The organism is Enterococcus sp. AMC1252 (assembly GCF_058216515.1).
In genome coordinates, this window is record NZ_CM177097.1 from 57672 (window position 1) to 980417 (window position 922746).

Consider the following 922746-nt stretch of genomic DNA (forward strand, 5'->3'; position numbering starts at 1 on the left):
CAGTTGATTTTAGTTTATCTAGTGATTCTTTCAGCTGTTTTTTTAGCAAGAAAAGAGTTTTACCGAGAAAAATTTGTTTATTCTTGGGGGGCGCTTGCCGTTGACGGTGTTTTGTTTAGTTTCTTATTTATTATTTATGCAGTTGCGGGGTATTACAGCTCTCATCCAGATAAAACAGGGCCGTTGCCGCATATGTTTCTACTCTTTCCATCAGATGATGTTTGGTTTTCTGGTTTGATTGGATTAGGCATTTCGATGATTGGCTTGATTACGCTATATCAGTACTTAGCAGACACGACAAAAAGTTTAGGTGAGTCTTATCAAGAAGATCGTTTAACAGCACTTATTAATAAATACGGCGGAACGCAGGGTAGTCATCTACTTTACTTAAAAAATTACTCTTATTACTATTATCAAGATAGAAATGAAGATGAAGTTTTATTTGCTTATCAAATCAAAGCGAATAAATGCTTTGTGTTAGCTGATCCAATCGGTAATAAAGAAAAATGGGCCAAAGCCACATTCGCTTTTATGGATGCTGCTGATTTACTTGGATATCAAGTGGCATTTTATCGCGTTAGTGAAGCATATACAATGATTCTGCATGACTTAGGGTTTAACTTCATGAAGGTTGGGGAAGAAGGAATTATTGATTTTACTCGTAGCGATTCAGCACAGCCTTCTTTGTCGACAAACAGTATGGAGTTAAAGCATTTAAGTAACTTAGGATATACTTTTATGATGTATCGTGAACCTGTTTCAGATGAACTCTTTCAAGAGCTAGCTCGTGTATCAGAGGAATGGTTAGGAAGTGCGCGGGAGCGAAATTTTGTTGGAGGACATTTTGATAAAGAGTATTTAATGTTAAGTGATATTGGGATCGTACGAAATGAACGACATGAGGTGGTGGGCTTTATTACCGCTAAGCCAATTGTCCAAAATCGTGAAATGTCTTATGATTTATTACGCTATATTGAAACGGCTCCAAAGCATGTTACGGATTTCTTATTGACTCATTTCATTGCAGAGTATCAACAACGAGGGTATCTTGCTATTGATCTTGGCACGGCACCATTGTCTAATGTTGGTGAAACAAAATACTCATTTCTAAATGAACGTTTGATCAATATTTTTTATAAATATGGTGATCAAGTATATGGCTTCAAAGACACCAGAAAAGAAAAGGAACAGTATGTAACAAACTGGGAGTCTAGGTATTTTGCTTATTCTAAGCAAAGTAATGTGCTATTTGCTTTTATCCAGCTAGCTTTATTGGTTGAGCGAGGGAAAGGCAAGGCGGTTTCTTTGGTGGAAGAGGTAATGGTCGGGGCATAAAATAAAATATTCGAAAAGGATGAGACAGAAGTGTTTAACTCCGAGAAATAAGAGGAAATTCACAAAAATTGCTTTTCAAATTTTTGTGAATTTCAGCCTATTTCCGAAGGATTTGCTTTTGCTCCTACCGTTTATTTGGATTCCATGTGGTTGGGACATGACTCGTAGAGTTATGTTCCAACCACTTCTTTTTTCAGACTCAAGTACCACTAGTAAAAAAATATGAATAGCGTATAATAATAAAAAAAGGAGGTTTTTGGGATGGATTTTGAACAAGTGACTGTAAGAACAAAAGCTGAGTTAGCAACAGAGTTAAACAAGAAGACTGATGAGATCATTGTTGAAGGGGATTTTAGTCAAAATATCGCAGAAATCAAAAAGGGACAATTAAATGATACGGATACGTTGGGTTTTGCGGTTGGTAGTGGTGGAATCGGTATGCTAGTAGAATATGGAATCGGCAAGTTGCTGGATGGTTTTGATCCTGCCACAAAAGAGGATAAAAAAATCCGCCAACAAATCGAGCGTTTATATACAATCAAGAGTCTGACAAAAGACTCATTCTTACTACATTTGAAGCAGTTAGACTATTAAAATAGAAGAGGGCGGGAAGACAGGCACTTTTTCTGTTTCCCGCTCTTTTATATAAAAAAAGGGGTAGCTTTAGTGAGGCTAAGTTAGCATGGGAGAATTGCTTTTTTGACTTAACTGAAGTTTAAAAAGGAAGGATAAAATAAAGTGAAAAAACCAAGAAGAATCATCATTGACACAGATCCTGGGATAGATGACGCTTTTGCAATTGCTGCTGCGTTATTCGATGAGAGGTTAGACATTAAGCTATTTACCACAGTGGCAGGCAATGTCGGTGTGGATAAAGTAACAAAAAATCTGCTAAAACTGCTGGCTTTTTGGAATAAAGAAGTGCCAGTTGCAATCGGTTCAGACCGACCGTTGCTTCGTGAAGCAATCAACGCTAGCGATGTTCATGGGAGCACAGGGATGGATGGTTACGAATTTCCAAAGTCTAAGTATGAGCTATTAACGAAAAATCATGCAGTGGTCGAGATGTATAAGGTATTGATGGAGTCCAAAGGAAAAACAACGATTGTTGGGATTGGCCCATTGACGAATATTGCGCTTTTACTTAGGGTTTATCCAGAATGTGTGGAAAGAATCGAAGAACTTGTGCTTATGGGTGGTTCTTTGGGGAGAGGGAATTACGGAGTATTATCGGAATTTAATATTGCTGCAGATCCAGAAGCGGCGAAGATCGTATTCGAAAGTAAACTCCCAGTGACAATGGTGGGCTTAGATGTTGGGGAAAAAGCGTTAGTTTTACCTAAAGATTGCGAGCAGATCCAGAAAATGAATAAAACTGGAGATATGATTGCTCAGTTGTTTCAACATTATCATGGGGGTAACTCAGATACTGGCTTGAAGATGTATGATGGTTGTGCGATTGCTTATTTGTTAGAGCCTGAAATGTTTGTGCTTAGAGAGACTTATGTTACAGTTGAAACTCAAGGTATGTTGACATCAGGGGCTACATTGGTTGATTTAGATGGACATTTGGGTAAAGAAGCGAACTGTCGAGTTTGTGTAGATCTTGATGAAGATCAATTTAGGCAGTGGTTTTTAGAAGTGATCAAGAAGTGTAATTGATAAGTATAAAAGAGTGAAGAACAAAATTATTTTTGATTCTTCACTCTTTAATTTTAGATGGATTTGACTATTTATTTTGTAGTTCGAAAAAGCCGATTTCCTCGATTGTTTCACTAGAAGAATCATCTATCTCGTTTACTTTAATTTTAGATACAGATAATTTGTCTAATGAGCTCAGACTAATCGATAAATCAAACGTCCCTGTCTCTAAATTATATACTTGTGTAAATCTTTGATTTTCAACTTTTTTACCGTCTTTATATAAATCCACTGCTGGGGTACTAAGTTTTTCAGGAGAACTGAATTCTTCGAGGGGAGCAGTTAATCGAATGGTTGTTTGTAAAGGATCACTAGTTGCTTTTATGTTAGTGATATTATTTACGTTACTGATTTATGTAAAGGACTACCTGTCTTAGCGGCTTCGAGAAATGCTTGATCAAGTTCTTCAGCATCTTGCCAATATAGTTTATAAATGTGGAGGGTCAATTTAGCATCTGCAAGAATTTTTTCCTGATTAAAAGTTGCTATAACAGAACCATAAAAAGTATCTCCTTCTATGTGAAAAGTAGAGCGAGATGAAATACCGCCAAATATATCTTCCTCACTGTCATTAACAAAAAGACCAAGATCAATATTTTGAGCATTTTCCATATTTTTAGTGAATACTCGATCGGGAGAACGTTGTTTTTCCAATAATGCTTTCAGTTTTTCATCGTCTAACTTAAATTGATAATCAAAGGCAAATTTCTTTTTTGTGGATATAAATTTGGTTAAGGTAATCTCGCGTCCGTTTTGTGTGCTAGTTAAATTGAGTTCATTTTGAATGCCGTTGTTTTCTACCATCGCAATACCTGAATCTTGGCTAAGGCCCAAAGCATTTTTGATGGCTGTATTTATCTGTAAATATTTATAATTGGTACTGCAAAAAACCATAAAAAGTGTTTACCTAACACCTTTTATGGAAATATAAGAGCTCCCACTATAAAAATTCAGTCATCATAAAATAGAAAATAGTAGCGAATAAAAATAAAATATATGAACTAACAACCATTCTGTTCAACTGTACATTTTTCCATTTGTTAGAGTATGTTTTTTGGAAAGTAATGATCAACATAGATAGTGTAATTATAGTTACTAAAATATGTCTGAAATTAAAAAACATATTCCAATGAGGAGACAGTGTTGTTATTTGTATTCTTGGTAGAAAATAATAAACTACGATCGCTAAATTAGTCCCGAAAACAGAAATATATCTTTTGTTAGTCATAACATTACCTCCACTTCTAATTTATTAAATTAATGTTATTATGAAAGCGCTATATTGTCAATGCAACTTTTCCATGTATAAAGATGAATCAGAAAATTTGTTGTAATTTAATCAAGGTATATAAGCCTTTTATTGCGAACGGACGTTTCTTTCTACATAGGTAGACATATAAGTTAAATGTACTACCAAAAAATCGTAAATAGAATTCCTGTTATAATGATGTTGATTAGACATACTCATAAGGGGAAATTTATCTATGACTTCATACATGTACCTTACTACTCGTGAACGAGAAATGCTATTTTTATATCACGATTCTGGCTGTTCTCTCCATAGGATAGGGCGCTTAATTAAGAAGAATGCTTCAAAATTTAGAGCGTATTCACCTTCGCTATCACAAAAATAAACAGAATTAATGTTATCAAGACTAAACAATAAGGATGTATCATAATTGTGTGACTACGCTTAGGAATTAATATCTTTACAAGTTTAAATCTTGGTCTATTGAGACAATTTACTCAAGGTGAAATAGCTATTTTTCTGAAATTTGTTCTAAAAAGAAACATTTAAACAATCAATAAAATATTTGATTAATTACTCTTACTACATATTAAAGAAATATATTTTTAAGGAGAACAAGATGAAAATAGAACGTATGTTAACCATTATTGTGATGTTACTTAATAGAAATCGTGTAACAGCCAATGAATTGGCTGAAAAATTTGAAGTGTCGGTTCGGACTATTTACCGAGATATCGAAACAATCAACTTAGCCGGTATTCCCATCATTTCGCATTCTGGAAATAATGGTGGATTCAGCATTTATGAGAGTTATAAATTAAATCATCAAGTGTTGACTCTTAATAATCTGTCTTCCCTTCTGTCTGTTCTCAAGGATATTAATTCTACAGTTGGCGATATTGAGTTAGAATCAACCATAGAAAAACTACAAAATATCGTTCCTGAAAACAAGGTAGATCATCTAAAGCTGCACATGGAACAAATCATCATTGATTTACATCCTTATGGAGACACGCCTGACCAAAAAACTTTAGTTAAGACAATCAGAAAAGCTATTACAGAGACTGAATTACTGACGATTGATTACAGGAATTATGATAATATCGTCAGTAAAAGACAAGTTGAACCTATGTCACTCGTATTTAAAAATTATACTTGGTATTTATTTGCTTATTGTCTTTTAAAAGAAGACTTCAGAATATTTAGAGTTTCTCGTATAAGTGATTTTCACCTTGATAATCAATCATTCAAACGTCGAGAAAAATCCTATCATGAGATTACGGCATTATTAAATGAGCAAACAACCATGACAACAATTGTCTTGAAAGTTTCCCCTAAAATGAAGTCTCGTGTAGAGGATGTTTTTAATAAAGAAGACATTGAGGTGTTAGAAACAGGGGAACTTCTTGTTACAGCGACTTTTCCCGATAAAGAATGGTTGTTCTCACTTATATTTAGTTTTGGAGAACATATAGAGATCTTAGCACCAAAAGAAATGCGCCAAACAATGGCCTCCAAACTCAAATTGATGGCTGAAAAATATCATTAAGTTTGTTTCTCAAACCTGACAGACTGCTGTCAAACCTCCGTGATAATATTGTTTTTGTAAGGCAGTTTTATTTTAATTATCTAGCTTTGTAGGTCAGGTCTTCAGAAAAAAGATAAATTCCGATTGTGACAAAAAACGTCGCCCTTAGATTTTCCTATTTTTCAGTCAGAACTGAACGAGCCTGCTCAGCTTTTAATGTTATCTAGTTACATGGGCTAGCCACTACGCTACGCTTCGATCTCAACAATTCCTAAGAGCTAAAGCTCTAAGGATTGAAGGTCTCGGAAAAAAGATAAAAATGGAGTGAGACAAAAAGCATCTCAATTAATTTTTCCTATTTTTCAGTTGAAGTTAAACGAGCCCGTTCCGCTTTTATATTTAGGAGGATGTTAAATGACAAACAATTATGAATTTCCCACACCAACACTTATCTCAGTTAAGGATGTGGAGCTAGAGGTTTTTGAAGCTGGACAAAAAAATGGGGGGCAGCCTATCGTTCTCTGCCACGGCTGGCCTGAGCATGCCTATTCTTGGAGACATCAAGTGATGCCTCTTGTAGAAGCAGGTTATCACGTGATTATTCCTAATCAACGCGGGTATGGAGAATCTTCTTGTCCAAAAGAAGTCACAAAATATGATATTGAACATTTAACGGGCGATCTTGTAGCGTTATTGGATCACTATGAGTACAAAGATGCCATTTTTATGGGTCATGATTGGGGCGCAAGCGTTGTTTGGAGTATGGCTTTGCTACATCCAGAACGTGTTCGTAAAATGATTAACTTATGCTTACCCTACCAAATTCGTGGAGAGAAACCTTGGATTGATTTCATGGAAGAATTTTTTGGAGATAAGTACTATTTTGTTCATTTTAACAAACAACCAGGTGTTGCAGATGCTATTTTAGACGAAAATACATCCCAATTTCTTCAGAACTTATATCGGAAAAACGTGCCAGTTCAAGGTCCTGCTGAAGGGATGGAAATGATTAATCTGGCTAAAGCAAGCCAGCCGTTAGGTGAACCTGTTATGAGCGATGAAGATCTTTCTGTTTATATCTCAGGCTTCAAGAAGACAGGTTTCACGCCAAGCATCAATTGGTACAGAAATTTAAATCGTAATTGGGATTTATTAGCTGATGTATCTCCTATTCTTCATCAACCAACATTGATGGTTTATGGCGAGAAAGACAGTATTCCGCCGCTTCCAAACATAAAAGACTTTGTACCTAATATAGATGTTGAGAGTTTAAATGCTGGTCATTGGATTCAAGAAGAACGACCTAATGAGCTCAATCAAATAATTTTGGAATGGCTGGAAAAATGAGTGAAATCCTATTCTTCAGTAATCAAACGGAATTTATTGATTGGTTGGCTAGTCATCACCAAACAGCTAGTGAAATATGGGTAGTTTTTTTTAAGAAAAAGACTAATAAAGCAAGCCTCACTTGGTCCGAATCAGTGGATTGCGCACTGTCATTTGGTTGGATTGATGGGATACGAAAAACAGTTGATGAAGATCGCTATAAAATTCGCTTTACTCCACGTAAGCCTAATAGTCTCTGGAGTAAAGTGAATGTGCAAAAGGTGCATAAACTGATAGCACTTAATCAAATGAGACCTGAGGGATTGGCTGTTTTCAATCAAAGGAATGATCTAACTGGTTATTCTTCAGCCCATAGGAACGCTACTCTTTCAAAAGAATATGAAGATGAAATTAGAAAAAACTCAAGTTCTTGGGAATTTTTCAATCAACTTCCGCCTTCTTACAGAAGAGATTATATTTGGTGGGTAATGAGTGCAAAAAAAGAAGACACTAGACTAAGAAGATTGCATCGATTAATTGTTTCATGGGAAGAGGGAAAGATGTTAAGACCCTAGATTTTTTATTTGTTCTTTTTCTCATTTACTCTCAAGCAATATTATGTCTGTTCCAAGCAATAGCAAATATACCAAAAAAAAAGCAGTCTCTATAAAAAAAAGAAGTGAGTGGGACATAACTCTTCGAGTCATATCCCACTCACCTGGAATCCGAATAAACGGCGGGAGCAGAAGCAATTCCTTCTTGCCCCATCCTCTTCACAAAAAATCGATTTAACGTTTTCGACGCTTACGCTTATTCGGTTTTACTAACGCCAGTTTTGGCTTATTCGTGAATCGTACATAGACCACAAACCCACCAATACAAACGATAAACAAAATCACACCAGGCACAAATCCTTCTGGCAGATAAACAAATTCAATTGTGTGTTCACCTTGTGTTACAGGAATACTAACGAAGGCTTTTTTAAATGATTCGACTGGTACTTTTTTCCCATCTACATAGGCTTTCCAGCCTTTGTCATAAGGAATGGTCGTCAAGAGAACTTGATCTTTATCAGCAGTCACGGTACCAACTGCTTTGCGTCCTTTAGCGGTTAAGTCAGCTCCCTTAGCTTGAATCGCTTGAACGGAATTCTCAAAGGCTTTTGTATCTAAGCCGACCACTTTTGGCTCCATAAAGGTGACCGCAGTTGTACCATAGAAGCTTACTGTAAACGTAACGCTAGTCGGTTTATCATAATAGCCGATATTGTAATATTGTCCAGTGATATTGATTTGAGATTTTTGACTAGTCCCATTCACAGACATTGTAGCAGTTGAGCTTTCCAACTGACCAAAGTCAGTTGGGAACAAGCTAAGATACGCTTGCGTATTTGCAGGTACATCGACTGTCCAAGTAAGATCTTTTGCGATATTGTTTTGGAGTTCCGTATAGGTTACAGAACCAGCATTTTGCTCGATTTTGACATTCTTTTTATCAATCAGTGTGGGTTGATAAAACTTGAAGTAATTTTCTTTTTGTCCAGCTAGTGCATTGAATAATTCAGTTTGACTACTTAAATTATCGTTGGCTGGTTGTTTGACTTTATAGATATCTTCATCTGCTAAAAAGCCTAAAGGTAGTGCATTACTATTTTCGTAAAGTGAAAATTTACCCGCTTTATTTGTTGGGAAAAAGCCGAATTTCAATGGATCACTTTCAGAAATATTGTATTTAATGCCAACGAGCGAATCCATCAATAAGGTATTATTTGGATAGCGAATATTCAAACCAGTTCCTCTAGAACGGAAACCTAAGTCATTTAGATAAGAAGAGGAATGACGATTTCTAATGGAAGAAAACAAGCTAACACCACTGTAACCGTAATTGATACTATCATTAGAAGAAACAGGATTTAGGTTTTCTAAACGATAAAATTCGTCATTTTCTTCTTTCGTCTTGTCTACTAGTTTTTTGATTGAGGGATACGGTTCTGAATATAAGCTGCGTGAGGCATAATTCCAATCCTCTAAAATTCCTTTTAGCATCGAATTGGTGTTGATAAACGCCTCAGTTGAAACAAGCAGTACCAGCAATATAATCAGATAATGCATCGGTATTTTTTTCAATTGGTAAAAAACGATTCCCGCAAGATACAGGAATAAAAATAAAACTGTGATAACAAACGCTGAAATCGGAATATAGTCATAACTTGTCTCACTTTTCGTTCCTTCAGCTAGAGCAAAAATCGCAGTCAGCATAATCGTAGATCCAGCTAGTAATCCTAAATCATCGGTTTTGAATTTCTCAAATCCATAACCTGCTAGTAGCACCACTAAGAAAGAAAAGAGGAAGCTGTAACGGAACAAGAACATATTCGGTGCATGCATACCATGCCAAAATAAATTTAATGGTGCGATATAGAAACTAGCAATCAAAATGATAAATAGGCTGCCGAATAGTAGTTTGTTTTTCCTAGGAATTTCTTTTGTGACAAAGTAAAAAACACAGAAAATCAAAGGAAGCAGTCCCACATAGATAAATGGAATCGAGCCATACTTGGTCGTGTCATAAACCCCAATCATATTTTTCATGACAATATCCAAAAAAGCTGTTGCTTCGGTTTTAAATTGAGTCACTTGAGATAAGGTCTCACCATTTGCTCGTAAATCAAGAACTGCTGGCAATACCAAGATCATCGAAGCACCACCCGCTAAAAGAGAGGTGATCCCATAAGGCAGGATCCGTTTTTTGTAAACCTTCCAGTTCGTCAACATTCGGGCAATAAAATATAGGAAGGAGAAAACCCCGATCATAAAGCCCATATAGAAATTAGAAATAAATAATAGCAGATAACTTACAAATAATAGGGTTGGTTTTCGTTCATCCATTAGACGATGAATTCCTAGAATAACTAGTGGCAAGTAAGTAAACGCGTCTAACCACATAATAATTTCTGAATGAGCTGTAGCAAATGACATCAAAGCATATGGAACACTAAGCATGACATGGCCCCATTTTGGTATCTTGTAGGTATTTCTGGCAAACACCCAAAAAGATAAACCAGCAGAACCGATTTTCAGCAAAGTAATTAGATACAGAGCATCAGGAATATTTTGATTTTTAAAGAAGATCACCAGTGGTGTAAATAGTCCACCAAGATAATAGGAAATCAGCGAGAGATAATTTAATCCAAGTGATGCATTCCAAGTATAAAAAATACTTTGTTTACCATGCAGTACATTGTTGAAACTAGCGTGAAAATTAGAAAATTGTGAAAAGGAGTCGCTAGCCATCACACTACGGCTACTGCCAGGATAAATGCCGATGCTTAAATAAATAATGACCATTACAAAAAAAGGAATGAAAAAGCTGGCGGTCATATAAGGCCAGTTTTTTTTAGTAAATGTCTGTATTTTTTTCTTCATAATCAACCTCACAACGTAATAAATAGAATATATATAGTTTAGCATATCCATTGAAAAATTGATTGTCAGAAAGAAAAAATTAAAGAAAATAGAAAAGTTTCGATCTGGATAAATTGGAAAACTATTTTAATTGGTTGTTTTATCAATAACATGTGTATAATAAATAGTATAAAACGATCATTAATAGAAAGTAAGGGATAATCATGTGCACAGGGATTAGTTTAAAATCACTAGAAGGAAGTCATTATTTAGGCAGAACGCAAGAATACAATATTGAGTTTGATTACGCTGGGGTACAAATTCCTAAAAACTTCGATATTACGGAAAGCATTGAAAAATGGCAGACACTTTATTCGGTATTAGGGATGGGAATCAAAGAAAATTCAGAGACTGCTGCTCAAAGTGTGGTCGATGGAGTCAATGAATGGGGACTGGGCGGAATCACGCAGTATTTTGCAGAGTTTAATCAATATTCAACTGTTGAAGAAATTGAGCAATCTGGGAAATTACCACTAATAGCGGAGCAATTCGTCTTTTGGGTGTTAGCTAATTGTAAGGATACACAAGAAGTAGAAGAAAAGATTTCAACAGTGGCAATTGCTGATCTTTCAATGAACGGTAAAGCACCTGGGTTGCCCCAACATTTTATGTTTGCAGATGCTGCTGGTCGCACGATCGTTGTTGAACCCTCAATAAAACTAGGATTTGCTGTATACGAAAATCCAATTGGCGTAATGACTAACAGCCCTAAGTTTGATTGGCATATGACCAACTTGGAAAACTATACAGGATTATCTGATGTAAACGCAAAAGATACACTATTCCACGATCATAAAGTCTTGTCAGCTGGGAAGGGTTCTGGCATGCATGGTATTCCTGGAGACTACACAGCAACTTCGCGTTTTGTTCGAGCAGCGTACTTGTTAAAATATAGTGACCCAGTTGGGGACAAAGATAGTATCAACAAAGCATTTCATATTTTATCCACATCTGATATTGTCAAAGGTGTAGTCAAATTAGATGAACCGAAAGGGCAAGACCGTCAGTATACGCAATATACTTCTATCTATGATTTAAGTAAAAAGCAATTGTATGTTAAGATATATGATAATTTTATGATCCAGACAATCTGCTTTGATGAAGTAGCTGGGAATGGCGATCGGATCAAGACCTATGATTTAGTGAAAACACTGCAGTACAAAGCCTTAAATTAAAATAAAAATACTAAGATCCATGAGGGAATTCCTCAATGGATCTTAGTATTTTTTTAAAGCCACTGTTCTATGTTCTCATATCCTTGTCCAACATCCGCTAATGCATGAGTATCTGATCCATAAACAAAAGGAATTCCCATTTCAATCGCCTTTTTAGTTATCCACACCTGTGGATAACTCTGTTGATAACCCTGTTTATAAAATCCAGCGGTGTTTAAATCTAAGCTGTATTTTTCTTGTTGTACACGTGTCAAAAGGGTGTGGACAAGTGCAGTATTTTCAGAAGAATAATCAGTCGATTCATCAAAGAAACGCTCGAATTTTTGGCATAAAGAAATATGGCCTAAACGTGTAGGTTTAAAAGGACCTAAATCAGCTTCTAAAGACGCTAAAACCTTTTGAAAGTAACGTTTTTGAGCATTTTCAAAACTACCTAAGTAATCAACGACACCTGTCTTATATTCGTCAAAAGAATAGTCGATTCCGCGTAATCCATCTTTCCCATCAAGAAAATGTACGGATAAAATTCCATCGTCAGTTTGTGGCCCATATTCAGCTAAGAAATCACAGGTCCAGCCTTCAAATTCTGAAAAATAATCCAATTCAAAGCCAATGTGAATAATGATGTCAGAAGCATACTTTTTTCGTAGTTCATTCATCCTTTTGAAATAGTTATCCACATCATTTAGAGCCATTGAAGCAGTTGTCCACACTGCAGGTTCTCCTGTAGCTAGTTTTTCTATACCTGTAGGCAAAGGTGCATGCTCTGTAATACTATATTCTTTAAAGCCTAGACTGATTGCACGCTGGATTAATAGCTCTGTATCTTCGACTTTTCCATGAGGACAAAATTCTGTGTGGGTGTGGCCGTCACGTTTCATGAGAAAACCTCCTTTTTTTAATTGTGTATAACGTTCTTTCGTATCTTTTATAGTTATAGATAGTGTATCAAAAGGAATTCTAAATGTATATCTGAAGAAAGTATGATTGTAAGAGAATAAGCAATAGGAATAAAAGATCTCCGTAAAAAGTTCTCTCTCTTTGATATAATAAACATAGGGAAGGTCTTGTTATATCAGCATTCTACAAAATATAGAGCTCTTGATTATCCTCTTTCTACAAATACAAGGTAGTCTAATGCATCTTTTTATTATAAATTAAGTTAGAAAGGAGCTTGGATAGTGGAACTAAAAACGCAATTAAAAAAATATCGGAGTACAAATGAATGGACACAAAAAGATTTAGCAGAAAAATTGAATGTATCGGACAAGACGATTTCTAGTTGGGAAACCGGGCGTACTTATCCAGATGTACACATGTTGATAAGTCTAAGCGAGTTGTTTGGGATTACTTTAGATGAGTTTATGAGAGGAGATTCAAAAATGGTAAAAAGAATCGATACAGATTTAAGGTTAAAAAAAGTGTATAAATATGGATTAATCACAACCGTGATCGTTTTGCTAGTTGCGGTGATTTTTTTGAATCTGTATCAATATAAAAATCAATGGGTAGATCGCTTTAATCCGTTTATGGAAATGAAAATAGGGTATGCTACTTTGCCTACGAAAGTTACCTATAATGGCGGAAAAGAGTATGAAGAAAGTAAAGAGGGGTTACAAATCCCAGATCCTTATGAAGATATTTGGGTAGCGGACGACCCTTTTGGTGAGGGAAGTAAATTGACTTTTTCTGGAGGTCAAGCGCCTAAAGGAAAAAACTACGCATTAGTACAACATAAAGGAATGTACGTACGACGAATATCTTTTGTTTCTTGGGAGTCTATTCCAGGTATGTATCGGGACATAATGAATAAAGAATATGAAAAAATTCCTTAGATAGACAATTGTCTCTAAGGAATTTTTTTCTAGCTTTACTTCCGATACTGTCCATCACCATACACAATGTATTTCGTAGAAGTCAGTTCTGCTAAGCCCATCGGTCCACGTGCATGTAGTTTCTGCGTACTGATCCCGATTTCCGCACCAAAGCCAAAAACAAATCCGTCCGTAAAGCGTGTAGAGGCATTAGCATAAACCGCTGCTGCATCAACCTGTTGTAAAAATTGTTGCGTAGCAAAATAGTTATCACTAATGATACTTTCAGAATGCTTAGTGTTGTAGCGATTGATATGCTGAATCGCTTCTTCTAAAGAGTCTACAACTTTAACCGCTAAAATGTAGTCGTTAAATTCAGTTTCCCAATCTTCTTCAGTTGCAGGGATCGATTGTTCAAAAATAGTGATTGCCCGTTCATCAGCTCGTAATTCTACATTATATTCATTCAAGGCTTTTTCAATGACAGGTAAGAAATCTGCTGCTACATCTTGATGGATCAATAAGGTTTCTGCTGAGTTACAGACAGAAGGACGTTGGCATTTTGCATTGACGATGATATTTGTAGCCATTTCTAGCTGCGCTTCTTTATCAATATAAACATGACAATTGCCAGTCCCTGTTTCGATTACTGGAACAGTCGCTGTTGTTAAGACCGCTTTAATTAGGTTAGCACCGCCGCGAGGAATCAAAACATCCAGATAGTCATTTAATTTCATCAATTTTTGTGCTGTTTCCCGAGACGTATCATCAACAAATTGGATCGCAAAAGGAGAAACTCCGTTTTGTTTTAGAGAGTTTTGTAAAACAGTTACTAAAATTTGATTGGAATGAAAGGCTTCTTTTCCACCACGTAAAATCACAGCATTCCCCGTTTTAAAACAAAGACTGGCTGCATCGGTTGTCACATTCGGGCGAGATTCATAAATGATGCCGATTACACCTAGTGGCACCCGTTGTTTACCGATCATCAAACCATCTTCATTTTTCCACATTTTATCGACTTCTCCGATTGGATCAGGTAAGGTTGCTACTTGGCGAATGCCATCTGCCATTTCTTTGATCCGTTCATCAGTTAAACGTAAACGATCCAGCATTGTTTCAGTAATACCGTTTTCTTTAGCTGTAGCTAAATCTTTTTGATTTTCAATTAGGATTTTAGCAGTATTTTTTTCTAGTTCTGCTGCCATATGTACTAATAAGTCGTTTTTAGTTTTTGTATCCATTAACCCTAGTTGATAAGCTGTTTCTTTCGCTTGTTTGCCTAGTTGTGTTAAATCAGTCATGAAGTGTTCCTCCTTTTTTGAATTAAATAAATAGTGTGCCGATCATTTCGCCAGCTAAAATATCAAAAATGATTTTTGGTTGCTGTCCATTTGCTAAAATCATAGCCCCGTCATGCTCTAATACACGTTCTGCCGCTTTTAATTTGCTGTACATACCACCAGTACCGAAACGACTGCCTTTGCCGCCAGCTAATTGTAAAAGCTCGTCGTTGATTTCATTGATTTCGGAGAAAAGGGTGGCATCTTTATTGGTATTCGGATTATCCGAAAAGAATCCATCAATATCAGATAACATAATCAACGCATCTGCTTGGATCAGTTGCGCTACGATCGCAGATAACTGGTCATTATCACCGAATTTCGTTAGATGATCCAATTCATCGATTGCCACAGTATCATTTTCGTTGATGACCGGAATGATCCCCATCTGCAATAGTTGCTCTATTGTGTTCGTTACGTTTTTACGGCTTTCAGGGTATTCAATCACATCTCTAGTCAATAATAATTGGGCGATTTGCTGGCTGTAAGTCAAAAAGCGCTGGTTGTAAATGTTCATCAACTCCGCCTGCCCAACCGCAGCAACTGCTTGTTGTTCTGGAATGGTCGGGGGTCGTTTGTCCATGTTTAACTTATTTAAGCCAACACCGATTGCACCAGATGAGACTAAGATGATTTCTTTGTCTTGGTTACGTAAATCGGATAAGGTAAACGCTAATTGGTCGATGGCGCTTAAGTTGATATTTCCATTGGGATAGATCAAAGTACTTGTCCCCACTTTGATGACGATTCGTTTTGCTTCTTTTAATTGTTTTCGCATGGTTGACCTCACTTATTAGAGGCTTAGATAGAAGCGCTTAGCTCTGAGAACCAAGTAGGTACTTTGCAACACTGTTTATCTGCGACGAGTCTTTGACGAGAAAGCATCAATTCGTCTCTCGTTGTGTTTTCAGCTTATTTCCGAAAGAGCTGCTTCTAGATAGCCGTTTTTGATTATTTTAGATAAGGCTATTATCTAGCCTTTTCAGTTTATTTGCAAGAAAGCTTGGACAAAAATTTGGCTTTTGTCCAAGCTTAGATTTTATTCTTCTATTTTACAGCTTTATACGTGCTTTGTCTCTAAATCATGAACAAATAATCCGCTCAATAATTTAGGTTCGAACCAAGTTGATTTTGGCGGCATGATTTTTCCTGCATCCGCAACATTTAGTAAATCATCCATCGTTGTTGGGTAAACGGCGAAAGCAACTGTCCATTGTCCGCTATCCACTAATTGTTCTAATTCCTGCATTCCTCTAATGCCACCAACAAAATCGATTCGTTTATCTGTGCGGACATCTTGAATGCCGAAGATTTCTGCAAATATGTGATTTTGAAGTAAAGAAACATCTAAGCCATCTACAGGATCATCAGATAAAATTGCTTCTTTAGCGGTTAAAGCAAACCACTGACCGTCTAAATACATCCCAAAGGTCTTTGCTTGAGTAGGTTTTCCAGTCTTTGTTTTTGTGACTGTGAAATTCTTTTCTAACTGTTCAAAGAAATCTGTTTTGATCGGTACATTCAAGACTCGGTTATAATCTAAAATTTCCAACTCTTCTTTAGGGAAAATGACAGATAAGAAGTAGTTAAATTCAGCTGTATCAGTTGCTTTAGGTTGGTCATCTTTTTTCTTTTGTCCAACTTTTACCGCTGATTCTGTTCGATGGTGACCGTCTGCGATATATAAAGCGGGCACGTCTTGAGCAAATGCTGTAACGAGTTGTTCGATCACCGCTGGTTTATCTACAAGCCAAACACGATGAGTGACGTCGTGAAAACTAGTAAAATCATAGACTGGATCATGTGATTTTTTCCAGTCATCTGTCAGTGTTTGAATCTGTTCATTTTTCCGATAAGTTAGAAAAATCGGGCTAGTATTAGCGTCACACGCTTCAATATGACAGATGCGGTCAACTTCTTTTTCTGGACGGGTAAATTCGTGTTTTTTGATCTTACCTTCCGTATAATCAGTAATCGAAGTACAGGTTACAAGACCTGTTTGAGCGCGGCCATTCATTGTTAACTCGTAAAGATACAAGAGTGGCTGTTCATCTTGGACTAACCATTGTTTTTGTAAAAAAGCTTGCAAATTACTAGCCGCTTTTGCATAAACTTGATCGTCATAAGGCGAAAGTGTTTCAGGTAAATCGATTTCTGCTTTGTCAATGTGCAGATAAGAATAAGGATTATCCTTACCGAGTTCACGCGCTTCTTCAGAACTTAAAACGTCATAAGGCAAGGTAGCGATTTTTTCGCTGAACTCAGCTGCTGGTCGAATGCTTTTAAATGGGTGGATTTTAACCATTAATAACTCACCGCCTCAGTATTTTTGATTGTCCGTACTCGGATGATGTTTTCAGCTGCTTGAATTTTCTTAGCTGCGGCATTGATTTTTGCTTCGTCGGTCTCAGATATATCAACGATTGTATAGGCATAATCATCACGACTGCGGTTGATCATCGTATCGATATTGATCTCTAGATTCGCGATTCCTGTTGAGATTTGACCTAACATATTGGGAACGTTTCTGTGTATGATCGTGAAACGGAATGGTGAATTGAAGGCCATTTCAACTGTTGGGAAATTGACAGAACGTTTGATATTTCCTGTTTCTAGGAATTTTTTTAACGTACGGGCAGCCATTTTAGCACAATTGATTTCTGCCTCCTCTGTTGATGCGCCCAAGTGAGGAAGAACAAGAATTTTTTCGTTGTGTAAAAGACGTTCATCAGCAAAGTCAGTGACAAAATTGCTGATCTCACCTTGATTGAGCGCTTCGATCACTGCATCTGTTTCGACTAGTTCACCACGAGCAAAGTTAAGCAAAACGGCATTCTTCTTCATTTGTACCAGTTGTTCTTGTCCAATCAAATGATGGGTATTTTCAGATAAAGGAACATGTACGGTAATAAAATCGCAGGTTTTCAAGACTTCTTCCATACTTTGTGCTCGTTTGACACGGCGTGAAATACTCCAAGCGGTATCAACAGACACAAATGGATCAAAACCTGTCACTTCCATGCCTAAACGATAGGCATCATTAGCAACCATTGCACCGATCGCGCCAAGACCGATCACACCAAGTTTTTTACCTTCTAATTCAGTACCGGCAAATTGTTTTTTCTGCGCTTCAGCTTGTTCTTCGGTATCTGTACCTGTCAGTGTTTGTACCCAGTTAGACCCTTTTAAAATCGGGCGGACAGATAGTAATAAGCAAGCAATGACTAGCTCTTTTACAGCATTGGCATTGGCACCTGGTGTGTTAAAAACAACAATGCCATCTTCCGTACATTGTTTGACTGGAACATTATTCGTCCCAGCGCCCGCACGAGCGACTGCTAAAACGGAAGCAGGGAAGTCATAATCATGGAGTTTTTCACTACGTAAGATGATACCAGCGGGCGTTTCAGATTTATTGATCGTAAAATTTTCTTCGTTAAAACGTGCTAAACCAACTGGGGCGATCGCATTGAATGTTTTAATATCATACATCTATTTTGTTCCTCCATTTTCTGCTTCGAATTTTTTCATCAAATCAACTAAAGCCGCAACACCAGCTTTTGGAAATGCGTTGTACAAACTTGCACGCATGCCTCCTACTGAACGGTGTCCCTTTAAGTTCTCAAATCCTGCTGCTAAAGCTTCTTGATTGAATTTTTTATCTAGTTCATCATTTCCAGTAATGAAAGGAATATTGTTGATTGAACGGTCTTTTGGATTTACGGGTGAAGAAAATAGGGTAGATGAGTCGATCTCGTCATATAAAATAGCTGCTTTTTCTTTGTTTTGTTTTTCCATTTGACGAACGCTGCCTTGTTCCTTGATCCATTCAAAGACAAGTTTAGCCATGTAAATGCTGTAAGTCGGCGGTGTGTTATACATTGAGCCATTTTTCGCATGGATGTCGTAATCCAACATAGAACTAAGAACATCTACTTGACCGATCAAGTCATCACGGACGATAACGACCGTAAGGCCTGCCGGTCCAATATTTTTTTGAGCCCCAGCATAGATCAAGCCAAAATCCGCTACATTATAATCGATCGATAAAATATTAGAAGACATATCTGCTACGATCGGCACATCACCTGCATCTGGGATGTTATAAATGGTCGTCCCCTCAATCGTATTGTTCGTTGTAATGTGGATATATGCTGCATCTTGCGGAATATCTTCTTTACGAATTTCAGGAATATATGCGAAATTTTTGTCTTCGCTTGAAGCAATAACTTGAACGTCAACATTATCGATTTTTTTAGCTTCACTAATTGCTTTTTTCGCCCATGAACCAGTATTGACGTATAGGGCTTTTTTATTTTGTGCTAAGTTCAAAGGAACCATCGTAAATTGCATGCTGGCGCCCCCTTGTAAAAAGAGCACTTTATAGTTATCAGGAATAGTCATCAATTCTCTGAGTAAGGTTTCAGCATTTTCAATGATCGTTTCAAAAAGGGAGGAACGATGACTCAACTCCATCACGGACATGCCGCTGTTCTCGTAATTCACCAATTCGGATTGTGCTTTTTCCAATACACTTTTAGGTAAAACGGCGGGACCAGCAGAAAAATTGTAAACAGTTTTCATACATCTATCTCTCCTTTGATATGATCATTCATCTACTATTGTACAGTAAATGTGAAAACCATTATAACAGAAAGCTTAAATTAAAAAAAGATTAAAAGTAAATTTCGTAAAATTTTTCACAGAGATTTTCAAAAATAACTTGTGGATAAAATTCCATGAATTACCGTTTAAACAGGCAATTATTCTTGTTAAATGTCACATTATTTCCATCTCTAACAGATTTATTTATAAATAATCTATTGAAAATATTCTCTTGAATAGCATGTTTATTTTGGACAGAATTCTCCTTGGGCAAATCGTTTATCAGCATCGTTTAGGAACAAGTTATCGATTCTTAGCTATAGTTAGTAACTAGCATAAATAAGTATTTTACCCCCAAAAATTGTAAATAAAAAATACAATTTTTGGGGGTGTTCTATGACGATTTGAATTCTACCCAAAATACGTTTCTTTTTTGTTGATAGGATAGAAAAAGTAATGTTTCAGTCAAAATAGATTAATAATGAAACTCAGTGAAAGCTTCAACTGGTAATCTTGAAGTATCAAATGCCGGTTGGCTAGCTTTCCCTATACTGATTAACATGATTGGGAGATAATTAGCTGGCTGGTTAATAATTTGACCAATCTCAGCTTGAGAAAATCCTCTCATAGGAACTGAATCATAACCCCGATCCTTTGCTAAAAGCATCAGTTGCATAGCAAATAAACTACTATCGATAATTGCCGTTTGAGTCAAGTATTCTTGATTTTGACTCGCATAATACTCAATTGAAGAAGTTAATTTATCCGCTAACATTTCTTTCGGTAGAAAACCGCTAGCGACATCCTGGGAATATATTTTCTCCATGTTAGCCTTAGAATTTGTATCAGCATAGATAACTAATAAGGCAGAAGATGATGTTATTTGTGGTTGCCCGTGTCCAACTTTTTTAATAGCTTCCCGTTTTTTCAGATCTCTAATAACTGCAACTCTCCAACTTTGTAAATTATGTCCGGATGGAGCGCTAGCACTTTTTTCTAATAATTCTTCAATGATCTCATCTGAGATAATATAATCTTGTTCAAACTCTCGAACTGATTTTCTTGCGTTCATAATTTCTTCTATCATTTAACTTCCTACTTTCTTTCCAAAATATTTTTTTTGCTCTTTTCTTAATTTTTCTGGAGTTACATCATCACCTATGGGATCATATATGGTCACACCCATTAAAGTGTTGTTAAATTGATCACGGATAGTTTGTAAGTATTCTTTCCGTAATTCTCCTCTTAATCGCTCCTCATTTAAGGTTAATCCTTCTTCTCTTGCTTTTTTAGCTAATTTATTTATTTTATGTAGAACAGGTAACATTCCCCTCTTCCTCCTTATAACATTTCTTTTGCTAATAATCTAAGGGTCGTCATACGATCTTCTATGGTATATCCTGCTGCTATTATCATAGCTTCACTGACCCCTAACTCTTCCTCTTTTCTAAAATAGTCGGCAACAAATTTACTATCACCAATGACAAAACGACTACGATTTTTTTCCAAATCAGCTTTTTCCAATTCTGTATATGGATAACTTAAGGCCTCTTCTGGAGACACAAATTTATTTGGAAGACCTCTTTCTGTGGCAAATACAAAATGTTGATAACTTGCTGATTTATATTCTGCTTCTTCTTTAGAATCAGCCACAACTGTAAAATAAGCTGCATTAGCTTCAGGTCGTTCTTGATATATGGAAGGTATAAAGTTATCATAATAATTTGCTAAAGTAGTTTTATTTACTGGGCCACTTATAAATTGAGCAAAGCTGTAATTAATCCCTAAGAGCCCGGCCTGTTTAGCGCTAGCACCTCCAGAACCTAACAGCCATATTTGGGGAAAAATGACTTCTCTAGGGACAGCTGAAACCCTGGAGTAAAAATGATCTTCTGGGAAATTATCATCCATAAACATTAAAATCTCGGATAATTTATCATCTAAATTTAAATTATTATTCATAGATGGATTTAAAGCTAAAGTAGTTAATTGATTTCCTCCAGGAGCCCTACCTAGTCCTAAATCAATTCGGCCAGGATGCAATGCTGATAACGTCTTGAATGTTTCTGCAATTTTTAAAGGTGAATAATGCATCATCATTATGCCGCCTGCTCCTACACGGATACGCTCGGTAATGCTTGCGATGTGGGCTACTAATATTTCTGGTGTAGCACTTGCCATCGCATCGGAACCGTGATGTTCTGAATACCAAATACGTGTATATCCTAAGTTATCAGCTAGCAATGCTATTTCTTCTGTTTGGTGTAACGTGTCAATTGAACTGCCATTTTTTGGCACATTCAATTGATCTAAAATACTTAATCTCATCCTAAAAATTCCTCTCTTTATTTTTTGAAACACTTGATATTGTTATTATTAACTATTATGATATGAATTAAAAGTAGGCACTTTTTATTCATATAGTGACAAAATAGTAATATTTATTAAATTAAAGGAGCCTTTTTATGCATGCTAGTAAAAAAACAAGTATTATGGTGGCATTATCTACAATAAATGGAAAATGGAAACTTCCAATTATTGAAGAATTATTTAAAGAGACTAAACGAAATGGAGAATTAATGAGGTCTTTAGAAGGAATAACCCAACGTGTTTTAGTCAATAATTTAAAGGAATTAGAAGATGATGGTATAATAACTCGAAAATCTTATGGTGAAATTCCACCTCGTGTGGAATATACATTGAGTAAAAAAGGTATAGAACTTTATAGCTCTCTTATTTCTCTATGTGAGTGGGGAAAAAAATTTGAAGAAGAAAAAAAGAATATAAAATTTTAAAGCGCTAGTTTTAATAAATAGGACGTGAAAAATAATGTATTTCTTTAATTCTGAATTATTTATGATCGAATCGGTGATTATTTGTGATTCTTGATAAAGATATTCGTCTAAAAAAAAGAAACAAGGCTAGATTTGACAATTGTTATCAAATCTAGCCTTGTTTTTTTGTCAGAAGTATCTTTGTCCTCGTCATTTTTTTCTCATTTAGTTTACGGAGGAACAAGCTTACATACACAGAAACGACAGAACATCATGGGTGAGCGGACAACGATGATGTTCTGTCGTTTTTTTATTTCGTACAATTCAGGAAACGTGTTTTTGCCATGTTCTGCTAGAAATAAACGAAGCAATATCATGGGGAGTTGCTGCTTTATTTTTCGATTATTATTCTTTGTACAGAATTAAAATCATTCCAAGAATGAGTATCCTATTTTTGTATATCTTTCAAAAAAATAGGATATAGACCTGCTGATTATCTTAGAAGGTTACCCAACTAAATGAAATCATATTGTAGATGAGAAAATTTTTAAAGTAGCTGTAAACATACTATTATCCTTCGTTATTGTATAATCAACGTTTTTATACTGTTTAAGAATTTTTGAAAAAATGTGCAAACCTAATCCTTTGTGGTCATCTTTAGTAGAAAATTTCTTTTTGAATATCGATTGATAAGTTTTATCATCTAATGGTAAGAAGGAGTTAGATATAATCACAGTAGTAGCGTTAGAATCTTTTGAAAAACTAACTAAAATATATGGAGAATCTGTTTTTTCAGCTGCTTCTAGGGCGTTGTCTAATAAAATCGATAAACTGCGAACGAAATCGACAGTCTCCATATTGATACCAGTAATGTTATTGAATACTTTAAGGTCAACCGAAATATTTTTTTCAAGACAGTTATTAATAAAATTATTTAATAACCCTTGAATTGTAGGCATTTCAATTAATAGAATGGCTTGAAATACGTTGGGATTAAGAACCTCCGTGGAGTAATCCGTAATCTCTTTTAATAAAGCAATGGCTTTTTCAGATTCACCGTGTTCTAAGTAATTTGTCAGACTGATTAATATATTTTTATAATCATGCTGAAATTCATCAGACAATGAAATCCGTGCTTCTTCCTTTTTAAAAGCATTAGATAAAGCTAGAGTGTGCTCTTTTTCTCTGTAGTATTTACTGATAAAGTATGAGCTTCCGATTAGAAAAAAAGTAAAGCTAGAGATCATGACAAAGCTTAGATAATAAAAAACAGGATAGTTTTCTGTGACGAAAATTTGCTCAGCGGTTATCAGAATAACGATAAGTAAAAAAATAATCGATGCCCAAACAAAATGCTTTTTCCTCATTAAAGAAATCATTTGAATGAGACGATATTTTTGATCAAAGTAGCTAGTCACTTTGATTAAGATGAACAGCAAAATTTGTTGTAAGATAACCATACTTATTAAAAATTTAGAATAAATTTGAGCAGAGAATACATGATTTAGAAATAACATGGTCCACAAATCACAAGTAAGCAGCCATGAAATAATAATTAGCGTGGCTTCGAGTGCACTAATCACTGCCGGAGTCAGCCAGTTATACCCTTTACGGATGAGCAAATAAATTTGAAGTAAAAAAAATAGTGGAAAACTTGGGACAAAAGGACGTATAACTGGTAAAAGCCCATCTAAAAATTGTAGCAATAAGGCACTGGTTAATAGAACTTTTTCTTTGAGCGATGTTAGTTTTTTATAAGAAGAGAACCACACAAATAAAAAATAGTTAATTGAAACTAGTGAAATAAATAATTTAGGTGAGATCATCTCGATACTCCTTTACTGCACGGACAACTTTGTTGAAAACCTTTAGACCTACAAGTAATTGTTCAGAGTTCTTAAAGATAATGGCATTAAAACTCCGATTGAAGCCATGTATATTTTCTAAATTTATTATAAAAGACTGTAAACCTGTATACATATACTCCTGATTTATATGTTTTTTTACGTTACCGATTTTCCAATTAATCAGTTGATTTTGGCTAACAGTTTTTACCATGACTTTACCCGTAGTGCCTTTCACCGATTCGATGTATAGAATATCCGAGTAGGGAAAAAACATTGTTTCATTGCGAGTAGATAAAGTTAAAATTTCCTTGTCATCCCGTTTGGGTAGGATCTCCTGCTCTAATTTGCTGAGTAAACTAAATAGACTCGCTTCTAAAATTAGATCATCATGAATTTCTTTTACTAAGTAGCCTTTTGCTTGAATAGATTCGTTAATGACCATGATAGCTTGATTTGTCATACTGGTTAAAAAAATAATGGGTGAAATTTTATTTCTTTTTCTGATCATTTTAGCAACATCAATCCCCGTAAAATTTGTTTTAAGGTCAATGTCTAAGATGAAAATATCAGTATCAGATATTTTTTTGTTTGAAAGCTCACTCATAAAGTCTAAATGATTATGAGGTGTTGGGAACTGAAGCGAAATAAGAGTTGATTTGTAAGTTTGTAGTATCTGCTGAATTCTATTTCTATAAGCATTATCATCTTCTAAAATATATATATTTATTTTTATCATTAGCGTCTCCTTTTTATCATTACTATACAGGCTGAGAAAATGATATTCAATAAAATAAAAACTAAAAATATTTTTTTGTAAAAGTATATTGAAAAGCGCTTACAAGGAGGTTTTTAAACTCGAAATAGCTGTTATTATAATGTTGTTGAAACAATCTATCGGTTTGTTATTTTAAATATTTATTTAAATAATTTGAATTTAAATGAATATGTTTAATCTACTAATATGTTTATTATAGCATTCAATGGAAGATTGGGTTAGCAGTTGCACCTATTGATTCTAAGATTTATGACAGTAATTTGAACTATACTTTTTTTATCACAGCGAGACTATTAATTATATTAAGAAGATTAAGGCAATGGAGGGATTATATGTATCATTTAGGTGTCATTTCAAATGAAGAAATGGACCAACAATTAGTTGAAGCATTTCAAAAATATGATCTTAATTTAGTGAGTTTAGATGAAAAGGATATTACACAGAAAACTTCTGATTTTGATGGAATTTTAATTAAAGAGGATGCGAACCAAGAAATAAGCACCACTTGTGAATGGATTATGAAGATTAAAGAGAATAGCGGGACGTTTACTTGGGTTATTTCTGAAGTCGCTACCTCTACAGTCAGACAAATATATCTGAAGATAGGAGCGGATGCTACGTTTGATAAGAGTTATTTTCCATCAGAAGTTATTCTCTTCATTCGTAATAATCTGCAGCGGCAAGAGGCAAATAGGATGCTGGACGAGCAAAATAGTAATCCGCATGTATCGAATGAACGGATGCCGCTGTTGAAAATAAATCCAATAAACCGGTCATTGATTCTTTATACAAAAGACAACGATAAAAAAGAAGTAGGCTTGACTAGAAATGAATACAAGTTAATGGAGTTACTTTGTAGTCAACCAGGAAAAGTATTTAATTATGAGGAAATCAATAAGAACATTTGGGGTACGTTATCTCAGCCTACATATCAAGTAGCAAATATTATTTTCCATGTTAGAGAAAAAATAAAAAACGCATCAGCTGATTCAAATATTATTAAAACGATACAAGCAAAAGGATACATGGTCAAGCTATGATGGTTATTTTTCACATAGAAGAATGAAGTGAATTAACAGAGATACATAGTAACAAGTAATAGTCTGAAAAATTGTACTTTTTCTTGAAACATGAATAGATCTATTAACATTTATAGAAACTTTCTACAACTGAAAGTATTTTAAAAAATACTAGTGGGGTAATCAAATTACAAGAACACCTCATTACTAAAAGCTAATAATTAATTTAAATAACAATAAAATTACATAGTTGGTTCTGATTTACTGTAAATGAGAATGGATCGTTGCATGATTTTCAAATAGAAAGTATCGTCAGGTAAAAAAATTAAAAAATAAGGAGGTGGGATTTTTAGTGGCGAAAGAAATCAGTACAAAAAAAAGTCCACTGTGGACATTCTATTTTATGGAAAGTGCTCTTGTAATTGCTTGGATTGTGTATTTAATAAAATTCACCTTTTTTTACCAAGAAGCCTATTTCTATGTAGATAAACGCTTATCGTTGCTTCCTAAGCTATTATCTTTTATCAATAGTAATTGGAACACGTTATATATTTATCTAGTATCTAGTTTCCTTTTGATAGTGATGACTTTTTTTCTGATAACAGTTGTCCATTCAGTGAAGCCAGTCAGTACTGGAAAAAGGATGATACATGGGATTCTTTTAAGCGTAAGTGGGCTAGGTTGCTTAGTTTCAGGAATCAATATTCTGTGGCCAATCTACTTGATATTACTAATACTGGCTGGTAGCGTCGTTTTTATCACATACACTATTGTAATGATAGAACTAAAAGAGGAAGAAAACGATTGTGAAGAAGATAGTATAGAAATAGAAGGACCATTTGAAACGATCGAAAAAGCACAGGCAGTGGTAAATAACTATTTATCTAAACAAAGAAAAGATCCGTCAGCCATTCTAGGTGTAGAGCTTTATCTAGAAGAGGATGATCAGTATTATGTAGAAATTTACGTTAAAAAAAATAGCCAGTCGTTCAAACCGGACAAGTAAGGAGTAATCAATAATTATATGAAAAAAAATAGATATCTATACCTACTCTTTTTTCTAAGTATCGTTTTATGTTCATTTCCGAATCAATCACAAGCGGCAGAACAATCTAACTTAGGCTATACAGTATCAGCAATTCGCAGTGCAAAGCAAATTGATCCAGAAAAAACTTATTTTTATATTCAAACGAAACCTGGGGAAGAAGATCAGTTAAAAGTAAAGGTGAAAAGTACCCAAAAAGAAGCAATTAAATTAAAAATTTATGTGACCGACGCTTATACGGGGGATAGTGGAACAATTGAGTATACGGAAGATGAAAAATTATTTGATTCAACGTTGAAAGCTCCGATAAGTTCTATGGTACAAGTAGAAACACCTAGTGTGACAATTGGAAATTTTGAAGAAAAAGAAGTGCTTTTTAAATTAACGCCACCAAAAAACAGCTATCCTGGAATTAAAATGGGAGCATTGGTTTTTGAACTAGACAATTCTGAAGAAAAAGAAAGAGTAAAAACTAAATTTTCTTATCGTGTCGGATTATTTACTTCAGAATCTGGAGATGAGTATAAAGATTCTAAGACACTTAAGCTATTAGACGTTAAATCTACTTTAAAGCGTGGAAAAAAAATGGTGTTGACCTCGCTTCAAAATCCTGAACCAAAAGTTCTTTCGAATCTATCGATTACGGCAGAAGTGATGGAAAAAGGAAAGAAAAATGTGCTAAAGAAAAAAAAGGTTGAGAACTATATGTTAGCCCCTAACAGTCATTTTGATTTTGAGATGGACTGGGGAACGGCAGCGGTTAGAGCAGGAACCTATATAGTAAAGATGAGTGCAAATAATAGTTACAATGATTGGAATTTTGAAAAAGAGTTCATTATTTCTGGGGAACAAGCAAAAAAAATGAACGAAGATAGTGGGTTTAAAATCATTACACCAAATTGGATAAAATTAGTTTCAGTTCTTCTGGTATTAACAACATTCGTAATAACGGGAGCCCTTTTAAATAGAAGAAAAAAAATGGAAATCCAATGGAAGAAATATAAAAAAAGGAAGAAGAGAAAGAAAAAGAAAGAAGGCCAATAAAATGAAAAAATTTGTAATGGGTTTGCTTTTTTTTATGATAACAAGTGGACTGTTCTCTGGAAAAATAGCAGAAGCAAAAACAAATTTTGATGGAACAGATGTTGGTATTAGTTTCACAGTGAGTGATCTAGCTGAACCTAAGCAACCGCTGTTAATTCCAGAAGAAGCATTTCCATCAATACCGTATCAAAAGCCGATAGGTCGGTTGCCTTCAACAGGGGGATTAATTACTTCTCTTATTTTGACTTTAATAGGATTCTCACTTTTGATCATTTTTATAGGGGTGTTTAGCTTAAGAAATATTATGTTGGGGAAAATTTAGAAAGGCAGGAAAGATATGATTGATTACTTATGGATCTTTATTTTAGGAGCAATTTCTATAGGCTCGCTATTAATTTTCTTAGTCACTCTCTCAAGGGAAGCATTTTTATTGAAGAAATTGAGAAAAAGAAAAATAAACTATGTATTGAATTTTAGTTTACTGTTCATCTCATTGAGCTGTTTAGGCTTGATTACCTACTTATTCACATTGTTAAAAGAACAAATTGAACTTTTACAATAAAAAAATGAACAACTTATAACAATACCTGTCAGCGATTCATAGCTATATTTATCATAGGATGGTATAAAAATGAAAAAAACAATTATAGTTACTTTATTATCAGCATCAGCAATGATGCTATTCGCAACATCAGCAGATGCTAAATCTTTTGACGACGCAACAGACGTTGGTGTTAGTTTCAAATCATCTGAGGGAACAGTTCCTGGGGAAAATAAACCATATGCAAACAACTTATCATTAGTTTGGAAACCAGGAAGCTTTGAATTTGGGGAGCAAAAAGCTGTTGGAGCATCAGCAACTTTCAATAATACTGTTACAGATAAACAATATTTGGTAGTAAATGATGATAGACCACTAGATAGCTTGCCTGCTTGGGATTTAAAAGCTAAATTAAGTGACCTTACAGCAACTGATGGTACAAAACTAACGTCTAAATTAATTTATACGCTAGAAGATGCTCAATCATATGATATTGGTGAGATTGATTCAGCTACAAATGATTTCACTCCAAAAAATCCAGCATCAGACAGCACTGTATTAGGCACTTTAGATCCTAACTCTAAAATTGTACTTGCTGGTGGGAAAAAATCAATGACTTTGGAAGCTGGACAAACAACTGCACAAGCAGCTATCCAAAAAACTGAAGCAAACGCAACTAAAGGTGGGGTAGCAACTCTAGTCAAAGATACTAAATTAGTTGTAACAGATCCTAAAGCCGATGATGCAGCAGGTAAAGCATTTACTGGTACAGTTACTTGGACTTTAGACGATTTACAACCTTAATAGCTAGTAATACAAAGAAATTAAAAAAATAAAAAATAAAGTGTAGTTATAGATCGCTGACAGTTATTGTTATGAGTTGTTCATGAAGAAACAAAGTTAATATAAAAAAGGACTAGGTATTGCCTAGAATGAATAAAAAGAAATAGGGGTAGTGTAAGATGAAAAAAAAATGTGTATGTATATACATCGCTACTTTTTTTAATATTAGCATGGTGGTTTTTTTTCAAGGATTACCCACATTTGCAGAGGAAAGTCCGGTGAAAGTGGAAGTGGTAGCAGGAGAGGATCAGTCAGCGACAGAAGAAAATATATCGTCAAAAAAACCAATAACCGGAACCTTTTTCATTAAAGCTGTTTCAGATTTCAACTTTGGCTCAGTACGAATTGGTACAAAGGCCAATGCACAGATTATTGGTTTGACGCCAGACAATAAGGCGATTGACGCCTCTGGAATAGAGGTTGTCGATCTTCGAGGAACCGGAGGAGGTTGGCGAGTGACGACTTATGTTGAGTCTATTTCATTAAGCGAAGAAGATCGTGAATTACAAGGGTTTGAACTTTTTATACCAACGAAGGAAGTTACAACTACTTCTTCTTCCGTTAAAAATAAGCCTCAGGCGAAGGCCATTACGCTAACCGGGTATGGAAGCGAAACAGCTAAAACAATTTTCTATGCTGAAAATGATAAAGGAATGGGAAAATATACAAATATTTTCCAAAGGAAAACATCAAGTGATCAAATGATTTCTTTGAAAGTTCCTAAGACGGCTAAAAAAGGAATCTACTCCGGCAATATGATTTGGACTTTAGTAGACGGACCAGGGGTTTGATTTTTGAAAACAAGGAGAAAATAAAGATGAAGAAAAATATTTTTTTATTCTATTTCCTATTTATAAGTTCTGTTATGCTTTTTATTCCAAACTGTGCTTATGCAGTGGACTCTGATTTGCTGATGGATGTACAAGAAGGGTTGGATGAAGCTATTCCTCCTCAATTTGGAGAAGACCCAGTAGATCCAAATCAAGGAACTCATAATAAAGGAACATTAAAACTAGATAGAGTTCCTAACATTAAATTTGTAGACGCTATTCCATCAAGTATCGTGACAAAAGATATTCAAGCAAAAAATAGCAATCCGTATGTTCAAATTTCTGATATGAGAGGTACCTTGGCTGGTTGGACCTTATATGGTAAAGTCTCTCGATTTAAATCTCAAACGAACGATATTTTATTAGGAGCGAGCTTATCCTTAGAGTCTGAAAAGGTTTTGAGACAGGCTGGTATAGATGAGAAGGTCATAGCACCTGCCGGGCTGAGCAGTTCATTAAATGAAGAGGAATCAAAACTGGCTTATGCAAGAAGTGATGAGGGACAGGGAACTTGGGGAATAACATGGAACAAAATAAATTTAAAGGTGTTACCACGAACTGCCAAAGAGAATACCTCCTATCAGGCAATGTTAACATGGGTGCTGTATGATGGACCTAATTAAGAAAAATAAATTTTTACTAATTGCTTTGTTTACGGGTCTCTTTTTTTTAACCAAAACGATTGATTTTGAAATGGCCGAAGCCGAAGGATTAAACTTTACTGTTGAAGTCGTTCAGCCAGATAATCAAAGAGATAAAAAACAGACGTATTTTGATTTAATGGTTAAGCCGGGAATGGAACAAGACTTACAGATAAACATAACCAATTTAGCCGATAGAGACATCTTAGTGGACATTATTCCAAACATTGCTACAACCAATCAAAATGGGGAAGTGTCCTTTAGTGATACACCGAAAGAAATTGATAAAACGTTAAAGCATCCTATCACGACATTATTGTCTGGGAAGCAACGTGTTGCTTTAGGGCCAAACGAAAAAAGACAAATAAAATTCAAACTTACAGTTCCAGATGAACGATTTTTTGGAAAAATAGCTGGGGGTTTTTTGTTTAAGGAAATAGCTGCTGAGGAAAAAGAAGGCCCTGATAGTGGCGTGGTCTTGACCAATCAGTTCGTTTTAGTTAAGGGAATTCAGCTAAGAGAAGATGAAAAACCAGTAAAAGAACAGTTGGTCATTCACAATGCTGTAGTAGAGGCTATCAATGCACGACGAGCGGTCCTTGTTAATCTCCAAAACGTACAGCCCGATTTTGTTAAAGGCGGATCAATAACGATAAAAATTAAGAAACAAGGAAATACTAATATCCTTTTTAAAGAAACAAAAAATAATTTAAATATGGCACCAAACTCTAACGTTGATTTGCCGTTTTATATTCAGGACTTGTTAACCGAAGCAGGAACTTACGAAATAACGGTAGATGTAAAAACGAATAATTTTAAAAAATCGGAGACAAAAGAAGTCAAAGTTTCCGAAAAAGATATTATTAGAATTTCTGAAGAAACGATCGCCGCGGGAAGTCCAGCTCCTTTTTATCTTAAAATTTTTACTATACTATTGCTAGTAGTTTTGCTTACAATAAGTATAACTTTTCTGATCTTTAAGTCGCGTAAAAACTAAAGAGGTGAGAAGCGATGAAAATATACTTTATAGCATTTCTGGTAGTAATTATTGGTGTTTTAAGTTGATCTGCATCAAGGAAATATTACTTGGGTGTTAGAGGATAGACCAGAGTAGATTTCTTGAAGGAATTATTTTTAGGTGTGTGTGAAGAAGATTATTGCCAGCTTCGTTTGAAGAAATAAGGGGTAGAAATAATGAGAAAAAAATATGTTATACCATTTTTGATAGTAATTATTGGTGTGTTGGGATTTAGTTTAGAAAGCCAGGCCGCTGGCATATCTGTTTCCAATTGGGATAAATTTGGCGTAAACGAGAGAGATTATAAAATGAATCCATCAAGCCCCTACTTAGCGGAACAAATGGTGGGCTCATCCAAGGTAGATCTGAGAAAAGATGTTGTTTCGTTGTCTTATATTGGGGATAACTTATTTAAGGATATCTTCCTTAACTCAAAAAATATCACTACTGCTGGCGATATCAGTATGCTAGCAGGCGATCAAATAGTTATCAAAAAGATGGGAAACTACCAGGGGCGCTATATAGAACTTCGGATAACTATTTATAAATATTCATATATAAGATTAATGACAGAAGCTGCTCTAAAAAAGAAGTTCATTAATTTGAAACTTCTTGAAGCTAATGAGGGGAGAGATACACAATTTGGAATGACGATGCATTATCAAGATACAGGTGAAGTAATCAAACTCCCAGCAGGAAAATATTTTTTTATGAATATTAATAGCGGATCATTAAGAAGCTATTATAGTCATGCTTTTTTAACGGATGCCGCAACTCAAGTGATTGGCGGGAACAGGAATGTCCTGGAAGTGACAAAAACAAGGTATTTACCTTCAGATGGAATATATAGACTAGCAGTAGGCAACCCCATATATGATGGAGACAATTACGGTGCCTTCTTTTTTGGCTTTTTAATACAAGGCGGTAGACCGTTTTATTTTGGGTTACAAATCCCGACAAATTCGGGGGGAGCCTCAATAAATATGTTTGAAAGCGCGGAGAACCTATTGGCAGTTCCGTTACCTTACAATAACGTAAGCGTGTCTAGCTCGCTAAGATTGAATAAAAAAGATATGAATCATCAGGTAACTATTCAGCTTCCTGAGCAAAAAGAGGATAGTTTCTTTCCAGATAATCTACGCTTAAATCTTGGGTATTATGCAACGGATTATAGCCAAGGTACCCCCCAGATAGTAAAGAGTGACACCAATACAACCATAGGAAGCTGGGAATACAGCTATAACTCCGGGGCTCTTTCATTACCTAAAGCCTTTTTAAAAAAATACCAAGGCCAGACGATTCATATTAATTATGTGACGATGATCGACTATAGCAGCCCGCGTATTTTACAAGAGTATTTTAACCAAGGGACTAAAAAATTCTCTCTCCCGTACTCTCTACAAGTGCTCGCAGATTTCACTAGTTTTAATCGCGAAGATTTTCGTTTAACTAAGACAGATACTTTAACGTATCCTCTGGAGCTGACCGGAACTAAAACCAATGCACAAGTAGCCCTTGGAAAAACAACGACAGACTATTCAACAGAGACTTTTCTGAAGGATATCAAAAGTAATTACCCTGATGACACGGTGAAAACATCCATGCCCCTCATTGCGTTTACGCAAGAAGGCTCAGTAGAGATTCCGATTACGTTGGAAAGTACTAAGCTGGGCATCAAAAAAATCATTACGGTGACGACACAAGTCACAGATACAAAATTTGGGTTTAAGCAAGTCCCAACGAATATTTCATTAAATCTAAACTTAGCTAATCGAGAAGCTTACCCAGTTTTAGATCAGGAACTGTCGATTACAGATAATCGTAAAACAGCTAAATGGAAACTAGGAGCCATCATTTCAAAAATAGTCAACGCTGAGAATGTGAAAGAACTAAATGGCAGTTTTTATTATAAGAATGTAGCTGGAGCTGTTGAAATACAGCCAGAGACGAAAACCACAATTGCCACTGGGAATAGTCCTACGGATGGTACGGATACAGTTTCAATCTCAAGTACATGGGATAAAAGTAATGGCCTGTATTATCAGACAGAAAACCTATCGAATTATGTTGGTCTGTATCAAGGAAAAATTACTTGGGTGTTAGAAGATACGCCAGAGTAGATTTCTTGAAGGAATTATTTTTAAGCAGAGGAGACGAAAAAAAGATGAAGAAAAGAGACCTACTAGCATTTCTGCTAGTAATTATTGGTGTTTTTGGATTTAGCGTAAAAAGTCAGGCAGCCCCAGATGTTAACAACTGGGACGCGTTTGGGGTTAACGAGAGAGATTATAATTTAAATATATCCAGACCGTATTTAGCCCAACAAGCCGCAGGTCGGGATGAGATAGATCTGAGGAAATCGGTAGTTCCTATCACTTACATTGGTGAGAATATCACGAATGATTTATTTCTTAATTCGACAAACCTAAAAGATGAGAAGGAACGTTTGCTTATGCCGGGTGATTTAGTGACTATTAAAAAAATGGGTAGCTATAAGGGGAGATATTTAGAGGTTCAGATAAGGGTAGCTATACGGATGCTACTAACTGCAAATTTAACTAATAAACTACCAATGTTGAACTGGAGTACGTATAACGTTGACAATAATGCAGGAGGGAAAGATACGCAACTGACAATGACTATACATTATCAAGATACTGGGGAAGTAGTCAAGCTTGAGACAGGCAAGTATTTTTTATTTAATGCCTCAACTCGTTCAGGATGGAATATTTACACTAATGCTACATTAGTACCAAGCTCAACTAAAGTGATTGTTGGGAATAGAACAGAAGATCAAATTACTCTTAAAAAGATGGTAACATATTATGACTATGAATTAGGATTGTATAAACTAGCAACAGGTAAGGTGGATGCAACCAAAGATTTTTACTTCTCTTTCTTGATACCGAGTGGCAGGCCCTTTTACTATGGAATACAAGGTTTTGCAGGATTGGTTAACTTAAAAATCATAATGTTTGATCCTGTAGGAACCCCCGTTGCGGTTCCTGCATCTTACAACAATGTCAATGTGAAAACTACGCTAAGAGTGAACAAAAAAGATATGAATCATCAGGTAACGGTGCAACTGCCCATTCAAACAGATGATAGTTTTTTCCCAGATAATCTGCGCTTAAATCTTGGGTATCATGCAACGGATTATAGCCAAGGTACCCCCCAGATAGTAAGAAAGGATACCAATACAACCATAGGGAGCTCGGAATACAGCTACAACGCCGAGGTTCTTTCTTTACCTAAAGCCTTTTTGAAAAAATACCAAGGCCAGACGATTCTTATCAATTATGTGACGACGATCGACTACAGTAGTCCACGTATTTTACAAGAGTATTTTAACCAAGGGACTAAAAAATTCTCTCTCCCTTACTCTATACAAGTGCTCGCAGATTTTACTAGTTTTAATCGCGAAGATTTTAGTTTAGCTAAGACAGATACGTTAACGTATCCTCTTGAGCTGACGGGAACTAAAATCAATTCACAAGTAGACGTTGGAAAAACAACGACAGACTATCCAATAGAGACATTTCTGAAGGATATCAAAAGTAATTTCCCTGATGACACGGTGAAAGCATCGATGCCGCTTATTGCGTTTACGCAAAAAGGATCAGTAGAGATTCCCATTACGTTAGAAAGTACCAAGCTGGGCATCAAAAAAATCATTACGGTGACCACACAAGCGATCGATACAAAATTTGAGTTTAAACAAGTACCAACGAGTATTTCACTTGATCTAAACTTGGGCAGTCGAGAAGCCTATCCAGTTTTAGATCAAGAACTGTCGATCACAGACAATCGAAAAACGGCTAAATGGAAAATAGGAGCCACCATTTCAAAAGTCGTAAATGCTGAGAACGCGAAAGAACTGAATGGCAGTTTTTATTATAAGAATGTAGATGGAGCTGTTGAAATACAGCCGGAGACGAAAACTACGATTGTCACTGGGAACAGTCCCACGGATGGTACCGATACAGTTTCAATCTCAAATACATGGGATAAAAGTAACGGCCTGTATTATCAGACAGAAAACGTATCGAACTATGGAGGCCTGTATCAAGGAAATATTACTTGGGTGTTAGAGGATACGCCAGAGTAGATTTCTTGAAGGAATTATTTTTAGGAGTGTGAGATGAATAAAACTGTTGACTAGAGCGTCAAGCCATGTGAAATGCCCAAGAAACGTTTATTACTGGAAACTAATGTAGTACGGTTGAAGGTTCTAAAAATAGAATAAATGTGAAGTGTTGTAAATAATACTTAGTTAAAACAAAAATGAACGTTGAAAGTAGTGAAATTAGATGGATTGTAGTGATAAGGAGAACATAAGATGAAAATAAAATTATCGGCGCTGATTGTGATCTTGACGTTTTTCTCTATTGATATCTTTTGGATGATTAAGAGAGTAGATGCATCTGAAAATAGCAAGGATGTGGATGTTCCCATCATCTACTATCATTCAAAAAAAGTTGTATCAGAGCCAGCGTATATCATTGCTATTCCTTCTAATTTAAGCTTTTCAAAGTTAAACGAACGGATAGATACAACCGTTTCATTATTTGATCTGCAAGGGAACTTCTATCAAGGGGAGAATAAGGTACAGCTTACCGTTACTTCAAAAAATAAGTTTAATTTAGTAAATAAAGATGAATTTCAAGATATTCGCTACCAGCTAGTTAAGTATGCTGATGAGACTTCTGGAACTACGAGTACCATTATCACCAACAATGCACCAAGTCTTGGAGAACTCAGTAAGACGAATCCGAGAATTAAATCTGAAGCAATCTTAGGAAGTAGCTCGGTTAAACCAAGTATAGTAGGAAATTATGAAGATGTATTGACCTACGGCTACAGTGTTGCAGAATCTTAATAAATGAAAGTTAGGAATATATGAAAAAAAAGAGCAATCATTCAAAAAGAAAAAGACTAATTATTCTAATCAGCATGGTCGTTGCTGTAACTACTTTACTTGCCTTTCTTTTTTTTAGAGGGTTGGAGACTGGCGCCATTCATTATGATACACAAGCCGTAAAATACGAAGCGAAACTTAAAAAACCAGAAAATTTACCAGTAAATAGTATTACTTTTCCGGGATTTCGAGACATAGCGATTCAAGAAGGAGATAGGGTGTTATATATAGCTTTAGTAAATCCTAGTTTTAATAAGGCAGATATCCAGTTTAAAGTAACTCTAAATGATCGAACGTCACCTATATTGACGACGGGATTAGTAAAACCAGGTCAGGCTGTTACGGAGGTCCCCTTACCTAAAGAGTTGCCAGTTGGCGAGCATACAGTAAAACTGGAGATGTTCGGGTACACCCAAGATAAAGTACAGCAAAGGCTAACGGGATCACAAACAACGTTCAAGCTTCAAGTGTTAAAGAACAGGTCTTGAAAAAGAAAGGCCTGTGAATCTCGGCTTATTTCCGAAGGGATTGCTTCTGCTCCCACCGTTTATCCGGATTCCATGTGACTGGGATATGACTCACAGAGTTATGTCTCAGTCACGTTTTATTTTAAGAGTTGGTGTAAGTTTATTGAACTTAGTTCGAGGAGCAAAGAGTAAGCAAAATCCAAGGCAATGATTCTAACAATTGTAACAGATTCTATGTAGAGCAATTAAGAAAGGAATTATGAAATGAATAATACTAACTATTCCCCCAAAAAAACCTTACTTCTTTTAGCAGTAAGCACCATTCTAATTCTCATGTTAAGTCTAATTGTAATCGGTGATTTAACTGCTGAAGCTATGGAAGAAAATAAGTCTTTGACCCTTACTGCCATACAAAAAAAAGAAATGATTCAGCTTGAAATAAAACAGAGTCTGAATAAGAACAGTTTAGACACTAAAGAATTTGAGCTATCACTTGAGGTAAAAGAGCTGGTGGCTTATGATGAACAGGAACTTTTAGATCAGACTAAGATCATCGGTGAAAAAGGCCAAGATTATACGGATACTCCAGGAGTAACAAAACGTTTAAAGGAAAACAAACTGATTGTAGGCATTTCACAGGAAACGGCAGAACGTTTCCATTCTGATGGTAATCAGTCAGTAAGTGTCAAAAGTACGCTAAAGATAAACAAAAATGATGAACAATTAATGAAAAGCTATCATGAAAATGAATTTCGCTTTTCTTTTGTTGCAAAAAATAACAAGACACAAGAAAAAGTTGAGACGGTATGTGCGTTTAACGTAACTCCTCCCACGGCTAAGGCGATCCCAACCACCGTTAGTGCAGGTAGCTCTACGGCTGAATTATCCGCAGATAAACTAGTCACTGATTTAAAAAGTGATTTAGAGTTTGACGAAGTTAATGTTTTAGGTGTGGAAGAGTTTAAAAAATTTGATCAAGTAGGCGACACGAAAATAGCTGTTATGATTCAGAGTGAAGAAACGCAGAGAAAGAGTCGAATTAGTATCCCAATCAAAGTAGAAAAAGCAAAAAGTAATTTTTACACGTCTGAATTGACAACAATTATGAATGAAGAAGGTGACTACAAAAGTGGTAAACCTATAGAGGAAGAATTACTTAGGGATACAGTCGTTCTCCAGTATTTAGGGAAAAGCTTTTTGGATGATGTAACATTTACAAAAGAAGGACGATTTGTGAGTTGGAAAAGTCTTGGGGGCGAGGAAGTAAAGCTAGCTTATTATGACTCAATAGAAATTAAAAATGTAGCATATAAAGATGGTGAGTATCTAAATCTTTATGTAAACATACGAACTAAAGACGGTGTCTATATCCCAAAATTTTATAACAAACCTTTTTTTGAGTTTGCTTCGTCAGCAGCACCAATATATTCTGGTGTTCCAGCAGCTCCTGGAAAACCATTCTTGTTGGAGGCGAAGGTTGGAACAGCTTTGAATCAAACGTTGGAAGGAGTTAATATCATTTTTCCAATTGTAAAAGAAAATCCTGACCTTGAGTCAAGCTTGGATTTTTCCTTAGACTCTCTCCAAAATATTGCGGTAGTTGATGATGACATTTTCAAGAAAGATTTAGAAGTCAATACATTTACTAGTGGCACAAAAGAATATTATAAGCTGTTTTGGCCGAAAACAATCCTGTCGTATAATCCATATATATTTACTCTCCTTTATAAAAATATGAGTTCCCAGAGGGGAAAAGCAATGCAGTTTGGCATATTGGATGTCCCAAGAAGAAGAATTTTTGGAATTTTAGATACTAAGGCTAAAATAAATGTTCCAATTAAGTATCAAAAAGCAGAAATAGAAGGAAAAATAAATCAAACGAATGGAAAAATTGAAATGGAACTCCACCAGTTTTTACCGAAGCAAGGGAGCTCAAAATATTATGAACCCTTATCATTGGATATAAATCTAAGTAAATATGCGGGTAAATTGGATGAAACAAATACAAAGATAAAAATAACAGATGATAAAACAAATAATGATTGGTCAAAGAATGCTGAAGTAACTTATTCTACGACAGAAAATGGGGAACAGGTTGCGCATCTTAATGTTAGTAAGGACCTTCTGGAACAGCTAGGAAAAGAGATAGGGACTACGATTATGAACATTGCTGTTGAAGCACCTCTGTCATCGGATGCAGCGCTAATGGATGTCTATGATGCTAGCAATTTTATGTTTAAAATACCTGTGAGCCTTTCAAATGAGCGAGGAATTAGTGAAAGTGTCTCTTCTGTTCAAATGCCAAAGCCGACAGCACAAGGCGTACCACAGACGGTTGAATTAGGCACGATAGTTAGTGATTTAAACGCATCAGATTTTGTTAAAGATCTAAAAAGTATACTTCCTTTTGACACGATAGAGGTCGTTGGATTTAAGGGTGAGAAGGTATTTGATAAGCTGGGGAAAACAACGGTTGAGGTCACTATAAAGAGTAAGGCAACAAATGTACTAGCTGATATTGAGGTAGAGGTCACGGTTGTTGAGAACCCGTTAGCATACATTACGACCAATAAAAGTATAGAACTAAAAAATGAAGGGCAGTCCGTCGAAGGAAGCGGAGCAGTTTCTTTTACAGGGCAGTCGGATTCTAGAATTCAAGTTTATACAGAGCCGGTTGTGCAGCTTAAAAATAGTGATGACAAGAATCTAGTAGATTTAAATATACGAAGAAAAGGTTCGATGAAACCACTAAAATCAGGCGAGCTACTAGCTGAGTTGACACCAGCCAATAGAACATCAGATTTTAAGTTGTCAGCTCCAGAAAGCAAGTTTAAAAATACAGATGTGTATAAAGGCAATCTGACTATTCATTTTGAGGTCAGTGAATATGGTCGTAAGATGAAAGAGATTTTTAGTATACCCGAGCCGACTATGATTATTAAATCAGGGATGAGCAAAGGGAAGTATCATGACCGTCAAGATCTAGGCTTTATTTTAAGAGAAGATACTGAATTGAGAGTGAGACAGGTCAATCCAAATTTTAAAGATAAATTGACCATCAGATTATTAGGCAATGATTCTCTAAATGAAAAAGAAGCAAAAGTTGGAGCAGATTGGACCCAAATTAGTGCTACAGAACCCTTAGTTCCGTTTGTGGATACACCTTATGGCAGTACATCTGCTCAACTAGAGTATGAAATACAAGATAATAGAACTCAAAAACAGCTCCCAATTTATCAATATCAAATGAATCAAAAAGAATTTTTTGATATCTGGGACCAAAGCGATGGAAACTATGCCTTAATAAAAGGAGCAGATTTTCAATTACTAATCCCCAAAAGAGACAAAAACTTAGTGAAAAAGCTAAAAGATTTTGCATCTGTAGATGAACTTATTGAACATTATAACGAAGTGTTTGCGTATTTTAACCAAATGGCTGGGTTTGATCATTCATCACCAGAAAACGAAAATGGTGAAAACCGTTATTTCTTAAAAGCAGATGTTAATGGAGCAGGTGGTGCATACTATAGTGCGAAATGGACAGCGAATAGTACACCAAGCACAGATATGTGGTTAACTAAAAATAGTTGGGGGGCACTACACGAAATTGCCCACGGCTATCAAGCAGGATTTGATGGTGTAGGAATGTATACGGGAGAAGTTTCCAATAATTTATTTGGTGTACAGTATCAGTATGATAAATATGGGAAAAAAGCGGATGAAATTGGTTGGTTATTTAATTACGGAAATAAAGCGCGCGTAGAAAGTGGCCTTTATACGAAATTGGTTAGTAATAATGGCACGTATAATTCTGTTGATTTACGAGAAAAACTTGTTTTACTAACAATGCTAAAACAAAAAGCAGGCAATGATGCGTTTACAACGTTGTATCAAGAATATCGCAAGTTAGCGAATCAACCTAATTTCAATAAAAAAAATTATCCATTACCAGATTTGTTAAATAAATACTACAGTGAAACGAGCCGACAAGATTTTACTCCTGTATTAGAAAGATGGGGACTGGATATTAATCACACACAAGCTGAAAAAAATCGTTCTTTAGGATATCCGGCGATTGCTTCACTGGTTAACGTGGTACCTGCAAGTGAATTGGCACGTGCACATGATCTACTGGATCAGTCGATTTTAATCAATTCAAATTTTGAAATGGTACAAAATAAAGATATTTCAAGTTTGAATTTACATGGGCAACTAACGATTCAATTAAAAGCAGAAGATATTCAAGAGCTCAAAGGAATGAAACTATCCTTAAATGACGGAAATAAAGAAATAGATGCGCAAACGATTGATGGAGAAAAGCTTGTTTTTGACAACATACCAAATGGCATCTACCGGTTAAAATTTTCTGGAAAAAAAATGTCACACTATATTACAGATGATTTTTATGTATATGTAAAAGAAAAGGAAAACAAGGCAACGATTACGTTGAAGCAACTTAAGAGTAGTGATTTAGTAACACAAACTTTCCAGTTACTGGGTCTTGGAGATAGCCAATTTGGCCAATTTAAAACAAGTTTAAGTAGAGACGAGGCTGTTTTTTCTGTAACAGATAAAGATGCTCATAGTTATTTTGCTGGAGAACTATATTTTAAGTTGACTGTGTTAGACAGTAATAATGTTATAAAATATGAAAAATTTATAGAAGGAACTAATGCAACCCTTGCCACGGATAAAATACCTTTAAGCGAAGGGGATTGCATTGAAATCTATCATGCGGAGACTAAAAATAGACTTTATTCAGCAGAAAATATTATCGATAAAACGCAAAAAACAAATCGCTGGATAATGACAAAATGGGGATTGCAAAATGAGTCTTTAAAAAACAAACCTCAACAAGATCTTATAAAAAAAATTGAGGCGGAGGGTTTACGGCTGCTAAAGGACGAAGCAAGTAATAGTATACCCTTAGCAGAATCGGAAAATCGAAAACAACTACTTGCTGCGGTTCAATTACTAGAAGAACCTTATAAAACTGAATTTATGGATAAGTTTTCTTCGTTATTCAAATAATTAAAATTCTAAGGAGACTATTGGAAAGTGATTTTTGTACGGATAACAAATAAAGATAAGTTGCTGCTAGCTTTTAAATAGTTCTTTGGTTCATGGCCAAAATACACTGCCAGATAAAAGCAAAAGAATGAATTTGACCAGCAGAAAGAGGTTAGGACAAGTGTTTCATCCCGAGAAATAAGAAGGGATTGCTTCTGCTCCCACCGTTTATCCGGATTCCATGTGACTGGGATATGACTCACAGAGTTATGTCCTAGTCACTTTTTTGATTAGGTAATGGTTTGATTGACCCCATAGTTGTTATGTGTTTGCTTATTAGATACCAATACTGAATCTTAGCGCTTGATAGGTTTATGGTTAAGTGTTATAGGCTAGACAATGAATTGTAAGATTTTTAAAAAAGAGTCGTCAAAGTTACAATGGGTTATAATAAGAGTGACGATAAAAGGGGCTTAATAATTTTGAATAAGTCTAATACAGAGGTATATTTTGAAATAGACTAGGTCGAAGGAGCATGATGGATGTCCAAACTAAAAGAATTAGCGCGCAATTTCCTACAAGTTGCGCCGTTTATTTTATCAAATACAATTATTTTTATTCCTTATTTTTTATTTTTGAGTTTAAGTGATGGCACAACGATGGAGAGAATTTTACCCTTTGTCCTTTTTTATACGTTTCGGATGACGGGAATCTTTTTGTTGAAAAGTTTCAAACTAGCGTTGACGAGTTTTAATGTGCTGATCATTTCGATTTTGCTCGGGGGTGTCGGTTGTTTGGTTGGCGTGTTAGGCCAATTTTATTTTCCTGCCTATCTTTTCTCAGCCGTTTTACTGGGACTTAGCGCCTCATGGCTGCCTGCGGCCAATACCACCGTCAATTATCATGAGAAGCGTCAAGGATATTCTGCTTTGACGGGTAGAAAATACCTGTTTATCTTACTGATATTAGGTGGCGTGATCGCATCGTTGACGCTGACGAAAGAATGGAGGATTCCTTTCGTTTTAGGGGAGTATACTTTGCTGTATATAGCGGCCTATCATACGGTCACTCATTACCCAGATTATGAAATTGATTTCAATGAAGTTAATCAACAAGTGATCTCGGTCAAAGAGTTCTTTTTATTTTTGTTTTTCTTTATTTTATTGTTGTTTATCCGTTCAGCCCGCTTGCTATTTGATCCGCAACTTCTGGATGTTGGTATTATCGGATTTTCTATATTATTTTTAATAGCTGGCTGGTATTTGAATAGTCAAAGAAAAACATGGAAGCTCCCGTTATGGTTGAATTTAATGACATTCGCTAATGGTATGTGTATGAACTTTCTACTACTTTTTGGGACATTTTATGTTTCGTTACGTTTAGGAATAGATCGCTTGACTGTTAATTTATACGTTCCTTATATTTTGGGTATAATTGGTTCAGCTTTTGTTATTAAATTTTTATATCGCTTATTTTCGCAAGTGGATCCTAAAATCGTCCATCTGGGAGGCTTTATCACATCGCTATTCTTGTTATTGTTTAGACCAATTTTTCCAGTAGGCATCTTTTTGCTCAGCTGCTTCATTAGCGCTACAAGTAATTTATTGAATCAACAGTATTATCAAGAAGAGCGTTTACCGCAAGATCAACGAATCATTACGAAATACAGCACTCAAACAAAAGGCAGTGTGACCCATCAGTTGTTATTGATGAGCGTTTTATGGTTGTTAGCGAAACAAGCACAGTTACCCGTTAAAACCGTTTTACAGATTACTGCACATCGAACGCATAATCCATCTGCTCTTCAGTTAGTAGAGCATGTCCATGTGATTAGTATTGTCGGATTGATGTTATTCTTTTCTTTTATCCTTTACGAAGCGGTAAAACATGAACAAAATGAGACCAAATGATGTGTAAACATTAAAAAAACACAAGAGAATAGTAAAGATACTGTAAAAGTAAGCTTGGAATCAATGGAATATGTTAAAATAGAAATAGTTTACAAGTAGAGGAGATTTTTGATGAAACAACGAGGATTTGAAATTATTACGGATTATAAAGATCAAGGTATCACACTTCCTGAGCGTGCGACAAAAGGGGCTGCAGGTTACGACTTTGAAGCAGCTGAAACGGTAGTTGTTCCAAGTATTTGGCAGTTACAAGCACAAGGCATAGCGCCAAAACCAGTCTTGGTAAAAACAGGAATCAAAGCGTATATGGCTGAAAATGAATATTTAGAATTAGTGAGTCGTTCATCAAACCCATTGAAACGCTTTTTAATGTTAGCGAATGGTGTTGGCGTGATCGATCGTGATTATTATAATAACGAAGGTAATGAAGGACATATCATGTTTCAATTTTTGAATTTCGGTTATGAAGAGATGGTCATCGAAAAAGGCGAACGAATTGGACAAGGGATTTTTAAACCGTTTCTTTTAGCGGATATTGATGATGTAGAAACTGAACGTACAGGCGGATTTGGCTCTTCCGGTAAAAACTAAGATAAATTGACTGAAAAACGGCGTATTTTACAGAGGGAAGTCTTAGTCTAATAGACCTATACTATGGTAAAATAAAGAATACATCAAAACGAGGGGATAGCATATGGCAAAAAAAGCAAAAGTTCAATTTGAGTGTCAAACGTGCGGGTACATTTCCCCAAAATATTTAGGACGCTGCCCAAATTGTGGACAGTGGAACACGATGACCGAAGAAATCATTCAAGATACGACCGATCGCCGTGTTAGAGTTAGCTTGACTGGTAAAAAGACCCAGCCACAACGTTTAGCGGAAGTCGTGCCAAAGAAAGAACCTAGAGTTAAAACAAAGTTGGTAGAACTGAATCGTGTGTTAGGTGGCGGTGTGGTTCCAGGCTCACTTGTTTTGATAGGTGGCGATCCTGGGATTGGGAAATCAACGCTGTTGTTGCAAGTGTCACAACAATTAGCTGAAATTGGCGGCAAAGTGTTATACGTTTCTGGAGAAGAAAGTGCGGAACAAATCAAAATGCGTGCGGAACGTTTAAGTTCGATTGACACGGAATTTTATTTGTACGCTGAAACAGATATGAATGAGATATCTAAAGCAATCGAAAAGTTAGAACCTGATTATGTGATCATCGACTCTATACAAACAATGACACAACCTGATGTGACCAGTGTTGCTGGAAGTGTCAGTCAAGTGCGGGAAACAACTGCTGAATTATTGAAAATAGCTAAAACGAATGGTATTGCGATTTTCATCGTAGGTCATGTGACGAAAGAAGGTTCAATTGCAGGGCCACGTATGCTTGAACATATGGTAGATACTGTGTTGTATTTTGAAGGAGACAAACACCATACCTTCAGAATCTTGAGAGCGGTGAAAAATCGTTTTGGGTCTACTAACGAAATCGGTATTTTTGAAATGCGGGAACATGGACTTGAAGAAGTGGCGAATCCCTCACAAGTATTTTTAGAAGAGCGCTTGGCTGATGCAACAGGTTCAGCCATTGTGGTAGCGATGGAAGGCACACGTCCAATTTTAGTTGAAGTTCAGGCTTTGGTTACTCCAACAATGTTTGGTAATGCGAAGCGGACGACAACAGGACTTGATTTTAACCGAGTTTCCTTGATCATGGCTGTTTTAGAAAAACGTGCAGGTTTACTGTTGCAAAATCAAGATGCGTATTTAAAAGCTGCTGGCGGTGTGAAGATCAACGAACCAGCCATTGATTTAGCGGTGGCAGTGAGTATTGCTTCTAGTTATAAGGAAAATGGTACAAAACCAACTGAGTGTTTCATTGGTGAAATTGGCTTGACCGGTGAAATTCGGCGTGTGAATAGTATCGAACAACGAGTACGTGAAGCACAAAAACTTGGCTTTACTAAAATTTATTTACCAAAGAATAATTTAGGTGGTTGGACCCCTCCAGAGGGCATCGAGATTGTCGGTGTCGCGACAATCGGAGAAACATTAAGAAAAGTATTCAAATAGGGTGAAGGTTAGAGTTCGAGAGATAATTTGCGATCGATCTCTTCTTCAACCTTTCAATAAGTATGACTATAATTGGAGGATGAATCTATGCAAAAACGTGTCATCACATTGCTGATGATCGTCGTTGGCGTAAGTTTAGGTATTTCACTGTTACCGATGGCTTGGGACATGGCGAAACAGGCAGATAATACATGGCTGAACAACAACTTTACTAACAGTTTGATTGGTGCACTTATTTTCTTTATTTTATCGTTAGGGTTAGCAAAGTATATTGTTTCAGGTGTTAAAAAAGTAGAAGCAGCATTAAATGAAATGAGTTTGACTTATCTTTTATTCGGGAGCGTAGGCGCAATTATTGGTCTGATCATTGGTGTTATTATTTCGATTCCAATGTACAACTTGAATATTCCCTTTGTGAATAGTGTCTTGCCGATTTTGGTCATGATTATTTTTGGCTATCTCGGTTTCCGTATGGGGACAACTCGGATCGATGAGTGGCGTAAAATTTTCACGCCGCGACAAAAGAAAGCTCAATCTGAAACTGATGGAGAAGTTCTGGAGAGAAGAGTGGAAGATCATTTCCACAAGTACAAAATTTTAGATACAAGTGTCATCATTGATGGTAGAATCTATGATATTGCTAAAACAGGATTTTTAGAAGGTGTTATTTTGATTCCTAATTTTGTCCTGTATGAATTACAGTATATTGCTGATTCTGGGGATAGCTTAAAACGTGTCCGTGGACGACGTGGATTAGATATTTTAAATGCATTACAAAAAGAAGACGGTATTTCAGTAGAAATGTATGACGGTGATTTTGAAGATATTTCAGAAGTGGACAGCAAATTAATCAAATTGGCGAAGTTGTTGGATGGCGTGGTTGTTACAAACGACTATAATCTAAACAAAGTTTCTGAATTCCAAAATGTTCCTGTTTTGAATATCAATGCTTTGGCGAATGCCGTAAAACCGGTTGTGATTCCAGGGGAGACAATGAATGTGATGGTTGTAAAAGCTGGAACAGAACGTCAGCAAGGTGTGGCGTATTTAGATGATGGTACAATGGTTGTCGTAGAAGACGGACAGCATTATATGAGTGAACACATTCAAGTAGTTGTAACAAGTGCTCTGCAAACTGCAGCAGGACGGATGATTTTTGCCAAGCCAGCTCACTCAGGTCGTGGCATCGACGACAGCAAAGAAGAACACAGAGCCAATGAGAAAAGCTGAAAATAGGAATAAAGCACTGGATTATGAAGTCATATTGTTGGCTGCGGGACAAGGTAAGAGAATGGGCGCTAGCCGGAATAAGATTCTATTGCATTTAATCGGAAAACCAGTGATTTCTTATTCATTAAATACATTTTTGAACGATCCTGCGTGTAAGCACATTGTCTTGGTCACACAAGACAATGAACAAGATTTAATCGTGGCGATGATCAAAAAAGAAGCAAAGAAAAAAAGGTGTCCCATCACAATCGTCTCCGGCGGTTGTGAACGACAATACAGTGTTTATAACGGGTTGAGAGCATTGCTCGATCCAAGAAATATCGTGATGGTTCATGACGGTGCAAGACCTTTTGTCAATTTGGCACAATTGAAGCTATTACACCAAAAGGTTCAAGAAACGAGAGCTGCAATTTTAGGTGTTCCAGTCAAAGATACGATCAAACGTGTAATCAATGGAATTGTTCAAGAAACAGTTCCACGTGAAACATTATGGCAAATTCAAACGCCGCAAGCCTTTTACGGAACCGACCTACTTTCGGTACATGCTTGCGCACAACAAGATGATTATTTAGGAACTGACGATGCATCGTTGATCGAAAAATATAGTGACATACCAGTCTCAATGGTGTTGGGAAGTTATGAAAATATCAAATTGACCACACCAGAAGATATGCTGATCGGTGAGGCAATCGTGAAACGAAGAAGAAGCTAGGTGAAAAAATTATGATACGAATTGGACAAGGGTTTGATGTTCATCAATTGGTAGAAGGCCGTAAATTGATCATTGGCGGTGTAGAATTGCCTTTTGAAAAAGGTTTACTAGGACATTCAGATGCAGATGTATTGCTACATGCAATCACGGACGCTATTTTAGGTGCTGCTGGACTTGGAGATATCGGTCATTTGTTTCCTGATACAGATCCAAAGTTTAAAGATGCGGATTCAATGAAATTATTATACGAAGCAAATCAAAAAATTTTGGCTGACGGCTTTACTATTGGCAATATTGATTGTACAATTTTAGCAGAACAACCAAAAATGAAACCTTATTTAGAATCAATGAAAGAAAATATCGCTAAGGTGTGCCAAATTGAAACGAATCAAATCAATTTGAAAGCAACAACGATGGAGAAAATGGGGTTTATCGGTCAAGAAGAAGGTATGGGAGCGATTGCGGTCGCTTTACTTGATAAATAGAAAGAGGAATGCACAATGACAAAAGTACGTGTACGTTACGCACCAAGTCCAACTGGACACTTGCATATCGGAAATGCAAGAACAGCTTTATTCAATTACTTATTTGCCCGTCATAATGATGGTGAGTTTATTATCCGTATTGAAGATACAGACCAAAAAAGAAATATTGAAGATGGTGAAAAAAGCCAGCTAGAAAACTTAGCATGGTTAGGGATGGATTGGGATGAGTCACCTGAAAAACCAGGTGAGTATGGCCCTTACCGTCAGTCTGAACGTGGCGAAATTTACCAACCATTGATCGATCAATTGTTAGTAAGCAATCGTGCGTATAAATGTTATTGTACGGAAGAAGAATTGGAAGCTGAAAGAGAAGCACAACGTTCTCGTAGTGAAATGCCTCATTATTCAGGAAAATGTGCTAACTTGACACCTTCTGAACAAGCAGAAAAAGAAGCGCAAGGGCTTGAACCTGTCATTCGTTTCCGTGTACCAAGAAACACTTCTTATACATTTGAAGATATGGTCAAAGGCGAAATTGTTTTTGAATCAGATAATATCGGTGGCGATTTTGTTATTCAAAAACGTGACGGCATGCCAACATATAACTTTGCAGTAGCAGTAGATGATCATATGATGAAAATCACCCATGTATTACGCGGTGATGATCATATTGCTAATACACCTAAACAACTAATGATTTATGAGGCATTTGGCTGGAAAGCACCAGAATTTGGCCATATGACATTGATCATCAACTCTGAAACTGGGAAGAAATTAAGTAAACGTGATGAATCGATTTTACAATTTATCGAACAATACCGTGAACTTGGTTATTTACCTGAAGCGATGTTCAACTTCACAGCGTTGTTAGGCTGGTCACCTGTTGGCGAAGAAGAAATCTTCTCCCAAGAAGAATTGATCAAAATCTTTGATCCAGAACGTCTAAGCAAATCCCCAGCAGCTTTTGATGGGAAGAAACTTGAATGGGTCAATAACCAATACATGAAACAATTAGATTTAGATGTTTTAACAGATATGTGTCTTCCTTATTTAGTAGCTGAAGGCAAAGTCGAAGCGCAACCAAGTAGCGAAAAATTAGAATGGTTGAAAAAAGTCGTTAGCTTATACCAACCACAAATGAGCTATGCTGCTGAAATCGTGAATGTATCTGAGTTGTTCTTCAATGAACATCCAGTCTTAGATGACGCAGCAAAAGAAGTATTAGCTGGCGAAACGGTACCTACTGTTCTAGCCGCTTTCAAAGCACAACTAGAAGCGATGGATGTTGTCGATGTTCCGAGTATTAAAGCAGGTATCAAAGCAGTTCAGCAAGAAACAGGCGTGAAAGGTAAAAACTTATTCATGCCGATCCGTGTAGCTGTTTCAGGACAAATGCATGGCCCGGAATTAGGCGACACAATTGAACTTTTAGGAAAAGAAAAAGCTTTAGATCATTTAAATAACGTTTTATAATAGAAATATGTAGAGAAGAAGAAGTAAAAAAGCGTATGTCTTTAGAGAGACTGTGGATGGTGAAAACAGTTGTCAGCACTTTTTGAAATGCATCTTTGAATAGTTTCAGCGATACGTAGCTGAAAACGGCCAACAACCGTTATCTGTTTTGAGGCAGGGAAACCTGTAAAGAAAAGTGGAACCACGCATAAGCGTCTTTTGAACGGAGTTATTTCGTTTAAAAGACGCTTATTTATTTTTATTATCCAGCGAGCCTGCTACACTTTTGTGTTTAAGATTAAATGAAAGGAGTGAGAATATGGGTTGGTTAAACAGAGCTGTTAGGGCAGTCAAAATCAATGATCCAGCAGCACGTTCAACATTGGAAGTATTGCTGACATATCCAGGGGTGCATGCCTTGTTTTGGCATCGTTTTTCTCATTTTTTATACCGCCATCGCTTGTTTTTAATAGCAAAGATCCATGCACAATTTTGGCGATTTTTGACAGGTATTGAGATTCATCCCGGTGCTACTATTGCTCCTGGTGTTTTTATCGATCATGGTATGGGGCTTGTGATTGGTCAAACAGCAGAAATCGAAGAGGATGTCGTGTTATTTCATGGTGTCACTTTAGGCGGAACAGGCAAGCATACAGGAAAACGTCATCCAACTGTCAAAAAAGGTGCGATGATCCATGCACATGCGCAAATATTGGGGCCTGTCACAATTGGTGAACGGGCAAAAATCGGAGCAGCTGCTGTTGTTTTAAAAGATATTCCTAATGACGCGACAGCTGTAGGAATACCAGCAAAAGTTGTTAGAATCAAAGGAGAGAAATTGGAGGAAGCGTATGATTCAAATTTATAATACATTAACGAGAGAAAAAGAAGTATTTCAGCCAATCGAAGAAGGAAAAGTCCGAATGTATGTCTGCGGACCAACTGTTTATAATTATATTCACATCGGTAATGCCCGCAGCTCAATGGCTTTTGATACAATCAGACGTTACTTAGAATACCGTGGGTATGAAGTGAATTATGTATCAAATTTTACTGATGTTGATGATAAAATCATTCGAGCGGCTAAAGAATTAGGCATCACAGCGCCAGAAGTTGCGGATCGTTTTATCCATGCGTTTGAAGAAGATACCAATATTTTGAATGTTAAACCAGCGACATTACATCCTCGGGTAATGGATCATATGCCGGATATTTTAACCTTTATTCAAGTATTGATCGACAAAGGATATGCTTATGAATCACAAGGGGATGTTTATTATCGAACTCGTAAATTTGAAGGGTACGGAAAACTAAGTCACCAATCAATTGATGAATTAGAAGTCGGCGCAAGCCAACGTACGGGTGTAGAAAAAGAACTAAAAGAAGATCCGCTAGATTTTGCCTTATGGAAAGGGGCTAAAGAAGGTGAGATTTCTTGGGATTCTCCATGGGGAGCGGGACGTCCTGGCTGGCATATTGAGTGTTCTGTTATGGCAACTAAACATTTAGGTGATACAATTGATATCCATGGTGGCGGTCAAGATTTAGAATTTCCTCATCATGAAAATGAAATTGCCCAAAGTGAAGCGAAAACAGGCCAAACATTCGCTAATTACTGGATGCATAATGGTTTTGTAACAATTGGCGAAGACGATGAAAAAATGAGTAAATCACTAGGAAACTTTGTCACAGTTCATGAACTAGTGAAACAAGTCGATCCTCAAGTACTGCGTTTTTTCATGGCAACAACACAATATCGCCGCCCAATTCGTTATAGTGAAACAACGATGAAAGAAGCTGGCGTCAATTTACAAAAATTAAAAAATGCATTTGAAAACTTGTCCTTTAGAAAAGCTGATGCAGTGGCAAAACTTGAAGAAGATAACCAAAAGCTAAAAGAATTAGCTGATTTAGAAACACGTTTCACGACTGAAATGGATGATGATTTTAATGCAGCAAATGGCATCACAGTGGTTTACGAAATGGCTAAGTGGCTGAATCAATATAGTGAGCAAGAAGCTGTATCAGCTATAGTAATTGAAAAATCAGTAGAACAATTCACACAATGGTTAAGCGTTTTTGGTATTTTCTTTTTGTCAGAAGAGCTATTGGATGATGATATCGACCAGTTAATAGAAGAACGTAATCAAGCACGTGCAAACCGTGATTTTGCCCGTAGTGATGAGATCCGTGACTTATTAAAAGACAAAGGAATAACCTTGGAAGACACCGCCCAAGGAACTAGATGGAGAAGAAGTGAATGAGAGATTATACTCAATTAAATGGTTTAGCTTTGGCTTATGTAGGAGATGCGATTTACGAGATTTATATCCGTGACTACTTAGTTGAACAAGGACAAACCAAACCAAATATCTTACACCGTATGGCAACGCACTATGTATCAGCTAAGGCTCAAGCCTATTTGATCCAAGAAATGTTAGAAGAACAATTACTTTCAGAAAATGAAGAGTTAATGTATAAACGAGGCCGTAATGCGAAAAGCCACACATCTGCTAAAAATGCTGACATCACAACTTATCGCATTGCGACCGGATTTGAATCATTGATGGGCTATCTACATTTAACGAAACAAACCGACCGCTTAGAAGAATTGATCGATTGGTGCATAAAAAAAGTAGGTGAAAAGAATGAGAAATGATAAAAAACGTCCTTTTAAGGGAAATAAACCGCAAAAAAGTCAGCCATTTAAAAAAGAACCTGTAAGAAAAGAGCGTGAAGTCTCACAAGAAGAGATTGAAGATAATTTTGTTTTTGGGAACCATGCAACTATAGAGGCGATCCAGCAAGGCCGAGGAAATAAATTATTTCTACAAGAAGACAGTAAGAGTGAGAAAGTTGAACACCTAAAATTGCTAGCAAAGGAAAATGCTGTTCCAGTTAAATGGGTACCAAAACAAAAATTAGATACAATGACAAATCATGGTGTACATCAGGGGATCGTATTGGCGATTACAGCCTATGAATACTTAACGTTGGATGAATTACTCGATCGTACGAAAGAAAAGACAGAGACGCCATTTTTCTTGATTTTAGATAGTCTAGAAGATCCTCATAATTTTGGTTCTATTATGAGAACAGCAGATGCAACAGGTGTAGATGGTATCATTATTCCCAAGCACCGTGCTGTAGGAATTACCCCAGTTGTGACTAAAGCATCAACTGGAGCAGTCGAATATATTCCAGTTGCTCGGGTAACGAATCTAGCCCAAAGTATTGCCACGCTTAAAGAAAATAATTTTTGGATTTTCGGTACAGATATGAAAGGCACAGATTATCGTCAATGGAATACTCAAGGTGCGATTGCCTTGATCATCGGCAACGAAGGTCGTGGCATGAGCCAAGGATTGCATAAAGAAGTGGATGAATTACTGACGATTCCAATGAGCGGACATGTTCAAAGTTTAAATGCTGGTGTCGCAGCAGGTTTATTAATGTATGAAGTCTATCGTGGACGAAATCCTCTTTAATAGTTAGATAAATGGCGAGAAAAAAGCAGAAGATACGTGAAGTAAGCTTTTTTCTCGATCTCTTATAAAAAAGAAGGTGACATAGCAAAATGAAAAAACAGTTACTGATCGTTGATGGTTATAATATGATCGGATCTTGGCCTGAATTGGTTCAATTAAAGAATCAAAATAAACTTGAGGATGCCAGAGAAGTTCTACTGCAGCGCTTATCTAATTATGCGAAATATGAGGGGTTAGAAGTAATTGTTGTTTTTGATGCGCAGCTAGTTCCGGGAATCCAGCAAACATACAAAAAGTATCATTTAACAGTAGTCTTCACTAAAGAAGAAGAAACAGCGGATAGTTATATTGAACGGATTGCAGGAGAAAAAAATGATCGATTGACCCAAGTCACTGTAGCAACGAGTGATTTGGCAGAACAATGGTTGGTTTTTTCGAAAGGCGCGTTACGGGCATCAGCGAATGAGTTGTATAAAAATGTTCAGAAAACGGAGCGAACGATTGCAATTCATGCAACGGATATCCATTTTCAAGATTTTCGACGAAATTCTCCGTGGAATATAGAACAATTGTCAAAATTGTCCGATAAATTGGACGAATTGTCCAAAAAGAAAGATTAATTGACTAATTTGTTCTGTTTGTTCACAAAATAATGTTACGATTTTTTCAAGCATTTTGGTAGAATGCTTGAAAGGAGAATGTTGTTGATGAACAAGTATGAAGAGGTTTTAAAGGGAGACACAGCAGTTTTTGACCATCTATATCGGAAATATCACCCTGTTGTGTACAAGTTTCAAAAAAAGTACTACTTAAAGGATTTTGATCGAGAAGATTGGTTACAGGAAGGTCGGATTATTTTTCATCGTTCACTGGAAAAATACGAAGAAGTGCACAATGTTTCTATTGGGAAATTCTTTAAATCAAACTTTGAAAATCACATTCGCAGTTTGGTTAGAAAGCAATGCGCACTTAAGCGGACGATCGATACACAGTCCATTTCGTTAGATCAAAAAATAGAAAAACAGGGAGAGGCATTTTTCGACTACATAGGAGTGGAAGAGACAAATGCGTTAGAACAGATGATCATAAGGGAAAAGCTAGAGCAACTGCCCACCATTTTGTCACCTTTTGAGCGAACGACATTTGAAAAATACATGAATGGCAGAGAGTTGGAAGATATTGCCAAAGATACAGATAATCGCGAAATTACGGTTAGAAGTGCCTATGATCGTGCAAAAAAGAAACTAAGGGCAATTATTTATGATTAAATGAGGATTTTGTCATTTTTCACATTAAATAATTATTCATTTATACATTATAATTAGTTGCATTTCATTTTCTGCTATGGTAAACTTGTTATTTTTGTTGATATGTGATAGAATGAGCTTCGAGGTGAATGCAATGCCAACAACTTTAGCTTCCATTAAAAAAGATCTAGAATGTCGTATCGGCAGCAAAATCACATTAGTTGCTCAGACCGGCAGAAAGCGTCAAACTGAACGTAACGGTATTTTGACAGAAACGTATCCATCTGTCTTCGTTGTAGATTTAGATCCAGATGAAAACTCATTTGAACGAGTTTCTTATAGTTATTCTGATGTGCTAACACGCACAGTAGAGATTGAATTTGTCAGTGAAGCAGTCTAAAAATTATTGAGATTGAAAGTAGAGCCAAAGCAAAATGCTTTAGCTCTACTTTTTTATTCTATAACTGAGGTGTTATCGCTTAAAGAAATGAACGATTGAAACCATTTGACGCCTCTATCGCTTAACGTAACACTCCGATTTTGAGGATGTTTAATCAGCCAACCACGGGCAATGCATTCATAAAAAAATGCCGCTCCCAAGTTTCCCGCTAAATGAAATCTTCGTTCTGTCCAATCAAGACAGGGTTTAACGAATACCCCAGGTTTCCTTTTTAAATCGTGTACATTAATAGCCAATTCAGCAAAAAATACTTCTCCTGAACGAGTAAGAGATAGCTGGTCATTTTCTAAAATAAGAAACTGCATCAGGCACAGCTGATCAAAAAATTGGACGCCCAATTCACCAGCAAGATGATTATAACAACTTCGCCCAGCTTTTAGCTGTTTATATTCTGAGCTCTTATTGTAAGAAGCAATTGGTTTTATCGGACTAAGATTCATTAGCTGTTCCATCAATTCAGCAATCTCGTCATTAGACAAACAATAATAGACATGCCGTCCTTGTTTATAAGAAACAACCCAACCTAGTTCAGACATTTTTTTTAAATGATAAGAGGCTGTATGATCTTTGATATGAACCAATTCGGCTAGCTCATGAACTGTATGATAGCGTTTATCCATTAAAATAGTAACGATTTGAATACGTGATTCATCACTTAACATTTTTGTGATTTGGCTGATATCAGGAAATCCATGCATTATTATCCTCCTCTATTAAAGTTATAAAAACTTTTGCTATTTATTTCGATATAGATCGATCCATTCCTATTATATACTATTTACATCTTACAAGAAGAGGTGACAAGTATGTATAAACAGCTCGACAAAAATTCGTTTTATTATGGTTTTCCTGTAGTTTTAATGACGACCAAAAACAAAGAGACTAGTCATGATGATATAACGCCGATCAGTTCATCTTAACGATTGGCAGTGAGCCGACTTTAAACATTGCAGAATGTTTCATTCAAATAGAAACTTATGTTACTGAGGGTATGTGCGAAAAAATTATGCCATCATTGAAACAAAAGTAAAAGCAATTTATGTGCCAGAAGCCATTTTATCAGACGAAACCCATATAGATGTGGGAAAGTGGCATCCTCTTATTTATAAATTTAGGGAATATACAACAACAGATAAGCATTTGGGCAAAAATTTTAGATTTCAAGAATTTCTTGAATAACCTAACACTTGTGTGATAGAAGCTCTCTTTAGATTGTTTTATTTTGAAGAGCGTTTTTGCGCCATCGATTCATAGAAGACCATAAATAAATTCCGATACCGATCCAGATAAAGGCAAATCCTAAAAGCTGAATAGGTAAAAATTGCTCTCCAAAAATAAAGACTGCTAGAAATAACATGATTGAAGGTCCGATATACTGAATAAATCCTAATGTGATAAAGTGACTATTTTTATTTGCAATCGAGAAAAGAAATAGCGGAATTACAGTCAATAATCCAGACATTATCAATAAAAGTTGTTCGGAAAAAGGGTAAATAAAATAACTTTTTTCTGAGTAAAAATACAAATAATATAAAGCGAATGGACTAAGTAACAGTGTCTCCCAAAATAAACTAGTTAGTGAGGAAATCGTTGTTTTTTTCTTTGTTAGTCCGTAAAAACTAAAAGTTCCAGCAATCAATAATGCATTTAGTGGGACGCTGCCTGCGTAAATTGACAATATGATAACGCCTATCGTACCAAATCCAGCCGCAATCAAAGTAAAGTTTGTGGCTTTTTCTTTTAATAGATAGATGCCTAGAGTCACGCTAAGAATTGGGTTGATATAGTAGCCTAAACTGGCATCTAGAGTATTGCCAGAATTTACAGTTGTAATGAATAGTAACCAGTTAACTGAAATCAAACCAACCCCCAAAAGTAGATAAGCGAGCTTGCTTTTACTTTTAAATAGGGTTTTCGTTTCTTGAATGACTTCTTTGCTCTTCCCCAGTATTAGTATTGATCCAATGAGAAGGATACAGGAGAAGATGATTCGATAAGCGAGAAGCTCTTTAGAATCAACATTTTTTACCATTTTCCAATACAAAGGGAGGATTCCCCAGATAATGTATGCTAAAATACCACTCAAAGTACCGCTGTTTGTTGTTTTCATATTTTCCCTCCATATTAATCGTTTAGTACATCATTAACTATAGTGGAAAAATAAATCCATGCTCATCGATATAAAATTTTATGTATAAGTGACCCAAGAACTGTCGTAAGCGTAAGATGTATCGTGACTTGAAAAAGAGGCTATATAATGGGTGAATAAGAAAAGGTCAAACAAGGACAAAATCAACCAGATTTAGTAACTGAAAAAATGATGGGTACTAGAACGATCATCATTTCAAGTGAAATCAACGAACAAATGGCAAAAGAAGTATGTACACAATGCTGTTACTAGAATCAATTAATAATGAACCAATCAATTTGTTTATAAGTAGTAATGGAGGGCATGTTGATTCTGGCTATTTAATATTTGATATGATCAATTTTATTGAACCTAAAGTGAATATTATTGGTTCTGGTTGGGTCGTCAGCGCAGGAGCACTTATCTACTTATCCAGTGAAAAAGAGCGTCGTTACTGTTTACCGAATACTCGCTTTATGATCCATGAACCATCAGGTGGCGCACAAGGCCAATCGAGTGACATGGAAATCACAGCGAAAGAAATTATCCGGACAAGAGAAAAAATCAATCAATTGATTGCTAAAGAAACGGGTAAAGATATCGAACAAGTAAAAAATGATACAGCAAGAGATTATTGGCTGAGTGCTGAAGAAGCGCTTGAATATGGCATTGTGAATAAGATTATCAAAAATAGAAGTGAAATTGTTTAACTATCTATACCATTAAGATAGTTAAAAGCTGAGCTAAAAGTGTATACACTTTTAGCTCAGCTTTTTTAGTCATAGAATTTTGAATCGCTTTATTAAACTAATTCCCAAACATTGGAAGTTGATGGTTGGGTTCCTTTGGTCCACCATTTTGCTTTGTATGTTTTGCCTTTAAAGGTAACACGCTCACCTGCAGTATAAGCTTTTTTAGAATTCCACTCTACAGCGTTAGTAAATAGTGCTTTCCAAGCATCTGATTCTTCAGGTTTCTCATTTTGAGTCCACCATTTTGCTTGATATTTTAACCCATTGTATAAAACAACATCACCTGAATTGTAAACTTTTGTTTTCTCCCAAGTTGTATTTTCAGATATAACTTCTTCTTTTTTTGTTTTAACAGTGAATGCTTTACTAAGTTCTGAAGCATTTCCGCCTAGACTATACGCTTTAACTGTATAGTTATAAGTTGTATCAGCTTTTAGTCCTGTATCTTTGAAATGTGTATCACCAGTAGTTATGATTTTTTTGCCGTCACGGAACACTTCGTAATTTTTGACACCTAAAAAGTGATCAGATTTGGTCCACATTAAGTCGACAGATGATGTCGTTGTTTCCATCGAGTGAATACCTGTAGGTGCTGTTGGATTCTGAGTATCTTTTTGTTCAGCAGATTTAGTTAGTACAGTTACTGGACTAGATTTTTCAGATAAAAGTCCAGTTGTACCTACTGCTTCAACTTGGTAAGTGTAGGTTGTATTTTCTTTTAGCTGTTCGTCAGTAATCATATTTGCTGAGGTAGTAGCGATTTTATTATTGTTTCTATAAACATTATATTCTTGCGCGTTGTCTACTTTTGTCCATGTTAATTTTGTAGATGTCGTTGTTATGTCAGCTGCTGCCACATTTGTTGGAATAGTAGGTGCTTTTTCAGGTTTCGGAGGTGTTGTTTCAGCTCCGTTTTTGATATTCACATCAACTGCTTGATAGAAAGCAGCCCCCGTGTTGCTGACATCCCAAACACCTAAAATAACATGGTATCCTTTGTGGTCTGCTGGAATATCCACAGTATGTGTTAAATTAGTATTTGCTTGTGCTCCAGTAAATGGGACATTTGAAATCAGCTGAAGATCACTACGTTTAATAGGGCTATTTGGATTCCAGCCATTTTTTGTGATGTAATAAGTCCAACGGCTTGTTGCGTGAGTTGCCGTATAATGCCAGGTAATGTTTAATTTACCAGGATTTATGTCATTCATCTTCCAATAATTATCTTTTTGAACGCTAAGCTGGCTGCCCAGTGCATCATTTGCAGAAACAATTTTTCCATCAGCAGGGCCATTTCCTGAGGCACCTGTTTCCCATGGAAATAAGTTGACACCAAAATCTTTTGAAAAACCTTTTCCAGTTTCTAAGCTTTGCGGTTCATTTATAACTGCACCATATTTTTGTTGTGCTGCTTGATACCCAATCGTGTTTTTTTCAAGTACTCCGTAATAAGCTCTTGAAGGTGGATTTGAGATATAACCATGAGCTGATGCATCTTGAGAAGTGAAAATTCCTAATCCACTCAGAATGATCGATGCAGCTAAGGTAACACCTAAAACATTTTTTTTCATACTTATTCCTCCTATTAATCAAATAGTTTATATTTTATTCTCACCGTCATGAGAATAAAAAGATTATAACGCGAATTTTTAGATTCATTTGTTCAAAAATGTCATTATTTTTCTGTATATTAAGTAAAAATACCGTTCCCTCATAAAAGTACATTTGAATAACGCTTGTTTTTTTATAGTCAGATTAAAAATAGAGCTCATTTTTATCCAAAAACCTTTCCTAAAATGACTAATTTCGGGTCTCCTAAATTATATGAAAAATTGTGCTGTTTTTTATATAATCTATACTTATTCAACAACATATGTTAGAATTTAAAAGATTGTGAAGTTGGTCAGGTATTGGGATTAGATAGGTGAAAAGAATGGAAATCATAGAAAAAGCGCCCGCAAAAATCAATTTGGGGTTGGATGCTCTCTATAAACGACAGGATGGTTATCATGAATTAGAGATGATCATGGCTAGTGTAGATTTAGCAGATCGGCTGACCTTTGAGTTATTGCCGAAAGATGAAGTAGTAATTGAAACAGACAGCTCCTTTTTACCTGTAGATAGAAGAAATCATGTGTATCAAGCAGCGGAATTGCTGAAGAATACATTTGATATTACGCAAGGAGTTAGAATTTATATAGAAAAAAGAATTCCTGTCGCAGCTGGTTTAGCTGGTGGCAGTAGTGATTGTGCAGCAGCGTTACGAGGATTGAATCGTTTATGGAACTTAGGTTTATCTTTGGAAGAGCTTGCGGAACTAGGTAGTAAGATTGGTTCCGATGTTCCTTATTGTATTCATGGTGGAACGGCTTTTGTCACAGGTCGTGGAGAAAAAATCGATTTTTTACCATCAATGCCTCAGTGTTGGGTAGTCTTAGTAAAACCTAAGATGAGTGTTTCTACCAGTTCGATTTTTGGCAGTTTATCTTTCAATAGCATTCAGCATCCCGATATTCACGGTTTAAAGCAAGCTATTGAAACAGATGATTATCAGTTAATGACTGAAAAAATCGGCAATGCGTTAGAAGGTGTGACCATCCAGCGTCATCCAGTGATCCAACAAATCAAAGATCGGATGATGAAATACGGAGCAGATGCAGCGCTTATGAGCGGCAGTGGCCCAACTGTTTTTGCTTTATGTGAGAAGAACACACGAGCACAACGGATTTATAATGGCTTAAAAGGATTTTGTGATGAAGTCTATATTGTGCGGACGTTAAAATAAAAAAATTTAGAGTTTGAGTACGATTAAAAAACCACTCCGCTGAGTGGTTTTTTTAGTTGTTACTAATGATAAAAAAAACATACATTTGTTTTTGAAAATACATCGTTCCAATCATCATTTTTTCTGATTTCAGACCGTTTCTCACATAGTAGTAAATTTTTTCTCTTTTCCCTTGACGTTCTCTTATCCATCTGGTAAATTAGTTCTTGCTAGTAAATCGTAAATATTACGATTTGAATAAGATAAATCGAAATGGGGATAAAAGAGATGAGAAAAAACAGCTGGAAATATATTGTAGGATTTCTTTTAATGGCAATGATGTTTACACTAACTGCGTGTGGGCAAACAAAAGAGCAAGACAAGTCTGGGAAAAGTGATACAATAAAAGTCGTGACGACCTTTTACCCAATGTATGATTTTGCCAAAAATGTTGTCGGTGACGCTGGGGATGTTCAGTTATTGATTCCAGCAGGAACAGAGCCGCATGACTATGAGCCAAGTGCCAAAGATATTGCCAAAATTACAGATGCAGATGTGTTTGTGTACAATAGTCATGAATTAGAGACGTGGGTCAAAGATGTTTTAGAAAACGTGGATGAGAAAAAAGTTGCTGTTGTAGAAGCCGCAGGTTCAATCGATTTAATGGCGGGTTCGGCTCATGAACATGATCATGATGGTGAAGAAGAACATGACCATGACCACGAATTAGATCCACATGTGTGGCTTGACCCCGTTTTAGCACAAAAAGAAGTTGAAGCAATTCGTGATGCATTAGTCAAAAAATACCCAGATAAAAAAGAAACATTTGAGAAGAATGCTGCAGCTTATATTGAAAAATTAAAAGACTTAGATACGGAATATACAGAAGCATTTACGAATGCTAAAAACAAAACATTTGTAACACAACATGCTGCGTTTGGTTACCTAGCGAAACAATATGGTTTAACACAAGAATCGATTGCGGGAATTTCGCCCGATCAAGAACCGTCACCAAGCCGTTTGGCAGAGTTGAAAAAATACATCAAGGAACATAATGTCTCAGTAATCTATTTTGAAACATCTGCTTCATCTAAAGTTGCTGAAACATTAGCTCGAGAAACAAATGTAGAATTAGCGGTTCTTAATCCGTTGGAAAGTATTACCCAAAAAGAGCAAGATCAAGGTGAAGATTACATTTCAGTGATGAAAGCCAATCTTGAAGCGTTGAAGAAAAGTATTAAGTAAATAGAATCGGGATAAAAGACGTCCAGTTTTTTCTCCCGTTTTAAGTAGTTTATAAGGTTTAAAAAGGAGGATGATCATGCATTATCTAGAAGTCAAAGACCTCACATTTTATTATGATGATGAGCCGGTCTTAGAAGATGTTTCTTACCATGTTGATCCTGGCGAATTTGTGATTCTAACAGGGGAAAATGGTGCAGCGAAATCAACATTGATCAAGAGTACTTTAGGGTTATTAAAGCCAACTAAAGGGAGAATCACGATCGCAAAAGAAAATACCACAGGGGAAAAAATAAGTATTGGCTATATTCCTCAGCAAGTGGCGTCATTTAATGCAGGGTTTCCAAGTACGGTGATCGAGTTAGTTCGTTCAGGACGCTTTCCCCGTAATCGCTGGTTTAAACCACTAACTAAAAGAGATCATCAACATGTGGAAAAAGCGTTGAAAGCAGTTGGTATGTGGGAGATGCGCCATAAGCGGATTGGGGAACTTTCCGGCGGACAAAAACAACGTATCAGTTTAGCTCGTATTTTTGCGACAGATCCTGATTTATTTATTTTAGATGAACCAACAACAGGGATGGATGAAACATCTAGAAATGAGTTTTATCGTCTTTTACGGCATAATGCGCATGATCATGGCAAAGCGATTTTAATGATCACTCATGATCATGAAGATATCAAATCATATGCTGATCGGCAAATTCGTTTAGTTCGGAAGGAGGATTCGGAGTGGAGATGCTTTCATATGAGTTCATGAGAAAAGCCTTTTTAGCCGCAACCTTTATTTCGGTGATCGCACCGATGCTAGGTGTGTTTCTTGTGATCAGAAGACAATCTTTAATGGCGGATACTCTTTCTCATGTATCACTCGCCGGAGTTGCTTTAGGATTTTTCTTAAATTGGAATCCAGATATTATGACACTGGTTGTCGTAATCATTGCTGCTATTATTTTAGAATACCTAAGAATGATTTATAGTACGTACTCGGAAATTTCGATTGCGATTTTAATGTCTGGTGGGTTAGCTTTAGCTCTGGTGTTGATGAACCTTAGCGGAGGGAACTCAGCGGCTAGTATTCAGTCGTATCTATTTGGATCGATCGTGACAATCACGTGGCAACAGGTCGTTATTTTAGCAGTTCTGTTTGTAGTATTAGTGATTTTGTTTGTCTTATTCAAACGTCCAATGTATGTGTTGACCTTTGATGAAGATACGGCTCATGTGGATGGATTGCCGATTCATTGGATGTCGATGTTGTTTAATGTGATTACAGGTGTGGCGATTGCAGTGATGATTCCAATTGCTGGGGCGTTATTGATTTCGGCGATTATGGTTTTACCTGCTGCGATCGGTATGCGGATCGGTAAAGGATTTAATACGGTTATTATTATTAGTGTTATCATGGGATTGATTGGCATGTTAACAGGATTGACGGGGTCTTATTATTTAGAAACACCGCCAAGTGCCAGCATCACATTGATTTTTATCGGTTTATTTATCCTTGTAAGTATTGTTCGTAAAGTGGTTGTAACGATGCAGCGAAACAAGAAGATGAGTCAAAGATAAATGTGTATAGACTAATAGGAGATAAGAGAGCTCATTCGCCTTCTTGTCTCTTTTTTTTGCAATCTATTTCAAATGTTTTTTTAATCTTTTTTGATTAATATTTAAATACATTTTATAATATAATATATACATATTTAATAAGCTTGTTAATCAAGAAAAGAAAGGGCGATAAAATGAATCGTAATTATTATTTTGTTTTTGTGTTTTTGTTTTTTATTTCTTTGTTTGCTGTTATTTTAAAAGAGGAAGTCGCGGCTGCTCCGAAATTAGCTAATACGGATCAGATACAGACGGAAAAGGAAATCTCATCTAAATTCCCCAATGTAGATAAAATAAAAAATGAGACGAATTATGCAGATATTACAGGAGTACCCCTTGAGGGACTTTTTAAAGTTCCTCAAGGAGCAAATAGTTTTGTTTCGGATGATAAAGTTATTATCACAAAAAAAGAAACGAAACAGGTGGGAAGCATTTTTTCAACAGAAGAAAATTTGTTAGATCTTAGTAAAGATTTTACAGCTGAAATGTATGTCAAAATTGATGGTAGTGCCGATGGGATCACATTTGTAATGCATAATGATAAGGAGCGTACAAAACAGTTTACAGGATTGGAAGGAAAAGGATTAGGTGTTTACGCATCGAAGAAAGATAACGGTTTACAAGATCAACTTGAAAAAAGTTTTGTTATAGAGATGGACACGTATTATAATGACGGCGTTGACGGTCCATTTGATGGAGATTTGTCTCCAAATGGTGGTAGAGGTCATGTTGCCTATAGCTTTCCAGAAAGAGAAGATAACTATACGTACTTTGAAAATGGTAATGTCAATACCCAAAAGCATTATAACGTTCAATATCCAAATTTTAAATTGGGTGACAATCAATGGCGTAATTTTAAAATAGAGTGGCATTCTGCGAACTATAAATCTGGCAAAGGAGGGGAATTAACCTATCAATTAGAGGGACTAGACGCTGTCACTGTGACGATTCCACGTAATACGTTTGATTCTGATAATGTGTATTGGGGGTTTACTGGTTCGACTGGGAATCAAGTAGAGCTTGCTGAAGTTTTGTTTTCAAGTGTTCCAGGCTTGATTTATTATAACGATTCATTAGAGATAGTAGATAAAACAAATACCCCTCTGACGGAAACTAGCATGGTTAAAAATGACACACTGCTTACCGTAAATTATTTCGGAAAATATGTTGCAGGGAAACAAGCATTACAAAAACCAAAACTAAAATTTAAATTGAGTCCAGGACAAGTTTATCAAAAAGGCTCTTTTAAAGTAAATGATCAAGAAGCAACCCCAGAGCTTACGAATAATATTTTAAGTATAAATATTCGGAACCTTACGTTTGAATATAACACATTGGATGTTTCTTTCAAGATTAAGACTGAAGGGTTAACATCATTGGATGAGCCTTCAATTAATAGTAACCTGACAGGTGCTAATTACAAACAAGTCGATGGTAATACAAGCAAGTATCTAATTGATAGTGAAGCACCTACAGGCGTGGGCAAAATCACAGTAATAGATCAGTATGATGCAGAAAGCTTAGCCCAAGCGCCAGATTACAAACTATTTTTAAAATCATGGAATGATGATATTACGGTAAAAGATAAGATTTTAGTTTATCCTAAAGCAGGACAAGATTTTAAACAAATCGTTAGTTCCAAAGGACCATCAAAGTTTACTTTAGCGTTGGAAGACGAGGTCGGCAATATAGGTTATCTGGATATTCCATTATATATCAAAGCTAAAGGACAGCTAGTGTCAAATAATGATGATCACTTGATTACAGCAAAAAGTATCACAATGTTTAATACTGAGTATCCGAAAACAACAGAAGAATTAGTTGAACGTATTAGAGAAGATTCATCGGCAGTATTATGGCAAGCAGATGAGGATGGAACGTTACAGAAATTGAATAGTAGTTTAATCAATATAGCAGTAGACTCGTTGCCGAATCCTGGAACCATTCCTGATGAAAAGAACTATGAAACTATTTTGACTTATACATCAGATAATACAACGGTAAAACTTGGCATCACTCTTTCAATAATTCAAGGAACATCAACTGTCATTATAGAGTTTAATGATGAAGCTGAAAGGCCTCTGCAAAAATCAATTTCTTTGGAGGGAAAGATTGGGACAAGTATTGATTTAACAAAGGAAAAGGAAGTGCAAGAAACCATTAAAACCATTTTGAAAGAAAACTACGAAATGGTTCAAAAGCCAGAAAATGAAACAGCAATCCCGATAAAAAAAGAGGAATATACAATTCGGTATAAATTTAAAGGTCGATTGTTTGTTCAACATTCTCCAAAGTTTTTAAATTTTGGCCGAAAAAATTTAGGAATACCATTTATAAGAGTAGAGAATGCCACATATGATCAGCCTCTGGTTATATGGGACAATCGAGAAAATCCGAGCAAGTGGACCTTAACGGCAAAACTGAAGCAAGCTTTAACGAGTGTTGAAGATCCAACGCAAAAATTACCATCAGCATTGAAATATAAAGTAAGTCAGACAGAGACAGTAACCTTATCAGAAGATATCGGACAGCCGATAGCGGAAAGAATACATGGGGAAAAAGGCTCATATAATATCAGTGATGAATGGGATGAAAATCAGGCAGGCCTCTTGTTAGAGACGCCTGCATGGAAAGTTCTTCAGGCAGGAAAATATCGTGCAACAATTTTATGGCAAGTAGAACAAACACCATAGAAGATAAGAGGAAAAACGAAAGTTTTTCCTCTTATCTTCTTTTTTGTTTCTTAAATTGCGAACTATTTTCCGATTTTGCCAAAAAATACTCGATTTTTTTTACAAAACACCCTATAATAGGAACGATAGATTATGAGGAAGTATCATTTATTTTACTTGTTGAAAAATAATGAATAACGAACCTATAAAAAATAAGGGATAGTAATTATTCTTGTGAATAATAAACCTTAAAGGAAAGAGGAGAAGAAGTGACAGATTCTAAAATTCGGAGAAGCGAACGATTGATTGATATGACACAGTACTTGTTGGATCATCCCCATACATTGGTTTCTTTGACCCATTTTGCACAGCGCTATAAATCTGCTAAATCATCGATCAGTGAAGATTTAGCAATCATCAAAAAAACATTTAAACAACGAGGGACAGGAATTCTTGAAACAATTCCAGGAGCTGCCGGAGGTGTTCGTTTTATTCCGGAAATTCCATATGAGGAATCAAAAGAATTGGTATTGGCTTTGTGTGAGCGTTTGTCAGAACAAGATCGTCTGTTGCCAGGAGGATATGTTTATCTTTCTGACTTATTAGGACAGCCGGAATTGTTGCGCCAAGTTGGGAGAATCATTGCTTCTAAATATTTAGGGGAACAAATCGATGCTGTTATGACAGTGGCGACAAAAGGGGTACCGATCGCTCAAGCGGTCTCGTATTACTTGAATGTTCCGTTTGTAATCGTGCGTCGTGATTCAAAAATCACGGAAGGTTCCACAGTTAGTGTGAATTACGTTTCAGGCTCATCTGAACGAATCGAAAAGATGGAACTGTCAAAACGCAGTTTAAAACGTGGTTCAAGAGTGTTAGTCGTGGATGATTTCATGAAGGGCGGCGGCACTGTTAATGGAATGAAGAGCTTGATCGAAGAGTTTGAGGCTGAACTTGTTGGGATCACTGTATTTGCGGAATCTAAATTTAAAGGACAACGTGCGATCGAAGATTATACGTCATTGCTTTATGTGGAAGATGTGGATACACGGACGAAAACGATCAATGTAGTTCCTGGGAATTATTTTGATGAATAAAATGGAGACCAGCTATCAGAAATGATGGCTGTTTTTTTTTTTGAGAATAGGAGATATCTTTCCCGAAATAACCACTTTTATTTAACGAATGTTCCATTTAGGTGTATAGTTAACCTGTAAGCAAATTTATCCAGTTTTTTTCACACACGATGAGAAACTGAATGAATCATATGAAAGAAGGCCAACATAATGGAAAAACAAGAAAAAATCCAAATCCTAAAAGACATTGTTGCAATCAAATCAGTCAACGGCAATGAAAAAGAAGTCGCCGAATATTTAAGCAAACTATTCAAAAAACACGGAATCGACTCAAGCTTTTTAGAATATGACAAAGACCGTGACAACCTAATCGTTGAAATCGGTAATAAAAATAGTGAAAAAGTCTTAGCATTTTCAGGACATATGGATGTCGTTTCAGCAGGAAATGTTTCTGACTGGACCTCTGATCCGTTCAAACCTGAAATTCGTGATGGCAAGATGTATGGTCGCGGCACTTGTGATATGAAGAGTGGGTTAGCCGCTATGGCAATTGCAATGATTGAATTAAAAGAAGAAAAAGCAGATTTTAACGGACGTTTACGTTTAATCGCCACAGTGGGTGAAGAAGTCGGCGAATTAGGAGCCGAACAATTAACCAAAGAAGGCTACGTGGATGATGTGACGTCAATGGTGATCGGTGAACCTTCTGGTTATGCAGGTATCGTTTATGCCCACAAAGGCTCGATCAATTTTAAAGTAGCCAGTCAAGGTAAAAATGCCCACAGCTCAATGCCTCAACTTGGTGTAAATGCAATCGATCACCTAAATGATTTCTATTCAAGAGCGAACCAATTATTCCGTAGTGAAGTTCATACAGATGAAGTCTTAGGCGATTTTATCTATAATGTAACGATGATTTCTGGTGGGGAACAAATCAACAGTATTCCAAGTGAAGCCAGTCTTCAAGGAAATATCAGAACGATCCCTGGTTATGATAATGACGTTGTTATTAAAAAAATGAATGAACTGATTGATGAGCTAAACCAAAAAGATACGTATCATTTAACGTTAAGTATCGAAGCAAATAAAATTTCAGTGAAAAGCGAAAAAGATTCTGATATTGCGAAAATCGCTCAAGAAGTAGCGAAAAAACAAGTCAACGTTGATATTCCAATGGTTGGCGTGTCTGGCACGACAGATGCCGCTGAATTTACCAAAGGCAAACAAGTCTTCCCTGTGATTATTTTTGGCCCAGGTAATGAAACACCACACCAAGTGGACGAATATGTGGATGTGGATAACTATTTGGAAATGGTCGATATTTATAAAGAAATAGCTGTGACGTATTTAGCTTAATTGACCTCTAAAGAAAATAAGATAGGAACAATGAAAAAGCGTTTAGAACTGAAATACTTAGCTCTAGACGCTTTTTTACTGTTGCTGATTTGAAAATAGCGGAATGAAAGAACATGTAATTACGTTTGATAGTCAAAAAGGTATTTTTGATACTATTTATATAAGATTGTCTTGATTTCTCACCAATATCAGAAAGTATAGAATCTGAATAATGAAAGCTGATTTTTTATGTCAATGTTCTACCAACTTAATCTACAGAAGCTGTTTTATTTTCAACGATAATCTTTTTAGGTAATGAAAAATTAGCAATAAATAGATTGTTCTCTTGTTTAAATAAATAGGAGGCTTTTTTATGTTGTTTTAAGAGCTTTGTAAAAATGTACAAGCCTTTCCCTTGATGTTCTTCTTTTGTTGTATAGTTATTTTTAAGTATTTGTTCGAAAACAAGAGTGTGATCAAATGAATTTTTAACTTCTACAAAAATAGAATGTTCACGAACTTCTATTATTACCTGGATTTGAGGTTTTTTTACAGTCATCGAGGCTTCCAAAGCATTATCTAAAAGGATAGATAAGCATCGAATAAAATCTAAAAGACCAATGGAAATATTTTCTGATGAAATTTTCTGATTAACAGTAAAATCAACAGGTACTTGTTTTTCATTACACTTTTCAAAAAAATTGATAAGTAATCCTTGAACAGGTGGAATTTCGATCATAAAAACGTAAGTAAAGTAATCTGATTCGATAAAGGTATTAGAGTAATCAATGATAGAAGAAACATAAGCAAGCGCTTCTTCAACTTGATTTTGTTCGAGATACGTGACTAAACTTAGAAGGATATTCCGATAATCATGTCTAAATTCATTCGCTAGCTCAATCCGTTCTTCTTCTCGAAAAAATTTTCTCGACAGAAGTTCAATGCTTTGTTGTTGTTGATAAAAACGACTGATAAGGTAAAGAATATAATAAAACACACTTGTGAAAATAAACACTAAAATGATAAGAAAAAAGAAATGAACAAATTCAAATTTTATTAGGATTAACTGTCTAATGATAATGAGAGAAAATAGGGAAACGATACATATAATCGCTTTTTCTGCAAATTTTTTTGGAAGGTGATAGATAGTTTCCAAAATCTTGAATTTAGAATTAATTTTTTTACTGATCAAAATCAAAGCAAAAAACAATAGTTGCTGAGACATTACGACTAAGGTAATAAAAGTACCTAGCTGTCTAAAAAACCAAAAAAGATTTAATAGTTCCCACGTAAGTAACCAAGAAAGAAGGATCAATATGTTTTGTATAGTGATATAAAAAGCAGCCAAAGCAATTTTTTTTAAAGAATAAACAATAAAAATCGACTCAAGAATACTAAAAGGAATGAACCAATACATTGAAGGCATAAAGAAATAGCCTGAACTAGGAATTTCGAAGAAAAGGTACGAAAACACTTGAAAAAAAAGAAAACATGTTAAAAAAACAACTTGTCGCAAATTTAAATATTTTTTATAACCAATCAACCAGCTGAACTGTAAAAGATTAAAAGCGAATAATGCAGTAACTAAATTAGTAACTGATGCTGAATCCATCTTCTTCCTCTTTTCTTGAAATTTTTCATAACATTTTTTTTAGTTTTTTTATAATCCGCGTACCCACTTCTAATTCACTTCCATCATCAAAGGTAACTAATCCTATCGGATGCTTTAATGAAGCAATATGATTTAAGTTGATAATATATGATTTTAAACCTGTATAGAGTTTGTTTGAATGAATATTTTTCTGTACATCTCTAATTGATCCCTCTGTTATTTGTTCAGAACTAATTGTTTTGATTAATAATTTATTGCGCATAGTTGAAAGAGATTTAATATAAATAATCTCTTCATATTTAAAAAAAATTGCTTCTCCGTAATTGTTGAGAGAGATGTAAACGTCTCTATTTTGGGTTCTCTGAATAATCTTAGATAGAACAGTAGAAAAAGCATTCTCAACAGATTGTTTATCTAGGCGAGCTCGTTTTAATATATAGGAGGATGCTTGAATCTTGTGATTGATTATCTCGATTCCCTTGTCCTCTCTATTCGTTAGAAAAATAAAAAAACTGTGTGCATTAATCTGTCTGACTTTTTTGGCGATATCAATTCCTGAAAAATACGTTTGTAAATCAATGTCAATAAAAAAGAGATCATTATCATCTAACGATAATCTAGGTATTTCTGTATAAAATTGATTTATTTCTTCTACTGAAATAATTTTAAAAGAGTAATGAGTATTAGTAGATGCTAATGACCTAATAAAATCCTGTACTTTTTTTCTGAAAACAAAATCATCCTCTATAATATAAACATTTATGTTAGTAATAGTGAATCCCTCCTTATAATTTTCTCTATTATACAAGAACAAATCAAAGAAAGAAATGAAGAAAAAAAGAACTTAAAAGTATAATGTAAACGATTTCAAAGCGGAATTATATTTTTTTCATTTGATATAATCACTTTTGTCTCATGGAAAATAATAATTTTTAGAAATTAAACTAGGCTGTTAAAAAAATGTAAAAAAAAGAATAGCGAGGATAGTTTATGAAAGACATAATTGGTTTGATAAATATTGGGAATGAGTCAGAATCTGAAAGTTCTTTGATTTCTGAAACGATAAAAAAATATAACTGCTCATTGATGGAACTAACAGACAAGGACCAAGTGAAGAACTTAGATGGATTGATTATTAATCTTCATGAAGATTCAGATTACATGGAAGCTTTTCAGTGGTTGATCGATATTCAAGAGAGATATTCACTTTTTATCTGGATATATTGTCCCAATTATAATGAGGAAATGATCAAGCTCTTTCACCATATATGCAAAACTTCTGTTATCGGAGTAGCAGAAAAGAGAGAAGGAATAAGAAAATTAAGTGTATTAATCAAGAATGCAATGGGGTATAAACATCATTTGAAGAAGTCTTCAACAGTAGACCCATCTACGGAGGAACATTATCTTGATTCAAAAAAACTTAGCTTAGTCGTTCATAAAAAAGAAATAAGATTAACAAGATCTGAGTTTAAGGTGATTAGTATGTTATATAACCAGATCGAGGGTGTCGTAACGTATCAAGAGATGGCGGAGCAACTCTTTTCAGATGAGGAAATCATGACTCAGAAAATATATAGGATTGCCAATATCATTTTTAGAATTCGTGAAAAGCTAAAAGAACAAGAACATTTTAAAGTAGTAATTATTCGAACACAAGGCTATCAATTAACCTATGATCATTAAAGTTATATAGGCTAACCTTTTGGAATTTAAAAAGAAATGGATGGAACATTCTATGATGAATTATTTTAAACAATATAAGTTTTACTACATCGGAGAGGGACTGTTTTTTATTAGCTGGTTGATTTATTTCACCTTCTTTATGAATTTTTATCAAGAAGCCTATTTCTATGTAGATAAAGGGGGAAAGTTCATCATTCAATTACTATTTATGATTACGTATTATTTGAATGAGCTATATATCTATTCATTTAGTGCCTTTCTATTGCTGACATTAAATGCCCTGCTGATTTTATTATTTTACATACAAAATAAGCGGGCTGGAAATAAACAGAAAGTAATGAAGTATTCATTAGCAGGTTTTATCTTGTGTTCAATGATTGTTCCGATTCAGTTATTAACTATACTACTTTGGCCTGTGTTCCTTACACTCTTCATTTTCTCTGCAACAGTTATCTTCATTATATTCGCTATCACAAAATACTTATATGAAGAAAAAAACGTTTTATATGAAGAAAATGAACAGATAAAAAAAGCAGGTCCCTTTCAAACTATAGAAGAAGTAGAAGCTTACTCAACTGAGTTTTTGAGCCATTGGCAGGACTATTTCTATGAACGGGATTTTGAATTGATTCAACGTATTAGTAAGGAAGAAACCGACAACTATTTTATTGATTTTGTCGTTCAATCATTGAAAAAAGAGTAAATATAATAAGTTAGGAGATCATTGTTTCATGAAAAAATCTAGTACCTTGTATATTGTGATTTGTTGTTTTATAGCTTTGTTCATTAATAGTGATCGAGTGAGTGCAGCAGGTAATGATGACAAATTAGGATACACAGTTTCCCTTGTTCAGCCTAAAACTCAAATTGATCCGGAAAAAAGCTATTTTTATGTAAGTACGAAGCCAGGGGAAGAACAAACGCTGGAAGTTAGAGTGAAAAGCACCAAAAAGGAACCAGTTAAAATAAAAATTTCAAGTGCGAATGCCATCACAGGAGACGGTGGGACGATCGAGTATGTAAACGATCCTTCTAAATATGATGTTACCTTGAAAGATCCGCTAACCTCTTTATTGAAAATCGACACACCTGAAATAACAGTCGCTAATTATGAAGAAAAAAAAGTGCAGGTTAAATTAACACCACCCAAAGATAGCTATCAAGGGGTAAAAATGGGGACACTCGTTTTCTCTTTAGATCGTGGTGAAAAAGAAAAAGCGGGTGTTACGACAGAATTTTCATATCGAGTAGGAGTCGTTACATCAGAATCAGGTGATGAATTCAATAATGCGCAAAAGTTAAACCTAAATTCTGTTAAAGCATCTATGAAGCGTGGGAAAAAAATGATTTTGGCAAATTTACAAAATCCAACGGCTAAAGTACTTGAGAATTTAACTATTAATGCAACGATGACGAAAAAAGGAACGGATGACGTCATAAAAAAGAAAACAGTCCAGAATTACATGATGGCTCCGAATAGTCATTTTGATTTTGAAATGGACTGGGGAATCAATTCAGTGCCAACGGGTACATACCTGTTAAGCATAGTAGCTAATAATGATTATCAGGAATGGGAATTAAGTAAAGAATTTACAATTACAAATCAACAAGCACAAAAAATAAATGAAGAAAGTACGTTTAAAATCATTACACCTGATTGGATAAAAGCAACGACAATTGTTCTATTAGCTCTGGTTGTCTTACTTTCTACAGCTATTCTTTTGAGAAGACAAAAATGGGAAAAAGTTTGGAAAAAAATTAGAATTGCAAGACGGAAAAATAAAGAAGGCAAAGAATCTAAAAGAAAAGTTAAAGGACCTAATGGGAAAAAGAGTAAAAGAAAAGTTGGTGAGTAAGAATGAAAATAAAAAGTAAGTGGTTGGTGTTACTAATTGTTTGCCAATTAGGATTGATTTTATCTAGCTCGACAACGTATGCAATGAATGATGAGGGGAAGACAGAAGCAGGAATTTCGTTTGAAAAGAATAATGAAGCAGAAAAACCAAAAACCTCTGAACCTTCAATCAACGACGTTAAGCCTGATATAAATGGATCAAAAACAGGCTATCTACCTAATCTGGGCAATATTGTCACCTCGTTTATTTTACTTTTATCAGGTGTCACTTCTTTGATCGTTGTGTTAGGTGTGATTAGCTTAAAAAAAATATATAGCATCAATGTATAGGAGAATAAAATGATAGATTATCTATGGGTCTTTATACTGGGAGGCGTTTCCTCCACTGCATTAATATTTTTTCTAATAACACTCTCAAGAGATGTATTTTTAGCAAGAAAATTAAAGCAAAAAAAGACGAATTTCCTCATAAACTTTAGCTTATTAGCTGTAACTATGATCAGTCTTGGGTTGATTATTTACTTGTTTATGCTTTTAAAAAATCAAATCGGTTTAATCGGTTAAATTTAGAGAAATATCTGTGAACAATTTACAACAATAATTGTCGCCAATTTTATTTACGCAAATAAGAAGGGTGAGAAAAATTTGAATAAATTAGCATTAACAACATTAATCGCAGGAGCAACATTGATGGTTTCTGCAAAACCAGCTCATGCAGCAGAAATTGAAAAACAAAATACAGATGTAGGTATCCGTTTTGAAACAGATGGCCCCCTAAATCCTGGAACTGGACCATTTAAAGATAACTTAGCAATGGTTTGGACTCCATCTGAATTTGATTTTGGTAAACAAAAAGCTGTTGCTAATATTGCTACATACAGCAATGTAGTCAAAGGGGACCAATATTTGGTTGTCAATGATGACAGAACTGGTACACCAGTACAAGGTGGAGGCGAAACAAAAGCTAACGCAGAAACTTCTGCTTGGAAAGTGACTGCATCAATGTCTAAATTAGTTTCTAAAGATAATACTGCGTCTGAATTACCAGCAAAATTAACGTTTTCATTAGAAGATCCACAGTCATATGATATCGGTGATGTTGATCCGGGAACAAATGACTTTGATCCGAATCCAGTTGAAGGAAACGTAGGAACACTTCCTGATCCAAACAATATCATGGTGGGTAAAGACGTAACATTAGAAGCGGGTAATACAACTGGCGCTACAATCCTTGGTAAAACAAAAGCAGACGCTGTTAAGGGTGGTTTCGCAACAAAATTAAATAATACTAAATTAGTTGTTAACTCAGGCGCAGATGCAGCTGGAAAATCATTTTCAGCTTCTGTAACTTGGAGCCTTGATAACACGTATTAATTAGAAATTAAATAAAGTATAGATAATTTTGTAAATAAATTGGCACACAATTATTGTTGTAAGTTGTTCACAGAAATCATTGCGACTGAGATATAACGTATGAGGTTATGTCCAGTCGCATTGTACTATCAAGCTACTTCCCCAAAATTAACAATAGCAATAAAGTCAGAAAAGAAACGTGAATAAAGCACCACACCAAAACTGAAAACTAAACTGATAGGTAGTGCTACCTTATACCGAGAGGAAGAAAAAATGAATAATCATAAAGCGAGTTTACTGATTGTTTCGATTTTATGTGCAATCACTTTAGGAAGTTTTTTATTTGTAACGAATACACGGATTCAAGCAAAACAATCAGTAAATGAACCGTCTAAAAGTACATTAAAAAAGCAAACGTCTACTGATTTACAAGAGAAATCGACAGAAATTGATCTTCAACCACGTATTTTAGATCCAATTGAAAATGAATCAGGATTAAAAGCCACGCCAAAAGTACTTATTTTAAAGCAAGATGACGCTTTTCCAAATTTGGATGATGCCAATAGTCGTAAGTTGCTTTTTTCAAAAGTCGTTATTCCGGTGCCTGCACCTGGAGCAGAATATGAGTACGTGACTAGTGAAGGACTACCTGTTGAGCCAAGTAGTGCTGAAGCGGGTTTTCAAACCCTTTATGTAGAAATCACTGAAAATAATAGCCATACCAGTATTCGTGTGCCGATCCCAGTGACGGTAAAAGACCTTGATACCACGATGCTATTAAAGAATAAAGTGGCCGTTCAAGCAAATAACGTAGAAGGTAAAATCCTTTTTTATCCAGAAGAAACAAAAGATAAAACACCGGAGCAACTGGAACAATTGATAAAAGAGAGAGCCGGTGTTCGAGCTTGGGACACCGAGAACGGCCGAGAAGTACCGCTTACATTTCTTGATACAAACCTTGTTGGGCCATCGGTTGGAGCATATAAAGCAAACTTTGAAGTAACGTTAGAGCAAGAAAAGGCGACAGCTGCAAAAAAAGTCGTCGTATTTGGTGCGAATCCAAAAGCATTTGTATCAATTGCACAGAATGAAGCATTAGCTTTAAGTGCGAATCCAACCAACTTATTTAGTAAATTTCAAACAGTCACAACCACATCAGCTGCGAATGTGCTCTTCCAATTTGTGGATGACAAAGGAGTAGGGTTACCAAGCTTTGACACGAGCGAAGTCGGTTTCCACTGGGCCAATGTAAAAATGACCGAAAAAACGAATGCAGCTATCTCAACGATCATTAAAGTCCCAATCAATGTGACCAGTGCCGACACTACAGCTGCTTTATCCAATAAAGTTATGGTACATGCAGATGCGAACATCGTTCTTTATCCTGATGAAACGAAAGAAAAAAGTGCGGAGGAATTAATTGAATTAACTCAGTCTAAGGCACACTTACGTGCATGGAATATGAGTACCGGGGAAGTTGTACCGGTAGACTTTATAAAAACAACAGTAAAAAATAATACAGTGGGTGCCTATACTGGAACGATCGAAGTCAAGCTAGAAGAGAAAATACAGAATGTAAATCGTAAGGTTACCGTATTTGGCGCTGACCTTAATGCAAAAATACCATATCATACTGTTACTCGAAGCGAGAAATTAGAAGCGTTATCTTCAAATTTGTCTGTTTTCTTCTCAAAATATCAGACGATGGTAAGTGCATTAGCGCAGGATGCAACGTTCGAATGGGTTGCAGATAAGACTGGAAAACCAACTGAACCAGTAAATAACTTTGATACAAGTGAAGTTGGATTTCACTGGGGCTACATGAAAATGACAGACAAAAGTAATCCGGAAATAGCGACAATTATTCCAATAGCAATTACGGTAACAGCTGAAAATCAAACAATCATAGATTCTAAAGCCAAAGTTGGATTTTCCTATGATTTAACGGTAATAAAAAAAAGTGAAATAGCTGGAAAAACGTCACAAGAATTACTTGGCTGGTTTAAAGAACGACTAGCGTTAAAAGCTTACATTTTAGATACTGGGGAGCAATTAAATCCAATTATCACAAAGCTTTCAACGGAATCCCCTAGAAGTGGTCAGCTTACCCTGACAGTCAACGTCTACGATGGAGAAAAAGAATTAACCACGGATATTGCAATCTTAATTGTTCCTAATACCGTATTTGGAGATGATCAGATTGATGATGATTGGGATTATGTCAGTCCAAATGGTTCAAATGGCGTTATTGTTAATCCGCTCAATGGCTCTAAAATGGGATTTCCCGCAAGAGGAGGAATGTCAAAAGACTCATATGATAATGATTTGGGATTTAGAATTACAGATAAAAATGATGAGGGCTATGTTTTTCCGATTGGGAAGGGGAGAGTAGCCGTCTCACCAGGTGTGAACTACAAATCATTAGATCCTAGAGGTTTTCTGATTGGCATAGGTCTAAGCGATGTTCTAAATAACACTCTCACGATGCGATATTTTCTACGAAAAGAAAATATGTTAAGAGCAATTTTAATGGATACTGAAAATGAAGTGATGTATGTCTATAATCTATTGTTAAATCGAAATCTTAACTTTTCAGTGAGGATAGATATGTATAATCTCTCCATTGAAGACAAAAGCTTTGCAATGTCCGAAATGGTTGATACAGACTACCTAAGTGATAATGTAGCTATGTATGCACTAGGCAATAATAGTGGCTTTTACATGCAGCCTAAAAAAGGAAAACGTTTTACAATCAAACTGAAAGATTCTATAGGAAATTGGCTGTCAGATTATACAAAATATTACGCTGGTGCTTTAAACGAGACTAAGGGTAAGGACCCCCATTTTGGTATAGATTTTAGTGGTTCTGGTACTGAAAGTAAAAATTATGAGGCTGGAAAGAAGCTTCCTACAGATGGAGATTCTGCTTATGAATTAGGTGCACCTTGGAAAAAGATTGCACCAGATAAAGCATTGAAAACAGGCTATGAAATTTTTGCAGGAGATGAACTACCTTATATGCAGTTAAATGCTGAACCAGAAGTATTTAATATTTATCCAGATTATACTGGGGAATTTAAGTCTAGGTATAAATTAAGTGAAATCCCTAAAGAGAATAACCACGGGACGATTTATGTGACGTATCCCAATAAAAAAGAAGATAAAGTCCCTTTTACAGCCAATAGCGAAAAAGAATTCGCGGGTCAGGTAACAATTCCGAGATCAACGTTACCAAGTCACTTAAATGAAGAGATGGGTACTATCAAAACTTACACTACGTCCTTACTTGCTATTGATGATACCGAGGGCCCAACTAAGGGATTGCCATCAGAAGAAAGTGCAGTTGACATTAATGTGTATAAGCTAGGGGCTAAACCAATCGCCCAAGTCGTAAAAAAATCGGCTTCATTCACAAAAAAAGCAGAAGAAATCGTGCAGGATCAAGTTATTTTACCGAATCATACGGCTTCATTCGAGTATGAAGGAGAAATGCCGGATACTTCAACGGTTGGACTGAAATTTGTTTATGTACGGATGACGGACACACAACAGCCCGAACAAACAGCCCTAATCAAAGTCCCTGTACAAGTAGTAGATGGAACGGTTCCAGCAGGTATTACTATCAGCGCAAACGACTTTACAAGTACAGCAGAAGAGTTTATGGATATGTCAGAAATTGACTTAAAGAAACGTATTTTAGAGAAGTCTGAAGCGATGGCGTGGGATAGTCAAACAGGGTCAATCAAGGATATTGTATTAAGCGTCGACACCACAACGTTAGTATCAAATCCAACTAGCGGAGAATACAAAGCAACAATCAAAGCAGCTAAGGGTTCGGTGAGTCAGACGCAAGATATAACAATTACAATTGGAACATCTGAACAACAGCTAAATGTTGTCTTCAAAGACGAAGAAGGCCTATCCTTACACGATCCAGTTACATTAACAGGGACTGTCGGAACAACCATCGATTTGACAAAAGAAGCAGGAGTCAAAAAAGCGCTTGATGAAATCAAAGAGAATAACTATATTTTAGATAAAGCACCTGAAAATGAGACAGCTATACTAATAGAAAAAGAGGAGAAAATAGTTTCCTATCAATTTAAAGGAACGCTGTTTATCGAATCGTTTCCTAAACTCTTGAACTTTGGGCGGAAATCTCTAGGATCACTCTTTATTAAGGTGGATAAAGCCATCTATGATACCCCACTAACTATTTTAGATAATCGTAAAAATAGTAGCGCTTGGCAGTTAACAGCCAAGCTTGAAAAGGTGTTAACAAGTCAAGAAGATTCCAGTAAAGAGTTGCCTCGAGCCTTGCGCTATAAGCTGAATGAAGAAGAAACCGTTGTCTTATCAAAAGATATAATTCAACCAATCACTGAAAAAAAAGGCGATTATAACGTAAGTAACGAATGGGATTCAGATCAATCAGGCTTGCAGTTGGAGGTGCCATCAGGAGAAGTCTTACAACCTGGCGGCTATCGTGCCACTATTTTATGGCAAGTAGCGGCAACTCCGTAAATCTAGAATAATAAACAAGCTATTACACTGAATCTTTCTACAAAGCTTTAATCTGTGATTCAGTATTTGGATAGAATAACCGTTGACCGCTACTGTTTTCTGCATCTTGACTGCATAAAAAAGGTAGCGGTTATTTGTATGAGAAACTACTAAGCACGCATTAATCATAAATAAGATAGAGGGGAAATCACGAATGAATAAGAAAATAATAGTATTTGGACTGATCATATGGCTGCTTTTCATAGGTGCAAAGCCGATGAATACTTTTTCCAAAGAAGTGAGTCATAATGGACTCAAAGGTTTTTCGTATGAAGTCATTTTTCCAGATAATCAAAAAAACAAAGACCTTGCCTACTATGATCTTTTGGTAAAGGCTGGACAGCATCAAACAATCCAACTAAAGCTAAATAACTCATCTTCAAAAGAGCAAACGGTCATGATCAGACGTAATAGTGCGAAAACAAATCGGAATGGCGTCATAGATTATGGACCGAATAATCTAGAAAAAGATCCCTCCCTGCAGTATGATTTTCCAGATATCGTGAAAGGACCAGCAAAAGTACGGATTCCCGCAAATGAAAGTAAAACAGTTGCTTTTACAATTACGATGCCTGAGGCTTCATTTCCTGGTTATATTGCAGGAGGGATCCAATTAGAACCCGTTTTAGAAGAAGAAACCGGAAAAACAAGCAATCAGGAAGTTGTTAAAAATAGATTTGCTTTTTTAATTGGTGTATTGCTTAGCGAATCAGAGACAAAAAAAATCGAACCCATGCTTAAGTTAAACCATGTTCAGACTAAAATGGTTGATGGACAACAGAGTTTAGTAATAAATATGTCGAATATTCGCGATGTATTTGCTGAAAATATGGAAATGAGCATTACAGTCAGAAAACAAGGGAAAGAACAAGCTATTTTTGATGTATACAAAGATAAGATGAGAATGGCCCCAAATTCTAGGATCGAATTTCCTGTGGAGCTAGCAGATAAACAATTAACCAAAGGGACCTATACCGCACAAATAGAGGTATCGGTAGCTTCAGGATTAAAATGGTCTTGGTCAGAAGAGTTTAACGTAACAGCTAAACAAGTGGCGGCGTTAAATGATGAAGTTTCCTCCTCTTCAGGATTTTTATCACAGATAGTATGGTGGATAATAGGTTTTGGGGTAGTTGGGGTGGCGTTGCTTCTTATCGTAAGACGGAAGCGTAAGTGGAATAGATAGGCGCTAAAAACAAAGATGATTTGAATAGTCAGAATAACTATCTCTTGTCTGGGAGTCAGTTTTAGTGAAAGGATTTGAAATAATTTTGAAAAAAATAGTTGGATATTTAATTCTGTTATTTATGTTTTTCTTGATAGTAAAGGGGTTTTTATTTAATCCTGAAACATCAATAAAAGCAAAAACAGATGAAATAAAACAAGAAGTGAAAGATCCACTAAGGAATGAAGGACAAACAAGAGGGCTAGATCCAATTGAGAATGAGTTTGGCTTATCGGCAACACCTAAAGTGCTGATTCTAAATGAAAATGATATCTTTCCCGATATAGAAACAGCTGATGGACGTAAGCTTCTGTTATCAAATGTAGTCATTCCAGATACAGACTTAGGTGCTCAATATGAATATGTGAACGAAAAAGGTGAGCCTAGCAGTCCAGATAGTACTAAGATAGGTTTTCAACAAATCTATGTCAAGATTACTGAAAATAAAAATAATTCCAGCATTCGTGTACCCATCCCGGTGACAGTAAAAGATCTAGACACCACGATGTTACTGACAAATAAGGTAGCCGTTCAAGCAGAAAACATACAAGGTAAAATTGTTTTGTATCCAGAGGAAACACAAGGGAAAACACCAGAACAGTTGGAAAAATTAGTAACTGAACGAGCGAATGTTCGAGCGTGGAGCACAGAGAACGGTAAAGAACTTCCTGCAACATTTTTAACTACTACACTTGTAGGAGCATCCATAGGTACATACAGAGTCGAGTTTGAAGTAAGTTTAGAGCAAGAATCAGCAATTGCGAAAAAAAATGTAGTGGTATTTGGAGCTGATCCTAAAGTTGATATAATGGTCGAACAAAATACAGAGTTATCATCATCTTTAACAGATTATTTTACTAAATTTCAAAATCTACTGACCACTGATTACTTTGGTTCTTTTTTTAATCTTGTAAACGAAAAAGGTGAGGACATCGAAAAATTTGACACAAGTGAAGTCGGATTTCATTGGGCTTACATAAAGATGACAGACGGAATTGATCTAAACGTTGTAACGATTCTTAGAGTACCTGTCAATGTGACAAATCAAAAGACGAGCCCTATTTTATCAAATAAAGTTATGATTAAAGTGGACGATGATATCCCGATTTTTCCTGATGAAACTAGAGGTAAAAGCGCAGAGGAAATTACGAAACTTGTTGAGTCTCGTGCCCATTTAAGTGCATGGAGCATGAGTACAGGCGAAGCTGTTGCTGCATCTTTCACAAAAACAACCGTAAAAAATACGACTGTTGGCCGATATACAGGAACAATCGAAGCAACATTTGAAGGGAAAAAACAGAGTGTAACGCGGACGATTATTTTTTTTGGCGCTGATCTTTCCGCTTCATATTTTACAGTTAAGCAAAATGAAAAAATGGAAATGGGCGATTATGCAACAACTATTTTTGGAAACTATCAAATGATGGATGGAAATGATCCAATGCTAGCAAGCTATGAGTGGGTTGCAGATAAGGATGGAACCCCAACTGAGCCAGAGAATACCTATGATACAAGCCAAACTGGTTTCCATTGGGGCTATATAAAGATGTCGGATTATTATGGTATCTCAACGATCATGCCAGTACCAATTACTGTCACTGCTGAAAACAGTACCATAATAGGAGGAACAAAGGTGGGAATCAGTTATGATTTTCCAATTATTTACGCAAAAGATGTGCAAGATAAGACACCACAAGAATTATCCAAGTGGCTAAAAGAAGAACTATCTTTGAAGTCTTGGCTTTTGACGACAGGTGAGGAAGTAACACCAACTATTACAAAAACGTCAATCAGTCCAAAAAATCCAGGTGATGGTGAAAATACAATGACAGTCAGTGTCCATTCAGGAGCAACAGAAATAGGTAAGGACTATGATATAACGCTTTGGATTATTCCAGATGCTATATTTGGGGACAGTCGTTTTGAAGAGTGGGAACAAATTCCATTGAATTCAACGAAAGGAATCATTGAGAATCCAATCAATAAATCCAAATTAGGGTTCCTTAAACGTGGGATGACCGATGGAACTGATAATGATTTAGGTTTTAGAATTACAGATAAGGATAATGTAGGGTATATTTTCCAAGGCGGCAAAGGTAGAGTCAGCAACATACCTGGAATCAACAAGCATTCTGTAGGAGCAGGATTTCAAGGGATGTATGGTATCGGAATTAATGAAGAATATAATCAAAAACTTACAATCAACTATTTTTTACGCAAAGGGAATGAGTTAAAAGAAATCTTAGTGGATATGACAAATAATGTGATATACGTCTATAACCTATCATTAAGTCGAAACTTAAACTTTTCAGTAAATCTAGATATGTATAATTTTTCTAAAGAAACAAAAACCTTCGCTATGGTAGAGAAAGTGGATACAGATTACCTTAATGATATGGTAACATTGCACGCATTAGGCAATAATAGTGGTTTTTATATGGAGCCGGAAAAAGGAAAACGATTTACGATTAAACTTAAAAATACTTTGGGGAATTGGTTGTCAGATTATACCAAGTATTATGCAGGAAGTATTGCACCGGTTAGTCAGGATGCAATTTATTTTGGTGATGATCTTAGTGGAACAGGAACGGAAAGTGAAAATCATGAGGAAGGAGCAATACTTGAAACTATGGATTCAGCGTACGAGTTAGGTGCTCCGTGGAAAAGTATTTTACCAGGCAAAGCCTTGAAAACAGGCTATGAAATTTTCGCAGGAGCCGAGCTACCTTATATGCAGTTAAAAACTGAACCGGAAGTATTTGATATTTACCCAAATTATACTGGCGAATTTCAGTCAAACTACAAGCTAAGTAAAATCCCAGGAGTGGGTAACTATGGAACAATCTATGTGACGTATCCAGATAAAAGTGAAGAAAAGATACCCTATATAGCGAACAGCTCAAAAGAGTTTGAGGGAAATATAACGATTCCAAGAACAACCTTACCTAACCAGCTAAATAATGAGTCTGGAACAATTAAAAATTATAGCACGGGATTAGTAGCGATTGAGGAAACAGAAGGTCCGAGAAAAGGATTGCCTTCAGAAGAAAGCGCTGTTCAAATCAATGTATATAATTTAGGTGCCAAACCGATTCCGCAAGTCCTAGAAAAAAATAGTGAATTTAAGAAGAAAGCGGAAGAACTTGTCCGAAACCAAGTGATCTTACCAGATCATACAGCGTCGTATATGTATGAAGGAGAGATGCCGGATACCTCTAAGGTGGGCATACAATTTGTCTATGTACGAATGACAGATAGACAAGAACCTGAACAAACTGCGTTGATCAAAGTACCAATTCAGGTAGTTGATGGAACGGTTCCTAAGGAAGGAATCACTTTAATAGCGAATGATTTTACCAGTCATTCGAATGAGTTTGAAAATATGTCTGAGACGGATCTAAAAAAACGTATTTTAGAGAAGTCGGAGGCGATGGCTTGGGATATTGAAACAGGGTCAAGTGATGATATCACTTTAAAAGTTGAGTCAACAACCCTAGAATCAGATCCAAAAGATGGAACGTATACAGCTGATATAACTGCAATCAAGGGTGAGCAGAGCGCGAAAAAAAAGATCTCTATCACTATTGGACAAGATAAGCAACAGCTAAATGTCGTATTTAAAGATGAGGAAGGGATGTCATTACACGATCCAGTTATTTTAACAGGAAGTGTAGGAGAAACCATTGATTTGACGAAAGAAGCATCTGTCCAAAAGGCTCTTAAAACGATTAAAGAATCCAATTATCAACTAGATAAGGTACCTGAAAATGAGACAGCGGTACCGATTGAGAATGAAGAAACGACTATTTCTTACCAATTTAAAGGAACGTTGTTTATCGAATCTGCCCCTAAGCTATTAAATTTTGGTCGAAAGTCTTTAGGACTATCCTTTATCAAAGTAGATAAAGCAAACTATGACACACCGCTGACTATTTGGGATAATCGCAAAGGGGGCAACGTCTGGCAATTGACCGCAACTCTTCAAAAGCCATTGACAAGTCAAGAAGATTCCAGCAAAGAACTTCCGCGGGCACTCAGGTACAAGCTGAACAAAGAAGAAACAGTTGATTTATTAAAAGATACCATTCAGCCAATTACTCAAAAACAAGGAAAGTATAATGTCAGCGAGGAATGGGATTCTGATCAATCGGGTCTACAATTAGAAGTTTCATCAGGAGAAGTACTACAAGCTGGTGGCTATCGTGCAACCATTTTATGGCAAGTAACGGCTACTCCGTAGTGAGTTATAGTGGTAAAAGGTAGATGATTAGAAAAAATAAAAGTGGTTTGCTTTGTGAAATACACAGAGCAAGCCACTTTTTTTCTAGAAAAATCAATTTTCTTTAGGTAAAGAAAAACGTGCAATAAAATAACCATCCTCTTGTTCAAAGGAATAAGCAGAATCATCATATTGTTTTAATAGTTTAGTAAAAATATGCAGGCCTTTTCCTTGATGGTCTTTTTTAGTCGTGAAATTATTTTTTAGAATCTGGCCAAGAGTAATCGATCCCTGGAACGTATTTCGGACTTCTACGATCATTCGTTGTTTTTTTATTTCAAAACTGATTTCCACAACGGCGTTTTCTTGTGTAGAAACGGCTTCAAAAGCATTATCTAAAAGAATGGATAAACATCGAATAAAATCAATCAAATTAATAGTAATATATAAATCTGAAATTTGTTGGTTCGTTGAAAAATAGACAGAGATATTATTTTTTTGGCATTTTTCAAAAAAATTGATCAATAATCCTTGGACGGGCAGGACATTGATTGGTGAAATTTTTGAGTGGAAATTTTCAGCAGTCACAGAACCAGAATAATCGGTAATAGAAGAAAGATAAGCACGTGCCTGTTCTAGATCATTTTGATTAAGATAGGTGTTCAAACTTAACAAAATATTTCTATAATCATGTTGAAATTCATTTGCTAGAGAAACCGTATTCGATTCTTCTAAGGACTTTTTAGTAAGCATATCAATATTTTGCTGCTGCTGATAAAAGCGGCTGATTAGATAAATAGTATAGATAAACACAACCGTTAAAGATAATAACATGAAAGTGAGGTATACATAAGCAGTAAAATCATCTTCCGGAAAAGTGTATTGCCGTGCAGTATTTAACATTAAAAGTAAAATAAGGCTAAGGGTAGATGGAAGCGTGTATTTCTTGTGCAGTTGAGAAATCGATCGGAATATAAAATATTTTTGGTTGATTGAAAGACTAACTTGAATCAAAGCAAATAGTAATAATTGTTGGAAAATGAATGCTAATGGCCTAAGCTGAAGAAACAGATTGAGTCCAATGATTTGTTTGATCCATAAAAAATTTAATGTATACCAACTGAATAACCAAGAAAGGAGGTAATATGAATTTTTTAAAAGATAAAATAGTGCCACGAAACTTACTTTTTTGAACTGTTGATAAATAAAAAAATTCTCAATGACAATGTAAATAAACAGAATCCAAAAGGTGTCATAGTTCGGAAAGCGTAATGTGATCAGTACAGAGACTATCAGGTAACTAGTTAAAAAAACAGCTTGTTTAAAAGGATAAAAATTCTTATATCCTATCAACCAACAAAGTTGCAAATTATTGAAGCAAATTAAAGTGAGGTGCAAATATGACTCCATAGAGCTCTCCATTTCTGACAAGACTGTCACTACTAAACAATTACAAAGCTTTTTTTAGCTTGTATACAATTTTTTCCCCTACTTCTAACTCACTTCCATCATCAAATACCACAAGTCCTAATAAATAATTCAATGAAGCGATATGCGTAATATTAATAATGAATGACTTTAGTCCAGTATAAAAATAATTTGATACAATCTCTTTTTTTATTTTATTCAGAGCGCCATCTATTATCTGCTCAGAATAGATCGTTTTAACCAGCAAGGTATTTCGTACAGAAGGGACAGACTGAATATAGAGGATATCTTCATATTTTATATAGATTGTTTCACCTGTTTTTTTAAACGAGATATATCCTTCTTTATTGTGCATTCGACGTTCGACTTCTAATTTTATAGAGTCGAATAGTTTTTTTATACGCGAATTATCTGTTGTACTTCCTTTTAAAATATAAGAAGTTGCTTTTACATTTAAGTTAATGACTTCAATACCTTTATCTTCTAGATTAGTTAGAAATATGATAAAACAATACTCGTTTTTAAGTCTAATACGTTTCGCAAAGTCTAGCCCAGAATAGGCCATTTGTAAATCAATATCAATTAAAAAAATATCATTATCGCGAATTTTTAAGTGTTCAATTTCTTTATAAAAAGCACCGAAGTTTTCAATTGAGATGATATCCAAGGAAATGCTGCTTTTATTGAGTGGTAGTGAATGGATCATTTCTTTTAATCCAGCTCTGTATGCGACTTGATCCTCTAAAAGATATACTGAAATATTTTCTCCCATAACATTCCCTCCACATTTTGATGATTCTATTCTTTAGTATACGTATTTTACTAGCATAGTCCAAAAAAAAAGCACCAAAGCAGAATGAAAGCGCTTTGATGCTGAGAACTTATCTTTTTTCTATATTAAAATAATTTTGTTGTTAAAAATAAAAAAGAAATTATTGATTAACACTTCCAATAAAAATCCAATATTGTTTCCTAGAAGTATTCCTTCTAAGAAATGTAAAACCATTCTTTTGAGCCTGTTTTTTATCAAAAATAGCCTTCATTAAGAATGATAATACAAAAAAAAGAGAAAGTCTATAGGTTAAATGTATTTTTTTGGTGATTTACATTTGGATATCATGATATTTTGGTTTGAAAAACAATAAAAAAAACTGAAATTCATTTTATAACCGTCAGGTGCACCGTCAAAACTAGAAAGAGGGAAGTTTTATGTCGAAAAAAGGTGAAAATATCTATAAACGTAAAGACGGCCGCTGGGAAGGTCGCTATCGAAAAGCAAGAAATGAACAAGGGAAAATCATTTATGGCTACGTATACGGAAGTAAATACAGTGAAGTAAAACAAAAGCTGGAATATCTAAAAGGACAATACACTTCTACTTCAACGCAAGTCTCCATTTTTCAAGGAACAGTGGAAGAATGGATGAATTATTGGCTAGATATATTGATTAGAGAACAAATCAAAGTCTCTACGCATTCATCTTATCATGCCAAAATGAAACAACATATTTTTCCATTATTAGGAAAAAAGAAACTGAATTTGGTAAGTGATAAGGATATTGAATTATTTCTACAAACACTTTCTGGAAAGGGACTCAGTAATGCCACCATCAATAATATTTATATTATTTTGAAGAGTTCCTTCACGAAAGCGTTTATAGAAAAGGTCATTTTAGAAAACCCATGTAATGCGATTTTATCGCCAAAAGTAAAAAAGAAAGAAGTCTTTGTATTAACGACAGAACAGCAACAACGTTTAGAAAAAATGGCCGTTCAAGAACCGAGCTGTTCAGCGATTATCCTTTCACTATATACTGGTCTTCGAATAGGTGAGATCAGCGGGTTAACGTGGTCAGATATTGATTTTGAGAATAGAACAATCAGCATTAAAAGAACGATCCAGCGAATTACAATCGCTAATTCTAAAGCAAAAACAAAGATCATTTTTGGTTCACCAAAATCAGAGAGCTCAATCAGAAAAATCCCGATCGCGTCCAATTTAGTGCACTACTTAATAAAAAAGAAGCAGGAATCAATCAGTGAATTTGTGATCAGTAATAAAAATAAATTTATCGAACCTCGATTGATTAATCATCATTTCAAAAGAATCGCGATACAAGCAGGATTAGAGAACATCCATTTTCATGTCTTAAGACATACGTTTGCTACACGTTGTATTGAACAAGGCATAGATATTGCAACGTTGAGTAAATTATTGGGACATAAATCAACAAAAATGACGTTAGATACTTATGTTGGCTCTTTATGGGAAACAAGAGAAAAAGCCATATCTTTAATAGATAGTCAGTTTCACTTACAGAAGTGAATTTTCATTATGAGTCGTCAAAAAATCGTCAACTATGCAATGAAACGTATGAATTATGATGTAAAACAAACGCTTTTCTTAGAAGGAATACTTCTAAGAAAAGCGATATAGACAGATATCTATAGATATATAGTAGTATACACGAAAATAATGTGTAAGAAAAAAGAAGCGATTTAAAAAACATTCATTTTTTTTTAAATCAGCTGAAACAAATAATCAATTTAGAAAAGGAGGAGTACGTATGTATTCTGCCGGCATCATTTCTACATCAGAAAACAGTGACAGACCCTATTTAGAGGTATTAAAAAAACTAGATTTTCAGACGCAAATTATGGACCTAAATAACGTTGAATCTCCAAGCAAAGGATTAGATATCTTAATTATCGATGAAGTGGAACATTCCGATTCAACGAGCGGTTACGAGATGATATTGAAGGTAAGAGAAGTATTTGAGGGGTATCTTTTATTACTGACAAAAAATAAAAATAAATCAACAGATCTAGTTTATCTCAAATTAGGGATTGATGGGATAGCCCGTGAAGACACCGATTATGAGGTTACATTTATTCAAGTAAGTAGACTTTTGGAGCGTATGAAAAATACAGATTCCTCTGAGCAAAAAAAACAAATCAACCATGAGAAGAGAGAGTCGTTAATGCTCAATCCGCAAAACGTAAGTGTGATAAAAAATGGTATTGAAGAAATAGAACTAACCAATACAGAATATCAGATGCTAGCGTTTCTGGTAAATCACTCAGGAAGTGCTGTTACGTATGATGAACTTTATCAAAAAGTCTGGAGGGAAAGAAGCAAGGTGAAGGCAAGCTGTCAGTACCTAGTAACGAATATTGTTTTCAAACTTCGAATTAAATTAGGAAAAGATAATTATGAGAGAGAATACATTCGGACAGTTCGTACGAAAGGTTATATGTTTAACGCTGCAGTTAAAACGATATGGGAATAGTTGTAAAAAATAGCCAATGTTAGAATGCTATTTTAATTCTATCAAGAGTTCTAAAAGTGGCGGTGCTACGAAAAAATGAAGCAACTATTTTGTTCTGAAATTCCATAGAATCATAAAATTTCGAGAAAGTGAACATAGATAGCTGATTCAGTAATGCATAGATACGCTTCTCCTAAGGAACAAGGTAAAGCCTGTGACGCAAAGGAGGTGTTGCGAAATAACCTGCTATTTTTGTATCAGTAATTAAAGGCAGAAAGGAGAATTGAATGGATAAACAAAAAAAGAAAAAGTTGATTGGTTGTATCAGTTTGATCATGTTAGGGATGAGTCTGGTAAGTCTGGCGTATTTTAAACCAATATCAGTAATAGAAGCTAAGTCAGAAAACAGTAAGCAACAAACATTTAAAACGTCCCGAAATTTAGTCCCGGGTCCTAAGATAGAAAATGCCCAGAGTATAGGATCAAAAATGAGTGATAAGACACGAGCACTTGGTTCGGTGGGGAGTGGGGATCTAAAATTCACCCCACAAGTGTTAACAATTCAAGCTGGGTATAGATTACCAGATTTAAGAAGTAATACAGAACTCGGTTTACTTTTTTCAGAGCGACCGTATCCAAATTCAAGTCAAAGGATTGGGTATAGCTATGTCAATGAGAAAGGAGAAGAAGAATATCCTCAGCTTAATACACTTGGCTTTTATACAATCTATGTAAAAGTCGTTGAATATATTAGTTCGACTGAACTTATTGTACCTATACCCGTGACGGTAATAGATGAAAAAACTTCTTTTCCATTTAACGGACAGGTTGCTATGCAAATGGATCTAACTTACAACAAAATTGTTTTATATCCAGATGAAACTAAAAATAAAACAGCAGAGCAACTGAAACAATTGGTGAAAACGAGAAGCAATATTCATGCTTGGAATATGGAAACGGGAGAAGATGTTCCAGTAAATATCGTTAGTACGACGATTGTGCCAACTTCAATAGGAACTTACAAGGCGAATTTTGTACTAGTATTTGGTTCAGGAGCCGAGCAGAAAAAAGAGACCATACAAAAAGATGTAGTGGTTTTCGGCGCTACTCCACAAGCTGCTGTTAGGATTGAAAAAAATGAACTCTTCTACGTGAGTGGAAACCCAACAAACTTATTTACAAAATTCCAAACAGTAGGCGGTACAATGACTTGGGATGCTACTTACGATCTTGTTGATGAAAAAGGTGAACCTTTGGAAAAGTTTGATACGAGTGAAGTAGGTTTTCGATGGGCATATATACGAATGACAGAAAAATACGCACCAGAAATAACGACGGTCATCAAAGTCCCTGTCAGCGTAACAGACCGAACGACTAAACCATTATTACAAAACAGAGTGATGGTTCAAGTAGATGAAAAAGTCGTGTTGTACCCTGATGAAATAGCGGAGAAAAATCCCGAAGAATTGGCAGCGTTGGCCCAGTCTAAAGCGAATTTGCGTGCTTGGGATATGGGTACAGGGGAAGAGGTGCCTGTCTCTTTTATAGCAACAACGATAGTTGATCAGATAGGCACGTACACTGGCACGATCCAAGTGGAATTTAAAGGTCTTACAGCGAATACGACTTGTGACATTCTAGTATTTGGCGCAATGCTGAGGAATCCGGGTTATCTTACTGTTGATCGTACAATAGAGCTGAAGGTATCTTCAAATGCGGAAACTGTTTTTGAAAAATACCAGACACTCAATGATATCAGTTCAGAGGGGGCAACCTATGAATGGGTAAGCAATAAACTTGGAGAGCCAACAGTACCTCCGAATGGGTTTGACTCAAGTAGAGTAGGATTTAAGCGAGGATACATCAAAATGACTGATAAAACAGATCCAACTATTTCAACGGTTATTCCCATACCTGTGACTGTCACTGCTGAAGGCCAGACAGCGCTTATAGATAGAAAAATTGCCTTAAAGTATGATGCGGCGTTCATTTATCAAAAAGAAATAAAAGATAAAACGGCTGCTCAAATTATTGACGTATTAACCAATAAATTGAGGATAGAAGCTTGGCAATTAACATCAGGAAAAGAAGCGGATGGACGAATAAGCTCAACCACAATGACCGCTAAAAGTCATGGTAAACAGGAAGCCACAATCACAATTACCTCGGGAGAAAATTCATGGATTCATAAAATTAATCTCTTCGTTTTACCTGATAGTATGACTAGGGATGTGGACTTGAGTGGGTGGCAACAAATTCCATTGAATTCTTCAGAAGGGAAAGTAACGAATAGTATCAATAGCTCGATGATTGGGTTTCCTAAACGAGGATTAAAGGACAATGTGAATAATAGTTTAGGGTTTTCTATTCAAGATAATGTAGGCAAAGGCTATGTTTTTTCGGGAACGTTTAGTGAAAATGGTAGAGTAACCAATATTCCAGGAGTGAATAATAAGGTTCTTTATGGCTCATCTTGGAATAGAGCGTATGGACTTGGATCTGACCAAGTCGCTTCTAAGATTGCCTTTCAATATTTTTACCGAAAGGGGAATCAGTTGAAAGAAATTTTAGTGGATGAAGTGAATGAAATTTTGTATGTGTATGATCTATCTTTGAATCGAAATTTAAATTTCTCTGTTCAATTAAATATGTTTAATATTTCTGAAGTAACAAAGAGTTTTTCTATGCTGGAGAGCGTGGATACTGATTATCATAGTGATAATGTTCCTATATACTCGTTGGAAGATAATCGAGGGTTTTATATGAAACCCTCAGCAGAACAACGATTTACAGTAAACCTGAAAGATGCTAACGGAAATTGGTTGTCAGAGTATAGAAAATATATCGCTGCAGAATATTCATACTCAGGTGTTGCAGCTGGTGAAAATTATTTTGGTAATAATTTTACAAAATCTGGATTGGAAGATAAAAATCTCCAAGAGGGAGACGTTATTCAAAGGAGTGTAGATACATCTTATCAACTGGGTGCCCCGTGGAAAAATATTGTACCTGGTGAAGCATTAAAGACAGGGTATGAAATTTTTGCAGGTGAAAAACTACCTTACATGAAAATAAAAGCGAACCCAGAAGAAGTGGACGTGTATCAAGATTACAATAAAGAATTTAACGTTGAGTATGCGTTAAGTCAAATTCCTACAGTAACGGATTATGGAACAGTCTATGCGACGTATCCTGATGGTAGTGAAGAACAGTTTTCCTTTAGAGCAAATAATGTAAAAGAATTTGCCAGCAATTTGACTATTCCCAGAAGTACCTTACCAGAGCATCTGAATGAAGAGCCTGGAACCATCAAAAACTATAATACCGGTTTAATTGCCATCAACGAGGCAGATGGTGCGATGAAGGGGTTACCTTCTAATGATTATACAATAAAAATCAATATCTATAATATGGGCGGAACGCCGATTGCCCAAACAGTAAAAAAAGATAGCAAGTGGAATAAAGATGTCAACGACTTGATTAAAGATCCAGTTGTTTTACCAGGGCATAGCGCCAAATTTACCTATGTTAATGAGAAAGCTCCGATTGATACATCTAAAGAAGGTCTGAATTATGTAGATATTCAGATGACAGATAATGATGAGCCGACTCAAACAAAAGTGATTAAGGTACCAGTCATGGTAGTAAAAGGAACACTCCCTTCAAATGGAGTAATGATCGGTGCCAATGATTTTTCTCTTAAAAAAACTGAGGTGGCTCATTTATCAAGTGAGGACATCAATAAATTGATTTTAAAAAAATCAGAAGCGTTTGGTTGGGATATTGAAACAGGTCTAAGTGAAGGTGTTGAATTATCCGTTACAAAGACAACTTTAACGAATGATCCAGAAGCAACAGGAACCTATTCTGCTACGATTCAAGCTAAAAAAGGGACAAGCACAAAGACAAAAACAATTCAAATTAGTCTAGGAGCTAATGTAACAGTGAATTTTTTAGATGAAAAGGGGAATTTACTGCACGACCCCTATACTAGCATTGAAGAAGTTGGAAGTACGCTCAACCTGAATAAGATTGAAGAACTCAGTTCTATCTTGGCACAGCTGAAAAAAGAAAATTATGATTTAGTGAAAAAGCCAGATAATGAGAATCTTGTAATTGCTGTAGGTGAAAATACCGTCGCGTATCAATTCAGCGGAACACTAAAACTGATCTCAGCGCCAACTGTGTTGGACTTTGAAATGAAAAAAGCAACAATTGATGTTGCTAAATATGCGCAACCTAAGATCGTTGGTGCCCCATTAGTCGTTTCAGACACACGAGCAGACAAGCTAAAATGGAATCTGAAAGCGAAAATCAACCAGCCATTAACCAGTTTAGAAGATGGTCGAGCGAAGCTTCCTAATTCGATCAAATATAAATATCAAGATGATGAATTAACCTTAACAAATGAAGATAGGATAATTTTCAGTCCTCTTGATCCAGTTTCTGGAAGCTATAACATAACGCAAGAACGCTGGTCTAAAGGAGATGGATTCTTACTAGACTTAGCACCGGGATCAATTAAAGCTCTTGGGAAATATCGGGCGCAAATAACAATTACTTTGGAAAATGCAAAGTAAGGTAATGGAGGAAAAGGATGAAAAAACAAGTACGTATACTGTCAGTCATGCTCTCTTCTATCCTTACATTTACCTTCCTTATGATGAATAGTGGAAATGTATTTGCTGAAGAAGGAGCTCAAGCCCCGACAAAAGGAGAAATCATTTTATTCGATGAATCAGGGTCAGGTAGTAATACAAATACAACTGACAAAGAGGTAAAACCAAAGGGACGCCTTCCATCAACGGGTGAGCTAGTAAAGTATAGTTTTCTAGTTAGTGGAGGCTTGTTAGCAAGTTTTGTCTGCGTGCTTTATGTTAGAAAAAATAGGAAGAAACAGCAGAAAAACATAGTGAAGGAGCAGTGAGTATATGAAAAAAATTCATTTGATTTCGAAGCTGTGCTATCTCTTGGTAGGTCTCATCCTATTTCATCCTATTACTGTACAAGCTCAGACTGACGGAGATATGGGGATTGGGTTTAAAGGACTAATAGATCCAAAATTTGGTGTATTAGATCCAGAAAACCCAACTAAGGAATTAGAATTTGAAGGAGACTATAGTAAAACGACAGGTCCTTTAAGAATTGACTTTGTTCCAAATATTAGTTTTAGCAGTAATAAAATAGCTGCAAAAGAAATGAGCTACTCCGCAGATGCCTTGCTATTTAAAGGCGTTATAGCACCTCGTGGAAATTTTATTCAAGTTTCAGATTACAGAGAGCAACAAACGGGCTGGAGTCTGCAAGTACGTCAAGAACAACAATTTACCAATCAGAATCAAGAGAAGAATCAGCTTAATGGCGCGATCATCTCTTTTGATAAATCTTGGATCAATACGTCAAATGGTACAAGTATAAATCCTACTGTTTCAAAGGAAGTAATTCGTTTGAACAATATAGGAGAAACATATACCTTGGCACAAGCTGCCAAAGGGACAGGTGGCGGGACGTGGAGTGTGATTTTTGGCGCATCACAAGATAATTTGATGAACAATACGCCCACTTTAAAACCACGATTAGATAAAAAGGGGAATCCAATTGTGGACTCTTCCAAAGGAAATCAAACTGTATATATGAATAATGCAGTTCATTTATCCATTCCTGGGGCAGCAAAAAAAGAACCAGGAACTTACTCAACGGTGCTGACTTGGATTATTTCTGAGTTACCATAAATAAAACATATTACAATAGGAGGAAACACAAATGAAATTAACACACAAATTATGCAGCGCTGTACTAATGGCAGCTGTAGGAGTAGCAGTAGCGATACCAGGAGTTACAAAAGCGGATGATACAACATTAAAAGGCGATATGGATATCCAATTTACACGTAATACAAAAGATGACACAGATACATCTAGAACGGATATCACAGATTCAGATGGTAAGCAAGACACTGAACTTGTCTCTGGTACCATTACACGTCCTCTTAAACCTGTTGTTTTTGGTATTCAAGATGTTACACCGCTAAGCTTTGGTGAAAATGCGGTCGTTACAGACGGAAATGACCGTACATTCTGGGCTAAAAATTATACAGAAGACAAAGGCATGATGGCGAATAGTGTCGTAATCAAAGATGTCCGTAGTGTATTAAATCACAACTACACATTAACAGCTCAAATTACAAAACCAATGACAACAACTGTAAAAGAAGGCTCAGAAACAGTGGAGCGTACTTTATCAGGTGCAAAACTATTGTATAGAAACATTGGTCGTAAAACAAACGTGGCAGAAGAAATCGCGTTGCCAACAAGTGCTGTTAAAACAGAAGCAGAAGTAACTGAAAAAGATCCTGTACCAGTGGTTATCAACAATGGAGCGAACAAAGACCAAGGTCAAGGGCAAACATATATCCACTTTGGTAAATTAACTGCAACAGGTGAAGAAGCTTCAGATAAATCAGTGAAGTTGACAGTTGGTAAAGAACAAACGATTTTTGAAGGTGATTACAAAGGCGAAGTTACTTGGGTAATGACTGCAGCTAAATAATACGAATAACAAACAAATACTTACCGACCTATTTAGGTCGGTAACGTATTTTGAAAAAAAGTCAGAAAGGAATCAATTATGAAACAATACTTCAAGCAAGGCATATTCTTTCTAATATACATAAGTTTTCTAGTAAGTATGCTGCCGCAAACTACATATGCAAAAGAAGAGAGCGCTGGGATCGGGTACAGCTATAAAATAATCAAACCTGAAAATCAAATAGGAAATGCAGGGTATTTTGATTTGCGAATGGCGCCTGAACAAAAACAAACAGTAGCGATCGAACTATATAACATGACAGACAAGGAATTAACCATCGATCTGGCTGTAAATAGTGCAAAAACGAATAGTAACGGTGTTATTGAATACGGACCAACAAAAATCGAAACCGATCCTTCGTTGAAATACGATATAAAAGAGATCATCAAGGTTCCAGAAAAAGTCACACTACCACCAAAAGCGACAGAAAACGTACCTGTTGAAATCTCGATGCCAAAAGAAAAATATGATGGCCAGATTTCTGGCGGAATTTATTTACAAAGAGCTGAGACAGATGAAGAGAAAAAAACAGATGAAAACGCGAAAGGTGTCGTAAATAAGTATGCTTTTATTGTTGGAATGCTTCTAAGCGAAACCGATACGAAGCTACAACCAGAATTAGCATTTAACAAAATATCTGCTGGCTTAACCAATTACCGAAATGCCTTTTTAGTTAACTTTTCCAATACGGAAGCGACTTATGTAGAAGGAATGACTGTTGATACTAGAATTTTTAAAAAAGGGTCAGATGAAGTGTTATATGAAACAAAGAAAGAAAATTATCGAATGGCACCAAATTCAGCTATGACATTCCCCATTAATTTAAATGGAGAGACGTTCATTGCGGGAGATTATACTGGACACATCATCGTGACTGCAGGAGACAAACAGTGGGAATGGAAAGAAGACTTTAAAGTGACACAAGAAGATGCAGATAAATACAATGCTGAGGATGTATCGTTGATCCAAAATAGAGGGATCAATTGGAAGATGATCGCATTGATTACGGGAATTATCTTAGGTACTTTATTCGTCATCTACTTAGTGATCCATTCTGTTTCCAGCAAAAACAAACAGAAGAGAAAAAGACCTAAGAAAAAGCCAAGAGAGCATTAGATTATTAATCTTTTACCAGTCAAGCTAGAACGAGCCTGCGATGCTTTTAATTTAGAAAGGAGCTAAATGATGACACTATTGGATTGGCTTTTTGTTGGGTGTTGTTCGGCCGTCCTGATAACCTTCATGACAAGTATCTTTTCATTCATACAATTTTTTATTACAAATAAAACGTTTAACGAATTAAAGAGAAAACGACCAAAAAATAAGCAAAAGAGAAAACGTTGGTTTCGGACATGTCGTTTAGTAGAGAACAAGAAAATAGTACAGCTCAAACGAGGAATCATTTTGATTACGTTGAGTGTGATTTTTGGTAGTAGTGGTTTCTACGCACGCTATTATCAATTGACGAATTTATCATCAACTGACGGAACGATCATTGTTCAAAGCTATTTCATCACGGATGAAGTGAACAAGCAATTGTTAAGTCTGCAAAACGGGTCAGAGGTCGAAAAATCCAAAGAAAAACTAATGGAATTTAGTTCCCTGCTGGCATCTTATGGTAGTTCAACCCCGTCGAATAGTTTATCTAAAGAAGGCCAACAGCTTTTAAATCGTTATTATGTCCAGTTACGAGAATATGGCACGAATATGTATTCACTAACGATCGATCAGCTGAACGACCAAGAGATTGTTTCAACCTATACGGAGGATTTAAAAAGAATCAAGCAATCCCAAAAGAATCTATTCAAGGCATTCAGTGTGGATGAACTGGCGTTAAAACAGAAAAAATAAATAGTAGATAAAGGGGTCTTTTTATGAGTGCTAAAAAAAGTGACAGACCACACTCACGACCTAAAAAGCAAAGAAAAAAAACATCAGCATACTCGTTGAACAAGCAGCGTACAACCAACCAATCATTTTCTCGAAACAGGCATAAAAAGAATAGAGTTACGTTTATTCATCGAATCCTACTTGAGTCAATGATCAGTATCATCTTAGTAGGAATTCTTTTATCCATCGTATCTTACTTCGCTTTTTCTTTTGCCAAAGTTGAAGGCTATTCGATGCTACCCGTCTTGAATAATGGTGAGTGGGTTTTCGTTAATAAATTAGCAAAACCAAAACGGTTCAAGCTAGTGTTACATAAAGAGCCAAAAAGTAAAGAAACCTCGGTCAGACGGGTGATTGGTTTGCCGGGCGAAGCTATTTATTATAAAAATGATCAATTGTATATCAATGATCAAGAAGTTTACGAACGCTTTTTAGAAGTAGAAGTTCAGCGAGCCAAGACTAGTAAAAGTTTTTATACAGAAAATTGGATCACAGAAGGATTCGTTCCCAAAGGAAAGTATATTGTTTTAGGTGATAACCGACCGTATGCTGCAGATAGTCGGGACTATGGTTACATTGATGAAAAAGAGATCGTCGGTGTGGTCGAAATGAGAGTGATGCCGATTCACCAAATCAAGCAGTTTTAAAAAGTGAAAAGAAAGGATGGTTTCAATAAAAAAGAACAGACAAAAAGAGTATGGCAGAGATGTGACAATAGAAGCACCAAACAGCGTTCATCGCCCTATAAAGAATGGTTGTTTTGTTCTAATGCTATTTCTTACTATTTCTTTTCTAATAAAAATAACCCCCCACATGGTGAACGGTGAGTCGATGCGGCCTACGTTGCAAAATAAAGATCGCCTGTTTGTTGTCAAAAAAGCAGAGCCTAAACGATACTCATTAATTACGTTTCAACCAAAAGAACGTGAAAATGAGTCCTATGTAAAACGAGTGATCGGTATGCCTGGAGATCGGGTTTGGCTAGATCAAAATACGGTCTATTTAAATGCTCAAATGGCTGACAATAACCCTACTCCTGCAGATGGAACCAACCTTTCCGGTGCTGATTTACCTGATGGAACGGTAAAAATACGTGTTACATGGGAGGTTGCGGCTAAATTAGCAGGCTTGTCTGTTATCCCAGAAAACCAATTTTTTGTTTTAGGAGACAATCGAAGACATTCATCTGATAGTCGTGAGCTGGGCTTGATAAATAAGGAAAAGATCGAAGGGGTCGTTAAGTTTAGGTATTATCCACTTAACCGAATCGGCTCGATTGAGTAAAGAAAAGCGAGGGTATAAATGAAACAACAAATAAAATTAAGTTTAAACAGAAATAGTGTAGCAGCCGTACTTAGTTTTTGTCTTCCCGTTGCAATCATGGCTTTCAGCTATTTTCGATTAGGTATTTATCCGACCAGTGATCGGACGATATTAGCGAGTGATGGGTTTGGCCAATTGGTCAATTTTTATTCAGGATTTAATAACCTATTACATGGAGAGCAATCTTTATTTTATACGTGGAATGGGTCTTTAGGACTAAATTTTATTTCATTGATGAGTTACTACATAAATAGTTTATTTAGTTTTTTCGTGCTATTTTTTGATAATATCCATATGCCTGATGCGATGTATTTGATTTTATTAACAAAGATCGGTGCAATGGGTGTCACATTTTGGATTTTTGCCCATCAAACCTTTCGATTACCCCAATGGACGAAGGTAGCGCTCAGTGTGTGTTATGCATTGATGAGTTTTACAGTTGCCTATTCGATCATGTTGATGTGGCTGGATGCGTTGATTTATCTACCCTTGATTTTATTGGGGATTCAACGATTAATGGATCAAAAGAAATTGAGTTTGCTTTTCATTTCGTATCTTTTATTGTTTGTGAGCAATTATTATATGGCTTTTATGGTTGGTGTATTTAGTTTTTTATATTTTGCTGTTCGACTATTGACGAATTGGCCTCGGTATAAAGGGTCGATTTTTCCTTATTTTGTCACATCATTGCTTGCAGGCGGTGCTTCAATGATTATCATTCTTCCTTCTGTAATCGATCTTAGAACGAATGGGGAAAAACTGGACGGTATCAGTAGCTTCTTTACAAATGACCTTGGACCGTGGGACTTTGTTGTAAAAAGTATGTCTGGGGTATACGATACATCGAAATTTGGAAGCGGACCGTTTGTTTATATTGGCTTAGTACCACTTATTTTTTGCCTCTTCTATTTTGTCAGCAAAAAAATTCCATTAAAAAATAAACTACTATATGGCGGCTTATTATTTTTGCTGATCGCCAGTGTTTATCTTCAGCCATTGAATTTATTATGGCAGGGAATGCATTCTCCCAATATGTTTTTGTTTCGATATAGTTTTTTGTATTCGGTTTTAATCTTACTGCTAGCTGGATTTGGATTGGAAAAATTTGAGAAAAGAGACTTGAATCTAGTAGGAAATATTAGCTTTGTGGTTATGGGGATTTTTATACTCACAACGATTGTCTCAAATAAAAAAAGATATGGGTATATTACACAGGAATCTTTGATCGTCACAAGTATTTTATTAGTCGTTTATTTGGTGTTGTTTTTACTAAAAGATAGAGAACATAAGTATAGCTGGCTACTGCCAATCATAATTGTTGCCTGTATTTGTGGAGAGCTTTTGTTCAACACACAGCAGATCATGGCAGGGATCAATAGAGAATGGGGGTACACGAGTAGGGAAAAGTATACGGATGCCTATAAAGAAATCACTCCATTAGTAGAAAAAGCTAACTCTGAAGGTGATTCATTTAATCGATTAGAGAATTTAGATGAAATTAGTCGGACAGACAGTTTTAATTACAATTATTCAGGCGTTACGATGTTTTCTTCTATTCGTAATCGTAAATCCTCACGTTATTTAGATCAATTAGGCTATCGTTCACCAGGAACAAATCTAACGATTCAATATAAAAATAACACGATATTGATGGATGATCTGCTCGGAGTGAAATACAATTTGGCTAAAAATGATCCTAAAAAATATGGGTTTAAGAAAATTGCAGACCAAGGACAGTATGGTCTCTATGAAAATAAAAATGCTTTACCACTAGGAATGCTCACGGATAAAGGGATTTACCAAGCAAAAAACAATGAAAATCAAACAGCGCTGATGCAGCATTTATCCGAAAAGAACGAGGACTTGTTTCAATTTACGGATTTAAATGAGGTTTCCCGTAAAAATATGCTGATTCAAGAAGCAGGAGAGTTTACCTACTTTTCAGAAGAGCGTAATACAGATGAAAAAAGTATTACATGGGAAGTCAATATTCCAGAAAAAACACAAGCATACTTGAATCTAGATGCCAGAGCCTCAGGTGATCTGAGTGAAGGAGCTGTAGAAGTCAGTGTTGCTGGATATAAAGCAACAAGCACAATCGCAACAACAGGTTCGTATCACAATCTCGGCTATTATGAAAAAGACGCCAAAGTCAAAGTAACCGCAAAATTCACCGGCAGTTCAGTCGTGAAATTGATTCGACCGTCCATCTTTATCTTAAAGACAGATGTTTTAGATCAAGCAATCAAGTCAATCAAGGACAAAGCAGTTTCTTTTGAAGTAAACGGCAATCAAGCAAAGGCCAACGTCACGCTAGAAAAGGAACAAATAATCTTTACAACCATTCCGTATGATGCTGGCTGGCAAGCACGTGTTGATGGAAAGCCGGTAGAAATCAAGGCGGTTCAAGATGCCCTGATCACTATCAAAGTCCCTAAAGGAAACCATACCGTTCAATTGACATATTATCCTAAAGGAATGAAGCTGGGGGTGCTATTATTTTTGAGTTGCTTGCTGATATTTTGTCTATATAGTTATTGTCTCAAAAGGAAAAATAGAAAGGAAGAACTTAAATGAAAAGAATCAGCACCATCCTTGTAACTGTTGCTCTGAGTGTATTCCTTCTAGCAGGTTGCGGCAAAGCATTAGATAAAAAGGTCCAGCATTTTAAAAATAATGGTGTTTCATATGATATGCAGCTGCCGTCAGGTTGGGAAGCAGATAAAAAAGTAAACGACGCATATGGTCTTCAAACAACATTTAGCGCAGAAGACACGAAAAGCAATTCAGTTCTATTTATTACGACGGTTCCTTTAACGGAAGTAGATCAAAAAGAGTTCGGTAGACAGACCAGAAAAAAACTAAAGGAACGATACAACTATAAAAAAGAAAAAGATATTTATATGAAGGAAATCAAAATTGATGAGCATCCCGCCTATAAATACACGTTAAATACAACGTTTAGAGAAAAAAATGTTTGGGCTCATTTTTATTATATCTGGACGGATCACAGCTTTGTTCAAATGACCTTTTATTCTGCGGATGATAATTCGTATGAAAAACGTTCTGAAAGAATCGATGAGGCTGTAGCGACATTTAAAGAAAGCGATTTTGATACGTCAGAATCAGAACAAGAACAAGTCGAGCAAGAAAAAGCAGCAGGTGATATCATCACGATCGAAAATGACAGACTTAAAATGGAAACCACCGCAGTCAGAAAATTAACAGGTATAGAGCAAAAAAAATTACTGGCCATTCGTTACACGTTTACTAATTTAAGTGAAGAAGCGGTTCAACCAGCTAGTTGGAGTGACTATGTGACCGCTAAACAAAACGGCAATGTTCTTTCTCTTGGGACACTACCAGAAGATTCCTCGCTGTTAGATGTAAAAGAACTAGTCGCAAAACAATCACAAGATATTAGTCAGGATGAAAGCGTTGAAAGTGTCGTTCTTTACGAATTGATTGATGATAGTCCGGTTGAACTGAACGCTTCACAAGAGGTATTTCCAGGAACCGCACCGACTAGAGTGGTGGTGCCAAAATGAAGAAAATTAGAGGGATCATCTTATTAACAATCGTTCTCATCTTGACAGGATGCACGAAAGCTGGAAGATACGACCATTTTACAAAAGAGGAACAATCCTTAAGTTGGCGTGGGGAACGACAAAAGTCTTTTGGAGACTCTGATTACTCAAACCTAAAAACAGAAGAAGAAGCATTTGTTTTAATCAAAGAGAAATACAAGCTAGCTGTTCCAGATTATTATGAACAATCAAAAACAACACTCAAAAAATATCTGTCATCAAAAGCTGTTCAAGCCAGCGATGCGCAATATTCTGTTTTTGCTAAAAATAAAGAACTAGAATTTCGAACGATTTATCCTTTTTATAAAGAAAAAGAATTACAAATCATTGCAGAAGTTCAGCTGAATTACGCTTTTTCGTGTGATCAAAAAGAAGCGTATCTAAAATCTCAACTAGTGAAGATCAAGATAGCACCAACTAAAGGAACCTTACCAAATGATAATCTAAGTGAATGTATCAAGGCTGTAGGGGAGAATATGCAGCTACCTGAAAAAGTGATTCAAAATGGCTTAGCAGGCTATGAAAAAAGAGTGAAAGAAACGAGTGGAGCAATAACAGATGACTATTTACCAGTCGTTTCAACAGCTGCCAGCTTAAACAAGAAGCAGGAATTTTTTAAAGAAATAGCTCTTGTTTACGATCAGGAAGGCACCGTTAGAGAAATTTATTCAGAGATTTCTGATCAGAACGAATGAGGCTGATAGTTTAACGATCATAATGAAAGCAACACAAGTTTGGTTTATTCGTTTTAATAAACGATTAACATAAAAAAATAGTAACAAGAAGGAGATTTTTTATGAAAAAATTTAGTAAGTATGTCATCGCATCAACTGTTTTAATGGGGGTAGGATTCAGCGCAGCACTCGCACCAGAAGCAGTAGCAGCAGAACAAAATGTACAAAGTAAAGCAACTAAAGGACTTGAATTTAAGGGCGTCGATGCTGTAACGGTCGCTATGGGGAACGAATTCGATTCTAGAGCAGGAGTATCATTGGTATCAAGCACAGGGAATGTCAGTCCTAATGCACAAATCTTGGTTTCCAACAATCACGTGAATGTTTATAAAGCAGGAACGTATGAATTAACGTATGTTGGTTTTGATGGTCAAGGAGACTATATTTTCAAAAACAGAAAAGTAACGGTAACGGCTTTGACTGATAACAAACCTGAACTAAAAGCAAAAGGGCAAATTATTTTTAGAGGATCATCATTCAACCCTCTAAGTTTCGCAACGGCTTGGGATGCAGAAGATGGGGATATCAGTAAAAATATCAAAGTAAGTGGTCAGGTGAATACGTCTGTTTCTGGTATGTACTCAGTAAATTATAGTATCACAGATTCAGCTGGGAATTCTGATAGTCAAACAATCAAGTTCTATGTGATGTAAGCTAAAAGAACGGATGATTCGTTCGTATCAAGGATAATGTTAGTAAATGAAAGAAAGTGGCTAGGAGGATCGTGTATCCTTAGTCACTCTTTTTCATTTGATTTACCTGTTTTCTATTGTTTAGGTTTCAGAGTAAAGAATGGTTGATCTGTGTACTTTCAATAAGTGTGGAATTGTGTGTGTTTTCCAAAATATGTATTAAATTGTTGGTATTTTAAATATCAAAAAAATGAATTGTAACTATTCAAAATCACTATTGTTTTTTCTAAAATAAAAGCCCTATAATAAGTGTATAGTATAACAAGTAGGGAGAAGACAATGGTTACAGAAGTAAAAAAGAAGCGAGAACAATTGAATTTAACGCAACAAGAGTTAGCAGATATGTTGTATGTAACGAGACAAAGTATTTCAAATTGGGAAAATGGAAAGAGTCATCCGAATAGTGATATTCTGAAACAATTAAACAGGATTCAGTTAAGCTATAAAAAATAAGAACAATGGTTTTAAACAAGAAAAACAAACAGCTGTTTATCTAGTAATAGTAAAAAAATGGTTGGGTTGTTTCTAAAGTGATAAACAGCTGTTTGAAATTCGCAGGTTCTGCAGGCCTGCGAACTTTTTATTTAACGACCCATCTTCCGCCAGACGGATTGCTAAGAATACGGATAGACTAAAAAACAATCGTTACGTTGCACCATTCAATCATGTAAACTTAAGAAATTTTTTATTTATCTGTTCTAACCCATTTATACGCATTGACTTGGCTGCCTTTTTTGATTGAAGGGGCAACATATGGTAGTGATCGATCCTAGTAAATCCGCTCGCAAGCACCAATTGGTAGAATACCAATACGAAAATATCGTATTGAAAAAGGAGAGAGCGGTGCTTGCTATTTATAAAAAGAGCGAAAAAATACGGCATTAGCTACCAACTAATACCGTGCAAAAGTGCAACAAATAACCACCAACTACTTCAATACACTCAAATCTGTAAAAAGTACTAGTATTTCTTACAAAAATTGAGTAAAATGAAAGAGTCGATATGCAAATATTGACTAGGGCAACTTATATTATTAGTTTTGGCTGATAATATGAGGCTCTGTATTCGGGTGACCGCCCTTTTACAGAGTGCCTTTTTATTTTGTTTTTCGCTCTAATTACCTGATGTTAAACACAAAAAAATGATATTAGTCAGCTACTAATACCATGAAGCGTTCGTTAAATAACCATTCACTATCATTATTGAGTAAGTAAAAAAGAATGGAAATCTGTTCTTACTTTTAGTACAATAAGGGTAGTCAATAAGAAATTATTGGCGAGGCAACTTGTATTATTAGTTTTGGCTGATAATACAGGGCTCTGTTTAGAAGATGACCGTCTTCTGGCAGGGCGCCTTTTTTATTTTATGTTGTAAATTTATTCTAACGTAAAGAGGTTAGGATAGTCAATAGAATATCGTGAAAGAATTCAAATAGTCAAAACTGTCCCAAAGAAAGGACAAGTTTGACAATAGAGAGGTATGTTAACGCATATCTCTCTTTCCATTGTGATAAAAAAGCTTAAAGTGAAAACGGATTACGTACATATTGATTGTTTTTTTGTCTGATTGCAAAAAAATGAAAAGCAATCCAGAGCGGTAATAGTTAAAGTAGTGGTAAACGTCGTAGGATCTTTATTACTCGTGTAGCGAACGTTTTTTGTACTGTTTAAGACTTCTTGAAAGAATAGCAAGACCTATGTCTTTATGATTCTTTTTAAAAATCGATAGATAGATTTTATCATCCAGAGGTAGATAAGAATTAGCCACAGTAATCGTTGTGCTAGTATTATCTTTAGAAAAATGGATTTGAACTTGCGGCGCTTCTGTTTGTTCAACGGCCTCAAGCGCATTGTCTAGTAAGAATGATAAAATGCGTATCAGGTATACAGTGCTGATTTCTATATCCACGATTTGATTCCAGACTTGTAGGTCAAGCGCAATATTTTTTTTCAAGACAATGACTGACAAAATTATTTAATAGCCCTTGAACGGATGGGGTTTCGATTAAGGGCATGGCGTGAAACAGACTTGGGCTAAGAATCTCTGTAGAAAAATCGGTAATAACTTTCACTAAATCAATTGCTTTGTCAGCTTCTAAAATGTAGAAATTGGTTTTGATTATTCACCCCAGCTTTAAGTTCTAATATCCTTTTTGTAAAACTATTTTTCAATAAAATACAAATATTATTATGGTGAAAAGTGATTATATCATAAAAGTATGATGGTAAGCGCTTGCAAGTGTGTTCCTTAAAAAGTACTTAAATGGTAAGTTAATGTTATTAAAAGATTTTACCCCTTTGCCGTTTTCTGATGGATCCAAAGCGCTATAAAAAAATCTGGTTTTCTTACTTCATTCCTTCTTTCTTAGCAGGTGGCGCTTCTATGAGTAAAGAGATCGGAATTTGGAATCTACCTGTCAAAACGATGGTTGATGTCAATGATACGAGTTGATATGGTAGTATCTCATTCTTTTACTTTGGACTGACTGGTTTGTTTTTTTCCTCTTTTATTTTTTAGCACTGACTTCATATACTGTATAGGTTTTTGTTTATGCTGCGAGTGTTTTATTGTCCAATCGGCGTCGTTATGAGTATCTAGATCATTGGTCATCAGGGGTGACTTTGCTATTGTTACTTCTATGATATGGAGTTAGGTCTATCAAAAGGGAAAGTGAAGCGTCAGTTTATTTGGTGCAGTATTGTGCGGAGTCTCTTATGGCAGAATGACGTTGAAGTAGACCAATGGGCAACAGCAGAAAAATTATTTTATTTAGTAATGATGAGGAAATGTAAGGAAAGAAACAAGTCTCACAATCAATGCGCATTTACTTTAATGAAAATCGGGAAATGCGATAAATTTATGGTGTGGTTGTCGACTATACAGAATAATAGTGAATAAAAACTAAATAGAAGGTTGACTCTACTCAAGAGTGATGATTTTTATTTCACTAGAAAAAGGAGAGTATGTTATGAAAAAAATGATTTTGTTTTCGGCAGTATTATCTTTAACAATTTTCGGGGGGCTGTTGTCTTCTAATACAGAAGCTTCAGCAAAAACAGTTGTAACAACAAGTCAAAATAGAGATGTTGAATTCAATCTATTAGTAACAAAAGCGGGAGATGTAAATCTTCAATTATACAACGTTCGAGCAATTAGTATTAATCAATTCAATTCTAATCTTATAAAAATTGGGCTTCATATGAATAAAGCACAATTAATTCAATTTATAAACGTTTCACAACCTATCATTGATAAATATGAGGATGAACGTTTGAATAACATGGACTATCTAAAAAAAGAAGCAGCTACTCTTTTAACTAAGATGCGTCATTATGGCTTTGTTTCTGAAAGTGAGTTTTGGGATCAAGTGATAGTAGTTAGTTCAATGGAGAAAGCTGAGTTGAGAAGCTGGGTTCTTGAGCACCGGACTTCATTTGTTTAATTATTAAGTAGCATTAGACTCTAGAGTAGAGTCAACCTTCTGTTTAGATTTTAGGATGAAGCTTTTTTAAAGGAGAGATCCATTAGACTCCTCCTTTTGACAGAATAAATCATTTTAGTTTAAAGAGAAATAGCTAGTCAATCTAATCATGCCAACTAGTCAAATAATTCTAAAAATTGGGGCTACTTGATAAAAACATCAAGTTGCCCCAATTTTTCCTTGCCAATAGCAAAATTGAGAAAGTCAAAAAAATAAAAACCTAGAGGCGATTTCCTCTAGGTAATGTTTTACTTCATAAACTTCACATTCTGAACAAACGCTTCTAACTCTTCTCTACGCTCGATATTCTGGTTACATTTCTCACTATCGTAGCAAATATAATTCCCACGCTTCGTGTACATACCATCACCAGATTCTTTCACTTTAGACAGAAACATCGCAACTTCTGACGTTTCATGGCAAATCGGGCAGATGCCTTTTTGAGTCGTAGGAGAAATTGTTCCGGAAACACCGACGAGCTGTCCGTCGATTGAAGCGATAATAAATTTCTGCTGTTTCCCACTATCATTCCAACTATAAAAGGTATAATCTCTCAAATCCATTGTTTCCCACTCTGGAATTTTCAATTTCTTCGTCTTTTTGAAGAGCTTTGTCAGTTGTTGTTTTGAAGGCGGATCAAACGGAATAACCGCTTCTTTTAACCCATCCAAATACTGTTCCAGTCTAGGTTTAGAAGTCGCCGCTTCTAAGAATCCTTCTAATAATGGTTGGAACAGATCTTTATTTGCGCCAAACTGTTCATTGATTTTCTCAAGAACGATCGCTTGCAGTGTTTTAACTGTATTTTTATCATTTACAGATAAATGTGCTTGTAGCAAAATATTGGCTTGTTTTCTAATAAAATTAAATTGATATGGTTGTATTTGTTTTGTCATAATGGATTTCCTCTCTATCATTCAAGTGATAAAGTACTTTGCGTAAAGGCAATCCTTCAACAACCAAAGCACTTTATTATTTCAAACCTGAATGGGCTTTTGATCGAGATACGTGTTTTTGAATTGGTATCATATTATCACCCCGCTAACATAATTTTCCTTTATTATAACGCAAACACGCAAAATTATAAATTGGTATAGTAAAAAAGCAATTGGTTCAGTTGAAAAACCGCAAAGAGTAAGCTAAACTAAAACATGGCGCTATTTTAAACTGAAAATAAACGATTGAACATAAAACAAATATTAGGAGTGAAGCAATTGGAAAACAGATATGTCATCATCCTTGCTGCGGGTAAAGGAACACGTATGAAATCAAAACTTTATAAAGTGCTGCATCCTGTCGCTGGAAAACCAATGGTAGAACACATCATGGATCAAGTAGAAAAAACAAATCCAAGTGAAGTTGTGACGATTGTCGGTCACGGTGCAGAGGCAATCAAAAGCCATTTAGGGGAACGTAGCCAATATGCTTTACAAGCAGAACAATTAGGAACTGGACATGCAGTGTTACAAGCAGAATCACATTTAGCAGGGAAACAAGGCACAACTCTTGTGATTACAGGAGATACACCACTTTTAACTGCTGAAACATTGGCGAATCTGTTTGATTATCATCAAGGCAAAAATGCCAGTGCGACAATTTTAACAGCTCACGCTGAAGATCCAACTGGATACGGCCGTATCATTCGTGATCATGTGGGCATTGTAGAAAAAATCGTAGAGCAAAAAGATGCGTCTGAACAAGAAGCTCGTGTTCAAGAGATCAATACGGGAACGTTTTGTTTTGATAATGAAGCCTTGTTTAATGCCTTATCTAAAATCAATACTGACAATGCACAAGGGGAATACTATTTAACAGATATTATTGAAATCCTTAAAAAAGAAGGCAAAACAGTGGCTGCCTACCAAATGGCTGATTTTGAAGAAGCGATGGGAATCAATGATCGTGTAGCTTTAGCTGAGGCGAATAAAATCATGCACCGCCGTTTGAATACAATGCATATGAGGAATGGTGTTTCATTCGTTGATTCTGATTCAACGTATATTGATGAAGGCGTTGTGATTGGCTCAGATACGGTGATTGAAGCCGGTGTTCATTTAAAAGGCAAGACAGTCATCGGTGAAGATTGCTTTATCGGTGCTCATTCTGAAATTGTTGATAGTGTAATCGAAGATAACGTAAAAATCACCCAATCCGTTGTAGAAGAAAGTATTATTCGCAAAAATGCGGATGTTGGTCCATTTGCTCATATCCGTCCCAAAGCTGAAATTGGTGAACGAGTTCATGTAGGGAACTTTGTGGAAATCAAAAATGCGACCGTAGCAGAAGATACTAAAGTCGGTCATTTAACGTATGTTGGTGATGCAGACTTAGGGAAAAATATCAATGTAGGTTGCGGAGTAGTTTTCGTCAATTATGATGGGAAAGATAAACATCGGACTAGCGTTGGAGATCATGCATTTATCGGGTCATCAACAAACTTGATTGCACCTGTGAACGTTGCAGCGAATTCTGTTATTGCAGCAGGTTCAACGATTACAGAGGATGTGGCAGAGTTTGACTTGGCGATTGCTCGGGCTAGACAAGTGAATAAAGAAGGTTATGGGAAGCACATGCCTTATATGATTAACGAGAAATAAGAAAAAAGATGACTGCCAAATCCTAGGTAGTCATCTTTTTTCTTATTTATGATAGTGAGTTGTTAAAATTCATTCAGTGTACGCTGAATTGGAGAACCAAGAACTAGAGTTTTCTTCACTGCTTTCTCGGCGTTCCTTTCGTTGAATCTTCTCTATTTCAGAAACAGAATATGTTTCTCCGTTTTCAAATTTTGCATTCTCTCTATCAAATGCGCCATTAATTGCAATATTCCCTTCAAATTCTTTTTGGTAAGGCATAATATCTGCTGAAAAATCATTTTCTTTATCATCATTAAAATAACCATAAAAGACTAATGTTCCCATTGGATTTTTTTTAGTTTTAGTAAAGGTAAGTGAATCGAGATGATAATTGTAATTAAAAAATAATTTGATTCGTTCTTTTTGTTTGTTCGTATAATTGTTATAGCTGTAGCGATTCAATCCTGCTATACCTACTACCATTATTCCTATCGCAATCAAAAATTTATATCTAGTTTTCATAGTCAATGTGTCCTTTTTATATCAGAATTATTCATAAGCATAACAAAAGGAGAGCCATTACCATGAGCAAAATTGATAAAGGCTATTTCATTATAGCTTCAGAAGATTATCCAGTTTGAACTGAAGTTGAAAATTTTTTCTAGTGTTTGTGATAATCTGTTGTTCTAAAAAAGTATGAGTTGTTAAAATTTATTCACTATACTTTGATAACCCTGTTGAATCGGAGAACCAAGAACTAGAATTTTCTTCTGTATTTTCCCGGCGTTCCTTTCGTTGGATCTTCTCTATTTCAGACACAGTATAGGTTTTTCCATTCTCAAATTTTGCATGATTTCTAGCGAAGGAGCCTGTCATACCATTGTTTACTTCAAATTCTTTTTGATAAGGCATTACGCTTCCTATAAATTGATTTGATTTATCAGAGTTAAAATAACCATAGAAATCGAGTGAACCCATAGGCGTTTTCTTTGTTTCTGTAAAAGTAATAGAATCAATATTATAATTGTAATTAAAAAATAACTCGATTCGTTCTTTTTGTTTGTTCGTATAGTTGTTATAGCTGTATTGATTCAAACCTGCTATCCCTACTACCATTATTCCTACTACAATCAAAAATTTATATCTAGTTTTCATAGTCAGGGTGTCCTTGTTGTATCAGAATTATTCATAAGCATAACAAAAGGAGAGCCATTACCATGAGCAAAATCGATAAAGGCTACTTCATTATAGCTTCAGAAGGTTATCCAGTTTGAACTAAAGTTGAAAAATTTATCTAGTGTTTGTGATAATAAGCTGTTCTAAAAAAAGTATGACTTGTTAAAATTCATTCACTATACTTTGATAAACCTGCTGAATCAGAGAACCAAGAACTTGAGTTTACTTCTTTATTTTCTCGGCGTTCCTTACGTTGAATTTTTTCGATTTCAGAAACAGTATAGGTTTTTCTATCCTTAAATTTATCATTTTTTCTCGAAAATTCACCATTCATGACATTGTTCCGTTCAAATTCTTTTTGATAAGGCATTACACTTCCTATAAAGCTATTTGATTTGTCAGAGTTAAAATAACCATGGAAATCGAGTGAGCCTATAGGAGTCTTTTTTGTTTCTGTAAAAGTAAGTGAATCGATATTATTATAATTGTATTTAAAAAATAGTTCGATTCGCTCTTTCTGTTTATTTATATAATCGTTATAACTGTAGTAATTCAAACCTGCCACCCCTAGTATTATTATTCCTATCCCAATTAAAAATTTATATCTAGTTTTCATAGTTTTTGTGTCCTTTTTATGTCATAATTGAATATAAGTATACCATAAGGAGAACAACAATGCGTAAGACAGATAAAGATTTTTTTGATATAACTACTGGAGCGTATCAAGGGTTACAAATTGGAAAACAAATTGAAGGTTTCGACGGTATTATGTATGAAGTAGTGGAGGTTTTAAATAACCCAGATAAAAATGGGGCAGAAGGAATTGCAGTAGCTCCTATTGTTAATGGAAAACCAGACCTCGCTAATATCACGATTTCGTATAAAGGAACCAATCTTGCTGATATGGATGGTGACCTAAGTGCTGATGTCCAACAAGTTACCATGGGTCAAAAAGATAAATACCAAAATGTACATGTTCCTGGGACAACCATACGTGTTCCAGTTGAAGTCAATAGTCAATTCGATACAGCATTAGCTTTTGCTGAACAAGTAAAAAATGATCCGCGCTTCAAAAATGCAACATTTGATTACACAGGACATAGTCTAGGTGCTGGTTTAGCTTCTTATGTTGCTGCTGAGTTCGGAGAGTATGCTACAGTCTTTTCAGCCCCAAATATTTATCGGTTATTGAGTGAAAAAGCAAAAAAATGGGTTGATGCTGGACATGCCACCGACAAGATTACAAATTACACGCATATGAATGATAGTGTGGGAAATTTTGATCAATTTGGTATGCCTTTAGTTGGAAAGCGGGTCCTCACTAAAAGTAATAAAGAGTTAGAAACGTTTATCATGAGTTTATTAACGTTAGGTGGACATCCTACCGATACTTTCATGGATATGTTTAATGGTGATGGAAGTATTATGCGTCTATTTGCTCCAGCATTACTTCGGGCGACTGCTGCACAATATGATGACATGAAAAGCACTGCATTAGGGATTAAAAAAACAATTGAACAATATGAATGGGATGAAGGCGAAGAAGTGATGGCTTTACAAAAACATATCCGTAGTGAAGCCAGTGGCGGAGCTTATTCTGAATTAGAAGATCATGAAATTCAAGATATTTTGAAATCGGTCGCACCATACTCTAAGGGGGATCAATACTATGCTCATGATCCAGAAGTTGTCAAAGAGTTAAAGAGTAAGATGGTGACAATTGGAGATCATCTAGGCGAATTTGCCCATAGTTTACGGATGGCAGCTGTTAAAGCAGAAGCTGCAGATGAACAAATAGCAACATCGTTTTAATGAAGGGGAGAAAAAATGAATGGATCAGGTATAGATTTGAGTATTGGTGTAGCGTCATATAGTGACGTTATTTCAAGTTTACAGCAAAAAATTACGTTTGAATCAAGCTTAAAGGAACCAAATTCAGCTACAGTTACGTTATATAAAGTCCAACTAGAACAATACCAAAAGTTAGAGAAAAAAAGACTGCAAAAAATAGCATTACAAGCGAAGTGCGTCAGTGTATTTACCCCATTGAAGGAAGAAGCTGCTCAAATGCAAAATAAAATAAAGACAGAGCAATTTGATCTAGGACGTAGTGTGGAAACATTTGTTCAAAATGCTCCAGATATGGTAAAAGGACAAGCTGGCAATGCGTTTTCTCATGAGGTATCAGTGATGAGAAATAGTGTCATTGAAGCAAGTGGTATGTGTGAAGCTGTTACATAGTAAAATAATTAAAAGTTTGACATTGACTTCACGAAATAGAAAAGATGGTCACCCATAGTTGGTGACCATCTTTTTAGTTATCCTATTTCTCGTTTACGATTATATTCATAAAAACCATAACCAGAAAATCCAATAATAAGTAATCCTAAACTGCCGTAAGCAACAATTGTTTCACCCATTTTCGGATAATCTGCTGTTTTTCCGCCAGGTTTAGTTGTTTTGATCTCGTCTGGTTTTGTTTTCGTAGGATCTTTTGGATCTGGATTTGGTACAGGTTCGGGTTTGTTTTTCTTATTAAATTCAGCTTCTGAGATGGAAATGATTCGTTCGCCTGGGAAGGCTTCTTTGTATTGTGCTAGATCGATATTTGTTGCTGTATCGTATAAACGAAGAGTTGTTGCTTGTTTCAAATGTTCAATCAAAACTGTATCTAAAGAAGGTCCTTCTTCACGTTCACCGCCTAACATATCATAGCCGTCACCACCTGCAGCTAAGAAATCATTTGTTGCCATATGATAAGTTGCTTTTTCATCGATGGGTGCAAATTTTCCAGTTGTGCGGTCTTGTACTTCTATTTGCAGAATTCGTTCACCAACGATGGTTTTATCCGTCCCATTTCCTTCATCTGCTGGTAGTAGAGAACCTTTTTTGGTTGAGTCATAGTGGACACGAATCGTGCTTGAAACATGCAAAAATCCACCGTTTGCGCCAAGCTTAGGTTGATTGTAGTCATCTAAAATGATGTTGCCGCTTTCATCTTTTTGAACCATTGAACGAAGCGAAAGCTCAAACATTTCTTTGATCTGGGCACCGTTCACTTTGATTTGGGAGATGCTGTTACCGAAAGGCATTACAGCTACAATATCTCCTAATGTCACTTTTCCAGGTTCGATATTTGCTCGAATACCGCCACCATTTGTTACTGCAAAATCAGCTTGATTTTTAAAGCCGTGCTGCCCGTAAGCTAATATGGCATCGCCAATCAGATTTCCTAAATTTGTTTCTCTAGTCCGTACATTGTCACGCTCACCATTAAATTGGTAAGGATTATTTTCAATGACAACTTCAGAACCCCGTGCTTCAAAATTCGCTCTAGCCTGGTCAACTAAGGCTTTAACGGCAGGATCTTCTTCTAAATCTGCTAATGTTTCTGCAGGTGTTAATGAAGCCGTTTTTTTGCTAAGGTCTGTCAAATCCACATTTACTAAACCGACATTATTCAAGTAATTCCCAGTTTGGGTGTACATAACATTTCCAAACTGTTTTCCGCCATTAACAGCTGTATGAGAATGGCCATCTAAAACAGTAATATTCAAATCAGGAAATTCTTTGCTTAGTGTTTCTGCCAAAGTATCGCCACGCCATTCATGTGGAGTTGTTTCATCGATACCTAGGTGTCCAGTAACAACATATGCAGTGATTGTTTCCCCAGAGTCTTTGATTTTTTGGATGGTTTTTTTTGTTTCAATGATTGGATCAGCAAACGTTACATCTTTTACATTATTTGGATGGGTTTTTGTCGCTGTTTCAGGTGTTGTTACACCGATAATTGCATATTTATTGCTACCTTTTTCAACGATTGTAGAGGGTTCAAAGACCAATTTTCCATCTTTAAAAGTATTATTTGATAAGATTGGGAAGTTTAATTCGTCTTTATATTCTAGTGCTGTGTCCAAGCCAAAATCAAATTCATGATTTCCGACAGCCATGGCATCGTAGCCCACTTCATTCATCACTTTGACCATGTCTTTGCCTTTTGAGAAATTAGAAATCGGCAAGCCTTGAAATGAATCTCCTGCATCAATCAAGAGGTCTGGATTGATTACGTTTTTATACGTTTTCAAACGTGCCGAACCTAAAACATCTTTTCCGTTGCCTTCTAATCGTCCATGAACATCGTTGGTATGCATGATCGTAAATGTTTCTGAGTTTGGCGCGTAACCGGCATTGCGCACATCTTGTTTCGTGATCGGTTTAACGTTTGGGGTACGACCGTCTGCTGCAGGTTGAGTCTGCAATGTACCATCATTGACTAATTTGACCGCTAAATCACGCCAGTTGTTATTGAAATGATAACCAATCACTTCCCAGTTATTCTCGACTTCTTCGGCTGGATCAAGGGTTTGTTTTTCACGAATATAATCGGCAATCAATCCACGTAAAGTTTCAGGATCAGTAGACTTGATTGGTTCTCCTTTAACTAGACCTTGTGTTAGTAGACCTTCGTAGCGGTAATTATTCATAGCAATCGAGTAGCTTGCCTTAAGATCAACTGGTTTTCCGTCGATCGTTGGGTTGATGATGCGTTGACCATGTGGTTTGGAAATATCGATCTTATAAGAAATGCCTGAAAAAATATCATAGTTATACACACGAATTTTTTCGTTAAAGCTGATCGTTAAGTCGTCAGGCCCCGGTGTATTGTAGTAATCTGCCTGATTTTCCATATATTTCAGTAGATTTTCTCCAGTCATATTAACACTGACCAGTGTATTAGGGTATTTATAAATATCAAAAATAGTAGAATAAGAAATATCTCCTGCGTGTAATTTACTGTCTGCTTTAAAGAGCGCAGAGGCAGCAAGTTGCGCGCCGGTTGCTTTTCGTTGCACATTATTGATCAAAGAGATCATCGCAGTTGGACGTAGTTGAGCTTCTGGAATTCCTTTCACTTCTTCAGCTGGTAAAAAGTCGCCAGTAGCTGTTCCAATTTTTTCTGAGATGAATTCTCTTGTCTTGTCATGGTATTCTTTTGTTTCTGCTTTTAATGCTTCATCGGCTGGAACTGTTTTAGTACTTACGATAGCAGTATCACTGTTTTTAACTTGCCATTTTCCATCATTTTTTTCGATATCAAGGTCGATTTTGACCATCTCTGTTCCGGTGTCTTTAGGTCCAGCCACAGGAACAAGTCCATGTGGGCCTTGGATTTTCTCAGCGAAAGAGCGGTGATCGTGTCCTAAAATATAGGCGTCGATACCGGCTACATTATTGATGACTTGATCCGCACTTGCAGAGGAATCAGAATTTTTACGTCCAGCGTGAATCGATGCGACAATAATATCAGTTTCGTTTTTTAATTCTGCAACAGCTTTTTCTGCTTCTTCTTTCAATGGATTGAAATATAAGCTGTCTACTTTTGCGCCATCCCATAATGGAATTTGGGGAGTTGTGAGACCGATGATGCCAACAGTTAAGTCTATTGTGCCATCGCCGTCTAAATCAATGTCTTTTTTCGTTGTTCCGCCAACAAAACGACTTTTTGAGTCTTTAACATAGGTGTTGGCTGACAAGATTGGAAATGCTGCTTCACTTTTGAGCTTTTTGATTAGATCTAAGCCAAAGTTAAATTCATGGTTTCCTAAAACCATTGCATCATATTTCATATAGTTCATTGCTTTGATCATAGGATTTGGTCGATCAATCAACGGTGTTTTATTGTAAAGATCATCTGTTAAAATGGTTCCTTGATTCATATCTCCGTTATCAATTAGAATCGTGCCTTTAGGATTTTCTGATCGGATGTTTTGCACAACAGAACTTACTTGAGAAAGTCCTACTGGTGTTTGTTTATCATCTTCATAAGACCAGTCCCATAGCTGGCCATGGACATCAGAGGTGCCTAAAATGGTCAATTTTTGTGTGTTACTTTGGGCGTTTAAGCTTGTTTGCTGAACCGTTTCTTGTTCTTCTTGGATTGTGTTTGATTCAGTAGAACGTTCTGGAGTAGCTATTGTTGTTGGCGGGATCTCATTACTTGATGTAGCTTCAATAGCTAATGCTGTAGTTGCACTTGTACCTGCGAGTAAAGTGGAAACCATTAATACCTGTAAACCAAGTTGAACTTTTTTCAAAACAGACTTTTTCACAAAATTCCTCCTTAAATTTAAAGCGTAGCGGGCTCGTTCAGTCTCGACTGAAAAATAGGAAATTATGCCTGAGGTGCTTTTTGCCTCATTCATAATTTATCTTTTTTCCGAGAGACTAGCCCGCGAAGCTAGATAGTGACAATGTTCAACAGTTTCTGCGAAACTAGATAATACACAGCGCAATGTTCATAATTAAATACAAAAAATAATGCGCTTTCATTTTTTTGCATCCATTTAAATAGTAATATATATATTGTGTTTTGTCATTAGAAATTGTATTGATTTTTCAAAAGAACATGACAAAATATACATATTTTGACTGCTTTCTTTTTTTTCACATGAAGACATGCTGATTTTTATTAGAAAATCGTATTAATTTAGAGGAATGCTTCAAAATCACTTGATTTATTTCGAAAAAGTGACTACTATTTATAAGGAAACTATTGTTCAGTAAAAGAAAGTGGAGGTCCCCATGTCAAAACATTATTTTGATCCAAGATTGAAAATCTTTTCTCTTAACTCGAATCGTCCGTTAGCGGAAAAAATTGCAGCAGCAGTCGGTGTAGAATTAGGAAAATCTTCTGTAAATCAATTTAGCGATGGTGAAATTCAAGTAAACATCGAAGAAAGTATTCGTGGTTCTCACGTTTATGTCATTCAATCAACAAGTAGTCCTGTCAATGATAACTTGATGGAATTATTGATCATGATCGATGCTTTAAAACGTGCCAGTGCTAAAACAATCAATGTTGTAATGCCTTATTATGGCTATGCGCGTCAAGATCGTAAAGCGCGTGCCCGTGAGCCGATCACAGCGAAACTTGTTGCAAATATGCTTGAAAAAGCAGGAGCAACTAGAATGTTGACATTGGATTTACATGCAGTGCAAATTCAAGGATTTTTTGATATTCCAGTGGATCATTTGATGGGAGCACCATTAATCGCAGATTACTTTATGGAACATGGCATTCAAGGAGATGATGTGGTTGTTGTTTCTCCTGACCATGGTGGTGTGACTCGTGCCCGTAAATTAGCCGAATATCTGAAAGCACCAATTGCTATTATCGACAAACGTCGTCCCAAAGCAAATGTTGCAGAAGTGATGAACATTATTGGACACGTAGAAGGAAAAACATGCGTATTGATCGATGATATGATCGATACAGCTGGAACGATTTCACTTGCTGCAAATGCATTACAAGAAGCTGGGGCAAAAGAAGTTTATGCATCATGTACGCACCCTGTTTTATCAGGACCTGCTTTACAACGTATTGAAGATTCTGCAATCAAACGTTTAGTTGTAACTGATTCTATCTACCTTTCTGACGATAGAAAAATCGATAAAATCGATGAAGTAAGTGTTGGGGAATTAATTGGGGATGCAATCAAGCGTATCCATGAAAACAAACCAGTTAGTCCACTGTTTGAAACGAAACGCCGTTAAAAACTTATTGATATAAGTTGACAAGCCTCATTTTTCTGTATATTTACCTACAGAGAAATGAGGCTTGTCTTTTTTTTTGAAAAAATATCAAAATTAGTTTTATAGCAGGAAAATATTGATTTTAAGTCTTTTTTTTATAAGTAAATCTATTACAAGTCTTCACCCTGACAATTGGAAAACGGTTTATCTATTTTAATTATAAGAAAGCAGAGGGCTATTAGGCATGTAGAATGAATCGCAAGTTCATCTTTCGGCAATTAGCGGAAAAAAATAATTCTGAGCTGTAAAATTTGATGATATGCTGAATTTAATAGGGAATTTATTATAAAAATAGAACGTTAAAAGGAGTAAAAATGAAAAGAGAACGATACGAAGTATGGGGTTTGACGCTACAATTAGTTATTGTGGCGATTGCATTAGTTTACTATTTTTTTATTTATAGATAAGTGGAAAATTTTTAATTAGGAGGAAAGAAAATCAATGTTTTTTAGAATAAAAAGAAAACTTGGTGGTGTTATGGTTCAAAAAAATAAGTGGTTGACCAAGCTAGAAACAATCACAGAACTAAGTGCTCCCAAGCAGATCATTTTACCTATGAATATGCATATCGGTAAACCAGCAAAGATCGTTGTTTCTATAGGACAAACAGTGAAAATAGGAACGTTGATCGGCGCAAAAGATGGCTTGATTTCAGCCAACATACATAGCTCAGTTTCAGGAACCGTTGAGAAAATCGAGCAGAGAATCATTGGCCTAAACGAAGTCTCCGTTGTGGTCATTAAAAATGATTTTAAAGATACATATGAACTACCGCAAACAAGTAGTGAAGACCTAGTGGAAATGATCAAAAATAACGGAATTGTTGGAATGGGCGGCGCGGGCTTTCCAACGGATGTAAAATTTCTATTGAAAGAACATCAGCATATGGAAACGTTGATCGTTAATGCAGTCGAGTGTGAACCATTTGTCACGGCCGACAGAAGAATTATTATTGAGCAGATGAATGATTTTATTGCAGGAATCAGTCAGCTTCAAGAAATGATGTCGATCAAGCAATGTGTGATTGCGATAGAAAGCTCGTCGGAAGAAGCAATCCGAAGTTTAGAAGATAAAATCGATAACGAGCGGATCAGACTACAAATTTTACCGAACCATTATCCTCAAGGCGCTGAAAAAATCGTGATTAAAGCTGTTCTTGGAAAAGAACTACCAGCTGGAAAATTACCGATTGATTTAAATGTCGGGATTATGAATGTTTCAACAGTCTTAGCTACATTTCATGCGTTGAAGGAAAATCGACCATTGATCGATCGTGTTGTGACTGTATCGGGCACACCGATTAAGCATCCTCAAAACTTACGCGTAAGAATTGGTACACCAATCGAACATGTCATTGAAACGTGTGGTGGTTTTATCAAAAGCCCGATGAAATTAATTAATGGCGGGCCGATGATGGGAAAAGTAATCCAAAATTTAGATGAACCAGTAACGAAAACAACTTCATTGATTCTTGCGTTGACTAGAGAGGAAGCAAAAATTCCAGAAGAACAAAATTGTATTCGCTGTTCAGAATGTGTCAATGCTTGTCCAGTCAATTTACAACCGATTTCTATCAGCAATGCGTATCGAGCGGGTGATATCGAAGAAACAAAACGCTTAGGTGTGCTGAATTGTATCGATTGTGGTGCCTGTTCGTATATTTGTCCATCAAAAATCGATATTTTAGGTGATATCCGAGCGGCGAAGCAAAAAGTATTGGAGAGTCGATGATGATAAATAAAGAATATACAAGTACAGGACCGTTTATGGGTCCTCATATTAGAGAAAAATGGACTTCACAGTGGATCATGCAACAAGTGTTGGTTGCTTTAGTATTTCCAACGATTGCGGCTACTTACTTTTTTGGATTATGGTCTTTAGTGATGGTGGTGGTAAGTATTGCTGCCTGTGTCGGATTTGAGTTTTCTTTTCAAAAAATCGTTTGGAAAAAAGTGACGATAACGGACTACAGCGCAGTGATCACAGGGTGGTTGTTAGCTTTGAGCTTACCAGTTACAGCTCCTTTGTGGACGCTTCTTATCGGGGATTTTATTGCAATTATTGTAGTGAAACAATTGACTGGTGGAATTGGTAGAAATTGGCTCAATCCAGCAGTGGCAGCTCGTGTGTTATTGAAATTATTTTTCTCCCCGTGGATCACAAATTGGGTTACGCCACAACCGGATGTTGTAGCAACTGCGACGCCATTGGCTGACTTAGGGGATTTTGCGAGAGAGATTTCTCCGACAACACCAGATTTAGTTGAGTTGTTTATGGGTGTTGGTTTAGGTGGGCCGATTGGAGAAACGTGTAAATTTGCTTTGCTTTTATCAGTGATTTATTTGATTATACGTAAAATCATCAATCCGTTGGTTCCTGTTTTTACACTAGGCTCATTTTATGGTGCAATGTTGTTATATAGTGGGTTTAATTTTTCATTTGCTAATGCTCATTTGCTGAGTGGGGCATTGATTTTTGCCGCAGTCTTTATGGTGACGGATTATACGACTTCGCCGTTGACAGAGAAAGGGAAGTATCTCTTCGCAGTCGGTTGCGGTGTGTTGGCTGCAGTACTTAGAATTGTTTTGGACTTGCCTGGTGGGATTGGTGTAGCCATATTAATAATGAACTTGTTAACACCTTTGATTAATAAGTACACAGTATCGAGGATTTATGGGGAATGATATTTTCTGAAAAAAGATAGAGGATGGGACAGGAGTGTTTAATCCTGAGAAATAAGAAGGAATTCACGAAAATTGCTCTTTAAATTTTTGTGAATTTCAGCTTATTTCCGAAGGGATTGCTTCTGCTCCCACCGTTTATTCGGTTTCCATGTGAGTGGGATATGACTCGAAGAGTTATGTCCCACTCGCCATCTTTTTCTTTTTATACTATTCCAGTCAATCTTTCGCCAAAGCTGCCATCTGTTCCCCATACAATTTTCCATCATACATCTTGAAAAATGGATAATAACAAACGATTGAAACAGCTAAATTAAGCAACGCGATCAACACAGCTCTAAAATCGCCACCAGTTCCAAGAAACGCCCCGATTCCCACCGGCGAAATCCAAGGAATCCCAGTAATCACCTTATTCACTAATCCAAGGGAAGTAGCGAAATAAGCAATCGTCACATTGATCAATGGTGTCACAATAAAGGGGATGATCAAATAAGGATTGTAAACGATCGGCGCCCCGAAAATCACAGGTTCATTAATATTAAACAAACCAGGCAGCACCGCCGCTTTACCAAGTACCTTAAGTTGGTCTGATTTTGCCACAAAAATCATCAACAAAACCAATCCAAGTGTACTACCCGCACCGCCGATAAAGATATACATATTGACAAAATCCCCAGCGAAAATATTCGATCTGCCATCAATATTCTCGGTCAATGCTACCAATAAAATTGGATTGATAAAACTATTCTTGATTACAGCAGTCCCATGAACCCCAACAGCCCAAAGTAGATGGATCAATAGCATGATCACGATAATCCCTAACCAAGAACCCGTCAAATCTTTAACGAACTCAAACGGTTTTGACAATAATCCATGTAAATCAGTATGGAATACGGCTAAAATCGTATTGATAAATAACATCACAAACGCAATAAAAATAGCAGGAATCAATGAAGCAAAAGCTTTACTAACCCCATCAGGAACGCCTTCTGGCATCCGAATGGTAATATTCTTTTTCACACACCAACGGTAAATCTGAGTGGCGATCACAGCTGTGATGATCCCAATAAAAATCCCAACACCACTAAAACGAGTAATCCAACCACCAAGTGCAATACCGTTATACACAATCGATGTTTCACTTTCTGATTGAATCAGCTGGGCACCGCCATCAACGATATCGGTTTGGACAATCGTCATCAAAAAGGCAAACAATCCTAAAATAGCCCCAACAAAACTACTCAGCCCCTCACTTTCTTCTTTCCGATAAATATCCGTTAAATAATAAGCAGTCGCCAAACAGTAAAAAATGGCGATCGAACCGATCGACATGGTGGTAGCCACACTATAAATCGAAGCAAATTTTAAAATCGTATTCTCGAAAAATGGTGCTAGTGGTGGGATGATTTGCGGTAAATTATTGATGATCAGAAAGATCGAACCAACAATTGTAAAAGGGACCGTAATGATCCCCGCTTGCATAATCGCTCGAATAAAGCGCAAGTTCGCAACTTTATTCAAAGGCGGCATCAATTTTGTTTCTAAAAAGGTAAATACTTTATTCATTTTTTTCTCCTTTCTTTAAGAGGGCAGTTGATTCGTTTCGATCAATGTTTGATACCAGTAAAAACTGTCTTTTTTGTAGCGAGTGAGTTCTTTTTCATCCTGTTCCGTTCGATCAACATAAATAAAACCGTAACGTTTGCTGATGCCTTCATGAACGCTGATTAGATCAATTGCCGACCACGGGCTGTATCCAATCAAGTCAACGCCTGCTTCAATGGCCTGTAAGCATTGGTCGATATGTTGTTCTAAATAGTTGATACGGTAAGAGTCGTGAATTTTGCCATCCTCTGTTAACTCATCTTTTGCCCCTAAACCATTTTCGGTAATGATGATCGGCAAGGGATAACGATCATAAAGTGTTTGCAGCGTCGTTTTCAAACCATCTGGATCGATCGTCCAATTGAATTCATTTTTCTTCAAATAAGGATTAGTGAAGCCTTTATAAAAGCCCCATTCCATAATATCTTCACTTTGCTGATCGCTGATTCCGTTTGCCATACCGTCTTTTTCAGTTGGTTTTTCGACAGTGACAGTGGTGTAAAAATTCATGGCAACGAAATCTGGGAAGTTGTTTTCCATCAAATCCTGATCTTCAGCGGCAAATTCAATCGTGATGTCATTGCGGTTTAAATAGTCTTTAAATACAGCATTGTATCGGCCAAAACAAGAAAAATCTAGATAAGCCCAATTACGAACGCTATTAAAATAAAGAGCGGCTTGGTTGTCCATTGGTTTGCTCGTTGCTGGATACACAAGAGAAATATTCGGTACAGGACCGATTTGTCCACCTTCAATCAATTCATGGCACCGTTTGAATGCATATTTTTCAGCAATCATTAGATGATGAAATTGTTGATATTTTTCTTGTAGGGGGATTTCTTTGCCTAGAATTTTTTTATCTACTAGAAGCATGATATTTGGCTCATTGATCGTTAGCCAATGTTTTACGCGGTCTCCATAAGCTTCAAATAAAGTTTCTGCATAAGCATTGAACGCATCTACTGTACTACGAGCACCCCAGCCTCCTTTATCTTCTAATGCTTGGGGCAAGTCAAAGTGATTTAAGGTAATGTAAGGCTGAATGCCATATTTTAGTAATTCATCAATGACATCGCTGTAATGTTGCAACCCGTTCTGATTGATTTCTCCTTGTCCAGCTGGGAAAATTCGTGTCCAAGCAATCGAAAAACGAAAGATTTTGATGCCCATCTCAGCTAGTAAGCGAATATCTTCTTTGTAATGATGATAGTGATCGACGGCCACTTTAAAATCCGCGATTTCATGATTATCTCTTTGGCGAGTGTCTTGGACACTCAATCCTTTACCGTCGCTTTGATAAGCGCCCTCTGTTTGATGGGCGGAAATAGATGCGCCCCATAGAAAATTTTCTGGGAATAGATTATGTGTCATTGGTTTCTCCATTCTATCTTTTTTTGTAAAGCGTTTTCTTTGGCTTTAGAATAAGTGATTGTTTAAGTAAGTTCAATACAATTCAAAGAACTGTTCATGAAAGGATTTTTATGAACAGTTTGAGAAGAAAAGTGTTTACTCAAGGAAAAGCTAACTTTTCTATTATACCTTTTTTAGTCAATTAACACTTTAACGGAGATTCCTTGTGTTTGATAGTTTGTCAAAAGTGCAGGCGGAATAGCAGTATCTGTATATAACACATCAAATAAAAAAGTACGATCGATCATAAATGAGCTGATAGTTTCTAAATTACTGGAAGGGGTGTATACGATTTTTGATCCTTTGGTGTGTTGGATCATCGTGCGGTAAACAAAAGACTCGCTCAACGTTTTGGTTGTTACCTCATGCGTATTGAAACCAGCAGCCTCAATAATACAAAGGTCAGCCTCGATTTTGTTAAAAGTATAAGTGGCAAAATCACCAACAAGTGCAGTTGTATTTTTTTCTAGCTCACCACCGCTAAGCGTGATTAAAGCTCTTTTTCCAGGATGATCAATGAAAAGGGCCGAAACGTCATTTGTTAAAATGTTGAGTTCAAGAAAAGATAATGCCTGAATAATCGCAGTAGAGAAAATTCCAGCACCCACAAAAATTTGTGCTTTATGTGGTAGCAAAATAGCGATTTCTTTAACGAATGCTGAAACGGGAAAGGGCTGTTTCTTTATAACCGTTTGTTGTGGCAAGGTCTGTTTTTTGATTAATTTTACACCACCGTAAAAGCGCGCGATCATCTTTTTCTTTTCTAAAAATAGTAGATCTCGTCTGATCGTAACAGCTGAAACATGAAAAAATTCAGCTAATTCGCTAACTGTTAGACTTTCTTTTTCCCTTAATTGCTCAATCAAATGCTCTCGTCTTCTAAACACATCACCTTGACTCGTTTTCATATTGATCCTCCTAAATTTAAACGCTCATCTGGCAAAGTTGAAACATGAATTTTTTTAAATTATCCATAGTATAGACAATTTTCTACCAAAATGACAACTTGTTTCACGGGAGATTTGATGATATATTTTGTTAAACAAACTAGTAGGAAGTAAGGAAGGCTAAATCTATGGGAGAATCTAAACAATTTCCTTTTCATCTATCGTTGATGAAAGTCAATTATGCACCGCCGCAAATCAGTGACTATTTAACACTTTTTCTCATGCTTAATGGCAATATGACCGTTACCACTGGCGGGAAAGATTATGAATTAAGTAGGGATGATTTACTAGTCATTAATCCGCGTCAGCAATTTCAGGTTCAGAGTCCAGAAAAGAATTTGCTGCTGTCTTTAAGAATTTCTAGGTCGCCGATCACTTCACAATTTAAAGAAAACTGGCTGCCGTATATTGAGTGTTCAACTTCAGACCAATCAGAAGTTATTGAAACCAAAAAAATCCAGCAGTTACGTGAAGCATTAGTTCACCTAATGGCAGCTTATTTTAAGCAAAATGAAGAAAGTGAACTAGAAATCTACCAACACTTTTTTACTGTTCTAACACAATTGGTCAAAGGGTTCAAAAAAGAAGTCGTTCCAGCTCCTCAATTGAAACCCGAAATAGTGGATGATCGTTTAAATCAACTGTTGGATCAGATCCAAAAAAGTTATGATCAACCAATTTCGCTGGAAGCGCTAGCAGAATCAAGTGGTATATCCTATTATCACCTGTCTCGTTCTTTCAAAAAACAAGTAGGGGTGACCTTTACTGAATATTTAAATCAAATCCGTTTGATGCATGCTGCAGAAGCGTTGATTTTGACACCACAATCTGTTATCAGAGTTGCTTTGAACAGCGGTTTTTCTAATACTAAAACGTTTCATCAAGTATTTAAAAAACATTATGGATTAACGCCAGCAAATTATCGTAAAAAATATTCTTTAGCTAATGATCAAGCAAAACAATCGACAGAAAATGCTGATTATCAAGAAATAACTGGGGCAGCAGCTCTGCAGGAATTAGCAAAATATTTGGTAGAAAATGATATCGAAGATGAGAATGCTGCGATTGAACAGTATCTACAGCTAGTCTTACCCAAAGAGTCACAGCCAGACTTCCACAGTAGTAAAAAAATCATAAAAATCGGACCTGCTGGGGAAGGATTGGCCAATGGGGTTCAACGGGAATTACGTATTTTGCAAAACGATTTGGCTTTTGATTTAGTTCAATTTGAAGGCTTTTGTGAAGAAACCAATTTTGAAGATGATGTTTTATTGGTATCAGAGTATATTTTAAATAATCAATGGTTTGATTTTCTAGTAAAGATCCAGTTAAAACCAATGATTCAATTGTATTTACCAGAAAATTTCACTACAAAAGAAGAAGTCCAATTGTGGTGTGATAAGCAGTTGAAAATCATCCGTCATTTTTTGAACCGCTATGGTAGAGATGAAGTGAGTCAGTGGTATATTCAATGGTCATTGCCAAAAATCAGTGGGATTTGGAATGAAGATAATCGGTGGGGCTATCATTATTTTTATCGTAAATTGAAACAGCTGGTGCCAAGCGCTAAGCTAGGGATGATGTCCTTGCGTTCACTGGACGAAAAAGAATATCAACAATACCAAGCCTTTATTTCAGAGCAAGGTGCCCAACATTGTTTACCTGACTTTATTAGTTTTCATGCAGATCCATATGCGTCAACCGTAATCAAAGATGAGCATGCGTTACGTTTCAAAGAGTATCAGCAAGAAATTTTAAGTAGAGTAAAATCTGTTATCGAAACGAGCCAACTAGAAGAAAATCTTACTTTTTCATCGTGGGCACCAGAATTATTTTTAACGGACTGGAATACTTTAGTTGGAGAAGGGAATACCTTTTCTGGAACGTTTTTCCGTTCGGCATTGATTTTAGAATCAATTGTAGAATTGTCAAAAGAAGTCACTGGAATTGCTTATTGGTTGAATATCAAAGTAAAAGAACGACAAACATATACAAGGGAAGACAGCAGCTTATCTGTTTTTCTTTACGAAGAACTACGACGACCGCTCTTTTTTTCATTGCAATTTTTGAGTCGCTTAAAAGGAGAGCTAGTTTCTCGCGGAGACGGCTATATTTTGACACGAAATCAAGGACAGTTTCAGCTTTTGTTATACAATTCCAGCTATTTAGATCCTTTTGACTCAGTCGATACTTTTCAAGTGCAATATCAAACAAAAAAAATGAGGATTCATTTAAGTGCGTTGCCTGTGGGGAACTACCTGATCCGGGAATATGTCTTGGACAAAGATCATGGTGGTATATACAATGATTGGATTAGAGTTGGCGGGCAAGCGGAGTTGGATCATGAACTGCAAAAATACTTAGAGCAAAAAATCGTGCCTAAATTTGAACTAAAAAAAGAACAAATCGATTCATTTGGATATGAGCTTGAAACCACGTTGACGCTGAATGCTTGTCAGTTGTACTTGTTTCAGCCATTGTACTAAAGAGCAAAAGATTAAATAAGCATTGATTTTAGAATTTGATAAAGAATTAAGGAGGGAGCAGTTTGGGAATATTCAATAAAATGTCAGATTTCTTTGATGATCGACGAAGAGCAAAGCATAAGCGGATTAGAGAGAAAAATGATAAGCTAAGAGCAAAAGGGAAAACACCTACTAAAACAGGCTGGGGAACAATGGTAAACACTGGAACGGGCGGTATTAATCATGATCCTAGCACAAGAGTCTATGATGTTGCCCAGCAACAAAAAAATCTCTCTGAGGAACATGAAATCAAGGAACGACGCTCAGGTGAGGTTAAAAGAAAGTAAGCTACTTAAATAAGATAGAAAAGCAAAAAAGACGACTCTTTTTTTGCTTTTCTTTTTTGTTTTTCTCTATATTAAAAATATTAGTACTATATGAAGCAATAAAAGTAATTTTTATTTGTGAATTGTTTTATATAATAAATGCATGGAAAACGTTTTCTTATATTTGAGTTATGGAGGAAAAAAATGGAGACACAAGTTGAAAAAGTAACAAATAAAAGTAGTGCTGGGTTGATTTTTGCTTTAATGGCAGGGTATTCGATGATTTATATGGACAAGAGTATGATTTCCACGGCTGTTTTACCGATGGCTAAAGAGTTTAATCTGGATGCAGGTCAAACTGGAATGATCATGTCCTTCTTTTTCCTAGGTTATTCCTTAATGCAAATTCCAGGAGGTTGGTTGGCGGATAAGATCGGCGCCAAAAAAGTATTGATGTTGTCACTTGCAATTATTTCAATTTTTTCATTTGCTTTTGGTGCAGTGAGTAGTTTGATGTTATTTATGGTTATTCGCTTTTTTGCAGGACTTGGTCACGGAGGGTATCCACCGAGTTGCTCGAAATCGATTGCGGATAATTTTCCACAAGAACGTAGAACTTTTATCCAATCATTGATCCTTTCTACATCAGGTATTGGCGGGATTTTAGCCTTTACTTTAGGAACTAATTTAATCAATGCAAATTGGCGTTATGGCTACCTTGCATTGGGGACGTTATTTGCGGTAGCTTTGGTTCTTGTTGCGGTATTTGTTCCTAACAAAGCAGTTAGTTCAAAAACGAGTTCAGAAAATAAACCGGCGATCAAATTTAGTCAAGTTATTACAAATCGCAATGTATTAGTATTGTTTGTAGCAATGTTATTATTGAACTTTTTATTGTATGGAAATATGTCTTGGTTACCAAGTTTCTTAGCACAAAAATTTGCGATTGATATTAAAACAATTGGTTACTTATTAGCAGTTAATGCAGTGTTCCAAACGGCAGCAACAATGTTTGCAGGGGCATTACTATCTAAACTATTTTTAGGGAAAGAACGTATATTTATTCTTAGTGCGACTGTTTTAGCAGCAATTTTAGTAGCCGCTTTTGTTGCATCTAATAATCTAGTGTTGTCCATGATCTGTCTGATTGCAGTCAGTATGGTTTCAGTTAGTGCCTTTACAGCGATCTTTACATGGCCACACAAAATCATGGACCCATCGATCATCGGTTCTTCTATCGGAATCATCAATACTGGCGGAACATTAGGTGGATTCTTAGCGCCAATGATCTTAGGACAATTGATCAAAGCAGCCGGTGGTTCATTTACTTTAGCATTTGGCTTTATGGCAGCAGCAAGTCTACTTTGCGGACTTTGTGTATTAGGAGTGAAAAAAGAAGCGTAATGTCAAACAAAAAATTTAAATACAAAAGCGCCTTTGATATCATTGGTCCCATCATGGTTGGCCCTTCCAGCTCTCATACAGCTGGAGCGGTCAGGATCGGTAATATGGCAAGAGAATTATATAAACGCACGCCCAAAAAGTTGATTGTGACATTTTTCGGTTCATTTGCGGAAACCTATAAAGGACATGGAACGGCTGTTGCGATCGTGGCAGGGGTTTTAGGGTTTGAGACACACGATGAACGGATTCCAGAGGCGATTGAAATTGCGGAAAAACAAGGTGTTTCTATTGAATTTTTGGTCAGCGCTAAAGAAACAGAACACGCAAATACAGTGAATTTAGAGCTGATTGATGAACAAGAAAAACTGAATTTAACGGCGATTTCGATTGGTGGAGGTAGTATTCAGTTAACAGAGATCAATCACTATTCTACATTGTTGAATCATGACCAAGGCAATGGCTTAGTCTTCACTGCCGATCAGGAATCAGCTCTTTCTAATGTAGAAATGGCACTAGAAAATCCTGCATTTATCGAAGTTCAACAATTAAATCAAGAAACACTGTTCTTTGTTGAAACCGTCAGTGATATCAGCCAAAAATTAGTGGCAAAAATCAAAGAAATACCGGGAATAACAGCAGTAATGCCTACGACCGGCTAAATTAGAGGACGTGAATGTTTTGTTTGAATCAATTGAAGAACTTGTACAACGAGCAAAAGAAAGTCAATGCACTATATCCGAAATCATGATCCGACAAGAAATAGAAACCTCAGGACGTAGCAGAATGGAAATCATGAACCAAATGACCTTGAATTTAGAAACAATGGAAGCAGCAGCTGCTAAAGGGGTTCAAGGTGTACGTTCACATTCTGGTTTAACTGGATATGATGCAAAGAAACTGCAGGCTTACCTAGATAAAAAATCAGTATTGACGGATGATACTTTTGTCAAAGCCCTATGTTACGCTGTGGCAACAAATGAAGTCAATGCGGCGATGGGCATGATCTGTGCGACACCAACAGCTGGCTCAGCAGGAGTAGTACCAGGTGTGTTACTAGCCTTTAGTGAAAAGTTTGCTTCAACCCGTGAGGATATGCTCAATTTTCTATTTACGGCCGCAGCATTTGGTTTTGTTACAGCGAATAATGCGATGATTTCAGGTGCAGAAGGTGGTTGTCAGGCTGAAATCGGTTCAGCATCTGGAATGGCAGCCGCAGCATTAGTGGAAATGGCAGGAGGTACACCAGAACAAGCAAGTCATGCCTTTGCCATCGCCTTGAATAATTTAATCGGTTTAGCTTGTGATCCTGTCGCAGGATTGGTGGAAATTCCTTGTATTAAACGAAATGCGGGAGGCACGTCGAATGCTATCAGCGCAGCAGAAATGGCTTTAGCAGGAATCGAAAGTGAGATTCCAGCAGATGAAGTGGTGGAAACAATGTATCGTGTTGGTCGAAGTATGCCAGCGGATATTCGTGAAACTGGGATCGGCGGATTAGCTGGAACAAAAACGGGTAAGCGAATTGCCAAAGAATTATTTGGAATTGATCGTTAGGTTAAAACGTATACGGTTTGATTAAATAGAAAACCGATTATGGTTAAGAAAGGAAGAATGTAAAAATGGATGCAAAACAACAAATTTCAACATTGATAGATGCAAAAAAAGACCAGTTTATCGCAGCAGCAGATCGAATTTGGGGTACACCAGAAACAAGATTTGCAACAGTTGAATCTGTAAAACCTTTCCTAGAAATTTTAGAAAAAGAAGGGTTTTCAATTGAAAAAGGTGTTGCCAACATGGAACATTCATTCGTGGCTACTTATGGTAGTGGCAATCCTGTTATTGGAATTTTAGCTGAATATGATGCGTTAGGTAATTTGAGCCAAGTCGCTGATTTAGGGGAGCAAAAAGCAGAAAATGAAGGTGGCAATGGGCATGGTTGTGGACATAACTTGCTCGGAACAGGTGCTTTAGCTGGTGCTATTGGTGTTAAAGATTTGATGGAGCAAGAAAAATTAACAGGTACGATCAAATTATTCGGTTGTCCGGCTGAAGAAAGTGGTTATGGAAAAGCCTTCATGGCTAGAGATGGAGTATTTGATTGTCTAGATGTTGCTCTTTCATGGCATCCAATGGATACAAGTATGGCATGGGGACTCAGTAGTTTAGCTGTTTATCAAATCTATTATAACTTTAAAGGGGTATCTGCTCATGCAGCAGCAGCTCCTGAGCAAGGACGTAGCGCACTTGATGCAGCAGAATTAATGAATATTGGCGTACAATTTTTACGTGAACATATCATTGATGAAGGTCGTGTTCATTATGCTTTTATGGATGCCGGTGGTGAGTCTGCTAACGTTGTCCAGCCGACTTCAAGTTTGTATTATTTTATCCGTGCACCAAAATTAGAACAAGCAGAAGAAATTTACAAGCGTGTCAACAAAATCGCAGAAGGTGCAGCCTTGATGACGGAAACAGAATTAGAAATCGTCTTCGATTCAGCTTGTGCCAACTATCTACCAAACCAAGCTGTGACAACAGCAATGTATGAAAACTTAAAAGATTTTGGCAATATGAATTTGACCAAAGAAGATCAAGAATATAGCCAAAGATATTATGATAGCTTAAATGAGGCAACAAAAGAAGGTCTGAAAGCAAGAGCAAGACAAAGTAATCCTACCGCAAGTGAAGAAGAAATCGAACGTCTTGGTACGATGCCCGTTCTAGATCAAATCAGTCCATTATTCTTCTCAAATGCGACTTCTGGCTCAACAGATGTAGGAGATGTGAGCTGGGTTTGTCCGACAGCCCAAGTTTTAGTCGGTTGTGAACCACAGGGAACGCCACCGCATTCATGGCAGTGGGTTGCCAATGGTAAATCTTCTGTTGCTCACAAAGGATTACTAGCCGCAGGAAAAACAATTGCAACCACTGCTTATGATTTATTGACGAATCCTGAATTGGTAGCGAAAGCAAAAGCAGAACATCAAGTAACAGTTGGCGGAAAGAAATATCAATCTGCGATTCCAGCAGATGTAATGCCGAAATAATACTAGTGAATACGAACAGTAAGGCTGAATTTACTGTATAACAAAAAATAGTAAAAATACTTCTAAAAACTGTAGTTTCCGTATACAGATTTTAGAAGTATTTTTTGGTAGTGTATAGTTCTCGAAAAACGCTATTAGAAGTATGCATTTTTCATGTATCTTTACATGTATTAAAAACAGTGGTTGCTCTAATGATTAGAATTTGATAAGATTGAAGCGTATACATTTTTAGTAGCTAGCTTTATAGGTTGTTGTTATGCTCTGATTTAATCTCATCATTTTTTAAGAGATCAAACGATAAGAAATGATGTTCTCAGAAAAAAAGAACAGTTGATTGGGTAAAAATACTAGCCCTCAATTTTTCAGGTGAGATGAGCGAGACTGTTTAGCTTTAAAACTCGGGAGGAAAAAAATGAAAACAATAAAAAGTTTGATGTTGGGGATTTTATTTAGTTCGACACTTTTAGCATGTTCGACGGCTTCATTTGCAACGGAAGATAGCTCAACAGCTGAAATTGAAACAGCTAAGATACTTGATACTGAGACTAAAGTCACTGAAGCGAAAAAGGATATCGATATTACACCGAAATTTAAAATCAAAGAAATCAAAACGGCTATTGGAGGAAAGGGCGCAATCGAAGTTGAACAAGTCGAGGGAATGAAGAACCTCAAGGGAACGTTCAAAACCACAGTAGCAGATAAGGGTATTCTTTCAATAAATGATCAAGGCCAATGGCAAGGGCTGAAGTCTGGAAAAACCAAAGCAACTTTGGATTTTGAATGGGACAAAGACTCATTGAAAAAAATTCAAGAAAAATATCCAGATCACCAATTAGTAAAAAAAGATATCACTCAAGTAGTTCCTGTTGAAGTGACCCAGCCAGAAGAAAAGGTTGTTGATATTACGCCTAGTTTTAATGTTGGGACAATCAATGCAAAAATAGGTGAGACAGGTCAATTTAAAGTAGCTCCTATGGGCGGCGTAGCAGATCTTAAAGGAACATATTTGGCCTATATTTCGGATGGAGCAGCTAAAGAGGTTATTTCGGTTGATGCGGATGGAAGATGGAAAGCACTAAAAACTGGAACAACTGAGTTTGTCTTAGATTTCCAGCTTTCCGATGAGTCATATAAAGAGATTGAAAAGAAAAATCCTGGTAGTGCATTGATAACGAGAGACATTGCTACTTTGATAAAAGTTGAAGTGAAACCAGCAGGAATATTAAACATTACACCACGAGTAGAAATTTCTTCCATCACTGGAAAAGTTGGTGATGTCGGACAAATCAAAGTGAAACCAATAGAAGGAATTGAAGATGCCTCAGGTTCATTTACGGCATCTATTAAAGACCCTTCAATCATTGAAATTGATGCTGATGGTAAGTGGAAAGCATTAAAAGCTGGTACTACGTCATTCACGTATACTTACAACTGGTCGGATGATACAATGAACAAACTGGCTGAAAAATATCCGGGATACGAATTTTATGTAGAAGAAGGTTTGCAAGTAGTTGAAGTAAAAATCAGTGAAGATGCTACTGGTTCAACAAAACCCATTGGCACAACAAAACCTACTGGTAAGCAGTTACCAGCAACAAATGATTCAAGTGCTAACAGGACTTGGATTACAGGTTTGTTCCTTGTGCTTCTATCAATAATGGGATGGTATAAAAAAGAGTTATTGAATAGATAAAAGAGTAACGACTGAACGCCCAAAATGAAAAGGGTGTTCAGTTTTTTTATAGCTTTTCTAAATTGATTTATCTCTAATTTTAGTATAATGTTACTATAATAGAAGTAGGACAGGAGTGATTGCATGGCTATAATGGAACGTCCAGATGAACGAAAAGCATTGGAGATTCTTCAAAGATCAGAACCTGAAAAATATCAAGAGGCTATCTTGTTGGATAAACCAGATATTCAAAACTTAGTTCAGAACATTGGGGTAGAAGTCACGCAATCACTAAAAGAAAGTGTGCTAAAAGCGTTGAACCTTGATGCAATCAATATACATAATGATAAGCAAATTCTTGAAATCATCAAGGAAAGGTACGGAGATGATGTCCTTAGAATCAATTTACCCTTACCGGATAATGCTAAGAAAAAGGTGGCTATTTCGATTGCTAACTGGCATTCATTGTTTAATTTGATTGAAGCATACGACAATAAAGTTGAAAAACTACAAAGTGGCAACTACAAAGTCTATCAAGAAAACAATTTGTTTATCTTTGTGTTTGGTGAAGATGAACACAGTATTGAGCAACTAGCAAAACATATCCATAGGAAAAAAACTGCAAGACAATACGATTTCATTTATGTGTATAGCCAACCCATTTTGTATAGGATCGATCATCAAAAAAATATAGTTATGAAAAGACTTTTTTGACAAAGGTCTTTTTATTTTGACTGAAAACTTAAATAAACTTAAAGTTTTATAGAGAATACTTATTAATGTGCAAAAATATAATTCTTTGCTATACTAACAATAAATCGGGGGGGAGTTTATGAATCAAAAAGAACGAATCGCCAAAATTTTAGAATTACTGCAAGAAAAAGAAAAACTAGATGCAGTGGAATTAGCTAAGTATTTCCAAATATCTAAAGACAGCATTCGCCGAGATATTTTGTTGATCGTCAACGAGGGATTAGCTGAAAGATATCGTGGTGGAATTGCTCTACCAATCATCAAAACCAAAATCGAAGACTATTCTAAACGCTTGGTTGTAAACAGCCAAGAAAAAAATGAAATTGCGAAAAGAGCAGTAAAAGAAATCAGTGATGACCAAGCAATTTGGCTAGATGTCTCCACTACTGTTCAATTTATTGCAAAAGAACTTATTCAAAAAAAAGTCTTAGTCGTCACGAATTCAATCGACAACGCCGTATCTGCGACGGAAAAAAATCATGAACAAAAAGTTTTTCTTCTGGGAGGATATTTTAACCCTAATTCCCACTTACTTCATGGTACGGCAGTGATCAATCAGTTGGGTAATTTTTATTTTGACATAGCATTTGTTGGAGCATCTGGTATTAATGAGACTGGTTTATTTTACTCTGAACTGGAAGATATTGAATTAAAGCAGAAAATCATTCAAAACGCTAAGCGGACATGTATTTTGCTAGACAGTTCTAAGGTTAGAAATACAACCAATTTCAAACTAGATTTTACCAACATCGATCTATTGATCACAGATAAGCCATTGCCAGAACCAATAACCAAACAATTGCAAAAAGACGAAGTAAAAATCATTCTTGTAGAAGGTGGAAAATAATGAAGTCACTTATTCAAAATGTAACGATAAGTACAAAAGACAATCTAGAAATAGTCGATATCATGATAGAGAATGGAATTATTTTAGCAATAGAATCATCAGAAAGTTGCTCTTTTTCTAACGAAACCACTGTCCAACGAATCGACGGCCAAAAACAATTACTGATTCCAGGAATGATCGATGTCCATATTCATGGGGCTAATAACTTTGACATGATGGATGGTACTACTCAAAGTATTCAAGAAGTATCGAAAAAATGTTTAGAAACAGGTTGTACAGGATTTTTAGTGACATCTGTGACCTCTTCGTTAGAAGCGTTATTGACAATGATTGACCGTACTAAAGAAGTGATTGGAAATGAAAACGGAGCAAAAATTTTGGGCATTCATTTAGAAGGTCCTTATTTAAATGTTAAACGAAAAGGCATGCAAGATCCGAATTATCTAAGAAACCCAGACCTAAAAGAAATGGATATGATTTTTGAGCGAGCGGGTAATTTAATTAAAATGGTTACCGTAGCGCCTGAATTACCAGGTTGTTTGGAATTGATTACCTATTTAAAAGAAAAAAATGTTGTCGTTGCGATTGCACACTCTGATGCAACGTATGAAGAAGCTCAAGTCGCTTTTCAACACGGAGCAACCCACATTACTCATTGTTTCAATGCAATGCCGCCAATCCATCATCGTGCGCCGGGATTGGTTACTGCTGCGCTTGAAAATGACGAGGTCAGCGTTCAAGCAATTGTTGATGGGATTCATTTACATCCGGGAATTATTCGCTTATTGTATAAAATAAAGGGATCTGAAGGCATGGTTTTGATTACGGATGCTTTACAAGCTATGGGTGTGGGAGATGGTGTATATGAATTTGGTGGACACCAGGTTACTGTAGAAAAAGGAGTCGCCCGCTTAAAAGATGGTACTTTGGCATCGAGTACAGTAACGATGAATGAAGCACTTAAATTGAGTGTGGAGATGGGGATTCCACTAGGTGATGCAATCAAAATGGGGGCAACCACTCCTGCTACTATTTTAGGAGAACAAAATATAGGGAAGATTGCAGTTGGCTATGCTGCTGATCTGATTCTTTTAGATGAGGCGTTTCATGTTGTGAAGAGTATTTTAAAAGGAAAGTTGAATTAAACACTAGACTGGCAGAATAACAACGTTCTGCCAGTTTATTATTGATTATTTTTACTTTCTATAGGATAACAAACCTCTGTAATATATAATTCTTCCTGTTCTTCTGTGGCAGGACTGGAGTGATAAATGTTAAACACATTTCCTGTTAGGCTGTATTCATTTAATTTGAGCCACTCTAGCATATCTGTATGAACTGCCGGGATTGTTGAGTATGCACCAGTAATAACGATTGAAGCCACCAATCCTGGTGAAAACATTGTTACCTTTGGATAAGTTGGTTTAAGCTTTTCAGGTATACCGATCATAACTTCAGTATCTATCATTTCAGAATCAGCATTATGAAAAATGGCGATAGATTGCCCTAAACTAGCTAGGTCTTGTGGTCTTATTTCAGAAAATAATGTTTGCCAAAGCTGTTCCTCATGATAATAAGATGCTATTTTTTTTCGATAGGCAAGAACTAGCATAGTATCGATGGTCTTTATTTCTATTGGATAGTTTACTGCGTTGATTTTTGAAGTAGTATTTTTTTCTTCTAACCGATCCAAATAGGCAAGCTGTAGCTTTTTCTCAGCTAGTTCGGTTTCAATTTTTTTTCGGTGTTTGGTCAAGTAGTTAGTTTGGTCGATTTCGTTATCCAAAAGCAGTTTGATGTCTTTTAATGGAACCCCAATGTTTTTAAGTGAAAGAATTTGGTTTGCTTGATTGATTTGTTCAGGTTTGTAGTAACGGTAGCCATTTTCTTTTTGATTAATTCCAGGTTTTAGCAAATTTAGTTTATCATAGTGTCTAAGCATACGCGGACTGATAGTTGTCAATTCAGAGAACTCACCGATTCTAAACATTTTTTTCTCCTTTGAATGGATAGTCTGGTTATTGATTTAGTATACTATTTTTTATTTGTATCTGTACACTTGACTTTGACATTGTGACAAGGTTTAAAATATAGGCAGAGGATAATATGAAAGGAGTACGATTATGCGCACCTATGAAAATAAACAGGAATTAATTGACGAAATCAAAAAAAGATACGAGAAGTATGATGAGGAATTTGAACAAGTACCAGAAAACTTAAAAAATAAACGAATCGAAGAGGTAGACAAAACGCCTTCTGAAAATTTGTCTTATCAACTTGGCTGGGTGAATTTGATCCTCCAATGGGAGAAAGATGAACAAGCTGGTAAAATAGTGGAAACACCTGCACCGGGATATAAATGGAATAATTTAGGTGGTTTATATCAATCTTTTTATGAAAAATATGGTAAATATAGCATTGACGAACAAAGAAAAATGTTGAATACAGCCGTTAATGAGGTATGCGTATGGCTGGAAACACTTTCTGATAAAGAGTTATTTGAAGCAGGTCAGAGAAATTATGCCACGACGAAAGCAATGTGGCCTCTATATAAATGGGTACATATCAATACAGTTGCTCCTTTTACAAATTTCCGAACGAAGATCCGTAAATGGAAAAAACTTGTTTTAACAGCATGAAAGTGTAAAAGAAGAAGCAGCGTCTAAGAATGTCGCTACTTCTTCTTTTGATTTTATTGATTGATGAGTTGATCAATATCTAGTTCAGTCATAGACGCTACTTGTAAATCAGCCTCTGTTAAAACGTCTGTTGCCGAAATCCCCACAGCAAACATTCCAGCCGCTTTGATTCCTTCGATACCGGCTTGTGCATCTTCAAAGCCTACTGCGTCTTTTGGTTCAACCTTGATACTTTCTGCTGCTTTTACAAAGATTTCCGGATCGGGTTTTCCTTTTTTTAAGGTTTCCGGATCCACGATATGTCCGAAGAAATCAATAACGCCTAGTTTTTCTAAAATCATGGGTGCGTTTTTAGAAGCAGATGCAATCGAGCAGGGGATATTTTGGGCTTTTGCTTGGACTAAAAAGTCATGAACGCCTGGCAGTAAGTCTTTTTCTGAAAGATTTGTCAAAAGGTTAACATATGCCTCATTTTTAGTTTGCGCTAAAGCTTCTTTTTCTGCTAAAGTAAAATCATTTTCCCGATGTCCATAAGCTAAAATTTTATCCAAAGAATCCATACGGCTGATGCCTTTTAATGTTTCATTGAAGGATTCATCGATTGTGATACCTAGGTTTTTTGCTAAATCTTTCCAAGCAATATAATGGAATTTCGCTGTATCAGTAATAACGCCGTCTAAATCAAAAACAAAGCCTTTTTTCACGTGTATCCTCCTGTCTGATATTTAGTAGTTAATGCTTGCTACTTCATGGGCAATTAGTTGGTAAGGCTGCTCATTGATGATTACCGTTGTATCTTGTGATGGATAAACTTGAACCGAATGGTTTGAAATAGTCAAATGGTAGTGAACGCCTTTGTGATCAATGTTGAAGTTTATTTCTTCCCAGTTTTTTGGTAAATTTGGATGGATCGTTAGTAGATTTTTTTTGATGTCAATTCCAGCATAAGTGGTCAAAGTAACGTAAATTGTTGCTGCCATCACGCCTGTATGGATTCCTTCAGCTGTCGTTCCACCTTGGATATCTTGATAATCAGAGTATAAAGCTTCTTGATATAAGCTCCAAGACAGATCATGAAAGGCTACTTCTTCGGCTAATTGTGCATGGACGATTCTTGATAAAGTTGAACCATGGGATGTTCTGTTTAAATAATATAACAGATTTTTTTCAAGATAATCAGCAGGCAATTCATAGCCAAGTTCCGCTAAAATCTCATCGATATTTTCTTTATTTAAATTATAAAACAACATCAAAGTATCTGCTTGTTTCGATACTTTATAATCATCTGGAGACTGACCTTCTGCTTTTAAAATCCGATCCATTCGGTAGATATTGCCATATTTCGCACGAGCTGCATCCCAATCAATTTCTTTCAAATCAAAATAGCCTTCATATTGGGCGATGATCCCGTCTTCATTGATTTCGATTGATAATCGTTTACGAATGTCTTTCATCTTTTCAATATTTTCTTGAGTGATTCCTGTTTTGTTAAATAATTCTGTTCTTTCTTGCGTATTTAATAGTGAAAGAATATTTTCTAACTCTTCAAATAGCCAAACGACCATTAGGTTAGTGTAAGCATTGTTTTTTAGGCCACTTTCCTTACTGTTAGGATACCCTTCATGGAATTCATCGGGTCCCATAACTTTATTGATAGAGTAGCGTTTAGTTGTATCATCGAAAGATGCCGCACTCCGCCAGAAATCAGCAATTTCTACTAACATTTCTGCACCATATTCTTTGATGAATTGATTGTCCCCAGAGTTGTTCCAATACATCCAGATATTATAAGCAATCGCAAGAGACACGTGGCGTTGAAGGATGCTGTGATCTTCACCCCATTCTCCATTTAATGGATTCAAATGAAGTTTTTGTGTATCTTCACTGCCATCAAGCCCAGATTGCCAAGGATACATCGCACCAGCGTAGTTACTTTTTTTTGCATTTTCTTTTGCTTTACCTAAACGATTATAACGATACATCAACAGTTGTTTGGCCGTTTCAGGAAAATGAAGAATATAAAATGGCAATATAAAAATTTCATCCCAGAAAATATGGCCTCGATATGCTTCACCATGTAATCCTCGAGCAGTTACAGAAACATCCAGTTCATTGTTATTAAACGGGGAAGCGGAGACTAACAGATGATAGGTATGGATCCGTAACAATTTTTGTGACATCAAATCTCCTGTAACTTGAATATCCGATTTCTCCCACAATTTTTCCCAAGCGAGCTTACTCTCGATGTATTCAGAGTCAAAAGAAACAGCTAAAAGAGAAGGCGTGTCCCAATTGTCCTTTGCTATAGAAGCTTTGACTTGGACCTGTTTCTCAAGTGTATACGCTGTATTTTCTTCAGCGTAAAAAGTGATTTCTTGTTCTATTATTTCTGCCCCAATCGAGTTTTTTATTGCGCTAACTTCAAAAAAATCCCCAGTAATATTCGCTATTTGTTGGACTTTTATTTTTGATTGGTTTGTTTGTACTTCGATCATGGAGTTGTTTTTTTCTGCAAGCAATTGTGTTATATGAAAGTGCTTGGCTGTTAAATTACGATATCGCTCAACATTGAAATTATAAATTGAACCATCAGTTGTTGTTTTGATAGTAATATTTTTAGAAAAATTCAATGGTTTGATTGAGTACTTGATACTGTAATTGTTCATTTTGGCCATATTAACTATTTTCTGTGTAGTTATTGTAAATTGATGTTTGTGCTTATCTTCGATGATCATGTTAGAAGTAAATAAACCTGTTTTTAAATTAAGATTTCTATGAAGATAATACAATGTAGACTTTTCAAGAGTTAGCCATTCCTCCGTTCCTTCGACTTGAATGCTTATATATTGATTATTTGGAGTGTTTACAAAATCTTCGTTTTCGACGATTTGACCAGCAACCTCTGATTTTTCTTCATTGTAAAGTCCAGCTATATAAGTAGCAGGATAATGATTTTCTGAAAGTGGCATTTCAGGGATCGTACCACGTAACCCCATAAAGCCATTACCGATTGTTAGTAAGGATTCAACTGAGTATTCCTCTTTTCCTGGTGTATAACCAAAATAATCTAAATTCCAGATGGAATGTTCAGCTTTCTCTTTAAAAGCTGTAGCTAAATCAGTACGTTCTCCCAGTTCAGCGGTTGTCAGGATTGGAAAATTCAATCGTTCTGAAAAATACTTGATTAGGTTTTCTATCCCTGCATTCAATGGAGTTACTTGATGGTTGTTCTTATAAAAATTAGGCGATATCTCATTGAAAATGGCTCCCGAAGCAGTTGGAAATTGTTCTAGGAGTTTTGTGGCTAATGCTTCGGCTGTTTTAGGAAATTCAAAATCAGAAAAAGGAAATGACTGTTCAGAAATAAGGATATTCTGTTCTTTTTCCTGAATATATAAGGTGTCTTGTGTAAGTGAAAGTATTAGAAAGTTCATTTTAAGGCTCCTGACTCAGTTTTATTTTCGAACTTGTATAGACATGTTGTGTTTTCGTTTTCATTATAGTACGAAATGCTTGTAAATACAAGTGTGGTAATTTCAAATAATTGTATTAGTCCTACGGTTTACTTACTGAGAACGCTATTTTTTTAAGGAAGAATGTGCTATCATTTTCTTTGAGTATCCTAGGCTGGAGGGATGGACATGAATAAATTTCACGATATATTTTTAGAGCTTGAAAAAGGAATTTTAGAAGGTGATTATCAACCTGGAACACTGCTCCCAAGTGAGAATCAATTGGTAGAGCAATATTCAGTTTCAAGAGAAACGATCCGTAAAGCATTGAATTTACTAATCAACGCAGGATATATCCAAAAGAAACAAGGAAAAGGATCGATCGTTTTAAATGTTAGAAAATTTGATTTACCAATTTCTGGTGTTATCAGTTATAAAGAATTACAAAGTGCGCAGCAAATCCATAGTGTAACTAAAGTTGTAGAGCTAAAAGAAGAGCGAGTTAGTGATGCTTTAGCACGTTTGACTGGGTGGAAGAAGGACGCTGCAGTGTGGCGTCTGGTTCGTCAAAGGGAAATAGATGGGGAAGTCGTCATTGTAGATATTGATTATTTATTAAAAGAAATCATTCATGACTTGCCAGAGGAGCGTGCTGCAGACTCTATCTACGACTACTTTGAAAGTGATTTAGGTTTGGCAATCAGTTATGCGCAAAAAGAGATTACAGTGGAAGCCGTAACCGAAGAGGATCAGAAGTTGATGGATATTCATGGAGATACACATGTTGTAGTTGTCCGAAGCGTAGTCAGTTTAGAAGATACGCGTTGTTTTGAATATACAGAATCTAGACATCGATTGGATAAATTTAAATTCGTCGACTTTGCTAGACGAAGAAAGGCTTAAAATAAAATTGAGTACTTTTTAGGAGATGAGAAGATTGTGTTTATAGGGATCATATATTTTATTGTCATTATTTTAGCGAATACAGTTGGTGCGATTTCAGGTATGGGCGGTGGTGTAATCATAAAACCTGTACTTGACACATTGCACTTTCACCCGTTAGCAGCTATTTCATTTTATTCTAGTGTAGCGGTTTTTACTATGTCGATCGTCTCTACACTGAAGCAAATGAAGAATGGGTTACAATTGCAAATTCCGATTGCTGTATTTGTCTCTTTAGGTTCAGTAGTAGGAGGTATTTTGGGAAATACAGTCTTTGAATCACTGTTACGGGTGTTTTCTGAGGAAAAATATGTTCAATTGATCCAAATCATTTTGACAATCATAACGTTACTGTTTGCTTATTTTTATACGAAAATTGGGAATGAACGTTCCTTAGATTTGTCTCTGCCAATTTGGTATATGAGTGTTGGGTTGTTTTTAGGATTTATTTCTACGTTATTAGGGATTGGTGGTGGACCGATCAATGTGGCATTATTGATGCTGTGTTTTGGGATTCCAATCAAAGAAGCCACTGTTTATTCAATCATTACGATTTTCTTCTCACAGGCGGCAAAATTATTTACGATTGCGCAATCAACCGGTTTTGATAGATTTGACCTATCGATTTTGTTTTACGTGGTTCCAGCTGCTATTGTAGGTGGATTTGTAGGAGCATTGATCAGTGGTAAAATTTCCTCTGAACGGGTGACGCAAGTGTATCAAATCGTGATTCTTCTGGTATTATTATTAAATTTATGGAATGGTGTACAATTGTTTATTTAGTGCATGTAACATCTAAAATTTGACAGAAATGTTGAGTTTTAGATGTTTTTGTTTATGATATAATAAATGTTGAAAATATAGAAAATAAAAGGAGAATAAACATGAAAAAAGTTGTTCAGGTTGGGTTATTAGTTGTGATGTGTGTTCTATTTGCTGGTTGTGCTTCAAGTACGGCTAAAGAAATCGAGGTCAATGAAGATAAGATTCCTTCGGTTTATTCAGTGCTTGGTGAGAAAAAAATTGTTGGGACGAACAATGAAATGAAAAATAAAGTTCGGACAACCACATTGACGTATAAAGCTGGAAGTATTAGTGAAACGGAACTGGGACAATATATTGATCATCTGCGAGAGAAAGAAGACTATGTTTATACGTTGGGCACCAAAGAATCATCAGACGGTATAATGATCCAGATAGGGAAAGACTCTGTATCCAGTGGCGATATTGTGTTGATTGATTTTTTATACCCTGCAATGGATGATGAGGGTGTTAAAATCATGTACCGATCAGGTCCAGGAACGCTGAAAATGAAATAATAAGACTAGGAAAAGTGTTCATTTGTTATTTCGATCAAGGAGGTCGACAAGATGGATTATCGTGTAAAAGAATTTGCAAAATTAACGACGAAAGAATTTTTAGAGATCGTTAAATTAAGGATCGCTGTGTTTGTCGTGGAGCAAGACTGTCCTTATCAAGAGATCGACGAAGCCGATGAACAGGCTTTGCATACTTGGCTCCAAGAGGGGTCGGAAATAGTAGGATACACGCGAATCATCGATAAAGGAGACACTGTGACGTTCGGTAGAGTATTAGTTAATCCAGCCTATCGTGGAAAAAAATTAGGTAATCAACTTTTAGAGGAAACATTGAAAGTTATAGAAGAGAACTACCCAAATCGACCGATCATTATCGGTGCCCAAGCTCATCTTATAGATTTTTATGGAGCGTTTGGCTTTGAAGCGATTTCTGAAGTGTATTTAGAAGATGATATTCCCCACATTCATATGAGAAGAAATTAACTAAAAAAGTTGGCACCTATCGAAAATGTGTGCCAACTTTTTTTAGTTAGATAAAGCCTAAACAATTCTAAAATTATCAGTATATAAGAGAAAAGTTAGAGGCTTCCAAAATAAAGATTTTGAAGTTATAGAAACTCCAATCCAAAAAACGCTATGCCATTTTAGGCATAGCGTTTTTTTATGCTTGTTACATAGAAGAGTGTTACTTTTTGATATTCTCAGAGATATCTTTCGTAGCATCCGTTGTTTTTACAGCATTTTGTGCCGCTAAAAGATCACGGATTTGTTCTAATAGGTGATCCGTTGTAGGCGCAACAACTTCTTCTTCCACTTCTTGCGGTTTTTTCTTCATCTTATTGACAGCTTTTACAATTAGGAATAAAACAAAGGCAGTAATTAAAAATGTAATAAGAGCACTGATTACATCGCCAATATTAAATGCCACACCTTTTACATGAAAAACGAGTGCGCCTAAAGCATCATCCGCACTTTTTTCCCCAGTAGTCAATACGAATACTAGACTAACTAATGGTGTGATCAACCCATTGACGATTTGTGTAACGATAGCAGTAAAAGCAGAACCAATAACGACCCCAACGGCTAAATCAAGAACATTTCCACGCATAATAAATTCTTTAAATTCTTTAATCATAAGTATAACCTTCCTTTCTGAAATACAGTATACAGAAAAAAATAAAAAATTTGAAATGAAAGACTCTTACATCAAGGAAAGACAGTCCAGCTGTGCTATAATTAAATGGATGTAGAAAAATCTTAAAAAAACATTTAGAAACAGCCAGATGATTGTATTTCAGACTGGGCTTTATTATGATGAAAAACAAAGAGGAGCTGACAAGATGCCGATCACATTAGCACAAGGGGTCAACTTACATGTTGTGCCAACAGAAAAATATAAGACAGTGCGTATTTTGGTACGTTTTAATACACGTTTGAATAGAGAAACGATCACAAAACGGACACTTTTATCCAGTTTAATGGAAACGAATAGCTTAAACTATCCAGACCAAGTGAAATTAAGTGAAAAACTGGCAGAATTATATGGTGCTAGTTTTGGAATCAATGTGAATAAAAAAGGCAATTTACATTGGTTGAATCTTTCTATGAATTTAGTGAATGATAAGTATTTAGAAAATAGTCATGTTTTAGCAGATGCTGCTGATTTTGTGAAGGAAATTTTGTTTTATCCAAATATTATCAATGGAAAATTTGAAGCTGAAACTTTTCAACGTGAAAAAGAAAATTTAAAAGCATACTATGAAAGTATTTCAGAAGATAAACAAGTTTATTCTTCTTTGGCTTTACAAAATCTCTACTTTGGTCAATCCGAAGATCAAAACATACCAAGCTTTGGGACTGTTGTTGATTTAGAAAAAGAGACAGCTGAAAGTATTGCGGCGTACCATCAACAAATGTTACGAGAAGACCAAGTCGATATTTTTGTCCTTGGGGATGTGGATGAGGCTGAAGTCACATCGCTGTTTAGTAAATTACCGTTTGAAGATCGTGTGTCTGGAATTGCAGATATCTTTTATACACAACCGTCTAGAAATGTGATTGAAGAACGTTCTGAACAAGAAACATTGGCACAGTCAAAATTGAATTTAGGTTACCATACAGATGTCTATTATGGTGATGAAAACTATTTTGCATTGCAGATTTTTAATGGTGTATTTGGTGGATTCCCGCATTCTAAACTATTTATGAATGTTCGGGAGAAAGAAAATTTAGCCTATTATGCCTCTAGCAGTATTGATACGTTCCGAGGGTTCCTAAGTGTTCAGACTGGAATAGATGGCAAAAATCGCAATCAAGTTTTGCGCTTGATTTCAGTAGAACTAGAAAATATTCGACAAGGAAACGTAACGGATTTAGAGATCGAACAAACTAAAGCTATGTTAAAAAATCAATATTTACTTTCTTTAGACAATGCAGGCGCTGTTTTAGAAAATGAATATCTGAATGATTTAATTCCTCACCTTCGCTTAAAAGATGACGAGTGGATTCGTCGGATGGAAGCAGTCACACTGGCTGATGTTCAGCGAGTTGCCAAATTGGTGCAGCTACAAGCCATTTTCTTTTTGGAAGGAGAAAAAATCGATGAATAAAAAAGAATATCCGCAAATCAATGAAGTTCTCTATACAGAAGTTTTGGACAATGGCTTAACTGTTTATTTATTGCCTAAAAAAGAGTACAACAAAACCTATGGCTTGTTTACGACGAACTATGGCTCGATCGACAATGAATTTATACCAATCGGCAAAACGGACTTTGTAAAAGTACCAGATGGGATCGCTCACTTTTTAGAACATAAGATGTTTGAGAAAGAAGATGGCGATGTATTCCAACAATTCGGTCGCCAAGGCGCTTCCGCTAATGCATTTACAAGTTTTACCAAAACCAGTTACTTGTTCTCAACCACAGATCAAGTAGAGAAGAACTTGGAAACTTTATTGAATTTTGTTCAAGAACCCTATTTTACAAAAGAAACTGTTGATAAAGAAAAAGGCATTATCGGTCAAGAGATCCAAATGTATTTAGACGATTCTAACTGGCGCTTGTTTTTTGGTACATTGAGCAATCTTTATCCGAAGCACCCTCTGCATATTGATATTGCAGGAACGGTAGAAAGTATTGATGAAATTACTGCGGAAGATCTGTATACGTGTTACAACACCTTTTACCACCCAAGCAATATGACATTATTTGTAGTTGGAAAAATGGATCCAGAAGAAATGATGGCTTTTATCCGTAACAATCAGTCTGCCAAAAACTTCGCAAAAGTACCACCGATCCAACGCCATTTTCCTAAAGAAACCGCAGCAGACATTGTAAAAGAGAGCTCTATTGAAATGGCTATCAGTCGCTCCAAAGTCATTGTTGGATTGAAGGGGTTAGATGAAGTGCCTACGGATGGGAAAGAGTTACTTAAATATAAAACAACGGCAAATCTGCTGTTTCAATTATTATTTGGCAATACATCGCAAAATTACTTGAATTTATACAATGAAGGTTTACTAGATGATAGTTTTGGCTATGAATTTAATTTAGACCGTAGCTTCCACTTTGCAGATTTCGGTGGAGATAGTGATAAGCCAGAACAATTGGCTGATCGTATCGAGGAAATCCTTCTAACCGCAGATGAAAGTTCTGAAATAACTGCTAAAAACTTATCATTATTGAAGAAAAAAATGATTGGGAAGTATTTCCAATCATTAAATTCATTGGAGTATATCGCAAATCAGTTTTCACAATCCCTTTACGGAGAAACGACATTATTTGATACACCAGAAGTGATTGAAAGTGTTCAACTAACGGATATAAAAGAACTTGCACAAACATTTATCAACAAAGCTGGATTAAGCCGTTTTTATATGTATCCTAAAAAATAACAACTAGTTAGAAACGAATAGTACAGCTGTGATTTATTTTTCTGTGCTGATGATTTTTCTTAGAAACGGGAAGAATCATCAGCTATTGCAGAAGAAACGTGCTTATTCAAAGTGATAATTGTATGAATTAAAAAAAGTCCGATATTTAGTCAAAAACTTTCAAAAATGTTATCCTCATCAGTATTTTTTTATGTTATCCTTAGATATAGTTGGATGAAAAGAAGCGTCCAACTATTTAATTAGTTAATTCAAACAAATTGAGCTATTTTGACTCAAGAGCTTTACATAAAATGAACACAAACTTTATGCTAGACAATAGAGCAGTTGGATAAGGATCTATTCAGAGGTATTTTATCTTATTTACAAAAAAGCTGCACGACTGAAAAATCGCCTAATCGATTTAGGCAAGACTGATAAATTAGAGAGACTGGAGAAGATGGACGAGTGGCCAGCGTGAATATAGGAAAAAAATTAAGAGATGCACGACTGCAACAAAACATGACATTAGATGAATTGCAGCAAATAACTAAAACACAAAAACGCTATCTGATAGCAATTGAAGAAAATGATTTTGATTCCATGCCGGGAACTTTTTATGTGCGTGCGTTTATTCGTCAATACGCAAGTGCAGTTGGCTTAGACGGTAATGAACTAGTCGAGATTTATGATGGGATAGACGAGCCAGAAGACATAGAAACAGCAATTCAATATGAAACGTTAGATGAATCACGGACGCAGATGTACGATGAATATAGCCCAACTAAACGCTTTATGCGCAGTTTACCTGCTATTATTTTTTCTTTGATTGGTTTAGCGATCGCAATCGTCGTTTTTTACATTACATGGCAAGATCGTCAGGCAACACCGATGATTAAACCACCTGCTTCTGAGATCATTAGAGAAACTGATGACACATCAAGTTCTGAGTCGAGTCAAGCACCAGTATCAAGTAGTACACCTGCTTCGACTAGCTCTTCGTCAGAACCAAAAGCACCAACAGAGGTAAAATTCGATAGTGAATCAGGCGTGACAGTAAACATGAGTGCTGTTAATGTCGCATCGCCAGCCAAATTAGAATTTAGTGCAGTGACAGGACCTTGTTGGGTCGGTGTGTATATTGCAACAGCAGCTAACAATGACAATGGTTACTTTTACCAAGAGACAATTCAACCGGGGCAGCCAAAATCTGTTGAAGTACCGGCAGGAACAGCTCAAGTGGTTATCAGTTTGGGTGCATCGGAGTACATGGAATTCAAATTAGATGGTCAAAAAGCAGAGTTTAATCCGAATAATGCGGGAATTGGACCAAGAAATATCAATATGAATTTATCCTACGCACAAACGCAACAACCAAAGCAGTCACAACAGTCTCAACAACCGCAATAAGAAAAATGAATTGTTCATATGAAAGATGGGCGAGAAAAATTTGCGATGGATGACAAACCATTGTAAGGATTTTTCTCGCTCATTTATTGAGAGTGTGATCCAAATGGCTCGCTTTAGAATAAAAATGTGTCTTATTCCGTGACACCTTCTATGAGATAACGTAAAATAAGGAAGAAAAGAGAGGGGAAACAAGCATTGAACTTACCAAATAAATTAACAGTTATTAGAATATTTATGATTCCAATTTTTATCGCTATTGTCAGTATTCCTATGGATTGGGGAACGATCACCGTAGCGGGAACATCATTAGCAGTTACTCAATTAGTTGGAGCAATCATCTTTGCGGTAGCGAGTATCACCGATTGGTTAGATGGAAAAATCGCCAGAGCGCGAGGGTTAGTTACCAATTTTGGGAAATTTGCTGATCCATTAGCAGATAAAATGCTAGTAATGACTGCATTTATCGTTTTAGTAGGACAACAAAAAGTACCTACCTGGGTAGTAGCGATCATTGTTTGTAGAGAGCTAGCCGTTACTGGGTTGCGTTTGTTGTTAGTTGAAGGTGGAGAAGTGATGGCTGCTGCTTGGCCGGGGAAAGTAAAAACAGCAACACAGATGGTTGCGATTATATTATTATTTATCAATAATATTCCATTTGCAGCAATCGGTTTTCCATTAGATCAAATCATGTTATACATCTGCTTATTATTTACAATTTATTCAGGAGTCGATTATTTTGTAAAAAATGCAAGTGTTTTTAAAGGTTCAATGTAACGATTATTTAAAGTGATTCATAATGAAAAACTAGTTTTTTTACTTGATTTCAAGTAAAAGAGCTAGTTTTTTTATTTTATAAAAAATATTTTCTTAGAAAAATAAGTGCTGTAAACATTGATATATAAGCTTTTTTCATTTTTTTCGATACTTTCAAAAAATTTTGATACTACTGTTTATAAAATAATAGTTTACTTTTTTTAAAACTGTGGGTATAATCTGTGTATCGGAACTATTATTATATGAACAGTAGTATTCGAACAAAAAATTAATTGGAGGAATTTATAATGAACAAATTTGTAAAAGGTGCAGTAGTTGCTGGTTTAGCTTTATCAATCGGAGGAACAGGGTTTTTAGCAACAGCGACTCAAGCGCATGCAACCTCAGCGCAACTTGTAGATAACACTGCAAAAATCAATGCATTGATCCAAGAAAAACAAGAATTGATTAACAAGAAAAAAGTAAGCCGTGATTCACAAGAACAAAAAGCATTAGGTATCCGTATCGGCGAAATCGAACGTGAAATCCAAGCATTGAAAAAAGGCGGTTCAACAAGTGGTTCAACTGGAAATACAACAACACCAGTAGCACCAGGTGAAGATACAGCATCAAAAATCAATGCGTTGATCCAAGAAAAACAAGAATTAATCAACAAGAAAAAAGTTAGTACAAACTGGCAAGAGCAAAAAGCATTAGGTATCCGTATCGGTGAAATCGAACGTGAAATCCAAGCATTGAAAAATGGCGCAACAAGTGGTTCAACAGGGAGTACAACAACACCAGCAACACCAGGTGAAGATACAGCATCAAAAATCAATGCATTGATCCAAGAAAAACAAGAAGTAATCAACAAGAAAAAAGTAAGCCGTGATCCACAAGAACAAAAAGCATTAGGTATCCGTATCGGCGAAATTGAACGTGAGATCCAAGCGTTGAAAAATGGTACAACAGGTGGTTCGACTGGAAATACAACTGCTCCATCTACACCAGTTGAAGACAATACAGCTAAAATCAATGCATTGATCCAAGAAAAACAAGAATTGATCAACAAGAAAAAAGTATCACGTGATAAAAATGAACAAAAAGCATTAGGTAAACAAATCGATCAAATCGAAAAAGAAATCAAACAACTAAAGAAAAATAAATAATTCCCTGATAACTAATAACTAATAATTAATAACTAATTCTTAACTTTCTTACCCAAATTTGTGTGAAACTTATAAAAGTATATTCTTTGCCAAGTCATGTTGGTAAAGAAAAATAAAACATAGTGAAGGAGAGATCCTTCGCTATTTTTATTTGAATTAGTAAAAAACAGTCATTCAATGAGGAGACTCATTGAGTGACTGTTCTTTTTTTTCTAACCATATTAAATCCAAGGGCCGACGACCACTGTATAGACACTTAAAACGATTCCTGCAAGAATAAACAGGATACCTAAAGCAAATATAGGGCTGAAATTTTTAGAGCTACTAGTTTCAGTAGGTTCTTTTCTAAATAGTTTTGCTAGAGACATAAATAAGAGACCTAGAATAATCAGCAAGCCATTAACAAAAAAGGTAGATAAGCCGTTTTTGTTCTTTACCTTTTGCAAAAGAGTTGAATGTTGCAATGCTTTTAATTTCTTAGCATATTTAAAGTTGGAACTAGGTGCCTTGATTGTTGGGGATACGGAGGTCAGTCCATTATCAACGGTTAAATTATCAGCAGATAATTTAAAAACGGGTTCAGTATTTCGTTGAAGCACGCCATAAAAATCTTGTTCTAAAATAATTTCTTCTTGGTTAACCGTGTTGTTTCCCTTAGAAAGAAGTTTTTTATATTCATAAGTAGTAAACGCTCGATCAAAAATTGCATTACCAAAAGCATGACGCTGTAATTCTCCTTCTTGATCCTCCCAGTCACCAACGCCTAAGACAATTTCAATCAAACGAGTGTTTTCTCGCTTAGCCGTTGCTGCGTAATTAAAACCGCCAGTTGGGCTTGATCCTGTTTTTAAGCCGTCCGCACCTTCATAACCGTAAGCGAGACCTGGTAATGAATAATTATGGTTTTCTAAAACTTCAGCATAAGGCGTATTTTCCATGATCGTGATTTGAATTGGACTTGTAAAAGTCACTGTATCTGGATAATTGTTTAATAAATAATAAGATAAAATAGCTAAATCTCGAGCAGTAGTCACGTTATCTGCATTTTGGTCGATTCCTTCAGGTTTGTAATAACCGTTGAAAGCTCCTGTTTCGGCACCACTGCAATTATAAAATGTTGAATTAGTCATACCAAGTTCTTTTGCTTTATCGTTCATCATATGGATAAATTTTGCTTCATCATTTGCGGTCACTAGATTGGCCAACATCACCGTTGCGACATTTGATGATTGAACAAGTGTTGCATACAGCAAATCTCGAACAGGGTAATCTACACCAGAAACGATCGAATTATTACTTAATTCATAAATCTGTGAAATAGCTTGATCATTATCTGTTGCTTTAACTGTCGTATCTAAAGTGAATTTTCCTTGTTCCATTGCCTCGAAAACAAGATAGACAGACATCAGTTTAGCGATACTTGCAGGATTCCATTTTAAATCAGGATTGTCTTCCCAAAGGACTTGACCAGTTTGGGCTTCGATAACGATCGATGCTTTAGGCTTATAAAACTCATTTGTTTGATAGCCTGCATTTTGTGTGATTGTTAGGATATCTTCTTCGGCATAGGCATTTGAGGCTGTGAATAGGCCAGAAAAATAGCCTAAAAACAATATTAGCGAGCATATTTTCAGTAAAACGTTTCTTTTCTTCATATAAACATCCTTTGTAATTAATCAGGTTCTTCTAATAAAGTAGGAATATTTTTAAAAGCTTCTCTGTTAGAGTAATGAATCATTTCTTCATCGACTTCTTCCCAACGAGGTCCGAAAACGTGATCTAATCTTCCTTGTTCATCGAAAGTGAGAATCAGTTTTTCTTCATTTTCTTGATTTTGGTCGGAGACAATAAATTTTATTTTAGGTTGCTGTACAAGGTAGAGAAATCCCTTTTGTAAGTTTTCAGAAATGGGTTCATTTACGTTGTTCTCTAAAACGATTTTCATATTTTCTGAAAGGTAGTCAGTGTATTCTAACAGATTTTGTTGTTTGTTGTCAGAAAATAGGAATTTTTTTAGAAAAGTGTTTGTAGAACTTTCTGGATTAATCTCTATCTCGTTCAGTAATTGTTGAAATTTGATATCTGAAAGTAGATGCCATTGGTTTCCATAGACGTTTGCAAGGGTAAATTGAAACTCGCCTGATTCCAGAATGCACAACAGCTCTTCTCCATAATAGACTGCCGTTTTTTTACTTTTAGGGTCACTTACTGTATTTGATTTAAACTTGAAACCAGAACTATTACTATATTTATGTGTATTTTGTTCTACGTAATATGTTAATAGTTTTTTTAATTGGATGTCATAGACATTTTTATCGATAAATAATTGTTTACCCTTAGGATCATTAGAAGCATAAAAGTAATGAACAAAACGTTCTTCTAAAGTATCACCATAAAGCTCAAGTTCGGGCTCTTCATTTGATTCGTCTTCTTTTGTTCTTTGCTGGTTTGACTGTTGTGCTTTATAGGCTGCGATAAGCTCTGCTGGCGTTCGACCAGTTCTTCTAGGAGTCTGAGGGATAGAGGGCATTTTGAGCATAAGTAACAGAACGATCAAGCTGCAAAACAAAATTATAAAGCCTTGTTTAAATGATACTGCCATTTCTGTTTTAGGTTCTAAGACTCTTCGAACTTCTTTTTCAATCGACCGATACTCTTTTTTTTGATCTTTAGATAAATAAGGGAAGATTATTTTAAATTGTTTTTGTAAGGCGATTTTTCTAGAAATATTCAGTTGTTTCCAAAGATTGAAGGCAGAGACAAACTGATTCTTTTTAAAGAAAATACAACCGAGAATAAGAAGAAATAATTCTTCTGGTATGGTCAACTGTTCTTTATTCCAATTAAAAATTGTATCATCTGTTTGCGTTTCAATCAGTAACATGAAATATCTATTTAAAAAATGAGTTGTTGAGGTGTTATTCATTGTCTTTGTTTGATTCAGCAAGGATTTATACTGCTTTTTCTCGTCTTCATTTTCTAACAAGCCATTCGTTTTATCCAACAAATCAAGTAGTTGTAGATTCCAAAGCTCACTATCCTCAGAAAAAATTTCAGCACATTCTCTAATTTTCTCTTCAACATTCGTTATATAGCTCTGTTTATTACTAATTATCTGATAGATCTCATAGCGTAAGTGAAAATACTTTCTTCTCAAATTTCTAGGAATGTTTTCTGCTATTTTGAACGAGAAGGGCGGAACGTTATAGATAACTTTTTTCAACTCAAGAAAGTTGGCTGAAACAAAGCGTTCTTGACCGATATGATTTGTTAGTTCCGTTAAGTTGAATGTCTGAAATAAAAAATGAATGATTTCTTTAGCCAAGCATGGATAATTCTCCACTAAAAATAATTGAATCATATAGGTGTTTTGCATGTATTCATCAATAGACCAACTGTTGATCGATGCTACCAATTCTTTCCAGATAGATAATTTTTCAAAGTAATCTTCATCATCAACTATTTGTTGTAGCTGGTTAGAAAAGGCGTCTAGCGACTGGAAAGCTGTGAGAGCCTGATGTTCATGATGTTGGGAATAATCATTAGTATCTTGGGCAAGTCCTTCAACCATTTCAGTCGATACATCGATCGAAGTAAAAATATCATCTTCTATTAAACTACCGTTTTTTGATAAAGTCAACGCTAAATCAAATGCTGTTTTTAAGTGCTGAAACTCTTCTGTCTGTTCGTCAGGAATTATTGTTTTCAACTTTGCAGCATAGGCCCGCTTGATTGTTTTTTTATCAGAAGTCGGAGCAATCTCCAAGATCTCCCAAGGATTCATAACCATAACCCTTTTTCAAGTTCCTCTAGTTGTTGTGTTAATTCAGCAGCTGTCCGCTTTGTTAAAATTTCTTCCTGTTTTTCCAATACGCTTCTAAAATGAAACAGTAGTGCTTGGACTTGTTCACGCTGTAAACCAGTTGTTTCCGCATACAGTCTTTCTAAACGAGCAAGTAGTAAACGATTTTCAGCACGATCTCGCGGATGGACTTTTAATGCTTCTAACTTTGCTAAACTTTCCTGCATTTGTTTTGAGCTCAATTTACCAGGAGAACTTTCAATAATCAGCTGCTTAGATCGACCACTTGTATCAGTGACAATAACTTCTAAAAGCCCGTTAGAGTCATATGTAAAGCGACAATCAATGGGCGTATTTTCAGGTCCTTTTGAAATTTTTATCTCCAATTCACCGATTTTTAAGTTATCTTTGGCCATCGGATTTTCCCCTTGATAGATAGCAAAAGTAACATGTTCTTGGTTATCTCTTAGTGTATAAAAAGTTTTCATTTTACTAACAGGAATCGTGGTATTACGTTCAATGATGGGAGAAAAAACACCGTCGATGTAACCTGTACTTGTTTGGCTAACAGAATCAACTCCTAAAGTATGCGCACATACATCCGTTAGAATCATCTCGTTGACCATAGAACGATCCTGCTTCAAAGCAGCTTGGATGCCAGCGCCATGACCGACTGCCTCATCTGGATTAATTTGTGTATAGGGTATGGTTTTTAGCAAACGAGCAAAATAGTTCCGAACAATTGGATTTTTTGTAGCACCACCAATTAAAATCACCTGATCGATTTCTTTTATGCTGATCTGACCATCATTTAAAACACGTCCGATCGGTTGCCTCATTTTCGCTAATAGAGGCTCACAAAGCTCTTTATAGCGTGTTTGCGATAATTGATAAGAATACAGATTACCTTCCCATTCAAACTCAAATGAACTGGATTCCTTTATTGTCAGTGTGTACTTTAATAACTCAGCTTTTTGATATAAAACGGATTGTGTGGTGGCAGATAAAACAGTGCCGCTCAAATTGAGAACACTTAAGCAGTCTCTAACGATCACATGAGTGAAATCTTCACCTCCTAAATGATTGTCGCCAGAAATAGCTTCTACTTGCATTACCCCATCAAACATCTCTAATAAAGAGACATCAAATGTTCCACCACCTAAATCTACAACTAAAATCGATTGATCAGCTTCTTTATGAAACCCATAAGCCATCGCAGCAGCTGTAGGCTCGCTGATGAGGTTTTGTACCGTTAATCCAGCTAGCTTAGCGGCTTCTACAGTCGCTTCTCTTTGGGTATTGTTAAAATAAGCAGGTACACTGATCACAACTTCGTTACAAGGGCGCTTCAAAAACATTTCGGCATCTTCTTTTAAGCTACGTAGCACTAAAGAGGAAAGTTCGACTGGTGTGAATGAATGTCCGCCTAAGTCATATTTTTTATCGGTTCCCATAAATCGTTTAAAAGTCGCTGCCGTCAACTGAGGGTGACTGATTAGCCGTTCTTTAGCGATTGCACCAATTAAAATATCACCATTATCATCGACACCAACAATTGATGGCGTCAGAATCTGACCAAATTGATTGTTGATCAATTGAAAAGATTCACCATCCCAAAACGAGGCTAAACTATTTGATGTTCCTAAATCAATCCCTATTATTCCCATAATATTCTCCTTTTTTCTACCAACTTCTATGTATTTCTATAAAAAGTCTAACAATTTTATTTTACGGGAAAAGCGAGTGGAAATGTATCTTTTTTAACTATTTTTAATAAAAAGTAATTTTTAGATAATTTTGGTATACTTTAAACGATGGAGGTGTTTGTAATGAGAAGTGAACAAATGGTTGCTTCAGAATGGCCGAACTTTACTGAGCGATTAGCTAAAAGTGTTCAGTTACTACCTTTTTATGATACCCATACTTTGGCAAGGCGAGTATTTAGTAAAAGAGTACGGGATAATAGCGGAACAGCACATGTCATTTATCAAGGGAAGAACCCATTCTTATTTATGATAGTTGAAGCAGGAGAAATAACGAATTTATTGATCCCTGAAACGGTTCAATTTGGCTGGTCATCGATTTTTTTGGCCATTGATCGATTTTATAAACAAACATTTCAAGCGGAAGTTATTGTTCGTTTTCCACGATCGCTTACCCTGCATTTACAAGAAGTATTTGTGAAACATGGATATTTGGTGGAAAATAATAAAACAGTAGTCAAAAAACTAACATACCATACTGGATTAATCTTAGGTGGCGGTGGTGCAAGAGGAGCTTATCAGATTGGGGTGTGGCAAGCCTTGCAAGAATTGACTGTTCCAATTAAAGTTATTACTGGCACATCCGTTGGTGCGTTGAATGGGGCACTGATTTTACAAAATGATTTTGAAGCGGCTAAAAATATGTGGGAAAAAATCGATACGCAGCAAATCCTATCTTTTCCAACAGCTGTAGCACCCAACGATACTTTGGGAGGAATGATGAGCCAGATTGGTTCTTTCACGTTAAGTGCAATCCAGTCAAACGGTGTATCTACAAAGCCGCTTCAAAAATTAATCAATGACACATTTTCACAAGAAAAAATGCAGCAGATTACTACAGATTTTTATTTGGTGACGACTGAATTGCCGAATATGCAGGAAAAAAATATTCATTTCAATGAGTGTCAGAGGAACCAATGGCAGAGTTGGTTACTTGCTTCAGCATCCTTCTTTCCTGCAATGGCAGCAACGAAAATTGCAGATAAATACTATGTTGATGGCGGTTATCGAAACAATATTCCTGTTGACATTGCGCTGCAAAAGGGTGCGACTGAATGCGTCATTGTAGATGTGAAAGGTCCAGGAATCACAAAACCAGTCAAAATCCCTACAACTGTAAGTCGCCTAACTTTACAGACGCCGTGGTCAATGGGAGCTGTTCTTTTATTTGACGGTGCTCGCTCAACAAAAAATATTCAATTAGGGTATTTGGAGACAATGAAGGCTATTAGTGGGAAATATCTTGGATACTGGTACACATTTGATGAAACGATAAATAGCTCAGAAGTGTTTCAACAATCCTTTTTTACCTATATCAATGATACTTATAAAATAAAATTATGGGATTCTATCGCGCAACAAAATAAAATCTGTAAAAAATTGCGTAAAGTTTATAAAGACAGGGTGTATACTGAAAATATTGGATTGGTTTTAGTGGAGTTATTAGCAAAGGGACAGGAAATTTCTGCTTCCAAGTTATATACGATCCAAGAAGTAGTAGAACTTCTACAACAAAGTGAAATGAAGACCGACGTTACGGGGAGTGCTGGAATGATTTCTGTTCAGGAGTGGTTGATGAGATACTATGAAGATTACTTTTTACTTTCTGATAAACAACAGTTATCATTAATGAGCAATTTACTGAATGTAGATAAAAAAGAAAAAACACAGCGTCTGGTTTTTTTATTGGACAAATTACCTGTTCAAGTATTACAAATTTTAATGAAAGAATTTATACAACGAGGAGAGGATTAATAATGGCACAAGAATTTTCATATGAAATCGTAGAAGAAATTGCGATACTATCAGATAACGGAAGAGGCTGGCGTAAAGAGTTCAATTTAGTCAGTTGGAATGGACGTCCGCCAAAGTTTGATTTGAGAGACTGGTCTGCCGACCATGAAAAAATGGGTAAGGGTATTACATTAACAAATGAAGAATTTGAAATCTTATCTAAAGCAATAAAATCAATGTAGAAAGGACACCCTGTCAATGAAAAGTATGACCGGTTTTGGAAAAGAAACATTTTTAAATGACACGTATCAAATCGATGTAGAAATCAAAAGCGTGAATCAGCGCTTTTTAGATATCCAATTACGGATGCCAAAAGAGGTCAATCCTCATGAAATGGCTATTCGCCAGTTAATGAAAGAAACATTACAACGTGGGCGAATCGAAGCGTATATTAATATCAAACAAACTGGTAGTGGTAATAAAGAAGTATTGGTACATTGGGATTTAATTCATCAATTATTGGGAGAAGTTAAGCAAGAATTAATAGCGACGTATCCCCAAGCGGAATTTGATCCTGCACAAAACATTAATCAACTGCTCAATAATTCGGATTATGTTGAAGTCACAGAAAAGCAGGAAGCAGACGAAACTTTCGGCAAGTTAGTTTTAGAATCTGTGGAAAAGGCGGTTGAACGAATCGATGCTAGTCGTCTGCAAGAGGGTCAAAAAATTCAACAAGTATTGACCACCTATAGTCAAGATTTTACTGATTTAGTGAATGCATTAACTGGTTTTGTTGCGATTTACGAAAAAGAATATCGGGAAAAATTTGAAACAAAGCTAAATGATTGGTTGGGTGGTCAAGTCGATGAAAATCGTTTGTTGACTGAGATGGCGATTCTGCTGGAAAAAGGCGACATTCACGAAGAGTTAGATCGATTAGCTATTCATGTGGATAAGCTGCAGGAATTATTAATCCAGATAGAACCAGTTGGTCGAGAGTTAGATTTTTTGATTCAAGAGATGAATCGTGAAGTTAACACGATTGGTTCTAAATCAAGCTCAATTGAAATCAAAAATATCGTTGTTCAGATGAAAACGATCCTTGAAAAAATTCGAGAGCAAATTCAAAATGTCGAATAATAGAAAATAATTTGTGCTTCTAGTATTTAAAGCTATAATTAAAGAGAAGAAAGTAAAGAGGTGGATTTTTATGTCAAACTATTATGATGTAACGTTTCATGAACTAAGCGGGAAGTCCGTAGTAAAAAGAGAAGTTATTTCGGATAAACACCCATTTGATGTCTGGGAAGACGCATGTGTTTCATTTACAAAGGATACTTTAAATATTCGTGTGAACGAAGAGGCGTTTGTGACACTGAACCGTCGTTTTGTTGTTCGTGTAGACGTTGAAGAAGTGGATGGACCTGTGGATAAAAAAATCAAACGTCATGATGAGATTATGGGTGTTGTGAATACTTTATCGAATATGGGATTTTAAGAAACACTACAGTAAAAAGGGACTGAGATATAACTCGACGAGTTATGTCTCAGTCCCTTAAAATATGAACAACCGCTTTTGCCCTATTCTCTTATATTTTTATAAAAAGAGAAGTATGCCAATCGCTGAAAGAAGTAAAAGTGTTCCGCTAATAAATAATAATCGTGTCATAGGAGTGGCCTTTTTTCGGCTGCCTCTTCTAACGCCAGCGATTCGTTTTCTAAATACTCTTGAAAAAATAAATAGTAGCAACCCTAAGGCAGCTAATAGAATGCTGATCAAGTATTTATATCCCGCTATTTTAGTTATTGAAGACTGGGGGACATTCTTTTTTTTATGTGTAGTAGAAGAGTTATTGGTAGCTTGTGACGTTACTTCTTGATAAGAAACACTTTGAGCAGGGATCTTAGGTGAAACTGGGCCATAAGTATTCGTTAAAGACAATTGCCCGTCAGCTAATTTAAAACTAGGCGGGGTATCTTTTTTTACAAAGCCGTAAAAATCTTGTTCTAGGTTGATTTCTTTTTTGTTGATTTTGTTTGGACCTTTAGGTAACAATTTTTTATATTCATAGGTAGAGAAGGCATGATCTAAAATTGCGTTACCAGCTATATGTCGTTCATATTCTCCGTCTTGATCTGACCAATCACCTACGCCTAAAACAACTTCAATCAGACGAATATTTCCTTTTTTGGCTGTGGCAATATAATTGAAACCGCCAGTTGGACTTGATCCAGTTTTTAATCCATCTACCCCCTCATACCCATATTTTGCGCCAGGTAATGAGTAATTATAGGTCTCAAAAGTTTCAGCATAAGGCGTGTTTTCCATCGTGGTAACGACAGGTTTATTAGTGAATTGTAATACATCAGGGTATTTTTTGAGTAAATTGTAGGTTAAAACCGCTAAGTCTCTCGCTGTTGACTTATTATCGCCATTAGGATCGATTCCTTCTGCTTGGTATAATCCGTCAAAAGCACTGATTTGGGCTCCACTACAATTGAAATAAGTTGTATTTGTCATACCTAACTCTGCTGCTTTTTCATTCATTTTGCGGATAAAACCAGCTTCATCATTATCAGAAACTAAATTAGCTAACATTAATGTGGCAACATTTGAAGAAGGAACAGCAACCATTGAAAACAAATCTCGAACAGGATAGTCAACACCTAAGGAAATCTTATTGTTGCTTAATGCATAGAGTTGAGAAATGTCGACATATTTTTGGGTAGCAGTGACTGTTGTATCTAAATCAAATTTACCTTGCTCCATTGCTTCAAAGGCCAAGTACATGGTCATGACTTTAGCAATACTTGCCGGGCTCCAAGATAAATCAGGTTGATCTTCCCATAGAATCTGACCTGAATCAGCATCAATTACGATCGAAGCCTTGGGCCGATAATTTTCTTTGACTGGAAAACCTGACTTTTCAGCAAAATCCATTAAATTTTCTTCTGCATAACTTTTTTGAGTAAAACTTCCGAGTAAGACAAAAGCAATCAGTAAAAAGCAACTAGTCGTTTTAAAAAGTGTTTTTTTTGTGAACATAAATTTAAATCCCTTCATTTTTAATACTTTCACTTAATTAAACAGGTTAGTTATTTTATTGTGAAAATGAGTAATAACCTCATTCTACTTGAAAAATGGGTATGTTGTACACTTTTTTTGAGAATTTCATTGTAAAGAGCCAAAAGTTTATGTTTTTAAATACAAGATTAGTTTGCTAGATGTTAGAATTAAAACAGGATCTGTCTTTTTCGAAAATATTATGTGGTAAAGTCTTGAAAATTACTGAAAAAAAGTGCATTATAGAACTAATACTTTATTAAAATATAGTTGTGTAAGCAAATATGCTTGTTCAGCTTTTAAATTGTCAGCTTTACAGGCTAGCAACTCGGCAAGAAGATAAAAAATAATTGTGACAAAGAACACCACTCTTATTTTTATGTTTTTCTGCTAAGGCTAATAAGCCTGTTCAGCTTTTTATGAAAGGAAGTCATCATGTCAGAGCGTGGATTATTAATTGTACTATCGGGTCCTTCTGGAGTTGGTAAGGGAACAGTGCGAAAAGCAATTTTTGATAGTGAAGAGAATGATTTTCAGTACTCAATTTCTATGACTACCCGTAAAATGCGGGAAGGGGAAGTAGAAGGAGTAGATTACTATTTCCGCACAAAAGAAGAATTTGAAGCAATGATTGAAGCTGGTGAAATGCTAGAGTATGCTCAGTATGTAGGGAATTATTATGGAACGCCACTTTCTTATGTTAATCAAACGCTTGATAAAGGAAAAGATGTCTTTTTAGAAATCGAAGTCCAAGGTGCCGAACAAGTCAAAGAGCAAGTGCCTGATGGAGTATTTATTTTTCTAACACCGCCAGATCTATCGGAGTTAAAATCAAGAATCGTTGGTCGTGGGACCGATGCTCATGATGTTATTGAAGAAAGAATGCGTGTGGCTCGCGAAGAAATCGAAATGATGGCATTATATGATTATGCTGTAGTGAATGACGAAGTACCGTTGGCAGTGAAACGAATCAAAGAAATTATCGCGAGTGAACATTTTCGCGTTGATCGAGTAATTGGTAAATATATTAAAATGTTGAAGGAGATGTAGCCTTATGATGCTAAAACCATCTATTGACTCATTATTGAAAGAAGTACCATCAAAATATTCACTTGTGATCCTAGCAAGCAAACGTGCTCATGAACTAGATGAAGGGGCGCAACCAACATTAGAAAGTTTTGAATCTGTGAAAAGCGTAGGTCAAGCACTAGAAGAAATCGATGCTGCAACAGTAATCAATGATCCTCGTCCAGAAGAAAAACGTGAAAGAATGCGTATGGCTAAAGAAGAGCAAAAAATGAGACATGAACAAGAGCAAAAGGAACTTGAAAATCGTATCCGCGAAGAAAAAAGTCTATAAGATAGCAGAAACTGGGATGAAACCATAAAAAGTTTTCATCTCAGTTTTTATATGTTTCAAAAATAAACCATGATTGCTTACTTAAATTTTCAGTAACAGAAATCAGAGGAACAAGACAAATGCGTGATTCTTTAGTACAATAGGCAAAGAAAAGCTGAACGAATCTGTTTAGCTCTGACAGAAAAATAGGGAAAGCTGATTGTGCCGTAGTGTGGCATTAGCAACTTTCATCTTTTTTCCGAAGAGCTGATTCGATAAGCTAGATCAAAGAAAAGCTGAACGAATCTGTTTAGCTCTGACAGAGAATCAGTATTATAATGATAGATTGGAGGAATGTTTATGAGAAAAGCGGCACAAGTCATTGTTGATGTACCAACGATGCAGACAGATCAACCGTTTACTTATTTGATTCCTTTTAACTTAGAACAACAATTAACGGTTGGAATGCGGGTAGAAGTCCCTTTTGGAAATGGGAATCGGCATCTGCAAGGGTTTGTTTTAGCAATAGAAGAAGTCTCTGACGAAGTGATAGCAGCACAAAAGTTTGAATGGAAGGAAATTCTTTCTGTTTTAGATTTAAAACCAGTGCTCAACAATGAACTACTGGAATTAGCTGACTACATGAAGGAAAAAACATTTGCCTTTAAAATCACTTGCTTACAAACAATGCTTCCTAGCGTGATGCGTGCAGATTATAGTAAATACATATACTTAACGGACGAACTAGAAGGAAATATACAAGATGAGTTATTCTATGGATTGGATGAAATATCCTGGGAAGATGCGTTGTCTCGCAATATTTTACCTCAATTGATGCAGCTTAGAAAGCAACAAAAAGTCGATATTCGTTACGAAGTGAATACCAGAAATAAAGTGAAAATGATTCGCTATATTCAAGCGCTGAAAAACTTTGAACAATTAGAAGAAGCGCGGCTTGAACTTAGAAAAGGGTCACAGAAAAAAGAACAATTGCTCAACTATTTACAGCAATTAGGTTCAGAACAAATGACCACTGTCAAAGAGATGAAAGGGTTAGGTTTTAGTACAGCCGTATTAAATGACGGAGCGAACAGGCAATGGTTGACGTTTATTGAAGCCGAAGCTTATCGCGACCCATTTGCGGATCATACATTTGAAAAAACTACAGCACTTGCTTTAAATGATGAGCAGCAAAACGCAGTAGATAAAATCCTAGGATCAATGAATCAAGATATAAGTCAAACGTATTTATTAGAAGGCATCACTGGTAGCGGAAAAACCGAAGTCTATCTTCAAGTGATTGCTGAAGTATTGAATCAAGGAAAAACCGCCATGATGTTAGTGCCGGAAATTTCATTAACGCCACAGATGGTTCATCGTTTCAAGAGTCGTTTCGGTGAGCAGGTTGCAGTCATGCATAGTGCTTTATCTCAAGGGGAAAAGTATGATGAATGGCGTAAAATCGAACGTGGTGAAGCGCAAGTCGTGGTAGGTGTACGTTCTGCTATCTTTGCTCCTTTAGAAAATCTTGGTGTTGTGATTATTGATGAAGAACACGAAGCCAGTTACAAGCAAGAAGAAACACCGCGTTATCATGCGCGTGATTTAGCGATTTGGCGTGGTGAATACCATCATTGTCCAGTTGTTTTGGGAAGTGCTACGCCCTCATTGGAAACACGGGCACGAGCTCAGAAAAATGTGTATGAACGATTAGTATTATCCCGAAGGGCCAATCAAACTGCCACATTACCGACAATCGATATTGTGGATATGCGTGAAGAAATTCAAAATAAAAATACCTCATCCTTTTCTTTAGCCCTTCAAGAAAAAATCCAAGACCGCTTAGCTAAAAAGGAACAAAGTGTGTTACTACTAAATCGTCGAGGCTATTCTTCGTTTGTGATGTGTCGAGATTGTGGCTATGTCCTACCTTGTCCAAACTGTGATATTTCATTGACGCTACACATGGATACGAAAACGATGAAATGTCATTATTGTGGTCATGAAGAACGAATACCGTACCATTGTCCGAATTGCGGTGGAGATAAAATTCGTTATTACGGAACAGGAACTCAAAAAGTAGAAGAAGAACTCAAAGCTCTTTTTCCTGAAAGTCGTATTCTACGAATGGACGTGGATACAACAAGACGAAAAGGTGCCCACGAGAAAATTTTAACAGCATTCGGCAATCACGAAGCGGATATTTTATTAGGAACTCAAATGATTGCTAAGGGACTAGATTTTCCTGACGTGACGTTGGTAGGAGTACTAAATGCTGATACTGCATTGAATCTTCCAGATTTTCGCTCAAGTGAACGAACATTTCAATTATTGACTCAAGTCAGTGGTCGAGCAGGTCGAGCAGAAAAGCCTGGAGAGGTGATTATTCAATCTTTTAATCCTGAACATTATGCAATTCAGCTAGCTAAAGCGCAAGACTACGAAGATTTTTATCAAAAAGAAATGTACGTCCGCCATCGGGGCGATTATCCGCCGTTTTACTTTACGGTGCAAATCACCGCGAGTCATCCAGAAGAAAATCAAGCGGCTAAGCAGATGTTTGAAATAGTCAAAGAACTAAATGAAGGATTATCTGATCAAGCGATCTTGTTAGGGCCAACCCCTAATGCTATCATGCGCGTCAATAATCGTTACTTTTATCAAGTAATCATTAAATATAAACACGAACCAAATTTACAAAATATCTTGAAAAAAATATTGACTGATACCCAAAGAGCAACTGCACACGGTTTGAAATTGTCGATTGATGCTGAGCCAATGAATTTTATATGAGCTCTTAGATATGTCAAACATCACAGTGAGTCAGCAGATTGATGATATTTGACCAAAAGAAAGGAAACTTTATGCGCTACCCTATAGTGATACACCCCAATGAACGTCTGAAACAAAAAGCAAAACCCGTAACAATGATCACAGATGAAACAATTACCCTTTTAGAAGATATGTATGAAACGATGGTTGCCCATGATGGAATCGGTCTAGCAGCGCCTCAGATTGGCAAAAACCTTCAACTTGCAGTGATCGAAGTAGATGAAGAAACAGGCTTGTTTGAATTGATCAATCCTGAAATCATTGAAAAGAAAGGCACAGATATCGATGTGGAAGGCTGTTTAAGCATACCAGAAACGTATGGAACAGTTGAACGAGCGGATGAAGTGACCGTTCGTTATTTTGATCGTGAAGGAGACGAGATCGAAGTGACTGCTTATGGGTATCTTGCCAGAGCTTTTCAACATGAAATCGACCATTTAAATGGTGAATTGTTCATTGATAAAATCATCGATCCAATCAAACCAGAAGATTTAGATGCATATATGGAGGAACATTTAGATGACTAAACTAATTTTTATGGGAACACCCGCTTTTTCAGTACCTATTTTAGAAGGATTAATCGAAAATGGCTATGAAATCCAAGCTGTAGTCACTCAACCAGATCGCCCAGTAGGACGAAAAAAAGTAATTACGCCAACTCCTGTGAAAGAAGCTGCGGTCAAGCACGGCTTACTTGTTTTGCAGCCAGAAAAAATCTCAGGCTCACCTGAAATGGAAAGAATCATCGAATTTGCGCCAGATCTTATTGTAACAGCTGCTTTTGGCCAGTTTTTACCAGAAAAAATCTTAAATGCACCGAAATTTGGGGCAATCAATGTGCATGCTTCACTATTGCCGAAATATCGCGGCGGAGCGCCGGTTCATTACTCGCTCATCGAAGGAGAAAAAGAAACAGGCGTCACAATCATGGAAATGGTGAAGAAAATGGATGCTGGAGATATTCTTTCTCAAAAAGCGATTCCAATCACTAAATCTGATGATGTAGGGACGATGTTTGATCGCCTGAGTGTAGTTGGAAAAGAGTTATTGTTAGAAACATTACCTAAAATTTTAGCTAATGAAATCACGCCAATTTCTCAAGATGAAGAGCATGTAACATTTTCTCCGAATATTACGAGAGAACAAGAACGAATTAATTGGCATAAAACAGCAGAACAAGTCGACAATCAAGTACGTGGTATGCGTCCATGGCCGACAGCATTCACGACATATAATGATGTTAATTGGAAGTTATGGGAAGTTACACCTTTAGAAGAAACAACAAAGGCTGCTCCAGGGACAATCATAAAACGCAGTAAAAAAGAATTATGGATCGCTTGTGGAGAAGGAACTGTTCTTTCTATAAATACGATTCAGCCATCGGGCAAAGGAAAATTATTCATCCAAGATTTCTTAAATGGAGTCGGTAAAGCAGTTGCAGAATCAGATAAGGTGGGCTAATCAAAATGGGAAAGAAAATACCAGCGAGAGTAAAGAGTTCGGTTCGTTATGTTGCATTAAGAACCATTGAGCGTGTAGACAATGGCGGAGCATATTCGAATTTATTATTAAATGAAATGATCAACAAATCTGCTTTAGGAGAAAAAGACAGCCGTTTGTTCACAGAGCTTGTATATGGAACAATCAGTCGTAAGTTGTTATTGGAATATTATTTGACGCCATTTATTACAAACCCTAAAAAAGTAGATAGCTGGGTGAAAAATTTACTTAGTTTATCGATCTATCAATTAGTCTTTTTAGATAAAATACCTGATCATGCGATTATCAATGAAGCAGTAGAAATTGGGAAACATAGAGGGAATGTCGGAATCGGTAAGTTTGTCAACGGAGTACTTCGTGCATTTCAACGTGAAGGCGCACCTAGTTTGGAAAATATCAAAGACTCTGTTGAACGCCTATCCGTGGAGATTAGTATGCCAAAATGGTTGACAGAAAAACTGATCCAACAAATGGGTATGGACGAAACGAGAAAATTAGGGCTATCTCTTTTTGAAAAAAGTCATGTTAGCGGACGTGTTGATACGCGGGAAATCAGTATTTCAGATGCACTGGAAGAATTGAAAAAAGATCATATTGAAGTATCTGCTAGCCAAGTTTCACCGTATGGTGTAGTTGCGGATAAAGGTTTTTTAGCAGGCAGTTATTTATTTGCGACCGGGAAACTGACGATTCAAGATGAAAGCTCTATGTTGGTTGCACCAGCAATGCAAATCGAAAAGAATCATGTAGTTTTAGATGCCTGTGCGGCTCCTGGGGGGAAAACAACTCACATTGCAACATTTCTTGACGCTGCACAAGGTGGTCGTGTAAAATCTTTGGATATTCATGATCATAAAATCAAATTAATCAAACAAAACGCTGAACGTCTGCATGTAAAAGAGGTTGTTGATACTGAAAAATTAGATGCGCGCAAAGTAGGAGAAGAATTCCCAGCAGAGTATTTTGATCGAATTTTAGTGGATGCACCATGTTCAGGATTAGGGTTGATGCGCCGTAAACCGGATGTTAAATACAACAAATCAGCGCAAGATTTTGAAGAATTACCTAAAATTCAACTAGAAATTCTAGAAAGTGTTGCCCAAACATTGAAACAATGCGGTATAATGGTCTATAGCACATGTACAATTGCGGAAGAAGAAAATCAGGAAGTTGTTGCAGCATTTTTACAAAAGCATCCAGAATTTAAAAAAATCGATGTGAGTGTTAGTGAGGCTGTCAAGCCTTCTGTGCATGATCAAATGCTCACACTATACCCCCATCAATTAGGGACGGATGGATTTTTTATTTGCTGTATGCAGAAAGTTTGTTAAACGAGGTGAAGCATGGTGGAAATCAATTTTCAAACAGATGTTGGACGGAAACGCAATACAAATCAAGATTACGCTGGACTATTTGAGAATAAATCAGGCGTTTCTTTAGCTATTCTAGCGGATGGAATGGGCGGTCATCAGGCTGGTGATGTTGCGAGTCAAATGGCAGTCAATAATCTAGGCGAGCGCTGGCAAGAAAGTCTTATCGATACATCAGAAAAGGCAGCACAGTGGCTGATCAAAGAAATCCAAGACGAAAATGAAATGATTTATGAAAAAGGCCAGTCTCGACCTGAATATTTGGGTATGGGAACTACGATCGTTAGTGCAGTATTGCTGGAGCAATCATTCGTATTGGCTAATATTGGTGATAGCCGAGCTTATTTAGTTCGTAATAATCAATTGCGTCAACTGACCGAAGATCATTCTTTAGTGAATGAGCTGGTAAAATCTGGTGAAATCACTCGCGAAATGGCTGCGAATCATCCAAGAAAGAATGTTTTGACGCGTTCTTTAGGTATGCCTAGAACAGTGGAGGTTGATGTAGCAAATCATCTTTTGGTACCGGATGATTATATATTACTATGCTCAGATGGGCTGACGAATATGGTGTCGGAAGAAGATATTTTAGCTATTCTACTTTCGGAAAACACCTTAGAGCAAAAAGTTGAAACATTGATCACGACAGCCAATGAAGCAGGTGGAGCGGATAATATCACCGTTTTAGTGATCCATTTTGACGAACAAAAGGAGGAAAACCAATGATCGAAATCGGCAGAAAATTGAATGGTCGATATCATATTATTGGCAATATCGGCAGTGGCGGTATGGCGAATGTTTTTTTAGCGCATGACTTGATTTTGGATCGAGATGTTGCTGTCAAAGTACTGCGCTTTGATTTCCAAAATGATCAAGCGGCAATCCGTCGCTTTCAACGAGAAGCCTTAGCCGCAACTGAATTAGTTCATCCAAATATCGTCAGCGTCTACGATGTAGGCGAAGAAGATGGTTTGCAGTACTTAGTAATGGAGTATGTGAAAGGAATGGATCTAAAACGATTTATTCAGACACAATACCCGATTCCATATGCAAAGATTGTTGATATCATGGAACAAATTTTATCAGCAGTATCACTAGCACATGAACATAGAATCATTCACAGAGATTTAAAACCACAAAATATTTTGATGGATGAAAGCGGCGTTGTAAAAATCACGGATTTCGGGATTGCTATTGCACTGACCGAAACATCAATTACACAAACTAATACGATGCTGGGCTCAGTTCACTATCTATCTCCAGAACAAGCGCGCGGCAGTATGGCAACCAATCAGTCAGATGTTTACGCGGTTGGGATCATTTTATATGAAATGTTGACAGGGAATGTGCCGTTTGATGGTGAATCAGCAGTAACGATTGCGTTGAAACATTTCCAAGAAGAGATGCCATCGGTCAAAAACTTTGATCCTAATATTCCTCAATCGTTGGAAAATGTAGTATTACATGCAACGGCTAAAGATCCAGCTGATCGTTATAAAACCGCTGAAGAAATGTCACGTGATTTATATACGGTATTAGCGGCGAATCGCTTGAACGAGCCGAAATGGCAACCAACAGGTTTGATGGGTGAAACGAAAATTTTGACCCCGATAACAGACGAAATGGCGATGCCATCTTCTTTTAATTCGATGGAAACACCACCTGAAGAGCGGAATGAACATGAAGAAATTGAAGAGCAGGAAAAAGCTGCAAAGAAGAAAAAGAAAAAAAAGCCATTGATTATTTTTCTAATCTTGTTAGCATTGGCTTTGATTGTTGGTGGATTTTTCTATTTTGCGGGGCGAGGCAGCAGTGAAGTCAAGATTCCCAATGTAGAAAACAAAACTGAAGAACAAGCACGAAAAATGTTGGAAGATGCCGGGCTGAAAGTCAAAGATGAGACCAAAGAAATTCCAGACGAATCCATCGATGAAGGAAAAGTAGTTAAAACTGATCCAGCTATTGATTCTACGGTGAAAAAGAATCGTGAGGTCGAACTTTATATAAGCTCAGGAAATAAGAAAATCAAGCTTGATGATTATGCTGGAGAAGAGTATAAAGATGCTATTGAAGCGTTAGGTAAACTTGGCTTTAAAGAGAGTCAAATCAAAATTACGAAAGAAACAGACTCTAAAGTTGACGAAGACAAAGTCATTAGTCAAACACCAAAAGAAGGTGTTGAAGTTGATCCGAAAACCGATGAGATTACTTTAGTTGTTAGTAAAGGACCAGATGATATCTATTTAGCTGATTATGCGAGTTTAGGCTATAGCTACAATAACGCTGTAACTGAGTTGTTGAGTTATGGAATTAAAGAAAGTCAGATCACTCGAGTGGATAAACCAAGCGATACGGTAGCCAAGGATTTAGTTATGGAACAAAATCCTGCAGCAGGTAATCCGTTTAATCCTAAAAAAGGTAAGATCAGGTTAACAGTAAGTTCTGGACCTGATAAAACAACAACGACGAGCTCTGAAGCCAGTACGGTCGTTCTAGGCAGTTATGCCGAGAGTTACACATATGAAAATGCGGTAAATGCTCTGACTAGCTTAGGGATCAAAGAAAATCAAATTTCGCGAGTAGACGAAGCTAGTGACTTGCCGAAAGGAACGGTCATTTCACAAGATCCAGGTGCAGGTGCAACATTTGATCTTAAAAATGGCAGAATTACTTTAAAAGTCAGCAATGGGCCAAGTAATGTCAGTGTTCCAAACGTTGTGGGGCTTTCTCAGTCCGAAGCTAAGTCTCAAATAGAAAGTACGGGTTTGAAGTATGTGCAGGGGACAGGTGATGCAGCCAAAGGAACGGTAACGAGTATATCACCAAGCGTTGGTGATAGTGTTGCAAAGGGAACATCTGTCACCGTTAATTTCTCAAGTTCAACGGATTCAACAGGTAATGAAAACAATTGATAAGTAGAGGTTAGGATGTGGCTCATAGAGTTATGTCCTAGCTTTTTTTAGTCGGAAAATAGTGGTGGGATTTAAAGGCTAAACAACTAAGAGTTGGAGCTTCGGAAATAAACACGCTAAGCCCAATTTCTTAGAGTGGAAAATTAATTTAACAGGGCCCACGTTTAGCTTTTCTTTAACCTATGGTAGAATGGAAGCAATAGAAACGAGGAGGTGGCATTTCTGGAAGGTCAAATCAGAAAAGCATTAAGTGGTTTTTACTACATTTATGCAGATGGCGCAACATTTCAAACAAGAGCTCGTGGTAATTTTCGTAATCGAAAGATCACCCCGCTAGTTGGCGATGAAGTCATGTTTGAAAGCGACAATCCAACCGATGGCTATTTGCTTGAAGTTTTTCCTAGACATAATGAGCTGGTGCGTCCCCCAGTAGCAAATGTGGATCAAGGCGTAATTGTGATGAGTATGGTGGAACCCAATTTTTCATACAATTTAATGGATCGATTTTTAGTCACATTAGAAGACAAAGGAATTGCCCCAATCATTTATTTGACGAAAGTTGATTTGCTGACGGGAACTGAATCAGTCAGTGTGGCGGATGTCAAAAAGGTTTATGAAGAGATTGGATATCCTGTAATTGCAGCAACAAAAGCGGATGATGAAGAAGCAGTTCACAGGTTAGAACAGTATTTTCCTGAACGACTGACTGTTTTTATGGGCCAGTCCGGTGCGGGAAAATCAACGTTGCTAAACAAAATTTCGCCTGATTTACAGTTAGCGACCGATGAAATTTCTGAATCGTTAGGACGAGGAAAACATACCACTCGTCATGTGGAGCTGTTGCCGTTGTATGACGGGTTAGTCGCAGACACACCTGGCTTTAGCTCAATCGACTTTTTAGAAATGGAAACAACCGAATTACCGAAGCAGTTTCCAGAATTTGTAGAAGCATCAGTCTCATGCAAGTTTCGTGAATGCATGCACCGTAAAGAACCGGGTTGTGAAGTGAAAAAACGTGTAGAAGTAGGAACGATTGCTCAAACACGTTATGACAATTATCTGCAGTTTTTACTAGAAATAGAAAATCGTAGACCAATTTATAAGAAAAAATAATGAATGCTAAGAACGAACTTACAAAATTCAAGGAGTGGTTTTAATGAAACTAGCACCATCGATTTTAAGCGCCGATTTTGCCAATTTAGAAAGAGATATTCAGTTAGTCGAAAAATTAGGGGCAGACTACATTCATGTAGATGTGATGGATGGCCAATTTGTGCCTAATATTACCTTAGGGCCTAATGTTGTTTCAGCGATTCGACCAGTAACAAAATTGCCTTTAGATGTTCATCTGATGATCGTTCAGCCAGAAAATTATATTGAAGATTTTGCTAAAGCAGGTGCGGACATTATTACTGTTCATGAAGAATCTACGCCGCATATCCATCGTGCGATTCAAATGATTAAAGCATCTGGTGTAAAAGCCGGAGTAGTAATTAATCCTGGAACACCATTATCTGCGATCGAGTATGTATTGGATTTGGTTGATCAAGTTTTGATCATGACCGTAAATCCTGGTTTTGGCGGGCAATCATTTATAGAAAGTTCATTAGATAAGATTGCTCAATTAAAAGAATGGAAAGAATCGAAAGGCTATACGTATGATATCGAGGTAGACGGGGGAATCGTTCCAGAGACAGCTAAACGTTGTAAAGAAGCAGGCGCTAATGTTTTTGTAGCGGGTTCTTATATCTATGATTCGGAAAGCCCTAAAGAGCGTATCGCCGCATTGAGAGCAGTGTTAGATTAATGAATATTCTTCTTGTGGCAGGTGGTTCGCCTGATAAGTGGCCACAGTTTGACCTTGAGGAATTTGATTATATTGTAGGTATCGATAGAGGAAGCTTATATATCGTAGAGAATGGTTGGCCGTTAAATTTAGCGGTGGGGGATTTTGATTCTTTAACGGCTGATGAACAACAACGTGTCCAATGGCAGGCGGGAGAACTTGTGCAGGCACAAGCGGAAAAAGATGACACCGATACCCAACTGGCTTTGGCGCACACGCTTGAAAAATTTCCAGAAGCTAAGATTACGATCATAGGTGCAACGGGTGGTCGCTTGGATCACTTTTTAGCAAATTTATGGCTCCCACTGGAACCACGGTTTCAAGACTTTGCACACCAAATAAAATTGAAAGATTGCAAAAATAGCGTCTCCTATTATCTTCCTGGGGACTATATTGTGAAAAAAGAAGTAGGAATGACTTATTTGGCATATTGCTGTTTAATACCAGTTACAAATCTGACGTTAACAGAAAGTAAATATACGTTAGATCATGTGGATGTTGCGATTCCTACTTCTTATGCAAGTAATGAATTTGTAGGAGAAACAGCTGGATTTTCATTTGATACAGGGATGATTGCTGTGATCCAAAGTTGCGATGATAAATAAAAAAAGCTGAACGGCATGCCGTTCAGCTTTTTGATTACGTTCTATTAAACACGCTCGATTTTACCAGATTTCAAAGCACGAGTTGACACCCAAACTTTTTTAGGTTTACCGTCTATTAATACACGAACTTTTTGCAAGTTAGGTTTAACAGTACGTTTAGTAGCGTTCATTGCATGTGAGCGGTTATTGCCGCTGCTTGTCTTACGACCAGTAAAGTAACATACTTTTGCCATTTTTAGTTTCCTCCTTTGCTTTGATCTCGGAGCGATATTTTTCAGCTCATACTAACTTAATTTATCACAGAAAGCAGTTTTTTGCAAGGGGATTTTCAAATCAGTTTGACATTTCCCTTCAAACGATGTAAATTATACAATTATTGGTAAATTCGATGAGACGCTCTATAATTATCTAGATAAGTTCCTTTTCATTAAGGTATGCCTATGTTAAAATATTATAGAAGAAAATAGGGCAATTGTGCTCTTTAAGGAGGCTTTCATCAATGGCTGTAAAAATCAAAACACCAGCAGGCACCATTGAGATTACCAATGAGGTTATTGCCACGGTCGTTGGCGGTGCTGCGACAGATATCTACGGAATCGTCGGTATGGCTAGTAAAAACCAAATCAAAGATAATTTAAATGGCATTTTGCGTAAAGAAAATTATTCTAAAGGCGTTGTCGTACGTCAAGAAGAAAATGGCGTTGCGGTCGACGTATATACAATTGTAAGCTATGGAACAAAAATTTCAGAAGTTTCTCGTAATGTACAAGAAAAAGTAAAATATAACCTTGAAACACTACTTGGCGTAACCGCTAATTCTGTCAATGTATTTGTGCAAGGTGTTCGTGTGTTGCCTGACTAGGTAGCCAGCTGCTAGATAGATAAACTATCATCTATCTGCAGGAATCTCAAAGGAGGATTTTTTAGGTGAATGTAACAGAAATCAGTGCAAGTCAGTTCCAAGAGATGGTTCAGGCTGGTGCGAGTCGTTTGCATGTAAATGCAGAGTATGTCAACTCATTGAACGTTTTCCCTGTACCAGATGGCGATACAGGAACAAATATGAATTTATCTATGACAAGTGGAGCAAAAGCAGTAGCAGATTCTCGTTCTGAAAAAGTCGGAGAATTAACAACGATTCTTTCAAAAGGATTATTAATGGGTGCTAGAGGAAACTCTGGTGTTATCTTATCGCAATTATTCCGTGGTTTTTCAAAACAGATTCCAGACGTTGAGACGTTGAATGCGAAAGATTTAGCAGCAGCGTTTACTCATGGTGTGGAAACTGCATATAAAGCAGTTATGAAACCTGTAGAAGGCACGATTTTGACTGTTTCTCGTGAAGCTGCTCGTTCTGGTGAACGTAAGGCAAAAGAGACAGATGACTGTATTGAAGTGATGGAAGCAGTTGTGAAAGGTGCAAAGCGCGCTTTAGCTAAAACACCTGATCTTTTGCCAGTATTAAAAGAAGTTGGCGTTGTCGATAGTGGTGGTCAAGGTTTACTATTTATCTACGAAGGATTTTTAGAAGCTTTGTCAGGTGAATTTTTAGCAACTGAAGTTTATGAGCCGAGTCCTGGTGAAATGGACGAGATGGTCAATGCTGAACATCACCGCGGCGTTAGTGGACACGTAGCAACTGAAGATATCAAATTCGGTTATTGTACAGAAATTATGGTTCAAATCGGTGAAGGTCCAACGGTGGACAGTGATTTCGATTATGAAACATTTAGAAACTACTTAAATGAATTAGGTGATTCTTTACTTGTCGTAAATGACGATGAAATCATCAAAGTTCACGTGCATACAGAACATCCAGGCGAAGTGATGAACTACGGACAAAAATTTGGTTCATTAGTGAAAATCAAAGTTGACAATATGCGCCTACAACATGAAACGCTAGTAGAGCATGATGCAAAAGCAGCCGTTGTTCAAAAAGCGCGTGTACCTTATGCCGTTATTGCAATTGCAGCAGGAGAAGGTGTTCAAGAATTGTTCCGCAGTCTTGGTGCAAGTTACATCATCAGCGGTGGTCAAACAATGAACCCAAGTACCGAAGATATTTTGAAAGCTGTTAAAGAAGTGAACGCTGATCAAGTGATTATCTTACCTAATAATAAAAATATCTTCATGGCAGCTGATCAAGCAGCGGAAGTAGCGGATATTCCAGTGGTGGTTGTTCCAACGAAAACAATCTCGCAAGGAATGACAGCAATGCTTGCATTCAATGATCAACAAACCCTTGAAGAAAATAAATCAACCATGACAGAAATGATCGAAAGTGTTGTCAGCGGGCAAGTAACAACAGCTGTACGTGATACAACGATCGATAATGTTGAAATCAAAAAAGATGACTATCTAGGGATGATCGATGGCAAAATCGTTGTATCAGAACCAGATATGTTTAAGGCATCATTGGATACACTAAAACGTATGATCGATGAAGATACAGAAATCGTAACGATCATTATCGGTGAAGGTGGTACAATGACAGAAGCTGAAAAATTTGTAGAAGCGTTGACTGCTGAATATGAAGATCTTGAAACAGAGCTTCATGAAGGTGGACAACCTGTTTATCCATATCTATTTTCAGCTGAATAATAAATAACTTACGGAGGCCAGACACTTGTTGTTTGGCTTTTTCTATAGAAAATAAACAAAAACAGAGCGAATCACGTAACTATATAACGAGAGGAGGAAAATTGGTGAACGTATCAGATGACATCGGTGTATTGCCGGGCGTTGGACCAAAGCGAGCAGAAAACTTAAAAGAACTAGGGATTCAGACGATCGAAGATTTGTTGACTTATTATCCTTTTCGTTATGATGATATCCAAGAAAAAGAATTAAATGAAATTCAAGATCAAGAAAAAGTCACACTAAAAGGACTAGTAGTGTCTGAACCTGTTGTCAGCCGATATGGTTATAAAAAGAGCCGAATGATGTTTCGGATGATGCAAGATCATGCTGTGATCAATGTTTCCTTCTTTAATCAGCCCTATTTGAAAGATAAAATCGTAATGTCAGAAGAAATTGCGGTTTATGGCAAATGGGACGCTAAACGAAAATCATTGAATGGCATGAAAATTTTAGCGGCAAAAAATGATGGAGAAGATTTTGCGCCGATTTATCATGTTAATAAAAAAATTCGCCAAAGCAGCTTGATCCAGCTTATTCGTACGGGTTTTGAAAAATATGGGGAAATGGTTTCTGAGGTTTTACCAGAAGAACTACTAGAAAAATATCGCTTGATGCCAAGAAAAACAGCGATGTTTGCTATGCATTTTCCAAGTAATCCAGAAGAAAGTCATCAAGCAAAGCGACGAGTTGTATTTGAAGAGTTTTTCTTATTTCAATTGAAAATGCAAGGGTTGAAGAGGCAAGAAAAAGCGGAAAAAAATGGATTGATTATTCAATATGATGTGGATCGCTTAAAATCCTTTACACAAAAACTTCCTTTTGAGCTGACTGCAGCTCAAAAAAAGGTAACCAATGAGATTTGTTGGGACTTAATGAGTCCAAACCACATGCAGCGCTTGCTTCAAGGAGATGTTGGAAGCGGAAAAACAGTTGTAGCGGCAATCGCCCTTTATGCAACGATGACAGCTGGCTTTCAAGGGGCTTTAATGGTGCCGACAGAGATCTTAGCCCAACAACATATGCAAAGTCTACAACAGTTATACGATCCCTTAGAAGTTCGCGTAGCGCTATTAACTGGGTCGACTAAGACGAGGGAACGTCGAGAGATTCTTGAGCAATTAGCAACAGGTGAGATAGACATTATCATCGGAACACACGCTTTGATTCAAGATGATGTTATTTTTCGGCGGTTAGGGTTAGTGATCACGGATGAGCAACATCGATTTGGTGTGAATCAACGTAAGGTATTAAGAGAGAAAGGCTTGAAGCCGGATGTGTTGTTCATGACGGCTACTCCAATTCCTCGAACATTAGCAATCACAGCTTTTGGCGAGATGGATGTTTCTATTATTGATGAAATGCCAGCAGGTCGCATCCCAATCGAAACACGTTGGATTCGACCGCCTCAATTGGATACTGTTTTAGAATGGATGGGGAAAGAACTGGCTCGCGGTCATCAGGCCTATGTGATTTGTCCTTTGATCGAGGAATCAGAAGCGCTAGATGTTAAAAATGCTACAGAAATTTTTGAACACATGTCTGCTTTTTTTAATCCTACGTATCAAGTAGGACTACTTCATGGCAAGATGAAAAATCAGGAAAAAGAAGAAATCATGCAGGAGTTTAAAGAAAACAACTTACAGATTTTGGTTTCTACTACGGTGATCGAAGTTGGTGTCAACGTTCCGAATGCAACGGTTATGTTGATTATGGATGCCGATCGCTTTGGTTTGGCGCAATTACATCAACTTCGGGGACGTGTTGGACGGGGGTCGGATGCATCTTATTGTATTCTTGTCGCCAACCCTAAAAACGAAATGGGCGTAGAACGAATGAAAATCATGACTGAAACCAACAATGGTTTTGTACTGAGTGAAAAAGATTTAGAACTACGAGGCCCAGGGGAAGTATTTGGTGCTAGACAATCTGGTGTGCCTCAATTTGCGGTTGGAGATATCGTGACGGATTTTAATATTCTTGAAGTTGCTCGGCAAGAGGCTAGTGCCATCTGGAAAAAAGACCAGTGGTGGATCTTGCCGGAGTATCGTGGGATTGCTGATAAAATCAAGCCCAATGATGACGAGCAACAGTTCTTTGATTAATATTATTAAGAAGTTAGAAAAGAATGAAGGAAGAGCTGTTCTGCTTTTCGCTGATCCAGCTACACGAACCAGCTCTTCGGAAAAAAGATGAATCCTATTAGTGACAACAGAGCGTCACGAATAGGTTTCCCTATTTTTCTGTCAGAGCAAAACGGTTCGTTCTGCTTTTCGCTGATCCAGCTACACGAACCAGCTCTTCGGAAAAAAGATGAATCTTATTAGTGACAACAGAGCGCCACGAATAGGCTTCCCTATTTTTCTGTCAGAGCAAAACGGTTCGTTCTGTTTTTTGCTGATCTAGCTACACGAACCAGCTCTTCGGAAAAAAGATGAATCTTATTAGTGACAACAGAGCGTCGCAAATAGGCTTCCCTATTTTTCTGTCAGAGCAAAACGGTTCGTTCTGCTTTTCGATATGTTATACTACTTATTGTAATTTACCTAGGAGGGACTATGTTATGAAGATTGCAGTAGATGCAATGGGTGGCGATCATGCGCCGCAGGCTATTGTTGAAGGCGTGATGTTGGCCAAACAAGATTTTCCGGAGATTGAGTTTTTACTTTATGGAAAAGAGCCTGAAATTAAAAAATATGTAACAGATGAAACGAATATTACGATTATCCATACGGATGAAAAAATCAATAGTGATGATGAACCTGTAAAAGCGATTCGTCGGAAGAAAACAGCTTCGATGGTTTTAGCAGCACAAGCAGTAAAAAATGGAGAAGCAGATGCGATTTTTTCTGCTGGAAACACAGGCGCGTTGTTAGCAGCTGGATTATTCATCGTTGGACGAATCAAAAATGTAGAGCGCCCAGGATTGATGTCGACTTTGCCGGTCATTGGTCAACCAGATGGCGGATTCGATATGCTAGATTTAGGCGCAAACGCGGATAACAAACCAGAGCATCTTGTTCAATATGCGGTATTAGGTTCTTTTTATGCTGAAAAAGTTAGAAATATCATGAAACCTCGTGTAGCACTTTTAAATAATGGTGCAGAAGAAACAAAAGGCAGTGAGCTGACTAAGAAAGCTTTTGAATTACTTTCAGAAGAAGAAAGTATTAATTTCATCGGCAATGTAGAAGCGCGTGATTTACTAAGCGGAGCAGCCGATGTTGTCGTAACGGATGGTTTTACAGGGAATGCTGTGTTGAAATCCATTGAAGGAACAGCATTAAATATGATGGGACTTTTAAAATCATCAATTCTTGCGGAAGGCTTCAAGGGCAAGATGGGGGCATTACTTTTGAAAAATGCATTGCGTGGTATGAAAAATGAAATGGATTACTCGAAACATGGCGGAGCGGTTCTGTTTGGATTGAAAGCACCGGTCATCAAGACTCACGGATCAACAGGACCAGAGGCTGTTCGTTATACGATTCGTCAAATTCATACAATGCTGCAAACAGAGGTTGTACCGCAACTTGTTCGCTATTACGAAACAAAAGAATAACTATTTCCGCAACCTGTTTGCAACCATATTGTAATAGTTTTGCAAAAAAAGATGGACAAATCGATTAATTGTGAGTACAATGTATCATAGCGTTTAACTCATTTTAGAGAAACGCTTTTCAAAAGCAGTGGAGGTGAATACAGTTGACTCGTGAAGAAGTACTTGAAAAAGTAGCGAAGATTATCTCAAACCACTTTGATATTGAAGCTGAGAAAGTGACAGATCAATTAAACATTAAAGATGACTTGAATGCAGATTCAATTAGTGTAATGGAATTTGTTTTAGAGCTGGAAGATGAGTTTGGTACAGAAATTTCTGATGAAGATGCAGAGCAAATTGAAACAGTTGGTGCCGCTGTAGATTATATTATGAATAACTTATAATTTGAAATGAAAAAAAGTAGAACAAAACAAATCCTGTTTTGCTCTACTTTTTTTTACCATATAGACGATTTTGCATTACCAAAATGTTGCAATTTTTACAAATATTATATACAATTGCTTAAAAATGATTACAATGAGAATATAAGGAAAAAGTTTAAAAAAGTATGGTTTTTTAATAAGATTTTTTATTGTGATAAAAGATTTAATTAGCGTGGAGGAGTGTATAAAGTGAGTGATGGAAATCAATTATTAGACGTTCAACATCTGCACACAGGGTTTCGTATTAAAGATGAGTACTATGATGCAGTTGATGATGTGTCCTTTGAATTAGGAAAAAATGAAATCTTAGCGATCGTTGGTGAGTCTGGTTGTGGAAAAAGTACTTTAGCAACAACGATTATTGGGTTACACGATGCAAACAATACCCGTGTAACAGGGGAAATTATTTATAAAGACTTAAACTTGACTACTTTTAATGAAGAATTATATAACAAAATACGTGGTAATGATATTGGGATGATTTTCCAAGATCCTTTGTCAGCACTGAATCCTTTGATGAGAATTGAAGATCAGATCAAAGAAAGCTTGACTTATCATACAGATATGAATACAGAGCAAAAACAAGCGCGAGTGATTGAATTATTGACTCAAGTAGGGATACCTAATCCTGAACGAGTAGGAAAACAATATCCTCATGAATTATCTGGAGGAATGCGTCAGCGTGTGATTATTGCAATTGCTATTGCATGTAAACCAGCAATTATTATCGCTGATGAACCAACTACAGCGTTAGATGTAACGATTCAAGCACAAATTTTAGATTTACTGAAAGATCTACAGGAAGAAACGGGTTCCGGTATTATTTTGATTACTCATGATTTAGGTGTAGTAGCTGAAATGGCCGATAAGGTGGCTGTGATGTACGCAGGACAATTCGTTGAAGTGGCAACTGCTGAAGAATTGTTCAACAATCCAAAGCATCCATATACACGTTCTTTACTGCAATCAATTCCACAAGAAAATTCAGATGACAGTCAATTACATGTGATCGAAGGCGTGGTTCCTTCGTTAAGTAAGTTACCAAGAGAGGGATGCCGTTTTGCACCTAGAATTCCTTGGATTTCAGAAGATGCACATGAGGCAGAACCAACATTGCATGAAGTGTCAGAAGGGCATTTTGTCCGTTGCACGTGTTATCAGCATTTCCATTTTAGAGACGATCGGGAGGAAGTATAATGGCAGAAATCATTCAAATCAAAGACTTGAAAGTTCATTATCCTATCCGCAGTGGTTTCTTCAATAGAGTGACCGATCATGTGTTGGCAGTTGATGGTGTTGATTTTATTATTGAAAAAGGCAAAACATACGGTTTAGTTGGTGAATCTGGTTCTGGAAAATCTACCACAGGAAAAGCAATCATCGGCTTAGAAAAAGTCACGAGCGGCAGCATTTCGTATCAAGATAAAGACGTGACAAAAGCGTATAACCGAAAAGCCATGAAATACAACAAAGATGTTCAAATGATTTTTCAAGATTCAATGTCTAGCTTAAACCCTAAAAAACGTGTGCTGGACATTATTGCAGAGCCGATTCGCAATTTTGAACGGTTGAGTGATCAAGAGGAAAAGAAAAAGGTCAAAGGGCTTTTGGACATCGTTGGGATGCCAGAAGATGCATTGTATAAATATCCGCATGAATTCTCAGGTGGACAGCGTCAGCGTTTAGGCGTGGCGAGAGCTGTTGCAACGAATCCTAAACTGATTATTGCGGATGAACCAGTTTCAGCTTTAGATTTATCAGTTCAAGCACAAGTATTGAATTTTATGAAAAATATCCAAGAAGAGTATGGCTTGAGCTATTTATTCATTTCACATGATCTGGGTGTTGTAAAGCATATGTGTGATAACATCGCAATTATGTATAAAGGCCGTTTTGTAGAGATTGGCACACGCCAGGATATTTACACAAACCCACAACATATCTATACAAAACGTTTATTATCTGCAATTCCTAAAATCGATGTTGCCAATCGTGAAGAGCATAAAGCGCAACGTCGCCAAGTAGAAAAAGATTATATCGAGCATCAAAAAGATTATTACGATCAAAATGGTCGCGTGTATGATTTGCGTAAAATTAGTGAAACACATCAAGTAGCGCTAAAAGATGGAGGTGAGGTCTAATGTGGAAAACGATTTTACGACGTGTACTCTTTATGATCCCTCAAATTTTGATTTTAAGCGTATTGATTTTTATGTTAGCCAAAATGATGCCGGGTGATCCATTTACTGGATTGATTAACCCAAATACTGATCCAGCAGTTATTGAGAAGATGCGTGAATCGGCTGGGTTGAATGATCCCTGGACAACACAGTATGTTCGCTGGATCGCCAATGTTTTCCACGGTGATTTTGGTGAGAGCTTTATTTTCAAATTACCAGTTTCGACTTTGATTGGCAGCCGTGCGATTAATACTATTCTTCTGTCCTTAGTAACAGTTGTGATCATGTATGCGATCGCTTTGCCATTAGGTGTTTTATCAGGTCGCTACCAAAATTCTATTTTAGATAAATTTGTCGTAATTTATAACTTTTTCAGTTTCGCTGTACCACCATTTATTTTTGCATTGGTTATGCTATTTATTTTCGGGTATCGTTTAGATTGGTTTCCAACGACAGGTTCAATCTCCAGTGGTGTTGAGCCGGGAACTGGTGCATATATCTGGGATCGCTTCTATCATTTAATTTTACCAGCACTATCTCAAGCTTTGCTTGGAACGGCGATCACGATCCAGTATTTACGTAATGAAGTCATTGATTCACAGTCGCTAGATTATGTTCGGACGGCTCGTTCAAAAGGGGTACCGACAAATAAAGTCTATACAAGACATATTTTCAGAAATGCTTCATTACCAATCGTTTCTCAACTTAGTTATGAAATCACCGCTTTGATTAGTGGTTCGGTAGTTATTGAAAAAATCTTTGGCTATCCGGGGATTGGGAAATTATTTATCGACTCGATCGGACAACGTGATTATGCAGTAATCACGGCCTTAGTATTGATTTTAGGAGTTGCAACGCTCGTCGGGAATCTGATTTCAGATATCGTCATGAGTCTTGTAGATCCGCGGATTCGGGTTCAATAGAAAATCAATTTTAAGGAGAGGAAGAGACGAGATGGATAAAAATAAAGAAACTGCAGCAGTTGCTGTACCAGAAACGATCCCACCGATGGGATTTCGAATGATCGCAAGAGAATTCAAAAAAGATAAATTAGCGATTTTCTCACTTGTACTGTTAGTAGCCATTTTATTGGTTGTTTTCATCGGTGCTTTATTGACCGATCAAGACAAAGTAATGACAGTCAGTATTTTAGATAAATATGCAGAGCCAGGTGGAAACTTCATATTAGGAGCAGACGAAGGCGGACGTGATATTTTTGGGCAATTGATCATTGGTGCCCGTAATTCTGTTGTGATCGGCTTTGCGATTACGATCTTAACATCGATCATCGGTGTAGGGATCGGTATTGTTTCAGGTTATTATGGTGGAATGTTTGATAATGCAGTGATGCGTGTGGTTGACTTTATCATGATTTTACCGATTATGATGATCATCATTGTGTTTGTTACAATCATTCCTAATTATAATGTTTGGTCTTTTGTAGGAATAATGAGTGCCTTTTATTGGGTCGCGAAAGCCCGGCTGTTCAGAAGTAAAACGTTATCTGAGGTTCGCAGAGATTATGTGAGTGCCTCAAAAACCTTAGGGACAAGTGATTTTAAAATCATGTTTCGAGAAATCATGCCGAATCTAAGTTCATTGATCATCACCAACTTAACAATCAACTTTGCGGCAAATATCGGGATCGAAACAACTTTGACTTTCTTAGGTTTTGGTTTGCCGACAAATGTGCCGAGTCTTGGAACATTGATCGGTTATGCTAGCAATGGCGATGTTTTAGCAAATAAAACATGGATCTGGGTACCTGCATCAGTACTGATTTTGGTAATGATGTTATGTATAAATTATATTGGCCAAGCGTTTAAACGTTCAGCAGATGCGAGACAACGTTTAGGTTAAGAAGAGGAGGAAGTAGTGTGAAAAGCAAAAAACTTTTGGGTTTAATTACATTAACAGCAGTGGTAGCTGTAACATTAGCTGCATGCGGTGGAGGTAAGAAATCGGATTCAGGCAACAAGAATGTAGAAACTGAGGATATCAGTAAATTTACAATGAAGGTCAAAAATGATAAAGAGGCAATCAAAGGCGGGACTTTGGATGTAGCAGTTGCGTCAGATACTCAGTTTAAAGGGTTGTTTTCAGAAGTCTATTACCAAGATGCGTATGACTATCATTATATGCGTCCTTCCCATGAAGGGTTGTTCTCATACGATGATGATTTCGTCATCACAGATGAGGGCGCTGCTAAATTAGATTTAGATGTTGATAACAAGAAAGCCACAATTACATTGAAAGATAATATTAAATGGTCAGATGGTGAAGCTGTAACCGCTGATGACTTGATTTATCCTTATGAAGTAATTGGAAATAAAGAATATACTGGTATTCGTTATGATGATGACTTTATGAATGTTGTAGGTATGGATGAATACCATGATGGAAAAGCAGATACTATTTCTGGAATTAAAAAAGTTGATGATCAAACGATCGAAATTACCTATAAAGAAATGAATCCAGGCATGTTACAATTAAGTGGCGGTGTTTATACAAACGCAATGCCAAAACATGTCTTTAAAGATATTCCAATCAAAGATCAAGAGAAAAGTGACGCAGTCCGCAAAAACCCTGTAACATTCGGTCCTTACTACATGAGTAAAATCGTAACAGGTGAATCAGTGGAATACTTACCAAATGAATACTATTATCAAGGTAAACCTAAACTAGATAAAATCGTATTTACAAACGTACCAACTGCGTCAATCGTTGAAGCGGTTAAAGCGAAAAAATATGACATGGTTTACTCAATGCCAACAGATAATTATCCAACGTACAAAGACTCAGAAGGCTATCAAATGTTAGGGCGTGAAGAATTAGCATACACATATGTTGGTTTTAAATTAGGAACATATGATAAAGAAAAAGGCGAAGTTGTAATGAATCCAGATGCAAAAATGGCTGATGTGAAATTACGTCAAGCAATGGGCTATGCGATGGATAATGATGCAATCGGTCAAAAATTCTACAATGGTTTACGTACTGGGGCAACAACATTGATTCCACCAATTTTTAAAACATTACACAATACAGATGTAAAAGGTTATCAATATGATCTAGATAAAGCGAAGAAAATTCTAGACGATGCAGGTTATAAAGATACAGATGGCGATGGACTTAGAGAAAATCCTAAAGGTGAGAAGCTAACAATCAATTTTGCCTCAATGGCAGGTGGCGAAACAGCCCAACCTTTAGCTGATTACTATCTACAACAATGGAAAGAAATTGGTTTAGACGTGAAGCTAGCAACTGGTCGTTTGATCGACTTCCAAGCATTCTATGATAAAATCAAAAATGATGATCCTGAAATCGACGTTTTCCAAGCGGCTTGGGGAGTAAACAGTGCACCATCTCCTGGTGGACTGTACAGTCGTAATGCAGCATTCAACTACTCTCGTTTTGCTTCAGAAGAAAATGATAAATTATTGAAAGAAATCGATTCAAAATCTTCATTTGACGATACAAAACGTAAAGAAGCATATGATGCATGGCAAAAGTATATGTTTGAACAAGCACCAGTTATTCCAACATTGTACCGCAATGAAATCATGCCAATTAATGACCGTGTAAAATCATTTACATGGAATTATGAAGAAACTAGAGATTACTATGGTATTGAATTAACAGCTGAAAAACGTTAAGCTAATGATTTGAAAAATAAGTAGTTATGAAGTTAATTCATAGCTACTTATTTTTATTTATTAGGAGAGTGGACCTAGCGCTTATATCTAACAATGACAAAGAACGAACTTTTTTTGTCACTTGTATCCTAGACATAAATTTTGAAGCATGATAATCTTCTTGTTAAGCGCTTACAACACAAGCGTTTTAAAAATGAAAACAGGGAGAGGAATCAAATGGAACAAACACTCGTTATCATTAAGCCAGATGGCGTTTCACGTAAATTAGTTGGAGAAATTCTTCAACGATTTGAGAAAAAACAATTAAAGTTAAACCAATTAAAAGTAGCGAAAATGTCTAGAGAATTAGCTGAAGAACATTATGCACATGTGAAGAAATTTGATTTCTTTGAAGACATGATGACATATATGACCTCATCAGAAGTTGTTTATTTAGTCTTAGAAGGAAACAGCGTCATTAAAACTGTTCGAAAAATGATCGGAGCTACCAATTGTTTGGAAGCAGAACCAGGAACGATTCGAGGCGATTATGGCGCAAATAGTTACGAAAATATTATTCATGCGTCAGATTCACCAGAGGCGGCTGTGGTTGAAATTAAACGATTTTTTAATGAATTAAATTAAATAAAAAGCGTATCAAGATTTTATGACGATCTTGAACGCTTTTTGTTTCTTTTATTGAATAAATGGCAGGATATTCATGCTTTATGATAAAAGTACACTAAAATCATTAGGAAATCCTTCAAATACCATGAATTTAGCAGTGATTTTAGTGCAAATCCTCCCTAACCATTTAAAAATTCCGTAAAAAAAAGTATAATAGAGAAGGTTGTAAATAAACTTAAAGGAATGTAGCAAATGGACAATCAGCTAACTACAGAATTAAAAGAACGTTACGGCATTGTTTTCCATGATGTCAACCTATTAGAACAAGCTTTTACCCATTCATCCTATGTGAATGAGCATCGCTATTTAAAACTATCTGACAATGAACGATTAGAATTTTTAGGAGATGCCGTTTTAGAATTATTGGTTTCTCAATATTTGTATAAACAATTCCCGGAAATGCCAGAAGGCAAGCTGACGAAAATGCGGGCAGCAATTGTGCGTGAAGACAGTTTATCCAAATTTGCGAAAGAATGTCATTTTGACCAATATATTCTTCTTGGAAAAGGAGAAGAAAATTCTGGTGGACGGACACGTCCAGCGTTACTTTGTGACTTATTTGAAGCATTTTTAGGTGCTTTGTTCTTAGATCAAAAAGTCGATGCAGTCAAGAAATTTATTGCAGAAGTCATTTTTCCAAAAATTGATGCCGGTGCTTTTTCACATGAGATGGATCATAAAACACATCTACAAGAAGTCTTACAACGTCAAGGGGATGTCAATATTGACTACCGTTTGGTTAATGAGGAAGGCCCTGCTCATGATCGAATCTTTTTTGTTGAGGTTTACGTCAACGAAAAACTGATTGGAACAGGTCAAGGGAAATCGAAGAAATTAGCAGAACAGGATGCCGCTGAAAAAGCGCTGAAACAAAATCCTGAGTAAGCTTGGAAGGAGCCGTTTTATTCGTGTATTTAAAACGAATTGAGATCGCAGGATTTAAATCCTTTGCGGATCGGACTGTTATAGAGTTTGAAAATGGTGTGACGGCTGTCGTTGGACCAAATGGCAGCGGAAAAAGTAATATCACCGAAGCGATTCGCTGGGTCTTAGGCGAGCAATCGGCAAAAAGTCTTCGCGGAGGCAAAATGCCGGATATTATTTTCGCTGGTTCTGAAGGTCGTAAAGCGTTGAATATTGCCGAAGTAACGGTTGTCTTAGATAATAGCGATCATTTTTTACCGTTAGATTTTACTGAAATCAGTGTAACACGTCGCTATCGTCGAACAGGTGAAAGTGATTTTTATATCAATAAACAAGCTTGCCGTTTGAAAGATATCCATGATTTATTTATGGATTCTGGTTTAGGAAAAGAATCATTCTCGATTATTTCCCAAGGGAAAGTTGAAGCAATTTTTAATAGTAAACCAGAAGATCGTCGTGGTATTTTTGAAGAAGCCGCAGGCGTTTTGAAGTATAAACAACGGAAGAAAAAAGCAGAACAAAAGCTGTTTGAAACAGAAGATAACCTAAGTCGTGTACAAGATATCATCTACGAATTAGAAGATCAACTGACTCCTCTAGCTGCGCAAAGTGAAGCGGCCAAGGAGTTTTTGAAACTTAAAGAGAGCCTAACTGAAATTGATGTTAGCTTAACGGTAACGGAAATCGAGGCGGCCAAAGAAATTTGGAAAATAAAAACAACTGAACTTGCTGAAATCGAAGAGAAACTAAACGCTGCAAGTAAAAAAATCCGTGATTCAGAGGATGAATTGTTTCAGTTGCGTGGGAAACGCAATAAATTAGATGGGCAAATTGAGACAGAACAGCAACAGTTGCTCCAAATCACGGAAGCATTGAAACAAACAGAAGGACAAAAAGATGTTTTGGTTGAACGTTCAAAACATACGATGCAGACAACCAGTGAGTATCAACAAACGTTAGCAGAAAATGCTGAAAAAATCACGCGCTACCGTGAAGAAGTCCAAGAGTTACAAACGAAAGTTACCGAGAAAAAAGTACAGCGTGAATCATTAGTTGAAGCAATCCAAGCATCAGAATTAGAAGTTGAAAAATACAGTAAGTCTTCAAAAGAATTATTGGAAGAATTACGCAGTCAGTATGTAGAAGTCATGCAAGAACAAGCTAATACAACGAATGATTTAAAATATTTAGAACGTCAATACCAACAAGAAACGGCTAAAAATCAACAATCTATCCAAAAACACGAAGCATTAGAAAAACAAATGACAGATGCGCTAGCAGAAAAAGAGCAACTGGAAGAAAGTTTAGCCGCATCTGATCAATCATTAACCGATCAAAGAGAACAATACACGCAATTAAAGAATCAACTAGATCAAAAGCAAGGGCAATTGGCTGTAAAACAAAAAAATATGTACCAAGCCATGAACCAAGTCCAACAAGCCAAAGCGCGTCAAAAGAGCTTACAAGAAATTCAAGAAAACTATTCAGGATTTTATCAAGGTGTTCGAGCCGTACTCAAACACAAAGATCAGTTGACTGGAATTGTTGGTGCTGTGGCAGAATTGATCGAGGTGCCAAAAGAGTATACATTAGCAATTGAAACAGCTTTAGGTGGTGCAGCACAACATGTCGTTGTGGAAAGTGAAAAAGACGGTCGAGCTGGAATCACATTCTTGAAGCAACAACATAGTGGTCGGGCAACATTCCTACCGTTGACAACCATTAAGCCAAGAAATGTTTCCAGTGCGGTGCGTGATCGTGTCAGTAATATTCCTGGATTTTTAGGAGTCGCCAGCGAATTAGTTCATTTTTCAGATGAAGTTGGTAATGTTATTCAAAATCTTTTAGGTGTGACGTTGCTTGCAGAAACGTTAGAAAGTGCCAATCAATTAGCAAAAGCTGTGAATTACCAATATCGTGTTGTCTCATTAGATGGAGATGTCATGAACTCAGGTGGTTCGATGACCGGTGGTGCCAATAAACGTGGTAATCAAGGAAGTCTGTTTTCACAAACACAAGAACTTCAAACTTTAACGGAACAAATGGAGCGTTTTGAAAAACAATTAACTGTAAATGAAAAAGAAGTCCAAGAATTAACAGATGAAGTCAAGCAGCTAAATGAACAATTGGAGCAACTTCGCTCAACTGGTGAAACAAGTCGCTTGAAGCAACAAGAGTTACAAAATAAACTGGCAAATCAAGAAGAGACGATTACTCGTTTAACAAAAGAACAACGTTTGTTTGAATTTGAAGCGCGCGAACTACATCAATTTTTAACAGAATATCAAGCGAGAAAAGAAGAACTGACGGAACAACAACAAGAACTGAATCAGACAAAAGATCGTTTGGATCGAGAAATGAAACAAGTTGATCAAGAAGCTAGCCAAATGGAAACCTTACGAGCAGAAGCGTTTGAACGCTTTAATCAAGTACAGGCAGATCAAGCAGTTGTGGCTGAACAATTGGCTCATTTAACGGAACAAGTAACAGAAAAACAAACTCAGTTAGACGAATTTTTAGCAAGAGAAACAGCATTACGTCAGCAATTACAACAATTGAGTGATAACTCCACAGATCATCAAGTCACAGAAGAAAGCTTAGCGGTTCAATTAGAACAACTAGCAGAGAAAAAAGAGCAACTTCAAATAAGCATTCAAGAAGCGAAAACAGCTCGTCATCAATTACAAGAGCAGGTTGATCGAATCGATACAGGGTTGGCTGAAGAAAATAAACAACAACAACATTTATTGACAGAACAAACCAAAATAGAAGTCGAGAAAAACCGCTCAGAAATCAAACTAGACAATTCGTTGCAATATCTACAAGAAGAATATAGTTTGACCTTTGAACGTGCGAGTGAAGATTATGAACTGTCGATCGACAAAGAGCAGGCACAAATCGAAGTGAAACGCTTGAAACGTGAGATCGAACGTTTAGGTCCAGTCAATCTCAACGCCATCGAACAATATGAACAAGTCAATGAACGTCATGAGTTTTTAGTATCGCAACGTGATGATTTATTAGATGCCAAAGATCAATTGTTTGAAACAATGGGTGAGATGGATGAAGAAGTCAAAGCACGCTTTAGCGAAGTCTTTGAAGCAATTCGTGCGCAATTTAAAGTTGTGTTTCCAAACATGTTTGGCGGCGGTCGGGCAGAGCTGATTTTAACAAATCCCGAAGATTTACTGAATACAGGGGTAGAAATCGAAGCACAACCACCAGGCAAAAAATTACAAAACCTAAGCTTACTTTCCGGTGGCGAACGAGCTTTAACAGCGATTGCGTTATTGTTCTCTATTATTCGTGTTAGACCAGTTCCATTCTGTGTCTTAGATGAAGTTGAGGCGGCATTAGATGATGCCAACGTTTCTCGTTTTGGCCATTATTTGAGTGAGTTTGAAGATGATACACAATTTATCGTGGTCACTCACCGTAAAGGGACGATGGAAGCCGCTGATGTCTTGTATGGTGTAACGATGCAAGAATCAGGTGTTTCAAAAATTGTTTCTGTTCGTTTGGAAGAAGTGAAAGAAGGCGGCGCAATCGTCGCTGAAACTTAGGTGTGTAAGATAGGAGGAAAAGTTGGGTTGATTAAGCTGGTCGCTATCGATTTAGATGGCACATTATTAGATAGTAAGAAGGAAATTTCTTCAAGAAACAAAGAAGCTTTAGCCAAAGCCAAAGCTGCAGGAGTTAAAATCGTTATTTGTACAGGCCGACCATTGGCTGCAATTGGTATCTATTTAGATGCTTTAAATTTGCGAGATAACGGCGATTATAGTATCACATTTAATGGCGGGTTAGTTCAAAAAAACGATACAGGTGAAATCATTGAAAAATCATCTATGCCGTTAGAAAATGTCCATGATTTATTTGAGCTAGCTACATCGTTGAATGTACCTCTAGATATTTTGTCTGATGGGCTGGTCTTGCAGTTGCCAACAACACAGAATTATGAATCTTTGTATAGCCAACTAAATAAATTACTGACGTATGAGTCTCACGAACTAGCCGCATTGACAACTGATAGAATTTACAATAAAGCCGTTATTGCGGTAGAGCAAACGTATCTAGATGAGCAAATTAAAAAGATACCGAGTCCATTTTATGATCGCTATGAAATCATCAAAACGAGAAGTAATTTACTAGAATTTATGCCTAAAGGAATCACGAAAGCCTATGGAATTTCTTTATTAGCTAGAGATTTAGGCATTAAACAAGAAGAGATTATGACGATTGGTGATGAAGAAAATGATTTACCGATGATCGAATATGCAGGACTTGGTGTAGCGATGGAAAATGCTGTCGCTAAGGTGAAAGACTTGGCAGATGTTATCACAGATACAAATGACAATGACGGTGTTGCACAAGCCGTTGAAAAATTTGTTTTAGAACCATTGAGAGGAGGGAATTAAATGGGATTTTTCGATAAAATAAAAAAAGCGTTTATGAATGAAAAAGAAACACCACCTGCTGAAATCAAGACAGATGAAGAGGTCATAGAATCCGTTCAAGAAGATGTGATTCCAGAAGAAAAACAAGTAGAGACAGAATCGTTGGAACATACGCAAGTAGATTCTCTTGATACAACAGAAGAGCCTGTAAAAGAACCAGAACCTGAAATCGATCCTTCGATTACGGTAAATCCTGTGACTCAAGCAGAAGAACTTGTTGAGCCTGAAATTATTGAAGAACAAGAAGAAGAAATCATCGTTCAAGAAAAGTATGAAAAAGGGCTAGAAAAAACCCGTAAAACATTTGGGGAACGTTTGAATGAATTATTTGCTAATTTCCGTTCTGTGGATGAAGACTTTTTTGAAGAGCTAGAAGAAACATTGATTGGCGCTGACGTTGGCTTTGATACAGCAATTAAAATCACAGAATCATTACGTCAAGAAGTGAAACTGCGCAATGTGAAAAAACCTGCGGCTGTTCAAAATACGATTATTGAAAAAATGGTTGATTTATACGAAGCAGAAGGAATCGAAGAAAATAATGCGCTGAATATTCAAGCAAATGGTTTAACTGTTATGCTATTTGTCGGCGTAAATGGTGTTGGTAAAACAACCAGTATCGGTAAACTAGCACATGAATTTAAACAAGACGGAAAAAAAGTCCTGATGGCAGCAGCAGATACGTTTAGAGCAGGAGCCATTGATCAATTAGTGGTCTGGGGCGAACGTGCTGGGGTAGAAGTTGTTCGCGGTAATGCAGGTGGCGATCCAGCGGCAGTAGTTTTTGATGCAGTAGATCGTGCTAAAGCTGAAAATGCGGATATCTTACTTGTTGATACAGCAGGGCGCTTGCAAAATAAAGTCAATTTGATGAACGAATTAGAAAAAATCAAACGGGTGATACAACGTGAATTGCCAGATGCACCGCATGAAGTCTTGCTTGTGGTAGATGCCACAACCGGGCAAAACGCCATGTCACAAGCAAAACAATTCAAAGAAACGACCGATGTTACAGGCTTAGTCTTAACAAAATTAGATGGGACAGCCAAAGGTGGGATCGTCTTAGCCATTCGTAATGAGTTACACTTACCAGTGAAGTTAGTGGGACTTGGGGAAGGTATTGATGATTTAGAGCCATTCGATGCAAATGATTTTGCGATTGGATTGTTTAAAGGATTGTTGAAGGAAGAAGACTAGAAGCTAGATACGTTCTTTAGTTCATAATAAAAAAACAGTTTTTGGATACGTCAGGTAGACGACTATTCAGAGGCTGTTTTTTTATGAGCGCATGTGACTTTACTTAGGTACATTAATAAAAAATAATGTGATTAGTACAAACTAGCGTGTTTTAATAGGTCACCTATCCGCCAGTCTTGCGACTGAAATGAAGTGTACTCTATGCTTTTGTATGTAGATTAATTATATCTTTAAGGAAGTATTTTGTGTAGACTAAATACTATGATTCCAACTTGTTTTCCTAATTTTCATGAGAGCTAAACGCCGTGTTCCGCTTTTCTTGATCCAGCTACACAAAACAACTCTCAAGGAAAATAGATAACTCTCTGAAAAGACAAAGAGCATCTTTCCAAAGAGTTCCTAATTTTCATAAGAGCTAAACGCTTTGTTCCGCTTTTCTTGATCCAGCTACACAAAGCAACTCTCAAGGAAAATAGATAACTCTCTGAAAAGACAAAGAGCATCTTTCCAGAGAGTTCCTAATTTTCATGAGAGCTAAACGCTTTGTTTCGCTTTTCTTGATCCAGCTACACAAAGCAACTCTCAAGGAAAATAGATAACTCTCTGAAAAGACAAAGAGCATCTTTCCAGAGAGTTCCTAATTTTCATGAGAGCTAAACGCTTTGTTTCGCTTTTCTGTTTACAAATTATTCGTCTCTATCCCATAATCTTCCGCAATTTTCTTCAAACTAAATCCTTTACCGAAAACTTCACTCGCATTCATTGACACAATAAAGGCTTCTTCATCAATTGACAAGACATTTTCTTTGATCTTTGCAAAATCTTTTTCACTAATAACCGTCATCATCAACATGCTTGGATTTTTTTGATAACCACCTTCGATTGGAACCATTGTTAATCCTTTATCCATATCGACTAAAATTTTCTCTTTGATTTCCGCATATTTCGGTGAAATGATCATGACATTTTTCGAACGAACAAAGCCAACTTGAACCATATCAACCACTCGTCCAATAAGATATAAGCAAATCAGAGAAAAGAGGACTGTATCAGTATTGAAAACAAATAGAGCGGATAAAATCACCAAACCATCCACAAATAAAATCGACACGCCTAGCGAAATCTTAAAGTACTTGTTCACGATTTGAGAGATGATTGCTGTTCCACCAGTTGAAGCATTCCCTCTAAATTCTAGTCCTAACCCAATCCCAGTTAAAATACCGCCGAAGATCGTTGCGAGGAAAATATTATGTGTAAGTACAGGTAAATGCGTCGTGATCCCCACAAAAAACGGATAAATCAAACTACCATAAATCGTTTTGATACCAACCTCTTTTCCCAAAAGTAAGAAACAAAGTAGTAATAAAGGCAAGTTGATTGCATATAAAACTAAAGCGGGATTGGTTCCAAACAAGTAGTTGATCACTACGCTGATTCCGTTTGCCCCTCCTGCTACGATTTTGTTTGGCAGTAAAATCGAATTGATTGATACCGCTAAAATAAAAGAACCAATCGTTACATATAACGTATCTTGGATTTGTCTTTTCGTAAATTTCATATAAAACGTTCCTCCATTGTCAAAGAATATCGGGTATTTCCTCATTGAACGAATAATAAGAGCAAAATAAAAATAGTTCAACGAATAGCCCCTAGTTATACTATCACGAATGACTAGAAAATATCATGAGATAATTTTAATTTTTTAGTTGAGGAGTATGGTAAAATTAGAGAGAATAGAAAAACAATAGCTATTTAATCAAATAAAGGTTAAAAAACGTTGATCCCATAAATTTTCGTGATGCTGAATAATTGTTTGGGCGCCGAGTAAGTCATTGTTTAGTGTTGTATTTAAACCTCGTTTCATGAAACAACGATAACCTAAACCGTGAGCCATTCGGATTGTAGTGTCAACACAGTATTCTGTCTGAGCACCACAAAATTCTAGTTCAGTGACGGATAATTCATCTAAACATTCTTTTAGCTTTGTTTGAAAAAAAGAATTCGCATGCGTTTTCCTAACATAAACGTCACAAGATCTGGCATCAAGTTGTTCAAATAGCTGCCAATTGTGACTTCCGACAACTAGCTCAGCATCTTCATGTTGGATAAATAAAATGGGTAGATGATTAGTACGGTAATCTGCAATGCGTTGATTTACACCAATTAATAGATCAGTAAGATGAAATAAACCATTTCCAACATTTTCGAGACCATTTTGGAGATCGATGACGATCAATGCTTTAGTATTCATGGTGTTCTCCTTTGTTGTATATTTTTTTTTTCTTTCTAGTATACAATGAAGTTACATGACTTAAAAGAATAGACGCAGCAAAATAAAAAAGTGTGAGGCACCTCTGTTTGGACTAATTAAGAAAGTTTATATTCTTTTTAACTAAATTTAAGCTAAAATATTCTTTTTGCTTCTCTTTTTCTATATAATGATGAGTAATGGAATAATAACGGGGAAGAAAGGCGACAGTATGAAATTTAAAGAGTTGTTACAACAAAAAACTGCACGTCCATATGTAATGGCTGCACGATTTGGATTAGAAAAAGAAAGTCAACGTACGACATTTGATGGTCAATTAGCAACAACGTATCATCCAGAAGTTTTAGGCAATCGTTCGTACCATCCGTATATTCAAACTGATTTTAGTGAGTCACAAATGGAGTTGATCACGCCTGTGGCAAATTCCATCCATGAAATGATGCGCTACCTTGCAGCGATTCATGATGTAGCGTTGCGTTCGATGAATAAACATGAGATGCTTTGGCCGTTAAGTATGCCGCCAAAACTGCCACTAAAAGATGAAGAAATCAAAATTGCTAAGCTAGACCAGTTTGAAGGGATTTTGTATCGTCGTTATCTAGCGAGAGAATATGGCAAACGTAAACAAATGGTCAGTGGCATTCATTTTAATTTTGAATATGACATCGAATTAGTCAAACAGCTTTTCTCAGCACAAATAGAATACGAAACGATCGAAGAATTCAAAAATATTTTATATATGAAGGTCTCACGGAATTACTTACGTTACCGTTGGCTGATCACATATCTATTTGGCGCGTCACCTGTCAGCGAGTCTGGTTATTTTACGGAGCGAGAAGAACGTCCGAAAGAGCCAGTTAGAAGTCTGCGCAACAGTTCGTTTGGTTATAAAAATAATGAGGACGTCAAAGTTTCGTATGAATCATTACAACACTACATTAATGATATCCATCGCATGGTTGAAAATGGTATCTTATCTGAAGAAAAAGAATTTTACTCGGCTGTCCGTTTACGCGGCGGAAAACAAATGGCTGATTTACCTAAAACGGGTATTCGCTATATTGAACTTAGAAATCTAGATTTAAATCCATTTGCGCCATTAGGTGTAGATGAAGAATCGCTTGAGTTTATTCATTTGTTTATGCTGTACTTATTATGGACAGATGAAAAAGAAGCACCGAATGATTGGGTAGCAACAGGGGACTTCTTAAATGAACAAGTAGCGTTAGGACATCCTTTTGCTCAAGTAAAACTACTAGCAGAAGGTGACCGTATTTTTGCTGAAATGGATGAAATGATCGAAGCATTAGGTCTATTTAGAGCGAAGAAATCATTGGAAGTTCATCGAGCTCAGTTAAGAACACCTGATTTAACGATTGCTGGAAAAATGTGGACAATTATTGAAAGCAACTCAAATCAAGAATTGGGTATTATTTTTGGAAAAGAATACCAAGGAATGGCCTTTGAACGTCCTTATCAATTAGCTGGTTTTAGAAATATGGAGTTATCTACACAGTTGTTTTTATTTGATGTCATCCAAAAAGGTGTAGAAGTTGAGTTGTTAGATGAAGCAGAACAATTTTTAAAACTTAAGCACAATGACCATATTGAGTATGTCAAAAATGCGAATATGACAAGCAAAGATAGTTATATCGTACCGCTGATCATGGAAAATAAGACGGTCACTAAAAAAGTTCTGGCGGAGGCTGGTTTTACCGTGCCTGCTGGAGATGAATTTGATGGGATCGAACAGGCGGAACAAGCTTATGTAAAATACTCCGAAAAAGCGTTTGTGATCAAACCTAAAACAACCAATTACGGTTTAGGAATCACGATTTTTAAAGAGGGTGCTTCTTTAGCTGATTATACTGAAGCGTTGAAATTAGCGTTTAAAGAAGATTCAGCTGTATTGATTGAAGAATTCTTACCTGGGACAGAATATCGTTTCTTTGTTTTGGATGGTCAAGTACGTGCTATCATGTTACGAGTGCCCGCCAATGTTGTTGGTGATGGGATTCGTTCAGTTGAAGCATTGGTAGCAGAAAAGAACCTTGATCCGTTGAGAGGAACGCACCATCGCTCACCGTTGGAACTGATTCAATTAGGGGATGTAGAACGATTGATGTTAAAAGAGCAGAATCTTTTAACAACATCTGTACCAGAAAAAGATCAGATCGTTTATTTACGGGAGAATTCTAACGTCAGCACGGGTGGCGATTCAATTGATGTAACAGATAATTTTGATGAAAGCTATAAACAGATTGCCATCGAAGCTGTTCAAGCTTTAGGCGCAAAAATTTGTGGAATCGACTTGATCGTACCAGATAAAACAATCAAAGGAATGAAAGACAGTCGAACGTACGGAATCATAGAAGCGAACTTTAATCCAGCTATGCATATGCACGCATATCCGCATACGGGTCAGGGGCGTCATTTGACGATGGATGTGCTGAAAATGTTATATCCGGAAGTGTTTTAGAAAATGAATTATAAAGAAGCAGCAAAGAAAAAAGTTGATTTTCTTTGCTGCTTCTTTGTTATCAAAAAGAATAGTTGAGAAAAGAGTTATTACCAGCATGCTCTTATTTTTGTTTATTTGTATCCAAATTATAGGAGCGTTCCTCGATGCTCTCTTAATGAAATAATTTATGCCAGAAACTTTTCTTAGGTTGTTCTGATTTAGTTGTTGGTGCAGCAGTTTGCTTGGGATATTTTTGTTCGATATCGATGATTTCTTCATTCACCGCTTCTCTCGCAGTTAATACCAAACCTAAAGCATCAGGTGTATTCTCAACAAAATCATTGACCACGGTAAACGATACTTTTTGCTCGTTGATCAACTTGATATAGGCTCCCTGCAAGCTCATCTCCATTGCGCCATTCAGTAAAACAGTAGCATCTGGGTGCTGTGTTAGTTCTTTTAAAAAATTCGTTCTATCTTCTGTATTTTTCATCTGTGTAATTGTCATCGTCAAGTAGCATCGCTCACGAAAAGTGCCCATATACTTGCGTTGTTCTTCTGGTTTTAGTAGCGGAGTGCCATACATTGCATTATCTAAATGTTTCTGTAAGTCATCTTGTGCCATTAATTATCTAACCTGCTTCCATATAGTCTTACTTCAAATTATAGCATAGATCCAGTGTAAAGCGCTTAGAATAACTGAATTTCAATGCTAATTGAGAATGAAGAAAAGCTAAAAAAGTATTGCTTTTATTAAGATTTTCGCATAGACTAAGAGATAAGAATGAAAATCATTCTCAATTAGAAAAGCTGAACAGGTTCGTTCAGTTCTGACAGAAAAATAGGAAAACAGGATTGTGCCGTAAATTGGCACTAGCAGGTTTTATCTTTTTTCCGAGGAACTAGCTTGTAAAGCTAGACAAAGAGAAAAGCTGAACAGGCTCGTTCAGTTTTGAAAATTTCATTCTAGCAAGTAGAAAAACGGAGCAAGTATATGAAAAAAATAGGCCTATTTGTTCTCTTACTCCTTTTGATTGTAGTATCGATTTTTGTCGGAGTGAAAGATATTTCTCTGACACAATTATTTCAATGGGACTCACAGCAACAATTAGTATTGTTAACCACTAGGCTGCCTCGAACGATTAGTTTGGTGATAGCAGGAAGTACGATCAGTATTTCTGGTTTGATCATGCAGCATTTAACACAGAATAAATTTGTCTCGCCAAGTACAGCGGGAACGATGGATAGTGCACGTTTAGGGATTTTAGTCGTAATGATTTTGTTTCCTAGTGCGCCGTTATTATTCAGATCGTTTATCGCATTCTTGTTTGCTTTTGGCGGCACATTGATTTTTATTTATTTAACACGCTTTTTACCCGCAAAAAATCAAGTGATGATTCCACTGATTGGTGTGATGTTTGGAAATATCATTGGTTCAGTAGCGACATTTTTTGCGTATCAATTTCAGCTCGTTCAAAATATGTCTTCTTGGTTACAGGGGAATTTTTCAACAGTGATGAAAGGCAATTATGAACTACTTTATCTAACAATTCCGTTATTGATCATTACGTATCTTTTTGCATATCGTTTTACGGTAGTCGGGATGGGGGAAGATATGGCAACGAATCTGGGGTTGAATTATCAGCGAATTCAGCTATTTGGTTTAGGGATCGTGGCATTATCCAGTGCGGTTGTCTTGATCATGGTGGGAAATATACCATTTCTAGGCGTGATCGTGCCTAACCTCGTATCCATGCGTTATGGCGATCATATGAAAAATACATTAGCAATCACAGCAGTCGGCGGAAGTATCTTTTTATTGGCATGTGATGTGTTAGCTCGTGTTGTGATCGCGCCTTATGAAGTGCCAGTCAGCGTCGTTGTCGGCGTGCTTGGAAGCTTTATTTTTATCGCATTATTGATGAGGAGGAAAACAGCATGAAAAAATTCTTCCAGTCATCCGCGGTGAAAATCATCTTATTATTGATTGCCGTGATTGTTGTTTGTGCCTTGTATCTATCCTATAAGACGTATGGGAATTGGGCTTTTGCTTTAGAGCTTAGAGGGAAAAAGTTATTAGCATTTGTTTTCGTTGGAGTCGCTGCTACATTTTCCACGATTAGTTTTCAAACGATGACGCAGAACCATTTTTTAACACCGAATATTTTAGGATTGGATTCATTATATGTTTTTATTCAGACTTTGCTGTTTTTCTTTTTAGGAGGTCAGCAGCTTTTAGGCAATGAAACGATTGCTACTTTTCTTTTGAATGTTTTATTGATGGTAAGTGCGAGTACGATGCTCTCTCGATTCTTGTTGAAAAAAGGCGGTAATGATCTGTTTCTATTATTGATGATCGGGATTATTTTAGGGACATTTTTCAATAGTATCAGTACGTTCTTACAAGTTGTGATGGACCCGAATGAATATGATTTGCTTCAAGGTAAATTATTTGCCAGTTTTGGTAATGTGAATAGCCAGCATCTGCTGATTGCGAGTATTTTGATCACGTTTTTAGTTGGCTTTTTATGGATAAAAAGTCATGCGTTGGATGTCTTGCATTTAGGGAATGAGCAAGCAACTAGCTTAGGGATCAATGTTCCGAGGTTTCAATTTATTTTGTTGACCGTTATTAGCGGGTTGATCGGGCTTTCAACCGCTTTGGTTGGGCCAGTGACATTTCTTGGATTTATTGTAGCAAATATGAGTTATCAACTAATGGGAACCTATCGACATCGTGAGTTATTCTTAGGTGGTAGTTTATTGTCGATTCTATTATTAGTATTTGGTCAGTTTCTTGTGGAGCAAGTTTTCCAATTGAATACGACGTTAAGTATTGTGATCGAATTTGGCGGCGGTGTTTATTTTGTCGGAAAGATTATTAGTGAAAGGAAGCAACGTAGATGATCGAAATCAAAAATGTTTCAAAAAAATATGGTGAAAAGATTGTTGTGTCAGAGGTTCAATTGCCGATTACAGAGCAAAAACTGACTGCTTTTATCGGTCCAAATGGGGCGGGGAAAAGTACGTTGCTTTCGATGATGAGTCGCTTGATTCCAAAAGATACTGGTGAGATTTATTTAGATCATAACGAAGTAAAAACTTGGAAACAAAGTGAACTATCTAAAAAGCTATCGATTTTAAAACAAACGAATGGTATCAATCTGAAAATTACAGTTAGAGAGTTAGTAAACTTTGGCCGCTTCCCCTATAGTAAAGGTCGTTTAAAAAAAGAAGATCATGAAAAAGTCGAAGAAGCAATGGAAAATCTTGGGTTATTGGATTTAGCAGATGAACTGATCGATACATTGTCAGGTGGACAATTACAACGAGTTTATATTGCGATGGTTTTAGCACAGGATACAGATTATATTTTACTAGATGAGCCATTGAATAATTTAGATATGAACTTTGCCGTTCAAATGATGCAGACTTTACGGCGTTTGGTGGATGAATTTGGTAAAACCGTCATCATCGTGTTGCATGATATCAATTTTGCAGCGAGCTATGCAGATGAGATCGTCGCAATGAAAGATGGGCGATTATTTACACATGGTAGTACGGATGATATTATCCAATCCGAAGTTTTGAATAAACTTTATGATATGAATATCCGAATTTGTGAGATCGAAGGAAAAAGATTTTGTATGTATTTTAACTAGAAAAGCGGAGTGAACCGTTTAGACCTCGAACACATAAGGAAAATGATGGACAGATGTTCTTTATCTTTTCAGCACTTTATCTATTTGTTGAGAGCTCTGGTTCGTGCAGCTAGATCACAAGAAAAGCGCAACACATAAGTTAATCTTAGCAGAAAAATTTTAAAAACTTTAATTAATTGGGGGAAATAAAATGAAAAAGAAATTTCTAGCAATTGCAACAGTTTCAATGATTGCATTACTTACATTAGGTGCATGTGGAAATAATGGGAAAACTGCTACAGATGGTTCGGCTTCTAAAGAATCAAGTTCAGATGCAGCGACAACGATCACAGTCAAAGATTCAAATGGTTCAGTAGAAGTTCCTAAGAATCCTAAAAAAGTCGTTGTTTTCGATAATGGTTCATTAGATACAATGGACGCATTAGGTGTAGGGAATACAGTTATCGGTGCGCCAACGAAAAATCTACCTAAATATTTAGACAGCTATAAAAAAGTAGAATCAGCTGGGGGAATCAAAGAACCAGATTTAGAAAAAATCAACCAACTAAAACCTGACCTGATCATTATCTCTGGACGTCAACAAGATTTCCAAGATAAATTAAGCAAAATCGCTCCAACGATTTATCTAGCAGTAGATGCCAAAGATACATGGAATTCTACGAAGAAAAATATCGAAACGTTAGCTGAAATCTTCGATAAAAAAGATGAAGCAAAAACAAAAATCGCTGATTTAGAAAAAGAAATTGCAGATGTTAAAGAAAAAGCGCAAGCAAGTGATGAAAAAGCTTTGGTTGTTTTAGTAAATGAAGGACAACTTTCAGCTTATGGTAAAGGTTCTCGTTTCGGTATCGTACATGATACATTTGGCTTCAAACAAGCGGATGATGCTATCGAAGCCTCAACTCATGGACAAAGTGTCTCATATGAATATGTTTTAGAAAAAAATCCAGACATCTTATTCGTGGTTGACCGTACCAAAGCAATCGGTGGGGACGATACGAATGATAATGTAGAAAGTAATGAATTAGTAAAACAAACAAACGCTGGCAAAAACGGGAAAGTAATCTCTTTACAACCTGACGTTTGGTACTTAAGTGGCGGTGGCTTAGAGTCTACACACTTAATGATTGAAGATGTACAAAAAGCGTTGAAATAAAAAACATAATAGACCTACATTCAAATTATCTGTCAGAAAATTGAATGTAGGTCTGTTTTTTTTTATAAGTAAATTGTAAGGTTTTTGTAAGCCAAAGTTCTAGCCAACCACTGGGAATGTGGATTTCTATGATACTATTATTGTTATAGTTTTATGAGGCTAAAAAGAGAAATATTCACAAAAAAATTAAAAGCGATTGATCAACACATTTTTCAATTCCTATATTGACGCTTCTTCGCCCTTTATGCTACAATCCTTATAATACATTATCTATTAAAATTAAATGTGAAGATAAGGAAAGTATTTTTCAGATAACTCAAAGAGAGTCTCGGATGGTGGAAAGAGACAGTGAATATGGGAAAGAAAATGGCCTTTGAACAAATTGATCGAACAAGTTAAGATCAATTCAGGTGCGCCTGTTATAGCGCCTCAGTATGATTGTACTGAAAGAGTGGACTTATTATTTAAGTCAATCGAAGGTGGTACCGCGAAAGTTTATAGCTCTCGTCCTTTTATAGGATGAGGGCTATTTTGCTATTCATCACTACACGCCAGAGTGGATGAAACAGTACAGGGCGTGCAAAGGGAGCAGGACAGTTTATTTTCAATATTCATAAACAAGGTAGGAGTAGTTAATGTATACAGATACTGAAGGGAGAAACAAAAATGAAGAAAAAATTATTAGTCGTAAGTGCAGTGATAACGGGATTATTATTAACAGCATGCGGTGGTGGTAACGACAAAAAAGAGACAACCAAAAACGAAGATGGGACAATCGCAGCTAGTCAAAAAATCGAAATCAGCTCACCAGCACCACTTTCAACATTAGATACAACACAAACAATGGACAAAAACACCTTTACGATCGTTCAGCATCTTTTTGAAGGGCTGTATCGTTTTGATGATGACAGTACACCGATTCCAGGATTAGCAGAAAAAGTGGATATCAGTGAAGATGGTTTAACGTATAAATTTACATTAAAAGATGGTATAAAATGGAGCAATGGTGAACCAATCACTGCTCAAGACTTCTTATATTCATGGAAAAAACTAGTAACACCGGCAACAATCGGACCAAATGCTTATCTATTAGACAATGTAAAAAATAGTAAAGCAATCCGCAATGGTGAAAAACCTGTAGACGAAATTGGTCTTTTAGCGCCAAGTGAAAAAGAATTTGAAGTAACATTAGAACAAGCACAGCCATCATTTTTAACGGTTGTATCGATTGGATGGTTGGCACCACAAAATCAAGCCTATGTGGAAAAACAAGGGAAAGATTATGCGACTGACAGTGATCATTTGATTTACAGTGGACCATTTGTGTTAGCTGATTGGGATGCTTCATCAGATACATGGACATTAAAGAAAAATTCTAAGTACTACGATGCAGATAAAGTAAAATTAGAAGAAGTTAAAGTCAATACGATTAAAGAAGAAAATACAGGAATCAATTTATATCAATCCAACGAATTGGATCTAGTGCGTATCAGTGGTCAATATGTTCAACAATATAGTGACGATGCTGGCTATATTACGCATTCGGATGTAGCTAATTATTATTTAGATTTCAATAAAAAAGAAGGAACTGCACCAGCTAACGTTCATCTTAGAAAAGCCATCGCTCAAGCTATTGACAAAGATTCTTTAACGAAAAATGTATTGAATGATGGTTCAAAACCATTAAATGGTTTGATTCCAAGCGACCTATACAAAAATCCTGATACTTCTGAAGACTTCAGGAAATTCAGTGGTGACCACTCGATATATGATGTGAAAAAAGCGCAAGCTGAGTGGGAAAAAGCCAAAATGGATTTAGGTGATAAAATCAAGCTATCCCTTTTAGTTTCTGATGATGATAACGGGAAAAAAATCTCTGAATATGTGCAAAGTCAATTACAAGAAAACTTAAAAGGTCTAGAAATCACGATCAATGCCCAGCCTAAAAACAGTGTCCTACAAACACGTAAAGATAAAAACTATGAACTTTCATTGTCTGGCTGGATTGCCGGTAGCAGTGACTTAGATTCTTATTTCAATTTATACGCTGGAGAATCTGCTTATAATTATGGCTCATATAAAAATACTGACTACGATCAACTAATCACTGATGCACGTACAGTTAATGCTAACAAACCAGATAAACAATTTGAGGATTATAAAAAAGCAGAAGATATTCTACTAAATCAAGAGGCAGCACAAGTACCGCTATATCAAAGTGCATCTAACTACTTGATCAATCCAAAAATCAAAGGAATCAGTTACCATCTGTATGGGGACTATTTCAATCTGAGAACAGCTTATTTAGAAAATTAATCAGTTTCACTAACTTGTTTGAAATGAGGAGTAAAATAATGAGTCGATTATTAGAGAGATTTATTCGTTACGTCAAAATCAATACACGTTCTGATGCAGCTAGTCAGACGACGCCAACAACGCAAGGTCAAGTGACTTTTGCAAGAATTATTGAAAAAGAATTAGTTGAAATTGGTCTTTCTGATATTCATTACAATGAGAAAAATGGTTTTTTAACAGCGGTTTTACCTGCAACCACAAATGAAGAGATACCGACGATTGGGTTTATTGCTCATTTGGATACAGCAGATTATAATGCTGAAAATATTCAACCAAATATCATTCAAAATTATAATGGTAAAGACGTTGTGTTGAATAAAAATCTAAAAATCATTATGAAGACAGAAGAATTCCCTAACCTAAAAGATTACACTGGTCAAACGCTGATCACAACTGATGGCACAACGTTACTAGGAGCAGATGACAAAGCTGGCATTGTGGAGATTTTAGATGCAGTCGAGTACTTACTAGCGCATCCTGAAATTTCTCACGGGAAAGTCTTACTTGCTTTTGGACCAGATGAAGAAATCGGACGTGGTGCAGACCTGTTTGATGCAGAAAATTTTCCAGCGGTATTCGCTTACACAGTAGATAGTGGAAGAGTGGGGTGTTTTGAATACGAAACATTCAACGCAGCTCAAGCTGTGATCAAGATCGAAGGAACTAGCGTTCATCCAGGTACGGCATATGGAATGATGGTCAATGCCATCAAATTGGGTGAAAAGATAGATGCCCAATTGCCAAAAGATGAAGTGCCAGAAAAAACAAAAGGTGATGAAGGGTTTTATTTACTAACAAAATTTGTTGGAAGTTTGGATCAGGCTGAGTTGACCTATATTATTCGTGATCATGATAAGGACCTTTTTCAAAAAAGAAAACAAGAACTTGCTAAAATCGTTAGTGAGTTAAACGGGACTTTCGATAAAGAACGAATCACGATTGATTTTCTAGATCAGTATTACAATATGAAAGAGATTATCAAAAAAGACATGACTCCCGTAGAACTTGCAGTCAAGGCGATGGAAAGCCTTAGCGTCAAACCTAATATACAACCATTTCGAGGTGGAACTGACGGATCAAAAATTTCATTTATGGGCATTCCAACCCCAAATTTGTTTACAGGTGGCGAGAACTTCCATGGTCAATATGAATTTATAACACTTGAAGCAATGGAATTAGCAGCAAAAACGATTGTCGAAATTATCAAAGAGAATGTTGAGAAATCAAGGGTTTGAGAAAAAAGTCAATTTTTATATAAAAAATAGTTGACAAGATTAGAATTTTCTAATATGATTGTCCTCAATAGCAAAGCTTTGAGAAAGAGGAGTAACAACACTGGAACTTTTCAGAGAGCTGATGGGACTGTGAATCAGTAAGGGATGGGTTGTGAATGGACTTTCGAGCGAAATGTTGAATCTCAGTAGGCATTTTCGGGAACTCCCGTTATAGAGTAAGGTCGTTGATAGACGACTGATAAGAGGAAAGAATTTCTTTCAAACTTGAGGTGGCACCGTGAATTTTCGCCCTCAAACCACAGATTTTGTGTGGTTTGGGGGCTTATTTTATTGTAAAGCGTGAAAAAAAGTGGTTTACAGTAAAAGGTGTGCTAAGAGGGAGAAGTAACTTTACAAGGGATCACTACACGCTCTGAACCAAATCGGTTAATAGTGGACAGAAGCTCTAAGGTTACTTAAAAAGAAATACACTTTTCATTGAGGTGGTACCGTGGATACTATTATTCGCCCTCGCAAAACAGATAAAGTTCTGTTTTGTGAGGGCTTTTTGCTGTGAATCACTACGACTGGCTATGCCAGAGTAGATGATGAACAGCACTTGGCGAGCAGAGCGAGAGAAGTAACGATACTAGGAATCACTACGACTGGCTATGCCAGAGTAGATGATGAACAGCACTTGGCGAGCAGAGCGAGAGAAGTAACGATACTAGGAATCACTACGACTGGCTATGCCAGAGTAGATGATGAACAGTACTTGGCGAGCAGAGCGAGAGAAGTAACGATACTAGGAATCACTACGACTGGCTTCACCAGAGCAGATGATGAACAGCACTTGGCGAGCAAAGCTTCATTACCAATGAATCACGCCACTGCATTTCAATTCTATCAAACATTAAAACAAAAATAGAAAAGAGGAAATCACATGCAATTGATCAAAGAAATCCAAGCAGATTATCTAACTGCGATATCTGCATTCTTAAGAATCCAAGGAAGCAACAAATGTCTTTTAGAAAGTATTCCTAGAGATAAAAGCAAAGGGCGCTACTCGATCATTGCTTGGGATGCCATTTCCGAAATCACTTGTTTCGGTCACAATCTAACGATCGATGGAAAGATGATTCCTACAAAAGATCCGCTAAAAGAAATCGAAAAACATGTCTTAAAAAAAGAAGAAATTTCAAGAGAACTACCTTTTCAAGGCGGAGCAATCGGCTATGTTGGTTATGACGTGATTGCTTGCTATGAAGAGTTGGGGCAACAACCGTTTGACGAGTTAAATGTTCCTGATATTCATTTTTATTTGTTTGATTCTTATTTAATCTTTGATCATGTGGGGGAAAAAATCTTTTTGGTAGAGGCCAATACTTATTCAAAACGTAGCGAAGAAGTACTAAAAAAAGCAATCGATCAAAAAATAAAAGAACTCCAAACACCAAGTAAAGAAGAGAAAAAAGAACTTAACTTAAAAAAATTGAATTATCAAAGCAACTTTACAAAAGCTAGTTTTGAAGAGGCCGTCACAAAAATAAAAGGCTATATCAAGCAAGGCGATTTATTCCAAATGGTTCCCTCACAACGTCTAACAGCTGATTTTGAAGAAGAACCGTTTGACTATTACCGTAGATTACGGGTCACCAACCCATCGACCTATCTGTATTTTTTAGATTTTGGTGAAACATATGTGATTGGCTCTTCACCAGAAAGTCTAGTCAATGTGAAAAATCAAATCGTAACAACAAATCCAATTGCCGGAACACGTAAACGAGGGCAAACAGTGGGACAAGATTTGAGATTAGAGCAAGAGCTACTCACCGATGAAAAAGAACGTGCAGAGCATTTAATGTTGATTGATTTAGGACGAAACGATGTAGGGAAAATTAGTGAAATTGGTTCTGTTGACGTTCCAGTTTATATGATTGTTGAAAAGTATCGCTTTGTAATGCACCTAGTCTCAGTTGTAACTGGAAAACTAAAACAAGAATTGACCGCAATGGATGCCTTAAAAGCGACGTTACCGGCTGGAACAGTCAGCGGTGCACCGAAAATTAGAGCAATGCAACGTATTTATGAAATCGAACCAGTCAAACGAAATATTTATGCTGGAGCAGTCGGTTACTTATCAAAAAATGACCAAGCAGACTTTGCCATTGCAATTCGTACGATGGTCATCCATAAAAATAAAGCCTATGTACAAGCGGGTGCCGGAATTGTATATGATTCTGACCCTACACAAGAATATGAAGAAACGCTACAAAAAGCGAAAGCACTTTTGGAGGTGGAACAATGATTTTATTGATTGATAATTACGATTCATTTACCTACAATTTAGCTCAATTACTTGGAACAGATCATGATGTAGTCATTATTAGAAATGATTCAGATGATATTTTCCAGTTAGCAGAACAAGCTGCAGCGATCGTGATTTCACCAGGACCCGGTACTCCAACAGAGACTGGTTATGTAAAAGAAGTGATTCAACAGTTCTATCGAATGAAGCCATTATTAGGTATTTGTTTAGGTCATCAAACCATCGGAGAAGTATTTGGCGCAAAAGTGATAACAGCAAAAGAAATTCGACATGGTAAACAGTCAGTCATTAGGATATACAAAGAGAGTAAACTGTTCGAAGGGCTGGATTTTGAAAGTTCTGTGATGCGTTATCACTCTCTGGTCATCGAGCCCAAAACAGTGCCGGAAGAATTTGTTATCACAGCAATAGCTACAGATGATCAAGAAATCATGGCAATCGAACATCAAGAATATCCTGTCTTTGGTCTTCAATTTCATCCAGAATCGATTGGAACGCCAAGTGGAGCTGTAATCATCAAAAATTTTATCCAACGAATGGAGGAAATCTGATATGCAAGAACTGTTTGAGAAAGTATATAGTAATGAACATTTGACGCGTGCGGAGGCAGAGCGAGTAGCTGAAAAAATTTTTGAAGGTCAATTAACGGACAGCCAAATCGCCGCCTTTTTAACAGCATTAAAATGCAAAGGCGAAACAGCAGAAGAGATGGCAGGAATTGCGGAGACGATCCAGAGAAAAGCTGTGATGATTGATTGTCAAAAAGAAAATGTGATGGACAATTGTGGAACGGGTGGAGATCAATCAGGTAGTTTCAATATTAGTACAACAGCGGCGTTTGTTTTAGCTGCGGGGGGTGTAACGGTTGCCAAACACGGTAATCGCAGTATTTCTGGTAAATCAGGTAGTGCAGATATTTTTGAGTGTTTAGGCGTTGATATCAATCTTTCGTCAAAACAAACAAGTTTTATCCTGAATAAAGTGGGACTGGCCTTTCTATTTGCTCCACACATGCATCCAAAAATGAAATATGTCATGAAAGTACGCAAAGAGCTAGGAACACCGACGATTTTAAATTTGATTGGGCCATTAACAAATCCAGTTTCACTGCATTCACAATTAATGGGTACTTATCGTCGAGATTTATTGGAAGAGACCGCAAAAACCTTGAGTGAATTAGGGCGAAGTCGAGCAGTAGTCGTCAATGGAGGTGGTGGATTGGATGAAGCTTCCCTTGCCGGAACGACACATTTTGCATTGCTAGAAGATAAAAAAATCACGATGCATATGATCGAACCAGAAGAATTTGGTTTTACTCGTTTTCCTTTAGAAGCTATTCATGGAGGGAACGCTGAACAAAATACAGAGACATTGTTATCTATTTTAAAAAACCAAGCCAGCCCTTATTTAGATACCGTTTTATTGAATGCTGGATTAGGATTTTTCAGTAATGGCAAAGTGGGAACGATTCAAGAAGGAATTGTATTAGCAAAAGACTGTGTGGCAAGCGGAGCGGCGTTAGATAAGCTCGAACAATTGATACAAGTACAAAAGGAGGTTGTATAAGATGGACTTTCTAGAAAAAATTATCAATTCAAAACAAGAGGAGGTAAAAGAGATGCCGCTAGAAGTAACGCAACCGCTTCGAGAAACATATTCATTTTACCAACAAGTCAAAGACCAGCCTAAAAAAATGCATATTATTGGAGAAGTCAAACGAGCTTCTCCATCTAAAGGAGCAATCAATTTATCAGTCAATATTATTGAACAGGCCAAAGCCTATGAACAAGCAGGTGTTACTGCTATTTCAGTATTGACAGACGAGCAGTTCTTTAAAGGATCGATCGAAGACTTACGCCAAGTCGCTGCACAGGTGAATATCCCCGTTTTATGTAAGGATTTTATCATTGATGAAAAACAACTGATTCGAGCAAGAAATGCAGGTGCAACGATGGTACTATTGATTGTTGCAGCATTACCCAAACAAAAGTTAGAAGAACTGTATAAAAAGGCCACTGAACTTGGTTTAGAAGTCCTTGTGGAAGTCCATGATGAACAAGAGTTAAGGTGTGCAGAAGAATTATCGGCACACTTGATCGGTGTAAACAATCGCAATTTGAAAACATTTAATGTTTCACTAAGTGTTAGCCAAATATTAGGTAAAAAACAGAAAACAGACGCGATACATATCAGTGAGTCTGGGTTTTCAGCGAGTGAACAAGTCAAACTGGTAAAAGAAAATTATCAAGCCGTTTTGGTTGGGGAAGGGTTGATGAAAGAAAATGATCCTAAAGAAAAAGTCAAAGAACTGCAGGTCTTGCGATGAAAGTTAAAATTTGTGGGTTAAAAACCAAAGAACATGTTGAGCTAGCAGTGAACTCTGGTGTAGATTATCTTGGTTTTGTTTTTGCAGATAGTAAACGCCGAATTACTCCAGAACAAGCAAAAAAAATCACGAGAAATGTACCAAAAGAAGTTAAAAAAGTAGGAGTCTTTGTTTCACCAATTCAATCGGAAGTAGAAGCAATCATCCAACAAGTTGGGCTAGATATGGTACAGCTTCATGGTGTGCTAGCGACAGAACGTTTTTCTGTTCCTGTGATCCGAGCAATATCAGTTGATGGAGTGGGACAAGAAAAATGCATTAAAGAAACAACAGCAGAATTTTTGCTTTTCGATGCACCACCGCAACAATTTGTCGGTGGCAACGGTGAAGTTTTTGATTGGCAGAAATTAGACACCAGCTCTATCAAAAATAAAAAAATTATTATCGCTGGTGGCCTAACACCAGAAAATGTCCAACGAGCTAAACAAACTTTTAACCCTTATGCTGTTGATGTATCCAGCGGAGTTGAAACAAACGGAGTAAAAGATCCTAAAAAAATCATCGCTTTTCTAAAAGAATCCAGCTAGCTTCATAGGTTAGGTTCTTGAGAAAAAGATACAAATGGAATGTGACAAAAAGCGTCACAGTCAATTTTTCCTATTTTCTTGTCGAACCAAAATGAGCCTATTCAGCTTTTATATTATCTAGCTTCATAGGCTAGGTTCTTGAGAAAAAGATAAAAATGGAACGTGACAAAAAGCGTCACAGTCAATTTTTCCTATTTTCTTGTCGAACCAAAACGAGCCTATTCAGCTTTTATATTATCTAGTTTCATGAGTCAGTATCTCGGAAAAAAGATAAAACATGAATGTGGTAAAGAGCACCACTTTCATGTTTTCCTATTTTTCGTCGATACTAAGCGACTCATTCAGCTTTTATTACAAGGAGGAGAATTATGTATAATCAACCAAACCAAGGTTTTTACGGAGATTTCGGTGGACAGTTTGTTCCAGAGACATTGATGTATGCCGTTAAGGAATTAGAGGATGTTTATGAAGCGTCAAAGACAGATGAGGTATTTCAAAATGAGTTAAATTACTACTTGAAGCAATATGTAGGACGAGAAAATCCATTGTATTTTGCAGAACGTTTAACAGATTATGCAGGCGGTGCAAAGATCTACTTAAAAAGAGAAGACTTGAATCATACTGGTGCTCACAAAATCAATAATACGATCGGGCAAATTTTACTAGCAAAAAAAATGGGCAAGAAAAAAGTCGTCGCAGAAACAGGAGCAGGGCAACATGGTGTAGCCACAGCTACAGTGGCTGCTTTGTTCGGAATGGAATGTACGATTTTTATGGGAGCAGTCGATGTGGCTCGCCAATCATTGAATGTGTTTCGGATGGAGTTGTTAGGGGCAAAAGTTGAAAGTGTGACTTCTGGAAGTAAAACGTTAAAAGATGCAGTCAACGAAGCACTACGTTTTTGGGTTGCAAATGTTGAAGATACACATTATGTAATGGGGTCAGTTTTAGGTCCTCATCCGTTTCCAGAAATTGTGAGGGACTATCAGAGTATTATCGGACTTGAGGCTAGACGTCAATTTTTAGAAGTTGAAAACAAACTGCCTGATGCTGTTATTGCTTGTGTTGGAGGTGGCAGTAATGCGATGGGGATTTTTTATCCGTTTATCAATGATAATGTTCCACTGATTGGTGTTGAGGCGGCTGGTTTAGGCTTAGAGACGGAGGCTCACGCTGCATCTATCAATAAAGGAAAAACAGGTGTACTTCATGGGGCAATGATGAAACTGCTTCAAGATGATGATGGACAAATTTTAGAAGCTTTTTCGATTTCAGCGGGTCTTGATTATCCAGGACTTGGCCCAGAACATTGTCATTTAAATGAAATACAAAGAGCCAGTTATGAGTCAGTCACTGACCAAGAAGCGCTAGATGCTTTTAAAATTTTATGTCAAACCGAAGGAATCATACCAGCTTTAGAAAGTGCCCATGCTGTTAGTCATGCACTAAAGGTTGCAAAGGAACTAGGATCAGACAAGCAAATCATTGTGTGTCTTTCAGGTCGTGGTGATAAAGATGTCCAGCAAATCAAAGAGTTAGTTGAACAGGAGGATACGCAATGAAATCATTAACAAGACAACTGAAGCAAAAGCAACAAGATAATGAAACGATTTTCGTACCTTATATTATGGCAGGAGCGCAAGGGCTGGATCAATTAGCTGATGAAATCCAATTACTGACAGAGGCTGGAGCTAGTGCAATTGAGTTAGGTGTTCCTTTTTCAGACCCAGTTGCAGATGGTCCAGTAATCCAAGTGGCTGGTCTAAGGGCATTAGAAAATAATATCACGTTAAGAAAGATAGTCCAACAGTTAAAACAAATCAAAACCCCAACCCCTTTAGTGATCATGACGTATTTTAATCCGATTTTTAGCTATGGTTTAGAAACGTTTATTCAAGATCTAGAAAAAACCAATGTTTTAGGTTTAATTATTCCCGATTTACCTTACGAACATCAAATGTTATTAACGCCATTACTAAAAGACAGTGATATTTCGTTGATCCCATTGGTTGCTTTAACTACACCAAAAGAGCGAATTCCAGAATTAGTGGCCGCCGGAGATGGATTCATTTATGCGGTAGCTGTTAATGGCGTGACAGGAATTGGTCGAGAGTATCAAGAAATAGTGGATGAGCATTTATCTTATATTCAACAAGTCAGTGATAAGCCCGTTCTTGCAGGATTTGGTGTGTCCTCTAAAGAACACGTAGATCGTTTTAGAAAAAGTTGTGCTGGCGTGATTGTAGGCAGTAAAATTGTCCAGCTCCTTAGTGAAGGAAAGCAAGAAGAAGTCAAATCCTTTATTCAAGAAGCTGTCCAGAATGAAGTTTAAAATTTTTCGCATTTCCCCTTGCCACTGGGTAGTTATTTCTGTAAAGTAGTATGAAAAGCAGGTGTAATTATGGAAATTCTTATCAATCGAAATTTAGTTTTTGCACAAAACCAAAATTTAGAAACAGATCGCTTAAAGCTTCGCCCAGTAACGTTAAGTGATGCTGGTGATATGTACGAATATGCATCGGATCAAGAAACTGTCAACTATGTTTTCCCACTCCATCAGTCATTGAAGGATACAAAAGAAAGCATCTCTAATTACTTCATGTCAGCGCCATTTGGAAAATATGGTGTGGAATTAAAAGAAACAGGAAAACTTATAGGAACGGTCGATTTGCGTGTTGAAGATCAGCATAATATTGCAGAAATCGGCTACGCATTGAATCGAAACTATTGGGGCAAAGGGTTTATGCCGGAAGCGGCTAGTGAAATCTTACGCTTCGGTTTTGAAGAATTACAATTGATGCGGATTTTTGCAACCCATGATATCGATAATCCTAAATCCGGTCGGGTAATGGAAAAAATTGGCATGAAAATAGAAGGCAGGATCCCAAATGCTCGTATGTGGAAGGGCAAAATCGTGACAGATGTGATGCTTGGTATCACATTAGAAGAATGGCAGAAATTACATCGTTAAATTACAGAACAGCTCAGAGGAGAAATGATGACATGTTGATGTTTACTGAAAAAGATTTTGATGTCTTTACAATAGAAGGACTAGATCCAAGAATGGCTGGTATTCGTTCAACGATCCAACCAAAATTTCAAGAGTTAGATGATTATTTTGCTGAAAAATTGGGGGAGAAACTAGAAACAGAATTTTTTGTCCATATTGCGCAACACCGACGTAGAACTGTTTATCCACCAGAGAATACTTGGTCAGCATTAAGTCAGAAAAAACGTGGTTATAAAATGGAAGCTCATTTTCAATTAGGCATCTGGCCAGATTATCTTTTTATGTGGCTATCACTGATCGATAATCCTAAAAATGAAAAAGAAATTGCACAAGCTTTTTTAGAAAATCAAGCATTATTTGAGCAATTGGATGATGATTTTTACTTGTCTATCGATCATACACAACCTGAAATCGAATGTTTAAATAAAGCGGATTTGGTGAAACATTTGACTCGTTTTCGCGATGTGAAAAAAGGGGAATTCCAAATTGGTCGGATCATTAGAAAAACGGATGATTTGTTGAATGATCCTGAAAAGGCACGTGAGTATATGTTGAAGACGTATGAGGAATTAGTCCCACTGTATCAATTAGCAATCAATCTGCAACGGGTGTAATAAGATTAAAATGTTAAAAGAAAACGAGTTTGGGACGTAAGTCCTAAGAAGCGTAAAATAGAAGACCAAAAAATCATTTTTATGATTTTCGGTCTTCTATTTTTTAGATTATGGGGAGAATCCACCTTGGTTATCCGCTTATTGAGACTATATTTCCTTAAAGTTACGACCATTAGCGCAAACCCAATTTCACTGTGCACCTTTTGTTTTACTCGAACAGAGAACCGATTGAACTCTACAGAAAATACAGATTGCGTGTAGGCACACAAAATCATCTTCATCATCATTTCTGGATGATAAGAAGAAGGTCCCGTTTGATGGTGAAAAGAAAGAAATCGTTCCCTAGAAATATTTTCAACTAATTGATCAATCGCAAAGGCAATATCATTTTTTTCTAATTGAAAGCTAAAATCTAAAGGAAGAATGACTTGATTTGTGTAGTTACTTTTATTTTAGCAAAGGTGTTCTTGTTTTTGTACAAAAAAATCCAGATACCAATCCACTTAACTGGTATCTGGATTTTTCATTAGGACTTGTGTCCCAAACCCTTTAGTCTATTTATTTTATAAAAAATGATCTGATAATCAGGAAATCACGCTGTTACTGTACGCCAATCTTGTCTAATGGATAATATCGGAAATAAACAACGCCTACGATATCATCTTCATCCACAAAACCAAAATAACGACTATCATCAGTTATTCGGCGGTTATCTCCCAGTACAAAATATTTCCCATCAGGAATAACAGTTGCGGGTCCAGCTTCACTATTTTCTAAAGTAAAATCAGCGGTCAAAGGTAAATTGTCATCAAGAGCTGCTTTAAATTCATCTAAATAAGGTTCATCATATTTTTTATCATTGATATATAATTGATCGTTTTCCATTCGAAGAGTATCTCCAGGTAACCCGACAATACGTTTAACAATGCGCTTACCATCTCGTGGACTCGGGAAAGTTGCCACATCAAATCGTTTGGGACTGATTAAAGAAGTTTGCCATAAGCGATCAGACTCATGATAAGTCGGCTCCATTGAACTACCAACTACTTCCACAGGTGTCAAGACGAACTGTCTTAAGAAAAGTGTGAATAATAAGATTGCTGCAAATTGCATGATTGTATAAAGCGTTCCGTGTTTCTTTTTCATAATTAAACTCCTTTTTACTTATTGTTTATTTTAGTATATCAGAATAACTGTGAAAAATTAGAAGAAAAATAGAAGGATTTGGGAATTTTTTAAGACAATTGTAAAAGCAGATGTTTTGTTGTCAGTTCTAAATTTTGCTATACTTTTTATAGAACTTATCGTTTGATAAGGAGGAGGGGAATTATGTTTTTAGCTTGGAATGAAATAACTCGTTCAAAGTTACGCTATGCATTGATTATCAGTGTCATGTTTTTGATTTCTTATTTGGTCTTTTTTTTAACAGGCTTAGCATATGGCTTGGCAGAAGATAATCGAACTGCTGTGGATAAATGGCAAGCAGATGGGATCGTATTGTCGGATGAATCAAACACCAATATTAACATGTCCATGATTCCAATCAAATCAATGGATAAAGTTGAAGCACAAGAAAAAGCTTCATTAGGACAAACTGCTGCTGTTATTCAAGTAGATGAGAAAAATACTGAGAAAATCAATGCCAGCTTTTTCGGTATTAACAAAAGTGAATTTTTGATGCCTACTATTGTTGAAGGAAAAGCTTTTATGAATGAAAATGAAACGGTTGTGGATAACAGCTTGAAAAAAGAAAATGGCATCAAACTTGGAGATATCATAAAATTAGCTGGCAGTGATAAAAAACTTGAAGTTGTAGGTTTTACAGATAATGCCAAATTTAATGTTGCGCCAGTGTTATATGTCTCCACAAATGCTTTCCAACAAATTCGTTTTGAAAAATCAGATACTTCAGAGAATGCTCGAGTGAACGCAATCGTTTTTCGAGCAAAAGATGGAGCAGTAAAAAATGTTCATATAAACGATGACGGATTAACTCGTTATAGCATCACAACGTTTATCAATAAATTACCAGGGTATAGTGCCCAAGTGTTGACTTTTGGTTTTATGATTGGATTTTTGATCGTGATTGCTGCAATCGTCATCGGCATTTTTATCTATGTCTTGACGATGCAAAAAGCAAATATTTTCGGTATTATGAAAGCCCAAGGTATCTCTGGTTTTTATATAGCTATTTCTGTGATCGTTCAAACCTTTATTTTAGCATTTTTGGGGATAACATTAGGATTGCTAGGTACGGTTGGAACCTCATTAGTACTTCCAACAGCAGTTCCATTTCAAACAAATTGGGTATTCTTCTTGTCGATTGGCGGAATAATGTTGGTTGTTGCAGTTTTAGGCGCATTGTTTTCAGTTCGGACGATCATTAAAATCGATCCGTTGAAGGCAATTGGCTAGAAAGGGGCTAGTTTAAAATGAAGGCAATTGAATTTTTAGCTGTGGATAAACAGTTTTTAGATGGAGATACAACAATCGAAGCGTTGAAATCCACAGATTTTTCTGTGGAAAAAGGTCAATTTGTTGCAGTGATCGGTCCCAGTGGTTCAGGAAAAAGTACCTTTTTAACGCTGGCTGGTGGCTTGCAAACTCCAACAAATGGCGAGGTTAAGATAAATGATGAAGCATTTAGCAAAGAAAATGAGAAAACACGCTCTAAAATTCGCTTCTCAGAAATTGGGTTTATTTTACAAGCGTCAAATTTAGTCCCATTTTTAACTGTGGAAAAGCAATTGCGTTTGGTGGATAAGGTAAAAAAAGAAAAGACTGATGTGGATAAAGTCAATAAGTTGCTAACAGAGCTAGGAATTGAGACGTTAAAGAAAAAATATCCTGATGAAATATCTGGAGGAGAACGTCAGCGGGTAGCAATTGCACGTGCGTTATATAATGATCCGTCAATTATTTTAGCGGACGAACCTACAGCAAGTTTAGATTCAGATAGGGCGTTTGAAGTTGTAAAAATATTATCGAGAGAAACGAAAGAAAAAAATAAAGCGACGATCATGGTAACTCACGATCAACGCTTGATTGAATATTGCGATGAAGTATTTGTGATGAAAGACGGCGTGTTGGAAAAACAATGAACCTAAAAAAAACCTTGTACAGCAGAAGCTGTACAAGGTTTTTTTCCAAAAGATCCGTGAGAATCTTAAAGTTTTTGGTTGTAGTATTCAACGACAAGAGCTTCGTCGATATCAGGGTATAATTCATCACGTTCTGGTAAACGAGTGAAGCTACCTTCTAATTTTTCAGTGTCAAAGCTTACGAATGCTGGACGTCCAACAGTTGCTTCAACCGCTTCTTTGATTGTTACTACGTTTTGAGATTTTTCACGAACAGAAATCACTTGACCCACTTCAACGTGGTATGAAGGGATATCTACGCGTTTGCCATCTACAGTAACGTGACCGTGGTTAACTAATTGACGTGCTTGACGACGAGTAGTTGCAAGACCTAAACGGTAAACGACGTTATCTAAACGTTGTTCTAGTAAGATCATGAAGTTAACACCGTGTTTACCTTCTTTGATCTTGCTTGCTTTAATAAACAAGTTAACGAATTGACGTTCGTTCATACCGTACATATGACGTAATTTTTGTTTTTCAGTTAATTGCATACCATATTCAGAAACTTTACCACGGCTGTTTGGTCCGTGTTGTCCTGGTTTGTATGGGCGACGTGCTAGTTCTTTACCAGTTCCTGATAGAGAGATACCTAGACGACGAGAGATTTTCCATGATGGTCCTGTATAACGTGACATTAAAAATTCCTCCAATAAAATAATTTTTTTTGGAGTAAAATAATCTTCTGAAAAATTCATATTCGTTCAGTTCATTCTTCAACCTTCGCCCTTTGCAGCCGTGGGTTACGCAGTTGAACCTGAAAAGAAAAGCTGATAAGGCGTGTTCAAAAACGAGTGATAAGAGGAAAAATTGTTGTGACAAGTATTGTCACAATGATTTTTTAGGTTATCATCAAGTTTTTAGCCTTAGAAGCTAGACATCAATCAAGGCAATGAAATGTTGACGAGTCTATTATTTTTCTGCTGCATTATTTTACACAAAGTATAGTATAGCGCAAAACAAGGGATAACTCAAGCTTTTTCTTGAGTTATCCCTTCAATAAACTACCAACCGCCAGAAGCACCTCCGCCACCGGAAGATCCGCCACCGAAAGAACCCCAAGATGAACCTCCACCGCTGCCAGATGAGTCGTTATCTGACCAGTTGCTAGAATTATAGTTAGAAGCTAAAAAAGCAGTCGTTAAAATTTCGCCATTTCCTGAATATAGGGTATCACCAATTAAAATTCGACCAAATGCTTTTTGCTGGGCAGCTGGATTTTTTAATAATTTTCCTCTGGCGATCGCCCGACGTAAACTTCTTTTTGATAAAATCAAAAAAGTTCCGCTTAATAGAATATAATAAAAATCTGTTTGTTTCATTTTTTGTTGCAAGAATTGAGGATCGTTTGGATCAATTGATCTAGAGTAATTGGACATCTGTGCTAGATATTCATTGTAGGCTTGTTTCAAAGTGCCTTTTGCACGAATCAATTTGATGATAAAAAACAAACTAAATATTATGAGGGACAACAATAAGATGAATAAGCCCCAATGAGAAAATTTAGCTGAACTTTGTTCCGCTTTGACTTGATTGATTTTAGAATCCACTAAAGCGGTTTTAGTATTCATCAATGCAAATACTTGGTCGACTACTTGATTTACCCCATCTGCATATCGTTCGTCTTTAAATGCATCGACTACGTCATCATCATTAATGATGTTATTTGCTGTGCCATCGGGAATCAAGCCTTCCAAGCCATAACCAACCTCTAAACGAAACTCTCGATCATCTAACGCAATCAAATATAAGATGCCGTTATTTTCGTCCTTATTACCAATTCCTAGCTGGTTAAAGATTTTATTCGCATAGGATTCGATATCTTCACCGTTGGGCAATCTTCTGACTGTTACGACTTCCAATTGGGCACCATTAGTGCTAGCAGCCAATTGTTTATTCAAATCGTAGATTTTTTTCTTCATTGAACCATCTAACATAGCCGCATTATCTGAGATGAAAATGTTATTTTTATTGATGACTAAATTGCTATTAGTACCTTCAATTGAGACAGAATAATTGTTTTCTTGTTGAGGATACTCTTTTAAATGATCTAAGTTTTCTTGTAAAACAGTATCAAACGATTTTGTTGCTTCTACCACTTTGCCAGACTCGATATCTGTCCGTTCTTGTTTAAGAGTTTGTAATTGTTGATCATAAGACGCCATCTTCTCAGGATAACGGGTATCTGTTATAAAAAACGAACTGAAAAAAAAGCCGCAAGAGAGAAGAACGCATAATAAAATGACAGTGAAAAGTTCATTCCTTCTTTTTAATGAACGATAGTGATTAACAATTCGTTGATTTAATGATGGTTGATTATTTTGACTTGATCTAGACATCAGACTCATCCCTTTCATTCAAAGCTGATATAAAGCATCTTTTTGCATGCTCATCAAATGTAAAATAGCTTTCAATTATTAACAAACATTTCTTCTCCTTCATTCCACATACAACTCCCTTTACATGATCAAAGTACTCATACTACCATTTTACCATTTGATCGAGAAAATTCATCGTACTTCAGGTTGATTTTTACTCTTTTTAAGGCTTTTTCTCAATGATGAGAAGTGTTGAAAATAAGCAATAGCTGAAAATTAGATAGATTGTGATATAATTAAAAGAATAAAGAGATGCCGAATGATTCCTTGTAATGAAGGCTTTTTATTTGTCGTGCTATGAAAAAAAGTGTTACTTTGTGTGAAAAAGCACTAGACAAAACCCTTGTAGGTCTTTAGAATGATAAAGGATGTTTTTTGAAAATTTTAGATGAAAACGAATTGAAAAGGAGAAACACAATGAAACCTGTATCGCCATTATTTGAGCAGATCGACAAATCAATCAGTAAAAAAATGAACTTATTCCAAAGTAGTTTTATGCGTTATGCTTTTCGTGCTATGTTGGCTTGTATGTTTTTAACATTAGGAACGGCAGTGGCTTTTGCGATTGCAATGAAAGGTGAAGATATTGTACATGGACTAGGCAAAATGCTTTATGCGTTTATGTTTAGTTGGTCACTTGTTATGATTCTTTATATGAATGCTGAGTTAGGAACATCAAATATGCTTTATATGACAGTCGGTGTTTATCGGAAAAAAATCAATGTGTCATTTGCGGCAAAAATTTTATTTGCTTGTATCTTCTTCAACTTAGTCGGTGGTGTTCTTTTCGGATACTTGATTTCTTTGACTGTTCCTTATCAAGATCTGGCATCAGATAGTTTCTTCTTCACTTCGATTGCTGGTAAATTAAATAAAACGACAACACAGATTTTAGTAGAAGGTATTTTTGCAAATATCGTAGTAAACACAGCCGTGTTAGTAAGTATGCGAATGAAAGATGATGCGGGTAAAGTTGCGGCAATCATTTTTATCATCTTTATCTTTGCTTTCTTAGGCTATGAACACGTTATCGCCAACTTCCCTGCGTTTAGCTTAGCGTATTTTGCTTCTCATGGAACAATGGCTGCAATGACAGTCGGCAGCGTAGCACACAATCTATTCTTTGCCTTGATCGGTAACTTTATCGGCGGGGGCTTAGTGATTGGCTTGGGTTATGCTTGGTTGAACAATGCAGATACAACTTATTTAGATTAAACATTTTAGAAGCTGAGACGGGATATCCGTTTCAGTTTTTTTGCTGTTCACAGCTCATTGAAGTAAGATATAGAGAAGATAAGAAAAGGAGTAATTGAATGAATGAAGTAGTTTTTCCGAGAAATAAAGAAAAAGCTAGTCAAATGGCGGCCTATATGAAAAATTTATTTCCTTTTGCAGGTGTTGCCGCACCAGAGCGGGCAGTACATGAGAAAGAACTGTTGAAAGCCAGTAAAAAACGACCATTTGATGAATTATTTGAGTTAGTTGATTTTTACTATCATAAATCTGAACGGGAATATCAGTACTTGGCGATCGATTTAGCAACAGTTAATGTTAAACGCTTATCTTTGGCGGAAGTTTTACGCTTCAAACCTTTTGTAATAGACAAAGCTTGGTGGGATAGTGTTGATTCTTGGCGTAAGTTTTTTGGTCTTTGGGGATTTCATCATTTAGACGAAATGCCCCAGTTATTTGAAGCGTTTTTTGGAGAAGAGGACTTCTGGCATAGACGTATTGCCATCAATTTGCAATTGTTATATAAAGAAAAAACAAACACAGTGTTATTGAAAAAAGCTATTATTTATGATAAAACTACAGATGAGTTCTTTATTCAAAAAGCAATCGGCTGGTCGTTGCGCCAATATAGTAAAACGGATCCGAGCTGGGTCCAAAGGTTGATTCAAACGACCGAATTAAGCCCATTAGCCGTTAGAGAAGGCAGTAAATATTTGCCAAAATCATAGAAAGCGAGCGGATTATCACGCCATGAGAAGAAAACTTTTTGCATTTGATATTGATGGAACATTGCTGGGGACGGACCGACAACCGTTGGAAAGCACACGAGAAGCATTAAAGATGTTGAGACAACAAGGACATCTGGTAACAATTGCAACAGGTCGCAGCCGATTTATGGCGCAAGATATTATTTTAGATTTAGATTTTTCCAATTATGTTCTTTGTAACGGTGCTGCGGCATTTTTAGATCATGAACAATACTACCAAAATTTATTGGATGAAAATGAATTACACCGTTTTGCATCAGAAGTAGAAAAAAGAGAAATTGGGTTAGCGTATGTTGGTTTAGATGATGTGAAAAAAAATAACCATCATCGTCGGAAACAAATGGTTGAAGCGATGGGATCAATCGACTTTGAAGCGCCGGAATATGATTTGAATTTCCAAAAAGAGAATGATGTGTATCAAGCTTTAGCATTCTACGATGAATCAGCTGACGGTATGTTTGACCGTGAGTTCTCTAAATTCCGCTTTATCCGTTGGCATTCTGAAAGTGTTGATATCGTCCCTAATAATGGTTCTAAAGCAGCGACTTTGCTGAATTTAGCGGATCGTGTGGGGATTACTCGTGAAGATATCATTACATTTGGAGATGGTGAAAACGATCGTGAAATGTTAAGAGAAGCTGGGATCGGTGTGGCGATGGGCAATGCCTTACCACATATTCAAAAAGAAGCAAAAATCGTGACAGACACCAATGATAATGATGGTATTTGGAAAGCATTGAAAGAATTAAAGGCGATTTAAGTATAAAAAAGTGATCTGCTCAAAGCCATTAGGCTTGTGCAGATCACTTTTTTTATTCAATCACCAAAACGCCATCTTTCAACGCATATGGATTTTCTGCATTGATGTGATCATAGAACATCACACCATTTAAATGATCGATTTCATGTTGGACCACGATTGCTTCGTAATTTTTTAAACGGATCTTTTGTTTAACGCCTGCTGCGTCCACATAAGAAAGCGTGATTTTATTATGGCGTACCACATAACCAGGCACTTCACGGTCAACAGATAAACAACCTTCGCCTTCACCAAGACAAGCATCTTGAACCGAATGGCTTAAAATTTTAGGATTATACATCACCGCGCTTAATGTTGGTTCTGGGTTTTCTAAATCACCGCTTGGTACGTGGACTGCGATGATTCGTTTAGAAATATCTAATTGCGGTGCGGCTAAACCGACGCCGCCGCGTAGACCTAATTCTTCTGCTTTGACAGGGTCTTGGCTGTTATGCAAGAACTCCATCATTTCTGTACCTAATGTGATATCTTCATCAGATAGCGGCACAGCTACTTCTTTAGCCACTTCTCTAAGAGTTGGGTTTCCTTCACGGATAATATCCTTCATGGTGATCATGGGATAATTCCTCCTTTGATTATTTAAACGTCTGATCTATTTCAGTAAGAAATAAGATCTATTCGTTAATCTATTTATTTGCCTATACAGTTTATCATAAAATCAAGTAAAATGGGGATAAATTGTTCAAAAAACACGAGAGCGAGTCAGCTTGGTCTTGCATTTTTAAGAACTTTCCTGTAAAGTGTAGCTGTATGGAAACATACCGTCTTTTACTTGGTTGTGCGAATCACCAACGCATTACTCAGTAAGAAGATGACTATTAAAGAAGAGGTGAAAAACATGGCAATGTCAAAAGAAAAGAAAAACGAAATCATTAGCGAATACGCTCGTCATGAAGGAGATACTGGTTCACCAGAAGTACAGATCGCTGTATTAACTGCTGATATCAATCACTTAAACGAACATGCTCGCGTTCACAAAAAAGATCACCATTCTTACCGTGGACTAATGAAAAAAATTGGACACCGTCGTAACTTGTTAGCTTACTTACGTAAAACTGACATCCAACGTTACCGCGAATTGATCCAACGCTTAGGATTACGTCGTTAATCAAAAAGGGAAAAGCGAGATTCTTAATGAACCTCGCTTTTTAGCTTATTTAAAAGCGGAGGTTGGGTATCCTTAAAATACTAAAAAACCATCTTCTTTGGAAAGTTTGAATGAATCTACTAACCAAATAAAAGGACTCAATTTTTTTGAATCTTTTCATTTGTTTAGTAGTAGTCTGACTTTTCCGAAGAATCAAAGGAGAAGAGATATATGTCAGAAAAACAAGTGTTCAAAACAACTTGGGGCGGACGTCCTTTACAAGTTGAAATCGGGCAATTAGCGAAACAAGCAAATGGTGCAGTATTAGTTCGTTATGGAGAGACTGTTGTATTAAGTGCAGCTGTAGCTTCAAAAGATGCGAGAGATTTTGATTTCTTTCCATTAACAGTCAATTATGAAGAAAAAATGTATGCTGTAGGTAAAATCCCAGGTGGATTCATCAAGCGTGAAGGTCGCCCAAGTGAACGTGCAACATTAACTGCTCGTTTGATTGACCGTCCGATTCGTCCGATGTTTGCAGAAGGGTTCCGTAATGAAGTTCAAATCACAAATACCGTGATGAGTGTTGAACAAGACTGCACACCAGAAATGGCTGCGATGTTTGGTTCATCTCTAGCATTAGCGATTTCAGATATTCCGTTTGATGGACCAATCGCAGGTGTTGATGTAGGTCGTGTAGATGGCGAATACGTGCTAAACCCAACAGTAGAACAATCTGAAAAAACAGATATCGAATTAACCGTTGCTGGAACGAAAAAAGCCATCAACATGGTTGAAAGTGGTGCTAAAGAAGTATCTGAAGAAGATATGCTTGGTGCATTACTTTTCGGTTTTGATGCCATCAAAGAATTAGTTGCTTTCCAAGAAGAAATCGTTGCCGCTGTCGGTAAAGAAAAAATGGAAATCAAATTGTTACAAGTGGATGCTGACTTGAAAAAAGAAATCTTCGCAGCTTACTACGCTTCAATGAAAGAAGCAGTTATGACCGAAGAAAAACTTGCTCGTGAAGTCAATATTGATGCAATCAAAGACCAATTAAAAGAAGCGTACGCTGAAAAATTTACGGGTCATGAGGATGCAGATCAAGTAGCAAAAGAAGTAAAACAAATTGCTGAAGATTTAGAAAAAGATGTAGTTCGTGAATTGATCACGATCGATAAAATCCGTCCTGATGGCCGTAAATTGGATGAAATTCGTCCATTAGCATCAGAAGTTGGTATTTTACCACGCGTTCATGGTTCTGGATTGTTTACTCGGGGACAAACACAAGCGTTATCTGTTGTGACATTGGCACCACTTGGTGAGCACCAAATCATTGATGGTTTAGGTGTAGAAGATAGCAAACGTTTCATTCATCATTATAACTTCCCGCAATTCTCTGTTGGCTCAACAGGTCGTGCAGGTTCTCCTGGTCGTCGTGAAATCGGTCACGGTGCTTTAGGTGAACGTGCGATGGCGCAAGTGATTCCAAGTGAAGCGGATTTTCCTTACATGATCCGTGTGGTATCAGAAGTTTTAGAATCAAATGGTTCTTCTTCTCAAGCAAGTATTTGTGCGGGGATCTTAGCATTGATGGATGCTGGTGTACCAATCAAATCACCAGTTGCCGGGATCGCAATGGGGCTTGTCAGCGATGGCGAAAACTATACGATTTTAACAGATATTCAAGGGTTAGAAGATCACCTAGGCGATATGGACTTTAAAGTTGCTGGAACTAAAGACGGAATCACAGCACTACAAATGGATATCAAAATCCAAGGAATCACTGAACAAATCTTGACAGAAGCATTGACTCAAGCGAAAAAAGCCCGTATGGAAATTCTTGCTGAATTGACATCAACATTAGCTGAAGCTCGTCCAGAGTTAAGCAAATACGCTCCTAAGATCGAAATGATCCAAATCGCTCCAGCTAAAATCAAAGATGTTATTGGTAAAGGTGGAGAAACCATCAATGGTATCATTGATGAAACGGGCGTTAAGATCGATATCGATCAAGAAGGTAATGTAAGTATTGCTTCTGCTGATGCTGATATGATCAAAAAAGCCATCAAGATCATTGAAGAATTAACAAAAGAAGTTGAAGTTGGACAAGTTTACTTAGGTAAAGTCGTTCGTATCGAAAAATTCGGCGCATTTGTTAACTTGATTAAAGGGAAAGACGGACTCGTTCATATTTCTCAATTAGCGAATGAACGTGTAAATAACGTTGAAGATATCGTAAAACTTGGCGACGAAGTGCTTGTAAAAGTGACTGAAATCGACAAGCAAGGTCGTGTAAATGTTTCACGCAAAGCGTTGTTGACGGAAGAAAATAAAGAAAAATAAATAGTTTTAATAAGGCAGAGCAAGGTGTTTAACCTACTCTGCTTTTTTTGTTTTGAGTAGAAAGTCAGTTAGCCCAAGCTTTTTCTGTAGAAATAGCTGTCGTTTGATTCCGACTGACCTCATGTAGTTGTTTTTCAGCACTAGTTAGTAAAAGCTCGAACTCTTTGTTAAATGTCTGAAGGAGCTTTGAACAAGCATAATAGTGTTTGACGACCTGTTTTTTGTTGATGGGTGTAGTTGGGTTGTGAAAATATTTTTCCAACGTTGTTAATGGTTCTTGCCAAGAAGCTAGCCGTTCTAATGTGTCGCGAAGATCGATAATTTCTTGATAAGGAACAGCTTTGATACAATGTGCGGAATTTTTCATAAGTAAGTTCTCCTTTTTTTAGTAATTGTAGCTGTTGATTCCTAAATGAGAAAAAGAAAAAAACGATAGAGATTGCCGTCTCTATCGTGGCTCTGATTACAAGTCTGTAGCAGGATTCTTTCGCCTATTAGAAAAATTTCAAAAACTGTCTAGAAATTCTTACAAAAATTAGGTACAATAAAGAAGCTAGTGCTACGGTACTAGTACTCAGGCAACTTGGATGGAGAGTTATGGCTTTCCATTTAAGGCTTCATCTGTTGGTTGGTGCCAATGATGAAGTGCCTGTTTTTCTTTTTCTCAAAATTTATAGGATAGAAAACAAAAAAGACGGTTACAGCTATAACTGCAATCGTCTACAATAGGCAAGACAAAGAAACTCTATTTTTACTTATTCTTGAAAGGAGAAGGTTGGTAGTCTTCTGGCACACAAAAGAACGTAAAAATAAGAAAATGACTTCCGCTATTGGCAAATTGTTTAGCAGTTATGGCTGTTAATCAAGGCTTCACTGGTTCGGTTGGTAGCCGTACCAGAAAGTGCCAATTTTATTATTTATTTTCATGTTAATTATTTCTATCCTATGCCATTTATTATACCCAAAGAAACGTTCGTTCGCAATGACAATTCTTACATTCCGTGATTAAATAACATCAAAAATGACTCTCTTATATATAAGGAAAAATAACAGAAAAATTTTTTAATGACGTTTATTTTATCTTCTGAAAGAGAGGAATATTATGCAAAAATACTGTTTATTCTAAAATTTATAGAAAACAACTACTCTATTTGTTATGATTATATTATCAAACGAATTTAGTGAGGTGTTTTATGGGAAAAGAAGTCAATAGTAATAAACAAGTTGCGTACCAGTATGCGACGGATATTTTTTTAGCGGCGGATGTGCTGAAAGATGCAAGTACGGTTCAAGAAGATCATCAAACAACCGTTGCGGGTAATACAAATGCAAAAGAAGCCATTCAACTGGCAAAAAATGCGGCAACAGATATCGCCAATGCAGTAGGGCGAGCATCCAATAATTTAAAAAGCGTAGCGAATGAATTTGAAGCTGCAGACGCAACGATTCGGAAAATCATGCAGTCTTCAATGATTGCTGGTGCCGATAACAATCGCGGATCAAAACCAACAGTACCATTTACTAATGGCCCTTTCGGAGGGAAGTAAATGACTGAAATAGAAGTAGAAATGACCACTAGAAACATGCGTCAATTAGAAGAAAGCCAACAAGAAAATGAAAATCAGCAACGTGGTATGGAACAAGCGATGGAATTATATCATGAGCATTTTCAACGTTCCAATACGATCTATAGTGAAATGAATGCCACTTTTCACCGCAATGATTTCGCTCCAATTTTCCAACAAATGCAGGATGAAATACATAATGAACGGCGCCAATTATTCGATCAGTTAGAAGAAGAGCTGGAAGAATTGCAGCGAGAAAACCGAGTGTTGGATGATCAGTTGTCAGAAGAACAATATAAACGGCAACGGTTGTTAAACGAAGCGGACGAGGAGGAAATCAACAATGAGCAGTATTGATATGTACCTCTCGTCGGCGAATACCCAAGCGACAAGTGTCAGTGCGTTAAGCAACAAGCATCATAATGGCTATAACCAGTTAGAAAAAGCTCTTCAACAATTCGCAGGAGACTCTGTCCTAAAAAGCGATTCCTACGATTCAGCGAAAGCTTTTTATTCAGCTGTCTTGATTCCCTTAGCGCAAGGTGGGATACTATTAACAGATGCAGTGGAAGAGGCATGTACAAAATTTCCAGAACAATATACAGCGGACGTTGACAGCAGTGATCTTAAATCAGAAGAATTAGAGCGGAAAATAGAGCAACTGGAAAGGAATATCGATCGCGTTCAAAGCTTACAGAGAGAACTGCGCTATTTTCCAGTCCCCACGCCAGTCAAACAAATACTGATGAATCAAAATAGACAATCTTTGATTCGAGATCTAGAAAGTAAACGTAAACTAGAAGAGAAGCTTCGAAAACTACAAGCTTTCCATGGCAGCTCACCAACGATTTTTTCTGAGATCAGCGCTTTAAAAGCAACCATCGACCAAGGAATAGCCCAAGCCAATCAATCGTGGAATGCAAGTACAGGACAATTTACGATTCCAAGTGGAAAAAATATGGATTGGGCGAATACAATCAAAAACAGCTGGGCCACACGAGACAAACGATTGATGGAAAAACAGTTAAAAGAGTATCAAATCTACGCGGTGATTTATAAGGATAAAAACGGCAAACCTAAGATCATTTGGAAAGTGACGAAAGATGGAGCAGGCGTTAAAAACCCAAAAATCTATCAGTATTTGAATGCGAATGGTAAAGACTTGCCATCGGACTTGTTTGAATTTATTTCTCAACAGGATTGGGATGATAAGGTAAAAGCGGCCTTTCGAAATGGGAAAGACTTACAAATCGGGGACAAGTATAATCCAGTTTTAGGCGCGTTAGTGGCATCAGGTCAATATCTTGAAGATGGTTATAGATTTATGACGGAAGACGAGCTAGGACAGGCGTTGCAGATGTTAGGGTTTAACTTTGCTTCTTATCGGTTAGCGACGAATAAAGGTACGAAGACGGTTGAGAATAAGAAAGCTGGTGGGGCTGGAACAGAGATTGGAAAACATTCTGTAGAAACTTTAAATAGAGACCAAACTAGAGTAGTAGTTGAAAATCTTTTAGATAATGGAGAAATAAGCTTAAAAGATTTACAAAATATGGTTCCAAAAGGAATTCCAAACACATTTAAACCTACAGATACTATGAAAAATGGTGCGAAATATGAATTTCAATTATCTGATGGTCAGAAAGCTATTATTAGATGGCATGAACCAGACCCTGTTGCAGCAGCCAAGTTTCCAAATTCAGCATCAGGTTCAAGATGGACTGCTCAAATTAAGATAGGAAATAAACAAGTAACTGTTGATGGACTATGGACAAAAAAGCAAAACTTAAATGGAGTTCATGTTCCAGTTCAAGGGAGGTAATAGAATGGAAAAAATCATGAAAAAAGAAGATTATTCTGATATGCCATGGATGTCTGCAGATAAATTGTATTTATTATTTGAACAAGCTATCATGGACTTTAAAAATAAAAAATTAACCAAAAAAGAATTTTTTGATATTCTAGACGAATTGATGATGAGACAAGGGGATACTTATGAAAACTTAAAAGAACCTCTAAGAAGTGAACTAGATAATGTTTTATGTAGCTTATGGAATACAGAAAATTATGATGATGTAGATATAATTACATCATTACTAATAAATTTAGGATTGAAAAGGACTTATAATAAAATGAAAGAATCTATTAAAGATACTACAAATATATCTTCAGAAATACTTGAAGAAATAGAAGATACCATTGAAGAGGTAGGGGATAATATAGATGACCCTTATCATGATTACATGGAAAAATAACAGAACAAGCCCCTGAATAATCAACAAAATAAAAAGGCACTCTACTTCTCAATTGACGTTGAGGAAGCAGAGCCTTGACTAGTAAGGTCTAAACTCGCTAATCAAGTTGCCAATAGTTGAAACAGTATTAGTGAGACTTGTTCATTAATGCTGTTTTTAATTTTATTTTACGACAATGTTCTGCCTACGTTCCTCAACAAATTTATGCTCAGGTGATTCCTCTGATTCGGCGAAAGCTTTTTATTCAGCCGTCTTGATTCCCTTAGCACAAGGTGGGATACTATTAACAGTTGCAGTGGAAGAGGCATGTACAAAATTTCCAGAACAATATACCTCAGAAGTTGATAGCAGCGATCTTAAATCTGAGGAATTAGAAAAAGAAATTGAAGAACTGGAAACTAACATAACTCGGGTTCAAAACTTACAGCAGGAATTAATTCATTTTCCAGTACCTGGTCCAGTCAAGCAAATATTAATGAATCAAAATCAGCAATCTTTGATTCGAGATCTAGAAAGTAAACGTAAACTAGAAGAGAAGCTCCGAAAACTACAAGCTTTCCATGGCAGCTCACCAACGATTTTTTCTGAGATCAGCGCTTTAAAAGCAACCATCGACCAAGGAATAGCCCAAGCTAATCAATCGTGGAATGCAAGTACAGGACAATTTACGATTCCAAGTGGAAAAAATATGGATTGGGCGAATACAATCAAAAACAGCTGGGCCACACGAGACAAGCGCTTGATGGAGAAACAATTAAAAGAGTATCAAATCTACGCGGTGATTTATAAGGATAAAGATGGTAAACCTAAGATCATTTGGAAAGTGACGAAAGATGGAGCAGGCGTTAAAAACCCAAAAATCTATCAATATTTGAATGCGAATGGTAAGGACCTACCATCGGACTTGTTTGAATTTATTTCTCAACAGGATTGGGATGATAAAGTAAAAGCAGCTTTTCGAAATGGGAAGGATTTACAGATAGGGAACAAGTACAATCCAGTTTTAGGCGCGTTAGTGGCATCAGGACAATATCTTGAAGATGGTTATAAATTTATGACGGAAGACGAGCTAGGACAGGCGTTGCAGATGTTAGGGTTTAACTTTGCTTCTTATCGGTTAGCGACGAATAAAGGTACGAAGACGGTTGAGAATAAGAAAGCTGGTGGGGCTAATCAGAAAGTTGTAGAGGAAATCACTAACCCTGTTTTAGAAGCTCCTAGATCGGGAAGTGGATTGAAAGTTGATGATATAAAACCAGTCAAAGGGAAAGGTTCTGTTTATGATATTGACCCATTAACAGGAAAACCTTCTGCAAAGCAAACTCAAATTATCAAAGATGAATTTCCTGATGTTCCAAAAGCGCATGGTTTTTCTGATATTATTGATAATTATGCTGGTTTAGCAGAAGTTACAGATTTAGGTAATGCTAAATTATATCAAATTCAAGGAAGTCAAAATGGTGTTATGGGACGTTTTGAGTGGATAATTCAAGACGGAAAAGTTACGCACAGAATGTTTGTTAGAAATCCAGAATTGAATGGAGTGCCTATAAAATAATGAATTGTATAGATGAATTTAAAAAAAATAATATTCCTTTTTCTTGGAACGAGATTAAAGTAGGTAGGTTTGGTTATTCAGACAACGAATTTTATTTACAAGGTGTACTTGATGATGAATTTGTAATGAAATACACCTTAGATTATCTATCTAAAAATGAAAATGAAGAAAATTCGTATGTATGGGAGCTTGGAAGTCTATTTTCACCATATGATGAGAACGAAATATATAAACTTCTGTATTTGATTGAGGATTCTGATGAGAAAGATTTGATGTCCTATTATAGATGGAGATGGATTTTAGTTAATAACTTATTGAAGAAAATCTTAGATAAAGACTATGTAAATGCTTTGTTAGAAATTAGTGAATTCTGGCTTGATTTCAAGTCTCCATTCGATATGCCTTATCAATACCAAGGTGTAGAAAATAAATTAACCCCTCAAGAATTTTACACTGAGGAACACTTATCTAAAGTTATTTCCGACCATAGGAGATGGTTGGAAGATGAAAAAGAGAATTTAAAGTAATAGGTATCAAAATAAAAAAGGCACTTTATCACAAGACTGGTAATCAAGTGATAAAGCCTTGACTAGTAAGGACTAAACTTACTAACCAAATTGCCAATAATTGAAACAGTATTAGTGAGGCTTCTTCATTAATGCTGTTCTTAGATTTATTTGCATGATTTTGCTCTAATTTTCCAATGAGTGGACATCTGGAAAAGAAATTAATCAACAATTGTCACTAATTTCTGGGAGTATTACTTATACAGAAATGGTATTATTTAGGTTTACAGGTTGATAATAGAGCTATTTAGCTGTAGAAAAAAGGGTTATTTGCAGAGAGAGTTTGGCCATTAAGAAATCTTTATTTAATAAAAAAATGTAAAGACGCACCACAGCTCTTTTGTTTACCTTAAATTAGTGGTAGAATTATTGCTATCAGTCTAAAGATTATTCGGGGTGTCGATGTGAAAAAATTTAATCCAAATAAAAATATAATTATCACGCTGATCATCGTGATCATTGTGGTTACGATCATTAGTTTGACCGCAGCTCACAGAGCAAACAACGGGAAAACGAATCTTGGTCAATCTGCAGTCAATGACAGCGTAGGTTTTGTTGACAAAGTCATTTCGTTTCCAGCCAGAGCAATTCATAACGGAGTATCATCAGTCAGCACGCTTTTTAACACCTACGATGAAAATGAACGATTAAAAGAGAGAATCGATGGATATGGTGAACTTTCTATCCAAAATGACAACTTAAAAAAAGAGAATGAAGCATTGAAAAAAGAGCTAGCATTGAATGAGACATTGGGCAATTATGAAAAAGTAACGGCAACGGTTGTTTCCCGTTCTCCTGATATGTGGCAAGATCTATTGATCGTTGATCGTGGTTCAAATGACGGCATCGAACCAAACATGGCAGTTTTAGCCCAAAAAGGGTTGATTGGCCGTGTTGTCGAAGTGAATGCAACATCGTCCAAAGTTGAACTATTGACATCTAAAAATCAAAATTCAAATCATTTTCCAGTCCAAATAAATTCTGAAAAAGGCGATTCTTACGGTCTATTGAAGAAATACGATGATAAAGAAAATACATTGATTGTTAGCCAATTAGTAGGAGATATGGATATCAAAGAAGGTGACACCGTTCAAACATCTGGATTGGGACAAAATTCTCCTGCAAATCTACCCGTTGGTGTGGTTCAAAAAGTTAAACCAGATAGCTATGGTTTAGATCGAGAAGTTTATGTTAAACCCTATGCTGAAATGTATAACATACCCGTCGTAACAATTATCAAGCGGTTAGCTGGAGCGGGGGAGTAAGATGCACATGATCCGAAAAGAAAATGTTAAATATTACGCGCCTGTAGTTTTCTTTTTCCTGATGCTAATCGATGGTCAATTGACCCAAGCTGCGCGGAATATAACTGATAATGTCTATTTTGCAAATGCTCATTTTTTGTTGTTGGCATTTCTGATGGCAGTGCCTAATTTATCTAAACGCTATTTGTTGATCACTGCCCTCGTCTTAGGGATGGTTTGTGATAGTTATTATATTGGAATCATTGGGATTTACACTGTGGCATTGGTAGCGACGGTCATGATGATGTATCGTTTCCAAAGAGTAGTTCACACGAACCTACTCACGGCTTTTTTTGGAATGATTATTTTTGTGACAACGTACGAATTAATAGCGATGGGGTTGCAAATCATTTTTCACATATCAAATGTAGCGCCATTATTATTTATCACGAAGGTTTTAGGACCAACATTACTTTTTAATATGTTGATTTTTGTTATTTTTTCTTATCCATTAAAAAGACTATTCGCTAATGAATAGTCTTTTTAAATGTATTTAAAGAATAGAATATTACGATTATTATTATTTAAAAGCCTGTACTATTAGTTTTTTAATGATTATAGATGTTATTTAATTGCGTTTCATGAAACATTTTTGTAATATCCTTTTTATCTGTATGTCATACTGCTATGTTACAATTAGCACGTTGCCGAATTAAAGTGAAATCGAAATAATACGTAGAACTTATAAAATACATAAAGTAAATGTCGGAGGAATAAAGAGTGAAAAAAAGTATATTATCAGCATTGATGGTTTGTTCAATTACGCTTACCTCAGTTGCTTTGCCTGTGGCTGCAGTTGCAGATGAGTATGATACTAAGATCGAACAGCAAGATGAGATCATCAATGGACTAAAAACAAAAGAATCAGAAGCAACGGCTAAACTATCAGCAATTGAGTCAGATATGTTAGCTACAGCAACTAAAATCGATGAATTGACTGCTAAGAAAAAAACACTTAAAGACGAAATCAAGAAGTTATATAGTGAGATTTCTGATCTGAACGTTCGTATTCAAAAAAGAGAAGTTCAAATGCGTAATCAAGCACGTGACGTTCAAGTTAGTGGAACAAGTACTAGTTACTTAGATGTGATCATCAATTCTGAATCTATCTCTGATGCAATCAGTAGAGTTCAAGGGATCACAACATTAGTTAATGCGAATAATGATTTATTAGAACAACAAACTTCTGATAAAAAAGATGTAGAAAAGAAGACAAAGACTGTAGAATCACAAATCTCAGTTTTAGAAACTTCTACAAAAGAGCTAAATGCTAAAAAAGCCTCTTTAGATACACTGAAGTTAGAACTAGAAATCGCTAAAAATGATTTAGAAGCACAACGTTCAACAGAAGAAAATAAAAAATCTGAGTATGTTGAACAAAAAGCAGCAGCTCAAAAGAAATTAGAAGAAGAACAAGCCAAGCAAGCAAAACAAGCAGAAGTACAAAGAAAAGCTGAAGCCGAAGCTGCTAAGAAACTTGCAGAAGCACAAGCGGCAAATCCTGGTCTTGTCCAAACAAATCTTGTAGAAGAAAATGGTACAACCAATACAACACCAGAAGCGCCAAAACCAGTGGAAAAACCTAATGGTAATACTGGCGGTGGCAGCAGTATTGGTACTGGCGGAGTATCAGAAGCAAAGAAAAAAGCAGCACAAATCGCTTTAAATGCTGTCGGTCAGACAAACCCAACAGGTTGGGGGCAAAGTGGTGAGTGTATTGTAGCCGTACAAAATTGGCTAAATGCAGCAGGCGTTAGATTCTCACCAGGTGGTCCTCATAGTGGATACACACAATCAGGAGCAGTCCAAGTTTCTTGGTCGGATGTTCAAGTTGGCGATGTCGTTCAATACGAAAACGCACTTAGTCCAGATGCTTGGTTAGACGGAGTTCATACAGTTTTAGTCGTTGGTGTAAAAGGTAGTTCTGTTCAGATTGTTGAGTCAAATAATCCAGCCGGTTCTGGTTATGTGTCAACAACAACAGGCTGGACACCGAGTCCATATGCAGCAAACTTTAGAGCTGTTGTATGGCGTTTCCCAGGATAATTTAAGCTAATAATCAAATCCCTACTCATGAGACCAAATGGATTTTATGAGTAGGGATTATTTGTAATTTATCGTTTGTTGAAGTAAGGTAAGAGAATCAGTGTTACGTTTTAGTTGATTCTCATTCTATTACCAAATGTTACGGTGGGAAAACGAGTTAAGAAGGTTGATTTCATAAGCTTTTATCTCGTTAAAACATTTTTTTTAGTCGTCATTTTTAATGATCGAAAATGAAATACTCCTGTAACATTATTTTTATATGTATGACATGTGATTATGATACAATGATTTCGTTGTCAATAATAAGAATGAAAATTACTCAAACAATGAACGAATTTATTATAAGCAAAAAAGTCGGAGGAATGAATTTTGAAAAAAAGTATATTACCATTATTAATGATTAGCTCATTAATCCTTACATCTGCAGTAGCACCCGTGATTTCATTAGCAGATGAAGTGGATTCGAAAATTCAACAAAAAGACCAAGCAATTTCAGGATTGAAATCTCAAGAAGCTGATGCTCAAAATCAAGTGGCTGCTGTACAAAGCCAAGTAGCTTCTATTAACGAAAAAGCAGATACACTATTAGCTGAACAAGGCAAACTAAGAAAAACTTCTACTAGCTTAGAAAAAGAAATCAAGCAATTAACAAAACGTATCGACAAACGTGAGGTTGCTATTCAAAACCAAGCACGTGACGTACAAGTTAATGGTAATAGCACTAGCTACATGGATGCATTATTGAATGCAAAATCAGTTTCTGATGCCATTACTCGTGTGACTGCAATGTCTACAATTGTTAATGCAAACAATGACTTAGTAAAACAACAACAAGAAGATAAAAAAGCAGTTGAAACTAAGAAAACTGAAAACGAAGATAAATTAAAAGAATTACAAGATAACCAAGTGGAACTTGAAGCGCAAAAAGGCGAACTTGTAAAAGCAGAAGCTGATTTGAATGTTTTACAAACATCATTAGCTGCTGAAAGAGCAACTGCTGAAGATCAAAAAGCTGGCTTAGTGAAAGAAAAAGAAGCAGCAATTGCAGAACAAGCACGTATTGCTGAACAAGAAAAAGTAGTAGCTGCTAACGCTAAAAAAGCAGCTGAAGAAGCTGCAGCTGCAAAAGCTGCAAAACCAAGTACTACAACTTCTTCATCTACTGAAGAATCATCAACTGCTAACTCAGTTGAAACTGGCGGAAACGTAACACCACCTGTACCAGATAATGGCGGTGGTCAAGATGTAACACCACCTGCACCAGATAATGGCGGTGGTCAAGATGTAATACCACCTGCAACAGGTGGCGGCGGTGGCGAAAGTTTACCACCATCAACTGGCGGTTCTGCAATTTCTATCGCAGCAGCACAAGTTGGTAAACCATACGTTTGGGGTTCTAAAGGACCAAGTAGCTTTGACTGTTCAGGTTTAGTCTACTACGCATTCATGAACTCAACTGGTCGTAATGTCGGTGGATACACAGTTGCACAAGAAAGTGCTGGTACACGTATCTCTGTAGCTGAAGCTCAAGCTGGAGACTTATACTTCTGGGGTAGCCCAGGTGCTTCTTACCACGTAGCAATTGCGACAGGTGGCGGTGGTTATATCCACGCTGGTAACGAAAGTACAGGCGTTGAATACAGCAATGTTGGTTCATTTACACCAAGTTTCGCTGTACGTATGTAATCAATTCAAACTTAATAATTTAAGAACCAGACATGAGTCTGGTTCTTTTTTTTGCTCAAAAAAGAAGTTCCAACGAAAACTCGTTGAAACTTCATATTGTTACTTAACATATCCTTCTGTCAATTCCATAAACTCATTGACATCTTTGATCACTTGATCGATTCCAGCTTGCCAGAAGTCTGGTTTTGTTAGATCGACTCCAAGATGTTTCTTCGCTAAGTCTTCTGACGTCATTGAGGCAGTATCACGAAGTAAAGCAATATATTGATCTTCAAAATCACTGCCTTGTTTATTTGCATAAGCATAAATTCCCATACTAAACAAATAACCAAACGTATAAGGGAAATTATAGAAGGGCACATCATCAATAAAGAAATGTAATTTACTTGCCCAAAAATGTGGGTGGTAAGTTCCTAAACTATTTTGATAACTTTCTTTTTGAGCATCAAGCATCAACTCGGTGATTTCGTCTTCACTCAACAACCCTTTTTGACGTGCTTCGTAAAAACTATTTTCAAAAATGAAACGAGAGTGGATATTCATAAACATTGCAATGGCATTTTGCATCTTAGTATCTAACAGATTGATTTTTTCTTCAGGTGTCTCTGCTTTTTTTAATGTAGCATCTGCAACGATCAATTCTGCGAAGGTACTAGCCGTTTCAGCAACGTTCATCGCATATTCCCGATCAAGTGCTGGTAGATCCCACATCACGCTGCTATGGAATGCATGGCCCAATTCATGAGCTAACGTTGCAACCTCATTGATCGAATTGCCAAAAGTCATAAAAATTCTAGATTCTTTGGTTTCTGGTAGTTCTGTACAATAACCACCTGGGCGTTTATCGGGACGATCTTCTGCTTCGATCCAACTTTTTTCAAATGCTTCTTTAGCAAATGTAGCCATCTTAGGGCTGAATTTTTCAAAGTTTTCTAAAATAAATTCAGCTGCTTCGTCAAAGCTGTAGGATTTTTCTTTTAAGTCACCTAAAATAATGGGAGCATCTTGATCTTGCCAGTCCATTTTCTCTTTTCCGAATAGTTGGGCTTTACGTGTCAAAAAATCAATAAAAGGCTGTTTATTTTTCTGAATAGTTGCCCACATGACATCTAGCGTTTCTTTTTGCATACGGTTATAGTTCAATGGTTTTTCTAAGAAATCAGAGACACCGTGCAATTTATAGTCACTTAAGCGGAAACCATCTAAGTGATTTAAGGTATCTGCTAGTAGTGGTGATTTCTCGCTCCAAGTTTTTTCCCATTCTTTAAATAGTTGCGCACGAACTTCCGAGTCTGGATCGCTCATCATTCGGTTAAATGCTTGTCCCGCTGAAAGAAGTGTTGTCTGATCGTCTTCTTTAAATGGAATCGAAATACTAGCAACAATCGTATCATAATGACTGCTCCAAGCGTTAAGACCGTCTAAGGACAATGTATTGATAATATTTTCTTCTTGCTCAGATAATAGCTGCATACCGTCACGGCGAATTTCGTTTAAACGAAAGGCAATTGTTTCAAATGTAGGTAAAGATGTTAGGGCTTGCCAATGCTCGTCGGAAATTTCTGTCAATTTTTTGGTGAAAATAGTTTCTGCCAATTGAATCGCTGGTAGGAGCGAGAATAAGTCACCGGATAAAATTTTGGCTTTTTTATCTTTTGTATCAGCAGACGATAATGCAGTGATAAAGCTGCTACATTGAGAAAATCCGTCTGAGATTGTTCCTTGCAAAGATATGATCTGTTGTAATCCTTGGTAATCAGCATCATTTTCTGGTGCCCATTGTTCGATCAACTGGTGATAGTCACGACTTTGATCTTTTAACTTTGTTAATCGTTGTTCCAACTGTGCGGAGTGACTGCCTCCTTGGAAAATGCTGTCTAAATCCCAAACGAGTGAATAAGTCATACATTATACCTTCTTTCTTAAATCAATTTCTTCTAGTATATCATAACAAAAAAAGTTTGAGCGATTGTTTATTTTGCTTAAAAAGGCTACTATAGTAAATGGAAAGAGGTGGCGAATTGAAAAAACAGTTGAAAAATAGCAATTTTTACATAATTTTGGCATTTTTGATCATGGCTATTTTATTTTATAGTTCTTCTCAAACATATGAGCAACAATCCCAAGTTGGTTTATTAGAAAAACTATTGAGCAATCATCCATTTAAAGAACAACTGAAAGGAATTTCGTTTAGCTATGCTGGAAGTGAAGTAAGTATTCACGCTAAGGGATATGTAAAATTTGTGGAGTTCTTTATTCGTAAAGGAGCTCATTTTGGCACGTACTTTTTATTAGGCGGCAGCTGGTTCATGGGTTTGAACATGAAACTCAAACAGCCGTTTTTGATAGGTATTGTGGCGTGGCTTACAGCAACAGGTTATGCTGGCTTGGATGAATATCATCAAATGCTGACAGGTGGACGGACACCACTATTTCAAGATGTAATGTTAGATTCTATAGGTGCACTTACAGCAGTTTTACTTTGCTTACTGGTAATTGGCATCAAAAAATTAAGGAAAAAATAGATTTAATAGTGACAAGAAAATTGATAATTATAGAAAATGGAGCAAGGTTACGATATTAAAACCTTTGCTCCATTTACTTTTATAGTGTAAGTGAAAAATCAGTCTCAAGCTGGATGAAAGTGGAACTAAAAAAATCTATTATAGAAAGGAAGAATGAAGTAAACGAGGAAGGAGTGTGCAGTACCTAATGAAGCATTTCTGTAAATCTGTATTGATGATGATAATTATCGTAGTAGTTGGCATTATTGGCCTTAGAATTTATACATATAATAATACTTCCACAGCTGCAGCGATGATCGATTACTTTAATCCATTAGTAAAAACGGCGACTCTATATACTAAAACAACTGAAAAATATGATTATATATATCCAGATGCAGTTAGTAAAATAGAAAATTTTGCCTATATTCAAACTTGTTATACTAACAATGGAGAGAAGCGAAAACTAGAATATATTTCGTTTGGGAAAAAACTGAAACCAGATAAATTCCTTAAGCTAACCGTTAAAGGTCAAAATGTTATGGAGTGGGAGGAAATCAATAGAAGAGATTTACCAGACAATGTAAAGCTATTATTTTAGTTAAATGAAAAAACTCTTATGTAGAAGATAGTCAAATTTAAAAGAACACCTTCTATAATCATAGTAAGGAGTGATTAATCATAGAAACTATAGCGATTAACAAAAACAAGACAAGAGATACTGCAACGTTAGCTAGCTTGGGAATGCTAGCCTATCGCATTTTTCCAGATACGGAATGTATCAATATACAACTATTGAGTGGGGAACAAGAAGAATGTACGATTCCCTGTAAAACTGGTGAAACCGCGATATTACGTGGTGTTGAAATACGCCTAGAGGTTATTGAGTAATGACGATAAGGAAGGTAAAACAATGTATGTAGCCGTTGTTTTACCTTCTTCATTTATAGAGTATTTAAAAATAAAATGCTTTTTTTTAAACGTTGTAGCCCTTCAAGAAGTTTATCTTTAGAGCAACCAATATTTAAACGTAAAAATGACGTGCCAGGTTGACCATAAGTCGCGCCAGCCATGATAGCAACTTATGAGAGCTTTTTGAATCTCTTTCATTGAAAAAGGTAATATAGAACAGTCAATCCAAAGTAAGTAGCTTGAGAGGAGATAATTGTTAATTCTGGTAAATACTTGTGAATAAAAGTTTCTGTTAACTGAATATTTTGATCTATATAATCATTCAATTGATCCAGCCAAGCTTCGCATTGATTGTAAGCTGTGATCGTGCTAAGCATACCCAAAATGCTTGTAGAAGAAAGTCCATCACGATTTTTCAGTAAAATCAGAAATTCTTCTCGTAAATCATAATCTGGCATCATTAAATATGAAGCAACTAGCTCAGGTGTGTTGAATGTTTTAATGGTTGCAACTATTTAGAAGCATAGTAAAATAGAAAGTAAAAGAACTTAATTGACAGGTTCGTAAGACGTTATTATATGGGGAGGAATAAATAATGGCAGGTCACAGTAAGTGGAAGAATATTCAAGGTAGAAAAAATGCACAGGATGCGAAACGAGGAAAGATTTTTCAAAAATTATCAAGAGAAATTTATATGGCAGCAAAAGCAGGTGGAGCTGATCCAGCAACAAATGCAGCATTAAGACTTGTAATGGATAAAGCAAAAGCAGCTAATATGCCAAACGATAATATCGACCGTGCGATAAAAAAAGCCAGTAGTGCGGGAGAAAATGAACACTATGATGAGATTACGTATGAAGGATATGGGCCTGCGGGTGTTGCAATTTTAGTGTATGCGCTGACAGATAATCGTAATCGGACAGCAACCAATGTCCGAGTAGCATTCACCAGAAATGGCGGCTCTTTAGGTGAGACAGGTTCGGTTAGCTACATGTTTGATCGAAAAGGGTACATTGCAATCGAGCGTTCTGGATTGTCTGTAGATGAAGACACTATGTTTGAAAATGTGTTGGAAGCAGGAGCGGAAGAGCTGGAAACATCAGAAGAAGTGTTTGAAATCTATACGGCACCTGAGGATTTTACTACAGTTAGAGATACGTTAGAAAAAGAGGGATATACGTTAGCGCAAGCCGAATTGACGATGATTCCGCAAACATTGGTTGAGTTAGACGCGGCTCAACAAGAACAGCTACAAATGTTGATTGATAAATTGGAAGAAGATGATGATGTATCCGAAGTATTCACTTCCGCTGATGTATAATTTTTTAGGAACGCTGAAAATGATGACCTATTGTTGTCATCATTTTCATGGTAATTTATAGTCATCAGTATGAACGGAGACGATACTATGAATTATAAAATTGAACAAAAAGCAGCCTTTAGTATAGTAGCTTACACGAAAGAAATGATCAAAATAGACAATGATGAGGACTTTTATGAAATAGCATATTTCTGGTCAAATTTGACAGATGTTAAAATCAATCAATTGATAACAATATCTGACGGGACGCTTCAAGGCTTATTAGGAGTTTCTGATAGTAATAAAAGCCCCGAAAAACAATTTAACTATATGATTGGAATCAGTGTAAATCATAAGGAAACTACGACGAATAGTCTAAATGAAAGCCAAATTCCTGCGTCAAATTGGGCAATAATTGAGTGTATAGGCGCTATTTCAGCGGGTGTTAAAGGGATGGATAAGAATCAACCTTTTGAACCTAATGTTATGATGCAATTAAAACAAAGAACGGATTGTTTAGAAGCAGAGGGAACAATAGTTGAGAATACTAAGATTCCAAGAATAGAGTTTTATCCGTTTGGAGATATGGAAGCTGAGAACTATAGGTGTGAATTATGGATTCCTATTAAATAATAAAAGAGGGATGAAATGAAAAAAATTATAGATGTCAATGTAGCAACGGTCTTTGAACATTATCCAGAACGTTATCGAAAACCGTTGCTGGAGCTTAGAGAACTAATTTTTGATACGGCAGCAGAATCTACAGTGGTTGGAGAACTAGAAGAGAGTTTAAAATGGAACCAACCTTCTTATGCAACAAGAGTCAGCAAATCAGGTAGTCCGATTCGAATTGATCGATTTGGCGCTGAAAAAATTGCGGTTTTCTTTCACTGCCAAACTACATTAATTGAAGAATTTAGAGCACTATTTAGTGATGTTTTTGAATTTTCTAAAAACCGAGCAATCGTTCTTGATCCAGATAAAAAATTACCAGCGAATGAATTGATTTTTTGCATTGAACAAGCGTTGACGTATCATAAGAGATAAATTGTTGCAAAAAGGACCAGAAAAGAGGTTGAGACAAGCAAGCATGATGGTAGTGGTTTTGTCTCAACCTTTTTTTATGTTGCAATATAAGTTATAAAAAAATTAACGGAACCTAACAATTTTAATAAGGCTATTGTCGTTTAATGAATGTGTATGGAATGGAGACGGTTTGACTTTTTTCTTCCCACAAAAGATGAAAAGCTGCCTCTCCACACTGATCTATATGGTGATCGATCGTAGAGAAATTGAGTAGCTTACTAGAAAGTAAGTTCTCTTCTCCAATCACGAGCACTTGTTCTTGAGAAATATGGTGCAAGATACCAGCAGCAACATCATCTCCATTAGTCACAATCACATCAAGTTCTTTTAATTTTGAAAAATGCTTTCCCGCTAGGATGCCATCTTCATAGGAACGGCAGTTTCTAACGATCATTGACTGATCTAAATAGCCTATGATAGTGTTATATGCTTGTAAAGCCAATCCCGTGCTAGCACTTTCATTCTCCGCTCGGCCAACTGTCAATCCAATATTTTCGTAACCTTGGTTTCTCAATTGGGTAAATAGATCGATATAAGATGCTTCCCGCTTGATCGAAACACAAGAAATTGGGAAAATGCCCGTGTCTTCACAACAAACGATAGGGGCATACTTTAGGTAGCTGGCAATTTTTTTAAAAGATATTTTTTTTGAAGTGATGATCATGCCATCCCAGGCTTTCGCTGCTAACGCATCTAAATATTGTTTCTCTATTATAGGATCATAATTAGTCGGAAGCAAGGTTACTTTATATTCCTCTTTAAAGGCCGCCTTCAAAATACCACTGACGATTTTATCAGAATAAGGATGATTGGCATAGGGAATCATCACTGCGATGTGTTTTGATTTCCCATTACTTAAATCGCGCGCTTTGGCATTTGGAATATAGTCAAGTTCTTGCATGATTTTCAGAATCTGCGTTCGTTTTTCCTCAGATACATAAGGATGATTATTCAAAACACGGGAAACTGTAGAAACTGAATAGCCAGATAGCTGGGCAATATCACGAATATTTGCCATATGTGACTCCTTTCAAATCTAGTAACTAACGCTGATAGGGCGAAAAGCACTCTTTAAAAAAGGCATCAGGTGATTGCCATAATCAATAAAATGGTAGTGATTACCCTCATAATCAAAACAAACAAAATCAAGTTCGCCATCTTCTGCAAATGCTAGTCCTTCTATTTCAGCCAATTTTACTGCTTTATCGATTGGTTTGCAATAATTATTCAAACTACGGATGATAAGCACTCCATTTTCAGTGAATAAAGAAACAAAGTAATAATCTAGTCCTAATCGATCGGTTAATTCAAGCATACCATTTACCATAAAGCGATTCCTCCTGTCTTTTGATTAACTATAAAGTATGAAACGCGTATCAGGTCAAGAGGAATTATTTAAATTCTTGCGTTATAAACGCATAATGATGATTTCTTATTGAATTGATTGATACTGGGTTGCGTCAGATTAGAAAAACAAATAAGTGCATTGCTTTCACAAGATTAAGATAGTCACATTTATTTTGACCTATATAATGGCTAAAGACCATCTTCTTTGTTTTTCTAAATACCAGCGAGTATACTCAAAAGTAAGAGAGGAATTTCCTCAAAATAAAGTGAAGGAGTCATTGCCATGCTTAAAATCAGTCAAGCAAAAATGGATGCGCTAAACCGTTTATCTAATGAAAAGGGATTGATCGAAGCTTTAGCGATTGATCAACGAGGGTCACTGAAAAAAATGATTGCCTCAGCAAGCACTCTAGCTACAGGAGAAGAAATCATAGACTTTAAAAAAGTAGCTTCACAAGAGTTGACACCATATGCATCAGCGATATTACTTGATCCTGAATTTGGATTACCAGCAACGAACGTTCGTGACGAGAATTGCGGTTTATTATTAGCGTATGAAAAAACAGGTTATGATACAACAATACCTGGTAGAATGCCAGATTTATTAGAAGATTGGTCGGTGTCACGTCTAAAAGAAGCAGGAGCCGATGCAATCAAGTTCTTATTGTATTATGATCCAGACGAACCTGCGGCTATCAATCATTTAAAACATGTCTTTGTTGAGCGTCTAGGTAGCGAATGTTTAGGTGAAGATATTCCACTTTTTGTTGAGATTGTCACCTATGATAAAGAAATCACGGATGCTAGTTCAGCAGCATTTGCTAGAGTGAAGCCACACAAGGTATTAGAATCGATGATTGAGTTTTCTAAACCTCAATATCATATCGATGTTTTAAAAATGGAAGTACCAGTCAATATGAATTATGTGGAAGGATTTGCTGAGAATGAAGTTGTTTACAGCAAAAAAGAAGCTTTAGGTTATTTTAAAAAACAAAGCGAATTGACAGAATTACCGTTTATTTTTCTAAGTGCAGGGGTTTCAACAAAATTATTCCAAGAAACACTAGAATTTGCGAAAGAAGCAGGGTCTAAGTTTAGTGGAGTCTTATGTGGACGTGCGACGTGGCGTGAAGGTGTTAAACCATTTGCCGCTAAAGGCGAAGCTGCAGGACGTGATTGGTTTGCTACTCAAGGAAAAGAAAATATTGAAACATTGAATGAAATCGTTGATCGTTGCGGAACTTCTTGGCGATCAAAAGTTGAAGTTGGATAGTAAGAAACGAGGATGGGACAGGAGTGTTTAATCCCGAGAAATAAGAAGGAATTCACGAAAATTGCTCTTTAAATTTTTGTGAATTTCAGCTTATTTCCGAAGGGATTGCTTCTGCTCCCACCGTTTATTCGGTTTCCATGTGAGTGGGATATGACTCGAAGAGTTATGTCCCGCTCACTTTTTTTTTAATAGACGATTAAAAAAGAAAGAGAAAATTAAATTTTTTACTATGTATTGCGGATGAACTTTCATTAAACTATAATCTAATAAGTAGCTTATAAAAGAGAAAGATAAGCAATGAGTTAGAAAGGGTCCTGAATAATGAAAATAGGTATTCCAAGAGAAATAAAAAATGGTGAAAATCGCGTAGCACTGCCAGCTTCTGGGGTTTTAGATCTCATTAAGCATGGTCATACGGTTTTTGTTGAAACTAATGCTGGTTTAGGAGCGTCGATCCATGATGAAGAATATGTTGCAGTTGGTGCAACAATTGTAGCATCTGCTGAAGAAGTTTGGGCGCAAGAATTAGTTTTAAAAGTAAAAGAACCATTAAAAGAAGAGTATCAATATTTACGAGAAGATTTGATTTTATTCACTTATCTACATTTAGCAGCTAATAAGCCATTAGCTGAGGAGCTGATGAGACGTAAGACGAAAGCAATCGCCTATGAAAGTGTTCAATTAACAAATGGAGAATTACCACTGTTAGCACCAATGAGTGAAATTGCTGGACGATTAGCAGCACAGATCGGCGCTCAATTTTTAGAAAAAGTCCCAGAAGGAAAAGGAATTTTACTAGGTGGTGTGCCAGGGGTAAAAAAAGGAAAAGTAACGATTGTTGGTGGAGGAATCTCAGGGTGTAATGCAGCTAAAATAGCCTTAGGTTTAGGTGCGGATGTCACAATTTTAGATGTAAACATCAAGAAACTACAAGAAATCGATAATCAGTTCAATGGAGCTGTTAAAACGCTCGTTTCAAATCACTTCAATATCCAAGAAGCAGTAAAAGATGCGGATCTTGTAATTGGAGCTGTCTTGATTCCTGGGCGTAAAGCACCAGTTTTAGTTACAGAAGAAATGGTTGTTTCAATGCCGGAACATTCAGTGATCATCGATATCGCGATTGACCAAGGTGGGATTTTTGAAACGATTGATGAAGTGACTACACACCAACATCCAACTTATGTTAAGTATGGGGTGATCCATTATGCTGTAGCTAATATGCCGGGTGCTGTTCCACAAACAGCTACATTTGCTTTAGCTAATGCGACTTTACAATATGTAGTGGAACTTGCCAACAAAGGATTTGAACAAGCCGTAGAGCAAAATCCAGCATTACTTGCAGGTGTTAATACACTAAATGGTGCGATGACGAATCATGCGGTTGCAACTGATTTAGATTTAACGTATTCTTCTGTTCAATCTGTTTTATAAATAGCCAAAATTATCAGGGGGACAATCATACAAATGACCAAAAAAGAATCTTTACATTTAATTGAACGCTTATCCAATGCATCTGGTGTTTCTGGATTTGAAGATGATGTTGTGGCAATTGCAAAAGAATATTCAGCTTCTTTTGCTGAAGTTACGGAAGATCATATTCGTAATGTTTACATGAAAATTGGGGAGCCTAAAACGGATAAACCAACGATCGTATTTGATGCGCACAGTGATGAAGTTGGTTTTATTGTTCAAGCAATCAAGCCAAATGGAACGTTGCGCTTTTTACCATTGGGCGGTTGGGTACCCAATACAATTCCAGCTCATCGTGTACGCATTAAAACGGAAAAAGGCGAAGAAGTTCCAGGAATCATAGCAAGTAAACCACCGCACTTTATGACGGATACCGAGCGGAAAGAAGTCCAAACTATTGACGATATGGTGATCGATGTGGGCTGTACCAGTGCTGAAGAAGTGACAGAAAAATTAAACATTGCCATTGGTGATCCAGTGATTCCAGATGTTTCGTTTGAGTATCTAGAAGCAATGGATGTTATGCTTGGCAAAGCGTTTGACTGTCGTATTGGTTGCGCATGTTTACTCGAAACACTCAAAGAATTGGCTGGAAAAGAATCAGAATTTAATTTGATCGGTACGATGACGGCGCAAGAAGAAGTCGGCGAGCGAGGTGCGACAGTGGCCATGAATAACGTAAAGCCAGACCTAGCAATTGTGTTCGAAGGTTGTCCAGCAGATGATACATTTTCAGAAGAATACATGATTCAGTCAGGGTTAAAACGAGGTCCAATGTTAAGAAACTTTGATGTTTCAATGATTACCAATCCTCGTTTTCAACGATTTGCCAAAGAAACTGCCGAAAAATATGGGTTGCCAATGCAAAGTTCTGTCAGAAAAGGTGGAGGAACAAATGGTGCAATCATCAATTTGACAAACAAAGGGGTACCGACCATTGTGATTGGAGTACCCGTTCGTTATGCACATACACATTATGGTTATGTTGCTTATGAAGATTACCAAGCTGCTCGTCAATTAGCGGTTGCTATCGTGAATGATTTAACGGAAGCAGCAATCAAAAGATTTTAAAAAAAAATTGGGGGAATCACAAAAAATGAACATGAAAAAGTGGGCGTTAACGACAATCGCTGCAAGTGCATTAGTGGTATCATTAGCTGCTTGTAGTACAGGGAGCAAAAAAGAAGAAGCAACCGGAGATAAAAAACAAGTTTTAAAAGTGTTGGAAAGTGCAGAATTGCCAACGATGGATATTTCCCAAGCAACAGATGTGGTTAGTTTTTCGGCGATCAGCCAAGTAATGGAAGGTTTATATGAGTTTGCAGATGACAGTACGTCTGCACCAGCGATTGCAAAAGAAGTAGTTGCGCCAACAAATGATGGGAAAAAATACACAATTGAATTGCGCGACGATGCAAAATGGAGCAATGGTGACCCAGTAACTGCGAATGATTTTGTTTATTCGTGGAAACGTACAGTAGATCCGAAAACTGGATCAGAATATGCATATTTATTTGATGGGTTTGAAAACTACAAAGCTATCTCTAAAGGTGAAAAACCAGCAGCCGATTTAGGTATTAAAGCAGTGGATGATCATACTTTAGAAATCAATTTAGAGTACCCAATTCCATATCTATCTTCTCTCTTAGCGAAACCAACATTCTATCCATTGAATGAAAAGTTTGTTGAAGAAAAAGGAAAAGATTACGGCACAAACAGCGATAACATGATCTATAATGGTCCTTTTACTCTTGCTGATTGGGACGGAACTAGCATCACATGGAATTATATGAAGAATGATAAATATAGAGACGCAGACAAAGTTAAATTGGACGAAGTCAATGTTCAAGTAAGTAAGGAAATCGGTACAAATGTTAACTTGTTTAAGGCTGGAGAAACAGATATTGCTCCAATCAAAGGTGAATATGTTGATCAAGAAAAAGAAAATCCAGAATTAGTGACACGTATTTATCCATCAACTTCTTATTTACAATACAATACTGAAAACAAAGTGTTTGCGAATAAAAATGCTAGAAATGCGATTACGAAATTAATCAATTCAGATCAAATCGCTAAAAATATTTTAAAAGATGGCTCAATGGCAATTGAAGCTTTTGTACCCAAAGGAATCGCTAACCAAGAAACAGGGAAAGATTTCGCTGAAGAAGCAGGCGTTTTAATGAAGACTGACATCGAAGGTGGAAAAAAACTCTGGGAAGATGCGAAAAAAGAATTGGGTGTTGATTCAGCGTCCATTACGTTGTTAACATCAGATACAGATTCAGCGAAGAAATTATCCGAGTATGTTCAAGGTCTATTGACAGAAAACTTAAGCGACTTAAAAGTAACAATTTCAAGCGTACCATTTAAAAATCGTTTAGATCAAATGAGCAAAGGTGATTTTGATGTTGTCTTAGCAGGCTGGGCTGCAACTTACGCTGATCCTTATGACTTCTTACAATTGTTTAGAACAGGTGGAGAACAAAACTACGGTAAATTTAGTAACGAAGAGTTCGATAAATTCTTAACAGAATCAGCAACGACATATGCAACTGAAAACGAAAAACGCTGGAGTACATTGCTAGATGCTCAAAAAGTATTGATGGACAATTCACCAGTGACTCCGTTATATCAAGCTTCAGAAGCATTCTTAGTGAATGATCGCGTAGAAGGTTTGGTGTATCGCGCAATTGGTGCCCCTTACTATAAAAATGTGTCAGTAAAATAGATAACTATAAAAACTAGAAGAATGTTGAGAAGTTTGGGAAATCCTACTTTTCAACATTTTTTGCATGTTCGTATTGACAAAGGGAACGTACGTTTGTATATTGGTTATAGAAATAAAAAAAGGGTAAGGTGAAGAAGTATGATGGATCATTTTTCAGTTAATGTAAGCGATATTGAAAAAAGTAAACAGTTTTATAAAGAAGTCTTGTCGCCATTAGGAAATGAAATGAAGCTGGACTTTGGTACTACAGTTAGTTTTGGTCAAAAAGAAATTGTCAGCGGAGATCCTGCTGGTGGTTTTTGGATAGTAGAAGGAGAACCACAATTCATTCATTTTGCTTTTAGTGCTGCATCAAAAGAAGAGGTTGAAGCCTTCTACAAGTCAGCAATAAAAGCTGGTGGAACTGATAATGGTAAACCTGGAAATAGACCAGATTACGGGGCTCATTATTATGCGGCTTTTATTCTTGACCCAGATGGTTATAATATTGAAGCCGTTTATCACGGAGCTTAAGTGGCAGAGGTCGTTCAAATATTCGAGAAATCACAACAAATTGATGCATTCTCAGAAAGAAAGCTTTATACTAAAGTATGATGATATGTTTTCTGGAGGAGAAAGATGAATAATAATGACATACTAATTCGATTACGCTATGCGTTAGATATTAAAGACACAGATATGATCAAAATTTTTAAATTAGGTGATCTAGAGATCACAAGAGAAGAGCTACGCGTTTTATTAACCAAACAAAACGAGGAAGACGAACTACCAAGGGATGCGGTTTGCGATAATCGTACACTGGAAGCCTTCTTAAATGGATTGATTACTTACAAAAGAGGCAAACCGCCTGTGAAAAACGGTATTACACCTAAGCCAACATTCTTGATTACTAGCCAAAGTAACGTCAATAATGTGTTGCTTAAAAAAGTGAAAATTGCTTTAATGCTTACAAGTGATGATATGTTGGATGTGCTGAGACTTGCCGGTGTTTACGCATCTGATAGCGAACTAAGTGCTATTTTGAGAAAAGAAGGTCACCGGAATTACAAAGAATGTGGCGATCGTTATGCAAGAAATTTCCTAAAAGGTTTAGCAATCAAATATCGAGAATAATGGATAGGACAAAACTAGCTCGAATGTGCAAGTTTTGTCTTTTTTTCCTGTATAATTAAAGATAATTATACAAAATTTATTCTTTTCCTTAAAGTCGAAATGGAGGTACACATGAAAAAAATCGAACGAATACTAGCGATCATCGTTCTTCTTTTGGATAATGATGTTGTCTCAACTGCACAATTATCTCAACGATTTAATGTCACAAAAAGAACGATTTTTAGGGATATGGAAACGATTGAAATGGCTGGTTTTCCGATTACATCTCATTCAGGTCGAAATGGAGGCTTTTCGTTGATCAATTCATTTAAGCTACGAACGTATACCTATAGTGACTCAGAGAAAGAAGCTATTATAAGCGCGTTAAATGTCAAAGAAGGCTTGTTTGGGACGGGCGATGAGCAAATAATCATCAAAGAAAAAATTACGCAACTACAGGTAGGAACACGCAATAAAAATAACCCGAAAAATCATTTTTCCTTTGAATCGCCAACCATGCATCGCCTAGAAATTGAGATAGAAACGAAAGCGAAGATAAATCAAATCAACCTTGCTCTAAAGTTAAACAAAAAAATGACGATCCAATATATTGATAACCGTGGTGAGTACACAAATAGAGTCATTCATCCGTACGAATTGATGTTGATGAATGGCAGTTGGTACATTCATTCTTATTGCGAGAATCGTGAAGCGTTTAGATATTTTAAAGTCACTAGAATTCGCCAACTGGTTATTCAAGATATGACTTTTGTACCTATTGAACACTCAAATGAGCGACTGATAGAAAAGAATGAAGATAAAGTTCAACTGCGCTTCAAAAAAGAAGACTTAGGAAAACTATATGACTACTATACAGAAGCTGAAATTGAAATCAAAGAGACATATGTGGATGTAAGGATCTATGCGAATCAACAAAAAACGATCCTGCCGTTCTTATTGATGTTCGGTAATGGGGCACAAGTAATTGCGCCAGAAGAATTAAAAGCATTACATAAGCAAGAAATTATGAAATTGAGTGAAACATATCGAAGTGATATTTGAGAACAATAATGAAATTCAACGAGGTTGGGACAGAAGTGTTTAACTCCGAGAAATAAGAAGGAATTCACGAAAATTATTTTTAAAATTTTTGTGAATTTCAGCTTATTTCCGAAGGATTTTCTTCAGCGCCCACCGTTTATTCGGATTCCTTGAGGCTGGGATGTAACTCTTAGAGTTATGTCTCAGCCTTTTGTCGCTTTTTCCTGCAAGATTCCACTTTTTTGTCGAAAAAATAGCCTTAATTAAATAAATAAAATAAATAAAATAATTTAATATAAATAGTTGTTATTTCATAAATGTTTGAGGGGAAGGAAGTGAAAGAAAAACAAACCTATGTTAAACAGGTATGATATTGACGATATAAATTTTATTAAAAAAATAAAATTTAAAAGTTAAAAAGTAGGTGAGATTATGCGAATTTTTTTAGATGAAGTATACGATAGGAGAATCAATGTTCTAAGTTTTGTAGCTAATAAAAGAAAAGAAGTAAGTTTATCAGAAATAGCAGAAGCAACTGCACTTTCTAAAAAAACAGTGTCACTCATTATTAGACAGTTTGAACAAGAGTTACAGGTTTCTAAAGAACAGTTCGAAGTATCATACATACATAATACGGTACAAGGCGTATATGCGAACAATATTGATTTAGTCAGTATTAGCAATAAATACTTAAAGACCTCTATTCTCTATAAAATGATCAAGCATATCTTTTTAGTGGAGCGAATTGATGCGATAACATTTTGTGATTTGGAGTTTATCAGTCCAGCAACTTTCTCGCGCAATCGGGGAAAACTTCAAAAAATATTGAACCAATGTGGATTAAGTTTGACGCGAACGAATGAAATCAAAGGAAGCGAGTTGAGAATTCGAAATTTCTTTTTTCTTTTCTTTTTCAATGCATCGAACACTTGGGATTTTGATCAAAATATTTTTAGTGAAATGAAAGCTTTTCTTCATGAGAGAATACACGGATGGGAAAGTATGAACTGTATAAGAAAAAGGCAGGTATGTTTATTACTCTTTATTAGTAATGTTCGTATCAGCCAAAAAAAGATAGTGAAAAAGTCTATCTTAACAGATTTATCTGAACGATTTCAGGATGGAAAATATACACAAGTATTTTTTGATTATTTTCACTTGAAGAAAAATCGCCCAGAAAAACAAGCTTGGGATGAAACAAGTGCGGCTTTGTTATTACTTTATAAAGAGCGTTTAGTAGATGGAGAAGTGTTTGTGATTGAGGAGCATCAGAAATTTTTTAATGAAGAGAATTTTAAATTAGTGAAGTATAGTCATATGTTAGCTGAAAAGTTGATTGAGATTTTCTTTCCAAACAACAACACGCCAATGGTCTATTGGAAGCTTAGAAAAGAGCTGGATATGATGCATTTATTGATGGAGACCTGTTTCATTGATCCAAAGATGTTTTATTACATTTACGATGAAAAAAATTTCTTCTATGCGGATCCAACTGAGAAAAAAATCCAAAAGAATATTCAGCAAATCATTGAAGAATTAATCACGAAAACGGAGTATGGTTCTTTTTTTAAATCCATCAAAAAATATACGACACAAGAGACATTGACCGATTATATTTATCTAGTTACCTATACAATCTTAGTAAAGTTTATGCAGGTTGATTTCCCGAAAGTCCGTATTTTAATTCAAAATTCAAAAGTGTTCGTAGGACCTATCATATCGCAGAAAATTGAATTACTTTTCAGCGATAAGATAGAATTTGTCAAAAATCAATTTGGTTCACCAGATATCATCGTGACGGATATCGAACTAACAGAAAAGAATGAGTCAGCTAAAGAAATATTCATTTCTTCCTTTTCAAATAGTTCTGATTTGGAATTGTTGTTGGAAGAGATCGGAAAAAAAATCATTGAACATTACGATGATCGACAGCTGTTTTTAGGTTAGAGAATTCGTATTTTATAAAGAAATTTACTTAAGTATTACGCAGTGTGTAGATTTTTCCACTGATAAAAAGAATTAACTCTCTCCAAGATGACTGATCATGAGAATGTTCGAAATGAAATGTTTTTTCGTTAGACTCCTCCCCTTCAAAAGCATCAGAAATAATCACGTCGGCATCCTTTACATCAAAGGTGAATTCGAGCGTTGAATCCCCAAAAATCGTAAGTAGATTGTTTTTAATAAAGTCATAAATAAAATGATTGATAGAATGCTGGATGAAGATTTTTAACTTAGCTTCTCTCTCTCCGCTTTTCAAAATAGAATGGAAGAACTTTGCCATAAAAGAGATAAGACCGGCATTCATATGTTTGCGTAACAAGGGTTCTTTGAGAAGTGTCTCTTTCACGAAGGAACGATAAGATGATTCATCAGCAGAGAACCATTTTGCCTTAGAATCAATCGTATCATCAACAAGAAATTTTCTAAAATTAATTCCAATAAATCGAATATAGATCAAGCAAATCATCAGTAAATAATAATTTTCCAGATAACTACTAGGTGATAGTTTTACTTTGTAAGTAGCTAAAAGCTTGTCTAAAATTCGTGTAGTTAGCTCAGCTAATGGCAATTTTGACTGGATAAGTGCTTGGGCAATCACTTGTCTTTCTTCAACTGAGTCAATATTGGCAATGAGAAATCTCGATAAAAAACCAAAAAAATAGGCTTCATCTGTTTGATTGACCCGTTCAAGATCTACATTTTCTAAACTTGAAAATAATTTAGTTGGTCCCACTGACTCGAAATAGGTCAGATAACTCATAAATTCTTGCGATAAGGTCAATCTTTCTTTTCTATAAAGCACACGCCAGTAGGTGACATTTTGAAAATATCTAAGTCTGACTTGTTGTGAAGGTGAAAGTCTTTGAGCATTTACAGCTAGTGGAAGTGTTTGATAAGAACTTGGCGTTTTCTCAAAAGGCCATTCTAGTCCTTTAAAAACATTCCAGAATAAAACGAACCCTAAAACACGGAGGTTTAGTTCAGCTCCTTGAAAATTTGTTTTATAGATAGAAGGAGAAAAAGAAATAGTCAAATCAAAAGGACGCAAAAGTTTATTTAAAAACGTTAAATTTGAGTAAACATGGGATGGACTTAAGTTCAAATCCTGAGCTAATGCTTCGACAGAAATATAGTGTCGTTTTAAAAGAGCTTCTAGAACCGAAAATTTTTGAGAGACTCTTATGTAATACAGGCGCATTGAGTCTAGGACATAACTAAAAGTCAGTGAAGGAGCTAATTCAATAGTATAAAAGAGCTTCTTTTTTTTGATTGTTACTTGACCTTGTGTAAAGACCGTATGTAAATCATCGCTAAGTTGTTTTTTATAACGGTAGAAGGTTTTGCTCGAAATATTGAATAAATCCATCATTTGTTGCGTGGTTGCACCGGTTTTAGCGTAGAGAAGTTGTTTTAATAACTCGAAACGAAGGGTTTCGTTCTTCTTCATAAAAATAGTTTCCATGTCATTTTAACAACACCTTTCAAAATCTTGAAACTATCATAACATGGATAGTTATTAAGCGTATATTATTAGCATTTATACAAAAAACATAGTTGAGATTTTCAATAACTTCTTAGGGGTGAAACGATATTGAAAACAAAATAAAATGAAATATTATAGTATTATTTTTGAGGGTTTGATATAAAAAAAATATATATTTGAGTAAAAGACATAATACATAGAAGAAGGAGCAGAGGATATAGATGTGTAACATAGGAATGCTTTCTTTAGGAAATGCTGAAGAAAGTAGAATCGACATAGAGGAAATTAAAGAAAAACATACAATTGTTAAAATAACCGAGAATTTGGAGTCACTAGAGACCCTTCACGCAGTCATTATTTTAGAAGAAAATATCAGTGATTTAAGTATGATCTGTGAATTGATCTCCAAGATAAGGCAGAAGTCAGCTTGCTATATTTGGGTCATGACCGCTACAGAAAAATCAGTTGGAAAGTTAGTTTATTTACAATTAGGAGCGGATGAAGTTTTTGATTTAAGCAGAGAAGCGAAAGAAATTGCCTTTATCGTGGAAAATTCTTTGCTAAGGATTAAACGTCTTTACGTCAAAGAAGCGGCTGCTGCCGAAAATCATCATACCGAAGAACTACTTAAGCTGATACCAACCAATGTTAGTGTGATGATTGAGGGGAACAAAGAAATCGTCTTAACAAAATTAGAATTTCAAATGTTGGAATTACTATTACGACATTCAGGAACAGCCGTTAGCTACGAAATGATTTTTCAGGAAATGTGGAAAGCTGGCACAGTAGAAAATAAGCAATACAGAATTGCAAATGTGGTCTATCACTTGCGCAGAAAAATCGAAAAGAATGTTAAAAAACCAATTTTTATAAAAACTGTGCGATCTAAAGGCTATATGCTGAATATATGATGAACCAAACAATGTAACAATAGTAAGTAAAAAAAATGAGCTAAGAAGGTGAAAAGAACGAATGAAAAACAAATTACTAATTGTAATCGGGATAATTATTTTAGCGAGTGTAGGATCACCATGTTTTGCATCTGAGGCAGATAGCGAAGTAGGGATTTTCTTTACTGAAAAAAATTCATTGCCAAAAGAAGCGAACGTAGTGGAACAACCAAAACAAGGTAGCGTGGAGTACAACAACCGAGTATTACCTAAAACGGGTGAAGCCAATGGAAATATATGGTTATTTTTAGGCAGCGTTGTTTTATCTGGATTCTTTTTAACTAGAAAAAGAGAGTTCAACCATAAAAAATAGCTAAAACGATGAAAGGAGCACTATAAATGAGAACAAAAAAAATCACACCGACGAATCAATCATTTATTTCGCTGTTCTTACCAATTTGATAAAAGGGTTGTAAGATTTTATAAGTTAGTAAAGAACAGACAAAATTAACAGAATGAGGAGAATAGAAATGAGTAAAATGAGTTTAAAGCAAGGGATAATGGCAGGAATGTTAGCAGTATCACTGTTGGCGGCAAACACAACAGTACTTGCGGAGGAAGCAACGACTGGAAATGATAAACCTGGAACAGAAGCGTCTTCTAAAGGCTACATCAAATTAACACCAAATAAAGGAGAAGAGTCACCAGAAATACTTGTTCCAAAAGAAGAAGAAAACGAAGAGCCAGATAGTGAAACAACTTCAACAGGTAACAAAGGCCCACTAACGATTGATACGATTTCAGTGTTAGACTTTGGTTCGTTTGAATTATCTGGAACAACTGAAATATATTCAGTAAGCAATAAGGTTGAAGGAATCAAAACGAAAAAAGTACAAGTCACAGACCGCCGTGGAACGGGTGCTGGTTGGACCTTAAAAGTAAAATCTTCAGAATTCACAGATGAAACAGATACTAAGAAAATTTTAAAAGGTGCGACATTGTCGTTTCCACTAGGGCGCATGGACAAAACAGAGGGAAATACATCTTCAGAGCCAACGAAAGAGGATAACGTTACTTTGATGACAGGTGATGCAGAAGTTAAGACGTTTATGACAGCTGCAGCAGGTGCAGGTTTAGGATCATGGATGAATGTAATGAATTCTGACGAAGTTAAAATCGAAGTGCCGGCCGGGAATTTAGCGGGTAGTTATTCAGCTACTTTAGAATGGTCATTGGCAAACATACCAACAGCAGACACACCAACAGTAGACTAAAAATAGAATAAACTAAAGGAGATTTTTTTATGAAATTTATTAAAATAACAACATTATTATCACTATCAGCAATCGCTTTAATGGGTGCATCACAAGTTACTTTTGCAGAAGATGCACCAGCTGGAGGGGACACACCAGCAAAAAATCCAACGTCAAAAGGTATTGTCAAATTGACTGCAGGAGATGGTTCTGCTATAACACCTCCAATCGATAAGGACACTCCAGACGAAGATATAACAAACCAACATGGACCATTATCAATTGATGTTGCGCCAAACTTTGATTTTGGTACAGATAAAATCGGGGTAGGAACAACGGATTATCCAATTAAAAATACAAACAATCCTTATGCGCAAGTAACTGACTCTCGCGGAACGGGTAGCGGTTGGCATTTACGAGCTAAAATCACAGAATTTGAAACAGCGGATAAAAGTAATAAGTTAACAGGTGCAACACTTACTTTAGTATCTAAAGAACTTCAAACAACCAATCCACAAGGTGTGGCATTCAGAGCGCCAGTGGCTGAGAGTATTACATTAAATGATTCACCACAAAACTTACTATCTGCTGCTGCGGGAAATGGTTTGGGAACTTGGGCTAATTACTTCGATAAAGATGCATCTAAATTAACAATTCCAGGTGGTAACCTTATTGGTGAGTATACAGCAACGCTTGAATGGTCATTGGCTACGACGCCTGATGCTAAATAACCAGATAATTGAAGGAAAATGTTTTCAGTTGGAGGAGTAGAATGAAAAAAAGAAGTGTACTGAATTTGATAGTTTTATTCTTTTTACTGCTTACTCTACAAACGGTAGAGGTAGATGCCAGCCAAGTAAACTCCAAAGATAACTATATTGAATTCAAAGAGAATACGAGTAGCAAACCGCCGCTAGATCCTCTTGACCCTAACAACCCAACACCACCGATGCCAATAGATCCATTAGATCCAATGAATAAAGGGACGGGGAATGTAGGTGCGTTGACAATCGATTATGTTCCGAGCATTAAGTTTGGCAAACAACAATTAGCCAATGGGGATAAAAACTATTTTGCTCAGAACCAAGATCCTTTTATTCAGGTTACTGATTTACGAGGCGCAGGGACTGGTTGGAATTTAACTGCCCAAGTTTCTAAATTTATGAACAGCGATGGTACAAAAGAATTAAAAGGTGCGGTTTTATCTTTTAAAGAAGGTGCCATAAAGACACGTTCAGGAAATGTATCATCTGCTCCAGAGGGGTATGACCTAGTCTTTGATAGTCAAGATACATATACTTTGATGCAGGCTGGAGAAGGTAGCGGTAAAGGAACATGGTTGGATGTTTTTTCAGGGGAAGCGAATAATAACGAAAAAATGCAATTACTCGTCCTTGAAGGCTCGGCAGAAACCAATGTACGTTATACAGCAATAATTAACTGGGCACTGTCTGATGTACCAAAACCAGTAAGTAATGAGTAAACGAGCATATCATATAGTGCAGTGCAGCTGCTATGTTTGTTTTGACATTTAGGTGAGTGAAGAAATTCACTCACCTTATTGATAAAAAGTGATGGAAGGATAACAAATTAATGCAAAGAAAATTAAAAGCCGCACTGTTTACGTTAAGTATCATAGTGGCATCATTACTATTGCCGCAAGTAGTAGCAGCAAAAGAAGAATCTGGAGAAGCTAATTTCTCAGCAAGAGCAGAGATTCCAGAGAATCAAGTAGATAAAAATCAAACATACTTTGACTTAAAAATGCAGCCAGGAATGGAGCAAGATTTAACGTTAGTATTGACTAATCCAACAAAAGAAACAGTCAGTGTAACCGTTGAGCCAAATGTTGCGACGACCAATAAAAATGGTGAAATGGATTTTACTCAGCATCCAAAAAAACAAGACAATACCTTACAATATCCATTTACAGAGTTGATCTCCGACAAACAAGTTGTTGAACTTGCTTCAAATGAAACAAAAAATGTGACCTTCAAACTGAAAATGCCGCAAGAAAACATAGAAGGCATAATATTAGGTGGTTTTTACCTCTATAAAAATATCAGTGAAGAAGAGGAGAAAGCGGAAGCAAACGTTCAAATAAAAAATCGGTACTCCTATGTAATCGGTGCAAAACTAACGGTTGATGACCAAAAAGTAAAACCCGATGTTGTATTAAATGAAATCAAACCAGATTTGTTGAACTATCGAACAGTCGTGACGGCTAATCTTCAAAACATCAAGCCAACGATGATCGGTAAGTTTAAAGTAGAAGCAAAAATCTATCAAAAAGATAAAACAGAAGTGCTGCATGAAACAACAAAAGAAAATATGAGTATGGCACCAAATTCAAACTTCGATTTTCCAATTAGTTGGGACAATCAACGCTTAGAACCAGGAACGTATCGCTTGAAACTTCATGCAAGCTCTAAGGATGAAAACTGGGCGTTTGACAAAGAATTTACGATTGAGAAAACAGATAGTGATCGATTGAATAAAGAGGCTGTTGAGTTAGAGGAACAACCAATAAATTGGTATTTAGTGATTGGTGTGGGTGTAGTCATAATTGTATGCCTAATTGGTTGTGTAATGATTTATAAGAACAACAAAAAGAAAAAAGAGAACCTAAAAAGGAAAAAAACGGGACCAAAAAAAAGAAAGAAAAAAATCGCTAAAAAATAATTATAGTGTGTGAATAACTGTAATAATCAGTTTTAAGAAAACTATAAGTATAGTGCCCCCGTTAAAGTTAAGCAGAAGGAAAAATGAGTAAACAATTTTGAAAAAAAGAAATGCATAATTTTGAACGTAGAAATTACGGGAAGACGCAATATGAGAATAGGAGGTTTCCCACTAAATGAAGCAAATAAAAAAAAGGCGATATTTGCTATTGATTGGTATTATAGCAGTATTTACTTTCGTTTACATAAATATACAATCAGGTATCAGCGCTAATGAAAAAGAAGTTGTTAAGAAAACAAATACTGCTCCAATTGCTGATAAAACAAGTTTGTTGAGGGCAAATACTGGAATAGGCAACCCTCCAGAACATGTATTCTTAGACGGGATTTTCCAATTACCAGCTATTTCAGATAGTACCTTGATTGGAAATGTTGTTCAAGTAACAGACAATAAAATTAATCAAGAAGGGGCTATTTGGTCAACGCCAAATAATCTATTGGATTTAACAAAGAACTTTGAACTTGAAGCTTATCTTTATTTTGGGAATAAAAGGACAGACAATGGGGACGGTATGACCTTTGCTATGCACAATGATCCCGAAAGATTAACGTCTAAAAGAGGGATAATGGGAGAGCATCTAGGTGTTTATGGAAAGTATGATCCAACAACAAAGAAATATGCAGTCGGGGCGTTAGAAAATAGCTTCGCTGTTGAATTTGACACTTATTACAATGAGAAAGGGATGGATGGTTTTTTATCTTATTTTAGCTACTTTGGTAATGCGCACATAGCACATGCTTTTCCTGGTAGAGAAGATTCATATAGTCAAGTTTATGCAAACAAAGCATCCTTGAACCATTTATCACCCCAAATTCACAAAACGTTAGCTAACGATCAATGGAATAAATTCACTGTTTTTTGGGATAGTGAAAAAAATGTATTGACCTATCAATATGGTAGTTCACCTCAAGTAGTTGTCCCTATTGATCCTCAAGTGATTTTTGGCACGAATGACGTGATTTGGGGATTCACTGGTTCAACAGGTGGCTCGACGCAGTATAGCCGCGTTGTATTTACGAAGGTTCCAGGTCTAGTTAATGCGAAGTCAAACATTACAGCGGTTGATAGTACGGGAAACCCTATAGAGGGAAAATCACTTAAAGCTAGACAAAAGGTGACCTATACCGCAGAAGTCACCTATGAATCAGGGAAGCAAGATTGGTTTGATGTGTCAGGGGTAGCGAATCTGAATGACTCTGTGGATTATGTTCCTGGTTCACTGAAAGTAGATGGTGTCCCTATTGATGACACGTCCTTCATTGAGAGCAAGCGAATCTCTTTAGGCGATCTGTCTTTAACATCTACTACCAGAAAAATATCGTTTGAAGCACAAACGAAAGAATTGACGGCGAATCAAAATGTTTCAGATACGATCAGTTTTGCTGGAAAAAACTATATGTCAAATCCGGAGACGTTTAATTACCAAATCACCGCAAGTACTGTTAAGGATAGTCTAGAGATAGACCCAATCGCGCCTTTCAATAAGAGTATTGATATTACGGGGAATTGGTCACTCAAAAACCTCAGAAAATTGAAGTCACTGATCTATCAAGTAGATGGTGGAGCAACAATTCTTTTACCAAAAGAAACCTATGCAACAAACGATGAGGAATTTAACTCATGGAAACTACAATTATCGCAAGAGTTGATTGATTCCTTGGATGTAAAAAAAGAACATGTCTTAACCGTGACGGGTATTCCAGAACAACCATTGTCCGGGCAACCAGAAATTCAAGCTACTGCAAAATTCGCTATAAAACCACAACAAGTAACATTAGACACTGCGATTACAGATAAAGCAACTTCGATCGAAGGCATTGGAACGCCTGGATTAACCATCCAGTTAAGAGATGAACAAGACAAACTTATCAAAGAAACAACCGTTGATCCGGAAGGAAAGTTTGTTTTAAGTCCACTAGTACGAATGAAAGAAGGCACAAAGGTAAACTTGATTCAAAAAAGCCAATTTGCTATTAGTGAACCTTTGGACGCCACTGTTGAACATTTAGAATTAGCGCCTAAATTAGTCGTTGAAGGTGATGGTGAAACAACAACCATTTTAAATGGAGCAGATTTTACGATCAAAACGCAAGTTTCTGGTGAAGAAGCGGATGATTTAGTGTTGAAATATGCGATTAATGGTGTTGCGAATGACTCGATGACTGAAATTATCGCAAATCCTACAATCAATGAAGTTCATACAAGAACTGCAACATTAAAAGCAGAAACGTTACCTATTGGAGAGTACAGTCTGACTGTTGTAGCTGAGTGGAAGAAAAGTGGGATGAAGTCTACTGTTGGAAAAATAAACTTATTAGTAGTAGCGGGAACGATGTCCTTCAGTAAAGTACCGGAAGAAGTCAGCTTTGAACAAGGAGCGATTACAAATAAACCACAAACGTTGGCTAGAAAAGCTGGTTGGGATATTCAAATAGAAGACTTCCGAGGAAAAGGAAGTAAAACAACGCTTTACGCTAAATTGACAGGCGATTTTAAAACGAAAGAAAACCATGTCATTACCAATTCATTGATTTATGTGAACCAAAATAATCAAGCCACACCAATACCTGTGGATAGTAGTATTAAAGTATTTGAACGAGAAACAACAGAGACTTTTGCGAATGTAGCTGTTGATTGGCAAGCGAATCAAGGTGTTCTCTTTGAGTTGAAACCTGGAAATTATAGCGGAACTTATCAAGGGGAGATTGAGTGGACGCTGTTAGATATTCCGAAAGAGTGAATGAATACAAATTAAATAACAGTTCCAATTGATCGAAGAAGGTATATATCAACACTGTTCAAATAGACGCTCAATGATAGTAGTTATATTAGAGAGGAGGCAAAAGTGGATGAAAAAAAGGTTGGTAATTGCAGGGTGCTTCTTCTCTATAGCGATAGCTATAGGTGTTTGGCAGAATCCCAATTTGATCAAAGCTAATACAATTGCAGAAGAGCCCTTATCTAAGGGGAATTCAGAAATTGAATCAACAGAAACAATAAGAAAACTCCCAGAAATGAAGTCAGCAGATGGCTATGTTGAAAATCCTGAATTGGAAGGCTGGACAAAGATAAAAGGGAAAAGTCCGACAGGAAGTTTAGCTGTTTCTGATGAGGTTAGTTTGCAGTACAAGTTTCAACCAACAATGACAGCTGAACCCAGTCAAAGTACTGATAAATATGCTTTTTTTCCTAATGTTTATTTACTAGATAAAGGGAAAGAAATTGGTGCATTACATGGGTATAAGACACAACCTTTAGGGACATTCCCCGTCGGATTGGTATTTGGTAGCGAAAACTCGCTTAAAACGGATGATAAAATAAATGGGGAAAATATCTTAAATCCCAAATATTATGCAAAGTACAGCTCGAGTCAAACGATAGAAGCGCTAATGTTTAAAGGAGAATCCTTAACAGATCCCAACAACAAATCAAAAACGTATAGCAAGTCCAAGTTTGACATCACGATCATCATGACGCCGTCAAACAAAGCGATAAGAATAGATACCTTTGTCAAAAATAATTCTGATCCCACTCTTGTTCAAGACAGTTGGTATGACGAGACGATTTTATATACGATGATGGATACGTATCTAGTCAATGATTCAGTACCTGTTCGTTTTATAGGAGGAAATCGGGGATTGTACATCGAAAATCCTAGTTCCACGGATAAAGCCGTCACCTATCGCTTGAATTACAATTTTAATGTATCTAACCCAGTTAGTAACTGGAAGGCGGGTAAGTATAAGCTGCCAGCGACTTCTGATGGACAACCTGTCTTTAACCCTATTCATGGTGGTTTCCCAACATATGATGCCCCTGGTGCAGAAATTTTAAATGGTGTAGCTGGTGAAGATGCTTACGATGCTTATCCTAACAATATACCTCAAACGATCGATACAGCAATCTTTATGAAATCAGCTAGACAAGCTTTTCCAATTGGCTCAGTTATGGGTTATTCCTATAGTGTAGGAATAGATAAAAAAGATGAAAATGCCCCTCCTGTTCCAGTAAATGACGGCTTGATTTTAAAATTAGATAAAAGCCGAGATACTTATTCGGGGGAAGGGAAAGGTTATACAATATCGGGAATATTTAATGATGAGACAACAATGTTCATCGATGAAATTACTTATTCTATTGGCAATTTAAACGATATGAAAGCTGGCTTATCATGGATTCGTAATGAAGAGCCGGGAAAAGATGTGCCATTCAGTTTTTTAATCGATAAAACAGAACTAAAACAGGGACAAAATATCATTTTCCTTAAAGCTAAGAATATAAATGGCATAGAGTCTGAAATCGTTGCGATGATACTAGAAGCCGACTTACCTAATCCGCCGAGTATTTCTGCCAATCTAGTCATAGATAAAGCTGAAATCCTAGAAGGGGAAAAAGTCACGTTTACGTCGACCATCCAAAATACAGCCGCGGCGCCATCAATTTGGGACGATGTGGTTTATGAAACAACAGATGCTTTTCCTACTACTATCAATGTTGATTTAAAAACAGTCAAATTGAACAATGTAGCAGTGCCAGCTTCTGATATTACATTTGGCACAGATCGAAAACTGAAAGTGAGCCTGGGAAATGTCGAGCCGAATACCGAACTAAAACTGACCTATGATGTTCTATCCATTATTGCTGACCCAATATTGACCAGCTCTTTTGACGTGAGTCAGGCATTTAAAGTCAGCGGAACGACATCAAATGGTGAAGTAGCAGAAAGTACATCTGGGGAATTAAAGACATTCACCGTTAAACCAAGAGCTGCGAAACTTACACTCCTACATTTAGAAGAAGGAACGAGCCCTGAAAATGAACTTTACAAAGAAGAACCTAAAGAAGGCTTGATAGGAGAGAAAGTTGTGATAACTTCTCATCCAACCGAAGACTATATTTTAAGTAAAGTGCTGATTGATGGACAAGAAAAAACGCCCGTACCAGAAGCTGATTTTGAAGTGATCTATGGAGAGGTCAAAGAAGTCAAATTTTATTATAAAGGTGTCTTAAGACTTAATTCAGTTCCAAAAATCATGGATTTTGGGCAGCATGAGGCAACGTTTAGAAAAGTTCGTGTAAACCAACCAGATTTAGCTGGTCAGAAATTAGCCATAACAGATACCCGACGAAGCAAAAAAGAATGGACACTAAAAGCGGTTTTAATACAAGAATTCACTAATATTGATGATCCAAACTCACAGATGGCTGGGATTCTGCGTTATAACACAGGATCACAAGAGAGCGAAACTATTTTTGAGCTGAACAAAGTAGAAGAACTGATGCGACATACAAATGATTCTAAGAGTGAATTTGTTGTAAGCGATACTTGGAGTGAAGCTGGTTTTGGGTTCAAAATGGAAGTACCAAATGGCGGAGGGAAAATTGGGAAATATCAAGCCCGTATCGAATATCAATTGGGCGATACCCCATGATGAAGGAGATTGGCAAATGAAAAAGAGAAAAGGAATTTGTCTTTTCATCACCTCTATTCTATTCAGCATGATGCTGTTCATTTTTCCGATGGAAAGTCTTGGAAGTGAAGGTGCCGTTCAGACAAAGGGCGAAGTAACGTTAATTAATGGAACGACTGCAACAAGTGGAAGTCCCACAGCAACCACAAAAGACTCATCACTGCCCAATACAAATGGCAAAGGACAGAGTCAAAAACCAATCGGTCGATTCCCTTCTACAGGTGAGCTGGTACAGAAAAGTTTACTCATTAGCGGGCTATTAGTATTGTTGATTTTTTTGACGGCTTATTATTTAAGAAAGCAACGTGAAAGGAAGGATGGATGATGAATAAAAAATCAATACTTATCCTGATCTTTCTGATAGCTACTCTAGCCACGAGACCACGTATTGCTAAGGCTACGGTTCATTCAGGCAGTGCAGTGTTTGAAGTTGAAAAGCCTAAGTCTGATCTCTCTCAGATTCAAGATCCAGAAGATAATAAAGTAATCGTAAATCCTGGAGAGAGTCCCCGAACAGAAGGAGATTTAAGAATCGACTTTGTCCCTTACTTAAATTTTAGTACAGTCGAAATGACAGACGATAGAAGTGTGTTACCTGTTAATGCACAATTGTTTCACGATAGTGACCAGGTTCGAGGCAACTTTATTCAAATAACCGATCAACGAGAAACCCCTAGCGGTTGGACGATTCAATTAAGACAAGAAACGCAATTTAAACAACTGATGAAGCAAGGTGCCCAGTTAAAAGGTGCGACCATTTCATTTGATCATACGTGGACGAATTCTGCCACGAACAGTCAATACTCACCAGAAGTATCAAAAGAAGTGATTCAAATGAACCATGTTGGTGAGACCTATACAATAGCGACTGCAAAAGCTGAACAAGGCATGGGAACTTGGAGTATCATATTTGGTGCGTCAAAAGAAAATACACATAAGCAACAACCAACCGTATTTCCCCGCATCGACAATACTGGCAACATAATCGAAGATCCAGTATTCAAGAAACCTAGCTATGTAAATAATGCAGTCAACTTAACCATTCCCAAAACTTCTGAAAATGAAGCGGGAACCTACTCAACAGTGTTAACTTGGATAATAGCCGAGTTGCCATAAATACAACCAAATTTTAGGAGGAAATACAAATGAAATTCACACACAAATTATGCGGAACAATCTTATTAGCAGCATTAGCTACAACGGCAGTTACAGGAACAGTGGTAGCAGCTGAGCCTCAGCCAGACAGCGTAATGGGCAACAATGCTGGGCAAGTTGAATTTACAGACGCAACATATGAAGCGGAAACAGATAACCCAGTACCTGACACAGACGAAAAAGATCCAGAGAAACAACCAAACGGGAAATTCTTAATGCGTAAAGTGACACCATTAGACTTTGGTAAAGCGGAAGCAAGTGCAACCAAAGAAATCACGTCATTTGCTAAAACATATGTGCCTGCTGGGAATCCTAAAGCAGAATCTGCTAACTATGTACGTTTCAAAGATGATCGCCAAGTAGATGATCACACATACCAATTAACAGCTAAAATAACAAAACAATTTGAATTTAAAGACGGCGAAACACTAAGAAAATTAGACAATGCAACAATCACTTATGGTCACCAACGTTTACTTGATGCTGCTGAAAATGGTATCCAAAATCCAGGCGAATCAGGATTACACCACGATGCAGTAGTGAAATTCGGTGAGTCTACACCAATTTTCACGAATACTGGTGCAAAAGGCCGAGGAGATTACTTCATCGCTTTCGGTAAACTAGGTGATACGGCTAAACCAGGCGATAATGCAGTTAAATTAACGGTTCCATCTGGTACAGATGTTCGTACTGGAACATACAATGCCACAGTCACTTGGACACTTTCAGAAACACCATTAAAATAAAAAGGTAACGCAAACGAAAGTAAGCTCACCGGTTAAAAAAATCGGTGAGTTTTTTTAAGAAAGGTTGATGTATAGATGAACAAAAGAAATACGTTTTTATTAATCTGTTTATTTTACATAGTTAGTATCATTGTGACAACAGAGAAAACATATGCTACTGAAGCAATCGCAACACCCTATACTTATACGGTGGTCAAACCAGAAAATCAAGAAGGGGACGTTGGGTATTTTAATTTACGTATGACACCTGGGAAAAAACAAAAAGTTCAAGTAGAACTGAAAAATGATGTAGCTAAAGAAGTCACTGTTGGTGTAGAAATCAGCCAAGCGAAAACAAATTCAAATGGTGTGATTGAATTTGGACCAAGCCCAATTAAAGACGATTCATCGCTGAAATTTGACTTGAAAAAAATTGTGACAGGACCTGAGAAAGTTGTCCTTCCACCAAAGCAAAAAAAAGTATTAGAATTAACAATCGATATGCCCGAAACAAGTTATGACGGTATTTTGACTGGTGGAATTCACTTGAAAGTGATCCCAACCAAAGAAGAAGAGGAAGAAAAAAAGAAGCAAAAAGGAGTTATCAATGAGTATGCTTATCTGATTGGTTTAGTTTTGAAAGAAACAGACACAGCTATCGAACCAGAATTAGAACTAAATAACGTTTATCCAGGATTATCAAATTATCGTAATGCTATATTTATTAACTATTCAAATATACAGCCAGATTTTGTCAATAATATGGAAGTAGAAGCTCAAGTGATGAAAGAGGGTTCCAGTGAAATTTTGTATGAAACCAAGAAAATCAAAATGCGAATGGCCCCTAATTCGATGATCGACTTTCCTATCCTAATGAATTCTGAAAAGATGGAACCCGGTGTTTACAATGCTCATATCCTTGTAAGCAATCAAGAAAAGAAATGGGAATGGACGAAAAAATTTAAAATCACAAAAGAAGAAGCCGATAAATATAACGCGCAAGATGTGACCTTGATTCAAGAAAGAGGGATCGATTGGGGATTGATCGGTCTGATTGTTTCTGGGATTATGGCTGTTTTTGTCCTCATTTTCTTCATTGTTCGAGTAATCAACAACAGTAAAAAAAAGAAAAGAAAGCAGAAGCAAAGTAAAAAAAATAGCTGAGGAGGCCTGACTAAATGAGTGTATTGGATTGGCTGTTTATTGGGCTATTATCGAGTGGTATCGTATCTAACCTTGTACTTCTGTTTGTGAGTACGCGCTTTTTCTCTATTAAGCGAACGTTAAAAATGTTGAACCGAAAACGACCAAAAACGAAACAAAAAAGACGTTGGCTAAAAAAGAAAAAATATCGACTTCAAAAACAAAAACGCATTTTTCTCAGATGGCTGTTGTTTCTTGCCATTTTTGGGATAGTAACTATTTGCGGAGCATTGTATGTACGTTACTATCAATCAACGAATTTAACGGCAGAAGATTCTAATATGATTGTGCAAAGTTATTTTGTCACGGAAGAGGTAAATACAAACTTAAAAGATATCGAAAAAGGTGGCAGTATCGATAAAATCCAACCGAAGTTAAGAGAGGTCAGTTCCTTATTAGTGAGTTACGGGAATCGAAATCTAGCACAAGGAATGTCAGAGGAAGGAACCTCTTTATTGATTCGATATAAAGCCATGATGAAAGAAATCGGGACGAATATTTACGCCTTAAGTAGTGAGGATTTAGCGAATGCTCAACTTAATTCTAATTATCAAAAAGATCTAGAAAAGTTAACACAAAGCCGTAAGAAGGTTTTTGACTATTTTAAAATCAACGAATTAGCTTTAAAACAAAAAAAGTAAGTCAGTTGAGGTGAAATGTAGTGAATAAAAAAAAGACAATTCCCTCTACAAAGAAGCGGCCGAAGAAACGAAAACAATCGACGACTGCTTCTATACATAAGCGTTCTAATGAAAAAAACATAAAGAAAGGTAAGCGTATAAGACAACCTCAGCAAAAACGAAAAAAGCGGAGGACTAGGAAAAAAATTAAACCATTTTTGATAGAACTAGGTATTACGATGGTGATTAGTATACTTCTGTTTAGCTTCTTTCGAATAGTCATATTCGCTGTTCCTAGGGTTAACGGATACAGTATGACCATGACTTTGACTGAAGGGGATCGGCTTTTTGTGAATAAGTTAGCCCCTATAAAAAGGTACGATCTGATTTATTTTATTCATCCATTGACCAAAGAAAAAGTAATCCAACGTGTGATTGGTCTTCAAGGAGAGTCATTATACTATCAAAATGATCAACTATTCATCAATGGAGAAATAAAAAATGAACGCTTTTTAGCAACTTCGATTACACAGGCTGCAAAAGAGGATCACTTATATACCAACGATTTTACACTGTTGGAAAAGACAGGGGGATCTATGGTGCCAAAAGATAGTTATTTTGTGATGGTGGACAATCGAATGTATGAAACAGATAGTCGAGAATTTGGTTTTATACAAGTGAGTGATGTCATCGGGGTCGTAAAATTGAAATGGTTCCCCCTCCATCAAATGCAAAAATTTTGATTCACTAAGTAAAATATGAAAAGAGGCACATCTTTTATGAACAGAAGAATACGTGTGATGACGCTATTAATCGTATGTTTACTCCCTATAGTACTCATTTCTGGGTGTAAGAAAGAGAAGACTTTACCAAAAAAATCTCAAGAACTGTTATGGAGAGCCGAAAGAACCAAGCCGTTTGGTGTTTTCGAATATAGTGATCTGTCTAAAGAAGAAGCTGAAACGATTCTAAAAGAAAAATTTGCGGTATCGTTGTCTACTTTGACCAAAAAAACAGAAGCAATCTTAGATGAAGAATTCCTGAAAGATACAGGAGCAAGAGGCTCCGTAAGCTATACGATCGATGCAAAAGAAAACAAATTACAAGTACGTGGCTTTTATCCTTATGAGCAAGGGGGCACTATGCAGGCATTTGCTTACATTGATTCAGAATACCACTATCTTCCCGAAAAAAAACAAGCAATTTTAGCGGACCAAACGATTACACTTTCAAATTATGAAGAATCATCCGCTTTTCAAAGCGAAAATGTAGAGGTATTATTAAAAAAATTAGGGGAACTCGTTCGAGTGGAAAATTTGACGATTGCACTAACGCAGCTGAAAGAGAGCGAAAAAGAGGTCAAATCTAAAGAATTGGAAGTCTCAGATAATGGGGAGGATGCATATAAGAAAAAAAATATTCGTTCGTCTTTGTATGTGGGAATTGATGAAAAATCAGAAATCAAAGAAATATATGCTCGTCTAACGGATTACAGAGAATAGCGTTACTAAATAGTTATTTTTTCCTCAAACTTCCTGTATAATATTCTAATCAAAGTAAAAGAGGAGTTTATCAGATGGAAATAGATAATCTGCTGTCCATAACGACTAGACAAGAATTGCGTAACTGGTTAGAAGCAAACAGCACAACCGAAAAATACTGTTGGATCATCGTTAGTATCAAGCCGGAATCCAATAAAATCCAATATTTGGATGCTGTAGAAGAAGCGCTATGCTTCGGCTGGATCGACGGTATCAAAAAGAAAGTCTCTGAAACGCAAACTGCTCAACGACTTTCACCAAGGGCCAAAAAAAGTCCGTGGACGGAACTGAATAAAGAACGTGCCCGCCGTCTAGAAAGAGTAGGTTTGATGACCATGCAAGGCAGAAATGTTCTGCCTGATATGACAGAAGCGTCGTTTCAAATAGATGAAATCATAGAGAAAAGACTTAAAGAAAATCTTGAGGTCTATGAAGAATTCCTAAAACTTCCTGAATTATATCGGCGTATTCGTATTGATACGATTCAAAGCTATAAACATCAGCCGGAGTTATTTGAGAAGCGTTTGGCTAAATTTCTAGAGAATACAAAGGCTGCAAAAATGTATGGCGCTTGGCATGATGAAGGACGGTTACTTGAATAAATAGCAAAAAAGAGGATGGGACAGGAGTGTTTATTTCCGAAGGGATTGCTTCTGCTCCCACCGTTTATTCGGTTTCCATGTGAGTGGGATATGACTCGAAGAGTTATGTCCCACTCACTTTTTTTACTTGCCTTGAAGTCCACTTCATGGTTTATGATAAACACGACGAATAGAAGTGAGGGGAAAACTATGATCAAAACATTATATCTGATGAGACACGGGGAAACACTATTTAATCAACAGAAAAAAATTCAAGGCTGGTGTGATTCACCACTGACAGCAAAAGGAATTAGACAAGCACAAATAGCAGGGAATTATTTCAAGAAGCATCATATCATTTTTGATAATGCATATGCTTCAACATCTGAGCGAGCAAGCGATACATTAGAACAAGTCACTGATATGCCTTATAAAAGAGTAAAGGGACTGAAAGAATGGAATTTTGGTCGGTTTGAATCAGAGAGTGAATCACTGAATCCGCCATTACCATATGGCAATTTTTTTGCTGGCTATGGTGGGGAGGAAGAATGTCAATTTAGGGAACGAGTATCTGAAACCTTGCTGGAAATCATGATAGAGGCAGGCGAAACTGTTTTAGCTGTGTCTCATGGTGCATCCTGTCGGCAATTTATGCGAAACTGGGCACATACCAGTGAAGTAGATCAAAAGGATCGGCTAGGAAATTGCTGTATTTTGAAATTTGAATTTGAGCATGATACATTTAAATTAATGGAAATCATCAATCACGATTTTTCAAGTTTTGGATAAGTGATAGAAGGAGCCGCTGAACTGATTAGCTTAATGACCATCGGTGAAAAATACCATAAAATAGTAAACAATAGAAAATTATGTTCAAAAAATTTGTGGTTTCTACAATTTTTTGAACGTGATTTTTTTATATAAAATAGGGAATAGATTGCTTACCTTGTTTAAGTAAGAATTCTTTGAAATACTGATAAATCAACGTTGTACGAATTGTTTCAGCATAGAAGTATTGAAAGAAACTGTACGTAAAAGAAAATAGTAATAAATGTACTTATTTAGAAAAGGACCAAGATAAGCTTTTCTTTGGAAAAAACTGAATTGTAAAGATAGGTTTAGTGTGGTAAAGTCAATGTTCATCAAAATGTAGTTAGAAGGAGAACTGTAGAAATGAAACAAAAAAAATGGGCAAGTATTGTGTCATTTATGGTGATGGTTATCTTACTGGTTTTTACTCACTTTGATCATGCAGAAGCATTTGAATTGCCTCAACTAGATTCTCTAGTTAAGGCAGATAGAGCTAGTATGCCCGGTGAATTAGTCACTGATTATCAACTACTCCAAGAAGATGGCCAACAAGTAGACATGAATACGTCATTGAAAATAGGCGAAACTTATCTTGTTTCTATGAGATACCATCTAAAAGAATTCGACAATAATCAAGAAATTTATGATCATAATATTATTTTTTCGTTTAACAGAGGCTTGGAGTATGTGGAAGACTCATTTTATATTGGTTCCAGCCATTTGCCTCCGACTCATCTGGATGATGAAAGTCTTGCTAGTATCATGCCTGATTTTCCAAATGAAATGAATCTTCCTTTTTCAGGGGTACTATCAGGTGATTTAGAAGTATTTTACCATTTCAAAGTAAAAGTAGATACTATTACTGGAGCTGTTGATCTGCCAGGTTTGATCACGGGCGAAACTGCAGATGGTGCTGGTGGTGTCAAGCCGCTTGAGCCGATCACGCTATCTTTAGCCACGCCCAACTTTTTTGTAGCGCCTGATTTTAATCTGCTGCTAGCAGTTAGTAATTCAGAAGCCAAAGTAGGAGATATTTTGACGTATACCTTAGTAGTAGAAAATAACGGAGGAAAAGTTGGGGAAAGTGTTCTTAAAAATAGTTTACCAACAGGTGCTGAATATCTTCCTAATTCGACTAAAATCAATGAATCTTTAGTTGACGATAGTGCTTGGAATGGTCGTGAATTTGCCTATTCGTTTACTGATATCCCTGAAAACGAAAAAATAACACTAAATTATCAAGTAAAAGTAACTGGAGAAAATCAGCCTTCAATCGAGCAAAATATGTCATTAGAAGGTGTGACTAGTCGCGATCAACAACCCTATGTATTCCAATCTGATACTGTCACAACAACCATAGTCAACGTTCCTAAGCTATCAAGTGTTACGGCCAATTTCAAAGATGAAGAAGATAATATATTAAAGCCAAGTATTACTATAACAGGAGAAGTTGGAACTGATTATGAAATTGATAAGGAGATTACAGGTTATCAGTTAAAAGAAGTAGTCGGAGATGACAAAGGAATTTTTACAGATCAACCTAGGGAACTAACGTATATTTATGAAAAAGTAAAGACAGCGCCAATTGAGCAGAAAACAATTAATACAAATGAAAAACAGCTGCAAATAAAGGAACAAAAAAATTCAGAATTACCCAAAACAGGAGAACTAGAACAAAATAAAATAGTCTTATTTACTGGAATGAGTAGTCTACTTCTATTTAGTTTGCTTTTTGAGTTGTAAATGAAAAAAAGAAAATAATACAGTAAAAAGAGCCGAACATCACTACTTTTGAGTTGTGTCCGGCTCTTTTTAATTGTTATGGTGGCTTTTTTAAAAGGTTACTTTTGGCTATTTCGATACAAAATATCTTCCGAATCGCCACTTGACCAAATTTTACCAGAAGTCGCATCAAAATCTTCGTGTTCTAATTGGATACAGCGGATACGCTGGTTATTGTATGTTTTATAATAATAATTCAACGAGCTGTTGACTATCACAGAAGTATATTGTGTATAGTCATAAGCTTGTGTCGTTTTGACAACCCCTTTAGGAATATCAACATTAGCAAGCACATGGAACATAGAGGTAACACCGTCTAATTCAGTTTGAACATCCTGTAAGCAAGCCTTTAAGAAAACCGCTCTGACAAATCTTGATGGCGGCGTAAAGTCACCTGGGAGACCGAAGGCACCTGCTCCTTCACCAAAAGGTTTCATCACCATATCTTTTAAATGTACTTCTGTTTTTTGTTCGGGTTGAAGTCCGATGTAATTTCTTAAATTTGTCGTATGCCATTTGTAGTCAGGACTATTTGTCATAACGCCGATCGTATTTTCATGAATGTGTAGAGTTTGTTCCGTATATTCAATAACAATACTTTTACCAGTTTTATCTGTGATGACCCAATGAAGAGGCAAGACGATTCCTAAAAAATCTAGAGCTGTGTTTTCAACTTGAGCATTTTCCATGGTACGTGTTACTTCTTCAACAGTGGAGCACGTAGAAAGTAAAAATGGGACAACATCATGCGGCGCTAGGGTATATTTTTTAGCGGTATCCTGACTATTATAATCAGCATAGCCTGAAAAATAGAGAGCAGCACAGGAAAGGCCTTTTTCGTTTAAGCCATCAGCAAAAACAAAGTGCTCTTTATCTACTTGTCGCGCCATTCCTACAAAGGCATAGTCATTTTTACGATCGTAGCTTTCGTCATTAACGAATACAAATTTATTCCGCGGAATAAACGTTGGTTCGGCCTCAAGAACAACCGCAAAATCCATTGTTCTTGCCAATAAAACATGTTGATCTTTCGTCATCATCGTAATACTTGTACACATCGATTATCGCTCCCTCTTTTTTATAAAATAAAAGCTATATCTAAAAAAATAAGATTATAGAATAATTTAAGCTAAAGTGAACTTTCTAAAAGTTTAACGTAGTTTAAATTTATAATCAAATAAATAGAATAGGAATTCCAATTGCTAAATGTGGGTGGAAGTGTATCAGTATTTACTTTTTTATTATAATGCTATGATTGATTTATATATTATTTAGTTATCTATTCGAGGGGGAATTCTGATGGTGGGAGAAGGTTTTACTAAAAGGAGCGATTTAAGAGTGTTTGTTCATTTAAGTAGTCTGATTTATCTGGCTATATTACTATTCTTAGTGATCAATCAGCGCGGTTTTATTGAAAACATTCTGCGGAAATCTTTTCGAATCACGGTCAATAATGTACTGACTTTTTTTTCATCTAAAGATTGGCAAGCGGGACTGTCAGACAAAATCAGTCAAGTAGTCACTAATTTGAGCGTACTGTTTATTATCCAGAGTGTTGTTGTATTAGCTGGATTAGCGCTTGTAGGCTCTCTTTTGTGGCGATTAAGAAAAACGGACCAGTGGCATTTGAGTGAGAAATTGTTAGTGTTGGGTTATTTATTTTTAGTGAGTGCTCTTTTAACGCTCTTGACAAAAATGACAATAGAAACATATCAAACATATACCGTGATCGATCAGCGAATTAATAGTTTGAGTGTACAAGAGCTCAATAGTTTTCATAAAAAACTTTCAGATATTTTTCATCAGTCTACGTTTACGTTAGATCAGTTGATTCCAAGTGTCATGTCCTTATTAGAGCAATTGAAAGAATTGATTCATACAACCAGAAACATCGCTGGTATTCCAACTCTTGTTCAGGAAACGTGGGAACAGTTACTTATCTTGAAGAATTGGCTGGTTGGACTAAGTTTTAGTGCTGTTGCAATCATTATAGCAGGTCATATTGCTGAAGGACTTCGTATGTTTAAAAATAGTCAGTGGGTAGAAGAGAAATTACGGCAGACAAAACGAAGTCGTCAAATAGAGTTGAATGAACGGTTGGTGGAAGTGATCGAACAGCAGCAACAACTGATCGAACTTTTGTCAAAGGACAAATAAAAGTAGTAATCAAACGGAAAACGAGGCAGGGACATAACTCTATGAGTTATATCCCTGCCTCTACAAATCCGAATAAACGGTGGGCACAGAAGTAAATCCTTCTTATTTCTCGGAGTTAAATCCATCTGTCCCAACCTCATTTTCATTATGGACGTTTTAGTAGCAGATAACATTAGTTCCATTTTCTAGAGAATAGAAAATAGTTAAGCTTTTTTAATCCGCACATCAAAATTTTCTCTAAGTGTGTCTTCTTTGAAAATCACATCTGCTACATCCTTAGCAGTGATTCTCATTTCTTTCGTTAATTCAAAACCACCAGGGAGATCGTTTCGTTTCGCTTCTTTTTTCTCATCAGTGATCACAGGCGGATTATCCAATGGGAAATAACCAACAAAAATATCCTTCTCTTTTAGCTCTTGATTTAGGTGTGTCATCAACATTTTCAACGCAGCTTGAGCAGTTCCCATGATTCCCGTATATGGATAAGCAATTCGATCTGATTGTCCACTAGAAATCAAAACAGAGCCATGAGCTTCCTCTAAATAAGGCAACACATGTTGAACAGAAGTTAAGACTGAAGTGACTCTTAATTGTAAAAATAAAGAGAATAATGATTCAGGTGCCTCTGTCATTGGCATGTATGATTTACCTAAAGGTCCTGGAACATTATAGAAATAAGTAGTCAGACCATCAAGCTGTTCAACAAGGCGATCGATGGCTTGATTTAATGCGTCTGTATTACTTGCGTCAGCAGTTTCATAGTAGACAGTGATGCCATCTTGTTCAAGTTCAGCTTTCAACTCAACTAAAACAGACTCCGAAATATTGATCAATCCTATTTTGTATCCTTCAGAACCATATTTTTTAGCTGTTTCATAGCCAACTCCTGGACCTGCACCTACGACAATAATTGATTTACTCATAAAAAACATCCTTTCGTTGTGTCATTAAATTACTTCCACAGGATAGCATCACTTTTATCGATTGTCTGTGTAAATCAGTTTAAGGAGAAAAGAGTAACATCGTAAAACCTTGAATATAAAGGGTTTTAAGGTTGTTTTTATTTGAGAAAATAGAGGGATTTAGATGTGTAATCAGTACTTTTTTGTATGTGTGTTTGCTTTATGAGGTGAAACTAACTATAATAACCTTCAAACAAGCAACAGAAAGCAGGCTTTGGAATGAACGACTATGTAAAGTATAAAAACGAGTTGAATACAGTCTCGCTGGGTTCGTTTAATGCCAATGAATTTAACTTATTTTTTGCCCTATTAAGTAAAACAAAAGAAGAGCAGCATGAACAAATTTATTTGACGTGGGATGATTTAAAACGATTGGCTCACTATACTTCAACGTCTAATGCTAGATTTTTAAAGGATTTAAATAGTATGGCTCAAAAACTGACCCATACGAACTATCTTCATATGTATACAGATGATGAACAGGTTGGATTAGAACGTTTTATGATCTTTGAGGATTTTAGGTTTCTTACACATGAGAAAGCAATCAAAGCTCGTTTTAATCCAAAGTTCACTTGTCTCTTAAATCAAGTAAATACAAATGCGACTTGTTTTTCTTTAGAAGAATTTATTTCACTGAAAAAGAAGTATGCCAAAAATCTATATCGGTTGTTAAAACAGGCAGAAAAAAAAGGCTATTGGGAAGTATCGTTTGAGACATTGTCTTTTTTACTTGGGATTCCTAAAAATTACCAAGTTGGCCAAATCGATCAGAAGATTTTAAAACCATCACTTGAGGAGTTGAGTCGATATTTTAGGCATTTAGACGTTGAAAAAAAGTATAGTGATACACAAGGGAATAAAGTCTTAGGATATCGGTTTAAATTCGACAAGCTCAGATAATAACATAGAAAGAAAAGAAAAAAGAAGTCACTATAAAATGTACCGACCCCCAAAAGTTAGACCTGAAAATCTAACTTTTGGAGGTTTTTTTGTATGGCAAAATACAGTTTTGAATTTAAACTTAAAATTGTCCATGACTACTTATCTGGTCAAGGAGGCACACCGTTTCTCGCAAAAAAAGTATGGGTTTAAAAATAATTCTCAAATAAGTAAATGGATTAATAGCTATAAAGAATTTGGTGAAGAAGGATTACTTCGTAGTCGGGAAAATAAGAATTACTCTGTTCAATTTAAGTTAGATGCGATAGAGTTGTATTTAACTACAGAGTTGTCCTATCAAAAAGTAGCCAATCTTCTCAAAATGAACAATCCACCATTGATTGCGAATTGGCTTAAAACATATCGTCAGTTTGGTATAGATGGACTCTCTAAACAGAAAGGACGTCCACCTAGAATGCCTAAGAAGGAATTAAATGAAGCCCAACCATTACCAAGTGAACAATCTCAATTAGATAAACTAGAAAAAGAAAATAGAATGTTAAAAATTGAGAATGCCTATTTAAAAGAATTGAGGAGGCTACGTTTAGAGGACGAACAAAAAATGAACGAATCGCCCGAATCATTCACAGCCTCCGAGGACACTTTCAATTAAAAGATATTCTGGAAACCTTAAGGTTTCCAAAAGCCACTTACATGTACTGGCAAAAACGTTTAGACAGAATAAATTCAACACAAATGATTGAAGAAGAAATTCAAGCGATCCGTAAGGAACATCAACATTATGGCTATAGAAGAATAACACAAGAATTGAAGAGACGTGGATTTCAAGTAAATAAAAAGAAAGTGCAGCGATTAATTCAAAAGCTACAGTTACAAGTCAATGCTTTCACTAAGAAATCAAGGAAATACAATTCATATAAAGGAACCGTTGGTAAGATCGCTAGAAATTTGATTCATCGCCGATTCAACACCTCTGTTCCTCACCAAAAAATCACAACAGATACAACTGAATTTAAGTACTTTGAAGCAGATAAAGCAGGTATTCTTCGTCAGAAAAAACTCTATTTAGATCCATTTATGGATATGTATAACCGTGAAATTTTAAGTTACAGTCTGTCTAATCAACCAAACGGTAAAACGATTATGAGCGGTCTAGAAGAAGCTATCACTCAAACAAATGATTGTCCCTATCGTCGCACCTTCCACTCTGATCAAGGGTGGGCGTATCAAATGAACGCCTATATACAAACATTAAAGGACAACAGTATCTTTCAAAGTATGTCTCGAAAAGGAACCTGTTTGGATAATTCTCCTATGGAGAATTTCTTCAGCATTCTAAAGCAAGAATTGTATTACGGTAAAGTCTATCAAAGTCAAAATGAGTTAAGACAAGCAATTGAGAACTACATTTATTATTATAATCATCATCGGATTAAAGAAAAACTTAACTGGAAAAGTCCAGTCGAGTTTCGACAATTTAATCAACAAACTGCATAAAAAATAGAGTGAAAAAATCCACTCTATAAAAAGTCTAACTTTTTGGGGTCACTATAAAATCCAGTGAACTTCTTTTTTCTTTCCCGAAATACAATAAAAAACCAATCAAATTCTATGTTTTTACAAAGAAACTCTATATAATATCGTGTTTTTATCCTATAAACTAGACCTATGGTTAGAATTTAATCACGAAAGAGAAAAAGGAGGACACACAAATTGGAAAAGAAAAAAGAATTAAACGTATTGATCTCTATTATGATGATGCTTGTGTTAGCGGTTGGTGGTTTATCTGGCACAGAGATTGCTAGAGCACAAGAGAGTATTGAAGCAGCAGCTCAAATCGAGCAAGTGGACATTAACAGTGCAAGTTTAGAAGAGTTGCAGAAGCTTTCTGGAATCGGATCGGTGCTTGCGCAAAGAATTATTGATACGAGACCATTTGCGTCGATTGATGAATTGACTAAGGTTAAAGGAATCGGTGCTGCTACGCTGAAAAAGATTAAGGATCAAGGCTTAGCTTATGTGGATGCAGATCCTGTGTTGGGGACTATTGCTGAGGTTTTCCCGGATCCTCATTTTTCTTCCGAAGTGGCAGCAGCTTTGAGTAAAGAAGTTACTTCAAGTACTACTAAAGAAGAGTTGCAAGTTTTAAAATTCGATAGTTTATATTTAAAGGATGTTACTAATCTTGAAGGTCTACAATATTTAAAAAGTCTTCAAAAGGTGAGTGTTTCTACAGAGGAAATCACAAATCTATCTGATTTCTCTAAAATCACTTCCTTGGAGAATCTTGAAAGTTTGAATCTGAATATTTATAATTTGGACAATCTAGCAGGTATTGAAAAATTAACTAAATTAACTAAATTAAGTATGATTGCTAGAGGTAAAGTAAAGAATTTTGAAAAAATATATCAATTAGAAAGTTTAGAAGATTTTGATTATTCTGGAACTTCCGTAAAAGGAAGTACTCTTAATTTTGAAGGGATAAATAACCTAAATAAATTAAAAAAAATCAGAATGAGTGGGATTGAAGTCAATGACTTAGCGCCTATTTATAAACTAGCTAATTTAGAGTCACTAGATATAAATACGCTTTGGAAGAAAGATTATGCCCCATTAGATTTTGAAGGTATTGATCAGTTGAAAAAATTAAAAGAATTGAGAATCATAAAACCTTCTAACGTTTCTGATATTGGACCTTTTGGAAAACTAAACTCTGTAGAAGGTTTATATTTAGCTTTATTTATGAATGCCAAGTTAACAGGTTATTCCGAAATTGGGAAAATGGAAAACTTGAAAGTTCTTAGTTTATTTGATAATCGCATGTCTGATGCTAGTTGGTTGTCTTCAGTTACGCAGTTGGAAAAACTTAGTCTTGATGAAGGTAGCCTTACAGATATTTCGTCACTTTCAAATTTGAAGCAATTGAAACAACTTTCTCTAGGTGGGGCTAAAGTGACAGACATATCACCGTTAGCCAATATAGAAGAGTTAACAGACCTATCGATAACTAACAGTAACTTTACCGACGTCAATCCATTAGCATCATTGAAAAAACTAAAATACCTCTACCTGTATAACAATCAACTTACAGATATTTCAGCGTTAGAAAAGATAGGTACTCTTGAAACTTTGAACATTTCTGGAAATAATAATATAAACAATTATTCATCTCTTAGTAAATTGACTCAATTGAAACATTTACTTCTAAGAACAAAGACATTAGCTAATCTTGAATTTCTACCGTCTCTAACAAGTCTGTCTACTCTGGATTTAGCTATTAATCAAATTGAAGATATTTCATCAGTAGCGAATTTGAAAAATTTGGAAAGTTTAAATCTGTCTTCAAATAAAATAGCTAAGATTGATGCTTTGAAATCTTTGAAAAATCTTAAAAAGTTAACTCTTATTAACAACAAGATAGTAAATATCTCCGAGTTACAGTCTTTGACAAATCTAAATGGTTTAGTTCTTAGCGATAACCAAATAGCTGATATTTCAACACTATCTTCATTAAATAATTTAAGTACTTTATTTTTAGATTCGAATGAGATTAAAGATATTTCGGTTTTAAACTCTATGACTAATTTAAAAAGGTTAGGATTGGATTCAAATCAGATTGTAGATGTTTCAGCATTAAGTTCACTAAAGAATCTTACTGAACTTACTTTAAGATCAAATGAAATTGAAAATATAGAGCCTCTATCATATTTAACGAATTTAATCAATTTAGAGCTAAATGATAACCCAATCATTGACTATTCACCATTAGATAAATTACCAAATATTCATAAATATGTTGCTCCTTAATTTTTGAAGTTGTATTATTGTTCAATTAACTGTAAACAAAGAACTAAGGTAGCTATTATAGTTCTGTAATCATTCCTAAAAGTTACAAAAAAATGATATAAAAAACTTCTTTATTTGTTATAGTAAATAAAGGGGTTTTTTCTATTGAATGAAAGAAAGAAGGGGATAGCATTGTATAAACTGTTGGTTATAGAGGATGAACCGTTGGTGCGCAAAGGAATCGTAACGTTGATTGATTTTAAAGGGTTGGAAATCGATCAAATATTTGAAGCAGGTGATGGGAAAAAAGCTCTTGAGATTGTCAAAAAAGAAAGCCCTAACATTATTTTGACAGACATTAATTTACCTTATTTGGACGGCCTAACTTTTGCTAAAAAAGTTAAATTATTTTTGCCGAAAACGGTAATCATATTTTTAACAGGGTATGATTATTTTGAGTATGCTGTGTCCGCCATAAAATTAGGGGCAGATGATTATATTTTAAAGCCGGTAACAAAACAAGAAATTGAAGAATTGTTGACTCGAGCGATTACTAAGTTAAAGTCGGAGCATTTGCATCAGCAACTGAAAGAGGTGCGGGTAGTGAAAGAAGGGGAGCGAAAAGACAGTACAGCGTTAGCGGATACGTTAAAACAGATCATTGAAGAACAACTAAGTAACCCTTTGTTATCACTAACATGGCTAGCGAATAAATTAGGCTATAATGCTAGCTATTTAAGTAGTGTAATCAAAAAGACACTAGGCACAACGTTTCAAGACTATGTTAGTAAAAAGCGAATCGAACAAGCGAAAGTATTATTACTCGCAACACCTCTCAAAAACTATGAAATTGCTGGGAAGGTCGGGTTTGAAGATGTTAATTATTTTTCGTTACGTTTCAAACAAGTGACTGGACTATCGCCGAGACAATATAAAAAAGAGGCGGCACAACGATGAAGATCTTGGATAAGCTTAGGTGGCGTTCACTTTCTGTGCAAATAAGCCATTATTTTTTCTTAACGACGCTTATTCTACTAGTTTATTATGGCATTTCAACAACGTATAATACTTCTGCAATCATGTTGGCTAAAGCGCAAGATGATACGATCAATACGATTGAGCGCAGCGGTGATTATGTCAATGACTATATCAAGCGCTTGAAGCAGGTGGCGACGGCGATTACGATTAGCTCCGATGTTCAAGAATTTGTAACAATAGGCGATCCAGAAAGTCGAACGCAAGTATTAAATGTACTAGCTAATATGTTGGCGACAGATGATTCACTTATTTCGGCTATGATACTTACTAAAGATGGGCGTTTTGTTTCTAATGAAGAGTCTAACGAAGCATCAAAGTCAAAAAAAATGTTAGCTGAGGAATGGCGTAAACAAGGAATTAACATAGATGGCATGACGATTCTAACTTCTGCTAGAAAACAGAAAGCATCCAGTAGTAAAGAAGAGTGGATAATTTCTATTACCAAAGAAATTGTCACGGACGACGGTCAGAAACTTGGTGTGATCCGATTGGATATTGATTCTAAAGGGATAGAAAATTATTTAAGGCAATTGAATATTGGACGAAAAGGGTATGTATTTATGATAAACCAGCGCAAAGAGCTGGTTTATCATCAGAATGATACTGTTCTTTCAGAGCAAAAATACCAAACTCAAGTTCAATATGATAGTAACCGTAAAAATGGGTATGACGAGAAGGCGCAACAACTTGTCTATAACCAATTAATTGTTGAGGCAGGTTGGCAGCTAGTTGGGATTGCTTCTTTAGAGGAATTAGCGATGATTTCTAATAACATGTGGTGGAAGATAGCGATAGTTGGCGGTTTAATGTTTTTAGTTGTTTTTATAGGAAGTATATTTGTAATCAAAGGACTGACTAAACCAATGCGGACTCTTGAATATTCAATGAAGCATGTTGTATCAGGTCTATCAGATGCCAAAGTTGTAGAGACTGGCCCAGATGAAATTCGCAGTCTTGCTCGCAGCTTCAATGGTATGTTGATGCAGATGGAGCAGCTAGTATCAGAAGTAAAAGCAAAAGAACAAGCCATCCACAAATATGAAATACAAACATTGGCTAGTCAAATAAATCCTCATTTCCTGTATAATACACTGGATACAATTATTTGGATGGCAGAATTTAATGATAATAAACAAGTAGTTGCAACAACTAAATCTTTGGCTAGTTTTTTTAGATTGTCCCTTAATCAAGGGAATGAAATGATTCGTCTGAAAAATGAAATAGAGCATGTTCGGCAATATCTTTTTATTCAGAAACAACGTTATGGCGACCAATTGACCTATGAAATAATCGAAGATCCGGAGTTGTATGAGTATCAATTACCTAAACTGGTGATACAACCAATTGTGGAAAATGCAATTTACCATGGAATTAAGGAAATCGACCGGCAGGGATTGATTAGTATTCGGACTAGAGCCGACGAGACTAGTTTTTATATTGAAATCTACGATAATGGCAAGGGGTATCAATTAGAAGAAGACCATAAGCATACTTGTACTAGATTAGGAGGGATTGGGCTAAGCAACATTAATGAACGGCTCCGCTTACAATATGGTACTGACTATCAGATGGAAATTAAAACTAAACCGAATCAATATACTCATATTGTGTTAAAGCTACCTCGTTATTAAGAACTCACCAATTTAAGGATAAGGAAGTCACTAGAATTTCTGGTGGCTTTTTTTATTAACATTATCAGTAACAGTACAATAAGATGAAAGGCGAGTTGATACACTAAGAGAGGTAAATAGGAAAGTAATCTGTCAGCGAGCTGAATATATTACTTTAAGAACTTTATTATAAAATAATGTGCAAAAATGTATATGATTTGACTTGAATATATTTATTGTTTAACATCAAAAAAGTTGCTTTTTAATAACGCAATAGAGAATGTATATTGGTCTATATCAATTAGAGAAGGGAACGATGTATAAAAGATGTTAAAAAAATTATCATGGTGTGTAGTAATGTTTGTGGGATTCTTAGGATTATTTGGGTTTGGAGAGCAGTCTTTAGCAACTGAATTAAGCAGTACAGGTTTTGTTGATACGATTCAGTTTGATAAGACAGAATTAATGGATGGGGAACTGACATCTATCCATGTAACATTTAGTGAAAAAGCAGGTATGAAGCTTAAAGCAGGCGATGTTTTGACGTTGTCTTTACCGAAAGAGTTAGAAGGATTGACAGACTCCAATGATACTCCTCGTGAAATAGATTTAAATGGATTAGGAATAGTCCGTGTATATAAAGATAAAGCTGTTTGTCTATTTAATGAAAAAGTGAATCGCTTAGATCGTGTTCGAGGAGAATTTACTTTCGGCGTTCGAGTGACAAATGTTAAAGAAAATACAGTAAAAGAAATACCCACAAATCTTGGAACTTCAGTTGTTGTCCCAAATATTGTTGTTAAAGGGCATTCTGGTAGTGGCGTAGAAGGGGAGAAACCGTTCTTTTATAAAACGGGAGATTTATTGGGAAAATCAGGTCAAATTCGTTGGTTTTTAAATGCAAACTTAACGAAAAGTGACTTAGCTAATGATATCGTGTTGACTGATAAATCAGGTGGCGGTCAAGTATTAAATCAAGATAGTTTTGTATTTACTGTTGACAATTATTTAGGTCGATCAGCATTAAGTTTAGAAGAGTTTGTAAATCAAAGGTATGGTACAGTGGAATTTGGCGATGATAATGCCTTTTCTATTCGAATTTATCGTGAAAAAGCGCGCTTGGCTTCATTTACAATTATGTATACAGCAACCATAACAGAGGCTGGGAAAAAACAGCAAAATTTTACAAATGATTGCCAAATTGATTATCAAGTTTTATATCAAAAGCCAATCAACGAAGTAGCGACGCATAAAGTGAAAAATATCTTTTTAGACGGCAATGCAATTGGTGACGAAAATCAGCCCATTGAAGAAGCAATTGTCGAGGAAGAAAAAATCGAAGATGAATCTGGAGAACTAGGTGAAATCGCACCGCTAATTCCAGAAGAACACGTGAAAGAAACACAAGAAGAAGAGTTAAACGTAGCCAAAGAAGAACAACCAGAAATACACATCGGCGAACAAGTCGAAGTGATCGAAGATGAATCTGGAGAACTAGGTGAAATCGCACCGCTAACTCCAGAAGAGCACGTGAAAGAAACACAAGAAGAAGAGCTAAACGTAGCCAAAGAAGAACAACCAGAAATACACATCGGCGAACAAGTCGAAGTGATCGAAGATGAATCTGGAGAATTAGGTGAAATCGCACCGCTAATTCCAGAAGAGCACGTGAAAGAAACACAAGAAGAAGAGCTAAACGTAGCCAAAGAAGAACAACCAGAAATACACATCGGCGAACAAGTCGAAGTGATCGAAGATGAATCTGGAGAACTAGAGGAAATCGCACCGCTAATTCCAGAAGAGCACGTGAAAGAAACACAAGAAGAAGAGCTAAACACAGCAAAAGAAGAACAGCCAGAAATTCGTATTAATGACCAAACAGAAACGAATGAAGACAAATCTGGTAATCAGGTAGAAGAAATCAAACCGAATGGACATGCAGAAGGCGAATTGATACCAGTAAAAGAAGAAAAAGTACAACCAAAAGCTGACAAAGTCTTTTTGAATGCCTCTAAAGTTCAACCAAAAGGGCAATTACCTAAGGCTGGTAGTAAGGATAGCTTTGTTGCTATAGTTACTGGTTTAGCATTAATTCTATCAGTAATCGGAGCATATGGACTAAATCGTAAAAAAATAGCGAAATAAAAAATAAGATAAAGGATAAGACAGATAGGGTTGACTATTTGCCTTATCCTTTATTTATATTCTCTTAAAAATAAGGGCTGTATATGCGAATGGTAGTATTTTATAATTTTGATGCAACCATTTATGTTTTTTTTGACTCTAATAGATATAAGGTTCAAATTAACTGTTGGAGATGAAGGGAGTATTTTACTTGGCAAATGATGTTTTTTTAGTTAAAAAGGCCCAAAAAGGCAATCAAGATGCATTTATTCAATTGATTCAAGAATATGAAAGGGTACTTTACAATATGGCTAGGCGGTTTTTAACAAATGAACAAGATATAGCAGATGTACTGCAAGAAACAGTGATCACTGCTTATCAAAAACTGGATCAACTTAAAAATCCGAACTATTTCAATACGTGGCTTTGCCGAATAATGATCAATCAATGCAAAAAAATATTGAATACCGAATCCTATTTTGATATAGAGGATTATCAATTTTCAGTGAATAATCAAGAGTCGGAGCACTTAGCTATGAACGATTTACTTACAGGGCTAAACTCAATTTATCGAATCCCTCTTGTCTTGTATTATTATAATGGTTTTTCAGTGAAAGAAATCAGTCAGATTTTAAGTGAACCCTCTGGTACGATCAAGTCTCGCTTAGCTAGAGGTCGAGCAATGTTGCAAAAAGAATATATGGGATCTGAAGGAGGAGTTATTTAATGAAAGATTTTGAAGAAAAATTGAACGAAACGTTGCAAGAAACGCAAGCTATTTCTAAAGAAGCTCGTCAAGCATTTGATGAAGCCTATCAAAAAATCTCTCAAGAAAAAAAACGAGTACAACCCAAAAAGAAAAAAAAGCTCCCACTGATCCTAATCACAGCGATTGTACTGATTGGACTATCGCTAGCTTTTACACCTATCGGTAAAGCGGTGACTAATTTCTTGCATCTGGGTCAATTTACCTCTAAAACGCTTCAAGAAAAAGGATTTGTCACGCAACAAAGTACAAAAGCAACGAATGAAAATGTTGATATCGAGTTAACTGAAGTCTATGCTGATCAAAATGAAATCGGGTTGCATTTTATGATTCAATTTCCGAAGAACTCAAAATTTACGAATGAAACTCTTGAATTTTACGGTATCCATTTTGCTCTTAAAAATGGGGATGGTCGCTATTTAGTTGATCTAAAAAGTGGCTTGGCGGAAGCTCAGGAAAACTTGAATCTCTTTAACAGCATCACGCCAGAGTCTCATTTTGATCGCAGTACGAATCAATTAGAATTAACGTATCGTCTTCAAGCCAGTAATGGTGAGGTTCCGCCGTTAGAAAATGCAGTTGTTGTAATTAGTCGTGTAACCGCAATGTATCCCATAGATGATACGCCAGGCTACCATGAAGGGAAAGAAGGAGAAACTTTTGAAGAACTCGAAGGCTTATGGGAATTACCGATTGATACATCAAAAATCAAGTCATTTGATGCGCTCAATTTTGCTCCAACTGATTCTTCATGGGCCGAAACAGTGTCTGCATTAGTTTATCCAAATTCATTCGTGATGAAAACGAGTGATAAAAGATTTAATGAAATGATCGATCCAGATGATATTTGGTTACAAGCAGTGATCAATGGTCGCCAGGAGCGTTACTTATCGAGAGAATTTAGCTCCGATGAAGAAGGTGGAGAACTGTATTATCAGATGATTTTCAACTATCCAGGATATGATCAAGCGGATGTACTGCTGCTTCATTATGGTGACCTAGAGGTCGAATTTAAGCGTCAGTAGTTTTCAAAAAAGAAAAAGCCAATGCTAAGAGCACTGACTTTACCAGTAAGCTGAAACAAAATTTGCTGCTTCCTTCCTTTATTTAAGAAGGGAGTGGTTTTTATTTTCCAGCAAATGTTAGCTGCCAAGTAATACCAAACTTGTCTGTCAGCCACGTAACTTTTTGAAAAATTCCAGCTTTTTCAGGTCCCATAATGACTACGCCTTCGGCAGATAGTGCTGAGAAAATGCGATCAAACTCTTCTTCTGTGTCCATTTCTACGTATAATGAAAGATTCCAACCAGGTGCTACGGGATTTTCAGGTCCCATCTCTAAAAAATAAATCAAGGCGCCGTTTAAATCTAACTGTCCATTCAACACACGTTCTGGGTATTCATCATAATAAGTTGTTGATTGAATCGTAGTGTTTGGAAAAACCTCAACATAAAAATCCATTTGCTTTTTGGCCTGTTCCGTTACTGAAATAAAGGTTATTGGCTGTTTCATTTTCTTCACGCTCCTTAAGTGTAAGATAGCAGGTTTTGGCGTAATTTCAATTGATGTGCTCTAAATTCAATCAAATAAAGAGAAAACCTAAATAAGCACGTTTGGGATAAACGACTTATTTAGGTTTCTTCATCTCAATTTAAGCATAGAAAGGGAAGTGGGATTCTATTGAATAAACTTAATCAAAAAGAATATCACCATTTGATTCGATCACTTGCTTGTACCAATGGAACGATTTTTTTCGACTTCTATTGAGTGTACCATTTCCTTCATCATCACGATCGACATAAATAAACCCATATCGCTTACTCATTTCTCCCGTACCAGCGCTGATCAGATCAATACAACCCCAAGGCGTGTAACCAATTAAGTCAACCCCATCATCAATCGCTTTTTCCATTTCAATAATATGTCGTTTGAAGTAGTCTATTCGATAATCATCATTGATCGAACCATCTGCTTCCACTTCATCAAAAGCGCCAAGTCCATTTTCTACGACCATTAACGGTACTTCATAACGAGAATAGATTTGGTTTAACGTATAGCGCAGTCCGACTGGATCGATTTGCCAACCCCAATCGCTCGTTTCAAGATACTCATTTGATACACCGCCAAAAAGATTGCCGCCTGTTTTATCATTACGATTTTCCAAGTCATCTGTGATACAGGTGGTCATGTAATAGCTAAAAGTGTAATAATCAACGGCTCCTGCGTTGAGTAAGGCTTTATCTTCTTCTGTAATCTCTATCTGAATATTGTTCTTTTCAAAATAACGTGTCATAAAGTAAGGATACTTTCCTTTGACTTGAACATCACCACAGAAAAAGTTGAATTTCTCATTGATTTGCTGCGTTTTTAAAACATCTTCTGGACGACATGTTTTTGGGTACATCGTAATATATGCCAACATACACCCAATTTTAAAATCAGGGTTGATTTTGTGTCCAGCAACGACTGCGCTAGCTGAAGCGAGAAAAACGTTGTGTAATGCTTGATATTGTTCAGATTCAGTATATTCACGATTAAATAAACCATTGATACGTTTGCCGTGATCCATTGTACCGAAGTTGATTTCATTGAATGTTAGCCAGTATTTTACTTTATCTTTATAACGCTCAAATAGAGTAGTTGCATAGTTTTCGTAAAATCCGATCGCTCGTTTATCTAAGAAACCATCATAGTTTTTCCCCAAGTGAAAAGGCATTTCAAAGTGAGAAATCGTGACAAGTGGTTCAATGCCATATTTCGCTAGCTCATCAAAAAACTCATCGTAAAATTGTAACCCTGCTTCATTTGGTGTAGCATCATCTCCATTAGGGAAAATCCGTGACCAAGCAATCGACATCCGATAAACCTTAAAGCCCATTTCTGCAAATAAAGCGATATCTTCTTTATAGCGATGGTAAGAATCGATACCCGTGTGACTAGGGTAGTAATAGTGATCTGTATCGATCTTTAAATCGAATGTGCGATGTGTATTAGCGGTTCGACTCCCAGCGCGATTATGATCACAAATAGAATCTCCTTTACCGTCCAGATTCCATGCTCCTTCACATTGATTGGCAGCTGTTGCGCCGCCCCATAAAAAATTCTTTGGAAAACTCATTGATCTGTACTCCTTTGTAAATAGATTTTGTATTGGTTCAAATGATTATTTTGCGATGATCGCAGTAATCAAAACATCTCCTTGTTTAGTCGAGGTTTCAGAAGTTGCAATCACATCAGCGTAATCAGGGGTATTTGTAACGATAATCGGCACTTGTGTGCTGTAACCTGCTTCTTCGATCGCACTGATATCGAAGGTCACTAATTTGTCCCCTTTTTTGACTTTCGCATTTTGTTCAACAAACGCCTCAAAGCCTTCACCATCTAACTGAACGGTGTCGATACCGATATGGATCAAAAGCTCGGTCCCATTGTCTGAAATCAATCCAATAGCATGTTTTGTCGGGAAAAGAGTCATCACGGTACCATCAAATGGTGCCGCGATTTCCCCAACAGTTGGTTCGATCACAACCCCTTTGCCCATGATACCTTCTGAAAATGCTGCGTCTCTTGCTTCGCTCAAAGGTAGAACTTTGCCTTCTGCTGGAGAGAAAACTTCATCTTTTGTTAGTTTCTTTTTTTGCCCAGTTGCGGCTAATTTCGCTTCTTCTTTTGATAGTTGAATCGTTGGTTCATCATCTTTAAAGCCTAAAGCCCAAGCTATTGCAAAACCAGCTGCTAGAGCACACGCATCCAAAATCATTGCGTAAATCGCAAACTTAACATCGCCATCTGGTGAGATAGAACTTGGATAGCGGAATATTCCTAAGCCACCCATTTGATAGCCTTGCATACCTAATCCCATAGCGATGGCACCAGTAACACCCCCAACAATACAAGATGCCCAGAAAGGTTTTTTTCTAGGTAAAGTGATACCGTAAATAGCCGGTTCAGTTACACCAAAGATACCTGAAATAAAAGCAGGGATTGATAATTCTTTTAATTTCGCATTTTTAGTTTTCAACATGACCGCTAATACCGCACCAGTTTGAGCAAAACTTACACTACCTGATGGTGTTAATAATGATGTTGGGTCACCTTGAGATAATGCGATAATGGCAAATGGAATAAGCGCCCAATGTAGACCGAACATAACAAGAATTTGCCAAGAGAAACCAAGAATAGCACCGAATAAAATTGGGCTAAAACTTTGAATAGAAAGTAACCCATTTCCTAAAGCGTCAGAAACAGTATTCATGACTGGTCCGATCACTAAGAATGTTAATGGAATCGTTACAAGCGCTGTTATAAATGGAACAATAAACAACTTAATAACGTCAGGAATAACTTTTCTTAATTGCTTTTCTAAAAATGCAGCAAAAGCCACCGCCGCAATAATCGGCATAACTGTAGAACCATAACCAGCAGGCGGAATAGAGAATGGAATACCAAAGAAATTAAGCCCTCCCGCTTCAGCAAACTGAGCAGTAGCTGCACCTTCTAAAAATCCAGGATAGACTAAACTTGATGCGATTAACATTCCAAGGAAGGGTGAGCCGCCAAACTTTTTCATTGCTGTGTAACCAATAAAGATTGGCAAAAATTTGAATAATCCGTCACCCATCGCATTAAAAATAGCTGATGTTGACGACTCCGCAAAGCCAGCCCCTAACGCGAAAATTAAAATGGCATTAACCCCTTTTAACATACCAGCTGCAGACAGTGGCGCTAAAATCGGTTGGAAAATAGAGGAAATCATATCAACGAATTGATCAAATAAATTTCCTTTTGGACCAGACTCAGTCGGAGCTTCTAACACACCTAATACAGCATCCACATCTTTGCGAACATCAGGGACATGGTTGCCAATCACTACTTGGTATTGTCCACCTGCTTGCATAACGGTCACAACACCATCCATATTTTTTAAGACTTCGGTGTTGGCTTTACTTTCATCTTTCAATTTAAAACGAAGGCGTGTGATGCAGTTTGTTAAAGAATTGACGTTTTCTTTGCCTCCGACTTCCTTTACAATATTTTGTGCAAGTTCTTCATATTTACCCATTTTCGTTCCTCCAAATGTCTAATTATTTTTTATTCAGAGGTCTCGCCAACTTAATGTCACGATCCAGGGCCTTTCCACAGGCAATCAGTTTCCTACGCTCCTTTTCGGGATATCATTTAGATTAAGAGAAATCCTCTCTAACTAACTTGTTTTATCGATGATTCGAGCCAAATGTATGGTGATGTAGACCTGTTCATCTTTTGACATTGTATAATTACGTCGATTGATTAATAGTTCAGCGACTTTTTTTGTTGCCTCAAAAGCCTCTGGATATTGTTTCGTCACGAGTAAGAACAACTCATTTTCAACTTGTTCTTCAGATGTTGTTGCAGTGTTCTCTTTGAACACTCGTTCAGTGAAGAATTTTAAATGTGTAATAAACCGTTGAAAGTAAATATCATTTTCAGCAAAATTGATTCGGAGTGTATATTTGATGACGGTCAATATTTCTTCGATCAACTGAGTCAGACTGATCGCATCTTCGTGATTGCCGTCGAGTTGAGCATTGGTGATATGCAAGGCTAGAAATCCAGCTTCATCATCAGTCAAATCTACATCCAGTTGCTGGTTGACCATTTGGATAGCCAATCGTGCTATTTCTAATTCAACAGGAAAAAAGCGTTTGATATCCCATAATAAAAAATTTTTGATTTGAATATTTTTCTTTGTCCGTTGGATAGAGGAGTGCAAGTGATCAGCAATCGCTATAAAAGATGATTCATTCAGTTCTTTGTCTAGCGCTTTTTTTGCTTGAGATAAGATTTTGTAGGAGATTTCAATGATTTCTTCGGGAATTTCTGAAAATAATTGCTCGATCTGTTCCGATTCAACTTCGTTTTCAAGCTTAAAAACCTTCTCGATTTTTGCCCGATCAACTTCTGAGCCAGCCCTCATTTGAAAGCCTAATCCGTTGCCCATAAGAATCACTTCTTCGTTGTCTTCATTACGAACAATGATCACATTATTATTTAAAATTTTTAGAATTTCCAAAGCAATTGCCCTCCCGTTTTCCTAAATAAAGAGACTGAAAATAGAAAAAAGCCCAAACAAAAGCCTAAAGAGGCGTTGTTTAGGTTTAGCTTAACTTAATAATCACTATCCATTTAACAAAGCAAATATACACTATAAAGAAAGCGCTGTCAATGGGTTTTTGAAGAGTACTACATATTAAATAGAAAGTGATAAAGAAAGCTACTGACGAACAGACTAGACATACTATAAGTGACTTTCTATAATGAATCTTGCAAAGTAGGTATTTTATACGGAAAAAAGCCAGTGCTGATAACACTGACTCTTACTTTAGTTGAGAGGATAGCGTTTTTTTATAGGACGATAAAAAAATTAATCACTTCTACGATCTGGTAGGCCATAATGAAGAAACATGCTTGAATCTGAATCAGTGTTGTCTAATCAATTGCTGTAATCGTCCATTCTTTGAAGAATGCTTCTGTGCCAATATCAACAAAGAAACCAATCCCACCTCTAGCATCAGCACCGTGCTTCATATTCTCCACCACCAATACGGGTTTGTCACTATCGTTTAAATAAAATTCTCCCTTAGCTCCATTGATCACTGCTTTTAAGCTGATCCATTCATCAAGTCCAATGTCCGCTGGCCCCTCAAAATCTGTGATGCCAAGATTTCGGAAATAGTCAAAGGTGTATTTAGGATAGGAAAAATATTGCACACCGCGATTTTTTCTGACTGGATCGTCTATACGGCCATTTGTCGGTCTTACGTAGAAAGATTCAAATGTTGTGTCAGTTTGATCGATCCGAAAGGCAATACCGATAAATCCACGTGCAAAATCTGGTGCATCCGGCAATAAGCGGCTTAACATCTTCACTTCGATTGTCCCATTATGAAAAGTGAAGTTGTTTAGCTTAGCATATGTATTTTCATCAAATTCCATAATTTTATCTTTTTTTATAACTCTTAAAACAGCTTCGCCGTTTAGCATGGTCTGCTCAACAGCGGTATGAACTGCTTCGATGGGTGTAAACTCAGTATTCATTTAAATAGCCTCCTTAATAATTGTTGTGGTCTGTAATAAAGTATAGACAATTTTTTATAAAATGTTAAGTAGGCACTAATTTGTAACTATCTATCGAAGTTGTTGTTTATAAAATTGTCCCTATTGTCTCATGGATTCAATGACAGGTAATAAGCTTTCTCCCAAAGGGGTTAATTGATACTCAACATGAGGCGGCACTTTTTGGAAATCGATTCGCTCTACAATGCCATCTAGAATCATTGAGTTAAGACTTTCGGTCAAGACCTTTTGAGAAACTCCTATTAACGATCGCTTTAATTCGGAATTTCTTTTGGGTCCTGTTATTAGATCTCGAATAATCAATGTTTTCCATTTACTTCCAATCAGTTGAACCGTCGTTGCCACGTCACAAAGTGGCATTTCTTCTTTCTTTATCATAAAAAAGTAGCTCCTAACATTTGAGAATGAGTCCGCTTTTAAAAATGGCTTCCGTGTATGAGAATTGTTACATGTTTAGAGCAGAAAATCAACTAGCTCTTTAGGAAATAGAATTACAGAATAATATCCAGTAAAATACATCATTGAAATGTTAGCGCTATTATTGTAGACTGGAGTGAATGATATAATTTTTGTCAATTTGTCAGTGTTTTATAATACAATGCAGGATAGTAAAAACGGTACACTTATAAAAAAGTAGCGATTAGTGTGTTGTTTTGTGAAAAAGTGAACATTCCATGTAAGGTAGGATCTTTTTTTATTTGAATGCTATTAAAAGAAAAGAGGAATAGGAATATGAGCAATGACAACGCAGTACTAGCAAGAAATACAAAAAATGCACCACAGGATCCACTAGCATCACAAACGGTCGCTTTTTCTCACTACAATAACTTTTCAGCACAGTTACCGATCGATCCAGTATCTGGTAAATTGATAGCAGGAGACATCAAGGAACAAACTGAACAGTGTTTTGAAAACATCAAAGCAATTGCTAAAAGTATCGATCATGTAATGAGTGACATTGTTCGAATTACTATTTTTGTTAAAAATAGTAAAGATATCGATGCAGTAGATGAGGTGTACGCCTCAGTTTTCACAAGCTACCAACCTTCAAGAACAGTAGTTGTGGTAGATGATTTACCAATGGGCGCTTTAGTGCAAATTGAAGCGCTTGTTTCAAATGGTGAAGGGACAATCCCAAATGCTCCTCAAGCAGGCGACTTGATCAAACTGACAAACAACACATCAAATGCACCAAGTAGTTCATTGTCGACACAAACGGTCTCGTTTTCACATTACAATAATTTATCAGCCCAATTACCGATTGATCCTAAAACAGGACGAGTGGTGCCCGGTTGTATCAAAAAACAGACTGGACAGTGTTTGAAAAATATTAAGGCAATTTTAGAAAGTATTGATGTTCCATTTGATGATATCGTTAAAGTCACGATCTTCCTAAAAGATTTGTCGAAGATGGATGCTGTGAATAAAGTTTATACAACCTTTTTCCCAGATTCGGCGATTGCTCGAACAGTTGCCTATGTTCCAGCACGGACAGTGGTTGCAGTAAAAGATTTACCAATGGGCGCTGCAATTCAGATTGAAGCTGTGGTTTCGCATGGAGATGGTACACCGCCCCAAGCAATCGAAGATAGACATGGTCTGATCATCGAAGCGAATAATACAGCACAAGCGCCGAAATGTCCATTTTCAACACAAACAGTTGCTTTTTCACATTATAATAATATTTCAGCCCAATTACCGATCAATCCAAAAACGAATGAGATGGTTGTCGGTGGGATAAAAGAGCAAACTAATCAGTGTTTAGACAATATCAAGGCGATCATTGAGAGTGTTGATCATGTGATGGCTGATGTGGTCAAAGTGAACATATTTGTTAAGAATATCGAAGATACGGCTGCTGTAGATGAAGTTTATGCAAGATTTTTCCCAGATGGTGTGCCTGCCAGAAGAGTGGTTGGTGTATCGGAATTACCTAAAGGTGCGTTGATCCAAATTGATGCAATTGTTGGAAATGCGGAAGGAACACCGCCGATTGTTTAATAGCTAAACTAAAAGTTATGAAAGTTCTAGCTACAAGGGAAGAATTATAAAATAAACCTGTGTTACCTTTGCTAATGAAGGAATACAGGTTTATTTTGCTGTATAATAGGATGAAAAATGGATGTAAGTTAAAGGAGGCTTGAGATGGAAAATCTATTTTCTTCAAAGGACCAAGTCTTACTATTTTTAATTATATTTAGTTTGGTTGCTCTGTTATTTGCAATATTTGTGGATAAGTCAAGTGGTTTATTTTTAGCAAGAAATCCGCTAAATATTAAAAACGATGACATCTCTACAGAAAATAAAGCGGAAAGACGGGCAGGGAAATTATTTGTTAGGTGGGTTTATTAAGGAGTTAGTGTGATGAGTCCAATTTGTTTGTTTTTGTATAGCGGTGTTGTGTCTAAGGGTTTGGCAATTCTGTTTATTGTGGGTATCTTTATATATCGAAAATATCTGGCAAGATAGAGGTCTTTTTTTAAAATTAAAGTGACATTCTATATCGTAATCAGCAGTAAATAAGTTTATAATAGATGGCAGTATACAAATATCGGAGGGTTCTTACGTGAAAAAACTAGGTTTTGATCCACAAAAGTACATCGAAGAGCAATCAAAATATATCCTTGAAAGGGTCGACCACTATGATAAATTATATTTAGAATTTGGTGGTAAATTGATTGGGGATATGCATGCAAAACGTGTTTTGCCAGGATTTGATGCGGATGCAAAAATTAAACTTTTACAGAAATTAAAAGATCAAGCGGAGATTTTGATTTGTGTTTATGCAGGCGATATCGAGCGGAACAAAATTCGTGGTGATTATGGGATTACCTATGACATGGATATTTTACGTCAAATCGATGAGTTAAGAGAATACGGCTTAGCAGTCAATAGTGTAGTCATTACACGCTACAGTGGACAACCTTCTACAAAAATGTTTATCAATAAATTGGAACGAAGAGATATCAAAGTCTATAAACATGCAGCAATTGAAGATTATCCATCAAATCTTGAAAAAATCGTCAGTGAAGAAGGATTTGGTAAAAATGACTATATCCCAACAACAAAACCAATTGTAGTTGTCACAGCGCCAGGTCCAGGTAGTGGGAAATTAGCGACGTGTTTGAATCAACTGTATCATGAAAGTCGCAATGGAAAGACCGCTGGCTATTCAAAATTTGAAACCTTCCCAGTTTGGAATGTTCCGTTGAAGCATCCTTTAAATATTGCGTATGAGGCAGCCACCGTTGACTTGAAAGATGTCAATATGATTGATTCTTTCCATTTTGATAAATACCAGAAAGTTGCTGTTAATTATAATCGTGATGTGGAGACATTCCCCGTAATCAAACGAATTATTGAAAAAATTACGGGTGAAGAATCTGTCTATCAATCCCCAACGGATATGGGCGTGAACCGTGTCGGTTTTGGGATTGTCGATGATGATGTGGTGAAAGAAGCGTCTAAGCAAGAAATTATTCGTCGCTGTTTTGCCACAGAATGTGATTTTAAAAAAGGCTTGATCGATGAAGAAACAGTCAATCGTATTAAGTTGATCATGGAAGAAGTAGAATTGAAAAAAGAAGACCGAAAAGCGGTTCTTCCTGCTAGAGAGTATTCAGAGCGATTAAGAGAGCAAACGCAAAGTAATGACACACCTGCTGTTATTGCGTTTGAATTGCAAGACGGTCGAATTGTAAAAGGGAGAACCAGCAGTTTAATGGATTCATGTTCATCTGCTATTTTGAATTCTATTAAGACGTTAGCCAATATTTCAGATGAAATTTTATTACTATCTCCAGTGATTCTTGAAACTATTCAAACGATGAAGCGAAAAGATCTTCACAGTAAGATAACGGCTTTAAAAGCGAATGAAATCTTGATTGCCTTAGCGATCAGTGCCGTGACGAACCCAACAGCACAATTAGCTTATGATAAATTGTCTGAATTGAACGGTGTACAAGCGCACTCTACTGTGATGTTGAGTAAGAATGATGAGCAGACGTTACGAGAATTAGGATTGGATATTACCAGTGATGCGGTTTATCCGTCTGAGAATTTATATTACATTTAGAGTGGTAGGCGAACATTCTGAATTGTAATTTAAATGTTAAACCCTAATATAAAATTTCTTATTGAGAGACAAGTAGTTGGATAGTTAACTACTTGTCTTTATTTATCGTTAAGGATTTATGCTCATAAAAAAAGAATATCTATTGACAATACATAGATATTCCTCTATATTAATTTTATACATAGATGGATGTCTATGTGAAGAGGGATATTTTAAAGTATGAAGTTATTTGTCGATCAACAGCTTGACTAGTTGATATTTTCTTAGCGTTAGTGGGTCATTTAATGATTTAGAATTAAAGTAAAAGGAAGTGAAAAAATGAATTATGAAGATTACGCAGTAAAATTAAAAACAATAACAGATCCTAAAAGGATGAAGATTATCGATCTACTTTCTTGCGGTGAAATGTGTGCTTGTGATATTTTAGTCCATTTTGATTTTACCCAACCAACTTTATCTCACCACATGAAAATATTAGAAAAGGCTGGATTTGTACAGGTGACGAAAAAAGGCAAGTGGCATCACTATAGTTTAAATCAAGAGGAGTTAAAAGTATTTATGAGAGAATTTAATCAATTATTTTTTAACTCAGATAATTGTGTTTGTCAGAAAAATAATGTATAACAAAGAATCATTCAACTTCTGAGCGTTCACACCACCTAAGTGAGTGACAAAGTAGCTGAATGATTAAATGAGCAACAGGAAAATATTTTCTTCAGCAACACATAGATGCATATCTATGTGTTGGCGGAAGTTGGAGGATGAACAAAAATGAATCGTGTAACAAAAAAGATGTCGATATTAGACAAATATCTTACCGTGTGGATATTCTTAGCAATGGCAGTTGGAGTAGGTGTCGGCTACTTTTTCCCTAGTATACCTAAAACAATGGAAAGCATGTCTTATGGAACCACATCGATTCCCTTAGCGATCGGCTTAATATTAATGATGTATCCGCCTTTAGCAAAAGTGAAGTATAATGAAATTGGACGCGTCTTTAAAGATTGGAAAGTGCTATTATTATCTTTATTTCAAAATTGGGTCGTGGGTCCTATTTTAATGTTTCTATTAGCCGTGATTTTCTTGAAAGATTATCCTGAATATATGGCGGGTCTAATTATGATTGGCTTAGCACGTTGTATTGCGATGGTCATTGTGTGGAGTGAGTTAGCACAAGGAGACAATGAATATACAGCAGGGTTAGTCGCATTTAACTCTATTTTCCAAATTATTTTCTATCCTATTTTTGCCTATCTGTTTTTGACAGTATTACCGAAGGCGATTGGATTAGAAGCACATACCTTGAGTATTACCATGGGAGAAATTGCTAAAAGTGTGTTCTTTTATTTAGGAATTCCATTTATTGCGGGGTTCATCACTCACTTTAGTTTAACAAGAATAAAAGGCGAAGAATGGTACGAAAAGGTCTTCATTCCTAAAATTAGTCCAATCACATTAGTAGCCTTATTGTTTACGATTGTTACAATGTTTTCTGTTAAAGGAGACAAAATTATTGAATTACCGCTGGATGCTGTTAGAATAGCGGTACCACTGCTTTTATATTTTGTCTTAATGTTTTTTGTATCCTTTCTACTATCCAAAAAAATGGGCACCAGCTACCCGGTTGCAACATCTCTTTCATTTACAGCAGCAAGTAATAATTTTGAATTAGCCATTGCGGTAGCTGTGGGTGTGTTTGGGATTAACTCTGGAGAAGCGTTTGCAGCAGTTATTGGACCGCTCGTGGAAGTCCCTGTGTTAATAGCTTTAGTAAATTTAGCGTTAAAATGGAAAGACAAATACTTTGATAAAGAGGAGTCGCTATTCTAATGAAAAAAATCTATTTCTTATGTACAGGTAATTCTTGTCGTAGTCAAATGGCAGATGGTTTAGCTAAAGTAATTTTAGATCCAAAAGAATGGGAAGTCAGAAGCGCAGGCATTGAAGCGCATGGACTTAACCCAAGAGCGGTCAAGGTCATGGCTGAAATCGGCATCGACATTAGCCAAAACAAATCAGAAGTCATTGACTTAGCATTTCTAAATTCTTCTGATTTAGTGGTGACGTTATGTGGGGATGCTTTAGATAATTGTCCTGTCATTCCTAAATCTGTTCAGCACATTCATTGGGGCTTAGAAGATCCTGCCAAAGCGACAGGAACAGAAGAAGAGATTATGACTATGTTTAGAAAAACTAGGAATGAAATAGAAAAGAGAATAAAACAGTTGTGATAAAAAATATACAAAAAACAACGGAGAAAACCATCAATCAATGGTCTTCTCTGTTGTTTCTTTTTATAACTTTTCTAATGAATTTTACGAAAGCCAAACCCATAGAAAAGAACTAATTGCAGCAAGTATTCCAGCTGTTAATGAAAAGCCCAAAACGATTTTGGTTTTATTCCAACGGTCCCTTTTTTTATCACGTTTGGCCCTGGCCGCTTCAAGATCCTCCCCTTCCATAAAAGCTACAATTTCAGTATAAGTTTGGACATCTTTTTCTTTTTTGATTTTCTCAATTTTAAGAGCGACAATCATAGAGATCGCCCAAAGTACAAAAGAAATACTTAAACCATACCAACCCCAAAGTGACACAAACGGACCAACGGATACAACAGCTAACACAATAAATACGATCATGACCCAAGAAAGTCGATTCATTCTTTCCGATTCGATGTTTTGATTGTTTTTCATAATTTCTACATCTCCTTTGACTAATTCATCTAAGGTGACATCAAAAAGAGAGCTTAAGGCAATCAAATTATGAATATCAGGATAAGTATGATCATTTTCCCATTTAGAAATAGTTTGCCGTGTGACATAGATTTTTTCTGCAAGTTCTTCTTGAGAATAACCATCTCTTTCACGATAAAGTCTTAATTGCTTATTAAAATTCATTTTGTTGTCTCCTTTGATACTAAGATAATATAGAAGTGTCTATTTTGTCTGTCTATTGGCGTTTACTGTAATAGAAATAGGGATGTATACAGGTGTTTACATCGGTAAAATCCTTGATATGACTGATTTTTAAGAGTATCACCTAAGTAAGCAAAATAGTCTCTGGAATAAAAATATTTGTTGCTTATTCTCTATACTTAAAACTTTTCTCGGAATACTTCATTTTCACAATCAAGACATATAATGGGCGCATTTTGGTATTCTAACGCTTTTATAGATTTATCTTGAAAGGAGTTTGCTTTACTAGGGAATTGCCACTTAGTCCAGCATTTTTCATAAGTTACTATTTCCTTTTTGCAGCGATTACAATAAAATTTTCTTGTTTTGCTATCGTACATAGTATAGACCTCGCCTTTAGTTTTAATTTTATTATAAAAGAAAAAACTGTAAAGGTCATCCCGTTCATTGTACAAGATTGGGATACGGTATTCTAATGCATTCAGAATGCGTATGTTTTCCTATATAATAGAATGTTTATGCGAACAAAATAACAGAAACTTGTTATAAAATGAATTTAATAATGACTTCCTGGCGGATCAAATGACATACACAGGGAAAACTCTTACAAGCTATAATTATTCAGAGGTGAGTGATATCGTCAAAACGTGATTATAAGTGGCATTGAATGGTAAAACTCAGTCACATAAAAAAACAAAGCCTTTCTTTTTTTTCCTTCATAGCGTAGAATAGCAAATTGAAGAAGCATGTCAAAAATGAGGAGGTTACGTCATGAGAATACATAAAATACTAAACAACAACGTGATCATCACAAAAGATGAGAATGGAATAGAACATGTGATTATGGGCAAAGGCATTGGATTTAAAAAAAATGCAGGCGAAATATTAGATAGGACAAAAGCTGACAAAATTTTTCATTTAGAAGATGCTGGTTTGCAGCAGCATTTTAATTCACTTAGTAATGAAGTTCCTTATCCGATTCTAAAGGTAACAGAGGAATTTATTGATAGCTCAAAGAAAAAGTTGAATCAAAAATTAAATGAAAGTTTACATGTTTCTCTTGTCGATCATATTTTCCATGCATTAAAAAGACATCAAAATGGACAGTCGATTACCAATTCTTTGATTTGGGAAATTAATCGCTTATATCCAAATGAATTTGAACTAGCTAAGGATTTACTTGATATGATCGAACAAGAAACAGAGGTTCGATTGCCAGCAGATGAGGCTGGATTTATTGCCATGCATTTGATCAATGCAGAAATGAATGAAGAAATGAATACAACCGTTGCGATCACCAAAGAAGTCTCTGCTATTTTAAAGATCGTGAAATATCATTTAGGAATTGAATACGATGAAGAGTCATTGAATTTTTATCGTTTTTTGACCCATCTTAAGTTTTTTGTACAACGGATCACCAATGGAACGTTGCTTGATAGTGAAGATCATGACCTTTATTTATTGATGAAAAAGAAGTATCCATTAGCATATGATTGTGCGAATAAAATCGCTGAGTACGTGTATACGACTTTCCATATGGATTTAACTTCTGAGGAAATGCTCTACCTTGTGATTCACTTAAAGCGTTTATATACAAGAGAGAAAACACTTTCAAAAAAGGATTGACTTCTATTTTTGAAAATGCTATCATTTGAGTCAGATAACTAAATAGCGTATCAGGTTAGTGGATTGTGACTGTTCGGCAGGCGACACCTAAACTTTTACTAAGAGATTGCACACAGGGGTAGTGTATGCATTTTTTAGTAAAGGTTTAGGTTTTTCTTTTGCCAAAAAATAGATCCGGAACTATTTTAATCAGTTAAAAAACAACCTTTTGCAAGTATGTTTTGTCTAGCTTCACAGGCTAGTCTTTCGGGAAAAAGATAAAAATTGAGTGTGACAAAAAGCGTCACAATCAATTTTCTCTATTTTCCTGTCAAGTCTAAATGAGCCTGTTCAGCTTTTAAAATTAGGAGGATTTATTATGGATGCGAATCAATTAGCAGAAAAAATATTAAAAGAAGTCGGCGGCGAAGAAAACGTACAATCACTTGTTCATTGTGCGACACGTCTAAGATTTAAATTGAAAGATAGAACGATTGTTGATAAAAATGCTGTGGAAAGTATTCCTGGCGTGGTAACGGTGATGGAAAGTGCAGGACAATTCCAAGTGGTTATTGGTAATACTGTCCCAGAAGTTTACGCGGCGATTGGAGCTATGTCTAATTTAACTGGTGATCAGACAGGATCAGATACTAATTCAAATGAAAATGAAACGATTTTTGGTAAATTTGTAGATTTGATTTCTAGCTTATTTACGCCATTATTAGGTGTGATGGCAGGGGCTGGGATTTTAAAAGGGTTACTTTCGATTGCTACGACAACAAAATTTATCGTACCAGAAACATCAACGTTTATTATTTTAAGTGCAATTGCGGATAGTTTATTCTATTTCTTACCCGTTTTACTCGCAATTACAGCAGCGAGAAAGTTCAAAGCTAATGTCTTTGTTGCAGTAACGATTGCAGGGGCTCTTGTATATCCAACAATTATTGGTTTAGCAGCACCAGATGTTTCGGCTGATTTCTTTGGGATTCCTGTGGTGATGGTGAAATATACGTCGACTGTTATTCCAATCATCTTAGCAATTTACGTGATGAGTATACTAGAGAAATTCTTGAACAGACATTTACATCAAAGCATTAAAAACTTTATTACTCCAATGATTCTGTTGATTGTGATCGTTCCGTTAACGTTAATGATTTTTGGCCCATTTGGCGTCTATGTAGGAAATGGAATTGCCGATGTGCTACTGAAAGTGATCAGCTTCAACCCAATTATTGCAGGTGCCTTAATTGCAGCTTCATGGCAAATTCTTGTGATGTTTGGTTTACACTGGGGGATTGTCCCGGTGATGATGAACAACATTGCGACAATGGGGAAAGATCCTCTAAAACCCAGCGTAGCAATTTCAGTATTTGCACAAGCAGGTGCCGTTTTAGGTGTTATGTTAAAAACGAAAAACAAAGAGTTTAGAGCGTTGTCAGCTTCTGCGGTAGTTACAGCTTTATTCGGAATTACAGAACCAGCTGTGTATGGTGTGACGTTAAGATTAAAACGTCCATTTATTATTGGTGTGATTTCAGCCGCTGTTGGTGGTGGTATTGTCGGCTATGCTGGAAGTATGGGTTATGCAGCAGGTCCTTCAAGTATTTTAATGATTCCAGCTTTCTATGGACCAAATGGTGAAGGTTTTGTAGGCTTCTTGATTGGTATTGTAGTAGCATTTGTCTTAGCAGCCGTTTTAACTTATTTCATTGGTTTTGAGGATATTCCAGAAACAACAACAGGAACAAACGAAGTACCCGCATCAAAAACAGTTGAGCATGCTGGTGTAAAGTCAGAAGTAATCAGCAGTCCACTTACGGGTGACATTGTGCCGCTAGAAAATATTAATGATAAAGCTTTCGCATCAGGAACATTAGGTCAAGGTTTAGCCATTGCACCAACCAAAGGTGAAGTAGTTTCACCCGTCAATGGCACAGTAACAATGGCGTTTGCAACAGGACATGCGGTTGGTTTAACTTCTGAAAATGGTGCAGAAGTCCTGATTCATATTGGTTTAGACACTGTTCAATTAGAAGGAAAACACTTTGAGTTAAAAGTAACACAAGGACAAACGGTAAAAGTTGGCGAGCCGCTGGTTGTGTTTGATATTGAAGCAATCAAAGCAGCTGGCTTTGACGTAACAACACCAGTAATTATCACGAATACAGCAAATTATGAAGATGTTGTTGTCAGCGATCAAGCACAAGTAGAGACTGGCGATCGTTTGATTACATTATTATAAATAAGAGGTGAAGTTTATGACACAAGAAACTCTATTTCCAGAGAATTTTTTATGGGGAGGCGCGATTGCAGCCTGTCAAGCTGAAGGAGCATATGGTCAATATGGCCGTGGCATGGCGGTTTCAGATATTTCATTTTTTGACAGCCAAATCGACCGTCAAGATTTAGCCAAACATCGCAATGTAACAACAGAAAAGATTGAAGAAGCGATGAAAGATCCAGATACAAGACGTTATCCTAAGCGACATGGGATTGATTTTTATCACCGTTATAAAGAAGATATCGCCTTATGTGCGGAAATGGGCTTTAAAGTATTCCGTTTTTCAATGGCTTGGAGTCGTATTTTCCCAACAGGGGAAGAAGTAACACCGAATCAAGAAGGACTTGATTTTTACGATGCTGTTTTAACTGAAATTGAAAAATATGGCATGGAACCACTTGTGACCATTTCACACTTTGAAATGCCGCTAGCACTTGTGAATAAATACAAAGGCTGGACAGATCGTAAAGTCATCGACTTATTTGTCCGCTTTGCTGATTGCTTATTTACGAATTTTGGGCAACGAGTGACTTACTGGATTTCATTTAATGAAATTAATGCAGGACGTTTTTCAACCTTTAAATCTACAGGTGTTGTAGCTGATAAAACCGATCATTATATTCAAGATTGCTATCAAGCAGTCCATCATCAATTTATTGCAGCCGCACTTGTGACCAAACGATTGCATGAAATCAATCCTGCTGGCAAAATGGGCTGTATGATTGCACGCTTTACGACTTATGCTGCAACGTGTAAGCCAGAGGATGTCTTACAAATGATGCATGACGACCAATATGATAACTTCTTTTATACAGACGTGATGCTTCGTGGGAGTTATCCTGGCTATATGAATCGTTTCTTTAAAGAAAATGGTGTTTCAATTGTTTGGACAGATGGGGACAAAGAGCTATTAAAAGAGTATACGTCTGATTATTTAGCGTTTAGTTACTATATGTCTAATGTTTCAAGTGCGCAGCCAGATGAAGGCGAAATGACGGATGCAAACTTGAAAAAAGGCTTGAAAAATCCTTATCTAGAAAGCTCAGCTTGGGGCTGGCAAATTGATCCGAAAGGGTTACGTTACACATTAAATAATCTTTACGATCGCTATCAAGTGCCTTTATTTATTGTAGAAAATGGCATCGGCGCAGAAGATAAAGTAGAAGCAGATGGGCGTATTCATGACACCTACCGTATTGATTATTTACAAAAGCATCTTGAGCAAATGAAGGAAGCTTTGATCGATGGTGTTGATTTAATTGGGTACACGACGTGGTCATCGATTGATATTGTTTCTTCTGGAACGTCTGAAATGTCAAAACGTTATGGTTTTATCTATGTCGATCAAGACGATGATGGTACTGGAACGTTGGCTCGGAGTAGAAAAGATTCGTTTTATTGGTATCAAAAAGTGATTCAAAGTAATGGAGCAGCGTTGACGGTTTCGTAAAAATAGAATTTTTAAGCACCATACGCAGAATGGATAATTGCGTAGGGTGCTTATTTATTTTGGCTGCTGATCACCCAAGGCAAAAGTAAGAATATTATCTCGATTTTTCTTTCCATTTACTTGATCTTCAACGATTGCTGTAAAACAAAAGAGCCAAGAGCAAATTGAGATTAACTCCCAAAGTTACTGGCCCATCAATTCTAACAGTAAACTCATTGGCAGATCTTATTGTGTCTTGCTTCCATTTTGGACAGCAGAGAGAGTAACGGCAAAATTATATTGTACTCCAATTAAGCATTATTTCTAAAATGTAAAAACGACGAATCATTGATCCGTCGTTTTAGCGTTATATTCATTGTATAAGAACTGTTTATATCTATTCTTGATCGTATAACCAATAAAACGATAACTTATTGCCATCAGGATCAGAGAAATCAACGTATCGAATGATACCTGGTACATCCTCTATCACCTCGTCAACGATTACGCCAAGTGTTTTTAAACGTTCAAATTCTGTGTCTAAATCTTCCACTTCTAAACGTAAACCGTTCTCTGAAACATTAATTTTTTCTTCGAAAAGTTGAATCCAAACCGAACCAATTTGATACTCAATAATGCCTTCAACAGGGCTAATTTTCTCATCACTCATAAGAAGTTTTTCATACCAACTAGCAGATTTTTCCAAATTACTTACTGGTAGACCTACAGTAACACTCTTTACATTTAAACTCATAATCATTTCCTCCATTTCATTAACTTACAATTATTTTATCATTTCACGATCTAATAATATTATTCTAGATTGTGTTCTTTAAACGGGAGATCAAAAGTTTTCCCACATTCACTAATATGGGTGGGTCTTCTGGTATGGGTTCTCTCAGCTTAATCGTGTAATGATTGCCAGAACAGTTTGGAAAAGATAATTTGTCATCTTCTTTGCCCCTTAAACTATTGCCTAAGTTAAAGTACGATAGAACATTATTGGAACGGCTTATCCCACAAGCTAATAAATAATAGTCTCCATTTGGAATATTTTTCAATTTGTTTCCGATTAAATTTTTAGTCGCTAATCCAGATATAGGCATATGATTCGGGATAAGTGTCCGGAAAAGTCCAATAAATAGGATCCCCATCTCAAATCCATCCGGTACTTCAATCGTTACGGTGCAAAAAGACTGACTCTTTTCTTCAAAATGCGCTATCGACTGATCCTTATCATCCGTTTCAAACCGTTTCATATCATCAAAAAGGTCACTCATTTCAGTCTTGTACGCTCTAGGAGAACTACCTGTATATTTTTTAAACGTATTCGTGAAACTACCGCTGCTTTCAAAACCTGAACGTTCTTGTAGGTCGAGTATTCGCTTTTCTTCATCAAGTTCAAAGATCGCCTTTTCAACTTTTAAACTAGAGAGAAATTCAGCAACACTGAATCCGTTTATTTCTTTAAATTTCCGACTGAAGTGATGTTTATCGTAACCAAAGTGAATGGCAATTTCCTCACTGGTCATTTTTCTACTAACAGCTTCTTCTGAAATGAACGAAAGAATTTCAGGCATTTTCGTTTTCATTTTTGTTCCTCCTTCTCAGAGCACTAGTTTTTAAAAGTCTTGTCAAAAAATAAACTATATCAACTACTTATTTTGCACGAAAAGAAAGAGTTTTTCAATAACATTTGAACTGTTCAATGGTTTATCAAAAAGTTACAAGTACACTGAATAAGTTGATAAAGTCTATAGTTTTCAATATGGTATTCTTATCTTACATAATATTTTTAAAACTAATGATATGGTTGGGCAATTTAGCTAAAAAGATGACTATTATGTAGAGGATAAAATCAACTAATCGATCAAAGGAGACATTCAGATGGCAGATAAAATCAGTACTGATGCAGCAACCGTAAATTCCTTAACAAGTAAATTTACAAGCAGCCTTTCATCCTTATCATTCAAACCAAAACAAGCAAGTAGCATGAGCTTTTCTGAAAGTAGTGCAGCTAGCGCGATGAAAAGCAGTGTTTCTTCGCTTAGTACCATCGTGTCAACGTTTAAAAGTAACGCCTCTAAAGACATTGGAAACTTAGAAAAAATACATCAAGCCATCAAACAGGCTGAAAAAAATGCAGTAAAGTAGGTGCGTTATGGAAGAAAAACAACTACAAGTGAAAATCGAAGAATATGAAGATCGAAAAATAGCCTTAAAGAAAAAAGATACTGAAAGTGATTTTCTACTCAATGATCTACAACGTGTTTACCAACAACAAGCAGAGATATTAGAAGAATTTCTCTATTACAGCAAAGGAACAGAAGCAGAACGTTCAGCTAGGATAGATTTAGAAATGCTAGAAGATGAACGAACAGAAGCGTTCAGAACCTTTGATGCGGGCAAAGAAGAGTTAACAGAATTAGTCAGTGAAACAGAACGTAAAAAAATCCAAGCAGAAGACGACCTCCTATGGCTGCAAAAAAAGAAACAAGAACAAAAGGAGGAGGAAGATGCCTAAATTTAGATATACGGAATGGCAAAACGTTGCCAGTGAAGTCCAAACGCTACGTTTAACTGTGTTAGATCAACTAAATTCCTTTAAAGAGGCGCAACAAGCGTTTCAAAGTGCAGGGAAATTATCTGGTACAGGGTGGGATTCGACCAAAAGTTATTTTAATGCCTACTCAGAAGTATCAACGACAGTGGGCAATGCCTTAAATACCCTTGACGATGCGATCACCTCTTACTTGAGCGCCTTTACCTCAGAAGTTGGACCAGCAGAAAATGATTTAGATACCGCAAAAATGGAAAGTCTAAAAGCTGAGTTACGTCGTTTACAAGCAGAAAATGATGTGATCATGGAAGCTTTGGCAAAAGCCTTTGAAGATGTGCCATTTGTGAATCAATTTTTTAATAAACAAAGTATGCTAGGAACCGCCAAGAAAATTGAAATTCTCGAAAAATATAGCGCCTTTGAAGCAGCACATGGCAGTGATTTCTCAGACGTACAAACAGTTATTGCTTCAATTGCCGAAGGGTTAGCTTTTCTAGGTAGTGCTGGAAATTTTTCAGGTGGGAAAGATGGTTATAAAACCATTGATTTTAAAAATCAAAAATGGTATAAAGCACTAAAGGACTTTAACAAAGCCCAACCGAAAGACCGAATTGATGTGGTCATCAAAGAATTATCGAATGGCGTCGAATATCAGATTTATCGCAATGGAAAATTGGATGTTCAAAGAACAAAAGAGTTACATGAACTGTTTCGTGTTCATAATGTTGAATTGTTTAAAGAGTATGGGCCAGAGATTTTTAAAATCCTTACCAATATTGATGATATTGAGATCCTGTTTGGGAAAGATTCTACGACGATGCAGCGGTCATCTTCAGGTGTTTTCCTGTTGTTAGCTATATTGCCGATCGATCGAGTGAAAGATATCTTGAAGTCAGCTAAGTTGCTGAGAAATGGTGATTATACGCTGGATGCAGTTAAGTTGACTGTTAAAGAGTGGGAAGCATTGAAAGAGTTTGAGAAGTCGGCGGATGTTGTTAAGACTGTTGATAGAGGGAAAGATGTAGGGAAAGTTAGTGGGGTTGGAAACTCTAAATATAACTATAGTCAGAGTGTGATTGAAAAGGCGAAATTAGATCCTTTATATCATGATTTTCCTAAAAACTTGGATATTGATATTTTATCTAATCCAGTAATTACTAGAGCTGATGGACGAATAGAGCATTTGGCTAAAGGAGCTGTAAATGGTGAAAGTGGAGTTTATCAAGTTACAGTAAAAGGAGATAGTATCATACATCGTACTTTTATTCCTGAGTCTGACTGGGCAAGGTTCTCAAAAGTAAACGAACTACCAGAATTTATAAAAATACCTTCATTGAAGTAAAGGAGAATTAGAATGGAACAATATAGATATACTATATCAGGTGAATATAAAGATTGGTGTGAAATTTATAAAAATGATATTCTCATTCACAGTGGCTCATTATTGGGAATTGTAAAAAAGGTAAATAATGAAATTCTCTTGAAAGTGAATTATGGTACTAAACAATATTTTTACTCAGTTTTGAAAAGGTGTAATGATCTTGTAGTAGCAGTACCTCAAGACTCTGATGTCGTTCAAAGTGAATATAAATATCAACCTATATTATTTGATCCCCAAGAGTTTCAAACATTTGTTGACAATATTTATTTTGATGAAAAACTATTAGAAAATCTGTCAAAAGTATCTAAAGAGGATATAATAAATATGTGGTTGTTATCTAATCCCAAGCGCAAAAATTATTCTAATATATCTGAAATGAGGAAAGATGCATTGGATAATATATTATTTTTTTCTGATGATAATTATGATATGACTCATTTAAAAGAAATTATCAATGCTTCAAAATTTTCAATTAATCCAATTTCTAGTGAACATGAATCAATAATAATTTACATGGATAGTGAAGAAGGAGTCTATGAATGGAATTGCTTAATAAAAATAGATAATAAGATATATTTAAAAATAGATAAAAAATACTATATAAAGTAACTTTACTATTGAATAAATTCAATTTTCTAGAGCATATACACGTCAAAAAAGTCTAGTGGAAATTCTTCTAGACTTTTTTTAATTAGAAATGGATGCTACTAGATACAAAGAAATTGCTACAGAAAACTAAAGGACTTTAACAAAGAACAACCCAAAGACCGAATTGATGTGGTCATCAAAGAATTATCGAATGGCGTCGAATACCAGATTTATCGTAATGGGAAATTGGATGTTCAAAGAACCAAAGAATTACATGAACTGTTTCGTGTTCATAATGTTGAATTGTTTAAAGAGTATGGACCAGAGATTTTTAAAATCCTTACCAATATTGATGATATTGAGATCCTGTTTGGGAAAGATTCTACGACGATGCAGCGGTCATCTTCAGGTGTTTTCCTGTTGTTAGCTATATTGCCGATTGATCGCGTGAAGGATATTTTGAAGTCGGCTAAGTTGCTTAGAAATGGTGATTATTCGCTGGATGCGATTAAGTTGACTGCTAAAGAGTGGGAAACGTTGAAAGAGTTTGAGAAGTCGGCGGACGTTGTTAAGACTGTTGATAGAGGGAAAGATCTTCCTAAAATAGTATCTAAGGATGTCAGATTTAAAGATAAGTCTTTAGATAAAGCCTTTGGAAAACATGGAAAAGATTTTGGAAACTATCCTGATGGTGGAAAGGCTAGTGTGGAAGCTTTTAAAAATGATGTTAAACGCTTGATAGATACAGGCACACAGAAACCTGGATCATGGAAAGGGGTTGAAGGAACCCATGTATATGATTCAAAAACCGGTCTCTGGACGTTTATAAATAAAGATGGAAGTATGAATACAGCATTTAAGTTGAGTAAGGAACAGCTGAAACATCTAATAGAATCAGGAGTTGTTAAATAAATGAGACTAGTAGTAACGATGATGACTAAAAACATATTATTAGAAAAAGAGAAAGATGCTATAAATAATATTTTTCAAACAGAAATGAAATCTAAGAGTGAGGTATTTAGTTATGTAGAGGATGACTTTTTTGAGGTAGATATTGATTTATTTGATGTCATATTCACTAAAGAGACAATCTATTCAGATATTAATCAATTGATTTTAGTATGTGAGAAAATACTTATTGAGGTTCGTGAAGATATCGAATTTATTATAGCAAATGATGATACGTCTACAGAAGTGGAAAGATACGTTTCTGATTGGAACGATATAAAAGATTTTGGCCTTTTCGTTTCAAAAAGAGCTATTCCTGACGTTACAATATATTATAGCTCAACTATATGTAATGCATATCTGAATTTTGAGTATGTAAGTTTTGGTTGTATTTTTTAAAAAACGTAATTTAATTTTAGGGTTAGTTGAATAGGAAAGGTATATTTTAAGTTAGATACTTGTTTAAACTATTTAATTATCTCATTAATCAGCGGAGAGTTAATGATGAGTATAATAGAAAAATTCTTACAAGCCGAGATAAACGAGCAAGAATTATACGAAGCAATAATTGAATTTGTTAAGTCTTATGAAATTAGAAATGGTGAGTTTGAAGGAAATGAGTATATTATAAAGAAAATGGATCGATTGAATTTCTTGGTTTTTCCAGAATATGAAATAAATAATCAGTGTGAAATTCCATTTGTAGAATGCTTATACAAAGATGAATTACTTGCACAAATTAATAAATATGTTTGAGTAAGAAACTTGAATGTAGCAGATTTTAAAATGAAAAAGGGGGAATTTTAAATTATTTGAAAAATAGAATAAAGAAATTTTTGTTATAAGGTCTAGGGAGATTTTCGCTAGGCTTTTCTAATAGTGTCAAGCTTTAACAAAACCCAAAGACCGAATTGATGTGGTCATCAAAGAATTATCGAATGGCGTCGAATATCAGATTTATCGTAATGGGAAATTGGATGTTCAAAGAACAAAAGAATTACATGAACTGTTTCGTGTTCATAATGTTGAATTGTTTAAAGAGTATGGGCCAGAGATTTTTAAAATCCTTACCAATATTGATGATATTGAGATCCTGCTTGCGAAAGATTCTACGAAAATGCAACGCTCATCCTCTGGTATTTTCTTGTTATTAGCTGTGTTGCCGATTGATCGAGTGAAGGATATTTTGAAGTCAGCTAAGTTGCTTAGAAATGGTGATTATACGCTGGATGCAGTTAAGTTGACTGTTAAAGAGTGGGAAGCATTGAAAGAGTTTGAGAAGTCGGCGGATGTTGTTAAGACTGTTGATAGAGGGAAAGATGTAGGTAAAGCTAGTGGGGCTGATATTATAAAACAATCAAATGATTTTGCTACAAAACCATTTTTACCAGATGCGTATTACAAGGACAATAGATTACCTAGTATAGTAGAACCTAGCACCAACTCATTAGATAAATTTGATGATTTAGGCAATTTGAAACAAACTAAATTTTATGACCAATATGGAAGAGAAAAAGGGTGGGTGGATTATTCAAACCATGGAAGACCTGATTCACATAGTGCTCCTCACTGGCATGAATATATTTATGATTCAGAATTTCCTTTAGGGAAAAAAATTGATCATAAGTTCGATACCAACCCACCATTTTTAAAATAGGAGAAAAAATATGTTGAAAAAAATTGATTGTACTTACAATGATGCGAACTACAATGCTGAGTTTCTAATTGAAATATTAACATCTATGAAAAAGAATACAGGAATTAGTAAATTTTCTATAGGAACAATTAATGCGGTTCCGAACGATCAAGAAAGATTTTCCGAAGAAAAAGGACTATTTAGTGAAAAAGTTTTCGATTTTAATAATCGAGTAAGAGATACACAAGGTATGAAAATTGATTTTGATGAATTGATTGGTATTTTGAATCAGTGCAGAACTGTTTGGGAAATAAGTATTGCTGTTGTTCTATCTGATAGTGAGTTTGTTCCTAATTTAGAAGATACAGAAAAAGATATTGATAATAGTGTGTTAATTGAATTTAATCTTATAGAAGGAGATTTATTTACACTGTTCTATAGAGATAGTATAAATTATGACAACTTTTTAAAAATTTTAGACGATGAATCAATTACTCTTGAGTAAATTTTAAAAAGAAAAATAAAAGGGGCGTTACTACTCCTTTGGAATCGAATAGTAAGATGTAACTTATCTTTCAATTTGCGTCTCTATTGAAGGCTAAATGGGAAACGCTAATCCCTCTTAAAGTAATTAGAAATTTTGCTATCTTCATCTTCTTAAAACATTATTCAGATCAAAAAAGTCTAGCGAAAATCCTGTTAGACTTTTTTTGATTTGAAACTGAATTTAAATACATAGAAGTTGGTATAAAGCACTAAAGGACTTTAACAAAGAACAACCGAAAGATCGAATCGATGTGGTCATCAAAGAATTATCGAATGGCGTTGAATACCAGATTTATCGTAATGGGAAATTGGATGTTCAAAAAACAAAAGAGTTGCATGAACTGTTTCGTGTTCATAATGTTGAATTGTTTAAAGAGTATGGACCAGAGATTTTTAAAATCCTTACCAATATTGATGATATTGAGATCCTGCTTGCGAAAGATTCTACAAAAATACAACGCTCATCTTCAGGTGTTTTCTTGTTGCTCGCAGTATTGCCGATCGATCGAGTGAAAGATATCTTGAAGTCAGCTAAGTTGCTGAGAAATGGTGATTATTCGCTGGATGCGATCAAGTTGACTGCTAAAGAGTGGGGAGCGTTGAAAGAGTTTGAGAAGTCGGCGGATGTTGTTAAGACTGTTGATAGAGGGAAAGATGTAGGGAAAGTTAGTGGGGTTGGAAATCCAGTAGAAACTGCTGGTAAAGGAAATACAGGGCGTATTATACCAAATTATTTTGATGAGCAAATGGTAATGCATGAAGTTCAATCTAATCCATTAAAGAATGCTAAAGAATTGCCTATAAAAATGACTGATCCTAGGTGGCTTGCAGAAGATGGCTGGGTAAAAATGCAGAAAAATATAAAATTGTCAAATGGAGAAAATGTATCTGTTCATTATGTCTATAACAAAATCACCGGTATTTTCGATGATTTTAAATTCAAATAAACTAGATTTAGAAGGAGAAAATATGAACAACATTAAAATAGAAAAAAATTGGGAAGATTCAAATTTATTAGAAATAAAAGTTAGTGCTAAATCGAAATATATTTCAGCTTATCAATTATGCTATATTGAGAATACAGACTTAGAAATTATTGGAAACAGAATTAAGGAATTTTCTTTTAAATTTAATGATAGTTGTTATGTAGAGTTTGGAAAAAAAGAAGGAGATTTCACGCCAGCTTTTTCGCTGAATTTTTCTCCAGCAGATGCAACAGGAAAAATAGAAATAGAAGTAGACATGGAAATAGATGATAACGATGAACGTAAACATAGATGCTGTTTTTATCTATACAGTGAAATTGGTCTTATAGAGCAATTTGCTAATGGATTGATTCAGATGTCTACACAAAATAATATAGAAGAAATAAATTTAAATATTTAAGGAAAAATAGAAATGAATCAATCAGTTTAGTTAATGTACCATTTAATTTAGGAGTACAGCTATGAAAAAAATAAAACTATATTTGGAGTATCAATGTTTTCCTATATGGATATATGAAGATGAGCATTTTCTATATAACGATATACCTGAAGAGCTATTGAAAGATAAAGAATTAGATGCAAAATTAGTTTCCTTACAGGAAAAATATAATAACCTTTTTATTGATACAGATACTAATTTCAAGTACATTGGGGTTAACTTAGATATAGAAAAAGAATTATTTCTTGATGAGTTTAATCAAATAGCAAAGTATCTACAAGAAGCACTTGGAGAAGAATATGTAATAGAGAATGAGATAAAATTCTAATTCACTTAGTAGTGGTGAGGGAAATTTCAAGTGTTAAATTGTTTAGTGTGAGGTCTAGAGGATTTCCTCTAGGCTTTTTTGCGTTGTGTTAGTTACTAGAGAAAGAGAATAATCGGTCTAAATATCATGAATATTCTCATTCTACTGCTGATGTGTAATCAAAAAAACAAGTAGCCGGTTATCCAACTACTTGTTTAAATCTATTGTTCATGAGTATCAGTTCGGCTAATACTGATGAACTTTAAAATCCCATTTTGCAGCTAGGATTTTAAATCAAAATGTTTTTGAGTTTCTGTTTGCTTTTAAGTTTATGTGTTTCTTGATCTAATGTTTTTAGTATCCGCTCATGCTCATAGAAGAGGTTATCGGGAATAGAATGATTATGGATGTTGTTTTTTAGTGAACTGAATGTTTCGTGCCAGTTCTTTAATTGTTGGTTGATTGATTGTAAAATGATTACACTATATCAAAAAAACGTGTAGAAACCTTATGAATAAAGGGGATACACGCTTTTCTTTTATTCCCACTCAAAAATAAATTAGTTTTGCACAGCTCGTGATAGTTGAGTTTACTCCATTTTAAGTGATTTGAGTTTGTTTAAAATGTACTCAATTTTAGTAGAGTGTTATCAATTTAATCATTAAATGCTAAGAAGATAGATTATCTAAAGTTTGTTGTTGCTTCTCAAAAGCTTCTGTTACTTTTTTTCCAAACTGACCTTTAACAGCACCCTCTAATGTTTGAGAGGAAGAAGACAATGCCTTTTTAGCACTTTCTATTGCTGTTTCACCTTGTTTCTTGGCTTCGTGTTTCTTTGAATGAGATTTCTGTATCTTGGCTGAGCCAATTGCTTGAACAAGTATCCTTTCTAAATTTTTTTGTAATTCTTTTAATAACTTTTTTGCTAATTCTTCCAATAGAACAACTCCCTATTCTTTATTTTTTTTCTGGAGGTCATTTCGATAGTTCCGTTCAAGTTCTTCTTGTTGTTGATAAACTTGTTTTTTTGCTTTTGATAGCTCTTCATGATAATCATTTTCTATTTGCATAATGGCCTGTTTGGCACGATCAAAAGGCTCGCTATTTACAGCTGACTGTTGAACAATTCGGTAAATATCTGACAACGTTTCTTGTATCAATTGTTCTCCTTTTCGTTGCGTATTTTTTAGAATATCTTCATCTTCTTCTAGTTCACGGCGTTTTCGCTGATAATCGGCTGTAATCTGTTCCTCTTTCATCTATTAGCTCCTTTTTAAGGCTTTAATTGTTGCGCTAGTTGTTGATCTGTTTGAACCATTTTGTCGATTTTACTTTTGATTCCTTTTGCTAACGATTCGAATTTTTCATCCATCGTTTTTACCTTATTGATTTTTTGTTTAAAAAATTCTGTTGGTTCACCAACTATTCGTTGTTCAGTAGCTCCTATCGCTGATAAATTATCCCTCATTTCATTATCCGACAGTACTTCTATTTGAGAACGGGCTTCCCGTAATGTTTCTTGCCAGATATCTTCAGCATCTGTAATTGCATTTTGATATACTTTTATAGCAGTAGCCATCGCATTTTGATAGGCTGCTCGTCCTGTGTTAACTGCTAGTAACGCCTGTTGGTCATCTAAATAAATTTTTTCATTCTTTGAAAGTCCGCCCCCACTGGCTGTTAGTTTGGCTTTGAGTTGATCTAACATAGTCAATTGAGTTAAAAATCCACGCATCAGAAAATGACTGGCTTGTATCATGGCTCCTTCAGAATTGCCCAAACTATCTGAAATTTTTAGTTGTCCTGTTTTTTCATCAAATTCCCAGCTAGTTAATTTGTGACTATTACCATCTACCCATACAATTGTTCCAAAATCATCACTATTTCCCCATTTAGAATTGAAATCATTCCATTTCGTCACATCGTCATTTTTTTGGCGGTAATTTAAAAATAAATGAGGGTTTTCTTTCATAAACTTTTCTTCCTCTTTTGACAACGAACGGTATTGAAACCACCCACTAAACACTGTAGCTGGGATTTGAAAATGGGCTCCTACCTTTAGCATATAAGCTGATTGAGAATAGCCTGACAACTGATTAATCGTCCAATTTGGATTATTATCAATAAGTTCCCCCACATACTGTAAAGCAACGTCAGCTTGAGGAGAACCGTTCGGAGACATTCCTTTTACAGCAGCCCATTTGTCATCCCAATCATCTGGATAGGTTCCCGCTGCAACTACTGTGACTTGTCCATAGTCTGGAGTACCATTCACTATTGGTGCTACCGCCATTCCTTGAAAACCATAATCGCCATTTCGGGCTGAAAGTACTTTAAATTCTTGATTTCCTACTTGAATCACATTTTTTTCATTATTTTTCAACTGGTTATCAGCTTTATCTGTATACTTGATTTTATTTCCATTATCTTTATAATCAGGATCTACTTTGTAAACTTCTTGGTTCAAGATCATTAAGTCTTTTTCTGTCGACATTAACTAAAAGCTCCTCTCATCTTTATTAGAGAAAATAACTCGAACCTCGGTCTCTGTTCGCCCTTTTTTTAAAGTAGGTTCTCCAGACCCTACATAGGATTCGGTAGCTTTATCTTTAGGAGACATACTAACCCCAATTTCAGAGCTTACACCATAGCTAGTTGATACTGTAACCATAACTTCTGTATATCCTGTTAATTTATTTTCACCATAATTTTCTGAAAATTTAATTTCTGTTACATCGACAAATGTATTTTTAATTTGTTTTGCAGTTACTGTTTCCATCTTTATGACTTGTTGCTCTTTTCTTTCCTTCGCATTTTGATTAAAAGTAAACAAAATGACACCTCCAATTAGTATAAGTACAAGTAAAACAACAAACCATTTTTTCTTTTTCAAAGCCTCATTCTCCTTTAATTATCAGGATGTTAGTACAAGAATAGGTATGTAAAAATAATATTACTAATAACTAATTATCCCAACTAAGTTAAAAAGAGTCAATATTTTAATTGTGATAAATAGTTAGAAATGGATTTAAATGTTGAGAATTTTCGACCGATTCTAGATAAATTAGTTATGAGGTACACGACAAAGGAGTGGGGGGAAGAAATTAAATCGTTAAATAAATTGGGAATAACCAGATAACTGATTAATCGTTCAAGTGGGATTGTTGCCAATAAGATCACCTACATATTGTAAATCGACGTCTGCTTGAGGAGAACCATTTGGAGCCATTCCTTTTACAGCTGCTTTTAAATCGTCAGAGTCACTAGGATAGGTTCCCGCTGCAACTACTGTGACTTGTCCATAGTCTGGAGTACCATTCACTATGGGAGCTACTGCCATGCCTTGAAACCCGTTATCTTTAAAATTTGGGTCAACTGAATATACAATTTCATTCAAGTCTTTTAACTGTTCTTCTGTAGCCACGTTTACACCTCACTTTCAGAACCATTTGAATAAATTACCTTAACTTTGTCCTGTGTTTTTCCATTCAGGACAATTTCATCAAAATCAGAATCAATGGGCCCGAAAGCACCTAACTCCGTCTGTTGATTGCTCGAAAAATGTATTGTTCCAGGACTAGAAGTACCCTTATCGGTTGTAATATTCACAGTAAAAGTCCAATAGCCAGTTTTATCATTGTATCCTCCTGACATTTCGGAAATAAAATCTACAACTTTCACATCTGCAAATCTATCTTTTATTAGTTTAACAACAGTTGTTTCCATTTTTATTACTTGCTGTTCTTTTCTTTGCTTCTTATTTTGATTAAAAGTAAACAAGCTGACACCTCCAATTAGTATAAGTACAAGTAAACCAAGGAACCATTTTTTCTTTTTCAAAGCTTCACGCTCCTTTAATTATCAGGATGTTAGTACAAGAATAGGTATGTAAAAATAATGTTACTATAAACTAATTATCCCAACTAAATTAAAAAGAGTCAATGTTTCAATTGTGATAAATAGTTAGAAATGGATTTAAATGTTGAGGATTTTCGACCGATTCTAGATAATCTAGATAAATTAGTTACCCAATAGCTATAACAGAAATAACTATAAAAAGTAGAGGAAATGATTGTTATGAAGTTTAGAGGGATTCTTTCTAGGCTTTTTTAGTTGAAAATAATTGTGCTAAAACAAAAAAACAAGTAGTTAGATAGCCAACTACTTGTTTAAATCTATCGTGCATCAGTATCAGTTCGGCTAATACTGATGAACTTTAAAATCCCATTTTGCAGCTAGAATTTTAAATCAAAATGTTTTTTAGTTTCTCTTTGGTTTTAAGTTTTTGTGTTTCTTGAGCTAATGTTTTTAGTATTCGCTCATGCTCATAAAAGAGGTTATCGGGAATAGAGTGATTATGGGTATTATTTTTTAGTGAACTGAATGTTTCGTGCCAGTTCTTTAATTGTTGGATTGAATGATTTAGTTTATGTAGATCTTGATAGGTGATCATTTTTATTGGGTGAGCCATGTTGAACCTCCTAATGATTTCTAGTTTTTAATTCATTGTTTTTGTTCTTAAGTCTATTTTAGAGTTTATTACTCTAAAAGTCAATAGAGTTTATAACTCTATCGTAAAATAATTAAAAAGAGGGAGACAAGTCATGGATTATATAAAGCGGATAAGAGAATTACGTGAAGATAATGATTATACACAGAGAGAAGTTGCAGCGCTGTTGAGTGTTGGACAAAGAACTTATGCTGATTATGAATATGGAAAATCGAGAATACCTCTAGATTCCATGATTGTATTAGCAAAATTTTATGAGGTTGACATGAATTATATTTGTGGGATTAGTCATGTGAAGAACTCATTTCCTAAAATGTAGTTAGTTTAATGCTAAATGATAGATAGTTAATTTTAGAGTTTATAGCTCTAAAAAGTGATTGAGTTTATAACTCTAGGATAGAATAATCAAAAAGAGGGATGACTATGGATTATATTAAGCGAATAAGGGCATTACGTGAGGATAACGATTATACACAGAGAGAAGTTGCAACGTTGTTAAACGTGGGTCAGAGAACTTATGCTGATTATGAATATGGGAAGACGAGAATACCTTTAGAATCTATGATTAAACTTGCTAAGTTTTACAATGTTGATATGAATTATATTTGTGGGGTTAGTGATGTGAAAGTGCATTTTCCTAATAAGAAGGGGAAATGAAATTGCAAATAAACATGAATAAATTATCTTTATCTTCACGACAAGCCAAGGTTTTAGATGTCATTGATAACATTTTAGATATTGAGAAAAACAAAAACAATTAAAGACGATGAGTTGATAGAAGTTTGCATACGCAAGCTTCTTTTTTTGTATGTTTTACTTTTCCAACCGTATGTCTCTCTGTCATGTTCCATTCTGCCCTTTCGAGTTAGGACGATGCAATTTAGCAATTTTTTTTGATTGCCTACAAGGAATCAGGGCAGGCCTTCGAATACATCGTCCTTTCCACCAATCAAAAAAATTGCTGTGTCAATTGCGCCGAAAGCGAAAAAGCAAAATGAACGATTCATCGAAAGTTGATACATAGAATTTGAAAACTAAAAGAGAAAAGAAAATCGTCAGGATTGCAGCCTAACAATCTGCGCCTCAGTTCGAAACAAAATGGATGGTCAAAAAGACTAATGTGGAATTAGTAAAAGTAACGGAGGAAATGATGATGGAGCAAGAAGGAAAAAGAGTTGGCGGAGATAGCGATCATTGGATATATCTAATTAATTTAAAATCCTATAACGAAGGATTTTTGTTGGGTGTGTATTTTAGTGAGGAAGTCTTGGCGCAAGCGTATCAAACGATTTGTGTGGGGAATGAGTTTGTAGATGAATTTGGTTATTCGTATGAAGAGTATTATATTCCTATTACTGAAAGCTTTAGCAGAAAAATATAATAGTTTAGAGGAGTATATGAGTTATCCAGATGAAGTTATTCAGGTGATTGCGAAAAATAAAGGTGCTGAGGTAAATATTATTGAATTGGATGATACAGGAGTGAGCAATCATGAGAAGTTTGGATATGCTTTGATAGATTTGGGATATTATGATATTGCTGAACGTTTAGTGAATTATATAGATTATGAAGCTATTGGGAGAGAGGGGATTTAGGGATGAACGGGGAGTTGTGAGTAGTTATTATATAAATATGTTATGAAATAAAAAACAATGTGATTGGAATTCATATCTTTTATATAAATTAATTTGATATACTAAGAGTAATTCAAAAAAGGGAAGTGTTAGATATGCTAATTCTAAATTTGCTTGGATTCCTACCAGAAAAAATTATAGTATCTCATTTCTTTAATCTATCTATAGAAACATTGAGTAATAAATATGAGAAAAGTGATTTTGAGTATGATCAAATTAGAAAGGCTGTTGAATTAGAAAGAGTTAATCAAATTGAAAAATTTAAAGGTGAAAATATAGTTTTGGAATCAGCATTTGATTCAGTAAAGCAGCAAAATAGATTTCTTTATTATAGAATACTCTCTGTGTACAAAGAATTACTAGACAATTCTTTGTACCAAGTAGATACAGAAGAGGACTATACGCATCCTATGAGTTTTATCTTAAATGAAGTTTCTTCAGAATTAACAGATGTTGAGTATAAAAACATGAAATTAACTGATTTTTTTGGTGGTGTTAATGAAAGAACTTTTGAAGAATACTTTTTAAACTTCTTTAACTTCATAAAAGAAAAAATTAATCCAGATAAAGCTATTTTAAATAGTACAATACCGCTAATATATATAAAACCTTTTGAATTTCAGAGCGATTTTTTGACAAGTATGGACATAGAGCCATATAGAATTAAGCAAGTTGAGAATTATACTAGTATGTTGGAGAAGTTTTATGATGAAATTGAGTTATTAAAGATTTTTGGTAACTTACTAGATAATTTTTTTACTACTCAGGACGATGCTAATAAATTTATATTTATTTTGAAGAATCTACCAATGTCGGCTAACGACAATTATTCAAACTTTTTAGTATCAATTTCAATTATAGAGTTGTTTAAAAAAAATGGATTTAGTTGGACTGAGACTGAAAAAGAAGAAATATCAAAGTATTTTTATGGAACGTATTGGGTAGCATCAAAAGACGAAGTAGATTTAATAATAAAAATTCGCAATAAATTAGTTCACGCTGACTATAATCAATACTTCAAGTTACTTGATAAATACAAAAAAAACTATATGAAAGACTTTGAATTTTATCAATTTGAAGCAACCGATTATAGATGGATTTTAGATAGTATTACTATTAAAGTTAATGGAGCGGTTGCAAATATCATTTGGGAAGAACTTAATAAATAGTTGATAATCTACGAGGAGGCAAAATGGATAATAAAAATTTTTATTTTATAGTTAATTTTTTAAGAACTTTTATAGAAAGTAATGAAAAGTTGAGTATTAAGCAGAAAGACATACTTTCGCTTCAAATAATCATTAGTGTAGTTACATCATTAGGTCTTATTATTAATCTCTTAGTGTCTATGATTTGGGAGCTGCTTCTTGAACTGTTTTATTCAGGACTAGTTTTGATTCAAAATATAAAAGAAATTTTCGAAACCGATGGACAAGTAATGACTTTGTATAGGTATAATCCCCAGATAAATTTCGATCTTTCTGTAGAAATAAAATTTGTAGCTGTAACCATGTTATATGCGCTTATTAATCTACTTCTCGTTAGATATGTGAAAAAAGATCATGGAATAATAATGATGATTTCTTTAGTTTTGCAAATAGGAACGGTCTGTTTAATCTATGATAGTGCTTGGAAACTGGTATTATGTATTATAGCTTTTCTATTTATTATAATAACAGTAGTTCCAATCGGGAAAGGTAAATACTTTAATATAATAAAATATGCAGAATATTTTTTAGATGCGTTCAAAGAAAGTCCAGTCCAATTTGATGTAAAAAACAAAAAAAAATATATAGTTCAGGCTATAAAAATTTTTGTTGCATGGATACTCTTTTTCCTAACTTTGCTAGTACAGTTTCCAACGTTAACTTTTCAGATGAATCTATTGATATCAGTATCAACTGTATGTATCATTTTTATGAACACTTCTAATAAGATGAGCAAGTTTATAAAAAAAGCATTTATATATTGCTCATTTATTCCAATTGTTATAATTGGCAATAATATGGTTGAAAGTGGAATTTTTTCAATGCTAGTTCTTTTTATTACTGTTTTTTTCACCTTTGATAGGATAATTTCTTTGTCAAAAGATGCAAAGGAGATTATTCAAGAATATAGTGTAATGTATTATACAGAAGAAGAAATTGATGAGTTAAAAAGTAGGTTGAATTTCATTTTTCCAATAACTTTTTTTAGTGAAAAAAATTTTTCAGAACTGGAAATTGTAAGGCAAATGATACTTTGTTATAAAATGAATTGGTATGATCAATTTAAGCAACTATATAAGATTTATTTGAAAACATCTTTCCATAATTATTTATTATTATTGGGTGGAATGAATTACTACTTAATATTTGATGAAGAAGGTTTTAGTGAAAGAGAGATGTATTTAAGAAATCTATTTACTAGTATACAAGAGCACGAGCAAAAAATTAATCATATCTCGATCTCAGTTGAGTATGCTTATATTCTTTATCATCAAAAGAAAGATTATGAGCTGATTCGAAATTTGTTAGAACCGATAGAACAAACATTGGATAGTGAAATGAAAGAAATATTAGAAATTGCAAGGAGCAATTAGACAAATATAGATAGAAAAAGTTAAACACTGAGGAATTTTTTCAACTTGCATTTTTATATTGAAATTATTACGTTTGTTATTGAATGGGTTTAAATGATTATCAACATCAAATTCTGTCCGTTTAATAAACTTATATTCAATTTAGATATTCTTTTCATAGTTTTATTCATCAGAGGTAATAGAATTAATTTCGGAGGTGTAATATGCTAACACAACAAACTTTCAAAAAAATCCTAAATTATCTTGATAAAAAATATTGGGAAAATAAGACAGATGAAACAAATTGGAATTATTATGGCCTAATTCTTGATAATCATTTTGAGAATTCGGTTCTTTCTATTGATTATTTAGATATTTACGATTATTTAGATGTAAATGGGAATTTTTCCTTTGTTGAAGATACGAGTTTAGCTGCTCAATATAATGATATTTCGGAGAATAAATATTTATTGTTGATTCAAAACTTACTAAATATTTTACATCATTCCCATTTAGGCAAAGAACAAAACATTAATGTTATTACAAGAGTTACAAAAGTATTAAATAGAGAAAATATAAAAACTATCTTTCCAGAAACTGGGGATGTCGTTTTAAAAGTTGATGATATATTAGATAGTGGCTCATACTGTAATATTATAAGAATGCCTAATGGAGTATTACGTAAAGAATTGAGAGTAGAATATAGGAATGACGAAAAACTCAGAAAACGAATGAGATATGAGTTTGAAAATATGAAAAAATTATCCAGCTGTCCTCAAATATTAAATGTTATTGATTTTGACACTGAGAATTCTTCATATTTAATGGAACAAGCAGATATGAATTTACTAACATATTTATCAAGTGAAATTGAATTACCATTTGAAGAAAAAATGATAATTATTACAGATATCCTAAAGGGAATGAATTATGCGCATGAAAATTCTATTATTCATCGAGATTTACATTTAGGGAATGTTCTTAAAATAGGAAAAGATTTTGTTATATGTGATTTTGGTTTAAGTAAAGACCTCTCTATTTTAAAGAGTTTAAAAACATCTTACACTGAAAAGAATAATCATATATTTGTTGATCCACTTGCAATAAATGATTTTAGATTACTAGATAAGAAGAGTGACATTTATTCTATTGGAAAAATGATTGATTATATATTTACGTATAATGCGATAACTACAGATCATCCGTTAAAAACTGTTGTTGAGCGTTGTATTTCGAGGGAAAAAGGACATCGCTATGATTCTATTGACAAAATTATTGCTGATGTTGATGTTACTCTAAAATATCAATATGGACAACTAGATAAAGCACAAATCACCAATCAAATATTAAATAATCAATATGAATCTGGAGTACATGAATATATAATGAATTTAGTTAGTAATAAAAAATTATCCAAATTTATTATAAAACATAAATTATATGATTTCGGAAAATTGATAATATAGTTTGAAAGTGTATATCAAATTGAAATATTGACTGCAATAGAAGACAGTTATTCAGAAGCGACAGGATATGGTGGTTGGAGCAATTATGATATTTTTGCTCAAATAACATATTATCTTTGTTCCAATCTCAAAGAGGTAGAGGCAAGAAGTATTGCATATTCGATTTTAAAAAATTGTGCAAGTATTCGCTATTTTGCTAAAAATCTATTTGAAAAGCTAGAAGATGAATAAGTTTTAATATCATATTTCAAAATAGTTTAGGATATAAGCTTAAAATAGAAAAATCACGTCTAATCAATTTTTTGATTGGGCTTTGAATGCGATTTATATTTGGTAAAATCATTATTATATCCTGATATAGAAAATTCCCTACCAAAATTTGGTAGGGAAAATGGTAGGGAACCGTATCATTTTTAATGAAAATCAAGCATTTCATAAATTGAAAAACGTTGATTTATCGGCATTCCCCATCCTTATTATGTTGGCTCTTTATTCCCACTCAACAGTAGCAGGTGGCTTACTCGTAATATCATAAACAATCCGATTCACATGATCCACTTCATTCACGATCCTCACAGAAATCTTCTGCAACACATCCCAAGGAATTCTCGCAAAATCAGCTGTCATCCCATCAATCGAAGTCACTGCACGAATACCCACAGTATAATCATACGTACGACCATCACCCATTACACCCACACTACGGATGCCAGGTAACACAGTAAAGTACTGCCAAATATCACGATCTAAACCAGCATTGGCGATCTCTTCACGTAAAATCGCATCAGAATCACGCACGATTTCTAATTTTTCTTCGGTAATTTCACCCAGAACACGAATCCCTAAACCAGGACCAGGGAATGGTTGGCGCCAAACGAGCGCTTCAGGCATTCCTAATTCAATTCCTAATTCACGAACTTCATCTTTAAATAAAGTATTCAACGGTTCGATCAATTCAAATTGCATATCTTCCGGCAATCCGCCCACGTTATGGTGAGATTTGATTGTTTGCGCTGTTTCAGTTCCGCTTTCTACGATATCTGTATAAAGAGTTCCTTGAGCTAGGAAGTCGATTCCATCAAGTTTTGTTGCTTCATCATCGAAAAGATAAACGAATTCATTTCCAATGATTTTACGTTTTTTCTCTGGATCAGAAACGCCAGCTAATTTATCTAAGAAACGTTCTTTTGCATCTACTTTAATAATGTTTAAGCCAAATTTTCCACCTAAACTATCCATTACTTGTTCTGCTTCACCTTTACGCAGTAAACCATGATCCACAAAGATACAAGTCAATTGATCGCCAATGGCTTTTTGTAACAGCACACCAACAACGCTTGAATCCACGCCGCCTGAAAGGCCAAGAAGGACTTTTTTATCGCCAACTTGTTCGCGGATTTTGTTGATTTCCATTTCGATGAAGTTACCCATTGTCCAGTCGCCTTCGCAATGACAAATATCAAAGGTAAAGTGACGCAATAAGTCGTTCCCATATTCAGAATGACGTACTTCTGGATGGAATTGCACACCGTAAAGGTTGCGGTCTGTATTTTGAACTGCTGCAAACGGACAATCTGCACTAGTTGCCACTGTTTCAAAGCTGTCAGGGATGGCAGCGACAAGGTCACCATGACTCATCCAAGCGATTTGTTTTTCAGGTGTTCCTTCAAAAATAGGTGAATCAGGAATTAAAAGTGATAGCTCTGACTTGCCGTATTCACGGTTGCCAGCAGGCTCAACTTTTCCACCTAAATTATGCATCATTAGTTGCATGCCGTAACAAATCCCTAGAATTGGAATGCCTAATTCATAAATTTCAGGATCGATACTAAACGCATTTTCATCATAAACACTATTTGGGCCACCAGAGAAAATAATTCCTTTTGGTGCCATTTCGCGAATTTCATCCGCTGTGATTCGGTGGCTCAATAACTCTGAGAACACGCCAAATTCACGAATACGTCGAGTAATCAATTGGTTATATTGACTACCAAAGTCTAAAACAATAATTTTTTCGACAGTTGTCAAATCGGCAACATTGGTCACATTTATTACCCCTATCCATTTAGATTTATCTAATAAGAGGTTGTAAAAAAAGCGTTTAGGTTTGAGCAAAGAAGGAACAACACGCAAATGTTGCGTCTTGTACTTTTCAACATCAAATCGCTAGGCTCTTTGTGTTTCAAAGCAAGAAACCTGCTTCTTTTACACCGTTTATGGAGAATTTTCCGTTAGGAAAATTCTGACCCCTTTAGAATCAAGTTAAGTATTACATGTTTCTTTTAGTACTTCCGCATAAAGATCTCATCAATAATATGATTTTCAGTCTTATGAAGTATAATATCCGCTCTGCCTCGAGTTGGCAAGATATATTCCTCTAAGTTTTTCAAATTCACCGTTTTCCATACTTCTTTAGCCATCGCAAAGGCATCTTCACGATTGCCAATCGCATATTGATAATAGTAATTATCTGGATCAAGAAATGCCGTATCGAGTAAGGCACCAAAACGTTCGAGGTACCATTTTTCGATTAGCTTCGGTTCAGCATCCACAAAGACGGAAAAGTCAAAGAAGTCGCTGACGTAAATTTGCTGATTGGCAGGCAATTGCAGTGTGTTGATTCCTTCAACAATCAGAATATCTGGTTGTTGGATCACTTCATATTCGCCTTCCACGATATCATATACGCTGTGAGAATAAAGTGGTGCTTTGATTTCTTCTTGGCTATTTTTGACTTGGTTTAAAAAATCGATCAACTTCTCCATGTCATAGCTTTCTGGAAATCCCTTCCGATCCATAATGCCTTTGGCTTCTAAAACCTTATTCGGATATAAAAAGCCGTCCGTCGTAATCAGTTGGACATTGCGGCGTTTAAAGGTTCTGGATAAAATCAGCTGCAGTAAGCGAGCGGTAGTACTTTTCCCAACAGCCACACTACCAGCGATCCCGATGATAAAAGGCGGAACAGGCACATATTCATGCAAAAACAGTCCTTTGCTAACAGTTAAAGACTCAAATTCTTTCATATACAAATGAATCAGATGGGTCAGTGGCACGTATATGTCCTGCACATCCTGCAATGAAATTTGATCATTGAAGCCTTTGATATCTTCTAATTCTTCTTCTGTCAGCGGCGCTTTGCCGTTATGATAGAAGCCCTGCCATTCCTTCCGTGAAATGGGGTAATAATTCATTTTATCGTCCATCGGTTCCTCCACCAAAGCCAACATTTATTTCTGCTCCTATTTTAACACAATTTAGCTGGACCTAACACCAATTCCTGAAATAATTCTTTACCTCGGCAAATCAGTCTTTTCAATGGTATGATAAATAAAGAAAACGAGTCTGGAAAGGAAAATGCTTGATGAAAAAAATCGTTTTATTTGGAGATAGCATCACAGCAGGATACGGCGAAGAAGCCATCACGCCGATTTTACAAAACTTGATCACAGAAGATCTATCAGCTCAAAATTATGAAGAAGTGATGATCGTAAATGCTGGGATGCCGGGAGATACTACGCAAGCTGCAATGAAACGTTTGAAAAAAGAAGTCTTAGCAGAACAAGCTGACATCGTAACGATCTTCTTCGGTGCCAATGACACGAATCGTGACAACCTAGTTCCTTTAGAAAAATACGCTGAAAATATCGAAACAATGATCACAAAAATCGGTAAGGAAAAAGTCGTTTTACTCACACCACCATATGTAGATTGTGCTAGAAAACCAACCCGAGATGATGACCGGATTCGTGAATATGTAGAACGAGTAAAAGTAATCGGGGCGAGATACGAAATTCCTGTCATCGATTTATACAAAGCAATGGTCGTTTACCCTGGCACAGATGAATTTTTACAAGCAGATGGGCTACATTTTTCCCAAACCGGTTATGACTTACTCGCTGCCTTGATTGTTCGAGAAATAAAAGGTAGACTGATGACAAAAGAAAATAGTTAGGAAGAAGAAAATGAATAATCATTATTATACAGAAAATCCAGATTTGGCTCATGATTTAGAGCAGTGGTCGTTTGAATTAAGAGGGAAGAAGTTTCATTTTTTAACGGATAGTGGGGTGTTTTCTCGTAATACAGTGGACTTTGGTTCCCGTGTATTGATCGATGCGTTTGAGTGGAAAGAATTGCCAGAAGGAAAGCTTCTAGATGTTGGCTGTGGCTATGGTCCAATCGGATTAACATTAGCTTCATTCAGTGGTAGAACGGTAGAAATGATTGATGTTAATCAGCGAGCAGTCGCTTTAGCGCAAGAAAATGCGAAGAAAAATCATGTAGAAAATGTCGATATCCATACATCAAATATCTACGCTGATACCCATGAACAACAATACGCTGCAATCATCAGCAATCCACCGATTCGAGCGGGGAAAAAAGTGGTTCATGAAATTTTAAGTGAAGCGCATCCCAGACTTTTAGTCGGCGGAACGTTGACTGTTGTGATCCAGAAGAAACAAGGAGCACCAAGCGCTGAGAAAAGGATGGAAGAAGTCTTTGGAAATGTTGAAATCGTGACAAAAGACAAAGGCTACTATATTTTGAAAAGTATCAAAGAAGCATAGTAGTGAATAGAAAAATAAAAAAACGAGACAGTTGAAATAATTGTCTCGTTTTTTTGCGTATTATTCTTTAACGAGCTGTAAAAGTTGCGTATAAATAGCTTTCCATGTTCCGGCTTCATTAAAGTTTTCCACAAGTAAAAAGGCGGTGTCTGGTCTTTCAATCGGTGCCACATAGTTTGCGATGATTACATCAGCGATCGTATCATCGGTCGTGAATATGAAGGTATCAGGGTTAAGAATTTTCATCAATTTTCGTTTTAAGGCTAATTCAGCAACAATATTTCCACCAAAGTCGATATAAATCATGACTTTTTGCTGATGCTCACCTAAAACGATCAAATAAAGCGTATCGATCAAGACTTGCTTACTTTCTTCTTTTTTAGACCAAGAAACTACTGGCTGGAACTGCTCATAGAAATCAACCAACTGCTCGTACAACACTGCATGAGTTTGGATACTTTCAGTAGTTAAGGCTTGTGAATAAAAGATGTTTTTTACATCGTGCCCAAAAAATTGAATATAACTTAAATGTAAGGTCAAAATATAAAGGCTGGCGTAATAGTTTTTATACAAACGTGGCAAAGATTCTAATGTAAAAGTTTCAAATACAGCATCTAGCATTTGTTTAGCAAGCATCGCTAAATCAAAATCGACCATAGTTTCCAAACGTTCACCTAAGCGAATCATTTCTTCGAAGGTACAAAGTCTAGGAATGAAAATCCGTAGGAAGAAGAGTAAGAATGCATGATCAAGTTCATTTTCTTTCGCTTCAAGAATCGTTGTTAAAGGAAATACAGAGGAGGAGTGTATTTCCTCTGTTAAGCGAGCTAGATCTGTTGGTGTATGCTCCAGTACATAGAAAAAAGAATTTAGACTGTGAAGCTCGGAATAAGTCATTTCTTTGGCGTAAGGTAGTGTCTTCTCGTTTGCTATACTTTTTTGACGTTCAGATTCAATCGCAGGATAAGCTGAGTGGTAAAAGAATAAGAAACTAAACACTAAAAAGCGAAAGATAAAAATATCAGAAGCGCGCCCATTAAGAACAACGGTCTTATTAGCAACGGTCAATTTTAAATTAAATTGCTTCAAAAAAGGGTTGACCTGACGGATAACATAATAGGTATGAGATTGAGAAAAGAGCAATTTTTGTGCAATATCAGTAATCGGTATTTGCTCTTCGTGTAAAAAAAGATAGGTCAATTGAAACATAGCAGAAGCATTTAAATAATGTTGAATAAGTTCATAAATCAATAATGAAGGATGATGGCCGTCTCCTGATTTATCTGCTATATATTTATTTTCTTTATAATTAATTGTGATTGGGATTTGATAGATTGCCAGATCTCTATTGAGCTGAAGTACAAAGTGATACAGCCGATTTTTAGAGAGAGACAACTGTGTTTGTAGGGCCTCACTTTCAATCATAGGGCTATTTACGATTCTAGTAAATAAATCCAATTTTATCTGTTCATTTTTTTTGATTAATTGAGTCATTAACATAACGATCCCACCTTTATAGTAGATATTATAAACGGGTTTAAATATTTTTCATATTAAAAAATTAAAAATAAGCAAATTATTGTAATACGAGAATATCTTGAAGTTGAGGCTAGATTCTTTTATATTTTGTAAGCAGAACAAATTTTGACAAACAAGAGGTGGTTAAGTGAAATTCATGAAACGATTTACTTTATGGATAGTCGTTGTTTTTTTAGTCGTCAGTCCTTTATGTCAAAGTCCTCTAAATGTATTCGCGGAAACACTAAGTGAGCAAACGAATATTTTGAAAATACATAAAAATGAAAAAGAACAAGCGTTAGTTACTTTACCCAAAGTTAGTTCAGGGCAAGACGTAACCATTAAAACGAATACAGTGATCGATGTGGCTGCTTTAGAGCAGGAGCAACCGATTGTAAATTTGACTAGTGATGAAGATAATCACACTATTTCATTTATCTATCAAGGAACAGCACCGTTTCAATTATATTTTGATGTTGAACAAGTAACGGAGCAAGAAATTATAGTAGAACAGAATCAAGAAGCAGTCACATATCAACTACAGTTAGACGAAAGCTTCACTGAAACGAGTACGACAGAATCAACAAGTAGTGAAATAGAAGATACTGCTCAATCCAGTTCAGAAACATCTTCAACAGTTGAAACAACAGAGGCTTCGGAAACTGAAAGTAGTTCAGAAGATCAAAGCAGTGCTAGTAGCGATCTGGATTCAAAATCAGATTCCACACCAACAACGGAACCAGAAGCTAAACCAGAAACGCGATCAGGTGACTTGATGAGCGAGATTTCAGCAGATCGAGACGCTGGCTGGAAAGTACAACTGGATAAGCAAACGACGTTATCTACTCCCTTATCATCAGGAAGTCAAATTTCTTACGGTTTTGCGACAGAAGCAGATTTATTTTTGACCAATATCTTTTTAACTAATGAGAATGGTCAGAGAGTGGATTATCGAAATGAAAGTAATACTTCGAATGGTAGAGGGATTCGTTTCTACTCTTTTGAAAAAGCTGGTGATTATACGGCTGTAGAGAAAGTTGCGTTGACTGCAGTCTCAGTCAAAGACAATCAAATCAGAGGGTATGGAGAGTTCACGCTAGATCATAATTTAATCTATTCTTATAAAGTTGTGGTGCGGGTGACGTTAAGTTCAAACCCAGTAACTGGGGATATTCAAAAACAAATTGAGATCAAGCGTGTAGATAAACCTATGCTAGGTGATCCTCAACCAATGAACGTTGGGTTTTCGGAAATTGTCGATACTAAGTTGAATGGTAGAGATAGTGGCGATGTTGCGTACATTGGGAATGACCGGGGACTTTCAATTGAAAATAGTCCTTATCAACTGATGTTTAAAGTTGGAGAAACAAATAATGTTGGAGCTAATCCAGACAAATGGGCCGCTGCGAAAGGAACTTACCTAGACTTAAGTATTGGGATCCATTGGTGGTATCGTTATGCAGAACCGGGCGATTTTTTCAAGAGTCGATCGATCATTGGCGGTGAGGTTCATGGGTTAGAAGAGAACGATGGTCAACCAGGTGAAATCGTCGATCATTATTCAGATGCGGCGGTTGCAATGATGTGGAATAAACAAAAAGTGAAACCACAAGAAAAGCGAACGATGTCTTATACGATTCATTTGGATGAAATAGACAAACCTAAAATTAGCTTAAAATCAGATATTCCTGCTAGTTTACTTGAAGGGAAAAATTTAGAAAAGGTAATCGGCACGTTAGAGTCAGATAGAAGTCGCGTGGTTGATATGCTCTATGCAATCGATGATGAGCCATATACAAAATTTGAAGAAATTGAAAATACAAATCTAGGTGAAAAACAAGAGTGGTCAATCGATAAAATCGACTTATCAGCATACAAAGCGGGCAAACATACGCTGACTTTTCTAGCTCAGGATAGCGATGGTTACTTGTCTGAGAAAATCACACGTACGTTTAGAATCGTATCGAAAGACACAAAGTACGTTTTTGATTCCACCGTCACGAATAAAGATGGACTACTCTCAAAGGTTCATCCCGGCGACCGCTTGCACTATGAGATATACCTAGAAAACAGAGGGAAGAATATTTATTTCCACTGGGAAAATGAATTCTCTAAGTACTTAACGCTAGATGAAGCATCAGTGCATATTGTGAACAAACGAGATCCTAAACCAGATGTTCAAATACAAGGAAACAAAATGATTTATGACGGGGCAATGGCGCTTAATGAAGTGATCACGTTTAGTTTTGATGCAATTGTAAAGGATGAAAGTTTAGGCGTGAAATTAGCGTCTATCGTGAATAAAGCTAGTTTTTATGAAAAAGATGGCTCCACAAAACCTCTAGTAAAAAGTGAAATCAGTGTGGCAAACGAAGGAATAGTTACCAATTTCCCTAAACCATACTTAGAGGGACAGTTGTTAAACAAAGAAATCAAAGAAGAGGACGAACTTGTTTTTGAAGGCAAGATCGGTAACTCGACGATAACTAAAGAGGCTGATTCTGGTGCATGGAAACAAGTGCAATATGTGTTTCCAGAAGAAGAAGGACTAGTTCTTAAAGAAGTTCAGATTCTTGATAAAAATAATCAACCTGTGCCCGATAGTCAAGTTGAATGCGGCATCGTTTCTGAAACGGATGGCCAGCAAGTAAAACAAAACTATCGTAGAATGGCGATTGCTCGATTTAAAAAGGATATTTTACCCCAAGAAGAATACCATATACGAGTGAAAGCGACAGCAGCAAAAGAGTCATCTAAGTTAAGTGAACCAATCATTGTTCATACTTCTGCTTTTGGAACAGACAAAACAGAGGAAAGCGTTGAGGTTGAAAAAGAAATCAAATTACCTAAGATCCAACCAAAAGAAATGTTGACCATTGCAGATGTGACAGGTGAATTGAATTTTGGCGAGTGGACAATAAAACGAGAAAAGCAGAAAAGATATGCAGAAGATTTAAGTATAACGATCCAAGATACACGCACTGGTGATAATTCATGGACATTGCAAGTATCGAGCAAAGTTAAAAATGAATCTGGCGATGTATTGCCTTTATTCTTTGAAGAAGGAAATCAAAAACAATCCTTGGAAGATGGGGTCATCATTAGCCATAAAGGAATGAAGAAATTGAGCTTTGGGGAAAAAAGCGAGCAAAAAATTTATGCTGAACTTTCTCCAAACATGACAAAAGGTCATTATCAAGGAACCGTATCTTGGAATTTGATGGATGTACCTTAAGGAGTGCGTCTTCATTATTATCGTTTTAAATAGGTAGAATCATTAGCGTCTATCGTTAAAATAATCAATCAGTTAAACAATATTAGGAGGAATTTTATTATGAAAACAAGTACATTAACAGCAGGAATGATTTTATTAGCAGCAGGAAGTCTATTTGCAATGACTGCTCATGCAGAAGAAGCTCCAGCCAAACAAGCAACAACAAAAACAGAAGCAGCCGTTAAAGGCGGAGATCTTTACTTAACAGGCTTCACAAATAAAGTGAATTTTGATTTTGATTTAAACGAGGCAGTAACGACAGATGAACATGGCAATACAGTGATCAACTCAGTGATTAAGTCTAAACCGATGGAAAATGAATCTGGGATCATTCAAGGTCAAGTAGTTGATTTACTAGGGTCTAACGAAAAATGGACTGTGAATGTTAAATTATCAGCTTTTGTTAATACAGAAAATAAAGAGCAAACATTAGCATCGCCATTAATCGAAGGGTCAAAAGTTTTAGGTCAAGAAGTACCTAGATCAGCAGATAACTCAATTATCATTGATCAAGAAGGAACTAATATTGTTTCTGATGGCGAAACAACTGGATTAGGTGTTAATACAATCGGATTATCGAATGCTATGATGACATTTGGCTATACAAACAACAAAAAAGTAGTTGCTGGTGATTATGCTGGTGAAATCAATTGGAACTTAGTTGATGCTGAAACAGGTCAAGAATAAGCAATCGATTAAGTAGACATAGTAATAAATATAGCGAAAGTAGTTTGAAACAAAGAGTATGACTTTTTGTTTCAAACTTATCTGTACATAAGTCACTCACGTTTTATAGAGAAAGGAATAATTATAATGAAAAAAATAATAGGATGTTTAAGTGTTCTCTTTGTTGTTGGTCTTTTTTGTGGAAGCACTGCTTCTGCCGAAGAAATGGCCTACTCCGTTCAAGCGATTTTACCTGAAAACCAAAAGTCAGACGTCAGCTATTTTGATTTACATATGAACCCTTCACAAGAGCAAGAGCTAAAGCTAAAACTTGTAAATGATGCCGACCGACCATCAACTATCGCAGTGACGCCTAGAGATGCGTTTACGAATAACAATGGAATGGTTGATTACAGTGTTGACAAACCTACATTAGATAAAACGATGAAGTATGGTTTGACGGATTTAGTGTCAGAGAAACAAGTTGTTACCTTAAATCCTAAAGAAGAAAAAGAGGTTAGTTTTCATTTGAAGATGCCAACTGACTCTTTCGATGGCGAAATCTTAGGTGGATTTTTTGTTCAAGAAGTAAAAGACAAAGAGACTACTGAGGATTCAAAGGGATCCAAGCAAGAACAAAAAAATGCTTCGGGTGTACAGCTGTCAAATCGATTTTCTTACACAATCGGTGTAAAATTAAGCGAAACAGATAATCTCGTAAAACCAGAAATTAAGCTGGGCGATGTTCAAGCAGGTCTTGTAAATGGGCGAACCGCTTTTTTAGCAACATTAAGAAATGTTCAAAGTACAACCTTAAAAAAAGCGACTGTTGAAGCAAAGGTATATCAAAAAGATCAATTGGTTTATACAACCAAGAAAGAAAAATTAGCGATGGCACCTCATTCAGTATTTGATTACAATATTTCTTTAGAGAATGAAGAAATCCATGCAGGAGAGTATACGCTGAAGTTAACCGTTACAAGCGGTGAAGAGAAGTGGGCATTTACAAAAGAGTTTGATGTCGAGAAAAAAGAGGCAGAGAAATTCAACAAAGAAGCTGTAGATGTGGTAAAACAACCAACCAATTATTGGCCAGGGGTAGCAGCTGGAATGGGGCTTGTCTTAGTTGGATTATTTGGGTATATTGTGTATCAAAAAAAACATAAATAAAAGAAACAGTCGTAAATTTAAATGTATTTACGACTGTCTTTTTTAGTTCAACAAGTTTTATTGGGCATTTAAAAAGAGGCAATCCCATCAATAAATATATAGGGATTTATTACTAGAGATTTTTGTATTTTGATAAATTTGCATCTCGTTTCCTCCGCTCGATTTGATAAATTAATTGTATCATATTCACTAACAGTTAATTAGCAATGATGTTATTAGGTTCATTTTTTTAACATCTATATTTTCTATAAGAATATCTATATTTTGTTTATTTTTATTCTTTTTTGAAAGCGCTATAATTCTATTGTAGACAATTTGATGAAAGGAGTTGGGGAAATGAAGAAGAAGTCAAAGAGCTCGCTTTTTTTTACAAATGTATGGCGGTATAAGGCGTTGATCTTAATGGCGATCCCAGCAATGATTTGGATGATTTTTTTCTTTTATATTCCAGTATTGACCAATGTGGTAGCTTTTAAGGATTTCCATATTTCGCCAGATGGATTTATCGCTAGTTTGAAAGAGAGCCCTTGGGTTGGCTTAGAAAATTTCAAGTTTTTATTTTCTTCTAATGATGCCTTTTTGATTACGAAAAATACAGTGTTGTACAACGTGACCTTCATTACATTAAACCTTGTCATTTCTGTATTTTTTGCAATCGTGATGAGTGAATTGCGGAATAAGCGTTTGGTAAAGGTTTATCAAACGATGTCTCTTTTGCCGTATTTCTTATCTTGGGTTATTATTGGGTATTTTGTTTATGCCTTTTTAAGTCCAGATAAAGGGATTTTCAATCAATGGATTTCAAGTCGTGGAGGAACACCAATCAATTGGTATAGTGAAGCGAAATATTGGCCATTTATCTTAGTGTTTATCGGAACATGGAAAGGAATTGGGTATAATAGTATCATTTACTTTGCCTCTGTCATGGGAATCGATCCTACTTATTACGAGGCTGCAATGGTAGATGGTGCTAGTAAATGGCAGCAAATCAAGAATGTGACGATTCCCCAATTGTTGCCTTTGATGACGATCATGACGATTTTAGCTGTGGGAAACATTTTTAGAGCGGATTTTGGTTTGTTCTATAACGTTCCAAGAAATTCAGGTTCCTTGTATCAAGTCACATCTGTTTTAGATACGTATATCTTTAACGGGTTGACTGCTACCGGAGATATCGGGATGACAGCAGCTGCTGGCTTGTATCAATCGACAGTCGGTTTTGTCTTGTTGATGGTCACAAACGCGATCGTTCGTCGTTTTGACAATGATTCGGCATTATTCTAAGGAGGAGTGAAAACATTGAGGAAAAAGCCAGTTTCAAAAGTAGCAATTCGCTCATTTAATAAACCTGTCAATTTACTTTTTAATGTGTTGATCGCCGTTTTTGCTCTATCTTGTATTTTGCCGTTTTTGTTTGTTGTGGCGATTTCACTAAGTAATGAAACTGCAATAGCGGCTCACGGCTATAGTTTTTGGCCGCAGGAATTTAGTTTCTTTGGTTACACTTATTTGTTTGATCAGATGCAAGATAAAATTTTTCAAGCGTTGTTTGTAACAGTTTTTGTAACAGTAGTTGGAACCTTGATCAATAGTACGGCGACATCACTATATGCGTATGTGATTTCAAGATCTAATTTTCCGTTTCGTCGGTTTTTCACTATCTTTTGTTTGATTACGATGTTGTTTTCTCCAGGGATGGTGGCAAATTATATAGTGACAGTTAATCTGCTTCATTTAAGAGATACGATTTGGGCGTTGATTTTGCCAATGGCGGTCAGTCCGTTTAATATTATTGTGATGCGGACATTTTTCAAGCGTTCAGTATCTGATTCGATCATTGAGTCGGCTCGGATCGATGGCGCTTCTGAGATGCGGATATTTATTCAAATCGTGTTGCCACTAGCTGTTCCGGGTATTGCAACAATCAGTTTGTTTGCAGCTTTAGGATATTGGAATGACTGGTTTAATGCACTGTTATATATTCAAAAAGATAGTTTAGTTCCACTACAATATTTATTGATGAAGATTCAAAATAATATTCAATACTTGACTCAAAATGCTGGAGCCAGTAGTCAATTATCTGGCGGAATGGCTGCGATACCGGGAGAATCTGCTCGGATGGCGATCGTCGTTATTTCGACATTGCCAATTGCAATCAGTTATCCGTTTTTCCAAAAGTATTTTGTCAAAGGGTTAACGATTGGTGGAGTTAAGGAATAAAAGGCTAGTTCATTCAGCTTTTTAAGATAGCTAGTTACGTGGGCTAGCTCATTCAGCTTTTAAAATTAGGAGGAACAGGAATGAAGACGTGGAAAAAAGTAGTCGGATTAAGTACAGCAGTGGTTCTTTTAGGTGCGTTAACAGCATGTGGTGGCAGTAAAGAAAAAACGGATGGAAGCAGTAAAAAGGCGGATGGAAATACGCTAACGATGTATCAAATTGGTGATAAGCCTGATAATTATGATGCATTGATGGACATTGCTAACAAGAGACTTGAAGAGAAGACGGGTGCGAAACTAAACATCCAATATATTGGTTGGGGCGATTATGAGAAAAAAATGAGTGTGATTGTCTCTTCTGGTGAAAATTATGATATTGCTTTTGCAAATACCTATGTACCAAATGCGCAAAAAGGGGCATACGCTGATTTAACTGAACTGGCTCCGAAGTTTGCTAAAGATGCTTATGATCAGTTGGATGAAGCTTATATCAAAGGAAATTTAGTGGATGGTAAGTTATACGCATTTCCAGTTAATGGCAATGTATACGCTCAACAAGTATTAACATTTAATAAACAGTATCTAGATAAATATAAGTTATCAATCGATGATATCAAATCGTATAAAGACGCAGAAAGCATCTTAAAAACGTTCCATGAAAAAGAACCGAATATTGCAGCCTTTGCGATTGGTCAAGGCTTCAAAGCACAAGGGGATTTTGACTTTCCAATTGGAAACGACTATCCATTCGCAGTCGATTTAAATGGTGATACAAAAAAAATCATCAACCAATATGAAAGCAAAGATTTCATGGAGGTCTTAAAAACGATGCATAAATGGTATCAAGCAGGTTATATTCCATCCGATGCAGCAACAAGCAATACAGAGTTTCCGTTAGAAGGAAATACTTGGTTCGTTCGTCAAGAAACACAAGGACCTTACGATTATGGTGATACAATTTTAAGTAATGCAGCTGGTCATGAATTAGTATCTAAAGCATTTACTATACCATTGAAATCAAGTGATCAAGCACGAATGGCTAATTTCGTTGTTTCAAATACGTCTAAAAACAAAGAAAAAGCGGTAGAGGTGTTAGGTCAAATCAATAGTGATCCGGAGCTGCTAAACGGATTGGTTTGGGGAATAGAAGGCGAAGCATGGGAAAAAATTTCTGGTAAAGAGGATAAAATCAAGTTATTAGATGGATACAAACCGAATACTCACTTACCTGCATGGAATACAGGAAATAACAAAATTTTATATACCCAAGATACAATCACAGATGAGATGATCAAAGAGCGTGATGAATCAATTGCTAAAGCGGAAACATCTCCGATTTTAGGCTTTAACTTTGTAACGTCGAATGTGAAAACAGAAATGAGCAATATAGCAAACGTTATGAGTCAATACCTGGATGGTTTGAATACAGGAACGGTTGATCCAGAAGAAACAGTCCCTAAATTAAAAGAAGCACTTGTTAATGCTGGTTATGATAAAGTCATGACTGAGATGCAAAAACAATACGATGAGTTTTTGAAAAAATAAAACAGGTATAGTCCGTAGAACCAAGTGATTCGATGCTGCATCGTTTTTACTTGGTTCTTTTAAAAAATAATTGAGTTAAACTGCGTAGTATTATTGTATGCAACAGTTTTTTTATTTGGAATATCTTGAATAGTTATTTATTATACTAATAGAGATGCAGAAAGGAAGAGTTAGATGGTTGGAAAAGCGTTAGAAACGTTATTCATTAAAGTCTGGGTCATTGTAAAGTTAAATTTGTTTTTTTGGTTATTCAGCTGTTGTGGATTACTTGTAGCTGGTATTGGCCCCGCCTTGAAAACGGTCAATGAACTATTTATCAGTCACGAATTTAATTATAAAGAAATTACGTTAAAAGAAGGTTGGATGAGTTTTAAGCAGAATTTTATCAGAGGGAATATTCTCTTTTATGGAACTGTTTTGTTGTTAGCAGTTTTAGCATACAATTTGTTTTTATCTGTTCAAATCCAAGGCTTGGCTTTTTTAATGATTGATTTTCTTTTAGTTTTTGCAATGATCTATGCAGGTGTTACTTTCCAGTACACTTTATTATTAGATAGTTATTATGAAATCGGTTTAAAAAATTTATTGAAGCTAGCTTTTATTTCAACGTTATCTAACTTTACCAATCTCTTGAAAATTGTGCTTGGCATCTGCTTGATTCTGTTTATTACATGGAAGTTCAAAGGCCTGATTTTATTTGGGACTTTTTCTATGATTCAAATTTGGAGCTTTACTGCAACAAAGTCATGGCGTCAAACAATCGATCAACGATTGGAACTCCATGCGTAAACACAAACCTTCTTTCTTTAATGAAAAAACGTTACTGAACCGATTGCTGAAAAATTATGCGTTGATCCTCGTTTCCTTGATCTTAGTCGGCATGTTCAGTATTGGTATGAATACCTATTGGCAATCGATGGGAAGAGGGGAAGTCACAGCACAAGAAGCTGTGGATACGATTAGCCGCTCGCTCAATGATAAGAATTTACAAGGAAAAACCATGATGAATGGGCTGACAGATAATCAAGAGAAAATCAACAGCTTAAATCGTTATATGGATAATTCGATTTCAGATTATTTGACTTATTCATATGATCAACAATTAGAAACAGGTAATTATTTATTCTTACCTGGGCAAGTTAAAAATTTTTATACTATGTATGATAATATCGAATCGATCATCATCGTCTTGAACAATTATAACGATTACTACCTTTCGACTGCAGAAGATAAGAGCGGTAAGAAAATCAAAGGAACACCGCGTCTAAACAATAAGTTTTATTTAGCTTACCCAATCACGAACCCAGTGACGTTAGAAGTGTTAGGAAGTTTTTATGTTGAGTTTTCTCAAAAAGATATTCTCGATAGTTTGACTCATTTAACGACATTTGATGGATTATCAGCGTATGTATTCTCCAATACAGGGTATCAATTATTGACTTATACGGAAAAAGGTAACACGCTCGATCAACAACTGATTCAAAAAAAAATGAAAGAAGTATCGGAGTTGCCACTTCAAAACTTGATGGAAAAAAATATATTGGAGCATCTCCAAACAGCAAGTGGTTTTGATATTTTAGTGACGATCTCTAAAGCAAAAATTCTGACACATGTTCTTTTTGAGTTACGTATTTTGATGTTGGGTGGTTTGGTGCTGATTCTATTGTTGCTATATTTACTTTACCGGACATTTACTAAGTATTCTCAGCAGGTAGATATTATTATGGGATCAATGGCACTTGTTTCAGAAGGTGACTTGAATACACGTATCAATGAACAAGAGACGCAATTTGAGTTAAAAGAGCTTTCTATAGGGATCAATACGATGCTGGATAATATTGAGCAATATATTGCGGATATTTATAAACTAGAAATCAAACAGCAAGATGCGCATATGAGAGCGTTACAGTCACAAATCAGCCCTCATTTTTTATATAATACTTTAGAGTATATTCGCATGTATGCGTTAAGTGAAGGAAGTGAGGAGTTAGCGGATGTTGTGTATGCATTCTCGACTTTGTTGCGAAATAATACCGATCAAGCTAAGACGACGACGTTAGAAAAAGAGCTGAGTTTTTGTGAAAAGTATGTGTACTTGTATCAAATGAGGTATCCAGATCGAATTGCGTATCATTTTGAGATCGACGAAGCATTAAAGGATCTTGTTTTACCGAAATTCTCGATTCAGCCCTTGATTGAAAATTATTTTGTTCACGGTATCGATTTTTCTAGGAATGACAATGCCATTAGTGTGAAAGCTTGTTTAGTTGATGGACAAGTAAAGATTTTGATTCGTGATAATGGCAAAGGAATCTCTTTACAAAAGCTGGCATTGATTCAAACCAAGTTGAAGAGTGATCAAATTGAGCTACATGATTCGATTGGATTGCAAAATGTTAATGAACGTTTGCGGGCTTATTTTGGGCCATCATTTTTGATGACAATCACGCCAAATGAAACAAAAGGTATCGCAATTGAGCTATCTTTCGCTTATCCTCTTCCTTAAGGGAATTCTGATATAAAACGAAGATCAAGGGAATGATTACTTTGAAACGTCACTATCTCTCACAGCAAAATCATTTTGCTATGAGTAGTCGCAACGTAAAGGAGCAATAAAATGAATTACAATGTTTTACTGGTTGATGATGAATATATGATTGTAAATGGACTGAAAAAAATTATTGCTTGGGAAACAGAAGGTTTTTCCATCAAAGGAACAGCACGAAGTGCAAAAGAAGCGTTAACGATGATGGAGACAGAGGAGATCGACTTAGTGATCACTGATATCACGATGCCAGAAATGACAGGGTTAGAATTTATTGAAGCAGCTCAAAAAGAGGCTAGAGACTTTGAGTTTATGATTCTCTCTGGCTACCAAAAATTCGACTTTTTAAAAGGCGGTCTACAGTTGGGGGCGATCAATTATTTGATGAAACCTGTCGATAAGATCGAGCTTTTAAAAAGTGTCAAAAAGGCAAGGAAACGTTTGGATGATCGCAATCAGCAAGAAACTAGAAATGGTATGTATAGTGAAATTTTATTGTCTCAATGGGTGAGCGGCGAAATCGATAAGGATAGTTATGAAGAGCTGGATCGATTGGTTAATACTGCAGAGAAATCAGAGTGGACAGTTTTGTTGATTGAGGTCAATCGTGAGAAAAAAAGCAACGTCATTGATTGGTTAGAAAATCAGCAGCAATCGTTACTGTTTACTCGAAACTTAGGGGATAAAAGTCTGATTGTACATATATTTAAAGGTGGCAAGTATCAACTGAACCAATTGTTAACTGCAAATCCTTTACCAGCCAGCGAAGATGACAGTTGGTTGATAAGCGTTGGTGAGACGGTCAGTGATTGGGAAGATGTACCAGATAGTTATGAAAAAGCAAGTCAGACATTGCAACGCTACAAGTTTTATGAAGCAATTGGCAGCAATGTGTTATATTCTGTTTTTTCGGATGATTTTGATCTTTCCGCAGATATTATCAATTTTAACAAAACATTGATGGTAGGAGACTTTACCACGATTGAGAGCACGATTGCTGAAATTTTTACTAAAACGCAAAAAATAGGCGCCCGTCCGGAAGATGTTCGCCATATTACGTTTATGCTTTTTATGGATATCTATCGTCGCTTCAATCATTTGGATGAAGGAGAGTATCAACAAGTTTTAGATGATATCAATCATTCATCGAATGCTGACAAACTGCGTGATATTCTATCCACTACCGTGACTCAAATCACGCGGGAAAAAATAGCGTACGATTATTCAGAAAATGTTCAAAAAGTAATTGATAAAATTCGTTCAGAGTATACAAGTGAATTAACATTGAAATGTGTCGCTCAATCATTGCATCTTAACGTGATGTATTTGGGGCAGTTGTTTAAAAAGGAAACAAAAAAGAGCTTTTCTCAATATTTGAACCAATACCGTATGAAAAAAGCACAAAATCTGTTGCTCTATACTGATGATAACGTAAATGAAATCGCTGATAAAATAGGCTTTAACAACAGCACATACTTCTCTCAAATATTTAAAAAGATGAATGATTTAACACCAAAAGAATTTCGAGAAAAATATAAGCACCATTATGATTCAGTGGGGGAAGAGTAGTGTTTTTTAATCTGAAAATCAAGTGAGTGAGAAATAACTCTTCGAGTCATATCCCACTCACATGGAAATCGAATAAACGGTGGGAGCAGAAGCAATCCCTTCGGAAATAAGCTGAAATTCACAAAAATTTAAAGAGCAATTTTCGTGAATTCCTTCTTATTTCTCGAGATTAAACACTCCTGTCCCATCCTCTTTTTCATAAGTAAAGCGATATTAAATACTAAATGGAAGTTGTTCTGCTTTGTATTGTCTCGGTCTGGGCACAGTGCCCAAAGTAAAGTCGATTGTACCACCGTTCATCAAGCGGTCATGAGTGAAAACTAACCCCTCATGTAAAGAAGCATTATAGTGAATATGGTCCACAAACTGTTGCTGTTCCTGATTCGGACTAGTAGAAATAGTCAAGGTCTCACCGTTAGACAGATGAATAATCACTTTATCAAATAAAGGCATCCCAATCACATACTCGCCTGAACCAGGACAAACAGGATAAAATCCTAATGAACTAAAAATATACCAACTCGCCATACTCCCGTTATCTTCGTCACCAGGGAAACCAGTAGGGCTATCATTAAACTCTTGAATCATCAATTGTTTTAACAATGGCTGAGCAAACTCAGGCTTTCCAAGATAGCTAAACAAATAAGGGAAATGAAAGCTCGGCTGATTAGAAATCGCCAATTGACCAAACTCTGTGGCGGCCATTTCGCTCATTTCATGAATTTCAAACCCATACCCGTCAACATTAAAGATAGGCGCTTGATTACATAAATCAATCAATTTTTCTTGAAATTTGTCTGGTCCGCCGTAAGCTGCAATCAGACCTTTAAAATCATGGTATACAGCAAAACTACTCTGCCAAGCGCTACCTTCGGCGTAATCTTCGCCCCAACGATGATTGTTAAATGGTTCTTTGAACGTACCGTTCGCTTGTTTCGCTCGCATAAAGCCAGTTTTAGGATCAAAAATAGATAAATAGTTCTTCGCTTGTTTTTCATAGTGTTCAGCAATTGTATGCTCTTCTAGGGCTCTCGCTACTTGGCTGATGCAAAAGTCGCTGTAACAATAATCCAAGGTATGGTTTACTGACTCGTGATAGTTAGCAGGAACATATCCATAAGTTAGATAATCAGTGGTTCCTTGTCTGCCGTAATTTGGATTCTCGCTTTGAATCGTTGCTCCTTTGATCATAGCCTCTAAAAATTCAGGCATCAAATCAGAGCGGATATGTTTCACTGCAGCATCAGCGACTACTGCATCGATCAAGGTTCCAGGCATCAAGCCTCGTTCATCAGGTGAAAGCCATTTAGGTAAATAGCCGCTTTCTCGATAGCTGTTTAAAAATCCTTCTAGCATTTCTGCATATTTTTCTTGAGCGATCAATGAATAGAGAGGATAAACCGTTTTGTAAGTATCCCAAAATCCGTTATTTGTGTAAAGAAATCCTGGTTTTACTTCTTTGGCTAACGTATCATAATGAATAATTTTTTCGTTAGCATCTTTCTCATAAAATGTTTGCGGGAATAAAAAAGCACGATATAAATTATGATAAAAAGTCGAGCGGCGTTGCTGATTCTTGTCTTGAATATCTATTTTGTTCAAGTAATGTGTCCACTGTTTTTCAGAGTTTATAAGATAGTCAGCTGGTTGCCAATGGGCTTCACGAGACAAGTTCAACTTTGCTTGTTCTGAACTGATAAAAGACGTACCAAACTGGATGACTTGTTCTTCGATATTTCCAAATGAAAACGTCATGCACTCGTTTTCACCTGTTTGTTTCAATGATTTTTCAAAAGTTAACGCATGTTTAAAATGCAATGTAAAATAAAAAGAAAAATGTTTATCCTCGCAACCTGCGTAGTTTATTATAGAGCCGGAAACAGTATGCGCATCCTCAATATGAAGTTGGTAGTTTCCCGGTAGTGAAAGCAACAGTCCAGCATCTGGCTGTGTGTAAGTTGTTGTTAAGACACCGCCATACATACTAGGAATCAGCCGAGTTGTCAATCGATAGCGCTGTGCAGTAAGTTCTAGATAATTAGGACAAAAAACGCTTTCATCTGGTCGGTAAGAAGACTGAGCACAAAAGACAGTCGATTCTTTTAGTTTGCCATTGAAAGGCAGCATAACTAAATAACTAAAATCCCCCATCCAAGGACTGGGCTGATGAGTCAAACGAAACCCCTGAAAAACGCGGTCGCAAGGGTTGAACCACCAACTACCGTTATCTCCATTTGTTTGAGGTGAAAAGTAATTCATGCCAAAAGGAACGCCAGTATAAGGTAAACAATTACCGTTTGAAAAAGAATGTTGGTTATCGGTTCCATGTCTTGTATCGATAAGAGTTGGTTTCATGCATTAATTCTCCTTTGTTGAGTGTCGACTAATTTGTTTTACTGAGACTTGTTGATCTGTTGGAATTACTTGTTTTTCAATCCACTCTATCAGCATTGTACCAGCCAGTTTGCCCATTCCTTTAAAATCCTGAGCAATCGTTGTCAGAGAAGGATCGATCAATGAGGCCGCTTGAATATTATCAAAACCGATAACAGACAGCTGATTTGGTATATCAATATTGGCCCGTTTTGCTTGGTTCATTAAAGAAATCGCCACTAAGTCATTTTCGCAGACAACACCAGTAATTGCATTTTCTCGGATATAGGTAATTACATCAGAATTTAGGAACGCTTGTTTATCTGTCAAAGCTGTGTGAAAAGACAAGTGCTGTTCTTTTGTCGCGTGAATGTAGCCTAAATAACGTTGACGCACGGACTGAGGCAATGTTTCTTCTCCGAAAATATAAGCAATCCGTTGGTGACCTTGAGTTGCTAAATAAGTAGTTGCCATTGCACCGCCCGAAAAGTTGTCTGATTGAACAGTCGGATAAGGTAGATCGTGGATCTTTTTATCTAAGATGATGACTGGAAATTGCTGAATAGACAACTCGAATAATGTATCTAGAAAGTCTTCAGTATTATGTGCATAGTAGATCATCCCGTCAAAGTCTTCGATGATATCAGCTGCTTGCTTATTGATCAAAAATTCCGAAGAAGACATGATCACTTCGTAATGATGATCGCTTGTGATGGGGGCTAACCCCTCATTGAAATTACCAAGAGAAAGGTCATTCACGAAGGGAATCAAAAATAAGATTCGTGAAACTTTTTTCTTCATGGGTTTTCGTTTTTGAACATAACTGCCTTTTCCTTGAATACGATAAATCAGTCCTTGATTTTCAAGTTCTGTCAGTGCTCGTTTAGAGGTGATCCGGCTGACATTATATGTTTGAGAGAGTTCCTTTTCTGTTGGAAGTTGTGCGTTTTCAGGTAATTTCCCAGTTTCGATTGCTTGCAATAAGTCATCAATGATTTTTTTATATAATGGTTTTGACATAGTCGTTCTCCTAAATATTAAATGATATATCATTTCTGTTAGTTTAACATATAAGTAAAAAGAGTTCAATTTAAAAATATTAATAAAAACAGTGGACAAAACGCTTTCATTGGCATATACTTTCGTTGTTAAATGATATATCAACTACAAGGAGGTACGTATGGCTTACAAAAAAATACCAAGTTCAGTTCAATCTTTTATGGATAGAATCACTCAAATGTGTGGTGAAGAACATGCAGGTTGGGCCGAAAACTTCAATTCGGCTTTTGCCAACACTTTGACTACGACTGTTAAAAGACAATCTGATGGGACTACATTTTTACTAACTGGAGATATTCCGGCGATGTGGCTGAGAGATTCTACTGCTCAAGTCCGTCCTTACTTAGTTATCGCAAAAGAAGACGAAGAATTGAGAGACATGATTTGCGGCTTGGTTCGACGTCAATTTTTCTACATCACGATCGATCCATATGCCAATGCTTTTAATGAAGAAGCGAATGGTGCTGGACATCAGACGGATCACACGACAATGAATCCGTGGATTTGGGAGCGGAAATATGAAATTGATTCACTCTGTTACCCCGTTCAGCTAGCCTACTTGCTATTTAAAAATACGGGTTGCAAGAAGCAGTTTGATGAGAATTTTGTAGCAGGCGTGAAAAAGATTTTGACTGTCTTTAAAACGGAACAAGAACATCAAAATTCAGTTTATACATTTGAACGGGATACCACACGTTTAGAAGATACGCTCCCAAATAACGGTCGAGGCAGTGAGGTCAGTAAAACAGGAATGACCTGGTCTGGATTTCGTCCAAGTGATGATGCCTGTCGGTACGGTTATCTAGTTCCTTCGAACATGTTTGCAGTAGTTATCTTAGGTTACATCGAAGAGATTTTTTCCGAAATTCTATCTGATCTAGAAATCGTGGATCAAGCGTCCTCCCTTAGAAAAGAAATCGATGCCGGGATTCAACAATTTGGGAAAACGGATAATCAATCTGGGGAAGCTATCTACGCTTACGAAGTGGATGGTTTAGGCAATGCTAGTATTATGGATGATAGCAATATTCCTAATTTACTTGCGGCACCTTATCTAGGGTATACAAGCGTTGATGATTCAACCTATCAAGCAACGCGCAAAACAATTTTAAGTAAAGAAAATCCTTATTTTTATGAAGGGAAATATGCTAAAGGAATCGGTAGTTCGCATACGCCGGAAAACTATATTTGGCCGATTGCGCTGGCTATGGAAGGCATGACGTCAAAAAATAAGTCAGAAAAAGAACGAATCTTAAATTCTTTAGTAGCCAATGATGGAGGAACTCACCTAATGCATGAAGGATTTGATGTAGATAATCCGGAAAATTATACGCGTGAATGGTTCTCTTGGGCCAATATGATGTTTTGTGAACTAGTGATGGATTATTTTGATATTCGAGTAGAACGATAAAAAGAATAGAATGGAGCGTAAAATCATGAAGAAAAAAGTGTATATCATCTCGCATTCTCATTGGGATCGTGAGTGGTACATGCCGTATGAGCAGCATCATATGCGCTTAGTTGAGCTGATGGATGATGTGTTAGAATTGATTGAGACAGATCCTGCTTTTGATAGTTTTCATTTAGATGGTCAAACGATTATTTTAGACGATTACTTACAAGTTAGACCAGAACAGAAATCTGCAGTCCAAAAGGCGATTACGGATGGAAAATTGCGAATTGGGCCCTTTTATATCTTGCAAGATGATTTTTTGATCAGCGCTGAATCGAATGTGCGAAACATGTTGATCGGTAAAAAAGAAAGTGAAAAGTGGGGGCCAAAAGTTAAGTTAGGATATTTCCCAGATACGTTTGGTAATATGGGCCAAACGCCACAAATGATGAAACAAGCTGATTTAGACGCATCGGCTTTCGGTCGAGGAGTGAAACCCGTTGGCTTTAACAATGAAGTCTTAGAGGATGAGAATTATACATCACAGTATTCAGAAATGTGGTGGCAAGGGCCAGATGGTAGTACTATTTTAGGGTTATTATTTGCTAATTGGTACAGTAATGGTAACGAAATACCTGCTGAAAGAGAAGCGGCTCTTGCCTTCTGGAACCAAAAACTAGCTGAAGCAGAAAAATTTGCTTCTACGAGTCACTTACTAATGATGAATGGTGTCGATCATCAACCAGTCCAAAAAGACATTACAAAAGCAATTGCCTTAGCAAATGAGCTGTTTCCTGAGTACGAATTTATTCACTCAAACTTTGATGACTACTTAAAACAAATGCGTCAAGATTTACCAGATAAAGTGGGAACGGTTCAAGGAGAATTAACGAGCCAAGAGACAGATGGTTGGTTTACTTTAGCGAACACGGCGTCAGCAAGAGTTTATTTAAAACAATGGAACACAACTGTGGAGCGTCAATTGGAAAATGTGACAGAACCATTAGCAGCAATGGCGTATGAACTCACACAAAGCTACCCGCACGATCAACTGGATTATGTATGGAAATTATTGTTACAAAATCATCCTCATGATAGCATCTGTGGATGTTCAGTCGATGAAGTACATCGTGAAATGATTCCGCGTTTTGAAAAAGCAAATGAAGTCGGAAAATTTTTGGCTGAAGAAGCATTGACTCATCTAGTTGAGGCAGTCGATACAAAACAATTCGCTGATAGGAGTTATCCGTTTGTTGTATTTAACACATCGGGATATCAAAAATCAGAAAACACAAAAATAAAAGTAGAAATCGAAAGGAAACCTTTTAAAGAAGGGATTCCTCATGAGTTGTGGGAAGAACTTGCAGAAAGCCAGACGCCAACATTTGAAGTGATTGATTCGGAAGGTCTAGTAGTACCAGCTCTAATTTCAAATCCTGAAGTTAGCTTTGGCTATGACCTGCCGAAAGATCGTTTCAGGGTGCCATATATGGCTAAGTATGTGGAAGTGGAGCTGCCGATAACTAACATGCCAGCCTTTTCTTGGAACTCTTTTGCATTACAAGAAACAAAAACACCAGTAGTGAAATTAGACTCGATGATTGTAAATGCAGAAAACAGTGTATTGGAAAATGGTTGCTTACACGTAATGATTAACGGGGATGGGACACTAGAGGTGTTGGATAAACTGTCTGGTAGAAAATATACTAAATTACTGACGATCGAAGATACAGGCGACATAGGGAATGAATACATTTTTAAACAACCAGAAGACACAACACCGCTCTTATCTAGTGGGCTTCCAGCAGAAATTTCTATTGTGAAAGATGAGTCTTTCATGGTGCAAGTCAAGATCATCCAACGTATGATGATCCCTGAATCTGCCGAAGACTTATTAGAACAAGAACAAAAAGCTGTCGTTGATTTTCGTTATAGAAATGCGAAGCGTTCATCAGAACTAAAAGAATTGACAATCGAAACAGTCGTAACGATGGAAAAAGATTCTCCTCGCTTGTCTTTTGAAACAACTTTAAATAACCAAATGAAAGATCATCGCTTGCGGATACTATTTCCAACTGGTATAAAAACAGATACACATGAAGCGGATAGTATCTATGAAGTCGTTACACGACCAAACCGAGTTAGTAAAAGTTGGGAGAATCCAACCAATCCTCAACATCAGCATGCATTCGTTAATATTCACGATGATGAGGCAGGAGTGACTGTTTCAAATTTTGGTTTGAATGAATATGAGATTTTACCCGAAACCAATACAATTGCACTAACGCTGTTAAGAGCCGTTGGCGAAATGGGTGATTGGGGTTATTTCCCAACGCCAGAAGCGCAATGCATAGGACAACATACGTTTAAATATGGCATTGATTTTCACGGAGAAGCGACTGATCGATATGATACGTACAAACGAGCATATGCAGCCCAAATTCCTTTTAGTGTCAAACAAACAACGAATCATGCAGGCCATTTAAAAGTAAAAGATGTTTATTTAACCGTTGAAGGTGCAATGTTTGCAGTAACGGCAATGAAAAATAGTGAAGAGAATCAAGCGCTTGTTGTGAGAGGGTTCAATATGAGTGACAAGCCTGATGAAGTTGAGATAGCAAAAAGCACTGGTGAAAGTCCTTGTTTATTAAACTTGCTAGAAGTGAAACAATCTGAAAAAGTAGCAAACAGTCTAAATGCTTATGAAATTCGGACAATTGGGTTTGACCGATAAGAAGGAGAGATGATTTTGATGGAGTACTATGGATCAATCGAAGCGGGTGGAACAAAATTTGTCTGTGCCGTTGCGGATGAAGACTTACAGGTCATTGATAGAATCAGTTTGCCTACGACATTACCGGAAGAAACCTTAAATCAAGTTTTTGATTTTTTTGATAGATATCAGCTAAAAGCGCTCGGAGTAGGCTCATTTGGCCCAATCGATGTCAATCGTAAATCGAAAACATACGGCTATATTACCTCTACGCCCAAAAAAGGTTGGACAAATATGGATCTTTTAGGAGCGTTAAAAGCACGTTATGCTATTCCGATTGCTTGGACTACTGACGTAAATGCGGCTGCTTACGGTGAAATTCATTTTGGTGCAGGAAAAGGAACGAAAAGCTGTATCTATCTGACTGTAGGGACAGGGATTGGCGGTGGTGCCGTTGTAAATGGTGCTGTTTTGCAAGGGTTTAGCCATCCAGAGATGGGACATATTACTGTTCAGCGTTATCCGAATGATACCTTGGAATGTGTATGTCCCTATCATGATAATTGTTTGGAAGGATTGGCTGCTGGACCTGCCTTAGAAAAAAGGACGGGAATTAAAGGACAATTGTTGGAAGTGGATCACGATGCTTGGGCAATTGAAGCTTTTTATCTAGCGCAAGCTTTGATGAATTATACATTAGTCCTTTCACCAGAAAAAATTATCTTAGGCGGTGGAGTAATGAAGCAAGCACATCTTTTCCCAAAAATACGTGAATCGCTAGAACAACAATTAGGTGGTTACGTTTCGCTACCTGCTTTAGAGGAGTATATTGTTGGTTGTGGATTAGGTGACAACAGCGGGACGATGGGATGCTTGTTGTTAGCAAAGGAACATAGTGGTTTGGTGTGAAACAACGTACAGTGACTAGTTTATTCAATTTACAAACTATCTGTTTTTATATGGATCAGACTTTTGAGTCAGAGCAGGAGAGAATCGCTTATTTATACTTACGGTTGCTAAACAAAAAAATCAGTTTTGTAAAAAATGTCGAGGAAGCTGATATTTTCGTCGATTTTTCATCAGAGTTGAAGAATACGTTTGTTGTAGATACAGTTGAACATATTGTGATACAGGCGGATAGTCGATTGACCGCGTTTCGTGGTGTTATGTATTTAGCGAAGTTGTTAAAAACAGGAGCTGAACTCACATCTGGAAAATTCTCCGAGAGTGTATCAGAACGAATTGTTATGCTGGATATTGGCAGAAAATACTTTTCGCCTGCAGGACTACACCGTCTTTTAGAAGCGATGGCTCTGTATGGCTGTAACTTTCTGCAATTGCATTTTTCTGAAAATAGTGGATTTCGAATCGAGTCAATAAACTATCCCAACCTTGTTTCAGATGAATTCCTATCAATCGGTGATGTGGAAGAGCTAATTCGCTATGCGGCCTATCTATCGATTGAAATTATTCCTGATATTGATACACCAGGGCATATGGAACATGTATTAAAAAAATATCCGGAATGGCAATTGTCCATAGAAGAAGAGGGGAAGGTCAGAAAAATCCCGTCAGCCTTAGATATTACAAATCAACAAGCGGTGCTATTTATACTCTCGCTATACGAAGAGTATCTGCAGTTGTTTTCTGATAGTCGTTATTTCCATATTGGTGGAGATGAGTTTGTTGAGTTTAATCAAATGGAGCGGTATCCTGCGTTGAAAGATGAAGGCGTAAATAAATATGAAGACTATGTCAACACCATAGCTGATTTTGTTGGGAATCATGGATTTACTCCTAGAGTTTGGAATGATGCATTTTTTAGAAATGGTCAAAGCTCTAGACTAACAAAAAATGTTGAAATTACGTATTGGACGAAATGGCAAGAAGAAATGGCACCTGTTCAAACGTTTTTAGACGAAGGCTACACCGTCATTAATTTCAATGATAATTACCTTTACTACGTACTTGGTGAGAATGCAGGTTATACGTATCCTACGGCAGAAAAAATAAAAGAACAGTGGCAACCAGATTTATTTGCTTCAAACCAGCTGGTTTCCCCGACGTGTCGACAACAAGTTAAAGGAGCTGCTCTAGCAGTCTGGTGTGATAAACCGAAAGCCAAAGAGGAAGAGGAAATCATAACCGATCTCATAAAGTTAATGGAAGGATTCTCTTTTCACTTTTACAAAATCAATTAATGTGACAGCTGAGGCGGAGAGTGTAAAGCTTGATGTTTCAGCTGTTTTTAACGATTTAACCTGAAATAAACCTATACTATTTGATATAAAAGCTATAGTTTATCTATTTATAAAACAGAAAGAAAGCGTTAACATTTTGTGTGGGAATGAATAATGCTGAAATTAGGGCAACTAACTTAAGGAGGTTCATTCAGTGAAAAGAAAAACGTGGAGAAGTGTGTGTTATTGTTCGGCGGCAGTACTTGCTCTTGTGACAGGAGCGAATCTGGCGCTTGGGTCAACTGTTTATGCAGAGTCATCTGAATTGGGAAGTAATCAGGAAAGTGGTATCCCGGTGTTTGAGCAAATACCGGAATCAACAGCCTTATTTCCTGAGACGTTGCTAAATTGGAGTCCTAAAAGTGATCCGGATGCACCGTTTAATGTTTCCAAAGTTCCTCTAGCTGCTCGAGTTCAAGGAAAAAAATCAAACGCAGATCAAAGTACAGAGGCAAAAGTATTGTCAATCGCAATCGTGAATCGGCATACGAAAGGAACGCCCTCACAAGGTGGAACAGATAAAGCAGTCTATAATTTTACGAATTGGCAATATGTAGATACGTTAGTTGCATGGGCGGGCTCATCTGGTGAAGGGATCATTGTTCCGCCGAGTGGTGATGTGACCGATTCAGCGCATAGAAATGGTGTGCCTGTTGTTGGAACGGTCTTTTTCCCACCTGAAGCTTATGGCGGAAAGAGTGAATGGGTAGAACAATTCGTTCAAAAGGATCAAAAAGGAAGATTTCCGATGGCAGATAAGTTGTTGGAGATGTCTCAAGCGTATGGCTTTGATGGATGGTTCATTAATCAAGAAACCAACGTTGATGCACAAACAGCTAGTGGCATGAAAGAATTTATGAGTTATTTACAAGCACGAAAACCGAAGAATCAGCAAATTATTTGGTATGATTCTATGATCCCAAGTGGTGCTGTAGCTTGGCAAGGCGCACTCAATGAGACAAATCAAGGCTATTTTCAAGAGGGGAAAAAACGTGTTTCGGATAAGATGTTTATTGATTTTCGCTGGCAAGGTCTTAAGTCATCCAATGAAAAAGCAACTCAATTGAAGCGCAGTCCTTATGATCTTTTTGCTGGAATCGATGTGCAGGCAAATGGGGTGAATAGCAGACGTAAACCAAGTAGTATTTTAGGCGAAGATGGAAAATCATTGGTTTCTTTAGGTCTTTATTGCCCAGATTGGACCTTGCGAGATGGGGGGCAGTATGATATTGATCAGTATTGGGAAAATGAAAAACTGCTATGGATAAATCCACAGGGAGATCCTCGTGCAGTAGAAAGCCCTAAAAATGAATGGCAAGGAGTATCACGTTATTATGTAGAAAAAACGCCAGTTACGAAATTACCATTTTTAACGAATTTTAACGTAGGAAATGGGGATGCTTTTTACAGAAATGGCACAAAGGTCAAAGAGGGAACCTTTAATAACCGAAGTATTCAAGATGTAATGCCGACATATCGTTGGGTTATTGATAATGAAGAAGGCAACCAATTAAACGCAGCAATTAGTTATGAAGAAGCATTTAACGGCGGCTCTTCTATCAAATTAACTGGACCAGTGACAGCAGATAAGAAAACATTTATCAAATTATATGCTGCGAAAGTGAAAGCGAGTGCTTCGGAAACAGCATCGATCGTAACGAAAGGGGCAGGTGAAACCTCTCTAGTTTTAGAAGTACAAGGAAAAGAAAATCCTCTGATTATTCAAGGAACGCAACAACCTCTAGAAAACGGCTGGGTGCAAACGACTTACTCACTCAAACCAGCAGTTTGCCAAACAATCACAGCAATTGGTTTGAATGTGCAAAACGCTCAGACCGAAACGGCTTCGATCTATTTAGGTCAATTAAGAATGGGTAAAGAAAAATCAACACTAATTAGTCCTGTCAGCAATCTGACGTTTTCTGGTAAAACGATTGTAGATGATTTGACTGAAAGTATTCGAATGAACTGGGAAACGAAAGGTAAAAATACAGCATCTTACCGTATTTATCGGGAAGTTGCGGGGCAATGGCAGTTTGAAGGTGAAACAGCCAATACCTCGTATACATTATTGAATCAAGAACGAACAGCTGATACGGCCAACTATCAAGTGATACCAGTCGATCAATATGGTCGAGAAGACCAAAGGAAAGGAGCTGCCGCAGTTTACACGTTTGAAACATTGAAAAAACCAGAAATAACGATCAATGCTAGTAGTACATTGCTATCAGTAGGCGAAACGTTAACATTATCCGCTGATGTTTCTAAATCGACAGAAATGGTCAATTGGGAAGTGATTGGCGCAACGCCACAAACGGTTTCTGGTAAAGAGGCGACATTCTCTTTTGCAAAACCTGGTGTTTATACAGTCAAAGCAGTTGCAGTAAATGCATCAGGTGAAACGGAGGTTGTCAAAGAAAATTATCTCTATGTTTATGATCAAAATGCCGGAATCAAAATAGAAAATTTGGCTACTTTACAAGGGACGACCGCTACTCAAGGTTCAGGCTATACGAATGAGCGTGAAAGTTATCGTTTTGCGCTGGATGGAGATATAAAAACAAAATGGTGTGATAATGGGAGTGAGAAGCCGTGGATGATCGCGGATTTGGGAGCGGAGAAGACAATTTCCGGATTTGAGCTTTTTCATGCTGGCGCAGGTGGTGAAAGTCCAGAGTGGAATACGAGAGATTATGACATTTCTGTGAGCCATGATGGTAGTAATTGGACAACTGTCGTTCAACATCGAGGAAATACAGCAGATAATAGCCAAGATGCCATCAGTTTGATTGAAGCGAGATATGTCAAATTGTCTTTAGAAAAAGCGGAACAAAATGGAAAGACCGCTAGAATTTATGATTGGCAGATCATTGGAGTGGATCAAACAGGGATTATCAAACAGTAAAGTTTAAGGGATTTAATTGATATAGAAAAAGGCAAAATGAACGATTCGAAAGTCATTTTGCCTTTTTGAAGTGGTGTTATTGAATTAAAGTTGATAGCTAGTTGTTAATTGTTCATGAAGAATTTGTTTTTCACTGTCAGAGATAAAAGCGCCATTAACTGCGTTATGATTCAATGACTCCATATCTGCATAAGTGATGCCGTACCATTCGTGAAGTTTCATATATTCATCCGTTAGCGTTGTGTTAGAAACGGTTCGATTATCAGTGTTGATACAGACATTGATGCCAGCGTCAATAAATGTTTGGAAAGGATAATCTGCTAATTTAGTGACTGTCTTCGTTTGAAAATTACTGGTAGGGCACATTTCGATCAAAATATTTTTATCTCGTAACAAAGAAAAATATTCAGGTGTATCTTTTACAGCGATGCCATGCCCAATTCGTTTAGCGCCTAAATGAATGGCGTCGGCAACATTTTTTCCGCAACCACATTCGCCTGCATGAAGGGTTAAAGGGATCGTCAATTGGTTGACTAATCCTAGCGTTTCTTCAAAAGTATAAGGTGGGAAATCTGATTCATTTCCAGCGAGATCAAAGCCTACGATGCCATCTGTTTTGAATTCTTCAGCCAATTGGACAATTTTTTCGATAGCTGCTGATTCTTCGTGCCGCATGCCGCATAACAGTGCGTTACTTTTTACGCCGAAACGTTGTTGCCCTTGATCAAGTCCTGCTAACACAGCCTTTATTACCTTAGGCAAAGAAAGTCCTTTTTCAGTGTGGAGAGAAGGCGCAAAACGGACTTCGATGTACTGGATATGTTCTTCTGCTGCTTGACTGATAACATCAAATGCAGCAGCCGTTAAGGCTGCTTCGGTTTGTAGGCAGGATAAGACTAAATCAAAACGCTCTAAGTAATCATTTAAGTTTTGGCAATCAATAGGTGCAACTAATAGTTCTTTTAACTGCTCATTGTCAGCAGGTAAAGAAACGCCTTGAGGTTCTGCTATTTTCCGTAAGGTCTCTGGGCGTATAGAACCATCTAAATGGCAATGTAGCTCTATTTTTGGTAGTTTCTTAACTTGCTCTCGTTTCACAATATCATCCTCTCATTTGTTTTAACGCTATCGGTCTCGTTGATAAGTATTTTGAAGACTTTAACATGCTGAGTGAGCTCTGTCAATAAGAGGGAGAGTAAGCTGGAATTAGGAGTAGTTTTTTTAGCTGATTTAAAGTAAAATAGTCCAGTAGAAAATTAGTTATTTAATCAGTTATTGGAGGGGCTATTTTGTTAGGAGTAGGACTATTATTTGTAGCGATCACACTGATCAGTAATGGTTATTGTGGCTTAGCAGGAGTGGATAAAAAATCTACAGGCTTGATTAACTTGCTTACAGGAAGCTTGTCTTTTATTATCAATACGATTTACTTGTTTAAAGGAGCTTATTATGATGCTGGCACGGGCTATTTGTTTGCCTTTACTTATTTGATGGTTGGCTTGATTTATGTGTTTGATTTAGACATGCGTATTTACGGAATATTTGCTTTGTTCGTAGCAGTGAACACGATTCCTGCAGCCTATATTTCGTATACGGTAGATGGTGACTGGCGTTTTGCGTTGATTTGGTTGTCATGGGGGATTTTATGGATGACTGGTTTTGTTGAATATGTTTTGAAAAAAGAAATCGGTAAACCAGTCCTGTATTTTGCGATTTTTGAAGGAGTCGTTACATGTTGGATTCCTGGGTTATTGATGCTGACGAACAATTGGTAAAACAAAAGCAGTCTGTGAAAGTGAAGTAGCAGACGGTTTTTGTGCTGAATTTTGTAAAATATTTGCTTAAGCTATTTTATTCTATCGAATTCTGATAAACTAGGATCATTCGATACGTATTTTGAAAACGTTGACAAGGTTGGTAGGACTTGTCAATAAAGGGAGAATAAAATATGAAATTGACTATTAAGGAAATTGCAGATATGGCGGGTGTATCTGTCACAACAGTGTCTCAAATCATCAATAACAAAGGTAGCCGCTTTAGTGAGAAAACTAGAAATAAAGTCTTGTCAGTAGTAGAGGAATTTGATTACAAGCCAGATTATTTTGCCTCCAATATCATCACTCGTCATTCGAAAACGATCGGGATGGTTGTTCCAGATGTAACGGATTTTTTCTTTGCTAAAGTCATCGAAGGTGTAGAAACGTATTTAAATTCATTAGGTTATATGATCTTGTTGTGTAATTCTAAGCACGATGAAGACAAGGCAACGCAATATGTTACTGAACTGATTCATCGCTCAGTTGATGGGATTATTTTCGCGACACCAAATATTTTACCGGTGGATCATATCTTGAGGAATAAAAGTAAACGAAAAGTTCCAGTGATCCTTGTCGATCGTGGTATCAACCCTCGAGAAAATGGTCGTTTAATTGTAAAAGAATATGAGGGCGCTTACCAAGCGGTTTGTTCTTTGATTGAGCAAGGACATAGACACATTGCAATGCTGAAAGAAAATGATGGTTATTATCAGCTAACGGAAAGGGTAACAGCCTACCAGCATGCGCTAAAAGATCATGGAATCCCGGTGAGAGAAGCGTATATGAGCAGTGGTGATTTGAATTTAGGCGGTGGATACATGGCGGCCAAAAACGTATTGAAGAATCCAAAAATCACAGCTATTTTTTGTGGAAATGACGAAATGGCGATGGGGGCTTATCAAGCAATTGAAGAATCAGGCAAGAAAATTCCAGAGGATATTTCTGTTATCGGATTTGATGGATTGGAAATTTCGGAATATTTAGTACCTGGGTTAACAACTGTTTATCAGCCAAGTTTTGATATTGGGTTTTATGCTGCACAATTTTTAGTGGAATCGATCAATGATCCCAACAAAAAAATCCCGAATAAAATCTTCGATACAACATTTATTTTAAGAAATAGTACGAAATCGATTGACAATCTGGTCGATTTGATTTAATGTTCGTGTTATAAGCGTTTTCAAATTATGTAAGCGTTAGTAAACTGTTTTACTAAAAGGTTTTAACCTGAACGATTTTAGTGTATAATACATCCTTGGGGATTGATTCGGAGGAAAAAAAGCATGAGAATGGTAGATTTGATCGAGAAAAAACGTGATGGACAGGTCTTAACAGAAGCAGAAATTCAATTCATTATTTCGGGTTATACAAAAGGTGATATTCCGGATTATCAGATGAGTGCCTTTTTGATGACTGTCTTTTACAAAGACATGACAGATGAAGAAATCACGACATTAACATTGGCAATGGCTAATTCAGGTGAAATGATCGACCTTTCATCAATTCAAGGCATTAAAGTAGATAAGCATTCTACGGGTGGTGTTGGTGATACAACAACCTTGATTTTAGCGCCGCTTGTTGCAAGTGTGGGTGCTAGTGTTGCTAAAATGTCTGGTAGAGGACTGGGCTATACAGGCGGTACGCTTGATAAGTTAGAAGCAATCCCAGGATTTCATGTAGAAATACCAGATGAAGAATTCATTCGTTTGGTAAACGAAAGTCATGTAGCAGTGATCGGACAATCTGGTGATTTAGCACCAGCGGATAAAAAATTATACGCGTTGCGTGATGTTACAGCTACTGTCAACTCTATTCCATTGATCGCAAGTTCTATCATGAGCAAAAAGATAGCAGCGGGTGCGGATGCAATCGTATTGGATGTAACGACTGGCGAAGGTGCTTTTATGAAAAATATCGATGAAGCACGTCGCTTAGCAGAAACAATGGTTCGGATCGGACGTTTAGCTAATCGTCAAACGATGGCAGTGATTTCTGATATGTCCCAACCCTTAGGTGAAGCGATCGGCAATAGCTTAGAAGTTGTTGAAGCAATCGAAACACTGCAAGGCAAAGGACCGGAAGACTTGTTGGAAATGTGTTATATCTTAGGTAGTCAGATGGTCGTCCTAGCGAAAAAAGCGGATACGTTAGATGAAGCTCGTGAGATGCTAAAAGAGGCGTTAGAATCAGGCAAAGCATTAGACAAATTCCGAGAAATGATTCGCAATCAAGGCGGAGATGACAGTATCATCGACCATCCAGAACGTTTATTAACAGCCAAATATCAAATAGAGTTACCAGCTAAAACAGCTGGTGTGGTTCAAAAACTCGTAGCAAATGAAATCGGCATCGCAGCGATGTTGCTAGGTGCAGGTAGAGCAACGAAAGAAGACGAAATCGATCATGCGGTAGGACTTAAGCTGCACAAAAAAGTCGGTATGCCAGTGAAATCTGGTGAATCGCTACTCACTATTTATTCCAATTCAGAATCAATCGAGAACGTAAAAGAACTTTTATATAAAAATATTGAAATCGGCAGTTCTGGCACTGAACCTGAGCTGATTCATGATATAATAACAGCATAAAGGATGTGTAAAAAATAATGGAATTAAATCAAATGATTGACCACACTATTTTAAAAGCAGATGCGAAGGAAGAGGATGTTTTACGAATTATTGAAGAAGCTAAAAAATATGAATTCTTTTCGGTTTGTATCAATCCATGTTGGGTTGCTTTAGCAAAAGAACACTTAGCAGGAACATCTGTTGATGTTTGTACAGTAATTGGTTTTCCTTTAGGTGCGAATACATCAGAAGTAAAAGCCTATGAAGCAACAGATGCAATCAATAATGGTGCAACAGAAGTCGATATGGTTATCAATGTAGGCGCCCTTAAATCTAAGCAATATAAAAAAGTTTTGAAGGATATTCAAGCCGTTGTTGATGCTGCTAAAGGTAAAGCCTTAGTGAAAGTAATCATCGAGACAGCGTTACTAACAGACGAAGAAAAAATCAAGGTTTGTGAGCTTGCTAAAGAAGCCGGTGCTGATTTTGTTAAAACATCTACTGGTTTTTCAACGGGTGGAGCTACAGTTGCAGACGTTAAATTAATGCGTGAAACAGTAGGACCAGATATGGGTGTCAAAGCCTCTGGTGGTATTCATAATGAAGAAGAAGCCCAAGCAATGATCGATGCAGGAGCTACACGTATCGGCACAAGTGCAGGCGTTGCAATCATGGAAGGCTCAACTGGAGCAGGTTATTAATTTAAAGAAGAAAGCGGCGGACAAATGACAGCAAAACAAGAATGGTTAGCTATCGCAGATGATGCATTAACAAAAGCGTATGTGCCGTATTCTCACTTTCCAGTGGGAGCGTGCTTGATTACCAAAGAGGGAAAAACTTATCAAGGAGTCAATATTGAAAATGCTTCATATGGATTGACCAATTGCGCAGAACGGACAGCAATCTTCAAAGCTGTTTCCGAAGGTGAACGAGAGTTTCAGCATTTAGTGATTGCGGGAAATACGCCTGAGCCAATCTCTCCATGTGGTGCATGCCGCCAAGTGATGGCTGAATTTTGCGCGCCTGAAATGCCGGTCACATTAGTTGGTGAACATGGTGTGGTCAAAGAAATGACTGTGGGCGAGTTGTTGCCCTATGCATTTACAGAAAAAGATTTATGAGATCTAGCTACATGAACCAAACCTCTCAACAAATAGACAAAATGCTAGAAAGATAAAAAAACATCTTTCTATATTTTCCTAATTGCCTTGATACACAACGGATAAAAAGAGTTGATGTAAAAAGGTACCTACTTCGGTTGTTCGAGGTCTGAGCGGTTCATTCCGCTTTGCTTGGAAACACAAAGAACAAAGTGATTTGATGTTGAAAAGTACAAGAAGAACGAAGAGAGAGTTGTTTCATTATTATCTTGTTTCATTCAGTCATCCGGCTGTTGAAAATATAAAACTATTTTAGGGGGCTTTACAGAGATGAAAAAAGCAAAATTATTTGGTTTTGGCTTGACTGCACTGGCATTAACACTTGCGTTAGCGGCATGTGGCGGGGGTAAAAAAGATTCAACAGATGGAAAATCAGCAGGTGGGGACGCAGATCACAGCGTTGTTATCGTTACTGATATCGGCGGGGTAGATGACCGCTCGTTCAACCAATCAGCTTGGGAAGGTTTGCAAGCTTGGGGGAAAGAACATGATTTGAAAAAAGGAGCAGAAGGATTTGATTATATTCAATCAAACGATGCTTCAGAATACGTAACAAATATTGATACAGCCGTTTCTAACGGATTTAAAACAGTCTTTGGTATTGGTTATCTATTAGCTGATTCAATCGGTACTGCAGCTGATGCAAATTCAGATACACAATTCGGTATCATTGATAGTGTCATTGAAGGAAAAGATAACGTAGTATCTGCAACATTTAAAGACCAAGAAGCTTCATACTTAGCTGGTGTAGCAGCTGCCCATACTACCAAAACAAACACTGTAGGTTTTATCGGTGGTGAAGAAGGAGCGGTTATCGACCGTTTTGAAGCTGGATTCCATCAAGGTGTAATTGACACAGCGAAAAAATTGAACAAAGATATCAAAGTTGAAATCGAATATGCTGCTTCCTTTGGAGATCCTGCTAAAGGGAAAGCGTTAGCTGCTTCTATGTATCAAAAAGGCGCAGACATCATTTTCCACGCTTCAGGCGGTACAGGTCAAGGTGTGTTCCAAGAAGCAAAAGACTTGAATGAAACTGGTTCAAAAGATAAAGTTTGGGTTATTGGTGTAGATAGTGACCAAGACAAAGAAGGTAAATACAAAACTAAAGATGGTAAAGAAGATAACTTTACTTTAACATCAACTCTTAAGGGCGTAGGCGCTGCGGTACAAGATATCTCTAATCGTGCACTAGAAGATAAATTCCCTGGTGGCGAACACTTAGTTTATGGTTTGAAAGACGGCGGTGTTGATTTGACAAAAGGATACTTGTCAGAAGAAGCACAAAAAGCTGTTGATGCAGCGAAAGAAGAAATCATTGCTGAAAAAATCACTGTTCCAGAAGTACCAAAAGACGTAAAAGAATAGATTTTTCTGCTTAGCGCTGCGTTTGTAGCAGCGCTAAGGTTTTATTAAGCCTTTAAAGAAAGAAAACGAATGATCAAACAACTCATTTTCTTTCTTTAAGAGCCTAAAAGCTACTTTAATTTTTTAAGAGTACCGTATTAATAGATGATGTAAGTTTTGTGATTAAATCGTTAGGATGTGAAAAATGTGGCTCAGGAAAACTTTGTAATTGAGATGCGCAATATCACTAAGCAATTTGGGACATTTAAAGCCAATGACAATATCAACTTAACTGTCCGGCCTGGTGAAATCCATGCTTTGCTTGGAGAAAATGGTGCAGGTAAATCTACCTTGATGAATATTTTATCTGGTTTATTAGAACCGACATCGGGTGAAATCTTTATGAATGGTTCAAAAGTATCGATCAATGGACCAACTGCAGCAAATCGTTTAGGGATTGGAATGGTCCATCAACACTTTATGTTGGTAGACGCTTTTACGGTAACAGAAAACATTATTCTTGGAAGTGAACCAACGAATGCTGGTGTATTGGATCGCAAAAAAGCAACAGCAGAAATCAAACGAGTTTCTGAACAGTACGGGTTATCTGTTGACCCGAGTGCGTATATTCGTGATATCTCTGTTGGTGCGCAACAACGAGTTGAAATTTTGAAAACGTTGTATCGTGGCGCAGATGTTCTAATTTTTGATGAACCAACAGCTGTTTTAACACCTCAAGAAATCGATGAATTGATCGAAATTATGCGTGGACTTGTTCAAGAAGGAAAATCAATCATTTTGATCACGCACAAATTAGATGAAATCAAAAAAGTAGCTGATCGTTGTACGGTTATTCGCCGCGGTCAAAGTATCGACACTGTGAATGTCAAAGATGTCTCATCACAACAATTAGCCGATATGATGGTAGGACGCTCAGTTTCATTCAAAACAGAAAAGAAAGCAGCTGATCCTAAAGAAGTCGTTCTTTCAATCAAAGATTTGGTTGTCAAAGAAAGCCGAGGATTAGACGCTGTGAAAGGTCTTAGTCTGGATGTAAGAGCCGGGGAAGTAGTTGGTATTGCAGGAATCGATGGTAACGGCCAAACAGAATTGATTCAAGCGCTAACTGGATTACGCAAAGCTGAAAGCGGATCAGTTGAATTAAGAGGAGAGGCAATCACAAATAAACGCCCTCGTGCAATTACAGAAGCTGGTGTCGGACATGTCCCAGAAGACCGCCATAAGTATGGCTTGATCCTGGATATGACTTTGGCAGAAAATATTGCGTTACAAACTTACTATAAAAAGCCATTAAGTAACACTGGCGTTTTAAATTATAATCAAATCAATTCATACGCACGTAGATTAATAGAAGAATACGATGTGCGGACAGTAAATGAATTAGTTCCTGCTAAAGCATTGTCAGGCGGGAATCAACAAAAAGCAATCATTGCACGAGAAATCGATCGTAATCCTGATTTGTTGATTGTCTCTCAACCAACGCGTGGACTGGATGTAGGGGCTATCGAATACATCCACAAACGTTTAATTGAACAACGAGATAAAGACAAAGCGGTATTGGTCGTTAGTTTTGAATTAGATGAAATTTTAAATGTTTCTGACCGTATTGCAGTCATTCATGCTGGGAAAATCGTCGGAATCGTTGATCCTAAGGAAACAAGTGAAAATGAATTAGGCTTGTTGATGGCGGGTTATTCATTAGAAGAAGCGAGAAGAGAATTAAGTCAAGAGGCAGGTGAGGCAGTTGAATAATCGATCAGAAAGACTACGGAATATTTTGGTTCCTATTTTATCAGTATTGATGGGTTTTATTCTTGGTGCAATTATTATGCTAATTTCAGGTCAAGATCCAATCACTGGTTATCAAGCGATGCTTAAGACTGCTTTTCAAAGTCCAAAAAGTATCGGTGAAATTTTTGTAACAGCAGGACCCTTGATTTTTACCGCGTTAGGATTTGCCGTAGCAAATTCAGCTGGATTCTTTAATATTGGTCTTTCAGGCCAAGCATTGTGCGGTTGGGTAACAAGTATTTGGGTAGCCCTTTCTATGCCAGATGCGCCTCGTATGGTTGTTCTACCTGTAGCTGTACTTGCAGGTGCGTTAGCCGGAGCTATGGCTGCTGCGATTCCAGGGTTGTTGCGTGCGTTCTTTGGTACAAGTGAAGTAATCGTTACGATTATGTTGAATTATGTTTTTCTTTATACAAGTACGCATATCGTAAATAATGTAATGTCAAAAGATTTAATGACCAATAAAGGTGTTACAAAAGTAATTGGAGAAAATGCCAGTTTACGAACCGGTTTCTTGAAAGAGTTGAGTAGTGGTTCGCGTTTGAACATTGGTATTTTTATGGCACTTATTTTCTTAGTTTTGATTTGGTTTCTTATGAAGAAAACGACATTAGGGTACGAGATCCGTTCAGTTGGGTTGAATCCGTTCGCTTCAGAGTATGCTGGAATGAGCAGTAAACGAACTATTGTGATGTCGATGGTTATATCAGGAACTTTAGCTGGTCTTGGAGGCGTTGTTCTTGGATTAGGAACATTTGGAAACTTCTTTGTTCAAGGTTCTTCTTTGAGTATCGGATTTGACGGAATGGCTATTTCCTTATTGGGAGCAGGAAGTTCGGTTGGAATATTCTTATCTGCGATCCTCTTCAGTGTGCTGAAGTTAGGTGGGCAAGGAATGCCGCTTCGTGCGGGTGTACCTATCGAACTAGTGGATGTTGTCATTGCGGCAATCATTTTCTTTGTGGCAATCAGCTATTTGATTCGCTTCTTATTGGCAAAAGCTTCAGGTAGCAAAAAAGAAGTAGCTATAGTTGAAGAATTAGTTGGAAAATCAGATCCGACAAGTCAAGAAGGAGGAAAAATCTAATGAATATTGCATTAATCGCTGTATTAGCGCCGATTATTACACAAACTTTGGTTTATTCCACTCCTTTGGTCTTCACGGCTTTGGGCGGGACATTTTCTGAGCGCAGTGGTATTGTAAACGTAGGACTTGAAGGTATCATGGTTATGGGTGCTTTTAGTTCAGTGGTATTTAATTTAACGTTTGCTGAAACATTTGGTGCAGCCACGCCTTGGCTTGCTTGTTTAGTCGGTGGTGTGGTCGGAATGTTGTTCTCATTGCTTCATGCAGTTGCTACGATCAATTTAAGAGCAGATCATATCATCAGTGGAACAGTAGTCAATTTAATGGCGCCAGCTTTAGGGATTTTCTTGATCAAAGTAATTTATGGAAAAGGTCAAACAGATACCATTACAGAATCATTTGGTTACTTTTCATTTCCCATTTTGAAGGATATTCCAATTTTAGGTGAATTGTTCTTCAAACAAACAACCTTACCCGCATTTGTAGCGATATTAGTTGCGATTCTTTCGTGGTTTGTGTTGTTTAAAACCCGTTTTGGTTTACGTCTTCGTTCAGTAGGTGAAAATCCTCAAGCCGCAGACACATTGGGAATTAATGTTTATCTAATGCGTTATGCAGGCGTTTTGATCTCTGGATTTTTAGGCGGAATCGGTGGAGCGGTCTTTGCTCAAACGATTGCAGGACGTTTTGCAGTCACAACGATTGCTGGACAAGGGTTTATTTCAATGGCAGCGATGATTTTTGGTAAATGGAATCCACTAGGTGCAATGGGCGCCGCTTTATTCTTCGGTTTTGCTCAAAACATCAGTATTGCAGGATCAAACTTACCAGTTATTTCATCAATTCCAGCTGTTTATTTACAAGCAGCACCATATGTTTTGACTATCATTGTTTTGGTCGTTTTCCTGGGAAAAGCATCTGGACCAAAAGCAATTGGGAAAAATTATATCAAATCAAAATAAAGTTAGTATAAAAGGGCGGGCTATGGGAAGTTATCTTAAGTCATGCCCTTTTTATCAATAGTAACTATATCAAAGAAAGAAGGATGGTTATGTTTAAACGTGTGCATTTAGTTGTAATGGATTCAGTCGGTATCGGAGAAGCACCTGATGCTGAAAAATTTGGCGATGTAGGCAGTGATACATTAGGTCATATCGCAAAAGAAGCAGGTTTGACGATTCCTAATTTAGAAAATCTAGGTCTAGGAACAATCGCCCCTCTTCATAATGTTGAAGCCGTAGCTGATCATAAAGGATATGCAACTAAATTAGAAGAAATTTCTGTTGGGAAAGACACGATGACAGGGCATTGGGAAATTATGGGGTTGAATATTCAAAAACCTTTCCGAGTATTTCCAGATGGATTCCCAGAAGAATTATTAAAACAAATCGAAGAATTTTCAGGGCGTAAGATCGTTTGTAATAAACCATACAGTGGCACTGCAGTCATTGATGACTATGGTCAACATCAAATGGAAACAGGAGACTTGATCGTTTACACATCTGCTGACCCAGTGTTGCAGATCGCAGCGCATGAAGAGATCATTCCTTTAGAAGAATTATACCGTATTTGTCAGTATGTTCGTGATATTACGAAAGATGAGCCGTATATGATCGGTCGCATCATCGCTCGTCCCTATGTTGGAGAGCCAGGGAATTTCACTAGAACAAGCAACCGTCATGACTACGCGCTAGATCCTTTTGGTCACACTGTGCTTGATTCATTGAAAGAAAATGGAAAAGAAGTCATTGCTGTTGGGAAAATTAACGATATTTTCAATGGTCAAGGAATCACTGATTCTGTTCGTACGAAAAGCAATATGGATGGTGTAGATCAATTGCTTAATGTGATGAAACGCGATTTTGAAGGGTTGAGTTTCACTAACTTGGTTGATTTTGACGCGTTATATGGTCATCGTCGTGATGTAGTAGGGTATGCTCACGCAATTGAAGCTTTTGATTTAAGACTTCCTGAGATCATTGATGCCATGGAAGAGGACGATTTATTGATGATTACAGCTGATCACGGAAATGATCCGACTTTCCCAGGTACTGACCACACAAGAGAGTATGTTCCATTATTAGTTTACAGCAAAAAAATGAATGGCCAAGGTAGCTTACCACAAGGTCATTATGCAGATATCTCAGCGACTGTAGCTGAAAACTTTGCTGTTCCAAAAACAGAAAATGGCGAAAGCTTTTTAAATAAACTGGTATAGGAGAGAAATAATGACAAAACTAGGTGAGATGTTAAAAGAGACAACAGCATTTTTAAAAGAAAAAGGCATAGGTGAAGTTGATTTTGGGTTGATTCTGGGCTCTGGTTTAGGTGAGTTAGCTGATGAGGTAGAAGATGCCATTGCCATTCCATTTTCAGAAGTTCCTCATTTTGCGGTTTCAACGGTTGTTGGACATGCGGGTAAATTAGTTTACGGTACGCTTTCTGGAAAGAAAGTTTTAGCTATGCAAGGTCGTTTCCATTATTATGAAGGCCATTCGATGCAAAAAGTGACGTATCCAGTGCGTGTGATGGCGGCGATGGGTGCTCATTCAATCGTAGTCACAAATGCCGCTGGTGGTGTGAATGAAAACTTCACTCCAGGCAATTTGATGTTGATCACAGATCATATCAACTTTACAGGAGATAATCCATTGATCGGTGAAAACGACGAAGCGATGGGACCGCGTTTCCCAGATATGAGTCATGCTTATACACCGGCTTACTTTGAAGTTGCTAAAAAAGTGGCGAAAGAACAAAATGTACCGTTGCAAGAAGGTGTTTATATGGGCTATTCTGGTCCAACCTATGAAACACCAGCAGAAATCCGCATGTCTCGTGTGATGGGAGCCGATGCAGTTGGAATGTCGACTGTTTCAGAAGTAATTGTTGCCGCACACAATGGCTTGAAAGTCTTAGGGATTTCATGTATCACGAACTTAGCAGCTGGTATGCAAAGCAGTTTGAACCATGCGGAAGTTGTGGAAACAACAGAGCGTGTCAAATCTCAATTTAAAGAACTGATCAAAGCAACATTAGCTGAACTATAAAAGAGTTAGTATAAAGGAGAAAAATATGAGCGTTCATATCGAAGCAAAACCAGGTGAAATCGCAGATAAAATTTTATTACCAGGAGATCCGTTACGTGCAAAATATATTGCAGAAACATTTTTAGAAAATCCAGTATGCTACAATCAAGTAAGAGGAATGTTGGGCTATACAGGTACGTATAAAGGTGAACGCGTTTCTGTTCAAGGAACAGGTATGGGAATGCCTTCCGCGACTATTTATGCCCATGAACTGATCAATTCTTATGACGTGAAAAAATTGATTCGTGTTGGTACTTGCGGATCGATTTCTGAAAAAGTGCATGTAAGAGATTTAGTGATTGCACAAGCAGCAGCTACACCATCTTCAATGATCCGCAATGACTTTCCTAAATATGATTTCCCACAAATCGCTGATTTTGATTTGCTGTTGAAATCATACACAACAGCTAAAGAGAAAGGCTTTGTTACTCATGTGGGCAATGTCTTATCTGATGATGTCTTTTATAAAGACAGTATGGATGGCGTTTTTGAGTTAGGAAAATTAGGCGTTTTAGCAATCGAAATGGAAGCTGCAGCGTTGTATTATTTAGCAGCTAAATTTGATGTGCAAGCGTTGGCAATCATGACCGTTAGTGATAGTCTGGTAACAGGTGAAGAAACAACTGCTGAAGAACGTCAAACAACATTCAATGATATGATCGAAGTCGGTCTAGAAACAGCAATCAACAGTTAATAAAAATAGTTAGTAAAACAGCTCCTGTATATAGACGGAGCTGTTTTTATACTACGATTTATCGAGTGAAATTAAAGGGTTGTTTTCTTGACACTCTTTTTTGATGGACTATCATGTAATAAGAAACTTAACTTGAACGGAGGAAAAAAAATTGGATAATTTTAGATTTTACGTACCAACAGATATTCGCTTTGGGAAAGACCGTTTAGCAACAGAGCTAACAGATGTAATAGATGTTTATGGAAAACATGTATTGCTCGTTTATGGCGGGGGTAGTATTAAGAAAAATGGTTTGTACGATCAAGTAATCAATTTACTTGAAAAGAATCACAATAAAATTGTTGAATTAAGCGGCGTAGAGCCTAATCCTCGTATCGAAACAGTCCGTCGTGGTGTAGCCTTATGTCACGAAAATGATATTAATGTTATTTTAGCTGTAGGTGGAGGCTCAACGATCGATTGTTCTAAAGTGATTGCAGCAGGTTTTTACAGTGATGAAGACCCTTGGGAAGTCATAGCAGCACGCAAAGGTTTCCAAGGTGAAGCCTTACCGATTGTAACGATCTTAACTTTAGCAGCAACGGGTAGTGAAATGAATATTGGCGCTGTTATCACAAACTTAGCAACAAACCAAAAATTAGGTGTGGGTGGGCCAGCAATGATGCCAAAAGTGTCATTTTTAGATCCGACGACCACATTTACTGTACCGGCGTATCAAACAGCTGCGGGGTCTGCCGATATCTTAAGCCACTTATTTGAAAGCTATTTTAATATAACCGAAGGAACGGACGTACAAGACTTTGTATCAGAAGGTCTGATGCGCGCGGTTATCAAAAATTGTCCAATTGCACTAGACTTTCCTAATGATTACGATGCTCGTGCTAATTTGATGTGGTCGAGTAGTTTAGCTTTGAATGGATTGACAAGAAATGGCAAACATGGTGTTTGGTCGTGTCATGCGATGGAGCACGAGCTAAGTGCCTTTTATGATATTACGCATGGAATCGGATTAGCCATTTTGACACCGCGTTGGATGAACTATGTACTTTCAGAGCAAACAGTAACTAGATTTGCTCAGTTTGCCCATAATGTTTGGGGAATTGTTGAGACCGATCCAATGCTTGCGGCGAAAAAAGGCATTCAAGCAACATATGATTTCTTTAAAGCTTGCGATATTCCGATGACTTTACCAGCTGTTGGGATCAATGAGGAAAAATTTGGAGAAATGGCGAAACAAGCAGTGGCGCACAGCACCATCAAAACAGATGCTTTTGTTCCACTAGCTGAATCAGATGTTGAGGCGATTTATCGTGAATGTTTAACTGAGTCTAGCTTTGTATAACCAAAATTTTCGGCTTGAAAAGGGGATGGGCTTGTGAAACAGTTGTTTGATGAAACGTATTCCGAAAATCGAACGCTATGGTATGCTTACTTCAAAGATATCGAGCAAATCGATTTAATAGAAACGATTTGCCAAATTATCCAAAAGGATTTACAGGAATCTGCTGATGTTTTGGCGACAAGTTGGATATTTTACCGTGAAGAATTACAGAAAGATGCATTGGAAGAAGAGATAAGGTCTTCAATCATGGTGCGTTTTGTAGATGAGCAATACTATGTACAATATAATATGTCTGATTTTGAATTTGTTACGCAGCGAGAAGCCATCACCAATTGGCTTAAACGCTTGAAAGAAAATCTATAAAAAAAGACCGTTGAAACGATAAGGTTTCAACGGTCTTTTTTTTATAAGTAGTATTTTTTAGCTACAGTTAGGTCATCGTTTAATTCATAAACAAGTGGTTGACCTGTTGGGATTTCAAGATCCATGATATCTTCATCTGAAATGCCTTCGATGTGTTTTGCTAAGGCGCGTAAAGAATTACCGTGAGCTGCGACTAAGACAGTTTTGTTGTCTAATAAAGCAGGCGCGATTTGATCTTGCCAGAATGGTAACGCACGTTCTAGCGTTACTTTTAAGTTTTCTCCACCTGGAACATCACGTTGATCCAACATTGCGTAACGACGATCATTTGCAGCAGAACCTTCATCATTTGCTTCCATTAATGGAGGAAGAGTATCGTAAGAACGACGCCAGATGTGTACTTGGTCATCTCCATATTTTTCAGCAGTTTCTTTTTTGTTTAAACCTTGTAATTTACCATAATGACGTTCGTTCAAACGCCAAGATTTGATTTGAGGAACCCATAATTGATCTGAGTGTTCTAAAAGCAAGTTACATGTTTTGATAGCACGAGTTAGTACAGAAGTGTAGGCTACATCGAATTCGATTCCAGCTTCTTTGATTTTACGGCCGCCTTCGATGGCTTCTTCAACACCTTCTGGTGCTAAATCTACGTCAGCCCAACCGGTAAATTGATTTAAGGCATTCCATTCACTAAGTCCATGACGAGAAAAAACTAATTTTGGCATGTATAGCTCTCCTTTGAGTTGTAGTTTCTGAAACTTTCATTTCCTTTTCTATTGTACACCGTTTTAAAATAGATTTCCATTGTAAATTAGTGGAAAATACTGAAAGTGCTGTTTGTGTGAGTTAGTCTAGGATAGGTCTTCTGAATAAAAAGGAGCAAATAAAGAGAGTGCAGTCACAAGGCTGCACTCTCCTGGAATGGTCATATTTTATGAATCTTGCGAAAGTTTGGCGACGTCCTCTTCAGATAAGTTGATGTATTTGTAGCAAGTGCCGACAGAAACATTGCATTTTGAAGAAATAAATTGAATCGTTTCTTTCTTTTCATGGTATAAGTGTCGGATCTTTTTTACTGTTCGTTCATCTATTTTAGGTCGTCCGCCGATTTTTCCTTTTTTTCGAGCGTTATTCAATCCAACTAAAGTACGTTCTTTGATTAGATCGCATTCCATCGTTGCTAAACCATTCATTAACTTGAAGTAAATTTCACCCATAGGATGCCGAGTGTCGATCTCTTCGTCTAGGCTGACTAAATGAATACCGGAACCTTTGAACTTTTGCGTTAGTTCAGTTAATTGACGTGTAGAACGTCCTAGACGGTTCAAGCGACAGATGACTAAGGTGTCTCCTGCTTCTAAACTATTTAGGACAGTCTCCAGCTCGGAAGTGAGGTGATTGTCATTTGTGAAATCAAACGATTCATGATGAACCTCGTTGCAGCCGTATTCAGACAACACTTTGATCTGAGCATCTAAATCGTTATCGGTAATTGTTGTACGTGCATAACCAATTGTTTTCATCGTTCGTCCTTTCTAATAAAAAAGTAAAATAGGATACTAAAAATGTAGCATATAAACGAACGAAATGATAGTTGTTTTTTTATCTTTTTTTAATGTTATTCTTTTTTTTCAAATCATATTCACATGATTCTTTATTTAGATACATGAATCGTTTTGGGACCAGTTTCCCCACCCACGATAACTGTTGAGACGATTTGAAGAAATAAGCCGTGTTCAACAACGCCGACTAATTGATCTAAATAAGCACCTAAAGCAATTGGATCTGCTATTTCTTCTAAATGAAGATCAATGATATAGTGACCACCATCAGTGACCAAAACTTCTCCAGAATCTGTTGTTCGTAAAATAGGAGCATAGCCTTTTTCTTCGAATAAACGAACGAGTTGTTGACTGCCGTATGGAACTACTTCAACTGGCAAGGGGAATTTACCAAGCTTTTTAACAAGTTTAGATTCATCCACGATCCAAATACATTTCTTTGAGTAGGTCGCAACAATTTTTTCGAACAATAAAGCGGCACCGCCACCTTTGATTCCTTGGAAATCTTCGCTGATCTCATCAGCTCCATCGATTGTTAAATCAACGTAAGGGACTTCGTCAATTCCTTTTAAGGGAATACCTAATTCTTGTGCTTGACGTTCAGTTTCTTTTGATGTTGTAACTCCGACGATAGATAAACCCTCTTCTTTAACGCGTCTACCAATCTCGTCTACCATAAATTTTGCAGTAGATCCCGTACCAAGCCCTACGATCATGCCGTCTGTTACGTATTTTGCCGCTTCAATTCCTGCCATTTGTTTAAGATTCATTCACTTGTTAGCCCCTTTCAAATAATCAAAGATATTGTACCGTTAATTGGTATAAAAAGATAGCCTAAGCAAGGTGATGAGTGAAAATATTAGAAGTAAAAAATCAGGAACCCCAGCATTTTTATTTAGCAAAGTATAAATTCCAGCGAGTAAGCCAATTTTCTGATTCACCGTCAGAATGTGTTTTTTCTGATGGTGCGTATAAGTTGTCGCTAGAAGTTATCTTTAATGGTAAATAGAGTCTTTTTTTATCTTCTGGTTGAAGGTTATCAGCTTTCATTTTTAAGTCAGCATATAGCAATATACGTTCAGTTATTTTAGCATCTAAAGAAATCCGGAAGCCTTCTAAATCTTGCAAATTAGGTTTTTCAAGTGAGAAGTTCGTTCCATCTGTAGAATATTCGATTACGATAGTAGGTTCAAATTGCTTGGTCTCTGAAAGGTTATACCAAGAAATTATAGGATAGTCTAATAATTTTAGTTTTTTTCCGGTTGGTGTCGTTAAATGGAATTCAGACCAATTATTTTTACTATTCAACATAGTGCCTTTCCCGTAACGTAGATAGATCGTTTCATTTAATGGATCATCAACATATAGGTAAGAACGTTGATTATTTCGTAAATCAGTTGCCATTTCAAGTGAAGTAAATCCGCCGTTATATGTGCTAGGAGCGATTGTCACCACGCATTCAGCTTTAATGCGTCCGTCACTTGTCATAGCGAATATTTTTCCGTCACCTGCACCTTGACCTGTGATGACACCATTAGCGTCAACCGTCGCAATAAGTGGATTTTCAGCTTTCCAAATGATTTTTTCTGGTTGAGCGTTTTCTGGAGATGTTTTAGCGGTTAGTGTCGCTTTCTCATTGCGATTTAATGAAAGCGCGGATACGTTCAATTCTATTGTGTCTATTTTAGGCTTATCAGCTACAGTTACTTGAACAGCCGCAGAAACCTTTGGATTTCTTGTAGAAAAAGCTTCTATTGTTGCTTTACCTTCTTGTAAGGCAATGATGGTTCCGTCGCTACTAACGGTCGCGATTTTTGGTGCACTACTTTTGAATCCAATCTCAGGATAAGTCGTATTTTCAGGTGATAGAGTTGCTTTTACCTGATGATTTTCATCGACAATCAATTGGATATTGCTTTCTGAAATGTTGACTGTACTAGGGACTTGTTCGACTGCGAGATTTGTAAATCCGGAAATGAAATAATTACGATACGTTTCTTTATACCAGGTACCTCGATCAGTGAGTGTGAAGCTATCACCTAACACTTCGTCTCCCGATTTTGAGTTTACTGGAAGCCATTTGTTGTTTGGATCAAGTGAACGATAAACCACTGCGATCGAATAGTTCGATCCAGATAATGTCACAGGAGTGTCTAAAGAATAGGTTTCTGTACCAATGTCATGCTTGATTCCTTCTTTGACCTTGATAAAGCCGTCCAAGTTTTTTGTTGGTTTCCCAGAAGGCAATACATAAATTTCAAAGGCTGTTTTTTCGTAAAGTGTTTTCAAAGAGACAGCAGAAAGCTTCTCTTGTGCGTTGCTATCACGACTATAAGAATTTGCAATGGTTCTAGTTTTATCTGAAGGAATGGACATCAAAGAACCAATATTTTCTCGTGCAGAATTATATTTTTTATAGTAGTTAGTAGTAGGTTCTACCAGAGAGATGATATCGATATCAGAGCGTTTTAATTGAAAATCGTCATAAGAAATATAAAAATAGCCGCCATCTCCCCATGAAGTTCCCCAACTATTTTTGACAATAAATGCACCATCTTGTGAAGGCGTGTAAACAAAAGTGTCTTTGCTATAAGAATCATCCCAACCGACGATAGTAGTGACATGGTTTACAGGACCAACACGATCTTTTGGAATAAATTGTGAAGCATGACCTGTCTCGTAGCCAACATACATTCGATTTCGTTGGATGGCATTGCCGTATTTGTGGACATATTCCTTAATTTTCTGCACGCGTTGATTATTTTCTTCTGCACTGATGTCTAGGGAGACCGATTTCATACTGATCACATTTTGCACATGCTTTTGTTCAGAGAGATTTTCCCATAGAGAGAGCGGCTGAGCTCCAGTAATGCTATTGGGGAAATCAGTCTCCTTCACAGGTCCTGACCAGTCTAAAAGTGCAGTCAAAACAGGAGTGGAATCAAATCCTGTATCTAAATTACCACCGTTGCTGTTGATAGTGTGTGCGTAAGGATTTCCTCCGGTAGTTCCTGTAGCATCCTTTGCAAGTAAATAATTAAAGTAGTTTGCAGAAAAATCATGTGTCTCACCAGACAGCATTAAATGACTTTCAAGTGCTGAATTTACTGCATATGCCCAACAAATCCCTCTAGTCTGTGTTTTTACTGGTGTAGTTAGCCCGTGTTCTCTAGGGTCGTATTTTTCTGGTAGATTAGTTGCATAGCTGCGACTAGGTAACAAAAACAAACAGGATATAAGCGAGATACAGAAAAATAAATAACAGTGTGTTTTGATTTTTTCTTTTGAATATGTAGCCGTTGTTGTGAATTTTTTCATTTTAGAACCTCCTTTTTAATGTAATTTTAATTGTACTTAATATATACCATTAGGTCAATTTAATTTTTTAAAAAGAAATGAAAAAATGTTTATTGATTTTTTTTTATCAAAAAAATATCATAATAAAATGATAGGAAAGAAGAAAGAGGGGGAATAGGCGGATTGATTGGATAGGAGTGTCTTGCAGTTGGATAAAGTCATGTTAATAGTTGGTTTGAATCAATGTAATACTTGATGCCGAAAGTTTATTTAGTTTAAGTTAGAAAAATAAATTTGCTCCTTTAAATACAATGAGTTTAAAGGAGCGAATTTATGAATGCTAGTTATATGATAGAAGATTTCAAATCTGGCACTTTGTTCTGTAAAGATATCCGAGAGATTGCTCTAATATCTAAATCAAAAATTATTTGGCAAAATATATATTATTTGAACGGGCTCCAGAAGGATTTATTCCATCGGCTACTATATACATCGTTGGTCTAGAGTATCTGCCAGAAGACGTATAGCCGTATTTTAGTTGAATAGGTAATAGAGGTGTCCTCTTCTCTTCTTCTTTTAAGTTAATAACTTTTAATTTTAAATTAACGAAAAGTCGTAGATGTGAAGTGATTTTTGGTGCGTAATGAACTCTAAATCCTTCTAAATCTTTGATGGCTGGTTTTTCAGAAGAAAAGTTTTCACCATCTATAGTATATTCAATGACAGAATCTGTAATGGAATCTGAAATGTTGGTCACGTTAAACCATGAAATATCTGGATAATCTATTGCTTCAAACGTTTTTCCTTTTGGTGTGTTTAAATGGAACTCAACCCAATTATCTTTTGATTCTTTGCTGAATCCAGCACCATATTGAAAATAAATAATATCTTTAAGATGGTCACTAACATTTAGATAACCAGGACTGCTCCTATGGGAATCAGTAGCCCACTGAATAAAGGAATGTCCATTTGAATACGAATCGGATTGAGCAGATACTTTACAACTGGTATTCACTGATCCGTCTTCAGTTGCAGCAGTAATAGTAACTTCACCTGCTTGACGCCAAGTGACTTCACCAGTATATCTGTCGACACCGACGATTAGTGGATTACTTGTTGACCAGATAACTTTTTGCGGTTGCGCATTTTCTGGGAGTGTTCTGGCGGTCAATTGAGCAGTGCCGTATTTCTTGAGTTCAAGTGTATTTTGGCTCAGTTGTATCTCTTTGATTTTTGGTAAGTCATTAACAGTGACTGTTATACTTGTTTTTATAGAAGGATTCCTAGTTGAAAAAGCTTCAATTATTGCATTTCCGGCATGGACAGCCGTGATTGTACCATTAGAGTCTACAGTTGCAAATTCTGGATTGAGACTTCTAAAGCCGATGGATGGGTAGGTCGCATTCTTAGGAGCTAGTGTTGCTGACAATTGTTCTTGATCACCAATTAAAAGTGAAAAATTATTTTTTAGAACGCTGATTGATATTGGTTTTGTTTCGGATACTCTTTCAGTAAAGCCGCTGATAAAGAAGGAGCGAGAGGATTCTTCAGTCCAGCTTCCATCATTTTCCAATAAATGACTGTTGCCTTTATTTAAACCTATTTTTTCCTTTGGGCTCACGGGTAGCTCTTGGCGCTTTTCTTTATCTGAAGAGCGATAAACGACAGCGATAGAAAAATCTTTTCCTGTTAACTTAACAGGTTTTTTTAAACGAATCGTTTCAGTTCCAACTTCTTTTTTTATTCCTTCTTGAATTTTAGTAAAACCAGCCAAATTCTTTGAAGGTTTTCCATTAGGCATAACATAAATTTCATATTTTACATCATTACTTAAAGTTCTTAAAGACACTGCAGATAATTGTTCTGGCGTATCGAGTGTACGTGAATAAGAAGTAGCAAGCGTTCGTGTTTTATTGGGAAATAAAGGGATTAGGGCACCAGCAACATAATGGGCAACATTATATTTTTTATAGTAGTTATCTTTGTTTTCAACAGAGGTAATTATGTCAACTTCTGATTTTTTTAATTGGAAATCATCATAAGAAATATAGAAATAACCTTGATCTCCCCAGTTAGGTCCCCAACTGTTTTTCACAATAAACGCTCCATCTTGTGATGGTGTATAAACGAAAACGTCTTTACTAAAAGTATCGTCCCATCCTACAATTGTGGTTTCATGATTAGGTACGCCCGTTGCCCGTTCTCTTGGGATGTATTGTGAACTGTAATATCCATCATAACCCCTCTGCATTATATTGCTTTGAATAGCGTTCCCGTAACGGTGAACATATTGTTTAATTACTTTAATCCGTTGATCATTATCTTCTTTTGAGATATCCAATGAAACGCTAGGTAACTTTACGAAACCTTGAATATGCTTTTCAGCTTTCAAATTTTGCCACTTCGTAATTGGCTGATAGCCTGTGATAGTGTTTGGAAAATCCGATTCATATACCGGCCCAGACCAATCTAAAATAGCATTCATAGGAAAGGATGAGCCACCCACGGAATCTAATATTTTACCATTGCTTATAACTGTAGAATAAGGGTTTTCTCCTTTGATTCCGGTCGCATTGGTAGCAACTAAATAATTGAAATAATTCTCTGAAAAATTATGTTGCTCTCCATTTTTAGCTAAATTACTTTCTATTGCTGATGTGACAGCATACGACCAACAAATTGGTCGTGTTTGAGCTTTGACAGGAGTAACCCTGCCAGTTTCGCGAGGGTCATATTTTGCTGGTAAAGCATTTTCCTCCCCAAAGGCCTTTTGAGGTGAAAAAGCAAAACCTATAATCAGAGCAGCGAGAAGGTAGTGTTTTTTCAAATCAATTGAACCAGGATGTTTCTTTTTCATTTCAAATTCCTCCCTTTTTTAGTTTAAGATTAAGAGGCAATCGTTTATAGTTTCCTCTAATGTTTTTATTGTATCTCTTTCAGTTACTAGCTAAAATAGAAAATAGTCGGCAAAATATAGAGTTTAATCGGAAATATTCAAGTTTTAGTAAGTTGATAATAGAAACACAATACAGAGGTTGACAAACAAAACATGACGTGATATGCTATCAAAGGTGCTTTATCTACAGGTCTCTCATTGGAGACGTGCTGACTGTCTATCGAAGCATATTTGATAATAAGTGCAGAGATTGCATTATTTTTTATCGCTAAAAAAGAACCACCTGGATGTGTGGGACTAGATGCGAAATGAGGAAGGAGGAAACAAGGAATGCCTACAATTAATCAATTAGTACGTAAACCTCGTAAATCAAAGGTGGAGAAATCTAATTCACCAGCGTTAAACAAAGGATATAATAGTTTTAAGAAATCTCAAACGAACGTAAATTCACCACAAAAGCGTGGGGTTTGTACTCGTGTGGGAACAATGACACCTAAAAAACCTAACTCGGCTTTACGTAAATATGCCCGTGTTCGTTTGTCTAACTTAATCGAAGTAACAGCTTATATCCCAGGTATTGGTCACAACTTACAAGAACATAGCGTGGTATTATTACGCGGTGGACGTGTAAAAGATTTACCAGGGGTACGTTATCATATCGTACGTGGTGCGCTTGATACAGCCGGCGTTACAGATCGTAAACAAAGCCGCTCTAAATATGGTACTAAAATGCCTAAAGCTGCTAAATAATTTGACAATCACTAAGGTCTTATACAATAAAGAATTTTCGGAAGGAGGAGTTACGGATGCCACGTAAAGGTCCTGTTACAAAACGCGATGTTTTACCAGATCCAATTTATAACTCAAAATTAGTAACTCGCTTGATTAACCGTGTAATGGTTGATGGAAAACGCGGGATTGCTGCTAATATCATCTATAATTCATTTGATATCATCAAAGAATCTACAGGTAATGATCCATTGGAAGTTTTCGAACAAGCAATGAAAAACGTTATGCCTGTACTAGAAGTAAAAGCTCGCCGTGTTGGGGGTTCTAACTATCAAGTACCAGTTGAAGTTCGTCCAGAACGTCGTACAACTTTAGGTTTACGTTGGGTTGTTAACTATGCTCGCCTACGCGGTGAACATACAATGGAACAACGTCTAGCAAAAGAAATCATGGATGCTGCCAATAACACTGGTGCTTCTGTTAAAAAACGTGAAGACACACACAAAATGGCGGACGCTAACCGTGCGTTTGCACACTATCGTTGGTAAGATCCTCTCTGTATGTAATTTAACTTTACTGCAGACAGTCACTTTACAATCGATTTAAATAAAGAGAGGAGAAACCTAGAATGCCAAGAGAATTTTCGCTGGAAAACACTCGTAATATCGGTATTATGGCGCACGTTGATGCGGGTAAAACAACAACAACAGAGCGTATTTTATACTATACTGGTAAAATCCATAAAATTGGTGAAACACACGAAGGTGCATCACAAATGGACTGGATGGAACAAGAACAAGAACGTGGTATTACTATCACTTCTGCTGCAACAACTGCAGAGTGGAAAGGTTACCGTGTAAATATCATCGATACACCAGGACACGTGGATTTCACTATCGAAGTTCAACGTTCACTACGTGTATTGGATGGTGCTGTAACCGTTCTTGACTCACAATCAGGTGTGGAACCTCAAACTGAAACAGTTTGGCGTCAAGCAACTGATTATAAAGTTCCGCGTATTGTTTTCTGTAATAAAATGGATAAAATCGGTGCGGATTTCTTATACTCTGTAAACTCATTACATGATCGTTTACAAGCTAATGCTCATCCAATCCAATTACCAATTGGTTCAGAAGATAACTTCACAGGGATCATCGACTTAATTACGATGAAAGCTGAAATTTATACAAATGATTTAGGTACAGACATTCAAGAAACTGAAATTCCAGAAGAATATATGGAACAAGCAATTGAATGGCGCGAAAAATTAGTAGAAGCTGTTGCTGAAACTGATGAAGACCTAATGATGAAATATCTTGACGGTGAAGAAATTACGATCGAAGAATTAAAAGCGGGTATCCGCCAAGCAACGATCAACGTTGAATTCTTCCCAGTAATGTGTGGATCAGCCTTTAAAAATAAAGGTGTTCAAATAATGCTTGATGCAGTACTTGATTACTTACCATCACCGCTTGATATTGAAGCAATCAAAGGTATCGACGTTAAGACAGACGAAGAAACAACTCGTCCTGCTGATGACGAAGCTCCTTTCGCTTCACTAGCATTTAAAGTTATGACTGACCCATTCGTAGGTCGTCTAACATTCTTCCGTGTATATTCTGGTGTCCTTGAAAGTGGTTCATACGTATTGAACGCTTCTAAAGATAAAAAAGAACGTATCGGTCGTATTCTACAAATGCACGCGAACACACGTAAAGAAATTGACAAAGTGTTCTCAGGAGATATCGCAGCAGCTGTTGGATTGAAAGATACAACAACTGGTGATACTTTATGTGCGGTAGATTCACCAGTTATTCTTGAATCAATTGAGTTCCCAGAACCAGTTATCCAAGTTGCTGTTGAACCTAAATCAAAAGCTGACCAAGATAAAATGGGTGTCGCTCTGCAAAAACTTGCAGAAGAAGATCCATCATTCCGCGTTGAAACAAACGTTGAAACTGGTGAAACAGTTATCTCTGGTATGGGCGAATTGCACTTAGACGTATTAGTAGACCGTATGAGACGTGAGTTCAAGGTTGAAGCAAACGTTGGTGCTCCTCAAGTATCATACCGTGAAACTTTCCGTGCGCCTTTAACTCAGGCAGAAGGTAAGTTTGTACGTCAGTCTGGTGGTAAAGGTCAATACGGACATGTCTGGGTTGAATTTACACCAAACGAAGAAGGAAAAGGTTTTGAATTTGAAAATGCTATCGTCGGTGGTGTAGTTCCTCGTGAATACATCCCAGCGGTTGAAAAAGGCTTGGCAGAGTCTATGAACAACGGTGTTCTTGCTGGATATCCATTAGTGGATATTAAAGCAAAACTTTACGATGGTTCATACCATGATGTCGATTCAAATGAAACAGCCTTCCGTGTAGCAGCTTCTATGGCTCTACGTGCGGCTGCTAAGAAAGCTAATCCAGTTATCTTAGAACCAATGATGAAAGTAACGATCACTGTACCAGAAGATTACTTAGGTGATATCATGGGACACGTTACAAGTCGTCGTGGACGTGTTGAAGGAATGGAAGCACATGGTAACTCACAAATCGTTAACGCGATGGTGCCTCTAGCTGAAATGTTCGGTTACGCTACAACATTACGTTCAGCAACACAAGGTCGCGGTACATTTATGATGGTATTTGACCACTATGAAGACGTACCAAAATCTGTTCAAGAAGAAATCATTAAGAAAAATGGCGGAAACAACGCTTAATAGTTAATAAATAGGCTTATGCTTATTTATGACTAGGATTTTCTACCGATTTCGGTTAAACTAATTAAAGATGATCAGGTAGTTGTCACTATCTATCAAATAAAATAAAATTCATATATTTTAGGAGGAACATTTAAAATGGCTAAAGAAAAATTTGACCGTTCTAAACCCCATGTAAACATTGGTACTATTGGACACGTTGACCATGGTAAAACTACATTAACTGCTGCAATTGCAACTGTGTTAGCTAAACACGGTGGCGGTGAAGCTCAAAACTATGCTGATATCGATAACGCTCCAGAAGAAAAAGAACGTGGTATCACAATCAACACTTCTCACATCGAGTATGAAACTGATGCTCGTCACTATGCCCACGTGGATTGCCCAGGACACGCGGATTACGTTAAAAACATGATCACTGGTGCTGCACAAATGGATGGAGCTATCTTAGTAGTATCTGCTGCTGATGGTCCTATGCCTCAAACTCGTGAGCACATCTTGTTATCACGTAACGTTGGTGTACCATACATCGTTGTTTTCTTAAACAAAATGGATATGGTAGATGACGAAGAATTATTAGAATTAGTAGAAATGGAAGTTCGTGATTTATTATCTGAATATGACTTCCCAGGTGACGACACTCCTGTTATCGCTGGTTCTGCTTTGAAAGCTTTAGAAGGCGACGCTTCATACGAAGAAAAAATCATGGAATTAATGGCTGCAGTTGATGAGTACATTCCAACTCCAACTCGTGATACTGACAAACCATTCATGATGCCAGTCGAAGACGTATTCTCAATCACTGGACGTGGTACAGTTGCTACTGGCCGTGTTGAACGTGGAGAAGTTCGCGTTGGTGACGAAATCGAAATCGTTGGTATTAAAGAAGAAACATCTAAAACAACTGTTACAGGTGTTGAAATGTTCCGTAAATTATTAGACTACGCTGAAGCTGGCGACAACATCGGTGCTTTATTACGTGGTGTTGCACGTGAAGATATCGAACGTGGACAAGTATTGGCAAAACCTGCGTCAATCACTCCACACACAAAATTTAAAGCTGAAGTTTATGTTTTATCAAAAGAAGAAGGCGGACGTCACACTCCATTCTTCACTAACTACCGTCCTCAGTTCTACTTCCGTACAACTGACGTAACTGGTGTAGTTGAATTACCAGAAGGTATCGAAATGGTAATGCCTGGTGATAACGTTGCAATGGACGTTGAATTAATCCACCCAATCGCTATCGAAGACGGAACTCGTTTCTCTATTCGTGAAGGCGGACGTACTGTTGGTTCAGGCGTTGTTTCTGAAATTACTAAATAATTACAGATTAATATAAAGCAATAAAACCGACGTAAAACATCGGCGTACTCGGACGTAAGTCGAAGGGATTTCCCTTCGACTTTTTTTTGAAGTTGTATACATAAAATAAGATTCAAGAGTAGATGGATTGTTTTATTTCTTAAAATATCTTGACATATATCGAGGTTCGATATAATATAGTGTTACGATATATCGAACCTCGATATAAAATTGAGAGGAATGAAACACCGATGGAAGATAAGCTGAGAAGAATCTACATACCAATGACAGAAACGGGTTTTTATATTTTATTTGCTCTTAAAGAAGAACGTCATGGTTATAACGTCATTCAATATGTAAAAGAGTTGACGAGTCAAGCAATCGTTATCAGTGCAGGGACAATGTACGGCAGTCTTAGTAAGATGGAAAAAGACGGTTTGATTGAAGTGGTGAAGGAGGAAGAGAGACGAAAAAGTTATCTGATTACACGGTTAGGGGAAGAAGTGCTCGATCATGAAATCAATAGAATTAAAAGGTTGTATAAAAATAGCATTGGGGAGAAACTAGATGAAAACTAAAAAAATAAGGAAAAGGTTTGAGTTAGCCGATTATTTAGAGGAAGAAAAATTTTTACAAGCACAACATAAAATGGGATGGAAAATGGTGGATTTAAAGTCACCGTTTAGTACCTACGTCTTTGAAGAATGTGAAGCAGATGATTATGCATATCAATTAGATTTTAAACAACAAGAAAAAGATCTTGAAGAGTATCTACAGCTTTTTGAAGATTGTGGTTGGGAGCACTTTTATAAGTTCGGCAACTGGTATTATTTTAGGAAGAAAAAATCTGAAATACCAGAAGAAAATGTGATTTTTAATGATGCTCCAACGCGGGCCGAAATGGCTAAAAAAGTAGTGAGGTTTCAAGGCGTGATTTCTCTCAGTGCGTTGTTCCCGTTGTTTTATATAGTTCCTATGGTGCTAAATAGAAGTGAGGGGATAAGCAATGTTCTCCTTGCGTTGTTATCAATATATGGCGTAATAATGATTATTTTGGCTGGGAGTCAGTTAAGAAATTTTTGGAAGCTCAACCAGATCATCAAGAGAGAAGAGCAGTTGTAAAGAGACTGAGTCGTTGCGCTTTTGCTCCTGACATTTCTTTATACTTAAAGACCGGAACAAAACTGATTATAGTTTTGTTCCGGTCTCTTTTTTACTTTCAGAGTTCGCCTGTTAAAAATTGTGCTTTCCCGAATCCGAAACTCCAGTCTGCATCATTATTAATTATGAACGAAATGAGTAAATTTTCAGGTGTGATATCACATAATTCATTTAATTGCTCAGCGAGTAGCTGGTAAAATGTTTCCTTTTGAGCTGTAGTTCTTTCTCTACTGATAACGGTCAGTGAAATCATCTTAGCCGGATCTCTTTTAAAACCTAGCCCCGTATCTTCCATCACCATTTCGAAGGGTTTATGTTGAGTGACGATTTGATATCTATCACCTGTTGGGACATCGAAGGATGATAAAACTACGGAATGCGCCACATCAAGTATGGCTTGTATTTCTTCTTTGCTGCGACCTTCAATCAAATCAAATTTTAGTAGTGGCAAGTTGACTCCTCCTTTTTTTATTTCTAGTTGCTATATAACAGTTCAACCATGTGTAAGTCACAAAACTCTACATATTTTTCTGGTATTTCTCTTGTTGTGACGATTCCTTTGATATTTTCTAAAGGAGAGTAGGTGAGTAAAGTAGAATGGTCGAATTTTGAACAATCTGCGAGTAAATAGATATCTTTGCTTCTTTGAACAATCATCTTTTTAATTCGATATTCCATTAAATCAGAATTGGTCAAGCCGCTTGTGATCGAAACCCCAGTCGCTGCCATAAATGCCTTATTTATATTGTATCTTGTTACAACGGCTTCATCTTCGACCCCTACAAAGGAACGCGTCTTCCTTTTATAACTATTACCAATAAGGATAAGTTGGACGTTTTTCATTGCAGCCGCAAGATTGATGATATCAAGATTATTTGTTAGTAATGTAAATGGCAATTCTGGATTAACGTTTTTCAAAATTTGGCTAGTAGTTGTTCCGGAATCGATATAGATTAGATCATCTTCTTTAATCAATGCAGCCGCTCTTTTACCAATCTGCTCTTTTTCCTTTTGATTATGGATAGTCCGATTTTCAAAAGAAACTAAGTTATTCTCTACATAAACAACTCCACCGTAGACTTTCTTCAATGTCCCTCTTTTTTCCAATTCATTGATATCACGGCGAATCGTATTTTTAGAGACGTTAAAAACACGACATAGTTCATCAAGAGAAATACTGCCCTGTTGCTGTATGTAATTTTCAATTTGCTGAATTCGTTGTAGTTTCATATTCCGTAGCCTTTCCACTTCGTGTAATTAGATTTACTATAACATATGACCTGAATGTAATCAATATGTAACCATGATTGTGTGTGTTTTACTCTTTATCATCCATTTTTTTTATTTTGAAATAGAAAATTCAGCAAAAAGTAATCAAAAAAGTAAAAATTTCGCCAAAATAGGTTGACTATCAGAAAACGGAATTGTACAATGTAATCAAAAGTTAACCAAACATAATCAAGATGTGACCAACGCGTTGATTTTTAATTGAAAACAAGGAGGACATTATAGATGGTAGCGGTACGAAAGTTAAAAAATTATATTGGTGGGAAATGGGTATCTAGTCGTACAGAAGTATATGAAACAGTTTATAATCCAGCTACGAAAGAAGTGCTTTGTGAAGTGCCACTTTCAACAAAAGAAGATTTGGAAGAAGCAGTTACGATTGCTAAAGAAGCTTTTAAAACATGGAAAGAGACGGCTGTCCCACGACGTGCAAGAATCCTCTTTAATTATCAGCAACTCCTAATCAAACATAAAGCAGAATTGGCTCGTCTGATTACACTTGAGAATGGGAAAAATCTCAATGAAGCTTTAGGAGAAGTTCAACGAGGAATCGAAAATGTAGAATTTGCTGCAGGAACGCCAACATTGATGATGGGGGATTCATTAGCTTCCATTGCTACAGATGTGGAGGTCGCTAACTATCGTTATCCAATCGGAGTGGTTGCTGGAATCTCGCCCTTTAACTTTCCGATGATGGTCCCTTGTTGGATGTTTCCGATGGCGATTTCGTGTGGGAACAGTTTTATTTTAAAACCATCAGAAAGAACCCCTTTACTAACTGAGCGATTAGCTGAATTATTTACAGAGGCGGGATTACCTGCAGGTGTGTTCAATATTATCTATGGCGCACATGATGTTGTAAACGGGATTTTAGAACATCCAGAAGTGAAAGCGATTTCCTTTGTTGGTTCACAACCAGTCGGTGAGTATGTTTACACGCAAGGGAGTAAAAACTTGAAGCGAGTGCAAGCGTTAACTGGTGCTAAAAATCATTCAATTGTTTTAAAAGACGCAGATCTAGATGATGCTGTGACAAATATTGTATCAGCTGCTTTTGGTTCTGCGGGTGAGCGTTGTATGGCATGCGCGGTAGTAACCGTTGAAAATAAAATAGCAGATGCGTTTATCGATAAATTACAAGAAAAAGCATCAAATATCAAAGTAGGGAATGGCTTGGACGATGGTGTCTTTTTAGGACCCGTCATTCGAGAGGAAAATCAAAAAAGAACACTCGCTTATATTGAAAAAGGAATTAAAGAAGGTGCGCGCTTGATTGCGGATGGTAGGGAAAATATTCCAGATAATGGTTATTTTGTTGGTCCGACCATTTTTGATGGTGTGACAACAGATATGACGATTTGGCGGGATGAAATTTTTGCCCCAGTATTGTCGATCATTAGAGTAGAAAATTTAAAAGAAGCCGTTGCGACAGCGAATCAATCTGAATTTGCAAATGGTGCGTGTCTGTTCACTAACAATGCTTCAGCAATTCGTTATTTTAGAGAAAATATTGATGCAGGCATGTTAGGTATCAATTTAGGCGTGCCAGCACCTATGGCATTCTTCCCGTTTTCTGGTTGGAAGTCTTCATTTTATGGTACGCTTCATGCGAATGGAAAAGATAGCGTAGAATTTTACACGCGTAAAAAAGTAGTGACAGCACGATATCCTAAAACAAATATTTAATGGGAAAGAAGGAGTAAGAATGGCTCATCTAAATTATAAACCTGTCCCACGGAAATTATCACAAGGTATCACGCTGCTTCAACATATCAATAAAAAAAACACAGCGTTGCAGTACATTGAATTAAAAGTGATTCAAATGACTAGTGGAAGTGTATTTCGGGAAAGTTTAGGAAAGCAAGAAGTATGTATCGTTGCCTTAACTGGAAAAATCACTGTAACAGATGGAGAACAAATCTTTGAGTCAATCGGTACACGAGAGAATGTTTTTGAAAAAATACCGACTGACAGTGTTTATATCTCGATAGAACAGATTTTTGAAATTACAGCGATATCAGAAGCAACGGTGATTTTGTGTTACTCACCTTCTGAAAAGAAAAAAGCGACCGCTCTGATCAAAGCATCAGACAACACCATTGAGCGAAGAGGGAAATATCAGAATAAACGTTTGGTGCACAATATTTTACCAGATACTAGTCTACTTGCTGATCGTCTGTTAGTTGTAGAAGTGTTTACAGATGGTGGTAACTGGTCTAGCTATCCACCACATAAGCATGATCAAGATAACTTGCCGATGGAATCTAAATTAGAAGAAACCTATTATCATGAAATGAATCCTAGACAAGGGTTTGTTTTTCAGCGAGTGTATACAGATGATCGATTGCTTGATGAAACGATGACTGTAGAAAATGGTGATGTTGTCGTTGTTCCTAAGGGGTATCACCCAGTAGGAGTGCCGGATGGTTATGATTCTTATTACTTAAACGTAATGGCAGGTCCAACTAGAAAATGGCAGTTTCACAATGATCCTGACCATGAATGGATTTTAACTAGAAAATAGAAGGAGTGGCAATGATGACGAAAAAATTTGATATGATCGCACTTGGTCGAGCATGTATTGATTTGAATGCTGTTGAGTATAATCGACCGATGGAAGAGACGATGACCTTTAAAAAATATGTAGGCGGTTCGCCAGCTAATATCGCGATTGGCAGTGCGAAACTAGGTGGAAAAGTTGGTTTCATAGGGAAAATTTCCGATGACCAGCACGGGCGTTTCATCAAAGAATTTATGAGTGAAGCTGGAATTGATACGAGTCAGATGTTTATCGATCAAAAAGGGCATAAAGCAGGATTGGCCTTTACAGAAATCAAAAGTCCCGAAGAATGCAGTATTTTGATGTATCGAGATCAAGTGGCAGACTTATACCTAGCACCAGAAGAAATCGATGAAGAATATATCAAACAAACAGATCTTTTGTTAGTCTCTGGAACAGCTCTTGCGCAAAGTCCTTCTAGAGAGGCGGTATTAAAAGCGATTGCTTATGCTAGAAAAAATCACGTGAAAGTGGCCTTTGAGCTAGATTATCGTCCATATACATGGCAATCAGCAGAGGAAGTTTCCGTTTATTATTCAATTGTTGCTGAAAATGCCGATATAGTAATCGGTACGAGAGATGAATATGATGAAATGGAAGGCAAAAAAGGTGGAACAAATCAAGCTACTATAGACTATCTATTTCAGCATCGACCAGGTTTGATCGTGATCAAGCATGGTGTAAAAGGTTCCTATGCCTACACCAAAAAGGGAGAAACCTATCAAGCGGGTTCTTATAAAACTCAAGTGTTAAAAACATTTGGTGCAGGCGACTCTTATGCAGCGGCATTTTTATATGCATTGAATACAGGGAAAGACATTGAAACAGCATTGAAATATGGTAGCGCATCGGCAGCCATTGTTGTTAGTAAGCATAGTTCATCAGAAGCGATGCCGACAGCTGAAGAAATCAAGCAATTAATTAAAGAGCAATCTTGATAAAAGTAAGGCGGGGAAGTTATGGCTAAAAAGGTTCGATTAACGACAGCACAAGCACTTATCAAATTTTTAAATCAACAGTATATTCAAGTTGATGGTAAAGAATTCCCATTTGTTGAAGGAATTTTCAATGTCTTTGGTCACGGCAACGTTTTAGGGATCGGTCAAGCGCTTGAAGAAGATCCAGGCCATTTAAAAGTGATTCAAGGTAAAAATGAACAAGGGATGACGCATGCCGCAGTGGCATATAGTCGGCAGAAATTAAGACAGAAAATTTTTGCTGTTACGGCATCAGCTGGTCCAGGATCAGCCAATATGATTACAGCGGTGGCAACTGCTTTTGCCAATAACATTCCGGTGTTGATCTTACCAGCAGATACCTTTGCTACACGGCAACCTGATCCTGTTTTACAGCAATTAGAACACGAAACAAGTGCGGCAATCACAACAAATGATGCGTTTAAATCAGTTTCTAGATATTGGGATCGTGTTCAACGGCCAGAACAGTTGATGAGTAGTCTGCTAAGAGCGTTTGAAGTCATGACGAATCCAGCGACTTCTGGTCCAGCAACGATTTGTATTGCACAAGACACAGAAGCCGAAGCGTATGATTACGATGAAGAGTTCTTCAAAAAAAGAGTGCATTATATTGATCGGCAAATCCCGACAGAACGAGAATTAAAAGGGGCTACAGAGAAAATTTCTAGGAGTAAGAAACCGGTGATCATCGTTGGAGGCGGAGCGAAGTATTCCGAAGCGCGTGATGCTTTGATTCGTTTGTCTTCACAATGTGGGATTCCGCTAGTTGAAACACCGGCCGGTAAATCCACTGTAGAAGCAGATTTTAAGAATAACTTAGGTGGTACAGGTGTCCTCGGAACGTTGGCTGCCAATAAAGTGATTCGGCAAGCTGATCTGATTATTGGGATCGGAACAAGGTATACGGATTTTACAACTTCTTCTAAAACTGCTTTTAATTATGAGCAAGCAACATTTTTGAATATCAATGTCAACCGCATGCAGGCGTATAAGTTTGATGCTTTTCAGCTCATTGGTGACGCTAGAGAGACGCTAGAACGACTAATACCGATGTTGACAGAATATCAAACATCATTTGGCGGAAGTATTCAACAGCTGAAAGAAGAGTGGATGGTTGAAAGAAGTCGTCTAGGAGAGATTTCTTTTTCGCGGGAAAATTTTTCACCAGAAATCAAAGGTCAATTCACACAAGAAATTCTAAATGACTATTCGGATGCGTTGCAGACTGAAATGCCGCAAACTGGTGCATTTCTTACAATCAATCAGACTGTAGATAAAGAAAGTATTGTCATTGCATCAGCGGGCTCTTTACCTGGCGATATGCAGCGTTTATGGAATCCGCTCGTGCCCAATACCTATCATCTGGAATATGGTTATTCTTGTATGGGGTATGAAATCAGTGGTGCTTTAGGCGTAAAGCTAGCAAGTCCATCACAAGAAGTGTATGCCATGGTAGGCGATGGTAGTTTCTTGATGCTGCACTCAGAACTGATCACCGCACTGCAATATGGGCAAAAGATTAATATTTTGTTATTTGATAATTCTGGATTTGGCTGTATCAATAATTTACAAATGGGGAATGGCAGCGGTAGTTATAAGTGCGAGTTTAGAGATCAAAATGATCAAATCATGAACATCGATTATGCAAAAGTTGCGGAAGGTTATGGTGCTAAATCTTATCGGGCTAATACGAAAGAAGAGCTTATTGCGGCGTTGGAAGATGCTAAAAAACAAGAGAAATCTACATTGATCGAAATGAAAGTTTTGCCAAAAACGATGTCAGATGGCTATGATAGCTGGTGGCATGTTGGGGTTGCTGAAGTTTCAAAAAGTCTAGCAGTTCAAGAGGCATATGAGCGTAGTCAAGAAATGTTGAAAATAGCCAAAGAGTATTAGTGTTACAAGCCTGCTTTTTTACAGAAGCGGGCAAATAATTAAATCGTTTTGAAAGCGTATACGTAATAGTGGACTGAGGAAGTTGTCCGACAGGTTTGTAAAAAAGAAAATGGAGGCAAAACAATGGATTTAAAAGTTGGCGTCATTGGAACAGGTGCAATCGGGATCGAACATATTAAACGAATCAATGAAAAAGTGCAAGGGGCTTATGTTACTGCGGTTTCAGATATCAATGTGGAGCAAGCACAAAGTTTAGCGAATCAAATCGATGCTGTTTTCTTTGAAACGGGAGAAGAGCTGATTGCTTCATCTAATGTGGATATTGTTGTGGTAACTTCTTGGGATCCAACCCATGAAAAATATGTATTAGAATCAATCAAACATGGAAAATACGTTTTCTGTGAAAAACCTCTAGCTACGGATAGCGCAGGTTGCAAACGAATCGTCGATGCTGAAATTAAAGCTGGGAAAAAATTAGTCCAAGTTGGTTTTATGCGAAGATACGATCGCGGTTACATTGAGTTGAAAGAAGCAATCGAAACTAAAAAATTTGGTGAACCGTTGATGCTTCATTGTGCGCATAGAAATCCAACAGCAGATGAAAACTATCTAACGCCAATGGCGATCATTAATACCGGCATTCATGAAATTGATGCTTTGCGTTGGTTACTGCAAGAAGATTATGTTTCGGCACAGATGATTTTACCAAAACAAACAAGTTTCACTCACGGAAAACTACATGATCCGCAAATGCTGATTTTAGAAACAGCTTCTGGCATTCATATTGATTTAGAAATTTTCGTTAATTGTCAGTTTGGCTATGATATCAAATGTGAAGTTGTTTGTGAAACAGGGGAGATCGGGCTGGAAGATCCGGCATATACTCATGTGAAGGCAAAAGGCAAAAACTATACTAAAATCGCGCCAGATTGGCAAACTCGTTTTGTTGAAGCGTATGACTATGAATTTGAGTTGTGGATCCGCTCGATTCAAACCGGTAATCTAACAGGACCAACAGCTTGGGATGGTTATGCAGCAGCGGTTACGATGGATGCTTGTGGTAAAGCTAGAGAGACAGGTGAGCGGGCGTTGATTCAATTGCCTGAATGTCCAGTGTTATATAAATAAGTTGTTATTTAGTTTCACGAGTTCTTTCAATTTTTATCAATAGGAGGATGTACGGAATGGGAAAAATCAAGGTTGGAATTGTCGGTTTAGGTCGTTTAGGGAAAGTTCATGCAAAGAACTTAGCTGAAAACGTTCAAGGATGCCAATTAATTGCTGCTTGTAGTTTTGTGCAAGAGGAATTAGATTATGCTATCACAGAATTAGGTGTACAAGAAACATATAAAGAGTATGAGGAAATGGTAAAAAGTCCAACAATCGATGCAGTTTTTATTGTTTCGCCGTCAGGCTTTCATTGCGAACAGATTCAGCTAGCGATGGAATTTGGCAAACACGTTTTCAGTGAAAAACCGATTGGCTTGGACTTGACTGACATAAAAGAAACGGAGCGAGTGATCGAGAGTCGTCCGGATCAAATATTTATGTTGGGGTTCATGCGCCGCTATGACGATTCATATCGTTATGCTAAACAGTTAGTAGATGCTGGCGAATTAGGGGAGCTGACTCTAATGCGGTGTTATAGCATCGATCCTAGTTCGGGTATGGAAAGTTTTGTGAAATTTGCTGGGGCTAGTGATAGCGGAGGAATTTTCATGGATATGTCGATTCATGATATTGATTTAGTCCGCTGGTTTACAAAAAAAGAAGTGAGTAAAGTTTGGGCGATAGGCAAAAATGCAGCTTATCCTGAGTTGGATAAAGTAGGGGAACTGGAAACAGGAGCTGCTATGATGCAGTTGGAAAATCAGGCGATGGCGATCTTGGTTGCAGGTCGGAATTGCCATCACGGGTATCATGTAGAAACGGAGTTGATCGGAACAAAAGGAATGCTTAGGGTAGCAGCAGCGCCAGAGAAAAACTTAGTTACGATCATGGATGAAAAAGGAGTTGTACGAGCATGTTCACAAGATTTTCCAGAAAGATTTCGTGAAGCTTTCGTCAATGAAGCGAAAGAGTTTATTGCTTGTATCAAAGAGAAACGTCAGCCGCAAGTTTCAGCATATGATGGGCTGCAGTCAACAAAAATAGCTTTAGCATGTAAAAAATCGTTTGAAACAAATGAATTGATTGCAATTGACAATTGATAAGCAAATATTCCTTAGAAAGGGGAGCAAAAATAAAATGAATGATTCGAAAATCCGTTTGGGGATTGCGCCGATTGCTTGGACAAATGATGATATGCCAGAATTAGGAAAAGAAAATACGTTTGAGCAGTGCATCAGTGAAATGGCTTTGTCAGGGTTTGTAGGGACTGAGATTGGGAATAAATATCCAAAAGATCCAGAAGTATTGCGGCCTTATCTTGATACTAGAGGGTTGTCGGTAGCGAGCGCTTGGTTTAGTGCCTTTTTAACAACGAAGCCTTATGAAGAAACAGAACAAGCTTTTATTGAACATATGAAATTTCTGCACGCTATGGGGGCCAAAGTAATCGTCGTTTCGGAACAAGGGCATAGTATTCAAGGCCAGATGGAGCTGGCTATTTTTAAAGAAAAACCTGTATTTTCAGAATTGGAGTGGCAAGCACTGACAACTGGTTTGGAGCGTTTAGGCGGATTGGCAAATGCTAAGGGCATGTCGATTGTTTATCATCATCATATGGGGACCGGTGTACAAACGACTGAAGAAATCACTCGTCTGATGGAGTCGACGGACCCTGAGAAAGTATCCTTGCTTTTTGATACTGGACACCTAGTTTTCTCAGGCGAAGATCCGATTGAGATTTATCAAAAATATCAAGATCGCATTAAACATATCCATTTTAAAGATATTCGGGATAAGGTAGCAAGACGAGTAAGCGATACGGATCAAAGTTTTTTGAATGCCGTTAAGGCAGGGGTGTTTACTGTTCCAGGAGACGGAATGATCGATTTTGCACCGATTTGGGAAGCAATCAAGACTAGCGGTTACGAAGGTTGGATCGTGGTCGAAGCAGAACAAGATCCAGCAAAGGCAAATCCTTTTGAATATGCTGTGAAAGCGAGAAATTATATTCGTAAAATCACGAGTATTTAAAATCTAAAAAAGGAGCGGAATCCTATGAATCTATTTTCTCTTATTAGCTTTGTCGTAATCGTGGCGTGTGTCTGGATTTTTGCGTACAGTCGTGCCAAAGGTGTGGATACTTCCGGCTCAGAAGGCTTCTTTATGGGAGGGAGAAGTCTGACTGCTTTGCCGATTGCAGGTTCCATTATTATGACGAACTTATCAACAGAACAAATCGTTGGTCAAAATGGGCAAAGTTATCACGCTGGTATGGAGGTTATGGCGTGGGAAGTAACAGCTGCGATAGCAATCGTTGCGTTGGCAGTTGTCTTTTTACCAAAATATTTTAAGTATGGTATCAATACTATTTCAGATTTCATTGAAATTCGCTATGATACAGTGACTAAGCGGATAATTTCGATCTTATTTATCGTAACGTATATGATTTCTTTTTTACCTGTTGTTTTATATTCGGGTTCGCTCGTTTTTAATAAAATTTTTCATATAGATGAATTGTTAGGCGTTCGACCGATCGTTGCAATTATTTTGGTTGCCTTGATCATCGGTGTGATCGGTATTCTCTATTTATTGATCGGTGGCTTATCATTGAGTGCCAATAGTGATACAGTCTATGGTGTTGGGTTGCTGATTTGCGGTCTGTTGATTCCTATTTTGGGTGTGACGAAATTGGGTGAGGGTAATTTTATTGGCGGAATTGATTATATTGTCGACCATACACCGTGGTTATTGAATTCTGTTGGAGCAATCGATTCAGCGATTGTCCCGTGGCCAACATTGATCACCGGAATGTTGTTCAATAACTTGTATTTCTGGTGTACGAATCAAATGATTGTACAAAAAGCGTTGTCAGGGAAAAACTTGGCAGAAGCACAAAAAGGGACATTTATCGTAGGCTTGTTCAAAGTGTTTGGTGCATTGTTCCTAGTATTTCCGGGAATCGTCGCACGGAACATTTTTGGAGATGCGCTAATGGGTAATCCTGACAATGCCTATCCGTATCTTGTGACGGAAGTGTTGCCGCAAGCGTTGTTTGGCGTATTTGCCGCTGTGATTTTCGGGGCCATCCTGTCCTCGTTTGCTGGAGCCTTAAATGCAACGGCTACTCTATTTTCACTAGATTTCTACAAACCTGTACTTAATAAGCAGGCAGATGATAAGCAAATTGCTCGAGCTGGAAAAATTGTTACTATAATAGTAGGTGTGATCTCTGTAATTGTGGCACCATTTATTTCCTTTGCTCCAGCTGGTTTGTATCAATTTGTCCAAGAATTCAATGGATTATATAATATGCCATTGTTGGTAATCATATTATTTGCCTTTTATTCGAAAAAAGCGACCGCTGTTGCAGCGAAGGCAACGATTGCTATTCATATTGTTTTGTATGCATTATCAAAGGTCTTTTTGAAAGACATCCATTTTTTATATGTGTTGAGTCTGCTATTTTTCTTAGATGTTTTGATCATGTTGGCAATTTCTAAGTGGAAACCAGATGGGGATTTTGTGTTGGAGTCGTTTGATACAAAAGTAGACATTAAACCATGGCGCTATACAAAAGTTGTATCTGTGGTTTTGGTTATAATCGTCATTTTGACGTATGTTGCTTTTTCTCCGATAGGTCTAGCAAGTTTGCAATAAGGTGAATCTAGAGTGTTCGGAAAAAGTATTTATCGATTAACTGGAGGTCTAATATGGAAAAAAATATTTTGGTTATATGTGAGGCTGGGATAAGTGCTTCGTTATTGGTTTCAAAAATTCTTGAATCTCTTAAAGAAAAAGAGTTAGAATACACAATAGATTATGCACCTGTAAGTCGTGTTCAGGAGAAACTAGCATTTAAAAACTATGACGTATTACTTTTAACGCCTCAAGTAGCAAGGTATGAGGATAAAATACAGGCAATTGTTGATAAAGAAAAATGTACATCTAAAATCATATTTATAAAACCGGAAGATTTTCAATATATGAATGTTGAACGAATGATTAGTCAATTATAAATAAGGTGTTTTTAGTATAAAAGATAGGACGAAACAAAAAGGTTTTGTCTTATTTTTTTTGACTTGTAGAAATATAGCGTATTTATCAGGTATACGCTGGAGTGTAAATGAACAATTTCTTCTATTATAAAGTTTTTAAAAGGCTAATTGAATTCGATGCGCATAATAAAATAAATTTAAGAAAATGCTTGCAATAAAAAAATACCTTTTTCTAGAAAAAAACCTTGCTATTACTATGTTTCTGTAATATAATTACAAAGGTGCTATTTACAGAAGTGTAAAAAGCATTGGTAAATCAAGCTTTTGATCTACCGGCTAAGAAACGAGAGGTTGCGACACGCCCGGACGCTTTGCCACGAACGAGCGTGACGGAAAAATTTTCGTGGAGCTATGTCTACTTTCAAAATAGGCGAAGGAGGGAACAAGATGGCAAAACAAAAAATTCGTATCCGTTTAAAAGCGTATGAACACCGTATTTTAGATCAATCAGCGGATAAAATTGTGGAAACAGCAAAAAGAACTGGAGCTGACGTGTCAGGACCAATTCCATTACCAACAGAACGCTCGCTTTACACAGTTATTCGTGCGACTCATAAATACAAAGATTCACGCGAACAATTCGAAATGCGTACGCACAAACGTCTAATCGACATTGTGAACCCAACACCAAAAACAGTTGATGCTTTAATGAAGCTTGACTTACCATCTGGTGTGAATATTGAAATCAAACTATAAAATCAAGATGATGGAGGTGTACTCATGACCAAAGGAATCTTAGGAAAAAAAGTGGGAATGACACAAATCTTTACTGAGTCTGGTGAATTAATTCCAGTAACAGTAGTTGAAGCTACGCCAAACGTAGTTTTACAAGTAAAAACTGTTGAGACTGACGGATACGAAGCTATCCAAATCGGTTACCAAGACAAACGTGAAGTTTTATCGAACAAACCTGCGAAAGGTCATGTTGCAAAAGCAAACACGGCTCCTAAGCGCTTCATTAAGGAATTCAAAAATGTTGAGCTAGGAGAATATGAAGTAGGTAAAGAAATTAAGGTAGATGTTTTCCAAGCAGGAGACATTATTGATGTTACAGGAACTTCGAAGGGTAAAGGATTCCAAGGCGTTATCAAACGTCACGGACAAAGCCGCGGACCAATGTCTCACGGTTCTCGTTACCACCGTCGTCCTGGGTCAATGGGTCCAGTAGCACCTAACCGTGTATTTAAAAATAAAAAACTTGCCGGCCGTATGGGTGGTAACCGCGTAACAATTCAAAACCTTGAAATTGTTAAAGTGGACGCTGAAAGAAATGTAATCATGATCAAAGGTAACATTCCTGGAGCGAAAAAATCATTAATCACAATCAAATCAGCTGTGAAAGCTAAATAAGCGTAGGGAAAGGAGGAACTAAGGAATGCCGAATGTAGCATTATTTAAACAAGATGGAACTCAAAATGGTGAAATCACTTTAAACGAAGAGATTTTCGGAATCGAACCAAATGAAACAGTTGTCTACGATGCAATCATCATGCAACGTGCTTCATTAAGACAAGGTACACACTCAGTTAAACACCGCGGAGAAGTTCGTGGCGGTGGCCGTAAACCATGGCGTCAAAAAGGAACTGGTCGTGCTCGTCAAGGTTCAATTCGTTCACCACAATGGCGTGGAGGTGGCGTAGTCTTCGGACCAACACCACGTTCTTACAGCTACAAACTTCCTAAAAAAGTTCGTCGTTTAGCAATGAAATCTGTATTGTCAGATAAAGTTGCTGAAAACAACTTGGTAGCAGTTGAAGCTTTAGGCTTTGATGCACCAAAAACAAAAGAATTTAAACAAGTTTTATCAAACTTATCTATTGATACGAAAGTATTAGTTGTTTTAGAAACAGGAAATGATTTTGCAGCGTTGTCTGCACGTAATCTACCAAACGTTTCTGTAGTAACTTCTGATAACGTAAGTGTTTTAGATATCGTTTCTAATACTAAAGTATTGGCAACACAAACTGCTCTTACTCAAATTGAGGAGGTGCTTGCATAATGAACTTACTAGACGTAATCAAACGCCCAGTGATCACTGAAAAATCCATGCTTGCTATGGACGAAAAGAAATACACTTTCGAAGTGGACACTCGCGCGAACAAAACTTTAGTAAAACAAGCTGTTGTAGCAGCATTTGATGTTAAAGTTAAAAACGTAAACATCATTAACGTGCGCCCTAAATTTAAACGTATGGGTAAACACGCTGGATACACAAAAAAACGTCGCAAAGCTGTTGTGACATTAACAGATGATTCAAAAGAAATTCAAATTTTCGATGCTGCTGAATAAGCAGTCCATGTTAACTATTAAATGGGAGGGAAAAAGACGTGGCGATTAAAAAGTATAAACCTACCACAAATGGCCGTCGTAATATGACAGCATCTGATTTTGCTGAAATCACGACATCAACACCTGAGAAATCGTTGTTGGCGCCATTAAAAAACCATGCCGGTCGTAACAACAACGGTCGTATTACAGTTCGTCATCAAGGTGGCGGTCACAAACGTCAATACCGTATGATCGACTTCAAACGTAATAAAGATAACGTTGTAGCGGTTGTCAAAACTATCGAGTATGATCCAAACCGTTCTGCTAACATCGCGTTAGTACATTACGAAGATGGAATCAAAGCATACATTCTAGCACCAAAAGGATTGGAAGTAGGCATGCGCCTTGTTTCCGGTACTGATGCAGATATTAAAGTAGGGAACGCATTACCATTGGAAAACATTCCAGTCGGTACTGTTGTCCACAACATTGAAATGAAACCTGGTAAAGGCGGTCAATTGATTCGTTCTGCTGGAACAAGTGCACAAGTACTTGGTAAAGAAGGCAAATACGTATTAATTCGTTTAAACTCAGGCGAAGTTCGTATGATCTTAGCAACTTGCCGTGCAACTATCGGGGCAGTTGGTAACGAACAACACGAATTAATCAACATTGGTAAAGCTGGCCGCTCTCGTTGGATGCGTAAACGCCCAACAGTTCGTGGTAGCGTAATGAACCCGAACGATCACCCACACGGTGGTGGTGAAGGTAAACAACCGATTGGACGTAAAGCTCCAGTATCACCTTGGGGTCAACCAGCTATCGGCTTGAAAACTCGTAATAAAAGAGCTAAATCCGACAAATTTATCGTTCGTCGTCGTACTAAATAATTTTTTTGACCATGTGTCGTACATTTTGAGAGGAGGTTCACCATGGGTCGTAGTTTGAAAAAAGGACCTTTCGCTGATGAGCATTTAATGAAAAAAGTAGAAGCTCAACAAGGTGCCGAAAAGAAGAAAGTAATTAAAACTTGGTCTCGCCGTTCTACAATTTTTCCAACATTCGTTGGATTTACAATTGCCGTATATGATGGACGTAAACACGTTCCTGTATACATCCAAGAAGACATGGTAGGACATAAATTAGGTGAATTTGCACCAACTAGAACTTATCGTGGCCACGGAGCCGACGATAAGAAAACTAGACGTTAATTTTGAGGGGAGGAAATGCAAATGTCAGAACAAATTACATCAGCTAAGGCAACTGCTAAAACAGTTCGCACTTCACCTCGTAAAGCCCGTTTAGTAATCGATCTTATCAGAGGTAAAAGCGTTGCGGATGCAATTTCTATCTTGAAATTCATGCCAAACAAATCTGCTGGAATCATTGAAAAAGTTTTAATGTCAGCAGTTGCTAACGCAGAAAATAACTTTGACTTAGACGTTGAAAACTTAGTAGTATCTGAAGCATTTGTCAACGAAGGACCAACAATGAAACGCTTCCGTCCTCGTGCAAAAGGTTCAGCATCACCAATTAACAAACGTACAAGTCATCTTACAGTAGTCGTATCAGAAAAATAATCTGTTTTAAACAGATGTCACTTGATAAGAGGAGGATCATTATCTTTAATACTCAAGTATTAAAAGATAGTGACTACCGAACCTTAAAAGATTAAGAGGAGGGACAATCAGTGGGTCAAAAAGTACATCCAATAGGAATGCGTGTAGGCATCATCCGCGACTGGGATGCAAAATGGTATGCTGAAAAAGAGTATGCTGAGTTCTTACACGAAGATTTAAGAATCCGTAAATTTATCGCGACAAAACTTGCTGATGCCGCTGTGTCTACAATTGAGATCGAGCGCGCTGCAAATCGTGTGAATATTTCAATCCACACAGCTAAACCAGGTATGGTTATCGGTAAAGGCGGATCTGAAGTCGAAAACCTAAGAAAATCATTGAATTCATTAACTGGTAAAAGAGTTCATATCAACATCATTGAAATCAAAAAACCAGATTTAGATGCAAAATTAGTAGGCGAAGGAATTGCACGTCAGTTAGAAAACCGTGTTGCGTTCCGTCGTGCTCAAAAACAAGCGATCCAACGCACTATGCGTTCAGGCGCTAAAGGTATCAAAACACAAGTATCAGGTCGTTTAAACGGTGCTGATATCGCTCGTTCAGAAGGTTACTCTGAAGGTACAGTTCCACTTCACACTTTGCGTGCTGATATTGATTACGCATGGGAAGAAGCAGACACAACTTACGGAAAATTAGGAGTTAAAGTGTGGATTTACCGTGGAGAAATTCTTCCAACGAAAAAAAACACTGAGAAAGGAGGGAAATAATCATGTTAGTACCTAAACGTGTAAAACACCGTCGTGAATTTAGAGGTAAAATGCGTGGTGAAGCCAAAGGCGGAAAAGAAGTAGCATTTGGTGAATGGGGTTTACAAGCAACTGAATCTCACTGGATTACTAACCGTCAAATCGAAGCTGCCCGTATTGCTATGACTCGTTATATGAAACGTGGCGGGAAAGTATGGATTAAAATTTTCCCTCACAAATCATACACAAGTAAAGCTATCGGTGTTCGTATGGGTAAAGGTAAAGGGGCACCTGAAGGCTGGGTATCACCAGTTAAACGTGGCAAGATCATGTTTGAAATCGCAGGCGTACCTGAAGAAGTAGCTCGTGAAGCACTTCGCCTTGCATCCCACAAATTACCGGTGAAAACCAAAATTGTAAAACGTGAGGAAATGGGTGGTGAATCGAATGAAGGTTAAAGAAATCAGAGAATTAACCACTGCCGAAATGCTTGAAAAAGAAAAGCAATTCAAAGAAGAATTATTTAATCTTAGATTCCAACTAGCAACAGGTCAATTAGAAAACACTGCACGTATTCAAGAAGTACGTCAATCGATTGCACGCATCAAAACAGTATTGCGTGAACAAGCTAACTAATAGTGGAAGGAGGCCAAACGCGTATGACTGAAGAAAGAAATCAACGCAAAGTTTACCAAGGTCGTGTTGTTTCAGACAAAATGGATAAAACTATCACAGTTGTCGTAGAAACAAAGAAAAACCATCCTATTTATGGTAAACGTATGAAATATTCTAAGAAATACAAAGCTCATGATGAAAACAACACTGCAAAAGTTGGAGACATCGTAAGAATCATGGAAACTCGTCCATTATCAGCTACAAAACGTTTCCGTTTACTAGAGGTAGTCGAAGAAGCAGTTATTATCTAATAAAAACGAGATTTTCCTATATAGATTGAAACATAAAATCTGAAAGGGGGATACACATCGTGATCCAACAAGAAAGCCGATTAAAAGTCGCAGATAACTCAGGTGCTCGTGAAATCTTAACGATTAAAGTACTAGGTGGTTCTGGACGTAAAACTGCTAATATTGGTGACGTGATTGTTGCTACGGTTAAACATGCAACGCCAGGTGGGGTTGTCAAAAAAGGTGAAGTCGTAAAAGCCGTTATCGTTCGTACTAAATCAGGAGCTCGTCGTACAGACGGTTCATACATTAAATTTGATGAAAATGCTGCTGTAATTATTCGTGATGATAAGAGCCCGCGTGGAACTCGTATCTTCGGTCCTGTTGCACGTGAATTACGTGAAAACAACTTCATGAAGATCGTTTCTCTAGCACCAGAAGTATTATAATCAGGACACGTATCAAAGGAGGTGCGAAACAGTAATGTTTGTTAAAAAAGGCGATAAAGTGAAAATTATCACTGGTAAAGACAAAAATAAAGAAGGCGTTGTATTAGCAGCGTTTCCTAAAAAAGACAAAGTCATCGTTGAAGGTGTTAACATCATGAAAAAACACCAAAAACCTAACCAAGCAGCGCCGCAAGGCGGAATCCTAGAAGTCGAAGCGCCGATTCATGTTTCTAATGTAATGGTGATTGACGGAACAGGTGTAGCTGGTCGTGTAGGTTACAAAGAAGTCGATGGTAAAAAAGTCCGTGTTTCTAAAAAAACCGGTGAAGTCTTAGATAAATAGATTAAAGGAAGGAGGGGCTTACTAAATGAACCGCCTGAAAGAAAAGTATATTAAAGAAATTACTCCATCATTAGTGGAAAAATTTAATTATAGTTCAGTTATGCAAACACCAAAAGTTGATAAAATCGTTATTAACATGGGTGTGGGTGACGCTGTTTCAAACGCAAAAAACTTAGATAAAGCAGTTGAAGAATTAGCTTTGATCACAGGTCAAAAACCATTGATCACTAAAGCGAAGAAATCAATCGCTGGTTTCCGTTTACGTGAAGGAATGCCAATCGGTGCGAAAGTTACTTTACGCGGAGAAAGAATGTACGAATTTTTAGATAAATTAGTATCAGTTTCTCTACCTCGTGTACGTGACTTCCACGGTGTAAGCAAAAAAGCCTTTGACGGACGTGGTAACTACACTTTAGGTATTAAAGAACAATTAATCTTCCCAGAAGTTGATTACGATTTAGTAGATAAAGTACGCGGTATGGACATCGTTATTGTAACAACAGCAAACACAGATGAAGAATCTCGTGAATTGTTGGCACAATTAGGTATGCCATTCCAAAAATAATAAAAGGAGGCGAACTACGTGGCTAAAAAATCAATGATTGCTAAAAACAAACGCCCTGCAAAACATTCAACACAAGCGTATACTCGTTGTGAACGTTGCGGACGTCCACATTCAGTTTATCGTAAATTTCATCTTTGCCGTATTTGCTTCCGCGAACTTGCCTATAAAGGTCAAATTCCCGGCGTGAAGAAAGCTAGCTGGTAAACAAGTAAACTCGCATAAAGGAGGTAAATAGTTCAATGGTCATGACAGATCCAATTGCAGATTTTCTAACGCGCATTCGTAATGCAAACATGGTTAAACATGAAAGCTTAGAAGTGCCTGCGTCAAAAATCAAACGTGATATCGCTGAAATCTTGAAACGTGAAGGTTTTGTACGCGATGTAGAATATATCGAAGATGACAAACAAGGCGTGATTCGTGTTTTCCTTAAATACGGTAAAAACGAAGAACGTGTTATCACAAACTTAAAACGTATCTCTAAACCAGGTTTACGTGCTTATGTCAAATCTGACGAAGTACCTAAAGTATTGAATGGTCTAGGAATCGCGATTATCTCTACTTCTGAAGGTGTTGTAACTGATAAAGAAGCAAGAGCTAAAAACATCGGCGGCGAAGTAATCGCCTACGTATGGTAATTTAAAAAAACACACAAGGAGGTGTCTCTAAGTGAGCCGTATTGGTAATAAAATCGTTGTACTTCCTGCTGGCGTCGAGGTCAAACAAGAAGGAAACAACATTACTGTAAAAGGACCTAAAGGTGAATTAACACGTGAATTTTCAGCTGATATCACAATGAATATCGAAGGAAATGAAGTAACATTCACTCGTCCAAATGATAGCAAAGACATGAAAACAATCCACGGAACAACTCGTGCGAACTTCAACAACATGGTTGTTGGTGTAAGTACAGGCTTTGAAAAAGGTCTTGAACTTATCGGGGTTGGGTACCGTGCTCAAATGCAAGGGACTACATTAGTTCTTAACGTTGGGTATTCTCATCCAGTAGAAATCACACCACCAGCTGGTGTAACTGTAGAAGTACCTTCGAATACACAAGTAGTTGTAAAAGGCGCTAACAAAGAACACGTTGGTGAATTAGCAGCAAACATTCGTGGTACTCGTCCTCCAGAACCTTATAAAGGCAAAGGAATCCGTTATGTTGGCGAATTCGTACGCCGTAAAGAAGGTAAAACTGGTAAATAATAGCAGCTTGAGAGTTATTTTTCAACTCTGTTTGAAAAATAACGATCCGTTGTCTATCGCAGCTTAATAGCTAGCAAATATAAAGAGGTGACAATTGTGATTACAAAACCAGATAAAAACAAAACACGTCAAAAGAGACATCGCCGTGTACGTAACAAAATCTCTGGTACTGCTGAGTGCCCACGCTTGAACGTATTCCGTTCTAACAAAAACATCTACGCGCAAATCATTGATGACGTAGCGGGTGTAACGCTAGCAAGTGCCTCTGCCTTAGATAAAGAAATTTCAGGTGGAAACAAAACAGAAACAGCCGCAGCTGTTGGTAAATTAATCGCTGAACGTGCCGCTGAAAAAGGCGTTAAAGTAGTAGTCTTTGACCGTGGTGGATACCTTTACCATGGCCGCGTGCAAGCTTTAGCTGAAGCAGCGCGTGAAAATGGACTAGAATTTTAGGAGAAGGAGGAACACCATTCATGGTTTATATTGATCCAAAACACTTGGAATTAGAAGACCGCGTGGTTTCTATCAACCGTGTAACTAAAGTTGTTAAAGGTGGACGTCGTCTACGCTTTGCTGCATTAGTTGTTGTGGGAGATAAAAACGGTCACGTTGGCTTTGGGACTGGTAAAGCACAAGAAGTACCAGAAGCAATCCGTAAAGCAATCGAAGACGCGAAGAAAAACTTAGTGGAAGTACCTATGGTTGGTTCTAGTATCCCTCACGAAGTGATTGGGGTATTCGGTGGTGGCCGTATCCTTATGAAACCTGCAGTAGAAGGTTCTGGGGTAGCCGCTGGTGGACCAGTTCGTGCCGTATTGGAATTAGCTGGTGTAGCAGATATTACATCAAAATCATTAGGTTCAAACACACCAATCAACGTTGTTCGCGCAACAGTTGAAGGGTTAAAACAATTAAAACGTGCCGAAGAAGTGGCAGCACTTCGCGGTAAATCTGTAGAAGAAATCTTAGGATAAGGAGGACAAAATAATGGCTGAATTAAAAGTTACATTAAAACGCAGCGTTATCGGACGTCCTCAAAACCAAAAAGATACAGTTAAAGCACTAGGTTTAGGTAAACTAAACAGCTCTGTTGTGAAACCTGCGAACGAAGCAATCAAAGGTATGATCAACACTGTGTCACATTTAGTGGACGTTGAAGAAGTTTAATTTACAATAGTACATTGTTAAGGAGGTGCCAAACCAATGAAACTTCATGAATTGAAACCTGCTGAAGGTTCACGCCAAGTACGTAACCGTGTTGGACGTGGTACTTCATCTGGTAATGGTAAAACTGCCGGCCGTGGACAAAAAGGGCAAAAAGCTCGTTCAGGTGGTGGTGTAAGACTTGGATTTGAAGGGGGTCAAACTCCATTATTCCGTCGTTTACCAAAACGCGGCTTCACGAACATCAACCGTAAAGATTATGCAGTCATCAACTTAGATGTCTTAAATCGTTTCGAAGATGGAACTGAAGTTACACCTGCAGGCTTGATCGAAGCTGGAATCGTGAAAAACGAAAAAGCTGGAATCAAAGTTCTTGCTAATGGTGAATTAACAACTAAAAAATTAACTGTGAAAGCAGCTAAATTCTCTAAAGCAGCAGAAGAAGCAATTGTTGCAGCTGGTGGATCAATCGAGGTGATCTAATGTTTAAACTATTAAAAGATGCTTTTAAAGTCAAAGACATTAGATCAAAAATTTTGTTTACTGTATTCATTCTTTTTGTATTTCGTTTAGGTGCGCATATAACTGTACCTGGCGTAAATGCAAAAGGTTTGCAAGACTTAAGCAATTTGCCATTTTTAAATATGTTGAATATGGTCAGCGGTAGTGCGATGCAAAACTTCTCTATCTTCTCGATGGGGGTTTCGCCTTACATTACAGCATCGATCATCATCCAATTATTACAAATGGATATCGTTCCAAAATTTGTAGAATGGTCGAAGCAAGGTGAAGTTGGACGTAAGAAATTGAATCAAGCAACAAGATATCTAACGATTGTCTTGGGTATTGCTCAATCTATTGGGATTACTGCTGGATTTCAAGGCTTAAGTAAAACTGGGATTGTAAACAATCCTAATATCAACACTTATGTAATGATCTCTGTGATTTTGACTGGTGGAACAATGTTTGTTACATGGTTAGGAGAACAAATTACTGAAAAAGGAATTGGAAATGGGGTTTCAATGATTATCTTTGCGGGGATTATTTCTCGCTTACCAGAAGGAATCAAAGAGATCGTTGACGATTACTTTATCAATATTGAGTCTTCTAGAATTTGGCAGTCTGTTATTTTTATTGCAATTTTAATTATTGCAATTTTGCTTATTGTTACATTAGTAACATTTTTCCAGCAAGCAGAACGAAAAATTCCGATCCAATATACTAAACGCGTTTCTGGTGCACCAACAAGTAGTTATTTACCGTTAAAAGTAAATGCTGCGGGTGTTATCCCGGTTATCTTTGCAAGTTCGTTGATCGCAACGCCGAACGCTGTTTTACAGGGTTTCTCCGACAAATTTGCTGGAGAAGGCTGGTATGATATAATGACACAAATTTTTAGTTATAATACCGTTCCAGGTGCGATTATATATACTGTACTGATCGTTGCTTTTACATTCTTCTATGCTTTTGTTCAAGTTAACCCTGAGAAATTAGCGGAAAACTTACAAAAACAAGGAAGCTATATTCCAAGCGTACGACCAGGTAAAGGGACAGAAGAATATATTTCTGGAATGTTAATGAGACTAAGTGTTGTCGGTTCTATATTCCTAGGTTTAGTTGCATTACTACCGATCATTGCACAAATGATTTGGAAGTTACCGCAATCTATCGGTCTAGGAGGAACAAGCTTACTGATTGTGATTGGTGTTGCTTTAGAAACAGCTAAACAATTAGAAGGTTTAATGTTGAAACGTCAATATGTTGGCTTTATCAATAAGTAAGAGTCGTGTGTTGAGGGATTGCCTCAGCACCATTCTCTTTCTGGGCTAGCTTCAAAAGCCAGCCTTTAAAATTAGGAGGAAATGAAATGAACCTCATTTTAATGGGACTGCCTGGGGCAGGCAAAGGTACTCAAGCAGAACAGATTGTGGATACTTATGGTATTCCTCATATTTCTACAGGAGATATGTTCCGTGCCGCTATGAAAAACGAAACTGCTCTTGGCTTAGAAGCGAAATCTTATATCGATAAAGGTGCTTTGGTTCCAGATGATGTAACAAATGGAATTGTCAAAGAACGTTTGGCAGAACCTGATACTGATAAAGGTTTTTTATTAGATGGTTTTCCACGTACTTTGGATCAAGCAGAAGCATTAGATAAAATGTTAACAGAATTAAATAAAAAAATTGATGCTGTCATCGACATCCATGTTGAAGAAGAGATTTTAGTTGAACGTCTAGCTGGTCGGTTTATCTGCCGCTCATGTGGGGCAACTTACCATAAAATCTTCAATCCTCCAAAAGAGGAAGGAACATGTGATCGTTGCGGCGGACATGAATTTTATCAAAGAGAAGATGATAAGCCTGAAACGGTCAAAAACCGTCTGGCAGTCAACATCAAAAGCAGTGCACCAATTTTAGACTTTTACAAGGCTAAGAATGTGTTGCATACAATAGATGGGAATCGCGAGATCGAAACTGTTTTTTCTGAAGTGAAACAAATCATTGAAAATAAATAGTTGTCTGATTAGCCGCATACTTACCATTTGTGTTTGATTCAGATTCTCTTGCCAAATAGAATAGTTTATGATAGAATATATCAGTCCGACTTCTACCTTTTTGTGGAAGTTAAATTGAAAATTCTAGGTGGGGGCTGAAGTTTCCGCCATTTTATCGTGTGAAAATGCGAAACAAGTACAAGGAGGTACTGTGCGTGGCTAAAGAAGATATGATTGAAGTCGAAGGTACAGTCGTCGAAACTTTGCCGAATGCAATGTTTAAAGTTGAACTAGAAAATGGACACCAAGTTCTTGCTACTGTTTCCGGTAAGATCCGTATGCACTATATTCGAATTTTACCTGGAGATAAAGTAACTGTAGAGTTATCTCCATATGATTTAACTCGTGGTCGAATCACTTATCGCTTTAAATAATTGTACTCCGTAAAATTCAGGGAGGTATTATCATGAAAGTAAGACCATCAGTAAAACCAATGTGTGAACATTGTAAAGTAATTCGCCGTAAAGGACGTGTTATGGTCATTTGCCCAGCAAATCCAAAACATAAACAACGTCAAGGATAATAGGAGGTGTAACGAATAATGGCTCGTATTGCAGGAGTAGACATCCCTCGTGATAAACGTGTAGTAATTTCTCTTACTTATATTTTTGGTATTGGTAATACTACTGCTAAAAAAGTTTTAGCAAACGTTGGCGTATCTGAAGATATTCGTGTTCGTGATTTAACGAATGATCAAACAGATGCCATCCGTGCGGAAATTGATAAGTTAAAAGTTGAAGGTGATCTTCGTCGTGAAGTGAACTTGAACATCAAGCGTTTGATGGAAATCGGTTCATACCGTGGAATCCGTCACCGTCGTGGATTACCAACTCGTGGACAAAACACGAAAAATAATGCACGTACTCGTAAAGGCCCAGCTCGTACTGTAGCAGGCAAGAAAAAATAATTCCTAAGTGAAGGAGGTTAGATCTTCATGGCAGCAAAAAAAGTTAGTCGTAAACGCCGTGTGAAAAAGAATATAGAAACTGGGATTGCACATATCCATTCTACATTCAACAATACAATTGTAATGATCACTGACAGTCATGGTAATGCATTAGCATGGTCATCAGCAGGATCATTAGGTTTTAAAGGAAGCAAAAAATCAACACCGTTTGCAGCTCAAATGGCCGCAGAAGCTGCAACTAAAGCAGCACAAGAACACGGACTTAAAACTGTTGATGTAACAGTTAAAGGACCAGGTTCTGGACGTGAAGCAGCGATTCGTTCATTGCAAGCAACAGGTTTAGAAGTGACTGCAATTCGTGACGTGACTCCAGTTCCTCATAATGGATGCCGCCCTCCAAAACGCCGTCGTGTTTAATGAGTGCCACTCATTCTGAGTTTGAATTAAGAACGTCATTGAACAAGACACTTTTCGTTTTGAAAGGGGTATAGATAAGAATGATTGAATTTGAAAAACCAAGAATCGAAAAAATTGATGAGAATAGAGATTATGGCAAGTTCGTCGTTGAACCACTGGAAAGAGGTTACGGGACTACTTTAGGTAATTCTCTACGTCGTATTTTATTATCTTCTCTGCCGGGTGCGGCTATTACAAATATTCAGATCGATGGTGTGTTGCATGAATTCTCTACCATTAAAGGTGTAAGAGAAGACGTAACTCAAATAGTTTTGAATATTAAAGGTTTAGCTCTTAAGCTTTATGCAGAAGAAGAAAAAACCCTTGAGATCGATATTACAGGACCTGCTACAGTAACTGCTGGCGATATAATCGTCGACAGCGATGTTGAGATCTTGAATAAAGATTTAATTATCTGTAGTGTCTCTGAAGGAGCTACTTTCCATGCTCGCTTAACAGTGAAACCTGGTCGTGGCTATGTTCAAGCAGACGAAAACAAAAAGGAAGATATGCCAATTGGTGTTCTCCCTGTTGATTCCATCTATACACCAGTTCGCCGTGTGAACTACCAAGTAGAAAATACGCGTGTTGGTCGTCGTGATGATTTTGACAAATTAACAATGGAAATATGGACTGATGGTTCAATCATTCCTCAAGAAGCCCTTAGCTTAGCTGCTAAGATTATGACGGAGCATTTAGACATCTTTGTTAACCTAACTGACGAAGCGAAAAACGCTGAAATCATGGTTGAAAAAGAAGAAACACAAAAAGAAAAAATGCTAGAAATGACCATCGAAGAACTAGACTTGTCTGTTCGTTCATACAACTGTTTAAAACGTGCAGGTATTAACACTGTACAAGAACTTACAAATAAATCTGAACCAGAAATGATCAAAGTACGTAATTTAGGTCGTAAATCTCTTGAAGAGGTTAAACTAAAACTACATGATTTAGGTTTAGGCTTACGTAAAGACGATTAATACTTTTTACGAAGGAGGAAAACCAACGTGGGTTATCGTAAATTAGGACGCACATCAAGCCAACGTAAGGCAATGTTGCGTGACTTAACTACTGATTTAATTATCAACGAACGTATTGTTACGACTGAATCTCGTGCAAAAGAAGTTCGTTCAACTACAGAAAAAATGATTACTTTAGGCAAACGTGGAGATCTTCATGCTCGTCGTCAAGCAGCTGCTTATGTACGTAATGAAGTTGCTAGCGTACGTGAAGAAAACGAAGCAATTGTTGTTGAATCAGCTTTACAAAAGTTATTCAATGATCTTGCACCTCGTTACGCTGAACGCCAAGGTGGTTACACTCGTATCTTGAAGACAGAACCAAGACGCGGAGATGCAGCACCAATGGTAATTATTGAATTTGTTAAATAATCAAACTATACCGTCACTTTATAGATGATTCTTTTAGAGTGTTATGATGTTGGAGGCGACTCCTAGTCTAGCTCAACGCTTTCCCTGTCGAACTTGTTTGACAGGGAAGCACTCATCATATTATAAGGTGTATTTTTTTGTCCTAAGAATTTTTCTTAGGACTTTTTTGTTTAGGCAGATGTAAATATTTATTCTTGTTATGTTATTGCATCTAGGTGTCTATTTTAGTATACTTTTATTAGTCGGAATTTTCTGATAAATAAAAAGGGATTTAAAGGGGGAGTAACATGGCTCAAATGACAGCATTCACGTTACTAATGGCTATTTTGTATATAGGCGATATCGTATCAACTAAAACAAAAGCTTGGATTTCATCTGTTTTTGTCTGTGCAGTTTTATTTGTTATTGGGTATTGGACTATTTTTCCAGAGAATATTGTTGAAATTGCTGGAATTCCACCAGTAGTGGCAACGTTATTAATGTATCTTCTGATTACGAACATGGGAACCTTACTGTCAATCAAAGAACTAGCCAATCAATGGAAGACGATTGTGATTACACTATCTGGGATTTCAGGTATCGTTATATTTTTATTAACGTTTGGGGCTTTAGTTTTTGGTTTTAGAACAGTTCTTGTAGCTGTTCCTCCACTAGTAGGTGGTGTTGTTTCGTCACTGATTATGTCAGAAGCAGCTCAAACAGCAGGACTGACGTCATTATCAGTCTTGGCTATTTTAATTTATGTAATGCAAGGCTTTGCGGGGTATCCGTTGACTTCGATCATGCTAAAAAAAGAAGGCAAAAGAATGCTTAAAAAATACCGCAGTCGAGAGTGGATTCCTGTTCATGAGCAAGAAAGTGAGCAGGTAGAACAAGTTGATGAAGATACGCCTAAACTATTTAAGAATATACCACAAAAATATCATACTGATTTTTCAAGGATTTTTCGTCTAGCAATCGTAGCGCTATTGGCATATTATGTGTCAGTTTGGAGTGCTGCTTTTGTCTCAATCAGTCCCTTTGTCTTATGCTTATTTTTTGGTGTCGTAGCTTCATCATTGGGTTTTTTAGAAAAACAGCCTCTAAAAAAAGCGAATAGTTTTGGTTTTGCAATTTTAGGCTTAATGTTATTTATTTTTGATGGATTAAAAAAAGCAACACCAAAGATGCTAGAGGAATTATTTTTACCAATGGTAGGTATTATTGTCATTGGTGTAGTTGGAATGTATATCTTTTCTGCAATTGTTGGAAAGCTGTTAGGTGTTAGTAAGGAAATGGCGTTTGCAGTATCATTAACAGCCTTATATGGGTTTCCAGCAGATTATATCATTACTAACGAAGTTATTCAGTCACTAACTGAGGATGAAAAAGAAAAAGAAGCTTTGACTAGCCATATGATGCCGCCGATGCTAGTTGCTGGATTCATAACTGTTACAATCGTATCTGTTGTACTAGCAGGAATTTTTTCAAGTATTTTATTAAGTTTATAGAAATGAGGGAATGGAATGAAAGAAATAAAAGCACTGATCCAAAAGCATAAAGAAGAGATGATTGATTTTAGAAGAGATCTGCATCAATATCCAGAATTACAATTCGAAGAATTTAGAACAACTAAAAAGGTTGCTGAAGCATTAGACGAGATCGGAATTCCATATCGAAAGACTGAACCTACAGGGATTATTGCAGAACTAGTTGGTGCTCAACCTGGAAGAACAGTTGCTTTGCGTGCAGATATGGATGCGTTACCTGTGCAAGAACTAACGGAAGGCATTTCATATAAGTCATTAGAAGATGGAAAAATGCATGCATGTGGACATGACGCACATACAGCTATGTTAGTAACAGCTGCTAAAGCGTTAAAAGACATTCAAGCGCAAATCAAAGGCACTGTTCGTTTTATTTTCCAACCATCTGAAGAAAATGCTCAAGGGGCTAAAGCGATGGTTGCACAAGGAGCAGTAGATGGTGTAGATGATGTTTTTGGAATACACATATGGTCGCAGATGCTTTCAGGAACAGCCTCTTGTGTTGTTGGCTCATCATTTGCCTCTGCAGATATTTTCTCGATTGACTTTAAAGGACGCGGTGGACATGGTGCTATGCCGGATGCTTGTGTGGATGCTGCAGTTATGGCCTCATCTTTTGTTATGAATGTACAGACAGTTGTCTCAAGAGAAACTAATCCATTAGATCCAGTTGTGGTGACCGTTGGAAAAATGGATGTTGGTACTCGGTTTAATGTTATTGCTGAAAATGCTCGATTAGAAGGTACTGTACGCTGTTTTAGTATCGAGACGCGTGATCGTGTAGAGAAAGCTTTACAACGTTATGCTGAACAAACTGCGGCGATGTACGGTGGTAGTGCTAGTCTAGATTATGATTATGGTACCGTTCCAGTAATTAATGATGAAGAGGATGCGTTATTTGCTCAAGCAATCATCAAAGAAAGTTTTGGTGAATCAGCACTTATTCAAGAACCGCCAACAACCGGAGGAGAAGATTTTAGTTATTTTACTGAAAACACACCTGGCTGTTTTGCCTTAGTTGGCTGTGGAAATCCAGAAAAAGAAACACAATGGGCCCATCATCATGGACGTTTTAATGTGGATGAAGATGCGATGGAAGTTGGAGCGGAACTATATGCACAATATGCTTTTGAGTATTTAAAAAGAATAGATATCGATTAAGAGTAACTAAAATTTAAAGATCATATTCGCGAAATAGACATGTTGATAAGAAAAGTATGGTTGTGTACTGTAAACTCTTCAATGAAAATGAAACTGTAATAAAAGAAAAATACTGTATTTCCAGTAAAATGTGAAATTTTTCTTTATTGTGTCTATTGTATACTTTGTTTAAATATAAAACGTTTCTTGTTTTTTTATAAAACAAGAAACGTTTTTAGTTTGATCTTTAAAGTAGTTAGCTTAACAACATAATTAATTCTATTCGAGTGTTTGATAAAAATCAAGTAGCTAAGCGAGAAATATCTCATAATTATTTTCAATATTTTTGTTAAATATGTAAAAAAATGAGAATTCATATATTTAAATCGAGTTTTGAGAGAAAGAAAAAAGTAGGAATTCGGACTGACTTTTCCTAAAAGAAGAAATCCGATAGTGATTTCATCAAGAAAAATAGTGTGGAAGTCTACAAGAGACGATTCGTTTTTTTACGCCGTCAGTTCCGCCGTCAATACAAGTAGAAAGGATTTGATATATTTTGGCTAAAGGTGAAAATATTTATAAACGAAAAGATGGTCGTTGGGAAGGGCGCTACCCTAAGGCTAGAAAAGCAGATGGGTCTATTTATTATGGTTATGTCTATGGACGTACTTATCGTGCAGTGAAAGAAAAGATGATTGAGAAAAAAGTACAAGTAACCGCTTTTTATACGAATAGAGCAAAAGAATTTCAAGGGACTTTTGGCAATTGGGCAAACCTTTGGTTGACAGAAATCATGGCACATAAAATCAAAGAGAGCACTTTTGCTAGTTATAGTAATAAATTACAAATACATATTTTACCTTTTTTAGAAAGCTATCCGCTAAAAAAGATTACTCCATTAACGATTGATCGATTCGTTCAATCGTTAGCCAAGTCATTGGCATCGAGCTCAATAAGAATTGTATTTAGGATTGTCAAAAGTTGTTTTGAAGCTGCGAGAGAACGAGGATACATTTATTTAAACCCCTGCGAGAATACCGCCTTACCTAAAAATTCGAAAAAAAAGATACAAGCTTTGACTCGTGCTCAACAGAAAGCTGTAGAAACAGAAAGTCTAAATGATGAGAAAGGACTGCCTATTTTATTAGCACTAGAAACAGGTATGCGCATTGGTGAAATCTGTGCATTGAAATGGACAGATATCGATTTTGAGACGTCTTTATTAAGAGTTGAACGGACAAAGCAACGAATTTATTTGCCTAGTGGTACTGGACAACGGTCAAAAATTGTGGAAACAGCGCCGAAAACGGTAAATTCGACTCGAATTATTCCGTTAACGGAAAAAATAAAAAAAATATTACTACGTTGGAAAAATCAGTCTATATCTGAGTATGTTGTAACAAGTGACAATCATTCAATCGAGCCTCGGACAGTTAGTTATCGCTTTGAAAAAATTAAACAAAAACTGGGGTTATTTAACATACCTTTTCACGCGCTTCGTCATACTTTCGCCACACGTTGTGTAGAATTAGGAGTGAATATAGCCGCCATTAGTTCATTGTTAGGTCACTCATCTATAAAGTTGACGCTGGATACTTATACTAACTCATTCTTAGAAGAACAACGAGCTGCAATAAAAAAACTATCACTCGTTTGATTTATTTTCGAAATATATAAATAATATCTTTTGTTTATTTGGATATCCGCAGTTATTTTATTTTGATAATATTATCTTTATGATTAGCTTTACTCATACGAGTAGGGCTTATTTTTTTATTATCAGCCGTCAAGTTCGTCGTCAAACCAGAAAGGTAAATAGCTATATATAAGGGTTTTAAGGTGCTGTTTCTTGTTTTATAAAAAAACAAGAAATGAAAATGAAGCTTTCGTGCAACCTATTCTAAAATTTTCAATTAACGTTATACATTTTTTTATTCCTTTTTTTTCAGTATAAATTGAAATTTGTTCAATTGATAATGTAGTAAACTTGAAATATAAAGAAAATGATTTTTATGGAAAGTCATTATTATAAATAGATTTATTGGGAATGGTTTATTTAATAATACTATAAACAGGAAAAATAAAAAAATATTTAGAATATCATTATCTTAGTTTTCAATTTTTATACCAACCCTCGTTCAGATAGAAGCTAAAACATACAGAGAAGAGTTCTTTTTATGATCGGCAAGTTTTGTTTTGAATGTAGGCTGATATAAAAAATGAAATATATATTAAATTGTGAAAGGAGGAAGATTGTGAGAAAAAAAAGTCAGACATTAGTTGTCTCAATTATATCGCTACTCTTTATCTGGTGGGTGTTCTTGGTAGGGATGCCTACTTTTGCCATCAGATTACCAAATGCTATACCAGACACGCCAGATCCAACTTTAGGGTGGCGATTATTGGATCAAGATGAAGAGGGTGTTAGTAATATTGATTTGTCCACATTCACTAAAACAGAAGTAAATACACCCGCTAAATTAACAGGAGGAACATTCAATCGTGGTTTAAGGGATTATTATATGTTTTTTGGTCATGTAGGAAGTTCGAATACCTATACGTACGCAACGAATGAATTTAGTAAAACAGGTAATATGTATGCTCCGTTAGGCCGAGGCGCTGAACTGCCAGTTATAGCTCCTGTGATGATAGGTGTCAAGAAACAAACCAATGAATCGGAAAAAAGTGTTAAGCTTTTTGGATATGATTATAACCATCTATCTAATAGTGTTGGCTCGACGGAAAGTAAATTTGATATTGGTGATGTGGAACAGAATCTACTGACAGGAAAGTGGGAAGTCAAAAGAGGTGGAGTTTCAAACGGACTCTATATCATGGAACAATATGTGAAAGATAATGAAATTGTTGCGTATGGCTATTTCGGTCGAGGTACGTATAGAAGCGACAACAAGTTAGAGTACCTACCAGTTAGAGTTCATGGGTATGTAATAGATTTTGAAGCAGGGCGAATTCGTTATGATATAAGTTATTACAATAATAGTGGGCAAATAAAAAATTATGCAATAACTCATGCTTCTCATATGGATGTAGGTGGGAATCATATGAGTTCTAGATTATATTCATACGGAGATGACGGACTCTATTTCGATGAACCTGAAAAGACAATCGCAGATGGTATTCCAGCGCGTATTTATTTTTATGCTAATACTGGATACCAACAAGCAGACGGCCCTACCGCAATGAAAATTGGTGACCTTGGGAGTACTTCTTCCAGTGTTGGTAACTGGTTTTCAATAAGACTTGGACAATGGAAGCTACCAGAAGATACAGGAAAGCTTAGTCTCTTGACAGGGGAGAAGGATGCTTACCAACCTTGGGAGGCGCCTATGCCCAAAGGTACCTACTATAAGTTAGGTCATCCAATTTTCGCATTAAGATGGAACATCAACACGGTAGAACCAAACAAAATTGGTACAGGGTCTTTAGATATGTCGATTGAAGAGCCAGCCGAAGTGAAGCCTGGTGCAACCAAATCATTCAACAATCCTACAGGAGCGACACCAGCGAAAAACCAAGTAGGAGATACGCTAGAATTTACATTAACTGCCACAAACGATGGAGCTGGGGTAATCCATGATTGGGCACAAATCACGTTGTCAGATACGTTGCCTAAAGAGTTAGAGCTCGTAAGAGATTCACTGAGTGTGACGGATTCCGATGGAACAGTGACAAATTTGGCCCCGACGGATTACCAATTTAATCAAGCGGTAGATACAAGTTCATTTACACTGAATAACCTGTATAGCATTGCTCCTGGGAAACAAGTGACCATCAGGTATAAAGCGAAGATTATCAGTGGTGCGAACACGACCGTCATTAACCGATTTTTTGCGAGCAATCCGACGGATCAAAATGCCGTAGGAGAGGTTGACGTTCCTATTAGTGGGGAACCCGCCAAACCTCAAGCCGCTAAAACATACACCAATGACACATCAACCGATGGAAAAGATCGCGTTGAGGATATTCTGACCTTCGAATTAACGGCTTCTAATGCAGGAGACGCTCTTTGGAAAGAAGTATCGTGGAATGATCAATACCCAGCGGAATTAGAAGTGGATCAATCGTCCTTTGTCCTTGTTGACAACAAGGGAGCTGAACAATCAGTGACGCCGATGTTTATGTCATCACCGCCCTCCTTTATGCTGATTTCCCCAGTACTAGATGTAGCGAAAGGGGAAAAAATAACCCTAAGATATAAAGCAAAAATCATCGCAGGTGAAAACACGACGCTCACAAATAAATTTACAGCGTATACCTTTAAGGACTCTACGATAAAAGCTGAAGCGCAAGTGACGATTCCAGTATTACCGAAAAAACCGTTAACCAAAGAGCTGACTATTCACTTTGTAGATAAAGCAGGCGGAAAAATCGCAGAACCGATTGTTCGAACTGAAACCATTGGCTCGTTCGTTAAACTAAAAGAAGAAGCAGATACGGTTGGTTCGGCGCTTTACAATGCGATTGAGGCTGTCAAAGCGCAACAATATAACCTTGTTGAACGCCCCACGAATGAAGCCTCTGTTGAAATAATTGATGGAGTCAATGAAGTGACCTATGTATTTGATGGGAAACTCATGCTTTATTCTGCGCCTAATACGATTAATTTCAGCACACACAAATATGATGGGAAAACCACGAGGGTGAATGCGCCAGTGTATGACCAAGATTTAGTGGTCAAAGATGGCCGTTCCGTTAAAGACAAATGGACGTTAACGGCTAAGCTAACCGCTGAAATGACCCATATAGACCCTGCGCATCAAGACAGTATCTTGAAAAATGCGATTCGTTATGTCTATGAAGGAAAAGAAATCATCTTAGATAAGGGTGCTCAGCCGATCATGGTGCATAAGAATGAGGCAGAAAAAGATCTCTATAACATTAGTACGACATGGAATGGAACCAAAGCAGGAGATGGCTTCAAGTTAGAAGTCGACCCAGGCGATGTCAAAAAGTTGGGCAGTTACCAAGGCGAAATTCTGTGGGAATTAGCCGCGACGCCTGATCCGTAAGAGAAGGAGGAGAGATATGAAAAAAAGCTATAAACGACTAGTTTTCGCTCTGTTGCTTCTCATTGGAATGGGGACGGCGAATACACAAAAGGCCTCCGCAGAGGGCGGTCAAGTAACGACCAATGGCGTAGTTGGTTTCTATGAAGAATCAAGCACTGAGCCGATAAGCTCTAGCACCAGTGAACCGCCAAAACCAATGGAAATCAGTTCTTCTAAAGAACTCCCAAGCACAAAACCAAAAGGCAAATTGCCGAGTACGGGTGAAATCATCCAAAGTCCATTTACATGGATCGGTGTGTTGCTGGCTCTAGGGGCCGTACTTCTGTTTTTACGAGTGAAGAAAAATCGGTCAGTGAAGGAGGAGGATCAATGAACTACTTAAAAACAATCCTTCCTCTTTCTTGCTTGACTCTGTTAGCACTAGGCTTGCCAACTGCAGGTTATGCCGAAAGAAATGACTTAGCTGGGACGGGAAACATCGAAATGATTGGGGGGATCCCGAAACAGCCGATCGATCCAGAAAACCCAGAAAATCCAGTAGACCCTGGACCAAGTCCGTCAACAGATGGGCCATTGCGTATTGATTTTGTTTCCTCTTTTAATTTTGGACAGAACAAAATCGAGAAACAGAACCGACAGTTCTTCGCCAATGCCCAATTGTTTCACGATGGCACAACGCCCAGAGGGAGTTATATCCAAATTACGGATGAACGCTCAGATAAAAAGGGTTGGACGTTACAAGTACGACAAGAATATCAATTTAGAAACACAATCATTCAAGAAAAAGAAGCCCAAGAATTAAAAGGAGCGACCTTGTCTTTAGACCATGGATGGGCCAATAGTGTCTACACGTGGGAGACAGCGCCCCTTGTCACCAAAGACACGATCGAGATTTCAGAACTGGCCACCACTCAAAATGTTGCGATTGCCGAAATAGGCAGCGGGAAAGGCCAGTGGACGATCGAGTTCGGGGCATCCGAACACAACCATAATCAACAAGAAAACACTCTGTTTCCAAAAACAACGCCATCTGGTGAGGCGATTGTAGACCCAGACTTTGAGCAGCAACAAGTTTATGGAAACAAAGCAATTTTCTTAACTGTTCCAGAGAGAACAGTCATCAAGCCAGTGCAATATGAAACAGAATTGACCTGGATCTTGGCAGCTTTGCCAACTTAATTGGAGTTCACTTGTGCAAGCAAGTAACTATATAAAAAAAACACACACATTTTTAGGAGGAAAACACAATGAAAACAAGAACACTATGTACGGTTGCCTTAGCAGCCATCGTTTCAGCATCACTAGCAGGAAGCGCAACGGCTTTTGCGGATGAGCATTCATTAAAAGGAAAAGGGATCATCGAAATCATTGAAGACAATGGCGACAATGAAGATATCGATCCAGAGAAACCAGGGACAATCAAACCTGAAAACCCAGATACTGTAGACAAAAACCCAAACTTTGGTCCGATTACGATTGACCGTATAGCCGTATTGAATTTTGGGCAACAAAAAGTATCTACAAAAACAGAAACGTACACAGCGGCAGAAATTCCAGTGACAGAAGTTGCCCCAGATGGCACAGAAACAGCAGGAAAAGTACGTGGCCCTTACGTACAATGGACAGACAAACGTGCGGGAGATGACCACAAGTACGCAATCAAAGCAGAAATGACAAAACAATTTACACACACAACAAAAGCAGACAAAACATTAGAAAAAGCAACGATTTCGTATAAAAATGGTTTATTAAATTCAACACAAGAAAATGTTAGCTACTGGCCAGCGGGTGAACCAGGGAACTTCATCTTAAGTATGGCTGACCCAGCTAATGCAAATTCAGGGCAGCAGTTAGTCTTTGATAATACAAAGTCTACAGGAGCGGTTGGTTTAGGAACGTATTCTGCAGAATTTGGACAATCAGCTGACTTTGAAGCAACGAATGTTTTACGTCCAGGCGCACCTATTACAGGAATCGGTGAATCAGCTAGTTCAGTTACTTTAAAAGTCCCTGCTCAAACAATTGAATTAGGCACTTACCAAGCAGATATCACTTGGTCAATTGAATACACACCAGCACCATAGTCGTTTCACGAGACAATAGAGAACACGTTTCTTCACTAAGGATAGCCCTTACGTGAGAATAGCAAGAACAAGAGGTTGGCAGATACTAACTGTCAGCCTCTGTTCATTATTAAGTAAAGGATGACGAGCCAAATGACAAAAAAGAACACATACATTTTATTCTTGATGATGATGATCGGACTCATCAATGCCCCAGTCAATACATATGCCAAAGCCCCCTCAGCCGAAGACGCGCAAGGCGCGACAGGTTTTTATTATGAACTCAATTATCCAGAGAACCAAAAAGAAGAAAATGGGTATTTTGATTTAAAGATGAGCCCCGGACAAAAACAAGAAGTCAGTCTCTTGATGAAAAATCTAGGCGAGGAAGAATTAACGATTGGGATCAGTCTGAATGGCACGAGAACGAACTCTAACGGTGTGATTGAGTATGGACCTAGCCAAATTGAAAAAGATGCGTCCTTAAAATTTGATTTTGTAGATTTAGTAAAGGCACAGGAAACAGTCACCTTAGCCCCTAAAGAAGAAAAAACAGTCCCTATTACGATTACAATGCCAGAAACGTCATATGATGGGATCATCGTTGGGGGAATTCAATTAAAAACGATTGAAGAAGAGACAAAAGAAGAGAAACCCGTAAAAGAAGGGGCAAATATTGCCAATAAATATGCGTATGTGATTGCGATGGTACTTCAAGAAACAGACAAAGAAGTCAAACCCGAACTCGCCTTGAACAAAGTAGAAGTGGGGCAATTCAATTATCGCAATACCATTTTTGTGAATGTCTCTAATACGAAGGCCGCTTTTTTACGAAAGCTATCAATGGAAGTGCAAGTCACACCAAAAGGAAAAGCAGAAGTGTTATACGAAACGAAGAAATCAAGCGTGAATGTCGCGCCCAATACCTTTTTCCATTTCCCGGTTACGATGAATGGGGAAAAAATGGTGCCAGGGAAGTATACAGCGAATATCCTAGCGACAGCTGGGGATCAAAAATGGACATGGCAGGAAGACTTTACGATCACGGATGAAGAAGCAGATAAATTTAACCAAGAAGACGTCGACTTAGTACGAGAAAAAGGCGTAAATTGGCCCTTGATCATTGGGGTAGCAGTGGGAATATTCGTCGTTGTGGTGGGTCTTTTAGGCGGCATTCGCTTCATGAATACTAAAAAGAAGGAAAAAGACAGAAAGAACAGAAAAAAAGAAAAAAAGAGCACGAAGTAAGGTAGGGGACAGAAATGACTGTATTGGAAATCACTATACTCGTGCTTCTAACATTGACGATCCTTAGCGGATTACTTTTCCTTTTGGCCTTCTTTTTCTTCATCAAAACGACAAAAGAAACCAAACGCCTTGCAAAAAAGCGAGGAAAAGGGGCAAAACGGAAACGACAACTTGCTCGAAAGCGGAAATACTTACAGGGGCAAAAGAAGAAAAACAAGCGTCGAACCATCCTGTATTGCATCCTAACCCTTCTATTCTTTGGCGGTAGTCAAGGGGTGTCGTATTACCAAGCAATGAGCTTAAGTCATAAAGATGAAGATTCGGTAGTAAAAAGTTACTTTTTATTGAATGATTTTGAGGAGCAGTTGGAAAAGGCGAAAATGGAAAGTGAAAGCAAGGAAAAACTAAATGGGAATATCCGTTATTTAGCGGGGGCCATCACTAGTTATGGCGCCAATAAAGCGAGTGAGTTGAACACAGAAGAAGGGCAGTTGACCTTGAATCGTTATTATAAAGCAATGTTGGATCTCGGGACGAATGCGATGCGTATGACCGATGGTTTTTATGGAAATGACGAAGTGGTCACAGAGTATCAAGCAGATGTCAAACGTATCCGCGGGTATCAAAAGAAAGTATTTGAGTTGTACAAGGTCGATGAAGCAGCGTTAAAAAAAGCCAAAAGCAAGTCTTAAGTAGGATCTGATCATGAGCAGAAAAAAACAACTCCCCCCTTCACGTAATAAGCAACCTCAACGTGGGAAGTCCAAAAAGCGAAAGCAGGAACTTAAGAAAAAAGCCCGGCGTAAAAAGCAAAAACAGCTACGAATAGAACTCATTTGCGGCTTAATCCTCACGTTATTCCTGCTCTATGCGCAATCCTTTTTCTTTTTTAGTGTAGCGAAAGTAGACAGTTACGCAATGAGCCCAACCTTGAAGCCCGGGGAGTATGTGTTGGTTGAAAAACAACAACGGATCCAGCGCCATACGATAGTGTTGATCCAGCGTAAAAATGCACAGAAACCTGAGTTAAGACGTGTGATCGGGTTACCCACAGAGAAAATAGCGTATACAAAGGATCAATTGTTTATTAATGAAGAAGAACGATCAGAACCCTTTATCGCTTCAGAAAAAAAAGCAGCCTTTGAGAATGGCTTTGTGTATACCAAGGCGTTTAGCTTATATGAACTAACGGGAAAACAAGAATTACCAGACGATTCTTATTTTGTGATGGGAGATAATCGTTTGTATTCAACAGATAGCCGAGAGTATGGTGTGATAAAAAAAGAAGAAATCATCGGTGTAGTGAACCTAAATCATCGATGAGAGCGGTAGAGAGGAGAATAGGATGTACAAAGTAGGAATCGTTACGTTTGAAGAAAATAGCGTGAAAAGTGACGTGCAATGGCCAAGAGAATGGCAAGTGGGCGTGATTGGTTCACAAGAACAGTTAGAAGAAAAGCCATATGATTTACTTCTGATTTATGAGCAATCACTGGAGCAGATTGCGGGAATTTGTGAATATTTATTGCATGCACGAAAAGTAACGAACGCATTATTATGGGTTTGGACCACATTAGAAAGCGAAAGTACGCGAAAAGTTTACCGAAGTTTGGGTGCCGATGGAGTAGTGACCAATCAATTGACGATGGAAGAGTGGCTCTTGACCCTAACCAATCATTTAAAACGGTTTAAGACAGACCTGAAAAGCAAAGAAGTTGATTCTCCTTTCGTTGAAGAAAGAGAAGGACTGATTCAGCTAAATGCAAGAAACAGTACCGTAAAAATAGGAGAGCAAAAAGCGATCCGCTTGACGCGTTTGGAGTATCAAGTGATGGATTTGTTATATAGAAATGCGGGACAAGTGGTGACATATGAAGAGATATGGGATGAAATATGGCAACAAGAGGGAGAAGACACCTCTAATACGTATCGAGTCAGTAATATCGTTTTCCACTTGCGAAGTAAGCTTGAGCGAGATATCAAACAGCCAGAAGTGATTAAAACTGTACGTTCTAAAGGTTATTGGCTGGATAATGTTTAAAGTGATAATGGTGAATAGCTGGTTTAGAAAACTTGAAAAGTAGCAAAGATATAACTTAAAAAGTTGTATCTTTGCTACTTTTTTTGAATCAAAGAAATGATGTGTAAGATGCACTATGTTCTTCCTAAGAAAAAATGGTTCGAAAGTTTCCTGCTTGTCTTAGAAAAAACGTACTTGATAGGTTCATTTCTCCCTTAACGGAGTTATTTTTGTTATAATAAGTATTGTTGTATTTGAAAGAAGATATGATTGAAAAAACACTGATTTTTTGTTAGTGTTAGTAAGACTAAATAATTGAGGGAGTACGCGATGCAACCGATAATTGAATTAAAAAATATAAACTTTAACTATCAACCAGAAGATGCTTCTCCCGCTTTGAAAGATGTATCTTTTTCCATCCAACAAGGTGAGTGGATTGCAATTATTGGCCATAATGGATCAGGAAAATCAACGTTGGCTAAAACAATCAATGGTCTATTATTACCAGCGTCAGGTAGTATTTCAGTTGGCGCCAAAGAATTGAACGAAACCAATGTCTGGGATATTCGTAAAATGGTAGGGATGGTATTTCAAAACCCAGATAACCAGTTTGTTGGATCAACTGTAGAAGACGATGTTGCATTTGGCTTAGAGAATCAAGGGATTCCACGTGAGGAAATGCTGGTTAGAGTCAAAGATGCATTAGAAAAAGTTCGTATGGCCTCTTTTGCCACACGAGAACCAGCTCGCTTATCTGGTGGTCAAAAACAACGTGTAGCGATTGCAGGTGTTGTCGCATTACGTCCAGATATCATCATTTTGGATGAAGCAACTAGTATGCTAGATCCTGAAGGACGAGAAGAAGTTATTTCAACTATCAAAAAAATCAAAGAAGAAAGTAATTTGACTGTTATTTCAATTACGCATGATATTGATGAAGCCGCCAATGCAAATCGGATTTTAGTTATGAAGCAAGGTGAACTTGTTAATGAGGGAACGCCAGAGAAAATTTTCTCAGCTGGAACTGAATTGGTTCAGATGGGCTTAGATCTACCGTTTCCAGAAAAATTAAAAATCGCTTTAAAAAAACGTGGCGTCGATGTGCCAGATGAATATTTGACTGAAGAAAGGATGGTGGATTGGTTATGGACATCCGTTTTGAACAAGTAGATTTTACGTACCAACCCAATACACCATTTGAACAGCGAGCATTATTCGATTTGAATTTGACGATAGAAGATGGCTCTTATACAGCAATTGTCGGGCATACTGGCAGTGGAAAATCCACATTGCTGCAGCATTTGAATGCTTTAGTAAAACCAACAAAGGGTACAGTAACGATTGGTGATCGAGTGATTGTCCCAGAAACAAATAATAAAAATTTAAAACCAATTCGTAAAAAAGTTGGCATTGTCTTTCAATTTCCAGAAGCCCAATTATTTGAAGAAACAGTGGCGAAAGATATCGCTTTTGGCCCCAAGAATTTTGGTGTAACAGGAGAAGATGCCGCAAGATTAGCTGCTGAAATGCTTGATCTAGTTGGTCTGGATTCAAGTTTTCTAGACCGTTCACCTTTTGAACTATCTGGTGGACAAATGCGCCGTGTGGCGATTGCTGGTGTTTTGGCGATGGAGCCAGAAGTACTAGTTTTGGATGAGCCTACAGCAGGACTTGATCCACAAGGGCGTAAAGAAATGATGGAGATGTTTCAGCGTTTGCATGACGATCGTGGCATGACAATCGTTTTAGTGACGCACTTAATGGATGATGTGGCTAACTACGCAGATCATGTATTGGTGTTAGAAAAAGGGAAACTTGTGAAGTCGGGTACACCCCAAGAGGTCTTTCAAGATATCAACTGGTTGAAAGAAAAACAATTAGGTGTGCCGACAGCTGCAACTTTTGCAGAGAAATTGATTGCGAAAGGTGTTTCTTTCGAAAAATTACCTTTGACGGCAGAAACATTGGCTGATGATCTATTAAAAGGATTTAAAAAGGCTGGTGAAGATCTATGATGAATAAATTGATTTTTGGTCGCTATATCCCAGGAACTTCTTTTATTCATAAGATGGATCCACGAGCAAAACTGATCGCCAGTTTTTATTTTATTGGGATCATATTTTTAGCGAATAATTGGCAAACATATGGTATCCTAGCTATTTTTACATTATTTGCAATTTTTTTATCCAAAGTGAATATTCGTTTCTTTATTCGTGGAATCAAACCGCTGATTTGGCTGATTCTATTTACGGTTGCTTTACAGATGCTGTTTACTCAAGGTGGAGAAGTTTATTTTAATTGGGGAATATTTACTATTACTGAATTTGGTGTGATCAATGGCTTGTTTATTTTTTGCCGTTTTGTGTTGATTATCTTTATGTCCACGCTGTTGACATTGACAACACCGCCTCTTGACTTATCAGATGCAATTGAATATTTGTTACGTCCATTGAAAGTGGTTCGTTTTCCCGTCCATGAAGTTTCTTTGATGCTGTCGATTGCGTTGCGCTTTGTACCGACATTGATGGATGAAACAGAGAAAATCATGAATGCACAACGTGCACGTGGAGTGGATTTTGGTGAAGGGAGTCTGATCCAAAAAATGAAAGCAGTCGTTCCTTTGCTGATCCCGCTGTTTGTTAGTAGTTTTAATCGGGCAGAAGATTTAGCGACTGCGATGGAAGCTCGCGGATACCAAGGTGGAGATGGTCGAACGAAATATCGGATTCTCCATTGGCATTTGAAAGACACCGCAGTGATGTTGGCGTTTGCCGCTTTAACTGTAATGTTAGTTTTATTGAGAAGTTAGAAGTAAAGGTGGGAAAAAAATGCCACGCTATAAAGCAATAGTCGCTTACGATGGAACCAATTTTAATGGATTTCAAACTCAGCCAAATGGACGAACAGTTCAGGAAGAATTTGAAAAAACATTAAAAAGAATGAACAATGGCAAAACAATCACGATTTTTGGTTCTGGTCGAACTGATGCGGGAGTACATGCTGCAGGACAGGTCATCCATTTTGATTATCCCCAAGCGAGAGATTTGGAGAAGATGCGTTATGCATTGGATACCCAAACCCCAGAAGATATCGCGGTGAGAAGTGTGGAAATTGTTCCAGATGATTTTCATGCCCGTTATCATGTTGTTGAAAAGACCTATCAATTTCGAGTAGATATTGGGAAGCCGAGAAGTCCATTTAAACGGTTCTATGCAAGTTATTTTCCTTACGAAGTTGACACGGAAAAAATTCAACGAGCGTTAGCTGACTTAATAGGAACACATGATTTCACTTCATTTTGCGCTTCTGGAACTGAGATAGAAGATAAAGTTCGCACGATCCATGAAGCTAGTCTCATTGTCAATGAAACAGAGAATGAGCTAATTTTTACGTTTCGTGGAGATGGTTTTTTATATAAAATGATCCGGATTTTAGTAGGAACGCTGCTTAAAATTGGGAATGGGCGTATGGATGAAACGTTGATTCCTGAAATCATTGCAGCCAAAGATCGCAATTTAGCTGGACCAACAGCACATCCAGAAGGGCTCTATTTAGTTGAAGTCAAGTATGAATAGTCAAAGCAAAAAAGTTCTCAGCTTTAAATAAGTTGAGAACTTTTTTGCGTATCTTAAAGACATAAGAGAAAAATAATTGTTTTTTTATTCTTGAATTATATTTTTCTTCTCAAAAAGTTGTTGTAATGTGCGATATAAGTCAGCTAATTCTTCTTCATCATAAGATAAATCCCAGAAGTAAAGAGGTAATTCAGGATATTTTTTTCTAGGCAATAAAGAAGAACTAATAACTAAATCATATTGCTCATTTAAATCTTCCTGATAAGGAGCAGAGTCTACGAATCCCAGATCATTTAGAAATTGATAAATTCTTCTGACTAAAAGAAAATTATGCTCAAAAGCGATACCGACAGTTAAATGCTCAGAATGTTTCGGTTTGTCATAAGCTGGCAATAAAACACTTTTGAATGCTTTGACTAATGGATTTTTGATTGTGTAAATAAATTTATATTCTTTTTCTTTCGCTTTTTCATCAAAGAAAGCTTGAATTTTTGTTTCAAGAAGTTCATCTGCTTTTTTTCTTTTTCGTGGTAGCTCTACTAACTTTTGAAGATTTGGAAAAGGCTGTCGTAAAACAAAAAAAGCAAAGGTGATATTTAGCAAATTCCCAATAATAATTGGTTTATTAAGGACCTCAGGCTCTTTTTTAAAGATGTTCGTTTTGGCGTGATCCAAAAATTCTTGAACTAATTCATAGACTGGATTAGGCCGAGAGGCAAAATCATGTAGTGTTTGAAATAGTGAAGGGTCATCATCTAGTGTATAAAAAGGAGCATAATGAGCTAAGAAAAAGATAAAGCTGCTTTCTCCTTTACTATACTTAGAGGGTAATGCCTGTATGGGACCAAGCTCTTTATTTAGACGCTCAAAATCATAGTAAGGGTTATCCATCATTAAAAAATCATACTTCTCATCGTAACAAACATAAATCTTTTTTCGAGTCCGGCAAAGAAAAATCGCGGCAAAGTAGGTCAGCTCTTTTGCACCTAAGTAAGTTCTAGATAAAGGAAAATATTCAGAAAAGGCACTAGCGAGCCTTTCAGCATCCTCACGTGCAACACTTTTAAATGGCCAAGCAGTTCCTCTGGTTCCTAACCACAAGGTATCAAAAAGTGCGACTCTCACAGCACGTTCATCACCAGACAAGTTGGCTTCAGTATATGTAAACCTCAGATTATATTGCTTTACGTGCTTTTTCAAAGGCAGCATCTTTCTAGAAACTGTGGAGCGACTAACATAATAGCGTTCACAGAAGTCATCTATGTTAGGAGAATCATAGTTTAGAAAATAAAGAATAAACTGAAACGGTACTGACTTTTTCAGCAAAAAGTAGCGGTATTCATCGATTGTTACAAGCAATTTAGTGCTATCAATTTTCCCAGCCTTTTGTAAAATTGATGGATGAGTAGAGATTACTTTAGTTAGATCATTATTTATTTCATTTACAATAATAAAAGTCTGTTGATAATTTAAAACAAGTTCATCAGATAATTGAGTAATAGAAATATCTGATTGATTGATTTGTGTGATTCGTTTGAAAAGTTTAAATTTTGTGAGCATTCCCGAATCCATCATCAATTCCTCATAAAGCATGCTAATCACTTCCTTGTCCCTATTCTACTGTACTTTATGCTCACTTGTCAGCTAAGACGATAACTGTAGAACAGTTAGTGACGCTTCCTTAACAAAAAGGCAAACTTTTGCCGGAAATGAACAAAAGATAAACTACGTTGAACATTGTTTCCCATTTTGGATAAAAAAAATACCAGTATGGTAGATAAGTTTATACAAGAGGATGAACTCAAAAAAAGAGATGGATAAAAACACAAAGTTTTATCACATCTCTTGTTGTTAACTATAAACGGATTCTTTTTTTATTCTGATCCAAATCAACCCAGCAATCAACCCGAGAAATGCTGGAACGACCCAGCCCATACCGATTGTAAATAAAGGCAAGTAGTTCTGAGCAGTTTTTAAAATAGCTGCAACTATAGTATTTGATTTGATAAAATCAGGTGCACTATTTAACGCATCCAACAATGCTGCAAAGAGTGTCACATATGTTGTCATTTGGTAGACTTCCTTACGATGCTGAAATAGTGGGCTGATGATCACTAAAATCATCAAAGTCATTGCCAAAGGATAAAGAAACATCAAAACAGGTATCGAAAATTGAATGATATTGGTTAAACCAACGTTCGCAAACAAACAAGGTAAAATACTAGCAATCGCAATGTAAAAGGCATAAGAACCTTTTGGAAATAGTTCGCTAAAAGTTTCAGAACAAGCAGTGATTAAACCAATTGCTGTTTTCAAGCAAGCTAAAATAACAATAAATGCCAATAAGATACTGCCTAAATTACCCAAATAATGGTTAGCAATTTGCGCTAAAGCAATGCCACCATTCTCACTAAGAGGGAATTTACCTAAACTCATTGTTCCCATATAAGATAATAGTGTATAAATGATACCCATCAAGACAACACTGATTGCTCCTGATTTTATAGTATCTTTAGCAATATCATTTGGTTTTTCTACCCCCATCCCTCGAATGGTTGAAACAATGATGATTCCAAAAGCCAGAGAAGCTAATGCATCTAATGTATTATAGCCCTCTGTAAAACCTTTGAAAAAAGGGTTTACTGCATAGGCATCAGTAATAGGCGCGGAAGATACCGCTCCAAGTGGAGTAAGAAAAGCAAATAGAATCAAAATTGCCAATAAAAATAGAAATAATGGATTTAAAAATTTACCTACATAACCTAATAACTTAGATGGTTTACGAGAAAACCCCCAGGCAATCAAAAAGAATAGTGCAGAAAAAATTGCTAAAATCAATTTATGCTGGTCAGTTGGAATAAAAGGGGCTAAACCAATCTCAAAAGAAGTCGTTGCCAGGCGAGGTAATGCAAAAAAAGGTCCAATCGTCAGATATAATAACACGGTAAAAGCAACAGCATAACGGCGATTGATGCGAGTTGCTAAATCAAACACACCATTACTTTTTGAAATCCCTATTGCAATCACACCTAAAAAAGGCAAACCTATCCCTGTAATCAAAAAACCAAGATTAGCTAGGAAAATACTAGCTCCGGCTTCTTGTCCCATATGAACAGGAAAAATTAAGTTTCCTGCCCCAAAAAATAAACCAAATAGCATGGAACCTACATAAAGGTAGTCACGCCATGATAATTTCTTTGTCACACTTCAACACTCCTCAAATTTTGTCCTTACTAAAAGTACCAGAATAAGAAGAGTAGAGCAAGTGAATTTTCAGAAAAAATTAGATGTTTTCTGAAAATGTTAAAATAAGCTTAGATTAATCGATAAAATAAGCGAATTGGTAGTCATCACAATAGTGCCCATTTATAAAAAATTCATCTTTGAATAAGGCTTCTTGGGTAAATCCATTTTTGCGATAAAATTGAATAGCTTTAGTATTAGCTCCCATGACTCGTAAAGAAATCTTACGGATACCTTCTTTTTTCGCTACTTCTTTTACATAATCCAATAAGCTCCGTCCAACCCCTAATGACTGACTATCCGAATGGACCCCGATCCCTAACATCCAATGTTTTTTATGAGAGAGTAATGGTGTTGGATGATGAACGTCAACAAAACCGTGGAGCCTGTCTTCATCTACAGCGACAAAAATGTTCCTGCCTTCTATTTTCTCTTTGTATTCGTCAACAGATGCATAATAATGAAGCACAGGAGAGTTCTCATTCGTCCAAATCGTATTTTCTATTTTCAGTAAAGTTGGAAAATCTTTTTCTTCAATTGGACGAATCGTAATTATGGTGTTCATTATGATCCCTCTTTCATAGTTGTTTTTCAGCGAATCGTTCTTCTAATTTTTGTTTATGAGACGTCAAAATATCTTCAAAACGAATATCGTATTTATCAGCTAAAATAAAGATATTGTCTAAAACATCTCCGAGTTCTTCAGTCAAATCGTGAACTAAGCTTTCTGAATTTTTTTCTTCTTCATCGGGTCGATCACGACCGATTTCTAAAGCACGTACAGCACGAGCAACTTCTCCTGTTTCTTCTGATAAGAAACCTACACGGATGAACGAATTAAGCGCATACCAGCCCCTTTTTTTATAAAAATCACTGATCCATTGTTGATAGTATTGAAGTTCCATCTAATTCCCTCCCAGTCTATTTTACTATGGTAGCATAAGGCAGAGAAAAAATGAAAAATACTTAAAATAGCTTCTTCTAAAACAATAAATTTTTATAGAATTTTGTTTATAAAAAAATTGAAGAGATAAAAGTGGTGGAATTTAAAACTGTCGTTAACTAGTATCCAGGCATTTTATTATTGGGGGAAAGACTAACTATAATAATGAAGAGTGAGACAAAGTGGTATTTTTTTACTCATCTTCTCTTTATAAATGCTAGAATTAAGAACAATATTTTAGAAGTGAAGCAAAAAAAATTTATTTGTAGTATCATAATCAAGTGTATGAATCATTTCAAAAATGGAGGGGATGGAACAAGTGACTACATTTTATTTTGTTCGGCATGGTAAGACTGAATTAAATTTGAGTTTACGCTTTCAAGGTGGAGAAATTGACTCGCCATTGTTACCTATTGGGATCGAACAAGCGATTCAGGCAGGACGCTATCTTTGCGACATTTCATTCGATATGGCAGCTGTCAGTACTCAAAAAAGAGCCATGGATACTGCAAATTATATTCTTAAAGAAAATAATTATTTGAACAAACTGACTGTTCAGTATCATGATAATCTAAGAGAAATCAGATTTGGTGATCGTGAAGGAGCTGAGATAGATCAGTCAGATGAACAAACTAATCATCTACGAAAACGACCTGATTTATATGATCCTACAGCTTTTAGTGGTGAAACGATCGATTCATTAGTTGCGCGATCAACTCAGACGATAGAAAAAATAAGTGAAAAATTTCCACATGGAAAAGTGTTGATTGTCGCTCATGGAGTGCTACTGATCACACTTATCAACTCACTAGTAGGAAAAGAGAAATCCAAATGGCGTGAAGGTGGCCCCTTAGCGAACACAAGTATTACGATTTTGGAAAGAGAGAATAATCAGAGCGAGTATATGATAAAAGCATTTAATGATATTTCGTATCAATCCAAAAATGAAGAAGCATAAAAGCAGAGAAAAATTCTTATTTAGTTAGAGTAGGTGAGGTTTTTACGATGAAAGTAGCAGTTTATTGTGGTGCTAGTGAAGGTAATAATACAGTTTACAAGGAGAGAACAAAAGAGTTAGGTCATTGGATGGGGAACAATGCGTATGATCTTGTATATGGAGGCGGCAATGTTGGTCTAATGGGAATCTTAGCAGATACGGTCATTGAAAATGGCGCTAAAGCGATTGGTGTTATGCCAACGTTTTTACTAGAACGGGAATTGGCTCATCAAAATATTACTGAAATGCATATTGTAAATGATATGCATGAGCGTAAGCGTAAGATGATTGATTTAGCAGACTGTTACTTAGCGTTACCTGGAGGACCTGGAACATTAGAAGAAATATCAGAGGTTGTTTCTTGGGGACGAGTTGGAGAACACCAAAATCCCTGTATCTTTTTTAATGTCAATGGGTATTACGATCTATTAGCAGAATTCTTTGACAAAATGGTTGAGGATGGTTTTTTAACGTCAGCGGATCGAGAAAAGATTTTTTTTTCGGATGATTTAGCACAAATTCAACGATTTATCACAGAATATACACCACCAGAAATTCGTTCTTATAAAAAATAAAAGGCCGTATCCAGGACATAACTCTACGAGCTATGTCCTGGATACGACTTTTTTATCTTTTTATAAATGCTGCTCGATTTTTAGAGGGAAAAGGTGTGTTTTTAGGAACGACTTTTATCTCTATTGCTTCTAGTCGTTTAGATAAACCTTGCGTTCCGGCGGATTGTCCGTTTTTTCCCCAACCTAACCAGCCATAATCTTGGGAGTGGACACGATAATGTACTTCATATTGGTTTGCGATAGCACCGCGTAGTTTAATTTGGATGGCTTCCAGACGCTTAGACTTGCCAGTAGTCCCACTAAGAGCATTATTTTCTTTCCAACCTTGCCATCCATAGTCTTGAATATGGGTTTTATATTGGACAGCTCCGTCGATGGCTGAATCTATTTTTATTTGAATGCCTTCTAACCTTTTCGATTGCCTTACGGTTCCGCTAAGGTTTCCTGAGGTTACATAAGGTTTCCAACCTTGATCTTGTACGTGTGTCCGATATTTAAAATCGGTATTTGGGTTAAATGGTGTGTACTGTTTTCGATTATCGATTTTAGCATTGATTGAGACTTTTTGCTCTTTATGGTCGTTAAGATATTGAATGAAGGCTTCAGTATCGTTAGCTTGTAGTATGCCTAAGAGTTTTCCTTTAGAAAAAATAGGACTGAAAAAATCACTAGTATAAACATACTCGTTCACAACCAAAGTAATTACTTGCTGTAAAGTAATAGTAGAGCTTTTTTTCTTCATCAGTTTAGTGACTAGATAAGGTTGTGCATTAGTAGAGTTATTAGTATATTGATAAGAAATTCCCGCAATTTGGAGGGGATTTTTTTGATTGTTTTGATACTGTTTGTTCAAAATATCGGTCAATTGTTGTCCTGAAAGCTGAACAACATATAATGGATTATTAAACGGCTGAACACGATGAGCATGCCCGTAGCTGATTGATTTGTCAGAATTAACAGCTAAATCAGCACGTAAACTACCATTATTTACCAAAGCGCCATCAACAGAAAATCCTTCTTTATTGGCAATTGATAGCTGAGCATCAGCGACTAAATTGCCTAAGGCAGATTCTTTGAAAAGATTATCTTTTTTTGAAATTGCAGCAGTAGAGACCGCATAACTGATCGTTTGCTTAGAAAGATCCTCGATTCGTTGGTCAGCGTCAGTCACCAAAGCTTCTATAGTTGGCTCTTTAGCAAGTGCTTTATTGACATGAATAACTTTGGCAGTAGGCGTCGTTGTGAAATCATTTGTTTCAGAATCAATTTTACCATCAACATTGCTAAAAGCACGTCCGCTGGATAAACTTTGAATGATTCGTGTGTTGCCTATAGCTGTATTGACCTCTTTATGACTATGCCCATCAAAAAAAATATCAATGCTATGTTCGGGAGCAATTTGGTTTAGTTTATTGATAATTGCTTCTCCGTGACCAGTATGGGCAATAACAACAATTGCATGCACACCTTGATCTCGAAGTTCTTGGCTATATTTAGCAATCGTTTCTGCTTCATCTAGAAATGTGTATTCTTCGTGGTATTTTTTTGAAACTAGATTGGGGATATTTTTAGTAACGATTCCGATTAAACCGATTTGCATTTTCTTTTGATCCATAGTGATTTCTTTTACCGCATAAGGTTTCCAGTTGTATGGAATGGCATGGTCACGTTTTTGTAAAACATTGGCAATCAGTAGTTCTTGCGTACTAGCTTCTCTAGGGTAATTTTCGGTTTCCAAATTAAATTGCCCTATTTCTGGAGCAGTACCAGTTAAAATTCTATTGAATTCTGTTAAACCTTCATCAAATTCGTGATTGCCTAAAGTGCCGTAATCAAAATGCATCTGATTCATTACTTTAATCGTAGGCTCATCTTGAAGTAGGCTAGAGTTAACTGGACTGCTGCCAACCATATCGCCCGCTTGAACTCTGAGTGAAACAGCGTTAGGGAATTGTGACTTGAAGGTATTTCTTGCTTGATTTAAGTTACTAGCAAGAGCCGATGCCTCAGAGAGAGCACCATGGAAATCATTAGTGCCTAAAAATTGTATTGGCAGCACCGCTGATTGTTGAGATTGAGTAGTACTGGTTAGCTCATTAGCTTGGACAGGTTTGGGTGAAATCGAATAAGCTAAAAAAAGAGCAGTGAAAAGCAATAATAACTTGTTTCTATTTTTCATTTTATAACATCTCCTTCAACAGAATATAACATATGTTATATGGAGTTTCTAGCTTATTTCAAGAGAATCGATTTTTTATTAAAGTACCTTTAATAATCTTATGAATGAACGCATTAAAAGAAATTCCTCTATCTTCAAATAACTGTATATAAAAGGAACAAATGTTAGAATCTAGATCCTTAAGTGAACGAAGCCATTCTATGTAAGTTTTTCAGAAGTATCAATACATGACTCCATTGGCATGCCAAAAGAAAAACCTAAGTTGAACTGCACGCGTTCGACTTAGGTTTTCCCTTCTAATAAAATACTACTATTCTTGTGATAAGATTCGATGTAAAAATTCTTTTGTTCGTTCTTCTTTTGGATGAACAAAGATATCTTCTGCGCTACCTTCTTCAGCGATGACACCTTTGTCCATAAAAATTACACGATCAGAAACTTCTTTAGCGAATGCCATTTCGTGTGTCACGATAATCATCGTTAATCCTGTATCAGCTAAATCCTTCATAGTTTTTAAAACTTCTCCGACCATTTCAGGATCAAGTGCTGAAGTCGGTTCATCGAATAACATTACATCTGGGTTCATAGATAAAGCACGAGCAATCGCTACGCGTTGCTTTTGTCCACCAGAAAGTTGTGATGGTTTTGCATCTATAAAACGTTCCATACCCACTTTATCTAGATTTTCTAAAGCGATTTTACGTGCTTCTTCTTTGTCACGTTTCAAGACAGTCAGTTGTCCGGATGCACAATTTTCTAAAACATTCATATTATTGAACAAGTTAAACGATTGGAAAACCATGCCTAAATGCGTACGGTATTTAGGTAGATTATATCCGCGTTCCAAAACGTTCTCACCATTGTAGATAATTTTGCCCCCAGTGGGTTTTTCTAATAAGTTGATGCAACGTAAAAGGGTTGATTTGCCCGAACCAGAAGAGCCGATGATTGTCACGACTTCTCCTTTATTTACAGTCACGTTGATATCTTTTAAAACTTCATTTTCACCGAAGCTTTTTCTTAGATGTTCGACTTCAATAATTGTGTTCATCATTATCTCCTCTTAGCTTTCTTTTAGATTTTCTACTTCTTCTAATTTTACATAAGCAGAAGGACCATCCATCTTCTTCTCAACGACTCGTAAGATACGTGTGATAGCATACGTCATGATTAAATACATGATCCCAACGATCGTAAATGTTTGGAAGAATTGAAAATTTGCGCCAGATGCAGAATTTCCTTGGAAGAATAGGTCGGCTACACCAATCACGCTCAAAACAGCTGTATCTTTAATATTGATAACAAATTCATTTCCTGTTGCTGGTAAAATATTACGTAAAACTTGAGGAATCACAACTTTGCGCATTGTTTGTCCATGCGTCATTCCAATTGCTTGTGCTGCTTCAAATTGTCCTTGATCAACAGCGAAGATTCCGCCACGAACGATTTCAGACATATAAGCACCTGTATTTATCGAAACAATGAATAAAGCTGCGATTGTTCTATCTAGAGAAATCCCAAAAGCTAATGCTAAACCATAGAAAATCACCATTGCTTGTACCATCATTGGCGTCCCACGGAATACTTCGATGTAGATCGAAAGCAAGGCGTTACCTAATTTTTGGAAGAAACGTGCTACTTTATTTTCTGATTCTGGAATTGTCCGAACAACACCAATCAATAATCCTAAAGTTGTTCCTACAACCGTTCCGATCAAAGCAATAAGTAAGGTTAAACCAGCACCACGCAAGAACATACCGCCATATTGATCCCAAATATTTTTGAAATCGGCTAAAACGCCTGTTTTTTCATCATTACTTGTTTCAGCAGCAGGTTGATCTTCGACTGCTTGATCCATTATTTTAGTACGTTCTGCAGATGAAATATCTGACAAAATTTGGTTGACTTTGGTAATGGAAGGATCTGCTTTACGCATGCCGACAGCGATTTGAACGTCTTCGGTATTGGTTTGGAAGCCACTTTCTTTTGAAAACTCAAGCATTTCTAGCTCTTTATTGACACTTGTAGCAGTTACTCCTTCTGGTCGTTCACTGACATAACCATCGATCATACCAGAAGCCAATGCTGTTCTCATCGCAGAGAAATTATCCATAGCTTGTTGCTTATTCACACCAGAAATTTGATCAATTACACTATAATGGAAAGTATTTAGCTGAGCTGTGATTTTGGCACCTGATAAATCTTTTAAATTTTTTGCATCTGCAAATTTGCTTTTTTTCTGAACCACGACAACTAATTGTGATTCATAGTAAGGATCTGTAAAATCAATTTCTTTCCGACGTTCAGCTGTTGGGCTCATCCCAGCGATGATTGCATCTATTTTACCTGACTGTAACGCTGGAGCCAGCCCATCCCATTTTGTTTGAACAATCACTAGTTTTTTATCTAAACCATCTGCAATTTTCTTAGCGATTTGGACATCATATCCTCCTGCATAAGAAGAATTTCCTTGGATTGGTACTGCGCCATTCGCGTCTGTTTTTTGTGACCAGTTGAATGGTGCATATCCTGCCTCCATACCAACACGGAATTCACCGTTTGCATCTGTTCCTTCTGCCTGGCTGAACGAGGGAGCGCAGAAAATACTTATAACAACTGCTACTAACAAGCCAAGTGAAAATGATTTTTTATTCATATTGTTCTTCCTTTCTCCTAGACCACGAAATTTATTCTACTATAATTTAGTTTAAAGAGTTTTGAAGAATGTGTCTAACAAATTCTTCTTTACGTAAAAAAGCAACCATACAAAAATGCATGGTTGCCTACTATCGTCAGGTACTCTCAACAAAAACATAGCGCAACTTAGCATCACTACTAAGACAGTCCGTAAGTTGTTCGCTTACGTCCCAACGCATAACAGGGAGGCTGTTATGCATTTCGGCGATTTTTCCTAGACTTGCTTCGACGTGTCCTCTCACTCCGCAAGCTTAATAAAAACCGCAACCTCTACCTCAATTTGAGGTACTATTTAATTATTAGATTCAAGTAGAAAGTGTACGTCATTTGAGAGGAAAAGTCAATATTTTGATTAGGGACAAATTGAATAGAGTAGTATTCTTTTCATTTACTAATGGATTACGGACACTTTAACGCATAATAGCAGCAGAGTTCCTAGTGATATAGCATGGAAAAACAACGAAAATGTCATTTTTATAAAAAAGTTATACTTTTTATATTTAAATTTGTTATAATTAATATGTAACTAAAAAAGTTCATAAAGGAGAAAAAAATGAAGAAAAAGTTGGTTAAACAGTTGGTTGTCACTTCAGCATTTGCAAGTGTTATTTTGTGTCCAAAAGTAGGATTTGCGGAGAACTTAGAAGCTAGTCAAGAAATCAAGACAGAAGTTAAGGATGGGAATATTTCAGTTAAAGCTAAGAATATAAAATTAAGTTTTGACGATATCCATTACGGCAATAAGGAGACAAGATATATTTATCCAACGATTGATAAGGAAAGCATCAGCCAATCAGATCAAATGACAGTAATTGAGAAGGTAAATCCATATAGCGGCCAGCAGCCTGTAATTCCGCCAGAACCCTGGTATCCATGGAAAGACTTGATGATGGCAATTACGAATAATAAAACGAGTGCACCCGATTTTAAAATCACGTTAAAACGTACTGGATTTACTCATGAAAAATCTGGAAAAGAGATGACAGGTGCTGACTTATATATTGGGAGATTCCATGATAGTTTAGACTTCAAAGGAGAAAAGCGTACTGACAATGTTGGTGAGGCTGATAAATATTGGTTAGCTGAATATGTAACTTTAGATAAGGATAATTCCGCTTTGATTGCTGATTATCGTGGTGAGGCGGCAATTGGTGAACATTGGCTGTCACCTTTCCAAGTTCCTGGGACTGATGATGATGGTTATAGAAAGAATCCATATCCAGGTGGTTATATTTCAGGTGAGGAAACATACAAAGAAAAAAACATTTCATTAGGAATTGATGCCAATACAAAAATTCCGACGGCAGGCTCTTATGTTACTACATTAACTTGGTCTGTGGAACAAACCCCAGGATAACTATTCAATAAGATGATTAAATAATAGTTAAAGGTCTGTGGTGAAAGACAAAAATGGCTTCCACTACAGACCTAGTTTTTAATTAAATAATTAGATAGTGTAAAAAATCGACTATCTTATATTTCTCTAACAATAAAATAATCTTTGATAATCTTAGGGTTTTTCTTATCTACATACATAATAACCATTTTACTATTATCCAGTTTTCTATCAGCACTAACATAGTACAGTGATGGAAGTAATGGAGTGCCAAGTGTTAATGGCTGAACATTATACAGACCAGTTCCATTAATAGTGTCTAATTCACCGATTTTTAGATTATACATTTTATTTAGTTTGTTTAGATGCAAGAGAATATATACTTTTTCATTAGAGGGGGATTTAAGTTCAACAGTTTCATTTAAATCTTGTTTAGAAAAATATAATCCGTTTCTTGCTGGGAAGGTTACATCTACTGATTGTAATTTCTCTTTCACTGTAACAGAGACACGTTTTTCGATTTCACCAAAGTTAGTGACAGATAATACTGAAATAGTGGTTGTTCCTACTTTTTTACCTGTGATTTTACCATTGTCATCAACGGTTGCGATAGATTCATCTTCTGAAATCCAGAATAATTCTTTGTCTGTTGCATTGGCAGGTAAGACAGAAGCTTTAAGCGTTGAAGAGTTACCTAAATGTAATTCTACATTCTCTTTGTCAACACTGATTTCTTTAGGAGCAACCTCGTTTACTGTAACATCGATATACTTGGTGATTTTACCGTCTGCTGTTGTTACATCGATTACTGTAGAACCAGGGTTTACTCCAGTGATTTGTCCATTGGCATCAACAGTTGCAATCTCTTCATCTGTTGTGCTCCAAAGTAGCTGCTTGTTTGTTGTATTAGCTGGCAAAACAGAAGCTTGAAGTGTTACAGAACCTCCTGCGTCTAGTTCTATTTCATCTTCAGCCACGATTTCTTGAGGTGCTACTTCAACAGAATCAGAGACTTGAACAAATTTGTCAGTACTGACATTTGAGCGGGATTCTACTGCAGAAACTGATTCAGGAGACAAACTAGCTAGAGATGTTCCTAATAAAACAATACCAATTAAACCTAATTTAAAATTTTTCATAACAATTAATTCCTTTCCCATTTTAAGGTTTTAGTCTACTGTTCATAGAATAGTAGCTAGGGAAATTATAATATATCTCGTAAGAAATAGCAATATATATAAATGAACTTATAACAATTCATTTGTTTAACAAAATAGTTAAAACTTTTCAACAGTATAGAGATGTTGATCTTAGACTTGGATAATTCTTTTTTAATTTTTGGATGGTGTGAAAGGGTAAAGTAACGCTGGGATCTGCTGCTCCATGTTTGAAGAAGCGGCTAGATCAAGCCTTTTCTTATATTAAACTGATAAATAGTGCGTTTAATTAAAAAAGAATTTTGAGAATAATTAAGGAGAAATGGGTATTATGAAATTTAAAAAGATAACAAAAACAGCAGTATTATTGCCGCTTTTGATTTTTACCTTAACATTTATTTATGGATTGTTAAAATTTGATTTTTCGGGGAATACAGCCAACCAGTCTTATGGATTGCTGTATTCATTTTTTGTATTGTCATTTGTTTTTATCGGATATATCTTTTCTTTCTTCGTGAATGCGGTCGTGGTTGTATTTTTTCTGAGAAAATTTAGACAAAAGAGTCAACAATTGCAATGTCTGATCAGTGTCTATGTGACATCGTGGCTTTTGCTACTCGTTCTATTTTTTAGGTTTGGTTATTCTGCCTTGTTTCCGTATAAAACATTTTTTGCACCTGGAACGATTGGTGTAGGGTTAATGGTATTATTTTTAGCTGTGACAGGCTGGCAAGTGGTTGATCGCTCAACTGAAATTACTATTGATACACCGAAAATAGTTAGTTCAAAATTTGTTGCTGTGGGTGTGATGATTCCAGTTATAATTGTTATTTTGACGGCTGGAACACGCTTGGGGTTTCTTACTTATGCCCAAAATAATCGAAATGATGAGTACCAACAAGTGATTGAACAAAAACTTCATAGTGTTGGAACAAGGGGGAGGGCAAATTCTGGACAAACGATGATGATGAAGCGAAAGCTCGAGTAAAAGAGTACTTAAAATTATACGGCTCCTATCGAATACTGGATCTTTCTGAATTGAAAAAATTAAGAAAGAAATTGAAATCAAGTGGTGGTGGCTTATCGAAGAGTGAAGAAATATATTTAGATAATAGTCAAGCCTTGTTAGCTATAACAACTGCTTCTCTGACGATGAAAGAAGGATTAATAGAACTAATCAAACTCTATCAAGATGCAATTATAGAAGTGGAACAAGTTTGGATAGAAGGACTCCAACATGCTCGCTCAATCGGCACAGAATTGAATGAAGCTGAAATTATTGAGGCACTAGCTTTAGTTGGAGCAACAGAATCAAGTATTGTTACAGAACCCACGATATTCTATAAAGAACAAATAGCAAAAGCGAAACAACTAGGTGAGAGCTTTGATAGTCTCGTTTCTGAAATTAAATCTGGTATTGATAAACTTGTTCAAAGCGATAAAGATTTAGCAAGTCAACTTTTCTAGGAAGGGGTATTCAGTTGGAGCAGCAAGAAGTATTGGAGATAGATTATTTAAGAAAAAAACGCCAATTTGAAGAGAAAGAAGACGACATTCTCTTTCAAAGAGATCGTGGAATACGTGACTTGGAAGAGATTGCAGACAGGACATATTATTATTTAAAAGACTATGTTCCTGATCAAGAATTTATTATACAGGCTGTACATAAGTTAGATAGAATGAAGGAAGAAGTCTATGAAGCGGCACGACATGACAGAAAGCAGATCGAACGAGAGCTAGAAGAATTAGATGATACCTATTATCGTGCGATTCGCATATTAGATGATCAGGAATTAGCTAAGAAAGAGAGTGATTTTTGATGTTAGACGATGTAAAAAAGGAACTTAAAAAAAATGCACAAAAGGAAGCAATTGCTGCAGCTATTGGTCATTCTATGAATCAGAAAATACAAACTAATAAGCAAACAGCAAAACAAAGTGGAGAAACGAAACTATCTTCAGTTAAAACCAATATGGCAGCTGTGTCCGAGAATATGGGGAACTCCGTTAAGGGGCAATTTGGAAAAAAGGTAAAAGAAGCATTCCAAAAACAAAGTAAAAATTTAGACAAGTTTCAATAGCAAAGACTGAATTCTCCTAACAACTGAGATTGAAAAAAATCAAAACAGAAACTTTATGAAATATGGGTGTCACCTTTATTATGTAACTAAGTAAATAACCTCAAAAGAGGTGTCTCATACCTGAAAAACGCCCAAAAACAAACATAGAAATAGACCCCACGCAGTACTAACCTCATGTTCGTGAAGAATTAAAAAAGAGTTAGAAGGACAATTTCCAAATGATCCTGACGTTCTTAGCCAACATTTAAGTTATGTGGATGATTTGTAAACTCTAAAAAGAAATGGAAAAAATTATGATCTCTCTTGATCAGAAAATGATAGCTGCAGAAAATAATGCATTGACTTTTTTAGAAGCGACTCCTAATTGCATCCCACTTTATATTCAACGTTTATCCGCTCATTATGAACAGTGGTAAAAGGAGAATATGGAAACTATCAGAAATATGAAGGTTGGGACTATATTCTTTCATTTTGTCTCTGAAAAGCATAGCAAGGCGTACCTTCCTTATGAAAAAATACAGTAAAAAACAAGTTGGTCACTCATTTAAAAAGAGCAACCAACTTGTGTGATGTTATTTAAGTTTGCTGAAACTGACTATTATAAAGAGAGGCGTATAATGAAGGTTTCGCCAATAATTCTTGATGATTTCCTTTCTCCACGATATCGCCATCTTTCATCACTAAAATCAAATCAGCATTTTCAATTGTAGATAAGCGATGAGCAATCACAAAGCTTGTCCGATTGTTTGTTACCTCATCCATCGCTTTTTGAATGTGAGCTTCCGTTCTAGTATCCACACTAGACGTTGCTTCATCTAAAATAACAACAGGAGGATTTGCTAAAATGATTCTGGCAATCGTCAGTAGTTGTTGCTGACCTTGTGATAATGAACCATTTTCACTTGAAATGATCGAATCATAACCATTTGGTAATGTACGAATAAAGTGATCACATTGGGCGATTTTAGCAGCTTCAATCACTTCTTCTCGAGTTGCGTCCATCCGTCCATAGGCGATATTTTCAGCAATTGTTCCTTCAAATAGCCACGTATTTTGTAAAACCATCCCGAACATCGCACGTAGATTGGTTCTTGAAAGGTCTGTGATATCTACACCATCAAAGGTAATACACCCTCCATTTAATTCGTAAAAACGCATCAATAAGTTTACTAAGGTCGTTTTACCAGCACCAGTCGGTCCGACGATCGCTACCATTTGCTTTGGTTGAACGGTAAAATCAACTTGTTTCATCAACATTTTTTCTTTTGTATAACCAAACTGAACTTTATCAAATGAGATTGCTCCAGTTGGATGATCGATGAGTTGTACGTTCGCTTTTTCTGGAACGTCGTCTTCTGCATCTAAAATTTCAAAGATCCGATCAACGGCTGCTAAAGCTGCTTGAATCGAGTTGATAACATAAGAAGCGGTAGAAATCGGTTCAGAAACTTGATTGATATATTGTAGATAAGCTTGAAGTAAGCCAATTGTGATCCCACCTTGTAAAACTAAGAAGGCACCGATGATCGCACTGACGATAAACGCTAATTGATTGATCAAACGAATCGCTGGATAAATCGCAAAGTTCATAAATTGAGCACTTAAAAAGGCTTTGTAATGTTTTTGGTTCGTTTGTGAAATGACTTCTTTGGCATGATCTTGTTGGTTGAAGGTTTTCGTCACTAAATTTCCAGATAAAAATTCTTCTGTTTTATTATTTAAAATGCCAAGTTCCGCCTGACTTTGTTCGGCTAGTTTTTTATTTTTATTCGCAATTTTACCTGTTAAAAATGAGCTGCCTGCAATCAGTACAACGACGATCAAGGTTAGTTTTACATCAATGTAGAATAACATGATACCAGCAAACACGATTGTTGAGATCGACGTGAAGAATTGATTGATCCCAGTCAGAAAAACTTGTGATAATTGATTTAAACTAGTTGTTGTCCGGCTTAAAATATCGCCTACTTGATGTTGATCAAAAAATGCCATTGGTAATGATTTGAACTTTTTCGTGACTTCTTTTCTGACTCTTAATGTGATTCGTTCACTTAAAGAGGCCATTACACGTTCTTGAATGTAAGACATCACACTGCTTAGAATGGAGAATACAATTAGAATCAAAACAGGTACCAACAAAGCATCTTGAATCATTGAAAACGTGAGGTGACCGACGCCGTGAGTTTTGATAAGCGTAAGTAAATCATCAATGGCGATACCCATGATAAATGGCATAGCAATAATTAAGGCATTCCCAATCAAACTGCAGAGAATCAAGCCGAAAAATATTGGACGTTCTGGTCGAATCAATTGAAAGAATCGTTTTAATGTTTGTTTATTTAATTTTTCCATCATGGTTGTACTCCTTCCGTGATAATCCCTTGTGAGCGGGCAAACTCTTGGTACGTTTTATTGTTTTGTAACAGTTGTTTGTGTGTCCCTTGACCCACAATTTTACCTTCATCTAAAACAATAATGTTGTCTGCTTGTTGGATAGTACTTAATCTTTGTGCAACAATCAGTAAAGTTTTATCTGCCATTTCTTCTTTTAATGCTAACCTTAATGCAGCATCAGTTTGGTAATCTAGTGCAGAGAAACTATCATCAAAAATATAAATATCCGCAGGTTTTATTAAGGCTCGAGCGATACACAGTCGTTGTCTTTGACCACCTGAGAAGTTCGTTCCACCTTGCGCTACGAATGAATCATAGCCATCTTTTAATGTAGAGAGGTAAACAGCAAGTTGTGAAATTTCGGCGGCTCGATCCATATCCGCTTTTGTTGCTTTAGGGTAACCCATCAATAAATTGCTCTTGATAGTTCCACTAAATAGAAAGGCTTTTTGAGGAACGTAACTAATTTTAGAACGTAGCTCTTCTTGCGTAACATTTCTGATATCCATGCCATCGAATAAAATCTCACCTTCAGAGACGTCGCTAAGTCGTAATAATAATTTGGCAACAGTACTTTTACCAGAACCAGTCCCACCGACAATCGCAGTTGTTTTTCCTTTTGGAATACTGAAATGAATGTCTTCTAAAACGGCTTCATCCGCTTGATCATAACTGAATGTTACATGGTTTAAATCAATCAGAGTATCTTGTGAATCAGATTTTTCAAGTAAAACAGGTTGGTCAGTATCCAGAATTTGGTCTTGTGTATTCAAAATTTCTTCGATTCTTTTTACTGAAGCCAGCGATCTAGGTAACATAACTAAAACCATGGCGGCAATCATGAGGTAAGCAAGCGTTAGTAAAGAATATTCAACAACGGCTGAAACAGTACCAATCTGCAACGTACCAAGCGCAACTAAATTTCCACCAAACCATAAGATAGAAGAGAAAACCACGCCCATTAGTAAGAAAGCAACAGGTGTAATAAACGCAAAAATACTATTTACGCGAATCATGCCGTTTGCATAGTCAGAAAATGTTTTATTGGTTCGGTCTTCTTCATACTCTTGATTGTTAAAAGCACGGATCATATTGATTCCTGTAAAAAATTCCCGCAAAGTCACAATGATTTTGTCCATTTTTGGTTGGATCAATAGTGAAAGCGGTGTTCCTTTTTTCATCAAGATATATACGATCAAGCCAAAAACTAAGATTGCAATCAGTGGAACTAATGCTAACGTTGCTGAATAGGTGAACGTCATATAAAGTGAGAACACCGCAATAATCGGTGCCGGTAAAATCAGTTGTAGAAACAACACGATCATCTGTTGAATGTTATCAACATCGTTGGTCATTCTTGTCAGCAATGAGCCTGTCCCAAAATGGTCTGTATCCTTAATAGAGAATGTTTGAAGTTTATCGAAAAACATTTCCCGTGTTTCTAAACCAAATTTAGCGGCTACTTTAGCTGAAAGATAACTTCCCGCAATTGCTGAGAGCGCACCAAACAAAGCCATTGCGAGCATTTTAAGACCAATTATTTTGATTGACTGTGTGTTGCCACTCGCAATCCCCACATCGATCAACTGTGCGACTAATAACGGCACACCAAGTGTTCCGATAATTTGTAAACATAAACTGATCACTGTTGCTAAAATAAGTATCCTATTCTTTTTAATGAAAAACTGAATGATTTTCATGTAAATTCCTCCTTTTCAAGACTCAAAGGGAATTCTACACCTTCAAGTCACTTGAATGTCAATGTTTTTTGTTTATAATAAAATTAAGAGGTGAGTTTATGGAAAAAGAGAAGTTATTGACTGTGGGACAAGTGGCTGAAATCATGAAGTTGCCAAAGTCGAAAATTCGTTATTGGGATGATATGGATTTACTAACATCATCTAGAAATCGGCATAATGGTTATCGGATGTTTGACATGGAAGATATCCTAACAATCAGCGATATTGATTTTTACCGCAGATTGGATATTCCCATCAATAAAATGAGAAATCTCTACCGAAAATCACCAGAAGAATTATGGACGATATTAGATGAAACAGAAACTCGAGTCGCTGCAGAATTAGCGGAACTAGAGAAAAAACAACAAGGGATCAAACACAGAAAAGATCAATTATTGAGTTTGATTGAACTGAAAGAAAAAGACTTTCTTGACGAGCCATTAGATGTAGAGCGAATTATTCCAATTGATCTAAAGGATCCTAATGAATTACAAACATACATTGACAATCCTTCAAGTTTGGTAGTGTATATCGAGTCTGATCATGAAAAAGAAATCATTTATGGGTTTGCTGTCACAACTAAAGAATTTGTAGAAGAAGTGACGATTTGGCAGCAACTAGAGCAACCAAGTTATTCATACAAACAATTCCTACTTACAATCAAGTCTGACAATCCTTTAGAAAATAATTTTCAATCAATGAAAGAAAAATTGGAGAAACAAGGCTATCAAACTGGAACGATGGTTGGACGTTATATCATGACTGCTGAAGATAAAGATGGATTTTACAGGGACTATTACAAGGCATGGGTTGAAGTGAATAAGTAGCGTTTGGGCATAAAAATCGTAATCTTGGTAAGAAGGTGCTATGATTTAGCCAATTACAGAAGGATGATTAGTCTATGGAAAAATTACAAACAATTCAAGAAGTAATAACCTTTATCAATGAAAATCATCTTGCTTTTATCTATGTTTCGCAAGAAGATTGTTCGGTGTGTCACGCACTCAGACCTAAACTGACCGAGTTATTGAAACACTATCCTAAAATTGAACTAAGAGAAGTGGAAGCTGATAAGATTAAAGAAATTTCAGCTGAATATTTGATTTTCTCAGCACCGACGTTACTTTTTTTCGTTGATGGAAAAGAGTATATTCGTGAAGGAAAATTTGTTCAGTTTCAAAAATTAGCCGACGCAATCGAACAAATTTATTCGTTTGAAGAAAACAGGGTATAGTTTAAATTCAGGTGGTTGAGTCATGTGAGAGGAGGTTTGTTGTCAAAATGTAAGCGTACTATTGACAATGAAAAAAAGACGTTGTATACTTTGGTCAACGGATCGTTACTGGTAAAGCAGGCGTGACCTCTCACATTACTTTTTTTGGTGATGTTTGATAAGGTCAGGTCTTTTTTCGTTTTTCAAGTCAAGAACAGGAGATAATTTCAATGAAAGTACTGAAAGTTTTTAATAATAATGTTTCTTTGATTTTAAATGATGACAATATCGAAGAAATCATTATGGGCAAAGGCGTCGGCTTTAACAAGCGTGAAGGTGATGTGATCGATTCAGCCCTGATTGAAAAAAGATTTGTTCTTGAAGGTAATAATTCCGTTAGCAATTTAGATAATCTGCTTGCAAGAATCGATATTGAAGATATTGAACTGGCCAGTGATATTATTCAATTAGGCGAAGCAGAATTAGAACAATCGATTGATGATTCCATTTTACTGACATTGTCCGATCATATCGGATTTGTCTTAAATCGAGCTGCAGAAGGCTTACAAATGCGCTCGCCGCTAGAATGGGACATTAAACAAATCTATACAAAAGAATATGCGTTTGCATTAAAAGCCGTTCAAATGATGCGGGAGAAAACAGGTATTGCTATTCCAGATCAAGAAGCAGCTTTTATTACTCTTCATTTTGTCAATGCCTATAATTCTACTAGCAATATGAACGAAACAATGCTGACAACTAAAATCATTCAAAGTATTATTGATATTATTAAGTATCACTATGGCAAAGAATATGATGAAACATCCTATGATTTCACTCGTTTCATTACCCATATTCGTTACTTTGTTAAAAGACAGTTAGATAAAGAAGTTTCATCAAATGAAGACTCATCTTTGATCAATTTAATCGCTGTCAAATATGAACTAGATTATCAGTGTGCAGTCAAAATCAAAACATTTTTGGAACAACAATACGATTGGACGATTTCAAATGATGAATTGATGTACTTAACACTTCACTTAAATCGCTTATCAAGCAATCAATAGGATCGTTACTGGTATGGCAGGCGTGACCTAAGAAAAACACTTAGTTTCTAAGTGTTTCTTAGGTCACTTTTTTTCGAGATTGGGGCAGGAGTTGCTTCTGTTTCCACCGTGTATCATCAATAAAAACGAAGCAAAGAGAGGAATTACTATCATGCGTTATGAAGAAGAAAGTAAAAAAATCATCGAACTTGTCGGTGGGAAATCAAATATTAATAGTTTAGTTCACTGTGCCACACGTTTAAGATTCAGTCTGAAGAATACAAAAAAAGCGGATAAAGAAGCCCTTGAAAAACTTCCCTATGTGATGTCAGTGGTCAATAGTGGTGGACAATACCAAGTGGTGATCGGCAGTAAAGTACCAGATTATTATGCGGCGATCCAATCACTTGCTGATTTAAACGAAGATGCACCTAAGACTGAGAAAAAATTGAGTTTTAATTATGTATTCGAAGTGATTTCTGGTGCCTTTTCACCACTGATCCCAGCAATGGCAGGTTCTGGAATGATCAAAGCTGTTTTAACAATTTTAGTTGAAATGAAATTATTAGCTGATACTAGTTCAACTTATATGGTTTTAAGTGCAGCAAGTAATGCGATCTTTTACTTCTTACCTGTTTTCTTAGGAATCACATTGACGAAAAAAATAGGCGGAAATATGTATGTTGGTGGTGTGATTGGTGCGGCATTACTGGAGCCATCATTCACAGGGATGATTGGTCAGGGAAAGCTTGATTTTCTAGGGATCAATTTAAATGTTGTTGATTATGCAACAACGATTTTCCCGATTTTTGTAGCGATTTTTATCTACTCATTTGTGGATAAACTCTTACGTAAAATTATTTTTAGAGACCTTCAATTATTTGCAGTACCAATGTTTAGTTTGATGATCATGGTTCCATTGACGGCTTTACTTTTTGGTCCATTTGGAACGGTCATTGGTGATGCGTTATCACAAGGTGTAATGTGGTTGATCGGAAAAAGTGCGTTACTTTCAGGAATCGTATTAGGTGGTGGAATGCCGTTTATGGTCATGTTTGGCTTGCATTGGGGCTTTTCTCCAATTACGCTTGAAAACTTAACCGTTATGGGTGGTGATCCAATTGAAGGAATGGCTGTTGCTGCAGTATTTGCTCAAATTGGGATTGCAATTGGTTTTTATTTGAAATCTAAAAAACATTCTAAGATGAAAGCCTTAGCTGGACCGTTAGCGTTAACTGGTTTATTTGCAGGAGTAACTGAACCGATCGTTTACGGTTTGATTTTAAGATACAAACGTTTATTACCAATTGTTGCAATTTCTGGTGCGATTGGCGGTGCAATTTGTGGTGTTACAGGTGTTACGATGAATGCTTATGTATTCCATAATATTTTCTCTATCCCAGTTTATACACCGAAAGTGGGTTACTTTATCGGAGTAGGTTCTGCGTTGATTGCTGGTGCAGTATTGACGTATTTCTTCGGTGTGAAAGAAGATGAAATGACCGATTTCTTACCTGAAACAGATCAAGGAGAAGATGATTTTCAAGAAACAGCGGTTGAAATGCCGACTAATGCTGAACGTGCAACTGAAACAATTGTTTATGCACCATTTGAAGGGACAGTAATTCCGTTAAAAGAAGTTGATGATGATGTGTTTTCTAGCGAAATTGCAGGAAAAGGTGTTGCGATCATCCCGACAGACAATAAAGTTGTGGCACCATTTGACGGAACAGTTGTCGCAATTTTTCCATCAAAGCATGCCATTGGTTTGAAGTCGAATGACGGCAGTGAATTATTGATCCATATTGGAATCAATACGGTTAATTTAAATGGTGAATATTTTGAAACAAAAGTTGAAATGGGTGATATAATCACACGTGGTCAAACGTTGCTAGTCTTTGATCGTGAAAAAATCGAACAAGAAGGCTACGCGATGACTTCGCCAGTCATTTTGACGGATGGACCAAGTATGGATACGATGAACATCATCAACACCACTGAGTCAGTAACACCAGACACAAAGCTATTTGTTGTAGGCTCAAACAAGGAGGAAACGGATAAATGAGAAACGATTTCTTATGGGGCGGTGCAGTAGCTGCTCATCAAGTTGAAGGCGGCTTTAACCAAGGAGGCAAAGGCGTCAGTATTGCAGATGTGATGACTGCTGGTTCAAAAGACCATGCTAGAGAAATTACAGACGGGATTATTGAAGGAAAATTTTATCCCAACCATGAAGCAATCGATTTTTATGGACATTATCAAGAAGACATTAAGCTGTTTGCGGAAATGGGCTTTAAATGTCTGAGAACAAGTATCGCTTGGACAAGAATTTTTCCAAATGGTGATGAACAGGAACCGAATGAAGCAGGACTTACTTTTTACGATGATTTGTTTGATGAATTATTGAAACAAGGAATCGAGCCCGTCATCACGTTATCTCACTTTGAAATGCCTTATCATTTAGTTAAACAGTATGGCGGCTGGCGTAGTCGGGAACTGATCAGCTTTTTCACAAAATTTGCTGTAACTGTGATGGAGCGCTACAAAGATAAAGTAAAATATTGGATGACCTTTAACGAGATCAACAATCAACGAATCTTAGAAAATCCAATTTATTCATTTACCAATTCAGGTATCCTGTATCAAGCAGATGAAGATAAATTAAAAACGATGTATCAAGCGGCACATTATCAATTTGTGGCGGGGGCGATCACAGTTGCTGAAGGGCGAAAAATCAATCCAGACTTTCAAATTGGTTGTATGTTGGCAGCAACACCAAATTATCCACTGACAAGTGATCCAAGTGACATCTTTGCAGCGCAACAAGAAGATGAGAAACAGTTGTTTTTTACAGATGTTCAAGTAAGAGGAAACTATCCTCGTTGGGCAGTCAAAGAGTGGGAAAGAAAAGGCTATGAGCTAGATATTACTGAAGACGATTTACAGTTACTAAAAACTGGAACAGTTGATTACATTGGGATTAGCTATTATTTAAGCAACACGATTTCAACACGACCAGAAGCCGTTCGTTTAGAGGATGACTTACTTGGAGATAGCTCACTTGTGGAGAATCCTTATGTACGTATGACGGAATGGGGCTGGTCGATCGATCCAGCAGGCTTACGTTATTATCTAAATATTTTAAGTAATCGTTATGAACGACCGATCTTTATTGTAGAAAATGGATTTGGCTATGCCGACACTTTAGTCGAAGATGAAATACATGATGTAGAAAGAATCGATTTTCTTAGCCAACATATCAAAGAAATGAAAAAGGCAATCGAGATAGATGGGATCGATGTTTTAGGTTACACGGTTTGGGGTTGCATCGATCCGATTTCATTTACAACAGGTGAAATGCGTAAACGTTATGGGTTCATCTACGTGGATCGTGATAATCAAGGCAATGGCTCGTTGAAGCGGATCAAAAAAGACTCCTTTGAGTGGTATAAGCACTTGATCCAAACAAACGGAGCAGAAATATAGAGAATAATATAGAAGGTTCTCTCACTGTATTTTAGTAAATTAAAATCAGTGAGAGCTTTTTTGTGTAAAAAAGCATAAAATAGAAGGGAACAATATAGAACGGGGAATGCATGTATGAGAAAAAAGATTGGATTCGTTTTACTGAGTATAATCGTTGTATTAGCTGCAATCATTTATTCTGGACGGGATCAAGAGCAGAAAGAAGAAACCTTATTTAAAAAAGAAGCAATCGAATTTTGGGTAATCAGTGACCCTCATTACATTGATAAAAGCTTAACGGATTCAGGCTTAGCCTTTGAAAAAATCAAACAGACCGCAGCTGGAAAAGAGCTGGATTACCAAAAAGAGAGCTGGCAAGCCTTTATCAATAACGTGATCGAACAAAAGCCGGAAATGCTGATTATTACAGGTGATTTAACGTTGAACGGGGAAAAGATCAGCGCGGAAAAACTCGCCGAACTACTGAAACAATTGACCAATAAGGGAATCAGTGTCTTTGTGATTCCTGGAAACCATGATGTCAATGATGGCTGGGCGAGAAAATTTGTTGGTGATAAACAAGAAAAAACAAAGGCGATTTCAATCGCTGACTTTAAAAAAATATTCGCTGATTTTGGGTATCAAAATGCAACAAACTATGATAAAAGTTCCTTAAGCTATTTAGTATCTGTCAATCAGCAGTACAATTTTCTTTTCTTAGATTCCAATATCTATCCTGAAGATAATCAACCTCAAACAAGCCCAACAACAGGCGGGACGATTCGTGGGAAAACAATGAAATGGGTCAAAAAACAATTAGAAAAGGCTCAAAAAGAAAAGAAAAAAACGTTGGTTTTCATGCATCATAATATCTATGCTCATAACCAACTATTATCAAACGGATTTGTTCTTAACAATGCAGATGAATTCAAACACGTTTTAGCAGATTACCAAGTTCCCATTGTTTTTTCAGGTCATATTCACGCCCAAGATATCATGACAGAAACAGTCAATGATCATTCGCTAACGGAAATAGTCTCCAGCTCGTTTTCAATCGCACCTCGAGGATACGGTGTGGTGAAGCTAAAAGGAAAGTCTTTTGACTATCAAAAACAAGAAAGTATCCACTCGATTGCTCAAATAGAAAATTATCCTCAGTACATCAAAGAACTTTTTATTGAAGATGGGAGAAGATTAGGTTACGCTCAACTGATCGATGCAGGAGTATCTGATCGCCAAAAATTGGATACCGCATCTGAATTCGTGGGGCAGGTAAACTATCGCTTTTTCTCAGGGAATGATTTTATTACAGATGAAGAAGTAGGAAAAATCAAAGCAGAGCCAGGCTATCAAATCATCGCAGAAAATAGTAAGTTTTTAAAAGAATACATTGACTCTATTATGCAAGATAAAAACCAACAAGATAATCAATTGAAGAAAAATCTATACTGATAGCTAGCTTCCTAAATTCCAAGTGAATGAGGGGAGTTTTTTTATCGATAGCTTTTCGCTATCATACCTGTTAAATAACTATTATAAGTTTGCTGAATTTTGTACTATCATAGTAAGATAAAGAAAACGCTATAAAAATAGTAGAACAGACAAATGAGGAGTGAAAAAAATGGAATTGATTTCAAGTGAGAAGGGATTTGAATTAGTTCATCAAAGTGGTAACTGGGTATTAAAAAAAGAGGTTGGTTTTTCCCCTGTTGAAATGTTAGTTGCATCGATTGGTGCATGTGGCGCCTATGTTTATGAAAAGATATTAACAAACTCCCACGTTGCGTTTACAATCGAGCGCGTTGAAATTTCGTATGAACGAGCAGAAAATAAACCGGTGAAACCACTAAGCCGTGTGGTCATTACGTTTTCGATCCGTGTGTCAGAAGAAGACCAAGGAAAAGCTGAACGAGCGTTGAAATTGATTGGGAAGAATTGTCCAGTCATACAATCGTTAGATCCTGAAATAGTTGTAGTTGAACATGTAATTTTCGTTTAGCCGTACATCAATTAATGCACGAGGAGGAATAAAATGAAAAAGTTTTTCGCCATTAGTGCGCTGGTACTTTTATTTTTTGTGACGGGATGTAATTCAGCTGGAAAAACAGAGTCGAATGATTCGAAAAAGGCAATCGTTCACTTTACTGAGCCAGCGGAACTGCTGACACTTGATACAACACAAGAAGAAGACTTCACTAGTTTTAATGCTCAAAATCAAGTCCTTGAAGGGCTTTACCAATTAAATGAACAAGACGAAGCCATTCCCGCTGTCGCCAAAGAGCTACCGAAAATTAGTGAAGACAAACAGACGTATACGATTCCGTTAAGAACAGATGCCAAATGGTCAAATGGAGAACCAGTCACAGCCGAAGACTTTCTTTATGCCTGGAAACGAGCTGTCACACCAAAGACCGCGCCATCCTATGCTAGTTTATTTGTTTCTTCTATAAAAAATGCGGAGGCCATTTATCAAGGGAAGATGAGTCCCAATCAACTTGGAGTAGAAGCGCCAGATGCGCATACCTTAGTGATTCATTTGATCAAACCAATTCCATATTTTACGTCCTTATTAACATTTGAAACATTTTTCCCAATCAATCAAACTTTTGCTGAAAAACAAGGTAGTGAATATGGGACTTCCGCAAAAACGACTCTTTATAATGGTCCCTTTGTTTTAACAGGCTGGGAACAAAATTCTGATACGTGGCAGTATGTCAAAAATCCTGAGTATTGGGATAAGAAAAATGTGAAAGTCGATGAAATTCAAACGACTGTTGTAAAATCAACTAGCACTGCCGTCAATTTGTATCAAACAGACGAGCTTGATCGAGTGGTTTTAGACGGTGAGTTTTCTAAACAATATAAAAATGATCCTGATTTTCAAAACCAAAATGATACAAAAATGGGCTACCTACGCTTTAATCAAGGTCAAGGGAAACCATTGGAGAATGTCAATTTACGAAAAGCAATCTCTTTAGCGATCGATCGAGAGACCTTTGTTAATAATGTTTTAGGTGACGGATCGATTGCAGCGACAGGGTTTGTTCCACAGAATTTTGTTCAAAATCCAAAAACTGGAGAAGATTTCCGCAAAGAAAATGGGGTCCAACAAAAATTTGACAAAACCGCTGCGCAAAATGCATTCACAGAAGCGAAAAAAGAGTTGAAGACAGATTATATCACCTTAGTTTACTTGACGAAGGATACAGATACAGAGAAAAAGACAGCTGAGTATTTAGCGAGTCAAATTGCTGAAGTTTTACCTGAAATCAAATTTGAAATCACTACATTGCCGAGTAATAATTTACAGGAACGCTATTTATCTGGTGACTACGATATTGCTTTTGGACAATGGATGCCTGATTTTAAAGATGCAAGCACATTCTTAGATATGTTTGCTTCAACTTCTGGTTTGAATCACGTTAATTATAAAAATCCCGAATACGATCGATTGATTCAAGCAGCTTCTTATACAGATGCGGCAAATGAAGAAAAAAGATGGTCGGATTTACTACAAGCAGAACAGTTACTATTGGCCGAAGATTATACGATTGCACCAATTTATCAGCAACAAACAGCTTTGCTACAAAAGAAAAAAATTAATGGTGTGGTGAAGCATAGTTTTGGATCACCTTATAGTTTTAAATATATCCAAATAGAAGAAGAAAAATAAACTAGAAGCTAGACAAAATCTAAAGAATTTTGCTCTAGCTTTTTTTTTGCAATGAAAATACAGTTTTCACTTGACACATGAGTGACTGTTCATGTATTATAAGAGTATGATATATGAACGGATATTCATTTGAAAGAGATAAATGTATCTTTTCAGAAAACAAAAGAGGAGGAAAAATCAAATGGAAACAACAAAAGGACATGGGCACAATTGTTCAAATGAAAAAGGTCAAGAACACAAGCATGAAAGCGATCATGGGCATAGTCATAGCCACGGTAAAGCTCCAGTTATATTATTTTTTTCAGGATTGGCTATTTTTGTCGTTGCGTTTTTTATCAATGAAGGTTCTCTGTTACAAAACATTCTTTTTGTCAGTGCCATGCTATTATCTGGTTATCACATCATCATAGAAGGGATTGTTGATACGATCAACAACTCAAAAGAGCAAAGGAAATTTGTGCCAAATGTTCACATTTTGATGACGTTAGCCGCTTTTGGTGCAACCATCATTGGCAGTTATGAAGAAGGCGCTCTACTTATTCTTATTTTCGCAGCAGCTCACTTCCTTGAGGAGTATGCGGAAGGTCGCAGTAAAAGAGAAATTACCAACTTACTTAAAATGAACCCAACAGAAGCACGACTGATCCAAGCAGATGGCAGTGTGAAGACAGTTGAGGTTGCTACGTTAAAAATCGGTGATAAATTGCAAGTATTAAATGGTGATCAAATTGCAACAGATGGGATTATTTTATCAGGTCGTACATCGATCGATGAATCTTCTATTAATGGTGAAAGCATACCTAGAGAAAAAACAGTCGGTGATGATGTGTTTGGTAGTACTATTAACGGTAGTGGTACATTTACTATGGAAGTTACTAAAGACAGCAGTGATACAGTTTTTGCCAAAATTCTTCAGCTAGTCAATCAGTCGCAATCAAATTTGTCGAAAACCGCAACAAAGATTCAAAAACTAGAACCATATTATGTGACAATTGTCTTAATTTTAGTACCTATATTTATAGTAGCAAGTCCATTTCTATTTAATTGGTCATGGAATATAAGTTTTTATCGTGGAATGGTATTCTTAATTTCGGCGTCACCATGTGCTCTTGCTGCTAGTGCTGTGCCAGCAACGTTATCAGGAATTTCCAATCTAGCTAAAAGAGGTGTGCTATTTAAAGGTGGCTCTTACTTAGCGAATTTAGCTACAATTAAGTCAGTTGCTTTCGATAAAACTGGAACATTAACCAAAGGAAAACCATCTGTTACTGATTTTTATTTCTTGACGGAGACAGAGGAATTGACGGAACAAGTATGCATAGATCTAATCGTTGCAATGGAAAAAACAGCAAACCATCCATTGGCCAATGCAATGTTAGATAGGTTCAAGGCAGAAACAGAATTAACATTAACGGTTGAAAATGAGATTGGGAAAGGACTAGTGACAGAATATCTTGGCGATACGTACCAAATCGGAAAACCAGAAATTTTTAGTCTAGTGAATACTCAAATAAGTGCTCATAACGAGCAATACGCCAAAGAAGGTAAAACCGTTGTCTATTTTGCGAAAAATAATAAAGTGATTGGTTTAATTGCTATGATGGACGTGCCAAATGCAAATGCTAAAACAGTAATCAATTATCTTAAATCACAAGGGATTCACACAACGATGATCACTGGAGATGCGGAATTAACAGGTCAAGCAGTTGGTCGCCAAATTGGAATTGACGAAGTGGTTGGAAATGTTTTGCCTGAAAACAAGGCGGCAATCATCAAAGATCAACAAGAGCGTTTCGGCAGTGTAGCTATGTTAGGTGATGGGGTCAATGATGCACCAGCATTAGTAACTGCTGACATTGGTGTAGCAATGGGAGATGGTACAGATATTGCTATTGACGTAGCGGATGCAGTACTGATGCAAAACGATTTAACTAAATTCAGTTATGCACATAAAATTTCTAAACGCTTGGATCGAGTTGTTTGGCAAAACATTATCTTTTCAATGTTCATTGTGGCTCTATTAATCACCTTGAATATTCTTGGGAGAATGGACATTACGATTGGTGTTATCGCGCATGAAGGAAGTACGTTGCTTGTTATTTTGAATGGCTTACGTTTATTGATTCCATCGAAAGATTAGTGAGATGAAAGTTCAATAAAATTGCTCAACTGTATGCATTGAATTTAGAAAATGTGAAAAAAATGAGTGTTTTTATTGAAAAATTAGTGAAGGTCAAAAAAAAAGATTTGTTGTTAAAGCTGCTTTTTAATTAAATTAATAACAAATGAAAAATAGAATATAAATTTTGTTTTTTTAACATTATTGATTTTAAAAGTAATAATATTCGTTTTTGAAAAGAGTAGATTCTTAATTTATTAGAAACTACTCTTTTTTTTAGGGAGGTTCTTTAAAAAAAAAAAAACGATTAAAATTCATTGGAATAAGAGTTTGTAAGGGATGGGAGGATAGGGGGGCTAAGTTTTTTTCATTTATGAACAAGAAGGTGATTTGATAGTAAAGAAAATAAACAGTAATCAAAGCATATATATAATTTTAAAAATAACAAGTATTTTAAAAAGAGTTTAATAATAAAAAAACATATATATTACCAATTGTAAATTTGTTTAATTTTAAAAAATAGCAAAGTATGATTTTAGTTTTGCGAAAATCAAGATAATCCCCTAATTCAGTTTGTTTGTTGAGGCATTTTCTGATAAAATAGAAAGAGGTAGGCACGTTTTTCAAGGGTTTTTAATCATCGTTTTTTATCGAATGAAATAATAACTAATTTGTAATGATCATAATTAGTTAAAAGTAGGATGTATTGTAGCCACTAGAAACAATACTTAGAAGTGAAGTTGATTATTTTTACAAAGAAAAAAGATTACTGCACTTGTCATTATAGTTACATATACAGACAATTCACATAGTTTACTTAGTATTTAAAATTAGTATGTTAAAAATAATCAATAACAAGAGATAGTCCCATTTTTGTAGAAGGAAGTGAGCATATGCTAAAAATTTTTGGCAAAGGTAAAAAAAGAAAAAAATACGAAGATTACGATGAAGATTATGACGACGATTATGATGATGAAGATTATGATGACGACGATTATGATGATGAAGATTATGACGACGACGATTATGATGACGATGATTATGACGACGACGATGACGATGATGAAGATTATGACGACGATGACGATGATGAAGATTATGATGAAGATTATGACGACGACGATTATGATGATTATGATGACGATGATGATGAAGATTATGACGACGAAGAGGATGACCGCCCGTTATTTTCACTGAAAAAGAAAAAACAAAAACAGGCGCCAATACCTAAAAAAACTCAGCCTAAGAAAAAAAGACCGCCAGTCAATGTTGTGATTGATGATGAGGAGTTAGAAGAGCTTCAAGAAGAAAATGAGCAGCTTCAAATTGAACTTCGAGCAGTAAAAGCTGAACTGCGTAAGAGCAAAAGAGAAAATGCTCAATTACAAAATGAAGTTGAAGCGGTACGTCAAACAAGCGAATCTTTAGAAAATGAGTTATCAATGGTAGAAGCAGTACCAAAAGATTACGATGCTCGTATGGCAGAACTTGAACAAGTGAAAAGTAAATACAATAGTTTATTACGTGAAAGCAATCGTCAGATCGATGAAACTGATTTGAATCGTAAAAAAGCAGAGCGTTTCGCAAATAAAATCAGACAATATGAACAAGAGCTATTAGCTAAACAAGAAGAAATCGACAAACTTTCAGAAGATCGTATCGTAATCATGGCGTCAGATACACCAACAGATACAGGTGCTTACGAAGAGCTGGCAAAAGTTCGTCAAGAGTTAGAAGCGACAAAACGTCAACTAGCTCAAAAAACGATTGATGTTGATCAACAATTATCTAAAGAAGATATTGGTGAAGTGTTGTTAGATGCTAAGAGACAAGCCAAAGAAATTGTGAATCAAGCAAATCAGCGTGCACAGCTTATTAATGAAGAGACAAAGAAAAAAGCTAGTGTCTTAAAACGCTTAGAACGTGCCGAACAAGAATACCAAAACTATTACAAACGTATCAAGGATGTTAAGGAAGAATCAGAACAAGCATTCAACCAAATCATCAACTTGGTAAAAGAAGATCCATATCAATAAGAAAGAGAGGACACAGAATGAAAAAAAGAAATCTAAACAGTAAAAAGTTACGAGTGTTAAGTGTAGGATTACTTACTTCAAGTGCTGTCCTTTCTGTTACCGATGTTCAACCCATTGTTGCTAAAGAAATTGATGATCAGGCAACTTCAGGTTCCGAAGAACATGAAGATGTAGCAATTTTATCTTCAACTAAGGAACATGAGACAACAGAAAGTACAGTAGAAGGAATTGAAGCTAGTTCCTCAACAGAAGATAGTACAAGTTCTTCAATAGAAGAAACAAGCAGTGACTCGACAAACTCATCAGATGATACTAGTTCTACATCGGACACGACAGATTCGACGAGTACATCTGATACGTCGACATCAACGTCAACTACAACAAGTAGTACTAGTACCAGCACAAGTATGACGAGTTCAACTACAACTCCGTCGAAACCAAAACCAAAACCGAAACCGAAACCGAAACCAAGTGAACCAAAACCAGAGCCAAGTAATCCATTACCACCAGTGCAAGGACCAAATCAACAACCGAGTGTCCCAACTCCACAACCAAGCAGACCAAGTGTTGGCTCTGCTGTTGGAACGACAACTGGTAACAACACTGGCGGATCGGACCAGGTATTCCATATCAGTCCTAATCTGACAACAAAAAGTTTTGTTAAAGTAATTGGTGAGGATGCTCGTACAATTGCTGGTGAGAGTAATTTATATGCATCAGTGATGATAGCACAAGCAATTTTAGAAAGTGCTTCTGGAAACAGTGCACTAGCCTCAGCACCAAATTATAATTTATTTGGTATCAAAGGTAGTTATGAAGGAGCAAGTGCTAATTTTCTAACTAGTGAAGATAATGGCTCGGGCAGTATGTTTACGATTCGTTCTAATTTCAGAAAATATCCATCGTACAAAGAATCTCTTGGTGACTATGTTAAGCTTCTCAGAGGTGGCACCGACGCTAGCAGCGGTTTTTACAGTGGTACGTGGAAAACGAATACGAAATCATATAAAGATGCAACGAAGTTTCTAACAGGGCGCTATGCAACTGACACTAGTTATAATTCAAAATTGAATGGCTTGATAGATGCGTATAACTTAACGCAATATGATACACTAAAAGATAAAAAGAAATCCAAAAAAGCTAAAAAAATTACACTAAATACTTCTTTTGATAAGTTAGAAAAGAAAAATGATCAAAAAGATCAAAGCATTGAGTACCTTACACACGTCGTGAAAAAAGGTGAATCATTAAAATCAATCAGTAAGTTATATGATATTTCTACACTAGCTATTTTAGAGAAAAATCAATTAGATCGGCGTATGCTATTCATTGGTCAAAAATTGAGTGTACCTAAACAAGAAGAGAAAGTTACGACTGTAGCAAAAGAAGATGCTGTGGATCGTTCATTAGATATGGTTCAAAAATTATCTAATGCATTCACAGGTCAAGAAACAACACAATCTACGGCTAAGAAAGAAACAACCTCAACAACGACTAAAAAAGAAACTAGAGCTAAAAAAGAAACCAAATCGACAAGTGAAGCAATAACTAAAAAAGAAACAAAAGATTATCAAGTTAGCGCAACACGTAAGAAAACAAAAGACACATATGAAGTGAAAAAAGGTGATACTTTAGCAAGTATTTCTAAGAAAACAGGCATTTCAGTTTGGTCGTTAAAAGAGTGGAACGACCTAGATCAATACTTCTTGACTGAAGGACAGCAACTTATTTTAACGCCAGTTTATGATCTACAATCATAAAAAAGAAAGGAGAACGGTTTAATGAATGATTATTTCGATGTTTTTTTTCATCAACAAGCAATCCCATTCACTGTGGGAACCGTTCTCTACCAAAAAGATAATACGGAAGAAATTGTTGAGGCGTGTGAAACACTCTATGAACGCTCAACAGGAGATTTTCTTACTTTTCGGGAAAATGATGACCTTTCCCGAAAAGTAATTTCTTCGCCTATCAAAAAACATGTAGAAATTCAGTTTTTTCAAGCTCAGTTGAACTGGGATGTTTTATTGGAAGAATTGGAAGAACTGTTTCCACAGTTTGTTTGGACAAAAATAGTGGAAGAAGTCGATGGAATTTTCAGTACATATTTCTGTGAATTGATTCCTGTTTCTTTTAATTCAGAAGAAGAACCGATTCAATTTATTGTTTCAGCTAGTTTAGAACAGATGGGCTATTCAAAAAAGGAGTCTGTTAGTAGCATTTTGGAAGCGAAACTTCTTTCTATTTTCCAAGAAGAAGAAAATCTTCCATTATCTGGAGAGACACTTAGTTTTCCAGTGGAAGTCTCTATAGAAGAAAATGAGGCGCCTCCGTTGGATGTGGATTTGAAGTTCTTAGAGAATGAGGAACTTTCAGATGAGGAAAGAATGGGAAATGAACCCAATGATGAACTTGAAATCACTGCACTTGCTCGTTCAGAAGAAAGTGAAGTTCTTTTCTTAAAAGAAAGTTTAAAGCGAGAAAAAGCGTCAAAGGAACGTGTGCGGGTCGCAAAAGAAAAATTGGAATACGAGCTGCTCGCCATAGAAAACAGTTTACTCGTTAGTGGATTAAAAAGATTTAAAAAGCATCAGAAAACGTCAATAGATGAAGAAGACTGGTATAAACCAGTCCGTATTGATTTGATTCAGTACGATGATTTATATAAAAAAGCGAAGTTCATTGAGCAATCATGGCGTTTAAATCGTCAGCTAGTCACAATTACTGAAAAAATGACTGTAACTAAAGATCAATTGGTTTATGAACGAGCTCGTATTGAAAAAATCAAAAATAGTGTATCAGAGATGGACTTACAATCAATGATGGAGCAATGTCATTTGATCAATGAACGTGTAAAAATCCGCCCAGGGTTCCTATTTTTTAAACCCAGAGTAAAATTATATCAAATTGATTATGAACAGCTTGAAAAAATTAGTGCCTTTTTTGATATTATTCAAACTGAAAATAGACTATTAGAATCGGTCATTGAACAGAAAGATTCTAATGTATAATCATTAATAAAAAAAACAGAAGCACTAGCTAAGCTAGATATGTTTCTGTTTTTTTGTTGATTAAAGGAAACCAACGTTGATAATAGTCAGGTTTATTTCTTAAAATTTTTTGAAAATCGAATGGAAAAGAATGCTATTTGGCAAAATAGTCAACCAAAATCTTGTAATATTTCTGGGATTTTGTAATATGACGATTGTTATTGAATTGAGCAAGAGTGAATTTCAGAAAAAAACATGATTTTTTACATTCGATAGAAAATGAAGAAAGCTAGTACGAACAAGTGTTTTTCTGATTGTATTTTACAAGCTGTTACGTAATAAAAACACTCGTAACGAATTGTTACTGGATCTTCACCTATGAAATATTTTTAGATGTTAAAGTATGCAAAGTCGATAAACAAACGACGAAAATATTTTTTACAAAGGAGAAACAACATGAAATCAATTAAAACGATTTTATTAGCAACAACTTTGACTGCAGGACTTGGAATTTTTATGGGAACGACTGACGCGCATGCTGATAGCTTATATACAGTAAAATCTGGAGACACATTATCAACTATCTCTCACCAATTCAATGGTGACAATAGCTTGATTGATCTAATTGCAAAAGATAATAATATTTCTAATATAAATATGATCTTTGAAGGAGAAGAATTAGTAATCCGTACAGCTGAAGAAGCAGCACAAGTACCATCTCAACAAAAAACAGAGGCAGAAACTGTATATGCAACACAAGTACAAGAAACACCAGCTCCTGTTGCAGAAACGGCACCAGCTCCAAGCGTTGCGGCGGATAGTTCTTCTGCAAAAGAATGGATCGCACAAAAAGAATCTAGCGGTTCTTATGCGGCAACTAACGGTAAATATATTGGCAGATATCAATTAGATGCTTCTTATTTAAATGGTGACTATTCCGAAGCGAACCAAGAACGAGTAGCAGATAGCTACGTAGCGGGACGCTATGGATCATGGGAAGCTGCACAAGCTTTTTGGATGGCTAATGGTTGGTATTAAGCAAACAATCATTAGTAGAGTATAAAGTTAAAAAAATTGAGGTAGAATACTTTCAACCTTAGTGCTTTATCACATAGTCAAGAATTAAAGGAAACAACATGTCATTCGAATTTCTTGTAATGTGTATCCTTGAATTTCTTTGCTTGATCTACAACAATATGGTTGAAGCAGAGCGCAATGCTAGCTCTTTTACCATAAAAATTTTCGGATTTTAAGGGACTGAGACATAACTTAAAGAGTTATGTCTCAGTTTTTTTTTATAATCAAGATGATATTAGGCGACTTTATCTCAGAAGTGAGTATAATTTAATTAAATGAACTTGATCTAAGAAAGGATGAAGGAGCATGCCGAAACTTTATAAAAATCTCAAAACAGGGGCAGTGATCACTGCAAGGGAATATCAAGAAAAAATCGTGAATAATATGACAGAAACGAATGCTGATCTTGCTACAATGGGGTTAGGAGCCTATAGTGGTTTTGCTAATAAGGTATTTGAAGGCGAATTGGATAACTATAGCCAGTATGCTCCTTATGATCCAGAGGAAAAAGGGTGGCGATAAATGAAGAGGCAGACATTACGAAATAGTATTTTTAGATTATTTCGGTTTGTTGTTGTTATTACTATTGGTTATTTAGTTTACAAGGTATTATTTTCAGAAATATTAACTAGAAAAATCCATATCTTTCTTTATATCTTTTTTTGGCTATTTAGTTCCTATTTATTTATCCCTTTTATCAATAAATTAATGACAGGACGCTATTTGCCAGATTATTTTATTGGCCGCGCTAGAACAGGGGATGGTCTGCTTGGTGATCCAATCAATCTTGCTTTTATTGGGACGGATGATGAATTAGAGCAACTTTTTATAAAATCAGGTTGGATGAAAGCCGAACCGCTAACAATAAAATCAAGTCTGTATATGGTTGCCGCTAGTATTTTTGCTAAGTCCTATCCCAAAGCGCCAGTAAGTTCTTTATTTCTATTCAATAAAAAACAAGATATAGCATTCGAACGAGAGATAGAGAATAATCCCAGAAGAAGGCACCATGTTCGCTTTTGGAAAACACCGAAAAATTGGTATTTACCAGGTGGAAGAAAAGCTGATTGGTTAGGAGCTGCAACTTATGATAAAAAAGTTGGTTTTTCGGTTTTTACTGGACAAATTACTCATAAAATCAGCTCTGATGTAGATCGAGAACGAGATTTTGTTTTAGAATCATTTAAGCAATCAGAGCAATCATTTTCGATTGAACTAGTTGAGCATTTTACCACGAGTTATCATGGACGGAATGGTGGTGGTGACGAAATTTTTACGGATGGTTCATTACCATTTATCCAAATAGACAATTAATGCAAAACGGAGGTTGGATATGACTCATAGAGTTATGTTCAAGCCTCTTCTTTTTTCGCATTTTGATTAAGTACGTAGGTTTCATAGCTAGTTTTGGTAAGAGAAATGACACCTGATAATAACAATAAGCTGATAAGCGTACCTTCTCTAACGAAAATTGGGAGATCATAAATTAGTGAAAGGACTAAAGAAATAATTACTGAAAACAAATCGATAGCATATCTGAACTTAGCAAAAGAGTAGCCGGTTAATTTGGCAAAAGTAAGACAGACGCTTTCAATAGGGAATGGTAAAACACCAAGTGAAATCACGATTCCTGTAGCAAAGCCTGCTATGGAAGTCCCTAAGGTAAAAACCGCTAACCTAATAACGTAATGATTCAAATTTACCGATGCTAATACTGTATATGAAAAAAAGTTGATAATTGTTCCTAGACATAAAATAGATAGAAACATTAGCAGGTATTTCAAGTATTGTTTTTGCTTGGATAGTAATACATAAAGCATTAAAAAGCCGGTGTTTAATAAAAAAGTGATTGTACCAACTTTAATGTTGCTGATTGAAGCAATAGCCACATTTAACGAATTAAAACTACTGACGCCAATATCAGCTTTAAGTGTTAAACTAATACCAATGCCGCTAAGTGTGTAAAAGAACAGAGAAAACAATATTTTATTCATAATAAACCTCCTAAATTTAAAAGTTAAGCAGATATGCCTAAGCTCGTGAAACTAAAGAAAAAATAAACGATCCCTTTAGTAGTAATTTAGCGAATAATCAATCATAATAATAGGAGATATCTCATATTTTGAGGAGGAAAAATGAAAATTTATGACATTGATCAACTAGTTAAATTAACTGAAAAACCAAATCTCCCTTTATCTAACTACTTTTCTGATTCAGTATTAAGACAGGCCCAACTATTTATTTATGAAAAAAAAGAATACATTACTCGCTTTGATAAGCAGATAGACCATCTTTTTCTTTTAATAGAAGGTAGAGCCAAAATTTATAAAATCCATGAAAATGGCGGGCGTTCCCTAATTCAATTTTTGAGCAAAGGTGATTTTATAGGAGAGCTGTCCCTACTAGAAGTTGAAGAGCAGGTCAAGGATGTACAAGCAATCGATCGTTGTATTTGTTTAGCATTACCGCATCATAAAGTAAAGCAAGGGTTATTAGATGATCCAGACTTTTTGAGAGTTATTGCTAAGTATCTAGGAGAAAAAATTTTATTAAGAGCTGAGCATTTTTCAAATAATCAAAATTATGAACTGAAGTATCGTTTAGCAACTTATATGCTACAGGCTGAAACTGATAATATTTACGCTGAAAAGCACACTGAAACAGCTGAGTTTCTTGGCGTTAGCTATCGACACTTGATTTACACTTTAAATGAGTTCCAAAAAGCAGGATTGATTATAAAACAAGGGAAGCAATATCAAGTGAATCGCGAAAAACTGACAGAATTAACTGTAGGTTTGGTTGACTATTGAACAACTATTTTAAATAGAATCCAATTTGTTACTACAGTTTAATCAAGTAGAAGATAGAATTAGATAGTTATAGAAATAAAATTAAGAAAGAAATCATCTTCAAAACTGGAACAAGAAGACAGATCGCCTTTAGAGTCTGTCTTTTTTGTTGGAAATAAAAGCATTAATTTCTTATTTGTTTATCAAAAAAGTATGATATTTACTCTTTTTTTTAATAATAAAAGTGAGGTCTTTTTTTTTATACTTATAAGTGAAAGAGATAACAATAAAAAAAATCCTGTTCTAACTAAGAACAGGAAAGGGAAGAGGTGGAGTGGCGAAAAAACAGATATATTTTTATTTTATCACTTTTTAAAGGTTATATGATTTGGGTAATGTTGTCAAACTGATATTTTAAAAATAAAAATGATGAGAATTATGTGAATAACATATCTTTTTTTTATCTTTTGTAAGTATAACTCATTTTTATTCCAAGAACATATCAATTTTTTCATTAATTTCTGAATAATTTGAGAAAAACTTGATTTTTTTATCGCCGTCATATGCGCCGTCAATTATTTTTATGGAAGGAAGTGTTACTTTGGCTAGAAAAGGTGAAAATATTTATAGAAGGAAAGATGGCCGTTGGGAGGGGCGATACATTAAAGGGAGGAAAGCAAACGGGCATATTCATTATGGGTATGTTTATGCTCAATCATATAAAGAGGTTAAGAAGAAGCTTACGATTAAAAAAGCAACAATGTTTTCAAGCAAAGAACAATCACAACAATTTTATGGGACACTCAATAACTGGTTGGATTATTGGTTGGAATCAGTAATTAACACAAAAGTGAAGCCAGGAACATTTGATAGTTATAAAAGCAAATTAGATTGTCACGTTCGTCCCGCGATTGGAGAGAGGCGTCTGAGTGAGCTAACACCAGAGCATATCCATAAATTTATTGATAGTACACAGCAAAAAATAGCAATAAATTCACTCCATTCAGTATTTAGAGTATTAAAAACAGCCTTAAAATATGCTGAAAAACTTGGTTTTATTCGGAGCTCGGTTTATGAAAATATTGAACTTCCAAAAGTAAGAAAGCCTAAGATAGCCAATATTTCTCAATTTGAACATAAACTTTTGATAAAAGAAGCGAAAAATTCGTCTGACGGTCTAGCTATGCTGATATCACTAGAAACTGGAATGAGAATTGGTGAAATTGCAGGCTTGAAATGGGAAGATATTGATTTTGAAAGCAGAATCTTGTCGGTAAAACGAACACTTCAGAGAGTAAGAACATATACGCAAAGCGGATGCAAGACGCAGATAATCGAAGAAAAACCAAAATCAGAAAATTCAGAGCGGATGATTCCTCTATCTTATGACCTTTTGGAGCAACTGTTAAAAAAGAAGATATCTAGCAATAGCGACTATGTTGTTTCCACGAATCAAAGTTTTACTGAACCACGAACGATTCGATATCAATTCAAGCGGTTGTTGAAACAGTTTAAATTAGTTGAATGCTCTTTTCATGCATTGAGACATTCTTTTGCAACTCGCTGCTTGGAAAAAGGAATAAACATTGCTGTAATCAGCTCTTTATTAGGGCATGCTTCAACTAAAATGACACTTGATATTTATACCAATTCCAATTTAACAGAAGAAAGAATCGCGGTAGAGGCAGTTGCTGCGATTTAATAAAAAATGAGGATTTCGCCGTCACAAACGCCGTCAAAGGAAATTTTAATCGTTAATATTAAACGGTTTGTACATTAATTTCCTGTTCTTAGTTAGAACGGGAAAGCTTATTCTAAATTATAAAAAATAGTGATCAGAACTAATATTACTATAAATTAGAATAAAATAATAATTATTGATACAAGAGATGACTATTCTAAATTTAAAAGAATGAATAGCATAGATAATGAACGCGGCAAGAATAGCTTGTCACCAAAAAGAAGGAGGAAACAAATGTTTAACATAGCCATGGTAAATGCTGTTGAAAGTAATCAAACTGAGTACATAGTTGCTTTAAAAGAAAAAAAATGTATGATCCATCAAGTCGATTCAAATGAAATGGATAAAAGAATTCCCAAAATGGATGCTGTAATCATTACTGAACCTAATTTAGAAGATATCAGCTTAACGTGTGAGTTGATTATCAAAGTAAGAAGTCTGACGGATCATTTTGTCTGGATTTTATCTAGTGAGTCAACAAAGATAAATCGTATCGTTCATCTTCAACTTGGTGCAGACGGTACTTTTGACAATCGAACAGAGTCGGATGAGTTTTCTCTATACATTATGAATACCCTTGAAAGAAGATCTAATAAGCAAAAACAGCAAGTCATAAATCCACAAGTCACAAATTCAACAATTGCAGGACCACCACCAGCAATTAGGTTAGTTCCTAACAATTTTTCCGTAAATATTGAAGGGAAAGGAGAAGTGGGATTGACTAAATTAGAATTTAAAGCCTTAGAGTCATTGATTCGTCGTAAAGGTGAAGCAATCACGTATGAAGAACTTTATAAAAGTGTCTGGGGAGAAGAAAAAGGCGATAAGAAATACCGTGTTGCCAATCTAGTTTTTCATTTAAGAAAGAAACTTGAAGATGATTCTTTCAAGCCAAAGTATATCAGAACTGTCCGCTCTAGAGGATATATGTTGTCTAGTTGATGGGAAGTTGTAAAAGTAATACAACAGTAAGTATGTAAACTGGTTTCCATTTTTAAACTTAAAAACTGAACAATTCAGCTTGAGTTTAAAAATTGAAATATAGTGTGATCCGACACACAAAAAAATTATACGAATAGAGAGGAGTTGAGAAAAATAATGAAGATCGGAAGAAGATCGATACTAATTGTTTTGTTGGTTTCTTTGTTTAGTATTTTGGGATTTTTACTATTTAATGGGCAAACCAAGATACAAGCTTCTGAAGAGCATAAAGGCAAATATACTCTTGAAAAAATTTCTGAATCAAAAGATCAAGTAGCGTTTCTTTTGAAAGTTAAAAATCCACAAAAAGAAGAAATTGTATTGTCTTTAGATGAAAAAGAAGTAGGTCTTTTATTTGCAGAGGAACTTATAGAGTCTCTACCATCAATTGCCATGAATGATCTAAGTATCAAAGATCATGAGCAAATGAATAAAATAGCTATTCAATTTAAAGCGGACACAGGAGAATACGATTTTCCAATAATTTTAAAGGCAAAAACAGCTGGGAAAAAGATAGCTGATACGCTTAAAGTCACTTATCAAGATGATACAGTTGCAAAGGCTAGTTTTAACTTGAAATATCCAGAAAAAATAGCTGAGACTAAAAGTAATAATAATGAAACTGCCTCACCAGTTGCTTTTAACACAAGAAGTTTAGTTACAGTTGAAGACTGGGGGACATTTGTGAGTGCTTTACAAAATCCAGCAGTAAGTTCAATCAAATTGACTAAAAATATTGCTCGTGGAAACTCAGCACTGAATCCTGGTACTGTAAACAGAAGTGTAACAATTGATGGAGCCAATGGGGGAGACAATTTTAGTTTAGATTTGGGGGCTAATGCGGGTGCTAATTTTAGAATTACTTTAGGATCAGTTGGAACAGCTTCTGAAATCAGATTTAATAATGTGAATCTGAAAGGTTCTGGTAGTGCAGTTACTAAAGCTGATGCATTGGTCTATGCGGCACCTGCTGACAGTTCAAATTGGACGGCGGCCTTTAATAATATTTCATTAATTGAAGGACATACTAAACGTATTGCATATCTGCAAAATGGCGCTATTTTGATGGATGGAGGAAACATCCACCTGACTCATAATGGAGTAGGTACTGGCGGTGCTGGTGGAACAAGTATGAATGATAACTGGCATAAATTGTTTGAAGCTAAAAATATAACTATTACTAATGGAACAAAGATTAGTGGAACATTTTCAGATATGTTTATGGGCTCTCAAGTAAATGATGCGACGATTCTTGTCAATCAAGGGTCAACTCTAGAACTGAATAATAGTAGAACAACAATGATTGCTATCGATGGAGACCGTGCAACAATGAAATTTGACGGTGAAGGAACAAAAGCAACTATTTATAGCTCACAAACTGGGACAGATCGCTTTGGGGGAATCCTTTGTATCCAAGGATTGAACTCTTTAATAGAAGTAACAAATTCAGCTCATTTTTATCTAGATTCAGAATCGCATCCAGCGACTATCTTACAAGGAAACGGGAGTATTTTTAATATTAAAAATAAAGCCGTATTAAATGCAAAAATAAGAAATGATGCGACAGGAAATGGTTTTGGAGCAGTTATGCGTTTTAGAACATCAAGTGATATGCAGTTTAATATTGAAAATAATTCAGAATTCTCAATTATTAAAGATGCTAGTTCAAGTTCTGAAACATTACGATTGTCTGGTGGGAATAATGCTGTAAAGGTTACTGGAGGGTCAAAATTTAAAATAATTGGCAATGGTAATCAAGAGGCAATTAACTATACAGGTACGGGTAATTCATTTAAATTAGAAGACAAAAATTCTAAGGTAGAAATAATTTCTACTTTAGGAAGAGGATTCAGCTCAGGAAATCAAACAGTTATTGCTGGTGATCCAGGAACAGAGTTTACGATTGATGGATACGGTACAGGTGGTACTTTTAGTTTTGGAACAAATTCGATTTTGGAATTTCATAATATGCTGTACTACGATTTTAGAAATAATAGCGGCAGTGTAGTTTTTAACGGTAGCGGTGATTTAAAAAATGTTTATTCTGATGTCAGTGTCTGGAAGCAAGGAAATGCTGCTCAACTAGAAGGTAATCCGTATAGTGCTTGGACACTTATTGATATGGGACTTTATGACACTGGTTTTAGATATGATTATCACAGCTCACGTGCGGCAAGATATCGAACATTTCAAATGAGTCAAATAAATCTACCTGGTACTTTTACGACGGATGATTCAGTTCATGCTGTATTGGGAAGTACTGCAAATAATATGCGAACAATGGCACGTATTAGTGGAAACAACGCTAATCCAGTGGTAGATGAATTACGAACACCAACAAATGCTGATAAGTATGCATTTGGTCATGTCACTATTCCAGAAGGTGTTGAGGGTTCTCGTCCTGCATGGACAGATGAAGTAACAATCGTTTTAAAAGTTACTAAAGCGAACACTGGCGAAACTTATGAAATAAATGGAAAAACAGTAGGTGCTGATGAGAAATCACAGGGGCTGAATGTTTATGGTGAAGGTGCTCGTCCTGGTTTATTCCAAGCAGAAAATAAACGTACTGGAAATGGAGATACTGAATTTTTCGAAACAGGTGACAAAGTTGAGGTGGTAAGAGCGTGGCGTGGTGGAAAAGCAGGGGAATTAAACCCCGATCCTAATACTGTCCATCTTGGTAAACCAGGTGACGAAGTTCCTGGTGATTTAAAAGGTTGGGCGGAATCAGTCACTACAATCGATGTTACACCACCAACTCAACCAGCAGCGACAACAGATTTAAATAACGCAACAAAACAATTATTAGGTACAAGCGGTGAAGAGGGTGCGAAAGTTTTCATTAAAGTAGATGGGGAATGGCTGAAAGATTCAAATGGCCAAGCAATCACTACAACAGTCAAGGCTGGAAAGTGGATACTTGATCTACCTAAATATTTAGATAAGACGGCTAAAGTCGATATTTATTTGAAAGACAAAGCAACAATTAGCCCTGTACCAGCGTTTACATTACCGAAAACGTACACACAAGAGCCAGATGGTGTATTTGGAAATATTAGTGAAGAAGTTACTGGGTATGAAACTTATAAAGGGTATCATGATGCGGTGAAAGTCGGAACCAACGATACTCGCTTTAATTCAGCAAAACGTCTGGTTGTTAAAGACATCATTCCTGACCAATCAAAACTAGTTAAATCAGTTGAATCAAGTGGCGGTACTGATAAGACTGCAATTGGTGATACGTTGACTTATACATTACAAGCTGATAATCCAAAAGCAGAATCTGCGCCTTGGAAAAATGTTGAATTAGTCGATGTTCTTGCAAACGGACTAGATTTCGATCCATCAAATCATGGCATTACGATCAATGGTAAGTCAATTGGTGAGGATCAAAGTAAATTTAGTTACGTTGAAGAAACACGAACCTTAACGATTTATGTTGGAGATTTACAAGCCAACACAAAAGCAACAGCAACGTTCAAGGTGAAGCTTGGACAAAATGCGATTGTGGGTAATGATATTAAAAATAAAGCAAAAGCCAATGGTGATTCTCCACAAGAAAAACCATTTGTTTCAGGACCAATCAATCCGGAATCAGGACATGAACTACTTACTGTAAATTCTAATGAAGTTGGGTTACCTGGTGGAAAAGCCGAAGGCGTTCTTTCATTTGTTTCAGCACCAAAAATGATTGATTTTGGACTAAAAGAATCTGGAAGTTATGGTAACTTTTCTGCTGATAATCCGGAGTATGATCAATCGCTTGTGGTTAGTGATAGCCGAGAAGTCTTAACTGATTGGAAGCTATCAGCTAAGGTAACAAAAGTGATGGAATCAACCGACGACCGATCTTATAAATTACCAGAAGCACTCGTCTATAAAGATGGCGCACGTGATAATGTACTGAAACTAGAAGAACCGTATGACATTATCAAAAAAGCCAGAGGTAGTCAAAATGTTAGTGAGGAAGAATGGGTCAAAAAAGGAAATGGATTTAAAATGATTCTGGAAGCGAACCAATATAGAAAAATTGGTGAATACACAGCAACTGTCAAATTTACTTTAAGCGAAACCCAATAATGGAGGGATAAAATGAGAACAAAAAAAGTAACATATCTGCTTATCTTTTTCATTGCTTGGTTTACGCTATTCATTTCATCAGCTCAAATAGTTAGTGCACAAGGAGATGAAAATGGCGGTGGTGCAGTCCAAACAAATGGAGAAATTGGTTTCTACGAAGAAGATGCTTCGACTGAATCATCAACATCAACTAGTTCGTCAAAAACAATTGAAAAGGAAATGCCTAGCAAACCTAAAGGTAGATATCCTTCAACAGGTGAACTAGTAAAAACAAGTTTATCCATTAGTGGTGCCGTTATGGTTGTAATTGCTTTAGTCTATTTTCTTTTGAAACGGAAAAAGGAAAAGCAAGAAGGAAAGGGGCGTTAAGCAATGAAACGAACAATGACATTGTCTTTACTTGCCACGATTCTTCTAGGAGCAGGACCTTATGCTACAGGCAGTCAGACTGTATCTGCAGAAGAAAGTTTAAATGGCACAGGTTCTATCCAGTTTACTGGTGACTATGAAGATGTAGGGATTAGAGATCCAGAAAATCCAGATAAAACTGTCGATGCAGGAGAAAGTCCAAACTCATCAGGAAAACTACGTATTGATTTTGTTCCACAATTCAATTTTACTGGACGCAATAAAATATCTGATAAAGATATGACTTATTCAGTGAATGCTCAATTATTTCATGACGCAACTGAAGCGCGTGGAAATTTTATCCAAGTTTCAGATTATCGCGGCGGAGCAATGGGGTGGACTCTTCGCTTAAAACAAGAGACGCAATTTCAAAATACTAAAACACCAAACAATCAGTTAAATGGTGCTGTGTTGTCCTTAGACAAATCATGGACGAACTCTACAGTAGATAAAACATATGCCCCAGTTGTTTCTGGCGATATTATTCGTCTGGAAAATATTGGAGAAACATATAACCTAGCAGAAGCAAAACAAGGCTCAGGAGCAGGCACATGGTCTATTTCATTCGGTGCATCGTCTGATAATCCGCTTGGAAGAGAAAACAGCTTGAAACCCAAAGTAGATCCAGACGGGAAACCGCTGCTTGATACAAGCTTTGAAAATAAGCAAATGCAAGAAAACAGTGCAATAACATTAACAATACCCGGAACAACGAAAAAAGATCCGGTACCTTACACTACGTTGCTAACTTGGACATTAGCCGAGTTACCATAAATCAAAACACACAATATTAGGAGGAAATACAAATGAAATTAACACACAAATTATGCGGAGCGGCTTTATTAGCAGCAACAGGAGTTGCATTAGCAATGCCTAACACAACAAAGGCAAACGATCTTGATGGATCTGGACACATTAAGTTCACATATAACTCAGATGAAGATCCAGTCATCACTGATCCAGGTAATACAACTGGTACAACAATCACAACAGGTATCACTACAACAAACCCTGGGCCTATGGGAATTATTGGTATTAGCCCACTAGAATTTGATTCACACGATATTTTAACAAGCCAAACACAACGTGATTATAATGCGTTGCTTATCACTGCAAACCCAGATAGTACAGAAGCAGATAAAGCAACTAACACTGAGAAATTTGATATGCAAAATACTGTATGGTTCCAAGATTTACGTGCAACTGAGAAACGTCCATACCAAGTAAGTGCTAAAATCACTGAAAACTTCAAAGAAAAAACAAGTGGTACTTATTTGAAAGGTGCTAACATTACGTACAAAAACATCAATGTAACAACAACTGCAGATCCAAGCTTAAAACCAGCTGAAAAAGCAGGAACATTGAAACTTACGGCAGGAGATGCTGCAACAGCAGGAGAATCAGTAGTTTTTGTTGATAACAAAGATGCTGCAGCGGGCGTTGGTTACGGTAGATTTGAACTTAACTTTGGTTTACACTCTGATGACACTGCAAAAGATTCTGTTGTCTTAAACATTCCAGCAACTACTGCAATTGGTGAAGGAGATTACTCTGCAAAAATCACTTGGACAATGGCTGACGTACTTTAAGTCGTAACCAGTCATCCGTTTTAACGTAAAAAATAAGTACTGAGTGAGGTTCGCTGGCTCAATGAGTCGGCGAATTTCATTTCAAGAGAAAGGTTAGAGAACAGAAATGAAAAAAAAAGCAATCCTATTTTTACTCTCCCTTGTATACATAGCTAGTTTTGTTTCACCGAACCAACTGGCATACGCCAACGATTCAAAGAAACAGGAGGAACAAAAAAATCCACTAGGATTCAGTTACAAAGTAATTAAACCGGACAATCAACAAAATCCACAAGTTGGTTATTATGATTTGAGAATGACGCCAGGACAAAAACAAACCGTTCAAATCGATTTAACAAACGATGGGGATCAAGAGGTGGAAGTGACCGTTTCGATTAGTGGCGCGAAAACAAATGGAAATGGTGTTATTGAATATGGACCGAGTTCAATCGATAATGATAAATCATTGAAATATGATTTTAAAGATGTTGTCAAAGGAGAAGAACTTGTAAAAATCCCGCCAAAAACAACAGTTCCATTGGAACTAGCCATCACAATGCCTGAAAGTAGTTATGATGGCATGATTTCTGGTGGTATTGAAATGAAACGCCATATTAGTAAAGAAGAACAAGAAAAACAAAAAGGTGTTGTGAATGAATATGCATTTCTAGTCGGTATGGTACTGACAGAAACAGATACCGTTGTTCAACCAGAATTGAAGCTGAATAAAGCATATGCTGGATTAAGTAACTATCGAAATAGTATTTTCGTAAATCTTTCAAATATAGAAGCGGCGATTCTAGATGATTTGACATTGGATGTTCAAATTATGTCAAAAGAATCAGATAGTGTTATTTATGATACTAAAAAAGCTGGTATGCGCTTTGCACCAAATAGTATGATGGATTTTCCAATTTCGATGAATGGTGAAAAGATGGTACCAGGTAAGTATCGTGCACATGTTCTTGCAACCTCTAAAGATAGAAAATGGGAATGGACTGAAGACTTTACAATTACGGATGAAGATGCTGATAAGTATAACAAACAAGATGTTAATTTGGTTCAAGAACAAGGAATTAATTGGAAGCTAATTGTCCCAATTGTTATAAGTGTCTTTATTTTAGGCTTGATTATATTTTTTGTAGTTAGGAAGCTTAATAAAAAAAGAACCAAGAAGAAAAAGAATGCTAAAAAAAGTAAACGCTAGATAAAAAAATTAAAAGGAGAGAGAGACGAATATGAGTATGTTGGATTGGTCTTTTGTAACATTAATGTCTAGTGCCTTGCTCTTTTTCCTATTTGCACTATTTTCCGTGGCTCTTTTGATAATGACTAGTCGAAAATTACGTCCATTAAAAAGGAAAGCGCCGAAAAATAAGCGTAAACGAAAACAATTTATTATGAAACGTCGTAAATTTGAAAAACAAGTTAAGCGGCAACGGAACACAGGTATTATTCTCCTTGTTTTAATGTTAATCGCAACTAGTGGTGCCTTTTACACGCGACATTACCAAATGAATAACTTGAATGGGAATGATTCTGACTCGATTGTTCAAAGTTATTATCTCCTAGATGAAGTTGAGCTTCAATTAAACAATATTAAAAATAATGAAAATCCGCAAAAATCAATTAAAAATCTAAGGGAACTGTCGTTATCTTTATCTAGTTATGGTGCAAGAAGAGCGTACCAAGGTTTAACCGAAGAAGGGCAAATGTTGTTGAATCGTCATTTTGTTTTACTGAAAGAACTGGGAACCAATTTGAGTAGTCAGACCGTAGACACCTTAGGAAACACTGATACGATGGAAGGCTATCAAAAGGATGTAAAAAAAGTGAAAGACAGTCAAAAGAAAGTATTCAAACGATTTAAAGTCAATGAAGCTGCTTTGAAGATCAAAAAGTAGTAGCTAGGTTGAGGTGAATCAAATGGAACTAGGTAACCAAAAGAAGAATAAACGTCCAGTAACTAAAATGAAACCAACTTCTAAAGAAAGTACCACTAAGATCTCCAAAAAACGAAAAAATGATGGAGCAAGAAAAGTAACGAAATCTGCAATAAACGTGAAACCTCAGAAAAAACGAAAATACCAGAGAGCTAAAGCAAAGCGATTAACAAAAAAACAGCGTATTACTTTAAAGAAACAAAAGCGTAAAAAGCTACTTTTAGAATTGCTTATTACCATTTTCATTACTGTTTCTTTGATTTCAGTAATTGCATATTTTACATTCTCTATTCCTGAAGTTGAAGGTTACTCCATGACACCAACTGTGAATGATAAGGATCGCTTGTTCGTAAATAAATGGGGACAGATCAAGCGGTTCAGTTTAGTCTATTTCAAAGAACCTAAAAATCAGGAAGTGATGATTCGGCGTGTCATTGCTTTACCAGGTGAAGATTTTTTCTATAAAGAAGGTAAATTATATATAGAGGGAGAAGAAGTAGTGGAACGCTTTATGTCCCAAGCTATACAAGTTAAAGAAGGACAAGATACTAATATAACACCCGATTTTTCACTACAGGAACTACTGCAAGAAAATAGTATACCAAAAGGTAAATACGTTGTTTTGGGTGATAATCGACGTTACTCAACAGACAGTCGGTATTTTGGTCTGGTTGATGAAAAAGACATTATTGGCGTAGTAACGATGAGAGTATTTCCAATTCATGAAATGACCCATTTTTAGTCTATGAATAACGAGGTGAAAAATGAAACAGCCAAAATCAGAGCAGATAGTACATAGAAAAAGTCCTACTGGTCATACAAAAAAAAGAACACCTTATAAAAAAAAGAAAATATTCAGTTACATAAAAAGGCAACGAATGCTTGAAAGAAAGAAAAATCAAAAAGAAAGTCGAGCTGGGAAAGTACGTCGTTATTTTTCGAACTTGATTTTTCTGTTTTTTTTCATTGCTTGTTTTCTGTTCTTATTTCGTATAGCCACGCATCGAGTAGAAGGTCATTCTATGGCACCGACTTTTGCTAATAAGGATCGTGTTTTGGTAGCTAAAGGAATGGTTCCATCTAGGTATGAGATTGTCACATTTGAGCCGAAAACAGCGAAGGGAGATTCTTATATCAAACGAGTGATAGGAATGCCGGGAGATGTTATATGGGTGGAAGAAAATACGTTGTATATTAACCAGCAAGCAGAAAACAATCCTAAAAATCTCTATGGACAAAATTTAGCGGCTAAAGAGCTACCAGATGGAACGATTCGAGTCAATGTTACAACAAATGTTGCGAGAGCATTATCAGTATATTATAAGATACCTGAAAATGCTTATTTTGTTCTGGGTGATAATAGAAATCATTCTGAAGACAGTCGGATATTTGGTTTAGTTGATCAAAATCAAATCGAAGGAATCGTTGTCTATCGGTATTATCCGTTCAATAAGATAGGGGTTGTCCGGTGAAATGCTAGGAACTGTAAAGAAAGTGAGAGCTAAAAATGAGAAAACATAGAATAAAAGAGTTTCTAAAACAAAATAGTTTGATGATGCTCCTAAGCTTCAGTATACCTGTTGTATTAATGGGATTGATTTATTATTTTAACGATATCTATCCGGGCAGTAATTTAACGATTTTAGCGAGCGATTCATTTACACAGTATGCGAATTTTCATGCTAGTTTTAATAATGTTTTACATGGTAAACAAAATATTTTTTATACTTGGTCTGGCTCATTAGGATTAAATTACTGGGCGTTGATGGCTTATTATTTAAATGGCTTGTTTACGCCACTTGTTTTCTTTTTTGATAATGGAAATATGGCAGATGCCTTATATTATTTAACGTTACTTAAGTTTGGTGTAAGTGGCTTGGCTTTTTGGGTATTTGCTCACAACACGTTTAAAATCAAGCGTTGGTTCGTTGTCGGTTTAAGTGTATCTTATGCATTGATGTCCTACAGTGTAGGGTACTCCGAAGTTATCATGTGGCTAGATACATTTATGTATTTACCGTTGATTATCCTAGGAATCCATCGATTGATGGACGATAAGAAACCAATTCTATTGTTTATTAGTTACTTACTTTTATTTTTATCTAATTTTTATATGGCTTTTATGGTAGGCGTATTTTCTTTTCTCTACTTTTTTGCCAAAACAATCAGTAATTGGAGCGCTTATAAAAAAAGTATCCTTTCATACTTGATTACCTCATTACTTGCTGGGGGTGCCTCAATGATCACCATATTGCCGACAATTTTTGATCTTAGTAACAATGGAGAAAGTGTATCGACAATGTCTACATTTTTAACACCTGATACTGGTCCGTGGGATTTTGTAGCGAAAAGTTTAGTAGGTGTTTATGATACGTCCAAATTTGAAAGTATGCCGTTTATTTATATTGGCTTATTCGCACTGATTTTTTGCATATTTTACTTTATCAGCAACAAGATTGTAATTAAAGATAAGTTGCTTTTTGGGAGTCTATTTATCTTATTGATTGCAAGTGTCTACATTCTACCGCTTAATTTAGCATGGCACGGCATGCATTCACCAAATATGTTGCTTTTTAGGTTTAGTTTTTTATTTTCATTCTTAGTGATTTTATTGGCTGGATATGGTTTAGAAGTATTTGAAAAGAGCGATTTTAATCAACTGTTGAATGGTGTACTAGGGATAGCAGGACTTTTCATTGTCTTTTTGCTTGTGTCGAATAAGAAAAGATATGGTGTTATTACGACAATGTCTTTAGTAGTAACGATTGGTTTACTGGCAATGTATGTTTTACTTTTATATCTTTATGTTTATCAGTCAAGATGGAAAAAGTGGCTACCCGTGTTGATTGTTTTGTTAATGAGTGGGGAGGCTCTTGTAAATGCGCAAGCATTAGTAAAAGGAATTAAACAGGATTGGAACTATCCTTCGCGTGACTTGATTGCTAAGCCGTATCCTCATATCAAAGCGTTGTCAGATCAAGCATTTGATGAAAACAAAACCTTTTTTAGAATGGAAAATTTAAATCCAATCTCTTTAGATGATAGTTTTAATTTCGGCTACCATGGTATTGGTATGTTTTCGTCGATCCGTAATAGACATTCTTCACAATATATGAATGCGCTAGGATTTCGTTCTCTAGGCAGCAATCTTCAGGTGCATTATGAAAATAATACTTTGCTGATGGATGCTTTGATTGGGATGAAATATACCATTGCTAAAGGCAATTTAAACAAGTTTGGTTATGAAAAAATTGGTCAATCAGGTGACTATAGCCTTTATAAAAATGATTATGCATTACCGTTAGGAATTATGACGGATAAAGGCATTTATGAAAAAGAAGCAGTCCAAAATCAAACAGACCTCTTCAATTATTTATCTGGTTCAGAAGGTGAGTTATTTAGTTTTGGCGAAGCAACAATGGTTGATTCCAAAAATGTGATTATAACAGAAGAAGAAAACACCATTAGTTTTAGTGAAGAAGAGCCCAATAAAATAAAATCAGTTACTTGGCTAATTACAGTTCCTGAGCACTCCCAAGGTTATTTAAGCATAGTACCGACAGATTTAGGTGCGGCGATAGACACAAAAGTACATGTGACGGTCGATGGTGTAACACGTAGAACGGATTTACGAGATGATGGTCAATATCACTCGATAGGGTATTATGACAAAATAAAAACAATAAAAGTTACGACCAGTTTTACAGGTGGTAAGCAGAGAACTACGTTGTTCAAACCAGATGTTGTCTTTTTAAATACACAGGAATTTGAAAAATCGGTGAAAAAGATTCAAGAAAAAAGTGTGAATTTTAAAACGAATGGCCGCAAAGCACAAGCTCAAACTTCTTTTGATAAAGAAGGGGTGTTGTTAACAACGATTCCATATGATAAAGGTTGGAAAGCCTATATCGATGGAAAAGAAGTGCCGATTCCAACGTTTAAAGATGCCTTTTTAGCAATTCCAGTATCAGCTGGCCAACATGAAATCAAGTTTGTTTTCTTACCGCAAGGATTTGTGTTTGGATCAGCTTTATTCATTCTTTGTATACTACTTTTTATTGGTTATATCTACTGGTCAAAAAAACAGTTGAGGGTAAAAGCTGAGGCATAAAATTAAATCAAAAAGACAAAGGAGAATCTATATGAAGCAACTGAAAGGAATCATTTTCTGTACACTGCTATTTCTTTTGACTGGCTGCACGCATCAAGCTTTGTCTAAAGAAAAAGAATACTTTTCAAAAGAAGGTGTAGAATATTCCTTTAGTCTGCCAGTTGGTTGGAAGGGACAAGAGGATTATCAAGAGCAATATAATGAAGCCGCAGTTTTTGGTGCAGAAGATACAGCGAGTAACGCTTATATGTTTGTTCGTGTACGTGATAAGGCGAACACTAAAGAACGCACATTGGAACAACAGTCAAAAAAACTAATCAACGAATCTTTTGGCGTTGATCATGTTTCACCAGAAAAATTAATATTAGACGGACATAGAGTTTTACGTTTTTCCTTTAAATATGAATACAGACAAAAACCAGTATGGGTATCAACCTACTATACGCTCCAAAAACAACATCTAGTAGAATATATCTTTTACACGCCACAAGATAACCAAGAAAAAAGAAGAACAACATTATTTGATCAATCAGTTGGGACTTTGAAACTAGAAAATTCTGCAAAAAAAACGGTGACCTCAGAACAAGTTAAAAAGAAGTTAAATAAAATTGAAAATGATTCGTACCTTTTTGATTTGACAGGTTACAAAATTATTTCTGAAAATGATAAGAAAAATCTTTTGATTGTGCGCTATGTTTTTAAGAATAAAAGTGAAGTCAAGCAATCCGCAAGTCATTGGAAAACATTAGTAACGGTTGAACAAGACGGAAAACGATTAAGCGCTAGCCCAATCACAAAACATGAACAGGCAACTGATTTATCATATCTAGTAGAAAATGGGAAGCAATTAATCAACAAAAATGATTCGATAGAAAGTGCAACTGTGTACCAGTTGAATGACCAATCATTTTCTGATGTTATATTTTCATTTGATAAGAATCAATTTAGAGGGAAAGAAGAAATTATTTTACCAATTAGATTGTAAGTAGAAAGGAGGAGTTTTATGAAATACTCAAAAATAATGTTGTTTTTGCTTCCATGGTTCCTTTTGACAGCTTGTGCTGGAAAGTCAGAGCAACCCACATCTACGGTGAACCATAAACTGGATAAACGTGAACAAAAATTTACCTGGTGGAAAGATCGCAAGGTGCCTTTTGGTGATTTTGAATATATAGATATATCAGCGGAAGAAGCCCAGAACCTCATGGAATATAAATTTAAAGTGGATATTCCAGAGAATATATCATCTGCAAAGAATTTGCTTGCAGAAGACTTGTCTATTGAAGGAAGCGAAAAAGAGACAGACTCCTATAACATATTTACCTCTGAGAATACTTTAGAGTTTTCATGTTTTATAAAATATAAAAATCTATCGGGAAAATACTTGTCATATGGGGAAGTAAAGTTGGTGTATAATTATATTCCTATTCAAAAAAAAGTCAAACTAGCTAGTGAAAAATTAGTGATTTACAACGCATCAGAGGATGGAATTTTTCATGGGAAAAATGAAACGAGTACTATAAAAAACTTAAGTACTTGGCTAGATCTAGCGGATCAAGAAAAGCTTGTGAAAAAGTTTGAAGAAGAGACCAAGGCAACGGAATCACTTGGAAATAAAGAAATTATTCTTTATCGGAATCTTGATGAGGCAAAAGAAAAACGTCTTTTTGGAAAGAGCTTTGGTGTAAAATATGGAACCAATGGAACTATATCAGAAATTTATGCAGTTGCTAGAGATTATCGTATATAAAAATAAACGTGTCAGATCAATCTCGGTAAAAGCATATTTTTGTGATATCTTTTTTAAACATAAAGTGTGGTGTTAAGCAGATTCTCAGCTTAACCTGCATTTTATTTTTTTATCGATCATATTTATTTTTCTTTTAATAAAAAAATATCATTCAAATAAGTATATTGTTCGCATTCATACTCTAATTGTTATATTATTATAAGAGAAATAAGAAGAAGAACAGGAGGTGCAGTCTTAAATAAAAAAGTTTTTCTTCTGTCAACATGAAGAAAGTAGAATCAGTCTGGATGGTTTAAACAGCACAAAAAAACTTAAGACGAGGTGGAAATTTTGAAAAAAGTGTTTAGAAAGAATGTAAACGTTTTATCCGCGTTAGTACTTGTTGTTTCAAGTTTGGTTTTATCCTTATCTGTATTAGTACCAAGTAAGACTGTAGAAGCTGCCGCCCCTTCTCAATACCGTAATGTTATGTACTACGGTGATTGGTCGATTTGGGGAGGAGAAGATAACTTTTATCCAAAGGATATTCCTGCGGATCAGTTGACTCATTTAAACTATGCTTTCTTAGATTTTGATAGCAGTGGCAATTTGAAGTTTACGGATAAAGATGCTGCAGTTGGAGCTCCTGTTGGACAAGAGGGTGTTCAGTGGAATAGCGCTAGTGCAGGGGTCTTAAATGCAATTCAAGATATTCGTGCCAAAAATCCTAATTTAAAAATTGGTATTTCAATTGGTGGTTGGTCTAAATCAGGAGATTTCTCCGATGTAGCTGCCAACCCAGCTGTACGTGCAACTTTTGTTAGCAATATCGCTAAATTTATCAAGTATACTAATATGGATTTTGTAGATTTGGATTGGGAGTATCCTGCATCTGTTCGTGAACCTGACAAAGTTGATAACACTAATGACGAAGGAACACCTCATGCAAAACCAGAAGATAAACAAAATTTCATCATACTATTACAAGATATTCGCGCAGCTATCGATAAACAAGGAAAAGATTTAGGCAAAACTTATGAGCTTTCTGTTGCTTTACCAGCTTCACAAAATACTTTGAAAAACGGTGTAGATGTTGCACAATTATTTAAAGTAGTCGATTTTGCTAACGTGATGACTTATGATATGAATGGTGCATGGACACCAAATAGTGCGCATCATAGTGCACTTTATGGTAACCCAGCAGATCCGAATTATGCTAACGGTTTTTCTGTTGATCAAACCGTTAAGTACTTGCAAACAAACGGTGCACCAGCAAGTAAAATCGTGATAGGGGCAGCCTTTTATACACGTGGTTGGAATAAAGTAGCACAAGGGACAGATGCGGCACACCCTGGTCTATTCCAAGCAGCAGAAAAAAATAACAAAGATGCCGATTTATCACCAACTTATGGCGCTAACAATAAAAACCCGCTGAAGTCAGGTGATGGAGGACGTGCAGGTGGCGTGTGGCCATATCGTAATATTGCTGATCTTAAAGTAAAATCACCTGATTTAAAAGAATATTGGGATGACGTAGCTAAAGCTCCCTATATGTACAATCAAAAAACAGGTGAATTTTATACCTATGATAATCCACGTTCAATTGGTTATAAAGCAGAGTACGTAAAAAATAACCAATTAGGTGGCGTGATTTCTTGGATGCAATCACAAGATAAAGCGACAGATACAACAAAACGTGATGAATTGACTAAAGCAATCAAAACAGGTTTGTTTGGTACGGCAGTACTTCCAGGCAATAAAACAGTTTATGCTGATTTAAATGTCAAAGCAACTATCACTCCGTACAATGAAAATGGAGCTGGATATGAAATCACTGTAAAAAATAATGAAACTTCAAACGAAACTGGTGATGTCTTAAAAGCCGTAGAAGCAGCCTTTGAAACGGTGAAATTACCAAAACTATACATTCCAATCAACGCAGCGGAAACATTAACTGCAGGAGATTATAAAGCTGGGACTGTAACGGCAGAAAACGGAAATGTTATCGTAGATTTATCTTCGGTGTATGATGCACAACAAATTCCGCAAGGGACAAGCTATACGTTTAGATTAAAATCTAGTGCAGCAGCAGTTGACGTAAATCGTATCAGTAGTATTTCGTTAACACAAAGGATTGCTAAAAACGGTGCAGAACTTAGCAAACAAACGATTTATGGTGGTGGAGCAGTCAATCCAGATCCAACAGATACGATACCTCCGACAATCCCAGGGAATTTAACTGCGGGAACTATTACTGAATCTGCGGCAACACTAAGCTGGTCAGCTTCAACTGATAACGTAAAGTTAGCAGGGTATAAAATTTATCGTGATGGTGTATTAGTAGGAACTGTTGCAGAAACAACATTTACAGATACAACGTTAAAAGCTAATACAACATATAATTACACAGTAAAGGCTTATGATGCAGCCGGAAATCTTTCCGCAGATAGTAATAGCGTAGCTGTGAAAACAAAAGATAGCACAACACCACCTGTAACCAATGGATGGGATGCAGCCAAAGCTTATAATAGCGGTGATGTTGTAACTTATCAAGGCAAAACTTACAAGGCAAAATGGTGGACTCAAGGAAATGTACCTGGAACAGAACAATGGGGACCTTGGGAACTAGTAGGCTAAAGCATAAAGAAAGCTAGGCATAACAGCGATTGTTAGCCTAGCTTCTTTTTTATTTTGGAGGTGTATCTAAATAGTCATGAATAAACTCCGCATATTTTTTAACAATCATTTGTCCTTTATCCATCAAAACATAAATGCCTGGGTCAACCATATTGACAATATAATCCGCAGTGAATTCTTTGGTCAGCAATTTGATGGCTTCTTCTTTCGTATTGCATTTACTCAGTCCGTTGTCTTTAAAGACCTCATTTAATTGATTTAAAGACCAATAATCGATGACGGAAGCATCGTTTAAAATATCGAGATAATCGGCAAACAATAATTCATTTGTACTCGCTACAGGATCGATTCCAAGTTCCATTTCAAAGAATTCTGGAAAAACTGCAGTAGTGGAATCTTTTTCATTGACCCAATCAAGTAAAATCACTTCTCCTGGCAGTAAGCCATCTTCATTTCGGATCATGCTTTCTTTTGGAACGATTTTACCAGTCCCGTCAGCAATCGATTCTATCCATTCATCAACATTTCGATCTGGCGACATTACTGGGAACTCTGGATATGTTTCATAAATCGCTACGATCTTTGCTACTTCATCATCTAAATTGATCCCTTTTTTTGGTTCTTCTTTTTTAAAAAAATCAAACAATCCCATATTTTCCTCCTAAATTTGAAAGCTTCGCGGGCTCGTTCAGTCGAAACTAGTCCGCGAAGCTAGATAATACAGAGCACAACGACTCACTTAACTACAACCTGAAATACGTTTGCCAAGAAGTTAGTCTGCGTAGCTAAATTCTTAACGTCATTGTCTTTTTGATGTGTTTAAAAGCCGAGTATCACAGGCTCATCTAGCTAACATACAAACTTGCATATCGTCTCACCAAATAATCCAAAAAGAATGTCAACGGATAATTGCCGATTCGTACATAGTTTGTGGTTGTTACATTAATGGACAAATCAAATTGATTCGTCAAGGTGTTTTGTGTATGTTGGGTCAAAAAAATAGACTTTGCTAGGCTATCACTGATTTTTCGCATCAACTTACTACTTCGATTAAGTAAAGAACCATATGAGGAAATCACGATCACAATTGATTTTTCAGTAAGATCCTCTACAAAGGCTTGTTGTGTTTCTTCTGTTTCCCCTACAAATACTAGTTTTTGACTTAAGAGAAAAGAAGTCTGTAAATCTTTCGCCAAGTCTAAGGTAGCACTGTAACCAATAAGAACGATTTCTTGTGCTTGATGGATGTCAGCTAGTAGTTGATCAACTTGTTGAATATCGATTGTTTGTAAAACATCATTTACTGCGGTGGTAATCTCTGCTCCATAAGAAGTAAGATAACTTTTAGGATCATTTTTCAATTCTATCAGTTCTTGTTCTTTCATGCGTAACCCACTATGTTTTTTCATTGCGCCTAAAGTAACCAAAGAATCTCGTAAAGAAGAAAAGGTTGAAATGCCAAAGTGTCTGCAAAAACGGGTTAAAGTAGCCGGCGAAACAAAGCAACGCTCAGCAATTTCTGTAATAGTCAGTGTCCGAATTTCTTTCAGATGTGTAAAAAGATAGATGATGATTCGTGAATAGGTTGCATCGCGCTTATTTGTATTCAAATAATGAAGAAAATCAAATAGATCAAGCATCAAAAAACTCCTTTGCAGTCTTTCATTTTCATACTCATGAAAATGAAGCGAAATAGTGAAAATAACACTCGAAACAAAAAAATAACTTTCCCATAACTCATGCTAAGATAGATGTATTAAGTCAATTATACACTAAATTAATGATCGAGAGGATGGGAAAATATGAGTGGATTTCCACAAAATTTTTTATGGGGCGGCGCAACAGCAGCCAATCAATTTGAGGGTGCATTTTTAGAAGACGGGAAAGGCTGGTCTACAGCTGATACGGCAAGGTTTATCAAAGCAAATGGGATCAGTATGGCTGAGTTGTTAAGACCAACAACAAGAGCGGATGTTGAATTTGCAATGAATGATAAAGAAGGCATTTATCCAAAACGTCATGGCATCGATTTTTATCATCGTTATAAAGAAGATATCGCATTATTTGCTGAAATGGGTTTTAAAACATTTCGCTTATCGATTTCGTGGCCACGTATTTTTCCAAATGGTGACGACGTAGAGCCAAATGAAGCTGGTTTAGCTTTTTATGATGACGTTTTTGATGAGTGTTTGAAATATAATATTGAACCTTTGGTAACAATTTCTCACTATGAATTTCCTTTGGGTTTAGCATTTAAACAAAACGGTTGGGAAAGTCGTGAAACGATCGCTGCTTTTGAGCGCTATGCTCGGGTATTGTTCAATCGTTATAAAGACAAAGTGAGATACTGGTTGACATTCAACGAAATCAACATTATCGGGATGACGGGTTACTTAAGCGGTGGTATTTTAGCGGATGGAGAGAAAAACATGCTACAAGCACAATACCAAGCAGCGCATCATCAATTTGTCGCAAGTGCTTTAGCGGTCAAAGCTTGTCATGAAATTATTCCAGATGCACAAATTGGGTGTATGTTGGCTAGAATGGAAGCTTATCCAGAAACATGTAATCCATTAGATATCATGGAAAGTGTGAATAGCGATCACAGTAACTTGTTCTATTCAGATGTTCAAATTCGTGGTTACTACCCAAGCTACATGAACAAGTTTTTCCGTGATCACACTATTACAATCAAAAAAGAAGCTGATGATGATCAAATTCTACGTGAAGGTACTGTGGATTTTATGTCATTTAGTTATTATATGAGCAGCATTGCTTCTCATAAAAAAGATGGCGATACTACTGGAGGTAATCTCCTAGGTTCTAAGAAAAATCCATATCTAGAAGCAAGTGAATGGGGCTGGCAAATCGATCCGGTTGGACTTCGTGTGACATTGCACAAATTATATGATCGTTATCAAGTCCCCTTGTTCATCGTAGAGAATGGCTTAGGTGCTAAAGACGTGGTTGAATCAGATGGCAGCATTCATGATAGTTATCGTATCGATTATCTAAGAAGTCATATTGAACAAATGGAGCAAGCTATTGATGAAGGTGTAGATTTGATGGGGTACACGCCTTGGGGCTGTATTGATTTAGTCAGTGCGAGTACCAGTGAAATGTCAAAACGTTATGGATTCATTTACGTTGATTTGGATGATGAAGGCGAAGGAACGCTAGATCGTTCACGAAAAGATTCTTTTTATTGGTATAAAAAAGTGATCGAAACAAATGGAGCAGATTTAAAGTAAACGCTGAATTCTGGTTGTAACAATGAAAGCGTTGCATATTAAAATCAAATGCATTATACTAAAAACAAGAAAAAAAACGTTAATGGCGATGTAGCCATTTTATAGAGTATGTTACTGATTAAAGCAGGCAGAACTCAAATTACCTAGGAATGTCCTTTCCTAGGTAATTTGAGTTTTTTTTCTGGAAAGGAGTAAATCAAGTGAAAGTAAGTCAAATTTTAAACAACAATGTAGCAATCGTAAGCCGTGGGAATAATGAGGTCATTGTGTATGCGAAAGGATTAGCTTTTCGAAAAAAAGTTGGTCAAGTGATTCATGAAAAGGAGATCGAAAAGACGTATGTTTTAGATTCAAATGATATGTTAGAGCACTTTAGCTATTTGTTGTCTCATTCTGATGCCAATCATATTACGTTAGTGAATCAAATCATTGCTTACGGAGAAGAAAAGTTGAGTGAAAAATCAAATGATTATCTAAGTTTGACCTTACTGGATCATATTGAATTTGCATTGAAACGTGCAGCCAAAGGACAATTTATTCGCAGCCCATTGACTTGGGAAGTAAAGAAATTTTATCCGCAGCATTTTGACATTGGCATTTACGCATTGGATTTGATCAATGAACAATTTCAATTGACATTTCCAGAAGATGAGGCTGTTTCGATTGCATTGCACTTTGTCAATCTGCAAGAGGATAAGAATAATCTGGACGAAACAATCCGCTCAATGGAAAGTTTAAGAGATATCTTATCGATCATTCAGTACCATTTTCAACTCAAATTAGACGAAGGCTCCATGAATTATATGAGACTGATGACCCATCTGCAATATTTTATTCAACGAATCATGACTAAAAACAGTCATGAAGAAAGTGACACAATCTTGAATGAACAAATCAAGCGGATGTATAAGGATTCATTTGAATGTGTGCAGAAAATCAGAGTTTATATTCAGCAAAAATATGCCTGTGATCTAACGATCGACGAAGAAACATATCTTATGCTCCACATCCATCGAGTGACGAATCGGAGTCAAAAAGAGAGGACATAAGACAATGAAATATCAATCATTCAATGAAAAAATCATCCGCTTAGTAGGCGGAAAAGAAAATATTCAAGCAGTCGTTCACTGTATGACTCGCTTGCGTTTTACTTTGAAAGATCGTTCAAAAGCGAATACCGAAGAACTGAAAGCCATCGATGGCGTGATCGATGTTGTTTCTAATAATGTAGCGTATCAAGTGATCATTGGCACGCATGTCAGTGAAGTGCATGCTGAATTGATCAGTATGCTAGGAATTTCTCCAAATTCAAATGAGGAAGAAATACAAGAAAAGAAAAATCCATTGAAAGCTGCAATGGATCTACTTTCCGAAACGATGACACCAGTAATCGAACCAATTATTGCTTCTGGATTGTTAGCTGGATTCTTATCCTTATTTTCAATCACAGGACTGATTTCAGCTGACAGTCCAACCTATCAATTACTAGATTCGATTCGTTCAGCGGTCTTCTTCTTTTTACCAATTTTTATTGCAATGTCATGTGCAAAACGTTTGAAAGCGAGCCCATATTTAGCAGTAGCACTAGCTGCAACACTTGTTTCCAGTTCAATCAATGATGTAGCAGGACTAAGTATTTTTGGAATTCAACTGCCGCAAATGGGTTATGCAAATTCATTTATTCCAATTATTTTAGCCGTTTGGTTTATGGGACAACTAACGGTTTTATTAAAAAAATATGTTCCTAAATTTTTACAATATTTTTTAAATCCCTTATTGATCATGGTTATTTGTTTGCCTGTGACGTTATTGATTTTTGGCCCGATCGGTATTTGGATTGGTGATGGTATTGGCTGGTTCTTTGAAGTGCTGCATAATACATTTGGCAGTTGGATCGTTGTCATGCTGTATGCAGCGTTTCAGCCATTCTTGATCATGTTGGGCGCAGGGAATTTCATGATGCCGTTAGCGTTGAACTTTGTGAATAAAATGGGGTATGATCCGATCTTTTTAGCAGCGGCAACTATTTCTGATTTAGCGGTATCTGGTGCAATGCTAGGCTACTTTTTAAGAGCGAAAGATGCTAAACAAAAACAATTATTTGGAACAGTGAGTTTCAGTGCTTTGATGGGCGTAACAGAACCAGCTATCTATGGGGCCTTTATCAAGTTTAGAAGACCTTTTATCGCAGTGATGATCGGTGGGGGGCTAGGAGGTTTATTTGCCGGTTTGATGAACGTTAAGACTTATTCGATTGTTTGGGGATTGATGGGATTACCTTCTTATGCAGATAATCAAGATTTTTCAAACTTAGTTTACATGATTATCAGTGTTGTGATCGGCTTTGCAGCAGCGGCCGTTTCAGCTTATATTTTAGGAATTCCACAAGAAGAAAAAGAAGTCATCGTTAAGGGAGAGCCAAAAGAAGCGATAGCTCAAAAAAACATTGAACTAAAGAAGGTTCCATTAGCATCGGTGGTCAAAGGAAAAGCTATTTCCTTAGCTGAAATCAATGACCAAGCATTTTCAACCGGTGCACTAGGTAAAGGTGTGGGTATCATGCCTGCAGATGATAAAATTGTTGCGCCAGTATCTGGTGAAGTTTCAGCGGTTTTTCCGACAAAGCACGCAATCGGCATTAAAACAGAACAAGGAGTAGAAGTGTTAATCCATATTGGTATTGATACTGTAGAACTTGATGGGAAATACTTTGATACAATCGTAGAACAAGGAGAGATTGTGGAACAAGGACAATTGCTGTCTACGGTTGATTTTGCGGGGATTCAAAAAGACGGTTATGATCCGACCGTAATCGTAGTCGTAACAAATACGATGGATTATCTAGATGTGATTCCAGCAGTGAAAGAGGATTTAATTGCTCAGGATGAGTGTTTAACAGTTATTTTATAAATGAGAGACTAGAAATAGCGAGGCTTCTTTCCATCGCTGTTTCTAGTATAATAAGAATCAAGTAGACGTTTTTTACTAAAGGATCAAGGAGAGTTTTAAATGAAAAATAATGAATTTTTATGGGGCGGCAGTATTGCGGCTCATCAATGTGAAGGTGCTTGGGATCAAGATGGAAAAGGTGTGGCGATTATGGATCTGGTTACACAAGGAACGCACGACACTCCGCGTGAAATCTGCCAGACAATAGAGTCAGGTAAATATTATCCTTCCCATGAGGGGATTGATTTTTATCATCGTTATAAAGAAGACATTGCACTGTTTGCTGAAATGGGCTTTAAAGCATTGCGTATTTCAATCGATTGGTCAAGAATCTATCCTAAAGGAGACGAAACAGAGCCAAATCAATTAGGGATAGAGTACTATCAAAATGTAGTTGCTGAACTGTTAAAACATAATATCGAGCCTATTGTGACCTTGTATCATTTTGAAATGCCTATTCATTTGGTGAAAGAATATGGTTCGTGGACGAATCCTAAAGTGATTGATTTTTATTTAAATTATTGTCGAACAATGTTTGAAGCATTAAGAGGCAAAGTGCGCTATTGGGTTACCTTTAATGAAATGAACCATATCGATCCTCAAACCGAAGCATCAGATATTTTTACCTACATCATTGCAGGCTTAAAATATACCGAGATGGTAAATAAAAAACAAACATTAGCGACAATCAGTTACAACATGACGTTGGCAAGTGTGAAAGCTGTTAAGTTAGCGCGCATAGTTGATCCAACCAATCAAGTTGGATGCGTCTTTGGATTGACACCAGCGTATCCTTTAAATTGTGATCCGCAAAACGTCATGAATTCCTTGAAAGAAACAGATCGTGAATTTTATCAAATCGATGCTATGTGTATGGGGAAATTCCCAGAATATAAATTAAAAGAATATCAAGCACAAGGCATTGATTTACAAGTTACAAAAGCCGATCAACAAGCCTTCAAAGAAGGACAACTCGATTTTATTGGGTTGAACTACTATTCTTCCAGTGTGGCTCATTATGAAGGTGATGATGAGAATGAAGAGACGCTGTTTGGTGGTGTCCAAAATCCTTATTTAGAGCAGAGTAAATGGGGCTGGGCAATCGATCCAACGGGATTAAGATATCTCTTGAATTATATTTATAGACGCTATGGATTACCAATTATTGTTACGGAAAATGGCTTAGGTGCAATTGATCAAGTAGAATCGGATGGATTGATTCAAGATGATTATCGAATCGAATATGTGCAAAAGCACTTAGAACAGATGGAAAAAGCAATCGTTGAAGATTATGTCGATTGTTTTGGCTATTTAATGTGGGGACCAATTGATTTAGTCAGTGCAACAACTGGCGAAATGAAAAAAAGATATGGTTTTATCTACGTAGACAAAAATGATGATCAGACGGGAACTTTGAAAAGAGAAAAGAAAAAGTCTTTTGAGTGGTATCAAGAAATTATTAAAAAATATCCAACGTTTACTTCACAGAAAATTTGAAACCAACAAAAAAGCGATTATAGCAAAACATATCTTGTTTTGCTATAATCGCTTTTATTTTGTATAAGTAGTTAGCAGTAAAAGAAAAAATTACTTTTTTGAGTCTATTTCTTCATTTAAAAACCAAGCCGATAGTACAGAAAGCCCACCCATTAAGCAATAACTTTTCTTTTTTGTCATTAAACCATAGCAGATTGCTGTTGTTCCTAATAGTAAATTGACAGCGGAAGCTTTAGCTAAACGTTCGTTATTTGGTGTAGGTAAAGCAACGTTTACATTTAATGAGTCGTTGACCTTGTTCAAAGTAGAATTAATTTCAGATAACATAATTATTCCTCCTGTCGTCTAGTTATTCAATCACATTATCAATAGTAGAGTCTAAAATGAACTCGAAAATACTCTCAAAATCATCTGTGACTCTATCACGAATAATAATAATACTTAAGAGAGTATTGATAATTTCAAAAGCTTTTTTTTCACTCACTTTAAGCTCTAAATTGGCAATATGTAATGCCTCTTCAAAAAACTTCCAGTTATCTGTTTCAAGTTCAGTAATGAGATTTGGTGGTAGTTTACCAATAAAGGCTAAAAAATCAGGGTTTGAGAAGTCATAAAGAAAAGGTGAATTTTTGTATTCACGGAACAAGAATTTCATTGCTTGGACAAAACCTTCTTTAGACGGCGAAGCATTTAAAATATTACGCCAATTGGTTTTTAACCGATTCTGCACTCTATCTAATGTATCAACAAATAACTCTTCTTTTGTTCCATATAGCAAATAAAATGCACCAGTAGAAATAGAGGCTTTTGACGTCAATTCAGCAATGTTCGTCTTCTTATATCCATTAGTTCCCCAGCTTTTTTCGCATTCCATACATAGAGTATTTCTTAATTCTGCTCTTTTTTCTTCTGAAAATCCCTTAGTGCCTGTCTTCATTAGTAGCCTACTTTCTGACTTTGAATATATTTATCTTAATATTCATAATTGTAGTTTAAATAAAAAATTTGTCAAGTTATTATTGCGATCATGATTCATGAATCTATTAAAAATCAGTAGATTATAACAAAAATGTCATAAACGCTTGACAGAACGACGTACAAGCATTAATATGTGAATATAAAGTTATGAATATTCATAATAAAATATTCAGAAAGAAAAGAGTGAAATTTTTATTGGATAATGTGTTGGAAATCAAAAAATTGACAAAGTCATTTGGCGAGCAGCTTGTTTTAGACAATGTATCACTTTCATTAAAGAAAGGGATGATATACGGATTACTAGGGGCAAATGGAGCTGGTAAAACGACAATCATCAAATCAATTTTTGATCTTGTGAAACCTGATAGCGGAGAAATTTCTCTCTTTAATGAGAAAATGCCTCAATCTGTGGAGCAGTACAAAAAACTAGGCAGTATTATCGAAACACCTGTCTTCTATGAAAATATGACTGTGGAAGAAAATCTATTGCTTCATTGCGATTATATGGGAGAACAGTTTAAAAGTAATATAGACAAAGTCTTGCAAGACATTGGATTATTCAACGAAAAGGAAAAGATGATCGATCAGTTATCATTAGGAATGAAACAACGATTAGGCTTAGGGAGAGCACTTTTAAATGAACCAGAATTATTGATTTTAGATGAGCCGATAAATGGGTTGGATCCAGAAGGAATTATTGATTTTAGAAACTTGATTTTGGCCATTAACCAAGCGTATGGAACAACTGTTTTGATTTCTAGTCATATACTGATAGAAGTATTCAAAATAGCTGATATGATTGGGATCGTTGCGAAAGGGAAACTAATCAAAGAAGTTAGTAAGAAAGCCCTGGAAGAGATGGATTTGGATATTGAAGAGTATTACTTATCCTTGGTCAAAGAAGGAGTGAGTATATGAACAAGTTGTTGAAAATCGAACTAAAGAAAATCAATTTAAAAAGCCAAATTATTTCACTGATCGTGATGAATCTCATCGTACTGCTACTTTCCATTTTTACGTCAACACTATTAGCTGATCCATCAAGTGAAGTGAACCCAACAGGTGTTGCAGTCCAACTGTCGACATCGGAATTGGCGTTGCTGATTACACGAGCAGTTTTGATTGTGTGGCAAGCAATTTTAATTGTTCAAATCATTATTGAAGAATATAAAACAAAAACGATTACAGTGCTTTTTACTTATCCATATAGTAAAAAACAATTGATTTTAGTTAAGTTCCTACTTATCTTTCTATTAACAGCTGCATTTGCTGTATTCTCAACTCTATTTCAGGAACTCAGTATTTATTTATTAAGTCAACGATTGGGATTTGTGACTTTTGTGTCAGAAAGTTTGTGGTCGTTAATCATTGTACTAGTTTCAAATATTTGTCTAGGTTTTTTACCTTTATTTATTGGAATGAAAAATATTTCGGTTATTGCAACCGTTGTTTCCTCATTAGTTATTGTAGTGATTGGTTCTAATTCACAAGCATCGCCAGCTGGTTTATTGGGAATCCCTATTGTGTCATTATTTTTAGGAGCAGTGAGTGTACTGTTAATGATCGTGACCTATCGTTCAATGTTAGTCAAAGAAATTTAATTTAAAAGGAGATATATCATTATGCCAAGTAAACTATTAGATAATTCATTCATCAAAATTCCAGATCCGTCAGTTTTAATGTATGTCTGGATTGGAACAATCATTCTGGGAATCGTGTTACTTATTATTGGATTGATTTTAGGAAAAAGAAATAAAGTTAAAAATAAAAATATTTCTAAAGTTTTGATCTGGGGCGGTATCGTCATTGTGTTAGCCCAAGGTGCACAACTATTAACGAGTTTACTATAAGTAGAAAGGATGGATTTAAAATGGATCAGATGACACGTTTTTTTGAAAATATCGGACAAAGTTTAGGTGTGAAAGTGAAATTGCCAAGAGTGACAAACAAATATTCACTTATCAGCTTACTTATTGTGATAGGTAGTCTTGTTTGTTTAAGAATTTCACTAGTCTTTTTGATACCATGTATTTTGGCAGGAGCTAATTTTTTCTTAGTAAATAGAAAACGTTAAAAAATAGTTAGCCTTATGAAGTAATACTTCATAAAAATAAAAGCTGAATGGGGGGGATATGCCGCTCATTCAGTTTTCCTATTTTTCGGTTAGCCTTAAACAGACCTGTCGAGTTTTTAATAAGTAGGAGGAGAATAATGGAAATTGAAAAACGTGTGATTTGGAATAGAAATTTTGCCTATATTATTATGGGACAAACCCTCTCAGTTCTGGCGAACTCCGTGATGAAGTTTGCACTATCACTGTATATCTTAGATTTAACAAAATCAGCTGCATTATTTGGTACACTTTTAGCTGTATCAATAATCCCGACAATTATTTTTTCACCGATTGGTGGCGTATTAGCAGATAATTTCAACAAGAAAAATATGATGGTGATCATGGATGGCTTGTATGCCTGTATTGCGATTTTGGTTTACTTAGCAGTCGTCTTAAAAGCTAATATAGCTATTGTTGCGATATGCTTATTGCTGATGTCAGTCGTTTCAGCCTTTGAAACGCCAATAGTGCAATCAAGTATGCCGTTGTTATTTAAAGAAGATCATTTATTAAAAGCAAACTCAGTTGTTAATCAAATTCAATTGTTCGCCAATTTTGTCGGACCAATACTGGCTGGTTTTTTATATAGCCTTGTAAAAATTGAATGGATTTTTGTTATTTGTTTTATTTTGTTTTTTGGTGCTGCCTGTATTGAGTGTTTTATTAGAATACCGATATTAGCTGTCAAATTTGAAAATGGTGCAATTGCAACTGTCATCAAAGACTTGAAAGAAAGTTGGTTGTTTATTAGGAAAGAAGAGCCAGCAATAGTCAAGATAATTGTTGTTTTAGGTGCTATTAGTTTTTTCATCTCTGGATTACTATTTGTTGGAATTCCTTACATCATTAGGATCGTTTTAGGTCTTAACAGCCAGTATTTAGGGATTAACCAAGGATTGATTTCTTTGGCGGGAATCGCGGGAGCTGTTATGGTGGGGCTACTTTCGAAAAAACTAAACATGAAAAATAGCTACTTGATTGTTGGTCTATCAAGTCTTTTGGTTCTTATTATGGGGGTCATTTTTATGATCGATATGCCTACTACATGGACTTTTATATTGTTTACTTTGGCTATTATGTTTTTACAAGCGTTGTTCACATTATTTTCTATTTTTGTTATTTCAAATATCCAAGCGAACACCCCTGTTCAGTTGGTAGGAAAAGTAATGTCTTATGTAACGACTTTAAGCTTATGTGCACAACCTCTTTCTCAAGCCGTTTATGGTTTTTTATTCGATATTTTTTCAAATTCAGTCTATATTCTGTTTATATTCACGGGATTTGTTATGCTCTTAGTTAGCTATTTTTCAAAAAATTCGTTTAAAAATTTTAACCAATAGAGACAAAATGAAAAGTACTCTGATTTGAATGCTGAACTGAGATAACTTACAGAACAATGGAACTTTGGGGTTTAATAAAATTTTAACTTGGTTGAGAGATAACTGAAAAGTTATAGCTCAATCTTTTTTTGTTTACAAAGAAACGAGTTTAACTAGATCGGTCAGTGTCAAATGCTTTTCAACATTTTTTTGAAGTATTGATGAACAAAGAGCAAATTTATAATGACTATCAACGATACAAGAGTAAAAGTGAGCATCATTTTCTATTTGTGTTGAGAGAGAAATCACCTCTCCAGTCAAGGTGAAATGATAGCTGTCTAAAGGGATGGATAAACCAAGTCCGATTGTTTTACTAAAAGCTTCTTTTAGTGTCCAGATCGAATAAAAGGCATCTAACCGTTCCGTCTTACTATGTCTGGAATGAATATACTTCTGTTCGTGAATGGAAAAAAAGCTAGCAACATCCTGAAAATCAATTGCTGCCATTTGTTCAATATCTATTCCTACAGGAGCAGTGCTGATTGAACAACAAACATAATCACCAGAATGAGTCAAATTAAAAAAAATATCTGGATGGGAAGCTAAAAACGGTTTTCCTTGTTTAGAAGTTGAAAAAAGCAACTTATCTGGTTCTAGTTGACAATAAGTGAATAGCATCCACCGTAAAAGAACTCCAGCTGTAAGTGAGCGTAGTTGATCCTTAGGAAATCTTAAATTATCTATTTTATTTTGTCTTTCTGACTCAAGTAAATGATACCATTTGTACCAAATGTCAGATTTTAACGAATCATCTAGTTTTAGTAAATGGGTAATTAGCATAGGTACCTCACAAAAAGTTGTAAATAGAATGTTTAAAACATCGTAAGTATATTTTACATTTTGATAAATGTCAAATCAATTTTCTGTTTTATCTAATATTTATTTATTAAATTTCGATTAAATATATACTTAGATATAAATTATAAAATAAAATTAATGTATTTCTTTTTTCGTTTAAAAATAGATTTGACATTTAGTGAAAAATTTAATAGACTTTGAATTAAAATAGGTGAATATTCATTTAGTTTGATTCAAGAAATGTAATTAAAACTAAAGTAATATTTAGCTAGTTTTTAATACAACAAAATGGAGTGGGTTATAAGTTGGAGAATATATTAATTAATCAATTAGGAAAGAACGAGTACGAAAAAGTTATTTATGAGTTTAATTCTAACCGAGATACAACCTATGATGGAGTAGATTTAGTTACTTGGTTTGAAGAGGTAGTTCAACAACATCCGCAAAAAAAAGCTGTTGGTATCAGTGGTGAGACTTTAACTTATGAGCAACTAAATCAAAGAGCCAATCATATTGCAAAGAAGTTAGTAGACGCTGGAATTGAAAAAGAAGATTTAATTGGTGTTATTTTAAATCGTTCCATTGAATTAGTTGTGGCAATCTTAGGAATCTTAAAATCAGGTGCAGCATTTTTACCTATAGATTCTGAAAACCCTGAGGAACGAATCAAATATATAATCGAAGATAGCAATGTGAAACAAGTAATAACAGAAATAAATTCAAGAGAAAAATGGGAAAAATTATTAAACAAAAAAGTGATTTGTCCGGATTTTAGCAATATAAGTGAAAAAAATGTGAATTTAGCTCATTCCCCGAACCAATTAGCCTATGTTATTTATACCTCTGGAACAACTGGAAACCCTAAAGGCGTTATGATCGAACACAAAGGATTAGTAAATTTTATCAAATGGAAGCTTGATACCGCAAAATTTGATGAGAACAGTGTCATGCTCCAAAAAGCTACCTGCTCTTTTGATGCAGCAGTTGGAGAAATTTTCTTAGGGATACTGGGTGGCGCAAAACTGCAACTATTAACAGATCAAGAAAATAACAATTTCAGCATGTTACTAGATGTTATTAAAGAAAATAAAGTAACTCATATGGTGATGATTCCAACGGTTCTCTCTGTCTTTTTGGATTACGCAGTTGAAGTTGACAAAGAGTCTTATTTAGCTTGCTTAAATACGTTATATATCGCAGGTGAAAAATTAGAGGAGTCTCTGGTCAAAAAAATCTGTAGACTGACTCCTTTAACCAAAGAAAATATTTATAATCTTTATGGTCCTACAGAAGCTTCTATTGGCGCAACTTATTTTCATCTGGCCGATTTGGGGAACCAGTCAACTGTTTCGATTGGTAAAGGTATCAATAACGCAGCTATCTATATCATGAACGGAAATAAATTATGCGGGATTGATGAGGCTGGGGAATTGTGTATCGGAGGAGTTGGTGTTGCTAGAGGGTATTTGAATCGTCCGGATCTAACCAGAGAAAAATTTGTTGATAACTACTTTGGTCTACCAGGAAAGATTTATAGAACGGGAGATTTAGCGAAGTGGCAAGAAAATGGTAATTTGGAATATTTAGGTAGAATTGATGAACAAGTTAAAATCAATGGCTTGAGAATCGAATTGAGTGAAATCAAAAATACTTTAGCGATTTATCCAAATATTGATGATGCAGCGGTTATTGTTTCTGAAAAAAATCAAATTATTGCCTATTTTGTATCTAAAGAAGACTATCAAGAAACACAATTAAAAGAATATTTAGAGAAAAAATTACCACTATACATGATTCCAAAACGATTTATAAAAATTGCGGAGTTACCTGTAAATAATAATGGCAAATTAGATAAGAGCAAATTGCCTACGATCGAAGAAGAATCGGTAGTTTCTGCTAAAGAAATAGTAGCGCCAAAAACTGAACGAGAGCGTGTACTTATTTCTGTTTTTTCTACTGTTTTAAATAACAAAAATATAGGTTGTAACCATAACTTTTTCGAAATTGGAGGAGACTCGATCAAGGCAATCAGAATTGTATCGAAATTGCGGGAAATTGGCTATAACTTAAGTGTTCCAACAATCATGACTGAAAAAAACTTAGGAAATATCGCGACCTTTATGGAATTGAACCAACTTGAAACACAGGAACAAAACGAGCCAACGATTGTTGGCGAAACACCATTATCACCAATTCAGAATTATTTTTTCGACAGCAAACTTCCTGCGCCAGAGCACTTTAATCAAACGTTTCTATTGGAGTGTAAAAATCTGGAAATTAATAGTTTGAAAAAGGCGTTATTGGCAGTCTGTAACCATCACGACTTATTAAGAGCTGTTTATATAAACAACAAACAAGTAATTAAAGAACAAAATAGCCCCAATTTATTTGAGGTGAATTCTTTTGATTTGGTGAATGAAAAAGATTCTCTTATCTTTGAAAAAATGGAAGCTATGAGCGACAAAATACAGTCAACCTTAAACTTAGCGGAAGGACCACTAATCAAAGCAGTTATTTTTCATACAAGTGAAATGGATTATATTTCATTAATCGTTCATCATTTGATGGTGGATGGTATTTCTTGGCGCATTTTAGTGGAAGATATCAATACAGCATATAAACAAGCTCTAGAAGAAAAAGTGATCGAATTACCAATGAAAACGGCATCGTTTTCTAGATGGTGTGAGTCATTAGAAGCGTTTAGTAAGTCAGAAATATTAGAAAAAGAACGTCCTTACTGGAATAAAATCAGTAAATTAGCAAATCAAGCTAATACTACTTTATGCACGCCGCAAGACAATTGTGGAACAGGAATCGATGAGATTTTTTTATCCAAAGAATTAACGGAAAATCTTATTTTACATTCTAACAAATCTTATAATACAGAAATAAATGATTTGTTAGTGACAGCTCTGTTCAGAACAATAAATAAATTGACTGAAACAGATACAATCAGTGTACGAATGGAAGGACACGGTCGAGAACCTATCCATAAGCCGATTCACATTGATCGAACAATTGGGTGGTTTACAACCATCTACCCAGTTGTTTGCGCAGGAATTGGTGATAATTTACAACATGATATTAAAAAAGTGAAAGAGAATCTGCGACGTATTCCTAACCATGGTTTGGGATATAGTGTTTTGGATTGTTATGATGAACAGTTTGAAGGGGTTCAGACTGAAGTGACATTCAATTATCTGGGAGATTTTGAGCAAGAGTCGTCAGAGTATGATATTCAAATCAAGACAGTAGAGTACGGTTATCAAATTGCAGAAAACAATCATTTTGGTACACCTATTTCTATAGATGGTTCTTTGAACAATGGGGTGCTCTCTTTTGTTTTCATTTACGATAAATCAATGTGTGATGAAACCATGATCAAAGAACTTAAAGCTTTGTTTGAAAGAGAACTGGAACTGCTTGTAGATCATTGTCTTAACAAAGTAGTTCCCGAAAAAACAGCCTCAGACTTTGGAGAGATCGACTGGAGTGAAGAAGAATTTAGACAAGTAGAGGCAAACTTTACTAAGTGTAATGATCAGATTGAAAAAATTTATCCCTTGACCCCGCTTCAAGAAGGGTTGTTGTTTCATGAGCAGGAAGAATCGGCTTCAAGTGCCTATATTGTCCAAGCTATCTATGAGTTAGGGACAATTAAAATGGCCGAATTTGAGCAGGCTCTTCATTTACTAGTACAGAAACATAGTGTACTAAGAACAAATATCGTTTATAAAAATGTCAGAACACCAAGACAAGTTATCCATCAAAATGCTATTTGTGATGTGGAAAGTATTGATTTAACAGAGACTTTAGCTAGTGAAGAAGCGATGGAAAAAATCAAACAAGAAAATATCCAAAGAGGATTTGATCTTGAAGTAGATGCATTGTTCCGTATAAAAATCATAAAAATAACAGCCAATAGCTACAAAATGCTAATGAGCTTCCATCATATTATATTAGATGGCTGGTGCAATGCCATTTTACTGAATGACTTACAAAACTTTTATAAATTATTGCTTGCAGGTCAAGAGTATGAAGCAATTAAACAAGGGATTGATGCTGATTATGCGCATGCAGATCATGTGAAGTACTTAGCAGAAATGAATACACGTGAAGCAAAAGAATATTGGCATATGCTGTTAGAGGACTACACAACAGTTGCAAATATTCTACCAACGGCGGTACAAACTGTTAAGGCAGAGAAAAATCAAATTAAACAAGTCTTGGATAATCGAACAAGTGAACAGATCCGTATTTTAGCAAAATCATTAAATGTAACGGTCAATACTCTTTTTGAATCAGCCTGGGGTGTTTTATTACAAAATTATACAAATACAGAAGATGTTGTTTTTGGACAAGTCGTATCTGGAAGGAATAGTCCGATTGCGAATATTGAAGATAAAGTTGGGTTGTTTATCAATACGATTCCAGTACGAGTACAAAATGAAAAAAATGCTGACTTTACGACGATTGTGACCAATTTACAAATGCAGTTAAATCAAAGCGGAGCGCATGATCTATATCCATTAAGTGAGATTCAAAATGAAAATGAATTAGGGAATAAATTAGTACAAACAATCGTTGCTTTTGAAAATTATGAAGAAACTGTCCAGTTTGAAACAGGAGCACCACAATTTTTACTAGAGGATATTCGAGAAGAAACAAATTATGACTTGACACTCTCCATTCAAAATGGTGAAAGTTTCACGGTGAATCTTTTATTCGATGTTTCTAAATATTCAAAACAAGGTGTGGACAATATTTTGACTCATTTTTGCCAATTGCTGAAAGCTGCTGTACAGTCACCGGAGCAGCCGATTTCGACTATTGATTTCCTAACGAATGAGCAACGTGAATTGATTGTAACAGACTTTAATCAAACAACGACTACGTACCCTAATGATATATCAGTCACAGCAGCATTTAAGGAAATCTTGTCTAGTTGTTGTAAACAGGTTGCTGTAGCATCTGAAAATCAAGTTCTTACGTATGAGGAATTAGATATACTTTCGACAAATTTAGCTTATAAATTAAAAAATCTCGGGATTATGAAAGGGGATTTAGTCGCTGTAGTTGCTGATCGTGAAGTTGAAACAATCGTATTGTTCTTAGGTATCTTGAAAGCTGGAGGAGCATATTTACCAATTGATAGTAACAGCCCAGCAGATCGAATCAAATTTATTCTCAGTGATGCAAAATGTAAAGTTCTATGTGATTTCGGTCAGCAGTTACAAGGAGACATCACAATAGAAAATTGTACGGTCATCACAAATGATGCTTTTGAAGAAAGTGTTGATAGACAAGAATTACCTCAAGTTGGTGCAGATGATTTAGCGTATGTTATTTATACTTCTGGTACAACGGGTGTACCTAAAGGTGTGATGATCACGCATAAAAATATAATTCGTCTTGTTCGAAATACGAATTATGTTGAGTTTAAAGACAGTCACATTTTACAAACTGGTTCTCTAACATTTGATGCATGTACATTTGAAATTTGGGGTGCGCTATTAAATGGAGGGCAATTATATATGACGACCTCCAATGTCCTGTTGGATCCAGAATTATTACAAGATGTGATTGTAACTCAAAAAATCAATACTTTATTTATTACAACCGCCCTATTCGTAAATATTGTTGAAATGCATCCTGTAGCCTTCCATTCCTTAAAAAGGATCCTGGTTGGTGGTGAGAAAATTGTTTCAGCGCCAATCAATCGTTTTAAAGAATATAATCCGAATGTCAGCATTTGTAATATTTATGGGCCAACTGAAAATACGACGTTTTCTTTATTTGAAGATTTAGATTATGAAATAGAGACGCTTGTGCCAATTGGAAAACCGATATCAAATACAACTGCGTATGTAATGAAAGATGAAAAATTATGCGGTATTGGGATTCCTGGAGAGCTATATTTAGGCGGAGATGGTCTGGCATTGGGTTATTTGAATCTAGAGAAAAGTACAGCTGAAAAATTCATTGTGACAGAGTCAAATCAGCGATTGTATAAAACAGGCGATCTTGTTCGGTGGCTTGAAAATGGTTCAATTGATTATCTCGGAAGGGTGGATGATCAAGTTAAAATCCGAGGGTTCAGGATCGAATTAGAAGGAATCACGACCATTATCAAACAATTACCGTATGTAAGTAATGCTATGACGATCATTTTTGAAGAAAATGGGCAAAAGGATATTTGTTCTTATGTTCAATTAGAAGAGCTAGTAGACCTTGAAACGATCCGTCATGAATTGATGTTGAAATTACCACATTACATGGTACCAAAAGTGATTATGGATGTGGCTAAGTTTAAGCTTAATAAAAATGGAAAGATCGATAAATCATCTTTACCTAAACCTCAAATGCCAGATATCTTGACTTTTGAAGCTCCTCGAAATGAAGCTGAAATCATTGTTTGTGAAACCTTTGCTGAAATTTTAGGTGTGCCACAAATCAGTATTACAGATGATTTCTTTACATTAGGTGGTCATTCACTAAAAGTTATGCAATTGTCAGGCCAATTAGCTGCTAAAACAGGCACTAAATTAACATTAGAAGAAATAATGACTGGTCGGACAGTTGAGAAAATTGCGCTTAAACTTCAAAAAGGAGAAACATATCAGCCAATCACAAAAGGATCTAGCTTAGATGCGAGTCCTGCACAAAGTCAAATTCTTTTGGTGGAAGAAACTTTAGCGAATAATACGACATATAATATTCCAGTTGTATTAACGATCGAAGGTGTAGTTTCAGTTGCAGACTTAAAAGAATCACTACAGAAACTGAGTAGCAAATATGAAATATTAAGAACAACTTTTGCGTTTAAGGAAGGAACCTATTGTCAGGTTATTGCCGATCAAATACAGATCCCAGTGTCTACCTCAACAGTTGAAAAAGAACGGTTGAATCAAGCAATTTTTGACTTCATTCAGCCATTTGATTTAAGCAAAGGACCGCTGGTTAGAGGACATGTTTTCTCCATTTCTCCAAATGAGCATATATTTGTTATAGATATTCATCACGCTATTTTTGATGGAGAATCTATTCCAACGCTTGTTTCTGAGCTGGTTGCAGCGTACAACGGTGAAGAATTAAAAGAAGCAACTATTCAGTATAAAGATTATAGTTCTTGGAAAAATCAGTTGGATTTACAAAAACAAGAAAAATTCTGGTTAAATAAACTAGATGGTGCAGAACTAAATACAGAATTCCCAACAGACTTTATTAGAGGTTCAGAAGCAAGTTTTGTAGGTGAAAGTTTCTCAATAGACTTGCCTAAACAATTGACTGAAAAAATTCAAGAATTTGGAAAGAAAAATGGCGTAACCAGTTACATTTTCTACGCAGCAATCTTTAATTTACTACTTTCGAGATATACAAGGAAAGAAGAAATTATTACAGGAACAGCTATCTCAGGAAGAAACCATCCAGATTTGGAAAAAATGATAGGAATGTTCGTGAATACGGTCGCTTTAAAGCAAGAAGTTGAACCAGATGCATCATTTATGAACTATATAAAACAAGTTCAGACTAATTTCTTTGAGGTTTTCAATAATCAAGATTATCCTTTTGAAAAATTAGTAGAGAAGCTAGCGATTAAACCAGGTCAAACACGTAATCCTATTTTTGACGTGATGTTCTCTTATGAAAATTTAGGAGATGAAAGCTATTCTCTAGGTGATGCTAAATTAAGTTACTATGAGTTACCTAATAATACCGCAAAATTTGATTTAACATTGACTATCAAAGAACATCCTGAGAACGTTTCAATCAACTGGGACTATAATGTTCAGTTATTTAAAGAAGAGACGATGAAAAAAACTTCAGAGCACTTTATCACGCTGATTACATCGGCGCTTGAACAGCCAGTTAGTACATTAAGTGAACTTTCAATGATTGATAAAGCAGAAAAAGAAAAGCTTTGTTACACCTTCAACACTCAAGAAAAATCACCGCTGAAGCATGAAACGATTGTTTCGTGGTTTGAGGAAAATGTGGTGAATTATCCTAATAGAATTGCTGTAGGTATTGAAGAAAATGATGTTACGTATGCTGAATTAAATCAAATGGCCAATGCAATTGCGAAAAAATTAAAAGCATCTGGTGTGAAGAAAAATGATGTAGTGGGGCTGTTATTCCATCGCTCGATTGAATTTATTGCAGCAATTTATGGTGTTTTAAAAGCAGGCGCAACCTATTTACCGATTGATGTGGAGCTTCCTTCTAAGAGAATAGATTATATTTTAGAAAATAGTCACACAAAAGTCATTTTAACGAATGAATCATCAAGTGCATTAAATGTCCAAACAATCATAGTATCACCACAAGAACGAGTAGAAGAAAATCAAATAGTGGACAGTTCAGCAGATGATTGTGCTTATATCATTTATACTTCTGGAAGCACTGGACATCCCAAAGGTGTCAAAATAAAAAATAATAGTTTGATCAACTTGATTGAGTGGCAAAAAGAACAGAGTGGAGTCAATGACAAGAGTGTTGTCTTACAAAAAGCTACCTGCTCTTTTGATGCATCCGTTTGGGAGATTTTTCTGGCAACATTATCTGGTGTAAAACTTCAACTGCTCACAGATGATGAAAACCAAGATTATGCCAAATTACTACAAGTAATCCAAGAAAAACACGTTACTCATACCTTGATGGTTCCAACTGTTTTTGATTCTATTTTGGATTATATGAAAGTTGAGGACGTAGCTTATGCTTTAGATGGTTTGGAAAAAATCTATTTAGGTGCGGAGTCTTTAACAACAGAACTTTTAGAAAAATATATCGAAGTTACTAAAAATAGAAATAACGTTTCTAAGATCACGAACTTATATGGACCAACTGAAACCACTGTTTGTGCCACTTTCCATGAAGTGAGTGAAGAAGACTTAGATACTCGAGTAGCGATTGGTCAACCGGTTCGTAATACCCAAGTCTATATTATGAATGATGGTAAATTATGTGGAATCGACGTTGCAGGGGAAATTTGTGTTGGTGGAGTTGGTGTATTCAAAGAGTACTTGGGCTCGGAACGTTTAACCAAAGAGAAATTACTTCAAAGCAAAATAGATACTAGCCAATATTTATATCGAACTGGAGACCTTGGGAAAATTGATGAAAATGGACAAATTCATTATCTTGGTCGAATCGATAAACAGGTCAAGATTCGCGGATTTAGAATTGAAATTGAAGAGATTGAAAAAGGACTATTAAGATTACCGAACATTTCAAGTGCGGCTGTGATCGTCAATGAAAGCCTTGGAAATCCACAATTATGTGCGTATGTAGTCAGTGATTCGACTGTGAATATTTCAACGATCTCAGATGAACTAAAAGAGGTTTTCCCAGATTATATGGTTCCTAGTTTTATCAAACAAATTGATGAACTACCAAAAAATCATAATGGTAAATTGGATGAAAAAGCCTTGCAGGAAATTCCGATTGAATATAATACAACGATTATTCCGCCTAAGACAAAAGATGAAGCCAAATTGTTGCCACTGTTTAAAGAAGTATTGAATGTAGAGAATATCGGTGTCACAGATAGTTTCTTTGAGCTTGGTGGTTATTCGATCAAGGCTGTTGAATTATCCAGAAGAATTGAAAAAGAATTTGATTTGCGGGTATCCTTAAAAGATATTATGAAAGAGCAAAATGTCAAAAATATCGCTAAGGTCATTAAAAAGAAAAATAAAAAAGGTTTTCAACCGTTATTAAAAGCTGCTGAGGAGTGCTTAGATGAGTAAAAAATATTTAATGAGTTCTAATCAAAAAAGGATATATACACTTGAGCAATCTCAAGGTTCTAGCGTCACATATAATATGCCAATTATTTTAAAACTTGAAAAAGCGCTAGAATATAATCGCTTAGATCAAGCATTTAATCAATTATGTGAAAGACATGAAGCGTTTCGGACCAGTTTTTCAATTGAAAAAGATAAATTTGTACAACGAATTCACTCGCCGAAAAAAAATCAAATCGAAATTGTCGAAGGACAAACATCTAAGGAAATGATCAAGAAATTTGTGCGTCCGTTTGATTTAAGCCAGGCACCTTTGATTAGAATGGGTTTAGGAAAAGATCAAGATGGATATACACTTTTATTTATAGATGTTCATCATATTATTTCAGATGGTGCATCTACAGGTATTTTGCTAGAAGAATTTAGCGAACTCTATGATGGAAATGATTTAGAGCCAGTGGAGTTGCATTATAAAGATTTTTCAGCTTGGCAAAACAGTTTAGATTTAGATGATCAAGAACAATTTTGGCAAGAAGAATTTAATGAGGTAGTGCCAGAAACGGAGTTACCCGTCGATTTCAAAATGCATGAAAAACAGCATTTTGAAGGGAATCACGTAGAAATGAAAATCGATACTTCAGTCAAGGAGAAAATCGATGCATTAAACAGGCAAAACCAGACAACCAGTTTCATGGTTTATTTAACGACATTGATGATTTTTCTAACTAAGTTAAATCGTCAAGATCGTGTCGTTATTGGTACAGTTGCTGAAGGTAGAAACCATCCTTCAGCAGAAGAGATGATTGGGATGTTTGTGAACACTTTACCGGTCATAGGAACAATTGATCCTCAGAAAAATTTTATTGAAATTTTAGAAGAGATCAAAAACAAGAGTTTGGATGTCTTTGAGAATCAAGATTATCCTTATGAAAAAATTGCGGAACTAGGGACAAAAAATCCGATTTTTGATGTAATGTTTTCCTACGAAGTTGGTTATGATGAGACTGTTTATATAGGGGGCCAACTTGCTAAAGTAGAACAGATCCAAATGGAAGTATCCAAATTTGATCTAACAGTCACGCTGATTGAGCATGGAACTGACTATACGATCAACTGGGAATATAATTCAAGGCTTTTTAAAGAAGAGACAATTCAACGGTTAGCCGAGTACTTTAATGTGTTGCTCGCTAATTTATTAGCGGAAATGAAGCAGCCTGTATGTGGCGTCCAATACTTGAATCCAAGTCAAATCATGCAAATTAAAGAAGAATTTAATCAACCAGACAACCAATTGAAGCAGGAGGCTTTTATTTCTCCTATTCAATGCTTTGAAGAACAAGTGTTAAAAAATCCAGATAAACCAGCTGTGTATTATCTAGAAGAGCAATTGACTTACAGTCAACTGAATGAACGAGCAAATGCTGTAGCGCAACAATTAAAACAAAAAAGTGTTGGGAAAAATGATGTTGTTGCATTGATCGTTGAGCAGTCTACAGAAATGGCAATCAGCATACTAGGTATTTTAAAAACAGGAGCAGCCTATCTTCCAATTGCGCCAACAACGCCAATTGAACGGATCAATTACATTATAGAAGATAGCCAATCTAAAGCAGTTCTCTGCTCTCCTAAGACTGAGAAACTAGTCTCAGAAGAACTTGTATGTAAACCTACGATTCTTCACCCGGAGAGTTACCAAAAAGAATCCGTTGAACGGCAACCAGTCGAAGGATCTGATCTTGCTTATATTATCTACACTTCAGGGAGCACAGGGAAGCCCAAAGGAGTAATGATAGAAAATCATTCTTTGATGAATTTGATAGAGTGGCAAAGAAATGAAGGAAATGTGTCAGAACAAAGTATTGTTTTGCAAAAAGCAATCTATACTTTTGATGCATCCGTTTGGGAAATTTTCTTAGCACTACTTTCTGGAGCTACGTTGCAGATGCTATCCTCGGAGGAACATGATGATTTTGGGAAATTACTGGATGTATTTGAAAAGAGCCGGGTGACACACTTTTTAATGGTGCCGACATTTTTAGAAGCATTATTGAATTATACAAAAGAATATGAACGGGAAAAAGCATTTGAAACGATCGAAGCGGTTTATGTAGGTGCTGAAAAAGTGACGAATCACTTACTTACTCAATTTGTTGAAACTACAGGTAAGAAACTATCGATCATTCGTAATCTATATGGACCGACAGAAGGCACTGTATGCGCAACGTACTATCAGTATCCTGATCAGTTGGATAGTCAAGATACTCTGATAGGCAAAGCAATTCATCAGACACAAGTCTATATAATGAATGATCAGACTTATTGTGGTATCGGCATTCCAGGAGAATTGTACATTGGTGGTGCTGGCGTTGCTAGAGGCTATTTAAATCAACCTGAATTAACCGCTAAACAATTCGTGACATTGGATGGACAGGTTATTTATAAAACAGGTGATCTAGGAAAATATAGAGTAGACGGCTCAATAGATTACCTTGGGCGAATCGATAATCAAGTGAAAATTCGCGGATTTCGTGTAGAGTTAGCTGAAATTAGGCAAACCCTTTTACAAATACCTGAAATAACATCGGCTGCTGTGACGATAAAAAAACAAAAAGGAACAGACTATCTCTGTGCTTATGTGGTGGCAGAGCATTCATTAGCCGAAAATGATTTAAAAGATTATCTAAGCCGATCATTGCCGGATTATATGGTGCCGAATTACTTTAGTTTCTTAGACAAACTGCCGATTACTGCAAATGGTAAGCTAGATGAAAAACAGTTACCTAAACCAGATGCTTCCAAAGTTAAATTATTTTTAGCACCAGAGACTGAAAAAGAAGAGCAGGTTGTCACTGTATTAAAAGAAATTTTACAGTTAGAGCAAGTCAATCTTTTAGATAGTTTCTATGAACTAGGTGGCGATTCGATCAAAGCGATTCGGGTTGTTTCAAAGGTTAGAGAACTTGACTATCAACTAACAGTAAAAGAGATCATGCAAGCTGGAACAATCAAAGAAATGATACAAAAAATGAACGTTATCACTCAAAAAATGAATCAGGAAATGGTAACAGGAGTGGTCCCTAAAAGTCCAGTACAGCAGTTCTTTTATTCAAGCAATTTAAATACCCCAGAACATTTCAATCAGTCGCTTATTTTAGAAACAGATGGCTTGATAGATGAAACACTATTGAAAAAAGCCATAGATGAACTTGTTTTACATCATGATATGTTGAGAATGGGTGTCAAACAAAGTGAACAAACGATTTCTAATTGGGAAAAAGAAACAAATTACGATTTTCACTCATTCCAATTAAGTGAAGAGGGTACAAAAGTGACCGAAGAAATTCAAACGATTGGGGCTCCATTTCAGTCAATGTTTACGTTTGATCAGTCACCGTTACTGAGAATTCTAGTTTTTCAGTCTAAACAGACATCTTTTCTTTGGATTCAGATGCACCACCTAATTGTTGATGCAGTATCTTGGCAAATTTTTATTGAGGATTTAAATCAGAGTTACGAAAGTTTGATTAATGGTCGGACTAATCAAATGCCGCAAAAAACCACTTCTTATCCAGTCTGGAGTGAAGGATTAAAAGAGTTAACGAATCGTTATGAAATAAAAAAAGATGAAGACTATTGGCAAGAAGTCAATCAAAGGATCGCAAGTACAAGCTTATTTGATCAGACAATTCCAACAAACCAAAGCCATACATTTACCTTTGAGTTAGGTGAAGAAGAAACCAAGAAACTTCGTTTTAAGGCAAATAAGGCATTTTCTACAGAAATCAGTGACTTACTGTTAACTGCCTTAGCAAAGTCGCTAGGAAATATCTTTGATAAAACGAGTGTTTCCTTTACTTTAGAAGGTCATGGTCGTGAATTATTTGAATCAGTTGGCTCGGTAGATCGAACGATTGGTTGGTTTACGTCCATGTATCCATTAATGGTTACACTAGAAGAAACATTAGCTGGAACAATCAAGCATGTTAAAGAGTCAATTAGAAAAATTCCCAATAAAGGAATGAGTTACGGTCTGTTAACGACATACACAGATAAGCTTAGAAACCAACAAACGGATGTAGTGTTTAATTACCTTGGAGAATTAGGGGATAGTAAAGACAATAAACAGCTATTTACAATTAGTACTATTGCAAATGTGAACGACAGTGCTAAAGAAAATACAATTGGCAGCCCATTATCAGTCAACTGCTATATTCAAAATGATCGACTGATCACAGATTTAGTTTATGCTGCACCAATTCTTTCAAATGAAGATATCGTTGCTATCAGCGATGGTTATCAAAAAGAGTTATTAGCAATCGTTGACTATTGTCAAAATATATTGGAACCGCAGAAAACAGCATCTGATTTAGGGGAGTTCTCATGGAATCAAGCTGAATTTGATTTGGCACAACGAAGAGCTGAAGAGCTGTTAAGTGGAGAAATTCAAAAAATCATCCCATTGACATCGATGCAAGAAGGATTACTGTATCATAAATTGCTTGACGAAACATCAACAAGCTATGTAATCCAATGTTCTTATGATGTAAATACACAAATGAATCAAGAACAATTAGAGAAAAGTTTGAGTCTCCTTGCCGAAAAGCATCCGGCATTGAAAACCAATATATTATACAAAGAGATCAAAGAACCTAGACAAGTAATTTTCTCAGATCGAACCTTAGAAACTTCAAGTCACGATTTTTCAAAAGCAGAAAATGCTGAGGAAGAATTTACTCAATATAAAATCGCTGATGTTAATAGAGGTTTCGATTTAGAAAAAGAATCCTTATTTAGAGCATCACTTGTAGAAATGCCTACAGGTCAAAGACTTATTTTTACCTTCCATCATATTATTATGGATGGTTGGTGTTTGTCGATTGTTTTAAACGACTGGATGAAGATATACGCTGCGTTGCAGAATAATGAAGACTCAATTGCGTTAGGTCAAACAGAAACAGATACAATTTATGAGGACTACGCACGAACAGTAGCGAAACTAGATAAGGATGCGAGTTTGAATTATTGGGAAAGATTATTAGAAGAATACGAAACGCAAGCAAGTTTTGCAGGGATGTATCCTAAAAATGATCAAAAGGCTGAAGTCAAAGCCATTTTTGACTCACTTTCAAGAGCAGAAACACATGAGATTCAAACCTTTGCAAAAGAAAACAATGTCACGATGAATACTATTGTCGAAACGATCTGGGGACTTATTTTGCAGCGATACAATCATACAAACGACGCTGTTTTCGGTAAAATGGTTTCTGGTAGAAACTTACAATTAGCAGGGATTGAACAAGCTGTCGGGTTGTTTATCAATGCAATCCCAGTCAGAGTTAAAAGTGAAGAGAAAGCTTCGTTTGTAGACTTAGTCAAAGAAATTCAGAATCAATCGATTGAAAGCGATGAACATACGTATTGTTCATTATCTGAAATTCAAAATAGAACGCTATTAGGAAAAGAACTGATTCACACAATTATAGTTTTTGAAAATTACGTTGTACAAGAAGCGGATGAAGCTATCGGATTACTAGGTGAAATGGAAGATTATCGTGAGCAGACAAGTTATCCTATCTCACTGAGTGTAGGCGCAGCAGATGAACTGAGCTTCAAATTGATGTTTGATGAGCGCTTGTTTACAGAAACTGAGGCGCAACTGATTTTATCTCGAATTATTTGCGGGTTAAAAGAGTTGGCCCAAAATCCAGCATTGACCTGCGGAGATTTTTCTTTAGTGAATGAAGCTGAACAAAAGCAGGTAATGACTGCATTTAATCCAGAAAAAAAAGATAATAGCAGTTATCCAACAATTTTAAAAGCGTTAAAAGCACAAGCTCAAAAACAACCAGATAAAGTAGCAGTCGTTTTTGAAGAAGAGCAATTAACGTACGCACAGCTAGAAGAGAAATCAACAATTTTAGCGAAAAGAATACTCGCGTCTGGGATACAAGAGACAACATTTATTGGCCTATATTGTGACCGAACACTCGAAATGGTCGTAGGAATCTATGGGATTATGAAAGCTGGTGCGGCTTATATTCCATTATCGCCAACTTTACCACAAGATAGAATCGATTATATTTTAAACGATAGCGAGATTAATCTTGTGTTAAACGGCCAAACAGAGAAAATAGTTTCTTTAGAAGCAACCGTAATTGACTATACAGTCGAGGAATTAAAGACAGATGAATTCGCACCAATCATATTGCCTAAGCGGATGCCGGAAGATAATGCCTATGTGATTTACACCTCTGGAACAACTGGTAACCCTAAAGGAGTCATTGTCGGACATGCTTCTTTGATGAATTTGGTCAATTGGCAAAAGGATTACTTTGAACTTGATTCAAATCAGACGATTTTACAGCAATTTTCGTTTATTTTTGACGGATCAGTATTCGAACTATTTGCAGGTTGTCTAGTTGGTGGAACTCTGGAAATCATTTCAGATGACGTGAAAAATGATCCTGACCGTTTCTTGAAAAAACTAGATCAAAAGATCCTTATTACAGTACCGTCTCTTTTCAAAATGTTATTGGAGTTCGCAGAAGAAAATGGTCGTCAAGATGAAATCAATCAACTGAGCAAGGTAGGGCTTGCAGGAGAAGCAACAACTATGGCTTTAGTTGAGAAATTTTATCAAGTAATGGCTCAAGGAAAAACAACCCTTTACAATCTCTACGGGCCAACAGAAACGACTGTCTGTGCTTCTGCTTATAAAGTGGCAAACGAACTGTACAAGTCCGTTCCTATTGGTAGCGCAATTGACAATTCTAAATTATTTGTCTTTCATCAAGAGAAATTGTGTGGAATTGGTATGTTAGGAGAGCTATGTATAAGTGGCGATAATTTGGCTTTATCATATTTAAATAATCCTAAGACGACAGCTGAAAAATTTGTTCAAAATCCTATGATTCCGACCGAACAAATGTATCGAACTGGCGATTTAGTTAAATGGCAGGAAGATGGCAATATTCAATATGTTGGAAGAATCGATGAACAAGTAAAAATTCGTGGTTTTAGAATTGAACTAGGTGAAATCGAAAATCAGCTAGGTCTTATTCCAGATGTTTGGGATGCATGTGTGATTGCACGCACTATTAATAATGAGCTAGCCCTGTGCGCATATCTTGTAACAAATGAGGAAATGACTGCATTTGAAGTAAAAGAGAAATTAAAGAAAACCTTACCAGACTATATGGTTCCAGGATATATCACGATTATGGACAAATTACCTGTTACAAAAGCAGGAAAAATCGATAAACGGAATTTACCTGAACCACAACAGAATCCAAGTGTTTCTTACGAAGCACCAAGAAATGAATTGGAAGAGACGATTTGCGATTTATTTGAGGAGATTTTAGAAATCGAACAAGTTGGGATCGACGATGACTTCTTTGAACTGGGAGGGCATTCTTTAAAAGCTGTTCATTTAGCAAATGGCATTTCAAAATTTTCAGGGGTGAAGGTTCCATTAAGTGATATCCTTCAAGAAAAAAATGCTCGTAGTATAGCAGAAAAAGTCAAAGAACTAACTTCCGCAGGTTCTTTGGTTCTTGATAGCATTGAAATTGTGGATGATGAGGAGTTATAAAGGTGAGTAAAAAATATTTAATGAGTTCTGCTCAAAAAAGAATTTACACGATTGAGCAAGTACAAGGTGAAAGTATCACGTATAATATCCCGATTGCTTTTCAATTATCTCAACCGATAGATTTAGATAAACTGACTTGTTCACTTAATGAACTGATTGAAAGACATCAAGTATTAAGGACTTATTTTGAAATGATTGATGGTAAATTCGGACAGATTGTAGAAGAAGAGTATGAGTTTTCAATAGAAATGATAACTGATTCAGTCAAACCGTTATCTGTGATCATGGATGAGTTTGTTAGACCCTTTACCATAGATGTGTTGCCTTTGTTACGAGTGTGCTACTGCACACTCGTAACGGGTGAACGCTATCTACTATTTGATGCCCACCATATTATTATGGATGGTGGTTCAATGGGTATTTTTTTAGAAGAATTGAGCCAATTATATAATGATAAACAACTACCACCTGTAAAATTGCAATATAAAGATTACAGTGCTTGGCATAGAAAAAAGGATAAGCAGTCCAGTAAACAATTTTGGCTGGATGAATTTTCAGATGGTTTACCAGAATTTGAATTATTTTATGATTATCCTCGTCCTAAAGAGAGAGAATATTGTGGTGATACAGTTAGTACTTGTTTATCTTCAGAACAGATTGAACTGTTGAATCAATTGACTGAACAAACGAGTGCAACAAATTACATGATTTTTATTGCCTGTTTTATGATCTTTTTATCAAAATATTCGGGCAGTGAAGAGGTCGTTATCGGAACGACGATGTCAGGACGGGATCATCCGGACATTCAAAATCTACTAGGAATGTTTGTTAACACAGTTCCAATCAATGACACGATACAATCAAACGAAAATTTTGTTACGTATTTAGATCGTGTAAAACATAAATTAATGCGTATTTTTGACCACCAAGACTATCCACTTGATGAGATTGTTGAGGATTTGAATGCTCCCGTTTGCGAAAATAAAAATCCTATTTTTGATATTTTATTTAACTATCAAAGTAATGGACAATTGGATGTTAAATTAGGAGATAGTCAATTAAATGAAGTGCCAAGAGAGTCTCATGTGGCAAAATTTGATTTGACATTTAATTTGGGTATAGCAGAAAATCAAGTTGAATTAGTTTGGGAATACGATGTTAATTTATTGAAAAAAACAACAGTTGAACGAATGCAGCAGCATTTTGTAACATTGATGGGTGCTATTTTAACAGATGTAACCAAACCAATTCGAGAGTTCTCTTGTTTGGAACAAGAAGAAGTTGAAAAAATCATAACTCAATTTAATCGATCAGAGTCTGAATTACCCGAAGATGCCACGGTCATCGCTCATTTCAAAGAGCAAGTAAAAAAATATCCGACAAGTATTGCTATTGCAGGAGTAGACCAAAAACTAACTTATGCTGAATTAGATCATGAATCCACAAAAATTGCTTCATTGATCCAGTCCCAAAAGGCTGAATCAGAGATTGTTGCGATTCTTGCTGTTAGAGAAATTCAAACAATTACGGCATATTTAGGGATTTTAAAAGCGGGTTGCGCGTATCTACCACTAGATCCTAAAAGTCCCAAAAAGAGAAATCAAGAAATCGTGGAAAAAAGTCAAGCAGGATTATTGATTGATTTTACTTCAGATCAAAATGACGATGATTTCGCAATAGCTCAGTTAACATCTGCTGATTTGAACAGACTAGATTTAACGACGAGCTATCAGCCTGTTCGACTTTCCAAACATTCATTAGCGTATGTCATTTACACGTCTGGTACAACAGGTGAACCTAAAGGGACAATGATCGAGCATAAAAGTATTATCCGCTTAGTTAAAGAGCCAAATTATGTTCAACTGGATCAGCCGAATATTCTTCAAACAGGTTCGTTAACTTTTGATGCAAGCACTTTTGAAATTTGGGGTGCATTATTAAATGGTGGAACATTACATTTATCTGAAATTGAGAATTTAGTTGATCCAGATAAATTAGAAGAAATAATCGAGACTAGTCAGATCAATGTAATGTGGTTGACATCCTCTTTATTTAATCAATTGGTGTCCTTAAATGAGCAAATTTTTTCATCACTAAACTATCTGTTGATCGGTGGCGAAAAACTATCAAGCTATCATGTGTCTAAATTTAAACAAGCCAATCAACAGACTCATTTGATCAATGGCTATGGTCCGACTGAATGTACAACTTTTGCTTTAACTTATGAAATTAAGAAGCCGTTCATGCAGTCGATTCCAATTGGTAAGCCAATCAATTATACAGAGGCTTTGATTTTTTCCGACGAATCACTTTGTGGAATCGGAATGCCAGGAGAATTATATTTAGGCGGTGAAGGACTTGCAAGAGGCTATTTAGGTAAGGATGAATTAACAAATGAAAAATTCATAATAAGTCCATTCAAACCTAAAGAAAAACTATATAAAACTGGGGATCTAGTTCGATGGGATGAAGAGGGACAGGTTGAATTTCTGGGCCGGATCGATCAACAAGTAAAAATCCGCGGATTTAGAATAGAGCTCAAAGAAATTGAAGCTCATTTATTAGATATTTCTGAAATTAAAGAAGCGGCTGTAATCGTAGTTGAAAGTGAAACTTCATCAGAAAAACAACTTATTGCCTATGTAGGTACTTCAAAGGACATTTCGGGAAAACAAATCAAAGAACAATTGAGAACACAATTGCCTGAATATATGATTCCAAAAGCTATTATTCTCTTAGAGTCGTTGCCAACTACCAAAAATGGAAAATTAGCTGTTGATCAATTACCAGAACATCAAATTGATTTGAATAAAGAAGAAAAGGAACAACCTAAAACACAATTACAAACCAATATTTTAACGATTTTTAAAGAAATTCTCAATCAAGGTGAGATAGGAATAAATGAAGATTTCTATGATTTAGGCGGAGATTCGATCAAGGCTATCCGGATTGTATCAAAACTGAAAGAACAAGGGTACTCGTTAACAATCAATGACATTCTCCAACATCGAACGATCAAGGATTTGAGTAAGAACCTTAAACAAAATAAAAAAATGAATCTTGATCAGAGTGAAGTGACGGGGGAAGTTCTGTTTACACCAATCCAACAAAAATTTCTTGATGAGCAATTAACTGAACCAAATCACTTTAATCAATCTATCATGCTTGAATTTTCGACAGAGCAATTGAATGAAGAAAAAATGACAGAGGCCTTAAAGGCAATCATGATCCATCATGATATGTTACGAGCTATTTATGATGAAGGGCAGTCAATACAGCCTATAGAGACCGTATCATCGTTTAAAGTAACTCATTATAATTTTGAACAAGAAAGTCGGGCAATCAATTGGTTTGATCAAACAACAGAAATCTATCAATCAATGCAAAAGTTAAGCAATACAGCTCAAGCGGATCTTTCAATAGCAGACGGTAGAGTCTTTAAAGCAGTTATTTATCAATTTAAGGATCGCAGTTTCTTATTGCTGATTGCCCATCATTTAGTTGTTGATACGATTTCTTGGAAGATCATTATAGAAGATCTTGAAATAGCCTATAGCAACCTCGTGGCTGATCGGAAAATAAAATTACCTTTAAAAACAATGTCTTATCAAAAATGGAGTCAAGAATTAGCTGATTATAGCAAGAGTGAAGAGCTAGCTAATGAACTATCATTTTGGCAAGAAACGGCAGAGATTGTTGAAAAGAGTCAACTAAAAAATTACTCAGATACAGAGCAAACCAAACAAGTGAACATCTTATCTACACAATTAGGGGTGGAAAAAACAGCGCAGCTTTTAACGCAGAAAAATCGGTTCAGTCACTTCTATATTAATGAAATTTTGATTACAGCTCTAACTAGAGCGATAGCAAAAGTGACTGGAAATTCAGCGGTTTCTTTACTTATGGAAGGACATGGAAGGGAACAATTAACGGATGATACGGAGATTGATCGTACAGTTGGCTGGTTTACGGTCACCTATCCAGTTGCTTTTTCAGTAGGAAACAATAGTATGGAAGATGATATTTTTGAAGTCAGCCGTTCGTTAAAAGCAATTCCTAAAAATGGCATCGGCTATGGGCTTGCTAAATCAGTGCTGCCGGAAATTTCTAAAACTGAGCCTATGGTCACGTTCAATTATTCAGGAGAGTTTAATGAGTCACAGCAAGAAGACCATTTGTTCATGATGAGCCCTGCGCCGCAAGGAAATGAAGTTAGCCCTAATAATCAATTTGGAACGCCGATTGCAGTTAATTTAGTAATTGTAGACAAAAATTTAAATAGTAATATCGTCTATGACAATTGCCTTTTTTCAAAGGAATTTATTCAAAACATAACTGAGCAATTTTTAAAAGAAATTGATGAAATTTTAGAATTTTTACAAAGCGAGCAGCACCATGCTGTAAACGAAGCTGAGCTATTTGTTCCAATCAGCTGGGAAAATTCACCAATCAAGCAGAAGATTCAGCCTTCAGCAATGCAAAGAATGTTTCTAGACACTTTAGATGCTACGATGGTTTATGCACCGTTTGAGTTGCCAACGTCAGATGCTGAAAGAATAATTGAGGCTATCAAACAAGTAGTTTACGAGCAACCTTTGTTGCGGACAAGTTATGGCTATGAGGAAGAGCAGTATATTTTATACGAGCATCCATTTGAGGAGACATTTACTATCCCAATTATTGATTTAAGTGCCAAGTCAGAGGAAGAGAAGGTCATTTTTCAACAAAGAGTTAAAGATAAAATGACATCCGCATTTAAAAATAAAAAAACAAATACACTTTATCATATGTTGATTACCCAAGCAAATGAAGAAGTAGCGGTTTTACACCTACTGATTTCTCACGCTATCTGGGACAAATATAGTGATACAGTATTTTATGATCGAATCAAAGAATGTATCATGAAACCTGTCAAAAAATCTAAAATCGATATTCGTTATCTTGAACCTAAACCTAATTTTGACAAGAAGAAAGATCTGAAAGAGTTACAGGATCATCTTTTGGTATTCAAGAAAAATAAAGAGCTTATTCATGCTGAGCAAAAAAATAAGCAAGAATTTTCTATTTGTTTATCTACATTATCTTTAGGGGAAAAGACAAAAAAATATTATGCTAAAAATCATTGGGCACTTATTATGTACTTAGCCCAAATTATTATCCGTAAAAATCATGGGATAAGCTACTCTCAAATAATTCCTGTTTATGTTGTGCAGGAAAACAGAAAATATTTGCCTACTGAATTTGCACAAGCAATTGGGCCATATATTGATTTGTGGCCAGTTTTACTCAACCAGTCGACTGATAATATGACAGAGCAAATGAGGCAATTACAGCAAATAAAATTAGACACACAGATTAGCTTGGTTGATGAATTGAGTAAAATTGATAGCGACTATACAAATAAAGAGACATACTCAATCAATAATCAAATGATTTTTGAATTAACAAACGAAACTTTGGAAACTGCAAAAAAACAAGTAGAGATGATGGAGCATGTTGATGGGTTCGAGATCGTTATCAACAAATGTTTAGACCAATTAGTATTCATTTACCCGGAAAACATAAACCTAAAAAATCAACTTGGGACTTTACTACAAAGTGCTTGTGACCAGTTGGAGCTAGAATTACGATAGAATGGAGATAGGAGAAAAAATGATTCAATTAGTTATGTTTCCTTATGCTGGAAGTATCGTAAATCCTTATAAAGAATGGCTAGAGCTGAATGATGAGCAATTTGAAATTATTCAGATCGAATATGACGGTCGAGGTCGAAGAAGTTTTGCAGATAGACCGCAATCTTGGCGGATGTTGATTGATAAGACATTGAAGCAAATGCTAGAATGTGTGGATTTTACCAAAGAGTATATTTTATTTGGTCATAGCATGGGAGCTAGAGTTGCCATGGATATCTATAGGAAGCTTGAAAATATGACGATCAAACAGCCGAAACTTTTAATATTTTCTGGAAGTGAGGCATTTCGCTCAAAGAATTACGAATCAATTTTATCTGCCCCGACTAAAAAGTTCAATCAATTCTTCTTTAAGTTAGGTGGAATTCCCAAAGAAGTAATTGAAGAAGTTGAGCTTTTGGAGCTGGTGACAGATTATTTAAGGGAAGACTTAGCATTACTAAATCAGTTCAGTGTTAACCCGAAAAAATCAAGAATAGCATGTCCTGTGCTTATTCTTAATGGAACACAGGAGAAAAAGAGTGAGCTGGAGGATTGGAGAGATATTATAGGTTCCAATTGTCAACAAATTGTTTTTGAAGGAGATCATTTCTTTATTAGAAATAATGTTCAGCAAATTCTTTCTGCTATTAGGAAAAAAGTAAATGAACTCTAACTTACTGAAGAAACATTATTGGGAAATAGTGTAAGAAAAAAATCTGATTATAAGAAATTAAAAAAAAAGAAAAACATTCCTGGAAGATAGACGGGGATGTTTTTTTTTTGAAAAAATCGGAATGGAAAATGAGTGTTAATGATCAAAATATAAAAAAAAATTATTTATGGAATTATTTTTTTTTAGAGGGAAAGAAAAGATTAAAAAGAAAAAATTGATTGGAAACTTTAGCTTATGTACTGTACCATTGTAAATAATAACGTGCGTCATCATAAACTTCTGAAGATGGACATATTTTTTACAGACTTATGAATGCGCAACCAAAAAAAAAGAATACTAAAGGGGACTTAAATGAAAAAAATAGGAGAAAATAAAGAAACATTGGTTACAAGATAGTAAAAAAAGGGAAGTTACAAGGTTGACACTATATGGTATGGGGAGTTAGTAATGAAAGAGTATAAATGCATTGGAGAGAAGGATAAAAAACATGTTGTAACTAGATACAATCATGTCTAGTTTAGAGGTAAAAGTTAATGATATTTTTTCTTGTTCTTTGTAGGAACAAGAAATGAGAAAATGAAATTTTGATGAATAAAAAATGTTGGTTTTATAAACAGTCTTATTCACTCAACACCTAGTATTGTACTATTTAAGTATGTTCAATGTCAATAGGTATTGGTGTAATTGGTTTTATAAAAAAAAGTCCTAATCTCTTGTGTTATTAAAAAACGTTCATAATGATATTCTGTTGCGGGCATAAAAACGTTTTATAAAAAAAATGTAGAGCTAATTTGGTATTTTATGAATGAAAAATTCTCCCCTAAAAATTGGGAATGCGTATATTTAGTTGAATAAAACACTGAGAAAACAACGATTCAGTACTTTAATTTCAACGCCGTCAAATACGCCGTCACAAATCAAAAAATGAGAGAGGGATTTTATCATGGCAAAAAGAGGAGAAAACATATATAAGAGAAAAGATGGCCGCTGGGAAGGTCGTTATATAAAGGAACGAAAAATGGATGGGAAAATTCGTTATGGTTACATTTATTCTAGGAAATATTTAGAAGTGAAACATAAGTTAATGTTGTTAAAAGCCGATTCACTTAGGGATCCAGATTTTCAATCAACTTATGTAGGAACACTGACTGAGTGGTTTGAAGTTTGGCTAGATACAATTGTTAAAACAAAAGTTAAACTAAGCACCTATAATAGTTATAAAAGTAAAGTTCAATTGCATATTTTGCCAGGGATTGGTGAGATTCGATTGGTTGAATTATTACCAGCAGATATCGATCAATGGATTTTACAGTTAAGCCTAGCACTATCACCGAGCTCGGTCCATGCTGTTTATCGTGTTTTGAAAAATGGCTTAGCTCAAGCTGTTCGCCAGAATTTATTGAAAAAAAATCCAGCATTAAATATTGATTTACCAAAATTAGAAAAACAGAGAGTACGGGCTTTTTCTGTGGATCAGCAAAAAAAAATTAAGGAAGCTGCTGTTGCAGATGAAAAGTATTTACCCATTGTTCTAGCTTTAGAAACTGGGATGCGTATCGGTGAAATTAGTGCCTTACAATGGGGTGACATAGATTTTACTGAAAAAACAATTCATATTCAGAGAACTCTGCAACGATTACAAGTGGACAGAGGTAAAACAGCTTTGGTCGAAGGAACACCAAAGACTTTCCAATCAGAGAGAACTTTACCATTATCAAACCAGCTTGAAGCCTACTTAATTAAAATCAAGCAAACTTCTAAAAGTTTATATGTTGTTGGAATCGCTGATTCTTGCACTGAACCACGAACGATTACGTATCGATTTAAAAAACTTCTGGAACAACTTCAAATAGCACAATTGCCTTTTCATGCATTGAGACATACGTTTGCAACACGATGCTTAGAATTAGGTGTGAATATTGCTACAATAAGTTCAATGCTAGGTCATACCTCAACTAAGATGACTTTAGATGTTTACACAAATTCATTTATGGAAGATGAAAGACAAGCAATTGAAAAAATTTCTACTATTTAATTACTTATTCTAAAAAAAACAAAATAATAACTAGTTTGAAACCATTTGAAAAGCTCAAATGGTTTTTTTATTTCAATTTTTTACTATTAACACTGGATTTCCGCCGTCAGCCAAGCCGTCAATCAAAATGTTAAACGCATAGAATCAATAACAAAAAAGCCATTTCTTGTTCCTACAAAAAAGAAGAAATGGGAAGCTAATCGGATACGCCTTAATCTAATATGCTATGTACTTTATTATATGGATTTTTTGGGTCGTGTCCATTATTTTACTTTGTGTGAGTACTAATTCAAATTGGTATTTAACAAAAAATTATTATTATGGGGGTAATGGTTCATGAAGAGCAACAAAAATTTCAGAAAAGACGATTTGAGTCCTGAAAGCAACACGAAGAAAATTTACAAAATGTATAAGAGAAAGAAACAGTGGGTAGTAGCCCCTGTAGTATTTGGATTATTACTTAATGCAATTAGCCCTGTAGCTGCTTTGGCAGTGACAGAGACTGAATCAGATGTTCGAACAGTACAAGTAAGTGATAGTGAATTAGATGCATTGAGAACAGAAGCTGAAAATAATATTTTAATATTGGTTTCACTAACTACAGATGCTAAAGCTCAGTATGTTAAAGCTGTTAAGGATGCTTCGGACAAGGCTGGTATCGATACAGCTCTCAAAGATGCACGTAAAGCTGACATAGAGCAGTCCGTTATAAATGAGAAAGCTGAGTATGCTGAAAAAATCAATGCATTGAGCTTTTTATCTGACACTACTAAAACCACTTACATCAACAGTATTACAGCACTTGGCTTGGATACGTTAGTAACAGTATATAACAACAAGTTAGCTACTAGTGATTATGCGACAGCTAAAGAAGCATATGATGCTAAATTAGCGGATATCAAGATTGCTGCAAATGAAATTGTTGAACAAGCAGTAACAGAAAACACTGCCCTAGCGAACATTCCACAATACAGAACAGAACAAAAAGCAGTGGTAAATGCCTTGACTCAACTTTCAGAACTTAAAAAGCAAGACTATGTTAAACAAATTGACGCTGTTGAAACTAAAGAGGCAATTGACAGCATTGTAGCTGCTGCAACTAGTGAAAATACGACTCTTTTAGCTGGAAAGATCACTGAAAAAATTGCTGAGTTAAAAACAAAAGCAGAAGATATTCAAACAATTGATTCAACGAAATATGCTGAATTAATAGCTATGATTAACGCAGAAGGAACAGAAGCAAATGATACAACCTTGAACAAATTAATTGCGTTAGAAAAGGTTATTGATAAAGAAATTCAAGATGTTATTGATGGTGATCTTGCGACGCAATTAAAAACAGCAAAAACTACTTTGAAAACAACCATCTTGAATGATAAGAAAGCCAACGACTTGATTACAGATGCTGAGGTGAAAAGCTTTACTGCAAGCGCAGATGCTGCTAAGACACTAGAAGCGCTTGAAGTAGTTAAAGCTGAGTGGACAGCTCTTGTCGTAGCTAAGGAAATCGAGAAAAAAGATACTGAAGCAGCTAGAACTGCTGCTAAAAATTTGGTTACTGGATTAGAATTAGATGGTGTTCGCAAGAATAATTATCTTGAATCAATCAGATTAGCAAAAGATTCTACAGAAATAGCAAAAATCGTTGTTGAAGCACAAACAGCTGCCCGTGAATGGAAAGAGCAAAATGAAGCAGAATTAACTGTTGCTAAAGAACAAGCAGTTAAAGAAATCAATGCTTTGAAAAATTTACCAAAACTTAATAAAGATACCATGATAGAAAAAGTGAACGCAGCTTCTAACCTAGCTGATGTAGCAAATTGGTTAGCTTTGGCCAAAAGTGGTGATGCTGCCGCTCAATTAGATAAAGAAAAGGAAACGGCAAAATCAAAAATCAACGACTTTGTAAACTTGTCAGATGATGATAAAGAGCTTTACCAAGGACAGATTGATGATGCAGAAAATTCAGCTGAGATCACAGAGATTATGAATGAAGCTATTTACGCTGATTATCAAGCTGGAGTTACTGCAACTGATGAACTGTCAGTGGCAAAAGAATTAGCAAAAGAAGCTGTCAATAAATTAGAGAACTTAACAGTTACTGAAAGGACTGCAGCATTCAAAGATATTGAAAAAGCGACTACTGTGGAACAAATCAGTGCAGCATTGAATCTAGCTAAAGATTTGGATGGAAGAAATGCTATAGCAAATGAAGCAGCAAAAGATTTTGAAAAATATAAAGAAGATAAAAAGGCAGCAATTGATGCTCTAGAGTTTTTATCAAAAGAAGTGAAAAATGGATATAAAGCAGAAATCAGCTTGGCTAAAGATACAGTTGCAGTAGACGATGTCTTTAATAAAGCGAAAGCTGCTGATGACAAGATTAAAGCCGAAAAAGTTTTATTGGATACAGCGAAAAATACTCTTATTAGCGCAATCAAGGATTATTCAGATTTAACAGATGCTGAGAAAAAACAATTTATCTCGCAAACTTTTGATTGCAAATCAGTAGACGAAGTTACTACATTAGGTGAGAAGATAGGACAACTGATTCGCGATCGTCAAGTAGCAAATGCAGCAGATAACTACAAAGATGTTATTAAAAATGCGATTGATGAACTACCAGGTTTGTCTTTAGGACAAAAAAATGCTTATAAAGCTGAAGTTACTGCTGCTAAAGATAAAGCTGAAGCTGTAAAAGTTTATGAAGCTGCAAAAGCAGAAGGTATTCGTATATACGATAAAGAAATTACAAATAAAATTGATTCACTAATTGCTTCAGGGTCGTATGTTGAGGCTCAAAAAGAAATCAACACATTAAAATCAGATGCCACTCGGAAAAAATATCAAACTAAACTTAATGATAGTATTGCATTGACAGAAGCGAAGGCTACTGCAAATAAACAAATCGATGCTTTAGAAAACCTATCAATCGAAGAAAAAACAGCAGCTAAAGAAAAAATTTCTAAATTAACAACTAAAGCAGCTGTTGAAAAAGAAGTTGAAGCATTAGTAAAAGCAGACAATCTTGTTCACGACAAACCTTTGATTGAATTAGCAGAAGCGCAAATCAAAGCCAAAGACTTTGATAAAGCTGCGAAAACAATCGAAAAAATTCGCGATGCTGATACAAAAGCTAAACTACAAAAACAACTAGATGACGCTCAAAAAGTAGCGCCAAACATCAAAGGAACAGGACATGTTAGCAAAATAGGTTGGCAAAAAACTGTTGATATCAATGAAATTATTGGGACAACAGGTAGAAAATTAGCTCTTGAAGCTGTCAAACTGAATTTATCAGATGTGGATATGCCTGAATCAGCTAAGAAAATCGAAGGTGGTATTGAATACCGTGCTCACGTTCGTAATATTGGCTGGCAAGGTTACAAAGCTAATGGAGCTTTAGCTGGTACGACAGGCAGATCTTTGCAAATGGAAGCTATCCAAATCCGACTAACTGGCGAGTTAGCGAAGAGATATGATGTTGAATATCGAGCACATTCTAAAGACAAAGGCTGGAGTAAATATGTTTCAAACGGTGCAACAGCTGGAACAACTGGTAAGTCATTACGTATGGAAGCTGTTCAAATTCGCTTAGTCGAAAAAAAATAGTGAAAAACGAATCTCGCTTATTATTCTGAGATTTTCACTTAACAGCTGAATAGCTTGAAACTGGAGAACAGTACAATAATCAGAGATACTTCTGGTTGTCGTGCTGTTTTTTTGTTTATACATATCATTAGAGTATGTTGATTACTTCTATTGTGTACTAAAATCTGTTCTAAATCGGAAATTCTGTTATATAAAATATGATTTATTCTTATAATATAAAGCTTTTTTGAGCAAATATATGTAATATTATAATTAAGAATGATAGACTAAATCTATTGTTGGAATTATCAGATATTTTCAGGATATTATATTGAAAGCACTTTTATAGAACAAACGAAAAATCTTACAAGCATAGATAATAAGAAAAGAGGAATACAATGTATTATGTTATTATGCCCTCTCACGATATTCGTCGGAATTTAGCGACAGAACAATATTTGTTGAATCAACGATCATTTGAAGAGCCACTGGTATTATTTTACATTCAAAAACCATGTGTCATTGTTGGCCGCAATCAAAATGTACGTGCAGAGGTTGATTTAAATTATGCCAAGGAACACCAAATCACTATTACTAGAAGGCTATCTGGTGGCGGTGCAGTTTATGATGATTTAGGTAATTTAAGTTTTAGTTTTGTTGTGGATGCTGCTCATGAGTCGTTTGGTAATTTTAAGTCATTTACTCAGCCAATCATTGATGCTTTACATGAGATGGGGGCTGTAGGTGCTGAGATTAGTGGTCGAAACGATTTACTCATTGATGGGAAAAAATTCTCTGGCAATGCCATGTATACGAAAAATAAAAAAATGTATTCGCATGGAACATTAATGTTGGATGTTGACTTAGATAAAGTCAGTCGGGTACTAACTGTTTCTGAAAAAAAGTTAGCCTCTAAGGGGACGAAGTCCGTTAGAAGCCGAGTGACCAATCTAAAACCTTACTTGGATAAAGAATATCAAGGGATTTCTACTGAAGATTTTCGTGATCGTTTATTATTACATTTATTTGAAGCTGAAACAATGGAGGCTATTAAAACAAGAGAATATTGTTTAACCCAAGAAGATGAACAAGCAATCGATCAACTGGTATCAGATATTTATGGAAACGAGACTTGGGTATTTGGCGAGGAGCCTAATTATACAATCAAAAGAGAAGAAAAATTTAAAGGTGGACTCATAGAGGCGAATATTTCTGTAGAAAGAGGCAGAATTTCAGCTATCAGAATTTATGGCGATTACTTTGGCCAAAAAGACACGAAGGAAATAACAGATTTGTTGATTGGATGTAAATATAAACAGGACGCAATTAAGAAAGTGCTAGCTGACACCACAATAGGTGACTATTTTAGCAATGTTTCTACAGCTGAATTTGTTCAGTTGCTGGTAGATTAAGTTGGGGGAATTAAAATGATTACATTTGATAAAGTTTCGAAGTTTTACAATCATAATGGATCAGTTGTTAAGGCATTAGATAATGTTGATTTTCAAATCCAAGAACATGAAATATTTGGGGTGATTGGCGAAAGTGGTTCTGGTAAATCTACGTTACTGCGAATGATCAACACATTAGAAAAACCAAGCCAAGGAGCTGTTAAAATCTCTGGTGTTGATTTGATGCAGTTAAATGAGAGGCAAAAACGGCAAAGGCGCAAGCAAATTGGTATGATTTTTCAACAATTCAATTTGCTCTACAACCAAACTGTGAATGAAAATATTGGACTTCCTTTACGGTTGAATAAAGCATACGATCAAAAAAAAGTTCAAGAAGTTCTGGAGTTTGTACGCCTATCTAATAAAGGGCAGTATTACCCTAGTCAGCTTAGTGGTGGTGAAAAACAGCGCGTAGGGATTGCCAGAGCATTGATCACACAGCCAAAAATTTTACTCTGTGATGAACCGACATCTGCTTTAGATGGTCAAAATGCATACGATATTCTGGAATTGTTGCGAAGAATCAATGAAACGTTTGGAACAACAATGGTCATTGTTAGCCATGAGCTAAATTTAATCAAACAATTATGCAATCGAACAGCGATTCTAGAAAAAGGGAAAGTGTTGGATATACTAGCAATTCAAAAAAGTCAACAGTCGTCGCAGTTTAGCTCTTATTATGAAAGAGTACGGGAGAATTTAGGATGATGACATCGTATATAAATAAAATTAGTTACTACCTTCCGGAATTGAATAAAGCGTTATCAGAAAGTAGCATAATGATTTTGATTTCGATTATTGCAGCAGTTGTACTAGGTTTACCACTTGGAACATTTGTTTATTTAACAAAAAAAATGCCAACTAAGTCCAATCGGTGGATAGGAATATTGGCAAATGGCTACATTAATATTGTGCGTTCCTTCCCTTTTCTTTTATTGGTTGTAGCCATGATTCCATTTACTCGATTAGTATTAGGGACTGCTTTTGGGACTTACGCTGCTTCGTTACCTTTAAGCTTTGTAGCAGTGGCTATATATGCCAGACTTGTGGAACAGGTACTTTTAGAAATACCAAATGATATTTTAGAGCTGGCTCAATCTCTTGGGACAACAAAGATTCAGCTGATCACTCGTTTTCTTTATGTTGAAGCACGTGCGGGCTTAGTGTTGTCATTAACCTCAGTTATAATCAGTATGGTTTCTTATTCAACGGTTATGGGTGTAGTTGGTGGCGGTGGGATAGGTGACTTTGCACTGCGTTATGGCTATCAGCGTTATGAATATGTGGTAATGTATACAGCCATCGTTCTTATGATTATATTCGTAAGTTTTATTCAGTTTAGTGGTAGTTGGTTATCTAAAAAGATAAATAAAAAATAGTAGTTAGGAGCAAAATTATGAAAAAAAAATTATTGATTAGCATGTTAGTAGTAGCAGGTCTAGTGGTTGCAGGATGCGGTGGACAGAAAAAGCAAACGGATGCAGAGAAGCAAGAAGACAAAGTAATCAAAGTTGCTTCTCATATACCATCAACTGTTGAAGTAGTAGAGTTGGCAGGTAAAAATATTGAAGATGGGTATAAAGTAGAGCTGGTTCAAGTTAATGATAATATTCAATATAATGAACTTTTAAATGCTAAAGAAATTGATGCGAACTTTGCTCAACATGAACCATTTATGCAAAAATTCAATGAAGAAAAAGATGGTAATTTAGTGGTTGTACAAAAAATTTACAATGCTAAAGTTGGTTTTTATTCAAAAGACTACAAAGATATCGAAGACCTCCCAGATGGTGTGAAAATTGCATTACCAAGTGATATTTCTAATGAGGGACGTGCCCTTGCAATTTTAGATGATGCTGGTTTAATCAAATTAAAAGAAGGTGTGGGCTTTAATGGAACAATCAAAGATGTGATTGAAAATCCTAAAAAGTTTGAGTGGGTATCTGTTGATTTATTAAACTTAGCAGAAGCGTATAACGAAAAAGATATTGCAATGATCTACAACTATCCAACGTATATTGCTAAAATTGGATTAACACCAAAAGATGCGATTTTATTGGAGAAGAAAGTAGATGATCGTTTTGCTATCAGTTTGGTTGCCAGAGAAGATAATAAGGAGTCCGATAAAATCAAAGCATTAAAAAAAGCTATGACTAGCGACAAAGTTCGTGAGTTGTTAGAAACAAAATATAGTGAAACATTGACACCAGCATTTTAAAACTAAACAATCAGCGGGGACTCCTCACTGATTGTTTTTTTTTGATAATAAAAAATCAAATTAGAGTTGTTTATAGAAAATAGTAGAATATAATTTAGTACTGACGTAACTAATCAGTGCTTGCCATTCTGTTGTATCTAAAGGATTATCAAAATAAAAAAAATTATCACTGGGATAATCTTGTTCATAGCAGTCAGATATTAAGATATCTGACTGCTTAAGGTTGGAAACAAATACAATGACGTCGTTATTGAAAAAACCTGCTAGACTCTTTTTTATTTCTTCAGTAGTAACATGATTTTTTGAATATTGGACAAAAACCTTTAACTGCTGCGATTTCTTAGAACAATCTAGAATGAAATAAAATAAAAAAACCATGTAGGTGAAAAAACCTTTTGATGTCAAATTATCTAGATAAGGTGCTTCAGAAAATAATTTCTCTGCCAGTTCTGAAAGTTCGGCTTCCATTTGAGGAAAATCAGCAAAGTCAGTACCTAAATTAGAAAGATTTTGATCATTTTCAAACAGTTCACTATTATCTATTTTTATATAGGTGATTGAGATTAGGGCAAGAAGAATTGAGTGATATGAGAAAAGATAATCCTCACGTTTAGGGTCAATATTATAGGCAGCATAAAGCCCATCTAAAATAAATGTACAACTTTTAGAAATCGGTAAGTCTGATTGAATAAAGGCTTCTGCTGTTTCTATTTTCTGACTGATAGTGTCCACATCAAAAATAAAAATTCGACATAAGTAGGCAAAATAGCTTTCCTCATGAACAAGTGCTTCTTCAGAAAGATTTAAATCAAGTGCAAATTTAATTGGGTGAACTGTATTAAGCAACTGAATAACAGCTAAAAAATCTGGTTCAATAACGACTAGCTTATTCCGATATATGACTCTCCATATCGTTAACGTTTGATAATAGTTTAAACGGGTTTTTTGTGATCCTGACAGATCATCTATAGCGATATTAATATTTTTTAGATTTTCTAAAGATTTTCTAAAGGGCCAAACGAGTCCTTTGAAAACAGACCAATAATAGTAAAAAAGAAACAATCGAATGTTTATTTCTGAACCATGGAAATTAGATTGTGATTTTTCTCTTGAAAAACTAAGTTTAAGTTGAAAATAGCCTAAAGCTCTATTAATAGCATTTAGACTTTTATAGGTTTGAGCAACGCTTAAGTTAATCTTTTGAGAGAGTGATTCCACACTATCGTAATATTTCAAAGATACAGAATGGAATATCAAATATTCATGAGAATGCTGTATATAGTAGAGTCTCAAGGAATCAATCACGAAACTTATATTGATAGGATTACCTATCTGAGCAGTAAAAAAAATATCATTTTTGATTAGAGAAACTTCTTCATGAGGAAAAATTTCTTTCAAATCATCACGAAGTGCTTTGATCTTTCGGTAAATCAGATTTAATGACAAGTTTGATTTTTCTGCAATCATATTGACGGAGAGGCCATTTTTACTAAACAGAATTAATTTGAAAATATCAAATTTTTGCTCATCACTTTTTTTCATAAAAAAACTTTTCATAACGTTCTAACCTCCCAAGGTGAAACGTAATCAATTGAAATATACAGCAAAAAAATAAAAAAAACAATTAGAAAATAGCAAATTTGAAGATCAAATTCCTATTTTCCAATTGTTTTTAACCCATGATATTGTTATTATCGATCGCTGATTCAATTGATCTTGCGTAGTGGCTAGTATTGGCTTGGTATTTGTCAATCAATACCAAGTCTTTTTCAATATGACCTAGGCGAGTATTTAGTTCATCTATTTTAGTTAAAGTTTGTTGTAAAATTTCAAGTATATGTTCATCTGTATTATTCATCCTGTCACTCCTATTTAGATTTGGTATTATTGTTCTTTTAGTTTATTTTCGTAAGTAGAGACCTTTGATTGGTAAAATAAGGCATAAAGAATCGTGCAAACTATCGGAATTAGACCGGCAACGAAGTATAATCCTTGGAAAGAAAGAAAACTTCGTAGTTCACCTAAAACATAAGGACCAACACCTAAACCAAGATCTAAACCGATGAAGTAAGTGGACAACGCAATGCCGATTCGATGACTAGTGGGACTAGCTTTTAAACAAATTGCTTGGCCGTTAGACATAAACGTACCATAACCCAAACCAATCAATCCACCTGAAACAAGTAACATCCAACCACTTGTGGTCACGCTCAACAAGAGTAATCCAGCCGTTAGAAAGATAAAACTAGGATACATCACCGCATTTTCACCACGCGCATCAAAGATTCTGCCAGACATTGGACGAGTGGCGGTGATCACCAACGCATAGACCACAAAGAAAAAGGAGCTAGCACTGACTAGATCGATCACTTTGGCGTAAGAGGAAAGGAATGAAAGGACACTTGAATAAGAAAGCCCCATTAAAAAGGCAATAAAAGAAATAAATAGCACTTTTTTTTCAATAAAACTATCAAATGTCCAGCGTGACAAACTGGCTTTATGAGCTACACTTAATTGAATATTTTTTACAGGGAAGATAAAACAAGCAATCGTTGTCAGGAAAATAAGCACGATTGAAAACAAAATAATAAAATAAAAACTCGTTGTATTTAACAAAACCATCCCAATAAATGGACCGATTGCGGCAGCTAAACTAGTGCTTAGTCCATAATAATTGATTCCTTCACCATGTTTTGATTTAGGAATATAGGCCGTCACGATCGCATTTGTCGCAGTCGACACTGTTCCATAACCAAAGCCATTGAGTAAACGAACAAAATAAAGAATACTGATACTTGGAATATAGAGATAAGCAATCGTTGTGACGAGATAAAACAAAGCGCCATAGCGTAAGACCGCTTTTCTACCAAGTAACTCCAACATTTTTCCCATAAATAGCCGAGCAAATAAGGTGCCGATAATATAAATTCCTGAGGCAAGACCGGCTTGACTTAATGAAGCATGAAGGGTATCTTGCGCAATTACTGCGATGATCACCATCAATAAGTAATAAACAAGATAGACCACAAAGTTGATCAACGTAATGCTGATAAACCCTTTATTGAATAATTTTTCTTCTGAATGTTCCGTCATTGTTGAATGTTCCTTCTTTCTTGTTAGGGTAATGTTAAATTGCAAATTACAATTTTTTTCTGAAAACTATTTGTATAGCTACTATACGAAAAAAATCATTAAAAAAAATGCTGATTTGTTTTTTCAAAAAGTTATTAACAAAAAAACACAACAAAAGTCATATACATTTGTTGTTGCTTTGGGATGTGTTATCATCTTAAATAAGAATAGCTTTTACAGAAAATTTTCATATAAACGGTGAGGAGTTACTAAATGGATAGCCACGTGTTACAAGAATACTTAGACGATCATTCGTTTCCAGTCGTAGTGAAGAAAAAGAGAACGTACCTTACTTATGAAGGGTTACAAGACCGTTATGCCTATATTTTAAAAAGCGGTATTATCAAAACCAGTGTTATTTCGCCAGATGGGCGAGAATTCAATCTTAGGTATATCAATAGCTTGGAAATCGTTTCACTTTTGAGGGATGAATATTCTCAGTTTATTGATGCGCCGTTTAACATTCGAATCGAATCAGAGCAGGCAGAGTTGTATCAAATCGATCGCGTTCAGTTTTGGAAAGATATCAATCAAAGTAAAAAGCTACAGATGTATGTGAAAGATTATTATCGTGTGCGTTTGATGTATTCGATGAAAAAAATGCAGCAGATGTTGATGAATGGAAAATTTGGCGCAGTTTGTACTCAGATTTATGAGTTGTATGATACATTTGGTGTACAAATAGATGACGGATTATTGATTGATTTTGTGGTAACAAATGAAGAGATTGCTCATTTTTGTGGGATCACTTCTGCTAGTAGCGTTAATCGAATGATGCAGCAGTTGAAAGATTTAGGAGCGATTAAGATTCAAGAGCGGAAGATTGTGATTACGGAACTGGAGATTTTGAAGGATAATATTATTTTGTAAAGCCACGTAGACAAATTTCAATTTTGGTACGATTTGTACGGTAACCAATTACGAAGTATAATGAGGATATAAAAATCAAGAAAGAAGGAATCGATGAGCATTTAGCAAGTGGATTCTTTTTTTATCTGTATAGATACAGTGAAAAAGGAGAAAATATGAAAATAGATCGTTTACTCAGTCTGGTAAATTTATTGACGGAAAATGACCGAATGACCGCCAAAGGGTTGGCGGAACGGCTGGAAGTATCTAAACGAACCATTTATCGTGATATCGAAACCTTGAATTTAGCGGGGATTCCGATTATTTCTTATTCAGGGATTCAAGGTGGCTATGGTATCATCGCTGGCTACAAAGTGAGTAAACATGTTTTCTCAACTGAGGATATTTCGACGATCATGACAGGTCTTTCGGCCATTCAAAGTATTTCAACTTCCTCTGAAATCGGCCCATTGTTGGCAAAAATTGCTCCGAATACGAAGGTACAGCAACCGCAAAGTGATTTGTTGATCGATTTATCTTCTTGGTATAAACCAAACGAAGGGAAAAATAAAGTGGATGATTTACGACAAGCGATAGCAACGCAGCAAATCGTTGTGATTCAATACCATTCCAAGAAAGGTTATTCTGAACGTAAAATAGAGCCTTATAAGCTTATTTTTAAAGCTTCACATTGGTATTTATATGGTTTTTGTTTAAAAAGAAAGGCATTTCGCCTATTTAAACTGACAAGGATTCAAACATATACGCTGCTAGAGGAGCGATTTGAACCTAGACCACTAGACCCTGTAGAGCTAACCAGAGAGTCTGAAATTGATTATTTAGAAGCGAGGGTATCGCCAGATGTTCAGCAAATCGTCTTAACTTATGAGCAAAAAGATAAATTATACTTGGTCGATAAACTAGGTGCAGAATTTTTTCAGGAGCATGAAAAGGATTCGGTTACTGGAACGATTGTATTTCCACTGATAAATCATAAAAAATCAATAGACTTTATTTTACGTTTACAAGATAAAGTACGAGTTATTGAACCACCGAGCATAGTAGAAGCAGTCAAAGCGAAAATCGAAGAAATGTATTTTCTTTACAAAAGCTGACAATCAGTTGTCACACTTCTGTTGTATGATGAAGTCTAACAGGTACTTAGCTTATCCTTTTTCCATCAAATCGGGAAGTTGTTACCATGTGTTATCTAGCTATGCGGGCTAGCTCCTCAGGAAAAAGATAAAAATAGTTTGTGGTAAAGAGCACCACAATCGATTTTTCCTATTTTCCAGTCGGAGCTGAACGAGCCCGCTTCGCTTTTGATTTGAAACATGCCAAGAAATACAACGAAGTTATGAGTTGATATTAATTGGTACAAGGTGACTGAAAGGAACGTTGCTTTCTCCTGTTATTAAGATGTTGAAAAGTACAAGGTGTAGCATAGCGGAACGTTGTTACCGTAAGTTATCTAGCTACGCGGGCTAGCACTACGCTGTGCTTCGATCTCAACAATTCCTAAGAGCTAAAGCTCTAAGGATTGAAGGTCTTCGGGAAAAAGATAAAATCTAAATGAGGCAAAAAGCACCTCAGTTAGATTTTCCTATTTTCCTGTCAGAGTTAAACGAGCCCGCTTCGCTTTTAAATTAAGGAGGAATAAATCATGACAGAAGTGTTTTTTGTATTATTAGAAGATTATGCAGATTGGGAAGCAGCATCGATCGCAGCAGTCTTGAATCAGCAAGAGGGGTTCACAGTTAAAACTGTTTCAAATGAAAAACAAGCGATTCATTCAATGGGTGGTTTTTCGACATTACCAGATTATACGTTTGCCGAGGCGTGTCAAAAAGATTTTGCTGCGCTGATTTTAATTGGTGGAAAGTCTTGGCGAACGGATAAAGCAAAAGAAGTCGATGCTTTAGTAGCGAAAGCGGAACAACAAGGTGCTTTGATCGCAGCCATTTGTGATGCCACTGTTTATTTGGGAAGTCTAGGGTTCCTAAATGATGACAAGCATACAAGTAACCAATTACAAGACTTACAAGAGTATGCGGGTGCGCGTTATACGGGTGGGAATCACTATTTAGAAGTTCAAGCAATAAGGGCAAACAACCTGATTACAGCCAATGGGACCGGGCATTTAGAGTTTGCAAGAGAAATTTTGTTGGCACTTCAAGTAATGTCTGAAAAAGAAGTGGAACAATGGTATAACTTTTACAAGTTAGGCTACTATGAAGCGATCAAACAAGAACTAAGAAATGCTGGTGAGGATCATGTTGGCTAAAAGTACCTTTGAGCTTGTTTCATGGGAGGAAGAATTATTGGCAGATATCCCAACAGAACAACCAGTGGCGAAAGCTTCTGCTTGGTATAAAGCCTTACAAGAAATCACAGGCAGTTTCAAAGCAGATTATTTATTGCATTACTCGCAGTACAATCAAGAAAACCCTCATCTATCAGAAGCGACCTATTTAGGGTATCTGTTCTTTGAAGGGGTGCTAAAAGGTCGCAAAGGCACGTTTGTCTTAGAAGAACGAGGGACTTTTGAAAAGGGACTTCCGCACAATGAATTAGTGATAAAAGAGAACACTGGAACGGAAGAACTTTCAGGAATTCAAGGTACGGGCAAGTATTTTTTAGATGGAGACAACTTGGTTATTGAGATTGATTATGGGATTGAGAAGTAAAGTGTTTATTAGTAGCGGAACAATCCAAAATGTAGTTTTAGTACAATTGAAAAATGTATGTAAATGTATTACGATAATCAGTAAGACGAATGTTTGAAGAGGAGGTAACTGAATGAATACAGTGTCATTTAGATTATCTAACGATGAAAAAGATTTTATGCAAAGGCTGGCTAACTCTAAAGAGATATCCTTATCTGAACTTGCTAAGACAACAATTTTGGAAAGCTTAGAAAATCAGATTGATTTAGAAACATACAATAATCTGATGAAAAAGCATCAAATAAATGACGAAAGTATTTCTCATGCTGAAATGATGCAGGAGCTTATTTAATGATAAGTGGACAGGTTGTTTATTGTGATAGAACAAGACAATAACGATTTTTATCACAGTGATTTTGCATAGGAAAACTCTTTATCAGTAATAGTAGCGAAAGGCTTAGAAATAGTATTCATTTCTAGGTCTTTCGCTTTTATACAAAAACTACTTGAAAACAAGCGCCTATTAAAATTTTTAATGAATTGTTTCGCGAGAAAGACGTTCTATTTTGGAATAAATGAAATAATCTCTTCTTTATTTTTATAGTAGTAGAATTCTTGATTTTCTTTTATAGCTAATTTTTTTGGAAAGATAATAACAATTCTCTCTCCTTGTTTTGTTGCTTTTAGTAAATCCAAAATAATCCCTCCCATTTTTAATGTGACTTAAAATAGTCCAATCATATTTTTGTTCCTGACACTATCTAAATACGCAAAAGATGATTCCTTTCATTTTTTTAATCAACTATTTTGATTTTGTGTAATAATAGCCAATTGTTTTTGCGACTCTGCTATCAATAACTTAAATTCTTTATTAAATGTTTCAAACAATTTGGCACTAGCGTAATACTGTTTAACGACCTGTTTTTTATTGATTGGTGTTGTTGGATTGGTAAAATATTTTTCAAGAACTTCCAATGGTTCTTTCCAAGATTCTAAACGTTCCAGTGAATCTCGAAGATTTAGAATCTCTTGATACGGGACAGTTTTAATGCAGATGACGGAATTTTTCATGGTAATTCTCCTTTTCTCTTTGTTTGATTTTTGTATGTAGAGCGAAAGAAAAAGGGGAAAGCTGTCCGTCTCTATTGTTGAATTATGCCAGTATGTTGGGAACTTCTTTGTGTAACCAGAGAAAAATTCAAAAAGTGTCTAGAAATTCTTACAAGAATTAGGTACAATAAAGAAGCTAGTGCTACGGTACTGGTAAATGGGCAACTTGGATAGAGAGGTGCTACTTTCTATTCAGGGCTTCATTGAACGGTTGGCGCCGAACAATGAAGTGCCTTTTTTGCTTTGAATCACTACGCTGTCGCTTCGATCGCATCAATTTCTAAAAGCTAAAGCTCTAAGAATTGAAGGACTGCGACTGGCTATAAGACAGAGCTGATGATGAAAAGTACAAGGTGAATAAAATGAACGTTGTTCCCCTGAAAGTTCTTCTTCGTCTCAAATTTGTAGGATAGAAATAAAAAAAGACGATCCACAGGTGACCTGTAATCGTCTACAAATAGGCAAGATAAAGAAACTATAAAATGTGTCGTCACTATAGACGTGTACAACAAAAATAGATCGATCCTTACGCTATTGGCAAAGTTGTTTGACAGGTGCTACTGTTTAAACAAGGCTTCTGGTTTGGTTGGCGCCAGACCACGAAGAGCCAATTTATTTATTTTTAATGTTAGTTATTTCTATCCTATGAATATTATTATACAGAAAGAGTGGCTTGTTCACAACGAATTTTTTTGTGGAAAGAGATTAAATAACACCCGATTTTTGCTCCTTATATATAAGGAAAAATAACAAAACTTTTTTTAGAGTGGTCGATTATTTTTTGTTTATTAAGCTAAAATGCTCGCTCTTTCTTTTGTGATGTAGATATGTATCGCATAAAAGAGATGAGCTCAATGGCTTATTGTTTTTTATTTAGAAGAGACATTAAATATCTGAGTTATTTTTTCTTACTGTTATTTAACAAAAATAAATCAAAAAAAGCCTGGATAGTAGTTATCCCAGGCTATTCCTTGTAGTTACGTACAAAGACATAATACTTAAAAATTTCAATCCACGCATTCTAAAATTTACTATAGATTACGACATTAATTAATCAGTGTTTACAGAATATTATAGCATAAAAATTTGTGTAAAAAATTCTTTTAGTCGATATATGTTAAATTGATGTTGACTATTTCTTTCTTAAACGATAAAATGATATAGAACAGTGGATTTTTCTTACAAAGAACAAAATACATAAAAGAAGAATTAAAAGGAGTTGTCACAATGTATATAGAAGGATATGTCCTAGTGATTTTAATTATTGGCATTGTTGTTTGGCAGATTATCGTTAGAAAAAACAAGAAGTGATATTGAAAAAAATATCGCTATTTTTTTGTGAAATGATATAATACATTTAAGACATTTAGACGACAATTAAGGAGTTTTGGTATGTTTATAGCACATATTAGGGAATTGGATGGAGAAGAGCAATTATTAAAAAATCATTTAAAAAATAGCGCAAAACTAAGTGGTCACTGGGGGAAAAAATTCAATTTAGAAAAGACTTGCTATTTAGCTGGTCTTCTTCATGATTTCGGCAAGTACTCTGACGAATTTCAATATTATTTAAGACAAGCTGTAAAAGACCCAAACAGCGTTAATCGAGGTAGTGTGGATCATTCAACAGCTGGCGGTAAGTTACTGTTTGAGTATTTACATCAAGAAGAAGTGAATCCATTTCAATTATTCCTAGCTGAAATTATTGGCGACGCGATTATCTCCCATCATAGTAGTAATGGGCTACAAGATTTTTATAAACCAGACGATATGCGCTCTGTTTATTTAGAACGAGTAGTAGAAAAAACAATTCCAGAGTATGATTTAATGAAAGAACGATTTTTTAAAGAGGTAAAATCAGAAGCTGAATTTCAGAGTGATTTACGAGTAGCGAGTAAAGAAATCGAACAATTTCATCAAAACATAAAAACGGAACACGCTTACTTTTTTCTACTAAAATTTGTCTATAGCTGTTTACTTGATGCAGATCGAACCAACACCATGTTGTTTGAAGCACATCGAGAAGAAGAAAGTGTAGAAGTAGATACGCACACTTTACTGAAAAACTATCAGCAACATTTAGAAAAGCATATCGAAGAATTGGAGAAATCCGTACCGAAAACAGCTATCAATCAGTTACGAACAGAAATGTCTGAAACATGTAAGCGTTTCGCTGGACAACCAACGGGAATCTATAGTCTGTCGATCCCGACTGGAGGAGGTAAAACGTTAGCAAGTTTACGTTTTGCTTTAAACCATGCTCTTCAACATAGCAAAGATCGAATTATTTTTGTTGTCCCGTTCACTACAATTATTGAACAGAATGCTCAAGTCGTGCGGAATATCCTAGAGGATGACCAGCATATCCTAGAACATCATTCCAATGTATTTACAGAAGAAAGAGTAGATCAAGAAGATGAATCAGAGTCATTAGAACAAACGCAGGAATTAATGAAAGACAATTGGGATTCACCAATCATTTTTACAACAATGGTACAGTTTCTTAACGTTATTTATAGTCGTGGGACTAGAAATCCAAGACGATTTCATAATTTACAAAATGCAGTGATTATTTTTGATGAAGCACAAGGCGTTCCAATCAAATGTACTCATATGTTTACGGAATCTTTGAACTATTTAAAAAATCACGGACAAACAACCAGTGTTTTGTGTACCGCAACACAACCTTCATTAGATAAATTACCCAAAGAACTTGAAAAAGATGGTGAGATGATTCAAAACTTATCGGAGATAGAGAAGTCATTTAAGCGTGTAGATCTTGTAGGAAAACTGAAAAATGGCGCGTGGTCATTAAACGAGTTAGCTGATTTTGGTCAGGAAATTTTGGAAGAAAAAAATAGTTTGTTAATGATATTAAATACAAAATCAGCTGTTCTGAAAATGTATCAAGAATTAAAAGAACGTTCACTTAGTAATGTAAAAATCTTTCATTTAAGTACAGCGATGTGTCCAGTTCATCGAAAAGATATTCTAAAAGAATTAAGAAAGCAACTTAAAAATACTAAAAAAGATCAAAAAATAGTATGCATCACAACACAACTGATTGAAGCAGGGGTAGATATCAGTTTTGAGTCAGTGATTCGTTCTACAGCAGGATTAGATTCAATGGCGCAAGCGGCAGGTCGTTGTAATCGAAATGGAGAAGCTGGAAAACAAGCAGTTTATCTTGTCAATGTTTCATCAGAACTTGAAAAACTCTCCCGTTTAAAAGAAATTTCGGTGGGAAAAGAAGTGACAGAACGAATGATAAAAGATAATAATGAGCAACCAAGATTATATGACGGAGAATTACTTTCCGCTAAAGCACAAACTAGCTATTTTGAACGTTATTATAATCATGAAAAGATTGAAAATGAGCTTGTGTATCCCGTCAAAAAAAGTTCGTTAACGTTATTTTCCTTGCTTGGGAACCAAAAAAATGCTTCTCAACAATATCTTGACAAGCATCGGAAAAAATTGGGATTAGTATTAGGTAGTAGTCCTCAAACAATAGGTCATCATTTTGAAGTAATCGAAGATTTTACGACATCCGTTCTTGTCCCTTATAAAAAAGACAATGCCCAAGGAGCAAGAATCATCGAAGATTTGAATGGCGAATTATCCCCGAATGAGGTTGTACCGTTAATAAAAGAAGCACAACAATACATGGTGAATTTATTTGACTATGAAATAACAGAATTGAACAAAAACGGAGCTATTTTTCCTCTATATAATGGGAATATTTTTGCTTTGACCGAAAATTCATATTCAAATGAATTTGGAACTGATCCAACAGCTTTAGCAGCAAGTGACGAACTTATTTTTTAATGAATGGAGGAAGAGTAGTGAGAAATCAGGTAAGTTTCAAAGTTTATGGTGAGTATGCGTTATTCACTGATCCTGTCACAAAAATGGGTGGGGAAAAAATGACCTATCAAGTACCCACATATCAGGCATTAAAAGGAATCACAGAGTCGATTTATTGGAAGCCGAGTATTACGTATTATGTTGACGAAGTTCGGATTGTTAATCCTATTCAAATGGAATCAAAAGGCATTCGTCCTATGAAATACAATGATAGTAGCGCCAGTGATTTAGCCTATTACACGTATTTAAAACAGCCGTGTTATGAAGTGAAGGTGCATTTTGAATTTAATCAATATCGACCAGATTTAAAACAAGATTGGAATGAACATAAGCATTTTCAAATTTTAAAACGAGCAATCAAAGCGGGAGGCCGAAGAGATATTTTCCTAGGTACTAGAGAATGCCAAGGCTACGTAGAACCTGTAGATTTCGGTGAGTCAGAAGGCTTTTACGATCATTATGGGGAACTTCATTTTGGAACGATGGTTCATGGATTATCCTATCCAGATGAAACTGGAAAAGATGAATTAGCAGTTCGGTTATGGCAACCGATTATGGAGAATGGTGTGATTCATTTTCTACGTCCTGAAACATGTGAACTGATTAGACCATTAAAAAGCATGCAGATGAAACCTTTCACTTTTAATAAAATCGAATCTGTCGATCAATTAACTGAAGTATTGGAGGGGGAGGAATGAGTTGGCTGTATGACCTATATCAAACTTACGAAGCAAATCAAGACTTAGTTGGAAAACCGATTAGAACATCATGGGGAAAAGAAATCGTTCTTTTACCAGTTGCTCATGCTTATCAAAATGCCCAAATTGAAGTTCGAGTAACACCTCAAGGAGAATTTTATGAAGCGAAAGTAATTCCTAAAGAAGATGCGCCAACTGTGATTCCGGTAACGATTGAATCCGCAGGACGAACAAGTAAACCGACACCGCACGGGATACATGATGGCTTGCAGTATGTAGCTGGTGATTTTGAATCTTATGGTGGTATTTACAAAAAAGGGAATAATTCGTATGAAACATACATGGGAAACCTTAGGGAGTGGTGTCAGTCTCCAGAAGCCCATCCAAAAGTACAAGCGATTTTCACCTATTTAGAAAAAGGAACATTAATCAGCGATCTGGTTGAAGAACGAGTATTACTTGCTAAAGATCACCAACTCATTCCAAAATGGAAAAAAGAATTGGAAGTTGAATTTGGAGAAAAACCAGAGATTTTTTCAGTTCTTGCTGGCGATCAATTTTCAACATTTGTTCGTTTTTCTGTGTATGATGCAGAAATAATAACCGATGAAGTGTGGCAAGATTTATCTGTGATTGAATCTTATGTTCAGTACTATAGTCAGAATCTTCCAGAAGCGGGGTTAGATTATGTGACGGGGCAACAATTGCCAATTACTGAAAATCATCCATCAAAAGTTCGCTACGGCGGAGACATGGCCAAAATTGTTTCAGGAAATGATCTACAAAATTTTACATTTAGAGGTAGATTTTCAGATAAAAACCAAGTAGCAATGATTAGTTATGAGGCTTCACAAAAAGCACATAATGCGCTGAAATGGTTGGTTGGTAAGCAAGGATTTATTTTAGACGGGCGTGTATTTTTGGTTTGGGGTAAAACGCAATTGGCTGTTCCATCACCAGAAGAATCGAGTATGGATGTATTTGCAAATTTATTTCCAGAAGAAACCGAGGTTGTTACTGCAGACACAACAGCACAACAGTTTGCAGAATTATTTCAACAAGCAATGAGAGGGTATCAAAAGGATTTAACTCGTGATGCACCTATTTATATCATGATTTTAGATGCAGCAACACCTGGGCGGATGGGGATTTTATATTATCGTTCAATTCAACATGTGGACTATTTTAAACGCTTTGAGCAGTGGCATCAAACGTGTTTTTGGCGGCATACTTATGGTAGTAAGAATAAGCAGCGGTATACGTTTTGGGGCGCACCTGCGCTAAGAGATATTGCAGAAGCAGTTTACGGTGCAAGAGGGAATGAAACCTTAGTTAAAAACACTGTGGAACAATTATTTCCTTGCGTTATAGATGGTCGAATGATTCCTAAAAATATTGTTCAAAGTTTATTAAAACGGGCATCCAATCCAGTTGGTATGGAAAATTGGGAATGGCAAAAAACGTTGAGCATTGCGTGTGCGGTAATGAATAAACACTTTAATTTCAAAAAGGGGGAAAGAAATGTGGCGTTAGATAAAAATGAGACAGACAGAAGTTATTTATTTGGCAGAATGTTAGCTGTAGCAGATAAATTAGAGGAAGATGCCTTAGCAGCAAATGGGAAGTTGGGAAGTAGACAAACAAATGCAATTCGCTATATGAACGCTTTTAGTATGCATCCAGAAACTACTTGGAAAATTATTCAACAAAATTTAATCCCTTATCAATCTAGATTGTGGGGAAATGGTAAAAAATTTCAAGATATATTGAAAGAAATAGGAAATAAATTTGAAATAAGTCAGTATAATGATGAACATCTAAATGGTAAGTATCTATTAGGGTACTATAGTCAGAAATACGAACTAGAAAATAAAAAAGATAAAACGGAGGAATAAGCAATGAGTACACTAGAAAATAAAATTGATTTTAAAGTAATTGTTTCAGTAACAAATGCCAACCCAAACGGTGATCCATTAAACGGGAATCGCCCACGACAAAATTTTGATGGTTTTGGTGAAATATCAGATGTTGCAATCAAACGTAAAATTCGTAATCGACTGCAAGACTTAGGTGAACATATTTTTGTTCAGTCTGATGACCGTGCAGATGATGGATTTAAAAGTTTGAAAGACCGAGCAGATGCAGTCGAAGAACTAGAAGCAATCATTAAAGACAAGAAAAAAGATGCAGATCGTTACGCAGAAGTCGCTTGTAAAACATTTATGGATACTAGAAGTTTTGGACAAGTATTTGCTTTTAAAGGCTCTGATTTGTCTGTTGGTGTTCGTGGACCGGTTTCGATACAAACAGCTGTGAGTATAGATCCAATTGACATCAACACGATGCAAATTACAAAAAGTGTGAATTCTGTTACTGGTGATAAAAAAGGCTCAGACACCATGGGAACCAAACATTTCGTAGATTTTGGCATCTATGTCTTCAACGGCAGTATCAACGTCCAACTAGCCGAAAAAACAGGTTTTACCGAAGCTGATGCAGAAAAAATCAAAGAAGCCCTAACGACTCTTTTCGAAAACGATGCATCATCCGCTCGTCCAGATGGCAGTATGGCAGTCGAAAAGGTTTACTGGTGGGAACACCCAAGTAAAATGGGCAAAGCATCATCTGCGAAAGTTCACCGTTCTGTAAAAATCGAAAAAATTCCTGAAGTTGATCGTGCAAAATCATTTGACGATTACAAAGTAACCGTGGAACCACTAGAAGGAATAGAGCTAAACGTCATCGAAGGGCTATAATATGTACGATGAACAAGATTATTTAATGATTTCAGGCATTCAGCATTTTCTGTTTTGCCGTCGTCAATGGGCCTTGATTCATATTGAGCAGCAATGGCAAGAAAATGTTTTAACGTTGGAAGGGCAATATTTACATGAAAAAGCCGATCAGCCAACAATTAGAGAAAAACGCAAAAATCGCTTGATTGTTCGCGCATTGCCGATCCATTCACCAACATTAGGAATTACTGGAATCTGTGATGTGGTGGAGTTTGTACAAGATTCAAATGGTGTGCCTCTAAACGGAGAAGTAGGAACTTTTTCACCGATTCCTGTTGAATACAAACATGGAAAGCCTAAACAAGAATTAAGTGATATCTTACAATTAACTGCACAGGCAGTTTGTTTAGAAGAAATGCTCGTTTGCGAAGTGCCAAAAGGGTATCTCTATTATCATGAAACGAAACGTAGAGAAGAAATCGAAATCACGTCTGCTTTACGTGAAGAATTACAAAAAAATATAACGGAAATGCATCAATACTGGCAAAGACGTTATACACCAAAAGTTAAAACTGGTAATTTTTGTAAAAAGTGTTCGTTACAAAATATTTGCTTACCTAAATTAATGAATGTTCAAACAGTCAAAGGCTATTTAGATCGGAGGTTATGTGAATGAAAAAGCTGTTGAATACCTTGTTTATAACATCCTCAGATGCATATATGGCTTTAGATGGTGAGAATATTGTGGTCAAAATAGATGAAAAGAAAAATAGAGTCCCGCTTCATAATATAGAAGCAATTATCACTTCTGGTTATTTAGGTGCTAGTCCAGCGTTGATGCGCAAATGTGCTGAAAAAAATATAGGCATAACTTTTTTAACGGCTTCTGGTAAATTTGGCAGTCGAGTGACTGGTGGCACAACTGGAAATGTCACGTTGCGGAAAAAGCAATATCGTCTATCGGATAGTGAAGCAGAGAGCTTGGAAATTGCCCGTCATTTTATTATTGGTAAATTGTACAATCAACGTTGGATGTTGGAACGAATGACTAGAGAAAATCCGATGAGAATTGATGTTGAGCGTTTTAAACAAATTTCCAGAGAATTAAAAAAATACATTGAAGCGATTCGCCAAGTTGGAGATTTAGAATCGCTACGAGGAATCGAAGGACAAGCCGCAAATCGTTATTTTCTATTGTTTGACCAAATGATTTTACAGCAAAAAAGTGATTTTGGTTTTTATGGTAGAAATCGTCGGCCGCCTTTGGATAATGTAAATGCTATGCTTTCTTTGGCTTATACTTTGTTAGCGCAAGAATGTGCTGCTGCATTGGAAACTGTTGGACTTGATCCTTATGTCGGATTTATGCACCAAGATCGTCCTGGAAGGGCTTCTTTAGCCTTAGATTTAATGGAAGAGCTACGAGGAATCTATGCGGATCGTTTTGTCTTAACTCTAATCAATAAAAGAATAGTGACAGAAAAGGATTTTGTGAAAAAAGAAAGCGGTGCAGTGATTTTGACTGATGATGGTAGGCGAAGATTCTTTCAAAAATGGCAAGAAAAGAAACAAGAGCAAATTCAGCACCCCTTTTTAGGTGAGAAAATCAATTGGGGATTAATTCCTTATACTCAAGCTCTGTTATTAAGTCGATTTTTAAGAGATGATTTAGATGGTTATCCGCCCTTTTTATGGAAGTAGGTGAAAAAGTGTGTTAGTGCTGATTACTTATGATGTTGCAACAAGTTCGAAGAATGGAACTCGTCGTTTGAGGAAGGTAGCAAAGAAGTGCCAAGATTATGGACAGCGTGTTCAAAATTCTGTTTTTGAGTGTGTTGTTGATGCAACTGAATTAACTAAGCTGAAGAAAGAACTGATTGATTTAATTGACGAAGAATTAGATAGCTTACGTATTTATCGATTAGGGAACAATTATCAAAATAAAGTAGAGCATGTAGGGGCAAAGAAAAGTTTTGATGTAGAAGCGCCTTTGATATTTTAGGAGAAGTAATTTGGTGCGGACCTAAAGTGTACATAAAAATACCGGGAGATTCGCACCAGAAAACAGGTGTTTTTTACCTCTGAAAAGCTTCTTTTCTCACCAAAATTTAATAGTAAGAGTCTCTTTTTTTGAAATAGTAAAAATATGTCGTGTATTTTTATCAATTTCGCGGTCTAGCTCTGTTTAGAGCTAGTGGATTGAAATCGAGAAGGATTAAAAGAGACTGCTGAGACTTTAGGTCTAGCTCTGTTTAGAGCTAGTGGATTGAAATTCTAGGCAGTATTTGGACATCATTTGTGGGTAACGTCTAGCTCTGTTTAGAGCTAGTGGATTGAAATTTCTATCGTCCTCAGAACAGGGTCGCTACTATGTCTAGCTCTGTTTAGAGCTAGTGGATTGAAATAAGTAGTTCAGCCTTATTTGATTTTGCAATATGGAGGTCTAGCTCTGTTTAGAGCTAGTGGATTGAAATCTCGTGTTGTTATGGTTGGTGGCTGGTCTATTTTAGTCTAGCTCTGTTTAGAGCTAGTGGATTGAAATTGATGGAAAATGAATATAGGAGTATGGTCTGCATTACGTCTAGCTCTGTCTAGAGCTAGCGGATTGAAATGTTAATAAAGCAGCAATAAGAAAAAGTTTTTCGTATAGCTCTGCTTAGAGTTGATGAAATTAAATTAGGCAGTATTCGCAGTATTCAGAAGTATTCAAGAAAAAATTACATCCTACAATCTTATTAAAAACACTAAGCACCTGTAACTCAATCGAATATCAGAGATGAAAAGGAGGTTAAAGAGAGAATATTTGATCTTCTTTTGTATCTTGAAAACTCTGTAGCAATGATAAACCCACTATCATATAGTGTAATATAAACAAAATGTACCTAGAACTTGTATTAATAAAAGGTGTAAAAGAGTAATACAAGGACATCTCATTAGTACATTTAGATGATCAATTGATTAAGTTTGGAAAATACACATAATTACAAAAAAAGACCTCTGAAATCAAAGTTTCAAATAGTCTTCAAATATAATTTTGGAAATAGCTTATTTTTTTGTTTTAAAAATCATTTTTTATTCGTTATTTTATTTTTTTTATTCTTGTTATATTAACAAACGAGAAAACTAAGTAATTAAAGTTTTTGTTTAGCTCTCTCAGATGATAATATATTGTTTTATTCGGTTTGTCAATACTGTTTTTTTGTATTTTTTATTATTTTAATTATCGTATTAGCATTTATATCTTATTTTTTAATGGCTGTTATACGATAATTCTTATTAGCCGTCAAATCGCCGTCAAAATTAAAAGAAGGGGGAAATGATTTATGGTAAGAAAAGGTGAAAATATTTATAAACGAAAAGATGGTCGCTGGGAAGGAAGATACATAAAAAGTAGAAAGAGTGATGGAAGTGCTATATACGGCTATATATATAATAAAACATACACTGATTTAAAAGAAAGACTACTAACGATGAAAGCATTGTATTCACATAACTATACCTTTAAAACAATTGCTTATCAAGGTACCCTAAATGATTGGGCAAGTTGCTGGCTAACGGAAATACAAGGACAATTGAAGCCTAGCACATGTGCCAGTTATACAAACAAAATGACCAAACATATCCTTCCTTTTTTAGGTGACAGACCTTTACAAACAATTACAACGGCTAGTTTAAATGACTGGATCAAAAAAATAGAGGATGATCTGTCTTCTAATTCTGTTCGAATCGTTTATCAAGTCTTAATGTCTTGTTTTACTGGAGCAGTAAAAAGAGAGTTGATCCCAGATAATCCCTGTAAATATGTTGTTTTGCCTAAAAAAACACCAAATAATATAAATGCAATTAGCGCTCAAGAACAAAAGGAACTAAAAGAAAAAGCTGCAACACATCCCAAGGGGCTTGCGATTATTTTAGCCTTAGAAACAGGAATGAGGATCGGTGAAATCGCAGGTTTAAAGTGGGAAGATATTGATTTTTCATCCGATATTTTGACAGTACAACGCACGATTCAGAGAATTCAAATTATTAATGGTGTAAACAAAAAAACACAAGTTATCGAAGGGACACCGAAAAGTATTGCGTCTAAACGGACCATCCCACTTTCTAAGAATGTCAGGAATCTGTTGATTAAGCAAAGGCAAGAAATGAATGGTGCCTTTGTATTAGGAGGAAATAAACCAGCAGAACCACGCCTTATTTCAATGTGGTTGAAAACAATCTGTCAAAGGTTTCGGTTTACAAATATTCGTTTTCATCAACTGAGACATAGTTTCGCTACTCGTTGCTTAGAGAAGGGAGTAAATATAGCCACAATCAGTGCCTTGCTGGGTCATCATTCTACTAAAATGACATTAGATGTTTATGTGAATTCTTTTATGTCAGAAAAAAGAAAAGCCGTTAATTTAATAAGCTAGTCTGTCTACTTTTCAAAAATTATGACGTTTGGAAAGTAGATAGGCTTTTTTTATGTTTCATTTAACGTACCTTTAAAATATTTTTTCTTTAATTAATTTTAGATTAACTCGATAATTCAATGCTATTTGACTTATACGAAAACCTAAGCCGTCAAGTTTGCCGTCATGAAATGTTCTAAGTAGTGGTATGAATAGCATTATAATGATGTTTCTCGTTTGTTAATATAACAAGAAAATAAATGGCAGAAAAATTTGAAGAGGAGGGCGTCATATGGAAAATACAATTGGTATATTACATAACGGTGACGATTCTAAACAGAACGATAACATAGGTTTACTGCTGAAAGAGGCTCTCGATGAACAAAGTTACTCATTAATTGAAATTACAGAAAAAGAGCAAATAGGATCATTAGATGGTTTGGTGATTCATTTAGAGAATTCATCTGACTATGTTAAAGCTTTTCAGTGGTTGATTGATTTACAGGAAAAAGATTCTTTGTTCATTTGGATTTTGAACGAAGGAGAAGATTCTGAACTGACAAAATTGTATCCTCACTTGAGTAAAAATTCAGTAATAGAAATTGTTGAGTCAGATAAAGGGTTTGAGGATCTTGGAATCAAAATAAAAAATGCGCTCAATTATAAAAATCATTTATTAAACAGGACAGAATTGAAAAAAATACCTGAGCATCATTTCTTAGACTCAACCAAGCTAAGCCTAGTAGTTCATGACAAAATAATAGCACTAACCCGAAAAGAATTCAAAATTATTGAGCTGTTATACGAAAATATAGAGAACGTTGTAACTTATCATGAAATCAATAAGGCAATTTATGGTTCTTCAACAGGAGAAGCGTTGGAAAAGTATCGCGTAGCAAATTTCATTTTTCATATCAGAAATAAACTAAAAGAACAGACTTACTTTGAAATTGAAATTATTCGAACAAAGGGATATCTGCTTACTTATTCAAAAAATGAACGATTTTTGTTGGAAAATAGAAGCGAAAAAGTTTTACAATAATCAATTTTTAAAGAAAGACCTTGAAAAGGTCAATACTATGCATTTAAAGGGGTTTACGTATTGATTATCAGTATATAGGCGACGAACAACCTGAGCGATTATTTAAAGAAATGGAAGGCTAAATGTGTGAAAGACAAAAAAAAATATTATAGAAACTATCGAAATTATTACCTCGGTCAAATCCTCCTTCTAATCGGATGGATCACTAATTTTATCCTCTTTTCAGCATTCTATAAAGAAGCTGTGTTTTATGTAGATAAAGATGCCAAGTTTATTATTCAACTATTATTCATAGTAAATTATTACTTAAGTGATGTACTGACATATTTATTTGTCGCTTTTTTACTGATGACGTTAAATCTTTTCCTAATCTTGATGTTTTATACAAAAAACAAGCGCGAAGTAATCAAACAAAAAGAGAGTACTTATTCAATGATTGCATTTCTAGCAATTACCGGAATCAGTGCCGTAACGTTACTACTGACAATCATTTGGCCGCTATTCTTACTATTGTTCATCGTTTCTTTGACGATCGTCTATATCATATATGTCATTACAAATTATCTATATGAAGAAAAAGATGAAACGTATGAAGAGAATGAATTAGTTAAAGTAGAAGGGCCATTTCAAACAAGGGAAGCAGCAGAAGAATATATCAAAGGATTCTTAGCGCATTGGACGGATTACTTTACTAGAAAAGGTCATAACTTAGTAGCAGTTACAAAGTGTGATGAAAAAAATGAATGGTATGCGGAAATTATTGTTCAATCAATTCAATAAGAATAAATATGAGTAGTTAGGAGAAACCTTTTTCATGAGAAAGATTAATGCGATATATATAACCATTATCTGTATTTTTTCATTATTTTTTTTTGCAGATCAAGTAATGGCTGCGGAGGATGATAATAATCTAGGGTATACAGTGACATTGGTTCAGTCCAATACACAAATCGATCCCAATAAAAGCTATTTTTATGTGAAAACAACACCAGGAGAAACTCAAACATTAGAAGTGAGAATCAAAAGTACGAAAAAAGAAAATGTGCGTATCAAGATCTATGGAATCAATGCAATTACGGGGGATGGAGGCACGATCGAATATAGCGATGACAAAAGCTACTACGATTCAACGTTAAAAGAACCTGTGACCTCAATGATCAAAGTAGTCACTCCGGACATCACAGTCGGTAATTATGAGGAAAAGACGGTGAAAATCCAATTGACACCGCCAAAAGAAAAATATGATGGTGTCAAAATGGGCGCAATTGTTTTTGCATTAGATCAAGGAGAAAAGGCGAAAAGTGGTGTTTCAACAGAATTTTCTTATCGTGTCGGATTGATTACGTCAGGTTCTGGCGACGAATTTAACAACGCTCAAACGTTGAATTTAAAATCAGCAAAAGCATCGATCAAGCGTGGCAAAAAAATGGTTCTAGCGAACTTGCAAAATCCTGAACCCAAAGTATTAGAAAATTTAAGTATCGTGGGCACAATGACTAAAAAAGGCACCGCTGAAGTGGTTAAAAGAAAATCCGTAGAAAATTACAGCATGGCTCCAAACAGTTCGTTTGATTTTGAAATGGATTGGGGAATCGCTAATCTGCCGTCAGGTACATATACCTTAAAATTAGATGCATCAAATGACTATCAAGAATGGCAGCTTAGTAAGGAATTTACGATCACCAACCAACAGGCAAAAAAAATGAACGAAGAAAGTGCCTTTAAAATTATTACACCAACTTGGATCAAGGCAAGCGCAATTTTCTTATTGGTAATCACCGTTCTAATTGTATTACTGACTCTTTTTAGAAGGAAAAAATGGGAGAATCAATGGAAAAAAGTCAGAATCGCTAAACGAAGAAAAAAAGGCAATCAAAAGAAAAATCGAAAAAAAATCAATAGAAAAGATGGTGAATAAGTATGAAAAAGTCTTACTTTATTTGGCCCTTGTTTATTGTGATGTGCATGTTTGGGCTCTTGTTTAGTCATACACCTCAAGCGTTAGCAGATCAAGACAAAACTGAGACAGGTATTTCGTTTAATCAGTCGGTAGAACCTGAGAAACCTGAACCACCGATCTATGAAACAAAACCACCAGGTTATCCAGCAACCGATGGAGCGTTACCTCATTTAGGACAAATGATGACGTCATTCATTCTATTATTGTTGGGCGTTGCGTGTTTGATTGTATTTTTAGGTGTTATCAGTTTGCGTAAAGTATACAGCATACAAGTATAGGAGTGTAAGATGAAAGATTATTTGTGGATTTATATACTGGGAGGCATTGCCTCTGCATCGTTATTATTTTTTCTAGTAACACTTTCCAGAGACGTTTTTTTAGTCAGAAAACTAAGGAAAAAGAAACTGGATTTAGCTTTTAACTTTAGTTTATTAGCTGTGTCTATCGTAAGTCTAGGGCTAATTATTTATCTATTCATTTTACTAAAAGATCAAATAAAACTGATCGGATGATATTTTAAGAGTAGCACTTTTCTGTGAACAATTTATAACAGTAACTGTCGCCAATTTTATTTACGCTAAATAAGAAGGGTGATTAAATTTTGAAAAAAATACTATTTACAACATTACTTGCTTCATCAGCATTGCTGATTTTTGCAAAACCTGCGAATGCAGAAGAAGTTGGAAGTGAGCAAACAGATTTGGGGATTCGTTTTGATACTGACGGACCAAGTAAACCAGGTGAAGGACCGTTTAAAGATAACTTAGCATTGGTATGGACACCATCTAAGTTTGATTTTGGTCGTCAAGCAGCAACTGCGAATATTGCTACATATAGCAATACTGTAGCTGGAGATCAATATGTTGTCGTAAATGACGACAGACAAGGTACTGAAGCTGGCGGCGGTGAAGGCGGTGAAGGCGGCGAAGAAACAAGAGCTGCAACAACGTCTGCTTGGAAAGTTAGTGCGACATTGTCTAAATTAGTCTCTAAAGATAGCTCAGCTACAGAATTGCCATCTAAATTAACGTTTACTTTAGGCGATCCACAATCTTACGATATTGGTGAAGTTGATCCAGATACAAATGACTTCTTACCAAATCCGATTGAAGGAAACTTAGGTGCTCTTGCTGACCCTAACAATATTGTTGTAACTAAAAATGTAACATTAGAAGCTGGCAATACAACTGCAACAAACATTATTACTAAAACAAAAGCAGATGCTGTTAAAGGCGGTTTTGCTACAAAACTAACTGATACTAAATTAACAGTTACTACAGGTACAGGCGCTGCTGGTAAAGCATTTAAAGGTAGCGTGAACTGGAGTCTTGACAACACATACTAAGAAATAGCTTGGTTGTGTGTTTCTATAAATAAGTAAATAGGTTGGTTGACAGTTATTGTTATAAGTTGTTCACAGAATTAATAGATACTACTTGAAATAAATTTTTATTTTTACAAAGAGAGAGGGATCAGTAGATGAAAAAGCATCTTACCTGCGTATTACTAGTCCTGTTTTACCTAGCATTATTCTTTGATCCCAGTAAAGGTTTTGCTAAACAAGATTCGGAGAATTTGATTGGTGGATTATCGTATGAAGTTTTATATCCAGAAAACCAAAAAAACAAGAACTTAGGTTACTTTGATCTTCAAATGAACTCAGGACAAGAACAAAAAGTATCCCTAAAATTATACAATTCATTATCGGAAGAGTTAACAGTAGAAGTTCGGTTAAATACTGCAAAAACCAATGGCGTTGGTAAGGTTGAATATGGACCAAACGTTTTAGAAGAAGACACGTCTTTAACAAATGATTTTATAAACATCGTCAAGGGGCCAAAAAAAGTAGTGATTCCGTCTAAAGGCAGTAAGCAAGTCAACTTAACGATTTCGTTACCCAAAGATACGCCTCAGGGATTGATAGCAGGTGGCATTCAATTACAGCCTGTAGCAGATAGCAAAACGAAAGAGCCAAGTAAAAAAGATGTCGTAGTAAACGAATTTGCTTTTTTAGTTGGGATGTTAATAAGAGTTGGTAATACTGATAGCATAAAACCAGAGTTAAAACTAAATAAAACATACATAGCATTTAAAGAGAGCAAAAGCCATTTTTTCGTCAACATTTCCAATGTCCGTCCTGTTTATGTTGAAGGCATGGAGATAGTCATTCAAGTAAGAAAAGCTAATAAACAAAAGGTGTTATTTGAGTATCAAAAAAAAGGGATGAGAATGGCACCAAACTCAATGATCGATCTTCCAGTTGATCTAGCGGACAAAGGGATGACTGCAGGAGATTATTCAGCTCAAATCGATGTCGTATCAAAAAATGGTGGTAAATGGTCTTGGACAGAAGATTTTAAGGTCAACTCTTTAGAAGCGAATGGTCTTAATAGGCAATTAGTCGAAAATAAAACTAGCAATAAACTGATTTTTTTAGTGTGTGTTTTGATTTTATGTGTGGGTGTATTTGTCTTTATTTTGAGTTATAAAACGATAAAACCTAAACGAAGTAAAAATGAAACGAAGAAGTGATCGTTATTCGGAAAAAAAATCATGAAAAAGGAACAACTTAAAATAGACAGTAGTAAATCAACACTGACACCCTTCTTCGGTATCACCTCTAATATCCCAATCAATGATCTGGTTCGAGTGGTCGAACTAAATAGATGATAGCGATACAAAGGAGGTGTTGTGATAAGAGCGTATCTGATAGACGATAAAAAATAATAAAGAAAGGAGAAGAAAATGGGAAACAAAAAAAAGAATCCTACTAAAAATAAACTACATTGGACACTCGTCGGACTAACTGTATTTAGTATTCTTTCTGTGATCGTTTTGCTCACCGCAACGAATCCTATATTAGCTAAACCTGAAACCAGCGTAAAAAAAGAGACAAAACAGACAAAACAGACGACCAACAAAGATTCTGATACAAGTGCTTCAAAGACAGCAACAGAAAACGCACCACAAAGTTACACATCGAGAGCGCTAGATCCGGTTGAAAATGAAGAAGGACTGAAAGCTACTCCGAAAGTGTTAACTATGAAGCAAAATGAAGCCTTCCCAGATCTTAATAGCGAAGCAGGTCTCGCAAAACTTTTTTCAGAAAGAGTCATTCCACAGCCGGAATATGGTGCTTTATATAAATATGTGAATGCTGATGGTACACCTACTAATCCGAACAGTCAGCTAGTAGGATTTCAGACAATTTATGTAGAGATTACCGAAAATTATAATCTGACGAGTATTCGCGTTCCTATACCTGTAACGGTTACCGATTTAGGGACTTCCTTTTTGTTAGATAATCAAATTGCCCTTCAAGTCGATAACATGAATGGTAAAATTATTTTGTATCCAAACGAAATTGCGAATAAGACGGAAGAGCAGTTACAGCAGTTAGTAAAAACAAAATCTAATGTACGCTCATGGAAATTGGAAGATGGCAGTACTGTTCCTGTTGATGTTACAAAAACAACTATTTCAGCAACTTCTGTCGGAACGTATGAGGCAGATTTTGAAATTACTGTCGGAACTGGGGAAGGTGAACAAAAAGCGTCTGTTCAAAAAGATGTGGTAGTGTTTGGTGCTAATCCAAGAGACTTTGTATCGGTAGATCAAAATACAACGCTCGATTTGGGAACAAGCCCAACCAACCTATTTACAAAGTTTCAAACGGTGAATAGTACATCAGCCACGAAAGCACTTTATCAATTTGTTGATGTAAATGGTGAACCATTGGAAAAATTCGATACTACAACAGTTGGATTTCACTGGGCTTATGTAAAGGTGACAGAGAAAACCGATGCAAATGTATCGACGATCATCCAAGTGCCAATCAATGTGACCAGTAAAGATACAACGCCCCTTTTAACAAACAAAGTGATGGTAAAAGCAGATGCAAAAGTACTTCTTTACCCAAATGAAACAAAAGGGAAGAGCAAAGAAGAGCTAATTGCAACGATTCAGTCGCGATCACATCTGAGTGCTTGGAATATGAGTACAGGTGCATCTGTTCCTGTATCGTTTACAGATACCACGACACTTAATGATTCTGTAGGATCCTATACAGGTACAATCAAAGTAGAATTAGATGGCGTAGCTGCTACTACAAAACGAAATATTACGGTGTTTGGTGCTGATCCGCAACCGTTTGTATCTATAGCGCAAAATGCTTCATTATCTTTAGGAACAAATCCAACTAATCTATTTGTAGGATTTCAAACAGTCAATAGTGCAACTGCAACAAATGCGCTGTATCAATTTGTTAACGAAAATGGTGAAGGAATAGACAAGTTCGATACGTCAACTGTCGGATTTCACTGGGCTTATGTAAAAATGACCGAGAAAACCGACGCAAATGTATCGACGATCATCAAAGTGCCAATCAATGTGACAAGCGCAGATACTACAGGCCTTTTAACAAACAAAGTCATGGTAAAAGCAGATGTAAAAGTACTTCTTTATCCTAATGAAACAAAAGGAAAAAGCAAAGAAGAACTAATTGCGTTGATTCAGTCACGAGCACATTTAAGTGCTTGGAACATGCGTACAGGTGCATCTGTTCCTGTATCATTCATTGAGACAACGGCGGTCAATGATTCTGTAGGTTCTTATACTGGAACAATCAAAGTAAAGTTGGATGATAAATCAGCTACGACAACACGAAATATCACGATTTTTGGTGCAGATGTGAAATCTCCTTATTATTTTAAGGTGATTCAAAATGAAGAAATGAAAATGGGCAATAGTGCTACCTCTATTTTTTCAAAATATCAGTCTTTAAATAACGGAAATTCAACCAGTTCTACCTACGAATGGGTCAAAAATTCAGCAGGCGATCCGACTGAACCAGTCGATAAGTTTGATACGAGCAAAACAGGATTTCACTGGGGCTATATAAAAATGACGGATAAGGGAGATACAGATATCTCAACAATTATTCCGGTTCCTATTACAGTGACGTCAGATAATCAAACAGTTATTGTAGAGTCAAAAGCAGGGATGAGTTTCAAGCATGTTCCACTTTTGAAAGCAAGTGAAGTCGAAGGAAAAACTGTTCCGCAAATCATTCAATTACTCAATAAAAGATTCCTGCCAAAAGCTTGGGATCTAACAACAGGACAAGATTTAGACGCACGAATCACCAAATCAACGATTGTTAGCTCTAGTAGAGGGAACCAAGAAGTAACCACTACAATCACATTAGGTGAACAGTTATTAACTTATAAGCTTAATGCTGTGGTACTTCCTGAGCAGATATTTGGTGGTGATATGATAGATGATTGGAGAAACATTCCTTTAAATTCTACTGATGGCGTCATTGAGAATCCTCTAAATAGATCTAAAATGGGTTTTCCAGAGAGAGGAATTTCTGTAAAAGAATACAAAAATGAACTGGGATTTATAATCCAGGATAATAATTTCATAGGCTATGTTTTTAAGGGTGGTGAAAGTAAAGTAACGGATATTCCAGGTGTAAATAAGAGTGTTTTATATGGAAATACATGGCATAGAGACTATGGTATTGGGCGAGATGAAGTTGTACCAAAAATCATCGATAAATACTTTTTACGAAAAGGAAATGAATTAAAGCAAATTCTAATGGACGAACGAAATCAGATTTTATATGTGTTTGATCTTTCTTTGAATCGAAATTTGAATTTTTCCATCCGCTTAAATATGTATAATCTTTCTAATACAACAAAGAGTTTTTCAATGCTGGAAAGTGTGGATACAGATTATTATACTGATAAGGTACCAATCTATGCACTAGGAAATAATAGCGGTTTTTATATACAACCTTCGTCAGGAAAGAGATTCACAATTCGATTAAAAGATTCCAGAGGAAATTGGCTGTCTGATTATACCAAGTATATAGCGGGTGCTTTCACGAGCATTGGTGTTTCGAGTGGGAATAATTACTTCAGGAATGATTTTATGGGAACAGGTTCTGAAAGTAAAAATTACACTGCAGGACAAGTTATTGCATCAGGTGTAGATTCAGCCTATCAACTAGGTGCACCTTGGAAAGATATTGCACCAGATGAAGCATTAAAGACTGGTTATGAGATTTTTGCTGGTGATGAGCTTCCCTATATGCAAATAAAAGCTGATCCAGAAGTCTTCAATATTTATCCAGATTATGTAGATGATTTTAATACGAGTTACAAACTAAGCGAAATCCCTGCCGAAACGGATCATGGAACTGTTTATGTCACCTATCCTACAGGTGTTGAAGTTACAATGCCCTTTATCTCGAATAGTCAAAAAGAATTCAACAGTCCCTTAATTATTCCAAGGACAGCATTACCGGAACAGTTAAACGACGAACCCGGTACAATCAAAAACTATGATACGTCGTTACTAGCAATCAATGAGTCAGAGGGCCCTTATAATGGGTTACCTTCGCAAGATTATGCAGTAAATATCAACGTTTACAACCTTGGAGCAAAACCGATTCCACAAATCATCAAAAAAGGAACTGCATTTAATAAAAAAGCTTCTGAAGTAATTCAAGATGCGGTGATCTTACCTGGACATACTGCTTCATACGCATATGAAGGAGAAATGCCAGATACTTCGATTGCTGGGTTAACTAGTGTGATGGTGCGAATGACAGATGAAAATCAACCAGATAAAACGACGTTAATTAAAATACCCGTTCAAGTGATTGATGAAACACCGCCATCTAGAGGTCTTTATATTGCAGCGAATGATTTCAACAGCAGACCAGAAGCATTTCAAAATCTGACTGAAAGCGAAATCAACAAACTGATTCTAAAAAAATCTGAAGTTGTTGCTTGGGATGTTGCGACTGGGTCAAGTAAAGATATCGTATTGTCAGTAGAATCAACGACCTTACCGCTAAATCCTAAACAAGGAAGATACAAGGCAACCCTAAAAGCTGTCCGCGATACAGAGACAGTTAAAAAAACGATTACGATTGATATTCAAAGCAATCAAAAAGTGAACGTGGAATTTGTGGATGAAACAGGGGATTCTTTACACGACAAAATTACATTTGATAAGATTATCGGAACAACGATCGATTTAACAGAAGAAACAGAAGTCCAACAAGTCTTGAAATCTATTCTGGCAAAGAACTATCAAATAGTCAAAAAACCAGATAATGAAACGGAAATTCCTGTTACAAGTGAAGAAAGTACTGTTCAATATCAATTCAAAGGGATGCTGTTCGTACAGTCATCACCAAATTTTTTGAATTTTGGACGTAAAACGCTAGGGATTCCGTTTATAAAGGTAGAAAAAGCAAAGTATGACAAACCATTGATTGTTTGGGATAATCGCAAAAATGGCGGTGCATGGGATCTAACGGCAACGTTGAAGAAACCACTGACAAGTCAAGAAGATCCAAGCAAAGTTTTACCTTCTGCTATTCGTTACAAGGTAAGTGACACAGAGACGGTTGTCTTATCAGAAAATGTGACACAATCAATAGCAGAAAGAACGCATGCAACCAAAGGACAATATAACGTAAGTAATGAGTGGGATAGAAATGAGTCTGGCTTATTATTAGAAGTTCCTTCTGGGGAAGTGTTACAAGCAGGTGGCTACAGAGCTACAATTTTGTGGCAAGTAGAACAAACACCTTAATAGCTAAATGAAAAAGTTTCGCCCAACAGGATTTTTGATGGGTGGAACTTTTTCTGATATATTCGCTACGTTATTGTGAAAAATAACAATTACTGATCCATATTACTCGTTTTATTTAAAGAAATTCTATACAATGTAAGTAGAAAATAAGTAAAGCGTTAGTGGAGGGGATAATGATGAATAACGTTATGGAGCAATTAAGAAAATATGCACTGTTACGAGGAATTGTTTATATGATTTTTGGATTGTTGATTTTGATCAATCCAAGGAGTGTATTCCAAGTTGCTGTCTACTTGATATCAGCTTATATTGCAATAATCGGTGTGCTGAATCTTTATGATGGCTTTAAAGTTAAGAAAGCAACGGGCACATATGGAATGAGTTTTCTAGGTGGGATCGTTTTATTAGTGATTGCAGGGATCGTGCTAGTTTTTGCCAAAGGAATCGTAAGTATTTTACCGATTTTCCTTGGTCTAGTCATCGTGATTGTTGGGGTTACTCGTGCGATTCAATCAGTGAATTTACGGACCTATGTTAATGTTAGCTGGATGCCTATGCTGATCTATAGTGTGATTTTGATCGTAGCTGGACTGGTTTTAACGTTTAATCCATTTAGTAGTTTACTAGTGCTTTTCCAATTATTTGGAGGTATTCTGATTTTTATGGGCATTGGCGAAATTGTTTCGTTTTTCCAATTACGTAATATTAAGTAGCGGAACGAGTTTAGAAGAAGCGTTGTTTTTCAATTTTTTAGGATCTGAGGTGTAGCTCTAAAGAGTGGGCCTCGGTCCTTTTTTATATGGAATAATATAATTATTGTGATTTAAAAAAAATATCGCATATATATATGGAAAAAGGTAGGGATGAAAAGGAAAGAGATAGTAAAATATGATCTTAATATATAAAGACACCTGATTTTTGATTTTTTTTAATTAGTTACGCACATACAATTCAATATAGATACTCCCTGTATGTTCTGTATACTAACACGGCTCAATAAGTAAACACTATTTTCAAGATTTTTGATAAATGAATAATAATTATATAGTGTGTATTTTTTATTTACTATTTATTTACTAATTATTTAGTAAAAAAACAGTGTATTTTATTAGTTATGTTAGCTATAATAATCATACACTAAAAAAGAAGGAAGTATAATGAAGAGAATGAAAAAGCGTCTGCTAGTTTATTTTTTTGTGTTGCTAAGTTTTTATTTAGGTGGCATTAATGCTGAAGCAGGATTAGTAAATTTGGATATACCATATGAAACGATTAGAAGCAGGCAAGGAAAGGGATGTTGTTTTCACTTTAACGAAAGAAGAGCTGAAATTTTACACGAAAGATCTGACATTTGCTGCAGAACCAGGAGTATTTATTGTGTTTGTTAGTTCCGATGTGAAAGATGCCCAAGAAAAGTCATTTACACTAATATAAGCAACAAAAGCTGTAGGATTTGGCGTAGCCTGGTCTACAGTTTTTTTGCTCTAAAAAATAGAAATGAGACTTGCAAATAAAATAGTGAAATGGTACTCTTAATTTCTAATTGATAATGATTTTCATTATCAATTGATATGAAGCTTTATTTTACAGATCTATTAAGCATAAAATGATAAAAGAATAGGAGCAAGAGGATGAACATTGATTCAGTAGAGCAAGTCATTAGAGCGCGCCGAACGATTCGAACAGTGTCGGGTCAAGCGATTTCTATGGAAGTTATAGATGAACTATTAACAAGTTCTAGTTATGCCCCGTACCATTCCAAAGAAGAACCGTGGGAAGTTATTGTAGTTGAGGATGTACAGGACCGTCAGTTATTCGTAGAAAAAATCATGGACAGCTATGATCGCTTAGATAGCTGGGCTCGTTATGATCAGCAAAATGTAGAGAAGGTTAAAAAGAGAACGAGTGACTATTTTCTAGATGTTCCTCTGACGTTGATCGTCACAGCGCCTATTTGCGAAAGTGAAAAGTTGAACTTGGAAGCAATTGGAGCTGTGTCAGCTTTTATTCAAAACTTTCAACTAGCTGCTTGGTCAAGGGAAATCGGTGTGACTTGGCGAACTATTCCAGTCATTTTTGATGAAGGATTTAAACAAGCTGTTGGTGTGGAAGCTGATCGACAAATTATCGGTTTACTTGATATTAGTGGAGTAGATAAAAAGATGAAATTACCGACAAGTCGTAGAAAACCAGTGACAGATTGGACAACTCACCTATCTGGTAAATTGGCTAGGGTGAGTGAAAGTAATGAGGAGTAAAGATTTTCCCGGTACACAGGAGGCGTATTTTTTTGCAAGTAACGAGGACGAATGATAACAAGATTAAAGCTAAAACAACCTATTATTACCCATTTATTCTTTTAGTTCTAGTCGTCTTTATTTTCTTTTCGATTGTTTATTCTTTGATTAATGGACAAGCGAATATTTCAGTGGAAGATATCGTTCAGATTTTATTGACCAAAGTATCTGGTGGCAGGTTAGGTTCTTTAGAGAATATTACCAGTAATTCCGCGATAAATATTATTTGGTTTGTGCGGACGCCGCGAGTGATTTTAGCTGTTTTTGTGGGAATGGGTTTGGCTATCACAGGAGCTGTGATGCAGGCTGTCGTTCAAAATCCACTTGCGGATCCTTATATCTTAGGTATTTCTTCTGGGGCTTCCCTTGGGGCGACCTTTGCAATTTTAGTTGGGTTTGGCACAGGAAGTGTTTTTTCTCAGTTTGGTTTGGCTTTTGGAGCTTTTATAGGCGCTATGGTGGCAGCTTTTGGCGTGCTGATTTTATCAGGTATCGGCGGTCGAATGACATCTGTTAAACTCGTTTTGTCAGGTTCAGTCATTGGTGCGCTGTGCAGCTCGATTTCCAGTTTTATTGTTTATCTGGCGAATAATGCAGAAGGTATGAAAACGGTGACCTTTTGGGCTATGGGAAGCTTGGCATCGGCTAGCTGGAATAAGTTGGCGGTTTTATCACTTACTGTTGCAGTGGTTACTGTTTTCTTTTTATTTCAACATCGTATTTTGAATGTCATGTTATTAGGAGATGAGGCGGCAATCACTTTAGGTGTTCCCTTAAGTAAATATCGTCAACTGTATTTATTGTTAGCAGCTCTTTTGACGGGCGTGATTGTGGCTTATTCTGGAATGATTGGCTTTGTGGGATTGATCATTCCTCATATTATTCGCGGATTGATTGGTTCTGACCATAAACGTCTATTACCAATCGTTGCGTTATCGGGTTCGCTTTTTATGATTTGGGCAGATGTTCTTTCAAGAATCATCATTCCAAATGTTGAACTGCCGATTGGGATCATTACCTCAGTGATTGGTGCGCCATTATTCATTTATATTATCGTAAAAAAAGGTTACAATTTCGGAGGCTGACAATGGAACTGCATGTAAAAGATTTAGAAATCAAGATTGGTCAGGAGTCGATTGTTAAAAGCATTTCTTTTCAAACGCAAAAGAAACAGTTCGTGGGCATTATTGGGGCTAATGGTTGTGGTAAATCTACGATGCTTAAAGGAATTTACAAAGGGATCAAACCACAGGCTGGCAGTGTATTTTTAGATGATTTGGATTTGTTGTCTGTATCAGAAAAGAAAGTTGCGCAAAAACTTGGTGTGGTCAATCAATTTAATGAACTAAATTTTGACCTAAACGTTTTTCAGATGGTTTTATTGGGACGAACACCGCATAAAAAATTATTAGAGTCAGATACGCAAGAAGATAGTGAGATCGTGATGGACGCTTTAGCTAAGACCAATTTGACCAGCTATTCGGATCGCAGTTTCTTATCATTATCTGGCGGAGAGAAACAACGCGTAATTTTAGCTCGGACGATTGCACAGCAGCCGAGTTATATGATTCTTGATGAACCAACTAATCACTTAGATATTCGTTATCAATTGGAAATACTGAATTGTGTGAAAAATCTAGGAATAGGTGTTTTGGCGGCACTTCATGATTTAGAATTAGCTGCACATTATTGTGACTACATTTATGCGATGAAAGCTGGGAAAATCATTGCTGAAGGAAGACCAGAAGAACTATTGACAGCCGCATTAATAGAAGAGATTTATGGTGTCAAGTGTACAATCTATCAAAATCCAGTGACGCATCATTTAGGTTTTGCCTATTCATTAGACTAAAGACTAGAATTAAACTATAGGAAGAGGAAGCGAAAAATGAAAAAAGCACTTATTATTAGTTTATTAGGTTTAACAATGTTAGTAGGTTGCGGACCAAAAGACCAAAAAAATGCTGAAGATAATCAAAGTAAAGGTTATCCTGTGAGCATACAAAATTTTACTAAAGCAGAAGGGGCAGAAAGCTGGCAGAAGAAAGAACAAATATTTGATAAAGTACCTGAGAAAGTTTTAGCAAATACGCAACCTGCTGCAGAGTTATTGCTGCACTTAGGTTTAAAAGATAAAATCGTCGGTGTAGGGGCTGTTTTTGGTGAAGCAGATAAAGCAGTTGAGAAAGAATTTAATGAATTGAATCATTTATCAACGGATTATATAGGTAAAGAAATGGCATTAAGTGTTGATCCTGATTTGATATATGGTCGTGGAGGATTGTTTGATAACCAGGATTGGGGCGTAGGAACGGTCGATACGCTAAATGATATGGGAATAAAAACTTTTGTTTTGAACTCTTCTGTCACAGGTGGGACATTTGGCTCAGTTTATGATGATATTGATAATTTAGGTAAAGTTTTCAATGTAACAGAAAAAGCAAATGCATTTAAATCAGAGTTGAAAGAACGTCAAGCAACAGTTGATAAAAAATTAGATAAAATCAAAGACGATCAAACTTTTGCTTATCTTCATACAACAGATCCAGAAGAATTATATGTTTATCCAGCAAACAACGAAACTTTTTTTAATGATATTTTTAAAATGGTGAAACTAGAAAATGTTTTTAAAGATGAGAGAGGCGATGTCAGCATAGAAAAACTGATCGAAACTGATCCAGACGTGCTGATAGTAGCTGATTGGGGTACGATGAAAGATGGAATTTCTGGTGAGAAAATGATTGAAGCTGTGTCGAAAAATCAAAAACTTTCAAGTATGAAAGCAGTCAAAAATAAAAAGATCTATGCGGTAGATTATAATTACATGTTTGGTTATGGGTACCAATCATTAGAAGGAATTGAAAAACTGGTGGATCAAATGTATCCAGTAAAATAATTTTAAACTAAAAGAGATGAGGTTGGGACCGAAGTGTTTAACTCCGAGAAACAAGAAGGAGTTGCTTTTGCGCCCACCGTTTATTCGGATTCCAGACTCATCTTTTTAAATTGTACTCATTTTCAACATTGGCAGAGCAAATAGTTATTATTTTTTGTATAAAGCACCACGGGTTCTTAAGCCTACCTCAGCTCCTACATTTGTTTTATTATTTGCAATTGCATATCTTGAAAGATTAGGTAATTGAAAACAGAAAAATGGAAAAACTCGATTATTATGTGTGTAGCAACTTTTTGTTCATCAATTGTATTGATCAGGTAACAGTCGCAAGCTGTGAAGGTAGATTTATTAGGGTCTTTTTTCCTTCGATCAATAATTTTTTTGAAATTTTCATAAATAACTTCTTTATTTTCGATTAGCCAATGTTGAAAGCATATTATAAAAAATTAATTGTGTTGTATTCATGATGTCATTATTTGATCACTAGTTACATAATTATCTTTCGTACCTTTTTATCGAGAAAATGATGCATAACGAAGCTAAAGCCATTATGCTTGCAGTGTTTTAGTGAGAATAGATAAATTAAGCTGGAAGTATCACAATGGTTTTATGTAAACGGGCAATAACAATTAGTAATAAAACATAAAGAAAACCATAGGATAAAGGTTTTTTTACCTTTTTACAAAAAAATAAATGAGAATAAAATAAGCGAAAAATGAAAACTGGTCTAGAAAAAACTGGAAGTTATGCTATACTAATTTTAGTTTGATACATTCGTTTTTAATGATAAAAACAGTGAAATTTACTGAAAGGTATCATACGTATGTTCTATGTTTTTACAAAAATAATAGTGAAGTAGGTTTCAGAAAAATTTACACAATATTTACTCCATTATTATGATAAATTTACACCACTAAAATACAATGGATATAGCTAGAGTACGAGACTGGTTTCAGCTTTAGTAATATCGAAATGCGAAGGGATGGAAAGAGTGAAAAAGAGAACGAAATTGTTAGGGTTGCTGTCTGTTATTGGTTTGAGTGTAGGATTGCTTACAGGATGTGGGGCAAGTGGCGATAAAAAAGCTGCAGATGATACGAAACCACTAGAATTACAATTTGTTCCAACCAACAACGATGGCTCAATGGAAGCAAAAGCGAAACCTTTCGCAAAATATTTATCAGAAAAATTAGGTCGTGATGTCAATGTTACTTTGGCAACAGACTATTCAACAATCGTCGAAGCAATGGCATCAGGCAAAGTAGATATTGGGATTATGCCGCCATCTGCATATGTTCAAGCCCGTAATCAAAAAGCAGCAACAGCGATTTTATCCTCTGAGTTAGGAGCCTTTAACCGTGAAACTGGAAAACCAGAAGAAGATAAGTTGTCTAGTACATTTAAAGGGGAAGTTTTAGTTAGGGCAGATAGTGGAATTGATTCTTTAAAAGACTTGAAGGGAAAAAAAATCGCTAGTTTAAGTCCAAATTCAGCTAGCGGATATATTTATCCAGTTGTTGAAATGAAAGAAGCAGGAATCGACCCAACCAAAGATGTCACGTTAACGACTGTTAATGATATCCCAAGTGAGATTACAGCTGTATTAAATGGGCAACAAGACGCTTGTTTTGTTTTTGAAGGCGCTCGAAATGTGTTTGCCTCGAAATTTGAAAAAGACGATTTATTCAAAGATTTAAAAGTCCTATATTTAACAAAAGGCGACATTCCAAATGATGCAATCGCCGTTCAGCCGAAAATGGATAAAGACTTACAAGCGAAAGTCAAAGACATTTTCCTAGCGATGCCTAAAGACTCAGAAGGTGCTGAAGCGATGGCAATGTGGGGACACAAAGGCTATGTAGAAGCGGATGATAAAAATTACGATACAGTTGAAGAATATACAGAAAAAGCAGCAGAATAAAGCTTTGCTACCTTAATGAGTGACTTAAAAGCTGAACAAAACTTGTTCAGCTTTTCTATTTTTTTATTAAAAGGAGAAATCATGATTCAGTTTGAAAATGTAACAAAAACCTACAATAATGGGGTCAAAGGACTTAAAAATATTAATATAACGATTGATGATGGTGAGTTTGTTTCAGTTATTGGACTAAGTGGGGCTGGCAAAAGTACTTTATTGCGCTCGATCAATCGTTTGAATGAGATCAGTGAAGGCAACATAACGATCGATGGTGCTTCAATTACAAAAGCAAATAAGAGAGACTTACGAAAAATCCGCAGAAATATCGGTATGATTTTTCAACACTTCAATTTAGTTAAAAAAAGCTCTGTTCAAAAAAATGTTATTTCAGGTAGATTAGGTTATTATTCAACATTTAAGAGTATCTTCGGGATTTTTTCAAAAGATGACTATGCTTTAGTAAATGATGCTTTGGGACGTGTTGGCTTAGCTGATAAGTTGCACTCACGAAGTGACGAGCTAAGTGGTGGACAGCAACAACGTGTATCTATTGCACGAACGCTGGTTCAACAAGCATCGATTATTTTAGCTGATGAGCCTGTAGCTTCACTAGACCCAATCACAACACAGAAAATCATGAAAGATTTGAAGAAAATCAATCAAGATTTAAACCATACTGTGGTAATCAATCTTCATTCGGTTGATTTGGCTCGTGAATTTTCTAGCCGAATCATAGGATTACGTGATGGAGAAGTTGTTTTTGATGGAACCGCGGCAGAGGCAACAGACGAAGTCCTAACAAGTATCTACGGTGCAGATATTTTGAAGCAAACTGAAGGTGCCGCGCAATGAAGTTGAAAGATACGATTCATCGTGACTTATACAAGCATTTATTTATTCTAGCGCTAGTCCTTATTTGTGTAATTTCAAGTGCTCGCCTAACAGGTGCTAAATTGGCGGATGTTTTTAATAATATAGACCAAATGGGAATTTTTTTACAACGTTTTCTCAGCCCTGCTTGGCATTATATTCCTAAAATTATTGAACCGATGTTAAAAACAATTAAAATGTCGGTAGTGGGTACAACACTTGGCGTCGTTTTTGCTGTACCTTTTTCATTTCTAGCAACAACAGTTGTTACTAGAAACTTTTTTGTGACAACGATTATTCGTTTTTTGATGAGTATTGTTCGGACGATTCCTAACTTATTGTTGGCCGCCTTGTTTGTGGCAATGTTTGGGATTGGTGAATTTACAGGTGTGTTGACGATTGCGGTTTTTACATTTGGGATGGTTTCTCAATTGGTTTATGAAGCAATCGAGACGATCGATCATGGACCGATAGAAGCAGCCGAATCAGTTGGTGCAACGAAGACACAAATTGCTTTTTGGTCGATTGCACCGCAAATATCTCACCAAATTGCCAGTTATTCTTTGTATGCTTTTGAAGTGAATATCAGAGCATCAACGATTCTAGGCTATGTTGGGGCAGGTGGTATTGGCGTGATTTTGAACTCTTCATTGAGTTTGATGCGTTATGATCGGGTGTCAATTATTATTCTATCTATTTTAGTTGTAGTGATAACAATCGATTGGATCAGTGAAATTATCAGAAAGAGGTTGGTATAATGAGCATAAATCGGAAGGTAAAAAGCTATTTGCCAATTTTCATTGTTTTAGTGATTATTCTTTATTCAGCAGTGGGTATTGATTATTCAGAAGCTGGGAATATGTCTTTTGATATGGTTAAAACTGTTTTTTCTGGTTTGTTCCAGCCAGATTGGGGTTATGTTTATGATGGTAGCGGCGAAGATTTGCTAAGTTTATTGTTATTAACGATCGGCATTGCCTTTTTAGGTACTATGATTGCGACAGTTTTAGCTTTACCATTAACGTTTATCAGCGCCCATAATTTATGGAAATCCAATACGATCGTTTCTAAAATCGGTAAGTTCATTTGTAATGTATTAAGAGCCTTTCCTGAACTTGTTTATGCGATCATATTTGTAAAGATGGTAGGACCTGGACCGTTTGCTGGAGTATTAGCAATTGGTGTTCATCAAATCGGGATGTTAGGAAAATTATATACAGAAGAAATTGAGTCGATGGACGAAGCGCCAGTAGAATCAATGACAGCTGTAGGTGCTAATTTTTGGCAAACAATGTTTTATGCACGCTTGCCACAGTTGATTCCAACCTTTTTATCGCTAGCATTGAATCATTTTGAAATCGCAGTCCGCAGTGCAGCAACCCTTGGTTTAGTCGGTGCTGGTGGAATCGGTGCGCCGATGATCTTCGCGATTCAAGCTAGAAATTGGGGCAGAGTGGGGATCATTTTGTTTGGCATTATTATTACAGTGTTCTTGATCGATGCTGTTACTGGCTATTTGCGCAAAAAATTACAGTAATACGTGAGGATAAAAAAATGGATGAATTAACGATATTAGGTACAACGGATGTCCATGGTTTTTTCACGGCAACTGCAAGCGAAGAGAATGGTATCTGTTCTCTTCCTGCAATTGTTGAAGATTACCATGAACCGATTTTGATCGACAATGGTGATTTTTTAGTAGGTAGTCCACAGACTACTTTTTTTAATACAACTACAGCAATCTCACCTTTGATTGAGCTTGCTAATAAAATTGGATTTGACGTAATGGTTCCAGGAAATCATGATTTTGATTATGGTATCGAATTTTTAAAACGTCAAGCTGCTGCATTTGAAGGACATTATCTGTGTGCTAATGTTTTGGATTTGGACGATGAATTGATTTTTGAACCATATACAATCATTGAACGTGGAGAACTCAAAGTCGGGGTAATTGGTGTGGTTACTAGCGCGATGGCGCAAATTTCGGATTACGAGCAAATCAAAGATCTTAAATTTATCAATGTGATGGATAGTTTAAAACAATGGGTCCCACTTGTCCGCGAGCAGGTCGATGTGTTGATTGTAAGTTATCATGGTGGAATTGAACGAGATATGATCACAGGGAATCCGACCCAGTATGATACTGGCGAAGATCAAACCTATCGAATCATTAGTGAAATTTCTGGAATTGATGGTGTGATTTGTGGTCATCAACATCGTGTCAATTCAGGAGTACTAAACAATACTGCGTTTGTACAGCCTGGGTATCGAGGGAATTACGTTGGTGAATTGACTTTTGCAATTCACGCAAATCAAGTAACTTCGAAAAAAGCACAATTACTAGAGACAAAACAATACTCCGCAGCTCGTTATCATTTATACAATAAAAATGAATATGAAAAGTGGTTAAGAAAAGATCTTGATATAAGTTTTTTTGATCAGTATTTAGCAAAAAAGGTCTCAAATACTTTTTATGCTGTGTCCCTCAAAGGGACAACAATTGGTGATTTTTTAACCAGTTTTATTCCACCTTATACGCTTTCGACCTATCATGTGTCGAAAAAAGAATTGAGCGAACTATTGTTAAGCAAAAAGGTTCAAGGGATAAAGTTAGAGAACGGCCAAATCCTACCTGATCAATCAGATTATCGTATAACTTCTAATGAGAAGCTGTTTCCAAGCTATCGTTTGGAAACGAACTATATATATAATGTTTTCGATGAATATATTGCTAGTGTATATAACTATCATGAATAATAAGTACTTATTTAGATTTGAGGTGAACTTAAATGGAACAACATATGAAAATTTACTATACATCCGATATCCACGGTTATCTATTCCCAACCAATTATGCTGATACAAGAGAAAAAAATCTAGGACTTTTAAAGTGCATTCCCAATTTTAAAAAAGATGAGAATACCTTGATTATAGATGGCGGAGATATGTTGCAAGGTTCAGCATTGGCAACTTATTGTCAAACGCATCCAGAAGAAGGTTTCCCTCAAGCAGAGGTATTGAATAGCGCTGGATATGATTTTGTAACATTGGGGAATCATGACGTCAATTATGGAACAAGTTATTTATATAAGTACTTAGAATCATTAGATGCTACATGTGTTTGCGAAAATCTATTGGATGCAAAGAGTGAAAAGAAAAAATATCCATGGGCGATCAAGACTTTAGCAAACGGTTTAAAAGTCGGTATAGTTGGTGTAGTGACAGACTACATCAACGTCTGGGAAAAATCAGAAAACATTAAAGATATTACAATATCTGATCCATTTATAGCAGCGAAGCAAGCGCTGGGGGAAATAAAGCCACAAGTTGATCTAACCATTTGTATTTATCACGGTGGGTTTGAAAGAGATGTGAAATCAGGGGAAATCTTATCTAAAACAAGTGAAAACATTGGGTATAAAATCTGTGAAGAGCTTGACTTTGACTTATTATTGACAGGACATCAGCATTTGTTGATTGAAGGCCAATTACTACATGGAACTTATATTGTACAGCCTTCATCAAACGGGTTAAATTATTTTGAAATCGATATTGAAAAAGAACAGAATAATTTAACAATAACATCTAATGTCGGTATGCCAGTTGGGGCGCCAGAGTCTAATTTAATTAACAAATTGAAGCCATTGGAAACGAAGGTACAAAATTGGTTGGACCAAACGATTGGAAAACTGGATAGTGATGCGCTAGCTGGTGATAAGTTGGATATGGCTCTATTTGGTAGCCCAGTTGTGGAATTGATTGGAGCAGTTCAGTTACAAGCAAGTAACGCACAAATTGCAGTGGTTTCCTTAGCTAACACCTCTCCTGGATTTCATAAAAATGTAACGATGCGGGATGTCATTGCAACATATCCATACACGAATCAGTTGATTACACTAAAAATCACTGGTGCTCAATTGAAACAGGTTGTAGATAAAAATGCAGATTATTTTCGTTTAAATGAACAAAATGAAGTGATTATTTCGCCAAGTTACTTGTATCCTAAAATTGAACATTATCATTTTGATTTTTTTGTAGGTATTGATTATACGATTGACCTTTGTCGAAAGGCAGGAAATCGTGTAATGGAATTGCGTTATAAAAATGAAAAAATTAAAGATACTGATGAATTTACGATTGCTTTAAGCGATTATCGTGCAAGTGGAGGCGGAGGTTTTCCAGTTTATAAGGAGTGTCCTGTGATCAATGAAGGGGCAGAAGAAATCGTTGAGTTGATTATCTCATTTATTCAGTCAAAAGATGAAGTTACAATTCCAAAAAACTTAAGCTTTAAAATAAATCATTATTAAACGTAAAAGTCTAATAATTTCTGACCACGACTAGACGTAGGAGTAAAGTCAACTACTTGTTTTATAGTAGTGTTGCTGCAATTTGAATCACATATAGAAAAAACCGCTCTATGGTTAAGGGCGGTTTTTTTTCATGTCTTGCTTAATTTCCTAAGCGCGTTAAGGTTCCTGAATATCTTACTCTATAAGTATTCATACCAACTTTGGAAATGAATGAAGGGTTAACGTACCCTGTATACATATAGTTTCGATAATATTCCGTGTGATATTTTCCTCTAATTTGACTAGGGCTTCCTGCTACAATAAATTGATCTTTATCATATCTAATAGTTCTTGGGGCAGAAGCGTATGAAGTGGCATAAGTGTTTATGGATAGAGAATAGTATAAAAATACAGAACAAAACGAGTAAAGTTTTGTTCTGTACTTTATGCTGTGTGTAATCATATCGATAAATGTATGTAGAGAAAATAGTTGCTTACTGTAATGATAATACTTGCCCGATATAAACGGTGGAATCAGTTAAATTATTTTTTAACATCAAATCTTGAAGAGATAGTTTGTTTTTTTCAGCAATCACCGAGAGAGTATCACCAGACTGAACAGTGTAGGTCGTTGCGGCAGGCACTACTGGTGGTTCCGTTGAGCGTTCAGTTTGTTGTTCAACAGCTTCTGATGAAGAGAGGGAAGGTTGGACTTGTTGATTGTTTCTTTCAGTAGTCGAACTTGATTCCTCTATTTTGCTCATTTGCGTAGAACTTTCTCTAACAGGAACGTTGTGTTCTGTATTATCGGTAACAGTAGATGGGTTACTTGCCTCTGATGGGGAGTCTAGCTGACTGACTAATTTTTCTATACTATTTAATTGTTTTTCTTGTTTTGAGCCAGCTTGAACGTTTAAAAAGAGCAAAAAGCCCAATGCTAGTGTATTTATAAACAACAATAAAATAACAATGAAAATGATGCTTTTTGATGCTGAAGCTGGACGTTGTTGCTTACGACGTGAGTATTCTTCTTCCAAAATAGTTTCACTCCTTTCATAACGGATTTACGATATAAATACTGTAAAACAAAGCATTACTAGTATATCACAATGTTCTGCTACTCTCAAAGAGGAAAATGAGAAGATAATGTTTTGCATAGGCTTCATAGTTACAGTTAAGCAATTATAAAAAAACATATTTTTGAAATAACCAAATCTTTTTTTTTATTTATCGGTAAATAATTCGCGTTGTTTTTTTTATTTTACATTATTTCTGTTGTTTTTATTCTAAATATTTTTAATTATATGTTTTTTGGGAGATGCAAGATATTTCAATTTAAAATTATTTGATTCTAAAAAATAGTAGAAAAAAATATTTTTTTCTAAAGTCTAGTGATTATTTTGTTTTTTAAATATATAATGTGTGAAGATCATTGGACGTGGAAAGCAGAATCAAGTAAGTTTATGTTACTAAGAGAGGTTGAGGTTATTTGAAGTTATTTATTAGTGATATAGATAATAGGAAAATAGAAGTATTAGCATATCTGATTAAAGAATTAAGAGAAGTAAAAATATCTGACCTAGTCATTGCAACAGGTTTCTCTGACAAAACAGTGAGGGGAATCGTACTATCTTTAAAAGATAATACATATCTCGATGAAACGAAAATGAGAGTTGATTATAATGAGAACGGTAAAATCAACTCAATAACTGTTTCTAATATTTCTTTAGCAGATGCAGCATTTTTTTACTTAGAAAAATCTGTCATTTACATTATGGTCAAAGAGCTATTTTTGCGTGGTTATCTGGATAGAAATAGAATTTGTAAAGCTCATTTTATCAGTGAGGCAACTTTTGTACGTTATAAAAGTCAATTGAAGAAAATTTTGAAAAGATTTGATTTTAAGTTATCTAAAGAGAATACTGTGATAGGTGAAGAGTATCGTATCCGTAATTTTTACTTTTTATTTTTTTCTTATGCGCACTCTAAGTGGTTCTTTTCAGAAGAAACCTATCGTGATATAGAACGCTCCTTAACAGAAGTTTTTTTTGATAAAATCCGTTTTGATCCTTCTAAAAAGAGTATGATCTGTCTATTACTATTTATTTGTAAAATTAGAAATAATCAAGGTTTTTATTTGAATCAAAAAACAACTATTCATTTTAAAAAGGGGAGTACTTATGAACGTATTTACAAAGGAATAGCTAGTTATATCGATACATATTGTCCATATTTTAAAAATAAAGAAGAGGAAATTCAGTTTTTCTTCTTTGTTTGTCTTCGTGGGCAACTGATTGTGCCGAATCTGTACTTGGAGGAAGAAATGAGTATTGGTGTCGACCATTTGGAAAACTTTAGTGAGACTAGGGAATATCTTACCCAAAGCATCCTCTCAGAATTTTTTGAAAATGATGATGAAAGACGTTCACTAATCGAGCAGGAGATGACAGTATTTTTATTATATGCCTATTTTAGTTTTATTGATGCTAGAAATTTTTTATATGTTTATGATGAAGAAAACTACTATTCTAGAACAAAATATGAAAAAGAGTTATTGGAAAAAGTCAAAAAAATTCTAGATCCAACGAAACAAGAAATTCCTAATAATCAGTTTTTCGAACGGTGGTTCTATGGGGAAAAAGGGGATGTATTGATAAATCAATTGTTTTTGTTGATATATAGCCTTATATCTAGAATGGAATTGGAGAATATTGTTGTAGTTCGTGTACATGTTCAAATTTCAAAAGTATATGTGGCGGATATTTTGAAAGCTAAGATCAAACAAGTATTTGCCGAAAATGTGGAAATCGTCAATTTCCATGATGAATCAACAGATTTGATTGTTTCTGATAAAAATTATTCTGACAAAGAAGAATATCCATTAAGGGTGTATGTACCAACGTTTTCTGATGCTCAATATTTTGATATCTTATGCGAAACAATATTGAAAGAAATAACAAAAAAAATAAGTCGAAACAAGTCATGGTAATAAATAGCTAGCGTAGTTATTTGAATAAAACTATCATAATATCATGCACTATTAAAAATAAAAATCATTATTTCCGTTACTTAGAGGAAATGATGATTTTTTTTTTACGCAAAAAAAGTGTATAACTAAAAAGAGAGAAAAAAGAAATATTTTTGTTTAAAAAAAGAGATTAAAAAAATTGAATTGTTATTAACGAGTGTTTCATTGTTAAGTAGAGCAGATTATAGTAAAAAACTACACATGTTTTGAAAAGATTTTGAACATATAAGTGCTGATATAACAACTAGCTGAACTGATTAATGAACGAAAGTTCGTAATTAAAGATGATGGTGTTATTACATAAAGATAGAATTGGCAAGAGATTTATTTTTTGTTTGTTAAAAATGAAATAGATCTATATAACCTGTACAGGTTATATAAGCATTAATAAGCAGAAGGGGGTTGGAATGATAAATACTGTAAATAAGAAGGGCAGAAAGGGTGTTTTACTGGCGATAATAGGCGTTGGATTTATTTTATTGACAAGTGCGTTAATATTGAAAAATATAACGCAAATCAAAGCAGAAAATACTCTTACTCCAATCGCTATTGAAAACGCGAACTATCAAAATTGGGAAGCTGCAGATTTGACGGTTGCCAAAGATGAAGTTAAGGTTTTTTTGGATAAACAAAGAGGAACGGACAAAAACAGACCGTACAAAAGCAATTCAGAATGGACAGAAGGATCATTGGCAGCATTAGATAAAGGATATCAGTTCAGTTTACTTGCTGAAACAGGTATTAGTTCAGATTTATCTCGTATGCTTTTAGTTGAGACAGTTCGAAAATTAGAAAAAATATCTAAAATTGATCAATATGATCCAATAATTAAATCGTTGAATAATTTTCCTAATGCTAAAGGGGAATACGAATTGGAGTATGATTTACCAACTGTTTTATCCTTACCAGAAGATGAGAAAGTCAAATATGATATTATGTTTGTTTTGGATTGGTCTGGTTCGATGAATGGTATGCTACAAGGATTACCTGGTTATCAGAGTGAAGGGATTCCAGCTTCTCAGCCACGGTTACATGCGAAACATATGATCACGACATTGTCTCAATTGGTGTTGAATAATTATGCTGGTAGTCGAGTTCGTTTATTTGGATTGAATTCTCCAAATCAAAATGGCGCTATCCATGTAAATTTAGATACTGGATTTATAGGGAACAGTCCTGGTTGGGAAAGCATAATCAAAAATGCTTATAACATACCTGTTGATAATAGTGAGGATAATCAAGTAGGAAATCTAAAATATGTTGTTCCTATTATGAAAGCAGAGCGGGATCCGGAGGCGGTTCCAGTAATTGTGTATCTGACCGACTTTCAATTAGCAGCTACAGGATATCCAGCAAATAGTACAGTCAATAATCCCGTAATAGATTATCGAAACATACTGACCGATTTTGCATCATTTAGTCCAGTTGGTGAACGAGGACCAATTTATCTCGCCGTGAGGTACGATCATAATGGAAATTACAACCCGATTACCAAAAAAGCGCGTTGGGCAGGTGGACCTGTTGAAGTTTGGGGGGAAGCGATGGGGTATACATATGATATGTTGCAAGACGATGTGGTGAAAGGTAGAAAAAATTGGAATTGGTTAGCAGTAACCGCCACCGGCAGGACTGAGCCTAAACCAACACCTCCTTCAAATGCAGCTACGATAACAGAAGATTTTATCGCAATGTTTACACAAGCATTACCAATTAACCCATCAAGAGCTTATAAAGCTGAGTTGCACCTTCAGGAATTTTCATACATTGAGGACTCTCATCAATCTGCAGGAGGCTCAACGATTTCTTTACCCACTAAAAAAGAACTAATTATAGCGAATGCCAACAATAAAGACAATGATATTGCTGATTTAGGTTCGTTTAAAATAACTTTTACGGACATTGGAACATCTGTCATGGGGACAACCAGTCCTTTAGGAAGTGTAACAAACGGGGTGAAATTTGCAGCTCCTGAATATAATGAAAATAATAGAACCTTTAAATTGCTGCCTAACCTGTTTCAACCATTTACAGAAAGTGCTGTTGAAGTATACCTGTACAAAGGAACAGGTGCTGTAACTGATCCGTTAAACTATGAATTGAAAGATACAATTGTAGGTTCAAATTATAAAATGTATAGCGGGAAAAATAACTATTCTTTAAAAGATGAACGTTTATCTTCTATTAGATATGGGAAAACGATAACTAAAGAAGAGGCATTAGAAATCATTAAAGAACAATTTGGATCGGAAAAATATCAGAAATTTGATTTTAATGGAACAAGTGGTAATTTAACTGAGAAAAGCAAACAAATGACATTTGATGCTAGTAAGAATGTGTACAAAGTTTATGCAGAGCCTAATGAATCTAATATTGTTATTCAATACTATGATGAAGCAACAAATCAAAAGATTAAAACGGACAAAACATTGACAGGTGTCATAGGAACTACGTATCAAATTGACCCACTATCAGATGAGATTATCTCTGATTTTGATTATGTCCGTTTCGAAGGTGCTCCATTGATAGGCAACTATATAAAAGCAACTCAAACAATCAAGTTGTTTTATCGTAGAAGTGAAGTAGAATTGAACATTTACTTTAAAGATGAGGACGGTAATGATATTGAACCTGCTGTCACATTATTAAAAAAACCAAAACAAGTTGTTGATTTAACCTCGGAATTAGATGTTTCAAAAGTTATTAAAGCGATAACTAATGATCTCTATGAATTGTTGACCCCGCCTGCTGACGAGAAAGCAGTTGAAATACTTGTAGGTGATAATGAAAGAACATATGTCTTTAAAGGACAAGTAGTCCTAGGAGCAACAAATGAAATGATTTTTAAGACGGGAATTATTCAATCTGAAGATCAGTTATTAGAATATGCTTCCACAGAACCATTTAAGCTGAATATTGCAGATAAACGAGGGCAAAAGGCGCCTAATGAGGGGTATAAACGAGGGCAATTTACTATAAATGGTTCCTTGTCTAAACCATTTAAACATGTAAAAAATGGTAGCACCTTAAAAGATGCTCAAATCATTTACAATAATGGTACATCGGATAAAATCATATCAGATGCGAATGGTACAACAATCTATAATAATCAAATAGCAAGGCCACAAACCAATTATGAACTAGAATTGGCGAATCAAACCGATAAAAAAACTGGCTTGAAATTGCTTGTTCCTAAAGGCAGTGGAGCAATTAAAGGAAGCTATCAAGCTGAAATCACTTGGGAATTAGTTCATGAACCATAGGACAAGGGGATCAAGAAATGAAAAAGAACATTATTCGTTTACTGTTTCTAATGCTGTTTAGTGTGTTCATTGCAAATGGTGTGACTGCCCAAGCAAGTGGAAAAACAGGTGGAGAAATAGGGTTTATTGATGGAACTAAGCCAACACTAAAACAGCCAAAACCAACTACATCCAAAGAGTTAGCAAAGAAAAGTAGCGGTCTTTTACCGAAAACTGGAGAAGAGTTCTTGATGTATTTAACCATTATTGGGCTATTCTCGTTAACAGTCACTGGAGTTGTAATGGTAAAGAGAAAAAAATAAACAGGGTTGCTCGTAGACGACACGTCTAGTTTAACAATAAAGCAAGGAAAGAGGAATAAAAATGAAGAAAAAAATAGTAGCAAGTCTATTATTAAGTAGTATGTTGTTATCAGTAGGTGCGCAAGTTGCTACTGCTGAAAATTTGGAAACTGCTAAAACGATAGGAGAAGTTGGTTTTATTCATGGTGAAAAACCAGAGCCGACAAAACCAGAAGAAGGTCCTAAAGACGGAGAAGATCTTGAAGAAGACAAAGATGATAAAGGTGATCCTAAACCGTTACCGAATAATAACGGAATCTACGTTACACACCTACCTAATTTTTTCTTTGGAACAGATAATAAAACAAGTACTAAAACAACCGAGTATCCAGCGTACACAGAAAAACGTACATTGAAAAGTGATGGATCAGGGGAAGAAAATTATTTTCATATGCCTCATTCTGTTCAAGTAAGTGATGTTTCCGGTAATGAAAAAGCGACTTGGAATTTATCCGTTGTGCAAGATACACCCTTTACATCTGAAGATGCGTCAAAACTAACAAACACTCGTATTCGCATTTTTGGTAATACCTTCACCAATTCATTACATGATAGCGCAGCTCTAGCTGGAAAAATTACAGGTGTAGGTCTGGATACAGCAGATACAACGTTTGGAAATCATTCAGCTATTCCCGTAGCTGGAGGTACAGAAGGTGAATTAACTGTATTGAAAAATTCAGCAGAAGGTTTCACGAATGCATCAACTACTTCGGCTATTTTTAATAATGATTATGTAGCTTCAGACTATAATCCAACAAAAACCAAAGAAACAGCAACTTACGAAGGCGTAAAATTAAATGTTCCAGCGAGTGATCAAGCCAAAGCTAAAAACTATAAAACACAATTGACTTGGACGTTAACCGTTGAACCAGGAGTACCATCAGAAGAGTAAGATTATCATAAAATGGGATTTTACTTACTTTGTTTTTTAATCAAGGAGGAAAAAAATGAAAAAATCAATGATATATAACGGAATTTGGGCGATTGCATTAACAAGTTTATTTGCACTAGCACAAACAGCATCAGCAGCACCAGAAACAAATTCTGCTAAGACAGATGGAAAAGCAAATTTTGAAGTACCAAGCACTATTCAAGACCCTATCAAGCCAGGAACCGATGAAGAGATTGAGATCATTGGCGAAAAAACGCAAGTAAAAGGGGTACAGTTATTACATGCGCCGACCTTTGACTTTGGAACAAATGAATTGAAATCAAAAGGGGATGACCTAGATGTTATCCATGAATCGTTTGAATATAAAAATACGCCAGGAACTAAATATGCAGTACCTTTATTCGTTCAAGTAGGTGATTTTTCAGGACAACGTCAAACAAATTGGCATGTATCAGTTAGCCAAGATGGAACTTTCAAAGAAAGTGTAAACAATCATGAATTAACAAATTCACGTATCCGTATTTTTAATCAATCTTTTACAAACAATTTAAATGATGCAAATGCCAGTAATATGGTGACTGGGGTAACTATTCCAGAAAATGGTCACGCAGTGATTCCTGTAGTGGGTGATACACCAGATACATTAAGTGTTCTTTCTTCAAAACTGTTAGATACAGATGAAGGAACAACAAATGGATCAATTTCATCAGTTATTTTCAAAAACAATTATGATGAAAGTCACTATGGCTCAAAAGCAACGTCGGCACCAGCTTTAGATGCAAGATACGATGACGTACAATTAAATGTTCCAGCATCAGATAAAGCACAAGCTAAAGCTTATTCAACAAAACTTACATGGTCACTAACTGTTGAGCCATAAAAGAGAGTAATAAATAGAGGGAATAAATAGTGGTTCAAAAGCTGTCGAAGCTTCGATTACAAAAATAATCATTTGGTTCTCGTAGTTAACAGAGTTTGTACCACTTTTTCATTTGTAAACTATGCAACAGAGAGGAAAGTAATAATGCTAAAAATACATATTTCTTTATTGAAGAAAAGCTTTTTTTTATTTTGTCTACTAATTGTGGCTAGCCTTTTTTCTCCGGTGAGTGTCCAGGCCGAAGGAGAAGAATCTAATTTGTCTGTTAAAGCAGAAATGCCGGAAAATCAGCTGACAAAAGACGCAGGATATTATGATTTAGATGTAAAACCAGGTCAGACGCAGGAGTTAATTTTGAAAGTCTATAATATGAGTGAAAAAGAAACAACTGCGAAAATTGAAATAAATCCTGCTTATACAGGTGCGAGTGGATCGTTTGTCTATTCTTTGGATGCGTCTAAACGGGATGAAAGTATGAAGTTACCTTTGTCAGATATTGCAAAAACGGATGAGTTTGTAAGTATACCTGCAAAAAGTGAAGCAGATATTAAAATCAATTTGACTATTCCAACAACCCCGTTCGATGGGATTATATTTGGAGGCATTAGGGTGACCGATGCGGAAGAAGAGAAAAAAGGTGATGCTCAAGATGATAAAGGAGACGGTGGTTTCAGTATCTCAAACAAATATGCATATACGATTGCATTAAGATTGAGAGAAAGTGAAAAGCTTCCAAAATCAGATTTGAAAGTAAAGAAAGTTTCTGCCTCTCAAGTAGTAGGAAGAAATGCAGTGAAAGTCAATTTACAAAATCCGACACCGACTATTATTGATAAAGTAACATATGATGCAAAAATCATGAAAAAAAATAGCACAGAAGTACTTCATGAACATAAGGTCAACGACTACCGAATAGCGCCTAATACCAACTTCGATTATCCGATTTCATGGGGAAATAAACCTTTTGAAGCGGGAGGCTATCAACTAGAAATGACTGCAAAATCAGAAGTCACAGGTCAAAGTTGGGAATTTAAGCAAGAGTTTACGATCAGTGAAAAAGAAGCAAGAGAATTGAATGAAAAAGCGGTTGACTTAGAAAAAGATTATATGAAATACATTATTTATGGTGTGATTGGGGTTATTATTTTATTGATTACAATCATTATCCTACTAATTGTTTCATCAAGAAAAAGAAAGAAAAAACAACGTCGAAAAAAAGAAAACGGGAATGTAAAACGCAAAACACCTAACCTTAAAAGAAAGGAACCAAGAAATGGATCCGGTAAACCCAAACGAAAATCAACTAGCCAATCTTCACAATCCAGCAAAAAACGAGACTAGTAGTATAAAAGAAGCTAAAAGCAAATCGGATACTGATCAAGAGAACGAACGGAGTTTGGAAGGCGAGTCATTTGAAGAGGTGACTGTAAGATCACGACTTTTTTATCTATCACTTACTTTATTAGGTATACTTGTTGCTTTTATTGCTGTTGGATATTATTTGACCTACCCATTATCATCTAAAATTAGTGGAACCTGGGAAAATACTGGTATGGGAATGGTTTTGTCAAGTAAAGGTGATTCTTGGTCTGCTGAAATTGCAAGCTATCAAGGAGTATCTGGTTATACACTTGTTTATACTGGGAAATGGAAAGCTGCGGGAGTGAACATTTACGATGGAAAACAAACGAAAGTACAGGTTCACTTGGATAAACAAAAAATTCCTGCAGAAGATATCAGTAAATTACAGCAAGAAAATCCTCTCTATAAAAAAATTGCTGACGACAAAAAACAATTGAAACTAGAATACACAGAGGCAGGAATGAAGAAACTATTCAATAAAAATTCGATTGATAGCTATTTTCACTTCTCACTTGAGCCCATCACTTTACAGAAAAGTAAAAGAATTTTATATCTAAATCATTCTTACTTTTCAAATGAAAGACTTCCTTTTACAACAGTTGATTAAAGCAAAAACATTGAATGACTACAGGAACTTGTCCTTTTGGTTATTCAATGTTTTTGTTGAAATAAGCGGATGGTTTGATGGTTATCAAAAAGTTATAAATAGAGGTAAGGGTTATGAAGTCATTTAGTGAAGCCAATATGGTCGCTAAATGATCTTTTTTGCATAAAAAATTGCTCTATGAAAACAAACAGCACTTTTTACTTTTTGTTCTTTTGTCTGTAGACTTATTATGAAGTTTGATAAATCATCAAAAACGAATGTTAAACTCAAGGAGGATCTGATATGACTCAAAAAGTAGCTTTGATCACTGGAGGTAGCCGTGGAATCGGATTAGCTGTTGCAAAAAGATTGATTGAAGATGGATTTAAGGTAAGTATTGTTGGTCGTAATCTGCAACATTTAAACGAAGCCATCGAAAAACTGGATACTGACTCAGATCAATTATTGACGATTCAAGCAGATGTAGCTAAACGGGAAGAAGTCTTTTCAGCTGTAGAAAAGACAGTAGAAGTATTTGGTGATTTTGATGTTATCATAAATAATGCTGGTATTGGACCAATTACACCAATCGATACAATCACACAAGAACAGTTCGATGAAGTCTTTAGAGTAAATGTGGGGGGTGTTTTGTGGGGAATTCAAGCTGCTCATGAAGTTTGGAAAAAATTAGGGCATGGCGGTAAGGTCATTAATGCTACTTCACAAGCTGGCGTAGTTGGAAATCCTAATTTAAGTGTTTATAGTGGAACAAAATTTGCGATTCGTGGTATCACACAAACAGCTGCAAGAGATCTTGCTGATGAAGGGATTACAGTCAATGCTTATGCACCAGGGATCGTTCGGACAGAAATGATGTTGGATATTGCTCATGATGTTGGTGAAAATGCAGGGAAAAATGATGAATGGGGAATGCAGCAGTTCGCCAAGGATATCACGTTAAGACGATTATCTGAACCCGAAGAAGTGGCAAATGTCGTATCTTTTTTGGCGGGGAAAGACTCGGATTATATTACAGGTCAAACGATTATTGTTGATGGTGGGATGCAGTTTCATTAAAACCACAAGAGGTTCCATGTTAATAAAGAATGTGGAAAAACTTGAAGATAAATATACTTCAGGTTTTTTTTACAAATGTTGAAGCGGCAATCCGATGTATTATTTCTAAACCCTTGTTATAATAAATCTGTATTGTGCTATGAGATCCATAATTAATAAAACCTCACCAAGTTGAAAAGTAAAGGAGGATGTTACAGTGGAGAAGTATGATGTGATCATTATTGGGAGTGGGCCTGGCGGGATGGCAGCGGCATATGACTTAGCTGCCAATGGAACAAAAGTTGCCGTAGTGGAAAAAGATCTTTGGGGTGGGACATGCCCTAATCGAGGGTGTGATCCTAAAAAAGTTCTTTATGGTGCAGTGGAAGCTAGGGATAATCTATTACAATTGAAGCACATAGGGTTTGATGCAGTCCCAGAAATAAATTGGGGTGACTTAATGGCTTTTAAAGAGGAGTTTACCAAACCAGTACCGATTGAACAAAAAACAGGATTAACGAGTGCAGGAGTTCAGACTATTATCGGAAAAGCTAGGTTTAAAGACAAACATACGATCACAGTAGCTCATCAAGATTATTGGTCTGACAAATTTATTTTAGCTACAGGTCAAAGACCAGCAATTTTAGATATTCCTGGGAAAGAACATTTTGGTACGAGTACTGATTTTCTAAATATGAAGGAATTGCCTAAAAAAATCGTATTTGTTGGTGGTGGGTACATTTCTCTTGAACTTGCTAATATTGCTAACAGTTGTGGTAGTGAGGTTCATTTATTACATCATAATAAAAGACCATTGAAAGGATTTGACGATGAGTTCACTAAAGCGTTAATTGAAAATCTTAAAGTTAGAGGCATTCATTTTCATTTTAATGAATCTGCTGAATCGATTACCCAAGTGAACGGACAGTTTGAGGTTTCTTTGACTAGTCAAGGGAGCGTATTGGTAGACCGAGTATTCTGTGCAACTGGTCGGATTCCTAATGTTGAAGATCTAAATTTGGAAAAAATAGGTGTTGGTTTTACGCCCAAAGGTATTAGTGTAAATGAATACTTACAAACATCAATAGAAAATATTTACGCACTCGGAGATTGCATCCAAAAAGATAAACCGAAGTTAACCCCCGTTTCTAGTTTTGAAGGAAAATATCTTGCCAAACTTTTTAATGAAAAATCGCAGATCAGCATTAAATATCCTGCTTTACCTACGATTATTTTTAGCTCACCTAAACTGGCTCAAGTTGGTTTAACAGATGAGGATAATTTGGAAAGTGGAAAGTATAAAGTTCAAGATCTAGATTTAACACATTGGTTTACATATAAACGTGTCAATGAAACCTTAGTGAGAGCGAAAGTCATTACTGAAAAAGAATCGGGTCTACTAGTTGGAGCAACAGTTATAGGAAATGAGGCAGATGAACTCATCAATTTATTTACCCTGATGATCAACCAAAAAGTACTCTCGGAACAAGTCAGCGAAATGATTATGTTGTATCCAACTGTCTCTAGCGATTTGAGTTATCTTTATTAAAAGATAAGCTGTAAACGAATGAAAAAAATTCGTTTGCAGCTTATTTTAATTATTTAGAATGAAAAAAATAAACTGTTGACTTGTAACGAGGTGTAAGTAATAATAGGATAATTACTTTAAAAGTATAGGAAGCTGTTTATAACAAACAATTTATAAATTTCATTTATTGATTACATAAAAATAAAGCATTAGATATTATAGACGATTCTTCTTAAACTATATATAGTGAAATACTGAGCAAGTTTAAACTTAAACAGCTAGGAGAATGGCAATGGAAATGGAAACAACGAAAAAAAAATACACCTCTTTGATCGGCTCTTTATATACGAATTTTATTTTTCAAGGTATGGCGGCAATCATTTTATCTCAAAACCTTAATGCCTTAATGGACAACTGGCAAGCTACTGTACAACAGGTGACTTTAGTTATTAGTGGCATTGGTTTGGGACGAGTGCTGATTTTGTACTTTGCTGGTTATTTTTCAGATAAGTTTGGCCGTAAAAAAACGGTACAACTAGGAATCATTAGCTATTTAATTTTTTTCTTAGGAATCTTGGTTAGTCAAAATTACATGCAAGGTCTCTTTTTTGCTCTGTTTGCTGGCTTTAGTAATGCTTTTTTGGATACAAGTACTTATCCAACCCTAATGGAAGCTTATCCAAACGAAAAAGATAATAGCTCTCTTAGCGTACTGAATAAAGCCTTTATTTCTTTAGGACAATTTATTTTACCTTTGCTGACACGGTTTATGTTAAACCATGGGATTTATTACGGGCTTGTTTTTATCGGTTGTGCTGTAGGTTTATTTCTTAATTTACTGTACATTTCTAAACTTAGATTTCCAGAAAGAGTGCAAGTAAAGGAGTGTATAACACACGTAGACAAAGATGAGGTGGATGATCAGGCGAAACGACCGCTATTTAAAGTTGAAGGGCTGGCATTATTAGTTTTTAGCTTTACTTGTGTCTCCACGTTTAATATTTTTATTTTATGGGTTCCGTCTTTTGCAGAATCATTAAATCTTATGAATCATTCAAATAGTCTGGTTTTGGTTAGTGCATATAGTATTGGTTCATTTGCATCCGTGTTTTTAACGTCATTGATTGTAAAACGAGGGGTTGCGCCGACGTTATTACTTGTTTGGTGTACGTTTGTTTCATTGCTTTTACTGATTGGAATGACATTGTTTCCAAGTGTACCGATGTTTTTAATTGGGTCGATCGGTATCGGAGTTTTTGCGGCTGGAGGAATTTGGCAATTAGGCTTAGCAGTGTTATTGGAGTTGTTTTCAAATGGAAAGGGTCGGATCACGAGTTATTATTCCATTGCAACATCCGTTTCGGTGATGGTTATTCCTTTTATTACTGGACAATTAGAAAAGGTCAATGTTTCACTGATTTTTGGATTGAACATCATTTTGACTACTATCGGTGTAGTAGCAGCAGTGATTATTCGATATCGTTATAAAAAGGTGATGAATGGATGGGAAAAAAGCAATAAAGGAATTGTTGAGTTAAAAGAAATTATTGACTAATAGATGATATAGAAGAACAAAGAAAAAGTATGTCCAATTCTATACAGGGCATACTTTTTTCTTTGTTTAGTTTTTAACGCTAACCAATCAAATTAACTAAAATCCCAGTTATAAAAACAGATGTGATCGTTACTGTAGAAAAACCTGCAATCACCATCTTAGGTAGAATCTGACCTTCAATCAATGCGATTTCCTCAGGGGTTCCATTCACACTTTTTGCAGCTTCTTGGCTGAGAATCATTGTACCTGGAAAGCCATATAGTGAAGTCAAACCAATCGCAATAGACATTGATAAGCTATACCCCAGAAACTTACCAGCAATAGCGGAAAATAAAATATTTCCTGTAACACCAACTAAAAATGAAAGTGTTAATGGTAGAATCAATTCGATCAAATCATGAATAGAAATAGTCGCTAAAGGACCAAAAATAATAATTAAAATAGCCAACATCATCAATCCGTACGCATCAATGCCATTCAAAATATTTGGTTTAAAAAGATTCAGCTCTCTCAACGCAATCCCAAATAATAAACAGAGAATAAAGGTATTGATCATGCCATTCGTCAAGTTATTAACGAATGTAGCTAGTAACACAGTTACTCCAACGATAAATAATGTACCAGCTGTTGTTTGGAAAAGTTCAGGAAGCCGAGTTTTCTTCTCTTCTTTGTCCTCTATTTTTTCAGCATTAGTAAAAACATCCGGATTTCTTTGATATTCCTGATGTAAGCGATTGGCTTCTTTTCTTAGAATCAATGAGGTTAAAGGGAATCCAATCAATCCTTGAAATGCAGAAATCAAAACGGGTAAAACAGCCACTGATACTAAACCTGCAGCTATTGCTGCATCTTGAACCATGATGATCGAAATTGTACCACCAGAGATTGCACCAATCGCTGCAATCGCATAACTCTGACTTTCAAATAAAGGTCCAACAAGAAGTAAAGCTGCAACGATTCCTAATGTTGCGGCGACGCCAATCAAAAAAGTCCGCCACTGTTGTTTAAATTCTTTTAAGCTGATCGTTGTTCCTAGATGGACTAAGATAAACCCAACAACAGTTGTTCCTAAGGCCAATAACGATGAACTAGTAAGTAAATCTTCTGGAAATAGATTTGTCTTAAATCCAATCAAAAAGATCAACGAGGCAATTAGTAGAGTTGAAAGTAGTGACTTTGTTTTTTTAGAAATATAATCACTGATTGTCCAAACAAGCATAATAATTGTAAAAGCTAACACAGAATTCATAATTTTCTCTCTCCTTTTTCTGATAATTTTTTAGAATAGATCACTGAATAGGGTGATAAGTAAAGCCTAAACCATGAACTTCAGCGACATTTGAAACAATGACAAATGACTTTGGATCAATTTGATCAATAATCCGCATGACTGCTGGATATTCATTGTTGGAACTAACGATCATCAACATTTGATTTTCTTGCTCGGTTTTACCACCAGTAACATTGAAGAGTGTGACACCACGATTAACGGTTTGCAGTAGTTCTGTTTTGATCTCATTTGTTTTATTTTGGCTGAAAATCAAAATAGATTTTCTTCGTTTGACGCCAGTTTCAATATACGTCATGACGATTGACGTGATAATGATTGATAATATAGCAAATAGAAACGATTCAATACCGAAGATGAAAACATTTAGTAAGACAATAAAAGCATCGGTTATTAATAGACCTGTTGAAGTATTAATGTGCCAATATTTTTGTAAAATAAGTGGAGGAATCGTAGTTCCGCCGCTAGAAGCACCAATTTTATATAGAATTGCCACACCAATTCCAAAAATGGCACTGCCAAAAACAACTGATAATAAACGATCTGAGGTAACCATTATTTCAGGAACAACTGCTAAAAATAGTGGGAATAACAAGCTACCGAATAGTGTATTGAAGAATACTTTTTTACCTAAAAAGATGATTGTTAAAAGAAGCATCAAACAATTTAAAGCCAGTACGATGAGCGATCGATCAATTGAAAAAGCAGCTTCTGCCAAAATACCTAATCCACTTACGCCGCCGGCTGCTATATGGTGAGGACCTAAAAACATATTGATTGAGATACTCAGCAGTAAGACTGCAAGGATAATTAGAATGATATTTTGGCTTTTTCTTAGCATAGTCATCTTACAGACCTTCTTGAAGGATCGACGTTCGGTAGTTCATCGAGAATAGCTAAAGCTAATTCAACTGATTTTAGCATTTCAGCAATCGGGATGTATTCGTTGACAGTGTGGATCTCTTCATATCCAATAGATAGATTCATTGTCGGCTTACCGTATGCGTTGAAGATATTGGCATCACTGCCGCCGCCACTAATTTCGGAAGTAAAGGTCCTACTGATTTTACTTGTTGCAGCTTTAGCAATTTTTACAGGATCACAATTATCAGTTAAATGAAAACCTGTTGCCTTTTGATCAATGGAAATGGTAAAATCACCTCCATATTGGATTGAAGCCTGTTGAAATGCTTGTTCTAGTGAAGCAAGAAAGTCACGTGCTTTTTCATCTGAGATGGATCGCACTTCGCCTTTGATTGTCAAATGTTCCATCACTACATTGACACCAGCACCGCCGGAAATTTTTCCGATGTTTGAAGTGGTATGTTCATCAAGTCTGCCGAATGGAATTGTTTCAAGTGCTGCTTGAGTAATCGTAAAGGCTGAAATCCCTTTTTCTGGTTCTAAACCGGCGTGTGCTGCTTTTCCAGTCACTTCAATGTCGAACATGTACAGGAAAGGACTTGCGACAATTCCGTTTCCAACTAGACCGGAATTATCAAATACGTATCCAAATGTCGAATCGATCAATGACATATCTAGGGCGGCTGCGCCGATCAACCCTATTTCTTCACCAGGAGAAAAAACTAACTCGATTGGACCTGTCTCAATATTATTTTCTAAAATGGTCTCTATCATCTCCAAAAGAATCGCTATGCCAGCTTTATTGTCTGCAGCTAAAATCGTATCCCCTTTAGAATAAAGAATATCGTTCTTATTGATTACTTCAATGTCTTCACCAGGCTCTACAGTATCCACATGACAAGAGAAAAAGATTGGTTCTTTAGGCAAGTTTCCAGTATACTTAGCAATTAAATTATTTGCCCCAAGTTTTGTTGTCTTCATGGAATCATCTTCATAGATCGTTAAGCCTAATGCTGTCAATTTATCTTTTAATAATCTGACAAAAGCTCCTTCTTGACGAGAAACCGAAGCTACTTTTACCAACTCTGTAAATGTGTGAACTAATCTTTTCTTATTCATCTGAAACATCCTTTCGTATTTATGAATTTTTACTCTGTGGCCATCCAAACTTCTTCAACCAACTTGATTTGATGTAACTTAAAATCTTGTAACAAAGAAATACGACAAATGATTTTTTCCATTGCAACCTCTTCATTTGATTCCATAGAAACAAATTGTTTTGCAATCGTCTCACCATGTTTATTCAATAGCACGGCTTCAAAAAGGTATCCGTAAGAAAAGTACTGCTCTATTTTCATGTTTAAACCTCCCTTAATATAAGAACGTAATGAGTTTGTTTAACTCTGGAAAAATAGGAAAATAGGAAAATAGGATGTATTTTTTTTAGTAGCATCCATTTTAGTTTTCTTGTTCTCTATATCACAAATTTATCATGGAAAGTTATGAAATTGAATGGCAAAAAAAGTATTGAATTGACATTTTTTGACATTATTATATTTTATTCCTGTTAAAAATCAATAACCACAGGGGACCAATGATAGATGTGGGATATATCTGGCAATATTTTCCTTTAAAATGAAAAAAACGCCTGTATTATTATATTTTAATCCGCTATTATAATGAATAAATGGTCTTTGTTTATAAAAAAAATCCAATGTTTTGTATAATGTTGATAAAATATTTTTTTTTAGAGGGGATAATCATGAATCGAACAGTGCGGCAGTTTTGTATTATTTTGTTTGTTACAGTATTCACATTAGGTGTGGTTTTCATATTTTTTCCGAAGTTTATTTTGTTTATTTTTACAATATTTGAACTGATGTCCATTTTATTAAGTATTTACATCGTCTTTAGAAGAACTGATGTAACCAGTGTTAAAGTTGCTTGGGTTCTTACGTTGTATTTTATTCCAATTGTCGGACTATTTTTATATCTTTTCTTTGGACGCAAGAATCTAAAAAGCAATACGGTTCAAAAGAGAGAGCAAGAGGCATTGAGTTACTACGTTCAGAATTTAGATACGAAGAATCTTGAAACATTAAGTAGTTTAGAAGAAAAAAATGAACGTTTGTCTGGAAAAGCGGTGTTAGGTGGGAATCAGTTTGAAGTACTAACGGATGGGGAAGAGACGTTTACTGCGATTTTCGCTGCATTAAATAAGGCGGAGCATCATATACATTTGTTTTATTTTATTATCAAAGAGGATGAGCTTGCTGATACATTAAGAAAAATCTTGATAAGGAAGGCCTCTGAAGGTGTACAGGTACGTTTTGCTGTTGATGGATTAGGTTCAATAAAATTATCAGATGAGTATTTGGATTCTTTGAAAGCGGCCCAGATAGAAGTAGAAATTTTTAATCCGATTCGATCGTTTTATCATATTGCTAGGGCGAATTGGCGTAATCATAGAAAAGTGATTGTTATTGATGGAAAGGTTGGATTCACAGGAGGCTTAAATATTGGAAATGAATATTTAGGGATTACATCGAGGTTTTCTCATTGGCGGGATACACATTTGCAAGTAACAGGACCGTTAGTCATACAACTTCAGGAGACTTTCTTGTATGATTGGTTGTACATGAAAAACCACCCAGGAAATGCAAGTGAGTTTATGATAGAAAGTTATTTTCCTATTATTGATGTAGGAAATGATGAGGGACAAGTGGTTTATGGAGGGCCTTACGATCAAGAACGAGTTGTTCGAGATGTTCTTTTTAATTTGATCGATTCAGCGGCAGAAAAAATTTATATCGCAAGTCCTTATTTTGTTCCAGATGATGAAATGCTGGCTTTACTAAGAAGAGTAGCTCGTAATGGAGTCAAGGTGGAGATAATTATCCCAGGAAAAGGTGATCGGAAACTTTCTTATTATGGAAATGATTTCTACTTAGATGATCTAGTTAGTGCTGGGATTCATGTTTACAAGTATGATACTACAGCCTTTTTACACTGTAAAATAATGATTATTGATGATAAAGTTGCTACGATTGGTTCAACGAATTTTGATATTCGTAGTTTTGACATCAATCATGAAGTGTCTGCTATTTTATATAGCGGTCAAGCAATTCAAACATTAACAAATGATTTTAAAAAGGACCAAATAAATGCCAAAAAAATAACTGTACATGAATTAGCACAAAGAGGTACTTGGAAAAAAATCAAAGGGAAAATCTGCGGACTATTTGCACCACTTTTATAGTGGAAAGAGTCGTATCAAGCGTTTTTTTAAAGCGCACATGCTATACTGTTACTAAATATTGCGAGTAAAATGAACGGCACACTAAAGGGGGAAAAGTATGCGGAAATTGTATATAGATTTAGTGACTGACAAAAAAGCAATACGATTGATTCATTTGATTTATTTTTTGGCCGATACTTCTGATTTATTGACAATGGAAGACGTTGCAACGAACTTAGGTGTGACCAAAAAGACGTTAAAAAGTGACCTAACACTGCTACAAGAATACAGCCCAGTGATCGATGGGTTTGTACAAGTGAAAAAGGAAACAATCATTTTTAATAGAGATAGCACCTACACAATTGAAGAGGTCTTATCAGACATTATTGACCAGCAGCCGCTCTTTACACTATTGAGTGCTCTTTTAGATGGCGAAGAGTATTCGATCGAAACTTGGTGTGAGCGCATTTGGCTATCAGAACGTACATTGAGACGTTATTTACCTAGTCTGACTGAAGTGTTGGAACGATACAACCTAACCTTACAATTATCGCCTTTTCTAGCTTTGGTTGGTGACGAAGCAAATATTCGGTATCTCTATTTCGATTATATGAGTCAACGAGGCTGGAGAGAAGAAGATATTCATTTAGATACGATGGTTCAAAAATTTTATTATGAATTTCAAGAAGCATTTTTGAAGAAGTATCAAAGAGTTTTGACTCTTGATGCTAATCGGGCGAAGTTATGGCATCATGTGATTTTACAAAGAGTCAACAAGTATCTGTACATGCCAAAAAAACAAAATCCTGAACAAAAATACCCTATGACGGAACGCTTTGAAGTGTTTTCTGAAATCTATGATCAATTGATGAAAAAGTATTTTTCAATAGTTAACTTACCTTATGAAGAGCTTGTCTATGCTTATGTAATAACATTAGCGAGTGTGATTTATTTACCTCCTGAAGGAGAAATTTATTCAATCAATTTGACCCGGAAATCTAATTATGATAACAAATATAATTCTATCTTTGATTTTGAAGGAACGATTCCTCTTGATTCTTTAAAAAGTGAAGAGATGTATCATTGCGTGAATTCATTCTTGGAAAACATTAGCTTATTATCTAGAGTGACACCGCTATTTCAAAGAAATTCATTTGAATTGAATCAGTATGCAAAAACAGAGTTTCCGGAGATTTATCAATCTTGTTTGACTAAATTAAAACAAGTCCAATTAGCACACGATGCGCGATTGGTGTATCCAGAAGATGTAGCAACTAACCTAAGTTTGCTTTTTAGTTCATATTTAATCGATACGACGATCGAAAATAATAAAAAGATTCTTTTAAGTATTTCTGGAGAAGCTTGTTACGTTCAGCATTTGATTGCGCTTTTAAAAAAAAGAATTCCTGGAAATTTTGATATTGTTTGGATTTTTAATGAAAAAATTACAGAAGAGTATACTAAAAAAGAAGGAATCGATGTGATTATTTATAATCATGTGATGTTAGTACCGATTGAAAGCTGTTTGAATATTAAAGTTTCACAGTTTCCAGCAACTGGTGAGTTGGAAAGATTGACGAAAAAGCTATTTGAGCTTTGAAGTAACATCGGAAGTTAGAAAAAAGCCAAAATGAACGTTAATATGTTCATTTCGGCTTTTTTCGTTTAGTTTAAAAATTCTTTTGCAATCCTCTCATTAATCGTAATCATTTGATAAAAATCATTAATATTAACGAACTCATTAGGTTGATGTGCATATTTTGTTTCACCTGGACCTAAGATTAAAATTGGAAACTCTTTTTTGACACGTCCAAATTGAGAACCGTCGGTATAACCAGTCATACCGAATGTATTCGCTGTTTCACCGGTAACCTCTGAAACGACTTTTTGTGTTAAGACAGTGAATGGGTCATCAAGCTCAGTTTTCATTGATGGTAAATCATTGATGAACTCGATCTCTGCTTTAAAATCTGGTACTGTTGCTGTTAATTTATCTAACATGTCTTTGAATTGTTGCTTTAATTCAGAGTGATCTTGTGCTTTGATTGTGCGAATATCGATTTCGACTGTACATTTATCTGGAACGACGTTCGTTCCATTGCCGCCATTGATAATATCTAGGCTGGAAGTCGATGCGCCCACTAATTCGTCTACAGATTGAGAGAAATCAAACGTTTCTTTAAAGGCATTTAAAACTAAAAGCATATGCTCAATTGCATTTACACCTTGGTCTGGCATTGAGCCGTGAGCTGTTTTTCCGTAAGTTGTGATGCGAGGCCATAAAGCCCCTTTGTGAGCCACACCAATCTCAACATTTGTAGGTTCACCGATTACTAATGCATCTAAATCATCTGCATAGCCTTTGTCGACTAATTGACCAGAACCAATCGCGCTAGTTTCTTCACCTACAGTAGCTAACAGTTTTACTGTTCCTTTGAAATTAGAGCCAGTTTCTTTTAACCGGATCATCGCAACCACAGCGGCAATCAGCCCAGATTTCATATCGCAAGTTCCACGACCATAAAGTAGTCCATCTTTTTCAGTTGCTGCAAAAGGATCTTCATCCCAAGGGATTTCGCCTACAGGAACGACATCCATATGTCCAGAAAAACCTAAGACAGGACCTGCCTCATTTCCTGTTAGTGTTGCAACTAATTGATTTCGCCCAGCGCTATATTCTACTTGTTCGCAAGGGATACCATATTTCTCAAATAGAGCTTGTAGTTTATCCGCAACCAATTTTTCTTTTCCTAAAATACTTTTGATTTGAACGACTTCTTTTAATAAATCTAACGCTTCTTGATTATTCATAGATGTTCTCTCCTTATACTTGTTTTTCTTTTGGGATAATGAATACGATTGAACCTAAGGCTAAAACGCAGAAAAGAATATTTGTCAGTAAGCCAAATGTTGCGCCTTGTGTATAATTTCCACTAGCACTAAATCCATTATAAACAGCAGCTGAAATGGCCACGCCTAATGCTCCGCCAAGAGAACTGGCCATTTTATAAATTCCAGAAGCCACACCAGCTTTTTCATTTGGTACACTGGAAATTGCTGTATCTGTGGAAGGTGTTGCATACATTCCTAGACCCATTCCAAACAAACTATAGCCAATAAAAACTAATACAAAGTATGCAGATCCTGTAACCATTGTTAAAGCCATCAAACCAACACCTGTACCAGAAAGAATTGTTCCCCATAACATTGGTTTTTTTGCACCAATCGTTTGTAATAACTTTTCACCGATTCGAATCGTAATTAATACTAGACATAAGTAACCAATCGATAACATCCCTGTTTTAGCGGAAGAAAGACCACGTCCTTGTTGGACATAAGTATTGATTACGATTAAAGTACCGGCAACAGCATTTAGTAAGAAATTAGAAATCGTTGCACCAAGGTAGCCGCGATTTTCAAACAAAGAAAACTCAACGAAACTATTATCGCTTGCTTGTTCTACTTTATAAAATACAACCAATCCAATGATGACTACTGCAGCTAAAATCAGTACGATCGGATTTGTCCAACCTAATTCGGATCCTTTAGAAACGACAACGTTTAAGGCAACCATTGAAACGATGAATAAAAGCAAGCCAATTGAATCGAATTTACTATTACTATCGCTGGTGACCTTACTTTCTGGTGTACCAAAAATTAATAATGCACTACAAATCGAAACGATGATTGAAAAGATAAAGACATAACGCCATCCTAAAGAACTGGCAACGGCCCCACCGAAGAAAGAACATAAACCAGAACCACCCCAAGAACCAATTGACCAATAACTTAATGCACGTTGGCGATCTTTGCCATCATAATAGGTTTTGACTAATGCCATAGTGGCAGGCATGATACAAGCAGCTGATAATCCTTGTAAAATTCGACCGCCGATAAATAAAACAGGTCCGTGTGCAATCACTAATGCTCCTGAACCAATAACACTTAAAATAAGTCCAATATAAGTTAATTTCATTCTACCTAGCTTATCCGCTAAGCCACCAGCCACAACGATAAAGATACCCGAGAATAAACCTGTCATGGAAATTCCTATGTTTAAAACGCCAGATGACACGCCTAAGTCACTTTGGACAGCTGGCGCCATATTCAGTAAAGATTGAGCAAACAACCAATAGGTCAAAACACTTAAGACGATTCCTATCAGTAATTTGTTTGTTCCTTTATATGTTGCAGCATTTGCTGCTGTATGTGTTGTTGCTTTCATGATTAAACTCCTTCAAATAAATAATGTAAAACTGCTGCACCCATTGATTTGGCAGCGATCAATAAACAATCTTCATCAATATAAAATTTTGGATGATGATGTGGATACATTGGTGTTCCTTCTTTATGAGCACCCACGAAAAAGAAACAACTTGGACGTTCTTTCGCGTAATAAGCAAAATCTTCAGAAGGAGTTTGTGGACCACATTCGATCAATTGCTTAACTTCTGGTATTTTAGCTTCAGATAAGGCTTTCGCGACCATTTCGGTGGTTTTTTGATCATTGACACAAACTGGATAATCATTGGCATAATCAAGTTCATAGCTGATGCCAAATGTTCGGCAGATACCATCCAAAATTTGCTTAAATTCTTTTTCAACGATCGCACGTGTTTCTTCTTTCATAATCCGCACGTCACCTTCAAGAGTCACCGAGTCTTTGATGACATTAGCAGAACCTTTACCATCAAATGAACCAATCGTAACTGTTGCGGTATCAAATGGATCAATTCGACGGCTAACGATGGTTTGGACTGCTGTCACAAATTGAGAAGCCGCTACAATCGTATCATTAGCATCTTGTGGTGTTGAACCATGACCTCCTCTTCCTTGCATGATGACTTTGAATGTTGCGCGACCTGTATGAACAGGACCTGGATGGTAAAGGACATCACCAAGCGGCATCAAGCTCATTACGTGAATCCCCAAAACATGATCCACCCCATCTAAACAGCCAGCTTCGATCATGCCTTTTGCACCACCAGGCGGTACTTCTTCTGCTGGTTGATGGATCACACGAATCGTTCCAGCTAATTGATCTTTTAACTCAATCAGTGAATCAGCTAAAATCATCATGTATGCTGTATGTCCATCATGTCCGCAAGCATGCATGACACCAGCTGTTTTTGATGAGAAGGGAAGACCTGTATCTTCTTGGATCGGCAAAGCATCAAAGTCTGCTCTAATCGCTAGAACAGGTCCTTTTTTTCCACCGTGAATGTCGACTAAAATACCATTACCACCGCCAACTTTTGTTCGAATAGTACAGTCTTTTCCAGCATAAAAATCTGCAATATAGTTTGCTGTTTCTGTTTCATGAAAAGATAGTTCTGGATTCTCATGAAAATGTCGGCGAATCTCGATCATGTCTGCTTCTTTTTCTTCAAGTTTCATAAATAATTGTGTACGTAAATCCTCCATTTAAAACGCTCCTTTCAAATACAATACATATTCTATGCTTAATTAAAAACTTCACAATGCTAGAAGTTTCCAAATTTCAGAAGTCACTTTTAGACTATGCGGTTTGGAAATTAAAAGTATATTTAACGAACGATATTTTCTTGTTTGAGTGTTATAATAAGAAAAAGATAAAAAAAGAGGGAAGAAAATGATTGTAAATGAAAATTATAAGATTAATTATCGGCAGTTAGAAATAGAAGAAAGTGTTTTCTGTAAAGAAACAACTATTTTGATTGTCTTAAAAGGAAGCATGTATATAACAATAGATGAAGCGACTGATCAAGTAAGACCAGGAGAATTAGTCGTTATCAATACAGGGGATTACTATCTTTTGAGCTCTGATAAGGTACAAAGTTGCTCCTATTTAGAATTGAGTATCAATAGCGTGTTCTTTGCTGCTCAATTTCCTGCTTTTTTCTATACTCATTTTGATTGTAGACCTATTCAAAAAGAACATGGAAAAATGCATGCAATCGCTGCTTTAAGAAGGCAAGTTGCTGAATTATGTTTAGTCGAATTTAGCGATGACCCATCAAAGAGACTTAAAATCACTTTATTTTTGACTCAAATCATTTTGTCGCTTGTTCATCATTTTCAAAAAGAAGAAGTTACGGAGTACCATCTTTCTGATAATCAAAAATTAAGAGAGATTTTAGAGTATATCGAAGAACATTATCACGAAGGTATCTTATTATCTAATACAGCAGAACAATTTTTTATGTCTGAATCGTCTCTATCAAAATTTTTCAAGAGGGAAACAGGGGATTATTTTTCTCATTATGTTCGTACGATTTGTGTGAAACACAGTTTATCAGAACTTTTGTATACAAAAAAAAGTATCGAGCAAATTGCTTTAGACAATGGGTTTAGTAATAGTAAAACTTACCGTCAGCATTTTAAAAAAATATTTAACGATTCTCCAACAAGTTACCGTTTATCCCACTTAGCTCAGACTAAGGCTCCTACAAAAATCAAATATGAAGTTAAAGCAACCAAACTTCAAATTAAAGAAATCTTAGTTCCTTTATACAGCTATATTCAAACAGGATTAGAAGAAGCTCGGCCTTCAGAACTATCGTTGAAGACGAAACAGCTCCACATCACAACAGAACATTCTGAGTCGGACTATTTAAAAAAAGATATCATCATTCATGTTGGTTCATGGGAAATGTTGGCTTCAAAAAAAATCCAAACTGAAATTCTGGATATAAAAAAGCAAATTGGGATCAAGTATATTAGTATTCAATCGTTGTTTACACAAATTCCTTTATCCGTGCAGATACATCAAGAAGCCGCCATGAATTCTTTTCCTGCATTTGAACAATGGGACTGTATTCTGACATTTTTAGAAGAGGCTCATTTGGATATTTTTTTTCAATTGTCACTTGTAGAATTTAAACAGTTAAGTGTTAGAGTAAAAGAGATCTGTCGCAATTTTTTTCAACATGTTCAAAATCAGTTTGGCACCAAAATGACCGAGCAATGGAAGATAAATTGTCTATTTAAAGGTCAAAGCCTTGCTGAATATTATCCAGTGTTTTTAGAAGTGAAAAACAGCTTATTTGAGATTTCTCCTAAACTAGCGATAGGTGCAGAAATTCCGTTGCCCGATCCTTTTTTTGAACAAAAGAATCCTGAACAAACTCGATTTTTTTGTGAGACGATTGCGGCAAATTGTGAATTTTTGTCCTTTTCTGCCGAACCTAATTATGTGTTTCAAAATTTAGACAGTACCTTCCCAGATTTAAAAAATTATCACCAATATGTGTTGAATAAAACCTTACACATCAAGCATATTTTAAAAGAGTATGACATTAAGCTGCCGCTTTATCTTACTGAATGGAACACATTGACGGGAATGACTAGAAATAGCAATGGAACCTTCTTTAGAGGTGCAATTATTTTAAAAGAGCTTTTGATGTTGGATGTTTTAGTATCTGGAGTTGGTTTTTGGCTGAATATCGAGTTATATGAGAAGCAAACACAAGAGCGACCATTAAAAAATGATGGCTTGGAGCTATTTCATTTTTATAGTGGGAAAAGACCTGTCTATTTTTGTTTGTGGTTAGCTAGAAGGATGGGAGGTACGATTTTAGCGCAAGGCGAAGATTATCTGCTGACCGCAATTGATGGGAAGTATCAGTTGTTATTGTTTAATGCAAATTATTTTGATCCCCATCTTTCTTCAGAAGAAGCATTTCTTGAGAGTCAAGCAGTGACCTTTGAAATTGAATTAGCAGGGATTAAATCAGCACATTATCAAATCAAACAGATTGATTTTAATCGACATAATGGAGCGTTATTTTACACGTATGAAGAGTTTCGTAATGCTGAAGCCCTTGATTTAGAGACCCAAAAATATGTTGTCGCTAGTACGAGACCAAAGATCAAAGTCTTTGATACGCAAGTTGATCAGAACTTTAACTATTATGTGACGCTAGATACAAATAGCATTGTGCTACTAGAATTGACGCCGATTTTGTGATCACTCAAAGGTCGTTTCCTTGACGGAAATCCTTCTACTGGCTAGTATTTAGTTAGACAGAAAACTGGAGAGGAAGAAGCAAAATGAGTATTTATAATTATCAAATGAAAACGACAAATGGTGAGACTGTTTCAATGGAAGAGTATCAAGGAAAAGTGCTTTTGATCGTAAATACAGCGACAGGTTGTGGGTTTACACCTCAGTATGAAGGCTTAGAAGAGTTATATAAAAAATATCGTACGCAAGGGTTAGAAATTTTAGATTTTCCTTGTAATCAATTTGGGCATCAAGCGCCTGGAACAAATCAAGAAATAAGTGATTTTTGTCAGTTGACCTATCAAACGACTTTTCAAACGTTTGGGAAAATCGATGTGAATGGAGAGAATGCGGATCCATTGTATGATTTTTTGAAAGGTGAAAAAGGTGGGCTTTTAGGTGGAGCGATCAAATGGAACTTTACCAAGTTTTTAGTCGATCGTGAGGGCCGTGTCGTAAAACGTTTTGCATCGACTGTGGAACCAGAAAAAATTGCCGGCGATATTGAAAAACTATTGTAAGAAATACTTTTTTGTTCTTGATATCAAGGATTGTCTCATGATATAATGATGTTGCTAAGAAAAAACATAAAGAGTAAGCCCTTGGAGAGTCGGATCTCCAGGGGCTTTTTGTGGCTAATGGCGCCTTATTTTCTGTTACTTCCTGTATTTGTTATTTAGCCAATGCTTAAATAACGCAATCAAGATTCCTACAAGAAGTGGACAGATAAACGCTAAAAACATAAAGAGGACACCTCCGTTCAGTCGCAAGACTGTAAGATAGGCGACAAATTAAAATACGCTTTATTGGGTGAAACTCTATTATTTTAATGACTTGAAGTTAGTAGATAGTTGTTATGCATAACAAAAATGCTGGAAGTCAGTGATCTAAAAGCTGCGCTAAAATACTTTTTAGGGGCGTTTTCTTCATGTATAAAGATTGTATAAAGAAACAGCCTCAACTTTAACACTATCTTTATACGGAATTTGATATCATACTTTTATCAAATGAAGGAGAGGAATTTTGATGACGATTATTTCCGGAATTATTGCAGCATTACTGCTAATTTATTTATTCTATGAACTATTTTGGGGGGATCAACAGTGAGCGCTATTTTTATTCAACAAGCTATCTTTTTTATTGTATTGATCGGTTTAGCGATTCCGCTAGGCTTTTATATTCATAAAGTGATGACAGGTCAAAAAACGCTATTGACCAAAATCATCAATCCAATCGAAGAAAAAATTTATCAGTTTTTAGGAACACCAGCCCAAAAAGAAATGAATGCAAAACAATATAGTTTTAGTGTGTTGTTTTTTAGTGTTTTCTCTTTGATATTGTTAATAGCGATGATGATGGGACAACAGTTTTTACCGTTAAATCCAGAAAAACTTCCCGGTACTAGCTTTTCATTAGCATTTAACACGGCGGCAAGTTTTGTGACGAATACGAACTGGCAGGCATATGCTGGAGAAGATACTTTGTCGATCTTTACGCAAGCTTTCGGATTGACTGTCCAAAACTTTGTATCAGCGGCAGTCGGAATTGCTGTATTGTTTGTTTTATTAAGAGGTTTTACAAACCGAACAACAAAATATATTGGAAACTTCTGGCAAGATTTAACAAGAATCACTTTATATATTTTATTGCCACTTTCATTTATTGTTTCGTTGATCTTGATTTCTCAAGGAGTGGTTCAAACATTTGCTGGTTCAGTTGAAACCACAAGTTTAGAGCTCGGACAAAAAATCTTTTTACCTTTAGGAACTGTTGCCAGCCAGGTCGCAATCAAACAATTAGGGACTAACGGTGGTGGTTTTTATGGTGGGAACTCAACGTATCCTTTTGAAAATCCCAATTTGATCAGCAATTTTGTGGAAAACATTTCGATTTTATTGATCCCAGCTGCTTTGATTGTAGCATTCGGCTTGTACGTTAAAGAGTGGAAACAAGGCAGAACGATCATGATCGTTTCACTTGGCTTTTTAATTGCTGCAATGATCGGTGTGACTTTGAGTGAATATTACGGACCGCAGTTTAATCATGTACTTGGACAAATGAACTTAGAAGGAAAAGAAATGCGTTTTGGTATTGGTTGGTCTAGTCTGTGGGCGGTTAGTACGACAGCGGCTTCCAATGGTTCAATCAATGCGATGTTAGATAGTTTTATGCCTTTAGGTGGGCTGATTCCAATGTTCTTGATGCAACTAGGTGAGATTATTTTTGGTGGGACAGGAAGTGGCTTGTATGGAATGATTGCGTTTATTCTATTAGCGATTTTTATTGCAGGTTTACTTGTTGGACGGACACCAGAGTATTTAGGGAAAAAAATCGAGCCTTTTGATATGAAGATGGTTTGTTTAGTCATTTTAACACCGCTTCTTTTAACATTACTTGGGACAATGTTATTCATTTTAAATCCACAAGCAATGAGTTGGTTGACGAATACAGGTCCGCATGCCTTTTCAGAAGTTCTCTATGGTTTTTCTTCTCTGGCCAATAACAATGGGAGTGCCTTTGCAGGATTGGCGGCAGATACAACGTTCTTGAATATGCTAGGTGGTACGATTATGATTCTTTCTCGTTTTATTCCAATGCTAGCAATCATTTATCTTGCTGCTAATTTAGGGAAAAAGAAAATCGTGGCAACTGGCTCAGGAACACTTTCAACTACCAATGCAACATTTGTGACAATGCTGATCATTGTGATTTTAGTTATTGGGGCATTGAGCTTCTTACCAGCAATGGCATTGGGTCCAATTGCGGAACATTTCATTACAAAATAAGTAAAAGAAGGGGATTCTTTTGAAAAATACGCAAAACAAGCGCAATGTTTATATGGATGCTTTTAAATCTTCTTTTAAAAAACTTGTGCCAAACATTCAAGTTAAAAATCCAGTGATGCTGGTGGTTTATACAGGAGCAATTTTAACAACGATTCTTTATGTTCTAACATTTTTTGGCTACACAGATGCGAACCCGTTCTTTATTTTAGCGATTGCCATCATTTTATGGCTGACGATTTTATTTGCTAACTTTGCTGAAGCAATTGCGGAAGGACGAGGAAAAGCGCAAGCAGAAAGTTTAAAACAAGCCAAAAAAGATGTCACTGCACATAAAGTTGATTCTTTAGAGGATGCAAAAAATCAAAAATTTACACAAATCAAATCGTCCGAACTGAAAAAAGGTGATCTTGTCTATGTAGCTGTTAATGAACAAATCCCAATGGATGGTGATGTGATCGATGGAGCGGCTTCTGTAGATGAAAGTGCGATCACAGGAGAATCAGCACCAGTGATTCGTGAATCTGGTGGAGACCGCAGTGCCGTAACAGGCGGGACAACGGTTGTTTCAGATTATCTTGTGATTAAAGTTACCGCTGAAAATGGTGAATCCTTCTTAGATAAAATGATTTCAATGGTTGAAGGAACAGAACGGAAGAAAACACCGAATGAAATTGGCTTACAAATTATTTTGATTATGTTAACGATTATTTTCTTAGTCGTTTCGGCAACATTACTACCGTTCACGAAATTCTCAAGCGAGCTGGTGGGGACAGGTTCAGCGTTATCTCTAACCGTGATCATTGCTTTACTTGTTTGTTTAGCACCTACTACGATTGGAGCGTTGGTTTCTTCTATTGGGATAGCCGGAATGAGCCGTTTGAACAAAGAGAATGTTATTGCAATGAGTGGGCGTGCAATCGAAGCGGCTGGCGATGTCGACATTTTGTTATTGGATAAAACAGGAACCATAACATTAGGAAACCGCCGTGCTAGCGAATTTATCCCAGTGACTGGTGTTAAAGAATACGACTTAGCAGATGCAGCTCAACTTTCTTCTTTAGCGGATGAAACAGCTGAGGGACGGAGTATCGTAATTTTAGCGAAAGAGAAATTTGATATCCGTGGTCGAGAATTAAATGATGTTGAAGTCGAATTCATCGAATTTACAGCAAAAACAAGAATGAGCGGTATCAACTATCAAGGGGATGAAATCCGTAAAGGCGCCGCAGATACCATGAAGAACTATGTGGAAGAAAACGGTAGTCTATATCCAGAAGAATGTGATGCAATTGTTCAACGAGTAGCCAATGAAGGTGGAACACCGTTAGTAGTAGTTAAAAACAACCAAGTTTTCGGCGTGATCTATTTAAAAGATATCGTGAAAAATGGTGTAAAAGAAAAATTCGATGATATGCGTAAAATGGGAATCAAAACTATTATGATCACAGGAGATAACCCGATGACTGCAGCTGCAATTGCAGCAGAAGCCGGCGTGGATGATTTCTTAGCAGAAGCAACGCCAGAAAATAAAATGAGCTTGATTCGTGAGTATCAAGAAAAAGGGCACCTTGTTGCAATGACTGGAGATGGTACTAATGATGCGCCAGCTTTAGCACAAGCAGATGTGGCGGTGGCGATGAATACAGGTACACAAGCAGCCAAAGAAGCAGGGAATATGATCGATCTAGATTCAAGTCCAACCAAATTGATCAGCATCGTAAAAATCGGTAAACAATTATTGATGACGCGCGGTGCTTTGACTACCTTTAGTATTGCTAATGATATTGCAAAATACTTTGCGATCATCCCAGTGTTGTTTTTTAGTATTTATCCTGCATTGGATGCGTTGAACATCATGAGGTTAACTAGCCCAACTACTGCGATCTTGTCAGCGATCATCTATAATGCATTTATTATTGTAGCCTTGATTCCATTGGCTCTAAAAGGCGTTTCATATAAAGAAAAACCAGCTAGTCAGATTTTACGCCACAATTTATTGGTATATGGATTGGGTGGTGTCGTGGCACCATTTATCGCAATCAAATTGATCGACATTTTCTTGACATTGATTTTATATTAATTGCGTTGAAATATAAGATCTCCAGAAAAACTATGAGTTATTACACGTTTAAATTATCGAAATAACGGGCTAGTTTTTCGGAAAAAAGATAAAATCTGATTGTGGCTAAAAGCGCCACACTGTGATTTTCCTATTTTTCTGTCAGAACTAAACGAGCCCATTACACTTTTAGATTATCCAGTTTCATGGGCTAGTTCTTCGGAAAAAAGATAAAATCTGATTGTGGCTAAAAGCCCACACTGTGATTTTCCTATTTTTCTGTCAGAGCTAAACGAGCCCATTACACTTTTAGATTATCCAGTTTCATGGGCTAGTTCTTCGGAAAAAAGATAAAATCTGATTGTGGCTAAAAGCGCCACACTGTGATTTTCCTATTTTTCTGTCAGAACTAAACGAGCCCATTACACTTTTAGATTAGGAGAGAAGAACAGTGAAAAAAATTATGATTGCATCATTAAAAAGTATCCTTGTATTTACTTTACTGTGTGGTGTAGTTTATACAGTTGCAGTCACACTTGTTGGACAAGTTGTCTTTTCAGCTCAAGCCAACGGCAGTTTAGTCAAAAAGCAAGAAGCTGGAAAAACCGTTGTGATTGGATCTAAATTGATTGGACAAGAATTTGTTGGAGAAGGATATCTTCATGGACGGCCAACTGAGGTGAGTCAATTATCACCTGTTTCAGAAGAACAAAAAGAACGTGTTGAAAAACGAGTCGAAAAAATTGATGCAAAGGATATTCCCGTTGATTTAGTGACTGCTTCAGCTAGTGGTGTTGATCCTGAAATTTCAGTTGAAGGGGCTTATTTTCAAAGTGAGCGAATCGCTACAGCCAGAAATATGAAAAAAGAGGATGTCCGTGCTATAATCAAACAAAACATTATCGGCATGAAAATCGGCGGGATCACGTCACAACGGGTGAATGTGTTAGGCGTTAATCAAATGCTGGATGAGTCTGAATAAACGGTGGGATCAGAAGCAACTCCTTCTTAGTTCTCGGAGTTAAACACTTCTGTCCCAGCCTAGAAATAAAGGATGGAACGATAAGTGGAAGAAGAACGTTTAGATCCAGAACAACTTTTAGCAAAATGGAAGAAGAACGAACAAAGCCTGAGGTCTGGTAGACTGAAGGTTTTCTTCGGTTATGCGGCAGGTGTAGGGAAAACTTATGCGATGCTCAAAGAAGCGCATGAGCAACAAGTAGAAGGTAAAAATGTATTGATTGGTTATGTGGAGCCGCATGCACGCCCTGAAACACAGGCGTTGGTGAATGGTTTACCTACTTTACTTACAAAAACATATGAGTATAAAGGAATCCAGATTAATGAATTTGATGTGGACGCGGCACTGAAAGAAAAACCGGATATTATTTTGGTAGATGAATTGGCACATACAAATGCTATCGGCGCTAGAAATAGAAAAAGATATCAAGATATCGAAGAACTATTAAAAGCTGGTATTGATGTGTATACAACAGTTAATGTGCAACATATCGAAAGTTTGAATGATGTTGTGGAACAAGTGACAGGTGTTCATATCTCGGAAACAGTTCCAGATACATTTTTTGAAACGAGCTCGTTGAAAGTTGTCGATATTGAAACTGAAGAATTATTGGATCGATTGAAACAAGGAAAGATTTACCACTCTGAAAATGCTAGAAAAGCGATGGCAAACTTCTTTACATCGGATAATTTAACATTATTGAGAGGTCTTGCCATTCGTAAAGCTTCAGATCATATCAACACAACGAATCAACAAGAAACGCAAAAAAGTACAGGAATCCACTCTAAACTACTAACGATCATTGATGAAAAAAATCCAGATATGACAAAAAAATGTTTACGTTGGACTGCTCGTTTAGCGCAAGCTTTAGGGACAGAATGGATTGCCTTAGAAATTTTGGAGGACACATCTGAACATGCTGAATCCGAAAATTCAAAATTGGCGACAAAACTAGGTGGTGAAGTCGTTACTTTAGAAAGTGATAATCAACGAGAGACGATTGTTCAATATGTGAAAATGCGTGGTGTTACTGATTTAGTGATGGGAAAAGTCATTAAGAGGTCTCGTTTTCTTCGCTTATATCGCCCGGATTTAGAAGATGAGCTAGTCGCGTTTATTCCAGATGTAGATATCCATCTAGTGCCGTACCAATCTAGTAAATACTTATTGAATAAATATGCGACAAAGAAAAAGAATTTGAAGAGTATTTTCACATGGCAAGATTTTTACATGACATGCGGTTTGTTAACAGTTGCTACAATCCTTTCTGAATTAGGCTCTTATTTTCGTATTGGGGATCAAAATTTGATTTTGATCTATATTCTTTTTGTATTGCTAGTCGCTCGATTGACAACTGGATATCTTTGGGCGGCGCTGGCGTCGATTGCCAGTGTTTTGATGTTTAATTGGTTTTTTGTGGAACCGTTATACTCGTTGACAGTTTACAAACAGGGATATCCAGTTACTTTGGTCTTTATGTTGTTAGTGGCTTTATTAGTTAGTAATCTAATGATGCAGATCAAAAAACAAGCATTTTATGCCATGAAACGAGAGCATCAATTAGAAATTCTGTATGAGCTGAATAAAAAGTATCTAGTTACCCATGATCAAAAAGAGATTTTGACAACGACTGCTGAATATCTATCGAATATGCTAGACCGAGAAGTCGTATTATATGGGGAAGAAGAACTCAAAAATCCTTCTGGTGCGCCGATTAAAGGACCGCTTAGAAGTTTAGAGGAATTAGCTGTAGCCAATTGGGTCTTTGTCAATCAAAAAGAAGCGGGGTATGGAACCGACACACTGATGGGGGCAAAAGCGCTCTACTTGCCAGTTTTATCAAATGGTGTGACTCTAGCTGTTATTGGGATTGAAAAAAGTAAAGATAACCCAATCACAGATGAAATCATAACGTTTATTGAACTGATTTCTACACAACTTTCTTTAGCGATAGAACAAAATAACTTGACTTCAGAACGCCAACAAATTCTATTTGAAAATGAAAAAGAACGAATGCGTGGGAACTTATTACGTGCTATTTCTCATGACTTAAGAACGCCATTGACAGGTATTTCAGGATCTGTCGAAACGATTTTGAATGACCATGAAGCTACTAAATTACCAGAAGAAACAAAACGAAAATTATTGGTAGGCATCAAAGAGGATGCTGATTGGCTGATTCGGATGGTTGAAAATTTATTGTCAATCACGCGTATCAATGAAGAAACAATGAAAGTTGCCAAAAGTAAAGAAGCAGCTGAAGAAGTCGTATCGTCAGCTATTCAGCGTATCAAAAAAAGTTATCCAGAAAGCGAAATCAGCGTTACACTACCAGACGAATTTATTATGGTTCCAATGGATTCGATTTTGATCGAGCAGGTGTTATTCAATTTGATGGAAAATGCAATTCGTCATTCAAATTGTCACTCGCCTATCTTTGTGACTGTTACAGCGACTACTAAAGATGTGACATTTGAAGTGGCCGATCAGGGAAAAGGGTTGACTGGAGAGCAGATCAAATTGCTGTTTGATGGCATGAGTAAACAAAATACACCTGTTGACTCTAAAAGTGGTATGGGGATTGGCTTATCTATCGTGAAAACAATCATCATGGCTCATGACGGTACACTTAATGCGGCGAACCGACCACAAGGTGGTGCAGTATTTACCTTTACTTTACCATTGGAAAGAAAGGAGCCAAAATAATGGCAACAATTTTGATTATTGAAGATGATAATGTGATTGCTGAATTTATGGGAGCCGTGCTGGAAAAAGAAAAACATGATATCCGTTTAGCTTATTCAGCATTAGAAGGTCTGTCTATGTTTCGTATGTGGCCAGCTGATTTGATTTTACTGGATTTAGGTTTACCAGACCAAGATGGAATCGAAGTGTTGAAAAAAATCAGAGAAACATCACCTGTACCGATCATCATTATTTCCGCTCGTGATCACGAAGACAATAAAGTCGAAGCGCTAGATTTGGGAGCAGATGACTATATTACAAAACCATTCGGTACACCAGAATTACTTGCCAGAATTAGAACAGCGCTAAGACATGCTACAAATGGAGCAACCTCAACGGAAGTAAAGAAAATAATCAACGGCAAATTATGTATCGATATTGAACATCATACCGTAAGTAAAGAAGGGCGAGTGATTCATTTAACGCCGAATGAATATAAAATCATTCAAGTTCTTGCTGAAAATGTTGGGAAAGTATTGACGCATACGTATATTTCTCAAAAAGTTTGGGGACCGTACAGTAATGAAAGCCAAACACTGAGAGTGAATATGTCGAATATCCGTAAAAAAATCGAAGACAATCCAGTCGAACCGGAATATATTATGACGGAAATCGGGATTGGTTATCGCATGTTGGAGAAATAGATAAGCACATCATTCTAGAAAAGAGGCGCAAAAATGAAGATATTGACAGCAATAGATTCTATGAAAGGCTCTTTAAGTAGTATGGAAGCGAACCAAATTATTGCCGATACTTTTACGACAGAGGGCCATCAAGTTGAGCAAGTAGCAATAGCTGACGGTGGTGAAGGAACGGTTGAGGCTGTTATAAAAAATAATAATGGTCAAAAAGTTGCAGCACATGTTCAAGCACTGGATGGGGAAACAATCGTGGCTCATTTTGGTTGGTTTGAATCAGAAAAATTAGCGGTCATCGAATCTGCTGCTGCTTCTGGCATTCAATTTTTAAATGGAACAGCAGCGACACATCCTAAACACACCTCTTCTTATGGAACAGGGCAGTTGATCTTATCTGCAATCGATCATGGCGCGAAAACGATTATCATTGGTTTAGGTGGAACTGGCACAGTAGATGGTGGTGTGGGATTACTGAACGCATTAGGGGTTGAATTTTTTGATAGCGAGCATCGAAAATTGCCAGCTAAAGGTAGTGCACTAGCCAATATTTCTAGCGTTTCAAAAGAACGACTAGACCTTAGAGTACAACAAATCGATTTTCAGATTGCCGCAGATGTTCAAAGCCCTTTAACAGGACCTAACGGAGCAGTTAAAATGTTTGGGCAACAAAAAGGACTTGCTAAATCAGAATTAGAGGACTATGAACTGGCCATGAAACACTACCAAACTTTGATAGCAAAAGACGAGACTTCTGTTCCAGGAGATGGCGCTGCTGGAGGACTTGGTTTTGCAATCAGAACTTTTTTGAACGGTACTTCTCGTTCAGGATTTGACTTTATTTCAGAACAGACGAGGCTAGAAACGTTGATCCAACAAGTGGATTTAGTAGTCACGGGTGAAGGGAAAATGGATAATCAAAGTCTGCAAGGAAAAGTGCCAGTGGGGATCGCTAGAATCGCTCAAAAAAATGGAATTCCGGTGATTGCTTTTGTTGGTAGCTTTTCAGGAGATGAGCCACTCTTTTATGACGAAGGAATCACCGTGATCATTCCGATTATTGATCACATTATGACGTTGGAAGAAGCGTTGGATCAAGCTGGTGATAACTTGAGAAGAGCTTCGAAGCGGACCATGCGTTTAGTCACGTTAATAAAATAATTAAAAAACAAGATTATTTGGTTTCGGCAGCCAGATTATCTTGTTTTTTTCTGTAAACGTTTTTTTGACTTAAGTCTAACAAAGAGATAGGTCTTAAGTACCATGACAAAGAAGGCAATTTCCTGCAAAATGAATAAGTGTAGAAGGGAGTAAAATGAAAATAGGGTGGATAATAATTATATAACAAAAAGTAAGAGAATAGAATTAGTGGAGGGGAAAACATGTCTGTAATTGAAGCAAGAAATATAAAGAAAAGTTATGGCCGTAATGAATCAAAATTTGATGCATTAAAAGGCGTGAATTTAAAAATTGAAGAAGGTGAATCTGTTGCGATCATCGGTAAAAGTGGATCTGGTAAATCTACATTCATGCACATTTTAGCATTATTAGATAAGCCAACTTCAGGAGAAATTTTATTAAATAATCAGAATGTAACAAGCATTGGTAAAAAAGAATTAGATAAAACCAGAAACAAACAGTTCGGTTTTGTGTTCCAGCAATTTTTTATGAATTCTAAAGATACGGTTTTAAATAATGTGATGTTACCGCTAAAAATTGGTGGTATTTCTAATAATAAACGCAAAGAAATGGCGCTTGAAGCACTAAAAGCAGTTGAATTAGATGATAAAACCAACAATAAAGCCAACAACTTATCTGGTGGTCAAAAACAGAGAGTTTGTATCGCTCGTGCGCTGGTCAATAATCCTAAGATCATTTTTGCAGATGAACCGACAGGAAATTTAGATTCCACAACGGGTGAGAAGATTGAGCAGCTGTTATTTGATTTGAATAAAGAAAAAGGGATCACTCTGATTATCGTCACTCATGATCCAGAACTCGCGGCACGCTGTGATCGACAAATCCATGTGCGTGACGGATTAATTGTGGGAGGGAACGAGTAGATGAAATTTAGTGATATTTTAAAATCAGCCAGTTCAAATTTAATGCGCAATAAAGGGCGGACGATTTTAACCATCGTAGCCATTTTTATAGGAGCATTTACCATTTCATTGACAACAGGTGTGAATATTGGAGTTAATGATTATATTGATAAACAGGTCGGAAGCGTTGGAGGGCAAAATCAAATTATGATCCAGCCAAAAATGACTGGAGGACCTAGTGAAGATGGCGAACCTCAAAAATATGATGAAAATAAAAAAACAAGCTCAATGCAGCAACAAGAAGCCTTAGATAGCAAAGATCTTGATAAAATCAAAGAGATCAAAGGGATCAAAAACGCAGAAGCAATGAAATCTGTTTCGACAACATATATTTCAGGGAAAAACAATGAAAAATATGTCTTTTCAGGAATGCCGATGGTTGAAGAATTAAATGTAGATCTTGAAGCAGGGAAAGGGCTTGAGCAAAATAGTACAGAATTCCAAATCAATTTAGCACCAGAATATGTGAAATCATTAGGCTATAAATCAAGTGAAGAAGCAATTGGTAAAACTGTCAAAATCGCCATACCTTCTGCTGCTACTGGAGAAGAAAAATTAGTAGAAGCTACCATAGTTGGTGTACGTAATACTAGCTTGATCCAAGGTGGCATGTCTTTATTGAACCGTTCGCTTGTTGATGAAATTTCAAAAATCAATGAAGAAGGTTTACCAGAAACGATGACTGGGCAATATGGATTAATCATGGGTGAAATGAGCAAAGATGTCACAAAAACAGAAATAGCTGACGTGAAAGAGCGTTTGGATAAAGCTGGCTATATGGGGCAAACAGTTGAAGACCAAATCGGCATGATCAGAAACGTGATCAATGCGATTACAGGTGTTCTAACGATGTTTGGTGCTATTGCGTTATTAGCGGCAAGTTTTGGAATCATCAACACATTGTACATGTCAGTACAAGAACGTACAAGAGAAATCGGCTTGATGAAAGCGATGGGCTTAAGCAGTGGAAAAGTCTTTACGATTTTCAGTGTAGAAGCGGCGTTGATTGGATTCTTAGGTTCCCTTTTAGGTATTTTAGGAGCAGTCGGCGCAGGTGCGTTGATCAATCAAATCGCAGCTGATTCATTCTTGGAATCATTGACAGGCTTTACCTTGATTCAATTTTCAGCTTCTTCCTCTGCTGTAATCATTTTGGTAATTATGGGAATCGCATTCCTTGCAGGAACATTGCCAGCACGTAGAGCAGCGAAATTGGATCCGATTGAATCATTACGTTATGAATAAGCGTTAAACTATAAGCTTGGGACGTAAGTCCTAACGAAAAATCCAGATATCAGTCAAATTGATTGGCATCTGGATTATTTTTTTGTACAAAAATAAGAACACCTTTGCTAAAATAAAAGTGACTAAACCAATAAACTAGCGAGGTGTTCTTATGTTTAAAAATTATACCACAAATCAAGTCGTTCTTCCTCTAGATTTTAGTTTTCAGTTAGAAAAAAATGATATTGCTTTTGCCATTAATCAATTAGTCGAAAGTATTCCAGAGGAACGCTTTCTTCCTTTTCACCATCAAATGGGGCCTTCTTCTTATCATCCAAAAATGATGATGAAGATGATTTTATGTGCTTACACGCAATCTGTATTTTCTGGTCGTAAGATTGAAGCGCTAACGAAAGACAGTATTCGCATGATGTGGCTTACTCAAAGTTATCAACCTAGTTATCGAACCATCAATCGTTTTCGAGTGAATCCTTTAGTGAATGCACTCCTTCGGGAGTGCTTCGTCCAGTTTCGTAGCCAATTAGTCAAGGAACAATTAATCGATGAAGAAGCCATTTTTATCGATGGTACAAAGATTGAAGCCAATGCCAATAAATACACCTTTGTTTGGAGAAAATCCATTGATAACTTTGATAAAAAGCTTACTGAAAAATCAAATTTTCTCTACGATGAATTGTTAAAAAATCAAATTATTCCTGAAATTGAGCGAGAGTCCGCAAAGGAATTATCTGTCACTGAATTAGGCAAGATTGAAGAAAATCTAGCGCATGTTGTCGAAAAGTTTACGGACAAAATCGAACAAGCAGAGGATGGAATTACGCGCAAATCAATTCGATCTAAACGAAAAGTTCCAAAAAAATTAAGGAAACTTTTCAAGGACTTTAAAGAGCGAAAACTCGCTTATCAAAAACATAGACAGATTTTAGGGCAACGAAACAGTTACTCTAGAACGGATCTAGATGCCACTTTTATGCGCATGAAAGAAGATCACATGAAGAATGGGCAGTTGAAAGCTGGCTATAATCTTCAAATTGCCACAAATAGTCAGTACATTTTAGGGTACGATCTTTTCTCAAATCCAACAGATACACGAACATTCCGCCCTTTTTTAATCACCTTAAAAGAGCGTTTCTTTGATCTGCCAAACTATATTGTCGCAGATGCCGGCTACGGAGGAGAAGAAAACTATCAAGCGGTTTTAGAGGATCATGAGCGAACACCACTCATCACTTATGCCATGTATCATAAAGAACAGAAGAGAAAGTTTAAACAAAATCCGTTCCTTCCAGCAAACTGGCCGTACCAAGAAGTAGAGGATACGTTTCTTTGTCCAAACGGACGGAAAATGACTTTTCGAAATTATTCTATTCGTACAGATAAATATGGATTTAAACGGTATTTAAAACGGTATGAATGTGAAGACTGCTCGAATTGTCCTCTTCGAAGACAATGTACAAAAGCGAAGAGTGACAAGAATCGTGAGATTCAAAAGAACATGAACTGGGAATATTTTAAAGCGACGGTTCAACAGCTGCTTTCAGAAGTAGAAACAGGTAAAATCTATCGCCAACGAAAAATTGACGTCGAACCTGCTTTCGGACATTTGAAGGCTTGTTTAGGCTTCACTCGTTTCTCTGTTCGAGGAAAACAGCAGACACACAATGAAATTGGATTCGCGTTAATGGCAGTAAATTTAAGGAAATATAGGCTAACTAAGCTAATAAACAAGGATGATTCTCTACACAATCTAAAAAATAGAAGACCGAAAATCATTTTTTACGATTTTCGCTCTTCTATTTTAAGATTCTTGGGACTTACGTCCCAAGCTCATTTTTTGTAAGCATATTTTTTACCTAAATAAAAAATAAGGAGTATACTAAGTTCACATTTTGTTTAAAAGACGGAGGAATCATAAATATGAAAGCAGTAGTTATCAATCAATATGGCAGTAAGGAAGAATTAACTGAACAAGACGTTACTTTACCTGAATTAAAAGGAAACCAAGTACTCGTAAAAGAACATGCAACATCCATCAATCCAATCGACTGGAAATTAAGAGAAGGCTATTTAAAACAAATGTTTGACTGGCCGTTTCCTATTATTTTAGGCTGGGACGTGGCTGGTGTCATAACAGCAGTTGGTAGTGGTGTAACTGATTGGAAAGTTGGAGATAAAGTTTTCGCTCGTCCAGAAACAACTCGTTTTGGTACGTATGCAGAAGAAACTATCGTGGATGATAATCTATTAGCGAAAATCCCTGAAAATGTTTCTTTTGAAGAAGCAGCGGCTGTTCCTTTGGCTGGTTTAACTGCTTTACAAGCACTATTTGACCATGGAAAACTTCAAAAAGGTGAAAAAGTATTGATCCATGCTGGAGCTGGCGGCGTAGGAACTTATGCAATTCAACTAGCAAAACAAGCGGGTGCTTATGTCATCACGACAGCGAGTGAAAAAAATCATGAGCTACTTAAAAAACTAGGGGCAGATGAAGTAATCGATTATCATACAACTAATTTTGCAGATGTTCTAACAGATATTGATCTAGTATTTGATACGATGGGCGGAGACGTTCAAAAAGCAAGCTTCTCTGTTCTAAAACCAAATACTGGACGTTTGATTTCAATCGTTGGTATTGCAGATGAAGAGTTGGCGAAAGAAAAAAATATTAAAGCCGAAAGTATCTGGCTTCAAACAAACGGAAAACAATTACAAGAAATTGCAGATCTAATGGCTTCAGGCAAAGTAATTTCAGTGGTTGGAGAAGTTTTTCCTTTCTCTAGACAAGGTGTTTACGATGCCCATGCATTAAGTGAAACTCACCATGCTGTAGGTAAAATCGTCATCAAAATGGCTGACTAAATAAATAGGAGGCCGAGACAAAAGCGTTTAGCTCCGAGAAATAAGAGGGAATTCACGAAAATTGCTTTTTCAAATTTTTGTGAATTTCAGCTTATTTACGAAGGAGCTGCTTTTTTCTCGCCGTTTATTCGGACTTAGAGCGCGAAACAAAACTGTTCTTTAGTTTTGTCCCACGCTCCTATTCATTTGTTTTTCCTGCTCTAAAGCGGATCAGTTCTATTAATCCAGGCAATTCTCGTTGGATGTGGTCTTGATTTAAAACATATGTCTTAGTTGTCCCAATTTTGATTTCTTGAATCAGTTGAGCGTCCTTAAGTAATTTTATATGGTGAGATAAGGTGGATTTTACAATATTATATTTTTCTGAAGTTATCCGTTTTTCACCATCGAGTAATAAGCAAGTAAGGATATTCAAACGAATCGGATCACTGGCTGCTTGCAACGCTTGAAGAACAGGATCGTTGTTGTTATCGGTCATTTTATTTTTCATAAACAGATTATAACATAAACTTTCTCCTTTACATATTGCTGAGGGAGTGATATATTTTTAATGTTCGAAAATAATCGAACGAAAAGAAAGATGAGGGATATTATGGAAAACACATATAAAGAAAATAATTTTGACACGATCATGAAAGGCAGAAGATCGATTCGCAATTACGATCCAACAGTTAAAATTAGTCGTGAAGAGATGGAGCAAATCATCAACGATACTGTTAAAGCACCATCTTCAGTGAATATGCAACCTTGGCGCTTTACAGTTGTCGAAAGTGATGAAGGAAAAGCAGCGTTAGCACCTCTTGTTCGTTTTAATAAATTACAAAATGAAACGTCTGCTGCGATGATCGTGATTTTTGGTGATTTAAATAGCTTTGAACATGCTGAAAAAATTTACGGTACGGCTGTTGAACAAAACCTAATGCCTCCAGAAGTGAAAGAGCGTCAATTAGAAGCACTGAGTCCTTTGTTTGAGCATATGCCCACAGAAGATAAAAAAGAAATGGCCATTATCGACGGAGCCTTAGCTGCAATGAATTTAATGTTAGTTGCTCGTGCTTATGGTTATGATACCAATCCTATCGGCGGCTTTGAACGCGAAAAAATTGCTGAAGCGCTAGACATGGATAAAGAACGTTATTATCCAGTGATGATCGTTTCAATTGGTAAAGCAAATGAAGAGGGATACCCTTCATATCGATTACCAGCAGCTGATATCACAACGTGGAAATAGGAGGAGAAGACCATGCATATTGTTCCTTTGGTTTTAGCTGTGATCGTTGCAGTTGAACATTATTACATTTTATATTTAGAAATGTTTCAAACGGCATCTCCTGCAGCACAACGTAGCTTTGGTTTGGATAAAGAATTTTTGGATGATCCAAGAGTTCAAACGCTATTCAAAAATCAAGGACTATATAACGGCTTTTTAGCTACAGGAATTTTATGGGGTGCTTTTTTTGCAGCAAATAGTTGGAGTGTGGTAACATTTTTCATCATTTGTGTAGTTGTTGCTGCCGTGTATGGTGGACTGACTTCATCCAAATCAATTTTGATAAAACAAGGGTTGCCAGCAATTATTACGTTAGTAATGTTATTTATTTTTAGATAAAGAGAGAAAAGTTTGAGACAAGAACCTCCTTGTCTCGGGCTTTTTTTTAATTTCAAAAAAACTTATAAAAAGTAAGTCAAATCTCTTTACTTACTTTTAGTAAGACGATATACTAAGAAAGTAATCTAAAAACTAATTCGAATCGAAAAGGAGCAATACACATGACAGAATTTATTCAAGCATTAAAAAAACGCCGTTCAATCTACTCTTTAGGAGATAACTTACCACAATCACAAGAAGAAATCACAGCTTTAGTTAAAGAGATTGTTAGAGAAAGTCCAACATCTTTTAACTCACAAACACAACGTGTGGTTTTCTTATTCGGCGACGTACACAAAAAATTATGGTCAATGACAGAAGAAGCATTGAAACCTTTAACACCTGCAGAAGCTTTCCCAAATACACAAGCGAAATTACAAAGTTTTGCAGCTGGAACAGGAACATTGTTATTCTTTGAAGATATGGATATTGTTAAAAACTTACAAGAACAATTTGCCTTATATGCAGATAACTTCCCAGTTTGGTCAGAGCAAGCAAGTGGTTTAACACAAGCAAATGTTTGGACTGCTTTGGCTCAAGAAAACATTGGTGCAAACTTACAACATTACAACCCAGTAATCGATGAAGCAGTTGCGAAAGAATGGTCTATTCCAAGCCAATGGAAATTAAGAGCACAACTTGTTTTCGGTTCAATCGAAGCAGAAGCTGGCGAAAAAGAATACATGGAAGATAGCGCACGTTTCCTAGAATTTAACTAATAACGAGCAAATGGAGGAGAAATGTATGGTGTATACATTACCTAAAGAAACAATCGCAAAACAAGTAAAATTAAAAGTAGAGAATCTGGATGAAATGACAGAATTTTATACACAAATGATTGGACTTGTCTTACTAAAAAAAGAAGAAAATACAGCTTTCTTAGGTGCACAACAGTCTTCTGAAGCAATCCTAATTTTGGAAGAACTTGTTGATCCTGTGGTGAAATACAATACAACAGGCTTGTATCACACAGCGTTTCTCTTACCTACTCGTAAAGATTTAGGCAATATCTTGTTATGGCTGATGCAAAACAAAATTGAAATTGGTGCTGCTGATCATGGTTACAGCGAAGCTATCTATCTAACGGATCCAGAAGGTAATGGTATCGAAATCTATTGGGATAAACCGATGTCTGAATGGGATATTCGAGCAGACGGGGAAATCATTGGTGTGACGGAAGAGTTGGATGGAGATGGCGTTGTCTCAGAAGCGGATGGAACGTGGTTAGGTATGGCACCAGGCTCAAGAATCGGTCATGTACATTTACAAGTCGCGTATTTAGAAGAAACAGAGAAGTTTTATGAACAGCTTGGTTTTTCCTTGAAGTCTAATTTTGGCAGTAGAGCTAAATTTTTTGCGGCAGGGGAATATCATCATCATATTGGGACGAATACTTGGAATAGCCGAAATGCAGACTTGATTGGTGAAAATCAGTTGGGGTTGGCTTGGTATACATTTCAGTTGCCGTCTAAAGAGGTATTTGAGTTGTTTGTTAAGCAGCTTGATGAAGCCGCTGTTGAGTATGTGAATGAAAATGAACAAATTACGATTCAAGATCCAAACGGGATGCAGATTAAGTTTGGGTATTGAGTTGGATAAGTCAACTTCTTAAAGGAGGTTGGCTTTTTTTTGATTTTGTAAAGTAGTGATTTGTTTGTTTAGGGATAAGGGGGAGATATTAAAAATGACGGTTTTTGGGAAGGAGAATTTTAATGGTTCATGAACTAAAAATTGTGCCTGAATATTTTCAGGACATACGAACTGACTTGCGAAAAAAGTGGGTACGTTTAACTAGGTATTGAAAATACTTCAAAACCCATATATTTATAAATCAATTGGAAAGGATAGAATTATCCTTTCAATGTAACATTATAGTATAGTCAAAAGTGATCTCATACAGCTGCTACGAGATTACTTTTGTGTTGTAAATTTTAAATGAAAATAAGGTCAGAGCTATTTTACTCTGACCCAGAACACTTATAATTTTCTTTTTTCTTTCTCTTTCTTATCAATAACTGATGTTTTTTAGGAAATATTACTTCAAGATCATTGCTTTTATCTAAAAAAAAAAAATCATTGTTTTCTTTTTGAATTTGAACGGGTGTGGCATTTTTATTTGCTGGTTCTGGAGAATTGTAGTCGTTATTCATATCATGACCTCCTGTTTTTTTTTTATAATTTTATATCACAAATTCTTGTTAAAATAAAGTTATACATTATGATGAATATAATTTAAAGAGGCGTATACAATGATTGTCGTGCATGCTATTATAAATACATAAAATAAATTAACAAAGGAGATGTTTGGTTTTAAAAAAGTTTTGTATGTTGTTACTAGTGTAATGTTTATGTCTTTTGGTGTAGTATTGTTATCAAATGATTCTTATGCAGCGGATATCAGTAACATGAGAGATGGGGAAATCATTGTAAATGATGATAAAGGGAATGTGATTGAAGGAATTGAAGTAATTCTGGAGTCAGAAGACTACACACTTCAAAATGAATTGTTACAAAGTCGCGCTGTTGGCCATATGGTTTATCGTAATATTGAAGTCGTTCAAAACAATGGAACAGGTATTTTTGCTGGACCAATGTATTATTCTAAAAAAGAACTAGGATATACAACGCCATTTACAGGAACTTTATATCGAGAAAGTGCTTGGAGTTAAAACAACGGTTCTTGTACTGTCTACTATGCTAGATTTTCTGGAACAGTTGCAGCATACTTAGGCTAATATTCTTACAACTTAGTGGAGGTGTACCATGAAAAATAGATTGTATGTACTTTTTCTTTTGATTAGTTTAACTACACTTTATGGTTGTACACAAAATAATAATAAAGAAACATCAAAATCTATTGATAGTACAACACCAAGTGGTATGATATTTTTGAGCTCAGAAGAAATTTTTGATGGAGATTCAAGCGAATATTTTACTAAGGACTATACAAATTATAAAGAAATACCAGAAGAGATTTCAGAAAAAGGAAAATCAATGAAACTATACGTTGTAACAAAGTATGAAAATAAAAAAAGATACACTGCTTACTACAAATGATGTTTAAGTGAAAAAAACTAGGTGTTGTTTTAAATAATTAACTGGAGTTTTACAAACTATAATCAAATTTTGAAAAATTGAAGTGAAAAGAGAATCTGACACAAGTACGTTGAGTCAGGTTTTCTTAAATATAAAGTCCTAATGAAAGTTATTATTTCTTTTAACGCTTTAAATATAACTAATAATTAAAAATAGATTTCAATGCTGTTTCTATTCACTTATTATTATTTATAGTACAAATTGTACTGATAATAAATATAAGGAAAATTAATGTATAAAAAATTTATTTTAGAGTTAGCAATTTGTTGTTCAATCAGATTTGGAGCAAACGTAGTTTACGCGAATGAGGTTGTTAGTGAAGTTGATTATGGTATGGATATGACACTTGGTGAAATTGAAGATGTTTTAGTGACATATTTAAGAGAGCGAGGGTTAAACTACTTACTTCATTCTAAAGATTTTTCCGACTATCTATATGATCAATTAACTAGTTCAAGTGAACAGGAGCTAACTAAATTAAACAAAATATGATAATATATTTAGAAACACTTCCTGCGGAAGAAAGGGAAGTCTCAACGATTGAAGAGTCGTCTGATATGACGTTAGCTGATGTTAAAAAAATTGTTGATGAAGAAAACTTAGAGGCTTCACAAACAGCTTCTGAACAAGAAAATAGTGTGCCAATAATTCCACCTTGTAGAGTCTGGTAAAATAACCATGTCACTAATTATGGAGGTGGAGATTGTACAAATTTCGCTTCACAAGCACTTAGAACTAGAGGAGCTAAAGGTGGAGTAACAGGTTATCTAGGTTATATTGACCGGTCAAGTAAAAGAACTAGTCAAGGATTAAAATATTCTGCTGCTTGGATAAATACAGATGTGTTCAGACAATACTGGGAAGTAAAAGGGCGTAGTGTACGAAGATATTCAAAAGCTGTAGTCGAAAATGAGTATAAAGAGTTTTTGACTGTAGGTAGACCTGTAATTTTAACTTTTTATCAAGAGATCTCTGATAGAGTTCTTAAAGACTATTCCGAGGACTATAAAAAAGATTTAATTGTTCTAAGTTCCGATATTAGAACTAAATTATTTTCAGGCTCACTATCGCCATCATCACTTTATAAAGATAGTAAAGAAATCATTTTAGGATTAAACTTAACTTTAAGTAAATGATACGAGAAAGAAGGATTAAAATGAAATTTAAACAAAAAACAATATTGTTTTTGTCTTTGTGCGTAGTTATAGTGAGCGCTTCCGGGTGCAAGAATTTAAATAATAAAGTAACAGATAGTACTATTGACAAATCAGACTTAGTCTTACCTCAAGACACACAAAAAGAAGGAGATGTTATTTCTCCTTCTTCGAAATAATATACATTTATTATGCAATCATCGAGTAAACATAAGTAGTTAAACTATGCCTGTAAGCGTTCGCGTGTCTTTGAGCTATGGTTTTGTTACCAATAACATGAAAACCGCAGCTTTTACATTTATAGCCATAGGTAACACCAGCTGCAGCCTCCACAGTGTTGTTTTCGGTGGGAATAATTGGTGCAAGCAAAACAAGTGACAAAGCAACAAAATAAAACATACCTTTAAATTTCTTCATAATAATAAACCCCTTTCATTTTTTTATATCGTACCATATGATCGTTTATATATTAATATGTTTATTAAATATTACCTTGTTTTAAAAGACTATAGTATTAGAATAATTCTGACGCAAACTGATTGTGCCAGATTTTTTCAACATAGGTTTCCCAAAAACAGTCATTTTTAGGTCAAGAAGGATAATTCCCATTTATCCTTTAATATTTTAATTTACCTTCCCAAAACTTACAACATATTCAATGTGTCAATAACTCCCGTTTATGATGTAATTTTAGTGGGAGTGATGACATGAAATACACTTATGGCTATACACGAGTAAGTACAAAGTCTCAAGAACTAAATCGGCAACTTGATATTTTAGAAAAATACAATTGTGATGAGATTTTGACTGAAAAAATTAATGGGACAAAAGCAAGTCGACCGCAACTAGACAAATTAAAAGAATCTGTTCGAGAAGGTGATACTGTAGTGGTAGAAAGTTGGAACAGACTCGGACGTAGTACCAAAGATCTTTTGGAATTAGTTGATTTCTTTTCTGAGAAGAACGTACAAGTGATCAGTGACAAAGAAAAATTTGATACGTCAACACCACAGGGTAAAGTGATGTTAACTGTATTTCAAGCTTTTGCAGAATTTGAGAGGGACTTGATAGTTGAGCGTACTAGAGAAGGACTTAAAAGTGCAAGAGCAAGAGGACGTGTTGGTGGACGTCCCAAAGTGTCAGATAAAAAAATTCAGCAAGCTATTAGTCTATATGATACAAAACAGTATTCAGGAAAAGAAATACATGAAATGACAGGAATTTCTTCTTCTACTTTGTATAGATACCTTGAAAAAAGAAAATACAGTAATTAGAGAGAGGCTCTAAGAGCGTTTGTGCTATTTACTTTGGGTAGTTTTTTCACAAAATAGAAAGATTGAGGAATAGGAGATTAGACATGTTAAGTAATAAGTTAGGTATTACAAATCAAGTTGAACTTGCAAGAGTTGAAGAAAAAATAAGTAAGTCAAACGCAAAGAAATTATACGATACTGGTGATATAAATAAGTTGGAAGTGGGAACATACAATGGACTAGCAGATATTCATAGGTACCTATTTTCGGATATATATGAATTTGCAGGGAAAATTAGAACCGCCAATATTGCTAAAGGAAACTTTAGATTTGCACCAGTTATGTATTTAGAAGTTTCTCTACATCAAATTGATCAAATGTCACAATCGACTATTGATGAAATTATCGCAAAATACGTTGAGATGAATATCGCTCATCCTTTCCGTGAGAGGAATGGTCGTAGTACAAGAATATGGTTAGATTTGATCCTTAAGAAAGAACTCAAAAAAGTTGTTGATTGGAACTTGATTAATAAAGAAGATTATCTTTCTGCTATGGAACGTAGCCCTGTAAACGATTTGGAGATAGCTCATTTACTAAAGAAATCTTTGATCTCTTTAGTAAATGATCGAGAAGTATACATGAAAGGTATCGATGTTAGCTATTATTATGAGGGATACACTGAATACAATATAGAAGATTTATGATGAAATAACTCTTTGGTCAGTCAAAAACGATCAGAAAGGATGATTGAATGATAAGGTTGTACCGTGGATAGTAGTAATTGTATTGCTTTTTATATTTATTAAACTGTTATCTGTTAGTTGGTTCTATTATGTTGTGTATGCTCTATTAGGAACATTTACAGTGGGTGTAAAAACATTAGCATTATTGGCAAAAAGAAAAAAGTGATTCCTAAAAACGATTAATAGTAAGAAAAATAATTTGAGAAAAGCTTTATTAGTAATTGATAGTCAAAGTAAAACAAGTAAATCACTGTATGATAAAGAACGATTTTTGAGAAGTGTTTGTCCCAACCTTCTCGTTTGTGCATATCTATAATCAAAAAGAAATTAATCTGTAGTTTGTAAATTAAAAAAATGATTGAATAAATACTGTGACAACAGACATTCAAGGACTCTAAATGAACTAACTGAAATTTGCATTTAAAAGAATCAGTTAATAAGGTGTTGAATGTGTTTTAGACTAAAAGCTTCCAAAAAATAATCTAGGAGGTTTAGAATGAATAAGAAAGCTAAAAAATTGGTCCATGAATTGTATAATACCATAGGCGACAAACAAGGGAAAAGTTATTTAGAACTAAAAGAAGTGTTGTTAAAAGTCTATAAAAAGTTGGACAAAGAAACGAATGATGATTTTTTGATATCTAGGCTTATCAACTATATCTATTTCAAAAATTTAACTGAAAAGATAACCTTTACTGAAAAACAGAATCAATTGATAAGGGAAATGAGTCAAATAGCTAAAACTTCTGGTGTAAATAATAATTATAGAGGATACTTAGGTAGTGTCTCTCAATTTGATTAATATTCAATGGAATTCCAAGCATGAATCAGAAGGACTTTAAATGTAGTGAATATAATAAATACAAGCAAACGGTCAGAAGATATAGTTAAACTGATTTTGACGTCAATATAATCAGAAAAAGTGAAAGGAGCATAAAATGACTTTAGAAGAAGAGTTGAAAGAAATCGCGAAAATCACTAATGGGTTCAAACCAATGGAACACTTAGCTGATTCACTTGAAAAAAAGCTAACAGAAAAGGAATTAGAAGATTTAGCATTTATCTTATACTCGTCTGAAGTTTATCAAATACGAATGGTCGCTGTTTTTCTGTTTGGAAAGCTTGCACCAAAAAAGAATGCGGTATTAAATTTCTTGAAAAATAATGTCTCAAAAGATGACAATTGGCGAGTGCAAGAAATTTTAGGGATGGCCTTTGATTATTTTTGTAAAGAAATAGGCTATGAAGAAGCCCTAGTGACGATAAAAGAATGGTTAAACTCTGAAAATAGTAATACTAGAAGAGCTGTTTCAGAAGGGTTGAGAATTTGGACGAATCGTCCTTATTTTAAAGATAATCCTGATAGGGCTATTCATTTGCTGGCAACGCTTAGAAATGATGATAGTGAATATGTTAGAAAATCATGCGGCAATGCACTAAGAGATATCAGTAAAAAATATCCTGAAAAAATTATGGAGGAATTATCGTTATGGCAAGCTAGTAAGGAAGAGCTTCAAATAAAAAAATTTATTTTCAAAAATAAACATTTAGGATATTTTCTTAATAACAATTTTGAATAGTTTTAGTCGACTTAATTCTAAAGGATATCAGGGTGTCTTTTCTATTTTTTTGCATTAAAAAAGATGCCGATGATTTCTCACCAACATCAGAAAGTATAGAGCCGCTATTATAAGTATATAGAGCTAGGTTCATAAAAATATACTAGTCTACAATAAAATTCGATTGGTAGGTTATGGATAGATTAAGAGAGGATGAGCACCTTATTGTGTAAATAATGAATTTGATGAAATAATCAAAACAAGCGAGCGCTTAAAACAGAGTTTTAAAAGTATAGATAAGCGTTTGCAGGACATTGAAATATCAAAGGAGAAAATCAAAAAATTATTCTCAATAAGTGATACACCTTTTTTGAAACAGTATAATCATTGCCTTTTTTCAGGTAAAGAAAAGCTAGCGATAACAAAATTATTTTTCCATTGAAATGAGTAGGTTGTTTTTGGATACTGCTTTAATAGTTTGATTAAAATAGGGAGACCGTTACCCTGGTGTCCTTTTTTTGTTGTGAAATTATTTTTCAAGGCTTTTTCAATCAAAATTGGACCATTAGACTTATTTTTTACTTCTATATAAATACCAGTAGATCTATTTTCAAAATGTAAGCTTATTAGAGGTTTTTCTGTATTGATAGACGCTTCAAATGCATTATCTAATAAAATAGATAAACAACGAATAAAATCAACTAAGTGGATAGTTATATCAAAATCAGAAATTAATTGATCCACAAAAAAATGGACAGGTACATTTTCTTTAGAGCATTTTTTAAAAAAATTTAAGAGTAATCCTTGTATGGGTGGAATATTTATTTTTGAAATTTGGGTGTAATGATTTGTTTCAGTAAGGTCTTTGGAATAGTCAATAATAGTAGAAAGGTAGTTACGCGCTTGATCAAATTGCTCTTTTTCAAGGTACACATCTAAACTGAATAAAATATTTCGATAATCATGTCTAAATTCATTTGCTAAACTAATTTTTTGAGATTCTTGTGCCATTTTTTTTGAAAGTAGAAATATTTGTTGCTGCTGTTGATAAAACCGACTTATGATGTAAACAATATAACTAAAAGTACTTGTAAAAAAGAGTAAAAGAAAAGTTAATTGGAAAAATACAGTCAAATTAATATGTCTTATGCTAATCTGTCTTACCAAATTTAACGTAAGAAGTAACACTACACTAAAAATAGATTGAAAAATATATTTCTTTTTGAGCTGAGAAATAGAATTGAAAATTTCATAGTTAGTACTTATCTTCCTCATAAGAATCAATAATGAAAATAGCAGAAGCTGTTGAGCAACAATAGAAATTGGCTTTAAAATGGCAAAGGATGTATCACTCATTAGGCCTGTTTCATGAAAAAAATAGGTAAAATCCCATGTTACGAGCCAAGAGATAAGCATCAGTGAGTTTTGTAAAAGATAATACAAAGCGATTAATGTCCAGCTTTTTGTGAATCGAAGGATGAATATCGATTCTATTATTGCAAAAGGTATAAAAACTCTTAAACCAATTTCTCTCCCGACAAGGAGAGCTATAAGTACTTGTATAAATAAATAAGTAGACAAGAAAATAGTTTGCCTATAACTTAAATATCTTTTATATCCTATAATCAAACACATTTGGAAATAGTTAAAAGAGAACAGTATTGCCACTAAATGAACTTCCATATCTTTTCACCTCATCTAATAAATAGCTATAAAAATTTGTTTAGTTTGTCAATGATACTTATTCCAACTTCTAATTCAGAACCATTATCAAACGTAATTAGACCAACTGAACGTTGGATAGATGCTAAGTGATTTCGATTGATGATCAATGATTTTAATCCAGTATAAAGGTAGGGTTTATCAATTATCTTTTTCAGTTTATGAATTGTTCCCTCTACCATCTGTTCAGAATCTTTGGTATGTACTACTAAAGTATTACGCATAGTAGAAATAGAAGATATATAAAGAATGTCAGTATATTTTATATAGACTACTTCACCAAATTTTTTGAAAGACATATAGTTATCTTTATTTTGAATACGATTAATTATTTCTATTTTAATGGGTAAAAAAATACTTTCAACTTCTTGAATATCTAAATTAGTCCCTTTAATAATATAGGATTTTGGTTGAATGTCTTTGTTGATGATTTCAAGGGCCTTATCCTCAAGGTTGGTAAGAAAGAGAATAAAACAGTCTTTGTTTTGTTCTCTAATTTTTTTTGCAAGATCAATCCCTGAATAGTATGACTGTAAATCAATGTCAATTAAATAAATATCTGTATCTTGTATTTTATGAGTAGCTTCCGACAAACTGGAATAAAAGACATCTAATTTTTCTATCGAAATAGCTTCTAAAGAAAAATAGTTGTCAGATACGGGTAATTGTTGAATTAGTTCTTTTATTTTTTCACGAAAGATAAAATTGTCTTCGATGATGTAAGTGCGGATCATTAAATCCATAAAATTCACCTCATTTTCTTTCTAATAGTGTACAATTTTATGAAAATAAATACAAAAATAAAGAAAAAACGCACCAAATTAATTTGGAAACGTTTTAATCTGAGTCATGTATTTTTTTAATTTCATATACTAACTGTGTTGAAACAAACAATAATACATAGCATTATTTTCTTAGAATTATCCATTCTAAGATAGGTAATATTTCTCATTTTTATCAATTTTTAAAAAATAAATCCGACAACATAAGAAATATAACATAATTAAAAAAAGAAGTCTATATTAAATGAAGAAATTCATTCCCTTTTTTTAGGATTTTTAATGAAAAAATAGGTTGTTCTTCTGTAATACCCGTCATTGTGGTGGTCAATTTTAATTGAAAGGAGTGAGTCACTATGCCTAGAAAAGGAGAAAATATTTATCAACGAAAAGATGGCCGTTGGGAAGGACGCTATCGAAAGGCTAGAGATTCACAAGGCAAACTTGTTTATGGTTCTGTTTACGGAAAGAAATATATGGAAGTAAAACTGAAATTAGAGCAGATTAAAGCCCAGTATAGTAGTCAAAAAGCTTATTCAAAACTATTTTCAGGAACAACGACAGAATGGTTAAATTATTGGTTAGATCATTTAGTGATCGGACAGGTAAAAAAATCAACATTTGCTTCTTACAAAACCAAATTAAATAATCATATCGTTCCATATATTGGACATAAAAAACTAAGCCTACTTCAAAAGAAAGATATCCTGGAGCTTCTTTTTTACTTAGGAGATAAAGGACTGAGTACAACAACCATTCACAACACATTAACGATTTTTAAAGGTGCGTTAACGAAAGCAGTTGTAGAAAAAGCATTGGTTGAGAATCCTTTTGATGGAGTTGTCTTTCCTCCTATTAAAAAGAAAGCTATAACAATTCTTTCACTTGAGCAACAAAAAAAATTAGAAAGCATAGAACTTCAAAAGAAAGAATGTTCTCCTATTATTATCGCCTTATATACAGGATTACGAATTGGAGAAATCAGCGGATTAACCTGGGCTGATATAGATTTAGATAATCGAATTATTCATGTTGTTCGAACTGTACAACGGATATCTGTCACTGGAAAAACAGCAAAAACGGAGATTTTATTTGATTTACCAAAATCAAAACAATCCCTAAGGAAAATCCCAATAGCACAAAACCTATATACCTACCTATCACAAAAAAAGGAAGCCACACAAGGCAGCTTTGTCATCAACAATCATAATTCATATGCTGAGCCTCGTTTAATCAATTATCATTTTAGACGAGCAATCAAACAAGCAGAAATCACAGGCATTCATTTCCATGCACTGAGGCATACATTTGCGACACGTTGCATTGAAAATGGTGTTGATATTGCAACTCTTAGTCATTTATTAGGTCACCAATCAATCAAACTGACTTTAGATACCTATGCTGGATCATTGTGGGAGACTCGTGAACAGGCAATGTCTGTTATTGATGCTCAGTTAAATCTGGCAGAATAGTTGCTGTGATAAACATAAACCGTCAAAAAAATCGTCAACGTTAACATTATTGCTGTTAGAAAAAGGATAAGTCTTCCTTAACTTAGAATGGATAATTCTGAGAAAAAAAATTAGGTAGAACACATATAGTATTACTGACATTATACGTAATAAGTTGCAATCAATAAAGAAATATGAATTATTGATTGCTTGAAACTATCAAATTCAAAGGACTAGTCATAATTAATTTAATAAAAATGGAAAGGATAAGTCACATGCATAAAATTAGTTTGGTATCTTCGTCTATCACTATGAAAAAATCTATAGAAGAGGCTTTTACGCGTGAAAATAGTATGATTCAAATATTTCCCAAAGAGATAGATTTGAATCAGTTGAAAGAGTCAGAAATCATTATTTTGGAAGAAAATAGGCTAGAAGACATCAGTTATCTTTGTTCAATTATTTTTTCAATCAAAGAACAAGCAAGTTCATTTATTTGGATATTATCGAATCAACGATGTTACATTAATGATCAAGTTTATCTTCAAATAGGAGTTGATGCCATATTAGATGGCAAATGGTTTCCGGAAGAGGTTGCCTTAACTGTCCGAAATACTTTTTCTCGTTTTAAAGAAGGAAAATCAAAGAAAATTATTTTAAGCCATAAAAGAAATAAGGACAGAAGTTACTTAGAAATGAGAATGGGAAGTCAAAGTGTGCTAGTGAAATCAATTGGGAAAGAAAAGGAAATAGAGCTAACCAAAAAGGAGTATAAACTATTGGCCTTACTTATAAGTGATCCTACGAGGGCATTTTCATACCAAGAAATTCATAAACAAGTGTGGAATCAACTAAATTCAAGTAATAATTATCGAATAGCGAATCTGGTGCTTCATCTTAGAAATAAACTGGATGAAAATGAAAAAGACAGTTATATAAAAACAGTAAGGTCAATTGGTTATCGATTAGTTGACTTGGAAATAAGAAATTAAGGTACTAAGTATCGTTTAGATGAATCTATAAGCGACAGATATATTTAGTTTGAGATGACTATTATTCCATCGGTGATAAAGAGCTGTAAGGAGGAAAAAATGAGAAACAAGAAATTAATATATAGGAGTATGGTTTGCAGTTTAGGAATACTTAGTTTGTTAGGAATATTATGGGTTAGTATTCAATCTACTTCTATTAGTGCTAAGCCGAGCGGCACACCAATTATTATTGATAAGAAGGATCCTAATGTACCTGAGGAGGGTCCAGATTATTCTTTTGAACTACCAAATGATGCTACTAAGTTAGTAGAAGAAGATCTCATCAATAATAGTCAATTTGATGGTTTTGTGCAAAATGAGGATATTGTAACAAACTTTAAAAAAGAAACAAAGTTTATTGGATATAATTCTATTCCTAATTTTAAAGATAGTTTTGAAGGGAAATTTATACAAGTTCCTAATAAAGAAGAATATATTATACAAGTTTCTATCAGTAATAGTCCTACTAATGGAACAATTTTACTAGTTAAAGTAGATACTAACGGGAATTATATCAGTAAATTTTCTTTAGCTGATTTATCAGTATATGGATCAGATTGGCAACCTGTAAATAAAAATTTACAAAGTCCTTCAACGTGGTTTATATCAAATGTAACAAATATTGAGTTAAGTGATGGGAAAGGTATTGTATATTATTCGCAAGGAAATGGGACAAATAATGGTTATGTAAAAAAATATGTATACTATAATTTAGCTGATTTTAAAGTTTTATCTAAAGGTATAGCATCAGGTTGGGGTGTTGGATATACAAATGGATCTGGATATGGTTCAGTTGGACCGGTGTCAGCATCAAATAAAGATGCAGCGCTAAACGGACTAGATGGTAAACCTAAGGATCGCTTTCAGATTCCTGCGCTTTCTGATTTTGGTTCATCCAAAATAACTACAGGAAGAATTGAATTTGGGGTAAATAGATTACATAGTTTATCTGATGGAAGTGTAGGTGGAACATTTACATACTCAGATAAAGGCTTTTTAGGTAATGGTGAGGAGGCTATCATTTGGGATGAAAAAAATGGAGATTTACCTAGACAGATAAAAAATAGATTTGGTTTAATTAAAGGAAAAAATACACATTTTCAGATAATTGCTGAATTAAGTTCGGACAAAGAAGTATATTATCAATATACGTTAGACAATGAATTTTATAAAATAGTCAAATATTCTATTGCAACAAATACTTTTACAGTAATAAGATCGTTTGAAGCGGGAACTTCTCTTAAATTTTTTAAGAAAGGAAATGAAATATCTTTTATAGGGTATGTACCTATATTACCCAACAATAACATAAAAGAGGCGACTATTGCAGGAGTAATGGATGTAGAACTAAATATATTATCCGTATCAAATATACCATCTAATGTTCCGCTTGACTTTTTAGATATAGTAGGATTATATAATGAAAAATTTTTAACTATTGGAAATACTATAAAAAAAGGTAATTTTATTGATGAGTGGGTTGGTCAGGATAGTAATGCCGTATTTTTAGGCGTATTAAGAACAATTCCAGATTATTCCCCTATCATTGAGTCTCCCAGTAGTATATCTCTTAATTTAGATATATTTAAGAATGAAGAATCATCAATAAAAGAAAGTATTCTATTAAGTAAAGATGGTGGGAAGCAAGCTATTAGAGTGTATGATGAACATGATATTAATAAATCATTAAATCCAATATCAGAACAAGAATTTCAAAAAAGACTTAATCGTAATCCAAAAGATATCACATTACCAATAGATTGGAAATCGTTAGGATTTGACGAAGACAACACAGGCCCACAACGGGTAACCTATTTTGTTACTGATAGTCAAAAACAAGCAACAGCGACCTCTCGTATCATTAATGCAAAAACAGGTAAAACAAAAGAAAAAGACAACTATTTTTTAGATGCTAATAACTTTTCTTTGCCACTGACAGATGTTTCCACCTTGACAGAAAAGGCAGTTAAAATCAAGGCTAAAACAAAGGCTTGGAACGGGAATTTGGAAGATGAGTTTTTAGATGAAGATGCGACAAAGGAGACCCCATTCCTCAGTTCAAAAGTAACCTTTCCGATGCCAGATCAGCTAAAAGCAATTCAAGAGACAAAAAAAGTTGGGGTCTACCCTCTAGATATTGAATACAAAGGGGCGGACGCAATCAAGGTTTCTAATCGTATATGGGTGTTTGTGACAGATAAAAATACTGTTGTAGATAAAGAAAATAATATCGTCATGTATGCCAATGATTATTATCGTCCTGTGCATGAAGCGAAGAATGAAAATGCAGTGAAAATGTGGGGATACACGCCAGAAACACCTGCTGAAGGAGAAACACCAGCAGTGCCAGAAGTACCTGGTGCAGATATTAAAGTGTACAACTACAAGGCAACAGAACAGACTGGAGATACGCTACCAATGCTAGCTGATAAAGATAAAACTACGTATTTAAGTGTCAATGAGGAGCTGCTAACCGCGATTAGAGAGACACCCTCACCATTACCAAATGGTGAAACAAGTAGAAATTATCCAGCTCAGATTAGCTATACTGCTAATAATAAAACGACCACCGCAAGCATTACTGTTACACTAGGTCAAGAACTTACCGATGTAACGATTCGTTTTGTGGATGAAGATGGGACATCAATTAATGCCAATGTGATTTTAAAAGATCGTCAAATCAACTCAACAATTGATTTGTTAAAAGAACAAGCAATTACAGATGTGAATAAAGTACTCGTGGATTCTAAGAACTATGAACAAAAAATTATCCCAGAAACCTATAAGGTTCAGGTTGAAAATAATGAAGTAACCTATATTTTTAAAGGACTCCTTCGTTTAGTTGATGTTTCAGAGGAATTAACGTTCCAACAAGGCTACACCTCACCCAATGATCAAGTATTAGAATATGAATCATCCAATGACTTTGTGGTGAATGTGGGGGATTATAGAAATTATACCGCTCTAACAGGTGAAGAAAAGAGAGCGAAACAAAGAGGGAACTTTAGCATATCGGTTGCACTGTCTTCACCATTTAGGTTGGTGGGTTCAGATGGGCAACCAATGACAAAAGTGTTATCTGAAGCCCTTTTAAATTATACACCTAAGAATGTGGTCGAACCGCTCACGATTACTCCAGAAGGGGTTACGATTCATTCCTCAACGCAATCAACAGAAGATCCAAAGAAAACAGATTTCTCACTAAAACTGGATGAAAAAAATAAAACAGGAAGAACTGGAAAAGGATGGTCATTATTTGTTCCATCCAAGAAAGTACAAAAAGGAACGTATCAAGCAGAATTGACATGGTCATTAACGACAGGTCCATAGGAGGAAATGAAGATGAAAAAAATGGTCCAGTATAGCTGTTTAATTGGCATAGCTTTTCTATTAATGATAGGCCTATCCGCAACACCAGTATTTTCGGAGAGTACAGCGGATGGACAAACACCAGTAGGTGTGACCTTTGTTGAAGGGGATCCTACAGAAACTAGTGACTCTAAATTTTCAGAGAAACAAGTGGGAAGAACGCCTTCATGGTTACCAGAAACAGGAGAGATGGCAACAATCTTTGGATTGCTAGGTTTTCTTCTCGTAATAGGGATTGTAAGTACTTATTATTATCGACAAAAGAACCATTGAAAGACTTAAAAGTGGCATTAAGCATAACCTAAGGTTATCTATGCAATATAAATGAAAAGAGAGAAAGGAAGAAACATAGAATGAAAAAGTATATACTAAGTAGTTTTCTATTAAGTATTGCTGCACTAACATTATTTGGCCATACAACATTGGCACAAACAGTAAAAGGAAACTCAAAAGCGGATATTCAATTTGAAAAAGGGGAGCTTCCATCAGTGGTAGATCCAACAGATCCCAACACTTCAGTAACACCCAGTCCAGGATTGAGTAAACCTATAGAAACAACAGATGGTGTCGGGGTAACGGCAGTTCCCTTCTTTAGTTTTGGCACAGTAAAAGTGAATGCTTTAAGTCAAGAATATCCTATACAAAAAGGAATGTATACTAAAGGTGAGGGAGAAGATAAGTCCACTTATTATTCTCCTCAGTTCCTTCAAGTTGCAGATGTTTCAGGAGCAGATAAGCTTTGGTCTGTGAGCGTTGGCCAAGATGCTGTTTTTACTTCAGGAGAAGGAAAAGACAAACAAACATTAGAGAACACACGAATTCGCTTATACGGTCAAACAATCACAAATAGTTTACAAGAGCCAGGGAAAGATTTGATAGGTTTTAACCAAAGTGAAGGGTATGGAGAAATTCCTGTAGGATCTACAACGTTAGAAGTATTCAGTTCCAAAAAAGCTGGATTTACAAATAGTTCAATGTCTTCCCTAGTATTTGAAAATAACTATACAGAAGAAAGTAAATCTACTGAAAAAGGTACGAGTGATGGTGTGAAATTGTATGTTCCGAGTAGTGATAAACCAAAGGTAAATAACAAGTATACCGCCAATTTAACATGGACGTTAGCAGTAACACCATAAAAAAGAAATATACTAAAGAAAAATATAGAAACAAAGAGGAGAAAAAATGATGAAAAAATTAGTTATCAGCAGTTTATTAGTAAGTACAGTAGCATTAGGTGGATTTGGAATGTCTGTGTCAGCAGCTCCAACAACAAACGGAAAGGCATCATTTACAGATAAGGATGCGCATACGCATGTTGTAAAACCACAAACGTTAGAAGCAATTAAAGATGTCACAGGAGGTCAAGCACCAGATGGATCTGTTGCAGAAAGTGGAGCAGTTCGATTAATGTATGCACCGACTTTTGATTTTGGAATCAATCAAATTTCAACCATTGATGCAGATTATGCTGTGAAGATGAACTCTGTTCAACCTATTACTTGGACAGAAAACATTGAAACAAAGCCGTCTACTTGGACACACAAAAATACACAAACAGGTGATCCTGCAAAAGACGCAGCAGCCTATGATATCCCACAATTTGTCCAAGTATCGGATATTTCAGGAATAGATACAACGAATTGGAATGTAACGGTGAAACAAGATACAGCATTTACTAATGGAACTGGAGCAGATGCCAAAACATTAAAAGCCGGCACAACGATTGATATTTATGGACAAACATTGACAACAACGTCAGAAACAGCTGTAGCGAATCTTGCAGCGGGGATGACTATGGATGCCTCAGGTAAAGCATCTATTCCTATTGGAAAAGATGTCGGTGGATTAAAAGTATTAGGTCGTAAAGACTCAACCGCAGCAAGTGCGACTACAGGAACGATTACGTCAAATGTCTTCAAGAAAGAGTATGGTGAAGCAGATTATAGTTCAACTAAAACAGCAACATCAACTGAAGATTTTCGTTATAATAACGATGTGAAATTACATGTACCAGCTCAAAAAATTACGAAAGACGTTACGTATTCAACAACCTTAACATGGGCAGTCACAATTGGTGAATAATTAAAGATAAATCTACGTTTGGGCGGGCAAGTGCCCGCTCTTTTTTTAATAGAAAGGAAGCAAGTAATGAAGAAAATTATACATAGTCTACTCCTTATACTGGTGTGTTTTATTTTACCTACAGGAATTGTAAAGGCAGAAGAAGCACCAGAAGGAAGTATTCCATTATCAGTAAAAGCGAATATCCCAGAAAATCAAGAAGAAGGGAAGGAAGGGTATTTTTCATTAAAGGTACAACCAGGAGCGGAACAAGAACTAAGTATTTCACTAAAAAATACAGGGGAAAAAGAAATAGAAGTAGCTTTAGCCGTCAATACAGCGACAACGAATCAAACAGGAAGTATCGAATATGGACAACTGTACGATAAGAAGAAGAAAGATACGAGTTTGAAATTTCCACTTTCAGAATTGTTAATACCAGAAGCAAAAACAGTGAAAATTCCTGCAAAAAAAGAAATAGAAGCAACATTCAAACTGTCTGTACCAGCTGAACGATTTGAAGGAATGTTATTGGGTGCCATTAATGTATCACCAGTAAATAGTGAAGAAAACAATAAGAGTAATGGCGCTGTTGTTATAAAGAATAGATATGCGTATAATATAGGTGTGAAATTAACGGAAGAAGAAGACCCAGGAGAAATCAAAAATACATTGGATCTTTTAGGCATTGAGGCTTCACAGATAACAGGAAGAAATACGATTTTAGCACGGATCCAACATGCCAATCCGACCATTGTAGATGAAGTTTCATATGAAGCAAAAGTGTACAAAAAAAATAGCGATGCTATTTTGCATGAAAAGAAAGCAGAGAATTATCGAATTGCCCCAAATAGTACGTATGAATTTCCGATTTCATGGGAAAATGAGCGTTTTCAAGCAGGAGACTATCGGTTAAAAATGGTAGTGAGTTCAAAGAAAACAGGGGAAAAATGGGAATTTGACAAAGAATTTGCGATCACTCGTGAAGAAGCGAATAAATTGAATGAGACAGCGATTGATTTAACTCCTGACTATACTCGTTGGATTATTTTAGGAGTGGTAGCCTTTGTAGTTCTTATTGTCGGACTGATAGTATTGGTAATTCTGTTACGTCGACGGAAGCAGAAACGTCAAGCATTAGAAAGAGCGAGAGCAAAAAAGAAAAGAAAGAAAAAAGCAGGTGTAGCAAATAATAGAAAGAAAACTGAGACAGGGAAGCCAAAGAAACGAAAGGACTCAAGGGAATGACATTATCAGAGCAAGAAGAACAAGAACTGCCAGTTGTTGAGCTGGAAGAAGCATCACTTCTTTTAGAGGAACAAGAGGTTGTGGAAGAGGAAGAAATGTCAGAGCAGAAATTTCCTTGGAAGCTATTAAGCGGATTGGTAAGCGGTCTCCTAGTCGTGAGTCTTTTAATGGGTTTTTATTTTCTGTATCCAGCAACATGGAAAGTGAAAGGCGACTGGAAAACAAAAACAAGACCTTTTATTGAGATGTCCATTGATTCGTCAAAAAATACAACAATAGAGTTTTTGAATTACGGAGGAGCGAGAGGAATTACGCTCCAGTTTATCGGTAAACTAGAGGCAGTAAATTTTAATAAGTATCAACTAACAAAGATCAAAGGGGAACTACATTTTGATAAGGACCAAGTATCCTCAGACCAACTAAAGCCCTTTGACGAAAATCGCTCATTCTATAAACCTGTATCTGGAACAAAACAAACAGTCCAGTATCAATTGACCAAAAAAGGCTTAGAAAAATTGATGGGCACAAAAGAAGCAGGCCGTTATTTTGTTTTTGATCGAGTATCACTGATTCCCTGGAAGACACCAACATTCTGGCTGAACAATTCTTTAGTATCAGAAAGACGTATAGAATTTACTAAGGAGTAATAGAAAATATAATAAAAGCGATGAAAAAATAGAAACGATGGACAAGGTTGTAAGAAAGCAACCTTGTTTCTATCGTTTTCAATCTAAAACAATGGATTGCATCGGAGAAAGAACACTATATTACATTTATCATCTAACAACAAGTATACTTATTATATAGTCACTATTTTTGCAATGTTGCTTTAAATCGAATCTTAATTATCTAGGAACTGTAATCTGCCTGATAGGGCTATTCATTTGCTGGCAACGCTTAGAAATGATGATAGTGAATATGTTAGAAAATCATGCGGCAATGCACTAAGGGATATTAGTAAAAAATATCCTGAAAAAATTATGGAGGAATTATCGTTATGGCAAGCTAGTAAGGAAGAGCTTCAAATAAAAAAATTTATTTTCAAAAATAAACATTTAGGACATTTTCTTAATAACAATAAAAAAGGACTGAATCATCTTGTTGACAACTGAACGTATCTCTTTTCAACACGAAGAACAAATAATTCTAAACGATATTACCACATCATTCGAAAAAGGGAGCCATACAACGATTACCGGACCATCTGGCAGTGGGAAAAGTACCTTGCTTAAATTACTGGCTTCTTTATTAACTCCGACTAAAGGAGTCATCCTATTCAATGACCAAAACATTGCAGAGTTAACACCAGAAAAGTATCGCATGCAAGTTTCCTACTGCTTTCAACAACCATCATTATTCGGTGAAACTGTGCGAGATAATTTTATGTTTCCATACGAAGTACGCAAAAAAGAGTTTCAAGAGAGCCATGTACTAGGTTTGTTAAAGGAAGTTAAACTCTCTGAAAGTTATTTGGATAAAAAAATCACCAAATTATCCGGTGGCGAAAAACAGCGTATAGCCTTAATCCGTAATGTGATTTTTCTCCCTGAAGTGTTACTGTTAGATGAGGTAACAGCAGGTTTAGATGAAGAAAGCAAAGCAATCGTCAATCAATGGTTGTTAAAATTGAATCAGGAAAAAAATGTAACATTGATTCGTGTCACGCATGATCCTGAAGAAATTGCTCAAGCCTCGATCGTCAAAAAAATCGTAGCGGGTAGCTTGGAGGGCGCAAAATGAATCTAGCTGTCAATGATCTGTCACTTTTATTTGCTGGAATGCTAGTTGTAGTAGCATTACTGATCAGTTATAAAGAAAAATTAGGATTTACCAAAGATATTATAATCAGTGTTTGCCGGGCAATTGTTCAACTTGTTTTAGTTGGATACCTTCTTAAATATGTCTTTCAAATCGACAATGTGATTTTAACCGTAGTCATGGCTGGAATTATTATTGTCAATGCTGCGTTGAATGCAGGGAAACGTAGTAATCATCTGAAAAATGGTTTTTGGATCTCTTTGTTGGCAATATTTTGTAGTACAGGAGTCACGATCGGTGTTCTGGTTTTATCAGGTGCGATTCGGTTTATTCCTTCGCAGATCATTCCTATTAGTGGCATGATCGCTAGTAATTCAATGATTGCGATTGGTTTATGTTATCGGAATATGGATAGTTTATTTCATGATCAAAGACAAGCTGTGCTTGAAAAATTAGCATTAGGTGCAGATATCAAGTTAGCTTCTCGCTCGATTGTTAGAGCAAGTATCCGAACTGGAATGGCGCCAACCATTGATTCTGCTAAAACGGTTGGGATCGTTAGTTTACCTGGGATGATGTCAGGACTGATTTTTGCTGGAGTTGATCCAGTTCATGCAATCAAGTATCAAATCATGGTGACCTTTATGTTGCTTTCGGCTACAAGCATTGGTTCAGTTATTGCAACTTATTTAGCGTATAAAGAGTATTATAATGATAGAAAACAATTGATTATATAATTGGCTTGTTAAAAGATAAGATGAATTTTGTCTTGTCTTTTTTTGTATACTTTGTTTTATAAAAGTATAGACATTTAAAAGGGTTCGCTTTATAATAGTAGTGAATAGGATCGCGAAAAGTATTTTGAGGAAAGTAGGGACAGCCATGCAAAGAACATTTAGAGATGATTTCTGGTGGGGTGCTGCAACATCAGGTCCGCAAAGTGAAGGACGTTTTAATAAAAAACATGCAAATATGTTTGATTATTGGTATGAGATCGAGCCAACCGATTTTTATGATCAAGTTGGGCCAGATGTAACGTCAAATTTTTATAATAGTTTTAAAGAAGATATTGCTTTAATGAAAGAAATTGGCTTAAATAGTGTCCGCACGTCGATCCAATGGAGTCGTTTGATCGATGATTTGGAGCTTGGAACGGTTAGCGAAGATGCAGTTCGTTTTTATAACGAAGTGATTGACGCGTTTTTAGAAGCAGGGATTCGTCCAGTGATGAATTTACATCATTTTGATTTACCTGTTGAACTGTATCATAGATATGGCGGTTGGGAATCGAAACATGTGGTAGACTTATATGTGAAATTTGCGAAAAAATGTTTTGAGTTATTCGGTGATCGTGTAAAAGATTGGTTTACACATAATGAACCAATTGTTGTCGTTGAAGGAGAGTACTTACACCAATTCCATTATCCAAAAATTGTGGATGGTAAAAAAGCAGTACAAGTAGCCTACAACTTAAACTTAGCTTCTGCAAAAGCAATAAAGGTATTTAGACAATTAGGTTTGCAAAACGATGGTGGAAGAATTGGCATCATTTTAAACTTAACACCGACCTATCCAGCTTCGGATAGTCCAGAAGATTTAGCAGCAGCAAATATTGCTGAGCTATTTAATAATCGTATGTTCTTAGACACAGCTGTTCATGGGGAGTTTCCTCAAGAATTAGTTGATTTATTTATCAAAGACGGTGTCCTTTGGGAAAGTACTCCTGAAGAATTGGCCTTGATCAAAGAGAATACTATTGATGTTCTAGGCGTTAATTTCTATCACCCAAATCGTGTGAAAACACCAGATATTGCACCAAATAGTGTGGGAGCTTGGCTACCAAATCGTTATTTTGACGAGTATAATATGCCAGGACGTCGAATGAACATTGATCGTGGTTGGGAAATTTATCCGAAAGCGTTATATGATATTGCAATTAATATTCGTGACAATTATACTAATATTCCCTGGTTTGTCTCTGAAAATGGAATGGGAATTTCAGGTGAGGAACGATTTATGAACGAAGCTGGAGTTGTCGAAGATGACTACCGGATTGATTTTATTCGAGAACATTTAGAGTGGGTTCATCAAGGGATTGAAGAAGGATCTAATTGTTTTGGCTACCATTTATGGACGCCAATCGATTGTTGGTCATGGGCCAATGCCTATAAGAACCGCTATGGTTTTATATCTACAAATATCCATACACAAATCAAAACCATCAAAAAATCAGGACATTGGTTTAAAACAGTTGCTCAAACAAATACATTAACTGATAAATAAAAGGAAGAATGTGATGCAAAACTAATTTTTTAGTTTTGCATCACATTCTTTTTTCAATCTATGCATAATCAACATTTAAAATAGAATAACTTCTTTGATCGTACCGATTTCGACTACAAGAAAACTCAATAGGACGACCATTTTTTGAATAGACAACTTGCTGCACTTCAAGTACAGGATCATCCTTTTTACAATTTAAATATTGCTGATCGTATTCATCAGATTTATCTGCTTGAATATTTCGATAGGCACCCGCAAAATCAAGAGATAACTGCTCTTTCACATAAGTGTAAATAGAGTCTTTCAGAATATCCGTTGTTAAGCCTGGTACTAGATCACAAGGCATATATGTATGCTCCAAAATAAACGGTTCCTCTTCAAGAATTCTAAGACGAATGATCTTGTAAACAGGCTGTTCTTCAGAGATAGCCAAACGTTCTTGAACTTCTTTAGAAGGAAATTCTACTTCAAATAAAATTACTTGGCTTTTTAATTTTTTATGACGGTCGTGCATTTGTTTGCTAAGGCCATCATATTCATTGGCTGGTGAAGTATCTTTATCCCAAAAAGAGCGATTCAATACTTTGGTTCCAGAACCTCTCTGAGAGTATAAAAGTCCTTCCATGACTAGAATACCAATTGCTTTTTTTACAGTCATTCGACTTACATTAAATTCTTTTACTAAGTCGGTTTGGTTAGGAATCAAGGTATCTGTTTTATAAATATTATTTTTTATTCGTTCACGCAGGGTGTCCGCGATTTCTTCATATTTTGGCTTCATATCATGACAACCTCCTCATCTGTATTGTAACTGATTATGAATGTATAGACAATTGAGAGTTTGAGATAGAAGTTTTTTATACTTAATATTTCATAGGTTGAAAAAGTATATCTATAGTAAATTTCTTGTTTAAGTAAGCAAAAAAATTCTCTACCACAGGATTATCATAAAAGTTTCCTTATTTCACATACCATGAAATCGGATGGAAATATACTTTCCGTTTGTTTGTAGTTAAAAAAAATACATATCAGAAATACATTAAAAAATTAGAAATCAACAGAAAAAAATATGGCTAATAAATTTTTCTTCTTGATTATATTCGAATGATAATTATTTGTTTTTTTTATCATTTTTTTAAGAAAATTGATAAAAAATTGATAATACAAAACTGCAATATAGATGCTATAATTCGTGATGTTGCTGAGATTGCAGGAGAGACGCTTTAGATAATATTTCTACCTAAAATGTCTGGTGACCTAAATACCCTTAAAAAAAAGGGCATTTAACAACATCTTTTTGATAGATAGGTGAAACTCCGAAAATTAATTTGAAAAATTGTATATTGTTTTTTTAAATTAATTTCGGGTTCATATATATAAAGTAAGGGAGATTTACATTATGAAAACAAAACACATTTTATCAACAGCTGCAGTATTTGCCGGATTGATTTCAGGCGCTGTACTAACAACTCAAACAGTGGATGCGCAATCGACAACTTCAGGAGTTACTCAAAAAGCTTCTGAAGAAAAAAAAGATGAAATTGGCTCAGTATCCTATGTACATTACAATGTTCTTAGAGCCTATTTAAAAACACCCGTTTCTACAACGGATTACTATCTAGCATTTTCAGTAGAGGGTATGCATCATAAAGGAACAGCAGTAATAGAAAATGGAAAATATATTGGTTTTGACCTTAAGCTAGATGAATTAATCAAAGAATATCCTACTGTTTCAGATAGAGAAAAACTTTTTGACGCTTTATTTATTCGTAGCTTTCCTTTTACGGCTCATGAACCAGTAGTAACAACCAAGGTAACAAATAAAGACATAAAGAAGGAGTTATTGGATTATCACTTTTTAGGTAATGTTCTTGGAGATGGCTTTGCGGGTGAAACCTCTAATCTTACCCACGGAAGTTCTTTCAATAAATTTTTTACCCAAGAAAGAGTAGCTGGAGATCACCTTTTAGATAACGGAAATATAACTACAGAAACTGGCGGGCTGGAGTTTAGCTTTAATCCAGAAATGGAAGCTGATTATACGTATGCTTTAACTGATGCTTCAGGTAAAATTGCTGGAAAAGCATGGTCAGTTATGGACTATTTCTTTGTAAATCCAACAGATGGAGAGCGCTTCTTACCAAAAGAATATACACTTACCGCGAAATCCAATAAAACGGGTGCAGTTTATACCCTTGCTAAATTCACACCAATTAGTATATTCTAAAAAACAAATAGACAGTCAAAGTACCCCATACTCCCAAACTACTTTTAGGAATATGGGGTACTTTAGCTGTCCATCATTCTTCTTCATTCAGTTACTGGCATTAGTATTCAAACTTAAACAGCTTTTCATAGAAATAAAAATAAATGAAACGAATATATGAGAGGCTGATTTTTATGAGCCGATACGAAGAAAATTTTAAACAAATGATTGTTGAACTGAATCAAACAGGATGTTATGCCCGAAGTTTGTCGAAAGCATATGGCTTATCTGAAGCGATAATTTATAGATGAAAAAATTTATATGTACCAAATCAGTCCGCTGGAATGACTGAAAAAGAAGCCACTGAATTGCGAAAAGAAAATACTCATTTGAAAGAAGAAATTGAAAGCTTAAAAAAAGCAGTCATATTCTCTCGAAAGAGCTAACGTCATTTGTTCAATTTATTGAAAAATGGTGTAAATAATATACTATTTCTTTATTATGTCGGTTATTAGAAATTTCTGGAAGTATCTACAACTTTCATAGAAAGGAATCATTAACAGTTACAGAGATAAGAAGCATTGAATAAAGAACGATACGGTGCAAAAAAATGTATTATATACGTCTTAAACGAGAGTATTCTGTCTTTTTTAAACATATACAAAAAAATCAATGAAACAATCAATCATTGCTAAGTTCTATTACTAAAAAATACAAACGATATATGTTTAGCTATATTGAAGTTTTATATAAACGGAATCGAATTCATAGTTCGCTTCATTATTTAACTCTACAGGAGTTTGAAAATTAGGAAAAAGCCAAAAATACTTGATCATCATACAAAAATGTGACTAAGATATTGATTTAGATCCAATACTATCATAAAAATAGATGCAACAAAAATTAGGCTATAAATCCCCGATAGAATACCAGAAATCCACAGCCTAACAAAAGCTCTTTTGACGATAGCTTATTAAAAATGGGGAGTCCTAATCTCATTTTCTTTTTCTAATAGACGTAGGAACGGATACCAAATCATACCGACAAGTAGTAGATCGACAAGTTGTAAGATACCGCCTAAGATAGAATTTGTTGCTAACATGCCACTAAAGAAAATTGGAACAGTCCATGGAACGGATACTCCAGTTGGGGGTGGAACAATGCCTGTTGCCATTACAAGATAATTAAGCACCGTAACGATCAGTGGAGCTAGTACCCATGGAATTAGGATAGTAGCATTTAAAACGATCGGCAAACCAAAAATTACGGGCTCATTTACATTAAAAATTCCTGGAGCCAAACTTAAACGTCCAATATCTCGATATTGTTTTTTCTTCATGACAAAAGCCATGATCAAAATAACTGCAAGTGTCATACCAGAACCACCAAGACCTACAGTGAAAGTTTCCATAAAAGGTTTTGTGATGATATGGGGCAATTTTTCTCCTGCTTTATAGGCATCTAAGTTTTCTAGCATCAAAGTGTTCCAAATAGGATCCATTACGGAATTAACAATGATTTGTCCATGTAAACCGAAGAACCATAAAAATTGGACAAAAAATAACGCAATCAAAGTCGCAGGTAAGCTGCTACCTAAGCCAACTAGTGGTTTTTGGATCACTTCGTAAATCACATCATGAAGGTTTGTATTGAACAAGCCAGTTACGATTGCATTGATAAATAAAAAAACAGACAATGTTAAAATAGCTGGAATCAAGGCAGCAAATGATTTGGCGACAGCAGGTGGGACACCATCCGGCATTTTGATTTGCCAACCTTTTTTAGTGACTCTACAATAAATTTCACCAGCAAGAAAGGCTGCGATCATTCCAATAAACATACCTTTAGCGCCTAAACGATCTAAAGATAGTACGCCTGAGACTTCTGTACCATCCTCGAGTGTCATCATGAAAGGGGTCAAAAGTAGAAAACTAGCAAATGAAACTGCTCCGCCAAAAATTCCTTCAACATCATAAGATTTAGATAAATAATAGCCAATACCAAAAGTAACGAAGACTGCCATAATGCTCATTGTCGCATTTTGACCATTACCAAATAAAGAGGACAAGGTTCCCTTCGTAGTGTCGCTAAAAAAAGGTAAGTTATTGATAACAACAATGATCGATCCGAACATCGTTAATGGAAAAGACAACATAAAAGCATCTCTCAATACAGAGAGATAACGGTTTTGTCCAAGTTTATTTGCAAGAGGCATGATCTTTTCTCCAAGAGAATCCATAAAACCATTCATAATAATCAGTCCTTCGTATTTTTATTTGTAATCGATTACAAATAAAATATACCACTTTGTATTTCAAATGTCTATACTTTTGTTTTTAATGATTGTATATAAAGAAGGGAGATCAAAAAAGAGCAAACCAACTAAGGTTTGCTCTTTTTTGATTTGAAGAGATAAAATGATGAATGGTCCCAGCTCTAAATACTAGCGCCACCTCCACCAGAAGATCCACCACCAGGTTTAAAAGGCCACCACCAAGCAAATAAATCTATCATGTAAAATCACCACCTATATTCTCCAAGTTTAGTTAAAAATGTATATCGATGAATAGAAATTTTCTTCTAGTTTTGGAATTATTTTGTGAAACCTATTTCTGGGATGTACTTGTTGAAGTATCAAAATTCACAGAAGGCACAGTGTGAGCTTTCGGTTCTGCTTTAAAGTAATCCTTTTTACCTAGTCCCATGATATTTGCAAAGATATTTTTAGGGAAAGAGACAACTTGTTCATTGTATTCTTTTACAACATCGTTATAACGTTTACGTTCAACAGAAATGCGGTTTTCAGTGCCTTCTAGTTGAGTCATCAACGTTTGTACATTGTCATTTGATTTTAGTTCTGGATAGTTTTCATTGATAACGTTGACCAAAGTACCTACTGATTGGTCTAACTCTTGACTAGCTTTGATCTTGTCCGAATCTTTGTTGGCGCTACCATATGCTTCACGAGCTTTAGTTATATCACTAAAGACTTTTTGTTCCTGCTGCATGCTGCCTTTAACACTGTTGACTAAATTTGGAACTAGATCTGCGCGACGTTGCATTACGTTTTCGACTTGACTCCATTGTGATTCGACAGACTGTTCTTTTTTCGCTAAACCATTGTATTGGCTGACACCAAACACAACGAATACAACAATAGCGATCAAAGCGATCAAACCCACTTTTGTTTTGTTGTTTTTCATACGTTTTTCCTCCTAAAATTTAAAAGAGTGCGGGACAAAATGGGAGTCCAAGAGTGCCCTACACTCTAAATCCAAATAAACGAATAAGGATCTCTTTAAACTTAATGTAATGATATTGTAACACTGGAGAAATGTTTTAACATCCATCTTAAGACCTATTTTCAAAGGAAAAGGACAGAACATGTGTTAAGTAATTTTCTCCTAACTTAATTATAATCGATTTTGTGAGATAAGGGAAAGGGAGGGAACTAGCAATGTTTTAGAGAATATCTTCATTTTTAAAGAGTGAGTAATAGTTAAGTCCAATTATTTTAAAAAAGCAAAATGAAATTAGACCCAATGCTTCTATTATTTGTAGCGTTTACATTATATATTGAGTACAGGAGGGACAAGATGATTGATTATCGAATGAGTTATCTTATCAACAAGCCGCACGGAGTGGGTTACTCCATTCAAGAAATCAAGGAAATCACAGGACTACCAGTAGAAACAGTTATCGATCAGTTAGGGAAACTCAATGAGCAGCTGCAGCGATTTTGTTACGAACAAGTATATTGGAAAAATGACAAAATCTATTTTTCTAAGCAAGTACCTGAAAAATGGTTAGAACTTCATTTTGGAAATCTGGAAACAGAGATTTTCTATTCGGAATCTGAAAGACAAGCCTTACTTTATCTTTTGACATTTATTGTAGAAGAGGATTTATCTGTTTATCACTATCAAGAATTTCTTCAAGTCAGTAAAAATACTATTTTAGCGGATATCAAAAAATTGCGGGAACGTTTAGCTAAGGAGAACATCAGCTTGGAGTATTCACGAAGAAATGGATTTTATTTGACTGGTCTTGAAGAGCAGATTCGGATACAGGCTTATCAAATGATCACTGAAGTTATTACGTCAGTTTCGGGAAAATGGGGTTTGAAAAAGGGGTTAATGGCGTATTCAAAAACCTTTGAAGCAGACGTTCGCTATTATTTTTTTGAAACGATCAAAATGAGTGAGTTGTCCATTGTTCCAAGTAGAATCGAGGAGACAGTTTATTTTATGTCTTATGTTTTAAGACGCGCTAAAACATACTCGTTTAGGTTGGATGGACAAGCAGCGATGATGTTAAAGGAGTTAAATGTTTTTTCGGCAAGTCAGCAATTTTTACTTCAATTCTCTGAAATCATAGAGCCTAAAAGAGAGCAACTATATTTCACACTGATTTTTATGACAATTACGCAAGGAGAAATCAGAGATACAGCTTTAGAATTTTTACTGGAATGCGGCAGTCAGATTATTCATGAAATGGAGCGTTTAGCAGCAATCGAGTTTAAATCCTATAGAAAGTTATTACTAGACCTTTTTTATCATTTGGTGCCAGCATTTTTTAGAATAAAGTATCATTTTTCGCTAGCCAATGTGTTAACTGAGGAAATCAAAGAACAATATGGTGAAATCTTCACTTTAACTAAAACTGCGCTATATCCGTTAGAAATGTTGGTAGGTCGTTCAATTCCAGATGAAGAAGTGGGCTATTTTACGATTTTATTTGGAGGTGAAATTGGGAATCAACGAGAGTTAAACCGGGTGATTCGGTATAAAGCATTGGTTTTGTGTCCAAGCGGCATCAGTTCGTCTTTGATCATGCAATCGGAGTTGAAAGAACTCTTTCCAACGATCGATTTTAGTTTAACAACAACAGTTGATCAACTAGAAAGTATTGCTGAATCCGAATATGATGTGATTTTTTCAAGCGTTCCATTGAATACATTAAAGAAAATGTATCTGGTCAATCCAATCATGTCCCAATTGGAGAAGAACAATTTGATTCGCTGTGTACAAGAAGAGTTGTTGATTCCAGGAATTGTCATCCCTTCTATAGATGAAATTATTGAGACATTATTACCATATATCGAATTAAAAAAAGGCGTTACCAAAGAAAAAATGTACCGTATTTTAAATCGCAAAATGATCAAAAAATTGAAAGTGAAAGAAGATGAGAAACCAATGCTATCGGAGTTGTTAACGACAGAGATGATTCAGTTGACGGATAAAAAATTAACGTGGGAAGAAGCGATTGCTTATGCGGCACAACCTCTAAAAGAACAAGGGAAGATTACAGAGAACTATATTGAAGCAATGATTCAAAAGGTGAAAGATTATGGGGCTTTTATTCATATTGGTAAAGGAATTGCCTTACCACATGCAAGACCTGAAGATGGGGTTAAAGCATTAGGGATGTCACTTTTAAAAGTGGAGGAGCCAGTTTTCCTTTTGGATGATCCGAAGCATGATATTACTATTTTTATCTGTCTGGCAGCGGTTGATAATGAAATGCATTTAAAAGCGTTGGCGAGTTTAACGAAAATTTTATCGAACAAAGAGAATTTAGAGAAGTTATTAGCAGCAGAAGACCAAGAAGCAATTATTCAGTTATTAAAGGAAGGGGAATCATTATGAAAATGGCAGCAGTTTGTGGATCGGGGTTAGGTTCTAGTTTTATGGTGGAGATGAATATCAACAGTGTATTGAAGGAATTAGGTGTAACAGGAGTTGAGGTATCTCATTACGATATGGGCAGTGCGACACCAGATTTGGCAGATGTCTTTTTTGTAGGTGGGGATTTAGCGGATAGTGCGCAGCATTTGGGGAACGTGGTTGTTTTGGACAGTATCATTGATATGGATGAGTTGAGAGAAAAAGTTAGAGCTGTTTGTGTGGATGAAGGGTTACTCTAAAAACTAAAGAAGGTAGGAGAAAAATATGAATAGTATTTTAAATATATTAATCGATATTGCAAGTACTCCAGCAATTCTGGTAGCACTGATTGCAGTTCTTGGATTAGGGTTACAGAAAAAGCCGATTTCAGATGTTGTCCGTGGCGGGATCAAAACTTTTGTTGGATTTTTAGTGGTAACAGCTGGAGCTGGCGTGATCGAAGGATCACTAGCGCCCTTTGGGGAAATGTTCCAGCATGCGTTTAATATGCAAGGTGTGGTGCCGAATAATGAAGCAATTGTTGCCTTGGCTTTGACAAAATATGGAACATATACAGCACTTATTATGTTGGCGGGAATGGCGTTTAATATTTTGATTGCCCGTATTACGAAATTTAAATATATCTACTTAACAGGGCATGCTACGCTTTATATGGCGTGTATGATTGCTGTAATCATGAGTGTCACAAAAATGAGTGCAGTACCCTTAGTTTTAGTTGGTGGCTTGGCATTAGGCCTAGCAAATACAATTTTTCCAGCAATCGCACAGCCATTTACCAAACAAATTACTAAAAACGATTCGGTGGCGTTGGGGCATACTGGAAACTTTGGTTATGCGCTTAGTGGTTTTATCGGGAAATATGTAGGAAATAAAGAAAAATCAACCGAAGACATCAATTTTCCAAAAGGCTTGTCCTTTTTACGAGACTCAACGGTTAGTATTACATTGACGATGGGAATTGTTTATACTATTGTGGCATTATTTGCAGGAAATGACTTTATTTCTAAAAACCTTAGTAATGGGACCAATTATATTATTTATGCATTGCAACAGGCTGGGATGTTTGCAGCAGGAGTGTTTGTAATCTTGGCGGGTGTTCGTTTGATTTTAGCTGAAATTGTGCCGGCATTTAAAGGGATTTCTGAAAAATTAGTACCCAATTCGATTCCAGCTTTGGATTGTCCAATTGTCTTTCCTTATGCACCAAACGCTGTTTTGATTGGGTTTTTAACTAGTTTTGTTGGTGGGATTGTTAGCTTGTTTATTATGATTGCAACAGGTACCACTGTGATTATTCCAGGTGTAGTGCCGCATTTCTTCTGTGGTGCGACAGCGGGTGTTTTCGGAAATGCGACTGGTGGTGTTCGTGGTGCAGTTGTAGGTTCGTTTATTCATGGGGTGATTATCAGCTTTATGCCGATTTTATTGATGCCGGTTATGGGGGATTTAGGGTTCCAAGGATCAACTTTCTCTGATACAGATTATGGTGTGACGGGGATCTTCCTTGGTAAATTAGCTGATATGGGCGGTCAAATTTCGGTGGTTGCTGGAGTGTTAGCGGTCTTAGCATTATTGATTGGATTAACGATTTTCGGTAAGAAAAAGACAACTGAAACGAAGGAGGCAGCATAATGAATACACAAAAATTTGCTGATCGGATTCGTTATTACACGATGAAAGAGCTGGATAATTTAGGTTTTGGGCACTTTGGCGGCAGCTTGTCGATTGTTGAAACATTAGCTGTTTTGTATGGAAAAGCCTTGAACGTGTCGCCAGAAAGAAAAGAGGATCCAGACCGTGATTATTTTGTCTTGTCAAAAGGGCATGCTGGGCCTGCACTTTATGCTACGTTGTTTTTAAAAGGCTATTTTGATGAAGGATTTCTATATAGCTTAAATCAAAATGGAACAAATCTCCCTTCTCATCCAGATCGGATTAAAACACCTGGTGTAGATATGACAACAGGCTCTTTAGGTCAAGGAATCTCGGCTGCGACAGGAATTGCCAAAGGAAATCAATTGTTAGGTAAAGAAAATTATACGTATGCAATCGTGGGTGACGGTGAATTGAATGAAGGGCAATGTTGGGAAGCTTTTCAATTTGCAGCACATCAAAAGTTGGATCATTTGATTGTCTTGATCGATGATAATAAGAAACAATTAGATGGTTATACAACAGATATTTGCGATCCTTTTGATTTTGTCGAAAAAATGCAGGCGTTTGGGTTTAATAGTTGGCGTGTTGATGGGGGCGATGTGTTGGCGATTGAAGAAGCAATCATTCAGGGAAAACAAGTCAATGGGAAACCGACAGCAATTGTTTTAGATACAATAAAAGGGCAAGGTGTTCCTTATTTTGAAGAGTTGTTAGATAATCATCATGTTCGTCCAGATGAGGCAGGAAAAATGGCCATTAAAGAAGCCATCGCAACATTGGCTGAAAAAATCGAGGTGAATCAGTAATGAAAGACTTAGAAATGCGGCAAGTCTATACGAAAACAATTTTAGAGTTAGCAGAAAAGGATCAGAAAATTGTTGCTTTAGAAGCAGATCTAGCAAGTTCGATGGGGACCAGCAAATTAAAGGAACAACTAGGGAAACGCTACATTAATGTAGGAATCATGGAAGCAGAAGAAATGGGAGCGGCTGCTGGTTTGGCTGTAACGGGATTTATTCCATTTATCCATACCTTTGCGCCGTTTGCAACGAGACGTTCTTTCGATCAAGTCTTTCTGTCACTTGGTTATGCTAAAAATCATGCGGTGATTGTGGGAACTGATCCAGGGGTTACAGCTGAAATGAATGGTGGAACCCATATGCCATTTGAAGATATTGCGTTGATGCGGGTTATTCCTGAAAATCATATTTATGAAGTGTCAGATCCTTATCAGTTTAAAGCAATTTTAGAGTATGCTCATACAGCTCAAGGCTTGTTCTATATTCGAACAATGCGTAAGCAAGCAAAGCCACTTTATAATGGAAATGAAGATTTTTCCAAAGGATACTGCAAGTTAAAAGAGGGGACACAGGGGACGATTTTCGCTAGTGGAATTATGGTAGAAGAAGCACTTCAGGCGGCGGATGATTTAGAGAAACAAGGAATTTCAGTTCAGGTGATTGATTTATTTAGAATCAAACCAATGAATGAAGATATTGTGATCGAAGCAGCTAAACTAGGACCAATCGTAACAGCTGAAAATCATAACGTGATTGGTGGATTAGGGAGTGCTGCAGCGGAAATCGTTGCTGAAAATCATCCAGTAAAAATGAAGAGGATCGGTATAAAAGAACAATTCGGTCAAGTGGGTAAGATGGCGTATTTAAAAGAAGTGTATGGATTAAATGCTGTTGATATTTCAAAAGCGATGGTCGGTTTGTTAGATTAAGTTTTTTGAATGGATGATGAAGTTAAGAAGTAACACTAAACAGTCATGCAAATGTTGCATGACTGTTTAGTGTTAGCAGTATAGTAGCGTTGAGGCATTAGCTATTTTAATTTGAATAGGGTTTCAACGGTTACGCCAAATACACGTGCTATTTCCAGAGCTAACTCTAAGGATGGATTATATCTATTGTTTTCCAAGTGGAGGATAGTTTCCCGTCGAACACCAACTTTTTCCGCAAGTTCTCTTTGAGTCAGACCCTTTTCTTCCCTGTATTGTTTTAAAGTTGTTTCAATTTTACCCATGAGTTATTTACCCGATATTTCTAAGGATCTAAAAGTTGAACCATGGAGTATTAGAATTACAGCGAGTATAAATGAAATTATAGCAGGTGAAAGTTTAAGACCCATTGGGATAAAGTAAACTACCATTCCTCCTACGAGTAAAAATATTAAAATAAAGAAAAATGTTATATTGCTAGATTTATAAAAATTATTTAAGGCACGTTCATCAAGTTTTTCTGTATTAGTAAGAATGGTTACGACCATTATTATTAACAAGACTAGAATCATTAAACCTATTGCTAGATTTTTGATAATTTCTGGGGTTGTGGGTGGCGTAATGAATAGAATTCCTAAGCTATAGAAAATAATTCCGCTCAAGAGTTCTATGGTATAGATTTTTCCAGTTAGATTCATTTTAGTTTTCATAAGTAGTACATCCTTTATGGTGATATATTTATAACTTGGTTATAAATATATCACCAGTCGTCTGAATAGTCAATAGAATCTTCTTGGTTATCGCTAAACGAACTCATTTTGTTTTTTATGTTATGATAAGAAAAAAGTTAAATGCGGGAGAAAGAGATGAAAGAAAAGCAGCCACCTAAATTCGACTGGTACCATAACCAGTGGGGTCAACCCACACATGATGATCGATTACTTTTTATTTTACTAACTGTAGGAACCTTCCAAGCGGGATTAAGTTGGAAAGCGGCGGCTGGTAAATTAGAGGTGTTTTTAAGGAACTTCCACAATATGGACATCCAAAAAGTTGCAGGGATGATGCCAGACGATGTAGAGAAAATCATGCAAGATCCAGAAATGATCCGCAACCCAAGAAAAATCAATGCCACGATTCAAAATGCGCAAGCAATTTTAGCTGTACAAAAAGAATACGGAAGTTTCGCTGAATACATGTGGGATTTTGTGGGCGGAGTTCCTCGGTTGAATGTGTATGAAGAAGCGTATGAAGTTCCAAATGTCACACCGTTATCTAAACATGTAGCCAAAGACATGAAAAAACATGGCTTTACTTTTGTTGGACCCGTTGTGACGTATATGTTTATGAAAGCGAGTGGGATGATTCAAGATGAAGTGTTGAATCAAGAGTTATGATGATAACACCTTGAAAAGATAACTCTAAATTAGATGAAGGTGCGACTATTCCTATTGATGAACAAAAATATAAAATTCTCGATACAGAGCATGCATTCAAAAACGGAATGCAAGCAATAGCAGTTGCCCCAATTGTTAACGGAAAAGCAGACATATCACAAGTAGTGATTGCCTATGCAGGAACGAATTCATCGGATGATTTAGATATAGCGACAGATATACAAACAGATTATGCATCCAAAATGGTGGACGCATAATCTGTAATAGCCCGACAATTCGCAGAGTTGTAATCACAAAAAATGCTCACCAGTCAGTTGTGACAGGTGAGCATTTTTTTGTGTTAGTAGAGATAACGATAAGTTGTAAATTAAATAACGCTATTTAGAATTTTAAATAAAATAATTCGATATTATGTTATAATTAATTTACCATCTATCTTCAGGAGGATATAATGAATAAACGGATTTTGATAATAGCGGTAGTTATTACTATAGTGCTTATTGGATTTGGAGGGAAATTGTATATGGATAAAAAAGCAGAGGAAAAAGCTAAGGAAGAACAACGAAATTTATTGGAAGTTCAAAAAGAAGCAACTATTGCTTTGAAGAATACTTTTAAAAACATTAATTCATTAAAATTTGAAGAAAATCCAGATGGAAATAAAATGACTGGATCATATGGATTAGTATTAACTATGACTAATAAAGAAGGGAAATCAACTACTTTTTTCGCCATATATATAAAGGGAAAAGAAGAATTAGAAAGTTATATAATAGAAGATGAAAGCGTACAGATTGAGGGAGAAACAAAAGATTTTATACAAGTTATTTTCTATAATGGGGAGAAAGATAGAGTATGACTATTACAGAAAAAGATTATAACAAACTTAGCGAAATGGTGTATTGGGTTGATCCTAAACACGAAGACCATAAATCTAATTTAAAAAAAGACAAAAAAATCAAATTTAATAATTCTGAATATGAAATTCTTGATGTTAAACATGAACCCAAAAACGGAATGCAAGCAATGGCCGTCGCCCCAGTAGTTAACGGAAAAGCAGACACCTCACAAGTAGTAATTGCTTACGCAGGAACGAATCAATCGGACGATTTAGATATAGCGACAGATCTACAAACAGTTGGTGCAGGAAGCGATAAACTGAAATCGTTTGATTGGTTTGGACCACCTGAAATGGTGGATGCCCAATCTGTCACAGCTCAACAATTCGCAGACTCGATTAGAAATCAGTATCCTTTTGCAACAATTACAACGACTGGACATTCTTTAGGCGAAAGTTTAGCATTTTACATTGCCGCAGAAAACAAATGGCTTAACGTAGGATTCAATGGTCCTTATGCTGGAAGCATGATGTCTAAAGATGGAAAAAAATGGGCAAAAGATAACCCAGGTATGTTTTATAATTATCGAAATAAAAACGATGCTATCGGAGGACTTCGAGTTACTGGTCGAGAGTTTGCCATTATTATTGATATGGAAAAAGACAAAAAGATGGCGGATCGATTTAGTGGCGCTTACCATAGTCTGGCTATGTGGGAATTTGATAAAAAAACGGGACGATTGTTAATTCCTGACAATGAGTTCAATGTAAAAGCAATTAAAAAAAGAGCTGAGAATGATAAACAGCAATTACTAGGTGCTCTTAGTAGCACACAAGCATGGATGAAGTTCTTGCGAAATAAGCTAAAGAAAAGTGGTGGCGGTTTATCAGCCAATGAAGCGATTTTCTTAGACAGCGTTGAAGCACTCCTTGTATTAAATGCGCAAATGAGTACAGTCAATGCAACGTTTTTAGAGGCAGAAAGTTTCCTTCGTCGGCAAACAGAAAAAGCAGAACAATCTTGGAAAAAATCATTAGAAGCAGGAAGAACATTAGGACATGATTTAAGCGAACCAGAAGTACTAGATGCACTCGAATCTATAGGGGTCAGTAAATCCATCATTTCAGATCAACCTAAAGAGAGAAACGAATCGAAAATTGCTGAATACAAAGAGATCGCAAGCAGTTGTGATACGCTCAAAACAGAAATTCATGGAAGTATTGAAAAACTATTATCTGTTGATCAACAATTAGCGAAACAATTTCAACCAGACTAACTGTAAAGGAATGCGTTAAGAATGGATAAAGAAGAAGAACTAAAGCTAGAGTATCTGAAAGAAGTGCGTATATGTGAGGAAAAAGAAGATCAGTTAGCTTGGAACAAAACAAAAGTATTTCAAGAAATAGATGACTATGTCAAGGAAACTGAGTATTGGGCAGGTAGACTCCCTTTTGGTCGTGAAGCCATATCTGAAGCGTATCATCATTTTCAAAATGAATCGTTGGAGTTAGAGGATCGATTTCATCAGGAACGAAAAAAAATAATGAACGAGCTGGAAGAGTTAGAAGAGAACTATAGAAAAGAATTACGTAATTTAGAAAATTAAAAGGAGGCTTTTAGAAGACATGGCAGAGCTATTCACTGATGAAATTCTTGATGAAGCTGGATTAAAGGAGCTTAGAAAAGCGAGACAAAAAAATAACATCCGTTCTTTCGTTGGGACGGCCGTACTCATGGATCACGTGGCAAGAGAACAAGAAGTAAAATCAATTACTGACACGTACATAAATGAATTGAAAAGTTCTTTAGAGAGTTTATCAAGTAATTTAGGCAGCTCTCTAAAAGGACAAGCCGGAAAAAAAGTAAAAGAAGCAATAAAACAGCAGGCCTCAAAAATCCAATCGATATAGAGGTAGACCAATTGATTGGATTTTTGAGGTCACTGAAGCGTCGGGGCTGTTGGAACTTGATATAATACTTTAGTATGTTGACTAAACAATTAAAAAAAAGAGGTGTTTTATGGACGAAAAAGAACTTGAACGTGAAAGGGAACGACAAAAAGAGCTTGTCCGAAAAATAGGCGAGGAAACTGTAGCTAAGCAGCAACAAATGCATGCGGCTGTTGAAAAAAATGCCAGTGAACTAATGGCTCGTATGCTTGAAACCATTCAAGATACACAGAAATTAGTGGAGAAGTGGTCGGGTCTTGAACAACCAGCAAAGAAGCCTGATCTTCACCTGGTACCACCCCTCTCTTCAGAAATACCAAAGGAGGTACCTCATGACTGAAAAACGTCCTAAAATAAATGTAGAAATGAATCCCGCACAGTACTATCCTCATGTTCGTGAAGAATTAAAAAAAGAGCTAGAAGGACAGTTTCCTAATAATCCAGAAGCCGTTACTGAACATTTAGGTTTTGCAGATAATCTTCATTCACTAGAACAAGAAATGGAAAAAATCATGGCTTCTGTTGACCAACGGATGATTGCTGCAGAAAATAATGCATTGACTTTTTTAGAAGCTTCACCTGAACGTATTCCTCTTCATATCAAGCGTTTAGCAGCTTTCTATGAACAATGGAAACATGAAAATAGATAATCAATCAATTTGAAAGTGAAGACTATATTCTCTGCTTAGGTTTGTTCGAAGAGGCCATTCTACTTATAGAAACGATTTATTTTTATACGCAGGTACTGTGGCCTAATGATTGATGTAGTTCTTTTCGTGCGACAAGTAATTACGTGAGAAAATAAGTAAAATGATCTAGTTTCTCCCTAAGTAATCGACCTACAAGTCACTTCTGTCATCTCTTGTATGACAAGAAATAGTATGTAGGTCGATTACTTTATTTTCATTCTATTTGGTAAGGTGATAGCCCTCAAGAGTGGTTGTCCCAAGCTCTTTGCTATACCTTAATAAAAATCAGTGCTAGGAAAATCTTCAAAAAAGTCCGGTTGTAAAAAGTGAATCAGCGCATAAATGTACTTATCAGCAATCATTTGCCGTTTAAGAAGTTCATTCAAAGCACGCAATGATTGCTCGGCTAATTCAATCATTCGTTTAGGCGAATCTGCTTGTAATTGAGCCAAAATTTCTCGGACTTCATTTAATGACCAAGTAGAAGATCGAATCAAACGGATAAATAATAATTGTTGTAAGGCATGTTCATCAAACATTCGATAGTTACTGTCACTATCTCGTGGGACTTCAAGGAGGCGCTCTTTTGTCCAGTGGCGAATCGTGGTTTCAGGAATCGCTAAACGATCTGCTGTTTCACCAATTGTCAGCCAACCTCTAGTAGGTAGCAGAGTGATTTCTTGCCATTCTTCTTCATGAAGGAGAGCTAAGGTTTGATCGGATATATTTTTCCGCTGATTTAGTTTGACTTGTTCTTCATTTAATAACCAAAAAGCAGCTGTAAAGTTATGACGTTGAATAGCTGCCATGATGTTATTTGTCGCATGATAGCCGTAAGTGAGTGTAGTCGTTCGAATCGCACGAAAGTAATGTAGACTTTCTTCTGTATAAAGCCGATAACCACTGCTACTGCGTTCAGGTGAGGGGAGTAGTTGTTTTTTTTCATAGTGCCGTAATAAACTGGTACTGATGTTCAATTCTCTGGCGATATCAATAGGTCGGATATTCATGAACTATTCCTCCCGATAACAATGTTTTTTACTAGTATAAGCTATTTAATAAGGTTTGTAATCTATAACCTTAGAACTTGCACCGATGTGCTACGATAAGGTTAGTCTAATGGTATCTAGTTGTGCGGGCTAGTTCTTCGGGAAAAAGATAAAGATAGAATGAGACAGAAAGCACCTCAGTCGATTTTTCCTATTTTCCTGTCAGAGCTGGACGAGTCCGTTTCGCTTTTATTTTAAGGAGGATTTTTATGACAGAATATGTAACAATCAATGGGGCCAGAGAAAATAATTTGAAAAATGTCTCAGTAAAAATACCGAAACGAAAAATAACTGTTTTTACAGGCGTTTCAGGTTCAGGAAAATCCTCTATCGTATTTGAAACGATCGCCAATGAATCACAACGGCAATTAAATGAAACCTTTAGTGCGTTCATACAAAATTTTCTACCGAAATATCAACACCCAGATGTAGACAGCATTGAAAATTTATCTACTTCTGTGGTCATCAATCAAAAACGTCTAGGTGGCAATTCTCGTTCAACCTTAGGAACGATCACAGATATCAATCCTTTACTACGAGTACTTTTCTCAAGATTTGGGAAACCTAGTATCGGTCCTGCTAACTTTTTTTCGTTTAATGATCAAGCAGGCATGTGTCCAGATTGTCAAGGTATTGGACGAACACTTAGAATCGATGAAGATAAATTTTTAGATCGTTCACAGTCTTTAAACAGTGGAGCGATTGAGTTTTCTGCGTTTAAAAATACTGAATGGCATATGAAAGGTTATTTAGATTCAGGTTTGTTTGATAACGATAAGAAAATTACAGAGTATACAGAGCAGGAACTGGATACCTTGCTTTACGGAAAAGATATTAAAGTTAAAATCGAAGGTGTTAATTTCACGTATGAAGGTTTATTTGCAAAGTTCAATCGCCTCTATTTACAAAAAGAAGGTGAAATATCACCACGAACACAGAAATTGATTAGTGAATATACACATGAAGCCACTTGTCCACTGTGTCAGGGGAAACGTTTGTCTCAAGCTTCATTAGGTGTAAAGGTAGGGGATTATTCAATTGCGGATTTGACTGCTATCGAATTGGTTAAAATACTGGAGGTCTTAGAAACAATCAACAGTCCAAATGCTACGCCAATCATTAATAATCTTAAAGAAAAAATCGGCCACTTAGTTGAAATTGGCTTAGGGTATTTAAGTTTAGATCGAGAAACCACAACATTATCTGGTGGCGAGTCTCAACGTGTGAAGATGGTTAAGCATTTAAATAATAGTCTAGTGGATTTGATTTACATATTTGATGAACCTAGCATTGGACTGCATCCTAGGGATGTTCATCGTTTAAATGAATTGTTGTTCAAACTAAGAGACAAAGGCAATACCGTGATTGTCATTGAACATGATCCAGATGTGATTAAAATTGCAGATCATGTGATCGAAGTTGGTCCCCAAGCTGGAAAGCATGGCGGAAATATCATGTTTGAAGGAAGTTATGAGGCTTTGCTTGAGTCTGATACATTGACAGGGAATTTCTTGAAAAATCAAACAGAGTTGAAAAAACAGGTTAGACCCGCAGTTGATTTTTACCAAGGCCGTCTTTCAAGTATGCATAATTTAAAGGAGACGGCGTTGCGTATTCCTAAAAAGACCTTAACGATGATTACAGGTGTGGCAGGATCAGGAAAAAGTACCTTGGTCAAAGATTCTTTTTTATCAGAATTTCCAGAAACGATTGTGATTGATCAAGCCGCTGCTCAAACAAATTCACGTTCGAATCCAGCAACCTATATTGGGATTATGGACAACATTAGAAAATTATTCGGAAAAGCCAACGGTGTGTCACCTTCATTATTTAGCTACAATTCAAAAGGTGGCTGTGAAAACTGTAAAGGACAAGGATTTATCGAGACGAATTTAGCCTTTATGGAAGCAATCAAAAGCGAATGTGATGTGTGTCATGGCAAGCGCTATAAACAAGAAGTGTTAGATTATCAGTTCCAAGGAAAAAACATCACAGAAGTATTAGCATTGACGGTAGAAGAGGGATTGGAATTCTTCAAAGAACCAGTGATTTTGAAAAAAATCCAAGCGATGGAACAAGTTGGATTGAGCTATTTAACCTTAGGACAACCGATGAACACCTTATCTGGTGGGGAATGTCAACGAATGAAATTAGCCAGTGAGTTTTACAAAAAAGGCAGTATTTATGTTTTAGATGAACCATCGACAGGGCTACATTTATCTGATATCCAGCACTTGACTGAGATCATGAATCACTTGGTGGATCAAGGCAATACGGTTATTGTGATCGAGCATCATGTTGATTTAATCAAGCAAGGGGATTGGATTGTAGATATTGGCCCTGATGGGGGTAATCAAGGTGGGGAAATTGTTTTTGAAGGGAAACCGGAAGAAATAAAAAATAGTCATTCGATTACAGGACAGTTTATTTAGCGATAATTAAAAAGTCGGAGAGAAATGTCTCTTCGCCTTTTTTTATTTCTATAAATCATTCGTTATTTTCCGTTTGTAAATTTATTCAAATATTTATCTGTTTCGGTTATTAAAGTATCAAAATTTTGATAAACCACTTCGAACATTTCGGCACAAGCTTTCATTTCTTGCGGATTTCTTCTTACTTTACCTTCAAGAAAATGCTTCATAAAATGCAGTGCATCGTGCCACTCTTTCAACTCAAGTAAATAAGCTTTTGCCTCCAAAATATCCAGATAAGCAATCGTGCTTGATTCCTGTGATTTTTCCATGTCTCCATTCTCCTTGTCTAAATTTGGTCTGAAGTCCAACTAGATAGGTAAACAAAAAACGATCAGACCCGCGCCTCATCGTTTTCAATAGACAAAAACCATCGCAAAGATCTCGACACAATCTAAAAGAATTTCTCACATAAGGTAGAAATTCTGGCTGAAATTGGGTACAATAAAACATGCTGGTACTTTGGTATCGGCTATCGGCAACTTGTATTGGCAGGGATTGCTGTCTTTACAGGGCCTCATGATTTTGGTTCCCGCCAAAATGTGGGGTGCCGTTTTTTATTTTCTATCAGGTCGTTGTTACAAAATAGGATAGCAACAAAAAAAGATATCGGGAAAATATCCCAATACCTGTTCATCAATAGTATGAACTACCCTTACTTTTTCACTTCTTATCAAATAAAACACGACAAAAAAGAAGCGGTCAATGACACTTGATTTTTGTACAATGAAAGAAGCTAGTTGTAATGCTAGCGACTATTGGCGACTTGTATGGGCAGAGATTGCTGACTTTACAAGGACTTCAAGTATAAGGTTCCCGCCAGATACTTGAGGTGCCAATGGTTATTTATATGTGATGGCGCTTTGCGAACTTTTCTTAGTTCGTAAAGCTTTTTTCGTTGCTATCCTATACCAAAAAGTATAAAGAACTTAACATGAATGGTCAATACGAACAAGGGAGAAAATCAATTGATTTTTTTATACGTATGTTAAATCGTGATGTCGCGAATATTCATAGTGCTGCCGTTGTGTTTGAAAGAGCTGATTCTCAGCCGAAAAACTTATTTGAAAGGCCAATTGTTAGTTTGATGAAAAAGCTAGTTTTAAAAGCTTTCCTTCCAGAGAAAACAGACTAAATTAGCTCCTTCAATTTTTTAATTAAGGAGTGGATTGCGTGAAAGAACATAAAGATAGAAATAAACTAGTTGAATACGAAGACGATTTTTCATTGAAATAGGTAGTTGGTGCCTATTTGTCTGTGTCACAATTATTTTTGAAGCAAAAAAGGATGAAACTATTCTAAATGAAATTAATCTTTACATATTATAAAATATATTATACGATAATTTGTACGGAATGGAAAAAATCTGAAAATTCAATTTTTTTAAGGCCCAATTTGTAAAGAAGCGTATCTTAAAAAATAGATAGGTGGAGAATTATCTGGAAATGAAGTTAAAAAAAGTGTTTTATATTCTTGTAAGTATTTTCATCATTGGTTTTCTTTATCAGTGTAGCAAGAAAAGTGAAGTACCATCATTGAATAAGTTTGACTATCAAGCATTCTCAAAAAAGTATTCAAACTCAGAGCAGTTGAAAAATAGAATGGTTAAGATAGGAATTATTGATGGAGAATTGGCTGACAATCATAGAGCGTTTTCTAATATGAATTCCATTATTAAAAAGGCTATGGTTCATGTGAATAAAAAAGAAGATACCGTACACGCAACATCTGTTCTAGGTGTAATTAGTCAAAGTAGCTATAATGGTTCTAAATATGGATTCGCAGATCCTAAATATTTAGACGTATATAATGCTAGTATTCTATCTGCTGGTATAGCAAAACCTAATGATTTACTGAATGCAATTGAATGGTGTCTCGAAAATCAAGTAGAAATTATAAATATCAGTATCGCATTCAACAAATTTTCTGAAGAACTTTTGGAAGTAATTAAAAAAGGACAAAAAAAAAATATTTTGTTTGTTATTTCAAATGGGAATTTTGATACCACCAAACGAGATATACCAAATATAGAAAACGTTATTTTTGTAGGAGCTCTAGACAGTAATTTTAAAAAATCTTCTATGAATTCTTCAAACAAAGCAAACTATTATTTCCCAGGAACTAAAATAGTAACACCAAGCTATGGGGAAAATGAATATTCAGAGATGGAAGGGACTACTTACTCAGCTGCTATTGCTACAGGTCTACTAGCTACTAAACTACAAAAAGATTTAAAGTTTGAGATAACCTTCAATGATTTAAAAAAATACCTTAAATCTATTGAAGTTATTAATAAATAAGCATTAAGGAGATGGAAAATGAAGAAAATTGTCGTAAGTTTGTTAATGATTTTAAGCTGTGGGTGTATAAGTAATACAGCATATGCGATTACAAATGATCCTATTAGTACAACAGAGAATAAGATTTTAACAGAACTAGAAAAATCAAGTAATGAGGCCACAACATTTGAAAATGTTGAGATTGATTTGGAAGAAAGCGAGTTAATTATTCAAGCGAAAACGCAGGTTGACGACGAAACAAGAGAAATTGAAATTGTTCAAGAATTTCAAGAAGACTCCATAAACTCGAGTGGTATGAAAGTATCTGAGAAAAATGAAGAGGAAACAAATAATTATAGTCTTTATTTTGGTACATTGGAACAGAAACAAAGGCTAGAAAAAGCGATTGAAGAAGAAAAAATATTATTGGAAGAAATTGAACAAGGAAAGTACTCAGAAGAAGAGCTTCAAAAAATTGAATTGCCTACTAAAAACATAATGGAAGATGAAAGTACGCATATTACAACAGAAGAACAATTTGCGGATACTGCCATAGTTATTACTGATGAAAATACATTCGAACAAAGGGAAATATTACCAGAAGATGGTGTAGCTTCAGGTTTTGTACTAGGGCCAGGAATTCGGGTTGCGATTCCAGTCGCACGAGAATTAATCAGACTATTATTTGCGGCAGTTGTTGGAGGATTACTAGGAATTGCGTTAACTATTTTTTCTAGAAATGCAAATTACAGACAGTTTTACGAGCATTATAGAGCAGTGAGGACTGGTCGAGTAGGAATCGTAGTTTATTCTGGTATGAACTTAAATACAGCTGTAAATTACATGAAGATACGTGGAGATTTATGGTCAACAACATCTACAGGAGCCTACAAGGTAGCTCGTTTAGCTGGTGGACTAAGAGGTGGCAAGTTCCAACCGCCAATAGCAGATAGGGCGCATGGAGCTGGTAATTTCGCACATTATCATACTTGGAATAGGTCTGGAGGGCATTCATTTTATGGTGTGGCTTCAAACAAATAGGAACAAATATTATTATTCAGAGGATATACACAGTCAGCAATATCAAGATATTACTAACTTAGCTTTAAAACAAGGGTGTACATTTTTTGAATTTTGTATTCGTCATGATATTGATTTTAAAGGAGATAACACGTATTCATATGATAAAAAAACATATGAATTAATTAGTTATTTAGATTCATTTTTAGTTACTAAAATTGAAACAAATAGTTGGGCAACTTCAATGGTAATTGAACGTGAAAAAGTAGTGGAAGTGTATCGCTTTGTATTTAATTCAGATTCACTATCCATTCTTTTAAACTATTCAAAATCAATTGGAGATTGGCAAGGTCCGAATTTGCCAGAAGATATTGCCTTTTTTCAGGGGGAAAAAATATGGCTAGGTACAGTTGGGCATGAAAAAATGTCGTGGTGGTTTTTGACAAATGAAGAATGCCAAGAAGTCAGAAATATGGGGATTGATTTATTTGGAGGAGAATAGAGAACGTTTCACTATTTTTCTGATGCTTAATAAATCGCTTGTATAGTAAAAAACAAAGGTGAAACTAAATTGTGTTTATGCAATTTAGTTTCACTTACTTTTATATCCAAATCTCTTACAACTCTTCACCATTACTCTTAATCACTTGCTGATACCAATCAAATGATTTCTTCTTAGAACGCTTCAACGTCCCTTGTCCTTCATTATCCTTATCCACATAGATAAAACCATACCGTTTCTTCATCTCACCAGTTCCCGCAGAAACCAAATCAATAAAGCCCCAAGGCGTATACCCAATCAATGGAATACCGTCAAATTCAACAGCTTCTTTCATCATCTCAATATGAGCTTTCAAATAATCAATCCGATATTGGTCATTGATTGTGCCATCTGGTTCAATTTCGTCAATCGCACCAAAGCCATTTTCCACAATAAACAAAGGCAATTCATAGCGCTCATTAAACCAGTTCATGGCATAACGCAAGCCAAGCGGATCAATCTGCCAACCCCAGTCAGAGGCTTCTACGTAAGGATTTTTGACTAAATCTTTTGACTCATCATAATCAAAAGCAGGGCCTTTATCATGATCTTTGATGGCAAACGACATATAGTAACTAAAGCCGATATAATCCACACAACCATGGGTTAAATCAGTCAAATCCTGTTCCGTAATATCTAAATTAAACCCTTTACGAGCCAAATAGTTTTCCATAAAGCTTGGATAATGTCCTCTTACATGAACATCTGTAAACCAGTAACGTTTTTGCATTGCACTGACAGACATCATCATATCTTTGGGATCACAAGAATAGGGATAAATTGGACACATCGCAATCATACAACCAATTTGAAAATCAGAATTGATTTCATGTCCGATTTTAACCGCTTGTGCACTTGCTACTAGCTCATAGTGAGCGGCTTGGTACATGATTTTCTCACGATCTTCTCCTTCTTGGTACTTAATGCCAGAATTGGTAAATGGGGCAAAGTCTTCAGCGTAATTCGCTTGATTATTGATTTCGTTAAATGTCATCCAATAAGTGACTTTATCTTTATAACGTTCAAAACAAACACGAGCAAACTTTGCAAAGAAATCGATCATTTTACGATTACGCCAGCCGCCATATTCCGTTACTAAATGATAAGGCATTTCAAAATGAGATAAGGTAATTACAGGCTCGATCCCATATTTTAAACATTCATCGAACAAGTCATCATAAAATTGTAATCCTTCTTCATTCGGTTCCGTTTCATCACCGTTCGGGAAAATTCGCGTCCAAGCAATCGATGTCCGGAAACAATTTAACCCAAGATCAGCAAATATTTTTACATCTTTTTTATAGTGATGATAAAAATCAATCGCTTCATGATTAGGATAATTTTCACCCTGCAACACACCATCTGTGATTCGTCTAGGAACACCGTGAGCACCAACAGTCATAACGTCAGCAACGCTAACACCTTTACCACCTTGATCCCAACCACCTTCTAATTGATGAGCAGCTACGGCGCCGCCCCAAAGGAAATCTTCTCTTAAAATTGACATATCATCTACTCCTAACAACCTTTATTATTTGGAAAAAACAGCTATTTATTCTTTTAAAACTAAAATAGTTAACCGTCCCTACACAGCTAGGAGGAATCATTTGAACGGAATCAGCTGTGCAAGGATGAGTTAAGTCAATTTAAACCATTTTTTTAAGCTTCTGCTTCAATTTCTTCTAATACTTTTTCTGTAATAGGTTGATTTGTTTCTTGCGCATAGTTGATCGCATCCATTTTTCTAGCAAATGGTAAGTATATAAAGAATCCTAATGTTAAGACAAAGGCTTGTAATAACGCTGCCTGCCATCCGCCAACTAATAATCCTGAAATGATCGGAGGTGTTGTCCAAGGGACTTGAACGGCTGTAAATAATGGCACTAAACCAGTATAGAGCGCAAAGTAAGTAATAACAGATGACACAACTGGCGTTAAGATAAATGGAATTGCCATAATCGGGTTCATTACAATCGGTGTGGCAAACGTGATTGGTTCGTTGATATTAAATACTGCAGGACCAATTGACAAACGTCCTAATTGTTTAAATTGAGCTGATTTTGCAAAGAATACCATATAAACCACTAATCCAAGGGTCATACCAGCACCTGTTACGGTTAAAAATTGATCTAAGAATTGTTGCGTTACGATATGACCACCGTTTGCAACAGTTAATTCTTTACCCGCTTTCAAAATATCCGTATTTTCCAAAGAATTCGCTTGTAAAATCGGGCCCATGATTCCACCGACGATCGTTGAACCATGAACGCCGAAGAACCAGAATAAAGGAACCAAGAAACCAAGCACTAAGGCGCCACCCAATGAATCTGTTACCCCTTGAAGTGGAGACTGTAAGACATCGTAAATGAAATCAAAGAATGTCGTTTTAAAGACTTTATCAAAGAAGATATACACAAACATCGCACCTGTGATCAAAGCCGCAGCTGGGATCAGGGCTGTAAATGAGTTCGCAACGTTTTCAGGAACTGCCTCAGGTAATTTAATGCGGATATCATGACGTAAGAACCAACTGTACACCCAGCCGACGATCAGTCCGACGATGATTGCTGTAATCATCCCTTTACCAGCAGTCCAGTCTTTGTTTATAACATTACCAATCGTTATACCACTGTCTAAATCAGTCACATCTGGAGACATAAACAAAATAAAGACAACTAATGAAATCATTCCAGCAGGCAGACCTTCAAAGCCTTCTGTTTTCACGTAAGAATAAGCAATCCCGATCACTGCAAAGACAGACATGATCGCAAAAGATGCACCATAGGCCTGATTAAAGTAAACAACTAATCCACTATCCGTGATCCATTTGGCTACTGACTCAATCGGTAAATTAGCTAATAATAAGAAAATCGAACCCACGATCGTAAATGGCATCGTATACAACATACCATTTCTTAACGCTGTAATTGCTTTAGTATTGACGAATTTTAAAACGGGTGGTAGAACTTTTTCATTGATCCATTCATTCATTCTAAACCTCTCCTTTGGTTAACTAAAGTAACGGAAAATAATTGCTTGCAGCAGTATTTCAATAGAGCGGCCGCTCTTATTTTAATCTACTGAATACGTTTACATGTTTACTATAAAAGAATTTCAGGCAAATTCCTATAGTCTGAGCCAGTTGAGAAACATGTACCGTGTAAAAAAACAAATTAGATCAAAAAAGAAGGGAATCATCATGTGATTTCCTTCTTTGGGGCTGTTTTATTTATTAATCATTGGTAATTTTATGGTGATTTTACCATGTTCAAAATCGATTAGTTGAATGTTATTAGTTCCTCCGATTCCATATTCAGTAGATTGATAAAGCTCACCATAACATGCACCGATAAAGTGATCAATATCAGCCAAAGTTTCCCATGAACCAATGAAAACTGCATAATCACCAGCTGATACTTCAAAAGTTCGATTGCCTTCACTATTTTCGATCAGATATTTATACGTTCCATTACGTTCATCAGAATCGTTGATAATGATTGCTCTTACAGTACTTAATTCAGTAGGTAATATTTCTAGTTTTTGGTTATTCACCTCAACAAAATCTTCAGGTGTTTTAGGAATAGCAAATTTGTATTGTCTCCCAGTGATAACTTCATTATCCAAATGTTCGATGGTAAATGTCATTAGCAATCACGCCCTTTCATCGGGGTCATTCGTCTAGAAAATACGGCTGACCTTTCTACAAACAATAGCAATGACTACACATTTTGTCAAAGTTTCAGCATAAGAAATAGTTGCCAGAGCCTGTTTATTCAGTATCTTTTTTTATTGGATTCTTTTCAGCGAATTCTTTACTTGCTTGATGAGCAAGTAGTTCGATCAATGCGATTACTGGAATTTGTGTGGTGATATTGATATAAGGATCAGCGTAAACGGAGCGTTCGTCTGGCATATAATAAGAAATATTATAATCCGCTAAACGAGAGATTGTGGAGTGCTCATCATTGGTGATACTTAAAACTTTAGCACCTGATCTTTTAAAATCTGTCGCTTGTTTGATGACTTCAGTTGTTTCACCTGAAACGGAAAGAATGATTGCTAAGGTATTTTCAAATCCTCTTTGCGGAATTGGAGTGAATGGATCACCGATACTATAAGCATTGATGCCCATATTCGCAAAATAGCGACTGCCGTAACTGCCTAAAATTCCGCTTGTCCCAATACCGGAGAAAACAATGTGACGGGCAGAGGCGATCATCGTAATTGCGGGTTTCAGTGTTTCGTAATAGGTTTGTTGGTTGATGCGCTTCAAAAAAGAATCCACGTGGACCGTCGCATCATAATACTGTTCAAAAGATTGTTCCTGTAGTTCTACTTCTTTTTTTAAAGCATATTTTAACTCTGAAAAACCGTCAAATCCCATTTTAGAACAAAACCGTAAAATTGTTGATGTGGAAACATGACAATCAGCAGAAAGTTGACGAATCGTTAATTTAGGTACACTAGTCATATGCTCTAATATGTATTGATAAACTAACATTTCCAGCTCATTTAATGATTGAACTTTTTCTAAATCAAACAAAAAAATCCCTCCTGCACAAAAGATATCTGCATTTTCTATTTCGAGAAAAAACAGAAAACAACTTCTTTTACATTGTACAGGAAAGAGGAACATTTCGCTTGTTATTACGATTTTTTTATGCATCCACCAATTTTTTTCGATTTTTCTTATGGAAGTATTGATAAAGCCAATAACCAATCGAAGTAAACAATAAAGGTCCAACTAATAATGTTAGACTTTGTAGGTAATTTCCTTGTGAAATTGGCTGATATAACTGAAAGCCGATGGCTAACGTAATACTTACAATCACACTGCCGCTGAGCAATGAACCATTGAGTTTTGACTGAATCAAAGCAGAGCTCGGTTCTTGTTCTAATTGTTTTTTCTTAAAAGCTGGATAAGCAAGAGCGACTAATAAATAAGGAATCGCTCTAGAAATATTGGTCATCAATGTTAGCTGATTATATAAAAAGACGACATATTTACTGCCGAAACTGATACCCAATATAAACAAACTGATCAATCCACCTTGAATCAATAATGCATAAACCGGCATGTTATGTTGGTTTTTTTGTTTCAAGCGGGGATGCCAATAATGGGCGGGTGTTCCTTCTACTAGCGTGCGAATCGGTAGATAAAAAATCGTTGATAATAAACTAATATAAGAAAGCAATAAAGTTAGTGCTGTGAAGCGAGTAAATAATTGTGATAACCATTGGGTTTGCATAGGCGATAAGGCAAATGATCGACCAACAGAATCCCCTAAATTTTCCATTAATTCATACATTAAATTACCTAAATGAATGCTGCCATTTTCTTTCAAAACAGACAAATCAGAACTTCCGCTCCATAAAAGAATTCCTAAAAAATAACAAAAGACCACTAAAATACTACTCAGGATCAACAATTTAGGAAATCGTGTTTTTTGTTTTCCAGTTTTATCAACGAGACTTGCAATTGTATCTAGTCCACCAAAAGCTGTGATTGCAAAAATCAAAAAGGTTAACTGTTCAATCAATGATTGCCTCGAAGTGGAACTGCTTTGACCGCCTTTAAAACTAGCAGCCAGATTTGGCAAGATAGCGGACTGATTATTGAGCCATAACCAAAGGTTGCTGCTAAGGCTAATGATCATTAAAATCGACATCATGAGGCCACTCAAATATAACGCAGAAGCAATGCCCTTAAAGCCTTTGCTGACAAAAAATAATGTCGCAGAAACAGCCAGTATCGACAAAATACCGATTATAACAGGTGTAGGAAAATAAGTAAGTGAACTGCTTTTTTTTGTTAAATCTTGTCCAAATAGTAAAATAGACGAGGGAATCCATAATTTCATAAATAAGCTGATCATCCAAATAAAATAACTGCAGTACCATAGAAAAGCGGCAATGAAAGCAACTTTTTCAGAAAGATGCCCGGCTAGCCATTGATATAATCCGCCAATATGGTTTTTATAAACACCTGTAAATTCTGCTATAATAATAGCGTAGGGAATAAAATAAAACAGTGAAGCGCCGATAAAATAGGGAAAAGCCTTCACCCCCATCAAGAAAAACGCTGTTGTCATGCTAGAAAAAGAAAAAACTGTCATGGTAATGATCATGACCAATCGCTTAGGACTAAAAGTAGTAGTTGTTTTCATAAAAAAATCCTTCTAAAATAAGATGATGTTGGGTTAAGAATAAGAGAAGATCGAATAGAAAACAAGCTTTTTATTAAAAATTAGGGAATAGGAGTAGTCAAATGACGGATCAGGTGCAACAAGTAATCGATCGAATCAAAGCAGATCTAAAGGTGGATTTTGTCACACTAGCACTTTCTACTGTGAATGAACTCACTAAAATCCGTGTCATTCGCTGGAATTATGTAGCGGGAAACACCAACCAGAATTACAAGAAAATTAGACTGCAGGTTGGCAAAGGGATTGGTGGAATCGTTTGGCGAACAGGTCGTCCTTATCAAGCAACTGATTTACAAAAACAGCCAGAAAAATTAGTAGAACTACCAATCACGAGAATGGAAAAGTTAGAAACAATTGTAGCGTTTCCCGTATTAAAAAAAGGAGAAGTAAAAGGCGTATTATTACTCGGTTATCGAGAAAAAATAGAGATTACAGAAGAATTTTTGACTGTTGCTAAAGACAAAACAAATGAACTAGTTGTTTATTTATAGGTGAAAAAATGGAAATGAACTTAATGGAAAAACTATTTGACGAAGCAAAAGATAGCTTGTTTTTAATCGAAGAAAATAAATGTATCAAACGAAATAAAGAGGCCGCTAAATTAGAAACCCTGTATCCATTTTCTTTAGAAAAAGTGTTGGAAATTGCTAAAGGTGAAGGTTGTATGCTTCATTCCACTATGGAAAAGTGTCTAGATTGTGAGGTCAAAGCAGATTGGGATCAGGCCGCATTTCCCGTAGTCTTAGAAAATATAGAAGGTGAACAAGAACAGTTCAGTGGTAGTTATACTACGATTGATCAAGAAACCTCTTTATTAAGTATTCGGCGCGTAGCTGTTCAAGATCGTCTGCAACAGGTCATCCAAAATAAACGCTTGATCGAATATGTCAATCAAGCGCATGAAAATGAACGTCGAGCTCTTTCACAAGAGTTGCATGATGGATTGGCTCAAAGTATTTATAGTTTGATGCTAGAAACTAGGCAGCTAAAATGGAGCGGACAATCAGAAGACCTATCAACAAAATTACAGAGAATTGATGAGGATTTTGTCGCTTTGCTGGGTGAAGTAAAACAATTAGCTGTTGATTTACGCCCAACCGCTTTGGATGATTTAGGGTTGATTCCAGCTATTGAAGTCTTATTAAATCGTTTAATAGAAACAACGGGTGTGGATATCCATTTTATTCCGATGATCGAAAATAAAAGATTTGTGGAGAGTGTGGAGATCATTACGTATCGTGTTTTGCAAGAAAGTGTGATGAACAGTGTGAAGCATGCGGATGTGAATGAGCTGTGGGTAACCTTAAGCGAACGAGAAAACCACTTAGTACTAACTGTTCGGGATCATGGTAAAGGCTTTGATATTCAAAAAGTAAATGCGCACAGCCGTGGATTAGGACTTTTACATATGCAAGAAAGAGCTGAATCGATCGGAGGATACTTAGTTATTCAGTCAGAAGAAACGGAAGGAACAACGGTGACGCTAGGTTTGCCAAGTATGTGATCTAGCTGTGCGGAGAACCTTTTTGGTCTGGAAAAAATAAACATGGCGTGAGACAAAAAGTGTCTCAATCATTTTTTTCCTATCAAGGCTAAACGAACCCGTTCCGTTTTTAAATTTAGGAGGTGGTAAGATGAATATCATAATAGCAGATGACCATGCCGTTGTGAGAAGCGGTTTACGTTTGTTACTCGAATCCCAAAAGAATATCAAAGTTGTAGGGGATGCAGCAGACGGTACGGAGGCATTTTTGCTCCTTGAAAAATATCCAGTTGATATCGTGTTGATGGATATGCGCATGCCGCCAGGCGAAAATGGATTACAGACAACTAGGCGCATCAAAGAACATTTCCCCAAAGTGAAGACGATTATTTTAAGTATGCATGATGAAGAAGAATATGTCCGCACAGCTTTAGAATATGGCGCAAAAGGCTACATTCTTAAAAGTTCTCAAGATACCGTGTTGCTAGAAGCCCTCCATCAAGTAATTAATGGGAACATTGCAATCGACCCATTATTTGGCGAATACGACAAGGATAGTTGGCATAATCATGCTGAACCGGCAGAAAAAGATGCAAAGTATGAACGTCTGTCGAAAAGAGAGCGAGAAGTCTTACCGTTAGTTGCTTTAGGCTATAGCAATAAAGAAATTGCAGAACGCTTATTCATTTCCGTAAAGACAGTGGAAGTCCATAAATCTCATGTAATGAAAAAATTAGAGTTTGAAACATTTAGTGAATTATTGCAATATAGTATGAAACATCAATTAATCGACTTATGAGGTGAGAAAAAATGATTGGGATTCTTTATGTATTTCATGGCAGTCAAAAAGCTGAAAAAAATCAAGCAGCGATGGAGTTTATTAAGCAAGTAGAAACAAAACTTGATCCAACTTTTTACCAAGCAACGGCGTTTTTAGAAAATCATTCTGATACGATTCCCAGTGTTGCTGAAAGAATGATCAAAGATGGTGTGACTAAGATGATCATTGTACCGGTCTTATTATTTGCGGCCAAACATGCTTTAGTCGATATTCCTGCTGAAATTAAATCAGTAAAAGAGCAGCATCCAGATGTCCAGTTTATGCAAACGGAAACTTTCGGCAGTAAAAACGGTAGTCGCCAAGTCTTGTTGGAACGCTTCCAAGAAGTAGCCACTGCTTATCCAGATGACCAATTAGTCGGAATTTTAGTGGCACATGGAACAAAACAAACAGACGAACCACAGCAGGTTTTAAGTGAAATTGCCAGAGAGATCCAACAACAAGTCGGGTTTCCAATTATACCGACTAGTTTAAAAGGACAAGAAGATTATTTGGTAGATATCAAAAAACAATTATCCGAGGAACAAAAAATAGTGATCGTGCCTTTCTTTTTGTTCGATGGACATTTGATTACGATCATGAAAAATAAACTGGAGGAGGCATTTCCAACAACTGATTTTATTATTACTCGCACACTGGAGTTTGATTCACGAATTTTAGAAGACTTGGAACAAATCGTTAAAGAGGCGATCTCATGTATCCCATAATGCTTGAACTGACAGGAAAACATATCGTGATTATCGGCGGTGGGAAAATTGCGTTGCGAAAGACGCTAGGTGTTTTAAAGGCCAAAGGACAAGTAACCGTCGTTGCACCGAACTTTTTGCAGGAATTTGATAAGTTAGATGGAGTAAAATGTATTACAGCAAAATACAAAGCGGAGTATATTCGAGAAGCCCACCTTGTTTTTGCTTGTACTGATTCTAAAATCGTCAATCAAAAAATTGTTGAAGATGCTTCCGATTACCAGTGGGTCAATGATTGTAGTCAGAAAGAAAATAGTGATTTTTTTAATATGAGCACGATTGAACAGGAAGAATATTTAATCGCACTGTCTACCTATGGAAAAAATCCAGCAGAAACGAAAAAAATAAAAGAACAACTAATGACCTTTTTTGAATAAAATACGGATTGTTAATAGCAAACAAGTTACTTTACTGATTTTTTGTAAGGTAACTTGTTTTTTGTTGACATTGCTCTTTGATGCAATGTTAAGATACCTTTAGATAAACAAAAAAGGAGTTGAGACGATGTATAAAATGAAGGACGTAGCAAATGAAATGGACATCCCACTTTCGACGATCAGATATTATGAACGCCAAGGAATCGTTATAGGGAAGCGGCAAGAGAATGGTTATCGTATTTTTGATGAAGCAGATAAAATTCTATTAGAATATTTAGTTGTTATGAAGCACGTTGGATTTACGATAGAAGAGATCAAAGAACTATTGGATTTTTTAGAATTTCCAGAAAGTGACGAATGTAGTGCACGATCCAATCAACTATTGTCTAAAAAAGAATGTGAGATCAAACAAAAAATCAGACATGAACAGATGGTTTTAAAGTTGATCCAAGATTTGAAACCAAAAATCGTCGCAAAAGAGTATGCTCAGTATGAAAAAGAAATAAATGGAAAAATCCACACTATCTACAAGGAAATTCAACACTCTAAGTCAGGAGAGAAAAAATGAAAACCACTATTATTTATGCACATCCATGGGAAGGCAGTTATAATCACGCAATCTTGGATAAATTGTTACAACGTTTAAAAAGAGCAGGGATCGACTACCAACTGATTGATTTGAATAAAGATCAATTTGATCCAGTTTTTTCCGAAAAAGATCTAGCCTTATTTTCCAAAGGTGAAACAACGGATCCACTTGTACGTCAGTATCAAAAAATGTTGGGAGAAACCAATGAACTATTCATTATTGCCCCTACATGGTGGTATGAGTTCCCAGCAATCATCAAAGGTTTTTTCGATAAAGTGATGTTGAAAGATGTTGCGTATGATGATTCAGGTCTGAGTTTAAAGGGATTGTTTACGAATATAAAAAAAACCACGATCATCAATACAGGAACAGCCCCTAAGTGGTATCTAAAATTTGTCAAAGGAAACTATGTTAAGTCGGTTTTTATTAAAGGAACATTGAAAGATATTGGGGTTAAAAATGTGAAATGGAAATATATTGATGTGAAATCGGCTTCAAAAGATAAGAGAGAACAATTTCTGGCAAATATTTAATAGTTATCTATAATAAAAAATGAAATCAATTGTTCAAACTAAGATAGGTGTTTACTTAGTTTAGGACAGTTGATTTTTGTATTAGAAAAAATAGTTCAACTACTGGATAAAATAGAGCTTAGTTATTAGGAAATTCCCTAATGGTCATTTCCTTTCATTCTTGCTATTCTAAAAGAGACAAAGCATTGATTGTATTGCTCATAATATCACAAAGGGAGAGTCTAAATAAAATGAAAGAAAAGCTTGTTTTAATTGGTAATGGAATGGCGGGTGTCCGGACGATCGAAGAAATTTTAGAACGTGATGCTGATCGCTATCAAATCACGATTATAGGAGAAGAAAAATACCCAAACTATAATCGGATCATGTTAAGTAATGTCTTGCAAAAGAAAATGACTGTTTCAGAAATCATCACTAATCCACTTGAATGGTATGAAGAAAATCAAATTCAACTGATCAATCATGATCCAGCAGTCAAAATGGATACAGATAATAAAAAAATCATGACACAATCTGGTAAAGAAGTCTCTTATGATATATGTATTTTGGCGACAGGCTCCAGAGCATTTATTTTACCTGTTGAAGGGGCAAAATTACCTGGTGTTGTCGGATTTAGAACAATCGATGATACAGAAAATATGCTTGAAGCAGCGCAAGAATATCAAAAAGCAGTGGTGATTGGTGGAGGATTGCTTGGTTTAGAAGCTGCGAAAGGATTGTTGGATCAAGGTATGGAGGTTACCGTTGTCCACTTAGAAAAATGGCTGATGGAAACTCAATTAGATGAAAAAGCAGGTAAAATGCTACAAGCTGATTTAGAAAAACAAGGGTTGAAATTTTTGATGGAAAAAGCAACACAAAAAATACTTGGAGAAAGCCATGTCACAGGTTTAGCCTTTAGTGACGGAACCACGATCGAAACGGATATGGTCGTGATGTCGATCGGGATTCGTTCAGAAACAACGCTAGCAAGAACAACTACTATCGAAGTAAATCGGGGAATCGTTGTTGATAACTTTATGAAAACCAATGTTCCAGATGTGTTTGCAGTGGGTGAATGTGCTGAGCATAATGGCAATGTTTACGGCTTGGTTGCACCTTTATTTGAACAAGGGAAAGTCTTAGCAGATGTGTTGACAGATAGAGAAGCTAAGCCTTATCAAGGCAGTACAACATTTACTTCTTTAAAAGTATCTGGATGTGATTTATATTCTGCTGGGAATATCAGAGAGACAGAAGGAATCAACAGTATTGAAGCTTTTGACGGGATTAATTACACGTATAAAAAGATTTTTGTTAGAGACAATCAAGTTGTCGGGGTTGTACTTTATGGAGACACAAGTGAGGGTAACCGTTACTATAATATTTTGAAGAAAAATGAAAGTATTGAAGAATATACGCCTGTTTCCTTACTCCATATGGTTGGTGAAGAAGCGAGTGCGGACGTCAGTGAGTGGCCAGATGATGAAGTGATTTGTGGTTGTAATGGAATCGAAAAAGGAACGATCATGACTGCAATCAATGAAAAAGACTTGACCTCGGTGGCAGATGTCACGAAACATACCAAAGCTGGCGGGTCATGTGGAAAATGCAAATCAGTGATTGGTGATGTTTTAGCCTATGCATTAGGTGGAGAAGTCGTTTCTGCACCAACAGGAATTTGCGGATGTACGGATTTAACGAGAGATCAAATCGTCACGCAAATCTATGCCAAAAAATTAACGACCTCTCAAGAAGTGTATCGTGAATTGAATTTTACCAATCCAGAAGGGTGTCCGAAGTGCCGACCTGCTATCAACTTCTATTTAAACGTAGCATGGCCTAAAGAACACGAAGATGAAAAAGAATCTCGCTATGTCAATGAACGCTTATATGCCAATATTCAAAATGATGGAACCTTTTCTGTAATTCCAAGAATGCGTGGCGGTAAAACAAATCCGCAACAATTACTATTGATTGCAAAAGTTGCAGAAAAATACGATGTACCGATGGTCAAAGTAACAGGTAGCCAACGGATTGGCTTATATGGTGTGAAAAAAGAAGACCTTCCAAAAATTTGGGAAGAATTAGATATGAAATCAGCTGGCGCATACGCTAAAGCGGTTCGTTCAGTGAAAACTTGTGTCGGTGCAAACTTTTGTCGATTTGGTACACAAGATTCGATGGGGCTTGGTATCAAATTAGAACAGCGTTATGAATTTATCGATACACCACATAAATTTAAAATGGGTGTTTCTGCTTGTCCAAGAAGTTGTGTGGAAAGTGGCGTGAAAGATTTTGGAATCATCGGAGTGGAAAATGGCTTCCAAATTTATATTGGTGGAAATGGCGGAACCGAAGTGAAAGAAGCTGTTTTACTGACTACTGTTGAAACAGAACAAGAAGTGATTGATATCTGTGGTGCAATGCTGCAGTATTACCGTGAAACTGGCATTTATGCTGAACGAACTGCGCCATGGATCGAGCGTATGGGCTTTGAAGTAGTGAAGGAAGTTTTATTGGATATTGAAAAACGTCAGGAACTGCTTGATGCATTAGATGAAGCTGTAGCTGGACGACGAGGAAACCCTTGGAATGAAGTTGTAGAGGATAATAAAACACGTCAAGAGTTATACACAGTAGGGAGAGCATAATTATGAAAAAAATTTTGGTTGGGCAACTAGAAGAATTAGCACCTAGAATGGGCAAAGAAGTTATTATAGGGAAACAAAAAATTGCTGTTTTTCGTTTAAGTGGTGATCAAGTCAAAGCAATTGAAAATGTTTGTCCACATAAACAAGGGCCGTTAGCTGAAGGAACTGTTTCGGGTGAATATGTTTTTTGTCCGTTGCATGATTATAAAATCAATTTAAATGATGGACAAGTGCAAGAGCCAGATGAAGGTTGTGTTCGTGCTTATGAAACGGTTATTGAAAATAATCTTGTCTATGTCATGGTGTAGTTATGGGGAAAGTTTATTTTGTCGGAGCCGGTTCAGGCGATCCTGAGCTATTGACGCTAAAAGGAAAGAGAGTGCTGGAGTCAGCGGATGTCATTATTTATGATCGGTTAGTTCATCCTGTTTTATTATATTTGGCAAAAGAGTCTGCTCGTTTTATTTATAGTGGGAAGTATCCGAAAAATCATGTGTTGAAACAAAAAAGTATCAATCAATTATTGGTAGAAGAAGGTCGTCAAGATCAGACTATCGTAAGATTAAAGGGCGGCGATCCTGGTATTTTTGGTCGTGTCGGAGAAGAAATCGAGATACTTCAAATTGAAGGGATCAGCTATGAAATCGTTCCTGGTGTTACAGCCGCATCGGCTGCGAGTAGTTACAGTGGTATCCCGTTAACTCATCGGGAACACAGCAGCAAGGTGACCTTGGCGACTGCTCATCGTCAAGCGGGGGAGACAATCGATTTTAAAGGTCTGACAGAAAACGGAACGATGTGTTTATATATGGGCGTAGAGCGAGTAGAAAATACGCAAAAGAAGCTATTAGAGCAAGGCGTTTCATCAGACCTACCTGTTGCAATCGTAGAATGGGGCAGTTTAGGTCGCCAACGTACGATTACAGCAACGATCCAAACAATGGTAACTGTGATTGAAGAATATCGCATGGAAAACCCGTCATTAATCATTTTAGGTGAGGTCGTTTCTTGTCGAAAAGGGGCAGATTGGTTTGAACAGTTACCATTATTCGGCCATAAGATTTTATTAATTGATACAGAAAAAATCAATTTTGAAACGATTCTTTCTTATACGCAACAAGGGGCAGATATATATGCGATTCAAGTGGGTGAAAATCGAGATCAGCGCTTTGATGATGTGCATCAGCGGTATTTAAAAGATCACTATTTTGATGAAGTGGTGTATCTGGATTCCGATTTAGCGACGATGTATAAAAAAGAATGGGGTATTTTAAATAAGCAAATGATCTAGCTTCACGGGCTAGGTTCTCGAGAAAAAGATAAAAATAGAATGAGACAAAAAGCGTCACAGTCAATTTTTCCTATTTTCTTGTCGAACCTAAACGAGCCTGTTCAGCTTTTAAATCTATCTAGCTTCACGGGCTAACCTTTCGGAAAAAAGATAAATTAGGAATGAGCCAAAGAGCGCCTCAGTCATAATTTCCTATTTTTCAGTCAAGGTTAAACGAGTCCGTTCAGCTTTTAAAGTAAAGGAGATAAAATATGGGTTCATTTCAACCACCAGAAATAGTCGATGTTACAATTGAAAAAGGGGTTCAAAAGGCGCGTGCTAGTTTTTTGACTTTAGCGGTATTAGGTTTTTTAGCAGGTGTTTTTATAGCTGTTGCGGGAATTGCGATGATTCGAGCAATGGGAACGATGCCAAAAGAGTGGGGATCGCTTGTTAATGTAATTGGGGCCGCTGTTTTTCCATTTGGATTGATTTGTTTGTTACTTGCAGGTGGAGAGCTGGTTACAGGGAATATGATGGTTGTTTCGATGGCATTATTTGCTAGAAAAATCAGTGGCAAAGAATGGGTGCGAAATATTGTGATCGTGACGATTTTTAATTTGATTGGTTCGTTATTTGTGGCTTACTTCTTTGGTTTTTTAAGTGGCGCTTTACAAGGGGATTTTGCTGAGCGGGCAATCCAAGTTTCGCTTGGTCGAACCAAAGACACTTTTTTACAAGGATTTCTTTCAGGGATTGCCTGTAACTTTTTAGTTAGTACCGCAGTATATCTAAACTTTGCAGCGAAAGATTTTATTGGCAAAATTGTAGGGATTTTTTTGCCGATCATGGGGTTTGTGATTTGTGGTTTTCAGCATGTTGTGGCAAATATGTTCTTGATTCCGATGGGGATTCTTTTGGGAGGGAATACATGGACAGCTTTTGGGCAAAACATGGTCAGTGTGTATCTAGGCAATATTATTGGCGGTGGCTTTTTTGTAGCCGGGCTTTATTTCTTAGCGTATAAAGTTGGCACAGGGCAGTTGTCAAAAAAATAAAATCTAGTATGATGAGAAGATAAGAAAAGAAAAAGGAAGTAAATTAAAATGAAAACCGTCCGTGTCGGCACCAGAAATAGTCCTTTAGCGATGAAACAAACAATGATCGTCTTAGATTTACTGAAAGAAATTCATGGTGATTTTCCAGTTGAGATCGTACCGATGACGACCAAAGGAGACCAGATGCTTTCAGTCAGTTTGTCCAAAATTGGAGGTAAGGGGTTATTTATCAATGAAGTAGAACAGGCTTTATTGAAAGAGGAAATCGATTTTGCGGTTCATAGTTTAAAAGATATGCCTGCAAAAGTCGCAGACGGCTTGTCCTTAGCCGCAATTCCTAAGAGAAATGATCCAGCTGATTGTTTGATTCTTAGAGAAGTTAGCTCCGTAGAAGAGTTGCCAAATGCTGCTAGAATTGGAACGAGTAGTTTACGGCGGGAATTTCAGATGAAAAATTTACGCAATGATATTCAAGTTGAATCGATTCGAGGCAATGTAGGAACTCGTTTGAAGCGGATGGAAGAGCAAGGACTAGATGGGATTGTATTAGCTGTTGCAGGCTTAAAACGTTTGGATTGGTTTGATGAGCCGATGTATCCTTATCAAATTTTAACGTGTGAACAATGTATTCCTGCTGTAGGGCAAGGGGCTTTAGCGGTTGAATGCAGAAGTGAAGATCTTGAGATGATAGGATTTTTAGAGGGGATCAATGATTTGCCTACTAGAGAATTAGTGATGGAGGAACGAGCATTTTTGGCGATGCTAAATGGAAATTGCGATATTCCAATCGGGGCTTACGCAGTTAAAGAAGAGAATGGTTATCGTTTTTCCGGTTTTTTAGGGGACAAAGAACTCAAACAGTCATTTACTGAAACAATAGTTGTTAAGGAGCTAGCAGGAGTCGGTAGCAAGGTAGCAAAAAGGTTACTAAAGAGAATTGAAAAGGAATCACTATGAAGAAAATTCTTTTAACACGTTTGCTAGAAGATAATTTGGAGGATCGTTTATACTTTCAAAAAAAAGGATTTGAAACAGTAGAGATTCCCTTGTTGACGTTATCAAAACGAACGTTACATGCCTCTTTTGAAAAGATGGTCAATAAGAGTGAATGGATCTTTTTAACTAGTCAGCATGCAGCAGAATTCTTTTTTCAGCAACGGATTACTAAGGAATTACAAACAAAGAAATTTGCGGTTATTGGAGCAAAGACAGGGCAAGTTCTTAAGAAAAATGGCGTGCCTGTGGATTTTCAAGCAACTGTTCCAACCAAACAATATTTATTTGAAGAATGGTCTTCCTATTTTACGACACCAACAACCATTTTTTATCCTAAAAGTAGTTTGGCAGATAGTTTTGGAGAAGCTGAGTTGATGAAAGCAGGTCATTACTTATTTACACCCATTCTTTATGATAATCTATTTTCGAGTGAGAGTCAGCGATACTTAAAGCAATGTTTACTATCTGGAGAAATAAGTGCGGTTTATCTGGCAAGCCCTTCTTTGTGGCAACGTTTTTTATCTATTTTTAGTGAAGTTGGCTTAAAAAAAATGCCGAAATTATATTGCTTAGGGGCAACAACACAACAAATTATCCTGAAGGATGGTTATGAAGTGCATATAAAAGAAAAGCATAGTTGAAAGAACAAGTGATGTTTTTTTCAACTATGCTTTTTATTATGAACAAACTAGTTGACTGGAAAAATAAAACAAGTAGAATAAATAGTTCAGACGAAGGTGGAACGATTTACTTAAAAGCATAAACTCCTACTTTGGATAGGAATTAAACAGTTTGCTTAGCGTTTAAATTTAAGGAGGATTTTTTATGAGTAGAGAAATTATTTTATACATTGCAGCCAGTATCGACGGATATATCGCAGAACCAGATGGCAGTATTGATTTTTTAGGTGGCGGAATGGAGTTAGTTGAAGAAGATACTAGTTATCAAGAGTTAATGAAAAAAATCGATACAGTGGTGATGGGGCGGACAACCTATGATCAAGTCATTAATGAGTTGTCTCCAGATCAATATCCTTATGAGGAGCAAATGTCTTATATCATTACGAGCCATCCAGATGAAAATTCCGAAAAATTAGTTTTTACTAGTCAAAGTCCGGTGGAATTGATTCAAGAATTAAAAAAACAAAACGGTAAGGCGATTTGGATTGTCGGTGGTGCTAGTATTATTGCACCGTTGGTAGAAGCAAAATTGATTGATACTTATATTCTTACAACAATACCAAAGATCTTAGGGAAAGGAATTCCTTTATTTAACGAATTCAATGGACCTGTAGAATTAAAAGTAGAACAAGTTTATGTGAAAAATGATATGGTGTATACAACTTATTCAAATAAATAAATAGAAGTGAGTATGGATTGATTTCATTTAATTCGTACTTCCTTTTTTTTATGCATTTTAGTATATACAAAATAGTATATACTTAGTATAATGGAGGAAAATAGATAGGAAAGGAGATTTTTGCAATCAAGAAGTTGGCAGCATACAAACTATTGATAGCGTTAGCATATGCCTTCTTATCATCATTAGCGTTAAATTTTTTTTGGTTACCGGGAAATATTTATGCTAACGGAATAACAGGTCTATCTCAACTGATTTCAACGGTTTTAAAAACGACACAAGGTTTAAGTGTATCGATTCCTTTACTCGTTTTATTATTTAATTTACCCTTATTGATTGTGTCTTGGTTTAAAATCGATCGTGAGTTTACAATTTATACGATTTTTGCTGTAGTTATGACCTCTTTATTTATGCGGTTGATTCCTATTGTTCATTTGACAACGGATCCTGTGATTTGTGCTATTTTTGGTGGTGTACTGCATGGTATATCAGTGGGGATTACATTGAAAAGTGATTTCTCTACAGGGGGCTTAGACATCATTGGAATTGTTGTTAGAAAAGTATCAGGAAGAAGTATTGGCACCGTTTTTATTGTTTTTAATTTGTGTGTACAATTTGCGGCGGGTTTTCTTTATGGTTGGCAGTTTGCTTTTTATAGTGCATTATCAGTTTTTATAAGTGGTCGTATGGTTGATTATGTGAATACCAAACAGCAGAAAGTTCAGGTTATGATCGTGACAAATCAATCAGAATATGTGATTGACAGATTGCATCAAATCTTAAAAAGAGGAATCACTGTTATCAACGATGTGGAAGGCGCTTTTGATCATCAGCAAAAGAAACTACTTGTTGTAGTTATTGCAAAAAAGGAATTGAAACAATTAAATGAGGCAGTCAATGAAGCTGATGCAGGAGCATTCGTCAGTGTTTCAACAGGCGTTTCAACCAATACAGCTTTTTATGAATGGTAAAACCTTTGTGATGATAGTTCTTGAAACGACTTTCGATTATAATAAAGCTAAGGATATGATTAGATAGGAGAATAACAATGGCGAAAAAACAAAGTGTCTTTCAAGAGGTAGCAAAACAAATCCAAGAAAAAATCAATAAAGGCCTTTATATTAGTTCCCAACGCTTACCTTCTGAATATGATTTAGCTAAGGAATTTGCTGTTAGTCGTTTAACGGTCAGAAAAGCAATTGATGAGCTTATTTCTAGAAATATTTTAGTGAAACAAAAAGGAAAGGGTACCTATGTAATGACGCAGCAAAAAATCCAAAGCGGACGTGCTGGATTACAAGGCTTTACAGAAGCAGCAAAATCTTATGGGAAAACATCCAAAACGGAAGTAATCAGTTTTGAACCTGCGATAAATATACCAGAAGAAGTGATGAAAGCTTTGCAACTGGAGGATCAAGAAGAAGTCTATCACTTAGTTCGTTTACGCTCATATGATAATGAACCAATGACAGTAGAAGATCTATATATCCGCTCGATTTATTTGCCGGAAGTCACAGAAAAACAATTAGAAGGTTCCCTTTTTAAATTGATCGAAAAACAAATCGAAATTGCCTATTCCCATCAAGAAGTCGAAGCGATTTTAGTGACAAAAGAGCTGAGCCCATTATTGAAAGTTAACGCAGGCGAACCACTTTTAATGGTACATTCAATCACGTACTCAGTCACAGCGACACCGATTTTATACGATACATCTTATTATCGTGCAGATCGTTATACGTTTAAAAACACACTCCATCGCAAGACAAATTAGCAGTAAAACTAAAAAAGTCAGGTGAATAAAATGGAAGCAATCAGAATTCGTATTCAAGAAGCAATTCAAAAAAATAAACGCCAATTTTTAAATGATCTAAATAAAATTATGGAAGTACCGAGTGTGAAGGGGCCAGCTGAAGTGGGGGCACCTTTCGGGAAAGAGCCTAAGAGAGCATTAGAGATGACACTTGCCTTAGCTGAACGTTATGGGTTTAAAACACAAGCTGTTAAAGATGCAGTTGGTTTTGCGCAATATGGGAATGAGCAAGAGTATATCGGGGTTGTTGGGCATTTAGATGTAGTTGCACCAGGCAACGGCTGGGATTATCCACCATTTCAATTAAGTGAAAAAGACGGGCGTTTGTTCGGTAGAGGGATTTTAGATAATAAGGGGCCTGCTTTTGCTTGTTTGTATGGATTGAAATTATTGAAAGAATTAGACGTTCCTTTGGAAAAAACGATTCGGATTATTTTTGGAACGGATGAAGAAAGTGGTTCTGCTGATTTACCTTATTATTTGGCAGAAGAACAGCCGCCGACCTTTGGTTTTACACCAGACTGTAAGTATCCAGTCGTTTATGGTGAGCGAGGAATCGTTAATATAGAACTGATTACTTCATTTTCTGAAGCCGATTTATCTACTTTTGGTTCAATCGAAGGTGATCAAGCCAAAGACCATGTGCCCGACGAATTAAGTGTTGAACTAAAGTCTGGAAAACGGATTGAAGTGACAGGGAAACGCGCGCCAACAAACGCACCAGAACTAGGTGAAAATGCGATTACTTTATTAGCGGAGAAACTGATGAATGAGCTGAGTTTTTCTGAGCCTCTTAAACATTATTTTAAATGGGTTTTTGATTGTTTACATGAGTTACATTTCGGTGAAGGGTTTAATTTAGCATTAGCTGATGAGGATTCAGGCAAGTTAATACTTACACCATACGAATTGCATAAAACAGCTGGGGGAATGTCACTATCTATTGCGATTCGTTATCCTGTCACGTTCCAAGAAGAAGAGATCATTGAGCGTGTCAAAGCAATAGTCTTCGAAAATACGGAAGTGGTCATTGTAAGAAGCATGAAAGGAATTAATTTTCCTAAAGATGATCCCAATGTTCTCGCTTTAGCGGATGTTTATGAAGAAGTTACTGGACTTGATGGTACACCCGTTACAACGACTGGTGCTACTTATGCTAGAACAATGCCGAATATCGTTGCTTTTGGCCCCTCATTTCCAGGGCAAAAAGGGATTGCGCACAATAGCAATGAATACATGGATTTAAACGATTTACTGCTCAATCTTGAAATTTATACTTTAGCACTTTATCAACTAGCTGCAAAAAAATAAACAGTATACAAAAAAAGTATCCAGTTTCCGCGAATAAGATAGGAAGCTGGATTTTTTTGTTTTTAATGGACTGATTACATTATGGATAAAGCAATCAAATCAATCAGTACATGAGCGATCCAAGATCCCCAGATACTCTTACCCATTTTTAAATATGCAATATTCAAAATCAAACGGGCAACACCTTGTAAAAGTAAGACATGTGCTACTGTAGAGAACCAAGAGCCGTCCCAATAGGAAGGAATGTGCATCAGACCAAAAACAAGTGCGCTTAGCAATGAACTGGCAATAAGAGAGAGCCCTTTACTTTGTGCTGCTTCTAGTATACCAATCCCTAATAATTCTTCTCCCATCAACATAAAAGGCAACATGAAAATAATTGCGCCTAAATGACCAGAGGCAGGATTTGCTGCCCAGTTAAAACCCAAAGTTTTTGAAAGCAATCCAATAATTACCCCAATAATAAAATAGCTGATTACAGCGACAGGTATCACCCACAACTTACGTGGTGTACGAAAGGCTACCTTACTCTCTTTACCAAAAGCTAACAGCCAAGCAAGTGCACCACTAACAAAAAGCCCCCACCAAGCCCAAGGAAAAGTCATCAAGGCCCAAAATCCGATGATCATCAACACAGCACCGCCAAAAATTCCTATACTTGAGCTGTGTAAAGTTTCTCTTGTGTTCATATAAATTCCTCCTGTTATCATTTCAAGATTTAAATAGATGTTATTAACTCAAAAGACAATAAGTAGTTTAAACTGCTTCTATTAAGTATACTTTCCATAAGAAAATTAGGAAAAAGATGTGCTTATTCAACGAACTATCAGTTTTGATAAGTTGAAGTTTACAGCAGTTATTGTAAAATGAATCAAAAGGTGCCTTATTTGCTACCAGAAAAAAAGTAATCAAAGCATTCTATTAGTGGACAAATGACTTTCTTGATACTATAAAAGTAAATCTAATAAGTAAGGGGAACGGATGAAAAAATACGGGGAATTGGTTCGTGAACTACGAATTAAAAAAGGAATATCGCAAAAACAACTCTATGAGAAAATCATGTCCAAATCCTATGCAATTCGTTTTGAACAAGGTAAACATGATATTTCTTTCTATTTACTAAAGATGATCTTAGAACAATTATTGATGGAAGTTGATGAGTTTTTATATATTTTCAATGGATATCGTGCATCTGAAATTGAGCAATTTTACTATGACTATGGTGAAAAAGGAAACCAGAATGATATCAATGGATTAATTTCAATGCGAACAGAACTTAAAAAGAATCCTAATGATGTTCAAACTGAGCTTAGAATAGCTGAATTGACTGCACGAATCGAACAATTGACTGAATATGAAAAGACGGGTGTTTATTCAAAAAAAGTGATTGATAAGCAAACGTTAATGGTCATTCAAAAACACTTATCCAAGGTTCAAACATGGACATTAGGGGAGTTAAGATTATTTGCGAATACATTAGATTATATCGATTATGACAGAAAATCAGAGTATTTTGAAACGTTATTACGATCAATTGATCGCTATAAATACTTTGAAAGGGGAAGGAAAGTCATTTGTACACTCTTGATCAATGAAATCCATGAGTTGGTGCTATCAAATGATGTAGCAGATGCTGAGCGTTTAATGAAAAAATTACGCGTGTTTACCACGGGTGTAGACGAGATGTTTTTTAGAAATTGTCATTTATATTATGAAGGATTGGTTTTGTATTTAAAAGGGGAACAAAAAACTGGATGTAAAAAAGTTGATCAAGCAATCGAAATATTTACGACGTTGGACTACCACCATCAAGCAGAGCTATCAAGGACTATCTATCAAGAATTGTGTATCAACAGAGATAAATATAAGTACTAAATAAGAGACTTTTTCTGATAATTTCAGAAAATGAATATATAATAAGTTAAACTAGAAGGGAAGGAATTACAATGCTTATTACAACAACAGAAAAAATTCCAGGAAAAGAGTATGAAGTCTTAGGAGAAGTATTTGGTTTAACCACACAGTCAAAAAACGTTTTTAAAAATATCGGAGCTAATTTAAAAAATATTGTAGGGGGAGAAATTCGAGCATATACAGAAATGCTGGAAGAATCAAGAGAAACGGCAATCGAAAGATTAAAAAGTAATGCTGAAAAATTAGGAGCAGATGCTGTCGTAATGATGCGTTTTGATTCTGGATCAATTGGTACGGATATGCAATCTGTTGCAGCCTATGGGACTGCGGTAAAATTTAAAAATACTGATCGTTAAACAATGGACAAGTGGATCAAAAAAACGGGCTAGGATAAACGTAAAAAATACGTGTATCCTAGCTTATTTTCAATGTCTAAATTTAGTATATACTAAATTGTATATATCGTGTATAATGCAAGTATAAATATTGAAAACGCTATTTTAAAGGATGGGGATGCAAATGTCATGGGGAATAATTGCTACTTGGCGAATGGCGCACGATGGTGTCGTTCAAGCAAGTGAATTACTGACAAACAATGGTCAAGCGGGAGATGCAATCGAGACAACAATTCAAACAGTTGAGGATTATCCGTACTATAAATCAGTTGGATTCGGCGGCTTACCTAATGCTGAGGGAATTTTAGAAATGGATGCAGCTTTTATGGATGGGGATACATTTAAAATTGGTGCAGTTGCGGGAATCACAGATACGAAAAACCCAATCTCAGTTGCTAGAAAATTAAGTGATGAAAAGTTCAACAGTTTTAGAGTTGGGGATGGCGCAACGAAGTATGCCATGCTTAATGGATTTGAACGGAAAAATATGTTGACCCAACGAGCGCATCGAATTTGGGAGAAGCGAATAGAAGAGATCGCAAAAAGTAATTTAAGTCCATACGATGGACATGACACGATTGGTGCCATTGCTCTTGATACAAAAGGTGGTATGGCAGCTGGAACTTCTAGTTCTGGTTTATTTATGAAAAAACCAGGACGTGTAGGGGATTCACCGCTGTCTGGCTCAGGTTTTTATGTGGATAGTGAAATCGGCGGAGCCTCAGCTACAGGCCTTGGGGAAGACTTAATGAAAGGTTGCTTAGCTTATGAAATTGTTCGCTTGATGGGAGAAGGAAAAACACCGCAAGCCGCTTGTGATCAAGCCGTTTATACATTCCATGACAAGCTGACCAAACGTTACGGCAAAGCTGGGGCATTTTCTTTAGTCGCAATGAATAACGCGGGTCAATGGGGGGTGGCTACCAATGTAGAGTTTACCTTTAGTGTAGCAAGTGACCGAGAAAAGCCAGCAATTTATCTAGCTAATATGGGCGAAAATCATCAAACACTCATTGAACCAATCACACAAGAATGGCTAGATGCCTACGAAAAACGAATCAAAGCACCTGTTGATTAATAAAACAATTGAAGGAGAGAAGAGCATGAGTAAAAAGAAGATTTATTTATTTTGTGATGCAGGGATGTCTACAAGTATTATGGTCAACAAAATGATGGAAGTGGTAACCAAACATCAAATGCCACTAGAAATTACTGCATTTCCAGTTGCTAGAGCACAAGAAGTGGTTGACCAGGAGAAGCCAGTCGCAATTTTGCTAGGCCCTCAAGTACGATTTTTGCTTGAAAAAACCAAAGAGCAATTTGCCCCACAAGGTATTCCAGTGGCGGCGATCACACCAGAAATTTATGGCATGATGGACGGCGAAAAAGCACTAAAAGAAGCATTGAAACTAATTAAATCAAACAAAAAATAACGAAGATGGGAGCGTCTCTGTATGAAAAAGTTTTTGGATTGGTTGGAACGCATTTTGACACCGATGGCAAAAGTCATTGGGGAAAATAAATATCTGGTTGCGATTCGCGATGGTTTTTTATTATCTACTCCTTTACTGATCGTAGGCTCGCTTTTTCTTTTGATTGCAAACTTTCCCTTACCTCAATGGGATCAGTGGATGTCAGGGATTTTAGGGTCAGATTGGGCTGAGCATATGGCAGTTCCTGCTAATGCTAGCTTTGACGTCATGACGATTTTGGCGGTTGTAGGAATTGCCTACAGTTTGGGACGCCAATTTAAAGTAGACGCGATGCAAGCAGGAATCATTGCATTGGTATCATTTTTCATCGTAACGCCTTACTATACTGAGTACACGCCAGAGGGAACGAAACAGTTATTTGAAGTTGCGAGTTTACCATTGAAATGGATGGGCTCTAATGGACTGTTTTTAGGAATGATCGTAGCGCTGATCTCCACACGAATTTTTGTCTGGGTCTTAAGTAAGGGGTGGACGATCAAAATGCCAGACGGTGTACCGCCAACGGTAGTAAAATCCTTTGAAGCCTTGATTCCAAGTTTTATTGTCATCATGATTTTCTTTGTTGCAGATTGGTTGGTTAGTTTAACTTCTTACGGTAATTTACAAGCAATTATTTTTGATTTTTTACAAACGCCATTATTAGCATTGGGCAATACACTTGGAGCAATGATCATTGCGTATGTATTCTTGCATTTTTTCTGGTTCTTTGGAATCAACGGCAGCAGTGTCGTTGGAGCAGTTTTTAATCCAGTTTTAAGAGCATTGTCCGTTGAAAATTTAGATGCCTATAAACACGGGCAAGAAATTCCTAATATCATCACAGGCCAATTTCAAGATATGTTCGCTACATTTGGCGGTGCTGGTTCGACGCTTTCATTGATTGTAGTCATGGTTATTTTCTGTAAAAGCCAACGAATCAAAAAATTATCGCAATTGTCTTTAGTTCCAGGAATTTTTGGTATTAATGAACCGATTATTTTTGGTTTACCGATTGTGTTAAACCCATTGATTTTAATTCCATTTGCCTTAGTGCCGACGATCAACATCATTATTGCTTATTTTGCAATGGATTGGGGTCTGGTTCCTTTAACGAATGGGATTCAATTACCTTGGACCACACCGATCATATTCTCAGGATTTCTGGTGAGCGGCTGGCAAGGAGCTGTTTTACAAGGTTTACTATTTGTTTTAGGGATGTTTATTTATTATCCATTCATCAAAGTGATGGATGACCAATATTTACGTGAAGAAGCGCAAGCAGTAGAAACAGAGGAAGAAGAAGAAATCAATTTCGATGATTTTGACTTTGATGATATTTAGAAAGAAGGTTCTTTGATGAAAAGAATTATCCTTGTATTAAATCATGTACAAGCAGGAATGGGGAGTGATGAGAATGCTCATCTTGCTCCTGGTGGTAAGAAGTCAGCGATGGGACCAGGGCAAACATTAAGTCCATTCTTTGAAGAACATGACGCACAAATCGTTGCAACGCTTTATTGTGGGGATCAGTATTATTTAGAACATCAAGAAGAAGTGATGAAAAAATTTGTAGGCTTTGCCAAAAAGTTTGAAGCAGATGCCGTTCTTTGCGGACCTGCGATGCAGTATCCTAACTTTGGGGAAATGGCCGCAAAATTAGCGATTTCATTTAATCAATACCAAATTCCAGCAATTGCCGCTATGGCTATCGAAAATCCAGCAACAGAGCACTACAAGAATCAAGTTCCGATTGTGAAAATGCCGAAAAAAGGTGGTGTCGGATTGAATGATTCATTCAAAAATATGGCGTTATTAGCGGCGAAGAAAGCACATGGGGAAGAGACTGAAGTCATAGAAAAAGCAATTTGTTTTTGATAAGTTAATCTTATCAAATCGTTCAAAGCAAATCGCTATTTATACTAAGAAATCCTATAAGTAATGAGCAATGTAACCTAAAAAGACGTAAAACCAAAGTAGTTGTTTTACGTCTTTTTCTGTGTTTGATGAATGGTAGCAAAAGTAGCAGAAATTTTCCCTTTGACAAACAGAAAAAAAAGAGCTATGATTAATATATCGAATGACTACACGTGTAGTTTTTCGGGTGTATCAAGAAAACGGTAAAAAGGAGACTTTTTATGTCAGATAATAAAAAAGCGCTGAACATCACTGACGCAGAATGGGAAGTCATGCGTGTTGCCTGGGCGACGCAAGAGACGACAAGTAAAGAAGTGACAGATATACTTAATGAAAAGACTGAGTGGAAAAGCACCACGGTCAAGACTTTACTCAGTCGCTTAGTTGATAAAGGGATGCTGGGCACAACACGTCATGGTAATAAGTTTACCTATTTTCCTTTAGTAGAGGAACGCAAAAGCATTGAGGCACTGTCTAAGGAAATGTTGACTAAAGTTTGTAGTAAAAAAGTTGGAAGTGTTCTTGAATCAATCATAGATGATAGTCTATTGAGTTTTGATGATATCGATCAATTGGAAAGACTACTAAAAGAAAAACGAAAATCAGCGGTAAAAGAAGTGCCCTGTAATTGTACAAAGGGACAATGTCAGTGTCATTTAGTTAGTTAGAATCAATAAAAAATTATAAGGAGTGTTTAATAATGGAAAAAACAGTAACAATCAATGGAATGAAATGTGATGGTTGTGTCAATATTGTTAAAGAAAATTTCGAAAAAATTGCAGGGGTTCAATCTGCAAGTGTTGATTTAGAGAAGAAATCAGCGTCAGTGACAAGTGATAGAGAAATCTCAAATAGTGAATTACAACATTCATTATCAGAAACAAAATTTACAGTTGCATAAAAAAGTAAAATAGGATGTGAAAAAAATGGAATTTACTTTTGTTCCACAACCTAAATCCTAATAAGTCCTTGGAGCAAAAGCGCTCCCTTCTTATTTCTAGGGATTAAATACACTTGTCCCACACACTCTTTTTTGTATGCTCAAAATACCTAAATTAGATCGAATATAAAAAAACAGAGGCTTCCCTGAAACTAATTCAGAGAAGCCTCTGTTTTAAAATGGCCCTTTTACTTTTGATCTTTACGATAAACCATCAAATAATTCATAAGCATAACGCCGTTACGATATTTTACTTTTTGTTCGACTAATTCAAATCCAAGTGATTCAAAAAATGGTTTAGCAGTTATCGAAGAATAGACAGTAATCTCTTTAACTCCAGTTTTCAATGCATGGTCGATCAAATCTTTTGCTAGCATTTTTCCGATACCATAGCCAATCCATTTTTTATCTACGTATAAGTAATCCAGCTCACCTGTATCAGTAATATTACCAAAGCCAATAACTTCCATTCGATTTAAGGCAACAATTGCATAGGTTGGTTCAAGTCTAGCATGCCATTTATCGTAATCAGGTGTTAGTTGGACCCATTGATCAATTTGTTGCTGTGTGTAGTCTTTTTTATTGATTGCTTGGACAGTTCCATTAAATATAGTAAGTATGTCTTTTAAATCAGATTGTTGATATTTTCTCAAACTGAATACAGTCATAATTTGTTCACTCCTATTCACTAAGCTTAGTTTAATCACATAATTGAAATATGTCAAAGTATAATTTACAAGATAGAGTATTTTTTAGCAAAATAATCACCTCTATTAACTTATTGCGCAATCAAGTATAATAATTCTTAATAGACAAATGAGGTGAGTAGATATGCAGCGGCTAGAAAAAGTAAGCAATATTCTCGCTGAAAGAACCAAACAACAAGAAAAAATCGAAAAATTGAAAGGGGTTACGGCTCAAGAAATCAGCGATATATTATCTTTAGCGAGAAATACAATTAGTGAAGATTTAAATAAATTATTAGCCAATAAAGAAGCTATCAAAGTGAAAAGTCGGCCAGTTTTATTTTTCAGCAAGCAAGAATTGGAAAACAACTATAACTGTTCACTAAAAAGGCAGTCATCTTTTAAAAGCTTGGAGAGCTTAGTCTTTTTTTTAAAGCAAGAAGATCCTTCTGAAATGCTGAAACAAGATAAACGTACACCAGAAGAGTTTTCAGAAATTATTGGATATAAAGGCAGTTTAAAAGATAGTATCGAAAAATTGAAAGCGGCTGTTCTCTATCCGCCAAATGGGTTAAATATTTTATTGGGTGGCGAATCTGGGGTTGGGAAAACATTGTTGGCAGAATCCCTTCATCGATATTATGAAGCATTTGTAAGTGAAGAAATGCCTTTTATCTATTTTAATTGCTCAGAATATTTTAACAACCCAGAATTACTGACAACCCATCTTTTTGGTTATAAAAAGGGTAGTTTTACAGGAGCTGTTGAAGATAAAGCAGGGCTTGTTGAATATGCTGATCAAGGTTTTTTATTTTTAGATGAAGTCCATCGTTTACCGAGTGAAGGACAGGAAAAACTTTTCACTTTGCTGGATAAAGGATATTTTTCTAGGATGGGTGAAGCAGATGTCAAACGAACAGTAAATATTCGTTTCATTTTTGCGACTACGGAAGATTTTTCTAAAACATTCTTAAAAACTTTTTTACGTCGTATCCCAGTGTCTCTAATGTTGCCCACTGTAAAAGAAAGACCTATACAGGAAAAAATAGAATTAGTGATCAAATTTTTTCAAAATGAAAGTCGAAAAATCAAAAAGGATATTACTGTTAAATACCAAGTGATTGAACAATTGGTATTTAAAAAATATACAGGTAATGTAGGTGAAATGAAATCTGAGATCCAATTCATTTGTGCACAAGGCTATTTAAAACAGATTGAAAAACAATCAGTTTCATTGATGATTGATCAAACACTCCTATTGAATGAAGAACCTTTAGAAAAAGATGCGAAAGATCAAATAGCTTTAAAGGAACTTTTAGATGGCAAAGCCTTAAAAATAAAATCTGATGATCAATCATCAGCTAGCCATTATTTTACAACAAGAGATAAAATCAACGATGCGTTCTATGACTTTTTATTAAAAGAATTTTCCAATTTAAAAAATAGCAATATTCCTCAAAAAGAAGTCGCTTCGATATTACAGAAAAAAATAGATCAATTATTTGATATGCGTTTATTTGAACCAATGGCTAAAACACAATCAATGCGCACCATTGATGAGAGTTTTGAACAAAAGATAGCAGAATTAACGGTGTATATCTCTGAACTAACAGGATTTACAATCAAAAAAAACCTTATAGAAGTGTTGGCGAACCATGTTTATTCTACGTTGCTGTTCATGGAAATTCCCAATGATGATTTTTATTTTTATTCAAGTCAGTTAATGTTAGGACGACTTGAAAATTATGATATTTCGAAAAAAATCGTAGAAAAAGTATCATCTCTGTTTTCAGTTGAATTGCCTAAAACGGAAATTACTTATTTTGGTTTACTGTTGAGAAAATTAAAGCAAGCAGACAGCCAGTATCAGCGCAATGACGAATGTGGTGTAATCGTTGTAGCACATGGTTCAACGACTGCTACGAGCATGGCGGAATATTCTAATGTTCTATTCTCTAGTAATCTTCTAAAAGCTGTTAACATGCCGATTCATCAAACTGTGGAAGAAACACTTGAGAAGGTCAAAAATATTATTAAAATCAATAAGTATAAACGGTTGATTTTGTTAGTAGATATCGGTTCACTGGTTTATTTTGGTAATCTGATCAGTGAGGAGTTTGGGATCGATGTATTGCTGATCAAAAATATCAATTTGTTGTCACTGCTTGAAGTTTCTAGAGAAGTCATTTATGAATCAACTGATTTCAACTACTTACTTCCTGTCTTGAATGAGAAAGGACACCTTTCATCTGTTTGCAAAAAAGGGCATTTTTTTGATTCAAAAGTACTTATCGTTTCTTGTATGACTGGACTTGGCACTGCTTTAAAAATTGAAAAGCTGATCATTGATGTTTTCCAAGAAGAAGTATTGCAAAATATCCGGATACTGACACTAGATAATAGTGAGATACAAGATATCGAACGGATTCACCAACATATTCGAGCAGATGAAAAATTAGTTGGTATTGTTGGAACTTTTCAAACAGAAGTACCTGATATTCCGTTTATTCCATTAGAAGAATTATTTTCAGAAAAAGGCGTAGAACGTCTCCTGCTGTTATTCGGTTATGATATGTCTGATAAAAAGAACCGAACGTTGAAGGATAAAATAGCTAAACGCTATGTACATGGATTGTCTTTAAAAGCGATCATCAATCATATTACCGTGTTAAATCCACAGCGTCTATCGATTGAAGTCAGCCAAACTTACGATGATTTATGCCGACAATTGAATGTAAAGAGTGATGAAAAAATCATGTTGCGCTTTTTGATTCATACTTGTTGTACGGTTGAACGCTTAGTGATAAATAATGAATATAGCACGTCTGATTATAATGTGTCGTACAAGGATATCCCAAATGAAGCATCTGTCATAAAAATGGCTTTTCGTCCCTTGGAAGTGTCGTATAATGTTCAATTTTCACCATTAGAAATAAAATACATTTATGAATTGTTGTATGGTAACTGAAAATAGTAGTAAAGTCCGTAATACCCTCTATTATAAGGTATTAGGGGCTTTTTTGTTGTCGATCGTCCCTTATTATTAAACTACGCAATAATTTACTAAGTTCATTTAATTTTACATTTTAAATGAGTTTTATTTTACGACAGATTATTGGCACAGGACTTGCTTCGTAGTAAAGCAAAGGGAGAAATAAAAAGGTTTGTTGAATTGAAATAGGAAATGATTACTGTCCTATGCATTGTCTAGTTTTACGGGCTAGTCTCTCAGAAAAAAGATAAAATCTGATTGTGGCAAAAAGCACCACCCTCATATTTTCCTATTTTTCACTCAGAGCTGAACGAACCCTCTAAGTTTTTAATTTAAGGAGATGAAAAAATGACAAAAGAACCCATTATACTACTCACCCACGGAGGTTGGGGGGCAGGGCTTTTAAGGAGTATTAAAATGATTGTTGGGGAGACAGAGAATATTTACGAGGTTGTTTTACAGCCGGAAGATAATTTACAAGAATATATTCAACGTGTAGAACAGCAATTGAAATCTATCGTCTGGAGGGAGAAACTGCTGATATTGACGGATATTAAAGGTGGAACAACAAGTAATGTAGCACTAAGACTTTCAAGAGATTATGATATTTTAGCTATTTCAGGTTTGAATACGGCAATGCTTTTAGATGCAATCATGAAACAAACAACGCCATTCACTGAACAAACAGGAGTGGAAATTTTACAAGCATCATTAGATAATTGTCAGATTTTACAATTACCAACAACCAACAATTAGATAGGAGATTATAAACATGGCAAAAATCGTATTAACAAGAGTAGACAGTCGTTTGATTCACGGACAAGTAGTAACAAAATGGCTACAACAGTCAGGTGCAGATGAAATTTTCGTGGTTAGTGATGAATTGGAGAAAGATGAATTCTTGCAAAGTATCTACGTGATGGCGGCGCCTCCAGGTGTTGAAGTGAAAATCTACGGTGTCGAATCAGCACAAAAATATTGGGCTGAAGAGGCATCAAACAGCAACGCAAAGGTTCTTTTCTTAGTACCTGATTTACCTACTTTAGAAGCGATGGTCAATACAGGTGTAATAGAAAATGATATTCAAATCGGTGGTTTAGGTGGAGGTGCAGAACGGAAAAATGTGCTTAAAAATATCAACCTATCTCAAAATGATGTCACTGTTCTAAACGGCTTTCTAGAAAAAAATCTGAATGTCTTTTTCCAAGCAATCCCAGAAGACAATCCGATGCCAATCGAAAAATTGATTGAAAAATATAATTCATTATAAATAAAAAAAGGAAGTGACAAAGATGGGTGTGTTAGGTGTTTCAATTACAATGGGTTTGTACTATTGGTTTGCCCGCTTGCGTTTTGGTTATACGTTTTCTGGAATGTTATCTCAGCCTTTATGTGCTGCTATGGTTGCAGGACTTGCCACTGGAAAAATTGCTGAAGCGATGACGATAGGCGCTGGCATTCAATTGGTTTATTTAGGAGTAACATCTACGCCAGGAGGAAATGTTCCAAGTGATCCTGCATTAGCCTCAGCAATTGCGATCCCGATTGCTTTAGGCGTAGGAATGAATGCTGAAGCAGCGATTGCTTTAGCCGTGCCATTCGGCGTATTAGGTGTCTTTATGGATCAAATCAGAAGAACTGTCAATGCAACTTTTGTTCATATGGCAGACAAATATGCTGAGAATTTAAATTACAAAGGAATTTATCGTGCAGCGTTCTTATATCCAGCACTTGTTGGTTTCTTGTTACGTTTTCCACTTGTTTTTGCCGGGAATTTCTTTGGGCAATCTGTGGTAACGACACTTTTAGATATTATTCCAGAAAAGTTGATGCATGGCTTTGAGGTAATGGGTGGTTTATTGCCAGCTTTAGGATTTGCTTTAACGATCATGGTTATTGGAAAGAAAACGTTGATTCCATACTTCCTTATTGGTTTTGTGGCTGTCATGTATTTTGGTGCAGAAGTAATGGCTGTGGCTGTAATCGGTACTTGTGTCGCTTTCTTAGTGAGAAATAATGCGCTGAAAGAGGGGGAAGCATAATGGAAAATACGACAGATATCAATCAAAAAAAATTAACGAAAAAAGAAATTAGTAAAACCTTTTGGATCTATCAGTTGGGCTGTGAGCTATCTAACTCATATGAACGTCTACAAAGCTTGATTTTCTGTGCATCAATGATTCCTGCAATCAAAAAGTTATACGCAAATAATGAAGAAGAGCAACGAGAAGCATTAAAACGCCATCTGGCCTTTTTTAATACAGAAGGAACGATTGGTGCTTCGATTCAAGGGATATCTTTGGCAATGGAAGAAGAACGTGCTAATGGAGCTGATATTGGTGATTCTGCAATTACTTCAATTAAAACTGGATTGATGGGTCCTTTAGCTGGTATTGGTGATTCCATTGTTTGGGCAGCAATTATGCCATTGATCATTTCGATTTTCATTCCAATCGCTAAAAATGGTAGTATTATGGGTGGCTTAGGACCGTTAGTGATTTATACAGTTTTAACGATGTATATCAGTTGGGGATTAATCAACAAGTCGTATACACTCGGTAGAAACTCTATCATGGCACTGCTTAAAGATGGTAAAATCAAACAGGTAATCTATGGTGCAAATGTTTTAGGAATGATGATGATGGGCGCTTTATCCGCAAGTTATGTGAATATTTCCAGCCCGATGAAATTCCACGTTTCAGGTGGTGCAACAATTGTTGTACAAGATATTTTAGATCAAATTATGAAAGGAATCCTACCGTTGACCGCAGTCTTCTTGATTTATTTCTTTATGGTCAAAAAAGGTCCGCGCTATGGAATTATTATTGGAACAATTGTTGCTGTTAGTATTATTGGTTCATTTTTAGGACTTCTATAGAAAAAGAAGAGGTTGAGATAATAGAAATTCTCATCCTCTTTCTTGAGTTTTACATTTTTAGATATAATGTTATAATGTTTGAGGAGGGGACGTTCAAATGGATAGCTATGAAAAATTCAACCTAAAAGAAGTCATCAATGCCTCAGGCAGGATGACGATTTTAGGCGTATCAAAAGTTTCTGAGAATGTCTTATCAGCGCAAAAATTTGGCGGTGAACATTTCTTTGAGATGAGTGAATTAAGTATTCAAACAGGAGCATATTTAGCTAAACTGTTAAAGGTTGAAGACGCGCAAGTCGTTTCTTCCGCATCTGCTGGCATCGCGCAAAGTGTGGCTGCTCTAATAGGCGAAGGCTCCGTTTATCATGCCTATCATCCTTACACAGATAAAGTAGTAAAACGTGAGATCATCTTACCCAAAGGCCATAATGTCGACTACGGTACACCAGTTGAGGTAATGGTGGAACAAGGTGGCGGACAAGTTGTAGAAGCAGGCTATGCCAATATGTGTACACCAGAACACATCGACATGATGGTCACTGATCAAACGGCGGCGATTCTTTACATCAAGAGCCATCACACGGTTCAAAAAAGTATGTTAAGTGTAGAAGAGACCGCACTCGTAGCCCAAAAATACAAACTCCCGTTGATCGTAGATGCCGCAGCGGAAGAAGACTTATTCAAGTACATCGAAGCAGGCGCGGACCTGGTGATCTATAGCGGTGCAAAAGCGATTGAAGGACCCAGTGCCGGGCTTGTGATCGGGAAAAAAGAGTATATAGAATGGATTCGCCTACAAGGAAAAGGCATTGGCCGTGCAATGAAAATCGGGAAAGACAACATTTTAGGTTTTACCCAAGCGGTGGAAGACTATGTGAAAAACGGCAGTGAAGCAGGCAATTCGATGCAAGCGAGATTAGCGCCGTTTATCGAGGGTCTGAATGCCATCCCAAATATCGAAGCCAAAGTCGTGCAAGACGGTGCAGGTCGAGAGATCTATCGTGCAAGTATTAAAATCAGTGGGGAAAAATCAGCCAAAGAAGTGATTCAAGAGCTAAGAGCTGAAAGTCCTGCAATCTATACCCGTGAATACCAAGCCAACAACGGCATTATCGAATTCGATATCCGTTCAGTCAATGAAGAAGAAATGAAGAAAATCGTGATTCGTTTAACTGAAATCATGAACTAAAAAAACTAATAACAGGAGTGAATCAACCATGACATTAACACCAAACTATTTAGAAGACCGTATTTGCCTAAACGTTTTAGCCAATTCCGTACAAAACGCCAAAGACTGTTATGAAGCCGCAGAAGGCCATATCGTTTTAGGTGTCCTCTCTAAAAACTATCCAACAGATGAAGCGGCAATCGAAGACATGAAAAAATACGCCGCAGAAACCAACAACGCCTTATCTGTAGGGCTAGGTGCAGGCGATCCAAACCAAAGCCAAATGGTATCAAGACTTTCAAAAGAGTTACAACCGCAACACGTCAACCAAGTCTTCACAGGGGTGGGAACATCTCGTGCTTTACTCGGTCAAGATGAAACAATCGTCAACGGCTTAGTCTCACCAACAGGTAAAGTGGGCATCGTCAATATCGCCACAGGTCCATTAAGCTCGCAAACCCCAGATGGCGAAGTAACGATTGAAACAGCGATTCGTTTACTACAAGACATGGGCGGCAGCTCTATCAAATTCTTCCCAATGAAAGGCTTAGCACACATAGAAGAATACAAAGCAGTTGCGCAAGCTTGTGCGAAATATGACTTTTATCTAGAACCCACAGGTGGGATCGATTTAGAAAATTTTGAAGAAATCGTGCAAATCGCAGTAGATGCAGGCGTGAAAAAAATCATTCCACATGTGTATAGCTCGATCATCGACTCCACAACAGGAGATACAAGACTAGAAGATGTGAAAACCTTACTGGGCATGATCAAAAATACCTTGAAAAAATAAAAGCAGAATGAGCTCGTTCAGCGCTGACAGAAAAATAGGAAAATATGATTGAGGTGCAATATGCCTCAATCGGATTTTATCTTTTTTCCGAAGTGCTAGCTCACAACGCTAGATAAAAATAAAAGCAGAATGAGCTCACCAAGCTGGATAAAAATAAAGAAATAGGTTAGGAAAAGTCTGATGTCTTTTCCTAACCTATTTTTATTTTCCTCGAATATCTTGAATACTCTGATAGTATTTTTTAGTTAATTTACTATCTTTATTTGTATAATAGTATAATTTATCTTTAGTCTGTATTTCTAAAATCGGTTTTTTATTCGTTAAAACAAGCAAATAAGCAGGCTCACCATTAACCTGGAATTCTCCAGTTAAATAATTTTCTGTTGCTGTTCCATAAACACGGAGCTTATTTTTAGGAAGGCTATCAACCAGCTCTACTGATTCAATCTCATCCCAATCAATCTGTCTACGGTGGCTTAATGGTGCAGATATGGAGATGCCATTATGAGTCGTAGTTAATTCAAATGGATTATTTGAAAAATCACTGATTAACATCGGAATACTTGCTGCAACTAAAGCAATCAAAACCAAACTACCAGTGATTCCTAAAGTCAGTTTTCCAGCGGGGCGACCTAAATTGACAGAGATATTCATCCCAACACGATCAGGCACCATGATTCTTTTATCATTTGGATTTATATAAATTCCATACTTCCAATATTGATCTTCATCACTGTAACGATATTCTTTAGCTTGTGCAATCAATTGATCTTGTTTTTTTCTAGATGAGAACAAATAATAAAAAGTGAAAATCACAAATACAAGGATAAGCACAGTATAACCAATCAAAAATCCGATCACTTGCTCATAAGGAATCGTTACTGAACTTGTTGACAGAAAAGGCAAAGGGCTCAAAACGAATGAAGAAACAGCCATTAAAACAGACCAATGATGACGCATTTGATCATTGACCTTTTGATTGATCGTTTCATCGCTTGTGACGGACTTAACTGGAAAACGCGCGATAAAATAATAAAAAAGTAAAAACATTACTGCTATAAGCAGAGAAATAAGGCAAATAATCCAACTACCGTTAGCCAATCCAAGTGTTGTAAATGAATAAGTACAACCCAAAAGAGTAATCAAAATACTAGGTAAAAACCACCAAATAGAAATCAATTTACGATTTTTATTGGCCACTAATTTTGTATCGACTAAAATTGGACTTGTTGGTAAAATCCAATTGTTTTGAACTTTTACTGTTGTCATTTTACGAATATGAATAATCTCTAAGTAAAAAGAAGTCCCGATGAATCCAATCAACATCACTAGAAAATAAAGTAGAACTAAAGAATCATAAGGGATCATAATGATTGGGAGGGCGACGATAGAGAAAATGCATGCACAGTACAATAACTTTTTTTTGTATGCTCTACTGACAGCTAGGACTTGTTCATCTTGAAGCTTATCTTTAGGCAAAGTTGTTTCTAAAATAATGTTTTTATGCGGATTGGCTGGGATTCTACTTGCGAAAGCCATTAAAAAGTTGATCCCTACAAGTACGAAATATAGGAAAAAATTCATTTTCAACACACCTTTTACTATTTAAATTTTTGATAAATCTGTTTGATTTCTTCTTGTATCATGGTTTCTGAAATTTGATGAATGGAAGCCTCAGCTAATAAGAGTTCTAGCTCTCTTAAAAAACGTTCTTGAAATGGAGGAGCGAATGATTGTTTTTTAGCAACCATGGTTCCGTTTCGGCGATCCGTCAAAATATAACCATCGTTTTTCAGTAAAGTATAAGCTTTTGAGACAGTCATCATATTTACACCAATTTCATCAGCCATTTGTCGAACGGAAGGAAGTATTTCACCAGATTGCAGTTTATTTGTAGCGATTCCAATAATGAGTTGATTACAAATCTGTTGATAAATAGGCGTTTGACTTTGAGCATCTATTTCCAATAACATATTTTCACCTCTTTTTATCCCTTTGTATTACACATTATAATACAAGTGATGCAAAAAAACAATTTTATCTTATTAAAAGCTTGAGAGATTGAAAATTCAGGCATATAATGAAAAAGGAATACTATGAGTGAAAGGATGAGTCAATATGTCAGCAATCGAACCAACAGTAACACAAAAATTTCATGATACCTTTATGGAAAATAATAAACAAAATGCTTTACAACGCGGAGTTATTAAAAATGGAATCACTGCGTCAGCGCAAAATCAGAGTGCTGAAGTAAATAATGTCCCAGTGTTTTCAGTTGATATAGCTACTGGAAAAGTAGCCAATCAAAAACAAAGTGGACGCTGCTGGATGTTTGCAGCCTTGAATACATTTAGACACAAAATGATCAATAGTTTTAATTTAAAAGATTTTGAGCTTTCTCAAAACTATACATTTTTCTGGGATAAATATGAAAAATCAAACTATTTCTATGAAAACATCATCGCAACGGCCGATCAAGAGTTAGATAGTCGCAAAGTAGCTTTCTTATTAGCGACCCCACAACAAGATGGTGGCCAGTGGGATATGATCGTTTCTCTTTTCCAAAAATATGGTGTTGTGCCAAAAACTGCTATGCCAGAAAGTAGCAACAGCTCAAATTCTCGTGACTTAAACAATTATCTCAATAAGAAACTAAGAAAAGATGCAACAGTTTTACGTGGGTTGATTGCTGGAGGAAAAACGTCTGTAGAGGTTCAAGCAGTTAAAGAAGTGATGTTAGGGGAAGTCTATAACTTTTTAGCCATCTCGCTAGGAACTCCTCCTGAAACATTTGACTTTGAATACCGTGATGAAGAAAAAAATTATCATCTAGATCAAGAATTAACGCCGCAATCATTTTATGAAAAATATGTTGGTGTGAACCTTGATGACTATGTAAGTGTAATCAATGCACCAACCGCAGACAAACCATACAATCAAACCTATACGGTAGAGATGTTAGGGAATGTCGTAGGCGGCAAAGAAGTAAAGTATATCAATGTGGATATGACGACCTTTAAAAAATTAGCAGTAGCGCAATTAGAACAAGGAGAATCAGTTTGGTTTGGTTGTGATGTGGGGCAATCTTCTACAAGAGACAGCGGGATTATGTCTTTAGATGCATATGATATGAATGATTTATTCGATATTGATTTCACGATGACGAAAGCGGAACGTTTAGATTTCGGCGAAAGTTTAATGACTCATGCGATGGTTTTAACAGGAGTAGATATGGTCGATGGTACTTCTACCAAGTGGAAAGTGGAAAATAGTTGGGGTGAGAAAGTCGGAGATAAAGGATTTTTTGTTATGAGTGATAAGTGGATGGATGAATACACTTATCAGATTGTTGTTCGTAAAGAATTCTTGTCACAGGAATTACAAGAGGTATGGAAACAAGAACCAACTATTTTAGCGCCTTGGGATCCAATGGGTGCTTTGGCATAGGTGAAAAAATCTGTGGATGTGTCCTTTTAAATGTATATTGATCCCGTCTTTTATGAGGTGGGATCTTTTTATTACGGCAAGTATACGGATATTTTCAAAAAGATTTTAGTGTGTTATAATTTGTATAGACAAAAGAAAGACGTTGACATTACTACCGCCTAAAGTAAGTAATATCAACGTTGACCGATTCACTAGGAATCTTTTTTTGATAAGCTAAGTGTATCATATGTTGATTAGATTTACAAAATCATGAGACAAAAATTTTCAGAATAATCTGATTGAGTTGCACTTTTTACAAGATAAAATTATTATCAAAAAAAGGTTAAAATAGATATTAGTAAAAATGATTGAATTGTTAGACATTATAGTTGTCTAAAACGGTTAAAAAAATGGTTTTAGGCAGTTTTTTTAGTGGGATTATTAAATTATTAAGTTTTTTTTAATAAACAAGACGAGAATAGGTTATTGCCAAATTGTTTTTTGTGGAGTAAAATGAAGTACAGTTTCAATAAATTAATAAACTAAATCAAATAACTTTAGATAAGCAGCGCCGGCTGTTTATCAATAAAAGTGTGGATTAACAATTCTTAGGCCATTGATAGAATTGTTGATTGGCACTTTTTTTATTTGTTACTTTGAAACATGTTAGTAAATGCTAGGAAGTGATGAATTAATGTTGGAAAGTCCAAGTTGAATTGAATCAGAATGTTATTAAAAAAGTGTTATCTAGCGTCAAGAGCTAACCTTTCGGAAAAAAGATAAAATCTGTTTGTGGCAAAGAAAGCCACAATCATATTTTCCTATTTTTCTGTCAAGGTTGAATGAGCTCTTTCAGCTTTTAATGTTGTCTAGCGTCAAGAGCTAACCTTTAGGAAAAAAGATAAAATCTGTTTGTGGCAAAGAAAGCCACAATCATATTTTCCTATTTTTCTGTCAAGGTTGAATGAGCTCTTTCAGCTTTTAATGTTATCTAGCGTCAAGAGCTAACCTTTCAGAAAAAAGATAAAATCTGCTTGCGGCAAAGAAAGCCACAACCATATTTTCCTATTTTTCTGTCAAGGTTGAATGAGCTCTTTCAGCTTTTAATGTTATCTAGCGTCAAGAGCTAACCTTTCGGAAAAAAGATAAAATCTGTTTGTGGCAAAGAAAGCCACAACCATATTTTCCTATTTTTCTGTCAAGGTTGAATGAGCTCTTTCAGCTTTTAATATTGTCTAGCGTCAAGAGCTAGCTTTTAAATTTAGGAGGTTTTTACATGAGCAAGGATTGGATAAAATTAATGATTGGTGCTTTTTTTGAAGTATTATGGGTTATTGGCATGAAGCATAGTACTACATGGTGGGAAATTTTGTTGACTGTTGTATTTATTATCATCAGCTTTTATGCGTTGATAAAAGCAGGCGAGACTTTGCCGGTAGGAACAGCATATGCAGTATTTGTAGGATTAGGTACGGCAGGGACTGTAATCACAGGTATACTCTTTTTTGGAGAAGAATTTAAGATATCCAAAATTCTATTGATCATAGTACTACTAGTTGGTGTTATGGGCTTGAAATTTGTGACTGGTGAGAAAGGGGCAAACGAAAAATGAGTTGGTTATTCTTAATTGTTGCAGGAATTTTTGAAATGTTAGGCGTAGGATCAATCAATCGTTTTAACCAAAATAAAGATAAAAAGTCTTTATTTTTATTAGTTCTCACCTTTGGTAGTAGTTTCGCTTTTCTTTATTTAGCTATGAAAAGTTTACCAATGGGTGTGTCATATGCTATTTGGACAGGGATTGGAGCTGCAGGAGGAGCTATCTTAGGTATGATTTTTTATGGCGAATCCAAAGACTGGCGCAGAATCATTTTTATAGGAATCATTTTAGCATCGGTGATTGGGTTGAAACTTATCGGTTGATGTAATAAGGACTGAAGCAGAGATGAATAATCTATACTTCAGTCCTTATCTTTTAGTATGTACCACTTAGTTAAAGAATAAGCTACGTTAAGTGTATGGAAATAATTAAGTGTTCTTAGTTTTTTATGTGTAAATACTGTGTGAGATTTTTAGTTCACGTTTCTGAGTGTGTTTTGTTTTCTGATATGATTATAGATTGTTGGGACGGATACATTACATTTTTTTGCAATTTCAGGAACGGATAGATCCGTATTAGCATAAAGCTTTAAGGCTTTGCTCACCTCTTTTGTACGTGGTGGTCGCCCTAACTGCTTGCCATTTTCTCTAGCAGCTTCAAGACCTGCGATCACTCTTTCACGAATCAATTCAGCCTCCATTTCGGCAAACGCACCCATAACTGTAAAAAAGAAGCGACCCATTGCGGTCGTTGTATCTATGTTATTTTGGATGCTGACGAAATGAATATTTCTTCGTTCAAACTCCTCGAGCAAGTTCAACAGCTGTTTTGTTCCTCTAGATAAGCGATCGAGCTTAAAAATAACGAGAGTATCACCTGATTTTAGAGAGGATAACACTTTATTCAATTCACTTCTGGATGATTTTCTGCCGCTTTCACGCTCTTTGTAAATAAAATCTACCCCATATCGTTCAAGAGCTTTTTGTTGAGAATCAAATTTTTGTTGGTGCGTGCTGACACGCATATAACCGATAACTGCCATTAATAAACACCTCTAATACTTTTAATAGTTGAATTGTTCTTAGTGAAAAGAACTGTGTTTTGTCTTTAAATTATTGATAACTGAGTGGAACGTCTTGTATCATCTGAATCACCCCCTTTTAAGAATGATAATACAAAGAGTAAAAAATATTATTAGAATGCTATTGACATTGTGTTTTCTCTATAATAAACTAATGATTTTTATAGAGCTGAAACACCTGTATTTTTTTGTAGAGAAAATCGCTTGGAAATACGCTATGAATGGATTTATCCGTTCAAGCGTATTTTTTTTTTGCGTTTTAGTTGATTTTCTCAATATCATTAGTTTTTTGGACACTTTAAAAGACGTCTTTTTTTTAGATGAGTAGTCTTTTTTCTTGAATCAAATTTCAAAAAAATGCTGAAACACTAGTTGTTTTCTTGGTTCTTATAAATGGAAGGATATTGTTTATGGTAAGTTCAAGGCAAAGTGAGGGTTCAAAAAATGGTGGAAGAACGAAGCAAGAAGCAACAGCCAAATAAAAGAAAAAGGAGCAGAAAATCAACATCAAAATATGAAGTAAACGAAAAAAAAATAGCAAATCGTTCAAGACCAACAGCTAAGGCGGCCAATAATAAATCCAATTCTAAAAATAGGAAAAAAAAGCAACGCCCAATGTCTAAAAAAAAGCAGCCTGCTAAATACCATAAGAGGAAAAATCCTTTATATACATCAGTATTCAATGTGATATTTTATGGTTTCATTCTATTTATGATTGTTGGATCGATTATGTTTGCAACGACTAAAAATACAGATAAGAGTATTTTAGGTTATCGTTTTTTTGGTGTGTTAACTGATTCAATGGTACCGAGAGATCCTAAAGCTCAAAAGGGCGGTTTTCATTCTGGGGACGTCATTATTGTAAAAAACATTGCTGGTAATGCGGCTGAAGTGGGGGATATTATCACGTTTCGACCAAGTATTACAAGTCAAGCATTTTTGACCCATAGAGTCAAAGAAAAGCTAGACCACTTAGGTGAAACAAAAGGTACCTATTATATCACACAAGGGGATGCTAACTTAGCAGAAGATGTTCCCGTTAATGAAAAACAAGTAGTTGGGAAAAAAATTATAGTCGTTCCTAAAGTGGGAGTCTTTCTAAATTTTGTACGTGAAAACCTAATTATTTCGATTGTTTTTTTGATTTCAGTTTTTGGATTTATCACGATTATCCGATATTACATCTTAAATAAATAAAGGTATTTGCTTTTTAATAAGGGGAAAATAATAAATTTCATCACCATCGTTAAAAAGTTAATAATAAAAAGAATTTGGGAGGAACTTGAGAAATGAATAAAAACAGAAAGAAAAAAGTCCTTGCATTAGCAAGCGGTTTTGCACTTGCTGCGCTTGCTGCGGCAACGTTTGCTTGGTTTGCCAGCGAAGATCAAAAAACCAACCACTTTGAAGGGCAAATTGCAACTGGAAAAGACATTGAAGTGGTGGAAACATTTGAACCACCAACCGAATGGGATCCAGGTTCAGAAGTAAATAAAGATGTGGCGATTGCCAATATCGGTAAATACAAAACTTTAATCCGTGTTTCTTTAGCCGAATCACTGCAACTTTTGAATGACCACCAAGCAAAGCCAACTACGGGTGCTGAACTTGAAGGAAAAACAAGTAAGAATGTTTATTTATTACCAGGAACAGATGCTCCGGCAGGCTTCACAGACTCTACTTTTGACACTACTGGTGCACCAAAAATAACTGTAGCAGCAGGTGATTTTGCTGGAACGTATACCTTGAAAGTCAAAGAAAAAGCTGAAACAGTTGGCACAAAAACAACTTATACCTATCGTTATGCTTTTGAAAAAGGCGGCGTATTGTATTATGCCAGCGGTATTGATGGGTTTGTTCGTAATGCAACAAATCAAATCAAAGTAAAATCAGGTACGCCAACGCTTAACTATGTCTCACTAGAATACAGAGCAGCTGACGAAAAAGAATGGACGACAGCACCAGTTTATGCACCAACGTTTACACCAGATGGAACGTTGATTTGGAATACACCCGCAGCAACTGGGTTAGGAAATATTCAAATTTCATTCAATAATATTACGACAGATCCCAAAGTTGCTGACAAATGGTATTTCAATGCAGCTGATGGCTACTTTTATTACACAAGTGTTCTAAACCCAGGGATGAATACAACACAATTGATGGATGCAGTTAAATTATTGGGATCAGCAGGTAATGAATATAGTAAATTAATCTATGATCTAACTGTAAACGGTCAAGGAATTGCAGCTTATAAAGATGCTGTTGATGATTGGTTGCCAGCCGGCGTCAATGATTCTTTAGCAGCGGCTTTGAAAGCATTAGTCCCTGCTAAATAATTAGAAATAGCTATCTATTTTGAGGAGGAAGAAGGATGAAAAGAAGAGACAGGGGGAAAATGTGGTTGCTGGCAGGATTATTCTTATTGATCAGTCTAGCACTTGCCTTAAAACCTGTTGAAGTACATTCTGAATCGGATCTTCCTCCTGGAATAGTAGCTGGTGATGATCAAGGGATTAAAATAAAAAATGATGGACAATACCTTGTTGATATTAGAGATGTAGCGCCAGGGAAAAAATGGTCTACAAAAATCACCATCATCAATATTGAAAAAGATATTCCCTATCATTTAACAATGAATGTAAGTAAACCAACGGTCATCGAGGGTTCATTAGACCTATCTCAAGCAATCCAAATGACCTTGCTCTATGAGGGGGAAGAAGTATACAAAGGTCCTTTATCTGGTATAAATAAAACGCTAAATCTTCAAGACAAATCAATCCCTTTAAACCTAGGTATATTCAAAGGCGGCGATACCAGAATGTTGGAAGCCCATTTTGAATTAGATGGAAAAATGTATACCAATAGAGATTTTTTTAAAAAGAATGTGGTAGAAAATATCTGGCATTTTAAAGCAGTAAAAACAACTTTACCGGATACATTTGATCCAGATGAACCAGGAAAACCATTTTTAGAACGGTTAATAAATAGGATGAAATTTCCGAGTACAGGTGAAGAATGGCGCAACGCATTACTTTTTTCATGTATAGGGTTGTTTTTGATATTGGTTTCTTTATTGATTATCAAACATAAAAAACAGGAAAAAAAACCAATGAGACGCAAACGAAAGCAGCAGTAAACAGAAAAATACATGTTGTGTTTCTTAGAACGATCAAATGATGGGAGGCGGTACAGCATGAAAAAGGATAAAAAAAAATCCTTAAAAAGAAACAAACGAAGAAAACAGAAAACGGCACAAATAAACATCAAACTGATCATTGCGAGTTGTACCTTTCTCTTTTCTGGTTTGATGGTTCTAGGAAGTACATATGCTTGGTTTGTCTCAGAAGACAGCGAGGTTAATCACTTTGTTGGTTCAAGGTTGTCAGCTGAAATCATAGAAGAATTTGAACCAGAATTTGAGTGGCAGCCAGCGGTAACAACAAAAAAAGTCATACAAGTCAAAAATACAGGAAACATCCCCGCGTTTGTCCGAGTTAGTTTATATGAGTATTTATTGACATTCAAAATAGATACCACAGATCAAACCGGTAATGGTAATTTAGCCGTTTCTCCACATGAGGTGTTACCAATAGTTGACAAAAAACACACAGAATCATGGCAGCCAGCAGTCAATGCAGGTGGAACCTACTTACATGAAGGAAAGAACTTGATTACAGAAAAAGCGATCGTTCCGAACATACTTACTGGAACGGAGATGTATAAGTTTAAAGACAGTAATAGAAAAAAAACAGAATTACGTTGGTTTGAATTACTCTTTCCAGAAAATGTCTACAATTCAAAACCGCTAACAGGGACGAGAGATTACTGGCTATATAAAAATGGTTATTTTTATTATTCTGAACTGCTCCAACCTGGCGAAATAAGTAAGCCAGTCATGAAAAATGTTCAATTAAGTGCAGGGGCACCCAACAAATTCAAGAGTGCTCTGTATCAATTAAACCCAGTGATGGATGCGCATGATGGAACAAAAGTACTTTTAAGTACTTGGAATATTGGGAGTTCTGGAGAGCTATACGATTTGTATCATGATCGGTTAAGTGACTAAAGGGGGTGGATAGTGGGTGAAAAAAAAGCAGGGTTCCAAAAAATATTTAAGTATTAAACAACTTTGTTTATTTACTAGTTTTTTAGTAGCGCTTGTTAGTCTTTCATTTGGATTGTATCAAACGTATGCAGCATTAACTGATTGGGATCAAAAACAGAATGAATTTGGAGTAGGCAATTTTCAAACATCCATAGTAGAAGAGTTCGATCCGCCAACATCATTTGAACCAGAAAAAGACTATTCGAAAAAAGTAGCTATAAAAAATACTGGAGAACAAGAAAGTTTTATACGAGTACTGGCACTGCCGATTATTACAAAGAAGCAGCCAAATGATTCAATTACACTACTACCAGCAACAGCTGAAGAACCAGATCCTGTTTTAAGCATTGATTACAATTTAACGGATTGGATCGATGGCAAAGATGGTTATTTTTATTATAAGCAAAAACTTAAAAAAAATGAGAGTACAACTAATTTATTTACTAAAGTAAAAATGAATCAGGCACATATCACAGATCAATATAAAGGTGCGATATTGTCCTTTGAAATCAAAGCAGAAGGAATCAGCGCAACTAAATTTGCATACAGAGATGCTTGGTGGAATGGAAAAACACCGACTATTCAGCCTCTTTTACAAATAGATGATCTGTTAAAAATACAGACAGTCAATGAGTAGTTTACACCTATTTTGGATTGGAAGGAGATGCCGTTTTGAAGAAAAAAATGCAATTAAAATTTTTAAGATGGATCATGCTTGTTTTGTGCTTGTTTGGGTCTGTTTATATTGTACAAACTTCGTTATTGTACACGAACGCCCCTGTTAAAGCTGCAAAAAAAACAGTATTGAAACCTGGACAATTGAGTCTAAATAAAACGGCAGAACCGGTGATAGGTATGGTCAATCAGTGGGACATAACACTGCGAATTGAAGGGCGAAATCAATTTCCACCACCGCCAACAGATATTGTTTTAATTGTGGATACATCTTGGAGTATGAATGAAAATAATCGAATGGCCAAATCAAAAGTGGCTGCTGAAAAGTTTGTAGAGTTAGTTTTACGAAAAGATTATGTGAATAGAATTGCCCTGGTTACATACAACACAGTAGTAACGAATTATACCTTTAATGAAGGTGGTTGGAGCAATCAGTTTGTAGATTCAAAACATAAACAATTATTGATCGACAAAATAAGAGGGTTAGAGCCAGTACGAAATGGGGGAACCTTTACGCAAGCCAGTATTAAATCTGCAACAGAAGTGATGGCTCAAGCGAATGGAGAAAAAAGGAAAATCGTCTTAATTTCCGATGGGGTACCAACATATAGCTATCCACCAACTGCCCCTTACAATCAGCTAGTAGCTATGAAGAAATTTGATTATTTAAACAATGGGTATGACTATTACGAAAGTGTTAAGACTATTCCAAAAGAAAATTTTAATTATAGTTATATCAATAAGGATGGCGGGAATTATTATGGAAACGGTGCTAAATACCGTATCGGTGCTTTTTATCCTGAATATGAACAAATGCCGTCAAACTCGAAAAATCGATTAATGGCTAATCATGCGCACAGTGCAATAGCAGAAGCCACGATTACAAAAAATGAGAAACTACCAAATGGTGAACACTTGGTGGATGATTTTTATACAATCGGTGTGGATATGGATTCTACCTCACAAGATGATGAAGTAGTAACTGGAAATCAAACGATGAAAGAAATTGCTTCTTCTGAAGATAAAAGTTTTTCAGCAACGGCCGATAACTTGGAGGATATTCTTAGCGGAATCGCAGGGGAAATCGTTGGAGCCATTAAATCAGGCTTTGTCGTTGATCCAATGGGTCTAGGTTTTGAAATGGATGGAAGTGTCACTGCTACTCAAGGGACTACTGAAATTAAAAATGTGCTGGGAAGACCTACGATTAATTGGAATGTTGGCGCTCTAAAAAAACCAGTTTCTAATGATCCGGATGAAGATGTTATGTTTGCTGAAATTAAGTATCGGGTAAATGCTGAAAATGAAATATTAAAGCCAAATATTATCGATACTAATGGATTAGCAGCAACAAACGGGAAGACAACGATTGTTTATAAAGATTACAACGATACGATGAAACACACCGAATTTGTTGTACCAAAAGTCAAACCAATTATCGTCAGCTTACAAAAAAAATTACACAATGAACATGGAGAAGAAATAGATGATAGGACTGAATTATTTGATTTTAACTATGGCAAAGATCAATATACTGTAAATGATCACTTTTCACTTCATTCAAACAATATTAAAAAAGTAGTTCATCCGTGGAAAGCTGATCAAGATTACTTTGTGGAAGAACGTTTAAAAGCAGACCAAAAATATGAAACACTAATTGATATTAACGGTCTAACAACAGCAAGCACTAAAGCTCATTTTAAATTCGTAGCAGATTCTAATACGTATGCACATCAACAAATAGTTGTTACAAACAAAAAAATATCAGAAAAGAAAACTGTTCTTTTGAATATTAGGCAAAGTGTGCTCACCCCAAATTCAGAGTTGGTTATTCCTTCAAAGGGATTCTACCAAGCGGTTGTTGATAACACACACCAAAAATTGAATTTAATTTCTGAAAGCACCACAAAGGATACTTCAACAGAAGTCTCAGCAGAGCTTTTTACTAAATATGAAATAGTATTAGCAAAACAGCAAAAAGAACTAAAAGTTACCGATTTAATACCAGAATATTATAAATTCTTTGGTTTTATTGCAACGACAACAAATAAAAACTTAAACCAAACGCATTTATCGAGTAACACAACAGCTTTGATAAAGTCCAATGAAGCCGTGTTGGATTATCAAATAGATCATGAGTATTGGGTAACGATGTTCATCACGTCTGATTTGGGGAAAGAGAATAGTGGGGAATCCATTACTTCACCTAGACCTTATAGTTGGGATTACAAAATAAATAACTTTGGTTATTAGTTGTAAATAAATAAAAAAACAAATAAATATTAATAAATTACGTTGTTTTTCAGGAAATTTTTGTATTCTTTTACGGTTGTTTGATAATTTAAACTTTTTAAAATAGCAAGATAATGAGTGATTTGAGAATTCACTGGCTGTTTTTTTATGGCTACTTGAGCAATCTCATAATTTAAATTGGCAATAATCATTTCAAATAGACGATAGTCAGTTTGAGCATTTTCTATTGCCAATGCAGAAAAAAATAAAGTTTTTTCATAATGTTGGTAATTTAAGCATAAAGAGGAAAGGTTTAAATAGATTCTCAATTTGATTTCTTGGTATTGTTCCATACTACTAAGCGTATCAATCTTTTTTCCAACCAAAGTTCCTAAAGCGATAGCCTCTGACAAGTCAAAACAGTACAAGGAATTATTTAACAACTTTAACTCATAAAGATACCATTTATCGATACCAATCAAATATTGTTTGATTGGTTGCATTAACTTTTTCGAAGTATTAAGGTCATCAGGTACAATTTTTCCGTTATTTGCATAAGTCATTGCTTGTGTGATCAAGTTTAAATGGAAGTACTTTTTATTGTTGGTCGTTGTATAAATTTGATGAGATTTTTTGATTATAGAATCCAATACTTGTTGATCTTTTTTAAAAACAGCTTGGCTTAATTGATGATATAAATGATTGATTGTTGGATACGTCTCAGGATCGAGTAACTCAAGAAACTCTTCAACAGAAATACAAAGTTTTTCTAGTATTTTTAAAAATTTATCAAAAGAAGGCATGCTGACATTTGTTTCAATTAAATAATAGGTTTGTCTAGTCATGATCCCATCATAGATATCTTTTTGACTGAGCCCTTTTCCTTGCCGAATTTGCTTTATTAAAGTTCCATAATCTTTCAAAAATAGTTCTCCTCTCTAGTGGTATAAAATAATTTACCTAGTGAAAAATTTTGTAATACTTATGTTATTATAGCAAAAACATTAAATAACTAGTAGATAATGAAAAGAATTTTAAATTAATTCGAATTGTTTTTGGATTTATTTGGAAAAGAGAGGAGTTGAGCCGTATGGTCAAATTATTTATTTGGTTTATTACGTACTAAACGTAGCATTTAGAAATTTCAAAAATTAAATTTGTTGGGGGAGTTTTATTGTATGAAACAGAAAATTAGCTATTTATTTTATTCACTCGTTTTAATTTTAATCACTATCAGCGTATTAGGTGGAAAGCAAGCTGAAGCAGCTACTCAAATCAGTGGTTCTTGGTCAACGACGTCAGTGACGACTAATCAACCAGAAAATTCACTATCAAATGATTACTTATCATCAACGCAGAGGAGTTTCTTTACACCACAAAAAGTAACACCTAGATTTTTCGCTCCAGTATTACGTGGGGGCGTTCAGGTAGTCAAATATGATGATCACACGAAAGCGAAATTATCTGGTGCACAATTTACTATATATAATAGTTTTAACCGTGCAGTTCAAGTGATTCAAACAAACTATAACGGTATTGCTGAAACAAGAACATTGCCTCTTGGTTCTTATTCAATTCGTGAAACGAAAGCACCAACGGGCTATCAATTAGAAACAAGCCCAACTTACTTTACACTTTTCTTACCAGGGCAGCTTGTTTGTTTAAAGAAATGTAATATACCACTGCCAAGTCAAAAAGGTAGTCTTAAAGTCATTAAAACTAATGAAAGTAACCAAGCTCTATCCGGAGCAGTGTTTGATGTTTATAATTCAAATAATCAATTTATGGGCAGGATTACAACAAATGCCAGTGGAATAGCAACATTGGGAAATCTTCCATATGGAACCTACAAGTTGATCGAAGTTAAAGCACCAGATGGTTATCAACTAGATACAACACCGAGATACGTTACTGTTTCTTCCACAGGAGTAGCGACGATTAGCGTAATGAATAAAAAACTAATTACGACTGGTGAACTAGAAATAATCAAAAAAGATGAAAATGGTAAAGTTTTAGCGGGAGCCGAATTTATAGTGTTAGGGGGCAATAACACCCTTGTTGGACAAGTTACAACAAACGCTAATGGAATCGCTGTTGTGAAGGATTTACCATATGGCAGATATACAGTAGTTGAATATATAGCACCAGAGGGCTATGAATTAGATGCGACACCAAAATATGTCACACTATCTAAAACAGATCCAAATGGCAAAGCAACGATTACTGTAATAAACAAGAAAAAAATCACAACTGGAGCCCTTGAAGTCATCAAAAAAGATGAGACAGGAAAAGCATTAGCAGGAGCTGAATTTGAGGTTCGCGATGCAAATAATAAGGTTGTCGGTACTATTAAAACGGATGCTAACGGAGTTGGGACGCTGAAAAATCTACCATTTGGTAAGTATCAGCTTATTGAAACGAAAGCACCAGCAGGTTATGAATTAGATGCAACACCAAAATCAATCACAGTGTCCAAAGATGATCCAAATGGTGTGATCAGTGTGACTGTTGAGAATAAAAAAGAAAAAACAACAGGAAATCTCGAAGTAGTGAAAAAAGATGAAACAGGAACTGTTTTAGCAGGAGCTGAATTTGATGTATATAATGCAACGGATCAGCTAGTTGGCAAAATCACAACAAGTGCAAATGGAATCGGTCAATTAAGTGATTTACCATACGGCATATATAAAGTGATCGAAACAAAAGCACCAGAAGGTTATGAATTAGATACAACACCAAAATTTATTACATTATCTAAAGCAGATCCAGATGGTAAAGCCTCCATTGATGTAATCAATAAAAAAATAGAAGTACCTACGACAGGTGCTTTAAAAATCATCAAATATGTTAAAGAGTCTGATCCAACAGTTTATTTAAAAGATGCAGTGTTTGAAATTTATGATAATAACAATCAACTCTTAGGAACGTATACGACAGACGCTAAGGGAGAAATTCTTTTAGATGAGTTAGAACCAGGAAAATACTATGTAATCGAAATTGAAGCACCTCCTGGTTATGAACAAGATTCAACATTTTATGAAGTAACCGTTGAATCAGGAAAAATAGCTGAAGTTAGGCATGCGAATATCAAAAAAGAAAACTTAGGTGGTTTGAAAATCACAAAATATGCAAAAGATGATGACGGCTATGAAACAGACACTGTTTTATCAAATGCTGAGTTTGAAGTAATTGATTCAGCTGGAAATAGTCATAGTGGAGTCACAGATATACAAGGTGAATTGTTCTTTCCAGATTTACCAGCAGGAGAAGTGACGATCACGGAAACAAAAGCCCCAGATGGTTATGATCTTGATGCTCCAGTGCAAACTAAAAATATTGTTGCAGAAGAAATTGCAGAATCAGTTTTTTACAATAAACCTAAACAAGAACAAGGACGTGCTCTAGTCTACCTTTCAAGTAATGATACAAAACAGGTGCTAAAAGGGTTGGAATATAATATCACTTGTACGCAAGGTACGGCATTTGAAACAACGGTAGTTTCTAATACCTTTGGCCAAATCAGTATTTACTTGGCACCAGGAGAGTATGAAATTGAGCCTATGGTAAGAGGGTATTCAACGGGAGCTACACCGACCAAATTTAAAATCGAACCCAACAAATTCACTATTATCAGGCTAACTATTTAAGCTGAGGTAGGGAAGAAAAAATGTTTTAAGATAGATTGCTTTAATAGTAATTTATTTTAAATAAATGATAATAAAAGTGCACATTTATTATCTCAAAATATTAATCATTTAGGAGGAAAACACACTATGAACAAACAAGCTGAGAAAAAAGTTGGAAAATCTTTTGAAGAATTAACACCGGAAGAAATGAATAAAGTTCAAGGGAGCTTCTTTGGATGGAGTTGGTCTTCATCATCATCATCATCAAGTAGCTGTTACTCTACAAGATGTAGCTATAGCTGCTGCTCTTCAAGATGTTGCGGATGGTAATTTAAAATAATCAAGTTGCTAGACGAGTTCCTCTTGATAGGAAACTTGTCTAGCACTTGTTTTTAACCTAAGAAATTTTACATAAATAAAAGAACAAAAGGAGTTTGACATGAGTCTAAAAAACCTTGCTAAAAGCACATCTATTCGCCAACGATACGAAATTCTACAAGAATATTATAAAAACAATAATATGATTTTTCCTAAAGGGCAAATTGAAAATTATAAAAAGTGGCGTAAGCGCCCTACTACTGTGACAGATGAACGATTTAAAGAAATCTTAGAGTCATTAGCGTTGACGGAGGAGGACTTTGGTTTAGCAATAAAAGAATTAACTACAGATGAAAAAGAATATATTTTTACAGCTGTTTCTAAGGAACAATGGATGCAAACCACAAAAATGATATTCTCACAAGAAGACTATTTATCCGAAGATGTTTTTGATGAAGAAAAAGCCAATTTTACGTACGCGTTACGTTTGCATATTGATTATTTTGAAAAAGAACTACAACAAATAGTAGCGGATTTTCCAACATTACAGATTCAACCAACGGCTATGGAAAATTTTGTTGGCGAAGTGATCAATCGTTTTATGGACATAGGATTACGTACATTTGTATATGATTTACATGTAGAAAAAGAGAAGCTGTCTTTTTCAGAGTCATTAAATGAAAAGGAAGGATTCAAACAATACTTGATCGCTCGTTTTAATACACGTGAAAAATTGCTTGATTTTTTTAATCATTATCCAGTATTAACTAGGCTTTACGCTGAGACAATCGATTTTCAACTTGTCAACTTTCGAGAGTTATTGCAAGCACTAGCTGAAAGTGAAACAGAGCTGAACCAAGTTTTTCAAGTAGAAAAACCAATGTCATTAAGCGGCTTAAAAATGGGAGCAGGAGATTCTCATGACCAAGGGAAATCAGTAGCGATCCTAACATTCAGTAACGAAATCAATGTTGTTTTTAAACCAAAGAACTTAATGATTGGTGAGCGTTTTGATCAATTTGTTCAGAAAATCAATGAAATGGAGACCGCATTTAATTTTTATTTAACCACAAAAATAGTGAAAGAAAAATATACTTTTGAAGAATGTTTAGTGTATTCTGAATGTTTATCACAAGATGAGCTTACTCATTATTATCGTCAATTTGGACAAACTGTAGCATTAGTTTATTTATTGAATGGAAACGATTTCCATTTGGAAAATGTACTTGCTTTCGGGAAATACCCAGTTCTGATCGATCTTGAAACAATCATTCAAAATCATTTTCCAATGCCGGATAGTGAAAATGCAATCGTGAAAGTCATGCAAGAAAATGGTGAATCCGTAGTAATGAGCGGCTTAGTTCCAATTTATTTATTTGAAGAGCGGGCGGAAGCGGATGTTGAAGGAACGTCAAAGGGAATTCAATTGAGTGCGCTTAGTGGTGGAGAACAAAAATTACCTTATAAAGTCTTGAAACTCATTAATTTTGATTCAGTCAATATGCAGTTTATGTATCAAGAACATATCACAGACGCAGCTGAAAATATTCCTTTGTTCAAAGGTGAAAAAGTTGATTTTGTACCTTATATCGAAACGATCATTGAGGGATTTAAAGAATTTTCAGCATTTGCGATGAACAATAGAGAAACATTGGCGCATTTAGCAGAAAAGACGTTTTCAGATTACTTAGTCCGCAATGTGATTAAAACAACGCAAAGCTATGGAGACTTATTGGATTATTCAACTCATCCTAGTTGTATGGTCGATTATATCGAGCGTGAGAAACTATTCGAAAATTTGTGGATGCATGGCTATTCAAATTCAAAGCCAGTTCCTTATGAAGTGCGCGATATGCTACAACACGATGTGCCGATTTTCTTTAATCCGACAAATACAAAAAATTTAATAGCTAGTCAAGGTGAAATCATCAAAAATATGTACCCAGAAAAAGCGATTGATCTTGAAATCTTGCGACTAAAGGAATATTCCAAAACGGAAGAAGAGCAACAGCTAGATTATCTAAAAACATCATTTGGCTTGTATCATTCTACAGATTTACAGGAAAAAATAGTTCCGCTCAAAGAACAAGTTCCTCAAGTCAACTTTCTAGATGGAGCAGTAGCTATTGGTGAAACAGTTCTTGAAGCTGCATTTTTAGGTGTAGAATCAATTGCGTGGAAAGATATTGAAGAAACATCACCAGACAATTATGTGGTCAATGTTATGAATGAAAATTTTTATGACGGAATTAGCGGAATGTACTTGTACTTTAGCGAGTTATATCATATTACGAAAGATAAAAAATTTCAGCAGCCATACGAATTAGCAGAAGCATTAGTCTTGAAACTTGAAGAAGATTATGTGGACAGTGTTTCAGCTTTTTATGGTTCCTTTGCTGCAGTTTATCCATTACTTTATACCTATAAATATAATAATGATTCTAAGTTGATTAACGCAGCGGAGTCAATTGCAATGCGGTATATGGAAAGATATCAGAAAGAAACCATTGAAAGCTATGATTGGAATGGCGGTACGGCATCGATCGTTAAAGTATTTGTTCATTTATATCAATTAACAAACAAAGAGAGTTATTTTGCATTTGCTAAGAAGTTGCTTTTAGATACTGATCTTGCAAAAATCACTCAAGGAGGGTTTGCTCACGGCTATTCAGGGCTGATCCATGCCGCCAACAGTCTTTTGAAAGTTGAAAAAGATTCCGAGGTCACACTATTGATCAAAGAATGTTTAGTAAATGAAAGAACAACTTTTGACCCTGCTCAAAAAGGATGGTTAGATTTGCGTCCAATTCCTCCAATGGTCAATGATTTGTGGTGTTATGGTTCTACTGGAATTGGTTTAGCTTATTTAGATTTATTAAGTAACGGATTTGAAGATTCACGATTACCTGAAGAAGTTCAAATTGCAGCGGAGCGTTTAATCAAACAAGAAAAAAGAGATGATTGTTTATGTCATGGTAATTTTGGTGATTTAGAGTTCTTGATCGAATATGGAAAAACGACTTGGGCGACTAAACAACAAAAAGAAGCTATTGAAGGAAAAAGAAAGAAAGCATATCAGAAAATGCTTGAAGAAAACTATACATTTGAAGGGCTGCCGACAATTCCCAAATATGGTTTATTTACAGGTTTAGCCGGGATCGGCCATCAACTGTTACGGCTCCATAATGCAAATCAAGCAGCCGACATACTAACTTTGAAACTACCGATGGAATAAGGAGGAATCATATTGACGAAAAAAGTGCCATTTACTGAACAAAGTGAACATAGTGAATGTGGGCTAGCTTGTACGACAATGGTCTTGAACTACTATGATGATAATGTGACGCTAAGCCACCTCCGTGATGTGTACGGTGTTCCCAAAGGTGGAAATACACTGACAAATTTAAATCAAATTTTATTAGATCGAGGAATTGAAACGAAAGCGATTCGAGTACTGGATCTAGAAATTTTGGAAGAACAAGTAACACCAACAATTTGTTTTTGGGAAGAACGGCATTATATTGTATTAGAGAAATTAACAGCTAAAGAAGCAACGATTCTTGATCCCGCAAGTGGTCGAAAAAAAATAAAAAGATCTGAGTTTGAAACAAGTTTCTCTAATATCGCCTTGATTTTAATTGATGTTGACGTTACGATCACGCAACGAAAGAACAAAAAAAATGCTACTTGGCTGATCTTAAAAGGAATATTAACTGACCAAAAAGCAAAAGTTGCCATGTTTATCGCCCTAACTCTTTTGATCCAAATGGTGACAATTGCTATTCCTAGACTAACACAAATGATCATTGATAACTCTAATGTCGCTGTTACAAACATTTTTCAAATCAGTTCAACGATCGTTATTCTTTTTATCGCTTATTATTTGCTACAAGTGGCAAGAGGGTTAGTTTTGATTGTACTAGAAAATTTATTCGATTTAACCTTAATGAAAGCATTTATGAAAAAAATCATTCATTTACCATTACGATTTTTTGTCAATCGTTCAACGGGAGATTTGATTTTTCGGGCGAATCTCAGCGTGATCATCCAGCAAATTATGAGTCAACGAATGCTGACAATCTCAGTGGACTTTCTATTTGTGTTCATTTATTTAATTTTAATGGTCAATTTATCACTAAAATTAACCCTGATTGCTATCTTTGGTGCGTTTATGATGGGGGCAATTTCAGTTGTTAATTCTAAACGAGTACAAAGTATTACAAATAAAGAACTGATTGCTCAATCAAAAGTTCAGCGGATTTTGGTAGAATTATTTGAAGGAATGGAGACCGTTAAATCATCAGGATCTGAAAATCAGTTCTATTCAAAATGGCGAAATGAATTCAAAAATCAAATTATGTTACGAGCAGAGAAAAATCGCTTTTCAACATGGGTCAGAACAATTCAAACATCGATTCAATTTATTTTGCCGATCGTACTGATTTATGTAGGACTGTTTCAAGTGACGAAGGGTCAAGTAACATTAGGAGAGCTTATCAGTTTTAACGCTTTATCTGGAGCTTTTATTGCGCCAATTGTCACTGTCTTTGATTCCTATACAGAGTTTTTACTTTTGCGTTCGTACTTTGGTAAATTAAATGAGATTTTAGAAGCAAAAGATAATCCTCGTTTAGCGATTGAAGGAGAGAACATAGCAGCAATTGATTCGGTGAACGTCGAAGATGTTTCGTTTAAGTATAGCTACTTTGAAGAAGAGATTTTACATTCTGTTTCCTTTCAAATAGAGCATGGAGACAAAGTCGCAATTGTTGGGAAAAGTGGTTCAGGTAAAAGTACATTATTGAAGTTATTAGCAGGATTATACGATACAACTTCAGGTCAGATAAGATTCAACGATATTGATTTAAAGCAGATTGATGATGTTTCGTTAAAAAAATGTATTAGTATAGTGAATCAAAAGCCAACGATATTTAACGCTTCTTTATACGATAATATTGTATTGAATCAAGCTGAGGCAACAGATGAACGGGTAGAACAAGCGATTTTTGATTCAAGAGTGGATGAAATCATCATGAATTTGCCTTTAGGTCTAGAAACACAAATTTCAGAAGGTGGAATGAACTTATCGGGTGGTCAGATGCAACGGATTTCTATTGCTCGGGCATTGGTAAAAGAAACAAGCTTGCTGTTAATGGACGAACCTACCAGTTCCTTAGATAATATTTCAGAAAACTTTATAATGAATCGCTTAAAGACCTACGATTTCACATGCATCATCGTAGCTCACAGATTAAATACAATCAAACATTTTGACCGCATCTTAGTCATGGATCAAGGAAGAATAGTTGAAGAAGGCACACACCAAGAATTATTAGCTTTAGAAGGTTACTACCACTCGATTTATTTTGATCCAACAAACGTCGTATAGCAAATAGATTACTGGTTGGGGTTAAGGAGAATAGGGGGAGAATAAAATGGCAGTCATTGGCTATATGCGTGTCAGCACACACTATCAAAAATTTGATTCTCAACAGCAAGCATTGAAGGAATACGGTGTCGACAAAATATTCAAAGAATATGAAAGTGGACGCAAAAGTTTTCGAAATGAATTGAATAAAGCATTGACTATTTTGAAACCAGGAGACACTTTTGTAATTTTTAAATTGGATCGCTTAGCTAGAGGAACGAAGCAATTGCTTGGGTTATTAGAAGAATTTGATCGAAGAAATATTCATTTTGTTAGTATTGAAAATAATATTGATACTTCTACACCAATGGGGCGTTTCTTTTTTACAATCATGGGGGCATTTGCTGAAATGGAGGCAGAGTTGATTCGGGAACGTGTTCTGGCTGGATTGAGTGCAGCTAAGAAAAAAGGGGTTGTTTTAGGTCGGCCACCACTTGTCAACCAAGTTAATAAAGCACTTGATCTTTATCACAACACAGATATTTCGACAGAAGAAATTTCAAAACGCTGTGGTATTTCTACATCAACGATTTATCATCATTTAAGAAAAGATGGGATTTATCGAACGAAAAAAACAACTGACTTATCCAAAAGTGACAAAGTTTTAGTCAGTAGTGGAGGAAAAAAATAAAAAAAGAAGAGCCTAAATTGTACCGACCCCAAAAAGTTAGACTTTTTGGGGGCACTACAAATCTCACAGGATTGGGCTCTTCTTTTTTATTTTTTATTGTAAAATACGAGAATATCTTGTAGCAAACTCATTATTGTACTGTACACCATTTACGTTAGTACCAACATCCCAGTTAGCAGACCAAGTCATTAATCCTTTGATGGAATTACCATCTTTTGCTAATTGGTCAAGGGCTTTGTAAACGGCCGTTGGATCGATTACATAGCCACTACCAGCGCCATCTACATTTGCTGGTAGTCCAAGTACAAGTTTATCATTTGGAATTTTTAAGAATGTTCGTGTGCCGTGAATCATAGAGTCAGACATGTAGTACAGGAATTCATATTTTAAAGCATCGTTACTCTGTGGTATCCATTTGTTGATCTCATCCACCCAAACACCATCGCCACCTTGATTATATAACTGTGGTGCAATGTATTCATAATAACCATCTAAGGAAGTAATGTATTTTTCATAAGCACCACCTGGTTTTAGATAAGGAAATTCAGGTGCCATCGTGATGATGAAATTTTTTCCTTGGGCTCTGTAGTGTTCTTTGACTTTTTTCAAAGCTGTTGGGATAACGGTTTGATTATCGCCAGCCGTAATGGCTGATTGCTCTAAATCGATATCCAATCCATCAAAACCATAGGTCTCCACTTGTCGAATAATTTCATCAGCAAAAGCCTGTTCATCGCCAGTTTTTAATTGAATATGAGCATCAGCCCCACCCAAAGCAAGTAAGACAGCACGCCCTTGACTGTTAAGTAATGCTACATCTTGACGAAAAGCTGCATCCGTTTTGTTGTATGGTGCAAAAGTTGGGATTCGGCTAATACCATCACTCTTCATAAAGGATACTGGGACTACATTGTAGGCTTTATTCACTTCTGCTAATGAAATATTTGCAGAAGTACCTTGTTTATAGCCATCTCTACCTTTCGAAGCCCAATTATGCCAATAGCCAACAAGGACTTTTTTATTTGCTACACTGACCATTTCACTGGCTGAATCTGCAGCTTCAGCAGGAGTTGCTGTGAAAAAAATAGTTGCAGCAATACCTGAAACTACTAAAAAAGTAGGGATCAATTGTTTGATTTTCATATGATTGGCTCCTTATTGTTTGCTTTATTTATTATTTTACGTTGACATCGATTGCTTGGTAAAAAGCATTTGTAGTATCGTAAACGTTCCAAACAGCATAAATCACATGATATCCTTTGCGGTCACTAGGTACTGTAATGGTATGATTGACAGAGGCTGCTGGAATCGTTGCTTTGTCATCAATACGGCCAATTAAATCGAAATTTTTGATGTCCAAAGGTTGATTGGGATTCCATCCTTGTTTGGTCATATAGTAATCCCACGTAGAAGTTCTATGACGGGCTGTCAAAGTCCAATTGATTGCAAGTGGACCAGTTGCAATATCTGTTTTATGCCAAAGATCAGCAGTCTGAATATCTAAGGGTTCAAATCCGCTAACGCCTGCACTGGCTAATTTTCCTGGAGTAAAAGTATTTTTAGTTGCTTCGATACTTTGAGGTTCCCACTCAGCACGACCAACGTTTTTATTTATTTTTCCACCTTGACTACTACCAAAGTAGGCACGACTTCCTGGGGACGAAACATACCCATGGGCATGAGTAACAGTAGCTGAAACAGATAAACCTCCAGCTAATAAAGTAAGTGTAAGGACTGCTTTGAGCATTGTTCTTTTCATTGTAATTCCTCCTAAAAGTATTTTGTAGCGCTTACAATAGTAAATGTAACACGGCATTTTATATTATTCCAATGATATGCAACTATTTTTAAAATAATAAAAAATAGGAAACGTTTGTGAAAAAGGTTCTTAAAAAAAGAGCTGTATCTCATCTTACCAATAAAAAAAAGCTAGTTAAGAACATGGTGGATACATGGTCTTAACTGGCGATTCTACAATAACTATTGATCTAACGAGTCAATGTCTTCTCATCGTTAGCAATCACAGATAATAAATTTTGATTGTTATTAAAGGCAGCAAAAACTTTTGCACTATTAAAATCAGGAGCAAGTAATTCTGGTGACTTCATAAAGTCGTTAAAAGCTGCTTCATATGCTAAAAGATCTAGCATATATAGTGATTGATACGTTTGATTTAATAGCATTCCTTCAGAAGCTAAATCAAAAGCTGTTTCATAATTTTTGATCAATGAATAAAATTTTGCGGTATTGAAAAATACCTTAGTCGCTTCGATAGGCATTTTTATCGTCATTTTGTTTAACATATCGATCGATTTCTCATAATAAACCTGTGCTTTATCTAACTCATTAGCCATTTCATAGACAATCCCCAAACTATTGACGGAAAGAATGGCATAAATTGAATTTGAATCGCCAAGTTCATCAGCTCTGTAAAAATAAAATAAACTATCCGTAGTATTGTTGTAACCGAGTAAATTAGTGATACCCATAAAATAAAACCAGCGAACTTCCAGCTCTTTGTTTTGGAAGTCGGCAATGTCGATTGACGTGTCTTTTAGCAGTGAGTGAGCTTCTTTATGTTTGAATGTATTGCACAATTCTTCTACATTATTTAATAAAGAAGTCAGCTTCTTTTCGTCATTATCGTCTAAGACGCTTTCTAAACTAAGGTTTAATCTTTTGCATAGTGCATCAAGAATCTCAAGGCTATCACAGACATTTTTATTTTCAATGTTACTAACGGTTCCTTGTGTACAAATTCCAGCGGCTAAGGTCACTTGCGACAATTTTTTCTGTTTTCTTACTGTTCGGATGATGTCTCCTTTGATTCTCATATTTTTCCCCTCTATGTTTATGCATTATAGTTCTAGTTTTATATAATAGTATGGTATTATTCTTTTAGAATCAACTAATTTTTTGGAGGGATAGAGATGGAGACACTTTTGGATCTATTGAATGAAGTGCTTGGCTATGGCAACACTGGTCACGTATAGTGTGAAAAAATTAGTTAATAGAGTTTTTTTTTTGACAAATAGGTACGACTGGAAAACTTTTTAAAACAGGAGAATATAAACTTCTGTTTTGAAAAGTTTTTTTAAAAATATATATATAAAACAATTTAAATGTATAAAAAATATTTTTTTGGGTATATATTTTAGAAATGAGTCTAAGTAGCTTTAATTCGTTCAAATGAGTTTGGTTCATCATTATTTTTTTGTCATTGATTCAGCATCTTATGTTATAATTTAGACAGTTGAATAAGCAAAACAGGAGGAGATTCAGTGGCAAAAAAATTTACAACTCCATATGAAGTTGCCTACTACGATGGAGATATTACAAGAAAAATGACTATTCCCGCAATGTTGGCCGTTGTAATCAAAACTTCTGAAGAACAAAGCGATGCTTTAGACCGTGGTTCTGATTTTGTTGCATCATTTGGCCTAGGCTGGGTTATTACTAATTATGAGATCCATATCACGCGTTTACCTAAAGTTGGAGAAAGCATCTCTGTTACGACTCAAGCAATCGCGTATAATAAATATTTTTGTTATCGGAATTTTTGGATTCATGATGAAAAAGGAAACGAATGCGTGCTAATCAAATCTACTTTTGTTTTGATGGATACAAAAAATCGTAAAATGAGCAGTGTTCTTCCTGAAATCATTGAGCCGTATGAAAGTGAAAAAATCAAGAAGATTTACCGTAGCGAAAAAATCGAAAAAGTAGAAAATGGTGATTTTTTACCTTATCGTGTACGTTACTTTGATATTGATGGAAATCAGCATGTTAATAATGCCATCTACTTCAATTGGTTGCTAGATGTGTTAGGCTATGACTTTTTAAGTACGCATGAACCGACATTTATCAATGTGAAATTTGATAAAGAAGTAGAATATGGTCAAGTAGTAGAGAGCCATTATGAAATGCTTGACAGTGAAGAAGGAAAAATAACCCGGCATGAAATTCGAATTGATGGTCAAACGTATTGCGAAGCAAATATGAAATGGAAAAAAAGTCAATAGACTTACAGAACCAGAGCAATTTTGGGACTAAGACAACTTTTTGTTTTGTCTTAGTCTTTTTTAGTATAAAATAATAGATAAATAATCATTTTAACTATATGTACGTAATAGTGGTTTGAATAAGAATAGAAAGGACAAAATATTCTATGATTCGTTTAGGTCTGACTTCTTTTAATGAACATGACAAGTTAACTGGAAAAAAGCGTTCTACTTTATATGAATATGCAGGTTACTTACCCTTAGTTGAGATGGATACAGCATACTATGGTATTCCAAAGCAAGAGTCTGTTAGAGAATGGACTAAATCAGTCCCTGATGATTTTCGTTTTGTGATGAAAGTGTATAGTGGGATCAGCTGTCAAGGGGAATGGCAGCAGTATTATCAAAATGAAGAGGAAATGGTTCAAGCCTTTCTAACAAGTATGACCCCTATGAGCGAAAGTGGTAAACTCTTTGCATTCTTGATTCAATTTTCGGGAACGTTTGCCTGTACGAAAGAAAACGTTCAGTATTTGGAAAAAATTCGCCGTTGGTTTGCCGATTTCCCAATTGCGGTAGAATTACGAAATGGTTCATGGTACACAGCAAAATATATTAAACAAACATTGTCATTCATGAAAACAAATGAATTTTCATTAGTTGTGGTCGATGAGCCGCAAATTCCTACGAATCCAGTGCCATTTTTTCCTTATGTGACGAATGATCAATTTGTACTATTTCGATTTCATGGACGTAATGCTGCGGGATGGATGGCAAATGACAAAGATTGGCGTAAAAAGCGCACCTTATATCGTTATAATAAAGAAGAAATTACAGATTTAAGTGAAGCTGTGGAAAAATTATCTTGTGAGGCTAAAGAAGTTGGTGTGATTTTTAACAATAATTCAGGCGGAGATGCGGCAGGCAACTTACTAGAAATGAAAGCAGCGTTGAAACTGGAATATGAGAATTTGAACCCAAAACAAATGGGATTGTTTTAAACAGAACTTACGGTTACTAAAGAAAGGATTCCAATGATTAAAGCTATTTTTTTTGATATCGACGGTACTTTGGTGAATAAAAACAGCAAAGCATTGGCGTCGACTAAAAAAGCGATTGCCCGAGCGCAGGCACAAGGAATTATTTGTGGAGTCGCAACAGGACGAGGTCCAGTTCATTTAAGCCAACAAATTGATGAATTGAATTTAGATGTTTTTGTTACCTACAATGGTCAATTAGTTTATACGAAGGAAGAAACGATTCGATCAGTACACTTTTCTGATGAAACGCTAAAAAGAATTATTTCATTTTCTGATGATTATCACCGGCAGATCATGTTTGGCTCAAGACATAGTCTAGAAGGGAGTTCACTGATGCGCTTTGGTCAGAACAAGTGGGCTAAAAAAATTGTACATTTTTTGCCTAAACATTTTCCTGCAACTTTTGTTAAAAATTTAATCAGCCGCTTTTCAATTCATAGAAAAGCACAACGCTATTTTGATCTTGACATATTGAAAGAGCCAATTTATCAATGTGTTCTTTTGAGCCCGAAATCAGAGGAAAAAACTTTAAAGGAACAATTGCCAAATTGTCATATAACGCGCTCAAATCCATATACAGTGGATATTATTCCTGCTGGTGGTTCAAAGTTAGTTGGGATTCAAAAATGTATTGAGCATTTTGGTATTTCATTAGATGAGGTGATGGCGTTTGGCGATAGCTGGAATGATATAGACATGTTGGCAGGTGTCGGTATTGGTATAGCTATGGGAAATGCAGAAAAAGAAGTAAAGACAGTGGCAAATTACGTGACTGCAACTAATGAAAAAGAAGGAATATATCAAGCGTTGCTGTATTATAATATTATTGAGTAATTTTTTTAAAATGATGAACTTTCCCTGTTTTTCAGTCAAGATAGGCTGAATTTTTTAACCCTAGGAGGAACCTAATGAAAATCGATAATCCATTTGAAAAGACAGAAGCGTTTCACGAAAAATTTGACAATAGAAGACCTAAGATTCCAACGCCATTTTCTGCGAAACAAGCATCAGATAGAGCCGGTTTTAAAGTAGAAGAATTGGTTGAATTTCTCTATGGATCAGCCAATAATAATCCCATTGTTTTTAAAGAGTTAGTAGACCAATTGAAAAAATCTGTTGATCAGGCAGAAGAAAAAGTACTTAACAAAAAAAAGAAAGTAGCAGACCCTTTGGTGGAACAAGTAGATGCTCTGATTGACATTTTATATTTTACGTACGGTTCATTTTCATTATTAGGTGTTGATCCGACTGAGATATTTTCAATTGTTCATGAGGCAAACATGGGGAAAATATTTCCAGATGGAAAACCGCACTACCACCCAGTCACGCATAAGGTGTTAAAACCAGATAATTGGGAAGCAGATTTTGCGCCTGAGCCAAAAATAAAAGAAGAAATCGAACGTCAATGTAAAGCGAATGAAAAATAATAAAACTAAAAATTATAACCCAAAACAGAACGTTAACCGTTCTGTTTTGGGTTATTTTAGTATAAAATGCCGAAAATATTTAATATTTTTTCTCATTATTTTAGTATTTACGCTAATAATATGATAAAACATACATGTTTTATATGATAACATACATATAGTCGACTTAAAAAAACATAATATTCGTATAAAATTACGGAAGACAATGGTTGTTAGTGTGTAACATATTATACGATCAATCACTTGTGAAGAAACAAGCATATTGAAACCTTTTAAAATAAAAAAGAAAGGTGGGAAAAAATGGACGTTATTTACTTTATCTCAATGGTTTCAATTAGTATTTACTACGTCTATATCACAATTATCAAGAATGCAGATGAAGTTTATATAGAAAAGCTTTTTAAACCAGAATATAAAAAAATGCATTATGCTGTGATTGTTCCTTGTTTTAATGAGGAGAAAGTTATTAAAGAAACCCTTCTTTCGTTATTACATTTTTCTACACCTAATTTAACGATTTACGTTGTAGATGATGATTCAACTGATGATACATTAAAAGTTATAAACGGAATCTCAGATCCTAGGATTAAAGTAATTAAAAAAAAGCAACCAGATGCTCAAAAAGGAAAAGGTCATTCATTAAATTATGCATACAGAATCATTCTTCAAGAGTATCGCTCTATTGATTCAGAACAGGTTATTGTCACAGTTTTAGATGCAGATGGTTTTTTATGTAAGGATGCTTTCATTATAGCAGATCGAATTTTTAGCCATGCCGACATTCATGGTATACAAGCAAGAGTACGAATTATCAATAATTATAAAAATGGAAACTGGCTGACATTACTTCAAGATATTGAATTCTATGAAGTAATTGGGAGTATCCAAAAGCTTAGGATGAAGACAAAAACCGTTGGACTTGGTGGAAATGGTCAATTTACAAGATTATCTGTTCTAGAAAAATTTGCTGGAATTCCTTGGAGTGACTGTTTACTTGAAGATTATGATTTAACGATTCGTTTGTTACTGAATAATGAACGAATTGTATACACTGATCGACTGGTCATATACCAACAAGGAGTGACGAGCTACAAGAGCTATATCAAACAACGAAGTCGTTGGATTCAAGGAAGTCTTCAGTGTCACTCATATATGTTTCGCATATTAAAAAGCGCTTCACTATCAAAAATCGGTAAACTAGAAATGGTCTATTTTTTACTGCAGCCTTATTATAATTTGGTTAATAGTATCATTCTATTGATCTCAATGAAATTGTTGAGCCAATCGTTAGTAGAAGGAATAACAGCTAAATCAGTGATAACAATTGTGTTAATGACACTTATTACAATCTACCCAGGATTGTCATTTGCTAAAAGGTATGTCAAAGAAACGCAAAATATTGAAATAATCGAAAATTCTCCTAAATCTCGAAGCTATCTAGGAGGAATGCTTATGTATATCTACATTTTTTTAACAATTCCAAGTATTATTTTAGCATTCACTAGACAATTAACTGGGAAAAAGTCTTGGATAAAAACACAGAGAGAAGAGAATGTTTACAATGAATGAACTCAACCGTTTGTTTGATGAACGATTGTTTTCAATCTTGCCGCTTATTGTTATCGTAATAAGTATGATTTTCGGTAAAATTTTAGGTGTTTTTCTAGATAGGATAAATAGGAGGTCACAAATGAAACACTACATGATCGTTTTTGGGACCAGACCAGAATTAATAAAGATGTTCCCACTTATTAAAGAGTGTCAGAACCATCCGAAACAAATAAAACTAACCATCGTCAATACTGGACAACAAAAGGAAATGGTCGATATTCTTTTAAAAGAATGGAATATTAAACCACAATATGATTTAGAAGTTATGAAACATAAACAAACGTTAATTGAGCTGAACATCAATATCATGAGTGCTTTAGGACCTGTTATGAAAGAAGAAAACCCAGATGTAGTACTTGTTCATGGTGATACGACGACAGCTCTTATCACCAGTTTAGTAGCTTTTTATAAGCAAAAAAAAATAGCCCACATTGAGGCTGGACTTAGAACGGATAACAAGTATGCTCCATTTCCAGAAGAAATGAATCGGCAGTTGATCGATCGAGTCGCTGATTATTATTTCGTTCCAACACAAAGCAACAAAGATAATTTAAAAAAAGAAGGGATTCATTCGAGGATTGAGGTCACTGGCAATACAGGTATTGATACCTTAAGTTATCTAAACCTAGAGCGAACTATTGCCAATAATCAGTATCAAATACTGGTTACTATACACCGACGGGAACTGGATGAGGAAAAGTTAAGGAAAATTTGTGGAGTTTTGAGAAAAATAGCTGAAGAATATCCGAATGTTGTGATTAAATATCCCGTACACCTCAATCCTAAAATACGAAAAATAGTAGACTCTTTATTGTCTGATCAGGATAACATTGTTTTATCGGAACCGTTAAGTTATTTGGAATTCCAACAAGAAATGGTGAATAGCTTTGTAGTGGTTACAGATTCTGGCGGTATTCAAGAAGAAGCACCTTATTATCAAATACCTGTTTTGGTGGTTCGAGAAGTAACGGAACGTCATGAGGCAGTTGAAGCGGGTTTTTTAAAAGTTATTGGAACAGATGAACAGATACTTTACAAAAATATCGTTACTTTATTGGAAAACCAAGATGAATATGAAGCTATGCAGGTTGCGGGCTCTTCTCTTCCATTTGGAGATGGAAAAGCAGCGAAGAGAATCGTAAACTGTTTGCTGCAAGAAATATGATTATAAAAGGTTAATAAAAAAACTTAAAGAAGGAGGCTACTAAATGAAAAAGAAAGTTTTTGCTTTATCTGCGATTTTTCACCTAATTATTAGTGTCATTTTCCCGGCCTATTCTTATGCAAATGTGGATTATGGAGATCTCTATATTTCTAATCCAACAATTCTAAAGGGTGATAGTATCATTGATGAAAATACTGAAATCGATTACCATCAAAATGTTTCGTTAGCATACTCTTATAACATTCCAGATAATGTTCCAATTGTCTCTGGAGATACGATGAACTTAAGAATCCCAGAGAACACCATAATAGCTAACAGTTTTTCATATGATATTATTGCGGATGATGGAACATTGATCATGACGATCAGTGGCGATTCGGAATCCAATACTGCTATAGCAACATTCGGACCATTTTATGAATTGCATAAAGCAAATCGTCAAGGTGAGATACTCTTTTATGTACGTGGATCAACAAAGACGGAAAATGAAAATTGGGTCATGAATAAGGTCGGTTGGAACAGTGCTGATAATAATTCAGCTGTTTGGAATATAATCATTAATCCAGATTCGAAATATATTACGAATGTTATTTTGACAGATATTCTTGGAGACTTGCAGGAGTTTGATAGCGAATTTTTGATTCAAGCGGAACTTGGAACATACGACAAAGCAACACAATATTTTCAGCCGCTAGAGCCAATTGACCCATCTAAAATCAGTGCAACGAATGATGGATTCGTTGTTGATCTAGGTACACTGAACAATGCAGTAAGTTTAACCTATGTATCAAATAAATTAGATGATACAAATTTACCGTATAGAAATAAAGCTATTCTAGAAGCAGATGGTGAAGGAGATCCAGTAGTTATTGAAGCTGAAACTCCTGGAATCGGCGGTGGAGGAAGTGGGAGTGGAGATCCAGAGGAACTTGAACCAGAAGAATCTACCTCTGAAACAATTGATACTTCATCAAGCGAGTCTAGTATGATTGAAAGCACAACAACATCAAGTAGCAGCATTGAAAGCACAGAGCGTACGGAGGAATCGATGATTGATAGTGCAACTGAATCAAGCACATCAAAGCAAGACAATATTAGTAGTTTAGATTCAAGTACTGTGCCAACAGCGAATTCCGGTAAAGTAGAACAAAAAAAATCAAATAAGCTGCCGAATACGGGGTCTTTTAAATCAATGATCGGCTTGTCTGGTTATGTATTGATTTTGATCAGTATGACACTATTTTTAGTTAAATGGAAACGCCAGGATGAGAGTAAATTTTAAATGACGTAAAAATAGAGCGTGTGTGGATTTTCAACTTTTTTGAAAATTCACACACGCTCTTAAATAATATCCAGTTTTAATTGAATGAGTTCCAAAAGCTTTTTTTGAAATGTTGTATCCATAGAAAACTCACAATTATTATGATTGTCAAAACACTTAAATTGAGCGGCCAAAATGGCAAAGTCATTGCAGCAAAAGCATACGCTCCCAAAAGAATCAAGCTTACAAAAATTGATGCGAGCATTGTGAATACTAATCCGACACTTCCAGAACCACGAGTGAACAATTGATTGATATTTGTCCAATCTAATAAGATAAATCGATAATCTCTGGCAAAAAAGCGTAAACAAAGTAAATAGTTACCGAATAATGAACCAATCAACAAAATGACAATATACAAAATCGGTAATCGGAATAGAATACCTCCAAGTAAAGCAACACTACCAGTTAATACAGATTGAATGGTTAAACCCACTAAGAATTTTTGTTTCATATATTTAGACAATGAAATTGGTAAAGTCTGTATAAAATTAAAATTTTCTTGATCAAGAGAAATCATATTACTGATAAACGAAGTCTGATTGACTGTCATACAAGCTAGTGCAACTCCAGTTAAAAAGACTAAACCAATAAAACGATAATCAATATAACTTAAATCTAAAAAGCCGCCGATTGCAAATGTAATGATAAAAATCAATGGAATCAGTAAAGAATTTGATAAGACTTGCATAATCAAATTTGGTTCTTTCAATAATTGCGTATTGTAGTTTATAAGCAATTGATTCAAATTTTGATTAACCTTGTATTTCCGACGATTTACACCTTTAGCAGTTGTTGCATCAGTTAATTGTTCATAAAGTTTTGGCAAGATCAACACCTTGATAGCGAACATCAACAGTAGAAATAGCCCAATTAATCCGGCTAAACTAAGTAGTCCAGATACACTAAATGGTTTAGAGACAATATAAAATAAAGGAAGTAAAACATAGATGGGGTGACGATCCATTTGTCCTGTTTCCATATAAGAACTTTGCCCATTCATGAAAATAATCCCAACAATAGCAATTGTCATTGAAATACCCAGCAATAAACTAGTAACAAGCTTTTTGTGTTCTTTGAAAAACTTAGTTCTTGTTAAGCCAAAAACAATCAGACAACAAACAGCAAAGACCGTTGCTAAAACTAATAAAAAGAGCAGAATTGCTAAGATAATCGTGATTGGCAGAAAAATTCCAGACCGCCAACCTGTCAATAAAAATACGATAAACATTGGAAAAACAAACGGGGTAACAGTTAAGGTCACAACTAAAATTTTCGCTGTAAAAATCATGCTTTGGCGAAAGGGCAGAGGTAAATACGCTGGTAAATCTTGACTTTCAAAAAAGACATTATAAATAATTGAAATACCTTGTGAAAATGCCAAAATGCTAAATAACCCAACATAATAAGTGAAAAAACCTGGAGCTTGGCTAAAATCGATAAAAAACATTGTCATACCGTAGATGAACACAAACAAAACTCCAGATAGTAAATATTGATTAATTAGAGCCTTCGTCAATGCTTTGCCACTTTTGCCTTTTTTTCTAGCCCGATCTGTTACTTGGGGATTGGCGTAACGTAAGTTGACTCGTATTAATTCAAACAACTGTATTTTATTCATAAGTTTCACCTTCAATACGTTCTACTAGTTGCGTATTGGATTGACGTCCAGCCATTTTTAAGTAGATAGACTCTAAAGTTTCATCTGGAGACTGTGCCAATAAATCCTCGACAGAGCCATCATAAATGAGTTCACCTTTCTTTAAAATAGCTAAATGATCACATAATTGTTGAGCCGTATCTAATGCGTGAGTTGAGAATATTACAGTCTTTCCTTTAGCAGCATGAGCTTTCATCATTTCTTTTAAGTCAAAAGCAGCTTGAGGGTCTAATCCCTGCAAAGGCTCATCTAAAATCCAGATATCAGGGTCAGGCAGTAACGCACCGATTATAATCGTTTTTTGCCGCATTCCATGTGAGAAACTGGCTAATGTCTCATCTCGATGACTTATCATGTCGAATAACATAGTTAATTCATTTAAACGAGTTTGTTTTTGTGCTTCTTCAAGTTCGTAGGCAGCAGCAATCAAATCCCAATATTCGCCTGCTGTTAGCTGTAAAAAGATATCTGGAGTATCAGGAACATACGCAATTTTTTTCTTGATGGTCTGCCGATGCTCAGTTAATTCTAATCCGTCAACAGTAATTGAACCACTAGATGGTTGAATAATACTTACTAAACTTTTGATAGTAGTCGATTTACCTGCCCCGTTGTGGCCAAGGAAACCAAAAATCTCACCCTGTTGAATGCTCAAACTTAATTCCTTCAATGCCTCTTTTGTTCCGTAGTTTTTACTAACGTTCACTAACTTGATCATAATTATCCTACCTCTTTTTTATTGATTATTCTCATTATACGCTCACTATTTCAGGAAGAACATGTTTTCTATGAAAAAATACACAGGAACCCCTATTCAGACTTCACTGTGCATTTACTTTATGAGTTAACTTTCAAAAAAAGTTTGATACAATGCTTGAATCGCTTTTTTCTCTTGATCTTCACGAATCCCAAACATAATACTAACTTCAGAAGAACCTTGGTTGATCATTTCCAAGTTGATCTTATTAAAAGCTAAAGCAGCAGTACTATCCGCCATGACTCCAATTCTTTGACGCATGCCTTCACCAACAACCATTAACATAGACAAACCATGCGTGATACGCAACTCGTCAGGTTCAAGTTCAAGTTCTAAACGTTTCATTAATTCTTCTTCGATCTCAATCGTTAACTGACGTTCTCTTAATATGATCGAAATATCATCGATCCCAGAAGGCATATGTTCGTAACTAAGACCTAATTCTTCCAAAATTTGCAGCAGACGACGACCAAACCCTAACTCTCTATTCATTAAGTACTTGCTGATATAGATACTGGCAAAGCCTTGGTCACTAGCAATTCCAACAACTGGATCATGTTTTATCGTTCTAGAAGTTGTGATCAAGGTTCCAGGATGTTGAGGATTATTCGTATTTTTGATAACTACTGGAATATGGGCCCGATAAGCCGGCATCAAAGCTTCATCATGAAGCACAGCAAAGCCGGCATAGGCTAATTCCCGCATTTCCCGATAAGTTAGTTCTTTGATTGTTTTTGGCTCGTGAACAATACCAGGATGAGCAACAAAAATACCGTTGACGTCTGTAAAATTTTCGTAGATGTCCGCTTCTACACCTGCTGCAACGATCGACCCTGTGATGTCAGAGCCTCCTCTAGAAAATGTACAAATATCACCTGCTTCTGTAAAGCCAAAAAAGCCGGGAATCACCAAGATTTCTTCTGTTTCCTTAAACTGGTTGATCTTGCCAGAAGAAGAGGGTAAAATACGGGCATTACCAGGTTCATCAGACACGATGATCCCAAGATCTTTTGGATTTTTATAACGAGCATTCAAGCCGCGCTGTTGGAAAAAAGAAGCAACTAGTTTGGCATTATTATCTTCACCACTAGCTAAAAAAGCATCAAAAAGATGAGGGTTATCTTCTTTAGGTAAAGTTGCCAAATGTTGAATTGCTTGTTGGATATTGCTTAAAACTTCTTTATTAAGCGTTAATTCATCCAAAATCGCTTCATAACGATCAACGATTTTTCCGATGATCTCGGTTGTATTTTCATTATTTAAATAAGCATTATAGTAAGTAATAAGTAAATCCGTGACTTTGATGTCATCTGAAGAACGCTTACCAGGAGCTGAAACAACAACAAACTTTCGTGAAGCGTCTTCTTTTACGATTTGTAAAACTTTCTCTAACTGTGCAGCAGAAGCTAATGAGCTGCCTCCAAATTTTGTGACTTTCACTTTTTTCACTCCTAATTTTAATAGATTTTTCATTATAATAGTAAAAGAATACCGAAATATGGACTGAAAAGCAACTGCAAAAGTGACAATTATTCGATCTTTTCAGTTATTTTCCAACAAATTTCTTCATTTTTTTTCAAACATTTGTTAGACTAGTAGAGCTGAATAAGAATAGTCAAATAAAGGAGCGCCAAAATGACGCAAAGATATGAAGGAATTATTTTCGATATGGACGGCGTGTTGGTCGATAGTGAAGAGTTTTATTATCAACGTAGAAAAGCATTTTTAAAAGAATACGATCTAACAATCGAGCAGATTCCAATATCATTATTTATTGGAGCAGATATGCGGAGTTTATGGGAGACGATTCTTGAAGTTAATGATACAATCTATGATGAGAGTTTTTTAAGTGAAAAATATCATCAATACAAAGAGGAACATCCAATTGATTACAATAATCTGATTGATCCAGATGCAAAACGGGTCTTGCAGTTTTTTAAAAGAAAGGGTTATAAAATTGCTTTGGCTTCTTCTTCTAAGACAGATGTGATTCAAGAAGTATTGAAAATCGGGCAATTAACTAGCTATTTTGATGTGATCGTAAGTGGTACACAATTTAAACAAAGTAAACCGGCACCTGAAATTTATGAGTATACAGCGCAAGAATTAGGCGTAGAGCCAGCCAAATGCCTAGCAATTGAAGATTCTGAAAAAGGGATTCGCTCCGCTCATGATGCTGGTACAGCTGTCTGGGCCTTGAAAGATACACGTTTTGGAATGGATCAGCAATTAGCAGATGCGCAGTTGGAGACGTTGAGTGATGTGTGCAAAAAGTTGCAAACGATTGAGAATGTCGGTTAAACTGACTAATAGGCGGAATAGTTTTGTTACAATATTACAAAGTCAAAACATTTCTTAAAAAAATACAATTAGTTAGTGCTTGATTGACGGGTTTGTGATATAATTTTCTGTAGGTGTTTTTAAGAAAAATTAAGTAGATAAGAGAATATTGCGACCGCAGATAAAGGTGTTTTTGTTATTTACCGGCTGTTGCATATCATATATGGACTAATAAACGGAGGAACCATGAATGAAGAATAATCTGATCATTATCGTAGTTTTAGCTATAATAATCATCGCAGCAGTTTTGTATTTAGTTGGTTATTTTATGAGAAAGAAAAATCAAATGAAACTCGATGATCTGGAAAAGAGGAAAGAAGAGCTGTTCGACTTGCCAGTGATCGAAGAGGTCGATGATGTCAAAAAAATGCACATGGTCGGGCAAAGTCAGAACACGTTTAGAGAATGGAATCAGCGTTGGACCGAGATTTCTACTCGTTCTTTTGCAGAGCTAGAAAGTCAGATTTTTGAAGTGGAAAATTTAAATGAAACCTTCCGTTTTATGAAAGCGAAAAAAGCAGTTGCTGAAGCTGATCAAACGATGACTGAGATGGAATCAGAAGTTGAGATCATCCGTAATGGTTTGAAAGAACTACGTGAAAGTGAAGAACGTAACTCACTTGAAGTTCAAAAAGCATTGGATGTTTACGAAGAAATCAGTAAATTACTTCATGATGAAAAATCAGAATTTGGTTCAGCTTATCCAGAATTACAAAAACAAATCAAAAATATCGAAATTGAATTTACTCAGTTCGTAACATTGAATACATCAGGAGATCCGATCGAAGCTCGTGAAGTTTTAGAAAATGCTGAACGTCATACCTATGAGTTAGACGATGTAATGAAACGCATTCCACCACTTTATGATGAATTGAACCGGACTTTCCCAGATCAATTAAAAGAGATCGAAGAAGGCTACAAACGTCTACTTGCCGATCATTATGTTTTCCCTGAAAAGAATTTTGAAGATGAATTAAGACGTGTTCAAAAACGCGTGAAAAATTCAACCGTCGATTTAGAGAAGACAGAAGTTGATGCAGTAGAAGTAGCTAATCGTGATACAGCCAATGCAATTGATGCATTATACGAAATCATGGAACGTGAAATCAATGCTAAGAAATATGTAATGACTAACCATAAAGTAGTTGGAGATTATATTGCGCATGCATTGAAAAATAATCGTCAATTGATGATCGAATTAGATCATACGTCTCAAAGTTATACTTTGAATCATAATGAGTTAGGACGTTCAAGAGGTTTCCAAACAGAAATCGAAGAGCTGATCCGTCGTTATGAAGATTTCGAACCAAAATTAAAAGAGCATACGATTCCTTTTTCTGAAGTTCAAGCGTTCTTTAAAGACTGCTATAAAATCTTAGATGACATTGAAAATCAACAAGTTGAAATCGATGACTCATTAAAAGAATTACGCAAAGGCGAAAAAGTTGCCCAAGAGAAAGTCGATCAGTACGATTTCCGTTTACGTAATATCAAACGTTATGTTGAAAAACAACGTTTACCTGGATTACCAGCTGATTACTTAGAATTTTTCTTCGTAGCAACTGATCGTATTGAAGAATTAAGCAAGGCTTTAAACAGAATACGAATCAACATGGAAGAAATCAAAAAACTTTCTGATCTTTGTAACGAAGACTTAGAATTACTAGATAAGAAGACAAACGATTTAGTCAACTCTGCTGCATTGACAGAACAAATGATGCAATACGCTAATCGTTACCGCCATACACATGAAGCAATTCGTGTAGCGATGGAAAACAGTTTAGAACTATTCTCAAAAGAATACAGATATCAAGATGCTTTAGATGAAATTGGTACAGCACTTGAACGAGTGGAGCCAGGAGCATTTAGAAGAATTGAAGATTTTTATTTTAATAATCTTGGTGCGATATAGACAATTAAGGGTGAGACAAGCGTCTCACCTTTTTATTTTGATTAATTCTGTTCGTTTGGTTGAACTGCAAAAGTAGAAAGTATATAATAGGAAAGAATTTCAAAAGAAGAAGGTTTTTTAGATGATATATTTTGATAACAGTGCAACAACACCGATTTATCCTCAAGCTTTAGATACATATATAAAAGTGAGCCAACGAATTATTGGTAATCCATCTAGTTTACATGATCTAGGTAATCAAGCTAGCCGTTTATTGGAACAAGCACGTAAGCAAATTGCTGATCTGATTCAAGTGAAATCAAATGAGATTTATTTTACTAGTGGAGGAACAGAGGGCGATAATTGGGTTTTAAAAGGCACTGCTTTAGAAAAAAAAACATTTGGTCGTCATATCATTATTTCAGATATTGAGCATCCAGCTGTTTCTGAAACAGCAAGCCAGTTAGCAGAGAATGGTTTTGAAATTTCAATCGCGCCTGTTGATGAACGTGGGTTTGTGAAAGTAGATGAATTAGCTAAGTTGATTCGTAAAGATACAATTCTTGTTTCGATCATGGCTGTTAATAATGAAATAGGCTCGATTCAACCTATTCAAGCTATTAGTGATTGTTTAGAAGATTATCCAACCATTCATTTCCATGTAGATGCGGTACAAGCAATCAGCAAAGTTAGACAAGAGCAATGGCTGACACCTCGTGTGGATTTCGCTACATTTTCTGCTCATAAATTTCATGGACCAAGAGGTGTTGGTTTTATTTATTGGAAACATGGTCGTAAACTGCAACCTTTGCTACAGGGTGGCGGTCAAGAAAATGGTCAAAGAAGTAGTACTGAAAATGTTGCTGGGATTGTCTCTATGGCTAAAGCGCTACGCTTATATATGGATAAAAAAGCAGAAAAACCTGAGCATACTGCAACTATTAGACGCTACCTGATCGAAGCATTACAGGAGTATACTAACGTTACAGTATTTTCAAAAGAAACACCTGACTTTGCACCTCATATTTTATGTTTTGCATTAAAAGGGATTCGTGGAGAAGTCTTGGTTCATGCTTTAGAAGAAAAACAAATCTATACATCAACAACTAGCGCCTGCTCTAGCCGTAAAAAATTATCCAGCAGTACTTTACATGCAATGAAAGTTCCAGATTCCTTAGCAACATCAGCTATCAGGGTCAGCTTAGATGAAAGTAATACTATTGCAGAAGCAGAGCAATTTATGATTATTTTTAATCAGCTATATAAAAAATTCTTGGTATTAAATAGTTAAATGAATCAAAAAATCAAGCTCACAGAAAAGGATTGAAACATTTTGAAATATACTGAAATCATGGTTCGCTATGGTGAACTTTCAACTAAAGGAAAAAATAGAAAATCATTTATTTCCCAATTAGCCCAAAACGTTAAAAGAGTACTTGGCGATTTTCCAGCTGTTAAAATCCACGCTGACCGAGATCGGATGCATTTATTGCTAAATGGTGAAGACAGCGTCCAAATTTTGCCTAAATTAGAAAAAGTCTTCGGCATCCAAAACTTTTCTCCAAGTGTTCGTGTAGAAAAAACAATGCCTGCAATTCGAGAAATGGTTCAAACCATCATCAAGTCTGCTTATCAGCCAGGTCAAACGTTTAAAATAACTTCCAAACGTTCTGATCATGATTTTGAATTGGATTCAAATGAATTGAATCGTGAGTTGGGTGGAGCTGTTTTTGAAGTTTATCCTAATATTTCGGTACAAATGAAGAAACCAGATATTGATATTCGTGTCGAAATACGCAAAGAAGGTGCCTACCTTTCCTATGAAACAATCCGCGGTGCTGGTGGATTACCAGTTGGGACTAGCGGTCGTGGTATGTTAATGCTGTCTGGGGGAATCGATTCACCTGTTGCAGGCTATTTATCGATGAAACGAGGTGTGGAAGTAGAGGCTGTTCATTTTGCTAGTCCGCCATATACAAGTGAACAAGCGTTACAAAAAGCCAAAGATTTAGCTGCTAAAATTGCACCTTATTCGGGGAGTATCCAGTTTATCGAAGTGCCTTTTACTGAAATCCAAGAAGAAATCAAACGAGTTGTACCGGAAGGTTATCTGATGACTGTGACACGTCGAATGATGTTGCGTTTGACTGATGCGATTCGGGAGTCTAGAAAAGGTTTAGTCATCATCAATGGAGAATCATTGGGACAAGTTGCTTCACAAACATTACAAAGCATGGTAGCAATCAATGAAGTAACCACAACCCCAATCATTCGTCCAGTTGTCTCGATGGATAAAGGCGAGATTATTGAGATTGCTGAAAAAATAGACACTTTTGAATTGGCTATCCAACCATTTGAAGATTGCTGTACGATTTTTGCACCACCTCAGCCAAAAACGAGACCAAAATTGGACAAAGCGCAAGCCTATGAAGCTCGATTAGATATAGAAGGATTAATGGCTCGATCAATGGCTGGTTTGAAAGTTAGTGAAATAACTGAAGAAAATCAGCAAGACGAAGAATTTTCTGATTTTCTATAAAAGTTGAAAGAACAGACTTGATAACGCTATCGAATCTGTTCTTTTTTATTTATTAGGTTTTTTTAATATCTGCTACTTTTTTCACAAACAAGTTGCTGAGTATCTTGAAGCATGCTAAACTGTATATGTGAAGTAAGTAACAAGGAGGTTGGAAAATGAAAGAATTACATAAAGAAAAAACGATGCCAAAAGCCACAGCAAGGCGATTGCCATTGTACTTACGCTATTTGAAAATGTTAGGAGATTCAGGTATAACAAGAATTAAGTCCAAAGAATTTAGTGATATTATCCAAGTACCACCAGCTACGATTCGTCGTGATTTTTCACATTTAGGTGAATTGGGGCGCAGTGGTTATGGTTATGATGTCCCTTACTTGATTGAGGTATTCAGCCATATTTTGAATACCCAAGAAGAAAAACGTATTGCATTGATTGGTTGTGGTAATTTAGGCAAAGCGCTGGTCAAAAATAATTTTCGAAGAAATGAAAACTTGAATATTGTTTGTGCATTTGATATCGGAGAAGAACTTGTTGGGTTATCAGTTGACGACATAGTTATTCAACCAATGGAAAATTTAGCTGAAGAAGTTAAAAAAACAGGTGTGACAGTTGCAATCTCAACTGTACCAAGCCAATTCGCACAAGAGGCGATTGATAAAATCGTTGATGCTGGTATTACAGCGATTTTAAATTTTGCTCCAGATCGAGTGATTGTGCCGAACAATGTAAATGTTCAATACATCGATTTAACAACCGAGCTACAGACGCTGATTTATTTCGATGAAACGTTCTCACGTAAAAAAGCTTAGAAAGCAAGAACTTTGTCTTCTATCGTTCCTTCATCTATACTTAAGAAAGAATGTTTAGCTTTGATAGCTAAATTGCTACATTTTTAAATTTAGGAGGGTAACTAATGAAAGTAACAAAAAAAGGTGAAGAAGTAGAAATAATTGGAGTACAACCTGAAGTTGGAGTGAAAGCTCCAGATTTTTCGTTAAAGAATTTAAATGACGAGGTCGTAAATTTATCTGATTTTACTGGAAAACCAGTTTTGATCAGTGTGGTTCCAGATATCGATACTAGAATTTGTTCATTGCAAACAAAACGTTTCAATGAGGAAGCAGCAAAAGTTGAAGGTGTAAAATTTATCACGATTTCTAATAACACAAAAGATGAACAAGCAAATTGGTGTGCAGCTGAAGGTGTAGATATGGAAATTTTACATGATACTGAAGGAACATTCGGCGAAGCATACGGCTTATTCATTCCTGAAATGGGACGATTAGCTCGTGGGATTTTTGTGATTGATAAAGAAGGTAACATTATTTATGAAGCAATTTCTAAAGAAATTGCAGAAGAGCCAGATTACACTACAGCTTTAGATCAGGTAAAAGCGGCGCGCTGATTTTTTTCAAATTGACTTATATTCAACATCAATGTTAAAATGAACGAAAGACTATGATCAAGAGGAGTATTGCTGGTATCGTTATAGAGAGAAAGTCACTAGGTGGAAGATTTTCACATAGCCAGTAAGAAGGTAGCTTGTGAGTCAATGATTTGAATGTAGTAGAATGATTCGAGTAGTGATCGTTACCTCACGAATGAAGCGGTGTCTGGATCGTCAGACACAATTTAGGTGGTACCGCGTACAGAGTTTACGCCCTAAAATACGAAAGTATTTTAGGGCTTTTTACATGTTCATCACAGATTGTGAAGCAATCTTATGTTGAACAGTCAAGGCGACTGATTAAGAAGCGTTGTCACCTTAGTATGTCGCTTCACCATTCATTTAAATTAAAATGGAAAGAAGGAATCTACATGACAGAAGAAAAAAATCTGCCAACTAAATACCAACCCACAGAAGTAGAACAAGGCCGTTACCAAAAATGGCTAGATCAAGAGTTATTCAAGCCAAATGGCAACAAAGAAGCAAGACCCTATTCAATCGTGATTCCACCACCTAATGTTACGGGTAAACTGCACTTAGGTCATGCCTGGGATACAACGTTACAAGATATGATCATCCGTCAAAAAAGAATGCAAGGCTTTGATACATTATGGTTACCGGGAATGGATCATGCTGGGATTGCAACACAAGCAAAAGTTGAAGAAAAGTTAGCAGAACAAGACATTTCCCGTTACGATTTAGGCCGTGAAAAGTTTGTAGAACAAGTCTGGGATTGGAAAGAAGAGTATGCTTCTCATATCCGTGAGCAATGGGCGAAAATGGGTCTTTCTTTAGATTATAGCCGTGAACGTTTTACTTTAGATGATGGGTTATCTCAAGCTGTCCGCAAAGTCTTCGTTTCGTTATATGAAAAAGATCTGATCTATCGAGGCGAATACATCATTAACTGGGATCCAAAAGCTAAAACGGCGTTATCTGATATCGAAGTTATCCACAAAGATATCGAAGGCGCATTTTATCATATGAGTTATCCACTGACAGATGGAACAGGAGTTGTGGAAATCGCAACAACACGTCCTGAAACAATGTTAGGGGATACTGCGATTGCTGTTCATCCGGAAGATGAACGTTATCAAGCCTTGATCGGCAAAACGGTCACATTACCCTTAGTAGACAAAGAAATCCCGATCATTGCCGATGAGTATGTAGATATGGAATTTGGAACAGGGGTAGTGAAAATTACGCCAGCTCACGATCCAAATGACTTTGAAGTTGGTAATCGTCACGATCTACCTCGTGTGAATGTAATGAATGAAGACGGTTCTATGAATGATTTGGCTGGCAAATATGCGGGAATGGACCGTTTTGCAGCTCGTAAATTAATTGTATCTGACCTAAAAGAAATGGGTCGTTTAATTAAAATTGAAACGATGAATCACAGTGTGGGACATTCAGAACGTACGGGTGTTGTTGTTGAACCTCGTTTATCCACACAATGGTTCGTTAAAATGGCGCCACTTGCTGAAAAAGCAATTAAAAATCAAGATACTGACGATGCGGTAGAATTTTATCCACCACGTTTTAACCAAACTTTCTTACGTTGGATGGAAAATGTCCATGACTGGGTAATCTCACGTCAGTTATGGTGGGGACATCAAATTCCTGCTTGGTACCACAAAGAAACGGGTGAAATGTACGTTGGCATGGAAGCACCAGCTGATGCAGAAAATTGGACCCAAGATTCTGATGTATTAGATACATGGTTTAGTTCAGCATTATGGCCATTTTCAACAATGGGTTGGCCAGATGAGGAAGCGGCTGATTATCAGCGTTATTTCCCAACAAGCACATTAGTGACAGGCTATGATATCATCTTCTTTTGGGTTAGCCGTATGATGTTCCAAAGCTTGGAGTTTACGGGACAAGCCCCATTTAAAAATGTCTTAATGCATGGCTTGATCAGAGCAGAAGATGGACGTAAAATGAGTAAATCACTAGGAAACGGAATCGATCCGATGGAAGTCATCGATAAATATGGAGCAGATGCTTTACGCTGGTTTATGTCAAACGGTTCAACACCAGGACAAGATATGCGTTTCAGCTATGAAAAAATGGATGCGTCTTGGAACTTTATCAATAAAATCTGGAATGCCAGCCGTTTTGTGATCATGAATGTTGAGGGTATGTCTTATGAAGATATCGATTTTAGTGGTGAAAAAACAGTAGCAGATCGTTGGATTTTAACACGTCTAAATGAAACAGTTGCTCGTGTTACGGATTTATTTGATCGCTTTGAATTTGGTGAAGCAGGCCGCCAGTTGTATAACTTTATTTGGGATGATTTCTGTGACTGGTATATCGAAATGAGCAAAGAGATCCTCTACGGGGAAAATGAATCTGCAAAACAAACAACACGCAGCATTTTAGTGTATACACTAGACCAAATTTTACGTCTATTGCATCCAATTATGCCGTTTGTGACAGAAGAAATCTGGGAAAATATTCCTCATGAAGGTGTATCTCTTGTGGTCGCTGATTACCCAGTTGTTCACGAAGAGTTTTCAGATGAAACAGCCGCTCGTGGTATGGAAGTCTTAAAAGAAGTGATTCGTGCAGTTCGTAATATCCGTGCAGAAGTAAACACACCACTTTCAAAACCAATCACATTATTGATTAAAACAAGCGATGAAACGATTGATAAATTCTTGATCGAAAACACAAATTATATCGAGCGCTTCTGTAATCCAGAAGAGTTGACGATTGCAAGTGACATTATTGCGCCAGAATTAGCGATGTCAGCGGTTCTAACAGGAGCAGAACTATATCTGCCATTAGCTGGTTTGATCAATGTGGAAGAAGAAATAGCTCGTCTAGAGAAAGAGTTAGATAAATGGACACAAGAAGTCAAACGTGTTCAAGGGAAATTAGCGAATGAACGCTTTGTTTCTAATGCGCCGGACGATGTTGTAGAAGCCGAAAAGGCAAAAGAAAAAGATTATTTGGAGAAACAAGTGGTCGTGAAAGAACGAATAGCTCAGTTACGAACAGTGAATTAAATATAAAGAGGACATCAGAAAAAATCTGATGTCCTCTTTATATTTGTTAGCACTTTTATTTATTTAATTGGTCACAGTAACAGAAAAACGCTGAAGCTCGATACCCTCTTCATTTAAGACGGCTATCTCAACTTTATCTGTTGGAGATAAAATAGCTACACCTAACAAGTTAAAGGTTCCATCTTCGGTTATTTTTACTGTTTGTTGTCGTCTTCTGTTTACATACAAACGAACAGTAGCAACGGTTTTTCCGGTTACTTTACCCGTTATATAGGGTTCATCTACTTTGTATGGTGTTAGAGCCATTTCTATTACAGGTTCTTGAATCACCACTTTTTTGCGAGTAATTTCTTCCTCATAACGATAACCAACGATTTCTACTTCATCATCGAGATAGTCAACAAAACCTTCCACATCAAAACTAAATTTTCTCGTTGAGGATAATAATGTTCGTTCGATTTCTTCGCCATTGATGAGTAACGCTACATGGGTATGGAAATAATCCGTTTGTCCCGTGATAGTTGTATCTTCGTATAAAGTGTATGGAGCAACGCTTAAAGCGTAGGATTTTTCTTCTATTGTTACAGTTGCCCTTTCGATTTCTTTGTTTTTTCGATCCAATGCGATTACTTCGACTTTGTCAGTGTTTTTGGTGATCATGCCTTTTGTATCCAACTCGAAACTACCATCTCTATAGATTGTTGATGTAGTGACTACTTTATCATTTATGACTAGTTGAACTTTTTTAGCTGGTGAACTGAGTTCTAGGCTACCTGTTATCTCGTTGTCAATACCTAAGATGAAAGGATCAATCAACAATGAATTTTGCCCCAAAACAGTAACTGCGCTCGTTGCTTCAAAACCGCCATCCTCAGTTATAGCAGTAATCACAGCAGTTCCTTTTTTGATACCTTTGATTATACCTTCTGTTGAGACTGTTACTATAGTGTTATCGGAAGTTGTATAACTTATATTTTTATTATTAGCATTTAATGGTTTAATCTTGGTTTGTAATGTTACTTCGTCAGAAACGTTCAATTCTAAAGAACCTGGTGATAACTCAATGCCAGTTACTTTTGTATTGTTTTGATATTTTTCACGAACATATTTCCCAGGTTTAGTTCCGTCGTAATTTGACATCAACTCTTGGCTGTTAGAATATCTATTTTGAATATCTGTAGAAGCTAACATCCAACTCCCAGTGTATAGCTCATCTTTTTTCTCTGGTAAGTCAGAATTGTTAATCAAATTATGTTCTCCTAAAACTATAGTATCTAAAGAATTTGAAGAAAGAAACATTCCATCAACATTACTAGTTTTCCATTTGCTGATATCTAAATAGGTCAAACCGCTAGCCAAAAACATGTTAATCATATCTTTCACGTTATTGGTATCCCAATTACTTACATCAATCGATTTCAAGTTGCTAGTATAAGCGAACGTAAGAGTCATATCTGTTACATTACTAGTATTCCATCGACTTACATCAAGTGTTGTTAAGCTACTTGCACAATCAAACACGGATCGCATATTTTTCACGTTGCTAGTATTCCATCGACTTACATCAAGTGTTGTTAAGCTACTTGCAGATTCAAATACGGATCGCATATTTTTCACGTTGCTAGTATTCCATTGACTTACATCAAGAAATTCCAATTTAGATGTCTGAGAAAACATATCAGACATATTTTTCACGTTATCGGTGTTCCATCGACTTACATCAAGTGCTTTTAAGCTACTAGCAGAGGTAAACATAGTAGCCATATCTGTTACATTGCTGGTATCCCAATTACTTACATCAAGTGCTGTTAAATTTCCAGTATGAGCAAATAATCCAGACATATCTGTTACATTACTAGTGTTCCAATTGCTTATGTCAAGAGTGGTCAGACTTTTTGTTTCACGAAAGATACCAGACATATTAGTGACCTGGTTGGTATTCCAATTACTCACATCAAGAGCTAGCAAGTTATGAGCACCATCAAAAAGGTCAGACATATTTGTTACATTGGCAGTGTTCCATGAACTAACGTCAAGAGTCGATAAATTACTTGCGTAGAAAAACATGTAAGACATGTCTGTTACATTGCTAGTATTCCAATTACTCACATCAAGAGTGGTTAAGCTATTTACTTGACGGAACATGTGTGACATATTATTTACACTACTAACGTCCCAAGTACTCACGTCAAGAATTGATAAACTACTTGTGTCGCAAAACATTAAAGACATGTCTGTTACATTGCTAGTATTCCAATTACCCACATCAAGAGTGGTTAAGCTACTTGCGTAGAAAAACATGTAAGACATGTCTGTTACATTGCTAGTATTCCAATTACCCACATCAAGAGTTGATAAACTACTTGTGTCGTAAAACATTAAAGACATGTCTGTTACATTGCTAGTATTCCAATTACTCACATCAAGAGTGGTTAAATGTTTTGCTCCCCGGAACATACTATGCATACTTTTTACTTGGCTAGTGTCCCATTTATTTAGATCAAGCTTTGTCATACTGGTTGTATATATAAACATGGAAGACATATCTGTTACATTGCGTGTGTCCCATCCGCTAACATCTAAAGTTTTTAAATTGCTTGTACTAGCAAACATCCCAGCCATATTTGTTACACTACTGACAGTGAGAAAATTTAAATTTTCAATAGACTCTAATTCACTTAGATTGTAAAATAAAAAACGTGAATCTGTGCTTGCTATAACTGGTTTTGTAAATGTTATATGCTTAATCTTTTTTCCTTCCAGAATAGTGGAGTTTTCAATATTATCTACAATAGTTGTTATATAGTTTTCATTTGGAAACTCTCCTTCTCCAAATACTATCGTTTGTGTTTGTGCTTCCCAATTCCATGGAACAGTTCCATAAGTGCCCGAAGACTTCTCTTTCTTGTCCTCAATAGCCTTTATTTCTGTGAATGTATCTTTTTCTTGTGGTTCAGTCAACTCATTAGAAGTTACGTTTTTCTCTTCTGCTAGAACCAAAGAAGACTGTATACCAAGTCCTAAAATCAATCCTGTCAATAAAAAAACTATGATTGGTTGCTTTTTTTTCATAGGGCCTCCCTTTTTACTTCTTATTTTTTTTCTCAAATCCTAAATTTAGTAATTTTTCTTCATTTGCTTTTTCACTTGCTGAATCAAGTGATTCAACAGGCAAAGAAATCAGAGGGAGCGTTTTTGCATCCTCTTGAGAAAGGTTTTCTAAATCAATTTCAATTGTTTCCACAGCCTCTTCTTCGTTAAAAACAATAGAGTAGTTGACTCCTTTTTTATTGGTATAAAGTTTTTTGCTGGGATCTAATAATTTTTTGGCTTTGGTTTTTGTTTTAACCCCCATATTTTTATATTTAATAATTGTTGTTACAGTTTGACTCAGTAGTGTATCTTTTTTGTAAATATTTTGAATCGTTACATTTTCATCGTCTTGTCTTAGTGTATAAGTAGCAGTTTGATTTTTAATTCCGCAAGCGGATATAGAAAGCAGAAATAAAAGATTTATAGCAACAACAATACCCTGTTTTTTTTTCATAATTCACCTCCTAAATGAATAAAGCCATATGTCATGATATCATATTTAGAGTTATTTAAAATATCTAAAAAGACAAAAAAATATGCCTTTTTTGGTTAAGAAATAGTCGTTAGAACAAATGAAGTAGAGCCTTGTCTGGACATTAAGAAAAAAGTGTATGAGACAAAAGTAAAAATCACTTTTGTCTCATACACTAAATGTGTTTAAACGGTGAAAGTAGAAGCAATCTCTTCCTAAATAAGACGAGATTTACAAAAATTTGAAGAGAGTATCCTGTAGGAATCATTAACATCGAAATTGAAAAATCCGTGTTTCTTGTTATTTCTGTGAATTCCCTCTTATTGCTGTAAAATACAACGAGATACGAGTTGATGTTATACAGTACCTACTGGGTTTTCGGGATTAAACACTTAGTATTAACTAATCAAAAATCGATTAAACAAGAACAATAACGCATATCCATAAGTTCCAACTGACCAAAATTTAAAGATCAACAATAGCTTCATGTATTCTTTAAACGGCAGGTCTGCTAATCCAGCAACCAAACAAGCCAAATCATCAGGGGCAAAAGGGATCAGCAATGTAACGATCATCAACTTCTTAATGCCTTTTTCAGGACGATCCAACATTTTTTCAAATTTCAAATATCTCTTTTTTGAAAGAATAAGCTGCGCAAAGGGTTTTCCATAATAACGTGCTAACCAGTAAACGATAATATCACCGATCAGCAAGCCGATAAAACTGTAGATCAAACCTGGAAGACTACCAAACATCAACATACCGACTAATGTTGAAATTCCACCTGGAAGAATCGGCACAATAACTTGAACCATTTGCAAAAAGATGAAGATCAAGACAGCATATTCGCCAAATTGTTTCATAAAGTCTTGCAATGACTGAACTGAGTGAAAAATACCTTTATAATAACCGTAAAGTACCAGCCCAGTAAAACAAATAACTCCTATGATAGGCAGTGCATAGATAATTCGTTTCAGAATTTTTCTCCCCATGGCTGCAGTTTCCTCTCGCTGTTAGGTTGATTTTGGTCGTACGAAGCGTTTTAATAGTTGATAAAATAATACGCCTAAAAGAACAGAAATGCTAATCAAAACCCCAACAAGAAAATTTCGTTGTTTATAGTGCATCGTGAGTTGATGTTTTCCAGCTGTTAATTCAATTCCTGTGAAATTACCTAAAACCGACTTCGCTTTGACTTTTTTACCATCCACTGTGATTTGCCAATTCTTATCATATGGAATCGCTAAGTAAAGTAATGAATTTTCTGAATCTGTTACGGCGATTTTTCCAGTCAATGTGCCAGATACTTCTTCTTTCAGCTGAATTGCTAGGGGCTTTTGTTTTGAAATAAATGAATCAAAGGTTTCTTTTTTCAATGTTTTTAATTCAATCGTTTTTTCTTCAAGTTCTTTTTCAGATTCAAGTTGCAATTGAACGACATCATCTTTTTTAAAGTAACCCAGATTAAATAGTTGATTCGTTGCAATATAAACAGCAGGTTGGATTTTTTCACCATTTACTTTAAATGAGGTGATCTTCTCCCAATTTATTTCAGGGGCATAAAGATAGAGTTCGCCGTTTGCTGTTGTTTTTGTCGTAAGAGTGTAGTTCTGATCATCTTGGGCTGTCCAAGCTATTTTTTGTGTTTCTTGAAAATAATCTTGTTTATTTTTTTGAATCTGTTGTAAAATCATTTCTTGGTTCTGTAACGGCTGATTTTTCACTAATTTAAGATCAGCAAATTCTTTTGGAACTAAAAAGCCCATTCCGATTGCTTCTTCATTTTTATAGACATTTGTTGACGGATCGTTTGAACTATTTTCTTGATACAGTTTTATTTCAGGCGTCAGTTGATAATTCACATTTAAAAGCAAGTTGATTACTTTCGATTCATCAACATAAGCGATTCTACGATCATTTTTTTGATATAAGCCTAGAGCAGTTAATGTATCCTGCGTCTTAGCATCTAGAGTAGAAGTGTAACTTGAAACACCGGCATAGCCATATAAAATCGGATTATTGTAACCATTATTTTTCTCATGATAACCAGCAGCATCTGAATCGATCGTTTGTTTTATTCTAAATAAATTTGCCTGCTCCTTTTCCAAATCTGAAATGATTCTATCTTGAATTCGATAGGTTTGAGCAAATTTTTCTTGATTCCCAAATGGAATATCCTTAAAGCTGATCCAAAAGTTAAAGACTAATTCAGAGCAGACGACTAAAAATAGTAATCCGTAAAAACTCTTTCTTTTTCGCCCCTGCATTTTTTGAATCAAGACGACTAATCCATAAGTCACCCAAATGATAAGTAGGCTGATGATAAAATAAGAGTCCGATAACAGAAACACTTTTTCCTTTGAAAATTTCAGAGAAATATAACCAATAGTCAATAAGACAGAGAATAGCACTGGAACAATGACACGTAATTTTGCTCCTTTTTTGAGTTGGAGAAATGCTTCATAGGCAAATTTGATTATCAAGAAACTGAATATAAAGGTATTTCGATACGGAAATCCCGCAGGGCTTTGAAACATATGCCAAATCGTATTCACTAGTTCTAACCAGAAACTCAAGAAAATAAAGCCAATTAGAAAGGCTGCGGCTTGTTTTTCTTTTTTAGAAATCGTCGACAATTGGAAAAAGGCGATAAAAAGTAAAACCATTAAAATCCCAGAAAAAATCGTGGGTAAATGTTCTAAGCGCCATTCAAAATTAACACCGCCAAGACCTAATTGAGAAAGAAAATTTAACCCGAAATTCGGTGTAGGTAAAAATGTTTGCCAGTCAAAATTTGTTTTTTTGGTTGCAAGCATTCCTTCCACCGCTGGAATCAAAATAAAACTTGTGCTAATTCCTGTAAGAAAAGACGTAACAAAAAATAAACGACCTTCTTTAATGAATTGCCAAATAGATTTTTTTATAGGTGACTCTGTTTTTTGATAATACCAATAAAGACTGTAGCATACAGCGAATATGCAGAGCATATAACCCATATAATAATTCGTTACGATCGCCAAAAATAACGTTGCCGAATAGAGTACGTATTTTTTATGATCCCATAAGTACTGGATCCCCAAAACAAGTAAAGGGAGTAGAATCAGTGCATCCAACCACATAAAATTTAAACAATAAACCGTCACAAAGCCGCATAGACTATATGAAGTCGAAAAAAGTAATGTGGAATTTGTTGCGTGTTGATATGTTTTTTGAAGGTAATAAAACATGGAACTCCCCATTAGGGAAATTTTCAACGTAATGATCAATAAGATTACGACTGGGAGTTGCTCATAGGAAAAAAATAAAACCAAAATATTGAAAGGACTCAATAAATAATAAGCACTTAAAGGCAAAATAGTCCCACCCAGCGCGTCAGAAAATGAATAAAGAGAATAAGTCTCTCCTTGGAAAAACTGTTTAAATAAACTTAAAAAAGGCATATATTGGGTCCCTAAGTCACTGACTAAGAGATTATTATTCCCTAAAGGGGCTAAACCTAAAATCGACCAGAGTATGATCAACAATAAGAAGGGGATGAAAAAACTTCCGCTGATCATTAACGTTTTTTTTAATTTTGACATATTTTATACTGCTCCTCTATTCTAATGATTTGGAACTGTTTTAGGATAAAGGTCCAATTAATTATGAAAAATCAAGCGAACTACCTGCAACAATACTATTCTTGAAACTTATCTATGTAAAAAAAGTGTTATTAAAGACCACTAAGATTCTAGTCTATCATGGGATTAGGTGTTGGTGCAAAAGAATCAGTGGGCACTTCCTACATATAGTCTTATTTATTTTATCACAGTTGTTTTCATTTAAAAGTGTTGTGGCATTTGTTTACCCTTTTTTATAGAATAGCCCATTTCTGGAATTAAAGTCGTTAATTAGTGAAAAGCAACTCAGCTTTCGATATAATAGGTAACGAGGAGTTGATAAGATGTCATTAACGATTGAAGAAGCAATTGATTGGATTCATAGCAGACTGCCCTTTGGTTCTAGACCTGGTCTTGATCGAGTGGAAGAATTATTGAGAAGAGTTGGTAATCCTGAGAAAAAAGTTCCAACGATTCATATTGCAGGTACGAATGGAAAAGGTTCTACAGTCACTTACTTACGATGTATGTTAGAAGAATTGGGGCTAACGGTAGGAACTTTTACTTCTCCTTATATCGAACACTTTAACGAAAGAATTGCAATCAATGGACAAGGAATTTCAGACAATCATATTATTCAGTATGTAGAGAAGTATCAAGAGTTGATCAAAGAGATGGATCAGGAGTCTGAGAGTGCTGGAATCACTGAATTTGAGACATTAACTGCAATGGCCCTTGACTATTTTTTAGACGAAAAAGTGGATATTGCTATCGTTGAAGTTGGGCTCGGTGGTTTATTAGATAGCACCAATGTGGTGGAACCAATGTTAACGGCAATCACAACGATTGGAAAAGACCACACAGAAATTTTAGGTGATACTCTTGAAGAAATCGCTTTTCAAAAAGCTGGGATCATTAAAGAAGAAATTCCAGTTGTAACTGGAAATATTGGTGAAGAAGCATTTGTCGTAATCGATGAAGTCGCTAGAAAAAAACATAGCAGATTGTATCGCTATGAAAAAGACTACAAAGCTGAATATCGTCATCCAGATAAAAATTGGGGAGAGATTTTTGATTTTTATGGTGAATCTGGTAAGCTACCTAAAGTTAAGGTACCCTTATTAGGTCGCCACCAAGTAGAAAATGCGGCTGTTGCTATTCAGTTGTTCTATCTTTATTGTGAGAGACAAAAAATCAATTTTTCGGATAGAGATGTTTATCAAGGATTAACTCATGCTCAATGGCCTGCTAGAATGGAAAAAATCAGTGATGAACCATTAATTATTTTAGATGGTGCACATAATGACCATGCGATGCGTCGGCTGGCCGAAAATTTGAAAAAAGAATTTTCAAATCGAGATATCCACATTTTGTTTTCAGCACTATCATCAAAAAATATTGATCAGATGATTGCTATTTTGAGAGGGGTACCGAATGTTCATTTGTATTTGACTACTTTTGATTACCCTAGAGCAATCGAATTAACAAAGATGGAACATTTCGAAGATGACAAAACTGAAATTGTTTCATTGTGGCAATTTGGATTGGGTGAGATTCTAGAAAAAATGTCAGCAGATGATTTGATGCTAGTGACGGGTTCTCTTTATTTTGTTTCACAAGTACGTGAGTTATTGTTGAACATAGGTTCAGGCGATGTAGACTAGTTTTTTTGAAAAATTGAAAATACAAGAGTTTCATAGAAACTGTTGATTATTAATTATTATATGAGGAGGACAAGATGAAAAAAATTGATGGCGTAATCTTTGATATGGATGGTTTGCTATTTGATACAGAGATGATTTATTATCAATCAACACAAAAAATAGCAGATGCAATGAGTTTTCCATATAGTAAAGAATTATATTTGGAATTTTTAGGTGTGTCAGACGAAGAAGTGCAAGAAAACTATCATCGAATTTTTAAAGATTTTGGTAAAGAAAAGGTTGATGAGTTTATCCAGCGCTCTTATGATGATACTTACCAAGTCTTTGAGTCTGGTAACGTACCTTTAAAAGAAGGAGTTATGGAGTTACTAGATTTTCTTGAGCAACAAGAGATTCCAAGGATTGTTGCTTCAAGTAATGTGCGGCCAGCAATCGAATTATTGTTAGATGGTGCTGGGATCAAGGAACGTTTTTCAGGAATTGTTTCAGCAGAAGATGTGACCCGAGCAAAACCAGATCCAGAAATTTTCCAAAAAGCACTGGCTAATCTTGGAACGAAGGCAGACAATACCTTGATTTTTGAAGATTCATTTCATGGTGTAACAGCTGCTGATGCTGCAGGTATTCCTGTGATCATGGTTCCAGACTTATTAGCTCCAACCAATGAAATCAAAGAAAAAACCTTAGAAATTTTTGAAAGTTTGACCCAAGTGCCAGCTTATTTAAAAAAATAAAAACATCACTCCTTTGCGTATCTATTACTAGAAGCGTATAAAGGAGTGATTTTTTGATCAAAGAAGAAAAACTATTTATTAGAGAAATGCCCGAGGATTGTTTGCCTCGTGAGCGACTGGAGCTTGTTGGAGAAAAGGCTTTATCGAACCAAGAACTATTGGCGATTTTATTAAGAACTGGATCTAAGAATACAAATGTGATGGAGGTAGCGTCTAAATTCTTGAATTATTTCAACCATTTATACGAATTGAAAAATGCCACGCTTACCGAAATGATGGAAATCAAAGGAATCGGTCGCATCAAAGCCATTGAGTTAAGAGCTGCCATAGAATTCGGCTATCGAATCCAGCAAAGTACTCAACTAAAGTTAGGAAAGGTTTCTTCCAGTTATCAAATTGCTCAAAATTTAATCTACGAATTACAAGATTTTCAACAAGAGCATTTAGTCTGTTTATATCTAAATACTAAGAATGAAGTAATCAAACAAGAGACGGTATTTAAAGGCTCGTTAAATCAGTCCGTCGCCCATCCAAGAGAAATATTCCGTAGTGCCGTAAAGTATTCTGCTGCGCGCTTGATTTTAGCTCACAATCATCCATCGGGCAACCCGACTCCATCTGAAAGTGATATTCATTTTACACAGCGAATGCAGGAATGTGGGAAAATGATGGGAATCGAGGTGTTGGACCATATCATTATTGGCGAACAAGTATACATCAGCATGAGAGAAGAAAATTTTTTTGCTATAGACTAACTAGAATTCTTGCAAAAATAAGGGTTCGCATGTACAATGTATGTGTAATCTTGTTTGGGACAATATAGAAGTTTTAATTTTAAAACCCTCTATCGTACACGGGCAATGTTACAATATTTAGTGCTTAAGCACGAGGAGGAACAAAAGAATGGAACAAGGAACAGTAAAATGGTTTAACGCAGAAAAAGGATTTGGATTTATCTCTCGCGAAGATGGTAGCGATGTATTCGTACATTTCTCAGCGATTCAAGGTGAAGGCTTCAAAACAATCGAAGAAGGTCAATCAGTAAGCTTCGACGTTGAAGATTCAGATCGTGGACCTCAAGCAGTTAACGTTGTAAAAAACTAATTCATCCATTCCAAAACACTTAGCAAATTTGCTAGGTGTTTTTTTATTTGTGGCTAACATGCTCGCTCCTTACATTTTTGTTACTATCTTTTTTTTATATAAGTTGTAGACTACTTAAGTAAGAGGTGATATATGTGTTGAATATTTCTTTAGTCGTATTCTTTGTGTCTTTAGCGTTTCTTGGATTATCAGGTGCTCTTTATCGTTTTCGTGCTTTTACAAATAAAAAAGCGTGGAATGGTAGGGTTGTCCCGTTAGCAATGGTTGGTTTTGGCTTGTTAGTCATTAGTTTGATAATGATCTATCTCAATTATCCAAAATGATTGAGATATAGAAAAATGATACGTATGAAAACAACAAAAAAGGCATCCGTGATGTAACATTCACTAGATGCCTTTAAATCGTATTAGAACTTGAATCGCTCATTTAGGTTGATAACTCCTTAAATAGATTTTTTCAATTCTTTTACTGCTTGTGTAATCGTGATACCATAAGCGATATTTGTATGGTTATTTGCATCGATAGCCATAAACAAATTTCTCTCTGTATCAAGTGCTACACGGTATTTTAATACTTTATTACCAAATGTCATAATAATTCTCCTTTCTTGATTCTTATGAAAGGTAACGATATCTGATAACGAAATTCCATGATTACTATAACATGGGTTGTTTGAAGTGTAAAGAGGAAAGTTTTTCATTCGGCAGTATTTTTGCTGAAAGCCCTTTAAAGGGGTATAATAGAAGTAATAAAGAAGGAGGTTTTTACCATGGGAGAGTCGTATAAGAATATTTTAGTAGCTGTAGATGGTTCGGATCAGTCTGAAAAAGCGTTTCAAGAAGCAATAAAAATTGCTAAACGAAATGGTGCTACCTTACACATTTTATCTGTCATTGAAGAAATGGGTAATTATTTTGGAGAACTAACAATGTCAATGGGCACATTGATGGAAGATCTACGGACTAGGGAAGAAGAAGAGATGAAAAAACGTGAGACAAAAGCTCTTGAACAAGGAGTAACCACTGTTTCTACGTATGTTATGTATGGGTATCCGAAAACGCTGATTGCTGATTTCACTGAGTCAAAAGAACCAATCGACCTGATTGTAATTGGTCGAACTGGGTTAAATGGTTTTGAAAGATTGATGGTCGGTTCAACGACCTCTTATGTTGTCAACCATACAAAGGCCAATGTTTTAGTTGTAAATAATGTAGTTTAAAAAAACAACCGACAGATTCAATCTGTCGGTTGTTTTTTGTATCTAGAGTCATGAGGTCATGATCATTGGTAAAATCATTGGATGACGTTCTGTTTTTTCAAATAAAAATGGTTGTAACGCAGCTGAGATTGCATCACATAATTTCGCTTCGGTGCAATTTTCATCACGCAACGCTTCACGAATCGCATTGAATAATAATCGCTGTCCTTCATGGATCATTTCGCCTGATTCTCTCATATAGACAAAGCCACGAGATAAAATATCTGGACCAGCTAAAATTTCTTTATTTTTAATATCGACAGTAGCGACAGCTAAAACTAATCCCTCTTCAGAAAGAATTCGACGATCACGTAACACAACATTACCGATATCACCGACACCATTACCATCAACATAGACATCATTGGCATTGAAGTGTCCAGCGATACGAGCATCATCTGCTGTTAAAGCTAGCACATCACCATTTTCCATGATGAAACAATTATCCGCTGGCACACCAACATCTTGAGCTAATGAGGCATGGATTTTCAGCATTCTAAACTCACCATGCACTGGCACAAAATATTTAGGCTTCATTAAGCTCAGCATTAGTTTTTGTTCTTCTTGACCACCGTGGCCAGACGTGTGAATGTTATTGATTTTTCCATGAATAACCTCAGCACCTGCTTCTGAAAGTAGGTTGATCAAACGATTGACACTTGTGGTGTTGCCGGGGATTGGTGAACTTGAAAAGATCACTGTATCTCCAGGCTGTACGGAGATCTGACGGTGAGTACCATTGGCGATTCGACTTAAAGCTGCCATGGGTTCACCCTGAGAACCAGTACATAAAATCATTGTTTCCCCAGCAGGTAGTTGATTCAACTCGCTAGCATCCACAAAAGTTCCCTTTGGTACATTGATATAGCCTAAGTGTTCACCGTTAACAATCGCATTTTCCATGCTACGTCCGAATACTGCTATTTTACGTCCTGTTGCAACGGCAGCGTCCGCCGCTTGTTGCAGACGAAAAATATTTGAAGCAAAACTAGCAAAGATGATTCTTCCTTCGATTTTTTCAAAAATCTTTAAAATAGAAGAACCAATCGTTTTTTCTGATTTAGTAAATGTTGGAATTTCCGCATTTGTACTATCCGAAAGCAGACATAAGACGCCTTCTTCACCTAATTTGGCCATACGGTGCAAGTTTGCTGGCTCACCAACAGGGGTAAAGTCAAACTTGAAATCTCCCGTTGCAACGATATTACCAGAAGGAGTCTTAACGACTACACCCAGTGCGTCAGGAATACTATGTGTGGTTCTGAAAAAACTAACAGCTGTTTTACGGAATCGAATTACGGTATCCTCATTGATTTCATGCAACTCAGCATCCCGCAATAGACCATGTTCATCTAGTTTATTGGTAATCAAAGCTAAAGCCAACGGTCCAGCATAAATCGGTATATTTGCTTGACGCAATAAATACGGTACACCACCGATATGATCTTCATGTCCATGAGTGATCACTAACGCTTTGACTTTATGCAGATTTTGAACGATATAACTATAATCTGGAATAACATAGTCAATCCCAAGCAAATCATCTTCTGGAAACTTGATTCCAGCATCAATAATGATGATTTCATCTTGAAATTGAACCCCATAAGTGTTTTTCCCGATTTCGCCTAAACCACCTATCGCAAAAACGCCAGTTTCATTATTTTTTATATTTACTTTCATATTAAAACTCCGTTAAAGAGAATTCCGCATGTTCTTGTTCATAAGCTAGATGATTCTCATCAAGTGCTTGAATGTATTCAATGTTATATGGGGTATTTTCTTCTACTTGTTGACGAACAATAACATCACTTTCTGCTTCAACATAGATAGATTTTGTATCTTCTCTTTTTGGGTTTCTGGTTTTTGTTTCTTGATAATAGACTTTATATATCATAGTTTTTTCTCCTTTACCTGCCTCAGCAGTTGATTATTTATTTTTATAAATTTCTTACTATAATTTTGAACACAACAAAATGAGGTGGCTGTCCACCTTAAAAACAATTGGCACCAAAAACATTCGTTGATGATGAAATGAAGCCTCGACTTTGCTTCACTTTACTTGTTTTATGGAAACTGTACTTTCTTTCAACCGTTCATTGTGTTGTGCTGTACAACAATTAAACGTATTTTATCATAAAATAGCGAATAAGTATAGAAACAGACTTACCACTTTAAAGAAAACCTTATTATTCATTTGGTTCATTTAAAGGTGGGATTTTCTTTTTGTTAAAGTACAAATTAAGACCGACCAGATGTATCAAATAAACAATCGCTAATGTAGTTGTCATGAATGGATTACGGACGATGATACAAGGAATTGCGAAAATTATAAATAAAGTTGTAAATAATTTTACACGGCCGAAAGGGGTGATTTTCTTTTCCACGATAGATTCTTGAATGTATTTTTGGTAATAGGTTGAGTTGATAAATTTTGTATACAGATAATCTGAGCTGCGCATCCAGAAAAAAGCCGTTAAAATATAAAAAATCGTTGTAGGTAAAATTGGCAGAAATATTCCAATTGTTCCTAATCCAAATGTGAGACAACCTAAAGAAATATAGAGTATTTTTTTCATTGCTTGGATCCCATCACTTTCATTCTATTATTAGTTTGAAAATTAAAGTAATTTTCATTATAACATAGTAAAAATAGTCTCGTTAGCTATTCAGTTGAAAAGTGTCATATTTTCACTCAAATATAATTTACCTAAGTATTGGTTTTATGCTATAGTGAAAGCACTGGGGCAAAAATTGAAGTAGGAGATGATTGATTGAAATTGATGTGGCGTTACACGATGAGATATAAAAAACTGTTGTTTTTAGATTTCATTTGTGTTTTTGGATTTATATTGATAGAACTAGGCTTACCAACGATTTTAGCACGAATGATCGATGTTGGGATCAAAAATAATGACTATGATTATGTAAAACAACAAGGGTTGTTGATGATTGTGATCACCGTCATTGGTGTGGTGATGAATATCATGTTAGGCTATTTTGGCGCACGCATGACGACAAATATTGTACGAGATATTCGTGATGACCTATTTGAAAAAGTACAGACTTTTTCCCATCGTGAATATGAAACAATAGGTGTCTCTTCATTGATTACAAGAACGACAAATGATGCGTATCAAATCATGTTGTTTATGGGAAATATTTTGCGTATTGGTTTCATGACTCCCATGATGTTTTTTGTCAGCTTGTATATGGTCATGAGAACAAGCCCGTCCTTAGGGTGGTTTGTTTTAGGTGCTTTGCCATTTCTTTTGATAGCTGTGGTGCTGATCGCTAAAATATCGGAACCTTTATCGAATAAACAGCAAAAAAATCTTGACGGAATCAATGGGATTCTAAGAGAAAACCTTTCAGGTTTACGAGTAATTCGAGCGTTTGTAAATGAAAAATTCGAAGAAAGTCGTTTTAGCAAAGTCAATGAAGACTATACGAAAAGTTCTAAGAGCCTTTTCCGTTTGATGGCAGCAGCTCAACCTGGCTTTTTCTTCCTATTTAATATTGTGATGGTATTGATTATTTGGAATGGTGCTCTTCAAATCGACCAAGGTAGTTTATTGGTTGGAGATTTGATTGCTTTTATTGAATATATTTTCCATGCACTATTTTCATTTATGCTATTTGCAAGTGTCTTTATGATGTATCCCCGTGCCGCTGTTTCAGCTCGTCGGATTCAAGAAGCATTTGATATGGAACCTGTGATTCGTGAAAATGAAGCAGGGATCACTGAAACTGCAACAAAAGGATATTTAGAATTTAAAAATGTTACCTTCGCTTATCCTGGGCATTCAGAAAGTCCGGTGATTCGCAATGTTAGTTTTACCGCTTCACCAGGAGAAACAGTCGCGTTTATCGGCAGTACGGGCAGTGGAAAATCTACGTTGATCCAATTGATCCCGCGCTTTTATGATGTTTCTGAAGGACAAGTATTACTTGATGGAGTTGATGTCCGGGATTATAAATTAAGTACATTGCGCAATAAAATCGGCTATATTCCCCAAAAAGCATTATTGTTTACCGGAACGATTGCAGAAAATATGCGTTATGGTAAAGAAGATGCAACAATAGAGGAAATGGAATTAGCAGCAGATATTGCACAGGCAACGGAGTTTATTTCCCAAAAACCTGATGGATATGATGAACTTCTTTCAGAAGGTGGCACAAACTTTTCAGGTGGACAAAAACAGCGATTAGCAATTGCAAGAGCCATTATCCGTCGTCCAGAAGTTTATATATTTGATGATAGTTTCTCAGCTCTAGATTATCAAACCGATGCGAATTTACGAGCACGTTTGAAAAAGGAAACGACTGAATCGACTGTTTTAATCGTAGCACAACGTGTCGGGACGATCATGCATGCAGATAAGATCGTTGTTTTAAACGAAGGAGATGTCGTCGGCATTGGCACCCATCGTGAACTACTTGAGAAGTGTCCTATCTATTATGATATTGCTGCTTCTCAATTGTCAGAGGAGGAATTAGCATGAAAAACGCATTTTCTTCTATACGGCGCTTAGGGAGATATATCGGACCTTATAAAGGGACCTTTATCTTGGTTATCATTTTCACGATTTTGACCGTGGCTTTTAATGCCGCTTTACCTTATGTTTCTGGTCTGCCTATTACTGAAATCAGTAATAATGTTGCAGCAGGAGAAGGCTTGAACTATTCATATATCATTCAGTGTTTGATTTGGATACTGGTTGTTGGTTTAGGTTATTGTGCTGCACAATTTTTGTCTGGCTATTTAATGGCTGCAGTTGTTCAACATTCGATGCGTGATTTGCGTAGGGATATTGATGAGAAAATTAATCGTTTACCGGTTTCTTATTTTGATAAAAATCAACAAGGGAATATCTTGTCTCGTGTAACGAATGATGTAGATGCAGTTAGTAATGCAATGCAGCAAAGTTTTATCAATATTGTTTCAGCTATTCTAGGTATTGTGATGGCGGTTGTAATGATGTTTTATATTAACTGGTTGATGGCCTTGATTTCGATTGTGATGATTCCTTTATCTTTGTTGATTTCTAAAACAATCGTTGGGATTTCACAGAAATACTTCCAAGGGATGCAAAATGCGTTAGGAAATTTAAATGGTTACGTCCAAGAAAATATGACGGGTTTTAGCGTGTTAAAACTTTATGGTCGAGAAAAAGAAACCCTAAAAGGCTTTAAAAAAGTCAATCATAACTTAAATAATTTTGGGTTTAAAGCCGCTTTTATTTCTGGTTTGATGCTCCCACTTGTACAAATGACAGCCTATAGTGCTTACATTGGTATGGCTGTTTTAGGTAGTTATTATGTCATCACAGGAGTGATCGTAGTTGGGCAACTGCAAGCTTTTATTCAATACATCTGGCAAATTAGCCAACCGATGGGGAATATTACGCAATTATCTGCAGCGCTACAAAGTGCATCAGCCGCAACAACACGGGTTTTTGAAATTTTAGATGAACCTGAAGAAGAATTGAACGAACATGATATTCCGTTACCAGAAAAAGTTCAAGGGTCAGTTCAATTTGATAATGTCAGCTTTAGTTACGATCCTGCCAAACCACTGATCAGAAACTTGAACTTTGAAGTGAAAGCAGGTCAAACTGTTGCGATTGTTGGCCCAACTGGAGCTGGGAAAACAACCTTGATCAATTTGTTGATGCGCTTTTACGATGTCACCGATGGGGCAATCAAAATTGATGGCATCGATACGAAAAAAATGGATAGAAGTGATGTTCGTTCAGTTTTTGGGATGGTCTTGCAAGATGCTTGGCTATATGAAGGAACGATTGCCGACAATATTAGATTTGGTAAGTTAGATGCAACGGATTATGAAGTGGTTGATGCAGCTAAGACAGCTAATGTAGATCATTTTATCCGAACAATGCCAGATGGTTATGAGATGGAAATCAATTCTGAAGGAGATAATGTTTCTTTAGGACAAAAACAATTACTGACGATTGCTAGAGCAGTGATTTCTGATCCGAGGATTTTGATCCTTGATGAAGCGACAAGTTCAGTTGACACTCGTTTAGAAGCGTTGATCCAAAAAGCGATGGAACGAGTAATGGAAGGGCGCACAAGTTTTGTAATTGCTCACCGTTTATCAACGATTCGTGAAGCTGATTTGATTCTTGTGATGAATCAGGGAGAAATCATTGAAAAAGGAACACATAATGAGCTATTAGAGCAAGGTGGTTTTTATGAGAAATTATATAACAGCCAATTTGCTGAAGATGGTGATTATGATTAATAAAAAAAGAAAGACACCGACTGAGGTGATCTTTCTTTTTTTTTAGTGAGTAATCTTTTTAGCAACGGAATTTTTCTAAGTTTGATATAATGATTGTAATAAAAGAGGTGATTTGTATGGCAGAAGATTATTTTATTGCAGCAAGTGCGGATGTATATGGCAATGTAGTGTTGGCTAAGGATACAAGTATTTGGTTTCAAACTGTAATTAGAGGGGACAATAATTCAATTACCATCAATACAGGAAGCAATGTACAAGATGGCACAGTGATCCATGTCGATCAAGATGCAGCAGTTAAAATCGGTGAAAATGTAACAATCGGTCATCACTGTATGCTTCATGGTTGCACAATTGAAGATGGTGCTTTGATTGGTATGAGTTCGACAGTTTTAAACCATGCTACGATCGGAAAAAATAGTTTGATCGGTGCGGGCTCTTTAGTGACTGAAGGAACCCAAATACCAGCCAACGTTTTAGCCTTTGGCAGACCAGCTAGAGTTATTCGTCCTTTAACGAGAGAAGAAATTCGTAAAAATAAAGAAAACGCACAGCATTATGTAGAATTATCTAAAGAGTTTGCAGCAGGAAAGTACACTCGATTAGACTAGGAAAAAACTATAGCTGCACCTAAAGGTTCCTTACGTATAAATGTTAATGATTCTATTCTGAGTTTTTGCTGATTGTACGAATATAGAAAGAGGCGAGGAACAAATGTTTTTAAACATTAGTGATGAAGCACAAGTAAAATTGACCCCTTATATTGAAAGTAAGGCAGTGATTATTTTAGATTTAGATGATGGTGTGGGGATGTACTCTAAAATGGGTATTTGTTCATTGGATACAAGTTTTCGCTTATTATTATTAGATCGGTTACAAGATAAATCAGATTTTGATTTGACGTTAGATTCGACGATCGGTACTGTGTATATTAAAGATTACTCCAAAAGATATTTAGACGAGGAGATGACGCTTGAACTTGATTCTCGTTTACAGGTATTTCAGTTAAAAAGTCCAAGTGGTGTTTTAGATGGTAATGTACCTATCGTGGATTTACGAGCAGAAAACAGTATATGATTAAAAAACGAGAAGGAATTTTCCTTCTCGTTTTTTCTAATCTGGCCGAGCTAAGTCAAACAAACTATCAATGTGAGCATAGGTATTACCAGCTAATCGAGCAATTGGGTTGAAGGCTTCTGGTAAAATGTACTCGTTTTTTTGATCAAACACAGATTCATTAAAATAAAAATCAGTAATTTCGACAATAAATAAATCAGTAATAATCTGATCTCCATGATTTTTAATCGGGACATACTGATGTAGTCGTGCTTCCATACGAATCGGTGCAGCTTTGATTCCAGGAACTGCAACAGATCTACTTGCAGTTGTTTCAATGGTATTTACAACGATTTCACTTTGGTCAGATCGTAAAGAAGCAGCTGTTTGATTCATAGACTCAATCACTTGGTCATTAACTAAATGGATGACGAGTTCTTTTGTTTCGAGAATATTTCTAGCAGTATCTTTTATTTCTCCATTTCGTCTAAGGATTGATAACGTTACTAATGGGAGATCTGCTGCAGCTGCGTTAAAGAAGCTAAATGGAGCTGCATTTATAATTTTGTGCCCGTTATCCAACGTTGTTACCCATGCGATTGGACGTGGAATGATGCTGCCAGATAGAAATTTATACGCTTGTTTCTGTGATAAATATTTCGTGGAATAATGCAGCATAGGTCAGCTCCAATTCTTTATTATTAACGTGGTTTGTTAGCATCAGACGTATCAAAAGGCCGAACAAATTCTTCGATTTCTTTGCGTTTGCCTTCTAAAAATGGTGGTAAAGATAATTTTTCTCCAGCTGTATCGTAGGTTTCATCTTGTAAAAAACCAGGACCATCAGTTGCCAGTTCGAATAAGATATGAGGAGCTGCTCTAAAATAATCTGATTTAAAATAGAAACGCTCAACAAAACCAGAATTAGGAAATTGAAGTTGATTGATTTTATTGATCCAAAAACGTAAAGCATCTTCATCTGCCACACGCAAAGCGAGATGGTGTACATTACCAAAACCTTCTTGTGCATCTGGGAGATCATTTCGATGTTCGACGATAATACTGGCTCCATTGCCACCGTCACTAACCTCAAATAAATGGAAACGCCCTTCAGCATCAACTAGTTTAAATCCTAAAACATCAACTAGAACACGTTGCATATGGTCAAAGTCTGCTACAGTCACAAAAACTGGACCTAACCCAGTCAAAGCATGCTCAGCTGGAACACTTGCTTTTTTCCAAGGTGTCCCACTTGGCACGCCTTGATTATTTTCATCAGAGATTAATTGATATTGTTGATTATCAAAATCCTCAAACTCAAGAAACTTTTTACCAAAACGTTCTTGGATTTCCCCATGATCGATTTGATATTCATTAAAACGCTCGACCCAATAAACTAATGAAGCATCATTTTTAACGCGGAATGAGGTGCGGGAAATAGAGTTTGTTCCCTTGCTTCCTTGCGGAATACCTGGGAAGTCAAAAAAAGTCATATCGGTACCAGCGGATCCAAGGTCATCTGCAAAAAATAGATGATAAGTTTGGATATCATCCTGATTGACGGTTTTTTTGATCAGACGTAATCCTAAGGTATCTGTAAAGAAACGGTAAATTTTTTCTGCACTAGATGTCATTGCTGTAACGTGATGAATTCCGTGAATTTGTTTATCCATAATATAAAACCTCCGAATGTATTATTAATAACTTACTTACTAAAAGTAAGTTTACATCTAAACTAAGAATTAATCAACTCTTTTATCTTTTCCTAACGATTGATGGAAAGAATAAAGAGGAGTACTATAAGGATATCAAGTGATGAAAGAAAGTAGGAGAAAATTATGGAAGAGAAAAAAACGTTTCATGTTAACGGTTATATTGCATTAGTCGTACTGATTATCTTAATTATCATTGGTGGGTATTGCTTTTACATTGGTGTAACAGACGAAAGTCTTGGTATGATTACGATTGGCTTAGTACTGTGGGTGATCTCTGCTTTATTTTTAAGCTCATTAACGATCGTTAGTCCAAATCAAGCTAAAGCGATTTTATTCTTTGGGCAATATTTAGGGACGATCAAAGATAATGGCTTGTTTGTTACAACACCATTGACTCAAAAAATCAATGTTTCATTAAAAGTACGCAACTTTAATAGTTCATTATTAAAAGTGAATGATTCTGATGGAAACCCAGTTGAAATTTCTGCAGTTGTTGTCTTCAAAGTAGTCGATACAGCGAAAGCCTTGTTTGATGTTGATCGTTATCAAGATTTTATAGAAATCCAAAGTGAAACAGCAATTCGCCATATTGCGACACAATATCCTTATGATACGTTTAGCGATGATGATTTGACGCTACGAGGAAATACAACTGAAGTCTCAGAAGAAATGGCGAAAGAATTACAAGAACGTCTATCTGTTGCTGGAGTCGAAGTAATCGAAACTCGACTAAACCATTTAGCTTATGCAACTGAAATTGCAAGTGCGATGCTGCAACGACAACAAGCCAAAGCAATTCTTTCAGCCCGACAAATCATTGTTGAAGGCGCTGTGTCTATGACACAAATGGCATTGGAACAGATTGAAGACGGTCAGGAAATCAACTTTACTGATGACCGAAAAGTTCAATTGATAAATAACCTTCTAGTATCAATCATCACAGACAAGGGAACACAGCCTGTTATAAACACGGGTGAAGTTCACGAAAGATAGAATAAAAGAAAGCGAGTTTCTCATGATATATAAGACAATTTTATTTGATTTAGACGGAACTATTACCGATTCTGGTGAAGGGATCATTCATTCTGTAACCTATGCATTAAAGAAAATGAACTTAACTGTACCTGGTCAAACCGAATTGTATTCTTTTATTGGACCGCCTTTAAATGATACGTTTAAACATTTATATCATTTAGATGATCCGTTGACGGATCAAGCTGTATGCTATTACCGAGAATACTACCAAGCAAAAGGAATGTATGAGAATCGCATATATGAAGGTATCCCTAACGTATTAGCTGATTTAAAGCAATTTGGCTGTAATTTATACATTGCAACCTCTAAACCAGAAATCTACGCAAAACAAATCTTGGCTTATTTTGATTTAGAACATTATTTTGAGGGGATTTATGGTGCTAGTTTAGACGGTATAAGATCAAAAAAAGGTGAGGTCATTCGTTATGCTTTAAACGAAGCGAAGCTCACTAAGTTAGAAGAGATAGTAATGATTGGTGACCGCAGTCATGACATACTAGGCGCAAAAGAAAATGGGGTGGCTTCTATTGGTGTATTATATGGGTTTGGAAATCAAAAGGAACTAGAAACCGCGGGTGCTAGTTACATTGCTGCAATACCTAAAGACATAGAAGATATCATTACAAAAGGGTAAATCAAAAAGAAGAGCTTCTTGCCTGTTTCAGACATAGAAAAGCTCTTCTTTTAAACTATACGTCGTCACGGCAATTGATCATACGCAAGTTGTTCGATAATATTTTGGTGCTCTGGATAGAGCGCATTTAACTGCTTCTTTGTAAATAATTCAAAATCTTGGTAGTCAAATCCAGGAGAAACCATACAGCTTACTAAAGCGAATTCTTCATCCCCGTCTATAGTTGATCCAAAAATCACATTTTTAGGCACAACTGCCTGCAATACTTCCCCATTTTCCAAGTCAGTTCCTAATTGAATCTTTTCATATCGACCATTCGGGTGTAATAAATGAATACTCAAAGTTGAACCAAAGTGATAATACCAGACTTCATCTGAGGCTAAGCGATGGAAGTGAGAAGGATTGCCTTTCGTCAATAGAAAATAAATGCTTGTATAATAAGGACGCGTTGCATTAGCTGATACTTGTAACGATTGCTCCGAACATAAAACTCGCTTAAAGTATCCGCCCTCTGGATGGGCTTCTAACTGAAGCTGTTTTATCCAGTAATCTTGATTTTTTTCCATGATCATTCCTCCAAGTTAAAAGTAGTTTGACGATTGTTAAGAAAATTTAAAAGTATTAACTATAGTGCAGTTGTCTCATCTAATGCTTTATTTAAACGTTTCATTTGGTCTTCAGTGAAATATAGCCGGCCTTTTTCCCTGATTTTATCTATCATTGACAGCTCAACAAGTGGCGGGAATTCTTCGACATACCTAACAAAGGCTTCCAAACCGTCATCATTTGCTTCAAAATGATTTTCAGTATCTGGAATTGTCTTTTCTAAGATTTCTTCTAATTCTGTTTGAGAAGCTGATGATATTTTAGTGGAAACATCTGACGCGCTAGTTTTCGTATTTTTGACTTCTTTTTCAGTTGCTGAAGCGCAAGATATTAAAAAGAAAGCCATTGACCCAGATAGCAAGCCTAACACTAATTTTTTTTTTCGCATAATTTACTTGACCCCTTTCAGTAAGTTCATTTTACCTGTTATTTTGTTAAAAATGAATCTTTATTTTTTTAAGGTAGAATATTTATGATGATTTAGTGAAAAAAATGAGAGTTTCTCAAATATTTTAATGGAATGGTGATAAATTGATAAAAGAAAACCCTTTCTTACGTTATAATTAAGTTCAATAAATCACATGAAGGAGAGTCTTATGAGCAAAATAAAAACAGTTATCGTAGGTGCCAATCATGCAGGAATTGCTGCAGCAAACACATTGTTGGATACTTATCCAGATCAAGAAGTAGTCATGATCGACCGAAACACGAATCTTAGCTATCTAGGTTGCGGTACAGCACTATGGGTAGGACGCCAAATTGAATCATACGAAAATCTATTTTATACAAATAAGGATGCCTTTGAAGCTAAAGGTGCTAAAATTTATATGGAAACTACTGTAGAAAAAGTCGATTTTGCTAAAAAAACAGTATACTGTAAAACACATAACGGTGAAGAATTTACAGAAAGTTATGATAAATTGATTTTAGCTACAGGATCGGCGCCGATTAACCCAGATATTCCAGGAAGAGATTTGAAAAATGTTGAATTCTTAAAACTTTTCCAAGATGGTCAAACTGTAGATGCCGCTATGGCAAAAGCGGAAATAAAAACAGTTGCAGTGATCGGAGCAGGTTACATTGGTGTTGAGATTGCAGAAGCTGCCAAACGACGTGGTAAGAATGTTCTATTATTTGATGCAGCACAGAGATGTCTACCAAATTACTATGACAAATGGTTCACAGATGATATGGATAAAGTCCTAGCCGATAATGGGATTGAACTACATTATGATGAATTGGCAAAAGAATACAAAGGGACAGAAAAAGTTGAGTCTATCGTAACCGACAAAGGAGAATATGCTGTAGATTTAGTCATAAATGCGATTGGATTTAGACCAAACAATGGCTTAGGCAAAGATCATTTGAAGTTATTTGCCAATGGTGCATATCTTGTTGATCTTCATCAACAAACAAGTGATCCTGATGTTTATGCAGTAGGAGATTGTTCGACGATTTTCTCAAATGCTGTACAACAAACAACTTATATTGCTTTAGCGACAAACGCTGTTCGTTCGGGAATCGTAGCGGCGCATAACGTTGGTGGTACACCTTTAGAATCGATTGGTGTTCAAGGTTCAAACGGAATTTCTATTTTCGGCTATCATATGGTTTCTACAGGCTTGACAGTGCAAGAATCAGAAAAAATAGGTTTGAAAGTAAAGCATACTGAATTTGAAGATTTACAAAAACCTGGATTTATGAAAGAAAATAATAAAGTGAAAATAAGAATTGTATATGAAGAAGGATCTAGGCGTATCGTTGGAGCTCAGATGGCCTCATATGAAGACATTTCAATGGGAATCCATATGTTCTCTTTGGCAATCGAAGAAAAAGTAACGATCGACAAGCTGAAATTACTAGACATTTTCTTTTTGCCACATTTTAATCAACCTTATAATTATATTACAATGGCAGCACTAAGCGCTGAATAATTAAAATTTAGAGAGCCCAAGACAAACCTAAAAATCGGTTTTGTTTTGGGCTCTATGCATGAATAAATAGCAAAAGAAGAAGCAATCTCTTTGGAAATGGTCTTATGCTCCAACCACTATTATTTAGACTAATGAAGAAAACAAATCTTACAAGTTAGTGACTTTTCTCTAAAAAAGTTTAAATTTAAAAAGCTTTCATGTATAATGGTAAAAGTTAAAGAAGATACATAGAAAGTAAGGAGGATTTGTTTTGGCAGAAGATAACCAAAATAATCAAGATCATTCCAAGTCTTCATTCAAAGATCAGGTCTTGCGTTCTTTGCGCGGAGAAGAGATTGAGAATGAGGAATCAGCTTCTTCTGAACATAATGCTCAGAATCTATCACAGCATAACGAAGCAGAATATAATCGGGCATACCGTTTCCAGTCAGATGATCAAGAGGAACTAGCAAAGCCGGATGAAATAGAAACAGTTGGTTCTCGTAGTTCAGAGCACCATGCAAGCCGAGCTGAAAAAACGAGCGATTCGTCAGAATCTGACAACACACAGAGCCCTAAAGAGGATAATTTCAACAACCGTACTAGAAAGAAAGAAGACCGTATTGTTAGCCGAATCGTGTTGATCGTTGCATCAGTTTTGTTATTAGTGATTGCAATTTTTGGCTTCACTTTTTATAAGTATGTCAATGCAGGATTACAACCACTCGATAAAAAAGATACGAAACTGGTTCAAGTACACATTCCAGAAGACTCGTCGAATAAAAAGATTTCCAATATTTTAGAAGATAGTAAAGTCATCAAAAGCGGAATGGTCTTCAATTATTATGCAAAATTTAAAAATTTGACTGATTTTCAGGCTGGTTACTATCAAATGTCACCAAACATGACGTTAGATGAGATCGGTGCACTTTTAAGAGAAGGCGGAACAGCTGAACCGACACAGCTAGCTGATGGAAAAGTCACGATACCAGAAGGCTTCGATATTGATAAAATCGGAGATGCTATCGAAACAAATACTGATTTCAAGAAAAATCAATTTATTGAACTGATGAAGAATCAAGCATTCTTTGATACGATGAAAGAAAAATATCCGGAGTTATTAGGTAGTGCAGCTGAGGCAGGCGATGTTCGTTATCGCTTTGAAGGTTACTTATTTCCGGCAACTTATGACTACTACAAAGATGCTAAGCTAGAAGATTTTGTCGACCAAATGATTGCGAAGTCTAGTAGTGTGATCGAACCGTTTATTCCAATGGTTCACGCTAAAGGAATGACAATCCAGCAAGTGCTAACGCTCGCTTCATTGGTAGAAAAAGAAGGCGTGAAAGAAGAAGATCGTAAAAAAATTGCTCAAGTTTTCTTTAATAGAATTGCAGCTAATATGCCGTTGCAATCAGATATTTCCATTTTATATGCTTTAGGTGAACATAAAGAATTGGTCACCTATAAAGATTTAGAAGTTGATTCACCTTACAACCTTTATAAAAATACTGGCTATGGACCAGGACCTTTCGATAGTCCTAGTGAACAAGCAATCAATGCTGTTTTAAATCCAATCCCAAATAATTATCTTTACTTTGTTGCTGATATTTCAACTGGAAATGTTTATTTTGCAGAGACATATGAACAACATCAAGAATTTGTGGACAAATATGTAAATAACACAGAAACTGAAAAAAGTGAATAGCTTTTAAGTTTGCGTATCCTATTACGAGCCAACCTATAATTTAGGCGGCTCGTTTCGCTTTACTATTAATTCAGCACAGGAGAACTATGAGAGATGGCTCTACTATAAGAAAAGTCTATCGTATTTATAAAAATTAAGGGAATATTATTTACAATTTGCTTAAAGCGTGGTACTCTTTTGTGGATTGAAAGCGGAATTTTTCAATGAAAATAAAATAAAACATTGTAGTAAGTTTAGAAGGAGAAATTAACATGGTAGAAAAAGTATTTCCTATGACACTCGAAGGAAAAGAAAAATTAGAACAAGAATTAGAAGAATTAAAAACAGTTAAACGAAAAGAAATCGTTGAACGTATAAAAATTGCAAGAAGCTTTGGTGATCTATCAGAGAACTCTGAGTATGAATCAGCTAAAGACGAGCAAGCTTTTGTAGAAGGACGAATCACAACCTTAGAAAATATGATTCGTTTTGCACAGATCATTGACAATGGTGGTGTTGATTCAGACGAAGTTTCTATTGGAAAAACAGTGACATTTGTTGAACTACCTGATGGAGATGAAGAAGAATACACTATTGTAGGTAGTGCAGAAGCAGACCCATTTTCTGGTAAAATTTCAAACGATTCGCCAATTGCACAAGCATTGATCGGTAAACGCTTGAACGATCAAGTTGCTATTGCAACTCCAGGTGGAGATATGCAAGTAAGAATCATAAAAGTTGGCTAACAAAACAATTGATAAGAACAAAGGGCGGGCCAAAGCTACTATTAGCTTTGACTTGCCCTTTAAACCTGAATGGATAATGAAATAGTAAAAAAATTAGGGCTAAAGTCCTATAGTAAAATGGGGCTTTAGCAACTAACATTAATATGGGAATCAAGGTATACTAATTTCATAGGAAGGGGGATTATGATGAATAACCCATGGCGTTTTTTTATTGTAGTAGAAGCATTACTTTTTATATTGGCTTTATGGCAAATTATACATAACCCGGGTCTAGCTGTTTTATTAGTATTGGGTATCTTAAGTGCGGTATATGCAATGAAAAAAGTTCATCGTAGTAATTTCAATAACTTTCAACTAGTGTTAGGAATTATCTTTATCTTGATTGGAGTAATGAATAGTCCGGCATTTTGGTTGATGTTGGTATTTGGTGTCCTGTTTATTGGTTTAAAAGGTGTTGAAATCGCCGGTGTTGATATCACACAGCGAGCACCATGGAGAAAGAAACAAATGATCATGGTCGAAACCACAAATGTTGAACCGAAAAGTGGTCGCCGTTTCAAACGTCCTTGGTTTGCTAATGAGCGTATTGGGAGTAACGTTTACGAATGGAATGACATCAATATTGATATTCTTTCTGGGGATACGATCGTTGATCTAGGCAATACGTTATTGCCTAAAGATGATAGCATTATCATTATACGTAAAGGCTTTGGCCGGACGAGAATCTTGGTTCCGTTAGGTGTTGCGGTGATGTTGGAACATTCAACTTTCTATGGAAATGTTAACTTTGAAGAAGAAAAATACCATCTGAAAAATGAGTCTTTAAAAGTCTACAGCAATGACTATGACACGAATAACCGTCGATTAAAAATTATCACAAATACATTAGTCGGGGATCTAGAGGTGATTCGTGTATGATGGGTAAGATGTCTCGACAGATGCTTTCTTTGTACGCTTCTTGCAGTACTTTTATCGTTGTTTTACTTACACTATTTTCATACTTTCATTCAATCAAGCAGAAAAATTGGATGTTGGAATTACTTCAAAGGAAAGTATTTTACATTCCTTTGATTTTCCATATGCTCTTGATTTCTCTTTTAGTCGGGTTATCAACATTTTTACTCGTATCTATTGTACAAAAATCACAATATGGTAGAATTGAAGAAAAACTTCGTTTGTTGGCTAGAGGCAGCTATGAAAATCCAGCTCTCACTAACAATGTACCACATGCAAGCAACGATCAATATATCGGTGAAGTTGACCAAGATATTTTAAAAATTAGAACGAAATTATTGGAAATGTCTAAAGAATTGCAATTATTAAATAGCCGTCCTCAGTTAATGGATGGAGAAACGAAAGAAGAAATTCTAGAAGAAGAACGCCATCGACTAGCTAGAGAGTTGCACGACTCAGTTAGTCAGCAGTTATTTGCGGCAATGATGATGTTATCTGCATTAAATGAACAAGCCCATCGAAGTGAGACTCCGGAAATGTTCCGTAAGCAATTGGTGATGGTAACAGATATTATTAATGCTTCGCAATCGGAGATGCGTGCATTATTGTTACATTTACGTCCAGTAAGTTTAGAAGGAAAAAGCTTACGTAAAGGGATAGAGCAATTGCTAAAAGAATTGCAAACCAAAATCAAGATCGAATTGACTTGGGACGTTGAAGATGTCCATTTGAATAACAGCATTGAAGATCACCTTTTTAGAATTGTTCAAGAGTTGCTTTCCAATACGTTACGCCATGCTAAAGCAAAGGAACTTGAAGTTTATTTACATCAAGTAGATAAAAATGTGTTGTTGCGTTTAGTCGACGATGGTGTTGGTTTTGATATGAGTGAGAATGATAATAAAGCCGGCAGCTACGGTTTAAAAAATATTCGTGAACGTGTTGCTGGTATGGGCGGTATCGTTAAAATAATCAGTTTCAAAGGTCAAGGAACAAGTGTTGAGATCAAAGTGCCTGTAATAAAGGAGGAATTAGCAAGTGATCAAAGTAATGTTAGTGGATGACCATGAAATGGTACGATTGGGCGTATCCTCTTATTTATCGATTCAAGAAGATATTGAAGTAATCGGAGAAGCTGAAAATGGCCAGATTGGCTATGAGAAAGCGTTAGAATTAAGACCTGATGTGATTCTAATGGATTTAGTTATGGATGTAATGGATGGAATCGAGTCAACAAAAGCAATCTTAAAAGATTGGCCGCAAGCGCGAATCATCATTGTTACCAGTTTTATAGATGATGAAAAAGTATATCCAGCAATTGAGGCCGGAGCTGCTGGTTATCTGTTGAAAACTTCAACAGCTCATGAGATTGCGGATGCTATTCGTGCAATTTCTAGAGGAGAACGTGTTCTAGAACCAGAAGTAACAACAAAAATGATGGAACGCTTAACGAAAAAACACGAACCTGTATTGCATGAAGACTTGACGAATCGTGAACATGAAATTTTGATGTTGATTGCCAAAGGCCGCAGCAACCAGGAAATTGCAGATGAATTATTTATCACACTTAAAACAGTTAAAACCCATGTTTCAAATATTTTAGCTAAATTAGATGTTGAAGATCGTACACAAGCTGCTATTTATGCATTTCAGCATGGATTGGCAAAATAAAAAGAAATTTAAAGTGAATAAGATAAACTTGATTAGTTTGTCTTATTCACTTTTTTTGTATAACGAGAAATGAGAAGATAAGGATCACAATAAAATAGAAAGACTGTTTCTGTTCAATTGTCTATCCGTTTGTTATACTTAAATTAAATTTAAAACTAGGAGAAGTTAACATGAAGCAAAATTTTGCAATTATTGGTCTAGGGAGATTTGGCGGCAGCATTTGTCAAACATTGATTGAATCTGGTCAAGAAGTTTTAGCGATTGATAGTAACGAAGATCGAGTAAACGAATATATGAATATAGCGACACACGCAGTCGTAGCAAATGCCCAGGATGAAGCGACTTTGCGTTCTTTAGGTATTCGCAATTTTGATCATGTTGTCATTGCTATTGGTGAGGATATTCAAGCGAGTATTTTGGTTACGTTAATGGTCAAGGAAATGGGTGTACCAAATGTTTTGGCTAAAGCTGTAAATGAATACCATGCAAGAGTGTTAGAAAAAATTGGTGCTGATTTAGTGGTTCATCCTGAAAGAGATATGGGAATCAGGGTAGCACATAAATTAGTTTCTAGAAATATTTTAGACTATATTGATTTATCAAATGAAGTATCTTTGGCAGAAGTTCGTGTCTCTAATCCAAAATTTTATGGTAAAACATTAGGCGATTTAAATTTCCGTCAGCGTTTTGGTTTGACGGTCGTTGCTATACGACGTTCAAAATCTGAGGTCATCGCATCTCCTGCGGCAGAAGAGATGGTCAGAGAAAATGACAATTTATTAGTCGTAGGTGAAACAGACGATGTTGATTTATTGGATGAAAAGATGAATGAATAGACACAAGCAGTTTATTCCCTGAAAATTAGACTATATGCTAAAATGACAAGGAGTGATATAGCTTTAGTCTCAACTTATAGAGATTGAGATGCTTTTATGTTAGGAGGAAATTGCAGATGAAATTAACAATCACGTCACGTGCACAACAATGGTTCAAAGATGAAATTGGTGTCACTTCAGATAGTGGTATTCGTTTTTATGGTAAAATTTATGGTAAAACAGATGTTCATGAAGGTTTTTCAATCGCAATGTCTGTGGAAGCGCCAGATCAACCATTAGTCAAAGAAGTAATCAATGGAATTACTTATTTTATTGAAGAGACAGATGATTGGTTTTTTAAAGGATATGATTTATTAGTGGATTATGATGAAGAAAAAGACGAACCTAAATATAAATTTGCTGAAAACAAAGAAGACCTGAAACAATAGGTTAACCAGTGTTTAAATTATTTGGAAAGAAAAATAGAGTGAGTAAGACAAAATTAATTGTCAGTGTACTCTCTAACTCTGAATAAACGCAGCTCCTTCGGCTTACTTGCGAAGGAGCTGAATTCTTGTAAGAAACAAAAAGCATCTAGTTGTAGCTGTGTCAATTAGCTAAAGAAGAAGTTTTTGCTGTATATTTTTTATGTAACGTATCAATGAGTATCACTTGATAATCTAATGCGGGGGATAATGGAATTACTTGAAAATTACCATTGTCTTTAATTCTATCTGGTATCAAAAGTTTTGATGCCGCTATGTAAAAATCGTAGTCATCCTCAGAGGTTGAAGAAACAAAAGAAACTGAAACAAAAGAAATTTGTTCTAAAAAATCAAAAAGAGATTGTAAAAAAATAGCGTTCGGTGATAAAATGATGCCGACATTCAATTGATATTTTGGATTGCTCCGTTCATAGAATGGAAGCAATAAAAATGAACAAATATAAGTCAAGTCTTCTAAACAATTTTTTATCCAAGTAAATTCAGGAGTCAAGATGATTTGGTTAAAGAATTCTCTCACTTTCGCAGAGAGAGGCTTATATAATGGATTTTGTTCTTTTATACACGTCTCCATAAAGTTGATAGCAAGTGGTAGTGAATCTTTTATGACGTAGTGATTGAGGCATGTAGTGAAAATGTTGATATTCAATACTTCTCTTTCTTCGCTAGACAGTTTATTTTCTGTGAATAAAGGCAGATAAAAATTTTCAAAACGTTCAATCAAATTAGTTAGAGGTTGCTGCTCGCTATTCATGTATTCTTTTACATAGATGATTCTAGGGTCATCTGCATAAAAATAAATATTCCAGTAAAACATCATAAAGGAAAGAAAAGTAGATTCTCGTTCTATGTAGTGCTGAGGTAGATTTATTTTCTCTAATTTTTTAATAAAGGATGTGTTTACTTTAGGAAAAGTTAGTTGTTTGAATGGAGGTTCGATAATGAAATGTTTCTTTTGGATACGCAATTGAGAAATCGTTGTCAACAAATACCATTCTCTAGGTTCCGTATAGGTCATCCATTTACGATCTTCTGGATCAAATAAATCAAATCCTCGTTTTGTTTCATCTAATGCTAAAAATAGATCTTCTCCATATGATGCAATCCAAAAGAAGTTTAAATAAACGATACGAATCAAATTTTCTTTTCCTGTTAGCTGAAGTTTTGAACAGTTCAACTGAATATCGAAAGCCTTTAAATAATTAATCAATGGTTGAAGTCTTCGGATAATCGATGCACGGCTAATAAAATGATCTCTACAAAAATTTTCTATTGTGTAATTTTTCTCTAGAATTGTTGCAAGTAAAAATTTATAAGGTAAACTTTTGCGAAATAGAAATTGTGAATATGGAATATCACGTAACTTGGATAAATCAATATGTACTTTCCCTTGGCCATTTAATAGCTCAAGTCCTTGTTTCTCCATGAGATCTTCATGGATTTCAGAGAACAAAGAGTTTAAACGGGCATAGGAAAAATCTGTAAACTGTTCAAAATAGTGAACGCTATATGTACCATTTGTAGTGCTCAATAACTGATTAAAAACACTGATTTTGCGTTGTGCAACATCATCTAATAAAATGTCTTCTAGCATATTTAGTCTCCCTTTAATAATTAATTATGATTTTTAGAATAGTCAAAAGTTATATATTTCACAAAAATGAATATATTATATGGAAAATTATTCGCTATATATATAATAACCATTTGTTCGATAGATATCAATTGAAAATTAAACATAAAACAAAAGTGTAATAATTATTTAAAGTTACATTAATAATATTTTTAATTTTTAATCGCTATATTTATTAAGGTTTGTGGAGTTTTAATACTGCGAGAATTAAAATATGTGTGTTATTTATATTAAGTAAATTTATTTTAAATAGTTATATTTTTTCTATAGTGAAAACATCGGAATAAGTAGAAATGTCTACTCATATTTTCATTACTCTGGTGTAGATGTATGCTATAATCAACAAATAATACTTTTTTTGGAGGAAATTTCATGCTATCAATTATTGTTCCTTGTTACAATGAAGAGGAATCCATTCCATTGTTTTTTGAAGAAGTGGAGAAAGTGAGTTCACAAATTCAACATGACATAGAATACATATTTATTAACGATGGGTCGAAAGATCAAACATTAAATACACTGAGAAAATTATATAAAGAGTATCCTGAAAAAGTTCGTTTTCTTTCTTTTTCTAGAAATTTTGGAAAAGAAGCAGGGTTGTATGCTGGACTTAAAGAGTCAAAGGGTAGTCTAGTCACAGTGATGGATGTGGATTTACAAGATCCTCCGGAATTGTTGCCTAAAATGATTCAAATGTTAGAGACGAATAAAGAACTAGATTGTATCGGTACAAGACGAGGTGACCGTGAAGGAGAACCGCCTATTCGGAGTTTTTTTGCTAAAATGTTTTATCGTCTAGTCAACAAAATTGGTGAAACAGAGATGGTCGATGGTGCTAGAGACTTTCGCTTGATGACACGGCAAATGGTCGATGGAATTTTAGAATTGACAGAATATAATCGTTTTTCAAAAGGAATTTTCAGCTGGGTAGGATTTAATACAGAATATCTTTCTTACGAGAATCGTGAACGAGTAGCTGGATCTACTTCATGGTCTTTTTGGAGTTTGTTGAGTTATTCTATCGATGGGATCGTCAATTTTTCAGAAGCGCCTTTGAATCTGGCTTCTTATGTGGGTGCTTTCTCATGTATAGGATCAGTTATTGCGATGTTTGTTATTTTCTTTAGAACAATTATCAAAGGCGACCCTACCAGTGGGTGGCCGTCTATGGTTTGTATTATTTTATTTGTTGGAGGCCTGCAATTGCTTTGCCTTGGAATCATCGGAAAGTACATTGGTAAAATTTTCTTGGAAACTAAAAAACGCCCGATTTATCTTGTTAAAGAAACAGAAAAAGATCAAAAACAATAATAAAAATACTGACTCGAAACTATCTATTACTAGTGATTCGAGTCAGTATTTTTATTATTAATAACCTTGTTTTAAAACTATCTCATTTTTAGCTAAAGTATGATCCTTTAAATATTGATCGAGATTTTGTATAAATATATTCAATAATTTTGTTTTGAATTTAGGTGTCACACCAGAGATGTGAGGAGTGATCAAAACGTTTTCCATTGTCCAAAGTGGACTGCTTTCAGGTAAAGGTTCCTCTTCAAAAACATCTAACGCGACAAAACTTAGTTGACCTGTATTCAATGCGTGAATCAAATCATTTGTATTAACAGAAGCGCCACGTCCGACATTTACAAAAATAGTACCTGGTTTCATTGCAAGAAACATTCTTTCGTTATACAGTTGATAAGTGTCATCAGTCAGAGGAAGAATATTCACAACAATATCCATCTCGTTCACGATCCGACTCATATTTTTATGAGAATAGCACTCGATAAAACCGTTAGTGACATGGCCAGACGTGTTGACTCCGTAAGTTTGGATACCTAATCCTTGCGCAAAGACAGCGAGCTGTTGTCCGATGCGTCCGGTTCCGACAATCAGCATTTTTTTCATAGATAGTTGTTGATAGGCAATATTGTTGGTAGTCCATTCTTTCTTTGACTGATTGTTGATACTGGCACGAATACCTCTAAACTCAGCCAATAAAACACCTAAAACATATTCTGAAATTGAAATACCATGAATACCACTGGCGTTGGATAATAAAATTTCTTTTTCAAAAAAACGGTCTAAATCAAATGTATCCACACCAGCGGAAACAGATTGAACCCACTTCAAACGACTTGTTCCTGAATCAAGCAAACGCTGACCCAAGATTTTGTCCCAACCTAACATGATCTCAATATCATCCTCAATTATTTGCGGTGATTCTCTCTTAGCATCGATGATTCTATAATCAGGCGCACTTCGCCTAATTGTTTCAACTTGTTCTTCTTTCATCTGTTCGTAAAGATAGATTAACGGTTGTTCCATGTCGATTCCCCCTCGCCAGTCTATTGTAACAAAAATACACTGCAAACAAAAAAAGATTGAACTTTTCAATCTTTTTTAAGAACATGCAAATTATATTTTTTCACCACGAGCGTATGCAGCTGCAAGAATATCGACTTCTTTTTTTAATTCGTCGACCATTATTTCTTCAGGAACTGTGCGAATGATTTTACCTTTTTTGAAAAGCATCCCTTTACCATTACCGCCGGCAATACCAATATCTGCTTCACGAGCTTCACCTGGGCCATTAACAGCACAACCTAAAACAGCCACCTTGATTGGAGCTTTGATCTTTTCGATGTATTCCTCAATTTCATTCGCAATTGGGATCAAATCAATTTCGATTCGTCCACAAGTTGGGCAAGAAATCAAAGTGGCAGCGTTGCTTGCCAAACCAAAAGCTTTTAGGACTTCTTTCGCGACCTTGATCTCTTCTACGGGGTCAGCTGAAAGCGAAACACGACAAGTATTTCCAATTCCTCGAGAAAGCAATGCACCAAGACCTGCTGCAGATTTCATTCCGCCAGAAAATTTTGTTCCAGCTTCTGTAATTCCTAAATGCAAAGGATAATCAAAAGTTTGAGCAGCTAAAGTATAGGCTTCAATAGCCAAGTTAACATCACTCGCTTTTAAGGACACAATGATATCATAAAATTCTAAATCTTCAAGTATTTTTATATGTTCAACTGCACTAGCAACCATCGCTTCAGCAGTTGGATAACCATATTGTTGCAAGAATTTTTTCTCTAAAGAACCAGCGTTGACTCCAATTCTGATCGGAATCCCTTTGGTTTTACATGCGGTTACAACTTTTTCTACACGATCCTTACGTCCGATATTTCCTGGATTGATCCGAATCTTATCAACACCTTGTTCAATTGCTTTTAGTGCTAAACGATAGTCAAAATGAATATCAGCAACTAAAGGAATCGAAATCTGACTTTTGATAGCGCCTAATGCGTCAGCAGCAGCTTCATCTGGAACTGCCACACGAACGATTTGACAGCCTGCGTCTTCTAGCCGTTTGATTTGAGCTACTGTACCTTCAACATCATGCGTTTTTGTTGTACACATACTTTGAATAAATAGCTCATCACTGCCACCGATTATTAACTCTCCAACTTTAACTTGACGTGTATTTTTACGATGAGTCAATTCTCCCATAATGCATTCTCCCCTTAATACGCTACTATTATTTTGATTACTAAAGCTTAATAAGTGTCATTCATGGTCTATCTTAACACAATTCTATAAAACTGAGAATGTAAGAAAAGGTTAAGATACAATCAACTGCTTTTGACTTAGGTTTAAGCTAAAGGTGGCTCTTGATGCTCTTCTTTACGAATAGCAAAGAAGAATATCAATAAAGAGATGAACACAATCAAAAAGCTATCATCAAAAGACGGATTGATAAAATGAAGAACACTACTGACGATCACAGGGAGTGTCGCACAATAAGTTGAAATCTTTAGGCAATCTAAAAAACGTAGTTTATACAAACGGATTTTGCTATATAGATTAGCCCCAATTGTAATCATCAGTAAATTAACTATCAAGTTAATGAAAGTAGGATACAAAGTAAAGATAAAAACAACTAACTTTATCCAAAAAGGGACGCTAGCCTCATCTAAAGATTTTTTTAAATTATCACTATTTAATCCATCCAGTGTCCCTTTGGAATAAGGTACTTCAAATTGATTGGCTCCCAGTAGCGAATCTGCAGCGCCAGAGTTAGGTAAAGCGACAACAAATTCCTCTTGTAAGAAGCCTAAACCTACAGCATTACCAACCGAATCAGCTGTTACGTCATCAAGCGATCGTCTTCCATCAGGATCAAAGGTGAATATGATAGAGTTTGTCTGATAAATAAATCCTTCAGCATCATCTGCTGTTTGGAGCTTTCCATCAGTAATGTTAAACTCAGGCAACTTTGCAGCAATTTTTTGTCCATCACTTTTGATGTCCTGCATTATGGAAAATATTTGTTTTGTTATAGGAAGGGCAAGAATAATACTTAAAAAAACAACATATAAAATGACTTTCCAAAACGGCATTTTTTTTGCCTGATGGAGATCAGTTAACTGAAATAATGAGTGTTTAAAAAGTGTAAATGAGTTCATAAATTCTCTCCTGACTTGAAATTGAGTATACACGTCATTTTAAAGGAGTTAACAGGGAAAAACAAGTTTATACCAAACTTTGTAAGCAATTACTTTGAAGGTTGCCATAAAATCTGTTATGCTATAAATGTATGAAACTTTATACTTAATTAATGGAGGGATTTTTTATGACTTACACTTTGCCAGATTTACCTTATGCTTATGATGCATTAGAACCTTATATTGATGTAGAGACAATGCATTTACATCACGACAAACACCATAACACGTATGTGACAAACTTAAATGCTGCAATCGACAAACATCCTGAACTTGGCACAAAATCAATCGAAGATTTAATTGCTGACATGGATAGCATTCCAGAAGATATTCGTACAGCTGTACGCAATAATGGTGGTGGACATGCAAACCATTCATTCTTTTGGGAAATCATGGCACCTAACGCAGGTGGCACGCCAACAGGTGATATCAAAGATGCAATCGATTCTACATTTGGTAGCTTTGATAAATTAAAAGAAGAATTTAAAACAGCTGCAACTGGACGCTTTGGTTCAGGATGGGCATGGTTAGTTTTAAATAACGGCAAACTAGAAATTACTTCAACACCTAACCAAGATTCACCTTTAATGGATGGTAAAACACCAGTTTTAGGTTTAGATGTTTGGGAACATGCTTACTATTTAAATTACAAAAACGTACGTCCGGATTACATTGATGCTTTTTGGAATCTTGTAAACTGGGATGAAGTTAACAAACGTTTCGCTGCAGCTAAATAATCAGGAAAAAGAATATTTATAAACTTTTTGAGGAAAACAGTAAAATACACTGTTTTCCTCTTTTTGTTTGTGGCATACTAATAGTTAGGAATAAAAACCAGTAAACACAGAGAGCAAAGGAGTTTTGTCATGGATATAAGTATGCAGAAAGTTCATGGATCGGAAAATGATTTCTTTTTAATTGATGAAATGCAATTAGAGCGTCCACTTACCGATAAGGAAATCGATGATTTACGCATGTTTTTGTGTGATAGAGATGCTGGGCTTCTGAATGGAGCAGATGGTCTACTATTAGTAGAAGAAGTTGCAAAAGGAGAGTCACTAGCTAAAATGCGTGTAATCAATAGTGATGGTAGTGAAGCGAGTATGTGTGGGAATGGGTTGCGCACGGTTGCTAGATATTTGGCTGAAAAATATAATAAAGAATCCTTTACTGTGGAGACCATGTTTGCAGATCTTAAAGTACGCAAAGCCCCTCAATTAGCGGAAAATATAGTAACCTGTCAAGTGGAAATTTCACCAGTCCGTTTTGAAACAACAGCGCTTCCAATGGAAATTAAAAAGAATACAATCATTAATGAATTGATTCCAGAATTATCTAGTAAATTAAAATTTTCAGCTGTAGCAGTTCCTAATCCACATCTGATTACTTTTGTAGATCATCAAACACTGATGGGCAGAGAATTTGAGCAGATTGCAACATATGTAAATGGAGATAATCCATTATTCCCAGATGGAGTCAACGTAAGCTTTGTAGAAGTGTTAGGGGAAAATCAAATTTTTGTACGAACTTTTGAGCGTGGAGTAGGCTTTACTAATGCTTGTGGAACAGCGATGTGTGCGAGCAGTTTGATGTATGTATTGTTGTATGATGGTGAATTTAATGAAACCATCACTGTTAAAAATACTGGTGGTATGGTAAAAACGGTGGTGCATGAAGAAGATTCAGATGGTTATTGGATGGAATTGATAGGAAATGCGACTGTTACACATCTGATATCTGGTACATTGCTTGAGATTAGCCAAGGGCAATTTGAAAATTTACGTATTATAGAAACTACTGAACAAGCAGAGTATCTAGCATTTTTAGAATCAATAAAATAGACGATTAGCAGACATGCAAGGTTGGTATGTCTAATTTGCAATAATAAACACAAGTTGGTTGTGAAAAGAGAGGTATTTAAAAGGAGTGTAATTGTGATAAAAAGAAGTTGGGTTGGTAAAATTATTTATATAATTGTTATTATATGTTCAATTAGTGTCTGTTTGTTAGGAATACGATTAAATGCTAGTCAAGAACAACAAAGAAAAGTCGACTACGCAAAATCAACAATAAAAAATGAAGCTGTAAGAATCAAACGGCTGAATAAACAAACTGATCAATTGTATCAAAATGATCAAGAAGAATTTTTAATAGAGCCAATAGAGAGCGAAAAAATAAAAGATATTGAAAGAGATATCATTACATTGAAGACTGAAGCAGTAGATTTTGGACTGAAAAATAAAGATTTTTCAATAGACACATCCGAAGTAAGCCAAGGTAAAAAAGAACTATTGGCTAAAATAGCAGATGTTAAAACTAAAAATGATATCCAAAAACGAATAAGTATCCTGCTTGATCAAGCGCCGGCTGACTGGACAGTAGAAAACAGTGATATTGTTATAAAAGAAAATACAACTGCAGAGAAAATTTTACAGATACGAAATGATGTTTCCAAAATGAACAATCAGTGGAGCGGTGCAATCACTGCTGTATTAAATCAAATGGATGATCAAATTAAGCAATACAATGACATGAAACAATCCATTACTGAAATGAATCATGATGGAGTATTGACGAGTAGTGCAACTATTGAACACTTTATTTTTATTTTCAATCAGCTATCTGAGATTAAAAATGAAACATTGAAAAAAGAGTTATCAGATAAATTGGATGTAATTGATAAGCTGCTAGAAAAACAAGCAAATGGTGATTCAGTAATTGAACAAGAAGAAGTTCAGCCAAGTGAATAGCATCGGCAAAAAACGTTATCTATCAATTATTTCAATAATTGTTGAAATAATTGATAGTGCATTCTTTGGAAATAACCTTGTACTTGATTCAACTAGAATTTATAATTATTTGTATGTAGTTAATTGGAGGAAAAAATGGAAGAGACAATCAGTTTACAGGAATTAATTGGAGTATTAAAGAAACGTATTGGTTTAATTATTGTCAGTATGTTTTTAGGCTTAGGTATTGCTGGAATGTTAACTTATTTTGTGATTACGCCTAAATATAGTTCTCAAGCTCAATTAATTGTTCGATTACCGCAAAATGAAACAACGAATGTCAATGATATCAATGGAAATTTGCAAATGATCAACACATATAAAGACTTGATCAAAAGTGATACTGTGATGACGGAAGTACAACAACGAATGAAAACAGAGCATGAAAATGATTTATCAGTTGAAGAGCTAGGTGCAAGTATTTCTGTAAACCAGTCACAAAACTCACAAATGTTTTCTATTGTTTCTAAAGTGACAGATCCAATAGTCGCACAAAATATCGCCAATCAAACAGCTTTAGTTTTTCAAGAACAAGCTAAAGATATGCTGAATGTGGATAAAATCACGATTATATCAGCAGCAACTGCCAATGTGAACCCAGTTTCACCAAATAATAAGATAAACTTGATTATTGGATTGGCTTTAGGTGTTATGTTCGGAATCGCTGTATCGTTCATTTTAGAATTATTTGATAAAACGATCAAAGATGATAGTTTTGTGGAAGATGAACTTGGTTTTACATTACTAGGTGTTGTTCCTAATATGACAACAAAAGAGTTAAACGCAAAAGTTGTCCGCACACCGTCAGAATCCTTTTCTTCTGACTCAAGATATCCAAATAGAGAAGTGCCCAGACCAGTATCAAAAGAAAATATCAAACCAGATAACTCTACACCGCCAGCACGTAGAAGTCGTCCGCGAGTTTAAAGGAGTATAGAATGACAAATAAAGTAAGAACTCAAAAAAAACAGAAAACCAAAGCAGTAAGTTTAATTACTTTAACTGATAAGTCTTCACCTATTTCAGAACAATATCGAACGATCAGAACGAATATCCAATACGCTATGGTAGATAGAGATCTAAAAACATTAGTAATCACATCGTCAGGTCCAAGTGAAGGAAAATCTACTACTTCAGCTAACTTAGCTATCGTATTTGCTAATTCAGGTAAGCGTGTATTATTGGTAGATGCAGATATGCGTAAGCCAACAGTGGCAAAAACATTTTCTTTGGATAATATCCGTGGGTTAAGTACTTTATTGGGTAGTCGTGAAACAGTTTTGCATCAAGTGGTTCAAACTTCTGGTGTTGATAATTTATTTTTAATGACAAGTGGACCTAAACCACCTAATCCTTCAGAATTATTGGATTCTAGACGGATGAAAGAATTGATGTTGGAATTAAAACAACAGTATGATTTAGTGATTTTTGATATGCCGCCTGTCATGGCTGTGACTGATGCACAAATCGTATCATCGAAATCAGATGGAACGATCTTAGTTGTCCGTGAAAATGTTTCAAAAAGAGATTCCTTATTGAAAGCCAAAAGTTTATTAGAACTAGTAGATGCGAATATTTTAGGTGTTGTGTATAACGGATCTAAAAATATAGCAGATCAAGGCTATTATTACGGTTCATAATAGACAGTAGGAAAGGAAAAAGCCAATGATTGATTTACATTGCCATATATTGCCAGGAATTGATGACGGTGCACAAACAATCGATAATTCGCTTGATATGGCTAGGATGGCTGTTAAACAAGGAATTACCCATATTCTTTGTACACCTCATCATAATAATGGCAGATACGATAATCCTGCTGCTCAGGTAATTGCTCATGTGGCGGATTTGCAGAAAGAATTAGATCTTCGGAGTATTCCACTTACCCTATTCGAAGGACAAGAAGTGCGAATCAGCGGAGAATTATTAGAGCAAATCCAGACAGGGGATATTTTATTTACGGATCTTGAGAATCGCTATATTTTGATTGAATTTCCTACTAACGATATTCCCGCATATACAGAACATTTATTTTTTGAATTGTTAAAAGCAGGTCATACGCCAGTTATCGTTCATCCGGAAAGAAATAGTAAATTTATTCAAGATCCTAATAAACTGCTACCGTTTTTAGAGATGGGAGTATTGACCCAACTTACGGCTCCAAGTTATGTTGGTGTTTTTGGAAAGCAAATTGAAAAAATCGCAAAACAGATGGTTTCACATAATATGATCTATATGATGGCTTCGGATGCACATAACATTAATAAACGTGGTTTTTTTATGAGAAAAGCTTACGAGGCGATTGAAAAAGATATGGGCATTGAACGTGTAGAAGCAATGAAGCAAGTGGCTAGAGATATTTTAAATGGGGATAATATAAAAAGACTGGAGTTTAAAGCGATTCAGAAGAAAAGGTTTGGTTTTTTATAAGAAAGAGTGGTTGTGAAAGATGTCAAGAAGGGCAAAAGTGTTGGTGTTACTGTTAGTTGATTCACTAATAATTATATTAGCGAATATATTTTCTTATTTTTACTTATTACCGTATGTTGAAATTACATATACTTTTTTGATTAAAGCTATTATTATACAGTTGGTATTGTATATCTTTTTTGGCCTTTTTTTAAAAGTATTTACGCGCATCAATCGTTATACAAACATAAGCGAGATGGGTGCTATCTTTGGTGCGACAAGTGTGACAGCTGTTATCGAATTTATTTTTTTATCAGTGACAGATAATTTTTACAGTCGTCGTTTTATTTTATTAACATATTTATTGTCTACGTTTTTTATTATATCAAGTCGTTTAGCTTGGCGATTAATTATTGAATATCAAAATAGAAGATGTTCACTGAACAATGGCGCTAAAAGAACTCTTATTATTGGAGCAGGTGAAGCTGGAAGAGTATTATTAAACAGTTTGGTCAATTCTACGACGAATGGAGATATTGGTGTTATTGGTTTTATTGATGATGCCCCAGATAAGTTCCATACGTATTTGGCAGGTGTCCGTGTTTTAGGAACTGTTGAGCAAATTCCTTATATTGTCGAATCTTATGATATAGAAATGATAACAATTGCTATTCCTTCTCTGCAGCCAAAGGAATTACAGAGGATTTTGGAATTGGTAACGCCTCTAGGCCTACCAATTAACTCTATGCCTGCACTGGAAGAAGTAGCTTCTGGAAATATTACAATTTCTAGATTAAAAAAAATTGATGTTGTCGATTTGTTAGGACGTGAAGAGGTTAAACTAGACATGATTCAACTAACTGATCAGCTGACATCTAAAGTTATACTGGTAACAGGTGCAGGAGGATCTATCGGGTCAGAGATTTGTCGTCAAATAATGAAGTTTTCCCCTAAAAAATTATTGCTTTTGGGACATGGAGAAAATTCTATTTATCAGATTGAAAAAGAATTAAAACGCCTCTTTTGTGCGCTTGATACAAAGATTATTCCAATCATTGCTGACGTTCAGGATAGAGAAAGAATATTCCAAATTGTTGAACAATATAGACCAGATAATATATATCATGCAGCTGCCCATAAACATGTCCCACTAATGGAAGAAAACCCAGTAGAAGCAGTTAAAAACAATGTATTCGGCACAAAAAATGTTGCTGAAGCAGCCAAAGAATATAATGTTGAAAATTTTGTGATGATATCTACCGATAAAGCGGTAAATCCTCCTAATGTGATGGGTGCTACCAAACGTATTGCAGAGATGATAGTCACAGGTTTGAATGATAAAGGCAATACAAAATTTTGTGCAGTAAGATTTGGCAATGTATTAGGGAGCCGTGGTAGTGTAATCCCTGTTTTTAAAGAGCAAATTAGAGCAGGGGGCCCGATTACTGTAACTGATTTTCGAATGACTCGCTATTTTATGACAATACCAGAAGCTAGCCGTTTAGTTATTCAGGCAGGAGCATTAGCAAGAGGTGGAGAAATATTTATTTTAGATATGGGGGAACCCGTAAAAATATATGATTTAGCTAAAAATATGATCAAGTTAAGTGGTTATAGAGAAGATCAAATAAATATTGTAGAAAGTGGCGTACGTCCAGGTGAAAAGTTATTTGAAGAATTGTTGGTAAATAAAGAAAAAAATGACGAACAGGTATTTGATAAAATTTTTATTGGTAATGTTAAAGGGTTTGAATTTGAAAAAGTAATCTCATTTGTTAATAGTTTATCATTGAATGAAAAAGTTACAGCTAAACAAGTGATAGAATTTGCGAATGAATCAAGTAAGTAAAAGGAGATATTATGAAAAATATACCGTTTTCGCCACCAGATATAACAGATAGAGAAATAGAAAGTGTAGTTGAAGTTCTTAAATCCGGCTGGATCACAACAGGGCCTAAAACGAAAGAATTTGAAAAAAAAATATCTGAATATTGTGGGACTGAAAAAACTATTTGCTTGAATTCAGCTACTTCTTCTATGGAAATGTGTTTAAGAATGTTAGGAGTTGGGCCAGGGGATGAAGTAATCACTTCTTCATACACTTATACCGCTTCGGCAAGTGTGATTGATCATATTGGGGCAAAAATAGTTCTAGTTGATACTGAAAAAGATAGCTATCATCTATCTATAGAATCGCTTGAGAAAGCAATAACTTCAAGAACAAAAGTCATCATCCCAGTCGATATTGCGGGAGTAATGTGCGACTATGAGGGACTTTTTAAATTAGTTGAAGATAAGAAAAAATTATTTGTTGCTAATAATGATATCCAATCCGTATATGATCGAATAATTATTCTTGCGGATGCAGCACATTCTTTCGGAGCCACATACAACGGAATCAGATCAGGAGCTGTTGCTGACTTTACTAGCTTCTCCTTTCATGCTGTAAAAAATATAACCACGGCCGAGGGTGGAGCTTTGACGTGGAAATCCATTGATATGAAAATAGATGAGTTAATCTATCAAAAGATCAATACATTATCACTTCATGGTCAGACAAAAGATGCTCTTGCTAAAAACAAGTTAGGTGCATGGGAATATGATATTATAGAGCCTGCTTTTAAATGCAATATGACTGATATACAAGCAGCTTTAGGGCTAATTCAACTTGAAAGATATCCTGATTTGTTGTCTAAAAGAAAAAAGTTAATTGAACTATATGAATCAACTTTAAAGGAAATTGACAAAATAAGTATGTTATCCCATTACAATGAAACACATATGTCGAGCGGTCATTTATGTCTTACTAATATAAGAGATTTAGATGAGCGAAAAAGAAATCAAATCATAACTGAAATGGCTGAAAAGGGAGTAGCGACCAATGTTCACTATAAACCACTACCTTTATTAACAGCATATAAAAAAATAGGATTTAAAATAACTGATTATCCTAATGCTTTTAACATGTATCAGTCTGAAATTACTTTGCCGCTGAATACAAAAATGACTGAGGACGACATAATATATGTAGCTGAGAAATTAACGAATATTGTGGTAAGGAGCTGAAAAAAATGAAGAAAGTTTTAGTACTAGGGGTTGCCGCTGTTCAATATGATGCAATTAAATTTATAAAGGAAGCTTATCAAGATGTAGAAGTTCATGCTATAGCTATGAAAAATGACGGTCCTGGCAGCAAGATTGCAGATGTTTTTACAGAGATTAACATTATTAATATAGATGAGGTTGTTCAATATGTAAGAGAGAAAAGTATCGAACTTATATATTCAGTAGGTTCAGATATAGCTATGCCAGTCGTCTCTAAAGTGAGTGAAATAACAGGATTGCCATATTTTATTTCAAGCGAGGTCGCTCACAGGTGCAATAAAAAAGATTTAATGAGATCATTTCTAGGTGAAACATTTAAAGGGAATATTCAATTTCAAGCACTCAGTAATGTTGAAGACTTTCAATTTCAGATATTTGATGAATATCCATTATTTTTAAAACCGGCGGACTCACAGGGGCAAAGAGGAGTAATTAAGATAGATAACCATCAACAGTTGCTACAAGAATTCGACAATACCAAAAGTTATTCTAGATCTAATTTAGCGATAATTGAAAAGTATGTTGATGGACCGGAAATTTCAGTTAATGGTTACTTGGTTAATGGAGTTTTAAAGGTATGCGAGATTTCTGACAGAGTGACTTGGCCAAAGTTTGAAGGGTTGATCCATAAGCATATTTTACCTTCACATTTCTCAGACGATATCTTTGAAAAAACAGCTGATTTACTTCAACGATCAGCTAGTAAAATGGGGATAGTCAATGGTCCAGTATACGCTCAGATGAAAGTAGAGCGGGAAGAACCCTATATCATAGAGATAACTCCAAGGCTAGATGGTTGTCACATGTGGAATTTAATTTACCATACTAAAAAATTTAATTTACTAAAATTAACATTTGATCATCTATTATATAACGACTTAAGTGAATTAGATAATTATAACCAGGGGTATGAAAAACAGATGACATTGGAATTTTATTGCCAAGAACCAAATACTAAGGCAAAGTACTTGGAAGAGTTTACAGATCAGAATAAATCTTTTAGATATTATGATGAAGGAGATATTATTCGTCCAATCAATAATAGATTTGAAAAAATTGCTTATAGGATAATTTAATTGGAAGTGTGGTGGGGAGAAAAATGCGGGTAGTTGTGACTGGTGCATCAGGTTTTATAGGAAAACAATTAGTAAAAGAGTTGAAAAATATAAGTTCAATTAAAATTATACCCCTAACCAGAAATAAAAACTCCGACTTTTGTACGGATTATTCATTAACTTCTTTAAAAAAGTGGTTTGAAAATGCTGATGTGGTTATTCATTTGGCAGCTAGAAGAGGCGGTGGGATAACATTTGAAGATTATAGTGAAAATGTTCTTTTGACTGAAAGGGTAGTGATGGCAAGTAAAAAGAACAGTATTAGCAAATTTATCTATATATCGTCTATTTCGGTGTATTCTGATCGTAACTTGTTACCTTGGAAAGAAAGTGAATCGCCCTCCCCTTGTAATTTCTATGGATTAAGTAAGGTTGTAGGTGAAGAAATTTGTCGGCTGCATTTGGACTCTGCTCAAACTTCTCTGTATATACTTCGTTTGGCACATGTATTTGGATCAAATGAAAAAAATAATTATATGATAAATTTATTTATTCGCCAGGCGTTAAATAAACAAGAGTTGTCTCTAACAAATTTAACAGAAGATAAACGTGAATTTATCTACATTAAAGATGTGATAAACGCGATAAAAATGACTATATTTCATCATAATATAGATACAAACTATTATTTATTAAATATAGGAACAGATAATAGATTGACTAATTTAGAAGTTGGTAAATTGGTTAATAAAGTTTTTAATAATAAAAAATTATCAATCTTAGGTGATATTTCAAAAAGCACCTCCAACAGTTCATTTATGAATCATTCATTATCAAAGAGTACACTTGGGGATTATACAAGTTATGATATGGAAAAAGCATTAGAAGAAATTAAGCAAGAGATGGGAGGAATGGAGAACAATGTACCAATTTTTTATTAAACGAATATTTGATATATTGATTTCTATCATTCTATTACCATTTATATTTTTAGTTTGCTTTTTATTTGCAATAGTTATTAAATTGGAAGATGGTGGCCCAATTTTTTATAATGCTGAGCGGTTGGGTAAAAATATGAAGAGATTCAGAATGTTTAAACTGAGAACAATGAAAGAAAATGCACCTGATATACGTAATGTTGATGGAAGTACTTTTAATTCTAGCAATGATTCCAGAGTAACTAGAATAGGATTGATTTTAAGAAAAACGAGTATTGACGAACTGCCTCAATTAGTGAATGTTTTACTTGGAGATATGAGTCTTGTTGGCCCACGTCCTAGCCCATTGGGAAATGAGCATAGATATTCGGAAGAATTTAAAGTGAAATTTGAAGTTCAACCAGGAATTACTGGACTAAATCAAGCCTTGTTAAGAAATGCAGCCTCTATGGATGAAAGAATGAAAAATGATGTTTATTATGTTGAAAACATGTCGTTTTTATTAGACTTCAAAATTATTTTTTTAACTTTTTTTGCAGTCTTAAAAAGAAAAAATATCACTAGGAATGATGTATTAAAATGAAAAATAATCAGACTTTAATACTTTTAACAAATTATTTTCCTTTTTGGAAAGGCGAAGAGTATCTTGAATCTGAGATTAAGTATCTTTCTGAAACATTTGAACAGGTCATTATTATACCTGTAATGATTAATGAAAATATGAAACAAACAAGGAATGTATCGTCCAATGTTCATGTACTTAAAGTATCAACAGATCATTCATTAAAGGCAAAAATCAAGATGATGACCTCCAAAGGAAATGGGGCAATCAAAAACGAAATAAAGAAAATGCCAATAAGTTTTTCAAAGCAATTATTTGAATATTATTTTCAAGTAAGAAGTTCAACGACATGGAAAATTATTAAGGATGAGTTTGAAAAAAAAATTGTTTTACCGAGTAATACTTCTATCTATATATACTCTTACTGGTTCTATCTTACATCAATGGTGGGAATCGAACTTAAAAAATATTTAGTAGATAATGGATACGCAGTGAAAAAAATTATTTCTAGAGCACATGGCTATGATGTAAATGAAAATGCTAATTTTTTGAATTATTTGCCAAGCCGAGAGTACTTGTTACGAAATATGGATTTTGTTTACCCGGTATCAACTTTTGGAGAAAATATATTGAAATTGAGAGTTCCTAATTTTAAAGATAAAGTGGCTGTGAGAAAGTTAGGTGTCAAATCAATTAGCAATGAATTTATCAAACGTGACAATAAGAAAATATGTTTAGTCAGTTGCTCAACCATAAGGCCATTGAAAAAAATTGAAAAAATTATTGACACATTAAGTCTCTGTGAAAAAAAAGGTATAGACTATAAATGGATTCATCTAGGATCTGGAAAAAACTCTTATGAAAAAAAAATACACAAGTACGCCCAAAAAAAATTAGAAAAAGGGAAGTATGAGTTCTATGGATATGTCAAAAATAAGGATGTAATGAGCGTTTATGAAGATAAGGGAGTTTCTTTATTTATCAACGTATCGGAATCAGAAGGAACTCCTGTATCAATAATGGAGGCCTTTAGTATGTCTTTGCCTGTAATTGCATCCGATGTTGGAGGAACTTCAGATATTGTAAAAGATGGATATAACGGTTTGTTAGTTGATTTTCAAATAACTCCTCAAGATCTTTTAGAGAAAATTATAGAGTTAAACAATTTTTCAGAAGAAAAATATAATGAACTGTCACGAAATGCTTTTCATACATGGCAGACAGTGTTAAATGAAGAGAAAAACTACCAAAAATTTTGTCAAGAGTTATTAGAGGGGGATATATGAGAAAAAAAATGTTGTTTAACCTAATTCAAATAATATTTTTCCCACTGTTGATAATTTGTTTTGTTTATTATTATCAAACAATGAATTACGAGGCTATGGCAGTAGTTTTGTTGATTCTAATTGTTTCGTTCTTCATTACTTCTTTTACAAAATATCCTGATAATATACCCTTTTCCCTCTTTTTGGTAACATTCTTTACATTTTTACTTGGACGAATAGTGGTTACAGGAGTTTTGGGCTATAAAATGGATATGGTTGGTATACTTGGTACTGCTTTTTATGATACACAAATCATTGTGGAGGTTTTATTGTTACTTTTTATTAGTCTCTTATTTCTTTTTTTAGGAAGTTTTATAAAGATTCGATTGAATAATAATTTGGTACAGAGTAATTATGAAGAAATCAAGTTAGTAAGTAAGTATGTTTTTTTATTATCATTTACACTTAGAGTTTTCGTGCTTTTAGATATGATACAAGGAACAAATTCACAAGGATATTATGAAGCGTTCTCTTCTTTTCGCTCCTCATTACCTGGAAGTATAGTATTTCTGAGTGAAATGTATGATATAAGTTTTTTTATTTTTTTAGGATGTATGCCTGGTAAGAAAGAAGCTTTACCACTAATTTATTTGTATCTAGCTGAAGGAGTATTGTGTTTGTGGTCAGGAAGAAGATCAGATTTCCTTCTAAATATTATTATTCTTGTATTATATGTATTTTATAGAGAGTACTTTTCAGAAAAGCGTGAGAAATGGATTAGCAAAAAGAAAATATTATTAGGAATTTGTATTCTTCCAATATTTTTCATAGTACTGAATGTAGTTGGAAACCTAAGAAGAGGAGATTCACTAGCAACAAATCGAATTTCTGAATCTATTCTTGATTTTTTCTTTTCACAAGGAATCAGTGTGAACGTTTTGGGCTATACAATTAATTTTAGAGATTCTCTGCCTAATAAAAACTATTCATTTGGACCAATTATTGAATTTTTTAAGACAAGAATTATGATCAATTTAACTAAAACTGAAAATTTTTATGTTGGCCAAAATGTCAGTAGAGCCTTAGAGGGAAATCTTTTTTCACATACGATTTCTTATTATATCATGCCTGACTTATATCTAAGAGGTATAGGATATGGGAGTAGTTATGTAGCTGAATTGTTCAAAGATTTTTCTTATGTTGGCTTAATACTAGGAAATTTATTTTATGGTTTTTTCCTAAGAAATCTTTATCGTTTTATAACACTTTTGAATCCATATTTTAAAGGTATTGTTTTTCTGATGGCTAGACAGCTTATGTTTGCACCAAGGAGTAGTTTTACAAATTTTCTAGTGGCTTCTTTATCTTTACCTAAGATTTTTAGTGTAATAGTTATTTTTTTATTGGCTTATACATTAAAAAAAATGGGTAATAATAGTAAAGTGAAGGTTTTATAAAATGAGAAAGAAACTTTTTACAAGTTTATCTTATACATTTTCAGCGAATATGGTTAATTTGTTTACATCATTCTTTTTAATCATTTTTGTTCCCAAATTTATTGGAGTTGAATTATATGGTTATTGGCAACTTTATATATTTTACACTACATATCTTCAATATTTGACGTTTGGCTTGCCGGAAGGGATATATTTAGAGTTTGGTGGCAGCCGTTATAATGAATTACCCAAAAAAAGGTTAAGAAGTCAATTTTTGAATTTATCGGTTATTTCTTTCTTCTTCATGCTTGTGTTAATTATTATTGGAATTTATGGGAATTCAGTTGATCCCCATAAAAGTACGATACTTATATTTTCAGCCATAGCGTTACTATTAATAGTACCTAGATCTGTTTTAACATATGAGTTACAGGCGACTGGCGAGCTTAAATTATTTTCTATAGCCATGATCTTAGAAAAAACCTTATTAATAATTGGAATAATGACTCTGATTATTTTAAGAGTGACAAAGTTTGAGCTTTTTATCATCGTGGATCTTTTTTCTAAGATTATTACGAATATATTATTAGCATATATATCACGTTCTTTGATCTTTGGAAAAATTAAGTCTTTAAGTACAGGAATGAAAGATTCGTTGTATTTCTGTAAAAATGGAATTAATATTACCTTATCAAATCTTAGTAGTATATTAGTTATGGGAATTATAAGAATGAGTATTGAGTTGAAATGGTCTATTCAAGTTTTTGGAAAAATATCTTTAATTATTAGTATGACAAATATGATAATGGTATTTATCAATTCTATTTCGATTGTGTTTTTTCCTATTTTAAAACGAATGGAAACGAATAAAATGAAAGAGGTATTTAAATATATTGATAAATTATTATCTAGTATGTTATTGAATATTTTATTTTTATATTTTCCAATCTATCTTTTTCTTCAGCTATTTCTTCCTGCATATTCCTCAGGAATAAAGTACTTGGCTTTTATATTTCCTATGACAATTTTTGAAAGTAAAATTGCTATGTTATATAATACATATCTTAAGGTTTTGCGAATGGAAAAAAAACTACTACAAGTAAATACTATAATGGTTTTAATGACTATAATCGTTATTTATCCAGTTATTTGGATATTTGAATCTCTTAATAGTGCAGTATTTGTGATAACAATGGTCTCTATTTTAAAAAGCTATTTTTTCAGAAAAATATTAAATACCAAACTAGAAATTAAACAGTCAGATTTGATCCCATGGGATATCATTATTGTTTTATTGTTTGTTTTTATTAGTATTTTTTTAAGCTTAGGTCAAGTATTTTTTATCATGTTAATTGTAGTTAATGCATTTAATATTTATAATTTCTCGAGAAATAAAAATGCATGGAGACTTTTAAAAGAAACTATAGATTCTGATAAGTAATTTTTTTTTGCTAAAGCGACTATTTTAATGCGGAGAGAAAACAAAATTTAACGAAAACTACTATACATTATTTTACAAATACATTAAGATATCATGCCAATTCCCCAAAAAAGTTGCGGCATGGTGGAAATTGTGAGAAAATAGATTTCATGAATTATTCTTGCAAAAATGAGGAAGTGTCTTATGAACCTATGGAAAAAAGTAATATTAACTGCTTTAGGATTAGTTCTTGTTTCAGTTGCAGGCTTCTGTGCATACGGGATTAAAATGTATTCTGATGCAACTGGTACAGTAAAAGGTGTGTATGAATCAATTGATCGAACTTCTAAAAGAAGAGAGACGGCTGTAAATATTGATGCACAAGAACCTTTTTCGGTTTTACTAATGGGAATTGATACTGGTGATTTAGGACGGACTGAACAAGGTCGTTCTGATACGACAATGGTAGTTACTATTAATCCTAAAGAAAAAAAATCTACAATGATTAGTTTGGATCGGGATATTTTAACTGATATTGTTGGATACGGCACAGAAGATAAGTTAAATCATGCCTATGCTTTTGGTGGTGCCAAAATGGCCATTGATACGGTTGAAAATTTATTGGATATTCCAATCGATAACTATGTATCAATCAATATGAAAGGTATGAAAGATTTAATTGATGCTGTAGGTGGTATCGAAGTTGATAATCCGTTTGAATTTACATTAGATGGTATTACAGTTCCAAAAGGTCATATCAAACTTGATAGTGAGACTGGTTTAGCCTATGCCCGGATGCGTGAAGAAGATCCAGAGGGTGATATTGGGCGTCAACGTCGCCAAAGAGAAGTTGTAGAAAAAATTGTTAATAAAGTCATCAGTTTAGATGGCGTTGCTAAATATAGAAAGATTTTAGACGCTGTAAAAGATAATGTGAAGACAGATTTAACTTGGGATAATATGGTAGATATTCAGAAGAAATATATGCCTGCATTCAAAGATATCGACTCTTTACAGTTAGAAGGTGAAGGTCAAGAAATTGGTGGTATCTATTACCAAATTTTAGATCCAACTAAATTATATGACGTACAAACAAACTTGCGCGCTCAACTAGGTTTACCTGAGAATAAAGAGATGCAAGCAAAAGATAACAGCAACTATAGCAATTATATTGGTGGTAATGAGGCTGGCTCATATGAATATGGCAACAGCGGGACCTCAGATACGATGAATAGCTATGGTTATGCTCAAGATGCAGCCAATTCTGATCCCAATTCATATACGGATCAAAATGCAGCCAATGAAGTCTACTCAGGCGGATATTAATTCAAAAGCTTCTATTCTTGAAAAGGAATAGAAGTTTTTTTATTTTCTAATCATTTTAGACTAGAAATCTTTTTTATAGGGTGTTATAATTGGACTATACCAAATTTGAACATAAGGGAGCAATTTTTAATGAAAATTATCAAAGTAGCTAACGCCGAAGAAGGCGGAAAGAAAGCATTTGAGTTGATCAAAGAAGGCATGGACAATGGCGCAAAAGTTTTAGGTCTTGCTACAGGAAGCACACCAGAAACATTATATAAAGAGATGACTGCAAGTGATTTAGATTTTACAGGTATGACTTCTGTGAATTTAGATGAATATGTTGGTTTAGGCGGAGAGGATGATCAAAGTTACCGTTACTTCATGAATGACCAATTATTTAATAAAAAACCATTTAAAAACACATACGTACCAAACGGTAAAGCTGAAGATTTATCAGCTGAATGTAAGCACTATGAAAGCATCATCGATAATAATCCAATAGATATTCAAATCTTAGGAATTGGTCAAAATGGTCATATTGGTTTTAATGAACCTGAAACTCCTCTAGATAGTTTAACTCATGTAGTTGAATTAACCGAATCTACAATCAATGCAAACAAACGTAACTTTGAAAAAGTAGAAGATGTTCCAACAAGAGCTGTTTCCATGGGTATCGGTTCAATCATGAAAGGTAAAAAAATGATTTTAATGGCATATGGTGAAGCTAAAGCTGATGCAATCAAAGGAATGATCGATGGTCCAGTTTCGGTTGATTTGCCAGCGAGTGCTTTACAAAACCATTCAGACGTTGTTGTTATTATCGATGACGCTGCTGGAAGTAAATTATAAGAATGAGAATCTGTGATCAAAGCTAAACACTTTGATCACTTTTTTTATAAAAATGAAGCGCACTCATTTTCATTATGATTAGTGCTATAATGGAATAGAAGAGTAGTAAGGGGGAATGAGTATTATGGATATAAATTTGACAGTTCCTGAGATTATTATTCGGCTATGCTTAGCAATGCTGATTGGTGGAGTGATTGGTTTTGAACGGCAATATAAAAATCGACCAGCTGGTATGCGAACTCATATTTTAGTTTGTATGGGTGCAACGATCATTGCGTTGATTCAGGTTGAAATTGCGGCAAGTGCCTTACAAGATGCGATCAACCACCCAGAATTGACTGGAGTGATTCGTTCTGATCAAGCTCGGTTGATTGCTCAAGTGGTCAGTGGAATTGGTTTTTTAGGGGCAGGAACGATCATCGTGACAAAACAGTCTGTAACGGGATTAACAACAGCTGCTTCTCTTTGGGCGGTTGCAGGTTTAGGAATTGCAATTGGTATGGGATATTATGCAATTGCGATCACTAGTTTTGTTGGTGTTTTCATTGCTTTGACCTTGGTGAGAAAAGTAATTCATGTCCCGACAACAAAAAAATTAGAAATCCGCTATATACACAAGCAAGAAACAAAAGAATTTATCAATCAATATTTTGAAGAGCACAAAATAGAAATCGAAGATGTTAATTTTAATGTAGTATTAGTTGAAGATACGCAAATATACACGAATATTTATACGATTGATTTACCAAAAGGAATGACATATGCTGAAGTTATAGAAGATCTATCCATTTATAAAAATATAACCAAACTACGTTTAGTCAGTATTTAAACTACTTTGATCGCATAAAAATAAGGCAATCTCGAAAATTTTACTTTTTGAGATTGCCTTATTTTAGTACAGATAAAACGTAATGATCCAACTTAGTAAGACTGTTAAACAGCCACTAAAAAAGTTGACCCAATCATTGGTCAACCATGAAAGACCGCTGACTTGCTTTGTTTGTCGTAGGTGATGTTGTTTTTGTTCAGTTACTTTTCCACAGGTGGAACAGAAGTATTTTACTTGAAGTGTTGCCCCTAATAAACTATCAACAATGGAATTAACAATGCCGCAAATTAAGGGAACAATAAGTAATAAAGAAACTGAAAATTGAGAAATGTGATATAGTCCATAAAGCAGCAAAAAGCTCGCTGCAATTAGCAGACTGCCAAAGAAAGAAGCGATACTTCCAAGTAAAGATATTCCGCCAGAAATTCCTGGTTCGATTGTCTTAAATGAAACAATCGAACGGGGGGCCTTCCTACTTAAAATACCAATCTCAGAGCCCCAAGTATCTGCTGTTGCTCCTGCGACTGCACTAACGTAACCAATCAAAAATAATTGATTCTCTGTATAGTAGAAAATAACTAAAGAAGTAATTGCTGGAAGGCTATTCGCAAGTACTTGCCAGGCATCTCTTGTCTGTCCTTTTTCAGTAATCATTTCAGTTTTAGCTACTTTTAGGGTTTTCTTGATTAAATGGATACATCCGGAGCTTGCAAAAAATAAAATAAGCAATCCCCATGTTGACCATGCTCCAAAGCCGCACACGATTGTAGCGATAAAGATTACAGAAAAGGTGCCAGATTTTGTGAGTAAGCAAGTGATATAGGAGAATAGACCAATTAGACTTCCCACGATAAAACCTAGAAGTAATTTATAAAGAAAAATAGTCATGAGACACCTCTTAAAATAAGTGATTTAGTAAATGTATATTAATAGGATAAGTATATCATGGAATGGAGATAAAATTGGAAAGTAAAATTTTAACAGTCCAAATAGAAAATAATCTTTTTATACTAAGAAATAATGGTAGAATGAATGTATCATGAGTTGGAGGTTTTTTATGGGTTCTTTATTTAAGCAATCAAAATTGTTATTTTGGACAGTAGAAATTGTATTGACGATTATCGGGGTCTTCTTTCTATTGAAGATGCCTAATGTTTTTAGTCCTATATTAGGAATGGTATCTGCCGTTTTTATGCCTTTGTTAATTGCAGGTTTTTTATACTATATGTTTGATCCCATCGTCGTTTTCTTAGAAAAGCGTGGGTTGCCTAGAATTGCAGGCTTTCTACTTTCGTTTACATTTTTGATTGTATTGATTGCACTTGTGATCATGAATGTTGTTCCTCAGTTGGTGAATCAGTCTCTAGAGTTAAGTCAGTCACTTCCCAGTTATGCAGAGGAAATGAACCGATGGTTGAATGATTTAGGAAATTTAGAGGGAGTAAAGAGTTTTAACATTCAAGAACAATTAGATAAGGCCAATATTACGATCAGTAATATTTTGAATTTCGCGATTGTAGGCGTGACCAGCAGCTTGTCTAAAATCGTTGGCGTTTTGTTGAAGTTTTTCATTTTACTTTTTACTGTCCCTTTTATTTTGTTTTTTATGTTTAAAGATGGTCATAAATTTTTAGATGCAATGTCTCACTTTTTCCCTAAAAGTATTCGTAATGAATTACGGCAAACGGTCAAAGAAATGAACCAAACGTTGTCAGCCTATATTAGTAGCACGGTTTTAGATGCTTTGATTATTGGTCTATTAAGTTTTATAGCAATGACAATATTCAAACAACCTTATAGTTTACTATTGGCTGTTTTTTGTGGCTTAACTAACATTATTCCTTATGTAGGACCTTTTATTGGAGCTGTTCCAGCGATTTTAGTTGGTCTATTTATTTCCCCGTGGCAAGCATTGTATATGGCCCTATCGATTTTAGTTATTCAGCAATTAGATGGTAATTTGATCAAACCTTTATTAATGGGAAAATCATTGAATATTCATCCATTAACAATCATATTGGTATTGATTGCATCAGGAAGTGTTGGTGGGATTATTGGTATGCTGATTTGTATTCCAGTTTATGCAGTAATTAAGACATTAGTAATTAATATCAGCAAGATTTATAGTATTAGAAAAGAAAGTAAGAAACGTATCGTAGATGAACAAGCTAGCTGAGTTATTGTGACTCAGCTTTTTTTTGCTAAATAATAATGATGGTTATGTAATGATTTCGTAATATACGGTATCGTCATAAATCGTTTACTTAAGCGCAAGGCTTATATAGTATAGTTATTAAGAAAGTTTAAAGAGTCTTATTTGTTTGAAAAATCAGTTGCTTAATATTACATTCGTGTTACAATAGTGTTACTAAAGAGTTTTAAAAAAAGAGTAGGAGGATTAAAATGAAAAAAATTGTTATGTGTTTAATATTAATAGGGGGCTTTTTTCCAGTAGGAGTGTTGGCGGAAGAAATTGACTCAAATGGAACAATCGAATCAGAAACAGCAGTATCAACTATGGAAAGTACTAATCCAGCAGCGACAAATGAAAGGGACTTATCAACAATAACATCTTCTTCAGAAGAAGCGACTGAACCTGCTGTTTCTGAAGCAGAATTAAATGTAATCAAAACGTCATTATTTTTATTTCAAGGGCAAAAACTGACAGCAGAAATGCTGCAAGCAAATATGCATGAAGGACGTGCACCCTATGATAATGTTAAACTTTTAGAAGAAGCATCCACTGAAAAAATTGGAACTAACTATGTAAAAGCTAGCTATACAGCACATGGACCTGGTGGAAGTTCCAATAATACTGCGATTTTTGAATATCAAGTCATCGCTCAAAAATCCTCAGAAGAAGAGGTGATTAATACCGATGTCATTATTATGATTGATGGGAAATTGACCGCTGAAATGTTGCAAAAAGACGCAAAAGAAAATAACAAACCCTACGAAAACTTTAAGTTATTAGAAGAGCCGGTGACAGATAAGCTAGGAGCTCAGGTTGTTAGAGCAAGCTTTACGATCAATGACGAAAAAGGAAGCAAAGAAGCTACGGCATTATTTAAATATTTAGTTATCCACGAACAAAGTGTTAATGAAGAAGATCTTATGCCTACATCAATTTTACTATATCAAGGGGAAACTTTGACCACTGACATGCTAGAAGCGAATGCTCACTTTCATCATGCACCCTATGATAATTTTAAGTTTTTGGGAACACCAACAGATAGACTAGGAATCAACTATGTAAAAGCAAGCTTCACCAATAATACACCTGATGGAAAGGTTTCTGTCAGTAAAGTATTCAGATATACAGTGATTGAAACCTCAGCAGCATATGATATTCAATTTGATTCATTTGATGAAAGTACGAATACTATAAAAGGAAGAGTGCTTTCAAAAAATGGAGAGCCAGCTCCCAATGTATCGATTTTTGCAGATAATAAAAGCATCGAACAAACTCTAGATGTTACTGTAGATTTATCTGATATAAAACAAGTTAGACCTTATACCGTAAAACAAGCAATCACAGATAGAGGTGGGTACTTCACTCTAGAAGCAGGCAGAAATACGTACTTTATGGCTCTTGATGAGGAATTGGGGACCTATTCATCTGTGGCTACCATAGCTGATAATAAATTTGCCACACAAACACCTGAAGCAAATGAAAAACCAAAAGGAAAAACTCCAGATAAGATAAGTACCTCTAAAAAATCTGCTCTTCCTAGTACTGGTGAGAAAAATCGATTTTTCATAAGTGTTATTGGACTGTTCATGTTAGTTATGGCTGTTGTTACTATCTATAGCAGAAAAAGAAATCTTAGATAAACAATACTATCATTAAAAAAAGCCTCAGATAAAAACGCAAGCAGTTTTATCTGAGGCTTTTTTATTTTTTAGAGAAAGTATCAATCCATACCGATCAAATAATCATCATCTTTCATTGCTTCAACAGTTCCTAATAAGTAACCATTGCCGACTTGTGAGAAGAAATCATGATTGCTTGTACCAGTGGAAATACCATTCATAACAATTGGGTTAACATCATTCGCTGTATCAGCGAATAATGGATCCATTCCAAGATTCATCAAGGCTTTATTTGCATTATAACGAAGGAAAGTTTTTACTTCTTCAGTCCAACCTAAGTCATCGTATAATTCTTCAGTATAACGTTCTTCATTTTCATATAACTCATAAAGAAGATTATACATCCAATCTTTCATTTCATTTTGCTCTGCTTCAGGTAATTCATTGAAACCTAGTTGAAATTTATATCCAATATAAGTGCCGTGAACAGATTCATCACGAATGATTAATTTGATGATTTCAGCAACATTAGCTAGTTTGTTATTCCCAAGATAGTAAAGAGGTGTATAAAAACCAGAATAGAATAAGAATGTTTCTAAAAATACACTGGCAACTTTCTTTTCTAAAGGTGTCCCATTTTTATAGATTTCATTGATTTTTTCTGCTTTTTTTTGTAGGTAAACATTGGTATTTGTCCATTCGAAGATGTCATCGATTTCTTTTTTAGTATTTAATGTACTAAAAATTGATGAATAGCTTTTAGCATGAACAGACTCCATAAATTGGATATTGTTTAAAACTGCTTCTTCATGTGGTGTACGGACATCATTTCTTAGCTGCTCCATACCACTTTCAGATTGAACAGTATCTAGTAGTGTCAAACCGCCAAAAACATAGCCTATAGTTGTTTTTTCAAGGTCTGAAAGAGTTCTCCAATCATCTAGGTCATTAGATAAAGGAATACGAGTATCTAACCAAAATTGTTCCGTTAGTTTTTCCCAAGTTGATTTATCGATTACATCTTCGATAGCGTTCCAGTTAATTGCTTCATAATATGTTGCCATGTATTTTCCTCCTCATTACCAATAAAATAAAATACATTAAATCATAGAACAAGGCGACCAGAGGACGCCTTGTTTGTTTTTTACGAATACATTGATTCAATTTATGCAGTTGACATCGTAGCCAATATTCTTATCTAAATTAGTTTTTAGATAACACAACTTTCACACTGGTTGCTGCCGATTTCTTCAGCATCATCCGTAAATGTCCGTACGTAGTAAATTGATTTAACCCCTTTATGGAAAGCATAATGACGTAAAATATTTAAATCACGCGTTGTTTGCTTCGGAGAATCTTTCCATTCATATAAGCCTTCTGGAATTTCAGAACGCATAAATAATGTTAAACTCATTCCTTGATCTATATGTTGTTGAGCTGTTGCGTAAACATCAATGACTTTACGCATATCCATGTCATAAGCAGATGTGTAATAAGGAATCGTGTCATTTGCTAGGTAAGGAGCAGGATAATAAATTTTACCGATTTTCTTTTCTTGACGTTCTTCGATCATACGAGTGATTGGATGGATACTAGCACTTGTATCATTGATATAAGAAATAGAACCATTCGGTGCGACAGCTAAACGATTTTGATGATATAAGCCGTCTCTCTTCACTGCATCACGTAAGTTTGCCCAGTCTTCAGAAGTTGGAACAAAAATATCTTTAAAAATTTCTTTGACTTTATCTGATTGTGGAGTGAAATCTCCTTCAATATATTTATCAAAGTATGAACCATTAGCATAATCTGATTTATCAAAATTATGGAAGGTTTCATTGTATTGTTTTGCAATGTTATTACTTTCTACTAAAGTCCAGTAGTTCAACAGAGTAAAGTAAACATTGGTGAAATCTAGTGAGTCTTTAGAACCATATTCCATATGATTTTTGGCAAAGAAAGTATGCAGACCCATCGCACCTAGCCCAATCGTATGACTTAATTTATTTCCGTTTTGAATAGAAGGAACCACATCAATATCCGAGCCATTTGTTACAAATGTTAATGCACGTGTCATTGCACGGACAGATTTACCAAAATCAGGGCTGTCCATTAAGTTCACGATGTTTGTTGAACCTAAGTTACAGCTGATATCTGTACCTAGTGTTTCATATTCTTGTTTGCCATTTAACACAGAAGGTGTTTGAACTTGTAGAATTTCTGAACATAAGTTACTCATAATAATCTTACCATATGCAGGATTGCTTCTATTGGCTGTATCAATATTGATGATATATGGATAGCCAGATTCTTGTTGTAATTTAGAAATTTCATTTTCGAGATCACGTGCTTTGATTTTACGTTTACGAATCTTAGGATTGGCAACTAGATTATCGTATTCTTTTGTAATATCAACATAAGAGAAAGGCACACCATATTCACGTTCAACACTATATGGGCTGAATAAATACATATCTTCATTATTACGGGCTAATTCATAGAACTTATCAGGAACCACAAGGCCTAAAGATAAAGTCTTCACACGAACTTTTTCATCCGCATTTTCTTTTTTCGTTGAAAGGAACATTTCGACATCTGGGTGAAAGGCGTTTAGATAAACAACTCCAGCACCTTGACGTTGGCCTAATTGATTAGAATAGCTAAAGCTATCTTCGAACAATTTCATAACAGGAACCACGCCGCTGGCAGCTCCTTCGTATCCTTTGATTGGTGCTCCTGCTTCACGTAAGTTGGCTAATGTGATACCCACACCGCCGCCGATACGTGATAATTGTAAAGCGGAGTTGATCGAACGACCGATACTGTTCATGTCATCTGTTACTTGAATCAAGAAACAAGAAACAAGCTCACCACGACGTTTACGTCCAGCATTTAAGAAAGAAGGTGTTGCTGGTTGATAACGTTGATGGATCATTTCATCGGCTAAGACTAAAGCTAATTCTTCATTGCCATCAGCAAAATACAAGGCGTTAAAAGCCACACGATCTTCATAGCTTTCTAAGTATTCAGTTCCTTCATTATTTTTAAGTGCATATTGTGAATAAAACTTGTAGGCTGCCATAAATGACTTGAATTCAAAATTTTGACTGTCAAGAAATGTATATAATTGTTCAATAAAAGCCATAGAATATTTTTCAATAAATGCTGTTTCTAAATAATCATTGTCGATCAAGTAATTAATTTTTTCTTCTATAGTATTGAAGGTTCTAGTATTAGGAAGGACATTTTCTTTGAAGAAAGCTTCCAAAGCTTCTTTATCCTTATGTAAAGGAATTTGTCCATCGACAGGACGGTTGATCTCATTATTCAGCTTAAAATAGCTAACATCTTTAATTTCTTTTAGACTCAAGTTCATTCACTACTTTCTTAAAGGATTCCACGTCTTCGTTCGTACCGCTAAATTCAAAAGCAAAAAGCATTGGAACGTTGTAATCACGTGCTATGTCTTTGGCTGTATACACATATAATTCTGCGAAATTGAGGTTTCCGCCTCCAGCAACGCCTTGCAAGTATTCTCGATTGTTTTTGTAATCAAGAAAATCGTTCACTACTTCAGTGATTTCTTGGTCATAAGTAGGAACAACTAAGACAAAGGGCTCATTTATCTCAAAAAAAGGATTCGCAGGCTCAATTTCATAAGCTGCTAAATCCAATTTTTTAATGAAGCGTCTAGTTTGTCCAGTGACTGAAAAATAAACAATTTTCATTTTAGCTAGCCAATTGTTTTAATTGATCAGGACGGAATCCGACAACTGTTGTAGCATCAGAAGTGATAACCGGAACACTTTGGAATCCTTGTTCTTTTAACCAGTCGATCGCATCTGGTTGGATATCGATATTTACTTCTTCAAATGCTATATTATTCTCGCTCAAAAAGCGTTTTGCCATTTTACATTGGATACAATTATTTTTAGAAAAGATTTTTACGTTCATTTTTAATTCCCCCTCAATTAGTTTACTTCACTAGTATAAATCTATCAGGGAAAAAGTCAACACTTAGGCACTACATATTGTGTTCATTTTTCTGTGTAATACCATGTTTTGTGTTTTTGAAAGAAATATGAAAGCACGTATTCTCTATATTTGAGCGACTTTTATTGTCATTTTAACGTTCAAAAAAGAAATTTATTAAATTTTAAGTTGGAATTTCTAATTGACGGAACACAAGATATAGTGGTCAATCGATATAGGACACACTAAGAAAATGTAACAAATTTTGGCTAGAAAATATTTTCTTACTATAGGTCTAAAGAACATTGATTTGAGAATCACAAACAGGTATACTTAGTGAGAACGATTATCAATATCATTGGTGATTTTGTTGAAACTTTTTCACAAATCGATAATAATGGCTAAATTTACAAGCTAGCATTTCGGAAGAAAGATAAAAATAATATGATAAAAAACGTTACAGTCAATTTTTCTATTTTCAAGTGGAGAGCTGAATGAGATTGCTACACTTTTAAAATAAGGGAGGACTACACAATGATGACATTAGCACAGGCAATGTTAAACAAGGTTTATACAATTGAAGAGATTCAAGCAGAAGGGTTTGCCAAGAAGCATCTAAATAATCTTGGTCTTGTGCCAGGTGGAAAGGTCGTCTTGGTGAATTATTCTGGTGAGAATGGCATTGTATTATTACACAACAGCCGAATTGCGATTAATTTATCTGTATTAAAAAAGATTACAATAGTAGAAAAAAGTATTGAGGAAGATAATTGGGTGTCTCTAGATCAATTGACAGTTGGGGAGAAGGCATGCGTAATTGGGATTCACGGACAAGGAGCAGTAAAAAGACGATTGATGGATATGGGACTGACCAAAGGGGTAGATATTCTCGTTAGAAAGATGGCACCTTTAGGAGATCCAATCGAAATCAATCTTCGGGGGTATGAGCTAACGCTAAGAAAAAATGAAGCGGAATTAGTTTTAGTACAGAAAGAGGGGTAAAGGATGAAAGAACAGCATATTGCTCTTACGGGAAATCCAAATAGTGGAAAGACTACGGCGTTCAATGCATTGACAGGGGCAAATCAATACGTAGGGAATTGGCCTGGTGTGACCGTTGAACGGAAAGAAGGCAAACTGAAAAAAGATAAAAAAATAATGATTCAAGATTTACCCGGCATATATTCTCTTTCTCCTTACACACCAGAAGAGGTAGTCGCCAGAGACTATTTACTTAGTGATGGACCAGATGTCATTGTAAATATCGTTGATGCGACAAATTTAGAACGAAATTTATATCTAACAACTCAATTAATGGAAACAGGTATTCCTGTTGTTGTTGGATTGAATATGATGGACATTTTAGATAAAACTGGAAAAAAAATCAATACTGAAAAACTCTCCTATGGCTTAGGTATAAATGTACTAGGTGTTAGTGCATTGAAAAATCGAGGTCTTGAAGAACTAATAAAAAAAGCTGTTAAAGCTACTGAAGTTTTTCCACCAGAACTTAACTATCCAACCTATGACAATCGTTTAGAAGCAGCGTTAAATGAAATCATGGATGTAGTAGGGAACAGTGTGATCGAAAAGCAAACCCGCTGGTACAGTATTAAATTATTTGAAAGAGATACTAGAGTTTATGAAGATCTAGAATTAAGCGCCATGCAGAAAAATGAAATAGAAGAGATTATTAAGATTACGGAACAAATATTTGGAGATGATAGTGAAGCAATTGTAATCAACGAGCGGTATGAGTTTATCACTCGTTTGACGACCCTTTGTTCAATCGAACAAAATGAAATCACATTCAGTACAAGTGATAAAATTGATCGAATTGTCACCAATCGTTGGCTAGCTTTGCCGATTTTTGCTGCGATTATGTGGTTTGTTTATTATTTAGCGATTCAAACTGTTGGAACAATGGGAACGGATTGGCTCAATGATGAATTATTTGGCAATCTTGTACCCAATAGAGTCGAAGGTCTATTAGCTAGTTGGCAAGTAGCACCTTGGATGCAAAGCTTGATTTTAGATGGGATCATTGCTGGAGTTGGAGCTGTTTTGGGATTTTTACCTCAGTTAGTTGTTTTGTTCTTATGTCTAGGTTTTTTAGAAGATTGTGGTTATATGTCAAGAATTGCTTTTGTGATGGATCGTTTGTTTAGAAAATTTGGTTTGTCAGGGAAATCTTTTATTCCTATGTTGATTGCAACAGGTTGTGGTGTGCCAGGTGTCATGGCTAGCCGTACGATAGAGAACGAAAAAGACCGTAAAATGACGATCATGGTTACAACCTTTATGCCATGTTCAGCGAAGTTGCCGATTATTGCTTTGATTGCAGGGGCTTTTTTCCCAAAGAGTAGTTGGGTTTCACCATCTGCTTATTTTATAGGAATTACAGCTATCGTATTATCAGGGATTGCACTGAAGAAGACACGTTCATTTTCAGGAGATCCAGCACCATTTATTATGGAGTTGCCAGCTTATCACATGCCCCAATTACGTGGTGTACTCCGTCATGCCTATGATCGTAGTAAATCATTTGTTAAAAAAGCGGGAACGATCATTTTTGTGATGAGTATTATTATTTGGTTTACTTCCACTTACTCATTTACATTGCAAGAGGCGGAGGCTGACCAAAGTATTTTGGCAAACTTAGGGAAAGTCATCGCGCCATTCTTCGCACCACTTGGTTGGGGATCTTGGCAAGGCGCAGTCGCTACAATAACTGGTTTAGTGGCAAAAGAAAACGTAATTGGCACTTTTGGTATCTTGTTTGGACATTTAGGTGAAGTATCGGAAGATGGTGTAGAAGTTTGGTCTGCCTTACAAGGTGCCTTTACACCTGTCGCTGCGTATTCATTTTTAGTCTTTAATTTATTATGTGCACCGTGTTTTGCAGCGATTGGTGCGATTCGTAGAGAAATGGGCGACTGGAAATGGACCTGGGGCGCGATTGGATATCAATGTGGTTTAGCTTATGTGGTAAGCTTTATTATCTATCAATTTGGACACGTGATCTTTGAGAAGGGTCAAATTGGGGCGAGCCTATTTATTGCATCATTACTTGTGATAGTCATGGGCTATTATTTAGTCAGAAAGCCAAAAGTAACAGTAGAACCTGTTGTGATGATAACGACTTTAGAAAGAGGGTAAGTACATGGCAACATTTATTTTAGCAGTATTGATTTTTGGTGGAGCTGGATATGTTGTTTATTCTCGTATCAAAAAAGGGAAGAGTTGCGATGATTGTCATACGACATGTCCTGTAAAAAAAGAACATGCGGAGTAAAAAAGGTCAGATATAATGAGATAAAACGAGCGTAATTTATTTTGTTGTATCTGACGTTTCCTCTTGAATAAACGACTTTCAAGTGCTACAATATTTAAGTAATAATTATTTGGGTCGTTAGCTCAGTTGGTAGAGCAGCTGACTCTTAATCAGCGGGTCATGGGTTCGAGCCCCTTACGACCCATTGGGTGCCAAACCCACGAGAATGGTATTCTGTCGGCGTCTTCGGACGTTTAGAAGATGGAATATACGTTCTCTTTTTTTGTTTATATTATTTCCTATAACTACAATAATCGTATGAAGTGAGTATTCCATTATTTAATGATAAACTAAAGAAAAGAAACGTCTAGGAGGGAAAAAAATGAAAAAAAAAATCATCTACCCATTTATATTACTTGCAGGATTATCTTTAGCAGCTTGTGGAGGCAAAGGCAAGACGGCTGAAAGTTCAAATTCCACCAAGCATACAGAAAAAACAAGCCAAACAACTAAAGGAAGTACAACAAAATCTAGTAGCACAAGCCAAAGTTCCATAAAAACGTCTTCATCTTCGTCAGAAACCAAAACAAGTGAAAGTCAATCTGCTGTGAAGTCAGAAAATAATACACCAGCTAAACAAGCAGATGCAGTTTTAAGCCAGCTAAGTACTGATTTTCCAAACGATCAGTTACCTCAAGCGATACTAACAAGCCAGACAGCTGAGTATCTGACTGCAGCAACCACTAATGCTAGTGATCAAGGGAATTTTAGAATATTATATTATGCTGAAGATCATGGGATTGCGATCAATGATCTTGCAGTCAATGACTTACAACCAATTGCTTCATTTGAGAAAAAAACCTATGATTCTAATGATGTTGCTGCTAGTGCAGTCAATCAGATCATCGATAATGGTGGAAACCAGATTGATTTAGGCTATGGCATCACAGGGTATCAACAAGGTGCCGCAGGATCTAGCTTCTTATCATGGCAAGAAGGGAATTGGAGTATGGTTGTTAGAGCTTCAAACATTGGTGGGGAAGTTGCTGAACCTTTAGCCAAAGAAGCTGTCGCTTATTTAGAAACAGCGATGCTCCCAGCACCTCAAAATGTTGGACAGATTTCTTTGACCGCTAGTGTAAATGATAACTATCAAACTAATTCAGTAGTTTGGCAAAAAGGAACGACTGTCTACACTATTCAACACTTTGATGCGTTACAAGTACTCAAAATGGCTGTATCAACAAATCAATGAGTTTAGTAGTTTTGTTCAAATAATTCAAGCTAACTAATAGTTGGTTAATAAAAAAAATCATCGATCAAAAAAAATTACAGAAAGTCTTCTGCTCGTTATTTGTTTAGAGAAATATCGATTTTCAATGAAAAAATAAAGCAGAATCAGCATTGACGAAACATTCACTCATCTTGTACAATGAGTACAGGATAGAAGTGAAAATAATAAAAAAATAAAAAAGGCACTTCACAGTTTGGTGGCCGCCAAACTACGAAGCCCTGATGAGTCAAGACACTGACCAATCAAGTTGCCCTTCGTCAGTGCAAAAGCACTGACATGGTTCATTGAACTCAATTTTTAGGAAAATATCTACCCCTAAAAATACTTGTTACGGTGAACATGCTAGCGTTTACTTATTGTACGATACAACGGTATTGGAAGGAATTCTGATACCGTTTTTTTATTTTTTACTTCTATCTCTCATTTTAAATATCCTTGTTGAACATACATATATATTGGAGGTAAGTATGATTTAACGATTTGGGGTATAAGGAATAAAGTTTACCACTATAGGCGTTTGATTTATCTATTGGGGAAGAAAATCAACGACTGAAAAATGTGCTCATTAAAATCAGAAGCAACTCTTGTTGCCTATAGTGGTAGCTTTAAACAGAAGTATAAGAGGATGTCATATACTTTAAACTTATTATAATAGAAGAATTACTATTGAAGCAATTGAAAAGCCGTTAAAAATGTAAAAAAGAGCAGAAACCTTGATTTAAGCACAAAAAAGCTCAATATGATTAGGTCCAACTCTTCTTCTATAATAAAAATAGCTATTGCGTAATGATACTTTTGTCGGGCTGAGAATGAGCCAAGCGACTAGCCGCAGCTGCAGCTATTGCACCAACAATGTCATCCAAGAAAGTATGAACTTGCGGTCCTTCGTGAGAATTCAACTTAGCCAAAATACCTGGTTTTACTTTATCGATGTACCCATAATTAGTAAAACCGATTGAACCATAAACATTTACGATCGAAAGTGCTAAAATTTCATCGATGCCGTAAAGACCTTCATCTTCTTCTAAAATTTCTTGTAAGGGATGCAGTAATTTTTTTTCTTCAGCTAATATATCTAACTGAATGCCAGTAATAATCGTATTATGGACTTCACGTTTTGATAAAACACTATCAATATTTTCTAGGCAAGTCGCCAAATCAAGATCTTGAATATAAGGTTTTTGTAAAAATAAAACTAACTCTGCCAAATCCTCCATCTCTACACCGCGGTCCTTGAGTAATTGACGAGCCTTTTTCTCTAACGTTTCTCCTTGTATGACCAAAATAATAACCTCCAATGCGTCATTTTTAAACTTAAGATACATCAATGGTATACTATTTAAAGAGAAAAATGCAAGGAGAAGATTCAATGAATCCACTAATAGAATGTTGTGAACAAAATTTAGCAAAGGGCGCAGAACTGTTGTTGAGTGACCCCTTTATCGAGGAAAATGGCGATGTGGTCTCTTATTCTTGTATGAATGAATGTGTACTTTGCGCTCAAACGTTCTTTGTTTTGTTTGAAGGGGAACGAATTACTGGTACCACACCAGAAGAGCTGATTGCTAATATAAAGAAAGCCATTTTACTATGGCAGGAAGAAATGGGATAAAAAAATGGAACTTACCGTAAAATGGCAAGTTCCATTTTTTTAAAGCATTTTAGCTTCTTTTCCTTCAAATAAACTAGTGCTATGCATCGGCTGAGTTCTTGCATCCGGTTTAATAAAGTGCAATGCATTGTTTACTGCAGTGGGTGCTTCACCGAAACCTGTGGCGATCAATTTTACTTTTCCATCATAATTACAAATGTCACCAACAGCATATACACCAGGGATATTTGTCGACATATCTGAGTTGACTTCGATTGCATTTCGACTGACATCTAATCCCCAGTCTTTTAAATGTCCCAACGATGAAGTAAATCCATAATTGATAATCAAAGAATCTAAATCAAGTTGTTCAAAGTTATCTGCTTTTGTTTCTTTCAATTGAATGCCTTTGAATGAATTATCTTCTAACAGTAGTTGATCAATAACATAAGGGGTGTAAATCGATACCTCAGAGTTTTTTAAATTATCTACACTGTGTTCATGTCCGCGAAATTCTGGACGGCGATGAATGATTGAAACTTCTTCTGCGATAGGCTCCAACATCAAAGCCCAATCGATAGCGGAATCACCGCCACCCGCAATAGCAACTTTTTTGCCAGAAAACTTATTCATATCTGTAACATAATAATGAACATGATTTCCTTCAAGTTCTGCTGCGCCATCAATAGTTAGACGGCGAGGTTGAAATGATCCATTTCCAATTGCAAAGATCACCGCTTTAGAGTAGTGAACGCCTTTTGATGTTTCGATACGTAAATAGCCATCTTCTTGAACCAAATTCCTCACTTCTTCTTCTAGACAAGTCTCATGAGCAAAAGGAGCAATTTGTTTTTCTAAATTTTCAATCAGTTCACTCGCTTTAATTGCAGGAAAACCAGGAACATCATAAATATATTTTTCAGGGTAGAGCGTCGACAACTGACCACCAAGTTGTGGCAGACTATCAATAATTTTGGTTTTTGCTTTACGAATCCCAGCATAAAAAGCGGCGAAAAGACCGACAGGACCTGCACCGACGATGGTTAGATCATATATATTTTTTGAATCAGACATCAAAATTTCCTCCTGTTTCTATAATAAAAAAGTTTCCATCTATATAAAATGAAACCAAAAATGTAGTATATCGTTTTTCACAAAATATCACTTGTAACAGAAAAAAGCAAGTAGGAGTTTGTGAAAAAAAGTTTCTCTTAAGAGATTATCAAAGATATTGGAATTTTCAAGTGAACTTCGTTATGATATTATGAGTAAGTAAAAATTAACGAGGAGGAAATAAGTATGTCAGAATTTCCACAATTAGATTTAGCAAATGTCAAAGGCCCTAAAGCCGTGATAAAAACGAACCGCGGAGATATCACGGTTCAACTTTTCCCAGAGCACGCACCAAAAACAGTTGAGAATTTTGTTCAACTAGCAAAAAAAGGTTATTATGATGGTGTTATCTTTCACCGAGTGATTCCTGATTTTATGATTCAAGGGGGAGACCCTACTGGAACAGGAATGGGTGGCGAAAGTATTTACGGTGAAAAATTTGAAGATGAATTTTCTAAAGACGTTTTCAATTTACGCGGGGCGCTATCTATGGCTAATGCAGGACCAAATACTAATGGAAGCCAATTCTTCATCGTGAACAATCAAAACGTTCCTGCTAATATGTTTGGTCAATTAGAAGGTGCAGGATTTCCTACAGAAGTGATCGAAGCATATAAAAAAGGTGGAACACCATGGTTAGACTTCCGTCACACAGTCTTTGGACATGTTGTAGAAGGCATGGATGTAGTTGACGAAATTGGTGGAGTGCAAAGAGACTCTCAAGATCGTCCAACTTTTGATGTAGTGATCGAAAAAGTAGAGATCAGCGAATAATAGTTTTGTAACTTATAAAGAAATGACGCCTAAACTCTAAAAAGTTTAGGCGTCATTTCTTTATATTATTCAAAAGCATTTTTGATTCTACTTAAGCCTTCTTGCAGTGTTTCTTTTGGACAAGCGACATTCAAGCGCATATGCTGCGTGCCACTAGGACCGAAGCTAATACCTGGATTCAGAACGACTTTTCCTTTATGAACCAATTGTTTTTGCAATTGTGCATCAGTTAAACCAAAAGCAGAAAAATCTAACCAAATCAGATAAGTTCCTTCTGGACGCATCATTTTGACTTTAGGAAGCTCAGATTTTAAGAATTCACTGACAGTATCGATATTTTCTTTTAGATAAGCGAGCAATTCTTCTAACCAAGAATCGCCATTACGATAAGCTGCTTCTGTCCCTACATAGCCAAAAATGTTGATTTCATTTTGGAAATTGCGCTCTTGAGCTGCAATGAAATTTTTTCGCAGGTCAGGATTTTCAATAAAAATCATTGAATTTTTAATGCCCGCTAAGTTGAATGTTTTGGTTGCAGCAGTGAGAGTAATCGAAAAATCCTTGAATGTCGGATGAACATTTGTGAATGTCGTAAACGTATGAGGCGCAAAAATTAAATCTTGGTGGATCTCATCACTAACGACAATTACATCATATTTTGCGCATAATTTACCAAAAGCTTCCAACTCACTTTTTGACCAAACACGTCCTCCAGGATTGTGAGGATTACAAAGGATAAAGAGACGGATGTTTTCAGCAAGGAGTTGTTTTTCCATTGCTTCAAGATCCATGACAAAGTGATCTTGATCGGTTAATAACTGGCTACGAACAAGTTTCCGGTTATTTTGTTCCACAACTTTAGCAAATGGGGGATAGACTGGATCATGAATCAAAACAGCATCACCAGGTTCAGTATAAGCTTGAATAGCCAAAGAGAGACTTGGTACAACACCGCTATTGAAAAGAATCGCTTCTTTACTGACTGAATAATCATGGTGTCGCTTTTGCCAACTCTGAATTGCTTCATACAATGAATCAGGAGCAGGCGAGTAGCCTAAAATACCTTGTTCTACAGCTTCTTTTAATGCATCTAGTACAGGTTGATTTGCTTTAAAATCCATATCAGCTATCCATAGTGGCAGTAAACCATCTTCTCCATAGGTATCTTTAATGGAATCCCACTTAGAACAATTTGTATTACGACGATTATAGACTGTATCAAATTCTACCATTGAATTCTTCCTTTCTATTGAAAATGTTTTTCGTTAAATAAAACCTAACTATAGTATAATGGAGTTTCAATAAAATATGAACAAAAAGAATTAATAATATATAGTAGAAATAAATTCATGCACTTTTTAGTAGAACATGATATCATTTTAAATGAGAAAATCATTTTGATGGGAATAATGAAAAGAGGATACTAGTATGGAATATAAAATAGGCTTGATTCTTAATGGAACCATTACGGGACTACAGCCTTATGGGGCGTTTGTTTCATTAAGTGATACAGTTCAAGGATTAATACATGTTTCAGAAGTACAAGCTGGTTATACTAAGAATATTCATAATTTATTAACTGTTGGACAAAAAGTTCAAGTTCAAGTAATCGATATTGACGAATATTCACAAAAAATTAGCTTATCTTTAAGAACTTTAGAAACTCAAGTACAGCAACCAAACCATCGACGTAAAAAATATTTCACTAATAAAAATAAGAAAATCGGCTTTGAAACTCTAAGAAAAGAGCTTCCTATCTGGACTGATGAGGCAATGGATGAATTGCTCGAGAAATAATTCTGTTTTTTTTCAGAAAATATGGTACAATTTTCCTAGTTTCTGAAAACAAAAATTAATTGAGGTGGATGTTTTGTCTAACAAAAAAGTCGCTGGTACTATTATGCTGAACCTAAATGATGGTTCAAAAAAGTTTCTTGTTCATCCAGTCGGTGAGTCAATGGCATTTGTTACAACAAAAGTTTCTGAGGATATGACGGGATTGGCAAGCATGTTGCAAGTTTTCAAAGAAGAAATTCAACTAGATGTTACTTCAATTAATTTAGTCGAGTTGACAAATGCACATACGGATGCTGAAAATATGCCTTTATTTGTATTTGAAATGAATGAAGAGCATGTAGTTCCTACAATAGATAACAGATATGTGTGGGAAAAACCATCTGAATTAAAAAATTTACTAGCTTCTTATGATATTGAAGGAGTCCCGATGTTTTAAAACTAAATAGATACATAAGATAAGAGGAAGTTGCTACTGTATACTTTTATTCTATCGTTAGAGAACAGAGCAAAACTATACACTAGTTTTGCTCTGTCTTTTTTTATTAACAGGGAGGACAATACTATGAAATTAAAGCCAGCAAAAATCACGGAAACTCAAATGACTATGGCTATATTGAAAGAAAGTGCAGAATGGTTGAGAGACATAGGCAGTACACAATGGTCAGATGTTTTACAAGGAGCAGATAAACATGGATTAGCAAAAGCTGTCTCAAAAGGAGAAGTCTATTTCTTCTATAATAACAAAAACGAACTAGTAGGAATGGTCGCTGCTTGGAAAGTACCAACAGAGTGGGATAAAGAACTCTGGAAAGAATTTGACGTCAATCATCAGGCGTACTACCTTCATCGTATAATCATTAGGCCTTTATATAGAGGAAATGCTTACGGGAAAGAATTATTGAAAGCAATAAAACAAAAGTTTAGTGATGAAGACACCGAGTTACGATTAGATTGTTTAGCTAGTAATCAGAAATTAATACAGTTCTATAGAAGCAACGAATTCATTAATATAGGAAGCTCAAACGATTTAAATGGGAATAAATTCGAACTATTTTCATATAAATCGGAAAAACAATCGTAAATAATCCGGATTTTTATAATAATCCTAATTCAAAATTATGTTTATGCTGTAAAGACGAAAGAATGTCTAATTGTGATAAAATCGAAGAAAAAAAACTTTTGTTTTTTTTAAAAATAATGGTTGACCAATTAAGAAAAACTTGTTATATTATATCTTGTCGCAAGGCACTGATGAAGTAGGCTAAGTGATAGAAATAGAATAACGCTTCAAGTTTTAAAAAAACTTGAAGAACTAGGAAGAAAGTTGTTGACAAATAACAATCAACCTGGTAAACTAATGAAGTTGTCGCGAAACATTCGATAACATCAAGCAGAAAAAAACTTTGAAACTTTTGAAAAAAAGTGTTGACATCAAATCGAAGATTTGATATGATATAAAAGTTGCTGCGAGGTGACACAGTAGACCTTTGAAAACTGAACAAAGTAAGACGAACCAAATGTGTAGGTTGTTTTTACAACGGTAAAAACAAACAACAATTTTTAACAAAGCGAAGCAATATGCTAGCAAACAAATGAGCTTAACAATCTTCGGATTGTGTTCAACTTTTATTATGAGAGTTTGATCCTGGCTCAGGACGAACGCTGGCGGCGTGCCTAATACATGCAAGTCGAACGCTTCTTTTCTACCGAGTGCTTGCACTCATTTGAAAAGAGGAGTGGCGGACGGGTGAGTAACACGTGGGTAACCTACCCATCAGAGGGGGATAACACTTGGAAACAGGTGCTAATACCGCATAACAGTCGACACCGCATGGTGTTGATTTGAAAGACGCTTTCGGGTGTCACTGATGGATGGACCCGCGGTGCATTAGCTAGTTGGTGAGGTAACGGCTCACCAAGGCCATGATGCATAGCCGACCTGAGAGGGTGATCGGCCACACTGGGACTGAGACACGGCCCAGACTCCTACGGGAGGCAGCAGTAGGGAATCTTCGGCAATGGACGAAAGTCTGACCGAGCAACGCCGCGTGAGTGAAGAAGGTTTTCGGATCGTAAAACTCTGTTGTTAGAGAAGAACAAGTAGGAGAGTAACTGCTCTTACCTTGACGGTATCTAACCAGAAAGCCACGGCTAACTACGTGCCAGCAGCCGCGGTAATACGTAGGTGGCAAGCGTTGTCCGGATTTATTGGGCGTAAAGCGAGCGCAGGCGGTTTCTTAAGTCTGATGTGAAAGCCCCCGGCTCAACCGGGGAGGGTCATTGGAAACTGGGAGACTTGAGTGCAGAAGAGGAGAGTGGAATTCCATGTGTAGCGGTGAAATGCGTAGATATATGGAGGAACACCAGTGGCGAAGGCGACTCTCTGGTCTGTAACTGACGCTGAGGCTCGAAAGCGTGGGGAGCAAACAGGATTAGATACCCTGGTAGTCCACGCCGTAAACGATGAGTGCTAAGTGTTGGAGGGTTTCCGCCCTTCAGTGCTGCAGCTAACGCATTAAGCACTCCGCCTGGGGAGTACGACCGCAAGGTTGAAACTCAAAGGAATTGACGGGGGCCCGCACAAGCGGTGGAGCATGTGGTTTAATTCGAAGCAACGCGAAGAACCTTACCAGGTCTTGACATCCTTTGACCACTCTAGAGATAGAGCTTCCCCTTCGGGGGCAAAGTGACAGGTGGTGCATGGTTGTCGTCAGCTCGTGTCGTGAGATGTTGGGTTAAGTCCCGCAACGAGCGCAACCCTTATTGTTAGTTGCCATCATTCAGTTGGGCACTCTAGCGAGACTGCCGGTGACAAACCGGAGGAAGGTGGGGATGACGTCAAATCATCATGCCCCTTATGACCTGGGCTACACACGTGCTACAATGGGAAGTACAACGAGTCGCTAGGCCGCGAGGTCATGCAAATCTCTTAAAGCTTCTCTCAGTTCGGATTGTAGGCTGCAACTCGCCTACATGAAGCCGGAATCGCTAGTAATCGCGGATCAGCACGCCGCGGTGAATACGTTCCCGGGCCTTGTACACACCGCCCGTCACACCACGAAAGTTTGTAACACCCGAAGTCGGTGAGGTAACCCTTGTGGAGCCAGCCGCCTAAGGTGGGATAGATGATTGGGGTGAAGTCGTAACAAGGTAGCCGTATCGGAAGGTGCGGCTGGATCACCTCCTTTCTAAGGAATATTACGGAAACTTACACATTCGTCGATACTTTGTTCAGTTTTGAGAGGTTTACTCTCAAGTAAATAAGTACCATGGGGCCTTAGCTCAGCTGGGAGAGCGCCTGCTTTGCACGCAGGAGGTCAGCGGTTCGATCCCGCTAGGCTCCATTAGTAACCGTTAGGTTACTACTATTGTTCATTGAAAACTGGATATTGAAGTAAAAAAGTAATCAAAACAAACCGAGAACACCGCGTTGAAGAGTTAATTAACTGTTCGAAGCTTATTTTATTGGTGACGCCTCTATCGCTAGAGAAACGAACCAAACAAACTGACCGTAAGGTCATAAGGTTAAGTGAATAAGGGCGCACGGTGGATGCCTTGGCATTAGGAGCCGATGAAGGACGGGACTAACACCGATATGCTTTGGGGAGCTGTAAGTGAGCTATGATCCAGAGATTTCCGAATGGGGAAACCCAACATCTTTTATAGGATGTTACTATTCAGTGAATACATAGCTGGATAGAGGTAGACGCAGAGAACTGAAACATCTTAGTACCTGCAGGAAGAGAAAGAAAATTCGATTCCCTGAGTAGCGGCGAGCGAAACGGGAAGAGCCCAAACCAACAAGCTTGCTTGTTGGGGTTGTAGGACTCCGTTGTGGTAGTCTGTCAAGATAGTCGAAGAACCTGGAAAGGTTCGCCAAAGTGGGTAATAGCCCCGTAGACGAAATGTTGGCAACACCTAGGAGGATCCTGAGTACGGCGGAACACGAGAAATTCCGTCGGAATCCGCGGGGACCATCCCGCAAGGCTAAATACTCCCTAATGACCGATAGTGAACCAGTACCGTGAGGGAAAGGTGAAAAGCACCCCGGAAGGGGAGTGAAATAGATCCTGAAACCGTGTGCCTACAACAAGTCAAAGCCCGTTAATGGGTAATGGCGTGCCTTTTGTAGAATGAACCGGCGAGTTACGATTGCATGCGAGGTTAAGGTGAAGAGCCGGAGCCGCAGCGAAAGCGAGTCTGAATAGGGCGAATGAGTATGTAGTCGTAGACCCGAAACCATGTGATCTACCCATGGCCAGGTTGAAGGTGTGGTAAAACGCACTGGAGGACCGAACCCACGTACGTTGAAAAGTGCGGGGATGAGCTGTGGGTAGCGGAGAAATTCCAAACGAACTTGGAGATAGCTGGTTCTCTCCGAAATAGCTTTAGGGCTAGCGTCGAAGTTAAGAATGATGGAGGTAGAGCACTGTTTGGACTAGGGGCCCATCTCGGGTTACCGAATTCAGATAAACTCCGAATGCCATTCATTCATATTCGGCAGTCAGACTGCGAGTGATAAGATCCGTAGTCGAAAGGGAAACAGCCCAGACCACCAGCTAAGGTCCCAAAATATATGTTAAGTGGAAAAGGATGTGGGGTTGCACAGACAACTAGGATGTTGGCTCAGAAGCAGCCATCATTTAAAGAGTGCGTAATAGCTCACTAGTCGAGTGACCCTGCGCCGAAAATGTACCGGGGCTAAACATATTACCGAAGCTGTGGATCACACCTCTGGTGTGATGGTAGGAGAGCGTTCTAAGGGCGTTGAAGGTCGATCGTGAGGACGGCTGGAGCGCTTAGAAGTGAGAATGCCGGTATGAGTAGCGAAAGACGGGTGAGAATCCCGTCCACCGTATGACTAAGGTTTCCTGGGGAAGGCTCGTCCGCCCAGGGTTAGTCGGGACCTAAGCCGAGGCCGATAGGCGTAGGCGATGGACAACAGGTTGATATTCCTGTACCAGTTGTTTTTGTTTGAGCAATGGAGGGACGCAGGAGGCTAAGGAATGCATGCGACTGGAAGTGCATGTCCAAGCAGTAAGTCTTGAGTAGAGTCAAATGCTTTACTCTATACGGACAAGCTGTGATGGGGAGGGAAATAATAGTACCGAAGTTCCTGATGTCACACTGTCAAGAAAAGCTTCTAGTGAGAAAACAACTGCCCGTACCGTAAACCGACACAGGTAGTCGAGGAGAGTATCCTAAGGTGAGCGAGCGAACTCTCGTTAAGGAACTCGGCAAAATGACCCCGTAACTTCGGGAGAAGGGGTGCTGACTTCGGTCAGCCGCAGTGAATAGGCCCAAGCGACTGTTTATCAAAAACACAGGTCTCTGCAAAATCGAAAGATGAAGTATAGGGGCTGACGCCTGCCCGGTGCTGGAAGGTTAAGAGGATGGGTTAGCTTCGGCGAAGCTCAGAATTGAAGCCCCAGTAAACGGCGGCCGTAACTATAACGGTCCTAAGGTAGCGAAATTCCTTGTCGGGTAAGTTCCGACCCGCACGAAAGGCGTAACGATTTGGGCACTGTCTCAACGAGAGACTCGGTGAAATTTTAGTACCTGTGAAGATGCAGGTTACCCGCGACAGGACGGAAAGACCCCATGGAGCTTTACTGTAGCTTGATATTGAGTGTTTGTACCACATGTACAGGATAGGTAGGAGCCGATGAACCCGGAACGCTAGTTTCGGTGGAGGCGCTGGTGGGATACTACCCTTGTGTTATGAACCCTCTAACCCGCACCACTTATCGTGGTGGGAGACAGTGTCAGGTGGGCAGTTTGACTGGGGCGGTCGCCTCCTAAAGAGTAACGGAGGCGCCCAAAGGTTCCCTCAGAATGGTTGGAAATCATTCGCAGAGTGTAAAGGCAGAAGGGAGCTTGACTGCGAGACTTACAAGTCGAGCAGGGACGAAAGTCGGGCTTAGTGATCCGGTGGTTCCGCATGGAAGGGCCATCGCTCAACGGATAAAAGCTACCCTGGGGATAACAGGCTTATCTCCCCCAAGAGTCCACATCGACGGGGAGGTTTGGCACCTCGATGTCGGCTCGTCGCATCCTGGGGCTGTAGTCGGTCCCAAGGGTTGGGCTGTTCGCCCATTAAAGCGGCACGCGAGCTGGGTTCAGAACGTCGTGAGACAGTTCGGTCCCTATCCGTCGCGGGCGTTGGAAATTTGAGAGGAGCTGTCCTTAGTACGAGAGGACCGGGATGGACTTACCGCTGGTGTACCAGTTGTTCTGCCAAGGGCATTGCTGGGTAGCTATGTAGGGAAGGGATAAACGCTGAAAGCATCTAAGTGTGAAGCCCACCTCAAGATGAGATTTCCCATTTCTTTAAGAAAGTAAGACCCCTCAGAGATGATGAGGTAGATAGGTTGGAAGTGGAAGTGCAGTGATGTACGGAGCGGACCAATACTAATCGGTCGAGGACTTAACCAAAGAAACGAAATAAAAAAGTTTTTCGGACTGTTTGATTACTTTACTTCAATCCAGTTTTGAGTGAATAATCACTCAATTGAATAGCAACAACACCCAGTGTGGTGGCGATAGCGAGAAGGATACACCTGTTCCCATGCCGAACACAGAAGTTAAGCTTCTTAGCGCCGATTGTAGTGAAGGGTTTCCCTTTGTGAGAGTAGGACGTCGCCACGCTAGTTGTTATTCCGGCATAGCTCAGTTGGTAGTAGCGCATGACTGTTAATCATGATGTCGTAGGTTCGAGTCCTACTGCCGGAGTAAAAAAACGAAGACTGAATAAGTTTTCGTTTTTTTTTATTTTATTGTAAAATAAATTTTATTATTTGATAGAAACAGGAAAAGATGGAATAATGGTAGTAATCAATAAAATTGATTATCTCTATCTAACAGTTTTGTCATGTGAACAATCTATTTTGTGGAATAATGGCTTTCATATGCCATTTTTTGATATAATATTTGTAACCTGTTTAAATTACGACTTTAGATTGAGTGAGTACTCTTCAAGCTATGTTATAATAGTTCTAAGAGGTTAGGAGGGGCAACGTGAAGGTTTTATTATATTTTGAAGGTGAAAAAATATTAGCGAAGTCTGGAATAGGACGAGCGCTAGACCATCAGAAGCGTGCACTTTCTGAAGTTGGGATAGAGTATACACTAGATGCGGATTGCACGGACTACGATATTTTACATATTAATACTTATGGAATCAATAGCCATAGTATGGTGAATAAAGCCAAAAAAATGGGGAAAAAGGTCATCTATCACGCTCACTCAACAGAGGAAGACTTTAGAAATTCATTCATTGGCTCAAATCAGGTCTCTCCTTTGGTTAAAAAATACCTAGTTAGTTTGTATTCTAAAGCTGACTATCTGATTACACCCACACCTTACTCGAAGGACTTATTAAAGGGCTATGGAATAACAGTCCCGATTGTTTCAATTTCAAATGGAATCGACTTGAAACGCTTTGAACGCTCTGAAGAAAAAGAACAAAAATTTAGAGAGTATTTTAAAATAGAAGAGAATCAAAAAGTAATTATTTGTGTAGGGCTTTATTTCGAAAGAAAAGGTATCATTGATTTCGTTGAACTCGCTAGAAAATTTCCAGATTACCGTTTTATCTGGTTTGGACACACTCCAATGTATTCTATCCCTAGAACAATTAGAACAATTGTTAAAGAAGAGCATCCTAAAAATGTTGAATTCCCTGGTTATATAAAAGGAGATATCATTGAAGGTGCGTATTCAGCAGCAGATTTGTTTTTCTTTCCTTCTTATGAAGAAACAGAAGGGATAGTTATATTAGAAGCTCTAGCCAGTAAGCAACAAGTTTTAGTGAGAGATATTCCCGTCTATAAAGGTTGGCTTGAAGATAAAGTAAGCTGTTATATGGGGAAAACTAATGAAGAGTTCTCTTATTTTATTGAAGCACTTATTGAAAATAAAATACCAAATACACGTCAAACAGGTTATGACGTTGCAAAACAGAAAAGTATTAAAAGAATTGGTCATGAGTTAAAAGCTGTTTATGAACAAGTTTTAGGTGATGGAATCACACAGTAAAAAGAATAAATGCGCAAGGCAAATTAAAATTACAGGAAAATTAATGGAGGGGAACAAAGTGAAATTTGGTTTCTTTACAGATACATATTTTCCCCAAGTTAGTGGGGTTGCTACATCAATTAAAACACTTAAAGAAGAACTAGAGCAAAAAGGGCATCAAGTCTATATTTTTACAACGACTGATCCCAATGCAAAAGAATTTGAAGAAGATGTTATCCGGATGCCTAGTGTTCCATTTGTATCATTTAAAGATCGGCGCATTGTAGTACGTGGTATGTGGTATGCTTATTTGATTGCTAAAGAATTGGATTTGGATTTGATTCATACTCATACAGAATTTGGAGCTGGTTTGTTAGGGAAAATGGTTGGGAAAAAGCTTAAAGTTCCCGTTATTCACACATATCATACGATGTATGAAGATTACTTACATTATATTGCCAAAGGAAAAGTTGTACGCCCGACGCATGTAAAGTATTTTTCCCGTTTTTTTGCAAACCATACAACCGGGGTTGTTTGCCCAAGTGAGAGAGTTATCGATAAGTTAAAAGAATATGGTGTTACATCACCCATGAGAATTATTCCAACGGGAATTGATATTAAAAAGTTTGAAAGACCAGATATCACAGTTGATATGAAAAAAGCTCTTCGTACAGAGCTAAGCTTAACTGATGACAATATCATGTTATTATCTTTAAGCCGTATTTCATATGAAAAAAATATTCAAGCAATTGTTAATGGATTACCTACTATTTTTGACCGTTTTCCAAACGCTCGCTTCGTTATTGTGGGTGATGGCCCATATGTTGATAAACTGCGTTGCTTAGGTGAAGAATTAGGTTTAAGTGATAAGATTCAATTTGTTGGTGAAGTTCCGAATGATCAAGTTGCTATTTATTATAAAGCTGCGGATTACTTTGTCAGTGCTTCAACCTCAGAAACACAAGGATTGACATACACTGAAGCGATGGCCTCTGGTGTCCCTTGTATAGTTGAAGGAAATGCCTATTTAAATAATTTATTTGATCATGAAAGTTTAGGTCGAACGTTTAAAACGGATCTAGACTTTGCACCAGCTTTTATTGATTATGTTGAGTCAGGAATCAAACCTGACGAAGCTATTTTAAAAGAAAAACTTTATGAAATATCAGCAACTCGTTTTGGAAATGTAATGCTTGAATTTTACGAAGATATGATTAAATATTACGACCAGCTAATTCTAGAGAAAGAAGCTGCAGCTTCGATAGAGCGAATTAAGGTCAAACTTACTTCTTTAAGAAAATAAATGTTAAAACTTCTATTCTTGGTTTATACTAAGAATAGAAGTTTTTTGATAAAAACAATTAGGAGGATTATGACTATGCCACAAATTGGATTCATTGGAACAGGTGTTATGGGTGCTGCAATCGTTAGAAATATGATGAAACAGGGATTAAAAGTAAATGTGTATAATCGGACCAAAAGCAAGACTGATGATCTAGTAAAAGAAGGAGCGGAGTGGCAAAATACTCCTGCGGATGTTGTCATAAATAGTGATATTATTTTTACAATGGTTGGTTTTCCTAAGGATGTGGAAGCAATTTACTTCGGAGAAAATGGTATTTTTTCGAAAGAGATTAAAAATAAAATCCTTGTCGATTTAACTACTAGCACACCGACATTAGCTGAGAAAATAGCCATAAAAGCAAATGAATTAGGTGGGGCAGCTTTAGACGCTCCTGTATCAGGAGGCGATTTAGGGGCTAAAAATGGAACGTTAACCATCATGGTGGGCGGGGAGCAAACAGCATATGAGCAAGTAATACCGATTTTTAAAACATTTGGGAAAACTTTTACATTGCATGGGACTTCTGGAAAAGGCCAACATACTAAAATGGCTAACCAAATCATGATCGCAGGTACTATGACAGGAATGACCGAGATGATGGTTTATGCCAATAAAGCTGGCTTAGATCTAAATAAAGTTATTGAAACGTTATCTGGGGGAAGTGCAGTCAACTGGTCGTTAAGCAATTATAGCCCAAGAATTTTAAATGAAAACTATTCTCCAGGTTTTTTTGTTAAGCATTTTATAAAAGATTTAAAGATCGCCTTAGACGAGGCTGAGAAAATGAATCTTGAGTTACCGGCGACTACACTAGCCACAGAACTCTATGAAAAGCTTGCTAATAAAGGGTTTGAGAATGATGGGACACAGGCCTTGATCAAGCTTTGGTGGACAGATGGAAAACAACCACTGGTTAAAAATTAAAGAACAGCAAAAAAATTAAAAAAAATGACGAAAAATCATGCAAGAAAGACAATGTTTTGATACAATGGTACAGAACTAGTTTTAAAAGGGAGGCCCATTTATGAAACATTCACAACTTGTGGCGATTATCAAGCGACTTGAAGCGATGACTGAAGCAACAGACAACGAAATTCAAGTTCGTCGTTTTGAACGTGAAGGTGCAGAAAAATGTATCGTAACTTATGATAAATCAACTGAAACATTTGAATTAACAGAAACTGACTCTCAACAAAGCTATCAATTTGATAATATTGATATTGTTGCGATGGAAATTTATGATTTAATTCAATAATTAGAAGGTTTCAGTAAGTATTTAACAAACATTAATGATAATAATCGAAAGTCCTGTGGCGTACAATTTTGTACGCCACAGGATTTTTTTATTAATGCAGTTACTAATTCACCGAAACTCACTTTAAATAGCCGTTTTTTTATTTTGTAAGCACCAAAGACTAAGACCTGATCTGGATCCTTAGTAACTATGTTTAACAATGTTTAAGGGACAAACAGCTGCGACATTTTTCAATGGGGACGTGTTCGTTTTGATGTGTTCAGAAAACGGATTCTTAATTGCATATCTTGACATTCTAATCGGGCTTTCGATAATGGTAATATCTTCTTTTTTAGCATCGCTATACGACGTTTTAAACACTTCCGCAGCATCATATTCTTTTGTGACAGTGAAATGCGTAGCCATTTGGGACACCTGAATATCTAAATTTGATACAGTGATCAATATTTAAGCAATCAAAAACACCGCCAGCAAAAATCACAAGAGTATCTATTATTCGGGACAAAGACATAATCGTGTGTCTTCTGTTCTGATTATAAATAAAAAATACTTTGACAGTCAAAATAAATTTAATGATAGTAAATTCGATGAATATTGTCATTTTTTTTTGTCTTTATATGTAAAAATTATTAGGTATAATCTTTTTCGGGAGGCTTAAATATCTTATTTTCTTCATTTTGAGATTAAGAAAAATTAAAAATTAAATATTTTACTTGCAATCTTTTTTTATATGCGATATAGTTTGAACATCAAATGATTTGATAATCAAACTATATGGATGGTGTACACAAATGGAACCTAATTTAGAAACAGTCAATGATTATCTTGTCAGTGTTTTTAATGATATTTTGACAATTGAAGAATCTGAATTGAAAAAATCACAATTCAATGACTTATCCATTACAGAGATGCACACAATCGAAGCAATTGGAATGTATAAGAAAAAGACATCTTCAGAAGTTGCTAAAGAATTATCAATTACTGTAGGAACATTGACAGTAGCGATCAATAACCTTGTGAAAAAGGGCTATGTTGAACGTATACGAAGTGAAGATGATCGCCGAGTAGTTAAGTTAGGTTTGACAAAAAAAGGAAAATTACTTTTTCGTGTTCATCAGCACTTCCATAGAGAGATGGTCAAAAGAATTTTGAATGAAATGGATAAAGCAGAAGAAAAAGCTTTATTAAAAGCATTGAAAAATCTTCATGATTTCTTAAAGGAATATAAATAAAAAGTGAGGACCAAGATGAATCAATATGCGAAAATAACTTGTACGAGTCGTTATGTTCCTGAAAATGCTGTTTCGAATGATCAACTTTCAACGATGATGGATACTTCAGATGAATGGATTTCCAGTCGAACAGGCATACGCTCAAGAAATATTACCACGAATGAAAATACTTCGGATTTATGTATTAAAGTAGCTGAAAAGCTATTGGAAAAGTCTGGTAAAAAAGCTGAGGATTTGGATTTTATCCTAGTTGCAACGATGACACCAGATTATGGTACACCTTCTGTGGCATGCCTTGTTCAAGGAAGTATTTCAGCCACACATGCTTTTGCTTTTGATATCAGTGCTGCATGTACTGGTTTTGTCTATGCATTAAGTGTGGGGGAAAAATTGATTCGCACTGGTCAAAAATTAGGGATGATTATTGGTGGAGAGACTCTATCAAAAGTTCTAGATTGGAATGACCGCAGTACTGCTGTTTTATTTGGGGATGGTGCAGCTGGTGTACTTATTGAAGCCAGTAATGAAAAGCACTTCTTCGAAGAAAAACTTCAATCCGATGGAAAAAGAGGCAAGTCATTGACTTCTGGTTATGTAGAGAATAAAAGCCCTTTTTATTCTGGAGTCTCTGAAGAATCAGCCTATCTACAAATGGTTGGTAGAGATATCTATGATTTTTCGCTAAATGATGTGACCAACAATATTCAAGAAATTGTAGATGAAGATGTAGATTATTTATTGTTACATCAAGCAAACAAGCGCATCATTGAAAAAATATCGAAAAAACTCAATATTCCAAGAGAAAAATTTCTCACAAATATGGAACATAATGGCAATACATCTGGTGCAAGTATTCCGTTGTTATTAGATGAATCAGTGGAAAAGGGAGTGCTTCAACTTGGCTCCAAACAAAAAATTGTGTTAACAGGTTATGGCGGCGGTTTAACGTGGGGATCAATCCTCTTAACGCTGTAAAACTGTGACTATATAAACTAAAAAAGAAAATTATTGGAGGAATATACACATGGTATTCGAAAAAATTCAAGCAATTATTGTAGAAGAATTAGGTAAAGAGCCTGAGGAAGTTAAATTAACAACAAATATTCAAGAAGAATTAGATGCGGATAGCTTAGACTTATTCCAAATCATTAACGAAATCGAAGATGCATTCGATATTAAAATTGAATCTGAAGATGGTATCACTACTGTCCAAGATTTAGTAACATATGTAGAAAAACAAAAAGCAGAATAATTAAAGCGATTAGGTAAAATCAAAGTTGGATGGGCAAGACTCTACGTGATTCTCAATAATTGCTGAAGAGTCTAGCTTTTTTCACACCGTTCGTTGGAATTAAAAAGGCTGGTACTGAACTTATAGAGTTTTGTTCCAGCTCTTTTTTGATTAATCACTCTATAAATTGAAGGATGTCGTTTATGCAATCAAAAATATGTGATTTGCTAGGAATTGAATACCCTATTTTTCAAGGAGGGATGGCTTGGATTGCAGACGCTTCTTTAGCCGGAGCAGTTTCAGAAGCAGGCGGACTAGGTATCATTGCAGGCGGTAGTGCACCGAAGGAAGTTGTTCAAGCAGAAATCAAAAAAATTAAAGAAATTACGGATAAACCATTTGGCGTTAATATTATGTTGCTTTCGCCATTTGCAGAAGATATTGTGGACTTAGTTTGTGAAGAAAATGTTCCAGTTGTAACAACGGGAGCAGGTAATCCTGGCAAATATATGACTCGCTTTAAAGAACATAACATTAAAGTAATCCCAGTAATCCCTTCTGTTGCATTGGGTACTCGAATGGAAAAAATTGGAGCAGATGCAGTGGTAGTTGAGGGGATGGAAGCTGGAGGACATATTGGCAAGTTAACGACAATGAGTATGGTGCCGCAGGTTGTAGACGCCCTGACAATTCCTGTAATTGCTGCGGGTGGTATCGGTGATGGACGCGGAATGGCGGCTGTACTGATGCTAGGGGCGGATGCAGTTCAAGTAGGCACCCGTTTTTTAGTTGCAAAGGAATGTACAGTACATGAACAGTATAAGGCTAGAATCATCAAAGCAAGAGATGTTGATACAACTGTTACTTGCCAACATATTGGACATCCGGTACGAGCTATCAAGAATAAGTTGACTAACGAGTATGATCGATTGGAAAAGATCGAATTGAAAAAAGATGTTCCTGATCTTGAAAAATTTGATAGATTGGGTCAAGGGGCTTTACGCAAGGCAGTTGTAGAAGGCGATGTAAATCATGGATCGATCATGGCAGGACAAATCGCAGGTCTTGTGAAAAAAGAAGAAACAGTGCAGGAAATTATTGATTCTTATATCATTGAAACAAAAGAAGTTATGGCAGCTAGATTTAGTCAATGGTCATAAAAAATAATCGTTATGGCAGTTACTTTTAAATCTATCAAACCTCATATGCCAAACTTTCGGAAAAAGATAAAATATGCTGGTGGTCAAACGTATCATAAATCTGATTTTCAAGCGAGAATAAACGACTCATTCAGCTTTTAAAATAAGGAGTAGAGTAATGAAAACAGCTTTTGTATTTAGTGGACAAGGCGCCCAGTATATTGGCATGGGAAAAGAATTATTTGATAAAGAGAAAATTATTCAAGATACATTTCAAGAAGCAAGTGATGTTTTAGGTTATGACATGGCAGAACTTTGTTTTACTGAAAATGATCAACTAAATGAAACTATGTATACACAACCAGCTATTTTAACAGTTAGTATTGCTTTTTATCGTCTTTTAAAGTCTAAAGGGTATCAGCCAGATGTTGTAGCTGGGCTAAGTCTTGGAGAATATAGCGCACTTGTGGTTAGTGGTGCGATTTCATTTAAAGAAGCCGTTCAATTAGTTGCTAAAAGAGGAAAATTAATGGCTGAAGCTGCACCAACAGGTACTGGGAAAATGGTTGCAGTAATGAATGCAGAGCGGACTTTGATTGAGCGCTGCTGTCAAGAAGCGAGTGCATTTGGGATCGTTTCTCCTGCAAATTATAATACACCTCAGCAAATAGTCATCGGCGGAGAAATTCCCGCGGTAGATAAAGCTGTTGAATTACTGACAGAAGCTGGTGTGAAGAGGACGGTTGTTTTAAAAGTTAGTGGACCTTTTCATACAGCATTACTGAAGCCTGCCTCTGAAAAATTAGCGATTGAACTGGAAAAAATAAATTTTGCAGAAATGACGATTCCTGTGATAAGTAACACTACAGCGCAAGTAATGGGACAAACAGAGATCAAAGAATTGTTGGAAAAACAAGTAATGTCTGCTGTTCGTTTTGCTGATAGTATTGAAACAATTAAAAAAATGGATGTTGATGTCATTATAGAAGTTGGACCAGGCAAGACATTGACTGGTTTTATCAAGAAGATCGATAAAGAAATCCAAACAGCTCGTGTTGAGGATGAAAAAACATTGTCCGAAACTGAGTCGCTGTTGGACGGGAGGTAAGGAATGGATTTAACTGGAAAAAACGTGTTTGTTACAGGAAGCACACGAGGAATTGGGAAAGCCGTTGCTTTAGCATTTGCTAAAGAAGGAGCGAATATTGCTTTAAATGGTCGTGGAGAAATCAGTGCTGATTTAATTTCAGAGGTAGAAACTTTTGGGGTTAAATGTATTGGCGTCTCTGGCGATATCGCAAACTTTGATTCTGCGGGAGAAATGATTCAAGCTGTCGTTGATGGGTTAGGATCTGTCGATATTTTAGTTAATAATGCAGGAATCACGAATGATAAATTACTATTGAGAATGTCAGAAGAAGATTTTACAAGTTGCATTCAAATCAATTTAACTGGAACCTTTAACATGACACAGCATGCAATAAAAAAAATGATGAAGCAACGCAGTGGACGTATTATCAATATGTCTAGCGTTGTCGGTTTGATGGGTAATATCGGTCAGGCTAATTATGCCGCAAGTAAAGCTGGAGTCATCGGTTTAACGAAATCTGTGGCAAGAGAAGTTGCTGTACGCGGAATTACATGTAATGCTATTGCACCAGGTTTTATCGAAACAGAAATGACAGAAGTTTTATCCGATAAAGTTAAAGAACAAATGAATCAGCAAATTCCCTTACAATCATTTGGTCAAGTGGAAGATGTTGCTAATACGGCCATCTTTTTAGCAAAAAGTCCGTATATCACAGGGCAAGTCTTGAATGTAGATGGTGGTTTAGTCATGCAGGGCTAATTAACAAGCTTGAAAGGAGCGATTGAATGAATCGCGTAGTTATCACAGGTTATGGTGTAGCATCCCCAATCGGGAATGAGGCTGAAACCTTTTTAGAGAGTTTACAAACGGGAAAAAATGGTATTGGTCCGATTACAAAATTTGATGCGAGTGAAACGGGTATTACGTTAGCAGCAGAAGTAAAGGATTTTCCTTTTGATAAGTACTTTACAAAAAAAGACGCTAAACGAATGGATATGTTTTCATTATTTGGTATTTATGCAGCATTAGAAGCGATGGAAATGAGTAAGCTAGACGTAGATCAAATTGATGTTGATCGTTTTGGTGTTATGGTTGGTTCTGGTATTGGTGGTCTTCAAACCATTCAAGATCAAGTGATTCGGATGCGTGAAAAAGGTCCTCAAAGAGTAGCCCCATTATTTATACCAATGGCGATTGGAAATATGGCAGCTGGGAACATCGCTTTACGAGTTGGAGCAAGAGGTATTTGTTCTGCTACTGTAACGGCTTGTGCAACGGCGAATAATTCGATCGGTGAGGCGTTTAGAAATATCAAGCATGGTTATTCTGATGTTTTGTTAGCTGGTGGAACAGAGGCTTCTATTACCGAAATCGGGATTGCAGGCTTTGCTTCATTAACAGCTGTGACTTCTGAAGAAAATCCAAATAGAGGATCGATTCCTTTTGATAAAGATCGTAGCGGATTTGTGATGGGCGAAGGAGCTGGAATTTTAGTTCTTGAATCTTTGGAGCATGCTCAAAAACGAGGGGCTAAGATTTTAGGTGAAATCGTTGGTTATGGTTCGAACTGTGACGCTTATCATATGACTTCACCAAGACCTGACGGAAGTGGTGCTGCTAAAGCGATGAAATTAGCGATTGAAGAAGCGGCGATTGATGCTACAGATGTAGGCTACATCAACGCTCATGGAACAAGCACACCTTCTAATGATGTTGCAGAAACTAAAGCAATTCAAACGGCATTAGGAGAGGCTTCTAAAAATGTACGTGTCAGCAGTACGAAAAGTATGACAGGACACGCACTAGGAGCAACTGGCGGTATTGAAGCAATTGCTACCTTAAATGCATTACAACATCAATTTATTCCACCAACAATCAATATCAAACAACTTGATGAAGCAATTGAGATAAATATTGTAACTAATGAAAGCCAAAAACATGAATTTGATTATGCACTAACCAATTCCTTTGGTTTTGGTGGACATAATGCAGTACTTTGTTTAAAACGTTGGGAGGATTAAAATGAATATCAATGAAGTGAAGGAATTATTGACGCAGTTTGACCAATCGACACTAACAGAATTTGATCTTAGAGAAGGTTCATTTGGTCTTTACATGAATAAAAATAAAGTTTCGCAAAAAACATTTGGTGAAGTGAAACAAGTAACTGATAATAATGTAATAAATCAAGAGGTAACGGAAGCCACAAGTCACACAGCAGAAGCTAAAGAATCGACTAATGATGTTGTAAAAAATGAGCTGAAACCAGAAAATACAGAAGAAATTGTTTCTCCAATCGTAGGCGTGGTTTATTTAAAACCAGCTCCTGATAAAGAAAGTTTTAAACAAGTTGGAGATTCAGTGAAAAAAGGTGATGTCGTGTGTATTGTTGAAGCAATGAAGCTTATGAATGAAATTACTTCAACGGTTGACGGTGTGATTACTGAGATCTTGATACAAAATGAAGATGTTGTTGAGTTTAATCAGCCATTATTCCGTGTATCTAAGGGAGTGTAAGTATGAATATTCAAGAAATCAAAGAGATTATTCCACATCGTTATCCTTTTTTACTATTAGATACAGTGGAAGAAATTGTTGTAGGCGAAAAAGTCATAGCTAAGAAAAACGTTACGATCAATGAACCTTTTTTCCAAGGTCATTTTCCAGGTGAGCCTGTTATGCCAGGTGTTTTGATTCTTGAAGCATTAGCTCAGGCTGGAGCTGTAGCATTATTGTCTATGCCAGATTTTAAAGGTAAGACCGCTTATTTTGGCGGTATTGATAAAGCCAAGTTTAGGCAAAAAGTTGTTCCTGGAGATACATTGATGTTAGAAGTAGAAATTATGAAAGTAAAATCAATAGCCGGTATCGGCAAAGGAACTGCAACTGTGAATGGGAAAAAAGTAGCGGAAGCAGAATTGACCTTTATGATTGGATAGGTGAGCTATGTTTTCAAAAGTTTTAATTGCAAATAGAGGAGAAATCGCTGTTCGAATTATTCGAGCATGTCGTGAATTAGGTGTACAGACTGTTGCGGTATATTCTGAGGCGGATAAAGAAGCGTTGCATACACAGCTTGCAGATGAGGCTATTTGCATTGGGCCAGCGAAAGCTGCGGACTCTTATCTGAATGTTCAAAGTGTGTTAAGTGCAGCTATTGTCACGAACGCAGAAGCCATTCACCCTGGGTTTGGTTTTTTATCAGAAAATAGCCAATTTGCTGCAATGTGTGAAGAATGCAATATTACCTTTATCGGACCTAAAGCAGAGACCATCGATGCTATGGGGAATAAAATCAATGCGCGTGAATTGATGCAAAAAGCCAACGTTCCAGTTATCCCTGGTAGTACAGGAGTGATTAATTCGGTTGAAGAAGCATTAGCAATCGCAGATGAGATTGGTTATCCAGTTATGTTGAAAGCTGCTGCTGGTGGTGGTGGTAAGGGAATTCGTAAGGTGTTAAAAAAAGAAGAATTACCTCAACATTTTACCTCAGCACAGCAAGAGGCAAAAGCGGCTTTTGGTAATGATGATATGTACTTAGAAAAAATTATTTACCCGGCACGTCATATCGAAGTACAAATTTTAGGTGATCATTATGGTCATGTCATTCATTTAGGTGAACGAGATTGTTCTTTACAAAGAAATAATCAAAAAGTACTTGAAGAATCACCATCGATCGCAATTTCACCGGAAAAACGTCAGCTATTAGGTGAAACGGCTGTACGTGCAGCAAAAGCAGTTCAGTATGAAAATGCTGGAACCATTGAATTTTTAATGGATAAATCTGGTGAATTTTATTTTATGGAAATGAATACACGGATTCAAGTAGAACATCCTGTTACTGAAATGGTGACGGGGATCGATCTTGTCAAAGCACAACTGAAAGTGGCTTCTGGTGAAGAGTTACCTTATACGCAAGAAGATATCACGATCTCTGGTCATGCAATTGAATGCCGAATCAATGCTGAAAATCCTGCCTTTAATTTTGCACCTTCTCCTGGAAAAATCAATAATTTATTACTTCCAAGTGGAGGTATGGGATTGAGAGTTGATAGTGCAATGTATTCAGGGTATACGATTCCGCCCTTTTATGATTCGATGATCGCCAAAGTGATTGTTCATGGAAGTGACCGAATGGATGCATTGATGAAAATGCAGCGTGCTTTACATGAGATCGTAACTGATGGAATTATTACAAATGCAGAATTTCAGCTAGATTTGATTACGCATGAAAATGTATTAACTGGTGATTATGATACAAGTTTTTTACAAGAAACATTTTTACCAAATTGGGAACCAGAAAGCGATAATTAAAAAGGAGCAGGTGTATGGCTTTATTTAAAAAGAAAAATTACATTCGAATCAATCCGAATCGCCAAGGCGACCAATCTTCTGTAAAAAAACCTGCAGTTCCTGATAACATGTGGGCAAAATGTCCTTGTTGCAAACGTACGCTATATACTAAAGATATGGGGGCAGAAAAAGTCTGCCCTTATTGTGGTTATAGCTTTAGAATCGGTGCATGGGAACGTCTTGCATTGACAGTAGATGAGAAGAGTTTTGAAGAATGGGATACTGATTTAGTGACAAATGACCCTTTAAACTTTCCAGATTATTTGGATAAAATCAATATAATGCAGGAAAAAACAGAACTACATGAAGCAGTTCTGACAGGGAAAGCTAAAATTAATGGTCAACATATTTGTATTGGTGTGATGGATGCTAATTTTATCATGGGAAGTATGGGAACGGTTGTAGGTGAGAAAATCACTCGTTTATTTGAACGAGCAACAGAACAGCGACTGCCAGTGATCATCTTTACTGCTTCAGGGGGAGCACGGATGCAAGAAGGGATTTTTTCTCTGATGCAAATGGCAAAAATATCTGGAGCCCTTAAAAGACATAGTAATGCAGGATTGCTGTATATTACTGTGTTGACTGACCCAACAACAGGGGGAGTTACGGCTAGTTTTGCGATGGATGGCGATATTATTTTAGCAGAGCCGCAAAGTTTGATTGGGTTTGCAGGGCGTCGAGTTATTGAACAAACAATTCGTCAAGAATTACCAGATGATTTTCAAAAAGCGGAGTTTTTACTGGATCATGGTTTTGTGGATAAGATTGTTCCTAGAAATCAATTGCAGGAAGTACTTAGTAAATTAATAAAGATTCACACGATGAAAGGGTGGAAATAACGATGGAAAAAACAGCCAATGATATTGTCACCCTTGCCAGAGCACAGGATCGTTTCACTACATTGGAGTATATCGATGCAATATTTGCTGATTTCATGGAATTTCACGGGGATCGTTATTTTGGAGAAGATTTAGCTGTTGTTGGTGGTGTTGCAACACTGGAAGAAAAACCTGTAACAGTTGTCGGGATTCAAAAGGGACGTAATTTACCTGAAAATATTGAAAGAAATTTTGGAGCACCACATCCAGAAGGTTATCGAAAAGCTTTGCGTTTGATGAAGCAGGCAGAAAAGTTCGGTCGTCCAGTCGTTACGTTTATCAATACTGCAGGAGCTTACTGCGGTATTGAGGCAGAAGAACGTGGTGAAGGAGAAGCAATTGCTAAAAATTTGATAGAAATGTCTGATTTAAGTGTACCGATCATTGCAATTATCATTGGTGAAGGCGGAAGTGGTGGTGCTTTAGCACTTGCAGTAGCTGATGAAGTTTGGATGCTAGAACATACGATTTATGCTGTACTATCTCCAGAAGGTTTTGCTTCGATTCTGTGGAAAGACGGGAGTCGAGCTAAAGAGGCCGCAGAATTGATGAAAATTACTGCAACGGAATTAAAAGAATTAACGATTATTGATCGGGTGATTCCAGAGGAAATGAATGGTGAGGCATTGGAGCAGCCAAAAATCAATCGAATGATTCAAAAAGCCCTTATTAGTAAGTTTTCTGAGCTATCTCAGTTAGAAACAGAGCAGTTGTTAGAAAATCGCTATCAGCGTTTTCGGAAATATTGAGTAAAAAAACGATTGGGACATAACTCTTCGCGTTATGTCCCAATCGTTTTTTTAGTATTCATTTGTATAAATTTCTGAAATCGACCAGATAAATCCAAAAGGATCTTTAATATTCGCTACTTTAAATTTGTTAGGAACAACAGTGATCGGCATTTCTAGATCAAAACCTGCCGCTAATGCTTTTTCGACAAGTTCTTCTACATTATCGCAAATCAACTGGATACAAAAAGGAGTTCCTTGTAATGAAAGAGGTGATTTCCCACCATTTTCTGGTTGTTCATCAGCCAAAGCAAAGAGACTTTCTCCAATGCTAAAACGACCAGACTTCATTTCTTCTGTAATCAATAGTTCAATTTTGCGTGCTTCAAAAACATTTTCATACAGTACCATTGCCTCTTCTGTGTTTGGTACAAAGAGATTGATCGATGCTTTTTTTATAGTAACTGTCATTAAATTCCCTCACTTTATTTTAAACTATAGGAAAAGTTTATCACATAGATGAGAACTTGAGAAAAATAGCGATTATTAGTTATATTTTGAATGACTGAAATTATGATCGGCATTTATAGAATTTTTTAGGAAAATGCAGTATAATACAAATTGGAGGAGTGCTAGCTTAGTACTCCTTTCATTATGAGAAAGTTCATCGTGGAGATGAGAGGAGTTACTATGTTTTTAAAATTTAAACCAACTTGGATGGTCGATGCGATTTATAAAATCACGCCGAACCAATTAAAAAAATTAGGGATCAAGGCTGTGTTGACCGATTTGGACAATACTTTGATTGCTTGGGATAATCCAGACGGAACGGAAGAATTATTGACGTGGATTCTAGAAATGAAAAATGCGGGGATCCCAGTTGTGGTCGTTTCAAATAATAAATCTAGTCGAATCAAACGTGCAGTAGAGAAATTTGATTTAGAGTATGTATCTAGAGCATTGAAACCTTCAACAAGAGGATTCAGAGAAGCTGAAAAAAGATTGCAGCTAAAACCTGAAGAATTAGTGATGGTCGGTGATCAAATCATGACTGATATTCGTGGTGCAAATGCTGCAGGAATTAGAAATATTTTGGTTCGTCCAATTGTTGCTACAGATGGATGGAATACAAGGATCAATCGTTTTTTTGAACGAAAAATCATGAAGCATTTAGCGAAAAAACATCCAGATATGATATGGAAAGGCGGACTAGAATGAGTGAGCAAGAAGCGATTCATTGTATCGGTTGTGGTGCAATCATCCAAACTGAACATCCAAATGAATTAGGTTATACACCAAAAGCTGCTTTTGAAAAAGGAATGGAGACAGGGGAAGTTTATTGCCAGCGCTGTTTTCGCTTAAGACATTACAATGATATCCAAGATGTTCAATTAACAGATGATGATTTTTTACGTTTGTTGAATGAATTGGGTAAAGAAGACGCACTAATCGTGAATGTTGTTGATATTTTTGATTTTAATGGCTCTTTGATTCCCGGATTACATCGTTTTATTGGAGACAATCCAGTTTTAATGGTAGGAAACAAAGTCGATATTTTACCAAAATCATTAAAGAAGCCTAAAATGATTCAATGGATGAGAGAGCGTGCTCATGAAGAAGGCTTACGACCTGTCGATGTTTTATTGACCAGTGCAAAGAAACCTCAAGAAATGGAAAACTTACTTAAGACGATTGAAAAATATCGTGAAGGTAAAGATGTTTATGTGGTCGGTGTGACCAATGTTGGGAAGTCAACATTGATCAATCAAATCATTAAACAGACAGCCGGCGTTCAAGACGTCATCACAACATCTCAATTTCCTGGAACAACGTTAGACAAAATTGAAATTCCTTTAGATGATGGTCATTTCTTGATCGATACACCAGGAATTATCCATCGTCATCAAATGGCACATTATCTGGGTAAAAAAGATTTAAAAATCATTGCGCCGCAAAAAGAGATTAAGCCAAAAGTGTATCAGTTGAATCCAGAGCAAACATTGTTTTTAGGTGGTTTAGCCCGATTTGATTTTATTCAAGGGGAACGGAGTTCTTTTATTGCCTACGTGTCAAATGATCTAGGAATCCATCGTACTAAACTTGCAACGGCCGATGGGTTTTATGAAAAACATGTCGGTGGTTTATTACAACCCCCTCGTCCAGATGAAGTAGAGACGTTCCCAGAGTTGGTTCGTTTTGAATTTTCTATCAAAGAAAAAACCGATATCGTATTTGCCGGACTTGGTTGGATCACAGTAACTGAACCATGTGTCGTTGCTGGATGGGCTCCTAAGGGTGTCGACGTATTAAGAAGAAAAGCCTTGATTTAATCATAAGTGAGAACAGAGAGAAGGAAATTTAGTGGATTTAAGAGGAAAACAAAAGCGTTTTTTGCGTAGTCAAGCACATCATTTACAACCGATTTTTCAAATTGGTAAAGGCGGTTTGAATTCTGCGATGGTGGTGCAGATCAATGAAGCATTAGAAAAACGTGAGTTGATCAAAGTCACATTGTTACAAAATACCGATGAAATTGCTGAAGATGTAGCAGATGCTTTAAAAGCAGATATTCATTGCGATATCGTTCAAATCATCGGACGTGTATTAGTTTTATTTAAACCATCATCTAACGAAAAATATCAAAAAATCTCTAAAGAAGTTAAAGCAATTTAAAACTTGGAGGTAAGAAAAATGGGGACAAATACGAATGCAGCGTTGAAAGCAGAAGTAATTGTGGAAGAAGCAGAGCTTTTTCAAAAGCGTAAACAGGTAGGAATATTAGGTGGAAATTTTAATCCAGTTCATGTGGCTCATTTAGTGATGGCCGATCAAGTGCAACAACAACTTGGTCTTGATAAAGTCTATTTGATGCCTACTTATTTACCACCTCATGTAGATGAAAAAAAGACGATCGATAGCAAACACCGATTGGCGATGTTAGAACTGGCGATAGCTGACAATCATAATTTAGCTGTGGAACCCATTGAGTTATTCCGTAAGGGAAAAAGTTACACCTATGATACAATGAAAGCTTTAACGCAAAATAACCCAGATACAGATTACTATTTTATCATTGGTGGAGACATGGTAGAATATTTACCAAAGTGGTATAAAATTGATGAATTGTTAACCTTAACCAGTTTTGTCGGTATCCGTCGTCCTCATTATGGAACGATCACACCCTACCCAATTATTTGGGTAGATGTTCCGCAAATGGATATTAGTTCAACTGTGATTCGAGAAAAAATCAAAAATGGTTGTTCTACACGCTACTTACTGCCTGATAGTGTGATACACTATATAGAAGAGAAGGGGCTGTATGCAGATGGAATTTAGCAGAAATTATACGACGTTTAAAAGAGAAGAATTGATGCAGAAAGTCCAGATGCGTATGAGTGAACGCCGATTCAAACATGTTTTAGGAGTAGAAGAAATGGCTGTTGCGTTAGCGGCTAAATACGGTGCTTCTGAAGAAAAGGCAAGCATTGCGGCGTTGACTCACGATTATGCCAAAGAACGTCCGAACGAAGAGTTTGAAATGATCATCCAGCGTGATGGCTATGATCAAGATTTGCTAAATTATGGTAATGCGATTTGGCATGGACTTGTTGGGGCTAGCATGGTTCAAAGAGAACTAGGGATCAATGACGAAGAGATTTTAGAGGCAATTCGTCTCCATACTACGGGTGCTGCTAAGATGAGTTTGCTAGATAAAATTATATATGTTGCTGATTACATTGAACCAGGCCGGAACTTTCCAGGCGTAAAAGAAGCAAGGGAAATTGCATTAATTGATTTGGATGAGGCAGTTGCTTACGAAACAAAACATACATTACTACACTTAGTCGAACAAGAACAAAAAATTTATCCTAAAACCCTTGAGACATATAATTATTGGGTAGTAGATCAAGCTGAATAAAGTGTTCAGCTTCAACGGAAAAACAAAAAATTTTAATTAAATAATAGGAGGAAACCATCATAGATAGTCAACAGATTTTAGAAATCGCTGTAAAAGCAGCCGATTCAAAAAGAGCAGAGGAAATTGTCGCTTTAGATGTGCATGAAATCTCACTTTTAGCAGATTACTTTATGATTTGCCAAGCAACGAGTGAACGTCAAATCAATGCCATTGTGGAAGAAATTATTGAAAAAGAAGAAGAAGCAAGCGTAGAAGTGAAACGAATTGAAGGAAAAGATGGCGGCAAGTGGGTACTGATCGATTTAGGCGATATCATCGTTCATGTATTCCAATCAGCAGAGCGCGGCTTTTATAACTTAGAGAAGCTTTGGTCAGATGCACCAATGGTCGATCTTCACGCTTGGGTTGAGTAATATGGCTTATGAAACATTTGCTTTTGTATACGATGAAGTAATGGATGACAGCCTGTACGATCAGTGGTTGGCATTTTCTAAACGTCATTTACCAGAAGGCAAAAAAGATGTATTGGAAATGGCTTGTGGGACCGGGGCTTTAGCTGTGAATTTTGCTAAAGCAGGCTTTACAGTGACAGCGTTGGATTTGTCTGAGGAAATGTTGATGATGGCCAGTAAACGAGCAGCGGAAGAAGAAGTCCATGTTCAGTTTGTCCAAGGCAATATGATGGATTTGTCTGAAATGGGGCAGTATCATGCGATTACTTGTTTTTCTGATTCGCTTTGTTACATGGCAAATCGTCAAGAAGTTCAACAAGTATTTGATGATGTATATCAAGCCTTGGAAGAGGATGGAGTATTTATCTTTGATGTCCATTCTATTTATCAAGTTGACAAGGTATTTCCTGAATACAGCTATCATTATCAAACAGAAGAATTTGCTTTTTTGTGGGATAGTTATCCAGGTGAAAAAGAGCATAGTATTGAACACTTTTTAACATTTTTTGTAAAAGAGCATGGAAACGCCGACGTATTTATTCGGCAAGACGAACTGCATCAAGAACGTACCTATACAATGGAAAACTATTTGATGATGTTGGAAAGTGCTGGTTTTATGACGGTTGAAGTTTATGCAGATTTTTCAGATGATGCACCGACAGAAGAAAGTAAACGTTGGTTTTTCGTTTGTAAAAAGTAGTCTAAAAAATAAGTGGAGAAAAACTTTTGAAGTTTATTCCGCTTATTTTTCTTTTGTTTCAGGAATAAAATAAACGTGGTATGATAGAATTCTAATAGAAATGAGCGATATTAAGGAGAAAAAAGATGAAAAGTTGTGGCATTATTGTTGAATATAATCCTTTTCATAATGGTCATCAATACCATGCTAAAATGGCGCGGGAAATGAGTGGAGCAGAAGTTGTGATTGCTGTGATGAGTGGGAATTTCTTACAACGAGGTGAACCTGCTATTATCGATAAATGGACACGTGCAAAAGAAGCCTTAGCACACGGTGTTGATTTAGTCATTGAATTACCATTTGCTTATGCTGTACAGTCAGCTGACTATTTTGCAGCTGGTGCAATCAAATTACTTCAATCGCTGCATTGTGATGCTCTATGTTTTGGTACGGATAATCAAGCAGAGATGGATTATGAATTGTTTGGAGAGTTTGTGAATAAGCATCAAGCAGAAATTGATCAAGCGTATCAAAAAATCAAAAATAATGGCATGAGTTATCCACAGCAAATGACGGAAATTTTCCGCAAGCTTTATCCAAGTAACGGCTTAGATTTTTCTTCACCTAATCATATTTTAGGTTTAAGTTATGCTAAAGAAAATGCGGCATATGAAAAATCAATGAGTTTATACCCATTAAAAAGACAACAAGCTGGTTATCATGATACTAAGATTTATAGTGAATTTGCTAGTGCGACTGCAATCAGAAAAGCTGTTTTTTCAGGAGAGTTAAATCAAATTCTACAGGTGTTGCCAAATCAAGTAGCAACAGATTTAACAAATTTCCCTATAGTTACTTGGGAAAATTATTGGCCTTTATTAAGGTATAGGTTATTGAGCAGTTCGATTACGGAATTGCAGGAGATTTACCAAATGAAAGAAGGTATTGAGTATCGCTTACAAGAGGCTGCTAAGTCTTCAGACTCTTTTCAATCTTTTATAAAACAGGCAAAAACAAAACGCTATACATGGACACGACTGCAAAGATTAGCTACTTACATTTTAATCAACGTGAAACAACAAGAAATAGAAACAATCTGGAACCAAAGCTACTTACAGGTTTTGGGGTTTAATGAGCAAGGGCAGCGATTTTTAAGGGAAGAGAAAAAAAAATTAGAATTGCCATTGATCACAAAAGTGTCTAAGAATTTGAGTTCCCAGTTATCTTTAGATATTAGAAGCAATCAAATCTACCAGTTAGGGAACCCGCATATTTCAGAACAAAACTTTGGCCGTTTTCCTATTCGTATTTCTTAAAAGCAAAAAACACTTAACAAAAGTTCGAATGACAAGTATAATGGATAAGGTGTTATAATCAAAAATAATAATGAATGAAAGCGAAGTGAGAATATGGGTCGTAAGTGGGCAAATATTAAAGAGAAAAAAGCTGCCAAAGACGCAAATAACAGTCGAGTTTATGCAAAATTCGGTATTGAAATTTACGTAGCAGCGAAATCGGGTGATCCTGACCCTCAAGCAAATCAGAAATTACGGTTTGTTATCGAGCGCGCAAAAACATATAATGTACCGAAACATATCATCGATCGAGCAATCGAAAAAGCTAAAGGTTCTGGTGATGAACAATATTCTGAACTACGTTATGAAGGATTTGGACCAAATGGCTCAATGGTCATCGTTGATGCTTTGACTAATAACGTGAACCGTACAGCTTCAGATGTACGTGCAGCATTTGGTAAGAATGGTGGAAATATGGGTGTCAGCGGTGCTGTAGCTTATATGTTCGATCATACAGGAGTGATTGGATTTGCTGGTGATGATGCAGATGATATTCTTGAATATTTGATGGAAAAAGACATTGATGTTCGTGATGTTACAGAAGAAGAAGGCCAAATCATTGTTTATACAGAACCAGAAGAACTACACGCAGTACAAGAAGCACTAAAGGAAAAAGGTATTGAAGAATTTTCAGTAGCTGAATTAGAAATGATCGCACAAAATGATGTAGAGCTAACTGGTGAAGACTTAGAAAAATTTGAACGAATGATCGATGTTTTAGAAGATCTTGATGATGTTCAAAAGGTTTACCATAACGTTGATCTTGGTGAGTAAAGAATATAGAAGAATCCTTATTAAGTAAGGGTTCTTTTTTTTTGAACAAAAAAACCCTTCATACACACACTATATGAAGGGAAACACAATATGAAAAAACTAAGAACAATAGTATAATAGCATTTTTATTTTAAATTCTCAAATATTTAGCATTTTATGTAAATTTTTGAGAATTTTATAGTGCGAAGGAATACGGATGGCAACTTGTAATCGATTGGCTAGTAAAAGCTGTCGACAAAATATGAAAATAAAGAAATTTCTCTTCTTTCTAGAATAGTCTTTTTAAGAGGATCATTCTAAAAATAGCAATCGTAAATATTTTACTTTATTGTAACCGCAGTATAAAATCAATATAGCGAAACAAATTTTTTTGTTTTTTTTTATATAAAATACTTTTGAAATTATATTTTTTTATTATTTGATGCTATTGAAAAGAAAATATGCTAAACAACCGCTAATAAAAAGGGGGCTTCAGAGTGAAACGTAAATGGCTATTTCTATTTTTATTGGGATTGATATTGAGCGTTCTACAGATGGAGGTAAAACAAGCTTTTGCAGAAGATGAAACGGTCAGTGAACAAACTGAAGTTGAAAATGAACAACCAGAAGTGATGAGGGATGTTCAAGAACGACTGGTGACAGTTGGGTCAGGTTCACTAAGTGGTACCTACACAACTGGTGGAACAGGACAATCAATTATTACAATGACATATACTTATACACCTACGTTAGATTTATCCCTAGGAGGACAACCATTAATCATGCTTCAATTGCCCGCTGAAATAGCGAATCAAATTAATGGTAGTACGACGAAGCAACAGAGCTTCTTATCTCTGCTTACAGGCACAGTAACCGTTCCTGCTCCGATAATTGGAAGTACTTCTTATAATATTCATGATACGACACGTGGGTTTACGTTGGCCTATAGCAGTGCTTATAATTCAGTATATGTCACCTTTCCTACCAACGTTGTGGGTCTATTAGGTCTTAGCCGTTGGGCAGTTAAGTTTAGTTTTGATGTGGCACTCTTGTATCAAAATGGTATCACGATTCCACCAGCAAGTAATGGCGTAGACTATCCCATTAAAGGAGTGTTTGGTTCATCGACGGATGGTTTGAATATTATAAATTTAGTTTTAGGAAATGTTTCACAGTCTGGTGTGATCGCCTTGCCTTCTATGTCAATAGGGACAGGAGTTCCGAATGTTACAGCGCCTATTTTAAATAGCCCGCTTTTGAATTTACAGACATCTGTTGGTGGCAAGATTCAACAAGTACAAAATAGTGCTTATACTTACACTGTTCAACTGACAATTACCCGTTCCGATGGGACATCTGCACCGATAGTTATCAATAGTATACCAGTTGATGCTGCGGGAAACTTTAGCACAGCTTTAGCATCTGCTTTACAGTATGGAGATAGCGTTACAGCGCTGATTATCGCCCAATCCAAAACAACAAGTAATTACATTCAAAGTCCAATATCGATAGCGCAATCAGTTAGTTGGCCGATTCAGCCAGTGACAGCTAGTCAAGCAACACCAGGAGGTACTCAACTTTCAGGTTCTGCAGTACAAACGAATGCAGGTACGTATAGAGTAGCACTACAAATCAATGGTGGAACTGTATACACAACCCCATTAAATGCAAATGGAAGTTTTCAGTTTTCGGATTTGCCGATGTTTAATGGAGGTGAAACAGTCAGTTTATCGGTTCAAGGATTAAGTGACCGCACTGGTAATGTATTGGTAACGAGCACGGGCTACAATCAAACGGTTCCTTATTTAACACCGGCTATTTCAGTCATACAGACGATTGAACGATTAAATGCACAAGGAAACTGGGAAATAGCCCCTTCTGCAGTTACAGGTCAAACTGTTCGATACACATTGACGACAACTTTGACCAATCAGCCAGCGACATGGGGACAACAGATGCTAAAAGCATACATTCCAAATGGATTAACCCAGTTAAGTTCAGTAACTTTGACTAGAATCTCTAATACAGGTGTTCAAACACCTGTATTAGGGACACAACTTTTGACTGATTCTAATTTAAATATGCACTATTGGTATTATCAAAATTCTCTTGCAATAAATAATTTTACACAACCAAATACAAGTTTCAAACTACAGTATACAGGAGTTATTGCGCAAAATATGACGGGACAATCGTTGCCGTTTTCTAGCATTATTGGTGGTGTGGATGGAGGTAACACAGCTATTACTCCACAAAATAGTTCAAATTCAATCCCTGTAGGAGATGGCACATTACGTTTTGTGCAGTCACCTCAACAAATTTCGTTCAAAAGTATACCCGTGCCAAGTAAGACAACAACCTATAGTCCGAGTATAGTGGACACTTCTTTAATCGTTGCGGACGGTCGAGTAGCAAAAAGTCAGTGGCACTTGCTTGTTAGAGAAAACCAGCCTATGAAATCTACAACTACAAACAAAACGATTAACCAAGCGTTTATCTATCGAAAAAATGGTCAAGATACTGCGATAACTCCGATTGCTTCAGAGGCATATGCCTATACATCTCCTGACAATAATAATGTCGTTATTTCATGGAATCAACAGAATGGTGTGTTTTTAAATCTTACACCTAGTGTAAATATCAATGTAAATGAGTCTTACACTGCGCAATTACAATGGATATTATCGGATGCTCCTTTGTAATTATGTATCTAATTTTCATTTTGGAACTATAGTGATTCAAACGGTTGATGCCACGTATCACGCACAGTTAGATATGGAACTAAAAAGGAGTTTTAAAAATGAAGGATCAGATAATCAGGCTTTTATATGCTATTGTTTTTTTAGTGTTGTCGTTGACTATTGGATCGGTCAGTCATGCTAGTGAAATCGATTTTAGCGTGAAAGCGAACTTACCAGAGAATCAGCGTAGTAAGGAGATTAGTTATTTTGATTTAAGAGTAGTACCGGGGAAAACTCAGATACTTAGTGTAGAGCTGACAAATAATACAGATAAAGATATTACGGTTTATGCTTCAGCAAATTCTGCTATCACAAATGATAATGGTGTTGTTGATTATTCTTATAATGATACAAAAAAAGATTCATCTGCAGTTTTTACATTTAGTGAAATCGCTTCAATGCCTAAAGAGGTTATTTTACCCCGAAAATCGAATACAACAGTCGAATGCATAGTTGATATTCCCACAGATACGTTTGACGGATATGTTTTAGGCGGGCTTTATTTTGATCAGAAAGCAGAAAAAGCAGAAAAAAGCCAAGGTGCTTTAGCAGTTGGTAATCGTTTTTCTTATGTTGTGGGGGTTTTACTGAGTGGGACCGATAAAGAAGTCAAGCCAGAACTAGCATTGAACGAAGTCAAAGCGACTCAATTAAATGGGAATAACGCAGTCGTTATGAATATTCAAGATAAAAAAGCTGCAATGATCAAAAAATTACAATTAGATGCAAAACTGTACTATGAAGACGAATCAAAACCTCGTTATGAAAACCATCAAGAATCTTTAACAATGGCACCTAATACGAATTTTAATTATAAAATAGAATTAAAGGAACAACCTTTTGTTGCGGGAAATTATACTGTTAAGATCAATGCCAATGATGGGTATAGGGACTGGTCATGGGTAAGAAAGTTCAAAATAGAAGAAAAAGAAGCTGAAAAATATAATGCAACTGCTCTCAATTTACCTCCTGATTCAAACAAACAGTTTTCGTGGAATGTTGCTATTGGAATAGGAGCAGCGATTTTAGCAGTTATTTTGGGTATTATCTATTACTTTAATCAAAAAATGAAAAAAGATCAAAAAAGGCAATAGGAAAATATGAGGAACTAAAAAAAGCCTTAATAAAACAGAGGAATAATGTTTTAAAAAGAAGGATAGTTTAAACTAGCAGGTAATAATTTTTTAATACTATTTTCTGAAAATGAGTACTAAATAAAAAGAAAGAATATCACATGATATTCATAGTTATCCAGTATTATATAGATATAACAACAACTCCAACAAATAACCCGTCCGTCACCAAAGGACGGGTTATTTGTTAGTATAGAGGGGAGATACTTGAAAATTTGTCAATAGCTATTAGTAGTATGTTCTGTTTTTAAGGACAGAGTCAATGATCAAAAATCAATCCGTAGCCTAGCGCACATATTTCCCTAATGTAGGTTTTAAAGGTAGCAGAAGACTTAGAAATAGATGGGAGTCCACTGATTTCCGTTATTCCTAAGCGCTTTGCTAAAAGTTTTGAGCGGTATATATGAAAATCACTTGTAATGATAACTGTATTTCCTAGCGTTTGTTTCTTCTGAGCATTTTGAATGTTTTCTTTTGTGCGGGTGGATGTATCCTCAATCAAGATTTGTTTTTGAGAGATTCCCTTTGCTCTTAAATATTCAGCCATCACATTCGCTTCACTATCAGGTTCATCAGACCCTTGACCACCACAAACAATAGCGGTTGCACTCGGATGTTCTTTTAAATAAGGAATTGCTACATCTAATCTTTCTTTTAAAACAGTACTTGGATAAGCATTGTCTTTTGAAGAGCCTTTTACTTGTGCACCTAAAATAAGCACAGTATCAGGATTTTGTGTGGGCTGATCTTTTGTTCCGCTTAAAATCAAAAAAAGAATAAGCCCTGCATATATGATTCCTAAACCTATAATACCCAACATGATCCGTTTTACCGATTTCATAACATCACAACCTTTCATCTCTAGTGTAGTAGATAACTCAATTTAATAGATAATATAGGGTCTTTTTTAATCTTTTTTTAACGTTTTTAAAAGAAAGTATAACATAGTAGGTTGACCTTGTTTTATACTATACTTAAACAGATAAAATAGGAGGCGTGATTATGAGGACAGAAAAAGAGATGCTCCAATTGATTTTAGATGTAGCCAAGAAAGATGCTAGAATACTTGCTGTCGGGATGAATGGTTCTCGGACCAATAAAAATGTTCCGAAAGACTCATTTCAAGACTATGATATCGTTTATATCGTGGATTCAATCAAAGTATTTATCGAAGATCGTACATGGGTCGATCAGTTTGGTTCCCGTTTGATTATGCAGACACCAGAAGATATGGTTTTGTTTCCGCCATCAAGGAATGGAAAATTTACTTATTTGATGTTATTTGAAGATGGCAATCGGATTGATTTGACTCTTTGCCCAAAAGAACAGGCAGACAATTGGAATGATGGGGACTATTTAGCTAATATTCTATTAGATAAAAACCAGCTTTTACCTAGCTTAAAAGAAGCGAACGATCAAGAATATTGGCTCAAGCCTCCCACTCAGATTGAATTTTCAGATTGCTGCAATGAATTTTGGTGGATCAGTACTTATGTTGTCAAAGGGTTGTGCCGTAACGAGTTGTTTTATGCAGCAGATCATCTAAATGAATATTGTCGCAAAGAACTTTTACGTTTACTGTCTTGGCAAGTAGGAACAGATTACGGGTATCATTTCAGTATTGGGAAAAATTATAAGTATTTACCTAAATATTTGTCTAATGAACAATACACAAGTATTTTAAACACAATGGATGTCTCTAGTATTTCTTCTGCGTGGTCAGCCTTACTTTCCTTGCAAACACAATTTGATTGTATTGCGAAGGTATTTTCACAAAAAAGCAGCTTGAGCTATGATCAAAAAACGGCTGAGAAAGTCATGAAATATACAAGGGATTTTAATTGCCATTATTAAACGGACCGCTATTTTTTAGATGAAATAAGAGAAGTTAAACGTACATTTTAAAGTTTATTGTAAATAAAGTAGAATTTTGTTAAAGATATTGTCAAATAGTCTTTTTTCCTCTCCGTCATGTGTGGTAGAATGGTAGGTACACTGTATCAAAATTTTGAGAGTTGCGGAACCCTGTTTAATAGATAAAAGTTAAAAACTAGCATTTATACATAAAATATGAATTTTTTCTCATATGTAAGCAAAATAATTGAAGATTGAGAGAAATTTAACTAAACTAGCGTTAAAATAAGTTTCTAAAGAGACTTGTAGAAAAAGTTCAAAACAGTGAGAGGAAAATTACTTCCTTTAGTTTTATTTCTAAAACAGGAGAAAGCATTTGATCAAAGTAAGCATATAAATAATCAAAAAGGAAGATAGCTCAATGGAAAATGAAGAATCAGTTAGTCGTTCGGCAAAAAATGCAAGGGCATCCCAAAATAGAAATCAGCCGAATAAAAAAAAGAAATGGTTAGTCCCAGTAGTTGGTTTGTTGATTTGTTTAGCACTAGTATTTACTGGTGGGCTTGTCTATTTCCAATCTCACTTTTTTATTACAGCTAAGGCTAATGGTGTTGATATCAGTCTACTGAACGCAAAAGATGCGAAAAAGAAACTGGAAGAACTGAATAAAGCTGAGTCAGTCATTATTAAAGTGAATGATAAAGAAGAAAAAATAGAACTACCTGAAAAATATGAGATAACAGAAGAATATTTGAAACAAAATATTGCTGACAGATCGATTAAATTGCCGATCAATGAAGATTATAAAACAGAATTGAAGAATAAATTAAGCGCGTTGACTTTTGAAGAAGGAACGCCAAGCCAAGATGCGCGTATCGAAAAAGTTGATGGCAACTATCAAATTATACCTGAACAAATAGGAACAAACATTGACAAGGAAGCTTTGATGAATCAAGTCTTGAAAGATGTAGATGACAATAAAGGCAGCTATGTATACGATGTAAAAGAATTTTATCAAAAGCCTGCAGTGACAAAAGATGACAAAGGTCTTCAAGAAAAACTAACAGTCTTATCTAAGAAAGAAAATAAAGCAATCACACTTGATATCAATGGTGAAAAACTAACGCTTACCAAAGAAGAACTGCAATCATTTATGGATGAAAGTGGCAATGTCGACCCAAATAAAGTTTATGCTTGGGTTGAACAAACAAACCAAAAATATGGTTCAATCTATAAACCAATTATTTTTAAAAATGTCCACGGGGTGACAACAAAGTATAAAAATAATGGCAGCTATGGTTGGGATATCAATATGCCGCAAACAAGAGATTTACTAGTCCAAGCAATCAATAGTGATAAAGACACCGAAACAATTACCGTACCAATTGATGGAGATGTCAACCAGTCGACAACAGTCGATAAAGATTATGTAGAAATTGATTTAAACGATCAAAAGATGTATTTCTTTAAAGATGGTGTAAAAGTAGTTGAAACAGATGTGATTACAGGTCGCTACAATAAGGGAACAGCCACTGTTCCAGGTTTCCACACAATTTTGTATAAAGATACAGATACAAAATTGGAAGGAGAGATGTTAGACGGATCGAGTTACAGTGTACCAGTTAAATATTGGATGCCATTGAAGAGTTTTGGTGGTGTGGTAACACAAATTGGGATTCATGATGCAGATTATAAAGCGGAGTATTTTGGAAACAAAGAAGCGTATAAAACCAATTTTGGTAGTAACGGTTGTATCAATACACCAGGAGCTGCAGTTGCTCAAATCTTTAATGGAGCGTATGCCGGAATGCCTGTGATCATCTATGGACATATCTATGATGATGCCCCAGGAGAATTCGACAAGCCTGTTGACTATGGTGAGCCTGCTTAAAAGGGAGTTAAAAGAAGTCCGAAAGGGCTTCTTTTTTTCATAGAAGAATGTCTAAAGAGGAGAAATAAATAATGACTATTTTTGATAAAATCGCTCAACGCTATGATTCGCCTAAACAATTAGAATTGGCAGACATCATTACAGACGAGATCAAGAAAGAACTAGGGAATCCTACAGGAAAAGTAGCATTAGACTATGGTTGCGGGACGGGATTGATTGGGTTGAAGATTGCAGATCAATTTAATGAAATATTGTTTGTTGATCCATCAGGAGAAATGATTCGCATTGTTGAACAAAAAATCAAACAACTGAAAGAAACGAATGCAAAAACAGTAGTCGGGTGTTTTTCTAAAGAAGATACTTTAAACATACAAGCAGATTTAATCGTTGCTTCTTTAGTCCTGTTACATGTTCCAAATACGCTGAATCTACTGAAATCGTTGTATCTAGCTTTGAATCCAATGGGACGTATTTTAATCGTTGATTTTGATAAAAATGAAAACATTCAACATGAAAAAATTCATAATGGTTTTTCGCAGATCAATCTAAGCAATCAGCTTAAGGAAATTGGATTTAAATCAGTTTCTAGTAGAACATTTTATCACGGTGAGAAAATATTTATGAATCAAGCAGCTTCTATGTTTATTTTGAGTGCAGAAAAGTAAATGGTTCGTTTCTAAACATGGTATGATTGTATTTAAAAGAATAAAAATAAAAGGAGGAAAAGATATGCCATTTATTCATGTTGAATTAATTGAAGGTCGTAGTGAAGAACAACTGACGAATATGGTTAAAGAAATTACGGAAGTAGTATCCAACAATACAGGAGCACCTAAAGAAAGTATCCATGTCATTGTAAATGAGATGAAAAGGGATCGTTACGCTCAAGGGGGAAATTGGAAAAAGTAAGGATTTTCAATAAATACTTGCTTTTTAATTCAAGAAGTGTTTAAATTAACACATAAATGATTGATGAGAAAGACAACTGAACTTGCAAGCAGTCTTTTAGAGAGGAAAATCTTGGCTGAAAATTTTCCAGACATGCACAAGGAATGACCACTTTTTCCAACCTTTGTCGAAACAAAGGCGGTCGTACCGTTAACACGCTTGAGGAACATGGCTGTTTGCTGTGTTTAAAAATAGGTGGAACCACGAACTTTTCGTCCTAGTGTCTGATGATTTTTATCAGATACTAGGACTTATTTTTTTGCTCAAACGTGCTTATTTTGTTGGAAAGTCGCAGATTCTCATGATCAATAATAAAAAAATTGGAGGAACCAAAAATGTCAATTAACATTACATTCCCAGATGGGGCAGTCAAAGAATTTGAGGCTGGTTCATCAACATTAGACATTGCTAAAAGTATTAGCAACAGTTTAGCTAAGAAAGCCTTAGCAGGGAAATTAAACGGTACATTAATAGATTTAGAGCGACCGATTGAAGAAGATGGTGCTATCGAAATCGTGACACCAGATCATGAGGATGCACTAGGTATTTTACGTCATTCTTCCGCTCACTTAATGGCTAATGCGTTACGTCGTTTATTCCCAAAAATTAAATTTGGTGTAGGACCAGCTATTGATTCAGGGTTTTACTATGATACTGATAATGGTGAAAACCCGATAACAGCAGAAGATTTACCAGCAATTGAAGCAGAAATGATGAAAATTGTGAAAGAAAATAACCCAATCGTCCGTAAAGTAGTTTCTAAGAACGAAGCTCTAGAATTATTTGCAGATGATCCTTACAAAGTTGAATTGATTTCAGAGCTTCCAGAAGATGAAGTCATCACTGTTTATGATCAAGGAGATTTCGTTGATTTATGTCGTGGTGTGCATGTTCCATCAACTGGCCGTATCCAAGTATTCCAATTATTATCAGTAGCTGGTGCATATTGGAGAGGAAATTCAAACAATCAAATGATGCAACGTATTTATGGAACGGCTTTTTTTGATAAGAAAGATTTAAAAGAGTTCATCAAAATGCGTGAAGAAGCCAAAGAACGTGATCATCGTAAATTAGGAAAAGAGCTTGATTTATTTATGCTTAATCCAGATGTTGGTTCTGGTTTACCTTTCTGGTTGCCAAAAGGTGCGACGATTCGCCGTACAATTGAGCGTTATATTACAGATAAAGAGATTAGCTTAGGGTATCAACACGTATACACACCAATCATGGCTAATGTAGAGTTTTATAAGAGATCTGGTCACTGGGATCATTATCATGAGGACATGTTCCCGCCAATGGATATGGGAGATGGCGAAATGTTAGTCCTTCGCCCAATGAATTGTCCACATCACATGATGGTTTATAAAAATGATATTCACAGTTATCGTGAATTACCAATTAGAATCGCTGAACTTGGTATGATGCATCGTTATGAAAAATCAGGAGCATTGTCTGGTTTGCAACGTGTACGGGAAATGACCTTGAATGATGGACATACATTTGTTCGTCCAGATCAAATCAAAGAAGAATTCTTACGCACATTGAAATTGATGGTAGAAGTCTACGCAGATTTTGATGTAACAGATTATCGTTTCCGTTTAAGTTTACGGGATCCTAATAATAAAGAAAAATACTTTGACGATGATGCTATGTGGGAAAGATCTGAGACAATGATCAAAGAAGCAGCAGACGAAGCGGGGATCGATTATTTTGAGGCAGAAGGTGAAGCAGCCTTTTATGGACCTAAACTAGATGTTCAAGTGAAAACTGCATTAGGTATGGAGGAAACACTCTCTACAATTCAAATCGATGCATTGTTACCAGAACGTTTTGATTTAACTTATGTGGGGGAAGATGGCGAAAATACACATCGTCCATTGGTTATCCACAGAGGGATCGTTTCGACAATGGAACGTTTCGTAGCTTACTTGACAGAAGTATACAAGGGCGCTTTTCCAACTTGGTTGGCACCGATTCAAGCAACAATCATTCCAGTATCGGTTGAAGCCCATTCAGATTACGCTTATGAAGTGAAAAAGCGTCTGCAAGAACAAGGTTTGCGTATCGAAGTAGATGATCGCAATGAAAAAATGGGTTATAAGATTCGTGCGTCTCAAACACAAAAAATCCCGTATCAAATCGTTGTCGGTGATAAAGAGATGGATGATGCAACAGTGAATATCCGTCGCTATGGCAGTAAAGAAACAGAAGTGATTGATTTAAATATCTTTGTTGATAGTATGGTCGCTGATGTAGCGAATTATAGTAGAAGATAATAGTAAAGAAATTGTGAAAAAGTGTTTAGTTCCCAAAAATAATGAGGAGCTAAACACTTTTTTTCGTTGTTTATTCAATAAAAATTAAATATTTTCTTAGTAAGAGGATTCCCTCTATTTTTTTTTGTGTTTTTTCGTTACAATAGAGAAGCGAGACTTTTCTCATATGGAGGATTAACAATAATGAAAAAAATGAGTTTTTTAGATAAATTAAAAAAAGAGAATGAAGAACCGATGACACAAAAGAGTAAAAAATCACATATTCCGTTCCGTTTGAATTTATTATTTTTTGTGATTTTTGGTTTGTTTGTGGCGCTGATTGTTCGCCTAGGTTATCTACAAATCGCTGAAGGACAACAATATGCGCAAAAAGCAGAAGAGAACTCGATATTAAAAATAAAAAGTAGTGCACCTCGGGGACAGATTTATGATGCCAAAGGCAACTTACTTGTTGGAAATAAGGCTAACTTGGCTATTACTTACACACGTGGGAAAAAGGTTCAGACTAAAGACCTTGTGCCAATTGCAAATAAAGTAAATGATCTGATTCATGTTCCAGCTGATGAATTGACGGAGCGAGATAAAAAGGATTTTTGGCTAGCGAATCCAGAGAATTTAAAAGCTGCCCAAAAGCGATTGACGGATGCAGATAAAGTCGATGAAAAAGGGAATAAGATTACGAATGAAGGAACTTTGTACGTTAAGACAGTAGAAAAAGTAACACCAGAAGAAATCAATTTTGATGAACATACGTTACAGGCAGCGACCATTTTCAAACGAATGAACTCTGTGGGTGAATTAAATACGGCTTTCATTAAAAATGAGGGCGTGACTCAAGATGAAATTGCAATTATCGGAGAACATACTTCAGAAATCGCTGGTGTTTCAACCGGAATGGACTGGGATCGAGAATATCCAACTGATACAGACCTTAAAAACCTATTAGGAAAAGTATCTTCTCAAAAGGCTGGTTTACCAGCTGAAGAAGCAGATGAGTACATTGCTAAAGGATATGAATTAAATGATCGTGTAGGCACTAGCTACTTAGAAAAACAATATGAAGATGTTCTTCAAGGTCAAAAAGCAATCTCAGAAGTGACGTTAGATAGCAATGGCAAAATCGTCACACAAACACCTGTATCAGAAGGCAAAAAAGGTGAGAACTTAAAACTAACGATCGATATGGCTTTTCAAGCGAAAATCGAAGAAATTGTTCGAGCACAGTATCAGCAGCTTCTAGGCACAGGAAATGCCGCTTATTCAGATGGTGCTTATGTCGTAGTGATGAATCCTAAAACAGGTGCTGTATTGGCAATGGTCGCGTTAGATCGCGATTTAGCAACAAACGAGCTGACATCTAATCCACTAGCTACGATCAATAAAGCATTTGAACCTGGTTCTGTAGTAAAAGGCGCCACGATTTCAGCGGGTTATGAACAAGGTGTGATTTCTGGAAATGATGTGCTGATTGATGAACCGATCCAAATTTTTGGAAGTAAGCAGAAAGCGTCAGTCTTTAACAATGTCATTGTAGGCAATCAAATTCCTCTTAGTGCGGAACAAGCCTTGGAGTACTCATCAAATGCTTACATGATGAAATTAGTATTAAAAATGATGAATACAGATTATCAATATAATATGCAGTTGCCTTATAAGACGGGGGATCCAACTTTATTCAATGTTTTACGTAAAACATTTGGTGAATATGGCATGGGCGTTTCTACAGGAATCGATTTACCTCTTGAGGAAACAGGGCTTTCTAATTCACCTGAGGATTCAATGCCTGGACACTTACTCGATTTATCTTTTGGTCAGTACGATACGTACACGGCGATGCAGCTTGCACAATACGCTTCGACTGTAGCGAATGGTGGTACTCGATATGCTCCACATGTAGTTGAAGGTATTTACGATAACAAGTCAGATGGCTCTCTTGGTGAGATAAAAGAAGAGATGAAGCCTAAAGAATTGAACAAAGTGGATATCACTCCAGAGCAAATGCAAATCATCCAAAAAGGTTTTTATGATGTAGTACATGGAAATGGTGTCTTTACAACAGGACGCGATATGCAAGGAGCCGCACTTGATATTGCTGCTAAAACTGGTACGGCGGAAACCAATGTAGGAGAGCATATTACAGTGAATAGTAATGTAGTAGCTTATGCACCATACAATGATCCTGAAGTTGCGGTGAGTGTGGTTTTACCTCACCTAACAAGTGAAATTACGAGACCTAACCAATCAATGGTCAAGGCAATTATCAATGCGTATGCTGAATATAAAGCGCAATAAGAATTGTAAAGTAGTTTTCCTTTACAAATTTTGTCAAAAGGGTAGAAATTCCTGAATAAACATGATATGATATTTGAGGCTAAGAAATATCTTAGAAATACGAAATTGGATATAGGAGGGAAAACACATGCGCGTAAACATTACTTTAGAATGTACTTCTTGTAAAGAACGTAATTATCTAACAAGCAAAAATAAACGTAACAATCCTGATCGTTTGGAAAAGCAAAAATATTGCCCACGTGAAAGAAAAGTTACTTTACACCGTGAAACAAAATAAGGTTTTGACTCAAAGCTTTGAATCCTTGTCAGACATGGATTTAAAGCTTTTTTTTGTTGTTACAGTCGGATAAATATAAAAAATAAACTTTGCTTTATAGTGAAAATTCTTTATACTTTATAAAAGGTGATTTTAGTTATTTAATAACTAAAAGTTAAGAAAATTTTAAAAATGTCCACTTGATGTCTGAAAGATTTCATTTGTGTCACTATTTTGTTACAAGGTTGTTGGAGGAGTTTTTATATGAAAAAGATGATGGTGTTGTTTAGTCTGGTATTTTTATTTTTACCTAGTATTTGTTACGGAGAGGACACTGAGGAGCTTTCTTCTGAATCAAGTTTCGATGCTTCAAGTGAATTGACGAGTCGGTATGCTCGTAAACAGATTTTAAATGGGAAAACGACGAATAGTGAAAAGAAAAAAGATGAAGTGTATTTGGAGTTTCCTTTTGATAATAGTCCATATATGAGTTTCGCACCGTTTGTATTAAATGGTCCAACGAATTGTTATAGCGGATTTATTGAAACGATTTTTTATCGGGATAAAATCAAGATTAAAGATATGTACTATGAAAAAAAGCCGGTCAAAACCGATAAAATTGGACTTTATTCAACGGATTTATGTTTTACTTCTGAAGAGGGAGTTATTTATCATTACAAAAATGTACCGTATCTGGTTAGTAGTGATAAACCGACGACCTTTTTTTCAGAGATAAATTTTAATAAGGACAATAAAACAATATCTGGTGAAATAAAAATGCCGATATCAAAAAATACTTATCAAATTGAGCTTTTCTATACTGATAATAATGAATATCATTATCAAGAGGCGTCAGTTGATAAAAATGGCGCATTTAGTATCTCTTTAAATCGAGAAGGTATTGAAGGTGAGATGTACCTCAGAGCTAGTGATGGTTTAGGAAATTATGCGGATGCGTGCGATATTATGAAAGAAGGCTCTACAAAGTATCCTGTTCCACCCGAAGCACTGAAGGCAATAAAAGAAAGTTATAACGTAAAGAAAAAAGGAAAAAATGATTTCTTAGAACTGATTGGGCTTGTTTTTATTCGAGTAATTGGTGTAATCATAATAATTCTAACACTGCTGCGCATAAGAGTACTTGTGAGGCGACGAAAAAAAAATTGGCGAAAAAGAAATAAGTAACAGAGTATTTTCGTGTGTCATGCAAAACATGGTATTCAATTTTAGTTTAAGGTGTATACTAAAAAACAAGAAGTTGTTTTAGGAGTGAAAAAGATGAAAATTAGTATTAGACATAGATATATCAAAAAAATTCCAGTGTTAGAAGTCGTTTCGGAAGAAAATAAAAATAGCATGTTGCCTTTAGTTATCTATTATCATGGTTGGCAATCATCAAAAGAATTGTCATTGACTCAAGCTAGAAAGTTAGCAAAAAAAGGGATACGTGTAATTCTACCAGATGCAATGAACCACGGAGAGCGAAAATCAGGGCCAGTCTCACCGATTCCATCTGTAACATTTTGGTCAAGCATTCAATATAATATTATTGAATTTTCGCAGTTAGTACGCCATTTTGATAAGCAACAGCTGATTAAAGATGGAAACCTTGGCGTTGGAGGTGTTTCAATGGGTGGGATTACGACCTGCGCTTTATTGACACAGCATCCAGAAATTAAGACAGCTGTTTGTATGATGGGAACGCCTGCACCACAACGCTATATTGAACGAGTAATGGAGCGTTCTGTTGAGATGGACTTTTTTGTACCTCAAGATTTACCTCTTCTACTCAGCTGGGTAGCCAATTATGATCTTTCTAATGCTCCTGAAAAGTTAGCGCAGCGTCCTGTTTTATTTTGGCATGGAACTAAAGATCCTAAAATTCCTTACGAAGATATGGCAGATTTTTATCGAATGATTGAAAATGAGCCTTATGCTAAGCAAAGTCATTTTATCACAGGCGAAGGTGATGGACATTTAGTCAAAGGTGAGATGATGGATGTTGTGGCAGATTTTTTTGAAAATAAATTAATTCATTAATAAGAAAACCTCTATCTTAAGCTCTCGAAAACCATAATAAGAGCTTAAGATAGAGAGGTATGACGATCATTATTTAATGTTATTGGCTATATTTTTATGGAAAAGGCAGGATGTTGGTATGTTAAAAAAAGTTATGGGGATTATCATGCTAGTTGTAATGGTCGGATTGGCCATTGTTTTTCTTTATAGTGAGGCCTTTCAGCAAATATTTCCAAAAAATAATATAGAAAAAGGTGCGACAGCTACTGCACATGTTATCAATATTGCGAATGGTGTTAGTCTTTCTAGAACATCAGCCAAAAGGGATATCTTGATTATTGAACGTGCTGAAGAGCAAATCGTTGTTTCAGGTTTTTTTGCCCGCTTAGACTTTAATGATGAGTATGCCTTATTGTTTGAAGAGGAAAGTCAACTTTATTATTTTATAAAGTTGAAAAACTTAGAATGTGAGAAGTTTCCTAAGGATCAGTTGTTAGGAATTCTTCAAAAGAGTCAACAAAAATTTACTCTGAAAAAGCATTATAATTTTGACTGGACTCTGTAAATAATCAGTTGATTGAGAGATCATTCTTCGAACCTTATCTCAATCAACTGGAATTTATTTTAAAGGTGAAAGTAAAAGCAGAATACCAAAATTTATACATAAATGTTAATGAAATCAAAGTGATCAAATATTTTTAAAATGAAGAGTTAGGTTCTTTTAAAAATGCTATTTCTTCAGGTGTTGATTGTCTTCCTAAAATCTTATTTCGATGTGGATATCGTCCAAAACGAATCAATATATCTCGATGTTTATTTTCAAATTCAAGATTAGACTCCATTCCAGCTTCGCTAAAGTAGTTCATCGCTTTTTCATGAATCACTAAGGATTCAGAATGCATTAAAGGCATATACAAAAACGCACGTTGCTGTCTAGTCAATTGTGCTGATTCCCCTGTTGCTATTGCTTCTTGTGCCAACACCAATGCCATGCCGTCATATGCAAAAGAACACGGTTCTTCTCTGAATAAATTTCGTGAAAATTGATCCAATACAATAATTTCAGCCAAGCGTCCTGCAATGGTTATTCGCCAATTCGATTTTTCTCCTCGGGAAACCTTCTCATGAATATCTGAGAATCTTTCTTTTATCAATTGATCAAAAGCCAAATCTTTTTTAAACCACTGGCTAGGTTCACATTCATCGAACCAAAATGTAAGTATTTCTTGATAGTCCATAATAATACCTCCTCAAGTATCTCCTCTTTTGAATTATTATATCACACGTCTCATTAGAGCTAATTTAAAAGGAAATCCTTTATGTTTTTTGATTGAGAAAATAAAAATGTATATTTGTTATTTTATTGGTTTGGAAATTAGATTCTCTTATTTATAAATAAGGGTGTTTTTTTAGTTTAGGCTGATTAATTAGAGTAAGCATAGTAATTAACAAGTGAAAAAGAACAAGCTTTTTAAAGTGTTCTTTAAGTAATGAAAAAAATTCCGTAATTTAAAGGTATCTTTCAGTAAAAAATACAATCTTAATATTTGAAATAAAATTATATAGATAGTATTCTTTACAATGCAATCATGTATCTTATTTATCTTGCAGGTTAACCTAGAAGAAAATAGATAAATCTGTTTAAAGACTGAAAAAGCTATTCAGTTTTTATTCCATTTCGCAAGGTGGGTTCGCTTTTTTTAGATTAAGAACTCGCTATGCGTTAAATCAAGGAGGCAATTATGAAAAGGTTTTATCGTTCTAAAGTTTCGTTAGTGGGGGTTGCGATTTTATTGGCGGCAGCAATCACGCCAAGTTCTTTCGCATTCATTGGGGATCGGAGTAAGTATGAAGTAAATGCTACGGAAGCGGCAAATCCCGCTGATTTAGCAGATGTAAGTATCTTAAAGGGAACACAGTTGTCTTCCAATAACGGAACGGTCATCAATGATGGTGTCAAGTTGGAAAAAAATGCTGACTCTACATATAATTTGGATCTTTCGTTTAAAGGAACCGCAGTTGCAGATGTTGGTTTAGTATCACCAAAAGTCATTGTTTTTGCGATTCCAGAAGAATTACGTGGGAAAATAGAAGGACCTATTATGATCAATGCCAATGCTAAATTGCTCCCAATCGTTCCAGGGGATGTCCCGGTGGTCAAAGATTTGGTATTAAAAGTAGGTGGGCTTGTGACTAGATTACTAGGATTAGCTAAGCCTTTAGGTTTGCAACTTGATTCTCTTGAAAAAGCTTTTGAAGGTCTGAACACTCTTCAAGATTTAGGCAGTTATCAAGCCACCGTTGAAGGGAAATTATCACCAGACGGGAAATATGTGATGGTTGATTTTACAGATGGGCTAGGACAATATGTCCGTACAACGTACGCTAAATTATTTGAACCATTGAAAGAAGCAGTTGCTGGACTAAAATTTACTGGACTGTTGGCTATCTTGAATCCCGTTCTGGAATTATTAAAACCAGTTGTTAATAGTTTGCTTGATCTTGTAGGGAAAATAGCAAATGGAACGTCTGATGTGTTGACCCAAGCGTTGCAAGCTAATGTTCTTGGAGATGTGGACTTCAATTTTACTACTAAAGTTTCTGATGTAACAGCTGAGAAAGCAAAAGTCACTGCGATGGCAGTTAATAAGCCGGTAATTGATTTAGAATTACTAAATACGATTCACGCAAATGGTGATGCAATCAATCTTTATTTCGATAAGGTGGAAGAGGATCCATTAGTGGACTATCCGATTGCTAAACCTATTGTTGAAGATGTTATAGAAGGTGCAACTAGTCTTAACGGAAGTGTGACCATAGCAAAACCCATTCCAGAAGGTACAACGTTTAAAGCCAAAGTTGAATTACCAGAAGGAACAATATTATCAAGAGCGGTCAATGAAGATGGTACTTTTATGGTTTCGTTTGGTGACTATGTACCTAAAGGAAACGATCAATTAAGAATAGTGATCGAAGCAAGTGTTGATAAATATACTAAAAACAGTGAAGCAACAATCAAGCAAGTAATAGCAGACCCTTTTATTCACTATCCGATTGCTAAACCTGTTGTGGGTGATATTGTAGAAGGTGTAGATAAGCTTAGTGGAAATGTAGTTATTGCTCAGCCAATACCAGATGGTGTGACTTTTAAAACAATAGTTGAGTTACCAAATGGAGCCAAGCTGACTGGACCTGTAGATGTGGATGGAAACTTTACGATTTTATTCGGTGACTATCAACCGCAGAGCAATGATCAATTAAACATTATGATTGAAGCAAGTAATGGAAAGCAGACAAGAGTCGGTGAAACGACAATCAAACAAGTATTACCTGATCCGTTTTTACATTATGTTGTTGCCAAACCTGAAATTGAAGATATTTTGGAAGGGATGCCAAGTCTTAATGGCAAAGTTGAGCTAGCTCAGCCAGTGCCAAGTGATGTGGTGTTTACAGCTAAAGTCTTGTTGCCAGATGGAATTACCTTAACTGGGGCGATCAATGGAGATGGAAGCTTTACGATTCCATTTGGTAAATATCAGCCTCAAGGGAATGATCAGTTACAAATAATGATTGAAGCTAGCGACGGTAAGCGAACGAAAGTCAGTGAGCCTGAAATCAAACAAGTGATTGTAGATCCATTGAAAAGTTATCAAGTACCAAAACCGCAGTTTAAAACTGTGAATGAGGGTAGTAAGTTTATCACAGGCTCTGTTGATACAAATAATCTTCCAGCAGGGACTAAATTATTTATCCAAGTTCAATTTCCAGACGGTTCATTTAGGAAAGTAGCGATTGAAGCCGATGGAACGTACTCAATTTCTGTAGCTGATAAAAATCTAAAAGAGGGAAACCCTCTCAGATTAGTTACGGTTGCAGAGCATCCGCTGTCATTCACAGGTAAAAATAGTGAAAGTGTAGTTTTTGCAGTAGGTAAGATTCCTTCATTGGAAGGGTATGTTGTTCCGACACCAGTTGTAAACCCAATTTTTGTTGGAGATACAATGATTAAAGGAAGCGTAAAAATGACTAATCCACCTGAAGGAACCCAATTTAAAGTTAGAGTAAGATTTCCAGGGAATGTATACGAAGAAACATCTGTTAACGCAGATGGCACGTTCGCATTAGATATTTCTAACCGTCAATTGACCGTTGGCACATCGATTACCTTTAATACTACGGCAACACTTGGCACTGAGACAGCTTCAAGCGGTAGAATAATTGTTTCTGTCGGAGCCAAATAAATAGATGCTTTACCAATAAAGAAAGGGTGTATAAAATGAAGAATTCAAGAGGTATTTCAACTAGTTCAAGCGTTTTATTATTATCGGTTGTTTTTGGTACGTTATTTTTAGGGCAATCTGTTTCAGCTGCTGATATTAATAAGGCAACTGATTTGGATGTCACTTTTACACCAGGTGCTTTAACGTTAGAAGCTGTTTCTACTATCAGCTATGCATCACAAACAATTTCAGTGAATGATGCTTCATACATTCCAACTAATCCAGATGCAATCAATGTCGTTGTTTCAGATGCTAGAGGTACAAATGCAGGTTGGAAACTGAGTGGAAAATTGAATGGGTTTAAAAATAGTTCAGCTGCAGATTCTTTACCAAATGCTAGCTTAAATTTTAAGAATACGCAAGCTGAAACAAATAGTGATGCTGATGCACCAACACCTGTCAATACAATCAAATTAACGAGCGGCGCTTCAACAGCATCACCGTTTGCAACTGCTGGAGCGGGTGCCGGAGCAGGAACCTGGACATTCACTTGGCCAGATGCTCAAAGCAAAGGCGTAACACTTGATGTGCCTGCTGCGATGGCAACGCTTGGTAAACACACTTCTACGATCGATTGGACATTGGCAGATGCGCCCTAGACTCAAAGTGTGAGCGAATGAGGGTGGAATGAGAACTCTTTTATTCCACTCTCTTTTTTCTGATTAAATTAAAGGTGTGATTTGGATGAAAGGATGGTATAGGTCAAAGGGTATTAAGATAGTCTGTTCAGTTGGAGTTATTTTTTTATTTTGTTTATTTAATACAAAGACGGTTTCAGCGAATGAAAAAAGTAATGAAACAAATAGTTTTTATGTACAAGCAATGATTCCTCAAAATCAAATAGATTTTAACAAATCTTATTTTGATTTAAAAATGCAGCCGGATGAGGAACAAGAATTACAAGTCAAATTGGTTAATCCGGAAGATGCCCCAATTTCCATTTCTGTCAATGCAATCAATGCCACGACAACAGAAGAAGGCATGATCGATTATACGGTAAAAGGGATCAAAGATAAGAGCCTAAAATATCCTTTTGAATCCCTCGTTAAAGTGATAGAAACGAATATTTCTTTACAGCCATATGAAACGAAAATTGCTCGATTTCATTTGTTGATGCCAAAAGAAAACTATGATGGCGTTACAGTTGGTGGATTGCGTTTTACCAAAAATGTATCTGAAAGTGAAACAAAAAATAAAGATGTGACCATTCAGCAGAGATTTCATTATGTTATTGGTGTTGTTTTGAATGAAACAGATGTTGAGATTTTACCTGATTATGAAATGGATTCCGTAAAGGTTGCGCAATCAAAACAAGGTAAGAAAATTTCTGTGATTCATTCGATTCGGAACAAAAATGCAGCAATTTCAAAAAAAATGAACCTAAAATTTGCTATCCGAAAAAAAGGAGAGGACACATCTGTAATCAAATTCGAAAAAGAAGCACTAGAAATGGCACCTAATTCTGTAATGGAATTTCCTGTACCGATTAAAAGGCAATTACAACCGGGAAAATATATCAGTAAAACTCAAATTATGCAAGAGGACAAAAAATGGGAATTTGAAAATGAATTTGAAATTTCGAGAGAGCAAGCAAAACTGATCAATGAAGAGAATAAAGATATTAAGGTTGAAAGTAAAGTACCCCTGTGGTTGATTTTATTCATTATTTTATTGGTTTTACTAGTATTGATTCAATCATACATTTTGTGGCAGAAAAAGAAACAGATTAAATAAACAAAAGACCTCGTCTCTACATCTGCGCTGTAGAAACGAGGTCTTTGATTTGTGATGATTGAGTCTTCTATTGCTTATTTAAGTTTAAATTTAACTTGGGTATTATCGTTGAATTGGCCTTGATATTGGAATTGTTTGTAGCTTGTACCACGACCTAATTTGTTTAAAATGTGTGAAGTGATTTCTTTTTCGCTACCATTTTTCAAGTCTAAACCAGCGATGATGCCTTCAATTTTATCTTCAGCAGCACTGCCTTGCAGTTGAACTTTGTTAGATTTGTCTTGGTATTGAGCTTTGATGGTACCGTTAGAATTTACTTGGTATTGTAATTGAATTTGTTGTCCAGTAGTGTAGGTAACTTGAATTTCTAATTTTTTCAAATCAGATTGTTCAGGTGTTTCAGGCTTTTCAGGAGTAACAGGTGTTTCTGGAACTTCAGGAGTCTCAGGAACTTCAGGTTTTTCAGGAGTAGCAGGTGTTTCTGGTACATAGTATGATTGTAAGCCAAATTCTGCTTTTTGATATCCTTTAGTAATCAAGATAACTTTAAGATGTAACTCTTTTTGATACGTCATTTTTTGTAATAAGTTTACTGATTTATTATAGTTTCTACCAAAATCTCTTGCGATCACAGTCGCTTGTGATGCACTATAACCAGCTGCTTCCCATGTACTTGCTTTAACTAATTCATTATAAACTGATGATACATTTGAACTAGTTAATGATAAACCCGTGTACTCTAAGATGTCCGCTTTATTGAATAAAGTGACTGTCTTATTATAATTTGATTCTACCACTGTTGCTGCGTCTGCTGAGCTTGACACCATTGCCAAACTAGCTGAACATAAACTGATTGTTAATCCTGCAAGCATCATACCTTTAAAAAATTTCATAAAAAATACCTCCTCTTTTTTACTACTATTTTATAAATAGTAGCTTGCCTATATTATTATCCATAGAAAATATAAAGTAAATATATATGAGTGATTTCTAATAATGTTTAGAATATATTTATTTTTCATGTAGTTTATCTAGAAATTATCTATATGTTTTGTTGAACAAAATCCTCTTTTATAATAGTTGGCGATTCGATAAATTAATAGTCTCATTAACTTTTCTATTTTGGTATAATATGTGTAGTAATAGTAGAAAGGATCAATAAGGATGAAAAAAGCGATAATTACCAAAACAGTCAATTTATTGGATGGAGGCTGCAATGCTTGTGGTATTATTGAGGATGAAAATTACACCTTGATGATTGATGAGCAGGTTATTCCATTGGAAGTGTTGACTGTCAATTCTATGATAACAGCCATTGCTTTAAAAAATGGCTACAAACGTGAATATCAGATGGATGCTGTCGATGATTATACGTTATATAAAAAAAAGGACTGTCTGGTAACACTGAAGGAAGAGTATGATTTTCTGACGTATTCAAATGATCGAGCGAAAATTGCAACAAAAGATCAAATTATAGACGAAAAAAAATTAGCAGAACAGGTAAATGAAATTTTGGTAGCTCTTTTCAACATAGAGGAGTTAGAGTTTTGTTTTTAAACTTCTCAAAACTTCAAAGACATAAGAAAGAGGTTGGGCATAACTGTTTAAGTTACTCCCAACCTCTTTCTTATTAGTCTATTTGAAAAAGCTCAGACATTCCAATTTTTTCAAATCGTTCTTGTGAGTCAGAAGGCTGTTCATCATGATCGTAGACCAATAATTTGAAATCTTCTGTTTTAGGGATACGCTCAAATGAATCACTGGCAATTAAGAGTATTATTTGCTGACAAAGCCACTCAAGAACTGTTTCGATATCTTGTTCGTCTTCTACCCAGTCATCAAATAGATGAAGCGAGGCAACCCGTTGATTTTCATCCCAGTCACTAGCATTATATTTCAGTTCTTGTATTTGGGCTTTACTGAGGCCTTTACTTGTATAATAATCGGTGGTTTCTTGCCAAAGATCTACAGTATTGAAGTAAAGGTTGATTTCACCTTCTTCATAAATAGTGCAGTCTAAAGCAAATACATAAAAAATTTCGTCAGAATGATCTAGTAAAAAATTATCGATACTATCTGTTAAAAAGCTGAAAAAGAATTCTTGTTGTTTTTCTAAAAAGTTTTCCATGCATATCCTCCAAATGTTGACTCTTTTAATATTGAAACAGATAAATCCTTGTCTGTCTATGTAAAGTTACTATTTGAGAAAAAACAGCTATTATTTAAGAAAATGTAAAGATTTTTTTAGTTTAAAATATTTGTTTTTCTGTAGGGCATCTAATAGAGCTATAGATGTAAAGTACTTTTCATTAAATAACATAAATATTGAAGTTCAGTTTCTATAAAATTTAATTTGACTTTGTGATTCGATACGATTATAGTTTAAAATGAATTAAATACTTGTTAGGTGAGGCTCCTATATAAACACAGGCTACTGCTCAGAAATGTCGAAAGACAGGTACGGGTAGGACAGAATTCGTCGAATTAAGGCGTTTTCCAAAGTAGCTAAAAGCAATGCTTTTTACGTTATATAGTGCTAAAACTCAACGAAGAGAAGATCATGGTAAGTTTATAGATAAGTGGCGAATGTCATGTGTTTAAACTTTGTAATCTAATCCCTTCGCTGAGTATTCTTGGTGAGGGGATTTTTTCTTTTACATGAGAAACCATTAGAGCTGTAGAAAGGAATAAACAATGAAAAAATCTGTAAAAATAGTGATTATTACCCTATTATCGATTCTTCTTGTGGTTGTGAGTGTGGGCTGTTATGCAGCTATATCGTTCCAAACGGCAAAAGAGGAGAGTGAATCAAAACTTCCTAATAAAAACCAAAACTTTACTGGTGATGAGCAAACGAGTGATAAAGAGTTAACCGTTATGGTCGTTGGGAATGATTCTAGAGATGATGATGAAGATCAGGGACGGTCAGATACGTTGATGGTCGCTCACTATGATGGAAAAACGAAACAACCTAAATTGATTTCGATCATGAGAGACAGTTACGTGACGTTTCCTGATGGCGGGCAAGATAAAATAAATGCAGCATACGCATATGGCGGTGCACAAATGACAAAAGATGTTTTGAAATCGAACTTTGATTTACCAATCAATTATTATGTTGTCATGGACTTTAAAGAATTCAGTGACATCATTGATGAGCTTTATCCAAAAGGAGTAACGATCGATGCTGAAAAAGATATCAACTTAGACGGTGTGGATATTCTGAAAGGGAAGCAGACATTGCATGGAAATAGTTTATTGCAATATGCTCGCTTTAGAATGGATGAAGAAGGGGATTTTGGCCGTATTAGACGTCAGCAGCAAGTGATGGATGCTTTGGTCGAGCAATCTAAAGATTTGATTCCAGTATGGGAACTGCCTCAAGTTGCTGGAAAAATGGTTGGGAAAATCGATACAAATGTACCAACAAGTTTATTGATCGATTTAGCGAAGGACTTTCTTTCTGGAAAAGTGAAGCCGTTAAAATCACTATCTGTTCCAATAGAGGGATCATGGAACTTTAATGATTATACCGAATCTGGTAGTGTAATCGAACTTGATGAGCAGAAAAATGCTCAAGCGATCCAGGATTTTATGAAAGATAAGTAAAATGGAATTATAAAAGTGAAGTTGATCTGTCTGCTCTTTTTATATTGAGCGGACAGATCATTTTTTTACATAAAATATATTAGCGTATCCCTATGCGTTAAGAGCAGCCTTATGCTATTCTTTAAGAAAACGGTTTATTTAGAAAGAAGGTTTTACTGTGAAAGTCGTAATCATTGGTGCTTCATTTGCTGGCGTATCGGCTGCTTTAGCCATCAGAAAAAAACATCCTAAAGCTGAAATTTATTTAATTGAGAAGCAACAAACAATTGGTTATTTATCTGGTGGCATCAATCTGTATTTTAATGAAACGATTGATTCAATAAAAACAGCTCAGTTTGTTTCGGAACAACAATTGAACGACAACGATATTACTTTATTATTGAGTGCAAAAGTAGTCAGCATGGATTCAAAACAGCATATTATTAAATATGAAAAACAGGATACAGCTTTTTTTATGTCATTTGATAAATTGATTTTAGCAACAGGGTCTAGTCAATGGTCACAGAAAATTTGTGGCAGTAATTCAGAAAAAGTTTTAAAATATAAATTTTTACCTGGCGTTTTAAACGCTATCGAGAAGTTAGAAAATAGTAATAAAATAGGAGTGATCGGTGGTGGTCAAATCGGTGGGGAAGCAGCTGACACTCTGCTAAAAAAAGGCAAAGAAGTTCATCTTTTTGAGAGTATGGATTACTTGCTATTTAAGTATTTTGATGAAGAAATGATTCAACCGGTACAAGCTGAGATGGTTGCTCGTGGTGTTGTGTTTCATTTTGATGAGACAGTAGAAAAAATTACAGATACAGACGAAAGGCTTTTGATCAAAACAAAAAAATCTGAGTTTGTGTGCGATAGTGCTATCTTTGCTATGAACGTTCGTCCTGATTTAGCTTATTTAGATGAACAGATTAGAACACATACGGACCAGACTGTTTTTGTGAATGCCTATTTGCAAACTTCTCAATCTGACATTTTTGCGATTGGTGATTGTATCCAAGTGCCTTACAGTTTATCTAAAGAGTCATTTTACATCCCTTTGGTGAACAATGCTGTAAGAACGGGCTTAGTTGTTGCGCAAAATCTTATAGAACCAACGATGCCATTTGTTGGCTCAATTCGTACGATTGGTACAAAACTTGTTGGCTATTATGTAGCTAGCACTGGATTGACGGAAGCAGAAGGCTTGTTTCATGAACAGCCTATTTCCGTTGCCCGTGTTCAGCAAAAAAGCTCCTTATTTTCTGGGGGGGAAAAAATCTATGGAAAAATAATTTTTGAAAAAGAGAGCCATAAACTATTAGGTGCCCAATTAGTTTCAAAAGCTGATATTCTTGAAAAAATCAACACATTCGCACTTGGGATTCAAATGGGACAAACACTTGAAGAGTTTTACCAAAAAGATTTTTTATATCATCCTTACTATTCCAACGTGATAGACATCACGAACCAGTTAGGTTTTGAAGGTTTGTGGAGTGAAGCAGATGAAGATTGAAGGATTGTTGGATAAAAAAGAGGCAAGAGAAGTTGGCATTTTAAAGAAAGTGATCTTGGCTGGTGGTCGAGTCAATGATGATGAGTTATTGACCTATTTAGGGGTATCAAAAGCATCATTTGAAAGTGATTTAAAGGAGTTAGGCTACTATTTGAAGCCTTATGAAAAAGATTGTTCGTTATTTTATGATGGACAATGGGTAGCGATCCATATGTCAGATCAATTTTCTATTAGTAAAGTTTTGGAGGATTATGTTCGGGCATCGATCAAATTTCAGCTGATTGATTATTTATTTCATTACCGTGAATTTACGATTGCTCAGTTGACGACGAAATTTATGATCAGTGAGTCTTCTTTATTTCGAAAAATCAAAGAACTGAATCTTTTGTTAAAAGAGTTTGATCTTAAAATCCGCAATGGTCAGTTAAAAGGGGAAGAGTTACAGATTCGTTATTTTTATTTTCAAATTTACTGGTTTTTAACACCATATGAAATACATCAAGAAAAAACATTGTCGGTTCAAAATTTGAGAATCATTGAAGCTCTAGAAAAAGCATTGTCACTTACTTTTGAGGAACATAGTAGATTGAAAATCAGTTTGTGGTTGACGATTAGTAAGAAAAGAATCGTTGTTCAGCCAAAAACATTTAAAGAATTATACAGTAAGAGTCAAGTATATGAGCAAGATCCCTTTTTTAAAACATTACGTTCTTTTGTTTTACGTTTTTTTAGTCGATACCCACTGGAAATCGATGAAGAAGAGAGTTTATTACATTTTATCTTTTTAACAAGTATGTCGGTTTTGGCGGAAGCCGATTTTTCCGATTATAGTTTGATTCGAGGACGGCGTACACCAACATCACTAGCAGATACATTTGTGTTAGAGCATGTAATCTTGTATTATCGTCCGCAAAAGTTTTTTCCAGAGCTTGAGAAGAAGATTTTTTATTATTTCTCTCAGATCCATAGCCGGCTATACTTTTTTAAAGGAGAGCTAGAATTGTTTGATCGGGAGAATGTCTGGCAAAAGGAACAAAGTCTTTCCAGTCATCAATTGGCAGATTTTTCTCATACTCTTTTAGATAGAAGTTTGGAATGTTTCGGAGAAAGTTATGAAACTGGTAATAGTCTACATGAATGGTCCTTGGTAAAATATCTAAGTGTATTAGCAATCATTGATTTTGAAATTGTTGGTGAAACTCGAGTTGGGATTGATTTGAAGATGGATCATTTATATAAGGAAGTAATGACTCAGGTTTTGGTCTTGAGTTTGAAAAATTTAAATGGTCTTACTATTGAACCCTATGATTCAAGAATGACCTATGATCTCTTGATCACTAATATCATGAAACCAAATAGCTATCGTTCTGCTAAAGAAATATATGTACTCTCAGAGTTAGGATCAACTTATGATATCAATCAAATCAGAATGAAGATTCGAGAATTGCATAGTAAAAGATAAATTGAACGAAAAAGTCAAAAACAATGATAGTTTGCTCGTTGTTTTTGGCTTTTTCGTTAGTGAGAAAGGCTTATTCAGAAAAACTTTCATTTATTTTTGAAATAAAAAAAAAGATGACGTTTTTAGAAAAGCATTTACGTTTATTATAAATACATGAAATATAAAGCGTTTTCAAATCATATCTAGATTCTTAGGGAAAAAGTGTATATGTCTATTATGCTTTTATTATGAGCCAACTGAATGGACGAACACTTCGGATTTTAAAAATTAGGAGGAATCAACAATGACAGAACAAAAGTACATCATGGCGATCGACCAAGGAACAACAAGTTCAAGAGCAATTATTTTTGATAAAAAAGGGAACAACATCGGCAGTTCTCAAAAAGAATTTACACAAATTTTTCCTAAAGCTGGTTGGGTAGAGCATAATGCAAATGAAATTTGGAATTCTGTTCAGTCCGTTATCGCTGGTGCTTTGATCGAGTCAGGTGTTAAGCCTTCAGATATCGCTGGAATCGGTATTACGAATCAACGTGAAACGACTGTCGTTTGGGACAAAGTAACAGGTCTTCCCATTTATAATGCTATTGTTTGGCAATCACGTCAGTCTTCACCTATTGCGGATCAATTAAAAGAAGATGGGCATGGTGACATGATCCATGAAAGAACAGGCTTGATCGTAGATGCTTATTTTTCAGCAACGAAAATTCGCTGGATTTTAGATAATGTGGAAGGTGCGCAAGAAAGAGCTGATAAAGGCGAGTTATTATTTGGAACGATCGATACTTGGTTAGTCTGGAAATTGACCGGCGGTGAAACGCATGTAACGGATTATTCAAATGCAAGTCGCACGATGTTATTCAATATTCATGATCTAGATTGGGATCAAGATATTTTAGATATATTAAATATCCCTCGAGTGATGCTGCCAAAGGCGACATCGAATTCAGAAGTTTATGGATTGACCAAAAACTATCATTTTTATGGCAGTGAAATTCCTATTTCAGGTATGGCAGGAGATCAACAAGCAGCGTTATTTGGACAAATGGCTTTTGAACCAGGAATGGTCAAAAATACGTATGGTACAGGTTCATTTATTGTGATGAATACAGGTGAAAAACCTCAACTTTCTGATAATAATCTACTGACAACGATTGGTTATGGTATCAACGGTAAAGTGTATTATGCCTTAGAAGGAAGTATATTTGTAGCGGGTTCTGCAGTTCAATGGTTACGTGATGGTTTGAAAATGATTCAAACGGCTGCTGAGTCGGAAGCAGTTGCAAAAGAATCACATAACAAAAATGAAGTTTATGTCGTCCCTGCTTTTACAGGATTGGGTGCACCTTATTGGGACTCTGATGCAAGAGGAGCGGTTTTTGGTTTAACAAGAGGAACAACGAGAGAAGATTTTGTAAAAGCAACATTGCAAGCGGTTGCTTATCAAGTAAGAGATATCATTGATACGATGCAAAAAGATACAGGTATTGCCATTCCAATCTTAAAAGTTGATGGTGGTGCTGCGAATAATGATTTATTGATGCAATTTCAGGCAGACATTTTAAACACATCTGTTCAAAAAGCGCAAAACTTGGAAACAACAGCCTTGGGAGCAGCCTTTTTAGCAGGGTTAGCAGTAGGCTTTTGGAAAGATTTAGATGAATTAAAAGAGTTTTACGAAGATGGGCAAGTGTTTGAAGCAAAAATGTCTGATGAAGAACGTGATGATTTATATGAAGGCTGGCAACAAGCTGTGGCTGCCACACAAATGTTCAAACATAAATCAAAATAAGGAAAGAAGTGAGTAGTATGTCATTTTCAATCAAAACAAGACAAACATCTATTGAAAAGATGAAGTCTGAAGAATTAGATTTATTGATCATTGGTGGCGGTATTACAGGTGCGGGGGTTGCCTTGCAAGCAAGTGCTGCTGGTATGAAAACAGGTTTGATCGAGATGCAGGACTTTGCGGAAGGGACTTCTTCCCGCTCAACGAAATTAGTCCATGGCGGGATTCGTTATTTGAAAAATTTTGATGTGGAAGTTGTTGCAGACACAGTACAAGAACGTGCAGTTGTACAAGCGATTGCGCCTCATATTCCCAAACCTGATCCAATGCTTTTACCCATTTATGATGAGCCAAAGGCGACATTTAATATGTTCTCTGTCAAAGTGGCAATGGATTTATATGACCGCTTAGCAAATGTGATCGGAACAAAATATGAGAACTATACACTGACAAAAGAAGAAGTGATGGAAAGAGAACCTCAATTGAAAAGCGAAGGATTACAAGGTGGCGGCGTCTATTTAGATTTTAGAAATAATGATGCTCGGCTTGTAATCGAAAATATCAAGCGAGCGGCTTTTGATGGTGGGCTGATGGTTAGTAAAGTCAAAGCAGTGGGCTTTATTCAAAATGATCAAGGCAAAATCATTGGCGTAAAAGCAGAAGATTTATTGACCGGTGAACAATTTGAAATCAAGGCCAAAGTTGTTATCAATACGACGGGACCTTGGTCAGATAAAGTTCGTGGTTTGGATATGAAAGAAAAGCTAGTGCCGCAATTGCGTCCAACAAAAGGTGTCCATCTTGTTGTAGATAGTAGCAAATTGTATGTACCGCAACCGACTTATTTTGATACAGGCAAACATGATGGGCGGATGGTTTTCGTTGTTCCTAGAGAAAAGAAAACTTATTTTGGCACAACAGACACAGATTATACTGGAGATTATGAACATCCTACCGTTACCCAAGAAGATGTCGATTACTTGCTAGAAATCGTCAATAGTCATTATCCTAAAGCCAATGTGACGATTGATGATATCGAAGCAAGCTGGGCTGGACTTAGACCGTTGATTTCAGAAAACGGTGGATCAGATTACAACGGTGGCAATAATGGCAAAGTCTCTGATGAAAGTTTTAATCAAGTCATCGAAATTGTTGATAAGTATAAAAATCAGCAAGCAACTCGTTTTGATGTAGAAAATGTCTTGAATCATTTAGAAGATTCACTGGCTGAAAGTAAAGAAAATCCGTCAGCCGTTTCACGTGGTAGTTTGCTAGAACGTTCAGATGATGGCTTATTAACATTGTCAGGTGGTAAGATCACGGATTACCGTAAGATGGCAGAAGGAGCTTTGAAAGAAATTCAACGTATTTTGAAAGAAGAATTTAATTGCGCATTTGAGTTGATTGATTCTAAAACATATCCTGTTTCAGGTGGAAATCTTGATGCAGCAAACGTGGAGACTGAATTAAATGATCTTGCAGCATTAGGTGTAGAAAAAGGGTTGAGTCAAGAATCAGCAGAATATCTTGCTCATCTTTATGGCTCAAACGTGACGGAACTTTTTGAAAAAATCGAAACCACTGAACCTGTAACGGGTTTAAGTTTAACTGAAACTTTAGCGTTACATTATGCTTTAGATAATGAAATGGTGCTGACACCTGCAGATTATCTTGTACGTAGAACAAATCATCTGCTCTTTATGAGAGATACGCTAGATGAAGTCAAACAAGGAGTAATTTCAGAAATGAGTCATTATTATCACTGGTCCAACGAACAAAAAGAACGCTATACAAATGAACTAAATCAATTAATTGCAGAATCTGACTTGAGTACATTGAAAGAAGGGAAGAAGTAAAATGGATACTTCAAATATGACACAGATTTTCAGTGAGTTTTTAGGGACAATGATTTTGATTCTTTTAGGAGATGGTGTCTGTGCGGCAGTTAATTTAAAGAAAAGTAAAGCGGAAGCATCTGGTTGGATCGTGATTGCTTTTGGTTGGGCTATGGGGGTAACGATTGCCGTTTATGTTGCAGGATATATGGGACCTGCACACTTGAATCCAGCGGTGACAATCGCAATGGCGATGACGGGAAGTTTTGAATGGAGTTTAGTTGTACCGTTTATTGTAGCACAAGTGCTTGGGGCAATCGTCGGAGCGGTGTTAGTTTGGTTGGCTTATCTGCCTCATTGGCAAGCGACTGAAGATCAAGGGGCGATTTTAGGAACATTTGCTACAGGACCCGCTATTCGGAATTATCCAGCTAATATGGTGACAGAAGTGATTGGTACCTTTGTTTTAGTCTTGGGATTACTTTCATTTTCACAACACAGTTTTACAGATGGTTTAAATCCATTAGTTGTTGGAGCGTTGATTTTATCGATTGGTTTGTCTTTAGGTGGACCTACAGGATATGCAATCAATCCAGCACGTGATTTTGGCCCTCGTTTAGCACATCAATTATTACCGATTTCAACAAAAGGGGACTCTGATTGGGGTTATTCATGGGTACCAATTATTGGACCTGTCATCGGAGCAGCTGTTGCTTCTGGTGTTTATATGATGATGGTTTGATTTTTATCGTAAGTTTAGGTGTTGAAAGTGATCACTTTCAACACTTTTTTTGTTTTGTCTGGTGAATTGATTAAGACCTAACTAATTTTCTTATGAAAAAAATACATATTTTATTTACAAGAGGGGTGTTTTTCTGTACTCTTAAATGAGGTTGATGTGATAACGTGTATCACAGTCATGTTTTCCTATTATTCGTCGATGCTAAACGGCTCATTCGACTTTTACCATATCTAGCTTCATGGGCTAGCTCCTCGGAAAAAAGATAAAACCTGAATGTGACAAAGAGCATCACAGTCATGTTTTCCTATTTTTCTGTCGGAGCTAAATGAGCCCACTACGCTTTTAAAATAAAGGAGGAACAGGTGTGTCCTATCAAGAAATATTATTTCCTTTTCTCGGAGGATTAGGGATTTTTCTATTTGGTATGAAGTATATGGGAGATGGTCTGCAAAAATCTGCAGGGGATTCGTTACGGGAAATTTTGAACACCTTTACATCTACACCGCTGAGGTCTGTGTTGGCAGGTTTGATCGTTACGGCCATTATTCAAAGTAGTTCGGGAACGACAGTTTTGACGGTGGGACTGGTTAGTGTCGGATTCATGTCTTTACGCCAGGCAATCGGGGTGATTATGGGGGCAAATGTCGGAACGACAGTAACAGCTTTTATCATCGGATTTAACTTAAGTTCGTATTCGTTACCGATTATCGGTGTAGGTTCTATTTTACTGTTCTTTTCAAAAAGAGAACGGATCAATAATGTGGGACAAATTTTGTTTGGCTTTGGTTGCTTATTTTATGGACTAAAATTAATGGGTGAAGGAATGGCGCCGTTGAGCACATTGCCTCAATTTGCAGATTTAATGGTAGATGTTTCTCATTATCCTATTTTAGGGGTAGGAATCGGCACCTTACTTACGATGGTGTTGCAAAGTTCCAGTGCAACGATCGGAATTTTACAACAATTGTATAGTCAAGGGAGCTTAGCAATCGGCGCAGTATTGCCAATTTTGTTTGGGGACAATATCGGCACAACCATCACTGCTGTGATTGCAGCGTTAGGCGTCAGTGTCGCTGCGAAGCGGACAGCGGCTTCTCACGTAATCTTTAATCTAGTTGGTGCGATTATTTTTACGACGTTACTGACGCCGTTTACAGCGGTTGTGGTACGTATTTCTACCTTGTTGGATTTAAAACCAGCAATGCAGATTGCGGTTGCTCATGGTTTATTCAATATTTCTAATTTATTGATCCAATTTTGGTTTATCGGAAAAATCGAATGGCTTGTGCGGAAAATCATCCCTGGTAAAGATAAAAGCATTGATTTTAAACCATCAAACCTAAATGAATCAATCATTCAAAATTCTGCTACATTAGCCTTAAATCAAGCAAAAATCGAACTACTGCAAATGGGCGAATATGTTTTAGGCGCTTTTGAAGCAACGAAATCATATTATGAGAAACAAGACAGTATCGACAAAGAAAATGCAAGTCAATACGAGACTGCGATCAATGATACAGATAATCGTTTGACTGAATACTTGGTTCAACTTTCGGCAACGGAATTAACGATTTCTGAAAGTCATGAGCAAACGATGATGTTAGAGTTAACAAAGGATTTAGAAAGAATTGGCGATCATTGCCGAAATATTATTCAAAACCTGAACGAAGCGATCCATCTTGAAAAGAAACAAAAAGCTAAAGAGAAAAAAGCGGGTAAAGTTTCTGATCGCGCCACGTTGATTTTATATGATGAAGATGTGGTAGACTTATTTGAAAAAGTGTTAAAAAATATTCGTGATTCTTTGGTTGTTTTTGAAAATGATGACAAAGAAATGGCAGCTCATATGTTAAGTCGGGAAGAGCAGATCGACCAAATGGTCAAACTGCTTCGCAAAAAGTATATTTTCATCATGAATAGTGGGAAAGGTCGAGCAGCTGATGGAGTGTTGTTTATCGACATAGCATCTAACTTGGAACGAATGAGTGACCGCACGATCCATATGGCTAAGTATGTCTTAGGAGAACGCTATGGAACAGAAGAAATTGTAGTGGATCAATCGGTGAATCCTGTGATTACATTACAATAAAAGAAAAATACCCCCTTTATGACGAGGTTTAAATGAGCGAGGGATCAATAAAGTTAGACTTTTGGAGTGGAGAAATTCACTCCTTTTTTTATTGATATAGATACTAATTTCAAGTGTTAAATTGTTTGTTATGGGGTCTAGGGAAATTTCCTTTAGGCTTTTTTGAGCGTGCCAGATACTAGAGAAAAAAGAATAGTCGGTCTAAATATCATAAATATTCTCATTCTCCTGCTAATATTTAATCAAAAAAACAAGTAGCCGCTTATAAAAATACTTGTTTGAAGTTCATCAGTATCAGTTCGTCAAATACTGATGAACTTTAAACGCCCATTTTGCGACGGATTCCCTAGTAGAAGACATAATTTATCAATTAATTTGTGGTAAAGTAAAAAAATGATGTCAGGAATAGAATGTTTATGATACCATAATTGTACATGGTGTTAAAAAAATATTTCTTATATAGAAAAGGCGGATAGTATGAATAAAAAAGTAATTCTTGTTTTAGGAATTATTATTACTTTAGGTTTAATAATTGGAGGGAGATACTATATGGAAATCAAAAAAATTGAGCAAAGAGAGTTAGAGGCCAAGAAAGAAATCGCATTATTTATAGTTCAGAATTATAAAGAGATAAAAGAGATTGAATTTGGAGAATTTTCACAAATAAAAGAAACAGGTTCTTGGCATATAGTTGCAACTGTCAATTCAAATTCAGTTGTCCAATTTGATTTAAAGACATTAGAAAAGAAGGATGATTTTCATTTAGCTTATAATGAAAATGATTTTCATTTAGAAAAGAGAGCAAAAAAAAACATTTCTATAGATTTAATTAATGTCAATGTGAATTATGGAGGAGAGTATGGCAACAGATAAAGATTATAATTATTTAGCAGATAAAGCTTATAGTATTGATGTTGAAAGAGAAAAAAAAGAAGGTCGAATACCTGTTAAAGAGGGACAAATTTTCGAAGATGAAAACTTGTCTCAAAAATACAAAGTCCTAAAAGCAGAAGACAACACAGAAAATGGCATGCAAGCCATGGCAGTAGCACCAGTGGATAATGCTGGAAATATAGATACCTCACAAGTCGTTATCGCCTATGCAGGTACGAATTGTTCTATTTTCAAAGACTGAATGACTCGTTTGAGAAGAATTCCCTAGTAGAAGACATAATTTATCAATTAATTTTCGTTAAATCAAAAAAATTGATGTAAGGAATAGAATGTTTATGATACGCTAACTGTACATAGCGTTATAAAAAAGTTTCATATATAGAAAAGGCGGATATTATGAATAAAAAAGTAGTTCTTATTTTAGGAATTATACTTATCTTATGTTTAGCAATTGGAGGGAAGATTTATATGGATAAAAAAGAATTAGATCAAAAAGTAGAAGATAATATATCAAAGGAGTTCTCAGAAAGGTATCTAGATCCGGAAGATAAAGAAATAAAAGAAATCACATTTTATAAAGCACCAACAAACCAATCGGATGCAACAGGAAATAGAAATTACTTTTTCTATATAAATAATAATTCTAAATGGAAAGTTGGAGCATCTGTAAAAATTAAACAAAAAGAAATATGGGCTTTTGGTAGTGATGATATAGAACTGAATCAAAAAGAAGAATCGAAAAAAGTCGAAAAACTTAAAGTGAACTATTACAAATAAAAAGAATAAATGGGAGAGGAGTAGGATATGATTAGTGAAGAGGATTATAATAGATTATCGGATATATCGTATTGGATAGACTCAAAAAAAGATGATGTACCATTTCATCCCAAAATGGGCACAACTTTAAATCCAGCAGATATAAAAGGTTTGTCTCAAAAATACAAAATCTTAAAAATCGAAGACAACACAGAAAATGGCATGCAAGCCATGGCAGTAGCACCAGTGGATAATGCTGGAAATATAGATACCTCACAAGTCGTTATCGCCTATGCAGGTACGAATTTTTCTGATGCTAAAGATCGTGCAACTGATTTACAAACAGTTGCTGGAGGAGATAAACAGTTAGCTGTAAATCCCTACCTTGAAACTGCCGGCCAAGCAATCACTGCCCAAGATTTTGCAGATATTATATCAGAAAAATATCCTAATGCTATTATTACGACCACAGGTCATTCTTTAGGAGAATATCTGGCATTAATGATTGCAGCAGAAAATGAGTGGCGGAATGTGGGATTTAATGGTCCAGATCCTTACGGCATATTATCTGCTGACGCAAAAAAATGGATCAAAAATAATCCAGGGATGCTAACCAATTATCGTAATCGTGGAGATAATGCGATTGGTAATTTAATGGGAAATGGAACTGGAGCGGAAATTAAAGTCAGTCTTGAAATGGGACTAGATAATCCGTTAACGTATCATAGTTTAAGCGTATGGAAATTTGATAATAAAGGGAATTTAATCATTCCTAATAATAAATACAATAAAGAGGCGATGAGACAACAGGCAGAACGTGTATTAATGACACAATTTGTTGCAAGTATGTATGCTTTGAAAGCTCTTGAAGCGCGGTTTAGATCCAGCGGTGGAGGGGTATCAGTAAATGAACAATTTTATCTTGATGCGAGTCAGGCTAATTCTGTGGTAGAAACAGCTTCGCGTTCATTGAAACTGGCAATGGCTAACGTGATCCTTCTCTACCAAGAAGCAATAGAGGATGCTGAAAAATTATGGAATGATGGTTTAACTAAAGCAAGAGGTAGTGCGTCTAAATTAAGTGAATCTGAAATTGAAAAAGCATTATCAAGTGTTGGTACTACTCAATCAACTGTGATTAGTGATCCCAGTGAAGAATACAGAGAGAAAATAAATGAAGCAAAAGAAATCGGCGAAAGTTTTGATACAGTAGCAAATGAAATCAAAGGGCAAATAGACCTTGTCCTTAAAAAAGATCAAGAGTTAGCCCAACAATTAAAGGTCTGATATAGAAGTGGGGTGTTATTCTTGGATGAAGAGAAGCTGAAAATAAATTATACTAAAGCACGTCAAGAATTGGAAGAACAAGAGCAACACATCAAGGCATATCGAAAAAAAGGAGAACAACTTTTCGAGGAGTCACGGAAATCCTTATATCATTACCTGCATGATTTTGCTATAGATAATGAACCAATGAATCAAGCGCTACGAGAATTTGCACATAGAGAAGAAGAATACCTTCACATATTAAGTGAAGAACGTAAGGCAATTATACAAAAGCAAGAGGATGCTGACGAAAAATATTATAGAGACCTCCGAAAGTTGGTAGAAGAAAATAAATAAAGTGATAGGAGTTAAAACATGTTAGAGATGCTGAATGATCTCTTAAAAAAAATTGAAAAAGAGAATCAAAAAACGAATGTTCGAGCAATAGGAATGGCGACATTGCAACAAAGTAACAGTAAAAAAAATAAGGTTAAAACAGAAGGCAAAACTACATTAGAAGAAGCAAAGACTTCAATTTCTCAAACAACTACTGGGTTACAAGGAGCAGTAAAAGGACAGTTTGGGAAGAAGATCACTGAAACGTTTGAGAAGCAAAAACAAAAATTGGATGCCTACTAAGTTACTCAAAGAGGTTGGGACAAACTGATGTGCGCCCTAAAAGTTGTACGTAGATTAACCTGTCATTCGACTGGTATGAATTCGGTATTGAACCGGACTCATACCAGTCAATTTTGCTTTTATCCGATGAGGATTGTAATAGGAAATATACTGACAAAAGTTAGGTTTTTGATTTATTTTTTTTGGGGAGACTTCTAGTTATTAAGGGGTATTTTTTAGGCTATCCATGATCGCTTGATATAATTCTTCTAAAGATTGATTACTATCGAGCTTTAAAATGGGACTTTTAGATTGAGCAATTTGATGGTTATGCTCAGCAAATGTCCCAACATCTGAAGGAGTTTGAGCAGTATAATATGTTTTGCACCACTCTAAAAAGTCATTGGTTTGGTGTCCTTGTTCACCTAACCAAAGGGAGCTAATACCGCCTCTAGCTATTTCTCTTGTTATTAAACGCTCAAAGCGCTGTTTATCGTCTAGTCTAAGAAAAACGAGTAGATCGCGATCAATAAAGCCTGTAGGATTCCATGAGAATACAGAACCAGAAACAACAAAACGATCGAACTCGCTTCGATCATTTTGATACATCTTTAGCCGCTGTTGGATTGGACGAGTTTCTAAAAAAGTTTCATCTTGCCAAAGGTAGCAATCAGTATCGATCCATTTAATATGTTCTTTTTCGGCAATATATTTTGCTAAAGTACTTTTACCTGTTCCTGAGGCCCCTATAAGTTGAATTTTCATGTTTTCCCCTTTCGAAGAGTTATAAAAGAAACAATACTTAAAAAGAAAATGCACATTTGACTATTTCATTTACTAAGAATACTTTATAATAAATACTATCAATTGAGAAGAGGGAAGAATATGAAACACAACACTTTTTTGTCATCAGATCGAAAAACAACCAGTCATTTTATCTGCTGGGAGCCCCAAGGAGAGGCGATTGGAACCGTTCAAATCATTCACGGAATGGCGGAGTATATTGAGCGTTATCATAATTTTGCCCAATATTTGAACGAATTGGGCTTTGTTGTAGTAGGGCACGACCATTTAGGACATGGGCAGTCTGTCGCAAGTGATGAGCCAAGACAGGGCTATTTTGGAGAAATCGAACCGATAACACTTGTATTGGAAGATATAGATCAAATCAAAGAGTGGATCGAAAGTAATTATCCAGATTTACCTCATTTTATGTTAGGACACAGCATGGGCTCGTTTGCTTTACGTAATTATTTACAACTATATAAATCTGATCTTAGCGGTGCTATTTTTATGGGAACTGGCAAAAATGCTTCAATGTTGCCATTAGCTCTTACACTAACGAAAATATTGAACAGAACGGCCCCGGAAAAGCAAAATAAATGGCTGGATCATATGGCGTTTGGTTCTTTTAGCAAGCAATTTCCAGAAGTGGGTAATTTCAATTGGTTAAGTAAGAATCAAGAAAATGTAAGACACTATGAAGAGGATCCATTAACTGGTTTTACGTTCACTAATAATGGTTTTTATACATTATTCCGTTTAGTTAACGGAGCAAATTGTAATGGTTGGGCGCAAAATATCGACCAAGATTTACCGATTTTAGTGATCAGTGGCGAACAAGATCCAGTAGGAGATTATGGTAAAGGCCCTAGAAAAGTTGCAAAAGAACTAGATGAGGCAGGAATCAGAGACGTGTCACTTGTTTTGTTTACTGATTTACGTCATGAAATTTTATTGGAAGACGAAAAAAACGAGGTTTATAAAGCGATTGATAATTGGTTGCAAAAAAGACTAAATCTAGACGTAAAAGACTAGAAATCTGTTTGCTATTTAATGGTTTTTTCTATAAACTACAAAGTAAGGTTAAAAAGATCGAGGAGTAAAAAAATAAAGTGATTTATTGTGGGGAATTTTTCTAATCAGGAGGGTTGATTGTGGAAAAAACACGATTAAGAAAACTAGGATTGGCAAACTTAAAATGGCTTCAAAAACATCCAGAATTAAAAGCGCAAAAAGAACAGAAAATTAGCCAAACACTGTTTAATGATCCTTGTTGGAAAAATGCGGAAACGATCGCAATCACTAAACCACTTGCTTTTGAATTTGATACGCATATTTTACTTAATAGAGGTTGGCAAGAAGGTAAGCAAATGCTGATGCCAATCACGGGTAAGAATCGAGCACTGACATTTCATATCATAACTTCTGAAACTGTTTTTGAAAAAACAACATTTGGTGTGGAAGAACCGCGAGATGCAGATGCAGTCTCTGAGGAAGCAATCGACTTAATCGTTGTCCCGGGAATCGTCTTTACGCATGAGGGGTTTCGAATTGGATTTGGCGGAGGATTTTATGATCGTTTTCTAGAACATTATCAAGGGGAAACTTGCAGTTTGGTATTCAGTGAACAGATTCAAGAAAATTGGCGGGCAGAGGCTTTTGATTTGCCTGTAAATCGATTATTTATCAGCTAGGAGGAACACATGAATTATCAAACACAGATGAAAATAAAAAGAATATTGAAACAGCCACTAGTGACCTATCTGTTACTGGGGATCACGACGATTGTTTTTCTAGGGATGGAGTTGACTGGTGGGTCAGAAAACGGTCAAGTTTTAGTTAACTGGGGAGCGATGTCACGAGGCGAGATCCTTTATTTACATGAATACTGGCGCTTCTTTACCCCGATGTTTTTACATATCGGCTGGTTGCATTTTGTAGTGAATATGGTAACACTGTATTACGTAGGATCTCAAGTGGAAAGCATTTATGGTCATTGGCGCTATCTTTTGATTTATTTGTTGAGTGGTGTGGCTGGAAATATTGTTAGCTTTACCTTTGGTTCACCAAATAGTATTTCTGCGGGTGCTAGTACATCATTGTTTGGACTATTTGGCGCGTTTATTATTCTTGGTCGTCACTTTAGAAATAATCCGGCAATTTCATTTATGGTTCAACGCTATGCAACCTTTATTGGAATCAACTTGATTTTTAACTTGTTTAGCAGTTCTGTAGATATCATGGGACATATTGGCGGCCTAATAGGCGGGCTTTTAGTCGCGTCTACTTTAGCTGTGCCAGATCGTTCTGATGAGTTCAATATCCATGAACGAATCATTTCCGGAATCATTTTCGTGTTTTTGTTAGGTGTTTGTCTAGTCTTGGGTTTTAAAAAATTCGGTTTACTTGTATAATAGGGAAGTGCATTTAATGGAAACGCTATATGATGTGCAACAATTATTTAAACAATTCGGCATTTACATTTATGTAGGTGCCAGAATTTATGATATCGAGTTGATGATGATCGAATTGAAAAATATTTATGAAGGTCACTTGATTGATCGAGACACGTATCTCCATGCGAGAAGTGTTTTGCAAAGAGAACATCGAATTGAAGAAAGCAGAGCGACTGAGAAAGGAACCGAGTAAATGGATAAGAAATTGATTGGGATTGATTTAGGCGGAACAACGATTAAGTTTGCGATTTTAACAACTGATGGAGATGTTCAGCAAAAGTGGAGTATTGAAACTAATATTCTGGATGAGGGTCGCCATATTGTGCCGGATATCATTGAATCAATCAATCACCGGATTTCTCTTTATGAGATGAAGCATGAGGATTTTATCGGAATCGGTATGGGCACGCCAGGTAGTGTAGATATTGAGAAGGGCACAGTAGTTGGTGCCTATAATCTTAACTGGACAAAAAAACAAAATGTAAAAGCACAAATTGAAGAAGCAACTAATATTCCTTTTGTTTTAGATAATGATGCGAATGTTGCCGCTTTAGGTGAACGCTGGAAAGGTGCTGGCGAAAATAATCCAGACGTTGTTTTCATCACACTTGGTACGGGTGTTGGCGGTGGGATTATTGCGGAAGGTAATTTATTACATGGTGTTAATGGTTGTGCCGGAGAAATTGGGCATGTAACGGTCGATCCTGGTGGCTTTGAATGTACTTGTGGCAAACGTGGCTGTCTAGAAACTGTTTCTAGCGCTACAGGTGTGGTGCGGGTTGCTCGTCATATGTCAGAAGAATACGCAGGTGATTCTCAGCTAAAACAAGCAATCGATGATGGACAAGATGTTTCAAGTAAAGATGTCTTTGACTATGCACAAGCAGATGATCCATTTGCTTTAATGGTGGTTGATCGTGTGTGTTACTTCTTAGGTCTTGCAATCGGTAATGTCGGCAATACATTGAATCCATCAAGTGTTGTCATTGGCGGTGGTGTTTCTGCGGCGGGAGAATTTTTACGTAGTCGCGTTCAAACATATTTTGAAGAATTTACTTTCCCAGAAGTTCGTAACAGCACACAAGTCAAACTGGCTCAGTTAGGCAATGAAGCTGGTGTTATCGGTGCTGCTTCACTGGCGTTACAATTTATGGAGAAAGAGTAAGAAAGGGATTTTGGAATGAACGTTTTATGGATTATCAACGGAGTTTTATTGACAATTTTACTAGCAATGGGAATCAATGAGTTATATCTTAGAATCATGGCAAAACGCTCTGCCAAAACGATCACGGAAGAAGAATTTAAAGAAGGCATGAGAAAAGCTCAAATCATTGATGTCCGTGAAAAAGACTCATTCGATGCAGGTCATATTCTTGGCGCGCGCAACATGCCATATACAACAATCAAAACAACGATGAATTCAATTCGTAAGGATCAACCTGTTTATATTTATGATCAAAAAAAATCATTAAGTATTCGTACTGCTAATCAATTACGCAAAAATGGTTATAAAGATCTTTATATTTTAAAAGGTGGCTATGAAGGCTGGACCGGAAAAACGAAAAAGAAAAATGCTTAATCAATAAAGCACAGAGAGATAGACGATGGTTCAAAATTGGACAACGTTTACTTCTCTGTGCTTTTTCTTCTAGAGAAAAATCGTAAATCGTTTCTTTTTTTATTAATTAGGATAAAATATAGATGAGGTGATTAGTATGATTCAAATCAAAAGAGCCTACAAAAAAGCTAAGGATGCTGACGGCTATCGAATACTAATTGATCGTCTGTGGCCCAGAGGTATGTCCAAAGAAAAAGAACAGTTGGATTTGTAGTTGAAAGAAATCGCACCTAGTAATGAGCTTAGGAAATGGTTTAATCATGACCCAGATAAATTCCCTGTATTTAAAGAAAAATATCTAATTGAATTACAACTGGGTGAAACGAAGGATGCACTTCAAAAACTTATTCACTTGATGGAAAAACATCCAGTGCTTACACTAGTCTATGGGGCCAAGGATGAGGTACACAATAATGCTGTTGTACTTCAGAAAATTTTAGAAAAAATAAATCAATGAATGAAAAGAGAATAAACTGAAAGGAGGAATTTTATGAAAATAGCGATTGTTGGTGGTGGGCCTCGAGGACTTTCAGTTTTTGAGAGAATCGTTGAATGGTCAAGAGAAGAGCAGGTAATTCAGATCACAATGTTCGATCCTTATGGTCCAGGGGGGAAAGTATGGCGAGAAGATCAACCCTTGTCCTTATTAATGAATTCTGTTGCCTCTCATGTCACTTTATTTACAGATGAAACAATGAGTACAAAAGGTCCTGTGGCTAAGGGGCCTAATCTGTATGAATGGGCTCAAAGTGAAGCAACTGAGTTTATTAAAAAACATAATGTTGAAAACAGATCAAAATTACTTGAAGAGTGTGGTAACTTAGGTCCAAATGATCATTGTTCACGCGTTTTTTATGGTTTATATCAAAAATGGTTTTATGAATATGTGCAGACTAGAATGACTGAGCAGACATCTGTAAAATTTTTTAAAGATACCGTTCGAGCTGTAAAAATGCAGGAGGATAAATTTTTAGTTTATACAAAAGCAGTGGAAACAACCGTAGACACAGTCATTTTAGCATTAGGTCATCAAGAAAATGAACTAATTGGTAAAGAGAAAGAGTTGGCTGCTTTTGCAAGTGATCATCGACTTTTTTACTCTTCTCCTAAAAATGCAGCGGATGCTTACCTTGAGGCAATTACAGAGAACACACCTGTTTTGATTAGAGGATTAGGCTTGGTTTTCTATGATTATCTCACTTTGCTGACAAGTGATCGTGGTGGAGAGTTTACAGAAAAAGATGGAGAGTTGATTTATCTTCCTTCTGGCAAAGAACCTAAAATCATTGTTGGATCTGGTCGCGGCATTCCTTATCATGCTAGAGGTATCAATCAAAAAGGCTACGGAGAGGAATACCAACCACGATTTCTAAAAGAAAAAAGCTTGAATAAGTTTAAGAGAAAAGGCAAATTTTCTGCGGAACAGTTTTTTGAACTCTTAAAAAAAGAAGTAGAGTTTGCTTATTATTCGGCATTGATCGTTGCGGAATATCCTTATGTGAATCAGACGCGTTTTAATGAAGAGTTTATTCGTACAAGAGGCGAGGATTCGATTCTTGTAAAATATGGCATTCAAAAAAAATATTTTTGGGATTGGTCTATTATTCAACAACCAGAGAAAGCTGTAAGAGAAGGTGATTCTTTTCAAGCATTTATTGTTGATTATTTAAATTGGGATTTTGAAGAGGCAAAAAAAGGTACGATATCCGGACCTTTTGCAGCAGCGTTGGATAGTTTAAAAGATTTGCGAGATGAAGTTCGTTTTATGCAAGATCATGAACTGTTTTCAAATGATGAGTATAAAACATGGCTGTGGGATTGGTTCACTCCCTTGAATGCTTTTTTATCGATTGGCCCTCCTTTAGAAAGAATTGCGGAACTTAAAGCGTTGATCAATGCTGGGGTCGTGACGCTTCTCGGACCGAAAATGGAGGTAGTAACAGAAGCGGGTCGGTTTGTTGGTTTTTCTAAAAACTATCCATTGCAAAAATTCAAAACCCACTTTTTGATAGAAGCTAGATTGCCAAAAACAGCCAATCAATTTAGTTTGAATCCTCTGGTTCAACAGCTTTTAAGAGATGGAATGGCAAGCTTACATCAATTGAAATTAGAAACGGGCGATATCTATTTTACTGGTGCACTTGCAGTGGAGTCAAAGACGAATCAGATGCAATCGCAATCAAAAAAAGTAATTACTGGATTATTTTGTTATGGGATTCCAACCGAAGGGGTTCATTGGTTAACTGCGGCTACTTCTAGACCGGGAACGGATCCTTGGAATTTAAGAGAAGCTGATCTAATTGCTAGAAGCATTTTTGAAGGCAAAATAAACACAAGAGAAAACAACAAAGAGTGAAACGCTGTTTTCTCTTGTGTTTTCAGATGAGCTGCCTGGCTTAGTTGATTTTTCGTTTGTCTAGCGACATAAACCAACTCATCGGAAAAAAGATAAAATCTGTTCGTGATAAAATACATCACAAACAGGTTTTTCTATTTTTCAGTCAGAGTTAAACGGTTTATTTCTCTTTTCGTTTATCTAGCTACACAAACCAACTTTCAAGGGAAATAGAGAATCCATCTATGGAACAAAGATCGTTCCATAGATGGATTCTTGATTTTTGTGAGAGCCAAGCGTTTTGTATAGCTCTTCGTATTATCGAGAAATGCGTTTACGCATTGCTTTTTTACGGTTTTCCTCGATCATATCTTCTTTTTCTTCGATTGGATCAAGAACTGTTTTCTTGATAGTAGCTGCAAATCCGACAACAGCAGCACAAGTTACAGCTGTTCCCACAAGCATACCTGAAATAAATTTTTTCATATACATTCTCCTCTCAGTTATTTAGACACCTCTATTATGAACTAAAGTAAGAAAAAAATCCAATAGATAGTGGCAAAAGTCCATTAAGCTCGCTTAGTAGTTATTTTTTTGTAAACGTTTTACGAAAATAGTTGAAAAAATTTAGTAAATGTTTTACAATTAATTTACTAAAGAAAATGAAGAGGTGATAATAGTGGAAAATAAATTGAAAGAGTTGTTTCATACTGTTTTTGGAATTGAGTCTGAAGAAATCTTTTTTGCTCCTGGAAGAATAAATTTGATTGGGGAACATACAGATTATAATGGTGGATCTGTTTTCCCAGCAGCTATTACGATTGGAACATATGGTGTTGCTAGAAAAAGAGAGGATCAAATCATTCGTCTTTATTCGGAAAATTTTTCTGAGTTAGGTATTATTGAGCTGTCGTTGAATGATTTAGCCTACAAAAAAGAGCATGATTGGACAAATTATCCCAAAGGAATGATTCACTATTTAATCGAGCAAGGGCATTCTATAGATACAGGCTTGGATATTCTTTTTTACGGCACGATTCCAAATGGTGCAGGCCTTTCGTCATCTGCTTCGATCGAGTTGTTAACAGGCGTTATTGTAGATGATTTATTTGCTTTGAATGTTAAAATGTTGGATTTAGTGATTACTGGAAAACGTGTTGAAAATCATTTTATTGGTGTGAATTCGGGCATTATGGATCAGTTTGCAATCGGTATGGGGAAACGAGATCATGCTATATTATTAGACACTAATACACTAGATTATGAACTGGTACCAGCAGAGTTTGGGGAGTATGTTATTGTAATCATGAATACAAATAAGCGCAGAGAATTGGCCGATTCAAAATATAATGAACGTCGAGCGGAGTGTGAACTGGCGTTGAGTCGTTTACAGACTATTTTACCAATCGAAGCATTGGGAGAATTAACGGAAGAGTCTTTTGAACAAAATAAAACAGTCATTGCCGATGAGCGCTTGATTAAAAGAGCTAAGCACGCAGTAACTGAAAATCAGCGAACAATCAAAGCCAAAAATGCACTTGTTGTAAATGACTTAAACCGTTTTGGTCAATTACTAAATGAATCTCATGCTTCTTTAAGAGATGATTATGAAGTGACAGGTATTGAACTAGACACCTTAGTGGAAACCGCTCAGAAACAAGCTGGTGTATTAGGTGCCCGGATGACAGGAGCAGGTTTTGGCGGTTGTGCAATTGCATTAGTAAAAGAAACTGAACTGGCTCATTTTATTGAGAAAGTTGGACAAGCTTATCAAGAGCAAATTGGTTACTCAGCAGACTTTTATGTTGCTAATGTTGATGATGGGGCTAGAAAGCTGTAAAATAGAAGAATATGTAAATAATCGTGTTAGTTTAGAAGACGATCAAATTAGGAGGCATTATCATGTCAATTTTAGTTTTAGGTGGGGCAGGCTATATCGGTTCTCATGCAGTGGATCAGTTAATCAATAAAGGATACGAAGTAGTAGTTGTCGATAATCTGCAGACAGGTCACGCACAAGCAGTCCATAAAAAAGCTACATTTTATCAAGGAGATATTAGAGATAAGTCATTTATGCAAGATGTTTTTAAAAAAGAAACAATAGATGGTGTGATCCATTTTGCTGCAAGTTCATTAGTTGGTGAATCTGTAGAAAAACCATTGGTCTACTTTAACAATAATGTGCAAGGCACACAAAACGTGTTGGAAGTCATGGAAGAATTTGATGTTAAACATATTGTATTCTCTTCGACGGCAGCGACATACGGTGAGCCTAAAGAAATGCCAATTGTAGAAACGATGCCAACAAATCCCGAAAACCCTTATGGTGAAAGTAAATTAATGATGGAAAAAATGATGAAATGGTGTGATAAAGCATACGATATGCGTTATGTTGCATTGCGTTACTTCAATGTTGCTGGAGCTAAATCAGATGCCTCGATTGGTGAAGATCATGATCCAGAAACACATTTGATTCCAATTATTTTACAAACAGCGTTAGGGCAAAGAGAGTATTTAGGGATTTACGGTGATGATTATGATACACCAGATGGTACATGTATTCGTGACTATGTTTATATTGAAGATTTGATTGCGGCTCATATTGCAGCGTTGGATTATTTGCAAAAAGGCAATGAAAGTAATATTTTCAATTTAGGTAGCAATACGGGGTATTCGGTTAAAGAAATGTTAGAAGCTGCCAGAGAAGTAACGGGTAAGGAAATTCCAGCTAAAATATTGCCACGTCGCTTAGGTGATCCAAGCAAATTAGTTGCCTCTAGTGAAAAAGCCAAAGCGGTTTTAGATTGGCAACCTCAAGTTACAGATATCAATCAGATAATCAAAACTGCTTGGGATTGGCATGTCAGTCATCCAAAAGGCTATGGTTCTTTCTAGGTCAATAGGCTAGTCTCACTGAGAAGATATAAAAATAAATGTAGTCTAAAGAGTGCCCCTTATTTTTAAACAGAACAAAATGAGCCTGTTTAGCTCTTCAAATTAGGAGGAAACGTTGTGTCAATTAGTCAAACTATTACGGATTTTGTGACGCTAGCAATTCAAGCTGGAGGATGGATGGAGCTAGATCGTCTTTATTTACAAAATCGTGTGCTGGCAGTAATTGGAGAGGAATCTTTAGAACCTGTTTCTCCAAGAGTGGTGACAAAGTCATCATTGGAATTATTGGATGAATTAGTCGCTCAATCTATAAAAAATGGAATGGTTAAAGAAGAAGCAACTGATTTAGAAATTTTCGAAGCGCAATTGATGGATTTTCTCACGCCACCTCCTTCAGTCGTCAATGCTCTTTTTGCTCAATACTATGAAAAAGATCCAGCTGATGCGACCAATTACTTCTATAAACTTAGCCAAGAGAATGATTACATCAAAACAAGAGCAATTGCTAAAAATAATGTTTTTTCGGTGGAAACAGAGTATGGTCAACTGGAGATTACGATCAATTTATCAAGACCAGAAAAAGACCCAAAACAAATTGCAGCAGAACGCCAAATGAGTCAGCTTAATTATCCTAAATGTGTTTTGTGCATGGAAAATGAAGGCTACAAAGGACGGGTCAATCATCCAGCTAGAACTAATCACCGAATCATTCGGATGAATTTGGATGGAGAAAGTTGGGGTTTTCAATATTCACCCTACGCCTATTATAATGAGCATTCAATTATTCTGTCAGAAGAGCATCGCCCTATGGTAATTTCAAAAGAAACATTTAAGCGTCTGACCAGAATCATCGAAGTATTACCTCATTATTTCGTAGGTTCTAATGCTGATTTACCGATTGTAGGCGGATCGATTTTGACTCATGATCATTATCAAGCTGGACGGCATGTTTTCCCTATGGAAAAAGCAGAGATCAAACAATACTTTGAATTAAGCGACTATCCTTTAATGAATGCTGGAATCGTCAAATGGCCGATGTCTGTGATTCGCTTGCAAAGCCCTAATTCAGAAGACTTGGTTGAAGCATCTTCGTTGATTTTAGAAAAATGGCGGAACTATTCTGATGAGAATGTATCGATTCGAGCATTTTCAGCAGATGGAACACCTCATCACACGATAACGCCAATTGCCCGTCGTAAAGGTCAATTATTTGAAATGGATTTGGTTTTACGTGACAACAATGTTTCTGTTGAACATCCAGATGGAATTTTTCATCCTCATAAAGATGTTCAGCATATTAAAAAGGAAAATATTGGTTTGATTGAAGTGATGGGGCTAGCAGTGCTACCGCCACGTTTAAATGAGGAATTGCAAGAAGTAGAAAACTATGTTTTAGCTAGAGAAAATCATATCGCAGATTATCATATACCGTGGGCTGATCAAATGAAAGAAACGCATATCTTCTGTGAAGAAAATGCAAAAGAGATCATCCAAAAAGAAGTGGGACAGATATTTGCCCGAGTTTTAGCTGATGCAGGGGTTTACAAGCAAACGACTGAAGGACAAGCCGCTTTTAAACGGTTCATTGATACTCTATAAAAAGAAGGCAGGTGAAAAGATGGCAACAATCAAGGATATCGCAAAATTAGCAGGGGTTTCGCCAGCTACGGTCTCAAGAGTACTAAATTATGATCCTGATCTTTCAGTCGGTATTGATACTAAGCAAAAAATATTTGAATCAGCAGAAGAATTAAATTATACGAAGCACAAAAAAAATACTAAAAATGCGAAAGCTAAAATCTTGTTTATTCAATGGTATGATGAAGTTGAAGAATTAGAAGATATTTATTATTTATCTATTCGGTTAGGGATTGAGAAAAAAGCAGAAGAACTTGGACTTGAGTTGCTTAAGCGTTCTTTAGAGGAACTAGACAGCGAGCAAGTAGATGGAATTCTTGCATTAGGGAAGTTTACGAAAGAACAAGCGGATGCTTTGTTTGAAATCAGCAGCAATCTTTTGTTTGTGGATTTTGATGCTTTGGATTTAGGCTATAATTCTTTAGTCATCGATTTTCAGCAAAGTATGTCATCTGTTTTAACATACTTGATCCAACATGGTCATCAACAAATTGGTATAATCGCTGGGCAAGAGTACACCCGAGGAAGCCATAAACTGCTTGAAGATAAGCGACTAACAATCTTTAAAGAAATGCTGTCCCACAAAAAAATGTTTAATGAAGCGTATGTCTTGAAAACACCATTTACTGTTGTCGATGGTTATGAAGTGATGAAACAATTTTTGAAACAAGAACCAAAGGAATATCCAAGTGCTTTTTTTGCCTCGAGTGATGCTTTAGCAGTAGGTGCTTTAAAAGCAATTCAAGAAGCTGGACTTAATGTACCAGAGGATATTTCTATAGTGGGTTTTAATGATATCAGTGTGGCAAAATATGTTAGTCCGCCACTAAGCACAATAAAAGTCCATACAGAATGGATGGGCGAGTTAGCTGTTGAGACGATTCTTTCATTGATTCATGAACAGGCACCTGTGGCAAGAAAAATAACGATTGCCACAGAACTAATAGAAAGAGCATCAACGAAGTAACCCCCGTTGATGCTCTTTTTTATTTATAAGCGATAACAAACAAGTTGACATCGTCATTGATACAGCTTTGAAGAGTGATTCGTTCTCCGCCACCGGTACCAACTGTAAGATCCCAGTAATTTGTACCTGAACCTATTTCAGTTCCATAATCATCTAACTGTAACAAAGTACGAACTGTGTAAGTAGTTGGCGTACCATTTGCATCGGTTACAACAATTTGGCTGCCAGCACCTAATGAGAAGACTGTAGAGAAGACTCCTGGATTATGACCGATGAAATGAGTATTTTGTCCATCATCTCCAGATTGAACAGCGGCTCCTCCCCAAGTAGACGCAACACCACCAGGATTAGAATCGATCACACTTTGACCGCCACCTTGACCGCCATTTTGATAAGGAATTGTTTGACCGTTCATTGTGAGGGTCATCGCTCCATAAGCAGGTTCAACGGGTACTTCGGGTGCGCTAACAGGCGTAACTTGAGCAGGCTCAACAGGTGCATCTGCTGGTTCTATTGGAGCTTGTTCCACAACTGGTACTTCGACAGGTTCACTCTTTGGAACAACATGGAAAGTTCTATCTGCAGCACCGATATTTCCGCTACTATCAGTTACAGTAAAACGGATAGTTCGGGTGCCGATGACAGAGGTATCTAACGTTTCATCTGCTGCTACTTTGGCTGTAATATCTCCATCTTTATTATCAGTGGCAGTGACTTCTTCATAAATATTGACTTGAGCATTTTGTTCAACAGTTTCTTCAGGCACATTGATTATCGGCGCAAGGGTATCTTTAGTAGCATTTACAGCAACTATTTTTTCTTTAGCTTGTTTTTTCTTTGGCATAGTTGCAAGTTTAGCAAATTCTTTATCTGTCGGAACATTTTTTACTAAGGTAACTTTGGCTTTTTTAGGAGTACTAGCTAATCTGTTTGCTCGACTAGACGCGTCAGTAAAAATGTATCCGCCAATAAATAAAGCAACGCCTAAAATAGTGATGAAGCCGACAATAATGGTGTGTTTAATTGTGTTTTTTTTCATGTAGAATCCCTCCAAAAAATGTGGTGAGATTTTCCATTTATCGATAAATTTTAAATCCGCGTTTTTATATTTTTATAATAAGACTGGTTTTTAAATAAACCAATTGAGTTGCGCTTTAGATTAATTCAAAAAAGGGTCAGAAGATGCTATAATTACTATTAAACGGGGATTTCTTCAAAAAATTCTTAACTAGAGGAAAAATTTGAAGAATAAATATACTAAATAGAAAAAAGGGGAAAAGAGGAGAAATCATGGAGAGATTATTATCACCATCTATGCATCGAAGAGTGTTGTTGTTAAACTTATTAAATGGACCAAATAGCTGGATCACTTCGGATTATCTTGCCGAGAGCATTGATTGCTCAAAAAAAACAATTATGTTGGATTGTCAGTACATAGAAGATCGCTGGTCAGATTATTTGACGATAGAGACATCCAGAAAACATGGTATTCGGCTGATTGCTTCGCCGCACAGATCGATCCATGAAATTTATATTGAAATCATTCAAGAATCGAATGCATTTTCTTTATTAGAATCCATTTTTTTTGAGCCTATGCAACCGGCGGCTTTTTGGGAGAAAAAATTATTCTTAAGTAATTCTAGCTTGTATCGTTTGTCCAATGTGATTAGTTCAGCGTTGAAAGACCGAAATATTCAAATGAGTCGTTCGCCGTATTTTGTTCATGGAAAAGATGAACGTCAGATTCGCTATTTCTTTACTTGCTATTTTATTGAAGTTTACGGCATTCGAGAGTGGCCATTTCATCTGGATCGGGAAAAAATTTTTAAGTTGTCAAATAAGATCAATAAGAAATTCGAACTGGAGTTGAATGATAGTCAAATCGTTCATTTGGCCCATTCGATCGCAGTTACGATTATCAGAGAACGGCAAGGTTTTTTAATCAAGAATCGAAAAGATCCAATCAATAGTTTTGTAAGAACTACGGTCGATGTGAAAAAATATAAAGCCGATGTGGAAGAAGTCGTTGAACCATTAAATGTAGTTCTTCCTGATAATTGGTATGAAGATTTTTGTTATTCTATTTTTTGGTGGGATTTCGGTTGGGATAATGAACAGGAGAAAGTGAATGTTATCACTCAAGCAGAAAACTTAGTGACAACGATTAAAGAAGCACTCTCTATCTCTATTTCAGAACAAAGTAGGGTAAGTATCGTTCGTTTGATTGAGTATACCTATGCTAAACACAAGATGTTTCCCTATAAAAAATTTATGGTTTATGATCGCTATCTATATTCAAGTCGTGCAATCAAGCAAAATTTTATTGTTTTTACAGAGGTTGTAAAAAAAGCTTTAGGTGTGTTGGAAGTTAAAATGAAGTTTCCTTGGAAAACAATGTATTTAGATGGAATTCTTCATGAAATGGCGATTCGTTGGCAAGATCTTAGTAAACTTACTGATGAAATGAGGCATCAATTATCTGTTCTGGTCTTAAGTGATTTAGGGAAAGAACACGCGCAGCTTCTTAGTTCAATCTTGAAAGACAACTTTCGAAATAAAGTGAATCTTTCTGTTCAAGAAAGTCATTTTTATGATCAATTGATAAATAACTCAGATCAAAATTATGATTTGTACGTGTCAAATTATGCGATTGAAACGGTAGATGAAAAAATCAATATGATCGTAGAAGATATTCCTTCATTTAAAAATATCACAGACCTACGAAAATATATTGATAAAAGGCGACTAGTTTTACCGAAAGATATTGCATATTTAAATGCTTGATTTGTTATTTTAATTGATTCTCTAAGTCAATTTCTTTTTTAAAATAAAAATAAGGATTGTCATTTAATAAATAGTAATGCTATACTAAAAAAGTATTATTAATTTTAAAGGAGAGAATTATGAAAAAGAAAGCGTACAGAAATACACCTGCATTTGTCTTTCTAAGTTGGGGATCATTTGCCTTTTTCGTGGCATTGATGTTGATTGGTTTATACACACTAAAAGAACCGTTGATGGTTAAAGGCTACTATTTGATGGGGTCAGTTGGATTGATATCATCTTCCTTTACATTATCAAAAGTGATTAGGGATAATCAAGAAGATGAAGAACGTTACAATCAAATGTTCCGTGCCAATGACGGATTAGCAAAAAAAGAAGAGACAGAGACACATCTTTAATAAGTTTAAAAAGTTCTGACGTGAGTCAGGGCTTTTTTTGAAAGAATTTTTTAATGAGTTAGCTTTTTTTAATGCCTTATCCATAAAAATCACGTATAATAGAAGATAGTGAAAATTCGAGGGAGGGGTAAATTATGGCTTATCAAGCTTTGTATCGAGTCTGGCGTTCGCAGCGTTTTGATGACGTTGTCGGACAAAAAGCAATTACACAGACGTTAAAAAATGCAATCATCCAAAAGAAGACCTCACATGCCTATTTGTTTACCGGCCCAAGAGGAACAGGTAAGACAAGTGCGGCGAAAATTTTTGCTAAAGCGATCAACTGTAAACATAGTGTAGACGGTGAACCATGTAATGAGTGTGAAACCTGTGTTGCAATCACTGAAGGACGGTTGAATGACGTGATTGAAATCGATGCGGCGAGTAATAATGGTGTCGAAGAGATTCGTGATATTCGTGATAAAGCAAAATATGCACCAACACAAGCTGAATATAAAGTGTATATCATCGATGAAGTACATATGTTGTCTACGGGTGCTTTTAATGCGTTACTAAAAACCTTAGAAGAGCCACCGCAAAATGTTATTTTTATTTTAGCGACGACAGAACCCCATAAAATTCCGCTAACCATCATTTCAAGAACACAACGATTTGATTTTAAACGAATTAGCACACAAGATATTGTTGATCATCTAGGCTATATTTTAAAGCAAATTGATGTTGATTTTGAAGAACAAGCATTATATGTGATTGGTCGAGCTGCAGAAGGTGGAATGCGGGATGCTTTGAGTATTCTGGATCAAACGATTTCATTCAGTGATGAAAAAGTTACGCTGACAGATGCGATGCAGGTAACTGGTAGTTTGACCTATGAAATGATGGATCAATATATCTCCAATTGTGTAACAGGTGATGTTGAGCAAGCGTTAGAAGTATTAGAGAGTATTCTTAGTTCTGGTAAAGAAGCAAGACGTTTTTTAGAAGATCTTTTATTATATTGCCGAGACTTACTGATGTTTCAACAAGCGCCTAATTTATTAGCTGAAAAAGTTGGAAATCTGACGCAGAATTTCAAAGAACTAGCAGGGCAAACTGCGGCTGAGAAAATTTATCAAATGATTCAAATCTTAAGCGATACTCAAAATGACATCCGTTTTACCAATAATGCCAATATTTATCTTGAAGTAGCAACAGTTAAACTGGCAAAATCTGTGAGAAAACCAGTCGAAATTTCAAATGAAACACAACCAGTTCCAACAGAAGAAATCGCTACATTACAGCAACAAATAGAACAGCTACAAAAAGAATTGACAGAGTTGAAGAAAAATGGTGTTGCGGCTAAAGAAGCAGAACCTGTTAAAACAACTCGAGCAACTAGTAGCAAAAATACATTGCGGATTCCAACAGAACTTGTCTATAAAGTATTAAATGAAGCGACTAAAGATCATTTGATGAATGTGAAAAATGTCTGGGATGACCTATTACAAATGATGTCTGTGACTCAAAGAGCCATGTTGAAAGCGAGTGAACCAGTCGCAGCAGGACCAAATGGTTTAGTGATTGCATTTGAGTATGAGATTGTCTGTGGCCGAGCCATGGAAGATGAGGAGATGCAGTTAGCGGTTCATAATAATTTAAGCCGATTGGTGAATAATTACGCACCAGATATGGTCTGTATCACAAAAGAAAGTTGGCCGAAACTGCGTCAGTCATTTATCAGCCAAAATAAAGAGGTCCCAGGAGAGCAAACGAATGAAGAACAATCTGTTGTTAATGAAGAGAATCATTTGCTCACGGAGGAAGAACCAGTAGACGAAGTTAACAATCAAGTAGTAGACGAAGCGATCGCTATGTTTGGTGAGGCGCTTGTTGAAGTAATAAATGATTAAGAGGAGACGATAGTTATGATGCGAGGCATGGGAAATATGCAAGGGATGATGAAACAAGTCCAAAAAATGCAAAAAGACATGGAAAAAGCACAAGCAGAATTAAACGTAAGAGAATTTGTTGGAGAAGCAACAAATCAATTGGTTACAGCAACCTTCACGGGCGATCGTAAAATGAAAGATATCGCTATTAAAGAGGCAGTCATTGATCCAGAAGATGTAGAAATGCTACAAGATCTAGTGATCATGGCTGTTAATGATGCTTTGACAAAAGTAGAAAAAGAAACAGAAGCAACAATGGGTAAATATGCCAAAGGAATGCCAGGGTTTTAGTTTAGAAGATAACTCTATTCAAATAATTTTAAAGGCACGATTTTTGATGATTTATATCAAAAATCGTGCCTTTAATTATTTAAATGAAAAATTGTTGTCTTTTTTACTGATACGCTGTCAATGACAGTCTTCTTTTTTTTCTAGGTAATTGGAAACTTGTTTTAAATGCTCAATCAATTCAATGAAATGTTCTGTTCCGTCTTGTTGTTCTATATAACGTTCAGTCGTGGCAATGGCTTTACGTATTTCCTCTACTAACCTTACACCAGATTCACTCAGAAATAGGTTGTAAGAACTTTTCTTTTGCGGACTCTGTTTTTTTATGATATATCCTTTCTCACAATATTTTTTAACAATTCTAGCAACTAAACCTTTGTCGACCATTCTTTTCTTAGCAAGAAAATTTTGGGTACAGCCAGGATATTCTTCAATTGTTAAAAAGTAATTATACTCAGCAGGACTAATGTCAAATTCCTCGATTTTTCTTTTGTTAATCTGTAAAAACTGGCGGTAAATGCGGTCTACCCATTTACCGAGTATAAGATCATTATCCATTAAAAATACCTCTTTTCAGTTTTCTAAAGATCAAGCGATCCCTTTTTGTTCTTCAAAAGCTCTAAAAGCATCTTCTACACCAAAAATTACATCTTTTATTTTGAAATAGCTTTCAGTGTATAAGTTAGTATCTCGGATTTCTTCCCACATAAAATGATAGTCAGCTAAATCTGCGGTTTCGCAAATTGCAAAATCAGTATAATTTGAGCCTGGAAAAGCTTCTGAATCAAAGAAACGTACAGAAACACTAGGATACTTATCTATAATGTTGAAGAGAGTTTTTCCACACTCATTTCGATCCTTCCGAGAAAGCTGCAACCATTTTGGGTAAAATTCTAATAAAACAATAAATGTATGATTCATAAAAGTCATCCTTTCAAGTTTGTTAAAATAATTAAAACGCTATTTGTTGACTTTGTCAACTATTTAGTTTGTTAAAAGTAAATTGAAAACAAGTCAGGTTTATTTTTTAGGAAGTTAAAAAGCTAATTTTTATAAAATCAACCATAAAAAATGGTATAATCAATGTCAGTCTTGTAATGAAGACATAGTTTGAAACTAGCCATGAATGGTCTTTGTTTGAAAGGATTTGAAAGTAATGCACTACCCAGAACCCATAGCAAAATTAGTTGAAAGTTATATGAAATTACCAGGTATCGGTCAAAAAACAGCTGTTCGTTTGGCTTTTTATACACTTGATATGAAAGAAGAAGATGTCAATGCTTTTGCGAAAGCATTGATTAGTGTCAAACGTGATTTGCACTTTTGCAGTATTTGCGGCAATATTACAGAAGAAGATCCTTGTGAAATCTGTCAAGATACGACAAGAGACCGCAGTATTATCTTAGTCGTAGAAGAACCAAAGGACGTAATGGCAATGGAGAAAATGCGGGAGTACCATGGTCTCTATCATGTACTTCACGGTGTGTTATCCCCAATGGAAGGTACGGGTCCAGAAGATATCAATATTGCATCCTTGATTCAACGCCTTCATAATGATGAGGTAAAAGAGGTTATTATTGCAACGAATGCTACAACGGAAGGCGAAGCCACTGCAATGTATCTTTCTCGCTTGATCAAACCAGCAGGAATTAAAGTGACAAGATTAGCCCATGGGTTGTCTGTCGGAAGTGATATCGAGTATGCGGATGAGGTTACTTTATTAAAAGCTGTAGAGGGCCGTCGGGAACTTTAAACTTTGAGAGTGAAAAGAAATTAAGAGGCTGGGACATAACATAACTCTACGAGTTACATCCCAACCTCTTAATTTCTTTAGCGTTTACTTTTCGACGATACTAATTGTGAATCCGTCGTACCCTTTTACACCCACTGTTTCAATAGCCGTTGAAGTCAGTTTTGGTGAAATGGATAAATCATCTATAAAAGATCGAACCCCTAAAACTCTACCATCGGAACTTTTTGGATCGATGACTGCACCATCGCGCACCACGTTGTCCCCAATAATTATAGTTCCAGGGCTGGCTAGTTGTAATGCATAGTCTAAATAAACTGAATTATTTTCTTTATCTGCATCAATGAAAATCAAATCAAAAGGCGATGTCTGATTTTGTACCATTTGTTCCAAGCTGTCAGAAGCTGGACCAACTAAAACCGTTGTTTTATCGGAAACTCCTGCAAGAGCGAGATTTTCTGAAGCAACTTCAGCATGTTTGTTATCATATTCAAGAGAAATAACGTGACCGTCATTTCCAACTGCTTTAGCAAACCAAAGAGTGCTGTATCCACCGAGTGTTCCGATTTCTAAAATGCGTTTGGCACCTTTAATTTTTGTAAGGAGATAAAGAAACTTGCCTTGAGAGGGAGAAACATCGTGTGGAGGTAATTGATGTTTTTGGTTATTCGCTAATATCTGATCAAAAATCGGCTCTTTTTCTACTAACTTTTCAATAAAATAATCATCAACTGCTGTAAATAATTTTTCCAAATAACTCACTCCCATTTTTTAATGGTGTTGCTAAAATAATTATACCTCTTTTTATGCTAGAAATCATAATACTGAGATACATATTTCAGTTAAAATTATTTTTATGATGCACTTATTTATCAGTAAAAATTTAATTATGAGGAATTCAATTAGACTGATTGTAGCAGATAAAGTATAATAGATAAAAGGAATCAAAGTAAGTAAGGGGATTAGTAAAGTGCAAGGTATTTTTATAACGATCGAAGGCCCAGATGGCGCAGGAAAAACAAGTGTATTGAATGAGCTATATCCAAGGCTAGATTTGGCAGCAGAAAGAAGTATCATTAAAACAAGAGAACCTGGCGGTATTCCCATTGCTGAGAAAATTCGTCAAATTATCTTAGATCCGAGAAATCAAGAGATGGATGAGCGGACAGAGGCATTGCTTTATGCAGCAGCTAGACGTCAACATTTGATGGAGAAGGTTTTACCTGCTTTAGAAGAAGGAAAGATCGTTTTATGTGATCGCTTTGTAGACAGTTCTTTAGCATATCAGGGTGCTGGTCGACGTATCGGTGTTGAAGCGATTGCAGCAATCAATGAATTTGCGATTGAAGGAACTGTACCTGACTTTACGATTTATTTAGACGTAGATTCAGATACAGGGCTGAACCGTATCAAAAATAATCGTCAACAACAAATTGACCGATTGGATTCAGAAGGACTGGAATTTCATCAACGAGTCCGCCACGAGTATCTTAAACTAGTGGAAGAGAATCCAGAAAGAATTACGAAGATCGATGCCAGAATGAGTTTGGAAGATGTTGTGGAAGCAACCTTTCAAGCAATCGTAAAACGTTATCCAGAATATTTTAGAAACTAGGAAGGTGACCGAATATGAAAATTATTTTAGCGATTGTCCAAGATAAAGATAGTAACCGTTTAGCCAATGAATTTATTGATGCCAACATTCGTGCAACAAAACTTTCATCAACAGGCGGCTTTTTAAAAGCTGGAAATAGTACATTTATCGTTGGGATTGATGATGATCGTGTAGAAGAAGCGCTGGAATTGATCAAAAAAACATGTCAATCTCGTAAACAATATGTGTCAACTCCTGTAACACTAGATATTACGATGGATGGACAAGTCCCTTATCCTGTCGAAGTTGAGGTGGGCGGTGCAACAGTCTTTGTACTTCCAGTAGAAGGGTTCCATCAGTATTAAGATGAACGAAGCACAGGTATTAAGTGAACAGCAACCGTTGCTTTACCAGCAACTTCAAAAAAGTTTTGAGCATGGTCGTCTTGCCCATGCTTATCTTTTTGAAGGCGATACAGGAACTGGTAAAAAAGAGTTTGGTACATGGATGGCAAAACATATTTTCTGCACAAATTTAACAGATAATGTTCCTTGTAATCACTGTAATAATTGTTTACGGATCAGTGAGAATGAACATCCAGATGTATTACAAATTGCACCAGATGGTCAAACGATCAAAGTAGATCAAATCAGAGCTTTGAAATCAGAGTTTAGCAAAAGTGGGGTGGAAACAGCCCAAAAAGTCTTTTTGATCGAACAAGCGGATAAGATGAGTGTTGGAGCAGCAAATAGTCTATTAAAATTCTTAGAAGAGCCAGAAGGAAAAGTTTTAGCGATTTTAGAGACAACCTCCTTAGCTAAAATTTTACCGACGATTCAATCACGTTGTCAGGTTCTTCATTTTCAACCTTTAGTTAAGGAAAAATTAATTCATGCTTTGACAGAAACGGGAATCAATAAAAATACAGCAACTCTTTTGACAGAGTTGACAAATAGTTTTGACAAAGCAGTTGAAATCTCTCAAGATGAATGGTTTAATGAAGCTAGGGAAATTACTCAACGGTGGTTTGATTACATGATAAAAGATGATCTACAAGCTTTTGTCTATGTTCAAAAAAGACTGATCAAAGTCTTCAAAGAAAAAGACCAACAAGCGTTGAGTTTTGATTTATTACTTGCTTATTATCGTAAACAACTTACTGAAAGTGTGGCGCAAGAACAACTCAAACGTGTGGTAGAACAACAGGCACAGCGGGTTGAATTGATTTTAAAAGCACGACAAAAGTGGGAAGCTAATGTTAGTTTTCAAAGTGTTTGCGAACAATTAGTGATACGAATGATTCACCCTAAAACATAAATAGGAGGATGAAAATGGTAGAAGTAGTAGGAGTTCGCTTCCGTGAAGCAGGTCATATCTATTATTTTGCTCCTGGAAAATCAGAGTATTTTTACAATGAGAAAGTTCTTGTAGAATCACAGCAATCTAAACAGCTTGCCACGGTCGCAATACCGAAAAAATCTATTGATCCAGAAGACTTACCTGAGGAATTAAAACCCATTTTAAATAAAGCATCAGAAACTGATTTAGAGAAAGAACAAAAAAATGTGGATGATGCAAAAGCTGCACTAAGTGTGGCCAAAGAGAAAATTCGAGCACATGAATTAGAAATGAAATTGATTCGTGTTGAATATACGTTTGACCGCAGCAAAATGGTTTTTTATTTTACAGCAGATGGTCGAATCGACTTCCGTGAACTAGTCAAAGATTTGGCAGCAATTTTTCGTACAAGAATCGAATTACGCCAAATCGGTGTCAGAGATGAAGCGAAGATTTTAGGTGGAATCGGTCCTTGTGGTAGACAATTATGTTGTTCGACTTTTTTAGGTGATTTTATGCCAGTATCGATTAAAATGGCTAAAGATCAAGGCTTATCATTGAATCCAGTAAAAATTTCTGGTTTGTGCGGGCGCTTGATGTGTTGCTTAAAATACGAGAATGACGAATACGAAGCAGCGAAGAAAGAATTACCAGATTATGGTAAAGATGTGATCACACCAGATGGCAAAGGCCGTGTAGTTGGTTTGAATTTATTGAGCCGCATCATCAAAGTCCGTTTAGTTGGACGTGAAACAGCAGTAGAATATGATTATGAAGAAATAAAAGAAGCAACAGAAAAAGCTCAAGCCGAAAAAGGTGATCACAATGGATAAACGTTCTTTATATGATGGTCTGAGTTCTTTAGAGACGGATCTACAAGGAACTTTGGGACAATTATCAGAGATTAAAGAAGCTCTTCACGAGTTAGTTGAAAAAAATACAACACTTGAAATCGAAAATCAACGCTTACGAGAACATTTGCAAGAATTGACTAAATTAGCCAGTGACCCAAATGATCCTGCTAAGCAGGAGCTTTCTAAGTCTCGAATGAATTTAGAAAAACTTTATGAAGAAGGATTTCATGTCTGCAATATTTTGTATGGCTCACGCCGTGAAAATGATGAAGAATGTGCTTTTTGTTTAGATGTTATTTATGGAGAAAGATACAAATAAATTTTAATCTAATCAAATGAAGAGGCTGTGACAAAATTTGTCTCAGCTTCTTTTTACATTAACCTAAGTGCTGAAAAGGAGTAATTATGCAAAAACAAAAAAGTTTTGATTCATCTAGCATTGGACAACTATATTTGGTGCCCACACCAATCGGAAACTTAGAGGATATGAGCTTTCGCTGTATCAATATCTTAAAAGAAGCAACGATTATTGCTAGTGAAGATACCCGAAACACGCAAAAATTGCTGAATCATTTTGAAATTTCGACGCAACAAATCAGTTTTCATGAGCATAATTATAAAGAACGAATTCCGCAGTTTATAGAACGTTTAGAAGCTGGTGAGATTATTGCTCAAGTTAGTGATGCTGGTATGCCTTCAATTAGTGATCCAGGTCATGAATTGGTTGAGGCATGTATCGAAGTCGGAATCAAAGTAATCGCTTTACCCGGGCCGACAGCGGGAATCACTGCACTGATTGCTTCCGGATTATCGCCACAGCCATTTACATTTTATGGTTTTTTACCTCGAAAGAAAAAAGAACAAATCGATGTTTTAGAGAAGTTGAAAACAGCAAGTTCAACGCAAATTTTTTACGAATCACCTCATCGAATTGCTACAACGATAAAGCATTTCTCAGAAGTATTTGGTGAAGAACGGAAAGCCGTGATTTGTCGTGAATTGACGAAACTTCACGAAGAATATCTTCGAGGTACTTTGGCTGAATTGAGAGATTATTTAGCAGAGAATACGTTAAAAGGGGAGTGCTGTCTTTTAGTTGAAGGTGCTGATGGTTCAGATGTAGCAGAAAATGAAGATTTAGAGCTTTCAATCAAGGAGCATATCGACGTATTAATGAATACAGGAAGTTCTTCAAAAGAAGCCATCAAAGAAGTTGCAAAGCTTCGCGGGTTGAAAAAACAAGAGGTTTATAAAGAGTTTCATGTAGATTGAATTGAATAGTGAAAATAAGCTGATTTCTAAAGTCAGTTTATTTTTTTATAGTAATTGGTTTATTCAATTAAACACATATAACGAGATGAAACCGCTATATTGGTATAGATGTTATTTTTTATAACGTGAATTGTCAGAAAAATGAAATTATTTCGTTTGGTCAAGGGATTTTTGTTAGGAAAATTTAATAATCGATGCTAAAATAACCGACAAAGCTAAAATGAAGGTTGGCTTATTTTTTTAATTGGAGGGCTTTGTTATGGAAACAGGAAATATTGCATTTATCATGATTTGTTCTGCGATGGTTTTTTTGATGACACCCGCTTTAGCATTTTTTTACGGCGGATTGGAGCGAAGAAAGAATATTCTCAACACAATGATGATGGTGATTTGTGTAATGGGATTGGCATCGGTTTTATGGGTCATCATTGGTTATTCAATGTCCTTTAGTGGAGAAAATTCATTCGTAGGAAACTTAGACAAGGTTTTTTTTAATAAGGTTTCAATGACCGTTGGAAAGAACATTCCAGAAGGTTTATTTGCCGGATTTCAAATGATGTTTGCTTTGATCACTACGGCAATTATTACTGGTGCTGTTGTTGGACGGATGCGCTTTTCAGCAATTTTCTTATTTATTGGAATTTGGTCTTTAGTTGTGTATTATCCAATGGCGCATATGGTGTGGGGCGGTGGTTTCTTAGAGCAAATCGGTTCAATCGATTTTGCTGGTGGAAATGTAGTTCATATTAGCTCTGGTATTTCAGGTTTGGTTTTAGCACTCGTTTTAGGTCAACGGAGAGAATATCGGCAAACAGAATATCGTCCACATAACATTCCTTTTGTGGTTTTAGGTGCTGGTCTACTTTGGTTTGGCTGGTTTGGGTTTAATGCAGGCTCTGCATTGGCGGCTGATGGATTGGCGATCCATGCGATGCTTACGACAAATACAGCTGCAGCAAGCGGGATGCTTTCTTGGATGCTGATTGAAAAGTTGGCGATTGGAAAACCCACTGTTGTTGGTGCTTGTACAGGTGCTGTCGTGGGATTAGTAGCAATTACACCAGGAGCAGGTTTTGTTTCTCTGTGGAGTTCATTTGTACTGGGGGCATTAGTCAGTCCGTTTTGTTATTATTTTATTTCGTTTGTTAAACATAAATTTGGGTATGATGATGCACTAGACGCATTCGGATGTCATGGTGTTGGCGGGATTTTTGGCGGAATCATGACTGGGATATTTGCAGATCCTGCGGTAGGAGGGAAAATTGGACTTATCTACGGTGGAACAGAATTATTTGTAGCCCAAGTTGCTAGTATTGCTTTTACGATCGTATTTGCCGGGGCTGCTAGTTTTATTATTATCAAAGGAATTCAATTGTTTATACCCATCCGCGTTTCAGCCAAAGAAGAAGCGTTGGGATTGGATCGCATAGAACATGATGAGACGGCTTATCCAACATTTATGGGATTAGATTCTTAGGAGGATGAGAGATGAAAAAAGTAGAAGCAATCATTCAGCAGGAAAAATTAGAAGAATTGAAAGTCAGAATCGATCACAGTTTTGAAGCACTAGGTATGACAGTAAGCCAAGTGTTGGGTTTTGGTAATCAAAAAGGGTTGAAAGAATATGTTCGTGGTCAAGAAATCATCACGACATTATTGCCTAAAGTAAAAGTCAGTTTTGTTGTTTTAGATGAAGAAGTGGAAGAAGTTATTTCTTTAATATTAGCTATTTGCCAAACTGGAGAAGTAGGGGATGGCAAAATATTTGTTTATCATGTTGAAGAAGCGATTCGAATTAGAACAGGTGAAAGAGGAGAAAAAGCGATTTAAAGTGATAAAAAAGAAGTAATCCAGCATTTAAAATACAGCTGTTTTACTTCTTTTTTTTATAAATATAGTTTACTCAAAAGACGCATTATCGATTTTTTTTATGCGCTCAGCCGCTTTGTCTTCAGATATTTTTGTGTACTTCTGAATGACAGTATAGCCTGGTTGTTCGTTTGAAGAGCCAAAAGCAAATAGATAATCTTTTTCAATAAAATAATTAAAACTATTTTTCATAGAATCACTTTTATCCAAAACAGTATCTGGATCAAGTGAAGAAATGACTTTATACTTGTCATAAGTCAAAGTATAAACACCATTGTTTTCGGTATAGTGACCGCTAACATCAATCTTTTTCTCAATACTGCTGAAAGCGTACATAGAAAACGTGTCATCACTATTCATTAAAAGTAGTTCAGTAGAGTCTTTCATTGGCGCTGTATAATTAGCAGAGCTAGCTAATTCTTTCATAGCATCTTTTTCCGTGAAAACATCTGAACGATAATTACCGACAAGAAGCCAGTTATCAGTTGTAATTTTTTCTTCTACAGTTGTACTGCTAGTACTTTCTTTCGCTGTCTCTTTCTTATCTGAACAAGCACTTAATGATAAGAAACAAAGCAACCCAAGAGTAACGAATACCATTTTTTTCATCTCAATCTCTCCCTAA

839 protein-coding genes, 3 tRNA genes, 3 rRNA genes, 9 pseudogenes, 1 CRISPR repeat array, 2 riboswitches and 4 other annotated features (1 of these 861 cut by a window edge) are annotated in these 922746 nt (G+C 36.0%); of the genes and pseudogenes, 671 read left to right on the top strand and 183 right to left on the bottom strand.

The genetic code is table 11. The features are described from left to right. The 4 genes and pseudogenes from mprF to rihC all read left to right on the top strand — a co-directional run. On the top strand, positions 1-1335 hold the 3' portion of the coding sequence (mprF, locus tag AC4BB5_RS00290; RefSeq protein ID WP_490457470.1) for a bifunctional lysylphosphatidylglycerol flippase/synthetase MprF. The gene continues 1257 nt to the left of window position 1, outside the view; 1335 of the gene's 2592 nt are visible here — the last part of the coding sequence; its start codon lies off the left edge, out of view; its stop codon occupies positions 1333-1335. A gap of 19 nt (positions 1336-1354) precedes the next feature. Further along, positions 1355-1471, top strand: a pseudogene (locus tag AC4BB5_RS00295) (DUF3788 family protein); the annotation flags it as partial. A gap of 125 nt (positions 1472-1596) precedes the next feature. Continuing rightward, positions 1597-1929 carry a hypothetical protein gene (locus AC4BB5_RS00300; protein ID WP_490457471.1) on the top strand — a complete coding sequence of 111 codons (333 nt, stop codon included), beginning with the start codon at positions 1597-1599 and terminating at the stop codon, positions 1927-1929. Positions 1930-2073: 144 nt separating this feature from the next. Beyond that, positions 2074-2997: a ribonucleoside hydrolase RihC gene (gene rihC / locus AC4BB5_RS00305; protein ID WP_490457472.1), complete on the top strand. Its 924-nt coding sequence runs from the start codon at positions 2074-2076 to the stop codon at positions 2995-2997. Between the two features lie 67 nt (positions 2998-3064). On the opposite strand, the gene AC4BB5_RS00310 is transcribed toward rihC, so the two are convergent. The 3 genes from AC4BB5_RS00310 to AC4BB5_RS00320 all read right to left on the bottom strand — a co-directional run bounded on the left by AC4BB5_RS00310 (position 3065) and on the right by AC4BB5_RS00320 (position 4264). Then, a complete protein-coding gene (locus tag AC4BB5_RS00310; protein ID WP_490457473.1) occupies positions 3065-3268 on the bottom strand; it encodes a hypothetical protein in 204 nt (67 codons plus the stop codon). A gap of 107 nt (positions 3269-3375) precedes the next feature. After that, positions 3376-3930: a hypothetical protein gene (locus AC4BB5_RS00315; RefSeq protein WP_490457474.1), complete on the bottom strand. Its 555-nt coding sequence runs from the start codon at positions 3928-3930 to the stop codon at positions 3376-3378. Between the two features lie 46 nt (positions 3931-3976). After that, the gene (locus AC4BB5_RS00320; RefSeq protein WP_010762059.1) at positions 3977-4264 is read right to left on the bottom strand and encodes a hypothetical protein; all 288 of its coding nucleotides are present in this window, start codon (positions 4262-4264) and stop codon (positions 3977-3979) included. Positions 4265-4904: 640 nt separating this feature from the next. Between AC4BB5_RS00320 and AC4BB5_RS00325 the strand changes: the two genes are divergently transcribed. From AC4BB5_RS00325 to AC4BB5_RS00335, 3 genes are all read left to right on the top strand, one after another. Then, positions 4905-5834, top strand: a complete 930-nt coding sequence (locus AC4BB5_RS00325; protein WP_490457475.1) for a helix-turn-helix transcriptional regulator — start codon at positions 4905-4907, stop codon at positions 5832-5834. 393 nt (positions 5835-6227) lie between these two features. Next, entirely contained in the window at positions 6228-7160 is a 933-nt protein-coding gene (locus AC4BB5_RS00330; RefSeq protein ID WP_490457476.1) for an alpha/beta fold hydrolase, read from the top strand. Beyond that, positions 7157-7714, top strand: a complete 558-nt coding sequence (locus AC4BB5_RS00335; protein ID WP_490457477.1) for a YdeI/OmpD-associated family protein — start codon at positions 7157-7159, stop codon at positions 7712-7714. Before AC4BB5_RS00330 ends, AC4BB5_RS00335 begins: the two co-directional genes overlap by 4 nt. 213 nt (positions 7715-7927) lie before the next feature. Here AC4BB5_RS00335 and AC4BB5_RS00340 read toward each other — a convergent pair whose 3' ends face one another. Further along, positions 7928-10564: a YfhO family protein gene (locus AC4BB5_RS00340; RefSeq protein ID WP_490457478.1), complete on the bottom strand. Its 2637-nt coding sequence runs from the start codon at positions 10562-10564 to the stop codon at positions 7928-7930. Positions 10565-10767: 203 nt separating this feature from the next. On the opposite strand from AC4BB5_RS00340, the gene AC4BB5_RS00345 reads away from it, so the two are divergent. Further along, complete coding sequence (locus tag AC4BB5_RS00345; RefSeq protein ID WP_490457479.1) at positions 10768-11778, top strand: choloylglycine hydrolase family protein; 1011 nt, start codon at positions 10768-10770, stop codon at positions 11776-11778. A gap of 53 nt (positions 11779-11831) precedes the next feature. Here AC4BB5_RS00345 and hisJ read toward each other — a convergent pair whose 3' ends face one another. Beyond that, positions 11832-12659 (bottom strand): histidinol-phosphatase HisJ, encoded by an 828-nt coding sequence (gene hisJ / locus AC4BB5_RS00350; RefSeq protein ID WP_490457480.1) that lies wholly within the window; start codon positions 12657-12659, stop codon positions 11832-11834. 300 nt (positions 12660-12959) lie between these two features. On the opposite strand from hisJ, the gene AC4BB5_RS00355 reads away from it, so the two are divergent. Next, positions 12960-13613: a helix-turn-helix domain-containing protein gene (locus AC4BB5_RS00355; protein ID WP_490457481.1), complete on the top strand. Its 654-nt coding sequence runs from the start codon at positions 12960-12962 to the stop codon at positions 13611-13613. A 35-nt stretch (positions 13614-13648) separates the two neighbouring features. Here the strand turns inward: AC4BB5_RS00355 and AC4BB5_RS00360 are convergent, their stop codons facing one another. From AC4BB5_RS00360 to AC4BB5_RS00395, 8 genes are all read right to left on the bottom strand, one after another. Further along, positions 13649-14896 carry a glutamate-5-semialdehyde dehydrogenase gene (locus tag AC4BB5_RS00360; protein ID WP_490457482.1) on the bottom strand — a complete coding sequence of 416 codons (1248 nt, stop codon included), beginning with the start codon at positions 14894-14896 and terminating at the stop codon, positions 13649-13651. A 22-nt stretch (positions 14897-14918) separates the two neighbouring features. Next, positions 14919-15713, bottom strand: coding sequence for a glutamate 5-kinase (gene proB / locus AC4BB5_RS00365; RefSeq protein WP_490457483.1), 795 nt, complete (start codon positions 15711-15713; stop codon positions 14919-14921). A gap of 282 nt (positions 15714-15995) precedes the next feature. After that, entirely contained in the window at positions 15996-17240 is a 1245-nt protein-coding gene (locus AC4BB5_RS00370; RefSeq protein ID WP_490457484.1) for a DUF1015 domain-containing protein, read from the bottom strand. Next, positions 17240-18427 (bottom strand): phosphoglycerate dehydrogenase, encoded by a 1188-nt coding sequence (locus AC4BB5_RS00375; protein ID WP_490457485.1) that lies wholly within the window; start codon positions 18425-18427, stop codon positions 17240-17242. Before AC4BB5_RS00375 ends, AC4BB5_RS00370 begins: the two co-directional genes overlap by 1 nt. Further along, positions 18428-19519 (bottom strand): 3-phosphoserine/phosphohydroxythreonine transaminase, encoded by a 1092-nt coding sequence (gene serC / locus AC4BB5_RS00380; protein ID WP_490457486.1) that lies wholly within the window; start codon positions 19517-19519, stop codon positions 18428-18430. 496 nt (positions 19520-20015) lie between these two features. Then, on the bottom strand, positions 20016-20627 hold the full coding sequence (locus AC4BB5_RS00385) for a nitroreductase family protein (RefSeq protein ID WP_490457487.1): 612 nt from the start codon (positions 20625-20627) through the stop codon (positions 20016-20018). Further along, a complete protein-coding gene (locus AC4BB5_RS00390; RefSeq protein ID WP_490457488.1) occupies positions 20628-20867 on the bottom strand; it encodes a DUF896 domain-containing protein in 240 nt (79 codons plus the stop codon). Between the two features lie 14 nt (positions 20868-20881). Continuing rightward, positions 20882-21868, bottom strand: a complete 987-nt coding sequence (locus tag AC4BB5_RS00395; protein ID WP_490457489.1) for an LLM class flavin-dependent oxidoreductase — start codon at positions 21866-21868, stop codon at positions 20882-20884. 137 nt (positions 21869-22005) lie between these two features. Between AC4BB5_RS00395 and AC4BB5_RS00400 the strand changes: the two genes are divergently transcribed. Continuing rightward, a complete protein-coding gene (locus tag AC4BB5_RS00400) occupies positions 22006-22335 on the top strand; it encodes a winged helix-turn-helix transcriptional regulator (RefSeq protein WP_490457490.1) in 330 nt (109 codons plus the stop codon). Positions 22336-22838: 503 nt separating this feature from the next. On the opposite strand, the gene AC4BB5_RS00405 is transcribed toward AC4BB5_RS00400, so the two are convergent. Beyond that, positions 22839-24020, bottom strand: coding sequence for a sensor histidine kinase (locus AC4BB5_RS00405; protein ID WP_490457491.1), 1182 nt, complete (start codon positions 24018-24020; stop codon positions 22839-22841). Positions 24021-24126: 106 nt separating this feature from the next. Continuing rightward, a complete protein-coding gene (locus AC4BB5_RS00410) occupies positions 24127-24897 on the bottom strand; it encodes a LytR/AlgR family response regulator transcription factor (RefSeq protein ID WP_490457492.1) in 771 nt (256 codons plus the stop codon). A gap of 371 nt (positions 24898-25268) precedes the next feature. On the opposite strand from AC4BB5_RS00410, the gene AC4BB5_RS00415 reads away from it, so the two are divergent. The 28 genes from AC4BB5_RS00415 to AC4BB5_RS00550 all read left to right on the top strand — a co-directional run bounded on the left by AC4BB5_RS00415 (position 25269) and on the right by AC4BB5_RS00550 (position 55301). Then, positions 25269-25976: a winged helix family transcriptional regulator gene (locus AC4BB5_RS00415; protein WP_490457493.1), complete on the top strand. Its 708-nt coding sequence runs from the start codon at positions 25269-25271 to the stop codon at positions 25974-25976. Between the two features lie 331 nt (positions 25977-26307). Then, positions 26308-26961 (top strand): hypothetical protein, encoded by a 654-nt coding sequence (locus tag AC4BB5_RS00420; RefSeq protein ID WP_490457494.1) that lies wholly within the window; start codon positions 26308-26310, stop codon positions 26959-26961. A gap of 18 nt (positions 26962-26979) precedes the next feature. Next, positions 26980-28044 (top strand): WxLIP family cell surface protein, encoded by a 1065-nt coding sequence (locus tag AC4BB5_RS00425; RefSeq protein ID WP_490457495.1) that lies wholly within the window; start codon positions 26980-26982, stop codon positions 28042-28044. A gap of 1 nt (position 28045) precedes the next feature. Beyond that, entirely contained in the window at positions 28046-28366 is a 321-nt protein-coding gene (locus AC4BB5_RS00430) for a hypothetical protein (RefSeq protein ID WP_490457496.1), read from the top strand. A 15-nt stretch (positions 28367-28381) separates the two neighbouring features. After that, positions 28382-28606: a hypothetical protein gene (locus AC4BB5_RS00435; RefSeq protein WP_490457497.1), complete on the top strand. Its 225-nt coding sequence runs from the start codon at positions 28382-28384 to the stop codon at positions 28604-28606. A 69-nt stretch (positions 28607-28675) separates the two neighbouring features. Continuing rightward, entirely contained in the window at positions 28676-29389 is a 714-nt protein-coding gene (locus AC4BB5_RS00440) for a WxL domain-containing protein (protein WP_490457498.1), read from the top strand. Between the two features lie 158 nt (positions 29390-29547). After that, positions 29548-30219, top strand: coding sequence for a WxL domain-containing protein (locus AC4BB5_RS00445; protein ID WP_490457499.1), 672 nt, complete (start codon positions 29548-29550; stop codon positions 30217-30219). Between the two features lie 26 nt (positions 30220-30245). Further along, entirely contained in the window at positions 30246-30881 is a 636-nt protein-coding gene (locus AC4BB5_RS00450) for a WxL domain-containing protein (RefSeq protein WP_490457500.1), read from the top strand. After that, on the top strand, positions 30868-31896 hold the full coding sequence (locus AC4BB5_RS00455; protein ID WP_490457501.1) for a WxLIP family cell surface protein: 1029 nt from the start codon (positions 30868-30870) through the stop codon (positions 31894-31896). The genes AC4BB5_RS00450 and AC4BB5_RS00455 overlap by 14 nt, the downstream gene beginning before the upstream one ends. Positions 31897-32093: 197 nt before the next feature. Further along, on the top strand, positions 32094-34037 hold the full coding sequence (locus AC4BB5_RS00460; RefSeq protein WP_490457502.1) for a hypothetical protein: 1944 nt from the start codon (positions 32094-32096) through the stop codon (positions 34035-34037). A 44-nt stretch (positions 34038-34081) separates the two neighbouring features. Continuing rightward, on the top strand, positions 34082-36025 hold the full coding sequence (locus tag AC4BB5_RS00465) for a hypothetical protein (protein ID WP_490457503.1): 1944 nt from the start codon (positions 34082-34084) through the stop codon (positions 36023-36025). A gap of 231 nt (positions 36026-36256) precedes the next feature. Continuing rightward, positions 36257-36796, top strand: a complete 540-nt coding sequence (locus AC4BB5_RS00470) for a hypothetical protein (protein ID WP_490457504.1) — start codon at positions 36257-36259, stop codon at positions 36794-36796. A gap of 20 nt (positions 36797-36816) precedes the next feature. Continuing rightward, positions 36817-37323 (top strand): hypothetical protein, encoded by a 507-nt coding sequence (locus tag AC4BB5_RS00475; RefSeq protein ID WP_490457505.1) that lies wholly within the window; start codon positions 36817-36819, stop codon positions 37321-37323. A 243-nt stretch (positions 37324-37566) separates the two neighbouring features. Continuing rightward, positions 37567-42333, top strand: a complete 4767-nt coding sequence (locus AC4BB5_RS00480) for a putative mucin/carbohydrate-binding domain-containing protein (protein WP_490457506.1) — start codon at positions 37567-37569, stop codon at positions 42331-42333. A 521-nt stretch (positions 42334-42854) separates the two neighbouring features. Then, entirely contained in the window at positions 42855-44222 is a 1368-nt protein-coding gene (locus AC4BB5_RS00485) for a hypothetical protein (RefSeq protein WP_490457507.1), read from the top strand. Between the two features lie 111 nt (positions 44223-44333). Next, positions 44334-44813, top strand: coding sequence for a dCTP deaminase/dUTPase family protein (locus AC4BB5_RS00490; RefSeq protein ID WP_490457508.1), 480 nt, complete (start codon positions 44334-44336; stop codon positions 44811-44813). A 103-nt stretch (positions 44814-44916) separates the two neighbouring features. After that, a complete protein-coding gene (gene radA, locus AC4BB5_RS00495; RefSeq protein WP_086314906.1) occupies positions 44917-46287 on the top strand; it encodes a DNA repair protein RadA in 1371 nt (456 codons plus the stop codon). A gap of 87 nt (positions 46288-46374) precedes the next feature. Further along, on the top strand, positions 46375-47517 hold the full coding sequence (locus tag AC4BB5_RS00500) for a PIN/TRAM domain-containing protein (protein WP_490457509.1): 1143 nt from the start codon (positions 46375-46377) through the stop codon (positions 47515-47517). After that, entirely contained in the window at positions 47504-48229 is a 726-nt protein-coding gene (gene ispD / locus AC4BB5_RS00505) for a 2-C-methyl-D-erythritol 4-phosphate cytidylyltransferase (protein ID WP_490457510.1), read from the top strand. The genes AC4BB5_RS00500 and ispD overlap by 14 nt, the downstream gene beginning before the upstream one ends. An 11-nt stretch (positions 48230-48240) precedes the next feature. Beyond that, positions 48241-48714: a 2-C-methyl-D-erythritol 2,4-cyclodiphosphate synthase gene (gene ispF, locus AC4BB5_RS00510; RefSeq protein WP_490457511.1), complete on the top strand. Its 474-nt coding sequence runs from the start codon at positions 48241-48243 to the stop codon at positions 48712-48714. Positions 48715-48729: 15 nt separating this feature from the next. After that, positions 48730-50187, top strand: coding sequence for a glutamate--tRNA ligase (gene gltX / locus AC4BB5_RS00515; protein WP_490457512.1), 1458 nt, complete (start codon positions 48730-48732; stop codon positions 50185-50187). A gap of 1 nt (position 50188) precedes the next feature. Further along, positions 50189-50389 (top strand) — a binding site (T-box leader). Positions 50390-50485: 96 nt separating this feature from the next. After that, positions 50486-51034: a serine O-acetyltransferase EpsC gene (gene epsC / locus AC4BB5_RS00520; protein WP_490457513.1), complete on the top strand. Its 549-nt coding sequence runs from the start codon at positions 50486-50488 to the stop codon at positions 51032-51034. Beyond that, a complete protein-coding gene (gene cysS / locus AC4BB5_RS00525) occupies positions 51018-52430 on the top strand; it encodes a cysteine--tRNA ligase (protein ID WP_490457514.1) in 1413 nt (470 codons plus the stop codon). The genes epsC and cysS overlap by 17 nt, the downstream gene beginning before the upstream one ends. Next, positions 52427-52825 carry a Mini-ribonuclease 3 gene (locus AC4BB5_RS00530; RefSeq protein ID WP_490457515.1) on the top strand — a complete coding sequence of 133 codons (399 nt, stop codon included), beginning with the start codon at positions 52427-52429 and terminating at the stop codon, positions 52823-52825. The genes cysS and AC4BB5_RS00530 overlap by 4 nt, the downstream gene beginning before the upstream one ends. Next, the gene (rlmB, locus tag AC4BB5_RS00535; protein ID WP_490457516.1) at positions 52815-53654 is read left to right on the top strand and encodes a 23S rRNA (guanosine(2251)-2'-O)-methyltransferase RlmB; all 840 of its coding nucleotides are present in this window, start codon (positions 52815-52817) and stop codon (positions 53652-53654) included. The genes AC4BB5_RS00530 and rlmB overlap by 11 nt, the downstream gene beginning before the upstream one ends. 89 nt (positions 53655-53743) lie before the next feature. Beyond that, positions 53744-54274: an NYN domain-containing protein gene (locus tag AC4BB5_RS00540; protein ID WP_490457517.1), complete on the top strand. Its 531-nt coding sequence runs from the start codon at positions 53744-53746 to the stop codon at positions 54272-54274. 87 nt (positions 54275-54361) lie between these two features. Continuing rightward, positions 54362-54922, top strand: a complete 561-nt coding sequence (locus AC4BB5_RS00545) for a sigma-70 family RNA polymerase sigma factor (RefSeq protein ID WP_490457518.1) — start codon at positions 54362-54364, stop codon at positions 54920-54922. 133 nt (positions 54923-55055) lie between these two features. After that, positions 55056-55301 (top strand): Veg family protein, encoded by a 246-nt coding sequence (locus AC4BB5_RS00550; RefSeq protein ID WP_010761984.1) that lies wholly within the window; start codon positions 55056-55058, stop codon positions 55299-55301. A 53-nt stretch (positions 55302-55354) separates the two neighbouring features. On the opposite strand, the gene AC4BB5_RS00555 is transcribed toward AC4BB5_RS00550, so the two are convergent. Next, positions 55355-56059 (bottom strand): ArsR/SmtB family transcription factor, encoded by a 705-nt coding sequence (locus AC4BB5_RS00555; RefSeq protein WP_490457519.1) that lies wholly within the window; start codon positions 56057-56059, stop codon positions 55355-55357. A gap of 295 nt (positions 56060-56354) precedes the next feature. Here AC4BB5_RS00555 and AC4BB5_RS00560 point away from each other — a divergent pair, with 295 nt between their 5' ends. Beyond that, entirely contained in the window at positions 56355-56540 is a 186-nt protein-coding gene (locus AC4BB5_RS00560; protein ID WP_490457520.1) for a hypothetical protein, read from the top strand. A gap of 28 nt (positions 56541-56568) precedes the next feature. On the opposite strand, the gene rarD is transcribed toward AC4BB5_RS00560, so the two are convergent. Then, positions 56569-57471, bottom strand: coding sequence for an EamA family transporter RarD (gene rarD, locus AC4BB5_RS00565; protein WP_490457521.1), 903 nt, complete (start codon positions 57469-57471; stop codon positions 56569-56571). A 278-nt stretch (positions 57472-57749) separates the two neighbouring features. Here rarD and AC4BB5_RS00570 point away from each other — a divergent pair, with 278 nt between their 5' ends. Next, on the top strand, positions 57750-58199 hold the full coding sequence (locus AC4BB5_RS00570; RefSeq protein WP_490457522.1) for an ATP-dependent Clp protease proteolytic subunit: 450 nt from the start codon (positions 57750-57752) through the stop codon (positions 58197-58199). A 92-nt stretch (positions 58200-58291) separates the two neighbouring features. Here the strand turns inward: AC4BB5_RS00570 and AC4BB5_RS00575 are convergent, their stop codons facing one another. Next, complete coding sequence (locus tag AC4BB5_RS00575) at positions 58292-59812, bottom strand: lytic polysaccharide monooxygenase (protein WP_490457523.1); 1521 nt, start codon at positions 59810-59812, stop codon at positions 58292-58294. 362 nt (positions 59813-60174) lie between these two features. Between AC4BB5_RS00575 and ispE the strand changes: the two genes are divergently transcribed. The 7 genes from ispE (at position 60175) to AC4BB5_RS00610 (ending at position 68959) form a co-directional block, all read left to right on the top strand. Then, on the top strand, positions 60175-61026 hold the full coding sequence (ispE, locus tag AC4BB5_RS00580) for a 4-(cytidine 5'-diphospho)-2-C-methyl-D-erythritol kinase (protein WP_490457524.1): 852 nt from the start codon (positions 60175-60177) through the stop codon (positions 61024-61026). Between the two features lie 267 nt (positions 61027-61293). Then, positions 61294-62250 carry a metal ABC transporter substrate-binding protein gene (locus AC4BB5_RS00585; RefSeq protein WP_490457525.1) on the top strand — a complete coding sequence of 319 codons (957 nt, stop codon included), beginning with the start codon at positions 61294-61296 and terminating at the stop codon, positions 62248-62250. 76 nt (positions 62251-62326) lie between these two features. Further along, positions 62327-63007 carry a metal ABC transporter ATP-binding protein gene (locus AC4BB5_RS00590; protein ID WP_490457526.1) on the top strand — a complete coding sequence of 227 codons (681 nt, stop codon included), beginning with the start codon at positions 62327-62329 and terminating at the stop codon, positions 63005-63007. Further along, the gene (locus tag AC4BB5_RS00595) at positions 62980-63816 is read left to right on the top strand and encodes a metal ABC transporter permease (RefSeq protein WP_348921438.1); all 837 of its coding nucleotides are present in this window, start codon (positions 62980-62982) and stop codon (positions 63814-63816) included. The genes AC4BB5_RS00590 and AC4BB5_RS00595 overlap by 28 nt, the downstream gene beginning before the upstream one ends. A gap of 173 nt (positions 63817-63989) precedes the next feature. After that, a complete protein-coding gene (locus tag AC4BB5_RS00600; RefSeq protein WP_490457527.1) occupies positions 63990-66548 on the top strand; it encodes an L-type lectin-domain containing protein in 2559 nt (852 codons plus the stop codon). 248 nt (positions 66549-66796) lie between these two features. Next, positions 66797-67624 carry a pur operon repressor gene (gene purR / locus AC4BB5_RS00605; protein ID WP_082265986.1) on the top strand — a complete coding sequence of 276 codons (828 nt, stop codon included), beginning with the start codon at positions 66797-66799 and terminating at the stop codon, positions 67622-67624. A 189-nt stretch (positions 67625-67813) separates the two neighbouring features. Further along, on the top strand, positions 67814-68959 hold the full coding sequence (locus AC4BB5_RS00610) for an ArgE/DapE family deacylase (protein ID WP_490457528.1): 1146 nt from the start codon (positions 67814-67816) through the stop codon (positions 68957-68959). Positions 68960-69206: 247 nt separating this feature from the next. Here the strand turns inward: AC4BB5_RS00610 and AC4BB5_RS00615 are convergent, their stop codons facing one another. Further along, positions 69207-70550 (bottom strand): sensor histidine kinase, encoded by a 1344-nt coding sequence (locus tag AC4BB5_RS00615; RefSeq protein WP_490457529.1) that lies wholly within the window; start codon positions 70548-70550, stop codon positions 69207-69209. 25 nt (positions 70551-70575) lie between these two features. Further along, positions 70576-71358 (bottom strand): LytR/AlgR family response regulator transcription factor, encoded by a 783-nt coding sequence (locus tag AC4BB5_RS00620; RefSeq protein ID WP_490457530.1) that lies wholly within the window; start codon positions 71356-71358, stop codon positions 70576-70578. A gap of 182 nt (positions 71359-71540) precedes the next feature. On the opposite strand from AC4BB5_RS00620, the gene AC4BB5_RS00625 reads away from it, so the two are divergent. From AC4BB5_RS00625 to AC4BB5_RS00665, 9 genes are all read left to right on the top strand, one after another. Then, positions 71541-72236, top strand: a complete 696-nt coding sequence (locus AC4BB5_RS00625; RefSeq protein ID WP_490457531.1) for a helix-turn-helix domain-containing protein — start codon at positions 71541-71543, stop codon at positions 72234-72236. A 52-nt stretch (positions 72237-72288) separates the two neighbouring features. Next, positions 72289-72939, top strand: a complete 651-nt coding sequence (locus AC4BB5_RS00630; protein ID WP_490457532.1) for a hypothetical protein — start codon at positions 72289-72291, stop codon at positions 72937-72939. Between the two features lie 28 nt (positions 72940-72967). Continuing rightward, positions 72968-74092 (top strand): WxLIP family cell surface protein, encoded by a 1125-nt coding sequence (locus AC4BB5_RS00635; protein WP_490457533.1) that lies wholly within the window; start codon positions 72968-72970, stop codon positions 74090-74092. Between the two features lie 2 nt (positions 74093-74094). Next, positions 74095-74421 carry an EF2685/EF0750 family sortase-dependent surface protein gene (locus tag AC4BB5_RS00640; protein ID WP_490457534.1) on the top strand — a complete coding sequence of 109 codons (327 nt, stop codon included), beginning with the start codon at positions 74095-74097 and terminating at the stop codon, positions 74419-74421. A gap of 9 nt (positions 74422-74430) precedes the next feature. Beyond that, positions 74431-74655: a hypothetical protein gene (locus tag AC4BB5_RS00645; RefSeq protein ID WP_490457535.1), complete on the top strand. Its 225-nt coding sequence runs from the start codon at positions 74431-74433 to the stop codon at positions 74653-74655. Positions 74656-74781: 126 nt separating this feature from the next. Next, positions 74782-75465 carry a WxL domain-containing protein gene (locus AC4BB5_RS00650; protein WP_490459009.1) on the top strand — a complete coding sequence of 228 codons (684 nt, stop codon included), beginning with the start codon at positions 74782-74784 and terminating at the stop codon, positions 75463-75465. Positions 75466-75717: 252 nt separating this feature from the next. Then, positions 75718-79968: a MucBP domain-containing protein gene (locus AC4BB5_RS00655; protein ID WP_490457536.1), complete on the top strand. Its 4251-nt coding sequence runs from the start codon at positions 75718-75720 to the stop codon at positions 79966-79968. 193 nt (positions 79969-80161) lie between these two features. Next, entirely contained in the window at positions 80162-81193 is a 1032-nt protein-coding gene (locus tag AC4BB5_RS00660; RefSeq protein WP_490457537.1) for a WxLIP family cell surface protein, read from the top strand. A gap of 64 nt (positions 81194-81257) precedes the next feature. After that, a complete protein-coding gene (locus AC4BB5_RS00665) occupies positions 81258-85472 on the top strand; it encodes a MucBP domain-containing protein (protein ID WP_490457538.1) in 4215 nt (1404 codons plus the stop codon). A gap of 93 nt (positions 85473-85565) precedes the next feature. Here AC4BB5_RS00665 and AC4BB5_RS00670 read toward each other — a convergent pair whose 3' ends face one another. Both AC4BB5_RS00670 and AC4BB5_RS00675 read right to left on the bottom strand, forming a co-directional pair. Then, the gene (locus tag AC4BB5_RS00670; RefSeq protein ID WP_490457539.1) at positions 85566-86627 is read right to left on the bottom strand and encodes a sensor histidine kinase; all 1062 of its coding nucleotides are present in this window, start codon (positions 86625-86627) and stop codon (positions 85566-85568) included. Positions 86628-86901: 274 nt separating this feature from the next. After that, on the bottom strand, positions 86902-87651 hold the full coding sequence (locus tag AC4BB5_RS00675; RefSeq protein WP_490457540.1) for a LytR/AlgR family response regulator transcription factor: 750 nt from the start codon (positions 87649-87651) through the stop codon (positions 86902-86904). A gap of 437 nt (positions 87652-88088) precedes the next feature. Here AC4BB5_RS00675 and AC4BB5_RS00680 point away from each other — a divergent pair, with 437 nt between their 5' ends. The 15 genes from AC4BB5_RS00680 to AC4BB5_RS00750 all read left to right on the top strand — a co-directional run bounded on the left by AC4BB5_RS00680 (position 88089) and on the right by AC4BB5_RS00750 (position 105414). Continuing rightward, positions 88089-89204 carry a tyrosine-type recombinase/integrase gene (locus tag AC4BB5_RS00680; protein WP_490457541.1) on the top strand — a complete coding sequence of 372 codons (1116 nt, stop codon included), beginning with the start codon at positions 88089-88091 and terminating at the stop codon, positions 89202-89204. Positions 89205-89445: 241 nt separating this feature from the next. Further along, positions 89446-90168, top strand: a complete 723-nt coding sequence (locus AC4BB5_RS00685) for a winged helix-turn-helix domain-containing protein (RefSeq protein ID WP_490457542.1) — start codon at positions 89446-89448, stop codon at positions 90166-90168. A gap of 266 nt (positions 90169-90434) precedes the next feature. Next, positions 90435-94727 (top strand): MucBP domain-containing protein, encoded by a 4293-nt coding sequence (locus AC4BB5_RS00690; protein WP_490457543.1) that lies wholly within the window; start codon positions 90435-90437, stop codon positions 94725-94727. Positions 94728-94744: 17 nt separating this feature from the next. Next, a complete protein-coding gene (locus AC4BB5_RS00695) occupies positions 94745-95074 on the top strand; it encodes an LPXTG cell wall anchor domain-containing protein (RefSeq protein WP_490457544.1) in 330 nt (109 codons plus the stop codon). A 4-nt stretch (positions 95075-95078) separates the two neighbouring features. Then, positions 95079-95879 carry a WxL domain-containing protein gene (locus AC4BB5_RS00700; protein ID WP_490457545.1) on the top strand — a complete coding sequence of 267 codons (801 nt, stop codon included), beginning with the start codon at positions 95079-95081 and terminating at the stop codon, positions 95877-95879. A 31-nt stretch (positions 95880-95910) separates the two neighbouring features. Then, positions 95911-96696 carry a WxL domain-containing protein gene (locus AC4BB5_RS00705; RefSeq protein WP_490457546.1) on the top strand — a complete coding sequence of 262 codons (786 nt, stop codon included), beginning with the start codon at positions 95911-95913 and terminating at the stop codon, positions 96694-96696. Positions 96697-96774: 78 nt separating this feature from the next. Further along, positions 96775-97851, top strand: a complete 1077-nt coding sequence (locus AC4BB5_RS00710; protein ID WP_490457547.1) for a WxLIP family cell surface protein — start codon at positions 96775-96777, stop codon at positions 97849-97851. Positions 97852-97920: 69 nt separating this feature from the next. Beyond that, on the top strand, positions 97921-98586 hold the full coding sequence (locus AC4BB5_RS00715; protein WP_490457548.1) for a YccF domain-containing protein: 666 nt from the start codon (positions 97921-97923) through the stop codon (positions 98584-98586). Positions 98587-98609: 23 nt separating this feature from the next. Next, positions 98610-99272, top strand: a complete 663-nt coding sequence (lepB, locus tag AC4BB5_RS00720) for a signal peptidase I (protein WP_490457549.1) — start codon at positions 98610-98612, stop codon at positions 99270-99272. Between the two features lie 16 nt (positions 99273-99288). Next, positions 99289-99909 (top strand): signal peptidase I, encoded by a 621-nt coding sequence (gene lepB, locus AC4BB5_RS00725; RefSeq protein ID WP_490457550.1) that lies wholly within the window; start codon positions 99289-99291, stop codon positions 99907-99909. An 18-nt stretch (positions 99910-99927) separates the two neighbouring features. Continuing rightward, complete coding sequence (locus AC4BB5_RS00730) at positions 99928-102525, top strand: YfhO family protein (RefSeq protein WP_490457551.1); 2598 nt, start codon at positions 99928-99930, stop codon at positions 102523-102525. Next, complete coding sequence (locus tag AC4BB5_RS00735; RefSeq protein WP_490457552.1) at positions 102522-103496, top strand: DUF5067 domain-containing protein; 975 nt, start codon at positions 102522-102524, stop codon at positions 103494-103496. The genes AC4BB5_RS00730 and AC4BB5_RS00735 overlap by 4 nt, the downstream gene beginning before the upstream one ends. Then, the gene (locus tag AC4BB5_RS00740) at positions 103493-104230 is read left to right on the top strand and encodes a hypothetical protein (protein WP_490457553.1); all 738 of its coding nucleotides are present in this window, start codon (positions 103493-103495) and stop codon (positions 104228-104230) included. The genes AC4BB5_RS00735 and AC4BB5_RS00740 overlap by 4 nt, the downstream gene beginning before the upstream one ends. Before the next feature lie 101 nt (positions 104231-104331). Beyond that, positions 104332-104922: an immunoglobulin-like domain-containing protein gene (locus AC4BB5_RS00745; protein WP_490457554.1), complete on the top strand. Its 591-nt coding sequence runs from the start codon at positions 104332-104334 to the stop codon at positions 104920-104922. Between the two features lie 318 nt (positions 104923-105240). Continuing rightward, positions 105241-105414 (top strand): helix-turn-helix transcriptional regulator, encoded by a 174-nt coding sequence (locus AC4BB5_RS00750; RefSeq protein WP_490457555.1) that lies wholly within the window; start codon positions 105241-105243, stop codon positions 105412-105414. Between the two features lie 1182 nt (positions 105415-106596). Here the strand turns inward: AC4BB5_RS00750 and AC4BB5_RS00755 are convergent. Then, complete coding sequence (locus tag AC4BB5_RS00755; protein ID WP_490457556.1) at positions 106597-106929, bottom strand: GHKL domain-containing protein; 333 nt, start codon at positions 106927-106929, stop codon at positions 106597-106599. Positions 106930-107929: 1000 nt separating this feature from the next. On the opposite strand from AC4BB5_RS00755, the gene AC4BB5_RS00760 reads away from it, so the two are divergent. Next, a complete protein-coding gene (locus AC4BB5_RS00760; protein WP_010761948.1) occupies positions 107930-108403 on the top strand; it encodes a hypothetical protein in 474 nt (157 codons plus the stop codon). Positions 108404-108690: 287 nt separating this feature from the next. Here the strand turns inward: AC4BB5_RS00760 and AC4BB5_RS00765 are convergent, their stop codons facing one another. Continuing rightward, positions 108691-109338 (bottom strand): FusB/FusC family EF-G-binding protein, encoded by a 648-nt coding sequence (locus tag AC4BB5_RS00765; protein ID WP_490457557.1) that lies wholly within the window; start codon positions 109336-109338, stop codon positions 108691-108693. A gap of 318 nt (positions 109339-109656) precedes the next feature. On the opposite strand from AC4BB5_RS00765, the gene glmU reads away from it, so the two are divergent. Beyond that, positions 109657-111039 carry a bifunctional UDP-N-acetylglucosamine diphosphorylase/glucosamine-1-phosphate N-acetyltransferase GlmU gene (gene glmU, locus AC4BB5_RS00770; protein WP_490457558.1) on the top strand — a complete coding sequence of 461 codons (1383 nt, stop codon included), beginning with the start codon at positions 109657-109659 and terminating at the stop codon, positions 111037-111039. 69 nt (positions 111040-111108) lie between these two features. Here glmU and AC4BB5_RS00775 read toward each other — a convergent pair whose 3' ends face one another. From AC4BB5_RS00775 to AC4BB5_RS00785, 3 genes are all read right to left on the bottom strand, one after another. Continuing rightward, positions 111109-111540, bottom strand: coding sequence for a DUF1433 domain-containing protein (locus tag AC4BB5_RS00775; protein WP_490457559.1), 432 nt, complete (start codon positions 111538-111540; stop codon positions 111109-111111). 189 nt (positions 111541-111729) lie between these two features. After that, the gene (locus AC4BB5_RS00780; RefSeq protein ID WP_490457560.1) at positions 111730-112173 is read right to left on the bottom strand and encodes a DUF1433 domain-containing protein; all 444 of its coding nucleotides are present in this window, start codon (positions 112171-112173) and stop codon (positions 111730-111732) included. Positions 112174-112363: 190 nt separating this feature from the next. Further along, positions 112364-112810 (bottom strand): DUF1433 domain-containing protein, encoded by a 447-nt coding sequence (locus AC4BB5_RS00785; RefSeq protein WP_490457561.1) that lies wholly within the window; start codon positions 112808-112810, stop codon positions 112364-112366. 59 nt (positions 112811-112869) lie between these two features. Here AC4BB5_RS00785 and AC4BB5_RS00790 point away from each other — a divergent pair, with 59 nt between their 5' ends. Both AC4BB5_RS00790 and AC4BB5_RS00795 read left to right on the top strand, forming a co-directional pair. Continuing rightward, positions 112870-114006 carry a Tle-like phospholipase domain-containing protein gene (locus tag AC4BB5_RS00790; protein WP_490457562.1) on the top strand — a complete coding sequence of 379 codons (1137 nt, stop codon included), beginning with the start codon at positions 112870-112872 and terminating at the stop codon, positions 114004-114006. Between the two features lie 15 nt (positions 114007-114021). After that, complete coding sequence (locus AC4BB5_RS00795) at positions 114022-114435, top strand: hypothetical protein (protein WP_490457563.1); 414 nt, start codon at positions 114022-114024, stop codon at positions 114433-114435. A gap of 77 nt (positions 114436-114512) precedes the next feature. Here AC4BB5_RS00795 and AC4BB5_RS00800 read toward each other — a convergent pair whose 3' ends face one another. Then, complete coding sequence (locus AC4BB5_RS00800) at positions 114513-118304, bottom strand: 5'-nucleotidase C-terminal domain-containing protein (RefSeq protein WP_490457564.1); 3792 nt, start codon at positions 118302-118304, stop codon at positions 114513-114515. A gap of 472 nt (positions 118305-118776) precedes the next feature. Between AC4BB5_RS00800 and AC4BB5_RS00805 the strand changes: the two genes are divergently transcribed. From AC4BB5_RS00805 to AC4BB5_RS00815, 3 genes are all read left to right on the top strand, one after another. After that, positions 118777-119748: a ribose-phosphate diphosphokinase gene (locus tag AC4BB5_RS00805; protein ID WP_086314993.1), complete on the top strand. Its 972-nt coding sequence runs from the start codon at positions 118777-118779 to the stop codon at positions 119746-119748. A gap of 480 nt (positions 119749-120228) precedes the next feature. Further along, positions 120229-121518 (top strand): electron transport complex subunit RsxC, encoded by a 1290-nt coding sequence (rsxC, locus tag AC4BB5_RS00810; RefSeq protein ID WP_490457565.1) that lies wholly within the window; start codon positions 120229-120231, stop codon positions 121516-121518. Further along, the gene (locus tag AC4BB5_RS00815) at positions 121518-122471 is read left to right on the top strand and encodes an RnfABCDGE type electron transport complex subunit D (protein ID WP_490457566.1); all 954 of its coding nucleotides are present in this window, start codon (positions 121518-121520) and stop codon (positions 122469-122471) included. Before rsxC ends, AC4BB5_RS00815 begins: the two co-directional genes overlap by 1 nt. A 216-nt stretch (positions 122472-122687) precedes the next feature. Here AC4BB5_RS00815 and celB (AC4BB5_RS00820) read toward each other — a convergent pair whose 3' ends face one another. The 3 genes from celB (AC4BB5_RS00820) to AC4BB5_RS00830 form a co-directional block, all read right to left on the bottom strand. Then, positions 122688-124034 carry a PTS cellobiose transporter subunit IIC gene (gene celB, locus AC4BB5_RS00820; protein ID WP_490457567.1) on the bottom strand — a complete coding sequence of 449 codons (1347 nt, stop codon included), beginning with the start codon at positions 124032-124034 and terminating at the stop codon, positions 122688-122690. 15 nt (positions 124035-124049) lie between these two features. Further along, positions 124050-125444, bottom strand: a complete 1395-nt coding sequence (locus tag AC4BB5_RS00825) for a glycoside hydrolase family 1 protein (RefSeq protein ID WP_490457568.1) — start codon at positions 125442-125444, stop codon at positions 124050-124052. A gap of 173 nt (positions 125445-125617) precedes the next feature. Continuing rightward, entirely contained in the window at positions 125618-126391 is a 774-nt protein-coding gene (locus AC4BB5_RS00830; RefSeq protein WP_490457569.1) for a DeoR/GlpR family DNA-binding transcription regulator, read from the bottom strand. Positions 126392-126558: 167 nt separating this feature from the next. On the opposite strand from AC4BB5_RS00830, the gene AC4BB5_RS00835 reads away from it, so the two are divergent. The 10 genes from AC4BB5_RS00835 (at position 126559) to nagA (ending at position 138092) form a co-directional block, all read left to right on the top strand. Then, positions 126559-128916 (top strand): helix-turn-helix domain-containing protein, encoded by a 2358-nt coding sequence (locus AC4BB5_RS00835; RefSeq protein ID WP_490457570.1) that lies wholly within the window; start codon positions 126559-126561, stop codon positions 128914-128916. Positions 128917-128978: 62 nt separating this feature from the next. Next, positions 128979-129242 (top strand): hypothetical protein, encoded by a 264-nt coding sequence (locus tag AC4BB5_RS00840; RefSeq protein WP_490457571.1) that lies wholly within the window; start codon positions 128979-128981, stop codon positions 129240-129242. 183 nt (positions 129243-129425) lie between these two features. After that, positions 129426-130625, top strand: a complete 1200-nt coding sequence (locus AC4BB5_RS00845) for an MFS transporter (RefSeq protein ID WP_490457572.1) — start codon at positions 129426-129428, stop codon at positions 130623-130625. Further along, positions 130625-131284 carry an L-serine ammonia-lyase, iron-sulfur-dependent subunit beta gene (gene sdaAB, locus AC4BB5_RS00850; RefSeq protein ID WP_490457573.1) on the top strand — a complete coding sequence of 220 codons (660 nt, stop codon included), beginning with the start codon at positions 130625-130627 and terminating at the stop codon, positions 131282-131284. The genes AC4BB5_RS00845 and sdaAB overlap by 1 nt, the downstream gene beginning before the upstream one ends. Positions 131285-131303: 19 nt before the next feature. Beyond that, the gene (gene sdaAA / locus AC4BB5_RS00855; protein ID WP_490457574.1) at positions 131304-132179 is read left to right on the top strand and encodes an L-serine ammonia-lyase, iron-sulfur-dependent, subunit alpha; all 876 of its coding nucleotides are present in this window, start codon (positions 131304-131306) and stop codon (positions 132177-132179) included. A 65-nt stretch (positions 132180-132244) separates the two neighbouring features. Beyond that, positions 132245-133675, top strand: coding sequence for an amidohydrolase (locus AC4BB5_RS00860; protein WP_490457575.1), 1431 nt, complete (start codon positions 132245-132247; stop codon positions 133673-133675). A 412-nt stretch (positions 133676-134087) separates the two neighbouring features. Then, entirely contained in the window at positions 134088-135368 is a 1281-nt protein-coding gene (locus tag AC4BB5_RS00865; RefSeq protein ID WP_490457576.1) for an LPXTG cell wall anchor domain-containing protein, read from the top strand. A 123-nt stretch (positions 135369-135491) separates the two neighbouring features. Next, the gene (locus AC4BB5_RS00870; RefSeq protein ID WP_490457577.1) at positions 135492-136061 is read left to right on the top strand and encodes a hypothetical protein; all 570 of its coding nucleotides are present in this window, start codon (positions 135492-135494) and stop codon (positions 136059-136061) included. 118 nt (positions 136062-136179) lie between these two features. Further along, positions 136180-136947 (top strand): DeoR/GlpR family DNA-binding transcription regulator, encoded by a 768-nt coding sequence (locus AC4BB5_RS00875; RefSeq protein ID WP_490457578.1) that lies wholly within the window; start codon positions 136180-136182, stop codon positions 136945-136947. Beyond that, a complete protein-coding gene (nagA, locus tag AC4BB5_RS00880; RefSeq protein WP_490457579.1) occupies positions 136947-138092 on the top strand; it encodes an N-acetylglucosamine-6-phosphate deacetylase in 1146 nt (381 codons plus the stop codon). The genes AC4BB5_RS00875 and nagA overlap by 1 nt, the downstream gene beginning before the upstream one ends. Positions 138093-138130: 38 nt before the next feature. Here the strand turns inward: nagA and AC4BB5_RS00885 are convergent, their stop codons facing one another. Beyond that, positions 138131-138937 carry a MerR family transcriptional regulator gene (locus AC4BB5_RS00885; protein ID WP_490457580.1) on the bottom strand — a complete coding sequence of 269 codons (807 nt, stop codon included), beginning with the start codon at positions 138935-138937 and terminating at the stop codon, positions 138131-138133. Between the two features lie 133 nt (positions 138938-139070). Between AC4BB5_RS00885 and AC4BB5_RS00890 the strand changes: the two genes are divergently transcribed. Then, positions 139071-139586: a ClbS/DfsB family four-helix bundle protein gene (locus AC4BB5_RS00890; RefSeq protein WP_490457581.1), complete on the top strand. Its 516-nt coding sequence runs from the start codon at positions 139071-139073 to the stop codon at positions 139584-139586. Between the two features lie 53 nt (positions 139587-139639). Here the strand turns inward: AC4BB5_RS00890 and pgmB are convergent, their stop codons facing one another. Together pgmB and AC4BB5_RS00900 are read right to left on the bottom strand one after the other, a co-directional pair. Beyond that, positions 139640-140290, bottom strand: a complete 651-nt coding sequence (pgmB, locus tag AC4BB5_RS00895; RefSeq protein WP_490457582.1) for a beta-phosphoglucomutase — start codon at positions 140288-140290, stop codon at positions 139640-139642. A 21-nt stretch (positions 140291-140311) separates the two neighbouring features. Then, positions 140312-143020, bottom strand: coding sequence for a glycoside hydrolase family 65 protein (locus AC4BB5_RS00900; protein WP_490457583.1), 2709 nt, complete (start codon positions 143018-143020; stop codon positions 140312-140314). A 207-nt stretch (positions 143021-143227) separates the two neighbouring features. Between AC4BB5_RS00900 and treR the strand changes: the two genes are divergently transcribed. From treR to AC4BB5_RS00920, 4 genes are all read left to right on the top strand, one after another. Continuing rightward, positions 143228-143941, top strand: a complete 714-nt coding sequence (gene treR, locus AC4BB5_RS00905) for a trehalose operon repressor (RefSeq protein WP_490457584.1) — start codon at positions 143228-143230, stop codon at positions 143939-143941. Positions 143942-143977: 36 nt separating this feature from the next. Next, on the top strand, positions 143978-144763 hold the full coding sequence (locus tag AC4BB5_RS00910; protein WP_490457585.1) for a sulfite exporter TauE/SafE family protein: 786 nt from the start codon (positions 143978-143980) through the stop codon (positions 144761-144763). Positions 144764-144864: 101 nt separating this feature from the next. Next, entirely contained in the window at positions 144865-145299 is a 435-nt protein-coding gene (locus AC4BB5_RS00915) for a hypothetical protein (protein ID WP_490457586.1), read from the top strand. 51 nt (positions 145300-145350) lie between these two features. Next, positions 145351-145782, top strand: coding sequence for a GNAT family N-acetyltransferase (locus tag AC4BB5_RS00920; RefSeq protein ID WP_490457587.1), 432 nt, complete (start codon positions 145351-145353; stop codon positions 145780-145782). Positions 145783-145984: 202 nt separating this feature from the next. Here the strand turns inward: AC4BB5_RS00920 and mscL are convergent, their stop codons facing one another. Beyond that, the gene (gene mscL, locus AC4BB5_RS00925; RefSeq protein WP_490457588.1) at positions 145985-146434 is read right to left on the bottom strand and encodes a large conductance mechanosensitive channel protein MscL; all 450 of its coding nucleotides are present in this window, start codon (positions 146432-146434) and stop codon (positions 145985-145987) included. Positions 146435-146639: 205 nt separating this feature from the next. On the opposite strand from mscL, the gene yfmF reads away from it, so the two are divergent. The 5 genes from yfmF (at position 146640) to AC4BB5_RS00950 (ending at position 152501) form a co-directional block, all read left to right on the top strand. Then, the gene (gene yfmF / locus AC4BB5_RS00930) at positions 146640-147908 is read left to right on the top strand and encodes an EF-P 5-aminopentanol modification-associated protein YfmF (protein WP_490457589.1); all 1269 of its coding nucleotides are present in this window, start codon (positions 146640-146642) and stop codon (positions 147906-147908) included. Further along, on the top strand, positions 147901-149193 hold the full coding sequence (yfmH, locus tag AC4BB5_RS00935; RefSeq protein WP_490457590.1) for an EF-P 5-aminopentanol modification-associated protein YfmH: 1293 nt from the start codon (positions 147901-147903) through the stop codon (positions 149191-149193). The genes yfmF and yfmH overlap by 8 nt, the downstream gene beginning before the upstream one ends. Positions 149194-149646: 453 nt before the next feature. Then, positions 149647-150579, top strand: coding sequence for a helix-turn-helix domain-containing protein (locus AC4BB5_RS00940; protein ID WP_490457591.1), 933 nt, complete (start codon positions 149647-149649; stop codon positions 150577-150579). Positions 150580-150774: 195 nt separating this feature from the next. Further along, positions 150775-151353: a CDP-diacylglycerol--glycerol-3-phosphate 3-phosphatidyltransferase gene (pgsA, locus tag AC4BB5_RS00945; RefSeq protein WP_490457592.1), complete on the top strand. Its 579-nt coding sequence runs from the start codon at positions 150775-150777 to the stop codon at positions 151351-151353. Between the two features lie 287 nt (positions 151354-151640). Beyond that, the gene (locus AC4BB5_RS00950) at positions 151641-152501 is read left to right on the top strand and encodes a hypothetical protein (protein WP_490457593.1); all 861 of its coding nucleotides are present in this window, start codon (positions 151641-151643) and stop codon (positions 152499-152501) included. Positions 152502-152722: 221 nt separating this feature from the next. Here AC4BB5_RS00950 and AC4BB5_RS00955 read toward each other — a convergent pair whose 3' ends face one another. Genes AC4BB5_RS00955 through AC4BB5_RS00965 form a run of 3 tightly spaced genes read right to left on the bottom strand, consistent with a single transcriptional unit; the run spans position 152723 to position 157970 of the window. Continuing rightward, on the bottom strand, positions 152723-154156 hold the full coding sequence (locus tag AC4BB5_RS00955) for a DUF1958 domain-containing protein (protein WP_490457594.1): 1434 nt from the start codon (positions 154154-154156) through the stop codon (positions 152723-152725). 17 nt (positions 154157-154173) lie between these two features. Beyond that, positions 154174-156285 carry a hypothetical protein gene (locus tag AC4BB5_RS00960; protein ID WP_490457595.1) on the bottom strand — a complete coding sequence of 704 codons (2112 nt, stop codon included), beginning with the start codon at positions 156283-156285 and terminating at the stop codon, positions 154174-154176. After that, the gene (locus tag AC4BB5_RS00965; protein WP_490457596.1) at positions 156282-157970 is read right to left on the bottom strand and encodes an Hsp70 family protein; all 1689 of its coding nucleotides are present in this window, start codon (positions 157968-157970) and stop codon (positions 156282-156284) included. Before AC4BB5_RS00965 ends, AC4BB5_RS00960 begins: the two co-directional genes overlap by 4 nt. Before the next feature lie 162 nt (positions 157971-158132). Here AC4BB5_RS00965 and AC4BB5_RS00970 point away from each other — a divergent pair, with 162 nt between their 5' ends. From AC4BB5_RS00970 to AC4BB5_RS00985, 4 genes are all read left to right on the top strand, one after another. After that, positions 158133-159821, top strand: a complete 1689-nt coding sequence (locus AC4BB5_RS00970; RefSeq protein ID WP_490457597.1) for a patatin-like phospholipase family protein — start codon at positions 158133-158135, stop codon at positions 159819-159821. A gap of 2 nt (positions 159822-159823) precedes the next feature. Continuing rightward, on the top strand, positions 159824-160042 hold the full coding sequence (locus AC4BB5_RS00975) for a YdbC family protein (protein ID WP_490457598.1): 219 nt from the start codon (positions 159824-159826) through the stop codon (positions 160040-160042). A 16-nt stretch (positions 160043-160058) separates the two neighbouring features. Next, positions 160059-160943, top strand: a complete 885-nt coding sequence (locus tag AC4BB5_RS00980) for a YicC/YloC family endoribonuclease (protein WP_490457599.1) — start codon at positions 160059-160061, stop codon at positions 160941-160943. A gap of 70 nt (positions 160944-161013) precedes the next feature. Beyond that, entirely contained in the window at positions 161014-161301 is a 288-nt protein-coding gene (locus AC4BB5_RS00985) for a hypothetical protein (RefSeq protein ID WP_490457600.1), read from the top strand. A 99-nt stretch (positions 161302-161400) separates the two neighbouring features. Here AC4BB5_RS00985 and AC4BB5_RS00990 read toward each other — a convergent pair whose 3' ends face one another. Beyond that, positions 161401-162849 (bottom strand): DUF1958 domain-containing protein, encoded by a 1449-nt coding sequence (locus tag AC4BB5_RS00990; protein WP_490457601.1) that lies wholly within the window; start codon positions 162847-162849, stop codon positions 161401-161403. A 453-nt stretch (positions 162850-163302) separates the two neighbouring features. Between AC4BB5_RS00990 and gmk the strand changes: the two genes are divergently transcribed. The 11 genes from gmk (at position 163303) to AC4BB5_RS01045 (ending at position 175271) form a co-directional block, all read left to right on the top strand. Further along, complete coding sequence (gene gmk / locus AC4BB5_RS00995; RefSeq protein WP_490457602.1) at positions 163303-163917, top strand: guanylate kinase; 615 nt, start codon at positions 163303-163305, stop codon at positions 163915-163917. Between the two features lie 4 nt (positions 163918-163921). Continuing rightward, a complete protein-coding gene (gene rpoZ / locus AC4BB5_RS01000; protein WP_010766464.1) occupies positions 163922-164227 on the top strand; it encodes a DNA-directed RNA polymerase subunit omega in 306 nt (101 codons plus the stop codon). Between the two features lie 339 nt (positions 164228-164566). Then, entirely contained in the window at positions 164567-166999 is a 2433-nt protein-coding gene (gene priA, locus AC4BB5_RS01005; RefSeq protein WP_490457603.1) for a primosomal protein N', read from the top strand. A gap of 71 nt (positions 167000-167070) precedes the next feature. Then, a complete protein-coding gene (gene def, locus AC4BB5_RS01010; protein WP_490459010.1) occupies positions 167071-167565 on the top strand; it encodes a peptide deformylase in 495 nt (164 codons plus the stop codon). Beyond that, complete coding sequence (gene fmt, locus AC4BB5_RS01015) at positions 167558-168499, top strand: methionyl-tRNA formyltransferase (protein WP_490457604.1); 942 nt, start codon at positions 167558-167560, stop codon at positions 168497-168499. Before def (AC4BB5_RS01010) ends, fmt begins: the two co-directional genes overlap by 8 nt. A 5-nt stretch (positions 168500-168504) precedes the next feature. After that, a complete protein-coding gene (gene rsmB / locus AC4BB5_RS01020) occupies positions 168505-169869 on the top strand; it encodes a 16S rRNA (cytosine(967)-C(5))-methyltransferase RsmB (protein ID WP_490457605.1) in 1365 nt (454 codons plus the stop codon). Between the two features lie 15 nt (positions 169870-169884). Beyond that, positions 169885-170634: a Stp1/IreP family PP2C-type Ser/Thr phosphatase gene (locus AC4BB5_RS01025; RefSeq protein ID WP_490459011.1), complete on the top strand. Its 750-nt coding sequence runs from the start codon at positions 169885-169887 to the stop codon at positions 170632-170634. Beyond that, positions 170631-172820: a Stk1 family PASTA domain-containing Ser/Thr kinase gene (gene pknB / locus AC4BB5_RS01030; RefSeq protein ID WP_490457606.1), complete on the top strand. Its 2190-nt coding sequence runs from the start codon at positions 170631-170633 to the stop codon at positions 172818-172820. Before AC4BB5_RS01025 ends, pknB begins: the two co-directional genes overlap by 4 nt. Before the next feature lie 213 nt (positions 172821-173033). Continuing rightward, positions 173034-173933, top strand: coding sequence for a ribosome small subunit-dependent GTPase A (gene rsgA / locus AC4BB5_RS01035; protein ID WP_490457607.1), 900 nt, complete (start codon positions 173034-173036; stop codon positions 173931-173933). 43 nt (positions 173934-173976) lie between these two features. Continuing rightward, positions 173977-174627 carry a ribulose-phosphate 3-epimerase gene (gene rpe / locus AC4BB5_RS01040; RefSeq protein WP_490457608.1) on the top strand — a complete coding sequence of 217 codons (651 nt, stop codon included), beginning with the start codon at positions 173977-173979 and terminating at the stop codon, positions 174625-174627. After that, on the top strand, positions 174627-175271 hold the full coding sequence (locus AC4BB5_RS01045) for a thiamine diphosphokinase (protein WP_490457609.1): 645 nt from the start codon (positions 174627-174629) through the stop codon (positions 175269-175271). The genes rpe and AC4BB5_RS01045 overlap by 1 nt, the downstream gene beginning before the upstream one ends. A gap of 44 nt (positions 175272-175315) precedes the next feature. Here the strand turns inward: AC4BB5_RS01045 and rpmB are convergent, their stop codons facing one another. After that, the gene (gene rpmB / locus AC4BB5_RS01050) at positions 175316-175504 is read right to left on the bottom strand and encodes a 50S ribosomal protein L28 (protein WP_010761898.1); all 189 of its coding nucleotides are present in this window, start codon (positions 175502-175504) and stop codon (positions 175316-175318) included. Positions 175505-175770: 266 nt separating this feature from the next. On the opposite strand from rpmB, the gene AC4BB5_RS01055 reads away from it, so the two are divergent. From AC4BB5_RS01055 to ftsY, 15 genes are all read left to right on the top strand, one after another. Further along, complete coding sequence (locus AC4BB5_RS01055) at positions 175771-176133, top strand: Asp23/Gls24 family envelope stress response protein (protein ID WP_010761897.1); 363 nt, start codon at positions 175771-175773, stop codon at positions 176131-176133. Positions 176134-176198: 65 nt separating this feature from the next. Then, complete coding sequence (locus AC4BB5_RS01060; protein WP_490457610.1) at positions 176199-177872, top strand: DAK2 domain-containing protein; 1674 nt, start codon at positions 176199-176201, stop codon at positions 177870-177872. Between the two features lie 83 nt (positions 177873-177955). Continuing rightward, complete coding sequence (recG, locus tag AC4BB5_RS01065) at positions 177956-180013, top strand: ATP-dependent DNA helicase RecG (RefSeq protein WP_490459012.1); 2058 nt, start codon at positions 177956-177958, stop codon at positions 180011-180013. A gap of 458 nt (positions 180014-180471) precedes the next feature. Next, positions 180472-181470, top strand: a complete 999-nt coding sequence (gene plsX / locus AC4BB5_RS01070) for a phosphate acyltransferase PlsX (protein ID WP_490457611.1) — start codon at positions 180472-180474, stop codon at positions 181468-181470. A 143-nt stretch (positions 181471-181613) separates the two neighbouring features. After that, positions 181614-181853, top strand: a complete 240-nt coding sequence (acpP, locus tag AC4BB5_RS01075) for an acyl carrier protein (protein WP_010761893.1) — start codon at positions 181614-181616, stop codon at positions 181851-181853. Positions 181854-182081: 228 nt separating this feature from the next. Next, on the top strand, positions 182082-183089 hold the full coding sequence (locus AC4BB5_RS01080) for an ABC transporter ATP-binding protein (protein WP_490457612.1): 1008 nt from the start codon (positions 182082-182084) through the stop codon (positions 183087-183089). Further along, positions 183089-184033, top strand: coding sequence for an ATP-binding cassette domain-containing protein (locus AC4BB5_RS01085; protein ID WP_490457613.1), 945 nt, complete (start codon positions 183089-183091; stop codon positions 184031-184033). Before AC4BB5_RS01080 ends, AC4BB5_RS01085 begins: the two co-directional genes overlap by 1 nt. Further along, on the top strand, positions 184033-184995 hold the full coding sequence (gene opp4B, locus AC4BB5_RS01090) for an oligopeptide ABC transporter permease (RefSeq protein WP_490457614.1): 963 nt from the start codon (positions 184033-184035) through the stop codon (positions 184993-184995). Before AC4BB5_RS01085 ends, opp4B begins: the two co-directional genes overlap by 1 nt. A 31-nt stretch (positions 184996-185026) precedes the next feature. Continuing rightward, positions 185027-185932 carry an ABC transporter permease gene (locus AC4BB5_RS01095; protein WP_490457615.1) on the top strand — a complete coding sequence of 302 codons (906 nt, stop codon included), beginning with the start codon at positions 185027-185029 and terminating at the stop codon, positions 185930-185932. 17 nt (positions 185933-185949) lie between these two features. Beyond that, positions 185950-187728: an oligopeptide ABC transporter substrate-binding protein gene (locus AC4BB5_RS01100; protein WP_490457616.1), complete on the top strand. Its 1779-nt coding sequence runs from the start codon at positions 185950-185952 to the stop codon at positions 187726-187728. Between the two features lie 216 nt (positions 187729-187944). Further along, entirely contained in the window at positions 187945-188352 is a 408-nt protein-coding gene (gene ndk / locus AC4BB5_RS01105; RefSeq protein WP_490457617.1) for a nucleoside-diphosphate kinase, read from the top strand. Between the two features lie 234 nt (positions 188353-188586). Continuing rightward, positions 188587-189279: a ribonuclease III gene (rnc, locus tag AC4BB5_RS01110; protein ID WP_010770450.1), complete on the top strand. Its 693-nt coding sequence runs from the start codon at positions 188587-188589 to the stop codon at positions 189277-189279. A 23-nt stretch (positions 189280-189302) separates the two neighbouring features. Further along, on the top strand, positions 189303-192881 hold the full coding sequence (gene smc, locus AC4BB5_RS01115; RefSeq protein WP_490457618.1) for a chromosome segregation protein SMC: 3579 nt from the start codon (positions 189303-189305) through the stop codon (positions 192879-192881). Positions 192882-192908: 27 nt separating this feature from the next. Next, entirely contained in the window at positions 192909-193736 is an 828-nt protein-coding gene (locus tag AC4BB5_RS01120) for a Cof-type HAD-IIB family hydrolase (RefSeq protein WP_490457619.1), read from the top strand. A 33-nt stretch (positions 193737-193769) separates the two neighbouring features. Beyond that, complete coding sequence (gene ftsY, locus AC4BB5_RS01125) at positions 193770-194972, top strand: signal recognition particle-docking protein FtsY (protein WP_490459013.1); 1203 nt, start codon at positions 193770-193772, stop codon at positions 194970-194972. A 679-nt stretch (positions 194973-195651) separates the two neighbouring features. Here the strand turns inward: ftsY and AC4BB5_RS01130 are convergent. Together AC4BB5_RS01130 and AC4BB5_RS01135 are read right to left on the bottom strand one after the other, a co-directional pair. Beyond that, on the bottom strand, positions 195652-196530 hold the full coding sequence (locus AC4BB5_RS01130) for a YitT family protein (RefSeq protein ID WP_490457620.1): 879 nt from the start codon (positions 196528-196530) through the stop codon (positions 195652-195654). A gap of 198 nt (positions 196531-196728) precedes the next feature. After that, the gene (locus AC4BB5_RS01135) at positions 196729-197223 is read right to left on the bottom strand and encodes a cysteine hydrolase family protein (protein ID WP_490457621.1); all 495 of its coding nucleotides are present in this window, start codon (positions 197221-197223) and stop codon (positions 196729-196731) included. Between the two features lie 229 nt (positions 197224-197452). Between AC4BB5_RS01135 and gshAB the strand changes: the two genes are divergently transcribed. Beyond that, positions 197453-199720 carry a bifunctional glutamate--cysteine ligase GshA/glutathione synthetase GshB gene (gene gshAB / locus AC4BB5_RS01140; protein WP_490457622.1) on the top strand — a complete coding sequence of 756 codons (2268 nt, stop codon included), beginning with the start codon at positions 197453-197455 and terminating at the stop codon, positions 199718-199720. A 154-nt stretch (positions 199721-199874) separates the two neighbouring features. On the opposite strand, the gene AC4BB5_RS01145 is transcribed toward gshAB, so the two are convergent. Then, positions 199875-200327, bottom strand: coding sequence for a YueI family protein (locus AC4BB5_RS01145; RefSeq protein WP_490457623.1), 453 nt, complete (start codon positions 200325-200327; stop codon positions 199875-199877). Positions 200328-200696: 369 nt separating this feature from the next. Here AC4BB5_RS01145 and fitA point away from each other — a divergent pair, with 369 nt between their 5' ends. From fitA to AC4BB5_RS01225, 16 genes are all read left to right on the top strand, one after another. After that, positions 200697-201644: an iron chelate ABC transporter permease FitA gene (gene fitA, locus AC4BB5_RS01150; RefSeq protein WP_490457624.1), complete on the top strand. Its 948-nt coding sequence runs from the start codon at positions 200697-200699 to the stop codon at positions 201642-201644. Next, positions 201641-202609 carry an iron chelate uptake ABC transporter family permease subunit FitB gene (gene fitB, locus AC4BB5_RS01155; protein ID WP_490457625.1) on the top strand — a complete coding sequence of 323 codons (969 nt, stop codon included), beginning with the start codon at positions 201641-201643 and terminating at the stop codon, positions 202607-202609. The genes fitA and fitB overlap by 4 nt, the downstream gene beginning before the upstream one ends. Further along, positions 202606-203364, top strand: a complete 759-nt coding sequence (gene fitC / locus AC4BB5_RS01160) for an iron chelate ABC transporter ATP-binding protein FitD (protein ID WP_490457626.1) — start codon at positions 202606-202608, stop codon at positions 203362-203364. Before fitB ends, fitC begins: the two co-directional genes overlap by 4 nt. Positions 203365-203554: 190 nt before the next feature. Then, entirely contained in the window at positions 203555-204520 is a 966-nt protein-coding gene (gene fitD, locus AC4BB5_RS01165; RefSeq protein WP_490457627.1) for an iron chelate ABC transporter substrate-binding protein FitD, read from the top strand. A 279-nt stretch (positions 204521-204799) separates the two neighbouring features. Next, positions 204800-205035 (top strand) — a binding site (T-box leader). 151 nt (positions 205036-205186) lie between these two features. Continuing rightward, positions 205187-206836 carry a peptide ABC transporter substrate-binding protein gene (locus AC4BB5_RS01170; protein ID WP_490457628.1) on the top strand — a complete coding sequence of 550 codons (1650 nt, stop codon included), beginning with the start codon at positions 205187-205189 and terminating at the stop codon, positions 206834-206836. Positions 206837-206859: 23 nt separating this feature from the next. Next, on the top strand, positions 206860-208110 hold the full coding sequence (gene pepT / locus AC4BB5_RS01175) for a peptidase T (RefSeq protein ID WP_490457629.1): 1251 nt from the start codon (positions 206860-206862) through the stop codon (positions 208108-208110). Positions 208111-208179: 69 nt separating this feature from the next. Next, positions 208180-208406: a binding site (T-box leader), on the top strand. Between the two features lie 302 nt (positions 208407-208708). Beyond that, a complete protein-coding gene (locus AC4BB5_RS01180; protein ID WP_490457630.1) occupies positions 208709-209017 on the top strand; it encodes a hypothetical protein in 309 nt (102 codons plus the stop codon). 15 nt (positions 209018-209032) lie between these two features. After that, positions 209033-210397, top strand: coding sequence for an anthranilate synthase component I (trpE, locus tag AC4BB5_RS01185; protein ID WP_490457631.1), 1365 nt, complete (start codon positions 209033-209035; stop codon positions 210395-210397). Next, positions 210394-210969: an anthranilate synthase component II gene (locus tag AC4BB5_RS01190; RefSeq protein WP_490457632.1), complete on the top strand. Its 576-nt coding sequence runs from the start codon at positions 210394-210396 to the stop codon at positions 210967-210969. Before trpE ends, AC4BB5_RS01190 begins: the two co-directional genes overlap by 4 nt. Position 210970: 1 nt before the next feature. Continuing rightward, entirely contained in the window at positions 210971-211984 is a 1014-nt protein-coding gene (gene trpD, locus AC4BB5_RS01195) for an anthranilate phosphoribosyltransferase (protein ID WP_490457633.1), read from the top strand. A 1-nt stretch (position 211985) separates the two neighbouring features. Further along, the gene (gene trpC / locus AC4BB5_RS01200; protein WP_490457634.1) at positions 211986-212744 is read left to right on the top strand and encodes an indole-3-glycerol phosphate synthase TrpC; all 759 of its coding nucleotides are present in this window, start codon (positions 211986-211988) and stop codon (positions 212742-212744) included. Further along, positions 212741-213331, top strand: coding sequence for a phosphoribosylanthranilate isomerase (locus AC4BB5_RS01205; RefSeq protein ID WP_490457635.1), 591 nt, complete (start codon positions 212741-212743; stop codon positions 213329-213331). Before trpC ends, AC4BB5_RS01205 begins: the two co-directional genes overlap by 4 nt. Positions 213332-213699: 368 nt before the next feature. After that, a complete protein-coding gene (trpB, locus tag AC4BB5_RS01210; RefSeq protein WP_490457636.1) occupies positions 213700-214893 on the top strand; it encodes a tryptophan synthase subunit beta in 1194 nt (397 codons plus the stop codon). Continuing rightward, on the top strand, positions 214890-215663 hold the full coding sequence (trpA, locus tag AC4BB5_RS01215) for a tryptophan synthase subunit alpha (protein ID WP_490457637.1): 774 nt from the start codon (positions 214890-214892) through the stop codon (positions 215661-215663). The genes trpB and trpA overlap by 4 nt, the downstream gene beginning before the upstream one ends. A 69-nt stretch (positions 215664-215732) precedes the next feature. Further along, entirely contained in the window at positions 215733-216302 is a 570-nt protein-coding gene (locus AC4BB5_RS01220; RefSeq protein WP_490457638.1) for a GNAT family N-acetyltransferase, read from the top strand. Positions 216303-216334: 32 nt separating this feature from the next. Then, positions 216335-216955, top strand: a complete 621-nt coding sequence (locus tag AC4BB5_RS01225) for a DUF1054 domain-containing protein (protein ID WP_490457639.1) — start codon at positions 216335-216337, stop codon at positions 216953-216955. Positions 216956-217194: 239 nt separating this feature from the next. Here the strand turns inward: AC4BB5_RS01225 and AC4BB5_RS01230 are convergent. Then, positions 217195-217380, bottom strand: a pseudogene (locus AC4BB5_RS01230) (transposase); the annotation flags it as partial. A 175-nt stretch (positions 217381-217555) separates the two neighbouring features. Further along, positions 217556-218101, bottom strand: a complete 546-nt coding sequence (lepB, locus tag AC4BB5_RS01235) for a signal peptidase I (protein WP_490457640.1) — start codon at positions 218099-218101, stop codon at positions 217556-217558. Positions 218102-218284: 183 nt separating this feature from the next. Here lepB (AC4BB5_RS01235) and AC4BB5_RS01240 point away from each other — a divergent pair, with 183 nt between their 5' ends. Next, complete coding sequence (locus tag AC4BB5_RS01240; protein WP_490457641.1) at positions 218285-219370, top strand: ABC transporter permease; 1086 nt, start codon at positions 218285-218287, stop codon at positions 219368-219370. Positions 219371-219387: 17 nt separating this feature from the next. Continuing rightward, entirely contained in the window at positions 219388-220056 is a 669-nt protein-coding gene (locus AC4BB5_RS01245) for an ABC transporter ATP-binding protein (RefSeq protein WP_490457642.1), read from the top strand. Positions 220057-220121: 65 nt separating this feature from the next. Here AC4BB5_RS01245 and rpsD read toward each other — a convergent pair whose 3' ends face one another. Both rpsD and AC4BB5_RS01255 read right to left on the bottom strand, forming a co-directional pair. Beyond that, entirely contained in the window at positions 220122-220733 is a 612-nt protein-coding gene (gene rpsD, locus AC4BB5_RS01250) for a 30S ribosomal protein S4 (protein WP_025870165.1), read from the bottom strand. Positions 220734-221099: 366 nt separating this feature from the next. Continuing rightward, positions 221100-222434 (bottom strand): TPM domain-containing protein, encoded by a 1335-nt coding sequence (locus AC4BB5_RS01255; protein ID WP_490457643.1) that lies wholly within the window; start codon positions 222432-222434, stop codon positions 221100-221102. 456 nt (positions 222435-222890) lie between these two features. Between AC4BB5_RS01255 and AC4BB5_RS01260 the strand changes: the two genes are divergently transcribed. From AC4BB5_RS01260 to AC4BB5_RS01270, 3 genes are all read left to right on the top strand, one after another. After that, positions 222891-223688, top strand: coding sequence for a formate/nitrite transporter family protein (locus tag AC4BB5_RS01260; protein WP_490457644.1), 798 nt, complete (start codon positions 222891-222893; stop codon positions 223686-223688). A 98-nt stretch (positions 223689-223786) separates the two neighbouring features. Then, positions 223787-224434 carry a DNA alkylation repair protein gene (locus AC4BB5_RS01265; protein WP_490457645.1) on the top strand — a complete coding sequence of 216 codons (648 nt, stop codon included), beginning with the start codon at positions 223787-223789 and terminating at the stop codon, positions 224432-224434. A 22-nt stretch (positions 224435-224456) separates the two neighbouring features. After that, on the top strand, positions 224457-225233 hold the full coding sequence (locus tag AC4BB5_RS01270) for a Cof-type HAD-IIB family hydrolase (RefSeq protein WP_490457646.1): 777 nt from the start codon (positions 224457-224459) through the stop codon (positions 225231-225233). A 52-nt stretch (positions 225234-225285) separates the two neighbouring features. Here the strand turns inward: AC4BB5_RS01270 and def (AC4BB5_RS01275) are convergent, their stop codons facing one another. Further along, the gene (def, locus tag AC4BB5_RS01275; protein WP_490457647.1) at positions 225286-225849 is read right to left on the bottom strand and encodes a peptide deformylase; all 564 of its coding nucleotides are present in this window, start codon (positions 225847-225849) and stop codon (positions 225286-225288) included. Between the two features lie 282 nt (positions 225850-226131). Between def (AC4BB5_RS01275) and rpsO the strand changes: the two genes are divergently transcribed. Further along, complete coding sequence (gene rpsO, locus AC4BB5_RS01280; RefSeq protein WP_010761818.1) at positions 226132-226401, top strand: 30S ribosomal protein S15; 270 nt, start codon at positions 226132-226134, stop codon at positions 226399-226401. A gap of 210 nt (positions 226402-226611) precedes the next feature. Then, a complete protein-coding gene (pnp, locus tag AC4BB5_RS01285; RefSeq protein WP_490457648.1) occupies positions 226612-228726 on the top strand; it encodes a polyribonucleotide nucleotidyltransferase in 2115 nt (704 codons plus the stop codon). A gap of 64 nt (positions 228727-228790) precedes the next feature. Here pnp and AC4BB5_RS01290 read toward each other — a convergent pair whose 3' ends face one another. Further along, positions 228791-229093 (bottom strand): hypothetical protein, encoded by a 303-nt coding sequence (locus AC4BB5_RS01290; RefSeq protein WP_490457649.1) that lies wholly within the window; start codon positions 229091-229093, stop codon positions 228791-228793. Positions 229094-229919: 826 nt separating this feature from the next. Between AC4BB5_RS01290 and AC4BB5_RS01295 the strand changes: the two genes are divergently transcribed. The 10 genes from AC4BB5_RS01295 (at position 229920) to AC4BB5_RS01340 (ending at position 239706) form a co-directional block, all read left to right on the top strand. After that, entirely contained in the window at positions 229920-230273 is a 354-nt protein-coding gene (locus AC4BB5_RS01295) for a TIGR04197 family type VII secretion effector (protein WP_490457650.1), read from the top strand. Continuing rightward, positions 230274-230648 (top strand): DUF3958 family protein, encoded by a 375-nt coding sequence (locus tag AC4BB5_RS01300; protein ID WP_490457651.1) that lies wholly within the window; start codon positions 230274-230276, stop codon positions 230646-230648. It abuts the gene before it with no gap. Further along, positions 230635-232113, top strand: coding sequence for an LXG domain-containing protein (locus tag AC4BB5_RS01305; RefSeq protein ID WP_490457652.1), 1479 nt, complete (start codon positions 230635-230637; stop codon positions 232111-232113). The genes AC4BB5_RS01300 and AC4BB5_RS01305 overlap by 14 nt, the downstream gene beginning before the upstream one ends. Positions 232114-232117: 4 nt before the next feature. Then, positions 232118-232546, top strand: coding sequence for a hypothetical protein (locus AC4BB5_RS01310; RefSeq protein ID WP_490457653.1), 429 nt, complete (start codon positions 232118-232120; stop codon positions 232544-232546). 175 nt (positions 232547-232721) lie between these two features. After that, on the top strand, positions 232722-234104 hold the full coding sequence (locus AC4BB5_RS01315) for a hypothetical protein (protein ID WP_490457654.1): 1383 nt from the start codon (positions 232722-232724) through the stop codon (positions 234102-234104). Beyond that, on the top strand, positions 234104-234631 hold the full coding sequence (locus AC4BB5_RS01320; RefSeq protein ID WP_490457655.1) for a DUF2247 family protein: 528 nt from the start codon (positions 234104-234106) through the stop codon (positions 234629-234631). Before AC4BB5_RS01315 ends, AC4BB5_RS01320 begins: the two co-directional genes overlap by 1 nt. Positions 234632-235074: 443 nt before the next feature. Continuing rightward, entirely contained in the window at positions 235075-235935 is an 861-nt protein-coding gene (mreC, locus tag AC4BB5_RS01325; RefSeq protein WP_490457656.1) for a rod shape-determining protein MreC, read from the top strand. Positions 235936-235942: 7 nt separating this feature from the next. Then, on the top strand, positions 235943-236452 hold the full coding sequence (gene mreD / locus AC4BB5_RS01330; RefSeq protein ID WP_490457657.1) for a rod shape-determining protein MreD: 510 nt from the start codon (positions 235943-235945) through the stop codon (positions 236450-236452). 242 nt (positions 236453-236694) lie between these two features. Further along, positions 236695-238020: a coiled-coil domain-containing protein gene (locus tag AC4BB5_RS01335; RefSeq protein ID WP_490457658.1), complete on the top strand. Its 1326-nt coding sequence runs from the start codon at positions 236695-236697 to the stop codon at positions 238018-238020. A gap of 369 nt (positions 238021-238389) precedes the next feature. Continuing rightward, positions 238390-239706 carry a coiled-coil domain-containing protein gene (locus AC4BB5_RS01340; protein ID WP_490457659.1) on the top strand — a complete coding sequence of 439 codons (1317 nt, stop codon included), beginning with the start codon at positions 238390-238392 and terminating at the stop codon, positions 239704-239706. Positions 239707-239805: 99 nt separating this feature from the next. On the opposite strand, the gene AC4BB5_RS01345 is transcribed toward AC4BB5_RS01340, so the two are convergent. Next, positions 239806-241611 (bottom strand): M3 family oligoendopeptidase, encoded by a 1806-nt coding sequence (locus tag AC4BB5_RS01345; RefSeq protein WP_490457660.1) that lies wholly within the window; start codon positions 241609-241611, stop codon positions 239806-239808. Between the two features lie 98 nt (positions 241612-241709). On the opposite strand from AC4BB5_RS01345, the gene AC4BB5_RS01350 reads away from it, so the two are divergent. Beyond that, entirely contained in the window at positions 241710-242231 is a 522-nt protein-coding gene (locus AC4BB5_RS01350) for a VanZ family protein (RefSeq protein ID WP_490457661.1), read from the top strand. Between the two features lie 175 nt (positions 242232-242406). Then, positions 242407-242811 (top strand): YxeA family protein, encoded by a 405-nt coding sequence (locus tag AC4BB5_RS01355; RefSeq protein WP_490457662.1) that lies wholly within the window; start codon positions 242407-242409, stop codon positions 242809-242811. 343 nt (positions 242812-243154) lie between these two features. Here AC4BB5_RS01355 and AC4BB5_RS01360 read toward each other — a convergent pair. Both AC4BB5_RS01360 and AC4BB5_RS01365 read right to left on the bottom strand, forming a co-directional pair. Beyond that, a pseudogene (locus tag AC4BB5_RS01360) lies at positions 243155-243292 on the bottom strand (beta-cystathionase); the annotation flags it as partial. A 24-nt stretch (positions 243293-243316) separates the two neighbouring features. Beyond that, a complete protein-coding gene (locus tag AC4BB5_RS01365) occupies positions 243317-243583 on the bottom strand; it encodes a hypothetical protein (RefSeq protein WP_490457663.1) in 267 nt (88 codons plus the stop codon). Between the two features lie 134 nt (positions 243584-243717). On the opposite strand from AC4BB5_RS01365, the gene AC4BB5_RS01370 reads away from it, so the two are divergent. From AC4BB5_RS01370 to AC4BB5_RS01380, 3 genes are all read left to right on the top strand, one after another. Next, positions 243718-244443 carry a YebC/PmpR family DNA-binding transcriptional regulator gene (locus AC4BB5_RS01370; protein WP_490457664.1) on the top strand — a complete coding sequence of 242 codons (726 nt, stop codon included), beginning with the start codon at positions 243718-243720 and terminating at the stop codon, positions 244441-244443. A gap of 87 nt (positions 244444-244530) precedes the next feature. Continuing rightward, the gene (locus AC4BB5_RS01375; protein WP_490457665.1) at positions 244531-245055 is read left to right on the top strand and encodes a GyrI-like domain-containing protein; all 525 of its coding nucleotides are present in this window, start codon (positions 244531-244533) and stop codon (positions 245053-245055) included. A gap of 15 nt (positions 245056-245070) precedes the next feature. Next, a complete protein-coding gene (locus tag AC4BB5_RS01380; RefSeq protein WP_490457666.1) occupies positions 245071-245469 on the top strand; it encodes a DUF1801 domain-containing protein in 399 nt (132 codons plus the stop codon). 130 nt (positions 245470-245599) lie between these two features. Here AC4BB5_RS01380 and AC4BB5_RS01385 read toward each other — a convergent pair whose 3' ends face one another. Beyond that, the gene (locus AC4BB5_RS01385) at positions 245600-246526 is read right to left on the bottom strand and encodes a LacI family DNA-binding transcriptional regulator (protein ID WP_490457667.1); all 927 of its coding nucleotides are present in this window, start codon (positions 246524-246526) and stop codon (positions 245600-245602) included. Between the two features lie 18 nt (positions 246527-246544). Continuing rightward, positions 246545-246835, bottom strand: coding sequence for a hypothetical protein (locus AC4BB5_RS01390; RefSeq protein ID WP_490457668.1), 291 nt, complete (start codon positions 246833-246835; stop codon positions 246545-246547). Positions 246836-247138: 303 nt separating this feature from the next. Here AC4BB5_RS01390 and lacD point away from each other — a divergent pair, with 303 nt between their 5' ends. The 8 genes from lacD to AC4BB5_RS01430 all read left to right on the top strand — a co-directional run bounded on the left by lacD (position 247139) and on the right by AC4BB5_RS01430 (position 256409). Further along, positions 247139-248128 carry a tagatose-bisphosphate aldolase gene (gene lacD, locus AC4BB5_RS01395; RefSeq protein WP_490457669.1) on the top strand — a complete coding sequence of 330 codons (990 nt, stop codon included), beginning with the start codon at positions 247139-247141 and terminating at the stop codon, positions 248126-248128. Positions 248129-248449: 321 nt separating this feature from the next. Beyond that, positions 248450-249562: an alanine dehydrogenase gene (gene ald / locus AC4BB5_RS01400; RefSeq protein WP_490457670.1), complete on the top strand. Its 1113-nt coding sequence runs from the start codon at positions 248450-248452 to the stop codon at positions 249560-249562. A 33-nt stretch (positions 249563-249595) separates the two neighbouring features. Beyond that, on the top strand, positions 249596-250672 hold the full coding sequence (locus AC4BB5_RS01405; protein ID WP_490457671.1) for a M42 family metallopeptidase: 1077 nt from the start codon (positions 249596-249598) through the stop codon (positions 250670-250672). A 31-nt stretch (positions 250673-250703) separates the two neighbouring features. Beyond that, positions 250704-252329, top strand: a complete 1626-nt coding sequence (locus tag AC4BB5_RS01410) for a peptide ABC transporter substrate-binding protein (protein ID WP_490459014.1) — start codon at positions 250704-250706, stop codon at positions 252327-252329. Between the two features lie 138 nt (positions 252330-252467). Next, positions 252468-252842: a VOC family protein gene (locus tag AC4BB5_RS01415; protein ID WP_490457672.1), complete on the top strand. Its 375-nt coding sequence runs from the start codon at positions 252468-252470 to the stop codon at positions 252840-252842. Positions 252843-252947: 105 nt separating this feature from the next. Next, the gene (locus AC4BB5_RS01420) at positions 252948-253442 is read left to right on the top strand and encodes a YehS family protein (RefSeq protein WP_490457673.1); all 495 of its coding nucleotides are present in this window, start codon (positions 252948-252950) and stop codon (positions 253440-253442) included. Positions 253443-253553: 111 nt separating this feature from the next. Further along, the gene (locus tag AC4BB5_RS01425) at positions 253554-254483 is read left to right on the top strand and encodes a helix-turn-helix transcriptional regulator (protein WP_490457674.1); all 930 of its coding nucleotides are present in this window, start codon (positions 253554-253556) and stop codon (positions 254481-254483) included. Positions 254484-254894: 411 nt separating this feature from the next. Next, entirely contained in the window at positions 254895-256409 is a 1515-nt protein-coding gene (locus AC4BB5_RS01430; protein ID WP_490457675.1) for a helix-turn-helix domain-containing protein, read from the top strand. 28 nt (positions 256410-256437) lie between these two features. Here AC4BB5_RS01430 and AC4BB5_RS01435 read toward each other — a convergent pair whose 3' ends face one another. Next, on the bottom strand, positions 256438-257913 hold the full coding sequence (locus tag AC4BB5_RS01435) for a helix-turn-helix domain-containing protein (protein ID WP_490457676.1): 1476 nt from the start codon (positions 257911-257913) through the stop codon (positions 256438-256440). A 257-nt stretch (positions 257914-258170) separates the two neighbouring features. Between AC4BB5_RS01435 and AC4BB5_RS01440 the strand changes: the two genes are divergently transcribed. The 18 genes from AC4BB5_RS01440 (at position 258171) to AC4BB5_RS01525 (ending at position 276683) form a co-directional block, all read left to right on the top strand. Next, positions 258171-258860, top strand: a complete 690-nt coding sequence (locus AC4BB5_RS01440) for a DNA-binding response regulator (protein ID WP_490457677.1) — start codon at positions 258171-258173, stop codon at positions 258858-258860. A gap of 61 nt (positions 258861-258921) precedes the next feature. Further along, on the top strand, positions 258922-259212 hold the full coding sequence (locus tag AC4BB5_RS01445) for an LPXTG cell wall anchor domain-containing protein (RefSeq protein ID WP_490457678.1): 291 nt from the start codon (positions 258922-258924) through the stop codon (positions 259210-259212). 157 nt (positions 259213-259369) lie between these two features. Next, complete coding sequence (locus tag AC4BB5_RS01450; RefSeq protein WP_490457679.1) at positions 259370-260113, top strand: WxL domain-containing protein; 744 nt, start codon at positions 259370-259372, stop codon at positions 260111-260113. 29 nt (positions 260114-260142) lie between these two features. Further along, positions 260143-260823 (top strand): WxL domain-containing protein, encoded by a 681-nt coding sequence (locus tag AC4BB5_RS01455; RefSeq protein ID WP_490457680.1) that lies wholly within the window; start codon positions 260143-260145, stop codon positions 260821-260823. 41 nt (positions 260824-260864) lie between these two features. Then, positions 260865-261575, top strand: a complete 711-nt coding sequence (locus AC4BB5_RS01460) for a WxL domain-containing protein (protein ID WP_490457681.1) — start codon at positions 260865-260867, stop codon at positions 261573-261575. Positions 261576-261685: 110 nt separating this feature from the next. Continuing rightward, positions 261686-262774, top strand: coding sequence for a WxLIP family cell surface protein (locus tag AC4BB5_RS01465; RefSeq protein WP_490457682.1), 1089 nt, complete (start codon positions 261686-261688; stop codon positions 262772-262774). Between the two features lie 175 nt (positions 262775-262949). Continuing rightward, on the top strand, positions 262950-265574 hold the full coding sequence (locus AC4BB5_RS01470; protein ID WP_490457683.1) for a lectin-like domain-containing protein: 2625 nt from the start codon (positions 262950-262952) through the stop codon (positions 265572-265574). Positions 265575-265683: 109 nt separating this feature from the next. Then, positions 265684-268266, top strand: a complete 2583-nt coding sequence (locus AC4BB5_RS01475) for a hypothetical protein (RefSeq protein ID WP_490457684.1) — start codon at positions 265684-265686, stop codon at positions 268264-268266. A gap of 16 nt (positions 268267-268282) precedes the next feature. After that, the gene (locus AC4BB5_RS01480) at positions 268283-268630 is read left to right on the top strand and encodes an EF2685/EF0750 family sortase-dependent surface protein (RefSeq protein ID WP_490457685.1); all 348 of its coding nucleotides are present in this window, start codon (positions 268283-268285) and stop codon (positions 268628-268630) included. Continuing rightward, on the top strand, positions 268627-269421 hold the full coding sequence (locus AC4BB5_RS01485; RefSeq protein WP_490457686.1) for a WxL domain-containing protein: 795 nt from the start codon (positions 268627-268629) through the stop codon (positions 269419-269421). The genes AC4BB5_RS01480 and AC4BB5_RS01485 overlap by 4 nt, the downstream gene beginning before the upstream one ends. Positions 269422-269450: 29 nt before the next feature. Then, the gene (locus tag AC4BB5_RS01490) at positions 269451-270206 is read left to right on the top strand and encodes a WxL domain-containing protein (RefSeq protein ID WP_490457687.1); all 756 of its coding nucleotides are present in this window, start codon (positions 269451-269453) and stop codon (positions 270204-270206) included. A gap of 75 nt (positions 270207-270281) precedes the next feature. Further along, positions 270282-271349: a WxLIP family cell surface protein gene (locus AC4BB5_RS01495; RefSeq protein ID WP_490457688.1), complete on the top strand. Its 1068-nt coding sequence runs from the start codon at positions 270282-270284 to the stop codon at positions 271347-271349. 14 nt (positions 271350-271363) lie between these two features. Further along, a complete protein-coding gene (locus tag AC4BB5_RS01500; protein WP_490457689.1) occupies positions 271364-272029 on the top strand; it encodes a hypothetical protein in 666 nt (221 codons plus the stop codon). A 20-nt stretch (positions 272030-272049) separates the two neighbouring features. Beyond that, complete coding sequence (gene lepB / locus AC4BB5_RS01505; protein ID WP_490457690.1) at positions 272050-272751, top strand: signal peptidase I; 702 nt, start codon at positions 272050-272052, stop codon at positions 272749-272751. Positions 272752-272787: 36 nt separating this feature from the next. Beyond that, positions 272788-273510, top strand: coding sequence for a hypothetical protein (locus AC4BB5_RS01510; RefSeq protein WP_490457691.1), 723 nt, complete (start codon positions 272788-272790; stop codon positions 273508-273510). A 74-nt stretch (positions 273511-273584) separates the two neighbouring features. Next, on the top strand, positions 273585-274151 hold the full coding sequence (locus AC4BB5_RS01515) for a YdeI/OmpD-associated family protein (RefSeq protein WP_490457692.1): 567 nt from the start codon (positions 273585-273587) through the stop codon (positions 274149-274151). Between the two features lie 189 nt (positions 274152-274340). Next, entirely contained in the window at positions 274341-274919 is a 579-nt protein-coding gene (locus tag AC4BB5_RS01520) for a histidine phosphatase family protein (RefSeq protein ID WP_490457693.1), read from the top strand. 384 nt (positions 274920-275303) lie between these two features. Then, positions 275304-276683 carry a MucBP domain-containing protein gene (locus AC4BB5_RS01525; protein WP_490457694.1) on the top strand — a complete coding sequence of 460 codons (1380 nt, stop codon included), beginning with the start codon at positions 275304-275306 and terminating at the stop codon, positions 276681-276683. A gap of 98 nt (positions 276684-276781) precedes the next feature. Here AC4BB5_RS01525 and AC4BB5_RS01530 read toward each other — a convergent pair whose 3' ends face one another. Further along, complete coding sequence (locus tag AC4BB5_RS01530) at positions 276782-277780, bottom strand: linear amide C-N hydrolase (RefSeq protein WP_490457695.1); 999 nt, start codon at positions 277778-277780, stop codon at positions 276782-276784. Between the two features lie 241 nt (positions 277781-278021). Here AC4BB5_RS01530 and AC4BB5_RS01535 point away from each other — a divergent pair, with 241 nt between their 5' ends. Then, positions 278022-278879: a hypothetical protein gene (locus AC4BB5_RS01535; protein ID WP_490457696.1), complete on the top strand. Its 858-nt coding sequence runs from the start codon at positions 278022-278024 to the stop codon at positions 278877-278879. A 203-nt stretch (positions 278880-279082) separates the two neighbouring features. Here AC4BB5_RS01535 and AC4BB5_RS01540 read toward each other — a convergent pair whose 3' ends face one another. Beyond that, positions 279083-279802, bottom strand: a complete 720-nt coding sequence (locus AC4BB5_RS01540; protein ID WP_490457697.1) for an SDR family NAD(P)-dependent oxidoreductase — start codon at positions 279800-279802, stop codon at positions 279083-279085. Between the two features lie 258 nt (positions 279803-280060). On the opposite strand from AC4BB5_RS01540, the gene AC4BB5_RS01545 reads away from it, so the two are divergent. The 8 genes and pseudogenes from AC4BB5_RS01545 to AC4BB5_RS01580 all read left to right on the top strand — a co-directional run bounded on the left by AC4BB5_RS01545 (position 280061) and on the right by AC4BB5_RS01580 (position 291090). Further along, the gene (locus AC4BB5_RS01545) at positions 280061-280741 is read left to right on the top strand and encodes a replication initiation protein (protein WP_490457698.1); all 681 of its coding nucleotides are present in this window, start codon (positions 280061-280063) and stop codon (positions 280739-280741) included. 93 nt (positions 280742-280834) lie between these two features. Beyond that, positions 280835-282238: pseudogene (locus AC4BB5_RS01550) on the top strand (IS3 family transposase). 216 nt (positions 282239-282454) lie between these two features. Beyond that, positions 282455-284548 (top strand): leucine-rich repeat domain-containing protein, encoded by a 2094-nt coding sequence (locus AC4BB5_RS01555; RefSeq protein WP_490457699.1) that lies wholly within the window; start codon positions 282455-282457, stop codon positions 284546-284548. A 144-nt stretch (positions 284549-284692) separates the two neighbouring features. Beyond that, complete coding sequence (locus AC4BB5_RS01560) at positions 284693-285484, top strand: response regulator transcription factor (protein WP_490457700.1); 792 nt, start codon at positions 284693-284695, stop codon at positions 285482-285484. Beyond that, on the top strand, positions 285481-287196 hold the full coding sequence (locus tag AC4BB5_RS01565) for a cache domain-containing sensor histidine kinase (protein WP_490457701.1): 1716 nt from the start codon (positions 285481-285483) through the stop codon (positions 287194-287196). Before AC4BB5_RS01560 ends, AC4BB5_RS01565 begins: the two co-directional genes overlap by 4 nt. A 306-nt stretch (positions 287197-287502) precedes the next feature. Further along, positions 287503-289320 carry a collagen binding domain-containing protein gene (locus AC4BB5_RS01570; protein WP_490457702.1) on the top strand — a complete coding sequence of 606 codons (1818 nt, stop codon included), beginning with the start codon at positions 287503-287505 and terminating at the stop codon, positions 289318-289320. Between the two features lie 190 nt (positions 289321-289510). Beyond that, on the top strand, positions 289511-290026 hold the full coding sequence (locus AC4BB5_RS01575) for an RNA polymerase sigma factor (RefSeq protein ID WP_490457703.1): 516 nt from the start codon (positions 289511-289513) through the stop codon (positions 290024-290026). Next, positions 290026-291090 carry a DUF4179 domain-containing protein gene (locus AC4BB5_RS01580; protein WP_490457704.1) on the top strand — a complete coding sequence of 355 codons (1065 nt, stop codon included), beginning with the start codon at positions 290026-290028 and terminating at the stop codon, positions 291088-291090. The genes AC4BB5_RS01575 and AC4BB5_RS01580 overlap by 1 nt, the downstream gene beginning before the upstream one ends. A gap of 100 nt (positions 291091-291190) precedes the next feature. Here the strand turns inward: AC4BB5_RS01580 and AC4BB5_RS01585 are convergent, their stop codons facing one another. The 6 genes from AC4BB5_RS01585 to AC4BB5_RS01610 form a co-directional block, all read right to left on the bottom strand. Then, the gene (locus AC4BB5_RS01585; RefSeq protein WP_490457705.1) at positions 291191-291577 is read right to left on the bottom strand and encodes a VOC family protein; all 387 of its coding nucleotides are present in this window, start codon (positions 291575-291577) and stop codon (positions 291191-291193) included. A 178-nt stretch (positions 291578-291755) separates the two neighbouring features. Then, on the bottom strand, positions 291756-293183 hold the full coding sequence (locus AC4BB5_RS01590; RefSeq protein ID WP_490457706.1) for a glycoside hydrolase family 1 protein: 1428 nt from the start codon (positions 293181-293183) through the stop codon (positions 291756-291758). A 45-nt stretch (positions 293184-293228) separates the two neighbouring features. Next, entirely contained in the window at positions 293229-295127 is a 1899-nt protein-coding gene (locus AC4BB5_RS01595) for a beta-glucoside-specific PTS transporter subunit IIABC (protein ID WP_490457707.1), read from the bottom strand. Between the two features lie 141 nt (positions 295128-295268). Continuing rightward, positions 295269-296117 (bottom strand): BglG family transcription antiterminator LicT, encoded by an 849-nt coding sequence (licT, locus tag AC4BB5_RS01600; RefSeq protein WP_490457708.1) that lies wholly within the window; start codon positions 296115-296117, stop codon positions 295269-295271. Between the two features lie 416 nt (positions 296118-296533). Then, a complete protein-coding gene (locus tag AC4BB5_RS01605; protein WP_490457709.1) occupies positions 296534-297142 on the bottom strand; it encodes a hypothetical protein in 609 nt (202 codons plus the stop codon). Positions 297143-297262: 120 nt separating this feature from the next. Continuing rightward, the gene (locus tag AC4BB5_RS01610) at positions 297263-297559 is read right to left on the bottom strand and encodes a winged helix-turn-helix transcriptional regulator (protein ID WP_490457710.1); all 297 of its coding nucleotides are present in this window, start codon (positions 297557-297559) and stop codon (positions 297263-297265) included. Positions 297560-297913: 354 nt separating this feature from the next. Here AC4BB5_RS01610 and AC4BB5_RS01615 point away from each other — a divergent pair, with 354 nt between their 5' ends. The 6 genes from AC4BB5_RS01615 to arsC all read left to right on the top strand — a co-directional run bounded on the left by AC4BB5_RS01615 (position 297914) and on the right by arsC (position 303487). Further along, complete coding sequence (locus AC4BB5_RS01615; RefSeq protein ID WP_490457711.1) at positions 297914-299182, top strand: Rid family hydrolase; 1269 nt, start codon at positions 297914-297916, stop codon at positions 299180-299182. Between the two features lie 144 nt (positions 299183-299326). Further along, positions 299327-299533 carry a hypothetical protein gene (locus tag AC4BB5_RS01620; RefSeq protein WP_490457712.1) on the top strand — a complete coding sequence of 69 codons (207 nt, stop codon included), beginning with the start codon at positions 299327-299329 and terminating at the stop codon, positions 299531-299533. Between the two features lie 214 nt (positions 299534-299747). After that, positions 299748-301256, top strand: a complete 1509-nt coding sequence (locus AC4BB5_RS01625) for a DUF1846 domain-containing protein (RefSeq protein ID WP_490457713.1) — start codon at positions 299748-299750, stop codon at positions 301254-301256. 318 nt (positions 301257-301574) lie between these two features. Beyond that, entirely contained in the window at positions 301575-301880 is a 306-nt protein-coding gene (locus AC4BB5_RS01630) for an ArsR/SmtB family transcription factor (protein ID WP_490457714.1), read from the top strand. Positions 301881-302027: 147 nt separating this feature from the next. Then, the gene (gene arsB / locus AC4BB5_RS01635; RefSeq protein ID WP_490457715.1) at positions 302028-303086 is read left to right on the top strand and encodes an ACR3 family arsenite efflux transporter; all 1059 of its coding nucleotides are present in this window, start codon (positions 302028-302030) and stop codon (positions 303084-303086) included. Beyond that, positions 303086-303487, top strand: coding sequence for an arsenate reductase (thioredoxin) (gene arsC / locus AC4BB5_RS01640; RefSeq protein ID WP_490457716.1), 402 nt, complete (start codon positions 303086-303088; stop codon positions 303485-303487). The genes arsB and arsC overlap by 1 nt, the downstream gene beginning before the upstream one ends. An 84-nt stretch (positions 303488-303571) precedes the next feature. Here arsC and AC4BB5_RS01645 read toward each other — a convergent pair whose 3' ends face one another. Next, positions 303572-304153, bottom strand: coding sequence for a helix-turn-helix transcriptional regulator (locus tag AC4BB5_RS01645; RefSeq protein WP_490457717.1), 582 nt, complete (start codon positions 304151-304153; stop codon positions 303572-303574). A gap of 789 nt (positions 304154-304942) precedes the next feature. Here AC4BB5_RS01645 and licT (AC4BB5_RS01650) point away from each other — a divergent pair. The 3 genes from licT (AC4BB5_RS01650) (at position 304943) to AC4BB5_RS01660 (ending at position 309510) form a co-directional block, all read left to right on the top strand. After that, positions 304943-305797, top strand: a complete 855-nt coding sequence (gene licT, locus AC4BB5_RS01650; protein ID WP_490457718.1) for a BglG family transcription antiterminator LicT — start codon at positions 304943-304945, stop codon at positions 305795-305797. 358 nt (positions 305798-306155) lie between these two features. Further along, the gene (locus tag AC4BB5_RS01655) at positions 306156-308021 is read left to right on the top strand and encodes a beta-glucoside-specific PTS transporter subunit IIABC (protein ID WP_490457719.1); all 1866 of its coding nucleotides are present in this window, start codon (positions 306156-306158) and stop codon (positions 308019-308021) included. 16 nt (positions 308022-308037) lie between these two features. Next, the gene (locus tag AC4BB5_RS01660; protein ID WP_490457720.1) at positions 308038-309510 is read left to right on the top strand and encodes a glycoside hydrolase family 1 protein; all 1473 of its coding nucleotides are present in this window, start codon (positions 308038-308040) and stop codon (positions 309508-309510) included. 376 nt (positions 309511-309886) lie between these two features. Here the strand turns inward: AC4BB5_RS01660 and AC4BB5_RS01665 are convergent, their stop codons facing one another. Then, on the bottom strand, positions 309887-310243 hold the full coding sequence (locus AC4BB5_RS01665; RefSeq protein WP_490457721.1) for a VOC family protein: 357 nt from the start codon (positions 310241-310243) through the stop codon (positions 309887-309889). Positions 310244-310307: 64 nt separating this feature from the next. Beyond that, complete coding sequence (locus AC4BB5_RS01670) at positions 310308-311081, bottom strand: helix-turn-helix domain-containing protein (RefSeq protein ID WP_490457722.1); 774 nt, start codon at positions 311079-311081, stop codon at positions 310308-310310. A gap of 295 nt (positions 311082-311376) precedes the next feature. On the opposite strand from AC4BB5_RS01670, the gene AC4BB5_RS01675 reads away from it, so the two are divergent. The 12 genes from AC4BB5_RS01675 to AC4BB5_RS01730 all read left to right on the top strand — a co-directional run bounded on the left by AC4BB5_RS01675 (position 311377) and on the right by AC4BB5_RS01730 (position 318901). Further along, the gene (locus AC4BB5_RS01675) at positions 311377-311643 is read left to right on the top strand and encodes a DUF3130 family protein (protein ID WP_069654094.1); all 267 of its coding nucleotides are present in this window, start codon (positions 311377-311379) and stop codon (positions 311641-311643) included. A 7-nt stretch (positions 311644-311650) separates the two neighbouring features. After that, complete coding sequence (locus tag AC4BB5_RS01680; RefSeq protein ID WP_490457723.1) at positions 311651-312013, top strand: hypothetical protein; 363 nt, start codon at positions 311651-311653, stop codon at positions 312011-312013. Then, positions 312006-313391: a T7SS effector LXG polymorphic toxin gene (locus tag AC4BB5_RS01685; protein WP_490457724.1), complete on the top strand. Its 1386-nt coding sequence runs from the start codon at positions 312006-312008 to the stop codon at positions 313389-313391. Before AC4BB5_RS01680 ends, AC4BB5_RS01685 begins: the two co-directional genes overlap by 8 nt. A gap of 12 nt (positions 313392-313403) precedes the next feature. After that, positions 313404-314039, top strand: a complete 636-nt coding sequence (locus AC4BB5_RS01690; RefSeq protein WP_490457725.1) for a hypothetical protein — start codon at positions 313404-313406, stop codon at positions 314037-314039. Between the two features lie 168 nt (positions 314040-314207). Beyond that, a complete protein-coding gene (locus AC4BB5_RS01695; protein ID WP_490457726.1) occupies positions 314208-314930 on the top strand; it encodes a colicin D domain-containing protein in 723 nt (240 codons plus the stop codon). Further along, entirely contained in the window at positions 314931-315365 is a 435-nt protein-coding gene (locus tag AC4BB5_RS01700; RefSeq protein ID WP_490457727.1) for a hypothetical protein, read from the top strand. A gap of 105 nt (positions 315366-315470) precedes the next feature. Next, positions 315471-315722, top strand: a complete 252-nt coding sequence (locus AC4BB5_RS01705; protein WP_490457728.1) for a hypothetical protein — start codon at positions 315471-315473, stop codon at positions 315720-315722. 160 nt (positions 315723-315882) lie between these two features. Continuing rightward, entirely contained in the window at positions 315883-316623 is a 741-nt protein-coding gene (locus AC4BB5_RS01710) for a hypothetical protein (protein ID WP_490457729.1), read from the top strand. A 10-nt stretch (positions 316624-316633) separates the two neighbouring features. After that, positions 316634-317107: a hypothetical protein gene (locus AC4BB5_RS01715; protein ID WP_490457730.1), complete on the top strand. Its 474-nt coding sequence runs from the start codon at positions 316634-316636 to the stop codon at positions 317105-317107. Positions 317108-317399: 292 nt separating this feature from the next. Beyond that, positions 317400-318095, top strand: coding sequence for a hypothetical protein (locus tag AC4BB5_RS01720; protein WP_490457731.1), 696 nt, complete (start codon positions 317400-317402; stop codon positions 318093-318095). Positions 318096-318117: 22 nt separating this feature from the next. Beyond that, on the top strand, positions 318118-318534 hold the full coding sequence (locus AC4BB5_RS01725; protein WP_490457732.1) for a hypothetical protein: 417 nt from the start codon (positions 318118-318120) through the stop codon (positions 318532-318534). 61 nt (positions 318535-318595) lie between these two features. Beyond that, entirely contained in the window at positions 318596-318901 is a 306-nt protein-coding gene (locus tag AC4BB5_RS01730; RefSeq protein ID WP_490457733.1) for an immunity protein CdiI family protein, read from the top strand. Positions 318902-319548: 647 nt separating this feature from the next. On the opposite strand, the gene AC4BB5_RS01735 is transcribed toward AC4BB5_RS01730, so the two are convergent. The 7 genes from AC4BB5_RS01735 to AC4BB5_RS01765 all read right to left on the bottom strand — a co-directional run bounded on the left by AC4BB5_RS01735 (position 319549) and on the right by AC4BB5_RS01765 (position 323351). After that, a complete protein-coding gene (locus tag AC4BB5_RS01735; RefSeq protein ID WP_490457734.1) occupies positions 319549-319818 on the bottom strand; it encodes a hypothetical protein in 270 nt (89 codons plus the stop codon). 12 nt (positions 319819-319830) lie between these two features. Continuing rightward, on the bottom strand, positions 319831-320139 hold the full coding sequence (locus AC4BB5_RS01740; protein ID WP_490457735.1) for a hypothetical protein: 309 nt from the start codon (positions 320137-320139) through the stop codon (positions 319831-319833). A 14-nt stretch (positions 320140-320153) separates the two neighbouring features. Beyond that, the gene (locus AC4BB5_RS01745) at positions 320154-321374 is read right to left on the bottom strand and encodes a hypothetical protein (RefSeq protein ID WP_490457736.1); all 1221 of its coding nucleotides are present in this window, start codon (positions 321372-321374) and stop codon (positions 320154-320156) included. A gap of 3 nt (positions 321375-321377) precedes the next feature. Beyond that, complete coding sequence (locus AC4BB5_RS01750; RefSeq protein WP_490457737.1) at positions 321378-321773, bottom strand: hypothetical protein; 396 nt, start codon at positions 321771-321773, stop codon at positions 321378-321380. Positions 321774-322031: 258 nt separating this feature from the next. After that, positions 322032-322304 (bottom strand): hypothetical protein, encoded by a 273-nt coding sequence (locus AC4BB5_RS01755; protein ID WP_490457738.1) that lies wholly within the window; start codon positions 322302-322304, stop codon positions 322032-322034. 2 nt (positions 322305-322306) lie between these two features. Then, the gene (locus AC4BB5_RS01760; protein WP_490457739.1) at positions 322307-322720 is read right to left on the bottom strand and encodes a hypothetical protein; all 414 of its coding nucleotides are present in this window, start codon (positions 322718-322720) and stop codon (positions 322307-322309) included. A 403-nt stretch (positions 322721-323123) separates the two neighbouring features. After that, positions 323124-323351 (bottom strand): hypothetical protein, encoded by a 228-nt coding sequence (locus AC4BB5_RS01765; RefSeq protein ID WP_490457740.1) that lies wholly within the window; start codon positions 323349-323351, stop codon positions 323124-323126. 133 nt (positions 323352-323484) lie between these two features. Here AC4BB5_RS01765 and AC4BB5_RS01770 point away from each other — a divergent pair, with 133 nt between their 5' ends. The 8 genes from AC4BB5_RS01770 to AC4BB5_RS01805 all read left to right on the top strand — a co-directional run bounded on the left by AC4BB5_RS01770 (position 323485) and on the right by AC4BB5_RS01805 (position 329281). After that, positions 323485-323709, top strand: a complete 225-nt coding sequence (locus tag AC4BB5_RS01770; protein WP_490457741.1) for a helix-turn-helix domain-containing protein — start codon at positions 323485-323487, stop codon at positions 323707-323709. A gap of 104 nt (positions 323710-323813) precedes the next feature. Further along, a complete protein-coding gene (locus tag AC4BB5_RS01775; protein WP_490457742.1) occupies positions 323814-324047 on the top strand; it encodes a helix-turn-helix domain-containing protein in 234 nt (77 codons plus the stop codon). A 445-nt stretch (positions 324048-324492) separates the two neighbouring features. Further along, entirely contained in the window at positions 324493-324771 is a 279-nt protein-coding gene (locus AC4BB5_RS01780; protein ID WP_490457743.1) for a hypothetical protein, read from the top strand. 16 nt (positions 324772-324787) lie between these two features. After that, a complete protein-coding gene (locus tag AC4BB5_RS01785) occupies positions 324788-324985 on the top strand; it encodes a hypothetical protein (protein WP_490457744.1) in 198 nt (65 codons plus the stop codon). A gap of 134 nt (positions 324986-325119) precedes the next feature. Beyond that, positions 325120-326193, top strand: coding sequence for a hypothetical protein (locus AC4BB5_RS01790; protein WP_490457745.1), 1074 nt, complete (start codon positions 325120-325122; stop codon positions 326191-326193). Between the two features lie 23 nt (positions 326194-326216). Next, positions 326217-327605, top strand: a complete 1389-nt coding sequence (locus tag AC4BB5_RS01795) for a hypothetical protein (protein WP_490457746.1) — start codon at positions 326217-326219, stop codon at positions 327603-327605. A 203-nt stretch (positions 327606-327808) separates the two neighbouring features. Further along, positions 327809-329050: a protein kinase domain-containing protein gene (locus AC4BB5_RS01800; RefSeq protein WP_490457747.1), complete on the top strand. Its 1242-nt coding sequence runs from the start codon at positions 327809-327811 to the stop codon at positions 329048-329050. A 27-nt stretch (positions 329051-329077) separates the two neighbouring features. Continuing rightward, positions 329078-329281 (top strand): hypothetical protein, encoded by a 204-nt coding sequence (locus AC4BB5_RS01805; RefSeq protein ID WP_490457748.1) that lies wholly within the window; start codon positions 329078-329080, stop codon positions 329279-329281. A gap of 258 nt (positions 329282-329539) precedes the next feature. Here AC4BB5_RS01805 and guaA read toward each other — a convergent pair whose 3' ends face one another. Together guaA and coaA are read right to left on the bottom strand one after the other, a co-directional pair. Beyond that, the gene (gene guaA, locus AC4BB5_RS01810) at positions 329540-331096 is read right to left on the bottom strand and encodes a glutamine-hydrolyzing GMP synthase (protein ID WP_490457749.1); all 1557 of its coding nucleotides are present in this window, start codon (positions 331094-331096) and stop codon (positions 329540-329542) included. Between the two features lie 236 nt (positions 331097-331332). Beyond that, positions 331333-332256, bottom strand: a complete 924-nt coding sequence (gene coaA, locus AC4BB5_RS01815; RefSeq protein WP_086315709.1) for a type I pantothenate kinase — start codon at positions 332254-332256, stop codon at positions 331333-331335. Between the two features lie 158 nt (positions 332257-332414). Between coaA and AC4BB5_RS01820 the strand changes: the two genes are divergently transcribed. Both AC4BB5_RS01820 and AC4BB5_RS01825 read left to right on the top strand, forming a co-directional pair. Continuing rightward, positions 332415-333005, top strand: a complete 591-nt coding sequence (locus AC4BB5_RS01820) for an SGNH/GDSL hydrolase family protein (protein ID WP_490457750.1) — start codon at positions 332415-332417, stop codon at positions 333003-333005. A 10-nt stretch (positions 333006-333015) separates the two neighbouring features. Further along, the gene (locus AC4BB5_RS01825; RefSeq protein WP_490457751.1) at positions 333016-333621 is read left to right on the top strand and encodes a class I SAM-dependent methyltransferase; all 606 of its coding nucleotides are present in this window, start codon (positions 333016-333018) and stop codon (positions 333619-333621) included. A 60-nt stretch (positions 333622-333681) separates the two neighbouring features. Here AC4BB5_RS01825 and AC4BB5_RS01830 read toward each other — a convergent pair whose 3' ends face one another. Further along, positions 333682-335121, bottom strand: a complete 1440-nt coding sequence (locus AC4BB5_RS01830; protein WP_490457752.1) for a helix-turn-helix domain-containing protein — start codon at positions 335119-335121, stop codon at positions 333682-333684. A 175-nt stretch (positions 335122-335296) separates the two neighbouring features. Between AC4BB5_RS01830 and AC4BB5_RS01835 the strand changes: the two genes are divergently transcribed. From AC4BB5_RS01835 to AC4BB5_RS01875, 9 genes are all read left to right on the top strand, one after another. Further along, complete coding sequence (locus tag AC4BB5_RS01835) at positions 335297-338374, top strand: hypothetical protein (protein WP_490459015.1); 3078 nt, start codon at positions 335297-335299, stop codon at positions 338372-338374. Between the two features lie 99 nt (positions 338375-338473). After that, on the top strand, positions 338474-339100 hold the full coding sequence (locus tag AC4BB5_RS01840; protein WP_490457753.1) for a WxL domain-containing protein: 627 nt from the start codon (positions 338474-338476) through the stop codon (positions 339098-339100). A gap of 126 nt (positions 339101-339226) precedes the next feature. After that, a complete protein-coding gene (locus AC4BB5_RS01845; protein ID WP_490457754.1) occupies positions 339227-340249 on the top strand; it encodes a WxLIP family cell surface protein in 1023 nt (340 codons plus the stop codon). Between the two features lie 318 nt (positions 340250-340567). Then, positions 340568-341533: an ABC transporter permease gene (locus AC4BB5_RS01850; protein WP_490457755.1), complete on the top strand. Its 966-nt coding sequence runs from the start codon at positions 340568-340570 to the stop codon at positions 341531-341533. Between the two features lie 15 nt (positions 341534-341548). Then, positions 341549-342469 carry a carbohydrate ABC transporter permease gene (locus tag AC4BB5_RS01855; protein WP_490457756.1) on the top strand — a complete coding sequence of 307 codons (921 nt, stop codon included), beginning with the start codon at positions 341549-341551 and terminating at the stop codon, positions 342467-342469. An 80-nt stretch (positions 342470-342549) separates the two neighbouring features. Continuing rightward, the gene (locus tag AC4BB5_RS01860; RefSeq protein ID WP_490457757.1) at positions 342550-344013 is read left to right on the top strand and encodes an ABC transporter substrate-binding protein; all 1464 of its coding nucleotides are present in this window, start codon (positions 342550-342552) and stop codon (positions 344011-344013) included. Positions 344014-344187: 174 nt separating this feature from the next. Next, entirely contained in the window at positions 344188-344802 is a 615-nt protein-coding gene (locus tag AC4BB5_RS01865; RefSeq protein WP_490457758.1) for a YesL family protein, read from the top strand. Further along, positions 344795-346519 (top strand): sensor histidine kinase, encoded by a 1725-nt coding sequence (locus tag AC4BB5_RS01870; protein WP_490457759.1) that lies wholly within the window; start codon positions 344795-344797, stop codon positions 346517-346519. The genes AC4BB5_RS01865 and AC4BB5_RS01870 overlap by 8 nt, the downstream gene beginning before the upstream one ends. Before the next feature lie 111 nt (positions 346520-346630). Further along, on the top strand, positions 346631-348127 hold the full coding sequence (locus tag AC4BB5_RS01875; RefSeq protein ID WP_490457760.1) for a response regulator transcription factor: 1497 nt from the start codon (positions 346631-346633) through the stop codon (positions 348125-348127). A gap of 213 nt (positions 348128-348340) precedes the next feature. Here AC4BB5_RS01875 and AC4BB5_RS01880 read toward each other — a convergent pair whose 3' ends face one another. Both AC4BB5_RS01880 and AC4BB5_RS01885 read right to left on the bottom strand, forming a co-directional pair. Beyond that, entirely contained in the window at positions 348341-350482 is a 2142-nt protein-coding gene (locus AC4BB5_RS01880; protein ID WP_490457761.1) for a GH92 family glycosyl hydrolase, read from the bottom strand. A gap of 3 nt (positions 350483-350485) precedes the next feature. Next, a complete protein-coding gene (locus tag AC4BB5_RS01885) occupies positions 350486-351520 on the bottom strand; it encodes a GntR family transcriptional regulator (protein WP_490457762.1) in 1035 nt (344 codons plus the stop codon). Between the two features lie 160 nt (positions 351521-351680). Here AC4BB5_RS01885 and AC4BB5_RS01890 point away from each other — a divergent pair, with 160 nt between their 5' ends. From AC4BB5_RS01890 to AC4BB5_RS01910, 5 genes are all read left to right on the top strand, one after another. Further along, on the top strand, positions 351681-352970 hold the full coding sequence (locus AC4BB5_RS01890) for a glycoside hydrolase family 125 protein (RefSeq protein ID WP_490457763.1): 1290 nt from the start codon (positions 351681-351683) through the stop codon (positions 352968-352970). A 25-nt stretch (positions 352971-352995) separates the two neighbouring features. Next, the gene (locus tag AC4BB5_RS01895) at positions 352996-355686 is read left to right on the top strand and encodes an alpha-mannosidase (RefSeq protein ID WP_490457764.1); all 2691 of its coding nucleotides are present in this window, start codon (positions 352996-352998) and stop codon (positions 355684-355686) included. An 18-nt stretch (positions 355687-355704) separates the two neighbouring features. Beyond that, positions 355705-356574: an ROK family protein gene (locus tag AC4BB5_RS01900; RefSeq protein WP_490459016.1), complete on the top strand. Its 870-nt coding sequence runs from the start codon at positions 355705-355707 to the stop codon at positions 356572-356574. Then, a complete protein-coding gene (locus tag AC4BB5_RS01905; protein ID WP_490457765.1) occupies positions 356571-357866 on the top strand; it encodes a beta-N-acetylhexosaminidase in 1296 nt (431 codons plus the stop codon). The genes AC4BB5_RS01900 and AC4BB5_RS01905 overlap by 4 nt, the downstream gene beginning before the upstream one ends. A gap of 193 nt (positions 357867-358059) precedes the next feature. Further along, positions 358060-360810 carry an endo-beta-N-acetylglucosaminidase gene (locus AC4BB5_RS01910; RefSeq protein ID WP_490457766.1) on the top strand — a complete coding sequence of 917 codons (2751 nt, stop codon included), beginning with the start codon at positions 358060-358062 and terminating at the stop codon, positions 360808-360810. A gap of 84 nt (positions 360811-360894) precedes the next feature. Here the strand turns inward: AC4BB5_RS01910 and add are convergent, their stop codons facing one another. Next, the gene (add, locus tag AC4BB5_RS01915; protein ID WP_490457767.1) at positions 360895-361908 is read right to left on the bottom strand and encodes an adenosine deaminase; all 1014 of its coding nucleotides are present in this window, start codon (positions 361906-361908) and stop codon (positions 360895-360897) included. A 191-nt stretch (positions 361909-362099) separates the two neighbouring features. Here add and AC4BB5_RS01920 point away from each other — a divergent pair, with 191 nt between their 5' ends. From AC4BB5_RS01920 to AC4BB5_RS01985, 14 genes are all read left to right on the top strand, one after another. Then, on the top strand, positions 362100-362585 hold the full coding sequence (locus AC4BB5_RS01920) for an AmiS/UreI family transporter (RefSeq protein WP_490457768.1): 486 nt from the start codon (positions 362100-362102) through the stop codon (positions 362583-362585). Positions 362586-362758: 173 nt separating this feature from the next. Continuing rightward, the gene (locus AC4BB5_RS01925; RefSeq protein ID WP_490457769.1) at positions 362759-363787 is read left to right on the top strand and encodes a LacI family DNA-binding transcriptional regulator; all 1029 of its coding nucleotides are present in this window, start codon (positions 362759-362761) and stop codon (positions 363785-363787) included. A gap of 123 nt (positions 363788-363910) precedes the next feature. After that, on the top strand, positions 363911-365212 hold the full coding sequence (locus AC4BB5_RS01930; protein ID WP_490457770.1) for a pyrimidine-nucleoside phosphorylase: 1302 nt from the start codon (positions 363911-363913) through the stop codon (positions 365210-365212). 17 nt (positions 365213-365229) lie between these two features. Further along, the gene (gene deoC / locus AC4BB5_RS01935) at positions 365230-365892 is read left to right on the top strand and encodes a deoxyribose-phosphate aldolase (RefSeq protein WP_490457771.1); all 663 of its coding nucleotides are present in this window, start codon (positions 365230-365232) and stop codon (positions 365890-365892) included. Positions 365893-365916: 24 nt separating this feature from the next. Further along, a complete protein-coding gene (locus AC4BB5_RS01940) occupies positions 365917-366312 on the top strand; it encodes a cytidine deaminase (RefSeq protein ID WP_490457772.1) in 396 nt (131 codons plus the stop codon). A 309-nt stretch (positions 366313-366621) separates the two neighbouring features. Further along, positions 366622-367719, top strand: a complete 1098-nt coding sequence (locus tag AC4BB5_RS01945; protein ID WP_490457773.1) for a BMP family lipoprotein — start codon at positions 366622-366624, stop codon at positions 367717-367719. Between the two features lie 186 nt (positions 367720-367905). Beyond that, entirely contained in the window at positions 367906-369471 is a 1566-nt protein-coding gene (locus AC4BB5_RS01950; RefSeq protein WP_490457774.1) for an ABC transporter ATP-binding protein, read from the top strand. Then, positions 369464-370597, top strand: coding sequence for an ABC transporter permease (locus tag AC4BB5_RS01955; RefSeq protein WP_490457775.1), 1134 nt, complete (start codon positions 369464-369466; stop codon positions 370595-370597). The genes AC4BB5_RS01950 and AC4BB5_RS01955 overlap by 8 nt, the downstream gene beginning before the upstream one ends. Beyond that, a complete protein-coding gene (locus tag AC4BB5_RS01960) occupies positions 370597-371559 on the top strand; it encodes an ABC transporter permease (RefSeq protein WP_490457776.1) in 963 nt (320 codons plus the stop codon). Before AC4BB5_RS01955 ends, AC4BB5_RS01960 begins: the two co-directional genes overlap by 1 nt. Positions 371560-371648: 89 nt before the next feature. Continuing rightward, on the top strand, positions 371649-372815 hold the full coding sequence (gene deoB, locus AC4BB5_RS01965) for a phosphopentomutase (protein ID WP_010770608.1): 1167 nt from the start codon (positions 371649-371651) through the stop codon (positions 372813-372815). 10 nt (positions 372816-372825) lie between these two features. Next, positions 372826-373644, top strand: coding sequence for a purine-nucleoside phosphorylase (locus AC4BB5_RS01970; RefSeq protein ID WP_490457777.1), 819 nt, complete (start codon positions 372826-372828; stop codon positions 373642-373644). Between the two features lie 25 nt (positions 373645-373669). Further along, positions 373670-374377, top strand: coding sequence for a purine-nucleoside phosphorylase (gene deoD / locus AC4BB5_RS01975; RefSeq protein ID WP_010766242.1), 708 nt, complete (start codon positions 373670-373672; stop codon positions 374375-374377). Between the two features lie 151 nt (positions 374378-374528). Further along, complete coding sequence (locus AC4BB5_RS01980) at positions 374529-375719, top strand: iron-containing alcohol dehydrogenase (protein ID WP_490457778.1); 1191 nt, start codon at positions 374529-374531, stop codon at positions 375717-375719. A gap of 33 nt (positions 375720-375752) precedes the next feature. Further along, positions 375753-376082, top strand: a complete 330-nt coding sequence (locus AC4BB5_RS01985; protein WP_490457779.1) for a hypothetical protein — start codon at positions 375753-375755, stop codon at positions 376080-376082. A gap of 41 nt (positions 376083-376123) precedes the next feature. Here AC4BB5_RS01985 and gpmA read toward each other — a convergent pair whose 3' ends face one another. The 5 genes from gpmA to AC4BB5_RS02010 form a co-directional block, all read right to left on the bottom strand. After that, the gene (gpmA, locus tag AC4BB5_RS01990) at positions 376124-376810 is read right to left on the bottom strand and encodes a 2,3-diphosphoglycerate-dependent phosphoglycerate mutase (protein WP_490457780.1); all 687 of its coding nucleotides are present in this window, start codon (positions 376808-376810) and stop codon (positions 376124-376126) included. Positions 376811-377017: 207 nt separating this feature from the next. Then, a complete protein-coding gene (locus AC4BB5_RS01995) occupies positions 377018-377608 on the bottom strand; it encodes a recombinase family protein (protein ID WP_490457781.1) in 591 nt (196 codons plus the stop codon). A gap of 131 nt (positions 377609-377739) precedes the next feature. Further along, positions 377740-378417, bottom strand: a complete 678-nt coding sequence (gene rpiA / locus AC4BB5_RS02000) for a ribose-5-phosphate isomerase RpiA (protein WP_490457782.1) — start codon at positions 378415-378417, stop codon at positions 377740-377742. Between the two features lie 121 nt (positions 378418-378538). Beyond that, the gene (locus tag AC4BB5_RS02005; RefSeq protein WP_490457783.1) at positions 378539-380965 is read right to left on the bottom strand and encodes an Ig-like domain-containing protein; all 2427 of its coding nucleotides are present in this window, start codon (positions 380963-380965) and stop codon (positions 378539-378541) included. Positions 380966-381368: 403 nt separating this feature from the next. Then, positions 381369-383801: an Ig-like domain-containing protein gene (locus AC4BB5_RS02010; protein WP_490457784.1), complete on the bottom strand. Its 2433-nt coding sequence runs from the start codon at positions 383799-383801 to the stop codon at positions 381369-381371. A gap of 369 nt (positions 383802-384170) precedes the next feature. Here AC4BB5_RS02010 and rpsL point away from each other — a divergent pair, with 369 nt between their 5' ends. The 6 genes from rpsL to AC4BB5_RS02040 all read left to right on the top strand — a co-directional run bounded on the left by rpsL (position 384171) and on the right by AC4BB5_RS02040 (position 389712). Next, a complete protein-coding gene (gene rpsL / locus AC4BB5_RS02015) occupies positions 384171-384590 on the top strand; it encodes a 30S ribosomal protein S12 (protein ID WP_010761696.1) in 420 nt (139 codons plus the stop codon). 56 nt (positions 384591-384646) lie between these two features. Then, a complete protein-coding gene (rpsG, locus tag AC4BB5_RS02020) occupies positions 384647-385117 on the top strand; it encodes a 30S ribosomal protein S7 (protein ID WP_010761695.1) in 471 nt (156 codons plus the stop codon). Positions 385118-385197: 80 nt separating this feature from the next. Beyond that, on the top strand, positions 385198-387285 hold the full coding sequence (gene fusA / locus AC4BB5_RS02025) for an elongation factor G (RefSeq protein ID WP_490457785.1): 2088 nt from the start codon (positions 385198-385200) through the stop codon (positions 387283-387285). A gap of 138 nt (positions 387286-387423) precedes the next feature. Continuing rightward, positions 387424-388611, top strand: a complete 1188-nt coding sequence (gene tuf, locus AC4BB5_RS02030; RefSeq protein WP_069635476.1) for an elongation factor Tu — start codon at positions 387424-387426, stop codon at positions 388609-388611. A gap of 230 nt (positions 388612-388841) precedes the next feature. Beyond that, on the top strand, positions 388842-389168 hold the full coding sequence (locus tag AC4BB5_RS02035; RefSeq protein ID WP_490457786.1) for a PadR family transcriptional regulator: 327 nt from the start codon (positions 388842-388844) through the stop codon (positions 389166-389168). Next, complete coding sequence (locus AC4BB5_RS02040; RefSeq protein WP_490457787.1) at positions 389158-389712, top strand: DUF2812 domain-containing protein; 555 nt, start codon at positions 389158-389160, stop codon at positions 389710-389712. The genes AC4BB5_RS02035 and AC4BB5_RS02040 overlap by 11 nt, the downstream gene beginning before the upstream one ends. Positions 389713-389809: 97 nt before the next feature. Here AC4BB5_RS02040 and AC4BB5_RS02045 read toward each other — a convergent pair whose 3' ends face one another. Both AC4BB5_RS02045 and AC4BB5_RS02050 read right to left on the bottom strand, forming a co-directional pair. Further along, entirely contained in the window at positions 389810-390202 is a 393-nt protein-coding gene (locus AC4BB5_RS02045; protein WP_490457788.1) for a tautomerase family protein, read from the bottom strand. 23 nt (positions 390203-390225) lie between these two features. Continuing rightward, complete coding sequence (locus AC4BB5_RS02050; protein ID WP_490457789.1) at positions 390226-390981, bottom strand: DeoR/GlpR family DNA-binding transcription regulator; 756 nt, start codon at positions 390979-390981, stop codon at positions 390226-390228. A gap of 282 nt (positions 390982-391263) precedes the next feature. Here AC4BB5_RS02050 and iolA point away from each other — a divergent pair, with 282 nt between their 5' ends. The 53 genes from iolA to truA all read left to right on the top strand — a co-directional run bounded on the left by iolA (position 391264) and on the right by truA (position 432775). After that, positions 391264-392724 carry a methylmalonate-semialdehyde dehydrogenase gene (gene iolA / locus AC4BB5_RS02055; RefSeq protein ID WP_490457790.1) on the top strand — a complete coding sequence of 487 codons (1461 nt, stop codon included), beginning with the start codon at positions 391264-391266 and terminating at the stop codon, positions 392722-392724. Positions 392725-392743: 19 nt separating this feature from the next. Next, complete coding sequence (gene iolB / locus AC4BB5_RS02060) at positions 392744-393562, top strand: 5-deoxy-glucuronate isomerase (protein WP_490457791.1); 819 nt, start codon at positions 392744-392746, stop codon at positions 393560-393562. 14 nt (positions 393563-393576) lie between these two features. Next, positions 393577-394536 (top strand): 5-dehydro-2-deoxygluconokinase, encoded by a 960-nt coding sequence (gene iolC / locus AC4BB5_RS02065; RefSeq protein WP_490459017.1) that lies wholly within the window; start codon positions 393577-393579, stop codon positions 394534-394536. A 21-nt stretch (positions 394537-394557) separates the two neighbouring features. Next, positions 394558-396471: a 3D-(3,5/4)-trihydroxycyclohexane-1,2-dione acylhydrolase (decyclizing) gene (gene iolD, locus AC4BB5_RS02070; RefSeq protein ID WP_490457792.1), complete on the top strand. Its 1914-nt coding sequence runs from the start codon at positions 394558-394560 to the stop codon at positions 396469-396471. Between the two features lie 123 nt (positions 396472-396594). Then, the gene (locus AC4BB5_RS02075; protein WP_490457793.1) at positions 396595-397599 is read left to right on the top strand and encodes a Gfo/Idh/MocA family protein; all 1005 of its coding nucleotides are present in this window, start codon (positions 396595-396597) and stop codon (positions 397597-397599) included. Positions 397600-397655: 56 nt separating this feature from the next. Then, a complete protein-coding gene (gene iolG, locus AC4BB5_RS02080) occupies positions 397656-398681 on the top strand; it encodes an inositol 2-dehydrogenase (protein WP_490457794.1) in 1026 nt (341 codons plus the stop codon). A 37-nt stretch (positions 398682-398718) separates the two neighbouring features. Next, positions 398719-399612 carry a myo-inosose-2 dehydratase gene (gene iolE, locus AC4BB5_RS02085; RefSeq protein ID WP_490457795.1) on the top strand — a complete coding sequence of 298 codons (894 nt, stop codon included), beginning with the start codon at positions 398719-398721 and terminating at the stop codon, positions 399610-399612. A 24-nt stretch (positions 399613-399636) separates the two neighbouring features. Next, positions 399637-401238: a solute:sodium symporter family transporter gene (locus tag AC4BB5_RS02090; RefSeq protein ID WP_490457796.1), complete on the top strand. Its 1602-nt coding sequence runs from the start codon at positions 399637-399639 to the stop codon at positions 401236-401238. 53 nt (positions 401239-401291) lie between these two features. Further along, complete coding sequence (locus tag AC4BB5_RS02095) at positions 401292-401597, top strand: PTS sugar transporter subunit IIB (RefSeq protein ID WP_490457797.1); 306 nt, start codon at positions 401292-401294, stop codon at positions 401595-401597. Between the two features lie 426 nt (positions 401598-402023). Continuing rightward, entirely contained in the window at positions 402024-402332 is a 309-nt protein-coding gene (gene rpsJ / locus AC4BB5_RS02100; RefSeq protein WP_002389727.1) for a 30S ribosomal protein S10, read from the top strand. A 24-nt stretch (positions 402333-402356) separates the two neighbouring features. Next, the gene (gene rplC / locus AC4BB5_RS02105) at positions 402357-402986 is read left to right on the top strand and encodes a 50S ribosomal protein L3 (protein ID WP_010761690.1); all 630 of its coding nucleotides are present in this window, start codon (positions 402357-402359) and stop codon (positions 402984-402986) included. A 25-nt stretch (positions 402987-403011) separates the two neighbouring features. Next, positions 403012-403635 (top strand): 50S ribosomal protein L4, encoded by a 624-nt coding sequence (rplD, locus tag AC4BB5_RS02110; RefSeq protein WP_490457798.1) that lies wholly within the window; start codon positions 403012-403014, stop codon positions 403633-403635. Further along, entirely contained in the window at positions 403635-403925 is a 291-nt protein-coding gene (gene rplW / locus AC4BB5_RS02115; RefSeq protein WP_010761688.1) for a 50S ribosomal protein L23, read from the top strand. Before rplD ends, rplW begins: the two co-directional genes overlap by 1 nt. A 38-nt stretch (positions 403926-403963) precedes the next feature. Continuing rightward, a complete protein-coding gene (gene rplB / locus AC4BB5_RS02120) occupies positions 403964-404794 on the top strand; it encodes a 50S ribosomal protein L2 (RefSeq protein WP_490457799.1) in 831 nt (276 codons plus the stop codon). Positions 404795-404836: 42 nt separating this feature from the next. After that, entirely contained in the window at positions 404837-405115 is a 279-nt protein-coding gene (gene rpsS, locus AC4BB5_RS02125; protein WP_010761686.1) for a 30S ribosomal protein S19, read from the top strand. Between the two features lie 21 nt (positions 405116-405136). Beyond that, a complete protein-coding gene (gene rplV, locus AC4BB5_RS02130; RefSeq protein ID WP_010761685.1) occupies positions 405137-405484 on the top strand; it encodes a 50S ribosomal protein L22 in 348 nt (115 codons plus the stop codon). Between the two features lie 110 nt (positions 405485-405594). After that, positions 405595-406251 (top strand): 30S ribosomal protein S3, encoded by a 657-nt coding sequence (rpsC, locus tag AC4BB5_RS02135; RefSeq protein ID WP_010766221.1) that lies wholly within the window; start codon positions 405595-405597, stop codon positions 406249-406251. Positions 406252-406253: 2 nt separating this feature from the next. Continuing rightward, the gene (rplP, locus tag AC4BB5_RS02140) at positions 406254-406688 is read left to right on the top strand and encodes a 50S ribosomal protein L16 (protein ID WP_002356208.1); all 435 of its coding nucleotides are present in this window, start codon (positions 406254-406256) and stop codon (positions 406686-406688) included. Continuing rightward, positions 406678-406866: a 50S ribosomal protein L29 gene (gene rpmC, locus AC4BB5_RS02145; RefSeq protein WP_010761682.1), complete on the top strand. Its 189-nt coding sequence runs from the start codon at positions 406678-406680 to the stop codon at positions 406864-406866. The genes rplP and rpmC overlap by 11 nt, the downstream gene beginning before the upstream one ends. A gap of 23 nt (positions 406867-406889) precedes the next feature. Beyond that, on the top strand, positions 406890-407156 hold the full coding sequence (gene rpsQ / locus AC4BB5_RS02150; protein WP_010761681.1) for a 30S ribosomal protein S17: 267 nt from the start codon (positions 406890-406892) through the stop codon (positions 407154-407156). Positions 407157-407215: 59 nt separating this feature from the next. Then, a complete protein-coding gene (rplN, locus tag AC4BB5_RS02155) occupies positions 407216-407584 on the top strand; it encodes a 50S ribosomal protein L14 (protein ID WP_010761680.1) in 369 nt (122 codons plus the stop codon). A 34-nt stretch (positions 407585-407618) separates the two neighbouring features. Beyond that, positions 407619-407927: a 50S ribosomal protein L24 gene (gene rplX / locus AC4BB5_RS02160; protein ID WP_010761679.1), complete on the top strand. Its 309-nt coding sequence runs from the start codon at positions 407619-407621 to the stop codon at positions 407925-407927. A 25-nt stretch (positions 407928-407952) separates the two neighbouring features. Next, positions 407953-408492, top strand: a complete 540-nt coding sequence (gene rplE, locus AC4BB5_RS02165; RefSeq protein WP_010761678.1) for a 50S ribosomal protein L5 — start codon at positions 407953-407955, stop codon at positions 408490-408492. A gap of 18 nt (positions 408493-408510) precedes the next feature. After that, positions 408511-408696 carry a type Z 30S ribosomal protein S14 gene (locus AC4BB5_RS02170; protein WP_002356214.1) on the top strand — a complete coding sequence of 62 codons (186 nt, stop codon included), beginning with the start codon at positions 408511-408513 and terminating at the stop codon, positions 408694-408696. A gap of 35 nt (positions 408697-408731) precedes the next feature. Beyond that, a complete protein-coding gene (gene rpsH, locus AC4BB5_RS02175; protein WP_010761677.1) occupies positions 408732-409130 on the top strand; it encodes a 30S ribosomal protein S8 in 399 nt (132 codons plus the stop codon). Positions 409131-409161: 31 nt separating this feature from the next. Continuing rightward, positions 409162-409698: a 50S ribosomal protein L6 gene (gene rplF, locus AC4BB5_RS02180; RefSeq protein ID WP_025869795.1), complete on the top strand. Its 537-nt coding sequence runs from the start codon at positions 409162-409164 to the stop codon at positions 409696-409698. A 96-nt stretch (positions 409699-409794) separates the two neighbouring features. Continuing rightward, on the top strand, positions 409795-410151 hold the full coding sequence (gene rplR / locus AC4BB5_RS02185) for a 50S ribosomal protein L18 (RefSeq protein WP_010761675.1): 357 nt from the start codon (positions 409795-409797) through the stop codon (positions 410149-410151). Positions 410152-410171: 20 nt separating this feature from the next. Beyond that, positions 410172-410672, top strand: coding sequence for a 30S ribosomal protein S5 (rpsE, locus tag AC4BB5_RS02190; protein ID WP_010761674.1), 501 nt, complete (start codon positions 410172-410174; stop codon positions 410670-410672). A 13-nt stretch (positions 410673-410685) separates the two neighbouring features. Beyond that, on the top strand, positions 410686-410865 hold the full coding sequence (rpmD, locus tag AC4BB5_RS02195; protein ID WP_010761673.1) for a 50S ribosomal protein L30: 180 nt from the start codon (positions 410686-410688) through the stop codon (positions 410863-410865). A 36-nt stretch (positions 410866-410901) separates the two neighbouring features. Beyond that, positions 410902-411345, top strand: a complete 444-nt coding sequence (rplO, locus tag AC4BB5_RS02200; RefSeq protein ID WP_010761672.1) for a 50S ribosomal protein L15 — start codon at positions 410902-410904, stop codon at positions 411343-411345. Then, positions 411345-412643 (top strand): preprotein translocase subunit SecY, encoded by a 1299-nt coding sequence (gene secY / locus AC4BB5_RS02205; protein ID WP_490457800.1) that lies wholly within the window; start codon positions 411345-411347, stop codon positions 412641-412643. Before rplO ends, secY begins: the two co-directional genes overlap by 1 nt. A gap of 86 nt (positions 412644-412729) precedes the next feature. Then, on the top strand, positions 412730-413380 hold the full coding sequence (locus tag AC4BB5_RS02210) for an adenylate kinase (RefSeq protein WP_490457801.1): 651 nt from the start codon (positions 412730-412732) through the stop codon (positions 413378-413380). A 194-nt stretch (positions 413381-413574) separates the two neighbouring features. Beyond that, the gene (gene infA, locus AC4BB5_RS02215; RefSeq protein ID WP_002356224.1) at positions 413575-413793 is read left to right on the top strand and encodes a translation initiation factor IF-1; all 219 of its coding nucleotides are present in this window, start codon (positions 413575-413577) and stop codon (positions 413791-413793) included. 32 nt (positions 413794-413825) lie between these two features. Continuing rightward, positions 413826-413942 carry a 50S ribosomal protein L36 gene (rpmJ, locus tag AC4BB5_RS02220; RefSeq protein WP_002288710.1) on the top strand — a complete coding sequence of 39 codons (117 nt, stop codon included), beginning with the start codon at positions 413826-413828 and terminating at the stop codon, positions 413940-413942. An 18-nt stretch (positions 413943-413960) separates the two neighbouring features. After that, positions 413961-414326 carry a 30S ribosomal protein S13 gene (gene rpsM / locus AC4BB5_RS02225; RefSeq protein ID WP_010761669.1) on the top strand — a complete coding sequence of 122 codons (366 nt, stop codon included), beginning with the start codon at positions 413961-413963 and terminating at the stop codon, positions 414324-414326. A gap of 27 nt (positions 414327-414353) precedes the next feature. Beyond that, positions 414354-414743, top strand: coding sequence for a 30S ribosomal protein S11 (rpsK, locus tag AC4BB5_RS02230; protein WP_010761668.1), 390 nt, complete (start codon positions 414354-414356; stop codon positions 414741-414743). An 80-nt stretch (positions 414744-414823) separates the two neighbouring features. Next, a complete protein-coding gene (locus AC4BB5_RS02235) occupies positions 414824-415762 on the top strand; it encodes a DNA-directed RNA polymerase subunit alpha (RefSeq protein WP_086315351.1) in 939 nt (312 codons plus the stop codon). 27 nt (positions 415763-415789) lie between these two features. Further along, on the top strand, positions 415790-416173 hold the full coding sequence (gene rplQ / locus AC4BB5_RS02240) for a 50S ribosomal protein L17 (protein WP_490457802.1): 384 nt from the start codon (positions 415790-415792) through the stop codon (positions 416171-416173). A 287-nt stretch (positions 416174-416460) separates the two neighbouring features. Then, positions 416461-417663, top strand: a complete 1203-nt coding sequence (locus AC4BB5_RS02245) for a hypothetical protein (RefSeq protein WP_490457803.1) — start codon at positions 416461-416463, stop codon at positions 417661-417663. A 15-nt stretch (positions 417664-417678) separates the two neighbouring features. Continuing rightward, entirely contained in the window at positions 417679-418860 is a 1182-nt protein-coding gene (locus tag AC4BB5_RS02250) for a M20 family metallopeptidase (protein WP_490457804.1), read from the top strand. 535 nt (positions 418861-419395) lie between these two features. Then, positions 419396-420496, top strand: a complete 1101-nt coding sequence (locus AC4BB5_RS02255) for a site-specific integrase (RefSeq protein WP_490457805.1) — start codon at positions 419396-419398, stop codon at positions 420494-420496. A 598-nt stretch (positions 420497-421094) separates the two neighbouring features. Next, on the top strand, positions 421095-423869 hold the full coding sequence (locus AC4BB5_RS02260) for an isopeptide-forming domain-containing fimbrial protein (protein WP_490457806.1): 2775 nt from the start codon (positions 421095-421097) through the stop codon (positions 423867-423869). 16 nt (positions 423870-423885) lie between these two features. Beyond that, positions 423886-424242 (top strand): EF2685/EF0750 family sortase-dependent surface protein, encoded by a 357-nt coding sequence (locus AC4BB5_RS02265; RefSeq protein WP_490456766.1) that lies wholly within the window; start codon positions 423886-423888, stop codon positions 424240-424242. Further along, positions 424239-425048 (top strand): WxL domain-containing protein, encoded by an 810-nt coding sequence (locus AC4BB5_RS02270; RefSeq protein WP_490456765.1) that lies wholly within the window; start codon positions 424239-424241, stop codon positions 425046-425048. The genes AC4BB5_RS02265 and AC4BB5_RS02270 overlap by 4 nt, the downstream gene beginning before the upstream one ends. A gap of 68 nt (positions 425049-425116) precedes the next feature. Continuing rightward, positions 425117-425953 (top strand): WxL domain-containing protein, encoded by an 837-nt coding sequence (locus AC4BB5_RS02275; protein WP_490456764.1) that lies wholly within the window; start codon positions 425117-425119, stop codon positions 425951-425953. A 132-nt stretch (positions 425954-426085) separates the two neighbouring features. After that, positions 426086-427180 carry a WxLIP family cell surface protein gene (locus AC4BB5_RS02280; RefSeq protein WP_490456763.1) on the top strand — a complete coding sequence of 365 codons (1095 nt, stop codon included), beginning with the start codon at positions 426086-426088 and terminating at the stop codon, positions 427178-427180. Positions 427181-427194: 14 nt separating this feature from the next. After that, positions 427195-427872 carry a hypothetical protein gene (locus tag AC4BB5_RS02285; protein ID WP_490456762.1) on the top strand — a complete coding sequence of 226 codons (678 nt, stop codon included), beginning with the start codon at positions 427195-427197 and terminating at the stop codon, positions 427870-427872. 13 nt (positions 427873-427885) lie between these two features. Further along, positions 427886-428503 (top strand): signal peptidase I, encoded by a 618-nt coding sequence (gene lepB, locus AC4BB5_RS02290; protein WP_490456761.1) that lies wholly within the window; start codon positions 427886-427888, stop codon positions 428501-428503. 22 nt (positions 428504-428525) lie between these two features. Beyond that, a complete protein-coding gene (locus AC4BB5_RS02295; RefSeq protein WP_490456760.1) occupies positions 428526-429221 on the top strand; it encodes a winged helix-turn-helix domain-containing protein in 696 nt (231 codons plus the stop codon). 309 nt (positions 429222-429530) lie between these two features. Further along, a complete protein-coding gene (locus AC4BB5_RS02300; protein ID WP_490457807.1) occupies positions 429531-430370 on the top strand; it encodes an energy-coupling factor ABC transporter ATP-binding protein in 840 nt (279 codons plus the stop codon). After that, positions 430346-431215, top strand: a complete 870-nt coding sequence (locus AC4BB5_RS02305) for an energy-coupling factor ABC transporter ATP-binding protein (RefSeq protein WP_490457808.1) — start codon at positions 430346-430348, stop codon at positions 431213-431215. Before AC4BB5_RS02300 ends, AC4BB5_RS02305 begins: the two co-directional genes overlap by 25 nt. Further along, positions 431212-432009, top strand: coding sequence for an energy-coupling factor transporter transmembrane component T family protein (locus tag AC4BB5_RS02310; RefSeq protein WP_490457809.1), 798 nt, complete (start codon positions 431212-431214; stop codon positions 432007-432009). Before AC4BB5_RS02305 ends, AC4BB5_RS02310 begins: the two co-directional genes overlap by 4 nt. Positions 432010-432028: 19 nt before the next feature. Next, entirely contained in the window at positions 432029-432775 is a 747-nt protein-coding gene (gene truA, locus AC4BB5_RS02315; protein WP_490457810.1) for a tRNA pseudouridine(38-40) synthase TruA, read from the top strand. A gap of 84 nt (positions 432776-432859) precedes the next feature. Here truA and AC4BB5_RS02320 read toward each other — a convergent pair whose 3' ends face one another. The 4 genes from AC4BB5_RS02320 to AC4BB5_RS02335 form a co-directional block, all read right to left on the bottom strand. After that, the gene (locus tag AC4BB5_RS02320; protein ID WP_490457811.1) at positions 432860-434368 is read right to left on the bottom strand and encodes a helix-turn-helix domain-containing protein; all 1509 of its coding nucleotides are present in this window, start codon (positions 434366-434368) and stop codon (positions 432860-432862) included. Between the two features lie 258 nt (positions 434369-434626). Next, entirely contained in the window at positions 434627-435979 is a 1353-nt protein-coding gene (brnQ, locus tag AC4BB5_RS02325; RefSeq protein ID WP_490457812.1) for a branched-chain amino acid transport system II carrier protein, read from the bottom strand. 115 nt (positions 435980-436094) lie between these two features. Continuing rightward, complete coding sequence (locus AC4BB5_RS02330) at positions 436095-436583, bottom strand: GNAT family N-acetyltransferase (protein WP_490457813.1); 489 nt, start codon at positions 436581-436583, stop codon at positions 436095-436097. 13 nt (positions 436584-436596) lie between these two features. After that, on the bottom strand, positions 436597-436923 hold the full coding sequence (locus tag AC4BB5_RS02335; RefSeq protein ID WP_490457814.1) for a MazG nucleotide pyrophosphohydrolase domain-containing protein: 327 nt from the start codon (positions 436921-436923) through the stop codon (positions 436597-436599). Positions 436924-437271: 348 nt separating this feature from the next. Here AC4BB5_RS02335 and AC4BB5_RS02340 point away from each other — a divergent pair, with 348 nt between their 5' ends. Then, positions 437272-437919 (top strand): histidine phosphatase family protein, encoded by a 648-nt coding sequence (locus tag AC4BB5_RS02340; protein WP_490457815.1) that lies wholly within the window; start codon positions 437272-437274, stop codon positions 437917-437919. Between the two features lie 47 nt (positions 437920-437966). Beyond that, a complete protein-coding gene (locus AC4BB5_RS02345; RefSeq protein ID WP_490457816.1) occupies positions 437967-438533 on the top strand; it encodes an LOG family protein in 567 nt (188 codons plus the stop codon). A 52-nt stretch (positions 438534-438585) separates the two neighbouring features. Here AC4BB5_RS02345 and AC4BB5_RS02350 read toward each other — a convergent pair whose 3' ends face one another. From AC4BB5_RS02350 to AC4BB5_RS02360, 3 genes are all read right to left on the bottom strand, one after another. Further along, positions 438586-440712, bottom strand: coding sequence for a 5'-nucleotidase C-terminal domain-containing protein (locus tag AC4BB5_RS02350; RefSeq protein WP_490457817.1), 2127 nt, complete (start codon positions 440710-440712; stop codon positions 438586-438588). A gap of 310 nt (positions 440713-441022) precedes the next feature. After that, the gene (locus tag AC4BB5_RS02355; protein WP_490457818.1) at positions 441023-441766 is read right to left on the bottom strand and encodes an amino acid ABC transporter ATP-binding protein; all 744 of its coding nucleotides are present in this window, start codon (positions 441764-441766) and stop codon (positions 441023-441025) included. 9 nt (positions 441767-441775) lie between these two features. Beyond that, entirely contained in the window at positions 441776-443368 is a 1593-nt protein-coding gene (locus AC4BB5_RS02360; RefSeq protein ID WP_490457819.1) for an ABC transporter permease subunit, read from the bottom strand. A 150-nt stretch (positions 443369-443518) separates the two neighbouring features. Beyond that, a riboswitch (Lysine riboswitch) is annotated at positions 443519-443690 on the bottom strand. Between the two features lie 272 nt (positions 443691-443962). Here AC4BB5_RS02360 and AC4BB5_RS02365 point away from each other — a divergent pair. Continuing rightward, positions 443963-444766 carry a hypothetical protein gene (locus AC4BB5_RS02365; protein WP_490457820.1) on the top strand — a complete coding sequence of 268 codons (804 nt, stop codon included), beginning with the start codon at positions 443963-443965 and terminating at the stop codon, positions 444764-444766. Between the two features lie 116 nt (positions 444767-444882). Here AC4BB5_RS02365 and AC4BB5_RS02370 read toward each other — a convergent pair whose 3' ends face one another. Continuing rightward, complete coding sequence (locus tag AC4BB5_RS02370; RefSeq protein ID WP_490457821.1) at positions 444883-445884, bottom strand: Ig-like domain-containing protein; 1002 nt, start codon at positions 445882-445884, stop codon at positions 444883-444885. Between the two features lie 349 nt (positions 445885-446233). Here AC4BB5_RS02370 and AC4BB5_RS02375 point away from each other — a divergent pair, with 349 nt between their 5' ends. Genes AC4BB5_RS02375 through AC4BB5_RS02390 form a run of 4 tightly spaced genes read left to right on the top strand, consistent with a single transcriptional unit; the run spans position 446234 to position 447982 of the window. Beyond that, entirely contained in the window at positions 446234-446890 is a 657-nt protein-coding gene (locus AC4BB5_RS02375; protein ID WP_490457822.1) for a hypothetical protein, read from the top strand. Between the two features lie 50 nt (positions 446891-446940). Next, entirely contained in the window at positions 446941-447369 is a 429-nt protein-coding gene (locus AC4BB5_RS02380; protein ID WP_490457823.1) for a hypothetical protein, read from the top strand. Between the two features lie 14 nt (positions 447370-447383). Then, positions 447384-447722: a hypothetical protein gene (locus AC4BB5_RS02385; protein ID WP_490457824.1), complete on the top strand. Its 339-nt coding sequence runs from the start codon at positions 447384-447386 to the stop codon at positions 447720-447722. After that, positions 447722-447982 carry a hypothetical protein gene (locus AC4BB5_RS02390; protein WP_490457825.1) on the top strand — a complete coding sequence of 87 codons (261 nt, stop codon included), beginning with the start codon at positions 447722-447724 and terminating at the stop codon, positions 447980-447982. Before AC4BB5_RS02385 ends, AC4BB5_RS02390 begins: the two co-directional genes overlap by 1 nt. 576 nt (positions 447983-448558) lie before the next feature. On the opposite strand, the gene AC4BB5_RS02395 is transcribed toward AC4BB5_RS02390, so the two are convergent. Together AC4BB5_RS02395 and AC4BB5_RS02400 are read right to left on the bottom strand one after the other, a co-directional pair. Further along, positions 448559-450334, bottom strand: a complete 1776-nt coding sequence (locus tag AC4BB5_RS02395) for an ABC transporter ATP-binding protein (protein ID WP_490459018.1) — start codon at positions 450332-450334, stop codon at positions 448559-448561. Continuing rightward, positions 450334-452076, bottom strand: a complete 1743-nt coding sequence (locus AC4BB5_RS02400; RefSeq protein WP_490457826.1) for an ABC transporter ATP-binding protein — start codon at positions 452074-452076, stop codon at positions 450334-450336. Before AC4BB5_RS02400 ends, AC4BB5_RS02395 begins: the two co-directional genes overlap by 1 nt. A gap of 98 nt (positions 452077-452174) precedes the next feature. Between AC4BB5_RS02400 and AC4BB5_RS02405 the strand changes: the two genes are divergently transcribed. The 15 genes from AC4BB5_RS02405 (at position 452175) to AC4BB5_RS02475 (ending at position 471048) form a co-directional block, all read left to right on the top strand. Then, positions 452175-452942 carry a MerR family transcriptional regulator gene (locus AC4BB5_RS02405; protein WP_490457827.1) on the top strand — a complete coding sequence of 256 codons (768 nt, stop codon included), beginning with the start codon at positions 452175-452177 and terminating at the stop codon, positions 452940-452942. A 74-nt stretch (positions 452943-453016) separates the two neighbouring features. Further along, positions 453017-453349: a thioredoxin family protein gene (locus AC4BB5_RS02410; RefSeq protein ID WP_490457828.1), complete on the top strand. Its 333-nt coding sequence runs from the start codon at positions 453017-453019 to the stop codon at positions 453347-453349. A gap of 209 nt (positions 453350-453558) precedes the next feature. Further along, positions 453559-454395 carry a BglG family transcription antiterminator LicT gene (gene licT / locus AC4BB5_RS02415; protein ID WP_490457829.1) on the top strand — a complete coding sequence of 279 codons (837 nt, stop codon included), beginning with the start codon at positions 453559-453561 and terminating at the stop codon, positions 454393-454395. Positions 454396-454546: 151 nt separating this feature from the next. Beyond that, the gene (locus AC4BB5_RS02420) at positions 454547-456439 is read left to right on the top strand and encodes a beta-glucoside-specific PTS transporter subunit IIABC (RefSeq protein ID WP_490457830.1); all 1893 of its coding nucleotides are present in this window, start codon (positions 454547-454549) and stop codon (positions 456437-456439) included. Further along, positions 456436-457860, top strand: coding sequence for a 6-phospho-beta-glucosidase (locus AC4BB5_RS02425; RefSeq protein ID WP_490457831.1), 1425 nt, complete (start codon positions 456436-456438; stop codon positions 457858-457860). Before AC4BB5_RS02420 ends, AC4BB5_RS02425 begins: the two co-directional genes overlap by 4 nt. Positions 457861-457974: 114 nt before the next feature. Next, positions 457975-459291 carry a metallophosphoesterase gene (locus AC4BB5_RS02430; RefSeq protein ID WP_490457832.1) on the top strand — a complete coding sequence of 439 codons (1317 nt, stop codon included), beginning with the start codon at positions 457975-457977 and terminating at the stop codon, positions 459289-459291. A gap of 169 nt (positions 459292-459460) precedes the next feature. Then, on the top strand, positions 459461-459838 hold the full coding sequence (locus AC4BB5_RS02435) for an OsmC family protein (RefSeq protein WP_490457833.1): 378 nt from the start codon (positions 459461-459463) through the stop codon (positions 459836-459838). 33 nt (positions 459839-459871) lie between these two features. Then, positions 459872-461512, top strand: coding sequence for a peptide ABC transporter substrate-binding protein (locus AC4BB5_RS02440; protein ID WP_490457834.1), 1641 nt, complete (start codon positions 459872-459874; stop codon positions 461510-461512). A gap of 181 nt (positions 461513-461693) precedes the next feature. Continuing rightward, positions 461694-463652 (top strand): heavy metal translocating P-type ATPase, encoded by a 1959-nt coding sequence (locus tag AC4BB5_RS02445; RefSeq protein ID WP_490457835.1) that lies wholly within the window; start codon positions 461694-461696, stop codon positions 463650-463652. An 872-nt stretch (positions 463653-464524) separates the two neighbouring features. Beyond that, positions 464525-465667 carry a hypothetical protein gene (locus tag AC4BB5_RS02450; RefSeq protein WP_490457836.1) on the top strand — a complete coding sequence of 381 codons (1143 nt, stop codon included), beginning with the start codon at positions 464525-464527 and terminating at the stop codon, positions 465665-465667. Positions 465668-465684: 17 nt separating this feature from the next. Then, positions 465685-467427: a glucosaminidase domain-containing protein gene (locus AC4BB5_RS02455; RefSeq protein ID WP_490457837.1), complete on the top strand. Its 1743-nt coding sequence runs from the start codon at positions 465685-465687 to the stop codon at positions 467425-467427. Between the two features lie 21 nt (positions 467428-467448). Beyond that, complete coding sequence (locus tag AC4BB5_RS02460) at positions 467449-468678, top strand: hypothetical protein (RefSeq protein WP_490457838.1); 1230 nt, start codon at positions 467449-467451, stop codon at positions 468676-468678. 435 nt (positions 468679-469113) lie between these two features. Next, the gene (gene apf / locus AC4BB5_RS02465; RefSeq protein WP_490457839.1) at positions 469114-469695 is read left to right on the top strand and encodes an aggregation-promoting factor; all 582 of its coding nucleotides are present in this window, start codon (positions 469114-469116) and stop codon (positions 469693-469695) included. A gap of 345 nt (positions 469696-470040) precedes the next feature. Continuing rightward, complete coding sequence (locus tag AC4BB5_RS02470; protein ID WP_490457840.1) at positions 470041-470256, top strand: hypothetical protein; 216 nt, start codon at positions 470041-470043, stop codon at positions 470254-470256. Further along, positions 470257-471048 (top strand): LssY C-terminal domain-containing protein, encoded by a 792-nt coding sequence (locus AC4BB5_RS02475; RefSeq protein WP_490457841.1) that lies wholly within the window; start codon positions 470257-470259, stop codon positions 471046-471048. It begins immediately after the preceding gene. A gap of 38 nt (positions 471049-471086) precedes the next feature. Here AC4BB5_RS02475 and AC4BB5_RS02480 read toward each other — a convergent pair whose 3' ends face one another. Beyond that, positions 471087-471728, bottom strand: a complete 642-nt coding sequence (locus AC4BB5_RS02480) for a YczE/YyaS/YitT family protein (protein WP_490457842.1) — start codon at positions 471726-471728, stop codon at positions 471087-471089. Positions 471729-471869: 141 nt separating this feature from the next. Between AC4BB5_RS02480 and yeiL the strand changes: the two genes are divergently transcribed. The 15 genes from yeiL (at position 471870) to AC4BB5_RS02555 (ending at position 491724) form a co-directional block, all read left to right on the top strand. After that, a complete protein-coding gene (yeiL, locus tag AC4BB5_RS02485; RefSeq protein ID WP_490457843.1) occupies positions 471870-472544 on the top strand; it encodes a transcriptional regulator YeiL in 675 nt (224 codons plus the stop codon). A 580-nt stretch (positions 472545-473124) separates the two neighbouring features. Continuing rightward, positions 473125-474225 (top strand): tyrosine-type recombinase/integrase, encoded by a 1101-nt coding sequence (locus AC4BB5_RS02490; protein ID WP_490457844.1) that lies wholly within the window; start codon positions 473125-473127, stop codon positions 474223-474225. Between the two features lie 273 nt (positions 474226-474498). Continuing rightward, a complete protein-coding gene (locus tag AC4BB5_RS02495; RefSeq protein WP_490457845.1) occupies positions 474499-475206 on the top strand; it encodes a DNA-binding response regulator in 708 nt (235 codons plus the stop codon). Between the two features lie 156 nt (positions 475207-475362). Next, positions 475363-479328 (top strand): isopeptide-forming domain-containing fimbrial protein, encoded by a 3966-nt coding sequence (locus AC4BB5_RS02500; protein ID WP_490457846.1) that lies wholly within the window; start codon positions 475363-475365, stop codon positions 479326-479328. A 12-nt stretch (positions 479329-479340) separates the two neighbouring features. Beyond that, complete coding sequence (locus AC4BB5_RS02505; RefSeq protein WP_490457847.1) at positions 479341-479697, top strand: LPXTG cell wall anchor domain-containing protein; 357 nt, start codon at positions 479341-479343, stop codon at positions 479695-479697. 3 nt (positions 479698-479700) lie between these two features. Beyond that, on the top strand, positions 479701-480510 hold the full coding sequence (locus tag AC4BB5_RS02510) for a WxL domain-containing protein (protein WP_490457848.1): 810 nt from the start codon (positions 479701-479703) through the stop codon (positions 480508-480510). A 32-nt stretch (positions 480511-480542) separates the two neighbouring features. Further along, a complete protein-coding gene (locus AC4BB5_RS02515) occupies positions 480543-481325 on the top strand; it encodes a WxL domain-containing protein (protein WP_490457849.1) in 783 nt (260 codons plus the stop codon). A 106-nt stretch (positions 481326-481431) separates the two neighbouring features. After that, on the top strand, positions 481432-482511 hold the full coding sequence (locus AC4BB5_RS02520) for a WxLIP family cell surface protein (protein WP_490457850.1): 1080 nt from the start codon (positions 481432-481434) through the stop codon (positions 482509-482511). Between the two features lie 31 nt (positions 482512-482542). Then, complete coding sequence (locus AC4BB5_RS02525) at positions 482543-483208, top strand: hypothetical protein (RefSeq protein WP_490457851.1); 666 nt, start codon at positions 482543-482545, stop codon at positions 483206-483208. A gap of 22 nt (positions 483209-483230) precedes the next feature. Then, positions 483231-483989, top strand: coding sequence for a signal peptidase I (lepB, locus tag AC4BB5_RS02530; RefSeq protein WP_490457852.1), 759 nt, complete (start codon positions 483231-483233; stop codon positions 483987-483989). 22 nt (positions 483990-484011) lie between these two features. Next, positions 484012-484719 (top strand): signal peptidase I, encoded by a 708-nt coding sequence (gene lepB, locus AC4BB5_RS02535; RefSeq protein ID WP_490457853.1) that lies wholly within the window; start codon positions 484012-484014, stop codon positions 484717-484719. A 35-nt stretch (positions 484720-484754) separates the two neighbouring features. After that, positions 484755-487358: a YfhO family protein gene (locus tag AC4BB5_RS02540; RefSeq protein WP_490457854.1), complete on the top strand. Its 2604-nt coding sequence runs from the start codon at positions 484755-484757 to the stop codon at positions 487356-487358. Between the two features lie 31 nt (positions 487359-487389). After that, positions 487390-488343 (top strand): DUF5067 domain-containing protein, encoded by a 954-nt coding sequence (locus AC4BB5_RS02545; protein ID WP_490457855.1) that lies wholly within the window; start codon positions 487390-487392, stop codon positions 488341-488343. 18 nt (positions 488344-488361) lie between these two features. Then, complete coding sequence (locus AC4BB5_RS02550) at positions 488362-489108, top strand: hypothetical protein (RefSeq protein WP_490457856.1); 747 nt, start codon at positions 488362-488364, stop codon at positions 489106-489108. A 330-nt stretch (positions 489109-489438) separates the two neighbouring features. Further along, positions 489439-491724 carry a glycosyl hydrolase family 18 protein gene (locus AC4BB5_RS02555; protein WP_490457857.1) on the top strand — a complete coding sequence of 762 codons (2286 nt, stop codon included), beginning with the start codon at positions 489439-489441 and terminating at the stop codon, positions 491722-491724. Between the two features lie 49 nt (positions 491725-491773). Here the strand turns inward: AC4BB5_RS02555 and AC4BB5_RS02560 are convergent, their stop codons facing one another. Beyond that, positions 491774-492376, bottom strand: a complete 603-nt coding sequence (locus AC4BB5_RS02560; protein ID WP_490457858.1) for a hypothetical protein — start codon at positions 492374-492376, stop codon at positions 491774-491776. Positions 492377-492569: 193 nt separating this feature from the next. After that, on the bottom strand, positions 492570-493364 hold the full coding sequence (locus AC4BB5_RS02565; protein WP_490457859.1) for a MurR/RpiR family transcriptional regulator: 795 nt from the start codon (positions 493362-493364) through the stop codon (positions 492570-492572). A gap of 162 nt (positions 493365-493526) precedes the next feature. Here AC4BB5_RS02565 and AC4BB5_RS02570 point away from each other — a divergent pair, with 162 nt between their 5' ends. The 4 genes from AC4BB5_RS02570 (at position 493527) to AC4BB5_RS02585 (ending at position 499421) form a co-directional block, all read left to right on the top strand. Continuing rightward, on the top strand, positions 493527-494975 hold the full coding sequence (locus AC4BB5_RS02570) for a glycoside hydrolase family 1 protein (RefSeq protein WP_490457860.1): 1449 nt from the start codon (positions 493527-493529) through the stop codon (positions 494973-494975). Positions 494976-495175: 200 nt separating this feature from the next. Then, positions 495176-496024: a PRD domain-containing protein gene (locus tag AC4BB5_RS02575; protein ID WP_490457861.1), complete on the top strand. Its 849-nt coding sequence runs from the start codon at positions 495176-495178 to the stop codon at positions 496022-496024. A gap of 4 nt (positions 496025-496028) precedes the next feature. Beyond that, entirely contained in the window at positions 496029-497885 is a 1857-nt protein-coding gene (locus AC4BB5_RS02580) for a beta-glucoside-specific PTS transporter subunit IIABC (RefSeq protein ID WP_490457862.1), read from the top strand. A gap of 99 nt (positions 497886-497984) precedes the next feature. Then, positions 497985-499421, top strand: a complete 1437-nt coding sequence (locus AC4BB5_RS02585; protein WP_490457863.1) for a family 1 glycosylhydrolase — start codon at positions 497985-497987, stop codon at positions 499419-499421. Positions 499422-499511: 90 nt separating this feature from the next. Here the strand turns inward: AC4BB5_RS02585 and AC4BB5_RS02590 are convergent, their stop codons facing one another. Together AC4BB5_RS02590 and AC4BB5_RS02595 are read right to left on the bottom strand one after the other, a co-directional pair. Continuing rightward, complete coding sequence (locus AC4BB5_RS02590; protein WP_490457864.1) at positions 499512-499748, bottom strand: hypothetical protein; 237 nt, start codon at positions 499746-499748, stop codon at positions 499512-499514. Between the two features lie 22 nt (positions 499749-499770). Beyond that, complete coding sequence (locus AC4BB5_RS02595) at positions 499771-500358, bottom strand: TetR/AcrR family transcriptional regulator (protein ID WP_490457865.1); 588 nt, start codon at positions 500356-500358, stop codon at positions 499771-499773. Between the two features lie 224 nt (positions 500359-500582). Between AC4BB5_RS02595 and AC4BB5_RS02600 the strand changes: the two genes are divergently transcribed. From AC4BB5_RS02600 to AC4BB5_RS02620, 5 genes are all read left to right on the top strand, one after another. Further along, positions 500583-501317: an ABC transporter ATP-binding protein gene (locus AC4BB5_RS02600; protein WP_490457866.1), complete on the top strand. Its 735-nt coding sequence runs from the start codon at positions 500583-500585 to the stop codon at positions 501315-501317. Continuing rightward, on the top strand, positions 501314-502000 hold the full coding sequence (locus tag AC4BB5_RS02605) for an ABC transporter permease (protein WP_490457867.1): 687 nt from the start codon (positions 501314-501316) through the stop codon (positions 501998-502000). Before AC4BB5_RS02600 ends, AC4BB5_RS02605 begins: the two co-directional genes overlap by 4 nt. Before the next feature lie 21 nt (positions 502001-502021). After that, the gene (locus tag AC4BB5_RS02610) at positions 502022-502249 is read left to right on the top strand and encodes a hypothetical protein (RefSeq protein ID WP_490457868.1); all 228 of its coding nucleotides are present in this window, start codon (positions 502022-502024) and stop codon (positions 502247-502249) included. Positions 502250-502269: 20 nt separating this feature from the next. After that, positions 502270-502473, top strand: a complete 204-nt coding sequence (locus tag AC4BB5_RS02615) for a hypothetical protein (RefSeq protein WP_490457869.1) — start codon at positions 502270-502272, stop codon at positions 502471-502473. A 137-nt stretch (positions 502474-502610) separates the two neighbouring features. After that, positions 502611-503852: an MFS transporter gene (locus AC4BB5_RS02620; protein ID WP_490457870.1), complete on the top strand. Its 1242-nt coding sequence runs from the start codon at positions 502611-502613 to the stop codon at positions 503850-503852. A 132-nt stretch (positions 503853-503984) separates the two neighbouring features. Here AC4BB5_RS02620 and AC4BB5_RS02625 read toward each other — a convergent pair whose 3' ends face one another. After that, the gene (locus AC4BB5_RS02625; RefSeq protein WP_490457871.1) at positions 503985-504671 is read right to left on the bottom strand and encodes a 4'-phosphopantetheinyl transferase family protein; all 687 of its coding nucleotides are present in this window, start codon (positions 504669-504671) and stop codon (positions 503985-503987) included. A gap of 323 nt (positions 504672-504994) precedes the next feature. Here AC4BB5_RS02625 and AC4BB5_RS02630 point away from each other — a divergent pair, with 323 nt between their 5' ends. The 10 genes from AC4BB5_RS02630 (at position 504995) to AC4BB5_RS02675 (ending at position 537666) form a co-directional block, all read left to right on the top strand. Next, complete coding sequence (locus tag AC4BB5_RS02630) at positions 504995-514438, top strand: amino acid adenylation domain-containing protein (protein ID WP_490457872.1); 9444 nt, start codon at positions 504995-504997, stop codon at positions 514436-514438. Continuing rightward, positions 514431-522026: an amino acid adenylation domain-containing protein gene (locus AC4BB5_RS02635; RefSeq protein ID WP_490457873.1), complete on the top strand. Its 7596-nt coding sequence runs from the start codon at positions 514431-514433 to the stop codon at positions 522024-522026. Before AC4BB5_RS02630 ends, AC4BB5_RS02635 begins: the two co-directional genes overlap by 8 nt. Positions 522027-522028: 2 nt before the next feature. Then, complete coding sequence (locus AC4BB5_RS02640) at positions 522029-527659, top strand: amino acid adenylation domain-containing protein (RefSeq protein WP_490457874.1); 5631 nt, start codon at positions 522029-522031, stop codon at positions 527657-527659. Positions 527660-527678: 19 nt separating this feature from the next. Further along, on the top strand, positions 527679-528371 hold the full coding sequence (locus tag AC4BB5_RS02645; RefSeq protein WP_490457875.1) for a thioesterase II family protein: 693 nt from the start codon (positions 527679-527681) through the stop codon (positions 528369-528371). A 943-nt stretch (positions 528372-529314) separates the two neighbouring features. After that, positions 529315-530406, top strand: coding sequence for a tyrosine-type recombinase/integrase (locus tag AC4BB5_RS02650; protein ID WP_490457876.1), 1092 nt, complete (start codon positions 529315-529317; stop codon positions 530404-530406). Between the two features lie 336 nt (positions 530407-530742). Further along, complete coding sequence (locus AC4BB5_RS02655; RefSeq protein ID WP_490457877.1) at positions 530743-534018, top strand: KxYKxGKxW signal peptide domain-containing protein; 3276 nt, start codon at positions 530743-530745, stop codon at positions 534016-534018. Between the two features lie 377 nt (positions 534019-534395). Next, positions 534396-535409 (top strand): lipoate--protein ligase, encoded by a 1014-nt coding sequence (gene lplA / locus AC4BB5_RS02660; RefSeq protein ID WP_490457878.1) that lies wholly within the window; start codon positions 534396-534398, stop codon positions 535407-535409. Between the two features lie 15 nt (positions 535410-535424). Beyond that, complete coding sequence (locus AC4BB5_RS02665) at positions 535425-536156, top strand: methionine ABC transporter ATP-binding protein (protein ID WP_490457879.1); 732 nt, start codon at positions 535425-535427, stop codon at positions 536154-536156. After that, complete coding sequence (locus tag AC4BB5_RS02670; RefSeq protein ID WP_490457880.1) at positions 536153-536827, top strand: methionine ABC transporter permease; 675 nt, start codon at positions 536153-536155, stop codon at positions 536825-536827. The genes AC4BB5_RS02665 and AC4BB5_RS02670 overlap by 4 nt, the downstream gene beginning before the upstream one ends. Before the next feature lie 17 nt (positions 536828-536844). Further along, positions 536845-537666 (top strand): MetQ/NlpA family ABC transporter substrate-binding protein, encoded by an 822-nt coding sequence (locus AC4BB5_RS02675; protein ID WP_490457881.1) that lies wholly within the window; start codon positions 536845-536847, stop codon positions 537664-537666. Between the two features lie 60 nt (positions 537667-537726). On the opposite strand, the gene AC4BB5_RS02680 is transcribed toward AC4BB5_RS02675, so the two are convergent. From AC4BB5_RS02680 to AC4BB5_RS02690, 3 genes are all read right to left on the bottom strand, one after another. Further along, positions 537727-539223, bottom strand: coding sequence for a helix-turn-helix domain-containing protein (locus AC4BB5_RS02680; RefSeq protein ID WP_490457882.1), 1497 nt, complete (start codon positions 539221-539223; stop codon positions 537727-537729). A 115-nt stretch (positions 539224-539338) separates the two neighbouring features. Further along, positions 539339-539524 carry a hypothetical protein gene (locus tag AC4BB5_RS02685; protein WP_490457883.1) on the bottom strand — a complete coding sequence of 62 codons (186 nt, stop codon included), beginning with the start codon at positions 539522-539524 and terminating at the stop codon, positions 539339-539341. Between the two features lie 26 nt (positions 539525-539550). After that, complete coding sequence (locus AC4BB5_RS02690) at positions 539551-540759, bottom strand: MFS transporter (RefSeq protein WP_490457884.1); 1209 nt, start codon at positions 540757-540759, stop codon at positions 539551-539553. A 252-nt stretch (positions 540760-541011) separates the two neighbouring features. Between AC4BB5_RS02690 and AC4BB5_RS02695 the strand changes: the two genes are divergently transcribed. The 5 genes from AC4BB5_RS02695 (at position 541012) to relB (ending at position 544665) form a co-directional block, all read left to right on the top strand. Continuing rightward, complete coding sequence (locus AC4BB5_RS02695; protein WP_490457885.1) at positions 541012-541668, top strand: Crp/Fnr family transcriptional regulator; 657 nt, start codon at positions 541012-541014, stop codon at positions 541666-541668. 155 nt (positions 541669-541823) lie between these two features. Next, positions 541824-542762, top strand: a complete 939-nt coding sequence (locus AC4BB5_RS02700) for a helix-turn-helix transcriptional regulator (RefSeq protein WP_490457886.1) — start codon at positions 541824-541826, stop codon at positions 542760-542762. Positions 542763-543310: 548 nt separating this feature from the next. Further along, complete coding sequence (locus tag AC4BB5_RS02705) at positions 543311-543931, top strand: DJ-1/PfpI family protein (RefSeq protein WP_490457887.1); 621 nt, start codon at positions 543311-543313, stop codon at positions 543929-543931. A gap of 37 nt (positions 543932-543968) precedes the next feature. Further along, positions 543969-544334 (top strand): DUF3224 domain-containing protein, encoded by a 366-nt coding sequence (locus AC4BB5_RS02710; protein ID WP_244875454.1) that lies wholly within the window; start codon positions 543969-543971, stop codon positions 544332-544334. 112 nt (positions 544335-544446) lie between these two features. Next, positions 544447-544665, top strand: a complete 219-nt coding sequence (gene relB, locus AC4BB5_RS02715; RefSeq protein WP_010761590.1) for a type II toxin-antitoxin system RelB family antitoxin — start codon at positions 544447-544449, stop codon at positions 544663-544665. A gap of 209 nt (positions 544666-544874) precedes the next feature. Here the strand turns inward: relB and AC4BB5_RS02720 are convergent, their stop codons facing one another. Together AC4BB5_RS02720 and AC4BB5_RS02725 are read right to left on the bottom strand one after the other, a co-directional pair. Further along, complete coding sequence (locus AC4BB5_RS02720; protein ID WP_010761589.1) at positions 544875-545009, bottom strand: hypothetical protein; 135 nt, start codon at positions 545007-545009, stop codon at positions 544875-544877. Between the two features lie 102 nt (positions 545010-545111). Beyond that, positions 545112-545384, bottom strand: a complete 273-nt coding sequence (locus AC4BB5_RS02725; protein ID WP_010761588.1) for a hypothetical protein — start codon at positions 545382-545384, stop codon at positions 545112-545114. A 1431-nt stretch (positions 545385-546815) separates the two neighbouring features. Here AC4BB5_RS02725 and cas3 point away from each other — a divergent pair. The 28 genes from cas3 to AC4BB5_RS02865 all read left to right on the top strand — a co-directional run bounded on the left by cas3 (position 546816) and on the right by AC4BB5_RS02865 (position 580024). Further along, the gene (gene cas3 / locus AC4BB5_RS02730) at positions 546816-549251 is read left to right on the top strand and encodes a CRISPR-associated helicase Cas3' (RefSeq protein WP_490457888.1); all 2436 of its coding nucleotides are present in this window, start codon (positions 546816-546818) and stop codon (positions 549249-549251) included. 17 nt (positions 549252-549268) lie between these two features. After that, positions 549269-549988, top strand: coding sequence for a type I-C CRISPR-associated protein Cas5c (gene cas5c, locus AC4BB5_RS02735; RefSeq protein WP_490457889.1), 720 nt, complete (start codon positions 549269-549271; stop codon positions 549986-549988). Then, positions 549985-551883, top strand: a complete 1899-nt coding sequence (gene cas8c / locus AC4BB5_RS02740) for a type I-C CRISPR-associated protein Cas8c/Csd1 (protein WP_490457890.1) — start codon at positions 549985-549987, stop codon at positions 551881-551883. The genes cas5c and cas8c overlap by 4 nt, the downstream gene beginning before the upstream one ends. A 3-nt stretch (positions 551884-551886) precedes the next feature. Next, entirely contained in the window at positions 551887-552744 is an 858-nt protein-coding gene (gene cas7c, locus AC4BB5_RS02745; RefSeq protein WP_490457891.1) for a type I-C CRISPR-associated protein Cas7/Csd2, read from the top strand. A 1-nt stretch (position 552745) separates the two neighbouring features. After that, positions 552746-553399: a CRISPR-associated protein Cas4 gene (cas4, locus tag AC4BB5_RS02750; protein WP_490457892.1), complete on the top strand. Its 654-nt coding sequence runs from the start codon at positions 552746-552748 to the stop codon at positions 553397-553399. Next, entirely contained in the window at positions 553396-554424 is a 1029-nt protein-coding gene (cas1c, locus tag AC4BB5_RS02755) for a type I-C CRISPR-associated endonuclease Cas1c (RefSeq protein WP_490457893.1), read from the top strand. Before cas4 ends, cas1c begins: the two co-directional genes overlap by 4 nt. A 10-nt stretch (positions 554425-554434) precedes the next feature. Beyond that, the gene (gene cas2, locus AC4BB5_RS02760) at positions 554435-554725 is read left to right on the top strand and encodes a CRISPR-associated endonuclease Cas2 (RefSeq protein ID WP_490457894.1); all 291 of its coding nucleotides are present in this window, start codon (positions 554435-554437) and stop codon (positions 554723-554725) included. 171 nt (positions 554726-554896) lie between these two features. Beyond that, positions 554897-555335: a CRISPR direct-repeat array (repeat unit 33 nt; unit sequence GTCTAGCTCTGTTTAGAGCTAGTGGATTGAAAT). 711 nt (positions 555336-556046) lie between these two features. After that, positions 556047-557138: a tyrosine-type recombinase/integrase gene (locus tag AC4BB5_RS02765; RefSeq protein ID WP_490457895.1), complete on the top strand. Its 1092-nt coding sequence runs from the start codon at positions 556047-556049 to the stop codon at positions 557136-557138. A gap of 271 nt (positions 557139-557409) precedes the next feature. Then, positions 557410-558159, top strand: coding sequence for a helix-turn-helix domain-containing protein (locus tag AC4BB5_RS02770; protein WP_490457896.1), 750 nt, complete (start codon positions 557410-557412; stop codon positions 558157-558159). A 126-nt stretch (positions 558160-558285) separates the two neighbouring features. Further along, entirely contained in the window at positions 558286-558939 is a 654-nt protein-coding gene (locus tag AC4BB5_RS02775; RefSeq protein WP_490457897.1) for a hypothetical protein, read from the top strand. A 34-nt stretch (positions 558940-558973) separates the two neighbouring features. Continuing rightward, the gene (locus AC4BB5_RS02780) at positions 558974-560077 is read left to right on the top strand and encodes a WxLIP family cell surface protein (protein WP_490457898.1); all 1104 of its coding nucleotides are present in this window, start codon (positions 558974-558976) and stop codon (positions 560075-560077) included. Positions 560078-560079: 2 nt separating this feature from the next. Continuing rightward, on the top strand, positions 560080-560397 hold the full coding sequence (locus tag AC4BB5_RS02785; RefSeq protein WP_490457899.1) for a hypothetical protein: 318 nt from the start codon (positions 560080-560082) through the stop codon (positions 560395-560397). Positions 560398-560406: 9 nt separating this feature from the next. Further along, positions 560407-560631: a hypothetical protein gene (locus AC4BB5_RS02790; protein ID WP_490457900.1), complete on the top strand. Its 225-nt coding sequence runs from the start codon at positions 560407-560409 to the stop codon at positions 560629-560631. Positions 560632-560720: 89 nt separating this feature from the next. Continuing rightward, entirely contained in the window at positions 560721-561464 is a 744-nt protein-coding gene (locus AC4BB5_RS02795) for a hypothetical protein (RefSeq protein WP_490457901.1), read from the top strand. A 134-nt stretch (positions 561465-561598) separates the two neighbouring features. Continuing rightward, positions 561599-562651, top strand: coding sequence for a WxLIP family cell surface protein (locus tag AC4BB5_RS02800; RefSeq protein WP_490457902.1), 1053 nt, complete (start codon positions 561599-561601; stop codon positions 562649-562651). Between the two features lie 213 nt (positions 562652-562864). Continuing rightward, positions 562865-567733 carry a MucBP domain-containing protein gene (locus AC4BB5_RS02805; protein WP_490457903.1) on the top strand — a complete coding sequence of 1623 codons (4869 nt, stop codon included), beginning with the start codon at positions 562865-562867 and terminating at the stop codon, positions 567731-567733. Between the two features lie 173 nt (positions 567734-567906). Then, on the top strand, positions 567907-568446 hold the full coding sequence (locus tag AC4BB5_RS02810) for an HdeD family acid-resistance protein (RefSeq protein ID WP_490457904.1): 540 nt from the start codon (positions 567907-567909) through the stop codon (positions 568444-568446). Between the two features lie 550 nt (positions 568447-568996). Next, on the top strand, positions 568997-569167 hold the full coding sequence (locus AC4BB5_RS02815) for a fibronectin type III-like domain-contianing protein (RefSeq protein WP_490457905.1): 171 nt from the start codon (positions 568997-568999) through the stop codon (positions 569165-569167). Between the two features lie 197 nt (positions 569168-569364). Then, positions 569365-569991, top strand: a complete 627-nt coding sequence (locus tag AC4BB5_RS02820; protein WP_490457906.1) for a nitroreductase family protein — start codon at positions 569365-569367, stop codon at positions 569989-569991. Between the two features lie 32 nt (positions 569992-570023). Further along, entirely contained in the window at positions 570024-571115 is a 1092-nt protein-coding gene (locus tag AC4BB5_RS02825; protein WP_490457907.1) for a FecCD family ABC transporter permease, read from the top strand. A 2-nt stretch (positions 571116-571117) separates the two neighbouring features. Beyond that, entirely contained in the window at positions 571118-571882 is a 765-nt protein-coding gene (locus AC4BB5_RS02830; RefSeq protein WP_490457908.1) for an ABC transporter ATP-binding protein, read from the top strand. 36 nt (positions 571883-571918) lie between these two features. Continuing rightward, positions 571919-572926: an ABC transporter substrate-binding protein gene (locus tag AC4BB5_RS02835; RefSeq protein ID WP_490457909.1), complete on the top strand. Its 1008-nt coding sequence runs from the start codon at positions 571919-571921 to the stop codon at positions 572924-572926. Between the two features lie 982 nt (positions 572927-573908). After that, positions 573909-574847, top strand: coding sequence for a phosphate/phosphite/phosphonate ABC transporter substrate-binding protein (locus AC4BB5_RS02840; RefSeq protein WP_490457910.1), 939 nt, complete (start codon positions 573909-573911; stop codon positions 574845-574847). Positions 574848-574928: 81 nt separating this feature from the next. Continuing rightward, positions 574929-575696 carry a phosphonate ABC transporter ATP-binding protein gene (gene phnC / locus AC4BB5_RS02845; RefSeq protein ID WP_490457911.1) on the top strand — a complete coding sequence of 256 codons (768 nt, stop codon included), beginning with the start codon at positions 574929-574931 and terminating at the stop codon, positions 575694-575696. After that, the gene (phnE, locus tag AC4BB5_RS02850; RefSeq protein ID WP_490457912.1) at positions 575693-576472 is read left to right on the top strand and encodes a phosphonate ABC transporter, permease protein PhnE; all 780 of its coding nucleotides are present in this window, start codon (positions 575693-575695) and stop codon (positions 576470-576472) included. Before phnC ends, phnE (AC4BB5_RS02850) begins: the two co-directional genes overlap by 4 nt. Then, positions 576472-577251 (top strand): phosphonate ABC transporter, permease protein PhnE, encoded by a 780-nt coding sequence (gene phnE / locus AC4BB5_RS02855; protein WP_490457913.1) that lies wholly within the window; start codon positions 576472-576474, stop codon positions 577249-577251. The genes phnE (AC4BB5_RS02850) and phnE (AC4BB5_RS02855) overlap by 1 nt, the downstream gene beginning before the upstream one ends. 17 nt (positions 577252-577268) lie before the next feature. Next, entirely contained in the window at positions 577269-578471 is a 1203-nt protein-coding gene (locus tag AC4BB5_RS02860) for a metallophosphoesterase (protein ID WP_490457914.1), read from the top strand. Positions 578472-578503: 32 nt separating this feature from the next. Beyond that, positions 578504-580024: a bifunctional metallophosphatase/5'-nucleotidase gene (locus tag AC4BB5_RS02865; protein WP_490457915.1), complete on the top strand. Its 1521-nt coding sequence runs from the start codon at positions 578504-578506 to the stop codon at positions 580022-580024. 476 nt (positions 580025-580500) lie between these two features. On the opposite strand, the gene AC4BB5_RS02870 is transcribed toward AC4BB5_RS02865, so the two are convergent. Next, positions 580501-581043 (bottom strand): LysM peptidoglycan-binding domain-containing protein, encoded by a 543-nt coding sequence (locus AC4BB5_RS02870; RefSeq protein WP_490457916.1) that lies wholly within the window; start codon positions 581041-581043, stop codon positions 580501-580503. 452 nt (positions 581044-581495) lie between these two features. Between AC4BB5_RS02870 and AC4BB5_RS02875 the strand changes: the two genes are divergently transcribed. The 10 genes from AC4BB5_RS02875 (at position 581496) to AC4BB5_RS02920 (ending at position 594494) form a co-directional block, all read left to right on the top strand. Then, on the top strand, positions 581496-582995 hold the full coding sequence (locus tag AC4BB5_RS02875) for a helix-turn-helix domain-containing protein (protein WP_490457917.1): 1500 nt from the start codon (positions 581496-581498) through the stop codon (positions 582993-582995). Between the two features lie 446 nt (positions 582996-583441). Further along, a complete protein-coding gene (locus AC4BB5_RS02880) occupies positions 583442-586294 on the top strand; it encodes a MucBP domain-containing protein (RefSeq protein ID WP_490457918.1) in 2853 nt (950 codons plus the stop codon). Between the two features lie 17 nt (positions 586295-586311). Next, positions 586312-586596 carry an LPXTG cell wall anchor domain-containing protein gene (locus tag AC4BB5_RS02885; RefSeq protein ID WP_490457919.1) on the top strand — a complete coding sequence of 95 codons (285 nt, stop codon included), beginning with the start codon at positions 586312-586314 and terminating at the stop codon, positions 586594-586596. A 61-nt stretch (positions 586597-586657) separates the two neighbouring features. Beyond that, positions 586658-587527: a WxL domain-containing protein gene (locus AC4BB5_RS02890; protein ID WP_490457920.1), complete on the top strand. Its 870-nt coding sequence runs from the start codon at positions 586658-586660 to the stop codon at positions 587525-587527. Positions 587528-587582: 55 nt separating this feature from the next. After that, the gene (locus AC4BB5_RS02895) at positions 587583-588407 is read left to right on the top strand and encodes a WxL domain-containing protein (protein ID WP_490457921.1); all 825 of its coding nucleotides are present in this window, start codon (positions 587583-587585) and stop codon (positions 588405-588407) included. Positions 588408-588665: 258 nt separating this feature from the next. Then, positions 588666-589748 carry a WxLIP family cell surface protein gene (locus AC4BB5_RS02900; protein WP_490457922.1) on the top strand — a complete coding sequence of 361 codons (1083 nt, stop codon included), beginning with the start codon at positions 588666-588668 and terminating at the stop codon, positions 589746-589748. Next, positions 589681-590376, top strand: coding sequence for a hypothetical protein (locus tag AC4BB5_RS02905; protein WP_490457923.1), 696 nt, complete (start codon positions 589681-589683; stop codon positions 590374-590376). Before AC4BB5_RS02900 ends, AC4BB5_RS02905 begins: the two co-directional genes overlap by 68 nt. 282 nt (positions 590377-590658) lie before the next feature. Then, positions 590659-591432, top strand: a complete 774-nt coding sequence (locus AC4BB5_RS02910) for a (S)-acetoin forming diacetyl reductase (RefSeq protein ID WP_490457924.1) — start codon at positions 590659-590661, stop codon at positions 591430-591432. Between the two features lie 196 nt (positions 591433-591628). Then, positions 591629-592960: a dihydrolipoyl dehydrogenase family protein gene (locus tag AC4BB5_RS02915; protein ID WP_490457925.1), complete on the top strand. Its 1332-nt coding sequence runs from the start codon at positions 591629-591631 to the stop codon at positions 592958-592960. A 277-nt stretch (positions 592961-593237) separates the two neighbouring features. Next, positions 593238-594494: an MFS transporter gene (locus AC4BB5_RS02920; protein ID WP_490459019.1), complete on the top strand. Its 1257-nt coding sequence runs from the start codon at positions 593238-593240 to the stop codon at positions 594492-594494. A 79-nt stretch (positions 594495-594573) separates the two neighbouring features. On the opposite strand, the gene AC4BB5_RS02925 is transcribed toward AC4BB5_RS02920, so the two are convergent. From AC4BB5_RS02925 to AC4BB5_RS02940, 4 genes are read right to left on the bottom strand one after another with little or no spacing between them, the layout of a single operon-like run. Further along, positions 594574-595743 carry a hypothetical protein gene (locus AC4BB5_RS02925; protein WP_490457926.1) on the bottom strand — a complete coding sequence of 390 codons (1170 nt, stop codon included), beginning with the start codon at positions 595741-595743 and terminating at the stop codon, positions 594574-594576. A 40-nt stretch (positions 595744-595783) separates the two neighbouring features. Further along, a complete protein-coding gene (locus AC4BB5_RS02930; protein WP_490457927.1) occupies positions 595784-596629 on the bottom strand; it encodes a YitT family protein in 846 nt (281 codons plus the stop codon). After that, positions 596626-597765: a M20/M25/M40 family metallo-hydrolase gene (locus AC4BB5_RS02935; protein WP_490457928.1), complete on the bottom strand. Its 1140-nt coding sequence runs from the start codon at positions 597763-597765 to the stop codon at positions 596626-596628. Before AC4BB5_RS02935 ends, AC4BB5_RS02930 begins: the two co-directional genes overlap by 4 nt. A gap of 29 nt (positions 597766-597794) precedes the next feature. Beyond that, the gene (locus tag AC4BB5_RS02940; protein ID WP_490457929.1) at positions 597795-598004 is read right to left on the bottom strand and encodes a hypothetical protein; all 210 of its coding nucleotides are present in this window, start codon (positions 598002-598004) and stop codon (positions 597795-597797) included. A gap of 404 nt (positions 598005-598408) precedes the next feature. On the opposite strand from AC4BB5_RS02940, the gene cls reads away from it, so the two are divergent. Both cls and AC4BB5_RS02950 read left to right on the top strand, forming a co-directional pair. Then, positions 598409-599905 (top strand): cardiolipin synthase, encoded by a 1497-nt coding sequence (gene cls, locus AC4BB5_RS02945; RefSeq protein WP_490457930.1) that lies wholly within the window; start codon positions 598409-598411, stop codon positions 599903-599905. A 97-nt stretch (positions 599906-600002) separates the two neighbouring features. Continuing rightward, positions 600003-601484 carry an AcpB/EbpR/MafR family transcriptional regulator gene (locus AC4BB5_RS02950; protein ID WP_490457931.1) on the top strand — a complete coding sequence of 494 codons (1482 nt, stop codon included), beginning with the start codon at positions 600003-600005 and terminating at the stop codon, positions 601482-601484. Between the two features lie 65 nt (positions 601485-601549). On the opposite strand, the gene AC4BB5_RS02955 is transcribed toward AC4BB5_RS02950, so the two are convergent. From AC4BB5_RS02955 to AC4BB5_RS02965, 3 genes are read right to left on the bottom strand one after another with little or no spacing between them, the layout of a single operon-like run. Next, positions 601550-602695 (bottom strand): ArgE/DapE family deacylase, encoded by a 1146-nt coding sequence (locus AC4BB5_RS02955; protein ID WP_490457932.1) that lies wholly within the window; start codon positions 602693-602695, stop codon positions 601550-601552. Between the two features lie 13 nt (positions 602696-602708). Further along, a complete protein-coding gene (locus AC4BB5_RS02960; protein WP_490457933.1) occupies positions 602709-604109 on the bottom strand; it encodes an MFS transporter in 1401 nt (466 codons plus the stop codon). Positions 604110-604111: 2 nt separating this feature from the next. Further along, a complete protein-coding gene (locus AC4BB5_RS02965) occupies positions 604112-605308 on the bottom strand; it encodes a M20 family metallopeptidase (RefSeq protein WP_490457934.1) in 1197 nt (398 codons plus the stop codon). A gap of 187 nt (positions 605309-605495) precedes the next feature. Between AC4BB5_RS02965 and AC4BB5_RS02970 the strand changes: the two genes are divergently transcribed. Next, positions 605496-607832 carry a helix-turn-helix domain-containing protein gene (locus AC4BB5_RS02970; protein ID WP_490457935.1) on the top strand — a complete coding sequence of 779 codons (2337 nt, stop codon included), beginning with the start codon at positions 605496-605498 and terminating at the stop codon, positions 607830-607832. Positions 607833-607915: 83 nt separating this feature from the next. Next, positions 607916-608389: a glutathione peroxidase gene (locus tag AC4BB5_RS02975; protein ID WP_490457936.1), complete on the top strand. Its 474-nt coding sequence runs from the start codon at positions 607916-607918 to the stop codon at positions 608387-608389. A 135-nt stretch (positions 608390-608524) separates the two neighbouring features. On the opposite strand, the gene AC4BB5_RS02980 is transcribed toward AC4BB5_RS02975, so the two are convergent. Continuing rightward, complete coding sequence (locus AC4BB5_RS02980; RefSeq protein ID WP_490459020.1) at positions 608525-608611, bottom strand: type I toxin-antitoxin system Fst family toxin; 87 nt, start codon at positions 608609-608611, stop codon at positions 608525-608527. Between the two features lie 283 nt (positions 608612-608894). Here AC4BB5_RS02980 and kdpF point away from each other — a divergent pair, with 283 nt between their 5' ends. The 11 genes from kdpF to AC4BB5_RS03035 all read left to right on the top strand — a co-directional run bounded on the left by kdpF (position 608895) and on the right by AC4BB5_RS03035 (position 623320). Further along, positions 608895-608975: a K(+)-transporting ATPase subunit F gene (gene kdpF / locus AC4BB5_RS02985; protein ID WP_069635352.1), complete on the top strand. Its 81-nt coding sequence runs from the start codon at positions 608895-608897 to the stop codon at positions 608973-608975. Continuing rightward, entirely contained in the window at positions 608972-610654 is a 1683-nt protein-coding gene (kdpA, locus tag AC4BB5_RS02990) for a potassium-transporting ATPase subunit KdpA (RefSeq protein WP_490457937.1), read from the top strand. The genes kdpF and kdpA overlap by 4 nt, the downstream gene beginning before the upstream one ends. Positions 610655-610673: 19 nt before the next feature. After that, the gene (kdpB, locus tag AC4BB5_RS02995) at positions 610674-612734 is read left to right on the top strand and encodes a potassium-transporting ATPase subunit KdpB (protein ID WP_490457938.1); all 2061 of its coding nucleotides are present in this window, start codon (positions 610674-610676) and stop codon (positions 612732-612734) included. A 430-nt stretch (positions 612735-613164) separates the two neighbouring features. Next, the gene (locus tag AC4BB5_RS03000; protein WP_490457939.1) at positions 613165-613695 is read left to right on the top strand and encodes a potassium-transporting ATPase subunit C; all 531 of its coding nucleotides are present in this window, start codon (positions 613165-613167) and stop codon (positions 613693-613695) included. An 84-nt stretch (positions 613696-613779) separates the two neighbouring features. Beyond that, positions 613780-616440: a DUF4118 domain-containing protein gene (locus AC4BB5_RS03005; RefSeq protein ID WP_490457940.1), complete on the top strand. Its 2661-nt coding sequence runs from the start codon at positions 613780-613782 to the stop codon at positions 616438-616440. After that, positions 616440-617123 (top strand): response regulator transcription factor, encoded by a 684-nt coding sequence (locus tag AC4BB5_RS03010; protein WP_490457941.1) that lies wholly within the window; start codon positions 616440-616442, stop codon positions 617121-617123. Before AC4BB5_RS03005 ends, AC4BB5_RS03010 begins: the two co-directional genes overlap by 1 nt. Positions 617124-617156: 33 nt before the next feature. After that, positions 617157-618275 carry a glycerate kinase gene (locus tag AC4BB5_RS03015; protein WP_490457942.1) on the top strand — a complete coding sequence of 373 codons (1119 nt, stop codon included), beginning with the start codon at positions 617157-617159 and terminating at the stop codon, positions 618273-618275. 221 nt (positions 618276-618496) lie between these two features. Next, complete coding sequence (locus AC4BB5_RS03020; protein WP_490457943.1) at positions 618497-619177, top strand: ABC transporter ATP-binding protein; 681 nt, start codon at positions 618497-618499, stop codon at positions 619175-619177. Continuing rightward, a complete protein-coding gene (locus tag AC4BB5_RS03025) occupies positions 619178-620461 on the top strand; it encodes an ABC transporter permease (RefSeq protein ID WP_490457944.1) in 1284 nt (427 codons plus the stop codon). Between the two features lie 151 nt (positions 620462-620612). Further along, on the top strand, positions 620613-622301 hold the full coding sequence (locus tag AC4BB5_RS03030; RefSeq protein WP_490457945.1) for an IS1182 family transposase: 1689 nt from the start codon (positions 620613-620615) through the stop codon (positions 622299-622301). Positions 622302-622378: 77 nt separating this feature from the next. Next, positions 622379-623320 carry an NADP-dependent oxidoreductase gene (locus tag AC4BB5_RS03035; RefSeq protein ID WP_490457946.1) on the top strand — a complete coding sequence of 314 codons (942 nt, stop codon included), beginning with the start codon at positions 622379-622381 and terminating at the stop codon, positions 623318-623320. Between the two features lie 178 nt (positions 623321-623498). On the opposite strand, the gene AC4BB5_RS03040 is transcribed toward AC4BB5_RS03035, so the two are convergent. After that, positions 623499-623798 carry an ArsR/SmtB family transcription factor gene (locus tag AC4BB5_RS03040; RefSeq protein WP_490457947.1) on the bottom strand — a complete coding sequence of 100 codons (300 nt, stop codon included), beginning with the start codon at positions 623796-623798 and terminating at the stop codon, positions 623499-623501. A 114-nt stretch (positions 623799-623912) separates the two neighbouring features. Between AC4BB5_RS03040 and AC4BB5_RS03045 the strand changes: the two genes are divergently transcribed. The 4 genes from AC4BB5_RS03045 to AC4BB5_RS03060 all read left to right on the top strand — a co-directional run bounded on the left by AC4BB5_RS03045 (position 623913) and on the right by AC4BB5_RS03060 (position 626558). Further along, positions 623913-624551: a nitroreductase family protein gene (locus tag AC4BB5_RS03045; protein WP_010762730.1), complete on the top strand. Its 639-nt coding sequence runs from the start codon at positions 623913-623915 to the stop codon at positions 624549-624551. Positions 624552-624563: 12 nt separating this feature from the next. Further along, a complete protein-coding gene (locus tag AC4BB5_RS03050; protein WP_010762731.1) occupies positions 624564-624929 on the top strand; it encodes a DUF1304 domain-containing protein in 366 nt (121 codons plus the stop codon). Between the two features lie 161 nt (positions 624930-625090). Beyond that, positions 625091-625687 carry a nitroreductase family protein gene (locus AC4BB5_RS03055; protein WP_490457948.1) on the top strand — a complete coding sequence of 199 codons (597 nt, stop codon included), beginning with the start codon at positions 625091-625093 and terminating at the stop codon, positions 625685-625687. Positions 625688-625712: 25 nt separating this feature from the next. Beyond that, the gene (locus AC4BB5_RS03060) at positions 625713-626558 is read left to right on the top strand and encodes a VOC family protein (protein ID WP_490457949.1); all 846 of its coding nucleotides are present in this window, start codon (positions 625713-625715) and stop codon (positions 626556-626558) included. Positions 626559-626926: 368 nt separating this feature from the next. Here the strand turns inward: AC4BB5_RS03060 and AC4BB5_RS03065 are convergent, their stop codons facing one another. Further along, positions 626927-627118, bottom strand: a complete 192-nt coding sequence (locus tag AC4BB5_RS03065; RefSeq protein ID WP_490457950.1) for a hypothetical protein — start codon at positions 627116-627118, stop codon at positions 626927-626929. A gap of 198 nt (positions 627119-627316) precedes the next feature. On the opposite strand from AC4BB5_RS03065, the gene AC4BB5_RS03070 reads away from it, so the two are divergent. The 5 genes and pseudogenes from AC4BB5_RS03070 (at position 627317) to AC4BB5_RS03090 (ending at position 629397) form a co-directional block, all read left to right on the top strand. Beyond that, positions 627317-627637 (top strand): hypothetical protein, encoded by a 321-nt coding sequence (locus AC4BB5_RS03070; RefSeq protein ID WP_490457951.1) that lies wholly within the window; start codon positions 627317-627319, stop codon positions 627635-627637. Positions 627638-627731: 94 nt separating this feature from the next. Beyond that, positions 627732-628025, top strand: a complete 294-nt coding sequence (locus AC4BB5_RS03075) for a hypothetical protein (protein WP_010762736.1) — start codon at positions 627732-627734, stop codon at positions 628023-628025. Between the two features lie 270 nt (positions 628026-628295). Then, positions 628296-628556, top strand: a complete 261-nt coding sequence (locus tag AC4BB5_RS03080; RefSeq protein ID WP_010762737.1) for a hypothetical protein — start codon at positions 628296-628298, stop codon at positions 628554-628556. Between the two features lie 203 nt (positions 628557-628759). After that, a pseudogene (locus AC4BB5_RS03085) lies at positions 628760-629200 on the top strand (amidase domain-containing protein); the annotation flags it as partial. A 20-nt stretch (positions 629201-629220) separates the two neighbouring features. Continuing rightward, positions 629221-629397, top strand: coding sequence for a hypothetical protein (locus AC4BB5_RS03090; RefSeq protein ID WP_010762739.1), 177 nt, complete (start codon positions 629221-629223; stop codon positions 629395-629397). Positions 629398-629407: 10 nt separating this feature from the next. Here AC4BB5_RS03090 and AC4BB5_RS03095 read toward each other — a convergent pair whose 3' ends face one another. After that, positions 629408-629635 carry a hypothetical protein gene (locus tag AC4BB5_RS03095; protein WP_430602309.1) on the bottom strand — a complete coding sequence of 76 codons (228 nt, stop codon included), beginning with the start codon at positions 629633-629635 and terminating at the stop codon, positions 629408-629410. Positions 629636-629925: 290 nt separating this feature from the next. Between AC4BB5_RS03095 and AC4BB5_RS03100 the strand changes: the two genes are divergently transcribed. The 4 genes from AC4BB5_RS03100 (at position 629926) to AC4BB5_RS03115 (ending at position 632797) form a co-directional block, all read left to right on the top strand. Beyond that, entirely contained in the window at positions 629926-630492 is a 567-nt protein-coding gene (locus AC4BB5_RS03100; protein ID WP_490457952.1) for a recombinase family protein, read from the top strand. An 83-nt stretch (positions 630493-630575) separates the two neighbouring features. Further along, positions 630576-631178 carry a protein adenylyltransferase Fic gene (fic, locus tag AC4BB5_RS03105; RefSeq protein WP_430602307.1) on the top strand — a complete coding sequence of 201 codons (603 nt, stop codon included), beginning with the start codon at positions 630576-630578 and terminating at the stop codon, positions 631176-631178. A 535-nt stretch (positions 631179-631713) separates the two neighbouring features. Next, positions 631714-632019 (top strand): bacteriocin immunity protein, encoded by a 306-nt coding sequence (locus AC4BB5_RS03110; protein WP_490457953.1) that lies wholly within the window; start codon positions 631714-631716, stop codon positions 632017-632019. Positions 632020-632155: 136 nt separating this feature from the next. Continuing rightward, positions 632156-632797, top strand: a complete 642-nt coding sequence (locus AC4BB5_RS03115; RefSeq protein ID WP_490457954.1) for a DNA alkylation repair protein — start codon at positions 632156-632158, stop codon at positions 632795-632797. Positions 632798-633160: 363 nt separating this feature from the next. Here AC4BB5_RS03115 and AC4BB5_RS03120 read toward each other — a convergent pair whose 3' ends face one another. Both AC4BB5_RS03120 and AC4BB5_RS03125 read right to left on the bottom strand, forming a co-directional pair. Beyond that, a complete protein-coding gene (locus AC4BB5_RS03120; protein WP_490457955.1) occupies positions 633161-634459 on the bottom strand; it encodes a sensor histidine kinase in 1299 nt (432 codons plus the stop codon). Between the two features lie 26 nt (positions 634460-634485). Continuing rightward, positions 634486-635241 (bottom strand): LytR/AlgR family response regulator transcription factor, encoded by a 756-nt coding sequence (locus AC4BB5_RS03125; RefSeq protein WP_490457956.1) that lies wholly within the window; start codon positions 635239-635241, stop codon positions 634486-634488. A gap of 392 nt (positions 635242-635633) precedes the next feature. Here AC4BB5_RS03125 and AC4BB5_RS03130 point away from each other — a divergent pair, with 392 nt between their 5' ends. From AC4BB5_RS03130 to AC4BB5_RS03185, 12 genes and pseudogenes are all read left to right on the top strand, one after another. Continuing rightward, the gene (locus AC4BB5_RS03130; RefSeq protein ID WP_490457957.1) at positions 635634-636749 is read left to right on the top strand and encodes a tyrosine-type recombinase/integrase; all 1116 of its coding nucleotides are present in this window, start codon (positions 635634-635636) and stop codon (positions 636747-636749) included. A 254-nt stretch (positions 636750-637003) separates the two neighbouring features. Then, positions 637004-637720 (top strand): winged helix-turn-helix domain-containing protein, encoded by a 717-nt coding sequence (locus AC4BB5_RS03135; RefSeq protein ID WP_490457958.1) that lies wholly within the window; start codon positions 637004-637006, stop codon positions 637718-637720. 99 nt (positions 637721-637819) lie between these two features. Next, a complete protein-coding gene (locus AC4BB5_RS03140) occupies positions 637820-641089 on the top strand; it encodes a hypothetical protein (RefSeq protein WP_490457959.1) in 3270 nt (1089 codons plus the stop codon). A gap of 12 nt (positions 641090-641101) precedes the next feature. Beyond that, the gene (locus AC4BB5_RS03145; RefSeq protein ID WP_430602297.1) at positions 641102-641401 is read left to right on the top strand and encodes an LPXTG cell wall anchor domain-containing protein; all 300 of its coding nucleotides are present in this window, start codon (positions 641102-641104) and stop codon (positions 641399-641401) included. 80 nt (positions 641402-641481) lie between these two features. Continuing rightward, positions 641482-642264 carry a WxL domain-containing protein gene (locus AC4BB5_RS03150; RefSeq protein ID WP_430602295.1) on the top strand — a complete coding sequence of 261 codons (783 nt, stop codon included), beginning with the start codon at positions 641482-641484 and terminating at the stop codon, positions 642262-642264. 49 nt (positions 642265-642313) lie between these two features. Then, entirely contained in the window at positions 642314-643210 is an 897-nt protein-coding gene (locus tag AC4BB5_RS03155; RefSeq protein WP_490457960.1) for a WxL domain-containing protein, read from the top strand. A gap of 66 nt (positions 643211-643276) precedes the next feature. After that, positions 643277-644437: a WxL protein host-binding domain-containing protein gene (locus AC4BB5_RS03160; protein WP_430602292.1), complete on the top strand. Its 1161-nt coding sequence runs from the start codon at positions 643277-643279 to the stop codon at positions 644435-644437. Continuing rightward, positions 644434-645084, top strand: a complete 651-nt coding sequence (locus AC4BB5_RS03165) for a hypothetical protein (RefSeq protein WP_430602291.1) — start codon at positions 644434-644436, stop codon at positions 645082-645084. The genes AC4BB5_RS03160 and AC4BB5_RS03165 overlap by 4 nt, the downstream gene beginning before the upstream one ends. 219 nt (positions 645085-645303) lie before the next feature. Continuing rightward, a pseudogene (locus AC4BB5_RS03170) lies at positions 645304-645549 on the top strand (DNA alkylation repair protein); the annotation flags it as partial. After that, complete coding sequence (locus AC4BB5_RS03175; RefSeq protein WP_430602289.1) at positions 645536-646177, top strand: ABC transporter ATP-binding protein; 642 nt, start codon at positions 645536-645538, stop codon at positions 646175-646177. The pseudogene AC4BB5_RS03170 and the gene AC4BB5_RS03175, both read left to right, overlap by 14 nt. After that, positions 646174-646932, top strand: a complete 759-nt coding sequence (locus AC4BB5_RS03180; protein ID WP_430602288.1) for an ABC transporter permease — start codon at positions 646174-646176, stop codon at positions 646930-646932. Before AC4BB5_RS03175 ends, AC4BB5_RS03180 begins: the two co-directional genes overlap by 4 nt. Positions 646933-647077: 145 nt before the next feature. Further along, complete coding sequence (locus tag AC4BB5_RS03185) at positions 647078-648478, top strand: glycoside hydrolase family 1 protein (protein ID WP_490457961.1); 1401 nt, start codon at positions 647078-647080, stop codon at positions 648476-648478. Positions 648479-648536: 58 nt separating this feature from the next. Here the strand turns inward: AC4BB5_RS03185 and AC4BB5_RS03190 are convergent, their stop codons facing one another. Further along, a complete protein-coding gene (locus tag AC4BB5_RS03190; protein ID WP_490457962.1) occupies positions 648537-649259 on the bottom strand; it encodes a GntR family transcriptional regulator in 723 nt (240 codons plus the stop codon). Positions 649260-649877: 618 nt separating this feature from the next. Between AC4BB5_RS03190 and AC4BB5_RS03195 the strand changes: the two genes are divergently transcribed. Beyond that, a complete protein-coding gene (locus tag AC4BB5_RS03195) occupies positions 649878-650705 on the top strand; it encodes a hypothetical protein (protein ID WP_490457963.1) in 828 nt (275 codons plus the stop codon). 952 nt (positions 650706-651657) lie between these two features. Here AC4BB5_RS03195 and celB (AC4BB5_RS03200) read toward each other — a convergent pair. Together celB (AC4BB5_RS03200) and AC4BB5_RS03205 are read right to left on the bottom strand one after the other, a co-directional pair. Next, positions 651658-652935, bottom strand: coding sequence for a PTS cellobiose transporter subunit IIC (celB, locus tag AC4BB5_RS03200; protein WP_490457964.1), 1278 nt, complete (start codon positions 652933-652935; stop codon positions 651658-651660). 355 nt (positions 652936-653290) lie between these two features. Then, positions 653291-653887 (bottom strand): LemA family protein, encoded by a 597-nt coding sequence (locus AC4BB5_RS03205; protein WP_490457965.1) that lies wholly within the window; start codon positions 653885-653887, stop codon positions 653291-653293. 393 nt (positions 653888-654280) lie between these two features. Here AC4BB5_RS03205 and AC4BB5_RS03210 point away from each other — a divergent pair, with 393 nt between their 5' ends. Genes AC4BB5_RS03210 through AC4BB5_RS03230 form a run of 5 tightly spaced genes read left to right on the top strand, consistent with a single transcriptional unit; the run spans position 654281 to position 659756 of the window. After that, positions 654281-656332, top strand: a complete 2052-nt coding sequence (locus AC4BB5_RS03210) for a BglG family transcription antiterminator (protein WP_490457966.1) — start codon at positions 654281-654283, stop codon at positions 656330-656332. Next, a complete protein-coding gene (locus tag AC4BB5_RS03215) occupies positions 656329-656610 on the top strand; it encodes a PTS sugar transporter subunit IIB (RefSeq protein ID WP_490457967.1) in 282 nt (93 codons plus the stop codon). Before AC4BB5_RS03210 ends, AC4BB5_RS03215 begins: the two co-directional genes overlap by 4 nt. A 25-nt stretch (positions 656611-656635) precedes the next feature. Next, on the top strand, positions 656636-658003 hold the full coding sequence (gene ulaA / locus AC4BB5_RS03220) for a PTS ascorbate transporter subunit IIC (RefSeq protein WP_490457968.1): 1368 nt from the start codon (positions 656636-656638) through the stop codon (positions 658001-658003). Beyond that, the gene (locus AC4BB5_RS03225) at positions 658003-658833 is read left to right on the top strand and encodes a transketolase (RefSeq protein ID WP_490457969.1); all 831 of its coding nucleotides are present in this window, start codon (positions 658003-658005) and stop codon (positions 658831-658833) included. The genes ulaA and AC4BB5_RS03225 overlap by 1 nt, the downstream gene beginning before the upstream one ends. After that, the gene (locus tag AC4BB5_RS03230; protein WP_490457970.1) at positions 658833-659756 is read left to right on the top strand and encodes a transketolase family protein; all 924 of its coding nucleotides are present in this window, start codon (positions 658833-658835) and stop codon (positions 659754-659756) included. The genes AC4BB5_RS03225 and AC4BB5_RS03230 overlap by 1 nt, the downstream gene beginning before the upstream one ends. Before the next feature lie 101 nt (positions 659757-659857). On the opposite strand, the gene AC4BB5_RS03235 is transcribed toward AC4BB5_RS03230, so the two are convergent. Both AC4BB5_RS03235 and AC4BB5_RS03240 read right to left on the bottom strand, forming a co-directional pair. Continuing rightward, positions 659858-660058, bottom strand: a complete 201-nt coding sequence (locus tag AC4BB5_RS03235; protein ID WP_430602277.1) for a helix-turn-helix transcriptional regulator — start codon at positions 660056-660058, stop codon at positions 659858-659860. 3 nt (positions 660059-660061) lie between these two features. Next, entirely contained in the window at positions 660062-660463 is a 402-nt protein-coding gene (locus AC4BB5_RS03240) for a hypothetical protein (protein ID WP_490457971.1), read from the bottom strand. A 156-nt stretch (positions 660464-660619) separates the two neighbouring features. On the opposite strand from AC4BB5_RS03240, the gene AC4BB5_RS03245 reads away from it, so the two are divergent. From AC4BB5_RS03245 to AC4BB5_RS03280, 8 genes are all read left to right on the top strand, one after another. Then, entirely contained in the window at positions 660620-661150 is a 531-nt protein-coding gene (locus AC4BB5_RS03245; protein WP_490457972.1) for a DNA-3-methyladenine glycosylase I, read from the top strand. A 107-nt stretch (positions 661151-661257) separates the two neighbouring features. Then, positions 661258-661407 carry a hypothetical protein gene (locus AC4BB5_RS03250; RefSeq protein WP_490457973.1) on the top strand — a complete coding sequence of 50 codons (150 nt, stop codon included), beginning with the start codon at positions 661258-661260 and terminating at the stop codon, positions 661405-661407. Between the two features lie 194 nt (positions 661408-661601). Further along, positions 661602-662009: a hypothetical protein gene (locus AC4BB5_RS03255; RefSeq protein ID WP_490457974.1), complete on the top strand. Its 408-nt coding sequence runs from the start codon at positions 661602-661604 to the stop codon at positions 662007-662009. Next, positions 662006-663265 (top strand): alpha/beta hydrolase family protein, encoded by a 1260-nt coding sequence (locus AC4BB5_RS03260; RefSeq protein WP_490457975.1) that lies wholly within the window; start codon positions 662006-662008, stop codon positions 663263-663265. The genes AC4BB5_RS03255 and AC4BB5_RS03260 overlap by 4 nt, the downstream gene beginning before the upstream one ends. Positions 663266-663286: 21 nt before the next feature. After that, positions 663287-663595 carry a hypothetical protein gene (locus tag AC4BB5_RS03265; protein ID WP_490457976.1) on the top strand — a complete coding sequence of 103 codons (309 nt, stop codon included), beginning with the start codon at positions 663287-663289 and terminating at the stop codon, positions 663593-663595. Positions 663596-663614: 19 nt separating this feature from the next. After that, complete coding sequence (locus AC4BB5_RS03270) at positions 663615-663899, top strand: hypothetical protein (protein ID WP_490457977.1); 285 nt, start codon at positions 663615-663617, stop codon at positions 663897-663899. A 109-nt stretch (positions 663900-664008) separates the two neighbouring features. Then, positions 664009-664278 carry a hypothetical protein gene (locus AC4BB5_RS03275; RefSeq protein WP_490457978.1) on the top strand — a complete coding sequence of 90 codons (270 nt, stop codon included), beginning with the start codon at positions 664009-664011 and terminating at the stop codon, positions 664276-664278. Continuing rightward, a complete protein-coding gene (locus AC4BB5_RS03280) occupies positions 664271-664588 on the top strand; it encodes a hypothetical protein (protein WP_490457979.1) in 318 nt (105 codons plus the stop codon). Before AC4BB5_RS03275 ends, AC4BB5_RS03280 begins: the two co-directional genes overlap by 8 nt. 314 nt (positions 664589-664902) lie before the next feature. On the opposite strand, the gene AC4BB5_RS03285 is transcribed toward AC4BB5_RS03280, so the two are convergent. Then, a complete protein-coding gene (locus AC4BB5_RS03285) occupies positions 664903-665637 on the bottom strand; it encodes a MerR family transcriptional regulator (RefSeq protein ID WP_490457980.1) in 735 nt (244 codons plus the stop codon). 248 nt (positions 665638-665885) lie between these two features. On the opposite strand from AC4BB5_RS03285, the gene AC4BB5_RS03290 reads away from it, so the two are divergent. Continuing rightward, on the top strand, positions 665886-668108 hold the full coding sequence (locus AC4BB5_RS03290; protein ID WP_490457981.1) for an ATP-binding cassette domain-containing protein: 2223 nt from the start codon (positions 665886-665888) through the stop codon (positions 668106-668108). Between the two features lie 62 nt (positions 668109-668170). Here the strand turns inward: AC4BB5_RS03290 and AC4BB5_RS03295 are convergent, their stop codons facing one another. After that, positions 668171-668419: a hypothetical protein gene (locus AC4BB5_RS03295; RefSeq protein WP_490457982.1), complete on the bottom strand. Its 249-nt coding sequence runs from the start codon at positions 668417-668419 to the stop codon at positions 668171-668173. Positions 668420-669592: 1173 nt separating this feature from the next. Here AC4BB5_RS03295 and AC4BB5_RS03300 point away from each other — a divergent pair. The 3 genes from AC4BB5_RS03300 to AC4BB5_RS03310 are packed head-to-tail and all read left to right on the top strand — an operon-like array spanning position 669593 to position 671948. Then, positions 669593-670447, top strand: coding sequence for a S8 family peptidase (locus AC4BB5_RS03300; protein WP_490457983.1), 855 nt, complete (start codon positions 669593-669595; stop codon positions 670445-670447). 18 nt (positions 670448-670465) lie between these two features. Further along, on the top strand, positions 670466-671467 hold the full coding sequence (locus AC4BB5_RS03305; RefSeq protein ID WP_490457984.1) for a hypothetical protein: 1002 nt from the start codon (positions 670466-670468) through the stop codon (positions 671465-671467). Then, positions 671445-671948, top strand: coding sequence for a hypothetical protein (locus AC4BB5_RS03310; protein ID WP_490457985.1), 504 nt, complete (start codon positions 671445-671447; stop codon positions 671946-671948). The genes AC4BB5_RS03305 and AC4BB5_RS03310 overlap by 23 nt, the downstream gene beginning before the upstream one ends. 115 nt (positions 671949-672063) lie before the next feature. Here AC4BB5_RS03310 and AC4BB5_RS03315 read toward each other — a convergent pair whose 3' ends face one another. From AC4BB5_RS03315 to AC4BB5_RS03335, 5 genes are all read right to left on the bottom strand, one after another. Beyond that, a complete protein-coding gene (locus AC4BB5_RS03315; RefSeq protein ID WP_490457986.1) occupies positions 672064-673494 on the bottom strand; it encodes a 6-phospho-beta-glucosidase in 1431 nt (476 codons plus the stop codon). Between the two features lie 152 nt (positions 673495-673646). Beyond that, positions 673647-674978, bottom strand: coding sequence for a PTS sugar transporter subunit IIC (locus AC4BB5_RS03320; RefSeq protein WP_490457987.1), 1332 nt, complete (start codon positions 674976-674978; stop codon positions 673647-673649). A gap of 234 nt (positions 674979-675212) precedes the next feature. Further along, complete coding sequence (locus AC4BB5_RS03325) at positions 675213-675632, bottom strand: hypothetical protein (protein WP_490457988.1); 420 nt, start codon at positions 675630-675632, stop codon at positions 675213-675215. A gap of 124 nt (positions 675633-675756) precedes the next feature. Then, positions 675757-676530, bottom strand: coding sequence for a MurR/RpiR family transcriptional regulator (locus tag AC4BB5_RS03330; protein WP_490457989.1), 774 nt, complete (start codon positions 676528-676530; stop codon positions 675757-675759). A gap of 115 nt (positions 676531-676645) precedes the next feature. Continuing rightward, positions 676646-678154: an amino acid permease gene (locus AC4BB5_RS03335; RefSeq protein WP_490457990.1), complete on the bottom strand. Its 1509-nt coding sequence runs from the start codon at positions 678152-678154 to the stop codon at positions 676646-676648. Positions 678155-678255: 101 nt separating this feature from the next. Here AC4BB5_RS03335 and AC4BB5_RS03340 point away from each other — a divergent pair, with 101 nt between their 5' ends. The 17 genes from AC4BB5_RS03340 to AC4BB5_RS03420 all read left to right on the top strand — a co-directional run bounded on the left by AC4BB5_RS03340 (position 678256) and on the right by AC4BB5_RS03420 (position 693199). Continuing rightward, entirely contained in the window at positions 678256-678684 is a 429-nt protein-coding gene (locus AC4BB5_RS03340; protein ID WP_490457991.1) for a GAF domain-containing protein, read from the top strand. Between the two features lie 14 nt (positions 678685-678698). After that, positions 678699-679697, top strand: a complete 999-nt coding sequence (locus tag AC4BB5_RS03345; protein ID WP_490457992.1) for a sensor histidine kinase — start codon at positions 678699-678701, stop codon at positions 679695-679697. Positions 679698-679827: 130 nt separating this feature from the next. Next, positions 679828-680475, top strand: coding sequence for a response regulator transcription factor (locus AC4BB5_RS03350; protein WP_490457993.1), 648 nt, complete (start codon positions 679828-679830; stop codon positions 680473-680475). Positions 680476-680486: 11 nt separating this feature from the next. Continuing rightward, positions 680487-681224 (top strand): sirohydrochlorin chelatase, encoded by a 738-nt coding sequence (locus AC4BB5_RS03355; RefSeq protein WP_490457994.1) that lies wholly within the window; start codon positions 680487-680489, stop codon positions 681222-681224. Further along, positions 681212-681640, top strand: coding sequence for a precorrin-2 dehydrogenase/sirohydrochlorin ferrochelatase family protein (locus AC4BB5_RS03360; protein ID WP_490457995.1), 429 nt, complete (start codon positions 681212-681214; stop codon positions 681638-681640). The genes AC4BB5_RS03355 and AC4BB5_RS03360 overlap by 13 nt, the downstream gene beginning before the upstream one ends. A gap of 127 nt (positions 681641-681767) precedes the next feature. Next, on the top strand, positions 681768-682208 hold the full coding sequence (locus AC4BB5_RS03365) for a MerR family transcriptional regulator (protein ID WP_490457996.1): 441 nt from the start codon (positions 681768-681770) through the stop codon (positions 682206-682208). After that, positions 682205-682762 carry an NAD(P)H-dependent oxidoreductase gene (locus tag AC4BB5_RS03370; RefSeq protein WP_490457997.1) on the top strand — a complete coding sequence of 186 codons (558 nt, stop codon included), beginning with the start codon at positions 682205-682207 and terminating at the stop codon, positions 682760-682762. The genes AC4BB5_RS03365 and AC4BB5_RS03370 overlap by 4 nt, the downstream gene beginning before the upstream one ends. Before the next feature lie 230 nt (positions 682763-682992). Continuing rightward, a complete protein-coding gene (nirB, locus tag AC4BB5_RS03375) occupies positions 682993-685395 on the top strand; it encodes a nitrite reductase large subunit NirB (RefSeq protein WP_490457998.1) in 2403 nt (800 codons plus the stop codon). Positions 685396-685397: 2 nt separating this feature from the next. Continuing rightward, the gene (gene nirD, locus AC4BB5_RS03380; protein ID WP_490457999.1) at positions 685398-685703 is read left to right on the top strand and encodes a nitrite reductase small subunit NirD; all 306 of its coding nucleotides are present in this window, start codon (positions 685398-685400) and stop codon (positions 685701-685703) included. A gap of 2 nt (positions 685704-685705) precedes the next feature. Continuing rightward, the gene (cobA, locus tag AC4BB5_RS03385) at positions 685706-686686 is read left to right on the top strand and encodes a uroporphyrinogen-III C-methyltransferase (RefSeq protein ID WP_490458000.1); all 981 of its coding nucleotides are present in this window, start codon (positions 685706-685708) and stop codon (positions 686684-686686) included. A 251-nt stretch (positions 686687-686937) separates the two neighbouring features. Next, positions 686938-687723 (top strand): formate/nitrite transporter family protein, encoded by a 786-nt coding sequence (locus AC4BB5_RS03390; RefSeq protein WP_490458001.1) that lies wholly within the window; start codon positions 686938-686940, stop codon positions 687721-687723. 48 nt (positions 687724-687771) lie between these two features. Beyond that, positions 687772-688680: a hydroxymethylbilane synthase gene (gene hemC / locus AC4BB5_RS03395; protein WP_490458002.1), complete on the top strand. Its 909-nt coding sequence runs from the start codon at positions 687772-687774 to the stop codon at positions 688678-688680. Continuing rightward, complete coding sequence (locus AC4BB5_RS03400; RefSeq protein ID WP_490458003.1) at positions 688677-689360, top strand: uroporphyrinogen-III synthase; 684 nt, start codon at positions 688677-688679, stop codon at positions 689358-689360. The genes hemC and AC4BB5_RS03400 overlap by 4 nt, the downstream gene beginning before the upstream one ends. A 184-nt stretch (positions 689361-689544) precedes the next feature. Then, positions 689545-690078, top strand: coding sequence for a dihydrofolate reductase family protein (locus AC4BB5_RS03405; RefSeq protein ID WP_490458004.1), 534 nt, complete (start codon positions 689545-689547; stop codon positions 690076-690078). Positions 690079-690212: 134 nt separating this feature from the next. Further along, entirely contained in the window at positions 690213-691049 is an 837-nt protein-coding gene (locus tag AC4BB5_RS03410; RefSeq protein ID WP_490458005.1) for a YitT family protein, read from the top strand. Positions 691050-691126: 77 nt separating this feature from the next. Next, positions 691127-691849, top strand: a complete 723-nt coding sequence (locus tag AC4BB5_RS03415; RefSeq protein ID WP_490458006.1) for a GntR family transcriptional regulator, LSA1692 subfamily — start codon at positions 691127-691129, stop codon at positions 691847-691849. A gap of 30 nt (positions 691850-691879) precedes the next feature. Beyond that, positions 691880-693199 (top strand): Sapep family Mn(2+)-dependent dipeptidase, encoded by a 1320-nt coding sequence (locus tag AC4BB5_RS03420; protein WP_490458007.1) that lies wholly within the window; start codon positions 691880-691882, stop codon positions 693197-693199. A gap of 74 nt (positions 693200-693273) precedes the next feature. Here the strand turns inward: AC4BB5_RS03420 and AC4BB5_RS03425 are convergent, their stop codons facing one another. After that, entirely contained in the window at positions 693274-693888 is a 615-nt protein-coding gene (locus AC4BB5_RS03425; RefSeq protein WP_490458008.1) for a CPBP family glutamic-type intramembrane protease, read from the bottom strand. A 292-nt stretch (positions 693889-694180) separates the two neighbouring features. On the opposite strand from AC4BB5_RS03425, the gene AC4BB5_RS03430 reads away from it, so the two are divergent. The 8 genes from AC4BB5_RS03430 to AC4BB5_RS03465 all read left to right on the top strand — a co-directional run bounded on the left by AC4BB5_RS03430 (position 694181) and on the right by AC4BB5_RS03465 (position 699795). After that, positions 694181-695074 (top strand): helix-turn-helix domain-containing protein, encoded by an 894-nt coding sequence (locus AC4BB5_RS03430; RefSeq protein ID WP_490458009.1) that lies wholly within the window; start codon positions 694181-694183, stop codon positions 695072-695074. A gap of 71 nt (positions 695075-695145) precedes the next feature. Beyond that, entirely contained in the window at positions 695146-695469 is a 324-nt protein-coding gene (locus tag AC4BB5_RS03435; protein ID WP_490458010.1) for a heavy metal-binding domain-containing protein, read from the top strand. 163 nt (positions 695470-695632) lie between these two features. Further along, positions 695633-696586 (top strand): glycosylasparaginase, encoded by a 954-nt coding sequence (locus tag AC4BB5_RS03440; RefSeq protein ID WP_490458011.1) that lies wholly within the window; start codon positions 695633-695635, stop codon positions 696584-696586. 25 nt (positions 696587-696611) lie between these two features. Beyond that, positions 696612-696941, top strand: a complete 330-nt coding sequence (locus AC4BB5_RS03445) for a PTS sugar transporter subunit IIB (RefSeq protein ID WP_086315575.1) — start codon at positions 696612-696614, stop codon at positions 696939-696941. 21 nt (positions 696942-696962) lie between these two features. After that, positions 696963-698321: a PTS cellobiose transporter subunit IIC gene (gene celB, locus AC4BB5_RS03450; protein ID WP_490458012.1), complete on the top strand. Its 1359-nt coding sequence runs from the start codon at positions 696963-696965 to the stop codon at positions 698319-698321. A 15-nt stretch (positions 698322-698336) separates the two neighbouring features. Then, positions 698337-698855 (top strand): GrdB-related putative oxidoreductase, encoded by a 519-nt coding sequence (locus tag AC4BB5_RS03455; protein ID WP_490458013.1) that lies wholly within the window; start codon positions 698337-698339, stop codon positions 698853-698855. Between the two features lie 260 nt (positions 698856-699115). Beyond that, positions 699116-699562, top strand: a complete 447-nt coding sequence (locus AC4BB5_RS03460; protein ID WP_490458014.1) for a CopY/TcrY family copper transport repressor — start codon at positions 699116-699118, stop codon at positions 699560-699562. A gap of 32 nt (positions 699563-699594) precedes the next feature. Then, positions 699595-699795, top strand: a complete 201-nt coding sequence (locus AC4BB5_RS03465) for a heavy-metal-associated domain-containing protein (protein ID WP_490458015.1) — start codon at positions 699595-699597, stop codon at positions 699793-699795. Positions 699796-700022: 227 nt separating this feature from the next. Here AC4BB5_RS03465 and AC4BB5_RS03470 read toward each other — a convergent pair whose 3' ends face one another. Next, positions 700023-700502, bottom strand: coding sequence for a GNAT family N-acetyltransferase (locus AC4BB5_RS03470; protein WP_490458016.1), 480 nt, complete (start codon positions 700500-700502; stop codon positions 700023-700025). Between the two features lie 163 nt (positions 700503-700665). Between AC4BB5_RS03470 and AC4BB5_RS03475 the strand changes: the two genes are divergently transcribed. From AC4BB5_RS03475 to dagF, 7 genes are all read left to right on the top strand, one after another. After that, positions 700666-703488, top strand: coding sequence for a sigma-54-dependent transcriptional regulator (locus tag AC4BB5_RS03475; RefSeq protein WP_490458017.1), 2823 nt, complete (start codon positions 700666-700668; stop codon positions 703486-703488). A 372-nt stretch (positions 703489-703860) separates the two neighbouring features. Continuing rightward, on the top strand, positions 703861-704268 hold the full coding sequence (locus AC4BB5_RS03480) for a PTS sugar transporter subunit IIA (protein WP_490458018.1): 408 nt from the start codon (positions 703861-703863) through the stop codon (positions 704266-704268). A gap of 16 nt (positions 704269-704284) precedes the next feature. After that, entirely contained in the window at positions 704285-704782 is a 498-nt protein-coding gene (locus tag AC4BB5_RS03485) for a PTS sugar transporter subunit IIB (protein ID WP_490458019.1), read from the top strand. A 22-nt stretch (positions 704783-704804) separates the two neighbouring features. Then, entirely contained in the window at positions 704805-705554 is a 750-nt protein-coding gene (locus AC4BB5_RS03490) for a PTS mannose/fructose/sorbose/N-acetylgalactosamine transporter subunit IIC (protein ID WP_010770855.1), read from the top strand. Further along, positions 705554-706390 (top strand): PTS system mannose/fructose/sorbose family transporter subunit IID, encoded by an 837-nt coding sequence (locus AC4BB5_RS03495; RefSeq protein WP_490458020.1) that lies wholly within the window; start codon positions 705554-705556, stop codon positions 706388-706390. Before AC4BB5_RS03490 ends, AC4BB5_RS03495 begins: the two co-directional genes overlap by 1 nt. Positions 706391-706487: 97 nt before the next feature. After that, complete coding sequence (locus AC4BB5_RS03500) at positions 706488-707579, top strand: DgaE family pyridoxal phosphate-dependent ammonia lyase (RefSeq protein ID WP_490458021.1); 1092 nt, start codon at positions 706488-706490, stop codon at positions 707577-707579. 28 nt (positions 707580-707607) lie between these two features. After that, the gene (dagF, locus tag AC4BB5_RS03505; protein WP_490458022.1) at positions 707608-708351 is read left to right on the top strand and encodes a 2-dehydro-3-deoxy-phosphogluconate aldolase; all 744 of its coding nucleotides are present in this window, start codon (positions 707608-707610) and stop codon (positions 708349-708351) included. Between the two features lie 201 nt (positions 708352-708552). Here the strand turns inward: dagF and AC4BB5_RS03510 are convergent, their stop codons facing one another. Then, positions 708553-709935 carry a PH domain-containing protein gene (locus AC4BB5_RS03510; RefSeq protein WP_490458023.1) on the bottom strand — a complete coding sequence of 461 codons (1383 nt, stop codon included), beginning with the start codon at positions 709933-709935 and terminating at the stop codon, positions 708553-708555. A 17-nt stretch (positions 709936-709952) separates the two neighbouring features. Next, positions 709953-710324 carry a GntR family transcriptional regulator gene (locus tag AC4BB5_RS03515; protein ID WP_490458024.1) on the bottom strand — a complete coding sequence of 124 codons (372 nt, stop codon included), beginning with the start codon at positions 710322-710324 and terminating at the stop codon, positions 709953-709955. Positions 710325-710469: 145 nt separating this feature from the next. On the opposite strand from AC4BB5_RS03515, the gene AC4BB5_RS03520 reads away from it, so the two are divergent. The 3 genes from AC4BB5_RS03520 (at position 710470) to AC4BB5_RS03530 (ending at position 713700) form a co-directional block, all read left to right on the top strand. Beyond that, positions 710470-711798, top strand: a complete 1329-nt coding sequence (locus AC4BB5_RS03520; RefSeq protein WP_490458025.1) for a C1 family peptidase — start codon at positions 710470-710472, stop codon at positions 711796-711798. Positions 711799-713053: 1255 nt separating this feature from the next. Then, the gene (locus tag AC4BB5_RS03525; RefSeq protein ID WP_490458026.1) at positions 713054-713389 is read left to right on the top strand and encodes a DMT family transporter; all 336 of its coding nucleotides are present in this window, start codon (positions 713054-713056) and stop codon (positions 713387-713389) included. After that, positions 713386-713700: a DMT family transporter gene (locus AC4BB5_RS03530; RefSeq protein ID WP_490458027.1), complete on the top strand. Its 315-nt coding sequence runs from the start codon at positions 713386-713388 to the stop codon at positions 713698-713700. The genes AC4BB5_RS03525 and AC4BB5_RS03530 overlap by 4 nt, the downstream gene beginning before the upstream one ends. A 149-nt stretch (positions 713701-713849) precedes the next feature. Here the strand turns inward: AC4BB5_RS03530 and AC4BB5_RS03535 are convergent, their stop codons facing one another. After that, complete coding sequence (locus AC4BB5_RS03535) at positions 713850-714419, bottom strand: recombinase family protein (protein WP_490458028.1); 570 nt, start codon at positions 714417-714419, stop codon at positions 713850-713852. A 483-nt stretch (positions 714420-714902) separates the two neighbouring features. Here AC4BB5_RS03535 and AC4BB5_RS03540 point away from each other — a divergent pair, with 483 nt between their 5' ends. From AC4BB5_RS03540 to AC4BB5_RS03565, 6 genes are all read left to right on the top strand, one after another. Further along, positions 714903-715655, top strand: coding sequence for a signal peptidase I (locus AC4BB5_RS03540; protein WP_490458029.1), 753 nt, complete (start codon positions 714903-714905; stop codon positions 715653-715655). Positions 715656-715747: 92 nt separating this feature from the next. Continuing rightward, positions 715748-716797, top strand: a complete 1050-nt coding sequence (locus AC4BB5_RS03545) for a BsaA family SipW-dependent biofilm matrix protein (protein WP_490458030.1) — start codon at positions 715748-715750, stop codon at positions 716795-716797. A gap of 35 nt (positions 716798-716832) precedes the next feature. Continuing rightward, positions 716833-717597: a hypothetical protein gene (locus AC4BB5_RS03550; RefSeq protein WP_490458031.1), complete on the top strand. Its 765-nt coding sequence runs from the start codon at positions 716833-716835 to the stop codon at positions 717595-717597. 57 nt (positions 717598-717654) lie between these two features. Further along, positions 717655-718527, top strand: a complete 873-nt coding sequence (locus AC4BB5_RS03555; protein ID WP_490458032.1) for a BsaA family SipW-dependent biofilm matrix protein — start codon at positions 717655-717657, stop codon at positions 718525-718527. A 16-nt stretch (positions 718528-718543) separates the two neighbouring features. Next, positions 718544-719203 carry a hypothetical protein gene (locus AC4BB5_RS03560; protein WP_490458033.1) on the top strand — a complete coding sequence of 220 codons (660 nt, stop codon included), beginning with the start codon at positions 718544-718546 and terminating at the stop codon, positions 719201-719203. Positions 719204-719238: 35 nt separating this feature from the next. Further along, on the top strand, positions 719239-721494 hold the full coding sequence (locus tag AC4BB5_RS03565) for a vWA domain-containing protein (protein WP_490458034.1): 2256 nt from the start codon (positions 719239-719241) through the stop codon (positions 721492-721494). Positions 721495-721523: 29 nt separating this feature from the next. Here the strand turns inward: AC4BB5_RS03565 and AC4BB5_RS03570 are convergent, their stop codons facing one another. After that, positions 721524-722396, bottom strand: a complete 873-nt coding sequence (locus AC4BB5_RS03570) for a helix-turn-helix domain-containing protein (RefSeq protein WP_490458035.1) — start codon at positions 722394-722396, stop codon at positions 721524-721526. Between the two features lie 255 nt (positions 722397-722651). Here AC4BB5_RS03570 and AC4BB5_RS03575 point away from each other — a divergent pair, with 255 nt between their 5' ends. The 5 genes from AC4BB5_RS03575 to AC4BB5_RS03595 all read left to right on the top strand — a co-directional run bounded on the left by AC4BB5_RS03575 (position 722652) and on the right by AC4BB5_RS03595 (position 731476). Then, positions 722652-725120, top strand: coding sequence for a SpaA isopeptide-forming pilin-related protein (locus AC4BB5_RS03575; protein ID WP_490458036.1), 2469 nt, complete (start codon positions 722652-722654; stop codon positions 725118-725120). 126 nt (positions 725121-725246) lie between these two features. Beyond that, positions 725247-725429, top strand: a complete 183-nt coding sequence (locus AC4BB5_RS03580) for a serine-rich class II lanthipeptide (protein ID WP_490458037.1) — start codon at positions 725247-725249, stop codon at positions 725427-725429. A gap of 109 nt (positions 725430-725538) precedes the next feature. Beyond that, on the top strand, positions 725539-728652 hold the full coding sequence (gene lanM, locus AC4BB5_RS03585) for a type 2 lanthipeptide synthetase LanM (RefSeq protein WP_490458038.1): 3114 nt from the start codon (positions 725539-725541) through the stop codon (positions 728650-728652). A gap of 12 nt (positions 728653-728664) precedes the next feature. Further along, complete coding sequence (locus AC4BB5_RS03590) at positions 728665-730806, top strand: peptidase domain-containing ABC transporter (RefSeq protein WP_490458039.1); 2142 nt, start codon at positions 728665-728667, stop codon at positions 730804-730806. A 46-nt stretch (positions 730807-730852) separates the two neighbouring features. Beyond that, entirely contained in the window at positions 730853-731476 is a 624-nt protein-coding gene (locus AC4BB5_RS03595) for a recombinase family protein (RefSeq protein WP_490458040.1), read from the top strand. Between the two features lie 93 nt (positions 731477-731569). On the opposite strand, the gene AC4BB5_RS03600 is transcribed toward AC4BB5_RS03595, so the two are convergent. The 3 genes from AC4BB5_RS03600 to AC4BB5_RS03610 all read right to left on the bottom strand — a co-directional run bounded on the left by AC4BB5_RS03600 (position 731570) and on the right by AC4BB5_RS03610 (position 734310). Beyond that, on the bottom strand, positions 731570-732619 hold the full coding sequence (locus tag AC4BB5_RS03600) for a glycosyl hydrolase family 18 protein (RefSeq protein WP_490458041.1): 1050 nt from the start codon (positions 732617-732619) through the stop codon (positions 731570-731572). A gap of 31 nt (positions 732620-732650) precedes the next feature. Continuing rightward, positions 732651-733235: a lytic polysaccharide monooxygenase gene (locus tag AC4BB5_RS03605; protein ID WP_490458042.1), complete on the bottom strand. Its 585-nt coding sequence runs from the start codon at positions 733233-733235 to the stop codon at positions 732651-732653. Positions 733236-733464: 229 nt separating this feature from the next. After that, the gene (locus AC4BB5_RS03610) at positions 733465-734310 is read right to left on the bottom strand and encodes a helix-turn-helix domain-containing protein (protein WP_490458043.1); all 846 of its coding nucleotides are present in this window, start codon (positions 734308-734310) and stop codon (positions 733465-733467) included. Between the two features lie 447 nt (positions 734311-734757). On the opposite strand from AC4BB5_RS03610, the gene AC4BB5_RS03615 reads away from it, so the two are divergent. The 7 genes from AC4BB5_RS03615 (at position 734758) to AC4BB5_RS03645 (ending at position 742002) form a co-directional block, all read left to right on the top strand. Next, positions 734758-735498: an acyl-ACP thioesterase domain-containing protein gene (locus AC4BB5_RS03615; RefSeq protein WP_490458044.1), complete on the top strand. Its 741-nt coding sequence runs from the start codon at positions 734758-734760 to the stop codon at positions 735496-735498. 146 nt (positions 735499-735644) lie between these two features. Beyond that, positions 735645-736478 carry a DUF72 domain-containing protein gene (locus tag AC4BB5_RS03620; protein ID WP_490458045.1) on the top strand — a complete coding sequence of 278 codons (834 nt, stop codon included), beginning with the start codon at positions 735645-735647 and terminating at the stop codon, positions 736476-736478. 33 nt (positions 736479-736511) lie between these two features. Continuing rightward, on the top strand, positions 736512-737351 hold the full coding sequence (locus tag AC4BB5_RS03625) for a Cof-type HAD-IIB family hydrolase (RefSeq protein WP_490458046.1): 840 nt from the start codon (positions 736512-736514) through the stop codon (positions 737349-737351). Between the two features lie 74 nt (positions 737352-737425). Next, complete coding sequence (locus AC4BB5_RS03630; protein ID WP_490458047.1) at positions 737426-737944, top strand: pyrophosphohydrolase domain-containing protein; 519 nt, start codon at positions 737426-737428, stop codon at positions 737942-737944. A 300-nt stretch (positions 737945-738244) separates the two neighbouring features. Continuing rightward, positions 738245-739513, top strand: a complete 1269-nt coding sequence (locus AC4BB5_RS03635) for a glycosyltransferase (RefSeq protein WP_490458048.1) — start codon at positions 738245-738247, stop codon at positions 739511-739513. Positions 739514-739634: 121 nt separating this feature from the next. Beyond that, positions 739635-740720 (top strand): non-hydrolyzing UDP-N-acetylglucosamine 2-epimerase, encoded by a 1086-nt coding sequence (wecB, locus tag AC4BB5_RS03640; protein WP_490458049.1) that lies wholly within the window; start codon positions 739635-739637, stop codon positions 740718-740720. Positions 740721-740763: 43 nt separating this feature from the next. Continuing rightward, the gene (locus AC4BB5_RS03645) at positions 740764-742002 is read left to right on the top strand and encodes a collagen binding domain-containing protein (RefSeq protein ID WP_490458050.1); all 1239 of its coding nucleotides are present in this window, start codon (positions 740764-740766) and stop codon (positions 742000-742002) included. A 76-nt stretch (positions 742003-742078) separates the two neighbouring features. On the opposite strand, the gene AC4BB5_RS03650 is transcribed toward AC4BB5_RS03645, so the two are convergent. The 3 genes from AC4BB5_RS03650 to AC4BB5_RS03660 form a co-directional block, all read right to left on the bottom strand. Next, positions 742079-743662, bottom strand: a complete 1584-nt coding sequence (locus AC4BB5_RS03650) for an ABC transporter (protein ID WP_490458051.1) — start codon at positions 743660-743662, stop codon at positions 742079-742081. After that, entirely contained in the window at positions 743655-744419 is a 765-nt protein-coding gene (locus AC4BB5_RS03655) for an ABC transporter ATP-binding protein (protein ID WP_490458052.1), read from the bottom strand. Before AC4BB5_RS03655 ends, AC4BB5_RS03650 begins: the two co-directional genes overlap by 8 nt. Before the next feature lie 126 nt (positions 744420-744545). Then, positions 744546-745898: an aspartate kinase gene (locus AC4BB5_RS03660; RefSeq protein WP_490458053.1), complete on the bottom strand. Its 1353-nt coding sequence runs from the start codon at positions 745896-745898 to the stop codon at positions 744546-744548. Positions 745899-746093: 195 nt separating this feature from the next. On the opposite strand from AC4BB5_RS03660, the gene AC4BB5_RS03665 reads away from it, so the two are divergent. The 7 genes from AC4BB5_RS03665 (at position 746094) to AC4BB5_RS03695 (ending at position 755692) form a co-directional block, all read left to right on the top strand. Beyond that, positions 746094-746759 carry an HAD family hydrolase gene (locus tag AC4BB5_RS03665; RefSeq protein ID WP_490458054.1) on the top strand — a complete coding sequence of 222 codons (666 nt, stop codon included), beginning with the start codon at positions 746094-746096 and terminating at the stop codon, positions 746757-746759. Positions 746760-746988: 229 nt separating this feature from the next. Further along, positions 746989-748710, top strand: a complete 1722-nt coding sequence (ezrA, locus tag AC4BB5_RS03670) for a septation ring formation regulator EzrA (protein ID WP_490458055.1) — start codon at positions 746989-746991, stop codon at positions 748708-748710. Between the two features lie 121 nt (positions 748711-748831). Beyond that, complete coding sequence (locus AC4BB5_RS03675; RefSeq protein WP_490458056.1) at positions 748832-749980, top strand: cysteine desulfurase family protein; 1149 nt, start codon at positions 748832-748834, stop codon at positions 749978-749980. Between the two features lie 42 nt (positions 749981-750022). Further along, a complete protein-coding gene (gene thiI, locus AC4BB5_RS03680; protein ID WP_490458057.1) occupies positions 750023-751228 on the top strand; it encodes a tRNA uracil 4-sulfurtransferase ThiI in 1206 nt (401 codons plus the stop codon). 155 nt (positions 751229-751383) lie between these two features. Beyond that, complete coding sequence (locus AC4BB5_RS03685) at positions 751384-752037, top strand: redox-sensing transcriptional repressor Rex (protein WP_490458058.1); 654 nt, start codon at positions 751384-751386, stop codon at positions 752035-752037. A 104-nt stretch (positions 752038-752141) separates the two neighbouring features. Further along, a complete protein-coding gene (gene tpx / locus AC4BB5_RS03690; RefSeq protein WP_490458059.1) occupies positions 752142-752633 on the top strand; it encodes a thiol peroxidase in 492 nt (163 codons plus the stop codon). 44 nt (positions 752634-752677) lie between these two features. Then, positions 752678-752896 (top strand) — a binding site (T-box leader). A 150-nt stretch (positions 752897-753046) separates the two neighbouring features. Continuing rightward, positions 753047-755692, top strand: coding sequence for a valine--tRNA ligase (locus AC4BB5_RS03695; RefSeq protein WP_490458060.1), 2646 nt, complete (start codon positions 753047-753049; stop codon positions 755690-755692). A gap of 63 nt (positions 755693-755755) precedes the next feature. On the opposite strand, the gene AC4BB5_RS03700 is transcribed toward AC4BB5_RS03695, so the two are convergent. The 4 genes from AC4BB5_RS03700 to AC4BB5_RS03715 all read right to left on the bottom strand — a co-directional run bounded on the left by AC4BB5_RS03700 (position 755756) and on the right by AC4BB5_RS03715 (position 762838). Beyond that, entirely contained in the window at positions 755756-758764 is a 3009-nt protein-coding gene (locus AC4BB5_RS03700; protein ID WP_490458061.1) for a BspA family leucine-rich repeat surface protein, read from the bottom strand. Positions 758765-758777: 13 nt separating this feature from the next. Then, a complete protein-coding gene (locus AC4BB5_RS03705; RefSeq protein WP_490458062.1) occupies positions 758778-759239 on the bottom strand; it encodes a DUF1307 domain-containing protein in 462 nt (153 codons plus the stop codon). Positions 759240-759655: 416 nt separating this feature from the next. Then, the gene (locus AC4BB5_RS03710) at positions 759656-760249 is read right to left on the bottom strand and encodes a TVP38/TMEM64 family protein (protein ID WP_490458063.1); all 594 of its coding nucleotides are present in this window, start codon (positions 760247-760249) and stop codon (positions 759656-759658) included. 21 nt (positions 760250-760270) lie between these two features. Continuing rightward, entirely contained in the window at positions 760271-762838 is a 2568-nt protein-coding gene (locus AC4BB5_RS03715) for a YfhO family protein (protein ID WP_490458064.1), read from the bottom strand. Between the two features lie 362 nt (positions 762839-763200). On the opposite strand from AC4BB5_RS03715, the gene AC4BB5_RS03720 reads away from it, so the two are divergent. The 5 genes from AC4BB5_RS03720 to AC4BB5_RS03740 all read left to right on the top strand — a co-directional run bounded on the left by AC4BB5_RS03720 (position 763201) and on the right by AC4BB5_RS03740 (position 766681). Continuing rightward, positions 763201-764520, top strand: coding sequence for a bifunctional folylpolyglutamate synthase/dihydrofolate synthase (locus tag AC4BB5_RS03720; protein ID WP_490458065.1), 1320 nt, complete (start codon positions 763201-763203; stop codon positions 764518-764520). A gap of 74 nt (positions 764521-764594) precedes the next feature. Continuing rightward, positions 764595-765254 (top strand): HAD family hydrolase, encoded by a 660-nt coding sequence (locus tag AC4BB5_RS03725; protein WP_490458066.1) that lies wholly within the window; start codon positions 764595-764597, stop codon positions 765252-765254. Between the two features lie 86 nt (positions 765255-765340). Further along, the gene (gene radC, locus AC4BB5_RS03730) at positions 765341-766009 is read left to right on the top strand and encodes a RadC family protein (RefSeq protein ID WP_490459021.1); all 669 of its coding nucleotides are present in this window, start codon (positions 765341-765343) and stop codon (positions 766007-766009) included. A gap of 148 nt (positions 766010-766157) precedes the next feature. Further along, positions 766158-766358 (top strand): cold-shock protein, encoded by a 201-nt coding sequence (locus AC4BB5_RS03735; protein WP_010760372.1) that lies wholly within the window; start codon positions 766158-766160, stop codon positions 766356-766358. Positions 766359-766492: 134 nt separating this feature from the next. Next, on the top strand, positions 766493-766681 hold the full coding sequence (locus AC4BB5_RS03740; RefSeq protein WP_490458067.1) for a hypothetical protein: 189 nt from the start codon (positions 766493-766495) through the stop codon (positions 766679-766681). Between the two features lie 119 nt (positions 766682-766800). On the opposite strand, the gene AC4BB5_RS03745 is transcribed toward AC4BB5_RS03740, so the two are convergent. Next, entirely contained in the window at positions 766801-766950 is a 150-nt protein-coding gene (locus AC4BB5_RS03745) for a hypothetical protein (RefSeq protein WP_490458068.1), read from the bottom strand. 177 nt (positions 766951-767127) lie between these two features. Here AC4BB5_RS03745 and AC4BB5_RS03750 point away from each other — a divergent pair, with 177 nt between their 5' ends. Next, positions 767128-767577 carry a universal stress protein gene (locus tag AC4BB5_RS03750; RefSeq protein WP_490458069.1) on the top strand — a complete coding sequence of 150 codons (450 nt, stop codon included), beginning with the start codon at positions 767128-767130 and terminating at the stop codon, positions 767575-767577. A 48-nt stretch (positions 767578-767625) separates the two neighbouring features. On the opposite strand, the gene rnjA is transcribed toward AC4BB5_RS03750, so the two are convergent. From rnjA to AC4BB5_RS03765, 3 genes are all read right to left on the bottom strand, one after another. Continuing rightward, complete coding sequence (gene rnjA, locus AC4BB5_RS03755) at positions 767626-769296, bottom strand: ribonuclease J1 (RefSeq protein WP_490458070.1); 1671 nt, start codon at positions 769294-769296, stop codon at positions 767626-767628. 1 nt (position 769297) lies between these two features. Next, a complete protein-coding gene (locus tag AC4BB5_RS03760) occupies positions 769298-769510 on the bottom strand; it encodes a DNA-directed RNA polymerase subunit epsilon (RefSeq protein ID WP_086315628.1) in 213 nt (70 codons plus the stop codon). Between the two features lie 292 nt (positions 769511-769802). After that, a complete protein-coding gene (locus AC4BB5_RS03765) occupies positions 769803-770192 on the bottom strand; it encodes a YbaN family protein (RefSeq protein WP_490458071.1) in 390 nt (129 codons plus the stop codon). Between the two features lie 195 nt (positions 770193-770387). Between AC4BB5_RS03765 and AC4BB5_RS03770 the strand changes: the two genes are divergently transcribed. The 4 genes from AC4BB5_RS03770 to AC4BB5_RS03785 all read left to right on the top strand — a co-directional run bounded on the left by AC4BB5_RS03770 (position 770388) and on the right by AC4BB5_RS03785 (position 774955). Continuing rightward, the gene (locus AC4BB5_RS03770) at positions 770388-772118 is read left to right on the top strand and encodes an ABC transporter ATP-binding protein (protein WP_490458072.1); all 1731 of its coding nucleotides are present in this window, start codon (positions 770388-770390) and stop codon (positions 772116-772118) included. Next, positions 772115-773881, top strand: a complete 1767-nt coding sequence (efrB, locus tag AC4BB5_RS03775; protein ID WP_490458073.1) for a multidrug efflux ABC transporter subunit EfrB — start codon at positions 772115-772117, stop codon at positions 773879-773881. Before AC4BB5_RS03770 ends, efrB begins: the two co-directional genes overlap by 4 nt. Before the next feature lie 116 nt (positions 773882-773997). Beyond that, positions 773998-774489: a gamma carbonic anhydrase family protein gene (locus tag AC4BB5_RS03780; RefSeq protein ID WP_490458074.1), complete on the top strand. Its 492-nt coding sequence runs from the start codon at positions 773998-774000 to the stop codon at positions 774487-774489. A 103-nt stretch (positions 774490-774592) separates the two neighbouring features. Then, positions 774593-774955, top strand: a complete 363-nt coding sequence (locus AC4BB5_RS03785; RefSeq protein ID WP_490458075.1) for an iron-sulfur cluster biosynthesis family protein — start codon at positions 774593-774595, stop codon at positions 774953-774955. A gap of 36 nt (positions 774956-774991) precedes the next feature. Here the strand turns inward: AC4BB5_RS03785 and AC4BB5_RS03790 are convergent, their stop codons facing one another. Beyond that, positions 774992-775612, bottom strand: a complete 621-nt coding sequence (locus AC4BB5_RS03790) for a flavin reductase family protein (protein ID WP_490458076.1) — start codon at positions 775610-775612, stop codon at positions 774992-774994. Positions 775613-775635: 23 nt separating this feature from the next. Beyond that, positions 775636-776607: a ring-cleaving dioxygenase gene (locus AC4BB5_RS03795; RefSeq protein WP_490458077.1), complete on the bottom strand. Its 972-nt coding sequence runs from the start codon at positions 776605-776607 to the stop codon at positions 775636-775638. Positions 776608-776772: 165 nt separating this feature from the next. Here AC4BB5_RS03795 and AC4BB5_RS03800 point away from each other — a divergent pair, with 165 nt between their 5' ends. After that, positions 776773-777642, top strand: coding sequence for an SPFH domain-containing protein (locus AC4BB5_RS03800; RefSeq protein WP_490458078.1), 870 nt, complete (start codon positions 776773-776775; stop codon positions 777640-777642). Between the two features lie 22 nt (positions 777643-777664). Then, the gene (locus tag AC4BB5_RS03805; protein ID WP_490458079.1) at positions 777665-778318 is read left to right on the top strand and encodes an HAD family hydrolase; all 654 of its coding nucleotides are present in this window, start codon (positions 777665-777667) and stop codon (positions 778316-778318) included. Positions 778319-778383: 65 nt separating this feature from the next. Here the strand turns inward: AC4BB5_RS03805 and AC4BB5_RS03810 are convergent, their stop codons facing one another. Together AC4BB5_RS03810 and AC4BB5_RS03815 are read right to left on the bottom strand one after the other, a co-directional pair. Next, on the bottom strand, positions 778384-778884 hold the full coding sequence (locus AC4BB5_RS03810) for a cupin domain-containing protein (RefSeq protein WP_490458080.1): 501 nt from the start codon (positions 778882-778884) through the stop codon (positions 778384-778386). A gap of 59 nt (positions 778885-778943) precedes the next feature. Beyond that, entirely contained in the window at positions 778944-779312 is a 369-nt protein-coding gene (locus tag AC4BB5_RS03815) for a hypothetical protein (protein WP_490458081.1), read from the bottom strand. 208 nt (positions 779313-779520) lie between these two features. On the opposite strand from AC4BB5_RS03815, the gene nox reads away from it, so the two are divergent. The 8 genes and pseudogenes from nox (at position 779521) to AC4BB5_RS03855 (ending at position 787159) form a co-directional block, all read left to right on the top strand. Then, positions 779521-780858, top strand: a complete 1338-nt coding sequence (gene nox / locus AC4BB5_RS03820; protein ID WP_490458082.1) for a H2O-forming NADH oxidase — start codon at positions 779521-779523, stop codon at positions 780856-780858. 583 nt (positions 780859-781441) lie between these two features. Next, positions 781442-782545 (top strand): annotated as a pseudogene (gene mltG / locus AC4BB5_RS03825) (endolytic transglycosylase MltG); the annotation flags it as partial. 251 nt (positions 782546-782796) lie between these two features. Further along, the gene (gene greA, locus AC4BB5_RS03830) at positions 782797-783270 is read left to right on the top strand and encodes a transcription elongation factor GreA (protein WP_490458083.1); all 474 of its coding nucleotides are present in this window, start codon (positions 782797-782799) and stop codon (positions 783268-783270) included. Positions 783271-783456: 186 nt separating this feature from the next. Continuing rightward, a complete protein-coding gene (gene liaF / locus AC4BB5_RS03835; protein ID WP_490459022.1) occupies positions 783457-784188 on the top strand; it encodes a cell wall-active antibiotics response protein LiaF in 732 nt (243 codons plus the stop codon). Beyond that, a complete protein-coding gene (locus AC4BB5_RS03840; RefSeq protein WP_490458084.1) occupies positions 784185-785288 on the top strand; it encodes a sensor histidine kinase in 1104 nt (367 codons plus the stop codon). Before liaF ends, AC4BB5_RS03840 begins: the two co-directional genes overlap by 4 nt. Continuing rightward, a complete protein-coding gene (locus AC4BB5_RS03845; RefSeq protein ID WP_490458085.1) occupies positions 785263-785895 on the top strand; it encodes a response regulator in 633 nt (210 codons plus the stop codon). Before AC4BB5_RS03840 ends, AC4BB5_RS03845 begins: the two co-directional genes overlap by 26 nt. 170 nt (positions 785896-786065) lie before the next feature. After that, a complete protein-coding gene (locus AC4BB5_RS03850) occupies positions 786066-786731 on the top strand; it encodes a potassium channel family protein (protein WP_490458086.1) in 666 nt (221 codons plus the stop codon). Between the two features lie 116 nt (positions 786732-786847). Then, complete coding sequence (locus tag AC4BB5_RS03855; RefSeq protein WP_490458087.1) at positions 786848-787159, top strand: HesB/YadR/YfhF family protein; 312 nt, start codon at positions 786848-786850, stop codon at positions 787157-787159. Between the two features lie 160 nt (positions 787160-787319). On the opposite strand, the gene AC4BB5_RS03860 is transcribed toward AC4BB5_RS03855, so the two are convergent. Beyond that, positions 787320-788807, bottom strand: a complete 1488-nt coding sequence (locus AC4BB5_RS03860; protein WP_490458088.1) for a helix-turn-helix domain-containing protein — start codon at positions 788805-788807, stop codon at positions 787320-787322. Positions 788808-789218: 411 nt separating this feature from the next. Between AC4BB5_RS03860 and AC4BB5_RS03865 the strand changes: the two genes are divergently transcribed. Beyond that, a complete protein-coding gene (locus AC4BB5_RS03865; protein WP_490458089.1) occupies positions 789219-790157 on the top strand; it encodes a glycosyltransferase family 2 protein in 939 nt (312 codons plus the stop codon). Between the two features lie 57 nt (positions 790158-790214). Here the strand turns inward: AC4BB5_RS03865 and AC4BB5_RS03870 are convergent, their stop codons facing one another. From AC4BB5_RS03870 to AC4BB5_RS03880, 3 genes are all read right to left on the bottom strand, one after another. Continuing rightward, complete coding sequence (locus AC4BB5_RS03870; RefSeq protein ID WP_490458090.1) at positions 790215-791177, bottom strand: phosphoglycerate dehydrogenase; 963 nt, start codon at positions 791175-791177, stop codon at positions 790215-790217. A gap of 90 nt (positions 791178-791267) precedes the next feature. Then, positions 791268-792359, bottom strand: a complete 1092-nt coding sequence (gene ispG / locus AC4BB5_RS03875) for a flavodoxin-dependent (E)-4-hydroxy-3-methylbut-2-enyl-diphosphate synthase (protein WP_490458091.1) — start codon at positions 792357-792359, stop codon at positions 791268-791270. Positions 792360-792502: 143 nt separating this feature from the next. Beyond that, entirely contained in the window at positions 792503-793315 is an 813-nt protein-coding gene (locus AC4BB5_RS03880; RefSeq protein ID WP_490458092.1) for a DUF1189 domain-containing protein, read from the bottom strand. A 167-nt stretch (positions 793316-793482) separates the two neighbouring features. On the opposite strand from AC4BB5_RS03880, the gene AC4BB5_RS03885 reads away from it, so the two are divergent. From AC4BB5_RS03885 to AC4BB5_RS03965, 17 genes are all read left to right on the top strand, one after another. Then, on the top strand, positions 793483-794091 hold the full coding sequence (locus AC4BB5_RS03885) for a superoxide dismutase (protein ID WP_490458093.1): 609 nt from the start codon (positions 793483-793485) through the stop codon (positions 794089-794091). A gap of 129 nt (positions 794092-794220) precedes the next feature. Beyond that, entirely contained in the window at positions 794221-795195 is a 975-nt protein-coding gene (gene dapF / locus AC4BB5_RS03890) for a diaminopimelate epimerase (RefSeq protein ID WP_490458094.1), read from the top strand. Between the two features lie 93 nt (positions 795196-795288). After that, positions 795289-796104 carry a hypothetical protein gene (locus AC4BB5_RS03895; protein ID WP_490458095.1) on the top strand — a complete coding sequence of 272 codons (816 nt, stop codon included), beginning with the start codon at positions 795289-795291 and terminating at the stop codon, positions 796102-796104. A 135-nt stretch (positions 796105-796239) separates the two neighbouring features. Beyond that, the gene (locus AC4BB5_RS03900) at positions 796240-797070 is read left to right on the top strand and encodes a YveK family protein (protein ID WP_490458096.1); all 831 of its coding nucleotides are present in this window, start codon (positions 796240-796242) and stop codon (positions 797068-797070) included. A gap of 11 nt (positions 797071-797081) precedes the next feature. Further along, positions 797082-797783 (top strand): CpsD/CapB family tyrosine-protein kinase, encoded by a 702-nt coding sequence (locus AC4BB5_RS03905; protein ID WP_490458097.1) that lies wholly within the window; start codon positions 797082-797084, stop codon positions 797781-797783. Between the two features lie 25 nt (positions 797784-797808). Continuing rightward, positions 797809-798573 carry a tyrosine-protein phosphatase gene (locus AC4BB5_RS03910; protein ID WP_490458098.1) on the top strand — a complete coding sequence of 255 codons (765 nt, stop codon included), beginning with the start codon at positions 797809-797811 and terminating at the stop codon, positions 798571-798573. A gap of 19 nt (positions 798574-798592) precedes the next feature. Continuing rightward, a complete protein-coding gene (locus AC4BB5_RS03915; RefSeq protein ID WP_490458099.1) occupies positions 798593-800401 on the top strand; it encodes a polysaccharide biosynthesis protein in 1809 nt (602 codons plus the stop codon). 11 nt (positions 800402-800412) lie between these two features. Next, positions 800413-801618, top strand: a complete 1206-nt coding sequence (locus tag AC4BB5_RS03920; RefSeq protein WP_490458100.1) for a DegT/DnrJ/EryC1/StrS family aminotransferase — start codon at positions 800413-800415, stop codon at positions 801616-801618. A 5-nt stretch (positions 801619-801623) separates the two neighbouring features. Next, entirely contained in the window at positions 801624-802733 is a 1110-nt protein-coding gene (locus AC4BB5_RS03925; protein WP_490458101.1) for an ATP-grasp domain-containing protein, read from the top strand. Positions 802734-802756: 23 nt separating this feature from the next. Then, positions 802757-803653 carry an NAD-dependent epimerase/dehydratase family protein gene (locus AC4BB5_RS03930; RefSeq protein ID WP_490458102.1) on the top strand — a complete coding sequence of 299 codons (897 nt, stop codon included), beginning with the start codon at positions 802757-802759 and terminating at the stop codon, positions 803651-803653. Then, positions 803634-804233 carry a sugar transferase gene (locus AC4BB5_RS03935; protein WP_490458103.1) on the top strand — a complete coding sequence of 200 codons (600 nt, stop codon included), beginning with the start codon at positions 803634-803636 and terminating at the stop codon, positions 804231-804233. Before AC4BB5_RS03930 ends, AC4BB5_RS03935 begins: the two co-directional genes overlap by 20 nt. Further along, complete coding sequence (locus AC4BB5_RS03940; protein WP_490458104.1) at positions 804230-805498, top strand: glycosyltransferase; 1269 nt, start codon at positions 804230-804232, stop codon at positions 805496-805498. The genes AC4BB5_RS03935 and AC4BB5_RS03940 overlap by 4 nt, the downstream gene beginning before the upstream one ends. Beyond that, complete coding sequence (locus tag AC4BB5_RS03945; protein ID WP_490458105.1) at positions 805495-806934, top strand: O-antigen polysaccharide polymerase Wzy family protein; 1440 nt, start codon at positions 805495-805497, stop codon at positions 806932-806934. The genes AC4BB5_RS03940 and AC4BB5_RS03945 overlap by 4 nt, the downstream gene beginning before the upstream one ends. A gap of 1 nt (position 806935) precedes the next feature. Further along, positions 806936-808354, top strand: a complete 1419-nt coding sequence (locus AC4BB5_RS03950; protein ID WP_490458106.1) for an MATE family efflux transporter — start codon at positions 806936-806938, stop codon at positions 808352-808354. A gap of 183 nt (positions 808355-808537) precedes the next feature. Beyond that, complete coding sequence (locus AC4BB5_RS03955) at positions 808538-809659, top strand: LCP family glycopolymer transferase (protein WP_490458107.1); 1122 nt, start codon at positions 808538-808540, stop codon at positions 809657-809659. A 129-nt stretch (positions 809660-809788) separates the two neighbouring features. After that, positions 809789-810490, top strand: coding sequence for a glucosamine-6-phosphate deaminase (locus AC4BB5_RS03960; RefSeq protein ID WP_490458108.1), 702 nt, complete (start codon positions 809789-809791; stop codon positions 810488-810490). Positions 810491-810611: 121 nt separating this feature from the next. Beyond that, positions 810612-811319, top strand: a complete 708-nt coding sequence (locus tag AC4BB5_RS03965) for an MgtC/SapB family protein (protein WP_490459023.1) — start codon at positions 810612-810614, stop codon at positions 811317-811319. 63 nt (positions 811320-811382) lie between these two features. Here AC4BB5_RS03965 and AC4BB5_RS03970 read toward each other — a convergent pair whose 3' ends face one another. Continuing rightward, positions 811383-812207 carry a DUF92 domain-containing protein gene (locus tag AC4BB5_RS03970; RefSeq protein ID WP_490458109.1) on the bottom strand — a complete coding sequence of 275 codons (825 nt, stop codon included), beginning with the start codon at positions 812205-812207 and terminating at the stop codon, positions 811383-811385. A gap of 169 nt (positions 812208-812376) precedes the next feature. Between AC4BB5_RS03970 and AC4BB5_RS03975 the strand changes: the two genes are divergently transcribed. Together AC4BB5_RS03975 and AC4BB5_RS03980 are read left to right on the top strand one after the other, a co-directional pair. After that, entirely contained in the window at positions 812377-813495 is a 1119-nt protein-coding gene (locus AC4BB5_RS03975; RefSeq protein WP_490458110.1) for an AI-2E family transporter, read from the top strand. Between the two features lie 227 nt (positions 813496-813722). After that, entirely contained in the window at positions 813723-815153 is a 1431-nt protein-coding gene (locus tag AC4BB5_RS03980) for an LPXTG cell wall anchor domain-containing protein (protein ID WP_490458111.1), read from the top strand. A gap of 80 nt (positions 815154-815233) precedes the next feature. On the opposite strand, the gene nrdF is transcribed toward AC4BB5_RS03980, so the two are convergent. The 4 genes from nrdF to nrdH form a co-directional block, all read right to left on the bottom strand. Next, positions 815234-816196 (bottom strand): class 1b ribonucleoside-diphosphate reductase subunit beta, encoded by a 963-nt coding sequence (nrdF, locus tag AC4BB5_RS03985; RefSeq protein ID WP_490458112.1) that lies wholly within the window; start codon positions 816194-816196, stop codon positions 815234-815236. A 146-nt stretch (positions 816197-816342) separates the two neighbouring features. After that, complete coding sequence (gene nrdE, locus AC4BB5_RS03990; protein ID WP_490459024.1) at positions 816343-818502, bottom strand: class 1b ribonucleoside-diphosphate reductase subunit alpha; 2160 nt, start codon at positions 818500-818502, stop codon at positions 816343-816345. Then, positions 818483-818860, bottom strand: a complete 378-nt coding sequence (nrdI, locus tag AC4BB5_RS03995) for a class Ib ribonucleoside-diphosphate reductase assembly flavoprotein NrdI (RefSeq protein ID WP_490458113.1) — start codon at positions 818858-818860, stop codon at positions 818483-818485. Before nrdI ends, nrdE begins: the two co-directional genes overlap by 20 nt. Before the next feature lies 1 nt (position 818861). Beyond that, positions 818862-819086 carry a glutaredoxin-like protein NrdH gene (gene nrdH, locus AC4BB5_RS04000; protein ID WP_010760423.1) on the bottom strand — a complete coding sequence of 75 codons (225 nt, stop codon included), beginning with the start codon at positions 819084-819086 and terminating at the stop codon, positions 818862-818864. Positions 819087-819638: 552 nt separating this feature from the next. Between nrdH and AC4BB5_RS04005 the strand changes: the two genes are divergently transcribed. The 5 genes from AC4BB5_RS04005 (at position 819639) to AC4BB5_RS04025 (ending at position 823633) form a co-directional block, all read left to right on the top strand. Beyond that, complete coding sequence (locus AC4BB5_RS04005) at positions 819639-820106, top strand: FeoA family protein (protein ID WP_490458114.1); 468 nt, start codon at positions 819639-819641, stop codon at positions 820104-820106. A gap of 3 nt (positions 820107-820109) precedes the next feature. Beyond that, a complete protein-coding gene (gene feoB / locus AC4BB5_RS04010) occupies positions 820110-822263 on the top strand; it encodes a ferrous iron transport protein B (protein WP_490458115.1) in 2154 nt (717 codons plus the stop codon). Between the two features lie 4 nt (positions 822264-822267). Further along, positions 822268-822399: a FeoB-associated Cys-rich membrane protein gene (locus tag AC4BB5_RS04015; RefSeq protein ID WP_490458116.1), complete on the top strand. Its 132-nt coding sequence runs from the start codon at positions 822268-822270 to the stop codon at positions 822397-822399. A gap of 111 nt (positions 822400-822510) precedes the next feature. Continuing rightward, a tRNA-Lys gene (locus AC4BB5_RS04020) sits at positions 822511-822583 on the top strand. 177 nt (positions 822584-822760) lie between these two features. Continuing rightward, a complete protein-coding gene (locus AC4BB5_RS04025; protein WP_490458117.1) occupies positions 822761-823633 on the top strand; it encodes a hypothetical protein in 873 nt (290 codons plus the stop codon). A gap of 815 nt (positions 823634-824448) precedes the next feature. On the opposite strand, the gene AC4BB5_RS04030 is transcribed toward AC4BB5_RS04025, so the two are convergent. After that, complete coding sequence (locus AC4BB5_RS04030) at positions 824449-824955, bottom strand: phosphatidylglycerophosphatase A family protein (protein ID WP_490458118.1); 507 nt, start codon at positions 824953-824955, stop codon at positions 824449-824451. A gap of 86 nt (positions 824956-825041) precedes the next feature. On the opposite strand from AC4BB5_RS04030, the gene AC4BB5_RS04035 reads away from it, so the two are divergent. Beyond that, positions 825042-825284, top strand: coding sequence for a DUF1450 domain-containing protein (locus AC4BB5_RS04035; RefSeq protein ID WP_490458119.1), 243 nt, complete (start codon positions 825042-825044; stop codon positions 825282-825284). A 39-nt stretch (positions 825285-825323) separates the two neighbouring features. Here AC4BB5_RS04035 and AC4BB5_RS04040 read toward each other — a convergent pair whose 3' ends face one another. Then, positions 825324-826337: an NAD(P)/FAD-dependent oxidoreductase gene (locus AC4BB5_RS04040; protein WP_490458120.1), complete on the bottom strand. Its 1014-nt coding sequence runs from the start codon at positions 826335-826337 to the stop codon at positions 825324-825326. A 225-nt stretch (positions 826338-826562) separates the two neighbouring features. Between AC4BB5_RS04040 and AC4BB5_RS04045 the strand changes: the two genes are divergently transcribed. Beyond that, entirely contained in the window at positions 826563-827150 is a 588-nt protein-coding gene (locus AC4BB5_RS04045; protein WP_025871441.1) for a peptidylprolyl isomerase, read from the top strand. 65 nt (positions 827151-827215) lie between these two features. Here AC4BB5_RS04045 and AC4BB5_RS04050 read toward each other — a convergent pair whose 3' ends face one another. Next, entirely contained in the window at positions 827216-828382 is a 1167-nt protein-coding gene (locus AC4BB5_RS04050) for a MalY/PatB family protein (RefSeq protein ID WP_490458121.1), read from the bottom strand. Positions 828383-828578: 196 nt separating this feature from the next. Here AC4BB5_RS04050 and AC4BB5_RS04055 point away from each other — a divergent pair, with 196 nt between their 5' ends. From AC4BB5_RS04055 to AC4BB5_RS04110, 12 genes are all read left to right on the top strand, one after another. Beyond that, positions 828579-828947, top strand: coding sequence for a CvfD/Ygs/GSP13 family RNA-binding post-transcriptional regulator (locus AC4BB5_RS04055; protein WP_490458122.1), 369 nt, complete (start codon positions 828579-828581; stop codon positions 828945-828947). 64 nt (positions 828948-829011) lie between these two features. Further along, positions 829012-829383 (top strand): hypothetical protein, encoded by a 372-nt coding sequence (locus AC4BB5_RS04060; RefSeq protein ID WP_490458123.1) that lies wholly within the window; start codon positions 829012-829014, stop codon positions 829381-829383. A 126-nt stretch (positions 829384-829509) separates the two neighbouring features. Then, on the top strand, positions 829510-830028 hold the full coding sequence (locus tag AC4BB5_RS04065; protein ID WP_490458124.1) for a GNAT family N-acetyltransferase: 519 nt from the start codon (positions 829510-829512) through the stop codon (positions 830026-830028). Positions 830029-830574: 546 nt separating this feature from the next. Further along, positions 830575-832135 (top strand): 16S ribosomal RNA (locus AC4BB5_RS04070). An 83-nt stretch (positions 832136-832218) separates the two neighbouring features. Continuing rightward, positions 832219-832291, top strand: a tRNA-Ala gene (locus AC4BB5_RS04075). Positions 832292-832470: 179 nt separating this feature from the next. Continuing rightward, positions 832471-835382: ribosomal RNA gene (locus tag AC4BB5_RS04080) — 23S ribosomal RNA — on the top strand. A 97-nt stretch (positions 835383-835479) separates the two neighbouring features. Beyond that, positions 835480-835595 (top strand): 5S ribosomal RNA (gene rrf, locus AC4BB5_RS04085). Together the 16S, 23S and 5S rRNA genes with 2 tRNA genes alongside form the textbook arrangement of a ribosomal RNA operon. 10 nt (positions 835596-835605) lie before the next feature. After that, positions 835606-835679 (top strand) — tRNA-Asn (locus tag AC4BB5_RS04090). Between the two features lie 285 nt (positions 835680-835964). Next, the gene (locus tag AC4BB5_RS04095; RefSeq protein ID WP_490458125.1) at positions 835965-836984 is read left to right on the top strand and encodes an LTA glycolipid anchor biosynthesis glycosyltransferase, IagA/BgsA family; all 1020 of its coding nucleotides are present in this window, start codon (positions 835965-835967) and stop codon (positions 836982-836984) included. Positions 836985-837042: 58 nt separating this feature from the next. After that, positions 837043-838266, top strand: coding sequence for a glycosyltransferase family 4 protein (locus tag AC4BB5_RS04100; RefSeq protein ID WP_490458126.1), 1224 nt, complete (start codon positions 837043-837045; stop codon positions 838264-838266). A 75-nt stretch (positions 838267-838341) separates the two neighbouring features. Then, positions 838342-839232, top strand: coding sequence for an NAD(P)-dependent oxidoreductase (locus AC4BB5_RS04105; RefSeq protein WP_490458127.1), 891 nt, complete (start codon positions 838342-838344; stop codon positions 839230-839232). A 100-nt stretch (positions 839233-839332) separates the two neighbouring features. Next, positions 839333-839563 (top strand): YkuJ family protein, encoded by a 231-nt coding sequence (locus AC4BB5_RS04110; RefSeq protein WP_010760442.1) that lies wholly within the window; start codon positions 839333-839335, stop codon positions 839561-839563. A 180-nt stretch (positions 839564-839743) separates the two neighbouring features. Here AC4BB5_RS04110 and AC4BB5_RS04115 read toward each other — a convergent pair whose 3' ends face one another. Beyond that, the gene (locus tag AC4BB5_RS04115) at positions 839744-839968 is read right to left on the bottom strand and encodes a hypothetical protein (protein ID WP_490458128.1); all 225 of its coding nucleotides are present in this window, start codon (positions 839966-839968) and stop codon (positions 839744-839746) included. Between the two features lie 386 nt (positions 839969-840354). On the opposite strand from AC4BB5_RS04115, the gene fabT reads away from it, so the two are divergent. The 12 genes from fabT (at position 840355) to AC4BB5_RS04175 (ending at position 850241) form a co-directional block, all read left to right on the top strand. Next, positions 840355-840795 carry a fatty acid biosynthesis transcriptional regulator FabT gene (fabT, locus tag AC4BB5_RS04120; protein ID WP_490458129.1) on the top strand — a complete coding sequence of 147 codons (441 nt, stop codon included), beginning with the start codon at positions 840355-840357 and terminating at the stop codon, positions 840793-840795. Positions 840796-840810: 15 nt separating this feature from the next. Beyond that, a complete protein-coding gene (locus AC4BB5_RS04125; RefSeq protein ID WP_490458130.1) occupies positions 840811-841770 on the top strand; it encodes a beta-ketoacyl-ACP synthase III in 960 nt (319 codons plus the stop codon). A gap of 49 nt (positions 841771-841819) precedes the next feature. After that, positions 841820-842047, top strand: coding sequence for an acyl carrier protein (locus tag AC4BB5_RS04130; protein WP_025873142.1), 228 nt, complete (start codon positions 841820-841822; stop codon positions 842045-842047). 182 nt (positions 842048-842229) lie between these two features. Beyond that, positions 842230-843186: an enoyl-[acyl-carrier-protein] reductase FabK gene (fabK, locus tag AC4BB5_RS04135; protein ID WP_490458131.1), complete on the top strand. Its 957-nt coding sequence runs from the start codon at positions 842230-842232 to the stop codon at positions 843184-843186. 157 nt (positions 843187-843343) lie between these two features. After that, positions 843344-844273, top strand: a complete 930-nt coding sequence (gene fabD, locus AC4BB5_RS04140; RefSeq protein WP_490458132.1) for an ACP S-malonyltransferase — start codon at positions 843344-843346, stop codon at positions 844271-844273. A 3-nt stretch (positions 844274-844276) separates the two neighbouring features. Next, the gene (gene fabG / locus AC4BB5_RS04145) at positions 844277-845014 is read left to right on the top strand and encodes a 3-oxoacyl-[acyl-carrier-protein] reductase (RefSeq protein ID WP_490458133.1); all 738 of its coding nucleotides are present in this window, start codon (positions 844277-844279) and stop codon (positions 845012-845014) included. 26 nt (positions 845015-845040) lie between these two features. Continuing rightward, on the top strand, positions 845041-846276 hold the full coding sequence (gene fabF / locus AC4BB5_RS04150; protein ID WP_490458134.1) for a beta-ketoacyl-ACP synthase II: 1236 nt from the start codon (positions 845041-845043) through the stop codon (positions 846274-846276). Between the two features lies 1 nt (position 846277). Next, positions 846278-846772, top strand: coding sequence for an acetyl-CoA carboxylase biotin carboxyl carrier protein (accB, locus tag AC4BB5_RS04155; protein WP_490458135.1), 495 nt, complete (start codon positions 846278-846280; stop codon positions 846770-846772). A 2-nt stretch (positions 846773-846774) separates the two neighbouring features. Continuing rightward, positions 846775-847194, top strand: coding sequence for a 3-hydroxyacyl-ACP dehydratase FabZ (gene fabZ, locus AC4BB5_RS04160; RefSeq protein ID WP_010760451.1), 420 nt, complete (start codon positions 846775-846777; stop codon positions 847192-847194). A gap of 7 nt (positions 847195-847201) precedes the next feature. Next, on the top strand, positions 847202-848572 hold the full coding sequence (locus AC4BB5_RS04165) for an acetyl-CoA carboxylase biotin carboxylase subunit (RefSeq protein ID WP_490458136.1): 1371 nt from the start codon (positions 847202-847204) through the stop codon (positions 848570-848572). A gap of 14 nt (positions 848573-848586) precedes the next feature. After that, entirely contained in the window at positions 848587-849453 is an 867-nt protein-coding gene (gene accD / locus AC4BB5_RS04170) for an acetyl-CoA carboxylase, carboxyltransferase subunit beta (RefSeq protein WP_490458137.1), read from the top strand. A 2-nt stretch (positions 849454-849455) separates the two neighbouring features. Then, a complete protein-coding gene (locus AC4BB5_RS04175; protein WP_490458138.1) occupies positions 849456-850241 on the top strand; it encodes an acetyl-CoA carboxylase carboxyl transferase subunit alpha in 786 nt (261 codons plus the stop codon). Positions 850242-850292: 51 nt separating this feature from the next. On the opposite strand, the gene AC4BB5_RS04180 is transcribed toward AC4BB5_RS04175, so the two are convergent. Further along, on the bottom strand, positions 850293-850691 hold the full coding sequence (locus AC4BB5_RS04180; RefSeq protein WP_490458139.1) for a VOC family protein: 399 nt from the start codon (positions 850689-850691) through the stop codon (positions 850293-850295). 219 nt (positions 850692-850910) lie between these two features. Here AC4BB5_RS04180 and AC4BB5_RS04185 point away from each other — a divergent pair, with 219 nt between their 5' ends. From AC4BB5_RS04185 to AC4BB5_RS04235, 11 genes are all read left to right on the top strand, one after another. Beyond that, positions 850911-851438 (top strand): YqeG family HAD IIIA-type phosphatase, encoded by a 528-nt coding sequence (locus tag AC4BB5_RS04185; protein ID WP_490458140.1) that lies wholly within the window; start codon positions 850911-850913, stop codon positions 851436-851438. Beyond that, positions 851435-852550, top strand: a complete 1116-nt coding sequence (yqeH, locus tag AC4BB5_RS04190) for a ribosome biogenesis GTPase YqeH (RefSeq protein WP_490458141.1) — start codon at positions 851435-851437, stop codon at positions 852548-852550. Before AC4BB5_RS04185 ends, yqeH begins: the two co-directional genes overlap by 4 nt. A 31-nt stretch (positions 852551-852581) precedes the next feature. Continuing rightward, positions 852582-852893 (top strand): ribosome assembly RNA-binding protein YhbY, encoded by a 312-nt coding sequence (gene yhbY / locus AC4BB5_RS04195; protein ID WP_490458142.1) that lies wholly within the window; start codon positions 852582-852584, stop codon positions 852891-852893. Positions 852894-852911: 18 nt separating this feature from the next. After that, positions 852912-853556 (top strand): nicotinate-nucleotide adenylyltransferase, encoded by a 645-nt coding sequence (locus tag AC4BB5_RS04200; protein WP_490458143.1) that lies wholly within the window; start codon positions 852912-852914, stop codon positions 853554-853556. Further along, complete coding sequence (gene yqeK, locus AC4BB5_RS04205) at positions 853546-854139, top strand: bis(5'-nucleosyl)-tetraphosphatase (symmetrical) YqeK (RefSeq protein ID WP_490458144.1); 594 nt, start codon at positions 853546-853548, stop codon at positions 854137-854139. The genes AC4BB5_RS04200 and yqeK overlap by 11 nt, the downstream gene beginning before the upstream one ends. A 74-nt stretch (positions 854140-854213) precedes the next feature. Beyond that, positions 854214-854552: a ribosome silencing factor gene (gene rsfS / locus AC4BB5_RS04210; protein ID WP_490459025.1), complete on the top strand. Its 339-nt coding sequence runs from the start codon at positions 854214-854216 to the stop codon at positions 854550-854552. Position 854553: 1 nt separating this feature from the next. Then, complete coding sequence (locus tag AC4BB5_RS04215) at positions 854554-855291, top strand: class I SAM-dependent DNA methyltransferase (protein WP_490458145.1); 738 nt, start codon at positions 854554-854556, stop codon at positions 855289-855291. 125 nt (positions 855292-855416) lie between these two features. Beyond that, positions 855417-856586, top strand: a complete 1170-nt coding sequence (locus AC4BB5_RS04220) for a nucleotidyltransferase (RefSeq protein WP_490458146.1) — start codon at positions 855417-855419, stop codon at positions 856584-856586. Positions 856587-856679: 93 nt separating this feature from the next. After that, entirely contained in the window at positions 856680-857399 is a 720-nt protein-coding gene (locus AC4BB5_RS04225) for a YebC/PmpR family DNA-binding transcriptional regulator (protein ID WP_086311980.1), read from the top strand. 476 nt (positions 857400-857875) lie between these two features. Continuing rightward, entirely contained in the window at positions 857876-860080 is a 2205-nt protein-coding gene (locus AC4BB5_RS04230) for a hypothetical protein (protein WP_490458147.1), read from the top strand. A gap of 98 nt (positions 860081-860178) precedes the next feature. Next, positions 860179-861213: a WxLIP family cell surface protein gene (locus AC4BB5_RS04235; RefSeq protein WP_490458148.1), complete on the top strand. Its 1035-nt coding sequence runs from the start codon at positions 860179-860181 to the stop codon at positions 861211-861213. A gap of 298 nt (positions 861214-861511) precedes the next feature. On the opposite strand, the gene AC4BB5_RS04240 is transcribed toward AC4BB5_RS04235, so the two are convergent. Next, positions 861512-862093, bottom strand: coding sequence for a YdcF family protein (locus AC4BB5_RS04240; RefSeq protein WP_490458149.1), 582 nt, complete (start codon positions 862091-862093; stop codon positions 861512-861514). A 161-nt stretch (positions 862094-862254) separates the two neighbouring features. Between AC4BB5_RS04240 and AC4BB5_RS04245 the strand changes: the two genes are divergently transcribed. The 10 genes from AC4BB5_RS04245 (at position 862255) to AC4BB5_RS04290 (ending at position 873353) form a co-directional block, all read left to right on the top strand. Next, positions 862255-863106: an aminoglycoside 6-adenylyltransferase gene (locus AC4BB5_RS04245; protein WP_490458150.1), complete on the top strand. Its 852-nt coding sequence runs from the start codon at positions 862255-862257 to the stop codon at positions 863104-863106. A 421-nt stretch (positions 863107-863527) separates the two neighbouring features. Further along, entirely contained in the window at positions 863528-864997 is a 1470-nt protein-coding gene (locus tag AC4BB5_RS04250) for a L,D-transpeptidase (protein ID WP_490458151.1), read from the top strand. A gap of 71 nt (positions 864998-865068) precedes the next feature. Beyond that, positions 865069-865662, top strand: a complete 594-nt coding sequence (locus AC4BB5_RS04255) for a class I SAM-dependent methyltransferase (RefSeq protein ID WP_490458152.1) — start codon at positions 865069-865071, stop codon at positions 865660-865662. Between the two features lie 64 nt (positions 865663-865726). Continuing rightward, positions 865727-865906: a 2-hydroxymuconate tautomerase gene (gene thmT / locus AC4BB5_RS04260; protein WP_490458153.1), complete on the top strand. Its 180-nt coding sequence runs from the start codon at positions 865727-865729 to the stop codon at positions 865904-865906. A gap of 374 nt (positions 865907-866280) precedes the next feature. Next, positions 866281-868221, top strand: a complete 1941-nt coding sequence (gene thrS, locus AC4BB5_RS04265) for a threonine--tRNA ligase (RefSeq protein ID WP_490458154.1) — start codon at positions 866281-866283, stop codon at positions 868219-868221. Between the two features lie 183 nt (positions 868222-868404). Then, positions 868405-870513, top strand: coding sequence for a penicillin-binding transpeptidase domain-containing protein (locus AC4BB5_RS04270; RefSeq protein WP_490458155.1), 2109 nt, complete (start codon positions 868405-868407; stop codon positions 870511-870513). A 127-nt stretch (positions 870514-870640) separates the two neighbouring features. Then, on the top strand, positions 870641-870790 hold the full coding sequence (gene rpmG, locus AC4BB5_RS04275) for a 50S ribosomal protein L33 (protein WP_002296119.1): 150 nt from the start codon (positions 870641-870643) through the stop codon (positions 870788-870790). Between the two features lie 243 nt (positions 870791-871033). Further along, positions 871034-871954, top strand: a complete 921-nt coding sequence (locus AC4BB5_RS04280; protein WP_490458156.1) for a hypothetical protein — start codon at positions 871034-871036, stop codon at positions 871952-871954. Between the two features lie 93 nt (positions 871955-872047). After that, entirely contained in the window at positions 872048-872809 is a 762-nt protein-coding gene (locus AC4BB5_RS04285) for an alpha/beta fold hydrolase (protein ID WP_490458157.1), read from the top strand. Between the two features lie 118 nt (positions 872810-872927). Then, positions 872928-873353 carry a hypothetical protein gene (locus AC4BB5_RS04290; protein ID WP_490458158.1) on the top strand — a complete coding sequence of 142 codons (426 nt, stop codon included), beginning with the start codon at positions 872928-872930 and terminating at the stop codon, positions 873351-873353. 133 nt (positions 873354-873486) lie between these two features. On the opposite strand, the gene AC4BB5_RS04295 is transcribed toward AC4BB5_RS04290, so the two are convergent. Continuing rightward, the gene (locus AC4BB5_RS04295; protein WP_490458159.1) at positions 873487-874026 is read right to left on the bottom strand and encodes a DUF924 family protein; all 540 of its coding nucleotides are present in this window, start codon (positions 874024-874026) and stop codon (positions 873487-873489) included. Between the two features lie 504 nt (positions 874027-874530). Between AC4BB5_RS04295 and AC4BB5_RS04300 the strand changes: the two genes are divergently transcribed. From AC4BB5_RS04300 to AC4BB5_RS04310, 3 genes are all read left to right on the top strand, one after another. Further along, the gene (locus tag AC4BB5_RS04300; protein WP_490458160.1) at positions 874531-877029 is read left to right on the top strand and encodes an adhesive domain-containing protein; all 2499 of its coding nucleotides are present in this window, start codon (positions 874531-874533) and stop codon (positions 877027-877029) included. A 35-nt stretch (positions 877030-877064) separates the two neighbouring features. Continuing rightward, positions 877065-877667 (top strand): WxL domain-containing protein, encoded by a 603-nt coding sequence (locus tag AC4BB5_RS04305; protein WP_490458161.1) that lies wholly within the window; start codon positions 877065-877067, stop codon positions 877665-877667. An 85-nt stretch (positions 877668-877752) separates the two neighbouring features. Next, positions 877753-878802 carry a WxLIP family cell surface protein gene (locus tag AC4BB5_RS04310; RefSeq protein ID WP_490458162.1) on the top strand — a complete coding sequence of 350 codons (1050 nt, stop codon included), beginning with the start codon at positions 877753-877755 and terminating at the stop codon, positions 878800-878802. A gap of 74 nt (positions 878803-878876) precedes the next feature. On the opposite strand, the gene AC4BB5_RS04315 is transcribed toward AC4BB5_RS04310, so the two are convergent. Further along, positions 878877-879695 (bottom strand): YusW family protein, encoded by an 819-nt coding sequence (locus AC4BB5_RS04315; RefSeq protein ID WP_490458163.1) that lies wholly within the window; start codon positions 879693-879695, stop codon positions 878877-878879. Between the two features lie 271 nt (positions 879696-879966). Here AC4BB5_RS04315 and AC4BB5_RS04320 point away from each other — a divergent pair, with 271 nt between their 5' ends. Beyond that, on the top strand, positions 879967-880359 hold the full coding sequence (locus tag AC4BB5_RS04320; RefSeq protein ID WP_490458164.1) for a DUF4809 family protein: 393 nt from the start codon (positions 879967-879969) through the stop codon (positions 880357-880359). Positions 880360-880432: 73 nt separating this feature from the next. On the opposite strand, the gene AC4BB5_RS04325 is transcribed toward AC4BB5_RS04320, so the two are convergent. Beyond that, the gene (locus tag AC4BB5_RS04325) at positions 880433-880930 is read right to left on the bottom strand and encodes a hypothetical protein (protein ID WP_490458165.1); all 498 of its coding nucleotides are present in this window, start codon (positions 880928-880930) and stop codon (positions 880433-880435) included. 264 nt (positions 880931-881194) lie between these two features. Continuing rightward, positions 881195-881363: riboswitch (M-box (ykoK) riboswitch) on the top strand. 133 nt (positions 881364-881496) lie between these two features. Here AC4BB5_RS04325 and AC4BB5_RS04330 point away from each other — a divergent pair. The 13 genes from AC4BB5_RS04330 to AC4BB5_RS04390 all read left to right on the top strand — a co-directional run bounded on the left by AC4BB5_RS04330 (position 881497) and on the right by AC4BB5_RS04390 (position 895375). After that, on the top strand, positions 881497-882411 hold the full coding sequence (locus AC4BB5_RS04330) for an LCP family protein (RefSeq protein WP_490458166.1): 915 nt from the start codon (positions 881497-881499) through the stop codon (positions 882409-882411). Between the two features lie 157 nt (positions 882412-882568). Then, positions 882569-883903, top strand: a complete 1335-nt coding sequence (locus tag AC4BB5_RS04335) for an FAD-dependent oxidoreductase (RefSeq protein ID WP_490458167.1) — start codon at positions 882569-882571, stop codon at positions 883901-883903. After that, positions 883893-885365, top strand: coding sequence for a helix-turn-helix domain-containing protein (locus tag AC4BB5_RS04340; RefSeq protein ID WP_490458168.1), 1473 nt, complete (start codon positions 883893-883895; stop codon positions 885363-885365). The genes AC4BB5_RS04335 and AC4BB5_RS04340 overlap by 11 nt, the downstream gene beginning before the upstream one ends. A gap of 283 nt (positions 885366-885648) precedes the next feature. Beyond that, positions 885649-887157 (top strand): glycerol kinase GlpK, encoded by a 1509-nt coding sequence (gene glpK / locus AC4BB5_RS04345; protein ID WP_490458169.1) that lies wholly within the window; start codon positions 885649-885651, stop codon positions 887155-887157. Between the two features lie 17 nt (positions 887158-887174). Continuing rightward, positions 887175-889010 carry a type 1 glycerol-3-phosphate oxidase gene (gene glpO, locus AC4BB5_RS04350; RefSeq protein WP_490458170.1) on the top strand — a complete coding sequence of 612 codons (1836 nt, stop codon included), beginning with the start codon at positions 887175-887177 and terminating at the stop codon, positions 889008-889010. Between the two features lies 1 nt (position 889011). Further along, positions 889012-889731 (top strand): MIP/aquaporin family protein, encoded by a 720-nt coding sequence (locus AC4BB5_RS04355; RefSeq protein WP_490458171.1) that lies wholly within the window; start codon positions 889012-889014, stop codon positions 889729-889731. Between the two features lie 364 nt (positions 889732-890095). Further along, positions 890096-891820: a Na/Pi cotransporter family protein gene (locus AC4BB5_RS04360; RefSeq protein WP_490458172.1), complete on the top strand. Its 1725-nt coding sequence runs from the start codon at positions 890096-890098 to the stop codon at positions 891818-891820. Positions 891821-892297: 477 nt separating this feature from the next. Next, positions 892298-892693 carry a hypothetical protein gene (locus tag AC4BB5_RS04365; protein ID WP_490458173.1) on the top strand — a complete coding sequence of 132 codons (396 nt, stop codon included), beginning with the start codon at positions 892298-892300 and terminating at the stop codon, positions 892691-892693. Then, entirely contained in the window at positions 892680-892955 is a 276-nt protein-coding gene (locus AC4BB5_RS04370; RefSeq protein WP_490458174.1) for a hypothetical protein, read from the top strand. The genes AC4BB5_RS04365 and AC4BB5_RS04370 overlap by 14 nt, the downstream gene beginning before the upstream one ends. Before the next feature lie 155 nt (positions 892956-893110). Beyond that, complete coding sequence (locus tag AC4BB5_RS04375; RefSeq protein ID WP_490458175.1) at positions 893111-893491, top strand: hypothetical protein; 381 nt, start codon at positions 893111-893113, stop codon at positions 893489-893491. A gap of 27 nt (positions 893492-893518) precedes the next feature. Further along, positions 893519-894757 (top strand): alpha/beta hydrolase family protein, encoded by a 1239-nt coding sequence (locus tag AC4BB5_RS04380; RefSeq protein WP_490458176.1) that lies wholly within the window; start codon positions 893519-893521, stop codon positions 894755-894757. Positions 894758-894778: 21 nt separating this feature from the next. After that, positions 894779-895093, top strand: a complete 315-nt coding sequence (locus AC4BB5_RS04385; protein ID WP_490458177.1) for a hypothetical protein — start codon at positions 894779-894781, stop codon at positions 895091-895093. 18 nt (positions 895094-895111) lie between these two features. Beyond that, positions 895112-895375, top strand: a complete 264-nt coding sequence (locus AC4BB5_RS04390) for a hypothetical protein (RefSeq protein ID WP_490458178.1) — start codon at positions 895112-895114, stop codon at positions 895373-895375. A 54-nt stretch (positions 895376-895429) separates the two neighbouring features. On the opposite strand, the pseudogene AC4BB5_RS04395 reads toward AC4BB5_RS04390, so the two are convergent. Together AC4BB5_RS04395 and AC4BB5_RS04400 are read right to left on the bottom strand one after the other, a co-directional pair. Then, positions 895430-895543, bottom strand: a pseudogene (locus AC4BB5_RS04395) (IS3 family transposase); the annotation flags it as partial. 33 nt (positions 895544-895576) lie between these two features. Next, on the bottom strand, positions 895577-896119 hold the full coding sequence (locus tag AC4BB5_RS04400; RefSeq protein ID WP_490458179.1) for an AAA family ATPase: 543 nt from the start codon (positions 896117-896119) through the stop codon (positions 895577-895579). 120 nt (positions 896120-896239) lie between these two features. Between AC4BB5_RS04400 and AC4BB5_RS04405 the strand changes: the two genes are divergently transcribed. From AC4BB5_RS04405 to AC4BB5_RS04440, 8 genes and pseudogenes are all read left to right on the top strand, one after another. Then, positions 896240-897172, top strand: coding sequence for an alpha/beta fold hydrolase (locus AC4BB5_RS04405; RefSeq protein WP_490458180.1), 933 nt, complete (start codon positions 896240-896242; stop codon positions 897170-897172). A 119-nt stretch (positions 897173-897291) separates the two neighbouring features. Then, a complete protein-coding gene (locus tag AC4BB5_RS04410) occupies positions 897292-897831 on the top strand; it encodes a 5-formyltetrahydrofolate cyclo-ligase (RefSeq protein WP_490458181.1) in 540 nt (179 codons plus the stop codon). 9 nt (positions 897832-897840) lie between these two features. Further along, entirely contained in the window at positions 897841-898551 is a 711-nt protein-coding gene (locus AC4BB5_RS04415; RefSeq protein ID WP_490458182.1) for a rhomboid family intramembrane serine protease, read from the top strand. Positions 898552-898567: 16 nt separating this feature from the next. Continuing rightward, positions 898568-898786 carry a YqgQ family protein gene (locus AC4BB5_RS04420; RefSeq protein ID WP_010760500.1) on the top strand — a complete coding sequence of 73 codons (219 nt, stop codon included), beginning with the start codon at positions 898568-898570 and terminating at the stop codon, positions 898784-898786. Then, positions 898787-899758: an ROK family glucokinase gene (locus AC4BB5_RS04425; RefSeq protein ID WP_490458183.1), complete on the top strand. Its 972-nt coding sequence runs from the start codon at positions 898787-898789 to the stop codon at positions 899756-899758. It begins immediately after the preceding gene. 15 nt (positions 899759-899773) lie between these two features. Continuing rightward, the gene (locus AC4BB5_RS04430) at positions 899774-900172 is read left to right on the top strand and encodes a rhodanese-like domain-containing protein (RefSeq protein ID WP_490458184.1); all 399 of its coding nucleotides are present in this window, start codon (positions 899774-899776) and stop codon (positions 900170-900172) included. A gap of 136 nt (positions 900173-900308) precedes the next feature. Next, a pseudogene (locus AC4BB5_RS04435) lies at positions 900309-900668 on the top strand (DUF488 domain-containing protein). Between the two features lie 33 nt (positions 900669-900701). Then, positions 900702-902567, top strand: a complete 1866-nt coding sequence (locus AC4BB5_RS04440; protein WP_490458185.1) for an FAD/NAD(P)-binding protein — start codon at positions 900702-900704, stop codon at positions 902565-902567. Positions 902568-902864: 297 nt separating this feature from the next. Here the strand turns inward: AC4BB5_RS04440 and AC4BB5_RS04445 are convergent, their stop codons facing one another. Beyond that, complete coding sequence (locus AC4BB5_RS04445) at positions 902865-903032, bottom strand: DUF3042 family protein (protein WP_010760505.1); 168 nt, start codon at positions 903030-903032, stop codon at positions 902865-902867. Positions 903033-903225: 193 nt separating this feature from the next. On the opposite strand from AC4BB5_RS04445, the gene AC4BB5_RS04450 reads away from it, so the two are divergent. From AC4BB5_RS04450 to AC4BB5_RS04465, 4 genes are all read left to right on the top strand, one after another. Continuing rightward, on the top strand, positions 903226-904386 hold the full coding sequence (locus AC4BB5_RS04450; RefSeq protein ID WP_490458186.1) for a galactokinase: 1161 nt from the start codon (positions 903226-903228) through the stop codon (positions 904384-904386). Between the two features lie 62 nt (positions 904387-904448). Then, positions 904449-905441, top strand: coding sequence for a UDP-glucose 4-epimerase GalE (gene galE / locus AC4BB5_RS04455; RefSeq protein ID WP_490458187.1), 993 nt, complete (start codon positions 904449-904451; stop codon positions 905439-905441). A 117-nt stretch (positions 905442-905558) separates the two neighbouring features. Then, entirely contained in the window at positions 905559-907040 is a 1482-nt protein-coding gene (galT, locus tag AC4BB5_RS04460) for a UDP-glucose--hexose-1-phosphate uridylyltransferase (protein ID WP_490458188.1), read from the top strand. Between the two features lie 19 nt (positions 907041-907059). Beyond that, entirely contained in the window at positions 907060-908046 is a 987-nt protein-coding gene (locus tag AC4BB5_RS04465; RefSeq protein ID WP_490458189.1) for a LacI family DNA-binding transcriptional regulator, read from the top strand. Positions 908047-908065: 19 nt separating this feature from the next. On the opposite strand, the gene AC4BB5_RS04470 is transcribed toward AC4BB5_RS04465, so the two are convergent. Continuing rightward, positions 908066-909085 (bottom strand): immunoglobulin-like domain-containing protein, encoded by a 1020-nt coding sequence (locus tag AC4BB5_RS04470; protein WP_490458190.1) that lies wholly within the window; start codon positions 909083-909085, stop codon positions 908066-908068. Between the two features lie 251 nt (positions 909086-909336). Between AC4BB5_RS04470 and AC4BB5_RS04475 the strand changes: the two genes are divergently transcribed. From AC4BB5_RS04475 to AC4BB5_RS04490, 4 genes are all read left to right on the top strand, one after another. Continuing rightward, positions 909337-910830: an AcpB/EbpR/MafR family transcriptional regulator gene (locus tag AC4BB5_RS04475; RefSeq protein WP_490458191.1), complete on the top strand. Its 1494-nt coding sequence runs from the start codon at positions 909337-909339 to the stop codon at positions 910828-910830. A 119-nt stretch (positions 910831-910949) separates the two neighbouring features. Beyond that, positions 910950-911228 (top strand): YiaA/YiaB family inner membrane protein, encoded by a 279-nt coding sequence (locus AC4BB5_RS04480; RefSeq protein WP_490458192.1) that lies wholly within the window; start codon positions 910950-910952, stop codon positions 911226-911228. Between the two features lie 134 nt (positions 911229-911362). Next, positions 911363-913117, top strand: a complete 1755-nt coding sequence (dnaX, locus tag AC4BB5_RS04485) for a DNA polymerase III subunit gamma/tau (protein ID WP_490458193.1) — start codon at positions 911363-911365, stop codon at positions 913115-913117. Positions 913118-913132: 15 nt separating this feature from the next. Then, entirely contained in the window at positions 913133-913447 is a 315-nt protein-coding gene (locus AC4BB5_RS04490; RefSeq protein WP_490458194.1) for a YbaB/EbfC family nucleoid-associated protein, read from the top strand. 117 nt (positions 913448-913564) lie between these two features. On the opposite strand, the gene AC4BB5_RS04495 is transcribed toward AC4BB5_RS04490, so the two are convergent. Together AC4BB5_RS04495 and AC4BB5_RS04500 are read right to left on the bottom strand one after the other, a co-directional pair. After that, positions 913565-914002: a MarR family winged helix-turn-helix transcriptional regulator gene (locus AC4BB5_RS04495; RefSeq protein WP_490458195.1), complete on the bottom strand. Its 438-nt coding sequence runs from the start codon at positions 914000-914002 to the stop codon at positions 913565-913567. Between the two features lie 30 nt (positions 914003-914032). Beyond that, entirely contained in the window at positions 914033-914365 is a 333-nt protein-coding gene (locus AC4BB5_RS04500; protein WP_490458196.1) for a darcynin family protein, read from the bottom strand. Between the two features lie 235 nt (positions 914366-914600). Between AC4BB5_RS04500 and recR the strand changes: the two genes are divergently transcribed. Then, positions 914601-915197 (top strand): recombination mediator RecR, encoded by a 597-nt coding sequence (recR, locus tag AC4BB5_RS04505; protein ID WP_490458197.1) that lies wholly within the window; start codon positions 914601-914603, stop codon positions 915195-915197. A gap of 84 nt (positions 915198-915281) precedes the next feature. On the opposite strand, the gene AC4BB5_RS04510 is transcribed toward recR, so the two are convergent. Next, entirely contained in the window at positions 915282-915947 is a 666-nt protein-coding gene (locus tag AC4BB5_RS04510; RefSeq protein ID WP_490458198.1) for an O-methyltransferase, read from the bottom strand. 217 nt (positions 915948-916164) lie between these two features. Here AC4BB5_RS04510 and tmk point away from each other — a divergent pair, with 217 nt between their 5' ends. The 8 genes from tmk to AC4BB5_RS04550 all read left to right on the top strand — a co-directional run bounded on the left by tmk (position 916165) and on the right by AC4BB5_RS04550 (position 922082). Beyond that, complete coding sequence (tmk, locus tag AC4BB5_RS04515; RefSeq protein ID WP_069645447.1) at positions 916165-916809, top strand: dTMP kinase; 645 nt, start codon at positions 916165-916167, stop codon at positions 916807-916809. Positions 916810-916823: 14 nt separating this feature from the next. Beyond that, positions 916824-917153: a cyclic di-AMP receptor DarA gene (gene darA / locus AC4BB5_RS04520; RefSeq protein ID WP_010760520.1), complete on the top strand. Its 330-nt coding sequence runs from the start codon at positions 916824-916826 to the stop codon at positions 917151-917153. 1 nt (position 917154) lies between these two features. Continuing rightward, a complete protein-coding gene (gene holB / locus AC4BB5_RS04525; RefSeq protein WP_490458199.1) occupies positions 917155-918105 on the top strand; it encodes a DNA polymerase III subunit delta' in 951 nt (316 codons plus the stop codon). Between the two features lie 14 nt (positions 918106-918119). Further along, complete coding sequence (locus AC4BB5_RS04530; RefSeq protein WP_490458200.1) at positions 918120-918959, top strand: PSP1 domain-containing protein; 840 nt, start codon at positions 918120-918122, stop codon at positions 918957-918959. Continuing rightward, the gene (locus AC4BB5_RS04535) at positions 918952-919299 is read left to right on the top strand and encodes a DNA replication initiation control protein YabA (protein WP_010773302.1); all 348 of its coding nucleotides are present in this window, start codon (positions 918952-918954) and stop codon (positions 919297-919299) included. The genes AC4BB5_RS04530 and AC4BB5_RS04535 overlap by 8 nt, the downstream gene beginning before the upstream one ends. Positions 919300-919385: 86 nt before the next feature. Next, positions 919386-920252, top strand: a complete 867-nt coding sequence (rsmI, locus tag AC4BB5_RS04540) for a 16S rRNA (cytidine(1402)-2'-O)-methyltransferase (protein ID WP_490458201.1) — start codon at positions 919386-919388, stop codon at positions 920250-920252. Positions 920253-920511: 259 nt separating this feature from the next. Continuing rightward, complete coding sequence (locus AC4BB5_RS04545; RefSeq protein ID WP_490458202.1) at positions 920512-921729, top strand: ammonium transporter; 1218 nt, start codon at positions 920512-920514, stop codon at positions 921727-921729. Positions 921730-921740: 11 nt separating this feature from the next. Then, positions 921741-922082, top strand: a complete 342-nt coding sequence (locus tag AC4BB5_RS04550; protein WP_490458203.1) for a P-II family nitrogen regulator — start codon at positions 921741-921743, stop codon at positions 922080-922082. 69 nt (positions 922083-922151) lie between these two features. Here the strand turns inward: AC4BB5_RS04550 and AC4BB5_RS04555 are convergent, their stop codons facing one another. After that, positions 922152-922730: a hypothetical protein gene (locus AC4BB5_RS04555; RefSeq protein WP_490458204.1), complete on the bottom strand. Its 579-nt coding sequence runs from the start codon at positions 922728-922730 to the stop codon at positions 922152-922154. Positions 922731-922746: the final 16 nt, after the last annotated feature.

Coding starts and splice junctions, on each gene's coding strand:
- AC4BB5_RS00300 (WP_490457471.1), top strand. CDS start 1,597: ATGGATTTTGAACAAGTGACTGTAAGAACAAAAGCTGAGTTAGCAACA.
- AC4BB5_RS00315 (WP_490457474.1), bottom strand. CDS start 3,930: ATGGTTTTTTGCAGTACCAATTATAAATATTTACAGATAAATACAGCC.
- AC4BB5_RS00320 (WP_010762059.1), bottom strand. CDS start 4,264: ATGACTAACAAAAGATATATTTCTGTTTTCGGGACTAATTTAGCGATC.
- AC4BB5_RS00325 (WP_490457475.1), top strand. CDS start 4,905: ATGAAAATAGAACGTATGTTAACCATTATTGTGATGTTACTTAATAGA.
- AC4BB5_RS00330 (WP_490457476.1), top strand. CDS start 6,228: ATGACAAACAATTATGAATTTCCCACACCAACACTTATCTCAGTTAAG.
- AC4BB5_RS00335 (WP_490457477.1), top strand. CDS start 7,157: ATGAGTGAAATCCTATTCTTCAGTAATCAAACGGAATTTATTGATTGG.
- AC4BB5_RS00340 (WP_490457478.1), bottom strand. CDS start 10,564: ATGAAGAAAAAAATACAGACATTTACTAAAAAAAACTGGCCTTATATG.
- AC4BB5_RS00345 (WP_490457479.1), top strand. CDS start 10,768: ATGTGCACAGGGATTAGTTTAAAATCACTAGAAGGAAGTCATTATTTA.
- hisJ (WP_490457480.1), bottom strand. CDS start 12,659: ATGAAACGTGACGGCCACACCCACACAGAATTTTGTCCTCATGGAAAA.
- AC4BB5_RS00360 (WP_490457482.1), bottom strand. CDS start 14,896: ATGACTGATTTAACACAACTAGGCAAACAAGCGAAAGAAACAGCTTAT.
- proB (WP_490457483.1), bottom strand. CDS start 15,713: ATGCGAAAACAATTAAAAGAAGCAAAACGAATCGTCATCAAAGTGGGG.
- AC4BB5_RS00370 (WP_490457484.1), bottom strand. CDS start 17,240: ATGGTTAAAATCCACCCATTTAAAAGCATTCGACCAGCAGCTGAGTTC.
- AC4BB5_RS00375 (WP_490457485.1), bottom strand. CDS start 18,427: ATGTATGATATTAAAACATTCAATGCGATCGCCCCAGTTGGTTTAGCA.
- serC (WP_490457486.1), bottom strand. CDS start 19,519: ATGAAAACTGTTTACAATTTTTCTGCTGGTCCCGCCGTTTTACCTAAA.
- AC4BB5_RS00385 (WP_490457487.1), bottom strand. CDS start 20,627: ATGATAGAAGAAATTATGAACGCAAGAAAATCAGTTCGAGAGTTTGAA.
- AC4BB5_RS00390 (WP_490457488.1), bottom strand. CDS start 20,867: ATGTTACCTGTTCTACATAAAATAAATAAATTAGCTAAAAAAGCAAGA.
- AC4BB5_RS00395 (WP_490457489.1), bottom strand. CDS start 21,868: ATGAGATTAAGTATTTTAGATCAATTGAATGTGCCAAAAAATGGCAGT.
- AC4BB5_RS00400 (WP_490457490.1), top strand. CDS start 22,006: ATGCATGCTAGTAAAAAAACAAGTATTATGGTGGCATTATCTACAATA.
- AC4BB5_RS00410 (WP_490457492.1), bottom strand. CDS start 24,897: ATGATAAAAATAAATATATATATTTTAGAAGATGATAATGCTTATAGA.
- AC4BB5_RS00415 (WP_490457493.1), top strand. CDS start 25,269: ATGTATCATTTAGGTGTCATTTCAAATGAAGAAATGGACCAACAATTA.
- AC4BB5_RS00425 (WP_490457495.1), top strand. CDS start 26,980: ATGAAAAAAAATAGATATCTATACCTACTCTTTTTTCTAAGTATCGTT.
- AC4BB5_RS00430 (WP_490457496.1), top strand. CDS start 28,046: ATGAAAAAATTTGTAATGGGTTTGCTTTTTTTTATGATAACAAGTGGA.
- AC4BB5_RS00435 (WP_490457497.1), top strand. CDS start 28,382: ATGATTGATTACTTATGGATCTTTATTTTAGGAGCAATTTCTATAGGC.
- AC4BB5_RS00440 (WP_490457498.1), top strand. CDS start 28,676: ATGAAAAAAACAATTATAGTTACTTTATTATCAGCATCAGCAATGATG.
- AC4BB5_RS00445 (WP_490457499.1), top strand. CDS start 29,548: ATGAAAAAAAAATGTGTATGTATATACATCGCTACTTTTTTTAATATT.
- AC4BB5_RS00450 (WP_490457500.1), top strand. CDS start 30,246: ATGAAGAAAAATATTTTTTTATTCTATTTCCTATTTATAAGTTCTGTT.
- AC4BB5_RS00455 (WP_490457501.1), top strand. CDS start 30,868: ATGGACCTAATTAAGAAAAATAAATTTTTACTAATTGCTTTGTTTACG.
- AC4BB5_RS00460 (WP_490457502.1), top strand. CDS start 32,094: ATGAGAAAAAAATATGTTATACCATTTTTGATAGTAATTATTGGTGTG.
- AC4BB5_RS00465 (WP_490457503.1), top strand. CDS start 34,082: ATGAAGAAAAGAGACCTACTAGCATTTCTGCTAGTAATTATTGGTGTT.
- AC4BB5_RS00470 (WP_490457504.1), top strand. CDS start 36,257: ATGAAAATAAAATTATCGGCGCTGATTGTGATCTTGACGTTTTTCTCT.
- AC4BB5_RS00475 (WP_490457505.1), top strand. CDS start 36,817: ATGAAAAAAAAGAGCAATCATTCAAAAAGAAAAAGACTAATTATTCTA.
- AC4BB5_RS00480 (WP_490457506.1), top strand. CDS start 37,567: ATGAATAATACTAACTATTCCCCCAAAAAAACCTTACTTCTTTTAGCA.
- AC4BB5_RS00485 (WP_490457507.1), top strand. CDS start 42,855: ATGTCCAAACTAAAAGAATTAGCGCGCAATTTCCTACAAGTTGCGCCG.
- AC4BB5_RS00490 (WP_490457508.1), top strand. CDS start 44,334: ATGAAACAACGAGGATTTGAAATTATTACGGATTATAAAGATCAAGGT.
- radA (WP_086314906.1), top strand. CDS start 44,917: ATGGCAAAAAAAGCAAAAGTTCAATTTGAGTGTCAAACGTGCGGGTAC.
- AC4BB5_RS00500 (WP_490457509.1), top strand. CDS start 46,375: ATGCAAAAACGTGTCATCACATTGCTGATGATCGTCGTTGGCGTAAGT.
- ispD (WP_490457510.1), top strand. CDS start 47,504: ATGAGAAAAGCTGAAAATAGGAATAAAGCACTGGATTATGAAGTCATA.
- ispF (WP_490457511.1), top strand. CDS start 48,241: ATGATACGAATTGGACAAGGGTTTGATGTTCATCAATTGGTAGAAGGC.
- gltX (WP_490457512.1), top strand. CDS start 48,730: ATGACAAAAGTACGTGTACGTTACGCACCAAGTCCAACTGGACACTTG.
- epsC (WP_490457513.1), top strand. CDS start 50,486: ATGGGTTGGTTAAACAGAGCTGTTAGGGCAGTCAAAATCAATGATCCA.
- cysS (WP_490457514.1), top strand. CDS start 51,018: ATGATTCAAATTTATAATACATTAACGAGAGAAAAAGAAGTATTTCAG.
- AC4BB5_RS00530 (WP_490457515.1), top strand. CDS start 52,427: ATGAGAGATTATACTCAATTAAATGGTTTAGCTTTGGCTTATGTAGGA.
- rlmB (WP_490457516.1), top strand. CDS start 52,815: ATGAGAAATGATAAAAAACGTCCTTTTAAGGGAAATAAACCGCAAAAA.
- AC4BB5_RS00540 (WP_490457517.1), top strand. CDS start 53,744: ATGAAAAAACAGTTACTGATCGTTGATGGTTATAATATGATCGGATCT.
- AC4BB5_RS00545 (WP_490457518.1), top strand. CDS start 54,362: ATGAACAAGTATGAAGAGGTTTTAAAGGGAGACACAGCAGTTTTTGAC.
- AC4BB5_RS00550 (WP_010761984.1), top strand. CDS start 55,056: ATGCCAACAACTTTAGCTTCCATTAAAAAAGATCTAGAATGTCGTATC.
- AC4BB5_RS00555 (WP_490457519.1), bottom strand. CDS start 56,059: ATGCATGGATTTCCTGATATCAGCCAAATCACAAAAATGTTAAGTGAT.
- rarD (WP_490457521.1), bottom strand. CDS start 57,471: ATGAAAACAACAAACAGCGGTACTTTGAGTGGTATTTTAGCATACATT.
- AC4BB5_RS00570 (WP_490457522.1), top strand. CDS start 57,750: ATGCTGTTACTAGAATCAATTAATAATGAACCAATCAATTTGTTTATA.
- AC4BB5_RS00575 (WP_490457523.1), bottom strand. CDS start 59,812: ATGAAAAAAAATGTTTTAGGTGTTACCTTAGCTGCATCGATCATTCTG.
- ispE (WP_490457524.1), top strand. CDS start 60,175: ATGGAAATCATAGAAAAAGCGCCCGCAAAAATCAATTTGGGGTTGGAT.
- AC4BB5_RS00585 (WP_490457525.1), top strand. CDS start 61,294: ATGAGAAAAAACAGCTGGAAATATATTGTAGGATTTCTTTTAATGGCA.
- AC4BB5_RS00590 (WP_490457526.1), top strand. CDS start 62,327: ATGCATTATCTAGAAGTCAAAGACCTCACATTTTATTATGATGATGAG.
- AC4BB5_RS00600 (WP_490457527.1), top strand. CDS start 63,990: ATGAATCGTAATTATTATTTTGTTTTTGTGTTTTTGTTTTTTATTTCT.
- AC4BB5_RS00610 (WP_490457528.1), top strand. CDS start 67,814: ATGGAAAAACAAGAAAAAATCCAAATCCTAAAAGACATTGTTGCAATC.
- AC4BB5_RS00615 (WP_490457529.1), bottom strand. CDS start 70,550: ATGGATTCAGCATCAGTTACTAATTTAGTTACTGCATTATTCGCTTTT.
- AC4BB5_RS00625 (WP_490457531.1), top strand. CDS start 71,541: ATGAAAGACATAATTGGTTTGATAAATATTGGGAATGAGTCAGAATCT.
- AC4BB5_RS00630 (WP_490457532.1), top strand. CDS start 72,289: ATGATGAATTATTTTAAACAATATAAGTTTTACTACATCGGAGAGGGA.
- AC4BB5_RS00635 (WP_490457533.1), top strand. CDS start 72,968: ATGAAAAAATCTAGTACCTTGTATATTGTGATTTGTTGTTTTATAGCT.
- AC4BB5_RS00640 (WP_490457534.1), top strand. CDS start 74,095: ATGAAAATAAAAAGTAAGTGGTTGGTGTTACTAATTGTTTGCCAATTA.
- AC4BB5_RS00645 (WP_490457535.1), top strand. CDS start 74,431: ATGATAGATTATCTATGGGTCTTTATACTGGGAGGCGTTTCCTCCACT.
- AC4BB5_RS00650 (WP_490459009.1), top strand. CDS start 74,782: ATGGTTTCTGCAAAACCAGCTCATGCAGCAGAAATTGAAAAACAAAAT.
- AC4BB5_RS00655 (WP_490457536.1), top strand. CDS start 75,718: ATGAATAATCATAAAGCGAGTTTACTGATTGTTTCGATTTTATGTGCA.
- AC4BB5_RS00660 (WP_490457537.1), top strand. CDS start 80,162: ATGAATAAGAAAATAATAGTATTTGGACTGATCATATGGCTGCTTTTC.
- AC4BB5_RS00675 (WP_490457540.1), bottom strand. CDS start 87,651: ATGGGAGAAAATATTTCAGTATATCTTTTAGAGGATCAAGTCGCATAC.
- AC4BB5_RS00680 (WP_490457541.1), top strand. CDS start 88,089: ATGTCGAAAAAAGGTGAAAATATCTATAAACGTAAAGACGGCCGCTGG.
- AC4BB5_RS00685 (WP_490457542.1), top strand. CDS start 89,446: ATGTATTCTGCCGGCATCATTTCTACATCAGAAAACAGTGACAGACCC.
- AC4BB5_RS00690 (WP_490457543.1), top strand. CDS start 90,435: ATGGATAAACAAAAAAAGAAAAAGTTGATTGGTTGTATCAGTTTGATC.
- AC4BB5_RS00695 (WP_490457544.1), top strand. CDS start 94,745: ATGAAAAAACAAGTACGTATACTGTCAGTCATGCTCTCTTCTATCCTT.
- AC4BB5_RS00700 (WP_490457545.1), top strand. CDS start 95,079: ATGAAAAAAATTCATTTGATTTCGAAGCTGTGCTATCTCTTGGTAGGT.
- AC4BB5_RS00705 (WP_490457546.1), top strand. CDS start 95,911: ATGAAATTAACACACAAATTATGCAGCGCTGTACTAATGGCAGCTGTA.
- AC4BB5_RS00710 (WP_490457547.1), top strand. CDS start 96,775: ATGAAACAATACTTCAAGCAAGGCATATTCTTTCTAATATACATAAGT.
- AC4BB5_RS00715 (WP_490457548.1), top strand. CDS start 97,921: ATGACACTATTGGATTGGCTTTTTGTTGGGTGTTGTTCGGCCGTCCTG.
- lepB (WP_490457549.1), top strand. CDS start 98,610: ATGAGTGCTAAAAAAAGTGACAGACCACACTCACGACCTAAAAAGCAA.
- lepB (WP_490457550.1), top strand. CDS start 99,289: ATGGTTTCAATAAAAAAGAACAGACAAAAAGAGTATGGCAGAGATGTG.
- AC4BB5_RS00730 (WP_490457551.1), top strand. CDS start 99,928: ATGAAACAACAAATAAAATTAAGTTTAAACAGAAATAGTGTAGCAGCC.
- AC4BB5_RS00735 (WP_490457552.1), top strand. CDS start 102,522: ATGAAAAGAATCAGCACCATCCTTGTAACTGTTGCTCTGAGTGTATTC.
- AC4BB5_RS00740 (WP_490457553.1), top strand. CDS start 103,493: ATGAAGAAAATTAGAGGGATCATCTTATTAACAATCGTTCTCATCTTG.
- AC4BB5_RS00745 (WP_490457554.1), top strand. CDS start 104,332: ATGAAAAAATTTAGTAAGTATGTCATCGCATCAACTGTTTTAATGGGG.
- AC4BB5_RS00750 (WP_490457555.1), top strand. CDS start 105,241: ATGGTTACAGAAGTAAAAAAGAAGCGAGAACAATTGAATTTAACGCAA.
- AC4BB5_RS00760 (WP_010761948.1), top strand. CDS start 107,930: ATGAAAAAAATGATTTTGTTTTCGGCAGTATTATCTTTAACAATTTTC.
- AC4BB5_RS00765 (WP_490457557.1), bottom strand. CDS start 109,338: ATGACAAAACAAATACAACCATATCAATTTAATTTTATTAGAAAACAA.
- AC4BB5_RS00775 (WP_490457559.1), bottom strand. CDS start 111,540: ATGAAAACTAGATATAAATTTTTGATTGCGATAGGAATAATGGTAGTA.
- AC4BB5_RS00780 (WP_490457560.1), bottom strand. CDS start 112,173: ATGAAAACTAGATATAAATTTTTGATTGTAGTAGGAATAATGGTAGTA.
- AC4BB5_RS00785 (WP_490457561.1), bottom strand. CDS start 112,810: ATGAAAACTAGATATAAATTTTTAATTGGGATAGGAATAATAATACTA.
- AC4BB5_RS00790 (WP_490457562.1), top strand. CDS start 112,870: ATGCGTAAGACAGATAAAGATTTTTTTGATATAACTACTGGAGCGTAT.
- AC4BB5_RS00795 (WP_490457563.1), top strand. CDS start 114,022: ATGAATGGATCAGGTATAGATTTGAGTATTGGTGTAGCGTCATATAGT.
- AC4BB5_RS00805 (WP_086314993.1), top strand. CDS start 118,777: ATGTCAAAACATTATTTTGATCCAAGATTGAAAATCTTTTCTCTTAAC.
- rsxC (WP_490457565.1), top strand. CDS start 120,229: ATGTTTTTTAGAATAAAAAGAAAACTTGGTGGTGTTATGGTTCAAAAA.
- AC4BB5_RS00815 (WP_490457566.1), top strand. CDS start 121,518: ATGATAAATAAAGAATATACAAGTACAGGACCGTTTATGGGTCCTCAT.
- celB (WP_490457567.1), bottom strand. CDS start 124,034: ATGAATAAAGTATTTACCTTTTTAGAAACAAAATTGATGCCGCCTTTG.
- AC4BB5_RS00825 (WP_490457568.1), bottom strand. CDS start 125,444: ATGACACATAATCTATTCCCAGAAAATTTTCTATGGGGCGCATCTATT.
- AC4BB5_RS00830 (WP_490457569.1), bottom strand. CDS start 126,391: ATGAAAACGAGTCAAGGTGATGTGTTTAGAAGACGAGAGCATTTGATT.
- AC4BB5_RS00835 (WP_490457570.1), top strand. CDS start 126,559: ATGGGAGAATCTAAACAATTTCCTTTTCATCTATCGTTGATGAAAGTC.
- AC4BB5_RS00845 (WP_490457572.1), top strand. CDS start 129,426: ATGGAGACACAAGTTGAAAAAGTAACAAATAAAAGTAGTGCTGGGTTG.
- sdaAB (WP_490457573.1), top strand. CDS start 130,625: ATGTCAAACAAAAAATTTAAATACAAAAGCGCCTTTGATATCATTGGT.
- AC4BB5_RS00860 (WP_490457575.1), top strand. CDS start 132,245: ATGGATGCAAAACAACAAATTTCAACATTGATAGATGCAAAAAAAGAC.
- AC4BB5_RS00865 (WP_490457576.1), top strand. CDS start 134,088: ATGAAAACAATAAAAAGTTTGATGTTGGGGATTTTATTTAGTTCGACA.
- AC4BB5_RS00870 (WP_490457577.1), top strand. CDS start 135,492: ATGGCTATAATGGAACGTCCAGATGAACGAAAAGCATTGGAGATTCTT.
- AC4BB5_RS00875 (WP_490457578.1), top strand. CDS start 136,180: ATGAATCAAAAAGAACGAATCGCCAAAATTTTAGAATTACTGCAAGAA.
- nagA (WP_490457579.1), top strand. CDS start 136,947: ATGAAGTCACTTATTCAAAATGTAACGATAAGTACAAAAGACAATCTA.
- AC4BB5_RS00885 (WP_490457580.1), bottom strand. CDS start 138,937: ATGTTTAGAATCGGTGAGTTCTCTGAATTGACAACTATCAGTCCGCGT.
- AC4BB5_RS00890 (WP_490457581.1), top strand. CDS start 139,071: ATGCGCACCTATGAAAATAAACAGGAATTAATTGACGAAATCAAAAAA.
- AC4BB5_RS00900 (WP_490457583.1), bottom strand. CDS start 143,020: ATGAACTTTCTAATACTTTCACTTACACAAGACACCTTATATATTCAG.
- treR (WP_490457584.1), top strand. CDS start 143,228: ATGAATAAATTTCACGATATATTTTTAGAGCTTGAAAAAGGAATTTTA.
- AC4BB5_RS00915 (WP_490457586.1), top strand. CDS start 144,865: ATGAAAAAAGTTGTTCAGGTTGGGTTATTAGTTGTGATGTGTGTTCTA.
- AC4BB5_RS00920 (WP_490457587.1), top strand. CDS start 145,351: ATGGATTATCGTGTAAAAGAATTTGCAAAATTAACGACGAAAGAATTT.
- mscL (WP_490457588.1), bottom strand. CDS start 146,434: ATGATTAAAGAATTTAAAGAATTTATTATGCGTGGAAATGTTCTTGAT.
- yfmF (WP_490457589.1), top strand. CDS start 146,640: ATGCCGATCACATTAGCACAAGGGGTCAACTTACATGTTGTGCCAACA.
- yfmH (WP_490457590.1), top strand. CDS start 147,901: ATGAATAAAAAAGAATATCCGCAAATCAATGAAGTTCTCTATACAGAA.
- AC4BB5_RS00950 (WP_490457593.1), top strand. CDS start 151,641: ATGAACAAATTTGTAAAAGGTGCAGTAGTTGCTGGTTTAGCTTTATCA.
- AC4BB5_RS00955 (WP_490457594.1), bottom strand. CDS start 154,156: ATGAAGAAAAGAAACGTTTTACTGAAAATATGCTCGCTAATATTGTTT.
- AC4BB5_RS00960 (WP_490457595.1), bottom strand. CDS start 156,285: ATGAATCCTTGGGAGATCTTGGAGATTGCTCCGACTTCTGATAAAAAA.
- AC4BB5_RS00965 (WP_490457596.1), bottom strand. CDS start 157,970: ATGGGAATAATAGGGATTGATTTAGGAACATCAAATAGTTTAGCCTCG.
- AC4BB5_RS00970 (WP_490457597.1), top strand. CDS start 158,133: ATGAGAAGTGAACAAATGGTTGCTTCAGAATGGCCGAACTTTACTGAG.
- AC4BB5_RS00975 (WP_490457598.1), top strand. CDS start 159,824: ATGGCACAAGAATTTTCATATGAAATCGTAGAAGAAATTGCGATACTA.
- AC4BB5_RS00980 (WP_490457599.1), top strand. CDS start 160,059: ATGAAAAGTATGACCGGTTTTGGAAAAGAAACATTTTTAAATGACACG.
- AC4BB5_RS00985 (WP_490457600.1), top strand. CDS start 161,014: ATGTCAAACTATTATGATGTAACGTTTCATGAACTAAGCGGGAAGTCC.
- AC4BB5_RS00990 (WP_490457601.1), bottom strand. CDS start 162,849: ATGTTCACAAAAAAAACACTTTTTAAAACGACTAGTTGCTTTTTACTG.
- gmk (WP_490457602.1), top strand. CDS start 163,303: ATGTCAGAGCGTGGATTATTAATTGTACTATCGGGTCCTTCTGGAGTT.
- rpoZ (WP_010766464.1), top strand. CDS start 163,922: ATGATGCTAAAACCATCTATTGACTCATTATTGAAAGAAGTACCATCA.
- priA (WP_490457603.1), top strand. CDS start 164,567: ATGAGAAAAGCGGCACAAGTCATTGTTGATGTACCAACGATGCAGACA.
- def (WP_490459010.1), top strand. CDS start 167,071: ATGCGCTACCCTATAGTGATACACCCCAATGAACGTCTGAAACAAAAA.
- fmt (WP_490457604.1), top strand. CDS start 167,558: ATGACTAAACTAATTTTTATGGGAACACCCGCTTTTTCAGTACCTATT.
- rsmB (WP_490457605.1), top strand. CDS start 168,505: ATGGGAAAGAAAATACCAGCGAGAGTAAAGAGTTCGGTTCGTTATGTT.
- pknB (WP_490457606.1), top strand. CDS start 170,631: ATGATCGAAATCGGCAGAAAATTGAATGGTCGATATCATATTATTGGC.
- rpe (WP_490457608.1), top strand. CDS start 173,977: ATGAAACTAGCACCATCGATTTTAAGCGCCGATTTTGCCAATTTAGAA.
- AC4BB5_RS01045 (WP_490457609.1), top strand. CDS start 174,627: ATGAATATTCTTCTTGTGGCAGGTGGTTCGCCTGATAAGTGGCCACAG.
- rpmB (WP_010761898.1), bottom strand. CDS start 175,504: ATGGCAAAAGTATGTTACTTTACTGGTCGTAAGACAAGCAGCGGCAAT.
- AC4BB5_RS01055 (WP_010761897.1), top strand. CDS start 175,771: ATGGCTGTAAAAATCAAAACACCAGCAGGCACCATTGAGATTACCAAT.
- plsX (WP_490457611.1), top strand. CDS start 180,472: ATGAAGATTGCAGTAGATGCAATGGGTGGCGATCATGCGCCGCAGGCT.
- AC4BB5_RS01085 (WP_490457613.1), top strand. CDS start 183,089: ATGGCAGAAATCATTCAAATCAAAGACTTGAAAGTTCATTATCCTATC.
- opp4B (WP_490457614.1), top strand. CDS start 184,033: ATGTGGAAAACGATTTTACGACGTGTACTCTTTATGATCCCTCAAATT.
- AC4BB5_RS01095 (WP_490457615.1), top strand. CDS start 185,027: ATGGATAAAAATAAAGAAACTGCAGCAGTTGCTGTACCAGAAACGATC.
- ndk (WP_490457617.1), top strand. CDS start 187,945: ATGGAACAAACACTCGTTATCATTAAGCCAGATGGCGTTTCACGTAAA.
- rnc (WP_010770450.1), top strand. CDS start 188,587: ATGGACAATCAGCTAACTACAGAATTAAAAGAACGTTACGGCATTGTT.
- ftsY (WP_490459013.1), top strand. CDS start 193,770: ATGAATGAAAAAGAAACACCACCTGCTGAAATCAAGACAGATGAAGAG.
- AC4BB5_RS01130 (WP_490457620.1), bottom strand. CDS start 196,530: ATGAAATTTACGAAAAGACAAATCCAAGATACGTTATATGTAACGATT.
- AC4BB5_RS01135 (WP_490457621.1), bottom strand. CDS start 197,223: ATGAATACTAAAGCATTGATCGTCATCGATCTCCAAAATGGTCTCGAA.
- gshAB (WP_490457622.1), top strand. CDS start 197,453: ATGAAATTTAAAGAGTTGTTACAACAAAAAACTGCACGTCCATATGTA.
- AC4BB5_RS01145 (WP_490457623.1), bottom strand. CDS start 200,327: ATGGCACAAGATGACTTACAGAAACATTTAGATAATGCAATGTATGGC.
- fitA (WP_490457624.1), top strand. CDS start 200,697: ATGAAAAAAATAGGCCTATTTGTTCTCTTACTCCTTTTGATTGTAGTA.
- fitB (WP_490457625.1), top strand. CDS start 201,641: ATGAAAAAATTCTTCCAGTCATCCGCGGTGAAAATCATCTTATTATTG.
- fitC (WP_490457626.1), top strand. CDS start 202,606: ATGATCGAAATCAAAAATGTTTCAAAAAAATATGGTGAAAAGATTGTT.
- fitD (WP_490457627.1), top strand. CDS start 203,555: ATGAAAAAGAAATTTCTAGCAATTGCAACAGTTTCAATGATTGCATTA.
- AC4BB5_RS01170 (WP_490457628.1), top strand. CDS start 205,187: ATGAAGAAAAAATTATTAGTCGTAAGTGCAGTGATAACGGGATTATTA.
- pepT (WP_490457629.1), top strand. CDS start 206,860: ATGAGGAGTAAAATAATGAGTCGATTATTAGAGAGATTTATTCGTTAC.
- trpE (WP_490457631.1), top strand. CDS start 209,033: ATGCAATTGATCAAAGAAATCCAAGCAGATTATCTAACTGCGATATCT.
- AC4BB5_RS01190 (WP_490457632.1), top strand. CDS start 210,394: ATGATTTTATTGATTGATAATTACGATTCATTTACCTACAATTTAGCT.
- trpD (WP_490457633.1), top strand. CDS start 210,971: ATGCAAGAACTGTTTGAGAAAGTATATAGTAATGAACATTTGACGCGT.
- trpC (WP_490457634.1), top strand. CDS start 211,986: ATGGACTTTCTAGAAAAAATTATCAATTCAAAACAAGAGGAGGTAAAA.
- AC4BB5_RS01205 (WP_490457635.1), top strand. CDS start 212,741: ATGAAAGTTAAAATTTGTGGGTTAAAAACCAAAGAACATGTTGAGCTA.
- trpB (WP_490457636.1), top strand. CDS start 213,700: ATGTATAATCAACCAAACCAAGGTTTTTACGGAGATTTCGGTGGACAG.
- trpA (WP_490457637.1), top strand. CDS start 214,890: ATGAAATCATTAACAAGACAACTGAAGCAAAAGCAACAAGATAATGAA.
- AC4BB5_RS01220 (WP_490457638.1), top strand. CDS start 215,733: ATGGAAATTCTTATCAATCGAAATTTAGTTTTTGCACAAAACCAAAAT.
- AC4BB5_RS01225 (WP_490457639.1), top strand. CDS start 216,335: ATGTTGATGTTTACTGAAAAAGATTTTGATGTCTTTACAATAGAAGGA.
- lepB (WP_490457640.1), bottom strand. CDS start 218,101: ATGAAAAAGAAACACGGAACGCTTTATACAATCATGCAATTTGCAGCA.
- AC4BB5_RS01240 (WP_490457641.1), top strand. CDS start 218,285: ATGTTTTTAGCTTGGAATGAAATAACTCGTTCAAAGTTACGCTATGCA.
- AC4BB5_RS01245 (WP_490457642.1), top strand. CDS start 219,388: ATGAAGGCAATTGAATTTTTAGCTGTGGATAAACAGTTTTTAGATGGA.
- rpsD (WP_025870165.1), bottom strand. CDS start 220,733: ATGTCACGTTATACAGGACCATCATGGAAAATCTCTCGTCGTCTAGGT.
- AC4BB5_RS01255 (WP_490457643.1), bottom strand. CDS start 222,434: ATGTCTAGATCAAGTCAAAATAATCAACCATCATTAAATCAACGAATT.
- AC4BB5_RS01260 (WP_490457644.1), top strand. CDS start 222,891: ATGAAACCTGTATCGCCATTATTTGAGCAGATCGACAAATCAATCAGT.
- AC4BB5_RS01265 (WP_490457645.1), top strand. CDS start 223,787: ATGAATGAAGTAGTTTTTCCGAGAAATAAAGAAAAAGCTAGTCAAATG.
- AC4BB5_RS01270 (WP_490457646.1), top strand. CDS start 224,457: ATGAGAAGAAAACTTTTTGCATTTGATATTGATGGAACATTGCTGGGG.
- def (WP_490457647.1), bottom strand. CDS start 225,849: ATGATCACCATGAAGGATATTATCCGTGAAGGAAACCCAACTCTTAGA.
- rpsO (WP_010761818.1), top strand. CDS start 226,132: ATGGCAATGTCAAAAGAAAAGAAAAACGAAATCATTAGCGAATACGCT.
- pnp (WP_490457648.1), top strand. CDS start 226,612: ATGTCAGAAAAACAAGTGTTCAAAACAACTTGGGGCGGACGTCCTTTA.
- AC4BB5_RS01290 (WP_490457649.1), bottom strand. CDS start 229,093: ATGAAAAATTCCGCACATTGTATCAAAGCTGTTCCTTATCAAGAAATT.
- AC4BB5_RS01295 (WP_490457650.1), top strand. CDS start 229,920: ATGGGAAAAGAAGTCAATAGTAATAAACAAGTTGCGTACCAGTATGCG.
- AC4BB5_RS01300 (WP_490457651.1), top strand. CDS start 230,274: ATGACTGAAATAGAAGTAGAAATGACCACTAGAAACATGCGTCAATTA.
- AC4BB5_RS01305 (WP_490457652.1), top strand. CDS start 230,635: ATGAGCAGTATTGATATGTACCTCTCGTCGGCGAATACCCAAGCGACA.
- AC4BB5_RS01310 (WP_490457653.1), top strand. CDS start 232,118: ATGGAAAAAATCATGAAAAAAGAAGATTATTCTGATATGCCATGGATG.
- AC4BB5_RS01315 (WP_490457654.1), top strand. CDS start 232,722: ATGTTCTGCCTACGTTCCTCAACAAATTTATGCTCAGGTGATTCCTCT.
- AC4BB5_RS01320 (WP_490457655.1), top strand. CDS start 234,104: ATGAATTGTATAGATGAATTTAAAAAAAATAATATTCCTTTTTCTTGG.
- mreD (WP_490457657.1), top strand. CDS start 235,943: ATGATCCGAAAAGAAAATGTTAAATATTACGCGCCTGTAGTTTTCTTT.
- AC4BB5_RS01345 (WP_490457660.1), bottom strand. CDS start 241,611: ATGACTTATTCACTCGTTTGGGATTTAGACAGCATTTTCCAAGGAGGC.
- AC4BB5_RS01350 (WP_490457661.1), top strand. CDS start 241,710: ATGGAAAGAGGTGGCGAATTGAAAAAACAGTTGAAAAATAGCAATTTT.
- AC4BB5_RS01365 (WP_490457663.1), bottom strand. CDS start 243,583: ATGATGCCAGATTATGATTTACGAGAAGAATTTCTGATTTTACTGAAA.
- AC4BB5_RS01370 (WP_490457664.1), top strand. CDS start 243,718: ATGGCAGGTCACAGTAAGTGGAAGAATATTCAAGGTAGAAAAAATGCA.
- AC4BB5_RS01375 (WP_490457665.1), top strand. CDS start 244,531: ATGAATTATAAAATTGAACAAAAAGCAGCCTTTAGTATAGTAGCTTAC.
- AC4BB5_RS01380 (WP_490457666.1), top strand. CDS start 245,071: ATGAAAAAAATTATAGATGTCAATGTAGCAACGGTCTTTGAACATTAT.
- AC4BB5_RS01385 (WP_490457667.1), bottom strand. CDS start 246,526: ATGGCAAATATTCGTGATATTGCCCAGCTATCTGGCTATTCAGTTTCT.
- AC4BB5_RS01390 (WP_490457668.1), bottom strand. CDS start 246,835: ATGGTAAATGGTATGCTTGAATTAACCGATCGATTAGGACTAGATTAT.
- lacD (WP_490457669.1), top strand. CDS start 247,139: ATGCTTAAAATCAGTCAAGCAAAAATGGATGCGCTAAACCGTTTATCT.
- ald (WP_490457670.1), top strand. CDS start 248,450: ATGAAAATAGGTATTCCAAGAGAAATAAAAAATGGTGAAAATCGCGTA.
- AC4BB5_RS01405 (WP_490457671.1), top strand. CDS start 249,596: ATGACCAAAAAAGAATCTTTACATTTAATTGAACGCTTATCCAATGCA.
- AC4BB5_RS01410 (WP_490459014.1), top strand. CDS start 250,704: ATGAAAAAGTGGGCGTTAACGACAATCGCTGCAAGTGCATTAGTGGTA.
- AC4BB5_RS01415 (WP_490457672.1), top strand. CDS start 252,468: ATGATGGATCATTTTTCAGTTAATGTAAGCGATATTGAAAAAAGTAAA.
- AC4BB5_RS01420 (WP_490457673.1), top strand. CDS start 252,948: ATGAATAATAATGACATACTAATTCGATTACGCTATGCGTTAGATATT.
- AC4BB5_RS01425 (WP_490457674.1), top strand. CDS start 253,554: ATGAAAAAAATCGAACGAATACTAGCGATCATCGTTCTTCTTTTGGAT.
- AC4BB5_RS01430 (WP_490457675.1), top strand. CDS start 254,895: ATGCGAATTTTTTTAGATGAAGTATACGATAGGAGAATCAATGTTCTA.
- AC4BB5_RS01435 (WP_490457676.1), bottom strand. CDS start 257,913: ATGAAGAAGAACGAAACCCTTCGTTTCGAGTTATTAAAACAACTTCTC.
- AC4BB5_RS01440 (WP_490457677.1), top strand. CDS start 258,171: ATGTGTAACATAGGAATGCTTTCTTTAGGAAATGCTGAAGAAAGTAGA.
- AC4BB5_RS01445 (WP_490457678.1), top strand. CDS start 258,922: ATGAAAAACAAATTACTAATTGTAATCGGGATAATTATTTTAGCGAGT.
- AC4BB5_RS01450 (WP_490457679.1), top strand. CDS start 259,370: ATGAGTAAAATGAGTTTAAAGCAAGGGATAATGGCAGGAATGTTAGCA.
- AC4BB5_RS01455 (WP_490457680.1), top strand. CDS start 260,143: ATGAAATTTATTAAAATAACAACATTATTATCACTATCAGCAATCGCT.
- AC4BB5_RS01460 (WP_490457681.1), top strand. CDS start 260,865: ATGAAAAAAAGAAGTGTACTGAATTTGATAGTTTTATTCTTTTTACTG.
- AC4BB5_RS01465 (WP_490457682.1), top strand. CDS start 261,686: ATGCAAAGAAAATTAAAAGCCGCACTGTTTACGTTAAGTATCATAGTG.
- AC4BB5_RS01470 (WP_490457683.1), top strand. CDS start 262,950: ATGAAGCAAATAAAAAAAAGGCGATATTTGCTATTGATTGGTATTATA.
- AC4BB5_RS01475 (WP_490457684.1), top strand. CDS start 265,684: ATGAAAAAAAGGTTGGTAATTGCAGGGTGCTTCTTCTCTATAGCGATA.
- AC4BB5_RS01480 (WP_490457685.1), top strand. CDS start 268,283: ATGAAAAAGAGAAAAGGAATTTGTCTTTTCATCACCTCTATTCTATTC.
- AC4BB5_RS01485 (WP_490457686.1), top strand. CDS start 268,627: ATGATGAATAAAAAATCAATACTTATCCTGATCTTTCTGATAGCTACT.
- AC4BB5_RS01490 (WP_490457687.1), top strand. CDS start 269,451: ATGAAATTCACACACAAATTATGCGGAACAATCTTATTAGCAGCATTA.
- AC4BB5_RS01495 (WP_490457688.1), top strand. CDS start 270,282: ATGAACAAAAGAAATACGTTTTTATTAATCTGTTTATTTTACATAGTT.
- AC4BB5_RS01500 (WP_490457689.1), top strand. CDS start 271,364: ATGAGTGTATTGGATTGGCTGTTTATTGGGCTATTATCGAGTGGTATC.
- AC4BB5_RS01510 (WP_490457691.1), top strand. CDS start 272,788: ATGAACAGAAGAATACGTGTGATGACGCTATTAATCGTATGTTTACTC.
- AC4BB5_RS01515 (WP_490457692.1), top strand. CDS start 273,585: ATGGAAATAGATAATCTGCTGTCCATAACGACTAGACAAGAATTGCGT.
- AC4BB5_RS01520 (WP_490457693.1), top strand. CDS start 274,341: ATGATCAAAACATTATATCTGATGAGACACGGGGAAACACTATTTAAT.
- AC4BB5_RS01525 (WP_490457694.1), top strand. CDS start 275,304: ATGAAACAAAAAAAATGGGCAAGTATTGTGTCATTTATGGTGATGGTT.
- AC4BB5_RS01530 (WP_490457695.1), bottom strand. CDS start 277,780: ATGTGTACAAGTATTACGATGATGACGAAAGATCAACATGTTTTATTG.
- AC4BB5_RS01535 (WP_490457696.1), top strand. CDS start 278,022: ATGGTGGGAGAAGGTTTTACTAAAAGGAGCGATTTAAGAGTGTTTGTT.
- AC4BB5_RS01540 (WP_490457697.1), bottom strand. CDS start 279,802: ATGAGTAAATCAATTATTGTCGTAGGTGCAGGTCCAGGAGTTGGCTAT.
- AC4BB5_RS01545 (WP_490457698.1), top strand. CDS start 280,061: ATGAACGACTATGTAAAGTATAAAAACGAGTTGAATACAGTCTCGCTG.
- AC4BB5_RS01565 (WP_490457701.1), top strand. CDS start 285,481: ATGAAGATCTTGGATAAGCTTAGGTGGCGTTCACTTTCTGTGCAAATA.
- AC4BB5_RS01570 (WP_490457702.1), top strand. CDS start 287,503: ATGTTAAAAAAATTATCATGGTGTGTAGTAATGTTTGTGGGATTCTTA.
- AC4BB5_RS01580 (WP_490457704.1), top strand. CDS start 290,026: ATGAAAGATTTTGAAGAAAAATTGAACGAAACGTTGCAAGAAACGCAA.
- AC4BB5_RS01585 (WP_490457705.1), bottom strand. CDS start 291,577: ATGAAACAGCCAATAACCTTTATTTCAGTAACGGAACAGGCCAAAAAG.
- AC4BB5_RS01590 (WP_490457706.1), bottom strand. CDS start 293,183: ATGAGTTTTCCAAAGAATTTTTTATGGGGCGGCGCAACAGCTGCCAAT.
- AC4BB5_RS01595 (WP_490457707.1), bottom strand. CDS start 295,127: ATGGGTAAATATGAAGAACTTGCACAAAATATTGTAAAGGAAGTCGGA.
- AC4BB5_RS01605 (WP_490457709.1), bottom strand. CDS start 297,142: ATGAATACTGAGTTTACACCCATCGAAGCAGTTCATACCGCTGTTGAG.
- AC4BB5_RS01610 (WP_490457710.1), bottom strand. CDS start 297,559: ATGATAAAGAAAGAAGAAATGCCACTTTGTGACGTGGCAACGACGGTT.
- AC4BB5_RS01615 (WP_490457711.1), top strand. CDS start 297,914: ATGAGCAATGACAACGCAGTACTAGCAAGAAATACAAAAAATGCACCA.
- AC4BB5_RS01620 (WP_490457712.1), top strand. CDS start 299,327: ATGGAAAATCTATTTTCTTCAAAGGACCAAGTCTTACTATTTTTAATT.
- AC4BB5_RS01630 (WP_490457714.1), top strand. CDS start 301,575: ATGAATTATGAAGATTACGCAGTAAAATTAAAAACAATAACAGATCCT.
- arsB (WP_490457715.1), top strand. CDS start 302,028: ATGAATCGTGTAACAAAAAAGATGTCGATATTAGACAAATATCTTACC.
- arsC (WP_490457716.1), top strand. CDS start 303,086: ATGAAAAAAATCTATTTCTTATGTACAGGTAATTCTTGTCGTAGTCAA.
- AC4BB5_RS01645 (WP_490457717.1), bottom strand. CDS start 304,153: ATGAATTTTAATAAGCAATTAAGACTTTATCGTGAAAGAGATGGTTAT.
- licT (WP_490457718.1), top strand. CDS start 304,943: ATGAGAATACATAAAATACTAAACAACAACGTGATCATCACAAAAGAT.
- AC4BB5_RS01655 (WP_490457719.1), top strand. CDS start 306,156: ATGGATGCGAATCAATTAGCAGAAAAAATATTAAAAGAAGTCGGCGGC.
- AC4BB5_RS01660 (WP_490457720.1), top strand. CDS start 308,038: ATGACACAAGAAACTCTATTTCCAGAGAATTTTTTATGGGGAGGCGCG.
- AC4BB5_RS01665 (WP_490457721.1), bottom strand. CDS start 310,243: ATGAGTTTAAATGTAAAGAGTGTTACTGTAGGTCTACCAGTAAGTAAT.
- AC4BB5_RS01670 (WP_490457722.1), bottom strand. CDS start 311,081: ATGAAAACGAAAATGCCTGAAATTCTTTCGTTCATTTCAGAAGAAGCT.
- AC4BB5_RS01675 (WP_069654094.1), top strand. CDS start 311,377: ATGGCAGATAAAATCAGTACTGATGCAGCAACCGTAAATTCCTTAACA.
- AC4BB5_RS01680 (WP_490457723.1), top strand. CDS start 311,651: ATGGAAGAAAAACAACTACAAGTGAAAATCGAAGAATATGAAGATCGA.
- AC4BB5_RS01685 (WP_490457724.1), top strand. CDS start 312,006: ATGCCTAAATTTAGATATACGGAATGGCAAAACGTTGCCAGTGAAGTC.
- AC4BB5_RS01690 (WP_490457725.1), top strand. CDS start 313,404: ATGGAACAATATAGATATACTATATCAGGTGAATATAAAGATTGGTGT.
- AC4BB5_RS01700 (WP_490457727.1), top strand. CDS start 314,931: ATGAGACTAGTAGTAACGATGATGACTAAAAACATATTATTAGAAAAA.
- AC4BB5_RS01705 (WP_490457728.1), top strand. CDS start 315,471: ATGAGTATAATAGAAAAATTCTTACAAGCCGAGATAAACGAGCAAGAA.
- AC4BB5_RS01715 (WP_490457730.1), top strand. CDS start 316,634: ATGTTGAAAAAAATTGATTGTACTTACAATGATGCGAACTACAATGCT.
- AC4BB5_RS01725 (WP_490457732.1), top strand. CDS start 318,118: ATGAACAACATTAAAATAGAAAAAAATTGGGAAGATTCAAATTTATTA.
- AC4BB5_RS01730 (WP_490457733.1), top strand. CDS start 318,596: ATGAAAAAAATAAAACTATATTTGGAGTATCAATGTTTTCCTATATGG.
- AC4BB5_RS01740 (WP_490457735.1), bottom strand. CDS start 320,139: ATGAAAGAGGAACAGATTACAGCCGATTATCAGCGAAAACGCCGTGAA.
- AC4BB5_RS01745 (WP_490457736.1), bottom strand. CDS start 321,374: ATGTCGACAGAAAAAGACTTAATGATCTTGAACCAAGAAGTTTACAAA.
- AC4BB5_RS01765 (WP_490457740.1), bottom strand. CDS start 323,351: ATGGCTCACCCAATAAAAATGATCACCTATCAAGATCTACATAAACTA.
- AC4BB5_RS01770 (WP_490457741.1), top strand. CDS start 323,485: ATGGATTATATAAAGCGGATAAGAGAATTACGTGAAGATAATGATTAT.
- AC4BB5_RS01775 (WP_490457742.1), top strand. CDS start 323,814: ATGGATTATATTAAGCGAATAAGGGCATTACGTGAGGATAACGATTAT.
- AC4BB5_RS01780 (WP_490457743.1), top strand. CDS start 324,493: ATGGTCAAAAAGACTAATGTGGAATTAGTAAAAGTAACGGAGGAAATG.
- AC4BB5_RS01785 (WP_490457744.1), top strand. CDS start 324,788: ATGAGTTATCCAGATGAAGTTATTCAGGTGATTGCGAAAAATAAAGGT.
- AC4BB5_RS01790 (WP_490457745.1), top strand. CDS start 325,120: ATGCTAATTCTAAATTTGCTTGGATTCCTACCAGAAAAAATTATAGTA.
- AC4BB5_RS01795 (WP_490457746.1), top strand. CDS start 326,217: ATGGATAATAAAAATTTTTATTTTATAGTTAATTTTTTAAGAACTTTT.
- AC4BB5_RS01800 (WP_490457747.1), top strand. CDS start 327,809: ATGCTAACACAACAAACTTTCAAAAAAATCCTAAATTATCTTGATAAA.
- coaA (WP_086315709.1), bottom strand. CDS start 332,256: ATGGACGATAAAATGAATTATTACCCCATTTCACGGAAGGAATGGCAG.
- AC4BB5_RS01820 (WP_490457750.1), top strand. CDS start 332,415: ATGAAAAAAATCGTTTTATTTGGAGATAGCATCACAGCAGGATACGGC.
- AC4BB5_RS01825 (WP_490457751.1), top strand. CDS start 333,016: ATGAATAATCATTATTATACAGAAAATCCAGATTTGGCTCATGATTTA.
- AC4BB5_RS01830 (WP_490457752.1), bottom strand. CDS start 335,121: ATGTTAATGACTCAATTAATCAAAAAAAATGAACAGATAAAATTGGAT.
- AC4BB5_RS01835 (WP_490459015.1), top strand. CDS start 335,297: ATGAAACGATTTACTTTATGGATAGTCGTTGTTTTTTTAGTCGTCAGT.
- AC4BB5_RS01840 (WP_490457753.1), top strand. CDS start 338,474: ATGAAAACAAGTACATTAACAGCAGGAATGATTTTATTAGCAGCAGGA.
- AC4BB5_RS01845 (WP_490457754.1), top strand. CDS start 339,227: ATGAAAAAAATAATAGGATGTTTAAGTGTTCTCTTTGTTGTTGGTCTT.
- AC4BB5_RS01850 (WP_490457755.1), top strand. CDS start 340,568: ATGAAAGGAGTTGGGGAAATGAAGAAGAAGTCAAAGAGCTCGCTTTTT.
- AC4BB5_RS01860 (WP_490457757.1), top strand. CDS start 342,550: ATGAAGACGTGGAAAAAAGTAGTCGGATTAAGTACAGCAGTGGTTCTT.
- AC4BB5_RS01865 (WP_490457758.1), top strand. CDS start 344,188: ATGGTTGGAAAAGCGTTAGAAACGTTATTCATTAAAGTCTGGGTCATT.
- AC4BB5_RS01870 (WP_490457759.1), top strand. CDS start 344,795: ATGCGTAAACACAAACCTTCTTTCTTTAATGAAAAAACGTTACTGAAC.
- AC4BB5_RS01875 (WP_490457760.1), top strand. CDS start 346,631: ATGAATTACAATGTTTTACTGGTTGATGATGAATATATGATTGTAAAT.
- AC4BB5_RS01880 (WP_490457761.1), bottom strand. CDS start 350,482: ATGAAACCAACTCTTATCGATACAAGACATGGAACCGATAACCAACAT.
- AC4BB5_RS01885 (WP_490457762.1), bottom strand. CDS start 351,520: ATGTCAAAACCATTATATAAAAAAATCATTGATGACTTATTGCAAGCA.
- AC4BB5_RS01890 (WP_490457763.1), top strand. CDS start 351,681: ATGGCTTACAAAAAAATACCAAGTTCAGTTCAATCTTTTATGGATAGA.
- AC4BB5_RS01895 (WP_490457764.1), top strand. CDS start 352,996: ATGAAGAAAAAAGTGTATATCATCTCGCATTCTCATTGGGATCGTGAG.
- AC4BB5_RS01900 (WP_490459016.1), top strand. CDS start 355,705: ATGGAGTACTATGGATCAATCGAAGCGGGTGGAACAAAATTTGTCTGT.
- AC4BB5_RS01925 (WP_490457769.1), top strand. CDS start 362,759: ATGAAATTGACTATTAAGGAAATTGCAGATATGGCGGGTGTATCTGTC.
- AC4BB5_RS01930 (WP_490457770.1), top strand. CDS start 363,911: ATGAGAATGGTAGATTTGATCGAGAAAAAACGTGATGGACAGGTCTTA.
- deoC (WP_490457771.1), top strand. CDS start 365,230: ATGGAATTAAATCAAATGATTGACCACACTATTTTAAAAGCAGATGCG.
- AC4BB5_RS01940 (WP_490457772.1), top strand. CDS start 365,917: ATGACAGCAAAACAAGAATGGTTAGCTATCGCAGATGATGCATTAACA.
- AC4BB5_RS01945 (WP_490457773.1), top strand. CDS start 366,622: ATGAAAAAAGCAAAATTATTTGGTTTTGGCTTGACTGCACTGGCATTA.
- AC4BB5_RS01960 (WP_490457776.1), top strand. CDS start 370,597: ATGAATATTGCATTAATCGCTGTATTAGCGCCGATTATTACACAAACT.
- deoB (WP_010770608.1), top strand. CDS start 371,649: ATGTTTAAACGTGTGCATTTAGTTGTAATGGATTCAGTCGGTATCGGA.
- AC4BB5_RS01970 (WP_490457777.1), top strand. CDS start 372,826: ATGACAAAACTAGGTGAGATGTTAAAAGAGACAACAGCATTTTTAAAA.
- deoD (WP_010766242.1), top strand. CDS start 373,670: ATGAGCGTTCATATCGAAGCAAAACCAGGTGAAATCGCAGATAAAATT.
- gpmA (WP_490457780.1), bottom strand. CDS start 376,810: ATGCCAAAATTAGTTTTTTCTCGTCATGGACTTAGTGAATGGAATGCC.
- AC4BB5_RS01995 (WP_490457781.1), bottom strand. CDS start 377,608: ATGAAAACAATTGGTTATGCACGTACAACAATTACCGATAACGATTTA.
- rpiA (WP_490457782.1), bottom strand. CDS start 378,417: ATGAATCTTAAACAAATGGCAGGAATTGAAGCGGCAAAATACGTAACA.
- AC4BB5_RS02005 (WP_490457783.1), bottom strand. CDS start 380,965: ATGAAAAAATTCACAACAACGGCTACATATTCAAAAGAAAAAATCAAA.
- AC4BB5_RS02010 (WP_490457784.1), bottom strand. CDS start 383,801: ATGAAAAAGAAACATCCTGGTTCAATTGATTTGAAAAAACACTACCTT.
- rpsL (WP_010761696.1), top strand. CDS start 384,171: ATGCCTACAATTAATCAATTAGTACGTAAACCTCGTAAATCAAAGGTG.
- rpsG (WP_010761695.1), top strand. CDS start 384,647: ATGCCACGTAAAGGTCCTGTTACAAAACGCGATGTTTTACCAGATCCA.
- fusA (WP_490457785.1), top strand. CDS start 385,198: ATGCCAAGAGAATTTTCGCTGGAAAACACTCGTAATATCGGTATTATG.
- tuf (WP_069635476.1), top strand. CDS start 387,424: ATGGCTAAAGAAAAATTTGACCGTTCTAAACCCCATGTAAACATTGGT.
- AC4BB5_RS02035 (WP_490457786.1), top strand. CDS start 388,842: ATGGAAGATAAGCTGAGAAGAATCTACATACCAATGACAGAAACGGGT.
- AC4BB5_RS02040 (WP_490457787.1), top strand. CDS start 389,158: ATGAAAACTAAAAAAATAAGGAAAAGGTTTGAGTTAGCCGATTATTTA.
- AC4BB5_RS02050 (WP_490457789.1), bottom strand. CDS start 390,981: ATGAAACTACAACGAATTCAGCAAATTGAAAATTACATACAGCAACAG.
- iolA (WP_490457790.1), top strand. CDS start 391,264: ATGGTAGCGGTACGAAAGTTAAAAAATTATATTGGTGGGAAATGGGTA.
- iolB (WP_490457791.1), top strand. CDS start 392,744: ATGGCTCATCTAAATTATAAACCTGTCCCACGGAAATTATCACAAGGT.
- iolC (WP_490459017.1), top strand. CDS start 393,577: ATGACGAAAAAATTTGATATGATCGCACTTGGTCGAGCATGTATTGAT.
- iolD (WP_490457792.1), top strand. CDS start 394,558: ATGGCTAAAAAGGTTCGATTAACGACAGCACAAGCACTTATCAAATTT.
- AC4BB5_RS02075 (WP_490457793.1), top strand. CDS start 396,595: ATGGATTTAAAAGTTGGCGTCATTGGAACAGGTGCAATCGGGATCGAA.
- iolG (WP_490457794.1), top strand. CDS start 397,656: ATGGGAAAAATCAAGGTTGGAATTGTCGGTTTAGGTCGTTTAGGGAAA.
- iolE (WP_490457795.1), top strand. CDS start 398,719: ATGAATGATTCGAAAATCCGTTTGGGGATTGCGCCGATTGCTTGGACA.
- AC4BB5_RS02090 (WP_490457796.1), top strand. CDS start 399,637: ATGAATCTATTTTCTCTTATTAGCTTTGTCGTAATCGTGGCGTGTGTC.
- AC4BB5_RS02095 (WP_490457797.1), top strand. CDS start 401,292: ATGGAAAAAAATATTTTGGTTATATGTGAGGCTGGGATAAGTGCTTCG.
- rpsJ (WP_002389727.1), top strand. CDS start 402,024: ATGGCAAAACAAAAAATTCGTATCCGTTTAAAAGCGTATGAACACCGT.
- rplC (WP_010761690.1), top strand. CDS start 402,357: ATGACCAAAGGAATCTTAGGAAAAAAAGTGGGAATGACACAAATCTTT.
- rplD (WP_490457798.1), top strand. CDS start 403,012: ATGCCGAATGTAGCATTATTTAAACAAGATGGAACTCAAAATGGTGAA.
- rplW (WP_010761688.1), top strand. CDS start 403,635: ATGAACTTACTAGACGTAATCAAACGCCCAGTGATCACTGAAAAATCC.
- rpsS (WP_010761686.1), top strand. CDS start 404,837: ATGGGTCGTAGTTTGAAAAAAGGACCTTTCGCTGATGAGCATTTAATG.
- rplV (WP_010761685.1), top strand. CDS start 405,137: ATGTCAGAACAAATTACATCAGCTAAGGCAACTGCTAAAACAGTTCGC.
- rplP (WP_002356208.1), top strand. CDS start 406,254: ATGTTAGTACCTAAACGTGTAAAACACCGTCGTGAATTTAGAGGTAAA.
- rpmC (WP_010761682.1), top strand. CDS start 406,678: ATGAAGGTTAAAGAAATCAGAGAATTAACCACTGCCGAAATGCTTGAA.
- rpsQ (WP_010761681.1), top strand. CDS start 406,890: ATGACTGAAGAAAGAAATCAACGCAAAGTTTACCAAGGTCGTGTTGTT.
- rplX (WP_010761679.1), top strand. CDS start 407,619: ATGTTTGTTAAAAAAGGCGATAAAGTGAAAATTATCACTGGTAAAGAC.
- rplE (WP_010761678.1), top strand. CDS start 407,953: ATGAACCGCCTGAAAGAAAAGTATATTAAAGAAATTACTCCATCATTA.
- rpsH (WP_010761677.1), top strand. CDS start 408,732: ATGGTCATGACAGATCCAATTGCAGATTTTCTAACGCGCATTCGTAAT.
- rpsE (WP_010761674.1), top strand. CDS start 410,172: ATGGTTTATATTGATCCAAAACACTTGGAATTAGAAGACCGCGTGGTT.
- rpmD (WP_010761673.1), top strand. CDS start 410,686: ATGGCTGAATTAAAAGTTACATTAAAACGCAGCGTTATCGGACGTCCT.
- rplO (WP_010761672.1), top strand. CDS start 410,902: ATGAAACTTCATGAATTGAAACCTGCTGAAGGTTCACGCCAAGTACGT.
- secY (WP_490457800.1), top strand. CDS start 411,345: ATGTTTAAACTATTAAAAGATGCTTTTAAAGTCAAAGACATTAGATCA.
- AC4BB5_RS02210 (WP_490457801.1), top strand. CDS start 412,730: ATGAACCTCATTTTAATGGGACTGCCTGGGGCAGGCAAAGGTACTCAA.
- rpmJ (WP_002288710.1), top strand. CDS start 413,826: ATGAAAGTAAGACCATCAGTAAAACCAATGTGTGAACATTGTAAAGTA.
- rpsM (WP_010761669.1), top strand. CDS start 413,961: ATGGCTCGTATTGCAGGAGTAGACATCCCTCGTGATAAACGTGTAGTA.
- rpsK (WP_010761668.1), top strand. CDS start 414,354: ATGGCAGCAAAAAAAGTTAGTCGTAAACGCCGTGTGAAAAAGAATATA.
- AC4BB5_RS02235 (WP_086315351.1), top strand. CDS start 414,824: ATGATTGAATTTGAAAAACCAAGAATCGAAAAAATTGATGAGAATAGA.
- AC4BB5_RS02245 (WP_490457803.1), top strand. CDS start 416,461: ATGGCTCAAATGACAGCATTCACGTTACTAATGGCTATTTTGTATATA.
- AC4BB5_RS02250 (WP_490457804.1), top strand. CDS start 417,679: ATGAAAGAAATAAAAGCACTGATCCAAAAGCATAAAGAAGAGATGATT.
- AC4BB5_RS02265 (WP_490456766.1), top strand. CDS start 423,886: ATGAAAAAAAGCTATAAACGACTAGTTTTCGCTCTGTTGCTTCTCATT.
- AC4BB5_RS02270 (WP_490456765.1), top strand. CDS start 424,239: ATGAACTACTTAAAAACAATCCTTCCTCTTTCTTGCTTGACTCTGTTA.
- AC4BB5_RS02275 (WP_490456764.1), top strand. CDS start 425,117: ATGAAAACAAGAACACTATGTACGGTTGCCTTAGCAGCCATCGTTTCA.
- AC4BB5_RS02280 (WP_490456763.1), top strand. CDS start 426,086: ATGACAAAAAAGAACACATACATTTTATTCTTGATGATGATGATCGGA.
- AC4BB5_RS02285 (WP_490456762.1), top strand. CDS start 427,195: ATGACTGTATTGGAAATCACTATACTCGTGCTTCTAACATTGACGATC.
- lepB (WP_490456761.1), top strand. CDS start 427,886: ATGAGCAGAAAAAAACAACTCCCCCCTTCACGTAATAAGCAACCTCAA.
- AC4BB5_RS02295 (WP_490456760.1), top strand. CDS start 428,526: ATGTACAAAGTAGGAATCGTTACGTTTGAAGAAAATAGCGTGAAAAGT.
- AC4BB5_RS02300 (WP_490457807.1), top strand. CDS start 429,531: ATGCAACCGATAATTGAATTAAAAAATATAAACTTTAACTATCAACCA.
- AC4BB5_RS02305 (WP_490457808.1), top strand. CDS start 430,346: ATGGACATCCGTTTTGAACAAGTAGATTTTACGTACCAACCCAATACA.
- AC4BB5_RS02310 (WP_490457809.1), top strand. CDS start 431,212: ATGATGAATAAATTGATTTTTGGTCGCTATATCCCAGGAACTTCTTTT.
- truA (WP_490457810.1), top strand. CDS start 432,029: ATGCCACGCTATAAAGCAATAGTCGCTTACGATGGAACCAATTTTAAT.
- AC4BB5_RS02320 (WP_490457811.1), bottom strand. CDS start 434,368: ATGCTTTATGAGGAATTGATGATGGATTCGGGAATGCTCACAAAATTT.
- AC4BB5_RS02330 (WP_490457813.1), bottom strand. CDS start 436,583: ATGAACACCATAATTACGATTCGTCCAATTGAAGAAAAAGATTTTCCA.
- AC4BB5_RS02335 (WP_490457814.1), bottom strand. CDS start 436,923: ATGGAACTTCAATACTATCAACAATGGATCAGTGATTTTTATAAAAAA.
- AC4BB5_RS02340 (WP_490457815.1), top strand. CDS start 437,272: ATGGAACAAGTGACTACATTTTATTTTGTTCGGCATGGTAAGACTGAA.
- AC4BB5_RS02345 (WP_490457816.1), top strand. CDS start 437,967: ATGAAAGTAGCAGTTTATTGTGGTGCTAGTGAAGGTAATAATACAGTT.
- AC4BB5_RS02350 (WP_490457817.1), bottom strand. CDS start 440,712: ATGAAAAATAGAAACAAGTTATTATTGCTTTTCACTGCTCTTTTTTTA.
- AC4BB5_RS02355 (WP_490457818.1), bottom strand. CDS start 441,766: ATGATGAACACAATTATTGAAGTCGAACATCTAAGAAAAAGCTTCGGT.
- AC4BB5_RS02360 (WP_490457819.1), bottom strand. CDS start 443,368: ATGAATAAAAAATCATTTTCACTTGGCTTGTTAGTAGCAGTTGTTATA.
- AC4BB5_RS02365 (WP_490457820.1), top strand. CDS start 443,963: ATGAAGAAAAAGTTGGTTAAACAGTTGGTTGTCACTTCAGCATTTGCA.
- AC4BB5_RS02370 (WP_490457821.1), bottom strand. CDS start 445,884: ATGAAAAATTTTAAATTAGGTTTAATTGGTATTGTTTTATTAGGAACA.
- AC4BB5_RS02375 (WP_490457822.1), top strand. CDS start 446,234: ATGAAATTTAAAAAGATAACAAAAACAGCAGTATTATTGCCGCTTTTG.
- AC4BB5_RS02390 (WP_490457825.1), top strand. CDS start 447,722: ATGTTAGACGATGTAAAAAAGGAACTTAAAAAAAATGCACAAAAGGAA.
- AC4BB5_RS02395 (WP_490459018.1), bottom strand. CDS start 450,334: ATGGAAAAATTAAATAAACAAACATTAAAACGATTCTTTCAATTGATT.
- AC4BB5_RS02400 (WP_490457826.1), bottom strand. CDS start 452,076: ATGAAAATCATTCAGTTTTTCATTAAAAAGAATAGGATACTTATTTTA.
- AC4BB5_RS02405 (WP_490457827.1), top strand. CDS start 452,175: ATGGAAAAAGAGAAGTTATTGACTGTGGGACAAGTGGCTGAAATCATG.
- AC4BB5_RS02410 (WP_490457828.1), top strand. CDS start 453,017: ATGGAAAAATTACAAACAATTCAAGAAGTAATAACCTTTATCAATGAA.
- licT (WP_490457829.1), top strand. CDS start 453,559: ATGAAAGTACTGAAAGTTTTTAATAATAATGTTTCTTTGATTTTAAAT.
- AC4BB5_RS02420 (WP_490457830.1), top strand. CDS start 454,547: ATGCGTTATGAAGAAGAAAGTAAAAAAATCATCGAACTTGTCGGTGGG.
- AC4BB5_RS02425 (WP_490457831.1), top strand. CDS start 456,436: ATGAGAAACGATTTCTTATGGGGCGGTGCAGTAGCTGCTCATCAAGTT.
- AC4BB5_RS02430 (WP_490457832.1), top strand. CDS start 457,975: ATGAGAAAAAAGATTGGATTCGTTTTACTGAGTATAATCGTTGTATTA.
- AC4BB5_RS02435 (WP_490457833.1), top strand. CDS start 459,461: ATGGAATTGATTTCAAGTGAGAAGGGATTTGAATTAGTTCATCAAAGT.
- AC4BB5_RS02440 (WP_490457834.1), top strand. CDS start 459,872: ATGAAAAAGTTTTTCGCCATTAGTGCGCTGGTACTTTTATTTTTTGTG.
- AC4BB5_RS02445 (WP_490457835.1), top strand. CDS start 461,694: ATGGAAACAACAAAAGGACATGGGCACAATTGTTCAAATGAAAAAGGT.
- AC4BB5_RS02450 (WP_490457836.1), top strand. CDS start 464,525: ATGCTAAAAATTTTTGGCAAAGGTAAAAAAAGAAAAAAATACGAAGAT.
- AC4BB5_RS02455 (WP_490457837.1), top strand. CDS start 465,685: ATGAAAAAAAGAAATCTAAACAGTAAAAAGTTACGAGTGTTAAGTGTA.
- AC4BB5_RS02460 (WP_490457838.1), top strand. CDS start 467,449: ATGAATGATTATTTCGATGTTTTTTTTCATCAACAAGCAATCCCATTC.
- apf (WP_490457839.1), top strand. CDS start 469,114: ATGAAATCAATTAAAACGATTTTATTAGCAACAACTTTGACTGCAGGA.
- AC4BB5_RS02470 (WP_490457840.1), top strand. CDS start 470,041: ATGCCGAAACTTTATAAAAATCTCAAAACAGGGGCAGTGATCACTGCA.
- AC4BB5_RS02475 (WP_490457841.1), top strand. CDS start 470,257: ATGAAGAGGCAGACATTACGAAATAGTATTTTTAGATTATTTCGGTTT.
- AC4BB5_RS02480 (WP_490457842.1), bottom strand. CDS start 471,728: ATGAATAAAATATTGTTTTCTCTGTTCTTTTACACACTTAGCGGCATT.
- yeiL (WP_490457843.1), top strand. CDS start 471,870: ATGAAAATTTATGACATTGATCAACTAGTTAAATTAACTGAAAAACCA.
- AC4BB5_RS02495 (WP_490457845.1), top strand. CDS start 474,499: ATGTTTAACATAGCCATGGTAAATGCTGTTGAAAGTAATCAAACTGAG.
- AC4BB5_RS02500 (WP_490457846.1), top strand. CDS start 475,363: ATGAAGATCGGAAGAAGATCGATACTAATTGTTTTGTTGGTTTCTTTG.
- AC4BB5_RS02505 (WP_490457847.1), top strand. CDS start 479,341: ATGAGAACAAAAAAAGTAACATATCTGCTTATCTTTTTCATTGCTTGG.
- AC4BB5_RS02510 (WP_490457848.1), top strand. CDS start 479,701: ATGAAACGAACAATGACATTGTCTTTACTTGCCACGATTCTTCTAGGA.
- AC4BB5_RS02515 (WP_490457849.1), top strand. CDS start 480,543: ATGAAATTAACACACAAATTATGCGGAGCGGCTTTATTAGCAGCAACA.
- AC4BB5_RS02520 (WP_490457850.1), top strand. CDS start 481,432: ATGAAAAAAAAAGCAATCCTATTTTTACTCTCCCTTGTATACATAGCT.
- AC4BB5_RS02525 (WP_490457851.1), top strand. CDS start 482,543: ATGAGTATGTTGGATTGGTCTTTTGTAACATTAATGTCTAGTGCCTTG.
- lepB (WP_490457852.1), top strand. CDS start 483,231: ATGGAACTAGGTAACCAAAAGAAGAATAAACGTCCAGTAACTAAAATG.
- lepB (WP_490457853.1), top strand. CDS start 484,012: ATGAAACAGCCAAAATCAGAGCAGATAGTACATAGAAAAAGTCCTACT.
- AC4BB5_RS02540 (WP_490457854.1), top strand. CDS start 484,755: ATGAGAAAACATAGAATAAAAGAGTTTCTAAAACAAAATAGTTTGATG.
- AC4BB5_RS02545 (WP_490457855.1), top strand. CDS start 487,390: ATGAAGCAACTGAAAGGAATCATTTTCTGTACACTGCTATTTCTTTTG.
- AC4BB5_RS02550 (WP_490457856.1), top strand. CDS start 488,362: ATGAAATACTCAAAAATAATGTTGTTTTTGCTTCCATGGTTCCTTTTG.
- AC4BB5_RS02560 (WP_490457858.1), bottom strand. CDS start 492,376: ATGGGATTGTTTGATTTTTTTAAAAAAGAAGAACCAAAAAAAGGGATC.
- AC4BB5_RS02565 (WP_490457859.1), bottom strand. CDS start 493,364: ATGCTTGATCTATTTGATTTTCTTCATTATTTGAATACAAATAAGCGC.
- AC4BB5_RS02570 (WP_490457860.1), top strand. CDS start 493,527: ATGAGTGGATTTCCACAAAATTTTTTATGGGGCGGCGCAACAGCAGCC.
- AC4BB5_RS02580 (WP_490457862.1), top strand. CDS start 496,029: ATGAAATATCAATCATTCAATGAAAAAATCATCCGCTTAGTAGGCGGA.
- AC4BB5_RS02585 (WP_490457863.1), top strand. CDS start 497,985: ATGAAAAATAATGAATTTTTATGGGGCGGCAGTATTGCGGCTCATCAA.
- AC4BB5_RS02590 (WP_490457864.1), bottom strand. CDS start 499,748: ATGTTATCTGAAATTAATTCTACTTTGAACAAGGTCAACGACTCATTA.
- AC4BB5_RS02595 (WP_490457865.1), bottom strand. CDS start 500,358: ATGAAGACAGGCACTAAGGGATTTTCAGAAGAAAAAAGAGCAGAATTA.
- AC4BB5_RS02605 (WP_490457867.1), top strand. CDS start 501,314: ATGAACAAGTTGTTGAAAATCGAACTAAAGAAAATCAATTTAAAAAGC.
- AC4BB5_RS02610 (WP_490457868.1), top strand. CDS start 502,022: ATGCCAAGTAAACTATTAGATAATTCATTCATCAAAATTCCAGATCCG.
- AC4BB5_RS02615 (WP_490457869.1), top strand. CDS start 502,270: ATGGATCAGATGACACGTTTTTTTGAAAATATCGGACAAAGTTTAGGT.
- AC4BB5_RS02620 (WP_490457870.1), top strand. CDS start 502,611: ATGGAAATTGAAAAACGTGTGATTTGGAATAGAAATTTTGCCTATATT.
- AC4BB5_RS02625 (WP_490457871.1), bottom strand. CDS start 504,671: ATGCTAATTACCCATTTACTAAAACTAGATGATTCGTTAAAATCTGAC.
- AC4BB5_RS02635 (WP_490457873.1), top strand. CDS start 514,431: ATGAGTAAAAAATATTTAATGAGTTCTAATCAAAAAAGGATATATACA.
- AC4BB5_RS02645 (WP_490457875.1), top strand. CDS start 527,679: ATGATTCAATTAGTTATGTTTCCTTATGCTGGAAGTATCGTAAATCCT.
- AC4BB5_RS02650 (WP_490457876.1), top strand. CDS start 529,315: ATGGCAAAAAGAGGAGAAAACATATATAAGAGAAAAGATGGCCGCTGG.
- AC4BB5_RS02655 (WP_490457877.1), top strand. CDS start 530,743: ATGAAGAGCAACAAAAATTTCAGAAAAGACGATTTGAGTCCTGAAAGC.
- lplA (WP_490457878.1), top strand. CDS start 534,396: ATGTATTATGTTATTATGCCCTCTCACGATATTCGTCGGAATTTAGCG.
- AC4BB5_RS02665 (WP_490457879.1), top strand. CDS start 535,425: ATGATTACATTTGATAAAGTTTCGAAGTTTTACAATCATAATGGATCA.
- AC4BB5_RS02670 (WP_490457880.1), top strand. CDS start 536,153: ATGATGACATCGTATATAAATAAAATTAGTTACTACCTTCCGGAATTG.
- AC4BB5_RS02675 (WP_490457881.1), top strand. CDS start 536,845: ATGAAAAAAAAATTATTGATTAGCATGTTAGTAGTAGCAGGTCTAGTG.
- AC4BB5_RS02680 (WP_490457882.1), bottom strand. CDS start 539,223: ATGAAAAGTTTTTTTATGAAAAAAAGTGATGAGCAAAAATTTGATATT.
- AC4BB5_RS02685 (WP_490457883.1), bottom strand. CDS start 539,524: ATGAATAATACAGATGAACATATACTTGAAATTTTACAACAAACTTTA.
- AC4BB5_RS02690 (WP_490457884.1), bottom strand. CDS start 540,759: ATGACGGAACATTCAGAAGAAAAATTATTCAATAAAGGGTTTATCAGC.
- AC4BB5_RS02695 (WP_490457885.1), top strand. CDS start 541,012: ATGGATAGCCACGTGTTACAAGAATACTTAGACGATCATTCGTTTCCA.
- AC4BB5_RS02700 (WP_490457886.1), top strand. CDS start 541,824: ATGAAAATAGATCGTTTACTCAGTCTGGTAAATTTATTGACGGAAAAT.
- AC4BB5_RS02705 (WP_490457887.1), top strand. CDS start 543,311: ATGACAGAAGTGTTTTTTGTATTATTAGAAGATTATGCAGATTGGGAA.
- relB (WP_010761590.1), top strand. CDS start 544,447: ATGAATACAGTGTCATTTAGATTATCTAACGATGAAAAAGATTTTATG.
- AC4BB5_RS02725 (WP_010761588.1), bottom strand. CDS start 545,384: ATGAAAAATTCCGTCATCTGCATTAAAACTGTCCCGTATCAAGAGATT.
- cas3 (WP_490457888.1), top strand. CDS start 546,816: ATGTTTATAGCACATATTAGGGAATTGGATGGAGAAGAGCAATTATTA.
- cas8c (WP_490457890.1), top strand. CDS start 549,985: ATGAGTTGGCTGTATGACCTATATCAAACTTACGAAGCAAATCAAGAC.
- cas7c (WP_490457891.1), top strand. CDS start 551,887: ATGAGTACACTAGAAAATAAAATTGATTTTAAAGTAATTGTTTCAGTA.
- cas4 (WP_490457892.1), top strand. CDS start 552,746: ATGTACGATGAACAAGATTATTTAATGATTTCAGGCATTCAGCATTTT.
- cas1c (WP_490457893.1), top strand. CDS start 553,396: ATGAAAAAGCTGTTGAATACCTTGTTTATAACATCCTCAGATGCATAT.
- AC4BB5_RS02765 (WP_490457895.1), top strand. CDS start 556,047: ATGGTAAGAAAAGGTGAAAATATTTATAAACGAAAAGATGGTCGCTGG.
- AC4BB5_RS02770 (WP_490457896.1), top strand. CDS start 557,410: ATGGAAAATACAATTGGTATATTACATAACGGTGACGATTCTAAACAG.
- AC4BB5_RS02780 (WP_490457898.1), top strand. CDS start 558,974: ATGAGAAAGATTAATGCGATATATATAACCATTATCTGTATTTTTTCA.
- AC4BB5_RS02785 (WP_490457899.1), top strand. CDS start 560,080: ATGAAAAAGTCTTACTTTATTTGGCCCTTGTTTATTGTGATGTGCATG.
- AC4BB5_RS02790 (WP_490457900.1), top strand. CDS start 560,407: ATGAAAGATTATTTGTGGATTTATATACTGGGAGGCATTGCCTCTGCA.
- AC4BB5_RS02800 (WP_490457902.1), top strand. CDS start 561,599: ATGAAAAAGCATCTTACCTGCGTATTACTAGTCCTGTTTTACCTAGCA.
- AC4BB5_RS02805 (WP_490457903.1), top strand. CDS start 562,865: ATGGGAAACAAAAAAAAGAATCCTACTAAAAATAAACTACATTGGACA.
- AC4BB5_RS02810 (WP_490457904.1), top strand. CDS start 567,907: ATGATGAATAACGTTATGGAGCAATTAAGAAAATATGCACTGTTACGA.
- AC4BB5_RS02815 (WP_490457905.1), top strand. CDS start 568,997: ATGAAACGATTAGAAGCAGGCAAGGAAAGGGATGTTGTTTTCACTTTA.
- AC4BB5_RS02820 (WP_490457906.1), top strand. CDS start 569,365: ATGAACATTGATTCAGTAGAGCAAGTCATTAGAGCGCGCCGAACGATT.
- AC4BB5_RS02830 (WP_490457908.1), top strand. CDS start 571,118: ATGGAACTGCATGTAAAAGATTTAGAAATCAAGATTGGTCAGGAGTCG.
- AC4BB5_RS02835 (WP_490457909.1), top strand. CDS start 571,919: ATGAAAAAAGCACTTATTATTAGTTTATTAGGTTTAACAATGTTAGTA.
- AC4BB5_RS02840 (WP_490457910.1), top strand. CDS start 573,909: ATGGAAAGAGTGAAAAAGAGAACGAAATTGTTAGGGTTGCTGTCTGTT.
- phnC (WP_490457911.1), top strand. CDS start 574,929: ATGATTCAGTTTGAAAATGTAACAAAAACCTACAATAATGGGGTCAAA.
- phnE (WP_490457912.1), top strand. CDS start 575,693: ATGAAGTTGAAAGATACGATTCATCGTGACTTATACAAGCATTTATTT.
- phnE (WP_490457913.1), top strand. CDS start 576,472: ATGAGCATAAATCGGAAGGTAAAAAGCTATTTGCCAATTTTCATTGTT.
- AC4BB5_RS02860 (WP_490457914.1), top strand. CDS start 577,269: ATGGATGAATTAACGATATTAGGTACAACGGATGTCCATGGTTTTTTC.
- AC4BB5_RS02865 (WP_490457915.1), top strand. CDS start 578,504: ATGGAACAACATATGAAAATTTACTATACATCCGATATCCACGGTTAT.
- AC4BB5_RS02880 (WP_490457918.1), top strand. CDS start 583,442: ATGATAAATACTGTAAATAAGAAGGGCAGAAAGGGTGTTTTACTGGCG.
- AC4BB5_RS02885 (WP_490457919.1), top strand. CDS start 586,312: ATGAAAAAGAACATTATTCGTTTACTGTTTCTAATGCTGTTTAGTGTG.
- AC4BB5_RS02890 (WP_490457920.1), top strand. CDS start 586,658: ATGAAGAAAAAAATAGTAGCAAGTCTATTATTAAGTAGTATGTTGTTA.
- AC4BB5_RS02895 (WP_490457921.1), top strand. CDS start 587,583: ATGAAAAAATCAATGATATATAACGGAATTTGGGCGATTGCATTAACA.
- AC4BB5_RS02905 (WP_490457923.1), top strand. CDS start 589,681: ATGGATCCGGTAAACCCAAACGAAAATCAACTAGCCAATCTTCACAAT.
- AC4BB5_RS02910 (WP_490457924.1), top strand. CDS start 590,659: ATGACTCAAAAAGTAGCTTTGATCACTGGAGGTAGCCGTGGAATCGGA.
- AC4BB5_RS02920 (WP_490459019.1), top strand. CDS start 593,238: ATGGAAACAACGAAAAAAAAATACACCTCTTTGATCGGCTCTTTATAT.
- AC4BB5_RS02925 (WP_490457926.1), bottom strand. CDS start 595,743: ATGAATTCTGTGTTAGCTTTTACAATTATTATGCTTGTTTGGACAATC.
- AC4BB5_RS02930 (WP_490457927.1), bottom strand. CDS start 596,629: ATGACTATGCTAAGAAAAAGCCAAAATATCATTCTAATTATCCTTGCA.
- AC4BB5_RS02935 (WP_490457928.1), bottom strand. CDS start 597,765: ATGAATAAGAAAAGATTAGTTCACACATTTACAGAGTTGGTAAAAGTA.
- AC4BB5_RS02940 (WP_490457929.1), bottom strand. CDS start 598,004: ATGAAAATAGAGCAGTACTTTTCTTACGGATACCTTTTTGAAGCCGTG.
- cls (WP_490457930.1), top strand. CDS start 598,409: ATGAATCGAACAGTGCGGCAGTTTTGTATTATTTTGTTTGTTACAGTA.
- AC4BB5_RS02950 (WP_490457931.1), top strand. CDS start 600,003: ATGCGGAAATTGTATATAGATTTAGTGACTGACAAAAAAGCAATACGA.
- AC4BB5_RS02955 (WP_490457932.1), bottom strand. CDS start 602,695: ATGAATAATCAAGAAGCGTTAGATTTATTAAAAGAAGTCGTTCAAATC.
- AC4BB5_RS02960 (WP_490457933.1), bottom strand. CDS start 604,109: ATGAAAGCAACAACACATACAGCAGCAAATGCTGCAACATATAAAGGA.
- AC4BB5_RS02965 (WP_490457934.1), bottom strand. CDS start 605,308: ATGGAGGATTTACGTACACAATTATTTATGAAACTTGAAGAAAAAGAA.
- AC4BB5_RS02970 (WP_490457935.1), top strand. CDS start 605,496: ATGATTGTAAATGAAAATTATAAGATTAATTATCGGCAGTTAGAAATA.
- AC4BB5_RS02975 (WP_490457936.1), top strand. CDS start 607,916: ATGAGTATTTATAATTATCAAATGAAAACGACAAATGGTGAGACTGTT.
- AC4BB5_RS02980 (WP_490459020.1), bottom strand. CDS start 608,611: ATGTTTTTAGCGTTTATCTGTCCACTTCTTGTAGGAATCTTGATTGCG.
- kdpF (WP_069635352.1), top strand. CDS start 608,895: ATGACGATTATTTCCGGAATTATTGCAGCATTACTGCTAATTTATTTA.
- AC4BB5_RS03010 (WP_490457941.1), top strand. CDS start 616,440: ATGGCAACAATTTTGATTATTGAAGATGATAATGTGATTGCTGAATTT.
- AC4BB5_RS03015 (WP_490457942.1), top strand. CDS start 617,157: ATGAAGATATTGACAGCAATAGATTCTATGAAAGGCTCTTTAAGTAGT.
- AC4BB5_RS03020 (WP_490457943.1), top strand. CDS start 618,497: ATGTCTGTAATTGAAGCAAGAAATATAAAGAAAAGTTATGGCCGTAAT.
- AC4BB5_RS03025 (WP_490457944.1), top strand. CDS start 619,178: ATGAAATTTAGTGATATTTTAAAATCAGCCAGTTCAAATTTAATGCGC.
- AC4BB5_RS03030 (WP_490457945.1), top strand. CDS start 620,613: ATGTTTAAAAATTATACCACAAATCAAGTCGTTCTTCCTCTAGATTTT.
- AC4BB5_RS03035 (WP_490457946.1), top strand. CDS start 622,379: ATGAAAGCAGTAGTTATCAATCAATATGGCAGTAAGGAAGAATTAACT.
- AC4BB5_RS03040 (WP_490457947.1), bottom strand. CDS start 623,798: ATGACCGATAACAACAACGATCCTGTTCTTCAAGCGTTGCAAGCAGCC.
- AC4BB5_RS03045 (WP_010762730.1), top strand. CDS start 623,913: ATGGAAAACACATATAAAGAAAATAATTTTGACACGATCATGAAAGGC.
- AC4BB5_RS03050 (WP_010762731.1), top strand. CDS start 624,564: ATGCATATTGTTCCTTTGGTTTTAGCTGTGATCGTTGCAGTTGAACAT.
- AC4BB5_RS03055 (WP_490457948.1), top strand. CDS start 625,091: ATGACAGAATTTATTCAAGCATTAAAAAAACGCCGTTCAATCTACTCT.
- AC4BB5_RS03060 (WP_490457949.1), top strand. CDS start 625,713: ATGGTGTATACATTACCTAAAGAAACAATCGCAAAACAAGTAAAATTA.
- AC4BB5_RS03065 (WP_490457950.1), bottom strand. CDS start 627,118: ATGAATAACGACTACAATTCTCCAGAACCAGCAAATAAAAATGCCACA.
- AC4BB5_RS03070 (WP_490457951.1), top strand. CDS start 627,317: ATGTCTTTTGGTGTAGTATTGTTATCAAATGATTCTTATGCAGCGGAT.
- AC4BB5_RS03075 (WP_010762736.1), top strand. CDS start 627,732: ATGAAAAATAGATTGTATGTACTTTTTCTTTTGATTAGTTTAACTACA.
- AC4BB5_RS03080 (WP_010762737.1), top strand. CDS start 628,296: ATGTATAAAAAATTTATTTTAGAGTTAGCAATTTGTTGTTCAATCAGA.
- AC4BB5_RS03090 (WP_010762739.1), top strand. CDS start 629,221: ATGAAATTTAAACAAAAAACAATATTGTTTTTGTCTTTGTGCGTAGTT.
- AC4BB5_RS03095 (WP_430602309.1), bottom strand. CDS start 629,635: ATGAAGAAATTTAAAGGTATGTTTTATTTTGTTGCTTTGTCACTTGTT.
- AC4BB5_RS03100 (WP_490457952.1), top strand. CDS start 629,926: ATGAAATACACTTATGGCTATACACGAGTAAGTACAAAGTCTCAAGAA.
- fic (WP_430602307.1), top strand. CDS start 630,576: ATGTTAAGTAATAAGTTAGGTATTACAAATCAAGTTGAACTTGCAAGA.
- AC4BB5_RS03110 (WP_490457953.1), top strand. CDS start 631,714: ATGAATAAGAAAGCTAAAAAATTGGTCCATGAATTGTATAATACCATA.
- AC4BB5_RS03115 (WP_490457954.1), top strand. CDS start 632,156: ATGACTTTAGAAGAAGAGTTGAAAGAAATCGCGAAAATCACTAATGGG.
- AC4BB5_RS03120 (WP_490457955.1), bottom strand. CDS start 634,459: ATGGAAGTTCATTTAGTGGCAATACTGTTCTCTTTTAACTATTTCCAA.
- AC4BB5_RS03125 (WP_490457956.1), bottom strand. CDS start 635,241: ATGGATTTAATGATCCGCACTTACATCATCGAAGACAATTTTATCTTT.
- AC4BB5_RS03130 (WP_490457957.1), top strand. CDS start 635,634: ATGCCTAGAAAAGGAGAAAATATTTATCAACGAAAAGATGGCCGTTGG.
- AC4BB5_RS03135 (WP_490457958.1), top strand. CDS start 637,004: ATGCATAAAATTAGTTTGGTATCTTCGTCTATCACTATGAAAAAATCT.
- AC4BB5_RS03140 (WP_490457959.1), top strand. CDS start 637,820: ATGAGAAACAAGAAATTAATATATAGGAGTATGGTTTGCAGTTTAGGA.
- AC4BB5_RS03145 (WP_430602297.1), top strand. CDS start 641,102: ATGAAAAAAATGGTCCAGTATAGCTGTTTAATTGGCATAGCTTTTCTA.
- AC4BB5_RS03150 (WP_430602295.1), top strand. CDS start 641,482: ATGAAAAAGTATATACTAAGTAGTTTTCTATTAAGTATTGCTGCACTA.
- AC4BB5_RS03155 (WP_490457960.1), top strand. CDS start 642,314: ATGAAAAAATTAGTTATCAGCAGTTTATTAGTAAGTACAGTAGCATTA.
- AC4BB5_RS03160 (WP_430602292.1), top strand. CDS start 643,277: ATGAAGAAAATTATACATAGTCTACTCCTTATACTGGTGTGTTTTATT.
- AC4BB5_RS03165 (WP_430602291.1), top strand. CDS start 644,434: ATGACATTATCAGAGCAAGAAGAACAAGAACTGCCAGTTGTTGAGCTG.
- AC4BB5_RS03180 (WP_430602288.1), top strand. CDS start 646,174: ATGAATCTAGCTGTCAATGATCTGTCACTTTTATTTGCTGGAATGCTA.
- AC4BB5_RS03185 (WP_490457961.1), top strand. CDS start 647,078: ATGCAAAGAACATTTAGAGATGATTTCTGGTGGGGTGCTGCAACATCA.
- AC4BB5_RS03190 (WP_490457962.1), bottom strand. CDS start 649,259: ATGAAGCCAAAATATGAAGAAATCGCGGACACCCTGCGTGAACGAATA.
- AC4BB5_RS03195 (WP_490457963.1), top strand. CDS start 649,878: ATGAAAACAAAACACATTTTATCAACAGCTGCAGTATTTGCCGGATTG.
- celB (WP_490457964.1), bottom strand. CDS start 652,935: ATGAATGGTTTTATGGATTCTCTTGGAGAAAAGATCATGCCTCTTGCA.
- AC4BB5_RS03205 (WP_490457965.1), bottom strand. CDS start 653,887: ATGAAAAACAACAAAACAAAAGTGGGTTTGATCGCTTTGATCGCTATT.
- AC4BB5_RS03210 (WP_490457966.1), top strand. CDS start 654,281: ATGATTGATTATCGAATGAGTTATCTTATCAACAAGCCGCACGGAGTG.
- AC4BB5_RS03215 (WP_490457967.1), top strand. CDS start 656,329: ATGAAAATGGCAGCAGTTTGTGGATCGGGGTTAGGTTCTAGTTTTATG.
- ulaA (WP_490457968.1), top strand. CDS start 656,636: ATGAATAGTATTTTAAATATATTAATCGATATTGCAAGTACTCCAGCA.
- AC4BB5_RS03225 (WP_490457969.1), top strand. CDS start 658,003: ATGAATACACAAAAATTTGCTGATCGGATTCGTTATTACACGATGAAA.
- AC4BB5_RS03230 (WP_490457970.1), top strand. CDS start 658,833: ATGAAAGACTTAGAAATGCGGCAAGTCTATACGAAAACAATTTTAGAG.
- AC4BB5_RS03235 (WP_430602277.1), bottom strand. CDS start 660,058: ATGGGTAAAATTGAAACAACTTTAAAACAATACAGGGAAGAAAAGGGT.
- AC4BB5_RS03240 (WP_490457971.1), bottom strand. CDS start 660,463: ATGAAAACTAAAATGAATCTAACTGGAAAAATCTATACCATAGAACTC.
- AC4BB5_RS03245 (WP_490457972.1), top strand. CDS start 660,620: ATGAAAGAAAAGCAGCCACCTAAATTCGACTGGTACCATAACCAGTGG.
- AC4BB5_RS03250 (WP_490457973.1), top strand. CDS start 661,258: ATGCAAGCAATAGCAGTTGCCCCAATTGTTAACGGAAAAGCAGACATA.
- AC4BB5_RS03255 (WP_490457974.1), top strand. CDS start 661,602: ATGAATAAACGGATTTTGATAATAGCGGTAGTTATTACTATAGTGCTT.
- AC4BB5_RS03260 (WP_490457975.1), top strand. CDS start 662,006: ATGACTATTACAGAAAAAGATTATAACAAACTTAGCGAAATGGTGTAT.
- AC4BB5_RS03265 (WP_490457976.1), top strand. CDS start 663,287: ATGGATAAAGAAGAAGAACTAAAGCTAGAGTATCTGAAAGAAGTGCGT.
- AC4BB5_RS03270 (WP_490457977.1), top strand. CDS start 663,615: ATGGCAGAGCTATTCACTGATGAAATTCTTGATGAAGCTGGATTAAAG.
- AC4BB5_RS03275 (WP_490457978.1), top strand. CDS start 664,009: ATGGACGAAAAAGAACTTGAACGTGAAAGGGAACGACAAAAAGAGCTT.
- AC4BB5_RS03280 (WP_490457979.1), top strand. CDS start 664,271: ATGACTGAAAAACGTCCTAAAATAAATGTAGAAATGAATCCCGCACAG.
- AC4BB5_RS03285 (WP_490457980.1), bottom strand. CDS start 665,637: ATGAATATCCGACCTATTGATATCGCCAGAGAATTGAACATCAGTACC.
- AC4BB5_RS03290 (WP_490457981.1), top strand. CDS start 665,886: ATGACAGAATATGTAACAATCAATGGGGCCAGAGAAAATAATTTGAAA.
- AC4BB5_RS03295 (WP_490457982.1), bottom strand. CDS start 668,419: ATGGAAAAATCACAGGAATCAAGCACGATTGCTTATCTGGATATTTTG.
- AC4BB5_RS03300 (WP_490457983.1), top strand. CDS start 669,593: ATGAAGTTAAAAAAAGTGTTTTATATTCTTGTAAGTATTTTCATCATT.
- AC4BB5_RS03305 (WP_490457984.1), top strand. CDS start 670,466: ATGAAGAAAATTGTCGTAAGTTTGTTAATGATTTTAAGCTGTGGGTGT.
- AC4BB5_RS03310 (WP_490457985.1), top strand. CDS start 671,445: ATGGTGTGGCTTCAAACAAATAGGAACAAATATTATTATTCAGAGGAT.
- AC4BB5_RS03315 (WP_490457986.1), bottom strand. CDS start 673,494: ATGTCAATTTTAAGAGAAGATTTCCTTTGGGGCGGCGCCGTAGCTGCT.
- AC4BB5_RS03320 (WP_490457987.1), bottom strand. CDS start 674,978: ATGAATGAATGGATCAATGAAAAAGTTCTACCACCCGTTTTAAAATTC.
- AC4BB5_RS03325 (WP_490457988.1), bottom strand. CDS start 675,632: ATGACATTTACCATCGAACATTTGGATAATGAAGTTATCACTGGGAGA.
- AC4BB5_RS03335 (WP_490457990.1), bottom strand. CDS start 678,154: ATGAAAACAACTACTACTTTTAGTCCTAAGCGATTGGTCATGATCATT.
- AC4BB5_RS03340 (WP_490457991.1), top strand. CDS start 678,256: ATGACGGATCAGGTGCAACAAGTAATCGATCGAATCAAAGCAGATCTA.
- AC4BB5_RS03345 (WP_490457992.1), top strand. CDS start 678,699: ATGAACTTAATGGAAAAACTATTTGACGAAGCAAAAGATAGCTTGTTT.
- AC4BB5_RS03350 (WP_490457993.1), top strand. CDS start 679,828: ATGAATATCATAATAGCAGATGACCATGCCGTTGTGAGAAGCGGTTTA.
- AC4BB5_RS03355 (WP_490457994.1), top strand. CDS start 680,487: ATGATTGGGATTCTTTATGTATTTCATGGCAGTCAAAAAGCTGAAAAA.
- AC4BB5_RS03360 (WP_490457995.1), top strand. CDS start 681,212: ATGTATCCCATAATGCTTGAACTGACAGGAAAACATATCGTGATTATC.
- AC4BB5_RS03365 (WP_490457996.1), top strand. CDS start 681,768: ATGTATAAAATGAAGGACGTAGCAAATGAAATGGACATCCCACTTTCG.
- AC4BB5_RS03370 (WP_490457997.1), top strand. CDS start 682,205: ATGAAAACCACTATTATTTATGCACATCCATGGGAAGGCAGTTATAAT.
- nirB (WP_490457998.1), top strand. CDS start 682,993: ATGAAAGAAAAGCTTGTTTTAATTGGTAATGGAATGGCGGGTGTCCGG.
- nirD (WP_490457999.1), top strand. CDS start 685,398: ATGAAAAAAATTTTGGTTGGGCAACTAGAAGAATTAGCACCTAGAATG.
- cobA (WP_490458000.1), top strand. CDS start 685,706: ATGGGGAAAGTTTATTTTGTCGGAGCCGGTTCAGGCGATCCTGAGCTA.
- AC4BB5_RS03390 (WP_490458001.1), top strand. CDS start 686,938: ATGGGTTCATTTCAACCACCAGAAATAGTCGATGTTACAATTGAAAAA.
- hemC (WP_490458002.1), top strand. CDS start 687,772: ATGAAAACCGTCCGTGTCGGCACCAGAAATAGTCCTTTAGCGATGAAA.
- AC4BB5_RS03400 (WP_490458003.1), top strand. CDS start 688,677: ATGAAGAAAATTCTTTTAACACGTTTGCTAGAAGATAATTTGGAGGAT.
- AC4BB5_RS03405 (WP_490458004.1), top strand. CDS start 689,545: ATGAGTAGAGAAATTATTTTATACATTGCAGCCAGTATCGACGGATAT.
- AC4BB5_RS03415 (WP_490458006.1), top strand. CDS start 691,127: ATGGCGAAAAAACAAAGTGTCTTTCAAGAGGTAGCAAAACAAATCCAA.
- AC4BB5_RS03420 (WP_490458007.1), top strand. CDS start 691,880: ATGGAAGCAATCAGAATTCGTATTCAAGAAGCAATTCAAAAAAATAAA.
- AC4BB5_RS03425 (WP_490458008.1), bottom strand. CDS start 693,888: ATGAACACAAGAGAAACTTTACACAGCTCAAGTATAGGAATTTTTGGC.
- AC4BB5_RS03430 (WP_490458009.1), top strand. CDS start 694,181: ATGAAAAAATACGGGGAATTGGTTCGTGAACTACGAATTAAAAAAGGA.
- AC4BB5_RS03435 (WP_490458010.1), top strand. CDS start 695,146: ATGCTTATTACAACAACAGAAAAAATTCCAGGAAAAGAGTATGAAGTC.
- AC4BB5_RS03440 (WP_490458011.1), top strand. CDS start 695,633: ATGTCATGGGGAATAATTGCTACTTGGCGAATGGCGCACGATGGTGTC.
- AC4BB5_RS03445 (WP_086315575.1), top strand. CDS start 696,612: ATGAGTAAAAAGAAGATTTATTTATTTTGTGATGCAGGGATGTCTACA.
- celB (WP_490458012.1), top strand. CDS start 696,963: ATGAAAAAGTTTTTGGATTGGTTGGAACGCATTTTGACACCGATGGCA.
- AC4BB5_RS03455 (WP_490458013.1), top strand. CDS start 698,337: ATGAAAAGAATTATCCTTGTATTAAATCATGTACAAGCAGGAATGGGG.
- AC4BB5_RS03460 (WP_490458014.1), top strand. CDS start 699,116: ATGTCAGATAATAAAAAAGCGCTGAACATCACTGACGCAGAATGGGAA.
- AC4BB5_RS03465 (WP_490458015.1), top strand. CDS start 699,595: ATGGAAAAAACAGTAACAATCAATGGAATGAAATGTGATGGTTGTGTC.
- AC4BB5_RS03470 (WP_490458016.1), bottom strand. CDS start 700,502: ATGACTGTATTCAGTTTGAGAAAATATCAACAATCTGATTTAAAAGAC.
- AC4BB5_RS03475 (WP_490458017.1), top strand. CDS start 700,666: ATGCAGCGGCTAGAAAAAGTAAGCAATATTCTCGCTGAAAGAACCAAA.
- AC4BB5_RS03480 (WP_490458018.1), top strand. CDS start 703,861: ATGACAAAAGAACCCATTATACTACTCACCCACGGAGGTTGGGGGGCA.
- AC4BB5_RS03485 (WP_490458019.1), top strand. CDS start 704,285: ATGGCAAAAATCGTATTAACAAGAGTAGACAGTCGTTTGATTCACGGA.
- AC4BB5_RS03490 (WP_010770855.1), top strand. CDS start 704,805: ATGGGTGTGTTAGGTGTTTCAATTACAATGGGTTTGTACTATTGGTTT.
- AC4BB5_RS03495 (WP_490458020.1), top strand. CDS start 705,554: ATGGAAAATACGACAGATATCAATCAAAAAAAATTAACGAAAAAAGAA.
- AC4BB5_RS03500 (WP_490458021.1), top strand. CDS start 706,488: ATGGATAGCTATGAAAAATTCAACCTAAAAGAAGTCATCAATGCCTCA.
- dagF (WP_490458022.1), top strand. CDS start 707,608: ATGACATTAACACCAAACTATTTAGAAGACCGTATTTGCCTAAACGTT.
- AC4BB5_RS03510 (WP_490458023.1), bottom strand. CDS start 709,935: ATGAATTTTTTCCTATATTTCGTACTTGTAGGGATCAACTTTTTAATG.
- AC4BB5_RS03515 (WP_490458024.1), bottom strand. CDS start 710,324: ATGTTATTGGAAATAGATGCTCAAAGTCAAACGCCTATTTATCAACAG.
- AC4BB5_RS03520 (WP_490458025.1), top strand. CDS start 710,470: ATGTCAGCAATCGAACCAACAGTAACACAAAAATTTCATGATACCTTT.
- AC4BB5_RS03525 (WP_490458026.1), top strand. CDS start 713,054: ATGAGCAAGGATTGGATAAAATTAATGATTGGTGCTTTTTTTGAAGTA.
- AC4BB5_RS03530 (WP_490458027.1), top strand. CDS start 713,386: ATGAGTTGGTTATTCTTAATTGTTGCAGGAATTTTTGAAATGTTAGGC.
- AC4BB5_RS03535 (WP_490458028.1), bottom strand. CDS start 714,419: ATGGCAGTTATCGGTTATATGCGTGTCAGCACGCACCAACAAAAATTT.
- AC4BB5_RS03540 (WP_490458029.1), top strand. CDS start 714,903: ATGGTGGAAGAACGAAGCAAGAAGCAACAGCCAAATAAAAGAAAAAGG.
- AC4BB5_RS03545 (WP_490458030.1), top strand. CDS start 715,748: ATGAATAAAAACAGAAAGAAAAAAGTCCTTGCATTAGCAAGCGGTTTT.
- AC4BB5_RS03550 (WP_490458031.1), top strand. CDS start 716,833: ATGAAAAGAAGAGACAGGGGGAAAATGTGGTTGCTGGCAGGATTATTC.
- AC4BB5_RS03555 (WP_490458032.1), top strand. CDS start 717,655: ATGAAAAAGGATAAAAAAAAATCCTTAAAAAGAAACAAACGAAGAAAA.
- AC4BB5_RS03575 (WP_490458036.1), top strand. CDS start 722,652: ATGAAACAGAAAATTAGCTATTTATTTTATTCACTCGTTTTAATTTTA.
- AC4BB5_RS03580 (WP_490458037.1), top strand. CDS start 725,247: ATGAACAAACAAGCTGAGAAAAAAGTTGGAAAATCTTTTGAAGAATTA.
- lanM (WP_490458038.1), top strand. CDS start 725,539: ATGAGTCTAAAAAACCTTGCTAAAAGCACATCTATTCGCCAACGATAC.
- AC4BB5_RS03595 (WP_490458040.1), top strand. CDS start 730,853: ATGGCAGTCATTGGCTATATGCGTGTCAGCACACACTATCAAAAATTT.
- AC4BB5_RS03600 (WP_490458041.1), bottom strand. CDS start 732,619: ATGAAAATCAAACAATTGATCCCTACTTTTTTAGTAGTTTCAGGTATT.
- AC4BB5_RS03605 (WP_490458042.1), bottom strand. CDS start 733,235: ATGAAAAGAACAATGCTCAAAGCAGTCCTTACACTTACTTTATTAGCT.
- AC4BB5_RS03610 (WP_490458043.1), bottom strand. CDS start 734,310: ATGAGAATCAAAGGAGACATCATCCGAACAGTAAGAAAACAGAAAAAA.
- AC4BB5_RS03620 (WP_490458045.1), top strand. CDS start 735,645: ATGATTCGTTTAGGTCTGACTTCTTTTAATGAACATGACAAGTTAACT.
- AC4BB5_RS03625 (WP_490458046.1), top strand. CDS start 736,512: ATGATTAAAGCTATTTTTTTTGATATCGACGGTACTTTGGTGAATAAA.
- AC4BB5_RS03630 (WP_490458047.1), top strand. CDS start 737,426: ATGAAAATCGATAATCCATTTGAAAAGACAGAAGCGTTTCACGAAAAA.
- AC4BB5_RS03635 (WP_490458048.1), top strand. CDS start 738,245: ATGGACGTTATTTACTTTATCTCAATGGTTTCAATTAGTATTTACTAC.
- wecB (WP_490458049.1), top strand. CDS start 739,635: ATGAAACACTACATGATCGTTTTTGGGACCAGACCAGAATTAATAAAG.
- AC4BB5_RS03645 (WP_490458050.1), top strand. CDS start 740,764: ATGAAAAAGAAAGTTTTTGCTTTATCTGCGATTTTTCACCTAATTATT.
- AC4BB5_RS03650 (WP_490458051.1), bottom strand. CDS start 743,662: ATGAATAAAATACAGTTGTTTGAATTAATACGAGTCAACTTACGTTAC.
- AC4BB5_RS03655 (WP_490458052.1), bottom strand. CDS start 744,419: ATGATCAAGTTAGTGAACGTTAGTAAAAACTACGGAACAAAAGAGGCA.
- AC4BB5_RS03665 (WP_490458054.1), top strand. CDS start 746,094: ATGACGCAAAGATATGAAGGAATTATTTTCGATATGGACGGCGTGTTG.
- ezrA (WP_490458055.1), top strand. CDS start 746,989: ATGAAGAATAATCTGATCATTATCGTAGTTTTAGCTATAATAATCATC.
- AC4BB5_RS03675 (WP_490458056.1), top strand. CDS start 748,832: ATGATATATTTTGATAACAGTGCAACAACACCGATTTATCCTCAAGCT.
- AC4BB5_RS03685 (WP_490458058.1), top strand. CDS start 751,384: ATGAAAGAATTACATAAAGAAAAAACGATGCCAAAAGCCACAGCAAGG.
- tpx (WP_490458059.1), top strand. CDS start 752,142: ATGAAAGTAACAAAAAAAGGTGAAGAAGTAGAAATAATTGGAGTACAA.
- AC4BB5_RS03695 (WP_490458060.1), top strand. CDS start 753,047: ATGACAGAAGAAAAAAATCTGCCAACTAAATACCAACCCACAGAAGTA.
- AC4BB5_RS03700 (WP_490458061.1), bottom strand. CDS start 758,764: ATGAAAAAAAAGCAACCAATCATAGTTTTTTTATTGACAGGATTGATT.
- AC4BB5_RS03705 (WP_490458062.1), bottom strand. CDS start 759,239: ATGAAAAAAAAACAGGGTATTGTTGTTGCTATAAATCTTTTATTTCTG.
- AC4BB5_RS03710 (WP_490458063.1), bottom strand. CDS start 760,249: ATGGGGAGAAAAATTCTGAAACGAATTATCTATGCACTGCCTATCATA.
- AC4BB5_RS03715 (WP_490458064.1), bottom strand. CDS start 762,838: ATGTCAAAATTAAAAAAAACGTTAATGATCAGCGGAAGTTTTTTCATC.
- AC4BB5_RS03720 (WP_490458065.1), top strand. CDS start 763,201: ATGTCATTAACGATTGAAGAAGCAATTGATTGGATTCATAGCAGACTG.
- AC4BB5_RS03725 (WP_490458066.1), top strand. CDS start 764,595: ATGAAAAAAATTGATGGCGTAATCTTTGATATGGATGGTTTGCTATTT.
- radC (WP_490459021.1), top strand. CDS start 765,341: ATGCCCGAGGATTGTTTGCCTCGTGAGCGACTGGAGCTTGTTGGAGAA.
- AC4BB5_RS03735 (WP_010760372.1), top strand. CDS start 766,158: ATGGAACAAGGAACAGTAAAATGGTTTAACGCAGAAAAAGGATTTGGA.
- AC4BB5_RS03745 (WP_490458068.1), bottom strand. CDS start 766,950: ATGACATTTGGTAATAAAGTATTAAAATACCGTGTAGCACTTGATACA.
- AC4BB5_RS03750 (WP_490458069.1), top strand. CDS start 767,128: ATGGGAGAGTCGTATAAGAATATTTTAGTAGCTGTAGATGGTTCGGAT.
- rnjA (WP_490458070.1), bottom strand. CDS start 769,296: ATGAAAGTAAATATAAAAAATAATGAAACTGGCGTTTTTGCGATAGGT.
- AC4BB5_RS03760 (WP_086315628.1), bottom strand. CDS start 769,510: ATGATATATAAAGTCTATTATCAAGAAACAAAAACCAGAAACCCAAAA.
- AC4BB5_RS03765 (WP_490458071.1), bottom strand. CDS start 770,192: ATGAAAAAAATACTCTATATTTCTTTAGGTTGTCTCACATTTGGATTA.
- efrB (WP_490458073.1), top strand. CDS start 772,115: ATGAAAAACGCATTTTCTTCTATACGGCGCTTAGGGAGATATATCGGA.
- AC4BB5_RS03780 (WP_490458074.1), top strand. CDS start 773,998: ATGGCAGAAGATTATTTTATTGCAGCAAGTGCGGATGTATATGGCAAT.
- AC4BB5_RS03785 (WP_490458075.1), top strand. CDS start 774,593: ATGTTTTTAAACATTAGTGATGAAGCACAAGTAAAATTGACCCCTTAT.
- AC4BB5_RS03790 (WP_490458076.1), bottom strand. CDS start 775,612: ATGCTGCATTATTCCACGAAATATTTATCACAGAAACAAGCGTATAAA.
- AC4BB5_RS03795 (WP_490458077.1), bottom strand. CDS start 776,607: ATGGATAAACAAATTCACGGAATTCATCACGTTACAGCAATGACATCT.
- AC4BB5_RS03800 (WP_490458078.1), top strand. CDS start 776,773: ATGGAAGAGAAAAAAACGTTTCATGTTAACGGTTATATTGCATTAGTC.
- AC4BB5_RS03805 (WP_490458079.1), top strand. CDS start 777,665: ATGATATATAAGACAATTTTATTTGATTTAGACGGAACTATTACCGAT.
- AC4BB5_RS03810 (WP_490458080.1), bottom strand. CDS start 778,884: ATGGAAAAAAATCAAGATTACTGGATAAAACAGCTTCAGTTAGAAGCC.
- AC4BB5_RS03815 (WP_490458081.1), bottom strand. CDS start 779,312: ATGCGAAAAAAAAAATTAGTGTTAGGCTTGCTATCTGGGTCAATGGCT.
- nox (WP_490458082.1), top strand. CDS start 779,521: ATGAGCAAAATAAAAACAGTTATCGTAGGTGCCAATCATGCAGGAATT.
- greA (WP_490458083.1), top strand. CDS start 782,797: ATGGTAGAAAAAGTATTTCCTATGACACTCGAAGGAAAAGAAAAATTA.
- liaF (WP_490459022.1), top strand. CDS start 783,457: ATGAATAACCCATGGCGTTTTTTTATTGTAGTAGAAGCATTACTTTTT.
- AC4BB5_RS03840 (WP_490458084.1), top strand. CDS start 784,185: ATGATGGGTAAGATGTCTCGACAGATGCTTTCTTTGTACGCTTCTTGC.
- AC4BB5_RS03850 (WP_490458086.1), top strand. CDS start 786,066: ATGAAGCAAAATTTTGCAATTATTGGTCTAGGGAGATTTGGCGGCAGC.
- AC4BB5_RS03855 (WP_490458087.1), top strand. CDS start 786,848: ATGAAATTAACAATCACGTCACGTGCACAACAATGGTTCAAAGATGAA.
- AC4BB5_RS03860 (WP_490458088.1), bottom strand. CDS start 788,807: ATGCTAGAAGACATTTTATTAGATGATGTTGCACAACGCAAAATCAGT.
- AC4BB5_RS03865 (WP_490458089.1), top strand. CDS start 789,219: ATGCTATCAATTATTGTTCCTTGTTACAATGAAGAGGAATCCATTCCA.
- AC4BB5_RS03870 (WP_490458090.1), bottom strand. CDS start 791,177: ATGGAACAACCGTTAATCTATCTTTACGAACAGATGAAAGAAGAACAA.
- ispG (WP_490458091.1), bottom strand. CDS start 792,359: ATGGGAGAATTGACTCATCGTAAAAATACACGTCAAGTTAAAGTTGGA.
- AC4BB5_RS03880 (WP_490458092.1), bottom strand. CDS start 793,315: ATGAACTCATTTACACTTTTTAAACACTCATTATTTCAGTTAACTGAT.
- AC4BB5_RS03885 (WP_490458093.1), top strand. CDS start 793,483: ATGACTTACACTTTGCCAGATTTACCTTATGCTTATGATGCATTAGAA.
- dapF (WP_490458094.1), top strand. CDS start 794,221: ATGGATATAAGTATGCAGAAAGTTCATGGATCGGAAAATGATTTCTTT.
- AC4BB5_RS03900 (WP_490458096.1), top strand. CDS start 796,240: ATGGAAGAGACAATCAGTTTACAGGAATTAATTGGAGTATTAAAGAAA.
- AC4BB5_RS03905 (WP_490458097.1), top strand. CDS start 797,082: ATGACAAATAAAGTAAGAACTCAAAAAAAACAGAAAACCAAAGCAGTA.
- AC4BB5_RS03910 (WP_490458098.1), top strand. CDS start 797,809: ATGATTGATTTACATTGCCATATATTGCCAGGAATTGATGACGGTGCA.
- AC4BB5_RS03915 (WP_490458099.1), top strand. CDS start 798,593: ATGTCAAGAAGGGCAAAAGTGTTGGTGTTACTGTTAGTTGATTCACTA.
- AC4BB5_RS03920 (WP_490458100.1), top strand. CDS start 800,413: ATGAAAAATATACCGTTTTCGCCACCAGATATAACAGATAGAGAAATA.
- AC4BB5_RS03925 (WP_490458101.1), top strand. CDS start 801,624: ATGAAGAAAGTTTTAGTACTAGGGGTTGCCGCTGTTCAATATGATGCA.
- AC4BB5_RS03930 (WP_490458102.1), top strand. CDS start 802,757: ATGCGGGTAGTTGTGACTGGTGCATCAGGTTTTATAGGAAAACAATTA.
- AC4BB5_RS03935 (WP_490458103.1), top strand. CDS start 803,634: ATGTACCAATTTTTTATTAAACGAATATTTGATATATTGATTTCTATC.
- AC4BB5_RS03940 (WP_490458104.1), top strand. CDS start 804,230: ATGAAAAATAATCAGACTTTAATACTTTTAACAAATTATTTTCCTTTT.
- AC4BB5_RS03945 (WP_490458105.1), top strand. CDS start 805,495: ATGAGAAAAAAAATGTTGTTTAACCTAATTCAAATAATATTTTTCCCA.
- AC4BB5_RS03950 (WP_490458106.1), top strand. CDS start 806,936: ATGAGAAAGAAACTTTTTACAAGTTTATCTTATACATTTTCAGCGAAT.
- AC4BB5_RS03955 (WP_490458107.1), top strand. CDS start 808,538: ATGAACCTATGGAAAAAAGTAATATTAACTGCTTTAGGATTAGTTCTT.
- AC4BB5_RS03960 (WP_490458108.1), top strand. CDS start 809,789: ATGAAAATTATCAAAGTAGCTAACGCCGAAGAAGGCGGAAAGAAAGCA.
- AC4BB5_RS03970 (WP_490458109.1), bottom strand. CDS start 812,207: ATGACTATTTTTCTTTATAAATTACTTCTAGGTTTTATCGTGGGAAGT.
- AC4BB5_RS03975 (WP_490458110.1), top strand. CDS start 812,377: ATGGGTTCTTTATTTAAGCAATCAAAATTGTTATTTTGGACAGTAGAA.
- AC4BB5_RS03980 (WP_490458111.1), top strand. CDS start 813,723: ATGAAAAAAATTGTTATGTGTTTAATATTAATAGGGGGCTTTTTTCCA.
- nrdF (WP_490458112.1), bottom strand. CDS start 816,196: ATGGCAACATATTATGAAGCAATTAACTGGAACGCTATCGAAGATGTA.
- nrdI (WP_490458113.1), bottom strand. CDS start 818,860: ATGAAAATTGTTTATTTTTCAGTCACTGGACAAACTAGACGCTTCATT.
- nrdH (WP_010760423.1), bottom strand. CDS start 819,086: ATGAACGTAAAAATCTTTTCTAAAAATAATTGTATCCAATGTAAAATG.
- AC4BB5_RS04005 (WP_490458114.1), top strand. CDS start 819,639: ATGATGACATTAGCACAGGCAATGTTAAACAAGGTTTATACAATTGAA.
- feoB (WP_490458115.1), top strand. CDS start 820,110: ATGAAAGAACAGCATATTGCTCTTACGGGAAATCCAAATAGTGGAAAG.
- AC4BB5_RS04015 (WP_490458116.1), top strand. CDS start 822,268: ATGGCAACATTTATTTTAGCAGTATTGATTTTTGGTGGAGCTGGATAT.
- AC4BB5_RS04025 (WP_490458117.1), top strand. CDS start 822,761: ATGAAAAAAAAAATCATCTACCCATTTATATTACTTGCAGGATTATCT.
- AC4BB5_RS04035 (WP_490458119.1), top strand. CDS start 825,042: ATGAATCCACTAATAGAATGTTGTGAACAAAATTTAGCAAAGGGCGCA.
- AC4BB5_RS04040 (WP_490458120.1), bottom strand. CDS start 826,337: ATGTCTGATTCAAAAAATATATATGATCTAACCATCGTCGGTGCAGGT.
- AC4BB5_RS04045 (WP_025871441.1), top strand. CDS start 826,563: ATGTCAGAATTTCCACAATTAGATTTAGCAAATGTCAAAGGCCCTAAA.
- AC4BB5_RS04050 (WP_490458121.1), bottom strand. CDS start 828,382: ATGGTAGAATTTGATACAGTCTATAATCGTCGTAATACAAATTGTTCT.
- AC4BB5_RS04055 (WP_490458122.1), top strand. CDS start 828,579: ATGGAATATAAAATAGGCTTGATTCTTAATGGAACCATTACGGGACTA.
- AC4BB5_RS04065 (WP_490458124.1), top strand. CDS start 829,510: ATGAAATTAAAGCCAGCAAAAATCACGGAAACTCAAATGACTATGGCT.
- AC4BB5_RS04105 (WP_490458127.1), top strand. CDS start 838,342: ATGCCACAAATTGGATTCATTGGAACAGGTGTTATGGGTGCTGCAATC.
- AC4BB5_RS04110 (WP_010760442.1), top strand. CDS start 839,333: ATGAAACATTCACAACTTGTGGCGATTATCAAGCGACTTGAAGCGATG.
- AC4BB5_RS04115 (WP_490458128.1), bottom strand. CDS start 839,968: ATGGCTACGCATTTCACTGTCACAAAAGAATATGATGCTGCGGAAGTG.
- fabT (WP_490458129.1), top strand. CDS start 840,355: ATGGAACCTAATTTAGAAACAGTCAATGATTATCTTGTCAGTGTTTTT.
- AC4BB5_RS04125 (WP_490458130.1), top strand. CDS start 840,811: ATGAATCAATATGCGAAAATAACTTGTACGAGTCGTTATGTTCCTGAA.
- AC4BB5_RS04130 (WP_025873142.1), top strand. CDS start 841,820: ATGGTATTCGAAAAAATTCAAGCAATTATTGTAGAAGAATTAGGTAAA.
- fabK (WP_490458131.1), top strand. CDS start 842,230: ATGCAATCAAAAATATGTGATTTGCTAGGAATTGAATACCCTATTTTT.
- fabD (WP_490458132.1), top strand. CDS start 843,344: ATGAAAACAGCTTTTGTATTTAGTGGACAAGGCGCCCAGTATATTGGC.
- fabG (WP_490458133.1), top strand. CDS start 844,277: ATGGATTTAACTGGAAAAAACGTGTTTGTTACAGGAAGCACACGAGGA.
- fabF (WP_490458134.1), top strand. CDS start 845,041: ATGAATCGCGTAGTTATCACAGGTTATGGTGTAGCATCCCCAATCGGG.
- accB (WP_490458135.1), top strand. CDS start 846,278: ATGAATATCAATGAAGTGAAGGAATTATTGACGCAGTTTGACCAATCG.
- fabZ (WP_010760451.1), top strand. CDS start 846,775: ATGAATATTCAAGAAATCAAAGAGATTATTCCACATCGTTATCCTTTT.
- AC4BB5_RS04165 (WP_490458136.1), top strand. CDS start 847,202: ATGTTTTCAAAAGTTTTAATTGCAAATAGAGGAGAAATCGCTGTTCGA.
- accD (WP_490458137.1), top strand. CDS start 848,587: ATGGCTTTATTTAAAAAGAAAAATTACATTCGAATCAATCCGAATCGC.
- AC4BB5_RS04175 (WP_490458138.1), top strand. CDS start 849,456: ATGGAAAAAACAGCCAATGATATTGTCACCCTTGCCAGAGCACAGGAT.
- AC4BB5_RS04180 (WP_490458139.1), bottom strand. CDS start 850,691: ATGACAGTTACTATAAAAAAAGCATCGATCAATCTCTTTGTACCAAAC.
- AC4BB5_RS04185 (WP_490458140.1), top strand. CDS start 850,911: ATGTTTTTAAAATTTAAACCAACTTGGATGGTCGATGCGATTTATAAA.
- yqeH (WP_490458141.1), top strand. CDS start 851,435: ATGAGTGAGCAAGAAGCGATTCATTGTATCGGTTGTGGTGCAATCATC.
- AC4BB5_RS04200 (WP_490458143.1), top strand. CDS start 852,912: ATGGGGACAAATACGAATGCAGCGTTGAAAGCAGAAGTAATTGTGGAA.
- yqeK (WP_490458144.1), top strand. CDS start 853,546: ATGGAATTTAGCAGAAATTATACGACGTTTAAAAGAGAAGAATTGATG.
- AC4BB5_RS04215 (WP_490458145.1), top strand. CDS start 854,554: ATGGCTTATGAAACATTTGCTTTTGTATACGATGAAGTAATGGATGAC.
- AC4BB5_RS04220 (WP_490458146.1), top strand. CDS start 855,417: ATGAAAAGTTGTGGCATTATTGTTGAATATAATCCTTTTCATAATGGT.
- AC4BB5_RS04225 (WP_086311980.1), top strand. CDS start 856,680: ATGGGTCGTAAGTGGGCAAATATTAAAGAGAAAAAAGCTGCCAAAGAC.
- AC4BB5_RS04235 (WP_490458148.1), top strand. CDS start 860,179: ATGAAGGATCAGATAATCAGGCTTTTATATGCTATTGTTTTTTTAGTG.
- AC4BB5_RS04240 (WP_490458149.1), bottom strand. CDS start 862,093: ATGAAATCGGTAAAACGGATCATGTTGGGTATTATAGGTTTAGGAATC.
- AC4BB5_RS04245 (WP_490458150.1), top strand. CDS start 862,255: ATGAGGACAGAAAAAGAGATGCTCCAATTGATTTTAGATGTAGCCAAG.
- AC4BB5_RS04250 (WP_490458151.1), top strand. CDS start 863,528: ATGGAAAATGAAGAATCAGTTAGTCGTTCGGCAAAAAATGCAAGGGCA.
- AC4BB5_RS04255 (WP_490458152.1), top strand. CDS start 865,069: ATGACTATTTTTGATAAAATCGCTCAACGCTATGATTCGCCTAAACAA.
- thmT (WP_490458153.1), top strand. CDS start 865,727: ATGCCATTTATTCATGTTGAATTAATTGAAGGTCGTAGTGAAGAACAA.
- thrS (WP_490458154.1), top strand. CDS start 866,281: ATGTCAATTAACATTACATTCCCAGATGGGGCAGTCAAAGAATTTGAG.
- AC4BB5_RS04270 (WP_490458155.1), top strand. CDS start 868,405: ATGAAAAAAATGAGTTTTTTAGATAAATTAAAAAAAGAGAATGAAGAA.
- rpmG (WP_002296119.1), top strand. CDS start 870,641: ATGCGCGTAAACATTACTTTAGAATGTACTTCTTGTAAAGAACGTAAT.
- AC4BB5_RS04280 (WP_490458156.1), top strand. CDS start 871,034: ATGAAAAAGATGATGGTGTTGTTTAGTCTGGTATTTTTATTTTTACCT.
- AC4BB5_RS04285 (WP_490458157.1), top strand. CDS start 872,048: ATGAAAATTAGTATTAGACATAGATATATCAAAAAAATTCCAGTGTTA.
- AC4BB5_RS04290 (WP_490458158.1), top strand. CDS start 872,928: ATGTTAAAAAAAGTTATGGGGATTATCATGCTAGTTGTAATGGTCGGA.
- AC4BB5_RS04295 (WP_490458159.1), bottom strand. CDS start 874,026: ATGGACTATCAAGAAATACTTACATTTTGGTTCGATGAATGTGAACCT.
- AC4BB5_RS04300 (WP_490458160.1), top strand. CDS start 874,531: ATGAAAAGGTTTTATCGTTCTAAAGTTTCGTTAGTGGGGGTTGCGATT.
- AC4BB5_RS04305 (WP_490458161.1), top strand. CDS start 877,065: ATGAAGAATTCAAGAGGTATTTCAACTAGTTCAAGCGTTTTATTATTA.
- AC4BB5_RS04310 (WP_490458162.1), top strand. CDS start 877,753: ATGAAAGGATGGTATAGGTCAAAGGGTATTAAGATAGTCTGTTCAGTT.
- AC4BB5_RS04315 (WP_490458163.1), bottom strand. CDS start 879,695: ATGAAATTTTTTAAAGGTATGATGCTTGCAGGATTAACAATCAGTTTA.
- AC4BB5_RS04320 (WP_490458164.1), top strand. CDS start 879,967: ATGAAAAAAGCGATAATTACCAAAACAGTCAATTTATTGGATGGAGGC.
- AC4BB5_RS04325 (WP_490458165.1), bottom strand. CDS start 880,930: ATGGAAAACTTTTTAGAAAAACAACAAGAATTCTTTTTCAGCTTTTTA.
- AC4BB5_RS04330 (WP_490458166.1), top strand. CDS start 881,497: ATGAAAAAATCTGTAAAAATAGTGATTATTACCCTATTATCGATTCTT.
- AC4BB5_RS04340 (WP_490458168.1), top strand. CDS start 883,893: ATGAAGATTGAAGGATTGTTGGATAAAAAAGAGGCAAGAGAAGTTGGC.
- glpK (WP_490458169.1), top strand. CDS start 885,649: ATGACAGAACAAAAGTACATCATGGCGATCGACCAAGGAACAACAAGT.
- glpO (WP_490458170.1), top strand. CDS start 887,175: ATGTCATTTTCAATCAAAACAAGACAAACATCTATTGAAAAGATGAAG.
- AC4BB5_RS04355 (WP_490458171.1), top strand. CDS start 889,012: ATGGATACTTCAAATATGACACAGATTTTCAGTGAGTTTTTAGGGACA.
- AC4BB5_RS04365 (WP_490458173.1), top strand. CDS start 892,298: ATGAATAAAAAAGTAATTCTTGTTTTAGGAATTATTATTACTTTAGGT.
- AC4BB5_RS04370 (WP_490458174.1), top strand. CDS start 892,680: ATGGCAACAGATAAAGATTATAATTATTTAGCAGATAAAGCTTATAGT.
- AC4BB5_RS04375 (WP_490458175.1), top strand. CDS start 893,111: ATGAATAAAAAAGTAGTTCTTATTTTAGGAATTATACTTATCTTATGT.
- AC4BB5_RS04380 (WP_490458176.1), top strand. CDS start 893,519: ATGATTAGTGAAGAGGATTATAATAGATTATCGGATATATCGTATTGG.
- AC4BB5_RS04390 (WP_490458178.1), top strand. CDS start 895,112: ATGTTAGAGATGCTGAATGATCTCTTAAAAAAAATTGAAAAAGAGAAT.
- AC4BB5_RS04400 (WP_490458179.1), bottom strand. CDS start 896,119: ATGAAAATTCAACTTATAGGGGCCTCAGGAACAGGTAAAAGTACTTTA.
- AC4BB5_RS04405 (WP_490458180.1), top strand. CDS start 896,240: ATGAAACACAACACTTTTTTGTCATCAGATCGAAAAACAACCAGTCAT.
- AC4BB5_RS04415 (WP_490458182.1), top strand. CDS start 897,841: ATGAATTATCAAACACAGATGAAAATAAAAAGAATATTGAAACAGCCA.
- AC4BB5_RS04420 (WP_010760500.1), top strand. CDS start 898,568: ATGGAAACGCTATATGATGTGCAACAATTATTTAAACAATTCGGCATT.
- AC4BB5_RS04425 (WP_490458183.1), top strand. CDS start 898,787: ATGGATAAGAAATTGATTGGGATTGATTTAGGCGGAACAACGATTAAG.
- AC4BB5_RS04430 (WP_490458184.1), top strand. CDS start 899,774: ATGAACGTTTTATGGATTATCAACGGAGTTTTATTGACAATTTTACTA.
- AC4BB5_RS04440 (WP_490458185.1), top strand. CDS start 900,702: ATGAAAATAGCGATTGTTGGTGGTGGGCCTCGAGGACTTTCAGTTTTT.
- AC4BB5_RS04445 (WP_010760505.1), bottom strand. CDS start 903,032: ATGAAAAAATTTATTTCAGGTATGCTTGTGGGAACAGCTGTAACTTGT.
- galE (WP_490458187.1), top strand. CDS start 904,449: ATGTCAATTTTAGTTTTAGGTGGGGCAGGCTATATCGGTTCTCATGCA.
- AC4BB5_RS04465 (WP_490458189.1), top strand. CDS start 907,060: ATGGCAACAATCAAGGATATCGCAAAATTAGCAGGGGTTTCGCCAGCT.
- AC4BB5_RS04470 (WP_490458190.1), bottom strand. CDS start 909,085: ATGAAAAAAAACACAATTAAACACACCATTATTGTCGGCTTCATCACT.
- AC4BB5_RS04475 (WP_490458191.1), top strand. CDS start 909,337: ATGGAGAGATTATTATCACCATCTATGCATCGAAGAGTGTTGTTGTTA.
- AC4BB5_RS04480 (WP_490458192.1), top strand. CDS start 910,950: ATGAAAAAGAAAGCGTACAGAAATACACCTGCATTTGTCTTTCTAAGT.
- dnaX (WP_490458193.1), top strand. CDS start 911,363: ATGGCTTATCAAGCTTTGTATCGAGTCTGGCGTTCGCAGCGTTTTGAT.
- AC4BB5_RS04490 (WP_490458194.1), top strand. CDS start 913,133: ATGATGCGAGGCATGGGAAATATGCAAGGGATGATGAAACAAGTCCAA.
- AC4BB5_RS04495 (WP_490458195.1), bottom strand. CDS start 914,002: ATGGATAATGATCTTATACTCGGTAAATGGGTAGACCGCATTTACCGC.
- AC4BB5_RS04500 (WP_490458196.1), bottom strand. CDS start 914,365: ATGAATCATACATTTATTGTTTTATTAGAATTTTACCCAAAATGGTTG.
- recR (WP_490458197.1), top strand. CDS start 914,601: ATGCACTACCCAGAACCCATAGCAAAATTAGTTGAAAGTTATATGAAA.
- darA (WP_010760520.1), top strand. CDS start 916,824: ATGAAAATTATTTTAGCGATTGTCCAAGATAAAGATAGTAACCGTTTA.
- holB (WP_490458199.1), top strand. CDS start 917,155: ATGAACGAAGCACAGGTATTAAGTGAACAGCAACCGTTGCTTTACCAG.
- AC4BB5_RS04530 (WP_490458200.1), top strand. CDS start 918,120: ATGGTAGAAGTAGTAGGAGTTCGCTTCCGTGAAGCAGGTCATATCTAT.
- AC4BB5_RS04535 (WP_010773302.1), top strand. CDS start 918,952: ATGGATAAACGTTCTTTATATGATGGTCTGAGTTCTTTAGAGACGGAT.
- rsmI (WP_490458201.1), top strand. CDS start 919,386: ATGCAAAAACAAAAAAGTTTTGATTCATCTAGCATTGGACAACTATAT.
- AC4BB5_RS04545 (WP_490458202.1), top strand. CDS start 920,512: ATGGAAACAGGAAATATTGCATTTATCATGATTTGTTCTGCGATGGTT.
- AC4BB5_RS04550 (WP_490458203.1), top strand. CDS start 921,741: ATGAAAAAAGTAGAAGCAATCATTCAGCAGGAAAAATTAGAAGAATTG.
- AC4BB5_RS04555 (WP_490458204.1), bottom strand. CDS start 922,730: ATGAAAAAAATGGTATTCGTTACTCTTGGGTTGCTTTGTTTCTTATCA.